This is a genomic window from Alteromonas sp. M12 (assembly GCF_037478005.1).
Lineage (GTDB): Bacteria > Pseudomonadota > Gammaproteobacteria > Enterobacterales > Alteromonadaceae > Aliiglaciecola > Aliiglaciecola lipolytica_A.
The window spans coordinates 2,825,905-3,748,650 of the sequence record NZ_CP144164.1 but is presented as its reverse complement, the minus strand read 5'-3'; the positions used below and the strand labels follow the sequence as shown (position 1 = coordinate 3,748,650).

Sequence of the window (922,746 nt, the reverse complement as noted above, 5' to 3'; positions counted from 1 at the left end):
ATTTGTTTGATTTTTAATCTATTTTAGTGCTGCATATTGTTACGTTATTATATACAATGTCGCAAAAATAGAACAAATTCTAATTTAGATCGGTTTATATGAAGTTAATTTGCGCCACCATTTGCCTTTTCATCAGTTTTTCCAGTTGTGCACGCACTGATGTAATTCGAGCACTTTTTCTCGCTGATGCACCTTTTCATGGTGATGCGACTGCTGAACATCACGACTCTTTCACCATGAACGGTGAGTTCGGAGTTATCTATGCCGATGGAAATACCACAGGTACTACGGTTACCGGTAAGTTAAATGCTAAACAAGATCTGCTTAAATGGCATCACCGTTACGTGGCAAAAGTACTGTATAAACAAAACGAACAAGTTATTGATGAAAATAGTGAATTAGTTACCAGCGCACAGAATGTTTTCGTTTCAATGCAATCAGATTTTAAATTAAAAAATCCCACTAACCGTCTATTCATGTACGGTGAATACGAAGATGATCGATTTAATTCATATCGTTACCAAGCCGCTTTAGCTGTGGGTTATACAGAGCAATTATGGTCTGATAAAGAGAGTGAGTTTACCTACAGTGTCGGGCCAGGGTATGCGCGCTCGATTGCCAAAGAAAATACTGATGTGTTAGATCAAACTGGTGTTATAATCCGCGCGGCAATGGAATACGAGAAAAAATTCAATGATATGGCAACGTTCAGGCAATATTTAAGCACTGAAACCGACGATGAGTTTTCACGCTCTTTTTCGGAAACTTCTTTGGCGGCAAAAATTAATGGTTCTTTGGCTATGAAGTTGTCTTTTAATATGACCCATAATCGTTCACCTCAAGAGTTGGACGAACCACTAGATACTCAAACTTCCGTCACATTGGTATATCAGTTTTTTTAATTGAATTGCTAAAAATAACCATGAATCAGCAACTTGGTACATTTTGTGTTTACCAACTTGGTGGTTTGAAACGTTTCAAACAATATTCAGTAAAACAATAATAATATCAGCTGTTTTTATTTTAATTAAAATCAGGAAAGTCGAATGAAAAAATCAGTTTTATGTTCAGTTATATTTTGCGCCCTAGCAGCAAATGTAAGCGCAGAAGAAACTAAACCTTTTACCATGGATGGCGAGTTTGGCTTAATCGTCACTTCTGGTAATACTGAAACTACTTCCGTTAAAGGTAAGTTGTCTGCTCACCAAGAACTAGAAGAATGGAGTAACGACTTCATTATTGAAGGGTTATACAAAAAAGACCAAGTAACAGTTGATGAAGAAACTGTTACACAAACCACGGCACAGAAGTGGTTCGTATCTGGTCAGGCTAACTATAAACTAGAAAACCCAGACCATCGTTTATTTGGTTTTGGTTCTTACGAAGATGACCGTTTTAGCAGTTATGATTATCAATCTACCGTCGCTGTAGGTTGGAACCAAAAATTGTGGGCAGACGAAACGTCGTCATTTGAATACAGTATCGGTCCTGGTTATTCTTATTCTAAGACTCAGAGCACTGAAGACGCGGATGGAAATTTTGTCGCGGGTGAGACTGAGAAAGGTCTGATTGTACGTGGTGCATTAGATTATCAGTGGAAAATCTCAGATACCGCTACTTTTAAACAGTTGTTATCAACAGAAGTTGGTGAAGATAATACAAAATCTAAATCTGTGACGTCGTTATCTGCAGCAATAAATGGTTCTTTGTCTATGAAGTTCAGTGTGACTTTGGATCATAACTCTGGTGCATCTGATGATACTGAAAAACTAGATACACAAACTGCAGTCACTTTGGTTTATACCTTTTTCTAATCCCTGCTTGTTTGATATTTGCTTGAAGCCGGCTTTTTACGCCGGCTTTTTTATGTTTTACGCAAGGCGTTTACCAACGAAATTGCGCCACCAATAGAGTTTGCTGCTGATTTGCATCTATCGGAAGGTCTAATTGGGCTCTGTTTTGTGCTGTATTCTTGTTGAAATGCTGCTCTATACCTAACTGCCAATTTTCATCAATATCGTAGCGCCAAGCTAAAGTTAGCCCGTAGCCATCACTGTTATTCATGTCGGTGGGGAAAACATCATCTTCAGATACCATAAACCTGTCATAACGCAGGCTTATTCGGTGCTGTGATACTGTATGGCTAAGCATTAAATACCAAGCATCAAAATCCACGTAAACATACTTAACGCCCATTACAGTACTGCCGGTCATAATTTGGCTAATCAGGCGTGTATTGGCGTCTAATTTATGTTGCATGGAAAACGAATGGAATTTAGTGCGCCAACCATAAAGTCGTTGACTGTTAACCGCTAACGGATCAGCTTGATTATCGTAATAATAATAACGAAAGCTTGATTGGTTGAAATAGCTCAGATGCAAGCCTGTATAAAACCCCCAACGTCGGTCTAGTTCATGGAAAGGTTCTACATAGTCAGGATGAAATATAAAGTCAGTATCAATCACCGTCGGGTAGGCTGCAAAGTTGACTCTGTCATTGTTAAGAGACTGTCGGTCGTGCATCGCAAAGCCGCGCCAACTTATTAAGGTACCAAGAGGATCATTACCTTTGAAAGTCGCCGCAACAATCTCCCACGTCCAAGGGCTTCTTCTTGCTCTGCCAGGGCTATAAAATGATAGCTCTAGACCTAGCGTTCGCATTTCTTCTCCTACCCAGCTATTGATTGCCGATTGGGTATAGGTGTAGGGAGATAGCCAGCCTGCATCGACATTTTCCAATGACAAGCGTGGGTAGAAAAAGCCAGCTCGCCCTTTGAGTTTGATTTTTTCAGGGCTTAAAGGTTTATAGTTTAAAAACGCTTGAGAAAACCCGAAATGTTGTTCACCGTCAGCATAATAATTAGCCACGGCATCTACACTTACGCTGGAGGTTATGTCTAAATTTGTGTGCAACAGAGCTTGTTGAATACCTAATTTACTTTCATCGTGACGAAGAATACCGGTTCCTTGATGTTGGTACGATTGCCAACTGTCAGCATCAGCAAGGTAAATTTGCATTAGGCCGCCAATCTGATTTGCCACGGCTGGTGTTACAACACTTATACATACCAGCAAGCTAAACACAAAGTTGGCAATCAACGTTTTGCACAAAAGGTAATTTTTAACTATCAATAGCAAAGTTCCATGTTGATTAGCATTGCACTCTATTCGTAATCGGTTAGTTTATCTGCTTGTTGCTCATAAAAACTAAGGTCTTGTAATAGCTTTTCTTTTAGAGAAAAGCGCGCACTAGTTGGAGCATCAACATTAATCATTTGGGTCAAAGCGTCGAAATCATCTTGAATTCTAGGATGCCAAATTTTGACTTTGTAATGACCTTTAGGAACGTCTATTGTTACTTTTCCATCTTGACTGGTTTTTGCAAAATAAGGCGTATCTACCACCCAAATATAAGCAAGCATCCAATCATGAACATTACAACCGAGTTCTACTTCACCTTGATTCTCAAACAGCAATGGGTCGGCGTTTGATCCTTTATACAACTTTAATTCAAATTGTTTAGCTGGAGAAAAGGAGTAAACATGGTGTTTGATTGAATCAGAATTAGGAAATACTACTTTACTGCCTTTTTGAACCGCTAAAATGTGTGGCATAAATTGACGGTCTACTTGATCCATGACCGCAATATCTTTGCTAATTTCAGCAACCGCAACATCGTCTTCAGGCTCTAGGTAAACGACAGTTTGGAAAACAGGGGTATTGTTATGACTCACAACGTCAATTGTTACCGGTATCGCGAACGCTTTAAGGCTAACAAACACAGTGCAAACCCAGAATATCTTATGCATCTAAGTACTTCCCAAATCTCGTTGGCATTATAATTAATACCAGTAGAACGAGTTTTTAACCAATAAATTTCTTATTAATATACCTTGTTATGGGCAAGGTTACATTTTAATTGATGGCTTGATTGGTTGTTCAGTTATGAGGGGCAAATGAAACCCGTTTAAGGTGACGTTGAATGGCGCATAAAATAAACAGCACTTCCCGATAGAGTGGCTATCGGGAAGTGTTAAACGATTAGTGTAAAATACGAGTTTTAATTGTCCCGTCGATTTTAGTGAGTTGCTCAAATGCTTCTTTCGCATCGTCTGTCTCAACGTCAATTACCACATAACCAATATTTTCATTTGTTTGTAGATATTGTGCAGCGATATTAATGTTGTGAGCTGCAAATGCTTGGTTGATCTGAGTTAAAACACCAGGCGCATTGACGTGGATGTGTAACAAACGAGAACGATTTATATGTGATGGCAAGGATACTTCAGGGAAGTTAACCGCTGAAAGCGTCGACCCGTTGTCACTGTATTTGGCCAATTTACCCGCAACTTCAATACCGATATTTTGTTGTGCTTCTTGGGTACTTCCACCTACGTGAGGAGTAAGGATCACGTTATCAAATTTTCTCAAAGGCGAAACAAACTCTTCGTCATTTGATTTTGGCTCTACTGGGAAAACATCAATAGCAGCGCCGTTCAACTTGCCTGATTCCATGGCTTCTGCCAATGCATCAATATCAATTACGGTGCCTCTGGCAGCATTCATTAAGATAGCGCCATCTTTCATCATCGCCAGTTCTTTTTTGCCAATCATATTTTGCGTCTGTTCAGTTTCAGGCACATGCAAAGAAACAACATCTGAAGTACTGAGTAATTGCTTAAGGGTTTTAACTTGAGTTGAGTTACCCAAAACCAATTTATCTTCTATATCAAAAAACTGGACTCGCATACCTAAGTGCTCTGCCAAGATGCTTAGCTGAGTACCAATGTGGCCATAACCAATAATACCTAAGGTTTTGCCTCGCGCTTCATATGATCCTACTGCGCTTTTTTCCCATACACCGCGATGGGCTTTGGCATTTTTACTTGGTACACCACGAAGTAATAAAATGATTTGGCCTAGGGCCAACTCTGCAACTGAACGGGTGTTAGAGAAGGGCGCATTGAACACGGGAATACCGCGTTTTTGTGTTGCTTTAAGGTCGACTTGATTAGTACCAATACAAAAACAACCAACCGCTACGAGTTTTTGCGCAGCATCTATAACATTTGCAGTGAGCTGTGTACGAGAACGAATACCAATAAAGTGAACATCTGCAATCTTTTCGATTAACTCTTCTTCCGATAACGACGTCTTAATATATTCAATATTGGTATAGCCATTGGCTTCAAGGGTTTCCACTGAACTTTGGTGTAAACCCTCAAGCAACAATATCTTAATTTTTTCTTTGGGCAGTGATACTTTGCTCATTAATGTTCCCGTACATGATCGTTAGTTAAAGATATCTGGATTAAGAGACATCTGGACGTCTATTTGAATGTGAAAAATACCAGAACTTTTTCAAATAAGAAAGAGCCTGTTATATTTATTTGGTCTAATCAATCTCAATTACTTCGGTGTCTGTGGCGACTAATACGATATCTGCTGCACGCATGGCGAACAGTCCATTGGTGACAACCCCTGGAATCTGATTAATTTGTTTTTCCAATTCAACTGGATTAAGAATTTTTAAATTGTGCACATCAAGAATGACATTACCATTGTCGGTAATCACACCTTGACGGTATTCAGGATCGCCACCTAATTTTACTAATTCTCGGGCAACAAACGAACGTGCCATCGGGATTACCTCAACTGGCAATGGAAAGGCACCTAAAACCGGCACTTGTTTGCTGTCATCAATAATACAGACAAACTTTTTAGCTACAGCGGCCACAATTTTTTCTCTTGTTAACGCTGCACCACCGCCTTTGATCATATGTTTATGTTTGGTTATTTCATCTGCCCCATCAACATAAATGTCAAAATTGTCTACTGAGTTGAGATCAAACACTTCGATTCCCATTGCCTTCAGTTTTGCCGTTGAATCATCAGAGCTAGAAACCGCACCTTTAATCTTATGTTTTACTTTTTCCAGTGCGCTTATAAAATAATGCACGGTTGATCCCGTGCCTACACCAATAACACTATCGTCAGTAACAAATTTGATCGCGGCTTCGGCAGCGGCTCGTTTTTTTTCATCTTGAGTCATGTTTGATCCTATTAATTGGCAATGTTAAATACATTCAAAAAATCTGCGCAGAGTATACCGCACTTAGCTCCTACGCGGCTACAAACACTGATTTAAAGCGATATCTTGATTTGAGGTTATTTAGGTTGAAATTACGCGACTGGGGGTGACTATTTTGTGGACCGGAATATCCCAACTTTCGGTGCTTAAATTGGACGCTTGCTGACAGTCATGGGCGTATCCAATAAGCTGCGGTTTTACCGGAGAGGAGGTTATTTCAGCAAGTGTTCTATCATAAAATCCACCGCCCATACCCAACCTATTGCCAGTTTCATCAAACGCGACTAAAGGTAAAAATATACAATCGAGTTGTGGCACTGCTTTAACTTGTGATGATGAGATAACTGGTTCAGGAATATTAAATCGATTTTTACGCATTTTAGTATCCGCAGCATATCGAATAAATATTAGATAATTCTCACGGGATGGATCTAAAACAGGTAAATAGGTTGTTTTACCATTTTGCCAACACCAATCAATAATGTCGGTACAAGACAACTCTCCGTCTTGGTCAAGGTAAAGTGCAATGTGATTGGCATGCTCCAGTATTTGGTGTTTGATAACAGTCTGAAGCGCGTCTCGACTAGCTAGTTTTTGTTGCTCTGCAGATAGGTTGCGGCGCAATTGACGAAATTGTTTACGTAAATGGGATTTGTTTTCTAACAACGCAAAGATACCTTTGAAAACACAGATTAAGCACAACAATATCTGTTCAGTATACCAATAACTCGGTTCTTTTCTATCAGCTTGGTGAGTAAATTTTAGGATTAAATTTAGTTAAATGATGAGACACAGGTGAAGTTGTGTATTCAGAGCTCAGAATCGATAAATTAGGCGTTTAAAACGAAAATGGTAACCTTAATTACCATTTTCGATAGGGGATATTGTGATTACAGCGAGTAGGTGTCGATGTACAATTTACGCAGTCGATCATGATCAACTTTGGTGGCAACGTCGATTTGCTGGGCGTCTAACCAAAGAGGACTGGCAGTACTACCTTCTGGTGCTACTGTTGTCTGTCCGCGGTTAAGTGGATCAGTGGAAACCCTGGCATGACCACGAGTAAATTCAAATAAACTGGGGTCTACTAAATAAGCCAGTGGCATCGCATCATGGAAGAAACAAACACGGTCGTCTCTATCTTGTGAATAAAAGTCCACGTAGAACTGAGATGACTTTTTGACGAATCCACCCAGCTTAGGGTTTTTGATTTCTAATTCATCAAGAAAATCTAACGTGAAAGGCACATCATTAGTCACATCCAAACCAAACATTTTCAGATCCCATGGCGCTGCAAACACTATCTCAGCGGCATGCGCATCGTTCCATATGTTAGCTTCAGCTACAGGAGTCACATTACCCTTCACAAACGCAGCGCCACCCATAATGACCACACCTTTTACCAAGTTGGGGAGTTCAGGTTCTAAACGCAATGCTAAGGCCAGATTACCTAGCGGGCCAATTGCCACTAAGGTGATTTCACCTGGATGTTGACGAGCCATATCGACAATATATTGGGCTGAGCTGCGAGGATCGAGTTCGCGCTTTGAAGATGGAAAATCGATATTGCCAAAACCATCATCACCGTGCACAAAATGTGCGTAACCTGACTCAGGACCAACCCAAGGCATACCCACACCCTTGGTTACTGGAATGTCTTGATCAGCTAATTCACATAACGTGAGTGCATTTTGAGCCGACATAGTAACAGGTACGTTTCCGTATACTGTGGTTAATCCCAATACCTCGATATCAGGAGATTGAAAGGCAAAAAATATTGCCATTGCGTCATCAATACCTGGATCGGTATCGAGAATTATTTTATGAGCCATATAATCGTTCTCTTTAATGATAAATTGTGGTTAAGCTTGATGCTGACTGAGGAAAAGATCAACCTCTTCAGTATTCGGAATTGATTGGGCAGCGCCACTACGTGTCACTGCTATTGCTGAAGCTGCGCACGCGCGCACTAACGCATCCTTGGGTTTATGACGTCGACTGTATGCCGCTAGAAAATAACCAATAAACGTATCACCAGCTGCGGTCGTATCTACTGTTTCAACCGAGAATGCAGGAACTGTGATGGTTTCTTCAGCCAATACAAATCGCACTCCTTGTTTACCTAAGGTAATTAATACCTCTGCATGGGACCATTCGCGACGGAAATATTCTTCCATTTGATCAATATCGTCGACTCCGCTAATTGCAGCTGCTTCCACTTCATTAACAATCAGTAGATCGATACAGTCATGGGGGAGCTGTTTCACTGAATCAGTCATTGGCGCTGGATTAAAAGCCACTTTTAACCCTAACTTTTTAGCCTCTTGAAACACAATGTCTATGGAGCTTGTTTCATTTTGAGTTAGTACCCAAGCAGATTCATCAGCGCCATCAAGGGCTTTGAGAACATCCTGATTTTCAATTTCAAGGTTCGCGCCACCAAATAAAACAATGGCATTTTCACCTGAAGAGGCCACTTGAATTATTGCATGGCCAGTAGGGGAGTCGGTGCACTGCACATATTTGCAGTCAACACCTTGTTTAATCATTGCTTGCTTAAAATGGGCGTCATGTTCGTTAATTTTTCCCACATGCCTAACATCGGAACCCGCTTTCGCTAGTGCAATTGACTGGTTTGCTCCCTTGCCGCCTAATAATTGTTGATAATCTGTTGAGGATAAGGTTTCACCGGGTTGAACAAAATGATCGACCTGATAAACATGATCAATATTGATTGAACCGAAATTAATAACAGCCATAAAAGTTCCAATTTAGCGCTATGAGATTACAAAGAAATGCGTTTGTACCATAAGTTAACGCTAAAAAGAACAGTTTAACCTGACCATTTGGTCAACTTTGACGGCCTAAAGGTTATTTTTTAACTATTGATAACTTATTGCTGAAAATTTCTGCACTTCGAGATTGCTAGGCTATCGAGAAAAGATAGACGCAATTTTGTCGAATAAACCTTGAGTTTCCACAAATGGTTGCTCGTTAGCTTGAAACAAACGAACAGATATAGTCGCACCGTGTCCCCAGGGCCACCAAGACAGCATTAAGTCATTTTGCCCATTGTCATCTTTGGTAAGCAATTGTTGTTTTTTCTCGAGAATGCCGAAAAATCCTGCGCGGTGTTTGAGAAACGGATTGGCTTTTTTAAACTGCTTCTTATCCCAAATATGGGGAAAATGTTTTTTGGCTATTGAATAAACGTGCTGTGCATGGTCCACGGAAAACTCAGCCAGAAGACAGCCAAAATGCTCGTCCCACTTCCATTCGATTTGATGGTCTAGGTCTTCAAAAAATTCAGGACAAGCTTCACGCATTGCCTGTTGTTCAGTCGGTGGCACTTTCATCACATTATTATTCTTTTCAACGTTAATTTTAAAAGTTTAGTGGTTTTCACTAAGAAACTGCTAGCGCACTGTATCGGCCAATTCCCTGTGTGCCTGAAGTATTTTGTATAACGCCTGTTTTCCGTCCAATCAACAGTATTAGAATAACCTGCAATTTATGAACCGACAACTTTTATATTCTTATAAAACAATGGGTTGTGAATTTTGGAGGGGGCATAAAAAAGCGAGGTGTCAAATAAATTGACACCTCGCCCTATGAAATTAGAATCTCCCAAAATGCCGCTGTTCGGTGTGGGCCCGTGAACCGAAAGTTCAGGGCGGAAACATCATCACTACCGTAGGCGTCTTGATACTAGCCAAGCTTGCACAATAGTAGTGGAATCAATTTCCAGGTTAAATAGCATCGGCCAGGGACAAAACTGAACTGGCAAACATCCCAGGAGAATTACGAATTTTAGCATAGCGGCGCTAAAATAAAATCGAAAACTGGTAATTCATTTTTAGTTGCTTATAAACTGCACTAAGTGGCGAAATTTCAACACAGTCACCGCTATCAAAATGACAAAGCTTTACTAAAGCCTCATCATGCTCTAGGCAGGCACCTTTGGTAGTGATACGATCTCAAAGCCCTATCTTGTGTCAGTTCTTGAGTGGAAATGGCACTAATGGAAAATAAAGGAAACAAAATTGAATCCATCGCATTTAAATTATGAAGAGTTGTCTACTTTATTGGAACAGCACAATATTCTCACTGATGCATCTGAAGTACATGGCATTTTTTGCGGTATGTTATCGGGTGGAATGGCGTTAGAAAGTCAGGAATGGTCAGTTGCGCTTAATGATTCAATAAATCAAGGTGACGCTTTACCTAATGAGGTTCAAGTGCAATTAACCGCGCTTTACAATGATACCTGCCAACAGTTATTAGAAACCGATTTCACTTTAACCTTATGTATGCCCGATGACTCAGCTCCAATTAACGAAAGAGGCAAAGCATTAATCAATTGGATTCAAGGTTTTATGTTGGGGTTTGGTTTGCACCAAGCTGATTTAACTGCCTGTTCTGCCGACGTGAAAGAAGCGTTAGAAGATTTCTATGAGATTTCTCGTATGGACGAAACCATGCCAGAAAATGAGGAAGCAGAAAAAGCCTTGTTCGAAGTCATCGAATACGTTCGAGTTTCTTGCATGTTATGTTTCAACGAATTGGGTCATTCAGCTGACCAAGCACAAACTGAACCTAAGACGGTACATTGATGTCATCAGAATTAATTAAAGAGTGCACTAAACGCCGACAAATTTTACGTGAGCGAATGTTGCCAAACAGTATTGCCGTCATACCTGCAGCAAACATGGTAACCCGCAGCAATGATACTGAGTTTCCTTTTCGCCAAGACAGTGATTTTCATTATTTGTCAGGCTTTCCAGAAGCCGATGCCTATTTAGTGATTAGTAATAGTCCATTAATGGGCGATGTATTCAGCGCTTTATTTTGTTTACCTAAAGATGAATTAGCAGAAATTTGGCAAGGTAGACGGATTGGAGCTGAGGCGGCACCAGCTGATTATGAAGTCGACATAGCTCACCCCCTAGACGATATCCTAGTAGGTTTAACAAGTTACCTAAATGGTCACGAAAATCTGTATTTCGCTCGCGGTCATCATGGCCCTAGTGATGCGTTAATGGATGAAGTACTCGTCAACTTACGCAATGCGCCAAAACAATCGAAAATCGCTCCTAGTTGCGAATTCGATATTCGCATACTGCTACATGAAATGCGCCTATTTAAATCTGACTTTGAAATTTCAATTATGCGCCAAGCTGCCGAAATTTCTTGTGATGCGCATATCGCCGCAATGAAATTCAGCGAAGTGGGCAAAAATGAATTTCATTTAGAAGCCACGATTCATCACCATTTTGCCATGCATGGTGCAAAGTCACCTGCTTACTCAACTATTGTTGGTAGCGGCGACAATGGGTGTATTTTGCATTACACCGAAAATAATTGTGAGCTACAAGACAATACCTTAGTGCTGATCGATGCCGGTGCTGAATTGCAAGGATATGCAGCGGACATTACTCGCACGTTTCCGGTAAATGGTCGATTTAGCGAACCACAAAAAGCGTTATATCAACTGGTGTTGGATGCACAATTGGCGTCTTTTGCCTTGTTTAAACCTGGAAGTACCTTCAAAGCCGCATCTGATAAAGCCATTGAAGTCCTCACGAGGGGACTAATTGAATTGGGATTGTTGAGTGGTGACTTAGAAGACAACATTGAACAACAAAATTACCGTCAGTTCTTCATGCATGGACTTGGACATTGGCTTGGCTTGGATGTACATGATGTGGGTAACTATAAAGTGGCAGGTGCAGATCGGGAGTTTGAACCTGGCATGGTTATGACTGTTGAACCTGGTTTGTATGTGTCTGAAACGGCTGAGGTTGATCCTAAATGGAAAGGCATTGGTATTCGTATTGAAGATAATATTGTGATTACCGAAGATGGGTATGAAGTGTTAACCGATAAAGTGCCAAAGACCATTGCAGATATTGAAAATTTGATGGCGAACTAGCAATAATGAACAAAGCTGAACAATCATTTGATTTGGTGATCGCTGGTGGCGGGGCCGTGGGTCTTAGCTTAGCGTTGGCGATTGTGAAACAAAGTCAGCTTAAGGTTGCCGTGATAGAGGCTAATCAGAGCCCTGAAGCGGCGACGCCCCGTTCAGAGTATTCTAGCGGTGACGATTCAAGCTATTTAGATTTGCGCAGTGTTGCTCTTTCTGCCCAGTCAAACCAGATGTTAACCGCGTTAGGCTTAACGGGGTTATCTGAATTTGCTTGCCCAATTTCGCATATACATGTGTCAGATCAAGGTCATTTGGGGAGCAGTACCTTAGCTGCGCAAGAATACCAACTGGATGCTTTGGGGCAGGTGATTGAATTACCCGTGTTGGTGAATTTATTGCAAAACGAAATCCACCGATACGCAAAACAAGTTACCTTTTTTTATGGTCAAACAATTGAACAGCTTCATAAATCTTCGGGGCAGATAGATGTAATTCTAGGTGATGAACAACGATTGAGTGCGTCGCTATTGGCAATTGCGGAAGGAGGGAATTCCCCAACTCGCGAAAAATCAGGCATCGAAATTCAGCTCAAAGATTATCAGCAATCAGCGATCGTAGCCAATGTTGCGCTGTATGAAGACCATAACAACACTGCATTCGAACGTTTTACCCAATATGGCCCTTTGGCTTTGTTACCTTTAACGACTCCATTGCAACAAGCCGATTCGTATCGAAGTTCGTTAGTCTGGACGTTGTCGCAAAAGCAATGTGAGGACGTATTGGCGTTAAGCGATGAGGAGTTTATTGCGCGTTTACAAGATGAGTTCGGTTATCGATTAGGGAAAATAAAAGCCGTCGGTAGGCGCAGTGCTTTTCCATTGATTCAAAGTAAAGCGTTACAACACATTCACCATCGCACCGCGTTATTGGGAAATGCTTGCCAAACCTTACATCCCATTGCAGGGCAAGGATTGAACTTGGGGCTAAGAGATGTTGATGAACTTGTGCATATTATATTAGCTGAAGAAACTCAGGATATCGGTCAATATCGAACTCTACAGCGCTACCAACAAAATCGCAAAAATGACCAAGACCGCTTAATTAGTGCAACGGATTTATTGGTCCATACTTTTTCTAATCTTTATCCTCCGTTAGTTTTAGGGCGTAATCTAGCCCTTGGTATTTTAGATTGTCATCCTAGGATAAAACAAATTTTAGCTCACCATGCCATGGGCTTTCACGGCACATCAGGAAAACTCCATGCAAAATTATGACGTAGCAATTATTGGCGCAGGCATTATTGGCTTAACGGCTGCACTGGCGTTGCAGAATACTGATTTGCGTGTTGTGGTTATCGATTCTGAGCCGGCGGATCAGCCTCTGGGTCAAGATCCAGAGTTACGAGTAAGTGCAATTAATCTTGCTAGTCAGAACATTTTTTGCAATTTAGGCGCTTGGCAAGGCATTTGCGAGCAACGATTGCAGCCTTATCAACACATGCAAGTGTGGGAACAGGATAGTTTTGCCAAAATTGATTTTTGGGCATCGGATATTCAGCAAACACACCTAGGGAGTATTATTGAAAATCAAGCCATCCGCTTAGGTTTGATGCAACAACTCAAACAAGTCGCTAATGTAGAAATTGCGGCTAGTGCCAAAATCGCCAATATTTCCATTGGTCAATCAGAAAGTTTCATTAGTCTAGAAAATGGCAATCATGTCAGCAGTAAACTAGTGGTTGGTGCTGATGGCGCGAATTCGTTGGTGCGTAAAGTGGCAAATTTACCGCTGACTTTTTGGGATTACGATCAGATTGCTATCGTTGCCACTATTGAAACAGAATTCGCGCACGAAAATGTGGCGCGACAAGTGTTTACCCCTGACGGACCTCTGGCGTTGTTGCCATTGTATGAAAAAAACTTGTGCTCAATTGTTTGGTCACAAAGAGTCGAAAAGGCAGAGTCTCTGTTAAAATTGGATGATCGAGCATTTAATCATGCCTTGAGTGCCGCCAGTGACACGCGTTTAGGACAAGTGAAGCTTGTGAGTAAACGAGCCAGTTATCCGTTAAAAATGCGTTATTGTCGCAAGTGGGTGAGTGACCGTATTGTTTTGATTGGAGATGCTGCTCATACCATACATCCTTTAGCAGGGCAGGGCGCAAACTTAGGTATTGCTGATGCAGCTGCATTAGCCGAAGTGCTGGTTGAATTGCAACAGCAAAATAAAGATATAGGTTTGGCTAAAAACCTGCGTTCATTTGAGCGTTGGCGTAAATCAGAAGCACTGCAAATGATTGCCGTCATGGAGAGCTTCAAGCGACTTTTTAGTGGTGCCAACCCGGTGAAAAAGTTGATCAGAGATATAGGGTTATCAGCGACAAATCAGTTATCGCCGTTAAAAAACGATATTATTAAACAAGCAGTTGGAATTGAGGGCAATTTACCTAAGCTGGCAAATATAGATACCAGCTTAGATTCAGCAAGTTAGTACTTATTAACTTGCTGTTTTTATCGGTTATTTAGTTAGTTTTGTAACCACACTTGGTATTCTTCTGAGGCTAGGAATCCGGCAAACGCGGGTTCACTTCCCAAACTCTCAGGAGTAAATTCGTAATACAATCGTTCACTGATCAGATTCAATGTATCAGCTACTCCTTGGTAGTTTTGTTGTTCATTATAGATGGTTAACAAGGTCCAGTAGGGAGGTTCAAAATTTGGCTCAGCATTGACACCTAGGTAGGCATATTTTAATGCTTCATTCATTTCTCCCGCGTTGTAATATAAATTTGCACTCAGCTCGCCAAGGGCTCCATCCATTCCAAAGCGTTTAATGACGTTCTCCATCGCTTGCATGACTTTGACGTTATTCTCGGTCATCACATAATAATCTAGCAGCATAAATTGGGTAGAGGGTAGGTGACCAAAGTATTTGTCTAACAAACTAAGTTGTGCGAGATATTCTTGATCATTAATATTTTGCGCAAGGCCAACACCAGTATCAATCATGACTCGTTGCTTTTTCATATCTTCCGGCATACTTAAAAGCAATTTATAAGCTTCTAGAAATTGCCCTGATTGACGTAAGCTGCCAATTCGTTGGAATTTCTCCACCACATCTTTGTTAATTTTTTCTTTACCAAACATTTTGCCAAAAAAAGAATCATCAGTAGATATCATCAATGCCGTTGCTTGGGTTAAGGAGTCACTAAATTGAGCGCCTTTGCTGGCGATATGGAAATCAAAAACTTTTTGTTCTTCGTTGAGAAATAAAATCAGGTATTCATGCCCACCTGTCGCGTAGTCGATGCGGACAAGGGGGCGCAGGGCACCTTGCTCGTCAAGCATGCGTATAAAGCTAGAGTTTGATTCTTCATTGAAAAATTGTGCAAAAAGATTATTGATTAAGGTTTTCCGTGTGCGTTCCGCCGAAAATCCACGCACAAAATCATTTATTTCACTTTGTTTGGAAAATAACGCACTGCCAACAATTTGCCCTAAATTTTTCGTGTCGGTCATTTCTCCTAAACTATCTATATCGTGATTATTCAGTGCTTCAGCAAATTTAATGGCGCTCTGTGCGGATTGTTGTGCGAAAACCGAGTTTTCGTTGTTCCCACCCATTTGTTGGGCGTAGCTCAAATTTGAAAATACGCTTAACAGAAGAATGAAAAACGTATTTTTAATAAAAAATGCATATGTTTTTGAGATTGAATCAGTGTTCATAAAATAAGTCCATTTTACGTTTTTAGTTTTAATTTTAGGTGTACCTAATTGAGTTTGCCGATAAAGTTATGCTTTGTACATGACTGAATCGTTTTCAAATATTGTAGACCGTATGCTTTTCGATAAGTTATTTGCCTTAAACGTTTCATAGCAGGGCTTCGGGATAGAGATTGAAGGAAGTCTAGAGTAGCAATATTGCGTTGCGTGTTTTTTGCACATATTATAATTAAAAACGTCTTGGGCTTATATCATTGTGCAAAAAAGAACTTTCTTAAAATTATCCTCTTTCGGAATGGCATCTATAGCATTCAATGGTTTGTCGTTGGAGACCGCGGCATCACCTGTTACATCAACCAAACTGTCAAAGGTTACTGGCAACGTTCAACCGATTTCAGTGCAAGAGAAAAAGCTGCGTATTGCTGCGGCGCAGAAGCATATGGCAGAACAAAAAATAGATGCCATTATTCTAGAGCCTGGTGCGGCTATGGATTACTTTACTGGAATTCAGTGGTGGCGAAGTGAAAGGCTTACCGGCGTTGTCATTCCTCAAAGCGGTGATATTGCCGTTGTTTGTCCCTTTTTTGAAGAGCCAAGTATTCGTGAGTCTTTAAAACTTGGTGATGATGTTCGAGTTTGGCAAGAGCATGAAAGTCCCTTTGAGCTAATCAAACAGGTTTTGCAAGACCGAGGCATAAGAAAAGGCAAGTTGGGTTTTGAGTCTACGCTTAGATACTTCGTCCTTGATGGCGTAATGGCTTTGCTACCTGATATGAATCACGTCAGCGCCGAACCGGTCACCTTAGCTTGCCGCATGTATAAATCTGCACATGAATTGACGCTTATGCATAAAGCCAATGAAGTGACTTTGATGGCCTATGAACATGTGTTTTCTCAGCTTCAATTGGGCATGACGCAACACGATGTAAAACAATTGATGGACGCTACTCAATCACAGCTTGGCGGCACAAATACTTGGTGTTTAGCGCTGTTTAATGAAGCAAGTGCTTATCCACATGGCACTGGGCAGTCGCAGGTTATTAAACAAGGCTCAGTCATTTTAATGGACAGCGGTTGTAGTGTGCATGGTTATCAATCAGATATCAGTCGAACCTTTGTTTTCGGCGAAGCATCTAAAAAACAGCGCGCAGTTTGGGAAACGGTCAAAAAAGGCCAACAAATAGCATACGAAACCGCTCTAGTTGGTACTGCTGCGGGTAAAGTGGACGACGCGGTGAGAGCGTATTACGAAAAACAAGGTTATGGGCCACTTTACAAGCTACCTGGTTTGTCACACCGAACAGGGCACGGCATCGGCATGGAAGGTCATGAAAGTGTCAACTTTGTTAAAGGTGAAACAACGCCACTAAATAAAGGTATGTGCTTGTCGAATGAGCCCGGAATTTATATCCCCGGCGAGTTTGGTGTGCGTTTAGAGGATTGTCTTTACATGGGGGATAAACAAGCCCATTGGTTCACCGAACCCCCTAAATCATTAGACGAACCACTAGGTCGATTAGTCCCGCTTTCGGTTTAATCCACCACTGTAGGACGGGCTTCAGCCTGTTGTTATGTTCCGATGATGCGGGGCTAAAGCCACCGCTTACAGGGTAGGGGAAATCATCTTATTTGTAGCATGGTCTTTAGGCCATGAAATTCCCCTAACGCGGGGCTAAAGCCACCGCCTACAGGGTAGGGGAAATCATCTTATTTGTAGCATGGCCTTTAGGCCATGGAAGGTGGTTAACCTCCCAACGAGGTTTTCGCGCAGGTTGTAGCATGGTCTTTAGGCCATGGAAAATGGTTAACCTCCCACCAAGGTTTGCGCGCAGGTTGTAGCATGGTCTTTAGGCTATGGGAGATGGTTAACCTCCCACCGATGATTGCGCGCAGGTTGTAGCATGGTCTTTAGGCCATGAAATTCCCCTAACGCGGGGCTAAAGCCACCGCCTACAGGGTAGGGGAAATCATCTTATTTGTAGCATGGCCTTTAGGCCATGGAAGGTGGTTAACCTCCCACCAAGGTTTCCGCGCAGGTTGTAGCATGGTCTTTAGGCCATGGAATTCCCCTAACGCGGGGCTAAAACCACCGCCTACAGGTCGTAGCATGGTCTTTAGGCCATGGAAGGTGGTTAACCTCCCACCAAGGTTTCCGCGCAGGTTGTAGCATGGCCTTTAGGCCATGAAATTCCCCTAACGCGGGGCTAAAACCACCGCCTACAGGGTAGGGGAAATCATCTTATTTGTAGCATGGTCTTTAGGCCATGGAATTCCCCTAACGCGGGGCTAAAGCCACCGCCTACAGGGTGGATTTTGCGCGGGGCTTACGATTTCAACCTGGCCATGATGAAATCGGCTAAGGCGCGACTAATTTGCGGGTGTTGGGTATCGAGGTTGAATAGGCATATTTTGATTTTGCCTAATTGTGGCAACGACTTATGGCGAATTTCCTGTAAGGCACTGGGTAAACTAGACCTTGCTAACGCGGTGATGCCTAAACCTTGTTGTATTGCTGCTATCAACCCATAAAGATCGGCATTGGTATAGGTGATTCGCCAGCTGGTGGTTTGTTGTTTAAGTTTTTCAATTACACGGGAGCGATAAACACAGCCATCTGGAGCTAAAACCAGTGCTACTTTGTTAGCGCTTATGGCTTTATTTGCATCGCCCACCCAAATTAACTCATCTTCTAACACCACTTCACCTTCGGTTTGTTGATCTGGATGCACTAGTGCCAGCACTAAATCAAAGTCACGGTGATTTTTATCATTGAGTAAACTACGGCTCAGTTCAGAGGTGACTTCTAGGGCGACATCTGGATATTGTTTACTGAATTCTCCGATGATACTGGGGAGTAGGGTAGTAGCAAATTCGCTAGGTATGCCTAGTCGCAGTCGGCCTCGTAAAGACGATTGTTCGAATTGACGGAATATGTCGTCGTTGATACTCAGCATGGTTCTAGCTTGTTGCAATAGCGCCTGACCATCTTGGTTGACTAACTGGCGCTGGCCAATTTTATCAAATAGGCGACGTCCAAGTTGTTCTTCTAATTTCTTAATTTGTAAACTGATTGCCGGCTGCGAACGGCCCAGCATGTCACCCGCTTTAGCGAAGCCGCCTAGCTCTACGACAGTTACAAAAGTACGCAATTGGTCTAAAGACAGTTGTCTCATAAAAGATATTCAGCTTATAAATTCATTAGGATTACTAATTTAAGTAATTTAATACATTTAAAAAAATTATGTAAGCATTTGAATTATCAATTTGTCCCAGCGCCGAGTGATTTCTATACTGCTAATTCAAAGTGACTCAATCAGGTGAAGGTAAATGACCAACAAAACAGTTTTACACCCCAAGCATATTGAAGCTGGCGCAAAAATGGTGGACTTCCATGGCTGGGAAATGCCGATTAATTATGGTTCACAAATTGAAGAACATCATGCAGTGAGAAAAGATGCTGGCATGTTCGATGTGTCGCATATGACGATTGTGGATGTAAAAGGCAGTGAAGCTAAAGGCTATTTACGCAAACTATTGGCTAATGATGTAGCCAAATTGACCGAAAAAGGTAAAGCCCTTTACAGCGGTATGTTAAATGAAGAAGGCGGTGTGGTAGATGATTTGATTGTTTATCACTTCGACGAAACAAATTATCGCTTGGTTGTTAACTCAGCCACTCGTGAAAAAGACATGGATTGGTTGAACAGCGTAGCTGATGGTTTTGAGGTTACTATTACTGAAATCCCTGATTATGCAATGATCGCTGTGCAAGGCCCGAACGCTAAACAAAAAGCCGCGACTTTGTTTTCAGACGCACAAAAAGAGGCTGTTGCTGGAATGAAGCCGTTTTTTGGTGTGCAAGCAGAAGATTTGTTTATCGCTACGACCGGTTATACTGGCGAAGCGGGTTACGAAATTATGGTGCCTAACGAAATGGCGGGTGATTTCTGGCAACGTCTGATCGAAGCTGGTGTTGCTCCATGCGGCTTAGGTGCTCGTGATACCTTGCGTTTGGAAGCCGGTATGAATTTATATGGCCAAGACATGGACGAAACGATTTCTCCGCTAGCCGCAAACATGGCTTGGACTATAACTTGGGAACCAGCAGATCGTGATTTCATGGGCCGTAAAGCACTTGAAACACAGAAGGCTGAAGGCACTCAGAAGTTAGTGGGCTTGGTGATGACTGACAAAGGTGTTTTGCGCACCGGTCAAAAAGTGAAGGTGTCTGAAGGGGAAGGCGTGATTACTTCCGGTACATTTTCTCCAACCCTAGGACACAGTATTGCAATGGCAAGAATTCCTGCTACTGCAGATACCACCGCTGAAGTAGAAATGCGTAAAAAGTGGGTAACCGTTAACATCGTTAAACCTAGCTTTGTTAGAAACGGAAAAAGTGTTCTTTAAAAAGGTGAGATAACATCACCTTAAATGAAATTTCGATTAAGTAGTTTAATAAAAACCAATATTTAGGAACGATTATGAGCAACATTCCATCAGAATTACGTTATGCATCCACCCATGAATGGGTTAGACCTGAAGGTGACGGTACTTTTACTGTGGGGATCACTGAGCATGCTCAAGAGCTTTTGGGTGATATGGTATTTGTTGAGTTGCCAGAAGTTGGCGACGCGGTAGGCGCTGGAGACGACGTGGCTGTAGCTGAGTCAGTAAAAGCAGCTTCTGATGTTTATGCACCTATTACAGGAACGATCGTAGCCATTAACGAAGATTTGGAAAACACACCAGAACTTGTTAATAGTGACGCTTTTGGCGACGGTTGGTTGTTCCGCATAGAAGCTGAAGATCCAGCTGAAGTGGAATCTTTGTTAGATGCTGAAGGTTACGCAAACAGTATCGACGAAGACTAATACTCGTTATCAGTAGAATGCTCGCAACTGTAATTATTCGTAATTACAGGTGGCGAGTATTATCTATTGATAGCAAACAAGTTGTATTGAATTCAAATATATAGAGAGCTTTTGCATTTCTATTTCCAGTATCACATTGTTCAAATTAAAGGCACTCATTCATGGCTAATACTCCGTTTTCACTCGCTCAGTTAGAACAGACCGAAGATTTTGTAAGGCGTCATATTGGCCCAAGCGAAAGCGAAATGGCAGAAATGCTCGAATTTGTTGGCGCTGAGTCATTAGACGACTTGATGAAGCAGACTGTTCCTGCTGGGATCCGTTTACCAGAATCCTTAAACATTGGCGACAGCATAACCGAAGTACAAGCATTACAAGAGCTCAAGCAAATTGCGAGTAAGAATCAGATTAAACGCAGTTTTATCGGCATGGGTTATAACGATACCATCACGCCAAATGTGATTTTACGTAATGTATTGGAAAATCCAGGTTGGTACACGGCATATACGCCTTATCAGCCTGAAATCGCCCAAGGTCGTTTAGAGGCGCTGTTGAACTATCAACAAGTGACAATTGATTTAACCGGATTAGAACTTGCTTCTGCCTCTTTATTAGATGAAGCAACGGCCGCTGCAGAAGCCATGGGGCTTGCTAAGCGTGTATCTAAAAACCGTAAAGCCAATAGCTTTTTTGTGGCAGACGACGTGCATCCACAAACATTGGATGTGATTAAAACCCGTGCAGAAATGTTCGGGTTTGATGTGATTGTTGGCAAAGACTCAGAGGCCGCTTCACACGATATATTCGGCGCTTTGTTGCAATACCCAGGCACTACTGGTGAAGTCAAAGATCTGACCGATATCATCAGTGCATTACATGAAAACAAAGCCATAGTAGCCGTTGCGGCAGACATTATGAGCTTAGTCTTACTAAAATCACCAGGTGATATGGGCGCGGATGTGGTTCTAGGTTCTGCTCAACGTTTTGGCGTGCCAATGGGCTACGGTGGTCCACACGCCGCCTTTTTTGCCACTCGCGATGCTTATAAACGCTCGCTACCTGGCCGCATTATTGGGGTATCTAAAGATACTCGCGGACGTCCTGCACTGCGCATGGCATTGCAAACCCGTGAGCAACATATCCGCCGTGAAAAAGCTAACTCAAACATTTGTACCGCCCAAGTATTGCTTGCAAACATGGCCTCGTTCTACGCGGTGTACCATGGTCCGCAAGGTTTAAAAACCATTGCAACACGCATTAATCGTTTTGCTGACTTATTAGCTGCAGCATTGACCCGTCATGGTTATGCGTTGAAGCATAATAGCTGGTTCGACACCATCACTGTGTTAGTTGAAGACAAAGACGCCCTTATTGCTCGTGCTGCACAAGCGGGTATGAATTTACGTTCAGATCTAGCTGCAAACGAAGTGGGAATTTCTGTTGATGAAACCACGACGCGTCACGACTTAAAAGCGCTTATTGATTTATTCTGCGGCGATACCCACGGTTTCAATATTGAAATGATGGACGCAGAAATTACCACCCAAGGTTCGAAATCATTACCCACGCATTTACTGCGCACTGATGAGATTTTAACTAACCCAGTGTTTAACTCTTATCACTCAGAAACCGAAATGTTGCGTTATATTAAATCTTTGGAAGACAAAGATTTAGCCTTAAACCATTCAATGATAAGCCTTGGTTCATGTACCATGAAGTTGAATGCCACTGCGGAAATGATCCCGGTAACTTGGCCAGAATTTGGCAAACTGCATCCATTTGCGCCAATTGAACAGGCGCAAGGTTACAAGCAGATGATTGACGAGCTAAGCGATTGGTTAATTAATATCACCGGGTACGATGCGATGTCGATGCAACCTAACTCTGGTGCGCAAGGTGAATATGCTGGCCTAATCGCCATCAAAAATTACCATGAAAGCCGCGGAGAAGGACACAGAAACGTATGTTTAATTCCAAGCTCAGCCCATGGAACTAACCCTGCGTCAGCGCAAATGGTAAGTTTGAAAGTGGTTGTGGTTAACTGCGATAAAAACGGTAATGTCGATTTAGCTGACTTGCGCAAAAAAGCCGAAGAAGTGGCTGAAAATCTGTCTTGTGCAATGATCACATACCCATCTACCCACGGTGTTTACGAAGAAACCATCAAAGAAATGTGTGACATTGTGCACGAGTTTGGTGGTCAGGTTTACATGGACGGCGCTAATATGAATGCCCAAGTTGGGGTAACCTCACCGGGATTAATTGGTGGTGATGTGTCGCACTTAAACTTGCACAAAACCTTCTGTATTCCACACGGTGGCGGTGGCCCTGGTATGGGACCTATCGGCGTAAAAGCCCACTTAGCCCCATTTTTGCCGAATCACAAAGTAGTCGATACCGGTAATACCACTGCTGGAAACGGCGCTGTTTCAGCCGCGCCGTGGGGAAGTGCATCGATTCTGCCAATCAGCTATATGTACATCAAAATGATGGGCAGCGAAGGCCTCAAAAAAGCCACCGAAGTGGCAATGCTAAATGCCAACTACGTAGCCCAGAAACTCGAAGGGCATTATCCAGTGCTTTACAAAGGTCGTAACAATCGTGTTGCTCACGAATGTATCATCGACTTGCGTCCAGCTAAGGAAACCTCAGGTGTAACTGAAATGGATGTGGCTAAACGCCTAAACGACTACGGTTTCCACGCGCCAACTATGAGCTTCCCAGTAGCTGGTACGCTGATGATCGAACCAACAGAATCTGAAGCAAAAGCAGAACTAGACCGCTTCATCGAAGCCATGATCTGCATACGCGCAGAAATGGCGAAAGTGGAAAGTGGCGAATGGGATGCAACCGACAACCCATTACACAACGCACCACACACCCTAGACGACATCTGCGACAGCGACTGGAATCGTGCCTACGACCGTCAAACTGCCGCATACCCAGTGCCGTCAGTGGCTAGAAATAAATTCTGGCCAAGCGTTAACCGCATCGACGACGTATATGGCGATCGTAACTTGATCTGCTCATGCCCAAGCATTGAGACCTATATGGAAGATTGATTTTTTTGATGTCAGTTTCGAATGAAGTTTGTGTACGTTAAATAAAGTTTGTGATTTAAATATAGTTTGTGAAAAAGGGTCGAAAGGCCCTTTGCTATTACCAGCCAAAAATATAAGTTAGTCATTTTAAGCTCGATAGATTTTTTTATGTGAATCCAATTGAGTTTTGATTATTGACGGCTTTTCAATTTATAACTCAATTACCGCATAACTTGCTTTACCACTTTTATGAACGCCACTTGCATTAGATACAACAATTGAACTAAGTCTAATTGCATGTTTTTGTGGCCTATGAACATGGCCAGTAAGGAGGTAATTTGGTGATCTTAATTTTTGGTTTAGTGCCAGACGAATATTGCTACATCCAAAGTCTTATCCGTTTAGCTTGGAGCAGGAAGTTCCTTTTGGTGGTACATGATATAAAATAATATCGCACCTTTTGAATGCCGCAAAATAGTCGCTGTCATATTTTATACAACCAAATTTGATCCCTTTGATTGTCGTTATTGTTACATCCCCAAGAAACCTGCTTTTCCCTCCAGCCAAGATTGTGTTCCATTACAAAAATCGTGATTATCAGAACACTCTAAAACAGGCTGATTGAATTCATTAAACCATTTTTTATAAAAGCTAATTTGTTCTTCTGCTGAAATTGAGTTTCTCTATGATCTAAAAAATCGCCCGTAAGGCAAATAACATCAAAGCTTTCACTATTCTCATTAATCCACGTAATAGCATCATCAGAATAATGCAACTCGGTACAGTGCAATATTTTCAAGTTAGTAACTCCAGTCCTCATAAGCCAGAGGAAGGCTATTAAGCAAATCTCGACGTTCTTTCCAATTGGGCAAATGCTTGTTCATTAATAACCGAAAACGTTCGTTGTGGTGGCGCTCATGAAGATGCACTAATTCATGAACAAGGATAAACTCCATACACTCTATTGGTTTTTTAGCGAGTTCTAAGTTCAACCAAATGCGTTTTGCTTGAATATTGCAACTGCCCCACTTGGTTTTCATTTTTTTGATCCCTAATGAGTCAGGTGCTACACCTAACTTCTTCTGCCATTTAGGAAGCATTTTGGCTATTGAACCGTTCATTTCATATCGGTAAAAGCGGTTGAGTAATTTGAGCTTGTTATCTGTTGAAGTATTTTCAGCTATAGCTATCTCTAAGTTGCCATTTCCTTTTGCCGTGACATTGTATCTACCTGTTGCTTCGATAAGCTTTAATCGATATTTTTTACCCCAAAGATAGTGGCATTCACCATTAACCATTTCGCGTGTGGATTGGCGTTCTTGCCCAGCAAAGTCAGCTTGCTGTTTTTTGATCCACGCCAGCTTATTAACAATAGCCAGTCTGATCTTTTGTTCACTCGTATCATTCGGAATAGACAATCGCACTTTGCCATTGGGCGGTAATACGCTCAGGTGAATATTTTTAATGGCTCTGCGATTTAGCTCCACATCGATTTCACCAATACGCACTACTTCAACACTTTGAGCATTGCTTTTAGTATGACGCACTAATGATATTCCTTTTGAGCTTTTATCAGCTCCATAAGATCATCGATGTTAACATCGTATCCACCTGATTCTGCTCTAATCGCATTGGCAATTTCACGCTCCTTGAATCTATCACCAAGCCATTCAGCTTTCTTAGTATAACGAACAGCAGTATCGATTTTAGTTGCGAGTACTTCATCGTTACCAAAGTTGTCGTAAATCGCTTGTTTAGCAGGAGTATCAACAGACTCAGGGTAACTCTGAGAACTATTTTCAGTAGGATTAACCACTTTCTTTGCAAGTGCTCGAATTTGTTCGAGATACTCTTGATAGCTAATGGCTTGTTCTCTTCGCTGCTTAATAATCTCATCCAGCAAGGATGCCATGCTATCGTAGTACTTAGGGTTTACTGGGTTCTCATCGACAATCGTTTTTCTTACGTTATTCTCAATCGCTTCTGCCATTGCCGCTTCATTGTCACGCAAGCTTTCAGGTAATGATTCAAGCCCTTTACCATTGTTATTCACTACTAGATCAATCAGGCCGAGTTCTTCAAAATCCATGAGTAATTCGCTGTCATCTGCACGAATGTACATATCTAACAAATGGCGCATAGCAGGTTCAAATCGCTTCATTTCGAGTAAGTCGCCACTGGCAAGTTTTACTTCGTCACGCACCTTTTCAAAGTAGGCTACTTCTTTCTTAATATTTTCTGCTTGCTCGAATGTAAAGCCTGCTTGTTCCATTTCATTAGCAATGTTGGTGTATGCACGAATAAGCTTAACGACTGATTGATATAGCGTTAAACGCAAGGCTTCTTTTTCCGTGCGTTCATTTTCGTCCGCAGGTTCTACACCAGATTCACCACAGAAATAGTGAATGAAATCTTTAGTATCTCTAGGGGCTTTAACCGATTCACATAAGGCCCTTACAGCTTCTAACGAATTATTCAAATCTGTTTTTGACTCAGTCAAACGATCTTTTAAAAGTCCTTCGACGTCATCTGCATCGTACCCGTCAAAAGCTTCTGCGGTATAGTCCTTTATGGCTTTATCAAGTGACCGGAACAAGTCCTTATAGTCGATGATATAACCATAGTCTTTATCTTCACCATCCAATCTGTTTACACGACAAATCGCTTGGAAGAGGTTGTGATCAGCCATCTTTTTATCGATATAAAGGTAAGTCGCTGAAGGTGCATCAAAGCCAGTTAAGAGTTTATCGACAACAATTAGTAAGCGCATTTGTCCCGGCTCTTCGATAAAACGTTTCTTAACAGCCTTTTCAAATTCTTCAACACGCTTGGCAGCTTCCTCTTCGCTTTGTTCAAAGTAGTCAGCTAACATTTTTCGATAAGTTGTATATTTGAAGAGCTTTTCAGTTTTTCCTTCACCGGTCTCTTCCCCTTTGATTGTGCTTGCTGCGGGCTGATAACTTGTGACGATTGCACACTTCCCTGTAAGATCTGTTTTATTAAATAACTCATAAACCACACAAGCTTGATGGACGCTAGCACATACCAACATGGCGTTACCTCTGCCAGACATCAGCGCGGGTTTGATCTCCATATCCATCAATATATCGCTAACGATTTGCTCTAAGCGAGACTTACTGGAAAGCACCTTTTGCATCGTGCCCCATTTCTGCTTGAGTTGCATCTTAGCAAGGTTTGACAGCCCCTTTGTTTTAGCTTCAAACCATTGATCTACTTTTTTCTCTGACGTTAAATGTTGATCGATATCTCTTGCTTCATAACGAAGATCAAGTACCACACCGTCACTAACAGCTTCGTCAAACTTATAGGTGTGAATGTAGGGGCCAAATACCTCTAACGACTTCTTCTTGTCCCTCTTCATCAACGGGGTGCCCGTAAAACCAATGAACATTGCTTCTGGTAGTATTGCGTTCATTGCTTCGTGGAGTTTGCCCGACTGGGTTCTGTGGCATTCGTCCACGAACACAAATAAGTTACCTTTAGCAATAAAGTCGCTAGGTAGATTTTGGGTGAGTGCAGCAAGGTAACCTTTAGTAGCTTCCTCATCCTCTTCATCACTAGGAGCTTCACCATTTCGACCAAATTTATGCACTAGCGAGCAGAACAACCAAGGGTTAGGTTGATTCAACGTAGCAACTAAGTCTTCGCCACTTTTTGTTCGATATATGTCTTCATCAACACCAGAGAACACCTTTTCGATTTGTTCATCTAATTCAGTTCTGTCCGTGACAATTAAAACACGAGAATCGGTAATATTTTCTCTAATCCACTTTGCCAACCACACCATAGTTAAGCTCTTTCCCGATCCTTGGGTGTGCCAAATGATGCCATTTTGTTTTGATTTAATATGACTCTTGGCTGCTTGGATTCCAAAAAACTGGTTGTGACGACAGGTTTTCTTAACACCTGCGTCAAACACAATAAAGTCATGAATAAGCTGTAAAAACCTTTTCTTGTCACAAAGCTGAGTAATATGGGTATCTAATAAAGAATTTGTTTTTTTATCGGCTGATGGCAAGCCTCCAGAAAGGTCTGGCTCTTTCCACTCTAAATAATATTTTTCTGATGTTTCAATGGTTCCGTAACGAATGCCTTGCGTGTCGTTACCCGCCATGACTAACTGCATGGTAGTGAAAAAATTGCGGATGAAGGCTTTCTTTTGATTATCTAGATTTTGACGAATACCTTCACTGACAGATATGGTTGAGCGCTTAAGTTCAATAACACCTAAAGCAATACCGTTAACGTAGATCACTATATCAGGGCGCTTTTTAAGCTCGCCGTTTACAGTGACTTCTTCTGCAATGGCAAAGTCATTATTATCAGGGTTTTTCCAGTCAATCAGCCAAACGGTTTGGTTTAGTTCACCAGCCCCTTCTTTTTCTTTTACTCCATAGCGAAGTAGGCGATAAACATCTTTATTTGCATCAAAGAGTTTTTTACCTTCACCAAGGGCTGCGGCAGTATCGAGTTGGCGTAATGTGCGGTTAATCAGCGAGTCAGAAAACCCTCGGCCTTTAAGCCATTTGGTCAACAGGCCTTTTTCAATATTGCTGTTGCCTTCACGATATTCCCAATTGCCGAGGTAGTCATAATCAAGTTGTTCTTTAAAAAACTTAACAATGCGGTTTTGTGTTTTTCGTTCTAATTGACCGACATTACTCATATAGTTCCTTTATATTTTTTTATTGAACTAACTTAATTAACTTAGTTTTTCCAAGTTAGTTAAAGCAAATTTAATTTCTCTATCACTAAATAGATTTAATTTTCGCTGTGCCCATTTTGCTCCAGCTGGCCAATTAGCTATTCCGTCCCTAATAGACTCAACTGTTGCATCACAATGTTGCTTAGTAATAAGCCAATCTACTGTAGATAAAAGCTCAAGACCAAAAGGAGACTCAAAGCCATTAATGACTTCAGTTGCTTCTTCTAATGCTGGTAAATACTCTTTTGCCTCGGTACTTAAGTAGGTCGAAACTTTTTGCCTCTCTCTTTCATTGAACCAGATGACATCTAAAGGATCACAATCTGGAATACGTTTATCTGATTTCAAATAACTACCATCTAAAGCATTTAACAAGTGCTCTAAGTTGTTGGCATATGGGCCATAATAATTAGCTTCGAAGTTAAGCTTCAACTCATTTTTCAGGCCTGAATTTTCAATGGTTCTCTGTAAAAACCAAGCTAACTTTTGAATTTCTAGTAGGCTACACTCCATGCCTAATATCCAATAGCGTCTTACCAATTCTGCAACTAACGCTCTTGCAGGAGTTAGTTTCTTTACACCTGATTTTTTAGCTACATTTTGATATTTTCTTGTAGGTTCAAATACAATAATATTTGTGGTTTTAATGTCTGATAATGCTTTTTCAATTTCAAATTTCACCTCAGGCCAAGATAGACCACCTTGCCCTGCACCAAGAGGAGGAATTGCTATAGAACTGACATTATTGTTTTCTATAAAATGGCGAAGATCAACTAAGCCATCTTGAACCCATTCCATTTTAGATTTTGCACGCCAATGCTGCTTGGTAGGGAAGTTTACAATCCACCTAGGCCCCATTAATTCGCCTGTTTCAGTAACAAACATTTTGCCCGTAGTTACTTGTTTAGCTTTACATGCACTTGCATATTCTGCCATATTTTTAGGAAAGCGCTCTTTGAACATTAACGCAATGCCTTTTCCCATGACCCCTACAGTATTCACTGTATTTACTAGTGCATCTGCGTTAGCTTCGAGTAAATTACCTTGTGTATAAGTGATCATTAGAAATACCATCCCGGACGTACAATAACGTCCAAATTCATATTGCGTTGTTGAATATGTTGTTTTAATTGTTGTTCAACTTGAACGTCGTAACAAGCTATGCCTAATAAAGCATTTATTGGACAATGCTGTTTGATTAATGCCTCAGCTTGGTATCGCTCGAACTTCGCAGGATCATTCAGATCTCTAGCAAAATTCCTTGCTTGTAAAATAGGCCAATCTACCTTCCCTAAGTAGCTTAAGTCAGAATAGAAATTAGCCCATTGATAGTATGCATGCATGTCTGTATAGACAAATTCCAAGTTTAGTTGCTCAACTTTATGTAATGATGATACCAAAATAACAATGTCTTCGTTAGCTCTCTGAATAACACCTCGTCCTGACTTTATGTTGAGCAACATAGGTGAGAAAGGGGTAAAGTAAAAAGGCACATAGTCATTTAATGAACCAAAAGGAGAAATCGGGACTGGATGAGTTGCTCGTTTTTGTATTAACTCCGAACTACCGATTGCTTCCCAATTAGGTGACTGCACCTGACTATTACCACAATACAAACCGTTATCTAAGATCCACGGTATATTGTTGCGATGCACTATGCGCCAAATTAGCGCTTTTTGTGGGTTAAGAGTTTGACTATAGTTATACAATTTACTCACCAACAAACATTGCAGGATTAATATCTACATGACATTCAACATTATGTGAATTCAGCAGCCTATCTACAACTGCTTTCACTCGTGCATTTTTAACATAAATACAGAAAATCAAGTTGGGGTTTACACTTGTAGGCGATAAACACTCCGCCATACAGGCTACTTTGCACGCTCTATCATCATAATCTCTTTCTTCCATCAATTCCCAATCAATCGCTAAAAAGCCGGCATCATAGTCTAAAATTTGATAACCCTGTTCAGCTAAAGGGTGTGTAGGTACAATTTGCCAGCCATTTGCTCTTGCTGTACTTCTCCGGATAGCAATTAAGACGAAATCTTTATTCGGGTACGATCTCTGTACGCCATAATCAAAGGGGTTTTTGGCGAAAAAGTGGAACGGTACATAAAGATCTAAGCTGTGGTTAGCCCTAGAATCTAATATTTCACCATCAGCAACATCTTCAAATCCATCATTGCTTAGCTCACACCTTGGTTGCAATCCATGCTGAAGAATCGATTCTAGATTTTCTAAAGCAGATAAGTGATAAATTAATCTTCCATCTCTAATCATTGTTCATTCCTTTTATTGTTTTACTTTAAACTGAACAACATTACTCATCGCTTAAATCCTTTAAACTTGCGCATAGTTTCTGAATCTTTGATTTGGCATCGTTGATACTTTTCTGATTTTTATCACTGAAGTATTTGTAAATACCAAGGCTTGGTAATGCTAAGCCACTCAGTTCAAAACCTTCACTTTCTAATACACTTACTAATGTATCAGGTGCATTCTCTATCTCACCACCTATAACTCTAATATCAAAGCAGCCAGCTGTTTTATGGATCTCAATATAATATCGCTCTCCATGATGAACAAAACCGCTTAGTTTCAAATGCGCACTTTCTTCACGCGATTTAACTGGTACATACCATAAACTTGAAAACGGTGTTAATAGGGTTTCGTCCAGCGATAATTCAAGTTCTAGAGTTTTCGTGTAAAGCTCAACATGAGGATGGTTCCGCTGTGACTGTCCAAGTAACACAAATTCAGAATTATTTTTCTCTATAAAGCCTTGCTGGCAGTACCGCATTAGTTCTTCATGCTTAATTAAAGCTTTCCTCCAAGGCTCAATTTCCTCTGACTCTATAGCGTTGGAGCAAATAGCAGATAGTGATGTTTGTACTTCATTAGAATTAAATAGTGGGTCATCTAATACTGCTTTTACGTAACTTTGCTTTTGTTCAATTGAAGCTGTTCCGAACCGCAATAACCTCTTCCAACTATGATCACGAGGGATGTTGTTTCTAGTATCGCGAGAGGAGAGCATATTGTACTTATCGCCTCGTTTATCAGTGAAATATTCGCCTTTACTTAGCACCGCTCTTTCCCAAAGGTAATCAATTGATGCCGAGTTGTTTTCAATTTGGTTTAATACGCGTTGAATTGCATTGGAATATCGTGTGAATTTTTCTAAATACTTACTATCTTTATCTACTCCCCAATCACAGTGCTTTTGTTCTCGGTAGTAAGTTAATATTTCTGAAAAATTTAAAAGACAGCCAATCTGGCCTTTCAAGAATGAGTGTTTTTCTGCACTGACAATTGCTTCACGCCATTCGTTAGATTTTAAGAGCAAGTGAGCTTTTATCTTTTCTTCAATAATCTGAGCGCCAGCAAAACCAGATATTTCAACATCAGCAGCTAGGCTTTCTAGGATAGGTTTATCTGATTGACACAACTTATCAATAGCAAAGAATGCTTTGTAAAATTCATCTGAGGTATTGGTAATGGTGTTTTCGGTTAGATTAAATACAACTCTCAACCATTCATTTAATTCCGTGTCAGAAGGTGATTTGGAAACATAGTTATAAAATGCATAGAATCTTAATTTATCATCATAACTAGCGTCATTTTTTAATACATTTTTAAAAGTTTTATACTCAGAATAATGATAGTCATTCTCTAAGTAGCTATGTATTTGGTTATCGATTAAACCATCTCTAGATATGAGGTCAAGGAAGCTAATAAGGCGAACAATAAACTCTTTATTTAAGCAGTCTAGTTCTTCATATTTAGAAAGCGTAAGCGCCTCTAATCGTCCGTTACGCCCAAAGAGTTCTCCGCTATTCACATGAAGATCGATTGGTGAATCTCGATGGTCAATTAGGTATTGATAGGCAATGACTAAGCGAATGAAATTCATTAGTTCATCATCAAAGGTATTGTCATTAGAGCAGACATTTCTATAAGGCCAAAATAGGTCTGCCCAGTCAGTATCTACTTTATGTATAAAGTAATCATAACCGCTAGCGTTTTTGTTAAATGGTAGAGAGTATGCGGGCCAAGGCTCTTCAAAAGACTTAATTTTTTGCTCTAACTTCGCCTTGAAATTCTCAAAAATAGTAAGCGGTTTACCACGAGCATTCATTTTTATATAAAGCTCATCAGATAAACCAAACGAGTGAAGATCTAAAAACTGAAACGTAATGTAAGGTTCACAGTTATTGATGATTCGCTCGTACAAGTCGATATCGTTTTGACAAAACAATGCTTGAATCGCATCTAGCATATTTAAACAAGCTTGCACTGTTGGATCTTGTTGCCAAGACAAGTAAAACCACTGACTATTTTTAATCTGTTTACTCATCTCTGCACCTGATAGTTCGATATCTTTAGAGGTCAATGCATCGAAAAACTCTGTTGTGCTTGGGCGTGTTTTATATGTGAAGCGAGATCGTTGGTCATCAGTTACAAATCGACTTCTAAAATCTTCAATATGTTCATGATGCATCGCTAAGTGCCAATGCAGTAAAAATAGTGTGGTTAAACGTTGCTGCCCGTCCAGAACAGAAAAAGCCTTACTTTGGCCCTCTTCAAAATTGCCGTAAACAAAATCTAAATCTAGAGGCTGGCGTGACTCATCTTTGTTGTTTAGCGCTTGAAAGAGTGATTTTAAAAACAGTGTTCTAACTTCAAGCTCTTCTTTTCGGCCCTGTGCGTAATCACGTTGCAATATTGGAATTTCAATCGCTTCAACAACGTCAAATAAACCGAAAAATGTTAAACTTTTTCCCTTATTCATGACCTAACTCCTTTTTGATGAACACCCACACCCTGAAAGAAACCTAGTAGCATTTCTACCATAGCTTGTTGATGATCTTCGCTGTCTTTCGCTTCCCAGTACAGCATCTTATCTACCTGTTTGCTGTAGTACTTAAGAAATGCATTTTTGGTGCATAGGGGGACAAAGGTTGCCTTTTTATCTAAGGAAATGATTCTTGCTCGTTTAATCGGGAACACAGCATTCTGGTAACTGCGGTTAGTTGAACTATCCAGCAATGTTAAGTTACCGATGGAATTATCAACGTCTTCGTTGCCGTCAGGGTCATAGTGTTCTCTTACCTTGTCATACAAGGTTTCAAACAGGTCATTGTTGAAAGTGGCAGTTTTTAGCAAAGCTTGGGCTTCAAACCTGATATTTTGCTCATCACTAACCGTTTCAGTATCAGATTCGTATGTTTCAACGTGTTCATCGCTAGAAATATATTCAACAACATTTTCAAGCCATGCTTTTTGTTTGTCTTTACTGTTTGGCATATCTGACGCAACAGAGCGGATATGTTCTATATCCCAAGCATTTGATGGGTCTTTATATTTATCAAATTGAAAACGCGCATTGCTTGCTGGGTTTGCAAGCAGGCTAGCAACGTTGAATAGTAATAATACGGATCTTAGCTTATGTGCACCTGATTCATAGGTGAACGTGTTTAGTTTATCTTCCAGCCATTCTTGGGATAATGACTCAACCTCTCTACCTTTAAAGGTTTCTCTGAAGACTAGCTTCAGCAATGTCTGTCGAAAATCGTACTTTGTGAGTGCTTCTTGGTGTACGTTAAAGATTTGAGCAATAGAAATATTTTGCGAAACTAAGTAACCAATCAAATGAAATAGTGCCCGGTCGTTATACCACTCTTCTAGAGTCATAAAGCACTGTTTTATCTTTAGCCATTCACGGGTTACATCAACAGGTTTATCTTTATCGCCTTTGGTACTTAATAATCGGTTAAATGTTAAAAATATTTTCAATTTGTCCGAGTCTAAAATGCCATCACTATCTAAATCTCTGGATGCCAAATCTAAAACAAATTCGATTCGATTAGTGGTAATGGACTTGTTGCTAATAAAATACCAAAACGCATCATCTTGTAAGCGTTTTTCAATTGCATCCCACTCTTGAGAAATCTTTAATTGTTGAAGATCTTGAATCGGCTTTTTGCTTATGGAGTCTTCTACGTCTTGAGCAAAGTTATTCGATTTTAAAAATAGCGCTTTGACCAGCTCCGCATTGACCAGAGGGATCTTGCCCATATTTAGCCGAGTAAATACCTCAGTGACATTTTCAGTTTCATCAATTTGATACCAGATAACTTTTACGTTTTTCCCCGTTTCATCATCGTTTAATAACGTTTGGATAAACTTTATTTGATATGTACCATCTTGTGCCTTAAACCATTCTTCTACTGCTTTTTTAGCTTGTGCGATATGGAAGAAGTCAATATTTTCCTCACCGCGTTCCTCATTAATATCTTCAAGGAATCCAGCACTTTCTTCTCGTGTTTCATAACTTAATTGATAATTAGATTTACCAAGTAAGGTCAGGATGCCTTTTAAGTACGTTAGAATTATATATATGGTGGTCAGCCGCTGTTGACCGTCAACCAATTCCCAATCGCCATTATGTTGTTTAACCACAATAGGCTGTAAGCAATAAAAAGCATTTTTATTGCTATTTTCAGCTTGTTGCTGAAACTCTTTAATGTCATCAAGCAGTTCAGTAACTTGCCTTTTAGACCAACGATATCCGCGCTGGTAGGCAGGTATAAAAAACGACAGTTCAAGTAGGTCGTTAATGGGTTTTAATTCTAATTCGTTACATTCAGACATCCATGTTCCTTATTGTTTTTTGTCAAAGGGCAACCGTGTGCGAGCTGTCAGTAACTCTTGCTTCATGCCTTGTTTGATTTTGTCTTCGTCTTGTAAACAATCTTTGGGAACAAAAATCCAACCTTCTTTTTGAGACGCATTGTTATCTGGGGCAGTTAGGCACTGTGGCCTAATTACGAATAGCTTAGCAATCAATGCACAAGTTAACGCATCTATATGATCCTGTGTTGGCAACCTCGTATCTAACAATTGTTCATTACCAAGTTCATCTATAATCCAGCTTAACGATGCTTGTTTTTGCATACTAAAAATAAGTTCAGAATATGCACAAGGTGAAGGATAAGCTTCGATAATGGTTAGGTTTTCATTTTGCCATACGCCTGTTCGTAAAATATTCGCAGCAAACTTGGCCACAACATGCATCCCTTTAGTGGCTTGACTACCAATCATATCTTTGATGGAAGAAAGCGGTGTATAACCCCAGCCTGCTAAAAACTGCTCGGTTTTTCGAAAAAGATAAGGGTTTAAAGCATTGGGTGTTTCACCATCTAAATATTTTCCTTCCAGCAATGTCCGAAAACCGTCGCTGAACCCAAGCGGCGTATCAATCGCTAGAGTTACCCTACCATGTAAATATTCAGTCTTGCACAGTGTAAACATGGCCTGAATAAAGGACGGTTGATCCGGTGATTCATGGATAATGGATGATAAATTGCCGCGCCAAGGCAAACCTACTATCTGACCTTGGCTGTCTAAGATCACAAGGGCGTCGCGACTGTTACTATTCTTTGAACAATTCCAACCACCAACATCCCAGCCGATAAAATAATGCCCTTTAAGCACACCATCAAATTCAGTCACAGGCTTGCACCAATATTAGTAATACCATGTTTATTATCTCTCACTTGGGAAAAACGTTCTTAGCATCGAATCACTGGATGTTAGCATTACTGAGTTGTCTTCTTCTGTTGCTTCAAAGCTTGCACTCTTCACTTTATGAAACTTGATTGACTCAGGAACAAAAAATAATGCTGGGTTATTTTCTTCGAAAGGATCATCGACATTGTTGATATTTACTAAACCGTTGTTTGCTAGCGAATGTTCTGGGAATAAAACCACACATTTGCTGTCACCGTTTTTTTGTATTGAAGGGTATATAATTCCGTCAATTTGAGAACCAAATTCGGTACTGAGAAACTCAAAGATGACTTGAGTCGCTAAATAATCATGTTGATTATTACGACTAGACGGTCGTGTAAGTTTGAAGACCAACTCTGGGAAAAAAGCGTAAGCATGAGATAAAACCAGCCATCTATCTGAAAATATATCGTCATTAATTTGAACATCTTTCAAAATGTTCAAATCCAAGAGTTTTAAAGCTCTATTCGGGCGAAATTCTCCGGAAACCACACCATCGCCTACAATTGGTCTTAATTCACTAATACATGTATTTCGGTCAAATGCTGCATAGAATGCGGATACACCTGCTGGAGTCATTCGCTGTGAACTAGCAAATTTTGCAGGCACCGCTCCTAACTGGTTTATAGGATCTTTATCAATGGCTTCAATATCAGCAATAGAGTAACCCACTCTTGCACGGTAAAGAGGTTGTGTGGCTGGTAAATCAACAACTAAATGCTTTAGTAACTGACCGTCCTCGACAATTGTTTCAAATAAGTCCTTACAAAACGTGAAGGCCAACTTATTAAAAAACCGCTTACTATGTCGTATTGAATGAGTAAAATTATACCAACGCTCTTCGAAATCATTTAATTCATCAAGGTTGCCATCATTTAAAACATATAAAATTGAATAGCCATTCTGATTGGTTTCATCCGGTACTTTTTCGATAAATTGCTCTACAAATGACTCATTTACTAAATCGAGGTGGGATTCAAAGAAGTCAAATAGTTTAAATACATGAGGGTCAGGGCTACCGCATTCGAATATCATCGCTTGGTCATACTTTGATAACTCGTCCGTAGTGACCAATATTTCTTTCGCCTTACCTAGCAAAAACTGTTCAAACTTTTCATCGTCTACACAGATATCTTGGTTATCACAATAGTCACAACTTGCACTTAGACCATTACTAGTAACAAACTCTTTTAAAGAGCGGAGGTAAACACAATTCACGCAAATCAAAATGGTAACCTTGTGCGGCCTGTGAGTAGTTCTTGCATCATGCCTTGTTTGATTTGGCGGGTTTTCTTTAGGCGCTGTTCAAGGGTTTGGATTTCGTTATCCATATCCGAGAGAATGGTGGCTATAGCGGTTTGCTCTTCTTTACTAGGAAAAGAAGCTGTAACGCTCTCGATGGTTGAAGCGTTTAGACTAGGAACACCAGAAGCCTCATTGTATTGCATCCAATCAATCATACAGAACTTGTAAAATATAAATTTGGGTTCAGCATTAGGTGCGATTTCCGAATAAAATAAAGTGTCTACAGTCCAGAATGGATTATCAGCATATCTTGGTTTGTTTATTGTACCTTTTCGTCCAATAAGTACCGAAGGCTTATCATATAGGGGAGTATTGGTAGTTCCCATTTTTCCACCAGTACCAAAGATCGGATAAAGTCCATCAACTACTTGTACAGCTTTTTGATCTTTGCCATGTCTAATACACATAACTTGTCCAAAAGCTTTTACATCCCAATCCTCAGGGATTTCGCCTAGTTCACTGGGTTTGGTGCCTTTGGGTTGGTCTTGCTTTTCACCTTCGGTGTGGGTAGCGAATTGCGGTAAACGGGTTTTGCCTGTTAGCAGTTGCTGCATAGTGGCGGTTTTAATCGCTTGTTTTTTGGCAATTAGATTTTCTAATTCAGTTAATAGAGCATCGACATCGGATAAAGCATTGGCAATGGCGGTTTGTTCTTCACTATTACTTGGGCAAGGTATACGATAATTTTGTAAAGCAGCTAAGGGCACTCGTCTGTGTCCAGCGCTTCCAACCATTTCTCCTTCTAAGTCTTGCCTTAAACTATTTCTAGTAGTCCAAAAATATATAAACTTAGAGTCCGACTTTTCTTTCGCTCTCAGTACATGAAACTCTGTACTACCGAAACCTACTTCAGTATTTATTTCATGCGTATAACATCCTTTTCCATTTTCAAAACATGGCGTAATTTTAGCTACTAAAACGTCATTTTTTTCGAAATATGTAAATCCTGTCTTTACTTGTTCGTATATTCTATTCTTAGGACTAGTTAACTGAGCTGACTCACTAACATCCTGCATTCCAATAAAAGTTATGCAATCATTTGGTTTTAGTTGTTTTCTTGTAATTGACTGCTGGAATAGATCGCCAAAATTGACACTTTCCCACTCAACAGGAATAACTCCAACATCCGTTTGTTGATATCCTTTCGGAACTTCTCGTTCAATCACACTCATAGCGACCACTCCAAGCCCATTGCTTTTAGATGATCTGCCACTTTGTCGCTCAAGTCTTCAACCGATTTGGTTAGTGTCGGTAATGGTTTGCTGTAGCGCTCTTCCAGTTCTTTTACGCGATTTGCCATATGTTGAGTAACACGTTCTATTTCTGCAATGATGCTCGCTTGCAGTGTAGCTAACCATTTATCATCGACAATCAGAGTTTTGATTTCATCGATAGAAAGTTTGGGGTATTGGTTAAACACTGCTAAATCGAGTTTTTCTTGCGCTTCTTTTACGGCTTTTTTGGCTGCGGCATCTGCGTTAAATAACTTAGAGGCATGCATTAAAGCTTTCAATTCTTCAGAATTGGCTACTAGTTTAGTTCGTGCTAAGACACTGGCTTTGGTGATCTTGTCTTTATCGTTCATTGCATCAGCCAATAAACCGTCTTCAGCACCATGTTCTTCTAAGTAGGCTTCAAGAGCTAGAGTGGCTTCGTCTTGCTTGGCTTGCTGCGCATCCACATGTGTTTGTTCAGCGGCAAAGTAACGCGCCACTATCAGGCTTGGTGGAATAAGCTCAGCTTTGTACTTTTTCTTATTAATGATTAAGTCAGGCGTTTCTTTGAGTTTTTCGCCCTTTTTCGCCACTAACTCACGTAAGATGTTTCCTGCTTGCCAATCGTCTTGCGCCAATACATAAACATCGTCTTGCATGGTATCTGCCCAATAATCCATTAAGATTTGGTAAATGTCGTATTTACTGAGCAGGTCGCTATTGGCATAGGCGTTAAGTAAGCTTTCAGAAATATTAAAAATGAAGCTTTTCGGATTATCGCCTACCTTGATTTCTTTCAACTTAGCCTGTGGTATCCATTGTTTAAATGGCAATAAGCTGCGGCTGGCAAAGTCTTTAAATTCTTGATGGGCAAGAATGCTGCTTTTAACCTTGCTTGCTTCAATCATGCCGTGGCTGTAGCCATCACGGGCGGGTTTAAACAGTGTGGCGCGAATGCTTGGGAATACCTGCCAGTAGTGCTCTAGAGCATCAATATCACGGTTTGGAATGCCACCTTGCAAATGGGCGCTCAAATCGTGCAAATCTTCTGGCTCTGACGAGTCGATATAGCGCGGAATATTGAGGTTGTAATCGTTAGCAGCAACGACATCCAGCGGCACTAAACGGCTAAATCCATCTAACACTATACCTTTGTTAAACACATCCACAATTTTATGAATGTCTTGGCTACGTAAGCGGTTCTTATTGCCATCTTTGATAAAGCCTTTACTGGCATCAATCATAAAGATAGGGCGGCCTGTAACTGTTGGCAGGTTGTCATCACCTTCATTAAAGTTAGTCACTGCCTGTTGTGCGTGCTCTTTATCAATCACAATAATACAAGCAGGAATGCCTGTGCCGTAAAACAAGTTAGCAGGTAAACCAATAATGCCTTTAATGTAACCTTGCTTGATGAGATTTTCACGAATGGTGGCCTCAGCATTGCCACGAAATAACACACCATGAGGCAAGATAACCGCGCCTTTACCTGTGCTTTTTAAGCTTTTGATAATGTGCAATAAGAAGGTGTAATCACCGTTTTTTTCTGGTGGAATACCCCAAGTAAAGCGGTTGTATAAATCGTTTTCTGGGGTTAAGCCACTAGTCCAATTTTTATTTGAAAAAGGTGGGTTAGCTACTGCAAAATCAAAGGTTTTTAATTGGTTGGCCGCATCTTTCCATTGCGGATCTGACAAGGTATTACCTTTCCAGATTTTGGCGGTGGCGTTGTTATGCAATATCATATTCATACGGGCTAATGCACTAGTGGCGTTATCCATTTCCTGCCCAAAAATAGATAAACCACGCGGGGCTTCATCGCTGGCTTTTAGCAATAGTGAACCCGACCCGCACGCACAGTCATACACAGTTGCGTCCTGTGGAGTGTCCTCTGTTATCCCCACAACCTTGGCTAGAATTTGTGATACTTCAGATGGCGTATAGAACTGCCCCTTTGATTTACCTGATTCGGTAGCAAAGTGACGCATAAGATATTCATATGCATCACCTAATAAATCATCACCCGCAGCGCGGTTGGCAGTTAAATCTAAACCTTGAAAAATACCCACCAGTTTAGTCAGGCGGTCGATCATTTCTTTGCCTTTACCTAACTTGTCTTCATCGTTAAAGTCGGCAACGTCAATCACACCTTTAAGATCATTTTCTTCGGCTAAGGCCGCGATAATTTTATTAATCTTATCGCCAATTTCTTTATCGCCTTTCGCGGCAACCATATCGTCATAACTAGCACCTTTTGGCACTACAATCATGCCGTAAGGGTCACCTTTGAACTTGTCTGAAACGTACTTCATAAACAACATAGTAAGCACGTAATCTTTATATTGGCTGGCATCCATCCCGCCACGCAGCTCATCACAGCTAGCCCAAAGGGATGAATAGAGTTCTGTTTTTTTAATTGCCATGGTATTCCTTTAAGTTCCTTTTGTAAGAACAATGCTGTTGAATTGCCCCATACAATTTATGCAGAAAGGGCCAACAGGCAGTTCTAAAATGTTTGTTGTTATTTTTGTTATTGGTATTCAGACAGTCCGGGTGCTAGTGAGCGACTTTCGACGTTGTACAAGGTTTGGTGATTACATAGCCACAATTGATAGTGAAAACCCTCAAGGCTGTGATCTTCCGTACAGTCCACATTCCAATGTCTTAGCCAGTAACCGGCTACGGCAGCTCTGACAGTTAATTTTAGCTTGCCACCTTCCATGTTAAAGTCATGTGATATGGTATCCGGCTGTCTAACATTTCGTTTATTTGGATGTGGAACTAATTCTAATTCAACCATTCTATTCCATTGATGATCTGAAAGCTTCATTTCACCTTTAACTGGATTGTCGTGATCGATTTCTACAGAAACAAACCTTGTTAATACATATGATCTATATTCTTTTTTAGAAGGATCAAATGCTCTTAAGTACCAATGGATTCCATTGTCAAATATAGCTAATGGATACAGCAGCTTATTCGACTTACCACTTACTAATGCCTTATAAGTTACCTTAAGTGCTCTTGAAGATGAGATTGCACGAGTAACGCTAGATAGCACATCTACGTCAGGGTAAGCCAGTCGTGGGGGATTAAGTACGCCATTAAATTCTGATAGGCCCAGCGACTCTGCAACTTTTGAGGTACGCAGTTTCGAAAGGGCACGTTGAATAGAAAATGCAAACAACGGCTTAAATTTGTTTTCACATATTTCATATTTTTTTGTTTTCTGATTTAGGGCAAGGTTTTGTTCTGCATGCTCTCGGTAAAGACGTATGTCTCTTGTTGCTGCGGCTTCTCCTAGTTCAAACCTTTCTGTCAGATCAGAACGAGAAACCCAGCCTCTGAATCGCAACATAAACTCGATGTACTCCAGTCTATCATGCACATTTTTTGGAACTTCATTGATATCTTTCATGTGCCATCCATTTTTTTACTTTTATGTTAATAATATAAACTACTTATAATCACTTTACATCATCAATATGATGATGTATAAATATCATAAGTATCGCATATTGCGATCTTTTAATTTTATAAACAACTAATAGGAGGCCCTCATGGCTACCAATGGAAAATCAGGTGATAACCGTCGGCATGGTGCCGTGCGGGGTCGCTCACAAACTAAAACCCCTTCTGGTCACTATGTTAAACGTGACTCCGATACGGGCAGGTTTTTAGACGTGAAAACGTCCGATAAGACTCCTTTTAAAGGCGTAAGGAAGGAGAAGTAGTATGGCTAACGGCAGAACTCATAGCTTGGCGGGTGGGTTAACAGGCCTCGCGGTCGGGCTAGCTAATCCTGAGTTAATAGATAAAGATCCCAAATTATTATTAACCGCGCCCATTGTTGGAACACTTTTTGGAAAGTTACCTGATATTTTAGAGCCCGCGTTTAAAAATCCTCATCATAGACAGTTTTTCCATAGCCTAGCTTTTGTAGGATTAGTGGGATACGGCACAAAGAGAGTGTATGACTGGGATCCTGAGGACAATTTAGAGAAAGTAGTTCGGCTACTTTTATTGTGCGCCAGCGCAGGATATTTAAGTCATTTAGTGCTTGATGCCGTTACTCCCAGAAGTTTGCCTTTAGTAGGTAAGCTTAAAAGTTCTTAGCAAAAGGTAGTTTAATATGTCGATACAGAATAGGTTTTCAAAATTTCACGACAAAATAAAGCTAGGTAGAGAGGACGATGCTTACCGAGAAGCCAGAGCCAAGGACAATAGCATATTGGATGAGATTAAGGCCGAATTTAGAAGTGCGGGCTATCCAATAATCGAAACTTTTATTCAGGGATCACTGAGTACATATACAGGAATAAAGCATCCAGTAGACGACTTTGATATTGACAGAGCCGTAGTGATTGACGCCGACAATGCTCCCGATAACCCAGTTGAGCTAAAAAAGCTTGTATTGAAGGTACTTGAGAAGCGTGGATTTAAAAACGCAAGGGTTAAAAAGCCTTGTGTCACTGCCGACTACATTAACCTAAGTCTGCATATCGACATTGTTGTGTACAGGAAAGGTGGTGAGCAGTATGAGTTGGCAGTCGGTAAGTTAAACTCGAATGAACAAAATCGAGAATGGTCACCCTCAGAACCTAAAAAGCTGATCGAGCACATTAACAATAGTAGCCTGTTTATTGGCTCAGCGGACCTTAAAATAAAGCAATTCAAGCGGTTGGTTAGATATTTTAAGCGATGGCGTGATGAGAAGTTCGGGCAGGCTATTGGCAAGAAGGTTTTTTCAATCGGATTAACCTTAATGCTGAAAGAGCAGTTTCGTCCTGCGATAGATAACAACGGTAAGGTCGATGATCTTCAATCACTGCGCGACACCGTCGGGGCAATTATGGCCAGTAATTATTTTCATTGGGCCGGTGACAATAAATATAAGGTCAACGTTTATTTACCTGTGCAGCCATATATAAATGTGTTCGAAAACAGCAGTATTGATACAGGCACTCAGCTCTATAACAAATTTAAGTTATTGCTCACAAAGCTTGATCAAGCTTTAGAGGAAGATTCACTGAAGAAGCAATGTGAAATATTACAAGGACTATTTGGTAATGATTTCGAAGTTCCCGAAAAAGAGCAAAGTGACAATGCTGGAAAAGTAGCATATAGCAACGCCGGTGTGGTTGGAACGTCGCAAGGAGCGTAGTTTGCAAAGTAAAATCAAGCAGCATCTTACGCGGATTGGGTATGACTGCATTGTGAGTGACATAGGTGGATTCCCTCGGCTCGTTGTCAACGTAACTATTGCAGAGTCCGAAATCCAGTTGATGCTGGCGGCTGAGCCTCCTTTTCATAGCCTTCCAGAGTTTGTATTGATTGACGCTGACTCTTTTGGCAGGCTAGCTCACGTTACTGTATACCAGTATTCTGGTGCAATATTTGGCGCTGTTTGTGTTAATGATCCTGATTCCCTATCAATAAATTTCGAGCAACCACAATTAGTTGTCGAAGAGTCCCTTAAACGGCATGTGGCACTGTTAGAGATGTGCTTAACAAATCCCGATTGGAATAATAAGGAGTTGCTTCGTGAGTTCTATAGTGACTGGCTAAGAAAATGTCGGCAGGATGATTCTAAACCGTTACTGGCGAATATTGAAAAGCCCATATTGCAAAGGCTGGCAGTATACGCACCTTTAAGCGACAAAGAGTTTGGCATCGAAAGTCATTATATGGTGCACCCTGCTGATAATTCCTTTTCTGGAATCAGCGATATTCACTTGTCTATGGTGAAGGGAAATAGGGAAGCCGCAGGTATAGCATTAGTCATTCCTATCCATAAGCTCACTCCAGCACCGTCTCGATTTGACTCTCTTGAGCAATGGTACATTGATACCATCACAGCATTACCAACAACAATCAGAAATGAATTACAGCAAAAGTTTGGCCAATGGCGTGATACTACTTATTGGATAGTTTTTACAGCTAATACAGTCAATGATGATCGTACATGGTTTGCCCTAAAGCTTGTTTGCAAATCAAAGAAAGCGCTACCTCTAACGGGTGAAAAGCTAAAAGACTGGACACTGGCAGCCTTACCCATCCGGTTATTTAATCAAGAAAGTACGGTACAACGAGGCGGTGGACGATTGTCTCTTTCAGATAAAAAGGTGGCAGTAATAGGCGTCGGTTCTGTCGGATGCGAAATTGCGCACAAGTTGTCAGCTGCTGGTGTCAAATCTTTAACTCTGGTAGATCCGGACATATATGAAATCAATAATTTGTATCGCCATGTTTTAGAGCAAGGCTGGGTCGGTGCACCTAAATCATTTGCCCTAAGTGTGGCTATTCAGAGGCAGTTTCCTTGGTCTAACGCAACATGGTATCCAGATGATCTAATGAAATTTGCGCGGAACCAAAATATGGAAAGTTATGATTTGCTTGTCATTGCTATTGGTAATCCGACGCAGGAGCGATTGTTTAAGCAATATTTATTAGATACCAACACAGACGTGGCGGTAATCAATAGTTGGTTGGAGGGATTTGGGATTGGTGGCCATGCGGTATTAGATGTTTCTGAGTCAAAAGGGTGCCTGCTGTGTTCTTATGTCTGCCCAGAATCTGGTGCCCGGGGGTTAGTTTCAAACATGAACTTTATAGAACCAAACCAAGTGACTATGAAAAGTATCGCTGGATGCGGTGAACAATTTATTTCTTATGGTGCTGCAAGTTCAGCTCAGACTGGTGTAATGACGGCTAATCTAGCGATTAGATATTTGGAAGGTAAGCAAACGGAATCATGCAAAACAAGCTGGAAAGGTGATGACGATGATGCGGTAAATGAAGGTATCAAGTTAACTCATCGTTTCTACAATTTTAAGCATTCGCTTGAATATTTGCCGCTTACTGATGAGGACTGCGATGTTTGTTCTCAATAGCGAAATGGCGACCAATGGTAAAACAAAGGTTCATGTACCTTTGGAGTTGCTCAACATTTGGCGAGATAACCGTCAATTAGACAAAGATTCGCATGAAGCATTTGGGGCGTTAATTGGCTCTCAGTCTGAATGTGCCTCCGAATTCTGGTTGGACACATGCACGTTACCCCAGAAGCAGGATTCTGCAACTAGAACAAGTTTTAATTTGCGAGCGTCACACCATCAACGTGTTGTTGATTCTTATTTCAAAAGCTCTAAAGGTACATTGGGATATGTTGGAACATGGCACACACATCCACAACACACACCTATACCGTCGAATGTTGATATTTCTGATTGGTGTGAATGCATCAAGCGTAATCCAGACCGAAGACTCCTTTTTGTGATTATTGGCCAAGTAAATATGTGCATCTTTAGGGAAGTTGAAGGGATTTTTGAGTGTGTTTATAAGGAAGAAATAGATGAGTAATAAAACTTTGATTTTTCATCAGGCCTGTTTTTATCCATTGGAGTCGGTTTCCAAGCTTACGGAGTTCTTACATAGCTTCAATGTTGACGGCAGTGAGATGCATGTTGGGTTGCTTACTGACGAACATGTAATGAACCAAGTGTATGTAATGTATTCAGATAAGATCAAAGCCAGCTTCCGGCTTAACCTACCTGATGATGAAATGGTAAAGGCTCTGAATTTAATTGCTACAAAAGGTGATATTGAACTAAGGCATCTACAGGGGAGAAGTTTGACTCGGGCAAATCTCAGCTCTATTGATGCGCTTTTCAGTGTGTGGGATGCGTGCAACAGTCAGTCTTCAAATATATCAGTTGCAGACTTGATAGATTATATCACCAGAAGTACAGCAAACAGGTTTAACAAAGGACGGGGAAACGATTTCACAACACCTACAGTCAACCAAGTCAAGCGTGATAGCCATGGCTATTGTATGTTTGAGGGTTGTGGAGAAAAACTAGATATTGATTCCCTTACTGGTGAATCAGGCAACTACTCTTACTTGGCACACAATGTTGCTTCCTCAGAGTCTGGTCCTCGGGGTATCATCTATTTGTCAGAGCAGCTATCAGATACACCAAGTAATGTTCTCCTGTTATGTGATAAACACCACAGATTAATCGATAGAGTTGCTTGTGCAAATTATCCTGCAACCAGACTGACTCAAATGCGGTCTGAATTTCAAATTAATACAGAGAAATTGCTTGAAGGGCTTAGCTACCATCCCATCCCGGTTTTCTCTGTACTGTGGCCTGTCGGGGGGCATGTTGTTTCCCCCCCAGAAATGAAGGATATCGCAGGATGTTTATCTCGTTTAAAAGCTCGCATCAAGGGAACGCTGAACAATTTAAGTGGTAATGAACGTCGATATATCTCAAAGCCAGAGCGATTTGTGGAAGATATGGATGAAATCGTGTCCGATGAAGCTAAGGATATTATCAATCAATCAAAGGATTTCGGGTATCGCGCAGCTCTATTCGCATTCGGGCCCATGCCTGCATTAGTCGGGTTGGGAGCTAGCCTAGGTAACAAGTCTGAAATTACACCAATGCTAAGATATCGAGATGGTAACAACTGGCTTTGGCCCCAGAGTGCAAAGATAGAGAAGCCTTATGAAATAAACGGTCTTAGCGATATGGTGCAGTCGACAGACGTTACATTAACTGTAGCTCTTACCAATTTTCCTGACGCTATGAAGGTTGCTGCTGATAATCTGGCACACCCTGAAATATCTATTATTGCAAAGCAAATGGGGAACGCTGCAATACCTCATCCTGAGAATGGGCAGGAGCTAAAAGCAGAGCTGCACTCACTACTCCAAACATTACGTGACAAATATAAAGTCGAGCGAGTACATTTGTTAATTTGCGCCTCAAACGCTGCCTGCGTATTCGTAGGGCAAGCATTTGATTTATATCAGCCAGAAATGGTGGTTTATGATTTTAATGGCAAAGAGATGATGCCAGTAATCGTCATTTCTCAAAAAAAGAATAAGGTTCATTTGTCATTGCCTTAAGAAAAATTTTAGAAATGACATGTAAAGTAGGAGATAAGAAGTATTCATGATTGAATTGGACGAGCATTATCTGTATGAGGTGGACGAAGGTACTGTTGTCATTAAGTTCCATCCTAAACTCAGTGACAAGCGAATAATAGTAACTCTGGAATCAGGTTTACCGGAAGAGTTGAGTCCTTCGAATGCGTTTTGTTCGGGCAGAATTGTTCGCGTCTCTCATACCGTGACACATTTCAAGTTGAAAAGTGATGGTAGTATTGACATTGATGATTTCATTGTTCCTGTTTCTTTGAGAAAAAAAGGACTAGGGGAGTTTATCTTGAAAAAAGCAATATCTGCTTTTAATGTTTCCCCAACAACCAGTTTCTCTGGAATGCTCTCTATTGTGGATATCCCCAAGAAGTCGACTCAGTTTTGGTTAAAAGTTTTAGACACAGATGAGGGGAGGCTTGAACCGGCTACAGAGGACAAAGATGGCTTTTTTCTTGCGCCTTTAAAAGATTTCAATCAATAACCATTAGGGTATCCTAGGAAGTAAAGCTATGTCATGCTGATGGCATAGTTTGTTTTTGACATTTTCTGATGAAACAAGTCTTTAAAATAAGTTATCCGACAGGCGTTTAATAGTAGCTCGTTGGTATCCCTTTCTTATTTTTGTTCTTGAGCCAGAATTTTGCTGAAGTATTTGTACAAAACTGTATCGTCCGGTGGTGTGTTTCTTTTCTCGAAGAAGTCATTGAGATTGTTATCTGAGCTTGCCCACCTGACGATATTACTCGTTACCGACTCTATTAGCTCAGGAGCAAAACTTACGTAGCCTACCGGAAGCGAAATATTTCTTTCATCCGTCATTGGTAGGTGGAGCAGGCAAGCAACCATGATATTAGGTAAGAGTAATACTTCACAGTTTTCCCCACCGAATTGCTTTTCGCAGCCGATCAGAGCTGGGGCAATATCTCGATTTCGGTAAACTTTCCGTTGCTCAATGGCTTCGCTGACACTCGAGCATGGAAGAGCTAAAACCGCTTTGGAAGTTTTCTTCCTGTTATCAAATAGTGAGGTTATCGATTCTAGTAATGCACCGAACTCTGAGGTGCGCCCCCACGTTGAATTGTCGCCTTTTGAAAGCCAGATTAGTCCGCTCGACTTTGGCTTTTTCGGGAATATTTCTTTTAACTTCTCAGTAAGAGCTTGAGAATTGAAGTCTGAATACAGGTTACCGACAATGAGTTGTGTATCTTTTGAATGATGAGCCATTCCATCAGCATAATGCTTAAGAAGCAACTCAATATTGAAACTATTGGTTTTGTCGTTCCAGTACTGCGTTAATATCGGATCATCGGTAGCGCTTATATAATCGCTAAAATCTCTAGTGACATCACTATAGGGCTTAGTATTGATTGCTGAATCCATATAGTTAAACAGTGATTTGTTGATGTCCCATTCGTCAAGATTTGAGTCTTCATATGCAGTTTGCAACACATCTGGCGCATCAGTATCGATGTAGTACTCGACTGGAATCGGGATCCAGAGGTCATACTTACCGTTTACATGGTTGATCTTGTATAACTCTTCTCTTTCAGAATAGATATCTTCACCTTTAACAACTTCTCGAAAATGCTCAAAATTACTGTCAAATGCAGACATTGCTTTGTCATTTAGCTTTGAATAGCATTCATCGGGTAAAGGTAGAGATATGGAGGTGCTGTTAATCCCACTGCGTTGCACTGTCTTCGGCAGCATTCTGAATTCGCTAAGTTCGAAGAATACGTTATCGATTTTATCAACCACCTCGAAAAAGCGTGGGAGCATATTACCTTCTACTTCTTCAAAGTTTTCTAATGCATGAGCCGTGTGCAAAGGTCTAATTATTCAAAGCACTTTGTTGGAGGCATGATACCTAAAACCAACTACGCAAAAATCAAGAAGTACTCAGCCGAATATAAACTATAATGCGTTGAGTTAATCACTGTTCAAGGGTATCCATGCCCCTATGCTTCTTGAGTATATTGATTTCATCCCTCATAAATCCAAGTAAAAAATAATTATATTAAAATTGTACTATTTTTTGCCGTGCTCTCGTCTTTCTCTTTCACGGTCTCGCTCTTGCTGCCTTTGTCGCTCACGTTCCCTTTCCAACTGGCGTTCGGTTTCACGTTGTCTCTCACGCGCCCGCTCCCGTTCTGCGGCCAATTCGGCGTCAGTTTTTCGTTCACCACGAAGCCAAGGACGTTTATGTTGTTCTTCAAATTCCGAATCAACACGAATTTTATTTTCTTCAACCCAACGATATAAGTTCTCATTCGAAAAAACATAGTTAGCGATAGGTTCGTCTGCAAGCGGACCATTATACCTGCCAGCTTCTGTTTCTAATGGGGGGCTATACGTACCATCATTATATTCAATATAGATCACGTAACGGTAAGAGCCAGATCGCTCAGTGCGAATTGTTCCGATAGCGGGAGTTGCAGGGTCTTCATACATAAATTTAAATCCTGCTTGAATTAACATTTGTTCCGCTTCTTCAAATGGTATTGCCATATCTAACGCTCCCTAGTTGGAATTTTTGTATCTGCTTTAGCTAAGGGTACTTTTATTGTTCGCTCCCATTTAAATGTAGATTGAGTATAGTGTTTATCAGCTTCACGCAGCGGAGGATACTTAATTTTTTGTTTTCCATTAAGATCACGAGCCGGCGCGTTCGGTCCAAATATATCTGCTGGCAAAAACACTGGCGCACCGGGGTCGGTAATATAGAATTGTTGGTTCATCATCGGAGTCAGATCGCGACTGAATAAAGTGGCAATAGTGACTTCAATGGTTACTACAAATTCAAGTTCATCTGAAATATCTGGTAACTCCCAAATCCCTTGACATGCTAGCGGCATATCGGAGGTTGCGCGCTGAGGTAGTTTTGCATTTACCGGAGCACTAGTATAATCGTCGTACTCTATTCCCCCACTTAACATAGACATTCGAATACTGTGTTTGGTGGCAAATTCATTTGAATCTGAGCGCACCATGTAGTCGCTTAATTCCATGGAGTTACTATGCGAATAATCTGCGGATATTGCACCACCGGCGGTAGCATCTGTTCCAAACATTCCTAGGTTAAACGAATAGCTAACAGAGCTAGATGTTGACGTACTTCCCCTTTGAGTATCGGTCAATGGGGCGTGAGTTACTAGTCTAGCTTTATCACTGTCCTTGAACTGCATTGAGACGTCAATTTTTTCGATAAAAGGCCTAGTTAAATGAAACCAATTCGGAAGATCTTCGCCGCGTCTTCCAGTTTTTTCCTGAACTCCCCACAAAATTTCTATTTGGTCACCGGCAGTTGGATTGCTATTATTCATAGCCTCTCCGGTTGCTGAAGGTTGGCCAGGAACTACTCTTGTGCCGTCGGTTTCACAGGTAAATACTTTTATAGGTGACCCTAATTGTCCTGGAGCGATTAAAGGAGTAAAGCGCCAAAGCTGGCATTTCAGATCAAACAATACTATTGGTGTGAGTTTGAAGTTGGCAATATGTTTACGAGTTAATTGATCGTCGGAAACTACTGTAAGTTCTTTATTATATACGTGACTTTCAATGGGATCTGTTGGCATTGCACCGACCCACTTATAACTATAATAGGACGCATCATTAGAAGGGAGGCTCATTACACTTCCTTGTTGAACAAAAAATGAACACTAAGGTTAGTATAAATTTTGGGCCTAAACAACGTAATTATTAATTCAATTTCGTAAAGCGTGGGATTTAAAATAATTAAATAGAAAGAGTCTATCAATCGTAAGCGGCGAGAAAAGACTGAGTTATAAATATCAACTAGGCAGCGAACTATAAAACCTTAGACAGTAACTAGAGGATATTAAGCGCCGTAATTAACATGAACCGAATTAACATGGACAGCCACAAACTAAACTCTTAGCGAATTAACATGGACAGCCATAAAATAGACTATGAGAAAAATAGAGTCACCTATGCTTTAGTATTCTTAATTAATGGAGTGAATGATGCCACTGCCAAGGAAACGACTAATCAGTCTCTTAGATACCCCATATTATCATTGCGTATCCCGCTGTGTTCGACCGGCTTTTTGTGATCTGCGAGGTCAGATCCGTTGAACACAACTTATATGGACAGTCATCTTAATTTGAGTCCAAAGTTTCGTTCTTGTGGGCTGTGTTTATTCGGTTCTAATGCCAATTTCACTAGTGCGAACATTGTGACTCTGCTTTAAAAGGTTGCCTTGCCTGCACGTCATTTTCAGACACTTAATAAGTCAACTATGTTGAGAGGATTGCTTAGCTATGAGGGTGGGTAATCATGATGGCTTTTGCGGTATTAACATGGCTGTCCAATTAAATGCTTTTTATCTGCTCTGGTCGCGCAAATTTTTAGTCACGAAACAATATTTCACTCAATTTAAACCTGCACAGCAAACAAGCCAGCAAGCACAAAGCTCAAAAAGTAGCACCTGTTGCATAGAATAGTGTTGTCAACTACTCTTAATCTTAAAAAAGGGGATACACCGTGAAGACACACTTTTTGAAAAATGCCTTTAAAAGAATACGTTTGTTGACAATTGGTGGCTTGGCGTTTTTGACGGTGGCTTGCGTTGCTTCTAAAAACGAAGACGCCGCCCCAGTTAGCACTTCCGAAAACGTTCCAGATATTTCATGGCCGCAGGAAGAATGGGAATACTCTTCCCTCGCAGCGGAAGGTTTCAATCCCGAGCCCGTTAATCAGTTCATCGAAGATCTGGTAGCCGGAGAATACGGCCGGGTTGATCATTTTCTACTCATACGACACGGCCGCATCGTCGCCGAAAAAAAGATCGAGCGGGACTATGCCGCGTTGGCGTCTAGCCTTGATCCAGATGAGCGATTAACGCCAAACTTTAGCAATCCAATCTATAATTACGATAATCCTGAACTGCATCCTTATTATCAGGGAACCGATCTGCATACTGTCCAGTCAGTCACGAAAAGCATTAATTCCGCTGCATTTGGTATCGCTGTCGACGAAGGATTTATCGAAGGAACCGATACACTGGCTTTGTCCTTTTTAAATGACTATGTATTCGATAAGTCTGACCCGCGCAAAGCGCGAATTACGATTGGTGATCTCCTGACCATGCGTAGCGGTATCGCGTGGGATGATGAGAATGGTTTCGGCTCTGAAACCGACAGTACTTACGCCCTTGAAAACTCCGAGGATTGGATTCAGTTCATCCTTGACCAACCTATGTATGCAGAGCCCGGCACAGTCTTCCAATATAATGATGGGGTGAGCGTTCTTCTCGGAAAAATCCTGCACGAAGCGACTGGTCAACGCGTCGATGCTTGGGCGAAGGAAAAACTCTTCAGCCCAATTGGTATCGATAATTTTCATTGGAAAATCACGCCCGATAACGAGGCCGATACTGAAGGTGGACTTTACCTGACAGCACATGACATGGCGCGGATTGGCTATCTCTACTTGCGAAATGGGTTATGGGACGGCGAGAGAGTCATATCTGAAGAATGGGTTCGCAGTTCTGTAACACCTTATAATGCGGATGCCTCGAGCAAGGCGAGCGATAATTCCACTGAATACGGCTATCAATGGTGGATACCTAATCAGACAAACGGAAGCACAACGGTTTTCGGAGGGTATGGACTTGGGGGACAGCGGATCATGGTATTCCCTGAATACGACATCGTTGCTGTGTTTCAGGGGTGGGACCCTGTCGCCGAGTATTGGAAAGCCAGTTACGCCTTCCAAACGATTGTATTGCCAGCGTCTCTCAAAAAAAACGAATAGATTGAAAGACTACCAAGTGGGGATAAAGCTGATTTTCTATATGGCTGCGATCGGCGTGTCTCCTGATACAACAATAAAGATTACAAGTAGCTTGCAACGAATTACACAGAATTACATGGACCGTCACAAACGAGACTATGAAGAGCTGCGGGGTCAGGTTCGTAGAAAAAAACTTGTTATGGACAGTCATATTAATTTGAGGCTAAAGCCTCGTTCTCGCGTAAGCACTAATATCAAAAAATTGGTTTCTTCTATGGTGTTTTGCCGTGCTAACTTAGTGGACAGACTCATTAAATAACTACAGTGGAAGTTCCGCGTATGACTTTGAAAATGCCGATATCTGGAGCCAATTTGTGCTCAGCTAGCCAATGGAAATGGAACCTGGAAAGTTGTTTGAGTATAACAATGGGGCAAGCGCTCTTCTAGGTAAAATCTTTGGCGTAGCAACGGGAAAAAGATTGTGTAAATGGGCCGCGGAAAAGCTATTCGGACCTATTGGTATCGCGTCTTATCATTGGAATATTATGCCAGATAAAGAAGTCGACCGCTTGGGATGGCTTTATCTCTCAGCTCATGATCTAGCGCGGGTTGGACTTATGATGTTGCGCAATAGCAAGTGGAAAAGTATTGTAAGTGAGAATTGTGTTCGCCAAACAACAACGAGACATGTGGTTGATACTTCACCAGGTAACGGTGAAAGTAATAGGGGGTATGGATATCGGTGGACACCTGGAAATGTAAAGGCTGTACCCTTTTGCTTTTTCTGCCTATGGTTTTGGTGGTCCGCGTCTCACAGTAATTCCCTCACTCGATACCATCATCTATGAATGTTAATTGCACAAATCTTGGATTTTACAAGGCATATAAGTTAACGGCAGGGGCAGGTTTAACTCTACAGTTTGGTGATTATAAAAATGCTTGGAAAGGTCACTTTTAGCAGCGGATTTTCACTTTCCAACTATTTGAAAATAGGCCAGCGCAGTCTGGCCTATATGGTGAGGCTAAATTTTCGTTTCGAAAATTTGTTTTCCGTCTTTCACCCGTTTTATGGTAATCGTCGAAGCATCGATTGTTTGGCCATCTTTGTAAAGGGGGATTACTAGATCCCAAGCCACATCAACGCCCAGAGAGACATAATGATAAGGAGCTTCGCTTTGATCATCGTTTTCTACTTCTAAATAACCTGGATCATTAACAAAAAATGTATTTTTCGGGTTGTTGTCAATGATCACCTGCCAGTCTCCCATCTGTCGCGTAAAGACTTTGGGAGCAACGGATTTGATAATTCGTGAACGCACTAGTTCTGCATTGACCGCTTCACCTTTGTCATATTTTAAGTTGATATTTAAAATCGCTATGCGTTGGTAATTTGCAGGCTTTGCCATCGGTTTATGCTGTTTTGCGGGTTCAAATTTAGGTGTTTCGATTGGCATCTGGCTAATCGTTTGCGCTAATGGCGAGGTACTCAATAAAGCCGTTAAAATCAGTAATAGATATCTCATGTTATATTCCTTTATTAGGGACGATTCCAATTATTTGGTGCAAAGATTGCGGGGGTTCCTGTTGAACTTGAGCTAGCATGTGGAAACGAAAGATAAGCCGCTTCCATGATCACCCAGTCAGCTGGACCAAATTCCCAAACTGTATTTCCCCCTGATAACATAATTGCATTGGTCGTGATATTGCCTTCTGAACGCCACCAGTCGTTCCCATCTCTATCTGAAACGAAACTTGTACAGTTTCTCCAAGCCGCGTTGATTGGATCATTTTCACATGCAGTCTCAGTTGCATACAGAATAGGTACGTTAGTACTGTAATTTGAATCACAGCAATATTCGTCGGGCAGGGCAAACACTGCGTGTGAAGTTTCATGAACAATAGTTCCATAGCTTGTCGGCTCTGCAGTAGCGAGGCCGGATTCTGGGTTAGCACAATCGCGTAAGTTATTGCTGTGTATCAATATAGTCGCATCGGCAAAAGCGCCGTCTGAACTAATAGAGCTAGGCCATGTCACTGAAGGACAACGAAAATTCCCTTCTTCATCGGGCTCGTTTTCTACGACACTTCCAGATTCGAGAGTGTAATAATAATTGAAGCGCCCTAGATTGAAATAATACGCTTGGTTTTGCCAGTAGCTATTTTCAATCGCATTGGTTAGGTCATCTACAAAGGCTTGACGATTGGCCAATTCAGCTAGATCACCATAGGATGCATCGGGAACAAATAGTATATTGAACGCGTCATCCATATCTGGTTGAATGACAAATAATTCATAAATACTAGAACCCGAAATTGGATCGTCATCTTCTGATACGTCGACGTTTAGAGTGCACGCTGACAGCCCAAGTAATAGCAGCGCGTATGGAAATAACTTTATATATTGAATAAATTTCATAACTTCTCCCTGTTATATTTCTTAACTATTGGATACGGATAGACTTCAACCGTAATATAAGTAGATAAAAATCATCTCCTTATTTGGAATAGTGTAGTTCATATCGTCCAAATAGCTCATTTTTTGTACAGTTTTGGTGAGGTTTATACTCCGGCAAATTTTTCAGCCGTTTCCAAAAAGTGCAATATTCCTTAAGTTGACCAGATAACCAGAGCGCCAGAAGGTATGGCTCCAGCCAATGGCAGACCACAATCAAAAGTGAATCCATGGGGGATCAATATCTACAAGAATTATTGTTCTGAGGTTTTTACTGAGTTCGTAAAGCAAAACGTAGATGGGGTTAGACGAAACGTCCACGAATCATGTTTTTGGATAGGAACTATCAAAGGAGTAATCAGGAAGGAATAATCAGGACACCCACGTTAAATCATAGGAAATTAAAACACCTATAACCGCGCATTCATGGGTGTCTTGTTAAAATCTAAAGCAGCACAAAATAATCAGGACACCCACGTTAAATCATAGGAAATTAAAACACCTATAACCACGTATTCATGGGAGTCTTGTTAAAATCTAAAGCAGCACAAAATAATCAGGACACCCACGTTAAATCATAGGAAATTAAAACACCTATAACCACGTATTCATGGGTGTCTTGTTAAAATCTAAAGCAGCACAATCTAATTGAAATATAGATAGCCTGTTTTCTTTACGAAGACTTAAGAGCTAGTTACCACATAATCTTTTATGCTCGATAGATACTGTTGTTTCTCGGTTTCTGGCAACCAAGCTATGCGAAATGAATTTTCCACAAGGGTTTGTAGGTCCTGCTTATCAAAATCTCCCTCTTTTTGTAGTTCGATAAAATTTTCATTTAAGTAAGCTCGGAAGTAAGCTGGGTCGTCAGAATTTATCGTTACCATTATTTGCTCGTCTAACATGGTTCTAATTTCTTTTGCGGTAAGTGATTGCACCACAAACCTATTAGACACAGGACAAACCGTTAATCCAATTTTGCTATCGCGCAATTTAGCAACCAGTGAAGCGTCTTCTAGAGAGTTAACACCATGGTCAATGCGGTCAACCTTGATATCATCTAAACATTGTCCAATATGCGTGAGCGTGTTTTTTTGATTCACATCACAATGCATGGTTAGCTTAAGTCCTAGCTCTCTTGCTTTTTTAAATACTTGTTTGAATTTTATGGGGGGATTGTCGCGTTCATTCGAATCAAGTCCCACGCCCACTAAATAGGATAAATAAGGCTCTGCCATTGACAGATGCTCCATGGCAGACTCGGCAGACAATTCACGCAAAAAACACATGATTAACTGACTTTTTATACCGAGTTTTTGTTCAGCGTCAACTTGCGCTTTATGTATGCCGTTGATCACAATTGAAAAGTCGATGCCACGGGATGTATGCGCCTGCGGGTCAAAAAATAATTCGGCGTATACAATATTCTGATTACTTGCCTTAGTTAAATATGCCATGGTTAAATCGTAAAAATCGGACTCTGCCACAAGCACATTCATACCCGCATAGTATATTTCTAGAAACGATGGGAGATCGGTGAAGTCATATGCTTCAACCAATGCTTCGGGGGTTTTATAGGGTAGTGGAATACCGTTTTTCTTCGCCAATGCGAAACTAAGCTCTGGCTCTAAAGTGCCTTCCAAATGAACATGTAGCTCGGCTTTTGGGATGTTATCGATAAATGCTTGCATAATTTTGCTCTCAGTAATTCAATTTCGAGCAATATGAGCAAGTTTTATTCCTTTTTCACATCTAAACTTTTGTCAGCCTAAAAGCAGTGTTTAATCGAGTTTTGGTGCTAGGGACTACATATCTATTCGCACCGACATGAAAATTTAAAAAAGTCTGCACTAAAAAGTGGCAATCATGCTCTTGGATTGGCGACCTTTGTTTTGAGAAGGGATTATCAAAATTATTAAAAAAATTATAAAATTATTAAGACACCCATGTTAACGAGTATTTATTTTAAGTTCTCGGCAATCAAAAATAATCAGGACACCCACCTTAATAAGCAAGCATATAATCAGGACACCCACCTTAGTTAGGACCGATAACCTCGTAACGCTATAAAATTTAATCATGGGTGTCTTGTTAAAGCGTTTTCTTGTTTAACCGTTTCAGTCTTTGCCCCCTCACGGTTGCTTACAAGGGGGGCTGTTTTTCAATACATAGCACTAGGTTAAGCAAAATTAACGGTAAGTCATGGTCGATTTGGTATTTTTGACCTTTTTAGGGGATTAACCGATTGAGTAAATTAGGACGCTACTCGTTATTCATTCTGGTAAACAACTACCTGGTTTCGTCCGGATTCTTTTCCTTTGTATAAGGCACTATCTGCTCGCTGCAACCACTTTTCTAATGAGATATTTGGTTCAAGGTTAGCAACCACGCCTATAGTTAAAGTGGCGCAAGTATGTACGTTAAATTTCTTATGGATAGCTTGCTGCGCGGCCAACCTTAGCTTCTCAGCTAAAGTCACGGCTCCAGCTTGTTCTGTGTTTGGCAACAATAGCGCAAATTCCTCGCCTCCCCATCTAGCCAATACATCTTGAGAACGTAGTATTTCAGATAAAGTATCAGCGATCAGTTTTAAACAGTCATCTCCAGCTTGGTGACCATAAGTATCATTAAACTTCTTAAAATAATCGACATCCAGTAATAAAATCGCCAATGGATTAGCTGACCTTTTTCTAAGTTCTTGTGCAAACGTAAAGGCTCTCAAAAAGCCTCGTCGATTCGTTAACCCAGTTAAATGATCCGTTTCAGCTAATCGACTCAAAGTCAGATTAGCTTCTTCTAGTTGTTGGGTTCTTTCTTGCACATCGCGCTCAAGTTTTGCGGCAACTTTTGCCAAATGCTGGGTTCTCCATTTGATGATGGTCCAAATAAGAAAAACAAAGATGATGAAAATTAAAAATATCAAAGCCTTGTTCATCCACCATGGTGCGGTGACCTTAAAGTGAAGTTTTAGCGACTCTGCGGTAATTGTCCCTTGACTATTTTTACCTTCGATTTCCAATATGTTGTCACCAATTGGCAGGTTTCTCAGCACCAAATGATTATCTAAACTCCAATCGGTCCAATCTGGGTCTCGACCAGTTAAACGATAGCGGAACATGTTTTTGCTCGACTCTCTAAAGTCTGTCACACTAAATTGTAAACGGACCGGACCATGATCATGGGTTAACTCAAAGCTAGACTGTGAATAAATCGCGTCGTGTTTTTCTTTTTCGTAACCAATAGATATTTGGGTTAATCGCACATGAGAAGGCGATATGTCTGTAAACATGTTACTTGGGTTAAATTCAAAAGCGCCCTGTGAACTAGCCAGCGTAATTATACCTGTTTCTGAACGCTTGATCCCGTGTTCTGTAAAGGTCTCGATAGGCAAACCATGAGCAATACCCACTCGCTGAATATGCTCATTGTTAGGATTAATAGATATTAAACTTTGATTTGTAGCGACCCATATCATTCCGTTGTTGTCGTGGGTGATACCTAAAATGCGTTTTGATGGCAAACCATCTTGAAGGCTATATTGTACAGTAGCGCCTGTTTCGGGGGGGACTCGCCACAAGCCCTCGTCAGAACAAAGCCATAGCGTATTGTTCATATCAACATGGGCGCAATAGAGTTGCGAGGAGGAAACAGCGGTAGCTAATTTGGGGCTCGAGCCGAGCGGGATTATTCCTGAAAATCGTGTCGCAGCGTAAAGGTTACCGTTGGCTAACTGAAATATGGAATAGGCCATATTACTGCGTATATTCGAGATGCTTTGGTCAATCCAAGTTAGTCGATTTTCCTCAATAGAAAGTTGAGCAATGCCTACTCCCCAAATACCAAAATAGATTTTATTATCATTATCTTCGTATATCGCCGTCAATCGAACGTCTTTCAAGGCCAAGTCAGCAAAACCGAAATATTCTTCTAGCGCCATTGGTTTAGACACTTTGCTTCGGAACACCTTATTGTTAGCACCGACCCATAAATTGTTTGTGCTATCGACAAAAAGGACGCTAATTTCGTCTGTTTTATAGTTATTTGGGAAAGGTATAAATTGCCACGCGTTTTCAAGTGACGAATTATAACGCCGGTATACCCCGTCGTTGGTCGCTAGCCAAAGTTCATTTGAATGAGAGTAATGAATCGATTTCACCGCAAGCTTCCCATTTAAGGCCGTGGGGAAGTCTGTATTTTGTAACAGTTGAGTAAAACGACTTTCAGTCCGTATACCAATAAATAAACCCTTGTCTCTTGCCCCTGCCCATATGCTTCCGGTTTGGTCTAAAAATAAACTTCTAATATCAGTTCCTAACAGATCTGATGCTTTTCCATCTTTGATTAATAGTGAATAGGTGTCCGCTTGCAAACGATATATACCGTTGTTAGTGCCAACGAACACTGTTTTCTTCTCAGCGTCTGGTTGAATGTCATTGATTCTTACATTGGATGATTGCTGTTGATTTTGGGTTAAGCTAATAGGCTTGAATGCAGAAGAAGCTTGATCAAATATAAATAGTCCACTATCTGTGCCTACCCAAAGTTCATCTTGAACAAGCTGTAGGGTACGAATTTCATTCGAACGACTTTTTTCAGGGATATCTCCAGTGAGCGTATATCCTTGCCACTTCGAGAGATCTTTTGAAAGCTTATATAAGCCATTTGACGTCGCCACCCAAAGGGCAGTATCTGACTCTTGCATCCACCATATCCTCACATTACTGAGTGGGTTTTCAGATGGCAAGCTGTGCACTAAATCAGGATTTGAAAGGTTGATAAAATTGAGTCCCGATAGGGTGCCGATCCATAACCTATTAAGACTGTCTTTGAAAAAGGTTTGTACATGGTCATTACTGATCGATGGTTTATCGGTCTCAACTCGATAATTCGTTTTTGTTTGACTGGCAGATTCCCATCTTATTATGCCCATTCCCCAAGTCGCGGCCCATATGACTCCTTGGTCAAGGTACAGTTTGGAAATGTTGGCATTTTCGTGTCCGTTTAGTAGTACTTTTGACCAAGCTTGATAACTATAACCATCGTAACGGACCAAACCGTCTGTATCTGTGGCCAGCCAGATTAAATCATCTTGATCTGATACAACATGGTATACAGAAGACTGATGCGCAACGACTGGCTGCTCAACCGAATAAAACTGGTAAGATACATTTGCTTGGTCGGCAGCATAAACCCCGTTAAAACCTACCAAAAATAAAATCAGCACGGAGATACGACAAATAAGACTAAAAAAATTTAGTACCATGGCACTTATCGGTTTTTATTCATATACACAGATTAACCAACAAAGTGAGTTATTTCTAGTGATCATGGTGGTTTAGATATGTCGCCTTATAAAAGTTAAAACTAGTAACTACGAGATTTAGCTGCGCATTGGCATGACTTTCAACTACTTATTACGGTGACACATTTTGCTTTTATTCGAGATGATCAGTTTTAATTACCAACACAGTAATAAACAAAGAAATACCCTAGAGACCGAATAACAGGGCTTCATCAGCAGGGAACTGGTTTACCCGATTATCTATCTGCAGCTTCAAGCCAGCCTTAAACCGCTTAAACACATCTTGAGAATTATCCGAATTATCAGGACACCCATGTTAACGGGCTGGAATGAATTATCAGGACACCCATGTTAACGGGCTGGAATGAATTATCAGGACACCCATGTTAACGGGTAGGTAAATTAAATGCTCGGAAATTATCAGGACACCCATGTTAACGAGCAGGTAATTTAAATACGCGGAATAAAATAATCATGGGTGTCTTGTTAAGTATCTTGTTAAGTAAGAAGCTTAGGTTATGCGCCAGATCAATGAATTGAACATCTTAATCATTTATGCTGAAAAGACAGTAAATTTCCTGACTACATCGAGGTGAATATGAATACTCAATATCAACAAGTCTATGTTTGGAGTCAATATTTGCGACTATTTCATTGGATAAATGTTCTCACAATCACGATGTTACTGGGTTTCGGCTTAATTATTTTTAATGCGAAAACTTTAGGAGTAAGCGTTGATGGCAAAATTCTACTTAAAACCGTTCATGTCTTAACTGGTTACGTGTTTGCAGCTAACTTGTTGTTAAGAGTTGTTATGGGGTTTTTCGGTAAAGGATATGAACGCTGGCATAAGACTCTACCATTTGCTAAAGGATTTACTAAAGAGTTAGCCGACTTTAAACAACAACCCCATAAAAAATACAAAGGGCACAACCCGCTAGGGAAGCTTATGGTAGGGGCGCTATTGTTATCAATGTGTATTCAAATGATTAGTGGTTTAGTTATCGCAGGTACTGATATTTATTATCCTCCATTGGGGCAATATTTTGCTAAAAGTATTGCAGTTGATAGCAGTAAACTTGATAGCATTAAACCCTATTCTAAAGAAAATGTTGATGAACAAGCTTACCAAAAAATGCGCGAACTTCGAAAGCCATTTATCACTGCACATGTCTACGCTTTTTATGCGCTATTGTGCTTAATTCCATTACATATTATCGGCGTTGTTATTAGTGAGCGTAGAGAAAAAACTGCTTTGGTGTCTTCAATGATAAGTGGTTATAAATACCTTCCGACGAAAGACAATTTAGACGAATAGTTGGCTCATTAATCCACGGACATTAGAAAATTATAAGAATTATAAGGACACCCATGTTAACGAGTAAGTAATTTAAATGCTCAGAATAATATAATCATGGGTGTCTTGTTAAAAGCGACGTATAAATATTGGCGTTTAATGCTTTGTTGGATAAAGGTGAGTGACGGTAATTGTGACTTTAAAAGTAATAAATAGTACTAAAAAGTTTATATGTTTGAATATTAAGTCGCGACTAAATATTCGAGTAGTTTCAACGTTGCTTTTTCGTCTGGACTGAAATATTTGGCTCGCGAGCGTTTAAGTTGCTTGCGGAAATAAGCAAGAGTCCGTCCACTTTCGTAATGTAATATGACGTTGGGATGAATGTAATTTGAGCGGCATACTGCGGGTGTGTTACCTAATTCGCTTGCGACCTTTTTAACAGCGGTTAATACATTACTCTTATTTAGTTTCTGGTCACTTGCCGGGCCAAGTTCCTCAAGGGCGATTGCCATAAGTACGGTTCCGGCCCATGTTCGAAAGTATTTTGCGCTGAAGTCTTCACCCATAACTTCGGCAATATATTGATTTAAATCTTGCGCGTTGATTTTTTTGCGTTCGCCATCAGGCAAGGTAACGTCAAACAACTCATAGCCAGCCATTTTTTCGAGATGGGTTAAAACCTTGCTTACGTGTTTATCGTCGACTTCCCGGTGTTGAGGTTGCTGACTTTTGCCAATGTAATCAAATTGAACCTGACCATCGTCAAAACTCATGTGTTTGACTCGCAAGGTGGTTAAACCGTATGTTTGGTTGTCACGGGTATAAGTGGGGTTGCCAGGCCTGAAAAAGGCTTCATCGAGCATACGCGTCATACAAGCTAGAACGGCTTTTTCATCGATGGGACGGCGTGTTATATGTTGTCCGGTGACTCTTCGCATCGTAGATAATTCTTTGGCGAATCGTAAAATTCGTTCAAATTTTTGTTCGCTAGCTTGCTCTGTCCACTTGGGGTTATAAATGTATTGTTTGCGGTTTTGTGCATCTCGACCAAAGGCTAATATTTTGGCACTGCGATCAAGATCAATCTGCACTTCTTGCCATGCTGGTGGTATTGCTAAGCTTCGCACCCAACGCTTAATTCCCTTATTTTTAACCGTTTTCCCTGTGGGATACTGATATGTAAACGATTCGCCGAAAGGCTTTCGAACTATATAGCGATCCATTTAAATCTCCATATTAAGAGTAAATAGGGTCTTAAATTTCAAAACTACTACGGTTCAACATCTTAAATCGATCAATCTAGATAGGTATTACTTTTTGTATTCTAGGTTTACCTTATTGGGAAATTTAGAGCACCGAATGTATCGTTTTGACCTATTGGGTAGGAAATTATTCATTAAATTATCAAGACTCCCATGTTAGTTATCGAATTATCAGGACACCCATGTTAATTCAGGCGAATAATTAAGTTAGATGAAAAGATATAATCATGGGTGTCTTCTTAAATGTTGTAGGAAATCATTCAATATATTATCAGGACACCCACGTCAATTAGCTAATTATTAAAGTACGCAAAAAGCAATAGATTTGAGAACTTTTAAATAGTCTTCTGTCGGTTTGCTTTTTGTAATCTCAAATATCCTGATTTCAGTACTTATATTTACGGTTTTGTTATACCTTTGGTTTGCGCTATCAATAAATCAAATACAGATCTCAATTCCACTGTTTAGAAAATATTAATCTTTCCAAGGAATACTTACTCTATGTCTTTTCGTTTGTTAGGCCTGTGTGACGCGTTGTTGAATACTCTTGCCGAAAAAAGTTACACAACACCATCACCCATACAGATTGAAGCTATTCCGGCAGTGCTTGATGGACGTGATGTCATGGCTATGGCCCAGACTGGCACGGGTAAAACGGCGGCTTTTGCACTGCCAGTTGCACAGCTATTATCTGGTGGCACTAATCCACTTGCAAAAAACGTACGTGGGTTGATCATTGTGCCAACACGAGAACTCGCCTCTCAGGTTGCAAAGAGTGTAGAAAATTACTGTTGTAATATGGCAATCCGTTGTGGAGCGGTCTTCGGTGGTGTCAGGATAGAACCCCAGATATCAATGCTGAAAGATGGTTTGGATATCTTAGTCGCTACACCTGGTCGTCTCATTGATTTGTATCATCAACAAGCGATTAACTTTGAACAACTTGAAATATTGGTCTTAGATGAGGCTGACCGTATGTTGGAATTGGGTTTTATCGACGACATTCGCAGCATCCAAAACTTGTTACCCAACCAACGTCAAACTTTAATGTTTTCAGCGACATTTTCTAAATCAATAAAAGCCCTAGCTAAAAGTATGTTGAATAACCCTCTTGTGATTGAAGTGACGACGGCTAATAGCACTGTCGATTCAGTTAAGCAATTGATACATCCCGTCGACAAAGCCCGGAAAAGTGAAGCGCTGATATACCTGATCAAGAAAAATAAATGGCATCAACTGTTGGTATTTTGTCGCACTAAGCGCGGAGCCGATGATTTAGTATCCCAGCTAAAAAATGCCGGTATTAGCGCGGATTCAATCCATGCGAACCGAACCCAGCATGCACGCACGCTAGCATTAGATGGATTTAGTAACGGTAATATTCAAGTTTTGGTTGCTACTGATATTGCCTCTCGAGGTATTGATGTAAACCAACTACCTTGCGTGATTAATTTTGACTTGCCGTATGTTGCCGAAGATTATGTGCATCGCATCGGTCGCACTGGGCGTGCTGATAACACTGGCTTAGCTTTATCATTGTTCAGTGAGGATGAATCAAAACAGTTGCAAACAATTGAACGGGTGATTGGTTGTAAGTTGCCGCGTGAAATCATCTCTGGTTTTACACCCAATAAGAAGGCATCAGTAAAAACCTCTGATGGAGAGCTTTACGGTAATTTTGAGCCTGATCCTAAGCTCAAATCTAAGCGAAAAGGTGAATTTCTAGGGCGGGGAAAACGGCTTGCCAAGTCATCTAGTAGCAAGCGCAATCGTTAATACTTACATAAAGAACTTATCAAATACCCATTATGCTAAGAATTAGTTATTAATACCTCAGAGCCGGCCTCTATGTTTCTTTTGTGACAAATGTCACATCTTATTGGTGACATTTGTGCCTTATTCTTTGTTCACACTTTGGCAATAATAAACTCGTCTTTTAAACAACTAGCGAGTTAAAAAATGAAAATATTAACCTTAGATCAGCAACGCGAACAGTTTCGTCAACGTCGTTTTTTAGCGATGCCTTTAGCTGGAATGATAGTTTGGAGCATTATTGGCTTTATCGGCTTTTTTGTTGAATCAATGGAAATAAAAGTATGGTCAGTATGGTTAGGTTGTGGTGCTATTTTCTATTTGGGGATTTTCTTTGCCAAGCTCACCGGTGAAGACTTCTTTAACCGCAAAGGCCTTAAAAATGAATTTGATAACCTGTTTATGGCAGGAGTAGTAATGGCGTTGTTAGTGTTTGCCATCGTCATGCCTTTCGCAACTAAAGAAAATGAATCGATTCCTATGTCAGTTGGTATTCTTGCCGGATTAATGTGGATGCCGTTATCATGGGCAATTCAGCATTGGGTTGGATATTTCCATGCTATTACTCGAACTATTGCGATTGTGACCTGCTACTTTGGTGCCCCTGAGCATGTATTTGTATCTGTACCGGCTGTAATTGTAGTGGTATATATTGTCAGTATTTATATCCAAGAAAAGCGCTATGCCAACATCAAAGGTGCAACTGGCAGTCAAAGTAAGGCACTAAAGGATGCGGCTTTTACAGCAAGCCTTGCTAAGTGATGATGTAATAATCACAAGGAAATAAAATGGCTAACACTATACCAAACAGCAATATAAGCTTGCCCGCCCTTGGGCGTGGTGAGCGCAAGAAATGGTCTTTCATTTCACTCGTTTTTTCATTTTTTTATTTCGTTCCCCTGTTTATCGGTTCCAATACTCTTAGTACTAATCATTTGATTGCTTCTATCGGTATTTATGTATCCTTTATCGTGTTTTATATTTGGGCTGTTTTTGCTAGTGGAACGGCTGTGATATTGCCAATCATTTGCCTTGTGTTAGCTTGTATAGGTGGCACGTTGCTCAATTTTGCAGGGTTATTTTTATTTGGCTTTGCGACTTTTTTGATAGGCTATCATGGCCGTGGTTGGGTACGTGCAATTAGTCTTTTAATTGTTTTGAGTGCTATGGTTGCTTCGGTGATGCACTATCAAACCGTTGATTTACGTTATCTAATCCCCTCAGTTTTTGCGTGTTTGGCATTATTCGCATTTGGATTACTGGAAAGAAAAGAAGCCTTCATTGAAATACACAAACAGCATGCTGCAAATGAACTAGCGCAGGTTAGTGCCATTGCCGAGCGAGAGCGCATAGGTCGAGATTTACACGATTTAGTTGGGCATACTCTTTCAACTATTGCACTAAAGGCTGAGCTAGCAGAAAAACTCCTCCAACACGACCGCACCGACGAAGCAAAAACGCAACTTGCTGAGCTTAGTGCCGTTTCCCGCGACGTCTTGTCTGATGTAAGGAGAGCAGTTTCAGGCATGAAAAAACTCTCATTGCAAAGCGAATTACAGACTCTGACTAAATTGCTCGAAAATGCCAATATCGAAGTAGCATTAACGACAAATAAGTTGAGTGAAGTGGACCTGCCGGTAAATATTGAGTTGCAAATGGCGTTTGTTGCCAAAGAAGCAGTGACTAATATTCTGCGTCATAGTGATGCGAGTAAAGCCTATATTGAGGCGTATATTGACGGTGACATAATGAATATGCGTATTGGGGATAACGGCAGTAAGTCCAATATGCCCTATAAAGCTGGAAATGGTTTAACCGGTATGCAAGAACGCTTAGAGATGATTGATGGTACTTTGCTTATTAAGCATGACAAGGGGATGCACCTTTTAATAAGCGTCGCATTGTCTTAAGGCTAACCGCTGGTGTTAAGAAATGAATTAATTGAAAAGGGAAATTTAATGACTACAAATTTAGTTATTGCTGAAGATCAAACCTTAGTGCTCGATGCACTGACCGCATTAATTGGTTTTGAATCAGATATAAAGGTAGTGGCGTCTTGTGGTGATGGGGCAAAAGCGCTTAGTTTTATTAATAGTTCAGATGTAATCCCCGATATTGTATTGACCGATATTGAAATGCCACATATGACGGGCATCGAACTTGCCGAAACCTTGCAGAAGCAACATCCAAGCATAAAAATTGTGATCATGACGACTTTCGCCAAAGCCGGCTATATGCGTCGAGCAATTGAGGCTGGGGTACGGGGGATCGTGCTCAAAGAAGCTCCCAGTAACTATTTAATTACCAGTTTACGTAAAGTGATAAGCGGCGAGCGAGTAATTGATACCGAGCTAGCCATGATGGCGTTAGGGGATAAGGATCCACTTAACAGCAAAGAGCGTAAAGCACTAAAACTTGCGGCTGAAGGCTTGTCTACCGCTGAAATTTCAGAGAAATTATTTATTGCGCAAGGCACAGTGCGTAACTATCTTTCAGAAGCCATATCTAAGATGAATGCGACCAACCGAGTTGATGCGGCGCGAATTGCCAATCAGAAAGGGTGGTTATAGCGAGTTTGCCAGTAGATTGATTCTTTTATGATGTTTTCCGAAAAAGCTAAACCTGAGATATCTTTGTTATAAATTCATAGATATCTTTTTGAGTTTTGCATACATGGCTAAACATGGGTGTCTTGTTTATTCCTACATCAATAGCGCCGAATACGAAACTTTGCGATGGGTGTCCTGTTTATTCACTTGCTAATTATGGGTGTCTTGTTTATTCCTACATCAATAGCGCCGAATACGAAACTTTGCGATGGGTGTCCTGTTTATTCACTTGCTAATTATGGGTGTCTTGTTTATTCCTACATCAATAGCGCCGAATACGAAACTTTGCGGTGGGTGTCCTGTTTATTCACGTGCTAGTTATGGGTGTCCTGTTTATTTCTTTTTGTCTGTAGATACGAAATCTGCATTTTCTCCACATTACCTGCACCTTCTTTCAATATTTGATCGTTAATATTGATTGCATTCTCAGTAAAAAACTCCATGCGTCTCAAGATAATCTTGCATTTATGAATTAACTTACTGGAGAGTAGGCATTTTGTTTTTTTACACCAAATTCGGTCATGCCAAATAGAGAGGTACTTATAATGTTTACAGGTTCTAAAAAAGTAGTCATCGCTTTGTCTTGCATCAGTGTTTTATTGTTATCTTCTTGTGCGGGGCGCGGAGGTATACACCATGGTCATGGTGGAGGAGCAAACCCGCTCACAGGTTTAATTATCGGTGGCGTAATCGGTCATGAGATTGGCAAAGGTGAGGCCCGCGCGAAAGCTACAATTGTCGGCCCAACGGTTGAAATACATATAGGCGGCAATGTGGGGCGTCATATGAATCGACATGAACGAATATATATTTCCCATTCTCTAGAAACGATTCGTACTGGCGTTGCAACACAATGGTATAACCCGGATACAGGATATGAATACCGCGTGGTACCTACCAAAACGTACTTAATTGATGGTCAAACATGTCGCGAATATACTGTTGATGCAACCATTGGAGGGAACGCTGAGATAGTGCATGGAGTTGCTTGCCGTGGAGCAGATGGTAGCTGGGTTGTTAGAAAATAGTATGACTTTTATCCAGAAGTGACAGGGCTATTTGCTCGCATCCCATACCTCAAACTTTGTCATTACCTTGGTGAACATCACACTTTGTAGGTAATGCTTAAGCCATTTTTTCAAATTGGGATAAGGGGATTGCTGATACCATTGGCGTTCTACTTTAGCAAATTGACGAATAAAGGGTAAAAGTGCGATATCAACTAAGCTTTCTCTGTCTGACATGATATAACTGGCTTTGTTAGTATTCTTTTTAGCGTTCTCAACTGATAATAGACCTTCTAATTCTTGAATATAAATCTCACAAGCCTGCCTGCATTCAGTCAGATTATTTTCTCGATATCGTTGTGCGCATTTATAGGCATTTAAGCGAGTTTTAAATTCGTCATCAAAACGTGCAATCATTGAAAGCATTGAAGGTAGTGCCACTGGATCATCTTTACGAAGTAGATCGTCAGGATCATTCTGAGCCAAGGCCCACAACATAACCTCAAGGCTTTCATCAACGATCAACGATGGTTGTAATTCATCACCTACAACTAAAATTGGCACAGTCCCTTTGGCTGAAGCGTCGAGCATTTCTACGGGTTTATTGTTTAAATTTACTTCGCGCACAGCAACAGATTGATTGGCTTTGAAAAGAGCTATTCTAGCTCGCATCGCATAAGGACAGTTTCGTAATGAGTAAAGTATTGGCAGTGTCATAGTTTATCGTTCTAGTGTTCTTCAAAGTTAGCTCTGATGACATTTATCTCATGTTTTGAGTAGCTTAATTTGGTACTTTGCAGTATTTACAGATAATAATCTACTCTAGTCATATTCATTGGCTAAAGATACAGGTAAAATCGCCAGCATAAAATTACAGGACTTATAATACTTCTGTGAGTATCACCCCCAATGAATCGCACCTAAATGAGTAATATCGGCATGAATAATCTCCAAACCACACAAAAAATTGAATTATTAGCCCCAGGTGGAGATATTGATGCCATTAAAGCGGCCATTATTGCGGGTGCCGATGCCGTTTATTGTGGTTTAGACAACTTTAATGCCCGTAATCGCGCGTCTAATATTTCTTTTGAACAACTTGTTGGGGTAATTCGCTTAGCCCATCAATATGATTGCGAAATATTTCTAACCTTGAATATTGTGATTCTAGAGCAAGAGTTTACGACCTTAGCTAAATTACTCAGTAAGCTAGTAAACACCACTTTAGACGGTGTAATTGTTCAAGATATAGGTATGTTTAACCTGATTAAAAAACATTTTCCCAGCTTGGATATTCATGCTTCTACACAGCTCACTACTCATAATGCGGGCCAAATAGCTTTCCTAAAAAAATTAGGGGCCTCAAGGGTTAATTTATCTAGAGAGTTAAACCTACGAGAAATAACAGCCTTAACTGCAGTTAGCCGTGAACACGATATTTTAACTGAAGTGTTCGTTCATGGTTCATTGTGCGTGGCGTTCTCGGGGTTGTGTTATTCAACTTCTGCAAGCGCTGGTAATTCGGGGAATCGTGGCCGCTGTAGTCAAGCGTGCCGTGAAGAATATGAAACCACCGAGTCGGGGCACAATTTCCCCCTTAATCTTAAAGATAACTCGGCATTCTTTGATCTGCCAGCACTCATAGAAGCCGGTGTTTATTCGTTTAAAATTGAAGGACGAATAAAAGGTGCAAGTTACGTACATACGGTAGTAGATAGTTTTCGTAAACAAATCGACGGTTTTATTGAAACCGGCGAATTGCTTGAAGATGGTGAGCGCTTGTATAAAGTCTTTAATCGGGATTTTTCAAATGCGTTTTTGCGCGGTGACTTGAATCAGTCAATGTTTATCGATAACCCTCGAGACAACTCTAAAAACCATGCCATTGCTAAAGCCACCTCTAACGACGACAGCAATCGTATATCAGTGGTACAAATACAAGAAGTGAAGCAAACTCTTTATCAAGAAAAAAATGAGCTTCATGATATTGTACGAGAAAAAATTCAGTATTTGAGTATAGATAAAGTCCCTTTAATCTTAGTTTTTTCTGGTCAGCAAGGTAGTCAATTAACCCTAAATATTCGCACCGATGATGGAGCTTTTTATCGAAGCACTGAGGCTCAAGTATCTCAAGGGCGAAGCAAAAGTTTTACATTACAATCGAGCAGTTTATTAGCAAAAAGTGATAAAAATGCGATTGACGAACAGGTCTTAGAGAAACGCTTTAGAAGTTTGGGGAATGGGGATTATGAGCTCCAAAGCATTGATACTCAGCATCTGTCAACTGGGTTAACTGTGCCTTTTAGTGAAATGACAACCTTGAAAAATGAAGCGATTAGATTGCTTAATGGTGCGCAAGCGTTGATCCCTCCTGTGACATTACCTAAATTGAAAAATTACCCAAAAACTGCAGATACTAACGTTAAGCTTTCCATATTAATTTGTGACCAAGCAGATGTTGCTTTGGCAGAGGTTTCCAGCGCTGATATTTACTTTAAATTACCCGATGCTTATAAACGTGATTGCACGAAGTACGTTGACTTTTTGGCTGACAATCCGCGCCTGATACCATGGTTTCCAGCAGTATTAATTGGCAAAGATTATGATGTGGCAATTAATATTTTGGAAAAAGTTATGCCGCCATTAATCGTTACCAACAATACAGGTATTGCTTACCGTGCTAATCAGTTAGGAATAAAGTGGATAGCAGGACCATTTTTAAATACAACCAACTCGTATGCATTGATGGCAATGAAAGAAGATTTTGATTGTAGTGGCGCATTTATTTCGAATGAGCTTAATCGTATGCAAATGAAAAACATTGCACGTCCTGACAATTTCAAACTATTTTACAGCATCTATCACCCAATTTTACTGATGACTAGCCGACAGTGTTTCTTCCAGCAAAGTGTCGGTTGTGAAAAACCGAGAATAGATAACGGATGTATGCTGTCTTGTGATAAATCCACTAGTATTACTAATCTTAAAGGGATGTCTTTTGCCATTGATAAACAAAAAGCGGGTTACCCTAGCATTTACAACGAAGACCAGTTTTTGAATATGCAGGTGATACATGATTTGGCTGACTTATTTGATGGTTTTATGATTGATTTAACTAACATTGGTGCTGGCGATAAAGTTTCTCCGGATAAAATTGCGTTAATTCATCAATTCGAACAATTACTCGCGGGAGATAAAATGGTGGAGGCAACGTTAAATGCTATGGTGCCGGAATCAACAGTTAGTCAATATCATGCTGGGCTTTAAGTAATGGAAGGTATACTGACAATTAACTTTTAAATACCGATGGTTCTCTAATTAAAAGAGCTCAAAATCTGGCGGGCTAAATTTAACATTTTAAGGCATTTGTTAATTTGTTCTCCGTCAGTCACTGTCACACTGACAACTCGGTTATATACTTCAAAATTAACATTGCTTGCGCAAACGCTATCACTTGCCTTTCCATTTTGATTTCAAGCCAAACTCACTATTAAGACACCCATGTTTAGATTAATTATTAAGACACCCATGCTTAGTTATTGAGGCCGTTATCAAGACTCTAGGCCGTTATCAAGACACCCACCTTTGGATGACAACTTGAAGTAAACAATTTTACGGCTGGATTAAGTTTAAAACCTTTCAGTTTTGAAACAGGTTATGCTCATGTGTCTATTTCAATACTATTAAATTCTCAACTCTCGGCTAAACTTAAAAGTCTTCAATCAACCAAGGAAGGATGATGTATGCCGCAAGCTCGAAAAAATCAAATAAGTTTAATCGATACTCCTTATTATCATTGTGTATCCAGATGTGTAAGACAGTCATTTTTATGTGGTGAAAATAAATTTACCGGGCAAAGTTATGAGCATCGACGAGGCTGGGTGGAATCTCGTCTATTATTTTTAGGTTCGGTCTTTGCTATCGATATCGCGGCTTATGCGGTTATGAACAATCATACTCACGTGGTGTTGTTTGTAGATAAAAACCTTGCTGAGAGTTGGTCGAAAAAAGAGGTACTTACTCGCTGGCATCAATTACACAGAGGCACTCTGCTTACGCAAAAATTCATGCGCGGTGAAGAGCTAAGCGAATATGAGCAGCTCACGGTGGATCAAATTGCCGAAGTAAATCGTAAACGCTTGTATGACATAAGTTGGTTTATGCGTGATTTGAACGAGTACATTGCTAGAGAAGCAAACAAAGAGGATGAATGTACAGGCAGATTTTGGGAAGGAAGATTCAAATCTCAAGCGCTCTTAGACCAACGAGCCGTTATTGCCTGTATGGCATACGTTGACTTGAACCCAATTCGAGCGAAAATGGAAAGTACGCCACAAACCTCCAAGCATACCAGTATTTTCCAGCGTATCGCCGCTGTAAAAACGGGTAAACAACCTGATTCACTGCTGCGTTTTGTCGGTAATCATCAAAAAAATATGGCATCAGGCATCGCCTTCAGCTTAATTGACTATTGTGAGTTAGTGGTTCGTACCGGTCAATTTATTCGAGAAGATAAAGTGGGGCACATCAAGGCAAAAGAAAGCTCCATTATAGATAATTTAGGTATCAATTCAGAGCAATGGTTTACTCTTACCACTGAATTTGAACAGCATTTTTCGATTGCAGTGGGCAGTGAACATATGCTGCAACAATTTAAGCGCAACACAAAACATCAACGAATACGAGGCATGGGAAAAGCAAAAGTGTTGCTTAGACAAATTTAAAGTCATACACCTAAAATTACCAATATTGCAGCAAAAGTTGGCAATCACTGTTGTCTTTGGAATGTTAAAACAGAGATATTATCAATTTGAAAATGACCATTAGCCCTCCAGAATATATATAGAACCTCCTAAAGCTCAAGGAAACTAAAGCATCGTAGTCATCAAGTATTAACTTAGAGGAACATATAGATTTTCATATATATGGGTGTCTTAATAATTAACGAAGACATTACTACTCGAGCATTTTACCGCAGACTTCTTTGTATAACTTAGTGGCAACCATAGCGGTCATATCGTTTATGTCACGTATGGGATTGTATTCGACAATGTCAGCGCCTATTACGGGTACGTTTAAGCGATGAATAACATCCAATATTTGGCGTACACTTAAACCACCTGGTTCGTGGTGAGATACGCCTGGGGCATAGGCTGGGTCCAGTGCATCCATGTCTATTGTTATATATACAGGGCCGGTAATGTTGATTTGTTGAGCGCCTTTGTAGTGGGTCATTTCGTGTACTTCAACCTCAAAGCGTTTTGCTTGTTCTCGTTGGTGTTGATTTAAGGTGCGGATCCCTACTTGTACTAAGTGATTGGCCAACTTATTTTCCATGATTCGCGCAAAAGGGCAGGCGTGGGATAATGGATTGTTATCAAGAATGTCATATAAATCGGGATGAGCATCGAAATGCAAAATAGTAATGTCAGAATGATGTTTTGCCAAGGCTTTAATAATCGGATAAGTAATGGAGTGATCGCCACCAAAAGTCAGGGGTTTCGCACCTTGCAAGGCTATCTTATCAATGACTTTCTCAAGCGCTTCAAATGCGTCGGCTTCTTGTGTCCAAGACACTTCACCGGCATCCACTAACCTAGGATTATCATTAAGCTCTTGCCCCAACTCAGTAGCTGAATTTGATGAGCCCGACTCCATCATTGTGCGTATTGCTTTTGGTCCCAAAGCAGCGCCTTTCAGATGTGACGAAAAAGCGTCAAATGGCATGTTCAGTAAAGCAATGTCATCTTTAGATAATGGTTTCTCTTGCGGTTTTTTCATAGTGGCGTACTCAAAGTTTCATATCATTAGCACCACTTTAAATTGCCATGAATGATAAATCCACCTGCAGGCACCTGCTATCCTGTTTGTTTTATGGTAAATCGTCAGGAGCTACTCTGCTTTGATTAAGTGGATGCTGAATCTTGCCAACCAGATAGAAATTCAGGCTCAGATTGCCAAGCCGTATATCTGCTGCACTTGATAATAACACTCCAAATATGACGCCAGTTCATTAACCCATTGTAAAATTTTGTTATGGGTGTGGTGTCTAGTTAATACCTTCTATCATGGGTGTCCAGCTAATAATATCCCTATCATGGGTGTCCAGCTAATCATGGGTGTCTCGCTAATATCTATGGGTGTCTCGCTAATATCATAATGTCCAATGATGGGTGTCTAGCTAATATCGGGGTCTAGCTAATACCTTTACTGCAACCTCAAAGCAAAAAATGTCCACTTATGTGGACATTTTAATCTTGATTCTGGGTTCTATCTAGCGATAGCTATGGCTCATCATTGAGTAGTAATTCCTGGGCACGATGTTGATAGAATGCTGGATTTAAACCTATTAGTTGCGGGATTGTGGCCGAAACTGCAATTGAAGAGAGTGTTCCAAACACAACACCTGCAAATAACGCAATGGCAAAACCTTGTAATGGCTGTCCTCCGAATATCCAAATGGCGCCTATTGTAGCCAGTGTTGTGCCTGAGGTTATCAGTGAGCGCGTTAATGTTGATTTAATTGCGGTATTGACTAAGTCATTCATCTTTAAGCCGGACTTGGCGCGCATTACTTCACGGAGCTTGTCGCCTATTACAATAGAGTCGTTGAGTGAGTAGCCGATGATGGCTAGTACGGCAGCAAGCACAGTTAAGTCAAAGGTCAAACCGAGCCAGGCGAATAGCCCAAGAACAACTAAAACATCATGTACTAAAGCGACCAATGAACCACAGGCTAAGCGCCATTCAAAGCGCCAAGTTAGGTATACCATCATAGCAATTGCCGCTACGATCAAGGCTAAACCACCGTTATCAATCAGTTCAGATCCAACCTGGGAGCCAATAAAAACCGAATCCTGAGGTGTAATATCGTAACCGCTTTGGTTGGCAAATTGATTTAGCCACTGTTTATCAATTACATCCGTTGTGTCATCCCCTTGGCGAATAGTCCAATGGGTATTTGTCATGCTGCTATTGAGTTCAAAATCGCCAGTTAACTGCGCAGCTAATTGGTTTTGCATGTGTGATTTTTCGATACTCTGGCTGGTGGTAAATTCGGTCAAATAACCGCCAGTAAAATCTAATCCCAAATTTAACCCGCGCAGACCTAATCCCAATGCAGATATTACCATCAAAGCCATAGCCAAACAAAAGCCCGCCAAACGATACTTGCTAAAACGAGAAACGGTTTGAGTTGAACCTTTACCTTCATTGGACTCATTATTACTTGATGAGTTGTTGATTAAATGTGTTGTCATTAACTGAGCTCCTTATGTGATACCGCAATTTGTGGTTTCACCAAATAGGTTAAAACGTGGGAAACAAATACACCGGTAAACATACTGGTTAAAATACCTAGACTTAACGTCATGGCAAATCCTTTTACTGGGCCATAGCCAATACTTAAGAGTATTAACGCGGTGATCATTGTGGTGATATTTGCATCTAAAATCGTCGAAAATGCTTCTTTATAGCCAGTTTCAATGGCTGAGAAGTTACTTTGTCCACGCCTTCGCTGTTCTTTTATTCGCTCAAAAATTAGCACATTTGTATCTACGGCCATGCCCACGGTTAATACCAAACCAGCAATACCGGGGAGAGTAAGCACCACATTTGGTAACAATGCCATTAAGCCCAATAAACACACTAGGTTAAGCACCAAACTGGTGTTAGCAATTAAGCCGAGTTTTCGATACCACAAGCCCATAAATAGCAACGTAATGCCTAAACCAATGGCTAATGCCATGATCCCGTTGTTGACATTGTCTTGCCCCAAAGAGGCTTGAATTGTGCGTTGTTGAACTATAGTAATGGGAGCGTCTAACGAGCCTGCGCGTAAGAGTAATGCAAGGTCAGATGCCGCCTGATGACTTTCTAAATTAGTGATGCTAAAACGGTTACCCAACTGACTTTGAATAGTCGCAACGCTGATGACTTTGCTTTTTTTGATCATCTCATCAGCAGCGTTTCTGTGGTACTCAGAAAAAACCACTACCATAGGCTTGCCAATATTGTTTTTGGAGAACGCTGACATTTTTTGACCGCCAATAGCATCTAACGACAGGTTCACCAAGGCAACGCCCATTTCGTCGCGGCCTGTGCTGGCATTTTCGATACTCGCTCCTGTAAAAATGGGCTTTGAAGCTACCCGCAAATGACGACCGTCTTCATCGCGAAAGGTTTTAGTTCCAATTGCACTATCGCCAGCTATTTCATAAAAATCTAATGAGGCTGTCGCTCCTATGATTCGTTTGGCTTGTTCTGGATCTTTAACCCCAGGTAATTCCACACGAATACGATTCTTTCCTTGTCGTTGCGTAACTGCTTCGGTAATTCCTAACTCTTCAATTCTGCCACGTAGAGTTGTAATTGCCTGGGCCATAGTTTCACTGTGAAATGTGCTAAGGCTTTGTTGGGAATACATTAAAATGCCGTTGTTATCATCGACAGATGTGTAAGTTATGCCCGGCAAACGTTTCTGTAATTCGTTTACTACTATTTTCACATTGCCGGATTGATGACTCAAAAAATGTAAGTTAATTTTGCTCGTCAAATCCTCGTTATCAGCAGCAACCTTGACAGTCATACCGCGCAAACTATTTTGATGAATGATTTGCAGGGCTTCGTCTTTGGCACTTTCTATTCTTTCTTGATCAGCTTTGTGGATATCCACTTCCAGTACAAAGAGCACTCCACCGCTTAAATCTAAGCCCAATTTAATCGGCGACATACCTAGTTCGTCGAGCCACTTAGGGGCCGCAGATTGGCTTCCTAAGCGGACTTGGTATGCCGAACCTAAATTACTTTTTAGCTGCTGCTGTGCCCGTGACAGTGTTTCATCGTCTCCTTCAATAACGACCTTACTGTCTACTTCGCCGTTGATAATTTGTTTAACTTGAATGTCTTCTTGTTGCATTAAATTACGCAACTGTTGTGGCGACGGCAGTGATTGAGTTGGGGTTTGCGCGCTAATCAATAACGCGTTGTTGCTCCCGTATAGTGTTGGAATCGCATTTAATCCCAGAATGAGTACAGTGACAATGATCACTATTATTTGCCAAGTATGCTTGGGTTTTGCAGTTGTTTTACGCATATTCGTTCTCTTTTTACCCAAATGAAGCGCTTTGAAGCGACTATCATTTAGGGGGCAAGGGCGCGGATTCGCGCCAATGCAAAATAAAATTCAGTACTGAAAGTACAATTAATAAAAGTGCGCTCTAACCAGCGCGAGAACGTTTTAACTTAGGTAGGTAATGGTGCCGGTATAAAGCGTGTTTGCGTCTTTCCAGCCATTTAATTTGCTTTGATTACTTGCCGCATCGGGGCGCAAATACCAAGGAATATCAACACTTGGTGTTAATGGTGCTAAAAAGTGCTGACGGCCTAAAATTTCGGGGAGAAATTCGTAGGCTAAAACAAATATAGGTTCGTTTTGAATTGAAGAGCTAAAAGCGCTATATGCTGAGCGTTCGAATGGGGGCCAGCGTATGTCACGATTAAATCTAATATGTTCAGGAGGAATTTCCGAGCGAAAGTCATCGCCTACTTGATTGTTATGCTCTTTTAACCTGTTATTTCGTTTAATAAGCAGGTAATCCGACGACAAAATTTGAGTGGTGTGGTTGAGTTTAGCAACACTGTTTGGATTATCGATGTTGTGATTATAAACACTAATATGTACTGTTTTATTTTCGCTATGCAGTGAGATTTCTAAACCGCGGGCAGGGGAGCTTAGTACCGCAAAAAGTGCAATACACATACTTAAAATAAACGCCCGCCAAGTCCACATGAAACTGATTAATATACCCTTGTTGAATTGTTAACTTTAATAAGGACGAACTGAAAAAATGCAAGGCCACTTATAAATAATACTCAGAAGTTGCAGCCTATGCTTTCGTTGAACCTAAATAGCTGGTTCGACGATTTCTAATCTAAACTAAAGACTTGGCACCAATTGAATCGCACCTTCTACCACTTTTATATTCAAAGGGACTTTGCTCAAGAGCGCAACTTTAGGGTCTGCCATATCTAATTTATACACTGGTGTGGTCGCTAAAAATGTATTAATCAGATTCATTACTTGGTCATTTAGTAGGTTCAAATTACCTTTATATTTACCCGCTTCAACCGTTGAGTCGACGAGTTTAAGGTTTTGTAAATATACTGCTTTTTTATCACTGTCGTAAGAAGGGCTACCTTCGATTTGCAACATTAAACGTACTGGATATTTAAATGCGAAGGCGTTTATTTCTGCACCGGAATCAACGCCAAGGGCGATGACATCCCGGTTGTCCGGACCAATATTAACACTTAGATTGTTAACGTTCAGCTCTACAGGCAACCCCATTACATTGACCTTTTCGCTTAAATTGGGGAGTTGTTGGCTTAGTAATGATTGCACTTGAGCGTTTGAGAATGAAAAAACCGATAAGCCTTGTGTGCTGGCACACCCAGTTAGAAATAAAGCTCCAATTACAAATAAAATTTTCATGACAAACCTTCTGGTGATTTGATAACAATAAAGTGGCACAACGTTAGCGACTAAATAAACAATATGATTGTAACGTTTCACAGCTTAAGATCGACGAACGCTTAGTTCGTATTGTACGAGCTTGCAGTGCGTAATGCTATTAGTCTTAAACTCGGGAGGAGGTGAAAAGAAATAAATGCTAGTAAACAAAATTTTAATTGCAGCGAAGCTAGATATTTGTTTTTTGCGCTTAAACTTGAAAATAAGTGCTTACGACTAACACTATTCACTAGTAGTGATATATCTGAATCGATAACCTTAAATTTAAAAACAGCCAAATATGGTCGCTCAATAATATCTTGGGTATTATACTTAAGTATATGATAGAGATGAGATTTTTTGTCAGATTTATTTACAATAGATTTTTATTCTAAAACGTGAATTGATAAATAATCGTTATTTATCAATCGTTTAAAATATTGGCCTGACTATTGCTTTTGTTTTAACAGTTGTATCATTTATGAGGTTTTAAAAATGAATAAAGTGTTATGTTTAGTTGCTTTACTTTTCGCGGGCGTGGCTAATGCCACTATTATTTCCGGTGATTTTCGCACTGAAAGTGACCTTCCATATTGTTGTTTCGACGCTGGCCCATTAGTTTATGAGAACTTAAATGCATCGGTTGGAGCGGGTAACGAATTAGACAGTACAGACTTGTTGAGTAATGACAGCGGTTGGTTTGGAGGTTCAGTATTTATCGATCTCGACCCGACAACAAACATCGTTACTCTCAGTTCACAAGATAACCTCGATTTTGAAGTTTTCACTGCTTTTATTAGCAATATCGTTTTTGATGCCGGTGAATCAATTACAGGATTGTCATGGATATCAGGAAATTTAACCGATATCGCCGTTCCTGAAGCATTGTCTTTTACCGCCAATAGTATTGAAATCAGTTATGATGTTGGTAGCGGTAATGACTTTTTCTATTTCACCGGAACCCAAGCACAGTTTCAAATTGAAACTCAATCTGGTTCTGTAGCAGTACCTGCGCCAGCTTCCGTTTTATTGCTTAGCTTAGGTTTATTAGCGTTGGTTGGAAGAAAAAGATATCACGCTTAATTAAGTACTATTCAAAGCCTCGATAAAATCGGGGCTTTTTTATATCTGGAATTTCGCTTTTTAGGTGAGAGTGAATAAAACCCTAGTGTAAGTTGCGGGGATTGTTGAATAATAGTTTCAAAGCACAAGAGGCACTTTTTTGCTGTCTTACTTTGTTAAATAGTATTCGCCATGGTGTGAATACCACATCATAAAATGACACCTTGTATTGACGTTCAGTCACGCCATAATTTGGAGCTTCGCCATCGCTGCTGACGAAGGTTCCGAAAATTTTATCCCAAACAATGAGTACACCAGCATAATTTTTATCAATATATTGTGGATTACTGGCGTGATGTAAGCAGTGGTGAGTTGGTGTATTAAACACTTTACCAAGTACTTTGAATTCGGGACCAAGTTCGGTATGCACAAAAAATTGGAATGCCAGATTCAAGGCTACCACTGCCAATACTAATTCGGGCGTATAACCCAAAATAATCAATGGAAGCCAAAATATCCACATGCCAACAATGGGATAGAAAAGACTTTGCCGCATAGCAGTAGAAAAATTCATATTGGTGGAACTATGATGCACAACATGAGCTGCCCATAACCAATTGCATTGATGACTAGCACGATGAAACCAATAGTATAAAAAGTCTTGTAATACGAATGCTAAAACTAACCATAGGGGACTTAATTCAATAGTAAATATAGCAAAATTGCTATGTACCCAATAAAAAAATGGCATTAATGCGAGCATAGCAAGTATGTCTGTTGCTTGATGAGACAAGGCTAAACCTAGGTTTAAACCAAACTCTTTTAATGAATAACTTTCTCTGCGTTTACGCACTTCTATGCCAATAGCAATAAGAAATAACGGGCTGAGCAATAACAAGATATATTCAACGCTCATAGAGTAACTTCCTTAGTCGTTTGCCGGCTAATTTAAAGTCGTAAAACATCACTACTTTTAGCAGCCAATTGGGGACCCACGTATTGCTTTGGCCTTCAATTAGATACTGTAAATGTGGTTTTGCACTATTGCTAATATAATTAATTTGACCTTGATGCTGTTGTATCGGTCCGTTTCCTACAATCTGATATACAAGCTTAGTATCACTAAGTTGAATGATCTCCTCAACAAACTGATGGCCTCGCATATCAACTAAGCGCCGAGGTTTTCTGCCAGTGTTATCCAACTCAATGATTTTTGTAGCAAATACTTTGCTCAAAAACTCACAGTCAGCTAGCTGATGCATAGTGAATGCAGCATCTTTGGGCAGCATTATTTTTATATTTAATAAAGCCATCTAACTTGAACACATTTTACAAAAGAGGCGCTAGCTTAACTTATTAAATACGGATTGTTTACTCGTGGGGGAAATAATAGAGATACAGTGTATATTTCTAGTTTATTTTAGTGCTTGATTGAGAATGAGCTTTGAGCTGCTATATGCAGATGCGCCCAACCCAATGGGCGCAATAAAATGATCAGTGTTAACGATTATAAATCTTGATGAGGACCAAATAGTTCATAATGAATACGGCTGTTATCAACGCCTAAATCTAGTAGTTGAGTTTTAATAAAAGCCATAAAATTAACCGGACCACAAAGATAAAATTCACCATTATTTATCGGCAACTCCGTATCTAAATCGCGAAGATTCATTAAGCCGGTATAGTTACATCCTTCTCCACCTTGATTAAACCAAGTCGCGGTTTGTAAGCGATTGTAAAGGCGACTAAGCTCATTTAAATCATTGGCAAATGAATGTTGCTTTGGGGTTTCGCATGCGTGTAAATAGATAATTTTTTCGGTGTGTTTATCGCTCAACAAAGTTTCTAGCATGGCCATCATGGGAGTTTGCCCGACGCCTGCAGACACAAGCACTGTTGGCGTTGCATTATCACGTAAATAGAAGTCTCCAGCTGGCGGGTATAGCTCTACAACACTGCCTTGAGGTAAAGAATGTAAATAGTTAGAGACTACGCCAGGTTTGGGGAATAACTCTTTTTTAACGCTAATACGATAATTTTTGCCATTAGCTTTTTGCGAAATAGAATACTGCCTAATTTGTTCATACTGACAATTATCAGGTTTGATTTTGATCCCTAAATACTGGCCAGGTTTATGGGAAATTACTTCCTTACCATCTACAGGGGTAAGTTCAAAACTTGTCACTAACTCTGACTCTTGCTGTTTATTCGTCATTTCGAATTGACGTGTGCCAGACCAACCACCTTGGGTATTTTTGTTATGGGCGTACAAAGCTGCCTCTTCAGTGATGCATATATCACTTAACACTGCGTAAGCTTCGCGCCAGGCATACTCCACCTCGGGGGTAAATTGGTCAGGAATGAGCTCTTTGAGGGTAGCAATTAAGTGTCCACCTACAATTGGATAGTGTTCCGGTAAAATATTAAGACTGGCATGCTTATGATTAATCCGTTCCAGTGCATCTTTTAGTACAGCCAATTTATCAATATTTTGCGCGTAAGCAGCTAAGGCGTTAAATAATGCAAATTGTTGTTTTCCTTTTGCTTGGTTTGTCATATTGAAAATATTTTTAAGTTCTGGGTTGTGACTAAACATACGTTTATAGAAATGTTCAGTTATGACTGTGCCAGCTTCCGCTAATAGCGGAACTGTGCTTTTAACTATTTTTATAGTGTTATCAGTTAGCATATTTGTATCCTAAAGTGTTGTGACTATTATCCACGACGACCATCAATGCGAGGCCGAGTTAAAATCGGTATGCAATGAATCAAAAATAATAAAAAGGCCACTAACCACAACACAGCACTCAATTGCCACGCAAGGTATGACTCAATAAATAGGGGAAAAAGCGAGCGAATAATTCCTGCGACCATCACGAGCGCAAATGCGACTGCCATAAAATGTGGGATCACTAAGGGTCTTCCTGTATGACCGTGGGATACACGGGTCATCATGGCTAAAATCATCATTCCAATAGTACCGATGGTGATAAGGTGCAGCGCATCTTGGAACGGTATTAGCTCGCTACTTAAACTTAAAGCGACTAAAAATAATCCCACACTCAATGTGAAGTAAGAAATGTGTAACGACCATAATAAAGGCACGTTTAACACACCTTTATTCCACCAAAAATACGATCGAATCAGATGCAGCACGGCAACCAAGGTGAATCCTAAAGCTGGATTAATATCGTTAAGAAATAACTTACTGATAAAAAATAAAGCAATGGCAAGTATTGAAGAATACAAAAGCGCGATATCGATTTTAGGCGTGCTTACTTGCTTGGCGAGCTGCAATCCTTTGGCGGTAAAAAAGGGGATAACTCGGCCAGCAACAATGCCAATTAACAAGGTCATAATTAATACCGCAGTATCGACGGTGGCCAGAGCATACTGCACATCATGGTTCAATATTAACGCCAAATAGAAGGTGTTTAATGCGCAAAGCACAACCAAAACGGCTAACAAGGGATAGTTATTTTTATTTTTTACTTTGAACAACATGTTAGCCAGAGTCGCTATCGCGCCTAACCACCAAATTAACTGCAGTATCATGACTAAATATAAATTCAGGTTGGCAAAGTCTGGTACAAGGATAAAAAAACAAAATCGCGCAGCTAACCATATAAAGGTGAGCCAGATTAAAGGCGTTCCACTGATACTTGGAACTCCTGTCCAAGTTTGTGCTGCTGTCAGTAAAAATCCTACCGCGACTACCCCAGCGAAACCAAATAACATTTCGTGAGCGTGCCAAAGCGTTGCGGGAATTGTTAATTCCCACGCAGTGTATCCAGTTAAAATCAGCAGCCAATAACCCACAGATACCAGTGCGAGCATCGCTCCCATCAAAAAGAATGGTCTAAAGGCAAGCATCCAAACAGGACTTTTGGAAAACGCTAGAATACCTTTTTTCGGTGTTTCTGGCTCCTGTAAATTGATAGGGCGCATTAACGTACCTCCTGACCTAAGCCGTGCTGCGCTATACAGCGAACGACGTAGCCGACTTTCAAAATGGCAGCCACAATAATCGTACTAATGTGGGAAAATGTTTGCGTCAACATTGAAAAATACTCGGCAAAGGGGTAACTAATTAAAATACTCAGAACGAATAAAATAACACTAATAATCAGTACTAAATTAGCGCCTAGCAATAATGATTTAAACTGTGTATCAAAGGTTAATTGTCTATTTACTGTGTTCATAACTTCCTATTAAACACTTACCTTGGTTGGAATATTGCAGGTGTTGATTACACTTACTTCAATAATGACTTTACAGGTTTCGTGCCAATAAATTTTATTGATAAAATTCAATTGGTTAGGTATTTGTGCTTTACATTTAGAGTCGAAATGACCTATTGTTTAACGTGTTTATATAACTCGAATGGGTCTTTTTGACATGGTTAGGCAAGTTGATTTTTCAAAGGTAGCATTGCAACTGGCACAAGCAACTTTGCACCAGCAAGTTTATGATTTGTTACTCAACACCGTTCAACAAGTTGTTCCTTGTGATGCTAGCGCGTTGTTACAGTTCCAAGGTGAGCAACTAAAACCGCTTGCCATCAAAGGTTTGATGCCAGACAGTTTGGGACGGCGCTTTAACATATCAGAACACCCTAGATTAGAAGCCATATGCAGTGCTAAACAGGCTTTGCAGTTTGCTCACGATTGTCCCTTACCTGATCCATATGACGGTTTACTTTTAGCAAAAGAGGGAGATATTCCAGTTCATGCCTGTTTAGGTTTACCATTATTAGATGGGGATTTGTTATTGGGGGTGCTTACATTTGATAGTTTGAATGCCAGCGCCTTTAATAATATCAGCAGTGAAACCTTAAATAAGTTACAAGCACTTTGTAGCGCCCACTTCAAAATTGCCTTGCAGCTTGCGCAATACAAACATCATGCGCAACAGTCTACTGCTCTGGTACAAGAGCTCAACCGCGAAGCGTTAACCCGTGATGGTGGCGAAATTATTGGTCAAAGTCCGGCAATACAAACCCTTAAAAATGATATTCAATTGGTCGCTGGGTCTAATTTTAGTGTACTTATTTTAGGTGAAACAGGCGTTGGAAAAGAATTAGTTGCACGTAATATCCACTTGCATTCTGCGCGAAACGATCAACCTCTTATTCATCTCAACTGTGCTTCATTACCTGAAAACCTTGCGGAAAGTGAGTTCTTTGGACATGCTAAAGGGGCATTTACCGGCGCGCAGAACGCACGTCAAGGCAAGTTTCAATTAGCCGATGGTGGAACCATATTTTTAGACGAAATTGGCGAGCTTCCTTTGGCAATGCAAAGTAAGTTACTTCGCGTTTTGCAAAGCGGTGAAATACAAACTGTTGGTGAAGACACCCTGAAGTATGTGGATGTAAGGGTAGTGGCTGCGACCAATCGGGATTTGAAAAAAGAAGTGGCACAAGGGCGTTTCAGGGCTGATTTATATCATCGGCTGAGTGTCTATCCTATCAAAGTGCCACCACTGCGAAAACGCGAACATGATGTGACTTTATTAGCCGGTTATTTTATCGAGCAAACAGCCCGTAAATTAGGCATAAAACAACTTAAACTAAGCACTGAAGCACAGTTGCTACTCAATCAATATGGTTGGCCTGGTAATGTTCGGGAGCTGGAACATGTGATTAGTCGCAGTGCATTAAAAGCAATGCAGAGTCAGTGGCAAAACCCGATAGTTACGATTACTCGTGAACATTGTGACTTAATGCCACAGATACAGCAAAATGTGACGACTTCAGAGCAAAACATTGTCGATTATGCAGCCAATCAATCGTTGAAAAAAACCGTTGAGTCATTGCAGTACAACTTAATCACTGAACAGTTAAAACTGCACAATTACAATTGGGCAGCGGTTGCTCGCGCACTTGACCTAGATAGGGCGAACTTAGTTAGGCTTGCTAAACGTTTAGGTATAAACATCAAAAAAACACTGTAAACAACGTTGTGCTAAGTGCAGGTTTTAGTCATTCTACTTTTCTAGCAACGGCCTATCATTAGGAGCCAAGCTGAAAAATGAAGCGACAATAAAAAAGATGCCGAAGCATCTTTTTTCACTGTGGTTATTTACTCACTCTATTTTTCTTCATCGTATTTTATATATTCAAAATCGTGCTCTGACTTGGACATATTAAATGAATACATTTCAGATAAAACATGGATTCTAAAGTCTCTTTCAACCACGGCTTTCCATGGACGAACACAAATGTAATGGGTCAGGCGGCGGCATGAACGACTTTTAGTCATAATGTTGCGGGCTATTTCCCAAGCACGATCTACAATGTTCTCGCGCTCTACTACTTCGTTTACTGCGCCAAGCTCTAAACAGGTTTGAGCATCCATAGCTTCGCATGTCAGCATCATATAGTTACCGCGTTTCACACCTAAGATTTCCTGTAGACAAAGACCCATACCGTCACCAGGTACATGGCCGCTATCCATGCCGTAGTGGTCATCCTGCAACACGAAATCAGGAGTACAAAGGGTGATGTCACTCATCATACACATTTCCCAATGAATCCCTTTGCCGTTAATTACAGCTATTGTGGGAATTTCTAGATCATTAATAAAGTTCTCTACAATTTTGAGAGTGTCGTAGATTTGCACATCAAAACGTTTGTCGTCATCTGGTGATTGCTCAACTTCTTTGAATGACTCAACATCCCATTCGTTGATCCACTTATCGTCAGTTGAGGTGAGGATAAGTACTTCATTTTCTTTATCGTGACCAATGACTGTCCATAATTCAGCAAGTGCGTGGTGGAACTGATAACTCCACTTTACTGGACCGTTTTTGGTATGCATTTTCACTTCGAGAATGCCATTTTCACGTTTGAACTTGAAAAAGTCCTTAAACTTTTCGCTGTATTCTTCCAATTTAGGTACTTGATAATATTGATTAATAGCCATTATGTTGTCCTCTTTAGGTTGCGATTTTCGCTCAATTAGTTGTTGTTTGTTTCGCTTTCGCGACTAAGTGTTCACGTACGCGAGTGCGCACGTCGTCTGCGGCTTCAGGCGTCCATTGGCGAAAACCGCCACCCGTCTTCATGCCTAATTGTCCAGTTTCGACTCGCTCAACCAATGCGGCTTGCGGTGTTGAACTGGTATCTAGTGATGGATAAATTGTGGTTAAAATACGCAGGGTGAGATCCAGTCCGACTAAATCAGATTGCTCCAGTGGACCGAGCACCGCTAGGCGTTGGCCAAATCCGTACTTCACCACGTCATCAATGGTTTCTGCATCGCAGACCCCAGCTTCAAGCATGGCAATGGCTTCGCGTTTCATTGCATGCTGTAAACGGTTGCCAATAAAACCTGGAATATCCCGTTTAACGTGAACTGATTTCATGCCTACCGCATCAAGTAATGCAATGGTCTGTTCCACCGTTGTTACGCTAGTCTCATCCCCTTGCACCACTTCAACCAATCTCACTAAGTGAGGTGGATTCCAGAAATGGGCACCCACAATACGTTGTGGATGCAAAATACCTTTGGCTATCTCAGAAATCGGGATGGCCGAGGTGTTACTCGCTAAAATACACTCTGTACTGGTATAGCGGGCGAGTTGGCTAAAGATGTCACGTTTTACATCTAGTATTTCTGGTCCTGCTTCAATGACAAACTCAGCGTCTTCCACCGCAGGTTGTATCTCTGTGTATAGGCTTAAAAGATCTCCCTTATCATAAGGTTGTTCAAGCAGTGTAAAAATGTCACTGATTTGCTGCTCAGCTTGCTCAAGCACTTGCAAATTGGGATCAACTAAATTGACTGGGTGACCAGCAGCTAAAAAGCGCTGAGCAATACCGTGTCCCATTAAGCCTGCACCTATTACGGTGACCTTAGGTTGATCTGCCATTGTCATTACCCCGCTGTAAAGCCGCCATCAACGTACATAATCTGACCTGTACAAAAATTTGAAGCAGGTGACAATAAATACAACGCCATACCGACTAAATCTTCTGGTTCGCCGAGGCGTCCCAAAGGTAAACGAGACAAAGAACGCTGCTTAGTTGCTTGTCCTAATTCATTGTCTTCGTCAAACATCCAAGCGGTGAGTTTTGAGCGGAATACCGTAGGCGCAATTGAGTTGACGTTGATACCATGTTGTCCCCACTCAGTAGCGAGTACTTTGGTCAACATATCGGTAGCACCTTTACTGGTGCAATAACCTGTGTAGCCTGAAATATTGCCGTGGCGACCGCGCACAGACGACACCATAACTACTTTACCGCCAGTTAAGTTATTGTTGATGCGATAGGTGCCATAAGCTTTAGCCATGAACCAGTTACCACGCACATTAGCATCCATAACAGCTTGCCAATCTTCATAATCTTGTTCGTGAATAAAACCTGCCTTGTTGTAACCTGAACCGATAAACATCAATTCAATATCGCCATAGGCTTCTACCGCTGCATTCACCATCGCATTGGCGTCTTCTAATGTATCTGGACGCAAATTTAGAGTTTGTACAGTGCCGCCCACTCCGCGACATTCCTCTGCAACTGCTTCTAATTCTTGTTTGTTGCCAGCCACTAAAGTCAACTTTGCGCCAAGTGATGCTAAGGTGATGGCCACAGTGCGACCAAAGGCCCCGGATGCACCTGTAATCAATGCTGATTTGTTACTCACGTCAAACAAAGATAATGGATTTTTCAACGTTTCAGATATCATAATCTGATCCTCCTAGTTGGATATCACTACAAGCATAGTGACAACTTTATTACTGCGATTTTCAACTGCGCGTTCTTCATTAAATTCAATGACGCAAGAGTCTAGTGGACCTAAAACCGTTTCTTTTTGAGTTCCATTTTCCTTGGTAAGAATAGTCACTTCGCCGTCGAGTACGATATAAGCTTTCTCGTTTGGAGAAGAAGCCCATTCCGCACCGCCACCGGGGAGGAAGTAAGATAAACAACAGCTAAATGCGTCGATATTGGTGGCATCTGCGCCTTGTAGTCGTAAACCTGCCATATCCCAATGTTGTCTAGCTTCATAGGTTTTGGCGTCTTTCAATTTAGTTACTTGCATAATCGTCTCCTTTATCGATCACATAAGATTGTTCTGGGTCAATAATCGCCACAAGTCGAATACCGCAGCCATCGCCACCAGGCCAGCGCCATGGGAAGCCCATAAAAGTACAGCGTTTTCCGGTGACTTTATCGATGTCTCCACCAACGTTTTCGATACCGGGGATCCCCGCTGCAAGTAGTGCTTTATGAGATGGTTCCCAATGTGGGAAGTCCTTCATCACATCGCGACCTGTTTCTTCTTTGTATTCTTTAAATAAGTGGTGGTGAGTAGGGCCAGGACCATGATCTACCAATTTAGTCCCAAGAGGGTGGTCTAAGGCCTGTACATCAATGCCCAATAATTTTATTTTGTGCTCAACCAGCCACTCAGCGCCTTCTTTATAAAGTCCCGGGGAATATTGATAATATTCATCGTTATCCCCCAAGTTTTTGTGGCTGCCAGTATTGATTATCACAATGTCGTTTTCGCGGATTTGTGGTCTGGCTTTATCTAAATCTTCGGGTGTTACTACGCCCCATTTTCCTTTCGGTATCGACACTACTACGCCGGTGCCAAAAAAGCGCCAAGGCTCAAAGTCATCTAAATGTGGCGCGTTTTCGGTTACATGAATAGGTGCATCCATATGGGTGCCGCGGTGCATAATGCCTTCCCATTCAAGTACTTGGCAGCCATTCATGGCATGAAATTGTTGGGTGCTAATGGCAATACCTTTAGGGCTAGATGGCCATTGAGGCATACCATGTCCCCAACGATTACTTAAATCAAAAAACTGTAAACCTTGTGTTGTTTGTGACATTACGCTCTCCTTATTCCTGATTCGTACCGGGTTCGATACGGTATTGCCCATTTGGATCTGAAATTGCCATTAATCGAATTACGCAAGCATCTCCTTCATTCCAACGCCAAGGCATGGCATGGAAGGTAGTGCGTTTGCCGGTGACAGAGTCAAGGTCGCCGCCTACATTCTCGATAGTTGGAATGCCGTTCTGTAACAATAATTTGTGAGCTGGTATCCAATCAGGAAAGTCTTCACTTGCACTTCGGCCGGTTTCAGCTTCATATTCTGGGGCTAGTCGTTTCATTGTTGGGCCATTTCTGTGCAACCCTAACGAGGTAGCAAGAGGATGGTCGACTTGCGGAGTGTCTACTCCCAACATTTTGATTTTTTTATCCACGAACCATTGAGCTGCATCTTCTGTGATGCCTGGAGAGTGGCCAAAATAGGCTTGGCTATCAGCATAAAGGTGATGCCATCCGGTGTTGATCAAAACGATATCACCGGCATTAATATATTGATCAAATGAAGCTAAATCAGCGGCGCTAACTTGCTGCCATTTTTGTTTGGGTATAGAAATTACGACGCCTGTACCCCAGAATGTTTCTAGCGGCAATTCGCCGATGCCTTTGGCACCAGAGACTAAATGAATAGGCGCATTAACATGTGTTGAAGTATGAAAAGTCGTTTTAAATTTCTGGCTCATCACACCATGTTTCGCGTGATTCACTGAACGGTATAGAATAAGTTCATCGTGTCCAGGCAAAACGGGTTGATTGTGATGCCATGGGTGGCTCAACTCTACAAATTGAAGGCCAGTGTTTGGTTCTGTTCTAACGGTCATTTTGTTATCCACAGTTGCAAGGTGTGAAAAGAGTATTGCACGGGAAAAGGGACGCTTCGACAGGGTTGTCTTAACTATTGAAACACTATTTAAATTTAAATGGTTTTTAGGCTGAGACTGCAGAATACTTGGGTTGGAGGCAATTTATTGTCAGTTTGAAACTTAAGGGAGTTACAATTATGCAACAAACTTCACCAGCATCTTTATTTAGCCTTGATGGCAAGTCAGCCCTCGTAGTTGGTGCTACGGGTGCGTTAGGATCGGCAGCAGCAAGAGCGTTGGCCGCAGCAGGTGCAAACATTACATTAACAGGCTCGAATAGTGAGACATTATCGGCCCTTGCACAGGAAATTCAGTCTTACGGGGTAGAGGTTTCCTATTTTGTGGGCAGACCGGAAAACGAAGAAGCCGTCACTCGCATGCTTGAGCATGCTACTCAAAAACATCCCCTTGATATTCTGGTTTGTGCTTCAGGTACCGCAGTAGTTAAACCCATAGCACAAATGAGCCCAGAAGAATTTGATCGTGTTATGGATGCAAACGTTAAACAAAGCTGGCTGGTATCAAGGGAAGCCAGTAAAGTGATGACCGAGCAAGGTCGTGGCGGAAAAATCATCTTAGTTTCCTCGGTGCGTGCTCAGTTTGCTACCGCTGCCGGTACTTCCGCGTATGGTACATCTAAGGCTGCAGTCAATATGCTTACTCGTTCTTTAGCCGTGGAACTTGGACCACATAATATTTGTGTTAACGCCATCGCGCCTACAGTATTTCGCTCGGCATTAACGAGTTGGTTGTTTGAGCCAGAAGCTGCCGACAAACGCGCCGATGTGCTAAGTCGAATCCCGTTAGGACGCCTAGGAGAGCCTGAAGACTTTAATGGAATCTTTATGTTTTTAGCATCCGCTGCTTCAAACTTAGTGACTGGCGAAGTGATTAATATCGATGGTGGCTTCTCTTGCAATTAAAGGCCTTGCAATTAACGGTATTGAAGAATGCCCAAGCGTAACAGCTCGGGCACAACCCGTTGATTAAAAGCGGGTTGGCTTTGAGCAATAATTGCTGCAAAGGTTTGTTTCGTTATCGGTTGACCATTTGCATCATGAAACGCATTCTGCAAGTCGCCTAATTTATCCCATGCCGCACCAACGTCACCGAATACCAACGCCCATAAATACAATCTATCTTTGATAGGTAACAGCAAACGTGTACCAATCAACGGCGAAGCAAGGGGTCTTCCATGCTCAAGATGAATATCTTGTTTTAGCAAGGTTTGATTCAATAAAGAAGGCATACATAAAGTACCTTGTGGCGAAGATGGGGCAATTGGTTTCGCCAATGACATAACCCGAGTAGCCAGCAATTGAGTCACTAGCTTTTCAGCTTCTAAAAAAGAACTGGCTAGTTTCGCTTGGTAACGCTCACATAATTTATTGATCAACGCGTTTATCGTACTGCAATCTGCATGATCTCTAAGCAAAGATACAATAGTCGGGGTGAGTAGGTTGGCGGCTGGAAATTGAGTCGTAATGTGGCCAATCATGTTATCGCTAAGGGCGCCTGGCGCAAAATAAAAATGACATTCTCCAACTCTTTGTAACAATGACGAGGTTGAAGGTTTGGCCCCTTTACAATAAATATCTTTACGTTGTGCAATATTCCAAGCTATATCTTGCAACATTTGCTGTGTTGCCACTGAAAACTGTTCGCTATTAGCTGGTAGTCCCAAGTGTGCAGAAAATTCGGCTATATTATGATGTAGGCCCGCACTGCCGACAAACTCAAGCCCAACACTTTGTGCTTTTGCAATAATGTCGCGACTCCAAACGCTGCGAGGTTGCAGGTTGAGCACTTCGTGGGCTTCATCCTCTGGGGCATTTGCAAGCAATCGGGAAAAACGCTCGTTTGCTTGACCATTTTGTTGGAAGAATTGGCCGTTATTTCCTCTGACTTCAGCCAGTAACTGACTCGCACCTTTGAGCTTCTCAGCACTAGATCCTGAATACTCGGTGGAGAGTTGTTGCAACATGCCATACAAAGTCGCGTTTTGAGTAATACCCGGTAAGGCACAGTAATCTAAAAAGAATAAGCCTCCTTGTGCAAGTGCACGGGTCGCAACATCGAATAAATCTGTTTGGCGTTTTTCATCGAGCCACGAAAATACGCCACTGGCCGTGCAATAATCAAACTCCTTCAGGTTTAATTGCCCAGCATCGGCTATATCGCTGCAGAAAAATTGTAGATTTTTTAAATTTGCTTGGCGGGCGAGTGTTTGCCCTTGTTCAATGTGTGTTGGATTGATGTCTACTCCAACAAACTCAGCTTCGGGGTAGGCATCCGCTAATAGCGTTAAGGTATGTCCATTCCCGCAAGCTAAATCTAAATACCGAAAATGGCCTGCAAATTTATGTGCAGGCCAACCCGATAGTAGGGCTGCAGTAGTGATGTGAACAGGTGTTTGTAATGCACCAAAATCTGAATTAAACGCGACGTCTTGAGTGTATTCTGAATTCATTACTGCACCTGTTAGCTAATTATTATTCTGCTGTTTCCACCCAAGGAGCACGGGTTTCGGGTTTACGTATATCGTAGATAAAGTTACCGTCAGGTCCATAGAAAAGCGATTCTGGAGGAGGACCTTTCGCCGCTTTTGAAGGGAGCGCTGTTCTTGAGGTTAACTGTTTTGACAAGGCAGCTACTAAACCTGGGTGCATTGCGGCTAAATTATGTTGTTCAAATTCGTCCTCTAGCAGATTAAACAACAAGGTATCAGTACCTTCTTTTATCAGTTTAAACGGCCACTGATACACGGCTTTTGATTTTGCCGTACCAAGTAAAACTGTCCTTTGAGTATTGTCTGTGGTTCCTGTTTTTAACAGCGTAAACATACTCTGACCATCAAAATTAGATGGATCATATTGGATGTCCGCGGCGTCTAGTAAAGTGGGCAGCCAGTCTTGCGTAAAAAGTGGTGATTCTGCAATATTCTTCTTACTCAAACCTGCTGGCCAGCGCACAATGGTAGGTACACGAACCCCGCCTTCGTAGGCGCTAGCTTTGCCTTTTAACAGTTGGCCGTTGTTCGCTCCCGCTTCCAAGTTACCTCCATTATCGCTCATAAATACCACTAAGGTGTTGTCGGCAATACCTTTGTCTTCAAGTGCTTGAAGTACTTCACCAATACGCTGATCAACATGAGATGTCATGTCAGCAAATACACGACGGTCAGCCGATGGTATCGCGCTATAGTCGTAAATTGGCTCAGGCACATATTGCAAAGGCGTATGTGGTGCATTTAATGATAAATACATGAAAAAGGGAGCATCGTTGTTATAATTTTGGATTTTTTCGATTGCCTTGTGGGCTAACAAATCAGTGGCATGTCCTTCTTCTCGCAGTGAGGTGTCATTGTGTTGCCAATCAAGACCACCAAAATACACATGAGTATAGAAATCAACAAAACCACCTAGGAAACCATAAAAATCATCAAATCCTCGGTTGTGGGGCATTGCAGACTTCTTAGCCATGCCTAAATGCCATTTCCCTACCATCCAGGTTTGGTAACCTGCATCCCGAAACATCTCAGGCATAGTTGTCAGGCTCTCAGGCAGCATAGCATCGTTTTCCATTGGCCCATCAATGCCAAACCCTAGAGGGTTTTTTCCGGTCATTAAAGCAGCCCGAGTGGGGCTGCATATGGGATAAGCATAACTATGACTTATAACCACGCCTTGATTGGCCAACGCGTCTATATTAGGCGTTTTAATCTCAGACCCTAAATACCCCACATCACCGTAGCCTAAATCGTCTAGCAGAATAAAAATAATATTCGGCTTAGGATTAGTTTGTGACGCTATTTGAGTTTCAGCTTCCGTTTTAACACAACCATTAATACAAACGCTTAAAACCAACACACCAATAAGGTGCAAAACAGACTTAGTTATATTCATAATACTTAATACCTCTTAAAGCACTAATCAAAAGAAACTGTAGGCTAGATTAATTCCAGCGGTTCTTGGTTCACGCAAGCGAACACTAGTGTTGTAAGACATACCTGAGATGCGTCCATCAAAAAAGCGCACTGCGCCTGCAGGAGAGTCTTCATCAAACAAATTATTGACGTACAATTCGATTGACCAGTTATCGGCGCGAATACCACTGCGCAGATTAACCATAGAATATGCAGGTAAGTAGTCGGTATTGATTTGCTCAACATAACGTTTGGAACGATATTGGTAGTCAACTCGGCTATAAGACACTAAATCGCTGTTTAGTTCCACCGTGTAGGTAGCATTTAAAGACCAAGTGAACCGCGATAACATAGGCGGCGCATTGCCACCAATAGTTGCAGCACAGTTATAAGGGTCAGTAGAAGTTGCAGCAACACCATAATCTAACGGAATGGGTGAACATGCATCATCTTTAAATTCCAGTCCGGTGTAAGAGATAGCAGTACCTATGTCAAGATAGTCGATTGGTTGCCATTCACCTTCAAATTCGATTCCCGCACCACTTAAATCTCCGGTATTTAGAAATAATCGAGAGTAGTAATCATCTGCAGTCGTGCCTTCAGATAGCTCGCCATCAGAGGGAGTCCAGTTAGCTGTAGCTGGCTGAACGTAGCCTTCCCAATCTAAATAGTAGAGGGCTAAAGAATAGCGGAAGTCGTGGTCTGGCAAATACCCTTTTACGCCTAGCTCATAACTCACAATCACTTCTTCTTCATAGGTTTGAAATGCATCTAAATCGAAGCTTTCTTCTGCGGCAGTTTGCAGCAAAATTGGATCAAGGGCATTGGCATTGAAGCCTGCAGGGTTAGTACCTCGAGCTAACTGAGCATAAACATTATTGTTGTTGTCTAATTCATAACTTAGGGCAATACGAGGCTGGAACGATTTAGTATCGCTGCTGGATTGAATATCACTGTCAACTCCTCTGGCTGCATTTTCTGGATAAACACTGTCTATCTCATCAGATTGGTAACGTCCTTCAATCGAGCCAGTTAAACGGTCGGTAAATTGATAACCAAGGTTGAAAAATACGCCGATATTTCTTGCGCCTTCAGAATATAAGTCCATCACCGCACCGGTAGATTTATTCGCATATACCGTATTCAAATAGTCGTACTCATATAAAGAAGCACCGACTAACCAGTTAAAGTCTCCTTCGTCTGATGAGGCCAAACGCACTTCAGCATAAGTTTCATCGCTTTCTGGTGAAGAGGCCACATGTATGGTGGTCACATCATTGTAGGCATCACGATCAAAAGAGGTATCACCCACTTCGTCAGTGACAGCGCCTAAGACTGTTAACGCCATGCCGTTATCAAACTCAATCTCAACTGAGCCTTGAATCCGTTCACGATCAACCCGTGTACCAGGATTAACGACGGGGTTAACCGCGTGATCAAAGTTGTAGTCAAAATAAGGCTCTATATGATCGATTTCGCCGTTTATCACACAGGCGTTACTGCCGCCATTGATGACACATAAACCGTCACTATCAAGGGCGTAGGGCTCAAGTTGGTCAAGGTTAGCAAACAATACAGCCGTGTGACCGTCATCAATTTCTTGGTTGAGGTACATCAATTCAGCTTTAATATTATCGGTGGGTGTATACACTAGTTTCACAGAACCTAGGCTGTCTTTTCTCGCGCCTAATTGATCACCCGATGTGGTTACCCATTCACTTGGACCACCATAGTTATTTGACTCTAAGGTGACTGCCACGGCCAACTTATCTTCTATTAAGGGGGTAATTAATGACAGGCTAACATCTCGGGTTTCATCTGTTCCAAGTCTGCCTCTAACATCAAACTCTAAATCACCAGAAGGATCCGGATCGCGGGTAACATAATTAATCGCACCACCAAATGTAGAGCGACCAAAAGCGGAACTTTGTGGGCCACGAAGTACTTCTACTTGCTGTAAACCTGCAAAAGAACTCATCCCTTGAGCACCGACAATGGGAATGCCGTCAATAAAGGTGGTGACCTTAGCTCTGATTGATGAGTTTTCGGTAGAGCCTACACCGCGAATGGCAGGTTTGTTAGCGATACGACTGCCGTCTGCGTTATTTTCCACTCCAGGCATCAGGGCAAATAAACTGGTAATGTCAGAAACACCAGCTTGAGTCAACTCATCACCAGTCATTGCGGTGAGAGAAACGGGAACATCTTTTTCCTGTTCACCGCGTTTACGCGCATAAACAAGAATTTGTTCTACCGCTTCTTCTTCAGCGATGTTGGGTTGTTCTTGTGCAAATAGCTGACTATTACCAACCATGGGATTTAGCAAAAGCGTACAAACCGCTAGTGCCAGTGGGTTTCTTTTAAAACGTCTTTGTACAACATTACTCATAAGTACTCCTCAATGCGCCAATGCATTTTCGTGAAACGATCAATGTAATAAATTTGTTAAATCTAGGTTACGAATGGTCGATTCTCCGGTCAATGCATGTGTTTCACATGTTGAAACGCTTTGAAAGTAAACTGTGGGCCCTGTTGTGGCATTATTTGCGCATATACTGCAGATTGTCTCATATGGTGAAACGCCTATCTTGCTGATGAATACTTATCACCCTTACTATTGTTAACGAAAGTTTAACAAATTAAATGCAAAAATCGGGTGATTAGTCATGGTTTCTCAACAAATAAAGCAAATTAAGCGCGTCGCGGTAATTGGCGCGGGCGTAATGGGTGAAGGAATTGCGCAAGGTTTTGCGCAAGCCGGTTTACAAGTCGATGTATATGATATTTCGGAAGAAGCCTTAGTGCGATGTGAAAATGGCATCGCGCGTAATTTAGAGCAGTTTAAAAAACATCAATTAATCACCGAAAACCGAGAAGATATACTTCAGCGAATTAGCTACACAGCAACCACCGATGTCGCTGAGTATCTCTCATCGACGGATGTGGTGATTGAGGTGCTACCTGAGCTTATTGAGCTTAAACAATCATTGTTCGAGCGCCTAGATAAGTTACCTGAAAATATTATTCTAGCCACTAATACCAGCAGTATGACGGTGTCTGAAGTCGGCGCCAAAATGGCCACGCAGCATCGTTTGATTGGCCTGCATTACTTTAATCCTGCACATATTATTCCAGCAGTAGAAGTGCATAAATGTGCGCAGACCTCACAACAGACTATTGATTTAACCCTTGAACTAATGAAATCAATTGGCAAACAGCCGGTTTTGGTTAGAAAAGAAATTCCGGGATTTATCATTAACCGTCTAACCGGTGCTATGGAGCGGGAAATCGATTATTTGTTGGAGCAAGGGGTAGTCTCACCTGAAGACTTAGATACTGCTGTAAAGGCCAGTTATGGTTTCAGGCTTGCGTGCCTTGGACCAATGGAAGCCGAGGATATGATTGGCTTAGATACCGCAGCTAGGGCATCAGCCAACATTTTCCCAACGTTAAGCAAAGCCGATTTACCCTCGCAACAACTTATCGATAAAGTTGAGCGTGGGGAATTAGGATTAAAATCCGGTGAGGGCTGGTATCAGTATCACGACGGGCGCGGTGACAAAAAAGTGGCAATAAATAACGAACGTTTGCTGCGTCAACTAAAGCTTTTCATTGCAAACAATTAACTCAGCTTATCGAAACTAAAACTCGTTTTTATTAACGACAAATATTATTTGGCAAGGATTACACCTATGAAACTTATTTCTTTTTCTGTCGACTCTCCCTTTGGACCGATCAACCGTATAGGTGCGCAATTGCGCGAGTATGTTGTCGATCTTAATTTCGCTTACGCATTTTATTTGAAACAGCACACTGATACTGAACGTTGTCAGCAAATAGCCGATGCAATTGTTCCCGCTGATATGTTGTTGCTGTTACAAGGCGGCAGCTACAGCATGGAAGAGGCGAAAAAAGGATTGAATTTTGTTAAATCTCGCTACACAAATAATCAACCCATGTTTGGACCTGACAACCAGCCTTTACAATTTTTGATGTCGCAAGTTACTTTGCTCGCCCCTGTGTTACGTCCAAATTCCATACGCGATACTATCAGCTTCGAAACCCACGCCAAGAATTTTGAAAAACGAACGGGTAAACCGATTCCAGAGCTTTGGTATCAACAGCCGCTTTATTACAAAGGTAATACAAGCACGGTTTGCGGTAATAACAGCATTATCCCATGGCCAAAGTATACTAAAAAGCTCGATTTTGAATTGGAATTCGGTATTTATATAGGCAAAACGGGACGCAATATAAGTGCTGAAGATGCAGCGTCTTATATTGCCGGTTACACCATATTTAATGATATTAGTGCAAGAGACGTTCTTCAGCAGGAAATCACTATGCTTTTAGGGCCTGCGAAGGGAAAAGATATGGATATGGGGAACGTAATGGGACCTTGTCTGGTTACACCCGATGAAATTGATCCTGCAAACCTGAAAATGGAAGCACGAATAAATGGAGAAACTTGGTCGTCGGGCAATACATCTGACATGTATTGGAGCTTTGCGCAAATCATAGAACATGTATCAAAGTCTGAGACACTCTATCCGGGGGACTTTATTGGTTCTGGTACCATCGCCTTTGGTTGTGGTGACGAACTTGAGCGATGGATAGAACCGGGAGATAACATTGAACTGGAAGTTGAAGGTATCGGTATCCTGCGCTCTCAGGTCGGTTCACCCGAGTAATACGCTGTTTTTTGCCTGTAGCAGAATGCACCTTGCTATGGGCTTTTTGCTGTTAATGATTAATTTTCAAATCTCCCTTCTTACAAAGTGTTCACAAATTAAATACACTATATAAACTTTTTGTCTCAAATAGTGAGACACCTTTATTGCGGAATTTAGCGTCGGCAGTAATATCTGTTTAACCAATATTAGGGGGCGCTATGAAAGAATGTGACTCATCGTCTACCGTAGACAAAGCCATTCGTATTCTCATCGAACTGGCCAAAGAAAATCAAGAAGTTGGCACTACGAGTCTAGGCAGAAAATTGGACATTCATAAAGCAACCGTGTCTCGGTTGTTAATGAAGTTGGCCGAGCATGAATTTGTATATAAAAACAAAGAAACAGGAAAATATTGGCTAGGACCGGCTATCTATCAGCTTGCAATGACCATGGCAGATGTCAATTTTGATGAAATTCTGCATTTAGCAAGACCTCATATAGACGAGCTTAGAGACTCATTACAAGAAACGGTTACTTTGGAAATATGGTTAGGTAACTCTACTGTACCTACTTACTCCGCTCCTTCTAACCTGCCGTTAAAAGTGGTGCTTCCACCGGGCGAAGTCCTGCCATTACACACCGCAGCCGGTGCCAAAGCAATACTTTCATACATTCACGACGAGCGGGTAGATATGTTGTTGAAGGGGGAGCTTGAGAAAATAACACCCAATACCATTACGGATAAACAACAATTACGCCAACGCCTGATTGATTACAACAAACAAGGGTATGCCACAGATGAGGAAGAGTTGCATTTAGGAATATGTGCAGTGGCGGTGCCAATCTTTAATAGTATCCGTCAGCCAATTGCTGCCATTGTGGTGTTAACACCGTCTTCTCGCTTTAGCCAAAAACTAGAGCCGTCGTTAATCAGTAAATTAAAAAAGAAAGCCGCTGTTATCGGCACGGAGATGATGAAACGTGGAATCAGATATTAAACTCGCGCAACACAATCCTTTTGTAGATGAAACTCATAATCCGTCACTAATAAGTTGGCTGAAAAGTGCCAACGGGCACCCGAGTTTCCCAATTCAAAATTTGCCGTTTGGGGTCTTTATTGACGCCGAACAGATACCACGCTGTGGCGTCGCTATTGGTGACTTTGTGATTAACCTTCACACCCTCGGATTGCAGCGGATTTTCAGTGGTAAAGCGCAAATTGGACTCGAAGCGCTAAGGGAAACCTGTTTGCAACGTTTTATGTCTTTAGGGCGAGAGTTCTCTGTGGCGTTTCGGCAAGCGTTATCTAATGCCTTAACGGATGGGTCTCAGCATGAAATGGCCGTTAGGAAGGCGTTAATTTCAAGCGCTGACGTAAGTTTTTGTCTGCCTTGTCAAATCGGTGACTACACTGACTTTTATACGTCAATTCATCATGCGACTTCGGTAGGGAAATTATTTAGACCAAATAACCCTTTGCTTCCAAATTATAAGTGGCTGCCCATTGGTTATCATGGCAGAGCATCAAGTATTCACCCTTCTGGTATACCGGTTTTTCGTCCCATCGGGCAAACCTTAAATGCCGATACTCAACAACCAGAATTAACAGCCACTGCGAAACTCGACTATGAAGTTGAACTGGGAATTTTCATCGGTCAATCTACGGAGTCCTTTGAGCCGGTTTGCATTCAGCAGGCCGATGCTCACTTCTTTGGCGTTAGTATGCTAAATGATTGGTCAGCGCGGGATATTCAAGCTTGGGAATATCAGCCTTTAGGTCCGTTTTTGTCGAAGAATTTTATAAGCAGTATTTCGCCTTGGATTATTACCGCTGAAGCCTTGGCACCATTTAGAGTGCCGCCAACGAATTACCAAGATAGGCCTGAAGTTGTAAATTTACAAAGCAATGAGAATAGCCTTTTAGGGGGATTCGATATTCAAATGACATGTCACATTAGAACCGAACAAATGCGACATCAAGGAATTCCAGCATTCAAGTTAAGTCAAACCACGTTTAAACATGCATTTTGGACTATAGCGCAGATGATAACCCATCATACGCAGACTGGTTGCAACCTTAATTCTGGTGATCTTCTTGGGTCGGGAACGCAATCTGGGCCCACCGAAAGTGAGGCCGGCTCTTTACTTGAAATAACCCAAGGCGGGCAACATCCAATCCATTTACCCAGCGGTGAGAAACGTTTTTTTCTTGAAGATGGGGATGAGATTGAAATTTCCGGTTATTGCGAATCAGAAAATGGATTACGCATTGGAATTGGTTCTGTTAGTGCTGTTATTTATCCGCCCAAAAACACTAAACCGACACAAACTATCAAACCTGCTGCAAGTAGTGACTCTGCGCTTTGTCACAGCGATCCTGTCGCGCATTTAGGAGAGTAAATCCGTGAATATAACCCTAATTATCTGTGTGCTTGCTTATGAACTGATTCTAATTGGTGGAGTCGGTTATTACGTATCAAGGCAATCTAAAAAGAGCACTGTTGCCCATGATGCCGAGTTTACTCATGGCGGACGCCAGTTAGGCGTCACTGTGATTGCCGCCACTTTGGCTCTTACTGTGCTAGGTACGCCGCATATTATGGGCATTTTCGAACTGTCATGGGATATGGGAGCGACCTCGTTGTGGTTCTCAATAGCACACGTCATTTTGTTGGTGATAGTTTGTTTGAGTACCGGACTGTGGATGCGTCGCACTGGGGTGAATTCTGTACCTCAATTGCTCGAAGATTTGTATAACCCAGGGATTCGAGTGGTGGTGGGCTGCGTGATGGCTGGCTCCATTTTTGGCGTATTAACCTTAGAAACCCAAGGTCTGGCGATTTTGCTCTCGGCTATGACCGGGTGGAATGTGCAATACAGCGCAATCGCTGGTGGAGTATTAGGGATACTCTACGTGGTGTTAGCGGGTATAAAAGAGGTGGGTTGGATAAATGTGGTAAACGCCATCCTCATGTATATAGCTGTTATTCTGGCTACCTTATTTATTGCCTTCCAACTTCCAAACAACGATTTTAGTTCGGTTGCCGATTTTTATGTCAGCAGCGGTAACGAAGAAGCCTTGTCGGTGTTTGGAAATCCACATTTATTATGGACATTCGCGTTTGGTTTGGTTGTTGCGTTGGTATTTAGCCAACCGGCCAATCAGCCCCTATTGCAAGTTTGCATGAGTGCAAAAGATGAAAAAACCATCGTTAAAGCACTTTGGATTGCTGCGCCTATTAACGGCATGTTTGGGGTTTTCATTTGCGTGATAGGCCTAACGGCTAAATCAATTCCAGAATTTGCAGCCTTAGGTCCGAAGACAGCGGCCACGACCATGTTGGTTAATATGCTTCCTGGTTGGTTGGTGATTCTATTACTGGGTTCATTTATGGCGGCAATACTTTCGTCTTTTGCGATGACTGCCTTGGCACCAGCTACCATTTTTAGTAACGATATTTATCGTCGATTTTACCGTCAAGACGCGACAGAAAAAGAAATCGCCAAGGTGACACGAATCGTAATTGTGGTGTTATCCATTATTGCCATTATGGTGGGCTCGTTCTTACCGCAAATATTGGCGTCTGTTGGTTGGGTTCTTGCGTGGTTAATGCCGGTATTGTGGTTGATCGTAAGCGGCTTATTTTGGAAGCGTTCAAGCATAGGTGCGGCAATTACATTAGCTTGTGTGTGGTGCATTAATACCGTCTGGTCTTTTACCAACCTGCCACAGGTGCTAGGAATGGCAGATATTCCTAACTCTTACATTATGCTGATTTTGACGGTATTTGTGGGTGTTACTACTAACTTACTGTGCCCTGGTAAAGATAAGTATTTCAATTCAGTGGAATATAACGCGCAAGTTGTTGCAAATAGTAAAACAAATTGAAAAAGGAAGTAACATGTTCTGGCATATTTTTTTACAAGTATTTATCATCATAATAACAATCATGTTAATAGGTTATGCTTTTTACCGAATTTTTTATGCGGGTAAGTGGTAATAACCGATTAAAAATAAACGAGGGTAATATCATGCAAGAATTCGAAATCACTCATTTTTGGATGTTAGGTGTAATGTGCGTTATGTTTATATTTTTAGGCGCGGCACTTATTGGGCATTATCACAATCAACCACGTTAAACTTTATTTCTGTTCATTCAATATAATAAAAAGGGTCAGTATGGGTTTCACACTGACCCTTTTTGTTTTTAGCTATTTAAGATTTGCGGCGACGCAAACCCATAGCGAACATGCCTAAACCAAGCAGTGCAATTGCGCCTGGTTCAGATACCACACCATAAGTTAGGTTGTCATAACGCACATCAAATGAATTTCCATCATTCTTAGCGTTCAAAATAATATCACCAAATGAGCTTGTACCAGATGCTGTTTCTGAGTACACCATAGTGCCATTAACAAAATACTGCACTCCGTTATTCGCAGCTTTGTACGCAATCGTGTTGAATTCATCTAGATTAAAAAGCGTTGATAGGTCAACCCACGCGTTATCCCATATTGCTAAACCAGCGCTAGGATCGGTAACTCCGGGTCCTTGAAATTCTAAAATGGGGTAGCTAGATATATCATTCGCATCATTTTTGCCAACTCCCCACATACCAGCGAAACGCTCGCTATTGGACCACGCCGAATCAATGTACATATCAACTGATACGAAGTTTGAGCCAGTAGTGTCGATTTTCATACCTTGAGTATCGTAAAATGCACTGGGTCCAGTACCAAAAGTTGAACCATCAATACTCATCACAAGTTCATTATTTATAATTTGGAATCCCGCTGGCGCAGCACGGTCTACAGAAAAATCTGCCAATGAGTCGCCATTATCAAAAGTCTTAGTGACCAATGTTGCTTGACTAGACATTGTCATAAACGCCGAACCTAAAACTGCTAATTTCATTAATTTAGAAAAATTCATAATACTTCCTTTTTAATTTAGATTTTCACAAATTTTTAAATTTGCACTCTGGTTTTTTGCATATTCCAAGCCAAAATAAAATATTATTAATATTCAGTAGCTTAATTTTAATTTGTTATTTAAATGTTAATTTTTTTGACAGTTTATCGGAGCGTTAGGGAATAAAAATATGCAGAGTTAACTCAACTCGAGAGCATTGAGTTTGTTAACGTTATCGTCTTTGCTGAACAGAAAAAATCCTAGATTGTCTTATACTATTAAGCACAATGTTGTGAGTAATTAACTTACTCTAATGTGAGTGTGACTATGAATCTGAGACAAATAAAAAAGCAGAAAAAAAGCATACAAAAGGTGGAAGATGCAGTTGATGTTAGTTCTTCACCTTGTGATATGGCAAGGTTTGCTGATTATTTTTTGGGTTTGGATAAAGAACCTAAAAAACCGATAGAAGCGAAACTGCCCATCAAACACCAAGAAGAGCCAGATTAGTCATCTGCTATGCTGATTTGTTTAATACCTTTTATTGTTAATACTGCTAGCCGCAAACAAAAAACCAGTGCTGCAAGAACACTGGTTTATATGTATACAAAGTTTACAAAAACCTACTAGCTTTAAAGTTGAAACGATGCACGAATGTATAGATTGCGCCCATCGGTATCGTATGGAGCGTTACGGGAATATATTAAGCCTCGGTTTGCTTGATAAACCGCTTCTTGTGGATATGAGTCAAAAATATTCTCTGCCCCAAAGTTTAACGTCAGTTTTTCACTCACATTATAAGAGGCCGATATATCAGTGAAAAACTCGCCATCAAAATCTTGGAAAACGTCTCCATCACTGTTCCCTGAATAGTCAGTCCAAGAGCCGTAGTAGCGAACTCGCGCCATCACACTAACGACGTCCATTTGATAATTTAGGCTAAGGTTCGCGGTATTTTGCGGCAGGATATTTTCGAAACGGTTACGGGTGGTGTCGTTGCCAACTAGACTTCCATTAAGTACTTCAGTTTTGTTGTGATTCAGCGCTGAGGTTACCGATAAAACACCTTGGTTTAGATCAGTGGTATAACCTATTACTACATCTATCCCTGTGGTGCGCGTATCAAAGTCATTTTGATAAAAGTTAACGCGGGTAATACTCTCGCCACCCGGTACACCTAAAGATGCAAATTGTATTCTTTCCTCATCGCTTACCGTGTAAGTAGAAGAGGTGCTCAAGCGATTATCTACATCTACTCGATAGAAATCTAATGATGAGTGAAAGCCGCTGTCATGACGATAAACTATTCCTGCGCTCAGATTGTTTGATTCTTCCGCTTCAAGGGGGTTGATTGTCACGTCTTCACGTTGTGACAATACCGCTGCCACATCACCTTCAGGTGAAAAACGTCCGGTTGTGAAAATATTTAGGGTATTGGTGTCTAGTCCTTGGGAAGTACGCTCACTAAATAGTTGCCCTGGTGTAGGCGCTTTGAATCCTGTGGATACAGTTCCTCTAAGCGCTAAGTCACTATTGATTTCATAGCGCGCAGAGAGTTTACCGGTCAATTTACCGTTGCCATATTCTGAATATTTTTCATAGCGTGTGGCTAAGCCAATCGTTAATAGTTCGCTTATTGGTAAATCTATATCCACATAAACTGATTGGCTATTTTGACTGGATTCTCCTGATTGATTTGGCGAAAATCCTGGGAAACCATTTGATCCAGACGGCAAACCCACAACTGCTCCTGGGCCTATTTCATAAGAGGCCAAATCACCGGGTTTTATTTCATAAGTTTCTTTACGATATTCTGCGCCAAATGCAATATTCGCTGCGTCATTTAACATGGATGAAGCCCATAGATAATTAAAATCGGCATTAACGTTGGTTTCGGTTTGATTTAATTCACCAATATAGAAATCGGTTGGACTTGCTGGGCCTAGCGAGGCATTAATACTATTGGACATGTTATATTCGATACGGTTTTGTCCAAAACCGACACTAAGATCCCAATCAATATCGTTAGATAAAGTGCCCTTGATTCCAAGATTAACTGAGTGGTCGCTATCTTCATGACCAAACTGGGGAGAAAAGCCGGCAGGATAGGTTTCCCTTAGATCAAAGTCAGGAAAGACATCAGTTAAATTAAAAGCGCTGGTGCTGTCTGGATTACGCCAGTTAAAATCAGTTAAGCCCTCACCTTGACCAAATGTTGCAAACAAATAAGTCATGCCGATTTGGGTGTCTAAACCTGAATTCAATGCGATTCGCCAGGTTTCTGTCTCCGGCTGTCCCCAGTTTTGTACTGGATTAGGGACTTCCACCTCAGGGTGATCTGCTGCGAACTGGATAGCGTCAGGACGTTGTCGGCTGCGGGAGGTTTTCTGCGCATCTGCATATTCAAAACTGATGGTGACAAAACCATCATTGCCTAATTCCATTCCGCCTTTAATACCTGTTCTGATATTTTCTCCGTCTCCTTCGGCATATTCAGAGTATTGAACAAAGCCTTCAAGTCCTAGGCTATCATCCAATATGATGTTAATTACCCCTGCAATCGCATCAGAGCCGTATTGGGCCGATGCACCGTCGCGTAAAACCTCAATTCGTTTAATTGCTGAAGCGGGAATTTGCGATAGGTCGGGCGCTTGTGCACCATTGCCGCCTAAAAGGGCTGAACGGTGGCGGCGTTTACCGTTGATTAATACCAATGTGTGATCGGCTGATAAACCCCGTAAAGACGCGGGTCGAACAAATACTTGCCCATCGGCCATAGGTAATCTTTGTACTTTATAAGAAGGCACCAATTGAGCGAGGGTATCTGATAAGTCTTCCGATACTGTTGCCATCAATTCATCTGCAGCAATTAGATCAATTGGGGCGCTGGAATCAAATACGGTTTTTTCTGAAGAACGAGTTCCTGTAACAATGATACTTTCTAAGTTTTTATTTGTTGCGGCATCAGGTGCCTGCTGAGCCTGAGTTAAAGACGGAATTGCGGCACTAATACTGCAAACAAGACATACAGAACGAGAAATTTTTGACAACGTAAACATAAATTAAACCCTAATATCATTTAGATGTGAATTTTGATGGGCGCTACTGTTGCACGTTTAAATGACAAAATGGTTAAGGAAAAATGGCAGTTTTATTTATCCTTAGTATTTGATTTTATTGGATTTTAACTTTTGGTAAAATAAACTCTCGCAGATCAAATATCGATTTCAGATTCCTTATTTTATCAAAGTGTCATAAATTACATTTATCCTAACCGTCTGATTTAAAATAATAAGAAAGCACATGAATCACTCTAAATTTTCATTGAGCCGTCGTAATTTGTTAACCGGAGTTGCCACTACTGCTGTTGTTTCATCATTTTCGGCGACAGCTCAAACCGCAAATTCAGCCCTTGCGCTGCCTTCTTTGAGCAATCGAACGGCCGATAGTTTAGCTTCAGATGAAGCATATTGGGCTGAAATTGCGAGCTATTACAATCGCACTCAAGGAATTATTAACCTAGAACATGGTTATTGGGGGAAAATGGCAAAGCCGGTAATAGAGGCATATCAGCGCGCCACTAAGATGGTAAATGACCAAAATTCATTTTACGCACGCAAACACTTCCCTGCTGATATTCGTGATGCAATGAGTCGGGTGGGACAAGCTCTTGGTACCCAAGAGGGAGAAATAGTGTTAACTCGCAATGCCACTGAAGCCATCCATAATTTAATCCGTCAATATCAAGGTCTAAGTGCAGGTGATGCGGTGTTATTCGCCGACAGTGATTATCCAAGCTTTAAAACTATTATGCGGTGGCTAGAGCAGGATCAGGGAGTCGAAAGTGTTGAAGTGATAACACCGGCTTTGGCTGATCAGCAGCAATTATTGCAATCATACGTTGATGCTTTTGATCGCAAACCCAACATTAAGCTTATGTTACTCACCCATGTAAGCAACCAACATGGTTTAGTTTTTCCAGTAAAAGCCATTGTCGAAGAAGCACATAAGCGAGGCATTGATGTTATCTGTGATTGCGCACAATCTTGGGGCTTAATTGATTATAAAATTACCGATCTTAAGGTTAACTGGGCAGGGTTTAATTTACATAAATGGATCGGTTCTCCGGTAGGAGTAGGGGCTTTGTACATGCGAAAAGGAGCGCTGGATAAAATTGCGCCTTATCCTGGCGAGTCAGATCCTAATAATAATCGAGCTTACACCCGTGTGCATACCGCCACTGCGAACTTTGCGGCTTTCTTGGCAGTACCTGCCGCACTGGATTTTCATCAGGCCATTGGCGGCGAAAATAAACAAGCACGACTCAAATATTTGCGAGATTTATGGTTTTCAGAAGCCCAGTCAATGAGCCATATCGAAGTGTTAGGCGGAAAAGACAGTATATCATCCACAGGCATGAGTTCATTTCGACTAAAGGGAAAAAACAGTATTGATGATGCCAATAAATTGCAGCAACGACTGGAGAATGATTTTGGTATTTTCACGGTTATTCGTAAGGGGTTAGACTCCGGTGCTTGTGTCCGTATCACTCCCCAAGTATTTACAAGTGCCGATGAAATACAACAACTAGTAGACAGCTTAAAGCAACTTGTTTAGCGTATTGAAACGACAAAAATTGGAACAATTAAAGGAGGTGTCAATTGTCAATAATTTTTACATTTTGTAGATGAAAGAATATTTTTCAACATAACCTTTTGATTTTATTTGTTTTAAAATTTGGCCTGAAAATTGTATTTGACCAATTAATAAAAACAAAAGAGTAAAAAAACATGCAATACAAAAAGTCAATCGGTACGTTAGTTACCACATTTTCACTTGTTCTTTTCAGTGCATTTAGTCACGCCACAATCTTAACGTTAAATGATATTTCTACAAATTATCGATTTGAAAACCTTCCTTCTTATTCTGAATCTGGATTTAACATTTCAGTTAATTGTAGCAATTGCGTCAACGTGTTTTCTACTGAGGAAGCAATGAGTGGTTTTGGTGCTCTTACTGCATCAGCTGGCTGGGGAGCAGATGGGCGTTTCCTTGAAACTTGGAATACGTCGTCAGTGTTTTCGTTAACACTTAACTCAGGTTTAGCGTTTGACTTCATTGGTCTAGATATTGGATGGTTTAGCAATAGTGTAAGTAACGCGAGTTGGAACGTAAGAGCTTTTGATAAAGCAGGCAATCAAATCGGTGCTCAAGACAACTATACTGGTATTGGTACGTTTGCAATGAATTATTACAACGTTTACAAAGTAGAACTTCAGAACAATGATGGTTATAGTTCATTTGATAACCTACAAGTGGCTCCCGTTTCCGTTTCCGTTCCAGAGCCAGAAGGCTTGATGTTGTTGGGCTGTGCATTATTATTTGTATCGTTATCAAGACGTCAGAAAGCACAAAGTCGATAAATACAGTTAAGTATTTATTTGATAGACAAATAAGCATTTTTTTAAAAACCAGAGTGAATCAGTGAATTCACTCTGGTTTTTATTTATAGGATGGTTTGAAATATTTTTTATACAACTAAGTTACTTAGATCAGCACAAAGTTCATAGCCATTGCAATTAAAGATAACAGTGAAAATTATCACCATGCTTTGCGGGTCACTTACCAATTCTCTACATCCCTTAAAATCACAGAGTCTTCATCGATAATAGATTTCAGCATACTGGCAGAGGCAGGGTCAAACGAGGGTGAAATTATTGATTTTAATGGGTGTTTTGATAGTAAAAAATTTATGGGTGTCTCAATAATTTGCACCGCTTTTAACATGGGTGTCTCGATAATTTTTTCCGCTCTTAACATGGGTGTCTCAATAATTTGCTGTAGCAGGGTTATCGCTGGCTAAATTATAAAAAACTGCTAGTTTTAGATTAAAAATAGTACAGTCAGACAATAGCCATAGCGCTAGTACGGGCTTTGGAAACTAATTAAGGAATGATTTGTGTCCATTAATAATAATAAAAAAGAGTCTAAAGACGAAGTAAGTCAAAATGATACGCCCATAAAGTTAGTTACCGTCCATGGTACTGGGGCGGGGGATGTCACTAGTTCAGGAGATAAGTGGTGGCAACTTGGTAGTGTGTTTATGGATGAACTGCAAAAGCGCTTATCCCTTGATCCCACGCAAGTAGAAATTGTGCCATTTCAATGGGAAAACGGCCCTAATAGTGAAAGTAAAAGGCGAGAAGCAGGGGCTGAACTAGCTGAACAATTACACTTCTATGACCAAGCTAAGCAAGACTATTATTTAATTGGGCATAGCCATGGGGGCACGGTTATCTATAACGCCTTATTAAAATCAGTTGCGAATAAAGCGCCTTTTGAAAGATTGAAACTGTGGTGCACAGTTGGCACCCCTTTTTTAGATTACCGACCAAACACGTTTCTATTTCAACGTCTCAAAAGCATAGGCTTGACCATTTACACTACGGGTTTAGTGTCATTAGTGTTGGGTATATGGATCATGCTTATGACGTTTTTTAAATCTGAGTTTAATGAAAATATAGTGACTTTGGGTTATTCAATGACACTTTATGGGGTTATTACTTATGCATCTCTTTGGTTGTATGAACGTCGAAAAAAGAGTTGGTTTACTAAAAAACAAAAGCAGCAAGTAGAAGAACTTTACAGGGCATCGTGGTGCGGTTTGTGGCACAAAGAAGACGAAGCGATTAGTGCACTTAGCAACGTGCAAAATATAAGTGCACCGATTATTCCGAACACATTTCTTCTCCCTGTAGTTGCCGGCTTTCAGTTTGGATTAGTTATTTTGGTTGGGTTGATTTTTTCGTTTGATTTGGCTGTTAATGGCGGTGACCTATTAACCTATTTTGTTAGCTCTGGATATGGCTCTGAAGATGGCTCTGAAGGTTTCAGTGTGGGCGGAATTACTTTCTCAATCGCATTCGAAATTTTACTTATTTGGATACCGTTAACCTGGGTTCTTACCAAATTATTAAGTTTATTCGCGCATTTGTTTGGTCGACCACTGGCTTTTCTACTGAATAAAGTTGTGTGGGCATCCATTCAAAAACGCGCTTGGGGCGATGATTTACTAAAAGAAGATGTACATGCAATCAGCTCGCATCCTCCTGAGTTCAAACACAAGTGTGATTTTCTTTGTGATTCAATTGCAGATCCACTGCGCAAACACAGCGAAAAAAATGCGATTAAAACCCTGCACAAAGTGCGCTTAGTGTTAGGCATGTCTGAAAATGCCGGCACGACACCAGACATTCGCACAGAATTGAGTGATAGCCTCAATTGGCAAGAGTTAATACATACTTCGTATTTTGATGTGCCAGCCTTTATTGACTTACTCGCAAAGTCTTTACAAGAAGCGGGGCTGGTTACTAGTCATAAACAAACCTTGACTGGCTAATCAAACGCGCAGCTAATCAAACGGGCAAGCTAATCTTCGGTTTTTATAAATTAGCAATCCAATCTATGTTGGTTGCATAGTGCTGTTATTGTATTTATGCTTCTGCAGGTTAAATTTTCTCACTACTAATTAAAAAAAAGGAAGTAATAAAAAGTGAAATTAATCAGTGTGTTATTAGTCATATTTTTGCCTTTCATGGCATCTGCGCAGTTTTCTGATCCATCTCCATGGCCGGAAATACGCAAGCAAAGAATTGCTACTTTACTGCCATCGGCACTGACTAAGGCAAAGGTGGATGCATGGTTGGTAATTTGTCGCGAGAACAACAATGATCCGCTGGCTGACCATGTGGGGTGTGAAAATGCGGGACAAACTGCGGTATTTTTATTCTATAACCACAATAATCAATTTCACTCTATGGCGTTCTCTCCGGCTGGCGAATCTACTGCTCTCAAAGACGTGAACTTGCTTGACGAAGTTGTATCAGTAGAGCGAAGTGGTTCTGCTATTCAAACTGCAGCGAATTTTATTATCGACAAAAATTTTGCCAATATTGCAATTAATATGTCGACTAAAAATGCGCAAGCTGATGGTATTAGTTTCACCCAATATCAGCAACTTACGCAAGCATTAGGAACTACATTCAGTCAACGTTTAACCTCAGCTGAAGAAGTGATCTATCAATGGCTGTCGATTAAACTGCCCGCAGAAATTGATATTATGCGTAAGGCGGCCGCGCTAACAGCGCAGTGGCAGATTGAGGCTTATGAGCAAGTCATTCCTGGTGTGACTACCGATGCAGATGTGGCGCGTTTTCTTAAGCAGAAAATGCGTGAAGCTGGCGTGACAGATGGTTGGGCTGCAGCACAAAATCCCAATGTGAATTCTGGAACAGATCGCGGTCATTCTCATCCAATGGAAAAAATTATTCAGCCTGGGGATGTGATTCAAACTGATTTTGGTATTCGCGTTTATGGCCGTTGGGTGACGGATATCCAACGTTTTGCCTATGTACTCAAAGATGGTGAAAACACAGCACCAGCAGATATTCAAAGCTACTGGAAAAATGCTAAGCAAGGCCAACATGCCGCTTTCACTGCAATGAAGCCTGGCGTGAAAGGGATTGATGTGGATACTGCGCAGCGTAAAGTGATGGAAGCAACGGGCTCAATCCCTTTGATGTGGAGTACAGGTCATCCGGTTGGATATGTTGCCCATGACACAGGTCCGAATCTAGGTGGCTCCCGTGCGGTTAGCGTTAGACCGGCTTCACTAAGAACGTTGTCGAAAGGAATGACATTCGCCTTTGACGGCTTTTATAGTTGGTCATTAGATGATGGGCAACCAAAAACCATTTCGGTTGAAGAGATGGTAGAAATCACTGACGATGGTGCTGAGTATTTAATTCCTCCTCAGCAAGAACTTATTTTGATTAAGTCTCAATAGGGTGAATGCCATTAGATATATTTTCTTAGTCACAAACAATTGATGAACAGTCGCGGATTTTACATTACAATCCGCGACTTTATTTTTCACTAGTGTTGGGCACAAATGGCAGCGATTGGTATAGATTACGGAACCTCAAACTCAGAGGTGGTTTATTTTGATGGTGAGAAACATCATTTTATTAAACTTGACCCTGATCTTGATGCAGCTAATAAAATTCGATCCTCAGTCTTTATTTATTATGAAGACGATTTGCCATTGCCACCGGTCGGAATTATTGAAGCAAAAGTTGCGCAAATTAAACGTGCGATAAATGACCAGATTGAAAAAGCCAAGCAAGGTTATTACGAGGCTGTAGATCCAAGAGAACAGCGAATTTACAGTGAAAAAATAGACGACTTGCGAGGTGAATTACACAACCTGCCAGCCTTGCAACGCAAAGCTATTCAGCTGTTGCTAAAAGACATGACCGTGCAAGATTTATCTTTGCAGCAACTGGTTGAAACAGGCAAGTTTGCATTTGGCGAAGAAGGGTTTAAGCGTTATTTAAAAATGCCTGATAAGGGCCGTCTTATTTACTCACCCAAAAACTTTCTGGGGGCGACTTTGATTGCCGGTCAGCAACAAGCGTTTGTGGGAATTATCGCTAAACAACTTGAGTTCTTCCGACTCAGTGCCGAAAAACAACTGCAAACTTCTGTGCACACTGCTGTCATTGGCCGTCCGGTTAAATTCCATGGTACACGCGGCGATGCGGGCAACAACCAAGCAATCGATATTATGACCCAAGCCGCTCAAAAAGCGGGTTTCAATAAGGTGGAGTTTCTCGAGGAGCCCATTGCGGCAGCCTATCAAATTGAACGTACTCTTGATAAACCAACTAATGTGTTGGTGGTTGATATTGGCGGCGGCACAACGGATGTTTGTTGTATCAAATTATCCCCTGAAAAACGTGCAAACTTAGATCGTCAGCAAGATGTATTGGCTGTAACAGGAACCCGCTTAGGGGGGATGGAATGTGACAAAAACCTGATTGTGAAATCTATTGCACCGACTATGGGTCAGGAGCTATTAACGCAAAATGGTTTACCGATTCCACCTACTTACTTTTCTGATATGTGCGCGGTTGACGATATTTCAAAGCTAAACCGCTTTTTTTCTGAAGATTACGGCTTAGAAATCGCACAAACCATGTCTATTACCAAAGAGCCTAGGCTATTAGAAAGATTGTTAATTGTACAAGAACAAAAATTATCAGCCAGATTAGTCAACTCTTCTCGATTAGCCAAAGAATTGTTGTCATCTAAAAATGAAGTGACGTTACCGCTATATTATATTGAACCAGACTATGATGTAGAAATTACCTTGGCTGATTTAAACCGCTCAATGCAAACCTGGATGCGCAGAGTAAAACGTTTAGTCACTCAGTGTTTGGAAAATAGCAGTGAACCGCCTGAAATGTTATTTATCACTGGTGGCATGAGTTTGTCGCCCATCGTTAGAAAAGAACTGCAAGAAGTGATGTTACCTCACCTGCCCGTGATGGAAGGGGATGCTTTTAATTCAGTCTGTGAGGGGCTGGCAATACAAGCCAGTAAATTAGCGCAAACTAATTAATTGAGTAATGCGTGTTTATTTAGAATATTGAGCAATCTACCACCACAACTTTGTCGTGGCGGTAGATTAACCCAAGGTATCAAGGTTGCTATTAGTGCTGCAATACGATGCGGTAATGAGGTTTACCATTGCGTAATCTGTCAAGGGCCTCATTGACTTGGTCGAATGGGAAATATTCAGTTATTGGCTCAACTTTATGCAGGGCTGCAAAATCTAACATCGTTTTGATTGTCGCTGGGCTTCCAACTGGCGATGAAGATACTGAGCGCTGACCGGCCATTAATGGGAACAAGCTTAAATCTAGCGGTTCTGTTGTCGCCCCAACAAAATGCAAACGACCCTTTGGCGCAAGTGTTGCTACATAAGCATTCCAATCAAGTTTTACATTTACCGTCGATATAATTAAGTCAAAGCTGCCTGCTGCTGCTTTTAACTCTTCTTGTGAACTGCTATTGAGCACTTTGTGTGCGCCCAGTTTTATTAGCTCGTCTTGTTCTTTAGTATTGCGAGTAAAGGCTGTCACTTCGCATCCCCAAGCATTCAGAAATTGCAAAGCTAAATGACCCAGTCCACCAATGCCTATCACTGCAACTTTGTCTGTTGGTTTGATATCGAATTGTAATAAAGGATTAAATACCGTGATGCCACCACAAAACAATGGCCCGGCGCTTTTTGGATTAATATTATCTGGCAGCTCCACAACTGCACTTGCTTGAGCGCGCACGCGATCAGCAAATCCGCCATGTCGACCACCTAATGTCAGTTCAGCCGATGAACATAGGTTATGGTCGCCTGACTGACAGGTTCTGCAAGTATTGCAATAACCTGATTGCCAACCTAGACCAACCCGTTGACCTACTTTCAATGAGCTAACGTTTTCACCTACAGCGTTAATAATTCCAACAACTTCGTGTCCAGGAACGAAAGGATATTGGGTAAAGCCCCACTCATTGTCTAACATGCTTAGGTCACTGTGGCAGATACCGCAAGACTCAACGGTAATATCCACGTCATCGTGCTTCAAAGGACCTGGATCGTATTCAAACTTTTCTAATTTGTCTCCAGCGGCATTAGCTGCATACGCTTTAATCATTTTAATTCCTCGCATTTAAGTGGTTATTGCCTAGTAAACGGCATCGATGAGACTATTTTATGGATTTATTAAGAAGTGACAATCCATTGAAAAGAAACTCTGAGTTTCCAATATGGAAACAATGTTGTAAAATCTTCGAAAATAAAATTCCTAAATCAGTTGATTAAGCTTTGAAGATATCTAAATGACGAATAATCAGGTAATCGATTTAAAACTGTTACGACATTTTGTGGTAACTGCGGAAACGCTGAGTTACACCGAAGCGGCTAATATACTTAACGTAACCAAGTCTAAGTTGAGTAAGGATATTGCTAAACTCGAAGGGGAGTTGGGCAGTAAAGTGTTTGAGCGCTCTTCTCGCGTTGTGCGTTTATCTGAAACTGGGAAAATTCTTTATAGCCGTGCTCTGGTGCTGTTAGAAGACTCAAATCATCTGTTAAATGATATCAAAACACTGAATAGTAGTGTGTCAGGAAAGTTAAGTTTAGCTGCACCTCCGGCTTTGGGAAGGGTATTAAGCAATAGTCTTTTGCCTAACTTTTTGAAAGATTGGCCTCAAGTTAGCCTAAGCCTTAAACTTTCTTACGAATATGAAAATTTATTTAAGGAAGGCTTAGATTTGGCGTTTCGGATGGGCAAGAATCAAGATGAAAACCTGATTCAACGGCAAATCGGTAAAGCAAATAGAGTATTAGTAGCCTCGCCTAATTATCTTAAACACCATGCAATCAAAACCGTTAAAGACTTAACGTCGTGTAGAAGTGTTCAATTTTTTGAACCAACACAAAACACATGGACACTGCAAAATGGTGAAAAAACTGAATATGCATCCGTTCCTGTGGCATTTCAATGTGCTGATTTTGTAGCGGTTTTAAACTGTGTGAAAAATCACTTAGGGATTGCTCAGTTGCCTTGGTTCTTAGTTCGTGATGGGATTAAGTCTGGTGAATTACGGCAGGTTTTGCCTGCATGGGTAAGTCCCAGTTTACCCATTTATATGGTTTATCGACAAGGTTTTAACAAACCCAATAAGCTCGCCGAGTTCCTAAGTTACATTGAAGCTCATAAATCCATGTTTGATTTAGAATTTATGAGCTCATGAGACAGGAAAAAATACGCTTTTAGCTTGCACTTATAAATTTAGCAACAGCATTGGCTAACGATGGGAATGCGATTGCACTGACATCAACATCTTCTATTGCTATCCATTTAGCTTCCAGTATTTCAGTTTTTTCTAAGTGTATCTTCGGTTTTTCGTTTAGCTCACAAACAAACGCGCTATCTATGGTGTTGTAATTGATATTTTTATAAAGATATTGATTCGGAAAAGAGCATAAATACTGCCACTGTGACGGAGCAATAGATACATTTAACTCCTCCATTAATTCTCTACTTAATGCTTGTTCTAAAGTTTCATGGAAATCCACAAAACCACCCGGTAGATCGAGTTTTCCTTTACAGGGATGCTTAGCACGAACTGTAAAAAGTAACTCGTTGTGGCAACTTATAATTGCGCCAACGCCACCGGCGGTGTTATGAAAATAAACAAAGTCACAGTTGGCACATTTCCAGTATCGCTGACTTACAAAACTAATCTCGGTACTTTTACATTGAGGGCAATGTTTAAACATGTTCTGGCTTTTTCGTTGTTGAATGTATTTATTGCCGATTTTACACAAAATGTGGCGACAAGGTGGAACTCATACGCCGTTTCGTTTGTATATTCGAATCAACATTATTTACTTGCGATAGCCGACTGTTTTGTTGTTGAGAGGTTTATTCATAGGCCTGTAATGGTAGAATTTTACCTTCACTATCGTGTATTAATTCTGACATTTTTACACAGCGTAGATGGGTTTGGCCGCCTGATAAGGTACTGTCATGATAAAACAAAAACCACTTGTTGTTGTATTGCACTATGGAGTGATGATTGGTCCAACCCAATACAGGGTTGAGAATGACCCCTTGATAAGTTAATGGGCCGTAAGGGCTCTTTCCGGTGGCATAAACTATTTTATGGGTGTCGCCTGTTGAATAAGAAAAGTAATACTGCTGATTATGTTTGTGTAACCATGATGCTTCAAAAAAACGTCGTTGGTTATCGCCAGCGCGTAGTAGTTTGCCGTTTTCATCATAAATAAGTATATCCTTGGGCGATTCAGCAAGGGATAACATGTCGTCAGATAATTTGGCGACTAACGGAGCGTAAGCAGGTTGATCATCGGCAGGGTAGATATCCCTTGGATGGAATTGACCATCTCGCCAGTTTTGTAGTTGTCCTCCCCAAATTCCTCCCCAATACAAATAGTAACTACCATCGTCATCTGCAAACACCGCAGGGTCGATACTGTATGTGCCTTCAATGTAATTATCTTGCGCCGTGAAAGGGCCTGTTGGACTATCACTAACGGCAACACCAATACGAAAAATACCGTCGTACGCACGAGCCGGGAAATAAAAATAATAGCGCCCATTTTTTCTGGTTGCATCAGGTGCCCACATTTGCATTTGAGCCCAAGGCACATCCTCAACACTCAAGGCAACACCATGATCTGTCGCCTCAAAGGTATCCCTATCTAACGACAATACATGGTAGTCCCGCATAGCAAATTGTTCACCGTTATCATTTATCTCAGCGTCGGTTTGAATGTCGTGGGAGGGATAGATATAAATTTTACCATCGAATACATGGGCAGAAGGATCTGCGGTATAAATATGCTCTACTAATGGTCGGTGTTTCGGCTGTAAAGATTGAGCGCGAGCCAAATCTTGTTGCTGTTTGCTCTGCGCGTCACTCAATTCAATTTCGAGTGGACTGAGAGGCTGCTCATTGTGGTTGCTCATGAAGGCTCCAAATAGCGATACATATTCGTTTTCGATTGTATGTTGAATGACCCCGAACCGGCTATTTGACTAGCCTCGGCATAGTTTTAGATCAGCTTCGATACGCTGTTCCATCTTCTTGTTTATCTCATAGAAAAATAGGCATCCACAGCCGAGTAAGAAAGGTATGGCGGCATAGATACTCACTGCAGTTTTAATTCCATTAATTGTGTCTGGAGCTTGTACCACCAAGTCTGCGTTGTAGTGATAATAGGCCAAGATGCCTGCCACTAACGAACCGCCTATTGCCAGCCCAGCCTTGAGACCAAATAACATAGCTGAAAAGACAATTGCCGTAGCTCGACGATTATTTTTCCATTCAGAGTAATCGGCCACATCGGCAATCATTGCCCATAAAATTGGGGTGGTAATGCCGTAGAAAAAACCATGAAAAATTTGCGAGCCAAACATCAAGGCGATAGATTCTGGCGAGTAAAAATAGAAAAACAGCACGAACAACGTGGATAAAAACAATGCACAACCAAATACATCGCGTTTGCCAAATCTGTCTGCTAGTGGCTTAGAAAAACCAATTCCAATTATCATAAAAATGATGCCACAGGCGTTAAAAATACTGTTGCCTGATATTGCCGTGTCCTTAGGCCATTGGAACTCAGCCAATCCGGCATTGGTTAATAAGCTGTTTAGCCCTGCAATGAGATTGTTAAAACCGATATTCTGGTGAAATTGAGCAAGGTGGGCTTCGTCGACGTAATTTTGGAAATAATAGATATACATGCCGCCTTTAAGGGCAAGGGTAATAAAAACAAGAATAGTGAGTATCAACATAATCACCCAAGGTTTGTTTTTTAATAGATCAACAATGTCTTGTTTTATCGATGATTTTTGTTCGACTTTGGTAATGACCCTTTCTTTTGTGGTGATAAAGGTGATGAGGAAAAACACGATTCCCACAATTGAAAATATCATCATGGTATTTTCAAATCCCACCGCTTTGTCACCATCACCAAGAATAAGTACTAAAGGCAGTAACAAAACCTGAATAATAAATTGCGCGATCATAACTGAAACAAAGCGATAAGCTGACATACTATTGCGCTGTTTCATGTTGCCAGTAATGACGCCACTTAGTGCAGAATAAGGCAAGTTATTAGCGGAATAGACCAGTACTAAGGCGATGTAGGTAATAAACGCATATAACACCTTACCTTCAGGCGCAAAGTCAGGAGTTGTAAAAGCCAATAAGGCTAAGGTTCCAAAAGGGATGGATGTCCATAATATCCAAGGTCGATAACGGCCCCAGCGGGTTTGGGTTCTATCGGCAATAATTCCCATAACCGGACTGAAAAATGCGCCAATCATGCCGCCAGTGAAAATGATCATGGTTGCTGTTTGTGCTGGAATTTTGTAAACGTCGGTATAGAAAAAAGCAATAAAGGTAACAAAAGTTTGAAATATCAGGTTGGCAGCTAAGTCACCTAGGCTGTATCCAACTTTCTCTACTATCGATAATTTGTCAGCAATAGGTGCTTTGTTTAACGAGTCTTCTGTTAGGTCGATATTATTCATATTTTTATAATTCTTTTAGTTACCGCTTAACTATGGAAAGTAACAGGTAAATCAGTACCTATCTAGCGAACAACTTAAAACAGTAGGGCGAGATTAAAAAAAGTAAAAGATGTAATTAAAAAGTTAAAGATAAATGAGGTGGGAAGCTCACAGGTCTGGATAAATTAGCACTGGGAGCTTGGTTAGCACTTTTAATGTTGTTAACGATGAGTTAATTTTGCGCAAGTAATAACAGATTGTTGACGGTTATAAAGAACCTGCTGCTTAGGGATTTAAGCCTGCAGGCTAGGGTAAGTTTTACAGTTGTTTTGTACGAAATAATCTAATTATTACCAATGGAGTAATGCTTAATAACCAGAATAAACTGCCGCCTTGGCGCTCAACTTCCGCTTCTAGTGCATCACAATTATCTATAGAGCCGCCTGAAATTGGTTCTAATTTTACCGCCACATAATGGGTGGTTTCAATTTCAGCGCCATAATCATCATAGATAATCTCGCCAGATAGATTGCGACTCGCCTCTGTTACTGTGGCTGTGGCAACAATGGTATTGTCATCGTTGATGCCGTGAACTTCTACGATGTTGTACTCGCTATTACATTCAAGCAAAGTATTTATCTCATTGAAAAGGTCATTTCGATAATCGTATAGAAAAGCGCCGGTACGACTTGTACCCGAAGTGGTGAGTTCCGAATCTCCGTATCCGATAATCATATTTTGATTATTGATATCAGTAGCATAGCTATTGGCAGTCGTATAAAAATCATCTGGGTATTCGGTGACGTCAGCATCCACATCGTGAACAAAAAACTTATTGACTAAACTGCCTTGAACTAACTTTGAAGCATAACCTACCACTATGTTGTCATTATTAATTGCCGCAGCAGAACTGGAATAAACGCTCTCATCTTGGTTAATTGTAGTGACTTCATCATCTATATAAATAGCCGCCGATGTAATAAGGGTTGTGGTATCTAAGTAGTAATCAGGGGATTCTCCCACGGCAACCCCATAATCATTGATTGCTACCGCTGTGCTGCTATATACGGTTTCATCACTGCTATCGGGTTCGATTAGCATGGGTAAAACATAAGTGTCAGTTACGCTCCCGCGTTCATCTACTTGCCATATAATTCCTCGGCGTTGTGATATTGTGGTGACGCTGCTGTTCAGTTCAATGCTCAAGCTGCGTAAACAGGATTCTTCTGGCACATCAGCACGTACTTCATCATCTGCACAGTCTTCTACACTTTGCGCAAACTCATCTGATACCAACTCAGTGGTTCCATAGCCAACAACTTGGTTACTATCATTTATGTCGAAGGCGTAACTTAGACCGCCAGCCGTGGTGTCAGGAGGAGGCAGGGCAACTGTATCGCCATCAATATAGGCAAAACCTCTGACATAAAAGTCATTTAGTACATAGGTAACATCGTCAATATCTTCATTGATATAATCGAGGGTGTAAAATCCGTCAAAACCGTATCCTACGGCATAACCAAAGTCGTTAATCCCTTGCAGATCGACAAAGGTACTATTGCTATAGTCATCTGTGGAGGAATCAATACTGTCAAATCCGTGTAACTCTTGACTGTCTGACTCGGTTGCTATAAAGCCGTTTTGTGTGGAAATTTGTTGGTATAACTGGTTCTCAGCGAAAGATTGAATATAGCTATATAGAAATGCGTAGTCATCATCATTGAAATCACCTACTTTTGTTGATTCTACGTCTGTTAAATAACTAGATAATGAATCGAAGTCGAGTAGCGATATGTCTATCGGTGGATTATATTTAGTCACTAGATTGACGGTGACCTCACCAATACTGTTAATGTCCGTGGGAGACGAATTCTCTCCTAATTCGGCTACTGGTAATTCTACTACTTTGTATTGCGCCCCATAGACCTTAAAACCCAATAATAAGGAGCAAGACAGCGCTAGTACAAATCGGATTGTTTTCATTGAATTTCCTGTTTACTGCTTTTTAGCTACGCTCACATGCAGATTTCACGCATCTCTTATGGCAGGCACAATTAAATTGTGCCTGCACTTATAAAGGAATTGCGGTAATTTTACTTGCGAGGAGTTGTCATATTACTCGTCAGATTTTTGGTTAACTAAGGTCATCTCATAACCTGAGGGCATAGACTCATTTTCTGCGAATATCAGAAATTGCTCAACACTGTCTTCATCTAATGTCATTGTTAAGCTGTCCATTATGACGTCGGTACCGTCTATAGTGGCAATGGCGAAAATATCGTAGGTATTATTGAGCAATGAAACTGAACCACTGCTGGTTTCTAAAACTGATAATTTACTTTCAGCCGTTGATATTATTTCGTCGCTCAATACAAAGTAAAAAGTCACACGGCTAAAGTCATCAGAATCAGACAAGTTAACCACTTTGATACCATGACTATAGATACTTGAGCTGTTGCTTTTGGTAATTGTGAGTGATTTTATGGTGGCTTCGTAACCGTCTACAACACCATCACTATTTTCATCGATGTCATCATCTTCGTCATCATCAATAGGATCAACTTTGCTATAAATGAAGATAGTACTGTCAGCATTTTCTTCAAGGCTTAACAAGGCATCACTAATAAAGGTGTCTTCGGTATAAGTGTCTAATACATCAAATCCGTAATCGCCATTTGCAGTGGTTGTTGAAGTACTGAATTCCCCAGTGGCTAAACCTTCTATCAATACCTCTGAATCATCATTTAATTTGACATCAATATTCATGTATCCACGATAGTTAGGTAAATAATCGGATTCATCAACACCGTTATAAAATCCAAAGGAGGCTTCTGAGTCCACATCATTTAATAGGGTCACGCCGTTGGTGCCAATGCTATCGATAGCAAAAGGTGAAGAGCCAACCCCAACGTTTTCACGTAACACGATGACATACTGACTCACAGTGGTATACGACTGATCCGTAGAGGTATAGATAACCTCGTCACTGCCAGCTTCGGTGATGTAGAAAATATATTGGTCTTGATCCATTTTTATATTTTCAGACAACTCGGTATAACTGCTGCTAGTCACAAATACCGCTTCGTTAAAAGTTTCATTATCTGCAGACATATATACGTCAACATATTGGTAGTCAGGGTGCAGATTTAAGAACCTAAGGTTAAACAAGTCATCGTCGTCGTCATCATCGTCATCGACTACCGCAATATCAAACTTCAGCACCTCGGGATCTCTAATATCACCAGTCATGGCAAGAAAAGTGATGCTGTCAGAATTGATACTTAATTGCTCCTGATAAACCATTTCCAGATCGCTTCGATCACTACTTTCCTCATCTTGCCAAGCTAATTCAACGTAGTAGCTTCCAGTGTCCAGCTCATTGTTTGCGCTTACCTCAGCAAATTCTACGGCGCTATAAGTAAGCTCTACTTCATCGTCATCGTCATTGTCTAAATCTTCATCCACAGTGAGGTAAACCCCAGGTGCATTAGTCGATGCATTATAGAATTTAATGTAACCGGAACTTTCGTCGTCACTGCCACAGCCTGCTAAAACGAATAACATTAAACCCAAACATACCCAAGGGTAATTCGTTAATTTAAGGGTTGTACTACTGAACTTCATGGAATCTCCACTTTAATTATTGTTAGGAAAAGTGAGGTACTGATCAAAGCTGTCATGTTTCTCACAATGGCGATTCGGACTGATTTTAATTTCATTTAGTTCAGCGCAAAGAGGCGTCTTTACAGAAACTTTACGTTGTAAATTGTTTTGTTACGGATCGAAGAAAAAAACCATTCAAATAGATAAAAAGATGTTTTGCTTGTTTTAACTAACGATATCTAGCAAATCGGCAAGGAATCACTGTCTGGAAATTTATTTGAATAGCAAAAAGTCAATTCATCCAGCAACCTTTGTGATCATGCTTGATGCACAACAACATTGAAAATCGAATGGGCGAGTCTGTTGGTAATCAATTTCAAATTTGAATGGCAACTGTTCAATTCGCTAAATGTTACATATTCCAAATTGGTGCAACCCCAATTGGTGCCGAATAGCTATTCACTTTTTGGTGCGTTATTAATCATATCAGCTCGCCTAAAACTAGCTCTACTGCGCATTTTGTTTAGTTTTGGAGTGAATCTCGGATGGTGAGTTGTTTATTGCTTTTTGTTACTAATAAACCATTTTTAGAAAAATTTATCATATTAAATGTCATAAATTAGGATGATTATAATTTGATATTGGGTAGAAAAGTCCGCAAATGCCTAATTAATACCCGTAATTCTATTTAATTGCATCGAAATAGTGCGAGTTCGAAATTTGCATAAATGAAGTTTATTTTTGCATAAGTTATTTTAATCAAAATTTAAAAATATTAATTTTTCTTATCTGACTTGGAGATTTTTAATAAGATTTTCTTATATGTTACAGCCTGTAAATAAGATGTTTTTATGTTTTGCAAGTGTTTGTAATCACTAGGTTTTTTTACGTGCATTTTCACTTAATTTTTAGCTTCCCCAAAATTAATTCAATAATAATTTTTTAAATCAAGGTTTTAGGTATGACTTGTGCTTTTAACTCATCGCAACTGTAACGACGTGAAAATGCATTTATGTTTTGAGTCGCAAAAAAATCAGCAAATAAAAACAACTATTACATCCTTTGTACAGGAGAAGAACACATGAAAAGCCCCATTAAATCAAAAACGCATAGAGTCACCTATCTGGCTACATTGATTTCTAGCATGTTGGCAGTGAACACCGCTCTTGCTCAGGAAGCAGCTAGTGAATACGACAGTTTGAGTGAGGATTCCAAGTTGGAATCGATACAAATTACAGGATCACGGGTAGCAAGGGACGGTTATGATACGCCGGCACCAGTGACCATAATGACCCAAGATGACATTAATGCTTACGCTCCAGGAAGTGTGGCGGAATTTGTCAATACTTTACCTTCTGTTACTGGTAGTAGCACGGCGTCTACTTCTTCAGGATCACTGAGTAACGGTGCTTCGGGTATCGCCGCATTGAACTTAAGAGCCTTAGGTGTGGGTCGTACCTTGGTACTATTCGACGGTCAGCGTAACGTTGTTTCTGCATCAACAGGTGAAGTTGATACTAATACATTCCCTCAATCCCTAATCAAAAATGTTGAGGTAGTAACCGGTGGTGCGTCATCTGTTTACGGTTCTGATGCAATTAGTGGGGTTGTGAACTTTATTCTAGATAAAGAATACACAGGTTTTAAATCTCAAGTAGAGTACGGCGAAACCACTTACGGAGATCGTGAAAACGGTAAAGTGGTTCTGACTTACGGTACTGAATTAGCTGATGGGGCAGGGCACTTGTTATTAAGTGGTGAGTATTTCTCTGCTAACGGTATTCATTACACCACCCGCGACTGGGCTGAAAGAGGTTATGTTGGGATGATCAATCCTGATACTAGCGAAGGCGCTCCGTTTTACTTAGTAGATGAAAACATCGGTATTTCTAACTATACCCCCGGTGGTTTAATTGCCGATGGCCCACTTGCGGGTACTTATTTTGGTGTCGATGGCGCTGTTAATCAATTGGCTTACGGTGACGTATCTGGTCAGTGGATGCAAGGCGGTGATTGGCAATATACTTCTTCAGGTATGGTCGGAACGAATTCTTTAGCTGCCGATGAAGAGCGTAAAAACTTGTTTGGCCGTTTAAGCTATATGCTGGGCGAAACTGAGGTTTATCTGCAAGGTTCTTATGCTGAATATGAAGGTTTAGCTTACTACATTAACCCCACGTCTAAAGGCGTTACTATTTATGCTGACAACGCATTTTTACCAGGTGCTGTCGCAAGTCAAATGGCCGACCAAGGGCTAGAAAGTTTCAGCTTAAATACCAGTAACGTTGATATGCCAGCATCGGGTGCTAACAACTTACGTGATACCACTCGAATCGTTTTAGGTGCCGACGGTGAATTTGAAATGGGCGGTAAATACTTTAGTTGGGATGCCTACTACCAATACGGTAAAACCAACACTGATGAGCACATGACTCCAACCTACAATTCTGCGCGCTTAACTCAAGCCACAGATGCTGTTGTAGATTCTGCTACTGGCGAAATTGTTTGTCGTTCTACCTTGACTGATCCAAGCGATGGTTGCGTGCCATTGAACCGTTTAGGTGTGGGTGTAGCGAGTGACGAAGCATTAGATTATGTTTTGGGTAGTCCTCGTCGTGAGCAAGAGTTTATTCAAAATGTTGCTGCGATTAACTTTAGTACTGGTGACTTTGAGGGATGGGCAGGCCCAATCTCTGTCGCTTTTGGTGCTGAGTACCGTAAAGAAGAAATGGATGGTTATGTTGAAGAACAGTATCAAACTGGCTGGAAATACGGTAACTATAAAGTCACTCAAGGTGATTACGATGTTGTTGAAGCCTATGTTGAAACATTAGTTCCAATTACCGATGATTTGGATTTTAACGGTGCAGTGCGTTATACCGATTATAGTACCTCTGGTGGCGTAACCACCTGGAAAGCAGGTTTAACCTATCAACCAATTGAAGATGCAACTATACGTTTAACCAAGTCTCGCGATATTCGTGCGCCCAACTTGAGTGAGTTATACGCTGCAGGTACTGCCCGTAGTAACTCTGTCACTATCGATGGTGCTTCTGTACCTATGATCCAGAATCTTCAAGGTAACCCAGATGTTAAGCCAGAAGAAGCTGATTCTTGGGGAGTTGGGGTGATTTTGCGTCCTAGTTTCTTAGAAAACTTCTCTGCCGCAATTGATTATTATGATGTGGAAATTGACGGTATTATCAGCTTCGTAACGGCTGATTCAACGGCTGAATACTGTGTTGAGTTTGGTGTGCAAAAATACTGTGACAACATGATTTATGATGAATCAGGAACACTACAAACGATCAACCTTTTATACGACAACCTAAACGTTATGACCGCTCGCGGTATCGATTATGACTTAACCTATTCTTTTGATTTAGGTGATTTGTCCTCAGATGCCCCAGGTAGTGTCAAACTGCGTTTCTTAGCCACTAACTACCTAGAAAATATAACTGATAACGGCGTAACTGCGATTGATTCCGCTGGTTCAAATGCTTCAAGCACACCTGATTGGAAATACCGCGCATCAGTTACTTACACATTAGAAGATATGACCTTTGATCTTACTGCTCGTGGTGTGAGTGATGGCGTATTGAGTAATGCGTACATTGAATGCGCTTCAAATTGCCCTGAGAGCATTGCGCCAAACTACACCATTAACGACAACAGCGTTGATGGCGAAGTTTACTTTGATTTATATGCAGCTAAAACCGTTACCTTTAGTAATGACGCAGAAGCTGAATTTTATCTATCGATTCGCAACATGTTTGATACTGATCCTGCCGATGTAGCTTACCCCGCTTTCCAAGGTTCAGAAAACCGCCCAGGTTATTTAGAAACAAACCGTGGTTTATATGACGTATTGGGTCGTCAGTTCAAAGTTGGCTTTAGAGTCGAAATGTAATGAACAAAAAGTTAATCAAAAAGGACAAAAGCATGTTTAAACGCACAGTTTTAAACACCGTAATTGGTTTAACCATGGCGTCTATTGTTGGGTCTGCCGCTGCTTTCGAAGATATGTCTCAGGTTGAGCGTATGGAAGCAAAAATGACACTGATTGATGCAGTAGGTGCTAAAGCTAAACAAGCGCAGGTCATGAACGACATGATCTTCAGTTTCGGAGAGCTAGGGTTTCAAGAATTTGAAACCTCTGCTTACCTGACCAAAATATTGGAAGACAATGGATTTACTATCGAACGCGGTATTTCCGGTATTCCAACTGCTTGGATGGCAACCTGGGGAGATGGCGGACCTGTCATCGCTCTAGGTTCAGATATTGATGGCATTCCTAAGGCTTCTCAGAAGCCTGGGGTGGCTTATCACGATCCTATTATTGAAGGTGCTCCTGGCCATGGTGAAGGCCATAACTCAGGCCAGGTCGTTAACATCCTTGCGGCGTTAACGGTGAAGGAGTATATGGAAAAAAATGACATCGACGGCACCATTAAAATTTGGCCTGGTGTGGCTGAAGAGCAGTTAGGGACTAAAGCTTATTACGTCCGTGACGGCTACTTTAAAGATGTTGACGCAGTATTGTTTTCACATGTATCCAATAGTTTCAGCACGAGTTGGGGTGCCGGTCGTGGAAACGGTCTAGTGTCAGTGCAATATGACTTCTTTGGTGAATCAGCGCACAGTGCTGGCTCTCCTTGGCGCGGTCGCAGTGCATTGGATGCTGTAGAATTAATGAGTGTTGGGGTGAACTATCGCCGTGAGCACTTACGTTTATCACAACGTATACATTCTATTATCGTTGACGGTGGTGACCAACCCAATGTTGTGCCCTCTAAAGCAAGTATCTGGTACTTCTTTAGAGAGACAGATTTTCCACATATAAAATCCTTGTGGGAGATTGGTGACAAAATGGCGGAAGGGGCTTCTCTTATGAGTAATACCTCTTGGTCATCTACTGTGTTAGGTTCAGCCTGGCCACAGCATATGAACAAAGCCATAGCTGAAGATGCTTACGAAAATATCAAAATGGTGGGAATGCCTGATTGGTCTGCTGATGATATTGCTCTGGCTAAAGCTTTACAGTCTGAAATTGGCGTTGCGCCAGAAGGTCTGAAAACCGAACTCAATCCGTTATTAGACCCACCCGATCCTGCCAAACTTACAGGCGGTGGCTCAGATGACATTGGTGATATTTCTTGGCAAGTACCAACAATAACCTTGCGTTATCCAGCTAACATCCCTAATTTGCCGGGTCATAACTGGTCTAACTCAGTCGCTATGGCAACCCCAATCGCGCATAAAGGAATAGTGGCTGGGGCAAAAGCTCAAGCCCTAAACTTATTCGATTTGTTGACTAACAGTGCATTGATGGATGAGGCGTGGGACTACTATAAAAATGTGCAGACCAAAGAAGACAAATATACTCCTTTGTTACGTCCAGAAGATAAGCCCGCCATTCATTTAAACAAAGAAATTATGGCGACGTACAAATCTGAACTGGAAAAGTACTACTACGATCCTGACAAATACGATACCTATCTCGAACAATTAGGTATCGAATATCCTACCGTTAAAAAGCCGTAAAACAAGTCATTCATTGGCAGTGGTAACGCTGCCAATGAAAATTTTGTTCGAACAGTAGTGATCTTCATTAATCACTATTAGCAAAGGTCTCGGAGCACATCAACATGTTAAATTTCAGTACAAAGAATTTCACCAAAAAGACAGGCATAGTATTGCTTGGCTTAATTTTTTCACAAGGCGCATTCGCCACCACTTTCACCGAAGCACAGCGCGAAGCAGCAAAAGAGCAGGTTGTCGCTGCAGTCGATAAAAACGCAAAACTTGCGCAAGTCATGAACGACATGATTTTTTCATTCGGGGAACTTGGTTTTCAAGAATTTGAAACATCCGCTTATCTCACTAATCACTTAGCTGAACAAGGTTTTAAAATAGAAAAGGGTATTGCTGGTATTCCAACAGCATGGGTCGCGACCTGGGGTTCTGGTAAGCCCGTTATTGCATTAGGGACAGATTTGGATGGCATTCCTAAAGCATCACAAAAACCCGGAGTGGCTTATCATGATCCTATCGTCAAAGGCGCACCCGGCCATGGCGAGGGGCACAATTCTGGCCAAGTCGTTAATATTCTTGCCGCCATGGCATTAAAAGAGTACATGTCTGAAAACAATATAGAAGGCACTATTATGCTGTGGCCTGGGGTAGCTGAAGAGCAGCTTGCCACTAAAGCCTATTATGTGCGTGAAGGTTATTTCGACGATGTAGATGCGGTTCTTTACTCTCACGTTGGAAACCGTTTTGGTACCTTCTATGGCAATCCGTTTTTCTCAGGTATGGTGTCAATTCAATACAATTTTTATGGCGAATCTGCCCACAGTGCTGGAGCGCCTTGGCGCGGCAGAAGTGCATTAGATGCTGTTGAGCTGATGAGCGTTGGTATTAACTATCGTCGAGAACATCTACGCATCGCACAGCGCACCCATTCTGTTGTTGTAGACGGTGGCGATCAACCAAACGTAGTGCCTTCTAAAGCAACTTCTTGGTACTATTTTAGAGAATTAGACTATCCACATGTGAAAGCACTTTGGGAAGTGGGTGATAAGATTGCCCAAGGCGCAGCGTTGATGACTAACACCACGTGGGATTCTACGGTGATGGGCACAGCATGGCCAGGTCATTACAATAAACCTATGGCAATGCGAGCGTTTGAGAATATCCAAAAAGTGGGTATGCCTGAATGGTCTGAAGCTGATATTACCCTTGCCAAATCACTGCAAAAAGAGATTGGCGCGCCAGAAACTGGTTTACCGTCAGACGTTATGCCAATCGTTGCGCCACCTGATCCTAAAACTATGACCGGTGGTGGTTCTGATGATATGGGTGACATATCTTGGGTAACCCCTTCAATGTGGTTGTCATATCCATCGAACATTCCTAATTTGCCCGGACATCATTGGTCAAATGCGGTAGCAATGGCAACGCCTATTGCTCACAAAGGTATTGTTGCCGGAGCAAAAGCCCATGCAATGACCATGATCGATTTATTCACCGACCCTGCGTTAATGGCCGAAGTGAAAGATTATTTCGATAATGTACAAACCAAAGATACTAAGTATCAATCATTTTTACGTGATACCGATGTGCCGCAAATTCATTTGAATAAAGAGATCATGAGCGAGTTTCGTGAACAGATGAGACCTTTTTATTACGATCCTGAAAAGTATGACACTTACCTAGAGCAATTAGGTATTGAATACCCAATGGTGAAAAAATAATGAAAAGTCGCTTTATCTCAAAATTTCTGAACCGCAAAACACCGACAACTTTGAGTGTGATGGCAATTTTAATTGCTGGAATCAGTCAAAGTACGGCGGCGAGTTTAAGTGACAGCGAGCGTCAAGCGGCTAAAGATCAAATTGTGGCTAAAATCGATAGCCAAGGGAAGTTAGCGCAAGTTATGAATGACACGCTATATTCCTTTGGCGAGTTGGGTTTTCAAGAGGTGGAAACCTCGGCTTACCTTACTCAGTTTCTAAGCGAACAAGGTTTTACCGTTGAAACGGGCATTTCTGATATTCCTACTGCATGGATAGCAAAGTGGGGTTCAGGGAAGCCGGTCATTGCTTTGGGGACTGATTTAGATGGCATCCCAAAAGGCTCTCAGAAGCCGGGTGTTGCTTATCATGCACCTATTGTTGATGGGGCGCCTGGTCATGGTGAAGGCCATAATTCAGGCCAAGTAGTGAATATCATTGCTGCATTGGCGTTGAAAGATTATATGACTGAACATGCAATCGAAGGCACTATTATGCTTTGGCCAGGGGTCGCTGAAGAGCAACTTGCTACCAAAGCTTATTATGTGCGTGACGGTTATTTTGATGATGTCGATGCGGTGCTTTACTCCCATGTAGGCAGTGGTTTTGGAACTTTTTATGGTGAAGTTGGCATGTCTGGCTTGGTATCTATTAAGTACAATTTTTACGGTGAATCGGCCCATAGCGCAAGTGCTCCTTGGCGAGGTAAAAGCGCTTTGGATGCAGTAGAGCTGATGAGTGTTGGTATGAATTACCGTCGAGAACATTTACGTTTGGCACAACGAATTCATGGGATTACGGTAGATGGCGGAGATCAACCTAACGTCGTGCCTTCTAAAGCCTCAGCTTGGTACTATTTTCGTGAAATGGATTATGACCACATAAAAGCGTTGTGGGAAGTGGGTGATCAAATAGCCGAGGGTGCTGCAAAAATGACTGACACCAGCTGGGATTCAGTTGTTATGGGCACGGCTTGGCCAGGTCATTTTAATAAACCTATGGCACTGCGTGCTTATGAGAATATTAAAGCAGTTGGCATGCCTCAATGGTCTGCCGATGACATTACCTTAGCAAAAGCGGTACAGACTGAAATTGGTGCCGATGCTGTGGGGTTGCCTAACAACATAATGCCGATTCGCGAGCCCATCAAACCCAGAATACCGACCGGTGGCCCATCTGATGATGTAGGTGATGTCTCTTGGAGTGTACCTACAATCTTTATGTTGTATCCATCTAATATTCCTAATTTGCCAGGTCATCATTGGTCTAATGCCGTGTCGATGGCTACGCCAATCGCTCATAAAGGTATTATTGCAGGAGCGAAAGCCCACGGGATGACCATGATCGATCTATTTACTGATCCGCAGTTAATGAAAGAGGTGTCTGACTACTTTACCGATGTACAAACGAAAGAGGTTAAATACCAGTCGCTACTGCGCAAAGATGACAAACCGCAAACTCAGCTAAACGAGGAGATTATGCAGCGTTATCGAGCGAAAATGCGGGCTTATTACTATGATGCGGATAAATATGAAACTTATATGGACCAGCTTGGTGTGAAATATCCAACAGTTAAAGCTAAACCCTAGTTAGGTCTGATTGGAAAGTGTGGTAGATAAATAATAATAGCAATTTGTGTTCGTGTGTGTGCTCCCTAGAGCAATTTCCAGCACCCAAGGTTTACCTTGAGGTGCTGTTTTTTTAGATAATTACTTTTAATCTGCGATCATCATCAACTTTCATCAAGCTAAATACTCAGTTTGTTTAAATCGCCAGTTGTGCAACCATATCTTTGGCCAGTAACTCAATGGCTTCGGAACGCACTTTCTGTGGATTCAACAAGCATACGCCAATGTAACCTAAATCAGGTAAATCGGCTTGCGGTGGCAACACAAAAAGGCCGGGTGGCACTGTGCTTCTTGCTAATACTGTGATGCCTAAATCTTCGTTAATTGCCGCCTGAATACCGTTTAAATCGGAGATGGTATACACAATTTGCCACTGTTTTTTGCACTTGCCTAAAACATTCGTTGCCCGTTTGCGATAAATGCAAGGGGCGGGGGCTGCAATAAGCGGAAGTTTATTTGGCACTTTATTAACGTATCTTTGGCTTCCCACCCAAACTAACTGATCGGTAATGATAAAACCTTCCTGATCAGGATCGGGTTGTTCCTGTAGGGATAATATTAGATCAAATTGACTTTTAAGGGGCTCACAAACCAAGTCTTTGCTTAGCGCACAATGCACTTCTAAGGAGACTTCCGGGTAAGTGTGGGTAAATCGGCGAATTATCTTAGGCATCAAAGTTGTGGAGAACTCACTTGGAATTCCCAATTTGATGTTTCCGCTGACTTGAGGTTTACCAAATTCGGCCATTGCCTGATCATTTAGCATAAGTATTTTCATGCCAAATTCTAATAGCTTACTGCCGGCTAACGTTAGGGTAAGTCGATTCCCTTCACGCAAAAAAAGTTTTTCACCAACAACTTCTTCAAGTTTTTTTATCTGCAAACTGATAGCAGGTTGCGTGCGTTTAAGCCGCTCTGCGCACATGGTATAGCTGCCTGTTTGCGCAATAGTCACAAATGAACGTAGAAAATCGATAGATAAATTTTTCATGGCTTCACTCCTGTAAAGTGGGGTGGCATTTTTTTAGTTTATGCCTTATTAAAGCCATATTAAAATCTTATGAGCTCATATTTATTATTAATTTTATTTATTGCCTGTGTAGTTCTAGCATAGAGTTTCTGGAAAGGCAATGGACATATAATGATGCAACTAAATAACCCGTTAAAAGCTGTAGACCCTGAGATTTTCGATGTAATCGAAGATGAAGAAAAACGACAAGAAGCGCATATCGAATTGATAGCTTCAGAAAACTATACAAGTAAAGCGGTGATGGAAGCACAAGGTAGCGTGTTAACCAATAAATATGCTGAAGGCTATCCTGGCAAACGTTATTACGGTGGATGTGAATTTGCCGACAAAGCGGAAACGTTAGCAATCGAGCGTGCTAAACAACTATTTGCAGCAGACTACGCGAATGTACAACCGCATTCTGGTTCGCAAGCAAATGCCGCTGTTTACATGGCACTACTTAAGCCCGGCGATACAATTTTAGGTTTAAGTCTGGATCACGGTGGTCATTTGACCCACGGTGCAAAACCGAATTTTTCTGGAAAGTTATATAACGCGATCCAATATGGTTTAAATACTGACAGCGGTGAAATTGACTATCAACAAGTGGCTGAATTGGCGCAAGAGCATCAACCTAAAATGATTGTTGCAGGATTTTCTGCTTATTCCCGTGTGGTTGACTGGCAGAAATTCAAAGATATCGCACAAAGCGTTGGTGCCTACTTGTTTGTAGACATGGCCCATGTGGCAGGTTTGGTTGCAGCGGGTCTGTATCCTAATCCTGTGCCAATCGCAGACGTAGTTACTACTACTACTCATAAAACCCTTCGTGGCCCCCGTGGTGGCTTAATAGTGTGTAAGTCAAACCCTGAACTGGAAAAGAAGTTTAACTCTTTAATTTTCCCTGGTATTCAAGGTGGCCCATTAATGCACGTAATTGCCGCAAAAGCTGTGGCGTTCAAAGAAGCATTAGCCCCTGAATTTACGACTTACCAACAACAAGTGATTGATAATGCGCGGGCGATGGCTGATGTTTTCTTAAAACGTGGTTATGGTGTGGTTTCTGGTGGCACTGACAATCATTTATTTTTAGTGGATTTAATTGCCCGAGGAATGACAGGAAAAGAAGCTGACGCGTTGCTTGGTTCGGTGAACATTACCGTTAACAAAAATACCGTGCCCAATGATCCACAATCACCTTTTGTGACCAGTGGAATTCGCATTGGTACGCCGGCAGTGACCTCTAGAGGGTTTAAAGTTGAGCACGTAACCGATTTGGCAAATTGGATATGTGATTTATTAGATAATCCTGAAGACGCTAGCATAAGCGAAAAAGTTAAGGCTAACGTTGCTCAACTTACCGCTAAATTTCCGGTATACGGATAAACAAAAAAAGCGCTGGATCCAAAGGATGCAGCGCTTTTCTATTATTTACCTTTAAGGTTAAGTCTAATTATCCTGCTGTCAGCCTATTGAGCTCCTGCTAACTTTGTAGAATTAGATAACGCTTTAGGTGAGTTGGCGTCTTTATTAATAATTTCGACTGCATATTCCAATGCGCCCAGCAAATTATCAAAAGACTCAACGTCTGTTTGCGCGGCATTAATTCCTTTCAACACCTTTTTAATCGCATCATTAGCACCACAAATAATCAACTTTCTACCAGCACTTTTAGCATCGGTGGCAACCGTTTCAACTGCCATCCCCGCGGATACATCAACTGTGGGGACTCGGGTAAAGTCCATGATTAATACCTGTGAACCTGGTTTTACTTTGTCACGCACATGGTGTCCAACATCGGCCGCAGCACCAAAGCTAAGCGGTCCGCCGAAACTAAAGATACTTACTCTACCGTCAGCTTGTTTAAGTAGCGCATTTTCTTTAGGGTCGTTCAGCGTGTCGGGGATTTTCTTTAAATCTTCGATCTGTATTTGAGCGATTTGACGAACAAATGCCAATGCCGCCAATACAACACCCACACCCACAGCTGTGACAAGGTCAACAAATACAGTTAGGCCCAATACAAGAATCATCAATGCAAAGTCCCAACGAGGACCATTATGAGCTCGTTTTAGGTAACTCCAATCAATAATATCCAGACCTACTTTCACCAATAACCCAGCTAAAACTGCATGGGGGATACTCGCGGCAAGTGGGCTTAATCCTAGCACTACAGCAAGTAATACAAGGGAGTGAACCATCCCAGAGATTCGGGTTTTACCACCGGTTCTGATATTTACAACAGTACGCATTGTTGCGCCAGCACCAGCAATACCACCAATTAAGCCAGCAACCGTATTACCTATACCTTGACCAATAAGTTCTTTTTTACTGTCATGGCGAGTACGAGTCATGTTGTCAGCCACCAAAGAGGTTAACAAGCTGTCTATGGCCCCCAAAATAGCAAGTATGAAAGCGGCTTCTAAGATTAGAAAGAATTGACTTTGTTCGTAAACCGGCAGATGCAAACTCGGTAGTCCGGTAGGGATATTACCTAGTGCTGGTACGTTGGAAAAAGCAAAGCTTGCTAGCGTTCCAATTACCAGTGCCGCTAATGGTCCAGGTATGTATTTACCTAAAGTTGGCGGCCATTTGTAAGCGATGAGTAAGGTACCTATACCTAATATCAAAGTGGCAATGTTAATGTCTGCCAAAGCTGTCGGAATATAGCTTAATGCACCAATAGTCCCGCTTGGAGGCTCATGCCCCAACAGTCGACCGAGCTGGAGAATAATAATAATTGCGCCAATTCCAGTCATAAAACCAGAAATTACCGGGTAGGGAACCAATCGAATGTATTGACCGACCCCTAATAAACCAAACACAATTTGGAAAAGGCCAGCTAACATAACAGCCGTAAAAATTAACGCAGCATCACCAGATAAACTGGCAAAAAGACCCGCTAACACTACTACCATCGGACCCGTTGGACCTGATATTTGTGAAGGTGTTCCGCCAAACAGGGCGGCAAAAAAGCCTAAGGCAATAGCACCATAAAGGCCTGCCATTGGCCCTAAACCTGAGGCGACACCTAAGGCTAAAGCTAGTGGAAGAGCAACAATACCAGCGGTAAGACCGCCGGTAATATCACCCTTCAAATTGGATAAATCTAGTTTCATATAAGTACCTTGTATGTCTTTACGCTATAGACAATTTGGCTTCGGTTTGTGTCTGGCCCAATGGTGTAAACTTAGCGCTTTGTGGATCATAACTAAGGACTTGACCGCTTTCGATATTGTAAACCCAGCCGTGCAGTTTCACTTGACCGGTGGCTAACTTGGCCGCAACAGATGGGTGAGTACGAAGATGTTGTAATTGTTGTACTACATTCTCTTCAGTTAACTTTTCCAAATGGTCCATACATAGGCTGCCATATTTTTCTTTGACTATTTCCGACGCACAGCGACTATGGGATAACCATTCTTTTACGTGGGGTAATCCATCAAGTTTTTCAGGGTACAAAGCACCTTTCATGGCGCCACAATCAGAGTGTCCACAGACGATAATATGTGAAACACCTAACGCTGCTACTGCAAATTCAATGGATGCGGTTATTCCGCCGGTGACATTGCTGTGAGGAGGGACAATGTTGCCCGCATTACGACAAATGAAAAGTTCACCAGGTTCAGTTTGAGTTAATAGATTTGGATCAATGCGCGAATCGGCGCAGGTAATAAATAATACTTCAGGGTTTTGCCCATTCGCTAACTTTTTAAAAGTTGCTTTCTTATCAGGAAAGACTTCTTTTTGAAATTTAGCAACACCAGAAATTACGTGGTCCATGAAAGTCACTCCTATAAAATGTTTAAAAATACTTGTTACGAATCGAACAACGTTTTTAGTTTTACCTGATAGACAGATAGAAGTATACTTGTTGTCGCGATAGCTTTTTGCTATCAGTGATCTCTAAGAGAACTCCATGAGAACTCATTAATACCAACAGGTTACAAAATGACTACAGACAATAAATATCCCTCCATAAATCAACTAAAATACTTTGTGGCAGTCGCCAAAAGTTTGAGTTTTCGACGCGCTGCACAATCGTTGGGAATCAGTCAACCTACTTTAACCACACAAGTTCAAGCCCTTGAAAAAAACATGAACTTGAGTTTATTTGAACGCAATCGAAGCGGCACTTTACTGACCCCTCAGGGGAATACTTTACTTGCGCTTGCAGAAGAGGTTTTACGCGCAGGTCAACGTTTTAACGACACTGCACGTGAACTCATTGATGGAGCCTCAACTACCTATCGCTTGGGCGTTCCGCCTACGTTGGGACCCTATTTGTTACCATTTGTATTGCCTGAATTACATCGGCGTTTTAGTCAATTAAAATTCTACGTGCGAGAAGAGTTTCCGCAACAGTTGGAAGAAGGTTTACTTAACGGCCAATACGACCTAATTATATCACCGTCAACTCATGAATCCACGCAATTCATCGTTTCTGAGCTATTTACAGAACCGCTAAAGTTGGTCATGCCTGGAGATCATCCTTTGGCAGGTCAAGAGTTTGTAAAACCCTCTGATGTGCAAGGTGAAAAGGTGCTGACGTTAGAAGGTCACCATCACTTCCATCATCAAGTTCAAACTATTTGTGCTCAAATTGGTGCACAGATGTATCGGGATTACGAGGGCACAAGTTTAGATACGCTCAGACAAATGGTCGTGATGGGAGTGGGTGTCGCTTTTTTACCTGGGCTATATGTGCACTCTGAATTACATCGTCCAAATGAACTTCATGTGTGTGAGTTGTTAGACACGCCAATTACTCGTGTGCAACATTTGATTTGGCGAAATACCGCGCCAGGTCGGGTATTCTTTCGCGAACTTGGGCAATTTTTTAGAGAGATTGTTGCTGAAAAACTCGCCAATGCGGTCTACGTCAAAAAGTGACAGTATTGGCTAACTTGGCAGTCTTCAAAAATTACCTGTTCAGTTAGTTTTCGATAATCTTAAAATACGTGAAATTCTCTCGCATCTTGTTGCGCACTAATTTGGATGTAATGCACAAAACTTGAACACTGGTTGCACAGTTTTGGTGGTGTATTGCAGTTTAACCGCATTAAATGGGACTTTGCTAAGGGAATATAGCGGGAATAGTTCTTGCAAAAGCGACCGTTTACTAACTGAAATATACTACTTTTAGGGTCATCGGTTGTCTGATAATTTTTGGCTGCTCTTGTCAGCGATGTTTGTGTTTTTAATGCAAGCAGGATTTTTGTGTCTAGAAAGCGGCAGAACGCGCAGCAAAAATAGTATAAATGTCGCTGCAAAAAATATTGGTGACTTCATTGTATCCGCTAGTATTTTTTGGTTGTTTGGCTTTGGTATTATGTTTGGTCCAAGTCTAGGGGGATGGGCTGGAACTGGCGACTTTGCTTTTGGCGAGGGGAATACTTCTTTTCAAATCACCTTCTTCTTATTTCAAATGATGTTCTGTAGCACCGCAGCGACTTTAACTTCTGGTGCTATTGCTGAGCGCGCTCGGTTTTCCAGCTATATGTATATCACGTTGATTTTAAGCGGGCTAATTTACCCCTTTGTAGGGCATTGGGCTTGGGCTGGTGTATACAATCCTGATAATCGAGGCTGGCTTGAATCTTTGGGATTTGTGGATTTTGCTGGCTCAACGGTGGTGCATTCGGTAGGTGGGTGGGTCGCTTTGGCCAGCGTCTTAATTGTTGGGCCAAGAATCGACAGGTTTAAAGCAAATAGCAAATTTCCTTCAGGTAGCAATTTACCTTTGGCTGCCATGGGAACCTTACTTATTTGGTTTGGATGGTTTGGGTTCAATGGCGGCAGTACTTTGAAATTTGATGAGCAAGTTCCTTATATCATTCTGAACACCTGTCTTGCTGCTATGTGGGGTGGGTTAACAGCCACATTTATTCATTTGCGAACCAAAAAATATGTGGATATGGGGGCGAGCTTAAATGGCATTATTGCCGGTTTAGTCGCGATAACGGCGAGTTGTCATGCGGTAGCACCTGTGGACGCCGCAATAATAGGTGTTGTAGCAGGTATAGTCGTGCATTACGGTTCTAAATTAATGGACTTGCTTAAAGTTGATGATGCCTTAAACGTTATTCCTACTCACCTATTTGCCGGCATTTGGGGAACTCTGGCGGTCGCCTTTTTTGGCGAACAAGCTAAGTTAGGTACTGGCTTATCATTTATGTCTCAGCTCACAATTCAACTTTTGGGGGTAGTGGTGATTGGCTTATTTAGTTTTTTAAGCTGTTATTTCATACTCTTAATTTTGAATAAAATATCGCCATTAAGAGTAACCAGAGAACATGAACTTAGTGGCCTGAATATCAGTGAACATAAAGCTTCCACTGAATTAATAGATTTGCTGGATGATATGCAAAATCATCAAAATAAAGGCGATTTCACCCTTCAAGTAAAAGAAGAACCATTTACCGAAGTAGGTCAAATAGCGCGCAAATATAACGAAGTCATCAGTAAAGTGTCAAAAGAGATGACCCAGCGTGAAAAGGCAATAAATCAGTTTAAGATAAGTGAAAGACGCAAGAGTGCCATTCTAGATTCATCAATGGATTGTATTGTCTCTATTGACTGGCAGGGAAACATTATTGAGTTTAACCCTGCAGCAGAGAGAACATTTGGCTGCTTGAAAGCCGAAGTCATGGGGCAAAGTTTTATTAATAGTTTTGCGCTAGATAAAGATATAGTGGAGTTTAGTGAGAGCTTAAAACTGCAGTTTGTCTCAGCGAATGGCTTAGTACTTAACCGGCGCAGTGAAATAGAGTTAAAGCGGGCCGCAGGGCAAACGTTTCCTGCTGAAGTGACTATTACAAGTAGTAAATTAAATAATAGTCTTATTAATGAATTTACTCTGCATATAAGAGACGTCACCAAACAACAAAAAATTCAAGCTAGATTAAATTTTTTGGCATATCACGACCCGTTAACCCATTTATCTAATCGCACCCATTTGATCACTGAATTAAATTACCAAGTGGCAAAAGCGAAAAAACACATGGGGGTTATTGCGCTATTCTTTTTAGATTTGGATAAATTTAAAAAGATTAACGATACCTTGGGGCACAAAGCCGGTGACTACCTATTGTGTCAGGTGGCCAATCGCTTAAAAGAAATTTGTCGTGAGGAAGATATTATTGCGCGCCTTGGTGGTGACGAATTTATCGTGGTTATGACCGGGGAGCTGAATCAACAATTAATCACTGAAAAAGCGCAGCGAATTCTGTCTATCATGCGAGAACCTATTACCTTGAATGGTAAAAACTATCAAATTGCCACTAGTGTTGGTGTTGCAGTATCTACCAATGGCGAACTGGGCACAGAGGAATTAATCCAAAGAGCGGATATTGCCATGTACAACGCAAAATTTTATGGCCGTGATAATTTCAAGTTGTACACTGAAAAAATGGGACAAAAAGCACAACAAGAGATGAGCTTTGAAAGAAAAATTGGACAAGCCATCGAACAAGATGAATTCAGTGTTGTTTATCAGCCGAAAGTTAAAGCAGATGGTGAGATATTATCATTAGAAGCCTTGATTCGATGGCAGCAAAAAGGTTCGGATGAAATATCCCCGAACGAATTTATCCCGATTGCCGAACAAAGTAATTTGATTGTGCAAATTGGTGAAATTATGATGACTAAAGTCCTTGAACAACTACGTTATTGGCTCGACCATAATTCGAATGTGGTGCCTGTTGCTATCAATATCTCAGGTCGCCAATTAGTTGCTGAGGATTTTATTCGTCACATTAAACAACTGCTAAAGCAGTTTTCAATACCCGGTGAACTGCTCGAATTTGAAATTACTGAAGGTATCTTGATTCAAGATATACAGAGTTGCATCGCCATTTTGAAGGAATTAAAAGGCCTTCACATTAAAGTCTCCATTGACGATTTTGGCACAGGATATTCTTCCCTAAGCTACCTCAAAAAATTGCCGCTAGATATTCTGAAAATAGACCGCTCTTTTGTCCATGAGTGTGACTCTAAAACCGAAGACGCAGAGATTTGCGCTACCATTATTAATTTAGCCAAAAGCCTAAATTTGATGACGGTTGCCGAAGGGGTAGAAACGCATTCTCAATTTAACACTTTGCAAAATATGGGCTGCGATCTATACCAAGGGTATCTATTCCATCAACCTCAAGGGGCAGATGCTGTATTTGAATTATTAAATTCCCAGTTGAACTGACCTTGATTAACATCTATAGAGCTTAAACATAGAATAATTACTCACCCTTAACATTCATTTAGTAACGCTGAAATTCAAAGGACGCTAATGGACTCTTACCAACCGAAACCGCTATTTAAGGGAATACCTTTTCACGCACAACAGTTTAGTCGTGAACAAATAGCCAATGCAGGCTGGAATATTCTGCAAGAAGATTTGCCTCTGCCTTGTGCAATAATTAAAAAACATGCGTTGCTACAAAATAGTCTGCGGATGAATCAATGGCTTGAGCGCAACGATTTGTTGCTTGCTCCACATATCAAAACGACCATGAGTCCTGAGTTGATTTTTGAGCAGTTAGCCGATGGTGTATGGGGTTTAACGGTGGCAAACGTGACCAATTCAAGGTTAGCTGCACAGATGGGGGCCAAACATATAATATTTGCCAATCAGTTAGTTGGCCGAGCAAATATCAAAGAGGTTGAGTTACTACTGGCAGAATACCCTGATTTAATTATGTACCTTTTTATCGATTCTTTAGATGCTTTCGAATTGTTAAAAGCGGCGAATATAAAAAACCGTGGTCGGCTAAAATTACTAATCGAATTAGGGGCTTATGGTGGACGGTGCGGCGTACGAGAAGCCGCTACGGCTAAAACGTTAATCGAGGCCATTTACACTAATCAATGGGAAATTGCCGGCTTCAGCGCGTATGAAGCCGTTTTTGAGGGCTCTGATGAGCAAAAACAAAGTAGCGTTCAGGACTTTTTGAGCTTACTTGATAGCACCATCTGTGCATTTATAGAACAGCAAACCATAGTGCCTGCGCAGTCGTTGATTATCAGTATTGGTGGTTCTGAATACTACGATATGTGTGCGCTAACATTTGCCCGTTTGCAACACGAGTATGACGCAAAAATTGTGCTTAGAAGTGGGTGTTACTTATTCAGTGACTCTGGCGTCTACGAAAAGGCCTCCATGGCTATTGATGACAGGTTAGGCAGCGCGCAACTGACTTTGCCTGCTTCTGAGTCGGCAATTGAAGTTTGGTGTTATGTGTTGTCTCAACCAGAACCCGGAGTCGTTATTTTAGGTGCAGGCAAACGAGATTTTTCCTATGACAAAGGATTGCCAAAACCCTTGTATGCCAAATCGAAATTGACTGCGAAGATAACCCCTATTGATCACACAAATTACCAAATAACCCGAATTAATGATCAACATTGTTTTTTAAAGGTACCTATTGATGACAGTTTAGCGCCCGGAGATATGGTTGCTGTTGGCATTTCTCACCCATGTACCACCTTCGATAAATGGCGAAAAATGTTAATAGTTGATGGGCAGTATAACGTCATTGATGCCATCCAAGCTTGGTTCTAAAAAATAGAATCTAGACTTCGTTTTTATCAAATGTACTAATTTTCACCGAGTTTTTATCCTAGCACTCTATTGGGGCTTCCCATGTTGTAGATAAATAGGATGTAAAATGAAAATGAAAAAATTAATAACCCTATCAAGTTTGATCTTGTTATCGGTTAGCGCGCTTGCTGAAACAACCATGACAAGACAAAACGGTGCGCCTATCGGTGACAACCAAAACTCTCAAACAGCTGGACCTTGGGGCGGCGTATTACTCCAAGACAGTCACCTAATTGAAAAGTTGGCAGCCTTTGATAGAGAGCGTGTTCCTGAAAGAGTAGTGCATGCCCGCGGTACTGGTATTCATGGTTACTACGAAAATTACGCCGATTTATCCGATTTAACCATGGCGGCCCCATTTCAAGAAAAAGGTAAAAATACTGAAGTATTTACGCGTTTTTCGGCGGTAATTCACGGTCATCAATCTCCTGAAACATTGCGTGATCCTCGTGGATTCGCTGTGAAGTTTTACACAGAGCAAGGTAACTGGGATTTAGTCGGTAACAACTTCCCGATCTTCTTTATTCGCGATGCGATTAAGTTTCCAGATATGGTTCATAGTTTAAAACCATCGCCCTATGACAATGCGCAAAAAGCATCAAGAGTGTTCGATTTCTTTTCTCATGTACCAGAATCAACCCAAATGCTCACCATGTTGTTTTCTGACTACGGCACACCAAAGAGTTACCTAAATATGGACGGATCTAGTGTTCATGCGTATAAATTTGTGAATGCTAAAGGTGAAATGAACTATGTGAAATTTACTTGGAAAACCAACCAAGGTGTAAAGAACTTCACTTACAAAGAAGCTTCGACCGTACAAGGTCAAGATATGCAGCCTCATACCACAGATGTTTATACACGTATTGGTGAAAAAGGTGAAACCGCTTCTTGGGACTTATATATTCAAGTATTGTCTCCAAAAGACGTAAACAACTTTGATTTCAACCCACTAGATGCCACTAAAATTTGGCCTGAAGACAAATTGCCGCTGCGTAAAGTTGGCAGAATGGTGCTAAATAGAGTGCCTGACAACTTTTTTGAAGAAACTGAGCAAGCTGCTTTTGCGCCAAGTAATGTGATTCCAGGTATCGAGCCATCAGAAGATAGATTATTACAAGGTAGAGTGTTTGCTTACGCAGATACCCAACGTTATCGTTTAGGTGTTAACTCATATCGAATTCCGATTAACGCACCTAAAAATGTGGCTATAAACAACCACATGCAACACGGTAAATTACGTCCTACCAATACCCAGCGTGAGGTTAATTATCAGCCAAGTGAGTACCTTGATTTAGCAGAAGATACAAAATACAAGTATTCAACCATGCCTTTGTTAGGAAGCTATCAACAAATACCTTTCTACAAGCAATTAAACTTTAGACAAGCTGGTGATTTGTATCGTTCATTTACTACAGACGAACAAGCTAGACTTATTGAAGTGTTAGGTGGCGCATTAGCAACATCTGATAAAGAGCTAGTTCGAATCAATATCAGTGCATTTATGTACAACGCAGATAAAGATTACGGCACCGCTATCGCGAAACGTTCAGGTACTAACTTGAGTAAAGTGAAAGCCAGAGCTAAAGCGCTAATGGCCGAGCAACAAGCCTTGGCTGTTGAAGGTGAGAAGATAGCCCTTAAATTAAGCAAGTTGTTTTAATTGATTCGCTGCATAAAACCCGCCACTGCCTGTTAAACCAGGCAGTGGCTTTTGAAGGAAAGAGTTATGAAAACCTTGATTCATGTCTGTTTGATTATGCTTGTTGTATTCGGGTCTAATCCATCATTTGCCCATAAAAGTGAACGAAGCAGTCAACTTAAAAAGCTTTATTTTGATGCTGCTAGAAACGGTGATATTGAATTACTATCGACCTTTTACAATGCCGGTCTATCAGTCAATATCGCTAACGAAAAAGGTTACACTGCATTGATTTTATCTGCTTACAATGGCCAAACTGAAACCGTTAACTATTTACTCAGTGTAGAGGATATCAATCCATGCCAAGAAGACATTAAAGGAAATACTGCGTTAATGGGCGCTATATTCAAGGGCAATTTTCGCATTGCTAAATCTTTGATGGGGCTGGACTGTGAAGTTGATCAAGGCAATCAAACTTTAGCTGACAAATTCAAACCATCTAAACCATAAATGCAAGAGTAGTTCACTAAGTTTAATAATATCCCTGACATAAAATTTACCAAAAATGTTGACGAGAATGCTGACGAGAAAAGCTAAATTAAAGCCGGCCAGTATGGATTAAAAAGGTTATGTCGACTGCGATTTGACCTCGTTTCTAAATGCGTATTTAATCGGTTTACTCTTTTCAGCAGTGTAGAACGATGGCAATAGTAAATACCTTTGGTTTGGCTTATTTCGGTAATGATTACGGAAGCCCGAGTTTTGATCTACTTGTTGATGGTAACTCTTATTTAGAAACCATCACTGACTTTGAAAAACCTTTTGCTGGGCGCATTGCTGGTACTTATCAACCGGGGCTGGGAATCAATCATTTAGATTCCGCCGATAGTGCGGTGCCTTATGTCTGTACATGTGGAGAACCTATGTGCTGGTTCTTAACCGTTGATATTTTTTGTCAGCAGGACGTTGGTCAGGAATATGTTATCTGGCATCGCTGGGTGAATCCCTATCGAGATGATAAAAATAAAGCCGACAAAGGGGGATACTGGAACTACTCTGGATTAGCACCATTGATATTCGAAAAACATCAATACCTACGTGAAATCGAGCGCAATCGTCGCATGTATTGTTAAAGGTGTGTCTATCTACTTATTATTAAAAGGCTGAGCGCTTTGTAACTTCATGCTCTGAACACATTGCTTAATCTACAGGCTTGGTTGCTCACAATTTACACCTCTGACTAAGCCGATTCCATGCATTGCCTTCTAAAACCTTCTACATCGTTTATTGATATATTTGCTTGGCCATCTATTTTCAAAAATAAACGTGTAAAACAATGGCGTGATTTTCTCGGAATATTCAGCTAATTCGATTTGGACGCTAACAAACTGTTTCAACTGTTCTGACCGCGCAGTTCTTAGCGCTCACGAGCTATAGGGAGGTGGGTAGGCACCTTGGAGAAAATGCCTACCCGTGTGGTAGCGTTAAGCCAGGACCAGTGAAACTTAACGATTCCAGGCAGAACCACAATATATCAAATGAAAATCATTATCAATAGTATTTGGGCTTTTTTAGTTTTCTAATTTACTGATTAATTCGCTTATGTATCAAAACATCCTTTTGCAGGTTGAATTGACCATACCGTTTAACAAGGTTGACAAGTACTCATAGCATAATGATAATGGGAATTATTATCATTTGGGTTGTTACATTGAAATTTCATTGTTTAGGGGGCTCTGTGAATCAAACATTAGCATTCGGATCGCTTGAGTTAACCATTCGCCATGGTTTACAACCGAATAACCCTCATGCACTTTATCAATATTTAGATATGGCCAACCAGCGTTTAGAAGATGAACAAAATGATACAATAAAGAGAGCTATTTTAAATCGGGTTCTTCGCACCTTATTAGATACAATTTGTGATACTAATATAAGTTTTCAATGGCGTTATTTGTGTTTAGATAATATTTATCAACCACTGAATAAAGTGGAGCGATATGATCATAATGAACAACAAAAAGCGCAAACGCGACACTTCAAGTATGAACTGTCTTTGTTAGGAACGTATTTTTTATAGAAGTAGGGGATTAAGATGACTAAGTTTCGAATCGAAAAAGATAGCATGGGCGAGCTTGAAGTTCCTCAAAATGCCCTGTACGGCGCGCAAACTCAAAGAGCGGTTAATAACTTTAAGATAAGTCACACTCCTATGCCTGAAGCATTTATCCGCTCACTTATCCAAATAAAATCAGCTGCAGCAACTGCAAACGCGAATCTTAAAGGTATCGAGCAGGAGACTGCGGATGCAATTAAGCAAGCATGCGCTACCTTATTAAAAGACAACAATCTTATGCTGCATTTTCCTGTTGATGTGTATCAAACTGGATCAGGCACCAGCACTAACATGAATGCCAATGAAGTTATTGCCAACCTAGCGTCGAAGCAATCCAATTTACAAATCCATCCCAATGATCACGTTAATTTTGGACAAAGCAGTAATGATGTGATCCCTACTTGCATTCATGTTAGTGCCGCAATAGCCATCCACCACCATCTTAAACCGGCTTTGGTTTATCTAGCGAAAACCATTGATGAAAAGTCGGCAACATTAAGCGGTTATTGTAAAACAGGCCGTACCCATTTGATGGATGCGATGCCAATTCGAATGGACCAGAGCATGTCTGCTTGGTCAGCGCAGATTAGGCAACAAATTAGCCATTTAAATAGTCTACAAAATGCTATTCAATCCCTTGTGCTAGGTGGCACTGCGGTTGGTACTGGAATCAATTCCCATTCCGGTTTCGCCGACGAATTTTCGAAAATTTTAAGCCAAGATACGGGAATTTCCTTTGTTAAAGCAGACAATTTTTTTGCTGGTATAGCTGCTCAAGATACCGCCGTGAGTTTGTCGGGTTTAAGCAAATCTATAGCCGTTACTTTTATGAAAATTGCTAACGATTTACGCTGGATGAACTCCGGACCTTTAGCTGGGCTTGGCGAGATTGCGTTACCTGCATTGCAACCTGGCTCTTCAATTATGCCAGGTAAAGTCAATCCGGTTATACCTGAAGCTGTTGCCATGGTATCTGCACAGGTAATAGGCAATGACGCAGCAATAACGGTTGGAGGTCAATCAGGGAATTTTGAATTGAATGTAATGTTGCCTATGATTGCGCTAAATCTGTTGTCTAGCATAGAGTTATTATCCAATGCGGCAATGTCTCTGGCCGATAATGCGATTCGTGATTTCGAAGTGAATCACGAGAACCTAGAAAAGCCATTACACAAAAACCCGATTTTAGTCACAGCTTTAAACCCTATTATCGGCTACTCAAAAGCCGCTGAAATAGCGAAGCAAGCATACAAAGAAAAACGGCCGATCATTGATGTAGCAGCGGAAAATACCGATATTCCAAGAGCCAAATTAAGCGAATTACTTGATCCTATGAAACTTACCAAAAATGAATCATAGTAAAAAGCCAGCACGACAAGAAAAGTCTAGTGCTGGTGGTTACTTGTATTGTCTTGCGATCCCATGAAAGTAAAAATAACAAGGCTTATTTTTCAATAAACGCTTGCTCAATAACATAATGACCTTGCTTGCGGGACGTGGCTTTTGTAAAACCTTGTTGATTTAACATCTGCATTAAGTCCTGCAACATAGCATCATTACCGCACATCATGAATCGATCATTGTCTGGGTTGACGTTAGGCATATTTAGGTTTTGGGTGAGTTCATTGGTCGCTAATAAATGGGTAATTCTGCCCTGATGTGGTTTGAGCCCATCTTCAGTTTTCAAACTGTTGTATTGGTACTTTTCGCGGGTAACAGTAGGGTAGTAAAGTAACTTTTGCTTCACTAAATCACCAAAATACGGGTTGTTAGGTAAGTCATATTCAATTTCAGTTTGATAGGCCAACTCGGAAACTTCGCGCACACCATGGACCAAAATGATTTTATCAAATTGTTCGTAAATGTCTGGATCTCGAATAATACTCATAAAAGGCGCTAATCCTGTGCCTGTACAGAGCAAATAAAGGTGTTTGCCAGGCATCAAATAACCACTGACTAAGGTGCCTGTGGGTCTTGTACTTAACATTACTTCGTCACCAGTTTGTATCATTTGCAGTTTAGATGTCAGTGCACCGTCAGGTACTTTAATACTGAAAAACTCTAACTCATCTTCATAATTTGCACTGGCAATACTATATGCGCGCATCAAGGGTTTACCTTCTACCTCTAAGCCAATCATGATGAATTGTCCGTTTTCAAAGGTTAAGGATTTCTGACGGGTTGTTTTAAACGTAAATAAACTGTCGTTCCAATGATGAACGTGGGTCACTTGCTCTTTAACCAGATTTCGCAAAGATAATTCTCCTACTACAAGATTGTTTAAGTATCCCATTGTTCGTGAAAAGATGCAAATGCTATTACGAATCATTATCGTTAGCGGGTTAAATTAATTTATCTTTTATGTTATTGAAGTAGAATCATCCCTATCTACTTGGATTATTAGCTTCACTATTAGGTCTCATGACAAACAAAGATTTTAACGAAATTAACGGGTTGGGTGATGAAAACGCGGATGTTAACGTGTACATTCAGAATCGCCCAACCTTTGGTTTTGAACATAATCAGCGAGCAGTTTATCCCCTTAAAAAAGGCGAGATTTATGCCCTGGGTCAAGCCTGTGGTAACGGTTGGCGCAAGGTGTTTAACGTGTATGCTAAGTTGCTATACGCTTTACCGAATAAATGTTTTGAATTCAATAATGCTTATGCTAGCTGGCAGCAATATCGTGATGAGGAACTGTTGCAGTCCCGCAGCAAAACCGCACTCTGGTTTTCACCTCCCAAATTTCAACAAACCAATAAGTTACACATTGTAATGGGTCGGACTTACGCTAAATCGTTGAGCCTACCCAACACCCTTGAATGGATTAATCCAGAATTTGCAATTGATCTGCACAGACGCTTAATTGTGTGCCCGTATTTTGATTACCGCCAGCTCTCAAACAGCAAAATCATCTTTCTTGTTGACTTGATTGCTGAAAATTTCACAAAAAAATAAAAACCAGTTGCACCTTTATATGGCAGGAATAACGTTTTTTAGGCTATAATTCTGACCTCAAATTTGTGTCCTGCAACGGGATCCATTTTCTACTTTTAGTATTCTGGAACGCACATCATGTTCGATATGTTTGAAATCACCATTATCGGTTTGGCTATTTTGGCTTTACTGACCATCGTTTTTGAAGAAATTACTCATATCAATAAAGCAAAAACCACCCTGTTTTTAGGATGTTTAGTGTGGTGCTTGTTGTTCATTCGAGGCCATGGTTCAGGCCAAGCTGAAATAGAAAGTGCATTAAATGAGAATTTATTAGAGATCGCAAAATTGTGGCTGTTTTTAATGGCTACCATGACCTTTGTTGCGTATTTAAATGCCAGGGGCCTGATTGGTGCTATGGTTAATCGACTATTGCCAGGTGAATTGTCATTAAGAAAGCTGACCTTATTAGTGGCACTTTTTGCATTGGTTTTATCCATGCTGTGCGACAACATCACCGCTACCTTAGTGTCGATTAGCATTATTCTGGCGTTTAAGTTGGAAGTGCCAGAAAAAGTAAAACTCTGTGTGTTAATTATATTTGCGGTGAATTCTGGTGGAGTGGTACTGATTACCGGAGATGTCACAACTCTGATGATATTCAGTGAAAAACACGTATCTATTGTCGAACTATTAGGTTTGATTTTACCTGCTATATCAGGTGTGGTTGTGCTTGCATTACTGATGAGTTTTGGTAAAAACCGCCGAGTTGAAGCAACTATCGGCAGTGAAAAATTTAAGTCGCTAGACTTTGTTATTGCCGGATTATTTTTTGGCACTATATGTTGCACCATGCTATTTAATTTACTGTTTGCGATACCCCCTGTTTTGACCTTTTTATTAGGCTTATCGGTGATGTTTATGATCGGCGGTATGGTGAATAAATTTAAGTACGAAATTCATTTATTGGACTACGTGCGCAAAATTCAGTTTGATACTTTAATGTTCTTTCTAGGAATATTATTGATAGTAGGATCGCTCAAAGAAATTGGCGTGTTAGTCTGGATGACAAATATCTACTTTATGTTGGACCCTGATTATTCGAATTATTTGGTTGGAATTTTATCAGCCTTTTTAGATAACGTGCCCTTGACCGCAGCCTTACTTAAAGCCCAGCCTGAATTAACCAATATTCAATGGTTATCGCTTACTTATGCCGTAGGTGTGGGAGGATCAATGTTGGTGATTGGTTCCGCCGCAGGGATAGTAGCCATGAGTCGAGTAAAAGAGCTAACGTTCGTCAGCTACAGTAAATATATCGTACATTTATTGGTTGCTTATAGTGTTGGGTACGCTTTGTGTCTGGTGAATGTATAAATATCTTGAGTTAAGACAGGGAAGGGAACTTCATAATAAATTATGACCTCGTTGTATGAGTGAGGTTCCCCCTTCTAACTGCGCCGCGCTATACATCCCCACCTCCAAGCAATTAAGTACTTCTGATAGGGAGTGACTTATTTGCTATTATACAAAAGTCTAATACACTTTAGTTGCAGACAGGGTTTTAATGCTTTATTCGATTCAACACGGTTTTATCCCATTATTATAAAAACTAACGAATCTACATGCCTTTAGAATCTCAAGAAAATTCGCTTGAACACATTCGCGAGAAACTAACAAATACTGTGTTGGTGGCTACTATTGGTTTCGCTGGCGTTGCCTTGGCCGGTTCCTTATCTCGCATTCCCACAATTGGTTTTCTCCCCGCTATGTGGGTTCATATTGTCAGCACCTGTGTGTTAGTGGCTTTTTATCTGTTTCGTCATCGCTTCTCAAACACTATTAAAGCTGGTTTGATTACGTCCCTGTTTTTTATTATGGGGGTGGTAGGGATCCATACATTTGGTTTGTCAGGCAACGGCATATATCTTATTTTTGCCGCTGCTATTTTTAGTAGTTTGATGTTAAGTATGGGGGTCGCTGTCGCAATCGCAATTTCTGGCGGCTTGGTGTTATTTTATTATATGGAACTGGTTTGGCTAAATGCTTTTGAGTTTAGTGTAGAACAAAGCGTTTACGGTTTAAGTGTTTCTGCGTGGGTTACATCATTACTGACTTATGCATTTATTATTAGTATTGCGTTGTTTTTGATCCAACACTTTTTACATTATTTACAGTCTTTGCTGCTAGATAAGCAGATCACTATTGATTCTCAAAGTAGTAAAATTGAACGTTCAGAGGCTATCTTTCAAACCGTCATAAATCACCTACCTTACGGCATATCATGGAAGGATAAACAACTAAGATATCTAGGAGCAAATCAAGCGTTTTTGGAAGACTCAAAGATTGAACATATTAATCAATTGAAAGGAAAAACAGACTTTGATATCGCAGATGAAAAACAAGCCAAAAAGCTCGTAAATTTAGATAGACGAATTATCTATGGTAATGAAAAAAGTATCCAGTACCAAGAAAAAGAAGTCAGTAGAGGTAATAAATTCAAGTTTAAAGAAGTGACTCATTTAGCGCTTCAGTCTAAAAAACAAGACCTAATTGGGGTACTCACTTCCTACCATGATATTACGGAAAGTAAAAATTTAGAGCTTAAAGCTGAACGGGCCAGGGAAATCGCTGAGAAGGCAAGCAAAACTAAGTCGCAATTTTTAGCTAATATGTCACACGAAATTCGCACCCCAATCAATGGTGTTTTAGGGTTGTTGGATTTGTGTTTACATACGGATTTGAACAAACAACAAACGGAATATTTATCCCGAGCAAATTTTTCTGCAAAACTGTTGTTACAAATCGTTAATGACGTACTTGATTTATCTAAAATTGAAGCTGGCCACTTTAAATTAGAAAATCATCACTTTTGTTTTGAAGACATTCTATTGCAAGTCGAAAACTTATTTTCGAGTCAGGCAACATCAAAAAATATCAAGTTTAATACACAAATATTAGGCAAACAGAATGTTACCCTTATGGGCGATCCTACTCGTGTCATGCAGATATTAATGAACCTGAGTTCTAATGCTGTGAAGTTCACACATATTGGTAAAGTTGATGTATTAGTCAAGATAGTAACCAGTGACGATCAAGCTAAAGTGAAAATATTAGTAACTGATACTGGTGTTGGAATTGAAACCAAGTCTATTCCCAAGTTGTTTAATAAGTTTACACAAGTGGATGAGAGCATTACAAGGAAATACGGTGGTACAGGACTAGGGCTTTCCATTGTTAAACAATTAGTTGAAGCCATGGGATCTAGCATCATCGTAAGAAGTGAGATAGGTAAGGGGACCGAATTCAGTTTTATGTTGCAGTTGCCTTTAGCAAAAGAACGACGGGTCAATATTGCTAGACCCAACTTCAAACAAAATCTGGCCAACAAACGCATCTTATTGGTGGAAGACAATGCGATTAATCAAGAAGTTGCTAAAAGTATTCTAGAGCAAAGTGAGGCTCAGGTGACAGTAGCAAACAACGGTCAAGAATCACTAGACATATTGCTTGAAGAAGATTTTGATTTAGTTTTAATGGATGTGCAGATGCCGGTTTTAGACGGCTGTAGCGCGCTCAAAATTTTGCGTCAAAATGAAAAGTGGGTTGATTTACCAGTTATTGCTTTAACTGCTAATGTGTTTGCTGAAGAAGTGGCTTATTATAAAGAAATTGGTTTTACCGCCCATCTTGGAAAACCCTTTTCTCGACAGGCATTGTTAGAAATTGTTCAACTATATATGCAACCCAGTATGCTCAGCGAACAGGTATAATACAATCCTTCCATTTAGTTGATTAATCAGCATACCCACTGCCAATGGCGTTAAATGGCATGGTCAGTTCCAATTCAGGTACTTGCAAAGCAACCCATGCAGGAAAGGTGTTACTATTTGGACCTGGAAAAACCGTGTATTCATTTGCCCAAGGATAGCGGCTAACAGCAGCAGAAACTTGGGGGATCAAGGCACTGGCCTTTTCTCCTTGAATTGACAGTAACTTTTCCGGTTTTGCTCCATACCAAAATCGATCTGGGGTAGGCGTTTGGTATTCTCGTAATGCAGGAAGCCCACTTTTGACACGCCATCCCACCACTTCATAAACCGTATAATCTGCTGCATTTTCTGGTTTAATGGCAATCCAAGTATGTACCGCAAACCAGCCTCTCCAGCTATATGCGTCTGCTGCGTAAACTTCTATTACGGCATTCTTATTGAGCTGTGGGTTCGGAGCAATTCCAGCAGACTCTCTGCTTGCAGTACGCCAACTATTATTTGAACAGGCGTTTATCAACACACAAATAAATACCACTAATATGACTTGTTTCATTTAATACCTTTTGCGATTTAAGCATGCCGCATATGTTTTAATTAGCCACGCGTATTTTCAAATCAATAGCGTTTTATGGTTTTTTTACTCAAGTACTATCTCGGTTTCGTTTGATAGTTGTTATCCAGATACTTGGAAGACGTAACCAACACCAATAGACACAGCCATGGCTAACGAACCCCAGATTAATACCCGTAGTGAACCTTTTAATATGGAAGCTCCACCAATATTAGCTGACAAACTGCCTAACAATACCAAAGACAATAACGACACAATCACTATCGAAGGGATTAACAAAGGACCACTCACCAGTAGCACTGTCACTAGTGGTAAAAGCGCTCCAGCAGTAAAAGACAATGCCGAGAACAAAGCGGCTTGAAAAGGGTTACCTTGAGACTGTTCGGTAATCCCTAGCTCATCCCTAACATGACTTCCAATGGCGTCTTTAGCCATGAGTTGCTTGGCAACTTGCATGGCCAAATCACCTTCTAAACCTCGTTCTATATAGATGTTAGCCAATTCTTGTTCTTCAGCTGCCCAGTTTCTATCAATGTGTTTTTGCTCTAATGAAATTTCTGCATGTTCAATATCCGTTTGTGAACTCACAGATACAAATTCGCCTGCAGCCATAGACATTGCCCCCGCCACTAGCGCTGCCAAGCCGACAATAAACAAATGCTCTGGTGCAACTTGCGAAGCTGCTATGCCGACGATCAAACTTGCGGTGGAGACTATGCCATCATTTGCGCCTAAAACAACGGCCCTAATCCAACCAATTCGGTCTGCTTTATGTTCATGGTTATAGTCCATAAGAAATTTATCTCTACATCTGGTCGGTAATTCAAAAGCGAATTGTAAAAGTATTGCAGACAATGATATTGCAATTAGAAGGTCGCGCCAACAACCGATAACTTGTTATCGTCATTTATTCTCAGGCAGGGAATGTCGTTAGACATCGTATATTGGTTATTTAGATAAATAGTGCACAGAGCAATTCTTCAACATTGAAATAAAATAGATGCTGAAGATTGCCGTGGCTATATTGTAAACTAAGGCATTATATCAATTGGATCTTAGAATCACTGTACAACTCACGGATGATCAGTATGATCTTTTGACAATTTTTATTAGCAGGTATTTTACTTTTTTGAAAAAGCTTCCCGTTACCACTGTCGCCCTTATTGTTGTATGTCTCGGTTCTTTTATTGGTCCATTAGGAATGGCATCGGTGAATGTCGCTATCCCCAATTTAGCCGCCGATTTGCACGCAAACGCTAAGATGGTGAGTTGGTTGCCAACCCTATTCCTACTCAGCAGCGTGGTTTTTATGCTGCCGTTTGGCAAGTTGGCAGATAATTACGGTAGGAAGCGAATTTATACCATTGGCTTAGCATTGAATGCCTTTACTTCGCTAATGTGCGCCCTGGGGCAACAAATTGAATGGGTGTTATTTTGGCGCTTTGCTCAAGGTGCTGCTTCGGCGATGATTTTTGGCACTGGGGTCGCGATTCTCACCTCTGTTACCCCTTCTCATAAACGCGGAGCGGCCCTTGGTTTGGCTGCTGCCTGTGTTTATATTGGCCTAACCCTAGCACCAGCTATTGGCGGCTTGCTTACCGAGATTTGGAGTTGGCGGGCTGTATTTTTATTTCAAGTTCCGTTAATCCTGTTTTTGTTGTTGTTAATTAAGTGGGGCTTGAAAGGAGAGTGGAAAAATGACGAAGTCGCTTCATTTGATTGGCGCGGAAGTTTCATTTTTGCGGTGTCTTCAGCTTCTTTAGTTTTCGGCTTTAGCTCTGTTCCAAAACTGTATGGCTTTTTATTGTTGATTTTGTCGGTCATCACTATGATCTTTTTTGTTTATCACCAGAGTCGACACCATACACCGTTAATTCGCGTTCAAATGTTTCGAGAGAGCAGGGTTTTCTCAATGTCGCTGACGACGTCATTATTGATGTACGGCAGTAATTTTCCATTGGCGTTTTTGCTGAGCCTGTATTTACAAGTCGTGCAAGGCTACGGTCCAGCAGAAGCCGGTCAAATATTGTTATTACAAGCATTCGCAATGGCTATATTAGCGCCAATGTCTGGTCGACTGTCCGACAAAATCCAACCTCGATTTTTAGCGACTATAGGATGTGCAATAGTTGCTTGTGGTTTTTTGGTGCTTTCACAAATGACAACGGCTACGGGGACAACTTATATTGGTGGTTCTTTATTATTAATTGGCATTGGTTTCGGTTTGTTTTCCTCCCCCAACAACAATGCCATTATGGGCGCTGTGCAAGATAGAGAGTTAGGCGTTGCCTCCGCATCTTTGAATCTTGCTCGAACAATAGGTAACCTTTTGGGAATGAGTTCGGTTAATTTGTTAGTTCACTATTATCTCGGGGATAATAAAATTGTTGCTGAGCAAACACCTGCCTTAATGAACACTTTATCGACTGCTTTTTACATTTCCTTGGTCAGTGTGATTATCGCTACCTTTCTATCTGGCTTTCGTGGGAAGGCAGAACGGCAGACTAATTCATCGGCATCTGGTTAATCTAAATTATGCCCAGAATTAGTTTGCTTGAACTCGCAAATTAACCTCTTAATGTTAAGCGTAAAATTCTTTCCCATCGTCATTTTATACTGTCTTAAATTCTTATATCTTTGTCTTATAAGGAAAATAAGTTAAATCATCTTTTTATCATTAAATATTATTTTCCTTAAAATTAAAGCTTGTTCGACTTTTCAACTACCGCTAGTATTAAATTCGGAACCCAATATTCATTGCTTAAAAATGCAGCATTTTTCGTATGTTTACTAGTGACACTGTCATAAGTGTGGGTCGTTGCGCGCAAACAAATGACGTTCATATTAATGATCCCAGTGTTTCTCGTAACCACTTACAACTAAGAATCAATAGTCTAGACTTTATTGAAGTCAGAGATTGTGGCTCATCATATGGATCATTTTATTGGGAAGGGAGTCAATGGCTTCAATTTGACGTAGTGACGTTAAGCGCCAACGATTATATCGTGGTTGGTGAGACGAAACTTCGCATAATGGAAATCATGATCGCATATCAAATTAAGAGCAGGAGCCGTGGTATATGACCAGTTTGGAGAAAGAAGAATCTTACTATCGTCTGGTTGTGTTACTGGCAATGTCTTTCATTGCTTTAGTAATCATTATTATCGGCTTTGTACTGACCGATAAGCAGCCGGAAATCAGCACAGAAATGCGCTTAGCTGATATTCTTTTTGACCGCAGTGGTCCTTCTTATCCCTTTACTATTCAGAATGTAATGTGGGTGTTTTTCTTTGTTTGTGCTGGCGAGATTTGGGTACGCTGGCAAAGGGCAACCCAAGAAATAAATCAAATAAACCGCGGTTTAATCAGTGATGATGAAGATGCTCTTTATCGGCCCAAAGACTTAGGTCCAATATATCAAGCTATTAAAGCTGATAACCTTGGCAGTCGTTTTTACCTGCAACGCTTAATTAAACGAATTATTTTACAGTTTCAACTTTCCCGCAGCACAGAACAAGCTAACAATCTTATGAATTCCTCTTTGGAGTTAATGCAACACGAAGTCGATTTAAAGTACACCATGGTGCGTTACTTAGTTTGGCTTATTCCTACATTAGGCTTTATTGGCACCGTGATAGGTATCGCAATGGCATTGTCCAGTGCGGGTGATATGCCACCATTATCCGATTCTGATGCGATCAAAGGGTGGGTTGCCGTCATCACTATTAAGCTTGGCGTTGCTTTCAATACAACATTATTAGCGCTAATTATGTCTGCGGCGTTAGTATTTTTTATGCATCTGGCCCAAGGACGAGAAGAAAAAGCGTTAAATCTGGTTGGCCAGTATTGTTTAGACAGATTAGTAAACCGCTTAATCGCGGCAGATTAAAATTAAGGAGTGAAAACCATGAGCTTTAGACGTGGTCCAGATGGGAAACCAATCGAAATCGAATCAAGCTTTGTTAAAAATGATAATAAACCAACGCAATCGGGACCTGATGGCGGCACTAAACCGCCGCAAGGTCAGTTTGGTGGCCAAGCCAGTAAGCCAAAAGAAGGGGCGACACAACCGCCCAATGTCGATTTATTTAATCATATGAAATCCTCTGGTCCTGCGATGCGTCCAGGCGGAGTGGCGGTTCCACCTGAACCGCCTACACGACCACCTAATATGCCAGGGGAAGATAACGCCGCTGGAAATTCGCCGGAAAACGCTATTCCGCCAGGCGGACAACAAGCGGCTTCTAGACCTGTGGTAGAGGAACCTAAAACCTCAATTAACTTTGGGGGAGCCAGCGCAGGGGCAAGTGTCGGTGGCAATGCTTCGCAGGCCAGTGCTGAATCTTTTGTATGCGGCTGGTTGGTAGTGGTTGATGGTCCAGGTAAAGGTAAAAGTGTGGTCGTAGGCCCAGGCCAAAGTGCCATATCTCGCTCACCCACTGAGCGCATTACTTTAAACTTTGGCGACACTTCTATTACTTCTAAACAGCAGTTATTAGTTATATATGACGATGAAAATCGCGAGTTTATAGTGGCTCCCGGTAATGGCTCGAGCTTGAATCGAGTGAATGGACAAATTGTCGCAGGCCAGACTGTATTGCAGACAGGAAGCCTATTAAAAGTCGGCGCCACGACCTTAAGGTTTGTAGCGTTTTGCGACCAAAATTTTAATTGGGAATAATGATGCTACAAATCTCCGTAGGATGGGCTCAAACCGTCGGAAAGCGAGACTATCAGCAAGATGGTGTTACCAAATTGGTTTGGCCCAACGGGTTTGCATTAACTGTTTTATCTGATGGTATGGGCGGTGCGGTTCATGGTGAAGTTGCCAGTCAGGAAATTTTACGAGCCTTTAATGACGCTTTTTGCAGTAGTGAAGAAGAGCACATGGACGCGCGTTTGCAACTAAGTTTAAACGCCACAAATCAACATTTAGCTGAATATATCATCGAAAATCCTGAATGCAACGGCATGGGCGGGACGCTAATCGCGGCGGCATTTACAGGCGAACATTTGGATTATCTGAGTGTTGGAGATAGCCCTTTATGGCTGTGTCGAGGCAATTCCCTGCAACGCATAAATCAAGACCATTCAAAAAAATCTGAATTAATGCAGTTGGTTGAAGAAGGCGTGATGACTGCCGAAGACGTTGCCGTTCATCCCCAGCGCAATCAATTAACTTCTGCGGTGATGGGTTATGACGTCGACATGGTTGACATCAATAGCATTGAACTGCAAGTCGGCGACATTGTGCTTTTAGCCAGTGATGGGATAGAGAGTATTCCTGAACAGGATATTGCCACTATGTGTCATCGATTTAATCAATCTGATCCGCAAATATTGGCGGAACATATTGTGGGATATGTGGATAGTCTTGATCAAGATTATCAAGATAATGCAACGGTAATGGTATTAAAAGTTTCTCAGGAAACTGACTCGGAAGAATTAACAGAATAATAGACGTAAGGAAATCGGCATGTTTTTGTCACCTAGATTGATAGCACTACTGGCACTGGTTTTTAGTTCGACGATATTTTCCGCCACGGCGGAAACGTACGCTTATCAAGTTCAAATTGAGCGTAAAAACGGTAAAACCCAAACGGCGATAGCGACTAAAGTGAATGATAACCAGTTTGTCACCGATGCAGAGGTGATAGATGGTGCTAAATCACTTTTTATTGTCGATAACTCAGTGACACCAGCAGCTAAAATACTGGCTACAGTGATAGTCCAAGACGAAGACATGCGCCTTGCGGTTTTGTCCGCAAGCAATGTAACTGGTGACCCAGTTTTGTTAGCAAAAGAGGCACAAACTGTCGGTGAACAATTGATCTTAAAAACCGACTCTGAAGAAACTCCTTCCATCGTTCAGCGATTAGAGCCTGTAAAAGATCTCTCCGAAGGCGATATTTATGTTCACACTGCGCTCTACCAAGAAGGACAGTGGGCAGCGCCTTTACTGAATAACTGTAAACAATTGGTAGGTGTAAGTGTTTTTGAAACGGCCATTTTTGCGGGTATGAAAGCGCCAGAAAACATCGCTTATGCATTATCTACACAAACACTAAAGTCTTTTCTTAGTAAAAATAATATTACCTTTAGCGTTGCTGATGAAGTCTGTCTTTCGGATGTAGAGCAAGCAAAAGCCAAAGCAGAACAAGCCGCAAAAGACGCTGAAGAGGCAAGCAAACTCGCTGAACTTGCTAAAAAGGCCAAAGAAGATGCAGATTTGGCTGCGAAAACCAAATTAGAAGAGGCTCAAAAGAAAGCCCAAGAAGCCAAAGAAGAAGCTGACAGGTTGTTGCAAGAAGCGAAAGATGAAGCCGCTAAAATTGCTGCAGAAAATTTAGAAAAACAAAAGAAAACCGAAGACGCTATCAAAAAAGCGGAAGAGGAACGTTTAGCGCTCGAAGAAGCTAAGGCCAAAGCAGAGCAAGCCGCCGAATTAGAAGCGCAAAAGCAGGCTAAGTCTGAACAGCAAAAAACCTACATTTTATTAGGTGGAGGCGTTTTGCTATTGGTTATGTTGTTGCTGTTCGTCATTCTTATGCGTAAGCGAAAAGAAGCGATGCAAGCGCAAACAGATGAGCTTCAAAATAAAGTTAAAGAAGCCAGTGGTCTTGCTCAGGAAAAAGATAATCTAGCAGGTAAAATCGCAGCAATGGAGAAGTCCTTCAACGATATCTTATTAGATGGCTCGACTACCAAAGGTGACACCGTAAGAATTAAAATAAATGGTAAATCATTAGCGCAAAGTGAAGGTCAAATCATAGGTCGTGAAAGTGCTCAAGTAGATTATGTTTTGGGAGAGAGCGAGATTTCCAGAAAGCATCTAATGATTCGTTTGCACGAAAATAAAATCTTTGTGGAAGATATGGGAAGTCAAAACGGCAGTTGGTTAAATGAAGTCCAGCTTATCCCAGGTCAACCGATGGAATTGAGCAATGACATGGTTCTTCGCTTAAGCACGATATCGTTTAAAGTCACTGTGCTTTAAATTTGCCTAACCGGCAGTGTTCGTCATTGCCGGTGATGTAATCATAAGGGAAATCGACAGATGAAGCTCAAAAGTAGGGAAATCAATATCTTTAGCATGTCAGCTTTAGATTTGTTTGCTTCAGGAATGGGCGCGTTTATTTTACTCGCTGTTATTTCACTTCCTTTTTTTGGCAATGTATCGAAAATTCCCGCCCCCGCGCCGCAAACGTGTCCAGAAGTGAAGGTGTGTCCCCCGCCTAGTGTGCCAAAACCTGATCCAGTTCCAGTGCCTAAACCCACGCCATCGGGGTTCCAAAAAATGCAAACCCTTGATTTAGTGGTGGTATTAGATGTGACTGGCAGTATGGGGCAAGAAATCAATGGTTTACGTGCTGAAATTGGCAATATTGCACGGATTATCGAAATGTTATCTGACTCAGCGGCCATGCGCATCGTTGCCTTTGGAGATAAAAACTTTGATCGGCCTGTGTCTGAATTCCCTCTTACCCTCACCAAAGATATCGCTGTTTTAAAATCTTATTTAGAACAAGTCAATCTTAACTTGGGTATTGGTAGAGGATTCAACCCTGGTGATAATGGTGAATCGGTTTACGCAGGATTTGAAGCTGCGCTGGACACCAAATGGCGTTCTGAGGCGCAACGTAGAGTGATTTTTATTATTACTGATGATGAAGCGCACTCTGGTGAAGCTCGACCATTAATGACCAAAGTTCAACGCTTCGCCAATGAAAAATACAGCGTATCTGTGCGTTACTCTGGCGATGAAAAACACGAAAAAGAATTTTATCAAGGGTTGGCAAAAGCTGGCTTGGGTAATTATTTAGATATTTCCAACGGGTCGTTAACCGCAGCGTTGTTAATTGCGCTCATGCCCAAGTAAGTTAAGAACAGTATTGTGGAACGAGAACTTCAACCCGGCGATCGAATACATCGATATGTTATTGAAAAGGTGCTGGGTAGCGGCGGCTTCGGTGTTGTTTATCTTGCCCAACATGCTTCCCTTGAATATCGAGTGGTTATTAAAGAGTATTTGCCGAATCAAATTGCTCACCGTGTTGACGGCATGGTCAAACCCTTCATGGCGGATTTGACCCAAGTTTATGAAACAGCATTGCAGCAGTTCAAAAATGAATGTGAAACTTTACTCACCTTAGATCACGATAACATTGTTTATGTATACGATTGTTTTTACGAAGCGGGTACTGCCTATATGGTTATGCATCAAGAGATCGGTAATACCTTATGGGAAAGTTATGTGCAACAAGTTGAAATTCATAACCAGCCGTTTTCGTGGCAACAAATTAGTGCAGTATTACCTGGCGTATTAGCAGGGCTGGATTATTTACACCAACAAAACTTGGTACACAGAGACGTTAAAGCCAGTAACGTGTTTTTACGTTCAGGTGCAGTGCTGCATCCTATTTTAATCGATTTTGGGGCGGTAAAAGTAGCGGGTGGCTACGTGAGTCAACAAGCCCAAAATACTCAGTCGTATGCTGCATTGGAACAAGAATATAATGTTTTCCCTATAGGTCCTTGGACTGATATCCACGCTTTAGGGGTGATGATAATTGAACTTTTAACAGGGCAACGGCCGATTAAAGCGTTTGACCGATATACGCAATCAAACAGCGATGGCAGCGACCCTATTTTAATGTTGTTGGAACAGGTGTCTCATAGCTGCGGCGATACTGTTGCTAATGCATTATTTTATGCCACTCAACTGCAACCTGAACACAGGTATCAGGATATCAGTGAATTTAAAGCAGCGTTGCCATTATAAGAGCGCGTGGAAGGGAATTATAAATGTCTAGTAACCGTATTATTTTTGAAAAATCTGAACAAGCGGGCAGAGATTACAATCAAGACCGATATGCTTATCATTTGAGTGACCAGAATAACGATATATTCATCGTTGTAGCGGACGGCGTGGGAGGCACTAAGCAAGGCGAGTTGGCAGCTGAAATTATCGCTAATAAAAGTGGCGAGTTCTGGCAAACTCGCGATAATTTTATGCATGCTGAAGATTTTCTAAATGCTTTTGCAGAGCAGTGTAATGCAGCGATTAAACAAACTTGTGAGCAAGGTATTTCAACCGCTGCTACGCTAACAGCATTATTGCAATTCAATGGCGAATTAGTCACTGCCCATGCTGGTGATTCGCGAATTTACCAATTTGATCAAAATGGCAAAGTAAAACAAACCAAAGATCATTCCCTTGCTTATGCAAAGTTCTTGATGGGTGAAATACGCGAAGATGAATTAGCCACACACCCAAGCCAAACCCAACTTTTGAACTGTCTTGATGGTAGTGACAGTGCCCACTGTGAAATCACTCACTGGCAGCTAAATGACGGTGAGTATTTTGTATTGTGTACTGACGGTTTCTGGGAAATCTTCGACAATGATGAAATCTTAGAGTTAGTCAAAAATGACAATAGAGATTACATATTCGCTAACCGCATGGATGACACATTGCAAGTTAAGCCCAGTCAAGATAATACCACCGTTGTATTGTGTGAATTGGATAAAAGCACCGCTGTGCTGACATCTGAAAACAAGACTGAGGCAGCGACAGCAGCACAGATACAACAACAAACTTCAGTTTCCAGCACCGCACCGACGTCAGTGACGAATAAGACAGTCACGCCTAGTGAAAACGAGATAAAGACAGTCGTTAATTGGAAAGTGATCGCTTTGGCGCTTGTGGCCTTAATGTTGTTAGTGTTGCTTTACTTTACCTACCGTACCTCCATCGAACCATGTTGCACCGATGAGCCGCAAATATTAACCGAAGATGAGTTTGAGCCTTCGCCTAATGATGCACAAGTGCATGAAGATATGCTCAAGGAAGTAGGCACTGATAGTGATGCTAAGATTGCGAGCGACTTAGAAACAGAGGAAATTGAAAACCAAGCTGAACAAGTGCTTGAGGATGTTGAAAAATCCCTTGATCAAGTTGGTTCACAGGTCGCCAATGAGGTAACTGACTCCATTGATGATGCGAAACAAGCTGTTGAAGAGTCGGTGAGTGAGGTTGACAAAAGTGTTGATTCGATGGAGCAACAACCTCCAGTTTCGAATGTAAAAAATTATGTCAAAAATGTCGATATAGCTGCTCATTCTGATGAGCAAGGCAATGTATCTGGGCCTGCAGATTTGAACGCCAATTTAGATTCAGCGCCAAGTTTAGAATTAGACATTGCTGCTGGTGAAGATCCCATTGCTAAACTTGAAGATCGTTTAACCCAAGATGGTAGTTTGTCAAAGGGCAGTAAATTAAGCAAAACGGATGTGATGAAAGATCAATATACTGAAATTATCACAGTTCAATTAAAGGTCAAAGATACACCAGTTTACGGCGCTTTATTACGTTACCAAAAAACCAGTTCAGGGATTGAGGTGATTTCTGGCAAAGTCAGTAATTTATCGCAAGTGCCAGACTCTCCAAGCCATGATTTTGCAACCTGTTTTAAGCAATATCAAAGTGCTCAAAGTCAACAAGCAAAAACAATTGAAAAAGGTAAATCTGACGCCGTACTTTATATTGACCCTGCCAGTTCAGGCTATTTTTGGTTAACCGACATTATCCTGCAAGAAACTGGGCAAGCGTTTGATTTATTTTTGCTTGATGCTAGCTGTGAATCACTGCGCCTAGTACCTAAACATGTTAGTCGTTAAGGATCATAAGTGGTGAAATACTTTGCCTTAATCGCTGTTTTCATTAGCTTCACTAATATTGCGGCTCAGCAGTTTGAAGAAACTGGGAGGGGAAGTGCCACAGCGCTGCAAGCCCCTCGTCTAGAAACCTCATTTGAGCCTGTTGATACGCCTATTCAGTCAGAGCAAGATCTGAATGGCTGGGTGAGTGAGAATAAACCGCTTTTAGGGATGTCTGATGCTGCGCAAATACAAATACTGCAAAGTACCCAAGAAGATAACGGCTACAGCATCTATCGGATTCAACAGAAACTAAATAATATTGATGTATTTACCCATCAGTCAGTATTGGTTTTGTCACAAGGGCAACCTGTTAGTGCTCACTTAATGACGACTGATTTGCCTGCACCCGCTGCGCCAAGTATGGCGAGTTTACAACAAACGGTAACGGCCACTTTAGCTGAGTTAAAAATTGAATACCAAGACCAACCTGAGGTTAAACCTGTATATTTCAAAGTTGCCAAAGAACTGCTTGCAGCAGCCGTAGTGCGTGGCAAATTCAAAAAAAATCAATTGGACTATTTATATACTTTGATTATTTCTAGTACCGGTTCTGTACTTAAAGAAATCCCCAATCGCCTTGATTTTAGTTATGGTTTGATTGACGTCGATGAAATGTGCGCTGTGGTTGGTTATAACCGTCCAACGACCATAGTCGAATTATTGATAATGGCTGATAGCGGCTACATTCAGGCTTATCCGCCAGCTGAATCCCAGTCTATGGCAAGTTCTACCAGTGAGCGAAAATTAGCCGCTATGCTAGATGATGCTAATTCCTATTTAACAACTCTGTTTGGCCATTCTGGCATCGATAGACATGACAATGTGCAAGTTTTGGCTTTTGTTGGTAATAAATTTTATGAAGAAAGTCTGAGTTGTGCTGGTAACAATACCACTAACGCATTTTGGACTGAACTGAGTGACTCACTTGGTTTAATGCAGATACATGCTCCCTTATTACAAAATCCTGAAGTTATCATGCACGAACTCACCCACGGTATTGTGGCTTATGGGGCAGGGCTGATTTATCAGCAAGAGTCGGGCGCATTAAACGAAGCTATTGGTGACGCTATTGGCGTAGGTTTCGTCAGTTGGCAGAACAAGCGGTTAAACTCACCAGCCTCTTCTGATTGGAAGTTAAGGTTAGGTAACCAAGTAATACGTGATTTCAGCTACCCAACCCGAATTCAAGATATGCCTGATCATTTCAGTGAACGCTACACTGGAAGCAAGGATTACGGTGGTGTTCATATTAATTCATCTATTATTAACCATGCTTTTTATTTGCTCGCCGAAGGGGGATCTCATCGGCGTTTGGGGGGCGACAACGTTCCTAAAATCGGGATGAAAAAAGCGTTGTTAATTTGGCAGTATGGTGCCACAAAAATCTTAACGCAAACCTCGGATTTTCAAGATGCTCGTTATGCCTTTGCTAAATCGGCTGAAATTATTTTTGGCAAATACAGTGAAGAAAGAACAGCAGTGCACATGGCATTTGACGCCATTGGTGTAAAAGGTCGTTGGACTAAAAACGAGCCACCGCCTAAACCAGATCCTAAACCTGATCCCAAGCCAGATCCTAAACCTGACCCTAAGCCAGATCCTAAACCCGATCCAATTCCAAAACCGGATACAAAGCCAGAGTCTACTGCCGAAATAAGTAACCAAGTGCTGTTGTTAACTGTCCTTTGCTTATTTTTATTGTTCGTTGTTTTGTTTTTTATGCTCAAAAAATCTCGCCCAGGTAAAGCGGACAATTCGGAATTCGCTCCCTATAATCTAAATTTAGACACTAACGGCGATAAAGGTCAGTCTGGAAAAGCTGGCAAATTGAATGCTCAGCTAACCGGTAATTATGGTTTTTTATTGGTTAATGATAAATATTACTCGTTGTCGAATGCTGCCTTGTGCGGTAAAGGAATCACCGTTGGTCGTTCTGATTCGGCAACTATTTCTATTCAGTATCCTTCTGTTTCTAGTTTTCATATACGTTTGTTTTTGCACGACAAGTTCTTGTATGTAGAGGATTTAGGCTCAACTTACGGGACCTTCGTAAACGCTGAAAAAGTGACTAAACATCAAGCGGTACGGCTAAATATAGGTGATGAAATTCTGCTTGCTGATTTGCCGTGTCATATTACTGATAGCAAACAATCGGCGGCCAAAAACGCTAAACAAACTGCGAATATCTCGTCCACTTTAACCTTGCAAACCGACAAAGGGCGGTTTCAAATTCACAGTGAAAAAATGTCAGATGAGGGAGTTACAATTGGCCGAGATACCGCTTGTCATCTGGTTATTCCCCATGACTCGGTTTCTGGGACTCATGGCAAATTTACCTTTAAAAATGATACATGGTGTTTTCAAGATTTAGATTCTTCTTACGGATCATTTTTGAAAAACAACAACCAGGCTGAACAGCTGGAAAAGTTTTCAGAGCAAGAACTTGTAAATGGTGCAGTGTTGTATTTAGCTGATTTCAAAATTGAAGTGGGTGTTGAGCAGGATGACGGCAAAATTAGGCTCTAGTCATTTTTTAAATTATCGATAAGTTAAGGCATTAGGGGGGAAACATAGTGGATGAAAATATATTAGCATTGCCGCAAGGTACAAAGCTAAATCATTACATTATTGAATCTGTTTTAGGCCAAGGCGGTTTTGGTGTGGTATACAAAGCGCACCATGCTCACCTAAATGACGAAGCGGTAATTAAAGAGTTTTTACCGGTCGAGTTAGCGAGTCGTCAAGGTCAAACTGTGTCTCCCCATAGTTCTTCTAAACATGACCTGTATGCTGATTGCTTAAATCGTTTTATGCGAGAAGGTTCCACTTTAGTTCGACTTAAGCACAAAAATGTTGTCCGTTGTAGGGATCTTTTCACCGCCAACGGCACGGCTTACTTGGTGATGGATTTCGAAGATGGTTTAGCCTTAGATGAACTTATTAGTAGCCTAGAGTCCCAAGGACAGCATTATTCCGAACAACAGTTGATGCATTTTTTAATACCTCTAGCTGATGGATTAGCATACATCCACAGCCAAGGAGTATTACATCGTGATATTAAGCCCGCTAATATTTTCATTCGTCGCAGCACAGGTTTACCTGTACTTATTGACTTTGGCGCAGCGAAACAGAATTTCGCTTTAGCATCTCAATCACAGGCTCCTTATACTGAGTTTTATGCGCCAATGGAACAAATTGAAGGTGGTGGAGAAGCCAAAGCAACCATTGATATTTATGCGTTTGGTGCACTTATGTATCGTATCGTAACCGGCACTGTTGGGGTTAAGGCCGAGAGTCGTGCGCTGGCCATGGTGATAGGCAAAGATGATCCTCTTGCCCCAGCCGCGAGTTTGGCCAAAGCGGATTATTCTGAATCTTTTCTAACTCTGATTGATGATTGTTTAAAGTTTAAGGCCGAAGATCGGCCTCAGACAATGGCTGAGGTAAAACAAAGGTTACAGCTTATTGCTGAGCCATTTATTGAGGTTATCTCGGATCCTGCTCCTCAGCCGTTTCATTTACTCAATGATTTAATCGATATGGCCGGTAGTGATGGCATTATCTCGGAAAGTGCAATGCGATTAATTCTGAGTAAAGCTAAAACACTGAATATTGATGCCGAAGCAGCTAAAGGTTATATATTAACCAAAGCCGCAGCAAATCATTGGAAAATAGACGGTAGCACGACTAATGCTCCTGAGAAGGACAGCAGACCGTCAACAAGCAGCGCTGATAAGCCAGAGCCTCCGTTCAAGAAAAAGCCTGAAAAAACCAACAAAGTTGCTCTTCAAGAGGAGCAGAATAAAGCTAAAAAAACATCCTCTTTTAAGGCCAAGCTTCTAGCGAGTCTTGTATTTGTAGGCATTTTAGTAGCTCTGCCAGCGATTGTGGATTATCAACAGGAACAAGAACGAAATCGATTAGCAGCGTCCTACCAACAACAAAAAGAAAGCCTTGCATTAAAGCTTAAGGCAGAAGATGAAAATGCTTGGGCCAAAGCGAAATCAAGCAACACCGCGGCGGCTTATCAGGTCTATCTTGATACCCAGCAATTTGGTCAATATCGCAATGCCGCAAATAGCGCCATTGCCGAATTGAAAATCATACAGGAACAGCAGCAAGCTCGAATCAAAAGCGATGAAGCTGACTGGGCGATAGCGAAAAAAGGCAACTCTGCATTACATTATCAAGGTTATTTAGATAAAGGGTCCATTCGAATCCATCGACAAGAAGCATTAGATGCCTTAGCTGAATTAACCAAGCAAGGATTGAACCCTACTGATTCTAATGAACAATTTATCCTAGGTTATAACTTTGATTACGGTAAAGATGGTCGCCAACAGTCTTACGAACAAGCATTATACTGGTATAAAAAAGCTGCGGATCAGGGCGAAACTGGGGCGATGAATAATGCTGGGCTTCTGTATAAGTTAGGCCAAGGTGTTGAGCAGTCTTATTCTGAAGCAGTAAAGTTTTTCCGTAAAAGTGCTGAGCTTGGGAATGCCTATGGGGCAAATAATTTAGGGGCAATGTATAGAGATGGTATTGGGGTAACTCAGTCACATCAAGAAGCTAACAAATGGTTCAAAAAAGCGGTCGAAAAAGAATTAGCTTCTGCATACGTTAGCTATGGTTACCAATATTACAAAGGCCATGGTGTAACCCAATCTTATTCTGAAGCGTTAAAATATTATCGATTGGCAGCGGATCAAAATAACAGAGTCGGGCAGTACAATGTGGCGATCATGTATGAAAATGGTGATGCTGTCCCTCAATCCGAATCTGAAGCGATAAAATGGTATCGATTATCGGCCAAACAAGGGTATGAAAAAGCCCAAAAAGAGTTAGAAAACAGAAATCTAACTTGGTAACGCGGCAGAAATAATTAGTTGTGAATGCAATAATAATTAGAAAAAGAGTGTTGAAATGGAAAATATACTAGCGCTACCTATTGGAACTGAAATTAATCACTATGTTATTGAATCAGTGCTTGGTCAAGGTGGATTTGGTGTGGTGTATAAAGCTCACCACGCCCATTTAAACGAGCAAGTTGTGATTAAAGAATTTCTGCCTGTTGAGCTAGCTAGTCGCCAAGGGGAAACTGTGACGCCCCATGGCACTTCGAAACAAGATGTATATGGAGATTGCTTAAGACGTTTCATGGAAGAGGGACGTACTTTGGTAAAACTGCGTCATCCTAATGTTGTGCGTTGCCGTGATTTGTTTACCTCCAATGGTACCGCTTATCTCGTTATGGATTTTGAAGATGGATTAGCGCTAGATGAACTTATTAGCAGCTTAGAGTCGCAAGGTCAGCATTATTCGCAAGAACAATTGATGCATTTTTTGCTACCGTTGGCTGATGGGCTGGCTTATATCCACAGCCAAGGTGTGTTGCATCGCGATATTAAGCCTGCCAACATTTTTATCCGTCGTAGTGACGGTTCACCAGTTCTTATCGATTTCGGTGCAGCTAAACAAAACTTTGCTTTAGCTTCGCAATCGCAAGCTCCATATACAGAATTTTATGCACCTATGGAGCAAATTGAAGGTGGTGGTGAGGCCAAACCTACTATCGACATCCATGCGTTTGGCGCCTTGATTTATCGTATTGTAACGGGAGAAAAGGGAACTAAAGCGGAAAGTCGAACTTTAGCGTTTGCCATGGGAAAACCCGATCCATTAATTCCTGCAATTGAGCTGCAAAAAGGCGAGTTTAGTCAATCATTGCTCAAACTTGTAGACGATTGTTTGCAGTTTAAGGCAAATGATCGTCCGCAAACTATGCAAGAAGTGAAAGACCGATTACTGAAAAGCGCTAATAACAGCGAAGACGATAGCGGCCAGTCATTGACTTTACTTGCAAAATTAGATGATTTAATTGCGCTTGCAGGTAGCGATGGTGAGATCAGTGAAGCTGAAATGAAACTGATTTTGGATAAGGCTGTTATGTTGACCATTGATCCTGTCGAGGCGCAACAATATGTGGTCTCTAAAGCGACACAACACGGTTGGCGATTTGCCAATGGGGTTGAGCAAACTGTAACGGAACAACCGTCTGCCACTCCAGTTCCCACACCCTTGCCAACACCTCCACCGCCTGCTGCTACCCCTTCCAAGCCGACTTCAAAACCAGAGCCCGTTTGGCCAGCTAACGAAAAAGTGGAATCTTCTGGTGGATTAAAATGGTTGGCTTTAATTGTTGTACTTGCTCTGGTTTCAGGTGGCAGTTTCTATGGCTATTCACTTTATCAAGAAAAGCAGCAAGAATTAGCTAAACAAGAGCGTTATCTAAAGCAAAAACAACGTGAGCTCGATAATCAAAGACAGCAGCAAGCTGAAATATTAGCAAAACAACAAGCCGAACAGCAGAAAAAGGAAGAGGATGATCAAGCATGGTCGGCAGCGGTAAAACTAAACTCCCGTTCCTCCTATCAACACTATCTTGATGTGCAAACTGAAGGACGCTACCGCACATCAGCTCAAAATCGCATCGACCAATTCGAAAGACTCGCGAAACAACGTCAAAGCGAATCGGCCGATAAAACCGCTTGGAACAAGGCTAAAGAAGCTAATACAGCGATGGATTATGATGGATATCTAAACACATACCCATCTGGAATTTATCGTTCTTTGGCTGAAGCAGCTCTACGGAAATTGACAAATGAAGGATTGAACCCCTCAGATGCTGAGAAGCAATTTGAATTAGGTAACAATTATCGCACCGGTAATGACTCTGATATTCCTGTTTCGTACGAGCAATCTGTGTATTGGTATCAACGATCGGCCGACCAAGATCACGCAAATTCTGCGAATAACCTAGGTTATATGTATGAAAACGGCTATGGCGTTGCTAAGTCTTTAACTGAGGCTGCAAAATGGTACGCAAAAGCCGCTGATTTAGGCAGTAAATACGGACAGAATAACCTTGGAATATTATACAGAGATGGGGATGGAGTGAAGCAATCTTACTCCAATGCACTCTATTGGTTTCGTAAATCAGCGGAGCAAGATCATGCAAGTGCACAGCATAACCTAGGTAATCTGTATCGAGATGGAGAAGGGGTAACACAGTCCCATACTGAGGCGATTAAATGGTATCGAAAAGCAGCAGACCTAGGGTATTCCAGCGCACAAGTTAGTTTAGGTTTGCAATATGAGCGGGGGCATGGCGTCTCTGTTTCAAAAACCGATGCTGTTTATTGGTATCGCAAGGCAGCTGAACAAGGCAATCAATGGGGACAGTACGATTTAGGTCTTTGTTATGAGTTTGGTCGCGGTGTGGATACCTCGTTATCAACAGCTATCGAATGGTATAAAAAAGCAGCCAAGCAAGGCCACGAGGATTCCCAAAAAAGGTTAACCGACAAGGGATATACTTGGTAAAGCCATTATGTTGAATATTAAAAATAGTAAGAATTTCAAGGGCTGTTTATAGCTAAATGACTGATCATGTATTTGCTTTACCTACAGGCACAGAGCGTAATCATTATGTGCTTGAATCTGTGTTGGGACAGGGTGGTTTTGGCGTTGTGTACAAAGCACAGCATGCTTTGCTGCGCCAAATGGTGGTGATTAAAGAGTCCTTGCCTTTTGCATGTTCCAGTAAAATGAGTAGCTATCTACAATAAAGCCGTGGAATGGCATAAAAAAGCGGCGCGAGCTGGAAATTCCTCCGCAAAAGATGCCTTAAGCGGCAGAGGAATTTCATGGTGAACACTATTGCGCGAACAGGAATATATAATGAAAAACGGGAACGTTAAGGTGTAATAATTGATGGATGAGAATATTTTAGCGCTGCCTCAAGGCACCCCGTTAAATCACTATGTTATTGAGTCGGTACTTGGCCAAGGTGGGTTTGGCGTGGTGTATAAAGCTCATCATGCCCATTTAAATGAAGAAGTGGTCATTAAAGAGTTTTTACCGGTAGAACTTGCAAGTCGGCAGGGCACAACAGTGGTGCCCCATGGGACTTCGAAACAAGATGTCTACAGTGATTGTTTGCGTCGATTTATGGAAGAGGGTCGCACATTAGTGAAGCTGCGGCACCAAAATGTTGTGCGTTGTCGAGATCTGTTTACCGCCAATGGGACTGCTTATTTGGTGATGGATTTTGAAGACGGGTTAGCGCTAGATGAATTGATCTCCAGTTTGGAAGCCCAAGGTCAACGGTATTCACAAGAGCAATTGCTGCATTTTTTATTACCTATGGCCGATGGTTTAGCTTATGTACATCAGCAAGGTGTATTACATCGCGACATTAAACCTGCGAATGTGTTTATCCGTCGTTCCGATGGTTCACCTGTGTTAATTGATTTTGGCGCGGCCAAACAGAATTTTGCGTTGGCATCTCAGTCGCAAGCTCCTTACTCAGACTTTTATGCACCTATGGAGCAGATTGAAGGCACTGGTGAAGCTAAGCCCACAGTGGATATTCATGCTTTTGGTGCACTAATGTATCGTATCGTTTCGGGTACCGCAGGTATCAAAGCTGAAAGTCGCATATTGGCCATAGTGAGTGGCCGAGAAGATCCGTTGAAATCTGCAACCAGTTTTACCGATTTAGGCTATTCAACTCAGTTGTTAACCCTAATTGATGACTGTTTGAAATTTAAGCCCTTAGAACGTCCGCAAACAATGTTAGAAGTTAAGGCGCGTTTGTTAGCCAGTGTTGAAATTGATGGAAGTGAAGCGGCACAGCAGCAAAACCCGCTTTCATTATTGGATGATATGCTTGAATTAGCTGGTTCTGATGGTGTGGTTAGTGAGACAGAAATGGCTATGTTGGTTAGTAAAGGCATCAGCTTAGGCGCCGACGAATCGGCCGTGCGTAAATACGTAGTGGCAGAGGCGACGCGTAATGGCTGGAAGCTTGAAATCGCTGGTCAGGACGACCCAAAACGACGTTCAACTAAGCACACAGCTCAAGGTGATGAAGGTGCCGGCGATCTTGCTGGCAAAGATATTAATCATACTTTAGCGTACACGTTGGAAGATTCCGTTCAGGAAAATACCGTAGATATCAATTTCAGTAAAATCGTATCTTGCCAAACCTGTGTTGCCAAAGGAGCTGTTAACTCCTCTTGTTCGGTCTGTAAAGGAAAAGGCTTAGTCGCCCAGAATCAAGCATTGCGAGTCAAAATTCCGCAAGGCGTGATGACCGCCGATCGCATTCGTTTAAAGGGTGAAGGCAATGTGACCAGCTTTGCTGGAACCGCTGGTGATTTATATATCGTAATAGCGATCCAGCCTCACTCGGTATTTACTATTCAAGGGCAAGATTTGCATGCCTCTATTAGGGTGTCTGAGGATCAACTCATCGCCGGCAATCAAATACCTTTTACCGCCCTTGATCGACAGTTTAAATTAAAAGTCCCTGAGGGGTATAAAAACGGACAAGCTATTCGCTTAAATGGAATCGGACTGCCATTCGGCGCTGAAACGCGGCTGCGTGGTAGCCTCTTCCTCAGCTTAGAGCCATCAGACACGGGAACTACCGAAACGACAGTTACCGAAGATGGTGCAGTTGTTATCGTACTAGAAAAGAATAGTCCAGCGATTAGTAACGGGATCGCCCAACAAAATATTGGTATAGAAACCTTGGGAAGCACCTTGACTCCTCTGGTAACTACAGGCACTAATTTAGCTAATCCTGTATCGCAGACTTTTTCTACCTCAGAAGATAATCAGCAGCTTATTTCTCTTAATCTATACCGGGGAAATAGCAGCAAACTGAGTAAATCTGTGTTCTTAGGCACCTTTGATATCAGCGATATTTCGCCAGCCACAAAGGGGATTCCCAAAATTGAAGTGTCTGTGTATTGCCAAGGTAGCGACATTTTGATGAAGGTGAAAAGCTTAGACGGGAAACCACTGCGTTTGAGCAGCGAAAATCATGTAAATTTACAAACCATCCAGTCTCAAAGTACAAAATCAGCAAATAGTCACACAACCGAACAAGTCGCTGAAAAGTCAACAGACAACAAAACATACACTAAGGCTGGCATTTTTTGGCGAATCTTAGCTTGGGTACTGTTTGTATTGAGTGTGAAAACCCTAATTTCTGTGATGATGAATTAGCATTTCACTGAGTTAAGACAAAAGCTCAATGACGTGACCCCCCAATCATTGAGCTATTCAATAATTGGGGGGATAACCTTAACTAACTGAACGTTGATATTTGTTTGTTAGTTAACAGTTAGTTTTTTAGGATAGGCTGCGGTGCCCCACAAAGGCACCGTAGACAAACTGTGTTTATAACTGCCAGAGGTTTCTTTAGTTGAATATGAAAGATACATCAGGGTTTGTGATTTTGGGTCAAAAATCCGTCTCACTTTCATATTTTTGAAAAAGATGCTTTTCGATTTTTTAAACACCACTTCACCGGAATCAGACTTATCAATTTGATTAATCATCTGCGCGGTAATCTCTCCGGTTTGACGGCAAGCAATTGAACTATCGGAGGGATCCGATAAATCCAAATTAGCTTCGATACTTGAAATATGACAAGTCACTCCGGTTACGATGGGATCTTGTAAGGCATCTAATTTAATGTCTTTTGTGGTAAATACACCTAAAGATACATCGCCCACTTCATTGTCACTACATGCGGATATACTCACTGTTGCGAGTAGCACGATAATCAATTTTTTCATTCTGTTAGTCCTTATAGGTACTTGAATTTGCATCGTTATAAAAATGTGCAGATCTCTGATAACGCTTTTTTGCTCTGTGCATGTTTAGGCACAGTGGCATCGGTGTCTGGGTAACCTGCTATTAATAACATGTAAGGTCGCTCATCGTCTGGTCGGTTGCAAATTTTTGATAAAAATGACATGGGTTTAGGTGTATGGGTTAAGGTAACTAAGCCTGCATGATGCAAAGCGGTAATTAACATACCTGTCGCGATACCTACAGATTCATGAACATAATAATTAGTGTGTTTTTCTCCTGTCACCACACCGCCTTTTTTCTGACTAAATACGGCGATTAACCAAGGAGCGTGCTCTAAATAGGGTTTTTGCGCATCCGTTCCCAAAGGTTTAAGAGCATCAAGCCATTCTTCACCTGCACGTCCAGCATAAAATCCTTGCTCATGCTGCTCGGCTTGCTCTCTAACTTGTTTTTTTACTTCGGATGAATGTATTGCCACAAAATGCCAAGGTTGATGATTGGCACCACTTGGTGCTGTGCCTGCTGCTTTTATGCAATTTTCTATAATCGATTGCGGTACGCTACGATTACTAAATTGGCGAACACTATGACGGCGTTTGATATTTTCGTAGAAGTCTTGCGCGCGTTTTTGCATCTCGTCGACAGAGTATTCAATATAATCAGTTAATGGTGTTGCATCATGTTGTTTCATCGATATCCAGTTTTGCTTAAACTTAATAGGTCCTTTCTTCAAGCAATGAGTATATCTAGATATCAATTAAGACAGCAAATTTACTCAGTGTTGCAGTAAGTGAAATAGTACCAAAGTTATACTCTCTAATATGACAATGATCATTGATCTCTGCATAATATTGCTCTAGTTTGCTTCTACAATTTTGAAGGCAAATAATTGGCAGACATCAAAAGTCTTGTTCTCAGGACGTTTTGAGCTGCTAATTCAGCATAAGAGGTTATAAAAATGAGTAATGATTCTATTGTTATTGTATCTGCTAAACGCACCGCGATGGGCGGCTTTATGGGTAGTTTATCAGCCGTAGATGCAACCGAATTAGGTGCCACAGCGGTTAAAGCTGTTTTGGGTGATGTAGATAAAAATATCATCGACGAAGTCATCATGGGTTGTGTACTACCAGCTGGTTTAGGTCAAGCGCCTGCTCGACAAGCGACATTAAAAGCTGGATTACCATTAAGCACTGGAGCGTTGACGATCAATAAAGTCTGTGGCTCTGGCATGAAAGCGGTTATGTTGGCAAATGATCTTGTCACTGCCGGATCTGCGCAAGTGGTTATTGCCGGCGGTATGGAAAGCATGAGTAATGCACCTTACATTTTGCCTAAAGCCCGCGGCGGTTATCGAATGGGACACGGCCAAGTCATCGATCACATGATGATGGATGGTCTCGAAAATGCGTATGATGGAAAGGCAATGGGGTGTTTCGCTCAAGATACTGCTGACGCAGAGTCTATCACCCGTGAACAAATGGATGACTTTGCTCTGTCTTCTCTAACCAAAGCGTCGAATGCAATAGAAAGTGGCGCGTTTAAAAATGAAATTACTCCACTAACGATTAAAACTCGTAAAGGAGAAGTGGTTGTAGACACAGATGAAGGACCAGGTAATGCAATGCCGGATAAAATTCCTAAACTGCGTCCTGCATTTAAAAAAGACGGCACTGTAACTGCAGCTAATTCTAGCTCGATCTCTGATGGTGCTGCTGCATTATTGATTATGAAAGAAGCTAAAGCACAAGAACTTGGATTAACGCCTTTAGCTAAAATTGTAGGTCACTCAACCAACTCCATTAAACCTGAAGACTTTACGGTCGCCCCAGTTGGTGCAATGGAAAAATTGTTTGCTAAAACTGGTTGGGACAAAGAGGATGTTGATTTGTTTGAAATCAACGAAGCTTTTGCCATGGTGACCATGTTAGCCATTACTAAACTGGGTTTAGACAGCAACAAAGTAAATATTAACGGCGGCGCTTGTGCTTTAGGCCATCCAATTGGCGCGTCTGGTGCTCGACTTATCGTTACCCTCCTACATGCTTTACACAACAAAGGTCTAAAAAAAGGTGTTGCCTCGCTATGTATTGGTGGTGGTGAAGCTACCGCTATCGCGGTTGAAATGTGTTAGTCCTGTAGGCGGGCGCTTTAGGCCCGCTTAGATAGGTTAGCTAATTCCACGGGCTAAATCCACGGGCTAATTCCATGGCCTAAAGGCCATGCTACAGGGTTGTAGGCGGGTGCTTTAGCCCCGCTTAGATAGGCCAGCTAATTCCATGGGCTAATTCCATGGCCTAAAGGCCATGCTACAGGGTTGGGTTGTAGGTGGGTGCTTTAGCCCCGCTTAGATAGGCCAGCTAATTCCACGGGCTAAATCCACGGGCTAATTCCATGGCCTAAAGGCCATGCTACAGGGTTGGGTTGTAGGTTGGTGCTTAGGCCCGCTTAGATAGGCCAGCTAAATTCATGGGTTATCTCCGTGACCTAAATCCATGGCCTAAAGGCCATGCTACAGGGTTGGGTTGTAGGTGGGTGCTTTAGCCCCGCTTAGATAGGCCAGCTAAATCCATGGGCTAATTCCACGGGCTAATTCCATGGCCTAAAGGCCATGCTACAGGGTTGGGTTGTAGGCGGGTGCTTTAGCCCCGCTTAGATAGGCCAGCAAAATTCATGGGTTATTTCCGTGGCCTAATTCCATGGCCTAAAGGCCATGCTACAGGGTTGGGTTGTAGGTGGGTGCTTTAGGCTAATTATTCTCAAAATACGCATATTTCTTTAGGGAATTTTATTTCTAATATTTCAATTTTTATCGATTCTATTATATTCTAAGTCATTCACTTCATTGACTAAAACAGTGTTTCGTTTATTGACAACTGCAGGGATTTTGCGAATGGGTAGATGTATGGTCGTTAGTTTAATAACTATGTCTTTATTAACCTATTCAAGTTTAAGTATAGGTCAGCAAAATAGTTTATCTTCTCATCAAAACAATAAAGTTGAATTAATCACAGGATCTAATTACTACCCATATGTTGACCCTAAAGCAATCGATGACGGTTGGTCAGTATCAATAATAAAAGCAGTATTTGAGCAAATGGGGAAACAGGTCGATATTGAGATTCTGCCTTGGCAGCGGGGTTATAAATGGACCGCTGAAGGGCAATATGAAGGGACTTTTCCGTATGTTTTTACCGAACAAAGAGCAAAGACTTTTATCTATTCCAAACCTATTAACTTGATTCCTGTCAGAATATATACAAATAAAAATAAGAATGTAATGTCGTTAGCGGAATTAAAAAAAGCCCGTTTATGTTTGCCCCATGGTTACAGTCTGAGCCGCGAACAAGTTGCATTAATTGACAAGCATCAACTGATAATCCAAAACGCATCGACGGCTGGTGGATGCGTTATGCAAGTGGCAAAAGGTTGGAGTGATTTGGGGTTTATCAATGGTTATCTACAAAGTGAAAATAACGCTACACTTTTTACAAAACTTTCTAACGTCAATGTGCTGCAAATCCCTGTGGCTAATGTTCCACTTTTTTATATTGTCTCTCGTCAGTTCAAAGATGCACAGCAACATATTGATCGTTTTAATGAAGCTTTGGCACTTATTGAGAAATCCGGTAAGAGACGCGAAATAGATCAACAATTTGAATCCTTTCTTAACGTATCTGAATCCCCCATTAGTTTGAAGTACTGAGTGTGGCATTTTTTGTTAATTTTCATTTTTAGCGCAAACTCTGTAAGCCATAGTGATTATAACTATTCTCAAGTAGAATCGAGTTCTATTCAAATCGTTGCGTTGTAGGAACCTGATGTGCGCAAAGCTGTAAAGTCTCGTCTCGCTTTTTTGATTATCGCTGTTATTTGCTATAGCGCCGGTTTTTACTTTCTTCCTGAACAACTTAATAGCGAAACTGACACAATTTTAAGTGCTGGTTTTGCAATAGTTTATTTTCTACTTCTACCCATTCTGTATTGGTTATTAATCATCAAGGCAGGCAATCAAAAGCCTTGGAAGATGATCTTAATTTTTTCACTAAGTGCAGGTATCGCACGTTTTAGTTTTGCTGCACAGATCGCTGATTATTTTGAATTTGTTATGTGGTTACGAATTCCGATTATTGGTATTTTGCTGGCCATCGAATTTTTCTTAATCGCCCACGTGATCAAATCGCTCTGGCAGGCACGAAAACTCAAAGGTGATCCAAGAGTGCATATGATCAACAGCATTAACAGTGATGATGATGAGAAAAAGCAACAACTCTCCATCACGCTCTCCTATGAGCCCGCTAGTTGGTATTACTGCCTACCATTTTTGTCTCGCAATCATCCGCGCCCAGTGACGCATTTGAAATTATTATCCCGTTATCCTTTGCATTTTATTTGTATGTTATGCGGTTTAACGCTAGTTGCTGGTCTTGCCTATATGCTAATTGCCACTATCAGTGAATTGGTTGCACTAATTGTGGCTTCTTTTATTAGCTATTCAATTATTTCTATCTGTGCAAACTATCGAATAAGTCGTTACCACTCGGTGTATTTTTTAGACAACAATTTAGTATTGAATTCATCGTTTTTGTCTATCATGGTTATTCCGTTATTAACCATAAAAACCGTCGATACTGGGTGTTGGAATAAACAAGAATTGACCGAATCGCTAATTTTAGGGCGAGGTAAAACCGCTAATATATTACTCACTTTTAATCATGAAATAAGTTATTTTTCGATGATGGGCATGCTCAATGAGCCTTTTAATAAAGTGTATCTTTCGGTAGAAGACCCCGCTGCGCTAAAACAACAAATACAAGATAAAATAAACTTGGGATAGCCAGCATAAATAAAAAACAACTCTTTGTGGTTAGGTGAAGTAATCAACAAAAATACACTCCACTGTTTTTAAGGTGCATTGAGCTGAATTATCATTACAAGTAAGGTAAGTTTAAGTAGGATAAACAAAACCTATTTGCAATGAGTACACATGTCGTCCGAAAAAATTCAAACCCGTCAGTTAATCAGTTGGATTTTTAGTCAACTCAAACCTTATCGCCGTAGAGTTGTGTTAGCTATTCTAGCGTTAATTGTGGGCGCAGTGTCTTGGTTGATGCTTGGTCAAGGTGTCAAAGTCGTCGTTGATGAAGGCTTTTTGGCCAATAACAGTGACAAACTAAATCAAATGGTGTTTGTGGTTTTGGGGATTGCTTTGCTTGGTAGTTTAGCAGCGTTTTTTCGGTTTTATTTAATGATATGGCTAGGCGAACGGGTCAGTGCCGATATTCGAAAACAAGTATATTTCCATCTTTTGAATCTATCCCCAGGCTTTTTTGAATCAACCCGAACCGGTGAAGTGATTTCGCGGTTCACCGCAGATACAACAGTGTTGCAAACTGTGGTGGGTATGGGCCTATCCATGGCATTGCGAGCGTCAATCACCTTTATTGGCTCGATGTTGTTGATGTTTATTACCAGTCCTTTACTTACTTTATACGTTTTGATTGCTGTGCCCTTAGTGCTCCTACCGATTAAGTTCTTAGGCGCAAGAGTACGTATTTACGCTCGAAATAGTCAGGATCGTGTTGCCGATATGGGCGCATATGTGGATGAAAGTTTGCACGAAATTCAAACTGTACAAGCCTATACCCATGAAGGTATCGACCGTCGTTTATTTGCTGACCGTATTGAGGCAGTGATGTTGGCTGCTAGTCATCGAATAAAATATCGCGCGCTAATGATTTCATTGGTAATGGGGATCAGTATTACTGCTATTACCATTGTTGCTTGGTTAGGCGCTAAAGAGGTGCTAAGTGCTGGGGTTAGCGCCGGCGAGCTTACTGCATTTATGTTTTATGCGGTAATGGCCGGCGGGGCTGTGGCTACAATAAGTGAAGTGATTGGTGAAATTCAAAAGGCGGCAGGGGCAAGTGAGCGCTTATTGGAATTACTCAATACTCGACCGCTTATTGAAGCACCGGCGAAACCTCAATTGTTACCCGAGGTTATTTCAGGACGCTTAGATATTCTAGACGTTAATTTCGCTTATCCTAGCGCTGAGCAAGTAGCGGTTCTTAAACATCTTAACTTACAAATAGAACCTGGTGAGCGGATAGCCTTAGTGGGTCCTAGCGGTGCCGGCAAATCGACCTTGTTTCAACTGCTATTAAGGTTTTACGATATCACTAGTGGCAGTATTCAAATTGATGGTTTTCATTGCCACATGTTGTCGCCGGATGATCTGCGTAAACAATTTGCACTAGTACCTCAAGAATCGGTTATTTTCGCAACCAATGCTCTTGAAAATATCCGTTATGGTCGACCAGATGCGACTATGGATGAGGTAATTGAAGCTGCAAAAGCGGCTAGGGCGGATAAATTTATTGGTGAATTACAAGACGGATATTTTACCGATTTAGGTGAAAGAGGTGTTAGATTATCAGGTGGACAGAAACAACGAATTGCGATTGCCAGAGCGATATTGGCTGATCGACCAATTTTATTGCTCGACGAGGCCACAAGTGCGTTGGACGCCACCAACGAACAACTGGTCAAGCAAGCTCTAGATAAATTAATGGATGGAAAAACCACGCTGATTATTGCCCATCGATTATCTACAGTGGTGAATGCCGATAGAATAGTGGTTATGGACAAAGGTGAAGTAGTCGCAATTGGTAGCCATCATGAATTAATGCAAGGCAACAGTGTGTACCGACAGTTCGCCGAATTGCAACTCGTCAGTTGACGAGTAGTTATATTATAAACGGTTAAATCTGCATAATATCATTGTAAAAATACGCCAATTTTTACGTTGATTTAGGGTGACTGGTCTAGTCATCCGCATATTATTAGGAACCCATATCTAAAATGCTACAACTCATTGATATTAAAAAACAGTTTCAAAATGGTGAGGAAATCGTCACTGCCTTAGATGGCGTTACACTCAACATACATGAAAATGAATTTGTTGCGGTAATGGGCAGTTCGGGATCAGGAAAATCGACTTTAATGAATGTGCTGGGGTGTTTAGATACGCCTAATCAAGGTCAGTACTTACTAGCAGGTCAAGACGTCGCCAAATTAGACGATGATACCCTCTCTGGCATCCGCAATACCCATATTGGTTTTATATTTCAAACCTTTCACCTATTACCGAAACTTGATGCATTAGGTAACGTACTTTTGCCCTTGCGCTATGCCGATACCAGCGAAGAGGAAGCGATGCAACGGGCGTTAGGGTTAATAGATAGGGTGGGAATAAGTCACCGAAAACATCATAAGCCTTTTGAAATGTCGGGAGGACAACGGCAGCGTGTGGCGATCGCGCGAGCGCTCATTAACCAACCCAAAGTGATCTTGGCTGATGAGCCTACCGGAAACTTAGACAGCAAAACCTCGGTTGAAATTATGGCATTGCTAACAGAATTGCATCAAGCAGGCCAAACCATCGTAATGGTCACCCATGAAGAAGAAATTGCGACTTATGCGCAACGGGTTATCAGAATGAAAGATGGGAAGATCATTGATGAACATTAATTTGGTTTTTTTCATTGCCGTGCTTGCTGTGAGTATATTTAGTCATCCTGTTCTGGCAAAAGGTGAATCATTACTGCTGACAGGTAAAATCAGTTCAGCCAAAAAACAAGTTGTCACCGCGCCGCGGGGACGCAGTTGGAACATTCAGATTCAATGGTTAGAAGAAGAAGGCAAAATGGTGGAAGCCGGTGACTTAATTGCTGTTTTCGATGGTTCATTAATCCAAAGCCAGTTAGAAGCCAATGAAGAGACCTTAGAGACTGAGCAGCTCGAATTAACCCAAATAACAATGGACTTGGAACAGGAGTATCTAGAAGCGCAAGGTGCGTTGACTATTGCTCAAATGCGGGTGGAACAAGCCAAAATTGAGGCTAACGTGCCTGAATCCCAAGTTAGTCAGTTAGATAAAGGTAAATTTGAGCTGACCTTACAACGTACGCAAATGGAGCTGATTAAAGCGGAAGAAAACCTAAAGTTAGCCGAACAAGCCTTGCTTACGGGCGTTGAAAAGCAACGAATTCAGATACGATTAATTGAAGATGAAATTCGTTATCAACGCAGTCAAATGGAAAAAATGAGTGTTACTGCCAATTTTAAAGGTCCTATTAGTTACGCTATTCATCCTTGGTCGGGTGAAAAAATGGCGGCTGGAATTAACGTGCGTGCGGCATGGAATATTATCGATGTTCAAGCCACTGATAATTTCCAAATTGAAAGCTGGGTGCATGAAATTGATGTGGAACGTTTAAAAGCGAACAAAAATGTTGAGTTAGTGTTGGATGCTTATCCGAGCAAAAAATTCAAAGGTAAACTGACCTTCTTGTCTACACAAACAGAAAAGAAAGTACAGTGGAGCAATAGTGTTTACTACCCGGTGATTTTTCAATTTGTTGATACCCCTGAATTAACCTTATTGCCAGGTATGAGTGTGCGTGTGGATGTTCCACCGCTAACCCGCGGAGATAATTAGCATGCAAATTCAGTATTCTTTATTGTTTTTAATCTTGTTCGCCGTTGTCACTGTGACAAGCTGTTCAAAAGTCAGCGTTGCAATAAGCGAAAAAGAGCGAGTAAACGAACCCATAGTAGCGCCTGCTGAATTGGTTTCGCTGCACGATGCACCTATAGGGCCACCGAGTGTTAGTCGGATGTGGCAGTTTAAAATTGAATATTTAGCGCCAGAAAACACCTTGCTCAAAAAAGGTGACTTAGTGGTTAAATTTGATGGCGATAAACTCATGGAGGATCTCGTTAGTAAACAAAGTGATTTAGACGCCGCAATTAAGGAGTCTGAGAAACGTAAACTCAAAGAACAAGCGACCGAGAAAGACCTTGAATTAGCCATGGCTGAAGCAAAAATGAATATGGAAATCTCTGAGCGTAAAGTCGCAATTACCGATGCATCACGTTCTGAAGTTGAGCGCTTAAAGCAAGTCTCAGAATATGAAATAAATAAAGTTTTATATCAACAGGCCATACAAAAACTAGCACAAAACAAAGAGCGCATGATCATTAATGGAGAAGTACAAAATGGGCGAATTAAAAAATTAGCGCTAAGAGTCAAAAATATACAAGACAGTCTAGACAAACTAGTCGTAAAGGCACCCAAAGATGGGTTAGTGGTTTATCAAGTCGATAACGATGACAATAAACCTGCTGTTGGTGATACCGTCTCTATGGGACGTCCTTTGGTAACGTTACCGTCGTTGGATAAATTGGCCGTGAAAGTCGAATTTGATGAATCGGATTCATCTGTCGTGAAAGTAGGACAGCAGGTCAAAGTGGTGTTAGATGCCCACCCTGAAAAGCCCTACGCCGGCACCATCACCTCGCTTGGTCAAGCCTATCGAAACCGTTCTCAGCATAACCTCAAGGTAGTCTTTGATGCTTGGGTGAAGCTCGATAAGCTAGATCTAGATAAAATGCGACCGGGCATGAAAGCCAATGTGCAATTACTTAGTGAGGAACGCACATGAACAGACTGTCATACTATTTTATCGCCCTCTCAATGCTTATTTTAACCGGCTGTGAAGAGGAGGTGACAAAGATTCCCACCTTCGAAGTGAACGCCAGACCCTTTGATATTACCCTCAATGGTTTTGGTGAAATCGAAGCTGTGCATGCCCAAAAAATTGTTTCTCCAGGCAGACGTCCAATGGTGTTGTCTTGGCTTGCTGATGAAAACACTAAAGTGAAAAAAGGCGATATTATTGCCCGTTTTGACGCAGAGCAACTGCTGGTGGATAGCAAAGAAGAAGAATTACGCATGGCGTTATTCAGTCAGGATATCATTCAAAGCGAAGCCGAACGTTTTCAACAACAAAATGACATCCTCTCTGAGCAAGAATTCGTAGACTATGAGTTTGAATTCGCAGATAAATTTGCGATAGATGATTTACGTGTTTATTCCAAATTAGAAATTATTGATTCCTTCCAAAATCGTGATTTTTTAGGTGCTAAAGATAACTTTTTGGATTGGAAAAAGGACAGTGTCGACGAGCAAAATAAGAGTAATGTTGGGGTGTTGGAAATAAAACGAAAAGGCCATGAAATCAAATATCTACGCCATCAACAAGCGTTATCGCAATTACAAGTTTTTGCCCCTAATGATGGACTACTTACCTACGAAAAAGACCGTATGGGGGAAAAACCTTCTGTTGGTCAAACGGTGTTTCCGGGGCGTCCGATTGCCAAAATTCCTAATTTAGATAACATGCAAGCCCGCGTGTTTGTATTAGCCAAAGACGCCATCAGTTTAAAATCTGGCATTGAGGTTAAAGTGTCTCTAGATGCGTTCCCTGATCGAACCTTTGATGGCAAAGTGGCCAGTGTATCAGGTTATCCTCGCTCCATTGAAAGAGGAAATCCTGTCACCTATTACGAATTAGTAGTTGAACTAACTCAGCAAGATATTAGCCTAATGCAGCCCGGACGTAAGCTCAAAGCATCAATCTTAGTACAACCGGCCAAGCCCTCACTGTTAGTGCCTTTACAAGCTATTCATCATCAACAGGGACGAAATTTTGTTTATCTAAAAACGGCCGAAGGCTTTGAACAGCGTCAGATCACTACCAAACAAAAGAATTTGTATTTTGTGGAAGTTGAGAGCGGTTTAATTGAGGGGGATGAGATTGCGTTGAGTTTACCGGAGCTTTCATCATGACTCGATATTGGACCTTGATAGCGGATGCTATAGCCGAATTGTCCGCGCAAAAACTAAGAACCTTTTTAACACTTTTAGGCATGATTTTCGGTGTCGGAGCGGTTATTGCGATGCTGAACATTGGTGAAGGTGCAGAAAACGAAGCGCTCAAGCTAATTGATTCTATGGGTGTCAACAATATCATAGTGCAAGGTTTAGATTACAATAAGAACGAACTGGTTGAGATTCGTGAAGAAAGCATGGGATTAACCATGGGAGATGTTCAGGCTGCCATGAGCACCTTGCCTTTCGTCGATGATTATAGTGCAAGCAAAAATATTAAAGTTCATGATATTTACAGTGATTATGGAAAATCTGGGGCACAGCTATTGGGCGTATCTAGTAGTTATTATAAACACGCTAACATGCGCTTAACCACAGGTCGCTTCACGGACCAACATGATAACGATAACTTAGCGCAAGTGGCTGTTCTGGGAGTTGATGCCGCTAAAGAACTATTTCCGCAGCAAGAAGCACTTGGGAAATACGTCAAAGTCAACCATATTTGGTTACATGTGGTAGGCGTTTTAGCGCCTCCTCAGGGTAATAAAAATGAATTCCAGGGGGTAAAAATTGGCGGTGATCGCTATCGAATTTTTATCCCCATCGCCACCGCAGAACAAAAGTTAAAAAGTGAAAATTTAGCGAGCGAGTTAGATAGCATAAAACTTAGCATTGCAAAAACGACCGATCCTGTTGTGGCATCAAAAGCCGTGGCTGAATTGATGAAAATGCGCCACGGTGGCGTGCAGGATTATGAACTGATTATCCCCGCAGCTTTATTAGAGCAGCAAAAACAAACCCAAGAAATATTCAATATTGTCATGGCCTGTGTTGCCGGAATTTCTTTGTTGGTAGGTGGAATCGGCATTATGAATATAATGTTAGCCAATGTAATGGAAAGAACCACTGAAATTGGTTTATTGCGCGCAGTTGGTGCCCGCCAAATTGATATTAAGCAGCAGTTTTTAGCCGAAAGCTTCACTATTTCTGTGTTAGGTGGACTTTTAGGGGTATTTTTTGGTTTAGTACTATCCGAGATTATCGGCTTTTATTCGGGGTGGGCAGTGAGTTGGTCTTTAACTGCAATTGTTTTATCCTTGTCTATTTGCATGATTGTGGGGGTTGGATTTGGTGTATTTCCGGCGATAAAAGCCTCGAAACTTAATCCAATAGAAGCCCTGCATTCAGATTAACGATTAGGCGTAGTTAATGGAATTTGAAAACAATACAGTAGTAGCCATTGTTGGCTCAAAAAACCCGGTGAAAATTAGCGCATTTAAAGATACATTGGCTAGAGTTTTTCCACAGCAACAGATTGATTGTCGAGGGGTTGATGCGCCTTCGTTGGTCTCTGAGCAACCAATGTCAGAAAAGGAAACTTACCAAGGAGCAGTTAACCGAGTTAAGTTTTGTCAGTCTCATTTTAACGCTGATTTTTACGCGGCGATGGAAGGGGGAGTTGACAATTTTGAATACGGTCCAGCTACTTTTGCTTATGTGGTGGTTTCGGCTCAATCTAAATTGCAAGTGGGTAGAAGCGCTAACTTGCCAATACCTGAGTCTGTTTTTAGCCATTTACAACAAGGTGAGGAACTCGGTCCGTTGATGGACAAGCTTTTTGGTACCAGCAACATCAAACAAAAAGGCGGTGCGATTGGATTGTTAACCAATGGGCTTGAAACCCGTGGTGGCAATTATACACAGGCTCTAACCTTAGCCATGGCGCCTTTTCTGCACGCAGATCGATTTTAATCGCGATTGTTCAAGATTCGTTTGTAGGCGGGTGCTTTAGCCCCGCGCGACTAGGTTAACCTGAATGAAATGAATCCATGGGCTAAAGCCCATACTACAAGGGGAGGGGGATAACCCATCACCGACGTTTTAATCGTCTAATCGCAACCAAGTTAAAACTCTTAAATAGTAAAATAATACCAGTAACGGTAAACAATAAAGCGGAGATAGAAAATGTGATTAATAACGGGTTATTAAAATTTTCTCGCTCGTCATAATCCATAATATGCAACATCCAAAAAAAATCAAAAATACGCCACAAATCACTTCTAATAGTAGTTAACTTGCCGCTTAACGGAGACACATACAATGTGGTATTCCAAGTATCATCAAATTTTAGCTGCCACACTTTTCCTTTGTTGCGAGAGGCTTCCATTGGAGCTTTAGCTAACAAATTTTGCTCGATAAGTTCGCCGCTTCCAAGATAATGTTGTTTTGCTATTGTTGCCGCTTTTTCAGCATTGATAATACCCATCAAATCGCCAGTTAAGCCATGGAATAATTGCTCACCAGACGCCGTCTGAACTGCGTAATAAGGCTCACCTAAAACTTGGGTATAGGAAATTCTATGAATAGGGTCGGAAATTCTAAGGCGAAGGGTGTCTAGGGAGAAAGCATACTGTGTATTGTCGATTTCATAGTTTAGATTTTTGATTGCGAGATGATCTCCGTGCACCTTTTCCAAAGGTATAACACTCATCACTACACCACCTAAAATCCACAATAAAATTTGTACGGCAAGGAATAATCCTGCCCATTTATGTAGAAATCGTGAAACACGAAAGAGCTTTCTAATCATAATCTTAGGTTAAATGGGTAATCTATAGTCAGATTTACGCATGGATATAGATGAGTGTCAATTGAGCCTTTTGTTGCTGGCGGGTGTTTTAGTCCTGCGCGATTAGGGTAACCAGAATGAAATGAATTCATGGGCTAAAGCCTGAAGAATCCCCACAGTAAAAAGAAGTAAGTGCTTGAAATTTGGTATTATATATTTCACCACAAAACAAAAATAACCAAACTCAAGCACTATGAAGCTATTATCAGATTTATTTACCTTAGATTCAAACGTTTTAGATCCGCGTATTACCACCTCACTGTTTACCGCTGCTAAAAGCCTCATAAATGGCTCTGAATTAACCTTAACAGCGATGGGAAGAAATGCGGCTTGTGACACTGGTGGCATTGAAAAGCACAGTATTAAACGGATTGACCGACTGTTGGGAAATCCTCGACTACACCGGGTTATTCCTCGCTATTATCAAATCATACAAAACTTGTTTATCACGGAAAAACATCCGTTAATTCATATTGACTGGTCAACGGTGTACAACTACAACTTTGTGATGTTAAGAGCAGCTATCTCCATTAAAGGTCGGGCGATTACGTTGTATGAAGAGGTGCATCCTGAGGAGCAACATGCTCAGCCGATGATTCAGAAACGTTTTTTAGCTAGGTTAGCTAAACTCTTACCGAGTGACTGCCAACCGATTATTTGCACAGATGCCGGGTTTAAAATACCTTGGTTTAAGGAAGTGAGCCGACTCAACTGGTATTGGTTGGCAAGAACCCGCGGCAGTGTGAAATGTAAATTGGCGACGGAAAAATCAATGGCGCTACGTAAGTGATTATCATACTCGAGCCTCTTCTAAGGCCATGGAGCTTCCCATTTGTACTTTATCGAAAAGAAGTCAGTATTCGTGTCGAGGCGTTTTATTCAAAGGGAAAAACAAACAACGACATAATGTAAATAGAAAAGGGGTGGTGACCAAAGACAATATTAATAAGCGTCATAGCAAGTCCGCCAAAGAGCCTTGGTTCTTAGTCTCCAACCTTCCGCAAAATCAATTCGGAGCGAATAAGCTTGTCCATTTATATTCACGTAGAATGGCCATTGAAGAATCGTTTAGAGATTGTAAAAATGAATACTATGGACTGGGATTATCCCGTAGTTTAAGTCGCTGTGAAAAACGTCTGCAAGTCATTTTACTCTTAGCCATGATGGTACAATTCTATCTATACTGTGTGGGTAAAGCGGCAGAAGCCCAGGGCTATCACCGCCATTTCCAAGCAAACACCATCACGAGCCGGCGCGTACTATCTTACGGGTATTTAGCTCTGAGACTGCTCAAGCATTCTCGGTTTTATCTAAATGAGAACATGCTCAAAGCATCCATCGAAGCCCTAGTGGAGGATGCAAAATGTTGATGCCGCTGTGGGGATCCCTCAGGCTAAAGCCCATGCTACAAGGGTAAGGGGGAACACATATCTTGTAGGCGGGTGCTTTAGCTCCGCGCAATTAGGTTAACCTGAATGAAATGAATCTATGGGCTAAAGCCCATGCTGCAAGGGGAGGGGGTAACATATATCTTGTAGGCGGGTGCTTTAGCCCCGCAAACGACTCCCATTGGCTTTTTCATGACGCACTTCGTTGATAATAAATAACAACTCTGCGGCTGCTTGAGCATCTGATAAGGCTCTGTGATGTCGAGTCATATCAATACCAAAATGCCGGGTTAAGTTGGCTAATGAATAAGACGGAAGGCCTGGAATCGCTTTGCGCATTTCTCGTACCGTACATAACTTGGGCATGCGAAAACTTTGTTCAAGACGCTCAAATTCGGCGCGGATAAAACCATAATCAAAATTGACATTGTGAGCGACAAAAACACAATCAGATAAGTAACTTCGTAAGTTTTCAGCGATTTCCACAAATAAGGGAGCATCACTCACCATTTCATCATCAATACCCGTTAATTGTGTGATTTTTTGCGGAATGTGCCGTTGAGGATTGATTAGCGTTTGCCACGTATCGATCACTTTCCCGTTTACAACCTTGGCGATACCTATTTCGGTTATACGATGTTGATTTGCACGACCGCCCGTGGTTTCGATATCGACGACTGCATAGGGTTGTAAGGGATCTAAAAACCATTCAACTTGAGTGACTGCGACCTTAAAGCCTGATTTTCTTAGTAGCTTTATGGTTAACAATTGGTTTTTACGCAATTGGTCTCCAGGGGCTTTTATTTCTTCAAATCTCAGTCCGGTGTTATCGACTACCATGATATCCGGATAACCGTCAGCGTAGTTTTTAAAGTCCTTTGCCATCATTCTCAAATGCTCTTTGAGACCTTCAATGTCAACATGATCAAAAAATACCGCTAAAACTTCGAGTAAGGATTTGTGCCAACGAAAAATTCCATTGGGGCGACCGTACTTTTCAAGCATAACTTTAGATACTTGTTTGAATGTGATTTGCGCACTGGTCATTCGATATAGGCGAGTTTCAATATCTTGTTCGTACAGATTATAAAAGTTGTTTTGATTGATAGCCTGGGGTTTGTAATCGAATTCAGTGACTAACGCATTGCTATCCATTTCAAAAAGTTCATGCCAAAAAACTAAACCGAACAATGCTCGCCACAATCGGTTTTCAGTGCGAAAGGCCTGTTTTTTTTGTTTCTGATAAAACAATTTTACGCCATGTTCCACCGAATCCATGTACATTTCATCAATAAGTACTGTTGTTGATTGTTCTCGTAACATGTCGGTGAGCGTACTGGTGCGTTTTTGCTGAAATTTACGGGCCAAAAAGTCTTCGGCAAACGATAATAGTACTTCAGAATCTGGTTCCTCAATAATCATTTCTAAACGGTTTTTCACCCACTCTTTTTCACCTAACTTGTACTTTTCACGGATCACTTTTTCTTGTGCTAAAGGCTCCGAAGATGCGGCTAATAATTTTATGCCAAGAGACTGGTCGTGGGGGAGTATGGCTTTGCCTAATCTTAATAGAAAACGGTCACAATGTTCATTGGCTAAGGTACCTTGTGGAGTTGGAAATGATGGGAACTGTTGGGCAAGTGCAATTTGTTGCTCTGGTAATAAAGACATGACTTCACGCCGTTGATGAGCATAAAAAAACGCACTCTTAGCTTCGTCAATGAAATCGAATCGCGCATTGTCAGTACTGACCCCTCGTTGAGTTGGCATAATCCCCAGATCGCGCATTGAAAACTTGGATAAGTTACTGTTCAGATCACCAAAAAATAAGAATAAAAAATAGTTTATGTGCTGATCTTGCCCTCGGTGCAACACAACAGTGGGATCTAGAAAGGCGCAGAAGTCTTCAAATTGACAAAACTCATTCACTAATTGTAAATAATCAGCTTTACTTTGGGAGCTTTTAAAACTGACATTCGCATTACGCAGCACTTGGGCCAATTCTGGTTTGGTTAGATTATGAGTTAATTCAGCAAGATGCTCTTTTTTTACTTCAGTGTAAAAGCCTTCTGTTATAAGCCTCTCTAGATGCAATTGGTGATCGTTAATCTCATCATAAAACAATGAGTTACGTCTGATTATTGGAGATTTTCTATTTAATCCACGGACATACAAACATTGTGCATCTTCACAAAGAGTATGAAATTTACCGATAAAAGCACTATCTTCAATAGAGAGTAAATGTGCACAGGGTCCGGAAACAAACGCGAGAAATTCATGAAAATGAGTTAAATAGTATTTACTGGGGAGTTCTTTCATCAATAGATTAAAAATTTTGCTGGGACACAAAGCCAGTGTATTTTAAAAACTACTGTATATCCAGTCAGTATTGGTTTGTTTTTCAAACTTTTTCGACGCCTTTTACGTAAACTAATTAATCTTTTACAACTCAAGGAGTAGCCATGAGCCTCACAGTAGCAAGTAAATTTGAGTGTCCATATTGTATGACTTACAACGATCTGGAGATAGATGAAGCCAACGACATCAATCAGCAGCAAATAGTAGATTGCCAAATATGTTGCCAACCCATTGAATTACAAGTAATTGATAATGGTTTCGGCATTGAGGTGATTGCAAAGCGGGATGACGAGTAGAGAGCAAGCGGGATGACGAGTAAAGAGCAAGCGGGATGACGAGTAGAGAGCAAGCGGAATGGCGAGTAAAGAGTAAACCCGATCAAGAGTGAAGAGCGCAGGAGGCAAGAAAAAGAAGTCAGGATAATCAACGTGTAGCCTGAACAGCAGAGAACTTCCATATCGAGCAATCTGCTGCCAACACACAAATGTACAAAGAGTGAGCAGATTACTTGACACTTAGCTGTAGAAGGATGCGTCCTTTATCGCGATATTATTCTTGTCCAAAGGCTTTTTCTGGTATACTCCGCGAAATTTTGAACCCTTAACTTCTTGGTACAATACATGACTGTTATGCGACAGCCTGTTCAGCGAATGAAAGCTGAAAGAGGGCTATTTTCCTATCCTAAATATTGGGCTGAATGTTTTGGCCCCGCTCCATTTTTGCCAATGTCTCGAAAGGAAATGGATCAGTTAGGCTGGGATAGCTGTGACATTATTATTGTGACCGGAGATGCTTACGTAGATCATCCTAGTTTTGGAATGGCTGTAATCGGTCGTGTACTCGAAGCTCAGGGCTTTAGAGTTGGAATTATTTCGCAACCAGACTGGACCAGCAAAAAAGATTTTATGCAGTTAGGTGAACCCAATTTATTTTTTGGGGTAACCGCTGGCAATATGGATTCTATGATCAACCGCTATACAGCGGATCGAAAATTACGCCACGATGACGCTTATACCCCCAATAATGAAGGTGGAAAGCGCCCTGACCGAGCCGTTACCGTTTATACTCAACGCTGTAAAGAAGCCTACAAAAAACCAGTCATCATTGGTGGTATTGAAGCCAGTTTAAGACGAATTGCCCACTACGATTATTGGTCAGACAAAGTAAAACGCTCTGTTTTATTTGACTCAAAAGCAGATATGTTGATGTTTGGTAACGCAGAACGTCCGTTACTGGAAATCGCCCATCGATTCGCCGCAGGTGAGACTATTGCTGACATGCAAGATGTCCGTGGTACTGCAGTAATTCGCAAAGAGCCATTACCTGAATGGCAAGGTGTGGATTCTACACACGTTGATGTAATTGGAAAAATTGATCCTATTCCCAGCCCCTATGAATACATTGAAGATAAGTGTGCGGTAGCTGAAGATGAACAAAACAAAGTTATCGATGACGCGCAAAAAGCGAAACCGGTCGTAGTTCAGCCATTTACTTCTAAATCTCAGCGCAGAAAGCCTTGGGAGAAGACGTACGTCATGCTACCTCCCTATGATGTGGTACGTGCAGAGAAAACACATTACGCCCATACATCACGGATCTTGCATCAAGAAACCAATCCAGGTTGTGCTCGTGCACTGGCCCAGCGCCACGGTGATCGCATTATTTGGATTAACCCGCCTGCTTTTCCATTGGAAACTGAAGAGATGGATGCGGTGTTTGATTTACCCTATGCTCGCGTACCTCATCCTAGTTATGGGAAAGCTAAAATTCCTGCTTACGATATGATTAAAACGTCGGTGAATATCATGCGGGGTTGTTTTGGTGGTTGCACTTTCTGTTCGATTACAGAGCATGAAGGCCGGGTTATTCAAAGTCGCTCAGAAGAGTCAATTATCCGTGAAATTGAACAAATTCGCGACAAAGTTCCCGGTTTTACCGGCGTGATCTCTGATCTAGGCGGTCCGACTGCGAATATGTATAAATTGCGATGTAAGAGCGCAAAGGCGGAACAAACATGTCGCCGTCTTTCATGCGTCTGGCCGGATATTTGTGGACATTTGGACACCGATCAAACACCTACCGTTGAGCTTTACAAAAAAGCTCGTAAAGTGGAAGGTGTTAAGAAGGTATTGATTGCTTCAGGTGTACGATATGACTTGGCCATTGAAGATCCTAATTATGTTCGTGAATTAGTCACCCATCATGTGGGCGGCTACTTAAAAATAGCTCCAGAACATACTGAAAAAGCGCCATTGGATAAGATGATGAAGCCTGGTATGGGTACTTATGAGCGTTTTAAAGAAATGTTCGATAAATACACCAAAGAAGCAGGTAAAATTCAGTATCTTATTCCATATTTCATTTCTGCCCATCCTGGCACAGAAGATATGGATATGGTGAGTTTGGCCATGTGGTTAAAAGAGCACAATTTTAAGTTGGATCAGGTGCAAAATTTCTATCCATCACCGATGGCCAACGCCACTACCATGTATCACACGGGTAAAAATCCGATTCATAAAGTCAATCACAAAAGTGAGCAAGTTACAGTGCCCAAAGGTGAGATACACCGCCGTTTGCATCGTGCTTTTTTGCGTTATCACGATCCAGCAAACTGGCCAGTGATCCGCAAAGCATTGAAAGAAATGGGTAAAGCGCATTTGATTGGCAACGGACCCAAGCATCTAGTGCCTCTAGAAAGCAAAGAGGAACTAAGTGGTAAGGCGCACAATGCATATGCAAAACGGTCTCGAAACAAGGCATATGCCAAAGGCAAAGGAAATGCTAAGGCTCAGCAAGGATTGACACGATTCAGTGATAACCAGCCCCACAACAAGGCGGCGGGCAAGTCCAACAAAAAACGTTAATTTAGTCCCCAACGCGGTGCTAAAGCACCCGCCTACAGGGTGTAGCACGGGATTTATCCCGTGGCTGTTTGATACATCGAGGCTAACGCGGGGCTAACTCATCCACCTACAAGATGTAGCACGGGATTTATCCCGTGGCTGTTTGATACATCGAAACTAACGCGGGGCTAACTCATCCACCTACAAGATGTAGCACGGGATTTATCCCGTGGCTGTTTGATACATCGAAACTAAACCGGGGCTAAAGCACCCACCTACAAGATGTAGCACGGGATTTATCCCGTGGCTGTTTGATACATCGAAGCTAACGCGGTGCTAAAGCACCCACCTACAAGATGTAGCACGGGATTTATCCCGTGGCTGTTTGATACATCGAGGCTAACGCGGGGCTAACTCATCCACCTACAAGATGTAGCACGGGATTTATCCCGTGGCTGTTTGATACATCGAAACTAACGCGGGGCTAACTCATCCGCCTACAAGGTGTAGCACGGGATTTATCCCGTGGCTGTTTGATACATCGAGACTAACGCGGTGTTAACGCATCGCCAACAAGGTGTAGCACGGGATTTTTCCCGAGGCTAAGCCACAACTACACACGTTCATTGTTATCTAATGCCTTAAAAAATATATCGCTGTCTTGGCGAATATGTCTTAATTTGTCATCTTTCATCTTATTTAGCGTGGCGTATGGCATGCCTAACCTTGGGTTTGTGGCGAGCTTTTCTCGATTGCGATCTAAAAAGTCCCAATAAAGATAATTGAATGGACAGGCCTGGGCACCAGTTTTCAGTTTGACGTTGTAATGGCAATGTTGGCAGTAATTCGACATTTTATTGATATAACTTCCGCTTGCAGCATAGGGTTTACTCGCGAGTAGTCCACCATCAGCATATAAAATCATGCCGCTAACATTGGGCATTTCCACCCATTCATAGGCATCGGCATACACAATCAAATACCACTCATTGACATCATCAGGGTGCACCCCAGCCAATAACAAAAAGTTACCCAATACCATTAAACGTTGAATATGATGGGCATAGGCGTTGTCTCGTGTTTCGCTGATGCATTGCTGCAAACAATTCATATCGGTTTCTGCATTCCAGAAAAAATCTGGTAATTTTCGCTGTGCATGCAACGCATTTTGCTTTTTGTAATCGGGCATTTTTAGCCAATAAATACCTCTGACATATTCTCGCCAGCCAATAACCTGACGAATAAAACCTTCGACGGAATTAAGCGGGGCTTCGCCATTACGATATGCATTCTCAGCAAGCTCAACGACCTCTTTGGGCAGCAGTAATCCACAGTTCAAATAAAAGCTGATATGGGAATGAAAAAGCCAAGGTTTACCTTGCACCATGGCATCTTGATATTGGCCAAAGTTTAGTAACCTTTGGCTGACAAAATCTTTCAACACCACTAAGGCTTGCTGACGTGTGGTGGCAAAGTGAAAATTGTCCAAATTGCCAAAATGCTCAGCAAATTCAGACTCAACCAGTTTCAATACATCTTGAGTGATGTGATCGGGGTCAAACTGAGTGTGCGCAGGAACCTCGACATCTTTATCCATAGCATTGCGGTTAGCGCTGTCATAATTCCATTTACCCCCGCTGGGTTGATCAGCTTCCATCAAGGTCATACTTGACTGACGGATTTGTCGATAAAAAAACTCCATTCGCAGTTGTTTTTTATCTTTTGCCCAATCAGCAAAATCATCTATATGACTTAAAAAGCGGTCATCGTCCAAGATCTCCACGGGAATACCTAGCTTTTGTTGCCAACTTTGAAAATCTTTAAGTACACGGTACTCGCCGGGAAATGTCAGCGCGACTTTATCTATCTCTAGGTTTTGACAGGTCCGCTCCACTTCCTTAAAAAGGCTGCCTTGGTTATCAACATCTTCATATTTTATATAACGGACTTGATACCCTGAGTCCGTTAATTCTTTGGCAAAGTGACGCATGGCAGAAAATAAAAATGCGATTTTCTTTTTGTGATGTTTTACATAGCTGGCTTCTGTTTTTACTTCCGCCATCAAAATTAAATCACTGTTTTTGTCACAATCTCGCAGGCTTGCTACCGACATACTTAGCTGATCGGCGAGAATTAATCTTAAGGTGTTTGCCATGGCTTTCATTTCATCCTGTCATTTAGGCGTTTTTAACCGCTTCATAGGCATCTAAAGCTTGTTGGCGCGACTCTTTTAAATCCACCAATGGGTGAGGGTATTCATCACCAAGACGGATTCCTGCTGTTGCTAAGACTTCTTTAGGTGCGTCCCATGGTTTATGGATGTACTTGTTGGGAAGGTGTTTTAACTCAGGGCAGTAATGACGTACGTATTCACCTTCACTATCAAATTTTTCACCTTGCGTAACAGGATTGAAAATCCTAAAAAAGGGCGATGCATCGGCACCTGAGCCAGCTATCCATTGCCAGCTCGCACTATTGGCGGCCAAATCCGCATCCAATAAACAATCCCAAAACCAGCTCTCGCCATGATGCCAATGGGTGCGAAGGTTTTTCACCAGATATGAGCCAACGATCATGCGCACACGGTTGTGCATGTAACCGGTCTGCCACAGTTCACGCATTCCCGCATCAACAATGGGCACGCCTGTCTGACCTTGTTGCCACGCTTGCAAGTCATTATTGCGACCACGCCACTGATATTGATTGAATTTGGCATTGTAATTTTCACTGGGTAAGGTCGGAAAGTGATATAACAAGTAATAACTAAATTCACGCCAGCCAATTTCACTTAAAAAACAATCCATGTGCGGGTCTTCCATGCTGCCGTTAAATTTATGTAAGGTGGCATACCATATTTGGTTTGGAGATATCTCTCCAAAATGTAAATGCGGTGAAAGATGAGATGTGCCATTAAGGCTGGGTACGTCACGGGCTTGTTTGTAATCATTTATTGGCTCATTTAAAAACTCACTCAGTGAAACACCGGCTCCCTCTTCGCCAGGCTGCCACTGCTGTTGCATCTGTTTGTACCAGCTAATTTCCGGCAACAACTCAAGGCTATCTATTCCTTGATCCAGCTTATTTTGATAAATAAAATTAGCTTGTTTTGGGGCTGCCTCAACGGAACGAGGAGAAGGCGCTTTTAAACATCCTTTGCGGTAAAAAGGAGTGAACACTTTGTAAGGCGAACCACTCTGGTTCATGATTGTCCAAGGTTCCCATAATAAAGAGCCATTAAAACTATTTACCTGCACGCCATCTTCTTGCAACTGCTGTTTTACTGCTTTATCGCGATGTATCTGCCAGGGTTCATAGCAGCGATTCCAGACAACTTGAGTCGCCCCAGTTTGTTGAATAATCTTTTGTAATACATCAATGGGATTGCCGCTAGCGATATGCAGCTTACCGTCTAGTGATTTGTTCAAGCTGTGTAGCGAGTGATGCAGCCACCATTTACTGGCTGCGCCTGGTGTGAAACTTTCGGCATTGCAATTATCATAAATATAAACGGGGATAACATCGCCGTTGTTACAAGCCTCGCGCAGTGCAGGGTTATCCCGCAGGCGAAGGTCTTGCCGAAACCACATGATGCTAATGGGGGTGCTCAATGCCTTGATCCTTAATAATCAATTTAAACAATAATAGGTTAATACCCCATGTTAATGTATATGGATCTCACAGTTATGAAATTATGTTTTCTAAAGGCTGAATCTCAAAAAAACATTACTTCTAACTAGCTTTTGCTCAAAGCTCATTTGGTGATAGCAACTACTTTTGGGGCAGATGTTTTACATCCCCCCAACTTTAGTTAATTGATGATCAGGATTTCTACTCGTCTATTCTGAGCTCGACCTTCCGGTGTTTCATTGCTGGCGACAGGTTTTTCTTTACCAAATCCTTGGGATTCAATACGACTATCGTCAATATTGCCCACTTTAGTCATAAAGTCAGCCACGGTCTTTGCTCTGTTTTTAGATAAATCTAAGTTTAATTCAGCGCTGCCGGTAGCGTCGGTATGACCGGTTACCAAAATATTTGAGGCAGGGAAACGTCTCACCGCATCAATAATTTTGTTCAACAACGCAAAGTTAGATGATTCAATTTCACTACTTCCAGTCTTAAATGAAAACCCGTGAGCACGAATTAATACATTATCTAACTGACGATAAACCGTCGCTTCTTCCTGATTAAATAAAGATTGCACGCCTGCAAATCTTGCACTGTCTTCGCGTTTAGCTTGTTGCTCATTTTCCAACTGAAGTTGCGCGGATAAAAGAGCTTCGTCTTTGTCTCGGGTTATTTGTGATTCTCTATCTTTCGAAGATGTTTGCAAGGTCATTAACTGGGTATTAAGTTCTTCAATACGTTGGCTATTCATCTGGTTTTCGGCTAATTTTGAACTAACAGTTCGCTGTACATCAGCAATGACCTCTTTGTTGGTCTGATTGAATGCTAAATCACCTGAAATTGGAGACATTGCGGTTTGTAATTGATCTTGGTACCAAAGCACTTTTTGTTCTTCACTGAAATCCGCATTTTTAAAATATTGATTGATCTCGGCAACACCCTTGGCCCGCTCGACCAGCCAAATCGCTTTGTTGGAATGCACATTGGCTTTTTGAGTATTTGCTCTATCCGCTTCCAAAGTACTTAATGCTAGCTGATATTCATCTTTAGCTTGAGAGATAAGGATAGGCGTTACATCGTCCAAGTTCTGCTTTTCAGCATTCTCAATCGCGCGTTGAGCGACACTAAGCATATTGGTTTTAAGAGCTGCTAGTTCGGTCGCTAAATATTGATTCTTTAGTTCATTGATGTCTCGCTTTGCGCGGTCTTCTTCACCTACTTCAAACCACGTAAGCATTTTTTTAAATTGCTTTTCAGAACTATTGAAATTATCTGGCACCAATGTATCAGCGCTGACTCCAAGGGCTTTATTTCTGGCCACAAACACTTCTTCAAAGACGTATTTTGCTTTGCTCGAGTGTGTCTTCGCAGCATTTATTCTATCAACGACTTCTTTGGCGGTCGCATTAGCGGTATTGTTTCCAGATTCAGCTTGTCTTAATGCACTGTCATAAGCTCGTTGAGCCTCTTTCATTTGTTCAGGAGAGTAAAACGCCAAATCATTTATATTGGCCTGCTCTAGCATCTCTGTGGCTTTTTCAAGCACTGGAAATTGTTGCATTATTTCCGTTTCAGATAAGTGAACTTTCGATGCACAGCCTGATAGCAGGGCAACACATATCGCCCCAGCAATTAATTTTCTTTTCATGTTTATTCCCCTAATTGGAGTTAATTTTGTCTTTTTTGTGTGTACGAGTGGCTTTATTAAAAAAGTCACCAGTTGTAGGCTGGAATTGACCGGTTTCACTAACACGCAAACGTAAAAGTTTGTACAACGGTTAGCATTCAATTATCGTATTCTTTAATTGTAGTTAAGTTTTTAAGAGTCGTTAGATGAATCAGTTTTCCAAAGAATATCTCGTGGTTGCGCAAAACGCGTCTGGGCGGAATATGAACGTGCCTTTGTATCGTTTTAAAGGCAGTAAACCAGGTCCCAAGGTGTACCTGCAAAGCTCGATTCATGGCGCTGAGGTGCAGGGGAATGTAGTGATCTACCATTTAATTCAGATGCTTAAAAATCTGGATATATGCGGTGAAATTACCCTAGTACCAAATTGTAATCCGGTGGGCACCAACATCAAAGCTGGTGAGTATACCTTGGGCCGATTTGATCCCATCAATGGCACCAATTGGAATCGGGGTTATTATTATGATCAAAACTTGGTGACTGAATTTGTCGATACGGTAGCCAATGATGAACCGCTGCAATCGATTAAATCCCGTTTTCGTCAGGCTATCAAACAGAAAATTGATGATAAGTTAACGGATACTTGGGGATTAGGGCTTGCGCAACAGCTTAACTTAAAATTACAACAATTAGCTTTTGATGCCGATATTGTGATTGATTTGCACAATGGGCCTGTCTCTACAAGGCATATCTATGTGCCTGAATATGCCAAAGCGTCAGCGTCTTTGTTTAATATTCCTCATGTTATTTTGATTCCCAATAAATTTGCTGGTGCTTTAGATGAAGCGACGTTTTGCCATTGGTGGAGTTTACAAGACTTATTAACTGAAAAAAGAGCTAATCCAATCCAGTTCGAAGTTGAAGCCTTTACCTTAGAGATGGGTTCTCAAGAAGTGATTAGTTTCGATGAAGGATTGTACGATGCACAAAGTATTCTGTCTTACTTGAATGCCAAAGGCTGTCTAGTGGATGCCCAATACACTCCAAAAGACATGCAGCGAGTGGCAGTCACACTAAACAATTACAAAATCCTTTATACCCACCAAGGTGGAATAGTCGATTATTTAGCAAAACCCGGTATGGAAATCAAAAAGGGTGAGCCCCTAGCTAAGGTACTTAATGTCGATGAACTAGAAAATGAACGGGGTACAGAAACGATTTGTGCACCATGTGACTTAATTCCGATTTTGCATTTTCCATCCGCTTCGGTGTTGAGCGGTACACAATTGTATAAATGTTTCACCAATTATTTCCAGTTAACCTAAGGTCTAATTAGACCCATTAAAATGCTGGATATCGAGTATGTTTATGGCATACTCAAACGAAGGCGAGTCTGTGCTCAGTTTGTTATGCCGTTAGTACAAGGAAGTTCATGTCGACAAATTATAATAATAATGAGAGTGTGTATAACGCTCCGGCTGCCGATTTGGGTGACTTAGAGCAGCATGATTTAATCGACAAAAACGCCTTTTTTGTGGTTTCCCGCACTAAATTAATTATCTTATCTTTTTGTACACTTAATCTTTATCTAATTTATTGGTTTTACCGTAATTGGAAATTGCAAAAAGACAATGCCGATTTTGATTGCACACCTATTGTCAGGGCTATTTTTAACATATTCTTTACCCATTCGTTGTTTGCGCAAGTTAACGATGCCTTGCAGTCTAAAGGTTTTGCGTGCAGGGCATCAGGCTTAATGGCAACTTTTTATGTAATCACCATTGTAGTTTCTGCTTTAACTAATCGCTGGGAACCGAGCGTTGATCAACTCGCCTTATATGTAGTATTTTTTCTGGCAACGATCGCGCTGATATTGTTACCTATTTGGTACGTCCAAGATCGTATAAATCAGGTTTGTGATGATCCCCAAGGCGCACAGAACGCTGCACTGACGTTAACCAATTGGATATTTATCTTACTCGGCTTAATTTATTGGGGTTTTGTATTTATGGGTATATTTATATCTTTTATTGGGTAGTAAACAAGAGTTATACGGTTGAAAATAGATAATCAAATAAATTTAGAAACCCCAGAAGGCATTGATATCCAGCTCACGCCAGCAGGTATTGGCGTGCGCACTTTATCCTTTATTTATGATTTACTTATCCGTTTAGTCATTATGCTCGCAGTTGGCATAGCTTTGTCTTTTGCGGGTAATATGGGAATAGGGTTAATGCTCATAGCGGCTTTTTTGGTGGAATGGTTTTACCCAGTGATATTTGAAATAACAAAAGGTCAAACACCAGGTAAAAAATCCTTTGGCTTAACCGTCGTTTATGACAATGGTTTGCCAGTTACCCTTGCCGGTTCATTAATTCGAAACTTATTTAGAGCGGTTGATTTTTTGCCTTCGTTTTATCTGCTAGGGGGAATTTGCCTACTACTTTCTAAGCACAATAAACGGGTAGGGGATTATATTGGCGGCACTATGGTGGTGTATAACGAAGCACCACTTAGAATGAGTTATTTTAACTTTGAAAAGCAAAAAAATGTAGAGCTACAGCTAGATCCAGAAATGCAGAAATCGATTATAGCGTTTGCTGAGCGCAGTAAAACCTTAAGTGCTCAGCGGCAGCAAGAATTAGCCAATATTTTATCACCCATTCTCAATGTGCAAGGTCCTGAAGCCGTTAGCCAACTTAAGTCTATTGCGGCTAATTTGGTGGGTAAAGCATGAAGCAGCATGATTTTATACAATCACGTCAAAAACAGTGGTCAGATTTTGCTGAAGCGATAAAAGATCCCAATAAATTGCATGAATACGATATTGATCTTCCCCATGCATTTCGGCAGTTAACTCATGACTTGGCTGTGGCAAAAAGTCGCCTTTACAGCCCCGCATTAATTTCCCGCTTAAACGATCTTTTACTGCAGGGACAGCAGTGTTTATACAAACCGAGTAACCGGATTTGGGCGCCGTTTTGGCAGTTTGTTAAGTACGATTTTCCAGCTCAGTTATTGCTTATTCGCCGCTATGTGATTTGGGCGCATATATTATTTTATGGTTTAGCCATAATTACCTTTTCGGTCACTATGATAGAACCAGAATTTGTGCGAAATGTAATGCCCAATTCGCAAGTTACCCAATTAGAACAAATGTACGATCCGGCATCCCGCATCGATGAAACCACCGGAAACTATCGAAACGAAAGAGATTCTGATAGCGATTTTCTAATGTTTGGATTCTATATAAAAAATAATATATCCATTGCATTTCAGTGTTTTGTGGGAGGTTTTTTATTGGGGTTTGGAACACTCTATTACTTACTGTTTAACGCTATATTTTTTGGTGCGGTGAGTGCTCATATCGTGAATGTCGGATTTTCTAGTACATTTTTTTCTTTTGTTATTACCCATGGTTCATTTGAATTAACGGCCATTGTGTTGTCTGCGGCTGCTGGGGGCGTAGTAGGAATGCATATTATTCGACCGGGGCAATTGTCACGCACGGCGGCTTTGAAACAGGCCGGTAAAATTACATTTCCGATTATTTTTGGCGCATTTTTAATGTTGGTGGTTGCTGCGTTCATTGAAGCTTTTTGGTCGAGTAGCACACTACTTCCCAATGCAGTGAAATATGCAGTGGGCAGCGCCTGTTGGCTGTGGATTTTGCTCTACATTTTTCCTAGAAACCCTCGTTCTGGCGAGAAATCGTCGTGAATATTGATAACCTAACGTTGGAAATTCGTCCTCGTAATAGTTGGCGGTCCTTTGATTTAGGTTGCCGCATGGCCTTGCGTTGGTATCGATCATTAATCAGTTTTTGGCTGGTGGTTACCTTACCCATATTTGTATTGGCCTGTGCCATTGATATTGTTTGGGGTGTAGTCGCTTTTTGGTGGTTGAAGCCTCTGTATGAAAGAGGTTTGCTGCATATCTTGAGTCGTCAGGTGTTTGGCGAGACGGTCACCGCTAAAGATGCGATTAGAGCTTGGCCTCGATTATTGAAAAAACAATGGTTTGCTAGTATTACCTGGCGTCGGTTATCACCTACTCGCGGGTTTGATTTAGCCATTCAACAATTAGAAGGTCTAGATGGTGTTGCTCGCAGCAAGCGTTTATCTATCTTGCATCGAACGATTGATGATAATACCGCTTGGTGGACATTTATCTGTCTCGGCTGGGAGCTGATCATTATCTTTGGTTTAGTGGCCCTTATTAGTTATGTGGTGCCGGCGGGAGTGGAGTTTGATTATTGGCTGGTGATCACGAGCGATAATTGGGGTACCGAACTGACATTTAACCTATTTACTTACCTCGCTTATTTACTTATTGCGCCTATTTATATTGCAGGTAGTTTCGCAGCCTATCTAAACCGGCGAGTTATCTTAGAAGCGTGGGACATAGAAATTGGCTTCAAACGAGCCATTAATAAAGTTACCAAACCAGCATTAGGGGCGGTGGCAAGTTGCATTTTAGCAGTGATGTTATGTTTTTCACCGGTATCTGAAAGTTGGGCAGAAGATAGCTCAGCAAAAATTGAATTACCGCAGTTTGAAGATAATCAATATTCAGAGCTTAAAGATACAGATCCCGCAAACCAACAAAATATTGAGTTTGAAAGTGAAGCAAAGATTCAAGCAATACTTGATGTGCCGCCTTTCAATGGTCAGCAAACTGAAACTGATTATCGCTGGGTGGGCTGGGGGTCTGACGACGAAGCTGAAAGTGACAGTGAGAAAACAAGCTCTGATTTACCGTCTTGGTTAGTCAATGGCTTGATGTTTTTTGCAAATTTTTCTGAAGTACTAATGTGGCTGGCGTTTGGCGTTACCTTGTTATTGTTGGTTTATCTGTCAAAAGACACTATTAAAGGTTTTTTTAATCAATCGCCTAAGCAACCCGCAACAGATGAATTAGAAATGCCTTTGTTTAGTCAGGCTTATCAAGGCGATGCCATGCCTGAAGATGTCGTGTCAGAAATAGATTTACTGTTCGACGCTAAAGCCTATCGCAAATTGATGTCATTAATGTTGATAACCAGCTTACTGGAAATCAGTAAAGAGCAGGCTCTACCTTTGACCAAATCAATGACCGAACGGGAATGCCTTGAAGTAATTAAAACCTCGGTTGTCGGTGAACGAAGTGAGTTTATGCAACGCCTAGTCGACACTTGGGTGCACTTAGCCTGGGCACATAAATGGCCAGAAAAAACAACTATGCAACTGTTATGTGAACAGTGGAAAACCCTGTTTGCAGATGCAGAGGTTGGAAGATGAGAAACGCAACATGAGTACCTCAAATTTACAGCCTGTGGAAGCAAAGCAAACCTGGACAGTACGGGTATTAATGGCGCTGATAATATTGGTTGCTGGCGTGTTTTTGTATAATGGATTTGAGTCTTATGAAAAAGTAACCGACATAGGTTTTAATGACGAAGCCCGCGCACAACCGTTTTTAGCGGCTAAATTGTTCCTTGAGGCGGAAGGTACTGAAGTACAATTACTGGAAGATTACCGTTTGTTGTATGCCAACAATGAATCTGCCATTTTTCCCACCACAGACGACACCATCGTTTCATCCGAAGGCGAAATTGCGTTATCTAAGGCTATAGCGAAGCAACTGATTGACTGGGTAAAATCTGGTGGTCACCTGATTATGGCCCTTAATGCTAGCCAAGACGCAGATGTTTTTCGCGCCAATGCACTTATTCAAGAATTAAACCTCGCTGTTAATTGGTTGCCAGAAGACACCGAGAACGTGTTTACTCCAACTGAAATAATCAACCCAGATGACCAGCCCCTAATGGTTAATTTAGAAAACCGTTATCGTTTAGTTTTACCTGCAGATCCAAGTGTTTTTTATACTGCAGGGGATTTATACGGGCCCACATTTGCGCAAATGGAGATGGGCGATGGATTGGTTACTATGTTAACCGATGTTTATATTTGGAATAATTATCAAATAGCTTACGAAGATAATGTGGAGCTATTAGATCAATTAGTGGGCAACTCATCGAAAGTGTACGTTTTTTCGACCCAGGAACTGCCTCATTGGTTTAGTTTATTGTACGATTTTGCGCCTTATTTTATCTGGTTCGGTAGCGTATTGCTTGCCCTAAGTATGTGGCACTGGGCGATGCGTTTTGGTCCTATTTTGCGTATAGATGAACATAATTACACGCCTTTTTCATTGCATATTAAAGCCGCTGGTGAGTTTTATTGGCGGCAAAAACAGCAGCGGGAATTAATCGACGAAATTCGTCATTCTATTATTGTCGCTTTACACAAAAAGCGCCCCGCCACTAAGAGTGCAGACAAACAACAAATGCTTGAACAATTGTCACAGATAAGTCATTGGCCAATCGAAACCATCAACACACTTATGTTTAGTCAAGCTCAAGTTAATGAAACCCAATTTACCCAAAGTATAGCGAGTCTCCAGACTCTCAGGAAAATGTTATGAATGACGCTGAATTAGATCCCAATCCAACGCCCGAGATACCTGTGCAAGAAGATAGTGTTGAAGGCCAAGTAGAATCGTTAATTGATGGTCAAACCCTTGAAAAAGCATGTGCGCAAATTAATGCTCTGAAAAGCAATGTTCAGCGCCTGTTAATTGGTCAAAATGATGTTGTAGAACAAGTGATTATTGCTTTCTTAGCTGGCGGCCATGTGTTACTTGAAGGGGTGCCAGGTTTAGGCAAAACCTTGTTAATACGCGCGTTGGCAAAGAGCATCGACTTAGATTATAAACGGGTGCAATTTACACCTGATTTGATGCCTGCCGATGTAACAGGTCACTCGATGTTAGACATGGCAACTGGTAAATTCGCGTTGCGCAAGGGGCCGGCTTTTACGCATTTATTACTGGCAGATGAGATTAACCGAGCGCCGGCAAAAACTCAGGCTGCGTTATTAGAAGTGATGCAGGAATATCAAATCACCATTGATGGGCAGAGTATGCCGCTAGAAACCCCATTTATGGTGTTGGCAACCCAAAACCCCATCGACAATGAAGGCACTTACCCGTTACCAGAGGCTGAACTCGACCGCTTTATGTTGAAGGTGCTCGTGAGTTACCCAGAGCATCAGGATGAAATCACCTTAACCAAACTGAATACTGAAAATCAAACAGGTATAGTCAATGCCTCGATTCAAAGTGTACTGAGCAAGCAAGATGCATTATCACTTAAAGCCTTGGTAAGTAAGGTGCTTATAGACGATAAGGTTGTGGACTATGCGGTAGGTTTAGTGCGTGCAACCCGTGAGTGGGATGGGATTGTGCATGGTGCAGGGATCCGCGCAAGTATAGCGCTAGTGCAAGCGGCGAAAGTGAAAGCCCTATGTGAAGGTCAAGGCTTTGTGACTCCTGACCACATTAAAGCCATGCTCTTACCTGTTTTGCGACATCGTATTATTTTGTCTGCAGAGCGGGAAATATCCGGTTCTTCGGCAGAGCAAGTGCTATCAGAAATAATTCAACAGGCGGCTTCTCCAAGGCAATGAAACGTATTAGGTTAGCTCCTTCAAAGCGATTACTTAAATGCTTTGCTGTGCTGTGCATAGTGGGTTTGGCATTGCCAATTGTTATTCATTTTAATGGCTTAACGCAATTGTCTGGTTTACCCATGGGACTGGCGCTAATTGCTATTGCATTGGCTGGGTACGATTTAATTATCAGTCGCCACCCACCGCAAGTGGCAGTTAAAAGAGAAGTGCCGAGCAATTTATCCGTGCATGTGGAACAAAAGGTTAGCATTGCTATGGCTAATCGTGGGTATTATACCTTGAGCCTCCAGTGCAGTGAGATAATCCCTGAGCACTGGCATTGTTCTAACAACTTTCACGGTTGTCGATTAGAACCCGGACAAATCGCAGAGTTTGACTATCAAGTTACGCCAAGTCGAAGGGGGCCTTCGCAAATTTCGGCTACTGAAATTAAAGTCGAATCGAAGTTTGGCTTTTGGGATTATGTGTATTGGATTGAACACGTTAGCGAACATAAAGTATTCCCTAATTTTACTGCCATTTCAGATTTAGCTGGTTTGCAAGGTAGCGTTAACTTAACCCAAGCAGGCTTAAAAAAGTTTAATAAACGTGGCAGTGGCATGGATTTTCTGCAGTTACGTGACTATCGTGAAGGCGAAAGTATTAAACAAATTGACTGGCGAGCAACTAGCCGGTTTAACAAACTCATTTCAAGAGAGTATCAGGAAGAAAAAAATCAGCATGTCATCATAATGTTAGACTCAGGCCGACGTATGCGTGTGCAGGACGACGATCTGAGCTATTTTGATCACGCACTTAACTCATTGATCATGCTGTCTTACACCGCTTTGAAAAATGGCGACAACCTTAGTTTGCAAAGCTTTGGAAGTGAGTCTCGCTGGTTAAGTCATGTTCGAGGGGCCCAAAATGTCAGTAAAGTCATGCAGCATTTTTATGATCTGTATCCGCAAAAAATAGCCAGTGATTATTTAAGTGCAGCCCAAGAGTTGTTGGTCAAGCAACCGAAACGAGCGTTAATTTTGCTAGTCACTTGTCTTCGTGATGAAGATTTTGAAGATTTGCTCAAAGCGGTACAATTACTTAAAGCTAAGCATTTGGTGGCGGTAATTAGTATCGAAGAGCCTATTTACAAGCGTATTGACGACGAGCCTGTAGAAACGTTCGAACAAGCAATTATGTATGCCTCAGCCCATAAAATTAAAAAATCCATAGATCGTAATGTACAACGCTTAAAACAAAAGGGCGTAATTTGCATCAATGCGCCAGCTTCTCACCTCACTCCAAATGTATTAAATACCTATTTGAGTATTAAAAAGGCTGGCTTACTGTAGCGTTCAAATGTGAGCCTAAGCTGTTTAAATGACGGTTGAGTATCTATGTATATGTTGATTTTTAATATACCCGTCAAAGCTCATACAAATATTTCTTATCAGCAATCTAGCTTTGTTTTTGACCTTAATTTGCAATGCATCCACTTCCACAAGATTGTCGTCTACAAAAGGTTGTAACGAACGCAGACTTTGCTGGAAATAGCTGTCGAAATGAATGTCGTATAGGTTTTCAACTTGGGATTTGTCGACTTGAAAATTACACATTAATTGGCTAATGACAAAGCCCCTTATTTGGTCATCGAGATTTAATTTAACCCCCTTGTGAACCGCGTTATCTGATTCATTTAAAGCTTGGTAATAGTCGGCTAACTGTTTGTAATTCTGACTATAACAGTCACCAATATTACTAATAGCCGATACGCCAAACCCTAATAAATCACAGTTTGCATGGGTGGTGTAACCTTGGAAGTTTCGGTGTAATTGGTGGCGCTTTTGAGCCAAGGCAAGTTCGTCATTAGGTTTGGCAAAATGATCCATACCGATCATCATGTAGCCTGCATCTAGGAATCGTTCAATTGCCAATTTCATCAATGCCAGTTTTTGCGCAGCATTGGGGAGCCATTCATCACGCAATTTGCGCTGCGCTGGAAAGCGTTCAGGTAAATGCGCATAGCTAAACAGCGATATCCGTTGCACACCCATTTGAATCACTTTGTCCAAAGTGCGTTCAAATCGTTCGGGTGTCTGATGGGGCAAACCATAGATAAGATCTAAATTAACGGATCTGAATCCAATCTTATTCGCTTGGTTAACTATTTGCTCGATCAATTCAGTGGACTGAACTCTATTTATCGCTTTTTGCACCTGCGGATCTATATCTTGAACGCCGATACTGAGTCGATTAAAACCGATGTTAGCAAGGTGATCGATATAGTCTAAAGTTAAGTTTCTGGGATCTATCTCTATGCCAATTTCAACATCTTGGCTGAGAACGAAATGGCTTTTTAACACGGCCATTAAATTCGAAAGTTGTTGTTTACTGAGAAAACTGGGCGTACCTCCGCCTAAGTGAATTTGCCGAACAACATGCTTTTTAAAGAGCTTTTGGCGCTGGGTAATTTCACCTATTAAATAGAACATATAGTCGTCCGATTTTTCAGGGTGACGAGTAACTATTTTGTTGCAGCCACAGTAATAACAAAGGCTATGACAGAACGGAATATGTATATAAAGAGACAGATCTGTATTAGGTGAGGTTTTTACTGCTTTGATCAAATCATCATTGTAGAAAGACTCGTTAAAGGATAATGCCGTAGGGTAGGAGGTATAACGTGGCCCATTAGTATTATACTTTTCAAGTAATTGAGGATCGAAAAAGCGTTTTGAGTTCATGTTGTTTTCGCAATAATCATTTAGTCATTGCAGTTTAATTGGTTAGCGAAATCCTTTATTGATCTTGCGCAATATTTTGCTGATTTTAGAAATGTATTAATAAAAGCCGAATTGGAAGTAAAAAAATGGCAGATAATCTGCCATTTTTTAGGTGTGAATACGTACTGCCGTCGTTAGCGTTCTCGATAACCAAAAAACTTATTTGCTATGATTTCTTCAGCAACACTTTGTGGAACCGCATTTTCCCATTCTCCGCGACCTGAGGAGAGTTGTTTCAATAAGTCTCGGGAGTAAATCGAAAATAATTCGTTATCACTGCACTCAATACCAGCAAGGTAGCCATTTTCCAATAAATGTCGATATAAGAAGCGTAGATGTTCTGGCACTTTAACTAGGGTGAAATCGTTAAGTTGGCCATTCTCGTCTATCTCAGGGTAAATATACATTCGGGTATTGTCTGGAAATAGTTTACCAAAACCTTCCATTATTCCGCCTTCAACCCCTTTATAGCTGTCTTCATCAAAAATCTGCTTGATGTTAACCATGCCCACTACAATGCCAATTTGCATTTTGGTGTATTGGCGGAAGTAAGCCCGCAACGAGAAATAACGGGTATAGTCTGAAACCATTACGTTATAACCCAACGAATTAAGCAATTGCACTCGCGCTACTATGTCTTTTTCGGGCATTTGCGCGTCATTCCCTTTCATATCATTTAATGATATTTCAGCAATAACCGCGGTATTCGATTTACTCACATCTTTTAGTTCATAAAACGAGGTTTGCCCTTGTTCTATCATATCTACATTGAGTTTAGTGACTGGTCTGAACGAGCCGCGAATGGTTAGGATATTCTTTTTGTACAACAATTCAGCCGGGATCGCCACGCTGCCATCGGGTTTGAACATAACTGCACGGGTCTTCCAACTGCGGATTAAGTGCAGATTCTTCGCGCGATTGTCTACATCAAGGAAGTAAGGACCTTTGAAGTCGATAAAATCAATTTCAACACGGTTAGGTTTTATATTATCGGTTAATGAATCGATAATCATTTTAGGATCTTCAAAATAGAAATAAGCAGCGTATATTAAGTTCACACCAATTACGCCTAATGCTTGCTGCTGAGCTTCAGCATTGTCGTCAAACATGCGCACATGTACTTTGATATCAGAAGGCTCTGCACCAGGGTACATTTGAATACGAATACCAATCCAAGCGTGACATTCGTTTTTGCGGCCAAAGCTCTTAGCAGCTACTGTTGCGGCATAGGCAAAATAACGAGAACTTTTAGAGCGAATATTGCCAACTCGATCTACGACTAAATCGAATTCTTGTTCCATCATTGCTTGAACGCGAGCTTGGCTCACATAACGTCCGTCTTGTTGCACGCCATAGATAGCATCTGAAAAAACCATGTCATAGGCAGACATTGTTTTAGCTATGGTTCCGGCTGCCGCGCCGGCTATGAAAAATTGTCTGGCAACCTCTTGTCCTGCGCCTATTTCAACAATAGTCCCGTATTTTTTTTCGTCGAGATTGATTCGTAATGCTTTTTGACTTGTTGATCTAGAACTGACTTGTTTATCCATTAATTTCCCCAACTGATGTGCCACGGTGGAATAGTAGAATATCCTAAAAAAGAGTTACAGAGAAAATTTGTATTAAATAACTGAAACTTACGTGACTACATCAGATGGAATGCTGTTAAAGCTAGTTTAAAAATAGCAAATTTAGAATTCTGACTTAAACTTAGGGTGGTTTATTTATGGAGGCCACCATTATGAAAATGCTTAAAATGCTATTAGTAATGAGTTTGTCTTTTGCCTTAATTGCATGCAGTCCACAACAGGCAACGTTGTCAAGTCAAACATCTGAAGAACAGCCCTTGAAAGACTCTCAACTGTCAACTGATAACGAAGTTGAATCCCCTCTTTGCTCATATAGTTTAGGTTTTGATATCTGGGAACCTTACCAATACATCAACGTTGATGGTGAGGTGAGTGGCGTCGATATTCAAATTATCACTGGTGTTATTAATGAAATGGGATGCACGGTTTCTTATGTGCAAGGTACCTGGGTTTCGCTTTTAGAAGACTTACGCTTAGGTAACGTCGATATGCTCATTGGCGCATCAAAAACCCCAGCGCGAGAAGAGTTCGCGTATTTTAGTGCACCTTACCGCACTGAGCAGTTTTCATTGTACATACGCAATGATGATAAAAAGCGTGCCGCCTATAATGATATAGATGAGTTTATCGCTAATGGTAGCAAAATAGGCGTCGTAGGTGACTACTATTACGGGCCTCAAATTACCATTTTGCAAGATAGCAAAGCGTCCTCTAGTAACTTTGTGAGTGGTATTATGGGGGAATTAAATATTGCCCGATTATTAGATATGGATATTGACGGTTTTTTAGAAGATAGCTTTGTGGGAGCGTCAATACTGCGCAGAAAAGGATTAGATAACTACATTGTTGAACATGGCTTTACAGTTACTACTGGAGATATTTACGTCATGTTCAGCCAGTCAAGTGTAGCTGAAGCGGATGTTCAAAAATTTAATTCGGCGTTAGATGACTACATGCAAATGGATAGCTACAAACATACGCTGCAAAAATACAGTAGATAATGTCAAAGATGTTTGCATTGACTAAGCGTTGCGCGGTTTTTTAGGTGTCATTGTCAAGAGTTCTGTACATTTCCACTATTCATTTGGTATAAGAGCATCACAAATCAAATGATGGGGAAGTAATGGAACTTAATTTAAATGAATCTGCTGTTGAACTGATTCAATTGTCACTGGCACCGGTGTTTTTAATTGTTGGTATGGGTCAAATGATGAACGTCATGACCGGCCGTTTAGCGAGGATCATTGATCGGGCTCGTTACTTTGAACGAATTGGTGATGTTGACCCATCTAAGATTACCGAAAAAGCTAAAAATGAATTAAAAGCCCTACGCCGCAGAATGCGCTTTGCCAACTGGGCTGTTACGTTTTTAACAGCAGCAGCTGTGACCGTGTGTCTGGATGTTATTTTATTGCTGATGAATGGATTGACTGTGGTGAATTTGGATACGACTATTATTTCGATGTTTATTCTGGGAATGGTGCTTATCACCGGTGGATTGATTTCGTTTTTCTTAGAAGTCAGTGTGGCTAACGCTTCCCTTAAAATTCCATCATACAAAGACTATTAAAAAAGCCATGTTAACATCAGTTAACATGGCCAATGAACTAAAAACAGATATAATAGATTAATGTCCTTGCGGCGTTTCCGCTAAGGATTCTAGCCCCTCTGCACGTACTACCGGATAACCTAAATTCATCCAGCCAAAAATCCCTTCATACAACACAGCGGTATTGGCATAACCTGCTTGGTTAAACTGATCCATAACGTACTCTGCCGCCGCTCGAGGGCAAGAGCAATATCCCACGATTAATACATCTTTTGGCATTTCTCCAACGCGCTTTTCGATATCAGAATAGTAAGGAAATGGTACTGAGCCAGCTAAATGCGCCCGTTGCCACACAGAAGTGACCCGCGTATCAATCAGCACCATACGCTTTTTAGCCTGCATGGCCCTATACAGCGCTTTAGAGGAAACATATTTGCCTTGATCTAAGTTAAATGAAGGATCTTCACCTTGCGGATTAATAACGTACTGATCAGGTGAAGGGATTTCTTTTAGTGGCACTTTAGTGATTTTTGCATCACTGGCTTTACTGCGAATAAAGGCAGTGAGATTATCAATATCAGTTTCTGATAATTTGTCGGAAAAGGATAGCATGGGCGTATCTTCGCGACCTTTTTCGATGGCGTAACGAATAAATTCATCTTTATTGTGAGCTAAAAAAGAGGGGTTAAAAAGCGCCGGAGCGGTAACACCTTCGCCGTTTTCACCGTGGCAAGTGGTACAATTTTGCTGATAAATAGTCTCTCCTTTAACTATATCGCCATTCACAGGGTTTTCACTCAGTTTTACTCTCTGCGCCCCAGACTGCCAGAATAACCAATACGTTAGATCCCAAGTTTCATCCAACGTCATGGGGCCGCCCACTTCATCTAAGTAACCCCCCATGGCAGTGCCGTGGCGACCATAAGACATAGGACGTAATATTGAGTGTGGAACGCCCGATTCAAATAAACTTTTGCTACGTAACGAAGGTGCGTGGTCGTTTTTATGGCCTTCGCGATCATCACCATGACACAATGAACAGTACTTCTTATAATTACTGGCGGCCAATGTTGCTTGCTCGGCCGTCAGCTCGCGGGGAGGTTCTTGCTTTTCATAAACACGTTCAGCGTTTGCCGAAAAAGAAATACTAAAGCTAACTAACAATATCCATATTAATCCAGTCACTCTTTTCACGACAACGTCTCTATGTTTAGGTTTGAAAGATTATTTAACGCTTAAATTGGCTTTTTATCAATCAAATATCTGCCTTGAACACAATCAATACTTTCTAGATAAGAGGCAATAGCATCCTAGGCCATTAATTTAGGTTGTCATGCTTGTTCTAACGCGGCCATCAGTCGTGATTGTCTATTTTCCTTTTATTTTGATTGTGGTTTGGTTTTTTTACCCAATTCGTTGTTATCGTGTTGTTAATTAAGTAACTGATTGACTTGCTCTTTATCGATAAGAGACAATCAGGTTCAGGACATTCTAAAAACGATAAATGTAGGTCACTAGGGAAAAATGATGTGGGAATTCACTAAAACGCTTGTTGTACTAACCTGTCTAACATTATGTGCTTGTTCGTCACCTTATACTGTCATCACCACCGAGCAGGTTATTGATAAAGACGACGAGGTTATGCTTTTGAAGGGGTATAAAACAGCCTACTTAATAGCATCAGCCGAAAATGCACTTAATGATTTTTCCGGCGCTAATAGTCGGTACATAGATAATAGTACCACCCTTGAAATCGTTAAGAATGAAGGCGTAACTATCTTTGATGCTCCGCTAAACATTACTGAAGTTCATGATTGTTATAAAATCGACTATGCTCCATCAAGCAACTCAAATCAGAACTCTGGTAAAGATGAAACCTATTTTATTAAAATTAGCAAAAGCAGTGTAGCCAACTTATACATATTGAACCTGCTTGAATCTTGCACTTTAAATGATATGCAGATGGACAAATTTACTTATATGCCGGTGATTTTAGAAAATAACATTGCCACGTTTTTTACCTTTTCCGATAAAGAGCTAAAGAAGTTAACTTGGGATTGGTATAATGACTTAAATTTTGTCAAACGTTATTGGTTAGGTGTCAGTGAAAACGATTCAAATGATGAAGACGAAAAAAAGAGTATGCCTATCATATTTGAAAATGCCCGTGGACTCGTCGCCGTTATGGAATATGTTTATTATCATAAGCATTCAAGCACGCCGGTGCGGGTGCAATTAGGTGAAAGCACTGATGAGCAAAGAGCATTGTTTAACCAATATTCTCGTGCCAAGGCAAGGAAGGCGGCAAATCAATAATTTAAGTTACCATTGTGACAATAAAAATGCCTCAACAGAGGCATTTTTTTGCTGATTTGGATTGCTTAATTGCATCAAATAATGATCGTCTGTTCTCCTACATTATTGATCGCTTCACTTCCATCGGCAGTAATTAACGTAAGATCTTCAAGGTGTACTGAACCTCCTACACCTGATGCTAGCAGAGGACAATCAACACTAATAATCATGCCTTTTTGTAACACTAAATCTTCACTCAACGCGCCAGGACTTTTACCGACGTGGTCAGTATGAAATAGACCAACACTGTGTGGTGTGAAAGATACAGTGTAGTTGCCACCTAGTTTTTTGAGCGTCGATTGACCGAAAGCTGTGATTTCAGAGAATTTCATCCCTGGTTTCAAGGCATGCCTCACTTCGTCCCAAGCAAGACCAATGGTTTTTGTTATTTTCGCTAATTCTTTATTTGGCTCTCCAATAAAAACAGTACGTCCATAATCACCATGGTATCCATCCGCATGACTCACACCGTCAATTAAGAACGACTGACCATCTCGAAATGGCGCATCGAATAAATCATCACTGATTCGGTCAACTACCATGAAAACCCCAGTGTTGCCCCGTTTAGCAGCCTCTGTATAAAATAAACGTCTAAGATCTCTATAGGTTGCGCCCTCACGAATCGATTTCACCGCCGCAATGGCTGCCTCTGCGTTTGCTGGTGCAGCTCGACGCATTAATTCAATTTCAATGTCAGACTTATAAGGCCGTATACGTCGAAGAGCATCATCGGCGTCTATCACGGTGACATTAGGCAGTGCGGTGGAGATTAGCTCCCAAGATGCAGCGTTATCTGTCGCTATTCTCGCATTGGTTAAACCAAGATCGCTAAATGCTTTTTTCAAAGCTGCTCGAGAGCCTACAAAAGCGCCATATTCTTTTGCTGTCTGTCGGGTTCGGTCTGCTCGTCTGGCCTCAATTTCATCCAAGGCAGTTAATTGCCTATCTGGAAATATCATTAAATTAGGGCTTTGCTCTGCGGAAGCATCAAGCTCATCCGTCCCTCTACTTCCACTGTAAAGGTATGTTGCAAAGTCTTGTGGCGCGATAGTATCAGCTAATTGAAAGTAGTACGTAAATGACGGCATAACCAATCCATTTGGCCTATTATCTTGTCGCGTGATAATAGAAAATGTATTGGGTCCATGCCCCATGGTCAAGGTAACTGGATGATGCCCTGTCGAATAGTAAAAATTGACACCCTGTCCTAGTACTAAGGCATCGATATTCAACATCTCCATGACTTCATAAGCTCTGGCTAAGTTGATACGTGGACCTGAGATAGGAGGTGCTGTCGTGAAACTGTCGCTAAATGTGTTGACTTCGGATGTGGAAGCACTACCAGCAGTGCTAGCAGCGCATCCAACTAATGGCAAGGCTGTTGCCATGCCAACTCCGGCCATAAATTCACGTCTATTTAATTTCATTTTGCCCTCTGAATTAGAGTTTTTGAACATTGTTTAGCCTCAATTACAGTTAATATTTAAAACGCTAGTGATAACCTAACGCCTAGCTCTCTTGGCTGCATAGCAGAAACGTGCACAGCTCGGAGCGTATTTAATGTTGAAATTTTAACAGGTACTTCACCGAAGAATGCTAAACCTGCGCCTGTTACCCAACCATCTTCATCTAGTAAATTATCGGCATATAGCTCAATTGAAAGATCATCACGTGTGAAACCAACTTTTAAGTTCACTTTTTGATATGCGTCTACCCAAGTTAGGTTATATGAATCAGTATAGGTTTTACCGTTGTATAAAATATCTACACGTGTATACCAATCCCAGTCTGTGGCTAACTCTAAAGTATTGGTATAAGTACCAGACAGGCTACCACTCCATTTTGGAAAACGAGGAAGGGTATTACCATCAACTTTAAATCCATCTGCTGTGGTTAAATTAAATAGAGGTGTAAGACCGGTTAATGAATAGTCTTCATATTTAGCATCGGTATAATTTGCTGTAAGAGAGATATCAAAGTTCTTGCTGACTGCATAGCCGCCTTCAAACTCCACCCCTTTAATCTTTGATTCTCCAGATACAAATCCACTTTGAAAGCCAGTAGCGCCAGGCGGTAAAAAGGATATGCTTGATTTCATATTTTCCCAAATCATCGAATACAAAGCGGTTGAATAGCTTAGTTTGCCTTCCATTAATGATTGTTTAACTCCAATTTCGTAACTATCTAGATATTCAGGTGGTACCTCGTCTTGTAAACCCGGATTTTCAGCTTGCACTATGGCTTTATCTTCAGGATCTAAGGCAACAAAGGAACTGTTGAACTGACCCGGTAAGGTACCTTTTGAATAACTTGCATAGGTCATCATGTTGTCAGTTGGATTCCATTTGAAAATTGCACGAGGTAGGAATTCTTTAGATGTTAGTTTTCCGGTCGCAATTGGTTCGCCAAATGTGCCACCGAAGCGGGTGACTTCATCGTTCTGCCAACGTCCTTCAAGGGTTAAACCTAAGTTTTCTGTAAAGTAGTAATCAAATGAACCAAAAATACCTAGGGTCTTGATTTCATCATCGTTAGGAGTTGAGTTTTGTGCACCAACTATTCGAACTTCAAATGGCGTTGCAGCCGTATCGAACAGAATTGAATTGGTTGCCTCAACACCATTTGAAAAAGCGGCGTGGATTTCTTGTTTATAATAATTAATACCCATCAAGGCTCTAAACTTGCCGCCAGCATCGTAGCTTAAGCGTATTTCACTTGAAAAGTCTTCGAAGAACGATGGCGTGCCGATATACACTGATTGTCCATCAGAGTTGTCACCGTCGCGAATACCCATTAAATCTTGATCGTTATAAGAAATGTTACCATCCAAATCAAACTCGTCATTTATGACATATTCGAAGCTAGCGGCAAGTCTTGTCATTTGGCGACGTAATCCAAAATGGTCAAGGTAAGGGGCATCTTCAATATCTTGTACACCACGACTATTCCCTACCATTAAGTCTCGAATGTCTACCTCTGGCAAAAAGGCTCCACCATCTTCGAATATCGGAAAGGTGGTGTTACGAGAAACAACCACACCGTCGGAAATCTCAGGTAAAGCGCCACACCACAAGTTTCCACCTAAGGTCGTTTCAGTGGCAATACCGTCTCCGTTAAGAACCGTTACAGGAGTACCTGCTTCGCAGTTACTAAATTCACTAAATTGAATAGCTGTGGCGGCGGGGGCGGTATCTTCATCTTCTACATAGGATGCTCGAAATTTAATTTTTAAATCTTCTGTTGGAGTATATAAAAGAGATAAATGCGCAGCGTTTGTGGTTTGTTCACCTAATGTACCACCGTCATTTGCCGTGTAAGCCGATCCATTTTTAAATCCTGAACCGGTTAAGCTTGCGGCTAACACATCCTCTATTAAGGAACCATGTACAGAAAATGAAATATTGCTAGAACCAAAGTTAGGGCTATATGCAGCATTGAATTTTCCACCAAACTCTCCAGATGGATCTTTGGTAATATAGTTGATCGCTCCACCAAATGTTGAACGGCCAAAGTGGGCTGATTGTGGGCCGCGAATAACCTCCACTCGCTCAATATCTTCAAAGCCTATTGATTGTGCGCCACCAAGCACATATACACCATCTACAAACAGTGATCCAACTTGGTTTGATGGTAATGAACTTTCTGAGGTAAGGCCTCGAAAGCGTATTGCCGGTAATAATCGTCCAGCAAAGTTGCCACCTTGATCTTTGAAATCTAATCCTGGCGCAAACAAGGTTAAATCTTCTAAATTACCAATACCGGCCTTTTCAATATCTTCTGCAGAAAATGATTGGACAGCTAGTGGTACGTCGAGGATCCACTCATCGCGTTTTCGAGAAGATACAACGTCAATCCGTTCTATATCTTCTTTTTCGTTTACATTTGTTTTCTCTTGGGCATAGGCAGCAGAAAAAAAGTTATTTTCTGATACGCCTGTCCCGCTCATATTCATCAAAACAAAGACACTTAATAGTTTTTTGTTCATGGTTATCCTTTGATGTAATTAGTCTATTGATTGGCTGTGATGTTTCCACAAACAATATGTAGGATAAGCTGAATTTAGGTCTACTATGTTTTCGTAAAAGGTGGCTTTATTTCGTGAATACCATTCGCGCTTCGCGAATTGCAGACCAACTTTTTGTGTTAGTTGTGTGAAAAATGCAAACAATAATGTTATAAAGATATGATAATGGGTTTTATATTGCAAGGCTATTGTGCGTGATTGAGAAATCTGTGGTATTGCATCAAGGGATAAAATAGTTTCAGTAATAGGTAGTTATCAGTTAATCAAACTCGCATGAAACTAGGGAATTTACACTAGGGAATTAACAACATATTATTTTTCAAAGTGAACATAAATTGTTCACTATGAAATATTGAGACTGAGCGGATATCGAATATTATTATTAACTTTTTGATTTTTAATTGATTTAAATAATTTTGGATTTTGGCATGAACAGTGCTTTGTTTGTTGTAGTAAATAAATTTACGAGATATTTGCGACAACTTACCTTCCTCTTGAAAAATGTAAATAGGGAAATTTTAGGCAATTGATCTTTAAACACGGATGTCCATATTGTCGATATTTTTCAGTTAGATAATAGTTTTACATTGAAAACAAAATGAGAAAAAGTGGCATTAGATTGTGCCAATTAATCAGCACTTATTCCGTGAGTGCTATTCGCGCAGCGCAAGTTGTTGCATTCAATTGTTTGTTTTATACATATTATAAAACGATGAATCTAGCTGTTTTATAATGATAAGGGCGCTGGGTACTAATGATGTTTAAAAAAGTATGGCAATCTATTTCCTTGGCAATACAAGATCGAACAATTCTTTCGTTTTATATTGGTATTCCTTTGGGGTTAGGTTTGTTTTTTGCACTATCTCAATCTGGTACTGAACCCCTTGTTGGCATTGAAGGCCACTTAGTTTACTGGCTAGTTTCAACCCTTTTGTCATGGCAGTTTTTAGCGATAGGTAGCAAATTGGTGGCTTTATTTTTAAAACCATTAGGAGCTCCCTTCTTAGCTGTTCTCATACTTGGATTTGCCATTGGTATTGCTCTTTGGATTCCAGCTAGTCATTTTAGAGATTTTCTAGTGGGCGATTTTGTTCAAGAAGGACATGTTCTAAAAAGCACTTCTCGATATTTGGATATAGTCGTCACGATCTCCAATTGGTTACTTGGAGTTAGCTTATGGGTTGCTGCTAATTATTTTTATTTATTTGTACTGGGTGTCAGCAGATTTAATTATTCCGCGGACAGCTCGAAGGTAAAACGCTTTCGAAATTGGCTACTGAACACTGTTAATGATGAGCAAACTGATTTCATTATGGTCGATCAATTGCCCCGACTGCAAAGTCGACTGCCAGCCCCCCATCAGCAAAGAATTTTAGCCTTGATAGCAGAGGATCACTACACACGGGTGGTTCTGGGTTCAAAAGAAGAGCTAATTTATATTCGTTTTAAAGACGCAATTGGCGAAATGTTTGGGCAGGACGGATTTCAAACTCATCGCTCGTATTGGATTAGTTCTGACGCAGCAAGTAGCTATCGAGAACAAGGGCACAGCGCTTCGATAAAACTGTCTAACGGCAGAGTTATACCCGTCAGTCGATCATTCAGACATGCAGTTAAAGCAAGATTTGATACATCAGGGCACGCGCAATTTATTTGATAGACAATATTTTACTCAACGCTGCTTGCTTATAGCCGCTAATCAGGAGAGTACATTTTGATCACTCATATTCATCATATAAATTTTGTTGTCGCAGATTTAGACAAATCGGTTAGCTACTTCCAAACATTGTTAACTCAATCAGCGACGATTGAAGAATTACCTCAAAGGCTGGTTAAAACAGCTCGCTTTAAGGTCGGTGAAAGCCTGTTGGTTTTGGTACAGCCTTTGAGCAACGAAGGGGTAGTGGCGGATATATTGGCAAACAAAGGTGAAGGTATTTTTTTGCTTTCATTTGCCACAGAATCAATTGATGAGTCACTACAAAAACTCGAATTGAACAATCTGGAAAAAAGAACGGGTCTGCAACAATGGTCAATCTGCGATCTTGCAGATCACGATAAATTCGGGGCTATTTTACAATTGACTGAAACACCGAAAAGTTGAATTTCAAAATGAATGATTTTATTTCAAAGTGATATTTTTTATTTCAATTTGAAATTTTCAACCTGAAAGTGAAATTGGGTTTTAAATTAAAGTGTTGATATTTAAGGTTTTTTAAATTTCATTGTTTTTGGCATGAACCGTGCTATGTTAATTTGCTAACAATTTTTACTTTCAGGTTGCAACAAATTGATAAAGCAAAGTCAAAAAATTCGCATTCTAATCTTTGGCCATAAAGAATTTAGCCAGTTGGTTAGTAGTGTATTAGAAGAGTTTGAAGAGCATGCCGAATGCAAAGTCGTAGATGCGATTATTGGCACTATTCATGAAGCTAACACTCATATTCATGTTTTCAAACCTGACTTAGTTATAAGTGCAGGCAGCAATTCGGCTTACTTAAAAACAACCTTAGATGTACCTGTCTTGTCTATCCCCGTGACAGAGTCAGATATCGTTAGTGCTGTTTTAAAAGCATCAAAGGTGAGTAAAGATATCCATCTTATTACCTACGATGACTACAGCAGTTTAGTTAGCCTGTTAAACACAAGCACTTCAATAAACATCACTCGTCATCAATACGAAACAGCTGAAGATGCTAAACAAATGTATCAATTGGCACATTTAACCTCCGATAATGTGGTGGTGGGTGCCAGTTTGGTATGTGGTTTGGCGTTATTAGACAACATTAAGTCATTCTTAATTTATTCTAAAGAATCCTGTCGTGCAGTCTTGAAAGAGGCGGTTATCCTTGGCCGCAAGCAACGGGATTCAATGCATGCAAAAGTTATTTATAAATGGTTAAGTGAAGACTCCAAAACCCCGATTTTAGTGGTGGATAACTATACTGATGTTTTGACGTCCAATGCCATTGCAAAAACAGAATTTGCAATTGACTCGAATAACAAACAAGAGATTTCAGATTTGTTGCATAGCAGTCAATTTGCTGATGTGTCGGACGGTAAGTGCCGGTTAAATGAAACTGATTGGTGGTTTCATAAAGACACCATCATGATGACCAATAGTCAGTTTGATATCTACCAATTTTATGCCCAAACACCGCAAATACTGTCACCTAAGAAAAACCAATCCCTTGAGCAACCGCTGATTTACAAATCCAAAGTGATGACGGATTTGATTGAACGAACTGACCTGTATGCGAATTCTCCCAGTCATGTGTTGATTATTGGAGAGTCCGGTACTGGTAAGGAAATGATAGCTAAGCGTATTCACCAGAAAAGTCAGTTTGCCGATGGACGTTTTGTCGCAATTAACTGCGCAGCAATGCCCAGTGAGTTGTTTGAAGGTGAGCTTTTTGGCTACGTGGAAGGCGCATTTACCGGTTCTAAGCGCGGCGGCAAACACGGTTTGCTATATGAAGCGGAAAATGGCGTGTTATTTTTAGATGAGGTGGGTGAGTTAACCTTACCTCAACAAGCCAAATTACTGCGCGTTATTCAAGAAAAAACCTATCGGCCCATTGGCTCTCAAAAAGAATTTAAAGTTAACCTCAAAGTCATTGCTGCCACCAACCGACCTTTGGCCACACAAGTGAAACAAGGCTTATTCAGAGACGATTTATATTATCGCCTAAATGTTTTAAGCATCAATGTTCCCTCTTTAAAAGAACGTCGGGATGATATTGAAAATATCACCAAAAATAAACTGACAACTCTTAATTTTGGTAGCTTGAGCGATGATGTTATTCAGCGCTTAACCCAGCAATTAACGCCCATCTTTACCACTTATGATTGGCCAGGAAATATCCGAGAACTGGAAAATATTGTTGAGCGCTTATTAGTTTATTGCTCAGCATTTCAAGATGTGACCAGTAAGCGAGTGTCGCAATTATTGATTGAGCTAGCTCCCGAGCTATTTGAGCTAAGTGGGACCGAACAAACTGGCGCAATCGCAAAAAATGAGCAGGAATTGCTAAACCAGGCAATGATGAAATTTAACGGGAATAAGGAACTGGTTGCTCAGTACTTAGGAATTAGCCAAACCACCTTGTGGCGAAGATTGAAACGTAATAATAAAAATAACCAAGAGGGAACACAACATGCTTAGATTTACCCGAAATAAGTTAGGTAATGCTATAGCGATATCAATGTTAGCAAGTTCAACTACTTTTGCCGGTGGTGCCCTTGCGCAAGATAGCCAAGCTGAAGAAGAGACTATTGAGTTAATCAGTATTTCGCGAAAACGTCCAGAGAGCTTACAACAAGTACCTATCGCTGTGAGTGCATTATCCGCCAGAGATATCGAAACTGCGGGGATCGAGCGTCCCGGTGATTTTATCTCGCTTGTGCCCAACGTGAATATTGTCGACACGGCAAACGTAGGTGACACACAGGTTAATATCCGCGGTATTGTCTCCACCCGAGATGCTGAATCAACCTTTGCTTACGTGGTAGATGGGGTGTTGATGACCAATCCAAACGGCTTTAACGGAGAGCTGCTTGATATTGCCCAAATCGAAATTTTGAAAGGCCCACAAGGGGCATTGTATGGACGTAATGCGGTTGCTGGTGCGATTCTAGTCACCACCACTTTGCCTAGCGATGAGCTTGAAGGTAGCGTTAAAGTGGCGGTTGGTAATGCTGGCGCCCAGCGTATAAATGGTATTATTAGCGGTGGTCTAAGTGAAACAGTCAGAGGACGAATTACCGCCAGTTATAATACCATTGATGGCCATTACGAGAACATCTTCACCGGTGAAGACTCGGTAGATTTTCTAGAAGATACCACCCTTAAAGGGCGCTTAATGTGGGATGTGAGTGAAGATCTTACGCTTGATATGAGAGCCGGCGTTTCTAGTGTTAAAGGTGGTGCTATTAACTTTAATGCTGTGTTTGCTTTACCTTCATTTGTAGAGGCATTTAATCAGCCCGCCTACAATGCCGACGTTAATGATCATGACTTCATTTTTGCCTTCAACGTACCAGGTGAAAACGAGCAAGACAGCACTGAACTTTCGATTAAAGCTGATTGGGATTTAGACGGTTACGATGTTACCGGTGTGTTGTCGTATAACGATCTTGAAGAAACATTATTATCAGATGGCACCAGCGCTTCCTTTTATGGCTATGAGTTAACACCTCAGTGTCAAACTGATCGTGCCACCCTGAATAACACGCCAACTGCGTTAGGTGGTGCTGATAGAACCGATTTGTTTGGTGAATTTTTCGCACCCTTCGGCATCTTTCCTCCCGGCGTGGAATTCACTGGCGTGTATGGACCATACACACCTAGTTCGTGTGATGGATACCAATATCAAGAGCGCAGTCAATCCGATTTCAGTGGTGAGTTAAGAGTTACCTCTGATGACGACAGTGCTGATTTACGCTGGATTGCCGGTCTGTATTTCGCTGAAATTGACCGTGATGTAGTGGTCGCCTATGGTGCTGATCAAGGCCAAGGGTTCTTGCGTCAATCCTATGTGCCTGCATCTGGGCCTAATCCGACCGATTTATTGTTCGATGATACTTATGACACATCGGTCTTGTCTGCGTTTGGTCAAGTGGAATATGACGTTTCCGAAAAACTAGAAGTATCTGTTGCCTTGCGTTACGACCATGAAGACAGAACAGTATCTAACAACGTGCCATATGTGACCGCGTCTGGCCTTAACATTAATACTATTGTTGATGGCGAAGTTGGACTAATTAACCCTGGACTAATTGGTAACCCAGATGGTATTCCAGACCGCAGTCGCTCATTTGCCCAATTCCAACCCAAAGTTACTTTAAGTTATGAATTATCCGATAACGTTAATTCGTATGCCAGTTACGGGGTCGGCTTCAGAAGTGGTGGTTTTAATTCACTGGGTACCCAAGCCACTTTAGATTTTTGGTTCAACAGCTCAGGTACTGGTAACCCTGGTGATGCAGTGGATGCACAATTATTGGTAACGGATGATTACGATAAAGAAGTTACCACTAATATAGAGTTGGGCATCAAATCTAAATTGCTGGATAACAAGGTTCGCTTGAATGCAGCGGTGTTCAAAACCAACGTTGAAGACAATCAGTTTTTCGAGTTTTTCGCCGGACCTTTTGGTTTGTTGCGTGCTGTGAGTACTATTGATGAGCTTGAAATTCAAGGTTTTGAACTTGATGTAACCGCGGATATTACCGAGAGCTTTAAAGTGTTTGCAGGGCTTGGTTTACTTGATTCAGAAATCAAAGAAAACCGCAGTCGTCCAATCACTGTTGGCAACAAAGCGCCGCAGTCACCTGATACAACCTATACCTTAGGCTTTAGCTATGAGAAGCCTATCAACGATGAGTTTTGGGTAACCACTCGAGTGGATTATCAATACACAGGTGAAACCTATTTCCACACCTTACAAGGTGAAGAAACGCCTACAATTTGGGACTTTTTCGGCACCTTAGGTGGCGGTGTTCCACCGGGCCCTCATTCACAAAACTTCAATAATGCTAAACGTGATTCATTTTTCACTGTAAATGCGCGCATTGCTCTAGAAGCTGATAACTGGACACTAGCGATTTACGGCAAAAACATCACCGACGAAGAATATTTACAAGAAGTCATTCCAGCACCTGAATTTGGCGGATCTTTTATCCACCCTTCAGCGCTTGCTGAGTATGGCGTTGAATTCGCTTATAACTTTTAAGCACATTTCAAGTGACGGGTGATGGCACCCTACAGTGCCGTGACTCGTCTACTTTCAGGACACAAAAATAAATTGGAGAAAAGAATGAACAAGCCGCTTTCTGGTATACGTGTAATCGATCTAACACATATGTTATCAGGGCCGTATTGCGCTATGTTATTGGCTGATTTAGGTGCAGAAACGATTAAGGTCGAACCTCTACAAGGGGAAGGAACTCGCAAGCTATTAGCCAGCGATCCGAAAAATTCGTTAGATGGAATGGGGGCTTACTACATTACATTAAATCGCAATAAACAAAGTATTTGTATCGATTTGAAAAGTGAAGAAGGCAAACAAGTCTTTTATGAATTAGTGAAAGAGTCAGATGTTGTGGTGAACAACTTTGGCGCTGGCGTTCCTGACCGCCTGGGTATTGATTACAACACACTAAGTAAAATTAATCCTCGCATTATCACTTGTAGCATTACTGGCTTTGGTAGCAGCGGCCCTAAATTTAAACGTCCTGCTTTTGACCAAGTTGCTCAAGCTATGGGTGGCGGTATGTCAATCACTGGCACCGATCAGACAAACCCAGTAAGAGCTGGTATACCCATTGGCGACTTAGGCGGTGGCATGTTTGCGGTAATGGGAATTCAATCAGCCATTATTGAACGGGCAACTAGCGGTAAAGGGCAAGATGTGGATATTTCCATGCTGGATTGCCAAATTTCAATGCTTAATTACATGGCCACCATGCACTTTTTATCTGGTGAGAACCCATACCCAATTGGAAATTCGCATTTTGTTCATGTTCCTTACAATACCTTTCAAACCTCTGATGGTTTCGTGGTTATTGCAGTGATCACTGACAATTTCTGGAAAAACCTAAATGAAGTGGTTAAGTGCCCTGAGTTTGACGACAGCAAATATGACGGACAGCCAGGTCGATGGGCAGACAGAGACTTCATCAATGCAAAATTAAACGAGATTTTAAGTCAAAATACCTCGGCTTATTGGATTGAACAGTTGGAAGCCAAGCGTATTCCTTGTGCGCCAGTGAATAACTTGTCGCAAGCATTAAGCGATGAGCAAGTATTGCATCGCAACATGGTCGTTGAGTTAAAACATCCTGATGGAAAAAGTACTAAAGGGCCGGGTAACCCTATCAAATTCTCACGTACTGATGAGGAGTCTTTTTCGCCTGCCCCTGTTCTTGGTCAAGATACCCAGTCGGTTTTGACAGAGTTGCTACATATGTCTCAAGAACGCATCGATTCACTTGTTCAAAGTGGTGCAATTAAAGGGGCTGGTAATGAGTAATCGAGTCTACATTAACGATGTTGGCCCTCGTGATGGCATTCAAAACCAAGCCAAGGTGCTAACTCCGCAACAACGCTTGCAACTTATACAGGTTCTTACAGATGCGCGCCTAGATGGTGTTGAAGTGGGGGCGTTTGTATCGCCAAAAGCCGTACCAGCTATGGCTGGAACCGATGAAATCTGTCAACAACTGCCAAAAGCAGATTGTCACTTTTCTGCGCTAATTCCCAATATGAAAGGGTTTGAGCTGGCGCAAAAAAATCAGATCAAATTGGCGTCCTTAGTAATGGCTGCATCGAACACCATGAACGAAAAAAATATTCGTATGGATAACCAGCAAACTCTGAGCATGATTGAGCAAGTTATCGAAGCAGGTAAAGGCACTGATGTTGAATTACAGGTTTATTTAGCAACTGCTTGGGAATGTCCTTTTGAAGGCATTATTCCTGTTGAGCAAGTTATCGACTTAGCTGAAAAGTTAATCAATATGGGCGCATCGCGCTTGGTTATTGCTGACACTATAGGTGCAGCGGATCCTCAAGGCGTTGTTGAATTGATGCTGCCACTTATTGAAAAGTTCGGTGAGGACAAAATAGCCTGCCATTTTCATGATACTCGCGCGATGGGCTTAGCTAATGTATACGCCGCTTTAACCGCAGGCGTAAGAAGATTTGACGCTTCAATTGCTGGTTTAGGTGGTTGTCCATTCGCCCCCGGCGCCAGTGGTAATGTGGCAACAGAAGATGTGGTAATGATGTGCGAGCAAATGGGCTATGAGACAGGTATTGATATGCCAACCTTATTAGCTGCTTCAGATCTAGCCGTAGAGTTAACGGAAACCGCCAAAGGCGGTAATGCAAAGACGTGGTTGCGTAAAAAGCATCCTGCATAAAAATAATAATAAAACCTTAAATAAAAATATTTAAAACAAGAATTTGAAAAAGGAAAACGTTATGAGTTATCGATTAGGTGTTGATGTAGGAGGTACTTTTACAGACCTTTTGCTAATCAACGAAAGCAACGGTGAAACTCACACTGCGAAAGTTCCCTCTACACCACATGATTCATCAGTTGGCGTATTAAACGGTATCGCTCGAATTTGTGAAGAATCCGGTATTGATCCTAAACAAATAAACCGTGTTATGCACGGTACTACGGTTGCAACCAATGCCGTTCTTACCGGTAAAGGTGCCAAAGTAGGTCTAGTCACAACCCGCGGATACAAGCAGGTATTGCAAGTTGCTCGATCTTTTTGTCCTGGCGGATTAGGTGGTTGGGTAAGCTTTGTTAAAAAACCATTATTAGCACCGTTAGAGCTGACTATTGAAGCAAATGAACGGATGGATGCTGATGGTTCAACATCTGTTGAGTTGGATGAAAATGCATTACTTGAAGATTTACGTAAACTAAAAGCTACTGGTGAAGTTGAAGCGCTTACCATTTGTTTTATTAACGCATACGTAAATGGTGACCACGAAAAACGCGCTAAAGAAATAGCCGCTACCGTGTTTACTGATGTTCCTATTAGTATTTCCAGTGATATCGTGCCAGAAATGCAAGAATATGAGCGTACAGAAACCACGGTCGTGAACTCTTACGTTAGACCTGAAGTGGCTCGATATGTTGATAATTTGCAAGCTTCATTGCATAAAACCATGGGTGAAGATCTGCATTTATCGATTCTTCGTTCAGATGGTGGATTGGCCTCGGCTAACGCTGCTGCGGATAACCCAGTAAATCTATTGATGAGTGGCCCCGCTGGTGGTGTTTCAGGTGCTATTCACTTTGCCTCTGCAGCAGGTTACGACAACATTCTGACCTTTGATATGGGCGGAACTTCAACGGATGTCGCGCTAATTCAAAACTCCAAAGCTCGAATTAGACGGGAAACACGAGTAGGTGATGTGGTTGTAAGAGCTCCTTCGGTTGATGTGCGTACGGTTGGTGCTGGGGGCGGCTCTTTAGCCTTTGTTCCTGAATTAACCAAAGCATTACGTGTAGGTCCAGAGTCTGCCGGTGCTAAACCAGGCCCTGCTGCTTATATGAAAGGCGGTGTGGAGCCAACAGTGTGTGATGCCAACGTCGTGCTGGGGTATTTGCCTTCTGACGTGCAACTTGGCGGAAAAATGGCAATTGATAAGTCCGCGGCTGTTGCAGCGGTTAAAAAAGTGGCTGATGCAATGGAGATATCTGTTGAAGAAGCCGCTGAAGGTATCATCCGCATTGCCAACGAAGCCATGTTCGGTGCGTTACGTTTAGTTTCGGTCGAGCAAGGTTTTGATCCAAGAGATTTCGCGCTAGTTGGCTTTGGTGGTGCCGGTCCCCTTCATGCTAACGCACTGGGCATTCTAACCGATTCTTGGCCAACCATTATTCCTCCTGGTCCAGGCGTATTATGTGCTTACGGTGATGCCACTACAGTGGTAAAAGATGAAGCGTCAAAAACCTTTGTTACGCTTATTAAAGATACCGATAAGGCGTCATTAACAAAACTATTTGAAGAGTTAACCGATAAAGCCGCATCAACTCTGATTGCTGATGGTATTGGTAAAGACGAGTTAGACGTTACGTTGCAGGCTGATGTGCGCTATACCGGTCAAGCTTTCCAATTATCTATTGAATGTTCAAAAGCTGATTTCGAAGCTCAGGGTTTGAATCTATTAATCGACCGCTTTGACGAAGAACATACTCAATTGTTTACCTTTGCTCTTGATGATGGCCATGAAATTGTAATGGTAAGAGCTATCGTCTCGGCTTCTTCTACGGCGTTGCCTGAAAGTAAGCAGATTACAGGTACTACAGCGCTGGTGGATTGCAAAATCGCCGACACTAAGATTTATCATGATGGTCAATATCATGATGCGGCCATTTATGAACGTGCAAAGATGGGCGTAGGCCTAAAAGTGCCAGGACCTTGCATTGTAGGTGAAATGGATTCGACAACCGTGATTTTGCCTGGTTACGTTGCCACAGTAGATTCAGTTGGTAACTTGTTAATTAACCCTGTTAACACCAAGAATAAGTAGTAGGAGTTTATCATGAATAAAATTATTGAAACCAATAGCGCTCCTCTTAAACGTGTTGAAGCAGATACGGTTACCGTTGATATTATTGAAAATGCATTGAAAAATGCCCGCGAAGAAATGGATGCAGTTTTATTTAGAACGGCAATGAGTCCAGGGATCCGCGAGCAAGGTGATTGCTTCCCTATGATCGCTAATAGAGATGGCAAGATGGTAGTAGGTCAGTTTGGCTCATTTATCCATGGATTTATGGAAGCCTTCACCGGTCAAATGGAAGAAGGAGATGTGTTACTCACCAATGATCCTTACATGTGTAACGCTGCCGTATCTCACTTACCTGATTGGTTAGTACTTGTGCCTATTTTCCGTGAAGGACGCCACATAGCATGGTCTGCCATGTTTGGGCATATGTCCGATAACGGCGGTATGGTACCGGGTTCAATTCCAATTAAAGCCGAATCCATCTTCCAAGAAGGGATACGTATACCACCTACAAAACTGTATAAAAAAGGTGTGTTGCAAACCGATATACTTGAACTTATTTTGCATAATGTGCGTACCCCGCAATGGAACCGATTTGATTTAAACGCGTTAGTAGCTGCCTGTAACACGGCATCAAAACGAGTGATTGAAATTGCCGACCGTTTTGGCGATGACGTGTTTTATTCCACTATGGAAGTGATGTTAGAGCGTAACCATACTGCTATGTCTGCCATCATTAATATGTTGGTACCTGAAGAACCTCGTGTGTTTGAAGATTATTTATGTGATGACGGCGTGGGTAAAGGACCATATAAAATTCGTTGTAAAATGTGGCGTGAAGGTGACAAGGCTATATTTGATTTTGACGGTACTGATCCGCAAGCAAAAAGTTCGATTAACTTCTATCTCAATGAAGATATGTTCAAAATGTTTTTCGGCTCATTCACCATTAACTTAGTGGATCCGCAAATATTGTTCAACGATGGTTTCTACGATCTTGTGGATGTGCGTATTCCTCAAGGTAGCTTGTTGAAACCTAATTATCCGGCAGCATTGTCGGGCAGAACCCATGCATTGGGCAGAATTTTTGATGTCATGGGCGGCTTGTTAGGACAAGGTGCACCTGAAGCGATGAATGCGGCGGGCTTTTCAGATTCTCCCCATTTATTTTATTCTGGTTACGATGATAAAGGCGAGTGGTTCCAACTGTTTCAAATTGGTTTTGGTGGTATTCCTGGACGCCCTGCCGGTGATGGCCCTGACGGTCATTCTTTATGGCCAGGCTTTACCAACGTGCCGAATGAGTTCATTGAAGCGTATTTCCCATTGCGGGTAGAAGCATACGAAACCATACCTGATTCAGGTGGTGTAGGTCTGCATCGCGGTGGTAATGGATTATCAGTGGGTTATCGTTTCCTAAATGATGGCCAAATTGCAATTCATGATGATCGTTGGTTAACCTACCCTTGGGGTGTAAATGGTGGAGCGCCAGGTATGCGCTCGACTAAGTTACTAAATCGCGCTGATGGTACAGAAGAAACTTTGCCAGCAAAATGTGAAGGTATTGAAGTGAAAAAAGGCGATATCCTTTACTTTAATACATGGGGCGGCGGCGGTTGGGGAGACCCACTTCTTCGTGAACCTCAGTTAGTGTTAGATGACATAAAGCGTTCGCTAGTCACTATTGAAGGTGCGTTGGGATATGGCGTTGTAATCGATAACGATCTGACAATTAATGTTCAGGCTACAGCTGATTTACGTACCAAAATGGCCGCAGAGCGTGGCGATGTGAGTCTGTTTGATTTCGGTGGCGATATTGCCGATATTAAAGCTCGTAGTTTGCAAGAAACTAACTTGCCTGCACCACAAACCCCTGAGTTTTAAGCAGACTCAAACTAACCCATAACAGCGAGTTATGGGTTCTCTGAAATTGCCTAAATGTGGTCGGAATACTAACCGACCACATTTATTTTTTTAGATTCCAACTGACGTGAAATTTAACTTTGTATTGTTAACAAAGCTAACAAGCATAACCGCTATTAACCTTCATTTATCGTCCAAAAATCACAGCATAGCTAATATTAAAATGTTCGTAATTCACAGCGGAATTTATGTTGTTATGGGTTTATAATACGGCCTCATTTTTAAGGGTAGTAAATATATTATGTCTTTTTTAGTCAATTTCGTTCGCAATTTTCTGGGCTGTATCATTGCCCTAGTTGACATCATCACTCGACCACGAAAACAAAAGCGCAGCGCGCAAGCTCAGCAACAAGTAGAGCAAGAAATTCAGTCTATGGCTTTGTACCAGTTTTTTGCTTGTCCTTTTTGCATTAAAACCCGCCGAGCATTGCATCGCTTGAATTTGCCTATTGAAACGCGCAATGCCAGCAAAGGGAGTGAATTTCGAACTGAACTTGAACAACAAGGTGGTAAAACCAAAGTGCCATGTTTGCGTATTTCACAAGACGGCAAAGATACTTGGATGTATGAAAGCAACGATATTATTGGTTACTTAGAGCAACGCTTTGGTTCGGTTAGTTAACCTTAACGATTAAGGCTTTCACAAATTGAAAGCCTTGTTCTAACGTATTCCTCGTTCGGTTTCTAAGTAAGTCGCGAAACTCCCTAGCCAGTGACTCCCCATGTAATGCATGTCGTGTATGACTGAGTCGATACCTGATTTTTTATGGGCTTTTGCTGCATTTAGAATAGACGCTCTGCGAGGATCATCAACGTTTAAAGCAGATGCTATACCTTCTAACATCCATGCTCTGCTTAAATTCAAACCATCTAGGTGAGCGAGTTTGCCATCACTTTTATCCACCACTGTGGCTACATCTAACCATTTCGCATTGCCATTGTTGGGGATGATGGGCAAAAACGCCGATAACCATTTTGCATATTGCTCAGTGGGTAACACCCGTCGCATTAAGTCTGCCTCAGCAATGCATGGGGAGAGAAAATCTTGTCCTGATGGTTCATACGCTAGGGGACAATTGACATCATTGATGTATAAACGGGTAATGTTCGCCTTCAATAACTCACTAAACTCATTATTTTTGGCCGTCGCGCTCCAGTCCAACATGAGCCCGAACGCAAATGCAGTTTGGCTATGCTCGCCAACACGGATAGGAAATGAGAGCTTAGGCAACCAATCGCTTACGTTGGCCACTATTTTGTTTTCTAGAGGAGTTAATATATTTAACCAGTGTTTGGCTTTTGGATTATCCCATTCACGCAATTCGGTGGTTAGCTGCAAAAACCAAGCAAGTCCATAGGGGCGCTCAAAACTGGTGCCCGTATCCGCACGATTGAAATACGCCAACTCTGCTGCTAAATTTTGTTGGGTGAAACTTTGATTCAGGCTTGCCATTATACTTTGGTAATGAGTTGAGTCTGGGTATTGGCTAGCAATACGGGTCAGTAACCAGTGCCCATGTACTGAGGAATGCCAATCAAAACAACCATAAAATGCCGGATAAAGTCGCTTGGGTGTCTTTACATCTTCATCATTGGTCATCATATGTTTGATGATATTAGGATATTCTTTATGTACACACTCGAGGGCAAGTTCGGCAAACCGGTCAATAACTTCGGCTTTGCTTGGCTCGATGGTATTTGTACTCGGTGCGCTTACCGCAGCACTGCAATAAATGCCAAACAAAAAATATATCGCTTTGATTTTCATAGGTAATTTTCATTAATTGAAATGGTAGCAGGAAGCTTGAGTCTAACTGCTATGAGTATTCTCTGCAACGGGATAGCGTTGTATTGTTTTTTTGACCTTATTTGCGGAAGTTGCGCCGTCCAACTCTATTTATTCCCTATCTTAGACTACACTTAATGCTGCAAGAAATTGCAAACGCAACTTTAGTCAATGCTGATGTCGGCTTACTTCAAACCAAGGAGGTTTTTTCATTTTCGTAAGTGCGTACTACTTTTTATTCATGGAGCAGAAAAGTTATGATTACAGATGACGTAAATAAATTAGTATCCAACAATATTTTCAATCAAACCGCAATTAAATTAAAACCTAAGCAGTGCAATAAACACAGGATTGTGAATCTGTCAGTCACATCAGATAGTGTTGTCGGCAGAGCCGTTATCGTAACTGATCGGCAAACTCATCATATAGAAGTTGAATGGGGTGATGGACAGACAAGTCGTCTTAACGTAGGTTACGCTAGCCATTTCGAAATCTCTGCATTTGATGGAGATAATGGCTTGCAAGCAGGAACTTACGAGTTTTTTCATAGATATGATGTTACCTATGTGGAACATATGTACGCTGAGGGGCTCTTGGTGCCAGCGCCCACGGACTATGTAGTGGTTGTTAAAACCATTGATTTCAACGGTCTGCTCGATTCCACCGCGGCAGATATAAGAATTGAACCGAGTTATCGACTCAATTATTACCAACTCACTGTAGGTCTTAAAAATAAATGCGACGGCGGTGGGTTTAATGAATTTACCATCAGCCAGTTCGAAGGTGGTGAGCTTTTAAAAGAGTGGGAATGGCATCCGTCCGATGATTTCATCTTCGCGATACCAACCTATCGAGTTCCCGATAGTCAAATAAGCCAAGTGTTTACCGTAACTGAACCTGAAAACCCGCATAGAACAACGACTCCGCAAATTCGCTTTTATTTTGTTGAGTTCGACCGATGGTACAATGATAGAGGAAGTTTGGGTTATCGGAATGGTCTCTCATACTATTTAAGTGGTGAACAGGAAAAAGCTTCAGGTACGTTGGAGGGAGAGATTATTATCGAAGATGAAAATCCACTATGGGACAGCAGTTGCGATTTGATGTTTAAGGTTGATTGGGAAATAAATTTGTTAGTTCCAATGCCGGATAGTCAGCCATTATCATTTTCGCCCAACTGATTATAAAGACTCTGTTCAAAAATGACTTTCATGCCAACTTAATTAGGTTGGCTTTTTACTTGTTTATAGCATCTAATCGAAAGAAAATAATAACCTCAACCTTTACTCTTCTATAATTCCTCTTCTGATAGATTGAAATTACCGAAAACGGCCTCACTTTTAGGACTCGCAAGTAGAATAATTATGGAGTAACCGATGTCGAATTTGGTAGAAAAGTTAAATTGGCGCTATGCAACAAAAAAGATGGACGCGAGCAAAGCGGTCGCCGAAGATAAAGTAGAACGGATTCTTGAAGCTATACGTTTAACGGCTACCTCAAGTGGTCTGCAACCCTATGAAGTCATTGTCGTAAAAAATCAAGATTTGCGTGATCAAATTGTACCCCACGCGTTTAATCAGACACAAATCTCTGACTGTTCTCACCTTTTAGTATTTGCGGCCTGGGACAATTATACCGAAGAGCGCATTAATCATATGTTCGATTTAGTCAATGAAGAACGTGGCATTATCAATGAAGGCTGGGAAAACTACCGTAAAATGATTTTGGCTACTTATCCGCCAAGAGATCCAGAGATCAATTTTCAACACGCAGCTCGCCAAGCATATATCGGTCTTGGTACAGCTTTAGTTGCTGCCGCTGAAGAGGGAGTTGATAGTACTCCTATGGAAGGTTTTGTACCTGAAAAAGTGGATGAAATTTTAGGTTTGACTGAACGCGGATTGCGCTCGGTAGTATTATTGCCTTTGGGTTATCGTGCAGAAGAGGGCGACTGGCTTAAAAACCTGAAGAAAATTCGTCGGCCTAAGCAGGATTTCGTCACTGAAATTGACTAATTACCTTAAACTTTTTTAAGTGCTACAAAGTGCAGAGTTATTTAATAGATAATTCTGCATTTTTTTTGATTATCTGAAAGTCGTTCGCGCAGCGCGAATAGTTTTCACGAAAAAGATAACTGTTGGCGAAAATACGATAGACTTTTTCTCTCTTAAAAGATGATATAACCTCGGGTAAGTTGTTATATCAAGTGCAATTTAAGTTGCACGTCAAACCAATGAAGCCCTTTTAATACTTCACGTAATGAGCAACAAATCAATAATTGCGAATTTCATTTTATTTTTATAGAGGCTTAACATGTTACAAAATACAATAACGTCATGGGGGAGCGTTTCAAAATCATTACATTGGGTAGTGTTGCTGCTAATCATTGTTGAAGTTGCTTCAGGTTTTTTGATGTCAGCAACTTATGGGTTTGCTTTGAAATACCCAGACGTGAATTCTTTTCATGACGTCATCGCACAAATTCATCATACCAATGGTTTTGTTTTATTGTTATTGGTCTTTTTTAGATTAGCTTGGCGGTTGATGGGGGTTGTTCCACAGCTTCCTTCCGGTTTTAGTCGTTTCAAACAGTGCTCAGCAAAACTAACACACGAACTACTTTATGCGCTTTTGTTATTGGTGCCGCTATCTGGATGGGCAGCGCTATCAGTATTAGCGGATTCTGCTGAATACGGCGTAACACATATATGGTTCTTTACAACGGATGGGGTAATTCCTCCTATTCTTCCTATCCAAGACATAAACAGTATGTTCGGTTACTCCTTTTTTGGAAAAACCCACCGATATTTGCTTGTTGCAGGCGGCGTGATTCTGGTCATTCATGTCTTTGCGAGCCTATGGCACCACTTGGTTGAAAAGGAGCAAATCTTACTTCGAATGTGGCCGGGTGGCCGCTGAAATGAAAAGAGTTAGAGTCACTTAATTTTATCGCTTTTAATAGAATAATTGATTCTGGCTGTTTATTGCTTTTTGAGTAAAATAGTGTCTAAGTCTATTGTCAAAAGCCAAGTTCAAATTCTCGCTGAGTTTCAGCCAGAAACCGTCTCGCCTCTTTACATCTAACCGAGTTACCATTCCACCTTATCTCACATGTTTGGCCTGCATTACTGCTACCTGTAGCCACTTTAGATAGGTGCGTATCTCTTAATTTGTCTAACTGCTTACTAAAAAATAAGTGTAAATCTTGGGTAGAACCGACGATAGGTTAAATATCTTCTTTACTGCCTTGAAAGCTCTTTGTTTAAATCCTAAATTTTAAACAAGGATTAGACGATCTTGCTGGAAGATTGAAGGCTTTTAAGTAACAGCTTTAATGTTCCAGCATCTAATTCATTATTGAGTTTATTAACATCCAGATGTAACAAAATCATAAGTTGGGAGTTCGTTTGCGCCCGCTGGTGGAATATAGGTGAGGTAACAATTCGGGCTTCTAAGGGGGATGTTATTATTAGTAATCCCACTGAACCCAACAATTCTTGAAGGGGAAACGAAGAATTGTCCACCGCCAAAGGTGTCACCATAAGCCCATTCATCATTTAACTGAAGTGCGTTAGCAATGCCGGTTGTTCGGTTTGCACTTGGAAATCCATAAACGGTAGAAATATCGTCCACGCCGTCACCGTCAAGATCAACATTGCCCTCGGCGTCGTTAACAACACCTTGGATTATTGCTTTAGCATAAACCAAGTTTACCGCTCCGCTTGCTGTTCCTGCCATACCTTCTAAAACAGCTTTGTTCGCATCCGAACTCAAATTGATAAATTTGGGAGCTGCAACCACTGACAAAATTCCAAGAATTACTATTACAATAATCAACTCTATTAGGGTAAACCCCTTAGCTTTTTCTAATTTCACTACAACTTAACCTTTCCAGTACAACAATGGGGGGTATTTTAACCCACCAAATATTGACCATCTATTATACTTTGGATTATTCACTTTTGTTTTAACTGTGTGCCGTTGCTACTTGGATCAAGTAGGTTGCTAGCATGGTGAGAAGAATTGATCCGTTTCCAATGGACTTGCTTACAAACGAATAAAGGAAAATAGATGAATTTGCTAATTACAGGTGGCAGCGGACTGATAGGTTCAAAGCTCGTAAAACATATCAAGGCTGAAAATCAGCTTACGATATTAACAAGAAATCCCAAGATTGCTGAAGAAAAACTTGGAAGTGGGCTAACGTATATTTCGAGTTTAGAGCACTTGTCTAATTTGAACGACTTCGATGGCGTGATTAACTTAGCTGGCGAACCTATTGTAAATAAACGTTGGAGCTGCGAACAAAAAACGATTTTAGAAAACAGTCGCTGGGAAATGACTAAAAAGTTAGGGTCATTGTGTGTGGCAAGTCAATCTCCTCCTAAATTCTTTATTAGTGGATCAGCCATTGGTTTTTATGGTCGTCAAGACGTACAAATTATTGACGAAAATTTTGATAAACCCAATAAGGAATATAGTCATAGTTTGTGTGCTACTTGGGAGAAACTTGCCTTAGACATTGAAACTGAAGAAACTCGGGTATGTGTGCTGCGAACAGGTATTGTTTTGGCTAGAGATGGCGGCGCTTTAGAAAAAATGCAACTACCATTCAAAGTAGGTTTGGGGGGACCTATTGGCTCTGGGGAGCATTATATGTCGTGGATCCATATTGACGATATGGTAAGGGGCATAGTGCACCTAATTGATAATGCCGGCTGCACAGGAATTTACAATTTTACTGCCCCTGAGCCCGTTACCAACAAACAGTTCTCAAAGGCATTCGCCAGTGCATTGCATCGCCCTTGCATATTATTTACTCCAAAGCTTGCACTAAAACTCGCAATGGGCGAAATGGCTGATTTGTTAATCTACGGGCAACGAGTTGTCCCAATGAGGTTGTTGGAAAGTGATTTTCAATTTAACTTTCCTAATATTGAACAAGCGTTTTCAGATTTGTATGGAGGTTAACTGATACATAATCAGTTTATTGGCTTTTGCAGATAGTTCTTACTAACGCGCAATGCAGCTTTAAATACTAAACGTCTCTGTTGTGACAAGTGATATTTTCGAGCCCATATACCACTTTCTAGCTTAGGGAGATTTCTAGTTTAAATGGCAAGGCTTCACTAATTACGCTGCTGTTTTTTAAAAATACATTACCGTTTGCAGAAACCTCAGCTTCGATAATAGACAAATTATTCCCATGATACATTGTGGCTTCGCAGGTGAAGGCGTCAGCTTTTGATTCAATTATTTTTAATGGTTTGAATTTTGAAAGAAGAGCAAGCTGTTTATTATCATGGATGTAATTTTTAGCCCACATGAAATCGGGAAGTGAAGGGGCGTTTTTGCTAGCAATAATGTAAAAAGAATGGCCTTCTGATTGAATGAAAAAACAAAAAAAACACAAATACTCTAATACATTATCTTGAGTTAAATGAATGGAATGTACGCCGTTACAGTCATGGATAGGCGCGCTTAAGCCGTTCAAAGTATAATAATAGGTATTGCCATTCTCGAGATTAGCCTCTAGAAAATATAGCCACTTATGCGGGTTTTCAAAGAGTGATGAATGGAAGGCAATCAACCTAGCTTTAGGGTAAAAACTTAACGGAGCACTTAAAAAGCGAATTTCATCTTCAGATTTTTTTTCACCTAGAAAATGTCGAAATGTATTGATTAGTTTAGTGGATTCTATGTTGGTTATGGGTTGCCAACTTAAACCTGGGAGCGAAAAAAAAGGCCGCGTGCATTTTAAATCGCTAACGAAAGGTGGACTAAGCATATTAATATTAGCAATTTCAAAATTAATAAATGCATCAATACTCTCTTTTTTATTCGACTTGAGTGAATAACTCTCTTTAAAGTGCGCTAGCGAGATGTGAAATTCGTACACGCGCCAATCAGGTTGTAAAAACACAAATCCCTTGTAGACCTCGGCACTTATTTTACTGGTAAATTTGGCTACACTAGGGAGTTGCTCAATAGCTTTGGTAAACCTTGCATCAACTTGTGCGTCAAATAACTCAGTAATATTAAAATCAAATTGCTTAATTTCGCAGTTGACCTGGTGTTTATTGAGACATGACTGGCAAAGATGGGGACCGCAATTACGACCTGATATTTTCTCAATCAAGATGTTTTTGTGGCAACTCTCACAATTGACTTTCATTCTGCTTTACTGCTATCTATATCACTATTTGTGCTATTGACTAATGTTTGCATTTTAACCAGATAGGATTTGTAGATCTCGTCTAAAGTAATTTGATTTCGTGTTGTTTTGAGGGAGGTTTGCATTCCATTTATATTCTCTCGTAATAGCTCTGAAGCTTGCTTAAGGTTGTATTTATTTTGTTTAATTTGCTCACTCAACTGTTCAACCTGTCTATTTAATAAAAAATGACAATCGAGATCCAATTTGTTTCTAGCACCGAACAGGCTTCCACCGCAGAGCTGACAAAAATTGTAAATACTTTTATTGGGTTGCTGACATTGGTGACATATTTCATATTGAGCATTTATTTGCCGCATAGATTGAGATATTAAGTCGATTACAATGGGAATGACAGTTAGCAATATTATGGCCGGTGTAAACAAGGAATTTTCACTGTTATCAAAGAATTCTAGCGAGACATATTGGTTGTATGCCACTATGCAAGCGAAAGACGTCAAAGTTACGATTTGTGCGATAGCGCGCTTGAACTTTTTAGTTTTTATAGCGGCTAAAAAATACACTATTTGAATTAGCAAAATAAAAGCATAAAATACTCCCTCTAACTGAGCATACAAAATATCTTTAGTGATTGGATTGTTAAAAGCTAGCAAAAAATTGGGTATCAAACTGTTACTGGCAAAGGAAGAATCCCAATACCATTGCGTGATGACACAATATAAGTAGAAAGATAATTGCAAAAATACGGCCCAAATAACTAAAGACCAGAATAAGAAGTGAAATGTTACTGTGAGTATTAAGAAGTATTTGGTACTCGCTAACTGTGACACATAGCGACTACACTTTAGACATATTGGAAAAAACGACGCTACTAGCCATATCACTGTAATTCGTCTAATGTCCACATGAGCGGAAAGCGCAAAGTAGAGTGGTGCAATAAGCACTGCAATATAAACACGCTGATTAAGCATGTATAAAAAGTAAAGTTTTAAATCATATAATGCGTTTTTTTCAGCATTGGAACCGTTTTTTATTAATGTATATTCATAGGAAAAGCGTCTGAATAATAACCATATTTTATTAAAAGCAAAACCTGCAGAGTCACTTAAATACACGATAATAAGAAAGGTGCATAGGCCGAATAAAACGATTAGTAAAAATTGAGGAAAACTTCTGTCGGAATTAGCAAAGCTCATTTCTATGTTGTGGATAATAAACAAAAACAGTAGTAATACTAAAATGCATACGATTAGCGACGATAATGAGTTTAGCTTTGATGATACAAATTTGTTTATTATTCTTACCAACAGCAAAGCAATCGAAAGCCCGAACAGCATTGATATGCCTTGTTGCCATATCCCTTTAGCGTTTAAATAAAGTACAAAATACACTCCGGACAGCATCAGCATTATGTTAAAACTAACACGCCAAAATTGACTGCTTTGGGTTATCGTTGCATGATTAAAGGTACTTTCTTTTAAGTTTTGGTGAGTTGTAAACGTCTTTTCAGTGGTTGTTAAATAATATATATATGCCAATAAACCTGGGATAATTAACAATAAAATCGAATATTCGGTACTGATATTTAGGTGCTTTGCAATAACTGCATAATAGATAACACCTAGCATCAAATAACCAGTGCTCAACATCCAAATGCAAAGGTATTTAATAGCCCCTTTGTTCACTTTTTTGGTCCTCTTGCTTTCATATCTTGTGCGACCGCTGCCTTTCGAACCTGCTTCAACAAGCCTAGGCACTTTATGATTTGTCTGAGACCCGCATGTCGATACCTAATATGCTCTAACTTTTTTTCATCCCCTTCAGTTTCAGTCGACTCTAATGATAAAGGTGATTGGTGAAATGCTTTGACTAAACCTAAAACCATGGTTTTAGAAATATGTAAATAGCTACCGCAACTAGGGCAGTATTTGGCAAGTTTTGGAGCTTTATAACTGCATGCATGGCACGTGCTGTTAACGCGGTAAGGGCCAGCCAAAACATTGATAATAAAATGCACTAAAAATGGTAGAGCAGAGAAGATGAATACTTTCGGTGGTAAAGTCCAAGGAACTAAAGCCGCCACTTTGCTTTGACCTACATAATTATCGTAATACACAGTCAAACTAAAAATACTAACGGTTAGCAAAAACCATAAAAAGCGATATTGCTCTTTGCGTATGAAAATTGCGTACAGCCATACAATAATAGTGGAAGATACTATTGCGTAAATTATACCTTCAATGTAAGCCAGCAAAAAGTCCAACTGAATAGGTTGTCGAACAAAATAAAACCAGTAGTTTGGAAACACACCGTCTTGTAAATTCCAACCGAGGGAATTGAGTAAATTTCCCAATTCAAAGTAGGCTATATAGGCTAATAAGTAGATAACATGAGAAGCAAACGTCACAACGAGCAAGGTTGAGATGACACTTTTAAATAATACAAAGAAAAACTCTTTCGAAAGGGGTTCTAATAACCTAGCTGTTTTAATCAAAAATGGTAAATTTAACGCGATGATAAGAATTACTAGAGTTGATTGGGTATTGAAGGTTAGTAGGCAGTAGAAGTATAGGGGGATAAACAAAAAGTGAATGTTAAACATAGAGTTACTGAACATAAGCAACAAGAAGTGTTGTCCTTTAACAATTTTTTCGTTGCGTTTGTTGCTTCGTAAAATATGCAACACATCGCTATTGTGTTTGATAAAACGGTTAACAAAATACCAAATTCCCGAAAAGCCGATGGTTATGCCTGAAGCTATTAAAAGCAAGCACAAAAAAACGGAGAATATGCCAATTAAAAATTGCCGCGGCTGAATTTGCGATGAGATAGAAAATACAAATTCAAGTATTTCAAGAGATACAAAATAAGCGATTACAACCGCGACTAGGGCCGTCCAAGTAAGCCATTTGTAATTCGCAGAAAGGGATTTGATCAAGGTAATTAAACCGAATGTATACAGACTAAATAACAGCAACGAACAGAGGAAAAACAGTGAACCCTGTAAAAATGAAATCTCAGCTCGGATTGTGATGAATAGAATATAGGTCAGAATAAATGCCTGTATTGCAATTGTGCCAAGGTGATAGCCAATAAGATGAAACATCCCATTATAGGCACCTTTGTTCAACAGCTGTCCTTGATTGATGATGTCATTAACAGTTGAAATATTTCGTATTGAATCGGTTAAATCAATAAAGATGTTGTATATGCAAAATAGTGCGATGCATAAGGCAAAATATGCACTGTGAGTGATGGGGTAAATATATTCAAAAACTAATGGGTAGCTATAAAAACACGTGAGTACATAGGTCAGTGCGACGCAAGTATGAAAGACTAGCGCTATATTCGTGTTTTTGTTGTGTTCATTACTCGATGGCATTTTGCGCAAGTCCGTTTACATTTGAATATAACATGCAATAAAGTTTTTAGAGATTATCTAAAAATTAACATGTTTATAACTGTGCGACAAACATTCAACACAAAGTCAACTTTTTACAATTGGACATACACAATTGGACAGGCATAATTTTTCAAAAGGACTTCAAATAAAGGAAAAAGCGGACAGAAAAATAAATACGAAAAAAATAGACAAAAAAATAAATAAACAGTCATCAACAAAAAATAAAATAAATAGACAGTCAAAATAAATAGACAAATAAATATCAAATAAATAGACAGTCATTACTAGTCATCTACTACACAATTGGACAGGCATAATTTTTCAAAAGGACTTCAAATAAAGGAAAAAGCGGACAGAAAAAACAATACGAAAAAAAAAGAAAAAAATGAAAAAAAATAGACAGACAAAAGACAAATAAATAGACAGTCATTACTAGTCATCTACCGATTTGACGAGATAAATTAACGCTTAGGAGCAATTTAATGGGTACGGAAATTAGAATTTTTGAGAAAAATAGATAAAAACTGGTTTTTACGCTGCTATACCCGATTGAAATTCAGCCGTCGTACCGCATTTCATCTGCGGGGACCTTTAAGCCATAAATTTAGGTTTTTTGAGCTCTTTAAAGCTTCATCCTAACCGTATTTCTGTCGACGTCGGCGTTTATATTTGTTGAGGGTATTGATTTGACCTGCGGCCACACTAAACGATGTTTCAAAGCTTGAGAATAAACATTGCCAGGATTTTTCATCCAAACCAAGTCGTTGTAAAATGGGGGATTCATCAATATCTATTGAGCCACTTTTGTTGGGATGCAGGCTACGTCCTGATAGGTCGACTAATTTTAGATAGTCGATGAGATTAAATGTCAGTCCAGGTGGTTGAGGTTGTGTAGGATTGCCCACAAAAGGCATTAAAGTTGTTGGCTGTTTTCCTTTTTTGAAATCGCGTATGCGTCGTTTAATACTCGTGTGCTCTGAAGTTTCAGGAGTACTGGCTAACTTGGCACGGATAGGATTTAAGTCCACATAAACCATACACGCCGCTACTGCGTGCTCATCTAATAAAGCTTGAGATTTAAAGCGTCCTTCCCAGAAATGGCCAGTGCATTGGTCTTCGTGGTTGGCTTTTCGCGCAATGGGCTCGTTAAGCTCTCGCATAAACCAACTGATATCGGTCAAGCGCTGTCGATAGATGGATAACGTAGCGTGTAAAGTGGTCCGCTGCGCATCGGTGAGCAGCGGCGAATCGGTACTCATGAACTTTTGGGTTAACAATGTTCCCTTGTGGAGTTTATGCCATCTTGAACACACTTGTTTATCAGTCCAGTCATTGGCTTTTTCTACATTCACATGCAATACCACATGGGAATGGTTGCTCATAATCGCAAAGGCACAGACTTCAATAGCAAAGACAGTGGACAAAAACAGTAACCTATCTTCAACCCATTGACGGCGATGCTCGAAACTTTTTCCTGTGAATTTATCTTCCCCGCACAAATATGCTCGGCGTACACAGCGAGAAACGCAGTGGTAGTAGGGGGTATCTGTCAAACAGATTTGACGCTTCCTTGCTAAGGGCATTGTTCTTCCTTATGAACCTTATACCTATAGCTTAGTTGATAGTGTCAAAGTGCTAGTCTAGTTTGTGGCTGTCTAAAAGGTCGTCTAAAAGGTCGTAATTTTTGCAGCTGGAGAAATTCAAGTGATGCACAGCAAGGAGCCGGAGCTCCTTTAATCGAGCATTTAACCCATTGCTGGTTGCATATCTCGGTTGCGCATTTGCATATAGCTTAATGCCCACATAATAAATCCGCCAAAGAAAAGCATTGCTGAGGCGTAGCCAACTTCATTAAAGCTGGCGCCTGACGCTAACATTGCGCCACCCACCATAGGTCCAATTGCATTGGCAGTGTTAAAAGCACATTGCACCAGCGCACCTATCATTGCATGACCTTTCGGCGAGACGTCGAGTAACATCGACTGGATTACCGCGGCCAAGCCGACACTTGCGCCCAACAAAAATACGGTAATATATAACCACCAAATATTACTCGCTGCAAACACGTACATTAGGGAAATGCCAACACTGCAAAGCAATGCTATACCTGTGGTACTGATCGGAGCATGATCAGCCAATTTACTGATCAGCAAATTACCAATTGTCGTTCCTACACCAAACATCATCATCGCAATAGAAATGGTAATTAAAGGAGTTTGTGTGACGTTCATAATGGTATCCGCTAAATAAGTATAAATGCAGAATACACCACCGAAACCAACAAAAATAATACCGGAAATTGACCACACTAACTTATTTTTCAGAACGGCAAACTCTTCGCGTAATTTGCTTGGTTCTGTCACCGGACAGCTCGGTACTAACCAATAAATTAACACCAACGTAATTAACGCCAATACAGCAACAATCGCCATACAGACTCGCCAGCTCATCGACTGACCAATTAAGGTTGCCATAGGGACACCCACAATGGTCGCAATGGTCAGGCCGGCAAACACTTTTGCCATGTAACTTGCGCGTTTACCCTTCGGTGCCATGCTCGCGGCTATCAGCAATGCGGTACCAAAATAAGCTCCATGGGGTAGGCCAGAGAGCACTCGATAAACTATAAGCTCAGTTAGGCTCGATGCAACTGCACTAAAACCATTGCCAAGCAGAACCATAGCCACAAAAATAATCAGGGAAGTGCGACGATTCGTTCTATTGGTTAACAACATAAATAATGGTGCTCCAATTACCACACCAATTGCATACGCACTAATCACATTTCCAGCTTGTGAAGGCGAAACATTATACGAGTCGGCGATTAACGGGAGCATCGACATCGACGAAAACTCGGTCAGCCCTAATACAAACGAGCCAAGTGCCATTATCAGAATGGGCCAAACCGTTGCATCCTGATTAGATTGTGGAGCAGACATACATTACCTTTTTAGACTTAAGTGACTAAGATCACAAAACGAAATACAAAACCCTTCCTCGTTTATCGTAAAAATAATCGAGGTACCCAGGCCAGCTTAATTATTGTAGGGATATTAGAACCAATATAAGACTGATTTTGCTAACCGCAACAGTACTTAGAATTGATGAGATTTTTATTCTTTGATGACGATATTATACGCTAAGAAATATAGGTAATTCTATGCTCTAGCCCGCTTATTTATTAGGTTTTTATGAACTAGATAAAAGCGTAAATCCTAGTGTACGATTTATTAATTTAATTCACGCTGCGTTTACAATGACTTGTACTGTTTTAACAAATTCGCACACTGAACAAAGTCAAAACAAATTGGGCGCAAACACAAAATACGAATTTTGATTTTTGATATTCGGTTCAATTCTTAAAAGTAAAAGCTGGTTACTAAGAGAACCAATTAATAATAATGGTCTTATTCAAACAGCTTTTACCTTAAGCTCGTCTAAAGCGACAAAGTGCTAGTCAATTTAATGGCTGTCATGTAAATTGTAGGTTATAAATTTGATCTATTTAGCCCCTTTACATCGTTAATAATCGACAAACTAACTCAGTTAATTAAATTAGAATTGCCGACGTTAAATAGGCGTAACTATTAATAATTCAAAAATATTAGTGTTGTTTGTTAGCGTTATGCTCATGCTTAACTAAAATTGCAGTTATTGACACGCTTTGTGTTAATAGAAGGGATATATGAAACATTACATTCGCTTGGTTTTAATTGGCATCTTTACTGTTGTTATATCAGCATATTCTCAAGCGCAAGTCATTGAGCGTTCAGAACAAGAAACTCTGATATACCTTTCCGATTTGGGTGATGACAAGCAGACGTCACCTATGGACACTATTCAAACTCTTGACCCCATAATATCCCAAAGCAAACAAAGAGGTTGGCGCAAGGTTTATCTTGAAGCGATAACATTAAAAATTGAAAAACTGGTAAATCTAGAGAGAATTTCGGAAGCTCAGGAGCAATTGGGTGAAGTTATTCCAGTTGCTCAAGAATTTGATAATGCAGTTATTCTAGTGCGCTTGGCGATAGCCGAGTTAAACGTTCTCGAAAGGCAGGGCTACTCAGAGGAACTAAACAATAAATATCGTTTTTTACTTACTCAAGCGGAAACAATTCAAAACGAGGACCTTATTGGACAAATTTATTTAGCCGCGGGAAGAATGAAAAGTCGAGTAGGTGATTATACTGAAGCCTTGGTTTCGTTGCGAAAAGCCTACAATATTGCAGAAAAATTAAATGATCTTAGTTTTCTTGATGAGGTCTCAGGTGAATTAGGGACGGCGAACGTTCGACTGGAGAATTTTGAAGAAGGCATTGCCTATTATTTAAAATCACTTGAAATTAGTATTGAAAAAAATACGAGATTTGACCAATCAGTTATTTTGTACAATCTTGGAAAAGCCTACTTATTGAATGAGAACTTTTCTAAATCAAAAGAGATGTATGAAAAATCAATTATAATCAATAAAGAATTAAAAGATGATATCGGCCTAATGTGGTCAAAAAGAGGTCTTGCAGACCTTGCGATTAAGCAACATCATTGGTCTGAAGCGATAGAGTTGTATAATCAAACCGGCCCCTTTTTCGCAGCATTAGACGATAAAATGTCTGAATTTTGGTCTTACAATGGACTGACCGAAGCCTACATTGCGATTGAAGACATAGCTAAAGCGCAGACAAGTTTAGCGTCAAGTAAACGTCTCTTAAAGTTTTTTCCGACCTCAGATAATACCATCAGGTATCAGCAACTACTTGCAAATTTAGAAGCGTTAAAGGGAAATTATAAAACCGCCTTCGAGCTGACAAAAGACAATATTGAAATAATTAAAAAAGATCATTTTCAAAAGAAAAAGCAAGAAGTCGAAAGACAGAGAATTCAACTGGACTCCGAATTGAAAGAAACCGAAAACCGACTTCTTACAGAGAAAAACGAACGTCAAGAATACAAAATTGAACAACAAAACAAACAGCAAAAGCTATGGTATTTGGTGATTTTCATAATTGCCATCTCACTAATTATCGTCACGTATACTCTTTACAAACAAGTACAACTTAGAGATAGCTTTAAGACGATGGCGCTTAGAGATCATTTAACCCGCTGTCCAAACAGACGCGCTATTTTAGAGTATGCCAACAGTTGTTTCAGCGAGCCTGTATCAGAAGGGAAATCGCTAATCATAGCCCTAATCGATTTGGATAACTTCAAAAAATTTAATGATACATATGGCCATGATGTTGGTGATAATGTGCTAATCGCCTTTTCTAAAGCATGCAAAATGTCTATGCGTGATGATGTTAAATATGGCAAGTATGGACGTTATGGTGGTGAAGAATGGCTGATCGTTTTGCCTAATTGCACCAAACCAGTGGCTAAGAATATTTTTGCGCGTATCAAACATAATTTTTCCAGTGCAGAGATTGATGGAGTACCTAAAGAGCAGAATGTTACATTCAGTGTTGGGGTGCAACAGCTTGATAAAGGGAAACATAAAAACGTGGCAAGTATGATTTCTGCAGCCGATAACAAACTTTACACAGCAAAAGAACATGGAAAAGATAAGATCGTATTTTAATCAGTACATCAATCGCGGTTATTAAAAAACAAAATGTGTATGGTACAGTTTAGGTGTTGATTGCAATTTGATTAAGCCGGTCAGAAACTCCAACGTCCGCTTACTTTTAGACGTCAACATTTATAGTTTTTTTAGTTAACAACCTTTTCTAGTCAAGTTGTTAAATCTTCCAATAATTTTCTCCATCACGCCAGCTATCGGCACTTATATCCAGCGCTTAACCGATTGATCAAATAGGGTCCTCTTATTATGCCTGTCCAGTAATTTCATCTAGTAATTTCTGTAATTTCCGTCCAGTAATTTCCTAAGAGTCTAGTTCTAATCTAGTTTGTGGCTGTCCATGTATCACTTGTCAAATGTAAATCCGTAGATATCTCCAGCCAACTGAATGGCTAGCAACCAGTCGTTGTCAGGCTATAGAAAACCGGTTCAGCAATATTACTAGCGTCCACATTGTGCAATAAACTACAGCTATCAAAGGTTGCATAGCCTTTAGGGACTATATAAATAGAGTCGCCACTGGGTAAATCATACACTCCCCAATCGGCGGTAATAGTATCGTTAGCATTGAGCATAATTTCATAAGAACCCTGCAGTATTTTGACAACATTAGTACCCACAGGTGTAAGGTGACCCAATGTCGTGCTAACGGTTGTGTCGCCTAGAGAAACTGAACCAAGAGCCAACTTGTGTTGGTTTGATAAAACCGCTTTAGTATAGGTGAGCGTGTTAGCTGATTTTAAAGTACCTTCTAAACTAGTCATTTGTGCTGTTACAGCATCACCTTGTAAATCAATAAATCGAGGCGCGGCTACTACAGAGAGAATCCCTAGAATGACAATGACAATAATCAGTTCAATTAGGGTAAAACCCCGTTGTATATTGTGTTGCATTAAAACGTACTCGTGGGGTTGTTATCAACCAACTTATATAAACCAAATGGTAACTGAAGTATAAAGAGTTAAATTAATGCTGTCATTTGTCCTACTGATAATTTTGGTTCCTTTTCATTAACAGTAAGTCCCACTTAATCATTAATTAACACTAAGTCCAATTATTGGGTGATTTTGCCATAAAAGTTAAATTAACTAATATTTGGTCAAAATAGCCACTCTTTAAATTTTCTCATTCTCTAAATTAGATTTAAATTTCACTAAAAATCATAAGTGATTGTTTTATATTGGTATTTAATTTTGGCATCGTCGTTGCAAAGTCATGTCAAGTCACTTTGAAGACTTACAACAATCAACGGAAATAGGAAAATATGATGAACACACTAACTAAAGTAATCGCAACTGCAGCATTAACCCTTGCCTCAATCGGTGTCGTAAACGCTTCAAATGTTGTGGTTCCCGCCGACAATTACGTTACCAGTAATCTTTGTGCTGTTGCCACTGAAGGCAGTAAGATAAAAATGTCACAGGCCATTAAAAAATCTGGATTGAGTAAACGTTATGTGGCAACAAAAGTGACTTGTAACGATTTACAATTCATGACATTCATCGAACAATACGGTAGCAATGCGAATGACATGAATGACTTTTTGACAGGCGGAAAATACAGTAACACCGCGGATATGGCAGCCGTAACTTCTCATAAATCATTATAATCGATGGTGCTAAATCGTTTAGCCACTCCCCATCGTCTACTTAATACTGAGTATGGCGATGGGTTGCTAGTTATATAATTTCATGCCTGCCAATATAAATTAAAAACAACAACCTACCTTATACCCACTGGCGATGTTGCTAGTAGCTGTTGCTTTTCAGTTTATTTTCTCTTCGCTTCGCTACACAAAATGACCCGTCGAATACAGTGTGATACACAATGATAATAAAGATTATTAGAAAGGATGATTTGTCGCTTCCCTGCTCGTGGCATGTTGAACCTCGTCGAATTCTATTTCCTTGAGTGTAACTAAACGCGAAAAATTGATAGTACAGTTTGTGGCTGTCCATGAATTAGTCCAGTTTGTGGCTGTCCATGAATTAGTCCGTCCATGAATTAGTCCAGTCCATGAATTAGGTCAATGAATTATCGTTCATATATTGGCTCATCGATCATTAATATAAGGTAGTTAATAACAGTTAATTTCGTTTAAGTATGTTAATTCTTGCTATCTATAAAAAAATCTTTAACACCCGTTCTTGGTGTTAAAAATTAACATTTTATTTTCTAATAATTTACAAAATAAATAATGTTCCACATTTAAAACAGTGTAATTGTCGATATTTTTTAAAAATAGCCATGAATTTTTAAAATAATATTTCAAATTCACTTTGTTTTTGTAAATCAATATTTTTTAAATGTTAATAAACTTCTTGTTTTAAATATGAGATACCATTTATTATGTAAAAAATAATGAAAGAGATATCAACAATGATGCAAAAGGTGGGTGTTTATTAATTGTAATTGCTTATTCGGGCGCTACGTTGATGTTCGAAGATGATTATGAAGTTTTACTTTCTACGTGACGAGAAACAACACTCAATTTGGTCGATTAAATAAGGCGCAACCCCTTTTACAAGAGTATTAGCTAATGAGGGGCAAAAACAAAGCTAATCGCTGTGCTACGCCTATGTGTTTTATTTACTAAGGAAAAGCAATGAACCGTGTAAAGTACACTTTGCTAAGTATTCTAATTGCCACCTCAATAACTGTATTAGCAAAAGAGAGTAATTCAATATCACCTAGCCTTACCGAAGTTTGGCAACCCGTTAAGAAAGTCCAAGTGAATAATAATATTCCTTCTGATGCGATTGTGTTGTTTGATGGAACGAGCACAAATGCGTGGGAGCAGGCCAATGGGAAATTTATGGGGGAGCCTATAACCTGGGATGTTGAAAATGGCGTAATGACAATTCCGTCTCGCGTCAAAGGACCTCAAAATATAAGAACTAAAGAAAAATTCTGTGATATTCAACTACATATCGAATGGCGTATACCGAGCCCCATAAAACACAAATCTGGGCAAAAAGACGGTAATAGTGGAATTTTCATTCAAGAGAGATACGAAGTTCAAATACTCAACTCCCACGATAATGAAACTTATGCCAATGGCCAAGCTGGCGCTATATATAAGCAGTCAATTCCTTTGGTAAATGCAAGTAAACCGACGATGGAATGGCAAAGTTACGACATTATTTATACCGCACCTCAATTTAACAATAAACAAGAGTTAACCCAACCTGCGTTTATCACGGTTCTTCATAACGGTGTATTGATTCAAAACCACAGAGAAATATTAGGTAGCACGGTTTCTCGCGGCGCGCCAAGTTACGAACACCATGGTTGTGAGGCCATAAAAATACAAGATCATAGCTCCAAAGTTAGCTTCAGAAATATTTGGTTAAGAAAACTTTAATAATCGAAGCAAAGAGTTTCGTAGAGAGAAAGTAATGAAAAAAATGACACCTAAAATACCCTTGTTCTGCTTGGGATTATTCAGTATCTCGTTATTTTTAAATGGCTGTGGCGCTTTTGATGACAGGCCGACTACTAAGGTTGAGGTAGCGGATGGTAGCCAAAATTTTAATTTTGATGGTATTGCTTTTAAACCAAATACTATGTGGCAGAAAGTAGGTGATGCGACAATAACAGAAGATATGCTTGGGTTTACCCTGGCTCAAGGCGACGCAGTATTGCTAAATCGTGGCAAAGATAATTTACTTGTTAAAGGAAACTTATTAGAAACACACCAGCAATATAAAGATTTTCATTTTAGTGTTGACGTTAATATAACGCCAAAAACTAGATCAGGTATCTCTATTCTTGGTCGGTACCGAATCAATATAGCGGATATGTATAAAGCCAAAAAAATAAGACCTACGAGTATGGGAGGGATTGACCATCGATATGACGAAGAACGAGAACGTAACGTTAGATATGATGGTGTAAAACCGAAGGCTAATCCTTCAAAACCACCCGGACAATGGCAAACGCTTGAAATAGATTTTAAGGCACCTCGTTTCGATAACGATGGGTTAAAAACTGAATATGCGCAGTTTATTTCAGTAAAATTAAATGGTGTGCCGATTCATAAAAACCAAGTTGCTACCGGCCCAAGTCAAGATGCTCAATATCTAAATGAAACATCTCACGGACCGATTTTCCTTATTGGGAATAGTGCCCCTGTTGCTTTTCGAAATTTAGTTATCGAGCCTAAAGATTTTTCACATATACCCGCTGCGAGACCCCTAAAAGCTGGAAATGAAATACCGTTAGGAGTGAATACGGGCAAACCCATGATTAATCTTGTAAAACAAGGTAAAGAACTCTTTCAAGATAAAGGCTGTAAAGAGTGTCATACGATAGATAAAAATTCGAATGCAGTAAAATCGGGGCCAAATTTATTTGGTGTGTTTTCTGACAATACGAAAGTAATAAGAGTTTATGACAGCGCAGAGCAACATATAACTAAAATTAAAGCAGATGATCACTATCTAATGCAGTCACTTCGACAGTCGGCATTATACTTAGCAGTAAGAAATAACGCAGATAATTCGACGAAACAGTTTTTACCTATCATGCCGTCATACAACGCGGAAGCAATATCTAATAGTGATATCACTGCAATATTGAGTTACTTAAAAACGCTGAATGAAAGTAAAGATAAAGGTCCCGCTTATATTTGGCAAGAAGCACCAGAAAAGCCATATGTGTTAACAGAAGATTTAAGTGCAGAACTCGTTAGCAATAAGCCAAGGTTAGTTCGCGTTAATATTGGGCCTGAAGTGTCTGGTCGCGCATATCATGTTGGTTTACCCAATGCACGTAACTACAGCTTTGACCCTCGCACCTTAGCGGTTGAGCTAATTTGGTCGGGTCGCTTTTTGTCTTTAAAAAACGAGAAAAAGAATCGGGCTGACAAGGCCAGTGAGATTGGTGAAGGCGCAGTAAAGTGGGATACAACATCATACACCCACTTATTTCAACCGATTTTATCAAATGGAAAGGCCGTCGATTTTACCTTTAAAGAACCAAGTGATACCTCAGAAGAAAGCGTGATTGCAAACTTAAATGACAACAAAGAATTTGCCGAGTATATGGCCGAAACCGATGCTGGGTTTATTGGTGTGAATACGGAACAAGGCGAAATTCCTTGGTTTAATTATCGTGTTGAAAATAACAGTGTATCGGCGCAAATAAACATTACTGATGACAACCAAATACAGGCTAACTTTAAGGTAAAAACAGCGTCAGCTTTACGCTTATCTTTAGCTGACACCTCACTGATAAATATTCAGGTATCGCACGGTAAAGTGACTGGCAAGGTTTGGCATTTACCCAAAGGTGTAAACCAATTGGTCACGTTTAGCGCAAGCTTTAAAAAGGCACCTAAATTTAATGAATTAAACGATAAGGTCGTTAAGCAAAGTAATGAAAAACAAGCCCTTGTTTGGAGCGACGCTTTCAGTGAAAGTGCATCTTTACCAGCAGGGTATCGTCTTGAAAATTCATTAGCGCCAAATGATAAATTTGGAAGACAAGTGTTGTTTGAACCATTAGGTATCGCTTTTACTGAGCAAGGTAGCGCCTATGTTAGTACTAGAACATCGGGTGTGTGGAAAATTACAGACAATAATTGGCAGCAATTTGCTGAAGGTATTTTTGACTCATTAGGTGTGGTTGTTGATAGCGAGAATACGATTGTTGTAGGTGAAAAATCTGGACTCACTCGTTTAAGCGATGTTAATGATGATGGTTGGGCCGAATCTAGGGTTAACCTGTCGGATAGTTTTACCTTTAGTTCTAATTATCATGAGTATTTACATGGTCCAATTAAAACCTCTGCTAACGAGTATTTCTACACCTTAAATTTGGGACATGGTTTATCGGGTAGTTATCGCGCAGAAGGCACAATGGGAACGGGAGGAGGTTACCGTGGTTGGGCAATGAAAGTAGATGCCAATGGCAACACCATCCCATACGCCAATGGTATGAGAAGCCCTGCGGGACTAGCAATAAATGCTGACGGAAAAATGTACTATACGGATAATCAAGGTGATTTCCAAGGTACCTCGAAACTGCATGTTTTAAAGCCAAATGCTTACTATGGACATCCGGCGAGTTTAGTCGATGTACCAGGAAAGACGCCAACAAGCCCTGATATTCAATGGGACGAAATGAAAGGTAAGCGCGATTTACCTGTTGGTTTGTTACCTCATGGACGCGCAATGAATTCACCTGGTAGTCCTGTGTGGGATACAACAGGCGGCGGTTTTGGTCCGTATAAAGGACAAATGTTCATTGGTGACCAAACTAAATCAAACATCTTTAGAGTGCATACTGAAACGGTAAACGGGGTAGAGCAATCAGCATTATTACCCTTTATGGCGGTTACTGCATCGGGGGCAATGAGGTTAACATTTTCACCTTTAGATAATAGCTTATGGATTGGGCAAACAGGCAGAGGATGGTGGCCCAAAGGCGGCAACTTAAATGCCTTACAGCGCATCGTTTACGATGGAGAAACTGTGCCTCAGTCAATTTATTCTATTGAAGTGCAAGCCGATGGATTCAAGGTTAATTTAACTAAACCAATAAGCAAATCTGAACGCCACACTTTTGACAATTTAGTGATTAGTTCGTGGTACTACCTAGAAAACGCTAATTATGGTTCAGAAGAAAAAGAGATGCGTGTTGAGAAAACAGCAATTAGCAATTGGAGTAAAGACGGCAAGTCTTTCCGTGTAACGGTCGAAAACTTCAAGGTTGATGAAAATAGACCTGCAGAACATACATCACGTGTATATGAAATAGATCTATCAAAAACCGTGTTAGGCAAGGGCTTATCTGAGTTTCATACCAAAGCTTGGTATACCTTAAATAGTATTCCCAAAAGATAATATTCAAAAAATGTTAGTTAGAGAAATTGGCGGAAAACTTACGGTGTAAAAAACTATCAAGCAATCGTGAATTAAGTGGGCTTTAGCTCCCCGCAACCCTGCATTAAAGTTTGAAAACAACACAATAGAGTTCTTATGATTCTCAGCTTGGTTAATGGGTTGAATATGCTCAACCCGTTGTCTGTCTGACGAGCACCATTTATTCGGCTATTTTCCGTATTTGCTTTCTACATCTTGTTTTAAAGCAATATCGAAACACTCCATACGTTCTTTTAATGCTTTTACTTTTTCAGGGTATTTGTTAATTAAGTTCTCTTTTTCTGGCGCATCCAGCTTAATGTTATACAACTTTTCACTGAGTTCTTGGCCGTTAATTTTCTGTTGTTGGTTTGGATTGAAGCCTTTATAAATAAACTTCCAATCGCCCAATCTGATGCCATCTACGGTGCTGGTATTAGCAGAGTAATAAAATATCTCTTTACGAGGAGAATCTTTTTGTTCACCGCTTAAAAAGCGAGAAATATCAACCCCATCGTAAATTCTATCTTTGGGTAACTCAATTCCAGCATAGTTTGCAATGGTTGGAAATAAATCGAGTGCTGAAACAATTTCGTCGCTTACGGTTGGCTCTATTTCTGTGGGTGCCCATATAATACCTGGTACACGTAAGCCTCCCTCGTAGGTTGTAAATTTACTACCTCGTAATGGCTTCGCTGAGCCTTTGCTGTTCGGTCCGTTGTCAGAAGTGTAAATAACCAAGGTATTCTTGTCTAAACCTTGTTCTTTTAAGGCTTTCATTACCTCACCTACGCTCCAGTCAATTTCTTGTACTGCATCATAAAACGGACCACCTTTGCTTGAGCCTTTGAATTTTTCACCGGTAAAAATGGGCAAATGTGGAAAAGTATGTGCGAAATATAAAAAGAACGGCTTCTGTTTATTTCTTTTAATAAATGATACTGCTTCTTTTGTATATCGCTCTGTCAAGGTTGATTGATTAGCGGGATATTCGATAACCTGATTGCCTCTCATTAAGGGGACTTTTCTCTTTAGTTTTTTATAAGCTTTCAGGCCGTTAGTTGCTATTTGATTGGCATCGTAATGTAATTGTTCAAGGGTATAACCTTCATTTAAAACAATATCTTCGGCTATGTCCATATTAGGCGCAATGGACATGTCATTACTATATGGCAGGCCATAGAAGTAATCGAACCCCTGAGCAGTAGGCAAATAGGCTTTTTCATGACCGAGGTGCCATTTACCAATAAGACCAGTAGCGTAATTTTTTTGTTTTAACAATTCCGCAATCGTGATTTCTTGTGGTGGTAAGCCCTTTCCAGTATAGACAGCAGGACTTGAGAAAACTACGTGCTGAGCACCTGCACGCACCGGCATTCTGCCAGTTAACAAAGACGCTCTTGAAGGCGAACAAACGGAAGAGGCTACATAGAAGCTGGTTAATTTCATTCCCTCTTTTGCTAACTGATCAATATAGGGTGTATCCGCTTTTTTTGATCCAAAAGAGCTAAGGTCTTCATACCCTTGGTCATCAGAGAAGATAACCACAACATTTTGAATCTTACTTTGTGCAGTTGCCATAGTGAATAACAAACAGCTCGTTAACAACAGTGGTAATTTTTTCATTGTATTTATACTCGTCGTATTATCGTCTAAATGTAGCGTCATATAGGCATAAATAATTTGCTACAGCCTTTTTTTGTAAGGTTTACTTTTTACTTCAGTTATATTTTAAATATCGTGGGCTTAGCGTTTCATTAAAGCTTGTAAGTTTGAAAATATTTGTTTTTCTTGTGCTGACAATTCATCTAACTGAACCGACTTAGTTTGATAGTGACCATTATATTTTTCGTAAATAGTATCTTTCCCTATATCGCTAATTTTGACACCATAATTGAAATTTCTAATCCAAGTATCTTTCTTATAGCTAATTTGAATGTGGCTTTTATTAGCCTGTTGAGCGTATTGCTGCTGGTCGTTTAATAATAAAGGTTTCAAGCTAAGGCCATGATGTGGGTAATCTTCGGCTAATGGTATACCTGTAAAATCAAGTAAGGTGGGCAAAATATCAGAGAGCTCAACTAAACGTGTATGATTTACTTTTGGTTGGATGACACCGGGCCAGTTAATAATCAACGGTACACGAGTACCGGCGTCGGTTAATGTACCTTTAGCGCCTTTAACTAACTTGTCAGGACATTGAGTAGTAATAGGTTTGTCGGTGCCATTGTCACCAACAAAAATAATTAGGGTGTTTTCGCGCAAACCTAAGGCGTCTAATTTATCAATAATACTCCCCACCATTTTGTCGGCATATTGCACCATGTCTTTGAAATGAGCTGTTTGCTCTTTAACTCCGCCGGGTCCTTTTTCTGAAATTGAACCTAGTGATTTTCCATCCCAATCGGCCGAATCAGGCGTGGCATCGAATGGCCAATGTGGCAGCAACATAGGGTAATACAGTAAAAAAGGCTGATCTTGGTTGCGCTCAATAAAGCCAGTGAGTTGATTAACTAAAACATCGGGACCATATTCACCTCCTGAAAAATTAACAGCTTTACCATTAAATTCTAATTGAGGGTTAGGGTACCGGCTATCATGCTTGGTACCTTCACGTAAACGAGGGCGAGTATGTTGCCACAGCCAGGAGCTGTCAAAACCAAAATGCTGAGGTGAGTCTATTTCTTTACCCAATTGCCATTTACCCGCAATGGCCGTTTTATAACCGGCACTTTTTAAATAATGGGCAAAGGTGGTTTGGCTCCTATCAAGCTTCGCAAATCGTTTATAGTTGCGTAAGTTATATAACCCTGTCATTAACTTAACACGTGATTGCGTGCATTTAGGATTAGCAAAAGCATGTTCAAATCTAACGCCTTGAGCAGCCAGTTCATCTAGTACCGGTGTATTATATCCGGCACAACCATTGGCAGATAAACATTCATAACCCATATCATCGGCTAGAATAAGCACAATATTTGGTTGCTTAGCATGGATGCTTATACTGACTAAACCCGCAATAACACCCATTAACAAAGATTTAAGTGATTTTCTTATTTGCATGATAGTTTCTTATTTAAGTAAAAGAGATTTATGCCTAATGCTTTGATTGCGGATCGAATGGGCGCCTATTAAATGAATTTAATGATCGTAAAGGCTAAACAAAATAATAGAGCGCACTTACAATCTATTTACATAGTAAATAATGTTTCATATTTAAAAAAGGTGTTTATCAGTATTTTTTAAAAATTAATTATAGGTTTTACAATTATTTCTTTAAGTCACACTTTCTATTGATTTAAGTAATTTTGATCCATTTTTCAGCATGACAAACAACATAAACAACATGGACAGCCACATTTTTAGATAGCATGACAACAACATGGACAGCCACATTTTTAGATAGCATATTTTTTGCTTTTAATAATGAGTGGATGATAACGAAAAGGTTTTAATATGCTCATTATCTAGATAAACAGATGAGGCAAGTTCATTTTTTGCCGAATGAACGCGATTAAGATTGATTTAGGGTGATGTGAAGAGTATTTCTTGTGCAAAGAAACAATTGAAATGAAAAGTGACTTTAGTGGAGTCGTTAGCCTACAGAATTCTTTTGCCGACGTTTTCGCTTATAGCGTTTCAAGGTGTCTGATTGCCCTGCAGCCACGCTAAAATTGGTTTCAAAGGTCAAAAATATATCTTGCCAGGTGTGTTCATCCAACCCTAAACGTTGCAATATGGGTGATTCACTCATATCAATTGCCCCTCTTTTATTGGGATTAAGACTGCGACCAGATAGGTCAACCAACTTAAGATATTCGACTAAATCGAACATTAGTCCCTGCGGTTGTGGCTGCTTTGGGTTGCCAACAAAAGGCATTAACGTAGAGGGCTGATAACCTTTCTTAAAATCATGAATACGGCGTTTCACACTAGTGTGGTTAGATGACTCTGGGGTTGTTGCCATTTTTGCCCGGATAGGGTTTAAGTCTACGTACACCATGCAAGCTGCCAATGCATGTTCATCCAATAGTGCTTGTGACTTGAATCGCCCTTCCCAAAAGTGACCGGTACAGTCGTCTTCCTGATTCGCTTGTCGAGCAATCGGCTCATTTAATTCTCGCATAAACCAGCTAATGTCGGTTAAGCGATTATGATAAACGGACAAGGTTGACTGGAGTGTGATTTGTTCAGCGTCTGTGAACACGGGAGTTTCTTTTGAGGTTAACCTTTGTGAGAGCAAGGTTCCTTTGTGAAGCTTGTGCCAGCGCTGAGCAATCTCTGTATCCGTCCAATGTTTAGCTTTGTCAGCATTAACATGTAACACCACATGGGTGTGATTACTCATCACTGCATAGGCACAAACTTCGATGGCAAATACGGTTGTTAAAAACAACAACCTGTCTTCTACCCACTGGCGACGATGTTCATAGCTTTTCCCTGTCAGTTCATCTTCACCACACAAAAAGGCACGCCGGACACATCGGGATACACAATGATAATAAGGGGTATCTGAAAGATTGATTTGTCGCTTCCTTGCCAGTGGCATAATTCACTCCCTGAATTAATCATACTAAAGCATAGTTGATTCTATTTTCCTAAGAGTCTAGTTCTAGTCTAGTTTGTGGCTGTCCATGAACCACATATTGTCTAGTTTGTGGCTGTCCATGAATAATAAGTAACCCAAATTACCTTTTTGATATGGGGGACTCCTTAAATGACTCCGCCATTGGCACGTATTACCTGACCATTAACCCAGCCCCCATCTGTACTTGCCAGGAACGACACTACAGATGCAATATCATCTGGTGTTCCAAGTCTCCCAAGCGGACTTATTTTGGCCATACGGTCTGTCAACTCGTCCGATTTGCCGTTTAAAAACAATTCAGTTGCTGTCGGCCCCGGAGCCACGGCGTTAACCCTAATATCTTTTCCACGCATCTCTTTGGCCATAATTGCCGTTAGGGTTTCTACAGCCGATTTTGTAGCAGTATATACACCGTAATTCTCTAGTTTGAGACCCACCACACTTGTCGAAAAGTTGATCACACTTCCGCCATGATTAAGCCGGACTGAAGCCTCTCGCAGAGTATTGATCGTCCCCTTGAGATTAATATCAATTTGTCTGTCGACGTGTTGTGCATCCGCTTTGGCAAGAGGTTGAAGATCCATAATTCCAGCGTTGTTCACTAGCACCTCAACATTCCCTAATGTTGATTCCACTTGGTCGAACATGGAACTCACCGAAGCGGCATCAGATACATCAGCTTGGTGAGCAATTGCGCGGCCACCAGCCTCTGTAATTTGTGTAACTACATTTCTTGCAGCGTTTTCACTTCCTACATAATTCACCACTATGGCAAACCCATCATTTGCCAAGCGTCTAGCGATACTGGCCCCGATACCTCTTGAAGCGCCGGTTATTAAAGCTACTTTGTTAATACTTATCATAATTATTCCTCAGAAAAGATTGTTTGTTTGAGCGATTGAGAAAGTATCATTTTTCATATTCCGAATAATTAGCTAATATTCGGAATGACTATCCGAAAATTATGAATAATAATGGACAGAATCGATGCTATGCGCGTGTTTACGCGGGTCTTGGAGAGACAGAGCTTTACCAAAGCCGCCGAAGACTTGAATATTGCCCGTTCCACAGTGACCGATGTGGTGAAGAGGCTTGAAAAAAGAATTGGTGTTGTTTTACTTGAGAGGACGACGCGACAAGTCACTCCAACTATAGATGGTGAAGCATTTTATCGACGATGTTTATCGATAATCCAAGACGTTGATGATGCAGAGACCGTATTTTCAGGGGCAAAGCCCAAAGGAGGATTACGGGTCGATGTACATGGAACGTTGGCTCGCCACTTCTTAATGCCTAAACTCCCGCAATTTCTAACCGCTTACCCGGACATTGAGCTGTATATGAGTGAGGGTGACCGGTTTTCAGATGTCATTCGTGAAGGTATTGATTGTGTCATTCGGGTTGGAACGCCAAAAGTAGAAGACTTAGTGAGTAAACAAATTGTGTTATTGGAAGAGGTAACAGTGGCCTCTTCCGAATATTTGAGGCTATTTGGTACCCCAGCTAGTATAAAAGATCTCAAAACCCACAAAATCGTTGGTTTTCGGGCTACGGGAAGTAGCGTGGCAACGCCGCTGGAGTTCTGCATTGAAGGCACGATAAAAACCGTCTCTCCCAAAATATCACTGACCGTTAATGCTGCCGAATCATTAGTGGCTGCGGCGAGATTAGGCCTAGGTATTGTCCAGGTTCCTCGTTATCATGTTCAATCAGATATAAAAAACGGTACATTGATTCCAATACTGGAAAATTATCCTCCCACTCCTTCCCCAGTATCTATTTTGTACCCACGCAATAGACAGCATGCTTCGCGGGTAAAAGTATTTATTGATTGGTTGGAGACCGTGTTTTTAGACACTTAGTAATGCAGCTATTGATCTTTGAATGTTGAATCTCGTCAATTATTCGAAAACTATCAAATAAGAGTGATGACCCATTGTGGTCGGGATGGTGTTATCAATCGGGTAAGATGAATGCTGATCCCCGTTTATTGGGTAGAGCCGTAAAAAAGGGTGTAAAAAAACGCTGTTAAAACTCGCAACCCCTTATTTTTAAAGGGATGCGGGGGAGAAAATGGTGGCCCGACCCTGACTTGAACAGGGGACCTGCCGATTATGAGTCGGATGCTCTAACCAACTGAGCTATCGGGCCATTTGAGGATGTTTGGAACTTGGATTTCCAAAACGGTGCGCAGTATAAGCAGTTTTTTTGGCGTTGTCATTATTTTGTATGGCTGATATCACCGTTTGCTTAATATTTGTGCGTTTTTGTTGTGGAGCGATGAAAAGGTAACGGTTAAGCTACCTTTTCTCGTGGTTTTTTGCAAAGTTAGTAGGGCAAAGGGATAGCATTGCCATTCAAAACTGCATTTCCGTCCTTGAGTGAGAACTCTAATATCAACTTATCATCCTTTTCCACTAGAAAGCCTTGTAACTTGAGTCCTTCGATCATGTTTGGTACTTGCTGTGCTGCGATAAGTTCTATTTCTTCTTGTGACATCTCGGCCGTTTGTGGGTTTAGTTGCAACTGGCTAGTCACGTAACGAGTGAATAATAAGTTTGCGACATCTTTATCTAGTTCTAGTTGCGTTTCTGAAACTGTGTGATCGATCCAGAATTTAGGGTCTGCAGTTGCATCTGGCATTGCATCAATTCCAACTAATTGATTGTTGCTGTGACCTGATATCTTTCCTTCCGGTAAATTGGCTGAAAGTTTGCTGATGTTTAGCTGTGGTTGGCTTTGTAAAAGCGGTAGCAAGTTTTGGGTTATGAAGCTCATTGATTGTTGCTGCATTTGATATTCGTCTAATCCAGATAAGGATTTTGCAAACTCTTGATATGCTTTGATGAACACTAGGCTTATACGATTTGTTTCAACATCTAATTTAATGTCGGTCACATCGTAGTCCATGGCTTTGACACTCTCAATCTTTAAGTTCTGAGCGATATTCATGAATTGTTCTTGCTCATCAATTTCTGACTCCACTGAAAACAATAGTTCTTTTAGTTTAACTGACTGTTCCGTTTCGCCAACTGCTAACAAATTCATTTTATCGATTTTCATTGCCGCATTTGATTCAAATATTTCGCCACTCATCGCTGCGAATAGTTCACCTTCGGATTCCATTGAAATTTCGAAATTTTCTATTTCGAATTTACCTTCGTCTGACGTAAACTGAAACGACTTCATATCTCCTTCATACGAAAAGCCACTACCTGATTGTTCTCCTTCCCCCTGATAACCAGAAAAAACGACTTTCTGATTTTCACTTTCTTCAATAACAGAGAATGGCACAATGCGATCTTCCATATCGATACCACCTAACAAACCCTTACCTATGGTAAGTTCGTAGAAATTGGTATCTTCTGGCCAATCAAGTTTACTTCTTAATAAATCACCGTTATAAACTAGTTCCCAATTGATCAAGCCGATATCCAATCCATCGGTAAAAATCACTGGACCATGATGAGACGTAAAGTCCAATAACACCTCTGTATCGTCATCAGCCCAAGGTATGTCTGAATTAGCCGCCATTTTAGCTAATGACATTTTGACTTTGAGTGTGCCATTGGAGCTGAACCAACCATCTTTTAATTCTACAACTTCTACGTTGTAGCCATTAATTTTATTGATTTCAGTTATATATTGGTCAATGTTACTACTGACTTGTGTGCTGATGTATTTAGGTAATATAAGAATTGCAGCTAAAACAATGGTGAGAACAATATAGCGTTTTTTCATTGTATGAAACGTCCTTGAAAACCGTTAAATATTCCTTAGAAACGGCTTGATTTTTAAAGTGAAGTAGAAAGATTATTCCTACTGATGTTAATCGGAATTATGACATAGTGTCCTGCTCAATTAAACTGACTGTGAGCCAACATTTGCGGCATATAAATTTTCGCTAATACGATAAATGTTTATATACTGTTAATTATCTCCTAAGCTAAATTCTCTATTTGGGCCTGTAAGAATTGCCAAATCTGCTTGAAAGTCAATTAAATAGGGGTGCAAGGTAGAAAGAACTTTGTTACATTCAAACCACAGTTACAGATTTAAAATTATACAAATGGCAATTCGCCATTGCGGAGACGTTTATGACTGAAAAACCTTTCTTAGTGAGTGGTAGAAACACCATAATTCACAAAATAAGAAAATTGGATTTACTTATTCTTAATGGTGAAGAAAACCCGCCAGTGTTAGTAACACACAAAGCCTTGAAGCAATTTACCGGTAAAGTACCGGAAAATAAACGTGAAGCTAAGTTGCAAGATATCGAGTTAGTGGATGTGACTGTGACGGATGTGTTTGGTGATGAAAAAACATTAATTTTTGTGCAAACCCTGAATGGTAAAGAGTATAAAATTGATTACAGCAAAGTCGACTCTCCTCTATTTATCAAGATTCATCAAGACAACGCGTTTTAGCCGATCTGACGAGGCGGCTTTAACTGGCCGCTTTGCTATTTACTCTTAAACGTTTACTAGCTTCTTGTTTTTATCACCTCAACGTTATTCTTCTACATTCAATTCTTTGGTCTTTAATTTACTCTGATCAGTGGCTTTTTCGCTGCTCTACTTTAAATACAAATTCCCCTGTATGTAACAAAGCGTGTTCAATTCAGGTTAATTGACAGTTTTCCACGATAGTCCATCGCACTTTTTTAACGGCTTATCTCTTAGTCTCATGTATCTGTAACTTGGCGATATTTTCTGTGCGCATTGGCTTTTTCCTCTTACGGTTAATATCAAGTCTGCTTTGTTCTGGAAATAAAAGGTAGTTGTTACTAAGGCGGATAAAAGCCCAAATGAAATTCATTTAGGCACAAATCAAAGTTAAACAATGGTGGAACTGAAATGAAATTTTTGAATAACGTGAAAAATAAAAGATTAATGTTTGTAGCGGTTATGTTGGGTGCATTTGCAACGAATAGTGCGTTAGCCGCTTCTCCTTTAACATCATCTCAAGAAGCTTCCCTTATTAAGGTTTGCAAGGCTTTAAAGAGTGATAATCCCAGACAACTTCAAAAAGCCATAAAATCGGGTAATTTAAATTATAAAACCGTAGCCAAAGGGTTGGTGTGTAATGGTAAATCAGCCGTTGATTTTGCGGCAATGCATGAAGCTCATGAAACTGCTGGATTTTTAGCCCGCAAGGTTAATCTCAGTTACGACAATAGGTTGGCAAAAAGATAGTCATTGCTAAGGATTTAGTGGAAATGTTGGTGTTCCATGGGCTAAAGCCCATGCTACAGGAGGTTTGGTGAATCTATGGTGTTCCATGGGCTAAAGCCCATGCTACAGGAGGTTTGGTGAATCGATGGTGTTCCATGGACTAAAGCCCATGCTACAGGAGGCTTGGTGAATCTATGGTGTTCTATGGGCTAAAGCCCATGCTACAGGAGGTTTGGTGAATCTATGGTGTTCTATGGGCTAAAGCCCATGCTACATGAGGTTTGGTGAATCTATGGTGTTCCATGGGCTAATGCCCATGCTACAGAGGGTTTGTGACATAGAAGCCACAAACCAAAAACGTTAACGACAGCAAAGGAGGTGTTTAACCCAGAATAGTGTGATTTCGTCACAATTCGCTGTAAATCAACGGATTGTATGAATAGATTTAAGTATCGGCGTAGTGAACCGATGAATACATGCTTTTGAAACCCATTTTTTAAACATGTATTAATTCCTGGATTATATTGAGGCTGATAGTTGCAAAACACAGCCTCTTTTTTTGCGCCTTGGATATCTGAAAATACCGAATAATTTCTTCCTAGTTGCAAACTTTGTGTTTATTTAATCGACTATCTGCACAGGCGATTGATTTGCCACAAGTTTGAGTAAGTAAGCAAAAATCAAAAATATGCGAATCACAGCTTTAATCATGATCCCCATCAAATTAAACACGGCTTTTAATTGGTGTTATTTTCAAACACTGCTATTTATTAACATACAGCAACTGACAAGCGAATGAATTTTCTAGCTTTTGTTGAAAATTTTTACCCTTAAGTTGTGACTTAATTTCATCCAATGTCTTATCGTTTTAAATAGTGAATATTTATTAATATGTTTTCAGTGTTGATATGTGACGATTCTATGGTCGCGCGCAAACAAGTTGCTAAATGTCTTCCCCGAGATTGGGAAGTTGCGATTCATTTTGCTAAACACGGTAAAGAAGCAATTGCTGCGATAGAAGAAGGAAAAGGGCAGTTAATGTTTCTTGATCTCAATATGCCGATAATGGACGGTTATGAAACGCTGAAAATGCTGCAAAAAAATCAACTGAACTCGCAAGTTATTGTCATCTCTGGTGACGTGCAGCCCACAGCCCATGAAAGAGTCAAGGCTTTGGGGGCCATCGAGTTTATCGAGAAACCGGTCAATCCTGAACAAATTCATGCAGTGTTGGTTAAACACCAATTCATTGCTAAAGAACAAATAGAAGCGCAAATTCTTGCCTCTTCTTTGCCCGCAGACATACGTGATTGTTACCAAGAAATAACTAACATTGCTATGGGGCAGGCGGGCGATCACTTAGCCCGTATGTTAAACGTGTTCGTCAAACTACCGATTCCTAATGTAAACCTAATTGAAGTGTCTGAACTGCATATGATGCTGCAAGACATTGAAGATAAAGACTCTGTTTCTGGCATCTGTCAGGGCTTTTTAGGGGCCGGGGTGTCGGGGGAAGCTCTGTTTATTCTGAGTGATTCAAGTTTTGGCGATGTGGCTAAAATAATGAATGTTACGGAGGAAATCGACGACCAAGTGCAACTCGAATTACTCATGGATGCCGCCAACATTTTAATTGGTACATGTTTGCGGGGCTTTGCCAATCAGCTTGATTTAAATTTCAGTCAAGGGCACCCCATTGTGTTGGGCCAACACAGAAGTGTATCCGAGCTTATTTCACATAATAAGGCTAAGTGGCGCAGAACTTTAGCCATTGAGCTTAGTTATGGTTTAGAAGGATACAACGTGCAGTGTGATTTGGTGTTGTTGTTTACCGAAGAATCGATGCAGGTGATGAACTATAAACTTTCACACCTACTGGAGGATTAGCCATGCCGATAAATTACGAAATGGCAGAATTCCATTGGATGATGGATATGGTACAAAACGTTGATGTGGGTATAGTGGTGCTGAATCAAGATTTTGTGGTCAAAGTGTGGAATGGATTCATGGAAAGTCACAGCGGTTTGTTGCCAAGTCAGGTACAGAATAAAAGCCTGTTTGAATTATTCCCCGATATTCACCCGCAATGGTTTCGCCGCAAAACGCGCCCGGTATTTGAGCTAGGTACACGGGCATTCATGACTTGGGAGCAACGCCCATTCTTATTTAGATTTCCTAATTACCGTCCTATAACTGGTAGTGAAGATTTTATGTATCAAAACATCACTATATCCCCGTTAGCTAGTGCAACTGGTGAGGTAAGTACCATTTGCATGATGATTTACGATGTCACTGATGTGGCCGAAAATAAAAAAAGGTTGGAGTCGGTACAAGTCAAATTGAGCGCATTAGAAGAAAACTTAAGAAACAGTTAAATCTAGACTAGCCCCTTATTTTACCCTTTATTAAGGCCATAACCTTTGTTTGGTATATTAATTGCTAAACTTAAATCAATGAGGCACAGACGTATCTATTTGCTAATCGATTAAAATTGATTGATCAATTATGGGGTTATTTTTGAATTACTTACTATTTCTTAGACAATACAAGGTAGTAGCAGTTATCGCTATGGTTTTACTGCTCGCCAGCTGCTCAGGAAGCTCCTTAGATAGTGACACTAATCAGCCAACCCCCGATGTATTGGTAAATGCAGGTACTAATAAAAGTGTTAATGAGCAAAGTACCGTAGTGCTTAATGCCACCGCCCAAGGTACGACAGATACGCTAACATACAGCTGGAGCGCTTCGCCGGCGTTAACCATTACCCATGAAGATGCTAATTCACCCGCAGCAACTTTTATTGCTCCCAGCGCCACAGAAATATTAACTTATGTACTCACTTTGGTGGTAACCGACGAAAATGGGAATCAGGGCTCTGATACCGTTGAATATCAAATAAACCCAGTTAATGAAGCGCCCAGTGCACTTATCGAAGTTCTTAATCCTGTTATCAATGGTAGCTACCCTGCAGGCATAGAAATTACCTTAGATGGTAGTGCTAGCAGCGATGTCGATCCAGCGGACAGCCTTGACCCAATAGCGGCATGGCGCTGGCAACAAACTGCCGGAACCAATGTGCTAGATAATGTGAGTTTAGATGGTGATAGCATCGCGTTTGTTACGCCGATTTTGGATGATGCAAATGCGTTAAGCTTCGAATTAACGGTTACCGATCAAGAAGGTGCGCAGGATACAGCCTCGATTACGCTGCAGGTACTAAGTGCTAGCCAAACTCAGCCTTTAGTCGACGCTGGTGTTGATCATCAAGTCTTTTCTGGCGAAATCATACTGCTCACAGGCGCAGCCAGCACCAGCATCCCTGCTGGTCTTCCGTTGCTATTCGACTGGTTAAATGATTCAGAGTTAGTGCCAGTGATTAATAATCGTAGTGCAGAAAAAACTTATGCCATCGCGCCTTTAGTGACCCAAACTGAGCTTGTTACTTTTACGCTTATGGTAACGGATGCATACGGAAATGAAGTGGAAGACAGCATCAACGTGCGGATTAAGCCTCTGCCGATTAGCAATATGAATGACACAGGCGTTACTTTACAAGCCTCTTTGACACAAAATGGCACGCAACATCAGTCGGCGTTCCCAGGTCAAGATGGTCAACGAGGGCAAGACATCATTAGCGAAAATGGCTTGTTAGAAAAAGCCGGACGTGGAGAGCAAGGATTCGACTTTACCAAACTAGACGCCATCGGCGATGAACAAGATGATACTAGCCAAGATTGGAGCTGTGTGCGAGACAATACTACTGGTCTGGTGTGGGAAGTGAAAACCGATGATAGTGAATTGCATGGCGCCGAACATTCGTTCAGTTGGTATCAAGAAGATTTAAACGGTGGTTACGAAGGTACTCAGGGCAGCTTAAGTTTAACCTGCGATAATGATCAATGTGATACCGAGTCATTCGTAGCAGCGGTTAACCAAGCCGGACTTTGCAATTTTTATGATTGGCGATTACCCACCCATAATGAACTACTTTCGTTGGTTCACTACGGTAATGTTACGGGGACCAAAATAGATTTAAATTACTTTCCTTATACCGACGATTTTGTGACATCTCCGCTTTGGTATTGGACCAGTCAACCCAGTGCTGATGGCGTATCTGACGATGCTTCACAAACCGCTTGGGCCATTGATTTTTCCACTGGCAATGATAACTTTTTAAACAAATCAACCTTAGGCAAAGTACGCTTAGTTCGAGGAGGACGTTAATATGAAATTAACTCTGGTTGCCTGTGTCATGTCGTTACTCAGTGGTGTGGTTTCTGCGCAAACTTGTTTGTCTGATTCGCCTGCTACGGCCTCTGAAACCCAATTTATTGATAATGGCGACGGCACTGTTACCGACACCGATCATGATTTAATGTGGATGCAATGTAGTTTAGGGCAAACCTGGGAAAACGGCACTTGCACTGGGGATGCCGATGCATTGACCTGGCAACAGGCCCTGCAGCAAGCCCATGGTTACGAATTTGCAAGTTTAGACGGATGGCGATTACCTAACGTAAAAGAACTGTCTAGCCTCACCGAAAGACAGTGCGTAAGACCTGCGATTAATGAAACACGCTTTCCTAATACCCCTTCAGATGATTATTGGAGTTCAACGCCGTCGTTGTCTGATTCGCAAAGAGCTTGGGTTGTCGCGTTTTTCAATAGTAGTAACTCAATCAAACAAAAAGACCTATTTGTGTTTGTAAGATTAGTGCGTACTGCCGATTAACTTGTATTTTATCCGGCTTGTCTATTCACTACTTTTTTTCCTACCAGATTCAGTCCACAATAAACGCTGAGTCATTATTGGTATGTATGAATGCGAGCTTTGCTGTTAATAATATGTTTGGTTTATCCGCTGACTAGTTTTGCGGATCTCAAATGTGACATTGATCTAAAATACGGTGTTGTGGTGAACGATCGCCAGATCCGTGTTGTGGATGATAACAGCCGTACGATTTATCAAATCAATGATACCAATCAATTGATTGTGTTTGGTGATGTTATTCAACTTGCGCCTAAACAATTGGCTGATCTGCAAGACTTCTCCACTGGAATACATTATGTGGTGCCAAAAATGATTATTTTGGCCACTGAAGGTGTGCAACTTGCTGTTGAAACGGTAGAGCACGTCTATCAGGGCTTGGTTGGCACCGATAATACAAATTACGAAAAAGTCCAATCTTCACTGCAGCGGGTGCAAGATCGCATTAAAGAAAAATTCATTCAAGCCAATGAAAACTTTTACATCGGCCCCGGGCGCTTAGAAAACGTCAATGATTTAGTTGATCAAGAAATAGAAGAGCAGTTGGAAAAGGCCTTCAACACCTCTTTAGGCGGCGTGTTGTCTGCTATTGGTGGCCTAAGTGATGGTGGCACCGAAGAAACCGAGCAAAAAGTAGATGATTTGTCACAGCGCATTGAAGCAATGGGACAGGAATTGGAAAGGCAAGTGGGCTCTAAAGCACAATATTTACGCAAGAAAGCCCACTGGTTTTGTAAAAAAATGAATCACTTAGATCAAATCGAAGAAAACTTACGGGAAAATATTCCGGAGCTGAAAGACATCAATGTCATCATTACTTCAAAAACCAAGATGACTGACTAAAAATCTAGTCAAATCACACCAGCGTTTCGAGCAAGGTGTTCAAGTAGCGTTTGCCCAGAGATGTTAATTGCCATGCATTTGGCGTCTCTGATAACAGCCCTTTTTGTACCGCTAACGCCAAGTTTTGTCGCAAGGGTTTAGTCAGAGTTTGCCCGGTGAGCATTTCGTAATCCTGTTTCGGACAAGCCTCTAGTAAACGTAAACGATTCATAAAAAACTCAAATGGCACATCTTCAGGTGTGACTTGCCAAGTTTTAAATCGATAATCTTTACTTAAATCCATATAACCCCGAGGATGCTTAACTTTTTCTGTGCGGGTTATTAAACCGCTTTTGGGGTCGCTAATTTTACTATGAGCGCCACAGCCTATCCCTAAATAATCTCCAAAGCGCCAATAGTTTAAATTATGTCGACATTGCTGGTCCGGCAGACTGTAGGCACTGATTTCATACTGTTTATATCCCGCGGCATCAAGCAAAGCCTGGCCCTGCTCTTGGATATCCCAAAGGATATCGTCATCCGGCAAAGTCGGTGGTTTGGAATGAAATTGGGTATTAGGTTCTATGGTAAGTTGATACCAAGACAGGTGCGGTGGCCTTTGCTCAATGGCAATCTTCAAATCACTCAACGCATCATCAATAGATTGATTTGGCAATCCGTGCATTAAGTCTAAATTGAAACTATTCAGGCCTGCGTTTCTAGCAAATTGCGCGGCATTTAGGGCTTGTGAATCATCGTGAATACGGCCCAAAGCGATGAGCTTTTCAGGCTGAAAACTTTGCACGCCAATGGAAATTCGATTAACCCCCGCTTGGCTAAAATCGTTGAACTTTTGACTTTCTACTGTGCCTGGGTTTGCCTCTAACGTTATTTCTGCATCTGCGGCTAAATTAACCCGCTGTGACACCCCCACCAATAGCGTACTCAGTGCTTCAGCACTTAGTAAACTGGGTGTTCCGCCACCGATGAAAATAGTGTTAACGGTGCGCCCTTTGACTTGTTGAGCATCGAACTCGAGATCTGCTAATAGATGTTGAACATACTCTTTTTCCGGGATGGCCTGTTTCATGCCATGGGAATTAAAATCACAGTATGGACACTTTTGTACACACCAAGGAATGTGAATGTAAAGGGATAGCGGTGGGGCGATCAATCCACTAATCCAATTTTGTCGGATAAGCTTGCCAATAGCTTGGACATGGCTTTACCACGGTGACTAAGACGGTTTTTTACTTCCGCTGGCAGCTGCGCTGCGGTTTGGTTTTGTGAGGAAACCCAAAAGACCGGATCATAGCCAAATCCTTTCTCGCCTCGCCGTACTTGACTGATGTGTCCATGCCATTCGCCTTGGCAAATAATAGGCGTAGGATCTTCGGCCGATTGCATAAATACAATGACGCATAAAAAGCGCGCGCTGCGATTTTCATCTGCGACGTCTTCTAACTCAGTCAACAATTTATCGACGTTTTGTTGGTCCGTGGCATCGGCTGCCGCATATCGTGACGAATAGACGCCAGGAGCGCCCCCAAGGGCGTCTACTGCTAAGCCTGAGTCATCGGCTATGGCAGGCAGGCCAGTCAGCTTTGCGGCATGACGAGCTTTGATGATGGCGTTCTCCACAAAGGTGGTGCCAGTTTCCTCTGCCTCGGGCAGATCAAATTCACTTTGCGGCACAACTTCATAAGGAAAGTTTGCTAACAATCGTTCAAACTCCCTGACTTTACCTTTATTGCCTGTTGCCAGCACAATTTTTTGTTTTTGATTAGACATGCTTATTACTCGTATTATTCGTAGGCGAGGGGATCGGTTGCATTATTGTCTGCAAAAGCTTCAAGACGCTCCTGACAGGCACCACATTTCCCACAGGCTTTTTCACGACCGTTATAACAGGTCCAGGTTTTATTGTAATTCAAGCCCATTTTTAAACCATCAGTGAGAATTGCCGTTTTGCTTACATCCAGATATGGACAAGCAATTTCAACCTTTTCGTAGTTAGCAATAGCGCACACATCATTCATCTTATGCACAAATTCAGGTCGACAATCAGGATAGATGGCATGGTCACCAGAGTGAGCGCCATAAAAAACTTTATTTGCGTGCAATGAAACAGCGTAACCAACGGCCATCGACAACAAAATCATATTGCGATTAGGCACAACAGTGGTCTTCATACTTTCCTGTTCGTAATGGCCTTCAGGCACATCAATGTCAGAGGTTAATGAAGAACCGCCGATAAGTTCGTTGATAGCGGATATATCGATGATTTTATGCGCTATATTTAGCTCGTTACATACATTTGCTGCATAAGTCAGTTCTTTGTTGTGGCGTTGGCCATAGTCAAAAGACAATGCATAGACTTCATATCCTTCCCGCAATACTTTGTTAAGTACAGTGAATGAGTCCATTCCACCTGAAAAAATTACCACTACCTTTTGTGACATTTGCCTTGCTTCTCTATAATCTGTTGTTTTAATGCAGTTACAAATCTTTGACTGCAATCCGGAAAGGGCGAATTATGCCGTTAAGCGAGTCAAAGTGCTAGAGGAAGTCTATTTGCAAACTCCCATAGAATATAAAATAAATGAAGTGTTCGAGTCTATTCAGGGGGAAGGGGCATTAACCGGTGTGCCTTCCATATTTGTTCGATTACAAGGATGTCCAGTTGGCTGTGCTTGGTGCGATACCAAACATACTTGGACTTTAGACCAGCAATTTCAAGTAGATGCAGAACAGGTGATGGCCGAATCACAGGAGTCTGAGCATTGGTTTTCGACGTCAATTACACGATTGCTGAAATTGTTCGAAGAGCAAAATTATCAGGCCAAAAATGTAATTTTAACCGGTGGTGAACCTTGTATGTATGATTTGCGTCCATTATGTGACGCTTTATTTGAGCACGGTTATTCAGTATCAGTAGAAACCAGCGGAACCTTTGAAATAAAAGTAAGCTCAAAGACCTGGGTGACGGTTTCGCCGAAAGTCGATATGAAGGGAGGTTTTAAGGTTAGAGAGGATGCCATTTATCGAGCGAATGAAATCAAGCATCCGATAGCCATGGAAAAACATATTGAAGAACTTGAAGAGTTGTTAGTCTGGGCTAAGCAAACACCGGCCCCGTTAGTTTACTTGCAGCCCATTAGTCAGCAAAAAAGAGCAACTGAACTGGCGGTGAAAACATGTATAGCTAAAAATTGGCGGTTGTCGTTGCAAACCCACAAGTTCATTGGCATTGAGTAATGGAGTAGTTGTCGTTGGAAAAAATAGAAAAGTTCTTTAGTGAATATGGCAAAGCATTGGAGCAAGGTTTAGTTAGCAAAGTTTCAGAATTTTCTGGGAAACCACTGGTGATAGTGACGGACGAAACTAAGATGATTTGTCATTCTCAGAGTGAAATTGAGAATATTAATGGCGATATCATTGCTAAATTAAAAACCGGTGGTGTGGTCAAATATACACCCAAAATAATTCAATCAATGCGCTTATCTGAAAGTGTTATTTTTGTGAAGGTGCGATGGGCGTTGTGCGATCAAAATGAGAAAGTCGTATTTAACTGCTATTGTTCTTATACCTTACAAATAGATGAAGTGGACTTGTTTAAGATTCTCATCATAGTGGTCGATGACGAACAAAAACAATTTAGTCAGTTGATGAAACAACACGGGGTTTAAGCAATGAAACAGATAATTGGAATGTTGATATTGTCAGTATTTTGCCATGTTGCCACAGCAGCAACATGGGAAATAACCTATCCTCGACCGATGTCCGACGATGATCGCCGCCAAGACTATCCAGTTAAGCTGCTAGCTTTAGCCTTAGACCAGACCGGAGTTAACTATAATTTACAAGCTGCCAATGTTGTTATGTTGCAGGAAAAGTCGTTAAAACAATTGGCAGAAAACAGATCTGTTAACGTTGTTTGGAGTATGACTGATACGGACAGAGAGAGTCGACTTCTGCCTATTCGAATCCCAATTTACAAAGGCTTAATTGGTTGGCGAGTATTTTTAGTTAAGAAAAACCGGCTTACTAAATTTAAGAACATAGATACAATGCAAAGCTTGCTCAAATTTAAGCCTATTCAAGGTTTTGATTGGCCCGATACTAAAATCTTACAGTCAAATGGGTTTGATGTCATAACCTCTAAAAACTATTCAAATTTATTCACTATGCTGGCGAATAATCAAGGTGACTTTGTTCCCCGTTCGTTAATCGAAGTTTGGAAAGAATACGACGCCAATTTTATGGATGAATCCATTGTGGTTGAACCCACCTTAGGGATTAAATATCCGGCAGCCATGTATTTTTTCGTGAATAAAAGTAATCGTACATTAGCTAAGTTGTTAGAAAATGGTCTAGAAAAAGCCATCGCCAACGGCCAATTTGATAAATTATTTTTAGCAGAATTCAAAGATATTTTCGAGCGCTCGAATATGGACAAACGATTCTTTTTCCAAATCGATAACCCATTAATCGCACCAGAAATGCCAATCGACCGCAAAGAATTATGGTATTAACCACACCGTAGCATGGCCTTTAGGGCATGAGTTTCGCCCAGAGATAAACCAATATCGAGGTTTTTCCAACCTACCTCGGGGCTAAAGCCACCGACTACAGGATGTATTTCTCGGGGTTGTAGCATGGCCTTTAGGCCATGGATTTGGCTCGGGGCTAAAGCCACCGACTACAGGGAAGGTATTTCTCGGAATTGTAGCATGGCCTTTAGGCCATGGGTTTGGCTCGGGGCTAAAGCCACCGACTACAGGATGTATTTCTCGGAAGTGTAGCATGGCCTTCAGGCCATGAATTTGGCTCGGGGCTAAAGCCACCATCTCGGGGCTAAAGCCACCGACTACAGGATGTGTTTCTCAAGGTTGTAGCATGGCCTTTAGGCCATGGATTTGGCTCGGGGCTAAAGCCACCGACTACAGGGAAGGTATTTCTCGGAATTGTAGCATGGCCTTCAGGCCATGGATTTTCACCATCTCGGGGCTAAAGCCACCGACTACAGGATGTATTTCTCGGGATTGTAGCATGGCCTTTAGGCCATGGATTTGGCTCGGGGCTAAAGCCACCGACTACAGGGGCGCTCTTTATTTCGCGCAAAAAAATGGGGCTAAAAAGCCCCATTTTTGGTTTTTACTAGCGGTTATGACTTGCCGTGAACACTGATTACAGAGCGTCCTGATGGATCAGCCATATTCTTAAAGCTTTCATCCCACTCTAAGGCTTCTACGGTACTACAAGCGATAGATTTTCCACCGGGTACGCAGTTCGCCGCGCTTTCTTGAGGGAAGTAACCTTCAAAAATGGTGCGATAGAAATAACCTTCTTTGGTATCTGGTGTATTGTGTGGGAAACGAAATTCAGCGGTAGCGAGTTGCTGTTCTGTCACTTCGTTATCAACATAGTCTTTGATGGAATCAATCCAAGAATAACCTACACCGTCACCAAACTGTTCTTTTTGACGCCACAGTACTTCAGGTGGTAAATATTCGCCATTATCAAAGGCTTTACGAAGAATCCATTTTTCCATTTTTCCGTCAAGACACATTTTGTCTTTTGGATTAAGACGCATAGCCACATCAAGGAACTCTTTATCCAAGAATGGAACACGGGCTTCTACACCCCAAGCTGCTGTTGCTTTGTTTGCTCTAGCACAATCAAACATATGCAGACGGTCTAATTTACGCACTGTCTCTTCATGAAATTCTTTTGCATTTGGTGCTTTATGGAAATACAAGTAACCGCCGAATATCTCATCAGCACCTTCACCAGATAGTACCATTTTGATACCCATAGCCTTAATTTTACGACTCATTAAGTACATTGGTGTAGCAGCACGGATGGTTGTAGTATCGTAAGTTTCAAGATAGTAAATAACGTCACGAATGGCATCAATACCTTCTTGAATAGTAAAGTGAATCTCGTGATGCACAGTGCCTATCATGTCAGCTACTTTCTTAGCCGCCACTAAATCTGGCGCACCTTCAAGACCTACTGCAAATGAGTGTAGGCGAGGCCACCAAGCGTCTGACTTATCTTCGTCTTCTATGCGCTTGGCTACATATTTAGCCGCAATTGCCGAAACCAAAGATGAATCCAATCCGCCTGATAACAATACCGCGTAAGGCACGTCAGACATCATGTGAGACTTCACTGATTTTTCAAAAGCCGTTTTTAATTCGTCTAAATCTGTGGTGTTGTCTTTGACTGCGTCATAAGACATCCAATCTCGTTGATAATATTTTTTCAACTCACCGGTTTTGCTCCACAGGTAATGCCCTGGTGGAAATTCTGAAACGGTTTTACATACTGGTACCAATGCTTTCATTTCTGAAGCAACATAGAAGTTTCCATGTTCATCAAAGCCAGTATATAGAGGGATGATGCCAATATGGTCACGAGCGATTAAATACGCATCTTGCTCTTCATCATACAAAATGAAAGCGAACATGCCTTGTAGCTCATCTATAAATTCAATTCCTTTTTGTTGGTACAAAGGAAGAATTACTTCACAGTCTGACTTGGTTTTGAAGTCATAAGGTTGCGCAAGATCTTTTTCTAACGCTTTGTGGTTATAGATTTCACCGTTGACAGCCAGAACGTGATTATTATTTCGGCTAATTAAAGGTTGCGCTCCAGTATCCACGTCTACGATCGCCAAGCGTTCGTGACTCAAGATTGCGCTATTATTATTCCAAATACCTGACCAGTCAGGGCCACGATGGCGTAGCAATTTGGAAAGCTCTAACGCTTGCGTCCTAAGTTCTGATACATCAGTTTTGATGTCCAGAATGCCGAATATTCCACACATAAAGGTTTATCTCTCTTATTTCCAAGTTTAAGGTAAGGGAAAAGTATCGCAAGAATAAGGCTGATAAAGGAAATAACTTTTTCGAACAGCTCAGATTTTTATGACGTATGTCCTTTTCCAACGGGTGAATTTGCCAGTATGAGCAAAAATTGCAAGGATAATATGTAATTTATTTTCAATTAATTAAATTAAGTACGCAAGTTTACAATTAATTCATTGAATTCGATGAAAATAACACCCATATGTAACTTAAGCGTAACAAAACTAATTAACTATCTATCAGTAAACTATTTTGGCAGGCAACTTATATTTTTCGATTGAAAAGCTGCTCAATAATCCTTTAATCTGTTTTATAGATTACCATGATTTGTTTTAATCATTATTATTAAAAAAGTAAAGGCTGTACTATTTACCCAACTAGCCGGAATTATTAATTAATTGGAGATTTACATGACACAAACTAATCCAAACTTTGAAGACAAAACGGGTCAAAAGGTCCCTTCTGTTACTTTTCGTACTCGCCAAAATGACGAATGGGTTGATGTTACAAGCGACGAGCTTTTTGCTGGCAAAACAGTTGTTGTTTTCTCGCTTCCTGGTGCATTTACACCAACTTGTTCATCTACTCACTTGCCTCGTTACAATGAATTGGCAAAAACGTTTAAAGAAAATGGCGTAGATGACATTGTTTGTATGTCTGTAAACGATACTTTTGTAATGAATGCTTGGGCAGCCGACCAAGAAAGCGACAATGTTACTTTAATCCCAGACGGTAATGGCGAATTTACTGACGGCATGGGTTTGTTGGTTGATAAAAACGACCTTGGTTTTGGCAAGCGCAGCTGGCGTTATTCAATGTTGGTAAAAGACGGTGTGGTAGACAAAATGTTTATCGAACCTGATTTACCAGGCGACCCGTTTGAAGTATCTGACGCAGACACTATGTTGGATTACGTCGCACCTGGCGCATTGAAGCCTCAAGCCGTAAGTATTTTCACCAAACCTGGCTGCCCTTTCTGCTCAAAAGCAAAAGCGTTGCTTAAAGATAAAGGTTATTCTTACGAAGAAATCGTTATGGGAGCGGGCGCTACTTTAACTTCGCTTAAAGCCATCACCGGTCGTGATACTGTTCCACAAGTATTTATTGGTGGAAAACACATTGGTGGTAGCGAAGAATTGGAAGCTTATTTCAAATCATAAGTAATGCACATCGAAGAATAAATTGAAAAACGGGCGTTAGCCCGTTTTTTTTTGCATCCGTCCCCGTAGCATTGCCTTTAGGCCATGGGGTTTTCGCTCGCCAATCTCGGTGTTGAAACGATCCATCTCGGGGCTAAAGCCACCGACTACAGGTGTAGCATGGCCTTCAGGCCATGGGGTTTTCGCTCGCCAATCTCGGTGTTGAAACGATCCATCTCGGGGCTAAAGCCACCGACTACAGGCGTAGCATGGCCTTTAGGCCGTGGGGTTTTCGCTCGCCAATCTCGGTGTTGAAACGATCCATCTCGGGGCTAAAGCCACCGACTACAGGTGTAGCATGGCCTTCAGGCCATGGGATTTTCGCTCGCCAATCTCGGTGTTGAAACGATCCATCTCGGGGCTAAAGCCGCCGACTACAGGTGTAGCATGGCCTTTAGGCCATGGATTTATCACGGGATTTTCCCAATCCAATTTCGGGTTTAACCTATTCATCTCGGGGCTAAAGCCACCGACTACAGGTGGTAGCATGGTCTTTAGGCCATGGGGTTGCCAATAACGGGGTTGTAGCATGGCCTTTAGGCCATGGGGTTTATAATGTTAAAAAAACGTAGCAATGGGGGATTGGGCTGTTTATAGTATTTTAACTACAGTGTTTATGGCCCATTTCTATGTCAAAATTATCTTTAATTGTCCTCGGACTGTCGCTATTTGTTGTTCAAATTAGCCATGCTATAAGTCCTGATTGGCTAATTCCGTTCAAAACCTTTTATGCCGATGAGCTTGGTACAACCGCGGATTGTAAAAGTTCTGAGCCCTTTGTCTACAAAGTCTGCTCTTCTGCCCTTAAAAACGACGGCAACGCGGCATACGTTTACCATCACAATCAACCCACAGATACAACAGTGGTGTTATTCCATGGTTTGAGTGATTCACCTTTCTTTTTTGAATCCATTGCTCCTGCTATTCATCAAATTGGTTACACTGTGATTGTCCCGCTGTTACCTGGACACGGCAAATTAGATGCAGATGATGATATGGAGGACGGCGATTTAGCAAAACGCTGGACCTCTCATGTAGACGAAGTCATGGCATTTGCCCACACTTTAAGCCCGAATGTATACATCGGTGGCTTTTCAACTGGAGGTGCACTTTCAGCGCAACACGTGTTGACTCATCCTGATCAGCAAAAAGGATTAATTTTATTTTCTGGCGCTCTGGCACTAGATGAATCCGTTGAAGGAATGGCAGGGATTTGGGGAATTAAGTCTTTAGCAAAGTTGCTTGATTGGAGTTACCAAACGCAAGGACCTAACCCTTACAAGTACCCTGAAGTATCGCGTCACTCTGCATTTATGTTAACGGATATTATTTTTGACGTTCGCGATAAATTAGCTGACGGAAATGTCCTTAATCTACCGATTTTTTCTGTTCATTCAGAGGCTGATGCAACCACGCCAATTCGAGGTGTAAAAGACTTTATCAAACAAAACGCCGGACAAAGTGAAACATTTTTTATCGATGCCTCCTACCAAGTTTGCCATGCTGATTTAGTGGTAAGTGAATCGCAATTGATTGATATGCAATATGATGCATCTAAAGTTGATGAGTCTGAGTCTTGCAAAGTTCCCAAAGCAAACCCTAAGCATGCAGAAATGATAGCGGCTTTAATTCACTTTCTAAATAACAATAAGTAGTTAATTTATGTCTAAAATGTTTACCTTGTACGGCGCCCAAATGTCACTTTACACGGGGAAGGCTAGAGCTTATCTAACCTACAAAAAAATTCCTTTTCGAGAGGTATTTTCGTCAGTCAAGGTTTACAAATCCATTATAGAACCCAAAACTGGGGTTCGATTTATCCCTGTTGTTGAAACGCCTGAGGGCGAATTTATCCAAGATACTGTGCACATTATTGACGAATTGGAAAAGCGTTTTGAGGCGCATAGCATTTATCCGGCCACTCCCAAGCAACAGTTGGTGTCAGAAATATTTCAATTATGGGGTGATGAATGGTTAGTCATTCCAGCTATGCATTATCGTTGGAACAAAAATAATTTTCCGTTTATATATGAAGAGTTTGGGCGAGTAGCAACGCCTAACATGCCTGCATTTGTGCGTCGTTTTTTTGGTAAAAAATTGGCGAGCAGATTCAAAGGGTTTGTACCTGTTTTAGGCATTACTGAAAAAACCATTCCAGCAATCGAAGACTGGTTCGAAAATCACGTTTTAGTGGAATTAAACAAGCACTTTTCTACCCACGAATTTCTGCTAGGTAGCCGGCCGTGCGCTGGTGATTTTGGATTATTCGGACCCTTATATGCGCATCTTTATCGTGATCCAGTACCTGGCGCGATTTTAAGGGAAAGAGCCCCACATGTTGCTAAATGGGTAGAACGGTTACGAAATCCCCCTAAAAATGGTGGAAAGTGGCTTGAAGGTGATGCGATACCGGATACTTTGATACCATTGTTATCCCGCATTTTTAAAGAATTTTGGCCTGTTTTGATGCATAGCGTTGAGAGTGTACAAAAATGGATCGCTGAAAACCCAGATGTTGAAACAATTCCTAGATCCATTGGTTTTCACCAGTTTACCATTGGTGGTATATCAGAAAAACGCGCGATTATGCCTTTTCAACAATGGAAATTGCAAAGGGTAGTGGATGTTTATAACAAGTTTGATGTCGAACAAAAGGCAAACGTTGATAACTTTATAAACGCATCATTTGGCCTAAAGATTGAGGCTTTGCCGTTGTCTAAAAGGTTGCAGCGTAAAAATAATAAATTGGTCGTTGCATAGAAAAATGGGGTTGTAGCATGGCCTTTAGGCCATGGGTTTATCTCGGGGTTAGCCTAACCCAATTTCGGGTTTAACCCATCCATCTCGGGGCTAAAGCCACCGACTACAGGTGTAGCATGGCCTTCAGGCCATGGGTTCCTCTCGGGGTTTAACCCAACCCAATTTCGGGGTTGTAGCATGGCCTTTAGGCCATGGATTCCTTTCAGGGGTTTTCCCAATCCAATAACGGGGTTGTAGCATGGCCTTTAGGCCATGGGTTTATCACGGGATTTTCCCAATCCAATTTCGGGTTTAACCTATCCATCTCGGGGCTAAAGCCACCGACTACAGGTTGTAGCATGGCCTTTAGGCCATGGATTCATCACGGGGTTTTCCCAATCCAATAACGGGGTTGTAGCATGGTCTTTAGGCCATGGGTTCCTCTCAGGGTTTTCCCAACCCAATTTCGGGTTTAACCCAACCATCTCGGGGCTAAAGCCACCGACTACAGGTTGTAGCATGGCCTTTAGGCCATGGGTTCCTCTCAGGGTTTAACCTATCCATCTCGGGGCTAAAGCCACCGGCTACATGCCTAGTTCTTGTTTAAATTGTTTGAACTGTTCTTTTAATTCGGCAAGTTCGCCTTCTAATGTGTCGACTCTTTGTGATAACGAATTTTGTGGTGTTGATAACGATGCTGTGCCCTCTGGTCGCGATTCAAATTCACTAATGTCAGGCTCTCCTGAAAACAAGTGCATGTATCTTGATTCTCGTTTGCCGGGTTCTCTGGGAAGCTTGGTTACAAGGCATTCGCCATTAAGAGTTTTCATGTATTCAAGATTTTCTTCCACTTCGTCTACATTTTTAAATTCTGCTAGGCGATTAGTGCGGCTTCTTAATTCCCCTGGCGTCTGAGGGCCGCGCAAAAGCAATACACATATTATGGCAAATTGCTGTCGAGTGAGTTTTAGGTCGCCAAACTCGGTATTGCAGAAGCGATGTTGGTATTTCACCACGCGACTACCAAAACCGCTGTGCTCGTTGATTTGTTTTAGTTCTCTGAGTTCGTCAACCGTGCGCTGAACATCACTTTCAGTTAAGTTCATTACTGGATCACGATTACTTTTTTGGTTACAACCTAAGGTTAGTCCATTAATTGATAGTGGGTACTGATCCGGTGTGGTGACTTCTTTTTCAAGGAGTACTCCAATAACACGGCACTGAAGAGGGGTTAATTGCACTAACATTTTATTTCCTTCTATTTCTTGTTCTTTTTTATCGAACGAATACTGCAACTGTTAATTCAGGCAAATTAAAACCATATTCATCTGTTGTTGCGGTCTTAACTAATGGGTCGCTTCCTGTTTGTTGTGCAGGATGCAAACTGAATTGCTGAGCCTGCGGCATGTCAAATTTTACAGAATGTGTATTGTGATTAAAAATAACTATGACCTGTTTGAAATTAGAGTCAATATTTTCTGTATTGGCAGAATTAATAGACATCACTATCAAACCTGTTTTTTGATTAGTGCCGGTATTCAGAAACTTAACTTGCTGAATAATTTCATCTGCGGTTTGCAGATTGAAAAGCGGCGTTGAAGTGCGAATTTTTAGAAAGTCTCTAAATACCTGTGAGGCAAATTGAATTTGTTGAGTTGAAACAACGTCTCTGCCTTGGTTTTGCGCAATTGTTTGAGTAATTACTGCCCAATTGCTTTGGTCTTTTTCGGCAGGCGGTAATCCCACATTATAATTATTCGACTTTTTCCCGAAGTCTACCTTGTTGAACCAATCGCCGTAATCATAACTGTCGCGCAAAAACGATTTAGAGCGCAACAACTCGCTACCCATATGTAAAAAAGGTATGCCTTGTGCCATCAAGGGATAGGCGAGGGACATGATGTGCATTCGCACCCGTTGATCGGTGGTAGCATGATGTGCAGTGCGATACTGATTGTTGTCCCATAAGGTTTGATTATCGTGTTTCGACACATAGTTTATGGTATCCGCCGGATCTAGGGCATACCCGGTAGGCGCACCCCCATAATCTATATCACGGCCAAATACATGCTCTCCTTGGGCATTTTCCAGCGGAAAGTTCGCTAAGTTAGCGGCAAGTCCAATACGGGCTTGGTCCATGGAAAGCTGGTATTCCTGCTGCAAGGATTGCGTATCAATTTGGCTTTGCAACTCATTTGGGAACACCAATAAACCGTTTCCTAAGCCTTGGCCTTTACGAATATCTTGACCTGATAAGAATGACGAACCGCCTCTTACAGCATCCCTTAATCTGTCTGTGAAGGTGCCTATTTCGGTGCCTGCCATTTCAATCTGACTGGCTTGGATGAACTGTGAATTGTTAGCAACTTCACCAAAGTTCCATCCTTCACCATAGAAGTAGGTGTCAGGATCTACCGCTCTGACCGCTTCTCTGGCATGCAAGATGGCGCTTTTAGGTTGATGTCCCATGAGGTCGAAGCGAAAACCATCGATTTTATAGTGTTTCGCCCAGGTGACTAACGAGTCTGTCATCAATTTGGCCATCATGACATTCTCAGTCGCAGAGTTTTCACAACAGGTTGATTGTTCAATGGCCCCTGAAATTGGGTCTAGACGGTGATAGTAATTAGGCACAATTTTGTCTAGGACTGATTTTTCAGCCAATCCAGCGGCAAAGGTGTGATTATACACAACGTCCATTATCACGCGGAAGCCCAATTGGTGGATGTCCATGATCATTTTTCTGAATTCTATAAGTCGTGGAATGCCTTCTGGATTTAACGCGTAGCTACCCTCTGGCACAGTGTAATGATAAGGATCATAGCCCCAGTTGTAATCATCTTTACTGCGGATTAGCTCAATTACTTTTTGAGCCTCGGAGGACGAGGGCGTATAGCTAAGTAAAAGACTTTGCAAGGACAATTCAGGGTTATAGTCGGTGTGACAAATTTCCAATTCAGAGGCTAAAACGCACACTTTTTCTAAGCTGTCGTGCATGGAAATGACGTTGTTAGGGATTTCATCTATGGTGCTTAAATCATAGGTGGGGAGCAAGTGGATTGTATTTAGTCCCGCCTTTCTAAGCGCTTTCAAGTGATTGATTGAGTCACTATTGGATTGACTGAATGCCGCGTATTTTCCAGCTAGCTTTGGGTTAGAGAGGTTTTGGTCTGACGCGCTAAAATCTTTAATGCTTGTTTCATATAAAATTAAACTTTCCGGTGAATCGACCACAGGGATATTTTGTTGTTGCCAATTTTCTGGTTGAGTTTGCGGTGAGCTTAAATCCACCACTTGGGAATAGACACTATTGGTGGATAAGCTTAAGGAGTAGGGATCTGTCACCTGTAATATTTCAATCTGTTTCGATTCAGGGTGATAAACCTGAACTTGATAGCGATAGAAGGTTCCTTGCGGAGCATGACTAGTAATGCCACTCCAAGCGCCAGTTTGGGGATCTTCAGTGAGCTCTAATATGCCACTTTCCAACGGGTTTTTATGTTCATCGAACAGGCGAACTTTGACGTTCAGTGCGGTGGGAGCCCAAATCGTGAAACGCGTAGAGCTTCCTAATAGTTGCGCGCCAAAATTATCAATTTCATCTGCATCGTCCTGTTTTGAGGTATATAACGCGTCGAGTAGTTTTGTATTTTGTAGATAAGATAGATTTTTGATATCAGCCAAGTTTGGTTTTTTTGTGTGGTGATTAACCTCGACTACAGCGGCTTGCTGTTTCAGTAGCGATTTTAACTCAGAACGGGGAATGTCCACTTTGTAGGCATAAAAGTGGCTTAAATGTGGGTAGGATTGCGACACCCACTGAGGTGTTTCCACCGCTACTAAATTGAACAGTCTGTCTGCTTTTTTCTTGTCATCTATACTGCCATTTTTCGAAAAGACCAAAGCTGGGTGGGATTTTTCATTCGCTAATAAAATTAAATCGGCGCGAATCCAGTGGGCGGAAAAATCGACCTGGGTTGTGCTGTTGTCATAATTCAGCGCTATTGGTTGGCCAATATTACGGTTAGTTTTTGTCGAACCGCAGGCTGCCACTAAGAGCAGCATGCCTAAGCTAATAGTACAAGTATAAATAGTGGGTTTCATGTTAAATCCTGTCTCACTCTCAACGCTTCTATGGGCGTTATGAACGGGCGTTGGCTTTTTGAATAATTGATTCGATTTGCCAATGTCTATTTGGTCAAGCACCTAGTCTATAAGTTCATTTGCTTAGGCGCGAATTACATACGTATGTTGTTTGTAAATAAATGAATTGGTAGGTTTAGAGCTCGTTTTACGCGCCTTTATGGGTAAGAGCAAACTTATAAGATTAGTCAAAATATTTAGTTTATCTGTCATTTTAGGGTCATAAATACTGAGTAGCATCGCCCATTAAGCTGTGCAAAACGATTAGGTTAACGAGCTGATTTTATAAGCTTTTAGTCGTAAAAAACATGAATTTTATATACACCTAATTATTATCTGTTAACCTAATAATCAGCGTGTAACATAAACGTGAATTACATTTTACTTAAGAATATCTTTACATCTGTTTTACCAGTTAGTTATTGAATAATTTCTGTTAGTAACATGCATTATTTCCATCGTTCTACACAGCTAAACCGGCGTGCATGCGCTATTTATTGACAAAAATTAGGAAAAGACTATGTCTAAATCAACTGGAATTGTTAAGTGGTTCAACGCAGAGAAAGGCTTCGGCTTTATTACTCCCGATAATGGCGGAGCTGATGTGTTTGTACATTTCCGTGCTATCGCTAGCGATGGCTACAAAACGCTAGACGAAGGTCAGCAAGTGACGTTCGATATTGAGCAAGGCCAAAAAGGTCCTCAAGCGGCAAACGTGACTGTTTAAAACATCACTGCGAGTCCATATGAAAAACGTCAGCTTAAGCTGACGTTTTTGGTTTTTGGGCCCGGCAATGTTGGTTTGATGAACCCCATGGCCTAAAGGCCATGCTACAGGGGGGGGCGTTTACCACCTGTAGTCGGTGGCTTTAGCCCCGAAACGCAATACGAACATTCCCACGGGATGAATCCCGTCCTACAGGGGGTTATTCAGCCTCGAGAATATTGGTTTGATGGGCCATGCTACGGATTTTTTTGTAGGCGGTTGCTTTAGCCCCGCGGGAATGTGCAAGATTCCATGGCCTGAAGGCCATGCTACGGATTTTTTGTAGGCGGTGGCTTTAGCCCCGCGGGAACATGCAAGATTCCATGGCCTGAAGGCCATGCTACGGATTTTTTGTAGGCGGTTGCTTTAGCCCCGCGGGAATGTGGAAGGTTCCATGGCCTAAAGGCCATGCTACAACCCGAGATAAAACATGGGTTGGGTTCTTGGATCCATGGCCTGAAGGCCATGCTATATGGATTGTTGGTATTCTTATTTAAATCCGTTGGGATTATTGGATTGCCAATTCCATGAGTCGCGACACATTTCCGCTAGGCCTTTTTTTGCGGTCCAGTTTAGTTCTTCTTTGGCCAACTTTGGATCGGCATAACAAGCTGCTACATCGCCACTGCGTCTGGGCACAATATTGTACGGAATGGACTGTCCACTTTGTTTCTCGAATTCTTTAACCATATCCAACACGCTATAACCTTGGCCAGTTCCCAAATTATAGGTCACTAATCCTGCGTTTTGAGTGAGTTTATCCAGCGCCTTTAAATGGCCATTGGCCAAATCTTCAACGTGAATATAATCGCGCACACCGGTGCCATCTGGGGTGTCATAATCGTCACCAAAAACCGATAATGCTTCGCGTTTTTTAGTGGCAACTTGCGTGATGAACGGCATTAAATTATTCGGAATACCATTAGGATCTTCGCCTATTCGGCCTGATGGATGAGCGCCTGCTGGGTTGAAGTAGCGCAAGATTGCAATATTCCAACTGTTGTCTGACTTAAACAAATCTTGCAATACCAATTCAACCATCAGTTTAGATTGGCCATAAGGATTTGTCGGCTGACCGGTTGGCAAGTTTTCATGCAGCGGCAGGGTAGTTGGGTCGCCGTATACGGTGGCAGATGAACTAAACACAATATTTTTGACATTATGTTTGGCCATGGCTTCACACAAATTCAGTGTGCCATACACATTATTTCGATAATAAAGTAATGGTTTTTCAACCGACTCGCCAACGGCTTTTAACCCTGCGAAATGGATAACAGAGTCAATCTTATTTTCAGTGAATACCTTATCAAGAATGTTTGAATCCTGAATATCACCTTCTACAAACGCTATTTCTTTCCCGGTTAATTCAGATACTCTTTTTAAGGATTCTGGAGAAGAGTTACATAGGTTATCTAGCACTACGACTTGATCGCCATTTTCCAATAATTGCAACACTGTGTGGCTGCCGATATAACCAGCACCGCCAGTAACGAGTATAGTAGACATGTTATTCCTTTATTTGTGAATCATCAGGTTGTTTTAAATATTTCGCCGATAAGCTGTATTGAAAGGGCTTCAAAATTAGTGGGTAAGCAATGATTATCAGTGCGGCCCAAAGTAACGAAGACCAATCTTGAAAAGTGCGCAGTACAAAAACAAAAAAAGGCACCATAATAAGCAGTTTTATAACGTTAAGAAATAACTTCTCAGGCGCAGTCAGCTTGCTTTCAGCTGCACGAATTTCTACAAAGCGCTCTTTAAGGCTTAAGTTTTGTAGTTGAGGAATTTGACGTGTCGAAAAATAGAATTTCAAAAGCACTACCTTGAGATCTTCGAATTATAATGGCGACATTATACAAACTATTTGGATCAAAAACGCCCCGAAATAATGTTTTTTGTTTCGGGGCGTGATTCAGTCTTTTAAATAAATGTTTTAGCTAAAAATTTATGGTGTTTCTAACACTACAAAATCGTTGGCTTTTCTTCGTCGTGATTAAAGGTTTTCTTTTCAGCTAACTTTTCCCACTTACGTGTTTTCAGGGTTAATAGCCCAACAACAAGCGCTGCGGCTACGGTAATTTGTCCAATACCCCAAAACAGATTTGGCATATCACTCAAATTATCTGGGTCTAGTCCACCGGCTAATAAACCCGCTGTCACATTACCGATTGAGTAAGTAAGTACAAACACGCCCATCATCTGACCGGCAAAACGTTTAGGCGACAATTTACTCACAGCAGCCAGCGCGACTGGGCTTAAACAAAGCTCGCCCACTGTATGCAAAAAGTAAGTAGCAACCAAGAAATAAGGCGCCGCTTTTAAGCCACTTGCGGCAATTTGTGCAGCAAAGAACATTACGATAAAGCCAGTGGCCATGATCACCAAACCAATGGCGCACTTGATTCCGTATGAAGGCGTTATCATGCGCTTACCCAGATTCACCCATAGGGCGGCAAAGAACGGGGATAAAGTAATGATGAAAAATGAATTAGCGGATTGGAACCAAGCTGGTGGGATCTCAAATGAACCTATCATGCGTTCTGTGTAGTCACGACCGAATAAGTTTAATGAAGAGCCTGCTTGTTCAAAGCCGGACCAGAAGAATATTGAGGCTAAACACACCACAAAGAGCGCACCTAAGGTTCGTTTTTCGTCTGATGACAAGTTACCAAACGCATAGATGCCAGCGTAATAAGCTAAGAAGACAACCGTAATGGCTACTGCTACATATTGAGCAAGGGTGACCGGGTCAATACTCAGCATTCCCGTCATCATTGCAAACGTTAACACTGCAATACCCACTAAAAACACAGCGATTACTGTCCAGCTTTTCTTTTCCCCAGATGGTGTCATTTTAAGCAGAGGTTCAGCGCCTACGCCACCTAATCGGCCTATGGTGGCACGATATTGCAGTAGACCAATTGCCATACCTACGGCAGCAGCACCGAAAGCGTAATGGTAGCCTGCATTGACCTGCAACCAACCACAAACAAAATAACCAATTAACGAACCTAGATTGATGCCCATGTAATAAATGGTATATCCCGCATCACGTCTTTGATCTTCAGGGGCATAAAGCTGACCAACCAAAATACCTACATTGGGTTTTAACAGTCCAGTTCCTATCACCACTAGGATTAAACCAATAAAGAAACTCCAGCTGGCTGGAATGGCAAGCACAATGTGACCACACATGATCACGATACCACCGTACCAAACTGCTTTTTGGCTGCCTATTAGTCGGTCGGCTATCCAACCGCCGGGTAAACCCATGAAATACACTGCACCTGTGTACAATCCATATATTGCAGTAGCGGATGCCACTGTAATTGCCATTCCTTCTTCTTGAATACTGGCGGTCATGAACAAAACTAACAAAGCACGCATGCCGTAGTAGCTCATTCGTTCCCACATTTCAGTATAAAATAGTGTTTGTAGGCCACCTGGGTGACCGAAAAAATCGGGTGTTTTTGAATTCATTGTGTCGCTGCCTTTAGGTGAGTTCATCAGATGCGTTAACGCTAACTTTGCATGTGAACTGCTTTATTTTAATTATTGTTGTTTTTCTCATAGATTGATCCATTGCTTGCATCAAATCACCGAGATGAAAACTTGTAAACCCATTGTTTATACTAGAGCTCTTGTCTGAAAACAAGATTGTCGGTTTTTATTGTGCTTTATTTAAACGAATTTAAAGGAGATTTTCATTTACAGGCTAAGCAGGTTATTAAAAATTTAATTTCCCACCGAGCAGTGCTGTACGATTAATGTGCATTTTAACAACGAGATTGCTCTAAATTAAATATATTCGTGCACAGACTCGGTGCATCAAATTTGGTGCATGCATTCCAAAATGGTATTAGCTCATTTTTTAACAACAGTTAGAGAATAAAATTACGCTTAAAAAACAATCGATTCTAAGCGTTTTTTATTCTGTGTTGCGAAAAACATACAGTTTTTTGATGGGTAAATGTTTTTCCTGTATATTAAACCAACGGATAATACGTCGATTGCATTTAGTAACACGATTTTACTGGTTTTCATCAACTGATATTTGGTATCATCCCCGCGAATTTTCGAAGTAGCAGCGTTACCTATTTATTAGGAATACGAAGGAAAATACGATTTTCTTATAAATATCAAGAGGGTATAACTTGATTCTCATTGAAAACACAAGTTCTGCTGGAACGCTATGCTGCATACAGGCTCGATTATTGCTTCTGCAGCTTTAACGAATTAACAAGGAATCGTGTAATATATGTTTGCCTATTTGGAGTTTGTTCCACTTTTTACTGCGTTTTTTGTAGCGGTAATATTGTTGATTGTAATGACTCCCTTTGCTCATCAACTTGGTTTGGTTGATCATCCTACAGCAAGAAAACAGCACAATGGTATGGTGCCGCTCACCGGCGGTGTGGCCATTTTTGGTGCAGTTTTAATTACTAGCATCTTAACCGATGTCTGGTTTAAGAACGGTTCTCTATTTTTTACCGCATCTTTCTTCATTATTTTGCTTGGTATGCTGGACGACAAGTTCGACTTAAGCGCTAAAGGGCGACTTATGTGTCAGTTTGGTGTGGCCGCAATAATGGCGTGGGCTGCGCAGAATTATATCACCTCGCTAGGCGATATTTTTGGCTTCGGTGACACCTCTTTTGGTTTATTTGGCTATTTCTTCACATTAATTTGTGTGGTTGGTGTTATCAATGCGTTCAATATGATTGACGGTATTGATGGGCTCGCCGGCGGTATGAGCTTGATAGTGCTGCTTGCCGTGGTCTTTTTGTTATTAATTTCCAATAATGGCAACGCCATTATGGCACCTATGATGGTTATTGCTGCCATCGTACCTTTCATGGCATTTAACTTGAGCTGGAAAGGGTTCAAAGGTAATAAAATATTTATGGGTGACAGCGGCAGCATGTTCGTTGGACTAACCATTGTTTGGTTGATGGTCGATTTTACCCAAGGTGCAGAGGCGGCTATGCGTCCAATGACCGCGGTGTGGATTATCGGTTTACCACTAATGGACATGGCTGCAATTATGTACCGACGGGCGAAAAAAGGTCAGTCAGTATTGAAGCCTGACCGCCAACATCTGCACAATATCTTTATGCGAGCCGGCTTCTCTTCGCGTCGCTCGTTAGCCGCAATCTTGCTAATGGGATGTTGTTATGCCGCGGTAGGAATTTTGTGTGAACTGTATGAAGTTGCCGAATATATCATGTTCTATGGTTTCATAGTGTCGCTATTTATATACAGTTACGTAATTCAAAATATCTGGACTATTTTACGCTTTGTTCGTGGTAAACGAAAAATAGCTCGCTAGAATAGCATCAAGGGCAACCAACAGGTTGCCCTTACTTTTAGTGTTACTTTGCAAACGCATTCTTTGCAAAATCAAGGTGACGCGTTAGTATGAACTGTTGTGGACAAAAGCTAATAATAATTTATGAAAAAACTGAGTAGTTTCTTTTTACTAAGCATCCTTCTTCAAGGCTGTACTTCGATTGACCAACCCATTGCTAGTCGAGCACTTGTAGAGCATGAATTTGTTTCAGACGCTAAGCCTGTGTCATCTACGCAGCAAGCTATTTTGTCGCAGTCTTCTATAACTACAAATGTGCAAATCGACGGTAAACCTGCGGTTTTAGGCAAACCTTTTTTCGCGGCCAGCGGTAAAACCTGTCGTAAAGTGCAGTTTATGCTTGATGGTCAACGTGTGTATTGTAAAACCGGTGACGGTGATTGGTACGCAGTTAGCCCTGTTTTAGCCAGCTACAGTGAAGCTACAACAGGAGGAAACCAATAATGTTATTAAATTATCGTGTCGTTTCTGCTTTCCTATCTAGAACAGTACTTTTCATCGCAAGCTCAATGTTTGTAGGTTCCATATTTGCGCAACAAGCACCAACCCAAGAACAACTGCAACAAGCTCAACAGGCTAGCCAAAGTCAACGAGTTGACTTGTCGCAATATATTCAATCAGGTGGCAATAGTACCGGTAGAGGAGGGAGTATCAATTTACCTTCGGATTCTGGCCCTATGCCTGCTGGCGAAGAAGGGCTGCCGCCGCCGTATGGCGCTAACCTGTTCAAAGGTGGTTTTGAAACGGAACGTAGTGATGGATTAAATTCGTCTTATTTAGTTGCCCCTGGCGATAAAATTGCGATTCAAATGTGGGGCACGGTGAACAGTTCAGAAGTGGTTACCGTGGATAATCAAGGCAATATATTCATTCCAGATATCGGCCCGATTAAAGTGCAAGATGTGCCCGCTAGTCGCGTCAACAGCGTAGTGACGCAAGGTATAAAATCAATATACACCAACAACGTGAGTGTGTATGTCAATCTGCTTACGGCAACGCCAGTGAGTGTGTTTGTGGCAGGTCCGGTGCTAAGACCTGGTCAGTACGCCGGTTTGGCGTCAGATTCAGTGTTGTTTTATCTAAAACGAGCCGGTGGTATTGATCCCCATCGCGGTAGTTACCGAAATATTACGGTAATGCGTCAGGGTGAAACGGTGCTAACTTACGATTTATACGACTTCCTAAAAATGGGTAAATTACCTGCATTCTCGTTCAAAGATGAAGATGTGATTTTTGTTGGCGAGCAGGGCGCTATGGTGAACGTAGAAGGCGCGGCTAGATACCCATTTAGATTTGAACTAGAAAAATCAAAGCGCTCTGGCACTGCATTAATGAACTATGCTCGACCATTGTCTAAAACCAGTCATGTAGCGATAACCGGCAATCGTGAATCAGGCCCTATTTCGGTTTACTTGCCAGTTAATGAATTCGACCAGTTCACCATGGCCGATGGTGATACCGTGTTATTTAATGATGACATTAGACCGCAAGTGATCAGCGTGCAAATCTCCGGCAGCTACGAAGGACCTTCTTATTATGCTGTAGAAAAAGATACGCGCTTGTTGGACTTGTTAAGCTACATTGAGATTGACCCAGAACAAGCTAATTATGGTTCTATTTACATTAAGCGTGAAAGCGTGATGGAACAGCAAAAAATGCTGATCAACGAATCTTTAGACCGCCTAGAGCGTAGCTTATTTACAGCGCCCGCATCATCAAGCGGTGAAGCGTCGATCCGCGCACAAGAAGCACAGTTAGTCTCACAGTTTATTGCCCGCGCCAGAAGAATTGAACCGCTTGGTAAAGTGATAGTGTCTGAAAATGGCAAAGTCGCCAATATTCGCCTAGAGCAAGGGGATGAAATTGTTATTCCGGCCCAAACTGACTTGATTCAGATTGCCGGCGAAGTGCTTATGCCGCAAGCTGTGGTTTATAATCCTGAGGCGACAGTATCCGATTACATCGCATGGGCAGGTGGATTTAGCGAACGAGCAGACGATGATCGTATTGCCATAGTTCACGCTAACGGTATCACCAGCTTTGTTTCATCTAATGCAGGGCAACATTGGTACTCCGATGAGCAAAATGCCACTTTACAAGCCGGAGACCAAATTCTGGTGCTGCCTAAGGTTGATGCGAAGATTATGCAATCTATCAAAGATGTCACCCAAATCATCTATCAAATTGCTGTAGCTGCCAATGCTGCAAGCTAAACAGCAAGCAAAGCACTAATTCATGACAACAGTTATTAAACGCAACAAATGGGAAATATGGCGAGACGTCATATTCGCCCTATTTGCCCGCGAAATACGCACGGGGTTTAATGATAAGTTTGGTTTGAGTTGGGCGGTTATAAGTCCTGTTGTTTTTATATTCGTACTGGCGTTTTTACGTGGCCGATTGGGGGGGGGCGAAACACATACTATGCCCACCTTTACCTTTATGGCTATTGGCATATTATTTATTCAGAGTTTTTTAGGAACACTTGCAAGCACAGCTAGAGCAATTAAGCAAAACAAAGCACTCTACGCATTTAGGCAAGTTCAACCTATTAGTGCTGTTTTGGCTGGTGGATTATTTCAAATACTTATTAAAATGTTTGTAACAATTGGTATTGTTATTGTGATGTATTTTATGGGGATGGATTTACAAATGTCAGACCCACTTCTATTTTTATCTTGTTTTTTTCTTTTGACCGTTTTCGCTATGGCAATTGGCTTAGTGTTTGGTGTTGCTGAGTTATTTGTAAAAGAGGTCAGCAGAATAAGAGAATTGGCAACCCGCCCAATGTTTTTTATCTCTGGTGTATTTTTTTCATTACAAGACTTCCCAAAAGAGTATTGGCACTTTCTAAATTGGAATCCAGTATTACAGGCTATCGAGTTGACTCGTTATTCTGTCTACACTACTTATGGCCAAGAGGGCGTTAGCTTTGGCTATTTAGCTGGTATTGTTTTAGTGTTTACTTTTTTTGCGCTAGCTATGTATCAAATCACTTGGAAACAGGCGATAAGTCGATGATTCGCTTAGACAGTATTACAAAATACTACCCTTCAAAGTTAGGTAAACAGTACGTATTTAAGGACCTAAATTTTGAAATCCCTTCTGGACATAATATCGGTATTTTGGGCTCTAATGGTGCTGGTAAATCTACTCTTTTTAGGCTGCTTGCAGGCAGTGAATATCCCAATAAAGGTCGAGTTATAACCGATTTGAGTTTATCTTGGCCAGTAGCACTGAGTTCGGGAATTCACCCACAAATGACCGGTAGAGAGAACACACGTTTCATAGGAAAGGTGAATGGCATTGCTGATTTAGATAAATACGAAAAAAGAGTAAGCGCGTTCGCCGAACTAGGTAAGAAGTTTGAATTGCCAGTTAGTAGCTATTCAAGTGGAATGAAACCCAGACTAGCTTTTGCATGTTCGATTGCCATTGATTTTGATGTTTATCTTATTGATGAAGTCACTTCAGTAGGAGATGCAAAATTTAGACGTAAAGCGAAAGAAGCGCTGTTAGAGCGAAGTGAAAAGGCCAATGTCATCATGGTCAGCCATGAAATGGATGAAATTAGACAATTTTGTGACAGCGCAATCGTACTGCACAAAGGTGAATTAACGTTTTACAATGATCTCGAGCAAGGGATCGAACAATATCAGGCACTATAATTTATGACTAAACAAGCCCAAATAGAATTAGAAAAACGGTTTAACGAATTAAAAGGTTCGTATACTGCAGTGCAGTGGTCTGATGCTAGTTTTTTGCTTGCTCGCGTAGAAGAATTGGAAGGAAATGATATTGCTTTGGCTTTTCGATTGATGCAAAGAGTGAAAAACCTAAACCCTAATGAAGCTAATCAAGCAAAGCTAGCCGAATTGAGAAAGCAAACTTTTCAAAAAACTCCTGAGTTAGCAACTTTGTCATCTACTGAATCAAACACGAAAGATAAATTTTTAGACAATGCCAAGAATGTAAAAGAACGGGTTGTTATTGGGTTGAAGCACCCTAGAATGGAGAAGCTTAAACGTCCGTTTGTGATCTTCGTTCTTTTGCCATTTTTACTGTTTACCTTTTATCAGGTTTTTATAGCGAGTCCGCGCTTTGAAAGTCAAGCTAAGTTGATCGTAAAAGAGCCTGACGGCATGGCGACGTTAGACCCTACTATGGCTATTATGTCTGGCTTTGGTGTTGGGACAGCAAGTTTAGACACTGAAATTGTGAAAGCATTTGTTTATTCGAATGACATGTTGATGTATTTGGAAGATACGTTAAAAATTAGCGAGCATTATAGTGATAGCAAAAATGACTTTTTTAGTCGTTTGGAAAGTGATGCAAGTAGAGAGCGCTTTTTAAAGTACTATTTAAGTAAAGTACTAGTAGAGGTGGATGAAAAGTCTCAAGTTATTAATATTTTTGTACAGGCTTTTGATGCTGACTTTTCATATTTAGTTAGTTCAACTATTGTTGAGCGGGCTGAATGGTTTATCAATGAGATAGGTCATAATTTAGCAAAGGAGCAATTGAAGTTTGTTAAGTTAGAACATCAATTAGTTGAAACAAGGTTACAAAAAGCCAAAACTGAATTACTCGCTTTTCAGCGCCGACATAACCTACTTGATCCTGAAGCTGAAGGTATTGCGTTCCAACAGATTACATACCAATTAGAAGGAGAGGTGGCGTCTAAACGCACTGAACTCAATGCGCTTAGAAATAGTATGAGTGAGAATGCACCTATGGTAATTCAGGCTAAATCTCAGCTAAATAGTTTGTTAGAACAATTAGAGCAAGAACGGGCTAGATTAACTACTGAAAAACCAGGTAACAACAGTTTGCCTGAGGAAGAACGTAACTTAAGTGTGTCTCAAGTCGTATCTAAATTTAGTGATTTTAAAATCAATATGGAACTTGCACTGCAAGCATATACGTCATCTCAAGTGTCACTAGAAAAGTCTCGTATTGAAGCCTATCGACAACTGAAATACTTAGTAACAGTAGAATCACCCACTCAGCCTGAAGAAGCGAAATACCCAGAAGTATTTTACAATATAAGTTTGTTTTTAGCTGTTATTCTGATGCTATTTGGTATCGTTCGCATAATAATCGCAACAGTTGAAGACTTGCGCTAAACATAAACTCAGCAATTAGAAGTTTGGAATAATTTAACACGTTCTTAAATGCTTAACTGACTTGCTATGAAAAGGTAAAATAATGCGTAAAGGAATCATTTTAGCTGGAGGTACTGGTACAAGGCTCCACCCTTTAACTTCAGTTATTAGTAAGCAGCTTATGCCTGTTTACGATAAACCAATGATTTACTACCCTATTTCTACTTTAATGTTAGCGGGTATCAAAGATATTCTAATTATTGCCACACCAGAAGAGCTACCTCGATTCGAATCCCTATTAGGAACCGGCGAAGCTTGGGGACTTCATTTTAGTTACGTAGCCCAACCATCTCCTGATGGGCTTGTCCAAGCATTTTTATTAGGTGAAGAGTTTATAGGTAATGATCATTGCGCTTTAGTTCTTGGCGATAATTTGTACTATGGGAATGATCTTCAACTGTCATTAAGTAATGCAAATCGCCATGAGTCTGGTGCTACTGTATTTGGCTATCATGTACAAGATCCTGAACGTTATGGTGTTGTAGATTTTGATGACAATTGGAAGGCACTTTCAATTGAAGAAAAGCCTAAGAAGCCAAAATCGAATTATGCAGTAACAGGTTTGTATTTTTACGATAATCAAGTAGTTGAGCTTGCTAAACAGGTGAAGCCTTCAAAACGTGGAGAATTGGAAATCACAGATCTAAATAACCTATATTTAGAACAAGGAAATTTGCGTGTTGAGTTAATGGGCCGAGGGTCTGCATGGTTAGATACGGGCACCATTGACAGCTTATTAGATGCTTCAAACTTTATTGCCGCAATAGAAAAACGACAAGGACTAAAGATTTGTTGCCCAGAGGAAATTGCCTATCGCAAAGGGTTTATTGATGCTGCTCAACTTAAAAAATTAGCTAAGCCACTGATTAAAAGTGGCTATGGAAAGTACTTATCCAAACTGTTAACTGAAAAAGTCAGATATTAATGAAAGTAGTAGAAACCAGTATCCCCGATCTGAAAATTATTGAACCTAAAGTATTTGGGGATGAACGTGGTTTTTTCATGGAAACCTATAGAGAAGATTGGTTTAAAGAAAATGTAGCTAATGTCGACTTTGTGCAAGATAACCATAGTAAATCAAAATACGGTATTCTGCGTGGCCTGCATTATCAACTTGAGCATACACAAGGCAAGTTAGTGCGTGTGACGAGCGGAGAAGTTTATGATGTCGCTATAGATATGCGTAGATCATCTCCTACATTTGGTGAATGTTTCGGAATGCTATTATCCGAAGAAAATAAAAAGCAACTATGGATACCAGCTGGCTTTGCACATGGATTTTATGTGACCTCAGAATTTGCGGAATTTTGCTACCGTTGTACAGATTATTATCATCCAGAAAGTGAAGTGTCAATCCGCTACGATGATGCGACTATTGGTATCGATTGGCCCATAGGTAATGGTAAAAAACCAACGTTATCTGCAAAAGATGAAGAAGGGGTAGATTTCAAATCTGCTCCTAGCTTTACTTAATTTTTGTTGATCATGAGTGATATGTAGATGAGTGATATGTAAATGACGGTTATCGTAATTGGCAAAAGTGGACAATTAGCGCAAGAGTTAAAAAACCGCGAAAGTAGTTTAATGTGTTTAGGCCGTAACGATATCGACATAACTAACAACGAAAATATCAACTTAGTACTTAATGAACATGAAATAACAGGAATTATCAACGCTTCGGCATATACGACCGTGGATAAAGCTGAATCACAGCAGCAACAAGCATATGATCTTAATGCTGTAGGCGTGGCCAATTTAGCCAAATATGCAAGTAAGAGAAACGTACCTTTCGTGCATATATCCACTGACTATGTCTTTTCTGGTAATAAAGGTTCACCATACAGTGTTGATGATGTGTATGCGCCTATTGGTGTTTATGGCGCGAGTAAAGCTGAAGGTGAAAGAGCTATTCAGCAGTTCGCCCCTAAACAAAGTTGCATTATCAGAACCAGTTGGGTGTATTCCCAATATGGTCATAACTTCGTAAAGACCATGCTTCGTTTGATGGCTGAAAAGCCTGAATTAGCCATAATTGATGATCAAATTGGTTCACCTACTTCTGCAAGTGCATTAGCAAAAGCTTGTTTGTATGCGGTTAAAAATAACGTTACTGGAGTACATCACTTTACCGATTCAGGTGTTTGCAGTTGGTATGATTTTGCTTTAGCGATTCAAGAGTTAAGTATCCAATATGGACTTTTAGAGAAAGCCATTTCAATCAAGCCTATCCCAACCAGTGCATACCCGACTCCAGCAAAAAGACCAAGCTATAGTGTGCTTGATAAAGCTTCGTTGAAGACAGCTTTCGATGGGTTGCAACCTAAACATTGGCGTGAAGAACTTGGTACGGTGATTCAACAATTAGCGACACAAAAACAACCAAAAGATTCTTAAATGACTAAACATAAAGTATTACTCGTAACAGGAGGAGCCGGATTTATCGGCGCTAACTTTGTATTATATTGGATGCAAAATAATCCTGAAGACACTGTGGTTGTGTTAGACGCACTTACTTATGCAGGCAATCGAGAAAACTTAGTGTCAGTGGAAGCAAACAATAAGTTTGTTTTTGTGAAAGGCGATATATGTAACACAGCTTTGGTAGAATCGTTATTAACTGACCATTGTATAGACACCATAGTACATTTTGCCGCTGAATCACATGTAGACCGTTCAATTACTGGTCCAGATGCCTTTATTGAAACCAATATCATTGGCACATATAGTTTACTAAAGGCCGCCAAAAAAGTATGGATTGACGTGCCCAAAAAAGCTGGAAATGCGCCATTTAAGCATCGCTTTCATCATGTTAGCACTGATGAAGTTTATGGGACGCTTGAACCTAATGAACCGGCATTTACAGAAGAAACCGCTTATGCACCAAACTCACCATATTCAGCCAGTAAAGCGGCAAGTGATCATTTAGTGCGAGCTTATCATCATACTTATGGTTTAGACGCAACCACCAGTAATTGTTCAAACAATTACGGACCATACCATTTTCCTGAAAAGCTAATACCGCTTATTATCACCAATATTTTGAATGATAAGGCACTGCCTGTGTATGGTGATGGCCAACAGATACGTGACTGGTTATACGTAGAAGATCACGCTCGTGGCATTGAGTTGGTTCTTAAAAAAGGACGCATAGGCGAAAACTACAATATTGGTGGTCACAATGAGTGGGCGAATATTGATATTGTAAAATTGGTTTGTGACAAAATGAATAAAGCATTTGCGAACAATCCTGAATTGCCAACAAAATACCCGTTTGCAAAGAGGGCTAATGTAGGTAAAGCTCAAGAGTTGATTACTTACGTGACAGACAGAGCAGGCCACGATAGGCGATATGCTATTGATGCTACAAAGACACAAAATGAACTTGAGTATAAACCGACAGAGACATTTGAATCGGGTATCGATAAAACAATTGATTGGTATTTGGCCAATAATGATTGGTGGAAAAAGTTAATTTAGTTTGGTTTATATTTAAGAAAATAACTGACGTCTATAGATGATGAAAAGCTTAGATAAATTCGTTATCATTCTCCACATTAGTTCTCACCACTTAGTGGCTGAAATTAATCTAAACTAAAGACACCGGTAGGCGAAAGCCTCATGATATTAATAGGATATAGAGTTTGAAAATCATCATTACCACTGGATGTAAAGAACCTTGGTGTACATTAACGGGTTCATTTGATGGAAAAAATGTAAGCTTAATTGAATCCTATGATGTTTTAAAAAGTAACACAGAGAGTGGCTTTCTTTGCTGTAAACAACCTATTAAAGACTTTGAAGCCCTATCCAATGATTTGAACAATAACACCTGTGAATCTATTGTTCTGTTTTATCAGCAATGTGAATTTGCAATTGCGAGCGCGATTAGCCAAGGTAAAACACTGGAAAGTGCGGCCAGTGACTGGCTTGAAAAAACGAGTGCTTTATTAAAATTTCAAAAACAAAATCGACGTAAAGTTAGGTTGATTAATCTTGAGCAGGCATTATTAAACCCAACGGCTTTAATTAATCATATGGAAGATAATGGTATTTCAATACCAAGTTCTTTTGAGTACCAAGTTGAATCAGACCTAAATTTGTTACTTGCCTGTCAATATGTGCGACAAGAAAAGACTTTATGTGACTTAAACACACTTTTAAGTGCGTCTAGTTTACCTTTAAGTGAAAGCACTACTGTCATTGTAAATAATTCTCTGTTATTGAAACAAACCCTTGAGCAAAGTACTTCTGCAGTTAACAATCAAAAGCAGATCGAACTTTTAAAAGTTAAAGTAAGTGAGCTAGAGCAAAATAATAGTGCGATTAATGAAAAATTAGAACATGGAAGTTCAGTAGTCAACGCTTTGCAACAAGAACTGAAAAACGAAAAAGTAAGCACAATTAAGCAAGCTGAAGCCTTTGGAGTTGAAAGCGAATTATCGGAATTAAAACTAGCTAGTCTGCAAGAAGAGTTAGAGCACTATCATTTAGCAAGAGAGACTGAAAAGCAGAAGTATGCTGTTTCTGAGTTGGAGCTTAATGAACGGTTCCGTAGCATTTCTGCGGAACTTGAAAATGTTAAAAATGAAAGTGAATTACTAGAGCTACAATTAGCTAGCGTACAAGAAGAGTTAGAGTCGACTTTCCTTAATTTAGAAGCCGAAAAGCAGGGAAAAGCAGATATTGAAGCAACGCTGAACAAAAAGCTTATTACTAGTCAGGCGAACTTGAAAAGCGTTAAAAGTGAAAACGAGTTATTAGAGCTACAATTAGCCCAAGTACAAAAAGAATTAGAAGATAGTTTTTCAAACAATCAGACAAAAAATACTCAAATTAATGTTCTCAAAAATGAACTAGCTACGCTTAAAAAAGTAATCGAGTCTCAGAATGAACAAATTATTGGCCTAAACTCCACGGTTAACCATAAAAATAACGAAGTTAAGAAAGCACTACAACAAACTAAAATTAAGCAATTAGAGATAGGTAAGCTCACTTCGCAATTAACTAAAGCCAAAGGTGAGATAGAGAAACTTAATCATAATTTAAATCAAGCGAATGCGGAATTAGAGCACATCAAGTCTTCAGCACTCTGGAAAACGGCTGAACCAATGCGCAAGCTAGCTAAGGCAGTTGGTAGGATAGATAAAAAGAAAGCTAAATTACAGCGGGATATAGGCTTGCTATTAACATCAGAGTATTTTGATGCAAAATGGTATCTAGAGACCTATCCAGACGTAGCTTCATCAGGTATCAATCCCGCAGAGCATTATTTGAAGTTTGGAGCTAAAGAAGGGCGTTTCCCAAGTCCGCAGTTCGATGGAAACTGGTATTTACAGCGCTATCCAGATATTTCCGATACTGATATTAACCCACTTATACACTTTATTAAGTTTGGAATAAGTGAAGGACGCAGCGCATCTCCAAAAATGCTTGTTAATCAGGAGAAATCATAATGGCGTCAAAGAAGAATGTTATGAATGAAGTATTAATTTGGCTAGGTGCTGGGCAAATTGAAGCACCAAGTCTTAACTTCGATAAATTTGATGAGGTTGTGTTAGTCGAAGCCCGCTTAGAACAGGTCGCAGCATTGCGTAAACGATTCAGTAACAATGATAAAGTGAAAATAATTCATGGAGTTGTTTCTGATAAAGCACAAAAATCTGATTTTTCCCGGTATTCTTTAGGCGAGTATTCAGCGTTATCATCGGCAAGTGGATTAAAAGAGCTCTTTCCAGGGCTAGAGTTAATTGAGCTTGAAAAGGTTGAGACCCAATGCGCCACGGATATACTAAGTGAATTTGCAGAAAAATCCGTTTCTATCACATTGGTTTTGGATGTACTCGATTTAAACCACTTGATTTTAAAATCAATTATTGACAGTGAATGTTGGCAGAAAATTAACGATATATATTTACCTATTCCAGATTTATCACTGTATGAAGATGCTGCAACGGTCTCGGATTTCCTAACGTTATTAAAATCGCAAGGTTTCGAATTAGTTGAAACGGATATTGCCGATCCAGATATTCCCATTGCCCAACTGAACCGCAATCCCTTATGGTTTGAATTGGAGTCATTAAGAAAACAATTCCAGTTGCAGAATACTCAACATCAAAAAGTGATTGATGAGTATGAAAGTAAACTTCAGGCTCAAAATGATGATGCTGAAAAAGCAAAGATGAGTTTTACCCAATCATTTGAGAAACAGTCCAGTGAATTGAAAGAAATAGTTGAAAATAACGACAGACTCAAGTCTGAGTTGGAAGAGTCTAATCAACAAAAAACAGAATTACTAGAAAGCTTGGAAAGAAGGTTAGAAAGTGACAAGTTAGCTTCTGAAGCCAAGATAAAAGAGCTTCAAACGGATAAACAGCAGTTAATTGAAAAGCTTGGACGAGCTAAAGATGAGAATGACATGCAGCATCAGAAATTGCGCAGTGAAATTCAAGCAGTGACTTCCCAAGTGGAACAGAAAACTACAAAAATCGAACATTTACACAGCTCTTTAGAAACTCAAAAAGCAGAGTCTACAAAACAGTTCGAAACATTGCAGGCTGAAAAACAACAAGTAGCGAGTAATTTAGAGCAATTGAAAATAAACTTTTCAACTTTAGAGTTAGAACATAAACAACAACTGGAAGAGAGTTCACAAGCCAAACAATCTTTTGAAAGCGAAAAAAGTTCATTAGAGTCTGAGTTATCTTCACTTAAAATCGAACTCGAAAAACGAACTAAGCAACGAGATGAGCAAGCCCATTGGCATGAAGAAAATAAAAAATGGGCTGAAGGGTTGAACAAAAAGGTGGAGTCCTTAGAGGTTTCACTGAAAGCGTCTAATGAAAGCTTGAAGACTGTGCAGACTGAAAAACAGCAATTAGAGACTAAGGTAGACGAGTTAAACACAAAAATTTCAGGATTGGAAACTGAGCATAAACAACAGTTCGATGACAGTTTGCAGGTCAAACAAACTCTCCAAAGTGAAAAAAGTGCACTGGAATCTGAACTAAGTTCACTTAGAAACGAACTAGAAGAAAGAACAAAGCAACGAGATGAGCAAACTCATTGGCACCAAGAAAATAAAAAATGGGCTGAAAACCTCGACAAAAAAGCGAAATCATTAGATGCTTCGCTAGGTGAGACTCGTGAAAACCTAAATACAGCATTTAAAACTGTAGCCTTAAATACAAAGCTAATGACTAAATTGGAATTAGACAACAACGCGCTTAGAAGACAACTATCAGATAAATCTAAAAGTGAGAAGCAACTAAAAGGCTTAATTAGTGAATTACATGATAAATTGAAATTGGCGTCTGTTTTGTATCATAAGATTCAAGAACATAACCCTGAATTGTTGAATAAAGAGTATTGATGTTGAATACAGTAAATCAGCTTAAAGGACTAAGGTCTGAGTTAGAGTCAGCTTTAAAGTTAATTGAAAATAACTCTTTTACTGGCACAACTTCTACTTCGTCAAATTCTAAAAACCTCAATGTACAACTAGAACAAACTGATAGCTTGTTAGCTAGATGTGAAAAAATAGTAAATGAAAAAAAGGGTGTTCAGAAGCCCACACTACGAATTATTCATCACTTTGCATGTAGTGGGGGAACGCTAATATCAAAGTGTTTAGCCTCTATGCCAAATGTTTATCTATTAAGTGAAGTTCACCCCCTATCCCAAAATCATATTAGTAGTAAACCAAAATATTTACCTACGGATATTACGACGTTAGCGAGATATGCCAAAATTCCAAATGTAGATGTACTAGCGGAAAAGCTATTCGTCAATAACATACGCGAGGCTGAAGCATTTGTAAGGGAGGGTGGTGGACAATTAGTACTTAGAGAGCATACCCACATTGATTTTTGTTTGGGCGATATGGCGTCATCATGCTCTGTAGTTGATGATTGTTTAAAGGCTCATTTTAACCTTAAGCATTTGGTCACGGTTAGAAATCCTATAGATAGCTATTTGTCGCTAATGGTTAATGGTTGGGTACAGTTTTCCCCCAACACTTTTGATGAGTATTGTAAGAGGCTTATTGAATTTATTAAGCAGTATCCTGCTAAAAATGTCCTTCGATATGAAGACTTTGTGCAAAATCCAGACAAGCAAATGCACAAAATATGTAAATTATTAGAATTAAATTTTGATGAGAGGTACCGTGATATTTTTAGTATATTCACGGTCACAGGTGATTCAGGCCGTAAAAGCGATGATATAGCTTTAAGGCCACGTCGTGAAATAGACAAGTCATTTTCAAACGAAATTAAACGTTCCAAGAATTTTAAGTTGGTGTCTAAAATGTTGAATTATAAGGATAAAGTTTAGATGGTGAATGTGTTTTTTCCATACTATCAGTGTGGTGATAGCGATAGACAAAAAGAGATTGATCATTGTTTATTTGAAAATATCAATAACAAAGCCATTTCAAAACTCATAGTCTTGATTGACGATAACTCAAGCTTGCCATTTAGTGATGCAAAAATCACGATAATAAGTTTGGATTCTAGACCAACGTACAAAAAGTGGATTGAGCTGACAAAAGAACTCCACCTAGATGGTATTAGCGTGTTATGTAATTCAGATATCTACTTTGATCACTCAATCAATTTTTTAGTTAAAATTTTGGATAAACCTCTAAGCTTTGTTGCCTTGAGCCGCTGGGAGCTGATTAAAGGGCAAACATCGCTGCATCCAAATCCCCATTGGTCACAAGATGTGTGGGCATTACATTGCGACAATAACTTATCGAAAGAAATGTTGCAGCTACTTGATTTTCCAATGGGTGTACCAAGGTGTGATAATAAAATAGTTTATCTATTTGGTATTTACGGTTGGGAAGTATTTAACCCGTGCAAACAAGTTAAAAGCTACCATGTACATGAAACGGAATTGCGCACATATCAAAAGAAATTGGATGACAGAATTTTGGGAGGGGTAGCCTATCCTCACCCAGAGAATAAATTCGATGTACCAGCTGAATTGGAATTTGATGTTTATGTTAAATCCAGAAAAAATATTAAGGGTGTCAAGATAAATGGTTCACTTGAACGGTGGCGTAAAGAATATGAAGAATCGAGAAATCCTACCGATAATGTTAAACCTAATTTTCAATTCGCTCTTAGCAGTGAACTCACTGAAGCAATTAAAGTTGGTAAATCTCTTTTAAAAAGAGGTGCTAATTTCGAAATGTTAGCATTGCATGATTCAATATTCTTTAAAAATGGCTACAAACTAAATAAACCTGTTAAGGTCTTAAACAGTTTTAAAGAAAATGACGAAGATTTAACTCGATTGTTTGCATTTGGTATTATACCTCCTGTGCTAGATTCATTTGTGTCTATTATTTCCCTAAAAGCTAAGGATGCGGAGGACATAAACTTTTGGCAGTACCCTTGCGCTACCGAAAAACAAGCTTACGAAAATCATTTGTCAATACCTCATGGTGAACATATCGATTTCTCGACTAATGAAATTAATATGTACATACCACTACCTTGGGCAACATATATCGATAGAAAAGCATTCCCTCATACTTATTTAGAACGTGTGAAATATTTAATTGCTCAATACAGAGCAATTGCTCAACAAGCTAAATTGAAACTCAACGTTCATTCTGTTTGCCAGCATATACATTGGATTAGAATTCTAGAAACTGCGCAGAAAATCGGCATAACTAATTTACATTTATCTCATAAAGACTCAAAAAGCGATGCAAAACAGCTTGGAATAGGACATTCTTTTAAATTACATGGATGGCCTTTAATCGCTGTAAACTATGTAATACAAGATCGAAGTGAAGGAATGGAGCGAAAGTCAGCCAAGGACAAAAAGTTGCTTGCTTCTTTTATCGGCGCTCATATGCCTCACTATTTAGATGATAGCCGTATTAAATTATTCGAAGCCGCTAAAAATAGTGGAAGAAGTGACGTGTTTGTAGATTTGGGTAAAGAGTGGCATTTTAATAAAATGGTTTATGAAGAGCAGGTTTTAAACAAAGAAATAGAATCACACCATATTGATGAGCACAACCAGAAAACTTTTAAATACAACTCAATCTTATCTGATTCCAAGTTTTCTTTATGTCCGATCGGTGCAGGGCCTAATACATTGCGATTTTGGGAATCGATTGCAGTGGGAAGTATACCGGTAATTTTTTCAGATGATTTAGCTGCGTTCAGTGAGCTTAGTTTTGGAGAGGAACTACTGAATAATGTATTTCTCTGGAACGAAGAGGTTGATTCAGATCTGTTTACTACTCTAAATAATTTACCTGCAGATGAGGTAGCCAAGCGTTCTGAAGCTTTAATTAATCTCTATTCACGTATTTCAAAATGGATTGCATTCAACAAAGCGGTTGTTACACAAAAAGGTAACGAACTAGTAAAAAAGTCTGAAGGCCAAGCAGAACCTAAAGAGCTAAGAGTTCTTTATGTAGGAGCTAGTGTAACTGCGCAAAAGAATGGATATAGGCCAGAGCTCAATAGATTGCTTACATCTAAAGGTTATTCAATTAAGCAAAAAGTGCTAGCAACTGGTGCTACAGGTTCAATCTTTGGGTTATGTAATTTATCAACTTTAAAGCAAATGGATAGTTTTGATTTGGCAGTGTACGAGTATTCAACTGGAGACCTTAATATAGGTCTTACACCATTGGAAGTTATCGAAAATGTTGTGCAAGAATCCCTGGAATTTTTAAATTCAATAGCAGATAAGGTTGTACTAATTAATAATTACCGTAGTGATTACGAAGCTGGAGCTGGTGACTTTGTCAGAGATAAACATCGTAATGGAGCTAAAAAATCCAACGTTCAAGTTATTGACGTGTATACCTACTTTGAATTTATTAAAAAAGATTATTCCGATCAAGAATGGAAAGATATTTATAGAGATAATGTGCACACTGGGAAAAAGGGCAGTGAATTAGTAGCTTTAAGGGTACTAGAGGAGTTGGAAATTCCTGAACCCAAAAAAGGTGTACCAATTAATACTGAAATTTTGAAATCTTGTTTTTACTACCCTTATGTCAAGGGGGGAGAAACCGGTGAGTACGTATATCCGAGTTCTGAGCAACACTTTAAGTATCTCAAATTAAGTGAGGCCTCAGAAATAACCATGAGAATTAAAGGTGAGTTCTGGGGGCTGGTTTCTATTGTAGGACCGACATCAGGCTGGGTAGAAGTGTTAGCAAACGATACAATAATACAAAAATTCTGCCAGTTAGATACACACTGCTATTATGAGAGAGTACAACCTCGTCAATTCATGCGAACATTTGATGACTTTATAGATTTAACTATTCGAGTCGTTGAAGAAGAGATTGATTTTACAATTGTTAAGCAATCCCATAAAGGTCATGAGTTACCTCGACAACTTAAGCTTGCTAGCCTGATGGGACGAAATATAAAAATTGATAACGTAAAAGTTACGGGGGGAGGCGAATGAAATTAGTTTGTTATGGGGCCAGTGTAACAGCTCAGAAAAATGATACTGGGTATTTTCAACAGTTAGTAGAATCGTCATGTGCAAGTTCTTTTTCTTCGATTGAAAAAGTGGCGTTTGGGGCTAGTCAATTTGAATATGCTGGTTATTCATTTATGCAAGATGTACTGGATTACAAGCCTGATATCTGTGTAATTGATTGGCTAACGCCAAGTATGCCTGGTTTTAACGCGTTTAAAATAGATTTGTTAAACTATGCACTACTGAGTATAAACTGTTTACCAGTTTGGGTATTTTTCCCAAGAGTGAATAATTTTAGTAATTTACCAAACTCATTTGCTCAAGTTAGTGATAGTACGCAACAATTTTCTTTGAATTTTTTGGATCTCAGAAGCGAAATGCCCGACTTTTTAGATGATCCCAAAAAATACCTTAGAGATGCCGTACACACGACTCTTGATGGAGCGAAGTGTTACGCGAAGGCAATAAATAATGAACTGAAGAAGGTAATCAGCGAGTTTGATGAGCGCCTTTCTTTGGCCAAACTGAGTGAAGGCTATAAGCTCACCGCTGAAAAAAAGTATTCTATTCCTCTAATTAAAGAAAGCGAATTTACAATCGACTCCTTCTGTAGCTTGGAGATCGATTTTCAATATAAAGGTGGTTTTTTTGAAGTCTACTTTGATACAGATATTGGCCCACATATTTGCTTTTTAGATTGTACCTTGTATAAGGATGGTGAACTCTTTGATCACCAGATATTTAATAAAGTGGATCCTTGGTGTTATTACAAGCGTTCAAAGATTATTGTGGTACTGAGAAAAAGAATCCCAGCAGGAAACTATAAGCTAGTTATTCAAAAAGGCAACGGGAACCCCTTCGAAGAGAGGGAGACTCGTAAACCCGTGGAAGAACATTGGAACGAAGTTGATAGATATATCAGCGTAAAACGCATTTCAGCAACCGCTGATGATTTTAAATTATCTATGAACAGGAGTAAGAAATAATATGTTTTTGGATGCAGCAATTAACTTTACGGACATCAAATCATACGAAAATATTTATGAAGATGTGTACATAGATACAAAAACATCGGCAGTATTGGATAGTAACCTTACCCCAATATACGAAACGTTATACGAAATTATTTTTTGGTGGAAAGGGACTTTGCACGGAAGAAATATGGTTGACCCCGAGTTAAGGAAAATTGAGGTTCAGCGACGTTATGAAGAAATTCTTAAAGAAACTGATACAATTACTAAAGATGATATAGCCAATGCAAAGATCCTAGCTGATGATGTTGAAGCTATTTATGCGATGTCTGCACACGGTTGGTATCCATATGGCCATCTGCATGATAGCTTGTTGAGGCTATACCCTTGGAGAGATACAAAGTTTAGCAAACCGAAAGTGTTATGCAGTAAATATAATAGGGTCGTAGATTTTTCTCTACATTTAAAAGCTTTTGGTTTCGATGAATCGTCAATTTTTAGGGCTGGGCCGCAATATAGATTGATTAAAGTCAAAAAATTATTTTATGGAGTAAATGAGGCGAAATACTGGACCAACATTTCCCCCGAACAGTATTCTTGGATGTTAAACGGATATTTTTCTTTATTTGATAAAAGTCCAGAAAATGAGCCGAAAATTAATGGGCTGTATCTTAGTCGTAATCATGTAGGTAGAAGAGGTGTCGTAAATAATGAAGAAGTAGAGAATTTATTGGAATCGAAATATAATTTTAAAGTATTAACTGGTAACGAAAACCTTAAAGATATCATATCTTTATTTGCTAGAGCCAGAAACATTGTAGGCCCACATGGCTCAATATTTGTTAACACAATATTTTGTGGTGATAATTGTAATATAATTGAGTATTGCCCTTCGAACAGACCAGACTTTTCTTTTCAAAGAAAGTATAAAAGAGCAAGTAATTACAAACACGTTCTTTTAGATGCGGATAATGATCACAATATAATACTTGACACAGATAGTTTAGAGAGTCTTTTGACTGCCTCTAGTTCCAATATTGAAAGAGAGAAACCATGATTATTTCTGACGACAAGAAATTTGTTTTTTTACACAACCCTAAAGCTGCTGGCACTACGGTGAGGTTTGCATTAAAAAATTACGATTCGTATGAAGGTAAGTTCTGGAGAAATCATGTTGAGGAGTTAGATAGACATTCTGATATGGCGCATTTAAGTGTTAGCTCCATCAAAAAATATTTTCCTGAAGAATATAAGAAAATAGATACGTACTTTTCATTTGGCTTTGTTAGACATCCTATACATCGTTTTTTTTCTGGTTTTAATGAAACACATAAACCTTTATGGAAATCTTTGGAGTTAGAGGCTGGTTTCCTCGATGAATACAAAAAGGTCTTACTTGCGTACACCAAAAGGCAACTCGCCACAAGAAATGAGGAGGGGTTATTTACTCATGTCAAGAGACAGAAAACAATTTATTATGATAACGACAAATGTATCGCTGATGTTGTGATAAATATAGAAGAGTGGAAAGATAAAATATATCTTCTAAAAAATCATCTTGATACGGAAGTTGCGTCCGTAGTGATTAAGGCAATGGATGGAAAGCCTAGGAATAAAAAGCAAATTAATTATAAGCCAACAGATATTTTGGATACGGATATTTTAAATCAATTGGTCGATTACTATTCGGATGACTACGAAGCGTTTGGTTATGAGAAAAATTATTATTAAAGCTAAGGGGGATTAAGTGTCTAAAAACCGGGAATTACTGCATTTTTTACATATAGGAAAGACAGGCGGGAGTGCTATTAAGGCGGTATTGAAAAATCATAAACATTCAGGAAAATACGATTTAGTTTTACACAATCATCAAACCGCTATATCTGAGGTACCTGAAGGTGAAAAAATCTTTTTTTGTCTAAGAGATCCGATCAGCAGGTTTGTAAGTGGTTTTTACAGTAGAAAAAGAAAAGGACAGCCAAAATACAACCAAGAGTGGAATAAACGAGAGAAAATTGTATTCGAAAGTTTCGAAACTCCCAATCAAATTGCTGAATTACTATTTTCTGCGAGTTCAGATGATAAAGCTCGTGGTGTTGAAGCAATGAGAAGTATACCTCATTTCACTCGCTATAAGCGTTGGTATGGAGATATGGATTATTTTAAATCTCGATTTGATGACATTTTATTTGTTGGTTTTCAAGAGTCTTTAGATACTGATTTTGAGCATTTGAAGAGTTTACTAGAACTTCCAGATATTCTTAGTTTGCCTTCAGATGATGTAGTAGCGCATAGAAACCCTATGGGAATTGATAAGAGAATTTCAGATAAAGGACTTAATGCTTTAAATAAATGGTACGCAGAAGATTATGAGTTTTATAACTATTGTAATGAAGCTTTCAGCTCGACGGACTGATTACTGCGAATAAGTATAATATTGAGTTTAATATAAAGAAAGCACTTATTACCGGCTAGGACGGCTCTTATTTAGCCGATCTTTTACTAGAGAAGGGATAGGAAGTACAAGGGATCAAGCGTCGTGCATCGCTGTTTAACACTGAGCGTGTTGATCACATTTATGAAGATCCGCATAACGAAAATCCAAAATTCCACCTACACTATGGTGATTTAACTGATACCTCTAACTTAACGCGTATCCTTCAGGAAGTGCAACCGGATGAAGTGTATAACTTAGGCGCACAGTATCACGGTGCGGTATCCTTTGAAGCGCCTTAGTACACCGCTGATGTAAATGCGTTGGGTATATTGTAAGCGTCTGGCAATCTCACTTATTGCTTAACAAATTTCCATGATAGTAGTTGCTCTATATCATGGTCATGTTGGCTTATCTGCTCTAGCAAATACATCAGATAATCGAATGGCGTTATGCTATTGGCTTTAGCAGTTTCGATAATGTTGTAAAGCGTAGCACTGGCTTTTGTACCGTTTGCCTAAAAACCAGTTTTTCCTGCAAATTAGGAAAGGGGGTGTCGCGCACCAAGTGCTATTGTTGTCGATGTTAAGATTGTCTTTATCAATGCAGTGAGTCAGTTTTGGGCACTGATTTATACTGTTTCATCGATTGATGTTGTCGTTGAATTAAGGGAACACTTCAAAAAAGGAATATAATCCTATTAAGTGATCTCAACACACCTTTTAAACCTGTTCACAACTTGATAGCTAAAATTACTCTGTTTTGTTAACATAAATCGTTTGCAAAGGCGCTGACAATACATAGAAAACCTTCGTAATTTCATTAGAGCCTAGGTATACGATTAAATTTTATTCACACCAAATTAACGAGTTAATAAAAATGAAACAACACTTAATATTTATAGCGTATTTGAAATGAAAAATGTTCGAATTCTTGGTAGTTGTGTAACGCGGGATGCATTAGAAATAACTACGGACTTTAAGTTAATTGATTATACGGCGAGAACCAGCTTAGCGTCATTATCCACAAAAAGCAGAAAAGACCCTAAAATATTAAACAGTATTAAATCTACTTTTCAAAAACGAATGGTAGAAAGAGATATGACTAAAAGGTTTTGGCTTAGTTTAGAAAACAGCCAAAATGACATTATTGTTATTGACCTAATTGATGACAGATTTAATTTAAAGCTTTTTGATGATAATTCGTCACATACTGTTTCATCGGAGTACAAAACAGCATCGAGCTCTCAAGGTCAAAATGGACGTATAGTTAAAAGCTCCTCTGACGAATTTAAAAGCCTATGGGAAGCAGGTTTAAGACGTCTGAAGGGATATTGTGATGATCTAAAGCTAAATAAAATATTCGTTAATTGTGTGTTTTATCAACCAACTGGCAATCACTCTATAGATTTCCCAGCGAAAATTGCAGAAAAAAACGAGTATTTGCGAGCAGCTTACCTTAAGTTAGAAAACACCTTCGGAAGCGAGGCAATGATTGAGTACCCTAAAGAAATAATAAAGGCCGATACTGATCATAAGTGGGGTGTAGCTCCGTTCCATTTTACTGAGGAAACATACAAATTTTTCCTTACCGAGTTAGCAAATAGAACGTTATAAAAAGTGCTATCAGTTTAATTTTTTATAGATAACTTTTTTGAAATGTTATTTTTCAATTAATTGATATTTGCATAGAGTTAATTCAATATTTATTGTGAATTTCTATAATTCATTGTAGACGACGTCAGAACCACAGCAGCCTAACTCAACATTCCGCGAAAGAAATTGCTCTGCCTCTCTGTCATCCTGTTTGATGTATCTCCTTAAATGTATGAGTTACTCTCAGGGCACTAGGCTATAGGCGAGTTGCCGTTTGTCAGAGACAACGATTATATAGTTGGTTAACAAATGCTCAATACCGACGGCGAAGAAGGTGAGTAAAAAAAGTTGAACATTTTGAGTTTAATAGACTTGGGAAAGAAAATAATCGCCTATGAATAGAGCGTAAAATGTTAAAAGGCCGATACTTTGAATTTACTTAAAATGTAAATCTATATTTATATATTTTTGTTTATCACGGTATCATGTACCTGTATTTTTAATTAGTAGGATTTTAATATTGTGAACAATACATCGACGAAAAAAATTGGCTTTCCAATTTCTGGTAGGAAGGGAGAACGCGGAAACTGGGAAGACGCTAGACCCGGCGGTGCCGATTTATCAGCTTTAGATTTGGCCGTTAAAATGTCAGAAATGGGTTTTCAAATCGTCGTGATATTAGATAACGATGGGCCAACCGTCGATTACATTTTACGCTTAGGCTTAGATTATGTTGTTATTGAGCTACCTACTATAGATAAGAGAGCGCCTTTTGACGACAGTGTGATTCAAAGTATTGTCAAGCACTCTGCTGATGTTGATAGACATTTAACTAAGGAATCTATTGGAACCATCCATACAAATGATGCGGGTATGCATAGAATTTGGGGTGCCTTGAAACAAAAAATTGAATTTATTCATGTATGGCATGAACGAGGATTGTTTCAGCACCCGGCCAAAGCTGAAGAGTTTTTACTAGCGGCTGACATGGTATTGACAATTACTATGTTTGTTAGAGATCGTGCACCAGAAAGTATTAGAGAAAAAGTGATCGTAGTAGATGATCCAATTACTATTGAAGGGGTTTATGATCGCAAACAAGATAGTTATTGGTTAAAAAATGAGTTTGATATTCCACTGGATGCCAAAGTCTTTACTATGATTGCGAATGGCAATAAAAGAAAGCGTTGGGATATGTTTTTTGAGGCCGCTGCAAAGTCAATAAAATCTAACAAACGGCATTATTTTGTTTCTGTCGGGTTAACTGTGCGTAGCGAAATCAATGATTTAAAGCGTAGGTATATTTCATCTGATGTTGCAAGTAATGTGATTATTGCAGGGTATCGATATGATGCTTTGCGAATCGTTTCAGGTGCGGACGCGTTAGTTTCAACTGCTAAAAATGAGCCTCTGGGACGTACTATAGTTGAAGCCGGTATGTTAGGAACTCCGATGATACTCTCCTCTGAGGGGGGACATAAAGAATTACTTCAACAGCTTTCGCCTTTTTGTCTTGTAGAAAGAGCTGATGCCAATAAATTCAAAAGTGAGTTTGATAAGATTGATGAGCTATCATCGCTTTATGTGGGAGTTAGGGATGATGTGGCAGATAGTATGTCATGGCGTTTTTCGCCTGAAAGACATGTAAAGAGCGTTGCTAACCTTTATATGTCTGTTCTAGATATTGCTGTATAAGGCCGTAAGTATAATTTATATACTTAGCGTTAATTAACCTGAATCTTGTTTAAGACCGTGATCTAATTACATGTTCCGTGATCGGATCTTTCGACCAAGAAATATTCACTCACAAGGAACAGGCATGAAGAAATTATTTGAGTGGTATTGCGATGTTGATAACTTTTGAAAAGTAGTTATTCCGCAATGTCAAAAACAATTACTTGAAGACGGTAACAGCAAACGGCAACGATAAGGCAATATGACACCCAGCGAAATCATGACAATTGTGATTGTTTTCACATGTCACATTACACTTATCACTACTTTTAGTAAAAACCTGAAAGCAAAAGCCCTGTCTTTATGAGATAGGGCAATGCTCTCAAAATGCTTTATCATTAAGACAATCAATGAACAGTTAAATAACATTTCGTTGATCAAATACTCAAGCCATCGCAGTCTGCGATGGCTTTATGCTCCATTTACTCGCGGAATTAGTGGCTTATTGCTTAAAAAGATAAGCCATCCATTGATATTACAGACCTTAAGCGAAATGCGATGGTCGTTGTTTAAGCAGATCTGAGGTTAATCAGAAATATCATAGGCTTTGTTCATTCCTATTTGAGCAGATTAAGTATTTTTCTTGAAACCACGGGGCGGCTACAATTTTCCACTACGAATGCAAAACCACGTTGAGTTTGCACTGTGTATTTTCCTTGGTCACTCCAAAGTTGGCGTATTGTCTCTTCAACGTTTGAAGGTTCACAGTAAACTGCGGCTTCGCCAAATACTTGTTCATAGCTTTCGGGCAATATTACTACTCTGCCAGCAGCCATTGCTTCCATAATATTTCTGCCAAACTCTTCAATATAATCTTCATGGGTAAAGTGGAGGAAGAAGTCTAAGCCATCAATGAAATCTGTAACTTCGATTGAGTCGAATTCGAATACTTCCCAATTTCTTGGAAGTTTACGAAGTACTTTTTGAGGTGTTTTTGCACCGCCTAACAGCTGTACCTTTACATTTTTCTTGTTGCCGCAATATGCATTGAAGATATCGGAATGAGATTCAGGCCACTTAGTCCAGTGATCGCGGCTATGGCGTCCAAGAACTATGGGTCTATTAGAACCTAAGCCATTAGGAGGATTAGGGACTGTTTTTGGTAAATCATGGCTATAAGGAGGGAACCAAGTTTCATTTAGTAAATTATTACCTCCTCCAGCAAGTGTCAGTGTTTTTTCCACAATAGAAGAAATGGGAATCCAAACCGGTAGTTTCCCAAATAACTTTTGAGTCAACTCATTCACATCTTTTTCTGCATAATAATGAGGTTTTTCACTCCACAACTGCATTGGAGATTGGTTAACTAAAATAGCTACTTTTTTACAATCTATAGTAGGAACAGCATCAATTTCATATTTCAAAATAGGAGGATGATGGATAACAACTAAATCAGCGTTAATATCATCTTCAGGAACTAAAATATCAACATTTTCGTTGTACGATAATTCCATATATTCGTCGGCAATTTCTGCAACTTTTAGATCGTATCTGGGCCAATGAAACAAACCGACTCTAAGACCTGAATCGAGAGCTGCTGCTACATATCCCTCATTACAACGCCTAGTCCCACCAAGTAAGCTCAAGTCAGATATAATAACCAAGTCGTAGTGGCGATTTAACGGCCAATTATTGGGCGCTAAACCCGCAGGGATAGGAAAGGGGTCTTTTAAGCTCTTTCTATTTGTAACAATTTTTTCAGAGTTCGCTTCAACCTTTTTAGATTTCCAATAATTAGCTTGTCTAGAGTATTCCTGACGTATACCGAAGGTTAAACTGTTTAGGCTAGTTTTTTTATTTTGAGTTAACGAGTTTTCATGTACTAAAAAGAAAGATAAAGGAACGCCTGTTAGTATGTCTTTTACCGAATCGTTACCCCATAGCATTCGGGCTCTTTGCACAAACTCATCATCAGCATTAGCCGAAACGCCATCCCATTCTCCTAATGCTTCCAAGTCATGCTTTCTTATCAGAACAGACGGGTAGCTTCTATGTACATAATCGAGATTGTTTCTTTGCGGTCTGAGCATAAACTCCATATTCGAATGTACTCTGGCCATCATCGAACAGGTGATTTTTAAACGCGGATTACTTAGCATCGCTCCCATTTGAATTTCTAACATCTGTGGATGTGACCAATCATCACTATCATGAACTGTTACAAAGTCACCAGTGGCCAAGCTAAGGGCTTTGTTTCTCGTACCATAAGCACCTTGGTTCACGGTATTTTTGGCTACCTTCAAGCGGCTATCTAATGCAGCCATTTCTTCAAGTAAAGCTAGAGAGTTATCGGTACTGCAATCATCTACCGCAATAATTTCAATGTTACTCCAACTTTGGCTAAGTAAAGATTGCATCGCTACTGAAATAAAGTCTTCTGCGTTATACACAGGGACTAAAATACTTATTTTAGAACCGCCGCTAATTGTTTTTGGTGGGGTCGCAATTGTTAAATTGCCAAATTTCATACCTTCAGATTGGTCTATAAAGGAAACTTCACTCAAACCGAAGTGTGAGTATATCTTGTTTAATACTATGAGCCTTTCTTCATTTGATTCTAGGCGGTTACACAAGGCGCATAAAAAATCACTATCAAACCTTTGCGCTAGTGTGGGCTCAAGAAACTCTGTTGCTTTATCTAAAAGCCCAAGTTGAAGAAGGCTATCTATAAGTAATAACTTTGTTCGTTTGGCTCGATAAAGTTTGATATCTAAAGGTCTAATATCTTTCAAACAACGATATGCGTTAGACCAATCCTTCGTTGTACTGTACCACCGACTCAAACTTAATAGGGCATGGGCGCGCTCTGATTTTTTGCCATTATCGTCGTAAGCAAATTTCTCTAAATCTTTTACCGCATGCTCACTAAATCCACCCCATAATTTTTTGTTTAAATCGCCCGCTTGAGTTGATGGTTTTATCGACTGAGCTCTAGAATCATTGGCTTGAATAGAGCGGCCTTCTGCCATTCCATGCTCAATATAGTGTACTAGAGGATTTAAACCGGCTATAGCTACATCTTGGTATTGTGATAGGTACCATGTTTGGTCGAATTTGGGGCTGGGTGCGCGACCTTCAGTAACACCAAATTGAATGTAATGTTTAATTGGATCTTGACCCGACTCTTTCACATCTATGTTTTGTTCTAAGTACCATTTTGAGTCAAATAAACCTGATTCTTTAATTAGTTTGGCTTGCCGACGAATAGAGTGTTTTTTAAAAAGTGAGGCCGAAGGTAAAAATCTGAACATGTATAGCTTCCAATTGTAACTGAGTAGTCGGTCAAAAGAGATTCTTGTGACAATAATAAACCAATCGGAAAGGATAAACGTCGTGGTTGATCTATGCAATAGACTAGCGGCAACTATTAACATGGTTGTTGGATTCTTATGCAGTCAGTTAAGTTGTATTAAACCAAATGACCTTTAATTGGCAGAATCTGGTATTGTCATTGTTTTCAGTTTTACTCTTGCTTTCTAGCTTGTTGAAAAACGTTTTAGCTAGGTTAAATTTGAGACTTGTTTTAAACAAAGAGCTATAGAAAGTTTAGTTGACGAGTAGTGGGCTCTAGGCACCAACCAAAGTGTTGTAGCCTCTGCAGTTGGTGCTTTTGTACTGGATTTTAAAATGGACGTTTTGAAGGCCGATTGCTGTATCAATTTGAGTAGCGAGTTTAAGACTATCTACCAATAAACTAAAAGGGAGCATAAGAGTAAATTGCTAAGACTCACATTACTGCTGTTACTAACATTTTTATCGTTGTTTGCGCTAAGAGGGCATATGTCTACAGTGCAGCAATCAACTGATTACTTGTATTATCAAGACTTTGAAGGCATGGCTTTAAACCAAAATTGGTTTAAACCTGAGTTATCGGTAAAGGGGAGCAGTGAAGAGCTAGAATACGGCCAGATTATTCGACAAACTTACACCCCGAGCAAAACAGGAACACCCTATATTGGTAAACGTTTTCAATTAGTAGAGAGTGCTTCTGAAGCCACTCTCAGTTTTGATATGAAATTAGACAGTCAATTTGAATTTGTAAGAGGCGGTAAAATGCACGGCTTGGGAGGCGGTACGGCTACCACTGGCTGTAAAACTATCGATCCGAATGGTTGGTCTGTCCGAATGATGTGGAGGCAAAACGGACAACCCGTTTTATATTTATACCATCAAGATCGTAAAAAACGTTGTGGGGATGATGTAGCAGACCCTCTAGGGTTTACGTTTGTTAAAGATACCTGGTACAAAATTGCACTATATGTAAAGTTAAACAGTGAAGTCGGCAGCAGCGATGGCATAGCTGCACTTTTCATTAATGGAAAAAAACTGATAGAGCGTAACAATTTAAATTTTACTGGAAATATGGAAAATAAGATTGATTATTTTTTGTATAACTCATTTTATGGTGGAAACGATCCGAGTTGGAGCCCTTCTACTGATACTTTCGTTTATTATGATAATTTTAAAGTAACTCGAGGATTGCTATTGTCAGAATAGTTTAGCAGCTGCCAATAAGTTTCCTTTACTTCATAATTTTAGAAAGGGGTTTTATTAAAATAGCAAATGCTTACTCTATCTCCAAAAGGTGGTTGTAGAAATTTACTTAGAGCTAATTGGAATCAAAGACGCGACTTAATTTAAAATAAAACGAATGTTTTATTAAGTGCTAGTGTATTTTTATTATTGAAAGAAATTGTAATTTAAAATGGTTATTGAACAAAACATAAAGCTTGGAAAATATTTTGATGCCAATTGGTATTTAAATACTTACCCTGACGTGGCAGAGGCAGGAGTAGAACCATTAGAGCACTATATCAATTGTGGTCGTGGCGAGGGGCGGTTCCCCTGCAAAATTGAAGCATTTGAATTAGAGAAAGAGTTATGGTCGACCGATAACACTGACGAAATTGAGAAAAAACTAATCACATTGTTCAGTAACTCTAGTGACTTTAGTCGGTGTTTAGCTGGGTGGGTGCTTGGTCGCTGGTACGGCAGTTATGGAAAATGGGATCTAGTAGAACAATATTTACCCGAAGCCTTGAAAGACCCAATGGCGTTATATTTAATCGCACATCAAGGTCCATATCTGTTGTTGTTTGATGCATATTATTGGCAGGGTAAATTGAGCTCGGCGCAAGCGTTACTTAACGATAATGTTTGGTCAACATCTAACAACAAGTTACTAGCTCAAAATATGCTGCTTGATAATGAGAGTAGAGCTGATGATTTAACTGAACTATTTGCCAATAACCAACTTTTGGGTGTTAGCGTTAAACATCCAGAAAAGCCACTAGGATTAGATAATTTAGTTGGGCTGAATGTACCTCGCAGCAAAACGTTAAAAGATATTTTGCAGCCATTAGTTAGCATTATCATTCCATGCTTTAATGCGCAAGATACTATAAAAACAGCAGTAACGAGTTTGCTAAATCAGACTTGGAAAAACCTCGAAATCATCATAGTTGATGATGCTTCCTGTGATGACTCATGGCAAGTTCTTCAATCTCTATCGAAGCAAGACCAAAGAATTAAGTTATTTCGTCACGACGTCAATTTAGGCGCATATCGAGCGCGAAATTATGGACTTAGTATGGCCAGAGGTAAGTATATTACTGTACACGATATTGATGATTGGTCACATCCGCAAAAAGTTGAATGCCAAGTTAATGGGCTACGACAAAAGCGCAATGCTATCGCATCCGTTTCACATTGGGTTAGAGCCGATGAGGAATTGCGTTTTCAACGTTGGCGGATGGAAGATGGCTGGATTTATCGCAATGTATCTTCACTAATGTTGAAGCGTTCGGTATTTCGCCGTTTGGGATATTGGGACAACGTTTCGGTGAACGCTGATACTGAGTATTATCATCGTATTTTGGCATCTTATGGTGTTAATTCCATTGTCGAGGTTTTCCCTGGTATACCGCTTTCTTTCGGGCGGGCAACAAATGAATCCTTATCTCAAACCAAAGCGAGTCATTTAAGAACTCAATTTAAAGGGTTGCGAAAGGACTATCATGACGCAGCCGTTACCTGGCATAAGACTCATAAAAAGCTGTACCTTACTCGCTTACCTAATCAGCGACCTTTCGCTGTTCCTCCGACAATGCTGAGAGGTAATGATGCCCAAAGAAAGCATAACTTAACGCTACTTTTGCAAAGCAGCGAACTGTTTGACCGAACATGGTATTTGAAGCGATATCCAGATATTGCCAAGGCGGGAGTCGAGCCCGTTGCACATTTTATTAATAATGGTATTCACGAGGCCAGAGACTGCAACCCTGTGATAAGTATTAGTGGGCAGGCCTATCTCCATAAAACTAATAAATTAGCGGTTATTGAACATCTGCTGAACGAAAGTCATCTGCCAGAGTGCACTGAACTTGAAGGCGAAATCCTTTTCCATGACGATAAGCCCACAATTTTATGTGTCGGCCATATGGTGTCAGAACATACTTTTGGTGCTGAGAGGAGTTTTTTGGACACACTTAAGATGTTTTCGCAAAGTGATTTTAATATTGTTGTTGTTTTGCCTAATGCCGAAAACCTCGATTATGTAGAAAAAGTCTCTGCATTATGTAGCAAAGTTATTTTTCAACCCATGCAGTGGTGGAACGCAAATAGAGACACAGATGAAAAGGTAGTTGATGCTTTCAGTCAAATTATTGAACAGCTGAATATTGCACTTGTTTATGCAAATACCCTTGTTTTGTCAGAGCCATTGAACGCAGCGACTAGAAACAACCGAAAGACGGTTATGCATATTCGTGAGTTACCCCTCAATGATCCGGATTTGTGTGAAGCATTGGGGGCAGATGCTGAAACTGTTAGGAATCATTGTTTAAAAAGTAGTGACTATTTTATTGCTAACTCTTTGGCAGTATTGAATTTCATTGATTTCAAAAGTCGAGCTTTTCTAATTCCAAATGTTATTGACATTGATGTTACTACGTCAAAACTACCTAGCGTTAAACTTCCTGTTATTGCTTCTTTGCTCAGCAGTAATCTGCCTAAAAAAGGTATTGAAGATCTACTTAAAGTTGCGGAGTTGTGTGAGGCTAAACAGTTTCCTATTGAGTTTCATATTTATGGACCTGAAAATGAACATACAGCGAATTGGAAAAAACAGACGAGCTTACAAAATTTAAAATGGAAAGGTTATTGCCAGAGTTCCTTTGAAGCACTTAAAGATACCGATATCTTACTAAATTTGTCCCACTTCCAGGAGTCTTTTGGTCGCACAGTGATTGAAGGTATGGCAAGCGGTTGTGCCGTTGTTGCATATGAATGGGGAGCTATTCCTGAACTAGTTGATGAAAAAAATGGTATTTTAGTTCCCTTTAAAGATATTGAAGGTGTCGTTAACGCTCTGGGCTTGCTGATAAAAGAGCCAAGCCTGATTGTTAAGCTTGGTGTGAATGGCAGAAGTAAAGCAGTAGAAAGCTATAGTTATCAAAAAGTTAAACCAAGCATGTTAAGTGCTATTCAGCAAATTTTAAAATAGTGTCAAAACATCAATTTATATTTCCATAATTGAAAATATATCAGTTAGATGTTTGTAATCGTATTCAGTTAATTTGTAATCGTATTCAGTTAAGAGGTTGTGTGGTTAAAAAATATATCATGATAGGGGTGAAGTCCATGGTTGGATGCATTCCTGAGTCAATTCGAAATAAAGTTAAGCGCTGGCCATGGTTAACTTCTTTGTATAGTCGCAACCTCCAAAAAAGCGGCTTATCATACGGTATTCCATCAAAGAAAAAGACCGCTAAGCTATATGAAGGGCTTATATCTAAGCAAAATATGTCGTTGAAAGGTATGACATTAGGCATTCCTTTTAATGTTGTAGTGGTAGTTAACGGAAATTCAAGCTTACTTAATTTTACCTTGGAATACTTGGCGGATATAAACACAATAGAAACTGTTTTTCTTTTGGTTAAAGGTGAAGAAAACGTCAATTATAACCTTAATAACTTGACTGCTAATCTTGAAGTGGTATCGGAAAGCTCACTTGATTTTTCTTGTGATGCCGAAAGAGAAATTAATAACTTCTTAGTAATAAACGCCGGTGACGCTTTGCACCCTTTAATTGAAGGAGCAGTTTCAGCGTTTTTAAATTCTAGTTCTTCAATTGGCTATTTTGACAGTGACAGCATCACTTCTTCAGGAAAAAGGCACTCACCCAAACTACATAGTGACTGGAACCCCGATTTATTGTTAAGTACGGGCTATATCAATACTGGCCTTTGGTTTCGCTCGAACAGAGTATTTGCTAAACAAGCGCGTTTAGAGGTTAGTCAGACTAGTATTGCTGACTTCCTAGCTAGTATTTATCTAGATGAGTTAGATATGATAGTAGGGCACCTACCTTACGTAGTCGTTCATTCACAAGCTGCCGCTGATAAAAATAGCTTCCCTCTGGGGCCAACAACCATTAATAAAGTCGCTAAATATGCAAAGGTCACTAAGCATGCTCAATACCCTATTTTAAAATTGCTTTGGCATACAGAAACAAGCCCCTTAGTGAGTTTAATTATTCCGACTAGAAATTCACGTCAACTTGTTAAAGTATGTGTTGAGTCTATATTGACGAAGACCACTTATCGAAACTTTGAAATATTATTGGTTGATAATCAATCAGACGAACAAGAAAGTCTTGATTACTTCAATGAGTTAAATAAACATCCACAAATTAAAGTGCTTAAATATGATCAAAAGTTTAATTACTCTGCAATAAATAATTTCGCAGTCACTCATGCTTCGGGTGAAATTATAGGGTTAATTAACAATGATATAGAAGTGATAGAGCCTGAGTGGCTGTCCTATATGGTAAATCAAGTCAATCGAAAAGAAATCGGCTGTGTGGGCGCTAAACTACTTTATCCAGATGGCAGAATTCAACATGCAGGTGTCGTTATGGGCTACGGCGGAGGTGCAGGGCATGCTCATAAGTATTTTCCTCGAGAACATAGCGGCTATTTAAATCGTTTAGCCGCCACAAACTGTTTCAGTGCTGTGACTGCGGCGTGCCTGTTGGTTAAAAAGAGTGATTATTTAGCTGTAAATGGTTTAGATGAAATTAATTTGGAAGTGGCTTTTAATGACGTTGATTTCTGTCTCAAAGTATTGAGTTTAGGAAGGCGAAATCTCTATTGTGCAGAAGCTATTTTATTTCATTATGAGTCAGTATCCAGAGGTTTCGACGACACGGTTGAAAAGCGTGATAGATTTGAAAAAGAACTAAATTATTTACAAAAAAACTGGGCAAGCATCATTGAACATGATCCCGCCTATAGTCCCAATTTAACATTGAGAAGAGAAAACTTCTCGATAAAAGAGTGTTGATAAATTGAATTTAAAAAAATTATTCAGATTTAGGTTCAGTGTTTATCTCTCTTGCCGTAAAGCCTTTAAATATTTATTTTGGTTATGGATTTTAATTAACAAGTGCATTAGGAAGAGAAAGCCTTATCGAGTAAAGCTAGTCGCAATTGCAAAAAATGAAGCTTGCTATTTGCCTGAGTGGTTGGCCCATCATCAATACTTCGGATTTGATCATATTTCAGTTTATGTAAATAACACCACTGACAATACCAGTAATATCGTTCGGAAATTAAGCTCAGTAAAGCATATTGAGTTTTGTGATGGAGATGAGTATTTTCAACCGGATATAAATGTACCGCAGACTCATATATATCAGCACGAGTTAAAGCGCAGTAGGAAGCAAGGATATTCTCATGTCATGTTTTTAGATATAGATGAATTTTGGACACCGAAAGATCTAAAAACTACAATTCATGACTTCTTGAAACAAAAGACTATGGATGTGGTTTGTTTCGAATGGTTAAATCGAACTAACGAAGTTAAACCTTTTTTACCAACAATAGAAAAGAAGATAGACGGAATTAAAGGCAATCATGTAAAATCACTTGTTTCTACACATGTTTTACTCGAGGCCATTAATCCTCACAACATACTGGGTTATAAAATTAAGCATCAATTGGCAGATGGCAGTAGATATCATGTAGATGAAAATAATTTCGCAAAGATAAGCCCTGAAGAAATAAAGTCCCCTTTAAAAGATATTTTTATTTTACATCGAATGTTTCGCAGCCAAGAGGAATATGTGGCGCTATTACTGCGAGGAAGGCCTATCCAAAATCGACCTTTCGCTGATATATTTAAGACGAATCGAAGTGGGTATATACCTCGTAAACCTAAAGTATCTGTTTCATTTGAAAGTAAAGATTTGGCTGATTATCAAGGGTTTATTGAAAGCTTCTTTGAAAACTATATGTTAAGTGAAGAAATAGCATTAGGAACAAAATTCGTAATGGAGAAAAGAGAGCAGGTTTCACAAATTATTGCTGAAGCACCTTCTGAAATACTCCCCATTTTATCTAAAATCTTTACTCGTGTGACGCTGCCAGACGTTGTCGCAGCGTTAAAAGCCAAACAAAATAATTGTAAGCCCAACGACTAACTTCAGTACTGGTTTATGTAACAAATATAGACATTTTGTCTGTGGATTAAAGATAGGAAATTAAAAATCTATAAATATTTCCTAACTTTTAAAATTAATTGAAAATGCACTAATGAATTTATTATCAAATATATTAAACATATTAAAATTTAAGTCAGATGGACGGGATTCAGTCATCTGGTTATCTCATCATATTCCCAAAACTGCAGGAACATCTTTAAAGTTGGGGTATGCCAGTGCTTTTGGAAATAACGCTGTTAAACATTTATATGCTCCTGGTGAGGTGAAAGTTATTGGTGGCGGCGGAAAAATCCTTCTACCATATGGGACGCAAATACTCCATGGGCACTTTCATGCCCATCCTGAACAAATAAAGCTATATCCAAATGCTAAAAGAATAGTTTGGGTTAGAGATCCTGTAGAGCGGGCTTGGTCTCTTCTGGGACATTTATTGGCAGTTCAGCAATCCAAAAATGAATATCGAATTATTTATGATGAGTTTGGTGAAAATATTGAAAAACAAAAATTAGACGTATTTGAGTTTTTTTTAACACACCCTGAATTACAGCACCTAAATAAACCCTATCAGAACCATTTTTCGAAAGTCCCCATAAACGATTTTCATTTTGTCGGTAGGACTCATTGTTATGCTGAAGATCTAAAACGTTTATCGAAAGAAATGGGGGCTGACATTCCATTACTTGAAAAGAACGTGAGGTCGTCAGGGAAAGGGCTACCTGCGAATAGAGAGCTGTACCAGAAATTATTGGAAAAAGAATACAGTATTGTCGATGGATTCATTTAATGCTTGCGTGAATTGTAATCGAATATTTATGAAGCATCTAAATGGCAAAAGGGGAGGATCTTTTGCCATTTCTTAAAACGGTGATTTAAGCAAATAATCTGCTATACTTCGCCGCCTGTCTCGCGACACAGCGTAGACAATTTTTATCGAAATGCTGGAGCAAGTTTCTGAAGTCACCAAACCATCAACCTCATTCTTTTACAATTCTCAACTCGCTCGAAAAAGATCAACGTTTTGAGTCTGTAGTAGGCATGGGCGTTTACATTGAGGATCAGCTAGATTGGGTGGCGCAATCGGTGGAAAGTGTCCTTTCCCAAAGTTACCAGAACTTTCAGTTGGTATTAGTGTTAGACGGTGAAGTGAAAGAAGATGTGTTTAACTATCTTTCGCAGCTAAGTACTGAGCGAGATAACGTGCAACTGATTAAGTCTGCAGTTAACGTGGGTTTGAGTACTTGTATGAATTTCGTGATTGATTGGACAATTGAAAACCTACCTTCTGTAGAATATTTTTTCAGAATGGACGCAGATGATATTTCCCTTTCTGAGCGCTTTGAAAAACAAATTAACTTCTTAAAAACACACAAAAATACCCAAGTGTTAGGAACCTCGCTGGTTGAAATAAACGAACATGGTAACAAGGTAGGTAAACGCAAACTGCCTAAAAATCATGGGGATATTTTTCGTATTTTACCAAAGCGCTGTGCCATCAATCACCCAACAGTGGTGGTTAAAATGGAGGTGTTTAAAGCCGGTCATAGATACAATGACGATTTACAAAACACCCAAGATTATTTTCTGTGGATAGAGCTTTGTGCTGCTGGCTACAAATTTGCCAACTTGCCTGAGCCGCTGTTGGAATTTAGACGGGTGAATGATTTTTACAAACGTCGAGGTTTGAGTAAGTCGGTTAATGAATTTAAAGCTCGTTTTTACGCCATGAAAGTATTAAAACGTTACAGTATTGGCAATATTGTTTACGCTTGCGCGGTGCTCTTTTTACGACTTATGCCTTCCAAAATTGTGAAGTTAGCGTATAAAATAGACCGTTACCTTTTGAATAAGCGGGTTAGACACGAGTGATAGGCGCTACCGTCATTTTATACAAACCAGATATGGGTATTACCCAAGATCTACTTGAGACAGTTTTGCAACAAGTGGATGTGGTTTCGATTGTGGATAATTCTCCAGTTGCCACTGAACTGCTGTTTGATAAATCCAATATGCACTATCATCACTTCCCCAATAATATAGGTATTGCTGCAGCGCACAATGTGGGCTTGCGCGACTTACGCTCGTCAGGCTGTGAATTCGGGATGTTGTTAGACCAAGATAGCACCATAGACGACGACTTTGCATTTAGGTTGTCATCGCTGCTGGTGGCATCTAAGGTCGAAAATCGCCCGGTAGTGGCCATTGGACCGCGCATTATCTGCTCATTTTCTGAAAAGACCGTTAAACCCAGAGTGCAACGAGAGGTCTTAGTGTACGATGAGATCGTGTGCGTAACCCAAATTATTTCTTCAGGAATGATGATCGACCTATCTAAACTCGATGCCATTGGTTACAAAGATGAGACCTTGTTTATAGATGGTGTGGATCACGAATGGTGCTGGCGCGCGAAGCAACAAAATTTAATGGTAGCCATTGCAGATAAGGTTGAGATGATTCACCGCTTAGGTGATTCTCGCAGCAAATTTGCAGGCATTACTTACAAAGTGGGTAGTCCTATTCGACTTTACTATCAGTTTCGTAATGTGCTGCTTTTAACCAGACGTGGGTATGTGCCTCGATATTGGAAAATGCGCAATATTTGTGTGTTACCCATTCGATTTTTTGCCAATAGTTTATTACAAGACCGTAAATTAGAACGCATTAAGTTTATGTTGTGTGGTTTGTGGGACGGTTTATGCAAAAAAAACGGGGCTTTTTCAGACAACTGGTAAACCAGGTGTTATCTATTTACTCTCTAGTCTTGTTTTCAACCTGTATTTTTCATTTCTGAAGTTATACACTATCCACCATTTGTAATATCACTCAAAAATTACTCAATTGAATTATTTGCATGATAATTGCTCACAAATATACAGCTAAATAAATAAAGGAATTAAATATAATGAAAGTAACCGTTTTTGGTATTGGTTATGTGGGGTTAGTGCAAGCAGCTGTATTGGCAGAAGTCGGTCACCAAGTTGTTTGTGTTGATGTGGACCAAAACAAAGTGGACAACTTGGAAAAAGGGATAATTCCTATTTTTGAACCAGGTTTGACGCCTTTAGTTAAGTCTAATTTTGAAGCTGGAAGAGTTAAATTTACCACTGATGCCAAAGCAGGGGTAGAGCATGGTGATGTGATTTTCATTGCCGTAGGTACGCCTCCTGATGAAGATGGCTCTGCAGATTTAAAATATGTGCTTGCGGTAGCGAAAACGATTTCTGAAGCTATGAATCAACATAAAATTGTGATTAACAAATCAACGGTTCCTGTTGGTACTGCGGATAAAGTGAAAGCTAAAATTGCTGAAGTCCAAGAAGCTCTTGGCAAATCAATTCCTTTCGATGTGGTTTCAAACCCAGAATTTTTAAAAGAGGGCGCTGCAGTCAATGATTGTATGCGACCGGACCGTATTATTATCGGTACTGACAGTGATGGTGCAGAAAAAAAGCTAAGAGAGCTTTATGCACCATTTAATCGCAACCATGACAAGATTATTGTGATGGATATTCGTAGTGCTGAATTGACCAAATATGCTGCTAACTGCATGTTGGCTACTAAAATCAGCTTTATGAATGAAATGGCTAATTTAGCCGAGGTGTTTGGTGCTGACATTGAAAATGTGCGACTGGGCATAGGTTCTGATCCACGAATTGGCTATCAGTTTATTTATCCTGGTTGTGGTTATGGTGGTTCGTGTTTCCCCAAAGATGTGCAAGCGCTCGCTCGTAGTGCAAGTGAGGCTGGTTACACCGCCAAGATTCTTGAGTCGGTTGAAGCGGTTAATTACAAACAAAAAGAAAAGTTATTCGAATATATCTGCCGTCATTTCAACAATGATTTGAAAGGCAAAACTGTCGCCATTTGGGGGTTGTCGTTCAAACCCAATACAGATGATATGCGCGAAGCGTCTAGTCGTGTTTTGATGGAAAATCTATGGGAAGCTGGCGCAAAGGTACAAGCCTACGACCCTGAAGCGATGGAAGAGACACAGCGTATTTACGGTGTACGTGATGATTTGAGTTTAACAGGTACTAAAGAAGCCGCACTTAAAGGTGCTGATTTCTTGGTTATTTGTACAGAGTGGCAGGCGTTTAGAGCACCTGATTTTGAGCTAATAAAACAGTCGTTATCTGAGCCATTGTTATTTGATGGACGAAATTTATTTGAACCTTCGTTAATGCAGGAATACGGATTGCATTACTACGCCATAGGTCGTGGATTATCAATAAAGGAACGTTAATATGAGTCAGGTTAAAAAAGCAGTCATTCCAGTTGCAGGACTGGGGACGAGGATGTTACCAGCAACAAAAGCTATTCCAAAGGAAATGTTGCCAGTAGTCGATAAACCACTGATTCAGTACGTGGTTGGGGAATGTGTTGCCGCAGGTTTGAAAGAAATTATATTAGTAACTCATGCGAGTAAAAACAGTATCGAAAACCATTTCGATACCAGTTTCGAATTGGAAGCCACATTAGAAAAACGTGTTAAACGCCAATTGCTCGAAGCGGTGCAAGCTATCTGCCCTAAAGATGTAACCATTATGCATGTGCGTCAAGGCGTAGCGAAAGGCTTGGGCCACGCTATTCTATGTGCCCGTCCAATGATAGGCGACAACCCTTTTGCTGTTGTCTTACCTGATGTCATCATTGACGATGCCGCATGTAATCCGAAGAAAGATAACTTGGCTGATATGGTGGCTACTTTTAATACCAGTCAGGTAAGTCAAATCATGGTGGAAGCGGTGCCTGATGATCAGGTTCATAAATACGGTGTGGTTGATTTAGCTGGAAAAGAGCTAGGTGAAGGTGAGTCAGCTAAAATCCATAAGATGGTAGAAAAGCCACCTTTGGAAGAAGCGCCTTCTAATTTAGCTGTTGTTGGTCGTTATGTTTTATCTGAAAGTATTTGGGATGAATTGGAAAAAACTCAGCCAGGTGCTGGCGATGAAATTCAACTCACTGATGCCATTGATACCATGATGGAAAAAGAACAGGTTGATGCATATTACATGACCGGTAAAAGCCATGATTGTGGAAGTAAGTTAGGTTATATGAAAGCCAATATCGAATACGGCCTGCGCCACGAAGAAATTAAAGATGAGTTTCTTGAGTTTCTGAAAGAGACGATTAAATAATACTGAAATAACTTAATAATGGCGCCAATTTGGCGCCATTTTTTTTATTTCACCGAAATAGATGTTTTCAATTTCTCTAACATTCGATTCCCAATGCCTTTAACGTTGGTGATATCTTCCACACGCTTGAAGCTGCCATTGGCTTTTCTATAAGCGACTATGTCTTGCGCTTTTTTTGAACCAATACCAGGTAAGGCTTCTAAATCGTCGGCTGTTGCTGTATTTAAATTGATAGGTGTTGACTGAGTTTGTAACTGAGTCTTCGCAGTTTCAACTTTTTGATTTAAACTTTTCGCTTGAATGGTTAGTGGGCTGCTTGCTAAAAAGACTGCACAAGCAACTACTAAAGTAGGTAAGAACTTTTTCATATAGATTCTCCGTGTTCATTTTTAATCCGTTAGTGCTTAATTTGCACGATTTAAAATTAGTCCGGCTTTGAATACATGTAAAGTCTAGTTTTTATATGAATGAGGATAGGCGAAAAAAAAGCTGGAAAAGTTCCAGCTTTCAAATTCACCATAAATAAGTGTTTAAAGTCTATCTAATACCGCTTGAGTAAAGTCTGTGGTGCCGTGCTGGCCGCCCAGATCTCGTGTGGTGCGATCACCAGATTCGATAACGTCTTTGAGGGCATTACGGATTTTTTCAGCTTTATCACCCATCTGTAAATATTCAAGCATTTGTACTGAGGCAAGAATAACAGAGGTTGGATTCGCTAGGTTTTTACCTGCAATATCTGGTGCTGAGCCATGTACCGCTTCAAAAATGGCACAGTCTGAACCTATGTTTGCACCTGGTGCCATACCTAAACCGCCCACGAGGCCTGCACACAGGTCGGATAGAATATCACCAAACAAGTTGGTGGTTACCATGACATCAAATTGATGTGGGTTCATAACCAATTGCATACACGCATTGTCAACGATCATCTCTGTTGACTCGATATCGGGATATTTATCGGCTATTTCTCTGGCTACTTTTAAAAACAAACCTGATGTTGATTTTAAAATATTCGCTTTGTGTACTGCAGTAACTTTTTTACGTCCTTCGCGGCGAGCTAACTCGTAAGCGAATGTGATAATACGTTCTGCGCCTTTGCGCGTAATGATACTCTTTGCTTCGGCTTCTGTGCCGTCGTCTGAAACCACTTGCCCTAAGCCTGAGTACATTCCTTCAGTATTTTCTCTGACGGTAATGATATCAATGTCTTCGTAACGTGCTTTGGTACCTTTAAAAGACAAAACTGGACGAACGTTTGCGTACATCTGGAACTTTTTACGCAAGCTAACGTTAATAGACGTAAAGCCTTCTCCCACTGGCGTTGTCAGTGGACCTTTTAACGCAACTTTGTTCTTTTCAATAAGATCTAAAGTCTCTTGCGGTAACAGTTCGCCGTGATTCTCCAGCGCCATTAAACCTGCATCGGCAAAATCATACGCAAAGTCGCAGCCAACTTTTTCTAATATCTGTAGGGCAGAATCGACGATATCAGGTCCGATACCATCGCCTTTGATAACGGTAATACGTTGTTGTGTCATGATGAATTCCTATTTTACACTTTGAGGGCTGGGTATTTAACCGGCGTCTAGACTGAAATTTAGGGGCGGATTTATACCATTTTTTCAGTTAATTTTCCACGTATTACCGCCATTTCACCGTTATTCCAGCAGATTTTTTGAATTTTAAGGTAAAGCGCAGTAACTGTGACTTTGTTGTAGTGAGTTAGCTAACAATTCACTAACTTTTTGTTCATTTAATTTTAAAAACCTTAAGCTGTTAGTATAAAAACGTTGCGATACATCATTTAATTGGTGTTCGGAAAAATACAGTCGTCTGGCTAATAGAACACTCAAACCTAGTGTTACTGTCAATGTGTTAAGAATCGGATTTTTCGACAGTTCATCGGAATCCTGACTATTTGCCATTATTGCATCACTGTATAAAGTGGGTTGTTGCCAAGCTTGGCATAACTTTAGGCTGTGATTGCGTAACGTTTCGGGATTACGAAAATCGAATAAATAGCTAATGTCTTGTTGGCGCTCTTGACGCCGAGTCCATTGAGTACGGGTTTTTAGTGCTGGTTGGGTGAATAAGCCACTGCAGGCAAAACACAACAATGTTGATGCTTCCTCTGAAGATACATGTTGATTTTGTGCGCTGAGGTTGGCTGCAATTTGACAGGCCAATCGAATAAATTGCGTAAAGTTTTGTTGCAAGGGGAAATGACTTTGATTCAATCTCAATAACAAAGCTTGTTGAATAAGCATTGAATTTGCTTTCACGTAACCGTGCATCATTAAACCATGCTTTACCTGTTGCACTGGTAGCTTATTTCTATTCGAAATTGTCGCTGTTTGTTTTAGGTAATCAGCAAAGGCGGGCTCGGAACTAATTTGCAATGCTAATTTGTCGATATCCACTGAACCGCTATTAAGGTGCTTTTGAACTTCCAGCAATAATGTAGGCGGTTTGTCTAATGGGAAGTTATCTTCTATTGGGTAGATACAATCGCTTTTTTCAATTTGCCAATTGATATCCCACCATCGCTGAATTTGACTAAAGCCAGTCACTGTTTGTGTCGCTGATACCCGTTGAATATTGTCGTTAAATACGCGCTTCAATTGGGCTTTCTCATCTCCTTTTGAATTAATCACAATTACCAGTACTTTATCTTCAGATACACTCAACACAACCGCAGGCTGCTGTTGATCAAGCTTTACTAGCGTGCCGGGACAAATCAGCGTTGGATATTGGAGCAATCCATTTAAGCTATTCAAGTAACTCTCTGGACAGGTTTGAGTCAGTTTTCGGATTGCACTGGAGAAATGCACCGGCTTTTTTACCTCACTGGGAGTAACTTGCGTTGCAAGTTGATGGGCCAACAAAATAACCTGTTGGTTTTTAGTCAGATCTTTTGGCCAACTCCGGTTATTTTCAAATTTAGAAAAAAGGTATTTGTAGACTTGATACCCATCCATCCAAGTTTGTAGATTAGCTCTGTTAAGAATTTGCAATAGTCGAACGCTTTTCCGGTGGTGGGAAGGCCGTTGGTTTTGTTGATAAAACCCTTGTAGATCTTCCTGACGTTCACAATAAAGAGTGAGTATGCAACTCAATAATTGTTGGCAGCATAAGTCGTTGATGCGTGCTCGGTTACAAATGAGTGCACAATAGACTAGGGTGTTAAACGTTAGATTATTTAAAAAACCACTTCTAGATTTGTACAGAAGCGGTTGGGCGACAAAAACATCAGGCGAGAGTTTAAATGCAGATAAAAAGTATTCAGAAACTTTGACAATGCGTTTAATTTGCTCAGGTCCAACGGGGTTTTGTCGCACTTCTTCAAGTACCGTGGAAACCTGCCCGAATGCTTTTAACAAGCTCTGCGTTGGCATTAATTAACAAACACTAATAAATGCATAAAAGCCACTAGAGTTTTAAGTAACTTTGATACGTGCCTTCGCCCCAGGCAATTAACTTTTCATCTTCAAACAAAAGTGGGGTACATTCGTCTTGGGTGGTTATGCCATCCGATTGGTTCCAAGTCGTGCGGTAAAACATGACCTGTAATTGGGTATCTCCCACCAGTTTGGCTTCACTAATGTCTGGTGGCCCTAATAATTCGACGATCCCTGATCTAAGGTCGCCTATTTTAATTTTGGTCAACTGGACCTTATTGTACTCCTGACGATCTTCCCATCCCATACTGGATGTATCATCTGGATTAAACAATATCAGCATTACAACTAGCGATACGTAGATAAATACGCCAATTCCGATACGTTGTATTACTTTACTATTCATAAACTTTTCTCAAACTCAATTATCCTCATTTTAATCAAAATGCGGCGATGAATAAAGGCCACTAAACGTGAAAAACGGATGGCTTAACTTAGGTTATTACTTGGTAACACGGGCTATATTCACTGCCGGGTAACTTCATTCGTTGCTGTTTTACAAATGATTGCAATAGGGTGTCTAGCATACTCATTAATTTAGGATCGCCGTTAATTTTAAACGGTCCATGTTGTCTTATTTGTTTAATCCCTTCTGATTTCACATTTCCCGCCACAATTCCTGAAAATGCTTTGCGCAGTGCGGCAGCAAGTTCGGCTTTGGGTTGAGAAAAATGCAAATTCAGTTCTTGCATGCTTTGATGAGTCGGCTCGAAGGGTTTTTGAAATTCCGGTTCAATTTTTAATAGCCAATTAAACAAATATGAATCACCAGTATTGCGTCTGTGTGCACGTACTTCTAATTGTTTGCTTTTTATTTTTTGCGCGACCTTCACGGCATCATCAACAATAATTTCATATAGAGCTTGTGCTTCTGGTCCCAAGGTGGCACCCACAAACTTGTCGATTGATTCAAAGTAGTCTTTACAATGGGCAGGTCCAGTTAGAATGATTGGGACAATTTGCTCTCGATTATCTTCATTTAGAAGCACACCGAGCAGATATAACAATTCTTCTGCTGTCCCTACGCCGCCAGGGAAAATCACAATAGCGTGGGCAACACGCACAAATGCTTCCAGACGTTTTTCAATATCAGGCATGATAACCAGTTCGTTGACGATAGCATTGGGCGGCTCTGCGGCAATAATGGATGGCTCTGTCATACCTAAGTAACGGCCGGTTTTGTAGCGTTGTTTGGCGTGTCCAATTGCGGCGCCTTTCATCGGGCCTTTCATCGCCCCTGGACCACAGCCGGTGCAAATATTCATTTCTCGTAGGCCAAGCTGGTATCCCACTTCTTTGGTGTATTTGTACTCGACTTCGCCAATTGAATGACCGCCCCAGCACACAACCATATTAGGATCGCTGCCCACTTTAATGACTTCTGCGTGGCGTAACATGTCAAACACTAAATCGGTTAAATCTCGCGATTGGGATTCATGAACTTCATCAAGCTTATATTTCACTCCCATGTGCAGAATATCTCTGAGCACGGCAAATAAATGTTCATGAACACCTTTAATTAATTGTCCGTCCACGAATGCCACTGCTGGTGGATTGACTAATTCAATTTTAACTCCGCGTTCGCGCCTGATTAGGTTGACTTCAAAGTTCTCGTAGGGTGAAAAAAGTTGCTCGGAATTGTCTTCTTCTACACCTGAATTCAATACAGCTAAACAACAGTTTCTAAAAAGTCTATACAGATCACTGTTTACCGATTGTTTGAGTCTATCTACTTCGTACTGTGACAGTTGGCTTAGGGGCCCAACTGGGTTTAATTGTATTGAAAGCATAGATTGTCCTATTTTAATTTCTTACTGACGCGCTTGTCTTGAAATGCTGTAAGCCGATTCGAAGTCACTTCTAAAAGGATTAATGTCGAGCCCACCACGACGGGTGTATCGCGCATAAACTGTCAATTTAGATGGTTCGCAAAAGTGTTTAATATCGCGAAAAATTCGTTCTACACATTGTTCATGAAACTCATTATGCATGCGAAATGAGATGAGGTAACGCAGAAGTGATTCTTGGTCTATTTGTGCACCAGTGTAACGTATCATGATACTTCCCCAATCGGGTTGATTGGTGATCAAACAATTGGATTTTAGTAAGTTACTGTACAAGGTTTCACTAACTTGCTTAGCGGTTACCTTCAATGCCGAGGCATCTAATTGATAATCGGTAAACTCTAAATCTTGGTCATCAATATTTTGGCCAGCCATTTCTTGGATTTTCTGGGCTGCGAAATCCTTGGGTAAAATCACTTTTATCTGAACCGGTTTTCCAGCGCAGTTTGACAAATCAGACTGCAAAGTTTGAGTTAACTGTTCAACTGACTCAACTTTAGATTGGTTGAAACTGTTTAGATATAATTTGAAGCTTTTTGATTCAATTAGATTTGGCGAGTCACAAGGAACGATACATTGCATGATTGCGACTTGGGGTTTACCTCGCAGATTAAGCCATGAAAGCTCATAACCGTTCCAGATATCTTCGCCGCTAAATGGCAGTTTATCGGTTAAACCAATTGCTTGCCGGCTTAGACTGCGCGGAACTGCCTGAAGTAAATCGGGGGAATAGGTTTGCACATATTCTACTGTCTTACCTAATGTAAGGTTTTCTAGTGCCGGAGACGAATTACGTATCTCATCGGTTTTATTTGTCATTTAGCCTTCTCGTTATACAATACTTCTGCAGTATACCTTAAGTGTTGATTTATCTTAGGTATCTGTACTTTTGACCGGTTTTGTTTGCGTATTATCGCAGATAATTGGTATTCACCTTGATTGTTTCAAGTCATCTTAAATTTAAATATAAGGAAGTGTAGTCTGTGAGCATTGATTCGGCACTACAAAATTTTGTTTCTGAATATGTCGATTGTCATCAACGCAATCAGCACCCGTTAGTTATTCAGTATGATGAAAATTGGCCATCAAAATGCTATCAACAAACCGGTGAGCAAGATGAATGGGTTCCTTGGATACCCGTCAAACAAACAAGTCAAAAGCACTTCGAGCACTTTGAGCAAGCCCTTGAAATTAAGATGGATGAACAACTTAAGGAGTACTATACCTGCTTTTGGAGTGATAATCTAAATGCTAAAACGGCACGGGGAAACTTGCAATTGTTGATGCCGTGGAACGACGAAGATTTTGAGCGTTTACAGCAAAATTTAGTTGCCCATGTATTGATGAAAAGACGTTTAGGTCAACAAGATACATTGTTCTTTGCTGTTACTGACGAAGATGATTTTATTGTCAGTGTACACAATGAGTCTGGGAGAGTAATGTTAGAGCAGATAGGGTTAGAGCCCCAAGAAACCTTAGCGGACTCATTAATCGAATTCATCCAGCAGTTATCACCACGCCTGTAGCATGGCCTTCAGGCCATGGGATAAATCAAATCTCCCGCGGGGTTAAAACACCCGCCTACAGGCCATGGAATAAATTAATCCATCGCCGTTGTAGCATGGCCTTCAGGCCATGGTTTTTTACGGTTGCACCGCGGGGCTAAAGCCGCCGCCTACAGGCCATGGAATCTATCTAATCTCCCGCGGGGTTAAAACACCCGCCTACAGGCTATGGAATAAATTAATCCACCGCCGTTGTAGCATGGTCTTCAGGCCATGGAATCTATCTAATCTCCCGCGGGGTTAAAACACCCGCCTACAGGCTATGGAATCTATCTAATCTCCCGCGGGGTTAAAACACCCGCCTACAGGCCACGGAATCTATCTAATCTCCCGCGGGGTTAAAACACCCGCCTACAGGCTATGGAATAAATTAATCCACCGCCGTTGTAGCATGGTCTTCAGGCCATGGAATCTATCTAATCTCCCACGGGGTTAAAACACCCGCCTACAGGCCACGGAATCTATCTAATTTCCCGCGGGGCTAAAGCCGCCGCCTACAGGCTATGGAATCTATCTAATCTCCCGCGGGGTTAAAACACCCGCCTACAGGCCACGGAATCTATCTAATTTCCCGCGGGGTTAAAACTCCCGCCTACAGGCCATGGAATCTATCTAATTTCCCGCGGGGTTAAAACACCCGCCTACAGGCCATGGAGTAGGGCTGTGCAATTATTTTTGCAGGGACTGGGTTAAATTCAATACTTGTTGTTCCAATGACTCGATGCGCTTTTCCAATGTAACAATATGCTGCATTAAATCATTTGGTTTTTGAGGCGATGCTTCCTCAACTGGTGTAGAAGGGAATTGATCTGGATCGTCTTGCCAGCGTTTTAGTACATCAATGATATCCCGCAATGGTAACGGACGATTTGAGGCCTTTTTAATTAATGCCACACTGGGAACTTTCCCGTTGGATTTTAAGTTCTTACATAGTGACGCAATATACTGAAACTGATTAGACATGATGAAAAACACTAATATTTAGCGAATGTGCCTATCTTAGCGGTATTGGTAATCACATGCATTAATTTTTTTATATATAAAACAATAAGTTAAATTTTGGCCTCGATTTTGTATTGTGGAATGCTAATTAACAAACATAAATACAACACCAAGGAAACTAAAATGAAAAAAACGCTTGTTGCTGCAGCATTAGTATTACCACTGACATTATCTGGATGTGTTATATCGGTTGGTGGGGAAGGGGATTACTCATACCAATCGGATTGGGAACAAAAAGAACGTAAAAATAGAAAGGCGATTGCAAGACTGGAATCCAATACAGCCATCGAAGATATTAGAAGTCGCATGGGCACGCCAGATTTCAGTGAACTATATCAACAAAATAATGATGAAATAAATGTTTTGTTTTATCGCACCCAGCGTCGCGAAGGTGATGGTGTCACAACTAAAGATGAATGCACGCCTTTGGTGTTCAAAAATGGTAATTTAATTGGTTGGGGCGACTCTGCTTACAACAATATCTAAGCTTCACTTTTTCTGCTACGCCTAGTTTGGAAGCAGCAGGCCAAGCCATATTCTTGGCCTGCTATTAATATTATCGTAGTCGATTGTCTAGCTGATCGATCAACTCAGTCCATTCCGCATCTTCAAAAAAAGATTGTCTAATAAAAGTCGATTGAGCCTGTGTCCAAAAACTAGCTTCTTCTAGTTTTGTCGATTTATCCAATCCTTTGTGCTGAGCTATAAAGTTTTCAATTGACTCCTCGTCATTGGCTAAACCTAATTGCAGAAACAAATCCTTTAACTCTAAATTTTCAGTTAGCATTTAATGTCTCCTTGATGGAATTCTAAACTCGAGTTGTGTTGGCATTTCATGTAGATTGGTACTTGTTGTGAAAGTTTGGATTACTTGTTCTCACTGAGTCAATCTAGTTCATTGTCATTCGCACCCTTTCACTGCCTCTACTTAAGTCTTGGGGGGAAAAGACTATAAATCAACCTCATCTAGCCAAAATAGTAAAATTAGTTTGCCGTTATTTTTAATGAGTTGTTAACAATTGGTTAATAATTATGTAGAGTGAAACTTCCTAATTGAAGAGAGTCGAACTATGTCAAATACTGCACAAGACATAAATCCGCTAGATAAAATCAAAGCTGTTTATCTGGCCGCTGAAGATTTAAAAATTGCCGCATCAATTTTATATCAAGCTTATCATGATGATCCGCTGTTTTTAGATATATTCGATTCTGAGAAGGAAGGGTATGAATCCCGTTTAAGGGGCGCAATTAGAGAAGAGTTAAATGCCTTTTGGACCGCTAAACAGCCAATGATTGGTCTTTTTGAAGATGAACGTTTATTGGCAGTAGCATGTATGATTAAACCTGATAGTGCGTTCAACCCCGACCGATTTTGGCATTGGCGCTTAAAGATGTTGCTTACCGCTGGTTATATAGGCACCAAGCAAATGATCGAAAAGGAACAGCGGGTAAGAGAGCGTATTCCCCATGAAAAATACCATATGTTGTCGTTTATTGGAGTGCATCCAGATCATCAGCACAGAGGTCTTGGACACGTTTTAATGAGTGCGATTGATAGTATTGTGCTAGAAGAAGAAAAAAGTGAAGGTGTTGGGGTTTATGTCACTCTACCTAAATGTTTGTCATTCTTCTCCGACGGAAAATATGAACATATTGATGAACTAAAAGTCTCACGCATAACTGGGCAAATAATGTTTAGACCTCGGTCAGAGTAAAAAACCGCGGAATTTATTCTAAAGGGTAAAGTAACCATCTTGCATTGTTTAGTCTTACTTTACCCTACTAATACCGTTTCTTATTGTCATTTTCAGCAATCTAAAATCCGCAAAATCAGTAAAATTTTAAATTCATTTTCATTAAATCCATTAGGTTCAAATTCTAGAGTAAGAAAATAACCTTTTTATTTGTAAGATATTTCGTACATGGCTGTAGGTCTTAAGCGGAATAAACACTTAGGGTAAAGCTTACCTTTTATTTAACTTTATGAATTTAAAGGCTTATTTTTCAAAATGTAGACTTTAGTATAATGGCTTACAAAATAAAGCTAGATTGGGTACTAGTAGAAACTTTTAATTGCTTTATCTTATACCTCGTCACAGGGAAATACGACGGGTCAGGAAGACTTAAGGAAAGCCAGAAGGACACTTTCATTGGATGAAAGAAAATGGTCAGGATGAGCATTTAGTAAAGGACTACAAACTCAAGGATAGATAGGGAAGACGAAGGACAATCTTAAGGATGAGAAATGCTGTAAGTAAGGATGTGCAGCTAAATAAGGAATAAAGGAAAGGGACTCACTTAGGAAGAGTGACTCACTTAAGGATGAGCGAGAATAGAGGGAAAGGGGCGTATACGGATGTTGACCGGGATGGTTTAATAGCGAAGGAAAGCTGAGAGGGATTCTCAAAATTCTGAAAGGTGTGTCTAATTTATTAGACACACCTTTTTTATTTTATTTGTTTAATGCTTCTTGTCGATCCACTTGAGTAAACCTTGCTCTAAATCTTCGATGATTATTGGTTTACTGATATATCCATCCATCCCAGCATCAAAGCACTTTTCCTTATCTCCTTTCATTGCATTGGCGGTTAACGCGATAATCGGAATGTTCGGATCAAAATTTACACCTTGGTATCCACGTATTATTCTACTGGCTTCGTAGCCATCCATTATTGGCATCTGGCAATCCATTAGTACAATATCAAAAGGAGTCGTCGCTCGGCTCAACTGTTCAATTGCTTCCATACCGTTATTTGCTAACTCAGTAATACAGTCTAATTTTTTAAGCATTTCCTTTGCTACTGCTTGGTTAATCGCATTGTCTTCGACTAACAAAATACGCGGCACTGCTTTTGATGGACTGGTAGCATTGTGTCGGGTTATTAATTCAATTTGTTGTTTTCTTGTTTCTGATTTAATGAGTTTTTGATTACTAATTTGGGTAATTGCAAAAAACAAATCGTCATTTTTAATGGGTTTATGAAAGTATGCATCAAAACCTATATTTTTAAACTTCTGAGCATCTCCTCGTCTTGCACTCGCTGTCATTAAAATCATATTCAACGATGCAAACCTTTCATCACTTTTAATCGCTTTGCCTAATTCTGTGCCATTGATACCAGGCATATCCGCATCGATAATTGCGATATCTATTTTGTCTCTAATTTCACAATGTTTACGCAGTGTTTTTAACGCTTCAGGAGAATTTTGGGCTTGCACAACCTTAATTTTTTCCGATTCCAGAATGGATGACAAAACGTCTCGACTGGTTTGGTTATCATCCACAACCAGCACTTTCAATTGCGCTAGATTTGCTTTGGATAAATCGTATTTTTGCGTGTTATGCTTATTTACAGCAGGCTCAAACTGAAGGGTAAACCAAAATTCAGAGCCTTTTTGCCATTCACTGTTAACCCCAATTTCGCCGTTCAATAACTCTACCAGTTCTTTGGCGATGGAAAGACCCAAACCCGTGCCACCAAATTTGCGCGTGGTTGAGGCGTCTAATTGACTAAACTTGTGGAACAGTTGTTGTTGTTTTTCTTTGGAAATACCCATTCCAGAATCTATCACACAAAAGATCAGTTTATTTTCACTGGTCAAATTAACTTTAATAACGATTTCACCTTGTTGGGTGAATTTGATTGCGTTACTGGTTAAGTTTGTGAGTATTTGCCGTATTCTGCCAGGATCACCTTGAATCCATCTTGGAACACTTGGGTGCATGGAAAATATCAGTTCCAAATGTTTGTCTTCTGCTCGAATTGAGAAACTCTCTATGAATTTATTCAGCATTTCATGCAGATCAAATTCTATATTTTCGATTTCTAACTTACCGGCTTCAATTTTTGAAAAGTCTAAAATATCATTAATTAAGGTCAGTAAAATGTGACCACTACTTTGCGCCAACTCTGCATATTTTAACTGTTGTTCTGACAACGGCGTATTTAGCAGAAGATCATTCATACCAATAATGCCATTTATGGGAGTTCGAATTTCGTGACTCATATTCGCTAAAAAGTCGCTTTTGGCCTGACTGGCAACTTTTGCTTTTTCCTCTGCTTCTTTTAATTCCGTTATGTCTTGAAATGCGCCTCGTAAAATAACCTCACCTTTTTGGTTATGCTCTCTAAACCCGAAAGACTTCACCCATATTTTTTTGTTATTTGCGGTGATAAACGGCAATTGAAAATCGAATGGGATGTTGTTAGTTACTGCTTCTGTTAATGCATCTTGTACTTTTTGACGGTCTTCTGGCAGATAAAAATTAATCGCATTTTCAACATCAATTTTGCTACCGATGGGCAGTTCATGAATGCGATAAACTTCATCAGACCAATATATCTCGCCCGTTGTGAAATTCACTTCCCAAGCCCCTAATTTGGCTACTTTTCCAGTGGCCATCAATAACGAAGCACTGCGCTCTTTTTCTTCCTCAATGCGCTTAAGTTCAGTGATATCTCGCCCTATAAATAAAAAGCCTTCAACATCTTTGTCAGCATTCATCACTGGGGTTATCGTTAACTGAATTGGAATTAGCTTGCCACTCTTGCTTATAAATTGAGTTTCAAATTCGTCAGCAATCCCTTGTCTGGCGGAATAGGTTATTGACGCCATTCCTGATGGGATTTCTTTACCGAGCTTGGTGCTGAGGTGTTTGGCATGAACTGCTAATGACTCTGATTTAAAGAACAACTCTGGGGTTAATAGACCAACGACCGAACTTCGATGATGTTCAAGTGTCTTTTCTGCAAAGTTATTGTAAGTGATGATATTGCCCGATAAATTGGTGGACATAATGATCAGATTGGCACTATTTAGAATAGCGTCCTGCATGTTACTGTAGTTTACGAGCTCGAGTTCTTGTTGTTTAGATTTTGTAATATCTGTGGCAACAACTATGATTCGAACGATTTTGTCGTTCTCAAATAGCGGTTTTATATTTGCCCGAAACCAAAGAGTTTGACCTTGTTTATTATAATGAATTAACTCGTAACTGTGGCCCTTGCCATTAGCGATTGCTTGTTTGATTTTAAGCACCGTTGAGGTGTCTGTTTGAGGACCAAACAAAAACTCTTGAGGGGATTTACCGACGATTTCCGCTAGGGTGAAGCCACTCAATTTGATAAACGCCGGATTAACCCATTCGATTGTCATATCTGGGTTAAATATCATGATCGCGTTTTCGGATTCTTGCACAATGCTGGCTAAAAACTCATTTTCCGCTTTGCTTTCTAGTAGTTTTTGTTGGGTTTCATATTGCTCCGTTAAGTCAATATTGATACCCGTAATTTTAAGTGGGCTGTTGTCGCCTGTGCGTATAACCTGACCAAACGCTTGAATGTATTTTTCTTTTTCAGTTGCGGTTTTAATTCGAAATTCAGCTTCATATTTATTGTTTAATTTATTGGCTTGCTGAAATTCGTTGATCGCCATTTCTCTATCTTCAGGGTGGATAAATGAAAACCAATCTTGTATGTCAGTTGAGTAATGCTCTGGAGATACGTCGTACAATCGACACATCTGCTCGTCCCACACCATTTGTTTAGAAGAAAAGTCATATTGCCAAACACCAATGCCCGACTGTTTCGCCACTTCATACCTTGCCAATAGATTTTTAACGATGGTTTGAGCGGATAGCAGCTTTTTCGCAGGGCTGAAGGAAATGACCACACCTTGGAAATCATTGTTGGATAATTCATCGATTAAAACGGTGACATAACTAATGGCGAAAGTTGGGGTTGAAATAGCGATGGGATCGCCGTCATTTAATTCAAAGTGTAGGTTAAGTTCGTGGGGAGCATTTAACTGCTTAAATAATTCGACAAAAATAGCTCTGCTGTGATCTAAGGTGAAAAGCCCATCAACCGGATTGCCAATTATTGATGAGGTATCAACATCAAATAATCGCCGCGCCGCGTTGTTTAAATTGGCTACTTGGCCGGTGGTATTGCAGACTATCATTGCAATGGAACTTTGCTCGAATAATGATTGAGCTACATCAAGTTTCCAATTATCTTTTTTTGTCACGTTCAAATATCCTATAAGAGAATTCTCTACCCCTACCATTATAGATAAAGAATTCTTTTTTACGGTAAATACAATCAGTTTGTGTTTACCCTCTTTTACAACCAATCCAAATTTAACATTAGTGCAAAAGATCGTGTTATTGAGACCTGTCAATTTATTGAAAACAAATAATAATGACTAATCCATTTACAATACTCATATTGGCTTAAAGTTTGCCTTAAAAACACCTAAAGTTCGCAAACGGGCTAAAATTATTTAAATAAGTCTGAAAATCGCTAAGTTTGCGTCAATTGAGTGCAAAAAAATTCAACCTGAGAATAAAAAGGAGCAAAATGAAAACCCAAGTCAGTGCACATTTAACGCGGATTATTGCGGTCACTCTTGTTTTTGTTTCATTGACGGTAGTGGCCAAGTCTGATCTTGAATTACTTGTTGATGAAAATTTCAAAGAAACAATTTTACTGCACAAAGAACTGGTAAGTATTCCCAGTTTGCCTGCGAATCCTGAACAGATGCTTGAGAATATTCACTGGGCTGAAGCGCAATATAACAACTTGGGGTTCAAAACGACTTTATTAGAAACACCTTCGTTACCTATTTTGCTGGCGGAAAGAGTCTTTGATCCAAGTTATAAAACCATATTATTTTACTTTCACATCGATGGACAGCCTGTTAATCCAGCAGCTTGGGTGCAAGCAGATCCATTCGTACCTGAGCTGAAAGAACAAGACGCAAGTGGTGAATGGCGCACTATCGATTGGCAAACATTAAATCAACGTATTGACGATGAGTGGCGTATTTTTGCGCGTGCGGCTGCTGATGATAAGGCGCCTATAACAATGTTTCTCAGCGCCCTTAAAACTCTTGAGATGCAAGGGGAAAAGCCCAAAATCAACGTTAAAGTTATCTTCGATCCAGAAGAAGAATACGGTTCACGTGGGTTACAGTCCACCTTGAACAAATACAAAGCGCGTTATCAGGCCGATTATTTTATCGTGATGGATGGCCCCGCTCACGACTCTAATAAACCAACAGTCACATTTGGTTGTCGCGGCATAGCGACTGCTAGTATCACAACTTTTGGCGCTAAACTGCCGCAACACAGTGGACATTTTGGTAACTATTCTCCCAATCCTGTGTTTACTTTAGCGAATCTTCTGTCGTCTATGAAAGATGATAATGGTCGAGTGTTAATTAAAGATTATTACCAAGGAATAGTGCTAAATCCAGATACGCAAAAGCTTCTCAACGCAGTCCCCTTTGATGGCGAAAAAGTAAATCAAGCGTTAGGTATTCATTCCGCAGAACAGGTAGGCGCTAATTACCAGCAAGCATTGCAGTATCCATCACTTAATGTGCGTCAAATCGGTACATCTTGGAAAGGTGAGGGATTAAAAACGGTGATCCCTGAATATGCTACCGCTAACCTTGATGTCCGCTTGGTTCCAGAAACGCAAGGGGCAGTGCAGTTGGATAAGATTAGAAAGCATATTGAAGGTTTAGGATATTACGTCATTGATCGTGATCCCACCGACGCTGAACGACGTGAATATAAAAAAATTGTTAAATTCAATGGTTCAAAAGGGGTGAGTGCGTTTAGAACTGATCCAGATTCCGATTTCGGCTTACAGGTAAGAGCGAGCCTTGCTAAGGGCATGGGCGAAGAACCAGTGGTTATTCGTATGATGGGAGGCACGGTTCCGATTGTGCCAATCATAAATGCGCTGAATATTCCCACGGCGATTGTTCCTATGGTAAACATGGACAATAACCAACACAGCCCGAATGAGAACATCCGAATCGGAAATATACGCCAAGGCATTCATATCTCATTATCGCTATTGAACTCGGAATTTTAAATTAAGCAGTGGCGGCACAGTTTCTCGTCATCAATGTCATTCAGTTGATAGTTTAATCTAGTGTCGCAATAATTTTCACTGTGACAATATTGGTAACTGTGGCGTTTGTTAATTACAATAGCGAAAATTTCTACTAAGAGGTTAACGCTTGTCGAACGCTCGGGTGACTGCCCCCCCATTTAAAATGTCTTTCTTACTGCCCCAATACTGGCCTGTTTGGATTGGTGTGGGGGTGCTCTATAGCATTTCATGGCTGCCTTACCGATTGCAGATATTTATTGGTAAAGGAATTAGCTTTTTATTAAAAGTTTTTGGTAAAAAGCGTGTTGCCGTTGCCAAACGTAACCTCGAATTGTGTTTTCCAGAGAAAACTGAAGAGCAGCGAGCTGAGATACTGGCTAAAAACATCGAGTATGCTGGCATGGCAGTCCTTGAGTCGAGTATGGGATGGTGGTGGCCAGATTGGCGGGTTAAGCGTCATGGGCAAATCGAAGGCTACGAGCATGTGCAGGCGATTTTAGATAAAGGCAAAGGTGTCTTTGGATTAGCTATCCATAATATGAATTTAGAACTAGGATGTAGAATAGCGGGTTTAAAAAATCCTTCAGTGGCATTTTATCGAAAACACAATAATGCGTTGATGGAATACATGCAGTATCACGGTAGGGCGCGTTCTAATAAGTACATGATTCATAAACGTAACGCCAAAGGATTAGTCAAGGCACTAAACCAAAAAGAAGTCTGTTTCTATTTGCCAGACCAAGATTATGGGCGTCATTTTAGTGAGTTTGTCCCTTTCTTTGCGGTTGAAGAAGTGGCCTCCACTAAAGGAACCATACTGTTTTCGAAAAATTCAAATAGCGAGATGGTGTTTATTGTATCGTTGCGCACCAAAGATGGTTATAAAGTCAAATTCGTACCAGGACTTAATAATTTTCCGTCTGGGGACGATAAACAAGATATAACTAGAATTAATCAAAAAATTGAAGAGTTGGTTAGTATTGCTCCTGAACAATACCTTTGGATGCATAAACGTTTTAAAACGCGTCCCCATGAAGATGACCCTTCGTTATATGATTAACCATTTAACTTGGAAATGAGGCTCGAAATATGAGCAAGAGAACATCGAACTTTCTGTTTTGGATTAGGCACATCGGCTTAGCATTAGCGTTGATTATAATTGCCGCGATAGTTCTCAATTTTCAACGTTTTAATATGTCCAGCCCTAAACCTGAAGGGCAGTCAGAGCAAAAAAGTGTTTCCCAAGGTATGACTGACTTTTATGCTGCTTACCGGATGTCTTCATCGAAACCCTTTGAAGATGATATTGGTGATTTTGTGTTACCTGTCAATCCCCCCAAACAGCCCTTAGAAGAACGCTTGAAAAAAATGGAAAGTATTCAAAGTAATATTAATCCTAGGTGGGTTGGAGAACACAAGTATCGAAGTTTTCGAGCGGGTAGCACCCTTCGAGAAGCAATTACCAATTATGCTCAATCTGAGGGGATGCAAGTATTGTGGGAGCTGGATAAAGACTTCATTATTAAAAGTCAGTTCCAATTAGACGATACCATTACAGGCTCAATTGCCGAAATAGCCAGTGCTGTAAATGGCAGTTTTGAAGGGGAAGTCAAAGCTTATATTTGCCCCAAACAACGTTCGATGATTGTCACTCAAGAACTCAATGAGTATGTTCGGGAAAATTGTACTTTATTAGAGTAAGACGTGCCCTTTAACATCATATAAATTGAAAATGCAATGATGTTAAAGGGCTAACATAACTACGCTAATTACTTAGTTCAAATGTCGCATCCCAGATCTGTTTTACATTTTTTTGGTGTTCTGAATACTGGCTTTTATCGACTAAATTGTCTTTTTCTAACAAGGTTAATCTGTGAGAGCGGTTGCGGTAATCTAAGTAAGCTTCTTCTAGTTGTGTTTTACACTCAGCACTAATGCAATCAGCTTGACACAATTGTTCCAGTAATCGAATGTTATCAGACCAATCTACCATTTTAGGAAAATGCTGGGCATTTTTGAGCACCCAAAATTGCACTAAAAACTCGATGTCAGCCATAGCTCCAGCGTCTTGTTTAACATCTAACCAGTCCTCGTTTCCTTTATTTAAATGATCGCGCATTTTTTGCCGCATCTTTGCAACATCCTGTTGTAGAATTTGGTTATCTCTGGGGCGGCACAAGATATCCCGTCTAATAGCCTCAATGCGCTGGGTAAATTCTACCGTGCCATTTACTACTCTTGCGCGGACTAGAGCTTGGTGTTCCCATGTCCACGCTTCCTGCGATTGGTATTGTTCAAAGCCATTTATATGACAAACCAGCAAACCAGCATTGCCGGATGGACGCAAGCGCATATCGATATCGTACAATTGACCTGATGGCGTTTTGGTCATGAATAAGTGCATAATACGTTGCGCTAATTTCGTGTAGAACTGGTTGGCTTCTATTGATTTAGTACCATCGGTGACGGTCTGTGAATCACATTCGTGAACAAAGACCAAATCCAGATCTGAACCATAACCTAACTCTATTCCGCCTAGCTTGCCGTAGCCTATTACTGCAAACTTTTTATCTTGTTCAGAACTGCCTTCAGGAACACCATATTTTTCCTTCATTTGTTCCCAGGCCATATTCACCACTTCACTGATAATTGCCTCGGCTAAATAGGTGAGATGATCACTTACCTTCATTATGGGTAACACACCGGTGACATCTGCGGCTGCAATTTTAAGTTGCTGGATTTGTTTAAATTGCCTTAGGGTTTCCATTTGCAGTTCAAGATCATCCGGCTCTACTCGCAACAGTGATTGGCGCAATTCATCTGGGTATTCATGCAATTCTGTGGGGTGATATAACAACGCTGGGTTGAGGAGTTCATCCAGTAAAATTGGATATTTTGCTATTTGTTCGGCTATCCATGGGCTTGCATAACACAGTCTGACTAACTGATGCTGCGCTCCTTGATTTTCAACCAGTAATTGTAAATAGGTGGTTCTTCTTAAAACCGTTAATAGAATATGATTAATTCGGTCGAGTAACACCGATAATTCACTGCCATCTATATTCGATTCATCGAGGCTAATAATGTTCGCTAACAACTGCGGGACTAAAGTATTCAAGGCGACAATTGCTTTTGGTGATGGATGCTTTTTCTCAACCTGACTTTTTAATTCATTGATGTGTTGTGCAAGTAATTGCGAGGTTTCTGGTGAGGCCAATTGATCAAATAAATCTGATATTTCTTGTATGCTCAGATCTAACTTCCATGCATCCATAAATGCACTAATGTGAGTCAGGTCTTGGTCATCATTGTCACTTGGGGTATCACCAATTAACATTTGAAACTGCTGATTTATCCAACTGCAATGCTTACTCAATTGTTGCTGCAATTCAGAATAATCATTGCATTGCATAATACTACTAAGACGCTCTTCATCTAACGCTGTTTCTGGCAATACTTGGGTTTGTTTATCTGCAAATTGTTGCAGACAATGTTCAACTTTGCGCAAAAACAAGTAACTTTCTTTAAGCTGCAAGGATTCTTTTTCAGGTAACAGATCTAACTGCGTCAACTGCTCAAGGGTGTAGAGTAAACTTGGAAATTGTAAACGCGGCTCTCGACCACCTTTGATAAGTTGAAAACTCTGCGCAATAAACTCCACTTCACGAATCCCGCCAGAACCCAGTTTAATATTATTGGTCAATCCGCGACGTCTAACTTCTTGATTGATTAACGACTTCATATCTCTGAGGGAGTCGATAGCACTGTAATCTAAATATCGTCGGTAAATAAAAGGTTTGAGTATGTCGTGTAATTCTTGTGCATATTCAGATTGATCGTTGAGGATGCGAGCTTTGACCATGGCGTAGCGTTCCCATTCGCGACCTTGTTCTTGATAGTAGTCCTCAAAAGCCGCCAAGTGCATGACTAAGGGGCCGCTTTCACCTAGGGGACGTAATCGCATGTCTACACGAAACACTTGCCCCTGCTGATTGGTGTGGTTCAGGGCATGAATAAGGCGTTGTGCAAGTCGGCTAAAGAACTGCTGATGCTCTAGGGATTTTTTGCCATTATCTATTTCTCCTTTGCTTGGGTAGCAAAAAATCAGATCTATGTCGGAAGAAAAGTTGAGCTCTTTGCCGCCTAACTTACCCATCCCTAAAATTAATAGTGGCTGGGGCCCAAAGTCGCCCATAGGGGTGCCATAACGGGCACAAAAATTATCATATAACCAAGAATAGGCTCCGTTGATGAGAGTATCTGCCAACTCCGAGGTAAGGGTTAATGAACGTTCAATGGATTGTAGATTTAGTAAATCTAAACCTGCAATAGCCATCATTTGTTGTTTTCGAAATATCCGCAAACAATCCAACAGTTCAGGCTCGCTGGTTACTTTTTCTAACTGCTCTGCTAGCCATTGTTTATATTCAAAATTCTGCGTGGGATTTTCGAGTGTTTGTATGAGTGGCTCTAGCTTCAGTGGATCAGCAAGTAAGGCGTCACTGATAAAGTCACTTAATCCTAGAAGCTGTTTTATCTTTTTCTGAATTGCACTTGGTTGCTGTTCAATAGCGGATATTTCAGATAACTGTTGCCAGTTTTTTTCAGCGGTTTTATTTACCAACGGGAAAGAAGTATTCATAGTGATTGCAACCAAATTGGAGTTGTCTTGAATGATCATAAATATCAATGCTATATCATGTGCCGCTACAATCAAAAGGTTAAATCAATTCTGTACTAGATCTGAACTTTTAATTTGTTTCTAACGTTTAATTATATTAATTGATTGTATTTCACTAGGGCGACAAGATTTTTCACGAATGAATTGTGAGGGATGCCAAATATAAAGCACAAAAGCAGCGGGTAAAATTCGTGCAGTAACGCTAACAACTCTAGTGTTTTCTAGCGTTAAACTGTTAATATGAAAATTGAAACATTAGAAGTTTGGAATTATTGTTTATGCAAGATTTGGTTAACTTAGTGCCATTATCACCTGAGACTTGGGTTTATCTGGGGATTGATATTTGCATCGCTATTTGCCTGTTATTTGCCTTGCGGTTGATGTCGGGAAAAATGGCATCAGTAAGTACCACCGAGGAACTTGGCTCGCAAGACAATATAGCCTTCGGCATTAGTGTAGCTGGACGCATGTTAGCGCTATGTTTGGTGTTATCTGCGGCTGCCGCGAGCTCTGACACAAATGGCTACCAAGAAGCTGCTTTGAGTATGTTGTTGTATGGTTTAGTCGGTATCTTTTTGATAAAAATTGGCAGAATTTTACACGACAAGATTATTTTAAATCGCATTAACAAAGAAGAAATGATCAAAGAGCGCAATACCAGCGTTGCAATGATAGATGCCGCTAGCTCAGTTTCTACCGCCTTGATTGTCAGTAACGTTATGTTATGGGTTATTGGCACCGATTTAAACGCTTTGTTTGCGGTCATATCCGGATTTATCGTTACCCAAGCTATTTTGTTAATCAGAACACGCATTTATGAACGTCGTTTTCTGGCCACTAATCAAAGTAGCACATTCCAACAAACCATTGGCAAAGGTCAATTGGCTGTTGCGGTTCAGCATTCGGGCAATTTACTTGCAACGGCAATCGTTGTTTCAACTAGTAGTAACCTGCTGATTTATAATCCAACCGGTTACGTAAGTAATTTAACCGGCTGGTTGATTGTCGGTATGGGATTATCTTTATCATTGGTTGTACTGGTGATTATCGCCAAAAAGGTTATTTTGGCTGGTTTGAATTTAGTTCAGGAGGTTGAACAGCAGCACAATGTAGGTGTAGCTAGTATTGAGATGGTCCTCAGTGTCGGTCTTGCATTAATTGTAAGCGGATTGTTTACTTAGTCTGACATTAATTATTCAAGTGTCAGGAGAGGTACCCGTCATCAATTTATTTTCGATTTGCTGTTGAAGCTCATTTAGTTGGCACTGCTCAACTTTGATTGGGTCTGATGGCAGATTTAACTGCCCCTTAATTATTTTCAATTTTGTCGTTCTTGATTGTTTTTTGAACCAATACTCGAGCTTTAAAGCGCTTGAATGGTCGCCGACTATTGCCGCATATTTTAATACTAACGGGCCTTTTCCCCGTAACGCTTTTGCGCAACGTTTGGAGTTGCTGGCATGTTCATAGAATCGCCTAGATAAATCAGTGCAAATTCCGCAATAGTTCATACCTAATCGGTTTTCGATCATGTAAATCGACCATTGTTTTTCTACCATCGTTCGCCTATAAATAATTCAGTGTACAAGTGTACGCTCAGTGAGTACACTTAAAATTCTGTCAACCTTAGAACAGGATTTAATCGTGAGACCGGCTTCATTAGTCAATACTTCCGAGCAAGCTTATTCCCACAAAGAAGAAGTCATGAATGTTGTGAGTCATGCTATTGGCTTAGTTTTCGCGATTATCGGTTTAGTATATCTTGTCTTAAGAAGTGACACAGCAACATCGGTGACATCATCTGCTATATATGGGGCAAGCTTAACCATTATGTTTTTGTCGTCGACAATTTATCATTGGGTGAGAGGCCCCCATGCCAAGCAATTTTTCAAGTTATTGGATCATAGTGCAATATATTTGTTGATAGCTGGTACTTACACGCCGATTTTGGCCATCAGTATTGGCGGTTGGGTTGGATGGACTTCAATAGCTGTTATCTGGTCGATTGCAATATTCGGCGTGGTGTTTAAGTGTTTTGTTCGTCATCGTTTTCCTAAAGTATCTGTTATCACCTATTTAGTCATGGGATGGTTGTCGGTTATTTTGGTCTACCCGTTATACCAAAATTTGGCAGCATATGGCCTATTACTGCTGGTGGCCGGAGGGCTGTTTTTTAGTATAGGCGTAATTTTCTACGTTAAAAAACATCTGGCGTTTACCCATGCCATTTGGCACCTGTTTGTTATTGCTGGGTGTGCTTGTCATTATTTCGCTATTTACTATTTTGTTATTTAGAGTAAAGCAATTCCTTTTAACTTAAGTATAATTCAGCTAATTAAGTTTAGTTACGGAATAGGTTTATGCTGTTACCTGATTTTTCGAAAAGTCGTATCCTAGTCGTGGGCGATGTCATGCTCGATCGATATTGGACCGGTCCTACAGGACGTATTTCTCCAGAAGCCCCAGTGCCTGTAGTGGCGATTCGTGATATCGAAGACCGGCCAGGAGGAGCTGCAAACGTAGCAATGAATGTGGCAGCGCTAGGGGCTAATGTGACATTGCTGGGCATGACTGGGCAGGATGAATCTGCTCAGATTCTGCAGCGCGGCTTAAATTCTTTGGGTGTTTTGTGCGATTTTTGTCAAATATCCGGATTTGATACCATCACCAAGCTTCGGGTATTGAGTCGAAATCAACAATTAATTCGTTTGGACTTTGAAAAGAGTTTTGCTGACGTAGATAAAGCTCAATTGCAAGAACGCTTTATTCAGCACCTAGAGAACGCCGATTTAGTTATATTGTCTGACTATGCTAAGGGCGCTTTAAGCGATGTGGAAACGCTGATAGCTCTTGCTAAACAGCACAATGTGCCAGTGGTTGTTGATCCTAAAGGGGACGATTTCGACAAATACCGTGGAGCTACGTTATTGACACCGAACATGGGTGAATTCGAAGCCATTGTTGGTCAGTGTCATGACGAAAGTGTTCTGGTTGAGAGAGCCCAGCAACTTATCTCAAACTTAGATTTAGATGCCTTCTTGTTGACCCGTTCAGAAAACGGTATGACGCTTTTGCAAGGCAATCAGGATGAAGTTCACTTCCCAGCTAAAGCCAAAGAGGTGTATGACGTAACTGGGGCAGGGGATACTGTTATTTCAACTTTGTCTGTCGCAATTGCTGCTGGTTGCAGTTTTTCTGAAGCAAGTTTTCTAGCGAACACCGCAGCAAGCATCGTGGTTGGAAAGTTAGGAACATCCACGGTAAGTAGCTCTGAGTTGCGTCAAGCAGTCGAGAAAGTTGAGCATTATGGTCGAGGGGTTATGACCCAACAGCAGTTGTCCATTGCTGTTCACAGTGCCAAGCGTAGTGGTGATAAAATTGTGATGACCAATGGTTGTTTTGATATTCTCCACGCAGGCCACGTTTCTTATCTGGAAAATGCCGCAAAACTCGGTGATAAATTAATTGTCGCAGTGAATTCCGATGATTCAGTGCGTCTTTTAAAAGGCCCTGGAAGACCGGTGAATAACGTTAATCGACGTATGTCGGTATTGGCTGGTTTAGCGTCAGTTTATTGGGTGGTTGAATTTGATGAGGACACTCCCGAGCGTTTGATTAGCGAATTGTTACCGGACGTGCTGGTCAAAGGTGGGGACTATAGTGTTTCTGAAATCGCCGGTGGCAAGCAAGTTATGGCAAACGGTGGGGAAGTGAAAGTACTGAATTTCGAAGACGGTGTGTCTACATCAAGTATCATCAAAACAATAGTGCAATCCACGGATACCTGATTTAGGTATCCGTAGTGTTCGTTATTTAGGTATCAGCAGTGCTCATTGCTGCATATTTACTGCAGCTAATTGCTGCCAATTTACTTAGCTTGAAATAGATGCACATCCCGTTGTGGGAAAGGAATTGTGATGTCGTTTTCGTCAAACGCGTATTTCACTTTTTCATGTAATCCGAAATGCACCTGCCAATAGTCTTCACTTTTTACCCAACAACGGGTGAGTATATTAATAGAGCTGTCGGCGTGTGCAGAAACAAAAATTTCCATCTCAGGATCGGTTAAAATGCGTTCGTCAGCACTTAATACATCTTTTAGAATTTGTTTTACTTTAGCAATATCATCGTCATAACTAATCCCAAAAGTGACTTCTACACGACGTTTTTCTTCGCAAAATAAATTAGTAACACAACCGTTAGAAAGTAATGAGTTGGGGATGACTACCCTTCGATTATCAAGAGTCAGTACAATCGTATTAAAAATTTGAATTTCTTTGACTTTACCTAAAAATCCCTGAGCTTCAATGACATCACCGGCTTTAAAAGGTTTAAATAATAAAATCAGCACCCCGCCAGCAAAATTGGCCAAACTGCCCTGTAGTGCGAGTCCTATAGCCAAACCAGCTGCGCCAAGCATAGCGATTAACGACGCTGTTTCTACCCCTATCATTGAGGCAAACACTATTACTAACATTAGTTTGAGCGTGACACTGATTATACTGTGTAAAAATTTGTTTAAGGTCTCGTCAACTTTAGCCCCTGCCAAAGCTCGGTCAATGCCCTTTAAAATGACGCCAATGACCCAAAATCCAACAATTAATACGACCAAGGCGAGCACTAGCTTTGGCCCATAGGTCATTGATAACTCTATTCCTGTCTCAGTGATCATATCAATCGTATCTGAGCCATTTTGCATAGTTTCGTCCATTTTTTGTACCGCTTGAAGGTTGCTTGAATTGAGAGTATTGCAAAGTTTAAAAGAAAAGCATAAATTTTTATTTGCATATATCAAAAGGGTAGTTTTCTCCTTTTAAGCATCGTCATTTTGTATAAAAAATTTGCGACTTGCAGCACACCCCGCTAAGCTACTCACCTCAAAAGTAATCAGTATCTCAGGTGATTTTGCGCTATGTATGAAAATTATTATGGACTCTCGTCGAAGCCTTTCCAACTTACACCTGATCCTAGTTTCTTTTTTGCCAGTAAATGGCACAAAAGAGCTATGTCTTATCTTCAATATGGATTGTCGCAGGCGGAAGGATTTATCGTAATTACTGGTGATATAGGTACCGGTAAAACAACTATTGCTAATAGTCTTCTTGATAACATCGAAGATGATATTGTGGCTGCACAAATTGTGACGCCAAAGCTGTCGCCAGATGAATTAGTAAAAATGGTTGCTAGTAAATTTGAAGTCGATACGTTAAATAAAACCAAAGCTGACATTCTAAAAGACTTGGAAAAGTACTTATTTGATTTGCACAAGTTAGGCAAGCGAGCACTGTTGATTGTGGATGAGGCGCAAAACTTACCGTTGGAAACAATTGAAGAGTTGCGAATGCTGTCGAACTTTCAACAACAAGGTAAACCATTGCTACAGAGCTTTTTATTGGGGCAAGAAGAATTGCAACCGATTCTAAGAGCACCCAATATGGAGCAGTTTCGTCAGCGTATTGTTGCATCATGTCATCTTGCGCCTCTCAATGAACCCGAGTGCAGGGAATATATTGAGTACCGCTTAAAACATGCGGGTTTAGAAAATGACAAACTGTTTGCAGACGGTGCCTTTGACAAAATATATCAATTTACCAACGGCGTTCCTCGCCGAATAAATACACTAATGGATCGAATTCTTTTATATGGATTTTTAGAAGAGCTGACGTATTTAGATGAAAAGGCGGTTGATACCGTGACTGCAGAAGTGGCTGATGAAATGTTCCGTCCCGAAGAGGGGACAGGGGTAACACCATTGCCTGCTGCAGGACAACCGCAGCCCAAAGCCCCCGAACCAAAGACTGACGGTGGGGCTGAGGTGATGTCTGAGTTGACACCTGATGGCAGAGTCAAAGATGTACAATATTACAAAACCATGTTGAATGAATTGACTGACGCATTAGATAACGCTATCAGCCATAAAATAAAATTGACTCGCTATATCGACAATTTATTAAAGAAAAAATATAAAACTTATGTTCGCTTGAAATCGGATGACTAAAAACTAGACCTGAAATTTCAACTAATTGATTGAATTAATAGGTAAATTGTTTAAAAATGTGGTTTTACAATTTTACCTATGAAATTAATTGGTTGAAATTTGAACTATTTGTGTGTATTAATCTCTAATAGTTCTGGAGTATTTATTTTACCGATATTTTGGGGGAGCCATGAGACCGTTAAAAAGTGCAGGAAACAGTGGGGCTAGATTCCACGACCAATTTAGAAACAGAAGAAAGGCGTATTTTCACGGTAAATATAATCGAGAAATATTTACCGTATTAATTGCTGTATCTATCCTAAGTTGGGTTTTGGCTAGCGCTAAAGTTATTTGACAGAACCTTACCGCGCTCATTGATTAAAACTAAAGATATATTAGTTGAGTGACTGTTGAGGGAAGTTAGCTATTGGCTGCGGATTTATCGGTCGATTAATCCTCCGCGTGTCCCATTTTCTCGGTAATTAATTCCTAAAAACGTATTTATAACGCAGGCAGTATTTATTTATCTTACTTTGGTTTGAAGCTACTTTGATGTGTAAAAATAAAGATATATACATTACAGCTGAATTAAGAGATGAGGAACTAGCATTGAGTTCTTAACAATAATTTACCCTCGTATTAAGAACTATCCTCTTTAACGCTTCTATTTTCGCCGCAGTTGACTAATCCTAAATAATCTTAAATTACTATAACTTTAAATCAATGTTAGTTTAAGTTAAGTCGAGACTTATACACCAACCGCAGAATTAAAACAGTTTGTATTTTAGCTGCAATGAAATTCGGTCAGAATCAAAATCCCGATTTTGCACGGGGGAGCGACGAAGTGTATGTTGATAACTAATCGTAGCGTTGAGATCTCGATTTATTTTTCGAGTGAAGTTGATATTTGCACTTAATACTTCGTCGTTATCTGCGCTCAATCTATCTTCATCTACTGTATTATCAAAACGAGTGTAAGTTAAAGAACCGCTAAGCGTCGACTTACGATTCATTTGTAAGCTGTTATTCAACGATATGGTTTGGGTTTGCTGTTCCCGTGAGCCGTCTAAATATTCTGTATTTGTATTTCTAAACGTCAGGTTAGAATTTACTTTACGGAAGCTGTAACCAATATTTGCTATAAAACTTTTTCTTAGTATTTCGGCTTCACTAATTTCAGGAACAATAAAACTGAAGTTCGAATATTCTTCCCCAGGTTGCAGCTCATAATTTATAGAGGGAGGCTGAAAGCACTGCAATATATCACTAGATCCAATAGGGCAAACAAAAGAACCGGTAATAACGTCACCCGCAATTAACCGCGTGTAGTTAGTTACATCTTCTTCATAAGTTATTTCGGTACGAATTTTTCTAGTTTTATGACTTAGCCCTAAGCTACCACTTTCTCCATAAAATCGGCGTCCGTATTCTCCGTGTATAGATGTTCTTGAAGTGAAGCGCCAATTAAATTTCAGGCCCAAGAAACCTTGGGTTTCATCCTCGTCTCTCGTGGAACGATTGTAAGTCACATCGATAAAGCGCTGTGCAGAATGATACCAAGATAAACCTAAACCATAACTATTGTAATCAAAGTTACTTGTAGAATCTGTATCAGTACTACTAATTTCATTTTTTTCACTTTGCCCGGTGAATACCAGGTTCAATTCGCTAAACAAACCTACTCTAAAATCGCCTTGATACATTTGTGATATAGAATCGTTGAAACCAGAACCATTTGTTTCATTGTAGGTACCAACAAGGTTCCAGTTAACTAATTTTACTTCATCACCAGAGTAGATTTGAGCATTTAAGGATGTATTGTCACTGTCCAATTTACTATTGGTATAAACTTGTCTATCACTTTTTACATTGGAATAACTGCCGCCCATTCCTAAACCAATCCAATCTCCTTGACTCAAATTAAGATTGAAACTGGCAGTATTTCTTTGCGTTTTAGATAACTCTTGGCTTCCAAATAACTCATCATTTACCAAAGCGTTTCCTGCAATGGTATTATTATATGACTGCGCACCAACTGCCGAGAGAGTAAGCACATTTTCTATCACATTTAATCGACCGTTATAATCAAAACTAGTAAAGGTATTGTTTTGATTAAGTTCGATATCACTAGCTCCACCACTAGCATTATTGTTAACTTTGATATATTTAACGTTCGCAGCGCCTTGTACTTTTTTAGCTGTGTACACGGCTCCCAAAGAGGGTTGCAAGGTTAAAATATTGGACTTACGACGAGAAAAAGCCTCAGATTTAGACGAGTCATTTACATAAGACGCCATAAAATTAGAATTGAATTTTAACTCAGCATTGGCTAGCGTTGAAAAAGCAAGCGTTCCAGATGCAAAAACATAAACTAATTTCAAAATTCTTCCCTACTACTTTTTCTCATCGCTACCATAGTAATAACCGTAATATCCTGCACCGTTACTATTATTTTGTTTAGACTTATTAAGCACAAATCCTTTTGCCATGTCTGGATTAAGATGCTCAACGGCTTGGGATAATCTATTTAATGAGGTTTTGCCTTCCTGCACTACAACCACAGCTTGCCCTGCTAGATTCGCTAATATGGCAGTTTCGTTTATGCCCAATAAAGGAGGACTGTCTATGATTACAACACGGTCTGGATAACGATTTGCAAACTCACTCACGGACTCCAACATTTTTTCACTGGCCAAAAGCTCGGTAGACAAATGGTGAGACTTACCCGCAGGGATGATTCTCAAAGTATCTAAGCTGGTATGATGAATAACGTCTGCTAAATCATCTACTTCCCCTAACAAATACTCCATTAAACCACTTTCAAATGGTTGATCGATAGTTTTCATTACGCTGGGTCTAAGCACATCTGCATCAACCAGTAACACTGTTTTATCTTGTTCCAAGGCTATACTTAACGCTAAGTTAATGGCCGTAAATGTCTTGCCTTCATTTGGGTTCGGACTCGTTACCATCACAATATTTGCGTTGGTCAAAGTTTTTGACAAAGGACCAAAAGCGTTACTCAAAACTTTACGTTTTATCGCGCGATATTCTTCATTGATGGTATTGCGTCCCATGTTAGAGACAAAACCTTCTTTTTGAATATGGGTTAAAGGAATGAATTTTTCCTTTGACGTCTCGTAGGACAATACTTCTGGCTCTTTATCAGAGATAACAGGCTCTTGTCTTTCATCTGTTTGTGTAAGAATGTCGCTTTGTTGAGCTGCTGAGCTCTCATTTTTAACATCTAAATCAGTTTTAGACTCTAAACCACTGTTTTCACTGCTTGCCTCACTCTTAGCGTTTTGGGCTATTTGCTGGGCTTTTTCTTGAGCTGCTTCTAGAGTTGATTTCTCTGAATTCTCAGCCTTCAATTGTTTATTCTTTTGTAGTGCTTTTTCTATAGTACTCATATCAAATTCCCCAAAAGATAAATAGGCAATCTACCGTACACAATATCAGCATATACTAATCCAATAAATATCAACAATAATGCAAGGCTTGAAGCACTAAATACAAGCATTCTACGCCGATCTACCTTAGCGATAGCCTTTGCATCGATATGGGAAACTTTACCAAATACAGGAATACCAAAATTACTTACTAATTGACTAGGACTAAGTACAACAGGGTTAATTTGGCTAACTAAAAACGCGATACCAAGACCTGTGCCAAAACCGACAAATAAAATCATTGAATAAAACAATATTCTATTTGGCCCAGAAGGTTTGGTAGGCAGGGTAGGAGGATCGATTACACGAAACTGTACATCATCGGAAGTTGCTTCAGCTTTACGTGATAGTTCAGCTTGTTCACGGCGACTTATTAACTCGAGGTATTTTTCCCGAGTAATTTCATAATCTCGGTTGAGACCTTGAGCTTCCGCTTCAATTTGCGGAACTAAATCAACAATCTTCTCTAACTCGGCGATCTTCGATCGAATATTATCAGCTCGAACATTCAGTTGAGATAATTGGCCTTCATACTGTGCAACAGAAAGTTTTAATTCTTGATAAACGGGATTTTGGTTAATATTCCCAAATTGACTGTAGGAGCCAGTTTCTTCAGCCACATCACTTAAACTTTTTATATGCGCTTCACGTTCGTCATATAAATTCTCAAGTAAGTTTTTGGTTTTGACGACTTCAGGGTGAATTTCTGTGTATTGGATAAGTAAGTCATCAATGCTACTTTCAAGGGCTGCAATTCGATTATCATACTTAGTAGAAATCGAAGGAGCCACACGAGAATCTGGGGCTGCCAAACCGAAAACTGGAGCCTCGCCAATCATTTGCGCTTTAGCCGCTTCTAATTGGGAGTTAAGTTCTAAAATGCGTAATTCAGTGGACTGTAGTTCACTTATTTGACGTTGTAATTGACTGTAATAGTCACGGCTAGAGCCTGGGGCACGGTCAATGCGGCTAACTTTAAAGGCTGCTAATCGTTGTTCAGCTTCTTCAAGTCGTTGCTCGTATTCCTCAATTTGGCGATTAATAAACTCTTCTGCAGAGTCACTACTTTGGCGATTGTTGCCTAACGAGTTTTCGACAAATTCATTGAGTGTTATTTGAACGATTTTTTGCGCTAGTTCAGGGGAAGGGGAATTATATCTGATACTATAAATATTCTGCTCAGCAGTACTATTGAGCTTAATATCCCTGCGCATGTTATTTATCAAGTCATCCATTTCAGCTTGGGTGGTCACGGTAATGTCAAGATCCGCTTCCCTGGCTATTTTTTCTAAATTTGGACGACTCAATAAGGTTCGCGCTACAAGGTTAACTTGTTCACTGGGGTTATTGTATACAGCGAGCCCCCTCAAAAGTGGACGTAACAAGCTACTGGTATCAACAAATAAACGCGCAGATGATGCATATTGGTCTGGTAAATTAGCCACATATGCCCATCCGAGTGGACATATTAACCAAGTCGATATGATGATATAGCGTTTCTTTATCCAGACACCTTTTACATAGGTGTGGATTTGATCTATCGCTTCCTGAATTCCTAACATAGATAAGTCTTTTTAACCTTTAATTTACTAATTATTACTAACTGTAAAGCCTAAAACCAAGCTTCTGGAATAATTAATATGTCACCGGGAAGGATATCTACATTGTCTGAAATATTCCCTTCTTTAACCAGTGAATCCAATCTCACTGAGAATTCCTTTTGCTCACCATTTACGACTCTGATTAATTTGGCACCGTCTCCGTCTGCAAATTCAGTTAGACCGCCTACTTGAATCATCAAATCCAATAACGTCATGTCCTCAGAGTAACTAATAGCTCTCGGTGAAGATGCTTCGCCAACTACTCTAACTTGCTCACTAAAAGGGCCGTTGAAACCACTGACACTGACTGTCACGATAGGATCACGTATATATTTGCCAAGTTCCTGTTCTAAGTCACGGGCTAGAGCTGTAGGGGTTTTACCGGAAACTGGGATGTCTTCAACCAATGAAGTTGTAATCATGCCATCTGGACGAACCAAAAATGATCCGGATACATCTGGGTTACGCCATACAAAAATCGAAAGGTTATCTCCTGGACCGATCAAATAACTGTAGTCGTCTATATTCGTGGTTAAAGATGCTCTTGTAGTTGCTTGAGGCAAAGAATTGCCTGAGCTGGTACATGCATTTAACGCCGTAAATGCAGCAGCTGCAATCAATAATTGAGCTATTCTACTTGCTTTCATATTATGTCTTTCCTATCCAAACAGAAACAAATGTAGCAAATCAGCCATTTACCCGAGCGTTATAATCTCTATAATGGCTGACCAGAAAAGTTAGTCTATCTCAAATAATTCGTTTAGCATATGATAAATTTAGCAAAAAAATCCATAGGTAAGAGCTAATGGCAGCGACCAACAAACAAAATAAAAGGTCCAATGCTCTTGTTCTCGCAGAAGCAGTGATCGTTTCTTATTCTGCGTACTTAGCAAACTTTTTAGTAGTGAGTATTCTAGATGTAGAATCTCCAAGCATTTTAAAACTAGCGGCTAATATCTCTCTTATGACCTTTTTAGTGTTGGTTTCATCTCTCTCTGTGGGATTGTATGAAGCCAAATTAAGAGAAACCTTCCGTGGCATTATAAGACGAATCTTTGTTAGCTTAGCCCTAACTTATTTCGTTGTAGAAGTAATAACCAGTACCTTTATGGAAGAGCTGAGGATGCATCCTTACTTCCTGCCAGTTGCTGCTGGAGTAGTGATTCTATCTCTTGTCACATTCCGTTATTTTACCAATCGTTTAGGTCTACTTGGACTTGGACGTACTCGAATCGTGGTAATTGGAGCCGGTGAAAGAGCTTCAATTATTGAAAAAAGAATGCGTAGAGATGTTGATAGGTTGGGATTCGAGTTATTAGGTTTTATCCCTATCCCAGGAGACAATCGTGAGGACGGTATCCGTAACGAGCGCTTAGTACACGTTAAAATCGATGATAATTTCCGTAATTATGTAATTGATAATGAAATCGACGAAATTATTATTGCCTGTGACCAACGCAGAGGAACGTTGCCAATTGAAGTCTTATTTGATTGCAGATTACGCGGTGTGGAAATTACCGATTTACTTGATTTCATGGAACGTGAAACGGGTCAGATTGTGGTGAATTTGATGTATCCAAGTTGGGTCGTGTATTCAAATGGATTTAACTCCCAAAACTATTTGCGAGATGTTCTCGAATATGGCATCAATGCATTCGTTGCTATATTTGTGATGCTGTTTACTTGGCCGTTTATGTTGTTGACCGCTGTTATTATCTATTTAGATGATGGGCGCCGGACAGGTACCTCTGTTTTTTATAAACAAGAGCGAGTGGGCTTAAATGGCAAGCTGTTTAAAATAATAAAGTTCCGCAGCATGCGCCCTGACGCCGAAAAAGACGGTGCAAAATGGGCCTCACAAAATGATAATCGAGTAACTCGTATTGGTGCTTTCATCCGGAAATATCGTATCGACGAATTACCGCAATTAATTAATGTGCTGAAAGGCGAAATGGCATTTATTGGCCCTCGTCCAGAACGTCCGCAGTTTGTTGAACAATTAATAAGGGAAATTCCATATTACAATCAACGGCATAACGTGAAGCCGGGACTGGCAGGTTGGGCACAACTCAATTATCCTTATGGCGCAAGTGTCGAAGATTCGATGGAAAAGTTAAAATTCGATCTTTATTACGTGAAACATCAAAGTTTATTGTTAGATATGCTTATTTTTATTCGAACAGTGGAAGTTGTATTGTTCGGAAAGGGACGATGAAGTGGTAAAAAATACGGCGCTAAATGCTATGACAGTTGATGTTGAAGATTTTTTTCACGTTTCTGCATTCGACTCAATTATCAAGCCTGAAGACTGGGATCAATATAAACCCCGTGTTGACGCTAATACGCGCAGGTTGCTTGATGTTTTCGCTAAAGCCGATGTGAAGTCTACGTTTTTTGTTCTTGGATGGGTCGCAGAGCTTTATCCGCAACTGATTAAAGATATTCATGCCCAAGGCCATGAAATTGCTAGCCATGGTTACGCACATCGAAGAGCTTATCAGCAGAACCGTAAAGAACTCACTGCCGACATTACCCGCTCAAAAAATCATTTAGAAGATTTAATTGGTGAGCCTGTTATCGGTTATCGGGCACCAAGTTTCTCTATTGGTTATGATAACGAATGGGCGTTTGAAGTGTTAGCAGAGTTGGGCTTTAAATATAGCTCTAGCACTTATCCGGTTAAACATGATTTGTACGGTACACCTGATTGGCCTAGGTTTGCTTACCAACGACCAGAAAATATTATCGAAATTCCTATCCCTACGTTAAAGCTAATGGGCAAACAAATTCCTATTGGAGGTGGGGGCTATTTTCGATTATATCCGTATAAAATGACTCGAATGTTAGTGAATCGCTATTTGAGTCAGGAAAAACAACCTTACTCTTTCTATTTTCATCCTTGGGAGATTGATGGTGCGCAGCCAAGATTAACTAATGCCCCATTAAAATCGCGTTTTAGACATTATATCAATTTGGATAAAACCGAGGCAAAATTAGAAAGATTACTGGCAGACTTTAATTGGTCAACGATGAAAGACGTGTATGGAGTAGCATAAGTGACGGAAAACTACCAACTTTGTAAGTTAGGTGACGGTGCGCAAGAGTCGCAAAAATGGGATGATTTTGTAGATAGTATTGATACCGGCACTTTTTTCCATTTAACAGGTTGGAAACGAGTTATTGAGTCGGTTTACGGTCACTCCTGTCATTATATTTATGCAACCATTGATAACACTATTGTCGGCGTTCTACCCTTAGTTGAACAAAAAAGTTTACTCTTTGGTCATGCGCTCATTTCCACGCCATTCTGTGTCTACGGCGGTGTTGCTTCAGACTCTGAAGAGGCCACATTATTTTTAGAAAAGCAGGCTATTGAACTCGCCCATAAACTTGGGGTGGATTATTTAGAAATGCGTTATCCATTTGCGCGCAATAATCCTGATTTAACGGAAAAATGCGCCCACTCCTCTTTTGGTTGGGAGCTCGCTGATACACCAGAAGCGATCTTAGCGGGTATCAAAAAGAAACAAAGAGCCGTTGTTAGGCATTCTTTAAAAAATGATCTTAGTTTTCGTATCGAAGAGGATACTAAAACAGCCTACGATGTGTATTCTGAAAGTGTTCGCAACTTAGGGACGCCAGTATTTCCGAAAAAGTATTTCGCGGCATTAAAACAAGAGTTTGCTGAAAACTGTGACGTATTGACCGTAGAGAAAGACCATAAAGCAGTTTCTTCGGTGCTTAGTTTTTATTACAAAAATCAAGTCTTACCTTTTTATGGTGGAGGCTTGTTTGATGCCAGAGCACTGAAAAGTAATGACTTTATGTATTACCAGTTGATGTGCCATGCGTTGGAAAATAAACAATGCAATTACTTTGATTTTGGTCGAAGTAAAGACGACTCAGGTGCGTTTAAGTACAAACGTACTTGGGGTATGGAACCGGTTGCGTTGCACTATCAATTTCATTTGGTAAAAGCTGAAGCATTACCTAATTTAAGTCCAAATAATCCAAAGTATCAGTTCTTTATCAAAATGTGGCAAAAACTGCCTGTTTGGTTGAGTCGTCGCATTGGACCCTTTCTATCCAAATTTTTGGGATAGAAGCGAATGAATAAGCCGCCGCTGCTTTTTTTGTGTCACCGGATTCCTTTTCCACCCAATAAAGGTGATAAAATTCGTTCGTTTAATATGCTCAAAGTATTGAGCGAACGATTTGATATTTATTTAGGCAGTTTCGTGGATGATCCCTACGATTGGCAATATGCATCAAAGATGGATAAATACTGCAAGCAAGTCTTTCTGATTAATCAGAATAAAACCTGGTCCAAAATCAAAGGGTTAACTGCTTTTATTAGCGGTAAGTCAATTTCTGAACCCTATTACGCGAACCCTAAGATGCAACAATGGGTAGATAAAACGTTGCGCCAGCAACAGATTACACAAGTGTTCATCTACTCTTCGGTGATGGCTATGTTTACTTCATCCCATCAACAAAGGATTCATCAGGTTGTCGACTATGTGGACGTTGATTCAGATAAATGGCGACAGTACGCAGACAACAAGACAGGCATCAGTCGTTGGGTTTATCGACGAGAGCATCAGAAATTAAAAAGATTTGAAAATCGAGTTTGCGAGCGTTCGCAGCATGCTTTATTTGTTTCTGATCCTGAAGCAGAGCTATTTAAACAACAATTGCCAACGCTTCAGCATGGCAAGGTACAAGGTTTGTTGAACGGTGTTGACGTGGATTACTTTTCACCTGATAGCGACATTGAAGCGGTAACCGAACAGGTGGATGTGGTATTCACTGGAGCAATGGATTATTGGGCAAATGTCGATGCGGTGATATGGTTTGTCAATCACGTTTGGCCTAAAATCAGAACGCTACACCCAAATGCGACTTTTTACGTGGTTGGAGGCAACCCAACTGCGCAGGTTAAATCGTTAAACAATACTAATGGTATTGTGGTTACCGGCAGAGTGAAAGACGTTCGACCCTTTATACGCAGCGCCAAAGTATCTGTGGCTCCTTTACAAATCGCCAGAGGGATTCAGAACAAGGTGTTAGAGGCTTTATCTATGGCCAAGCCAGTAGTGGCAACAAGTATGGCAATAGAAGGGATTGACGCTAAAAACGAACATATCAGAGTGACTGATGATGCAGAGCAATTTTGTTCAGCGGTTTGTCATTATTTGGATACTCCTGCAGAAGTACCCGAAAATCGTCAGTGGATTATGGAAAATTTACAGTGGACTGCCACTATGAGCAAGTTAGCTGGATTATTTAAGGTTGAATTATGACATTTTGGAAAAGTAGTATCTTCAAATATTTAATCGCGATATTTATTGTTTGGGGAGCTGTTTTCTTTGACAGTATTTCGTCAACAGTCGCCATATGGATTCGTTCAGAAACCTTCACCCATTGTTTTATTATTTTACCTATCTGTATTTACCTGATTAAACTTAAATGGACTAAATTAAATAACGCCACACTTCAACCTTCCTATATATCGTTAATTTTTGTAGTCGGCACTATTTTTGTTTGGCTATTTGGCAGCATGGCGCAAGTTTTAGTAATAGAGCAGTTAGCAAGCTTTGCTATGTTACCTATGATGATTTGGTGCGTGATGGGCAATCAGGTCGCGCGTATCCTGCTATTTACATCGTTCTTCTGGCTATTCAGCGTTCCTGCAGGTGAGTTTTTGATTCCCCAGTTACAAGAGTTAACCGCTGATATTACTGTTTTTGCGATCCAATTGACCGGTATTCCAGTATTCCGCGAAGGACTCTATATCGCTATTCCAGGAGGTCTATTTGAAGTGGCGGTAGCCTGTTCGGGGATTCGATATTTAATCGCTTCGTTTACTCTAGGTACGTTGTTTGCATATTTGAATTATAACGGTCTTAAGAAACGTCTGATTTTTATCCTGTTCTCAATCTTTTTACCATTACTGGCTAATGGAATAAGAGCCTACGGCATAGTGATGATCGCTCATTTGTCGGACATGAAATATGCTACAGGGGTCGACCACCTTATTTATGGTTGGTTATTTTTTGGTTTGGTTATTCTGATTATGTTTACTGTTGGGGGGAGATGGGCTGATCCGCTTCCGAAAACTGAAAAACTAGAAAATGAAGCTGGACCAGATTATCCCGTTTCTTCGATAATCAAACCTGTAGTAGCGTTGGTATTCATACTCGGAGTAAGCATAGGTTATAAATCAGCTTTCGAGAATCCAGTCAGTCCTGTTAACCCAGATTTTGCCGCAAGCTTTAATCTCGATGAGACGTCCAACACTGCAACTTGGTTGCCGATTTTTCATAATCCAACCAGTGTTTATCGTGGCACCAATGGTGACGTTGAATTCTTCATTGCGTATTACAATGCGAATATTCAGGGACAAGAATTGATTAACGGACGCAATAAACTGTATAACATCGAAAAATGGTCAATTGTGTCGGAAGATAGAAACCCAACTTATCGCTCGATGCAAATAATTGATAATTATGGGAATAAACGTTTATTAAGTTATACCTATGTCACTCCATGGCGGGTGACACACAAATCCTTAGAGATTAAATTGGTACAAGCCATTCAGGCGCTGTTTGGTCAGGCTCAAAATGGCTACTTGATTATGTTGTCAGTTCCTGATGACAAGAATGAAAAAACCAAACAAGCGCTAGAGAATATGTCGCAGCAAATTTTTAATGATGAATTGCAATCATTACTGAATGAAAGCAAGACTGAGTGAAGACAATTCTAGCTAAATTGAGATTGAGTAGGGAATAACATCGACATGGATTTCAAAAAGATTCACATCATGCATATCATTTACCGGTTTGACACCGGTGGATTAGAGAATGGTGTGGTCAATCTGATAAATCGTTTAGACTCTCAAAAGTACCAACATACAATTGTTACTTTGAAAGGTTATTCCGAGCTTTTTTGTCAACGTATTCAAACTCAAAACGTCGAATTTTTTGATTTAGCAAAAAAAGATGGTAACGACATCAGTATCTTTTTTAAATTGCGTAAATTATTAAAAAAGCTCAACCCAGATATTCTGCACACTCGTAATACTGCTACTATCGAAAATCAGCTGGTAGGATGGTGGTGCAGGGTGCCATACCGTATTCATGGTGAACACGGTTGGGATGTCAATGATATGCATGGGCAAAACAAAAAATATCAAATGCTTAGGCGCTTTATGAAAACCTATATTCATAAGTATGTTGCGTTATCTACTGAAGCCTTTGATTATTTGCGCGATACGATTGGTGTTTATACTGATGACATCCGACATATTTGTAATGGTGTCGATGTCGATAAATTTACTCCTCAAAATTCTGACCTCAGCTTATTTCCTGAACATTTCGCTACCGAAAACATGCTTGTTTTTGGCACTGTAGGTCGTTTAGCCGAAGTTAAAAATCAACCCTTTTTACTCGAAGCATTCATCGCGCTTGTTGGTCAATTTCCTGAACATAAAGAGCGTCTCCGTTTAGTCATTGTTGGTGATGGCGTGCTGATGGAAAAAATGTTGGCTAGGACACAACAAGCAGATTTGTCATCGCAAGTTTGGTTTGCTGGTAATCGTTCCGATGTGGCGCAACTAATGAACTGTATGGATGTTTTTGTATTGCCTTCCTTAGCTGAGGGGATTTCGAACACTATTCTTGAAGCATCGGCAAGCGGCTTACCGGTGATTGCCACCAATGTTGGTGGAAATCCTGAATTGATTGCAGCAGATTTAAAAAAGTCACATCTAGTTGAAGTTAATGATATTAACGCACTAGTCTCGGCGATGAGTCAATATGTTAGTTCACCTGAACTTAAGCATAAAAATGGCCTTATCGTAAGAAACCATTGCGTGGCAAACTTTAGTATAGATACAATGGTTGGGAAATATAATGAGCTTTATCAAGCCTTTAGTGGTTGAGGATTAACGAATGTGCGGAATAGCTGGTATTTTTCACCTGTCAGATCAAACCCGAGTTGATGCTGATTTGATTGCAAAGATGAATGATCGACAAATTCATCGAGGACCTGATGCAGGTGATTACTTTTTTGACCCAGGCGTGGCGCTTGCTCACAGACGTCTATCTATTATCGATTTAGAAGGCAGCCCTCAACCGATGTTAAGCGCTGATAAGCGTGCTTGTGTTGTGTTTAACGGCGAAATATACAACTTTAAAGAATTGCATAAAGAGCTTTCTGCTAAAGGTTACACATTCAATACCCATGGTGACACTGAAACTATCCTTAATGCTTGGTTAGAGTGGGGGGAAGAATGTGTACATAAATTAAGAGGGATGTTTGCCTTTGCGATATGGGATAGACAAAAAGAGTGTTTGTTTATTGCCCGTGACCGTTTGGGCATTAAACCTTTTTTCTACAGTCTATTACCTAGCGGTGAGTTTATTTTCGGCTCTGAATTAAAAGTCATCACAGCTCACCCAGCTTTTAATCGTGACCTTAGAAATACCACTATTGAAGACTACTTCAGCCTAGGTTATGTTCCAGAGCCTCACACTATTTATCAAAACGCCTTTAAGTTGTCACCTGGTCACACCTTAATGTTGCACAAAGGTGATAGAGGATTACCAGAATCTAAAGAGTATTGGGATGTACCTGTAAACTATGACCATCCGCTCGATCAGAAGGAAATCGATGAGCAACTTGTAGAGCGTCTCAAAGAAGCGGTCGATATTCGTATGGTTGCTGATGTACCTTTAGGTTCATTTTTATCCGGAGGCGTAGACTCAAGTGCCGTTGTCGCTATGATGTCGCAGTTGCAAACGGAACCTGTGAATACCTGTGCAATCGGTTTTGATGTAAAAGAGTTTAACGAAACAGAATATGCACAATCAGTCGCAGATCGATATAAAACCAATCATCGTGTTGAAGTGGTTGGCCAAGATGATTTTGATTTAGTCGATCAATTAGCGCATTTATACGATGAACCCTATGCAGATAGTTCAGCAATTCCTACATTTAGAGTCTGCGAATTAGCGAGGAAACACGTTACCGTAGCGCTTTCTGGTGATGGTGGCGATGAGTTATTTGCAGGCTATAGTCGCTACAGAATGCATCAGGCCGAAGAAAAAATTCGCAACTTATTACCTTTGGGTTTGCGCAAGCCAATCTTTGGTCCACTAGGCAAGTTATATCCAAAAGCGGATTGGGCTCCTAAATTTTTGCGGGCTAAAACAACCTTTCAATCCATGGCAATGGATACTGTAGAGGGCTATCACAACACCATGAGTATTCTGCGTGCAGATGATAGAGCCAAACTATTTTCAGAAGACTATAAACAAAGCCTTAATGGTTACACTTCGCTGGAAATCTTCCAAAAATACGGTGATAAAGTTAAACATTTGGATGAAACCAAAATAGCCCAGTATATCGACATGAAAACCTATTTGGTTGGCGATATTTTAACTAAAGTCGACAGGGCTTCCATGGCACATTCTCTTGAAGTTCGAGTGCCTATTATCGATCACAAATTTGTTGAATGGGCGTTTAACGTGCCTACTAATAAAAACCTTGCTAACGGGGTCGGAAAACTCTCATTCAAGAAGGCATTAGAACCGCATCTTCCCCATGATGTTCTGTATCGCAAAAAAATGGGGTTTGCCGTGCCTTTAGCTAATTGGTTTAGAGGACCTCTGAAAGAACGATTGTATGAAGGGGTTTTATCTAAACAGATGACTGAATCAGGTTATTTCAACAAGTCACAATTACAACGATTGATTAATGATCATATTTCTGGGCGACGAGACAACAGCGCGTCATTGTGGACATTAATGATGTTTGAGTCATTTTTACGTCAACAAAAGGCGCAGTAAGCCGTGAAAATAATGCACATTTTAGATCATTCCATCCCGTTGCACAGTGGTTATACTTTTCGTACTCGCTCTATTTTGAATCAGCAGCGTGCTCGAGGGTGGGAAACTTGTCATGTTACTAGCGCTAAACAAGGGATATGTGAAGCTGAAATTGAAGATGTGGATGGTTTAAGGTTTTATCGAACTAAACCACCTACAGGGTTAAGCAGCAAACTCCCCGTGTTAAATCAATTATCCTTAGTGAACCCTCTGCGAGATCGTATTTTAGAAGCGATTGAAATTGAGAAGCCGGATATTTTGCATGCTCATTCACCGGCCTTAAATGGTTTGGCGGCTATCAAAGCAGCCAACAAAACCGGACTACCTTTAGTCTATGAAATTCGTGCTTTTTGGGAAGATGCAGCGGTTGATCACGGTACCTGTAAAGAAGGCGACTTACGTTATCGTTTGACACAAAAAATGGAAACTCACGTGGTTAATAAAGCAAATGCTGTGACCACTATTTGCCAAGGCCTGCGTCAAGATCTGCTTGCTCGGGGCATTGCAGACAGTAAGATTACCGTTATACCCAATGCAGTCAATATTGACCAATTCAATATTATCACTGAGCGTAATCAAGCATTAGAAAAACAGTACAATTTAAATAACAAAGTGGTGCTGGGATTCCTTGGATCCTTTTACGGTTACGAAGGATTAGACTTAATCGTTGCCGCTTTGCCACAAATTCTTAAAACTATTCCTAATGCTGTATTTTTGTTAGTGGGTGGCGGACCTCAAGAACAGAATTTAAAAAATCAGATTAAACAACTTGGTTTGCAAGAGCATGTGATTATGCCTGGCCGCGTTCCTCATTCTGAAGTAGATAAATATTATAGTTTGGTTGATTTACTTGTTTATCCACGAAAACCCATGCGTTTAACTGAATTGGTGACGCCGCTTAAACCGTTGGAAGCTATGGCGCAAGGGAAACTTGTTCTTGCTTCTGATGTGGGGGGGCACAAAGAATTGATTGAAGACGGCAAAACCGGTTGGTTGTTTGACAGTGGCAATATTGATGCGCTGGCCAATACAGCTATAAAGGTTTTATCAAATCGTGATTCTTGGCCTGCAATGGTTGAGAATGGACGTAATTTTGTGATGCAAATTAGGAACTGGAAAAACTCAGTTGCCAATTATCAGTCTATTTACGAAAATTTACTGAGTAAGTGACAATGAAACGCCCAAGAATTGTTGTCTTGAGTTCTTTATTCCCTAACTCAGTGCGCAAACAATCTGGCTTGTTTGTGCGTGAAAGAATGTTTCGCGTGGCAGAGTATGCCGACATTGAAGTGATAAGCCCTGTTCCATGGTTTCCAGGACAAGGTTTGATTCGGTTTTTCAAACCTAATTATCGCCCTATGCCTGAAAAAAAGGAAGTTCAGCAGGGGATCACCGTTCATTTCCCTCGATTTTTATCTATTCCGAAGTTTTTTCGAAAGTTAGATGGGGCGATGATGGCCCGAGCGGCTTACAAAGTACTCAAAAAATTAGAGCAACAACACAAAATTGATATTATCGATAGCCACTTTACTTATCCTGATGGATTAGCTGCGACTAAACTTGCTAAGCGCATGAATAAAAAAGTCACTATCACATTGCGCGGAACAGAATTAACCCATAGCAAAGATCCTGATAAGTTGAAGTTAATGCTGCAAGCATGGCAAGACGCTGATCACATGATTTGTGTCGCCGACTCACTAAAACAGCTTGCCGTATCTCTAGGTGCTGATGGGAATAAATTTACGGTTGTAGGGAATGGGGTTGATACCCATAAGTTTTCCGCGATGAGTCCGCATAAAGCGCGACAATTTCTGGCAATCGAAGAAGATGCTAAAGTGCTTATTACGGTAGGCGGTTTGGTCAAACGAAAAGGCTTTCATCGGGTTATTGAATGTCTTCCTGAATTATTAAAAATCTATCCTAATTTGGTTTATCTAATTGTCGGTGGAGCGAGTGCCGAAGGTAATATTGAAGCTGAATTGCGTGCACAGGTCAAAAGGTTAGGGGTGGAGAGTCAGGTTAAGTTTTTAGGTTCACTACCTCCCGATAAGCTCAGTAATCCTCTATCATCTGCAGATCTCTTTGTGCTTTCGACTGCCAATGAAGGTTGGGCCAATGTTATTCTAGAGAGTATGGCCTGCGGTACGCCTGTTATCGCCAGTGACGTTGGCGGTAATAGTGAAGTCATAAATAGTGACGATGTTGGCGAGATAGTGCCTTTTGATGATCATTTGGCGCTGCTGACATCACTCAAAAAAGGCTTAAACAAAGAGTGGGATCGACAGGCTATCGTTGAATATGCACAGCAAAATCATTGGGATACCAGAATGGCTAAAATTATGGATATTTATAACAATTTATTGAGCCCAAAGGAGCACTAGTTTATGTCTGGAATGTATACCAAAATAGTCTCTAATGTGCTGTTTCCTTTGCATGAAAAGCTTAAAAAGCATGATACGGTTAAAATTCGAAAATCGTTAGAAAAGTCCCAGTGGTTTGATAAAGAAACCTTGCAGCAGGAACAATCGAATCGGTTGCAGCGTTTTATCCAAACCGTATATAAAAATGTGCCCTATTATCGTCAAATGTTTGATTCATCGAACATCAGTCCTAATGACATACAAAGCGCCGAAGATCTGGTCAAATTGCCGTTTTTAGATAAAAGTAAGATTTCTGCTAATTTTGACCAACTAAAATCAGATGTAGCTGGCCCGTTAGCCCGGTTTAATACTGGTGGCTCAAGCGGCCAACCGCTGATATTTCTATTGGGTAATGAACGTGTTTCTCACGATGTCGCTGAAAAATGGCGTGCTACGCGCTGGTGGGATGTGGATATTGGCGATAAAGAGATTGTTGCTTGGGGATCACCCATTGAGTTAGGAGCGCAAGATAGGGTGCGATTGATTCGTGATGGGTTGTTTCGCTCTGAATTAATTCCTGCATTTGATATGACAGAACAAAAGCTGTTGTCATTTTTGAAAACCATTCGAGATACTAAACCGAAAATGCTATTTGGTTATCCCTCGGTGTTCGATTTGCTGGCGAAAACCGCTAAGCAACATGGAATGGAAATGAACAATTTAGGCATTAAGGTCGCGTTTGTTACCTCAGAAAGACTTTACCCCTATCAGCGCGAGAGTATTGAACAAGTGTTTGGTTGCCCAGTCGCTAATGGTTACGGTGGTAGAGATGCTGGATTCATTGCTCACCAATGTCCTGAAGGCGGCATGCACTTGTCTTATGAAGATATAGTCGTGGAGATAATCGATCCCCAGGGCAATCCGCTGCCGGCAGGACAATCTGGTGAAATTGTTGTTACCCATATGGGGACATCTGAGTTTCCATTTATCCGCTATCGGACCGGTGATATTGCCATTATGTCCGATAAAAAATGTGCCTGCGGACGCGGTTTACCCATGCTTGAATCAATTGAAGGGCGCAGTACCGATTTTGTTGTAGCTGCAGATGGGACAATTTTGCATGGCCTTTCTCTAATTTATATTCTCAGGGATATCAAAAGCGTCGAAGCGTTTAAAATTGTGCAAGAGTCGATGCAACATACCCATGTGCAAGTTGTATCAAAAAATGGTGAAGTCGATGAGCAGACGCAGAATATTATTATTACCGGAATTCAAGCAAGACTTGGCGCAGAAGTATCTGTTACTGTAGAATCTTTAACCGAAATTGCCCCTGAGAAATCCGGCAAATATCGATATGTAATCAGCAAAGTGAGCGTAACATGATAGACAGTTTGTATCTTATGGCTGATATTGCAGCTATTTGTTATATGTTTTGGTGGTCGAGTATGCAGGATGATGACTGATGCGTGATCTGCTCCTTGTTGGTTTCCTATTTGTTGCCATTTATTACAGTTTTAAACGTCCCTATATTGGCACGGCTGCATGGGTGTGGATTGCACTTACCGCACCGGCAAAATGGGCGTTTGGTTTTTCCAGTCATTTTCGTTTGAATCTAACCATAGTGGTTATCACTGCGCTTTCGTATATCATCGTTCAAAAGTATAAACAATGGAAATTCAATGGCTTAACTTTTTGGGTGTTACTATTTGCCCTGTGGACACTGCTTTCCACTGCGACGAATCAGACATCCTATTCTTATTTCGTATGGGATTATTGGAATCAATTTATTAAAGTAATCCTACTTTACTTTTTTATCACCTTAACTATCTATAAGCGACTGCACATAAATACAATGGTTTGGGCTATTGTATTGGCGATATCCTCCTTTGCAGCAATGGAGGCTGTTAAATTCATGTTATCTGGTGGTAGCCACCGAATTGTGGGTAAGGCAGGAATTATTCACGATCGGAATGATTTAGCAGTAGCGATAAATATGTGTATACCACTGGTTATTTATCTGATCTCAGTGACTGAAAATTTTGTAGTAAAACGTGGCTTAAAGATCATCTTATTACTCAATATATTGGCTATTATTGGTACGTATTCTCGTGGCGGATTTATTGGTTTGGTGATTCTTGGTGCAGCGTTTTGGTGGACTTCAAAGCGCAAATTTTTGTATGGGGTAATAGCCGCAATCATCATCCCAGTCTTTTTTGCTTTTGCTCCAGGAGAATGGAAAGAAAGGCAAAATACGGTGTCAACTGCTGCGAGTGAAGATGGCTCGTTTATTGGTAGATTATGGGCTTGGAAAATTTCTACTTTAATTGCTTTGGATAACCCTTTCACTGGAGGTGGTTTTCATGCGGTTAAAGATACTCCGTTATGGCGTTACTATGCGCCAATGACACCTAATTTTGGGCCAATAGAAACACCGCCAATTCCGCCTAAACTGGGTGCAAAGGCAGCTCATAATATTTACATGCAGGTGCTGGGTGATCATGGGTTTGGCGGTTTGTTTATCTTTTTGATGATACTCTTGGGTACACTAAGGATGAATTTTAAAAATAAAAAATGGGCAGAACAAAATAATGAAGTATGGCTAGTTAATTTAAGTAAGGCGCTGACGCTGACACTCGTTGGATATTGTATTACTGGTGGTAATGTGAGTTTGGCTTATTTTGATTTATTTTATACGATAGTTGGTGTGGTTTGCGCAATTTCAATTCATATAGTGAATGCCAAGAAAGTGACCGAAAATCGGTCGACAGTAAAACAACCTATTAAACAGATATAAGAACTTAAATATGGCTAAAATTAAAATAACGAAAACGACACTGATACAGTCAGTGCTTTTTGCTTTGTTGGCTTTTGGGCCAATTGCTGAAGCCTTTGCTAAATCTGATTGTATGAAAATGGGGTGGAGGCGTGGTAAGCCATTTGACTATTATGCGGCAGAAACGCGACAAAGTACCGGAACATACCGAGGGGGGTTATTATACTTAGTAGAATCAGCCCACTTTACTAAAAAGGTGCGACGATTAATAGAAGGTAGCACCAGTAAACAACCTGGTGATTTATTATTTGTGCTGGGGTCAATACCTAACCATCCTGTTGCTCTAGATGCTTATGCTCGCTATGAATATCAGTGGGAAAATTCCCGCTCTTTCAAAGCTAGTTTAAATACAGATGAACCTAAATATGACGCTGGATGCTTTTTTGAACGAGCCGCTAAAATTTATCCAGGACAAGCCTCTACCTATTTAACCTGGGGAATTTATTATTATCGCCGAGGTGAGCATCAGAAAGCCTTAGAAAAATTCTTGGAGGCTGACAAACTTTCACCAGGATCTGCAGAGGCAAAATATAACGTTGGGCTTGCATATGCTGAAGTAAACGATCTTGCCAATGCTAAAAAGTATGCCGAAGCAGCCTACAAATTGGGCTATCCTTTACCGGGTTTAAAAATGAAGATCGCTGAGTTAGAAAAAGCACAAAATAACTAGGAGTTGAGGGTGTCTAAGAAACTGATGTTGTCAGGAGGCTGTTTACGTTCAAATGGTTTTGAGTTGGGGGAAGGTAAATATTATGGAAAGGCCAGTTTAGTATTATTGGATCTAGAGTCTGGAAAGTTTTCTCAAATACTCACAAAAACGGAAGGCGGCGATAATTATCCAGATGAACATCCTAATTTACAATTTACTGCGGGGTGTATCGATGGCGATAAATTATGGTTGCCAACAGACACAGAAGTTCACTGTTATAGCTTGCCTGATTTAAAGCTATTGTCTATTTTTTCTCACCCGTGCTTTCATAATATTCATTCAGCCCACGTTTTAAACGGCGATCTTGTTGTTACGTCTACAGGTCTAGATAACGTTGTTGTTATGGATATTGAGAGTGGAGAAATTAAATCAATTTTAAATACACAAGGGAAAAACCCTTGGCATAGATTTGATAAAGCGGTTGATTATCGATTAGTTCATTCTACTCGTCCACATGATAGCCATCCTAATTTTGTATTCAAAATTGGAGATGATTTATGGGCTACGCGCTGTACCCAAGAAGATGCTGTGAACTTGTCTAATCCTGATGATGTGATTGATATCAGTTTAGGGGGCGATGTTAGTGTCCATGATGGTATTTGGTATGACAACAAGTTGATATTTACCCGTGTAGATGGAAACCTGGTTTTTTGTGATCCAATCGAAAAGAAAGTCATCGAGACTTATGATCCCTTTGGTGGGGCATTAAATCGACCTATGGGCTGGTGCCGAGGTTTACATGTTGAAGGCGATATTTTTTATGTCGGCTATTCAAAATTACGCAAAACAAATCTGAAATCAAAAATTAAGTTTCTGTCAAAAGGAAATTTTAAATATTCCTCTGGTAACAATTCATTAGTGGTCGCATTAAATATACGCACACGGAAAGTCGAAAAAGTTTATTCATCGCCTGATGGTCTAATCGACGCTATCTACGGGATTTTGCCTTTCAATTATGACTGAGACAGTTAAGACCAATACGCTTTTTAGTATTATCTGGTCTATTTTATCTAAATGGGGTTCTAAACTGATTGGAATGGTGAGCACATTTGTACTCGCCAGACTTTTGGCACCTGCTGATTTTGGTATTATTGCAATGGCGACCATTGTCGTTGCCTTGCTAGAGTCAATGACTCAGGCTGGGTTGAATCTTTATATATTAAGATATAAAGAACATGATACTCGTGTTTTCAACGCCGCATGGACCGTTGGGATTATCCAGGCTTTTGTCATTGCAATTCCTCTAGTGATACTTGCCCCATTTATATCTGATTTTTATAATCAACCTGTACTTACTGAGGTTATTTATTGCTTAGCGCTTGTTCGGATTATTCAAGGATTAAATAATTTTGGAATTATAATCGCCCAAAAGGAAATGAACTTTAAAGTCGATTTTGTGTTAACCATATGGACTCGATTAAGTTATCTTACCGCTACAATAGGCTTTGCGTGGTATTTGCAGAGCTTTTGGGCGCTAGTGTTTGGTCAATTGATATCTTCAGTGTTTGGCTGCGGTTTAAGTTATTTTTTACATCCATTTCGACCGAAATTTAGTTTGTATAACTGGCGGGACATGCTCAAATACTCTAAGGCTACCGTACCATTGAGCATTGCTAGATATATTAATAATCAGGCTGATGTTGCTATTGTTGGAAGAGTTGCCTCTGCGCAATTTTTAGGTTTTTATCATATTGCAGTTAATCTAGCCGGTTTATTCACAAAAGAATTGCTGATGCCAGTGATCCGCGGCCTAATACCTAATTTATCGGTACTTAGAGAAAGCGCTAACTTCAAAGACATATTATTAGTCACATTTGCTGCTGCTGTTTATGTTTTTCTACCTGTTGGTATTGGATTATCAATGGTTGCACAAGAGTTTGTGCCGGTATTTTTAGGCGATAAATGGCTTGCCGCAATTCCACTGCTACAGTGGTTTAGCTTATATGCGATGATTGGCGGTATAATGATGTTTTTTAGTGAGCAGTTTTTGGTCATGATGGAAAAAGAAGTCGTTTCCAATCGATTGATGTGGGCTCGGAATATCATTTTAATTACCACTATTGTATTGACGCTTTCTTATGGACAAGTTTCTGACTTGCCTAAAATGTTGTTCTTTAGTGCTCTGGTAGCGTTACCAATGGTATTAGTAAGTATCAGTCGTGAATTAGAAATAACTTTAAAACGTATTTTATACAGCTGGTGGCCAGCATTGACAGGAGCTTTCGTGATGTTTGTTGTCTTGCAGTTATTCCCTGTGCTTGATTGGCCTTTGTTTATAGTGTTGCTAGCCAAAGTTGCCCTCGGTGGGGTTAGCTATTTAGCCACTATTGTGTTGCTTTTTGTGGTTCGAGGTCGACCTGAAAATACACTGGAAAGCCTAGTGTTTAATAAAGCTTTTGGGTATAACTAACTTTGTTTCGTAATTTTTTAAAGGATAAATCAGCGTGCAATTAGCGGATTGGTATCAAATAGCCGATGGCAGTGAATTTGAGTTGTTCGTTCATCATCACAAGCAGACAAGTGCTTATACTTCACCAGAAGGCAACATCATCTTTCATGGTTATGTTTTGTTAAATGGTCTTAAAGCAGACTCCAAATCTGTTTTAGAGGCGTATTTAGCAAGCGCTTCGCTATCCGCTTTTTATCAACAGTTATCAGGTCAGTTTTGGATGGTTATCTATGAAAAAGACCAACCAGCTATTGTGTTAACAGACCACCTAGCCACTAAACCATGCTTTTATTTTAAGTTGGGCAACAAACTTTATATTAGTGATTCGTTAAAAGCCATTAAAGCGCTTGAAAACGTCTCATTACAAATAAACAAACAAGCTTTATACAATTATATTTATTTCCACTGTATCCCTGCACCTACTACAGTTTATGAAAACGTATTTAAAATTGAACCGGGTAAAGCTATATATTTTGGCTCTGACGGTATTGTAAATAGTGAGTTACTTTATTGCCCTGAATTCGCCACACAACTTGATGATCCTGAAGCTGCGTTAAAAACATGCTTAAGTACTATTGAAACCGCCGTAGAATCTCATTCAAGCGATAATGTTGGTGCTTTTTTAAGTGGCGGATTAGACAGCTCAACTGTGGCAGGTATGCTGGCTAAAATTCAAGGCAAAAAGGACACACCTGAAAAAGCGAAGACCTTTTCAATTGGCTTTAAAGTGCCGGGTTATGACGAAACAGAATATGCACTCATCACTGCTAAGCATTTCGATACAAATCATGAAGTCTTGTATTTAAAACCAGAAGAAGCCGCTAAAGAATTTGTTAAAGTGGCACAATTTTTTGATGAACCATTTGGTAATTCTTCAGCAATGGCTGCTTATTTTTGTGCATCATTCGCTAAAAACAAGGGCATAGACGTGTTGCTTGCAGGTGATGGTGGCGATGAGTTTTTTGCCGGTAATGAGCGCTATGCAAAACAAAAAGTATTTGAGCATTATACGAAGTTACCAAAATGGTTGGCGAATGGTTTAGATTTTCTGCTGAATAACCAACTCACACGTAAACTTCCATTGTTCAAAAAAGTAGCTAGCTATATTGCCCAAGCTAAAGTTGCTTTGCCTGGTCGACTGCAAACTCATAATTTTGTTAATCAGCTAGGGAATGACGCTATTTTTACTGCGGCAATACTTGAGCAAGTAGATGTTAATCAGCCAGCTGAACAGCTGAAAAGTCGTTTTAAGGATTGTAAAAGCGAGCATCCTGTAGATGGCATGTTATATCTGGATTGGAAGTTCACATTGGCCGACAATGATTTGGTTAAAGTGAATAAAATGTGCGAGTTGGCCGGTGTTGAGGTACGTTATCCTTTAATCGATAAAAATATTGTTGATTTCAGTTGCACCATTCCTGCCGATGTTAAATTACCTGGTAAAACCTTACGCGATTTTTATAAGAAAACCTGCAAAGGATTCTTACCTGATGAGACCCTCAATAAAAGCAAACATGGTTTTGGCCTGCCATTTGGTGTTTGGATGAATGAAAACCAAACATTAAAAGATTTAACGATACAAGCATTAAACAGCTTTAAAAAGCGTAATATCGTTAAGCAAAGTTTAGTTGAAAAGGCCCTAGAGTCTCATGGCAGTGTTCACGCTGGCTATTACGGCGAGCTTATTTGGATCATGGTGGTGTTAGAGTTGTGGTTGCAAAAAGAAGCCGAGGATTTTCGTGCATAGTATTTTAGGGGCGATAAACAAAATAATTGGTGGTAACAAGCTCAGTATTTTAATTTACCATCAGGTATTAGAAGAATTTGATCCAATGCGCCCCTATGAAGTCACTGCCGATGTTTTTAATTGGCATATGAAGCTGATTAACCAACATTTTTCACCTATTAGTCTTTCAGAAGCTGCAAAACACATACAAAACAATACACTGCCTAAGCGTGCCATATGTGTCACTTTCGATGACGGTTATTTGAATAATCTAACCGTTGCCCAACCAATTCTGGCGAAGTACAAAATTCCTGCGACTGTCTATGTAGCCACGGCCTTTACTGAGGGCGCTGATATGTGGAATGACAGGGTATTGGATTTATTCAAGGACGTTGCATTGGAGAGCTTACTAATCGAAGATGAAATGGTAGCCTTAGGTGATTGGGCGAACCGTAATAAACTAGCAGAAGCCCAATTGATGCGGCTTAAATATATGCCCATTGAAGCGCGTTTAGCTGGTGTACAAAAGTTATATGATGATAATAATTTGTCAGATCCTGAACCGCGAATGATGAATGCGTCGCAAGTCAAACAACTAGCACAATGCGGTGTTGAAATTGGCGGGCATACGGTTAACCATCCTATTCTTAAAGTACTTTCTAGAGAACAACAGTTTGAAGAAATTAACCAATGCAAAAAGCAATTGGAAGATTGGACAGGCAAACCTGTAAAACACTTTGCCTACCCTAATGGTTCATATGGCAAAGACTTAACCGATGAAACCGTTGCTCTTGTTAAACAGGCGGGTTATGAAACTGCTGTAGTAACTGACTGGGGCACTTCCAGCCATGGTGACGACCTGCTAAGGCTTAAACGCTTCACACCTTGGGATACATCACCGTTTAAATTTCACGCACGTTTAGTGAAGTCTCGAATTTCCTAAAGTTTGGTAGTTGGGAATCAATTAAATTAGTCACTCTCATGGAATGCTTTTTCTAATTCTATTAGATTCACTTTGAACACCTTTATTTGGGTATTGGGCTTATTATCTAAAACACTAAATAAACCTGTAAACGCTTTCGGGTATTCATCGGTCATTGCTAGTGCTGGGTCGCTCATGCGCGCGAATTTTCCATAAGTCACCAAATATTCAGTTTTATATTTCAACATCCGTTCAATACTTTGTCGATGGTCTGGGTCATTGAGCAGCGGAATGGATCGGCGTTGAAGAGTGTGGGGTAACACACCCCAGTCGACAGTAGCAACAACGGCATTAGTGGGAATTTGTTGTTCTGCAAAGGCTCCAAGTTCGTTTATTGCTAGATTCTCATTTTGTATTTTTTGTGTTTGCTGGACATGTTTAAATAAATTGGGAGACGCGAAAATTAGTAATGATGTGACAACGAATAGGGCTCCAACTTGTGCTGGTCGTTTTAATTTCCCCAACCAAGAAAAGTTCACGCATTTATGTATACCAAAACCAAGCATAATCACTATGAATGGCAGCATTGGAATCCAATATCGATACACAATGTGTAAATTTTTATTCAATAATATATCTTTACTAATAAAGACTAATGAAAACCCAACGTATAGAAGTTCAAGTTTATTAGCTCGTTTGGCCCAAGGTCTAACACCAACGCCTATTAGTAGTAACATGGTGACTGTAATGATATGCCTATTCAGAGCGCTCACACCACCGTACCAAGATTCAAATAAACCCCCAACAAACATACTCGTTCGATACAAGGGGAACTGCCAGGCGGCTTCAACGACTTCTGACGAGGCATTGCCAGGTAATCCTTTTGCGTAGATGCTTAGTCCTTTTAAACCAAAAAAGTAGCCATTGGCCATATTAAATGTATCTGGTGTATGAGCCAAATAGTTGCGTAATGTCCATAATACAAAAGGTAAACAAACAGCACCTCCTATTACCAGCATTTTGAACACTGATAGCGTTAATGTGTCTTTATTATACTGATACGCATGGATGAGTAACGCTAAGCCTAAGGCACCGCAAAAAAACAATCCTTGAAGGCGAACTAACGACGAAAACGCCACTAAAGCACAGCATGCTAGTAAAAAACCTTTGTGTCCACTTTGATCATAATGACGCCAACAGAGCAAAGCCGCTATGGTGATGGATAAAAATAATGTGTCTGAAATTAAGGCATAAAAGTGAATCATCACAATACCACTACAGATCACAAAAAATGGCGCAAAGAAACCAACGACACCATACTTAGCAACTGAGAAATAACGAGCTACTCCCCAAATTCCTAAAAGTGAAATAACGCCCATAAACCCTTGGAGTACCCAAAAGTTTTCACCGGCTAAAAACAATGGAACACTTATGACAATGGAGGTGCCCGGATAATATTGGAGATTAGGCTGAAAGTTAAACCAATAGCGAAAAGTGTCGAGCATGGTTGTAGCAGTACCGAGATAATAACCTGAATCTGGGTATTGCAACCATACACTAGGGATTGTCCATATTAATAAGAAACTTATGATTGTAAGCAATATTTTTTGCGTTAACGACAGTTTATTGGTCACTGTTGGGCACCTTAATCAGTTCGATTCAGAGTTTGAGGATCCAAAAGTACGATCCGAGTTGCCTTTCATAATTTTTAGTATCTCAGCCTCAAATTTAGAAATAACTAAGAAGGAGCCAGCTTTACTAAGATGATGAGTATCAGAGTAGATTAACTCATTTTTTGCATTGTAATTAGCACATAGACCATTGTTACAAAGAACATCACTTGGGTTTAGAAAGTACACATTTTTGTTCATTTCAGTAAACTCTAACAGCATAGAATTAACCGCCTCGTGGTATTTAGGTAAAGCGCTATTTCTTAACTTAATTTTCTGTTTTTCATAAAGTTCGTCTAGAAACGGTCTAGTCATAAAGTCGTGCAGGTTAGTATTGTTTGTTTCTGGAAGCTGGCCAATTACTAGAAGAGGAATGTCTTTTAATAAACTCTTTAAACCTACTAGCCCCTGAAATAAATCATTTTTATCTACCTTATCTTTAACTTTTTGACCACCACTATCAATTAAGCCTGCTCTTGAAAATTGATCAGCCCATCTTTGACCAATAATCACAAGTTTGATATCAGTGTTAGTTTCTAAAAAATGCTTTATTCTTTGGTATGCTTTTGGACAACTGATATCATAGTTTTGATCCGCATTTAGTTTAGTGAATCCTGGTAAATGTAAACAACTGGTGCCAGCGTTTACTAAAATATTAATACCATGTTTCGAATAAATTTGTTTGTTTAGGCCAAATAAAAAATGCCTGCCATGGCTATCACCTATCAAAAGTATTTCTGGATTAAAGTCTTCAGTCAAAGGGCCGCTCCTAGGGAACCCTTTTCCGCCATAATTTTCTAAATGGAATCCTTCTCCGCTTATGGTGAAGTTTAAATTTTGTTGAGAGTTAACTCGCCAAGACCAACCACTTTGCAAGTATGCACTCAAACTAAATGCCACAATTATGGCCACACTACCCAATACCGCCATAGGTTTTCTAGCAACCGCTGGTGTATATGTTGTATGCCTGAAAGGTGTTTCTACCCAGCGATAACTGGCATAGGCTAAGAGAATACTAGTTATAGTAATGGCAAATTGATCGCCTTGGGTGAGTGGTAAATTAATCTTGAAATATTTAAAGAATACAATTAATGGCCAATGAACCAAATAAAGCGAATAACTAATAAGTCCAAACCAAGTTACCCAGCTGTTTTCCAATAAAACGGCTATTCGGCTATTCGCACCTGCAATAATTAAAAGAGCTGTGCCAATACAAGGATACAGTGCGTTGAGTGAAGGGAATACCGTTTGTGCATCGAAACTGAAAATTGGGTAACCAATTAATACTAAACCTAATAATGAGAGGGCATTAGCTATTATTTTATTTACTCTTTCAAATGATGGTAAAAATACTAATATAGCACCGCAAGTGAACTCAAATACTCTAAAGGGTAGCAAATAGAAAATTGTAGTTCTGCCGTCTTGGATAAGAGTTTCAGTTGATGGAAATAGTTGTGTTAGGAAGTATACTTGTCCATCATAAAATATTTGGTTCAAGGCTAAGCTGAGAATAAAGAGTATCGAAATTAAAAAAGGTATCCATTTTTTTAGTCCCCATTTAAATAGCAGCAGCAAAGTAATTGGCCAAAACATGTAAAACTGCTCTTCAATACTCAAACTCCAAGTATGTAGTAATGGTTTTAGATGTGACGAAACGTCAAAGTAGTCTGCTTCAAGCCAAAAAAGAATATTTGATACACTTAGCAAAGATGCAACGACTGAAGCTCCAAAGCTTTTAAATAAGTCTGGTGAAAATAATACGGAAGCAAGAAAAAATGTAACAAATAACATTACGAGAAATGCAGGTAGTAGTCGCCGTATTCTTCGTGTATAGAAATTTTTAAAGCTAAATTGGCCTGTTTTTTCTAATTCAGTTACAATGATTCTAGTAATAAGAAACCCGCTTATTACAAAAAAAATGTCTACACCGACAAAACCGCCAGAAAATGTTTCGATATCCAAATGAAAAAGCAACACACTCATGACAGCTATTGCTCTTAGTCCATCTATATGAGGTTGATATTTAGAGGGGGTTGACATTAATTCAATCCTTTGAACAGGCGAAACATTTTATTGTTCTATTTTCTTTACTAATTTGGCTGGTATACCCCCAACGACGGAGAATGGCGCAACGTCTTTTGTTACAACTGAACCGGCTGCAACGATAGCTCCTTCACCAATTGTTACTCCTTGAGTGATTATAGCGCCAGCTCCTATCCAAACATAATCACAAACTTTAATCGGTAAGGAGTGACTCGTCCTGAGCTTATTCGGCCTTGGAAGCAAGCCATGGGAAACTGTTTCAAAACTGACTCTGGGACCTATTTGGACAAAATTCCCTATTGTGACTTTTTCATTGGGAACACCAAAACGTGTTTCGGTATTCAGAAATGAGTTTTCACCAATTATAATATGTTTAACAGAACCTATTGGTCTTACGGTCACTGGCCCCCATATTACTGCTCGTTTTGCTATTGACATACCAGCGAGGTTCAACAAAATTATTCTTACTTTGTCAAAAATTTCAAACCTAGGCAAGTTATTAGCTAGCGTTAAAAATATTGCTTCCCTCATAATGAATCGTGTCTTTTTCCAAGGCTGTTTAATATTGTATTCTAGTTCAAACATAAACATGATGAATTTATGTTTTTTACCCTTTACACTCTACCAGAATACCATGCTTTATTTGCATAGTTATTAAATTTCACTAATAAAAATAAAACTAGGATGTTTGTGGGATCTCAAGGCGCAATAAAAATTCTTTCTAATGCAAAGTACTTGTACTTTGCATTATTGACATCACAAGGCTTACGTTTTGTTTACATGCTGATTTTAGCGCGAATGCTGGGTGCAGAGTTATACGGGGTATTTAGCTACGGACAATCGTGGTATCTGATGTTTTTGCCGCTTACTGGTCTTGGCTTGGGAGCAATGCTTTCTAGAGAGGTAGGTAAAAATAAAAAGAATGTAAAATCCATAGTTGATTTGGTGGCATCTATTCGTATCGCTGCAGTTTGTATTGTTGCAATTTTATCTATGATCTTGGGTGTCATCTATGCTGAGAGTCAATTTATTGCTACTTTGCTCGTTATTTTTTCTGTGGCGTTAATTGGAAAGGGAATGGTGTTGTGGTCAAATCAAATGTTCCAAGCATTTGAAGCGACTTACTTAATTTTCAAAATTGAACGTATTTTTAAGCCAGCTGAAATCTTGGTTAGTATTCTTATTGCAGCTCTAACTGAAAATATCTTGTTAATCGCTGGTGTTCATGCAGTTGGTCAAGTCATTCAAGGTTTAGTGAGTATATACTTAGTTAATCGCAACTTGAAAAAAGTCACATTAGTTTTTGTACCACGGAAAATGATAACAACAGTTATAAAACTATTCCCATTGGCTATTGCAGTGGCCGCTGGGCAATTTCTTTTTCATGGCCCTGTGGTGCAAGCAAAAAATTTATTTACAACTACAGAGCATTTGGGGAATTTCAGTTTACTGATGCAATTATTTATTGTGTTACTCACAATTTTTTCGTCAGTTTCAAATGCTGCGTTACCTGCACTGAGCCGATCAGCGGAAAATAATAAAAATAATCTCAAACTGTATAGTCGAATTGCGCTTTATGTGGCTAGTGTATTTGGTCTTTTCGCATATATTGGCGCCTCATTAATTGGACAACAGCTTATTGTATTCGTTTTCTCTGATAAATTTATACTAGCGAGTGAGAATTTTGCTTTTATTATGTTGATGCTTATTCCTGCAATCATCGTCAATCTTTTGAATAGTGTTCAGGTTTCTTTAGGTCACAATGTTCGAGTTCTGGTTTGTAATATCTCTGGTGCACTAATGTTGGTTTTGAGTATGCCTTATTGTATACAACATTTTGGCTTTCAAGGTGCTCCAGTCAGTTTATTCATGAGTTTTTCGTTTAGTGCTTCAATTGGAGTTTTATTCCTCTTAGCAGAGCGAATTGTTACTTTTAGAGATGCCATCGCTATCCCTATATTGATAGCGACATTATTTACTGTAACAGAATGGTTAAATAGCATTTTTGATAATGAAAATATAAGTTCATTGATTGGGGGAGGGGTAGTTATGTGGGCTCTTTGGTACGTTGCACTTCAGAAACAAGAAAGAATACTCTTTAAGTCAAAGGTCAGTTCTTTGTTAAAACGTTGATTCTACTAATTTTTCATACTTTCGTATTCAACGTTCATAATTATTACTCAGATTTTTGCATAATCATATGGCATAGTGTTAATAGCATATCAGTTTGACTAGTGGTTATTTCTTCAAATCTTTTATGACCCTTTGCAATTAAATCAGTGCGCTTGTTATTGTCAAAATATATTTCAGCTATGCGGATAGCAATCTCTGATTCATCATAAGGATTAAAGTATAAAACTGCGTCACCACAGACTTCGGGAATAGCTGATACCGCAGATGCAAGGACTGGCGTACCGTGTTTCATTGCCTCCAAAGGAGGGTAGCCGAACCCTTCATTTAGGGAAGGGTAAATAAATGCGTAGGCTTTAGCGAAAGCCGATTCCAATTCATCTCTAGAGATATACCCCTTAAATATAAAGTGATCGTCGTCTGCAAATTCTACTGGCGGTTTGTCTAGACCTAATACTAGAGTTTTGACATCGCATTCTGGATTCGATGAGTAAAAATTTTGCAAGGCTTTCAGTGCTCGGTAAGAGTTTTTTATCCATCTGTTGCCATTGATAAGTAAAAAATACTTAAAATCATTTTTTGAGGTCGCTAGAGGTTGCTTTTTTACGTCACCATCAAGCAATGGAGAATAGAGCTTTGTCAAATCGTCAGCGCTTACTATGTCACCAAATTTTTGTAATATGGAGTATTTACTGTGTTCCGAGATGGTTATAATCTGACTATTCGGCTTTTGTAATAATTGTCTGAAACGATTTTTTGTGCGCTTTAGATATAATCGAGTGAAGCACATTGCAAACAACCATTCGACGATTCGTTTCCAGTGCAGGCTATAGCGCCACTGCTGCAATGAATAAGGAACTTCTAATTCGCGTAATCCATGAACAGTGTATAAAAATCGAATGTTTTTAGTATCTGTATTGGCGAAATTTTCATAAGGTAGGGCTGAATAAAGAGTATGGTATTTACCTGTATCTACTAATGCTTGAATATCGCTTCGTGTGTTGATTTTATGCTCAACAATGCCATATTTTTGACATAAAGCAAGAATATTAGGAGCTACTTTTTTATGTGCAAAATAAAAAACATCTAAAGTATTTTTTTCGACTAGTGATACTAATTTTTCGAAAACCACTTCCGCATAAACACCGCCACCATGCATTGAACCTAAAGCTCCAGGGTGAGTGGCAGCAAGATCAAATAAAATTTTTGTGGCTGATGGAGTGATTATTTCCATTGAGATAGGCTCCGGCCTAGTAAGTTTTCAAGTTCAACAATTTCTTCAGCATAGTGTGCTTGTAACATCGCTTTTGTGGCTGGTGCTATCTTAGGTTTATCAACTATTTTCATATTCTTATTTTTAATAAAATCTCTGATTTTCCATCTAGTAGTTTTAGGTAAAATAAAGCTGCCGATTGTCCCCAACCATTTTGGAGGCGTAGTGACAAAATGAGTGAGTTTCGGTGATCGTGCTATTTTGCTGGGATTATGAACTTTGAATGATTCAGGATATATATAGGACAAACCTAAAAAATCCAACAATTTCTCATAGCAAACTTGGTTACTGTCTTTGAAATCGTCGAATAAAATAATATGCACATTTTCTACACCAAAGATGTTTTGATAGTGCCTTATGTGACGACTATACAGACCTAAGCTTTGATAACGGGTGGTATATTCCAGTCGTGCGTTGGTTGGAATACACTGTCCTTGTAATCTTTTACTCTCTAACTCCCAAGCTTCTTCAAAGGTTTTTGCGTATTCCCTATTGCCAAATAGAGCTTCAAAGTACATAGAGTAAGCTACCTCTATGGGGTTTCTCAACATGATGATAACTTTGGCATTCGGAGATTTTTCCAAAAATTCAAAAGGGGCAGATTGTGAATATAAATAAGTGGGTGACGCATCAAGGGCATATTTTTCATTATTCCAAGCTTCAAACCATTTTAAATAAGCTTTCTCTGTAATTAATTCGGCATAACGAACTAGGTCTTTACCAAAATAAGTAAATTCTTTTTGTAATGGTGTGTATATTTCTGGGTGGGCAACTAAGTGTCGGGCCATAGCAGTAGTACCAGACTTTGGGGCTCCGACAATAAATAAATTAGGATATGAAGTTTTTCGTTCTCGCATTAACAGATTTCCTCAATTAACGAATGCATATCCGCTACCGATCGTTGAATTTTATATTTTTCACTTACTAAACGTTCTGAGTCTATTCTCATTTGACTCGAAATGGTTTTTTGATTTAATGCTTTTGATATGGATTGTGCCATTTTTTGTGGATCGCCAATAGGCACCAAGAATCCGGTCTGTCCTTCTACTACAATTTCTCTATTTCCTGTTGGGCAACTTGTTATTACGGCAGGTGTCCCTAAACATTGGGCTTCAATTGCTGCGTTACATAATCCTTCAAAATCACTGGCCAAAACAAAAAGTTTTGCATGTTTTACATAGGGGTAAGGGTTGGTAACAAACCCTTTAAAATGAACTTTATTATTAATACCTAGTTCATTGGCCAATGCTGTTAAATTGTCGTGTAAGGGACCTCCACCTAAAATCAACAAAGGTATTTGGTCACTTTCTGGCAATTGTGCATACGCTTTTAAAAGTACGTCATGCCTTTTCTGATCTGTCAATGAACCAACTGAAATCATGAAAGGTTCATTTGGTATGCTTATGTCGGGAGATAGTTGGCTGGCTTTTTCGTTCAATTCACGAAGATTAAAACCGTTGCGGATCAAATTTGTTTTGCCCGATGAAAAGGGGTAGTGATCAACAAAATTATCACGTAACTCATTGCATAAAACAATAAAGCGATCCGCTTTTTTGTACAACCAATTGAAGACCCATTTTTTCCACCCAAACTCTTCATCAGCTGGATTATTCGCTATTCTTGGGATCCAAATGCTTTTACTTCTTGTAAAAAACATCGCCAGACCGGTTAGTAAACTCGGAAAAGACCAAACACTGATCACTATTTTAGGCTTAAGTTTGAGCAAATGGTACATCAATAAAATAAAACACAATGGAATATGAAAAGGTGATCGTTTGCGCAAATCAACTATTTTAACTGATGATGGTACAGGGTAGGTAACGACACCATTTAGGAGTAAAACTGTGACCTCTAAATGAGTTAAATCCATATTACATAACAAGTTACTCAGTGCTCTTTCTGCTCCACCATTTGATAATGTGCTGCTAACAAAACACAGTCGTTTCGACTTTTGAATACTTTGGTTTTGTGATTTAGATATACTGCTCATGTTCTTGTTGTACTTATAATCATACGTATTTTTAAATGATCCAAGATGCGCTCTCTAACGTCCACGGAACAGAAAAATAGCGCTAACAAATATGGAATTCTAGTAATCGAATGTCTTGCTTCAGCTTTTCGCAGCTTGGTTATTAAACTGGCGACTAAGGGAGAATCTTGTTGTTGCGATAACAATAGTTCGAGCCCATCGGTAGAGTAGTTATCTTTACCAAGAGTAACTCTTTGTTGATGCAATGCCTTTATATAATGCCTAACTTTATAGCGTTTTAGATTCATACCACTGGTTATGCTAGCGCCATGTAATCGGTATTGCAGTAGGGGCTGTTGCAAGTTAGTGATTTTGCCACCTGCATCTAAAATGCGATATAAAAAATCATAATCTTCCGCACCCTGCAACATGCGATAACCGCCTATTGAATCAAACATCGATTTTTTAAACATCCAAGTTGGGTGGCAAGCTACTGAACAATAGGGAATAATTTTTTGTATAACCTCTGATGAGGACTGAAAGTGGCTAATACCTAGAGACGTCCCGCATTCATCAATGTTCTCAATTGCTGAGCCAATAAGACTCACATCAGGATTGGCTTGCATATATTCAAATTGCATTTGCAGTCGTTCACGTAATGATATGTCATCTGCATCCATGCGAGCAATGATCTGCGATTTTGACTGCTCTACAGCTTTATTCAATGAGGCTGGTAAGCCTATGTTTTTTTGATTTTTGAGTACTTTTAATCGAGAGTCATTTGTCTGTTTTTGTGCTAAAAAATCACAAATTTTAATGTTGCTAGGGTCGTCAATGACGACTATCAATTCAATGTTGATAAACGTTTGTTGTAAAATTGAGTCAATTGCGAGACCTAACCATTCGACAGGCTCCCGATAACAGGCCATTACCACCGAAACTAGGGGAGTGTCATTCGGATTACTTGACACCAGTGCCTCCATTAATAAAAGGCAAAATCAAAAATTCGGCATGTTGATGGATCATGTTATCCCATAAGAATGACTCCCCAGCCGCCTTTGCTTGCTTGGCGATTTGTTGCCGTTGAACTTCAGGCATCTTAGCAACTTGTTGAAAAATAGCGGCGAGAGCATCACTACTTTTGGCTTTGAATAACAGTGCTGTTTCCCCATCATCAATAATATCTGGAGCTCCTGACTCATCAGATGCACAGCATAACGCACCGGCGGACATGGCTTCTAACAAGCTCACGGGAAGCCCTTCTGCATCTCCGTCAGCAGTCACGATTGAAGGTAAAACAAATAAATCAGTATTTTGAATAAACCGAAACTTTTCTTGACCGTTTACGAAACCTTGAAAGTTAACATCGTTATCTAAGTTAAGTGCTTTCACTTGTTTTTGTATGGTATCGAACAGTGGTCCATCACCTAATAAGTCTAAGTGCACCGACAGACCTTTGGCCTTTACATGGGCCATGGCATTTAATAAGAATGTAATCCCTTTTTTTTCAGCTAATCGGCCAACAAAAAGTAATTTTAAACTTTCACCAATTGTAGTCTCCGGCTTTGGAATTTGTTGTTCCGGAAGTTGTAAATCAACGCCCATCGGTAGAACTTGACTATTGTCTGCGATCGCGGTTTGTTGTTCATCGTTAAAAAAAGCCAAAGCTTGATCTCTACCACGACTACCAGCGAAAGAAATGGCTTTGAATTGCGGGATTATACGTTTAACTAGGAATGGACCTAACCAAGGGATTTTTTTAAGTATAATAATGTCTGCTGCATGGGACGTGAGAGTATGGGGAATGTTGTTGTCTCGAGCTACCTTGTTGCACATCAAACCTTGAGGAGTAAACCAATGGGAGTAAATCAAATCAAAATTATAGGTTTTAACTAATCTTTTTGTGGCTAAATAACATGACAATAGTAAAAAAGGGACCTGTAAAAGGCGAAATGGGTTCTCTTTTATATTTGGCCAAATTGCAGGATAGACTACGCTCTGCGCTGACTCAGGTTTAAAATACGTATATCTATGTATATGCACACCTTCCCATACTTCATGCTTTAAAGATTCAGGCGCATGAGGCACTAATACATGAACTTCAAAATGCGAATAATGCTTTTTTAAATAGCGTGCTTGTTGCCATACAAAATCAACCATCCCATCTTCTTTGAACCGAGGGAACGTTGAGGCACAAATAAGGATTTTAATGGCCATGATTGAGATTTTAATCCATTTTAAATTTGCTGATGGTTACTTTTTGTTCGCTTTATCTTGTTCCATCAATTTCAATTCCAACCTTCTAATTTTCTCTAGGCTTTGTTCTATCAATTGACGATTAAAATTAATAAGGTCAGCTAACAATGCAATCAAAAAAGTAATAATACCTAAAATTGACAAGGTACCGCCAAGAATGAGTGATTGTATATGTCCACTGCCATCACCGGTAAAGTAAAAATATAAAAATCGTACGATAGGAATAAAACCCAGAATGGATAGGGTTAACGCTATAAAAAAGAACACTTTTAGTGGCTGGTACATGGTGTACATGCGCACAATAGTTGTTAGTTGACGTTCAATAAATTTAGGTATGCTGGTAAAGAGTCTTGATTCCCGCGTTTTTTCGTTTGTGTCAACAGGTACGGATGTCACTGCCATGTGTTTTTTGCCAGCTTGGATTAAGGCTTCAATGGTGTAGCTGAAAGGCGATACAATATTTAACTGCAGAGCGGCTTCTCGGCTATAGGCTCGGAACCCACTTACTGCATCGGGTACATCTACTCCAGAAAGTTGACGCACTACAAAACTGCCAAGTCGCTGTAAAAATTTCTTTAATCCGGAAAAGTGGTCAATTTGTCCAGTGCGACGATCTCCCACTACAACATCTGCTTTATGATCGAGTATCGGCTGGATCAGTTTAGGTATGTCCCATCCCGCATATTGGTTGTCGCCGTCGGTATTAACAATAATATCGGCTCCCAATTTAAGACATTCATCGATACCTTTACGAAAGGTGCGGGCTAATCCTCTGTTATTCTTATTAATAACGATATGATCTACGCCAAGTTCTTTGGCAACTTCGATGGTTCGATCTTTGGAACCATCATCAATAATCATAATTTCTACCTGATCAATTCCCTCAATCGTTTTGGGAATATCATTGAATGTCGCAGGCAATGTATGTTCTTCGTTGTAGCAGGGAATTTGTACTATTAGTTTCAACGTATATTCCTAATACTAAGTGTAAATGTCACCACAGGTGAGTTGCATTTAAACGTCAGCTATTTAATTCGTTTTAAAAACGTGTCGCGAAAAGGTTTATTGTACGTAAAGTGTTTCAAAAGCAAAACAATTCCGGAGAGTTTAAGCCTTTTCAGCATAGATTGTAAGTTGCCAATATACGCATTTCGATTGTCGAAAAGCATTTCTGCAACTCTTCGGCGATTAGACTCTGTCATCGCAATATTCTGCAGTAAAAAATAGCGATAATTAATTTCATCGAATAACCGTTTGCTTAAATGGGCACTGCACCAAGCTGCACCAGAAAACAAATTGATCCCTTCACCGCAGTGAGTGGTTATTTTATTTGTAAAACTAATACCATCGGTATTGCGTGTAATATCAAGCCACATTAGATAATCTTCACCAGCAAATTGAAAATCTGTTTTAAAACGACAATCTTTGTGTTTCTTGATGTCATAAATCACTGATGAAGCGCCAATTACGTTGGCAGTGGTTATCTGGCGAACAATATCACCTTTATAAGTATGATTGTATTCATTGTCTAACGGAGGATGTTCACTTGGTGTTATGTATCCTGCGCGCTCAAAAGCGCCAACGGTTTGGCCAATATGTGTGAAGTTATTAAAGTGGAAATCACTTCCAGATCTTAAAGCCTCCAAAGCAAGTTCTAGATGATCTGGTAACCAAACATCATCGGGGTCAAGCAAAGCAACATACTTTACTTCAGCCGATACCGCATCGATACCCGCGTTTCGAGCTGACGCAACGCCACCGTTTGGCTTTTCAATCAACTGAATTTTTTCGAGCAATGGTTGATTGTTGTTTAGTTGCTCAATTTCCTCTCGCGCACCGATGGGGGAACCATCATCTACAACAATAACTTTATCAATTTGCGAAAATGCACTTTGCTGCGCAACGCTAAGCAATGCTTTCTTAAGTAGGCCCATGCTTCGTTGATAAAATGGAATAATTACGGAAACTGAGTTTTTCATAATCTTATAATTACTTTTTCACTTTTTTAATTAGGTTTATGGCACTTTTAAGCAATTTATTCGGGAAATAGGTGACATGCTCTATTTCTCTTAATGTCGAATCTAACCGCTTGTGCCATTCCATCGCTTTTCCGTAAAACTCTATGTTATTGATTCCTTCGAGTTCTCTTTGTTGAGAATAATGCTTTATCATTTCAATTTTAAGCATCAGCGCGGGAGATTGTTTATTAAATTGTTCGTTATAGGTGGTTTTTAAAATAATTAAACAGTCATCTTGCTGAATACATAAATCCACAGCGACTATTTCTTCATTAATTAAATAATACCAACAACATGCTTTACCTTGCTCTGCCAAATTACTTAATGCTTGTTGATAGAATTTTCCTTGCGTATTGTCAGGCGATATAGCTGTACCTTCTTCGCCTTTCCAGCCGTTACTTTCCAGCTCACCATACTTGATTATAGCTTGCTTAACCTCCGCTGGCTTAGTTACTTTCTGCCAAGATAATGTATCTTCGGCACGGGCTGCGCGATTAATCACTTTGTTGTAGTTCTGCCGCATATTTTTTCCAAGTGATTGAAAATACGTGTCAAAATCTTCAGGAATGGGGCGATTACCCGAAGTGATATAAGGCATGAGTTCAAAATCATCTGCAGGTGTGAACTGGGTGTATTTGGAATCCATCTGTAGCATATCTAACATTGCTACTTTACCTGGTAGGGCAGAGCATAATGATTTCATCAGATCACTACTAACGTGCTGTTCACGATGTAAAAACAACCCTAATGGGCATTGCGAGGGCATGGCTGTAGCCCATCGTCCTTTGCCTAAGGCTTTAAAAAATCCGGCGAGTTGCAATTCATCGTTTTGGTAAGCAACTACTAGTTTTTCGCTTCCATCAAAAAAGTGGGTAATTAGCCCATTGACAAAGTCAGGTTCAAAAAACGCTAGATTCATGGTTTTACGATTTAGATCTTCCCAAGCTTGTTGATGGGTAGAAAATTCAGAACAACTTAAAACTGACCAATTCATAACTATCCTTGGGGGCGCAATTGATTGAAAGTGTCGACAATGAAATTTAGCTGTCGGTTGGAAAGTTGCTGATGACATGGTACTTGTATAAGTCTCGAGCGGTAATCTTGACTTATATTACAATCACTAATCGCAACTTCTTCCCACCTAAGTATTTGTATGCCTTTTTTACGTAAATCAAAAAAGTACTTTTCATCTTGCAGCAAAAAAGGAATAACGTAAGGAATATCTTCATCATTCAATTGCTTGAATAACGCATTGCCTACCTCGGGATTATCAATGTTTTTTACAATGAATTCGAAATTTTCACGTCTTTGCTTGCGTATATGCTTTAAATTACTGTGACAGAATATGGTTTTAGTGTGACGGTAACTCGCAGATGCTAAGTCAATTGGTTGAAAATAACGTAAGTGAGCATCCTCTTCGGCTGGATCCGAGATTTGAGGGACTTGTTCTGGTTTAGATTGGTTAACTAGGCTTTTTACTTTGGCAAGCATTTGCGGGATCCCGACAATGAATGCGCAAGCTTTAGCTTCTTCTGACCAGCCGACATGAGTTAATTTTGCTTCATATTTATCTTTTAGATATAAAGCTCCACCATCTATTGTGGGCAATATTTTGTTGATGCTGCAGATACTAGCGCTAACATCCGGCACTCGTTTACCTGAATCTGCGAAATGGTCGACAAATCTAAATAAGGAATGGGCACAATCTTCTATTATTTCTACCGACTGAGTATGTAAATATTGAATTACTTCATTGTTATTCTGACCAAATCCAAAATATCTCACTACCACACAGTGGGTAATATCCCCTTTTGCCATTGCTTGCTCTAAAACGGCGATATCGACAGATAAATCAGCCTGTACTGAATAAAATCGGATTTCGTAGCCTAACCAGATGAAAGGTTCAACTAACGCAGGGCAGTGATAAGCAGGAATGAGAATGACATTATTTACATTTTCCTTTCTTAACGCAGTTCCTGCTATACCTATTGCGCCGCGGCCATTTCGGGTAAATGTGGTTTCCCTTACATCCCCTTGAGTGTGTTGCGCCAAATCTAAATCGCTCAATCTAAATTTAGGAGTGGCTGTAACGCTGGGGGCCGGAAATTGACTTGCATCGGCAAGGGGTTTTAAAAATTTTACTGCCATGTGATTCCGCTAAACTGTGCCTGATATAGTTTTTCTTCATGAAAAACTGAGAATTCCTAGGCTTATGCTAAGGTATGTTTGGCTAAATTGCTATATTGTTGCTTCAGTTAACTAAAAAGTGATAATAAAGTAGAATTATCAGAGCGATGCTAAAACAGTTTAATACTGTTTTAGCATCGCCGATGTCTTTTCAAATCTAATGAGATATTATTATCTTCCTTAAAAAACATGTACCTATAGGAAGCAAATGTGATTAAAGGTTATTTCCTACCTAGTGCCGAAGGTAACTTGTTTGTCAGTCAATATGGGCAAACAAATCCGCAAAAGACAATTTTACTGCTTCCATCTATTTTCGAAGAGCTAAATCTAAGTAGAGCAATAGTTGCAAAGCAAGCTTTGTTTTTAGCCAAACAAGGCTACAGCGTCTTTGCGCTGGACTATCTTGGAACGGGTGACAGTGAAAAAGAAATCGAGCAAGTCAATGCTGCTATTTGGCGAGAAAATATCATTTGTGTCGCGCAGTGGCTGAAATCCTTAGGTATCGAAAATATTACTCTTTGGGGGCTGCGTTTCGGTGGATTGTTGGCATTAAGAGAGCTACAGACCATTAACCAAATTTTGCCAGTGAAAGATGTTCTATTGTGGAAACCTGTTACTAAAGGTAAGCAGTTTATGACGCAATTCTTACGTTTAAAACAAGCAAACTCAATGATGCAGGGAGAGCAAAAAGTCAATTGGCGTGAGCGCATAATGTCGGGTGTTAATGTTGAGGTGGCAGGTTATGAAATTAGCTCAGACCTACTTGCTTCTATCGACAACCTTGAAGTATCTAAATCGTTAAATTTACCCTGCCCAGTCACATGGTTTGAGTTGGCAAGTGCCTCAATTACCCCTGCGGTTAATATTCAGACTAAAGAGTGGGATCAACAATTTCTTAAAATTGTTTGTTTTGAAGGCTCAGCTTTTTGGCAAATTCCAGAAATATTCGAGCAGAGTCAATTGCATCAACCCACACTAAATGCGTTACAGGGAGAATTATGATGACGCCTGATAGTATTGAGTCAGCTGTGGTTATTAATAGTGGTGAAGTTCAATTAATGGGGATTTTGCATAAGCCTTCTACCCCTTTGAAAACCGCAGTACTTATAGTCGTCGGAGGCCCTCAGTATCGTGTTGGCAGTCATCGACAATTTGTGCAACTTTCCCGGGCGTTAGCCAAAGCAAACATTGCTTCGTTGAGATTTGACTACACTGGAATGGGCGACAGTGAAGGTGATAAAAAGTCTTTTGATGAGATTAACGAAGATATTAAAGCTGCATGTGATCATATGTGTGCTCAGCTTGGTATAGAATCTATTGTGATTTGGGGACTCTGTGATGCAGCATCGGCTGCGATGATTTATGCGCCACAAGACAGCCGTATTAAAGGCTTGTTTTTGCTAAACCCATGGTTAAGAAGTGACGCTGCAATGGGCAAAACAATGTTGAAATATTATTATGTACAAAGGTTACTTTCAAAAGAGTTTTGGTTGAAACTGATTCGTGGAAAAGTGAATGTGGCTAGCAGTCTTGGAGATGCAAAAGGTTTTGTTAGCGACAGTGTTTCGAGTCAAGATAATCAACAACAAAGTTATCAAGCTCAAATGCAAAAGGGCCTACAAACATTTACAGGTAAAGTTTGTTTAGTATTGAGTGGGGTTGATTTGACAGCAAAAGAGTTTGAACAACAGACGCTTAATAATAAGGCATGGAAAAAATTAAACGGCAGTGATACCACTGTTCATCGTATCTCAAAAGCCGATCATACTTTTTCAAGTAAAGAGTTTAAACAACAAGTCGAAAATTACACCGTTGAATTTGTTGAAAAAAACGAATTTTCTTGTGTTTAGTCGAAGGGCGCTTTTAATATAGTTAAATTAAAGGTGCGCAGTTAGAACCTACTTCTAAAAACTGTTAGGTTTATAAATTTTATAGGATTGAATGTGTCAAACACTAGTCGTCAATATTTTATTTTAAGCACACTTATACAGCTTATTTTAATTGCTCTCACAGTATCTCTAAGTTTTAGCTTTACCAAAACTTTTGAGATTATTCCAGATAGCATATTACATCTCCCCGATGTATACGTGAGTCACGCTGATATGCTGCAAATTGTAAAGATTTTTGTGATTACCTATGCAATCCAAATTGGTCTAGCATTTTGGCGTAATGGTAGTAGTGCTTTTTCAAGCGCTAAACGTTTCGCAAATGAGTACATCTGGTTTTTATATGCTTACACAACAGCGTCGCTGTATTTGTTCCTCGCGACAACAATCAATTATGATCCGCAGTTAATCGCAGCTATTGGCTTGTTCGCAACGCTGTTTTATCTACTGGCATTCGTAGTGATGCAGAGCTTGTTGTTTAGTGGTTCAATTTTAGGCAGCTTAGGAAGTGGTATTGCGGCCACATTTAGGCGTGTTTTTAGCGTAACTGGTATATTGGCATTGATTTACTTCCTCGTTCCACTGGGAATGGGCAAAGCGTTTACATCCGATCGCGATATTGCCAATGCTATTACTCAAGTCCGTATTTGGTTTAACCCAGTGGAGACATCTGATTGGGGATTCAAAAATTACTTACCTAAGCTCAAATTTGCACAACCTGTGTTGGTACGTGAAGGTCCGGAAAATGACGGTACTGTTTACGTGTTAGAAAGAGGCGGAAAAATCAAAAAAATAGCCAATGCCGATGGAGATGACGCGCAGATAGTTGTTGATGTTTCAGAATTCATGGGTGAAGTAGAAATGGAAAATGGTGCGATTGGCTTTGATTTTCACCCAAAATTTGCCGATTCAACTGCGCCTAAACCATTCATTTATCTTTATTACACCGACACTCGGGAGGAGAATATACAACATAATCGTATTTCTCGTTTCGAAATCACCTCGCAAGATGCCCAGATGAATACTGCTTCGGAAACTATTTTATTCGATTTGATTCGAAACGATTCAGGCTTCCACAATGGTGGCGCTATGGAATTTGGCGCAGATGGATTTCTGTATATTGGTTTAGGTGAAGGTGTACATCCGCCCGAAGCGACCACATCCTCTGAAGTGCTGCGCTCTGGTATTTTACGTATTGATGTTGACATGGATCCTGAAAAGAGCAATCCAATTGATGCACCTATGCAATATGGGACAGTTCAGAATTACTATATTCCTAAAGATAATCCGTTTTGGGATAATGACAACATACGTAACGAATATTATGCGTTAGGCCTACGTAATCCGTTTCGGTTCAAGTTCGACCCGCTGACAAATGACCTTTGGCTAGGTGATGTAGGTTCAACTATTTGGGAAGAAGTAAACAAAATTGAAGCCGGTAAACATTATCAATTCCCGGTAATTGAAGGGCGCAGTGAAAGTGGCGTTAAAGCTTGGGAAACACTCGATATCCCACAACAAGGCCCAGTTTATACATACGAGCACAACGCTTATGACAGAGCCGTTATTGGCGGAATTGTAAATCGTTCTGATATGTACCCAAAATTGAAAGACAAATATGTTTTTGCGGATAATTATTCGGCGAAAGTATTTGTGATGGATTCAGATAAACCGCAAGTAGAAAGTGTTGAATTGATTGCTAGGGCAAATCAATATGCGCAACGCGGAATAAGCTCGGTGGTGCAGCTAAGTGGCGGAGAGATTTTAGTCACAACATTAGGAGCCGCATCCGAGCCAAGTGGTGAAGTATTGCAACTGGTTCATGCAGATCAAGCCAACGTTTTTAGAGAAGAAGTTGATAATACGCCAGAAGGATATGATCAAAATGCGACCGCCGGATTGTTTGCGGTTAACTGTGCTCGCTGTCACGGTGTCAAAGGCGATGGTAAAGGGCCTGATGCAGCCTTGTTAGGTGTTCCAATGCCCGATTTCACTTCGCCTTTATATCACCACAATACGGATACTACAGCTATAAAATCGATAATTGTGGAAGGCGGCGCTGCGGTAGGAAAAAGTCCATTAATGCCACCTTGGGGCGGATTTTTGAAGCCTAAAGAAATCGATCATTTGGTGACCTACTTAGAGTCTTTACCTGATCAGCACCATCAACATTAAGTGTAATTGACCCGTCATAGTATGGGCATAGGTGAGAATAAAAAGCCCCTGTTAAACAGGGGCTTTTTGATTTATTAAGTGCGTGTGTAGATGTTCAACATAATTCGTTTTCGCTACTCTACTGCGGTCAAAAATTTGTGATGGAAACGCAGATGATCTTCAATAAAACTAGCGATGAAAAAGTAGCTGTGGTCATAACCTGGATGGTAATTGACCGTGGCTGGGTAGTGCATTTTTTTAGCTAGTTCGTCAAACGGCTTGGTTAATTTCTGACTCTCATAAAAGTTATCATCTAAACCCTGATCAATTAATATTGGCAGTTGCAAAAATTGACCTTGTTGCTGCAGCAATGTACACGCGTCGTACTGTTCCCATGCACTAATATCATCCCCTAAATAAGCGCGGAACGCTTTTTCACCCCAAGGGCAATTCAATGGATTTACAATTGGCGAAAATGCAGAAATAGAGGTGTATTTTTGCATGTTAGATAGACCCAAAGTGAGCGCACCGTGGCCACCCATAGAGTGTCCTGCTAATGCTACTTTTGGCATGCAATTAAAGGTTTGATTAATTAATTTGGGCAACTCATCCACAATGTAATCATACATATGATAATGAGCATTCCACGGTGCCTGGGTAGCGTTTAAATAAAAACCAGCCCCTTTACCTAAATCATAGCCTTCATCATCCGCAACCTCATCGCCTCTAGGGCTAGTATCGGGAGATACAATAATCAACCCCAGTTCAGCCGCTACTCGCGCCGCACCAGCTTTAGTTACGAAGTTCTCGTCGGTACAGGTAAGCCCACTTAACCAATAAATTACCGGTAAGGGCTTGTTTTGTTCAGCTTGTGGGGGCACATAAACACTCAAGTTCATTTCGCAATCCAGCACGCTCGATTGGTGCTTAAAACGCTGCTGTTGACCACCGAATGATTTAATTGAAGAGGTTAGTTCCAAAACTGACATTAGAAATGTACCACCGATCTAATAGACTTACCTTCGTGCATTAAGTCGAAGGCTTTATTAATGTCTTCCAAACCCATTGTATGGGTGATGAATGTATCGAGTTCGAATTCACCATCCATATACCGTTGCACATAATCGGGTAATTGGCTGCGACCTTTCACACCGCCAAAGGCCGTTCCACGCCAAACTCGGCCAGTCACAAGTTGGAAAGGGCGGGTGGAAATTTCTTGGCCAGCACCAGCGACACCAATAATCACTGACTCTCCCCAACCTTTATGGCAGCATTCCAGTGCGGAGCGCATAACCTTCACATTACCAATACATTCAAATGAATAGTCAACACCACCTTCGGTCATATCCACAATCACTTCTTGAATCGGCTTGTCGTAATCTTTTGGGTTAATGACATCGGTCGCGCCCAGTTGTTTAGCGATTTCAAATTTGTCTTCATTAATATCAATGGCGATAATGCGACCTGCTTTGGCCATTCTGGCACCTATTAGCACTGACAAGCCAATTCCGCCTAAGCCAAATACTGCAACAGTGTCGCCTTCTTGGACTTTGGCTGCATTGCTAACTGCGCCCATTCCTGTGGTGACCCCGCATCCCAACAAACACACTTTTTCCAAAGGAGCTTCCTTGGGAATTTTCGCAAGGGCTATTTCTGGTACAACAGTATGTTCGGCAAAAGTGGATGTGCCCATATAGTGGTATATAGGCTTTCCATTTTTAGAAAAACGGGTGCTGCCATCAGGCATTAAACCTTGGCCTTGAGTGGCTCGAATAGCCTGGCATAAGTTGGTTTTACCCGATAAACAATATTTGCATTTTCCACACTCCGCCGTATACAAAGGAATCACGTGGTCACCCACTTCGACTAAAGTCACACCTTCACCTACTGCTTCAACAATTCCTGCCCCTTCGTGGCCTAAAATCGCTGGGAAAAGCCCTTCAGGATCATCTCCAGATAGCGTATACGCATCGGTATGACAAACGCCCGTTGCCACTATCTTGACTAACACTTCGCCTTTTTGAGGCGGCATTAGATCGACTACTTCGATACTAAGTGGTTTTCCAGCTTCCCAAGCTACGGCAGCGCGTGTCTTAATGGTTTCCATATTTGTTTCCTCTGTAACAGCTATTGATTTGATATTGAGTTATTGGCACTTACCAATAAACCCAATAGAGCGTTCGAGCCATTTGATTTGGTCAATTTTATATCCATGTGGGCACATTCGATTAGATTCAAGTTCGTTTTCCAATCGCTGGATTGCAATGTCTTCTAATCTTAGTCGCGTTTCGTTATCTAGGGAAAGTCGCGGTACTTGTGAATTCCGCGATCGCAAACCCATATTCGCAAACACGCTATTTTGTTGGCTGCCAAAAAGCTCCGCTGGCGGCAAGAACCAAGTCATAACAAATTCGAATCCTGCACTCGAAGGGGTTATTTGTTTGTCAAATACATGTCGAATGTGCAACTGAGAATCTTTATTTGAAGCACAGCCGGATAAATAAATACAAACAATAATAACCAAGCCTTTTATTGGATTTATGTGTATTTTCAATAGAATGGACCAGTCAATTAACATCCAATTAAACTATGCTTGCGGTGTAAGCGCAAATGCGCTGTTAATTTACCAAACAAGATTTAGTTTAATTACTTTAGTGAAATTACAAATGATTGTTTAGTTTCACTTAATATTTGCAGCAGTTAAACATCTGCCGAATAAGAATATACAGTAAGTAAATACCAATTTTACTTTATTTATTTGTCGCTTTAAAACTCTGATTGATTTTAATTTTGCTTGAAAAAATAAGCACATCCTCGAAAAATTGGGTTAATATGAGGTTTAAAATTAGTTTAGATTTTTTCCCACTCCAGCTAAATATAGACATACAATATTGCTGTGTTTTTAGCTCAATTTGAAGGATTATGTGTGAAACACTCTCGTTGTCTTTTTATTGCCACTTCATTAATTATGAGCGGTCATGCTGTTGCTACAGACAATATGTATGGTGTAACGACTCTGGGCTACGCCAAAGCCAATTTAGCATCAACTAGCGCTAACACTACTAGTTATAAATTAGCGGTGGGCTACCAATTCGCTGAAAAATGGTATGCAGAATTTGGCTATCATCAGCTTTCCAAACAATCAATGATTGAACAATTACCCACGACAGTTGAAGGCGTAAATGCAGCTGACTTTGGGCTTAACGCTGATGCTTTAGGGATTTCAGTTTTAGGAAAAGCCAGTAGCAATTATGGTGAACTGTTTTATCGGTTAGGAATATTGAACGTTGATATTGAAGGCCAAACCCTTACCGAAGGGGAGGGTTGTGAATTTGGTACGGCAACCCCATTTACTATTGGTACAGGCGAAAGTTACAACTTATGTGAATTTGATGAGGGCGTAGCGGCCGGACAGATTGGAATTGGCTTCGATTTCTATCTCGGGGTTAATCTGTTACTTCGTACCGAAGTTGAACATATCCGTGGAGAACAAGGTTTTGAACAAAACGGGGCTTACATCGGCTTACGTTACAATTTCAGATAACCTTAACTCAATTTAACATAGTGTTGTTGCGACTTAACGCTGATTTACTCGTGCTAGCAGATTGTGGAGGCTTATGTGAAAAATGAATTAGACAGCCGTTTTATTTTAAATGTGTTCGAAAAAATTCGTGACAAAGGCGAAGCTGTAAAAGATGGCTACCTTTTTCAAGGGGTCAAAGCCTACACTGACCATGATGGTTACACGGTTTATCTGGAGGACGCATTGGTCAGTTTGCGTTTCGGTTTTCATAACCAATATCACTTTGATTATGAGAAAGCCGAACATTTAGAGCAATTTGAAAAAAAACTGAAAGCCATCAGCAAAATCGAATAGTGAGTTGAGTTTTAATTATGTTGGCTAACTATCATTAGCTACAACTTAATGCTCCGCCGCTAATGCTTTCATGCACGCCATTTTTATCTGCATCTTGACTCATTTTCACTCTGCCTTGAGGAGTAACTGTAAGCTGTCTGGCATAGGTAGCCTCCTTACTATTGTGACAAATAAGAATAGTTGCTAAGGCGTTCGCGGATCCATTAGGATTGAATAGAATCGCTTGAGCAGGGCCGGTTACATAATTGTTGTTTGATATCAGCGAAGTCGCCACCAAGATATCTTCGTCATCACCTCTTGAGCCATTGCCATCTTCATCACCAAACACCATTTTTACCTGATTCCAATTATTTGAACAGGTTGAAAAGTCAGAGGTGGGACATATAATAGTGGCAAGCTGTTCATCCACAGCGTTAGCTCGCGCAAATTGAATAACACCGCTGATTTCATTGACTTCTGATACTATACGGCTTTTGATAATGATGCCTTGGGCGGCAGGAACAGCAATAGTTAAAACAATGGCAACGATGGCCAAACCTATCATTAATTCGACAAGCGTGACGCCTTTTTGTAAAGTATTGGACATCAACGAGATGTTTGCGCTTTTCAAAGATACTCCAAATGTTATTTGCTTATTTACTGAATTAAAAAATTTAGTTATTGGAGAATACAATAACTTATTTAAACTTATTTTAGGTATACAATTACACATCAAAGTATCTGAGAAAATTAATTTGTAAAAAGGCATTAAAAATTAGATTCAAAATCTATAGCCTCATTATGTTTAAGCGTTCGCTAATTGAACGTCATATCCAGCCTAATAACCTTAAAAACGAGAACTGAGATGCACAAAAAAGCCATTTTAGAAGAAATGCACGTACTTCCTGAAATAGATCCTCAAAAAGAAATTGAGAAGCGAGTCGCATTTATTCAGAACCAACTCACGCTTTCTGGAATGAAAACGTTAGTGTTGGGGATTAGTGGAGGGATTGATTCTTGTACGTTAGGGCGTTTAGCTCAATTAGCTGTTGATGGATTGAATAAACAATCTAATGGTGGATATCAGTTTGTCGCAGTGCGCCTCCCATACAGTGTTCAAGCCGACGAAGAAGATGCGCAAATCAGTATTGATTTTATTCAGCCAAGCCATGCTGTCAGTGTGAATATTCAACCTGGTGCAGATGCGCTTCACGAACAAACCTGTGGTTCGTTAGCCAAAGCTGGGCTGCTTCCTGATAATCCTCATAAACAAGATTTTGTAAAAGGAAATGTTAAAGCGCGTTCACGCATGATCGTGCAGTATGAGATAGCTGGGATGATGGATGGTCTAGTGCTTGGCACTGATCATTCTGCAGAAAACATTACTGGTTTTTACACCAAGTATGGTGATGGAGCCTGTGATTTAGTTCCTCTATTTGGTTTAAACAAACGCCAAGTCAGACAAATCGCTGCGTTTCTAGGCGCACCCGATAAGATTGTACATAAGGCACCCACTGCAGATCTTGAAACCTTAGCACCGCAAAAAGCAGATGAGCAGGCTTTAGGCATGACTTACGATCAAATTGACGACTTCTTAGAAGGCAAAGAGGTTTCCGAAGATGTGGAGCTAAAACTAATAGAAATATTTACTAAGACCCAGCATAAAAGGGTACCTATTCCCACTATTTATGATTAATCACCAGATGTTAGTTTCCTCGGTGTAGCTTTAACCGCACTGGTTTTTCAAAAACGGTAGTGTTTTATTTCGACCTGCATAAATGCCGTTGGCATATTTTATTAACCTGATGTAAATTAAATGTAAATTTAGGTGTGTTGGCAATCTTGTCAATACACCTGCCTTCAAGCATGTTTGCTTATTGCAGAATCCTAAGGACATTTGATGAAAAAAATCGAAGCAATTATTAAACCTTTTAAAATGGAAGACGTGCGAGAGGCACTTTCTGGAATTGGGATTTCAGGTATGACAGTGACCGAAGTTAAAGGGTTTGGTAGGCAAAAAGGGCATTCTGAACTGTATCGAGGGGCTGAATATCACATTGGTTTTTTGCCCAAGCATAAAATAGAAATGATAGTACCTGATGAATTGGTTGAACGCGCCATAGAAGTCATCATGGACAGGGCTCGAACGGGAAAAATTGGAGATGGTAAAATTTTTGTGTCTAGCATCGAACGAGCGATTCGCATCCGCACCGGCGAAGAAAATGAAGAGGCGGTTTAAATAAGATGATAAGGAAAACCAACCACAAAGTTGATTTTCACTTAATTTAACTTCGCAGAAAATGACTAGTGGTGATGTCCACAGCCACCTTCGGTGTGCGGATGTCCATGGGCAATTTCGTCATCTGTTGCTTCTCTTACTTCTAAAATTTCCACATCGAAATTGAGGGAAACGCCAGCAAGAGGGTGATTACCATCAATAACAACTTCGTCATCGGTCTCATCAATCACCATCACAGACTGTTCTCCATCGTCAGTCGTTGCCCTAAAGGTCATACCCACTTCTACTTCCATGCCGTCAAACATGGTTTTAGGTACTAATTGTACTAGCTCGTCATGACGCTCGCCATATGCTAGCTCTGGGGCAACATCTAGAGCAAATTTATCGCCTGGTTGACGGCCTTCTAACGCGTCTTCTAACCCTTTGATAAGATATTGGCTACCTTGCATATAAACCATTGGTTCTCCGTCTCGCGATGAATCAATTTGGGTACCATCTTGGGTTTTTACGGTAAAGTGCATTGTAACAATGGCGTTTTCTGAAATTAGCATATAACGTTATTCTCTATATTGTTAGATCGGTAAAACCCGATAATTTAATCAAGATTGTAGGGCAAAGGCTGTAATGTAAATAATTGCTCAGGGGTGTCTTTAGCCCTGAATATTTGCTCTGCAGTTGTATCATTTGGCAAAATAGCTAAGACACAAGTTCCATGTTCTAATGAAGCACTGCGTAATACTGTACCACTTCGTCGCCAGTTATCACCCATTTTAGCCTCTAAAATGTCGCCTGCAAGTACTGAAGTGGTATTCTCGGACTTCAGGATAAAAGCTGCTCGTTTGTTTTTTCCCAAATACTTTGTTCGCGCAACGACTTCTTGACCCATGTAACAGCCTTTGTCAAAACTAATTGCCTGGAGAGCTTGCAAATTCATCATTTGAGGTACGAATTGTTCAGATGTGGCAGCCTGAATATTTGCTAAACCACTGAGTATATCTGCCGCTTCCCAATACTTTTCTGCCATTTCTGACGTGGTCAGTTCTTGCGTCAATTGTTGCGCGAGTTTATCGTGCGCTAGAACCAAATATCTAGTGTGTGGCGTATCAAATCGAATCACTTTGCCTTGTTGTGTGGACACAACTTGCAAATGTTTGTCAGGGATCACCCCAAAGTGGGCTTCGATTGCCTGTTCTGACTGGGCACCTGATAAACCGAAATAATGCCATTGGTTCGATGAGTCGCTAAACTCTACCTTTGAAAATACGCCGTATTTTTTGAGTTCTGCCAAGGACGCTGGGATACTTTCGCGGTGACACAGTAAATCGACTCCATTAGTCGTTTTTAGGGCATGAAAAATATTCCACGTTTTACCTTTGAAATCACAGTGACAACCAAGTTGGCTCTGATCTTCAGTTAACGATTCCATGTCGTTAGTGACTTTTCCTTGCAGATAACTCACTGCCTCTTCACCTTCAACGGAAATTATTCCCAAGTGACTTAGTTCACCACAAAAACTATCAGGTGTTGAAAAACTAGACTGCATATTTGCTAATACCTTGTTAATCTATCTATCTTGTCCACTATAATGGGGTTTTGCGACTCAGATGCAAGTCTATCGTTAATTTGTCTGAGATTTTTTACGATAATCAGAATACAATTGCCGTAAGCTAATTATGCAAGACTCTGTTGAGTAAAATAGCTATCCCATTTTGTTTAATGTTATTACCTGGAGCCAGGATGTTTGATAAAAAAAGAGTGTCTAGATTGAAGTGGGCATGTCGACGAGGCATGCTTGAACTTGACGTCCTTTTTATGCCGTTTGTTGAGGAAGCCTTTGACGATTTAGATGAATCTCAACAATTGGTGTTTGAACGTTTATTGACCAGTGATGATCCTGATTTATTTGCATGGTTCATGGGGCATCAAGAGTGCGAAGATCCCGAACTTGCGCAAATGGTTGAACATATCTTGAGTCGTGTCAAAGTATAGAATTAGCATTGCAAAGAGCCGTCTAATGATTTGCCTGCAAATCAGTTGGATAAGCTTTTTGATGTTAACCTTTTGGTTCTGGAAAGCCTCGGTGATTCCTGCGCAAATCATGCTACAAACTATCGCAACGCTTGTTACATTGTTATTCGGCATTCGCTGGATATTCAAAACCCAAGGCGAAGCTTCGATAAGCGTCATGAGTCTGAGTTCTGTTGGCGAAGTGAATTGGTTGCAAGGCGCTTCCTCAGGATGCTATCGAATCAGCCAAAAAAGTAAAATTTGCGGTGCTTTTATCTGCTTGCACTTTCAAAAAAGTATACTTAATAAACCGCCAATGTTTATGTGGCTAGCCAAAGACCAAGTTTCTGAGCATGATTTCAGACGACTATGTCGCATTGTTCTGCGCTGCCAGCAACAATCATTGGACAGTTAATGTGTTTGAAGAGTGATTAATTAAATATGTTGGATTTCCTAAAAGCGGGGCTAAAAAGAAGCCAACCTTTGGTGTTCGATTCTGCACTTTTACCGAATGTAGAACTGGGCGTTCGTCAGAAGCTCGGTAGGGTAGATGAATCGAAAATACAGGCTTACCACAAAATCGTGCACTGGCAAGAAACGCTATCAACCCCATTACATCCTTGTTTTTTACATTTGTATGCCTTCAAACAACATATGCAGTTAATGCTTGATGACCGATTTCCTTTTGCGCTTTTGGGCATTGTCCACTTAAGCAATAAGATCGACGTTCTTACTGCGCTAGATCTTTCAATGAATGTGGAACTAGAAAGTAACATAGTTAGCTTTGAACGACGTATAAAAGGCATTAGCTTCAAAATAGAATCTAAATGTTATCAGCAACAGCAACTAATATGGCACTCAGAGAGTGAGCTATTAGCGGTTGATAAAAAATCCTTCAGTGGAAAATCCCATTCTCGACCTTACCAGCTACAAAGCGGCTCATCACCTGTTAATCAATGGCATTGTGATTCTGCTGTTGGCCGCAAGTATGGCAAAGTTTCTGGCGATTTTAATCCAATACACTTGAGTCAAACCAGCGCCAAATTATTTGGTTTTAAGTCGGCCATTGCTCACGGAATGTGGAGCAAGGCGAGGAGTATTTCAGAGTTTCAAGAACATATTGGCGATGAGTTCAGCGTTGCAGTTAACTTTATAAAGCCATTGTTTTTGCCATCTAATGTATCTTTGTGGAAATCAGACGACGACACTGCTGTTACTCAATTCTCGCTGACCAGTGATGACGCTAAGGTGTGTCATTTGCAAGGACAAATGACGTTTTAGCGAAAATGCAGAGAGATTAATAATAGGCCGGTAACCTTCCTATTATTAATCAATAGTACGACCGGTTAAGAGTCCAGTCGTCGAGATGGTGTGCTGCTTCGGCCTGCAAGAACGGTTACTTCGGCCTTTTCCAAGGTATCTGGGTAATCAAGGTTATAATGCAGTCCGCGACTTTCTTTGCGACTCATGGCACAGCGAACGATGAGTTCTGCCACTGTGACTAGGTTTCGCAACTCCAGTAAATTATTGCTCACTCGGAAGTTAGCATAATAATCATGAATTTCTTGTTGCAACAATTCTATTCTACGAAGCGCTCGTTCTAATCGTTTATTGGTGCGCACTATACCAACGTAATCCCACATAAATAGACGCAGCTCATGCCAGTTATGTTGAATCACTACTTCCTCATCTGAGTTGCCCACTTGACTTTCATCCCATGCCGGAATCGATTGTTCGAAAACCGGCATATCTGCTTTGGATAAAATATCATTGGCGGCGGCATGCGCAAAGACAACGCATTCCAGTAGCGAATTACTGGCCATGCGGTTCGCACCATGCAAACCCGTGTAGGCGACTTCACCTATGGCATATAAGTTATCTAAATCTGTCTTTGCATTAAAATCGGTTTTTACACCACCACAACTATAATGGGCTGCTGGTACGACAGGAATAGGGTGGCGCGTAATGTCTATACCTAAAGAACGACACTTTCGATAAATATTGGGAAAATGTTTCACAATGAAATCTGCGGATTTATGACTGATGTCTAAATACATGCAGTCCTTTCCTAGGCGTTTCATTTCGAAATCTATCGCCCGTGCGACAATATCTCGAGGTGCTAAATCGCCTCTGGGATCAAATTTATGCATAAATTTGCTGCCATCTGCATGACATAAAAATGCACCTTCTCCTCTTAGCGCTTCGGTAATGAGGAAGTTTTTGGCTTCAGGGTGGAACAAACAGGTTGGATGAAATTGATTGAATTCCATATTTGCCACAGAACAACCTGCACGCCAAGCCATTGCGATACCGTCACCGCTGGAAACATCAGGATTCGATGTATATTGGTAGACCTTACTGGCACCGCCTGTTGCTAGCGCCGTAAAACGACTGCGGATAAATTCAACATGTTCTTTTTTACGGTTCCATACATATGCGCCCAAACATTGATTGGGAGCGCCTTCATGACGGACTAAATCGATAGCATTGTAACGTTCGAACAGATGAATGTTGGGATGCTGCATAACGGCTTCTTGCAATGAAGTTTGCACTGCGAAGCCTGTTGCATCGGCTGCATGTAAAATTCGACGGTGGCTATGTCCGCCTTCTCTGGTTAAATGATAACGGGCGTTTCCTTGTTCATCTTTTTCCTGATCGAAGGGAACACCGTAATTAATTAACCACTGCATACACTGTTTAGCTTGTTTAGCGGTAAAGCGAACAGCGTCCTCTTCACACAGCCCAGCCCCCGCTTCAAGGGTATCTTTTACATGGGATTCGATAGAGTCTTGTTCATCAAATACAGCGGCTATACCGCCTTGTGCATACCGGGTAGAGCCCTCTGACAATGTACTTTTACTTAGTACTATTACATTATATTTGTCAGCTAACTTTAATGCTAAAGAAAGGCCTGCCGCGCCACTTCCAATAATCAAAACGTCACAACGATGTTCAACAGTAGAGCTCATATAGTACAATAGCCAATTGGAATTAATTTGCAGACCCTATCAGAATTGACAGCTTGTGAAAATAAGCCTTTGAATAGAAAGTTTGTAATAATTTAATTTAAATCGAACTTTTCGCAAAACGCACAGTCTATATTTGTGCTTGCAGGAGCCGTGGTAGTATTTGTATAAGGAGTGATGGCTCGAATGAGCGAGCAGATAACGGATCAACAGATTGTTGAAAAAGTGCAGCGCGGAGATAAAAATGCGTTTGGTTTGTTGGTCACTAAGTACCAACACAAAGTCGCGCATTTGGTTTCACGTTATGTCAAAAATTCAGGTGATGTAGCTGATGTGACCCAAGAAGCGTTTATTAAAGCTTATAGAGCTTTACCTAACTTTCGGGGCGAAAGTGCATTTTACACTTGGCTTTACAGAATTGCGGTTAACAGTGCAAAGAATTATTTAGTTTCGCAGGGAAGAAAACCCCCTGCCAGTGATGTGGATGCAGAAGAAGCAGATTATTACGACGGAAGTGATGCGTTAAAGGAACAAAACTCCCCTGAACGCAGTCTGATGTCAGAAGAACTTGAAAAAGTGTTATTTGATACACTGGATAAATTGCCCGAAGATTTACGCATGGCTATAACATTACGTGAGTTGGAAGGGTTGAGCTATGAAGACATAGCCAATGTGATGGACTGCCCAGTTGGAACAGTTCGATCAAGAATTTTTAGAGCGCGAGAGGCGATAGATAAAGTCTTAAACCCGCTCTTAGAAAGATAAATAAATGACATTTGTAAAAAAATGTTGAAGAATGAAGCGTTAATTCAGGAACCTTTTATGACGCATAAGCATGAAAATTTGTCGGCATTTATTGACGGTGAGAGTCAAGATGATAACTTTGTCTCGAATATCCTCAATGATGATGAAATGGGTGCCAAATGGCAGCGTTATCACATTATTCGTCAATCTATGCGTAAAGAAATGCCAATAAGCGCGGATTTTGACATAAGCGCATCTATTGCCGCTGCGTTGGAGTCTGAACCTGCTATTTTAGCGCCTAAACGTACTTGGCGTGATTTACCGGTTATCAGCAATGTGGTCCCACTAGTTCGTTCCGGCGGGCAATTAGCAATAGCAGCTTCTGTTGCCGTTGCAGTGGTTGTCGGTGTGCAGCAGCTTAATCAAGAAGATCAACAGATTTTTAATCCTGCACCAGCGTCATACCCTGGCATACAAGGGGGATTATCTCCGGTAAGCTTGGAACAAACGCAGGTTACACCAGCGGTAAGTGTTCGTGACCACCAACGTCGTATTAACGCGTTTATCAACGACCACATGGAGCAAGTCTTGCTCAAAGATAGCCAACGTTATCTGCAAGACGAAAGTGCTTTGGTAGATGAAGTTAAAACTGAAGCTAATCAACCAGAAGTAAACCAAGAACGTGAGAAACTTCCTGAATAAATACTTTCTGCAGCCCAACTATCTTTGGGCTGCTTTTCTATTTTTTAGTTGTGTCAAATTGGCTAGTGCACAAGTTGGATTAATTCAAGATCCAAACGTTTTAATGTGGCTAGATAAAATGGCAGATGCTAAAGCAAATCTTAATTACACTGCTTCTTATGTTTTGTCTAAACCTGGTGCGGATCCGCAACCTTATCTGTGGCGTCATGGTGTTAACCAAGATGGCATTGAGATGGAGCAGTTAGATCAGTTGAATGGGCCGGGCCGCGAAGTTGTTCGGGTTGGTGAAAAGGTCAGTTATTTCGAGTCTCACCGCACACCTTATAGCTTAGCTTCAGGGTATATCATTGGACCTATGCCGAATGTGCTGTTAACAGATCCGAAATCTTTATTAAGTTCTTATGACTTTGTGATAATCGGAAAAAGTCGAATTTCCGGTAAAGCAGCGCAACAAATTCGTATGATAAGCAAAGATAAAAGCCGTTTTGGCTATAATCTGTGGTTAGATCAACAAACGGGTTTACCGTTAAAAATCAACGTGGTTGATTTGAATGGTCAAAAAGTTGAACAAATTCAAGTTACAGCGTTAAGCGTTACTGAACAACCAGATCCTTATTTCGCCAAATTAGAAACAGCAACTATGCCTGCTGTAATCGAGCTGGCGCCAGTCGAAGATACAGAGCAACATTGGCAAGTTGAGTTTATTCCCGTTGGTATGCAACAAATAAAACATACTGTTCGTCAGCTTCCTGATAATTCAGGTTTGCTAGAATATTTAATGTTAAGTGATGGCTTAGTTGATATTTCAGTTTATATGCAACAAGCAACGGCTTCTTCAGCGGAAAGTGATATCGTTGCACGCTTTGGTTCAGATATTTATTATTCAAGAAAACAGGGAGCTGTTTTGGTTACGGTGATTGGCAAAATTCCAGCCAGTACAGCTAATTCTATTGCTACTTCGGTAACACAGGTGCAATAAAGTGATTGAAGAAATTGGCGTTATTACTGCAGTAGATAAAGATCATATTTGGGTTGAAACTGAAGTAAAGTCAACATGTGGCGGTTGTCAGGCGCAAGATAACTGCGGTACTGGTGTTGTTGCCAAAGTTTTTACACCGAAGAAAGAACAACTCATCCTCAGGTGCCATCAAGCGGCGAAGGTAGGGCAAAGAGTAAAACTTGGGGTGGCGGAAAATCAACTTTTGACCGCTTCTGCATTAATTTATTTATTGCCACTAGTGGTGATGATTGCTACCGCAATTGGCGCTCAATATTTGTTGCCATTAATTGACTTAAAGCATGAGCTTTGGGTTGTAGGAGCTGCTTTTATTACCACATTTATCACTTTTAAATATCTTAAACAATATGCAAATCAGCCAAATACGAATAGGTTCCAACCTAAATTATTGGCTATTTTACCGGCTCAAGACACCCCAACAATCACTAACCTAAAGTGATCCAATGGGTTAAAAAAGAGCGGCTTAATTAAACCGATGTGCAGTGCAAAAGATGTTAGCGTCGAATCATTCTTGACCTATATACTTTACTAAAAATCCCTTTATCGCTATGCATTAAAATCAATTGTTCGGGTATTCGTCAGAACATTATCGCAATGTGCACCAGAACACTGTAAAATCCCCGCCAAATATTTTTTTACTAGTTCCTACTCATTTATTAAGAGGTAGGAACGCTAGCTGTAGGTAACAGTCTTAAACTATGCAACATAAGCACATTCGTAACTTTTCCATAATAGCCCATATTGACCATGGTAAATCGACCCTTTCGGATCGACTTATTCAGCATTGTGGCGGTTTGACCCAACGTGAGATGTCTGAGCAAGTCTTGGATTCTATGGACATTGAGCGGGAACGGGGTATTACGATAAAAGCCCAAAGTGTGACCTTAAATTACACTGCTAAAGATGGTGAAACTTACCAGTTAAATTTCATCGATACGCCAGGACATGTTGATTTTACCTATGAAGTATCTCGTTCACTAGCAGCATGTGAAGGCGCGCTATTAGTTGTAGATGCGGGGCAAGGTGTTGAAGCGCAGACATTAGCAAACTGTTATACCGCCATCGATTTAGATATGGAAGTGGTTCCTATTCTAAATAAAATTGATCTTCCTCAAGCTGAGCCTGATCGCGTTGCCGAAGAAATAGAAGATATCGTAGGAATTGATGCTATCGATGCAGTGCGCTGCTCTGCCAAAACTGGGGTTGGGATTGAAGATGTTCTGGAGGTGATTGTTCGTCAAGTTCCTCCTCCTGAAGGTGACCCTGACGCACCACTAAAAGCGCTTATTGTCGATTCTTGGTTTGATAACTATCAAGGTGTTGTGTCTTTAGTGCGGGTAATGGAAGGCAAGCTAACCGCTAAAGACAAAATACAAATCATGTCAAATGGTGCGGTACATCAAGTTGACAATGTGGGCATATTCACCCCTAAACAAACCAAGACAGGCGAGCTTAAAACCGGTGAAGTGGGTTACATCATTGCGGGTATTAAAGATATTCAAGGTGCACCTGTTGGCGATACAATTACCTTAGCTAAAAATCCTGCTGAGAAGGCACTACCTGGTTTCCAAAAAATTAAACCACAAGTATATGCTGGTTTGTTCCCGGTTAGCTCAGATGAATACGAAGATTTTCGCGATGCTTTGGCGAAACTGACCTTAAATGATGCGTCATTGTTTTATGAACCTGAAAGTTCATCTGCACTGGGCTTTGGATTCCGTATTGGATTCTTGGGTATGCTGCACATGGAGATCATTCAAGAACGTTTAGAAAGAGAATACGATCTAGACTTGATTACCACAGCGCCAACGGTGGTGTATGAAGTTGAAACCACCAAAGGCGAGTTACTCAAGGTAGATAATCCTTCTAAATTGCCACCTATTAACGACATTGCACAAATTCGCGAACCGATTGTTGAAGCGCATATTTTGGTGCCGCAAGATTATTTGGGCAACGTTATTACCCTATGTATCGAAAAGCGTGGCGTGCAAACCAATATGACGTACCACGGCAAACAGGTAGCGGTTATTTACGAATTGCCCATGGCCGAAGTCGTTATGGACTTCTTCGACCGTTTGAAATCAACCAGCCGTGGATTTGCATCGCTAGATTATAACTTTGTTAAGTTTAGCCCTGCTGACATGGTACGCTTAGATATTTTAATAAATGGTGAGCGAGTTGACGCGTTAGCGGTCATTACCCATAAAGATAATGCTCAAGGGCGCGGTCGTGATTTAGTTGAAAAATTACAAGAGCTGATCCCCAGACAAATGTTTGATATCGCGATTCAAGCGGCCATAGGTAATCACGTGATTGCCCGCAGCACGATAAAACAACTTCGTAAAAACGTTATAGCCAAGTGTTACGGTGGTGATGTGAGTCGTAAGAAAAAGCTTTTACAGAAGCAAAAAGAAGGTAAAAAACGTATGAAGCAAGTGGGTAATGTAGAGTTACCGCAGGATGCATTTTTAGCCGTACTCAAGGTAGGAAAATAAATGGCAAATTACTTTTCACTCTTTCTAGTTTTTTTAACTGTTGCATCAGGCTTAATTTGGTTGATAGATGCAAAGGTATTTGCACCAAAACGTCGGCAAAAAGTGGTTGCAGCGAATGATGGTAATCCATTGCCTGAAGGGGCTGAGCTACCGATTCCTTATATCGTAGATACCGCTCAGCAAATTTTTCCGGTAATTGCCTTTGTACTCATTTTACGCTCATTCTTGTATGAACCTTTCCAGATCCCTTCTGGTTCAATGATGCCAACATTATTAGTCGGGGATTTCATTTTAGTGGAAAAGTTTTCCTACGGATTGAAAGACCCTGTTACACGTACTAAATTTATTGAAACTGGGGAACCTGAACGCGGTGATGTGGTTGTTTTCAAATATCCAGAAAACCCTAAATTGGATTACATTAAGCGAGTAGTGGGATTACCTGGTGATACCATCAGTTATTCCTCAAAAGATCTTTATATCAAACCTGCATGTCCTACAGGTGAAAATTGTTTGCCTGAGTACAAAGTGGAAAGAGACTTTTTAGGGCAGTACAACTATCAAGGTTATCAGATTAATAAGCTAAGTGAGCAACTAGGTGATGTTAATCATGAGATCTTAATTTTTCCAAGAAGGCTTGATGATATCAGTCGATATTATGAGCAACGTGGCACCAAAATAGGTGAGTGGGTTGTCCCTGAAGGAAATTATTTTGTTATGGGTGATAACCGCGACAACAGCGAAGATGGCCGCTTTTGGGGATTCGTTTCAGATGACCATTTAGTTGGTAAAGCGGTCGCCATTTGGATTAGTTTTGAATTTGAACGTGCCCAAGAGGACTTTTTACCAACATGGATTCCTACCGGTGTGCGTTTTGAGCGTGTGGGTGGCATTGAATAAATGTCGCTAAACCCTTCATATCAAAAACTCTATGATCGTATCGGCTACCAATTTTTAGATGCTGATAACCTAACCTTGGCGTTAACTCATCGTAGTTACAAGAATGTCCACAACGAACGTTTGGAATACCTAGGTGATGCCGTGTTAGGTCTAGTCGTGGCCGAAGAACTATTCAAACGTTTCCCTCTTCAACCGGAGGGCAAACTCACCAGAATGAGAGCGACTTTAGTGAAAGGTGAAACTTTAGCTGAAGTGGGTAGAGAGTTTGAGTTAGGAGATATTTTGCTGCTTGGTTCTGGAGAGCTAAAAAGTGGTGGTTATCGCCGCAGTTCAATACTCGCCGATGCAGTCGAAGCAATCATTGGTGCAATTTATTTGGAGTCAGGATTAGATTGCTGTAAACGATTAATTTTGAATTGGTTCAGCTCTCGTTTTAATGATTTAGATCCAAGTGCTCATCCCAAAGACAATAAAACACAGCTTCAGGAGTTTCTCCAAGGCCGGAAGTTGCCCTTGCCGGAATACGAAGTAACCGAAGTACTAGGTAAAGATCATGACCAAATTTTTGTGGTTAGCTGTACGGTAGAAGGTCTATCTGAAAAGGTATCCGGTCGTGGCAGTTCTCGTAGGAAAGCGGAACAACAGGCAGCTAAACAGGTTTTGGAGAAATTAAAGTGATACAAGCAAAAACATATTGTGGCATGGTTGCCATTGTTGGCCGTCCCAATGTGGGTAAGTCTACGCTGCTGAATAAGCTGTTAGGACAAAAAGTCAGTATTACTTCTCGTAAGCCGCAAACAACACGCCACCGCATTATGGGAATAGATACTGAAGCTCAGCATCAAGCTATTTTTGTTGATACTCCAGGCTTGCATGTCGAAGAAAAACGCGCAATAAACAGGTTGATGAACCGTGCAGCATCAAGTTCATTGGCTGAAGTTGGTCTAGTTTTGTTTTTAGTCGAAGGTACGAAGTGGACTGAAGATGACCAAATGGTATTGAGTAAGGTCAAACAGTCAGGATTACCTTGTTGGTTGTTAATAAATAAAAGTGACAACGTAAAAGATAAAACCCAATTGATGACACATATGCAATGGCTTCAGGAACAACATAACTTTGAAAAAATTATGCCAGTTTCAGCTAAGCTAGGACGCAATGTAGAAGAGCTTCGAGAAATGGTTCATGAAACCTTACCAGAAAGCGAATTTTATTTTCCTGAGGATTACATTACCGACCGGTCGAGTCGATTTATGGCTGCAGAAATCGTTCGTGAAAAATTAATGCGCTTTACTGGTGACGAATTACCTTATTCTGTGACCGTAGAAATAGAGCAGTTTTTGCTGGCCGATAATGGTGTTTATCGTATTAATGGATTGATTCTAGTCGAACGTGAAACCCAAAAGCGTATGGTGATAGGTAAGGGCGGACAACGCCTGAAAACCATTGGAGCTGAAGCGCGAAAAGATATGGAAAACCTATTCGATAACAAAGTATTTTTAGAGCTTTGGGTCAAAGTTAAGTCTGGCTGGGCGGATGACGAGCGAGCGCTCAGAAGTCTAGGTTACGGGGATAATAATTACTAAAGACTGCGGTCTTTTGATTGGTAAACTAATTTTAAAAGGTGAATGAGATGGCGGATATTCATGGTCTCAGAAGAGATTATAATCTTGGTGAGTTACGTCAAGAAGATCTCGATTCAAACCCTATAACTCAGTTTAACCATTGGCTCAAGCTGGTAATTGATTCCGGCACTCCGGATCCAACGGCAATGACAGTTGCAACGGTTTCCGCAGATGGTCAGCCATCGCAACGTATTGTGTTGCTAAAAGATGTGGATGACAGAGGTTTTGTTTTTTATACCAACCTGGGGAGTCGAAAAGCAACTGAATTGGCCAACAATTCAAAAATATCGCTGCATTTCCCTTGGTATTTTATGGAGCGACAAGTCAAAATTTGCGGCGTTGCACAACCTCTTTCCACTGCTGAGGTGGCAAAGTACTTTTTCTCTAGACCAAAAGAAAGTCAACTTGCAGCCTGGGCATCAAAACAAAGCCAACCTATCTCTACTCGTCAAATGCTAATGAGTAAATTTGATGAAGTGAAAAAGAAATTTTCGGCTGGAGAAATTCCAGTACCTAAATTTTGGGGCGGTTATCGAGTTGTTCCTCATGAAATCGAATTCTGGCAGGGCGGAGAACACCGTTTACATAATCGGTTTGTTTATACCTTAGACAACTCTAACAGTACTTCAGAGACTGATAGTCGAGATTGGCAGATCCAGCGTTTAATGCCTTAAAGGAGCTTTGGCGGTAATGATTGATAGCCACTGCCATTTAGACTTTGAAGCCTTTGATGTCGACAGAATGGCGGTTCTGAACCGTTGTTTACAAGTTGGTGTAAATAAAATCCTTATCCCAGGTACGCTTGCGAGTCGTTGGCAGTCACTTATTGAATTATGCAACAACACATCAATGCTAGAGTATGCGTTGGGTGTACATCCTTATTTTATTGAGCAAAGCGCCCAAGCCGATATCGATTCTCTTAACCTTTTCATCGAACAGCATCCAGAAGTGCGCGCCGTCGGGGAAATTGGTCTTGATTTTCATGACTCTGACCAACAAAATCAAACAAAACAACAAAGCTTCTTCACTGAACAACTCAATATCGCCAATCACTTTAAGCTACCGGCTATTATCCATCACCGCCGTTCTCATAATGCGATCATCCGCACTTTAAAACAGCAAAAATTCCAACAAGGTGGTGCAATACATGCGTTTTCTGGCAGTTATCAGGAAGCTCAAAGCTACTTGGACTTGGGATTCAAATTGGGATTTGGCGGCGTCATAACCTATCCTCGGGCGAGTAAGACTAGAGAGGTACTGAAAAAAATTCCGCTAAGCGCTGTTTTGTTGGAAACTGATGCCCCTGATATGCCTATTTGCGGCCGGCAGGGGAAACGTAATAGTCCTGAGTATTTGCCTGAAATAGCCCAGCACATTGCCACTATCAAAGGAGTAGGGGTAGAGCAGGTCATCAAACAAACATCGCTTAACAGCTGCGAACTTTTTGCGTTCAATGACGAAAAGAATTAGAGCTTTGGGTTTGCTGTTACAGCATTTTGTTATTTTCGGTTAGATTTCTCTACTTTCTCATAATGGCGAAAGCGTAATTTGTAGTAGGCCCTAGTAATCAGCAGCCCAACTAGACCAGCAAGCAACATCAAAACTAAAAGCTGTTTATAAATTTGGTTTTGATATTCTCGGTGAAATAGCATCACTTGCTGTTTATCGAGTAATAAACGCACGTAACCCAGCACGTTGTCATCTAAAACAACTTCTTCGACAAATACCAGAGGAAACTCATCTTCGAGTAAAAAGCTCGCCAATACGGATGCATTTTGCTCGTTGCTTTCAACTACCTCACCATTGCGGTTATAAACTGAAACACCGGCGACATGTTTGTCTTTGGATAGCAGGTTTATGTAACTTAGAATTTGTTCATTTTGCTTTTGTTGCAAATGAGGCGCAATTAAATCCGCTGTGAACTTGGCTAAACTGCGACCTAACTGGGTAGATTGATTGTTGTGCCAATTTTGTGATTGATCAGTATTTAATAACCAAATATTCACGCAAATAGCAGCGGCCACCACCAGTAAGGTGAGATTTGCCACTCGCTTAAAAATTGAGTAATTACTGGGGACTTTTTGGGCTGATTCAGCCAATCCGAATTTTGTTATATCCATGCCCAAGACAATAAGACAATTTGTCACGTTTGCCAATATGAGTTGTTGTTTTATTTACGAATTTAAGTGCACCTTGTTAATTGTTCTATGTCATAGGGATATCTTATTGCGTCACTTATTGATTTCGGTAGAATCCCTGTCCTAAATAATATTCCGGTGGGTTAATTGTGCTATCGACCAAATTATCAAAAGAAGAATGGCTATCTGCCAAATATCTGACCAATCTTCATCATAAAAATGTGAATTTCACATTACCAGGTGAGCTTCAATTTGAATTGGCTGAGACCAGTGAAGCAAGTTCTCAGCAATTGGTGCTATTTTCAGAAAGCTTGAATTTAGAAAAATTGTTTCAGGTTCAAACGGCATTGGCAGATGTGCTGAGTATTCAGGTATTTCAGCCTGGTTATGAAGGAAGCAATGGTTGCGCGTTTGAAGCAGAAGTTGAAGTTAAACCTTCATCAGACTTAGCGGCTGTTATTGAATCTACAGCGGTTAGCTTCCAAGTAGATATTAGTCTTGTAAAACAGCGGCCTACGTTGGCAAAGCCAGGGTTATTAGTCATGGATATGGACAGCACTGTGATTGGTATTGAGTGTATCGATGAAATCGCAAAATTGGCTGGTGTGGGGACTCAGGTCTCAGAAGTAACCGAATTAGCCATGCAAGGTAAGCTTGATTTTGCTCAGAGCCTTAATAGCCGAGTGGCGTGTTTAAAAGGAGCTGATGAGTTAATTCTGAAACAAGTTCGTGATGCTATTCCGATCAACCCTGGGATCAGTCGTTTATTAGCAAAGTTAAAAAAAGCGAACTGGAAATTAGCGATAGCGTCAGGCGGTTTTACCTTCTTTGCAGATTATCTTGCTGAACGCTTAGGCTTAGATTATGCCATTTCCAATCAACTAGAGATTGTAGAGGGTAAACTGACTGGAAAAGTTCTAGGTGACATTATCGGTGCACAAAGTAAAGCCGACACCCTCAATTTATTGGCTGAGCGTTATCAAATCGATGCGTCTCAAACCATTGCTCTAGGAGATGGAGCCAATGATTTGGTTATGATGAAGCAAGCGGCACTGGGAGTGGCTTATCATGCTAAACCCGTTGTTCGCCAACAAGCTGACGCTGCCCTTAGGTTTTGCGCGGCAGATGGTCTGCTCGCCTTATTGAAGAGTTAGTCTTATCAAAAAAGTAATCTGGCATTGTGTTAAAATCATAGGCTGTATAGAACTTGCTTTAGTGCGTTTATTAAATCAGTTCGTTTATTAAATCGTGATTAACAAAAGAAAATAATTATGTCTAACTCTGTAAATACTGGTTCTAATCTCGACAGCTCTGTGCTTGCAAAAGTACGTGTAGTATTAGTGAATACCTCGCATACAGGCAACATTGGTTCAACCGCTAGAGCGATGAAAACCATGGGCTTGAGTCAATTAGTATTAGTAGACCCTATCGATAAGCCGGATGGTAAAGCGAGCGCACTCGCCGCGGGGGCGGGAGATGTGTTAGCAAATGCAAAAATTGTCTCAACCTTAGAAGAGGCGGTGAAAGATTGCGGTTTAGTTGTGGGAACCAGTGCCCGCTCACGGACATTGTCATGGCCGATGCTTGAGCCAAGAGGGTGTGGAGAAAAATTGATTAGTGAGGTAGAAAAGTACCCAGTAGCCTTGGTCTTTGGACGTGAAAACAATGGTTTAAGTAATGAAGAATTACAGCAATGTCATTTCCATGTGTGTATACCAGCGAATCCAGAGTACAGCTCACTTAATTTAGCTGCCGCGGTTCAAACTTTGTGTTACGAAATTAGAATGGCCTATTTAAACAAATCACGTATCGAAGATGAGCCGAATGAATACCCATTGGCCGATGATTTAGAGCGTTTTTATAGTCATTTGGAACAAACCCTATCAAAAACGAATTTCATCATTCCGCAACATCCCGGTATGGTGATGACCAAATTAAGACGTCTATTCAATCGCGCCCGTCCTGAAACCCAAGAACTGAATATATTAAGAGGTATTTTGGCGTCAGTGGATAAGTCGATTAAAGCCAAAGATTAGGATTTTCCAAAGTAATAATATGTTTGAGCGAATAAAAGAAGATATCCAAAGTGTATTTCATCGAGATCCTGCTGCTCGTACTACTTTTGAGGTACTGACTAATTATCCAGGTTTGCATGCTATTTGGTTACATCGTGTTGCTCATAAACTTTGGAAATCTAATTGGCTCTGGCTTGCCCGCAGCATTTCCACCTTTTCACGTTGGATGACCGGTATTGAAATACACCCAGGTGCAACATTAGGTCGACGTTTTTTTATCGATCATGGCATGGGCGTAGTGATTGGAGAAACGGCTGAGATTGGTAACGATGTGACACTTTATCACGGTGTGACTCTAGGCGGCACAAGTTGGAACGGTGGCAAGCGTCATCCTACTTTAGAAGACAATGTAGTCGTTGGCGCTGGAGCCAAAGTGCTTGGTCCTATCACTATGCATAAAGGTGCAAAAGTTGGATCAAATTCTGTCGTGGTTAAGGATGTACCCGAAAATGCCACTGTTATTGGTATTCCGGGCAGAATAGTCGTTCAAAAACAGCAAAAAGATCAGGATAAACATCAGCGGCGTGATAAAATCGCGCGCAAATACGGTTTTGATGCCTATGCAGTAGCCCCAGATAATCCCGATCCGGTAGCGAACGCCATTGGTGTAATGTTAGATCATGTGCATTTGATTGACACTAAAGTGGAAGAAATGTGTAAAGAAATTAATAAAATGGGCGGGAAAGTGTGCGGAGATTCTTTGCCTTCTATTAATTTGGATAACTTCCAAGACTCTGATCTTGTTGATGATTATCAAAAAGCCAAAGACGCGTTTGACCCATCAATCTGACAATTACAACTCCTTGGTAATACTTGACTAATTTACTAGGTCTAATACTTGACTAAATTAGTCGGGTATGTGAGAATTCATGGTATCTTGTTAACTGGTATTTTCTATGAAACTTACTTCCAAAGGCCGATATGCTGTAACTGCAATGCTAGACGTTGCATTACATTCCCGTAGAGGGCCGGTCTCGTTAGCCGATATTTCGGAGCGTCAGGAAATTTCATTGTCTTATTTAGAACAATTGTTCTCACGTTTAAGAAAAGAAAATCTTGTACAGAGTGTTCGTGGTCCAGGTGGCGGTTATAAGTTAGGCCGTGTACCTGAAGAAATCGCAGTAGGCGAAGTTATACGTGCGGTAGACGAGTCAGTCGATGCAACACGATGCCAAGGCAATTCTGATTGCCAAGGTGGAGAGAGATGTCTTACTCATAGCCTCTGGCATGATTTGAGTGAACGAATTAGTCAATTCCTGAACAATATTACGTTAGGTGAACTAATGGCCAAACAAGACGTAAAAACGGTTGCAGGAAGACAAGACAGAACTAAACAACTTAATACTGTTGTTGCAAATGAAATTGAAATTAGCTTGCAACTATAAGTGGAGCCTAAAATGAGCAATATTAATTTACCTATCTATTTGGATTATTCGGCAACCACTCCGGTTGATCCCCGTGTAGCCCAAAAAATGATGGAATGTTTAACCCTAGAAGGCAATTTCGGTAATCCGGCTTCTCGTTCCCATAAATTTGGATGGATCGCTGAAGAAGCCATTGACCTTGCCAGAAATCAAATTGCTGATTTGGTAAATGCTGATCCACGAGAAATCGTGTTTACTTCGGGTGCAACAGAGTCCAATAATTTAGCAATTAAGGGGGCTGCTCACTTTTATAGTAAGAAAGGTAAGCACATTATTACCCTGAAAACTGAACATAAAGCGGTACTTGATACTTGTCGTCAATTAGAGCGAGAAGGGTTTGAAGTAACTTATATGGATCCAAAACCAAACGGTTTATTGGATTTAGAAGAATTTAAAGCGAATTTACGTCCAGATACTGTGCTCGTTAGTATCATGCACGTAAATAATGAAATCGGTGTGATTCAGGATATTCAACAAATTGGTGAAATTTGTAGAGACAACAAAACCTTGTTTCATGTTGATGCGGCGCAAAGTGCCGGTAAAATTGAAATAGATTTACAGGCCTTGAAAGTCGATTTAATGTCTTTCTCTGCGCACAAAATATATGGTCCAAAAGGCATAGGTGCCTTGTATGTTCGTCGTAAGCCGCGGGTAAGAATTGAAGCCCAAATGCACGGTGGCGGACATGAAAGAGGCATGCGTTCAGGCACGTTGGCAACTCATCAAATCGTTGGTATGGGTGAAGCGTTCCGTATTGCTAAAGAAGAAATGGCTGAAGAAAATGCGCGAATTTTAAAACTTCGCGACCGTCTCTGGAATGGCCTAAAAGACATCGAAGAAGTCTATCTAAATGGCGATCTTGATCAGCGTATAACAGGTAACTTAAATGTGAGTTTTGCCTATGTTGAAGGTGAGTCATTAATTATGGCACTCAAAGACATGGCAGTATCTTCAGGTTCAGCTTGTACTTCAGCAAGTTTGGAGCCGTCTTATGTGCTCAGAGCTTTAGGACTAAATGATGAATTAGCTCACAGCTCGATTCGATTCAGTATTGGTAGATTTACCACTGAAGAAGAAATCGATCACGTTGTTAGTGTGGTGCAAAATGCAATCGACAAACTACGTGAAATGTCACCGCTTTGGGATATGTTTAAAGACGGTGTAGATCTGACTAAAGTTGAATGGGTTCACCACTAATAGGTGAATCGATCAAATTGGAATTAACGCGAGAAATCGTAATTTAAGAGGTAAGTAACATGGCTTACAGTGAAAAAGTAATCGATCATTACGAAAATCCACGCAACGTTGGTGGATTTGATAAAAACGACCCAACTATCGCCACTGGAATGGTAGGAGCGCCTGCTTGTGGTGATGTGATGAAACTACAACTTAAAGTTGGTGAAAACGGTTTAATCGAAGACGCCAAATTTAAAACATATGGTTGCGGATCTGCCATCGCATCAAGTTCGTTGGTAACAGAGTGGGTTAAGGGTAAGACGCTAGATGAAGCTGTAACAATTAAAAATACAGACATCGCTGAAGAGCTTGCATTGCCACCTGTAAAAATCCACTGTTCAATTTTAGCGGAAGATGCAATCAAAGCCGCTGTGGAAGATTACAAGTCTAAGCATTCTAAAGCTTAATAAAGAAAGTGATAGGAGCCAGTTTTGGGAATTAAAGTGTCAGACGCCGCTGCAAAGCGGGCTAGAACATTTCTAGAAGGCCGTGGAAAAGGAGTAGGTTTACGCCTTGGCGTGAAAACTACTGGTTGTTCCGGTTTAGCTTATGTTTTGGAGTTTGTCGACGAACTAAACGCTGATGATGAAGTATTTGAAGACAATGGTGTAAAAATTATCATTGACGCGAAAAGCTTGGTTTATCTTGACGGTACAGAACTAGACTTCGCTAAAGAAGGGTTAAATGAAGGATTTTTATTCAATAACCCGAATGCGAACGGCGAGTGTGGTTGCGGCGAAAGCTTTAATGTTTAAAGCTTTTGTTGGCAACTGTTGTACTATTCATTTGATTGAAAGAAAAACAAAGTTATGAACTTCTTCGCGCTTTTTGGGCTTCCAGAAACATATCAGATAGATAACGCCAAATTGGCCAATGTTTATCAATCGCTGGCTAAAGTGACCCATCCAGATAAATTTTCTAACGCTGGTGGTCAAGAAAAACTCATGGCTGTGCAAAAAAATGCACAGATTAATGACGGCTATCAAATTCTCAAAAATCCGCTTTCTCGCGCTGAACATATGTTGGAGCTAAGAGGTATTTCGCTGCAACATGAAACGCAGACAATGCAAGATCCGGTCTTTTTAATGCAGCAAATGGAATGGCGAGAACAGTTATCCGAGATAGAGAATGCTGCGGAACCTGAGCAGGTTCTAACAACACTGGATGAAGATGTCGCGATACATACAAAACAACACTTTGAAGCGTTGCAAGAATTACTCGAAAAACAAACCGAAGAAGCAAATAATCTAGCTGCAGCTGAAGTCAGAAAATTGAAGTTTTTGAATAAGTTACATAAAGAAATTGAACTGAAAGAAGATGCATTGTTTGACGATTAGCGCGACTGCGATTCACTAAAATTAAAAAGCGAGTTAGAACCAATTATGGCATTACTGCAAATTGCTGAGCCGGGTCAGACGGCTGCACCACATCAACGTAAACTAGCCGTTGGCATTGATCTAGGTACTACCAACTCTTTAGTCGCCACAGTACGAAGTGGATCTCCCGAAACATTGCCAGACCACCTTGGTCAACATATTTTACCTTCAGTTGTTCAGTATGCTAACGACGGAATTGTTGTCGGTGAGCAGGCAAAACAATCGGCAAATTTAGATCCGGCCAACACGATAGTATCAATCAAACGTTTGATGGGAAGAAGTCTGGAAGATATCCAGAGTCAGTACCCGAACTTACCTTATGAATTTGTCTCAAATGATGGGCAAATCTCCATTCAAGTACCAGGTGCTGTGGTTAACCCCATCCAAGTTTCAGCTGAGATTTTGAGCAATCTAAAAGCCCGTGCTGAAGACTCCTTAGGAGATGAGCTCACTGGGGCTGTGGTTACTGTACCAGCCTATTTTGATGATGCTCAACGCCAAGGCACAAAGGATGCGGCGCAATTGGCCGGATTACACGTTTTACGTCTGTTGAATGAGCCCACTGCAGCGGCAATAGCTTACGGTTTAGATTCTGGACAAGAAGGTGTCATAGCTATTTATGATCTAGGTGGTGGCACCTTCGATATTTCCATTTTGCGTTTGTCAAAAGGTGTATTTGAAGTATTAGCTACCGGCGGGGATACCGCGCTAGGTGGAGATGATTTTGACCAGTTGTTATTTGAACATATTTGTGAAAAAGCAAATTTAACGGGCAAAATCTCCAAAGGTTTAAGACGTCGTTTACTTGATGACGCTAAACAAGCTAAAGAAGCACTCAGTAACGATTCTGCGGTGGACATTGAGTTCAAAGATGACAACGGCGAAACACATCAAGTGGTGATTAGCTGTATGACTTTCGAGTCGTTGATTGAACCACTAATTAAAAAATCCTTACGGGCGTGTAGACGAGCTGTCAAAGATGCAGAAATTGGAATCGATGAAGTACTGCAAGTCGTGATGGTGGGGGGCTCTACTCGAGTGCCTTCGGTTCGACATAAGGTGGGAGAATTTTTTGGTAAAACGCCATTAACCTCCATCGATCCAGACAAAGTGGTTGCCATAGGTGCGGCCATTCAAGCTGATATATTAGCCGGCAACAAACCTGACAGTGAAATGTTGCTACTGGACGTATTGCCCTTATCCTTGGGAATTGAAACCATGGGTGGGTTGACCGAAAAAATTGTCGCGCGAAATACCACTATCCCTGTGGCCAAGGCGCAAGAATTTACCACCTTCAAAGACGGTCAAACCGCGATGATGGTGCATGTGCTGCAAGGGGAGCGAGAGCTGGTTAAAGATTGTCGCTCGTTAGCTAAATTCAATTTAACAGGTATTCCACCAATGACGGCTGGGGCGGCACATATTCGTGTCACTTTTCAGGTTGATGCGGATGGTCTACTAAATGTCACCGCTATGGAAAAGTCCACTGGTGTGAAAGCCGAGATTCAGGTTAAACCTTCTTATGGTCTCAAAGACGAAGAAGTGGCCGACATGCTCAAAGCCTCAATGCAATATGCTAAAGAGGATATGCAAGCTAGAATGCTTAAAGAGCAACAAGTGGAAGCCACACGAGTAGCAGAGACGTTGAATAGTGCACTTCAAAAAGACGGTGATGAGCTGCTCAGCGCGGAAGAAAAAGCGGCTATTGATGATGCTATGTCTACCATGTTAAAGCTGGCTCAAGGCGAAGATATAGATGCCATTAAACAGGCGATCGAAAAAGTCGACAACATTAGCCAAGAATTTGCCGCTAGACGAATGGACAAGTCAATAAATCAAGCACTGACTGGTCATTCAGTTAACGATATTTAAGGAGCAGTAATGCCACAAATTATATTTTTACCCCACGCAGAATTGTGTCCAGATGGCGCTGTTTTGGAAGCCGATAAAGGCACTTCTGTATTGGATGTTGCTTTAAAAAATGGTATCGGAATTGAACATGCGTGCGAAAAAGTATGTGCATGTACCACATGCCATGTCCTGATCCGAGAAGGATTAGAGTCCTTAGGCGAAGCAGATGATTTGGAAGAAGATATGTTAGATAAGGCTTGGGGACTTGAACCTGAATCTCGCTTGGGTTGTCAGGCTGTTGTTCAAGACGAAGATTTGGTTGTTGAAATTCCAAAATATACAGTCAATCAGGTAAGTGAAGGACATTAATTTTCGTTCGCTCATTTAGATAAAAAAACCCGGAAATTCCGGGTTTTTTAGTTTTTATAAGGCGTGTATTTAACCTAATTACTTTTCAGTAACTTGATACACAGTAACTGTACCACTGACTTCATTACCAATAATAAGCAATGCATTGCCATTTGGACTTTGTTCTGCTGATACAAACTTGATGCTTTCGGGACCCAGATCACCAGACTCTGCCACCTCGGAACAATCCATGCCTTCTGCTTCATCACAAGGGTTATCTAGGTCGTCATCCAATTCAAAGTCGGTATTGAAGTCGCGGTTATTATTGTGTGCAACAAAAGCGACATTGAAAGGATTGGTAACGTCATAGGTGAACAAATCACCGGAACGCTCTAAACCGATAAACGCGTAGGTACGACCATTAATTTCGCCAACTGCAATAGCCTCAGGCTCGCCGCCTTTATCATCAGAACGGTTATCACCTTTATTTTCGGTGTGCGCGCTGTTGAAATCGTTACCTAAGATTGCAGCGGATATCTTTTCGAAGTCATCACCGGAGTCAAAGACTTGATTAATGTTTTGATCCCAAATTGAGAAAGAGCGAGAACCGTAAGCATAAAGTGCTTCATAAACGCCGTCTTGGTCCGCATCACCTAACGCAGTGGTTACTTTGAGGCGGCCTAAACCATCATCAGCACCACTAGCGTCGTAGATTGCTTGTAACTCATCAGAAAGCTGCATATTCAGCTCATCTGGGTCAATGATATCTTCGACTCGAACTTCTTCGCTATATGCGTTCCAATCTTTGGAGTCACCTTCGTTAGCCGATAAAATAAAAGTCGCGCCATTCCATTGGTATGTGGCAATCGTGTCTGGTTGATACATTCCGAATAAGCCAGGTACATTGCTAAAGCTTGGGATTTCATCTTTATTAGTGAAGTCTAATTCATACGTTCCCCAATCTTTGAAACCTAAGCCTTTAACTTCAATAGTCATATCATTCAAATCAATAATACCAATGGCATTGGCTTCTTGTAGTGAAACATAGGCCTTCTTACCATCAGCACTCATTGCAATATACTCAGGTTCTAAATCTTGCGCTACGCTAGTGCCATCTGGTCCTGCAAATTTGACACCTGTAGATGCGAGCAATGCTCTGCGCTCTTCATCTGTATCATAATCTTCGTCATCTAAAGTATCGTTGGAGAACACCATGTCGGTAGTCAAGTTTATGGTTTGAGCTAAATCGGCCGGAACCATGTCTGTTATCGATACAACGGAAATACTACCTTCTGGGTCAACATCGTAATCGCTATCAGGCTCACCTTCATTGGCAATCAGGGCCAAACTGCCATCTTCACTGAACGTTACCATGTCGGGTAGAGCACCGGTTAGAACTGCTTTTAAGAAGGTTCCTTGACCTAAGGCATCTAATGAATAGAACAATACTGCGCCATTATCTGTTTTCGTTTCTCCCTCTACAGCAAGGGCCAGCAAATCGCCGTTTATAGCAATTGAATTAGCCACACCTAGTGCCACGGTTTGATCAATACCGTCTGCATCTTTTACGCTAACACTACTTGGGAAAGTGAACGCTTGTGAAGTCAAGCTAGTATCTGTTATTGGATTGCCAACTGCAGCCGTTGGTATATTGCTTAAGGAAATAACCTCTACTTGGTTTAGAGCGGCATTAATCGCAAATGCAGATTGTGATGTTGCATGGAACTGGACAATTTCGGCGGCACTTTTACCGTATATCTCGACGCCACCTGCAGAGAATCTGCCAACCACTTCAATCGCTAACTCGCGAGGTAAACTCTGACCATCAACTCCATTTGTACCGTCAGTGCCATCTGTCCCTGCGATACCTTGTGCACCTGTTGCGCCATCTTGACCATCGTCACCATCAAGAGTACATCCACCTAATGCAGTTACCACTGCTAGGGCAACTAGACCTAATTTTAGTTTTTTTAGCTGATCTTTCATTATTGTTCCGTTATCGATATGTGATTGAAATCAGCCGGTTACATTAAGAGTTGGAAATTAAATATTTGCTACACTTGTATGAAGTAATTGTGACGATTAATCGTTTAGCTGACTTTTAATGGCAAATTCGAGTGGGATTATTGGTGTTTCTTTCAGCACTGTTGATCTTTTGTTACAGCTTAAATAAAAATATTTAGCCAATTTGTCAGATAAATTAGTCATTGAGGGCAAAGTTGCATATAATCCGCGCGGAAATTTTATCTAATACTTTTTTATGTAATCGGAGACCTGTCAATGGCCTTAGAACGTACTTTTTCAATCATCAAACCAGACGCCGTAGCAAAAAATGTTATCGGTGCGATCTATAATCGTTTCGAGTCAGCGGGTTTGCGCATCGTTGCTTCTAAAATGTTGCATTTAAGCAAAGAACAAGCAGAAGGATTTTACGCAGAACACAGTGAGCGTCCTTTCTTTGGTGCTCTAGTTTCTTTCATGACATCTGGCCCAGTTGTGGTTCAGGTTTTAGAAGGCGAGAACGCTGTTTTACGTCATCGTGAAATCATGGGTGCTACTAACCCTGCAGAAGCATTAGCCGGTACTCTTCGTGCTGATTACGCTGCTTCTATTGATGAAAACGCAGTACACGGTTCTGATGCTACAGAATCTGCTGCTCGTGAGATCGCTTACTTCTTCTCTGACGAAGAAATCTGCCCACGCACACGATAAGCAAATAGCTTTATTCAAAAGGGGAGCTTTGCTCCCCTTTTGTCGTAGTAAAGTTAGCTTATAAATTGTACAATTCGTTTAGTTTTAATTGAGGTTGTTTGTTTTATGTCTGTAGTCCATCAAGTGGCTAAAACCAATTTGTTAGATTTTAATCGCCAAGGGATGCGAGAGTTTTTTGCGTCTATGGGCGAAAAACCATTTCGTGCCGATCAAATGATGAAATGGATTTATCAGCAAGGTGAAACAGACTTCGAAAAAATGACTAACTTCAATAAGTCATTGCGCGCTAAATTAATTGAGCGTTGTGAAATTCGTGCACCAGAAATTGCTTATCAACAAAATGCGACTGATGGGACTATCAAGTTTGCGTTGAAATTAGATGGTGGGCAAGAAGTAGAAACTGTTTGGATACCAGATGGCGATCGCGCAACCCTATGCGTATCTTCGCAAGTAGGCTGCGCATTAGAATGTACGTTTTGCTCTACCGCGCAACAAGGTTTCAACCGTAATTTGACTGTATCTGAGATTATTGGACAGGTATGGCGAGTCGCAATCACTATTGGTTTGTCAAAAGACACCGCGAAACGACCTATCACCAATGTTGTTATGATGGGCATGGGCGAACCATTGTTGAATTTGAAACATGTGGTGCCAGCGATGGAAATCATGCTGGATGATCTTGGTTTTGGTTTGTCCAAACGCAGAGTGACATTAAGCACCTCAGGTGTGGTGCCAGCCCTGGATAAACTTGGCGATATGATTGATGTGGCGCTGGCAATTTCTTTGCACGCTCCGACCAATGATTTGCGAGATGAAATAGTACCGGTTAACAAAAAATACCCGATTGAAGAGTTTTTAGCTGGTGTTAGACGCTACTTGGCTAAGTCTAATGCGAATCAGGGGAAAGTAACTGTAGAGTATGTAATGTTAAACGGCATTAACGACAGTACTGATCAGGCGCACCTTTTAGCTAAAGTGCTTAAAGAGACACCTTGTAAAATTAACCTGATACCTTTCAATCCTTATCCTGGATCACCCTATACGTGTTCAAGTAATTCTCGAATTGATCGCTTTGCTAAAGTGCTTATGGATTACGGCATAACAGTAGTGGTGCGAAGAACGCGCGGTGATGATATTGATGCTGCGTGTGGGCAATTAGTTGGTGACGTGGTGGATCGCACTAAACGTATGCTGAAAAAACAGCAGAAAGGCGAACAAATTTCAGTAAAAATTGCCAACTAATTGGATTAGTACCCAACAAGCAGTTAGCATAGGTCAATCTAAATAATCCCTAACGTAAGTGAGTTATATGCGTAGTTTTTTGATTATCGCAATGATATTTCTCTCCGCTTGTGTGAGCGAGCCTTTACCTGAAGGTTTTAAAGCGAGTGATGACTTCGATCCCATAGCAGCGGCTAAAAATAGAATTTCATTGGGCTTAACTTATTTAAAAAATGGCAATTTTAGTCAGGCTAAATTTAATTTAGATAAGGCCCTAAAATTTGCTCCCCGCCTTGCTGATGCGCACTTTAGTATGGCCTATTACTATCAGCAAGTAGATGAAATAGCGCTCGCTGATGAAGCCTACCAAAAAGCCTTGGCTTTCGATCCGAAAAACCCCGACATTGCTAATTCTTATGGTGCTTTTTTATGTGAAAATGGCCAATACGTTGAAGCAAAAGAGTATTTCCTTAAAGCCGTTAATAGCGCAAATTATATTTCGACCGCAGAAACCTATGAAAATTTAGCCTTATGCAGCCAAAGTCAGGGACAGATAGAGGACGCTTTGACTTATCTACAAAGCTCGTTGAATCATCAGCCGTCCAGAGCCAAAGCCTTAAAATTACTCGTTGAGTTGCAAATGCAACAGCAACAGTGGGAAGAGGCAAAACTTAATTTGCGACGTTTGGAGAAAAACTCCAGAGTAACGCCTGACACCTTGTGGATGTCAATTATCATTGAGCAAGCTTTAAATAATAATGATGTAGCAAAAGGCTATGGAGACATGTTAATCGGTATGTACCCGTCTCATCCTAATACATTAAAATATATTCAAAATAGACAAAATCTAGCTAATTTAGTAAGCACTCAAAAAGTCTCTAAAAAGCTCAAACCAAATAGCAACAAGATAGAAAATCAAGTACCGCAAACGCCTGTTTCAGATCCGCTTAATGCTGACAATGGTCAAACCCAGAATCTGCAGCCAAATAATGACAAACAAAGCGAAGCGCTGGTGAATAAAACCGTAACTCCGGTGGTAAATGCGCAAACAAACCAATCAAGCAAAACTAAAGAGCAACAAAAGCTAAATAAACAATCGACTGCTGATGATTATCCAGTTGACGATATGCAAGCTCAAGAAAACCTTCAACAAGGCAAGGATTTAGAGTCAGCACAAGAAATAGCATCACAAGCTAAAAAAGAGACAGTGCAGCAATATCATGTTGTACAGAAAGGCGAAAATTTATATCGCATTTCGTTGAAGTATAATGTCAAAATACAGAGCCTGATAGATTGGAATGATCTTGCAGATGCCTCGTCTATACATGTAGGAAAAAAGTTGATAGTGATTGATCCCCAAGCGGTAGAACAGAAATGACAGAAGAACAACTAGAACAACCAGTAAACGTCAAAGGACCTGGTGCGATTTTAAAAGAGGCGCGAGAAAAAGCTGGGCTAAAATCAGCGGATATTGCTAATAAATTACATCTCAAAGTGAATATTATTGAAGCGATAGAGTCGGATGAATACGATCCTAAAATCTCAATGACATTCACCAAAGGGTATCTAAAGTTATATGCCAAACAAGTTAATGTAAAAGAAGATATCATTCTTGAAGCATTTGCTTCTCAAACTGAAGTGGAAAAAGAGCCCGCAAAATTACAAAGCTTTTCAAAGCGAGTGGCTAAACAAGCCAGTGATGACCGATTAATGTTAATAACTTACGGCATAGTAGTGGCACTTTTAGCATTAGTTGTCATCTGGTGGTTACAGCAAGACTCTTCTGACAGCACTGGCTCAGATACAAGCCAAGTTATTGAAGCGCTCGAAACGCAAAATGCGAGCGACTCAACAGCGAGTTTAAATATGCAAACTGATTCTGAAGATAATGCTATTTCGGAACAGCCTACAGCGGATGATTTAATCATTAGCGCGCAAATCGCGCAGGATACTGCCAATCTTCCTGAACAAAATGAGTCTGGTGTCGACGAGTCTATCAATGCGCTAAATGCTGAACAGCCTGAGATCCCAAGCACTTTTGAACAGCAGCAAAATGCAATTGATAACATTGAGTTGGTGTTTGAATTTTCAGACAATTGTTGGATGAACCTTGTCGATGCAACGGGCGAAGCAATCGCCTATGGAGTGAAAAAACAAGGCCGAGTAATGACGGTTTCAGGTGTTGCTCCTTTCGAAGTAACGTTAGGGGCTCCAGATGTGGTGCAGATTAGTTATGACGGCGTGCGGGTAGACATGTCTCGATTTGAAGCTGGGAAGTCAGCTAAATTTTCACTGCCATTTGCTTCATAGTTAAAGGTACTTATATGTTTTCTGAATCTCCTATTAAACGTCGTAAATCAACCCGTATTAATGTTGGAAATGTTCCTATTGGTGATGGCGCTCCCATTGCTGTGCAATCAATGACAAATACTCACACTACTGATGTTGATGCCACTGTGGCACAAATTAATCGTATCGTTGCTGTGGGGGGTGAAATTGTGAGGGTATCTGTCCCAACAATGGATGCTGCTGAGGCATTTAAACTCATTCGTCAGCAAGTGAAAGTGCCACTTATTGCCGACATCCATTTTGACTACCGAATTGCTTTGAAAGTAGCTGAATATGGCGTTGATTGTTTACGAATCAATCCCGGGAATATCGGTAGTATGGATCGTGTACGTTCTGTTGTTGATTGCGCTAAAGATAACAATATTCCAATTCGAATTGGTGTGAACGGTGGTTCTTTGGAAAAAGAACTACAAGAAAAATACGGCGAACCTACGCCTGAAGCTTTGGTCGAATCAGCCATGCGTCATGTGGATATTTTAGACAAGTTGAATTTTGACCAATTTAAAGTCAGTGTTAAAGCATCTGATGTATTTTTGGCGGTTGGTGCTTATCGTGAACTAGCTAAAAAAATTGACCAACCTTTGCATTTGGGTATCACTGAAGCTGGCGGTTTCCGCTCAGGTGCGGTGAAGAGTTCTGTTGGTTTGGGAATGTTATTAGCAGAAGGTATTGGTGACACAATTCGGATTTCACTGGCAGCTGATCCCATTGAAGAAATAAAAGTTGGTTTCGATATATTGAAGTCGCTACGGATACGTTCTAGAGGGATAAACTTTATTGCTTGTCCAAGCTGCTCTCGTCAAGAATTCGATGTGATTGCTACGGTAAATGCGCTAGAACAACGGGTTGAAGATATTTTAACGCCTATGGACGTCTCTATTATTGGCTGCGTGGTGAATGGGCCAGGTGAAGCGGAAGTTTCAGACCTAGGACTTACCGGTGCTCGCAATATGAGTGGTTTTTATTTAGATGGGAAGCGTCAAAAAGAGCGCTTGTCGAACGATGATTTGGTTGATCAACTCGAAAAACGCATTAGAGCCAAAGCATCACAACTGGACGTGAAGCGAAAGATTGATGTAAAGCAGGTGGGATAAAATTTTTTAGCACTTGTAACACCACTATCAAAGCCCCTATAATACGGGGCTTTTTTATTAGGGTATTGGCAAATTGAGAGCCAATACAGAAACGAATTTCAGAGTACGTATTTAGTGACAAAACAAATTCAAGCAGTTCGCGGGATGAATGATTGCTTACCCGCTGATTCAGGTGTTTGGCAATGGGTAGAGGATAAGATCCGCAGTGTGGTTGGCTCTTATGGCTACCAAGAATTGCGCACCCCTATTGTAGAGAGTACTGACTTATTTAAACGCTCTATCGGTGAAGTGACTGATATCGTTGAAAAAGAGATGTACACCTTTGAAGATCGCAATGGTGATAGCTTAACCCTTCGACCTGAAAATACTGCAAGTTGTGTTCGTGCAGGCAATCAACACGGTCTTATTTATAATCAACAGCAACGTATTTGGTACATGGGTCCCATGTTTCGCCATGAACGTCCACAAAAAGGACGTTATCGGCAATTTCATCAATTTGGTGTAGAGACCTTCGGTCTAAATGGACCCGATATCGATGTTGAAGTGATTATGCTCAGCGCGCGTTTATGGAAAGTGTTCGGCATCAGTGAGCATGTAACCCTGGAAATAAATTCGTTAGGTTCGAACCAAGCACGAGCGAACTATCGCGATGCCTTGGTCGAATATTTAAGCGCACGAAAATCACAACTGGATGAAGATAGTTTACGCCGGTTGGAATCCAATCCACTGCGAGTTTTGGACAGTAAAAATCCAGATGTGCAGGCAGCTATTAAAGATGCGCCAACCTTGTTAGATTATTTGGATGATGAATCCAAAACTCATTTTGAATCTTTGTGTTCGAAATTAACTGATATGGGCATTCAATACCGGATTAATCCACGCTTGGTTCGTGGTTTAGATTATTATAATCGTACGGTTTTTGAGTGGGTAACTGAAAGTCTTGGCTCGCAAGGCACAGTGTGTGCTGGCGGCCGATACGATGGTTTGGTAGAACAATTGGGTGGTAAACCTAGCACAGCTGTAGGCTTTGCAATGGGGATTGAACGACTCGTTCTGATGTTACAAACTTTAGGATTAACTTCAGATGTACCTGACCCCGTTGATATTTATGTGACTGCCCTTGGAGATTCTACGGAACTTTACGCCATGAAATTGTCTGAGCAATTGAGAGATTCTTCTCCACAGCTTCGAGTTCAGTTACATTGTGGCGGCGGAAACTTAAAAAAGCAGATGAAACGCGCAGATAAAAGCGGTGCACCAATCGTTATTGTGATTGGTGAAAACGAAATGAATGAAAATAAAGTTGTGGTTAAATACCTCCGTGAAGACATTCCGCAGGTAACCATTTCCAGTGATGAACTGGGCACAGTTTTAGCTCAATATTTTAAAATATAAGATAAAGTACAATAACGTATTATCGGTTGTACGAGGAAAATCAAATGGAAGAATTTGCAACAGAAGAACAACAAGTAGAAGCGATTAAACGTTTTTGGCGTGAGAATGGCTTGGCAATTGCAGTTGGCGTTATTTTAGGTGTAGGTGGTTTGTACGGTTGGAGATATTACAACGATACGCAAATTGCTGAAAAAGAAGCTGCTTCGCGTTCGTATGAGCAGTTAAGTGCCACTTTGACATCTGAAAACACGCAAAAAGCGGAAGCATTTGTTGCAGGTAACAAAGGCGGCTACTCTATACTAACAGCATTACAATTGGCTAAATTGTCAGTTGAAGAGGGCGATTTAGAAAAAGCCGCGAGTCATCTGAAATATGTGGCAAATAACGCCGATGATGAAGCAATTAAAAGCGTCGCTAATTTGCGTTTGGCAAGAGTACAAAATTCGCTAAGTCAATTTGACCAAGCCATGGCTAGTTTAGATTTAGTTACTCAACCTGCATTCGTTGCGCAAGTAGATGAGATTAAGGGTGATATTTACGTTAATCAATCTAAATTTGACGCTGCTAAAGAAGCATATAGTGCATCGTTAGACGCTAACGCTAATAATCAGCTAGTGAAAATGAAGTTGGACAACTTAGCGGTTGTTATCAATGGGTAATATCAGTATGGGTTTAAGTTGGATTAAGGTGGTTACATTTATAAGTGTAATGACACTAGCAGGTTGTTCAACTATTTCTGGCTGGTTTATGGACGACGAAGAAATTGAAATCCGCACCCTAAAACCAATAGAGTCGAAGTTTACTGCTACTCAGTTATGGTCACACGATTTAACCGGTGGAATTGATAAATTCTATTCAAGATTACGTCCAGCTGTTGCTTACGACAAAGTGTTTGCGGCCAGTCGTCAAGGTATAGTCGCAGCTTATGAACTCGAATCAGGTAAGCAAGTCTGGAAACGTGATTTCGCCGAATATCCTAATGAAAATTGGTACAGTTTTATTACTAATTTGTGGTCTGATGGTATTACAGCGAAAATTTCTGGCGGCTTAACCGTTATATATGAAACTGTATATTTGGGTTCTGAGAATGGCGAAGTGTTCGCTTTAGATGCCAATACCGGCGAAACCAAATGGGTTACTAAAGTACGCGGGGAAATTATTGCTTCTCCGGCAGTGGATGAAAATGTCGTATTGGTAAATACAGGTTCAGGCACCTTGTTTGCATTGGATGCGAACACCGGCGAACAATTATGGATGTTCGAGTCTGACGTTCCCGCACTTAGTTTACGGGGAATCTCTGCTCCTGTAGCCGTTAACGGTGGTGCGCTAGTGGGTACCGCTACAGGCAAATTAGTCGTCAATATTCTAGGCAGCGGCCAAACTGCTTGGGAACAAACCATTTCTGCGCCCTCTGGTGCAACTGAACTGGAACGTATAGTTGATATTGATAGTCAACCTCTAGTAGTCGGCCCTAATGTCTACGTCATTTCATTTGATGGGACCTTAGCTGCTGTTGAATTACGCAGTGGTCGAATTATTTGGAAGCGTGAATATAACTCTTACAGACGTTTGGGGATTGATGGCAATAGCTTGTTTGTAACTGATAAGAATAGCAACATATATAGCATTGACCGTCGTAACGGCGTTGAGTTGTGGAGTCAAGGTGGACTTAAAAAACGTAACTTAACCTCTCCTGAGTCTATTGGTAATTATTTGGTCGTGGGTGATAAGTATGGATTCTTGCATTGGTTAGATAAAACCGATGGAACAATTGTGTCACGTATGGATGTAGGTGGCGACGATGAAGATGAAGGGATTTATGTAGCGCCAGTTGCGTTTGGCGATAAGATATACACTCAGACTAGAGATGGTGAATTAATCGCTATAGCTGTACCTGTAATCTAATCAACTTTTGTTGATTTGGAATCATCGATTGTGTAAGTTCACTGATATTAACTCGCATGGATTACCTTGCTAGATAGAAAGTGAACTTCATAGCCTAAGTACGAACTAATCACGGCTCAACTATCTAATTTAGATACTTGAGCCGTAACTATTTTATTGGAAAGATAATATGTTACCTGTCATCGCTCTCGTGGGTCGTCCTAATGTAGGAAAATCTACTCTTTTTAATCGGCTTACAAATAGTCGAGATGCATTGGTTGCCGATTATCCCGGGTTAACTCGTGACCGTAAATATGGTCAAGCCAAATATGAAGGCTTACAGTTTATTGTGGTAGATACCGGCGGTATCAGCGGGGACGAACAGGGAATCGATGCAGAGATGGCAGAACAATCGTTGTTAGCCATTGATGAAGCGCATGTGGTGCTATTTTTAGTGGATGCTAGAGCGGGTTTAACCCCTGCTGATATCGGTATAGCTAATCATTTGCGCAAACAAGAAAAAACCGTTTATGTGGTTGCTAATAAAGTGGATGGTATCGACGGTGACAGTGAAACCGCAGAGTTTTACTCGCTAGGCTTAGGCGAAATTTCACAGGTTGCTGCTGCTCACGGTCGTGGGGTGACACAACTGTTAGAAAAGTCATTAAAGCCAATTGAAAAGCTTTATCCAGATATGCACATACCCGAAGTTGTGCGTAACGATGACGGTGAAAATGCTGAAGCAGAGTTGCTACGTTTACAGAGCTTGCCGATTAAGTTGGCGATTGTGGGCAAACCCAATGTTGGGAAGTCGACCTTAACCAACCGTATTTTAGGTGAAGAACGCGTTGTTGTGTTCGATATGCCAGGCACTACCCGAGACAGTATCTTTATTCCAATGGAACGAGACGGACGTGAATACGTATTGATTGATACGGCCGGTGTTCGTAAACGTAAAAAAGTATCTGATGCCGTAGAAAAATTCTCCATCATTAAAACCTTACAAGCCATTGAAGAAGCGAATGTTGTTTTGTTATGCATTGACGCTAGAGAAGGTATAGCGGATCAAGATTTGAGTTTACTCGGTTTTGTTCTTAATGCCGGACGCTCTTTGGTCATAGCTGTTAATAAATGGGACGGTTTATCAAAAGATATCAAAGAAGATATTAAACGAGAGCTAGACCGTCGCTTAGGTTTTGTTGATTTCGCTAGAATTCACTTTATCTCGGCATTGCATGGAACCGGAGTAGGGCATTTGTTTGAATCTGTGCAAGAAGCGTATGCTTCTGCTACTAAACGAATCAACACCTCCATGCTCACTCGAATCATGGAAATGGCTCAAGAAGACCATCAACCGCCGATGGTACGTGGTCGAAGAGTTAAAATGAAATATGCTCATGCTGGAGGATATAATCCGCCGGTCATCATTATTCATGGAAACCAAGTAGAAGACTTACCTTCAGCTTATAAGCGTTATATGATGAACTACTATCGTAAGTCATTACAAACTATGGGAACGCCAATACGAGTCGAGTTTAAAGAAGGGGCTAACCCATTCGAAGGCAAGACCAACAAGCTTACGTTATCACAACAGCGTAAACGCAAGCGTTTAATGACCCATCATAAAAAGCCCTAACTAGAGCTAACCTAGTGGACACTGGCAGTTGCTACAAACTGCCAGCTGTTACACTTTATTTCCCCGTTACTAAGCTATTGACCGAGCCATCATGAAATCGGGTGGTTATCTCATCATCTTGTTTTAACTGACTACTGTTTTTAATGATTTCACTGCCTTTGTAGGTAATGCTATAGCCACGGGATAGGGTCGAAAGCGGGCTTACGCTATCCAGTAATTCAGAGGCCTTGGCAAGCTGAAGTTGTTTACTGACTATAAAGTTTGTTGTCGATTTATTCAGTTGATTAATCAGAATTTTATTATTTTCCATTAATCTTTCTAGCCTATTGATTGGCGAGCGATTATGTAGTCGCTGTGTTATCCGTTGCACTTTATTCGCACTGTCTTGGAATTTGCGCTTAAATCTATGCTCTAACAACATCTGCATTTGATCCAAATGTTGGCTTTGTTGTTTGATTCGATTTTCCGGGTGGAGCGTCTTTAATTGTTGGCTAGAAATTTGCGATCTGTGTTTATGAAATTGAGTTTGACCGACCATGCTGCGGTGTAATCGCGACTTTAAATTTTGTAAGCTTTGTAGCACTTCTAAAATATCTGAACTGACTAACTCTGCAGCTGCAGAAGGAGTAGGGGCGCGCACATCTGCCACAAAATCAGCAATGGTGACGTCAACTTCATGGCCAACAGCGCTGATGGTTGGAATGACACAGGAAAATATCTTTCTAGCTAGGCTTTCATCGTTAAAGCACCATAAATCCTCAAGAGAACCGCCGCCTCGACCAATAATAAGAACGTCTACTTCATTTCGTTGTACCGCTTTATCTATTGCTTGGCAAAGCTGCATAGGAGCTAATTTGCCTTGTACTTGAGATGGGTACACAATGACAGAAATGAGTGGGTTTCTGCGTTTTAATACCGTTAAAATGTCGTGCAATGCGGCACCGGTTGCTGATGTAATTACGCCCACTCGCTGAATTGTCTCAGGCAGTGATTTTTTGTGTGATGTGGCGAATAGCCCTTCTTCAGCGAGTTTGATTTTTAACATTTCAAATTGCTGTTTTAATTGACCCTCACCTTCTGGTTCCATGAAATCGACAACAATTTGATAATCACCACGGGCTTCGTAAAGACCCACTGACGCACGAACTAATATCTTGTCACCTTCTTTGGGACGCACTTTTATACGAGAGTTTGCACCACGAAACATGGCCGCTTTAACTTGGGCGCGGGCATCCTTGAGGGTAAAATACCAATGCCCAGAAGCAGCCGCGACAAAATTAGAAATCTCTGCAGATAACCAAATTTGACCAATTTCTGACTCCAACACCGAACGGGCGAGTCGATTTAATTGGCTAACAGTAAATATATTTTTTGAAGAGTTAGATTGGTTTGGCATAAATTCCTTGAATATTGAACTGTTTCCCCTAATTCCTCCAAAAATGTTGGCCTTCAAAGGAACGTTAAAAGGCAATATTTTTAGCAAAATGGAGAATAATGCAAATAAATGTATACGGTAAATTGATTAACACCAAAAACTTTTGAAATTTTACTACAAATTCAGTTTACCTGATAACGCAAAACCGCTACAATCACGCCGCAATTAAAACCCGCTAAATATAGGTGTAATTGCATGTTGAGGATTGCTAAAGAAGCCCTGACTTTTGATGATGTACTCTTAGTTCCTGGGCACTCCACTGTGTTACCTCACACTGCCGATCTGCGCACCAGATTAACCCGCAGTGTATCATTGAATATCCCATTAATCTCTGCCGCCATGGATACTGTTTCTGAGGCACGGTTAGCTATTGCCCTTGCACAAGAAGGCGGAATGGGATTCATCCATAAAAATATGGCTATTGAAGAACAAGCTAATCACGTTCGTGCTGTTAAAAAATACGAAAGTGGAGTGGTATCGGATCCCGTAACCGTAAGTTCTCAAGCCACCTTGGGCGAGATCAATGCCCTTAGTAAATATCATGGTTTCTCAGGTTTTCCTGTCGTTGATGATGATAATAATCTAATCGGAATTGTAACTGGCCGTGATTTGCGTTTTGAAAATAAACTCGATCAACCTGTGTCTAGCGTGATGACGCCCAAAGAACGATTGGTTACCGTGCCCGAAGGCGCAGCCTCTGACGAAGTGCTAGAACTGATGCATGAACACCGCGTTGAAAAAATTCTAGTGGTCGATGATGCGTTCAAACTCAAAGGCATGATAACGGTTAAAGATTTCCAGAAAGCCGAAAATAAACCTAATGCTTGTAAAGATGAATTAGGTCGTTTGCGTGTTGGCGCAGCTGTCGGTGTCGGTCCTGGAACAGAAGAACGTATTCAAGCCTTAGTTGAAGCTGGAGTAGATGTTTTATTAATAGACACCTCCCATGGTCATTCTCAAGGCGTTTTAGACCGCGTAGCTGCAACCCGTAAGGCATTTCCTGATATTCAAATTATTGCAGGTAATGTTGCCACAGCTGAGGGGGCTTTAGCCCTTGCTGATGCCGGTGTTGATGCCGTGAAAGTTGGGATCGGCCCAGGTTCAATTTGTACAACTCGTATTGTGACAGGTTGTGGAGTACCGCAAATAACCGCAGTAGCAGATGCAGTAGAGGCCCTTGAAGGTCGAGATATTCCTGTGATCGCTGACGGTGGTATTCGTTTCTCCGGCGATATTGCCAAAGCCTTAGTGGCAGGTGCAAGTTGTGTCATGGTCGGTAGTATGCTGGCCGGAACCGAAGAAGCACCAGGTGAAGTTGAGTTATATCAAGGTCGTTATTATAAGTCTTATCGTGGTATGGGGTCACTTGGCGCTATGAATCAAAGCCATGGCTCTTCAGATCGTTATTTCCAAGATACTAAATCAGAAGAAAAAATGGTGCCTGAAGGGATTGAAGGCCGGGTTGCTTACAAAGGTCCAATTTCTAACATTATCCATCAACAAATGGGTGGGTTACGCTCAGCAATGGGACTAACCGGAAGCGCTACGATTGATATTTTACGTACCAAACCACAATTTGTAAAAGTGACGGCAGCAGGTATGGGAGAATCCCATGTACATGATGTCAGCATCACCAAAGAAGCGCCTAATTACCGTTTAGGCTAATGTAGCTAGTTGTTCAATCTTAGGTATTGGCGTTGATGCCAATACCTGCTTTTATACTATTAACACGAGATTTTCCATGACCACTAATATTCATGATCAACGTATTTTAATTCTTGATTTTGGTTCTCAATATACCCAACTTATAGCCCGTCGCGTACGAGAAATTGGCGTTTATTGTGAGCTTTGGGCATGGGATGTAAGTGAAGAGCAAATTAAACAGTTTAATCCAAATGGGATTATTCTTTCTGGCGGTCCCGAATCAGTAACTGAAGCTAATTCACCACGAGCGCCTGAATACGTATTTAATGCTGGGGTTCCAGTATTTGGTATTTGTTACGGTATGCAAACTATGGCGGCCCAGTTGGGCGGAAAAGTTTTAGGTTCTGATAAGCGCGAGTTTGGTTACGCACAAGTTGAAGTGATCGAAAATATTCCATTGTTAGCAAACATTGAAGACCATATTGGTAGCAACGGAAATGGCTTGTTAGATGTGTGGATGAGTCATGGCGACAAAGTTTTAGAAATACCGGAAGGCTTTGTTACTGGTGCACAAACTGCAAGTTGTCCTCATGCCGCAATGTTTGACGTGTCTCGCCAATTTTATGGTGTTCAATTTCATCCAGAAGTCACTCATACCCGTCAAGGAATGCGCATCTTGTCTCATTTTGTGATGGATATTTGTGGGTGTCAGAAATTGTGGACGGCAGCGAGTATTATTGAAGATGCAGTTGAGCGAATTAAGCGAAAAGTCGGTGACGATCAAGTTATTCTAGGATTATCTGGCGGCGTTGATTCCTCAGTAACCGCAATGTTGCTACATCAAGCAATTGGTAAAAACCTCACCTGTGTATTTGTTGACAATGGCTTGCTGCGACTCAATGAAGGTGAACAGGTCATGGAAATGTTCGGTGATCATTTTGGTCTCAACATTATAAAAATTGACGCTGAACCACGCTTTTTAGCCGCCCTTGAAGGGGAAGAAGACCCAGAAGCTAAACGCAAAATAATCGGTCGTGAATTTGTTGGTGTGTTTGATGAAGAATCGAGAAAGTTAAAAAATGCCAAGTGGCTTGCGCAAGGCACTATTTATCCAGACGTCATTGAGTCAGCAGGTTCAGCAACCGGTAAAGCCCACGTTATCAAATCACATCACAATGTGGGGGGGTTACCCGATGATATGGAAATGGGACTAGTTGAACCATTGCGCGAACTGTTTAAAGATGAGGTACGCAAAATTGGTTTAGAATTAGGCTTACCTTACGACATGCTTTATCGTCACCCTTTCCCGGGACCTGGTTTAGGGGTTCGCGTATTAGGAGAGGTGAAAAAAGAATACTGTGATTTACTGCGTCGAGCCGATGCAATCTTCATCGAAGAATTACATAATGCTGATTTGTACCACAAAGTGAGTCAAGCTTTTACCGTATTTCTACCTGTGCGCTCAGTTGGTGTGATGGGCGATGCGAGAAAGTATGATTGGGTGGTTTCCCTACGTGCAGTAGAAACCATTGATTTTATGACCGCTCACTGGGCACATTTACCTTATGACTTTTTAGGTAAAGTATCTAATCGCATCATTAATGAAATTGATGGCATTTCTCGCGTGGTTTATGACATCTCTGGTAAACCACCTGCTACCATTGAGTGGGAATAATAGCTTCCAACAAACTACATCTGGCAATATTTAGCCATATCAAAATAAATCTCAAAGCCCAGCGTTCGCGCTGGGCTTTTGGGTTGTGTAGCAGAACAAACCTAATTATTGAGCTTGGTTAGGCAGGTGTAACCTTAGTAGAGGTAGCAGGCCAATACGCCCAGACAAGAGAATAGGCTACAAGCAGGCGCACACTTGTAGGAGGTATTGCACATTATCCTTGCCGATCTAGCCTGCGCATCGCCCAAAGCCCTAAAATTGGCCCTGGAAGTAACCACCATACTACCCAAACCCCTTGCCATTGCCACAGCGCTGTGGTCAACGCAATTGATGGAATGGTCAAAGCAAAGCCTATAGCATTTAACATGGCCAAGGTTGAACCGATACGTTCTCTTGGAGCTGTTTGAGCAGCCAGAGCCGATAGCTGAGGCGAATCCGCAATAACTGTCAGGCCCCAAATACAGAGTAAAACTAACATCACTTTTGGCGGCAAAAAGGCAACCAATGGATAAATCATACAGATAAGTCCGGAGGACCCAAGAGCCAAGCGCGCCACAGACAGACTCCCTATACTTCTGCTCAGTGCTCCACCACCCACACAGCCCACCAGACCTAGCGCGATGATGGAAAACGATATCAATGGGTTCGATAAACTCTGAATGTCGAGACGTCCCATTTCACGAGACACCATAAATGGAATAAGGGTCCACATTGCATAAAGCTCCCAGCTGTGGCCAAAGTAGCCGATTGCCACTGCGCGGAAACGCCTTTCAGTTAAGGCTGCTAGCCCATCTCGTAGTCGTACTTTATTACTTGAAGACGGTAGGTGTGGGCCATCACCTAGAGCAAAGATAGCCACGCCACCTAGCAAAGCCAACCCAGAAGCGCCCAGAAGTGTCCATTCCCAAGGTAACCCGAAAGTCGCGCCACGCAATAGATGAGGTAGAGCAGTGCCTAGTGTTAACATTCCTACTAGCCATGCTAGAGCGGCCCCGACATATTTAGGTGTCCATCCAATCACTAGCTTCATACCAAGAGGGTAGATACCGGCTAAGCACAGACCGGTAAAAAAACGTAATAGCAGATCAAATGGTGGATGGGCTGCCACCAACACAAAGCTGGCATTTGCTAACGCACCAGCTAAAGAGGAAAGGGCGAAAATGCGGCTGGCGCGTAATCGATCAGCCAGACCTGTGGTGGCAATAAATAGGGTACCAGTAATGAAACCAGCCTGAACAGTGAGAGTTAACCATCCAAGATCTTTCTCTGTTAGCCCAACATCATGAATGAGAGCCAAGCCCACCCCATTAACCGAGAACCAAAGCGAAGTTCCACATAGCTGAGCGAGCACGACAATGAATAGCGGATGACTTCGAATAAAGTAGGTCATTTCTCTCACCATATTCAACAAAAGAAAAATGCCCCCAATTCAGCCTAAGCCTATTAACAAAGCTAGGATTAGAGGGCGAGACTTTTATGCTGAGCAACTTCGATTGAGGGCAACGTCATCACAAGAAAAGGAGCGATTCGCAACAGGATCATCATCGATTACCTGATTCGCTAATTTAGACGTGACTGACTTAACCTGTTTATAGCCCGTTTTTAGCAGAAATGTTGGTGCACGGCCGTAGCTTTTAATACCAACAACATAAAGACCGGTTTCTGGGTGAGAAAGCTCAGCGGCGCCATGCTCAGGAACTGAACCACAACTATGAAGATTAGGATCAATAAGTGGACCGAGATTAACCGGACTTTGCGTAGCAGGATCAATGGAGGTACGCAATTCAGATAGCAACTGAAGGTTAGGGCGAAACCCAGTAGCTGCAATGATTTTATCTACTGGCGGTAGTTGAGATGAATGGCTTTTTACGATCAGTTTGTCATTTTCACAGTTGATTTTTTCTATTGCTATATTAGTAAATACCTCGATTTTTCCTTCATCCAGTAATTTTTGGATATGAACTTCGAGGCTTCTACGTTCTTGCAGCTCATCATTTTTTGGTGAGCGCACAATGTTATCGACGGAGGAGCCGCGTATTCCCCATAGAACCCGCATGCCATCAGTTTGATCAGAGAGTTTGACTAAATCCTGTAATGCGTTAAATGCCGAATGGCCGCCACCGATGACGAGTACGGACTTGCCTGCGTACTGTTTATTGCAAGAACCGAGAATATCAGGCACACCGTAAGTAATTGATTGCGAAGCCGTAAGCTCACCAATAGCTGGAATACCATGAGCGCCAAGCCAGTTGGGTGTCTGATAGGTACCAGAGGCATCGATTACGGCCTGGACAAGGATATCGCGATCACCTTCGGGGTTTGAAACACGCACCACGAATGGCGCGCGCTCCCGCATTTCATTGCGTAAAATATCGTGATATTGGCGGCTGACGTTAACAACACGGGTATTCAAATGTAGGTGAGGGGCAACCTTCTCGTGGGATGCTAAAGGCAACACATAGCATTCAAGCAGTTCGCTTCCGGTCGGAAATGCGCTCAGCTCCGGTTCGTCCCAGCCCTGTTTCTTAAGTAGAGAAACGGCTTTGGGATCCATGTTGTATGACCAAGGCGAAAACATACGCACATGACCCCAACTTGCTAGGTTGGAACCGGCACAATCACCTGATTCAAAAATAATGGGTGTAAGCCCTGCGTCGAGCAAGTTAACTGCTGAACTTAAACCGATAGGACCGGCGCCAATAACGGCGATAGGCAAGTTTTCGTTATTGTAATTCATAGATAAACCTCTGAAAAATGTTGTTACTAACAACAATGTAGTTAAAAAAATAGTTTAAGTGCCGAGTCGGGCCCGCGCTGCTACGGTAAGCTTTTCCAACAGTACAATAGCTGCATCGACCACTTCATCAGAGATGTCAGATATCATGGATGCTTCTTCTGCAATCAGACTTTTATGTATGGTGGAATAAAGCGCATGGCCATCAGGACTCAACGAAAGCTGAACTGCGCGCTGATCAAGGGGATCTAAGTTCTTGAGTGCATAACCTTTACGCAGCAGTGAATCAACTACGCGACTTGCAGTACTTTTATCAAGGCACATATCTTCAGCTAACGCTTTAAGCCTTAAAGGACCACGTTTTACAAGCGTTTCGAGGGCGTAGCACTGAGCGACCGACACGTTATGACAGCATATGCTTTCACGATCACGGAACTGATGTACACGGATTAACTGGTTAACTGCTTCGTAAAGCGCTTCTGCGCGCTTAAGCTTTGAGTCCATCGGAAAGTCTCTAATTTATGTTGTTAGTGACAACAATATCCTAGCGGTAAATTTTCTGCAAGCCCTGGAGCTTGTTCAATCACAATGGCGAACGCTCGGCGCGGTCCAATCAAATGAAATATCGGGTTACTCAAGCCGCAAACAATAAAAAATCTGAGCATGGCATTAATAACTGATATTTTTAATGAATGATTGAATACGATAGGAGCATAATATCCGACTATGTTTAGGTCTCAGCTAAGGAACTTATTGATATTGTGAAGGGAATTAGAAATTGTAGACTTAACTGTCCCGTTTAAACCAACAGCAGAGCATTTTGCTTCGATATTCCAATAATTTGCGTCCTGGTCGGGCGGTAACCAGCAAGCTATTTTATTCTCGTTGATTTTAAACTGGGAATCGTAACGAGTCTGTAGGGTACAATAAAGGCGATATTACTATCGCCTTTTTATGGGGGTTACGCCGCTTTATTGCGCTCTAAATTATCAAATTCCCGTTTAAGCACATACTTTTCATCGGTAACAATGGCTTCAAGTACCGCAATTCGTTCCTGCATCACCGTGAGCTGTTGTTTTAATTCGTCGTTTTCTTGCTGAGGTTGGGTCACCTGTTTGACTTCTTTTTTATCTTTACCGGTTAATTTAATAATGGTCCAGCATATGATTGCAATAATTGCGATGGCGGTTAAATTCATAGCATCGTCTCCTTTGACTGACGTAGTGTAATCGTATTAGTATGTTTTGCCGTTATAAACTTGTTTTGCATATTTTTAACCAACTTTTATTTCTTATTAATATCAATGGTTTACGTTTTATAGTGGACTTCACTTGATATGTTAATTAGTTAAATAACCAACTTTTTGAGCAAATTAACCAATGTTTTTAGTATTATTAGAATGACAATCCTAAATCCCCCAGATGAAATTCACATGCAAGATGAGTATTGGATGAACTATGCTCTATCGTTGGCAGATAATGCGTGGAAAATTGGCGAAGTACCGGTTGGTGCAGTGTTGATCAAGGATAATAAGTTGGTTTCCCAAGGCTGGAACCAGTCGATCAATTTACATGATCCATCTGCTCACGCAGAAATGATAGCCATTCGAGAAGGAGGGAAAGTCCTAAATAACTATCGCATGGTGGATTGTACTCTCTATGTTACGTTAGAGCCTTGTCCCATGTGTGCAGGGTTGCTTGTTCATTCTCGAATAAAACGTTTAGTATTTGGCGCAAAAGATTATAAAACGGGGTTTGCTGGTAGTTTGATGAACTTACTCAACGATGAAAGATTGAACCATCAAATCGAAGTACAAGGTGATGTTCTAGCTGCTCAGTGTGCAACTAAAATATCAGACTTTTTTAAGATGCGTCGAGAGCAGAAAAAAGCCCAAAAGCAATTAGCTAAAATTCAAAATGGGACAAACTGACGAACCACAAATTTTAAAATTTTGCTTAGAAGCATTGTTTTCAAATGATACAGGTGATTTGGTATTTTACGCTGTAGGTATTGTGGTAAGCAAAGAGGATGTTTGAACTTAAAGGCAGTTTGAAAGCACAGACAATATGAAAAACAAAATTGCCCTTGGCGCTTTCTAGCTGAAGCTTATTTTAGCTCGCTTCAGCAAAGGTTTCTTGTAAATCAAATTGTTGAAAATTTTGACGCCTAACTAATACTTTCTGGTGTACTTTTTTCAACATTAGTCTTCTTCGGCTACTATTGCCGGGTTTCATTTTTCTGTTTAGTGTATTTCTTTTTCTCATGGTAACTCCTGTGAGGATTATTCTCCTATTTTGTTTAAATAAAACGCGTTAATTACTATAGACAGTTAAATTTCCCATTAGTTTCATAAATATTTAAATTGAAACAAATGAATCATTTAGTTGTTATTAGCTTGGCATGCAAATGTGACTGCTATATGACAAGTCAATAAACAGCGTAAATTTTGGATGGTTTAGTTTTCTTGAGCTTGAGCTGCGTCTTCAGCTTCATCGAGGGTTTCGGCATCCTGCCCGTCTAGCCACATTAATGTATCATAGTACCGCCGTATGTTGTCAACATAAGTAACAGCTTCATCCCCTCGTGCATATCCATAACGGGTGGTTTTGTAGTATTTTTTCTGACGTAATTGAGGTAAACGTTTTTTAACGTCTATCCACATATCGGGGTTGCCACCTTGTCTTTGGGTCAGTACCCGCGCATCTTCTAAATGGCCTAGTCCTATATTGTAAGACGCCAAGGCAAACCAAATTCGATCAGGCTCTTGAATGCGTGCAGGAATTCGACTTAATAAATTGGCAAAGTATTCTGCTCCGCCACGAATGCTTTGTTCCGGGTCTAATCGAGACTCAATTCCTAAATCTTCTGCTGTAGCTAAGGTTAACATCATCATCCCGCGGACACCGGTTGGGGATTTTGCTTTCGGATTCCAGTGACTTTCCTGATAGCTCATCGCTGCTAATAGACGCCAATCTAAATTTTGCGCATGTTGCTCAAACCACTGTCTAAAGTTGGGTAAATTAGTTCTTGCTGAGCGAATAAATTCGCGGGTATCAACATAGTTAAATTGTCTTACATGACCAAAGTACTTATCTTCTAACGCGGCAAGGGTGCCATTTGATTGAATTAGGCCAAAGTATTCGATAAGGGCCGCTAATAAAGAATCATCTTGGCTCTTATCTAAGGCCCATGCCACGCCTTGTTCTTTGCTAATGGTGAATCCAATACTGAGTTCAGGGTGTCTTCTGCGTAGCACTGCTAATATATTAGAATCTACTATGGTGTAGGCAAGTTCATCGTTTAACACCATTTCCATTAGTTCTTCTGCGTCTTTGTCATCTGTTTCTTGCCAGCTCAGCTGTGGATGAAAAGGTTTAAATTCCCGTAATGTTTCTGCATGGCTGCTACCGGCAATGACTAACATTTCTTCGGTTAGATCTGTGGCACTCCTAGGGCGTTCATTACCTTGTTTGAACACCACTTTTTGGCTGATATTTTGATACGCAGGACCAAAGCGGAATAATTCTGCTCGTTCATTGGTTACGCTAATCCCTGCAGCAATTAAATCTAGGTGATGATTAGCAAGTTGCGGAAATAGTTCGTTTAGAGTGTAGTAAGGGAAAACTTCCAGCCGCACGCCTAGATAGCTAGCGAAGCCGCTGGCTAGTTCATATTCAAATCCCTCTGGTCCAACTGGGCCATTGAAATACGTCGTTAAACCATAATTGGTTCCAACTTTGAGTACACCTTGATCTAAGATGCGTGCCAATGTACTGGATTGTTGCGGTTTTTCGCATGCACTGAGCACGAGCACTAAGTTCAGTAGTAAAAACCGTAAAACTGTTTTCTTCACAGATTCCCTTTTAAAACAGGTTAATTCCCTCATTGTGACGAAATTGTTTGAATTCATCTAGGGGAATAATGCAATTGAACACTAAAAACTTTCAAATCAGACCGATTGATGCTTATCAATAGATTGATTTTACACTATAATTCGCGCCTCAAAACTTCCTGAAATCGTGAACTTTGGCAGACTAAATGGTCAAGTTCCAGTAACTTTGGTAATAGCCTATGCTAGTCCTTCGTGGTGCCCCTGCGCTATCTGATTTTCGTGTTGAAAAATTACTTCAACGTTTTACTTCTGCTCAACTTCCCATTGCTGAAATTTATGCTGAGTTTGTGCATTTTGCACAAATTGAGTCGGACATAACCTCAGAGCAGACACAAGTTTTAACTCAATTACTCACCTATGGTCCAGCTATTCCAGCTCATGATCCAGAAGGAGAGCTAATATTAGTGGTGCCAAGACCTGGGACTATTTCTCCATGGTCTTCTAAAGCGACTGATATTGCACACAATTGTGGACTCAAAGAAGTTAAACGAATAGAGCGAGGCTGCGCATACTATTTAAAATTTGCTGCTGAGTTAAGCGCAGAACAACACGCAGAATTGCAACAAATATTACATGACCGTATGACAGAAGCGGTAATGTCTGATTTTGACCAAGTTGAAATGTTATTTGTAGAGGATTCGCCGAAACCTTATAGCAGCGTGGATGTGATTGCAGGTGGCCGAGAAGCCTTAAGCGCAGCCAATGTTGAAATGGGTCTTGCCCTTGCCGATGACGAGATTGACTACTTAGTTGAAAATTTCCAGCGTCTAGGTCGTAATCCAAACGACATTGAACTTTACATGTTTGCCCAAGCCAACTCTGAGCACTGTCGACATAAAATTTTCAATGCCGATTGGACGATTGATGGCGCTAAACAGTCTAAATCGCTGTTCAAAATGATTAAAAATACCTTTGAGTTGAATCCTGATTTTGTGCATTCAGCATACAGTGATAACGCAGCGGTAATGGAAGGATGGAAAGCGGGTCGCTTTTTCCCTGACCCAGAATCCCATGAGTACGAATATCATCATGAAAATATTGATATTTTGATGAAAGTGGAAACCCATAACCACCCTACCGCTATTTCTCCTTTTTCAGGCGCAGCTACAGGTTCTGGCGGTGAGATTCGTGATGAAGGTGCCACTGGAAGAGGTTCTAAGCCGAAAGCTGGGTTAGTGGGGTTCAGTGTCTCAAACCTAAATATTCCTGGATATGCGCTGCCTTGGGAAACGGCTTATGGTAAACCTGAGCGAATTGTTAATGCATTGGAAATTATGCAGCAAGGACCTTTAGGTGGTGCTGCGTTTAATAACGAATTTGGTCGCCCGAATATTCTTGGTTATTTCCGTACTTATGAACAGCAGGTAAATAGTTTCAATGGTGTGGAAGTACGTGGTTATCATAAACCAATTATGTTGGCTGGTGGATTAGGAAATATTCGTCAATCGCATACTCAAAAAGGCGAAATCACCGTTGGAGCAAAGTTAATTGCGCTAGGTGGACCGGCCATGAACATTGGACTAGGGGGAGGCGCTGCTTCTTCCATGACATCTGGTGAATCTAATGAGGATTTGGATTTTGCATCTGTGCAACGGGGTAACCCAGAAATGGAGCGACGTTGTCAGGAAGTTATCGATCGTTGTTGGCAGTTAGGTGACAATAATCCTATTCAGTTTATTCATGATGTTGGCGCTGGTGGTTTATCAAATGCCTTCCCTGAATTGGTGAATGACGGTGGTCGCGGTGGTAAATTTGAACTCAGAAATGTGCCCAATGACGAACCCGGTATGGCTCCCCATGAAATTTGGTGTAACGAATCACAGGAACGCTACGTATTATCCGTGGCCCCTGACAAGCTGCCATTATTTGAATCTATTTGTCGTCGTGAAAGAGCTCCTTTTGCGGTTGTTGGCGAAGCCACACAAGAGCCTCATTTGGCATTGCATGATGACCACTTCAATGACTTACCAATTGATTTGCCATTAGACGTATTGTTGGGTAAACCACCGAAAATGCATCGTGATGTGACCTCTAAAAAAGCCGCAGGGGATGACTTTAAAGCCGAATCTGTAGACATAAATGAAGCAGCGGAACGTCTTTTACGTTTGCCTACTGTGGCAGAAAAAACCTTCTTAATCACTATTGGTGACCGCAGCGTCACGGGATTAGTGAGTCGTGATCAAATGGTCGGCCCTTGGCAAATTCCGGTGGCTGACGTCGCAGTGACAGCGTCTTCATTTGATAGCTATCAAGGTGAAGCAATGTCGGTTGGTGAACGCACACCTATTGCACTATTGAATCACGGAGCGTCAGCACGAATGGCAGTTGGTGAATCTTTAACTAACATTGCTGCAGCAGATATTGGCTCATTGAATCGCATCAAACTGTCTGCCAATTGGATGGCAGCAGCCGGACACCCGGGTGAAGATGCAGGTTTATATGAAGCTGTGAAGGCCGTTGGTGAAGAGCTATGTCCTGAACTGGGCTTAACTATTCCGGTTGGAAAAGATTCAATGTCAATGAAATCCCAATGGCAAGAAGAGCAGCCAGATGGGCAACAAGACAAGGCGGTAACTTCACCATTGTCATTAATTATCACCGCCTTTGGTGCGGTCCGAGATATCCGTAATACGCTAACTCCGCAGCTAAGAACCGATAAGGGTGATACGCTTTTATTATGTTTAGATTTGGGTGAAGGACGCAATCGTATCGGTGGTTCTTGTTTGGCTCAGGTATACAGTCAGTTAGGTAATCAAGCTCCTGATGTCACTAAGCCTAAATTACTAAAATCTTTCTTTGAAGCAATGCAAACTTTGGTGCATCAAGAGTTATTGTTGGCATATCACGATAGATCTGATGGTGGTTTGTTCACTACTTTGGTTGAAATGGCTTTTGCTGGACATACAGGCATTGACGTTCAATTAGATAGTTTCAAGGGGGATGCGCAGTCAGTATTGTTTAACGAAGAATTAGGCGCAGTGGTTCAGGTGACGAAATCCAACTTAGATAAAGTCAACCAAGTGCTAAGTCAACATAATCTTACTGAAGTCACCCATGTAGTTGGAAGTCTAAACAATTCAGACAGAATTGAAATTAGTCATAAACAACAAAAAGTCATATCACAAGAGCGCGGCTACTATCGTCTGATTTGGGCAGAAACCACAGACAAGATGCAACGCTTAAGAGATAACCCTGAATGTGTGGACCAAGAGTGGCAAGCCAAAGGGAATGCGCAGGATCCAGGTTTACATTGTGAGCTAAGCTACGACATCAATGAAGATGTTGCTGCACCTTATATTTCGAAAGGTATTAAACCTAAAATCGCTATTTTACGTGAGCAAGGTGTTAACTCTCAAAACGAAATGGCCGCTGCATTCAATCGCGCAGGTTTTAACGCAATTGATGTGCATATGAGTGATGTTATTGGTCAGAACGTCGCGTTAGATCAGTTTGCTGGTTTGGTTGCCTGTGGTGGTTTCTCATATGGTGATGTGCTGGGAGCAGGGGAAGGATGGGCTAAGTCCATTTTGTTTAATAACTATGCCCGCGATCAATTTGAACAGTTCTTCCATCGGCAAGATTCGTTTAGCTTAGGCGTATGTAATGGTTGTCAAATGCTTTCAAATTTGAAATCTCTGATTCCTGGTGCTGATTTATGGCCGCATTTTGTAACGAACCAATCGGAACGATTTGAGGCGCGAGTGTCGATGTTGGAAGTTCAAGAGAGTAAATCAATATTCTTTGCTGGCATGCAGGGTTCACGTCTACCCATAGCTGTTTCACATGGCGAGGGAAGAGCAGAATTTAAACATACTGGTCATCTTCGACAAGTTCAAAATAATCAACATGTTGCGTTGAAATATGTGGATAATTGGGGAAATGTCACAGAACAGTATCCAGCCAACCCGAATGGTTCTCCGGACGGGATTTCAGGACTCACCTCCAGTGATGGTCGTGCCACTATTATGATGCCGCATCCTGAGCGAGTGTTTAGAGCCGTGGCAAATTCGTGGCAAGCAGACGAGTGGCAAGAAGATGGTCCTTGGATGAGAATGTTTAGAAATGCACGAGTCTTTGCTGGCTAACCACAAAGAAAGCGATTTACTACAATTACGAATCTAAAAAATCTAAAAGCGCCTAATTTTTTAGGCGCTTTTTTAATGAATTATAGTTGTACGTTAGATCGTTGATTTAATTAAATAATCCCTTGTCAATTGGGAAAAACGGGTTTAGACTAAAGTCTAATCTAGGTGTAGTTATCAGAGATGATATTTTTACCAAATGGACTTGCATAAACTTACCGACAACAATTACTATTTTAAAATAATAATAAGAGAAATAAAATGAATCGTTCGTCAAAAGGGTTTGGTTTAACGGGTGTTTTTGCCACTGTACTTTTCCTAGTTGTTTTAGCCGTTGTTAGCACTCCCGCAAGCTCTCAAACCACTTCTACTGATATTGAAAATACTCGAAATTAGAAGTTTTTAACATTCTACTTTTATAGAACCTTCTACTCCGGCTCTAACTTTTCCGTTTTCGATGTAAAACGCTATAAAATTACCTCTTCAATATTGCTAGAAACTGCTGGCTTTTACCACTATTCCACGTTTTAACCTTCATCTTTTCATACCTCGTTCTGGCTTTGTTTTTTGTTCTTGCAGCGCATTTGTCTAGCTTGTTTAAATTTATACTGCATAGAGCAGTGTCTCAGGCACTACTTTTTAGTTTAATGACTACAGGGCAAGGTATTCGGCTATAGATTTGTTTGCTAGTTAAGTGAAGGAGCAGTGAAACCGAGAAGGTTAGATACAATTCTAAAAAACAGCTTTGGTGATTGCGGATAGAAGATGAATCCAACGACTTAAATCTCACAGTGTAGACGAATATAAGTCGTTGGCTAATGATAAGTTTATTAGGTAGGTTTAAGGCTGCTTGTAATCAACTACAAGCTGCTCTTGTGTACCAAGACGTTCAATGCCTAGCGAGATTTTATCACCAGCGTTTAAATATACCGGTGGTTTTTGGCCTAAACCAACGCCCGGTGGTGTGCCAGTAGAAATGATATCGCCAGGTTGTAAACTCATAAATTGACTTAAATAACTTACAATAAATGCAGGTTTAAATACCATGGTACGGCTGTTGCCGTTTTGGTAGCGATGGCCATTTACTTCTAGCCACATATCTAACTCGTTGGGGTTTCCAACTTCATCACTGGTTACCAACCAAGGGCCTATTGGACCGAAAGTGTCACAGCCTTTTCCTTTGTCCCATTGGTTTCCACGTTCTAGTTGGAAGCTTCGCTCAGATACGTCATTACATACACAGTAGCCAGCTATATGCGATGGTGCTTCTTCTTCAGTAACGTAGCTTGCCTCTTTGCCAATGACTAACGCTAATTCTACTTCCCAATCCAGCTTGGTGCTATTTTTAGGTTTGATGATGTTGTCATCAGGACCACAAATAGCGCTGGTGGCTTTTGTAAATACTTCAGGTTCTACCGGCAATGCCATGCCTGATTCAGCAGCATGGTCACTATAGTTGAGACCAATACATATAAACTTGCCAACTTTGCCTACACAGGGGCCGATACGAACGTTTTCAGGGGCTAAGGGTAGGGTGCTAAGGTCTAGATCTCTTAGTTTATCTAAACTTGCAGCGCTGAGAGTGTGTCCATCAATGTCTTCTACTATGCCTTCAAGGCTTCGAATTTGATCGTTTGAGTCTACAATTCCTGGCTTTTCATGCCCATTTTTGCCGAAGCGTACTAATTTCATTTGTTACTCCAATTCATATTTAACTTGTTTAAATTCTTTCTTCGCACAATTTCTGTTTAATTATTTAAGGTTACGAAACCACCATCGATGGGGAAATTAGAGCCGGTGATAAACGCCGCTTCATCAGAGCATAAATAATTAATCAAACCTGCAATTTCTTCTGCATTACCCATACGTCCAATAGGTTGGCTCTTAGATAGTTTTTCGAACATTTCATCGCGATTATCGGGATAGTTTTTATCTAAGAAATTATCCACAAATGGTGTGTGTACTCGTCCTGGGGCTATACAGTTACAACGGATTCCATCATTAATGTAATCCTTAGCTACGGAATACGTCATCGTCAAAACCGCGCCTTTCGTCATCGAATACGCAAATCTATCTGCGATCCCAACGGACGATGCTACCGATGCTAAGTTGATGATCACGCCATATTTTCTGGCTTTCATAGCGGGAACCGTAGCCGACATAGCGTTGTAAACACCTTTAACGTTAACTTGATATAGTCTGTCTAAGTCTGCTTCACTGGTGTTTTCAAGATTGCCTACATGAGCAATACCTGCGTTGTTGATCAAAATATCGATAGATTGCTTATCTAGGATATCGCTAATCACTTGTTGTACGTCGGCATGATCAGCAACGTTGCATTTGTGCGCACTTGCAAAACCATTTTCCGTTTCGATTAGGTTGACGGTTTCTTGGGCTGCTTGTTCGTCTAAGTCGAGTACAAATATATGCGCGCCAGCGGCAGCTAATCGTAGACACACACTTCTACCTATGCCGCTTCCACCGCCAGTCACCAATGCTGTTTTACCGGATAAATTCTTGTTCATAGTTTTGCCCTTTACAATCTCAATAGTGTCAGCAGTACCTAATCTAGATATTGCAAACGATAAAATTTACTGGCCGTTTTTGACCAAATTTGTACTTGCTGTTCGTTCGTCAGCGTGGCCAAAAAGGCTTCTGTTAAAGCTACCCATTCGGTATAGTCTGTGGCTAGATTCAGCACCGGCCAATCACTACCCCACATCAATCGTGAAGCACCAAAACACTCGAATAGGTGGCGCATGTATGGAACCAAAATATCAAAATTTGGGTTGTTTCCCGCTTCGGTCACTAAACCAGATAATTTGCAATATACATTTGGTCTTTTCGCTAATTCTTTAATGTCCGCTGCCCATTGTGAAAATTGTGCTTCGGCAATATTCGGCTTCGCGGCATGATCAATGGCGATTTTTAAATTGGGATAACGATCGACCAAGGTTAATAATTGCTTTAAGTGTCTTGGTTTGACTAACGCATCAAAACTCAAGTTTAGTTTCATCAGCGCAACAAAGGCCGGATTGAGTTCGGGTTTGAGCATCCAATCATCATCGACAATATCTTGGATCATAGGTCTTATCCCTTTAAAATAGGGATCTTTCGATAGTCTGGCGATATGGTATGGCGCATCTACATGTTGCATATCAACCCAGCCAACAACGCCTGCTATAAAATCGGTACTGTGGGCCAGAGATAACATGTATTTCGTTTCGTCCATATCTGGTGCAGCTTGTATCAACACTGTCTTATCAATACCTGATTTTTTCAGATGTGGACGCAGATCTTCAGGTAAGAAATCTCGATAAATAGCACCCAAATCTTCAGTCAACCAGTTGTAATGCCCCAGCTCACGCTGCCAAAAGTGTTGATGGCTATCAATTCGCATGAGAAGCAACATCCGTTGTTTGATTTGTAGGCACAGGAGCTTGCTTATCTAACAAACCGTTCGCCTTCAAGCTCTGCCAAAACTCGCTGGGTATGGTTTGTTTGAATAAACTTATTGTCTTATCTATTCTGTTGATGTTGCCAAGCCCTGGAATGACAGAGACAACACTTGGATGTGCCAGTGGAAACTGCAGAGCCGCAGCAGCCAAGGTTACATTGTATTGTTCGCACAATTCTTCTATTTTGCTGACCCGTTCAACTATTTCTGCTGGGGCAGGGGCGTAATTATAATATGCAGTCCTGTTACCTTTAACTCCAGTCGCTAAAATTCCTGAGTTGTAAGGGCCACCAATAATAATTGAGGTGTTTCGTGCCTGACATTTAGGCAAAAATGTCTGCAACGACTGCTGTTCAAGTAGACTGTAACGCCCAGCAAGTAAAAAACAATCCCAGTCACCGTGATCCATTGCTTGTTCGCAGACCTGGTATTCATTCACACCCAAGCCTATTGCTTTTACCAGCCCTTCGCTGCGTAACTGATCCATGGCTTTATAGCCACCTTGCATTGCGATCGGAAAATGTTTGTCGTTTTCATCACCATGGGTGTCACGACCAATATCATGCATATACAGAATATCAATTCTGTCTAAACCCAAACGCTGTAGGCTGTCTTCAAATGACCGCATTATGCCGTCATAGCTGTAATCATATTGAATATCGAAAGGCATGGGAGACATAAAGCCATGTCGTTCTTTAGCGTAGCCTGCTGGCTTGAGCAAACGCCCAACTTTAGTAGAAAGTACGTAGTCTTTGCCTTGCAAGGGACGTAAAAGATCACCTGTGCGTCTTTCACTCAGACCTTGGCCATAATGAGGTGCAGTATCATAGTGACGGAAGCCTGCCTGCCAAGCGGCAGTTAATACCGCTTTAGAGTCATCATCACTAATTGGCTGATACAGATTGCCCATAGGAGCACAGCCGAAACCTAATGTATCTACCTCGAGATCAGTGTTGCCAATTTGTCTTTTGGGTATAACAGGGGAATTGTGCATTGTACTCATCCGCTTAGTCCTTCACTAAAAACTTCGAAAGATCTGCGACATTAGCGCAGCCCAGTTGATTCATCACTTGTTCAAGTTGAATTTTAAGACAGTTGATGGTGTGTACTCCGCCCTTGTTACCAATGGCGCCAACACCATACACAAAAGGCCGTCCTAAAAAGGTAAAATCAGCTCCACATGCTAAAGCAGACGCTATATTGGTACCTGAACGCAAACCGCTGTCCATAAATATTTTGATGTTTTTAGCATATTTCGCCGCTGCTTTTTGTAACGGAGTTACGGGAGATTCACCCACATCTAGTTGACGAGCACCGTGATTAGACATCACTACAGCATCTGCGCCAAGCTCGATGGCAGCTGCTACATCATCTTGATTAATTAAACCTTTAATCACTAGCGGACCCTGCCAAAAATCTCGAATCGGTTTAAGCCCTTCGATATCGACTCTGCCCATTACTGTTTTGTTCATAAATGCCGCCAATTGGTCGGTTGGCATATTTTTGGGCATATAAGGTTTAAGTGTTTGCATCTCTGGTTTGCCGGCCAAAGCAGTTGCCATTAACCAACTTGGGCAAGATAACATTTGCACAATATTGGACAAGGTCATTTTGGGCGGCATGGCTAAACCATTTTTCATATCCCGTGGTCTATAACCAAAGGTCGGCACATCCACTGTTACCACTAACACTTTGTAACCAGCTTGTTTGATTCTACTTAATAAATCCTCACGAATTTTCTTATCCGTGGGATTATAAAGTTGGTACCATGCTTTGCCTTCAGATATCTCTGCAATGTTCTCCAGGCTTGCTGAAGAAACGGTGCTTAATATGTAAGGCACATTCAAATCGGCAGCGGCCTTGGCCAAAATTTCTGGTGCTTTGGGCCACATTAACCCTTGCAAACCAATGGGCGCAATACCAAATGGTGCATCGTATTTGTGGCCAAAAAGCTCAACCGACATGTCTGATTTATCAAATTTTTGCAACAATCGGCTGCGTAACTGTACCGCTTGAATATCGCTACGGTTGCGTTGTAAGCCAATTTCTTCGTGACAACCGCCTTCCAGGTAATCAAAAGCAAATTTGGGTATTCGAGTCTTAGCTCGCGCTTTTAACGTTGCAACATCAGGCAAAGTGGGATCAAAAAAATCGTTCATTACGAAGCCTGTTTTATAGTCTTATTGTTTAAACGTTTTTGCCACTGTGCGCCTGTAGGGTAGGTGTAGTCATCGATACTTTCCTGAAACATTTCGATACTATATCCTGGTGCAGTTGGTGCAACATACGCCCCGTTTTTAATCACACAAGGATCAATGAAATGTTCGTGTAAATGGTCGACGAACTCTACAACTCTATCAGTTAAATCTGCAGAAATATGTACATAGTCAATCATTGATAAGTGCTGAACGTATTCACATAAACCTACGCCTCCAGCATGTGGACAAACTGGTTTGCCATATTTCGCTGCTAGCAAATAAACGGCTAAAATTTCATTAACACTGGCTAAACGACAGGAGTCAATTTGCACTATATCAATGGCGTCATTGGCGATAAATTGTTTGAACATAATTCGGTTATGGCAGTGCTCACCAGTAGCAACTTGAACATCACCGATGTTTTCTTTAATTTTCTTGTGGCCGAATACATCGTCTGGACTAGTTGGTTCTTCAATAAACCAAGGGGATACATGGGCTAATTCATTTACCCAGTCAATGGCTTGATCAACTTCCCATATTTGATTGGCATCTATCATTAACTTAACGTCATCGCCGATTACGTCGCGGGCGATTTGACAGCGTCTAATATCGCTATTTAAATCTTGTCCAACTTTTAGTTTTATGTGTTTAAAACCCTGATCCAATGCTTCTCGGCATAGTCTTTTTAATTTTTCGTCACTGTAGCCAAGCCATCCAGCTGAAGTGGTATAAGAAGGATAACCATTTTCTTCTAAATACTGAATTCGTTCAGCTTTTGAGTCTGCATTTGCACGCACTATATCCAGAGCTTCATCTCGAGTCAGAGCGTCTGAAAGATATCTGAAATCGATACAATTAATAAACTCTTCTGGGCTCATGTCAGCCAATAAACGCCACAAAGGTTTGTTGGCGTGTTTTGCCCACATATCCCAGATTGCATTCATCACACCACCAATGGCCATATGAATAACGCCTTTTTCGGGGCCTAACCAGCGCAACTGACTGTCAGAACGTAGAGTGTCATAAAACTCACCAATATTTTGAATGATTTTATTAAAGTCTTTACCAACTACAAGATGTTCTAGTGCTTCTATTGCTTTACAGCAAATATCGTTTCCGCGACCAATGGTAAAAATTAATCCATGGCCTTTATTACCTTTATCTGTGCTGATAGTTAAGTATGCAGCAGAGTAATCAGGATCTTTATTAATGGCATCAGAGCCATCTAGGGATTCAGATGTTGGGAAACGAATATCGTGGGTTTCCAACGCTATTATCGTATTGGCAGATGGGGTGATTTCGCTCATAATTTCCTCGTGTTTTAAATATGAAATATTAGTTTATAAGTAAAATATAATGGCGACTGTTCGTATTGTCAATCATTTGTTAACAAAATAAATACAGAAATAACGTATACGTTGTCTCAATTTATCGATAACGTTCAAATTCACAAACCCTTACCAATGTGACTTTTTATCCAAGTCAATTAGGCAATCTTCACCTTTATGCCACTAACCGCTTTCTACCTATTAAGGTTCTCTCAAGCCTTTTCAGGGTTAACCTAATTATACACCAATGCTATATATGAAATCTAATTGTATATTTAAAACATCTTGAACATGTTAAAATTTTGTGTGATTATTTTTGTCGTTTTGTTGGTGAAAGGTTGTTTATTAAGTGAAACGATTACCAATAAGAACAATAAATTTTCATAAAACAGGCACAGAAAATGAAAACACAAAACGATTTAAAAACCTTCGCTACAAACAAAATAACTACCGTTTTCCGTAGTTCTTTGTGCAATATTGCTGCTACTTTACTATTACTACCTTGCGCTAATGCTGCTATTGCCCAAAACAACTCAGTAGACAAACAAAACGACGATACCGAGGTAATTAGTGTCGTTGGTGTTCGTTCAAGTTTGGAAGCTGCACAACAAATAAAACGGGTTTCTAATACCGTAGTCGAAGCAATTACCGCAGAAGATATTGGTCAGTTTTCTGATGACAGTATTGCTGGCGCGTTGCAGCGTATGCCGGGTATTCAAATAGAGCGCGATGATGCGGGAACTGATGGAGATAGAGTTTCTATCCGCGGGTTAGGTCCTGAATTTGTTAACTCGACGATCAACGGTCGCCGAATTTTATCGTCAGGTAATGAAGCCCGTGGCCTGCGTAAAATGAATTTTAATGTATTTCCATCCAACATCTTAAGTGGCGTCAGGGTGGCTAAGGGCCAGACTGCTGCGCGGCCTGAGAGTGGCTTAGCTGGACAGGTCAACCTGCTGACATTAAGACCCTTAGATATGAAACAATTAAATGCCAAAGAAACCTTTGGACTTGTTTCAGTCTCTGGTGATTATAATGATTTAGCCGGTGAGACTGGTAATAAAGTAAATCTATTTGGTGCTTGGAGAAATGAACAGAGTGACTTAGGCGCTTTTATTTCCCTTGTTACAGGTGAAAGTAATACTTCTAGAGATCAAGTCAATCTGAACTACGTTACCAGTAATATTAGAGTCAACAATGATAACGTAGCCGGTGAAGATGAGCTTATAACTGGGGTTTCCGTTCCTAATGCCGTAACTTACGTGCCAAACAGAAGTGCTGCTGATAGAACTGCAATTTCGACTGGCATTCAATGGCTGCCATCTGACAATATAGAGGTTGTTTGGGATCTCACATATGCGGAATTTGATAACAAATCGCAAAGACACAACGGGCAGTTTTTGTTCGGCGGAATGTGGGCCAACACTGTATTTGATGAGTCAGGAATAGAGATTGACGAAAATAATGTGCTGCAATCTGCAGATTTTGGCCAAGCACAACTTGCAGGTGCTATTAACTACAGAATGCAAGATCAGACGTTTAACAATGTCACTGAGAATTTAGTTACTGGGCTAAACCTAGAGTGGGTGACGGGTAAGCTAACTTCTTCTTTCGATGTGTTTATGTCATCTGTTGATTATAAACAAGACCTTAGGTTTCCCATATTTCAAATCGGTGCTGATGAATCTTTAGTTTCATTTGATATGAGAAGTGGTTTACCTAATATTGGGTTTGGTTCTGAATTATTAAGCCCAGATGCTGCGACTTACATTTTTAGTATTGTGCGAGAAATCGAACTTGATGCTGACAATCATGGCGTTAGTCTAGATTTCAGTTATGATCTCGATACTGAGCATTTTTCAGCAGTGGAATTTGGGGTTAACTATGATAAGACTTCTATTTTGTCTATTCGCACCGCAGCTGTGCAGTTTGTTCCTTCTGCATTGTCACCCAATCCGGCTGCAGAGATTGCTGACGCAGGGGTTACGGGGCAAATATTATCTGATGAATTACTTACCTCAGCAATGATTGCACCAAGAACTTATCAGATTTCGGATTTCTCAGCTGTGGCGGCAATTGACGGTCGTGTATTAACAACTGGCGTAAATGAGCTTGGTATCGACCCCGCTGCGTCACATGACAGCGAAGAAACAATAACAGCTTTATACACACAAATTAACCTCGATTCAGAATTGGCGGATGTTCCGGTTAACGGTAACTTTGGGGTTCGTGCTGTTTTCACTGAAAATACCGCTAGTGCGGAAGCAAGAGTGGTTGATACAGACGGTAATGTTAGTTTAGTACCAATAACTACAGGTGGTGACTATTGGGAAGTATTACCTAGTTTAAACCTTAACTTTTCCTTGCAAAGTGATTTGGCCTTGCGCTTCGGTGTGTCAAAAACCCTTTCAAGACCTGATTACGAAGAAATTGCGCCAATAATGGCGATTACAGTACCAGAAGATCCAACGGTGCCTGGTAATGCGGTAGCGGGAAACCCAGATCTCGATCCTATGACTGCGTGGAATTATGATATTACATTGGAAAAATATACCGGTAAAAAAGGCGCATTTATAGCCAGTATATTTTATAAAGACGTTAGAGATTTCATCATTGATCAAGTGGTTCTTGGACAAACCATACCGGGTCAAGGCGATGCTTTATTTAACTCCACTATACCTATTAACTTCTCAGATGGTGAAGTCAAAGGTCTGGAACTTGGCTTTTATTTGCCTTTAGAGGAGCTACTACCCGAACTAGAAGGGTTTGGCGTATCGGCTAATTACACTTACGTTGATAGTTCTTTTGATAAAGATGTGGGAGATGCCGGTTTTGGTTTCCCAGGTTCATCGAAGAATAACTATAACTTTATGGCATTTTACGAAACAAGCTTGTTTACCGCTCGATTGTCTTATGTCACTCGTTCAGAATTTTTCCGAACTCTTGCTGGCGCTGGTTCACAGACCGCAACGGCACGTTTTACTGGAACAACTGAAGATTTAAGTTTCAATTTTAATGTACGTCCTACTGCTAATTTATCTTTCGCATTTAACGCGTCAAACCTAACTGATGATGTGAGAAGGGATTATGTCGGTGCTGAATCAACATTCTTAAGTGTGTATGCTGCAGGGCGTTCTTATTCATTAACTGCAACCTACAAATTCTAAATATAGTTTTGTTAGGAACACAACGAAGTGTTCCTAACCTTTTTAAAAGTGAGTCTCTTTAATGAACATTCGATATTTTACAAAAGGTCTGTTTTTTCTGGCAATCGGTGTTGGGTTACAAGCATGTGGCGCTGACAAAACTCCGATGTCAGAATCAAGCAATGATCAGACTGCTGCTGAGCAACAATCAAAAGCACCCAACATTGTGCTGGTGATGACAGATGATCAAGGTTTTGGCGATTTGAGTCTTAATCACAACCCAGTGATACAAACCCCGAATATTCAAACTTTGGCTAATCAGTCAGTTAGTTTTGAAAACTTTCATGTTGACCCAACCTGTTCCCCAACTCGCTCCGCATTGTTGACTGGCAAACACTCGATGAGAGCTGGTGTTTGGCATACCGTGATGGGACGTTCATTTTTAGCATCAGAACATGTAACGATTGCAGAGATACTGGCTGATAACGGTTATGATACCGCGTTGTTTGGCAAGTGGCATTTAGGTGATAGCTATCCTTTTAGACCACAAGACCAAGGCTTTCAAACAAGCTTAATCCACGGTGGAGGCGGCGTAGGCCAATCGGGAGATTATTGGGGCAATACCCAATTCGATGATTTCTATTTACGCAATGGTAAAGTTGAAAAATTCGATGGTTATGCCACTGATATTTGGTTTGACGAAGCAGAACAGTTTATTCGTCAAAGCAGCCAGTCAGACAAGCCTTTCTTTGCTTACATAGCGACCAATGCACCGCATTCTCCTTACAGAGCCAAAGACAAAGATATTCAAGTTTACAGAGACTTAGGTTTACCGGAAGAAATAGCTCGTTTCTACGCAATGATTTCGGTTATCGATACCGGCGTAGGTAAAATTAGAAACCTATTAGATGAGCTAAACATTACAGACAATACTATTTTTATTTTTATGACCGACAACGGAAGTTCGTTCACGCCAGCTCGTATCGGCAAGAATAATAAAACTATCCATGCTCTAACCGATGAAATTAGTCAGCAAGTTGGTCAAGAATGGGTATTCAATGGTGGTTTACGCGGTTATAAGTCTGAGGTTTATGAAGGCGGTCACAAAGTCCCATTTTACATTCATTATCCCAATGGCGGAATTGATGAAGCTCGAAAAGTTGATACGCTAGCTGCGCATTTCGACTTGATGCCAACCCTTATGGAGCTGGCCGGTATTGATGCCTCAGAAGCATCTGAAATTGACGGTGTAAGTCTGGTTCCCGTGCTAGTAGATGATGGAGCACTTGAATCACGTAAAATAGTAGTAACCAACCAACGGGTTGATCAACCTAGAATCGGACGTCCGTCTGTGGTCATGGATGGTAATTGGCGTTTTGTTTCAGAGCTAGATAAAAACACTGAAGAGTTATATGACTTAGCATCTGATCCGTCTCAGCAAGTGAATTTAATTAATGATAACCCGCAAAAAGCTGAAGAGCTTCGTCAAGCTTTACGGGATTGGTGGCAAGATGTATCAAAAGATGTAGGCCCGAGAGTAAGACCCATTGTTGGTAACCCAATCGAAAACCCGGTAAGGCTTAATGCCAACGACTGGATGGAAGCTGAGTCTACTAACGTTATTGCATGGTATCCTGGCTTTAAAACCTTGTTCTTAAAAGAAAAGAAAGAAGGTTGGATTACCCAAGTTGAAAAATTCAAAAGTTTACCTTGGCACGTTGAGGTAGATAATACAGGTACTTATCAAATCTCTTTGTACTTTCATGACAAACCTGCTCAACAGCCGGTAAATCGGAAAAAAGCATTTTTGAAATTAGATGGTGTAGTTTATGAGACCGAATTGGATAAAGGCGCTGCTGGTGCTCAGTTCACACTACCTTTAGAAAAAGGTCCTAAAGCTATTGAAGGCTGGTTTGCTGATGGCAAAGACGATCTCGAAAGTCACGTACCTGCTTTCTACGCCTATATCGAAATTCTATAGTTGAGACGTTAAATTGCTTCAGTTCACCATGAATTGGAGCAATTTAACGGTAATTGTAATCTTTGAATTTAAGCGATGTTGAGGGCTAGGAAACCATGGTGTTTAACAAGCTTATTCAAAGGTTAACCTTTCTTACATTCTGCTTTCCATATACATGCACTTTCGCTCAACAAGCGTTTCAAGAAAGCTTGCAAGTTGGGTCAATTTTCCAACCTCATATGGTATTACAGCGCGATTTACCTGTAACAATCTGGGGGCAAGCAACAGCCGGTAGTCAAATAACGGTATCTTTTGCAAATCAAATCCAAACCACTATTACCAACGAACAGGGGAGCTGGAGCCTACAACTTGCCCCCCTTAAAGGCAGCTACTCGCCTAAGAATATGACGATTTTGTCGAGTAATAACCAGAAAATAGTGCTTGCTGATATTTTGGTAGGTGAGGTATGGATTTGTGCAGGCCAATCTAATATGGATATGGCCATTGGGAGGGTTAAGGATATACAAGTTCTCTCCAAATCGGCGAAGCACATTCGTAGTTTGACCGTTGTTCACAACGTCGCCTTAACTGAACAGAAAAGCATGCAGGCTAATTGGCAAACAAGCTTACCTGATAGTGCTGTCGCATTTTCTTTTGCTTATTATTTGCAGCAGCGTGCAGATGTTCCGGTAGGCATTATTTTAAGTGCATGGGGCAGTTCATCTATAGAAGCTTGGATGCCTCGTGATCTAACCAAGGAATTAGCATATTTCAACACGATTATGCAGGAGTTTGATGCCGATGCAGACCGCATCGCGAAAATTAACCGAATATTATCGGGACCATTACCTTGGACACGAATAGATGATGTTTATTTACGTCGTCAACCCAACATATTGTTTAATGCAATGATGAATCCTCTTGTGCCCTATACGGTACGAGGTCTCGTCTGGTATCAAGGTGAACGAAACACTCAAAGCATGCACGGTTTGGTAAAAGACCCTTGGTATAAAAACAATTCTGGTATGTTGAAATATAAAGACGCCTTACAAGCTTGGATAAAACGCTATCGTCAACAATGGGATAATAGCGACATGCATTTTATGCTGGTCATGTTGCCTCGATTTAATGCTTTGCTGAACACTAGCCCCACTAAAGAGGCGAGACATCCAAATGCACACTCATGGGCGTGGATGCGAGAAGCCCAATTAGCGGTGCAAAGTATGAAAAATGTGGCGGTTATTAATACAATTGATCTTGGGCATCCCACGAATATTCATCCACTGGACAAATTACCCATAGGCCAGCGTTTAGCAAATGCAGCGGCGCGAAACACCTTGCATCAAACCGTTGAGGCACAAGGACCAGTTTTGGTAAAGGCTGTGATTTCTGGCTCAAATGTTAGATTGTTTTTCGAACACGCTGAAGGGTTGCGCACCGTAAATTCAAAGGCTCCGGATGAATTTTGGTTGGCAAACGATAGCCAAAAGTGGGTAAAGGATGATGCTAAAATCCGTCAAAATACCGTGCTTCTGAGCAGCCCAAGTCTCCAAAACCCGCTTTATGTTCGTTACGCATTTTCAGGCTTTCCTCAGGTTAATTTGATTAACGCTGCGGGTCTGCCTGCTCAACCTTTTCGTACCGATCACTTTGAACCTTAAATTCGCTTATAATGACTATCTCACAAGCACCTAAGAGTAAAGTGTTGTGAGATAGTGGAGTCACTGGTTTATTTATTCAGGCGAGGGGCAGACCAGCCTTGGCTTTTTATTTGTTCTAAAAGCTGTCGCATCTGACGGGCTTTTTCTGGGTGTTTTTCAATCAAGTTGAAACGTTGCTCACGGTCATTTTTCATATCGAATAATTGACCCTTTTGGTTGTCATCAGTTTGATAACCATGTCTGTTTTGCCAATCTGCATAATTGAACCTTGTCAAATTACCATTTTGATTGCCCGAAGGAGCATCAATTAAAGTCCAATCATCGCTACGAATAGCAAATTTACCAGCAGTTGTGTTGTGAACCATAGCACGGCGAGGGCTGTTTGAAGATTCACCCGTCCAAAGTTCCAATATGTTGAAAGAGTCGTGTGCAGCATCATTTGGTAATTTAAATTCGATTATTTCAGCAATGGTTGCCATTAAATCAATTTGCGACACTAACTCATCAGTTTGACTGTTTGCCTGCACATGGTTTGGCCAGCGCACAATCATAGGTACTCTATGTCCGCCTTCATAAGTATCTCGTTTGAGACCGCGAAAAGGGTAGGAGGACCAATGTTTAAACTTTTGGTCTCTAAGGTAAGCATAATTTTCAGGTCCGTTGTCGGAGCTAAAAATGATGATGGTGTTGTCCGCAATACCAGCCTGGTCAATTGCAGCGAGAAGTTTACCAATTGAGTCATCTGTTTCTACTATTAGATCACCGTAAGGTCCCGCCTTTGATGTATTATCAAATTCGTCATTAGGAATGATCGGCGCATGGGGAGAAGGGTATGCAAAGTATAAAAAGAAGGGTTGTTCCTGTTTAGATTTTTGAGTAATAAAATCGATGCCTTTTTGGGTCGTCGTGGGGATGTTCTCGTAAGGATTCCACCCCGTCACCATCGGACCTTCTCGATAACGCATTGTGCCTTCTTTATTTTTCCATAGCGTACCATCCACCATTGTGTCAGGTATTTGTGTTACGCGATCATTTTCGATCCAAACATAAGGCGGAAAGTTAATAACGTTGTCACCAAAATAATAGTCGAAGCCATGAGCTGTTGGCCCATTCTCGATAGCTTTATTCCAATCAAAGTCGTTAGGTCCCACTGCGCCCGACGGCGCATCTTGTTTTCTTATAGAGTCCCAATCCCAACCTAGATGCCATTTTCCTATTGCGGCTGTTGTATATCCTTTTTGTTGCAGCATTTCTGGCAGAGTAAGTTGTTCCGCTTCAAAAACTGAATCTCCAAATGCCTTTACAATATCGTGGAATTTACGCCAATGGTATTGTCCTGTAAGCAATGCATATCGAGAAGGAGAACATATACCTGATGAGGAATGAGCATCAGTAAAACTTAGCCCCTGCGAAGCTAATTTATCTAAATTAGGTGTGGGTATTTTAGATCTTGAACTAAAACTGCCCAAATCGCCGGCGCCCAGATCATCTGCATATAAAATAACAATATTGGGTAATTGCTTAGCAGCAGGCTTTTTCTCGATTGTACTGTTACTCTGTGAGCATGCTGTGGTTAATGCGACAGCGAGCATGAGTAGTACCTTCACTACAAACCGCCCATGTACTTTCCTATTCTTGCATTTAAAAATCATATTAAGAGAGTCCTGCATGTTTACATTTTAAATTTATATTTAAATGTAAATTTTATTGATGAACAAAAAGATAGCATCTTTAGTCGTTTTTAACAAAGATTCAACAGCTACAAACCTCACCAGATTATCAATTTATGAATAGCATAAAAATACGTTATTCCTAATGAATACTGGTTGAATCTGAGCGTTCTACCTAAAACTTCAATATCTTTATTGCATTTATATATAAAATAAGTTTTTACATGCGAGATTTTATTGTGTTAATCTAATGTTATCAAAACTTTTCTAGCTTTAATGCAAGAAGTTGTTGCAAGAGAAGTCGAAAGTGAAATATAAGAATTTATATATTCGCATATTTGACCTTTGAATCTACGTTGAGCTTGGCAGTTTAGATGTACTTAAGAAGTTATATGGTGACAGGTGAATTGTCACCAATTTGAAGGTTCCACTAAAAAGTTAATTAAAGAGGATGTCACCATGAAAAATGTTTTAAGAACAGCGTTATCAAGCGTACTTGTAACGGCACTATTATTTGCTATTTCTACAGAGTCACACGCTAAAAAAAGTAGGTTTAGTAAGATCGATGCTAATTCTGACGGTAAATTGTCAGTAGAAGAGTACTCGGCGAATATCAAGAAACCTAAAAATGGACCTAAGCGTTTTGCACGATTAGACATTGATGAAGATGGGTTCCTAAGCTCAGAAGAGTTTGCAGCGCAATCGAAGAAAAAGAAAAAGAATAAAAATAAGTAGTAAATAGCGGTATCTGAATAAATAAGGCCATTGTTGAAATCAATGGCCTTATTTTAACAACTCATCTAGCTAAAGTGGTGTAGGGGAATAATTAGTGATATTTAATAAAATAAAACTCTTAGTTGCGGTTGTTGGGACCTGTATCGCATCAGCATCTTTTGCTGCTAATAGCATGGAATCGGCGACTCAGGCCGAAAAACCAAATATTATTTTTATTTTCGCAGATGATTTAGGTTGGGGGGATATCAGCAAACATGGGCATCCAGACATTCGTACACCAAATATCGATCGATTAGCCAATGAAGGTTCTGAGTTTTATCAATTTAGTGTGTCTAATCCTGTCTGTTCTCCTAGTCGAGCCGCGGTTTTAACCGGTCAATATCCTGCAAGAAACAGCGTACATCGTCACTTTGCTACCTTCGAACACCACGATAATTTTGCGATGCCTGATTGGCTTGATAAAAGCGTAGTCACTATGCCTAGAGTTCTGCAACAGGCGGGCTATAAAACTGCGCACTTCGGTAAGTGGCATTTGACCAATCGTAATATTAAAGATGCACCACTACCTACTGAGTATGGATACGACGAAGCAGCCGTATTTAATGGTCCAGGCCCACAAACCGATACTTTTAAATTATATGATGATGCGACGGATTTCATTAAGCGCAATAAAGACGTACCTTTCTTTATTAATTTATGGATCCATGAAACACATACGCCTCATTATCCGCCACATGATTCAATGGCAAAATACACCCATTTGAACGAGCAAGATCAAGTTTATGCAGCTGTCGTTGATGGCGCTGACCAGCGTATTGGAAAAATACTGAACTTGTTAGACGAATTAGATTTAGCAGAAAATACATTAATAGTATTTTCTAGTGATAATGGCCCAGAAGTTACTGGGTCGAAGAGTAAACACTTTCACCATATAGATCCCGACGGAAAAGTAGAAGGTATTGATCCCTTAGGCACCTATTTCAGTGTTGGTAAAACCGCAGGTTTGCGCGGACAAAAGCGCGACACTTATGAAGGCGGTTTACGCGTACCATTCTTAGTACGCTGGCCCGCTAACGTGCCCGCAGGGCGAGTCGATACTGAAACTGTCGTAACTGCTGTTGACTTATTGCCCACTTTTGCAGAAGTTGCCGGTGCAAAATTACCTCGAGGTTACCAACCCGATGGACAGAGCATTCTGCCACTTCTAAAAGGTGCTACCTTGACCCGTGAAAAACCTTTGTACTGGCAGTGGCAATATGGCAAAAAATCAGGCAAAAAACCAATGCTAGCAGTGCGTGAAGGTCCTTGGAAGTTATTCTATTTTCAACATGAAAGCCGTGTCGAATTATACAATGTTATGAGAGATCGCGCTGAAACGATGAATGTTGCAAATCAATATCCGGAAATCGTTAAAAAATTAAAAGGCCTGGCAATAGCGTGGAATGAAACATTGCCAGTATCGCCTAATCCGTCGACATTCTCGGCACTAAGACAGTAAATTATTCACAATTAAATCGGTTGTTTCGAACCAGTAGGACAAAACTAAACTCATAACTTTTAGTTCAGGTAAAAATAGTTTAGGGACCTAAGAAACAGCAAGTAACAAATATATAAATTATAGGAATCGCAATGAAATTAATTAGACAAAAGCTCGCAGTTTCAATCGCCAGCGCATTACTTCTTTCTAGCGTGATGTCGGTCTCAGTTTATGCACAAGACAACAACGTTGAAGCTAATCAATCCATGGATGAATTGTGGGGCGACAGTGCAATCGACAAGGCTAAACATGCCAATGCTGAGCGCGGTGAATGGTTCGCACAAGACAAATATTCTATGTTTATTCACTGGGGATTATTTTCAATTCCAGCGGGTGAGTGGAAAGGAAAAACCTACTATGGAATTTCTGAATGGCTTATGTCGGGCCGAGTTGCTGATATTCCTAAAGAAGAATATAAAGAATTAGCAAAACAATTTAATCCCACTGAGTTCGACGCAAAAGCGATTGTCCAGCTTGCAGTTGATGCTGGCATGAAAAACATTGTGATTACCGCTAAGCATCATGAAGGCTTTGCAATGTATCACTCTAAAAGCAGCACTTATGATATTGAAGATGCAAGTCCGTATAAACGCGATCCTTTAAAAGAATTGGCTGACGCTTGTGCAGAAGCTGGTATAGGTTTGGGCTTTTATTATTCGCAAATGCAGGATTGGTACGAACAAGGTAGCGCGAGTATTCCTTGGTCATCGGAAAAGCAAGAAGGCGATTTCACAGAGTATTTTGAGCGTAAAGTCATTCCTCAAGTAACTGAATTATTGACTGAATACGGTCCCATTCGGACAGTTTGGTTCGACACCCCTGGCGATATGACGAAGGAGCAATCTCAAAAACTAGTTGATTTAACACGCAGTTTGCAACCCAAGGCAATGATAAACAGCCGCATAGGTAATGGTGTAGGCGACTTTTCTACACTAGGTGATCACAGTTTGTCTCAGGTAAATCACCCTGGTCTTTGGGAAACCATTGATACAACCAACAACAGTTGGGGGGATGCTTGGTACGACAAAAACTGGAAGTCGGGTACAGAAATTTTACACCGCTTAATTTCAACAGTCGCCCGTGGTGGTAATTATATGTTGAATATTGGGCCTAAAGGTAATGGCGAAGTACCAGAAATGGCAGCTAAAGGCCTACGTAGAGCAGGAAAATGGTTGGAGCATAGTGGTGAAACGATTTATGGCGCTAAAGGTTCTCCGTGGGGCAGAGCACAAGCTTGGGGAGATATTACAGTTAAAGGCAACAAGCTATATTTGCATGTTTTTGACTGGCCTGAAAATGATCAAATCCACTTAGCTGGATTAAAAAACCAAATTACTTCGGCTCGCTTATTAAATGCTGAAGAACCTGGATTTATGGCAGGCTTATTCGGTAGCGATGAAGGTGAGGTAACCTATTCTAAGCAGGATAATGGTTGGACAAGCTTCACATTAGCAATGGATAAACCGGATTCTCTCGTTCCTGTTATTGTTGTTGAATTAGACGGTGAACCTGAAGTCGATACCACTATTGGTATCGATCCAAGCATCAAAACCACTATTAATTCGGTTTTTGCTAACTGTGAAGGTTGTGTGAAAAAAGAAATTCGCTGGATGCAGAAGTTTGGTGATTGGAATTATGCAAACAACTTATTGAATTGGACAGATAATGGCAAAGGTGAGTGGAAAGTTGATGTGGCTGAGCCGGGCGATTACTTTATAGAGGTTGAGTATTCAGCCGATGACGTAGTTGATTTTAGTGAATGGGTATTTTCATTTAACGGTGAAATTTTGATGATGCAAGCACTTGATACTGGTGAGCGTAAAAACTCTAAACGTCAAGGAAAAGGCAAAACATTATATCGCTACCGCACGGACGAAGTGGGCGTAGTAACGCTTCAACAAGGTAAACAATCAATTACTGTTACACCTAAAGGTAAGGTTATTGGTGGTGGCATTAACCTTCGAGCTATTCATTTAACTCCAATTGTAGAATAAGGCTTCATAATGAAAAAAATCATTCTTGCTTCTTTTGGTTTTTCAATGCTGATGAGTTTATCGTCGTGTTCTTCAGTGGAAACGGCTATTGATGAGAAATCTGAGCTGATAAAACCCAATATTATTGTTTTTTACGTGGATGATTTGGGTTGGCAAGATAGCCAGCTCAATGATATCGATGAACCAACGCCTTGGGAGACACCCAATATGTTGGCGCTAGCGAAAAAAGGTATGAATTTTACGCAAGCCTATTCTTCGGCACCAACTTGTGCACCGTCTAGAGGAGGTTTGTTATCCGGTCAGCATCCTGCAAAAACCAACCTTACTCACGTTTTAGGTGCAGGAATTCCAACACCTCAAAATAGACGCAGTCAACTGATCGAACCTTATTTTAACGATCACCTTGCGGATGATGTTTTAACATTGGCGGATGCGTTAAAAGCAAACGGTTATAAAACAGGCCATGTAGGCAAGTGGCACTTAGGGCATTATGCGAGTAATGCACCTACAACAGCGGGCTTTGATTTTTCATTTGACAAAAGAGGCGTCCACTCCAACAGTAAACAGCGTCATAAAGATTTTGATAATGCACAATTTCCGCTTAGCGAAGAGAAATATCCTCCGTACAGCGAAAAGCATCCTGACGGTATTTCTTACCCACTGGATTTAGTGACAGAAAACGCATTGAACTTTGTCCAAGAAAATAAAGATGAGCCGTTTTTTCTTTATTTAGCGCATTGGATGGTGCACACACCAATTGTTACCAAGAATAAAGCTTTGCTTGAGTACTACACTGACAAACTGGGGATACCATTTCCAACTACTCCAGATCCGGTAACAACAGCAGGTCAAACTAATCCGTATTATGGTGCAATGGTGACAACCGTTGACTGGAGTTTAGGTCGTTTGGTGTCCTTACTCGAACAAACTGATGACCCTCGTAATCCAGGTAAAAAGTTAATCGAGACAACCTATATTTTCCTATCCTCTGATAACGGCGGAGCAGAGAAGTCTGGACCTGAAATTATCACCGACAACTTGCCGTTAGATATGGGTAAAAAGCATACAGAGGAAGGCGGTATAAGAGTTCCTATGGTCGTGACCGGACCCACAGTTAAAAAGAATGTAAATCATCATGGGATTGTAAATCAGCTTGATTATTATCCAACAATTCTAGCCTTAACTAATTCAACCATTCCTAAAATGGAAAAAGAAAAGTTAAGTGGACTTAATTTATCGCCTGTACTTCAAGACGAAAATAAGCAAGCAACTTTTGATAATGGTGAAGTACGCAAAAACTTGTTTTGGCATTTCCCTCACAATAGTGATGACACCATGCAAAGTGCCATTCGTGAGGGTGATTTTAAGCTAACTTTACATCACTTAGATAATTCATATTCGTTGTATCGCTTATACAAAGACGGTAAGCGTTTTGATATCGAAGAGAAGAACAACCTCATACAATCTCCTGAATATGCGGATGTAGTGAAAGAACTATCACAAAACTTGGACCAATTATTAACAGAAAATAATGCAATTTTTCCAAAATTAAATCCCGCTCATGAGGCCAACGGACCAACTCGATTATTGGTGCCTGAGGTAGCTTCAAGTAATTTCAATAAGAAAAGTCGAGTTGCTACGGTTAAATTAGTGACGGGTAAAACTAAGGTAAAAGAAGCTTATTTACTGTTAGAAATCGCTAAGACAAAAGGTAATAAAAAAAGGGGTAAGAAATTTATTACTTATAAAAAAGTACCGGTAGAAATTAATCAACAAGAATTGATGATTTCAGGAGGCATTCCTGAAGAGTATGATGCTTATTTATTTGTACTCATCGACGATAACAATTTCTTAGTCACAACGGATAAGTATAAATCATAATTGTTATTTCAATATGGGGCATATGGTTTGACCAATAATCTATGCTCCATACTCTCAAACTAAATTAAGATCCCCATGCTATTTACTTCCTCAGGTTTCCTTAACGCAACCAAGTAAAAAGCAAGCAAGGGCTAACTAAAATAAAGGAAAGCGAATGAATCGGAACCCATTGATATATTTTGGTATTTCCTTAGCGCTAGGGATTGCAGGATGCAGCTCAAATAGCGATAGCGAAAATACCCTAAACAAAGATGTCGATTTTCAAGCTGCAACAAAACCAAATGTTATTGTCATTTTAGCTGATGATATGCGGGCTGGTGTAACTGGATATGAAGGCCATCCCGTTATACAAACGCCTAATATTGATAACTTAGCTGAAAATGGCACTGTGTTTTCCAAGAGTTTTGCGACCAGCGCAGTTTGCACCCCAAGCCGCACGAGTTTATTAACTGGGTTATACGAACGTCGTCATGGTATTAACTTCAATTCTAAAAGCAGTATGACAGAAGAAGCGTGGTCGCAAACTTATCCAATGCTTTTGAAAGAAGCGGGTTACTTTGTTGGTTGGATTGGCAAAAACCATACACCAGTAGGAAAAAACGAGGCTGGTAAAATTGGCTATGATAGCGGTGTAATGGATAAAAGCTTTGATTATTGGTATGCCAGTCATGGGCACTTAGGTTTTTATCCAAAAGAGCGAAAAAAACACGCTATTTTTAAAAATGCCCAAGCGGACACACAAGTTGAGATTTTGGAAGAAGGTTTAGATAACTTCATGGAGCCCAATGAAGCATTCAAAGCAGGCTACAGTTTCCTTGATAGTAGGCCAACGGACAAACCATTTGCGTTGATGATTAATTTTAATGTTCCCCATGGTAACAGTACATCTAGAATGGAGTTGCGAGAGACTGATTTAGATCTTTATAAAACCGCTTACAGAGATCAAATAGATGAAATAAAGCTGCCTGAAACCTATGTTGCACAAAAAGACATAAGATCCCCTAAAATTCCTAAAAATGTATACAACGGCAAATTTAATCGAGGTTACGACTACGTTAAAACGCCAAAAGCATTAAAAGAGCGGAAAATAAGAGAAATGCAGGCCATTTCTGGTATTGATAAGTTAATTGGCAAGTTGTTGGTCCACCTTGATGAACAAGGAATAGCGGATAACACTATTATTGTCTTTACCTCTGATCACGGTCTTATGCATGGCCAATTTGGTTTAGGCGGAAAAGTGCATTTATACGAACCGTCTGTAAGAGTGCCGTTAGTGGTTTATGACCCAAGAATTAAGCATAAAAAAGCAAATGAAAGCAATGAGTTGGTAGCACTTGTAGATATCGCTCCTACATTGCTGGATTTAACCAATAATGAAATCCCAAGTGAAATGCAAGGACAGAGTCTAAAGCCCCTTATGCTGGAAAATAGCGCTATAAAAGCCCATAAATATTGGCGTCAAGAACTGTTCCTTGAAAATATGATGACAATTCAAAATTACCCGCGCATGGAAGGGGTTCGCACTCAGAAGTGGAAATACATTCGCTATTTTGACAAGAAAAAAGATCAGTCGTATGCCAATATGAGCGTTGCTTCCATAAATGGCGAAAAGCCTATTTATGAAGAGTTATTTGATTTAGAGAATGATCCTAATGAAAGTAACAATGTTATAGCTGCGCCTGAGAATGCAGAGGTAGTTGCGCTTTTACGCGCTAAAAATGCAACTTTAGTTAAGGATTTGCGCGGTGACAAACCACTAGCAACCCATGTCAGTAAAAAAAGAAACAAGCATTAGAGTTTGAATGCTTGTTAATGACTTAGAAGGACACATTGCAAAATCCCCAATAGGTTGTTAAGTAGACACAATTGCTTTCTATCGCGGCTATATTAATCCGTGTAGCAGCATTCACTGGTAAAAGGCGAGGAAACATTAAGTTTCCTCGCCTTTTTCGTTTGTGCTGCGTTTTTAGCCTGTCATCCTACTCAAAGCTTATATTGTTAAGCTTGTTTAAAAGGCAGGGCGGACGTATAGGCGCTATTAAAGCCCCGCAATAGCATTTCATAGCATAAAGCGCATGCAGGATGATATTCTCATTTCTGCACCATTTTTAGCCCGTAGTAGCCTATTCAGTAGATAGTTAAAGTGAGTGATACTAAGTAAAACTCGCTACTAATGTTGCGAACCAGGAATTGCCAACCTGAGATTGCCAACCAGAGACTGCCAATCAGAGATTTAGGGCTAGATAGTGCTAATCTTAACAAGTTAAAGGTGACATATGCCTTGGCTTGTATTTATGTCAGGGGCTAGGGTTCGTTCAATTTACTCAATTAATGGGTAAGGGGGCAATGTGCAGATGTAAGGGATATAGATTACTAGGCCGGGGTAGAAAGTTAAGTGCTAGCTTATTGGTTTATATTGAGGTTGAAATGCTCAACCTCAATGGTTAGATATGATTATCGTTTGGTTGCAAATTTGCGGGTTGTGATAGCAAGTAAACATAGGGTAACTATAAGAAGTGTTGAAGGTTCAGGCACTGAAACTACTGGAGCGGCAAATCGTTCGTATCGAATACTATCCCAGTAAGCTCTGTTGTTTTCACCGAATGCGATAAACTCTACGGAAACCAAGTTATCCCACATGGCAGATAGATTAATCTTTCCTAACGACGAGAAGCTTTCTGATATGCTTGAACCGTCTGAAAAAAGACCGTTTAGTGTTAAAGATGATACTGCGAAGGAATCATCTAAGTAACCATTTCCAGATTGAAATGATTCTAGCGAAAACAAGTCACCGTTGTCAGTTTTTAATGTAAAGCCAGACTGAAAACCCGAATTTGTCCAAGTCAATAAACTATAGTTTTTCCCTCTAAATATTGGATTCAATACGTCAGTTCCAATTCTGTCAGGCGCTAAATATCCTAAACCATCTGAGATCCCTGTAACGATAAAATTTTTCGTTACTAATTCATCAATAGTAAAGTCACTTTTTGCTCCACCGTTGAAGTTAATAATTGCTGCAGAAGCCGCACCAGCATTAAGTAGTAGACCAAAAACTAAGGTTTTAAATAATTTGCTTTTCATGAGTATTTCCTATCAAGTTTAATTTTTGTAAAAATATTTTGTTGATGGTTTGATTTCTCATTAAATATGGATTCTGAAGAGAAATTAGAACCGTACATCAGTAATTTATTGAAGACCGGCCATGGCTTTTATTTCGAACAACTTTAAGGGCCGTTGGTGGATTAACACATCATCCATTTCACCGATAAAATCTGCTCCAATTTCAACATTCATACTTTTTGATTTAACAGTATATGTGTTAATTGTTGAATGAGTGCCTGCAAAGCTTGTGGGTTCTAATACGCCATCAATGTATAGCTTTGTATTGGTTAGTTGCTCGTCTGGCGAAACAATTGCAATATGATGCCATTCGCTATCATTAAGCTTGGTTGTGCCGGTTAGTCTTCCGCCAGTAATACTGACTCTCAAGGCATCATTTTTCAGACGAATAACATACTGCTCGCCTTTGACAACGTCTGTATTGCCCCATTTAATAATGGTTCCATTCCCGTTTGTTGTTTTTATCCATGCCATAACGGTGCGAGGGTCGGCTTCATTGACACCATTGTACCGGTCGGCAACAACAGTAGAGTTTCCATCAAACGAATACACTTCACTGTCACGGCTGTTGTCATATACACCAACCAAAGCGCCATTGTTAGTTGAAGTTCTTTCATAAATTGAATGGTCGGTAACAGTATTACCCGATAGTTCATTAAAACGAAGATCGTAAGCCACTTCTAAATCGATATCTGCATCTACTGAGTTTGCAAGGTAATCTACTTCAGTTTCAACTAAAGCACGGTCATGAATAACGACTTTGTCTATAAGTCCGGTATATGATCCGCCTATTTGAACATCACTATTTGCCACGGTATTAACGGTAGAGGTATTGCCGTTTACCGAAGTGTTTTCTAGGATTCCGTTTACATATATTTTAATATTGTCAACCGCATTATCGGGTGCGACAACTGCAATGTGGTGCCATTGATCGTTATTCAGGGATGTAGTGCCAATAACAGTCGTATCACCCAAAATTAATCTAAGTTTTCCACTAACTAAGCGTAATCTCCATTGCTCACCTGGGGCAGCGTTACCCCATTGGATAATATCGCCTTTATTGTCTGTTGTTTTTATCCACGCCGTTGTTGTACGAGCGCTATCACCTAAAACACCGGTGTAGCTATCTATCGTTAGGTTGTTCCCTTCAGTAAAACTCGCAACTGTGCCTCTTGAAGTATCATCAACAAATGTTGCTCCATTCACCGTCGCCGAGTATTGGTTCACTGAATCATCATAGGCAGTTGAACCATCAGCACCTTTTAAGTTCAGGTGTAACTGTTTCCCTCTGTTGATTTGAATGCGTGTCATTAGTTTTACTTGAGGCTGCGAAATTAATAGAGGTTCTCCACCTGAGATTGACCCTTCATGGCTTAAGGCCCAGCTATACGCGCCCTTAGCGTTTAAAGCTCTGTTTAACCAATCTGAACCTTTCGCTTCAGAGAACACTACTGTACCGCCATTCCATGATTGCTGAAGTGGCATAAACATGTGACCTACCGCATCAACATCATCACCGACCGCAGGAAAATAGCCATTTTCAGTGGCTTCAATCGCTGTCAACATCGGTAAATTCGTATCAGAAGACGAAATTGTTCGGGTTAAGGGAGTAGGATGTCCACCCGTGTAGTCCTCTTGGACTTCAGGATTATTTTCCAGATGGACGTCTTCAGCTAAGCCTAATGCAACAACTGCATCACTATTACCGGCTCTTGCTGCATCGGGCAATAACGCGTAGTCGCCATATGTGGCGTGATCAAACCACCAGCCATCAATAAGAGTGCCATAGCGCAGTGACAATGTTTCGACTATATTAACTAAGGCTAATTGAAAGCTGTGATGAAGGCTAGTTGATGGGTAATTAACTAAGACATAATCTCTCCATCGATTCATACTCGCCGAGCAATATACTTGCGTATCAGCATCTTTTTTGTTGGGTTTAGTTGATTTACAGGCACTACCGTCTGTCTCATCAATAATTGAGGGATCGTAATCCATCGATTTTTCAGCACCATGTTTCAGCATACCTGGCCCCTGTGTGGCAATATAAACAACCACTTTGATGCCTTTCGCTTGTAATCCGAGTGCGATTTGTTCAAAAAGATCTCTTCCTGGTAGGGTAGGATCATATAAATCATTAATGCTATTCGGCGCAGCATTCGGGTTAATTGCTTCAACTTCTGGCACCGGTACAATAAAGCGGTCACCAAAAGCACCATTGGTTAGATTGACTTGTAGCCAAGTTAAACCTGGAATTGAAGCTATTTGTTCAACAGCTGGCCTTACTTGATATTCATTTACATGACTTTCTTGCTGACTAACATCGCCACCCGATATTCTAAAACTAATCCCCCAATTACCTTGCATCCACTCAGCTTTTGGTTCCGCATTGCTATTACAAGACAATAATCCCAATGTTAATGCGGCGTAACAAGTCGTTCTAAACTTCATATCAGATCCTCTCGCTAGGGTTCTAGAAACTCAATTAATAATTTGAATGTTGATTTAAATGCAAAACAATATTTCATATATAGTATGCCAGTGTTTTTAAATTGTCTATTAATTGTTAAAAGTTTATTAATGAAAAGTGTTGGTGTTGATATGAAAGGAAGGGAAATCTTGAAAGAAGGTGCGCTATTTAAAAGCCTTAAATTGCTTTTAAAATCTCTTATTTGAATCGATCTGCTAGCATCGTTAAGCAATTTCATTTGCATCTATGACTACAGTTCCACACGAAAATATGCCTGATTCGATAATCAAACAAAATAAAAATCCTTAGAACTACGAGATCTATTTTTTGTATATGAAGTTAATTTTTATATTCTAAGTTGCTGGTGGAAGCTCTGTTGATTAGCTTTCGGTTTTATGGATCCTCTTTAAATAAAAGGGTTTACCATAGAGGGAGTAAATAGAGTGCGCTTTGATAATAGCTAGAAAGAATACTAGCAAAGTACTAGCAACAGAAGATACGGAAATACACTATCTCTATTTAGCAAACAGAGTTGCACAAATACGTTCACATTAGACTATGGGATTTGTGCTAATTAGCACAATTTCTTGCCGTTTGAGATGGTTAAAAATAGGCTGGATATTTGCCTTATTAAGAAAGCACAGAGTTACTCTGAGCTTCTTTTTGACATCAAAAGTACAAATATCCATGCCATTTTCTTATTACTTCTTTTTCTTCTTACTTTTAACTTTGCTTTTTTTGTATATGGTAACAGGGACGTCGTTACTGCCAGTCTTTCCGTCTACGCTGTAACCATTATTAACCACTTGTTCTAACTGCTGCTTTAATTGCGCTACAATTTCAGGCTTTTGTTTGTATAAATTGGTAGTTTCTGCGCGATCTGTTTTCATGTTGTACAACTGCATTGGGATGTCGTTTTCGCCACCTTCACTCCAGCCACAAGAACCTTTACATGCTGCGAGTTTCCAATCACCAACGCGCACAGCAAAGTGACCTGAAACTGATGCATGAATCGCGATGGGGTGGGTTTCCACTTGCGAACCTTTTAAGGCGGGTAATATTGAGAAACTATCCACCGCAACATCATTTGGTAACTCTACCTTTAATATCTCCGCGCTTGTTGCAAATAAACTGTTATGAACCACCGTTTTATCGTATGTCGTTCCGGGTTTGACGTGACCCGGCCAGCGCACAATATAAGGTACTCTGTGTCCACCTTCCCACAAGTCCGCTTTCACGCCGCGCAAGTCCGCGGTTGGCTGATGACCCGCAGCTAGTAGCTCCTCGATTCTTGCACTGGGAGATGTGCCATTGTCTGTTGTAAAAATAACAATGGTGTTGTCTGTAAGTTCCGCTTTGTCTAAGGCCTGTAATATACGTTCAACGGAGTTGTTGGTTTCCATCACAAAGTCAGCGTATTTATTAATTCCGCTTTTGCCAACCCAGTTCTTACTGGGTACAACAGGACTATGGGGAGCACTAAAGGGTACATATAAGAAGAAAGGGGCCTTTTTTCTTGCTGGATCAGATACGTAGTCCACTGCTTTTTCGGTGATGCGATTTAACATTTCATCGGTATTTTCTAAATTATAGGTTACCTCATCTTGTTCGATCCAAGTGCCCATTTGGCGGGCATGATGAAAGCCCCAATATTTGTCAAACCCTCGTTCAATCGGGCCATCAATTATTTTAGTTCCAACAGGAACGGCATCGTAAAATTTACCGCGACTCTTATCAATTTCAGAACCTTTAGGTAGGATATACTTAAAACCAAGGTGCCATTTTCCAGTCATGGCTGTATCGTAGCCTTGGCTTTTTAAAAATTGCGCCACTGTTAGGGTTTTTTCATCTATTAGCGGCTCATCACCCACACTAATACTGCCATCTGCAAGTACGCTGGTTTTGGCACTTAATACGCCCTTTTGTAAACGAGTTCGCCAAGGATATCGACCTGTTAAAACGCCATATCGTGTGGGTGTACAAACTGCAGAGGCACTGTGAGCATCGGTAAACATCATGCCTTCTTGAGCCAAGCGATCAATCGCCGGTGTATCGATTTTACTGTTGGGGTTAAACGCAGATACATCACCGTAACCCTGATCGTCACTCATTATAAATATAATGTTTGGCTTGTTTTCATCAGCATAGGAAAAAGTTGGGGTTATTACTGCGCTGGCAGAAAAAATGAATATACAAAGGACTTTTGTAAACTTGGTTGTTAAGGAGTTGGTCAATTTGTTTAAACCTAAATGATATTTTTTAGTAGCCAAAGTATTGTTTGCGAACAAACCCGCTCGAGCACAGAGTATTGGATTCATTGTGTGTTTACCTAATTTCATTGTAATATTATTTCCTAAATGGCGCATTTGTCATTGAAAATAATTTAGTCTCTACACCGTGTTTTAGTTGGTGTCACTTTTTCATATTTACAAATAAAAATGCTGCTTAAATCACCGAACAATTCTACCTTTGTTCAGTAAGTCTGTTTGTGAGTCGCAAACCGCAAAACCTGTCTATGGATTCATTATTAACCAGGCAAGCCTTTAACTCATTGGCAATTTTGGTCGGTCAGTTTTCGTCTGTTCTGGCAATGTTTTTTACAACCAAACACTTTGATAATTGTTAATCAAATGCTGCTTTTTTGTTTCCTCATTGCTTATTTTTAATATAGAATATTGTTTCAAATATAAAACAGTGATTTGAGTTTGTCTAATCATTTAATGGTTTTAGGCAGCTAGCAAGGTGAGGAACAAGAATGAAAAACGTACATTTTTTGGGAGTGGTTTTGTGGGTTTGCCTGTTTCTAGCTCTGATAAGTACTCATGTTTCTGCTACATCAAAACCGAATATTATTGTCGTAATGGCCGATGATATGGGTTGGGGCGATTCAGCTACTTATGGTCATGAAACCATAAAAACCCCTAGCTTGGATAAATTAGCTGCCCAAGGGGTTAAATTTACCCAGGGTTACTCATCAGCAGGGGTTTGTTCACCTGCACGTTCATCAATTTTAACCGGCAGAACTCCCTATCGTAATGGTGTTTGGCGGCATCTTTCCGGAAGACATGAAGCGCATTTACGGGCTAGTGAAATTACCTATCCTAGTTTATTTCAACAAGCCGGATATAGCACCGGCCACTTTGGGAAATGGCATCTACTGTCCAAGCATCAATTCAATAATGAGGGTTATCCTCATCCCAATGATCATGGTTTCGACTATTGGTTTGCCACTCAAAATAATGCAGAACCAAGCCATAAAAATCCAAATAACTTTATACGTAACCATAAAGCCGTGGGGGAAATGAAAGGCTATTCCGCGCCTTTAGTGGCAGACGAAGCCATTCGATGGATTGAAACAGGGCGAGACGCAAGCAAGCCGTTTATGATGTCCGTTTGGTTTCATGAACCCCATAAGCCAATAGCTACTGATATTAAGTTTTCTGCACTTTACCCCAATGAAAACCCTGTGAATAAGAAGTACTTCGGGAACATAACGCAAATGGATTATGCCTTGGGTAAAATAATGGAGGTACTTGATGAGCAAGGGCTTAGTGACAATACCTTTGTTATCTTTTTGTCTGATAATGGTCCAGTGGTGGGAGTGGGCGGCAATAGTGGCGGTTTAAGAGGCTTGAAACGAAATGATTTTGAAGGCGGTATTCGGGTTCCTTTTGTTGTGCGCTGGCCAGGACATATTCAACCAGGCACGGTGAATGATACACCTATTATAGGATCCGATATTTTTAGTACCGTTTTAGCTATTGCAGATATTCCAGCACCAAGAGATCGCAAAATTGATGGGGTGAACTTTCTACCTGCCTTAGCTGGCAAAGAGCTTCAGCGCAGCACTCCATTATTTTGGCGAACACATGTTTCACCGGCGGAGGATCGTGTGGCCATGCGCATTGGCGATTGGAAGATAGTGGGTAACGATACACTAACTGAATTTATGCTGTTTAACGTGCAAACAGATTGGCAGGAAAAAAATAATCTCGCGTCTAAAATGCCAGAAAAACTAACGGTAATGAAAGCTAGATTACTAGAGACTTGGGAAGACATAAAAACAGACGGACCAAATCAATGGTGGGAAAATGAAACCAATCCGCCTAGAAAAGGGGCTACGCTCAACTATTAAAAGCAGCACGAGTCTTAGAATAAAAACATCTTATAGATTGTTGACCTTTATATAACTTCTGTCATTGGTTTTTTCTGTTACTTTTCAGTGGTGTTTTTAATTAACCGCAGTGGTTATCAGAAAGGGGCGTAATCAAAGGTTAATAACCATGACTGTCAAATTATTATGGTTAGGCTATTGTGATTGTGTGGGTCTCAAATAGCAGTATTTTAGAATCACTGTCATTGCAGCCCTACGGCTTAAGTAAACTCCAACCATACTCAATCAAATTTTTAATATAAAAGATATTTTTACCTGTAATTTACAATATTTTTAATATAGAATAACATTTCGAATATAAAACGATGTATCGTATATGGTTTATTTTGTTGGTTCACGACCGCGAACTATGTTCACTTTTTAGAAGCCGAATATGCGGAAACACTTAACATTGAAGACAGTCGATTATTAAAAAGTCTATGGCAAACAAGGGCTGTAAGATTAAGCGTTCATCAATAGTAGGTGTTTGACGGGGCGTAACGGACGGTTCTTTTTATTTAAGGTCGATTGAATAGATAGTTGTTCAGTTAAACCTCTAGGCTGATAAAGCTTAGCTTTACGAGTCAAATGCATTAATTCGTTTAGAATAATTTTATCAGTCATTATTTTATGTAGGGTATGTTATGTACAAATTGTTAGGGCTTATAGTCATCACTATTTTGGGACAAAGTGTACAAGCGAATGAGGCGATTGGGACCCTCGAAAAGCCCAATATCATTATTTTTTACGTTGACGATTTAGGTTGGCAAGACACCCAATTGAATGATATCGACGAACCTTCGCCTTGGGAAACGCCAAATATGTTAGCCTTGGCAAATCGAGGAATGAATTTTAGCCAAGCTTATTCACCAGCACCTACATGTGCGCCCTCAAGAGGTGGTTTATTATCGGGACAGCATCCGGCAAAAACTAACTTTACCCATGTGAGCGGGGCGGGGATCCCTTCGCCGATGAATAAAGACGCTCGGGGAATTCCACCTTATTATAATGATCATTTATCAACTGATACCTTAACGTTGGCAAAAGCACTTAAAGCCAATGGATATAAAACCGGACATGTTGGAAAGTGGCATTTAGGCCACTATGCTAGTAATTCACCCACAACCTATGGCTTTGACTTTACTTTTGGGGGCAGGGGAGCACACCGGAATTCTAAAAACCGTGCAAAAATATTTGACGATGAAACCTACCCGTTGAGTAAAGAAAAATATCCGCCTTTTAGTGACAAGAATCCACAAGGAATCCCTTATCCACTGGACCTAGTGACAGAAAATGCACTGGGTTTTGTTAAAGACAACAAAGACGAGCCCTTTTTTCTCTATCTTGCGCACTGGATGGTGCATGTACCTATTATTACTAAAAACCGAGCGCTACTAGAGCATTATACCGATAAATTAGGTATACCTTTTCCTCAGACACCTGATCCAATCACCACTACTGGTCAAACAAATCCATACTATGGTGCCATGGTCACCACTGTTGATTGGAGTTTAGGACGCTTAATCTCATTACTGGAGGCAACCGATGATCCTCGCAATCCAGGTAAAAAATTGATCGACACCACCTATATTTTCTTTTCCTCGGACAATGGTGGCGCAGAAACAAAAACCACGGAAATCATTACTGACAATTACCCTCTGGATAAAGGTAAAAAGCATACAGAGGAAGGCGGCGTAAGGGTGCCTATGGTAGTTGCTGGCCCAACGGTGAAAAGCAATGTTTTATATGATGGAATGGTGAACCAGTTAGACTACTTTCCAACCATTCTTGAGTTAACCGGATCTACCATCGATAAGCAGCATAAAAGTAAACTCAGTGGCTTGGATTTATCTCCTGTGCTGCAAGGAAATAGCGACATAGTTGTTGATGAAAATGGCGAGCCTAGAAAAAACTTGTTCTGGCATTTCCCCCATTATGGTGATGATTCAATGCGCGGTGCTATTCGAGAAGGTGACTTTAAACTGTATAAGTATTATACAGAAAATCGCTACTCGTTATATCGACTTTATAAAGATGGCGAACGATTTGACCTTGAAGAAGCCAATGATTTAGCTGCTGATCCTCAATACGCTGATGTCGTTAAAACCTTGTCGACTAATTTGGAACAACTTCTCAACGAAAATAATGCCATTTATCCCTATTTGAATCCGGATAATAAGAACAATTCGGCAGCTAGAGTTTTGGTTCCTAAAGTCTCTTCAAACAGGTTTGATAAGGCAAAACGTCAAGCTCAAATTAGCTTAGTTGCCGGTAAGAGCGCAGTTAAAGAGGCATATTTACTGGCCGAAATTGCAAAACCGAAGGATGGGAAAAAGCGTGGTAAATTATTCATCACTTACAAGAAATTACCGGTAACAATTGAGCCAGAAAAAAACACGATAACGGCTTATGTACCTGCAGAACACAATGCTTATGTATTTGTATTAATTGATGAAAATAACTATTTAGTCACCAGCGATAAATACAAGTCGTTGTAAATCACTGTTATTAAAATGCTCGAGGTGTTTCAAAAAATCTTGGGTTAGTTAATCAAATATCATTCTAAGGTATATCAGGAAAATACTATGTCTAAAATAATTTGGTTCTCTGTTCTTTGTTGCCTAAACGTATCATATGCGTTGGCAACTGAAAGGCCACATAAACCCAATGTACTGTTAATATTAGCGGATGATCTAGGCTGGCAAGACGTAAAAAGTTACGATATTGACGAGCCTTCTCCATTTGAAACTCCCAATATAGATAAACTTGCAAAAGAGGGGGTACTTTTCTGGCAAGGTTACTCGGCAGCAACGACATGTGCGCCTTCAAGAGGTTCGATACTATCGGGCAAACATCCAGTTCGAATCAAAAGAACGGCGGTTAGAGGTGGGCATCCTCCTATGCCGTATAACAACTCATCGTCTTTAATCAGTCCATGGCAAGCGGGTCATTTACCGACTTCAGAAGTCACGATAGCTGAATTGTTACAATCCAACGGATATAGAACAGGTCACTCAGGTAAGTGGCATGTGGGCGTTCCTGGCACAGATATTCCTTTGCCTACTTCGCAAGGATTTGAATTTTCTAAGCATGGTTTTGGTGCACACCAAAAAATGAAAAATCGTACAAAAGGGTTTGCAACAACGTCTGCTGACGACCCTTATCGATTAGATGCAAATGGTTTTCCTTTTGATGATATCACTCAGGATGGTCTTGATTTTATGGAGCAATACAAACAAGACCCATTTTTTCTTTTTTACTCAACTCGATTAGTACATACGCCTATACACACAAGAAGTGAAGAGTTACTGCGTAAATATTATAAAAAGCTAGGCGTGGCTTATCCTAAGGAAGGAGATGAATGGAGCGAAGGAGGTCAAAGAAATGCCTATTATGCGGCGATGGTCGAAATGTTCGATTATTATACTGGTTTACTTATCACGTATCTTGAACAAACTGATGATCCAAGATGGCCTGGTCACAAACTGATTGAAAATACTTATATCATTTTTACTTCAGATAACGGCGGTATGGAGAGCCTTAGAGGGGAAGTTATTACCGACAACTACCCTTTAGATAAGGGTAAAATAAATGCAAAAGAAGGCGGGGTTCGAGTACCCTTTATTATTAAAGGACCAAAAGTTGCTGCTAACAAAGAGTCTGACGTTATGGTTAACGGTGTGGATTTTTACCCGACCATTCTTAGTTGGACTGATACAAAATTACCTGAAGGCCAAATACTCGACGGTGCTGATTTATCAATTCTGTTAGAAACAGCGCCAAACGATCCTACATTGGTTACCGACCCGTGGACAGGAAAGACACGTGATACTATGTTTTGGCATTTCCCCAACAGTTCTATGCAATCTACGATTCGTATTGGAGATTACAAACTAGTCCGACAATACACTCCAACCGAGGAAAAAGCATCATTAGAGCTTTATCAACTGTACGAAAATGGTTCGGAACGTGTGGATATAGAAGAGTCGCAGAACCTAGTCAAAAAAATGCCTGAGAAAGCACAAAAAATGAATCGGATATTAGAACAGCGTTTACAAAAACTAAACGGCCGTTTTCCTTTCTCAAACCCTAAAGCTAAGTTCCCTTTACCGAACCAAAATAAAGTAGCTAGTGTTAAAGAGCATGGGCTTGATAACAATACTGTCTGGTTAACATACAAAAACAATGGCGCTAATATTGTAAATGCGGAATTACTGTACACAAAAAATGGCGGTACACGAGGTGAAGTTTGGGTACCCCTAACTATGCAGGTTAACGGTGATAAAGTGTCTGTAAACTTGCCTAAAGGAACAACCCATTATGTGTTTAATTTGATGGATGAAAATAATTTTTTAGTAAGTTACCCAGATTTAGGTTACTTAAAAGAAACAAAAATATTTTCGCCAAAAGCTATTGCAGTTAAGTAATCTCGACTTGTTACATAAGTGCAGGTGGTTGAATTGAACTAGAGAATAGTTTTGATGGGATGAGTCTGGCATGAAAGGTGTGTTGCATAGATTCATCGAAGTGATAAAAACGAACCTTTCAGGTTCGTTTTTTATTTCATATCGCCAGAATAAATTTAATGTGGATGGTTGCGCAAAAGGCTTTGTGCCCCTTAATGGCGTTTAAGTGGGTCTTACCCATGTATAACAAGGGATATGCCCTTGACCATTGGATACAGCAAGTTCCTTATGAAAATCGAATACCTTAATGGAGTTCAAATGACGTATTGTAAAGTTGTACGCAAAGTAGCTTACTTAGGCATCACTGTGTTCTGCTGTTTTAGTGCCTTAAGTGGTTGCACTCAACAGCTAAACGAAAAACCAACTATTTCTCCCAAAGAGAATAAGGCAATTGCACCTAATTGGCAGTCGATGGCTGAGAACTATCAAGTACCAGAATGGTTTGTGGATGGCAAAATAGGTATCTGGACACATTGGGGTATCCCTTCTTCAATAGATGAAAATAGACCCCATGATGGTTCTCATTATGGTAGAAGAATGTACGGTACTGAGGGGTTTATTACTCCTTCTAAAAACCCCGAACGAGATAAGCAAACCACAGCTAAGTTAACTCAATGGCATACCGAACGTTATGGACACCCATCTGAGTTCGGTTATGAAAAATTAATACCGTCTTTTAAAGCGGAAAATTGGGACCCTGATGGTCTGGTTAAATTCTTTAAAGAAAATGGTGCTCGTTTTATTATGCCGGTGGCCACTCATCATGATAATTTCGATATGTACGACTCATCTCATCCATGGAACGCAGTGGATATGGGACCAAGACGAGATACTATTCAAGAATGGAAAAATGCAGCCACTAAATACGGTCTTAAATTTGGCGTATCGACACATTTGTATTGGGCTCCACGTTTTTTTAATGCTGCTCGACAATATCAAAAACCCAATACATTAGAGTGGCAACTTTTTGCAATGGACTACCATCCCACTGAATTTGCATCCCAGAAATCCTGGAACAAACACTGGTTTGAACGCAGTTGGGAGTTAATAGAAAAATACGATCCAGATATGTTTAATAACGACTCACCATACCCTGATGATGAATTTGCAGAGGTCTCGGGAGCGGCATTGTTTTCTGATTTTCTGAATCGTGACTTACGGGAAAATAATGGTACTCAAACCACGGTTCTTTCATTCAAAAATGCAAATATGGATAAAGCCGCTTTTACCTACAACCTTGAGCGAGGCATGTTTGGCGAAATTCAACCTCATCCTTGGATGTGGGCCACAGATATCTCTGGTAACTGGTTTTATCGAAAAAACTTAATGACCAAGATGAGTATACCTGTGTTGCTTGGGAATGCCGTAGATGCCATAAGTAAAAATGGAGTGGTCATGATGAATGTAGCATTGCGTGGCGACGGCACCTTGCCAGAAGAGCAGGCCGCTTATATTCGTGCATTTGGTGACTGGATTAAAATCAATGGAGAAGGCATTTATGGCACCCGACCTTGGAAAGTCTTTGGAGAAGGTCCTTTAAAGATAGTGTCAAAACGGACGGGAGAAAACTTAAGCGCGTTTTCTGCACAAGACATTCGCTTTACCCATAAAAACAATAGTCTATTTGCCTTTGTATTGGCACCGCCTAATAAACTTATTCACATTAAAACACTGAAGACTGATGGGGTACTGAGTAGGAATATTCGGCGCATATCTATACTTGGTGCCAACGAGAGTGTGAATTGGTCTCGAAGTGAAGAGGGTTTAACTATTTGGTTGCCTAAAACATTACCGGAACAACCTGTGATTGGATTTAAGATTTTACTGAATTAAGGTAATGACATATGTTTGGCACGTTAGTTTAAAACGCGCCAAACAAATACTGACTAAAACCCGCTATAGGTTTGCGCCAATTCAGAAAGTTCAGCTGCTGCTTCTCGCACATAAGATTCGGTTTCTGAAAGGCTTAAGGAAATACCTTTTTCTACAATATAAGGTACCGTTATACAGGCAATCACTTCTTTACTTTTTCCAAGAAAGATCGGAAAAGACAAATCGATTAAGCCTGAAACGATTGGACTTTTCGACCTAGCATGGCCTTTACTTAATATCCGCTCAATTAATTCTTCACATTCTTCTCTGTTAAAGTCGTTATCCGTTTTTTCAAATATACTGAGGGATTCTTCTCTTGCTTTCTCAGGCATATAGGATAAAAGAACTCTACCTGAGCCGGTTTTATATAGGTCAAGATGATGTCCCACTCGAACCGATAAACCTACAATAGCTGGGCTCTGTACTCTTGCTATAACCACCATATGTTGTTGGTTGGCAACCGCGATATGGCAAGATTGTTTAATATCCCCGGATAGCTTGTGCATCACTGGAAACGCAGCCTCCACTAAGGTACCAACGGGAGGCACTTTCATACCTAAATCAAATAATTTATTTGTTATATGAAACGAGTCGCTTCCTTCGTTTCTGGATAAGTAGCCTCTATGTTCTAGTGCCGAAATCATTCTATATATTTCGCTTTTAGAGCGCTCTAATGTTGTTGAGATTTTGGCAAGTGACATCGGCTCTTTCACTTCCGCCAAAAGTTCTAGTATTTCGAAACCTTTTTCTAGGGCGGGAGCAGAATAACTGCGTTTCTTTTTCTCTTTCTCTTCCATTTGAAGAACAACCTCTAATTTATTTTGTATATAATATATTGTTTCATATTCCGTTAATGGTCAACTATCATTGTCATTTCTCAGTCTAAATTGTTAACGAAAGATTAACTACTTTGCCAAAATTCGAATCATAGATCTGTTATCAAAAAGCGTATTTCAATTATTTAAGGTGTAAAAATCCATTATTTGTTAAATAAATGCTTCTCTAAACCCCTTTCTAACGTGTTGTTAATTAAATGTTTTATTTTTATTGCTGAATTATCTAAAAAAAATAACAAAAAAGGCTGTTTTAAATGTGAAACATTGTTTACCATGTAAACATTAGGTAAATGAATGAACAAAGTTTATACAGGGGAAAGCATAATGTCTTTGAATTTTCATAATAAGAATAAGCTAGCAATTGCCATATCAATGGCTGTTTTTTCAACAGGCGTGTTGAATACAAGCCTCGCTGCAGCTCAAGAGTCTCAAAAAAATGATGATCAGCCAAGTGAAGTTGAAGTAATTGAAGTCCAGGGAATCTATGGTAGTTTAAAAGATGCTGCCCAAATAAAACGTTACGCGGATACCGTTGTTGATGCAGTTACGTCTGAAGATATTGGTGAGTTTTCTGACGACTCTATTGCTGGCGCTATTCAACGAATCCCAGGTGTTCAAATTGAAACCGATGATGCAGGTACGGATGGAGACCGGGTTTCGATTCGTGGTCTAGGACCAGAGTTCGTAAACTCGACTATTAACGGCCGCCGATTATTATCATCAGGTAACGAAGGTAAAAATTTACGTAAAATGAATTTTAATGCCTTTCCACCAAGTGTCCTATCAGGCGTTAGAGTGGTTAAAGGTTCTACTGCTAGTCGTCCTGAAAGCGGTTTAGCAGGCCAAGTCGATTTACAAACGATGAAACCTTTGGATCTTAGAAAATTAAGAAAAAAGGATATGTTTACGTCGGTTGGTGTTCGTACAGATATAAATGATATTGATGAAGAACCAGGAATTCGTTTTAACGTAATTAGTGCATTTCGCAATGACGACAGTGATTTAGGCGGATACGTAGCCCTAGAAGCTAGTGATGAGCATAAGTCGCGAGACCAAATGAGAATAAATTGGGGTGACAATTACTCAATTACTCAGGAAATAAACGGTGAAAGTGAAACGGAAACAGCTAGAGCACCCAAAAATGTAACCTTCAATCCCATTCGTGAAACGCCAAGTCGTTTAGCGATTGCCACAGGTATTCAATATCAGCCAAATGCAGATATAGATATCAATTGGGATTTCATGTACTCCAACTACAATAACGAATCAACTCGTAATCAGTTTCAAATTAATATGAATCAAAATAGAGTGTGGAAAAACCCTGTATATGACCAATCTGAAGCAGGTAATCCTGGGATCGTTATAGATGAGAATGGCACGGTTCGTTACGCTAATCTTGCTCAGTCAAATGTAGGTGCGGATGGCGTGGCCGCTAGGACCACGGCAACCAAATACGATAATGAAACAACAAATTTAGTTACCGGTATCAATGTTGATTGGATATTTAGTTATGCTTTAAAAGGTAATTTTGACGCTTATTTATCGACACTCGATTACGAACAAGATCTACGTTTTGTTCGATTTGAGAAAGATTTAGACCCTAGTACGTTTATTTATGACGGAACAGGTAACATACCTTCGATAACGGCGCCAGATGCAGATATTCTTGAAGGTTATGAATACTCCAGAGCAAGTATCAGACAGATTGCCACTGAAGGTGAAAACTTTGGATTAACAGCAGATTTTGAATACGCATTTGACAATAATGACTTACTCTCATCGGTCTTTTTTGGGGCTCACTTTGATAGAACAGATATCGATTCAAAGCGTTCCAATTCTGGCACTTTAGACGATTTTCCTGATGAGATGTTAGGTGCTGCATTGATTGGCGATCGCTTACCTGAAGAGTTCATAGATGGTGAAAATATTTCACCCTCACGTTATCTGGTTCCACTTTATTCATCAGCCGTCACTATTGACCCAAGAATTGAAAGTTATAGTTGGGACGAGATTGGAGTTGATCCGGATCAGTCTTATGAAATGACAGAAGATATTTTTGCAATTTATGGCCAAGCCAATTTATACACAGAAGTATTTGGTTTGCCGTTAACCGGTAACGTGGGTATGCGTGCTGTTTTTACAGATAATGAAGCAACTGCCCTACAGGAAATAGAAACTGTAAGTGGTGAAGTTACAGAAAGCTTAGTTACGACTCAAACCGATTATTGGGAATATCTACCTAGTCTGAATTTAAATCTTGCTTTAAACGATGATATGTCATTACGTTTTGGACTATCAAGAACAATGTCGCGTCCTGATTATCAAGATATCGCACCGATTAATAGAATCAAACTTGATATTGATGGAGATGATAATTCTGCAGTTATTGGCAACCCATCTTTGAACCCTATGACATCAGAGAATCTTGATGTTACGTTTGAATACTATTCGAAATATGATAGTGCATTCATATTAAGTGGCTTTTACAAAGAAATTGATGATTTCATCATCAGAGATACCTTGGTGGATCAACCTTTAGCGGGTTATGACGGCCTTTGGGAACTAACAACCAATATCAACTTTTCAGATGGTACAGCCGAAGGGGTTGAGATCGGGTTATTGCAACCACTTGAAAAATTAGTGCCTGCATTGGCTGGCTTTGGTTTTTCTGTGAACTACACCTATGTTGATTCTAAGTTTGATAGAGAAAACGTGGGTGATGCTGGCTTTGGTTTTCCAGGTTCGTCCAAAGATAACTTTAACTTTGTTGGCTTTTACGAAGCCGATTGGTACAAAATTAGAGTTGCCTACACCTATCGCGGATCGTTCTTTCGCTCTTTGGGAGGAACAGGTTCACAATCAAGCACTTCACGCTTTAGTGGCGAACAAGAAAAGCTAAACGTTAATGTTAGCTTTAAACCGACAAGAAATTTGTCAATTAAGTTAAGTGCAAATAACGTAACTGATGATAAACGTCGTGATTTTTATGGCGATGAATCAACTTTCCTAGATTATTTTGATCGAGGAAGAACCTACTCTGCTTCATTAAAATATAATTTTTAGTGTTTTCTCAAGGTCTTTTATAAAACAAAATTATAATTAAAAAACAATAGTTTAGGGTAAGAAATGAAAAATTTGAAAAATATTTTTACGGTATCTGCACTTGCTTTAGCATTAACTGCCTGTGGTTCAGACTCTGACCACCAACTCAATGTAGAAGGTGGAGTCTCCATATCAGGTGAGACGACTTCGGGTCAAACCTTAACCGCACAAGTACGTGATGTGAACGGTGTTGATGAATCTACAGTATCCTATCAATGGTTATCAGCTGGTGTGGCAATACCAGGGGCTACATCCAGTAGCTATGTGTTGGCTGATAGTGATATTGATAGCACTATCACAGTCACTGCGAACTATACCGATAATGATAGTTTTGATGAATCCGTTGTGTCAGCAGCCACTGAGGTGATCAAACCAATTATCTTAAATGTTGAAGGTGTTGTTGAAATTACCGGTACTGTGGAGTCTGGACAGGAGTTAACTGCTGTTATCACTGATGATAACGGCTTGTCACTACAAGGTGTCAGTTACGCTTGGTTAGCAGGCACAGATTCTATCGGCACCGATGCGCCGACAGTTACGCTAACTAACGATGAGGTGGGTAAAACGGTTACTGTGACGGTTACCTATGTTGATAATGACGGATTCGCGGAGGATGTAACCTCTGAAGCTACGACCAGCGTAGCGCCACTTCCACCTACAGATGCTGAGTTTTCAGGTGCTTTGAGTGCTACAGTCACCTCTAGTGAGGCTGAACCTGTTACCGGTACGGCGATTGTTACAGACCTTAATGAAGGGGAGAGTTCGTTCGAAGAGTTGAGTGATATAACAACAACTTACGGTATGTTTAGCATTACATCCAGCGGTGCTTGGAATTATACTTTAGATACCAGCAATGCAACGGTTGCAGGGCTAACGAGTACGGATGATGATCTAGTAGATACGATTATGCTCAGTTCCTTTGATGGGACGGTAACTCCACTACTTATCACTATTACCGGTGCAGAACTAGTTGCAGATAATGTCGTCAAAATGACGGATAGCAATATAGATACAAGTACAGGCGATATAGGTAAATACTTTGGCCAAATAAATCCTATAGTTGCTGGCACACCACTCCAAAATGGAAAAATGACGTTTTCATTCAAAGTTGAGAAAAGTGCAACTAATTTCGACGATAACCCATCTTTCGCGGGACTTCAAAGCTCACGTGTAACCTTGTCTGGTGATGGTAATGCTAGATCATCATTACTTGAATTATATTTTGATGTGCTTGGTACCAGTAATGACAGTACCGAAGGTGTGATTGGTCTTCGTAACGATAATAAAACTTTGTTGCTTGACCAAACCTTTACTGTTGGTGATTGGGTTGATGTTGCAATAACATGGACTGGTGATGGTACAGTTACACCTACTCTAAATATATCAATCGATGGCGAAGTTGTGACTACTTCAGATGCATCGTTAACAATTACAGATGGTTCATTTACTTCGCTTAGTCAATTTTCTGATAACGTATTAGGTGGTATGTACGGTGCTTCATTGAAATTAAGTGCAGGTGCTAATCCTGTCGTTGGTGCTGCTTTTTATGTTGATGACGTAAACATATATTCTGATGTAGCCGGCACTGTGTCAGTGTTCAGCGAAGACTTTGAAGGTTACGCTGAAGGAACTTATATTGATGGTGATGATGTTACTTACACAACTAATTCAAATGAAGCGCTTATAGTTACTGAGCTAGTTCAGCCGTAGTGTAAGTAGGTCCAATATTAGATTTTGTAACGTTTAATAAGAATTAAATAGCGCTATTTTTTATAGCGCTATTTTTATTTTAAATCTGATTATTTCTATAGCGTTTATGGAAAATATACAATGAAAACAAACAAAGTGCTCTTAACCCTTATTTCACTAACATTTTTTACCTCTAACCACGCAAGTAGTAATGAAAATAGTGATTTAATAAAGCCTAATGTCGTTATATTTTATGCAGATGACTTAGGTTGGCAGGATACAACATTAAATGATTTGGATGACCCAGTTGTTTGGGAAACTCCTAATATTGCAGCATTAGCAAAAGATGCGATTAATTTCACTAACGCGTATTCTCCTGCTCCAACTTGTGCTCCCTCACGAGCAGCACTTCTAAGCGGCTTACATCCTGCTAAAACCGGCATAACCAATGTAGTGGGTGGACAAATTCCAGCTCCCCATAAATCGGAAAAATACATTAGTGCATATTTTCCCGAAGGATTAAGCCCAGAGCATTTAACCATCGCTGAAGCATTAAAAATGAATGGTTACAAAACCGGCCACGTAGGCAAATGGCACGCGGGACATCTTCAGATTCAAAGCTCAAAGAATCAAGGTTTTGATTTTGTGAATGAGTCTAGAGGCGCGCACCAAGGGCCGAAAGGGAAGAACAATCGAGTTAATTATTTTGCAACACACAGCAAAAAAGACCCATATCGTTTAAGTGACGAAAAGTACTATCCTTTTACAAAAGACTCACCCAATGGGATCTCATATCCAACCGATGAGGTTACTGAAAGTGCACTTGAATTTATGGACAAAAACAAGCAAGAACCTTTCTTTTTATATTTAGCTCATTGGATGGTGCATTACCCAATTCACACGAAAAACCGTGAATTATTGCAATATTATACTGATAAATTAGGCATGGAGTTCCCTACCAAAGATATTCCAATAACGACGGGCGGACAAACCAACCCTTACTTTGGCGCTATGGTAACCACTTTAGATTGGAGCCTTGGGCGTGTTGTCGATTATTTAAAGAAAACCGACGATCCTAGAAATCCTGGTAAAAAATTGTACGAAACAACCTACATCTTTTTCTCTTCTGATAATGGCGGAGCGGAGCAACGCAGAGACGAAATTATGTCGGATAATGCACCTTTAGATAAGGGTAAAAAGTATACTCAGGAAGGCGGTATTAGAGTACCAATGCTGATTTCCGGCCCTAATATTGTTAAAGGAAAAACAAAGGATGTTTTAATCAACCAATTAGATTTTTTCCCAACTGTATTAAGTCTGACAAACAGTGAAATTCCTGAAAAATATCGTGCGGAATTAGACGGTTTAGATATTTCAAACGTACTAATAGATGATGAAAATGACGTTAAATATGAAAATGGAAAACCTAGAGAAGAGTTGTGGTGGCATTACCCATTTGGTCTCAAATCAACGCAACAGTCAGCCATAAGATTTGGAGACTTTAAGTTATATAAAAACTATTTGAGCGGTGATTACCTGCTTTATCGGCTTTATAAAAATGGTAAACGAAACGACCTAGAAGAAATGCATAATATCGCTAAACAAGAACCTGAAGTTGTTAAAGACTTATCTCAACGATTAGAGAAATATCTAAAAGATTATGATGCAAAATACCCTTATAAAGATCCTACTAGATTCAATGATAAAGAGCATAAACAACAAGTAGCCCTTATTCCGAGTATTGTTAATGATAATTTTGATGCTAAATCTCGCCAGGTTTCAGTGACATTAGCTAAGGGTAACACTGATGTTGTTGAGAGCTATGCCCTTATTAAAATATCTGACGAGGCTAAAGCAGATAAAAAAGCGAAGAAAAACAAAAAAGGTAAAAAAGGTAAGAAAAGTAAAGTTGCTTCCACGTATGTAAAAGTACCGGTAACTGTTACTGAGAATAAATTAGGTTACACCTATACGGTACCTAAAGAAGCAAAAGAATACGGTATCATTTTAATTGATGAAAATCGTTTTATGGTAAAAAGTAAATTTCATCAATTAAATTAACTTGAATGTGTGATTCGGCCTCCCAAAAACCACTGCTTAGCAGTGGTTTTTTTTTGGTAAATCAGAATAGCTGATAAGTATTTATTATTTAATAAAAACAATGCTTCGGGCGCTGAGTGGCAAGGTGTAGTGGTTATTTATAGTCAGAACCTATGACTTAGTTAATGCTAGGTGTAAATGACTCCATGTGGGTTTTGGCGTAGCCAATATGATGACTTTCTCAATATCTAGCCTTCAGGTGAATTATCAAATATAAAATATTATTTTAAATATGATTTGATTATGTTAATCTTTTGTTATTAATCTCTCCCTAATGATTTGGGTGAAATCTTCCCAAAGAGAAGTCAATAATGGATAAATTTAACCTTACTAAACGAGTAATTAGTCACAGCCAAAAAAACAGTGTGGCCTTTAAGCTATTGAGGTCCGTGAGAGTTTTTGGGGCTGTTAGCTTCATCAGCTTTGGTCTGGCTGCTTGTGGTGTCACGAACACTTCAAGTCATGGAACTGATTCGTCAGAGGCCGTGTTAGTAAAGCAACCTAACATCATTTATATCTTTGCAGATGATTGGGGATGGGGAGATCTAAGTGTTCATGGAAATAAACAGGTCAAGACTCCCAATATTGATAAATTAGCTGCAGAAGGAACGGATTTTTATCAGTTTTCAGTGAGCAGCCCAGTGTGCTCTCCAAGCCGCGCAGCAGTTATGACGGGGCAGTTTCCGTCAAGAAATAACGTCAATCAACATTTTGCAACCATTGATCATCACCAGCGTGCTGGCATGCCTGATTGGCTTGACCCAACAGTTGAAATGCTGCCGCGCACTCTCAAAAATGCGGGCTATGCCACTGGCCATTTCGGTAAATGGCATTTAACTAATGTTCAAATTGAAGATGCGCCATTGCCAAACGAATATGGTTATGACGAATACGCTGCTTTTAATTTACCTGGCTACAATATGCCGCCTTCCGAGACAGCCACACGGGCCATTGATTTTATTAAACGCCATAAAGATCAGCCATTTTTTGTCAACCTGTGGATACATGAGACTCACACGCCCCATTACCCAGAGCCTGCGTTAATGAAAGAATACGGGCACTTAAATGAACAAGACATGTTGTACTCAGCCATTATTGCTGCTGGAGACCGTGATGTCGGGAGAATCATGGCGCTACTTAAAGAGCTGGGTATTGATGATAATACCTTGGTTATCTTTAGCTCAGATAACGGTCCGGAAGTTACCGGAGAAAGAAAATTCATGGATGATGATTCAACTGGTCCAGGCTTTGGTACCTTCTATTCAGTGGGTAAAACACTAGGATTAAAAGGCGCTAAACGTTCACTATATGCTGGTGGAGTGCGGGTTCCTTTCATTGCCCGTTGGCCAGGTGTTGTGCTTGCTGGCGCTATCGATAAAACCTCGGTGTTAAATGCGGTTGATTTACTTCCTACCTTTGCTGCCCTTGCAGGTGCTGAATTACCCGCAGAGTTTGTGTCTGATGGAGAAAACATTCGTTTGGCCCTAGAAGGAGAAACCTTCGAACGAAGTAAAACCTTATATTGGGTTTGGCCGCCGGGCAAAGCGAGTAAGAGCACTGCCACTGCTAACTGGCCAAATTACGGTATACAAAAAGGGGATTGGAAACTGTTAGTTAATGACAGTCTTGGTGTTGAGGAGTTATACCAAGTAAAACAAGACTGGTATGAAAAAACCAATGTTGCTGCTTTACACCCTAAGGTGGTAGCAGAGCTTCGTGCTGAAATGCTGCGCTTACAACAACAGTTTCCGGAAACTGTCCCAGCCCATGTTAAATCGACAATGCGTGGTCAACAATAATCATGGCTATGAATAAATTACCCTTGAATACAGCTGGTAGTCAGTGGATTACCCTTGTTGTCACTATGATGCTTGCACTTGTGTACGGTGACGCATTTGCTAATAGCTTAGCAACACAGGCCAAAACACAACCTAATATCGTGATCATCTTTGCTGATGATATGGGATATGGCGATATCCAGGCTTATAATCCTGAAAGTAAAATTGCCACACCTAATCTTAATAAAATGGCTGAACAAGGCGTGTCATTTACCGACGCACATTCATCCTCTGCAGTGTGTACCCCTTCTAGATATTCGTTGTTAACAGGTCGATACGCATGGCGAACGCATTTAAAACGTGGCGTGTTAAGAGGACACTCACCGGCTCTAATTGAATCCGACAGAACCACCATAGCCTCTATGTTAAAGTCGCAAGGGTATAAAACGCTAGCGGTGGGGAAATGGCATCTGGGCATCGGCTATGCCGAGACTGACTATTGGAGTCAGTTGACTCGAGGTCCCAATTCAGTGGGTTTTGACTATTTTTATGGAATACCGGCCTCTTTGGATATGGAACCCTATGTGTTTATCGAAAATGAGACCTTAGCGACACCATTAACTGGAAAAATTGTGGAGGCGAGTCAATTTCGTCGAAATGACGGTGCGGGGTTTTGGCGCAAAGGATTGATTGGCGAAGGTTTTGATCATCAAAACGTTTTGCCAACCCTTACCCAAAAAGCCATAGAACAAATTCAATTAGCGTCGAAATCAGCCGACAACAAACCTTTCTTTTTATACTATGCGCTACCTGCACCACACACACCTTGGTTGCCAAGTAAAGCCTCCCAAGGGAAGTCTGGCGCTGGCCATTACGGAGATTTTGTAATGGATGTGGATAATCTGGTAGGGCAGATTAATGCTGAACTGGATCATCTAGGCATTGCCGAAAATACCATTGTTATTTATTCCTCAGATAACGGTGCCCATTGGACTGAAACTGACAAGCAAAAATATCAACACTACGCCAATGGTAAATTACGTGGTCAAAAAGCGGATATTCATGAAGGTGGACACAGAGTGCCTTTAATCATTAATTGGCCGAATAAATTTGTGGCAGGCAAAGTCAGTTCATCTTTAGTGGTGCTAAATGATTTGTTAGCAACGGTGGCTTCTATTACAGGCACAGAGATTGAACAGTTTAATCACTTAGACAGTGTCGACTTTTCTTCAGAATTAACGGCTACGCAAACCACAAGTTATGACCGAGGAGCGGTGATTCATCATTCCCATAGAGGTTTATTCGCCATTCGTAAAGGCGATTGGAAACTTGTTGAAGGTGAGGGCAGTGGCGGTTTCACTCGGGTTAAACCAGACGGGCAAAAAATGCAGCTATATAACCTCAAAGAGGACCCCGCTGAAAGCACTAATTTATTCGAACATCGTCCTGAAATTGCGAATCAATTAATCAATGAGCTTGAACAGATCCGCAATGGGAATTAACGGTTTCTATGCCTATGCATTCAGTGTTTGAGTTGTTAACCAAGACGCTGTGAGAGTCAATAAAGCAAGCTAACTTGTAAAGTAAATGTACGGATAAACAATGACAATAAACCAAAGAAATTTAGCACTTAAATCCATTATACTTGTGTGTGTGGTATGGCTATTGTCGCCGTCAGTATTCGCTGACACTAGCAAACCCAATATTGTTTACATTTTAGCTGACGATATGGGTTACGGTGACATTCAGGCTATCGCACCGCAAGGGAAAATACCCACTAAGAATCTTGATCGAATCGCTGAACAAGGCATTGCCTTTACCCAAGCTTATACGGGCTCGTCTATTTGTACACCTACACGATATGGCCTTATGACGGGACGGTATCCATGGCGTGAAAAAGTCGGACTTGCCGCAAATTATGGTTCTCGCATAATGTCAAAGGGGCAAGAAACCGTAGCTAGTTTTTTGCGTAACCAAGGTTATAAAACCTTGATGGTAGGAAAGTGGCATTTAGGCACCAGTTGGACCATGAAAGACGGTTCAGTGATGGAGTCGCGAACCAGCATGAGTCATAAAGCCACCCTAACCCAAGATCAGCAAATAGACTTTAACGTACCTTTTTATGGTGGACCAACAGATCATGGATTCGATACTTGGTTTGGTATTGCCGGTAGCTTAGATTTTGCACCTTATGTTTATCTTATCAATAACAAAGCCAGTAAAATACCAACTGAACGTTTAATTGGTAAGAATCGCTTCGGTCACCGCACTGGTTTTGCTGATCCTGAGCTTCAACCCACTCAAGTATTGGGAGAATTTACAAAACGTGCCGTCGCGTTAATTGAACAGCAAAATAAAGATGAACCTTTCTTTTTATATATGCCACTTAATGCACCCCACTCTCCAGTTGTGCCATCTAAAGCATTTCAGGGATTGAGTAAACTAGGCCCCAATGCTGATTTTCGAATGGAAATTGACTGGACCGTTGGACAAGTACTTGATGCATTAGCAAAACAAGGATTGTCAGAGAATACCATGGTCATATTCACGGCCGATAATGGTTCTTATCCAGGTGCCACAATTGAGCTTAACAAAGTAGGTCATGATACTCACGACGGGCGACGGGGCGAAAAAGCCACTTTGTTTGAAGGTGGTCATCGTGTGCCATTTTTAGTCAAATGGCCTAAAGGTATTAAGGGTAAGTTAAACCGTCGAGAACACGCTAATATTACCCTTGAAGATTTTGTTGCCACGACAGCGGATATTCTAGGTCAACCAACACCGAGTTACGCCGTTGATAGCGTTAGTTTTTTAGCGCAATTACAAAATAAACAAGCGCCGGCTAAACAACGAGAGGTTATTATTAGTAGTTTACATAATATTTTAATTGCCCGAGATAACGAGTGGAAATTGATCTATAAGTCTTTACCTGAAATGGCCGAGATTAGACAAGGTAATCAAAAAAATATTAAAAAACTTAGAGAAGGTTATTTCACCCCTAAAAGTACCGAACCATGGTATCAACATGTCACTCTTTTTAATCTAAAGGAAGACCAAAGTGAGAGGGTTAATGTCGCCCAGCAAAACCCTGATGTGGTTGTTCGTTTGCATGCAGCTGTGCAAAAATCCATAAGGGATCAGCGCTCAAACAAAGGGGCACCAAAACCCCAAATTAACTGGAAAGTTAACCACGGCATAGACGCAGATCAACAACGTCGTTTAATGATACTTGATAACTTATTATCTTGGCAGATAAACAACAGTTGATAGTATTTATTAAACCACACTGATGACATACGCCCATGGTCGCAACTAGGGAACCATGGGTTGCAATAAATCTGCGGCTTATATCCATCATTTCATGCTTTTTGTGCTGACCTTAATTTGTGGCATTAACCTTAGTAAGTAATTTTTAAATAAATCGTTTCATATGTTAAACAATGTTTGAAATATTGTTATTGCTGCTATAATATCCGTATGTAAAATAATCATTCATTTTTAATTATTTAATCGAATGAATAAGTGAGTGGAACTAGCAAGTAGGGAAGTACCTTGGTTAATTATCAGTCTATAAAAAATAAAATGAAAATCATTAAAACTGCGCATGTTAAATCGATTATGTTGTTAGTAGGCGGTGTGTTTTTAGCATCTTGCTCAAACAATGGTGAAGAGGTTACTGCCACTCAAATGGCTACACCCAAAGTTGCAGTGAACATTGATTACCAATCTTTTTTGTCGCAACAGGATCTTATTTGGGATCGCATTCCAAATAAATGGACTGTGGCGCCTTATACTGGCAACGGTAACGTCGGTTTTTTATTCTATCAAGCTGAAAATGAGGCCAAAAATGTCATTTCTATACATACAGGTAGACATGATTATTACGACCATCGCTTACCTTATAAAGGTGAGGAAATGCTATGGATCTACCGAGGTAGACTGCCCTTAGGACATTTTAATCTTACCTCCAAAGGTGATATTGAAAAAGTAGATCTTAGACTTGGATTATATGACGCAGAGCTAACCGGTGAAATCACCACAAGCCTTGGTTCATATGCAATTAAAGGCATCACGCATAGTGAAGAAGATATCATTTATTTTGAAACTGATGCTAAAGACGGAGAGTCAATCACTATAAGTTGGCATCCGGATGAACCTTATCCCCCTGTAAAAGGCTTTTTTGATCGTGGCAGAGGACCAAAATCTGCCCTTTGGGATCGCATGCGTAATGCGCCTATGCCTATGCCGCCCAAAGCGACATTGTTCAAAGAAGATGAAATGAATTTTAGTTTTCAACCTTTATACCAACACCGAGGTGAAACCACAGTGGGTTGGGAAGTGCTAGGAAAAGAGTCGGGCAAACAATATTTATCCGCCAGTATTCATCATAGTTTTCCTGAAAAAAACAGTCATGAAATAGTCAAAGAAAATCTAAACTCAGCTCGTAAAATGTTGCAGGAAAATACCTTTTTCGAGAGCCATCAACAGTGGTGGCATAATTATTATCCACAAAGCTTTTTAACTATAGGTGAGCCCGAGAAAGAAGCTTTTTATTGGATTCAAATGTATAAGTTGGCGTCGGCCAGTCGTGGTGATGGTCCTATCCTTGACCTGATGGGACCTTGGTACAACGATACTTTTTGGCCAATGGTGTGGGGTGATCTAAATGTTCAGCTAATCTATTGGACACACTTAACCGCAAATCGCATGGAGTTAGGTGAATCCTTAGTTAACAATATAGATAAGTATCACGATAATTTAACGGGTAATGTGCCAAAACATTGGAAAGACAGCGCCGCTGTTGGTGCCTTATTTCCTCAAGACATGGTGTCAACCAATGGCGGTAAAGTCCCTGACATGTTGGCGTGGTTGTTACACGACTATTGGTTGCACTACACTTATTTAGGTGATGCACAAAAGTTACGTGATGGTTTATTTCCAATCTTACGAAAAACCGGTAACAGTTATCTAAATTATTTAAAAGACAATGCGTTAGTGTCTGAGGATGGCACTATTCATATCAAACATAGTTGGTCACCTGAGTATAAACCAGGTCGTGGCCAGGATATTAACTTCACAATTGGCTTGTTGCGCTGGACATTCGAGACCTTAATTGAGCTGGATGAAGCTAACAATTTAAATGATCCTTTAGCTGCTAAATGGAAACACGTGCTAGACAATTTGGTACCTTTTCAGGTAGACGAAAATGGCTTGCGAATAGGTAAAGATATTCCATTTGATAAACCCCATCGTCATTATTCTCACTTACTTCCTATTTACCCTCTAGGACAATTGAATGTGGAAAATAAAGATGATGCTAAGTTAGCTCGAACCTCTGTTGATCATTGGTTAGATGTGACTATGTATAGCAACAAAAAAGCCGATGCTATGAAAGTGACAGGGTATACAGCAACTGGCGCAAGTTCGATTTACGCTACCCTTGGTGACGGTGAAAAAGCTTATAAATATTTAGACTTTTTCATTAATCATAAAAATGTTTCACCCACAACTATGTACGCTGAGGTGAAAACGCAACCGGTAATTGAAAGCCCGCTATCTTATGCAACTTCAGTTCACGATATGTTGTTACAGAGTTGGGGTGGCAAAATAAGAGTGTTTCCTGCGGTGCCTAAACACTGGGAAGACATGGCGTTTCATCAACTGCGAACCCAAGGTGCATTTTTGGTGACAGCTAAAAAGTCTGAAGGTAAAACACAGTTTGTAGAGTTGCAAAGTTTGGTTGGCACCCCGTTAGTGATTAACCCTGATATTACTAATCCAATTATTTACATTGATGGTAAGTTGGCTGATAACAGCCTTGTTAGACAAGGTGAAAATGGCTTTCTTCATATTGAACTTGCTAAGGGCGAACGTGTGCTATTGATGTCGCCACACATATCGCAAACAGATTTGTTTATTCGTTCTGAAGATATTGAAAAGTCTCAGCAAAATCTATTTGGTTTAAACCAAAAGACAACACGTTTACCGTCTCATACATTTTATTATGGGAATAAATAACCTGCAGCTAAGCAAGTTGTTGCAACAACTGGTTTGAACCAAGCGCTATTGTTTTAGCGCTTGGTTCTATTTTACTGACTGTTTCAGGAATAACCAATGAAACTTTTGTTTACCTTTTTTTTGTGTCTAATGTTAGTTGCGTGCATTGGTGCAAATCAAAGTAATATCAGCTCACAACAATTAGATGTTTCTTTGGATCCGGTTACACCAGATAGTAGTGCATATCCAGCTGCATTAATGTGGAAAAATGGTGTGCCGTATCTTAATGTCTCTCGTCCAGAAGACAGCTATTTACGAGGGTTTAATGCAGAAAAAACAAAGTTAGTTTGGCAAGCTGGTAAGAACCAAATTGAAGTGAACCCTGTTCAAATGCAATTCCACTTCGCTAACACAGATAAAGGGGAAACAGGGATATTATCGTTTTTTGTGTTGACCACATCAGGCCAGAAATACTCATTAAGATTACAATTACCACCTCAACTTAATCATGCTTTTCCTATTCGTTTAGTTGAGACAGGCAACTGGTTTCAACATCTAACATTTCATGAATTTTCGTTAGTGCCGAATAATAACGTCGATAAAATTGTTAATATTCAAGGTCAGTTAGATTGGAAAGCTTGGCACAATTCTGGCTCTATATCCTTAACACTTAAACCCACTGAACAGATTGAAATTAGCACTATAAAACCAATGTGGTATAACAATATCCAAGCTAAAGATACTGTTATTACACATAAAAACCAGAAAGTCTTGAACTTAGTAATGGCTTATAACTTGACTGTAAATCAACAGGTGCAGTGGTTTAATTTAGACGAAAAGCCAATTAACGATATCGAAGTTATCTCAAAATTATCAACGGTCTCATTTGCAGCGGCCAATAATGCATGGGAGATAAAGCTACCTGAAATAGGTGGAAGAAAGCATGGAAGTAAAACCTCAACTGAAGCTTTAAATAAAAGAACAATAAACGATTTTTCACTTATCAATGATAGTGCCATTGAACAAACGGTAAATTTACGATTTATACACCCTAACCATGCAAAAATCGGTTTTGTGCCTATTTTGCGTGACACAAATGGCATTCAAACAGGTTGGCCCATTCAGGTAAGTAAAAACTGGCATGTTCGTGCTGGCCAACCTCGAATAGAGAATGATGGTGCTTGGATCCATTCATCTATTAGCTTAAAAGTACCAGCAAATAGTCGCCATGAATTCACCTATGAAATAGTGCATGCTAATTGGAATGGCGTACCTGCAGCATCTGTGGCACAACTTAGTCTAATAGGCTGGGGTGGCAATGGTTTTTGGTTACAATCAGCCTTAGGTAATTGGAGTGAACACTTTTGTTTTCAACCAGGACGAGCGCTGCGTCGTTCGATGATCACCGATATCAGGCCACTTTTCCAAAAAGGGATGAAAAACAAAAGTAAGAATCATGGTTATGACTGGACCAGCAATATTGGCGGTGGTGACATAGGTTTATTGCATGACGAAAACGGACGTTATATTCAATGGAAACAAGCAAAAACAGAATTTCATTCCTTGGGGCCTATTTTATCTGAAGTATCAGTAACCGAAATCACTGCTGATGATTCAGCAACACTACGCAGTACTTTTATGATGCCTCGCAGCGATGATTTAAATCGTAATTATATTAAGCTTGAATTTGAAGTGCTCAAGCCATTAGCTATTTCGCGTTTTGCATTATTTCAATTTGGTAATGATTATTATGCATCAGGGCGTTCTACCTCTGTGATCTACGGGCGTGGTAATAAAGTCAACGAACCTTCACAAATGTTAAGTCCTTTGCAAAGTACGCAAATAGTCAAAAGTGCTTCCGTCCCTTGGCTTGGAAATGCGCCTTGGGCCATGTTGCCAGCTAAGCTCAATCCTAATGATTTACGTATAGGCTATGGTAATCGAGCGGTGGTTCTTCGTGATTTTAGCGCCACCATTAATGGTGAGAAGCTAAATAATGCCTGGCTACACTCTTTCGAAGTTAGTGACAATAACTCTGCAGGCAATGTGAATATTGAATTAGGAATTGATCCACAAATAACACAATTAATGCCGGGGGATATTATCAATGCCACGGTTGAAGTCCTAGCGTTACCAGCTAGTGCTAACTTTTACGTTGGAAAAGATGCCAACATCAAAGAAATTATAAAGGGTACAAATGGAATACAAGCCTTAACCATCAATGAGGCGGTTAAGAACCAAGTTACCATTATCAGAGCTGATGGAACGAATGTGGAGTCAACACTACCTGAAATAACTTACGCCGAAGCGATACAAGGATTTAGTGTTTCAGGTGGGCAAGGATGGTACCCCATTAAAGTGATTGGATTGCCGCGGCCTGCAAGCGTTTACTGGGCCGAAAAGGTTAATACTGGTTATGAGCCACTGGGGAGCAGCTTCGACGAAGAAAAAGAAGCTCAGTGGAATTGGCAAGCTGATAACAATACTTGGAACAGCGTATTAAGCCTGCGTTCGTTAAAAAAACATGAACAAATTCGACGTTTTAAATTAATACCAAGACCCGCATTAGAAGATGAAGAAACGATACTTTTATCAAAATAAACTGATTTGAGAATACTATTATGATAACCATTAAAAAAATCGCACTTTTCAGTGCAGTCTTAATTTCAGGTTGCACCACCGTGCATGAAGAGGTTGTGCATCAGCGCCCTGAAAAACCCAATATAATTTTACTGCTAACTGACGATCTTGGTTGGCAGGATGTGAAAATTTATGACATTGATGAGCCGTCGCCATTCGAAACACCAAACATCGATGCACTAGCAGGTAAGGGGACTATGTTTTGGCAGGGTTATTCGCCAGCACCGTCTTGCGCACCTAGTCGTGGTGCCATTATGACAGGGGCGCATCCAGCCCGCACTCAATACACCCATGTTATCGGTGGCACACCGCCAGCGCCGTTTCATAAAACTGCTCATCGCATGATGCCACCTTGGTATAGCGGACGTGTATCAACAGATTATGTTTCGCTGCCGCAAGCACTTAAAAACAACGGCTACACTACAGGGCATAGTGGTAAGTGGCACATGGCTAGAACTTATCCTGAACCAGAGGATCTTGGCTTTGATTGGACGCGGACTAATCAAGGCACTACTAGACGGATGAAGCCACATAGATTAACGGGGTTTGCGACGAACAATCCCAAAGATCCGTATCGTCTTGATGAAAACGGATTTGCTACCCACCAACTGAGTGAAGATGCATTAACCTTTGTGCGCGAAAATAAAACTGACCCATTTTTTCTTTATTATGCCACTAAGCTAGTGCATGCGCCTATTCATACACGCAGCGAACGTTTGCTTAACAAATATGTGAAAAAAATGGGTGTTGAATTACCGGAAAACCCGCAAGAATGGAAAGGTGAGGGACAAACAAACCCTTTTTATGCTGCTATGGTTGAGGAGCTTGATTATTACGTTGGACAAATGTTCGACTATTTAGATAATACAGAAGATCCCCGTTGGCCTGGACATAAGTTGAGTGAAAACACCTATATTATCTTTACTTCGGATAACGGTGGTATGGAAAACATGCCGGGTGAAAAGATCGCCGAAAATTACCCATTGGATCGTGGTAAAATTTCTGCCATGGAAGGGGGGACACGAGTGCCTCTGATTATTGTTGGTCCTGGAATTAAAGCTGGTGTGCAAACCGATGTTATGGCCTCCGGTCTCGATTTTTATCCGACTATTCTTTCTTGGACGAATACACCGAAGCCGACAGGTAGTCAGTTTGACGGTAGTGACCTTTCCAAACTTCTCGCCACAGATGCTACCGACCCGCAATTGGTGAAACAACAAGATGGGCAGGTACGCGACACTCTTTTGTGGCACTTTCCGAACGCTTTGGCGCTGGAGAGTACGATTCGAATCGGCGACTATAAGTTGGTGCGTAACTATGATCATCTAGATCCTAAAAATGACGAGTTAGAGCTGTATCAACTTTATAAAACTGAGGGTGGAAAGCAAATTCGTGTGGACATCGAAGAAGCCAATAATTTAGCCACCAAGATGCCTGATAAGGCGCAGGCGATGAATGCGAAGTTGACCGAGAAGTTAGAAGCCATGGATGCGAGTTACCCTTATTATAATCCGCATTATAGTGACTCACTCCCAAATAAAGAAGCAGTACCAACGGTATTGTCTCACCAAAGAAATGGCAATGTGGTTGAATATCGTTATCAAGAAAATGGTGCGAAGCTGGCACGTGCGCAATTGATGTATACACTTAATGGAGGCGCTAAGAAGGAGGAATGGTTCCGCATGCCTGCTCAGGTCTTACCTGGCAATAAAGTGACTGCCACCTTGCCCGAAGGGACAACCCACTATCTGATCAACTTAATCGATGAGAACAATTTCCTCGTGAGCTATCCATACGTGAAAAAATCATCACGGGGTAATAACTTGCCGTCGAAAGTGGCGCCGTCTGTTGAGGAAAACTTGAAAAAGAAGAAAAAGAAATAACTTAAAGGAATAAATGTTTAAAAGCCTATTGAAAAATAGGCTTTTTTATTTGAATGCTGTTTTGAACAGTAATAGCGTAATTTTATTACGCCCCATCACTCACATGGCTGGTATTTGGCTCATCATTACCGTTCTAGTAGAGCTGCGCCGTAATATGAGCGTGGTGTTACAAGAAAGCATGCTTTTTTCTGGCACCAGTAAAGACAATAATTTCCCAGAGCCTACCACAAGTTTACGAGCAAACCACGTTACAAGCAGCAGAGCTTGCAGGTGTTACTGCCTTTACTAGCGAATTACCAGAGGGGTATTACACTCAAGTGGGTGAGCGTGGCAGCGGTTTGTCGGGTGGTCAAAGGCAACGGGTGGCATTAGCAAGAGCACTCATCACCAACCCTAAAATTCTTATTTTATACGAAGCCACGAGCGCCTTTGATTATGAATCAGAAGCGGCAATTATGGTTTATCTTGGGGGATTATTAGCTGGCAATTCTGGTTGCCACTAATAATACCGGCAAAATATATAAAAGTTGAAACAGGCCAGCTTATGGCAAGGATGGTGATTAACGATATTAAATTATATCGTTCATTTTATAAAGGAAGAACAGCATGACATGTGAACATAATACGAAAGAAAATAAAAAGGAAATTTGTGGTGTTTTTCGTGAAATCACCGTCGTTAGTCAGCGTCATAGTTAATCGTAGTTTTAATATAAATTATTGTGTTATACGCGGTAGCGCCAGAGTCGAGCATCCTCCTTGCTATACAAGAAGTTACACTCATTCAATTCAAATATAAAATGTATTTTTACATACACCTTGGTTTTATGTTAACCTGATGTTACTAATTTGCAATGTCGCTGTAGAACGTTATTCGTTTAGTACTTGAAAAGTGAAAGGAAGAGTTTTTCGAGTTTCATCTGAGTTGCTTAATGCGCACATTGTGAATGGATCGTTAAATGTTAAACGAAGAAGTTTATGGCAACTATTGGATTGACGCTGACAAATAAACTTCCATAAAAAAAGAGGTGTAATTTTGAAAAATTTATTAAAAACAGTGGTTGCTACAGCATTTGTAACAACATTATTTGCATGTTCAACAACTTCAACAACCTCAAATACTAAGCAAGACCGATTTAGCAAAGTAGATGCTAATTCTGATGGTCGCGTAACCGTCGAGGAATTTTCGTCTAGTATTAAAAAGCCTAAAAATGGACCAAAGCGCTTTGGCCTACTCGATGTTGATAAAAACGGCTACCTTAATAGAACCGAACTTGAGGCCGAAAGAAAGAACAAGAAAAACAAGAAAAAAAAGAAAGAAAATTAATTGAATCATTTGGTAAAAATGCCGTGATATCAACAGACAATATTGTGATGACTGATAAAATTATTATTTACATTAGGGCTGAAATGGAAAAAGAATTATGATGTTTTTAATTAAGCTAATAAGCATTATAACAACCCTATGTTGTTTCTCTTCATCGCTTGTCTTTGCCCATGATATTTTTAAGGCCGATGAATATTATACTGCGAAAAATTTTAAACTCGCAAAAGTTAGCTATTCGGATGCGGCAAAAGTAGGTAACCCTTATGCATACTATCGGCTTGCTACTATGTATTTCAAAGGCTTAGGGACTGATAAAGATGCGTTCAAAGCACTTATATATCTTTCATTCGCGGCCGAATACGACTTTCATGATTCAAAATCGTTAGTAGAGAAAATATTAAGTAACATGGCTACTCAAGAAAGGCTAAACATTCAAAAATTTCTGAATAAGTTACTAAGCGAAAAAGGTAAAAAATACATCAGTAAAAAATATTTGCCTGAACTTGCTGTAAACAAATTGGCAAACAAGATTACCTTTGACGGAAAGGCGCAATTAGAATTAGACGATTTTGAATTAGAGTTTGCTGACAATGACTTGCTAGATGATTCTGATTCTGATTACGATATGGGCGGTGACAGTGAAGACTCGTTCGATATGGATTTCAGTTTCACGACGACGTCTAGCGAGCCCTTTGTCATTATCGATTTTGACCTTGCGTCTGACGGCTCTGTTCGAAATATTGTAGAAGTGCAGCGCGATGGGCGTGCCACTACTTTGCTCGATCAATTCTCTCGGTATTCTTTAGCTAAGCCTACAATACAACACGAAACCGTTGAGTTTGTTGCTAGAGTCAATTTAGGTATTGCTAGTTACGATAAACTCACTTTGCGTAGAAAAAACGCGCAAATGTACCTATCGCTGCTTCGCCAGAGTGAAAAACTCAAGGCGAGTTCTAGCTTAACAGACCGTTTTCAATATGCGCAGCTATTGCAATATTTTAGTTGGTTAGAGCAGTATGAAGGAGAAGCAAACGAACGCCTTAAAAGCTTGGCCGAAGAGGGCCTTCCTGACGCTATGTATGAATACGGCCTTAAGCTTTATCGAGAACAGGATGATATTGAACAAGCCATTGATTGGATTGCGCAAGCCAGTACTTATGGTTTGGCGAAAGCAGAATCTCGCTTAGGTAAATTATTAATTAGTAGCCCTTGGGTGCAGAAAGACGAAACGAAAGCCTTGTTTTGGTTAGAATCTGCAGCGAAGAAAGATGATATTTCGGCTACCTTAAAGGCTGCAGAATTGAGACTATTTGCTCAAGATAAAGCATTACGCAACTTTTCTTTGGCATTAGAATATCTAACAAAAATAGGCGAGCAACAAAAATGGAATCCTGAATACTACTATTTACTTTCACAAGCATATCGTTTTGGTGAACAGCGTAATTTTCAACAAGTTATTCAATATCTAAAACGGGCAATAAGCATGGGAGAAAGAGTCAACTGGGACATTGAGCCATGGCAAACGCTGTTAGCACAACTCACCATTGGGAAAGTGTTTATTAGTGAAGAAAGTTAAGAAAATTTCAATACAATATCAAGCTGTTATTTTGGCACTGTAGTTGTCGCCGAGCATCTGTAACTGTGCGATAATTTTTCGCAAGAAAATATTAAAATATAGGCGGGTTATCGCTACTCATCTCATATTCCAGACGATTTTGGCGAAGTTAGCTCCCCGTGTGCTAGCCATTGTTCTTCTATAGATTTCCGTAATTGCGGTTTGGAACAAACACATAGGGCGTAGTAAACACAACATGATGATCCATATAGGTGCGTCAAATGGGGGAGGTAACACGCTGACAAATCATAAGTCGCCAACATTTCCTTGATACTCGGTCATAATAGATTTTAAGTTGCACCTGTGCCACGTTGGTAAATAGAACAGACCATATGATAGGTATGACAAGAGTTAATTTCATTTATTGAAGGTGCTTCTTTTTAGGCTTGATACACTTTTCAACTGCAGATCTTTATCCATTTGGAGCATCAATTCGATGACTTCCTGATTGCGCACCAATTTAAGGTTGAGTAGATCCGCAGGCGTACGTTTCAAGGTTTGATTTAATTGACGTAACTTAGAAACTGATTGGCCATTAACATTCTGAATAACATCGCCTGCTAATAACCCCGCCTTAGAAGCTTTGCTATCTTTTGGTACTGTTTTTATCACAACTCCACCTGCTTGTTTACTGACGCCAAAAGCAGAAAAGTCATTACCGGAAAGGTTTACTAAACTGGCCCCCATCCAAGTACCTGTAAACGATGGTTGTGCTTTACGTTTGGTTTTTACCGGAGCGCTAAGGTTCGGGGTTCGAGCGATAGCACGTAAAGATGCTTTTTTGACACCAAATTGATCCATCGGAAAATTCTTAAAACCGATCTTCAACGCAGGGGAGTTAGGCTTCACACGGAAGTCTCCGTTTTTCGGGTCGACAAACATCGGATCGCCAAAGGCTGAGTTTTTATCCCAACTTAGGTTGTCGGAAACCGACATTACTTTTTCTTTGCTTTCGCCATAGAAGTTTTTATCTACCATAACTTGATCAACAAAGGGATGAGTCATTCGAGCAGGCTTGTGCCGAGACATGAAAATGTTGTTATAAACTTTATCACCACTTTCCTTATACCAAACATGTGGGTGCAAACCACTGTGAACTGCAATGTTATTCCAGGCGTGGCGGCGAAAACCTTCACGCAATTTTAACCCTCCAGCTAACATCAGGTTATTATAAATATCGTAATTAGTAGAGCCGTCATCTAAGTCAATATCCCAGCCGTGATCACTGCGCCAGCGACTATTACGGATGGTGGTCGTTTCGACTGCATCCAAAAATGGTAAGTCGGGAGCCTCATCAATCGCTTGTTGTGATGTGGCTTGGTCACTTCGCCAGTAACGATCTCGTCCCCAAGAATTGAACGAGCCGTGGTCATGTGTTTCTAGCACGGTGTCAAACACATCAACGCGCTCAATTAAATGGCCACCCCACGTACCGTCACCAATATTAATTCCCGCTCTAGCTGTATCGTAAATTGAAACATCGCGAACCGTGATACCTTTTGCCATAGAAATCTGCACACCAGCAGGCTGACGTTCTACACTGCCTATTTTGTGGATAAGACAATCTTCCACAGTTGAATTAGCTGGATAGTTATTCGTTTTTGGCCCTGGAGTCCGGTCAATTTTAGACAAGTCATTTGTTTGCTTATATTCAAATAAAGGATTACGCACGGCATCAGGATCACCAACAAAGGCTACACCACTGGCACCCGTATCATGAATATGACACCCTTTAATCAATACGTTACGATTATAGTTGTTGACGAAAATAGCATTGCCACCGACCTGATCGAATTCGGTATCTAAAATATGAATGTTTTCAGTGCCCGTAAGAAGGAATGCGCCTCCGCGATAGATTGTCCAATCTGAACGTAGCAAAGGCTCCTTAGTTTTCATGAAAGTGCGAGATGCATGACGTACAACAAAACCTTGTAGGGTAATGTGTTTTACTGGGTTTAATTCAGTGCCCTTAAACTCTACAAGATGACCCAGGCGTACCACTTCTACCTTAGCTGTATTTAGATTTATCCCTTTGGCTGGTTTAAAATAAAGTTTATTTTTTGGGGCGTCATGAAACCATTCGCCTGGTGCATCAAGTTCTTCGAATATATTTTCAACCATTCGAAAGTCTTTATGCATGCCCAGTTGACGGTTATTTTGCCAACCACCTTCATAAGTTATTTCGTTATTGCTTTTCTTGCCAGTGATTTGATAATGGTATCCGCCCCATTGTGAACGATGCATTGCATGAATATAACCACCCCTAGGATCGCCCCAGTTTGCCGCTCGTTCTGCAGAAAAAGCATCGGCCGCATACCCTTGATAGGCTGCTGTTTTTTTGCTCGAATCATAATTGGGGTATCGTGCCATACGCTGATTTTGACCATCAATAAAAAGTTGATCAATGTGTAAACCTACAGGTGTATCGGTTTGGAAAATACCATTTTTATAAGCAGACCAAGTAAGCTTCAATTTTGTACCACCACTTAACACCGCTAGCCCTTCATGCTCTGCTTTGTAAATAATGGGATATCGCTCACTACCAGAGTCCGCCGGTTCAAAAATCAATGTCTCGGGCAAATAATAAACGCCATCAGCAACATGTACTGTTACCGCTTCTTTTCCTGCAAAAGACTGAGCGAGTTGTTTGGCTTTAGCTACTGACGCAAGCGGTTTCCCTTGTCGCCCGCTGTTGTTATCCGTTCCTGTTGGTGCGACATAGATCTCAGCAGCGTGGACACTAGACATGCAACTAAAAATACATAGTATTATTGGTGCTATAGCAGATTTATAAACTGCGCTTTTGTGAGTGTTAAAGGGGTTTATCAAGTATTTAGTAGGCATTAAACGTTCCTATCAATATATTTTGCAATTGGTGTCTACTCGCTGCATTACTGAAGAGCTTGTGCATAAAGTTGTGCCGTCTTTTTCCGCATTTCTGCTAAAGTCGATTTGTAATTTGGATCAGATACGAGGTTGTTTTGCTCATCAGGGTCATTTGCTAGCTCGTAAAGCTCCTCAATTACTGGCGAATGTTCGAAATACTCAAAATACTGATACTGTTTTGTTCGTATCCCACGGCTACGATAAGAGCGATTATTTTTTATAACTTCATTATTCTTGGCTTCAACCTGCTTTCCTTTGGTTCTTAACAGCTCCTGAATAAAAAAGTTCTCTGTCAAAACGCCTTCCCGCCATTTTGTCATGTCTTGCTTACCCTCCATGAGTGGACTTAAGTCATGACCTTTCATTACCGGCGGTATGTCTAAACCTGCCAAAGACAAAATCGTGGGGGCAATATCTGCAGACGAAACCATGGCATCAATCCTACGACCATGGTTTTCTTTAGAGGCTCTTCCATCAAATACAATCAGTGGTTGTTTAATGGCTTCATCGTATTGAATCGCTTTGTCGTAAAGCCCACGTGAACCGTGGTAACGTCCGTTGTCACTGGTGTAAATGATGATTGTGTTATCTAGTAGGTCAAGCTCTTCTAATTTAGCGACTAAACGACGAACTTGCTCATCTACACTATAACTCTGCACTGCAAAGCGTCAAGCAAGTGTTTGGTAAAGTTCAGGCGTGGATGTCCGTTGCATGTGAAGGTAGGTGCTGCGGCTATAATCCAATACTTTAGGCAACTGGTCATTTTTGCCTTCTACCCAATTAGCAGGTACCTGCATTTTCTTGTCTTTAAACAGTTCAACATGTGGACCATACATGTCAGTATCACGGTCATTCTTGACCGCATCGAAACTGACTGAAAGGCTAAAAGATTGACCCTTCGGCTGCGTTTCTAAAAACCGGATCATTGCATCCCCTTTAATCAACGTTCGCTCTTTAGGGTTACGATCCTTACGATAGATATGAGCTAGCTTTTTATCACTTTTAGGAAAGTGAGGGCCTTTTTTACTTGTTGTTGAAATACCTGCATAAAAGTCAAAGTGGTCGGCAACGGTTTCGGGTAATGCTTCTAAGCTAACGCCAAACTTACCAACAAACCCTGTGCGATAGCCTGCTGCTTTCATCAGCGCTGGATAGCTTTGGGCAAACTCTGTTGCAGGTAATGTGCGATTATAAGGGTAGGTGAAACCTACACGATGATCTGAAAAATAACGTCCGGTGAAAATCGTCGTTCTACTTGGCATGCAAATAGCTACAGCATGATAGGCATTGTCAAAACTAACTCCTTGAGCGGCAAGCTTATCAATATTGGGAGTAATTGCATCTTTACTACCATAGCTACCTATAGTGTCCCAACGCTGATCGTCCGTCATTAAAAACACAATATTAGGAGGAAGGTCTGTTTTAGTTGATGGGGTAGCAGTAACTGCCAATAAAGCTGTTGATTGCGAAAAAAATAATATCAAAAATGAAATATTGAAGAAATTAAATTTTTTCAAAATGAAAGCTCCTTACGTTCGTATATGTCACTACGAGATAACGCTTTTTCATTTGTTATCAGCTCAATTGTTGATCTATGTTTTCTGTCTAAAAACAAAGGCGTTAATTAAACACATCTTGTCGATGTGTAGGCCAATTAGGGTTATTTGAAAATGATCTCTACAGCAAATCCATTTTCAGCCTTTTGCCAATCACGGGCATCGATAACAAGGGCGTGATCAGTTTGTTTCCAAGATAGTTTTTGAGTACTGCCGAGTAATCTAACCGCGTCTATATGTCCGCTGCCTTTGCCCAAAGAAAGTATTTCTATGCTGTCCTGCGGCGGCATTAACGACATTGCATATACTTTGTTTTGTTTTGCCGTAAACCAAAAGTCTTTATGGGTGAATTGACGGTTAAAGCCTGATTTTGCGCGATGACCGGTTCCCGATAATAAGGTTTCGTTAGCGCCTTCATAACTGATGTCCCAGCGTGTTGTGCCAAATATGGCATCGCTATTGGTTCCTATCCACTGACCCATCTCCGTTAGACGTTGGGCACTTTGCTGGGGAATTTTGCCCTCTCCATCTGGCCCAATATTGAGCAAATAATTACCGCCTTTGGATAGAATATCGATAAAATAATAAAGCAATTCTTTGGTGCTTTTCCAATCGTCGTCATAAGCTTTAAAGCCCCAAGAGTTGTTGGTGGTGCCAACCGTTTCCCACTGTTTTTCCATCTTTTCGGATGCGGAGGGAATGACATTATCGCCAGCATCAAGGTAGTCACCAAATTGATAACCAACACGACGACTCACTAACACATTGGGATTGTTATCGTAGACTAATTTGTAAAACTCAAAAGCTTGCTTTTCGGTAATGAAACCATCGCCATCAAACCAAATTAACCGTAGTTTAGGCAATAAGGTGAGTAATTCTTTAATTTGCGGGTAAGCTTTGTTGCTTAAGTACTCTGCATGGGTATTCGAACTAGGATCCCATAGGTTCTTACCTTGTGCATGGGTATAAATTCCTAATTTGTCGTTTTGTTTTTTAACGTTTGCGTAGTTGCCATCTGTCCCGTCAAACCAATCGTTGCCATGGGAATAGTAAACACCAAACTCTATTCCTTCAGCTAAGCATGCCTGATACAGCTCTTTGATTAGATCGCCTTGATAGGGCGTTGCATCAACAATATCGTAATCGGACACTGCTGAGTCGTAAAGGGCAAAGCCATCGTGATGCTTAGAGGTAATAACGAGGTATTTCATGCCAGCTTTCTTGGCCAGTTGTGCAAAATTTTGCGCAAAGGATTTGTCAGGGTTAAAAGTACTCGCCAGCTGTTGATATTCTGCGCGAGGTATTCTGAAGGGCGACATTAGCCACTCTGCAACACGAGGACCTGGATAGGGAGAGTCTTCTATCTGCGTGCCTTTCCAAATGCCACCGGCTTGTGAATACAACCCCCAATGAATAAACATGCCAAAGCGCGCTTCTTTAAACCAACGCAATGCCTGTTGTTTTTCCGGTGACTGGTGCATATTCAGCCATTGATTGTAGTACTTTCCGGTACCTATTGGGTTGGAGCGGTGGGGAACAATTCTAATTTGTTTGACGTTAATTGAAGTGGATAGTGATAGTGTGTAGTGGGTTTGAGCCTGCAAGGTTATTGGATCGCTAAACTCATAAACATAGCCAGATTCTATGGTGTATTTTAGCTGCAACTTTTCGTGCAGTTTTTGGCCGTTAACCTCTATATTGCTGACAGCCGCTTCTACAATATCATTGCTTACTAATTGCAGTACAAATTTACCTTTGTGCTTAGCAAGGAAGGATAAATCATCAAGATTTTTAGTTGAATTAATGTGGAGCACAACCCAATTTTGTTGCGGATAATTACGCTCTTGTTTACCCGAAACACTGCAACCAACGCACCCTAAAATTATGCTACTGAGCAAAATACAACGAAATATCCTATTGATAATTAACATTTCAACTTCTTATTGGCCGACTAAATACTGGTGAAGGTGTATATGCATTCTTAGTAAAGTTCTTTTACCAATGTTTGAGCTCGATCTCGATAGTATTCAAGCTCTTTTGCATATTTAGGATCATTAGCAAGGTTAGTTAGTTCGTTAGGATCCGAAACGATATCAAACAACTCTTCATAAATGGGTTCTTCATTGGTAGTAAAAGACCGCGCCGGTAAATATTTCATTCTGTCTTGTTTTTTACTAAACGAGCGAATGTATTTAAATTTCTTATCACGCACACCCTCTTGTCGTGGGTAGCCTTGGTCGGTAAACAAGTTTTCAAGAAAAACATCTTGTCTCCATGGCGATTCTGTTTTTGTTCCTTCTATCAATGGAACTAGACTTTCACCTTGATAAGAAGAAGGGACATTTGCACCAGCCATATCTAAAAGCGTTGCCACGATATCTTGCCCAACGACTAATTCATCGATGTGCTTACCTTGAGTATTAGTGTCAAAAAACGGAGAGTAGATAATAAGAGGAACGTGCACAGACTCGTCATACAAAATGGTTTTTCCACCTAGCCCATGCTCGCCAAGTAACAAGCCATTATCTGAAGCAAAAACGATGATGGTATTTTGATCTTCACCCATTCTCTTTAACTGTTGACGCAGTTCACCGACAAATAGGTCCATGGCATATACCGCACGCGCCATTTTTAATTTGTCGTTTAACAATTTTTTCTTATTACTAGTGACATAATATTTCATTAAGTCACGGGTACCATATACCTCTTTCGGCAAACTAATAGGCACAGGATAGCCAGCAGGTAGCTCTATTTCATCGATTTTATCTTGAAATAGGGTTTTATAAATTAATGGATCACTCTCTAGGCTACCCATGGTGCCGATGCTGGATGCATGGGGTAGATTAAAGTTAATCCATGCGGCAAAAGGCTTTTTAGGATCCCTAGGTTGAATGCTATTTTTAATTGAAGGATGGGCATTTTCATAAAAGTAGTCAAAGTCTTTGTTTTGAGATAAATAAGCTTTAGTGGCCTCCATTAAGCCTTCAACTTGTGTTTTGTTTTTTAAGTTTGAGAAGGCTTTAAACTTAGGTTTGAAGTGAAAGCCCAAATGGCCATTCCCAAAGTATGCAAAATCGATATTTTCACGTAAAGGCGTGTCGTTTTTATCTGCTATTTTCGTATGATGCTTGCCAATAAAAGCAGTGGAGTAACCTTGCTTTTTAAGCTGCATTAACCAACTGTTATCAAAAACCTCTTTTGTAATAACGTTATGAGATCGAGTGTGAAAACCAATTTTGTTTTTACGTTCCCATTGACCAGTGAACATGTTTGCTCTGCTTGGTCCACAAATAGGGCTGGTAATGAAGGCGTTATCGAAGAAAACCCCTTCTTTAGCCAATTGGTCAATATGTTCGGTTGGCGATAGAGGATCGCCAGTCATGGTCAGTGAATTAAAGCGTTGGTCATCGGTAAAAATGAAAATAATATTTGGTTGTTTGTTTGCAGTATCCACCGTTTGCAATCCATCTGGTTGCGAGGATAGGGCATACGCCGATGTATTAACTGTAAGTAGTGACACAAAAGATAAACACTTTAATAGCTGGACAGTGTTTAGACGCATTGTAATTACCTCTTGCATATTAGTGATGTTCAGGCAGGTTTGGGTTGTCATTCTTATTATCATTGAAAGCTAAAAGTATCTGCTATGCCCAATGGAAAGGATTGACTCTCTCAGATAAATTCTATTTAGATTCTAAAACGTCGCTATATTTTAAATATAAAACAATAAATTGTATTTAAAATATATTCTAATGTTATTTTTTTGTCAATTATTTGTTTTATTTCTCCATTTTTAAATCATTAGTTTGCTCATGGATTTTATATACTTAATTAATTTTCAAATATGAAATTAAATTGAGTATATGAAATATATCGTGTATGTTAATTTTTTGTATAACAGACTAGCCAATAAGTAGGTTTGTCAGAGCGGCTACTGTTAATAGTCGTTTAATAAATGTTATCTACCTAGCATATTTGTATACCACTTCATCAGGTATTCATAGCAAACGAGTTATGCGCATTGGTTTCTAAATATAGGTCACAAATGAACACTAAAATATCAACTTTAATCGGCCTTGTGTTGACAGCAACATTGTTAACTAGCCTGGCTCCTGAAGGAATTGCTGCTAATTTATCGGACAAGAGTCCACCGTCGCAGGTTAATAGCGCTTATCCCGAATTTAATTGGGACAGGGTTCCTGTTTATGCTCATTTTGGACGCACTAATGGCGAACTCAGTCACCAAGAAAACCAGTTTATTGCTAGTCATTACGACTTTGTCACACTAGAAAAAGGCCATGCAATAAAGAAATATGGTAGTTCCGAAAAAGGTATTATTGCTGGAGCGAAAGCACTAAAACAGCTCAACCCTAATATGAAAGTACTTTTTTATTGGAATGGTTTACTTGATTATTCTTTATACGATGCCCATGAGACTTTTTCAAAAATTAAAGACGGTGCTATTAAAAACAAAGACGGTGAACTAGATCTTAAACGCGATTATTTGAAAAAGTACGATTTATCTAACCCACAGGTACGTAATTGGTGGGTAAATGTTGCCAACGATGCCATTGAAGAGGGTGACTTAGATGGCGTGTTTATTGACGCTTTACCACAAATTTCAATTCGCCCCGAGGCAACTGCGAAACGCCTTGGGGAGGAACGTTTTAAGGCAATCGAAGCAGGTGTCATCACCTTGTTAGATCAAACCACTGCTAAACTTGGAGCGGATAAGCTTCTTATCTATAACGGCATCCGTTCGATTCCCCAAGGCTGGGAAGATGGTGGTTTACGTTACCTTCCCCATACCAACGGAGTCATTACCGAACACTTTGATCAATTCCAAAGTCGTTCAAAGGAAATGATCCAATTGGATATGGAGCGCATGATGGAAGCCGCAAATGCAGGCAAAATTGTTATTTTTAAAGCTTGGCCTGGATTTAACTTTACTGAGCGTCAGATGATGAAAAAGTCAGAAGAAGAGTTATATGAATTAGCTAAAAAAGCCATTGATTTCCCTCTGGCGTGCTTTTTAGTGGTTGCTCAGCGCTACTCATACTTTAATTACACTTGGGGTTACCGAGCCCACCATGGTGCACTTAAGTGGTACCCAGAATTTGATCGTAAGCTAGGTGCGCCATTAAACGATGGGAAAAAAATCGGCTGGACTTATTCTCGGGAATTCGAACATGCTTCGGTAACTGTGAATATAGAAACGAAAGAAAGCACGATTAAATGGCATTAATTTGATATCTGTTGAGCTATGAATAAATTTACATTTTTACCCATTATAATTTTATCTATCGGCCTGCTAAACGGGTGTGCGTTGCCCGTTTCCGAGGAGGTTACAACTAAGCCAGTCAAATCTAAACCGCTCAAAACAAGGCAGCAAATAGAGGCGCACTTTTCTCAGTTAGCAGCTGACAATGAGGTGAAAGTGCTATCTTCGGAACGTCGAGAAGATGGGATGACCGAACTATATATAGCAGGAGAGCCAATTACCACTGCAAGTGGCGTTACTCAGCCGACTCAGATTTTTGCTCTTTATAATCTACCCAAAGTTCCGTTATTTACCGCAACGGGTAAAATTCCTGCCATGGTTTTAGTTCATGGCGGCGGAGGCACGGCATTTAAAGAATGGGTTGAAAAGTGGAATGAAGCTGGGTTTGCGGCAATTTCCATTGCCGTGGAAGGACAAACTGACATTCCAGTAGATGACCTTAAAAGCGCAAAAGTCAACGACACCTTGAGGTGGCAGAAACATCAAAGTTCGGGCCCCTCCAGACAAGGTATTTATGCTGATTTTGATAAACCACTGCAAGATCAATGGATGTTTCATGCTGTGTCGGCGGTAATTCGAGCTAAACACTTTTTGACCGCACAAGCGGATATTGATAAGCAACATATTGGCCTGACCGGAATATCTTGGGGCGGGGTCATTACTTCAACCGTCATGGGATTTGACGGTAGCTTCGACTTTTCTATCCCCATATATGGTTGCGGTTTTCTTGATGGGATGCAGAATCAATATCAGCAAGCCTTAATGGGAAATTCTGCATACCAAAATACATGGGAGCCCGGACATCGCATAAGCAATTATCGTCAACCTTCTCTTTGGTTGACATGGCGTGACGACAAACATTTTGCACTCGATGCGCAGGCGAGTACATATCAGCAACTAAGCGGTGATTATTCAGTGAGTATCAAGCCGGGAATTAGGCATGGACACAAGCTTGGTTGGGATCAGCCTGAATCCTATCTTTTTGCTAGACAGATTGTGCGTCAAGGCACAGTCTGGGCTAAATCGCTTTCAGTTAAACAGCTCAACTCTGGCAAAGCTCAAGCTGAATTTTCGATCAATTTAGATAACAAAGATTATCAAGTCGCTAAAGCGACAATTCACTATACAGCAGACCAAGGACATACAGGTAACGCCTCATGGACTCAAGCTGACACTAACTTAGTGACGCCTAGTTCGATACCCGGGCAATATATTGCAACCTTTGATGCACTTCCTTTGGATGTCCGTCACTGGTTTGTTAATTTGCAGGTGTTGGTCACTGATGAAAATCATAAGGAAAATCAGACATACACAGTAAGCAGTGAACTATTTTCAAATTAACTCAAAGTTGATTTTGTTTTAAAAGGTCAGACTCTACTGGTTTTGAAATCTACTCTATTCAACAAAATTGATAGTTTATAATCAAAGGGAATGTAGCTATTAATCTAACGAGTCTGACGTCTAGTTAGTTAAATAAGCAATAATAACGTTTGCAAAAAACAGACTTGTTCTTACAAAAAATGTAAAGCATTATGCTGCAGAACAAATATTACCAAGGGTTAAACAGGGAACAAAAATGACAAAAGCGACTGACAAATCAGAAAACTCTAAACGCAAAACTTACAGTGCCCCAGCACTTGAGAAAGGGTTAGATATTCTGGAGCTGCTAGCCAATCAAGCTGAAGGCATGAACATTGGTGAGATTACCAAAACGCTAAATAGATCAGTCGGTGAGTTATTTAGGATGTTAGTGGTGTTGGAACAACGTGGTTATGTTTCACTTCAACCGGGCAGTGACAGGTACATGCTAACCTTAAAAATGTTTGGTTTAGCCCATCGCTTCCCGCCCGTTAAACGCTTGACCAGTGTTGCGACTCCGGTGTTACAACGCTTGTCCTACGCGATAGAGCAATCTTGCCATTTAGTCATATATTATGAAGGTAAAGGGCATGTAGTCGTACAGCAGGATTCACCATCAGAAAGGGTATTTAGTGTGCGTTTGGGCGCTGAAGCACCTTTAATGAACACCTGTTCAGGACACTTGTTGTTGGCATTTGCAGACCAACATACTCGCGAACAAATGTTAAGTCGTATTCCTGCACATCACTCTACTGATCTTGACTTTAATTTGGATAAAATGGTTAGAAAAGTTCTGAGTCAAGGTTACGAATGTATCCATAGTGCGCAAGCACAGGGGATTCAAGATATCGGTTATCCAGTTTTTGATTATCAAGATCAAGCAGTAGCCGCGTTAATTGTCCCTTTCTTTGAGTATCTGGATGGGTCACATCAAACTAATATCGACGACGCCCATAAATTGATCAAACAGGCAGCGCTTGAGATATCCACCGCGTTAGGATTTGATGCTTCCTAACTATTTGCGAAGCACCTAATTGGCTTTTGTCATTATAAATTTATTCGAAAGTACAACTGCAAACTAAGTTTGCATATGAAATTATGTTTTAAATGTAAAATAATTCTTGCCCTTGTTATCGCTTTGTGAGAATCTTTGATTGATTTTGTAAAAGCGTGAATTCGCTTTTGCTTACAAAAAGATTTGTCTTGGGTTAGATGCAAAACCAATAATTTGCATCACCTGAGTCGATGAATTTTAGAGGCAACTCAATCACTGTCTGTCATTTAAATTAATTAAGTTGGAAAGAATATGACATTGCAAGTCGAAGCAGTTAGTGCACAACAGGCGTCAAAACAGAAATCCACATCTCATCCGCGCATAATCGGTGAAGGCATGTTAGTGCCTTTTATCCTTGTAGCGATGCTTTTCCCATTATGGGGCTTTGCCAATGACGTAACCAATCCGCTTGTAAAAGCTTTTAAAGATATTTTTCTAATCACCAATGCACAAAGTAGTATGGTGCAATTTGCCTTTTACCTTGGCTACGGCATCATGGCTGTTCCGGCTGCGATATTTATTCGTAAATATTCTTATAAATCAGGTATTTTGTTGGGGCTTGCGCTTTACGCCGTGGGCGCTCTATTATTTATTCCCGCCAGTGTCCAGCAAGAATTCAATTTCTTTCTTGCAGCACTATGTATTTTGACTTGTGGTTTAGCGTTGTTAGAAACCACTGCAAATCCCTATATTTTGTCTATGGGTGATCCGGCAACAGCTACTCGTCGACTGAATTTAGCCCAAGCATTTAATCCAATTGGTTCTTTAACCGGCATGTTTGTAGCTTCTACTGTTATTTTAAACAAACTACAGGTGGAAGAGTTTCGAGCCGCTGAGCGTGCGGTTCATCCTGAATATGCTGAGATGCTGCCTAGCGTTGTTGACGGCAAATTGACTGCCGCGTTAAGTGAATTTGCGCAAAACCAACCTGTCGCCCATCAAGCAATGCAATCGGCTGATTTGATCACCGTAAGAGGCCCTTACATCGCTATAGCTGTGGTGGTAGGAATTTTGTTTTTAGTGTTTCTATTTAGCAAATTACCACGCACGATTTCCCATGATAAACCATTAACTCTAAAAGAATTAGGCGCAACCTTTGGGCGCTTATTCACTAATGGTCGTTACATTGAGGGAGTGATAGCACAGGCCTTTTATGTGGGGGCACAAATCATGTGTTGGACATTTATTATCCACTATGGCATGACCGCTGTAGGCCTCACTGCATCGGAGGCGCAAGGTTACAACATTGTGGCAATGTCACTGTTTCTAATTAGTCGTTTTGTATGTACTTTTTTATTAGGGTTTATTCGTCCTGGTCCGCTGCTGATGTTGTTAGCATTAGGCGGTATTACATTGTCTTTGGGTACGATATTTTTAGGCGGAATGTTAGGGTTATGGTGCTTGATTGGTATTTCAGTTTGTATGTCACTGATGTTCCCCACGATTTACGGTATTGCTCTAAAAGATTTAGGCGATGATGCCAGTTTGGGTTCTGCTGGTTTAGTTATGGCCATTGTTGGCGGTGCATTAATGCCTCCTTTGCAAGCAGCGATGATTGATGCAGCGCCTATTATTGGTGACATTCCGTCAGTAAAAACCTCCTTTTTATTACCTTTGCTATGTTTTGTGGTGATTAGCCTATTTGGTTATCGCGCACATCACGTATACAAAGTTTAAAAGATAAAAAACATTTATAGCCATTATGCGAAAGGGGAACCGACCTATGGATAATCAGCGTTATTGTCTTCGTCTTGAATTACAGGATGATGATGAATTAATTCGCTTATATGAAGAGTACCATCAACCAGGTGCAGTGTGGCCAGAGGTACTTGAGAGTATCCGCGCTTCTGGCATTGAAAATATGCAAATATTTCGACTAGATACACAATTGGTGATGGTGTTAGACGTCAAGCCTGGCTTTAGTTTTGAAGCTAAAGCCAAGTTAGATAGCGAAAATCCCAAAGTGCAAGAATGGGAAAGGCTGATGGAACGTTTTCAGAAAGTGGACAGCCAACAGCAAAACGCTAAATGGCAACCTATGCAAACCATATTTGATCTGCAAAAAAATGGCTGATTAATTGTGACCTTACTCAGCTAAGGTAGCCTTTGCCTACCTTAGCTTTACTACTGTACCTTGTATACACTCTTCGCAAAACATCATCAAACTCGGCTTGTTAACCTGTTATTTCTTTCGATGTAACTCTCGATTTAAAGCTTTGTCTGTTTCACTTTTTTTCAGTAAAACATACACAGAGGCAACTCCGCCATGGTGTTTTTGCGCCGTATGAAAGGCCAAAACTTGCGGCATTTGCTGTAACCATTTGTACACATAACTTTTTAGAAATGCAGGGAAAGGCTGACTATTCAAACCTATTCCATGTTTTACTAATAACGTTCTAATACCCTTTTGTTGGGATTGCAGAACTGTTTCAAACAGTGCTTGTCTAGCTTGTTCAAATTTATACTGCTGCATATTAAGGGTCGCGTCGATCTTGTATTTGCCTAAACGTAAATTTTTAAATACACCTTCTTGAACTCCCGACTTTTTGTAAATAAGGTGATCGTAGGGGTCTAAAGGTTCTACGTACTCGGTACTTAAATGATTTTGCGCTAAATTTAACTCTCTTTGCAAAGCCTCTCGTTTTAAGCTTTGTGCGAGGGTTGGCTTGGTTTTCAAGGTGGTTACTGTATCTTGTTTAGGGAGGGGCTTAACATCTTGCATCGCATCCAAAAACGTCGAAATATCTTGTTCATTTTGTTTAGCCATAACACCCCCTGTCGACAATTAATGTTTCACTTAACCTAGCTTTAAATTAACGGCTATGCTTTCGGTTCTAACTAGTTTTATGTCACAATTAGCTAAAAAGTTCACTAGGAAAATAAATGAAAAGTATTCGTTATCTTGCATTTTTATGGATATCTACTTTGCTGGCATGTTCAAATCCTGAACAACCCGCTGAAATCAAAGCACCACAAACACCACAGAAAACACCACAGCAAACATCAAAACAAACGCAAATAGACCATGCTAAAGATTATCATTCTTTTGCTAACCCGGATGTTGTGAAAGTTTCACACATCGATTTAGATTTGACCGCAGATTTTGACAAAAAACAATTGATAGGCACGGCAACGCTTACTTATCAAAAAGTTGATGAGCAAGGGAAAACCCTGATTTTGGATACTCGGGGATTAACCATTTTGGAGGTGACTTCAGGAAATACACCGGTTGCCTTTGAGCTTCAAAAAGAAGTTCCAAATCTGGGCTCAGCGCTGCACATTACGTTGCCCGAACAAGGTAATCAAGTCAGCATAAGTTACCACACCTCAAAAGATGCGTCAGGCGCTCAGTGGTTAACACCAGAACAAACTGCCGGTAAACAGTATCCATTTCTATTTACCCAAGCACAGGCTGTTCATGCTCGTAGTTTCATTCCATTACAAGACTCACCACAGGTGAGAGTGACCTATACAGCCACTATTCGCACGCCTAAAGAATTGCTCGCGGTAATGAGTGCTGCAAATGATCCTGTTACACCCCGAGACGGCGTTTATGAATTTAATATGCCGCAACCTATACCGTCTTATTTAATCGCATTGGCAATAGGTGACCTTCATTTCAAAGCCATGGGCGAGCGCACAGGTGTTTACGCCGAGCCATCAATCCTTGATGCCGCGGCGAGTGAGTTCGAAGACACCGAAAGTATGTTAGAAGCGACTGAAAAGACCTATGGGCCCTATAGTTGGGATCGTTACGATTTATTGATTTTACCGCCGTCATTTCCTTTTGGTGGAATGGAGAATCCGCGTTTATCCTTTATAACACCGACAGTTATTGCTGGAGACAAAAGTCTAGTGTCTCTAATTGCTCATGAACTTGCTCACAGTTGGTCTGGCAATACAGTGACGAATGCGACTTGGCGGGATCTATGGTTAAACGAAGGTTTTACGACTTATTTAACCTATCGGATTATGGAAATGATCTACGGAACAGACCGCTACAATATGGAAGCGGTTTTGGGATACCAAGACTTACAAGCCGATATTGCTGCGTTACCTGAAAATGATGAAATTCTGGCGATTGATTTACGAGGACGTAATCCCGATGACGTATTTTCAAATATTCCTTACGAAAAGGGCGCTTTATTTCTTCGCGAAATCGAACAAAAAGTAGGGCGAGATAATTTCGATAAGTTTCTACTTGAATATTTTAATCATTTTGCGTTCAAAAGTATTACAACCGATCAATTTGTGAGCTATTTGGATCAAACGTTACTGACTACTTACGCAGATGTTTTAGACAAAGAGCGTATTCATCAATGGATTTTTGAACCGGGTATTCCAGATGGAGCACCCATGCCAGAATCAGATGCATTTAGTAAAGTTGATACAGTACGTGATGCTTGGTTAGAGGGAAGTTTAAGCGCTAAACAGATTAATACTCAAGATTGGACTGTTCATCAATGGCTGTACTTTTTAAATAATATGCCACAGAAGCTAAAGGATATGCAGTTGGTTGAACTTGATAGTACCTTCCAATTAACGGCGAGTAAGAACAATGAAATTGCTCACAGCTGGTTATTAATCGCAGTGAAAAATGAATATAAACCTGCCTATGAGAGACTCTATAGTTATTTGGTCGGAATTGGTCGCAATAAGTTAGTCAAACCTTTGTATCGAGAGTTAGCTAAAACTGTAGAAGGTAAAGCATTTGCCAAACGCGCATTTGAAGAGGCTAAGCCTGGTTATCATCCATTGACAGTGCATGTTAATCAGGGATTTGTTGAATAACAAAGGGCAGCAGTGAAGTTGTTTTAAATAAAAAGGGAGCTGATAAGGCTCCCTTTTTGATCTTTATTTAGTTACTTAAGAGAAACTACTAATCCACTTCTCAATAGATAATGCTTCAATCACAAACTCAACTGAAAGTGCGGCTAAAATCATCCCCATAATGCGGGTAAGAATAGAGGCTCCACCAGAGCCGATAATGCGTATGATTTTTCCAGACAGCAGCAACAATACAAGGGTGATAAGCAATACACTTAACATCACCAAAGCGGTAGTAATTTGTTCTTCAATAGGATGAGTATAATTATCGGTTAATAGGATAACTGCTAAAATTGCTCCTGGAGAGGCAGTAGCTGGAATCGCCAAAGGGAACACGGCCATATCATGATCTTTATCCATTTCTTTACGGCTTGAATTATCATCAAAAATCATTTTAATTCCAAACAGAAATAAAATGATGCCGCCGGCCACTTTAAAAGACAACAGACTAATTCCCATTGCCGTTAGGATGATTTGACCAACTACAATTGCTCCCAAAAGTACCAAGCTGGAATAAATTATTGTTTTGAATGCTGTTTTACGGCGCTCTGCTGGCGTAAGGCTACTGGTTAACCCAGCAAAAAGCGCCATAGTGCCTATTGGGTCAACAGTTGCCCAAATAATTAAAAAGTCATTTATTGTTTGTTCCATCATGCTGTATTTACTTCTCGGTCAAAATATCGAATGTTGATCGCATCAAACCTGATAGTTTGATCATCGGTTAAAAAATGGGGTCAAAAAGGCTATTTCAAGGCAGGTATTATGCTTGAGATCTTGATAGCAAAATCTTACAAACTAATTTCCAACTAGAACTTAAGCGCAATTGTAAACTTTTTTGCCTCACTTTTCGTAAATTAATTGGTCATCGGTTGGATTGTATCGAAGCTGAGTAACCTGTATAAATGCTACTTACCATTTGTTATTGTTTAAATGGGATTTGTTGATTCATTTACAACTATAGCTGTTCGTCATTTAGTTAAAAAATGCTTAATACTGGCATTAAAAGCTATTAAGAAAATTATTGGAAAGTTTAACTGAGATATTAAGGAAAGTACTTGATTGATATTACTGCTGGACTGGTTTTGGTTGGATTGTTATCCATTTTTTGTCAATATTTTGCCTATCGCATAAAACTACCCGCAATCTTACCTCTGTTAATTGTTGGGATTATAGTTGGCCCCGTTACCGGTGTGATTAATGCCGATCAAATCTTTGGTGACTTATTGTTTCCTGTGGTGTCGTTGTCTGTCGCGATTATTCTCTTTGAAGGTGCGTTAACACTAAGGTTTGAAGATTTACGCGGACACGGTTCGATGGTTCGAAATTTGTGTACATCAGGAGCGGTTTTGACCTGGTGTTTAGTGGCTGTGATCACTCATCTAGTTTTAGATATGTCTTGGGAAATGGCATTTCTATTTGGTGCAATTGTTACCGTGACTGGACCAACCGTTATTGTTCCCATGCTGCGTACCGTCAGACCAAGCAATAAATTAGCAAATATTCTGCGCTGGGAAGGGATTATTATTGATCCTATAGGCGCCTTGTTAGCAGTGTTGGTATACGAATATATTATTTCTACGCAGGATGCGCTGAGTCACACTCTATGGGCATTTAGCATAACAGTAGGGATAGGTCTTGGTGTTGGTGCTGTAATGGGGTATTTGCTCGGACTTGCCCTGAGACGAAATCTCATTCCTCATTATTTACGCAATACCGCTGTGCTTACCTTGATGTTAGGCGCATTTGCCGGTTCAAACATGATGGCTCACGAGTCTGGATTACTCACTGTGACAATTATGGGGATGTGGTTGGCTAATATGCGCGATGTTGATGTCGATGACATACTAGAATTTAAAGAAACCTTAAGTGTACTGTTAATTTCTGGCTTGTTTATCTTATTGGCCTCGAGGATTCAGTTGGATTCCATTCTCAATGTAGGCTGGGGCGCGATCATTGTTTTATTGGCAATAATGTTTGTTGTCAGGCCAATTTCGGTGATGGTTTCTTCCCTGAAAACAGGTTTAAATTGGCGCGAGCAAGCATTCTTAAGTTGGGTTGCACCCAGAGGAATTGTTGCTGCGGCAGTATCTGCTTTGTTTTCATTGAAGTTAGAGGCGCTTAATTATGCGCAAATTGAAGTACTAGTACCTTTAGTTTTTCTCGTGATCATTTCTACCGTTGTGGTGCAGAGTTTAACCGCCGTTCACGTGGCCCAATGGCTTGGCATTCGTGCCCCTAAACCAAATGGGTATTTGATCTTTGGAGGGGGTGAATTTTGTAGAATGTTTGCCAAAGAACTGATGGATAATGATGTAAATGTGTGTGTAGCCGATACAAACTGGGACTCTATTCGGTCCGCTAGAATGCTGAATATTCCCACTTACTTTGGTAATCCAATGTCTGAACATGCTTCACGGACCTTGGATTTCACCCTATTTGGCAGAGTGCTGGTCATGTCGCCTTACCGCCAATTAAATCCTATGGTGACCTTTCATTTCGAAGATGAAATGGGGAAAGGAACTGTATTAGGTTTAAGTAATAATGAGCAACAACAAAGACCTAGCCATCAAGTATCAGAATCCTATGCGAAAAAATTGGGATTATTCGCGGACGGAATTACCTATGGAAAGTTAGCAAGTTGGGTGGCCAAAGGTGCCAAAATCAAAACAACTCGGTTAACGGAAAGTTTTTCCATGGAAGATTATTTGCAAGAATACGAAGGTAATTTATTGCTTTTGTGCGCATTTGATAGTCACAATAAATTACGGATGATTACGAACAAAAAATCGTTAGAACCTAAAGCGGGGTGGCGAATAATGAGCTTAGTGATCCCCAAACAAATAGAATCAGAAACGGCTGTTAAATCTAAGGATGATAAGTCATAAAGATGGTGAGAAATTTATATATTACCTTGAAAAATTCCATCATTTTGCTAGTTACCTACTCATATAATGAATAACCGAATTAATAACCCAAGTATGGATATTGGTGTATTTGTAAAAACTGAAACAGCGGAACTTCATCGTTCAGTAGAAAGTGATTTGTCTAGGTTTCTATTTCATAGAAACCTGAGCTGCAATACCTATTTGCAAATTCTACAGGCATTTTATGCAAGTTATGTGGCAATGGAAAATGTGCTTCGTGACTACCCAGAGACTAACGAGTTAATCGCGGGCAGAAGCAAGTTGCAATGGTTACAAAATGATATTGAATATTTGTCGTCACAGTTGCAAACCATTCCCGCCATTGTTAATCAAAACATCGAAATTGTTGCCTCCAGCAGTGCTGAGGCGATGGGAATGTTATATGTCATGGAAGGAGCTACTTTGGGAGGAGCGCATATTGAACTGCGGTTGAATAAACATGATTGGCTTAGTGAATCTGCAGGTCTGTCATTTTTCAAAAGTTACGGTGATTTTCGTTTAGCAAAGTGGCGCGAGTTTAGCGAAGCGCTCAAAATGTTCCATCAACAAAATGTTTTGAGTGAGTTGGATATTCAAAAAGGTGCGCAAAAAGCGTTTCATTGTATCCAAAGCTGCTTAAGGGGAGCGCTTAATGAATGAGCAATTCGATGTAACCATAGATAATTGTCATAAAGAACCAATTCATATACCTGGCTCAATACAGCCTCATGGTTACCTGCTAGTGGTTCATCCTGAGACTTTTCGTGTGCATTACGTTAGTGAAAATATGGCAGAGTTGACAGCTATTCCGTTGACCGAATTGGTTTCAATACCACTAGATAAGTTGCTGGACAACGACTTTGTAGAGCTTCTAAAGAAACTGGAGTTCGAGCATGGATTCAGTGAGATCAATCCTCAACGTGTAAGCCTTCTTACTCAACAATCTAGCGCGCAAAAATTTAATGCGGTGATGAGCATTAATGAGCGGTTTCTAATTATTGAATTAGAACCTAAAATTAATGAGGATGCTGTCTCGTTTAATCCAGTAAAGAACTTGATTAATTTGTCACTCAATAACTTGATGGTAACCCACGATATTGAGAGTGTATTCGAGCATGCAGTCGATCAAATACGAGATATCACAGGTTTTGATAGAGTGATGCTGTATAAGTTTGATCAAGATTATAACGGTGAAGTGGTTGCAGAATCCAAAGTAGACTCGTTAAATTCATTTTTAAAACAACATTTCCCTGAATCTGACATCCCTAAACAGGCTAGAGAACTTTATATAAAAAATCCAATTCGTTTACTTGCAGATGTGGATGCGATTCAATCGCCGCTCTATCCTCAAGACCAACCTGTGGATCTTGGGCAAGTGGTGCTAAGAAGTGTTTCTCCGATACATTGTCAGTATCTTCGTAATATGGGCGTAAAGTCGTCGATGTCCATTAGCCTAATTGTTTCTGGCAAGTTATGGGGGCTAATCGCATGTCATCACTATTCACCTCACGTTGTTAATTTTGAAACCCGCGAAGTGGCGCTGTATTTTGGTTTAATGCTGTCATATATCATTTCCTTAAAAGTGCAGGCGGACGCCGAGCATCGAGATTCAGTCGTACGTTCGCTAAACGCCTCAATTACTGAAAAAATGGCGGAACATATTTTCTTTACGGACGGGTTGCGTGAAGAGTCAAAAAATTTAAAACGGATGATGAATTCAACCGGTGTAGCTTGGCGTTTAGAAGATAAAACCGAGTGTTTCGGGGTAACACCTCCTACTGAGCGTATTGAAGCACTTTATGAGTGGGCGACGTCTAATAAATTAATCAACGATACCATTTATTACACTAACACATTGAGTAAAGACTACCCCGAATTTGCAGATATCAGCGATATTGCCAGCGGTGTTTTTATTCTGTCAGTTTCCTCAGTCAGTAATCTATTTATTATTTGGTTTAGAAAAGAAGTAGAACAAACCAAAGATTGGGGAGGAAAACCAGAAAAAATGATTGAATTTCTTGATGACGGTAGTCACCGTCTGATGCCACGCAGTTCATTTAGGTTGTGGCGCGAGAATGTGAAAAATCAAGCGCTGGCATGGGAACCCATAGAGTTGTCTTGTGCGCTAAAATTTAGAAATACTGTGGTTAATTATGTGCTGTCTAAATCGGAACGTTTAGAGCAAATAAACGAAACCTTGGAACAGAAAGTGGCGGCGCGGACAGAGCAGCTCAGAATAGAAATTGCAAACAAAGAGCGAGCTCAACTCGAACTTGTGGAAGCACTCTCGAAATCTGAAGAATCTAACCGAGAACTAGAGCGTTTCGCTTTTGTTGCTTCCCATGACTTACAAGAACCTTTGCGAAAGATTCAATCATTTGGTGGACGAATTGAATATTCGGAGTCAACATTAAGTGATAAAGGCAAAGTTTATCTCGAAAAAATGATGAGTTCAGCGCAAAGAATGCAAACGTTGATAAAAGGTATTCTGAGCTTTTCGCGCATTCATCGTGCCAATGATGGATTCATTAATTTGAGTTTTGATCAGTTAATTCAAGACGTTATTCTTGATTTGGAAATGTTAATCGCGGAAAAAGACGTGATTATCAATACCGCTCACATTGGCGAAGTTTATGGTGACCAAAATCAATTACGTCGTGTGGTACAAAACATAATTCAAAACTCCATCAAATTTACTTCACAAGGAACACAGCCAAAAATTGATATTGATGTCACCCATAAAGATGAAAAATTTGTGACTATTGCGTTCAAAGATAATGGGGTAGGTTTCGATGGTATTCATATGCAAAAGATATTCGGTTTGTTTGAACGGCTTCATGGTAAGTCAGAGTATGAAGGCACAGGCTTGGGATTAGCTATCTGTAAAAAGATATTGAGCCGTCATGGCGGTAAAATTTGGGCAGATTCAGAACTTGGAAAAGGCGCTACATTTTTCATAACCGTGCCTCTTATTGACCCTAAAATTAACTAGTGTACGTTATCGTTATTAACAATCAGAACCTTGTGATATATTCGCGATTAAAAATAATAACAAAGACCTTTGTAAGGGAAAACAGGTTCCAGTCATGAATAATATAAGTTCAGTAGCGACAAAACTTAGAGCGGTCAGTTACATTTTAGTGGCGGAAGATGATTTGGATGATCAAGAGCTGATCCGTGACGCGCTAACTGAAAATAATCTGACATTGGATAAAATTAAGTTTGCGCAAGATGGCGAAGAGCTAATATCGGTGCTTAATAGCGCTGAAGTGCTGCCAAACTTGATACTGCTAGATTTAAATATGCCGCGTAAATCGGGGAGAGAAGCGCTGGCAGAAATTAAGCAAGATCCAAGACTCAAACATATACCGGTTATAATTTTCACAACGTCTGATTCTGAAATTGATATCAAAGAGTGTTATTTTCTGGGCAGTAACGCCTATTTAACCAAACCAAACAACTACTTTGATCTGGTCGCATTAATGAAAGACCTAATTAACTTCTGGTTTTGCCAAGCGCAAATGGTTATCGATTGACGTTAACAAACTCCCCCTTTATAAACATTCTAATCAAATGGCGTCCCCTAGAGGATTCGAACCTCTGGCCTACCCCTTAGGAGGGGGTCGCTCTATCCAGCTGAGCTAAGGGGACATGTTCCAACATCAGAGCGGGCAAGACTATACTAAATTTGGCAGTATTAAGACAAGTCTGGGTTTACTGGTTTTTAATGAGAAATCGAATAGCAATTTCGATGTGCTTAAAAGGACATCAATAATCTAATCGCAAGCCCCCTAATTTATTGTTTGGAAACAAAATCATTGGCTTGAATATTGGCCAGTAAAGTACCGTCTTTTGATACCGCAACCGCAGTCCCTGGCGAAACACTCACAACTCGCACTGGGGTAGGGTGTAGATTAAACTGAGTAAAGGTTTGGCCCTGAGGGTTGTGTTTCTGTTGCAGCTGAAATAGGGTGAATTCATCACCGTTTTGAATGCCTTGGTTGCTACCAATATTGAGGGTTAGTTGATCACCTCTTACTTGTATTATGCGTCCGTACGTAGGCGAACAAGCTAACTTTTCGTCAACGTTAATCGCAATATCCTGCATGATTGAGGAAATTGCCACACCGTAAGCACTTTGCCACAAGAGGCCGCTATTTATGTCGACACTCTGATGAGTATCGAAGTCCCATGGCGCGTTTGAAGAATATAATTTCTGCCACATCAAGGTACCAGTGTAACCGTCATAAAGGGTAACTTGATAACTGAAATTTCTTATTGGTGTAGGGTTATTCCAAAATTGCCATTTAGACTGGTTAACATTGTTTAAACTTAGATCTTTAACGGTGGCAGTTAGCACATATTGAGAGCTTGATTGTTTGGCTAGTGCCATTGCATCGTTGATCATTGAAAGCGGTTGTTGCGCATAGTAGAAAGGTAATATGGTTTGAATACTCGATTGCTGTGCGAAGTCTTCGAAGTTTTGTTGAAGTACTTCTGGCAACCTAGTACCTATTTCAAATAGATTGCCGGTAGTGGCTTGCTCTCGGTTGTCTATTGGGTGCCAAGTGGTAACTATACTTTTAGGGTATTCTGATGATTGACATGTGTTTTTTTGAGGGAAAATATCTGCCCGCAAGGAAACTGTGAGGTAGCCATCTCTAAAAACTTCATCTATTAATTCAATACTATTGACTTCGCCACTGGCGCGAATCGTTAAGTCATCATTTTGCAATACGCCGTTTGCCATTTTTTGCACACTGTGTACCGAAGCTCCGGCAAATAACAATACTTGCTTAATTGCTTCTTGGGTCGCATTTTGCCGCGCTAACTCAATATTGCCGTTTCTTATTGCCGCTTGACCACTGGACTCGAACCAAGCTGCCAACGACTGCGCTGAAAAGAGCGCTGCGCAAAAGGCACAGAACAAAGTGATTAACTTAACAGAAAAAATTTGGCAGTTTACGGGCTTCATTTCAAAAAATATCCAATTAACGCTTAAATTCAAAACAGCTTTAACGTGTGCATTTGCATGCGTAGCCACTTTTTACGTATTTAGTTACTATAGATAGTAAATCAGGTAATGCATCTTTTGTACCTGTTTTCAGATGGCGGTTAATCAGTAACCAATTTTCTTCTATCACAGTTGGTCTACATACTTGGGTCTCAATTTTTTTGTGATAAGGAACAAATATTGCAGTGAAAAATCTTGAAGACAGTTTGAAATGGTTTTGAATTATCAATTGAAGCCTAATGCAGCTTAACAATGCGCTGTAAAGATACTACTGAGAAAAATATGAAACTAATTTATACCTTTGTGATTGCGGGATGTCTAGCCGGATTAATCGGTTGTCAAAACATCATAGACAAACAAGTAGAGTGGGAAACCATCGAACCTGATTCTTATCCTGTTATTCGCTCTATCGGCTATGCGCCAATAGATGCTCAACGGGGAAGTAACCGTTCAGCGAAAGTACTAATGGCAGTGAAAGCATCGAAACTGGATGCTTACCGTGAACTAACTGAGCAGGTTTATGGACAAAAAATTGACGGTGAACAGTCTTTGGCTAATCTTGTGCTCACTGATACTCAACTAATGGCCAGTGTTCAAGGTGTGATCCGCGGTGCACGAGTAGTAAAAAGCTACCCCATTGGCAATGACTCTTATGCCACAGAGTTGGAGTTGGATTTTAGCCTAGTGCATGATTTATATCTGAGTACTGCCAAGCCGAAACAAGTGAAGAAAGTTCGTTATTATTAAACTCTATTCCTTTGAGAACGAACTTTTAAACGGTCACACTCTTGCCTGAAGAACCACCTTTAGGTTTGCCGCTTTTATCGTAAGTCATGGTTTCTTTAGCTCGGGATTCTAACAGCAAAGTGCGAAGATGTTGCAAGCGCAACTGACCTTGTTCTACCGCTTTTTGATTGATCTCGGTTCTGAATTTACATTGGGACAAAGATTGATTAATTTGATCAAATAAGTCTGTTACAGCTTGCTCTGATGTTGCTTCAGGTTGTTTCTCAACTTCCTGCTCAACGCTTTTGTCAGTGCTGGCAATCGATTCTAACAATTCCGATTTTTCATTGATAACGGAAGTGAGTGATTCAGCGTCTCGCGTACTGATTAAATGCAGCTCAGACTCAAGCAATAAAATAAGTGAATCAAGTTGTTGTTTCTGTTTTTGGAGGAGGGCAATTAGGTTTTTCATTTAGCTTTGCTTTTATTTTGAGAAGCTAAACCAATCTGGCATCAAATTCTAATCTTCAATGCCAAATACTTGAGCTTCGAGTTTGCTAATTTTTTGCGCCAATACTTCAGGGTTAACGCGATATTCTCCATTCTGTATGGCTTTTTTCAATTTGTCGACCTTTTCCTGATTGACAGGTGTATCACTAGATTTCTTTTGAACCTGGCTAAGCTGCTGAGCAGATTGCGTGAGTGATACTGAATCTTGACGTGGCGCTTCTGCAGACTTAGATTGCTGAGCAGCAGATTGCGCAGTCGCTTGACTCTGAGATTGCTGTTGATTCAGCCTCTGATTCTCAAGTTGTGGCTTTTGATTTCCACTATTTATATTGTTAATTGCCATAATGACCTCGAATACCTAATTTGCCTCACTTATCTTATCGGCCGGAACTTAAAGACCTTTAGCTAAATGTAGAAAAAATTAAATATTATTTAGATAAGCTCAAATCTGCGCTAACCAGATGTAATAACCCATAGTTTACGCTAATTATATTAAATCTGCACCACTACTTGATGGGTATTCACCACCTGTGCATGCACCACTCTATTCGACTTGCTGTTTTTCACCGCAATCGTATCGCCAAGGTTACCATCCTGTTGGGCTATACCTTTGGTTTTAATGCTTACCCCACCAGTATCAGCGGTAATCAGAATACTGTCTCCTTTACATACAAAACAAAGTTGGCCGGGGACTACGGGTTGGCCAGGTCGACTTCTTTTTTTCATTCGAGCGCCTACCACAGTGCTGATATCGGCAAAGGTACTCGTTCTTATTAGGTTTTTATCAAGCATCACAACTTTAACATCATTCTCATTTAAAACAGTGCCAGGACTGACCGAGGTGGTGAGCACGACTACGGGTTGCACGCGAGTGGCTTTTACCATCATATATAAATACCAATTCGTTTGTTCACAACTGGTTCTCACCGTTATGTTACTTTGCGCTAGCGCTTCTTTACTAGCCGATATGGTAAATGGAGTAGGGCAATCAGGAATGACTATCCTTTCGTCTAATGGCATCGCTTTTACTAGCAAGTTATCATCACTTGCTGCAGCTATATGCCTCAGCTGCGTATTAACGTAATTTTCTACTGCTTGACTAAGTTGTTGGTGAGCAGGGTTAGTGTCGCTGGACGCCGCAGCGAAACCACTGTTGAGAGTTAAACAGGCGCTGAAGAAAACACTTAATAACTTACCAGTTGTACGAATTAACGATATTTTCATGTTCAGGTGCCGCCGTTTTGTCTATGCTTATTAAATCGTTAAGCAAACAAAGATAAACGTCAAAATTCAGTCACAAATACGATTTTTGGCGCTAAAATTAGTTAAACTTGGTTTTCTAATAGGGACAACGCAACAATTGTGCCTACTTTAAATTTAATTGGGGTGGTATATGTCGGGAGTTCTTGACTCAGTTAATCAACGCACACAACTTGTTGGTCAAAACCGACTTGAATTGCTGCTATTTAGATTGAATGGCAGACAGCGATTTGGCATCAATGTATTTAAAGTGCGTGAAGTATTGCAGTGCCCCCAGTTAACCTCAATACCTAAGCAAAATAAGTTAATTCGAGGTGTTGCTCATATTCGTGGCCAAACGATCTCAGTAATTGACTTGAGTATGGCAACCGGCGGCAGAAAAATAGAAGACGTTCGCAACGCATTTATTATAATTGCTGAGTACAACCGTTCAGTGCAGGGTTTTTTAGTCGGCTCAGTTGAACGTATCATCAATACCAATTGGGATGCAATTATGCCTCCTCCTCAAGGTACCGGGAAAGCAAGTTATTTGACTGCAGTGACGGAAGTTGATGATGAGTTGATTGAAATTCTTGATGTGGAAAAGATTCTAAATGAAATCTCACCATTAAAAACTGAAGTCAGTGAAGATTTAGCAGCGGATTTAAATATGTCAGAATCTCCTGCAAATGATAAAATTATCTTTATCGCTGATGATTCATCAGTGGCAAGAAGCCAAGTTAAAAAAGCACTTGCTGCGTTGGGATTAAACATTGAAGTGGCTAAAAATGGACTTGAAGCGCTTAATCGTTTAAAAGAAATTGCCGCAGAAACTGGCGACGTCACCGATAAAGTTGGTGTGTTGGTGTCTGACATAGAAATGCCGGAAATGGATGGCTATACACTTACTGCAGAGATCAAAAACACACCGGAGCTAAGCAAACTCAAAGTAGTATTGCATACTTCTTTAAGCGGTGTATTTAATCAAGCAATGGTACAAAAAGTTGGAGCAGACGACTTTATTGCTAAATTTCACCCAGATGAGCTAGCGTCAGCTGTGCAAAAATGGTTTAACAAATAAAGCTCTACTTTACCTACGGAAATTAATGTTTGAAATTAGATCAATTAGCGCCGCACGAATTCTTAGAGTTTACGCATTTTTTAGAGCGTCAGTGCGGTATTGTACTAAATGAGAAAAAAAGCTATTTAGTTTATAGTCGCCTAGGACCCTTGGTTCGCCAAGAAAACTTGGCAAGTATTTCTGAGTTACTGAAGATCGCGTATAGCGGCCATTCCCCCAAGATGCGGGAAAAAGTCGTTGATGCTATGACTACTAATGAAACCTTGTGGTTCCGTGACAAATACCCCTTCGAAATTCTATCTAATAGATTGTTATCTGAGCTTTCTAAAGCAAAGCGTAAAGTGAGAATTTGGAGCGCAGCTTGTTCGTCCGGGCAAGAACCATTTTCCATTGCAATGTGTATTCAAGAATATAAAAGAGCTAATTCTAGAGCCTTCCCGTTAGGCGTGGAGATTGTTGCTACCGATATCTCAACTGATATGCTTCAGCGGGCTAAAACCGGCAAGTTTGATAGTATTTCGATTAGCAGAGGTTTGTCGGAGGAACGTAAAGAGCGTTTTTTTAAAGCGGTCGATAACAACCACATGCAATTGGATAAAGAAATCGTCTCTATGGTGAATTTTAAACCTCAGAACTTACTAAATAGTTATTCTGGGCTAGGCCGATTTGACGTGGTTTTTTGTCGAAATGTGCTGATTTATTTTTCTGTAAACAATAAGCGGAAAATACTGCAACAAATTGCCGCTTGCCTGCAAAACGATGGGGCTTTATTTCTTGGCGCATCTGAATCTATCGCTGAATTGAATCAATTATTTACTTTGGTGCGCAATAATCCCGGTCTATTTTATATTAAAAAAGCTAACTAATACATACTGTTATGTAATATCCACGGTTCATCCGTATCCACCTCCCTATGTCTTGGCATAACCCTTGCTAAATTTCTCACAAGCGAGTTTTTAAGATGAGAACAACATGGCAATCAGTCTTGATAAATTAACCGGACTTCACGACCGAGCAATGCAGGTTAGAACCGAAACTATGGAAGTTATTTCTGGAAATTTGGCAAATGCTAATACACCAGGATACAAAGCCCGTGGTGTAGATTTTCAGAAAGCCATGCAATCAGCAAATCAAGATCGTCAGCAAAATATGACACGTACCCATGAAAAGCACTTTGAAGGTTCAATGCAATCTCAAGCAAGTATTGAATTTCGAATTCCATTACAACCTGATACTGGTGATGGTAATACGGTAGAGGTGCAAGCTGAACGTAATGCCTTTTTGGAAAATGGAATGCGCTATCAGGCAAGCATCCAATTTTTGACTGGCAAGATTAAAGGTATGAAAAAAGCACTAGCTGGAGGGCAAGGCGCATGAGTTTATTTAGAGTTATGGATATTGCAAGCACTGGCATGTCTGCAGAGAGTGTTCGATTGAATACAACGGCCAGTAACATTGCCAATGCAAATAGCGTCAGTAGTAGTTATGACGCCACATACAAGGCTCGCCATCCTGTTTTTGCTGCCGAAATGCAACGTGCAACAGAGTCACAATCTCAAGGCGCAGGTGTACAAGTATTAGGTATTGTTGAAAGCCAAAAGCCACTGCAAATCGAATACAGCCCAGGTCACCCAATGGCAGACAGTAATGGCTATATCTACAAGCCAAATGTGAATGTGGTTGAGGAAATGGCAGACATGATGTCAGCGTCAAAATCTTATGAAACCAATGTTCAGTTGGCAGACACTACAAAACGTATATTCAGACGTGTGTTGCAACTTGGTCAGGGTCAATAAATCACTGATTTAGTGAGGAAAGTAACGTGGAAATATCAAAATCGACAGGATTAGATTCTAACCTGTATGTACAAGAAGAAACCGTGCCTATTGATGATGGCAGTAATGAAAGGTTAAGTCAGGAAGACTTTTTCTCTTTGCTAACTGAGCAATTAGCTAATCAAGATCCTACCAAACCTGTAGATAACGATCAGATGGTATCACAAATGACCAGCTTCAGTATTTCTGAAGGTATTGATTCACTGAATACTAAATTTTCTGAATTTGCTTCTAGCATGACCTCAAACCAAGCATTACAGGCTTCCAGCCTTATTGGTCAAGATGTCTTATTACAAGGTAACGTTGGATATTTAAGCGATACTAGTAACGGCGTAACCGGGGTGGTTATTTCCGATCAAACCACTCAAGATTTACAAATTACCATTGAGTCTGAAGCCGGCGAATTAATTAAAACCATTGATGCTGGTACACAGTCGGCAGGTAATATTGAATTTAGTTGGGATGGTAAAGATGCTAACGGCAATCCTTTGCCAGCCGGCAATTATGCAGTTTATGCACAAGGTACACAAAACGGCGAGTCAACAACCTTACCCACAGCGGTCAATAGGCATGTGGATAGCGTTAGTTTTGCGAGTAACAATCAAGGTGTCATTTTAAATTTGGATGGCGAAACAAGTGTCAATTTGAGTGATGTCATTCAAATCGGTGGTTAATTAAAAAATGTTAGCCCTTTAGTTTAGGAGAGAATAAACGATGTCTTTTAACATAGCATTAAGCGGTGTTTCAGCTGCTCAAAAAGATCTAGATGTCACTGCAAATAACATTGCAAATGTAAATACTGTCGGTTTTAAAGAATCTCGTGCCGAATTCGGTGACGTTTATGCTTCGTCGCTATTGGCAGCCGGTAATACAAAAGTTGGCGACGGTGTCTTAACCCAAGATGTTGCTCAGCAATTTTCTCAAGGTAGTCTTCAGTTTACCAATACAGCACTGGATTTGGCGATTACTGGAAATGGTTTTTTTGCCACGACTCCTGAAATAACCTCTCGTGATTTTTCATTTACTCGAGCAGGGCAGTTTAAGCTTGATCAAGATAACTTTGTGGTTAATTCCAACGGTGATAACTTAATGGGCTTCCCGGTCAACGCTGATGGTACCTCTTCATCTGTGGCTTTGAGCACAACTATTCCGGTGAGAATTCCAGACTCTTCAGGCTCACCACAACAAACCACCGAAGTTGCACCTCGCTTTAATTTGCCAGCAGGTGATGATGCTAAAGATATAACACTTTTTGATCCTAACGATCCACTTACCTATAACGCAGCTACATCTATTACCGTTTATGATTCGTTGGGTGATAGTCATGTGATGACCTATTACTTTATGAAAGATTCTGCAGCAACCAATGAATGGGTAGTAGTTAATTATGTTGATGACACTGCTATTGATATCGCAGGTGACACTGAAAACGTTGCTGGTACAGATCCTAATAACATTGCAGGTTCAGTATCCTTAGGAGCTGATGCGGTCTCTGGGTTTAGAATGCAGTTTAGTAGCGGCGGTGATTTTATTGGTATTCAAAATGGTGATGGTACCCCTGTTGCCACTGGCGATGTGACGACTGTTCAGTTAGGTAACCCGCCGTTGATAAACGGTTCTGATGCAACTCAGACGATTACAACCAACTTCGCACTTGAAGTTGGTAGTGCAACGGCAGATGAGCCGACTCAGTTTGCCTCTTCGTTCGAAGTTACGTCATTAGAACAAGATGGTCTAGCCGTTGGAAGACTTACAGGTATTGACATAGGTCCGGATGGTTTAGTGCGCGCTACTTTTTCAAATGGTACATCTGAACCTGTAGTTCGTGTTGCCCTAGCTCGTTTTGCAAATGAACAAGGCTTAACCCAACAAAGTAGTACACAGTGGAAAGAAAGTATTTTGTCTGGCGAAGCGCTAGCAGGGGAAGCGACCACCGGTACCTTCGGTGATGTTAACTCTTCAGCGCTTGAACAAGCGAACGTGAATTTAACCACGGAGTTAATCGATATGATTATCGCCCAGCGTAACTTCCAAGCGAATTCACGGGCACTTGAGGTGAATAACCAACTTAACCAAACTATCTTAAATATTCGATAATCTGCCATCAATTTAACAATGCCGCTCTAATCACGAGCGGTATTTTTTTGTTAAATTTCAAAGGAATACAGAAACTTCATCAAGCCTTCTGCATTTACACGCTTTTAATTCTGTTTTTATGTGCCAATGGCATCTTTATTGCAATCTTTTAGGTTACGTTAACCAGAGTCAATAAGTTGTCATGGATAAATTACTCTATATATCAGCCAGCGGAGCCAGCCAAGACCTATTGGGCACGGCTGTGCGAGCGAACAATTTAGCAAATGCACAAACCAATGGCTTCAAGGCCATGTTGGAAAACGCTAGAGCGATGCCGGCATACGGCGAAGGTTTGCCGACTCGGGTCTTTTCCATGACTGAATCCCCGTTTAATAATTACGCTGGTGGCGCAATGATCCAAACTGATCGTGAGTTGGATGTTGCTATCCAAGGGGACGGCTGGTTTAGCGTGTTGGATGCACAAGGAAACGAAGCTTATACCCGCGCTGGAAATTTGCAATTAGGCGCTGATGGTGGTCTCGAAGATGCCCACGGGAATTCGGTTATAGGCGATGCCGGAGGCATATTTTTGCCGATTCCTTTATCCAACATCAATATTGCTAACGACGGAACAATTTCAGTGCGACCACAAGGCGCGCCTGAAACCGTTTTAGAAGAAGTTGGCAGATTAAAAATGGTCAATCCGAATGTCGCAGATATGGAGCGCGGTGAAGACGGTTTATTTCGACTTAAAAATGGTCAAGAAGCAAATGAAGATATCAACGTTAGACTTCGTACCGGCATGGTGGAAGGGAGTAACGTAAATGCGATTGACGAAATGGTAAATATGATCAGCTTGCAACGTCACTACGAACTGCAAGTCAAGATGATGAAAAAGGCCGATACGCTAGATATGCGCGGCAATCAACTACTCAGAATTATTTAGTACTAAAACTTAAAATAGCGGAGGTGAATTATGCACCCAGCACTTTGGATAAGTAAAACAGGACTCGATGCAGCCCAAACAGATGTATCGGTTATCTCAAATAACTTGGCTAACGCCAGCACAGTGGGTTTCAAAAAAGATAGAGCGATATTTGAAGATTTACTCTATCAAAACATCAACCAACCAGGTGGACGTTCATCTGCTGACACTGAACTACCCTCGGGACTAATGTTAGGTGCCGGTAGTAAGGTGGTTGCGACCCAAAAATCCCACACCCAAGGGAATATGTTGACCACTGATAATGCACTCGATATGTCGATTCAAGGACGCGGTTTTTTCGAAATACTGCAGCCTGATGGCACCATAGCTTATACCCGAAATGGTCAATTTACGTTGGACGATCAAGGGCAAATTGTGACACCCGGTGCCGGTTTTTTATTGCAACCGAACATCACAATTCCTGAAGACGCGCAACAGATAACTATTTCACAAGATGGTGAAGTCTCAGCTTCTATTCGTGGACAGGCGGATCCTACTGTTTTAGGACAAATCAGTTTATCGGATTTTATCAATCCAACTGGCTTACAGCCTATCGGCCAAAATTTGTATGTTGAATCTGCGGTAAGCGGAGCACCGATACAAGGCGTACCTGGCTTGGAAGGTTTGGGCACCATCGTTCAAGGGGCATTAGAGACTTCAAATGTCAACGTTACCGAGGAATTGGTTAACCTAATTGAAAGTCAAAGACTGTATGAAATGAACTCGAAAGTGATCTCTTCAGTTGACCAAATGTTGGGTCAGGTAATTCAGCAACTATAGTGAGCTTAATTATGGCTAAGTTAACTTATTTTCTGACTACATTAACTCTATTCGTGCTGACTGGGTGTGTAAGTTCACCTATGGTTGGCCCTTTGCCAAATGATCCAAGTTATGCGCCAGTTATACCTGACATGCCTCGCCAAAAGTTAACTCAGGATGGGGCAATTTTTCAGGCAGACATGGCAAACAGCATTTATTCAGATGTAAAGGCTAGACGCATCGGCGATATTATCACCGTGAATTTGCAGGAAAACACCAGCGCTACCAAGTCGGCAGGTACTTCAACCTCAAAAGAAACGGATGTTAACGTTGATACGATCATTGGTTTGGGCGGTGAAGCGTTGAATATTGGTGGTAAAAGCATTCAATTGGGTGTTGGCGCCGACAATGAGTTTACTGGCGATGCTCAGGCCAACCAAAGCAATAACTTGAGTGGCAATATCTCTGTCACTGTTATTCAGGTTCTGCCGAATCAAAATTTAGTGGTGCGCGGAGAAAAGTGGCTGACCTTAAATAATGGCGATGAATACATCCGCTTAACGGGCGTCGTTCGTCCAGCTGATATTAGTCCTACTAATGAAATTGTTTCTACAAAAATTGCCAATGCCCGTATTCAATACAGTGGTACAGGAACCTTTGCCAATGCCCAAAAACAAGGCTGGTTAAATAAATTCTTTTCCTCTGAGTGGTGGCCATTTTAATGAAAAATTCAACTTTACGTTCATCGCTCATTTATTTGCTGATGGTGGTTCTGGTCACGCCTTTTGCCCATGCACAGCGGATCAAAGATCTTGCTTCCATACAAGGGGTACGTAGTAACCAATTGGTAGGTTATGGCTTAGTAGTTGGTCTGCCAGGAACGGGTGAACAGAGTCCATTCACTGAACAGAGTTTCCGTACCATGTTGAGCAATTTTGGGATTAGCTTATCGTCGAGTGTGAAACCAAAGATAAAAAATGTAGCGGCTGTCGCCGTGCATGCCGAATTGCCCGCTTTTATGAAACCTGGCCAAACAATCGATGTCACCGTTTCTTCTGTAGGTGAGGCTGCCAGTTTGCGCGGTGGAACCTTATTGCAAACCTTTCTTAAAGGGTTAGATGGCAAAGTGTATGCCGTAGCCCAAGGGAGCTTGGTGGTAAGTGGATTTGGTGCTGAAGGCGCTGATGGTTCTAAAATCGTTTCTAATACACCCACGGTTGGACGCATTGTTAATGGTGCTTTAGTTGAAAGAGCGGTTCCCAGTGGACTTATGCAAAATGACTTTTTAACTCTGAACTTGAATTATCCGGATTTTTCCACCGCCAAATCTTTGGCGGATACAATTAACCAACGTTTGGGAGCAGATCCTGAAATGGGTTATTTGATAGCCACGCCTATTGATGCCGCGTCGGTGCGAGTGTCAGCGCCAAGGGACGTAGGGCAACGGGTTAACTTTGTGGCTACCCTAGAAAACTTCACTTTTACCCCAGCTGATGCACCGGCAAAAGTCATTATTAATAGTCGTACCGGCACTATTGTTATCGGTAAAGATGTGCGTTTATTGCCTGCTGCCATTACCCATGGTGGACTCACGGTCACAATTTCGGAATATCAAACCGTTTCTCAACCTAATGCTCTTGCCCAAGGACAAACTGCGGTCACCAATCAGTCGATTGTTGACGTGAGTTTGGATGATAGCCGTATGTTTAAATTTGATCCTGGAGTGAGTTTAGATGAGCTGGTTCGTGCTGTGAATGAAGTCGGCGCGGCTCCTGGAGATTTAATGGCCATTCTTGAAGCCTTACAACAAGCGGGCGCCTTGCAAGGCGAACTCATCGTTATTTAATTGTTTGTGAATCAGTGAATTTATTATGGAAATGAACAACCACATTGATCAACAACTTGAATTATCGCGCAATGTCCACGATTTAAAGGGCATCGATAATTTGCGTCAGGCTGCCCAGCGTGGTGATAAACAAGCATTAGACGAAGCGGCTAAACAATTTGAAGCGATATTTGTGCAGATGATGCTCAAATCAATGCGTAAAGCCCAAGATGCATTGGCTGACAAAGACAGCCCGTTCAATTCTCAACAAGTTAAATTTTACCGAGATATGCACGATCAACAATTGGCTGTTGATTTATCGTCAAGAGGCGGAGTGGGGATTGCGGATTTGATCGTTCAACAACTCAGCCCTGGCGAAAACGGATTCATGCCGGCCAGTGCGGTTCGTGAAAATGCCAATTTGCATAATATGGTTCGTCAAGCAAGTATGGAGTACTCAAGCACTCAGAACGACAGTGCTGCTGTACAACCAAGCCAAAATGCGACTAAACAAAGCGCCTTCGCTTCTCCGTCTGAATTTATGCAAACATTGTTGCCCCATGCGCAAGAAATAGCACAAAAAATAGGTATTGATCCTAAGGCTTTATTAGCTCAAGCAGCCGTTGAGACAGGCTGGGGACAATATATGATCCATACCGGAAGTGGTCAAAATACACATAATTTATTTGGCATCAAAGCTGATAATCGCTGGCAAGGAGAGACAACCGCAATCAACACTGTTGAGTTTGAACAAGGTGTGGCTAAGCAACAAAAAGCGCAGTTTAGAACCTATGATTCTTTTGCCGATGGCTTAAATGATTATGTGTCTTTTGTGGCCGATAATCCAAGATATCAACAAGCGTTGGAAAACGTTAAAGATCCTCAAGCCTATTTTAGTGCTTTGCAATCCGCTGGTTATGCTACTGATCCTCAATACGCGAACAAAATTCTGTCGGTATTAAACAGTGATACGTTCAAATCAGCGTTGTCCACATTAGCGTTTGGAAAGCAAAATGCTGAATAACGGATTTCAGTGGGAGTCACACAGATGATCAGAGCTGCCGATCTATACACGATAGCAACCAGTGGTGTGCGCGCCAGTAATCAGCTGCTTGCCACTACCAGTAACAACATAGCGAACGTTAACTCCGAGGGCTATGTTAGAGAGCGCACAACCTTTGAAAGCCAATTAGTGGGCGGAGTTGGTCGTGGCACCACCGAACGTGTTTTAGACACCTTTGCACAAAATCAACTGCGCCGAGATACGACACAAGTTGGCGAATTCGAAACCTATTTCCAGCGCTCTAGTGTGTTAGATAATATCTTTGCTAGCGAAGCAAATAGCATATCAAGCAGCATGAGTCGATTTTTCAGTTCATTGCAAACAGCGACTGATGAGCCCACAAACATGGCGGCTCGACAGCTCGTTTTAGGTGAAGCAAATGCCTTAGTCGGCCAAGTGAGTACTTTGTCTAAGTTTATGGACGATAAAGAAAAAGAACTTAACTTAGAATTAGATGCAACAATCAACCAAGCGAATAAACTGATTGAGACCATTGCCGAGCTTAATGCGAATATTCGGATTGCAGAGGGCAACAATATATTTGACGAGCCTGGCGTGCTGAAAAATCAGCGCGATAATGCGATTTTGGAATTGGCTGAGATAATGTCGATTGAAACCCGCGACAATGGCAATGATGACGGTTCATTAATGGTGAATCTCACATCTGGAGAATCACTGGTTTTGGAAGACGGATCGTTTAATCTGTTTCAGCTAAGTGGTGATCCAGATCCCGATTATCGAAACCTGTATTTAGCCAGCACCGGTAAACCAACCACATTGAGATTACCTGAGCAAAATTTAGGTGGCCAAATGGGCGGATTATTCCGCTATCGAGATGAGGTTTTGGCGGAAGGCCAGCGAGAACTTGGACAAATATCCATTGCATTGACCAGTGCTGTAAATCAACAAAATCGTCTGGGAATGGATTTTGACCAGCAACTTGGTGGTAATATCTTTTCGAACCCTGAATTTCAGGGATTAAATTATTCTGCCAATTCTGATTTGTCGTTAACAATGAACGGTAGAGTGGCTGAAGATGGCGCGAATAAAATCACCGCGGCTGATTATTTAGTTGAAATTACCGGGACTTCACCAGGTACACCCGATACCGTTGATATAAGCGTGACCTTAGTCAACCCCGATGGTTCCTACGTCACCGATGTTGATGGCAACACACTTACGCAGTCTTACTCAGGTTTAGAAGCACAAGCCGATACATTTACCGAAGTGCTCGGTGGTCTTGAGTTGGAATTTCCCAATGGAGATAGTTACGCTGTGGGAGATCGGTATTTATTTCAGCCAACCAAAAGCACAGCGCAAGCAATAGATGTGGTGATGACCCGACCCGAAGACATCGCGTTAGCTTCGCCATTTCGAGTCGATAGTAATTTGGATAATTTGGGGGATGCTCGATTAACCGCATCTACTGTTACCAATACCTTTGTCGATACTACATTGACCGATGCTAGAGCCTCCACCTTCGATGGTAGTGGCGGATTTGTCGCAGGTAGTCCAGCAAGTATTGTGTTTAATAGTGAATCTGAATTTGAAATTTTTGACGAAGCCAATAATTCATTGTTAGTGGTGTCAGGGGTTACTGACTACAATAATTTAATGCAACAAGCCGCAAGTGATGGCAGTTGGCCATTCTCAGCTTTAGCGGATTTTCCCGGCTATGACTTTAGTTTACAAGGCACACCAGTTGCTGGGGATCAGTTTACAATTAGTTATAACACCGATGGTGTAGATGATAACCGTAATGGCTTAGAGTTGGCTGGTTTGCAAGACCAAGATATCATGCAACAAAACAACAACGGTGGCAGTAATTTGGTTACTTTCCATGAATCTTACGCCAATATTGTAAGTGCTATCGGTGCAAAGACTGCCTCTGCAAATATTTCGTTGCAAGCGGCTGAAGCCATGCAAACTCAATCCAGTGATTGGTTTCAATCGGTATCTGGGGTGAATTTAGATGAGGAAGCAGCAAACTTGATTCGTTTTCAACAAACTTATGCGGCGGCAGCAAGAATTTTAACTACCGCAAACGAATTGTTTGACACCATTTATAGTGCTACAAGGTAAATTGTACTATGGCCAGAATATCCACTAATCAGTTGTATGACAGAAGCATTAACACTATTACGCAGAATCAGGGGGCCTTGTCTGATGTGCAGCAACAATTGTCTTCAGGGAAAAAACTATTACGACCTTCTGATGATCCAGTTGGCGCCGCTCAAGTTGTTCGATTAACCGAAGACCTGGACAAAATCACCCAATTCAAACGAAATAATGATTTGCTGACCAATTCATTGCAGCAGGAAGAAGTTGTCCTAAGGAATATTAATACTGCTTTGGATAAAGCAAGGCAATTAATGGTTCAATCAGGCAATGGAGTTTACGACGAATCTGATTTACAAGCGATTGGAATTGAAATTGGTGCGATTCGAGACGAAGTATTTAGTTTGATGAATACCCAAAATTCCAATGGTGAATTTATTTTCGCCGGTTATCAATCTCAAACCGAAGCGTTTACTTATAATCCTTCAGCGGTCGGTGAAAAGTATACGTTTTCTGGGGATGATGGAGTGAAAAAAATCCAAGTCTCTGACGCGCTGAGTATTCAGTCTAATAGCTCTGGAAAATCTGTTTTTGAAAATGTACAAGCAAGGCTTAATTTTAGTGTCACCGGAGACGTTGGTATATCGTCAATTTCCTCTGTTATTACTGAGCAAGCTGCTTTCGATAAATTTCATAAAAATAATTACGATGCTGTGACCCCAGCGAACAACCAGTTTCAAGCGACTATACTAGCGGGCAATCAACTGCAAATTGATAACTTGGGTAGCGGCGATACAATTGCCACGGTTAATTTTATTTCTGGGGAACCCCTAGTGTTTAATGGCATTGAATTTAATGTTGAAGGAAGTGTCGGTAATACCTTTGACTTTGAATTAGATAAGCCAGAAAAGAAAAATATAGCCGAAACATTAAACAACTTTTATCTGGCGCTGAATAATGGCGATTTGACTGATAAAGGACTTAATGAAGCCATAGCCGATGCACTGGTGGGTATTGATAATGGTTCAAAGGCGTTAGCTAATGCAACTTCATCCTTAGGTGGCCGCATGAATGTTGCCGAGTCGGTTTATGAATCGAATTTGGATCTTGAAATCGCCAATAAAACAGCCCGTGCGAATATCGAAGATGTGGATTATGCAGAGGCCGTTTCTGAATTGAGTAAACAAGAAACCGCATTGCAAGCAGCTCAAGCAACTTTTTCGCGCGTAACTGGACTAACGTTATTTGACTATATTTAATTTTAGATCAAAGGTTTAGCTGCGCTAAATAGATGTGACTTTGATTGTCGATATGACTTGAATAATAGCTAACGTATATTTTTTCATTATAGCGCACCATGCCCGCATAACTGCAGTCGCCACCTGAGGGTAGAACAACCTTTAGGATCAACTTTTTAGTTTCAATGTTCATTTGCCAAAGCGCAGTTTTAAATTTTCCATTCAACCAAGCCCTACCACAAATCAATATATTTTCCGGACCATGTGAAATGATAACAGGCGCACCAATATATTGTTGCAAATCAAACCACTGCCAACGGTTATAGGGAGGTTTTGAAAAGCCACATTGCGCAGTAAACGAGTCAGCATCTCTGCGAACCACGGCATAAGCCTCGCCATTTTGCATAAAACACAAATCACTTTCATTTGGATAACCAAGTCCGTGACTGGCTAGACTAAGCACATTAGGTTTTACACAATCAAAGGTGCGTAATGGATTACCTTTATAAAGGTTCAGTTGTTGTTGAGCACGTTTGTAAGCAAATCCATAGGCTTGTTCTCCTTGCCAGCGTATTCGCCAAACCCACCAATTTTTTTCAGCAAACCAATGTTGACTCGACCAACTTAATCCATCTTGAGAAAACCAACACAACGAACGACTATGCCGCCACTTGCCAGTTTCATCATAACAACGAGCGTAGGCAGTCATCAGTAATTTGCCATCGGGCATGACCGTTAACTTAGGATCTCGCAAATCACAATTTGCCATTTTAAGGGTGGTGCTGTTAATTTTTTTACCAAATAGGTCGCAAGTAACGATGCGTATGTCACCATCTTGGCTCATGTGATCTGACGCTTCTCTAAAACTAACAAATAGTTTGTCAGCAAACTCACAAAGATCGGTAAAAGCGCTGTGTTTAGATGTTTTCCAAATCGAATTAGTCCAATTAATCATCATTTTTAAAATTTATTTTTATCTAAAAAGCTATTGAATCTCAATTAATTACAATTTGCAAAGCGGAAATTTTTTGCCGTTTTTATAAAAAACGGCAAAATTTAGTTAAAGGGATTTTTTAACCCGTCGATACCCTATCTGAGAGAGCCAGTAACACCGATCTAGTTTTGACTAAGATTGATGTTCTTGAATGTGTTTTTTAACCACCGATTTTTATCGGTTGCCAGCGAAACGCTGGACTGAGAGTGTAGGAGATATCCCATGGGATTATACGTTAACACCAACGTTTCGTCTTTGAATGCGCAACGTCAATTATTTGATTCATCTAACCGTTTAGGCACGTCTTTTGAGCGTTTGTCTTCTGGTTTCCGTATAAACCGTGCAGCGGATGATGCTGCTGGTTTGCAAATTACCGACCGTTTAACCACCCAGGTTCAAGGTCTTAACCAAGCTGTAAGAAATGCCAATGATGCGATTTCTTTAGCACAAACTGCTGAGGGCGCGTTAGGAGAAGTTACAAACTCACTTCAACGTATCCGTACTCTTGCAGTCCAATCACAAAATGGTATTAATACCTCCGCTGACCGTTTAGCACTACAAAAAGAAGTTTCAGCACTTAAAACTGAAATTTCACGTATTGCTCAAACTTCACAGTTTGCCGGTGTCGACATCCTTGATGGGGCATTTTCAGCTGCATTCCTAGTGGGTGCAAACGGTGGTCAAACTATTTCTGTTAATTTGTCTAGAACTAGTGGTTTTGGGGCTTCTGGCCTAGGTATCGCTGCTACGTCAGTTGCGAGTATTGAATCTGCATCTGCAGCGTTAACAGAGATTACTGCTGCAATTTCAACTGTAGGAGCTGTACGTGCCGATTTAGGTGCTCTGCAAAACCGTTTCCAATCAACTATCAGAAACTTAAGTAATATATCTGAAAATGTTGCTGGAGCTCGTTCACGTATTCGTGATACAGATTTTGCTACAGAAACTGCTGAATTGACACGTAATCAGATTATCCAACAGGCAAGTTTAACTGTTTTGTCTCAGGCTAATCAGCGTCCACAATCAGCGCTTCAGCTTCTAGGTTAATAGAATACGATTGGGAAATTAAAGCCAGGGGGTAGTGATTCTGCTTTTAATGGCCCATAACGTAGAGAGTGCGCTCTTTCCCTCCTAACGTGAGAGCGCTTCGCCGACTAATTTAGTCGGCTTTTTTCTCAACCTAACTAATTGATATTAATAGGGATAATAATTTAGCTTAAATTTATGCTAAAGGATTTTTCGATCCTGTTCGATAAAGATTCCAAGAGCGATGTACAAAATAAAAAAATAATAAGTACACGCCTAAATAAGTGACGTAATAAAACTAATAATAGCGCACTTAGAATCACCGCAAAAACCACTAATAATAATAATAGGTTTGGCGGATTGCTTAAATCGTTAGGAGAAAAAAATGTCTTTATACGTCAACACAAATGTGTCGTCGTTGAATGCGAGTCGTCAGCTATTCACGTCGAACAATAATTTAAGTACAGCGTTTGAACGCTTATCTTCAGGTTTGCGCATAAACAATGCGAAAGATGATGCCGCCGGTCTGCAAATCTCCAATCGACTTACCACGCAAATTCTGGGCCTTAATATGGCTGTAAGAAATGCAAATGATGGTATTTCGCTTGCGCAAACTGCAGAAGGTGCATTGGCCGAAACTACATCTGCATTGCAACGCATACGTGTATTAGCGGTGCAATCTCAAAATGGTATTAATGGATCGGCAGATCGATTAGCACTACAAAAAGAAGTAGATGCTTTAAAACAAGAAATAAGTCGAATTGCCGCAACTTCGCAATTCGGTGGCGTTAATATTCTTGGTGGTGCCTATTCGTCCGCCTTTTTGGTGGGTGCTAATCCAGGTCAAACTATCAGTGTCAATATCTCTAGAGCAGGTGGATACGGGACTTCCGGCTTATTCGGTTCTCAGAGTATTGAAGCAAATTTAATATCTGTTGCTACTGAGGCCGATGCGTCTCGTGCTATGACTGCTGTATTAGGTGCAATTTCTATTATCGATGCTAAACGCGCTGATTTAGGTGCGATTCAAAATAGATTTCAATCAACTATCAGAAACTTAAGCAACATTTCAGAAAATGTTTCAGCGGCGAGATCTCGTATCCGCGATACAGACTTTGCGGCTGAAACCGCTGAACTAACCCGCTGGCAGATAATTCAACAGGCCAGTATTACAGTGTTGGGACAAGCGAATCAACGTCCTCAAGCTGCATTGCAACTGTTGCAATAATATAAGTAGAGAAAAATCATGAAATATGATGCTGAGCAAGCAAAAGGGGCAGGCTGCAACATTGAAGATTGATTGAACAAAAGAAAACGGTCGGATTGCAAATTGTGGGGGCAGGCTGCAACCGACCGAAGAAGGAACGTTTTACTAGAACAATTAGATAACTCACGCTATGCAAAGGCGCGGGCGAATTCTCACTCCATAATAAAGCCTTAGGCTTTTTTAATGGGCAGTCGACTGGGCAGAAAAGAAGCCAGGAGGTAGTGAGGGGTATTGAGGTATAGGCCATCAATCCCGCCCGTCGACTTGAGCTTTCGCTCATGCTTTTTGTACAGCTTCGTCAAACGTAATTGTTTGGCAAAACTGTCAGCCATGGTAATGACTGACAATATGGATTTAGCATTATGTGTGCCAAATTTATATTTAGCTGAGTTGTCTACACTTATTCTATTATAAAACTTTTGATAAACAGTAAGTTAGTTAAAGTTTAGGAGTGTGGATAATGACATTGTTTGTGAATACAAATATTTCATCAATTAATGCCAAGCGGCAATTAATTACCACCAATAATGAGTTAAGTACCGCTTTTGAACGTTTATCGTCTGGCTTTAGAATTAATGGCGCTAAAGATGATGCAGCCGGTCTGCAAATATCTAATCGACTAACCACACAAATTTTAGGCTTGGATATGGCTGTCAGAAATGCAAATGATGGCATTTCCTTAGCCCAGACTGCAGAAGGAGCGTTAGCAGAAAGCACGGTAGCGCTTCAACGTATAAGAGTTTTAGCCGTACAATCTCAAAATGGGATTAATAATTCAGCGGATCGCTTAGCCCTGCAAAAAGAAGTGTCGGCATTAAAAACTGAAATAAGCCGTATTGCCAGCTACAGTCAGTTCGGCGGAGTAAACTTACTCGATGGATTTTATTCTTCAAAATTTCTAGTCGGGGCCAATGCTGGTCAAACGATTAGTGTCAATATATCCCGAGAGGGTGGATATGGTATTTCGGGTTTATTTGCCGGATTTAATCTTTCGGTTGCAACAGAAGCTCAAGCTTCAGCGGCGTTAACCAGAGTAAGCGAGGCTATATCTATAATTGATGCTAAACGTGCCGATTTAGGGGCGATTCAAAATCGCTTTCAATCCACTATTCGTAATTTAAGTAATATATCTGAGAACGTATCAGCGGCAAGATCGCGTATTCAAGATACAGATTTTGCCACAGAAACGGCAAGTCTTACCCGCGCACAAATTTTACAGCAAGCCAATTTAACTGTTTTGTCCCAGGCTAATCAACGGCCTCAGGCTGCATTACAGTTGCTCGGGTAATATAGAGATAATCAAATTTCTGAGGGTAGGAAATGAGAGGCCAACCCAGAGGCACATTGGAAATGTGTCTAGATAGGCCAGGGATGGCGGTGGTGTCGGCACCACCTAAATAAAAAGCCGACTAACAGGACTGAGAGTGTAGAAGTTTGGTTGAGAGGCCAGTATTCATTCTCTAACCCTGCCAGCCGGACAGAAACAGTATTTGCTCGTACTCCTAACGTGAGCAAGTTGGCCAGGTCATTTGATCTGGCCTTTTTTTATTCTTATGCCAAAAAAATGGCTTTTCTATTTTGTCTCACGTTTATACTTGCATAACTTAGCAATCGCTGTGCCAAAACTCGCTCAAGTCTAAAAGTGAAATATTCAAAGTAACAAACACATTTAAATTACAACAAAGTAATATTGCTCAGTTGGCGGTCACCTACGTTAACCAAATCGCATTTAACTTTGCTTCCTTGAGGTGACTCTGACTCAATGCGCAATATTTAGTTCAAACCAATTAAATGGGCGTTGAAAAATAAACATTGGGCTTCCTACATAAAACCAGCCTAAACACCTTTTTATCTCCTGCTATTCACTTATCTTTTTAAAATAAATATTCATTATTTTTCATCTTTATATAAAAGTTGTTATTTTTCAATTATTTACATTTAACGAAAAAATAATAAAAAAACTAAAGATCTTCAAGTAGCGGTCGATAACATTAGTTGAGGGGAATTCTTTTTAAAGAATTTTATGTTGAGAATCGGTAGAGGTGCTGATTCTTAAACAAAGAGAGGAGGCTTACAAGATTTATTTCTTGGAAGTCAAAATTGAGGCGAATTACCTTATCAGTTAATAGGTAGTTCTCAGGAGGTAAATATGGGTTTATATGTAAACACCAATGTGTCGTCTTTGAATGCGCAGCGACAGTTGTTTGATTCAGGACAGGCACTTAGCACATCATTTGAAAGATTGTCGTCAGGCTTTCGTATCAACCGAGCAGCAGATGATGCGGCCGGTTTACAAATCTCAGATCGTCTTACTACTCAGGTACAAGGTCTAAACCAAGCGGTACGTAATGCAAACGATGCTATTTCACTAGCACAAACAGCTGAAGGTGCATTAGGTGAGGTTACATCATCATTGCAACGTATTCGTACCCTGGCGGTACAATCTCAAAACGGGATTAATACATCTGCTGACCGTTTAGCACTGCAAAAAGAAGTTTCTGCATTGAAAACGGAAATCTCACGTATCTCAACCGATTCACAATTCGCCGGTGTTGATATTTTGAAGGGATCTTTCTCGGCAGCTTTCTTAGTTGGAGCAAATGGCGGACAAACCATATCCGTGAACTTATCTCGCTCTGGCGGTTACGGTTCTTCTGGTTTGAATATAGGTTCTCTTTCAGTTGCCACTATCGCAGGTGCATCTGGTGCACTAACTTCGATTGATAATGCAATATCAACAGTGGGTGCTGTGCGAGCCGATTTAGGTGCGTTGCAAAACCGTTTCCAATCAACCATTCGTAACCTTAGCAATATTTCAGAAAACATTGCCGGTGCACGTTCACGTATTCGTGATACAGACTTTGCAACGGAAACAGCTGAACTAACCCGTAATCAAATTGTTCAACAGGCCTCTTTGTCTGTGCTTAGTCAAGCAAATCAGCGACCTCAGTCGGCGTTGTCTTTGCTAGGATAATTTGATTAGCTTTTTTAAGGTTAGTCTAACAATGATAATGCCACTATACTCTATACAGTTAGTGGCAAATTGCTTTTAAGTGGAGGTGGAAGATGGATGTCAATTTTTCACAGTATGGCCAGAATTTTGCACAGCAAGAGGTATCAACACCTGTTTCTGTAAACGTATCTGAACAAAATCAACTCAGAAACGAACAGAAAGCGGTCGCCGAGTCTGCGCAAAATGGTCAAGAAAAAGAAAGGCAGGCCGATAACAACGCATCGAACAATGAAAGTTCTTTGAACATTGAAAGTGCGGTTAGTGAAATAAGTGATTTTCTACAGGCAACTAATCGTCAACTGTCGTTTTCTGTTGATGAAAAGAGTGAACGACAAGTGGTTAAAGTAACCGACTCAGAGTCTGGGGAAGTGATTAGACAAATCCCCTCTGAAGAAGTACTTGCTTTGTCTGAGAGAATCAAAGATCTCCAGTCTGACGTTGGCAGCGCAGTAGGGGTATTATTAAACAAACAAGCTTAGTTTTTAAAAGAGGTTCGTTATGACTATTCAATCGTTAGGTGTAGGTTCTGGGCTGGCGTTAGATGATTTAGTCACTCAGCTAATTGCGGCTGAGCGAGCACCAAAACAGACTCGTTTAGACGACAAAGAAGAGGCCTTAGACGCGGAAATTTCTGGTATTGGCCAGCTAAAATCCAAAATGAGTGACTTTTTAGACACCGTAGATGAATTGCGCAGCGATAATAATTTGCAAGGGCGTGAGCCTAAGATTACCAACCCAGATGATAGCATCGAGCCTTTTACTGCTGAAGCTGCCAATAGTGCTGTTAAAGGCGAATATCAAGTAGCTATTACTCAATTAGCTAGTGGTAGCCGGTTAGAAACTGCGGATGCAAGTGATGGCGGCTTTGCAAGCAAAAGCGACTCTGTTTTATCCTCAGGTAGCGGTAGTCTTACATTTAAAGTTGATAGCAGCGGCGATAGTTTCGATATTAATGTTACTGCAGGTCAAACCCTCCAACAACTTGCCAATGCAATCAATAGCTCAGATGATAATTTCGGTATTAACGCCAGTATTATTGATACTGGTACTGCATCTGGTGGCGCTAAGCTGGTTTTAACTTCATCAACTACAGGTGAAGGAAATGATTTAGTCATTGTCAATAATGATAATTTGGCCGATTTGGATAGAGTTTCCACCACAGATTCTACTGAAGTTGCAACCTATCTAGAGCCCGTGGTGAGTGCACAAAATGCGAAAGCGACGATCGACGGCATTGCGGTGGAATCCACTACTAACGAGTTTGAAAATACTATTTCAAGTGTTTCGTTTGAAGCTTCAACGCTCTCCACTAAAGATTCTTTAGGGGAATTTCAGACTTCCACACTAAAAATTGGTTACGACACTGAAGGTTTAGATAAAAAAATTCGAGATTTTGTCGATAACTTTAATGCACTTGCCAAAGAGATCGATACGCTCACTAAATATGGTACCTCTGAACTAGAAGACGACGGCGTGTTGGCCGGTGATTTTATGGCGCGAAGCATTACTTCTGGCTTAACGAGTATTATCGGCTCTAGTGTGGAATCATCTGCTTTGGGGGGTTTATTCGCAATTGGAGTAGAGCTTAATTCTGAAGGTAAATTGGAAATTAGTTCATATGATGAGTTTGGACTAGGTAGCGGTGAAGATCGTCTGGCTGAAGCATTGGAAGATAATTTTGATGATATCGCAGCACTGTTTACAGATGATGAGGATGGTATAGCCGCTAGATTGTACGATTATACTAAAGAATACACTACTTTTAGTGGGCTGTTAGCTACTCGAGAGCGCTCAGCAAAAGATGAAAAAGATCTGTTGTCTGATGAGCGAGAACAATTCGAGCTTCGCATGCTCGGCTTTGAAGAAATTTTACGTGATAAATATTTAAATCTTGACCAAACTGTAACTAAACTGAACCAAACCGGTAGTGCGCTATTGGCATCGCTAGGTCAAGCATAAGGAGTTGTAATTTATGGCGCTTAAAGGCATCAATGCTTATAAAAAAGGCAATTTAAAACAAGATGTGGCATCTGCGGATCCTCACAAAATTACCCTGATGTTGATGCAGGGCGCTTTAGACCGCATGGCCTATGGTAAGGGCTGCATTGAGCGCAGAGATTTTGAAGGTAAGTCAGAGCACTTATCTCGAGTCTCCGCTATTTTAATGAATCTTCGGGATACCTTAGATTTAGAAATCGGCAGTGAAGTGAGTCAGAATTTATTTAATTTGTATGACTACATGATCCAGCGCGTAACTGACGCTAATATTCAGAATGACTTGAAGATCATGGATGAAGTGATTAATCTGTTGTTACCTATTAAGAATGCCTGGGCGAGTATCCCCGAAGATGCGAAACAAGAAGCTTATGAAGCGCAAAGGCAAAAACGTACTGCAGTCGTGTGAGTAAACTAACCTTAAATCATCGATTTACACCAGATAACCTTAAAGATATCAATGGCCAAATTGAAGCTGTTTTAGACGCTAAAGAACTTGATAATGAGTTGCTCAAGCAACTAATTATCAAACGCGATGATGTGGTCACAAATCACCTTAAATCCCTAGAGCGAGACAATGAAAAAGTTTTTGCTGAGCATGAAATAATAGTTAACAATACGCTTTCAACGATAGTAGAAAGCCAACTTAAAGAATCTTTAACACAATTAAGTGGATTAATTAGAGGCAAGAAAATAGTCAATAAATACAAATAATTCACTAATATCAATGTTCTTTACTGTCCAAATAGCGTTAAAAATTCAGCCTGCAAAGTTAGTCAATTACGAAACCTTTCGTTATTAATAATCTCCGATGCATTTTAGTTATGCCGTAATTCTCATAAGCTAATATATTACTTATACTGGCTTTTTGAACGCAGTATTAGATAATCATTTTTGATAATTGATAGCTCTGAGTTTAGGTTGTGTCACTTAAACCAATAGGAATGGAAATTGCTTGTTATGGCTATATAGAGGTATAGTTTCAAAAGTTTGACGTTACTTATTGGATTTGAATTGCAAACTACCAAATAGTGATTACATTTAAATCAATTAAGTCGTTGCTGCGTTTATTAGCGGTTGAAAAACTAAATAGACATATAGCTAGAAACACATATAAGCCAACATAAAATTACAAGCAAAAACGCAGTTACATCTTTTCGCGTTTCAACAGTGTTAGGTAGACAAGATAAATGTTTGAAAATAAAATTATATTGATAACCGGTGGAACAGGTTCGTTTGGAAAGCGTTTTGTTTCACATCTATTGAAAAACGAAAAGCCTAAAAAAATCATAATTTATTCCCGCGATGAATTAAAGCAATTTGAAATGCAGCAGCAATTTGATGCTCCTTGTATGCGTTATTTTATTGGTGACGTAAGAGATAAGCACCGCTTAAAATCAGCGATGAAAGATGTGGATTACGTTATTCATGCTGCTGCTTTAAAACAAGTTCCTGCGGCAGAATATAATCCCAATGAATGTATTAAAACCAATATTTATGGTGCGCAAAATGTAATTGATGCCGCCATTGAGACTGATGTTCGCCGAGTTATTGCCTTGTCTACAGATAAAGCCGCCAATCCAGTTAACTTATATGGCGCCACCAAGTTAGCGTCTGATAAATTATTTGTTGCCGCAAATAATATCTCCGGTGCAACTGGGCCGCGATTTGCTGTAGTACGTTACGGTAATGTTGTGGGCTCCCGAGGTTCGGTCGTTCCATTTTATCGTAAGTTGCTCGCCGAAGGTAATACCAAGCTACCAGTAACCCATGATGAAATGACGCGATTTTGGATAACCCTAGATGAAGGCGTTCAATTTGTTATTACCAACTTCCAGCGTATGCAGGGTGGCGAAATTTTTGTGCCTAAGATCCCTTCGATTCGCATTTTGGATCTTGTCGAAGCCATGAGTGGAGGTCGTGATTACGAAACCATCGGTATTCGGCCTGGAGAAAAGCTGCATGAAGTTATGGTGCCTGAAGAAATGGCCCATCATTCCCTTGAATTTGACGATCATTATGTGATTACACCTGCAATTAAGTTTTTTGATAAAACCGTCGATTATCGTTTAAACAAATTGGGTGAAAAAGGGCAGCCAGTACAAGATAAATTTGAATATCACTCTGGTACCAACCCACACTTTTTAACCGTTAAAGAACTTGAAGCCTTAGATAAGTTAACTTTAGATTAAGGCCCAATATTGAATAATCCAAATGATTTGATTCCTTACGGTAAGCACTTTGTTGATGACGACGATGTTGCTGCTGTAATTGATGTCCTGCAAAACCAATTCCTAACCCAAGGCTGTGTTGTTCCTAAATTCGAGCGAGCATTAACCGATTATACTAATGCCAAATATGCCACTGCAGTGAATAGTGGTACATCTGGACTGCATGTGGCGTGTTTAGCGCTTGGCGTTGGAAAAGGAGATGTTGTTTGGACTTCTCCCATTTCCTTTGTTGCCAGTGCAAATTGTGCTTTGTACTGTGGTGCATCAATTGATTTTGTGGACATTGATAGTGCGACGCGAAACATCAGCGTTGAAGCCCTTGAAAACAAATTAGCAGAAGCTGCAAACGTTAATCGATTACCCAAAGCTATTGTCGTCGTACACTTTTCTGGCGCGAGTGGCCCGATGCAAGAAATTGCAAAACTTTGTAGGCAATACAAAGTGCAGATTATTGAAGATGCGGCGCATGGTTTTGGGGGAAGTTATCAGAATTACAAAATCGGCAGTTGCCAATACTCTGATTTGGCGGTTTTGAGCTTCCATCCGGTTAAATCTATTACCACCGCTGAAGGCGGTGCTGTGCTGACAAATAATGAAGAATTGCATGAGCGCGCTAAACTGTTCGCTAAGCATGGGGTAACTCGGGATCCGAAACAAATGCAAGGGCCATCTGATGGACCTTGGTATTATCAACAAGTAGAACTCGGGTATAACTACCGCTTGAGTGATCTACACGCAGCTTTAGGCTTATCGCAACTCAAAAAATTAGACGGTTTTATTACAAAACGTCAGAATCTAGCCCATCGTTATCAAGACTTGTTGAAACATTTACCACTAAAATTACCAGACATGGATAATGCCGATAATGGTGCCTGGCATGTTTATATGATTGAAGTTAAACAGCACGACCGAAGTGCAGTTTATAATGGGTTAATTGCACGGGGAATCGGCGTTAATGTGCATTATATCCCAATACATCTGCAGCCTTATTATCAAAAGCTTGGTTTTTCTGAGGGGGATTTCCCTAATGCAGAAGTTTATTATCAAAATGCGTTAACTTTACCTTTATTTCCTAGCATGACAGCCGATGATCAAGACAGAGTTGTGCAAGCATTAAATGAGGTATTAGCTTGAATCTAGCTATCATTCCCGCACGAGGCGGAAGTAAACGTATACCGGCAAAAAATATTCGTGATTTTGCGGGCAAGCCGCTTATTGCCTATTCTATTCAAGCAGCTCAGGAAGCAAACTTGTTTGATAAAATTTGGGTATCTACAGATTCTCAAGAAGTGGCTGATATTGCGATAAAATACGGTGCAGAGGTACCTTTTCTGCGACCAGAAAATTTATCCAATGATGTCATTGGAACGCGTCCAGTGACTAATCATGGGATACAATATTGTATCGATAATTTTGAAAAACCAGAATTTTGTTGCTGTATCTATGCTACAGCGCCTTTTTTGCAAGCTGAGTATTTGCAAAAAGGTTTAGTGTCTTTGCAGCAAGATAAAGATAAATCTTTTTCTTTTGCAGTCACCAGTTTTGCATTTCCTATTCAAAGAGCTATCAGTGTTCAACAAGGTATTGTTGAACCAATGTTCAAGCAAGATATATTTAAGCGTTCACAAGATTTAGAAGAAGCTTATCACGATGCTGGACAATTTTATTGGGGCCGAACCGATGACTATTTGTCTAAAAAAGGCATATTTTCGCAACACAGTGTGCCCATTGTTCTTCCTCGTCATTTGGTTCAAGACATTGACACCCCCGAAGATTGGCAACGTGCAGAATTGATGTATCAAGCCTACGTCAAAGGAATTTAACATGAGTAAAGTTTTAGTAATCCGTATGCTAGAAATGGGCGATGTCGCTAGCATTGCTGTACCCACTATTCGTCAGCTTCAGCAGCAAAATCCAGATACTGAAGTCTACTGTTTGACCCATGGCGGTGGTGTAGATGTACTGCGACTTGCTGTCCCTAATGCGAAAATATTGAGTTTACCTGACCAGCATTGGCCAGATAATATTCTGCATGCTTTAGAAGCTTTTATTGGTTTAGCCGAGCAAATTATTGAGCTTGGCTTTGAACAAATTCTAAACTTAGATACTGCATTCATGCCTTGTATTTTGGCTCGATTTCTTAAAGATGCCGGTGAACCTGTGCAGGGTAATTATTTGAGTATACCTCTGCAAAGCCTTCTCGAACAGATTCAAAATCAAAGTTTGAAACCTGAATACGTGAATAACGCGGGTGAGTACATGCAGAGTACGTTTATGGGGATGAGCCGCTGGCATAGTCAATGGTGGACAAGTGATAATCTGCCTGATGGGGGCTACCCTGAATTTTATCTGACTCGTTGTTGTGGTTTTAAAAATATGTCTATGGATTGGCATATTGAGGTTAAACCAGCTCAAAAATATCAAGATGTTAGTCAGCGCATTATTTATTTGGCACTGAATGATATACAGCATCCTTACCCACAGTTACATGAACTGGAAACAATACTAAAAAATAACGGATACCTAGTCATACTAGACGACGAACAAGAGACTTTGGGGTTGCGTCTACAAGGCTTGAAAGCGAGTGATCTTTTAGTTTGCTTACCTAATGCAATGTTCTCTTTAGCCAGTTGTGTTGAGACACCAACTTTATTAATACCAGGGCAACTTGATCCTCGCATTTTGATGCCTGATTATGCAACAGATCAAAACAGTGAGTTTCCTCAGGCTAATGAACTTGCGCAGAGTATTACGTCAATATTTGAGGCCCAAGAAAATGCATGATATCGCCATTGGAGAGCGATTAATTGGTCCTTCACATCCGCCTTTCATTATTGCAGAACTAAGCGGTAACCATAGTCAAGATTTTGAACTTGCCGTTGCTATGGTTGAAGCTGCCGCAAAGGCCGGTGCTCACGCAATAAAATTACAAACTTACACTGCCGATAGCATGACATTAAACGTCGATTCGGTTGATTTTGTGATTCAAGAAAAAGACAGTTTATGGCACGGTGAAGCGCTACATAGTTTATATGCAAAAGCATCTACACCTTATGAGTGGCATAGTCGGTTATTTGCGCGTGCAAAAGCCCTTGGAATGGAAGCTTTTAGCTCGCCATTTGATGAGGCTGCGGTGGATTTTTTGGAAATCTTAGACGTCCCTTGTTATAAAATTGCCTCTTTTGAATTAACTGATATTCCGTTGATACGCAAAGCTGCGGCAACTGGAAAACCGTTAATTATGTCAACGGGCATGGCAACTTTAGCTGAAATAGAACAAGCCGTAGATTGTGCTAAAAAAGCAGGATGCGAAGATATTATACTGCTCAAATGCACTAGCACTTATCCAGCACAACCGAGCAATACCAACTTAGTGACTATTCCTCACTTACGAGATTCATTTAATCAACAAGTAGGCCTATCTGATCACACTGCTGGTATCGGAGTCTCGGTGGCAGCAGTCGCACTAGGTGCAACTGTGATTGAAAAACATTTTGTTCTCGATCGAAATGCTGGGGGGGTAGATGCCGCATTTTCATTAGAGCCTGCGGAATTGAAATCGCTGGTAGAGGAGAGTGCGCGAGCCTTCGATGCTATGGGTAAAGTGACCTATGGGGGAAGTGCGGCAGAAGAAAAGTCAAAGCATTATCGACGTTCTATTTTTGTCAGTGTCGATGTGAAAAAAGGCCAAACTTTAAGCCGTGAAAATCTAAGAATTGTACGTCCTGCAAGTGGTCTTGCGCCAAAACATTGGGATAGTGTGTTGGGTAAAAAGGCGAAAACTAACTTGCCTGCTGGCACAGCCCTTGATTGGGACTTATTTGAATGAACACCGTCATCATAACCTTCTAATTACTTTATGAAGCATATTTTATTCAGAGTGAATGCCGGGGTGTCCTCTGGTTTAGGACATTTGATGCGTTGTTTGGCGTTGGCTCAAGCTGCAGCAAAAAATCAACTCACTCCTGTATTTATGCTTAACGCTGAAGCGTCAAAAATTAGCAATGCTCGTCAGGATTGGGTTGGGCAAACCATTGTGATACCCGAAACCACAGAGGATGCTCAAGAGATAGACCTTATTGCTCAGTTTTGCCGACTCAATTCGGTTGTGGCAATCGTGATTGATGGCTATCATTTTACGTCTCAGTATCGCCAGCGGTTAGCGCAATTAGATTACCCAATAATATGCTTTGATGATATGAATAATTCAGGAAACCTGTATGCCGATCTCATCATCAATGGTTCTGGTAGTGCACATCAGTTGAAATATGACGTCAACCAGCCAAACACGCATTTGTGCATAGGTGAGTCTTATCGGGTTTTACGCCAAGAATTTTGCGAGTTCAAACAACAAACATTTGAGCAGCGAGAATATTTTACTATTATTATGGGCGGAAGTGACCCAAATAATTTGACTCTGCCTTTGTTGCAATGCATTGAACAAAAAGGCTTTGATGGGAAGCTCAAAGTGATTACTGGCGCAGCTTACCCTTATTTACAAGAACTCAATAAATGTATTCAGGTCAGTGAGCTGGACATTCAACATTTACACGATTGTCAGCAAATAGCTAAATCATTTTTGCAAACACGCTTGGCCATTTCCGCTGCCGGAGGCAGTCAATTCGAATTACATGCTACTGCGACACCCAGTTGTTTAGTCACTGTGGCTGACAATCAACTTAATGCTACTCAAGCAGCTGTAAAACAAGGTTGGTGTATTGCTGAGGATTTCAGCAAAATGCAAAGTGACAACGAAAAGCTGGGTCTTATTGAAGACGTTACGGCGCGTTTATTGGTCTTATGGTCTGATGATACTAGATTGCTTCAAATGCATAATAGGGCGTTAGGAAGCAGTGACACCAACGGTTCTCAACGGATCATCGAAAAAGTTAAGCAGTTATGTTTTGATGGAGAATAGTATTATTATGGACGAAAATCAGGTGCTTAGAGGTTATCAGGTCAGTTTACGTGAAGTGCAGGAAAGTGATCTGCCACTACTGCGAGCTTGGCGAAATGACCCAGAGGTTAGTCAGTTTATGATTTCCCAAGCAGAAATCAGCGAAGAACAGCAATCTGCTTGGTTCCGCAAAGTGAGCCGTGACCCTAGCCAGCAGCATTTTATGATTGTCTACAAAGATCAGGACATAGGTAGTTTAAATATTAAATCGAGAGTATTGGGTAAACCGCTTACTCAGGCACACACTATTGAGCCAGGATTGTATATTGGCGCAGCAAAATATCGCAATAACATAATCGCGTTTTCTCCCACGTTATTAATTAATGATTATTGTTTTGAATCCTTAAAGTGTAAAAAGCTAGTAGCAAGAGTAAAGTCAGATAATCAGGCAGCGCTTAATTACAATCTAAAATTAGGTTATCAAATAGTCAATCAAGGTGATTTAATTGAAATTAGTTTGAATTTCGAGGATTATCAACGGGATAGCAAAACACTAAAAGCCTTACTTTCTCGTACTCCTAGGAAGAACAGGGAGTCATAAAGGAAATTTACATGAATAACCAACAACTCGTAAAACAAGCATTTGCTGACAGTTTAGCTATACCCTTGGAAAAGGTGAGTGACGACTTAGCCTATAACAGTATTCCAGAGTGGGATTCCACCGCCCACATGATTTTAATTGCTGAATTGGAAAACCAATTTAACGTAATGTTGGATACCGACGATATAATAGATATGAGTTCAGTAGCTAAGGCAAAAGAAATTCTCGCTAAATATGAAATCGAGTTTGATGCTTAATCAAAAAACACTATTGATTACGGGGGCTAGCGGCGGTATTGGTCGGGCAACTGCAATTGAATGCGCCAATCAAGGCGCATTTGTGTATCTGGCTGGGCGTGATAAAGAACAACTGCAAGCCTTGTCGAGTCAGTTAGTTAACAGCAAAGTGCTCGCCTATGATGTCACCGATGAAAGTGCCGTTAAACAAGGGTTTTCAAGCATCATGAAAGAGTCGGGGCAATTACACGGCTTAGTGAACTGCGCTGGAAGTATGTTGGATAGTGGGTTTATGCTAACTCGGTCAGCTGAGCTGCAAACGCAATTTGCCGTCAATAGTGTTTCAGCGTTTACCCACAGCCAGTTGGCGATGCGACTGATGACAAAGAATCGCAGTGGAAGCATTGTTAACCTTTGTTCAATCGTCGGTGAAAACGGCAGCGCGGGGCAGGCAGCCTACGCGATGAGTAAAGCAGCATTATCAGGTTTAACCAAATCATTATCAAAAGAGTTGGGGGCTTTAGGTATTCGTGTGAACGGTGTTGCTCCAGGGTTTATTGATACGGCCATGACTGCTTCTTATGGGGGGCAAAAACGCCAAGAGTTAATTGCCGCTAGTTCATTGCAACGAGCCGGTACAGCTGAAGATGTGGCCAAATTAATTAGATTTTTATTGTCAGATGATGCCTCATTTATTACCGGTCAAATTATCGGTATTGATGGCGGCTTGAGCTTATAAACCATGTTTTTTGATGCGCTTTCCCAATATTCTGCAAAGACAGCTGCAATCGAAGGACAACAGCGACTTAGCTATGCTGAATTAGAACAAGCTTGTTTACGTTTAGAGTTGGACTTAAGTCATCATTTAGGACGCCGTAAAGGTGTGATTTTTATTATGGCCTTTAATGGTTTGTCTACCTTAGTGGCTTATTTAAGCGCGCTTAGACAGGGCCATTGTGCAATGTTATTAAGTCCAGATACAGCAGCCTCAGATTTGCAGAATTTGTATGAGCAGTTTGCTCCAACGGTGACCATAAGCTGTGAAGCCAAGCAACAAACTACTATTCAATATCATCAATCTAGAACCTCGCTGACCCATTGTATGGCGAACTTACTATTGTCTACCTCTGGTTCAACCGGCACGGCTAAACAAGTTGCACTGAGTGCGGATAATTTACAATCTAACGTTGATGCTATTTGTGACTATTTACCGATAAAATCATCTGATAAAACATTATGTTCGCTGCCATTTTTCTATTCTTATGGTTTGTCTATCATCAATTCCCATTTAAACAAGGGCGCTTGCTGTGTTTTTACGGATGCAAGCCCTGTTAGTCGTGATTATTGGCAGTTATTTGAAGAGCATCAAATCAGCAGTTTTGCGGGCGTTCCTTTTACTTATGAGATGCTTCTCAGATTGCGCTTCCATCAGAAAAAGTTGCCTCATTTACGTTATTTTACCCAAGCAGGTGGCAAGCTTAATGTTGATGCAGTCAAAGCCTTAGGTGAGTTTGCTGAAAATAATCAAAGTCAGTTTTTCGTGATGTATGGTCAGACAGAAGCAAGCCCTCGAATGGCTTTTTTACATCCAGATCTGGTCCTACAAAAACCTGAATCAATCGGTTGTGCTATTCCAGGTGGACGATTTAAATTAGTCGATGAGCAAAATCAAATAATCGAGCAGGCCAATAGCGTTGGTGAACTGTTTTACACAGGACCGAATGTAATGCTTGGTTATGTGTGTAATATTACCGATTTGAATGCATTATCCGCTGATTCAAGCCAATCTAAAAATGCATGGCTAGCCACTGGCGATTTAGCGTATTTTGATGAAGATGGTGATTATTTTATTGCAGGCAGAAAATCCCGCTTTCTAAAATTATTTGGATTACGAATTGATCTCGATGAAGTTGAAAGAAAGTTATTAGAACTGGGTATTACAGGGTTAACTACAGGTAACGATAATTATCTGGTGATTGGCACAACCGCTTTGAGTATTGAACAATCTGCAAATGATGTAAAAGGGCGGATAAGCCAACTATTGGATCTACACCCGAGTGTTATAAAAGTGATTCACCTTGATGTTTTGCCGCTGACTGAAAATGGTAAAAAAGATTATCAAGCAGTGCTTAAATTGGGGTTGCAAAAATTCTCATGAAAAATACTGATAATCCAATCCTTGTAGAGTACCTAAGGTTGTTCGAAGACCTGCTAAGCGCCGGTGTATATTCCCTTGAACAAGATAAAAAAGAAGCGCTTTTGTTACCGGTTTTAAATCAATTGCATCAGCTTCACCAATTACAAAACGACGAATACAGGAACATTGTTAAACAGCACAGTGCTGATGCTAAACGTATTGAAGAACTTCCTTATTTAGCGGTGCGTTTGTTTAAACACTTGAACTTAAAAAGTATTAACGAAAAAGAAGTCTTTAAAACCCTACAATCCTCTGGCACAACGAGTCAAACCCCAGCGACTATTTATTTAGATAAACAAACCAGTGCTCGACAAAGTAAGGTGCTAGTGAAAATTCTCCAGCAGACTATAGGTAAACAGCGTTTGCCCATGCTGATAATTGATTCCCCCGATATTTTAAAAAAACCGGAATTTAGCGCTCGAGCTGCGGGCATTCAAGGTTTGGCATTTTTTGGCCGTGATCATACCTATGCGTTAGACCAAAACATGCAGCCTAACTGGCCAGTGATTGAGGCATTTTGTGAAAAATACGCTCAGCAACCGATATTGATTTTTGGTTTTACCTTTATGGTATGGCTCTATTTTTTAAAAACGTTACAACAAAGTGATAAACGGATTTCTTTGCCCAAAGGCGTGTTAATTCATAGCGGTGGATGGAAAAAGCTGATTGATCAACAAGTTGATAACGACACTTTTAAACAAAGCTTATTCGCTACTACAGGTATTTCACGCTGTTTCAATTTCTACGGCATGGCGGAGCAGGTCGGATCAATCTTTGTGGAATGTGAAAAAGGGCATTTACATGCCCCTGTCTTTGCCGATGTGTTGATCCGCGATCCCTTTACATTAAAACAATGCAATATTGGCGAACAAGGTTTAGTGCAAGTCTTATCTGCACTGCCAAGTAGTTATCCAGGACACAGTTTATTGACCGAAGATCTCGGTGTTTTGAAGGGCGTCGATAACTGTTCTTGCGGCGCTAAAGGGAAATACTTTGCAATTAATGGCCGCTTGCCTAAAACCGAAGTGCGCGGGTGCAGCGATACACATGGAGCGCAGTTATGATGTCGCCATTAAATATGTTGGCTCCAGTGAATGGCAGTTTAGATGTGATAAACGACAATATTCCCTATTTTCGATGTTTTGATGAAAACGTTTTAGCGTTTATCGAATCTTTGTCTAATGAGTTATTAAAAAATAGCGAAGCGAAAACCTACCCTGAGCTGGTGGCGTTAGGGTTTTGGTTGCGAAAATCCAACCTGAAAAAGATGCAAAGCCTTTCGCCTACTGGGGTGATAAAACCTCTTGGTTGGGTAGTGCATTTTACCCCTTCAAACGTTGATACCATGTTCATTTACAGCTGGATTTGTTCTTTGTTGATGGGCAATAACAACGTTATCCGAGTCGCAACAAAAAGCAGTGATATAAAAGATTGCTTGCTGAATATTCTCAACCTCCTTTTTGCTAAACCAGAATTTGTGCAAATTGGCCAACACAATCTTTTTGTGCATTATGATAAACACTCAGCGTACTCTGCTGAATTAAGTCTTATCTGCGACGTTCGAGTGATTTGGGGTGGCGATGACAGTGTGAATGCTATTCGTAACTTGCCATGCAAACCCCGTTGCCGAGATATTAGTTTTGCTGACAGGTATTCAGCCTGTGTGATCAATGGGCAGCAATTAACCACTGAAAATATTCCTCAATTGGCCGAGTCACTTTGGCAAGATACCCAGCCCCATGGCCAATTGGCTTGTTCTTCACCGAGGTTGGTTTATTGGTTAGGTGATTCTATTTTGCAGCTCGAATTATTCCGCCAGTTAAATCAAGTTGCAAAACAAAGTGGACATAAAATTAATAGTTTGAATGATCACTTAGTCACCAGTCAGTTATTAAAAAGCACTGCAAAAGCTGATGCTCCAATCATCCAAAGCGCCATCGGTGTTATTCCAGTCACCGAGTTTGATGAAAATTGGCTAGATTGGCATTTGGGAGGAGGTTACTTTTTACTTTTACCAATCAACAGCTTGGAAGATATTGCTTTATTGAGCAGTAATAAATTACAAACCTTGAGTTATTGGGGCCTTGAGCAAGACGCCTTAATCAAGTTTGCTCAAAATCCGTCGATACAAGGAATTGATAGGGTTGTACCTGCAGGACGCGCCCTCGATTTTTCTAGCCGTTGGGATGGTTACAATCTATTTGAACAACTTTCACGTTCAGTTGAATTTAGTTGAATTAGCAGTTGAGGCGAGTATTTTGAAGCAGAAAGTTATTATTTTTGGGGCAGGGCAAGCAGGAATTGCTGCAAAACAAAATCTGCAGTCCAAATTCTGTATTCTGGCTTTTTGTGATAACGACGTAAGTAAAGTTGGTTGCGTTTTAGATGGACTTCCAATCATTTCAGTTAATCAATTACATTGCCTTGAATATGATCTCATTATGATCGCCAGCGAGTATTTTGAACAAATTAATCAGCAGTTAAAGCAGCAAGAAAATATTCCCGCAGATAAGATTAATATTCTTCACGCGACACAAATAAAACGCTTTCATTTTGGCGACAGTGAAGATATTCAACAGAGTTCAGAACAATTATTATTGGCATTATGTGAGGCGTTAACGCAATGTGATATCCACTATCACGTGGATGCCGGCACATTGTTAGGTATATATCGCGATGATGCTTTTATTCCTTGGGATGACGATTTTGATTTTGCAGTATTGAGTGACGATATTGAAACCATCAAGCAGCAGCAAAAAACATTATTAACTGCATTGGAGAAGGTTTCAAAACAACCTTGGGGAATAACTGAATACTTTGCTGAGAAGCCATTCGGTTTAGTAAAAGTGGGGGCAACTAGAAGTTTTAAACTTGCACCTTTGAACAATTCTAGTCGGCTTCCATTTATCGACTTTTTCGTTAAGTATTTAGATCAAGAAGTGATGGACTATGCTATTGCATCGCGCGGCTTTTCGATGCCAAGTCGCCACATGCGAAAGGTTGTTCCATTTACCTTCCGAGGTAAGTCAATTTTTATTCCAAATGATGTCGAAGGATATTTGAGTCGCCATTATGGTGATTGGCAAACCCCGAAATCAGATTGGACCTTGGATGATATTAAATCATCTACCGTTTATTAAGGGTATTTACGGTGAAAACAATTCTAACTTATGGCACCTTTGACCTCCTTCATATAGGTCATGTAAATATGTTGGAGCGCCTTAAAGAACTTGGCAATAAGCTCATCGTCGGGGTATCTACCGATGAATTTAATCTGCTTAAAGGTAAACAATGTATTTATGGGTATGCAGAAAGAGCAAAAATAGTCGGTGCATTACGTTGCGTTGACTTAGTGATACCTGAAAATGACTGGGCACAAAAAGCCGTGGATATCAAAGAGCACGATGTCGATGTGTTTGGTATTGGTGCTGACTGGGAAGGTAAATTTGATGAGCTTCAGGCCCTGTGTGAAGTGATTTATTTGCCTCGTACTCCAAGTATTTCAACAACCGACCTAAAAAAAGTACTGTCACAAATTGATAGCGCTGCTATTCAAAAAATTAAACAAGGGTTGGATGGCGTATTGGATATTGTAAAAGCGCTAGAATAGCCATTGTAAGTGTGTTGGGGAGTAAATAGTTTTGGATAAAGTATGTCATTAGAAATAGAACAGCTGGGCCTTGTCTCTGGGCAATCTGTTTACATTACTCCGTTTACCCCAATGTCAGAAAAGCTTAAACGGTCCCTTGTTCAACATTTGGATGTGAATATTTTAGGCTTTGTGGACAAAACAAAACAAGGGAAGGATATCCTCCATCCAGATGAGCTAATAAACAAGGAGTTTGATAAAGTTTTAATTATCTCACCTAACTATGGTCTGGAAATATACAAAGGGTTAGGTGGCGTAGGCGTAGCGAAATCAAAACGTCAATTGGTTATTTATAATGGTGTTTTTAGCAAAATTTCAGCGTTCAAGCTTTGGTGGGATAAGACAAAGAATAATGTTTTACCGCAAATACACTTAGTATTGCAGCGGTACCTTAAAAAATATCTGCAACATGATAATAGTGTGCTGTTTCTTAGTCAGGATTTTATCGATCTAAATATCAAACAGCTTTATTTGTATTTTTCTGCCCAACCTAAAATACGAGCAACTATTGCTACCGATAATAAAGCACAAATAGTACTGCTTAAACCCCTAGGTTTTAACGTCATCGATATACATTCATGGCAATTTATATTCTGTAGCCTTAGAGCCAAGCTCACTATTTTAGATCATACACCTATCACTAAAGATCTTCGGTGTGCTATTAGTGGCTCCAAAACCATTCAACTATGGCATGGCATTCCGCTAAAAAAAATTGGTCATATGGCTGACTACAAAGTCGTAGAATACGATTTAATGATATCGACTTCTGACTTTGTCACTGAATATGCTTTTTCTGAAATTTTTAATTATAAAAAAATTATTAATTCTGGTTATCCTAGAAATGATGTTTTATTTCAAAAAAATAGTGATAAAAAAAATCTGGGTATGGTGGAAAAACGCATTTTTGAATGGGCAAAAACATCAAGCAACAAACTGGTTATCTACATGCCGACTTGGCGCGGAGATTCATTTGAAAATAATCCGATTAATTTAGATGAATTGAATTCGTTTGCTCAGCAAAATAATTTGAATATAGTGTTGAAAATGCATCCGTTCATCCGGCCTGAATCATTTTTTGATTCAATGGAAAACGATGATTATCAATTTACTTCGAACTATCAACACAATATTGTTTTTTATCCCAGTACGAATGATATTTATCCGCTCCTAGCCATGTCATCATTACTAATTACAGATTATTCATCGATCTATTTTGACTATCTGCTTTTAGATAAACCAATCGTATTTTTTGTTTATGACAAATTAGAATACGTAAAACGTCACGGTGATTTTATGTTAGATTTTGATGAAAATACCCCCGGCATGAAACCTACAGATATTCAAAGTTTATATGCAAGTATCATAGATTCATTAAATCAAGATCAATATGGAGAGCAAAGGCAGAACCTGCTTGGAAAACTCTATGAGCCTAAAAATATTGGAAATAGTTCAGCCGTTATTTTTGAAGAAGCATCAAAGTTATTGGCCGAGCAATGTTGATATTTAACTCTGATTTTTATTATTCACACTACTTCAAAGAGGCAGTTTATGTCTGTATTAATCTTTAACATTAAGTCTCATATCAAACAACATGATATTAAAGTAGTGTCTTTTGATTTGTTTGATACGTTAATTTATCGAAAGGTATCTAAACCTTCTGACATCTTTGCATTGAGCTATGCAAAAGTTAACGACAGTATTGGATTAGCGTTAAGTAAAAATGAGTTTGAAGAGTTAAGGATCTCTGCAGAAAAAGAAGCGAAATACAACGCTCCTGGTAAAGAAGTCTCACTAGAAGAAATATATGATTACATGCCTTTTTCGCAATCAATTAAAGCGGCATTACTGAAAAGTGAATTAGAGACTGAAACTCTATACGGTTTTTTATTTGAGCCCCTGTTGAATCTAATAACTGAGTTAAAAGCCCAAGGGATTCAGGTTTTATTTTTGTCTGATATGTATCTTAGTAAAGAGCAGATTCATACAACATTTTTTGATCAAAACAAGTGGATTTGCGATATCCCACTATACGTATCATCAGAATATAAAAAAAATAAAGCATCAGGGCAATTGTTTCATTACGTAAAAGAGCAACTTAGTTTGGAGTATTCTGAATGGTTACATGTAGGGGACAATCTAAAGTCGGATTTTGAAGTACCTCATAAAATTGGAGGACGGGCTATTCATGTGGCAGGCGCTCTAAATAGCAAACAGATTTTTGATACCGAACAATTATGTTCACCCGGTTCATTAGATTTTAATGCGGCTCGACATTTATCTATTACAAACCATTGTGGAAATAAATATGTACTGGCAGAACCTGTTGCTTTTGACATTGGCGCGTTTGTTTGGGGGCCTGCTCTTTTAGCCTTTTCAGATTGGGTCATTGATAAAACCATTAGTGCGAATAGTCATACTATCCTTTGTTTGATGCGCGAAGCAGAAGTATATGTTCCTTTAATTGAACAAAGGTTGTCGCAACGAAACATCAGCCATATAACTGTCAAAAAACTGTTTGCATCACGTAAATCAACATTTTGGCCCTCTATAGACGTTACATCAAAGAACTGGTTAGTCGATCTTATTAATCTACTTATAATTCCTAGGGGTTATACGGTTGCAGATTTTTATTGTGATTTTCATCTTAAACCGGATGATATTTACTCCAAATTCCATAATAGTTTAGTAAAAAGATCTGATGGGCTGTTTTATAATGGTCGAAGTGTACTCAAATGTCTTACCGAATTAGCCGCTAGTAATATAAAGAAAATAAAGAATTATATAAGCGCTCAAAAATCGAATTTTATCAACTATTATGAGACAAACATTGTTACTCCCTATGAGAAGTGCACAGTAGTAGATTTAGGTAATGGTGGGACAATTCAATATCAAATTCAGCAAATATTTGGACGACCTTGTTCTGCCAATTTATTGTTCTATGCATCTAAAAGAATATATCGATACACATCAACAACAACATACTCAAGCTTTATTAACACTTTTACCGAAACAAATCAGGCCGCGAAGTTATTAGCGCGAACACCTGAATGCGTAGAGGCTTTTCTAGTTGGGGATTGTGGTACTACATTGGCATATAGTGATGATGGTAAGCTTATGTTAGCACCTAAGCTAGATGGTAATTCAACTATCGTAAAAGCTTTTATGCAAGGTGCGCATGAATATTTTAATCAGCACCATGAATTGGGCTTTGGAGACATTAATTTAGCCGATGTAAATTGCATATTATTACGGTATGTTCAATTTCCAACTATAGAAGAAGCAAAGCTTTTTACACGAGTGTATCATCAAGATAATTTTGGTTCAGACTTCACTTATACAGTTATTTGTGAAAATCAACTCGAACAAGTGCAAGATTTTGGTTTTGAAAATACCTTTTTAGAATTTACTCGTTACACGAGATGGAAAATTGGAAAAATTCATTGGCCACAAGCAATATTGAATTTGTTGTCAGACAAGTTTATGCAAAAGCAGTATGGCTTAATGGCAAAGAATACTGACAACGACGTCGCAGAATTATATGAACTAATCAATCAAAACCAGTGGCAAAGCTTTAGTATATACGGTGCAGGAGAATTTTTTGAAAAATTGCATCACTATATAGATAAACATTCACTAAATGTTGAGATGGTAATTGATCGAAAAGCAGAAGTATCGGGAAGTTATGAATTTCTTGGATACCCAGTGATATCGCTAGAGCAAGCTATAAAATCAAACTGTCAAAATATTGTAATTTGTTCAATGAGATTTAAAGATGAAATTGCGAAAAACATATTTAAGCTATCGCAAAAATATAACAGCGATTCGATCAATATTTTAAGTCTGTAGAGGCTTTTATGAGAATAGCTATAATTTCTAAAGCCGCTAACCTCGGCGGAGGTGGTAGTAAAGTTGCGACTACTTTAGCTAATTTGTTGAGACAAAATGGACATTTCTGCCATCACTTTCGAAGAGATAGTGAACATGGTTATGAGACTAATCAAAGTAATTTATTTGGTCCCCATGAAAAGCTCTTTAAATGGCTTAAATATAGATTTCAAAGTGTTGGTCTTCAAGAAAGCGTTCCGTTGGAATATCTTTATCTTAAATCTGAATTGACGCGTTTAGAAATAGATATAGTTCATATTCATGATACGACAACAGCACTTTCGCCAATTAGTATAGGGCTTCTTACTAACCATTTCCCTGTTGTTTGGACAATGCATGATTTTTCTCCTTTTACCGGTGGTTGTGTATATCCTTTAGGTTGTGTTCGTTTTCAATCGGATTGTGGAAACTGCCCACAACATTCGGTTTGGCCATTAGAGGGAAAGTATGATTTAACCAGTTTTCACTTAACACTAAAACGTTGGTTACACAGCAAAAAAATACACATCATTTCTCCCTCGGAGTATTTGAAAAATCAAGCCCACGAGAGCGTAATTGATACAGATAAAATCGTCGTAATTAATAATGGCGTTGATACTAAAAGCTTTTATCCTATGGATAAACATGAAGTTAAAAAATCATTAGGCTTAGATCCGCATAAGTTAACACTGTTAATTATCGCGTTCCAAATTAATAGTCCAATCAAAGGTACTGATGACGCATTAAAAATTTTACATAGCTTAGGAGAAAATATTCAAGTTATTGTTGTTGGTAAAGTTACAAAAAAGGACAAACATCATTTTGATGGTTTAAATTGTACTTTCGCTGGTTATGAAAAAAAGGTTGAGCAACTAAATAAATACTATAATGCAGCAGATATTTTTTTGAATTGCAGTAAGGCTGACAACTTTCCACTGGTTGTTTTGGAGTCCTTAGCAGCAGGAACTCCAGTGTACGGTTATGCTACTGGGGGTATTGTAGAGATGATAACCAATGGATGTAATGGTCATTTGGTTAAGACGGGAAATTGGCAGGAGTTATATAATGTTATTACCCATCTTAGTTTCGAAGGTTTAGAGAAAGAAAGTAATAAAAGCAGAAATGTTGCCTTAGAGTCTTTCTCCAATGAGGATTTTGTAATGAAGACAATTTCATTTTATGAAAAATTGCTGAGGGAAAAAAATTGTATAAATTAATACCTTATTTTAATGACAGCACTTGCACAAGGACATGAGTTTGCTTTGTTAATTCATGCTGAAAAATAATTTATGTCAGTTCCTATTTCTGTTCTAATCCCTTGTTTTAATGTCGAAAACTATTTAACTGAAGCGCTTGAGTCCATTTTGACGCAGAGCTATCTAAATTTAATTGTTTTAGTTTTGGATGACGGTTCCAAGGATAACACATTAGATATTGCAAGGCAGTTTTCAGCAAAAGATAACAGAGTACAGGTGCATTGTAACCCTACGAATTTAGGTATCATTGCAAGCCGAAATAAATTACTTCAACTTTGCGAAACAGATCTTGCAGCTTGGATGGATGCTGATGATATAGCAGAACCTATGCGCATTGCGCAGCAACTAAAGTTTTTAGATACCCACCCTGAGTATGTTAATTGTACCTGTCACTTTTATAAGCAAAGTAGTCAAAATAGAAAGCTTATTGCAGTTCCTAAGCATTACTTGAATCCAGAGTATTTATTGTTTTATAACCACATCTTAAATCCAGGCAGTATGTTTAGGGCTGATATTTGTCGTAAAAATAATATTAAGTTTCGAACTTGGATATCAGGTGCTAGCGATTACCTTTTTTGGGTAGAGTTGTCAAAATTTGGAAAAATCGGGTTAGTTGAGGAACCATTGATGACATACCGTGAGCATAGTGGTCAAGAGACTATCGCTCAAAAATACCGTCAAAATCAGGGATGTTTAGAAATTGTTCAATATCAATTAACGGTCTTTGATTGCAAAGCAGAAACCGCAGATATTGCAAGAATGTTAGTATATCCGGCTGAGACATTAAATCTCGATTTTAATTTAACCTACTTAAAACGTTCTGCAACTATTATGCAAACGATTTTGAGAGCATTACCTAACTCTAGATACAACCAACAACAGGTAGAATGGTTATTATTAGATATGTTTCGTCGGCAAGCTTGGCGAAATGGACTTCTGGGAGTAATGCTGTTTGTAAAGTTATTTGGAGTTGATGGGTTGAAAAAAAGCCGCAATTTCGGATTTGATCTGTTGAAGCAAGCAATCGCCTTTGACTTTAGACGTGTCATACATTTTTTTAGAAAATAGTGAATTCAATTTATTTTTTAGCTGAACATATAAATTAACTGATTTAACAAATTGGTCGATAAGTTGTTTATAAACAAAGTTTATTCTAAAAAGAATGGGCATTTTGAGGGAAAGTAGTGGAATTCGCGAGGTTAATAAGGCGTTTAAAACGCTGGAAAGAAGTGAGTGGTTTTAAACATAAATGTCCCATGTGTAATTTTTATATGGGTAGTTTTAAGCCCTATGGCTTCGATTTGCCAGTCATGTATGAAAAGCAAGTTGTTGGCGGTGGTAGAAGAGATAATGCGCGATGTTTTATCTGCGGTTGTCTAGATAGAGAAAGATTAATTTATATGTTTTTAAAGCTTCAGCCATCTCTTTTAAGTGACAATATAAAGGTTCTTCACTTTGCACCAGAAACCGTATTAAGGCGTAAATTAAAGAGTATATTTTCAAATTACATAACAGCTGATTTAAACGCAAAAAATGTTGATATGACAATTGATATGACTGACATTCCTTTCCCAGATGAACATTTTGATTTGATTATCGCGAATCATATATTAGAGCATATTCCTGATGATAAAAAAGCGTTAAATGAACTTAAGCGTGTATTAAAAAATAACACTGGCGCTGCAATTCTCCAGGTACCTATTTCACTAAACAGCGAACACACATACGAAGATCTGAGTATAAATACCGAAGAGGGGCGTTTACATGCTTTTGGACAGGAAGACCATGTAAGATTATATGGGCAAGATTACCCAAATAAATTGCGAGAGGCAGGTTTTGATGTTCAAGTTTTCGACTGGAAGTCTAGTGATAGATTATATCCTCAGAAAAAAAACAAATTCGGTTTTATTGAAGAAGAGAAAATTTTTATGGTTAGAAGCTTAGATAGTTAAGTTAGTGTGTGAGATTTTCCCAAATGTTCATTTGTAATGAAAATGTTTTTTTAATTAACGTAAATAAGAAAGTAACATGAGAATTGCACACCTTGCTGTTAACCATAAACACATCGACAATGTTATCAACTTATTTAATGAGGTTGAATTGGATGAACATATTTTTTTTCTTGAAAAGCAAGATGAAAAAATGGCTGAAATCCCTATTTGTAACTCGAGTTTAAATAAGTACATTAATTTTGAAGTTAGTGAACAATTAACTGTCGCCAGAAAGTTAGAAGCTTTTGATTTACTTGTCGTGCATTGTTTAACTCCTTTGCATGCCAACATAATAAATTTAATGACACAAGGATCTACAGTCATTATGTGGAAAGGCTGGGGGTTTGATTATTTAGACTTAATGTATGATGACTTTTCTGATCTACTTGAAACAAAGTCCAAACAATTATATTCGAAATTACGGCTAGTCGATGGTAACCCTTCAAATAAGTACACAGTTTCAAACAATAAAATTCAAGCTATTTTAAAAATTAATTTGTTTTGTCCAGTTTTTGAAGAGGAATTCGAAATAATTCAAGCTAAGCACTCGTTTACTCAGCATCTTCAATATATCGAATGGCGCTACGGATTTGATTATCCAATGAAAAAAGTAGTTAAAGCCAAAGATTGTATAGTTAAAACTGATAGCCTTTGGTTAGGAAATAGTTCTACTATCACTAATAATCACCTAGATTATTTATCTATTGCTACTAAAAACAAATCTCTAAGAAGCCTCGTTCATTATATTCCTATGTCTTATGGGTTCGATAATTATAAAAATGAAATAAAAGATGCAGCTGAAACAGTGCTCGCTAATAACTTTGAAATCATTGATGAGTTTTTTGAGTTTGGCCAATACGTTAATTTAATTGCACGATCTAAGTACATGGTAATGAATCACATCAGACAGCAAGCTATGGGGAATATTTGGATTGGACTTTTAACTGGTTGTACTGTTTTTTTAAACGAAAAATGTCCTGCATTTAACTTTTTCAAACATAGAGGATACGTATTTTATTCTATTAATGATTTGAATTCAGGCTCTAATATAGGTGAGTTTCAATTAACTGAGAAGCAGGCGAATACGAATGCAGAAAAAGCATTAAATATGTTTAGTTATCAACAAACTAGCATTAGAACTTATAAACTTATTCAATTGGTCAAGTCATACTTTTAATGCAGTTAATTTGAGATCTAAATGACTCTTTCGCAACTTTAGAATTTTTGATAGGAAACGTAATGAAAGTAATCATCTATGGAACAGGTTCAAAAGCACTCGAAAATGTAACTGCTATAGCATTAAATTTTAATTTGATTGGATTTTGTGAATCTCATGCCCTCCCTGGGCAAAAGCAATTTTTGGGTAAAGAAATATTTTCTATAAAAGAGTTACACAGTTTACAGGCTGACTTGATCATTATATGTAGTTCTTTTTTGCTGGAAATTACTGATGTATTAAACCAAGTCGGTATAAAAAATTATGTTTCTGTTGATGATTTGTCTCAAGTAGCCGAAACCCTTGATGAATTGAAACAAAGTTACGAAGTTGCAGAAACTCAAAAATTAGCGCAAATGAAGCTTGAAAGGCTGAAAACTGAACATGTTAAAAATGCTAGTTTGTTGGCTAATCGACAATTGTTGCTCGAAAAACTTTCAAAAAATACGATTGGGGCTGAAATAGGTGTAGCTGCTGGTAAATTTACAAAAGATATTCTCAATATTGTTACACCAAAAAAATTACATTTAATTGATATTTGGGGAAGTGATAGATATAGCGAGAAGCTGTTAACGATTATTCAAGGAAAATATGAAACGCAATTAAGAGAAGAAAAAATTTATATACATCGAAAACTATCTATTGAAGCGGCTGAAGACTTTGAGAATGAGTACTTTGATTGGGTCTATATAGACACCGATCATAGTTATCATACGACCTATCAGGAGTTGAATTTGTACAGTAAAAAAATCAAACGAGACGGTTGGATTTTAGGTCATGATTATTGTATGGGGAATTGGTCGAAAAGATATAAATATGGAGTGATTGAGGCTGTACATCGCTTTTGTGTCGAAAATGACTATGAAATTGTTTATCTCACTATGGAGATATCGCAGAGCTTTGCGTTGCGAAAAATAATTCAATAGTTTTACATCCAATCAACCTTGTAAGATAAATAAGAAAATAATATTTATGACTATCGCAATAATGCAACCTTACATATTTCCTTATGTAGGCTATTTTCAGCTTATTATGGCTGTTGATAAGTTTATTTTTTATGATGATGTTGATTTCATCAAAAGAGGTTGGATTAATAGAAATCGTATTTTATTAGGTGAAAACGAATATCTTTTTACTATTCCTTGTGTCAAACCGACCTATCAAAAGAAGATTTGCAACATTAAAGTGAACCGTGATTGCAATGATACCGAAAAATTATTGAAAACCTTATATCATGCATATAGTAAAGCTCCTTTTTTTAAAGATGTTTATCCATTACTTGAAGAGCAGTTTACTAATTGTTCTCAAAGTATTAGCGCCTTAGCTGTTCAGTCAATAAAAATGGTTATTGATTACCTAGGAATAGAAAAGAATTTTAAACTGTCATCTGAACAACATTATTGCAATAATCATTTGAACAAGGCCGATCGTTTAATTGAAATTACGAAAAAAGAAGGTGAGGTAGTTTACATTAACCCTAAGGGAGGGGAAGCTCTTTACGATAAACCTTACTTTGACGCGCAAGGTGTCGAGCTGAGATTTCTTCAATCTGTTTTACCTGAATACAGTCAAAGTTCTCCACATTTTGTCGCTGGATTGTCGATAATTGATGTGCTAATGAATTGTGATAAAGAGCAAGTATTTAATATGTTAGATAATTATCAATTGCGATAATTGCTTTCTATTTTTCACCTCCAACTTAGGATAATTTATGAGCCATTCAAAAGTCGTTATATTTGGAATTCTTGATACGGCCGAATTAGCCCACTTTTATTTAACTCACGACTCAGATTTTGAGGTAGTGGCGTTTACTCTGCATTCAGAGTTTATTGAACAAAATCAGTTCAAAGGTTTACCAATAGTCCCTTTCGAGAATTTGGAAAACGTTTATCCGCCTTCTGATTATGGCTTGTTTGCTCCTATGACAGGGAAAAATATGAATCGAAATCGTGAAAAAATTTACTTAGAAGGTAAAAAAAAGGGGTATCAATTCATATCCTATATCAGTTCGAAAGCCACTGTATTTCCAGAAACACGTATTGGTGACAATTGTTTTATATTGGAAGACAACACAATCCAGCCTTTTACAAGTATCGGCAATAATGTGGTTTTATGGAGTGGTAATCATATTGGTCATCATGGTGAAATCATGGACAATGTGTTTTTTACTTCACATGTTGTTATGTCAGGGCATTGTAAAATAAAGCCATATTGTTTTTTAGGTGTTAATGCGACTATTAGGGACTATATAAATTTAGCCGAAGGCACTTTAGTTGCAATGTCTGCTTCTATTACTAAAGATACTGAAGCTTGGGGGGTCTACATTGGTAATCCCGCTCGTAAAGGTCCTAAACCTAGCCATGAAGTATATTAATGAGGTTGGAATATAATGTTATGGAAAAAAAAAGGATTAATTTATAAACCTTCAGGTGAAAAGAAGTGGAGTTGCAGCCATGCACAGGTACCCGTAGCCGAATTTATTGCCGAGCAGGATAAAATCCGAATCTACTTTTCAACTCGAGATTCATTAGGGCGCAGTTTGCCTGATTATTTGGACGTTTCAGCCTTTGATCCCCAGAGAATAATATATAAAAATCAATCGCCTATCCTTGATTTAGGTGAAAATGGAACTTTTGATGACTGTGGGGTTATGCCCTCTTGTGTTGTTAATTCTAATGGTAAAAAGTATCTCTATTATATTGGGTGGAATGTAAGAAATACTATTCCGTACCATAATGCTGTCGGTCTAGCGATTAGTGAAGATGATGGAAATACATTTAAAAAGTTTTCGGAAGGCCCTCTGTGGGATAGAGACTATAAAGAACCACATTACTCGGGAAGTACATGTGTTTTAATTGATGACAATAATGTTTGGCGTAATTGGTATCTTTCTTGCACTGAATGGAGGCGTGTAAATGGGAAGATGGAACCTCGTTATCATATTAAATATGCAGAATCTAATGACGGTATCGATTGGAAAAGAGAGGGGATCATTTCGATAGATTATGCCGATTCAAATGAAGCCGGTATTGTCAAAGCTAGTGTAATTAAAAAAGCCGGGAAATACTGCATGTGGTATTCCTATCGAAATTTCAGTAACTATCGCGTCGATCCAAAAAATAGTTATCGAATTGGATATGCTGAGTCATCAGATGGAATACATTTTAAGCGAATGGATAGTTTGAGTGGTATTGATATCAGTTCAAATGGGTGGGACGACTTGATGATATGTTATCCCCATGTGGTTGATGTGAAGGATAAACGTTTGATGTTTTACAATGGCAACGGGTTTGGTCAATCAGGATTCGGATATGCAGAGTTAGTAAGTACGTAGTAAAAAATTTAGGGTAAGCATTTTCAGTATGTGCTTTTTAGATCGCAGTAATTGGTTGTTTTGGAAGTAGGTGAATGCAAAATAGTTTTATCGTTACATCACATGGATGGAGTGCAAGTAATTGGTTAGCACACTCATTCAATTTAAATAGCAACATTGTTTGTACTCACAGTGCGCGTAATGTTTTGGCCAATGATACTGAATTACACAGCAATAGTAACTTAGTTAAAAATATTCACAATTTTCATCGAGGTTATGTAGGGCGACAAGTCTTATCGTTGGATACGTTATATGACGATATACAACAGCTTGGTAGTGCAAAATATTATGGTTCAGTCCATGTTCTTAGGCTTCGTGACATACCTATTTTACTGAAGAAGTATGGGAGCCCACAAAAAAGCTTCAAAGTCGCTAACTTTGTTCGTAATCCTGTAGATTTGGTATGGAGCGGTTACGGCCAATTACAAGATTTATTCACTTTTGATATCAATGAGTTGTACTGGACGTTAGATAAAATTCTCAATGAAGGTAAAGATTTTAGTTATAGTTTGATTGAAAAATATCAGATAAATATAGGTGAATATAAATATCTAGCCTTTATAGGTGCTTGTGCAATCTTAAGCAGTATTAAAAAAGACTGTGATGTTTATGAAGTAGTTGTTGGAACTAATAAAAATATTGATTTTATTGGTACATTTACGATGGAATCTATTACCCAAGATCGTGAAAAATTTAGACAAATGTTATTCCTACTCACTGATAATTCGGATTTAGCCACGGAAGATTATTTAGATAAAGTGTTTGACGAGGGGGTTATTAATAGACACAAAAAAGATAAGAAGAAAATGACGTCTGCAGAGCGTTATATGTCTTTTGAACCTTGGCAAAAAGAGACGTTCGATTATTTTTTCGGCAAGTTTGAACTGAGGTTGCCCTATGAATCATTTGGTTATGACTTTTCGTATATGGATGTTTGAAATTAACTTTACAACTTATACTAAGGTCAAAAGCTGTTTAGTGGCTTGTCTAAATAATTGCATAAAGGAGTTAAAATGATTACTGTGACTCGCCCTTGGCTACCTGATAGGGAACGCTTGGATTCATATATTGATCAAGTTTATAAATCAGGACATTTGACAAATAATGGCCCACTTGTACGTTTGCTCGAAGAGAGACTGCAAACTTATTTAGGTGTAAAACATCTCATACTTGTAAGTAATGGAACACTAGCATTACAAATCGCTTATAGAGCCTTAGGCGTTACGGGGGAGGTTATAACTACTCCTTTTAGTTTTATCGCCACAAGCAGCAGTCTAGCATGGCAAAATTGTAAGCCCGTTTTTGCAGATATTGATCCGTTAACTTTAAATATAGATGTTGATAATGTGACGTCTAAAATCACTTCAAAAACTAGTGCTTTGGTACCTGTTCACGTTTTCGGCAATCCTTGCAATGTTGAGCGCTTGAACGAAATCGCAAGTAAACATAATTTGAAAATCGTATATGATGCGTCTCATGCTTTCGGAGTAAATTACCATGGGGAAAGTATTCTTTCACAGGGGGATATTAGTACTATAAGTTTTCATGCAACTAAATTATTTCATACGATTGAAGGGGGCGCTCTTGTTACTAATGACAGTTCCTTGGCTAAAAAAATTCGTTTGATGATAAAATGTGGCATTGTTGATGAGGAAAATATAGCGTTGTGCGGAATCAATGCAAAAATGCATGAATTATCCGCTGCAATGGGACTGTCTGTTTTAGATGATATAGATACTATTAAAAAAAATAGAGCGCAAATTTGGCAACAATATAAAATTCACTTATCAGACTATTTGAAATTTCAGAAATGGAATGAAAATGCGACAAACAATTGTGCATATGTACCAGTACTGTTTTCTAACGAACAGGAATTGCTTAAAGTTAAAAACACTTTAAATAATTTCGATATTTTTCCTCGCAGATATTTTTATCCTAGCCTTGACCAAATTAATTTTTTATTAAATAACAATAAATGTCTTGTTGCAGACGACGTTTCGAAACGTATATTGTGCTTACCAATCTATCCTAACTTGAAGAAGCAGCAGCAGCGCCAAGTTATTGAACTAATCAAAAATGTGTTGAAACTAGTATGAAGATAGTGCTCATTATTTTTGAGACGGTATTTCTTTATTCAAAACAATGAGTTCACTTTTAGAGTAATTGGTGTCGTTATATAAATTTGGGTCATTTCTTAGGTAGCTGCCTTTAAGATTGTTGAAAAGTTCAGCTGTAACTCGTTTTATTAATAAATCCTCATTAATTTGGGAATTTTTTAAATAAGTTCCCCTAGTTCCTGTATTACAGGTCGCTAATCTTGGTATATATGTATCCTTATAGGCGACAGTATATAGCGGAAAGTCAAAAAGGTAGTATTTAAGTGTACTAGGATATCGTGATTTAATATTTAGATCTTCTGGGGAAGTTCCTTTTTCGGGAATTATATACCGTGGATAAATTACATGCGCGTGGTGCTTTTCTAAACAAGCACGCACACTTATTTTAGCCAAATAAAGTAAGTTTGATATAACTGAAGAGTTCTTGTTACTTGGGTTGATTAATGTGGGGAGAAGAGTGACTTTTTTACTATTAGTTGCTAATTCAAGGGATTGTATGAAACTGCAGTTCATAATAACTAAAGTACTTCGATCTCCTAGAATTTTAAAGTTGCTTGAAACGTTATTAAAGGTGATACGGCTCAGTTTTTCATCTACATAATAAATTACGTAGTCAAACTGTTCGTTTTTAAATTCATTTATATTTTCATTATTACAAATTGTTAAAGATTCGAGTTCGGGATAATTATTTATTACGTTCCTTTTAACTGCACCGGAAAATACAGATGAGTTTGTTACGACTAATAGTTTGTTCTGCTTTATTTGATGTGAAAACAGCAAGTTTTCACGATGTGCTTTTCTGTATTCTGACGTATCAAACTCTACAATATCCGAACTAACATGAGTCTTTATTCCATTTATGGTTTTCCGCCACTCTTGCATACACTTGTCTACACTGTCCGAAAGTTGATTTTTATTCGAGTAACTTAATGATAGTTTCAAAAGCAATGCGTTGGCATAATTGACCGTGCCGTACAGATAATAAAATAACAAGGATTTTCCACTACGGTAAGAGTGGAATAACATGGCTTTTTGCTGCGCGATTATCTGGTTTACTTGTTCTTGTGTGTCCATTTCTTGACTGAGAAGTTTTTCCATTGCGGTGATTTCTCTAATCAGATTAGATTGTAAAAAAGTACTTTCGAACTTCTCAGTAAAACCTTCTATATGGTCAGTTGAGAATGCTTTTTCTCGTATGTGTTTGAGAGCTGTTTGTTTTTGCTCTTCAGTTGCGATTATAAGCAACTCTTCTATATGAAGTGGAGTGGTGTTGTGAATTTTAGCGCCATCACTACAATTATAAAATGTTTGGTACTGGGACTTTATTGCGGTGACTTGTTCGATGATTTGACGTGATACTTTGAATTCATGTTTAGTGTTAACGGTCGCTCTAAAATTCCCTGGAACTACTATAGATGTGTTGTTTTTTTCTGCATAGTCATAGGTTTCTTCTCCGTCTTCTAAGTAGTAACCTGAATCTTTTGAATGGTGATGTTTTACATCTACAAAACCTAAGTCTACGCCCATAAAATAGACACTGGTAAAGCCCAATGAATTGATAATATTACACACAAAATTACTTACCGTGGGAAAGGCATGTTTAAGCACTTCGAAGTGCTTTTCTCCGAGTACGTGTAATGCAGAAACTGTAGATGATTCCCCTTCTTTAAAGGCGATCAAAACATCTTTATATAAATCGCAAGTATCTGGATGAACTCCATTGCACGATATCAACGTGATCTTTTTTAAAAAATCTAAACTACCAATCAACGTTGCCCAGTCATAGGTACTTCTATTTTGTTCTATTTCAGCGTGGAAATCGGGTACAATTCCATTTTTGTACATCACTTGTAATGCAGTGCCACAACTTACAACAATTGCTTTGTCTTGCCATTCTTTAATCGCTTCTATCGAGCTATCCAATGATGGACCATTTCCAACGATAAATATTGGCACTTCTTTGTCATCGTAACTTAGCTTTTCAGATGGGTTATTGGTTAGTACTGGGATCTTTCGTCTCATTCCTTCTTTGGTATGAGCGATGCCATAATAAGCATGATCAAAATATTCGCCCATGGATATTACCACTTGCAACTGCTCGCGGAGTTGGCCAATTGCGCTGTTCAATGCGGAGTTATAGTAGCTTTGATAAAAGTAGGTATTGTTTAGAATATAAGGGCCTATTGAGTGGAACTGACTCAATAAATCTCTAAACAAATGAGATCCGTCATCACCGATATTTAAATAAATTCGTGCATTAGTCTTTTCAATTTTTTCGAAAATTGCGGTCCAATCAATAGCAAATAATGAGGCATAGAAAAAATCTGAGTTAGGTTCACAAATAAATAGCTTTTCTACTTTGTGATTAGCTAGTAAGTGCTCTAATTGATAGCCGCCCCCTAATCCAAACATAATGATAGAGGCTACTGTACTGGGTAATTCCCCAATTTCATCTTCGGCTCGCTTTAACAGCTCTTCGGTTTTCTTTACGAATTTATAGTGTTCATAATGCGCCAGCTTTTTACCTGAGTAGCCTAAAACTAATCCATCTTTATTGGGCTGGGAATAGAAGTTTTTGAAGTTTAATTCACAATCATGGATAGGTGATTCACCATACCAGGTAGTGAGGTTCTCACGATTTAACAAATTAACTTCTGAGTCTTGAGTGTGGATTGGAAGCCAATTTTGTGGGGTATAGGATTTGAATTGTTTATATATTGCTGGATAATATTTTTCGAAGGCTTTTAAGTTTTGTGTGAATCTTGATTGGCTCTCAGACACAGATTTACATTGCTGAAGATCGATTTCCGGTGTCCAACTAGGTACATAGGTCAAATAGTTTTCTGTGGTACTGACTTTAAATCCATTCTTTTTGATGTCTGCCCAAGGCCGATGTGATAATTCTTTGAAAATAGCGTCGAAAATAGGGTGATTATAGTGTTTGAAAATACGGAATTCGGTGATGCCTTCATGTTCTTGTAATTGCTGAATATCGTCAACAATATTACGGCCGTCTTTTTCAATTTGTAGGAAAATACCTGTACCATTACTTTTCGCTAGCGCGAATATTTCAGACCAATCTATTGCCAAGGTCGAGCATTGAAAGTACTGGATTTGCGGTTCGTAAACGATGAGGTATTTAATTCGATGCTGACGTAATAACTGTTCTAAGTGCAAACCTAAACCACAACCTAATACCACTAGGCATTCTATCTCTTCAGGTAACGATGGCTGTTTTTGTCTAATTTGGTATGCGTCAAGTTCTTGGAAGTCAAGGGAGCATGACGTTGATTCTTCCGTTTTGGATGTCTCTGTACTGATCTCAGATAAGGTTATTTTCGGACTATGTTGTTCAAAGCGCTGAACTTGTTGCGTCACCTCATCTAAAGGATGAAAACCATACAATGTCCGTCCAATACCGTAATCGACGATATTTATTTCACCATACTTATTGCTAAACAATGAATGATTTTGCAAAGACGTAGATTTAAGTGTCGGCACTAAAGAGGGAATATTACGGGTAAAGCTATTAATATTTTTATGCTGCATGTCTACAATAGTTGCAGCTAGCTTCTGATCTAATTTTTCCTGTTTTTCTTCATCTTTTTCAATGTGTAGTCGTATATTTTTAAGCATGATTTCTTATTTGTTTGCGCCAGAAGTTAACTCATTCAAACCTAACAACGAGTCTAAAGTGTTATTTAGCATTGTTATATCGATAATTTTATTTTCTTTTTATGTACTAAAATGATTGTGACCGTTGATAGGTATCCGAGTCAATCGTGTTTATTGGTTTCGTATTATTTTGCTAAACAATAAGATGAATAAATATACATAGTTATGAAAAACGATACCTAGTTCAGGTCCTTTGTGTCGCCACTTGCTTACTTTATCGGCAATATTTTGCTATCCTCAAGGGGAGGTGTTAGAGGATAAATTTATGATTAATATTGATTCAAGCAACAATTCATCAATTTTACAGCAGTTACAGCAGAAACAAGAAACCTTGTTTGAAAAGCTGGCTTCCGGTAAGCGAGTGAATAGTGCTGCCGATGATTCTGCTGCGCAACAGATTATTGATCGATTAACTACTCAAGTAGAGGGGAATCGACAAGCTATCTCCAATGCCTATGATGGTGTTTCCTTATCTCAAGTTGCCGAAGGCGGCTTGTCGGGGATTAACACTGATGTAAATCGAATCCGTGAATTGTCTGTTCAGGCTGGTAATGGCATTTTGAGTGACTCAGATAGAGAAGCGCTGCAATCCGAAATTTCTCAATTACAAAGCAACATAACCCAAACCATTGAGCAAACCAATTTTGGTGGAAAGCCTTTGTTGTCAGAAGAAGGTAATATTGATTTTCAAGTGGGGGCTAATTCAGGCCAGCGTATTGGTGTTGGAACTCAAGATGTTGCCGCACAACTTGATGATGTATTGAATATCGATGTATCCACGTCTGCTGGAGCTGAAGAGGCTTTAGAAATTGCGGATAATGCATTGGAGTTTGTTGGTGGTGCTAGAGCGGATTTAGGTGCGACGCAAAATCAATTTGCAAGTGCGGCTCGAAACTTAAGCCAAGCCGATGTCAACGTTTCAGCTGCTAGAAGTCGACTTCAAGATACCGATTATGCCCAAGCGACAGCAGATAGTATTGCCACTGGAATTCAAAGTCAGGCCTCGTTATCTGTTCAATCTCAAGCTAATCAGCAACAAGGTCAGGTGTTGTCTCTTTTGAGTTAATTCAGGTAAAAATGGTTTTGTTTATTTGAAAACCGCAATAACCACATTAAAGCAGCTTAGGCTGCTTTTATTTTGTTCAATTAACTGATTTTATTCATAAACATAAAAATTGATTGTTGCTATCCGACAACGAATGTTTAAAATCAAGTGAACATTTATAAGTGAGTTTAAGTTTCATTTTATGCTTTGCTGACACGAGTAAAAATATACGCTAATCTTTGATTAGACAGAATGTTCAATATAGTTATCTTCGGATGCTTATTTTGAATAGAAAAGCTTGGCAAACATTTACTTGGAATTGACACGCGCTTGAATAAAAACAATAAAAATAACAAAGTTGGGGAAAGGATGAGCACTATTCTGATTATCAGCGAGCAAATGACGCGCGCCAATAATCTCAAAACTATCTTGTCTTTCTTAGGCGAGCATTGTGCGATAGTACCGTTTTCCCAAGCTATCACTTCGTTGAAAAAACAAGACAGTTTTGAAGCTGTCATCATCGACTTTGAGTCCCCAGAACTTACTGATGACGTAGTCAGTAAATTTCCAGCCCAGCCCTTCATTGTTATTGGCAATTCAGCCGTTGATGGTGATGCAGAGTTCCGAGCTAATATCGTCGGACAGTTAGTTGAGCCCGTAACATATCCCGTTTTGACTCAGATGTTACATCGTTGTCAGGAATACTTGCGCAAAAGACCTGCAAAGACCGCAAATACAAGTAAAACTAAATTATTTCGCAGCTTGGTTGGCAAAAGTGATGAAATTCAAAATGTACGTCACTTAATCGAGCAAGTATCAAGCTCTGATGCGAATGTGCTGGTGTTAGGTGAATCCGGAACTGGCAAAGAAGTTATCGCCCGTAATCTACATTTTATGTCGAATAGAAATAATGGGCCTTTTATACCTGTCAATTGCGGAGCGATTCCTGCTGAACTTTTAGAAAGTGAGTTGTTTGGCCATGAAAAAGGCGCGTTCACTGGCGCTATCAACTCTCGCAAAGGTCGTTTTGAACTTGCCGAAGGTGGCACTTTATTTTTAGATGAAATTGGTGATATGCCTTTGCAAATGCAAGTTAAATTGTTACGTGTTTTGCAAGAACGACAATATGAACGAGTAGGGGGAAATAAACCCATAAAATGTGATGTTCGCATTGTTGCTGCTACCCACCGAGAGCTAGAAACTATGATCGCTGAAGGCTCTTTTCGAGAAGATTTATATTATCGTTTAAATGTTTTCCCTATCGAAAGCCCGGCATTAAGAGAGCGCAAAGAAGATATTCCATTATTATTGCAAGAACTGGTCTCGCGATTGGAACAAGAAAATGAGAAATCACTGCGTTTTACCGAAAGTGCAATCAATTCACTGGTAGAGCACCTTTGGCCTGGAAACGTCCGTGAGCTTTCCAATTTAGTGGAAAGACTGCTCATTTTGTTCCCCAATCAAGTGGTTGATGTCACCGATTTACCAACGAAATATCAGTATACAGATGGTGATAACTTCGAACCTGACTACCCTGAAGAGTTGTTAGAACGTGAAGCTATAATCGCATTATTTAACGATACAAATGACAGCGATGATGAATTGGTTGATTCCGATGATAATAGCGAACAAGTTCAAAATGGTGAGTTACATACCAATTCAGCTTTGCCATCAGATGGTATGAACCTCAAAGAGTATTTATCTGAATTGGAAATCAGTATGATAAATCAAGCGCTTGATCAGCAAGATGGTGTTGTTGCAAGAGCCGCTGAAGTCTTGGGGATGCGCCGTACAACTCTGGTTGAGAAAATGCGTAAATACGGAATTGTTCGCGACTAACGCGATGTTTTAATTGATACATTGATTGCGCTATTTTTTGATAAAACTCCCTCCCGTCATTTTGTTGACGTTTAATATTTCTTCTAAAATCATTTAACTCGTTGATATTACGAGTAAAATAATTGGCATGCGATATGCTAAATACTCACTATATGTAATATTTTTGACGTGAGGACATTATGGCGCTAAGCAGTGCATTCAACATATCGTATGAAGACGACCAGAACCAAGTTCGCAGTACATCATCGTCTCATTCACGTGAGCTTGACCCTTGTTTAGCTGCACCTCAACCGCTGAATTTATCTACTACTGAAGTGTCGAAACAAGAATTCGAACAGTTGAAAAGCCAAGCCACTCGGCTTGAACACCTTTTACAGGTAATGCCGGCTGGCGTTGTCGTAATTAATGGACAAGGTCAGGTAAAACAAGCTAATGCCTTAGCCAAAGCGTTGTTAGGAGAGCCTTTAGAAGGGCAAGCTTGGCGAAAAATTATTGCCCGCTCGTTTAAACCTCAAGCCGACGATGGTCATGAAGTTTCATTACATGATGGTAGAAAGGTTAAATTATCAATCACGCCATTAACAGCCGAACCTGGACAGCTCATTGTTTTAACCGATTTGACTGAAACCAGACAGTTGCAGCAGCGCATTAGCCATATGCAACGCTTATCTTCGTTGGGCAAAACCGTGGCTTCGATCGTGCATCAAATACGTACACCTCTGTCGGCAGCCATTTTATACGCTTCTAATTTAGCAAGTAACCAACTTAGTGATAGTGCGCGAGAGCGTTTTAGTGAAAAGTTAATGCTCAGGTTGAAAGACTTAGAAGGTCAGGTAAATGACATGTTGTTGTTTGCTAAAAGTGGCGAAGAGCAAGTCGTTCAAAACATTTCTGTTGCAGAATTGATGTCTGAATTATTGGTTTCATCAGAAAACATGGTTCAGCAAGCAAACGCACAGTTGAGCGTGAAAGATATCGATCCACAATTAACAATTTTAGGTAACAAGCCCGCACTTATAGGTGCGCTACAAAATATTGTACACAATGCGATTCAAGAACAGCCTGAAGATTGCCAGATAACTATTAGCTGTTTGAGCGATAGTCAGCAAGTGAGTTTACAAATCCAAGATAACGGCCCCGGCATAAATCCACAAAGTCTAAATCGAGTTTTTGAACCTTTTTATACGTCAAAAAGCCATGGCACAGGTTTGGGACTTTCGGTAGTTGCCACAGTGGCTAAATCCCACGGTGGTTCGGTGACTGTTTCAAATATGCCAGGCGCAGGAGCATGTTTTAGTCTCATGCTTCCAATCATTAAATCAAGCCAGACAACTAAACAGGCTTTGGGAGAGAAATCGTGAGTCAAACCAGCATATTAATTGTAGAAGATGATGCCGGGTTAAGAGAGGCATTAGTCGACACCTTATTACTTGGCGGTTATGAAGTGATAGAGGCAAACTCGGCTGAACAAGCGATGGTCAAACTCAGCTCACATAAAGTTGACTTAGTGGTTAGCGATATTCAAATGGGTGAGATGAGTGGTCTTTCATTACTGCGCAGTATTAAAAACAAGTTTCCCAGTTTACCTACTTTGCTTATGACAGCATACGCCACTATTGATGATGCGGTTCAAGCCATGCGTGATGGCGCTACCGATTATTTATCAAAACCATTTAGTCCTGAAGTGTTGCTAAATTTGGTTGGGCGATATGCACCTGCTCAGCAGGTGGAGTCTCGCGATCCTATTGCTGCTGATCCACTAAGTATTAACTTGCTTAATCTTGCTAAGAAAGTCGCTACCTCTGACGCCACTGTAATGGTATTGGGACCGAGTGGATCAGGTAAGGAAGTATTGGCTCGTTATATCCATGATCAATCTAGTCGCAAAGACCAGCCGTTTGTAGCAATTAATTGTGCTGCGATACCAGAGAATATGTTGGAAGCGACTTTATTTGGTTATGAAAAAGGTGCCTTTACCGGTGCATTTCAAGCCTCGCCAGGTAAGTTTGAACTGGCCCAAGGTGGTAGTATTTTATTAGATGAAATCACCGAAATGGATTTAGCACTACAAGCGAAGCTATTGCGTGTATTGCAGGAAAAAGAAGTTGAGAGACTAGGTGGCCGTAAAACCATTGCATTGGATGTACGCGTAATTGCCACTAGTAACCGCGATTTAAAACAAGTGGTTAGTGACGGAAAATTTAGAGAAGATTTGTACTATCGATTAAATGTTTTTCCATTGATGTGGCACCCGTTGGATAAGCGAGCAGGGGACATAGTGCCTTTGGCCGAGCACATGATAGAACGACACTATAATGGTAAACAGGCTGCTCCTAGTTTAACCGCTTCTGCGCGAAGTAAGTTGATGCAGCATGCATGGCCTGGCAACGTGAGAGAATTAGAGAACGTAATTCAGCGCGCACTTATCTTATCCGATGGAGAAACAATTGATGCTAATGACTTGATGATTGAAATCGAGACAGGCCAAACACTTGTTAGTGACCAATCAAGTCAAAATGAAGTTGATGATAGTAAATTAGGTAGTGAACTGCGTCATCAAGAACACCAAATCATTTTAGACACTTTGCAATCCTGCAACGGTCGTCGTAAAGATGTAGCTGAAAGATTGGGTATTAGTCCCAGAACCTTGCGATATAAATTGGCGCGTATGCGCGAGGTAGGAATCGAGCTACCCGCTTAATTATCCCACGTTTTCACAATAGCCGTTTCTCCAACGGCTATTTTTTATGGTTTTTACGGGGGGGATTCCGCATGACTTCCATCCTACCCCCATCACACTTAAAGCAAGTGGCTCCGTCAATAAAATGACAAAACTTGTAACTCATTGATATTTATTGTAAATAAAGGTTGGCATTGAGATTGCTTAGTTATGCTATACGTTTAAAAAACTATCGCTTTGCCGCATTTTTTTGACTCTCGCAAAGCCTATTGATTATACCACTGGAGCGACACATGGAAATCAAAGCACAATCTTTATATCAAGAAATGCAGGCAATGGCGTCAAATGCACAAATGGATGTTGCCCAGCTTCCTGGCACCAATCCTTCCTCCCATAATTTTGCCGAGATGCTAGGTCAGGCTATTAACACAGTTAATGATATGCAACTCGATGCCAAAGGCAAACAAGAGGCATTTGAGATGGGTGATCCGAATATGAGTTTAGCTGACGTCATGTTGACTAAAGAAAAATCCAGTATTGCTTTTGAAGCTACAGTACAAGTACGAAACAAAGTGCTAGAAGCTTACAAGCAAATCATGAACATGCCAGTTTAACATAGCAAGAGGATAACTCGTGGCCGAGGCAACTAGCACTGAGCTTGCACTTAGTGACAATGATAATTATTCAGACTCCACAGAACTAGAGCATAAATCTGGTTTCATGGACGCATTAGGTAGCGTAGATTTAATGCGCCAAGTAACCATAGTGATTGCTCTGGTAATTTGTATCGCCATTGCTATTTTTATTGTCATTTGGGCGCAAGAACCTACATACCGCCCATTGGGCAAAATGGACACCCAAGAGCTTATCGAGACCCTTGATTATCTTGATCAAAATTATCCAGATTATATTCTTGAGGGTAATGTCGTTAAAGTTTTAGAAAGCGATTACAAAAATATAAAACTAAATATGACTCGTCAGGGGCTTTCTTCTTCTTCTTCTGAAAACTCTGGTGCAGACATTATCATGCAAGACATGGGATTTGGGGTTTCACAACGGGTTGAAAAAGAACGTTTAAAACACGCCAGAGAACAACAAATAGCGCGAACTATTGAGGAAATAAATGGGGTTAAACGGGCAAAAGTGTTACTAGCTTTACCGGTTGAAAACGTTTTTGCGCGGCGTGAGAAAAAAGCCAGTGCAACTGTTGTTGTTACCTCTGGGCGAGGCTCTAGTTTATCAAATGAAGAAGTCGACGCGATTATTGATATTGTTGGTTCAGCCGTTCAAGGTATGGAACCAAGCCGAGTTACGGTCACAGATAGTAATGGCCGATTACTCAACTCCGGTTCTCAAGATGCAGCATCTGCGCGCTCAAGAAAAGAATATGAGTTAGAGAAACAGCGCGAGAATGCCTATTTAGAAAAAATTGATTCTATCTTGATCCCAGTATTGGGCTTAGGAAATTACACAGCGCAAGCTGACGTAACCATGGACTTCACCGCTGTTGAACAGACCCAGCGCCGATATAACCCAGATTTGCCGGCAATACGCAGTGAAATGCTGGTGGAAGAGAACAGCATAGGCGGAGCAATCGCAGGTATACCTGGAGCATTAACGAACCAACCGCCTTTAGATTCGACAATTCCTGAAAATGCCACTGGTAGTAATTCGCAAACGACATTACCGGGTAGAAATTCTAAGGAAGAAACGCGAAATTACGAGTTAGATACTACAATTAGTCATACCAAGCAGCAGACTGGTTTTATTAAACGATTGAGTGTTTCGGTTGCAGTGGATTATATTACTGAAGTGGCAGAAGATGGCACTGAGTCAATCTCACCTAGAGCACAACAGGAATTACTTAATATTCGCCGTTTATTACAAGGTGGAATTGGATTTGATGTTACCCGTGGTGATTCGTTGGAAGTGGTGAGTATCCCCTTTAGTAGAGACGACGATTATGTGCCAGTTGAGGTTCCTTATTACAAAGAGGAATGGTTTGCGCAAACGGTAAAAGTAGCTGCCGGAGCGCTAATTATCATCGTCTTGATATTTGCCTTAGTTAGACCGATGTTAAGTCGTTTAATTAATCCTCAAGACACCACTGAAAGCGAAGACTTTGATGTTGATAGCGCGCTAGACTTAGGTGATGAAACCATTAGTATGTTATCTCAGGAATTTGATGAGGGGCAGGTTGGTTTTGCTGCAGACGGTTCTTTGATGTTGCCTGATTTACACAAAGATGAAGACGTATTAAAAGCGGTTCGCGCCTTAGTTGCCAATGAACCGGAATTATCAGCTCAGGTAGTAAAAGGCTGGTTGATGCAAGATGAGTAGGATTGAACATGCCTGATGAAGAGTTGACTGAATCCAGCGGATATGACGTTGGAAAATTAGAAGGTGTAGATAAAGCTGCAATTTTACTTTTGAGTTTATCAGAAGAGGATGCCGCACAAATTCTTAAACATTTAGAGCCCAAACAAGTACAGCGTTTGGGTCAAGCAATGGCGCAAATCGATGATATGACGCAGCCTAAAATCACGGCCGTGCATAAACATTTTATCGAAGAGATTCAAAATTACAGCACTATCGGTTTCCAAAGCCAAGACTTTGTGAAACGTGCGTTGACTGCTGCGCTAGGTGAAGATAAAGCGGCTAATCTTATTGATCAGATTCTGATGGGAAGTGGCGCGAAAGGTCTCGACTCCCTTAAGTGGATGGATTCTAAGCAAGTTGCCAGTATCATCCGAAATGAACATCCTCAAATTCAAACCATCGTCATGTCTTACTTAGATGCGGAACAATCCGCAGAGATATTGTCGCAATTCCCAGAAAAAGTACGTTTAGATCTGATGATGCGGGTGGCCAATCTTGAAGAAGTGCAACCAGCAGCCTTGCAAGAATTAAATGAAATTATGGAAAAACAATTTGCCGGTCAAGCGGGTACGCAAGCGGCTAAAATGGGCGGCTTGAAATCTGCAGCAGATATCATGAATTACCTTGATACCAATATCGAAGGTCAGTTGATGGACGCAATACGCGAGCAAGATGAGGAAATGAGTCAGCAAATCCAAGACTTAATGTTTGTCTTTGATAACTTAGCTGATGTGGATGATCGCGCAATTCAGGCAATACTGCGTGAAGTGCAACAAGATTCATTGCTCAAAGCGATTAAAGGCGCCGATGAAGAACTGAAAAATAAAATCACTAAGAATATGTCCAAACGAGCTGCAGAAATGCTGATTGATGATTTAGAAGCGCTTGGTCCTGTTCGTATTAGTGAAGTAGAGACAGCGCAAAAAGAAATTTTATCGGTGGCCAGAAGATTGGCTGATTCCGGAGAAATTATGCTTGGCGGTGGCGGCGGGGAAGAATTCCTATAATGGCACCTATTATTAAACGAGCTTTTTTGTGACGGATAAAAATGTGACTGAAAAAGATAACAGTGATAAAGACTTAAGTGATGACGACATTGCCGCTTGGGAATTGCCTGTCTTAGAAGAAACATTTGATGCCAATCCCAGCAAAACCAACGTATTTAATCGACAGTCAACCTGGAAATATGAACCTCCGGAGGTGGAAGAAGATGTCTTGCCGCCTACGGCCCAAGAAATCGAGCAAATCCGCGAATCTGCTTATCAAGAAGGTTTTGAACAAGGGAAAAAAGAAGGTCATCAAGCAGGTTATAATGATGGTAAAGAGTTAGGCCTGCAAGAAGGTAAAGAACAAGGTCTGCAAGAAGGTAAAGAGCAAGGTCTGGTCGAAGGAAAAGAACAAGTTGAGTCGCAAATAGAGTCTTGGCATGGGTTGATGGAACAGTTACATCAACCGGTATCCCAAGTTGAAGAGGTGTTACAGTCTGAGTTAGTCAAACTGGCCGTTTCCTTGGCAAAATCAGTTATTCGCACAGAAGTACAAACTAATCCAGAAATTCTATTTAACGCTTTAAACGAAGGCTTAAAAGCACTTCCTATCCATGAATCTCAATATCAAATTCACATGCATCCTGACGATATCGAGCTGGTCAAAGAACGCTATACTCCTGAACAAATAGAAAAAAATGCTTGGGTATTTGTGGAAAACCAGAATATGTCGAGAGGAGGCTGTGATATCAGCACACAAAATAACGCAGTTGATGCTTCAATTGAACGAAGAGTGAAGGACGTGCTGAATAAATTTTTGCTTGAGCAGGGACTTAGCGATATTGAAAGTGAGTCCTAAACCATGTCACAACAGCTGCTTGATCGAATTAAATCACTGCAAAGCCAAATCCCTGAAGCGCATACTGTTGCATCTGGTAAATTAGTCAGAGGCATAGGCTTAACGCTAGAAGCGGTTGGCTGTCAAATGCCAGTGGGAAGTCAATGTTTAGTTAAAACAGTAGACGGACAGATTGAAGCTGAAGTCGTCGGGTTTGCGGAACATATCACTTATCTTATGCCTACCGAAGCGGTTAAAGGGATAGTGCCTGGTTCCCGTGTAGAACCACTCAATCGCGAGCCTGGTTTGCCTGTTGGCATGACTTTGTTAGGACGTGTAGTTGATGGTAATGGTCAACCATTAGACGGCCTTGGTGCGATTAAAGCAGAAAAACGAGTTCCACTGAGCAAACCACCCATCAACCCCTTATCCCGTAAACCTATCACTAACCCTTTGGATGTTGGCGTTCGCGCGATTAACTCAATGATTACCGTTGGTGAAGGCCAAAGAATGGGATTGTTTGCAGGTAGTGGTGTAGGCAAAAGTGTGTTGTTGGGGATGATGACTCGCGGCACCTCAGCCGATGTTGTGGTAGTTGGGTTAGTGGGTGAACGTGGCCGCGAAGTAAAAGAATTTATTCAAGATATTTTAGGTGATCAAGAAAGGCAAAAGTCAGTGGTTGTGGCGTCTCCTGCAGACACTTCACCATTAATGCGACTTAAAGGTTGCGAAACCGCGGTGGCTATCGCTGAATATTTTCAAGATAAAGGCCTTAATGTGCTGCTGCTAATCGATTCATTAACCCGATACGCCATGGCGCAACGTGAAATTGCCTTAGCGGTTGGTGAGCCGCCAGCAACCAAAGGGTATCCACCCTCAGTATTTGCCAGGTTGCCTGCATTAGTGGAAAGGGCCGGAAACGGTAAAGAAGGTCAGGGATCTATTACTGCGTTTTACACTGTGTTGACCGAAGGTGATGATTTACAAGATCCCATTGCAGATTCAGCGCGAGCGATTCTTGATGGTCATATCGTACTATCAAGAAATCTAGCCGAAGCGGGTCACTATCCGGCAATCGATATTGAAGCTTCTATCAGTCGTGTTATGCCAATGGTTGTGAGTGAAGAACACCTAATGGCGAGTCGTCGGATTAAACAGGTATATTCAAATTATCAACAGAACAAAGATCTAATCAATATCGGTGCTTATACAAAAGGAACCGACCCGAGAATGGATTTAGCCATAGCGGCTGAACCTGTAATTAACACGTTCTTGCAGCAAGGCATGAAACAAATATTGCCCTATGATGAATGTCTAGAAGGGATGATGTCTTTGACAAAAGGTTTGGGTAACGGCTAATGGCGCAGCGGCAGTTAGAATTAGTAGCAAGATGGGAAAAAGACAAAGAAGATCGTCTTGCTCAGGATTTTCAGTTGGCTCAACAACATGCCGAGTTAAACAAGCAAAAGCTGTCGAGCTTAGAAGGCTATCGCCTTGATTATTTGCGTCAGACGCAGATGAAGGGAGCAGGAGCGCTCAATATTGATAAATTTAATAAGTTACATTCATTTATTGGCAAATTAGATAGAGCCTGTCAGCAACAAATGCAAGTGCATAATCAATCTGTTTTAGTTGCTGAACAACGCAAAAATCTTTGGTTAGCGCAACAGCGTAAACGCAAAGCTGTGGAGATGCTGTTAGAGAAAAAACGTCAAGCGCAAGAAGTGAGGAATAATAAACTTGAACAGCTGTTTATGGACGAGCTTTCAACCCAACGCTTTATCCGCAATCAGTAATTTGTTCTTTCTAGCCCTTATTTGACAGGTTGGAACACTCTTTGCTGTATCCAGTTAAGATGATTGATTTAAGCCATAAATCAATGCTGAAACGGGAATTAGAGATGCAAGATATTGCCACCACTAAATCAGAAATTGCCGCCTTGGTAACCAAGGTGAATGATTATTCTGGCAACAATTTTAATCAACAGCAAGAGTTTGGTTCGTATTTGAAACAAGCCGATAGAGTATATGGCTATCCTGATGAGCCTCGTAAAAATCATACTGCTCAGGAAAATATAAAGCCCGTTGATGAAAATCAAAAAAATGCGCTGCGCGAAAAAAGCAAAGATGATTCGCGAGAATACGCTAAGCCTGTTGAGCAAAAATCTTCCAATCATGCACCTCAGAGCTCGCATACAGATAATCCTCAAACCTCAGGCTCTAAAGACAGTCTTGATTCAACAGTACAAGACGTCCAAGAACAAGTTAGTGTAAGTGGCCAAACCAAAGGGCTTAATTCAAAGCATCATTCGGAACAAGCTAACGGCGTTGAAGAGTCAAAATTGAACAAAGCAGGAGATGAAAGTGAGCTTATCTCTGCTGAACAAAAAGATCTGGAAAATACGGTTTCAACGTCTCTTGAACAGGATAGTCGTAATCTTGATGAATCTGTTTCCGAACAAGGAATGGTTGACGAAGCTAGCCTAATAGATTGGTTATCATTGTTGGAAAAAAGCATTGCCAAAGCGACTGATGGTGGCGAACCGCAAGTAAAAGAAGAAGGGGAGTTGCTAGACCCTTCGATAGCCGAAAAACTCTCAACTGATCAATCTGCATTGGAGTCAGATGAAGGTATCGATTTAGTGGCGTTTAATGCTTTACTACCAACTGAAAATTCTGAATTGGTAAATGATGATGTTCAATCTGAAGTTAACATCACAAATAGTGAACTGGAAACGAGCAGTCAAGAAACGATTTTGGCGAGTGTCGATAATGTGTCAAACGATGAGTCAAACAAAGTGGAAAGGGACGATATTTCACTAGAGCAAGAAACCAAGTCAACATTGGAAACATTGACGACCTTAATCACTGAATTACAAGCTGCGTTTAAAGCATCCCAGCAAAACACGGAAAGTGGTGAAGCAGAATCCTTAGATCAACTGTTAACTCGCATTAGCGAATTTGTCGAACAGATTGATCCCAAGGTCATGGAAAAATTACAGCAAAGTTTAACACTTGAGTCAGAAGCGGGGGCGGTGTCAAATAACATGCTGGCGGACACAGAAATGCCCACGGATAACGCTATCACTGAAGATATGCAGTTACTGTTAGATTTACTGGCCGTTTCAAACGTCACAGATGCAACCACTAAGATGCAGGCTAATAGCGATACTCAGCCCAGTGACGAGCAAACAATAACATCGCAAGCGCAAAATATTACAACTATTGCAAACCAAGAATTAACAGCCTCGGGTAAACAACTGGATAAAAGTGTTCGTGCATTACTCGATATACCTTCTGACAAACTTGACGCGGCCTTAGCAAATCTGGCTCAGCGGTTAGACGTTAAACCGTCTACTGACCAAGCTGACACCTCTGGCACTAGCATTAAAACTGATTTTATCAGTGCTCTTAAAAGTGGGGTTGAAGAGGTAAAAGCGCAAATTAAGCAAGGTCATCAACCGGCAATAGATTTATCTACATTGGTAACTGATGCTGCAACTAAAGTCGGTGCAATGCCAATTGTGCCAGAAGTGTTGGATCAATCGGTGACTCGATTTAACCAAAGCTTAGAATTGGCGAGTCAATTAAATGCCAAAATAGAACAGTTGCAGCATCATTTTGTATCTGAAAAAACATTAGTGAAAGAAAATATAAATCAGGCGCAACATTTGCAAACTAAACAAGGTCAGCAGTTAGCGCAATTTGATAAAGCGGTGAATATCACTCGCAATGAAGGTTTGCAGCAGTTAACTGAAAAAGTGCGCTGGATGGCGAATCAAAACAATTTGCAAGCCGAGATTCGTTTAGATCCGCCGGACTTGGGAGCCATGAAAGTGCGTCTGAACATGTCTGGTGACACCGCGAGCGTCAATATTGTGGTGCAATCGCAACAGGCCCGCGATGTGCTTGAGCAGGCAACACCAAGACTAAAAGAACTACTTGAACAGCAAGGTATTGAACTTGGGCAGTCTTCAGTACAACAGGAACAAAATGATAAGGGGCAACAAGATTCAGAATATGTTGGCACTCATCAAGCAGAAGAGAATATGCAAGGGGAAGAGTCACAGGTTATTGAACAGCGAATTTCCCATGGCAGATTAGGTGGAATAGACTACTTTGTGTAATAGATGCGTGATTGTTTGATTTGAATCGATCCGTCAAAGCAATTTATTGATACAATCCACCTAATAGTCACAACAAATTTAACTGAGAAGACAATGGCAGAAGAAGAGTTACAAATGGAAGAGGGCGGTAAAGGCAAAATGATGATTATTATCATCATCGCTGTAGTCTTGATTGGCGGTGGTGCCGCAGCCTATTTTTTACTTGGTAGTTCAGATGAGCCAGATATGGCAGTTAATTCTGAAATGACAGCAGAGTCAGGTGACGATGGCGCTGCGATGTCCTCTGCTAATAAAGGAACGGCTCTGTATGTGGCGATGCCACGTCCATTTGTGTTTAATGTCCCTGGACAAGGTAAAGACCGTTTAGCACAAATAAAAGTGCAATTGATGGTGCGCGGAACCGATAATGAAGAATTGGCGAAAATGCACGTCCCTTTAATTGAAGGCACCTTGTTAAAAGTATTCAGTAGTTCAAATGCAGATGATTTAGTCACTGAGGCCGGTAAAGTTTCATTAAGAGACCAAGCAGGCAGAGAAGTACAAAAAGTATTAAAAGAAACAGTCGGTAATGAAGTAGTTGAACAAGTACTATTCACTGGCTTTGTAATGCAATAATCGGTAAATGTTGATTTAAGCGAGCAAAACTTTGAGCGATTTATTATCACAAGACGAAATTGACGCGCTACTCCACGGTGTTGATGACGTTGAAGAAGACGATACAGAGGATCTCGAATCTGATGGTTCGATGATTGAGTACGACTTTTCTTCACAAGACCGCATTGTGCGTGGCCGTATGCCCACGCTGGAAATTGTGAATGAGCGATTTGCAAGACACATGCGTGTGAGCTTGTTCAACATGATGCGTCGCTCTGCAGAGGTATCAATCAACGGTATTCAGATGATTAAGTTTGGTGAATATATTCATACGTTGTTTGTGCCTACAAGTTTAAATATGGTTCGTTTTAGACCACTCAAAGGTACTGGTTTAATTACCATGGAAGCGCGTTTGGTTTTCATTTTAGTTGACAACTTTTTTGGTGGTGACGGTCGCTATCATGCAAAAATTGAAGGCCGTGAGTTCACACCAACTGAACGTCGCATAACCCAAATGTTACTTAAGTTAATTTTCGAAGATTACAAAGAAGCATGGGCGCCTGTGATGGATGTTTCTTTTGAATATTTAGATTCAGAAGTGAATCCGGCAATGGCTAATATCGTCAGCCCCACAGAAGTGGTCGTGATCAGTTCGTTTCATATTGAGCTAGATGGGGGAGGTGGTGATTTTCACGTCTCGTTACCTTACTCTATGTTAGAGCCGATTCGAGAATTATTGGATGCCGGCGTGCAAAGTGATAAAGAAGACACTGATTTACGCTGGAGTAAAGCGCTTCGAGATGAAATCCTCGATGTGACAGTGGCTGTATCAACCCATATGTTAGATGTGGATATCTCCCTACAAAGGTTAATGGATTTTGAACCTGGCGATATTATTCCGATTGAAATGCCTGAAACAATAACCGTATTGATTGAGGAGTTACCCACGTTTAGGGCCAAACTAGGCCGCTCACGAGACAATATAGCGGTAAAAATTACGGAAAAGATTCCACGACCCACTTCAGTTAAATCTGAATTGCAATTATTAACGAAAGGCGGACGCCGAATAGACAGTGATGCTGAACTTTCTATACTTGAGGAAGATTTATGAGCGTCTGCAAAAACGAGGTAAAGAACAATGAGTGAAGATGATGCAATGGACGACTGGGCTGCAGCCATGGCTGAACAAGCTGAAGAAGAAGGTGCAGATAAAAACGCCGATCAAGACGCTGAAGTATCGGTAGCTGAATTAGACGAATTGTCTGAAGATGCGCCTATAACTCAAAAAGAAAAGAAAAAGCTCGATACGATTTTGGATATACCTGTAACCATTTCTATGGAAGTGGGACGCAGTCATATTAGCATCCGTAATTTATTGCAATTGAACCAAGGATCGGTGGTTGAATTAGACCGAGTCGCAGGCGAACCTCTTGATGTGTTAGTAAATGGCACGTTGATTGCTCATGGAGAGGTAGTAGTCGTCAACGATAAATTTGGGATTCGGTTAACGGATGTTATTAGTCAAATCGAGAGAATTAAAAAGCTTAGGTAGTAAAAACTCATATAAAACATGGGCTTGGATTGCGCTGAGCCCACTTTTCATCCTTTCTAAAAGTGCTTTCGCGCAAGTCGAAAGCCTTTCAAACCCCACTTCTGTAGTGTCAATTTTTCTATCATTATTGCTGGTTATCGTGATAGTTGTTGCGTTGGCGTTGTTAATGCGACGGTTTAATGTCACTGCAACCGGAAATGGTCAGTTGCATGTCGTAGCATCTATGGTGGCAGGCACTCGAGAACGAATTATGGTCATCGAAGTTGGTGACGAGCAGCATTTAATTGGGGTAACGGCGACTAATATTAACCATTTAGCAAAGCTCGAAAAGCCTCTGGAAAAACCGACCAATTCATCAGCCGATAGCTTTAAAGACAAATTAACTCAAGCACTTGCCGGTAAAATCAATCCTGGCTTTGACAAACAGAATGGGCAAAACAATGATTAGATTTTTACTGGTATTGTTGGGCGCCATTTTATTGGCTCCTACGGATGCGCTAGCGGCTCCTGGTGTTGATGCATTAACAATTACTACCAATCCAGACGGTACACAAGATTACACCATGACGTTGCAAGTGCTGGCAATAATGACTGCACTGAGCTTGTTGCCTGCGTTTGTTATGATGATGACGTCGTTTACGCGAATTATTATTGTACTGTCAATTTTGCGTCAAGCTATTGGTCTTCAGCAATCGCCTTCAAATCAAATATTGATTGGCGTCAGTTTATTTCTTTCTATGTTTATTATGGCGCCAGTTTTTGAACAAATTAACGAAAATGCCTTGCAGCCATATCTGAATGAAGAAATGACCTCTCTTGAGGCTTATGAACAGGCGAAGATTCCCATGCGCGCTTTTATGCTTTCGCAAACACGTATCAAAGATTTAGAAACCTTTGTGCAGTTGGGCGATATGCAAGGGCAGTTTGATGATCCTTCAGAAGTGCCGATGAATGTATTAATCCCTGCGTTTGTGACCAGTGAGCTGAAAACGGCCTTTCAAATTGGCTTTATGTTGTTTATTCCTTTTCTCATTTTAGATCTAGTGGTGGCATCAATCCTGATGGCAATGGGGATGATGATGTTATCTCCTATGATCGTTTCGCTGCCATTCAAACTTATGTTGTTTGTGTTAGTGGATGGCTGGAATCTTATTTTTGGCACCTTGGCCACAAGCTTTGGTTTAGGGTAGGGAGATACTGCTATGGCACCAGAAGTCTTTGTCGAAATACTAAAAGAAGCCTTACAAATGGTCATTTTGTTGGTTTCGGCGATTATTTTACCCAGTTTATTCGTCGGTCTAATAGTGGCAGTTTTCCAAGCTGCCACCTCTATCAACGAACAAACCATGAGTTTTTTACCCCGTTTAATTGTGACTTTATTAGTGTTGAGTTGGGGAGGCCATTGGTTAGTGCAGAAGTTAATGGATTTCACTTTCACCATGGTTGAACGCATACCTGAAGTTGTAGGTTAACCTTTTGGAATTTGCTGCGTCCACCATCACCGATTATATGGCAGATATGTTACTGCCATTTATGCGTATCTCTGGTTTGTTTGCAGCTATGGTGGGTATTAGTGCGAAAACGGTTCCCACTCCAATTCGTACTCTACTTACGCTTTTTCTTACCTTACTTATTATGCCAGTCGTGCCGCCTGTGGATATATCAGAGATATTTTCAGTCAGCACTTTTGTGTTAATTATTCAGCAATTAATTATCGGTTTGGCGATTGGATTTATTTCAGCAATGATGCTGGATACATTCGTTATTGCTGGGCAAGTTGTTGCGATGCAAACCGGTCTAGGTTTTGCCTCAATTGTTGACCCTGTTAATGGCATTAACGTACCAGCCGTAGGTCAGTTTTACCTAATATTAGCCACGTTGCTTTTTTGGGCTCTGGATGGCCATTTAGCGATGATTAGTATGGTTGTTATGAGTTTTGAGGCGTTCCCAATTGGTGAAGCTTGGTTTCAACCTGAGCAATTTAGAGAAATTGCCCATTGGGCAAGTTGGATGTTTGTTGCTGCGGTAACACTCTCTCTTGCACCTATTGTTTCGCTTTTACTGGTTAACTTAGCCTTTGGTGTTATGACAAAAGCCGCGCCACAACTGAATATTTTCAGTATTGGCTTTGCAATAGCACAAATCATGGGACTACTCATTATTTGGTTAACCATGGATAACTTCACCCACCATTTCGAATTGCAATGGCAAAGAGCCCAGCAGTTGATGTGTAATTTATTGCAAGTTTGCGCGAATTGAGGACGGCATAGATGGCTGATTCAAGCGAAAAAACAGAAGACCCCACGGCAAAAAAGAAGGGTGATACCCGAAAGAAAGGGCAGATTGCCCGCTCCCGTGAGTTATCAACTACCCTAGTGTTAGTGGGAAGTGCCATTGCATTTTTGTTAATTGGCGAAGGAATCGCCACCGCATTATTCCAAGTTATGCAAAGAACTTTCACACTCTCCAGAGATGAAAGCTATGATTTTATTCATATGTTTCAAGCTTGGGGATACGCCTTTGAAACTATCAGTATCCCCGTATTGTTTTTCCTGTTAATTGCTATGATTGCTGGTATTTATGGCAGCATAGCCTTGGGGGGATACAACTTCACTTGGCAATCCACTAAACCTAAAGCGAGTAAAATTAATCCCTTAGCCGGTTTCAAACGCATGTTTGGAGTCAATGGTTTAGTCGAGTTATTAAAAGCAATTGCTAAATTTGTGGTAGTGGCTTGCGCCGCATACATCGCGTTTATTGTTTTTCAAGACGAAGCCTTGCATTTAGATATGGAAATATATCCTCGTAATCTTTTCCACGCCATGGAGCTATTGGCATGGGCCTTTTTGTTTTTGTGTTGTGCCTTGATACCGATCGCAGCCTTTGATGTGCCCTATCAGACTTGGAAACATGACAAAGAAATGAAAATGACTAAACAAGAAGTGAAAGATGAGCGCAAAAACTCTGAAGGTGATCCACTGGTTAAAAGTCGAATTCGAAAACTACAATATCAAGCGGCAGCAAAACGCATGATGCAAGAAGTGCCAAAAGCTGATGTGGTGGTGACTAACCCAACTCACTTCTCAGTAGCCTTGAAATACGATAAAAATGGCGCTACAGCGCCTATTCTGGTGGCCAAAGGGGCAGATGAACTAGCCATGCACATACGTAAGATAGCTGGCGCGCACGGAATTCCTATTATCTCTTCGCCGCCATTAGCCCGTGCAATATTCCACACCACAGAAGCAAATAGCGAAATTCCTGAAAAATTGTTCATGGCAGTGGCTCAAGTATTAGCTTATGTATATCAGGTTAAATCGTTCAAGAGCGGCAAAGGAAAACGTCCAGCACCACTGAACAAGAATCTTCCGATACCAGAGGATATGCGTTATTAAGTCCTGAGTGAGAAACGCGTACAGAAGCGTCAAAACATCAAAAATGACAATGCTGGGTTATTCGTCACTGTCAGCGGCACGAATGCGCGCTAATCTTTCTTCTTCTTCGGCAAATGCGGCTTTTATTTCTTCTAAAACGTTGTCGACATCGGCGGCACTTTCATCAAACTCAAACTGCCCAGTTAGCACAGATTCAGGGGTTAATTCACCGGCTTCAAACAATGCCCACATTTCCTCAGCATAATGAGTGTGACGTAATTCTGGCGCGAATTCCGCGTAATAATCGGTCATGTTGCGCACATCACGCTGTAACATGCTAAAAGCATTATTATTCGCCGCTGCATTAACTGCCTGCGGCAAATCAATAATTACTGGGCCGTAATCATCAACTAAGACATTAAATTCCGATAAATCGCCATGTACTAAGCCACAACACAACATCAACATTACGTAGAACATGACTTGGGCATGATCTTCTAAGGCTTGTTCTTTTGACATGGACACATCATTCAAACGTGGGGCAACATCACCATTTTCAACAGTGACAAGCTCCATCAGCAACACCCCATCATAACAACCAAAAGGCTGTGGCACTCTAACCCCCGCTTTAGAAAGGGTAAAAAGCGCGTCTACTTCGGCATTTTGCCATGCGTCTTCTTGTTGTTTGCGGCCAAATTTAGAACCTTTTTCCATGGCTCTTGCGCGCCGACTATTTTTAACTTTTCGACCCTCTTGATACTGTGCGGCTTTTTTAAAACTGCGTTTCATTGCCTCTTTGTAGACTTTGGCGCAGCGGATCTCTCCTTGGCTTTTCACCACAAACACAGTGGCTTCTTTACCGCTCATAAGTTGGTAAAGTACTTCGTCGATTAGTCCGTCTTCGACTAAAGGTTGTAAACGTTTTGGAATTTTCATGGCGCGTTTATACAGCACTCACTGGTGTTTTTAAATAGCTGGTGGGTGAATTATGTTGTTTATGTACAAGCAAAAAAAACATATTAGCGATTCTTTTAAGACAAAATCTGTTTCACTCTGCCGACTTGACCATCATCAAGTCGCACTTTTATACCGTGGGGATGGTTGCTAGATTTAGTCAGGATCGTCGAAACGACACCTTGTGTAAGATTACCGCTGCGCTGATCTTGCTTCAAAACAATTGCTACCTTTGAACCAATTTTAATATTTTCGCGTTTACTGCCGTCCATTCATTTTTCCTTTTAACCTAGCCCTATTTTTGGTAGTGAGCTAATACATGGTCAATAAAGCCTAACCAAATTTCATTTGGCTGCCATATCGCTAACATTTCTTGTTTCGCAGTTTCTTCTGGTACTTGTAATTGCGTGACTTGATATAAATATGTGAAAACAGAACCTCGCCAGTTCAAACGGCAATGAGTGAGCGTAACCCCATCGTGTTCATTGAGATTTTGCATAATTGAAACGTACTCTTGGAAATTTGCTAGGGTGGGGTTTTCCCATTCAACAGCAATATTATGATACCCCAATGCTAAGCTGCTTATTAATTGTTGGTGTTCAGTCCGATCCCCTGGAATCAAATCCACAACCTGGTTTAAACCAATCTTCTGCAACATCTCAAGGTGTGGTTTAGTGGGTAAACCTGAACTCACCATTTTTTCGTTGTTAACTTGATAGTTCTTTAACTCAGGAATGGATATATCAAGGATATTTTCCGCTGCATGGGCGTTAAACACAAGAAGGCAGCTTGCAAATAAGACGAATGCGATATTCTTCACGTGGTTTTCCCTTAGCAATATATTGAAAAGTAGTTTATTGGCTCACAGTATAAAATACTTTTTAGTTAAGGTAGTAACTTAGTTACAATTGAATACATCAAATATCTTAAAAAGTTGTACTCAGATAATTATGCATCTCATAGACATTAACAAAGCACGTTATCGCAAGCGCCTAAATCGTATTATTTTGTCTTGTGTCATCATTTTTGCGTTAGGCAGTTTAGCCATCTCGCAACTGTTGATCTGGTTATTTCCAGATCCAAGCGGTAGCCATTTTCATTGGAATTTTCTAGGAGTGTTAATAACTGCCATAACCATTGGATGGTTATTAAATAAGTACCGGTCGAACGAATTTATGACTGAGGTGGTTTATGTATGGGAACTTAAAAAAGCGCTGAATAAAATTAATCGTAAAATGACCCAAATTAAGGCTGCAGGACAAAAGGGGAACATCGACGCTTTGATTACCTTACAGTATAGCTACGCTGGCTCAAGGCAACTTTGGCAGTTAGACGATAATACGATTACGATGGATGAATTAGCCATTCATCAAGCTGAACTTGACGCTATTGCCTCGCAATACAACTTAACCTTGGATGCAAATGATTACAACGAAGAGATGTTAAAGCAGTTTTAAATCAGATCAGAGAGTTGTTAACTTAGCGCTGATGATAGTGGGATAGTTACAAGCCACTATCATCAGTTGATGAGAAAGAATTAACCTTTCTAGCTATAATAATTAAGCACTAAAGCGTAATGTTTTTTGCAGTTTTTCTTTCATTTTTCCAACAGACTTTCCATGCTCACCAACAACGATTACGTTGGCTTGATGGCTACTAAACATTTGCCCTTTTAAGTGGTTACCTGAAAAGTTTTCATCGCTGTGCATATCATTTGATTGAGGAACTACAAAGACGGTTATCTTTTCACCCTCTTCAGATTCCAACACCATATGGAAACTGCGAACGTTATCGAATACACAAAAATTAGCAAAATAAATGCGTCCTACTTTTTGGGTGAACTCCGCACCAAGGTTCGCTAACTGAACATTGACGTTATCTAAGGAAAAATCACCATCAACTTGCAGTGCATAACCATTACCTTCTTGAGTAACGTGGGCTAACGCATGTTCGCCTAAATCGATACCTGGTGGTTGTTGAAATAGGCTAAAACTAATACCAATAACAAAGGCCACTGATGCTGCAACGGCTAAATGTATGCGACTTTTGGTTCGCTGTGTTCTAACTACTTCTGTTGATTGTCTTAAAATTAATTTTTCAGCAAGGTTTTCAGGAACAGAAATACTGGCTGCCTTAGCAATAGATTCATCTAATTGCTTAATTTCGTCCCAAAACTCTTGTTTTTTAGCATCTTCTTTAGCTGCTTGTATTACGTCGTCTTCAGCACAGTTTGGGTCTGCGTAAATGGTACGACGGAATGTTAAATCATCCATTTTTATAACCTCTGCTGTTATTTGATTTCTCTAAAGCTTCTTTTAACTGACTGCGCGCTCTAAATAACCTGGTCATTACCGTATTCTTATTGAGATCCAATTGCTGAGCAATTTCGTCTCCGCTATATCCGTACATAACTTGAAGTATAAGGGGTTCTCGATACTCTTCGTTTAAACCTGCCATTAGCAATCTGAGCTCTTGATACTCAATTTCTAATTCGTTTGACAAATTATCACCTTCTAAAGACACATCGTCCATATCGACTAAATCAAACTGTTTACGTTCAAATCGCCGAGCGTTTTCGCGACGAAGAATGGTGATTAGCCAAGACTTCGCAGCTTTTTCATCTTTTAACGAATCTAATGATTTCCAAGCACGTAAAAAGGTCTCTTGAACAATATCCTCAGCCACTGCTTTATCTTTTACTAACCAGTAGGCGTACCTAAATATGTCGGCATGTAGGCTATGTACTAACGCCTCATACCGTTTTTGTTTTGCTACCACATCATCAGAGACCGAGTCATTGGCAGATTGCTTTCGAAAAAACATAGGTTCTTAAGCCTTTTTTATTAAGTTTATGATTAGTATAAGAATTTATTTTTAAGTTTATGACAATAAATTTAGCCTATGGAGCTAACTATTGACAGGGTTTAGGGCATTAAAAATCCGGTATTACCCGGATTTTTAATGTCACAGCTAATTTAGCTTCATTTATTGTTGGCTTTGAACCCACACTTTAATCTTATCTTCTAATATATTAAGCGGCACGGGACCGTCTTTTAACACTTCATCATGAAATCCACGAATATCGAATTTTTCGCCAAGGGTCTGCTCTGCATAGGCGCGTAGTTCCATGATTTTTAATTTACCAATCATATACGCCGTGGCTTGGCCAGGCATTGCAATGTAGCGTTCAATCGCTTTGACTGAATCTCCCTCGGGGTTCGGCGTATTCTCAACGAGGTATTGAATGGCTTGTTCACGGCTCCATTTTTGCGAATGAATCCCTGTATCTACCACCAAACGACATGCTCTCCAAAGCTCCATTGCTAAACGTCCAAAATCAGAGTAGGGGTCTTGATAAAATCCCATATCTTTGGCGAGTTCTTCAGAGTATAAACCCCAGCCTTCGGTGTAAGCCGTAAAAGATACATATTTTTGAAACTCTGGTATGCCTTCTAATTCCTGCGCAATCGCTCGTTGCATATGATGTCCAGGGATCCCTTCATGATAAGCTAGTGCTTCCATTTGATAGGTTGGCATATCTTTCATGTTGTACAGATTCGCGTAGTAACTGCCTGGTCGTGAACCGTCTTTTGACGGGCTTTGATAAAAGGCTTTGCCGGCAGATTGTTCTCTGAATGGTTCGACACGCTTAACAATCATTTCTGCTTGTGGCATTAATCCAAAATATTCAGGGATCTTGCTTTTCATTTCGTTGATGAGTGCGGTTGCATCAGCTAAGTACTGATCACGGCCAGTATCATCATTCGCATAATAAAACTGATCACTAGTGCGCATAAAGACAAAGAAGTCCTGAAGAGAACCTTCAAAATTGACTTTCTCCATAATTTCAAGCATCAAGTCGTGAATACGTTCTACTTGTTTAAGACCTATCTCGTGAACTTCCTGGGCGCTCAAATCGGTGGTTGTAAACCAGGCTAGTCGGTTGTCATACCATTTGTCTCCATCAGGTAAGCGCCAAACACCATCACCTTCAGGGGAGAGCTCACGCTGTATTTCTAGCTCTGCAATGAGTGCTTGGTAGGCAGGTAAAACAGACTCTTGAAGTGCATCTCTTGCTTGTTTCATCATGCCAGTCTTTTCGGCATTAGAAATATCTAATGCATTCAGTTTGTCTTGGAAATCCTTCCAAATGGTGGAATCTTCAGCTGACTCGATAAAAGGGTTACCACTGATGACGTTATGCGACGCTTGGATCATTTGGTCGTATGACCATTTAGGTGGGAAAACGCCTAGTTCTTGTCTGATTTTTAATTGCTCTATCACTTGCCCAAAAAGGTCATCGACTTTTTCCAATCGTGATATATACGCTTGCGCATCTTCAACGTCATTTACTCTATGGATATTCACTAAAAAGCTTGGCACAACTGTATGAAAAGCGCGGAATTGGTCCATGATGTAAGTGTGATGTCTAAACTTGTCATTTGCCAATCGACGTTGAATATCAACTTTGGCAATTTCTAGGCTCATTTTTTCTTGCTGATTTAATTGCGCTGGATCGAACTCGTTTAAAGCTTTTAGACGTTGTTGTAAAATCGTAATGTCTTGGTCTGCGGCGTTATCTGAAATATCATCCCATTTATCGTAATCCCACTTATAACCAAGATAACTTTGGGACATAGGGGAGCGTTTCAAATCTTCTTCAAACATGTCAGCGAAAAAGGCAGCTAATCTTTCTGATTCACTAAGCTTAACTTGCTGGCTTTGTTGTTCTTGCAGTTGAGCTTGTGTATCCGAATTTGTGTTTTGAGCCGGTTCGGAGCACGCCATTAGCGCAAGTGAGATAAGGCTTAGCGGAACAAATGATTTCAATGTCTTCATGGTGTAATTTTCCTGACGTTAGTGCGCAACCCGTTGGGATGCATATAAAGGTTGCAACGAAGGCGACTTATTTTTATTTTTTATTATATCTTGACGTAAACGTGCTAATACATTTAATAGGGTATCACTTTTCCAATTTTTGTCACCTTGCGCGTATTGGCTGGCAAACATTGATTTCAGTTCATCTTGTAATTCTGAGTCTGAAATATCATTTTCATCTAATAATTTGGCGCCACCATATACTGCTAAGCTTGTTTGCCATTTAAGTAATGCAGGATAAATTTCGCCGATTTTATGACTCTTTAACGCCGTTTTTAGCAATTTCCAGTTTTCAGACTCTAGGTTATTAGTATTCAATTCCTGTTTGGCCAAGGGCGGAGCGTTTTTCGAATGACTTGAAAACCACCAAATCAGTAATGTAAGCAACCATAAAGCTAATAAAACCCAGCTACTAATACTCCACAATGATGTTACTGTGACTGTCTGCACCGTTGGCGTTAATGGGCCTGGAGTCTGGGAATCTACACTAGTAGGTGCCTGTGTTTCTAATAGCGGATTTGGGGTAGTAGGGGGTAAACCAGTTTGATTAGAAGATGCGGCTGCGGCCACTTCAATACTTCGAGCGGGTAATTCTGCATATTCAGTTTGCTTAGTTAACGTATTAAACCACGCTACTTTCACCGGAGGCAAAACAAATTGTCCCGCTCGATTGGGAATAATAGCTATATTTTCAACACGTTGCGCAATAATGTTGTCTTCACGAGTAACGGATGCTGTAGTCGCTTGATCGGGATAGATTTTAAAATCAGGTGGGTATATTCCAGTCATTTCCGGTAATTGTTGTTCGGATACACCCAGTGCCGATAATGTCAGCGTTCGAGTAATAGGTTCGCCCACCTTTATTTGTGACAAGTCAGGCTGCCATTCTTCATTCAACTGCACAAATTCACTGGGTAACCAATGCTCATTAAAATCAGCTGGAATAGGCTGAACATCCAGAACCACGTCGGGCGCAACTCGATTGATAGGGCGCGTCTGATTAAAGTAACTAAAGCTATTTTGAGTTCGATCAATAACCTCAGCTTCAAACAGCGGTCCCTTTATTTTAACTTGACCACTTGCCTGAGGAATAATTGCGTAATTGCGTTCAATTATCCGGTAACGTTGACCATCGACAATTTCTGAATAATCTTTGTCTTTACCAATTAGGCTGATGTCTGCGTTTTCCAAAGAAGGCTCAGACAAACTGCCTCGTTGTAAACTGGTAGCAAGATGAATTTTGACTTTATATTTCACCATTTGTTGTACAAATGGTTGGCCTACATCGACTTCTGCGGTAATAAAAGCTTCTCGTGCTTTACTGTTACTGGCAGCTGAAACAGGTAGTATTCTAACCGTTATCGGTTGAGTTTTTTTGCCTCCCACATCGAAGGATGGGATTGTAAACGTTCCTTGCTGGCGTGGAATTAAAATTGTCGTCCAGGTGGTAGAGCGAGTCGTATCAAAATTGATTACTCTCGTTTGCGTGCTCACTGACGTTCGACCCACAACGAAGTCATCTTCTAACACGCTAGGGTCAAAGGCATCATTATTTGGGTTACCAAAAGCGACGACAGACAGCACGATAGATTCATCTGCCATGGCTGGATTTTTATCGACACTTGCCGTCACACTTTCAACTTGTGCATACACATTGGTAATACTCAGTAAGCTGAAAAACAATAAAGTTAACAATAAGGTTTTGCGGGTTAACAATTTAACTAACATATTACCAATTCCTCTTCGACTGGCTTGGCGTACGTTGACGACGTCGTTGTTGATTTTCCAGCAGCATTTTGCGCTTGAGTAAATAAGACGGATCATCGGGGACGCGATTGAGCAAATTTTGCATTCTTTGCATTTCTTCACGCTCCTCATCCGTCATTGATTCTTCTGCTTCTTGCACCTGCTGTGCAGCTTGCTGTTCTTGTTCAGTCTGTTGCTCTTGTTGTGACGGGTCCTGCTGTTGCTCTGACTCGTTTTGTTGTTCAGATTCGTCTTGTTGTTCGGAATCATCTTGTTGGTTTTGTTCAGCATCTTGTTCATTTTGAGACTGATCTTGCTGTTCTTGTTCAGTCTGTTGCTCTTGCTGAGACTCTTGATTTTGCTGGTCTTGGTTCTGTTGATCTTGCTGCGACTGCTGATCTTGCGAGTCTTGTTGTTGCTGCGACTGTTGATCTTCAGATTGCTGCTCTTCAGAGTCGTCACCTTGTTGATCTTGCTGTTGGTTTTGTTGTTCTTGCTCTTGCTGTTCTTTTAGTTGTTCGAGTATCTCTTTGTTTTTCAACGCATCTGCATGATCAGGTTGTTGCGCAAGAGCTTCATCATACCTTTTTATGGCCTCATCTAATTCGCCCAACTGTGCCAATGCATTGCCTTGATTGTATAGTGCTTGTGGGCCTTCAGCTTTTGAAAATGCATCCAACGCGGCTTGATAATTACCTTGTTTGTAAAGCGCTGCGCCTTGCCACATAGGACTTTCAAACTCGTTTGCTGCTTGCTCATAATCTTGCTTTTGCAGAGACTCTAAACCGCGTTGATCTCTGTTTTTAAACCAGTCTTGCCAGGTATTTGCAAAGGCGGGTTGGGGCGCCAATGAACTGGTTACCAAGGTAACTAAAAATATCGCAACATAACCTCTTCGAAAAGCCAAAGCGGCTAGCGGTAACAACAGCAAAAGCAGATAAGGGCCGGCTTCTTGCCATTCATCACCAAACTGTTCATTGTCATCTTTGTTTGAAATTGTTTCGTGATTTATTAAGCTTTGCTCAGTTAAATATTTAATATCACTGTCATTTGCTGTAATCGCATAAAACTTTCCACCGCTTTTGCGGGCTAAACCTGACAATATTTGTGCATCCATTTTAGGGATAACTATGGCGCCTCTATTGTCTTTCAAAAAGTCACCATCAAGCAATTGAATAGGAGCACCTTCAGCTGTGCCCACTCCCAAAATGGAAATACGATAGGGAAGGCTTTCAATATAAGTATTCAATTCGGCTAATTGTGAAACTTCCACACCGTCGGTTATCCAAAATATATCGCCCTCTAAAAAACCAGCATTTTTGAGTAATTCGGCCGCCATTTTGAGACCTAGATAGGGTTCACTGCCTGATACCGGCATAATTTCTGGCGTTAGGCTTGGTAGTAAAGCTGTTAGGTTCTGCGCATCTGAACTTAACGGACTAATGGTAAAAGCATCGCCCGCATAGGCGACTAATCCAACATCACCTTCAGAAATTTCATTAATTAAATCAATAGCTTTGTATTTTGCACGGGTCAATCTGTCTGGCGTTAAGTCTGTGGAGCGCATCGACATGGACATGTCTAGCACTACTGCTTTGCCAGCATTGAGTTGAAAAACCGGCTGAGGGAGCCTTTCCCAGCTTGGTCCAGCCAACGCGGTAACGGCAATTATCCAGCCTAAAGCCACTAAGCTTAATGGTGGACGCCTTTGGCTGTTGCCTTTTTCAGATATAAGGTGCTGATAAAGGTGACTTGCTACAACTGACTGCCAACCAGATTGACGTCTGTGTATGTTCATCAATAAAATCAGTAATAACAGCAGTGGGATTAATGCAAAAAACCATTCAGGTCGTAAAAAATGGAAGCTGTCTAAATTAATCATTGTAGCCTCCCCAAAAATCGTTGTTTTATCCATCCTAGAGAACTATTTAAGGCAATTAAAAAACTGAAAATAAGTGCCAATGCTAGCGGATAAAAATATAACGCTTGCAACGGGCGCATCTGGCGGTTTTCTCGTTCAATGGGCTCTAGAGCATCCAAAATAGAATAAATTTGCTGTAAAGACTGGGTATCTTTGGCTCTGAAGTATTGGCCGCCCGTGGACTCGGCAAGTTCAGTTAGCATTTTTTCATCCAAATCTCTCGATGGGTTCGTTCGACGCTGCCCAAAAAAACCTTGGGTTATCATAGAATCTGCGCCAACCCCTATCGTGTATACGGTTACATCATTGTTTATGGCCAGTTCGTTGGCTTGTGCCGGAGTAATATTGCCCGCAGTGTTTTGTCCGTCGGTCAATAAAATGATCACTTTGTTTGATTCTTCTCGGTTGGCAAAACGTTTTATAGACAATCCAATTGCATCGCCAATTGCCGTTTGTTCGCCAACTAAGCCAATCTGACTTTCAAGTAGCAGTTGCTCAACCGTTTTTCTGTCATAGGTTAGTGGAGCTTGTAAATAAGCTGTGTCGGCAAATAATATTAAACCTAACCTGTCACCAACCCGTCTTTCGATAAAATCACTGAGTACGCTTTTAATCATGATTAAGCGATTTACTCGACGGCCATTCACCACCATATCTTCTTGATTCATACTGCCGGATAAATCTACCGCTAGCATTAAATCCCGTCCTTCAGATGGAATGTTAACAGGCTCGCCTAACCATTGTGGACGAGCGGCTGCGATAACTAATGCTATCCAGGCCAAAATGGCGATTATCAAATTGATTCGATTCGGGCCGGTTTTTTTGTTATTGGTTGCCAAATTTGCCGTTAACGCTGGGACGCGTAAAGCAGCTCCTTGCTGTCTTTCCTTTTTGGGCAGTAACAATGCAAGCAACGGCAACGGTAATGCGAACAATGCCCACCACCAAGCAAACTCAAACATTAGGAGCCTCCTCAATCAGCACCGTGCGATTGGATTTTCGTTTAGGTGGTAATGCCGATTGCAACCACGTTTTAGCCGTTAGGGCCGCTTTATTAACATCTTTGTTAGGCGCATCTCGATACAGTAAATCAACAAATTCTTGAATTTCATGTTGAAAACTCTGTTGTTGTTTTACAGATAATTGACTGCTTAAAAATGCGCTCCATTGTTGCCCGTGAAGCGAGGCTATTTGCTCTTGAGGAAAATAACTTAAGGCCGCTCGTTTTAGCACAATATTGATTTGCGAAATCGCATTTTGTTGGTTTAAATCGATAGCTGATAGCGCCAAAAGTGCTGCTTTTTTGGCTCGACGATGAAGTATGTAGTGTCGAACGCCATAAATAATGCTAACTAAGATTAACAAAACCAAAATAGCTGATACCCACCATCCCCAGGCTAAAGGCCAGATACTGACCTCTTGGGGAAGTTGAATGTCGGCTAACTGATCTAGCGGATTCATGCAATTTCTCCACGCTTTTCAACTAGCTGTTGTTCGATAGGAACCGCAGCACTAACATTTAATAACTGGGTTTTGCATTGCTGCAAGGTGCGTGATATTTGTTCAAATTGACGTTGATGAGAACGATGATATTGTTGAGAAACGGTTTTTTCTCCTAACACTAACGTTTGCTGATCAACGCCATCGGTAACTTCAACTGTTTGTGAATTTGATACTTTGGGCAAATCATGTTCAAAGGGGTCGGTGATGGAATAAGCCACTACTTCACTGTGCCTTGATATACGACTCAGGTGCTGTTTCGCTGCTTCGTTGAGATTTTGAAAATCACTTAGTACAAAGACTAAGCTACCAGGGTGAACTAGTCTTCTCAAGCGTGCACAAGCATCAGAAAATTGGAAGTTTCCAGGTTGTAAATCATCAGGTTGATGAACCTCTACTAATCCGTGTAGTAATCCTAGAACAGCCTTTTTCCTAGTCAGTGGTTTGAATTCTCGGTGTTGGTGTTGATTAAACACCAGGCCACCAATTCGATCGCCACGATTTGTCGCAGACCATGCAATCAATGCCGCTAAATGAGCAACTTGCACCGACTTATAGAGTAATTGAGTGCCAAAGTGCATGTTAGGCGATAGATCTGCCAAAATAAAAATGGGGCGTTCTTTTTCTTCCCTATATAGCTTTGTATGGGTTTTTCCAGAACGGGCAGTGACTCGCCAATCAATGGCTCGTATATCGTCACCAGGTTGATAATGTCGCGCTTCATCAAACTCCATTCCCCGGCCTTTGGTTTTCGCCAAATAACTTCCCGCCAACTTTGATTGGATGGTTTTACGGGGCGCCAAGTTGAGTAGGCTAGTCTTTTTTTGGTAATACAGTAGCTGTTTGATGTTTAAACTAACACCATCAGCATTTAACCGGGTCAACCAGTTTGATACATCTTGCATAGGATAAGGTCTATGGTACTGGAACAAGCGTTAAAATACGGTCTAATAGCTGATTAGCATCGACGCCTTCAGCCTCGGCTTCATAGCTTAGTAATAACCTGTGGCGTAATACATTGTGGAATACTGCACGAATATTATCGGGCCCCACAAAGTCTCTCCCCATTAACCAAGCATGTGCTCTTGCGCACTTATCTAACGCAATGGTTGCCCGTGGACTGGCCCCAAATTCAATCCAATTAGCCAGTTGTGGATCATATTTTTCCGGTGTCCGAGTGGCAATGATGAGCTCTACAAGATACTTTTCTAAAGATTCTGCTAAATGAATCTGCAATACTTCTTTACGTGCCGCAAAAATAACCGCTTGATTCATAATATCAGAATTGATTTTTTGACTGCCAATGGCTTCATCCCGCGTTAAACGCAAAATCTCTAACTCTGTCTCGGCCCCAGGATAATCAATTTCTAAGTGCATTAAAAAGCGGTCTAGCTGAGCTTCAGGTAATGGATAGGTACCTTCTTGTTCAATCGGGTTCTGAGTTGCCATTACCAAAAATAAATCTGAAAGAGGGTAGGTCTTATTACCCACGGTGATTTGTTTTTCTGCCATGGCTTCAAGTAATGCTGATTGAACCTTAGCCGGTGCTCGGTTGATTTCGTCAGCAAGTACTAAGTTATGGAACAAAGGACCTTTCTGAAAAACGAACTCTCCGGTTTCAGGGCGATAAATATCAGTCCCGGTCAAATCGGCAGGAAGCAAGTCGGGCGTAAATTGAACACGGTGAAAATCACCTTCAATCCCCTGCGCTAAAGCATTTACCGCTCGTGTTTTAGCCAAACCTGGAGGGCCTTCAACCAACAAATGCCCATTTGCCAACAAGGCGATCATAATGTTGTGGGTTAGGTTGTTTTGTCCGATCACCTGCGAATCAAGATACGCTTGTAATCGCTTGAATTGTTCAACTGCCATTAATTTGTCCTAACTACGATGAAAAAGGGTGTACATCAGATAAATGCGATGTGCATTTGGTGCTACATAGTGACACATCCTTTTATATAAGGTTCCCTTTTCGAAATACAATGTTACAAATTGCCAAATTAATCGGGAATCTATGCGAAAAGCTAATTTGTTAACTAGAATTTGAATTTTATCTAACACTCTGTACAATTGGCTCATACATTACAGGTCAGACCACTCTGGCCGGCAAAAATACGAGGACAAATAATGTCAGCAAAACAAACAGTTACTACTCGCAGTGGCGATAGGATCGCTATAGTGGCGGGTCTACGGACTCCTTTTGCGAAAATGGCGACTTATTTTCATGGCGTACCCGCTGTTGATTTGGGGAAATTAGTCGTCAACGAGATGATTACACGCAATAATTTGGATCCCAATTTAGTGGAGCAACTTGTTTATGGCCAAGTTGTGCAAATGCCTGAAGCGCCAAACATTGCTAGAGAAATTGTACTTGGCACTGGCATGAACGTGCATACTGATGCGTATTCCGTTTCCAGAGCTTGTGCGACTAGTTTTCAAGCCACAGTCAATATTGCTGAATCTATGATGGCAGGAAACATCGCCGTTGGTATTGCTGGCGGAGCTGACTCAACTTCAGTGTCGCCTATTGGGGTTTCAAAACCTCTTGCTAGAGCGCTTACCGATCTGCAAAAAACCAAAACACTTGGTCAGAAGTGGAATGTGTTTAAAAAGCTTGGATTCAAAGATTTATTGCCTGTTCCGCCCGCAGTAGCTGAATATTCCACTGGTTTATCAATGGGACAGACAGCCGAGCAAATGGCTAAAACCCATAACATTTCACGACAGGAACAAGATGCCTTAGCTCATCGTTCTCATTCCTTGGCAGCTAAGAGCTGGAATGAAGGCTTTTTAGACGATGAAGTCATGACAGCTTACGCCGAACCATACAAAGGGGCATTGGAAAAAGATAACAATGTGCGCTTCGATTCAACGTTAGAAGGCTATGCCAAGCTTCGCCCTGTTTTTGATAAAAAACACGGTACAGTAACCGCTGCCAATGCAACACCATTAACCGATGGCGCATCTGCAATCGTGATGATGACGGAAAGCCGCGCAAAAGAATTAGGCTATAAACCGTTAGGGTACATTCGTAGTTATGCGTTTGCTGCCATAGACGTTTGGGAAGATATGTTGATGGGACCATCTTATGCGTCACCAATTGCATTGGACAGAGCAGGGATGACCTTAAACGACCTAACATTAATAGAAATGCATGAAGCGTTCGCTGCGCAAACACTGGCAAATATCAAAATGTTTGCAAGCGACAAATTTGCACAAGAAAAGCTAGGGCGAAGTAAAGCCACTGGTGAAATAGATATGGACAAGTTCAATCAAATGGGAAGTTCAATTGCTTACGGACACCCATTTGCAGCAACCGGTACGCGGATGATCACTCAAATGCTAAATGATCTTAACCGCAAAGGCGGTGGTGCAGGTTTAGTGACTGCGTGTGCTGCAGGTGGCCTTGGTGCTGCAATGATTGTTGAAACAGAGTAAGGGGAATTACGTGGATAATGCGAATAAAGAAACTGAACTAACTCAAGCGGGCCAAGTATCTGAAGAGACTAAAGTATCTCAGCAAAATAGCGCCTTTACTCTAGATCTACAAGACAATGGCGTTGCTATATTAACTATTGATGTGCCTGGCGAGTCGATGAACACGCTAAAAATGGAATTTGCAGATCAAATTTCAGTAATGCTAGATGAAATCGAAAGCAATAGTAAAATTAAGGGGGTGGTGGTTGTCAGTGGCAAAGAAAACTCCTTTATAGCGGGTGCTGATATTAGTATGTTAGCCTCTTGTGAGACTGCTCAGGATGTCGAGACGATTGCCACAGGCGGACAACAAATCTTTCAGCGTATAGAAGACATGCGAGTGCATTTTGTCGCTGCAATTCATGGTCCGGCACTAGGTGGCGGTCTTGAGTTGGCCTTAGCTTGTCATTCAAGAGTATGTACTGACGATAAAATAACCCAAATGGGCTTGCCTGAGGTGCAACTTGGGTTGCTTCCAGGAAGCGGCGGCACGCAACGTTTGCCGCGATTAATTGGTATCCAGCAAGCGATGAAAATGATGCTCACTGGTGCTGCAGTACGAGCTAAGCAAGGACTAAAATACGGTATTGTTGATGATATGGTTCCACGTTCGATTCTGCTCGAGGTGGCCACAGAAATGGCGTTGAAGTCAAAACCGCAACGCACACCCGTTAAAATGAATTTAGCGAGCCAATTCTTAGAAAAAACGTCAATTGGACGCAATACTCTTTTCAAACAAGCAAGAAAACAAACCATAAGTAAAACTAAGGGCAATTATCCCGCTCCTGAATTAATTATTGATTGTATTGAAACAGGCTTTGATAAGGGCATACAGGAAGGGATGGCGGTAGAAGCTAAGAACTTTGCTTATTTGGTTATGACCCCTGAATCTGAACAACTGCGTAATATCTTTTTCGCTACTACGGAAATGAAAAAAGAAACAGGTGTTAGCGGTGTTGAGCCTGGACAGTTGAAAAAAGTGGGTATCTTAGGTGGTGGATTGATGGGCGGTGGTATTGCGTTTGTTACCGCTACTAAAGCAGGGTTACCCGCCAGAATTAAAGATATCCGGTCTGAGGGAGTCGCTAATGCGATGAAATACTCCTTTGATCTTTTAAATAAAAAGGTTAAACGCCGGTTTATGCGAAAGTCTGAAATGCAGCAGCAAATGTCTTTATTGACTGGGAGTGTTGACTACGCAGGATTTAAAGATACCGATGTAGTGATTGAGGCCGTTTTTGAAGACTTAGCGTTAAAACAGTCCATGGTCAATGATGTAGAGGCTAATTGTAATGAAAATACGATATTTGCCACTAACACATCGTCAATTCCCATTGCTCAAATAGCTGAAAAGGCTGCTCGACCAGAACAAGTTATTGGATTGCATTACTTTTCACCGGTAGACAAGATGCCGCTTGCTGAAGTTATTGCCCATGATAAAACCTCAGATAAAACCATTTCAACTACGGTGGAGCTGGCTCGTAAACAGGGTAAAACACCTATTGTGGTTAAAGATGGAGCTGGCTTTTACGTCAACCGTATTCTAGCTCCTCATATGAATGAAGCGGCAAATATACTCTTATCCGGTGAGCCAATTGAGCATATTGATAAATCCTTAGTTAAATTCGGTTTCCCAGTGGGGCCTGTTAAGTTGTTAGATGAAGTTGGTATAGATGTAGGCACGAAAATAATACCTATTTTAATGGCTCAATTTGGTGACCGATTTAAGTCAGCAGATGCATTCGATAAGGTGCTTGCTGATGATCGTAAAGGCAAAAAGAACAAACGTGGTTTTTACGCTTATTCCGGAAAGAATTCGGGAAAAGAAGTTGATGAAAGTGTCTATGAGCTTTTGGGTATAAAACCAGAACAACGCATGAGCGGAGTTGAAATATCTGAACGTTGCGTAATGTTAATGCTAAATGAAGCGGCAATGTGTTTGCATGAAGGTGTGATTCGTAATCCACGAGATGGTGACATTGGCGCTATTTTTGGTATTGGTTTTCCGCCATTTCTTGGTGGTCCTTTCCATTACATGGATAAGCTTGGCGCAAAATTTGTTGTCGAGCGTTTACAATATTACAGCAGTAAATTCGGTGATAGATATCTTCCAGCAACCAAACTGGTTGAGATGGCGGATAATGATGAAACCTTCTATTGAGCTGCTGAATCTATTGATGGAATGTAAATTACTGGTAAATGAATTGTCTATTTAAAGGGTTTGTTTTTGTAATTAAATTGTTAAAAGTCGGGCTTTGCTCGGCTTTTTTAGTTGAAACCTCTAAAACTACTAGTTTTGTAAGTTTGCTTGAGTATAATTTGCGCGATTGAAACTATGCATAGGCGGGCGAAAATGATTTTAGCGATAATAAGTTGTTTAGTGTTTAGCGTATATTACTATGTTGAAGCTTTCAAAAGTGCGTTACCAGCTAAAAAGTGGGCGTTAGCAGGGCTTATGTTTGGTCCCATGATCTTACCAATGTTTTCAATTTCTCAACGAGTCGCTTTGCGTCAATCTCGTGGTTTTAATAATTCTCTGCTAAGAGTGTAGGGCATAAAAAAAAGAGAGGATAACCTCTCTTTTTTCAAATACTGTCCTTGTCATATTCTAAAATCCAATGCATTAGCACTTAAAAACCAATACCGCCACCAGGCTTAAGAACCTTATTATTATCGAATCCGATACCGCCACCAGGCTTAAGAACCTTGTTAGTGTCGAATCCAATACCGCCACCAGGCTTAAGGACTTTGTTTGAACTAGTCGATACAGTTTTTTGCTGTTCGGTTATATTGGCACCATCTAAGTTTGCGCTTGTAGGTGTCGTAGTTAGCATTAGTGCTACAGCATAAGCTTTTAACATCTTTCGGTTCCTCTTTGATACTTCTGTATTATTTTAATTTTATAACTGACAATTTTTTGTCAATCATTTATATATCTGCGAGGAATATGCCAACTTTAACTTTTGCTGAAATATTTTACCGATTAGAGCGTTGAAATCCTCACATTCAGATAAATTAACCCTATAATTCAATGGTTTGGGATTTTTGTTGTTTTTGCAGGATTTTTTAAAAATTAAGAGTTCATCATTGGACGTCAATTCCACAACTAATATCAAAAGTCGATATTCTGGCGTTGGAATTTTGACTGTTAGTCAGCAAGCGAGCGGGTTGGTGATACCTAGAAGATAACGAATTAACCGGAGTGTAGGTTAATTCGTGCCGATTAATTGGCTAATGTGGACATTTTCGGCCAACAGTTTTTCAAACTTTTTGGCATTTAAGGGTTTACTATATAAGTAGCCCTGCAACATTTCACAATCATAAAGGCTCAGAATTTCGAGCTGTTTCTCTTGTTCTACGCCCTCAGCAACTACTTTTAACCCTAGATTGTGGGCTATATTAATTATTGCTGCGGTCATATGTTTGTCTACGCTACTAATAGCGATGTCATCAATAAAAGCTTTATCTATTTTCAGCGTATTGAGCGGGAACTTCTTCAAATATGCTAAAGATGAATAGCCGGTGCCAAAGTCGTCTAACGCGAGGTGTATGCCCTTCTCACGCAATCTTTGCATCATTTGCAAGGCTTGCTCTGGATTTTGCATTAGCGTGCCTTCCGTTATCTCACACTCTAAATGGAGCGGTGATAAGCCTACTTTTTGTAATATACGGGAAATACGATCATCAAGATCCGGCAATTCAAATTGTCGAGCCGAGATATTCACTGCTACACGCCCAGTGAATAACCCTTGTGAAACCCAACGTTTAGTATCTTCACAGGCTTTGCGAAGTACTTGCTCGCCAATGTCAATGATTTGACCCGTTTCTTCTGCTAAGGGAATAAATTGAGCTGGGCTGACAATACCTTTGTCGGGGTGTTCAAAACGCACTAAGGCTTCCATGCTTACAAGTCTGCCGGTGGCGATATCAACTTTAGGTTGATAGAAAACAGTGAACAAGTCATCTTTCAAGCCATAGCGGATAAGGTTTTCGATTTGTAATTGGCGAACTGCATTTTGGTTCATTTCACCGCTGAAGAATTGGTATTTGTTGCCGCCAGCATTTTTGGCAAAATACATCGCAGTATCAGAATTTTTTAACAGCTCTTGAGTTGAAGTACCATCTTCAGGATAGAAAGCGATACCAACACTTGCCCCTAAAACAAATTCTTGTTTGTTAATCAAAAACGGGTGGGCCATCTGATCTAAAATACGCTGGGCATAATGGTTAATGCGCTGCATATCTTCTTCGCGGTCGACTAGAATACTGAATTCATCGCCGCCTAAGCGGTAACATGTTGCATTGGTGCCGGTAATTTTTTGCAGCCTTTTACCAATTTGCTTAATCAAAATGTCACCGGTTTGGTGACCTAAAGAGTCATTGATTTTTTTGAAGTTGTCCATGTCTAAACACACTAACGCATGGGGCACATCTTTACGCACTAGGTTGTGATGGCTAGCTTGGAAAAAAGATCGATTGGGCATTTCTGTTAGTGGGTCAGTATTGGCCAATTTCAACAATTCTTTTTCGGTGCTTTTACGAGAAGTGATATCCGAAAATACACCCACATAATGAGTTGTTTTGCCATCTTCTCCATGGATCGCATCGACATTCAATTCCATTTCATAGCGTTCGCCATTGGCGCGTCTAGATTCAACTTCGCCATTCCAATTGCCTTTTTGACGCAGTGCTTTTTTCACTTCCTCGGTGAAAGCTTCCGGGTATTGATTGAATTTAAGATAGCTAGCTAAACCCTGCTCACGGGTTTCACCGGTGTAATTACAATAAGACTGATTAACTGAAATAAAGCGGAAGGTTGTATCGGCAATAAACACACCGTCAGAAATGGTTTCAATTGAACGTTCGTAAAGTTTAAGCTGTTCTTCAGCTTGTTTTAAATGACTGATATTCTTAAGAGTACCAGTCATCCTAATCGGCTGATCATTATTATCCCGCTTGACAATCATCCCTCTATCTAAAATCCAAACCCAATCACCTTTAAATGTGCGAGCTCGATAGGTAACTTGGAAATAGTCCGATTTTTTATCGATGTGGGTCTTTAGCGCTTCTTGAACCCGTAACATATCATTGGGATGGATATTGGCTTGATAGGAACTGTTCGAACGAATGTCGTCTTGCGGAAAATCCATCGTTCCCCATGTATTGGCACGATATACCTGCCCTCGGTAAACATCCCAATCCCAGAGTTCATCTCCACTGCTCCAAAGGGTAAGCTTTAGACGTTCTTCACTTTCTTTAATGGCATTTTGTACCGCCAGTTTACGCCTGTATTGCCGTAACATCAGCAATAATACAAGAATGGCGGACAATCCATACAACGCCATGGCTGGTGTATCTAGCCAAAGCGGCGGTGAAATCATTATGTTAAGTCTTGCGGTCTTGGACCAAGGCCCATCACCAATACGTCCTTGGACTTCAAAAACATGGTTTCCATAGGTTTCAATGGAAAAGGAAGCAAACCTTCCATTATTGCCGGTTTCAATCCAGGTATCTCGCCAACCCAGTAATCGATAACGATAGTTCAACTCATTTTGATACAACGAATTAATATGATCGAAATACAAAGTAAATGGAATGTTTTCGTAAGACAAAGAGATAGAACTAGTTAAACTCAAGGGTTTAGTTAATGGCGAGCCTTCAACACCGATAGCTACAGGTTTATTGTGAATCCATAATTCAGTGATTTTGGGCGGACTTAAGGTTGGTAAGGGGGATGCTGTTCCGCTATTTCCCAGCGTTAAATCTGTGAGTTTTTGGGGATTAAAAACATGGAAGCCATCTGTGCCACCAAAAAACAACATACCTTCTGCTGTCATCAAGGTGGCGCCTTGGTTCAAATCATTGTAATCCAAAGTTTGTCGAGGAATTAACTGTAATATCTCACCTGTTTCCAATGAAATTTGCCAAATTTCTGATTGACTACATTGCCATACCGATGTTTGATTTTGGGTATCTAGTACGGAATTTACGACAATGCCTCTCACGTTATATCCACGGGGGTGGATCTGTTCTATCGGGGCATATGTTTTTTTATCAAGTTTGAAAATTCCGTGTTTTCCTGTGGACGCCCAAAACGCATCAGCCGTTTCATGAACGTTATAAACCACGGGTTGGTCTTCGTCTAAATTGTTTTGTAATAAGATACGAGTAGAGTTTGCGTAGTTTTGATCGGTAACAACAATGCCTGCATCAGTTTTTAGCCATATATTGTTTTGGCTATCTAAAAGCAGTTGGGCTATCACTCCACTATTCAAGCCTTTATAAGATATTTCTGTTGGTGTTTTGGCTAGGTCTTTAGCATCGACTAAAAAAGAATGCTCCTTAATGTCTTTTACCCAGAACTGCTCTTGCATCGGCTCTAATTCGGTTATCGGTGTTCCTGAAAATAACGTTTTTACATGATTTAAATTGTCATCTTTGAATTCATAAACATGAATACCGGTATCAGTGGCCAGCCACAAGCGTTTTTCTGCATCAACCTCCACATCCCAGACGAGAGTAGTGGATTCTTGCAAAAAGCGTCTAAATTCACCTGTTTGGATATTATATAAACTGACTCCTCCACTTAACGGAGCTATCCATATAGTTTTATCACCGTTATCTGCAAACCCCCAGACACTATTACTAATGCCCGGCAAATTATCATTAACTATTTTGAAATGTTTAATCGCGGAAAACAATTTATGATATTGGAAAAGACCTGCCGCATGTGTACCAAACCAAATTGAATTATTACTACTTTTATAAGCTTTAATAATGATTGTGTTAATTAACCCTATGTATTTTCCATTATCTCGGTCAATGGAAAATACTGACTGCTCTCTACTATCATAAATACTGATACCATCTGTGGTACCTAACCAAACGTTGCCATCATCGCTTTGTACTATGGTACGAACAGTGTTGTTAATAATTTTCAGTTGATCATTTCGCAAGGCATCCAGTTGTAACTCTATCTGGTAATCTTCTGATAAAACAATAGCGCCAACCGAAGTACCTAACCAATACTGGTTATCAATTTTTACTATATCAAACAGGGTTTTCGCATTTAACTGAATATTCCAGGGGTTTTTCTCTTGTAAATTGTATAAATAGTTAGTTTTTGGGTCGATAGCATAAATGCCGCTTTTTTCAGTACCTAACCAAATAATATCGTCTTCAGCGTAAATAGTTCTTACTGAGTCATTTAATTTAGCACCGTTACTAAATTCAACGTCAGTAAAGTCATCTAATTCTGGGTTATATTCGTAAAGTGATGTTTCACCTGAAAAAAGTAATTTACCTTGTTTGGTTTCACCAATAGCCCAAAATATATTGGATTTTAAATTAGAGTTCTTTCGGCCATACACTTGGAAATCATCTTTTTCCGGTAGGTACCTGGCAATTGCCCCCATACTTGAAAACCATAGGTTATTGTTGGAATCGATAAATAATTTTCGAATCACTTCAATGGGAAACTGTTTTTCGTCTGGTAATTTAGGGGTATATTGTTTGAAATATGTGCCGTCAAAACGGTTCAAGCCATCGACTGTGGCGAACCAAATGTATCCATCTTTATCTTCAATAATATCTAAAACGGTTCTTTGAGACAGGCCTTGTTGCACCGAGAAATTACGAAGCTGAATATCTGCTACATTGGCGTAGGATTTAGAATAGGATAAGGACAAAAGCATGATTAATGCGATTAGCCCAGTAGACTGAAATAATCGTCTCAAATCGATGTTTCACCTATCTCAAATGCATTTTGTTTTTTTATTATTATTATTTTCATAAAAAGCAATGACAATGTGACGAACTAAGGTAGCTAATATGCCCAATTTAAGTGCACTGTACAAGTTCTGAGTGACTTCTTTACCGTTTAAATAACAAATATTTACATTTTCGTTTAAAAACCGTTCTAAAATACTGGTTTAAAAAGTCAGGAACATGCAAATTGGAAGTGATGGTAGTTAAGCGCCATGTCACTTTGCGCAACCTCAAAATTTAGATAATGTAACTTGCTTGATGTTTAAACGCCGTTAAATCATCGATCTCTTTGCCATCTGCTGGAATATCTTCCGGCTTATTTTTATCTCCACAACAATATAGTACGAGGGTCCCAACATTTGCAGGCGCTATCAGTAGTTGACAGAAGGTCTTGATGTCGTCAAAGGTTAATGAAAAAAGGGCTTTTGCTATTGCTGTCTGTAAATTAAACTCAAGGTCTTGGTTACCAATGGCAAGCCATAACCTTTGTGCTTTAGCGGTTAGATTGGTGTCATTACCTTGCAACTGTTTAGACACGCTGGTTCTAACGTGCGACCAAACTTCTTCATAGTCATCTATGCTTGCAGTGATTTGTGCAAGGAAACTCTGTATTTCAATCAAAATTTGTTTCGCGCTGAAATTAGGTGATTGTGCATAAAAAACCATGCCGGGGTGTTGATTAAGGGGTAAATAACCACTGCCAACCAAGTAACCTAATTGTTTTTCATTTCGAATTTCATGAAAAAAGGGTGAGGCCAATAACTGTTCCACTAAAATGGTTAACGCAACATCTTTAATTGAGGCTGTAGGTGTTTGTAAATAAAGCACTACTGCAGAATCTGGGTGTTGACTCATTACCTGATTTTTATAGTGAATAGTATGCTTTAAATCAACTACTTCACGCTTTATTTGACTTCCCGTTTGACTAGGTTTAGGCATATCTTTCAATCTACTTGCAAACTGCTTAGATTGTTGCATTGTCCAATTGCCAAACACAAACGCCTCAACCGAGTAATTTTTAAATAATTGCTCTTTGAGCCAGTAGATATCTTCTATTGTGGCATTTTCAACCAGTGGTAATAATTCTAGTGGCGCATAAGTAAAGCGCTGAATTAAGCCTGAAAGCCGCGAAAACAAACGGTTAATCGGTTTATTTAATAGTGAATTTTGTAAGTTTTGAAGTTGTTTGTGTTTTACCTGTTCAAACAGCGGTTTTAGATCAACGTCGGCCATCACTTGATTTAAAATATTTATACTGAGTTCAAGTTGGTTGTGCGAAAAACCATTTGTGTGAATAGAAAAACCACCTTGATGCGCATACAAATGATAATGCAACCCTGCAACACCGGCATGGTAAAATTGGTCATTTAAATGCTCCACCATCAATGCAACCCATAAACGCTTGTAGGCCGAAATTTTGGCCCCTTGGGTAACCGCCTCGCAATCAAACGAAATAAAGCAATCTCCTTTGGGTTGACTAAATAGTGAATCCTGCGCAAACCATACCTGTAAGTTTTGCTCATGCAAAATTCTGCTAGGTAAGAGATATTTGTCATCCACGTCTACCAGTTCACAGGATTCTGTTATGTATGGATTGGGGGGAGGCAAATGAACGTCATCGAGGTCGCTAGGTGTCGACAGTGCTTTTAATAAATTCCCATCTATAGATTCAATCGCATAAGGGGTTTCGTACCAACGTGCAACTTTGTTTGTTTGCACGTCTTTACTGATTAACTTCAAGCGCATATTCTCTGGACTCATGAAAGTTAAGCAAGTCTCAATTGGTTGCACTGAAAAATCGGTAATTAAATAATCACCTGTTAAAATATCGGCTTCAGGGTAGTGAAACATTAAATTGGAAAATTGTACTGCGTCATCTAAGGGCTTTGCATTTTCGATGTGGTCAAAAGCCAATTTTCCTAAAATGGCTTTCTCTTTAATGCGCCATTCGTCAAGTGCATTATTGCGAATGAGCTTGAGGTAATAAAATAGACTATTTAGCACTTCTGAAATATTGTCTTTGCCGACTTCAGTAAGTTGTAAATTGACATTAAAATCTTTGAAGCCAGTTCCATTGATGCCGCCTCCAGCACTTAGGTTAGTCGCCCAATTCATGCGCTTATAATGCGTCAGTAGACTACCTTTACCCTCATCCCCTAATAAATGACTAATAAATTCCAGTGGTTTTGAATCACAATAATGTTGCATGTCTGGTAATGCGAAACTAATTATTAAGCGGCGCGCATCTTTGATCGGTTTAATACTTATTTTGACACCCAACTGGTTTGGCAAATACAAAGGTGGTGGCGTGGGGCGCTCAAAATCACTACCAGATTTGATTGTGCCAAACCTGTCTTCTACACATTTTTGTTGTTCTTCTAAAGACATGTTACTGACAATACATAAGGTCATATTGTTGGGTATATAGTGCTTTTTATGCAGCTCAATTAGCGCACTTTGAATTTTTTCTATGGAGTGCGCGCAGAACGTTTCTCCGTTACCCACTGAAAATTTACTAAATGGGTGATTTGGATTGCATGTTTCTTTGTGTACTTGGTAGAGGCGTCGCAAATCGTCATGTATTTTTAAGTTGAACTCAGCATCAATGGCTTTTATTTCTTTGTCGATTGCCTTTTTGCTAAATAGCGGGTTAAACAGCATGTCAGCAAATCGCTGCAGCCCCTCTGGCAAATATGTATGTGATACATCGAAATGGTAATTCGAAAATTCCGTGCCGGTATAAGCGTTAACACTGCCGCTATGGGGCGAAAGGAATTTATCTAAGTTGTCTGCATCTTGAAACATCTCACTGCCATTAAATAGCATATGTTCAAGTAAATGGGCTAGGCCATGAATATCAGCCGGATCATCAAAATGTCCGGCTTGAACGCACACTGCTGCTGCAGATTTTCGACAATCAGCATCATTCACTAATAATACTCGCAGGCCATTGGCAAGTGTAACCTGTAGATAGGCCCGTTTGTCGTTTATACTTAGCTGCAACTAGATCACCTTCTTGGAAGTTTGATAACAAGCATAACTCAATAAAAATTTTTTTAAATAAACTGGCTGAATTTGTTTATTAAAAAATGACGAATTGGAAAAATGAAAAAGTAGAAACGAATTGAACCTGTTTATTTTTCGTGCTTAATTATTCATATCGACTTTAAATCTCAATAAATGAGTAGTTAACTTACCCTTAACAGCTATTTTGTCTAAATTAAAAAATAAACCTCTAAAACATATCGTTTTTATTGCATTTCGACTCTACTATATGAAATTGAATTCAGGCAATATTGATATTCATAACAATCTGCACAATAGTTTGTGTTGAAAGCTCTCGTAATATGGACCAATTATGTACATTTTTGTGATGCGCCATGGTGAAGCCAAACCATCTTTGCAAAATGATCAATTAAGACCGTTAAATGACTATGGTATTTCTCAGGCTAAGCAAAGTGGGAATTGGCTGCAATCGTTTGCAGAAGAGTCAAAGGTACCACTAAGCCACGCCATGGTGAGCCCATTTGTAAGGGCGCAACAAACATTTCAGCAAGTAAACCTTGCGACAAAGATTGTTGATATACGCTCTAATTCAGATTTAGTGCCTAGCGGCAATTGTCAGGCATTACATTATTCTATTGACCAATTTGCTGAACAACACCCAAATGTTACTGGATTGCTTTTAGTTAGCCATATGCCATTTGTCAGTTATCTGGTTGATGAGATGTGTGAAATAGATGAATTGAGAATGTTTTCTACCGGTACAATTGTTTGTATTGACTATAATGTTGAAGAGTCGAAAGGTCACATCGTTAAAACATACACCCCTAAATAATATATCTGCTAAATTCCGCTTCAATACCCTACAGTTTTTGCGTTTTATTCCGATAAAAATCTGAGGGGAGGCCTATGTCTAGTAAAAGTTTACCTGCTTACTTACAGCAGGCATTGCAGCAGCACGTGGAACAATCGCAACTAACTCATGATGATGAGTTGGAGAATATTTACGTGCGCTTAGCAAAACTTAACGAAAACGTAGAGAAAATGAAGCAAGCCATCCTACTCAAGCGTGCACAAAAACAATCTTAATACGGAAAGTAATTTTACGCGCTAGGAAAATTTACGGTTAATTCGTGTCTTCTTCAGGTGGCATGCTGTAATAAGCTGGTAATACTCTCACGGTTTTCACCATGTTATCTTTAATTTCAATAACCTCTATAGGATAACCATAAAGACGAACACTGATGTTTGCGTCAGGAATGTCTTCTAAGTGCTCTAATATAAGTCCATTTAGTGTTTTTGGACCTTCGGTCGGAAAATGCCAATCCATTTCTTTATTCAATTCTCTAAGGTTAGCACTGCCATCAACTAAGACACTGCCATCTTGTTGAATATTTGCTTCTTTGGAATGATCTGGCGCAATACTAGTGGTGAAATCACCAATAATTTCTTCTAGGATATCTTCAAGTGTGACTAAGCCTTGTATATCGCCGTATTCATCAACGACTAAACCAATTCGTTCTTTGGCCGCTTGAAATTGATACATTAAGGTGTGCAGAGGTGTTGATTCTGGAGTGAAGTAAATTTCTCGCACTGCACGCAACAGGCTCGCCTTTGTAAATTGATCTTTAGACAACAATCTTAATGCGTCACGCATGTGAACAAAGCCAACTGCATCGTCAATACTGTCTCGATACAACAGCACACGAGTGTGTTGTGCGTTGACTAATTGGCGCTGAATATCCTTCCATTCGTCATTAATATCAATCGATACAATTTCACTACGTGGGATCATAATGTCTTCAGCGGTAACTTTTTCTAAATCTAAAATACCGACTAGCATTTCTTGGTGCTTCTGAGGGATCAAGGCACCGGCTTCATGCACAACTGTGCGTAGCTCTTCTCGACTTAAATTTTTACCATCATTGTTGACCGGATTAACCCGCAACAACATTAATAATCCATTACAAATTCCGTTGATAAGGTATACCAAGGGATATAACAGGAACATTAGGGGTAATAGAATAATCGAACTAGGGAAGGCAATTTTCTCAGGATACAGAGCGGCCACGGTTTTTGGTGTGACTTCAGCAAAAATCAGAATCACAAAGGTTAAACCGAAGTTGGCGATGGCTAAACCCCAAACATCACCGAACAAACGCAAGCATAAAATGGTTGCTACAGATGCAGCAGCAATATTAACTAGGTTATTGCCAATCAGGATCAGGCCAATTAATCTATCCGGTCGCGATAGTAACTTGGTTACACGAAGCGCACCTTTGTGGCCTTCATTTTCAAGGTGTTTCAGGCGATATCGGTTAATAGACATCATTCCTGTTTCAGAACTTGAGAAATATGCAGAAAGAAATATCAGAATGCCGAGCAGAGTTATTAACGTACTCGTCGAGATGTCGTCCAACTAAATTGTTCCTATATTAAGGTTCAGGTATGAATGTATGTTTATCTTCATCAGTATTCAAGCTGAATATTTAAATACTTCACGAGCCAAGTATAACTTCTTTCACAAAACGACTACCAAAATAAGCCAATGTTAGTAAGAATGCGCCAACTAAGGTTGCCGATATAACCGGTTTTCCGCGCCATCCCCACTTGTGATGACCTATTGCAGTAACTGAAAATATTATCCACGCGATTACTGACAATATGGTTTTATGCGCTTGTTCTTTTGCCCACATATTATCAAGAAATACGAAACCGCTGATCAATGATAAGGTCAAAAGTATGGTTCCAGCTAACAATAATTTAAAAAATATTGTCTCAACTGTCATCAAAGGAGGTAGCGAAGAATGCAAAAGAGATGTTTTTTTCTGTTTTAGACGTTCATTTATATAAGCCAATTGAAGGGCATATAAAACCGCAATAATTAGACAGCCATAAGCCAGAAGAGCCAAGGTAATATGAATCACCAAGTCCGGTTGCAGTTGAATTTGCATGATATGTACTTCTGGGATCAACGCGCCAAGCAATACTATTAAGGCGGAAAAACCGAATACAACAGGCATTAAAATCGCGGTAGCCAAAGCAAATGATGCGACCGTCATAGTTACTGTTACTAACCAAGCAATCAATGACGCTACATTGAGCATGCTCATATTCGCACCTGGAGCTTGATTGAGGGCTTCAATTAACAGATATAGATGCGTTGTTAAGGCTAAAAAAGCCGGTATTATCATCAGTTTAGGGTTCGGACCTTGGTGATGAAATAAGCGAGACGTTACCCAGCCTGCGGCGAACAGATAAAAAACGATGCAGACAATTTGTATTAACACTTTTAAAAGCCCTATGGTAAGTAGTAGTAATTCAAACAGTTAGAGTTAGAAAACGGGACAAGTTTACCGTATATATTAGATCAGCCCAAATAAATCTTCTTAATAGTAAGGTTCTTATATTCAAATACATTAGGTATAATCCTGACTATCAGAAATAGGAAATAATAGAATTATGTTTGAGAACCTCACAGAACGTTTAGGTAAAACGCTTAGAGACATTAGCGGTAAAGGCCGATTAACCGAAGATAATATCAAAGAAACTTTGCGTGAAGTCAGAATGGCTTTACTTGAAGCTGACGTAGCTTTACCCGTAGTGCGTGATTTTGTTGCGCAGGTTAAAGAGCGCGCAGTGGGTACTGAGGTTACTAAAAGTCTTAAGCCTGGACAGGTTTTCATCAAAATTGTCCAATCTGAACTTGAATCAGTTATGGGGGCCGCTAACGAAAGCCTCAATCTAGCGGCGCAGCCTCCAGCGGTTATTTTGATGGCCGGTCTTCAAGGTGCGGGTAAAACCACCAGTGTCGGTAAGCTTGCAAAATACCTAAAAGAACGTGAAAAGAAAAAAGTCTTGGTGGTCAGTGCCGATGTTTACCGTCCAGCGGCGATTAAGCAACTGCAAACCCTTGCCGAAGATTTAGATGTGGGCTTTTTCCCATCCAGTTCACTGCAACGTCCTATCGATATTGCCAATGCCGCAATTGATCACGCTAAAAAGCAATTTTTTGATGTATTGATTGTCGATACCGCGGGTCGCTTACACGTTGATAATGAAATGATGGGGGAAATCAAAAACCTCCACGAAGCGGTAAAACCAGTCGAAACCTTGTTTGTGGTAGACGCCATGACGGGACAAGATGCAGCCAATACGGCTAAAGCTTTTAATGAAGCGATACCGTTAACTGGGGTGATTCTGACCAAGGCTGATGGTGATGCTCGCGGTGGTGCAGCATTATCGGTTCGTCATATTACCGGTAAACCAATTAAATTTATTGGTATGGGCGAAAAGCTCGATGCCTTAGAACCTTTCCACCCTGAGCGAATTGCTTCTCGCATATTAGGGATGGGGGATGTACTGAGCCTTATTGAAGAAGTTGAGCGCAAAGTTGACAAAGACAAAGCGCAAAAACTGGCCAAGAAGGTTCAAAAAGGAAAAGGCTTCGATCTGCAAGATTTTAAAGAGCAGTTAGAACAAATGCGCAACATGGGTGGCATGATGGGCATGATGGATAAATTGCCTGGCATGGGTAACATGACTGCGCAAATGAAAGAAAAAGCCAACGACAAGCAGTTCACGCAAATGGAAGCCATTATTAATTCCATGACTCCTGGTGAACGTCAGCGTCCGGATATTATTAAAGGATCACGTAAACGTCGCATAGCCCAAGGCTCTGGAACGCAAATTCAAGACGTCAATCGCTTGCTCAAGCAGTTTATGCAAATGCAAAAGATGATGAAAAAAATGTCCGGTGGCGGCATGAAAAAAATGATGCGTAGCATGAAGGGCATGATGCCACCAGGTGGTGGAATGGGTGGACCTGGTCCTGGCGGTATGGGCGGAATGTTCCCACCCAAGCGTTAATTACCTTTCGTTTTTAAGCTGGAGGAATATCCTCCAGCAATCTGTGTGAATATCAGCAACAACAATTAACTCTTATCACAGCTGTTAAATATTCATTTCGCGCTAATTTCATATCTAGCCTTTTTTCACCGAAAAATACTGTTTGATGCTTTAAATCCCCGTTTACATTTTGCTTCGTTTAGCGGCCTAATAAACCTTAAAACTGTCACCCTTTTTAACACTTTGCTAATTGATGATTTGCAACCTACTAATAACGAAGGTAAAAAAAATTGGCTGATTAATTGCTTGTTTTTTAATCACCATTTAACCCAGGATAATATTATGAAAATTAAATTCATGATAAAGATCTCTTACGTGCTACTTCTTTCTACTTTCTCTTATTTAGCCAATGCTAGTTTCATGTTTTCAGCAACCTTGGAAGGGGAGCAGGAAGTTCCATCCATTGTAACCACAGCCTCTGGCATGGCGATGGGGGAGCTTAGTGGAATGTCAGGTTCCTATGTATTTAACTATCAAATAGATTATATGGATTTAAGCTCGCCAATTATTGATATAGCTGGTGGTGGACATTTTCACAACGCACCTATGGGGGCAAATGGAGGAGTGATTCACCTCTTTGACACTGACACTTTTACTTTTCTCGGGACAACCTCAGGCTCAATTATGGGCGACTGGCGTTTCGATGATGTCACCAACCCGCTTACCGATGCTCTAGCTGAGCAACTCATGGCTGGTAATGTCTACATTAACTTACATACTCAAAACTTTAATGGCGGTGAATTGCGCGGCCAATTAACCGTAATGCCTGAGCCGGCAACGTGGTTTTTATTCGTGACGGGTATGTTATTTGTAATGAGTCGCAATAAAAGGGGTTGTTAGCTAACTGTGTTGATGTACAAAATTAGCTAAATTATTAAAAGATGGGGGGGAACCTCCATCTGTAGTTTTTTAGCTGCTTAGATTCAAAACACCTAAGTTTAACCATTTTCACCACTAATTTATTCGGCAAATTGTATTCTGGTATTACGACTAAATTTCGTCTCAAATAGCAATTTAATCCACAACGGAATAAATACATAAGATGAGGTCACGTCTATTGCTGGTTTTTGCAGAACAGCAATGTTAATTTTTTTCGCTTTAGTTGGCATCCTGTCTGCAGATTGAATCTACTTCTATTGTTTGTACAATTGAGCACCGCGTAACAGATTTCCTCTTATATTGTTATGGTGCCGCTGAAGATTACTTAAAAAGGAGGAGTTACTATTTCATGTTAAATTTAATCGGTATTACCAATAGTTTTCGGATCAGTGGTTTAGTTGAAGATGCCAAACAGATTGATGCTCAACTGCATGGGGTTTTCACTGCATGGGGTAAACTCAACTTTTATTCCACCACCAGAGACGCCTATTATGCCATTTTGTTGGCAGAACAGGGGGAAATAGCCTGGCCAATGAGTTATTAGAAACTGTCGAGGTGAAGGATTATTATTTGATGGAAAGTTTAAAGTATTTGCCTAGTCGTTACCAAATTACCCAGACATCTGCTTATCAAGAAAAGATGAATACGTATGAACAATTACTTGAAATAGAGCGAACTGAGTTTAAACAGCGCTGGCAAGAGCTTGGGTTAGACGTGTTTTCCGAGGCTAATTAAACTGCGTTTTAATCACTCTTATTTCATGTTTATTCTGACAGTTTTTAATATTCACGGTTAATTGTTTAAATATTAGCATTTTTAAGCCTCTCTTAGTTGCATTCCTAAGCCATATCAGTATAATTCGGCGGCCTTGATTTTCGGTGTCTTTGACATTAAAGAGCAGGGCAAACAAGTTAACAGTAACGCTATTACGAGTTTGAGGCATTTATATGGTTACTATTCGTTTACAGCGTGGTGGCGCTAAAAAGCGTCCATTTTATCAAGTAGTGGTTGCAGACAGTCGTCGTGCACGTAACGGCAAGTTCATTGAGAACATTGGCTTTTTCAACCCAACTGCACAAGGTCGAGCAGAACGTCTGCGTTTAGATCTTGAGCGTGTTGAGCATTGGGTAGGACATGGTGCAACTTTGTCTGACCGCGTAGCTCGCTTGGTAAAAGATGCAAAAGTCGTAGCTGCGTAAGCACTACAGAAATTGAGGTATAGATGAGTCTAGCGTCTGACACAATAGTGATTGGCAAAATCGGTGCACCTTATGGTGTGAAAGGTTGGGTTAAAATCACTACCTATACTGATGAAACACAGGGTGTATTTGATTATTCACCATGGCTTTTGGGCGATGGTAAAAAAGAATATATCGTTGACCTCTGGCGAACGCACAATAAAGGCGTTGTCGCGAAACTGGTTGGGGTGGAATCTCGGGATGATGCTGAAAGTATCAAAAATTTGGAGATTTTCATTAAAGCTGAACAGCTACCTGAACTGGCCGATGACGACTATTACTGGCGAGACCTAGTCGGCATGCAAGTGGTAACTGAAAGTGGTTATGATTTGGGTGTAGTGAAAGAACTGTTTGAAACTGGTGCTAACGATGTGATGTTAGTAAAAGCCAATTCAAATGATGCTTTTGGTCAAAAAGAACGCATGTTGCCATTCTTGCGGGAGCAGGTTATTAAAGTGGTTGATATGCAGGCGAAAACAATCAAGGTTGATTGGGATCCTGGGTTTTAAATGAACCCACTAATGATAGATCAAGAGCCGAGCTCTTGTGAACTTCGTTGGTTTGGTGTGGTAAGTCTGTTTCCAGAGATGTTTAACAGTTTTACACAACAAGGAGTGACAGGTCGAGCGGTGAAAAACCGGTTGTTAGCAGTAGAATTCTTTAATCCAAGGGATTTTACTCACGACAAACATCGAACTGTTGATGACCGTCCTTACGGCGGTGGTCCTGGCATGCTAATGATGGTTCAGCCATTAACAGACGCAATACACGCTGCCAAGAAAGCAGCGGGTAAACAAACTAAGGTGATTTACCTTTCACCTCAGGGAAAGAAGTTAGACCAAGCCGGCGTGAAGGCATTGTCTGAAAATGACAGTCTGATATTTGTAGCCGGTCGTTATGAAGGTATCGACGAACGAGTCATACAGTCACAAGTCGACGAAGAATGGTCGATTGGTGATTATGTGCTTAGTGGTGGAGAACTTCCAGCGATGGTGCTAATGGATGCGATATCGCGATTTGTGCCAGGTGTGTTAGGGCATGAACAGTCAGCAGAACAAGATTCGTTCACTGACGGTTTATTAGATTGTCCTCATTACACTCGGCCAGAAAGTTTAGATGGTCGTAATGTTCCTGAAGTGTTATTAAGTGGAAATCATCAAAAAATCAGGCAGTGGCGGTTACAACAGTCGCTAGGGAGAACCTGGCTACGACGCCCTGAATTGTTAAATGACCTAGCTCTGACTGAGGAGCAAAAACGACTATTGGATGCATTTCAAAAATCGTTTTCGCAGCAAGATGACAGTTAATCTAGGATGAGAGGATATGATGAGCAAAATCAGTCAAGATATCATCAAGAAAATTGAACAAGAACAGTTAAAAACTGATCTTCCGTCTTTCGGGCCGGGTGACACAGTTGTTGTTAAAGTACGAGTTAAAGAAGGCGACAAAGAGCGTCTTCAGGCTTACGAAGGCGTTGTAATCGCTAAGCGTAACCGTGGCCTACACTCTGCATTCACTGTACGTAAGATCTCTAACGGCGAAGGCGTTGAACGTGTTTTTCAAACACACAGCCCTGCAGTTTCTTCTATTGAAGTTAAACGTCGTGGTGCGGTACGTCGAGCTAAGCTTTATTATCTTCGTGAGCGTTCAGGTAAATCTGCACGTATCAGAGAAAAGCTTAACTAAGATTTTAATTAATGCGTTATTGTTAACTTGTGAAAACCCGCGAAAGCGGGTTTTTTTATGGCTGCTTGTTATTCTTGGAGCAACTTATTCAACCTTAACATTTTATTCATAATTTCAAATCACAGTGTAAAAGATTCTCAAGCAGGCCAAAGATTTTGTTCAGCCAAGCTTCAGTTTTTTCAAGTTATTATTCTAATTGTATGATTTACGTCAACATTTGAAAAAAGAAGCTAACTTATAATGACATTGGTATAGATTCTGCTTTTTAACCTCATAGTTGATTATTTATATGTAAGTTATTGGCAATAAAGTTGAAAAATTATTTAGTATTTTCACTAACGGAGACCAGAATGAAAAAAACACTTCTAGCAATTACCCTTTCAAGTTTGATTATCAGCGGATGTGCTTCTAATGCCAACAATGCTCAGAAGGGCGCGGGAATAGGGGCTGTGCTAGGTGCGCTAGCCGGAAAAGGTACTGGCGACAATGATAAAAGCCGATACGTATGGGGAGCAGCTTTAGGCGCTTTAGCAGGGGGCGCTATTGGTAACTACATGGATAATCAGGAAGAAGAGTTCCGTGATGAGTTGGCACAAAGTGGGGTTGAAGTGTATCGAGAAGGCGACAGTATACGTCTTGCCATACCAGGTAATATCACGTTTGAAACAGGCAAAGCGTCAATTGTTACCAATTTCTATCCGGTCTTGAATGATGTCGCTAAAGTTATCAATCGCTATGAAAAAACGCGTTTGAGCGTTGAGGGGCATACTGACTCAGTGGGCGATGCCGCTTACAATCAACAATTATCGATCCAAAGAGCCAATAGTGTCGCAGCATACTTAGAATCAAATGGCGTAGCTACCAGTCGTTTGCAAACCTTAGGTTTTGGCGAGTCTCAACCCATAGCCACCAACGACACGGCAAGCGGTCGCCAACAAAATCGTCGAGTGGAATTACGGATTATACCTGTGCAATAATAGAGGTACCTCCATAAGCGTGTAGATTTACGCTTTTATCTGTCTGTATAAATCTTTTAAACGGTTTCTTTTGAAACCGTTTTTGTATTTGCAATAAACTCACGCAGACTTATACCAATGAAACGATTACCACAAAAATGATGTATTTAGATAAAGATTGGAGAGTACTGACCGTTGGTGATGGTGATTTATCTTTTTCCTGGTCTATTTTCAAAGATTTAGCGATTAAAAATGTGACAGCGTCTGTTTTAGACGACAAGGACACTTTAACCAGCAAATATAGTAAAAACCAATTAGCTAATTTACACGCTCATGGAGTGAAGGTTTTGCATGAGTTGGATATCTGTAACCAGAGTAGTTTTTCGAGCAGTCTACATCACGCTTTCGACCTGATTATATTTCAATTTCCGTTAATCCCCGCTTTTTCTAATAAAGCCGAATTCGATACCAAGGGAAAGTTACATAAAAACACCTTAAATAGATTACTTATCTGGCGCTTTTTACAACATAGTTTTGATTACTTTCTTGATCCAAAAGGAAGGCAGTTAGCTTACATCACTTCCAAAGATGTAAAGCCGTATTCCCATTGGAATATTGAAAACTTAAACCCAGTGCCGGAACAAATCAATTTTTTAGGGTACATGACATTTCAGCCAGCTGATTTTCCCCGCTATCAACTACGCAATGTCGATCGCGATAAAATCCTCAAGTCTACCGCTAGCAAAACCTATGTTTGGGGAAGTAAAAACATTGATTACTCTGAGCTTAATTTAACCCCAAGTTCAAAACATCAAGCGAATTGTTGTTCTTTATGCGGTAAAGGGCCATTTTCTGCTGATAAAGATTGGCAAGAGCATTGTTCATCTTCATTCCACCTTCGTTTAGCTGGTTATGAACAGCTTTGGCAATCATATCTTAATCACAAAGAGCAAACACAAGGTTAGATTTGAAAGGCCGTGTAAGCGAATAGGGTGGGTGGTTTATGCTTAGTTATCATTGCCAATGATTCGAAAAAATGGGTGCCATCATATAGAGTGCTTACCAGTATAGAGGAAGTCGTGCGTAATGAATGATTTGAGCGAAAAACAGAAAAGGTTAGCCGGGTTGGAATATTTCCCCAGTAACAAAGAAATGCACGCTGAGCGGATGCACGCTAAAACCCAATGTCATTTGTTCAATCAACTAGAACCCAAAGACTATAAACAGGGAATGAAGTTGCTCAAAGCGTTATTTGGAAGCTGTCATAACTTCTGGATAGAGCCGCAATTTTATTGTGATTATGGCTACAATATCCATATTGGTAAGAATTTCTATGCCAATCATAATGTCGTCATTTTAGATGCGGCCCCTGTGACTTTTGGCGACGATGTTTTACTTGCTCCTAGCGTATTAATTTCTACCGCTACTCATCCTAAAGATCCGCAAAAGCGCAAAAAAGGAATGGAAACAGCCAGCCCTATTACCATTGGTAACGGAGTGTGGATAGGCATGGGCGCTAAAATTTTGCCTGGAGTAAACATCGGCGAAAATGCCATTATTGGCGCTGGCGCAGTTGTAACTAAAGATGTTGCAGAAAATACCACTGTGGCTGGCGTGCCGGCTACAGTTATTGATAATAAAAACAATCAACGCGATTAATTAACTAAAAATTCGTTACTAAACAGCGAGAGAGAGCTAAATGCAAGAAATCATCACAACACTCGAAAATAATGTTTTAACCATGACCTTTAATCGCCCAGCGCAAAAAAATGCTATCAATCAGCAAATGTATGCTGAGTTGGCAAAAGGGTTAGAAAGAAGCTTAACCGATGATGAGATTCATTGTGTTTTGATAAGTGCTGAAGGTAACACTTTTACTGCAGGAAACGATTTAAAAGACTTTTTGCAGATGGAAATGACTGATGCCACACCAGTACAGTTGTTTTTGCGCGGCCTAGCGAAGATGAATAAACCATTGATCGCTGCAGTAAATGGACAAGCCATAGGTATCGGTTTAACCATGTTATTGCATTGCGATATTGTTTTGGCTTCAGAATCCGCTTCTTTTACAGCCCCTTTTACCAAGTTAGGGTTAGTGCCTGAAGCAGCATCATCCATTTTGCTGCCAAGTATTGTTGGCCATGCAGTTGCGAATGACATTTTACTGGCAGGTCGAACTCTCAGTAGCGCTGAAGCACTGAATTTTGGTCTAGTTTCTAGAGTGACTACAGATGATAATTTGGCGACTCTTGCTGCCGAGTTAAGTCAGCATATAGCTAGCTTACCTATTAAGTCGGTGATGAAAAGTAAAGCACTAATCCGAGATCCCCAAAGAGAAATCATCAACGACCAGATGAGCAAAGAAAATATCGAATTTGCTAATCAATTAGGTTCTGATGAATTTAAACAAGCGGTAGCGCCTTATTTTAAGAAGAAATAGGGCAAAATCGTCATTATTGGGGCGCACAAAGTTGGTAGGCTAAATATAGTTGAGAATCAATTTTTTGCGGTGTTAAATGGCATAGAATTCGTGTTTTATTCCATCATCAAGTGAACGAATATTTTGTGGCAAAATCAACAACTGCTGGATACACTCGAAGATTTATTGCTTGCTCGTAAGCGCGCTATTAGCGAGTACGATATTATAACTTTGCTTCAGCGTCCTCCCTATTCAATATTTGACAAAGAGGCTCTCAGGGAGCCTCTAACGCTCTTTCGTTGTCATTTTGTATTGTTCCATCACTTATACTTGTTGCAAGAGCGCTGGTTGAGACAGGGGCATGGAATGTTGCGAATTAATGTAAGTACAATAGTGCTATCCCCATTGGAAAATACGAGTTTATCGATTGAAAAGCTTGATCCCCTAAAAGACTATTATTTGGATTGGCAAAACTTTGATTCAACCTCAGAAAATGATGTGCAAGAGATGTTGGCATCATTTTGGAGGCAGATGAAGGTTAGCTTCGCGCAGGTTAATCGCAAAGATAAACAGGCGGCATTAACATTGTTAGGGCTGGAGGCTAACTATGATATCGCTAAGTTAAAATTTAACTATCGAAAAATGCTCCATAAACATCATCCCGATAAAGGCGGGGATGTGGAAATATGCAAAAAAATAGAGTGGGCATACAAGATACTTAAATAACCTAAAATCACAAATAGGCAGTACTGCAATTCTGTTTAGTTGATTGTCAGTATTACCGTCAACTCGCTAGGAATATCAACATCAGTTCCGAAATAGCCCAAAGAACCTTCGTTATTTTTTAGATATTCTAAAAGTTCGGCTTCGGAACCGACTTCTTTAGGTTCTTTTTTACGACCGGTAAAGCGCATCTGCGCCCAAAAAGACTGAATTCGGGACTCAGTAAGGCCGATCACTTTTGTATTAAATATAAGTCGAGTCTCATTGTCAGGAGAAAGGGCAATGGCGTGCAAATCATAGGGAATTGCGCCACCCATAAATAAATTTCTAATTTGCTGACGATTGAGTTGAATGGATTTATCAGCGGTATTGGCGACAACAATAATCGCTTCAGCCGAAGCCTTGTGCGCGCAACTAAACAACGTGAGCAGAATAAGAATGAGGTAAGGTTTCATTAAAATACCCACTCAATACCCAGTTGGTACAAAAGCCCATGGCCATCAAATCCACCTAAATCTTTAACTGCATAATCATTGCTGATATTGTCTTCAGCTTCCACAAAGGTCATTTCTGCTTTGAAGGCTAAATTGGGGTGATAATCCCAGCGAATTCCCACTTTAGTACCTTCTGCCTTGTCATCAGGAAAGGCCGCTAAAACGGCTAAATAAGTGGCCGCAAGTGTATCTAAGTCTGGTGATATACCAAATGGAATTTCGTTGTCTGGGTGGTCAAAGTGCAAGTTCTTTTTACTGTAAGATATGTACGCTGTGTAAGGATAGAAATTATAACCAACAGAGATATAAAAACTATCGATGTCTGCCACTAGGCCACTTTTACCGTTAAATCTAGATATTTCACTGCGTATAAAATAATCTACATTCTCATAATTGGCACTAAAATGATAAAGTTGGATAATACCGCTAGCGTTCAACCAATCAGCACTGTTGCTGAATCCTAACTGGCGTAACAGATGGCTAAATTCACTAGCTTCTGATTGTTCAATATTGACATCACCCTGGTTGAAGGATGCTCGCACGGTGAAATTGTTGTAATACACGCTTGCATTGACACCAAAAAGACCAATTACCTTGGTATTGATTTCTTGGCTATTTAAATAAATTTTGTCGTCGAATCGCCCCCAGTAACCTTCGTAACTAATTAACCAGTCTTTTAAGGTAAATTCATAGTTAGCTAGCAGACCATCGAAAGTTGAAAAGAAAGCCGTGTCGTAAAATTGTTGTGGTAAGGTCAACCAAGGATAAGCAAAGCCCACATCTAAACTGTCACTATAATTAAAAAACGGAATACGTTGTCTGCCAAGTTTGACTTGTAATGCATTGCTGGGGGCATAGGTGAGATAAAGCCATTCTAAACCTGAGTTACGCTGTTCATCGGTAAAACCGACAACTTGTCCTGTAAAGGATATTTCATCATTTAATAAGTAATCGGCCTGAATGCCTAATAAAGATTGTTTATCCAAACTAACACTGTTGTCGTAACCGACGTATTCAGCGTTTTCATCATCAAGGTAGCCTAAAATTACTCGTGCAAACCCGGAAAATTGGAGTTTTTCATTGCTTTGGGAAAGGGCAGGCGAACTAAAACCGAATAACATGGTGACGATACAAAGTGTGATTTTTACAGTTGGGACTTTCAAGTTAAGAAACATTCTGAATAGGAAATATAGTTACCTATAAAATACCCTGCTATTAGCCAGAGTCAATAACATAACCACTTAAATTCTAATAAAAATATTAAATTCGGCATTTGAGCTCTGAACAGCAACAAATTAGTATTTTTTCTTGAGTTTTGCTATTCCTCTAAGAAATTAAGAGAGCAACTTATTAGAGTGTAAAAAGTGGCTAAAGTAGCTTTCATCTAGAGGTTTACTTAACCAATATCCTTGTATTTCATCACAGCCCATCTGGGTTAATAGATCAACTTGTTCACTCTCTTCTACACCTTCTGCTATTAGTGTCACCCCCAATTCATTGCCAAGCTCTATAACACTTCTCACAATTGACTTGTCTGCTTTATTAAGGTGCATATTACGCACGAATGACTGATCTATTTTGAGTTTGGTTACGGGGAAAACCTGTAAGTAACTTAAACTTGAGTAACCGGTTCCAAAATCATCGATAGCTAATTTAATGCCCATTTGGTGCAGCTGATTTAACGTGTTTATGGTATCGGCTTCTTTTGTAAACAATACCCCTTCAGTTATCTCCAATTCAAGATTTTTGGCGGCCAAGCCACTGCTTAACAACGCGCGTTTAACCATTTTTACAAAGTTTGGTGCGGAAAATTGTTTGGGTGATATATTCACCGCAATAACAATATCTTCAAATCCCATTGCGACTATGTGTTGGGCTTTTTGACACACACTCGTCAGAATCCAATCACCTAAAGGTAAAATCAAACCGGAATGTTCAGCTAAGGGAATAAATTCAGAGGGCGAAATCCATTGTTCATTTAATTGCCATCGAATTAATACCTCAGCCCCAATGATTCTTTTTTCTTTTAGAGAATATTGAGGTTGAAAAAACAATTGGAAATGATTGTCTACTATGGCTGAACGCATTGCATCTTGAAGGCTGTTTTGTCGCTCTACTGATTTACCTAGCTCATTACTGAACATCATATAATCGGTAAATTCCTGACTTGCAGAGTTTTCTAGTGCAATACGAGTATTGCGGATAATTTCGTCTGCGCTTTTTCCATCTGATGGAAAACTAGTAAAACCATAATCAAGCTTGACTGAGTGCTGTCCTGAAAATAGCTGGTTTTTCACCTGATTATTTATCATTGCAACAATTTGTTTGACTGTTTCGTGGCAATCGCTTTTTTGAAAAACTAGCCCAAAACTCTTTTCAGTTAATTGGAATAAACGCACATTTTGATGTTTTTCTACACAGGTGCCTTGGAGTAAATCAGATAGCTCTTTCATTACTTTGCGGCTGGTTTCAAAATCATTGTCAGCCAACAATTTGGAGTATGAGCGAATCTCTATTTGACCCACGGTAAAAGTTAATCTTTGATCCACCATTTGCTCAATAACTTGCTTAAAAACATAATGGTTATCCAAGCCTGTATCGGGGTTAATTTGGGCTTGTGAATCGCGTTTTTGTTCCTCAAGTTTACGACTAGAAATATTAACCATATTAATATTCCATTGCTTTGCATTAGCGTGCCACAATAATTCGCAGTCAAATGTATGTTGATTAATTTTGAATTCAAAGTGTTGTTGTTTTTCGTCTGCTAAGGCGCTGTTTTGATAATCAACTAAGTTCTTCGGTAGCAGCGACGTAGGATCATTGCCTGGATACCCTAGTTCTTTTATAAATCCCGTTGCAGTGGTGTTCATAAAAACAACTTGGTTGTTTTTATCTAGAATGATAAATAAATTTGAGGAGTGTAGCGGATATAAAGCGAGGCCCTTGTTTAGTTTAGCTTTACGTATCCAAGGTAATAATATCTTCGCCAAAATTACAACTGCTACTACGCCTAAACTAACGAACAGTAGCGAATTGATTAACACGTTGGCCTTCCACAATACCCTGTTAATGGAAGCTGAATTATAAGCGAAATTGAATTTGCCATTTAAAAGTCCTTTTTATTTGCTGTGAAAAATCTTCACCTGAAACGAATCAATAGGTTTCATTATTAAAGGTAAACGATCAGACCTCAAAGATCGAGACTTGAAGTGGAATTAATCTTCACAAAGTGGGTAAAATTACTACCTTATGTTTATTTTCTGTAAATTACTTAAGCCCTAGTTTTGATCCTGTAAACCGTAAATTTTTGTATTATTTTAAAATCCAATTAAGTGCCTATTAACTCCCTTTTTTAGCGTATTCGCACAGCAATCAACCGAAATCACTGGTTTTAGTAAATTCTGGTTGCACTACCGTATAAAGGCTGGTAAAAAGTCAAGCCTGTTTTGAAAATTGATGTAAATATTGCTGTATTGAAAAGTTTACATGGGTTTTCTGGTTAAGTTTTTGCGTTTTTAGATGTAGGTAATCAAAGATAGTTATGTATAAAGATTTAGTAAATAATGTACACGTTAGCGCCGAAGACGTGCTAGTGACACCTGAGCAGTTAGCTCAACAGCTTCCAGTGAGCGCCAAGGCCCTTAAAGCAATCGAAGATTCCCGAGCGATTATCAGCGACATCATTCATCGTAAAGATCATCGCCTTTTAGTTATTTCCGGTCCCTGTTCAATTCATGACATTGAATCCGCTAAAGAGTATGCACTCAAGCTCAAAGAACTGCATGAGTCATGCAAAGACACACTATTTATTGTGATGCGTGTTTATTTTGAAAAGCCTAGAACTACGGTTGGTTGGAAAGGCATGATTAATGATCCGGCACTAGACGGCACATTTAATATCGAAGCCGGTTTGCGCAAAGCCCGTGAACTGCTGATTTGGTTGGCTGATTTGGAAATTCCACTTGCCACTGAAGCATTAGATCCCATTAGCCCACAATACTTAGCTGAGTTATTTAGTTGGTCGGCAATTGGGGCGAGAACATCTGAATCTCAAACTCACAGAGAAATGGCCAGTGGCTTGTCTATGCCGGTTGGCTTTAAAAATGGTACTGACGGTAGTTTAGGAATCGCGATTAATGCGCTGCAATCTGCTGCTTCAGGTCATAGTTTTATGGGCATCAATAAGCAAGGACAAGTCAGTGTAATTAAAACCCAGGGTAACCCTGATGGTCACATTATATTGCGCGGTGGTAAGCAGCCTAATTACGACTCTGTGTGTGTATCCGAATGTGAAATCGAATTGAAAAAGTCCAATTTACACGCTGGTCTAGTTGTTGATTGTAGTCATGCTAATTCAAGTAAAGATTATCGTCGTCAGCCGTTGGTAGCGCAAAATGTGGTTAACCAGATTTTGGAAGGCAATCAATCAATTATTGGTATCATGTTGGAAAGTCATTTACGTGCTGGCAATCAAAAAAGTGACGGCAAGCTACCGGGTGAGCTAGAATACGGCATCTCCATAACTGATGGTTGCATCGGTTGGGAAGATACTGAAGATTTGATTAATCGGTCTAGAGAAAAACTCATTACGGTATTGCCAATGAGATTAAATAAATTTAAAGATTCTGCTTAAGGTAAAACTAGCATGCCAGACAAACCCATTTCGCTGGATGAATTACGCGTCAAAATTGACAAATTAGATAGCCAATTGGTCGATATACTGGCTCAACGAGCCAGTTTGACCACTCAAGTTGGCGAGTTTAAGAGTCGCACTGGTATGCCTATTTATGTTCCTACGCGGGAAGCTGAACTGATTGCAAAACGCCGAGACGAAGCACAAGACAAAGGCGTTCCGCCGAATTTAATCGAAGATTTGCTACGCAGAATAATGCGAGAGTCATACCAAACTCAGAATAACCAATATCTGTGTAAAGCCCCTGAAATTAAAAAAATTGTGGTAGTCGGTGGAGCAGGGGCTTTGGGACGTATTTTTGTGGATATGTTTACCCGAAGTGGCTATGCAGTGACCGTGCTAGAACAAAGCGATTGGCCAAATGCTGCGGATATACTCGCTAACAGTGAGTTAGTGTTGGTAGCCGTGCCTATCAAAATAACTGAATCTATTATTCAAAAACTAGGTCCATTATTGCCGGAAAATTGTATTTTAGCCGATGTGACTAGTACTAAGCTTAACCCGCTCAAAGCTATGATGGACTGCCACAAAGGGCCTGTTGTTGGCTTACACCCTATGTTTGGTCCAGATGTACAAAGCTTGGTAAAACAAGTGGTTGTGGTGTGCGATGGAAGACAACCTGAAACATATCAATGGTTGGTTGAACAAATCAAAATCTGGGGTGCTATCGTGCATGAAAGCACGGCAAAAGAGCACGATGATGCCATGGCATTTATTCAGGTAATGCGCCATTTCAGTAGTTTTGTGTATGGCGCTCACTTAGCCGGTGAAGATCCTGATCTGAATCAGTTAGTTGCCTTTAGTTCGCCTATTTACCGCCTAGAGTTGGCAATGGTTGGCCGATTATTCGCGCAAGATCCCGAGTTATACGCAGATATCATTTTCACCAATGCTGAAAGTATAGGTTTGCTTAAACGTTTCCGTGATCGTTTCGATGATGCTTTAAAACTATTAGAAGAAGGTGACAAAGGTGAATTTGTTAAACAATTCTTTAGTATCGGACATTGGTTTGGACCTTACGCCAAGCAATGTTTGGTTAGCAGTAAAAAGCTATTATTGAAGGCCGACGATGACAGAGTTATGGATGTTAATTCCTAACATTAGGTAGATGTTACAGTTTTTGCGTTAACAAAAAAATGCCCCTATTAGGGGCATTTTTTATGCCTAGCAGTGCTAAGCCGTTAAGGCGTTTACTGCGGCGACTTTAGTCGCATTTATTTCTTCATTAGGGTAACAGCCAAGCACCTTAAAGTATCGGGTCGTTGCTGCTAATTCTTCTAGGGTTTTTTGCATCGGCCCATCTTGTACATTACCTTCTACATCAATATAAAACATCTCTTCCCATGGGTTGCCCGTGATTGGTCGAGATTCTAATTTGGTCATATTGATTTGATTATTTTTAATAATCAATAAAGCATCAACTAGGGCCCCTGGTTTTTGCACTGTTGACATAACTAACGTCGTTTTAGCAGGCACTTGTAATGGTACTTTCACTGCATTTCTAGCGACAACAATAAAGCGGCTATGATTTTCTTTTTGATTAGCCAGATTCGACTTTATTGCAGCTAAGCCGTAAAGCTTACCTCCCGCCTCACTGCCAATTGCTGCCACAGATTCACTATTAAGTTGATTAACCATTAACATTGCTGCCGAGGTACTGGCACAGGGTTTAACTTCTACATTCCCTAATTCTGCTAAAAAATAACTGCACTGAGCAAAGACTTGAGGGTGGGCATACAGTGTTTTTATTTTGCTAATATCCGTATCTGTTGATGCTAACAATGAATGATTTATCGGATGAGTTAGCTCACCAACAATTGACAAGCTAGTATGCTGCAGTAAATCGTAAACTTCGTTGATACTGCCCGATGTTGTGTTTTCGATAGGTAGTACCGCATAGTCAGCTTGATTAGATTCCACTTTTTCGACAATTTCTGCAAAACTAGAACAGCCAATTTCTAACAATTCGCCAGCTCTTCTAGAAAAGTATTTTTGTGTCGCTAAATAACTGTACGACCCTTTATCACCTAAAAATGCAACACGGCTCAATGGCAGACGACTACCTGGATTGGCTCGTTCCGCTAACAGTGCCTGTTGGTTGAGTACTGAGTCTTCAATCACTACGTGGAATATTTGCGTGACGTAATGTGGATCTAGGCCATACTCTTGTCCTTTTTTGATCAACCTGATCAAAAGCTCCTCTTCTCGTACATGATCTCTAACCGGAATTTGATTGCGAATTTTTGTTTCCGCAACACTGTTGGTATATTGTTGACGTTTTGCCAACATCTCCAGTAACTCGGAGTCAAGAGCGGTAATTTGTTCTCGTAATTTTTGTAGTTCTGAGGTCGACATAAAATTCACTTTATTTAAACTATAAATGCAAAGCCTCCAACTATGGAGGCTTTGCAGAAAACTAGTGGATTATCATATTTTCCCATTGGCCGTGGATAAAAGTAATGAAACCGGTTTTGAGCGCCTTTTTCAGGTAAATATAATAACTATCTGTAAGTTCTTCAAAGGAGTAAAGAAACCAGTTGCAAGCTAGCTTCATCACTGGATTTGATAGTGGTGAGCAGAATCTATTAATTCAACGCCATATTGTCAATCGCAAGATGATATTAGTTATTGCTAATTTCAATGTAACTTCGTTGAATTAACCGTTAACTACCTAACAAAGTGGCAAGAATTTTACGTACCTCTTGTGCTTCAAAGGGTTTGTCACATAACGCGTTAACACCGGTATGTTGGATATTCGCCATGTGAGCACTATTGGTGGCTTCTGAGGTTACCATAATGATTGGAATATGCGAGGTGTCCGGATTAAATCGGATATACTCAGATAATTCACGACCATCCATTTCTGGCATATTGTAGTCAGTGACAACCAAGTCGAAAATATTATCTTTGAGCAGAGTCAGTGCTGTTGCGCCATTTTCAGCTTCTTTAATATTGCTTAATCCCATGCCCTCCAATACGCGGTGAATATGATTTCTCGCCAAACGACTGTCATCCACTAATAGCACTCGCACATCCTTAATATCGTACAATTCTAAATCCAATTCTTCAGAATTAATTAAGTCTAGAGTGGCATTTAATGCTCTTGCTAGATGCAAGGGTTCAAAAGGCTTAGGTAAAATGGCTGCGACACCGGCCTGTTTAAATTCTTCTAATTTGGCGACGCGATTTTCACTACTCACTAACATAAAAGGAATTGAGGCTGTTTCCACGTTACCTTTAATGTGTTTTATTAAATCTAAACCTGTTCCATCTTCAAAATACATAGCACTTACCACCACATCACTACCGTGAGATCTTAGTACGCTTTTAGCTTCTGCAAGAGTGGAGACAGAATCTACGGAGCCGACATTTTCTTTGATTAACAAAGATGAAATGATTTTTCTTTGGGTGTCAGATGGCTCAATTAGTAGAATATTGACGTCGCTCAACGAAATATGGTTCATAAAAATCCTGAAGTGATGTTGTAAAGGTTAACCGCCTGCAAGTTTGACTGTTAGACCTTTTTTCTCTAGAAGCAGTTTAATTTTATCGCGATTATCACCTTGGATTTCGATCACGCCGTTTTTAATAGCACCGCCTGTTCCACAGCTTTTCTTTAACTCAGAACATAGATTTTTTAAAGCCTCTGCTGGTAAGTCAACGCCATCTATGGTGGTCACACCTTTACCTTTCCGGCCTTTGGTTTCGCGGCGAATCCTGACTATCCCATCAGTGTTTTTTGATTTCGGTTGTTCTTTTACTTGAGGTTCTAATCTACCGATGCCGGTGCTGTATACAAGATTATTTTGTGACATATGTGAAATAATTGAATCTAAGGATATCTCCAGTTTAGACAAAAAATGCACCTATTAAAACCACATCAGAATGATCAATGCATTTAACTGGTACAAACTAACTCGCTGAAACATATTTATCTTGGCTATACAAAAAAGAGTTGCCAAATAGAATCTGTGTGCGAAAGTAGGGGCAATTTAGCAAGAAGTAAAAAATGGAGTCACAAATGAGCTTGGAGACCCGCCCCGGTGACGGAGGAAAAGAGCTAATAATCTACATGGAAGAAAAATTCGATTTTGGCAAAGTACAAGAATTTAGAGACGCTTATTTATCCGCTTCAAATGATGTTGAAACAATCATAGTAGACCTGTCGAATACAGAATACATGGACAGTTCCGCATTAGGTATGTTGTTGAATATGCAAAAAGCGATGGAGGATAAAGTTACCACCTTTAAAATTGCTAACAGTCGTCCACAAGTGGCTAAAATTTTAAAGATTTCACGTTTTGATAAAAAGTTCGATATGACCTAGATGAGTCAATACCTTTGCGTATATTAATAGTTGATGATGAATCCCTGAATCGCTTCATGCTGGTTCATATGTTAGAAGAGGCTGGATATTTAGATTGCTTCGAAGCTGAGTCGGGTAGAGAAGCGCTGCAATTAGCTAAAAAGATTCGTCCAGACCTTGTGTTACTTGATGTGGTTATGCCTGATATGGACGGGTATGAAGTGGCCCCGCTTCTTAAAAAAATGGCAGGTGATATCTACCTACCAGTGATATTTATTACCGCCATGGATGATCAGCCTGCGTTAGCTCGATGTCTTGAAGTGGGCGGTGATGATTTTGCTACCAAACCTTTTGACCGAACTATTTTAACCGCAAAAATAAGAGCCCATGCCCGTACTCGACTATTGAGTATTCGCACCAATAAGCAAAATGCCGAATTAAATTATTTTCGCAGGGGCGTAGAACGAGAGCACGCCATTGTTGAACATATTTTTGCGAATGCCTTAACTATCAATCAAGCCACCACGAAATATTTTGACTATCGCTTAGCCCCGGCCAGTACATTTAATGGTGATGTGTTTTTAACTGAACCTAGTCCCTCTGGAGGCATGTACTTTTTAATGGGTGACTTTACCGGTCATGGTTTAGCATCAGCTATTGGTGCGCTTCCTGTGGCTAGAGCATTTCAAGCGATGTCTAGAAAAGGCGTTTCAGTTTCTGAAATCTCACAAACCCTCAATCAAATTCTTTTAGCATTGCTGCCCTCAGATATGTTTTTTGCGGCAGTTGTCGTTGAAATTTCAGCGTCAGGTCATCAGTTTTCTGTTTGGAATGGAGGCATGCCAGACCTCACCGTTATGACGCCTGAGGGGCGCATATCAAAACGATTTATTTCGTCGCATATGGCAATGGGGATTCTTGAAGTCGATGAGTTTGAGGAAAATGTTGAGTACTTTAATGCAAAAATCGGTGACAGATTAATAGGATATTCCGATGGCGTTATTGAGCTTACCAACGCTGAAGAACAAATGTTGGGGGAAGAGGTGGTAATGAGTTGGTTGGCATCCAATCCTTTGATGACTGTAGAACAAATTATCCAGCGAACTGATAAATATAGAGGAAAAGCCGAGCAACTAGACGACATAACCTTCGTGAGTTATACCTGCCAAAATCTTGATGATTTAAAAGCTGAAATCGAAATTACGCGATTACCCTTTAACATTAGTGTTGATATGAAAGTCGAACAGTTAACCCAATTTACGCCAATATATGATGTTGTGGTGATGGTGTGTAGCCAGTTGGGGATGCAAAAAGTGCGTTCTGATTTATCTACTGTGATTAGCGAATTGTTTATGAATTCTTTAGATCACGGTATATTGAAATTAAGTTCAGATATTAAAAAGTCCACTGAAGGGTTCTTCGAATATTTTAAACTGCGTAATCAACGATTAGCGAAATTGACTCAAGGCGAAATCAAAATCGCAATTAGTTTTGCCCCTAATACCAATATTTTAACGATTAATTTATCGGACTCGGGGGAGGGGTTTGACTTTCAAAAAATTCAGGCAAGCCAAGACTCGGATACCTATGGTAGGGGAATTCCTCTAATTAAAACATTATGTCAAAGCGTTCAATATTCCGATCAAGGACGCTCTGTATCAGCGACAATTAAGGTGTAAATGGTGATAACAATACGACAAGCTTCAAAAGCCGATATCCAAGCGCTAGTGGATTTTAATCAAGCAATGGCTTGGGAAACTGAACAAAAAAAACTGCAAGGTGATGTATTAAGCGCCGGCGTCAGCGCACTTATTAAAGACAGAGCAAAGGGTTTTTATTTAGTTGCCGAGCAAGATGATGGTGCTATTGCTGGAAGTTTAATGGTGACCTCGGAATGGAGTGATTGGCGAAATAGCCAGTTTTGGTGGATTCAAAGTGTGTATGTTCGTCCTGAAAACAGACGCACAGGCGTATATTCAATGCTATATCAAAAAGTAAAAGAATTAGCTGAACAATCCCAAGGGGTTTGTGGCTTTCGATTATATGTTGAGCACGATAATTTGGTGGCTCAAGAAACCTATAAAAAACTTGGCATGAAAGCGAGTCATTATTATATGTTTGAGACTGAAAACTAAATACGATTAAAGGTTAGGGTGGAATTTTGAATACCACCCTTAAATTGGGTCAGCAAACGTAAATGTTAGTCCATTCAGCCCAAACCTCTTGTTTTGCGTTTAGTAGCGGTATTATTTTTACATTTCGCTTTAAAAATGTAGGAGTTTTTATGTTTAAAGCATTAGGTGATTGGTTTGAGCAACAATTACAACAAAATGAACCTGTGTCAGAAAAGCACACCGTTGAATTAGCCACAGCCGTACTTTTGTATGAGATCATGCGGGCTGACGGCAAGTTTGAAGAGTCGGAACAACTAGCTTATCAAACATTACTTAAACAGCATTTTGATTTATCAGCCAATGAACTAGACAGTTTAATCAAGTTGTCCTCAGATAAAGCAGGTCAAGCGGTGGATTACCACCAGTTTACCAGAACTATCAACCAACACTGTGATGTGCCAGAAAAGCTGCAAATTTTAGAATCATTGTGGCGGGTGGCTTATGCCGATAAACACCTTGATGTGCACGAAATTCACCTAATCCGTCGTATCTCAGATCTATTGCATATACCCCACAGTCAATTCATACAAAGTAAACTCAAAGTGACAGATAGTACCTCTTAACCCCAGTGAAAATGCCAATTGTCATTGATTGAAGACATGCTAACCAATTGAATTGTAAAGATAATATTAATCTTGAACGGTTGGTGTTGCGAAAAAGTAACGGTAGCACTTGGGTTCACTGTTTTTTCTATCGAGAACTAATTATAAGTGATTGAATTTATTGCATAATTTAAGTCTGGCATAAAACATGTTATAGCCCCTAGGTGTAACTGTGTTAGCTGTACTGGTTCCTACGGCTTTTCAAGGAAGAACACAGCGAAGGTGACTTATAAATAACGGTTTTGTTATTGGCTGCGATGGCGTTTGCAACTTACTTTAAGTCATTCTGAATGCGTTTAATCGCATTGCATGGCAAGGATGCCTCTTCCTTTTCGCTAAGCAGTTCAAATGGAGATTGTTGTATGAAAAAGTTTATTTTTACGGGCTTAATGTTTGCGGGCATGATGATGCTGCAACCGGTAGTTAGCAGTGTAGCCCATGCCCAATCCGATCTTATTGCCGAAATGGACTTAGATGAAGACGGTATGATCAGTATTAGAGAAGCGGTCGCGGATCCTAATTTGTTGGCAGCGTTTGGCAAAATTGACACTAATGGTGATGGAAAGATCAGTGCCGAAGAGTTGTCCGAATCAAATATAATTAAACAAATTAACAAAAAAGCTTAGCTAAGCAGCGAGTTCGTTAATTTTTGACGCTTAACCTTTTTACCTCAACATTCTGGTTTTTTCGGCTCTGAAACCGTGTTACTTCCCTAAAAAACCTTATGTTGAGGTTCTTTATGAAAAACTCATTATTTGTTTGGTTTCATTTACGTCTCTGACATAGGATACTCCAATTTGTACGAAGTAGTTTAAGGTATGAAAATGCAAATTGGATCGTTACGACAACTCACATTAATCAGTTTTCTTATCGCGCTGATTCCTCTTGCTGTGTTGCTATGGCATAGCCAAAGTACGTTGACTAAAATGGCGCAAATTGCGGCCAGTGAAGCTCAGTTTTCAGTAACCATGGCACGACAAATCGGTGATATGGAGAATATCGCCATTGATGTGGAAAGATTGATCCGCCAATATCACGTATTAAAAAAGCCTGAATTAAAGCAACTGACTGATAATTCAATCAGTCGGCTTGAAACCAAGCTAGTTAACGTGTGTGCTGAATTACCCAGTGAATACGTCTGCTCTGCTTTACAAAAACGCATAGCATGGTTTGAAAATAACGGCCAAATCGAAGATAAACTCTTACTCGATGCGCAATTAGCGGAATTTCGTCGCTCTATTGAAGAGTTACAGCAACAAGTTGATTCGTTACTCGATGAACGCATTAAACAACAACAAGACTACGTAAATTCGGTGCAACAAACTCAAGCCTGGTCTACGGCTCTACTGGTCACTTTTTCATTGTTGTTAATCATTTTTGCGAGCCAATTGATTCTTTCGCCGGTGACAAAAATTGAACGCATTATCAGTGAAATTGCCAAACAATCAGAAACCTTGCCTAAAGTCTCTACCTCCGGTCCTAAAGAATTGATCGAAGTGGAGCACAAATTACACTGGTTAGCCGATCGCTTAAATCAACTTGAACATTTGCGTCATGCGCTTCTACGGCATGCCTCCCACGAGCTTAAAACTCCCTTAGCAAGTATCAAAGAAGGTTGTTCATTACTCTCTGAAAGTGTTGTTGGTCCGCTAAATGATCAACAAAAAGAAGTGGTTAGTTTATTAACCAGTAGTACAGAGCGATTGAATTTACTCATTGAACAATTACTTGACTACAACTTACTATTGCAACAGGCTAAGCCTGTGTATGAAAAAACAGACACTAAAAGTTTGCTAGAAGCAGCATTAATCGATAACGCTTTAGCAATACAACAGCATAAAAATGAAGTGAATGTTGATAACAAAGTGATAGATATGACTGTAGATCCCAATTTATATAGACGAATAATTGATAACCTTTTGTCGAATGCTTTAGCCCATGGCACGGCAGGTCGTCCTATAGATATTAAGCTTTATAAACAAAAGGATACCTTAATTTTGGATGTGGCTAACCGTGGGCGGAAAATTCCAATGGAACAGCGTAAATCACTATTTGAACCTTTCAAACGTGGTGAACATAGACGTAACGATAGAGTGATAGGATCGGGGCTAGGTTTATCTATAGTTGCAGATTGTGCACGAATGATGCATGGCACTGTTGAAATTGTTGATGTTGACTACGCAGACGTATGCATGCGAGTAAGTTTGCCACAAGACGAGGTGGCGGCATGAAAAAGTTAACATTATTGCTTTTAGGCTGTTTTATTGGGTTGGCTGGATGTGAAATCACACCTAAAGAAGCCGTACCGGTAACACAGGTTATTTTACCAGAGCAGAATAAATTTTGTTTGTTTGTGGCTGATTCAGCGGTTGAACATAATTGTGAACTGACATATTGGCTAGATTTCTGGGTTGAACACGACACTCTTTCTTGGACACAACGAAAAGAGTTAATAAATCAGCTAGGAGATTCAACGGGCGAGTTAATGAAAAAAGTCCTGTTAAGCCAAGGCAAAGGTACGCCGTATCAAAATAGATTAAGAGCGCAAGGTTGGGCTGATGACTTGATTCCTTCGCTTACCGAACAAATGAAACAGCTGTTATTTGTGTTGGTTTATCGGCCAAGTCAGGAATTATTAGAGTTTGAATCTGCTTTGACGATTCTCACTCGGATGAATACCAATCAATCGAAAGAACTAGATGTTCAACAACAAAGATTGTTTGAACAGCAACAGCAAATCGACCAATTATTAAAAATTGAGGCATCTATGATGGAGAAAAAAGAGGGGATAAGCCAATGAGCAAATCTGAAACAAACGCATTACCACGTATATTGTTAGTGGATGACGATGAAAATTTGTTGCGTTTGATGACTATCAGATTGCAAGGAGAGGGTTATCAAGTTGCTACAGCTGAAGGTGGTAAAGAGGCACTAAGATTGCTCAATACCCAGAGTTTTGATGTTGTTCTTAGTGATTTACGTATGCCCGGCTTAGACGGCCTTAGCTTATTTGAAGAAATTGTATCCCTTCGCCGCGATATTCCAGTCATTTTAATGACTGCCCATGGCACTATTCAAGATGCCGTTGAAGCAACGCAAAGAGGGGTTTTTGGTTTTCTCACCAAACCGATTGATCATGAAGCGTTGCGAGAGTTATTAGTCAAAGCAGTGAGTCAAAGTCAAAGTGCTCAAAATGGAACTTGGAGTGAAGAAATCATCACCCGCTCGATGCAGATGGAGCAACTGCTTGACCAAGCATTCAGAGTTGCCAAGCGCGACGTCAGTGTATTGATAAGTGGCGCAAGTGGTACCGGTAAAGAGTTGCTTGCCAAAGCATTACACAAAGCCAGTACTCGGGGGAACAAACCATTCGTAGCCATTAACTGTGGTGCATTGCCAGAAAATTTGTTGGAGTCTGAATTATTTGGTCATGCAAAAGGCGCTTTCACAGGAGCGGTCAACGAGCATCAAGGTCTTTTTCGTGAAGCTGACGGCGGAACGCTTTTCTTGGATGAGATCGGTGATATGCCGGTACCTTTGCAGGTTAAGTTACTAAGGGCTTTGCAAGAACAGCAAATTCGTCCTGTGGGCAGCAGTAAACAGATCCCAATTAACGTAAGAGTGATATCTGCTACTCATAAAGATCTTACCAAAGAAATGCAAGAGCAAAACTTCCGTGAAGATTTGTACTACCGCTTAAACGTGGTGAATTTAACCTTGCCATCTTTACGGGAACGTTCAGAAGATATTCCATTATTAACGCGCTATCTGTTAGCCAAAAGTGCAGAACGCCATGGCGTTAATGTCAGCCGTTTTTCTGATGATGCAATGCAGCTTTTAGCTACTGCACCTTGGCCTGGTAACGTCAGACAATTGGTTAACGTGGTAGAACAATGTGTAGCGTTAACACAAACATCGGTTATTGCCTCGCATTTAGTCGAGCAAGCACTGTCGGCTTCAGAGCAAAAATGGCCAACATTAACTGAAGCCAGAGACGCGTTTGAACAAAACTATTTGTTAAAATTGCTGAAAATGACGGATGGTAATGTGACTCGTGCGGCGGAATTAGCTGGGCGAAATCGAACCGATATGCACAAATTAATGAAAAAACACGATTTACATTCAAGTGACTTTAAACCTGAAGTCGCCTAATCCGCAATAAGCACTATATTCGCTCTTTCAAATAATAATTTGAGGGAGCGAATCTAGCCTTCAAGGTGTTTGGTTTACAGCACACAAGATTAATTTAGTTAAATTTTCTGCCACTACTGAGGATTTTTCATCGGTTGAAGTAAAATCCCCCATAAATGTTACTCTCAAGACTGTGCTTTGGCGCGGATTTGTTTATACTATGCGGCTTTTCAATCCTTTCGGATTTTATCCATAATTTTTTAGTTACATGACATAATTTATAAAATTATTGGTTATGTACTGGCAACAGAGGCTTTTCATGCGCACAGATTATTGCGGAAACATAAACGCAAGTTATATAGGTCAAGAAGTCACATTATGTGGCTGGGTAAATAAACGTCGTGATTTGGGCGGTGTTATCTTTCTCGATTTACGTGATCGCGAAGGTATCGTACAAGTAGTTTATGATCCTGATTTGGAAGATGTATTTGCCACTGCGAATAGTCTGCGTAATGAATTTTGTGTGCAAATCAGTGGTTTGGTTCGTAGTCGTCCTGAAGGCCAGATTAATAAAGATATGTCCACTGGCGAGATTGAAATATTAGGTAAGGCACTGACTATACTTAATAAATCTGCCGCTTTGCCATTAGATTGGAACCAAGAAAACTCAGAGGAACAGCGTCTAAAGTACCGTTATTTAGACTTACGTCGCCCAATTATGAGCGATCGTTTAAAATTTCGCGCTAAAGTAACCAGTGCGGTAAGAAGTTACCTCGAAGGTGAGGGTTTCCTAGACATTGAAACGCCAATTCTAACCAAAGCGACACCTGAAGGTGCCCGTGACTATCTAGTGCCAAGTCGCACTCACAAAGGTGAGTTTTTCGCACTACCGCAATCTCCTCAGCTGTTCAAACAGTTGTTGATGATGTCAGGAATGGATCGTTATTATCAAATTGTTAAGTGTTTCCGCGATGAAGATTTGCGTGCTGATCGCCAGCCTGAATTTACCCAAATTGATATTGAAACAACCTTCCTAGATGCCGCAGGTGTGATGTCTATAACCGAAGGTTTAATTAAACAGCTATTCCAAAAAATGTTAAATGTTGATCTTGGTGAATTTCCTCACATGACCTTTGCCGATGCAATGCGTCGTTTTGGTAGTGATAAACCTGATTTACGTAACCCTCTTGAGTTAGTTGACGTAGCTGACTTACTTAAAGATGTTGAATTTAAAGTGTTTGCTGGACCAGCCAACGATCCTAAAGGCAGAGTTGCCGTGATCCGTGTTCCTGGTGGCGCAGCTTTATCTCGTAAAAACATCGATAATTACGGCAGTTTTGTCGGCATCTACGGTGCTAAAGGCTTAGCGTGGATGAAGGTCAATGATCTTTCCGCAGGCATGGATGGTTTGCAGTCACCAATATTGAAGTTCTTGAGCGAAGATGTTGCCATGGGGATTGTTAAGCGTTGTGGCGCTGTTGATGGCGATATTATTTTGTTTGGTGCAGATAGTGCCAATGTGGTTACTGAAGCTTTGGGAGCTCTGCGTTTGAAGTTGGGTGAAGATCTTGACCTACTTGAAGGTGAGTGGAAGCCTCTTTGGGTTGTTGACTTCCCAATGTTTGAAGAGGTAGATGGAGACTTCCATGCGCTACATCACCCATTCACAGCCCCCCGTGATATGACACCTTCTCAGCTAGCACAGAACCCTGCTACCGCCATTTCTAATGCTTACGATATGGTACTTAATGGTGTCGAACTAGGCGGTGGTTCAGTTCGTATCCACGACCAAGCTATGCAATCTGAAGTATTCCGTTTGTTGGGAATTAGTGAAGAAGAAGCTGAATTGAAATTTGGTTTCTTATTAGAAGCCCTTAAATTTGGCGCGCCTCCTCACGCTGGTCTTGCGTTTGGTTTAGACCGCTTAGTGATGTTAATGACTGGTGCAACTTCAATTAGAGACGTGATGGCATTCCCGAAAACAACCACTGCTGCATGTCCTTTAACTGATGCACCATCTGAAGCTAACCCTTTGCAGTTGAAAGAGCTATCCATTGCAACAGTCATAGAGAAAAAAGCCGAATAGTATGGCGTTTAAGCGTCCGGAATCTGCTTTAGTTGTCATTTTTGACGGGGCAGCAAATGTACTCGTCATGCAGCGTCAAGATGATCCTAATTTTTGGCAAAGCGTGACAGGTACACTCGAACCGGGGGAGTTGCCGTTACAAACTGCAATTCGTGAAGTGGAAGAAGAAACAGGTATAAATGTAGCGCTAAATAAGCTTCAGCTTGTGGACTGTCGAAGTGTCAATCAGTATCCCATTCGCGATATATGGCAACATCGATATCCTCCCGACTGCCGATTCAACACTGAACATGTGTTTGCTTTGCAAGTGCGTGGGGATGAAAACATTAAGTTAACCGAACATTTATCCTATCAATGGTTGCCTAAAGAATTGGCAATCGAAAAAGTCTGGTCACCAACCAACAAGGTGGCAATTGAAAAATTCGTACCCAATTCTGCGCTAACAGTTGCTGTGGAAAAAGCATGTCGATAATCCTCGGTATCGATCCCGGTTCACGGATAACAGGCTACGGTGTTATTAAACAAACAGGCAATACCTTTAGTTATCTTGGCAGCGGATGTATCCGTGTTCAAGGTGATGAGTTGGCCCCAAGATTGAATCAAATTTACAAAGGTGTGACTGAAATAATTTGCCAGTTTCAACCGCAGTTCTTTGCTATAGAACAGGTTTTCATGGCGAAAAACCCCGATTCTGCATTAAAACTCGGTCAGGCGCGGGGCGCTGCTATTGTGGCAGCGACTAACGCTGATTTACCGGTAGCTGAATATTCGGCACGCCAAATTAAACAAAGTGTCGTCGGCAAGGGTAGCGCTGAAAAAAACCAAGTTCAGCACATGGTCACCTACTTACTCAAGTTAACCAAAAAACCACAAGCAGATGCGGCGGATGCACTTGCTGTGGCATTGTGCCATGGACATAGTTACCAAACTTTAATTAAGCTTGCTGGTCAAGCTAGCAAGACCGTGCGTGGTAGATTGAGGAAATAACCATTCCTAAATACCCAATTACATTACCCAGCATAATAGGACGTGTTTATGATCGGCTTAATTCGAGGCCAACTATTAGAAAAGCAACCCCCTGAAATTCTGATTGAAGCGGGTGGCATAGGTTATGAAGTGCAACTCCCCATGACCAGCTTTTATCAGTTGCCAGAAATTGGCCATGAAGCCACAGTTTATATTCATTTTGTGGTCCGCGAAGATGCACAATTATTGTTTGGGTTTGCAGATAAATCTGAACGAGCCTTGTTCCGAGAGTTGATCAAAGTAAATGGTGTAGGTCCCAAATTAGCCTTAACAATTTTGTCAGGTATGTCGGCATCGCAGTTTATTCAGTGTGTTAGTCATGATGATTATTCTGGGTTAGTGAAATTACCGGGCGTCGGTAAAAAGACTGCCGAGAGACTTGTGGTTGAAATGCGCGATCGCCTTAAAAAGCTAGAAGAGCAAGGCGACGGAAAACACCATCTACCACCGATGCAATTAGAAGCGCCTCAAGATAGCCTAATCAAGCCAACCGACGTAAAAGAGGATGCGCTAAGTGCGATGGTTGCATTGGGTTATAAACCTGCGCAAGCGGCGAAAACGATTAACTCAGTGTATCGAGAAGGCATTAGTAGCGAAGAATTGATCCGTGAAGCATTGCGTTCGATGGTGTAACCTTCGCAACATAATCTAGACTGTACAGATATTACAATTTACTGTATAAAAAAACACTATTGTTTAGTGTCGTTTGTGAACTTGCAATAAATGAACTAAAGCGCGTCAAAAATTGCTTTTACCCTATGCGAAATATTAACCAGAAGATACATTCATGATTGAAGCTGATCGATTAATCCACCCCACGGCAGACACCGAAGACGAAGCGGTGGACCGTGCAATCCGACCTAAATTACTGGCCGACTACACTGGGCAAGATCATGTCTGTAAACAAATGGATATTTTTATTCAAGCCGCCAGAAATCGCAGTGACGCACTAGATCACTTACTTATATTTGGTCCTCCAGGGTTAGGTAAAACCACACTTGCGAATATTGTTGCTAACGAAATGGGGGTTAATATTAAAACCACCTCTGGACCCGTTTTAGAAAAGGCAGGAGATCTAGCCGCTTTATTAACTAATCTAGAAGAACATGATGTGTTATTCATTGATGAAATACATCGTTTGAGCCCGGTTGTTGAAGAAGTCCTGTACCCAGCAATGGAAGATTATCAGTTAGACATAATGATAGGTGAGGGACCAGCCGCTCGCTCAATTAAGTTAGAGCTTCCCCCTTTTACATTAATTGGTGCTACTACCCGTGCAGGCTCTCTTACTTCTCCCTTACGTGATCGATTTGGTATTGTTCAGCGTTTGGAGTTTTATAATCTCAAAGATCTCACGCAAATAGTTAAACGCTCAGCAAAATACTTAAACCTTAGCATCAACGAACAGGGGGCTTTAGAAATAGCAAGGCGTTCTAGAGGTACTCCTCGGATTTCTAATCGTTTACTGCGCAGGGTGCGAGATTTTGCAGAAGTCAAAGCTGACGGTGATATATCTGAAAATATCGCCGCCCAAGCACTGGATATGCTTGACGTTGATAAAGAAGGTTTTGATTACATGGACCGCAAGCTGTTACTTACCATTATCGACAAATTTATGGGCGGGCCAGTGGGATTGGATAACTTGGCAGCTGCTATTGGTGAAGAAAAAGAAACCATCGAAGATGTAATAGAGCCTTTTCTTATTCAACAGGGATTTTTACAAAGAACCCCTCGAGGACGAATAGTGTCACAGCGCGCTTTCTTGCATTTTGGTAAAGACTACAAACCACAAAATTAATCTACAGGCAAAAAAAAGCCCGCGAAGATCGCGGGCAAAGCAACAAGTATTTGGAAAGGAAAATTCCAGGGAACACATCTATCAACAAAAATTGACACATTTTCTGACTACCGCTTCGAAAATTCGTTGCGTTAGTCAAGAGAACGACGCGCATTCTATACGTTAGGAAAAAATCCACAATTGAAAAAAATTGTATTTTCGGATTAGAAAAAATAATGCTTAATATTTTTAATTGTTTGATTAAATTCTTTGTATCTCACGCTTTAGCTGTTCTAAGCTGATTCTCGCTATTGTTTGATAACTCAATTGAAGTAAAATTGGATTAACAAAACTAGTGTAAAAGTTGAATTTTATGCTGAACTTATGCATGCTTATTAAAAAGCAAAACACACTATTATCTAGTTACAGGCTTAAATTTACTGGTTATCATTAAAATTATGATTTTAACTCATACATAATTATGCGATTTGTCGTATTAAAATTGAATTATTTTAAAGTCCGCTGGACTAACCATAAGCGTTATTTAAAGAGGTAGAAAATTCGATGCAATTTCCTGTTCATGAATTTAAATTGCGAGTCTATTACGAAGATACAGACGCAGGTGGTATTGTATATTATGCTAATTATTTAAAATTTTTAGAGCGTGCTAGAACGGAGTGGTTAAGAAGTTTTGGCATAGAACAACATAGTCTTTTGGAACAATTCATCGGTTTTGTCGTCAAACGGGTGGAAATGGACAATATTGCAGCAGCAAGATTCGATGATTTATTGCAAGTCAATACGCAAATAATTGAATTAAAACGTGCTAGCATGTTGTTCCAACAACAAATAACAAATTCAAACAATTTAAGTTTGGTAAGTGCGAAAATTAGGGTTGCATGTGTTGATCTGAAGAAGATGAAACCTATTGCAATACCTGCATTCATTTTAGGGGAAATTTCAAGTGTCATCTAATTTGTCATTCTTTGACCTGTTTTTGCAGGCAAGTCTTTTGGTTCAATTGGTAATGCTGTTACTACTAGCAACGTCAGTTGTTTCTTGGGCATTCATTTTTCAACGTGTCAAAGTGTTAAAACTGGCAAAAACTGAAACCAAAAAGTTCGAAGATAAGTTTTGGTCTGGGGTTGACCTGAATAAACTGTATCAAGAACTTTCTGCCCGTCAATCTGTGCAGGGAATGGGCAGTTTGTTTTGTGCTGGGTTCAAAGAATTTGTGCGTTTGCGTAAAGCCACAGGCAGTTCAACCGAAACCACTATGGAAGGAACCTACAGAGCTATGCGCGTCTCGCTATCACGAGAAGTCGATCACCTCGAAGCTAACTTATCCTTTCTTGCTACTGCTGGTTCTATTAGTCCTTACATTGGTTTATTTGGAACTGTTTGGGGGATTATGAATTCGTTTATTGCGCTAGGTGAGGTTCAACAAGCCACCTTAGCTATGGTTGCTCCTGGTATTGCTGAAGCACTTATTGCTACCGCCATGGGCTTATTTGCAGCGATTCCATCGGTTATTGCTTACAACCGTTTTAGTAATCAAGTTGAAAAGCTAGAAAATAGTTATGGTAATTTCATGGAAGAGTTTTCCAGTATTCTGCATCGTCAGATATTGTCTCAACGAGTTGAGAGCGTTTAACCATGGTTGTGTATGAGCGTAAACGGCGACGTCCAGTTTCGGAAATTAACGTTGTTCCTTACATCGATGTCATGCTGGTACTACTGATCATCTTTATGGTGACCGCACCTTTGGTAACCCAAGGGGTAAAAGTGGATCTACCAAAAGCAGAAGCTGAAGCGCTACAAGATGATTCTAAACCACCTATTATTGCTTCGGTTAATGCCGCAGGTGAATACTTTATTAACGTTGGTGATAAGCAAGAGGATCCTATGTCAGCCACAGATTTGGCAGTCATAGTCGCACAGCAAATTAAGAAAGAACCGAATACTCCTGTTGTTGTAAAAGGAGACGGTGCGGTTCCATATGCTAACGTAGTGCAGTTAATGGTCCTATTGCAGCGCGCTGGGGTACCATCTGTTGGTTTAATGACCGAGTCTCCTGAACAATAGGCTTTGCATGTATAAGTTTAGCCCTATTTTCATTTCAATTGCTTTACACATTATCTTAGGCGGATTGCTGGCGCTAAGTGTCGACTTTCATTCGCCCCCCAAGCAGATTGAATTAAATACTGCCAATTTCACGCCAATTGAAGCGACTGTGGTTGACCAAAAGGCTGTGAATGACCAGCTAAAACGTATTGAGCAGAAAAAACAAGCCGAAAAGCAAAAAGAGCTGCAAAAAATACGGGATGAGCAAAGGCGTAAGGCGGAAGCTGAGCAGCGTAAACGAGATATTGCGGCGAAAGAAAAAAAGCGTAAAGAAGACGCAAAGCGTCAAAAACAAGCTGCGGCGGAGGCTAAAGAAAAGAAACGTTTAGCTGAAGAAAAAGCCCGTGTAGAAGAGCAGCAAAAAAAGCAACGTGAATTAGAGCGCAGAGCTGCTGAAGAAAGAGAGCGCAAGGCCAGAGAAAAACGCGCAAATGAAGAGCGGGCGAAAAAAGAAGCCGAGCGTAAAAAACGAGAAGAATCTGAATTGCGAGAACAGGAACGGTTAATGCAAGAACAGTTGGAAATGGAACAATCTTCACGTAATCAGCAAAGGCAGCGTCAAGTTCTCTCCGAGACTGAAAAGTATACTGCGTTAATTAACGCGAAGATTGACCAAAACACCTATAAAGATGATTCGATGAAAGGAAAATCATGCAGAATTAATATTCGTTTGTCATCATCTGGATTTGTTATTCAGATTCGTACCCTTGGCGGAGATAAAGTTGTATGTGTGGCGGGTGAACAGGCAATTCGCAGAGCAGGTGAATTGCCGATGTCCTCGGACCCACAGGTGTACAACAATCTAAAAGATATAACTATTAACTTTGGTTTTTAATGAATGAATAAAATAAACACTATTTTGCTAACCTTTTTACTTCTTTGCTTCTCATTGGAGTCACGTGCCACTTTAGAAATCTATATTACGGAAGGGGTCAATAATGCCCGTCCAATCGGTATTGTTCCGTTCCACGTCTCTGCAGGGACTCAGCCTCCAAGCAGCATTGACGAAGTGGTTGCTGCTGATTTAACTCGCAGTGGCAAATTTTTCGCGTTAAGTCGCGACAAAATGCCACAGTTACCAAAATCAGACAGCGAGGTGGATTATAGTGAATGGGCTGCAGCCGGTGCAGAAGCAGTGCTTATTGGTCATATTCAACAACAAGCAGCGGATGAATTTAAAATTACGTTGCAACTTCTAGACGTTATACGTGGCCAAATTACCGGTGGTCAAACACAAATGATGAGCAATGGCCAGATGGTAACTAATCGTGACCATATACTTGACGAGTGGAGCTGGGTTATCCGCGGTGAAGAGTTTCGTCAGTATGCCCACCGTATTAGTGACATAGTGTACGAAAAACTAACCGGTGAAAAAGGCGCATTTCTGACGCAAATTGCATACGTTATTGTTCGAGATTCTGCAACAGAAGCCAAACCCTTTCAATTAATCGTGGCTGATTATGACGGCCAAAATGAAAATATATTATTGCGTTCAAATGAACCACTAATGTCACCATCATGGTCGCCTGATGGCAGAAAGCTAGTCTATGTGTCGTTTGAGAATAAAAAGCCACAAATTTTTATGCAGGATATCTATACAGGCAGCCGAACTATGCTTACCGACTTTCCTGGCATAAATGGTGCACCTACTTTTTCACCAGACGGAAATCAATTAGCGATGGTGTTGTCTAAAGACGGAAATCCAGAAATTTATGTGATGGATATCGCGTCGAAGCGTTTGCGTCAGATTACTCGTAATCGCGCAATTGATACTGAACCAAGTTGGTCACCAGATGGTAAACATTTGATTTTTAGTTCAGAACGGGGTGGTAAACCTCAGATTTATCGAGTAAATTTAGCTACAGGTAAGACTCGGCGGGTCACATTCGAGGGTGATATGAACCTTGGCGGAACGTTTACACCAGATGGTACTCAAATGGTCATGGTTAATCGTACCCGCGGAAACTACCATATTGCTAAGCAAGGCGTAGACTCAGGCGATATGTTGGTGTTAACTAAAACATTTTTAGATGAATCACCAAGTCTTGCACCGAATGGCAGTATGATAATCTACAGTACTTTGCACGAAGGAAGACAGGTATTATCATTGGTGTCACTTGATGGACGATTTAAGGCAAGGTTGCCGGTGTCAGAAGGGCAGGTTAAGTCACCTAGCTGGTCACCATTTTTGTAACATAAACTAAAAACTGTTAGAAATTTCGAAAACGAGAAGGAATAACGAAATGCAACTTAAAAAAGTATTTAAAGGTTTGGTGATTGCACTGCCATTGGTGACCGTGATGGCGTGTACTACAACAGATAATGGTGTAGACGAAGCAGCAGCCAAAGAAGCAGCAGCGGCACAAGCAGCGGCTGACCAAGCTGCAAGACAAGCTGAAGCTGAAAAAGCAGAAGTAATGGCGATGCAGCAACGTGAAAAAATGGAAGCTGAACAGCGTGCTAGAGATTTAGCAAGTTTAGAGCAGGATCAAGTGGTTTACTTCGACTTTGATACGTCGAATCTAACTTCATCTGCACGAGCTATTTTATCTAAGCATGCAGCGTTTTTGGCAGCAAACCCAAATCAATCTGTCGTAATTGAAGGTCACTGTGACCGTCGTGGTACTCCTGAGTACAACATTGCATTGGGTGAAAGACGTGCTAAATCAGTACAAACATATCTGTTAAATGCTAACGTAAATTCATCACAGATTTCTGTGGTTTCTTATGGCGAAGAAAAACCTGCAGCAAATGGCACGTCTGAATCTGCATTTGCGCAAAATCGTCGTGGTGTTTTGGTATATCAATAAGATTGAGTCATTATGATTAAACGCATGAAAGCGATTAGTCTTTTACTTGTATACGGAGCCGCAGTTAATGCGGCTCCTGCGCCTGTAACAGACTTAAACGATGGATCCCTAACTAAACGTGTCGAAGTGTTAGAGCGTATCTTAGATTCACGCACAGAGATGCAGCATCGGATTCAACAACAGTTAGATGAAATGCAAAACGAAGTAAGCGAAATGCGCGGAACGTTAGAATTGCATAATCATCAGCTTGAAAAGATTTTAGAAAGACAACGTGAGTTGTATTTAGAAATTGATAAACGTATTGCTGCTGTTAATACTCAGAGTAGTCAGCAACAGTCGAGCGCTAATTCTAGCTCCAATAATCCTGCACAGATTTCGCAAGTAGAAGTGCCTGATTCTAGCAATGTAAGTGAAAGTGATGCGTATGATCGCGCTGTTAATTTAATCTTACGGGATAAACAATACGATTTAGCGATTCCAGAATTTCAATCGTTCATAAAAACCTACCCAAATTCCAGTTATGCGGCAAATGCACATTATTGGTTGGGGCAACTGTTGTTTAATAAACAACAGTGGGAAAGTGCAGCAGAACAATTCCAAATATTGGTGAGTGGTTACCCTGATTCATCAAAACGTGCTGATGCATTATTCAAATTAGGTGTGGTTGAACAGCGTAGAGATAATTTAGCCAGAGCAAAACAACTGTTCGAACAGGTTTTATCTGAATATCCAGATTCTGCATCGAGTCGTCTCGCAAATTCACGTTTAAGTGCGATGAATTAATTCAAAAATTAATAATTTTTTAAATTAGTTTGAATTAATTTTAGGATTAAAAACGGTATAAATCATATTTTAGTGCACATAATTTATACCGTTTTCGCCTTACTTGCTTAGTTTTTCAACGAAAAGACAAATAATTTAAAATAACCTCAGTTTTAGGTTGCACCACGAAGATATTTGAGTATTATATGCCGCCGTTGCAGGAGGTCTGTAACAAAACTGAAAAAGGGTCGTTAGCTCAGTTGGTAGAGCAGTTGACTTTTAATCAATTGGTCGCTGGTTCGAATCCAGCACGACCCACCAATTTCAGTTTAGAGTAAACATCCCTTCGGGGAGGACAGGATGTCCAAAATAATTCAGTACAACATTTACTGAATTAGTAAGAAGCTTCAATAGATGGGTCGTTAGCTCAGTTGGTAGAGCAGTTGACTTTTAATCAATTGGTCGCTGGTTCGAATCCAGCACGACCCACCATCTTATCAATATCCTTGTAATACAAATTCCAAAACCTTAAATTCCAAACATCATGCAATTCGTGCAGGATGAGAACCAGCCCGTTCGACAAATTGTCGGGAACAATTTGTACAGCCGCAGGCTGCCCGAAGGGTGAAAGGCAGGATGCCTGGAATAAATCCAGCACGACCCACCATCTTAGAAAATTTCTCAATATAAAAATTAAACAATCAATCCACAAAATATCATGCAATTCGTGCAGGGTGAGAACCAGCCCGTTCGACAAATTGTCGGGAACAATTCTGTAGGCGGGTGCTTTAGCCCCGCGAAGGTTGATGCATTGTCTATGGCCATGGCCTAAAGGCCGTGCTACAGGATGTGTAGGCGGGTGCTTTAGCCCGGTGATGGTTGATGCATTGTCTATGGCCACGGCCTAAAGGCCGAGCTACAGGATGTGTAGGCGGGTGCTTTAGCCCGGTGATGGTTGATGCATTGCCTATGGCCACGGCCTAAAGGCCGAGCTACAAGGTGTGTAGGCGGGTGCTTTAGCCCCGTGATGGTTGATGCATTGTCTATGGCCACGGCCTAAAGGCCGAGCTACAAGGTGTGTAGGCGGGTGCTTTAGCCCCGTGATGGTTGATGCATTGTCTATGGCCATGGCCTAAAGGCCGTGCTACAGGGTGTGTAGGCGGGTGTATTAGCCCCGTGATGGTTGATGCATTGTCTATGGCCACGGCCTAAAGGCCGTGCTACAGGGGGTGTAGGCGGGTGCTTTAGCCCCGTGATGGTTGATGCATTGTCTATGGCCACGGCCTAAAGGCCGTGCTACAGGATGTGTAGGCGTGTTTTAGCCCCGCGATGGTTGATGCATTGTCTATGGCCACGGCCTAAAGGCCGAGCTACAAGGTGAGGGCGCTTCAGAGGCTCTTGTTGGCTAGCCGGCGAGGAAAATACATCTTACTCTGGATTTGCGGCTAAACGCCCTTAGATTCGTGCTCAAGCTGCCTAGGATAGGTTGGCATCGACAGCTTGGTTGCAAAGTTAATAAGCAATAACGTTATTACTTGTTGATCTGCGTCGTTATGCGCAGCCTTCAATGTATAAAATGGCTGGGTAGCTACCCAGTCTGAAACTGGTCACTTTATCGCGGTAAGTTTCAAAAATAAGACCGTTGCCATTGTTTAACTTAACTTCTAAATACTCGCCTTCTTCTCCGAGGTAAGGGTGCACAGACACTTTTACGTCGTTATAAGTTTTAATCACATCGGCTTTAGATGAATCTATGCCTAATCCTTCTTGAGTTTGTATTTGCGAGAGTTGCTCATCAATATCGAAACGCACAACAATACCATCCATTACCATGATATAGGGTCCATCAGCGTGGGTTTTAGGCTCTAGGTAAAAACAAGATTGCGGTTCATCATAAAAGACCTCCTGTGACTGATAATTTTTAAGTAGCTTAATGGCGCTATCAGCTTGCGAACCTATTTTGATTCCAGCATATTCATCATCTTTGAGATTGTTGGCCAGCACGGATTGAGTCAGTAGTAGGGTAGCTAGTAGTGTAATGCGCATATCGTTCTCTTCAGTAATATGAGGTTATTTTTAAGTCTTTAGGCGTTACCTGCGCTATTTGCCTGTATAACGTGGCAAGTACGGCGGTATTTTTTAATGAGCGGCATTTTACCTTTGCTAGTCAAGGTTAACTCAGCTTTATTTTTAAATCGTCTTTGTAACGTCGCGATAGATTTAAGGTGTTACCCGCCTTTAAGGTTATTTTACCGTCGCCACTGGGCTGATACTGTATATTGTCTATGGCCGCTAAGTTCACGGCAAAGCTGCGGTGAACTCGACTAAAACCTTTATCACTCAGTCGGGCTATGGTGTCGTTTAACGTGCCTCGCAAAGGATAGATGCGTCCTTGTTTGTGTAAATTCACATAGTTTCCGGCTGATTCTAACCATTCAATTTCATCGATTTTCACTAAAAACTCTTTATCTAGCTTTTTGACTAATAAAAAAATCCGGTGACGGAGCGGGCGAGGGCGCAGACATTGAGTCGGGTTTTGCACAAACCGCTTCTTCTTGGTCATTGACTAAACTCGCTTCTCCTTTAAGTCGTGCATAAAGCGACTGCATAACTTGATACAGAATTAACCAGAATACATATCCCCATGCATCTTTGCGGTATTCGTACCAAAATTCCCTCAGCCAAGGGGAGAAATCGTAATTTCCACCGTCTAACATGTAGACCCATTCTCGAAACATCACCATTAAGCCGACATGGGCCGCTGAATATAAAATAGTGATCAAAAAATGGATAAAAAGCTGTCGACCTAGATTGGCAAAACGCAGTGGCATGCGAGCAAATAATGCGAAAATAAACGGCAACAAAATGAGTGTGCTTAATGCACTAGAATATTCCCAAACATAGGGTTCCCACATCTGAATTTGAACATCATTAGAGCGATTATGTTCCATCCAAACACTGGAGGCATTAATACTGTTATTAATAAGTAGATAAGCTGCAATCAGCAAATAGCTATACAGATATTTATGTTGATCGAATTTTTCAAACCAAGTTGATTTTTGTTTATCCCGCATATCCACCGCTTATCCCTTTTGCCTTTCGATTGGTCATTGCGCTCTGTTTTTATTGTGTTTTGAGGCGGATGCTAAATCAACACATTTCTTTTACAAGCGGTGGGAATTAAACATGACACTATCATCTAATCAACGTCGTTATGATATTGATTGGCTAAGAAACTTAGCCTTTTTGATCCTGATTTTCTATCACATTGGAATGTACTATGTGTTTGATTGGGGCTGGCATATTAAGAGCGCAGAAACGTTTCGTTGGTTACAAGAAGTGATGATTTTAACCAATACATGGCGCATGTCGTTGTTATTTTTTATCAGCGCTATGGCATTGTCATTAATTGAAAAACGCTACTCCATTTGGAGTTTAATGGGACTTAGAACCAACCGCTTATTTGTGCCTTTGATATTTGGCATGTTTGTCATAGTCGCACCTCAAGTATATATCGAGGCACGGGCTCAAAACTTAATTCCAGAAGGATTTTGGTCATTTTGGGTGGAATATATCAATCCCAATACGGATTTACTAAAAGAACATCAGTCGATTATCGGTTTGCTTACCTGGAATCATCTTTGGTTTTTACCCTATTTGTGGATTTACAGTTTAATTGTATTGGTGATTAGGCCATTGTTGGCCAACGTTATTGGCAGCAGGTTTTTTCAAAATATTCCCTTTGTGGTGGCTTTTATTTGCATAGTCGCAGGGCTGTTACTGGTGTACTTAACCTTGCGTCTTGCTTATCCCACTACCCACGATCTAACCAATGATTGGTATAATCATGCTAAGTCTTTTCTAATTTTTGTATTTGGCTATACTTTTGCCCAACAAATGCGCTGGTGGAATACTGTTATTGCTAAGCGTCGTTGGTTTTTATATCTGGCCATTTTAGGCTATTTGTTTATTGTTGCTGACAGAAACGGCGCTTTTACCTGGCTGGCCGAGCAATATGAGGGTTCGATTGCAGTGCGAGGCCTGTACGGCACGATTTTTATCATTAACCTTTGGGCGTGGATATTTAGCTTAGTGGGCTACGCAGGCCAATATTTAAATCGTCCAGCAAAATTTGTTAGCTATGCAAATAAAGCCGTATTGCCTTGGTATATGTTTCACCAAACCCTTATTGTGGTGCTAGCTTGGTATCTAAAGCCTTATAACTTACCTACATTTTTTGATTTTCTTTTGATATTGTCCGGCACCGTCATTGGATGTCTAATCGGCTATGAAATTGTCAAACGTACTGCAATCACGAGGTGGTTGTTTGGTCTGAAACACAGCTAATAGTAAAAATAATACCCACAAAAATACTGGGTTTTTCATTCGTTTGTAATAATTGTATAATACGCAAACATGTTAACCCTGTTTACAAGAGACCATGATGACGCAGGTGAATCGCATCGATTCTATTGACTACCCATTTCCGGCAAAACCAGAAGTACTCAACGCAGCACAAAACGCTTTTTATACTGATGAAATTAAACGTTTATTGGTTGAAAAAAACGCAGTTTTAGTTGCCCACTATTACACCGATCCTGAAATTCAGGCACTGGCCGAGGCTACCGGTGGCTTTATCTCTGATTCATTAGAGATGGCAAGATACGGCCGCGATAGTGATGCACAAACGCTGATTGTTGCAGGCGTGAAATTTATGGGCGAGACCTCAAAAATATTGAGCCCCCAAAAGACGGTGCTAATGCCAACTTTAGAGGCTACTTGTTCGTTGGACTTAGGCTGTCCAATTGATGAGTTTAGTGCGTTTTGTGATGCCCATCCAGATCACACCGTAGTAGTGTATGCGAATACCTCCGCAGCGGTGAAAGCGCGAGCAGATTGGGTAGTGACATCCAGTATTGCCCTAGAAATCGTCGAACATTTGGACGCCATGGGTGAAAAAATTCTGTGGGGACCTGATCGACACTTAGGTGCATACATCGCCAAACAAACCGGTGCCGACATGTTGATGTGGCAAGGTGAGTGTATTGTGCACGACGAGTTCTCGGCAAAAGCGCTGCAAAACATGAAGCACCTGCATCCTGAAGCAGCAGTATTAGTGCATCCTGAGTCACCAGCCAGTGTAGTTGAAATGGCCGACGCGGTGGGCTCTACTACTCAATTAATCAAAGCATCTCAGACCTTAAGTAATGAAAAGTTCATTGTCGCTACTGACCGCGGTATTTTTTATAAAATGCAGCAATTAGCGCCCCACAAAACGTTTTATGAAGCCCCAACTGGCGGCAACGGTGCAACCTGTAAAAGCTGCGCTCACTGTCCATGGATGGCGATGAATGGCTTAAAAGCGATTTACGATTCATTGATGGATAATAGCGGACATGAAATTTTTGTAGACGAGGCACTTAGACAAAAAGCCTTAGTTCCGCTAAATCGTATGCTCGATTTTGCCGCTGAACTAAAAATGAAACTAGTCGGCAACGCCTAGTTTATCAATATCACCAGTGGTTAATTTGAAATGCCAGCCATGCTGGCATTTTCATTTTTGCTTCACCTAAACCCTATAAAGTTACACCACCCAACAAACCACATAGGATTATGCCATGTTAGATTTGAGTAAATACAAAGGGATTGTTTTTGACATGGATGGCACCTTGATAGATTCAATGGGGTCACATGCAACCGCTTGGCAACAAACCTGTGAGAGTTTCGGAATTCCTTACGATAGAGAATATATTCACTCTCTTGGCGGCGTACCTACCAGAGAAATTGCCAAACTACTGAATGAAAAGTATGGTCTAAACTGCGATTTAGATGGTGTCGCTAAGAAAAAGCGCGATGCATGGCTTGCTCTTGATGATAACCTGACAATCATTCCGGACACTTTTGAAGTTATGCAGAGGTATCAAGGCAAGTTAAAAATGGGCGTTGGTACAGGTTCAGAGCGGACTAACGCGATTCGCATGTTAACTGAAACCGGATTGTTAGACAGATTAGAGACGGTTGTTACTTCATCCGATGTTACGCAGGGTAAGCCCCATGGCGAAACATTTTTATCGGTGGCTAAAAATATGGGATTAACCGCTAATGAATGTGTCGTGTTTGAAGACACCAAAATAGGTAAACAAGCAGCCGAAAATGCAGGGATGGACTGCATCATGGTAATAAATGGAAAAATCCAACTTCCTTAACTTTTTGAACAAGTATTAATCACTATTATTAAACCTTAGCAAATAATGCTAAATAATAATCCTACAAACGCCAGTTTATTGGTTTTTCTACTTGCTTACGGGCGCGTATTTCCCTAACATACGCACCCGTCTGAAAGTGACGGCAAGTAACATACTTGAGTAACGCGCACGCCGAGCGCCGATTTTAATGTTTACATTTTATATCGAAACGGGGAAGAATTTGGAGAGGTGGGTGAAGCCGGCCTCTTTAGGTGCGCAGCACCGCCCGGCTGAACGGCCGGACATGGATGTACGGACTGGGTGCCGATCATCATGGATGTGTTAGCTCTGAGATAATTTCGAAGAGCAAGTGAAACAATTTGGAGAGGTGGGTGAAGCCGGCCTCTTTAGGTGCGCAGCACCGCCCGGCTGAACGGCCGGACATGGATGTACGGACTGGGTGCCGATCATCATGGATGTGTTAGCTCTGAGATAATTTCGAAGAGCAAGTGAAACAATTTGGAGAGGTGGGTGAAGCCGGCCTCTTTAGGTGCACAGCACCGCCCGGCTGAACGGCCGGACATGGATGTACGGACTGGGTGCCGATCATCATGGATGTGTTAGCTCTGAGATAATTTCGAAGAGCAAGTGAAACAATTTGGAGAGGTGGCTGAGTGGCTGAAGGCGCACGCCTGGAAAGTGTGTTTAGGGTTAAACCTAACGAGGGTTCGAATCCCTCTCTCTCCGCCAAATTTATCAAAAAACCAGCAACTTAGTTGCTGGTTTTTTTGTTTGGGATCAGTTCCACTAAGTTCAGATATGTTTATTCCATTGTTTTCACTATGCAATAAAGTCATGGACAGGCATAAACTCATGGACAGGCATATTTTAAGATAGTAGGAATTGTTGAAATCAAAACCTTCGGGGTCAGCTCCCTTTGATTTCAGAGTAAATGATTTCCATCATTCTCAAAACCTGTGGGATCTGGCCCGCTTATTTCGTAGACGCAGGGGGCTTTTGCCAGTATCTAAGCCCACGTATTTTATAAAATCCAACTTTTCAGCAACAAACAATGACCCGGTTAGCAAAAATAATGCTTTTTACTTTAGTGTGATTAGTCGGCTAATTTTGGGGTTGACTTTAATGAGTATCGAGTGAAATTAAACAGTAAAAATAAAGAGAATAAAATGTTCGCAGGTTTAGATTTTGGTACGTCTAATTGTTCCATTGGTATAATAGAACAAAATGAACCTGTTCTTATTCCTCTTGAAGATGGCGAAACCACGATTCCTTCTTGTGTATTTTTAGAGCATGGAGTTATTAAACCAGAAAAAGTATCGGAGACAGATTTATTAGCTCGTGTGAAAGCAGAAAAAGCGGTACAAACCAAAAGAGCTAAAAGTGAAACAGACGCGCGGGTTTTCACCGATGCTGAACTAATTAATATTTTTCGCAAAATAATCAGAGCTGAAAATCGCGAAGATGCTAAAACTGATCAACGTATGAAAACCGTAATGGAAGCGCTGGAGTTGAGCGACGATATTATTATTGGTCGAGAAGCGGAATTAGCGCACATTACAAATCCTGAAAATGGCTTTTACATTAAGTCGCCCAAATCTTTTTTAGGTGCAAAAATCACCAAAGCTCAACAAGCCATATTTGCATCTGTTATTGAGAAAATGCTGGCGTTTATAAAAGAAGAATCTGAATATATAAAGGGCATTGAGCTGGAGAGTGTTGTTATTGGCAGGCCCGTTAATTTTCATGGTTTACAAGAAAAAGATGGAAATAGTCAAGCCCTTAGTATTCTTACCTCAGCGGCAAAAAAAGTGGGTTTTAGAGATATTGAATTTTTAATGGAGCCACTTGCAGCAGCATACGATTATGAAAGACAGTTAAGTCAAGATAAGGTGGTGCTTATTATTGATTTAGGTGGCGGTACAACAGACTGTTCGGTGGTTAAACTTGGACCCAGTTATATCAACAGCGATATTCGAGAGAGTAATATTCTTGGTTGCTCAGGAAAACGGATAGGGGGCATTGATATTGACAACAAACTAGCGCTAATGGGGATAATGCCGAACTTTGGTAAAGATATTATATTAACTAACGACCTGCCGATTCCTCCCACATTATTCAGGCAGGCTGTGTGTGTTAATGATGTCGCTGCGCAGCGTGAGTTTAATTCAAATAGAACCGGTGTGGAATTGCAACGATATTGTTTTATGTCTTTGGATAATAGAATCGAGCGATTAAAAAAGTTGCGTGACGACAAACTAGGGCTCAAATTAAATAAGAGTTCTGAATTAACCAAAATAGCACTTTCAACCAACAATTTGACCGAGGTTAATCTCGATTATATTGAATCAAATTTACAAATCTCGGTTAGCCGAGATCAACTAGGTGATGCCATCAGTGGCGAATTAAAGCAAATTGAGTCTATCGTGAATGAGTCTTTACTGCAGTCAGGCGCTAAACCCGACACCATTTTTGTAACCGGCGGTACTGCAATTTCACCCGTCATCAAACAATGGATAAGCGCTATGTTCCCCGATACTGAGATTGTCATTGGGAACCATTTTGGTAGCGTTACAACTGGCCTAATTACCCATGCCCAACGCATATTTGGGAACTAAATCAGTAAATCATGGACAGGCATTTTTAAAGGTAGTGAAAAAAGAGGCCTATAACTTTTACTGGAGTCTGATGAAAAGTATGAATGCGTTCGTAATTTAGGTAAATACCTATGCAATCATCGATTTCTGACTAATAAAAGCCATTTGAGGGAATTTAGGGCAGGGTTAGGCTTACTGCTTGTGCAAAGAAACAATTGAAATGAAAAGGACTTCAAGGGGAGAGGTTAACCTACAGAATTCTTTAGCCGACGTTTTCGCTTATAGCGTTTCAAGGTGTCTGATTGCCCTGCAGCCACGCTAAAATTGGTTTCAAAGGTCAAAAACATATCTTGCCAGGTGTGTTCATCCAACCCTAAACGTTGCAATATGGGTGATTCACTCATATCAATTGCCCCTCTTTTATTGGGATTAAGACTGCGACCAGATAGGTCAACCAACTTAAGATATTCGACTAAATGGAACGTTAGTCCCTGCGGTTGTGGTTGTTTTGGATTACCAACAAAAGGCATTAACGTAGAGGGCTGATAACCTTTCTTAAAATCATGAATACGACGCTTAATACTGGTGTGGTTAGATGACTCTGGGGTTGTTGCCATTTTTGCCCGGATAGGGTTTAAGTCTACGTACACCATACAGGCTGCTAAGGCATGTTCATCTAACAGTGCTTGTGATTTGAATCGCCCTTCCCAAAAGTGACCGGTACAGTCATCCTCTTGATTAGCTTGTCGAGCAATCGGCTCATTCAATTCTCGCATAAACCAGCTAATGTCGGTCAACCGATTACGATAAACGGACAAAGTTGACTGGAGTGTGATTTGTTCAGCGTCTGTGAACACGGGAGCTTCTTTTGAGGTTAACCTCTGTGAGAGCAAGGTTCCTTTGTGAAGCTTGTGCCAGCGCTGAGCAATCTCTGTATCCGTCCAATGTTTAGCTTTGTCAGCATTCACATGTAAAACCACATGGGTGTGATTGCTCATCACTGCATAGGCACAAACTTCGATGGCAAATACGGTGGTTAAAAACAACAACCTGTCTTCTACCCACTGGCGACGATGTTCATAGCTTTTCCCTGTCAGTTCATCTTCACCACACAAAAAGGCACGCCGGACACATCGGGATACACAATGATAATAAGGGGTATCTGAAAGATTGATTTGTCGCTTCCTTGCCAGTGGCATCACTCACTCCTTGAATTAAACATACTAAAGCATAGTTGATTCTATTTTCCTAAGAGTCTAGTTCTAGTCTAGTTTGTGGCTGTCCATGTTGGCTGTTTGTTGGCTCACAAAGATATATGGCTGTCCATGTTTGCACATGTATATGTGGCTGTCCATGTTTGCACATGTTTGCAAATTAGTGTGTTGATGTGTATTTATCTCATTGTTTTAGTTCTAGTTATTGTTGGTATTGCATTCACGAGGTTTCGAATCCCTCTCTCTTCGCCAAATACTAAAACCTGCGAATCGAAAGGTTCGCGGTTTTTTTGTAATTGGCGGTAGGAACTACTTAATATTTTCCTGCGTTAACACCCCTTTATTAATCAGTTGCGCAAAAACCTCTGCGCACTTTATTCTGAAATGTTCTCTGAGCAATCGCACGGCTGGAGTAATTGTTTGTCTGCTTGGACAGATCAGCCATAGTTCCGTCGGTTTGGGGGCAAATTCCTTTAATATCGGCACAACTTTGTCGTTAAGTAGGTCGTTCGACATATCTAAGCTAGACTTTGTCGCTATGCCTTTTCCATTTACACACCAACGCCTAACCAACTCGGCGTCGTTTGAAGCTCGATTACTTTGTACTTTTACTTTTATCGATTTTTCATTGTGATCGAATTCCCAAACGTCGTGAATAATGTCATGAAGTTGATATAAAAGGCCGTTATGGGTGGTTAAATCATTGGGATGTTGTGGTAACCCGTTGTTTTTCAAATATTCGGTTGTTGCACAAATTACACGGGGAACCTTGCAAATTTTAAAACCATATAAGTTTGCATCATTCGGTGTGCCATAGCGTAAAGCGATATCAACAGGATCTCGATAGAAGTCAATATTACTGTCACTAATATGTAGCTTGACGCTAACGCCTGCGTGCTCATGTATAAACTCATCAAGCCAAGGTAGAATTAAATTGCGACCTAAATCTGAAGGTACCGAAATTCTTAATTCACCATCAATGACATCTAAATCCTCTTTCACATTTTGCTTAGCGAAATTGAGTAATTGTAATGCTTGTTCACAGTTGGGAATGTATTTTTCACCGGCAACGGAGAGCCTCAAATGTCGAGTGGTTCGGATAAATAACTCAACCCCTAACGCACGTTCAACTCGCTTTATAGCAGCGCTTGCTGTTGCTGTGCGCATATCTAAACTTTCTGCCGCCGCTGTAATATTGCGAAATTCAGCCACTTTTAAAATTACGTTAAGGTCTTCTAGTAACATGATTGTCAAAAATTATTTGATAAAGATTCAATCATTATGCTGTTTTTGTTTCGTTAAGCAAGCTCTATAATTTCTCCCAAGTTGATTAACAACGTCAAAACACAGGAATATAATTATGAAAGCAATTGGCTACAAACAAGCGTTACCTATTAATAACCCTGAATCTCTTATTGATATCGAACTGCCACAACCTACTGCATCAGGACATGACTTATTAGTTAGCGTCAAGTCGATTGCGGTTAACCCTGTTGATTACAAAATTCGCCAAAATGTTACCCCTGAGGCTGATGCATACAAAGTGCTAGGTTGGGATGCAGTTGGTGAAGTTGTGGCTATCGGCGATTTAGTTACCCAATTTAAACCAGGTGACAAGGTGTTTTATGCTGGTGATTTGAATCGTCAGGGCGGTAACGCGGAATTTCAGTTAGTGGATGAACGTATTGTTGGTCACAAACCAAAGAGCTTGTCTGACAGTGAAGCAGCGGCATTACCGTTGACAGCAATCACCGCGTGGGAACTGTTGTTCGAACGTTTAGCCATTAAACAACAGCTCCCAGATACAAAAGAGCAGTCAAAGGATATCATTTTGATTATTGGCGCTGCAGGCGGCGTTGGCTCGATATTAGTTCAATTAGCCAGTGCTTTAACAGGTGCAACTGTTATCGCGACCGCTTCTCGTGAAAGCTCAGCAAACTGGGTAAAAAAATTGGGAGCGGATTATGTTATTGATCATTCTAAGCCTCTGGTTGCGCAAATTGAACAATTAAACATCGGGCAAGTGACCCATGTTGCGAGTTTAACCCATACAGATTCATACCTTGATAGCTATGTAGAATTGTTAGCACCAATGGGAAAAATTGCCTTAATTGATGATCCTGAATCCCTTGATATCAGCAAGCTGAAAGCTAAAAGTTTATCGCTGCACTGGGAGTTTATGTTTACTCGCTCAATGTTTACGGCCGATGATATGATTGAGCAGCATCACATACTGAATAAAGTAAGTGATTTGATTGACCAAGGTTATATCCAAACCACTGTAGGTAAACATCTTGGGACAATTAATGCGGCGAATCTAAGAGCCGCTCATGAAGAACTTGAATCAGGCAAATCGATCGGAAAAATCGTGTTGGAAGGCTTTTAAGCAACCAACTTAGCAGATCAAACTGAACAATATTAATTGGGAAATTAGCATGACTCAATTAACCATAGTGGCCAATATTAAAGCCGCTCCAGGCAAAGTAGATTTAGTCAAAGCGGAGCTGTTAAAGCTTATCGAGACTACCCGCAATGAAGCTGGATGCATCAACTACGACTTACATCAAGATAACGAAAATCCAGCGCATTTTATGTTTTATGAAAACTGGCAGACACGTGAACTTTGGCAAACCCACATGGGCAACCAGCACTTAGCGGATTATATGGCTGCCACTGAAGGTTGCGTTGAAGAATTTATTTTAAATGAAATGACGGTAATTAGCGCATAGATTAATGTTAATGGCATGAACAAAACGTATTTCACCAACTAGCTGGTTAGCGATGTGCACATCGAGCTAAAACGGTGGTTACGTTTTGTTCTATCTATTGCAGGGTAATAGTTGTTAATTGTAACTGCGAAGATAAACGGCTAATCAATGGTATAAACAACTAATAAATCATCGGGAATCGAGGTACTGCCTCGCAAATACCCCAGAGTTCCTTCATTGTCGATTAGATACTCAAGCAAAGTACGCTCATTGGCGAATTCTTTCGGTGCTTTTTTACGCCCAGTAAAGCGCATTTGCGCCCAATATGATTGGATTCGCGACTCTGTTAACCCCACCACTTTTGTATTGAATATCACGCGGGTTACGTTATCTGGTGATAATGCGATTACGTTCAGATCATTAGGCATCATACCGCCCATATATAAATTACGTATTTGTTGCCGGTTAAGCTGAATTGATTTATCTGAAATGTTGGCAACCACCACTATAGTTTCATTTGCCCTAGCAACTTGAAAAAAACAAAGTGATGCGAGCAGCAGCAAAATGCCCCATTTTTTCATAGAAATATCCATTCAATTCCTAGTTGATACAAGACCCCATGGCCATCGAATCCTCCTAAATCTTTGATCGCAAAATCGTTACTTACTTTTTCAGCGTCAACGTAGGTGACTTCTGCTTTAAACGCCACGTTATATCGCCAGTCCCACCTAAGGCCAATTTTAGTGCCTTTGCTCTTATCGTCAGGAAAACCGCTGAGTACGGATTCGTAGGTTGCCGCTAGAAAGTCAAGTTCATCTGAAATACCGTAGGGGATTTCATTAGGTCCGTGATCGTAATGCACATATCGAGCGCCGTAGGAAATATATAAAGTGTATGGATGAAAGTTGTAACCTGCGGAAATGTAGAAGCTATCTATGTCGGGAACTGGACCACTTTCACCCACCATTCTCGCAACTTCGCTACGTACAAAATAATCTAGGTTCTCATAATTAGCACTTAGTTGATAAAAATGAATGAGACCATCCGGATTAAGTGATGCTGCATTTTGACTAAACCCATACTGATTGAGCAATTCAGCAAACTGTGTTGCAGCAGGAAGTTGCAGTTTAGCGTTTCCTTGGTTGTAGGCTGCCCGAAACGTTAACCCATTATAGGATGCACTGGTATTAACTCCGAAAAGCCCTGTTACCTTGGTATCGATTTCGCCGCTAGCTAAATAAATTTTATCGTCGTAATAACCCCAATATCCTTCAAAGTTCATCACCCAATCGTGATAAATATATTGGTAATTAGCCAACACCCCTTCAAAGGTTGAAAAGAATGCCGTGTCATAAAATTGCTGGGGTAGCGTTAACCATGGGTAAGCAAAACCGACATCGACGCTGTCACTGTAATTGAAAAATGGTATGCGCTGCTTGCCAAGTTTAAACTGAAGTGCGGTATTGGACGGGGTATAGGTTAAATAAAGCCATTCCAATCCTGAAGAACGTAGCTCACTTGTGTGACCTATCAACTGGCCGGTTAAAGAAAGCTGATCACTTAAAGTGTAATCTGCTTGCAGCCCAAGAAGGGATTGCTGGTCGAAACTTATGCTGTTGTCATAGCCCACGTACTCAGCATTTTCATCATCTAAATGACCCATAACCACACGAGCAAATCCGGAAAACTGCAATTTTTCATCAGCTTCTTCGGCGTAAAGTGTCGGCGCCCAGTAAAGCAGCATTAAACAGCATGTGGAAAATGCAATAGATAGTCGGCACTTCATATTTTAAGTTTACAATCTTTTTGGCTAGGTAAAATAACTATAGTTCAAAATACTTGAGCCAGTTGTGGTGTCAAACGTTTTAGCATTGTAACTAATCCTAGTTGGCAAAAATGTACTGTGAGCTTTACCTATACTGCAACAAATTTGAAACTGCATGGATTATTGAAACGATTTTTTTAAACGATTAAATTTGAGCTATGCTTGGGTTTTGAGGTACAAATGTTTAGCAGCAATTACGTTAAGTTTTAGTCGGGCGGTCTAAAAAAAAGTTAATATGTATTGAGTCTGCTCATATTTTTGAGATGATTATAAATTGCATTCTGGGCACACAACTTTTCCTACAATCTTTCGTGAAGTGCCAATAACTTGAGGACGCGATCTCTTGGTTGTTTATATAATTTTTATCATTCTGTTAATCTCGGTCCTTTTCGTTGGCCTACAACTGATGAAATATCGCAGTGAAGTTATTCAATTAAGACACAATCGAGACAGATACAAAACTATTGGTCAAATTGTTAAAAGTATTAATGCCGGCATGTCTTCAGAGAGAATTATTCAAATTGCGTTAGAAGAATTAGCCAAAAGATACCCGTTGTATCGCGTGTCCTATTCAACTGTTTCTGAGCAAGGTATTCTCAAAATTTGGCGTTGTTCTACTCCAAAACATATGCCTAACATCGAGGGGCTAGAAAGTGACCTTAATATAGCGCCAGATTATTTGAAAGAACTAAACCAGTTCAAACTATTAGCCGTTTCCGACGTATTAACTGACCACCGTTTTTTACCATTACAGGAGCCAATGACAAAGGGCAATACTCGCGCAGTTTTAGACGTTCCGGTTAGTCATAACAAAGGGGTAGTAGGCTTGTTTTGTTTGGACTCAAGCGAAAAGCATGAGTGGACTGTCGAAGAGATTAAAATGGTGTCCGAAATAGCTGAGTTTATGGAAATAGCAATTAAACAAGCTGACTACCTTAAGCACAAAGAAGATATGGCTATTCAATTAGAAGATTATAATAAGCGCTTGGAAATAGAAGTTAGAGAACAAACCAAAGAACTACAATACGCCAAACAAACAGCAGAGCAACTTGCCATGACTGACGAGTTGACCCAATTACCTAACAGACGCGCTTTTTTCTCAGCCGGTGAACAACTTTATTTACAAGCCAAACGACATGCTAGCTCGTTTTGTGTGGTCACCTTTGATATCGATAAGTTTAAAGACATCAATGACAACTACGGCCATGAAATAGGTGATATCGCGCTAAAAGAGATGGGCGAGGTGTTAACCTCAATATCACGCTCCTCCGACATCATCGGCCGTATTGGCGGTGAAGAGTTTGCGATGATATTAGCTGATACAGAAATCGCTGGGGCTATTCAATTTGCTGAACGCTTGCGGGTACTTACCCAGCAAAATACTATGAACACTTCTAAGGGCGAAATTCAATTCACTATTTCAACAGGCGTTGCACAATTTAGTGAGCAAGACGACTCATTGAAATCAGTCATAGCTAGAGCCGATACCGCGCTTTTTGTGGCAAAAGAACGAGGCCGAAATTTAGTAATATCAGAACTCCAGGTTAAACGTTAATTTTCATAATAAGTTTAAAACTCGCCTCTTAGATGTTTTAGTTTTGCGAGCTTGCTTATATTTCATCATTGATTTAAACCACTGAGGCGGGCAGTTCAGATACCATCCAACCTATTGTTGTTACAGCCCCTGAATACATCAATATGCCGGCATAATTGCTCATGATTATTAGCGGAATAAATGGCAGAGCTAAACTCCACGCAAGAAATTTTCTGTGCATAGGTGATAAGGTTAAGCTGCGGGACGTTTTGTTGTTGGTTTTGTTGGACAGTTGCTTGCGCCTTGGGTCGGAGAGGGCAAGCAAAAAAATAACCAGTAAGCTGAACGCGATAAAAGGCAGGGTCATAATTAAATGGTTCATTTTCTCACCTCTACATCAGATATGGTTGGAGTCCAAACATCACTTTCTTGGCTTTCCTGTTGACATTTTTTATGCAGGGCGAAAAAGCACCAAAGAGCGCAGGTAAACAGTGCAAAGTCGATAAACAACATGTCCATCATGTTGAATTTCAAGGCCTCTAACCAACCTACATGTGAGCTGCTAAAGCGTAATACCGGTAATATTAAACAGAAGATCCCATTTCCTGCCAGCAATAAAATTTTGAGTTGTTTGAGGTTTTTCATCGACAAGCTAACTAAACTAATTAATGCGGCGGCAATCACGAACGAATATTGGGTCCATAAGCTTTGACTCGCCCCCATATTGCCACTAACAAAAAAGCCAAAGGCACTGACTAGTGAACACAGGGGAAGGCCATAAAAACCCCACACGCACATTCGGCTAAACCAGCGCCAACTGGTTTGGCTTTTTTCATTTCTATGAGCATAAAGTTGTAGACCTGTGATAGTCACGTAACAAGCGGCTACGCCTAGACTTATCCACACAATTTTCGACATTAGCCCGGCAAAGGTGCCAAAGTGAATGGGATAAATTAATGACAAAATATCACTTGATACTGAGGGTACAGTACCGACTAAGGGTTTGTGTTCAATGAAATCACCATTAGTGCCATCATAAACTAATTGTTCGTATCCAACCTTGCCTTCATTTGGCATAAAGAAAGCCAGTAAACTGGCCGACTCTGTGCCCATATGAGAGATGGACAAATAAGAGGGGACTGATGATTGTCGTGCTGCTGCATCTCTGACCATAGTTGTAAAATTAGCAGAAGTCATTGGTGCTTCACTTTTATGTTGTTGCTCACCCACCAAAGCATGCATCAATGCTTCTTGATCACCGCCAAATGCCACCATTCCCATGGCTGGCAAACCAAACGCAGTGGAAAAACTGAAAAAACTGCCGGTGAACGCCAATAAAACAGCGAACGGAATACTCCAGGTGCCAGCCACTGTATGAGAGTCACGTTTGAGGGGCTGGCCGTCACGTTGCTTGCGAATCGAAAACATATCGGTAAACAAATGACGGTGCATCATAAATCCAGACACAGAAGCAATTAACATTGCCAGCCCTAAAATCCCGGTGAGTATTAGCCCCCACGGAGCCGGAATATGCAATTCAGTATGTATGGAAACTAAAAATCGACTTAAGGCATAGGTATCGTCTTGGGCGAATATCTCGCTACCAAAACCGGTTTCTTTTGAGATGGTTTGACCCTGAGAATTAACTAAATACTGAACGCCATACTCGTCCATATCACCCGATGGATTTTGCTTGTGGGTGTGGAAGAAATACACCAATTGTTGCCTATCGTTTTCATAAGCAGAAATTTCATCTAAATACTCTACAGGGGTTTGGTCAGCTAAACGAGAAACCGTTGCATGGACATCAGAGGCAACTAACAGATTTTTATGATAATTACTGTTTGACCATTCGCCAATTTCATCGGCAACCACCGCTACTGTACCAGTAAATATAACCGCATAAAGTAACATTCCTAATACAATGCCAGACCAAGAATGAAGGCTAAGTAAAGCCTTAGCTTTAGAACGCAAGGGTGGAGTATTGTCAGTCATAAAGGTTAACCTAAAAATTGAAATGCAAGAATGGCACTGTTGGCAACAAATAATGTGGCAAGCAGCCATTGGGCTTTTTGCAGGTTTGTTGTCAGGTAAGTGTAAAAAAACAAAATCGCCCAAATGAGCGGAAACATAAACATAGGCATCATGATGTTATTCACATGGCCTGCTCCAGGTGGGAACCAGACAGCCATGGCGAGCATAAATAGCAAAGAGACCACAAGAGTAGCGGGCCCGCTTAGCCAAAAACGTCTGTTTTTAAGAAATTTCAAAGATGATGTACTCATGATTTGTTTCCAATTTTAGCTAATATGAAACACGCTTTTTGTGCCCAATTAGGAACGAAAAAAGAAGCCTATTGGTTACATAAGCTTCTTTTTGTAGCGCTATTAAAAGCCCCAACGCAAGGTTAGGCTATAGTCAGTTGGTGAACCATAAAACGCTTGGTCGGTTCGAACAGAGCTAAGGTATTTTTCATCTGTAATGTTGTCTAGGTTCAGACTAAGTGACACTTGCTCGTTGAATCGGTACTGCACATAGCCACCAATAAGCGCATAGGCGTCTTGAGTAATGCGTCCGAAACCTGTTTGGTAATACATTTCGCTTTGCCAACGAACAGAAATACCGGCATTGAGTTTTTCTTGCCAAGTCGGTGAGTAGTCAGCCATTAACTTCAAGGTTCTGCGCGGAATAAATGTGCGAGCTTCATCACCGTTTTCATCGTCCATGGTTAACGCGGTAAAGCCACCTTGGAGTGTCCACTCCTCTGAAACCTGACCTGACACTTCTAACTCAAAACCATTAGAGTCGACGTTTACACCGCGATACAGTGAATAATCAAAGTCATCTGAATAATCATCATCGTCAACGCCGTCACCGTCGCCATATTCGATAAATTCATACAGGTTTTCCTGTTCGGTGCGAAAAACGGCTAAACTGACTAATAAGTTGTGTTCAAAACGTTTTTTAATGCCCATTTCATAACTACGACCTTCAGCAGAGCCTAGGGGCTCAAGATCTTCGTTTAGATAATACTGAGGTTGATAAATGTCGCTGTAACTGCCATAAACATTTAGACCTTCCATCGCTTCCCAAGTAAAACCAATATATGGGCTGGTGCCATCTTCAGTGGTAGAAGTGGATGCGCCCCAAGATTCCCCTTCGTTTTCATAATCAACAAAACTTGCGCCTAACACAAAATCGAAATTCTCTGTAACGGCTAGTTGAATTGAGCCGTAAAAACGATTTAAGGTGACGTCTGTATAGCCAGCTTGATAAGGTTCTGCCCAGTCAGGTCTTGCCACTTCGGTTCCCGTCCAGCCGGGTAGGGCAGGCATAACGTCGAAACCGCTCAGTGCGCCGGAATCTAAATCGAGAGTTTCAGAGTCGGCGAGGCTAACCCCTAGATTGAACGAATGTTCCATCCCCCAAGCTTGAAACGTGCCTTGTAAGGTATTGTCCCAAATTAAGATATCGTCTTCTGCGTAAAACTTGCCGGGGTAACCCAACATGCCTAAACCTGTTTCGTGATCTAAGCCAGTATTGGAATAAGCATAAAATAGCTCAGAGTTATCTTCGTATTTGGTGTAGTTCAGCTTACTGGTGAAATTGAGATCATCAGTGATGTACCAACTTAATTCTGCAAACGCAGTTTCATTCAAGGTATCCCAATACGTCCAGTTCATGCTGGTGGACTCAGAAACCGCAAAATCAGTTTGGGTACCATCTGAATAAATCATTGGAACCGCACCCCAAGTCACGCCATCACTGTTGTTATCTTGATAGGTGTAGCCAAAAGTAAGAGTGACATCATCGTTAATTTGACCATCAACAACACCGTATACAACTGTGCGGTTATTCTCGTAGCGATCCAACCAGCTTTGTTTGTCTTGATGAACGACAACTGCGCGGGCGGCCCAGCTTCCTGATTCAGTTAATGGCGTTGATACATCCACAACTGCGCGCATATTTGACCAACGGCCTAGGGTAACGGCAACACTTGCTTGGGGATCATTACTTGGGCGTTTTCTAACGTAGTTTACCGTACCTGACGGGTTGCCTAAGCCGGTTATCAGCCCGTTAGAGCCGCGAATAAACTCCACCTTTTCATAAATAGCGGTATCAAGATCGCCCACGAAAATATCACCAAAAGGGATTCCCGAGCCGTCTACATGCATACTGGTTATGTCAAAACCGCGGGCGTTAAAATAGGTGCGGTCTGTTTCTGTTTGGTCAATGTTGATACCCGTAACTTGTCTAAACAAGCTATTGATATCACTCAAGTTGTATTTCGAAATGGTGTCATTTTCGATGATTGACAGAGATTGAGGGGTGTCAAAACTATCTAGACCTAAACCTGTTGCCCCAGAACTAATTCGTTGAATGCGGCTTTCAACAATACGAATAACCTCAATGTCGTTTTCGGCTGTGTTATTCGTGTCTTCATTGTTTAAATCTGCTGCTTGCGCATGCATGCCTAACGCCAACATCAACGGTGATAATGCAAAAGTGTGCCTTTTATTCATAGTGCTCTCTGAATGTGAAGTGTGATTAATAAAGCGGGGTCATTATAGCCATTGATAAACGTATTGCAAATGATAATCATTGTTATTAGTATGCGATGTTAGTGTTGTGCTCGCAGTAATGAAGGTACTGAGTTGGAAGTGATGTTTGCTGTGCGGTTAGATTAATTCCCTAAGTAAAAAATGGCGGCCAACTAGGATAGATAAACCGCTCGCTCAACGAAAAAATCGACAGGGGAGGTACCGATGAAAAACTTAACGGCTCAGGTAATCTAGTAAAAGTGATCTAGCAAAAGTGCTCTATCAAAAGTAAATTTGGAATGGCGTCGTCTTCAATCCAGATCAGCGCATTCTGACCCCATTGTTTAGCTATATTCATGGCCTGGTGTTTATCAATATTGAGTACTAGCAGGCTTTTTTCAGCAGGCCAATGTCCTTTTGGATCCTGTCCTTGGCCGTTGATGAATTTGAAACCCAATTGCTGTATTTGGTTTTTTAAGTGGGTGTGTGCATTGCGGTTTTGGGACTCTGGGAGTAAGTGGCTACGAGGATTGTATGCGGTGATGAACGCCGCTTGTTTGCAGTCTTTTTGATACATTAATCGTTGTAAGGCGTCACAGTATTTATCGACCAACATAACAAACTGGTTATCTGCTAATCCATCAGCAAAAACAACATATTCAGCATTTTTGTAAGCGGTTAATAAATCATTATCCATGTTCAACCACCTCCGTCGCCTCCGCCCCCATCTCCGCCGCCATCACCTTCGCTTCCCCCTTCGCCATCGCCCTCTCCATTGCCGTCTCCACCTGCTGAAGCGGAAAATTGTTTAATGAATAAATCCGCCTCTTGTAAAATGGAATAATGTTGTAGGTGGCCTACTGGATTTAGATTAAATACTAAACCTTTAAACATATGTTGTGGAATATTAAGGCCAATAGGTTGAAAAGCAGCATAGGCTCGTTGCCACAATTCAGAGTACTTTGCGGATTGTAATTGAATTTCTGGCAGCATCACAAAGGTGGTTTTAAACAGTAGTTGATGCTTTTTAAGTTCTGCAGCTTCCCATAAAGTACCCGGTCGGTCAGAGGGAAGCATTAAAATGTGTGTAGCCCTGTGCATTAAATCTAAGACGTTAGACTGCCATTTTTCTTCTGTACTTTGCACTCTAGCTGCCCCTGCAAATTCACCAGGTACGCCAAAGGTAACGACCAAAATATGCGGGGACAAAAAATGCGTAATAGCGGTTTCGAAATCTGTGTCACCTACCTTTAATGCACCAGTGGTTTCAAACGCTCTTAAGTACAAAATAAATTCTTTTGGGGGGACGTCATCTCTTTTTTGCTGAGTCAACAACATATCACTTGCCGCTTTGTCTAACTTTTTATGGATACACATAAGCGCTTGTTTTCTTCTTTTGTATTCAAAATAAATACCCAATAAACATATAAACAGAGCGGCTAAAGCGCAATCAACTAGAAAGTCATAATAGTCAAACGCCATCATTACGCCATTGAGTATTGCCAGCAGCAGCACAGCACTGGGAAACAGCATGTTTAATTGCGCTAAGCGGATAACGGATGAATCAGTAATATGGGTAAATTTGTTAGTCAGGCTGTGAAAACCAAAATCCAATAGCGTTTGAATATATTCTGTATTACTTGCATATTGATGAGCGGACGGTAGGGGATTGTTCAGTCTGTTATTTGATGCATCTGAAGGTTTAAATTTAATAATTTTGTAGGCAGGAAAGAAATAATAGAGCATAAAAATAAGATGTAAAAAAGGCAAGATTACAAAAATTGAACTCAGGTATTTAGTGTTTACTTCGCTTAAAAACACAATACTTTTACTGTCGAAATTCATGCTGAACATAACAAAACTATGAATCATGATGAAAACGCCAATATCGAGTCCTATATTATTTTTAGCATGTTTGCCGATTAATTCAGCGAAGGATAGCGCTGGTTTGGTCTTTTTGGTCTTGGTTTTTTGATAAAATCCAGGCGCGTTGCTAATAATCTTGATTATTTTATAGGACTTTAATTTACCTATTTTTTGGCTACCAACGTAATCTATTACCCTACGACCGTTGCTGTCAGTTTGATTAGCGTTCGCACCATTTTCAAGGAGCAGTTTTACAGTCTCGATTTCACCTTTAGCACAAGATAACATGAGCGCTGTTCTGCCTAACAAGTTAGCTGTGTTCGGTTTAGCTCCTGCTGCCAATAGTCTTTTTACGATATCTATCTGTTTGTGTTTGCAAGCGGTCATTAGTGGTGTAAACCCGAAAAAGTCTTGTTCTTCAATATCGTGTTCAATTGTTAATAGAATATCCAGCGCTTGTTGATTGCCCCGTTCACACGCAAATATCAAGGGGCTTTGACCTGTCACATTTTTTACTGATATTGCTGTTGGGTCTGAGATTAAATCTTTAAGTTCAACGAGGTTATTTTGTGTTATTGCACAGAATATGGGGGCGTGATTTTGATCCATCTGTTCTTCATCTTTTTTTGTTTTAAACAGAAGATCAAACATATAGTTAGCTGTTTAGAAACGTATTTAAGTTAAAAAAAGCAACCAATAAATGTAGCACCATAAAAATAATAGGTACTTGAGACTCAATGGACGTGAAAGGTTTGTATTTCTGTTTATTTTGCCCCTCTTCTAAGGCTTGCCACTCGGCTGTATAAGGTGCTAAAGGCAGTTGCTTTTCTATTTCCAGTATTACTAAAAATTTTGCAGAATTAAGTGCTTTATATAATAGGATCAACTGACGCCACATGAAACTTGCGATTATGCCAGCAATTGACAGTATGACTAAGGAAATGACTTTATCGTCACCTTGAAAGTTGAAGTAGCTTACAAACGAAACAATGATGGTGTTAATGCTAATAAAAAAACTATTTGTTGTTTGTCGACGATTACTAATATTCTCCGTAGCCGAAACACACATTTTATATTGTTCAAGGATGCTTTCCTGACATGTCTTGTCGCCAACAATGGATGAATTGAATAATGTCTCTTTGATAGAATGTTGCGTCATGGCTAAATTTATATCCTTTTTGATTTAGTATCGTGCGCTTAATTTTTATACTATTCCATTTTTAAAGTCTAAGGTAGCCTAGGCTGCTTTAATTTTTATCTTAGACAAGAAATAATCGGCAAGAAATAGCTAGGCTATTGAGGGAGGTTTATCGCTTTCGTCAAGGTGATCTTATTTTTCGCCGTGATGGGTTATGCGAATGGGCATCTCACAGGGATGCCCTCTGACTTATTTGTTTTTGCGTTGTGCAAATGCTTTTTTATTGATCTCTGCAATCTCAAAAAATGCTTCATTGGCTACCAACACGCTCATGGAGTAATGTGCAATTTTCCAATTGTCAGCTTGTTTAATCACCACACCAGTGCCGCGGAATCTTCCCCACTTTGGTGAGACTATTATTTCGTCGAACCATGCGGTGTTGCCACTGTCTGCAAAATTTATATGACGTTCAACTGACTTATACGTCCATCCTGTGCCGCCCTTAAAACGTTCTTTAACGTAGGCATCCAAAGTAGTGGGACGACTCCATCGTTCCCAATCATCAGTTCCCATAAAAACGCCGTTTTGAGTGAAAGCACCAAGGTATGCATTCAGATCCGCTTGGCTTGCTGAGTAATGAAGACCGTCCATCAGTTTGTTAATCGACTCAGTGTTGTCTGTTATTGCTGATGGCTGCGGACCAGCAAAACTGACACTACTGAAAGACCAAAAAGCTATCATCACAATAGCGGCAAATCGTTTCATCATTATTATCCTGTTAAATGGCGGACAACTGCACGAGCTAGTTTTTAATGCTAAGTGCTATTGTCCGATTATTCGCTTATCAGCCTGCTTTGAACAAGCAGGCCAAATAAGCGATTTTTAATTGCGCTAGCCTGTTAATAGTTACCGCGGAAGGTTAACCCAACAGTACGTGGCGTAACACGAATGGTAGCAGGCTGATCAAAAGGCGGTCTGCCTATCGCTCGCACTACACCATCATCGTCGAACAAGTTATTTGCAAACAACGACACTTCAAATTCATCAAAGCGCACACCTAAGCGTAAATTGGCCACTGTATAGGCATCCATTTTACGATAGTTGGCAGCCTCTTCGTTAAACTCAGTAGCACGGTCTCCTGTGTACTGCACATTAAAATACGCGAAGCCCATGTAGTTTTGGCTTAACGCGCGCTCATAATCTGCACTAGCATTAAAGGTCGTTTCTGGTACGAACGGAGCTGAATCACCTTTTAACGCAGATAAATTAGGCACATCTGCATCCAAAGTACTGTTGATGTATGCACCACCTAAAGACAACGTCAAGGCGTTAACGGGTTTCATACTAAGTTCAAATTCTATCCCTTGGCTGGTGGCTTCGCCGACATTTTCACGGAAACCAAAACCACACTCAAAGGAGCGGCTGGTTTGCATATCGCTCCAATCAATGTGGAAAACAGTTGCGTTATAACTAAACATACCATCACTGGACACGCCTTTTATACCTGCCTCGTAATTCCAAATTTCATCTGGTTTAAAGAAGCGTGTATCGCCGCCTTCACGTTCAACTTGAGCCAATTCTTCAGAACAAACTGATTCAGGAATCGCGCCGTTGATGCCACCGTAACGGAAGCCTTTCGCAGCTTGAGCATAAACCAAAACTTCGTCATTTAAACGATATGACACGTTCAGTTTCGGATTGACGCCATCAGTGGTACTTTCAGGTCGAATATCACCGTTTGATTCACCGTTGAACAAACCAGACTGGTAGAACTCGATATTTTGTTTCCAGTTGAAATAACGTAAACCGGCTGTGATAGAAAGATCACCAATGTCGTAATATGCTTCACCGAATAACGCATAGGTCTCTACGGTTAGATCGTCAAAACCGTAGTACAAGTGGTCCTCTGGTGCGCCAAAGGCCGAAGAAGGCACGCCCAATATTGCGTCCGCTCCTGGAACAGGAAAGGTGTTTTCATAAAACACATCTTTTTTGTCAGCATAAGCACCCACAGTCCACTGCAACTTATCATCGGTGGTTGAGGCTAAGCGTAGTTCTTGCACCCAGACTTCAGAGTCAGTGAAATCGATGAGTTCGTGTGGCGTGACCTCGGGAGGAAGCGCCGACTCAAATAATAAATCTAACGAACGTCTGTTAATGATCGAGCGATCAAAATACGAAGTAGAACTGACCAATTCAGCCCACTCTAGGTCATATTTCAAGGTTAGATTGGCAATATTTACTTCATCATCAAAGCCATCGAAAGACGTATAGTTTCTGGTTAAAAACGGAGTAGAGTCGATGTCTTGTGGATAGCCATTATCTGAATAGTTATGGTGAAGTAGGGTTAATTCCGCACGCAAATTGTCGGTAGGGAAGTACAAAGTCGAGATTTTAGCACCTTTCGATATGCCATCGTTAAGATCTTTTTCGCCAGTGACTTCATTATCAATATAACCACCGTTGTCCATGTAATAGCCACTTGCACGAAAGGCCAACTGGTTTTCGATGACCGGGGCATTGATCAGACCTTTCACCGAATAGTTTTGTGAACCATGGCTGATAGAAGATGCAGTGGCTTCATAGCGACCACCAAATTCGTTAAGATCAGGCTCGTTTGAAACTAGTCGAACCGTACCTGTCATTGAACCTGCGCCAAATAGAGTCCCTTGAGGGCCGCGCAATACTTCTACACGTTTCAAATCAAACAATGCAAACTCTGGGTTCATGCCGCCCATGGAAATTGGAATTTCATCCATATAAATGCCGACAGTTTCTTGGTTTTGTGTATCGTTGTCATTACCGCCACCATTAGCCACGCCACGAATAGATAAGCGGGTTCTTCCTGGGCCATTTTGATAAGAGGTTAAGCTTGGCACTACGCCTAATAAATCGGTAAAGTCGGCAGCGCCTAAGTTATCAATTAGTTCGTCAGTTACCACGTTAATGCTAATTGGCACATCGTTCATATCTTCTGAACGTTTACGAGAGGTCACTAGCACACGCTCGACCTCAGCATCATTTGCTCCAGTTGCGTTAGATTGTGCGTACAGACTCATTGGTGATAAACAGGTAGCGACGGCTATAGCCACTAGGGTTTTGCTCTTTAAAGAAGGAGCAATAGAAAAAGGTGTAGTTGTTTTTTGATGTGTCACTGTTGTGAATCCCTTGTGTTTAGGTTCATATAATTAGTCTTTGGGAAATGCATGTGCATTGACGTATATATCATTATCTCTGTTATGTATGATTGGTGTGTTTATTTAAGTGTTGTTAATCTATAACTAAGCGTTACTAGCGACGAGCTAATAACTAAAAGCTAAGTGATGCCACTTATTAAAGCAAAAGATAAAACTGCACTGGAAAAGTTTATCAGTAAAAATGTGCTAAGCAAACCTCTCCAAGTGCCTGAATGTCTTAAGTTTTTTTTAAAAACTCAAATTGGAAAATATATTTCCCTAGATGTGCCTTGTAATCTTAGTCTTAAAACGGTTTTTCGCTTTGATTGAGCTGATTTATTAATCAATGAGAGTGATTTTACTGACAACCACTTGCTCAGTTAATAATTGTCCTTCCACATAGGGATTGTCGTGAACTCGATTCGCAGGCATTGCCGCAATTTTGTCTACCACGTCCATTCCCCCAATCACTTTGCCAAATACCGCAAAACCTTGTTTATCAGGGTGGCGTAATCCGCCCGCATCTAAATGCGGGTTATCTAAGGTAGAGATAAAAAATTCTGATTGCGCTGTTCCTAAATCACCACGGGCAAAAGAAACCGCGCCTCTTGTGTGGGGGAGGGTGGTTTGTGCCGTTGATTCGTGAGTGATTGCTGGTAGCGGAGCATCGAAAGGCTCATCAAGTGCCGCGTTTAAGCCACCTTGTAGAACCGCGATTTTCAGAGGGTGGTTATCATTGCTGTGGTCAACAGTACGATAGAAGGTCAAGGTTTTAAAATGCCCGCCTTTTATGTAAGCAATGAAATTGTTCGCGCTTATTGGCGCGTTATTTGTGTCTAACTCAATTTCAATATTGCCATATTCAGTGGTCAACACAGCAACCGGAAGCTGAGCTTTTTTGGACGTCGCACAAGCGCCGAGTAACAAGATGCAAATGGTGAAGGTTAGAAAATACGAAGAAAACGTTTTAATTTGGTATGTCATTGATACATGTCAGTTTCGTTATTTGCCCTAGCTTAGCAAATATCACTAAACCTGAAAACCTGAGGAAACCCGTAGGTTTGTTGTGACCCCGCAGTGTCGCAGTTCTTTAGTCATAGCTCGCTAAAAACGTTGATTTAGCCAATTAAGGCTAAATTTGCGTTTTTAGCCTATTTGGGCTAAATTAATGCTGAAGCTCAAAAGAAGGAATTAGTGTGGAATACAATCAAAAACCCATCGCCGTGATTAGTGGGGATGTGGTTAACTCGACCCAATTAACTGCAAAACAGTTTGACCAACTACTGCAACGCATTAAAGACATCCAACAATGGATCAGTGAGGTAAATAATTTAAACACACATAGTATTAAACGTGGTGATGAATTTCAGACCTTGATCCATGATATCTCAAACGTATTGAGATATACCATTGTCTACAGAGTTGGCATAAAAGCCCTTGGTAAAGATTTTGATAGCAGGATTAGTTTTGCCATTGCTTCAAATGCACAATTGCGTGAATCAGTCTCTGAATCCATGGGGGAAGCATTTGTGCTTTCTGGTCGCGGTTTAAAGGCGTTAAAAAGTGATAGGTTGCTGTTTAGTTCTGATCGTCCTGAACTCACGGATCACTTTGATTTATTATTTAAATACCTTGATCGACAACTTACCGACCTGACACCACGCCAATGTGAAGTGATGCTTCCTATGCTTCAAACCAATCAAGAGTTATCCGTTAGCGATCTAGCAGGTAAATTAAATGTTGCTATTGCTACCGTTAGCAAGTCACTCAAAGCCTCTGGGTGGCCATTAATTGAAGCGTTAAATTATCGATTTGAACAACAATTAAAGGTAATTGAAGATGTCTGAATTTTTTAGTCTGCTGATTTCATTCTTATTGGTTCACATTATTTGTGACTTTTACCTGCAGCCAGCCCGCTGGGTAGAAGCCAAAAAGCAGCGCACCTATCGTAGTGTAGAGTTGTACTGTCATGCACTGCTGCATGGAGTCGTATTGATCTTGCCAGCATTGGTGTTAGACATTCATTGGCATTTGACCGCATACCTAGTGGTGTGGGTAACAGTGACTCACTTTGCTATCGATCTGTGGAAAGTGACTAGCGCGAATGGTGATAAGCTGTCTCACTTTATAATCGATCAAACATTACATGTCACTGTACTCGCGGTAAGTGCTTTCTACCTTGTTGACGGCATCACTATTAATGCAGTGTTAAAACATGAAAAGCTCTCAGCATGCGTTCAAGTGATTTTTGCGTATTTGCTGATTCTCAAGCCAACTTCCATTGTGATTAGTCAGGTCCTGCAAAAATATACCCTATCCGGTTTTAATCCAGACGAATCAACACCACAAGACCAACCATTGAGCAAGCAAAGTAAACCTGAGATCACAGGCCTTGTTGCTGGTGGTGAGTTAATTGGTTATTTAGAGCGAGTATTAATATTGACCTTCACCCTTGTGGGGAGTTACGCAGCCGTTGGGTTTGTATTGGCCGCTAAATCCATATTTAGATTTGGTGAATTGAACAAAGCGAATGGTAGAAGTATGACCGAATATGTACTAATTGGCTCTTTACTCTCCGTTGTGATCACAACCTTGGTAGGTGCTATCGTCTCGTTAAGCCTGGGGGTGAAAATTAACTAAAAAATCAAACAAATCAAAGGGGTCAGATCCCACTGGTTTTAACTCAAAGTAAGAAAATCAAAGGCTCTGACCTCACTGATTTGCCTTCGCAGATTCCGCAGATTCTCGGCAACGCTTCAGATGAAATAATCCTATTATGTGCAGATATTTATCGACAGGTGGGAGATTTTAGAAACTCGTTACACTTATACAAAAGATTAGACAATAAAGCTTTCAGTCAAATTGTCGAACCAGCAAAAAGTTGGTGTAAACAGCACATCACCAGCTCAATGGAAATCGGTGCCACAAAGGTGCAAATGCAGTCGTATTTTAGTAGTAGAGACGCAATATGAAAAAGCAACATCAAGAATTGCTAGTTAGTCCATCACATATAGTTTCATACGTACCATCACCATTCGCCTCATGGATGCAGGGCTTGTGTGTGAATCAGCCTCAAAGCCAACCCCTTAGAAACCACGCCCAACCGCCATTTACCTGTTTAGCTGAACGTAAAGTAAGTACTAAAAATATGCAGCTGTTTAGTGTATTAAAGCAGTTCACGGCGACTATTTTTCAGTGGCTTCTCAAGAGCAATGCGACCAATGCATTTTCTACTGAAACGCAAAGGCATGTTCTTCGAATATTTCTCTTAGATAAGAAAAGTTAGTTGAAAATACTTGGGGCAGTTAGCAGCCGCGAAACAAAACATTTTCTAATAATTGAGCACAAAAATTGAGAAGTAATCATGGACCCAAATCTTCTGTACATAACGATGCAAATAAGTCGCGAAAATTCAATTATTGAAAAAGCCGGAAAATCAGCGGACTTTACAAAACTAATTAAATTAGTCAAAGCCCATATTGTGTTAAGTGAAGAATTAAACTCCACAAGCATTTTTGCGGACAACTTGCATAACCTCGAAAAATTACAAGCAAAGTTAAACCGTTGTGAAATCACAGGTGACCTGTGCAAGGACTATCAATGTAACCAAAATATGCGATAAATAAAAAGCTCGCAACCACGCACGGCGGTGAACAAATACATTTTCGGTAAAAGCGCAAACGCGCATTATAGTAGTAGAGACGTAGTATGAAAAAACAACATCTAAAATTGCTATTTAGTCCATCAGACTTAGTTCGGTACGTACAATCACCGTTCGCCTCATGGATGCAGCGCTTGTGTTTGGAAGTGCCTGAAAAACAATTGCTCAAAAATTCACTTTTAATTAAGTTTTTATATTGTTTTGATTTTAGTTCGTTAATAAAAACTTTAAATAGCCCTCAGTCACGGAAAACCTTCCATAGATTTCAAAAAAGGACTACTCAATGAAAGACTTTTCGCCATCAGACCTGAAAACTATTCTGCATTCAAAACGGGCAAATCTCTATTACTTAGAATATTGTAGGGTGATGCAGAAAGATGGTCGAGTGTTGTATCTAACCGAGGCCAATAAAGAAAACCAGTATTTTAATATTCCCATAGCTAATACGACTGTTTTGTTATTAGGTAATGGTACATCTATAACTCAAGCCGCTATGCGTATGTTAGCTCAAGCTGGCGTATTAGTTGGATTTGCAGGCGGTGGTGGTACGCCTTTATACATGGCAAATGATATTGAGTGGATGACGCCACAAAGTGAATATAGACCAACAGAATATATTCAAGGTTGGTTATCTTTTTGGTTTGACGAAAAAAAACGTTTATATGCAGCCAAACAATTTCAAAACGCACGTATTGAATATTTAAGTAAAGTTTGGAAAAACGACCAAGATTTAAAAACAGAAGGTTTTACTACTCAAGACCCTAATCTAAATTCGGCATTTGAGCGTTTTGAAACTCGTACTCTTGAGGCAACCAAATCATCAGAGTTACTACTTACTGAAGCGCAATTAACCAAGGTTTTGTATAAGTTTGCGGCCAATAATACCAGCATCCAAGACTTTAGTCGTCAACATCAAGGATCATCAAAGCAGCATACCGATAAAGCCAACGACTTTTTAAATCATGGTAACTATTTAGCTTATGGTCTAGCCGCCTGTACGCTGTGGGTGTTAGGTATTCCTCATGGCTTTGCTGTTATGCATGGTAAAACTCGCCGTGGCGCTTTGGTATTTGATATTGCCGACTTAATCAAAGACGCTATAGTTTTACCTTGGGCCTTCATCTGCGCTAAAGAAAACGCCACAGAGCAAGAATTTCGCCAGCAAGTATTACAAAAATTTACCGACCACAAAGCCCTAGATTTTATGTTTGAGCAAGTTAAATCTGTAGCTTTACACAGTGAAAATGGGTCAGAGGTGAACGACTGATGATGGTGACTTTTGTCAGCCAGTGCGAAAAAAACGCCCTTAAGAAAACAAGGCGAGTACTCGACGCATTCGCCAATCGCATTGGCGATAACACCTGGCAAACGGTAATAACAGAAGATGGCTTAATCACAGTCAAAAAAATGCTACGCCAAACCGCCAGTAGAAACACAGCTGTTAGCTGCCACTGGATACGTTCACGTTCAAGGAGCCAATTATTGTGGATAGTGGGGAACAGGCATAAATTTAATAGCGAAGGGATAGTGGCGGTTAATTATACCAAGTTAGATCTTGAGCATAAAGAATGGGAGAACGGTTGGGAATTAAATGAAGCTATTATGTTGGCGTCGAGTATTGCTGGTTTATTTCATGATTTTGGAAAAGCTAATGATTTATTTCAACAAAAGTTAGCCGGCACTACGAAATCAAAATCTGAACCATATCGTCATGAATGGGTATCGTTAAGATTATTTGAAGCCTTCATTAAAAATTTAACCGACCAAGAATGGTTAACAAAACTGGTAGAAATTAATCAGCAATCAAATGCTTCTCAAGCTGAAAATGAAATACACAAAATATTATTTAAGGATAACGGAAAACATCAAAACCCGTTTAACTCGTTTAGTGACAATACTCAGTTTGGAAAGTTAGTTGCTTGGTTGATTGTATCGCACCATCGTTTACCTTATCCGCAAATCAACCCTGTTAGATTAGATGAAGCTGAACATTGGTTAACAAAATGTTTTGATTGTCATTGGAATTCTAAAAATGCAGAAAATTTGGCTGATATAGAATCATCAGTAATTAACGCGAATTGGAATTTTGCTCATGGAACACCATTGTTGAGTAAAACATGGCAAAACAAAGCGAGTGAAATTTCCAAACGAGCATTGAGTTATCATAAATTGTCTGAAAAAACAGATTGGCTAAATCAACGTTTCGTTAGCCACTTGTCAAGATTGTCACTCATGTTGGCTGATCATTATTATTCATCTCTTGAGTTAAAAGATTCAAAGATGAAATGGCGTGATAATAGCTATCAAGCGAACGCCAATACGGATAGAAAAACAAATCAGTTAAAACAAAAATTAGATGAACATAATATTGGTGTTGCACATAACGCTTTTCTATTTGCTAAAAACCTTCCCGCTTTAAAATACACATTGCCAGCATTGGCGCAGCATAGGCTTTTTTCACAAAGCGCGAAAGACCGCAAATACCAATGGCAAGACAAAGCGTTTAAAGCGTCAAAAGAGTTTGCTAAAACCAGTGAAAAACACGGTTTTTTTGGTATTAACATGGCATCAACAGGCTGTGGTAAAACCATGGCAAATGCACGAATTATGTATGCCTTAGCGGATGAACGCGAAGGTTGTCGATTCTCAGTTGCTTTAGGTTTACGTACTTTAACCTTGCAAACTGGTGATGCCTATCGAGATCTACTTAAATTAGGTGATGATGAACTTGCCGTTTTAATTGGTTCTAATGCCGTTAAATTACTACATCAGTTAAATAAAGATGACGAAATATCAGTAAAACCTGATCATGGTAGTGAGTCTGCGCAAGATTTTTTTGAACAATTATATGTCAGTTACGAAGGGCAAATTTACGACGGACGTTTAAAGCATTGGCTTAAAGGCAATCCTAAATTAGAGCAATTAATCAGTGCGCCTATTTTGGTTAGTACAATTGATCATTTAATGCCAGCTACAGAAAGTAAACGAGGGGGTAAACAAATTGCGCCTATGTTGCGGTTATTAACATCAGACTTAATTTTAGATGAACCCGATGATTTTGGTTTAGAAGACCTACCCGCATTATGCCGATTAGTTAATTGGGCAGGTATGTTAGGTTCACGGGTTTTATTATCATCGGCAACGTTACCACCGGCGCTTATAAGTGCTTTATACGACGCTTATGTTGCAGGTCGGAACCATTACAACCAAGCTAATTTTCCACACAATAACAATCTAGGTGTTGTTTGCGCTTGGTTTGATGAAAACAAAAGTGAAGTCGAATTAATAAAAAATAAAGAGGACTTCAAACAAAAAAACAACAGGTTTGTCGAGTCACGTTTAAAAAAATTAACGGCTAACAGTAAAGTACTACGTAAAGGTAAAATTGTTAATATAGAGTTGCCTATCACTGAAAATAGCGATTTAGCAGGTCAAAATATTGATGAGAAAAATCAGCAAGTTTATCAATGTGTGGCAGATACCATTCACCAACAAATTTATGAATTACATAACCAACACCATGTAACGCATAGCAGCGGCAAAAAAGTATCTATTGGTGTGGTTAGAATGGCTAACATTAATCCGATGATCTCTGTTGCTAAAATACTATTAGCTATGTCTCCAAGAGCCAACTATCAATTTAATTTTTGTATTTATCATTCGCAGTTTCCCTTAGCGCTACGTTCTTACAAAGAATCTCGCTTAGATAAAACCTTAAATCGCTATGATGAACAAGCGATTTGGCAACAACCAGAAATTGCCAAGGCATTAAAAGCTGACGACCTAAATAAAGTACCGGTAGACAATCATGTGTTTATTGTATTAGGCACATCAGTCGTGGAAGTTGGGCGCGATCATGATTACGATTGGGCAATTGCAGAGCCTAGTTCACTACGTTCAATTATACAGTTAGCGGGGCGTATACAACGGCATAGGCAAGCTCCACCTACCACCGCAAATTTGGTGGTGCTTAACCAAAATATACGAGCATTAAAAGGTGAAAAAGTGGCTTATTGTAAGCCGGGTTTTGAAACCCCTGAGCTCCCCCTTAACAGTAAAGACCTGAATGAACTATTAACAACAGAGTTAGACAATATTTCTGCAATACCAAGAATCGTTGAGCCGAAAGAGATAAAAGCCGACGATTTTAAAAAATCACCAAAAGATAAGTATATTGCTAACGCTGCTAATTTATTTTCAATACAAGAACATAGGTCGCTACGAATAACATTAGATGTGATGGGAGCCGATTTAAAACACAAGGACTTTTATAACTCAATCAAACCTGCATCACTTTGGTGGAATGAAAGCCCTGCAATCGATTGGAGTGCTGAATTTATTCGTCAAACCGAATTTAGAAAATCACAAGCACAAGAAGAGTTTATTTTACGGTTAGAAGAAGGTGAAACATTAGCGTGGAGCCAAATTGACGATACCCGCTATCCACCTGTGTATTTAGAACAAACCAATCGCTTTATGGATGAAAATAAAACGACTGAATTGGCCCAGGGTAATCATTGGTGGTTTCACTTAAGCGTTGAAGAAACATATCAAATTTTTGCAGATAAGTTAGATGAGAGCTTACAACAGGTAAGTGAAACCTTTGGTGTTATTGGTTTAAGAGAGCCAAGTAAAGATCAAGAATTAAATTGGCACTGGCACGAGCAGCTAGGTGTCTTTGATAATAAGTAAAAGGAAAAACGATGGAAGCAACATTAACTCAAGCGCTAGCTGATTATATAGAGCAGCGCAAACAAGCTAAGTTGGAACCTTTTCAAAAAGCACTGAATAAGGTGTTAGAAAAAAGTGAAAACGAAATAGAGATAGCGACAGCTAAAGCCGAATACGCAGAAAAATCGGCATCTATTGAAGAAAGTTATAAACCTGTAGTGTGGCTAACCGATGCAGCAAAAAAAGCGAAATATATTAAGTTAGCTACTCATGCTATTAAGTTTACCCATAGTGATGCTAAAGCAAGTAGTATTTTATTTAGTAAAACAGATATGGAGAATCAAAGTTTTTTAGCCACAATATCTTTGAAAGAAAAGTATATTGATGCTGTTTGTTCGGCAGGGTTCCTAGGTATAGCCAAGTTTTTAAAAATAGAAGTTAATGGTGAAAGCCTGATCACGCAATTGCAACAAAATCATGCACAAGCGTTGAGTGCTTTTACTGATAATGCCGAATTATTACAAACTTGGGTAGATGATTTTAAGTTAGCGCTGGTCGATGAAAAGTTAAGCTCACATAATTTAAGTAAGCAGATTTATTTTCCGATTAAGTCAGAAAGTAATGACGTTGAGTATCATTTATTGTGTCCGCTATTTTCATCGGCATTGGCGCATAATTTACATAAAAAAGTCACGGGCACGCGTTTTGGTGATTCCAAAGACATTCGTGATGCCCGCAGAGCCAATAAGTACGATGAACGAATCGATGTAAGTTTTCCAGATACAGCCGTACAAACTTTTGGGGGAGCCCACCCTAAGAATATTTCGGAATTAAATCAGGAAAGGCAAGGAAATAACTTTTTACTTAGTTGTAAGCCTCCTACTTTTCAGGCACAAGTTAAGCCGCCTATCAATAATACCAGTTTATTTAACCGACAACTGACATTCAAAGTATCGGGGTACTTGCGTGATTTTAAAGCCTTTTTAAGCAATTTAAAGCCTGAAGAAAATAACTTTAAAGTTCGTTACAAGCGCGATTATCACTTTATTTTACCCATACTCGATCAACTAATGATCCACGCGGCCAATATTCAAACATTACCAACTGGCTGGGCAACTGAATCACATTGCAAACTAAAACAGGCCCATGCTTTATGGCTCGATGTTTATAACCCACATGAAAGTTTTCAACGTGAACGTGAAAAGCTTGATTGGCAACCTGTGATAGCTGCTGATTTTGCCAGTTGGTTAATGAAACAATTAAAAAATGATGAGAAATATCGCTTGGGTGATATCGAACACGCTTATTTTTCTAAAGTTTGTTTGCACCAGTTAAAACGTTTTGAACACAACACACCAAAATTAGCGGAGGCACAACCATGAGCCAATATTTATTACTTAAAAAAGTATCGGTCCAAAATGCCAATGCTATTGCTGGCTTAACTTATGGTTTTCCTGCTATAACCAATTTTTTGGGTTTTGCCCATGCATTATCACGTAAATTACCTGAAACGCTAGCCGTTAATTTAGGTGGTGTTGCAGTCATAAGTCATAAAAATACGGTACACGCAAGACAACCTAGAGGTTGGGGCGATTATGTTTTTGCATTATCCCGCAACCCGTTAACGCAACAAGGCAAGACGGCACCCATTAATGAAGAAGGGCGCATGCATATGCAAGTATCTTTGTTGATTGAAGTAAATGGCTTGATTGCGGGCGATACAGAAACTAAAGAACAATTAATTGAGTATGTAAAACAAAACGTGCCAGAGTTGCGTTTAGCAGGTGGTCAAATTACGCATATAGAAAGTATTGAGTTAACCCCTTTAAATGAAGAACAAAAAACATTACGAAAATTAATGCCGGGTTTTGCCTTGATTGATCGCAGTGATTATTTAGCTGAGCATTTTCAACAGCAAAAAGCGATAAATGATAATGCTTGTTTATTTGATGCATGGTGTGATTTTGCCCAGCTTAAATTTAAAGCTGAAAAAATAACAAGTGAAGATGAACAAGAAACCGAAGCTCTTGAAAGCGTAAATCAAAAAGCCAATTGGCATTATGTAGCAAAACCTCAAAGTGGCTATTTAGTGCCGATTAATGCGGGGTATTGTGCAATCTCTCCAATTTATGAAGCTGGCGAAGTAAGCAATGTAAGAGATTCAACAGTCCCTACTGTCTTTGCTGAAAGTGCTTATAGCGTCGGTGAATGGAAAAGTCTACATAACATCAAAAATATTGAAATAACCCTTTGGCGTTATGAGCATCAATATCCTTGGTATGTCGCTAAAACAATCCCTTTCGAAGACGAAATTATTGAACCTGGTAGTTCTGAAGCAATGCCTTATTAATTAATGTGTAACAAGAAAATTAACAAAAATATTTTATCAATGGAGTAATAAAAATGGCCGAAATTAAATTAAAAACACCATCAGTATTAGCATTTGAAGCTAAATTAGTACCATCAGACGCACTCATGTTTGCAGGCAACTGGGAGCAGCAAGTATGGCAACCGATACAAGTGGGTGAAAAAGCAGTACGTGGCACAATTTCAAACCGTTTAAAAGCTGCAACGGCAAATGATCCAACAAAATTAGATGCAGAAGTATCTAAAGCCAATTTACAAACAGTTGATATTGCCGCCTTAGCGCATAAAACAAATACTTTAAAAGTTGTTTTTACCTTACGAGTATTAAGTGATTTGGCAACTCCATCAACCTGTAATAATCCTGATTATCAATCTGAACTGGCTAATAAAATAAAACAATACCAAGCAGATGTAAGTTTTGAGGAATTGTCAAAACGTTACGCTTTCAACATTGCCAGCGCTCGTTTTTTATGGCGTAACCGTGTAGGTGCCGAAAATGTAAAAGTTGTTGTAACCGTGGCAAATGAAACCATTGAATTTAATAGTCAAGACTATTCGTTACGTGAATTTTCAAGTGACGCAAAAATCACTCAACTTGCAAAATTTATTCAACAGGGCTTAACCGATAATCATGTATTGATAAAAGTAGAAGCTTATAGTCAATTAGGTGAAGGACAAGCGGTGTATCCATCACAAGAATTAGTGATGGGTGGTGGTAAAGGTGATAAAAGTAAATTTTTATATCAGCTTGATGGCCAAGCAGCCATGCACTCTCAAAAAATCGGTAATGCATTACGCACAATAGATACTTGGCATCCAGCCGTCGACGAAGTGGGCCCAATTGCTGTTGAACCTTATGGTTCGGTAACAAACCGCGGAGCGGCTTACCGTCAACCAAAAGAAAAAACAGACTTTTATAACCTACTCGATGCTTGGATGATTAAAGGCAAAGAGCCTGCGGTTGAACAACAACACTATATTATGGCGATGTTAATTCGTGGTGGCGTATTTGGGGAATAAACTAATATGAAACACTATATCGATATCACCATTTTACCGAGTGACGATATTGGTGTTCATTTTTTGTGGTCTAAGCTAATGATGCAAGTCCATTTAGCTTTAGTGGAAATACAAGACAGTAATAAGCAGGTGCCTATTGCCGTGAGTTTTCCTAACTACAGAATGAACACCGACAAACCGGGCTTTTTAGGTAATAAATTGCGTATGTTCTCTGTAAACAAAGCAGATTTAGAACGATTAAACATTCATAAATGGTTAAGCCGTTTAACGGATTACCTGCATATTAAAAATATTGCGGATGTTCCGGCTGATGTTGATTCATTTGAAAACTTTAATCGTCGACAAAAAGCTGGGAGTCCAGATAAACATATTCGGCGAAGAATGAAACGGCATAATGAAACATTTGAGCAGGCGAGTCAGCACTTTGTTGATTATGAAATGTCGGAGGAAGATAAAGCTCTGCCATTCATAAAAATGAAAAGTCTTGGTAGTGATAATGACTTTAATATGAGTATTATTAGAAAAACGGTGGTACTAAATAATGCTCCAGTCATGTTCAATACTTATGGGTTAAGTAAGCAAGGATGTTTACCTAAGTTTTAATCTTTAATTTTCGCTCTTTAAAAAATCATAATTAAATCAATAAGTTACAATATGTAGGTAAATATAAGGTAAAAATTAGAATTTTTATCTAACTACATGTTGTAACTTATTTTTTTGTCATTATTCTATTGTTAGCTGCCGCACACGCAGCTTAGAAAATATAGCCAAATCGCACCCGCATTGTCAGCTGGTTAGCTGCCGCACACGCAGCTTAGAAAATCAACGTTTTCAAATTCGCGAAGTACAATTTGTTAGCTGCCGCACACGCAGCTTAGAAAAGCACTGTTGTAGAGAACCAAGCGGATTTTGAGTTAGCTGCCGCACACGCAGCTTAGAAACATATTAATGAGTTAGACACATCACCTAAATTGTTAGCTGCCGCACACGCAGCTTAGAAAATTCAGCAATTGTACAAGAATGACTATTCAATGTTAGCTGCCGCACACGCAGCTTAGAAATGATGATTCTAGCGCTATATCATCAAAGTACCGTTAGCTGCCGCACACGCAGCTTAGAAAACAGAGCTACCAGACCAACAACCAGCCGAACCGTTAGCTGCCGCACACGCAGCTTAGAAATTATAGCCGCAGCACTTTACCTTGTTTCAATCGTTAGCTGCCGCACACGCAGCTTAGAAATAAACAGCCCTAACACCGAAGATGCGACAGCTGTTAGCTGCCGCACACGCAGCTTAGAAATTTAGGAGTAACGCTATGAAAAATGCAGATAAGTTAGCTGCCGCACACGCAGCTTAGAAATGAGAAGAAAGAAGAAACCAAGCCAGTTGACAGTTAGCTGCCGCACACGCAGCTTAGAAAAACTTGGAGAGTTGAGTATTTAGGTATCCGTAGTTAGCTGCCGCACACGCAGCTTAGAAAAAAAACGGAGAGTGAATGATGACCATTAAAGAGTTAGCTGCCGCACACGCAGCTTAGAAATCGAAAGAGGGCGGTTTAATTTGGTAGTTTTCGTTAGCTGCCGCACACGCAGCTTAGAAATATATTGCCAAAGGGAAATAGAAACCATTAAAGTTAGCTGCCGCACACGCAGCTTAGAAATATAGTTTGATTATCAAGTCTGTACGATTCAAGTTAGCTGCCGCACACGCAGCTTAGAAACTTGAGTCTTACTTCTGAGTGTATCAACTTTTGTTAGCTGCCGCACACGCAGCTTAGAAATTTTCCGGTGAACCGAATCTATTGGTTGATATGTTAGCTGCCGCACACGCAGCTTAGAAAGAAAAGAAATGGTACGCATTCGCTTGCGAGCTGTTAGCTGCCGCACACGCAGCTTAGAAAAAACTGTATGCGGGGTGGTGGTTGCCCTCGAAGTTAGCTGCCGCACACGCAGCTTAGAAAGTCTTGCGTAATTGAAGAGCAGTAACTATTTGGTTAGCTGCCGCACACGCAGCTTAGAAATTTTTCGTTTTGAGTGACAAATGCAATTTAGTGTTAGCTGCCGCACACGCAGCTTAGAAAACAAAAAAGTGGACTGGATCACGTCAACACAAGTTAGCTGCCGCACACGCAGCTTAGAAATGTTGGAAAAGTGTTTAGCATTAACGTCTCAAGTTAGCTGCCGCACACGCAGCTTAGAAACATGGTTATGTGTAGTTGATACCGATGGGAATGTTAGCTGCCGCACACGCAGCTTAGAAAGTCAGGTATTTTGATATATGCGATTTATATAAGTTAGCTGCCGCACACGCAGCTTAGAAAGAATAGATTTCAACTGCTCAAGCTCTGTTTTGGTTAGCTGCCGCACACGCAGCTTAGAAATTAAACTTTTACAGGGCTTACCGTCTTTGTCAGTTAGCTGCCGCACACGCAGCTTAGAAAACCCCTATAAGCACAAGCGCGGCCCATACCGCGTTAGCTGCCGCACACGCAGCTTAGAAATGATGGAGCGCTACCCGCTATACCGCCTTCTTGTTAGCTGCCGCACACGCAGCTTAGAAAAATAGCCGCGGGAGCTGGTTTAAAGAATAAATGTTAGCTGCCGCACACGCAGCTTAGAAAACGAAGTAAACGTAACCAAATCATTCTATGAGGTTAGCTGCCGCACACGCAGCTTAGAAAGCACCATAAAACGTACTATCAACGGTTGCTGCGTTAGCTGCCGCACACGCAGCTTAGAAAACCACGACCACCATTGGCAACGGCAAAGGTATGTTAGCTGCCGCACACGCAGCTTAGAAATAACCGCGTTTTTAGAAAGCGGAAGCGATAAAGTTAGCTGCCGCACACGCAGCTTAGAAATTAACCTTCGGCCCTTTGTGATATCCTAACTCGTTAGCTGCCGCACACGCAGCTTAGAAAAAACTGTATGCGGGGTGGTGGTTGCCCTCGAAGTTAGCTGCCGCACACGCAGCTTAGAAAGTCTTGCGTAATTGAAGAGCAGTAACTATTTGGTTAGCTGCCGCACACGCAGCTTAGAAATTTTTCGTTTTGAGTGACAAATGCAATTTAGTGTTAGCTGCCGCACACGCAGCTTAGAAAACAAAAAAGTGGACTGGATCACGTCAACACAAGTTAGCTGCCGCACACGCAGCTTAGAAATGTTGGAAAAGTGTTTAGCATTAACGTCTCAAGTTAGCTGCCGCACACGCAGCTTAGAAACATGGTTATGTGTAGTTGATACCGATGGGAATGTTAGCTGCCGCACACGCAGCTTAGAAAGTCAGGTATTTTGATATATGCGATTTATATAAGTTAGCTGCCGCACACGCAGCTTAGAAAGAATAGATTTCAACTGCTCAAGCTCTGTTTTGGTTAGCTGCCGCACACGCAGCTTAGAAATTAAACTTTTACAGGGCTTACCGTCTTTGTCATTAGCTGCCGCACACGCAGCTTAGAAAACCCCTATAAGCACAAGCGCGGCCCATACCGCGTTAGCTGCCGCACACGCAGCTTAGAAATGATGGAGCGCTACCCGCTATACCGCCTTCTTGTTAGCTGCCGCACACGCAGCTTAGAAAAATAGCCGCGGGAGCTGGTTTAAAGAATAAATGTTAGCTGCCGCACACGCAGCTTAGAAAACGAAGTAAACGTAACCAAATCATTCTATGAGGTTAGCTGCCGCACACGCAGCTTAGAAAGCACCATAAAACGTACTATCAACGGTTGCTGCGTTAGCTGCCGCACACGCAGCTTAGAAAACCACGACCACCATTGGCAACGGCAAAGGTATGTTAGCTGCCGCACACGCAGCTTAGAAATAACCGCGTTTTTAGAAAGCGGAAGCGATAAAGTTAGCTGCCGCACACGCAGCTTAGAAATTAACCTTCGGCCCTTTGTGATATCCTAACTCGTTAGCTGCCGCACACGCAGCTTAGAAAAAACTGTATGCGGGGTGGTGGTTGCCCTCGAAGTTAGCTGCCGCACACGCAGCTTAGAAAGTCTTGCGTAATTGAAGAGCAGTAACTATTTGGTTAGCTGCCGCACACGCAGCTTAGAAAAGCTCGAAAACGTGTCATTGCTGCGGTCATAAGTTAGCTGCCGCACACGCAGCTTAAGAATAAAAATTTAAGTTTAATTTAAACGATAAAAGCTAAATGGTCGGAATTTTGTGTCAACTCTGGCAGTGTAAGGTTCTCTCAGTGAATCTCAATTTGATATCTGTAGCCCTATTATTAATATGAAGTTATGATAAAGATCTACATGTTTTTTATGTTGAATAATGAATAAATATCCCTTTAAGGATTAATGTGTCTTCTGATTATTACAACAACAAAATAGAAGAAATAGCCCCTCAGTATTTGTCGCTGTCTTTCCTCGATGTACATAACAATTGGGCGCATCATTTAACTCCATTGTTTGAGCAATCTAACGTCTCCATTTTAGATGTGGGGGCAGGGGTGGGGAGGGATGTTAGTTACATCGCGGATTTAGCTGAACAAAAATTGAAAAGTGACCAAAGTTATCAGATTTATGCTGTTGAACCTGCCTTGGAAATGTTGAAAGTAGGTAAGGTAACCACGGGAAATAAAAAGGTTCACTGGATTCAAGATGCTTTGCCTGCTCTTGATAAAACCACAAAATTAGAAGTTAACTTCGATTTGATTTTGTTAAGTGCGGTATGGATGCATGTTCCTCCAAGTCAACGGGCGAGAGCCATTCGTAAACTGGCTAATTTACTTAAACCTGGTGGAAAAATCGTTATTTCACTTAAGCTTGGAATGACCAAAGAAGAACAGCAAAGTCGTCAAATGTTCGATGTAAGTGTTGAAGAAGTCGAACATTTAGCACAAAACTATGGTTTGTTTTCCAAATTCGAAGCGCAAAATGAAACCGATAAACTCGGACGAGAAGGGGTTTATTGGCAGACATTAATTTTGCAGTTGCCAGACGATGGAACGGGCGCATTTCCTTTTATTCGCCATGTTGCTATCAATGATGGCAAATCAGCAACTCATAAACTTGCTTTACTCAGAGTGTTATTGCGAATAGCTGATGGTCACCCTGGTGCTGTCATACGAAGAGAGTCTTTAGCTAGCGGTGACAGAGTTATTTTACCCTTGGGGTTAGTTGCGTTGTATTGGATACATCAATACAAAGACTTAATTGACCATCATCAACTATTCCAAGTACCAAACGCGAAACCGAACATGGGATTTATGAAACCTGACGGTTGGCATAAATTACGACATAGAACAGCGTCAGATTACCGAATTGGAAACATGTTTACCGGTGAAGATGCCATTGCACTGCATAAAACCCTAAGCGCCAGTGCCTCGAATATCAAAGAAATGCCTTGTCAGTACATTACTCTGCCTAATCAAAAAACACAGGTTTTTGAAGCGACAACTAAATCTGTTAGGGCTAAAGATAGTATTTTCCTAGATTTACCCACATTACAAAAATGGGGCGAATTTTCATTACCTGAAACCACATGGCTGGCGCTGAGTCGCTATGCTTGTTGGATTGAACCCGTTTTAGTTAATGAGTGGGTGAAAACGATGGCGGCGTATAAAGGCAATTCGGATTATGCCAAGCCTGAAAAACAAGTTTACCTTTATCAAGCGCTCAAGTGGTTGGATCCACAGCGAACGACGTCTGAAGTTCGCAGTCGTTTTGAGACATTAGCTAAGTCGCAATCAATACAATGTGTTTGGTCTGCAAAGCGTTTAAACCAAAAATATGACATTGATCACAGCATGCCTTTTGCTCGTTGGCCTAATAATGATCTTTGGAATTTAGTTCCAAGTGATTGCAAAGTGAATAATATCAAACGAGATCGATTGCCCTCTGAGCATAAATTAAAGGAAGCAAAAGAACGTATGCAAGACTGGTGGTTATCTGCTTGGTTAGAAGATGATCTTACCAATCAGAAACAACGCTTTTTTGCTGAAGCGAATATAGCATTGCCAGGGTTAACGCCACAAAATGACTCGATAGATGACTTATTTGAAGCTCTGCTGCTCCAACGAGGTAGATTAAAGGATATGCAGCAACTCAATGAATGGTAATTTCAGGTATTCGCTTGTTGCATTAATTTTCACATCTTTAGTGAGTTAGAAAAAAGTCACCGTTATTTAGCTAATAACGTATCCCCACTCATACTTTCACATCTTAAAAATAATTGATTCATTGCTGTTGGCGTTCCATTATGTTTCTTAGATTAAAAGGGGCTGAAAAAGGAATTTTAAAGGATGAAAGAACAGGACAAAATCGCTTTATTTATTGATGCAGACAATGCGCCTGCTGCAAAAATTGGCATAATTCTGTCAGAATTGGCGCGTTATGGTGTAGTCAATATTCGCAAAGCTTACGGCAATTGGAAAAGCCCTAATATTAAGCCATGGGAAGATGTGCTGCATGAATTCGCTATCCAACCTATCCAGCAATTTGATTTAACCAAAGGCAAAAATGCCACTGATATTGCATTGGTAATCGACGCAATGGATATTCTGTATACCAAAGATGTTGATACAATATGTCTAGTCTCATCTGATTGCGATTTTACACCTCTAGTTACCCGAGCTTTGGCTGATGGTAAATTTGTGATTGGTTTCGGAGAACGTAAAGCACCTACTGCATTTGTGAATAGTTGTTCGAAATTTCTTTATCTCGATGAAGAACCTGTAGACGAAAAACCAATAACCCATCGAAAGCCTAGTATCAAAAGCGATACGAAATTAATGAATATGTTGCGCCAAGCAATTGAAGCCTCTGAAGATGATGACGGCTGGGCTAACTTGGGGGCGATAGGGACGCATATTGCGAATCATGCATCTTTTGATCAACGAAATTTTGGGTTTAAAAAACTCAGTGATTTATTTGCTGCCATCGATTTATTTGAAGTGAAGCGAAAAAACGGTTCAGGTACTTATGTACGTGATTTACGCAAAATGAAAACACACTGATTGATGTTTGCTACTAATAAAGATTAGTAGCAAATATAAAAATCAAAATTATCGCAGTTCACTTTATTAAATCTCATTGCTCGTATAGACTAATATTTGACCAGATCAAAGGACTGTTATTATGCGAAATGTATATTTCTACCCGGTTATTTTCTTTTTTGCATTTAGTTTATCTGCCTGTGTTGCTGATACTCAAAGTGTTAAAACTTCCGAACTTTCTGAATCAGTTGATCAGGCTTTAGGAGCTGATGATTGGTTAGGGGCATCCTATGATGCGCCGGAAAATTGGACTGAAGACAAAGGCACTGAGTTAATTAAATACACTGCACCTGAAGATGATAGCTTCATGGTAATCACAGTGGTGAAAGGTGCCGATGATGCTGCTAAGGCGGCCATGCAAGCTTGGCAAAAATTTTCTCCTGGCTTTGCCCGTGAAGTGCGTTTCATTAACGATGAAGTAGCTAACAATGGTTGGCAACAGCAAACCTTTATTGAATATGAAAGCGCGATTTCTGAAGAGCGGGGGTTTTATGCCGTTGTTTTGCGTAACGCTAACGACTGGCATGTGGTGCTGGTTGATTCTAGCTTTGCCGTGTTGGGTAAACGCGGCTCTCAGTTAAACACCTTACTACAAAGTTATACCGTGCTTGGCTATGACGGTGAGAACTTCGCTAGTGCGTCTGCCCACAAACTTGATCCACAAAAAGTAGAGGCGTTGCTCAGTTTTGTAAATGAGTCTGCCAAGAAGTTGAAAATACCCGGTGCTGGGATTGCGGTGATGCAAGATGGTAATGTGGTATATGAAGGCGGAGTCGGGGTGAAAAATATCGCCAATGGCGAGCCTGTAGATAAAGATACTTTGTTTATGGTGGCTTCGAATACCAAAGGAATGACCACTTTATTGTTGGCTAAACTTGTTGAGATGGGCAAGCTCGATTGGGATGATAAAGTTACCGATCACTATCCTGAATTTAAACTAGGTAGCCAAGAAACCACAGATAAAGTGCTTATTCGCCACCTCGTCTGTGCGTGTACAGGTTTACCTCGTAAAGATTTGACATGGGTATTTAATAGTGGTCCAGATGCGCCAGCGTTAATGGCTGTAGAAGATTTAGCCAATGTAGAGCCTACCAGTGATTTTGGTGAGTTATATCAATACAATAATCAAATGCCGGCAGTGGCCGGTTTAATAGCAGGTCATATTCTCTATCCTGACATGGAAATAGGCGCCGCTTACGACAAAGCAATGCAAGAATTTATCTTTGATCCTTTGCAAATGAATAACACCACTTTTTCTTTTGAAACGGCCTTAGCGGGCAATGTTGCAACACCTTATGCAATCAATTTTGAATCTGAGATTGAGGAAGTTGAACAGACCAGTGATCAAGGATTTAATCTGACGATATTGCCTTATCGTCCTTCTGGCGGTGCGTTTTCTTCCGCCTCGGATATGCTCAAGTATCTTGCTAATGAGTTGACGCTAGGTGTCAGCCCACAAGGTAAAAGACTCTTTGCACAAACGCCCTTATTGGAAAGACGTATACCGGGTGTGTCTTCTGGTAAAGACGAATATTACGGCATGGGGCTGTCGACCAAGAAAATCGCAGGGGTAGAGATTATTGAACATGGCGGCAGTATGGCTGGCTATAAATCGCAATTTATTGTGATACCCAATGCCAATGTCGCCGCGGTTATTTTGACCAACTCCGATGAAGGCTATTACTTAACTTCTGCATTTCAGCGCAAATTAATAGAGTTGCTCTATGATGCCGAGTCTAAAGCGGCTGACGAAGTGGATGTATTTGCCCTTGAACAACAAAAAATCAATGCATCGCGTTTAGATGAAATGGATTTGCCTGGCGATGCTGCGATTTTAGCTAATTTAGCCACTCACTACGAAAATGATATTTTGGGCGAAGTGTCAATTTCAACGTTAGCGGGAGAAACCATCTTCGATCCTGGCGTTTGGAAAAGCCCGTTAACCACTAAAACCAGTTCAGATGGCTCAAATTCTATTGTGATGCTTAACCCAATCTTGTTTGGAGTGGAGTTGGTTATTGGACAAAACGAATCCGGTAAACGGACTTTAAAATTGATCGATAGCCAACATTCTTATGTGTTTACCGAAGTGAGTGCTAAGTAAGCTATTTACTGATTTAATTCATCGATTGTTTGCTAGGTGGTCAGTCTGCCTAGCAAACGTCTGAATTGTGTATTTATTCTTCTTCTGCCTGTCTGTTACGTCTTTTGGTTAAATCTGCTCAAGGCTATTCGTTGTTTATTTCTTAGTGCATTGTTTGTATGCCCCTGCACCATAACAGCCATTTAGTCTTTTAAAAAAATAACATTTGAAAAAAAAGGTTTAACAGTAATTATGCTAAATCTTCCTCACTGTTTTTGCTACTAGTATCCAATAATCAATAAGTTAACTCAGTCTGAATGTTTGCTTGTACCTCGTTTATACGTAATTATACGCCCACGGTATGAAAATTGCTGACCAGATGGTCAACTTTTAAGTGTAATCTCAGTGGAGAAGTATAAATATGTCATTTTTGAAATACGCTAAGCCCGCCATGTTGGTTTTGCTCGCAGCTAACACAGTCGCCTGTGGTAATACCGAAACGCCTAAAACACAAGTTGAGCCTGTCAGTACGCTAAAAGTAGCCCAACAAACCCGTGCAATTAAAGCGGTAGTGGTGACCATGTACGAGTCTGGCGAGGCAATGGGAGATGAGGCGGGTGAGCTGCAACTCTGGTTGGAGCGGGGTGATTTCTCTGAGCAATTAGACTTCCCACTCGGTGAATACGATTTATATCTTAATAAAGATGGCGTCTTGGTGATTTGTGTGGGCGGCGGTATTCCCAATGCAACGGCATCGATTATGGCATTGGGCTTAGATCCACGCTTTGATCTAAGCAAAGCATATTGGGTAGTTGCAGGGATTGCCGGTGGTGATCCACAAGACTTGTCGTTGGGCTCGGCTGCATGGGCCAAGCATGTTGTTGATGGCGATCTTATTTATCAAATAGACGCCCGAGAAATACCTGAATCATGGCCATATGGGATTATTCCATTAGGTGCCACCGAGCCTGCCCAAGAGCCAGAAGACATTTCTACCGGATGGACACTAGATACAGTTTCTTTCGATCTAAACAGTCAGTTAGCCGATTGGGCTTACACTCAAACCAAAGACATTGAATTGGCAGATAGTGAAGGGATTAAAGAGTTTAGAGCGTTATTTAAAACCATGCCGAACGCGCAGAAGCCGCCTTTTGTGACCATAGGTGACACATTAAGTGCGAGTAAATACTGGCATGGTAAGCACCTAAATGAGTGGGCCAACGATTGGTTGAAGTTATACGGCGGTGATGATGCAAACTTTATGACCAGTAATATGGAAGACTCAGGCACCTTAACCTCACTTTTACGCTTGGCTCGAATTGGTAAAGTGGATCCGCAAAGAGTGATGGTTTTACGAACGGTAAGTAATTACACAATGGCGCCTGCCGACAAGTTAAGCAGTTGGAGTGTCACAGCGCCGTATCCTGATGGTGGTTATCCTGCTAAAGATGCGGCTTATGTAGTGGGGAATACAGTTGTTCAGGAAATTGTGAAAAACTGGGGTACTTATGAGAATACGTTACCTTACCAAGTGAAATAACAGGCATTAATTTGGTTTTGTTCAACTAGCAGGTTAAATTAACTTGCTAAAAACCAATCAATCTTAAAATAAACCATTCCCTTTTGGAGCCATTACAATGAAATTGGTGTGTTTACTCTCTATCTTTTGTATGAGCCTTGTGTGTAATACCTTTGCCGCAACCTTTGATAAAGAGTTTGAATCTTTTAAAAAAACGGCCTCGGCTGATGAGCTTTATCGGTTTTTATATGCGATGCCCAAAGGGGGCGACTTACACAATCATTCCACCGGTTCGAATCTGTCAAAATGGTGGTTTGATGAAGCCATAAAACAGCAGCAAAACGGTTATATTTACTATACGAAAGTGAAAATAAACAATTGCAAAGCCTATGCAGCAAGGCAAAATTCAAGCCCACCTTATCTAATGTTGTTTGTGAATATTCAGGAGTTTGAATACAAAAAACTCGATAGCTGTGAACAATCTGAATATAAACGCTTGCAAGATCTTAACCCAGAACAAAAACAAGCTTGGATGAATAGCATTCGTTTAGATAAGCCCACTGAGGGACGTGATGAGTTTTTTGAAACCCATTGGGCGCGACTTAATTCGTTGATGTTCAACCCCTATATGCAAGCCAATTTAATTGTCAAAAACATGCAAGCCTTTGGCGCTGAAGGTTTATCTTATTTAGAAACCGATGCTGGAGTGCGTGGTTTTGTGCATCCAGATGGCAGCAGTTTTGGGCATGAAGAAGTGTATCAAATTTACCTAAAGCGCTTTGCGCAAAAAGATGCCATCGACACGGGTGTCACGGTTCGTCTGCAATACGCGTTATTGCGGTTTTCTTCGCAGGCCTTAGACGGCCTAGAGTGGATGTATAAGTTTGTGTCTGAACATCCAGAGCTTTATGTCGCCGTTGATATGGTTGGCCGTGAAGACAACGACAAAGGCCATCCGTTGCGCTTTTTACCCACGATGAGAAAACTCAGACATCAGTATCACGGCGTTAACTTATCCATTCATGCTGGTGAAACTGATGAGCCTAATCAGCATATTCGCGATACCCTGTTACTCGGTGCCACTCGCATCGGTCATGGATTTAATTTAATCGACGATGCCGATACCTTATTGTTGATGCGCTACAACCAATACCTGATTGAAATTAACCTCATCAGTAATCTTTTATTGGAATATGTAGATGATTATTCACAACATCCGTTTCCTGAATATTTACGCTTAGGAGTGCCGGTAGCATTATCCACGGATGACCGGGGCATGTGGGACTCAAACATGACCGATGAGTATTATACTGCAGTGACAAACTTTAATATGTCGTGGTCGGAATTAGTCAAAACAGGTGCAAACTCTCTGGCATTTTCGTTTGTCGACGAGCAAACAAAACAACAACTTTTAGACGATTACTACCAACGTATCACTGAATTTGAAAAAGCCTTTAAAGCCAAAAAGATGACCGCGCTTCGTCAGGTGAAACCGGTTAGTTATTCCTACGCGTGTAAGGTATTTAAAGTCTGCGGTTCTTGATCTTAAAAGCACGGCTACATCTTATACGCGCAGCTTAGCCTAAGTTTAATCGAGCCGCAGTTTTCATTCTTAGATTTCTCGCGGCTGGGGCTGGTATCTTATAACCTAAACAATCCTTTGAACTCGACACTCTGGCGGCGCGATACCGTGACCTTAGTACCGTTTTTTAAGGTTAATTCTAAACTCTCATTCAGTAGTGGTGAAACCTGATCAATTTCGTTTAGATTTACCAACTGCTGCCGATTTGCTCTGAAGAATAAACCAGGTTGTAAGCGCGCTTGAATTTTACTCAGAGCTTTGTAAATCATCGGTCTATTGCGCTCAAAGTAAAGACGGCTATAGTTGCCCACAGATTCAATTAGATGCACATCCGCTATTTTCACTAACCAGCATTGTTCGCCATCTTTTACAAAAAACTGGCTATCAGCTGTAAGCAAGTCCGCTTTATCGGAGGACGGGCTATGGGGGCGGAGTTTATCCCTTACTTTTTCCAACGCTTGGTTGAGACGTTGTGCAGTGACCGGCTTCAAAATATAGTCTAAGGCGTTGAAGTCAAATGACTTAATGGCATATTGATCATAAGCCGTGGTGAAGATTACTTGGGGAACAGAGTCTAGTTCGGTGAGCAGATCAAAGCCGTCTTTTTCTGGCATATTAATATCCAGCAATATCAAATCTGGATTGGTCTCATCAATTAGATCAAGAGCCTCGTCAACATCTTGGGCTTCGCCCACCACCTCTACATCATTAACCTGTTCTAACAAGTTAATTAGCTCTAATCGTGCTAGTCGCGAATCATCAACTATTACTGCGCGTATCATCGCTGGTACTCCATGGAAGTAGTATATTGACCACAACCTGTTCATCTTGTTCGGTCATGGTAATAGTCGCGTTGTCGGCATAAAGCAGAGCCAAACGCTGTTGGATATTGTTTAAACCCATACCCGTGCTGTCTTGCGCACTTTTTTGGATCTTACCGCTGTTGCGTACTTGCAAAAATAAACTGTGTTCTTGGCGTTTTGCCACTAGACATAATTGGCCACCTTGTTTTTTGTTAGCAATGCCGTACTTAATCGCATTTTCAACTAACAATTGCAGCATCATGCGAGGAATAAATGCCTCTCGGGTATCCCTTTGAATGTCGAACTCGGTTTGCAAACGGCCTCCAAGTTGAATGTCCATTAAGGCTAAATAGTCTTCAATCATGGTTAATTCGTCGGCCAAGGTAACCAAGTGATTGTTATTGGAATTGAGTGTGTAGCGATACATATCAGCTAAGTGACTTAGCATGTCTCTGGCTCTGTTGGCATCTTCCAAAATCAGGGCGCGAATATTGTTAATGGTGTTGAACATGAAGTGGGGGTTTAGTTGGTTAATTAACGCCTCTAAACTGACTTGTTTGAGGGTATCATCGAGTTGTTGTTTCTCTGCCTTGATTTGTTCAAATCTATGATAGCGTTTAATGGCAAAGTAAAGTGCTGACCAAATCAACATCACTAAACTCAAGTTAATGATATTTGACACAAATTGCATCAAGGTGAACAGCGTAGGGGTGTTATACAAAGCCTCAGCAAAGGGTTCAAAAATGATAAACACAAATAAGGTAATGCATATGCCTGCGATGATACTAGCGCCAAACGCAGTTAAGGTTAACATCGGTGGTGGCAACGATAGTACTTTAGACAAGTGATAAAAACGTCGTAAGACCGATGAAACGAACAAACCAACAAGCACTAATACGCTAGTGGAGATGAACTCTGCCCAAGAACCGCCTTGCAACAAGGCTCGGCTAAAAAAGTTGATTGCGCCAAACAGCAACCAACCTATTAATTGAAGTAATATAAACGAACGTGACATCATATTAAATTCTAGCGTTAATCCATTCAGCCATTAAAACAAGCACATGGGTATCCATAGTTTGTTCGATACTAGCATACTCGTTAGGTAATCCTGTGTCTGCATTTTGAAATAAGTGATTTAGATTGGGCAGCGATTTAATCGTGAAATCTGCATGATTGTTCGCTGTTAATAGGGTGTTTAGCGCTGCTAAATTGGTCTGAGCTGCTACTTGCAAATCTTTAGCGCCGTTGATGGCTAGGATAGGGCAGCTAACCTTATCTAAATATTGTTTAGGTTGGTAGCCTAGAAAAAAGCGCATCCACGGTGAACCAAGTTGCTGAGCTTTGCCCGTTGCAGCGGCTTCAGTTGCACCTTTTTGAATGAAATAGTCACGAATCTCCTCGCTGCTCATGCCGTTAACAATGCGTTTATAAAGCTGTGTATCTTGTTGACGTTGTGCTTTTAGGGCAGCTTCTTCCACGCCCATTAACTTTTGGATATCAAAAGATTGTTGGGTGACTAAACTCACGCCATCAACCCCTAAGCCAGCCATCATCACCACAAAGGCAATGTCTTGGTTTTTACTGGCAAGCATGGGCGCAATCATTCCACCTTCACTGTGACCAATAAGGCCGATTTTATGTTGTTTTATATCAGAGCGCGCGGCCAAAAATTCAAATGCGGCTTGCACATCTTCGACGAAATCTTCGCTGGTGGCGGTGGCAAAATCACCACCAGACTGCGCGGTTCCGCGGTCGTCAAAGCGTAAAACTGCCAAGCCTTGTGTGGTTAAATAGTCTGCAATTACTGCAAAGGGCTTGTGTCCAAACAGCGTTTCATCACGGTCTTGTGGACCTGATCCTGAAATTAAAATGACTGCGGCAAAATCGCCTTCACCTTTAGGTTTAGTCAAGGTACCGGCCAAGTTGATATTTGCTTTGCTACTCTTAAATACAACGTCCTCAATCACATAATCAAAGGGAGCCTCTGGGGTTTGTGGACGCTCTGGCGCTTTTACTATTTCAATGCTGCGGTTGAGCACCAGTGGCAGTTTTGCACTACCTTGAGTAAAGGTGCCGGTTATGGTGTCTGGATTGCTGAAGCTTCCTGTAAAGCGCATGCCAATTGCATTTACTTTAAAGCTGACTTCTGGCAGCGCTACTAGCACGTCGTTAATGGGGATGCCGGTTGCACCTTGTGCTGGGCTATCTAAGGTTGCGGTGATTTGGTCACTTTCTTGAGAAAAATGCACGATCATCGGTAAACTGGTGTTTTCATTCACCTTTAACTCACCTTGCCAACTGCCAATCACATTTGCCAAAGCGCTAAACGCGGGTAGCAAGCCCCAAAAAATAATGATGAAAGAGATTAACGGTTTTGTTTTGAACATTTTTTATTTCCTCTAGTTAGTTAGTTAGTGACACAAAGCTTAACTATCTGGATTGCTCATTTGCGGATTATATGACTAGCGGTAAATGGCGAGGATGACTGGTAAAAAAGCATGTTTAGCAAATCTAATATGCTTTCAGAGTATATTAACCACTAACGGGTTTGCTATGATACAGGTTATCAAGATGCTGATATCTTTTTCATGCATTCAATATGGACTTATCAAAGTACAAGGATTCAGAGTGACTTTAAGAAAGATAGCAGTAGATGCAAACCGGTAATTTATCATCCCAAGTTGATGAACTGAGTATTAAACAAAAAGGCCTACATTTTTTACAAAACTCAGCTGGCGCGAGAGCCGCTTTACTGCTGTTTAGTTGGATTTTGGTTTGGTTCAGTGGCGCTTTGGTTGAATTTTCTCACCATGCCAGTGTTTGGTTTCCGCCTGCGGGGTTGACCTTTGCTGTGTTTTTCGTGGTGGGCGCTCGTGCTATCCCAATCGTCATGTTGGCGGCGATTTTGGTCACTTTGTTTACTAACAAAGACTACCAAATTGAACTGCAAAGCGTCGAAGCCATAGAAGGGGGCGTGCTGTTTGGCGTTGCCCATATCCTTCCTTATTATGCCGCTAGTCAATTATTGCGTTGGTTAACGCAAACAAAGCAACTTACCTTACCACTATCTATTATCAGCTTTTTGCTAATTGCTGCGGTTGCATCATTAATCGCGACTTTTTTAGTTTTAAATTCGCTGGTCTTCTCCGATATGATGCAATTGCAAGAGATTATGTCTACTTGGTTACCGTTTTGGATAGGGGATATGGCTGGTATTGTTGTGCTCAGCCCATTATTTTTTAGCATCATGCATGTTATTTATCCGAAAAAATTCTTTATGTTACTTGAGCATATTGAAGGCCAGTTAAGCACCTCAACCCCGCAGTATAAGTACAAGTTGTTGGTTTCAATAGCATTAATTGTAATAGCTATGTTGCTGGCCAAATTCACTCAATCTATGGATAGCTCGTTTGCAATCTTCTTCTTGGTCATACCGCATATGTGGATTGCCTGCACTGAAAATGCCTTTTTCAATATTTTGAGTTTGGCCGTGAGTAGTTTGCTGGTGGTATTTTTAGTCGATGCGTTAGAGCTGATGGAGTTTGTTATGGTCTATCAATATGCGATTAACGTGGTAGCGACTAATGCGATGTTTGCCATTGCTGTGCCTGCATTAACTGCACACAATCACCAACTTAAAAGCAAAGTTTTTACCGATAATTTGACCCAAACGGCATCCAGAGAATACCTAATACAGCGCGCAATTTCTGAATTACGTCATGCTCAATGGGAAAACAAAGATTTATGTTTGTTGGTTTATGATATTGATCACTTTAAAAAGATAAACGACTCCCACGGCCACAATGCGGGAGATAAGGCTTTAAAAATACTCAGTGAAAGCGTTAAACAATTATTACGTCCAAATGACTTATTGGGGCGCTTTGGTGGCGATGAATTTATTGTTGTGCTGCCTGATACCAATCAGCAAACGGCAATGATGGTTGGAAATCGTTTATTGGCGCATATCAATGGTATGCAACTGAATGATGGTGAACCTCTTTCTATCAGCATCGGGATAACCGAAATGCAAGCTGATGATGATTTTGAAAGCCTCTTCAAACGTGCAGATAGTGCTTTGTATGAGGCCAAACGTTCTGGAAGAAATTGTATTTATCAACATTAGCCAAAGCCCGGTTGAGTTCAGTTTATTCAACTGCACACAGCTGCTTTACTTAAGTCGTACATAAATCTCTGCTTAATTTAGATGACGCTTTGTTGCTATTTATCAAAAGCGCTTCAAAAAGTCAGTGAATAACCTTGTAACTTGATCCATTGACGAGTTAAGTCGGTGATCTCCAGTAATCAAATGTAATTCACAAGCAGATTGGGCAGCGTATTTTTCTGAGTGTTGATAGGGTATCACCTCATCTTCTTTACCATGCACGATGCAAATCGGTTGCTTGCCTGATGAGTAACTTTGTTTGTCATAACCTGGCATGAATAGGGCAGGTGCTAATAAGAATACACCTGCGCATGGATGACGCTCGCAGGCTACCAGTGAAACATAGCCGCCCATTGATGAACCCACCAGTAATACAGGCTCAGTAACCTCGGCTAAACGCCCAATTAACTTTTCTACCCGTGCATCTGGATTGGCAATGGCTGAATAATCGAGGCTATCTACCTGATGACCATGGTGTTGCGCAATCTTTGCCAAGGTAGTTATTTTAGAGCCCCAAGGACCACTTTCTTTTCCGTGAGAGAAAATCACCTGCATAATTTTTCCATTAGTAAATTGTCATTTTATTGTTTAAGGCAGTGTATCAAATTGCCCGTGGTTTGCTGTTGAATACAAATGATTTTTTAGCTGATTTATAAAGTACTTGTAGCAACAACGATGTGCTAAAAATGAGTGAAAGTAGACTCATTGAAAAAATATAAATCTTTTATCTTTCATAAATCTGTCATTAATCCTGTTGTTTTATGAAGCTTTTATCACATTTTTTTTATGTAATAGAACTGTCTTTTTTATCTGCTAGTTTTTTTCTGCACTATTTATTCCTCAAAAAATATTCACGTGAAATGCAATATTTCTCGGGTTTTTTGTGCTGATTTTTAGTGGTTTGTCTTGGCTTTCTCAAAGTTAAAAAAGTACCGATTAGGCGCGTTTTACTTTGTGTGGAATTGAAAAATCAACTCATATTTGATGGGAAAATTATAATGAAAACTAAGTTTGCGAACGCTCGTTCGTTAGGTTTGCTGTGTCTTGCTGCCACACTTGCTGCCTGTGACGACGATAAAATTGTAGAAATTGAAGTGCCTGTAGAAGTACCAGTTGAAATACCTGTGATGGTTAACGCAGAGCATGCAATGTTAACCGACCCATTCTTACAATTACCTACTGAGAATTCCGTCAGTGTGGTGTGGTTTACCAATTTCGAGGGTACTGAGCATACTTTGCAGTACGGTGAAACCACCACCACTAATGTTGTTACAACCTCATTAACTCGTATGATGGAAGATGCGTCATCTCAACAATTTGGTAAAACCTATGATGCAGTGAGTTATCGCTCTGTGTTTCGTCACGAGGCGGTGGCAGAGGGCTTAACGCAAGGTGAGCGTGTAGAATATTCAGTTTCCAGTAAAGATGAAGATGGGTTTGTATTTGCCAGCGATACTTTCACTTTAGCGCCATCTCCTGCTAAAGATGCTCCTTTGAAGATATTACTTACATCAGACTTACAGTCGAAAAAGAATGTTGTCGCTAACTATCAAAAAGTAGTCGAAACCGTCGGTGTCCCTGATGCAGTATTGTTTGCTGGTGACTTTGTTAATGTACCGGATCGTGCATCTGAATGGTTTGATCAGGCAAAAGATAATGCGCCAGGTTTTTTCCCTGCACTACAAGGACATTATCAAAAGTATCTACCGGGATTCCCATACAATGGTGGAGAAATACTGCAACATTCACCTCTATTTGGGACCATTGGTAATCATGAAGTGATGGGGCGTTATCGTCCTACTGAAGATGATTACTCCCTTAATGGTGGCTTTAATGATCCGCAACCAGCTTGGTATGCGGAAGCCGCTTATGAGCAAGTAAAAGCCGACGTAAACCCGACTGATGATGCTCAGATTAAAGCCCAATGGATTGCTGATCAATCACATAATCAAAACAGCTTCTTAGATATTTTCTCTTTCCCTGATGATGGCCAAGGTGGTGAAGAATATTATGCAACTGTATTTGGTGATGTGTTTATTATTTCAATGAACGTGTCGAGAATCTGGCGTTCGTGGAGTGTCTCTGGTGCTAGTAAGTCTAAATTTGTGGAAAGCTTAAGCACCTTAGAAGATCCTTCACAATGGGGATTTGGTGAGTTTTTGTTTGAACGTTTTGACAAAGATTCCGAGCAGTACGCATGGTTAGAATCGGTTATGCAAACTGATGCTTTCAAAAATGCCAAATATAAAGTGGTAATGGCTCACCAAGGGGTATTTGGCTTAGGTGATAATACCGTGCCGGTGTTGTCACAACCGGTTATGCAACTTGTTGAAACGGATGCGCAAGGACTTGAAACTATCACTGAGTTCACCTTTCCGTTGAGCACTGAGACCTGGACCAATGACGTTGAACCAATGCTCAATAATATCACTGAAGTGCGTTATCAATATCCGTTAGCTCAAGACGTATGGCTCAACGATATTGAACCACTACTGTTGGAAAATGGGGTGGATTTGGTGCACATAGGACACTCACATTTGTGGAATCGAGCGCAAGTGGAAGACCTCCATTATTTAGAAAGCTCAAATGTGGGCAATTCTTATGGTGCTTATTATGTTGATAGCAGCGGTGTGTATACCAAAGATGTGCGCTCTAGTTATGCCGATTTTTGGGCCGATGTAAATTCGGAAAATCCACGCTGGGCAATTGAAGATTATCCACCAAATGGCGATCCGCAAGGCCGCGCAATGAGTTTTCCAACGGTGTTTAGCCCGATGAGTTTAGAAAATGACGCTTATCCAAACTTGCCTTTTGTAACCAGTAATACCTTGTCAGTCTTTTCGATCTTAGATACTGGAACGGGCACAGTACAAAGTTATGTGTTTGATCCGACTAATCTTAATTCTGAAGTACAGTTATTCGATGAGTTTTCAATAGAGTAATTGCTGAAGTTCTATATTGGCTAATATTTGCGGCTAATATTCGCGGCTAATAGCGCATAGTGCGCTATTAGCCGATTTTTTAATGGTTTTACCTTTCGCTAAAGTTAACCGTTTGGGTGCTTTAATCTGGTTTGTACTGGCGGTGCAAATTTAGCGAAACGCAATATTCAGCTGTGAGCGTTAGTTTAAATCACGCCGCTAGCGTATTCACTTCATTTATCTGTGGCAACATCTAACTGTTGTATATGCAATTGAATCTCTATCTCCGAATCTGTGGCATCTTTAGAAAAGTAGTGCCCTTGAATAGGAGCAATCACTTCGGGACTATGGCTCACCGCGGTGGGAATAAAAAAACTGTTAGCCAATATGCCGTTAGTGGGATCAAATCCCTTCCAGCCAGCCCCCGGTAAATAAACCTCAGCCCAAGCGTGCATAGAACCAACCGCCCGATTGAAAGTATACTCAGCACCATTTTCGGCCGGAGGATCATACAAGTAACCACTAACAAATCGAGCGGCTAGGCCAAGTTGACGAACCACAGAGATAAACAAAACGGCCATATCTCGACAGGAGCCTGAGCCTAACGAAAGAGTGTCATTTGGCAGTTGTATGCCTTCTTCATCTCTACGTATATAACGAATGTCTCGACGAATCGCTTGGTTTATATCCATTAAAAATTGAATAATATCCGGATGTTTCGAAGGCGAGGGAACCGCTTGCTGATACCAATCGAGAACTTGCGATTGGTTCTGTTGTTGCGGATCTAAAATATAGGGAGTGAGCGCTTTTACGTCAGCACCACGATATTCAAATGGATATTCAAGGGCGTAAGATTCAAGTAAAAAGTCGTAGGGGTTGTCATCATCAATCTCAACATCGATTACCGTCAAAAATTCCAAAATTTCTGACTCTGTCAGTCCGAAGTTACATTTGAGTAGTGAGTTACCTTCAACATCGCGCACAAAACTTTGTTGTGAAGGGGGAATGGTCTCAACATCAAAACGATGGACACGTCTTAAGTGACCTTCGATTGGACGCAGATATAAACTATGTCCTGAAAAACTAACAGGCCCAGTGTAAGTATGACGGGTTAAATGCTCGATGCGTAATTTCATAAAATTAACAATGCCATGCTTAACTATTCAAGTTAGTTGAGGTTATACGCTATATAGTGGCTATGCAATCAACCTAGCTATTTGTTGGGCAACTTTTTACTGGTTCAATTATGATTAACACACTTTCCATGGGTAAATATCACCCCAAAGAATAATAGTCGCTAGTATGGCTTTAAACTCAAATTCGAGCTTTAATTTAAGGCAACCCCACCGTCATTTTTTGTAACTTATCATAACCAGCGAGAAACTGATTATTGAGTAGAATGGATAGCTATTTAAGTGACTGTTTACTTGTCATTAACTTGCAACTTAAAACTCAGTAATGTTTTTTCTACTCCGGTTGATTTGCTCTCCAGTTACGTAAAATACCATTATCATCATCAAAAGATGCAGTAATCGTTATCAATAGAACTGCACCAATAATTTCTGAATAATGCCAAATAAAACCTTTTTAAACCTCCAATTTATGGGCTTGTTTGGTATCTGCAATAATCGCAATTTAAGATCTATTAAGATCGATTTTGTATTTTAAACGCCCCGAATTATCAATTTTATTTGTCGTTATTGTTAGATTAAGAATATCAGGAATACAATTTATTAACATATAAGCTTGCGTAATCATACTTACGTGTGTGATGATGGTCTTATAATAAAAGTAAGGCGAGTTACACCGCGTTTAGCTAAGTATCCGATTATGTCGGAGAAGCAGGAGATAATAAAATGGCTTATATTTTTGATGCGGTACGAACTCCGCGGGGCAAGGGGAAAGAGGGCGGTGCGCTCGCAGCAATGAAGCCTGACGAGTTGGTGTCTAAGCTCATTGGAGCGTTACAACAACGTACCAATTATGAAATGAAACCAGATGCTTTGATATTAGGCGCTGTAGGTCAAGTTGGTTCTCAAGGTGGCAATATTGCCTTGGTTTCAAAATTTAGAGCGAAATTACCGGATTCTACAACGGCTTTTTCACTCAACAATTTTTGTGTATCTGGACTTACTGCTATCTCCCAAGCAGCCGCAATGATTGAGGCTGGACAAGGAGAAATTGTCCTCGCCGGAGGCGTTGAGATGATGTCTAGTGTGCCATTTATGGCAGATAACGCAGATTTTTACACGGACAGAACATTACCCGTTCGTAGTCGTTATTTATTGGTTGCTCTAGCCGCTGATCGCTTGGCTGAAGAGCAGGGTATTAGTAGACAAGAACTTGACCAAGCTGCGTTATCTTCTCAGCAATTAACTCAGGCTGGTGAAGGGACGGGCCTAGTTGCATCACGAATTGCTGTAAACGGTTTAGACCGTGAAGAGTGTCTGCATGTTGGTAGCATAGAGTCGTTAGCATCGCTCAAGCCTGCGTTTGGCGGCGCGGCTAAATACTACAAAGACATCCTTGGTCGAGAAATTGACCATCGCCACACTATCGCCCATGCACCACCCATTTCAGATGGCGCTGGTTTGGCGTTAATTGGCGCAAAAGATGCCATTGATGCCAAACCTCGGGCACGAATAGTGGCCTGTGCTGAAGTCGGTGGTGATCCTGCAGAGTCTTTAACTGCCGGTATTGCAGCGATGGAAAAGGTATTTGAGCGCTCTGGTTTGTCATTGGCTGACATGGACAGGATTGAATACATGGAAGCGTTTGCGGTAAGTATTGTCAAATTTATCCGTGATTTTGATGTTGCGCCCGAAAAAGTTAACGTTGCGGGGGGACATTTAGCCAAAGGCCATCCTTTAGGCGCATCAGGTGCAATATTGTTATCAACCTTATTGGATACCTTAGACGTTGCGAACGGACGTTATGGTCTTGTGGTCGCAGCGGGAGCCTCGGGTATAGGCAGTGCCATGATAGTTGAGAGATTAGGGGAATAGAATGAGTGAGCAGCAAAAAACAATCGATATTGTCGCTAAGCATAAAATAACCCTCGAGCAGGCCATAGATGCCGTTAAAAGTAGGAAAAACTGGAGTCCTTTTAAAGACTCACCATCTACTAAAATACACGGCCCTGAAAAGCCAATTTTGGGTAAAGCTGCATTTGAAGCGCATTTGAATCAACCTTTTAAACTTGATTTACCGGGCATTAAAGCTTGGGCGGGGGCTGAAGTTTCGCCTTTTACCCAAGCAGCACTTGGCATAACGTATCCTCTTTGTGATCCTGAGATTAGCATTGCTGCTGCGAAAAAAAGCATGCCGGATTGGGCAAAAGCTACGCCTGATTTAAGGATTGCACTTTGCCTAGAAATGGCTGAGCGCCTGTACGATAGAAATTTTGAAATGGCCCACTCAGTTATGCATGTTGCTGGGCAAAGCTATACCCAAGCGTTTAGTGGCTCTGGTCCCAATGCCTTAGATCGTGGCATTGAAGCATTAGCTTATGCATCTATTGCCATGGACAATGTGGTTCCAAAAGCGCAATACCAGCGCACATTTGGTCGGGAACAAGTAAACCTTGAGAAAACTTACACACTTGTACCTAAAGGCGTTGGCTTGGTAATTTGCTGTGCGTCATTTCCTACGTGGAACGCATATCCGGCAATGTTTGCAAGCTTAGCCACAGGTAACCCGGTTGTGGTGAAACCTCATCCTATCGCTATTCTGCCCATGGCTATTGTAGTTGAAACCTGTCGTGCGACTTTGGCAGAGTTTGGATTCGATCCCAATTTGGTGACCTTGGCTGCCGATACTATTGCTGAGCCAATTGCTAAGCAATACATTGATCATCCTGATGTGCAGATTATCGACTTTACTGGTAGCCCTCGTTTTGGCAGTTATTTGGAAAATACTGTTACTCGTAAGTTGCTATATACCGAAACTGCAGGGGTAAATAGCGTTGTTGTTGAGTCGGTAGACAACCTAGCCGAATCGATGCGCGCCATTGCTCGGGCGACGAGTTTATTTTCGGCGCAGATGTGCACCAGCCCGCAAGTTGTATATGTTCCAAAGGATGGGATAAAAACCGCCAATGGACAGGTTAGTTTTGAGCAAGTAGCGCAAACAATCGTGAATGAAATTGATGCCATTGCTGAGGATCCCAAAGTCGCGGCGGGTATTATGGGGGCGATTCAGGGGCAAGTTAGCCTTGATGTTGTGGAAGCTGCCACTGCTATGGCTAATCAAAAAGGATTAGCCATTTTACGACAAGCCACAGCTTACCCACATCCAGATTTCCCCAATGCACGAACACGCACACCACTTGTGATCTCGGCCAAATCTGAACATAAACAAATGTATTCAGAAGAACGTTTTGGTCCGGTGCTATTTATTGTAGCGGCACAAAGTGCCGATGCGGCGGCTGCTGAAGCCACAGAATTGGCGAAAACTCGGGGGACAATTTCGTGTTATATGTATTCAACCAATGAAGATTACATCGATCGCTGGGTTGATGAATACGCTCAAGCAGGGGCAAACCTTACAATTAATCTGACTGGGGCCATGTGGATTAATTTTGCTGCGGCATACAGTGATTATCACGTTACAGGATTGAACCCCGCAGGTAATGCCTGTTTAGCCGATCTGTCCTTTGTGGCTTCTCGTTTTCGCATAGCTCAACGACGTAGACCTATTAGCAAGGGCGTAGCATGAGTCAGAATGTGTATATTGTCGGCGCAGCAATGACGCCCTTTGGCAAACGATTAGAAGATACAGTCAAGTCATTAACGACTCAATCAGTTGAAGCAGCATTGCAAGATGCAGGGGTAGAGAAACGCGCCGTGCAAGGGGCGTGGTTTTCGAATACTCGTCAACAAATGCTCGAAGGTCAAAATACCATACGTGGGCAAATTGCGTTGCGAGCTGCTGGGATTGAAGGTATTCCAATTATCAATGTAGAAAATGCCTGCGCATCAGGCTCTACTGCGGTCCATCAGGCGATGACTGCAATAAGAGCCGGCATGGTGGATATTGCTTTGGTGGTTGGCTCTGAGAAAATGGTTTACAAAGATAGACCAGAGAAAGTTGCCGCTGCATTTGCTGGTGGCACTGATATTCACGATCAGCAAAGTGTTCTTGATTATATTGTTTCTATTGGTGGCGAAAAACCCGGTCCTGATCGCAGTTTGTTTATGGATTTGTATGCCGCTCAAGCTCGCGTACATATGGATAGCTTTGGCACCACTCAAGAAGATTTCGCCCGTATTGCTGCCAATACTCATTGTCATGGGCAACATAACCCTAATGCCCAGTACCGCACACCTTTTACGGTTGAGCAGGTATTGGCGGATAAAAGCATCGTCTATCCATTTACCCGCGCTATGTGCGCACCTGTAAGTGATGGCTCTTCAGCTTTAATTCTTTGCAGCGACAACGCGCTTAAAAAAATTGGTCGCTCACGAGCGGTGCGTCTTTGTTCTGTCGCCTTGTTAAGCACTATTAGCCGCGACAAGTTCGATTACACCCGTCACATTAGTCGTCGCGCAGCACAAGCTGCCTATGCCGAAGCTGGCATTGAAGCTAAAGATATAGACGTCATTGAAGTACATGATGCAACGGCTTTTTCTACGTTAGTGCAAATTGAAAATTTAGGTTTGTGTCAACCAGGGGAGGTGGGAGCAGGCCTCAAAAAAGGAGACTTCAAAATTGGTGGCAGAGCACCGGTTAACCCTTCAGGAGGCTTACTTGCTAAGGGGCATCCTGTTGGTGCAACCGGAATCGCACAAATGTACGAGTTAACTGCACAATTGCGTGGTGAAGCTGGCGCTAGACAGGTGCAAGGTGCCCGCATAGCGGTCGCTGAAAATGGCGGTGGATTCCTTGGCGTGGAAGAGGGAGTAACCACAGTGGCGGTATTGGAAAAAGCCTGATTTAGGACGAATTTAATTCGCTATCTATCTTCAACCTTATTTACCAAGCCTGTTCCATGCCCGTGCTTGGCGACGAATAATTTAGATAATACAGCCAATGAGAGTGGTACAGATGAATGAGCCTATAGCGTTAAAACTAAGACTGCCGGTGTTTTGTGCACCGATGTTTTTAGTTTCTGGTCCGGAATTAGTGATCGCTGCTTGTAAAGCAGGTATCTCTGGTTCGTTTCCCTCGACCAACACCCGCACGATTGAAGAGTTAGATGAGTGGATGAACAAAATTTCCAGTGCATTAACCACAAATGATGCGCCTTGGATTATGAATCTGATCACGCATTCAACCTACACGCGCTTAGAGCAAGAATTAGAACTTGTGGCCAAGTATAAACCCGCAGTTGTGATCACCGCACTTGGTTCACCAAAGCCGGTTATGGAAACCGTAAAATCCTACGGCGGAATGGTATTCGCCGACGTTGTGGACTTAAAACTTGCTAAAAAAGCAGCAGAAGCTGGGGTTGATGGCTTAGCTTGTATTAGTGCCGGTGCGGGTGGACATACCGGTCAACTTTCTCCTTTTGCTTTTATATCCGCGGTGCGCGAGTTTTTTGACGGTTATATCGCGGTGGGCGGCGGAATTTCAGACGGTGCAAGTGTGGCAGGTGCGATAGCCGCCGGGGCTGATTTTGTCTACATGGGAACGCGTTTTTTGCCGGCTAAAGAAAGTATGGCGCAAGCGGAATATAAAGACATGGTAGTGGCAGCGAACGCTGATGATCTGATTGTGTCAGCCGCAATTACAGGCACAAAAGCATCATGGTTGAAACCGAGTTTGCAAAAAGCTGGAGTCGACCTCGACTCGCTAGCCGATAGTGCGAACAGAGATTATTCTGGTGGCGGAGACAATAAACGCTGGAAAGATATATGGGCGGCTGGACAAGGCGTTGGCCGCAGTCGTGCAATTGAAGCCGTTGCCGATATCGTTTTTGATCTAGAGCGAGAATATGCTGCTGCGATAGAACGGCTTAACACGAGAACAATAAAAAGATCAGTTTGAAATTAAGCCGTTAACGACAGTGAATCTTTCTTGAGTAAGTAAAACAAGGTGCTAGTAGTATGAACAACATATTGGATGGAGTGCGTGTTTTAGATTTTGGTCGTTACATTGCGGGTCCTTTTTGCGCCACACTGCTTGCCGATTTAGGTGCAGATGTGATTCGCATCGAAAAACCTGCAGGCGGCGAAGATCGTTTCACTGTGCCGATTAATGACGCAGGAGAAGGCGCATATTACATGCAGATTGGCCGTAACAAACGCGGTATAACCTTAAATCCAGCTTCACAAGAAGGGCGTGAAGTGGTGCGTCGTTTGGTAAAAACCGCTGATGTCGTCGTGGCGAACTTGCCTTATCCTGCGCTTAAAAAATTAGGCCTAGATTATGAAACTCTGGTGAGTATCAAGCCGGATATTATTCTTACAACTGGTTCTGCATTTGGTTCTACCGGCCCTTATGCCACGCGAGGTGGTTTTGATACTGTCGCTCAGGCTATGTCTGGCAGTATGTATTTAAGTGGTAGTTCAGATGAACCAGCAAAGTCTTTTGCACCTTATAGCGATTTTGGAACCGCATCATTGAGTGCATTTGGTACTTTGGCGGCGCTTATCCATCGCTCAAAAACAGGGGAAGGGCAAATTGTAGAAGGCACATTGTTAGGCACCGCGTTAACTTTCAATAATGCCGCGTTAATGGAAGCCGCTGTTACTGGTCTAGAACGAACAGGTAGTGCCACTCGAGGCCAGTACAATGCTCCAACCGATTCGTTTCGTACCCTCGACGGTTATGTCACTGTGCAAGTGGTCGGCGCTGGCATATTTAAACGTTGGGCTAATTTAATGGCAGAGAAAAAGTGGTTAGATGATCCAAGATTCAGCTCCGATCAATCTCGCGGCGATCACGCAGATATCATTTGTCAGCGCATGTCAAAGTGGTGTGAGCAACGAACAAACAGCGAAGTACTAACCGAGTTAGCCCAAGCGGGTATTCCATGTGGAGAAATGTTGCGTCCTGGTGAAGTCGTTAGTAATGAGCATATCGTGGCAGCAAATATGTTCCAGTATTGCGAATATCCTGGAGTAGCAAAAACAGCACCTATTGCTGATCATCCAATCCGTTATTCGAAAACCAAGGTAGAAGACTTCAAGCGAGCACCAACCTTGGGAGAACACACAACTGATATACTTAATGAGATTGGTTTTAGCGCGGAAGATATTAAAGGATTTAAAGCAAACGGCGTTATTTAAGGTGGTTAATCATCCTGCTTATTGAGCTTTCCACGACTGTTGCTTATTTGCAGCGTGTAAGTAGTGTCAGTAGGAAGGACTTCTTGATGACAAGACGAGCAAGCCATTTCAAGCCTCAGTGGGTTCCCACATATTTTATGGGTGAGTAGAAGCGGTGGACCTTCTGGAGACGGAAGCCATTTGTCCCCCCACTGCAACAAGGTCAGTATGATAGGGTATATACCGATTCCTTTTTTGGTCAGTTTATATTGAATCCGACGCGAATCGCCCGGCACTTCTGTGGTGGTGAGGAATCCGTCTTCACATAGCTCGGAAAGACGATTGGATAATATATTAGTGGCGATATAAGTGGCTTTAAGAATTTCTTGGAACTGATTGATGCCACTGAATAATGAGCGAAATATTAACATTCCCCAACGGTCGCCGATGATTTGAATACTGTCATCGAGTAAAGTTGTGCTACTGCCTGCTTTTGATGATTGTCGCCGTCTAGCGCTGTACTTAGCTTCCATTTCTCCGGCACCAGGACCGGTTTCCCAGCTCACATCTAGCGGACTAATTTCAGTACCGCATGACGCACAGGCAGGAAAAGGTTCGGTGGTGTTACCACAGGATTTATGGGTTAGAACAATCTCGAGTTTACCGGATTTTTGCCCCCATTGACGTTCCCAATGGAGCATTGCTAATGCAACAGGGTAGAGATCGACAAATTTTTCAGTGGCCTTGTATTCATATCGTTTTGGTCTTTCACTGTAAGCAACTTTAACCATACAACCTTTATCGATTAGTCGTTTAAGCCTATTGCTTACTACCGGTTTTAAGAGTTTTGTTTGTTGACAAAATTCATCGAAGCGACGGGCTCCAAGCCAATAACTTTCCATTATTAGCAAAACAGGGCTATCACCTATAATCTCAAGTGCACGCCAAATTGAACAAGTTTGAATGAGTTTTACATCTGCCGAAGTACTCTTCAAATTAGTCGATTCATTATTTTTTACCACTTCTGACAGTTTCCAATTTTACTATTTTCGATATTTATAAGGGTGTGATTATGAAAGTTAACGACAGCGATTATCGTTTGTGATTCTCTATACTATAACCCACAATTTCGAAAGCGTAACCTTAAAATTATGCACAAAAAGCTTAAGCGCTAATTGGTTTTTTAATGAAAGTAATAAATATGCTCAATGGTTAAGTTGAGCACTAAATTCTTGCCAATCTATGCTAATTACATACTTTAGTCTCTTGTGAATTAGTGATTATCGGTGCCAACAATAAAAGAGGCACAAGTTGTTGCACTGCCTCCAAGGTTAAAAATTCCGACGTTATTGGCGTTTTTAATTTGATAATCAGCACATTGATTGGTTGTTTGCTTATACGCATCTAACATCATTCTGACGCCAGTAGCGCCAACTGGGTGGCCAAGACCAATGAGTCCTCCGCTGGGGTTGATAGGCAAGTCACCGTCAAAGTTGATGATGTTGTTTTCAATGGCTTTCCAAGATTCGCCAGGGGCGGTTAAGCCGAGATGGTCAATCAGCATGTACTCGGTCATTGAGAAACAATCGTGCACTTCTAATAAATCTAAACTATGCACACTTTCCAAACCTGCGCGCAATAATGCATCGTCAAAGGTGCGTTTAACATGGGGAAATATCAAGCCATTATGTTCGCTCAACTCTAACTTACGATTCATCAATAAAGGCGCACTGCGATGTCCCCAGCCTTTTATCCTAGGGATTGAAGATAATGAAATGTTGTTTTTTGCCGCATATTCTGCCGCGTATTTTTGATTTGCTAGAAATACAACTGCTGCGCCATCGGTTATCTGTCCGCAATCTTGTTTTCGCAATCGGCCTTCGACAATGGGATTAAATTCATTATCATCGGTAAAGCTTTGTGCATAAAATTGCCAATTTCGGGTTTGAGAATTGGGGTTGCGTTTGGCATTTGCAAAGTTAAGTTCCGCTATTTTTGATAAATGACGGGTATCGAGGCCATACTTTTGCTGATAATGCTCCAGCAAGTCAGCAAACATTTTAGGCCAAACGTAACGACAACCTTCGGTTTCTTTCCCCACCCAAGCGGCCGATCCTAAATACTCAGCCCCCAGCGCAGAGTTGACATTGCGCATTAGTTCTATGCCCATCACACAAGCTACTTGGTAATGGCCAGATTCTAAATCGCGCATGGCACTTAATAAGGCCATTGAGCCAGAAGCACATGCAGCTTCGTGTCTTGACGTTGGAATGTCACCAAACTCCGGTGCTGCGTGGGCAAAAAAACCGTTTAGTTGCGCTTGTCCGGTGAATAGATCTGAAACAAAGTTGCCTACATGAGCAACATCCACATCTTCTGCGTCAAGCTTAGAGTCGATTAAACCTTGTTGCAAACAACTTTCAAATAAGTCGTAAATACCTTTGTCTTCTCGAGCCCAATTGCGACTGAAATCAGTCTGATGACCACCTAAAATGTAAATGTTTTGCTCATTCATAGCGTTCTCTTTTAATTACTAAAACTTTTATAACCCGACAGCTTTTTCGCCGTTTACCCAGCATGTGTGGAATCCAACAGGCACGCGACTGGGTATTTTTAGTCGACAAATCGGCCCCGCATCCACTTTTTTTGCATCTAGAATGATGGCTTCACTTTCACCAGTGTCAGCATAGGTGAGAAAACTAATGAGATATCCATCATCTTCATTTACCGCATTATCTGCTGGTGCAAAAGGTGTTTCAGAGCCACAAGAACCTTCTGGGAAGGTATATACTTGCTTTTCTCGAGTTTGGTGATCAAATTTAAACACGCCACTAAAATTAATTAACGAATCCGTTGGCATGAGTGTGGAATAACTATATCGATACTTTTTACCTGTGTAGAAGTCGGCATTGATCATGGGAAACTCAACATTGGCATCGTCAAGTTGCTCTTCTTGGGTTTCTCCGGTGCTTAAATCAAATGTCCAACGATACAGTTTTACATCTTTCCAGGTGCCTGCAGACTCCATTCTTTCTATTACCCCATCTCCAGGTTTGCGCGGTGAAATAGGCTCAGGTTGGCGGCATCCATCCATGATGATTTTGCCATCTTCTTCATAGGCGTTAACCGTGTGGTACATATAACATGCGCTAGCATCAAACCACTTAATGTCTGCTTGATCTCCATGTCTGGGGATGACGGCGAAACGACTTGGGCGGTCTTTGAAAAAGTGTAAACCGTGGCTACCTTTATTCCAATGCAACGGTAAGTCCATCAAGATTGAATAGTTTTCAGTAATCGCCATGTCGTGAGGAAGCCTTGCCCCAGGTAAAGGTATTTCAACATAGTTTGTCAGCTGTCCGTTTTTATCCACTACACCGTATGTCATATATGGTTCTTCCATGTTGTAATCGAAGAACATCAATTCACCTGTGGCGTCATCAACTTTACAATGGGCGGACATCTGTCTTGGCAGTTTACTATTAAAGGTTTCCTGTCCTTCCGTTTCCAGTGTCACAGGGTTTACTCTGTAAGGAATGCCGGTTTGATAAAAGGTGGTTAGAAGAGCACCGTTATGCCAAACCACATCTGTATTTGAGGCATCCTTGATGGAAAAGTCACTGCCACTGCCTGGAGGAGAGTTAGGATCAGGGCGAGGCATCGCATATCCTGGCCACAATATTTTTTGCGCTTCACTTTCCATATTAAAGTGTTTGGTTCGGATCCAGCGATTTTTATAACTTGCTTTACCATCTTTAAACGAGAGGGTGTGTAACATGCCGTCTCCATCAAACCAATGATGTGGACCTTTACTGGCAAAGCGCGGGTTAGCACCGTTTCTCACATAAATGCCAGTGAGATCTGCGGGTACTTGACCTTCTAAAACCTCCAGTTCTTGTTCGCTGTGCTCGAACTTTGTTGGACCTAATGCTCCGTGTAAATAGGGGTTAACATTGTGATAGTGATCTTCGGAAGCGGTCCATTCAGGTGTATCTTGTTGCTCATACTCTTTAATCAAATTACTTTTCATGGGGTTTCCTTATAGTACTCAATTTCTGCTGTAAATCGTGTTTAATCGGTTATTTACGATGCTATGGAGAGCTTATGACGCATAACCTTACCTAATGGATTACGAGGTATTTCATTCACTAGAATGAGTTTCTCTGGGAGCTTGAATGATGCGATATTTTGTTGTTTTAAGTAGTTAACAACATCAGCCAAAGTGAGGTGTTTTTCTGGTTTTAAGGTGGCGAATACGGCGATACGTTCACCCAATATTTCACAAGGGTAGGGGGCTACCGCAACATCTAGAATATCGTCATGGGCATTTAAAAGGTTATCTAGTTCAGCGGGCGCGATATTCATTCCGCCACGAATAATTAAGTCCTTGCATCGACCAATAAAGGTATAAAAATCTGGATCTTCAGAGGAGATTTGAAACAAATCACCAGTTTTGAAAAATCCGTCATCGGTAAAGCAACTTTCGGTTTTTTCAGGAGATTTATAATATCCATCAAATACACCAGCACCTTTAATTTGCAGTTCACCAGACTTATCGTGAGCCGATACTTGCTGATTAGTTTCAACGTCAATTAATCGAGTCTCTAGCAGGCTACTTGCGCGGGGAAACAATCTTGCTCGTTTCTCTGGACGATCAGTTTCATTTGGGCCACACAACAAACTCATCCCTTCGTTTGAACCAAAGTGATTAACTATTTCGATATCGAAAAGTTCTTTGTAGCCTTCAACCATCCACACATCTAGCGGCGCTGAACCTGAGCCTATAGCTCTAATAGTTGAAAAATCGACGGCATTTTTTAGCTTTTCATCTTTGAGTATCGTGTTTAGCAACGCGGGAGGTGCAAGTGTGTAATTGACTTTTTCAGTCACTATTTGTTGTAAAAAAACCGGTAAATTCAAAGGGTGGTGTAATACCAGTTTGCCACCGCTGTATAACCAACTTAAAAACATTCCACCGATAGATGCCATGTTGATCAACGGAAAAGGATTAAGCAATGTCTCGTTATCTTGAATTTGATTTCCTAAGTAGGTGGCTTTACCAATCGCCAACCATTGGTTGTGACTACGAGGAACGCCTTTCGGGGTGCCTTCGGTGCCTGATGTCCAACAAATTGTAATGAGATCATCGGCACTAATGTTGTGCTTCTGGCGGTAATCATTGTATAAAGATGCTTGTAAGGATTGGGTCATCTGTAACGACAAATTAGATACAGTACCGCCTTCACCCCAGCTCAGTATTTTGGGTGGCTGAGTTTGTAGCTCCGCTAATTGAATACTGCGCTGCATGCGTTCTAATAATGAGGTTTGTTTAAATTCTGGGTTTAAAACAATTGCTTTGGGTTGCAGTACGTTAAGGATGGTTGATAGTTCGCTTTCCTGATATTGCACAGGCACTGGGCTTAAAATAATGCCTAAACGTGAGGCAGCAAGGTAGGTAAATATTAATTCCACTACATTCGGCATTTGCACCAGAATAATGTCATCTTTACCTAAACCATTGTTCAATAAAACCTTGGTTAACTGATCTACTTTATCTTTTAGCTGGTTATAGGTTAACCGTTGAGGCTCGCTGCCGACTAAATCTTGTTTATCTAGTGGGTCAACTAAGGCATCACGTTCAGGGAAACGAGCGGCAGTTGCTTCAAATAAGTCATGAAGTCTTTGTGTGCCCCATTCTCCAGAGTTGTGGTACTGGGTGAGTCTATCTTGTTTCGAAATTATCATACTAAATACCCTAATTGACCTGATAAATGTGTTTGCTTTCAGACTTATGGCTAAATTTTGACTTTCCTAACGATTGAGTTCGGGGAGTCGGCATAAGGTGATGGCTGAACTGCATTACAAAGGTCATAAATCGTAATCCTCTATTAGAGTGACGCTAAATCACCGCCTAGTTAGGCGGTGTGAATTAACAACTTAAATTTTAGAAGTTATAGGTTAGTTCCAAGGCAATACTTCTAGGGCGATCGTATATGCCGTAATAGGCAACACCTGTTCCGCCGGTTAGGGTGGTTGAAAATGGTAATGAGTTCGATAGCGTCATTACTCTTTCATCGGTGATGTTGTTAGCAATCAGCGCCACTTTCCATTGGTCGTCGTAATCGGCTAAGGCTACCCGTACTCCCCATCTAGTATAGGCATCTTGTTCGGTATTCGGATCTATAGTGACACCCGCGTTGTACTTGTCGCTATATTCCATATTTAATCCATAAGTCAGATAGGCCCAATCGCCGAGATCTTGCTGGTATTGCAGTCGCAGACTTCCAGTAAGCTCAGGTGTATAAATCGCGCTTTCACCAGCAAGGTTACATAATCCATCTACGCTAGAGCTTAATACCTGATCAGGTAAAACCAGATCTGGAGCACATTGCGCCACATCAAAATCAAGGTATTCAAAATTCAAGTAAGCCAATGAAGCGTTGAGTACCAAAGACTCGGAAAGCAGCCAGCGACCGTCTAATTCGATACCTTTGGTTTCTGCTTCGGCTGCATTTTGTACGTTAAAACCGACAGTGCCATCAAATTGAGTGACTTGCAGATCTTCGTAATGCGTGAAGAAGGTAGCGGCATTGATTTCAATATAACCAAAACCAAATTTACCGCCTATTTCATAACTTGTAGCCTGTTCATCTTCAAATTCGAAAGAGCCTGGATTAACGGGATTATCAGGATAACTATTTGAGCGAATATCAAAGCCTCCGCCCTTACTACCTTGGGTATAAGAGGCGTAAAACATGGTATCGTCATCCAATTCGTATTGAATATTCAGTAATGGATCGAGTTGAGATTCTTTTCGAGTACCCTCTAAATCATGGGCATATATTTTTATCGCACCCATCATAACTTCGAAGCCGGCTTGGGGGCCAAATGCAGGAGAGCCTGGGAACAATGCATCGGCTGGTATACCACTGGTATTTTCGCCGGGTAAGTTCAGTACTCGATGTGCATCTTTTTCTTCTTTGCTATACCTTGCGCCAGCTGTCAAAGACAGCTTGTCGGTTATCCGCCAATTTAACTGAGCAAAGGCTGAGAATACTTGGGAGTCTTGTGAAAAATCTCTGTCCCAGCTACCGTTAACAATAGGTACGAAAGCAGGGTTTGCCGCAAACGTAGAGCCAAATAAAACGTTATCGTAGGTAATTAACTCATTGTCTTGTAAATAAATTCCGGCAATGTAGTCAATATCACCATCGGTTGGCGAGGCAACTCGTAGTTCTTGGCTCCATTGTTTGAAACGTTCCCCTTGAACTGAGCCGTTGAACAGATCTAGTCCAGTATAATCCACGTCAATGAGTTCATCGGTGTCATACTTTAAGTATGCTGAGGTTGAAGTGAGCGTAAAGTCATTTACCTCGTACTCCACTTTTAGCATTACGTTTTCTACTTTGTTGTCGCTTTCTTGGCCGTTATTTTGCGACTTGTAATCTTCATCAGTTTCAACGTAGAGTGCGCCACTAAAAATGCTTGAATAAGTACCAATAGGAGAGTGGTTTTCAATGGCTCTTCCGGCGGTATCAAAATTAGCGGTTTCGGCTTTCAGTAAAATGTTAAGGTCGTCATAATCCCATTCAAGCATACCGCGTAAATAAAGCTGCTCGGTATTGGGTTCAGTGCGCTCTAATGTTGTATTTTCTATCCAACCATCCATTTCGCGGTATGAGGCAACAAAACGCCCTTTTAGATTTTCGGTTAGCGGGCCGGAAATAATGCCGACTGTTTTAAATTCTTCCTGTTCGAATTCATATAGGGTAGAAATGGACGCTTCAAATTCATCTGTAGGTCGAGCAGACGATAGGCTAATAGCCCCAGCAATGGCGTTTTTACCAAATAAGATTGGCTGTGGTCCACGTAAAATTTCAACTCGTTCTAAATCAACTAGCGGTAACTGAATGAGTTGATCGCGACCGTAATACACTTCATCAACATACATAGCTACAGATTGTTCGAAACCTTTATTCCCGCCCGATGAAATACCGCGTATGCCTATTTGATTGGTTATGCCTGATTTGGTAATCGTAAGATTAGGAACAGAACTAGACATATCAGTTAATGAATTAATATTGGTGTTTTTTAACATGTCGCCAGATATTGCGCTGATGGAGATAGGAACATCCTGTAATCCTTGGGATCTTTTTTGTGCTGTTACCTCTATCACTTCTAGCGATAATTCTGAATTTGTGTCCTTGGTCTCTTGCGCTATTGAGTTAACACTGTAGCCCATTAAAAGTGCTGAAATGTATATAGCTATAGGCTTTTTTCTGTATTTAATTTGCATCGTTTGCTCCTAAATGCTTCAAACCGTGAATTATGTTTATTGAATAAATTTGTTGGTCTAATAACGCAAGTGATGTGACAATATACTTGTGGGTTTCTTAATGCAAGCTTTATTGTTAATTAAATGTGTATTTATTTAATAATATGTAACTATAAGCGGGGCGGAAGTTTGATAATTTATTTGATTTCCACAACTTGTGGTTAAATATCAGCGTATTAACGATTTATGATTAGAAAATGAATGTTGTTATTGTTAACCCCTTGCTTTGTTTTAATGATTGAATGGGATAGAGTTTATGTATGAATATTGAAACTCAAATAATCACCAACCCTGTGGCCAGAGCACTAAAAATCGTCGGCGATCGCTGGACTATACTGATTTTGCGAGATGCATTTTTAGGACGGCATAGATTTAGCGAATTCAGAGAATATAGTAAAATTGCCAGAGGAACATTGACCAATCGTTTAGAGTTTTTGCTTGAACAAGAGGTTTTACAAAAAGTACTTTATAGCCAAACTCCGCCTCGTTATGAATACAAACTCACCACTAAAGGTCTTGCATTATATCCTTGGGCGTTAATGGTTTGGGAGTGGGAAACCCATTGGGTGAATCAACCAAATGCTAAGTTGCCCTTGGTATTACAACACAATGTAGATAGCCAACATGAGTTAAAGCCAATCTGTGTATGCCGGAATTGCCGCTTAGAGGTTACCTATAAAGATGTGACAAGAGTAGAGAACAAAAGTATTGGTATAGTTCACACTGGCAATGTTGTAGATAGTATGAATACCCAAAGGCGCTCAAGAGGTTCCACTGTATCCGATGCGGATCATCGACTTGGACATATTATCGAAATTATTGGTGATCGCTGGAGTAGTCTGATTATAGCGAGTGTCTTTTTGGGGTTAAGCCGTTATGACGATTTTCAGCACAGCCTAGGTATTGCTACAAATATATTGGCAGATAGACTTAAGCAAATGGTCGACTTAGGGGTGCTAAAAAGGAATTTGTACCAACAGTCACCATCCCGTTATGAATATAAACTCACCGAAAAAGGAGAGTCCTTGTACGGTATGACGCTAGCATTGAGGCAATGGGTTTTAGATTATTTTACACCTATGGAACGACCTTATAAACTTATTCATAAAGCCTGCGGACATGATCTTGATGTGGATGTGATTTGTGCAGTTTGTTTAAGCAAACCCCAACCAGATAAAGTGGGGTTTACTGTTATCAAATAGTTTAACTTACTATTTTAAAGCTAATTCTCAGTGTGTTTTAAGCATGCGTTTCAACACTTTACCGACAGGCGATTTAGGTAATTCATTAATCACTTTTATCACTTTGGGAATTTTGTAAGCAGCTAAGTTTTTACGACAATGTTCAATAATAGTGGCTTCAGAAATGACATTTTCTTTTAGCACAACAAACAGTTGGACAGCCTCACCGGTATCCTCTGACTCTATTCCTACCGCAGCACATTCCTGAACATCGGAAAGTCGGTTAACCACTTGCTCTATTTCTGCTGGGTAAACATTGAATCCTGAGACAATAATCACATCTTTTATGCGATCAACAATATAGACAAAACCTTCCTCGTCGATTAACGCTATGTCACCTGTTGCTAACCAGCCGTCTTGTAATATTGCAGTTGTGGCACTTGGATTGTGCCAATATTCCTTCATGATTTGCTTACCCTTTATAAACAACTCACCTTTTTCGCCGGCCGCTAATCTTTGTCCTTTATCTCCAATAACCTTAATTTCTACTCCTTGCATTGGTTTGCCAACGGAGCCTAATCGACGATCATGTTCGCCGCGATTAATAATGACCCCAGCCGATGATTCTGTTAACCCGTAACCTTCATTAATCTGACAGTGTGTTAGTTCTTCCCAACGTAAAGCAACACGCTGGTTAAGAGCCATTCCTCCAGACAAGGTGAATTTTAAGCCTGAGAAATCAAGGGTTCTAAATAACGGATCTTGGCATAACATGTTAAATAGCGTGTTGATGCCAACAAAAAGACTAAACTTGCTGTCTTTTAACGCATTATGCAGCGCAGGTATATCTCGTGGGTTGGTAATTAAAATGCTGGTTACACCATATATTACGCCCACCACAATATGACCTACAAAAGCATAAACATGATACAAGGGTAAAGGTGCGGCGAAAATTTCATTACCAGCTTCAAATACCCCGGTGGTATCCCAAAAGCTGCGAGCGGCACTAACCAAATTTGCATGGGTTAATACCGCTGCCTTGGCTAATCCTGTTGTACCTCCAGTGTATTGTAACAAGGCTGTGTCGTCTGGAGAGGCGTAGACTGGCGTAAATTTGCAATTGCTGCCTTGGGTTAAACAATCCGTATATTCAATTGTATCAACTGTTAAGTTGTTAAGTTCTGCGGTTGCATTATTGATGTAAAACAAAACTGAGATATCAGACTCGTTAACTAAATTGCTGACCATTTCTATAGATGAACTTAATACAATTAGCGCTTTAGCTCCTGAGTCTTGATACATATGGGCCAGTTCATTTTCTGTGTATAACGGGTTAACGTTGACTATCACTAACCCCGCCCGCAAAGCACCCCAAGCTATTACGGCATAGGCAATACAATTAGGTAACTGAAGGGCAATCCTATCACCTGGTTGCAATTCGGTATTCTCTTGTAAATAGGCAGCGAAACTTTTTGATTGATGGTCCAACTCCATATAACTAATACTTTGTGAGCCACATTTAAAAGCGTTGTTTTGACTATATTGTTGACAGCCTTTGTCAAAAATAGACTGCAAGGAGACGGTTTCCGGTAATGCTAAGTTGTTATTAGTATTCATAAATAACTCAAAATATTGGTTAATTGCCAAAAATTATTGGGCACTAAAATGTGTATAGCTATGGCCATTTAAAAGTGCTCCGAATTGATTTCCATTAAGTTTTTTGCACCAGATTGAATAGTTAACTTTAAGGTCGCAGTGCGCGGTAATATGCGTTGAAAGTAGAAGCGGGCGGTATTGACTTTGCTGGTATAAAGATTTTTGTCTTCTGTTTCAGTATCTAGTTTTTGAATTGAAACTAGCGCCATTCGTGCCCAAAAGTAAGCCAATATGGTGTAGCCAGAAAACATTAAAAAGTCCACTGATGCGGCACCTAACTCATCGGCATCTGAAGCCGCAGATTTGCCAATTGTATTGGCTAATTCCAACCAGTCATTGGTTGATTGCTTAAGTGGTTCGATAAATTCTTGCATATTGGGGGTAGATTGATGGGTTTGACAAAACCTCACAATGATGTCGGTAAAGTTGGTTAATAAACTGCCCTTAGAGCCCATCACTTTTCTGCCGATCAGATCTAAGGCTTGAATACCTGTGGTACCTTCATACAAAGTAGAGATACGACTATCACGTTGGTTTTGTTCCATACCCCATTCTTTAATGTAGCCGTGACCGCCATAAACTTGCACACCGTGATGGGCTGCTTCACAACCTAGTTCCGTCATAAATCCCTTGCAGATAGGAGTTAGCAGCGCTAGTAAATGTTTGGCATGGATTTTTTCTTCAACTGACTGTCCATGTTCGGCAATATCGAGCTGTTGGGCAACATAATAAGCGAATGCTCTAAACCCTTCTGCAAATGACTTAATGGTTAGTAGCATACGGCGGACGTCAGGGTGAACTATGATGGGGTCGGCAGGGCCATCTGGATTTTTCACTCCACTTAGTGAACGCATTGCTAATCTTTCTTTGGCGTAGGGGACAGCGCCTTGATAGGCCACTTCTGAATGGACTAAGCCCTGCAAAGCGGTGGTTAACCGAGCTGAGTTCATAAAAGTAAACATGGCTTCAAGGCCTTTATTTGGTTGTCCAAGTAAGTAACCCTTGGCACCATCAAAGTTCATTACACAGGTGACAAAACCATGGACACCCATTTTATGTTCGATGGAACCACAGTTAACCTTGTTTCTGGCAGCTAATTTTCCGTTTTCTACCAAAAACTTTGGCACCACAAAAAGCGAAATACCTGCACTGCCAGCTGGTGCATCGGGTAAACGAGCTAACACAATATGAATGATGTTTTCGGCCATATCGTGTTCACCACATGATATGAATATTTTTGTTCCGGTAAGGGTAAACTCGGTATCAGATATAGGCGTAGCTTTGGTTTTTAATTGGCCTAAATCCGTTCCACAATGAGATTCGGTTAGACACATTGTTCCTGTCCATTTACCGCTGACTAAATTTGGTAGAAAGGTATTTTTAAGCGTTTCACTGCCATAACTAACCAGTGTTTTTATCGCGCCTTCACGTAAACCTGGGTAACCCGACCACGCAACGCTGCCACTGCATACCAATTCATTGACAATGATGTTCATAGATTCCGGCAGGCCTTGTCCGCCGTATTGTTCGGGCATTGCCAATGATGGCCAACCACCTTTACAATATTGTTGATAAGCGGCTTTAAAGCCAGTTGGTGTGGTAACGCCATCTGCACTCCACTTACACCCCACTTGATCACCAACCGCATTTAGTGGAGAAATTACATTTTCAGAAAATTTAGCCGCTTCTTCAATGATTGCCGTTTGAGTTTGACGATCTATCTCAACATCAATATTCAATTGTTGATAATGGTTGGAAAAGTTAAGCAGATCATCCATAACAAATTGAATATCGCGAAGTGGTGCTTTGTAAGCGGGCATAAAATGTTCTCCAAAGTAATGCGTTTTATGGGAGATTGTCGAGCAAATAGCTGAGTCTTCGACCGACAAATAAACGCAGTGAGTTCTTTAATGCAAGTTATGTTATGTTTTAGAGTCTCGTAAAGCAAGTAGGTTTGTTAATAAGTGAACATTTAATTTACATTTATGTAATAAAAGTGATGTTACACAGGGTTTTAACGAGCAATCTATTTGCAATATCAGACTATTGAAAAACTATATTGATAGGTGAAATGCTAGATTGATTAATGCTTATGATGGTTTATTTAAATAAGTTATATCAGGTTAGTTAGAGCCTGACGTTGAGTTTTTATGCTGTTGGAGTTACTCAACCTTTGAGCTGAAAATGTCATCCCATTCACGATCCAGTTGGGTCTGGGCGGCTTGTATCGATATGGCGCTATACATATTATTTTGTTTGTTAACTATGCCAAATCGAAGCAATTTATTTAACGCATCTTCAATTTCGAAATCTATTTCAAAATCGAATCGGCTGGCAAACCAATCTTCAATCTGCTGATCTAGTTGTTCACTGCTGATAGGCTGTTTAAATGTCAGTAAAAAATAATAGGCTAGTATCGCTTCTTTACATTCTTCTTCTTCCGCAGCATCAATTAGATGGTGAAAAACCCCAGCATTGTTGTCGAGATTTTTAAAATAGAGGTTATCAGCCAGTGCTTTCATAAATTTCAATTTACGATTTTTAAACTTACTCCATTCTTTGAATATAAACCCGCCAATTACCCCAGCTCCTGCGCAAAGAGCGATGAGTTCTTGAGTGCCAATTGTCACTGCTTTATCTGACAGACCAATCCAATAACTGATAATGCCTGCCATCAATAATAAAGACGCGCCTAGTTTTGTCACTAACACCACGGTTCCGCCAACTAACGCAGAGCCGCCGATAATGGCTTTGTCTAAGGTGCGCATGCGCACTTCGCTGTTGGGGAACAGCATTTCTAAATCCGCTTTTGGTACATTTTGGAATAACTTGATGATGGTTGAGTCAGGTTCAAAATTAACCGATTTCATTTTCTTTGAGGCAAAGTATTCAGCGTTTTTAAACTTTATATAAACTGCTACTTTGTCATAGTTGGTGAAGCTTACCTGCTGTTTCTTCAGACCCCAAAACTTGCTCAGTGTTTCGGTTTTCTGGTATTCGCCACGGCGATAAAATACCACTTCGGCGAAATCTTCAAATTCCACTTCCAGCCTAACTTTAAATAAAGACGCTTCATGCAACGCCTCTTGTAAATCCTGCTCGGTAACCTTTTCAAAGTTTGCGGCATTTAACACCTGAGCAAAGGTTTGCGCGAAAACCTGTTGTTTGTTATCTAAGGAATCTTTAGAGGTTGAATGAACGGGCAGGGTGTCTGAGTTAGGATCAAAGGGGGCGTAACTATCTTTTAATATTTCAAGAGTCTGATGATATTCAAAATGTAAGGTGCTCACCAGAATATGGCACAAGTCTATGAACGCATTTTTATCCTTTTCATTGAGCTGGCCTTGTTGCAAACAGGCGTTGATAAGATCCGTTTTTCGTAACGGAATAAACCGATCTTTCTTAATACTTTGCTGCATAAAGGTTTATTAGCCTGTTTGGTTGCGTTTATTCAGGTTTTTCGTCTATGCCCACTATGGCCAACGCCACAGCTTCGGCTACGCGAATACCATCAATTCCGGCCGACCAAATGCCGCCAGCATAACCTGCTCCTTCGCCAGCGGGATACAAGCCTGCTACGTTGACACTTTGGTAATCTTTACCGCGTTTAATACAAATCGGTGAAGAGGTGCGGGTTTCAACGCCAGTGAGTAAACCATCCGCTTTGGCAAATCCTTTGATCTGACGATTGAACGCTGGAATGGCTTCGCGAATGGATTCGGTTACGAAATCAGGTACCACTTTGGATAAATCAGTTAGGGTGATACCTGGGGTATATGAAGGTTTTACATCACCTAATTCTGCACTGGCTTTACCTGCTAGGAAGTCTCCAATTAATTGCGCCGGTGCGTGATAGTTTTCACCTCCAACTGCAAAGGCCAGATCTTCTAAACTACGTTGTAATTCGATACCTGCCAAAGGATGACCTGGATAATCTTGTTCTGGGGTAATGCCAACGACTATGGCACTGTTGGCGTTACGTTCGTGGCGAGAATATTGGCTCATGCCATTGGTAACGACTCTTCCTGGTTCTGATGCTGCCGCGACTACCGTGCCGCCTGGACACATACAAAAACTATAGACGGTGCGTCCATTTTTACAGTGGTGGACTAGTTTGTAGTCAGCTGCACCCAAAATAGGGTTGCCGGCATTGTCGCCGAAGCGACATTTGTCGATCATGCTTTGTTCGTGTTCGATTCGAAAGCCTACTGAAAATGGCTTAGCTTCAATATACACGCCTTGCTCATACAGTGCGGTGAAGGTGTCCCTTGCACTGTGACCCACTGCTAATATTACGTGTTTGCAGCTAAGGTAATCCCCATCAGCTAAATGTAAGCCTTTTATTTTATAGCCGTCATTTTGCGGTTCTAAATCGAGTTTTTCTACTCTTGTACTGAAGCGAAATTCACCCCCTAAAGATATGATTTTTTCACGCATTTTTTCGACCATATTGACCAATTTAAAGGTCCCAATATGGGGTTTACTTACGTACATGATTTCTTCAGGTGCGCCTGCAGCGACAAATTCATGTAGCACTTTGCGCCCGTAATGTTTGCGATCCTTTACCTGACTATAAAGTTTGCCATCGGAAAATGTACCAGCACCACCTTCACCAAATTGCACATTTGATTCAGGATTAAGCGGTTTTTTACGCCAAAAACCAAAGGTGTCTTTGGTCCGTTCTCGAACTTCTTTGCCCCGTTCCAATATTATCGGCTTAAACCCCATTTGGGCCAAAATTAATGCGGCAAATAAACCACATGGTCCTAGTCCAACCACTACTGGTCGCTCGGTTAATTCATTTGGTGCTTGGGTGACAAATTTATATTGCATGTCAGGCGTGATGCGAACTTGTGGATCCCGCTCAAACTGTTCGAGCAGTTCAGATTGGTTTTTGACTTCCACATCAAGGGTGTAAATGAGTTGAATGTCTCTATTATTGCGAGCGTCATAGCCTCGTTTGAACATATTGAAGGATATTAACTGGCTTGGGGTGATTTTGAGTTTGCTAAGTATTGCTTGCTCAATAGCCTGTTCTTGATGATTTAGGGGTAATTTAATATCCGTCAAACGTAACATAATACACACTCTTTAAACGCCGGACAGCCTTTCTGTCAGGGCGCGATATTTTAAATCAGCTAGTCTGTGATAGATAGCCCTGTTAAATTCTATTTAGGTTGAAAACATCTGGTTATTGTTAACCACAACAAAATTTCAAAGAAACTTGTGTTTTTATCGTGCTTCTTTAAACTTGTCGGCATATTTTCAGCCTAACCAAAATAGCTTTCAATGACCTTTGTAGTGACCGACAATTGCATTAAATGTAAATATACCGACTGTGTTGCCGTATGCCCTGTAGATGCGTTTTTTGAAGGGCCTAATTTTTTGGCGATCGATCCAGTAATTTGCATAGACTGTGCGTTATGTGTCCCAGAGTGTCCGGCAGATGCGATTTTTCAAGATACCGAACTGCCAGCCGATCAACTCCAGTACTTAGCGCTAAATGAACAATTGAGCCAAGAATGGCCGAATATCACTGAACTAAAAGCCCCTCCAGAAGATGCCGACAAATGGAACGGTGTTGTCGACAAGTTGCCGTTGTTAGAGCGATAGTCATTATTTAGATCTTGCGTTAGCCTTTGAATCCTTTTGCGACTATGTACACTTCGCGAGAGCGTGGGCGAGAGGCATCAGGTTTACGGATCACCACTTTATTAAAAGAACTACGAACGTCTTTCAAATATTCTTCATAGCCAACACCTTGAAACACTTTTGCACAAAAACTGCCGCCAGGCTTTAATACATTGCGGGCCATATCTAGTGCTAACTCGACAAGGTACATTGAGCTGTATTGGTCAGTGGCATTGACACCACTGATGTTCGGCGCCATGTCAGACACCACCACATCAACTTGTTCGTTGTCTAAGGTTGCCACAATTTGATCGTAAACCGCTTCTTCGGTGAAATCACCTTGGATAAAAGTTACATCCAATATCGAATCCATTGGCAAAATATCTGAGGCTATCACTCGGCCTTTTTTACCTACTAGGGGAGCGACTATTTGTGACCAACCACCAGGAGTTGAACCTAGATCCATGACAATACTACCGGGGCGAATTAACTTATCTTTTTCATTAATTTCGATAAGTTTATAACTAGCACGGGAACGATATCCGTCAATTTGTGCTTTTTTTACGTAGGGATCGTTAACGTGTTCGTCCAGCCATTTTTTACTGGTTTTAGAGCGTGCCATAAAGTGAGTCTGCTATTTTTGATGGTTTAAACGGCGCTTATTGTAAGCTGGCACGGCAAATTTGCAAATTACCTAGGCGAAAATAGCGTTTTTAACGGTAATTTATTTGCTTTAACTTGTTTTCCCTGACTTGATTTGAGCAAAGCGTTACAATTATCAACCTTGAGTATTTATTATTTCGTTTAGCCAATCTACAGACTAGGATTTTACATGACCGAACTTGCAGTATTTAACTTGTGCCATGCTGCACCAATTTATAAAGGCAAGTTAATATGAAATTTGATGATGTAAAAAAGCTCCACCAAAAGAAATATCGTTCGCAGTTTGGTTTTTACCTTGTGGAAGGTGAACATCTGGTTTTAGAGCTTCAAAAAGCAGAACATGGATTAGATGATATTACCTTGTATGTCACTGAAGAATATCAAGATTGGGGCAAACGATTTACTCATCAATGTGCTTTAGTTGTGTTGAATAAAAAGCAAATGGCACAGCTCAGTGACACCAAAACCCCGCAGGGCATTATTGCTTGTGTGCCATTGCCAAAGGCCGCTAAATTGCAGCAAGCGAACCTGCAGGGTGAACGCTGTATCTATCTTCATGAAGTACAAGATCCCGGTAACTTAGGAACCATTTTACGAACCTTAGCTTGGTTTGGTGGTTTTCGCTTATTGCTCAGTCCCAACAGTGTCGATCCGTTTAACTCCAAAGTGGTAAGGGCCAGTATGGGCGCGATATTTCATGTGCCCATTGAGTTGGAGGTTGAATTGGTTGATCTACAAACACGCTTTAAGCGCTTTGCCTATTTAGATATGCAAGGCAAACAAATTCAAAGTACAGATTTTACCAAATACCAGTGTTATTTGTTTGGCAACGAAGCGCGTGGCGTGCCTACTAATGCCTTATCGGCCTGTGATGCCGACGCCTTTACTATTGCTGGAAGTGGAAAAATTGATTCACTTAATTTAGCCAGTGCAGTGAATATTTGCGTGTATCAGTTGTCGAGCTAAGTAATTTTCAGTTATTAGCACGATTAAAGTGATGTTATTCGATACGTGGAAATGCTGCTTTAACCATAGTGATAAGCGATTAAAGTGATGGGCAATCGCTTGTCTTAAGTAAAACACTATAGATTAGCTAAAATCTATGTTTAGTGGTCACTCTAAATTCAACACTGTTTACATTCGGATCTGAACTAATCGGCTTAATAACATCAATATGAATTACCCGTGCTTCACTGGTACGGGTGGAATAAAATCGAGCTCCAAGGCCAACGGATGTCATTAATGACGATTGCTTTTCTGATGACTCTGATTGGTCAAATACTTTACCGGAATCTATAAATGCAGCGCCACCTAACTCCAATAATTTGTAGATATTAATCTGCGGATAATAGCGGGCCTCAGCGGTAAATTGTGTGCTCTTTGTGGCGTGCTGATATTGCAATGGGTAACCTCGTACACCAGTTTCACCACCTAAAACCACAGGTGAGTCTAAATATTGATTGTCACTTATTACATTGGCATTTTTAAAATATGCCCCCCAATGCTGATTGAACTTGTAGAAATACTCAGCACTGGTTTTGAGTAGGACTCTGTCTTGTTGTTGCGAATTGTTGTATTGCTCGCCTTCAAGTGAGACATCAAAATACACTAACGCATTTTCAGATAGTTCGATTCCTTTAGATAAGTTGGATTGCCAGATTAGGCTAGGGGCGTTATCTCTATCTGAAAAATCAGTACCGATACTAGCACTGACATGCCAGCCTAAATTGTAATCTTCGATATGGTTGATTAAGTGCAGATTGGTTAATTTCCTAAAATCTTTCTGCAAATACTCGATGGAAACAAAGGGATAATTAAACTCTCTGTCGTTGGGCAAAAGGTTAGTCTCGTTGAGTGCATTTTTGATTAAATCTGAAAAACGATGTGATTCCCGCGTGTAACCGACACCAAAGCGTAACGTATCTGTGGATGAATTTGTTTGCAGCCATTGCCACGCAATAGTGGAGAATCTTTGTTCATGGCTAAAGCGGTTAGATTGCTGGCCCAATTCGAATTGTGTGTCTATTTGACTGAAATTATCAAACCCTATTTGATATGCATATTGGGTATCGAAACTCACAAATTGCTTATTAATAAATGCAGCCTTTGAGCTGCCATCATCGTTGCTCGTTAGCGTGATAGAGGCATTAATATTGTTTTTTAGATAAAGGGGGAATTGGGTATCAAGTCTATAACCCGTGCGCTGTTCATTACTGAAATATTCTATTTCTGCACCTATTCCCAAACCAAGCAAATTACGATCTCTTATACCAATAGCAAACTTATTTTTACCGCCTTTACGACTGAAATCTATGGTTGGCAACAACGTCCAGTTGTCCCAAGTTTCTACCGAAACTAAATTATTCTCATCATATTTTACTTTCGCGTCTCTTATGTATTTTTGATTGCGTAGATGTCGTTCCAGTTCGAGTAAATCATCGTAGTTAACCTCACATTTTTTGAGGAAAAAAGCAGCTTCATTTTCGAGAGTATCTTGCTTGGTTTTGATATGTAGAAAGTTGGCCCAATCGTGTATGAAAATACTGTCATCATCTTCTAAGTTGAATATATCGTTGGGTTTAAAGTGAACCTTGTCAGTTTGACTACACTCCTTTTCTTGCTGAGCGAGCAGCTTAGACGGCAAAAATAAAGTCGCGCAAATTATAATAAAAACAGTGAAAAGGTTTAAGTTCATACAACCACCAATAAATGTATGTATGAACTTTATATTGTTAACCTTAAGAACGGCTTAACAAAAAACCTTTAAAACTCTTAAGTTTACATTTTACGAGAGCTTTTTCATTTTTCTGAGCTCGCCGCGGCACAGTCAGCAAAAGTCTAAATAGGTTAAACAGCTTGTAAAACTACAATTTAAAGCGATTAACTACAGTATGCACTTTATCACTGAGGGCTTTTAGCGCCTGACTAGCTTGGTTTAAGGTGGCTGCCGTTGTGACAGATTGTTCTGAGGCATCGTTTAAATCATTAAGTCGCAAGTTAATGGCTTGCGCGGCTTGAGTTTGTTGCTCTGTCGCTTGGGCTATCTGGCTGTTCATTTGCGACATTTGGCCCATTAATCTTGCAACTTCTTGCAGTGTTTCATTCGCTTCGTTTATGTTTCCTACCGTTTTTTGAGAAGTGTCTTGGCTGGTTTTTACTGCTTCCACTGCGGCTTTAGCATCGCTTTGTAATTTCTCAATCATGGTTTGAATTTCGTCAGTACTATGTCCGGTGCGGCTGGCTAAGGTACGGACTTCATCGGCAACGACAGCAAATCCTCGGCCTTGCTCTCCTGCGCGAGCCGCTTCGATCGCCGCGTTTAATGCTAACAGGTTGGTTTGTTCTGCAATCGCTCGTATCACATCGAGTACGCTACCAATGTTTTCGCTTTGTTTGGCCAGTTGAGATACAACCGAATTAACCTGATCGATGTTACTGGTTAATGATTGAATATCCTCTACGGTGCGATTCACCGCTACGGCTCCCGATTGGGCATTGGTTTTAGCATCAGTTGTGGTGTTTTCAGCATTCAATGCACTGCTACTAACTTCGCTAATTTGTTTCGTCATTTGATCAATAGCATCTGCTACTTGTAAGGTGGCGTCACTTTGCTGTTGGGCAAAGGTGTTACTGCTTTGACTAACACTGGCAACCGAATTGGATTGTTCTATTAACTCTTCAACGATTGTGCGCACTTGCAGAAGAGATTCTCGTATTTTGGAGGTAAATTGATTAAAAAACTGGTTTAGCTGGGTTATTTCATCATTTCCTTTTACCGGCAATTGACGGGTCAAGTCTCCCTCACCTTGAGCAATGTCACGCATTCGTTCACTTGCTTCTTGAATCGGCGCAGTAATACTCCTGCTAATTAACCAAGTAGCGCCAAGAATAACAAGCAATCCGATAAAAGCTTCGAGGATATATGAATTACGCAGTTTGGCGTAAAAGGCGTCAAGTTTATCTAAGTAAATTCCCGAGCCTATAGTCCATCCCCACGGCCGGAATTCTTTGACGTAGGATATTTTCGAGGTTGGTTCTTCCTCACCTGGTAGTGGCCAAATATAGGTCACAAAACCACTGCCTTGTTTTTTGACTAATTGCGACATTTCTCGGAAAAACGTCTTCCCATTGGCGTCAGTGCTGTTGTATAGAGACTCTCCATTTAACGCCGGTTTGAAGGGATGCATAATCATATTGGGGGTTGCATCTTGTAACCAAAAATAATTATTGTCGTCGTATCTAAGCTCACTCACAGTTGCAATCGCCATTGATTTTGCATCGTCTTCACTGAGTTGTTGGGTACTGGCTAATTGATGGAAGTGTTCAATTACGCTGTATGCGACATCCACAACGCTTTTGTTTTCTTTGTAGGCTTGTTGTTCCAGTGCTTCATAATGATGGTTCAACACACTGAAGCTCAGAAGTACCAGTACGAGCACCATTAAAATGACAATAAAACTTAATCGGTATATCAATGAAAAATTGCGTAAAAATATCATTGCTAATTCCTCGACTATTGCAGCCCAACTTTTAGGCGACGCTTGCTGCCGCGTTATGCTTTTTCTTTCAGTCTAGTCTATTTTTGTTGATTCAAAACTTAATCACTTAAAATAGTCTTTAATTGCTGACAAATCATAACCTTTTGAGGAACATAGTTGTTGTAACTGTTGGAAGCTGGCCTGTTGTTTTTGACTCAACGCCCAAAGGTGCACTGCACGAGTGCCACTTCTGCAAAAACAATGTACTAAGCCCTTATGTTGTTCAAGCAAGCGTTTAAATAACGCAATTTGTTGATTTGAGTAAATACCCGATTTAACCGGAATATGCTGATACTCAATTCGAAGTGAACGACATATCTGTTGCCATTGGTGACTATTTATTTGAGTGGCAGACTCATTATCGGGGCGAACATTAATTAGCATGGTTAAGCCATTTTCAACTAACTGTGAGAGTAATTCATTATCGAGCTCACCAGATATTGAAAAGTGGTCGTTTAGGTTGATGATAGGCATGGCAAATCCTGGTTTAAACGTTGGTCATAAAGGTGTAGGCCGATAGCGCAATTAGCCCAGCACCGAATAGGCGCTTTATCACCAATTGGGGAAGTTTATCTGCGATTCGCAACCCGACTAATATTCCGCCTATTGCACAACTGCTGACCAGCGAGATTAACGGCCAATTTAAGCTGATATCAGCATTTTGAAATACTTTTAAGTACTGGGAAAAGCCACTAATACTCTGCATTACAATAATGACTAAACTGGTACCCACTGCCTGCTTGATGGGAATTTTGGCAATAAACATAAGTGCCGGCACTATCAGGAAACCACCACCTACACCAATTAAGCCGGCTAAGCAGCCCACCAACAAGCTCGCAGGAATTAGCCAAAACCCTGATTGCGGACTGGTTGTTTGGGTGAGGTTAGGGGCGAGCGGTTTGAGCATAAAAAAACTCGCTAAAAGCATTATTACTGCAAAAGTAAGCAGTTGTAATTTTGCGCTGACAAACTGCGCTAAATAAGCGCCTCCATATGCCGCAAACATACTAGGAATGCCAAAATACAATACCAATTTGTAGATGATATTACCTTTTAGATAGTGGGATATAGTGCCAACTAACGCCACTATTCCTACAATAAGTAGAGATTCTGCAATGGCTAACTTTTCAGGTTCTTTGGCAATAAAAATCAGTAAGGGTAAGGTCAATATACTGCCACCGGAGCCCAGTAGCCCAAGACTCAATCCCATAGCAATTGCACCTAACCAAATCATTGGATCGTTCATGGTTTAAGCCAATTTTGTGGTTAACGGAATTTTGAGATACGCAACACCGTTATCCTCGCTATCTGGCAGCAGTCCAGCGCGAATATTAAGTTGAATTGATGGCAGCAGAAGTCTTGGCGCGGCTAATGTTTTGTCACGTTGATTGCGCATATTGACAAAATCCTCTTCAGTGGTGCCATTTTTTACATGGATATTGTTGCGTTTTTGCTGAAATACCGTGGTTTCCCACGCATATTCGTCACGACCTTCGGCTTTATAATCATGAGCGACAAAAATACGGGTTTCGTCAGGTAGTGAAAGTATTTTCTGGATGGACTGGTACAAGGCTTTGGCACTGCCATTGGGGAAGTCTGCTCGCGCGGTACCATAGTCGGGCATAAACAGTGTGTCACCAACAAACACAGTGTCTTCAATCAAGTAGCTAATGCAGGCAGGTGTATGACCTGGGGTATTCATTATTTGAATGTTTAGATGGCCTAAATTGATCATTTCACCGTCACTAAAAAGGTGATCAAATTGACTCCCGTCACAAGCAAAGTCTGGTTGTAAATTAAAGATTTTTTTAAAGGTCGATTGGACTTTGCGTATATGCTCGCCTATGCCGATTTCGCCACCACGTTTTTCCTTAATATATTGAGACGCAGTAATATGATCAGCGTGAGCATGAGTTTCCAGTATCCATTCCAAGGATAAATTATTGTCATCTAAATACTTGATCACTTTATCGGCACTGGTGGAGGAAAGCGTGCCGGAATTTGGATCGAAATCTAATACTGGGTCAATAATCGCGGATAGGTTACATGTTTTGTCAGTTACCACATATGTGACAGTATTGGTTGTTTCATCCAAAAATGGTTGAATGATGAGTTTATTCATAATGAATGGCACCTTCTTTGTTTAATTCCGAATGCAATGGAGGATCAAGAGATATTTGCTGATCGATTTTCAGTTGACGTGGAATAATATGAGAGGCAACCAACACGATTTTATGTTGGGCCAATGTGTTGAGTTGGCGGCAGGCAATTTCAATATTGGTTTCATCTAAGGCTTCAAATGGTTCGTCAATCAAAATTAAATTTGCTTTACTTAATAGTGCTCGAGCCAAGCCCAAACGTTTTTTCTCACCGCCAGAAAAACGTCTACCGTTTTCTCCAATCCATTGATTAATATCGCTCATGTAGCCCAAACCAACATCATTCAGGGCTTCAATTAAACATCTATCGGACGCCTCTGGATTGGCAATAAGTAAATTACTTTTTAAGGTATCTGATAAACAAAATGGAAATTGTTCTATGTATAAGCTGTCATTAAGTAACCCTTCAGGCATATCGCTATGGTTGATCAAACGTTTACCTTGGTTGGGGATAAGGCCTGCGACAGCCTGTAAAAAACGACTTTTCCCAGAGCCAGAGCTTCCCACCAGTAAGCTCAAACTTGCTATGTTGAATGTGCCAAACACTTCCGGCATTACTGTATTTTGAGCTTTAAAGTTCGAAACTTCGACATTCTTAACATGGGGATTAAGTCGCGAAATTGGCACTGACTCTTTTACTAGTTGAGCAATGTTGTTATTGGCAACCTGATAACTTGCCAGCTTGTTTTGAGATTCGATTGAGCGACCCAACCAATCATTTACACTCAGTAACGCCATAGGAATAATCACAAACAAACTGTTTCCTAAGTGAGTACTAGCGTGACTTACTAAAATAAAACACAAGGTTGAGATACTGGTTATAGAGGTCAACAAAGCAGCTAATCTTGTGTGTTGTTGGATTCGGTTTTGTATTTTTCTAATGCTATTTAGTTGTGGTGGTTGCAGTTGATTTTGCATATGCCAGATAGGCGCACTTTCAATATGCTGAATTAAGCGTAATTGCGTCGCTTTTTGATATTTGGCTAAGCGCTTAGCGTTGTGCAAAGTTGTGAGTACTAAAGTGGCGTAAATGAGACTAAATACGCTAAAGAAAACGATTAATGGCCAACTTAATGTCGGTGTGAATACAACAGCACAAAACATAAGTGCGCTGATGGATAATAACACACCTGCATTTTGCCCCACCCAAGCAATCCAAATAGAAGCCACTTCTTCACTTTGATAAGCAAGTGCGTTTAAGGATACATCTCTTGCCGTGATATTATTGTCGGCGAGGGACTTGAACACCGATAAACGAATGTCTGCCAAAGAGCCAAGCAAGTGCTGATGGCCAAACAACATACTGAAATAGCCAGACGCAATCCGCAATATAGCAAGGGCGCGGATGATGACAGCCGGTAACATGTAATTGAAGCCTATGCCAGCAATGGCTGAGGCGGCAATAAACCAAGAAGACACCAGTAAAATAGTGAATCCCACCAGAAAGTGCACTATGGCCAGAAACAAACTGACGGCTAATAGCTTTTTATGCTTCATTTGGGATCCTCAATACACCATTTTCAAGTTGCCAATGTTGTGTAAACCAGTGATCTGGAATGGACTTGTGTGATGCCCAAATTACAGTCTTGTGTTGCAAGCGTTGACGCAGCAGTAAACTTAGGATTCTATGCTGTTCCTGAGTCAGGTGAGCAGTGGGTTCGTCGAGAAAAACCACTTCGGGGTTAATCAGTAAGATGCGCGCAAGGGCTAAACGCTGGGCTTCACCGCCGGAAAGTGGAGGGTAGTCACCTAAAGGTGTATCTAATTGCTGTTCAAGTTTGATCGCCCAGTCATTCAGTTCTACGTCGACTAACACCTCCCAAAGCATGTGATCGGCGAAATCGCGCCCTAGGGTGAGGTTATATCTCAGCGTATTATCTAGCACTACGGTATCTTGAGTTAACAAGTAACTTAGCGCAGGGAATTGATGTGAAGCTTCCCTAAAACCCATCAATGCCTCTAGCAAAACGGTTTTGCCTGCGCCGGATTGACCCTCGAGAAATATCCATTCACTGGGCTGGATGGAAATCTTTTTTGCGCAAATATTTGGTTGTTTAACTTGAAAATTAAGCCAATCAATTCCGCTGAAGTTTTGTTGGATGACGTTAGGTTTAACCTCTTGATATATCTCTGCAAACCTTTCCGCACTCGCTTCGGCTTTGGATTTTTGGTGGTAATATCGGCCTAATGTTTTTAATTCGGCAAATAATAACGGTGCAACCAGTAACATAAACAGACCAGTGTGTAGATTCATTGACGGTCCAAATTCAAATTCACCAATTAGACTGAAACCGATAAATACGGCCACCAGTGCAATTGATAAGGTCGAGAAAAAATCTAGAACCGTGGTAGACAAAAAAGCCACAGATACCACTTTCATGGTTTTTGAATTTACAATATTGCTGGCATGACTTAAGCGCATCTGTTGCTCATGATGCTGATTAGCGCTGGTAATCAGCGGCAAGGCTTTTAATCTATCTGAGAACATCGCGCCTAAACGTTCTAAAGCGATAAAATGTTTACGATGCAGTGCCGCAGCGCCTTTGCCGACGATAATCATAAACAAAGGAACCACTGGCATACAAAGCAGTAGAGAAACTGCTACCACGTAATTGATGGGGGCGATCACCATTAAGATAACCAGTGGCGTTATCCCGGCCATCCATTTTTGGACACAGTACTGACTGACGTAATTTCCTACATCAGCAATGTGATCAAAGATTAATTGTTGCCAATAAGCCGACGAGTATCGGCGTATTAATGCAGTTTGTTGTTGTTGCCAAATTGCATGGATATCCGATTCAATTTGGCTTTCAATTTTATTTTTGCAGATAGCCGATAAGCTATCTGCAACGTATACACTGACCAACCAAATACATGATGCGACCGCTAAGTATAAAACCTTGCGCCCATCAAATGCTTGTTGCTCAACAACAATCGACATCATCATTTCGGCAAATAACCAGAATGTGAAGATTTGAGCAATAAACTGTATTAGCCTGACCAAAAACACCTTCATTTGCGGCACACGAAAATCCATGCTTTGCCGCTTTAACCATTGTATAGCTTGAGGTGTTATTTGATTTTCCATTATGATTCGTCCGTACGATCCATATCTTCTGTTGACTCAAGCCACATGGCGTTAATGATGCCAAATGAGCAAGCCAATAAAACGCCTAAAATCCACGTGAAATACCACATAATCTTTTTCCTTTTACATTAATAAATTGCGTGTGACTTACTTAAGTCCGCTTGTTTTACTCGACCTCTCATGACCCAAAAACCATATGCGGTGTAAAACAGCACTATAGGTACAAAAACACAGGCCACAATAAACATAGTTTGCAGGGTTAAAAATGAAGACGTTGCGTCCCACACAGTCAAACTTGCATCAGGCATGATGCTGCTTGGTAGTAGAAACGGAAACATCGAAAACCCAGCGGTTAAAATGATGCCAGCAATACTTAAGCCACTTGCAGTAAACGCCCAACCACTTTTTCCTTTACTTGAAAACAAGGCAGAGGCGAGTGCTGCAACGATACCTAGAACAGGAGCGACTACCATCCATGGATAAATGCTGTAGTTTTGCAACCATGCACCACTAACAACCGATACGGTTTTATGTAATGGATTACTCGTAGCGGCAACATCTATGGTTGAGGTGATTTGATAACCATCGACTCCCAGGGCTAAATAAACACCTGCTAAAGCGAAAAGCGCCGCACTTGTACAAGCCAATATCACCGCAACAGAGCGCGCTCGTTGATACAGGTCACCATCAGACTTAAGTTGTAACCAAGTTGCGCCATGATTTAGCAGCATGGCAACCGAAACTAGGCCAGTAAGCAAAGCAAAAGGGGTGAGTAAACCAAAGAATGAGCCTGTATAGGTTGATTTCAACGTCTCATCTAACTCAAATGGGATACCCAGTAGCAAATTACCAAATGCCACACCAAATATTAGGGCAGGGATGAATCCGCCAGCAAATAGTGCCCAATCCCACATCATTCGCCACTTTTTATTGGTTAGTTTGCTGCGATAGTCAAACCCAAGTGGACGCATCCAAAGTGCGATTAAGGTTAAGGCTAACGCTAAGTATAGACCGGAAAAAGCAGTCGCATAAATCATTGGCCAAGCCGCAAAAATGGCACCACCGGCAGTGATAAACCATACTTGGTTTCCATCCCAATGGGGACCAATTGTGTTGATCATAACTCGTCGTTCTTGATCGGTTTTGCCAATCAGCGTTAACAATGCGCCTACGCCTAAATCAAAACCGTCGGTAACAGCAAAGCCTATGAGTAATACACCAATTAACACCCACCAGATAACGCGCAGCGTTTCATAGTCAATCATGAGTTTGCTCCTTGAGGTTGTTCATTATTCAGTAATTGAGCGGCTTCTTCTAATTCACGCTCGGCGTCAGCGAAGGTCTCGCTAGGTCCTTTTTTGGCGTACTTTTGCATGAGATAGAAGGCTGCAATAAACATAATTGCGTAGAAAAATGTGTAGGCAATTATTGTAATGACGACATCAGTCACAGATAAATTTGATACCGATGCATGTACGGGTAGTATTTCTGCAATCGACCAAGGTTGACGGCCATATTCTGCTACAAACCATCCGGCTTCAGAGGCAATCCAAGGAAGCGGCAGGCTGTAAAGTGCAAATTTCAACAACCAACGAGGCTTGGTAATCTGATGCTTAGTGGAATAGTAAAACGCAAGGGCGAACAGCACTAACATCGCAAACCCAGATGCAACCATCAGCCTGAAACTCCAAAATAACGGCGCAACTTTAGGGATGCTGTAGTCTACTGCTTGTTGAATAGCTTGTTCTGACGGGTTGCTGACATCTTCGGTAAATGGTTGCAACAACATGGCAAAGCCTAAATTGTCTTTATGTTGTTCAAAATCAGCGCGCTCATTGACAGTCGCTTCTCCATTCCTGACTTTATCTAGTAAGTCGTAGGCTATAATTCCAGATAAAATTCGTTCTCTGTGACGCTCTTTATGCTCTTTTAATCCGACCACTTCTTCGTCTAGAGAACGAGTGGCAATAATACCCATGGCATAGGGAATTTGAATTGCATAATCGACTGTTTGGGTCTCATCGTTGGGTATCCCAAATAGGGTAAATGCCGCTGGAGCAGGTTGTGTCTCATATTCTGCTTCTACTGCCGCTAATTTTACCTTTTGAACATCACCCAATTCGTAGCCACTTTCATCACCCAATATAATGACCGAAATCACCGAGGCCAAACCAAAACTGGCGGCAATGGCAAAAGAACGTCTAGCAAAAGCAACGTCTTTATTTTTCAGTAGATAATATGACGAAATCGCTAATACAAAAATAGCGCCTGTGACGTATCCTGCAGAAACGGTATGTACAAATTTAACCTGTGCAACGGGGTTGAAAATTACCTCTGCAAAACTGGTCATTTCCATCCGCATGGATTCAAAGTTGAATTCAGCTCCTACTGGAAACTGCATCCAACCATTTGCAATTAAAATCCAAAGTGCTGAGAAGTTAGAGCCAATTGCAACCAGCCAAGTAGTCATTAAGTGTTTTACCTTGGTCATTTTGTCCCAACCAAAGAAAAACAAACCAACGAATGTAGACTCTAAAAAGAACGCCATGAGCCCTTCAATTGCCAAAGGTGCGCCGAAAATATCACCGACATAATGGGAATAATAAGACCAGTTCATACCGAACTGAAATTCCATGGTTAAGCCTGTGGCAACGCCAATGGCAAAGTTGATCCCAAACAACTTACCCCAAAACTTGGTCATTTGTTTGTAGATTTCTTTGCCAGTCAAAACATAAACTGATTCCATTATGGCAAGCATAAAGCTCAGCCCTAAGGTTAATGGAACAAATATGAAATGAAACATGACGGTAGAGGCAAATTGCCAACGAGATAACTCGATAAGAGTCTCGTTCATACTGTTTCTCCTAGTGATTAAAAATGTGTTTGCGCATAAAGAGTTAGCGAAATTTATTATATTCCGAAGATTTCTAACTCGGAGTTGATCTTAATCAACAGAATTGCATTCAACGTGCCAAATTTTGAAATTCATGTAACCATATGAAATTATGAGGGTTTTATTTTTACCATGGCTCTATAGAGGGGGGTGGTTGTCACTTATGACAGAGGTTCTGTCATAAGTGACAATATGTGATTTAATCACAAGTAGATTATTGACCTATAGGCGCTGTGACACTAAAAGCACCGCGAATATCCTTTAAAGAGAAGTTGATTGCTGTGTCTTGTGGGTAGTGCTGGTTAATTTTGTTGGATAATTCAGGTGAAATATTTGTGCCGTGGCAGGCGATACATAGCTGGCCAGTAGGAATCGCTTTCATCATCCTAAATTGACCGTTTACGGTATCGCTGAATACTAATTTATCTATCGGTTTTCCATTTTGAGCTTGTTGTTCAAACTCAAGTAATACAGGCTTTTGCCATTCATTTGGCAGATTAAGAGGGTTACGAGTTTTTAAGCTAGTGCGACTTAATTGCCAGCCATCAGTGGATAGTTCAGCAGCTATTTTCGGTGCTTCATTCTGACAAACTTCCACTGCATTTTCAAAACCGCCAGTAGCAATTGCGTCCAATAATGCACTTTTGAGTTGCTTTCCAAATTGCGCCATTTTTTCCTTGGCGATTTGTTTATACGCTGCATTATCTTGTTGATTTTCAACTTTATTGTTGGCCAATGGTATATTTGATTTTGTTATTTCATTTGCATTGGCTAGCGTCATATATAACCCAAAACCGGATATGATCGATAAGCTAACTGTCGTTGAATATATTGCCAAAATCTTGTTCATAATTATTCCTACTCTAAACGTTCTATTCCAAGTGCTTTTAACACATACTTTTCGTAAACAGGCTCACTGGTGCCGGTGCGCATTTTGCGCATAAAATACTTTTCAAATGCGATTTTGGCTAAATGCACCCATTTGCCCTTTTTAAACCAAGCGACATTGCGGGGAGGAATTTGCGGCATTGCCACAAATGCTGCCCCAGTATTTCCCATGTCGGCTAGGCAAATTGCGTGCATAGTACCTTTGGTTTGCGGTGGTTGATTGTCAATAATGAGAGCTTTTAGATTGTGCGCAATAGCTGTCATCATTGTTTCTATCATGTAACCGGTTTTAGGCGTCCCTGTGGGCACTGGTGTTGTCTCAACTGGTGGAATAGCAACACAAACACCGCCCGAAAAAATAGTTGGATAAGTTGGATTACGATGGAATTCATCGGTAACAACAAATCCCTTTGGATTGCACAAGCCGTCAACATTTGCGACTGCATCCACGCCACTAAAAGGCGGTATTAACATGGCGTGATGAAAAGGCAGCTGATGTTCAAATTCCACTTCTCCTTTACGGTTTAATTCGGATACATGCATCATATTTTCACAGACTTCATCTACAGTACCATTGCATGTCCATTTTATATCTCGAGATCTGAGTTCCGACTCCAACATGGATTTGGAATCTCCAACGCCACCTAATCCCATGTGTCCGATGTAGGGTTCACTGGTAACAAAATGGATTGGAACTTTATGGCGGATTTTGGCATCGCGAAGAGCTTTATCTAATATAAACGCATATTCGTAAGCTGGCCCAAAACAACTTGCGCCTTGAAACGCACCAACCACAACTGGACCGGGGTTTTTCAGCAGTTTTTCGAAATCTAGATAACATTGTTTGGCATGATCTAAGGTACATATGGATTGGGTATAATAATCTGGGCCAGCTCCTTTAATATTACTAAACGCGAGTTTTGGACCTGTAGCGATTATCAAATAATCGTAACTTATGCTTTCATTTTCATGGGTTAAAATAACCTTGTTTGCGGCATCAATTTTGTCCACTTTTGCACAAATGAACTCTATGCCTTTTTTGTTCAGATATTTTTCAATCGGCATTGTTATGGCGTCAGGTTCCCGCCAGCCAACTGCTACCCAAGGGTTCGATGGCACAAAACGGAACTCTGGTCGTTCATTGACGACAACGACTTGATGTTCTTTACCGAGTATTTCCTTTGTTTCATAAGCCGCTGGCATGCCACCGGTTCCTGCACCTAAGATCACTACTTTAGCCATTTTAGTTCCTCACTTATCTTATCGTTGTTAATAGTTACGATATGTGAACATTATGTAAGCAAGAGGCGTGCTATAAATTCAAAAAATTTAACATGTTGAAAAGTATGCAGTTTATTAAGTATTGATGAACTAGCTTAGATAAACCTTGATTCCTTTGTCATTTTTGTCACAGAATGAGTCAATATTGACTTACTGGCGAGCTATCTGGATATGAATATTGGTGTAGTGCAATCGATGATCGATGCCATGGAAAAACCGGCAATTTTTATCGATCTTGAATATCGTATTTTAGCGGTAAATTCCGCCTATCGAGATACTTACGAAAATGAAGTCATTGTTGGTAAAAGCAGTTGTTTTGAAATTTCTCACGGTAATTCATCTCCTTGCGATAAACACGGCGAAGACTGTCCTATGGAGCAATGTAAAAAAACCAATAGAACCAGCAGTGTCATTCACATTCACGATACGCCTTATGGTAAAACCTATTGCGATATTTTGATGAAACCGATTAAAGATGAAAATGGTATAACCACAGGTTTTCTAGAAGTGCTTGAGCGCATAAGGTTTGCCTCTAATGAGTCTAATGCACAGCTGATGATAGGTGCATCAGAGCCGTTTAAAACCATGTTGAATAAAATTAACCGCTCTGCTAAGGCCGATATCGCGGTATTACTGCATGGTGAAACCGGCACAGGAAAAGAGCTAGTTGCTAAAGCGGTTCACGAGTCGAGCGCTCGGGCACAAAAGCCTTTCGTTATAATTGAATGTACTGGCCTTAATGAAAACTTATTCGAATCTGAATTATTTGGTCATGAAAAGGGGGCTTTTACTGGTGCAACCCATGCCAAAAAGGGACTGATAGAAATGGCCAATGGTGGTACCGTTTTTTTTGATGAAATCGCCGATGTGCCATTAGCAATGCAAGTGAAATTGTTACGTCTTCTTGAAACCCATTGTTATCGAACCGTTGGCGGAATTAAGCAGAAAAAGGCAGATTTTAGGCTGATTTGTGCAAGCCATAAAAACCTGCTTGATTTGGTAGCGTCAGGCGAGTTTAGGAAAGATTTGTATTATCGCATTGCTGGCTTTCCAATAATGTTGCCGTCTTTAGCTCAGCGACGCTCTGATATCCCGATTTTGGCAGAACACTTTTTAAAACAATCTGAGATGCATCGCAAAAAGTTTAGTGAAAAAGCGCTGCTTGCGCTGTGTCAATATGATTTCCCCGGTAATATTCGTGAACTAAGAAGTATTGTTGAACATTCAGCATTGCTCGCAAATGAAGATATTATTGAAGTGGAGGACTTGCCGGAACTCGTGATTAACACCGGTGGTTTTGAAGCCAAAGAAGTGAATCAAATTATTTCCTTGGACGATATGGAAAAACAATATCTATCGCAATTGTGTTTTGCAAGCACTTTACCGGTAGATGAACTGGCTCAGAAATTGGGCGTCAGCCCTCGAACGTTTTACCGTAAACTTCAGAGATATGGCTTAAAATACGAGGGCGTCTGACTTGAGATAGTGCGCTTAAATCTCGCCTCAGACTGATATAAGATTTTGATATTTAATAATAAAGTATACGATTCATTGACCGTTAGCTAATTCCTTTTCAGTTTTGAAACCAAATACTTTGCGAATAACAAAGGTTGCAGGACAAAGGCCAGTAAAACTTTGTTGAAACAAGTTGGCACCAATGAACACCGTAAACCATACAAAGTTTGGATGAACCCAAACGGTTAATGCAACGGATACTAACACCATAAAACCAGCAAATGCGGTTAACGCTCTTTCTGCAGACATAAACATCCTCTTTTCTATCGGATAGCCATAGTTAATAAAAGTATCTGAAACTAGCATAAAGGTTACTAGCATCTTCGAATTGATTGTAAAAGGTGTATTGCTCTTCACCGTAAAATAGATTCATTCCAGCAGACAGTCGCCACTCATCTACAGGGCTGTAATCGGCACGCAGTTTCAAAAATCCGTCTTGATCACTGGTAGAGTAAAAGTTAAATGCATTAATGGTTAAGGTTTGCTGCATTAACCGGTACACCAGTTGCTGCGTAACGACGATACGACTGCGGTTAGGATCATATTGTGGCGTAAGTGAATTTAAACGCAGTGCTGAATAATCATGAGTGCGCTCCATATACCACTGTAAACTCCCCGATAAATCTTTTATTAGTTCTTGTTCATAACCAATTAACACTCTACTTTGATCGTTAGGGATCAATGCTTCAGTACCCTGGCTATCATCACCAGAGGCATAATAGGCGACTTCAGCTTTGATTAAACCTGCAAAAGCAGGGCTGACTACACTGGCGCCATAAACGTTGAGTTTAGCAAAATAAGGCTGGCCTTCTGCCGTTTGACTGCTAGGCGATTTATGAAATCCATGGTAACCGTATACAGCAATTTCAGATGATCCTAAGGTTTTGTAATAACGCAGTGCATATTCTGGCGACTCCGGTCGGTAGGGTGGGCTCACGTCAAAACCAGGCGCAATGTTTTTAGCAAATTGTGGTGAGAAAAAGGAAAAATAATCGCCGTTAATATAGTTGTCAGGTGCAAATTCAGGGGTAATAACCAAGTCGATATTACCCCAATCAAAAAATCCAGATAACTTTGCAGATAGGGAAGGGGCCTTAAGATAATCATCATTACGACCTGCAAAAAATGATTGATAATCTTTTGGGAAAAGGTCATTTAGAAATAAATAATCTCCCGTTCCCCAGGTCAGCACTTGTTGACCTAATTTCAGATCAAAATATTTTCCCCATTCGCCTAAGGAGTCCAATCTTCCTTGCCAAGCAAACTCCCTAATATCTACTTTTACCTCATCGAGTATACCGTCATAATATAAGTCGCTAGTAATAGTTACGCTAGAATGGCTGAGCAGTTTTTCCCATTGTACTTGTAAACGAATATCTCTGAGGGTTTTGGCTTGATCAATTTCAGGATCAGAGGATATTCTGTTGCCAGCACTAAAGTCGACAAAGCCGGTAAATAGCGGCTTTGCCACTTCTTCTTCTGACCAATCGCCCATATCCCATTCATCTTCTGAAGTTTGCGCTACAGCATTGAATGTGAAGAGCATTACAGTTATGTATAAACCGCTGGCGAGGGATGAAATTTTTTTCATTAGTCTAGCCATTGACGTGGAGGCGTGCGTAAACTGCGTTCCGAAAATACATCGTCCGGAAGTCCTAAATCGTAACTGATATTTCTAAATTCCATTAATGTATAACCGCCGTTCATCAAATCACTTACTTTCGAGCGGACAACGGTAGGGAAACCTTGAATATCTTCGATTTTAATCGCTTCAACACGTCGGTAATTAACCCCATCTTCATTGAAAAAATCAATATTCACAGGTAGCTTTGATTGTTTATCGATACTGACTTGATAGTAGCTAAATTCAACGCTATTTGCTGACTTCGGGGTTGCTTTTAAGATGTAGTGTTCAGCGGTTTCATTCAGTAATTCAAAGTTATCCTCTGATACGGCACGGCCTGACACATCTTCATAGAAAAAATGCGATCCCACAAAGGACGTGCGTTTATCGCCAGCCGAAATGCGCTTAACCAAATCCAGCGCAGGTAAGTACAGCCAACGGTCATCGTCTATTGCAATATCTGCATGTTTTTCCACTCTAAATACAGTGTCTTTTACATCTGTTGGACGACTGAAAAATACCATCATCTGTTGATCACCATTGTCTTCAACATCTCGTCTGAGAATGGTGAATTGACGCATTTGTTTGCGTCCCTGAGAATCGACAATCATCATACGTGCATCTGAGCGACCGTCTTCTCCACTGTAATAAGCCACTTTTTCAGCGCTGCTAATTAATTCGGCAACATCAATAGCAGCAAGGGTCGGTAACGACATAAATAACGATAAAGTAAATAATGTAAATCTAGACATTCTAAAACTCCTAATCATCTAGTTTTTAAAAACCAATTGTTTTGCTAACGACATCACAGCGGGCAAGATAAGTAGCGTCACCAAGGCCGAAATTGCCATTATGCTAGCTAAAAATACTCCCACGGTGATATAGGGAACAAGTGGAGCAAAGAGCAAGGGGGTAAATCCTAGGGCGATAACTAACGCGTTACGAGTGATTGCGGTAGCCGGTTCTTGAAACATCAAGGCCAATGTTTGTTTCACATCCTTGGTTTGTTTAAATAAGGCGCGGGCCCTTTCTAAAAAGTGGATCGCAAAATCAACTGACAAACCAAGTGTTAATGCAGACAACACTGCGATTGGCATATCGTAATCTTTGCCAATAATACCAATCAATCCATAAATGAAGGTGATGGTAATTGTTAGCGGCAGCATCGCAAGCACACCATATACTAAGGATCTGAACAAAATTACCATCATCACAAATACAATAATAAATGCGCTTATTAAACTATCGAGCATGCCTGCAACCATATTTTCTTGCCAAATGACATTAATATAGGCTTTGCCTGCCCAGCCTAGTTCAATATTCGCTGGCAGTGGGTTGTTGGCTACATAATCGTCTACTAACTGGATTACCTCAGTCATATCTTGGTTATCGCCACTGCTTAATTGCAACCAAACCAGAGTTTGTTGGTAATCGGGCGTGACAAAATGCCACAAGTCATTAGGACGATGAGAAGATTGATATTGCATTAGGGTTTGCGCCACAGCTTGCGGTGAATTCGGGATCTGGTAATCCTTGGCTTCGCCAGATCTGAGTTCGCGATTCACCACTTTAGTCACATCGGCTAGGGAATTAGATTTACCGACCAAGCCTGATGCCTGCAAAGCTGTTTGTAAAGACTCTATGTAGGCAAGTAATTGCGGAGACTGAAAAGCTTTTGACTGGCTCAGGGCTTTCTCTGTCAGGTTTAACAAGTCGTTTAAAAATTGTTCTTCTTGTGAGCTTAAATCAGTAAACATCTTATCTTCTATTTCAATGATAAGTTGCTGATATTGTTCATTTAGCGGCTCATCTCTAAGCTTTTCTAAAGTTGCCTGTTGCCAATTGGTTAAGCTTGCGGGGAGATTTTTTGATAATAAGTTCTCTACAGGCACCAAAGATGAATGCTGACTTAGCACTATGTAGGCATCGTAAGTACCTGCAAAATTTTCGTTTAAGACTTTATCGGCTATGCGAATTTCATGATCAGGTTTGAACCATCGCACCGGGTTATCGTTTATTTGAATTTGGGTAATTCCCCACACGGAGATGGCGAACACCACTGAAAAACTCAATATCAATGCGCCTTTGAAGTTCATTGCAATCTTACCCAAAGCGCCTGCAAGTTTTGCAATTCTAGTACCGCCACTTTGCTGGCTATGCATCACATCCTGTAAACTTTGTAGCGACTTTTCACTCATTCTCGACAGATAAGCAGGCATAAAGGTAATGGTAATTAAAAACGCGAGTAGGATACCTGAACCTACAAAAGCACCAAATATTTGTACCGGAGGAATAGGAGTTAACATTAATGAATAGAACCCTACGGAAGAGGTTATTGAGGTGTACAGCATGGGCGTAAATAAATGTCCTACCACTTCCTCAATCGTGGCCTGAAGATCTTCTCCTGGTTTATGACGGTCACTGAATTCCGATAAAATATGTACTGAATCTACCACCGCAATCGGCATTAGAAAAATCGCAATCATGGATGACATGATATGAACAGTGAATCCCATTCCTATTAATGCCCCCATGGTAATAATGACGGTTGCCATCGCCACTATCATAGGCGCGATAATTAACGGAATATTGCGGAAGAAAATAAACAATAGAATGAATATAGTTAAGCCTGCTAGGGGCGCTGAAATTCCCATTTGCACAAACATCTCGAAACCAAATTGGTCTTCGGCAACAGGCAACCCAGTAATATACCACTGTGCGCTGCTATCACGTTTTTCGATTGCGCCGCGAATTTGTTCAGCAATATTAAAACTTTCGTTTTTATCTAAAATAGGTACGTAAATCGCAGCGGCTTTACCGTTGTTTGATGCCAAAGTGTCTTGTAACAAGGGCAGACGGGACAAGTTGTGTTGTATCTGTTGACTAACTGCAATGGTTTCCGGTGGGGTGGGCATCATCCATTCAAAACGAATCGCCCCTGTTCCTTCCTGACTGATATTGTCAACTGTTGAAATTGACATGACATCAGCGGAAACAACCCCGTCCAATGACATAATTGTCTTTGTAATGTCAAAAATGTCAGAAAGCACATCAGGCTTAAACACACCGTTTTCATCTTGTGTATTAACCACCCCAACAACTATTGCATCGTGCATACTAAATGTTTGCTTAATTTGATTATGAAACACTCGTGCAGGGTGCTCTGCATCCAGCATGTTTTCTGGATCTGTATCTATTTGAATTCGAGGGATCTGGGCCGCTAATAACACCACAAAAAGCAACAATATTGCATATACAGATTTAGGTTTGTGAGTGCATAAATGCACTAAATTATCGGCTATATTTTTCATGAAACCCAACAGATTTTTTATAATATGTATCAGTATAGCAATAAAAGTGCCATATCTAGTTTAGATAGCATTGATGCATATTGTTGAGACAGCTTTTCGTCGTTTGAAAATCTTGCAGTGGTTCAAAAATGTGTTTAGTTAAACTGCTAGGGCCTTTTTATGATGGTCTAGAAAGAAGTGGCTTAATCTGCATGGGTGTGGACGACTTTAGGCATGGTGCGGTTACGTCCTTCTTCTTTGGCTTGATACAAAAACTTATCCGCAGCTGTGATAGCTTTATCTACGCTTATATTCTTGGTTACTTCTTTAACACCGATACTCAAGGTAATACTAAATTCTTTGCCAGCATATTTGAAAATATGATTAGCCACTTTCTTGCGTATTTTTTCTGCTAAAAAGTGTGCGTCAGATTCGCTGGTTTCTGGCAAAAGGAATAAAAACTCTTCTCCTCCCCATCGAGATATCTTGTCTTGTTTACGCAACGTTGAGGTAAATAGCGCCGATAAGTTTTGTAGTACGTAATCTCCACCGTCGTGGCCGTGGAGGTCATTTACATTTTTAAAGTGATCAATGTCGCACAGTAATAACGACATATTGACTTTACTGCGCTGTGCACGATTGTATTCGTGTTCTAAATAATCTTTCATGGCCCTGCGGTTTGGTAACAACGTAAGGGGATCTTGCATTGCTTGTTGTTCGAATTGGTCACTTAATTTTTGCATAAAAGTAATGAATTTTTGCCGTGAAAATTCGTAGAAGCCAAATAATAAAGTAACCGTTAAAAAGGAATAAATTAAACGTGACTTAAATTCGTGGGTGTAGGATGTATTTAATAAAACTTCGCCTGGATAGAACAACATGATGCTAATCAAAATAACAAATAGGCCAATGTTGGCTAAGCCTTTACGCAAACCGCCAAAAAAGAAAGCTACAGGAGGCAGAATATAAATCCATAATGGTCCAGTGTTGGCATGGCCACCGGTGTAAACTAAATAAAGCATTAAAAATAACAAACATGTGAAAATAATGCGTGTAGATATTTTGTAGGTATTTTTAATTTGTTTAAATCGATGGATTTGGTGACTTAAAAAGAATAAAAAACAGGCTGAAAAAAGAGAGATGGATAACACCATTTCGCCACCGAAAGCGGCGGAAATACCTAAAACAAGAGTGAGACTATAGCCAATGCAGGAAAAAAGATTGGAGACAAATATTTGTTGATTAGATTCGCTATTTCTATCGCCAACAACACCCAAATAAAGATAAGCCAGCATCCACTTGGTCATTTTTCTGATCATTAGATTTCAACGTTTTCCATGTTTATTACGATATCTTTGCTTAACTGTTCTAGTAAATTTCGTAGTTTGCCCACCGCATGTCCATAACCATTTTCTGCCAGTGGTAGTTCGTACTTAAAGTTATATATTGAGTCAGTTAAATTTCTGTTGCTTTGATCATTATATATCCAATACTGTCCAGCTAACACCACTTTTGATTCATATGTAGGCAGAAAGTGGTTTATTTTTAACCCTAATATTAAGTCTGCTTGTTTGAAATTAACTAATTGTGGATCAACAAAGTAGGCTGTTTTCGACGTTTTATTGAGATCATTTAGTAATGAATTACGAATGCTCGTTTGTAATGGTTGCGCCCAATAATGTTGTTTAGAGTAGAACACTTGATGATTATCCATTTGCATATTCAAACTGGCTTGTTTGAGGTAGTCGGCCAACTCAATAGTCTGAATTGCTACTGTAGTAGGGCGCTGTGCAATATCATCGGGCATTGAAATAGAGGCTGCGTTATCGAGTACATAATAGTGCACATTTGTGTTCACTTCACTCGCACAACCCGCTAGCAGCAGAGTCAGCCCGAATAGGTAAAAGGTTGGCTTAGTCATTGTCGGTTTCCTGATTTAAAGATTGCGCTTTGGGTTCAACTTCTGGCTGCGTAGCGTCGCTGAATATTAAACTATTCGGTTTTTGGTTGAGTTGTTGCAATAATGGAGTGAGTTGCTGCAAGGTCGTTTGAAACCTTTGCATTGTCGAAATTAATTCTTGATTAGTTCTAGACCCTGCAGAGTAATCTTTGAGTAAGCTAGTTAGCGATTCGGCAGCTTGATTAATATTCTGACTTGTTTGTTGGTCCTTCACGTCAACCAGCAGGCTATCGAGGGTGTCAACGGTCTCTTTTAATGCCTCAGCTGTGGCATTAAAGGTTTGCATTAGTTGACTCGCATCTTCAGACATTTGGGCAAAAGGAATGGCATTTATATTGTCTAAAACACCACTTACTTTTTGAGTGATTTGCGCAAATTCCCCTGATGTTGTAGGAATCACATTGTAGCCAAGAAACTTACTCAGAGGTTCCGGTTCAGCATCCTCATAATGCTGTAAATCAACGTACAAGCCGCCGGTCACAATATTACCAATTTTAAGGGATGCTCTAAGACCTTGTTCTATTCCACGTAATGTTTGTGTTCTAACAATCTCTACACCCGTGTGGTCATCGGGTTGCTGCATTCTGCTTGGCTGGATGTTGATCAGGACTGGAATCGCAAATTCATCATCAAGTAATTTACTCTGCGCTGCGCCTGGTAGGTTAATTTCAATCACTTTACCAATTTGCAAACCTCGGTATTCTACAGGTGCGCCGACAGTTAATCCGCGAATACTATCTTTGATCATCAATACAAAATTAACCCCCAGTTTATATCTTTTGTTTGAAGCGCTTTTATAGTCTTTATATATTTCAAATGACGCTTGTGTTGTGACTAGCTTGCCCGTTGACATACCCTCAGGAATGCCAAATGTGACACCGTTAGTGAGAATGGTTTCGATACTTCCTGTTTTTATTTCTATCCCATTGGCGGCAAGATCAAGACTCATTCCGCTGGCATTCCAAAACTTGGTATTTTCAGTGATAAGTTTGTGGTAAGGCGCTTGGATAAAGGCATTGTAAGAAACGATGCGCCTATCTACATCAAAATGCATGTCTTCAAATTCACCGACTTTCAATCCTTTATAAATAATCGGATCACCGGCTTTAAAGGATAGTTCTTCGTCACTATTTAAGGTTATCTGTAATCCTGGTGTGCCAGCTGCTGTGGCAGGGGGATTTTCAAATGCGATAAATTCAGTAGACAGTTCGCCCTCGGTGCTCGGTTCCAAAGTAATATAAGGGCCGGAAAATAGGGTGGTTAATCCAGATACACCATTAAGAGAGACACGGGGCCTCACCAGCCAAAACTTACTATCTTTTCCAAGCAGCATTTCGGCACTTGGGCTCATTCTTGCGGTTACAATTACGCCACTTAAATCGGGTTTTAGTTCTACCTTTTTAACCACACCAATTTCGACATCTTTGGTTTTTATCTTTGTTTGATCTGCTTCAATACCAGAGGCTGAAACAAACTCAATGTTAATTAACGGGCCTTGATTTGCCCACTGGTGATACACCATCCACATTCCAATAGACAGGGCGACTAATGGAATCAGCCAAAATTTTGAGATTATTCGACTAGACTCTACATCTGCTTCTTGCGCGCTTACTTGTTGGTTTTTATTGTCTATCATCTTGTGCGTCCGAATTGCTCCAAATTAATCTAGGATCGAAAGTCATCGCTGCTAGCATTGTTAGTATCACCACACCACAAAATGCCATTGCAGCAGGACCAGGAAATACACTCATGGTATTGCCTAGTTGAATGAGACTAACCAAAATCGCAACGGCGAATATATCAACCATTGACCACCGACCTATAAACTCTGTCAATCGGTACCAAAATATACGGGTGTTTTGTTTTTTGATTGTACCGTTTTGCGCACAATAGTTAAGCCAGATTAATATTACCAACTTACCTATGGGCACAACTATACTGGCAATAAAAATGACCAACGCAATTGGATACGACTTGTTCTGCCACATGGAGATGACCCCACCCAGTATGGTGCTGGGTTCATCGGTACCTATAAATACCGTGTGCATAATAGGTAAAGTGTTAGCTGGAATATATAACAATATCGAGGTCAGCAATAACGCCCAAGTACGCTGTATACTTTCGGACTTCGGAAGTCTTTTACGGCGGTGTTGGGTTTGGGTGGCGTTGATATAAAGTTGGTGTTTATCCATGGATAACAATGTGGCTACCATGCATAAGGTGAAACCGATGTAAGCATAAAATGATAGGCCAATACTGATATCTGCAAAAGAACTGATTTTGATTAAACTTACGAGTACTCCAATCAAAAATATCTCTGCCATGCTCCATGGAATGAGGGCGTAAACGATATTTAAGATAGTCTTTGAAGTGGCTGGATTTTTATTTACAGGCAATGGCACAACGACTAGCAGTAAACCCAGCAATACTATGGCGGGGACGATGATAATAGACAGCAATTGGATCACCGCTAAAAACATATAATCATTGACGATTAATACGTCTAAGCCGGAAATGATCCCAATTGCATGATTTTGCCCGTTGCTGCTAAATCCAAGAAAGTTAAATGGCATTGATAACAGTAAAAAAATTAAAGCGCTAAGGGCGAACATGATTATTCTTTGATTGGCCCTTGCGAGGTGTTGCGTCAATACGTGCCCACAACATGGGCATTTTGCTTTCTGGCGATGAGCTAAACGAGGTATTTCTACTGATGTATCACATTGTTGGCAGACCGTTTGCCCGCTGTGGATAGGATCGGATAAGTGTTGACTCATTTATAAACACCGTTAGCCAGTTGTATGTGTTTATCCAAACATTCAGAAAATACCGCGATACTTTTATCTATTTCAGTCTCTGTGGTTGCCCAAGAGCATATACTAATTCTAATCACCTTTCGGCCCATCCATGTCGCGCCACCACACCAGGTTACACCAGAGTTTTGAATTGCTTTGAGTGTATTAACCGTAATTTCATCTGAGTCAGCGCAGATTATAACTTGATTAAATACAACATCGTTAAGTACTTTAAAACCCGCAATTCGGATATTTTTGGCGAAGTAGACGGCATGTTGATGTAATAACTCAACAAGTTCTGCAATACCGTTTTTACCCAAATAAGCCAAACATGCCCATAATTCTATTCCACGGGCACGCCTAGACATGTCAGGTGTAAAAATCATATTGTCGCGGTTTTCACTGGTTTGTATATAGGAACCTTGTTGATGCAGAGCCTGCGTTAACGCTTTGGGATCTGCACATAAAATAATTCCACAATCGTAGGGCGCATTTAAGGTTTTGTGACCATCAACAGACCATGAATTCGCCAGATTAACGCCTTTGGTTAGTTCATTAAACTTTGCGGATGCTGCCGCCCATAAACCGAAAGCGCCATCAACATGCACCCAGGCTTTAGCGGCTTGGGCTTTAGGAATGATGGTTTGGAAGTCATCGAAAGCCCCGCTACAAACGTTTCCAGCCTGTAAAACGAGAATACAACTATGATCAAGCGGAGGAATCGCATCAACGCGCATGCGACCTTGTTCATCACATTCAACCCATTCAATTTGCTGTTGACCAAATCCTAATAGATTCAACATTTTCACCACAGTTCCGTGGGTTTGTTTAGCTAAAATGATGCGAAGGGCAGGCGCTGCAAAAAGTCCGTGTTGTGCAATGTCCCATCCTAAATGCGTTAATTGACGATAACGGGCAGCCGCCAAACCGCATAAACTGGCAACTGAAGTCCCTCCAACTAGCCCTGCCACAGTATTTTCTGTTAGTTGAAATAGTTGTTGTAACCATTGTTGGCAAACGCTCTCTAATTTTGCCGCTATTGGTGACATGACAAATAGCGCTGCATTTTGATCCCAAACATCAGCTAACCATTTTGCCGCCAAACCTATGGGCAGTGCCGAACCATTAACAAAGCCATAATAACGACCATTTGAGTAACGTACGGTATTTTGTGCCCCTTGATTGGCGAGTAAATTTAACAGCGCGTTTGCGTCGCCAATATTTTCCGGTAAGTCGCCATCAAATGCGCTGAGCAGATCCAAATCCTTATTGCTTGGATAGATTGCTTTTTCATCTGTATCTGTCTGGTATTCAAGTGCACTTTTGCAGGCTTGTTTTAACAGAACAGAAGTACGAACTTGCTCGAACATGTGTTTTTGTATTTTTGACATAGTCGTACTTCTTAGTTGTGGGTAAGGCTAACGTTATCACTAAATGTAGTTGTTTTTTAGGAAAAATAAGTAAAAAAAAGCCATCTTTAAGATGGCTTTTGTCTGCGAGAAAAGTAAATAAACTTTATCGATTAATAATTTGCATTACCTGGCGAGCGAGGGAAGGGAATTACGTCACGAATATTCTGCATACCTGTGACATAAGCAACTAGGCGTTCGAAGCCTAAGCCGAATCCAGAATGTGGAACTGTGCCATAGCGACGCAAGTCTCGGTACCAAGCGTAGTCTTCTTTATCCAGTCCCATTTCTTCAAGTCGTTGGTCAAATACGTCTAGGCGTTCTTCACGCTGAGAGCCTCCGATGATTTCACCAATACCCGGGGCCAATACATCCATTGCTGCCACTGTTTTGCCATCGTCATTAATGCGCATATAAAATGCTTTAATATCTTTTGGATAGTTCTGCATAATAATCGGCGCACCTACATGCTCTTCTGCAAGGTAACGCTCATGTTCTGACGACAAGTCCACACCCCAATCAACTGGGAATTCGAATTTTTTACCGCAGTTTTTGAGTATTTCAATGGCATCGGTGTAATCCATTCTGACGAAATCTTGGGCGATCACTTTTTCCATTCTATCTTTAACGTCTTTATTGATATGTTGCGCAAAGAAAGCCATATCATCGGCACGTTCTTCCAATACCGCTTTAAACACATATTTTAAAAGATCTTCGGCAAGTTGCGCTACGTCAGACAATTCTGCGAAGGCGACTTCTGGTTCGATCATCCAAAATTCCGCTAAGTGGCGGCTTGTGTTTGAATTCTCAGCTCTAAAGGTCGGCCCAAAAGTGTACACTTTGGACATTGCTGTACAGTAGGTTTCAACGTTCAATTGACCTGATACTGTTAAGTAGGTTTCTTTTCCGAAAAAATCTTGGGAATAATCGACTTCACCTTGTTCGGTTTTAGGGATGTTCATCATATCTAAGGTCGAAACCCTGAACATCTCACCAGCCCCTTCAGTATCACTGGCAGTCAATATGGGAGTGCTGATCCAAAAATAGCCTTGTTCGTGGAAAAAGCGATGGATAGCTTGAGATAAACAATTGCGAACACGGGTTACCGCACCAATGACATTGGTTCTAGCACGCAAGTGCGCATGTTCCCGAAGGTATTCAATACTGTGGCGTTTTGCTGACATTGGGTAAGTGTCTGGGTTTTCAACCCAACCTAAGATGTCAACTTGGGTCGCTTCTATTTCTAACGACTGACCTTTACCTTGTGATTCTTTCACTTCGCCAGTAACTGCAACTGAGCAACCTGTAGTGAGACGCTGGATATCGCTGTAATTTTGCATTGTATTCAGTGCAATAACCTGAATAGCGTCAAAGCAACTTCCATCATGCAAATTGATAAAAGATAATCCTGCTTTAGAATCTCTGCGGGTTCTCACCCATCCCTTTAAAACTACTTGTTCCCCGATTGGGTACTTGCCAGTTAACACGTCAACCACTGGGGCATGCGCCATTGATATTCTCCACTACAGCAGGGTTAACCTGCAAATTTTTGATTACAAACTAAAATAAGACAAACGACTAGGATAAACAATAACCTAGATGAAACCAAATTAATGCTCTACAGTAACTAAAGCTGGATAATTAAAATGTCACTAGAATCTGTCGCATAAATAAGGTGTGTAATCTTACTTAGCTAAATGACAGACTCAAGTAAAAATAGGCGCTAAATAGAGAATATGTCTGAACAATTCCCTTGGCAGGGCGAAAACCGCCGAAAAACGCCTCGAAGCCGCGATAAATTTTACCAAATTGTATTGGGATTGAATATTGTTGCTTGGGTGATATTTGTCGCTTCTTTGATAGTTTTCCATTATGCACGGCCAGAATTGATATCTGGCGTGCAAGAATATTGGGGAGTATCTGGTCGACAAGATTGGGCTATGTCTCTTAGTCTTTATCTAATTATGTTACTTTGCCTATGCACATTCATGAGTCTGTTTGTACTTTTCATGCGGCGATATAGAACTCGCCGCCGAAATGACTATTTTGGTATAAACGTAGTTATTTTATTGGCAATCAGCGTAGTGGTATTAGTTTGGATCTTATCTGATCTTTGAAATATCACTAATTGAGTGTCTGTAAACTGATCGCAATAGCGGCGGTCAGTTGAGTCAGTTGTTGCTGATTAATAATAAACGGCGGCATAATGTAAATGAGTTTTCCAAATGGCCGGATCCAAACGCCGTTATCGACAAAAACACGTTGTAACTCAGCAACATTAACCGCCTTTTTACATTCAACGACACCAATTGCGCCCAATACTCTGACGTCTTCTACAGCAACATGGTCTTTTAAGGGGAACAACTGATGTTGCAGTTGTTTTTCAATTCTTTCGACCTGTTCTTGCCACTTATTCTGTGCCAACAAAGCCAAACTGGCATTAGCTACCGCGCAAGCTAACGGATTACCCATGTACGTAGGGCCGTGCATAAACACGCCCGGTTCAGACGCACAGACCCCTAATGCAACATCTTCTGTGCAAAGCGTTGCTGCAAGTGTCATATAACCACCGGTTAACGCTTTGCCTACGCACATGATATCTGGACTTATACCAGCATGTTCGCACGCAAACAGTTTACCTGTTCTACCAAACCCTGTAGCAATCTCATCACAAATTAACAAAATGTTGTGTTCGTCACATAACTGTCGACAACGATGAAGATATTCTGGGTGGTATATGCGCATACCTCCGGCTCCTTGCACTATTGGTTCGATAATAAGTGCTGCGACTTCGTTTTTGTGGGTAAGAATCAAATCCTCAAGGGGTCCGATATCATCTTCATTCCAAGTTTGATCAAATTGAGTTTGTGGTGCTGGGGCAAATATTTGTGAAGATAACACTTGGTTAAATAAACTGTGCATACCGTTTACCGGGTCACATACCGACATAGCCGCAAAGGTATCACCATGGTAACCATTGCGAGGGGATATAAAACGGTGTTTCTCTGGAGCACCTTGGCACGCCCAATATTGCAATGCCATTTTCATTGCGACTTCTACCGAAACTGAGCCAGAATCAGCTAAAAACACGCGCTCCAAGCCTTCAGGTGTAATATCCACTAGGCTTCTACAAAGATCGATAGCGGGTTTATGAGTGATTCCGCCAAACATCACATGAGACATTTTTTCTAACTGTTTATTGGCCGCTTTATTTAGTTCTGGATGATTGTAGCCATGAATGGTTGCCCACCAAGATGACATGCCATCGACTAAACGTTCGCCATCTTTCAGTTTCAGGAAAACCCCTTCTGCTGATTCAACTTCATAACAAGGAAGAGGGTTAATCGCAGATGTGTATGGATGCCAAATATGTTTTTGGTCAAATTCGATATCAGTTAGGTTAGATTTGTTCAAATAATGCTCACTTGTAAATCAAAGTATCTGGTAAGAGTTGACAATGTTTAAGTCGGCCTTAGACTAAGCCAACATAATTCGATAGTAAAGGACCAAATATGGCGTTCCCAGCAGATTTTTCAGGTGCAGCACAGATAAGACACGACTGGACATTAGACGAAGTGAATGCATTATTCGCTATGCCTTTTAATGATTTGCTTTTCCAGGCCCAATGTATTCATCGCCAACATTTTGATCCTAATTATGTGCAGGTCAGCACATTATTGTCGATTAAAACTGGGGCTTGTCCGGAAGACTGCAAATATTGCCCGCAAAGTGCGCGTTACGATACTGGCCTAGAAAAAGAACGCCTTTTGGAAATTGAAAAAGTTATTCAGCGCGCCAAAGAGGCTGTGGCAACAGGGTCAACGCGTTTTTGTATGGGGGCGGCTTGGAGAAATCCAAAAGAGCGTGATATGCCATATGTTTTGGAAATGGTCAAAGAAGTTAAAAAGCTTGGCCTAGAGACTTGTATGACCTTGGGTATGTTAACCCGTGATCAGGCGATAGCACTAAAGCAAGCTGGATTAGATTATTACAATCACAACTTGGATACGTCACCCGAATATTATGGTGATATCATTACAACCCGTACCTATCAAGATCGTTTAGATACACTGCAAAATGTGCGTGATGCCGGTATGCATGTCTGTTCTGGTGGTATCGTCGGCATGGGTGAAGAGGCCGATGACCGCTCTGGTTTGTTGATGCAATTGGCCAATTTAGAACATCACCCAGAAAGTGTGCCGATCAATATGTTGGTGAAAGTAAAAGGTACACCATTGGATGATGTGGAAGATTTAGATTCTTTCGAATTTATTCGTACTATTGCTGTAGCCCGTATTTTAATGCCTAAGTCTTTTGTTCGTTTGTCGGCGGGGCGTGAGGCGATGAATGAACAAATGCAAGCCATGTGTTTTATGGCTGGCGCAAATTCAATTTTTTACGGTTGTAAATTGTTAACCACCTCTAATCCAGAGACCCATGAAGATGTCATGCTATTCAAAAAATTGGGAATCAACTCTAAACAAACCCGTGAGTATTCTGATGAAGCCCATGAAGCCGCTTTAATGGAAGAGATTCAGGCGGGTGAGTCAGAGCAAGCTGGAAATGAATTATTCTACGATGCCAGTAAACCTGTCGTCGCTGTGCCTGAGACGACTAATTAGTCAGTGGCTTTTGCTTATTTACAAGCGGCTCTGAATGCACGTAAACGTGAAGGTTTGTTGCGTCAACGGCGGATAATCGATTCTTCTGCTGGCGCAATGATTGAGGTTGATGGGCAGCACTTTTTGAGTTTCTCCGGCAATGACTATCTAGGACAACGTCAAGATATTGCTGTTATGCAGGCTTGGGTGGAAGGCATTTCCAGCTATGGTGTGGGCAGTGGGGCTTCGCCACTTGTTACCGGCCATACTCGTGCGCATCAGCAATTGGAAGAGTTTTTGGCCAGTGGTTTAAAGCGTGAAGCCGCTTTATTATTTAATTCTGGCTTTGCCGCCAACCAAGCTATTTGTCAGGCATTAGCAAACCCGAATTTGTGTATTTTGTCGGATAAGTTAATGCATGCATCATTTGTGGAAGCGGCAAAACATTGTGACGGCACATACAAGCGCTTTCGGCATAATGATATTGATCATCTGACAACGTTATTCGCTTCGAGTAACCGACAAGCACCGCAACAGTCTCAAGCTAACATTCAGGATTACCTTATTGCCACCGAAGGGGTATTTAGTATGGACGGTGATTTGGGACGTTTAGATGAATTGCACAAAGTGGCTCAGCAATATGATGCTTGGTTAATGGTAGATGATGCGCATGGCATGGGAGTATTGGGTAAAACCGGCTTAGGCAGCGCTGAACAATTGAATCTAAGTCAATCTCAGGTGCCGATATTAATGGGGACTTTTGGCAAAGGAATTGGCACCTCTGGTGCTTTTGTCGCAGGCTCGCAAGTGCTTATCGACTACTTGGTGAACTTTGCCAAGCATTATGTATATAGCACCGCAATGCCTCCTGCTATGGCGATGGCAACCTATGCGAGTTTTCAATCGTTAGCTGATGGTGTCAAGCAGCAAACGTTAACCCAACGAATTGCTCAGTTTAGACAGTTATGCATGCAAACGGGGGTGCCGATAACTGATTCACAAACTGCCATCCAACCTATTGTTATTGGCGACCCAGTTAAGTGTGTGAAAATTAGTGAGGATTTGAAGCAGCTTGGACTGTGGGTCACAGCCATACGTTATCCCACTGTTCCTAAGGGAACTGACAGGCTACGAATTACCTTATCAGCCAGTCATAAACACACTGACATAGATGCATTTGTTGATGCTTTAGTAATAGTGCTTAAGCGTTATCAGGTATTAACCCATGATTGACACCGTTGTGGATAAAAAGCGCAGAATAGCCTACCAGTTTAGTCAATCAGCATATCGTTATGATGATGTCGCACAAGTGCAATTGGATATTGGTTTTGATGCAATTCAGTTGGTGCAAGCTAATACACTCGGAAAATTGTTGGATATTGGTTGTGGGACCGCTCGTTTAACCCGAATGCTGGTGGACAAATTTCAACATGTCTGCGGCATAGACTTAGCAGCGGGCATGATTGAGCAGGCGAAAAAACTTAATCCAACTGACGACATTAAAGGATTCATTGACTTCCACATAGCAGACGCGGAATCTTTGCCATTTCCAGATAAGTCCTTTGATTCGATTTTTTCTTGTATGGCATTACAGTGGTGTACGCCAATTCAGCAGAGTTTAGCGGAGGCGAATCGGGTCTTAACCGATGATGGCCGCGCCGTCTTAGCGCTGCTTAGCGAAGGTTCGATGTCAGAATTACAGGCAACTTGGGGGGAAATCGATTCAGTCCCTAGAGTCAACCAATTCATTCCCCATCGCGAATTGGTAAAAGCAGCACAACAGTGCGGGTTTAAAGTGCTTGAGCAGCAAAAAACCTATACTACCTGGCACCCTAACGCGATTAGCGTGTTGAATAGTATTCGCCATATTGGCGCAAATGTTGTGCCTCAAACTGGTAACCACTCGAAACTGAGTCGACAGTCTTTAGCTGAATTTGAACGGATTTATAAGCAACGTTTTGCCGTTGAAGACCAGTTACCCTTGTCTTACCAAGTTAGTTTTTTGATTTTGAGCAAAGATATATGATCAACTCTATTTTTATTGCAGGTACTGATACCGATGCAGGAAAAACCGTTATTGGCTCAGCCATTTTGCAGCTTGCGGCAAAAAGAGGGCTTTCCACCATAGGTTTTAAACCGGTTTCTGCCGGCTGTTTTGAAACTGCGGAAGGTCTTAGAAACGATGATGCAGTGGCCCTGCAGCGTGTTAGCACATTGCAATTACCCTATGAAAAAATTAATCCCATCGCGTTTGCTGATCCTGTCGCACCCCATTTAGCCGCTCAGCGCATGGGAGTGACCCTCGATTTACAACAAATAACCTCAGCCTATACAGATTTACTCTCTGCAAATGCTGATTTACTGCTAACCGAAGGAGCGGGTGGGTGGCGTTTGCCATTAGGCGAAGGGGCATTCTTATCAGATTTTGCGATCCAACAAAAAATACCTGTGGTGTTGGTGGTTGGTATGAAGTTGGGCTGTTTGAATCACGCATTACTCACCTATCAAGCTATCTGCGCTGATGGTCTAGAGGTTATCGGTTGGGTAGCTAATCAGATTGATGAGCAGATGTTGTATTTACAGGACAATATTGAGAGTTTAAAGCAATTAATCCCCGCACCTTGTCTCGGTGTTGTGCCTAAGCTAAAAAACACCGAACAAGCTGCAGAGTATTTGTCGTTTGATAGGTTATTTCAATAAGTTATTTAGAGCTGTATTAGCAGCTATGGTTTGTTGTTGATTCCCTTTAAAGATAACACCGTCGAGTTCACCAATTAGTGTAAATGTATCGCCCTGGAGCAGCAAACCACTTCCTTCTCTTATCCCAATTACATGGGTGTCTGGGTTCAATACACAAAATTCAGCAATCCGTTGAGCCCTTGTTTCACCATTGTGACCAGGTGGCTGATAATCGCTATAATGGGGATTAATTTGTACCGGAACAAAGGCTAAAGCAGAAAATGATTCAGGCTGAATGATTGGCATGTCGTTCGTGGTTTTAATACTCAAACCACAAATATTTGAACCTGCACTCCAACCGATATAAGGGGTACCAGAATTCACTTTATTTTGGATACTTTTTATTATGTCATTGCTCTGCAATTGATAAAGCAAGTTAAAGGTATTGCCTCCACCGACAATAATTGCTTGGGCGTTATTGATTGCATCGGCTGCATTTGGCAATGTGTGGATACCAGTAATACGTATCTCTGGTAACGCCTGTTGCACTTTTTCAGTGTAGTCATCCCATGACATAGTGACGCCTGCATAGGGGATGAAAATCGCAGTTTTAACCTTATCTAAAAACGGCAATATCATTTTTCTGGGGTTAGCTAGGTATTCTTCATTGCCAACTTTTGAACTGCTCAACATGAGTACACGTTTTTCTGACATTTTTTTCCTTTGAAATGAATTTAACGCTAGACGCGCTTTTTTAGCTAGATAGAATAGACTCTTAAGCATAAGAGAATCAGGAATAGGAAACAACTCGAATGGCTGTAACAATTCGCTCTGTATTGTTTGTATGTTTGGGCAATATTTGTCGTTCTCCTAGCGCAGAAGCAGTATTTAGGAAAAAAGCCCATGAAAAAGGTTTGCTGTTGAAAATAGATTCAGCGGGAACCCAAGGATATCATACTGGCGCGGAACCCGATGAGCGTTCTGTTGCCGTGGGGGAAGCCCGAGGTTATGATTTTTCAGGGATAAATTGTCGCAAAATCACCAAACAAGATTTTAGTGACTTCGATATTCTGATCGCCATGGATGAAATGAATCTTCGTGGTTTGCAAAGTGAATGCCCAGAAGAGTATCAAGATAAAATAAAGTTGTTTATGTCTTTTTCTGGGTTAGAGGAACAGGAAATCCCAGATCCTTATTATGGCGGTAAGAAAGGCTTTGAGTATGTTCTTGATTTAATCGAGGCATCAGCTGATGGTCTTATCGAGCATATATCTGCTCTGATTGTTCTAGATGATTAACAATCGTAAGTACGTTTGAATTTATTCCCATCTCATTGTCTATATTGTCTATGACAATTTAAATCGATGTTATAGTCCATAGTTGAATAGATTAGCGCGTATTGACATTGTACTATAAAGGCGTTTTAGGGTAATTTCCCCGTAATTTTTATTTAGCAGGTATAGCCTGCTTTTTTTGACTGTATTTAAGGAATGCGTGTGAGCCAATGGCAACCGGATAGCTGGAGATCTAAACCTATCCAGCAACAACCTACTTATCAAGATCAAGCTTTATTAAAAGAAGTAGAGAGCAAACTTCATAGTTATCCTCCGCTGGTTTTTGCTGAAGAAACAAGGCAACTATACAAACAACTTGGTGATGTAGCCGAAGGCAAAGGTTTCTTACTACAGGGTGGTGATTGTGCGGAATCTTTCGACGAATTTAATGCGCCTAAAATAAGAGATACCTTTAAAGTTATTCTGCAAATGGCAATTGTTTTAACCTTTGCTGGAAAATGCCCAGTAACAAAAGTTGCGAGAATGGCAGGGCAGTATGCAAAGCCACGCTCCTCTGATTTAGAAACGATTAATGGTGTTTCTTTACCGAGTTATCGTGGTGATATCATCAATAGCTTTGAATTTACTGAGCAGTCTAGAATGCCTGATCCTAATCGGATGTTAGAGGCATACCATAGAGGCGCTTCAACCTTAAACTTATTGCGCGCATTTGCCCAAGGTGGTTTAGCGGATTTGCATCAGGTGAATCGTTGGAATATGACCTTTCTTGAGAACAATCCGTTACGTGATCGTTATCAAGACGTCACCAACCGCTTGCAAGATGCATTGGAATTTATGGATGTGATTGGTATTAATCATGTGAATAACGCAACTTTGCATGAAACTAATTTATTTACTTCCCATGAAGCCTTGCTACTAAATTACGAACAAGCGTTAACCCGCATTGATACATTGACAGGTAAACCTTACAACTGCTCTGCACACATGGTGTGGATTGGTGAGCGTACCCGTCAATTGGATCACGCCCATATTGAGTTCTTCCGCGGCATACATAATCCTATTGGGGTTAAAATTGGTCCAACAATTCAAGAAGATGAATTGATGAGATTAATCGACACCTTGAACCCAGATAATAGCGCTGGTCGTTTGACGTTCATTACGCGCATGGGGGCAGATAAGCTTGAGCAAAATTTGCCAAAATTACTGCGCCGAGTAAAAGCGGAAGGACGAAAAGTCGTGTGGAGTTCAGATCCAATGCATGGCAATACCAAAAAAGCATCTAGTGGTTATAAAACTAGAAACTTTGATGACATCTTAAGCGAAATTCAGCAGTTCTTTGCTGCTCACCGTGCTGAAGGTACACATCCAGGTGGTATTCATTTAGAAATGACTGGCCAGCATGTGACGGAATGTACTGGTGGCGCGTATCAAATCAGTGATGACGATCTTGCCCAGGCTTATAAAACCCAATGTGATCCGCGTTTGAATGCCGATCAAGTACTGGAAATGGCATTTTTAGTAGCGGATCATTTAAAAAGCGGAAAATAACGCTATAGCTTGATCTCATTCTTGTTTCACATTTAAAGCCAGTTGCTAATCCAACTGGCTTTTTTATACCTGATTGCTTTTAATTTAGTTGCAAAAAGTGCATATTATTTAAAATATTACAGGTTTAAATCACGTAACAGTGTAATAAATGGAATTGACGATAAATGAGTAAATTAATCGACCTTAGTCATACAGTGGAAGATGGCTTAGTGACCTACAAAGGCCTACCAGCTCCAATCATTTGCGACTACTTGAGCCGAGAAGCATCAAAATCGCACTATGAAGAAGGGACTTCATTTCAAATTGGTAAAATTGAAATGTGCTCCAATACTGGTACTTATATCGATTCCCCATTTCATCGCTATGTTGATGGCAATGATCTTTCTGAACTTCCACTTGAATCAGTAGCCCATCTTGATGGGGTTAAAATAACGATTCCGGACGCTATCCTAGCAATTGATGACAGCTATTTTTTTAATTTGGAGCTAACTGACAAAGCTGTGCTTATCGAAACCAACTGGTCACGTCACTGGAATACTGATTTGTATTATGAACATCATCCTTACCTAACAGAAAGTGCAGCCACGTATTTGAAAAGCAAAGGCGTATCATTAGTGGGTATAGATAGCCATAACATCGATGATACTCGCGGTGGTGCAAGACCAGTACATAGCACATTATTGGGGGCTGATATTTTAATTGTTGAACACATGTGCAATTTACAATCGCTACCAGATAAAGGGTTTTATTTTTATGCGGTGCCGGTAAAAATCAAAGGTTTTGGTACCTTTCCGGTGCGCACATTTGCACAATTAACAGAACAAAAAAACTAAACCGAAAGATCTCACCATAAGCAATGTCTTGTAAGACAATGAAGGACGAGTATGAAAACTGCAATAAAATGGATATTTAGTACATTCTTAGTAATTTTAAGCATTGCTATCATCGGCGGCTGGTGGATCGGACCAGCTTGGCGCGCCTTGCTACTTGACCCACCTAAAAATACTGACATTCTTTTTTGGAAAACAAGTCAGCGAGATGCTGGTTTTAAAGTGTTGGATCAGGCTCCATTTCTGGTGAAGTCCCGGGAAATTACACCAGCAGATAATATTAGGGTGTTGCCTAAAGGCGAGGCACTCGTTGTTAATGAAGATATTGATAGGTTTTTTGACGAGCAGCGTTTGGCTGGTGGCTTAATCCTGCATAAAGGCAAAATTAGGTTTGAAAAATACGCACTTGGACATTCACAACAAGGACGTTGGACGAGTTTTTCAGTGGCTAAATCATTCACTTCAAGTCTAGTCGGTATTGCTTTAAAAGAAGGTCATATAAGCAGTCTTAACGATAATGTTTCAGATTACATTTTGGGCTTAAAAGGGTCAGTTTACGATAATGTGAGCATTGAACAATTGCTTACCATGACATCAGGAGTGGCATGGAATGAGGATTATTCTGATCCAAATTCAGACGTTGCTTTGTTTAACAGTCACAAAGCCGTAGATGGTTTGCCGACAATCGTTAGCTATATGCGCAGATTATCAAGAGCCAATCCACCTGGCGAAACTTGGCATTATTCCAGTGGCGAGACAAATCTAATTGGCATTTTGGTTGAACAAGCCACAGGCCAAACACCTGCCGATTATTTAACGGAGAAAATTTGGCAACCTTTTGGTATGGCTGACAAAGCAACTTGGATTTTAGGTCCTGATGGCAATGAAATATCCGGTTGTTGCATTCAAGCAAGCCTGCGTGATTTTGCGCGTTACGGTTTATTTATGTTAGAGGCGGGTCACATACATGGAGAGTCCGTATTCCCACAAGATTGGGTAAGCAAAGCGACGACTAAACGAGTAGAAACTTCTCCAACATCGAAAAGAGGTTATGGCTATCAATGGTGGACGTTTGAAGATGGCAGTTATACTGCTCGAGGTATATTTGGTCAAACAATATTTATTGATCCCAATAGAGACCTAGTGATTGCCTTTAATGGCAATTGGCCAACTGCCACTGATGCTAATCTATATCAGAAACGTTTGGAGTTTATTGATAGTGTTAAAGCAACGATTGATCAGGAATAAAACCAATTTGTAATTGCATGCTGCAAACCACAATATTCAGTCGTTATTTTGGCGTTCTAAGTCGATTGGATTTGCTGTCATCGTTGCGTTTGGTCGCCGTCACTTCAATTACTATTTTTGGGCTGAGAGTTTTTAGCTGAGTATGTTTAATTAAGTATTACCAACTGAGTAAAAGAGTGCCTTTGATATTTTACCAAAGGCCTATTATCCGATTTAATCAGTGTAACTAAAAAGCAAGAAGGGCTTCGCTAAATCGTGCACAGTTGCTCAATACTTGGTATTGAAATAAGAAGTTAAATTATTGCTTAGGCTTTCTTCTTATCCATTTTTACCACTTCTGCTTTTTCTTGCTCTAAAATTGAATCTGCATCTGTACCTTTAAACAACTTACTAATCACATCTTTGTTTTTAGACAGTAAAATAGTCAGCTCTTCAGATACATCATTAGGTAATTTAATACCTTTAGCCTGAATGTAGGTACTTAGGTTATCCGCTACATCAAGCATTTTGTCATATTGGTCAGCGGCTTTTTTGTCTGAAGTCACAAGTTTCTCTTCTCCATTTCGCTCAACAACATATTTCACAATAATCGCCATAATATATCCTCAAATTTCAGTAGGTTTTGTGCCGTCGAAATTAAATATAGCAAACTACTGTATGTTTGGACAGTATTAATTGTGATTGATGTTTATTTATTTGAGTAACGGAGAATTAGCCTCAATTGAATGATACACATCGACACAATCACTCAATGTTTTGGCGGTTAATTTAGGCACGCTATAAACCTGTGTAGAAACGCCAAACTTAGTTTTAATGTAGCCCATCAGTACCGCGAAATCGCCATCCCCACTGAGTAAAATAACTTCGTCTAAATGCGCTGACTGGTCGATCATATCAACGGTAATACCGACGTCCCAATCACCTTTGGCGGTACCATCACTGCGTTGAATAAAGGGTTTTAGTTTAACCTCAAAACCAATATGCCGAAGGGCATCTTGGAATTTAATTTGTTGGTCATCTTGGCGGGCTATCGCATAAGCGTTGGCTACAACTATATTGCCGTGTTCTGAAAGTTGTTGCCAAAGCTGGCGATAATTAAACTGTTTTTGATAAGCCTGTCGGCAGGTGTAGTAAACATTTTGCACATCAACAAAAACGCCGATGTTTTTAGCTTTATTTTGCATACTGATACCGCCCACAGGTTATTTAAGTTAGTTTGTTTAAACGAGCTTTTTACTGCTTAGATAATCTTCGTAGTTGCCTTTGAAGTCGATTATCCCATCTTCAGTAATCTCTAAAATCCGGGTTGCCAATGAAGATACAAATTCACGGTCATGGCTAACAAACAACAGTGTGCCCGGGTAGTTTTCAAGGGCTAAGTTTAACGATTCTATGGACTCCATATCTAAGTGATTGGTTGGTTCGTCCATTAGTAATACGTTATTTTTCTGCAAAATAAGCTTGCCGAAAATCATTCGACCTTGCTCACCACCAGATATGACTTTAACTGATTTATCAATTTCTTTTTGAGAAAACAATAGTCTGCCTAGTGTTCCTCTAATAACCTGTTCATCATCGCCTTCTTTACCCCACTGATACATCCAGTCTAGTAAAGTTTTGTCTTCTTCGAAGTCATGGGCGTGGTCTTGCGCGTAATAGCCTATAGATGCGTTTTCAGACCATTTTACATTCCCACTGTCGGCTGCAATGTCTCCATATAAACAACGCATTAAGGTTGTTTTACCCGCACCATTAGGACCAATGATGGCAACTCTTTCGCCGACCTCGATCATTAAATCCAGATCAGAGAATAGGGGAGTTTCAAAGGATTTACTCAAACCTTCTACTTCTAGGGCTAATCGATGCAGCTTTTTATCTTGTTCAAAACGAATAAATGGATTTTGACGACTAGAAGGTTTTACTTCATCCAGTTGGATTTTGTCTATTTGCTTGGCACGAGATGTAGCTTGCTTCGATTTTGACGCATTAGCTGAGAAGCGACTGACAAAGGTTTTTAGCTCTGCAATTTGTGCTTTTTTCTTGGCGTTGTCAGACAGTAAACGTTCTCTGGATTGAGTAGCAGCGGTCATGTACTCATCATAGTTGCCAGGGAAAAGTCGTAACTCACCATAATCGAGGTCAGCCATATGGGTGCAAACACTGTTTAAGAAGTGACGATCGTGAGAAATAATAATCATCGTACAGTTACGTGAATTAAGTGTATCTTCCAACCAACGAATAGTATCAATATCCAAGTTGTTGGTGGGTTCGTCTAACAGCATAATATCCGGGTCTGCGAATAAAACTTGGGTTAACAACACCCGTAATTTCCAACCTGGTGCTACTTCGCTCATTGGACCGTAATGTAAAGCTTCTTCTATTCCCACACCGGTAAGCAATTCAGCCGCGCGAGACTCAGCAGTGTATCCATCCATTTCGGCAAATTCAGATTCCAGTTCGGCTGCTCTGATACCATCTTCTTCTGTCATTTCCGGATTAGCATAAATCGCATCTCGTTCTTCTTTGACTTTCCACAGCTCTTCATGGCCCATAATAACAGTATCGATTACTGAATATTTTTCAAAGGCGAATTGATCTTGTTTAAGCTTACCAATTCTTTCATTAGGATCTTTTGTAACGTTACCTGAAGATGGCTCTAAATCATTACCTAGAATTTTCATGAACGTGGATTTACCGCAACCGTTAGCTCCGATAAGACCGTAACGATTTCCCTCTCCAAATTTGACGGACACATTTTCAAAAAGAGGCTTGGCACCAAATTGGATGGTGATATTGGCAGTAGCTAACACGTTGGCAATTCCTATAGATTAAAGACATATAAATTTTGCGCAGGATTATGCCACAAATAACTTTATTTTGATGGGGTTTGTTGATTTAAATCGCGAAGCACCGTTTTAACCCGTTAATCGCGTTTTGGGCTAGGGTAATGGTGGGATTTTATGAATTATCAATAAGATAGGTTAACTAACAATTAGATTGCAGCACAGTGATGGCAGAAATCATCGATTTTCCCACCTTCCATTAAATATGTCAGGCGGGGAAAAGATTCGATAAATTAGAGAAGAACTATTGATCTAGCGGTGTATTAAAATCTTCGGAAAGCTCAAAGTCACCAGTTACGCTAGCCACTTTTTCATCTTCAAAATGAATGATTAATTCTTTGCGAAAGTCTTCACCTCGCTTGCTCATACCGCGCTTCATCTCGTATATGTAATACCAAGTATCGTGGTCGAAAGAATCCTGAACTACTGGACGTCCTAGTACATAAATAACCTGTTCTTTGGTCATTTCAACGCGCAGTTGTTTAACGCTTTTTTCCTGTAGGAAATTCCCTTGGGGAACGTCAATACGGTATATCCAATCTGTGCAGCCAGACAAAAATAATGTTGTTACAACAGCCGCTATTATACTTTTATACTTCATTCATTCTTTCATTTAAGTTAAATAATTAATCTAGCTTAGCCCAATGAGCCAGCTTATTTCTGGACACGCATGCTAACTCAGCATTAGGTCTGCAATCAATAATTAATCGAGACTAATGATAACTGCTGAGTAATTCTTTTGCATTAGCAATAGCTGAATTGGTCAAAGTGTCCCCAGCTAGTAGGCGAGCTAATTCCTCAATTCGTTCATTTTCTTGTAAACAAATCATGTGTGTTTCAGTGGTTTTTTTATCTGAAAACTTAGTCACAAACATTTGCTGATGACCACTTGCTGCTACTTGCGGTAAATGGGTTACACAAATGACTTGGCTTGTTTGACCGAGTTTCCGCAATAACTTTCCAACTACAGATGCCGTGGGTCCACTGATACCTGTATCCACTTCGTCAAAAATCATAGTTGGAATTAAGTTACCTTTGGCACTAATCACTTGTAAGGCAAGACCAACTCTAGAAAGTTCACCACCGGAGACTACTTTTTCTAAAGTATCCGCTTTAATGCCTAAGTTTGTGGAAATTAAAAACTTCACTTTGTCTAAACCTGAGGGGGAGGGAGCAAGTTCGGCATCAAATTCTACGCACACAGAAAATTTTGCCTGCGACATATTCATCTCTTGAATATGTTGTTCGACCAATTTTGCTAATTTATTGCCTGCCTTGCTTCTACTGGCGCTTAGTTTTTCTGCTGCACTGATATAATTTTGTTGTAATACCGTGAGTTTGCCCTGTAATTCCTCCAGAGACTCGTCTTGATTATCTAATTCGGCTAACTCAGTAGACAATTGTTGATGATGCTCAAACAGTCCTTCAGGACGCACACCGTGCTTTCTAGCCAAATCTAACGCTTGAGAGTAACGTTGTTCAATTTGTTGCATCCTCATGGGATCAATTTCTAAGCGGTCAGTATAGGCGCGCAATTGGCTAGAGGCTTCATCAATATTAATGAGTGCTTCGTTTAATATGGTAACGATAGGCGCTAATTCAGGATCATGCTCTTGCAATTCTCCGAGCATATCAATACTACTTTGCACTGCATTTAAAGCGCTGCCTTCATCAGCATCATATAGTTGATAAAAGCTCTTCTGTGATTGTTCTAACAAAGCTTGGCTGTTACTTAATTTTTTATGCTCTAATTCCAGTTCAATAAATTCATTTTCAGCGATATTGAATTCGTCTAATTCTTGCACTTGATATTGCAGTAAATTTCGACGATCTGAACGTTTTTGCGTACCAGCCAATAGCACGGCCATTTGCTTCTGAGCAGTGTTAAGTAATTCATATTGCTGCTTAACGTCACTGACTAAATTGCCATGTTCTGCAAAATTATCGACCAATTGCTTCTGAATTTCAGATTTAAGCAATAATTGATGGGCATGTTGACCATGAATGCTAATTAATTGTAAGCCTAAACTTCTGAGTTGTTGTGCCGGAACGGGATAACCATTTACATAGGCTTTTGAACGGCCTTCAGAGGAAACTACGCGCCGAATCATTAGCTCTTGATGTTCGTTTTCCGATGTTTCTTGCTCACTTAAGTCATTCTCATTTAGCCAAGATTTAACTTTTGGAAGATTTGTTATATCAAAGGTTGCACAAACATCCGCTTTGTCGCAACTAGGTCGCACCATACCAGCATCGGCACGATTACCTAAACATAACCCAAGGGCATCAATAGCAATAGACTTACCAGCCCCGGTTTCACCGGTAATAACGCTAAGTCCTTGCTTAAAATCGACGTCTAATGACTTTACGACTGCTAAATTTTGTACAGATAAGTGAATTAACATAAAAACAAACACATGGTTATACATACAGTAACTGTAAATATATACATAAATTTCTAGTTGTAAAGTAGAATTGCTATTTGCACGCTAAAAGTTAATAGAGTTTCGAACCCCAGCCTAGTTTGGTGCGAAGAACGTTGAAGTAGTTATAATCTTTTGGATGGATCAGAGACAATCTGTCTTGATTTTTTTTGATATGGATTTCATCACCAGGAAACACAGTGAGTGCAATGTGACTGTCACAACTTACTTGTAGATTATCGGTGTTATCATTAGACACTTTCATTCTCACTACACTGTTGGCATCTACCACTATTGGTCTACTACTCAAGGTGTGGGGAAACATTGGCACCAATGTTAAGGCATCTAAGTTAGGCGTTAGAATCGGGCCACCACCAGACAGGGAGTATGCTGTGGAACCTGTGGGTGTGGCCACAATGAGTCCGTCGGAGCGCTGACTAAAAACGAAGTTATCGTCAATATATACTTCGAATTCCATCATATGGGCTACTTTTCCGTGATGCAGCACCACTTCATTAATAGCCGAATTGGAGCTTTGTTGTATACCTTCACGAAATACATCAACTTGCAGAATAAAGCGCTGTTCTCTGACAAACTCACCATTGAACAAACAGGTTAACTGACGATCTATATCGTCTGGGTGGATATCTGTTAAGAAACCAAGGTTGCCACGGTTGACACCCACCACTGCTACGTCGTGTTTAGCCAGTATTCTGGCAGCCCCTAACATGTTGCCATCACCACCCACAACAATGGCTAGGTCTGCTTGTAAGCCGATGTTTTCTAACTCAGCCGTTTCAAAACCATTTCCTTGTAGCATGCCAGAAACCTTTGTTTCGACAAGAATTCGACATCCTTTTCGTTTAAGGAATTGCAATATAGCGTTAAGGCTCTTGTTTGCACCTTCATGTGCAGGCTTTCCAATCAGACCAATAGTTTTAAAAGGCATAACTTTCTATTTAAATTCAAAAACTCAGTATAACCATGCTTAGTAATGAAAACCAAGCATGATAGTTAACACTGTCTCAATAAATGTTTACCGAGCGGTCCAACCTCCATCAATTACTAGCGCTTGAGCGGTCATATTTTTAGCGGCATCACTGATTAGAAAAGCCGCTGTGCTGGCCAGTTCTTCAATTTCTATAAAGGCTTTTTTAGGCATAGGCTCAAGCATGATTTTATTGATAACATCTTCTTCACTGATACCATTTTCTATTGCTTGGGCGGCAATTTGTTGCTCGACCAACGGGGTTTTAACGTAGCCTGGACATAAGGTGTTGATCGTCACGTCACAATCACCTGTTTCTAGCGCTAAGGTTTTAGCAAATCCCAATAACCCGTGTTTGGCAGCGACATAAGCGGATTTGTAGGGGGAGGCGACCACCGAATGTAAAGAGCCAACATTGATAATACGTCCGTAATTTTGTTCGCGCATATGGGGCAAAAACGCTTTGCTTAATAGTGCGGGGCCAACAAGCATGATATTGATTAGTTGTTGCCATTTTTGTGCGGGAAAATCTTCTAAACGAGATACATGTTGGATGCCAGCGTTGTTGATCAGCACATCGACAGTATCTGGCAACAGTTTTTCCGGTAACGCTTCTATCTGGGCGGCGTCACTCACATCTAATTCAACAGACTGAGCATTAATATTCTCTGCAACTAATTTATCAACTGCATTTTGAGCAGCTTGGGCATTAATATCGGCAACAATGATCTTATGTCCCATTTTTCCTAAATATTGGCCTATACCAAAGCCAATCCCACTTGCAGCGCCGGTGATTAATATGGTTTTATTTTGCATTTTTTATCCTTTAGATTTCGATTGAACGGCAAGTGATTTCACGATATTTTTTACAGCTTGGAGTTGTTTTCCTTGGGCTGTAGCATAATTTTTGTCAGTGTACCCCCACCAATCCCAACATCCTTGAGGGTTCATTGGAAGCATCATTGATGTAGTGGTTTGAGGATATAAAATGATTAACTGATTATTATCAGCCCAACGGTTCAAACCGTTGTTTTTGATATAATCTTGACCAATAGTTTGAGCATTTTGATTGCATCCGTGAAAGTTCACATGCACTTGACACTCTTCACCTTGTGCACAGCTCTTAGGCACATATACAAAACCTTTCTCGGCCATACTTTCGGCAGGATCTCCGCCTAATTCATGTTGGTCAATTTGTTTGATCTGGCCACTAGATGCAGCTGAAGGTGCCGTTAAATCTGGGTATAAAAAATTAAGCAACTCACCCGCTGCATCGTAGTTACAATTTCCTAAAAAGGGCGATTCTGAGGTATCACAAGAAGATCCCGTTGCCAGGGTAGGGAAGTGATGGGCAAAAGGTTTATCTTTTATATAAGTTAGGTTTTCGTCTTTAACTAACCCTTGATATTGCTGATAAAGGGCATTGGCTACTGGGGGCGAGATTTTTGCGTCTAATTTGCCATGTAGTAACCAAACTTTACTGTCTTGTAAATGAGATAACGGGGCAATTAATCCTTGTTCTGCATATTGGCTTAGTTGGTTTGTTAATACATCCAGCGAGAATTCTGCGGATTGTTTGTTAACACATTCAGATAGCGCGGTAGTGATACTTCCTTGAGCGCAATAATAGGGGCCAGCTGCAATAATGGCGGCACCTTTTACCCAATCAGAATAAGCAATGTGAAACTGATTTGCCATATAACCACCGCTAGATAGCCCTGACACAGTGATCTTGTCAATATCTAAATCCAATTCTACAGTCTCGGCATTAACAACGGCGTTAATGGACAGGCTAGTGGTTAATCCCATACAGATAGCCAAATTACGTAATTTTCTCATATGCTTGTTAACCTAGTTATTTAAAAAAGATTGGATTAGCGCGGCGTGATTAGTAATACCTGTGACACCTTCTAAGTGCCCTAAGGTTCCCGGCAAAATCGATAACTGACTGTCTTTACCATTATCCAATAGCATTTGATGTGTAGCCTGCAAATTATATGGCATCAATAAAAGATCTGTGGCTGCCGGTAAAAATAAGGTTTTTGCCTTAACTTTTTTTAGCGCATTGTTTAAATCACCTTGGTGGCCAGCAATGTACAACTGACAGGCTCGAACTAAATACAATAGGTGGTTTGCATCCATCGCCTCCGCCCGTGCCTCAGCCCTTGCTCGCAACCAATTAACGATGCTTGGTGATTGTCGAATATCTTCAAGTGGCGCTACTTCGGATGGGGAAAAATCAATAGATTGTCCAACTTGATTAAAAAAATCAGGGTAGAGTGCATCTTGGGTTATTAGCATTAAAGAGGCCACTAATCCGTCTGTTGGCGGCAGGCCAGAATAATAATTTCCCTGCTGCCAGTTTTTATCCAATTTGATGGGTGTCGACCAATGTTCGAGTTTAGCCGATGTCCATGCGTCTGCTTCACCTGAACCGATAACCGATATCATTCGTTCTACCCAGTCAGGATAAGCAACTGCCCAATCCAGAGCTTGCATTGAGCCCATAGAGGGACCTACTACGGCATATAATTTTGAAATTCCCAACGACGTTAGCAATTGTTTCTGGACGTTTACAAAATCACGAATGGTTACTACCGGGAAATCAAGACCGTATGGCTGACCTGTTTTTGGATTCATTGAGGCCGGGCCGGTTGTGATCACATTGGGATCATGGGCACCTAAATTGGCTAGGCTATCTACACTTACAACATAAAAACGATTGGTATCAATGGCTTTACCTGGGCCAATGATGGCGTCCCAATATCCCGCTGCGCTATCACTGTGTTGATACTTTCCGGCAGCATGGGAGTTGCCGGTAAAATAGTGAGTTATTAATATTACGTTGTCTTTGTTGGCGTTCAGGCGGCCATAACTTTCCCAACCTACAGTGACCGTTTCAATACTTTTTCCGCCAAATGTCTGGAAGTTTTTAGTCGTAAATGACTTTTTTTGAACCAAAGGTAAAGGTTCAACCTCAGCAGAACTGACCACATTGGCTGCGCTACTTTGGGTATTCGCACAAGCCGATTGCATGCTTAAACATACCAGCAAAAAACAGACTTTTAGCCAGATGGTAGGATGTAATCTCAACTCTATTCTCCTCATATCCACTTACAAATTTAAAAGAAAGTAAACAGTGCGATGGCTAAACTTAATCCAATTAGTGGAATAACCACCGTCAATGCACCTACTGCCCAATAAGCACGTTGATGTGTTTCATGACAAATGCCTCGAATGGTTGTTACAACATAACCGTTATGGGGCAGTGAATCCAACGCACCAGAAGAGATTGAAACGATTCTATGTAACTGCTCAGGATCGACACCTTGATCCATGTAGTGTGGCCCAACTAAAGGTAACGCTATTGCTTGTCCTCCTGAAGCCGAACCGGTTAAGCCTGCGATAACACTAACCGCAATCGCTGCGCCTATTAATTCGTTTCCTGGAATTTGAGTCATGACTTCCACTGCTGTTTGAAACGCTTGTGTGGATTTAGCAATAGTGCCGAAACCAACCACTGCTGCGGTGTTACCAATGGCGATAAGCGCACCTGTTGTACCCACACCAACTGCTGCGGTTAGGTTATGGAAGTATTTGAAATTGATTATCATCAAGGTTAATACTCCGCCACCTAACGCAACGATCAGCGCCATTTGTTGTAACGATTCATGGAAGGTATAGGATAAAACCAGTACCACCAACAAGGGGATTAAACCTGTGACCCAATGAGGGTAATCTCGTTCTGAAATTTTAGGGTCGTGATCTTTGCTTTCAAATCGTTCACCGGCGGCTAACGCTTTGTTCATCATTCTTCTGATCCACCAGAATCCCAATGTCGCCATGAAAATTGCCACCACTAAACTGACTTCCCATGCAGCAAAAGGGGATGTACCTAAATATTTTATCGGGATCCAATTTTGTATTTCAGGTGAGCCTGCTGATGTCATAGTGAACGTAACAGAGCCAAAAGCCAGTGCCGCAGGAATGAATCGTCTTGGTAAGTTGGCGTCTTTAAACAGACTCAAAGCCATGGGGTAAACAGAGAATGCCACGACAAAAACGCTCACCCCACCATAGGTTAGGATTGCACAGGCAATGACCACTGCGGCTACCGCATGTTGTTTACCCAAGCGCCCAATAATTGCCTTTGCCACAGCATCAGCTGCGCCAGTATCTTCCATGAATTTACCGAACAGGCTTCCCAATAAGAACATGAAGAACCAGTTTGCTACGAATCCAGAAAAACCCGACATATAGGTTTCTACAAAATTGGTATCGCCGATAAAGACAGGTAAACCACTCGTTAACGCAACAATTAGAGCACATAGAGGGGCTGCAATAAAAAGATTCATGCCTCTGATAGTCAAGACTATGAGCAAAAATAAGCCGCCGATTAAGCCAATTAGACTCAGCATTTTTATTCCCTTTTTTTTAATGATACAAAAATCTGTGACCGCAGAGAGTCATATCATTTCGCTCTTTCGTGTATCTAAATACAGTTTTGAGCGCGGTATATAGTGTTAATCTTTTTTACCTTTTGGGACATAGTACTATGGTACTAAGGTAAAATATTTTGAAGTAGATTAGAGTAATCACACTGTCACTGTGACCGCAGCGAATCGAATAATTGTATAAAAAGAAACTGTGTAAGAAGGACACTCTATGAAACACACACACACACAATCTATCGTTCAAAAGGGAAAGTTTTTAAAACTTTCGACACTCGCATCAGCTGTTGCTTTATCTTGTCTTTCAGGGCAAGTAGCGGCACAAGAAGAATCTAAAGGTGGTTTAGAAAGAATAGAAGTTACTGCTCGTAAAACGGTTGAAAGTCTACAAGAAGTCCCTGTTTCTGTTACCTCATTAGGTGCCACAGAATTAATGGAAAAAGGGATGTCAGTGATGACTGAGATCCAACAGCAATCACCCAATACAACTTTACAAGTGAGTCGCGGAACGAACTCTACATTAACTGCATTTATTCGTGGTGTGGGGCAACAAGATCCTGTTTGGGGTTTTGAACCAGGTGTTGGTGTTTACGTAGATGATGTCTACATTTCTAGACCCCAAGGCGCAGTTTTAGACTTGTTCGATTTGGAACGAGTGGAAGTTCTTCGTGGGCCTCAAGGTACTTTATACGGAAAAAATACAATTGGTGGCGCGATTAAATACGTTACCAAGAAAATGACCGGCGATACTGAACTGTCCGTGAATGCGACTGTGGGAAGTTACTCACAAAAAGACTTAAAAGTAATGGGGCAAATCCCTATCACTGACAACTTATTCTTTGGTTTTGCGGTTGCAACGTTAAATCGTGATGGTTTTGGTGAATTTCTTGTTGCGCCAGAAGGTCAAGATACTGAAAACTATAATAAAGATGTTCAGGCTGCACGTTTTACCTTGGAGTACCAAGCAAACGAGGACGTATTTGTTCGCTTTAACTATGACAAGACCAAAGACGAGTCAAATGCCAAAGGTGGTTACAGATTGTCAGATAGTATCCTAACGGATGCTCCGCAACCTGATAGTGTTTACGATTCATATTCAAGTTTGCCTACCTGGAACAAAGTTGAAACCGAAGGCATGAGCTTAACGGTTGAGTGGGACATCAACGATAGTTGGGCATTTAAATCGGTTACTGCTAGTCGTGAAGGTGACTCGCCAACCAATATCGATTTTGACAGCACGCCGCTAGGTATTTTTGATACGCCAGCAACTTATACCGATGAACAGATCTCCCAAGAATTCCAACTTAACTATGTTGGTGATGACATTACCTTCGTATCTGGCGCTTATTATTATGATGCAGAAGCTTGTGGAATATACGATGCTTACTTAATGGCATTTGGAATTTCAATCGAGCAAAGTGGTTGTACAGATACCAAAAGCTTAGCTTTGTACGGACAAATGTCTTACGACATAACCGATAAACTATCTACCACAGTAGGGCTTCGTTACACCAAAGACGAAAAACACGGTGTAGTGGAAGCGGGCACAAGACTGGGCCAAGCTTATCCAAACTCTGATTGGGTTGATGGCTATGTCAGACCTGATTATGCGCCGAATGTGGTGATTGATGATACTGAAACTTGGTCTCGTTTAACCCCCAGACTTGGTTTGGAATATGCCTTGACTGACTCAACCATGTTCTTTGGAAGTTACTCGCAAGGTTTCAAATCTGGAATGTACAACCCTCGCGCGACTTTCTTCCAACCAGCAGCTGCGCCTGAGATAGTCGATTCTTATGAAATCGGTATGAAAAGTGACGTAACCGATTCATTTAGACTTAACGCTACTTTATTTAGATTGGATTACACCGACAGACAGTATGTTGTAAATGTACCTTCGGACGATTTAGCGGAGCCTACACAACGAATCGCTAACGTAGGGGAGTCTGATGCGAATGGTCTTGAAATTGAACTTACTTATATTGTCACCGAAGGGCTAACCTTCACCAGTGCATTAGGTACAATTGATGCAGAATTCACCGAAGTATTCTCGGTAGATGCAGCGGGTAACCCCATTGATTTATCTGATAATTTTGTGATTTCAAATACTCCTGACTTTACCTTTAATGCTGGTGTGAAATACGAGTTTACCACTGATATGGGCGACTTCGTTTTCAATGGTAACTATTACTATCGCGATGATTACGAACTATTCGAATCACCTGATGAATTGTTACGTCAAGAAGGTTATGGATTAGTTAACTTAAGCTTAAATTGGTATAGCGATGATGGTCAATGGACTGCTGGATTGCATGCCAAGAACCTGACTGACGAAGAATATCGAGTGGGTGGTTACAACTTTACCGGTGGCCGAACTGCCGATGGTGAATTATTGCCTGGCTTAGGTGGTGATACAACGTTGATCGGTTATTACGGCGATCCCCGTACTGTTCACCTAACAGTAGGTTACACTTTCTAACGGCACTTTGTGTTGTTCCCAAGGGGCGACTTGGTCGCCCTTTTTTTGTTTTTATTATTAATATAACTTGAGCTTGGCAGTAACCTTTCATATGCTGCCAGTCATAGTAGTCTTGTAAAATAATTCATTATGTCAGTTAAAGCGCTTATCGCCGATGATCATCCGTTATTTCGCATTGCCCTTAAGCAGGCTGTGAGTGCGCTATTGGATGACGACATCACTGAAACCTCAACCTTGCAAGAAACCTTGTCAGCATTAAATCACGATCCTCAAATTGAATTGGTATTTTTGGATTTGAATATGCCTGGCAATGACGGTTTATTTGGATTGAGCCAAATCCGCTTGTTGCATCCTGATGTGTTAGTGGTGATTGTTTCAGGTGAGGAAAAACCACTTATTATCCAAAAAGCGATTAATTTGGGAGCCAGTGGGTTTATTCCAAAATCCAGTTCATTGTCTGAAATTGCGAATGCCATCGAACAAGTATTGGATGGCCTGCAATGGTTGCCAGAACATCTGATTGCTCAGGTTGAAGCAAAGTTACCCGCCGAAGAGTCTGAATTTGCGAAAAATTTAGAACAATTAACACCACAACAATTTGTGGTACTTAAAATGATGGCTGATGGCCTGTTAAATAAACAGATAGCTTATGAACTAGGCATTAAAGAAACCACCATAAAACAGCATGGTTCAGCCATTCTTAAAAAGCTAAAGCTAAATAATCGAACTCAAGCAGGGGTGTTATTTAAACAGCTTATGAATCAAGTGTGATATTTTCTTTGATTGCCGAAGATTAACTGGCTGTTGAGCATTATTTTAAACGGTGAACCTAAACAATCAATATGAATTACGACGAGTTTAATCATTTTTGTGGCGCACTCAAAGCAACGACCTATGTTATGCAATGGGGCAATTCACATGTGTGGAAAGTTGGCGGAAAAGTATTTGCTATTGGTGGCTGGAGTAAAGATAAAAAACCTGCGTTTACCTTCAAAACTTCTGAACAAAACTATTATTTTTTGTGCGAACGGCAAGGATACATTCCAGCCCCTTATTTCGCCAATCGAGGTATGAAGTGGATTCAACAAATTGAATCCGACTCACACAGTAACGAAGAGTTAGAGTATTACCTAATTGAATCTTATCGCTTAGTCTCGCAAGGGTTAAGTAAAGCAAAACAACAAGAACTTGGTTTACATCAACAGGTAATCAACTGAATCATTTGCTAATAGGCACTAGCCAAGGTTAACCAAATGGGGGATCGGGGCAGAATATCTTCCTAAAATAAGTTATTTGTAGTTGCTAAGACTCGATCTGGTGTTTATGGTCAAATGCTTAAGACTTAATCTAGCAGTCAGGAATGTGCCAAAGGCTGCAGTTCGGGGTCTGGCACTTAACAGCAGCAATGTACGTATTCCGGACCATCAGACATTCAATATGATAGGTAGCAAATCGTGCGAACAATGTTGGTACTTAAATGCGTCAAATTGGTCAATAACGCTAATATCTGAGTAAACGTACAGCGCTGGAAACATACCTTTGTTGTAATTAATTGATTTTATTTGTTTTTATTTATGGTGCGGCGATTGCAGCCTCTATCACATTCTGTGACCGATTGAGAGAAAAAATGAAATGGAAGAGAAGCAATTTAATAAAATAAGAAATGGCATGTTACTGGCAGTAGTACTTTTCGCAGTGTGTCATTTAACATGGGAATACTTTAATGGCGGCGTAGTTACTCATTATCTTTTCATGCGGGCTGATCTCCCTGGATTGTCGAATTGGTGGGGACTTTTGATTTTGCCTCTTCTTGTGTTGCTATCCTCTACAGCAATCAAAAAAAGAATATCTACTAAGCCGGACGCAAAAACACTTCCCTGGTCTGTATTACTAGGATTCTTTGGCATGCTGCTGGTAAGCACAGTTCAATCAATCGTCTTTGTTATTGGCCTTCCGAACGTAACAATGTACCTGGCTCTAGGTGTTATAATTTCAGCTTTATTTTTACCGCTTTACAGAATGGAATGTATTCTTGGGCATGTTATTGGCTCAACATTTGTGTTTGGTCCTGCTATCCCATTTGTCGGTGTATTGATGTTTGCCCCTCTTTCGTTGTTGTCTCACAAGTGCATTAAACCTCTGTTGCTGCGCTTCAAAAAGGGCGAAACGGCTGTGACTTAAGGTGATCTGATCGTGGATGACAATATGATCTGGAGAGAAACTCTCTCGTTCAGAAAGTAATAAAACTTACGTCAAATTAGGTTTCTATGAACGGCCGCTTCTTGTCTTTAGCAGATCACCACAACTGATCAGCCCTGTGCCTACTATTCGCTCTTTGGGGACAGTCAGTTCTTGACTAAATCGTATTTAAAAAATGTCAGATTAGGCAAGGACTAAATCAAGTTATTTTATTCGATTTTAGCCCAGCCAATTTTTCGTAACATTCGTTTTAACGCGGCACTTTTTAGGGGTTTAGGTAAAAACATAAGGTCCGCTTTTTGCGCATTTTCTCGCATAATGTCACTGCGATCGGAAGAGTTTAGGATGCCTGGGATATTGTATTGCAGTTTATTCCTAAGGCTGTTGGCGATGTCTAACCCTGTTAACTGGTTATCTAAGTGAAAATCTAACAGCATGAGGTCTATGTTTTGCTCTATTTTTTCAACATCCTCTAGGCTCTCAACACTGACGACGTTAGCTTCCCAGCTCTCTAATAACTGAACGACAGCCTCGCGAGTTTGCGGATCGTTTTCGGCCAACAATACGGTTCTACCATGCAAAATCTCGGTTTTTGCCAACCCAGTATCGGTAGATTTAACTCGGCTTTTTCGTTGTTTGCTAAGTGGTAAAGAGACAGAAAAGTTACTGCCTCTGCCAATCTGCGATTGCAGTTGAATAGGGTGATTCAGCAGTGACGAAATACGATCGACTATTGTCAGTCCTAACCCTAAGCCTTGCTGAATATTGGTTTTATCTAACTGTTTAAATTCTTCAAAAATATAACCTTGGTCAGTGCTGGAAATACCTGGTCCGGTGTCCAATACGCACACTTTAATCTGGTTTTTGCTGCGACGGCATCCGATCAGAATTTTTCCCGCTTGGGTATATCGGATTGCGTTAGATAATAGGTTTTGAATAATACGCTTAAGTAGTTTTTTATCTGAAATTACAACAGCGCTGCTGTGCACGTAAATCAAATTCAAGTTTTTTCGTTGTGCGATCAGATTAAAATCGTTGAATAAAGGCGATAAAACATCATCAATGGGGAACTCTTGAATATGGGATTCAAGTACCCCAGATTCTAGTTTTGTCATGTCTAAAAGCAATGAAAGTAGCTCTTCTGCATTGTTAATAGAATCATTTAATGATTGGCTTAATAGTTTTATTTCCGGTTCGTTAGATTTTTGCTGTATTAGCTCACCAAATAAACTTGCCGCATTGAAAGGTTGCATTAAGTCATGTCCTGCAGCAGCTAAGAACTTCGTTTTACTTTCATTTGCTCTTTCGGCAAGCAGCTTGGCTTTGGTTAACGCTAGATTGGAATGTTTCAGTTCTTCAGTGCGCAGATCCACTCGCTTTTCCAATTGCGATTTGGCTAATTCTAATTGCTGTTGAATTTCCATATATTCTGTAATATCGCTGTAGGTGGTAACAAATCCACCTCCAGGAAGTGGGCCACCATTGAGTTCAATCACCTGACCATTGGGTTGTTTACGAACATATTTATAAATACTGCCTTGTTTAATATATTCGATCCTTTTGTCTATTTCCTGCTGCGGATTGTCTAAACTACCAAACAATCCCCGCTGGGCATTAAACGCCAGAATTTTGCGCATTGAGATACCGGCATGTATGTAACCTTCAGGGTAGTCGAACATTTGTATATATCGTTGATTCCACGCTATCAATTTCAGATCTGGGTCGATAACACTGATACCTTGCTGGATATGCTCAACACTGGATTGTAGAATCTCGTGATTAAATTGAAAGGTTTGCGCGGCTTCTTCCACCCATTCGACTAATTCTGTCAGAGGAACTTCATCTTTTTCTGCTATGGCTGAAATTAATATTCTTGAACTTGCGCCGCCTATTTTGGCCGCCAACATACTTTCCACCGATTCGACAATATTGATACTGGCATAACTGCTTTGTGCCGCATCACCTAGTTTATTTTTGATTCCATCAAGTTCATCTTGATTGAGCACATTTTGTGTCAGTGCTAGTAACTTAGACAATTTAATCGGTTGTTTCTGTGGGAAACTATTCTTAGGACTATTTTGTTGACTCTGTGGGGCAGAGGGGAAAAACCAAGTGATCAGCCCAAAGCAAATGCCATTGGCTAATAAACTAAATATAAATCCTCGTCCTAATTCCAAATCTGTTGGCGTAGGATCAAAATAGTAACTTGAGGTAATACTGGGCCAAAGCAACCAATAAAACCAACCTGCAGCGCCAACTAAAAGCCCAACATAGGCAGCTAATTTACTCGATTTTTGCCAATAAAGGCTCAGAATCATCAACGGAAATGTTTGCGCCAATAGTGCCATGGCAATTATGCCGCTGTTGACCAGCGGGGAGCCTGAACTCACATCTTTATGATAAAAGTAGGAGACGGCTAATACCGAAGCGATAGTTAGCCGTCGAATAAACAAAATGATGGCGGGACTTAAATTATTCTGTTTGTGATTAATTAATTTGAATTTGACCCAAGCAGGCGTAATTAGGTTGTTAGAAATCATTATCCCAACAGCTAAGGTGGCTACGACCACCATACTGGTTGCGGCGGCTAACCCGCCAATAAAACTCACCAATGTTGTAATCGCGCTATTTGAATTCAGTGGCAGTGCCAGCGCATAGATATCTGTGGAAATATCTTGTTGATCAAAAATTATGTGGCCTGCTAGGCCGATAGGCATTACAAACAATCCCATCCCCACTAAAAACAATGGGAATAACCACCTGGCAGTATTGAGCTCATTTTTTGATTTGTATTCCACAAAGTTCACATGAAATTGCCTCGGCAGACAAAACATCGCGCATATGCCTAATAGAACATGACTGACATACACCCAACCCCCTGAGTTGGTATGTAAAACCTGTTGGGCTTCAGTCGATAACTGAGCTTTACCCATTAAGTCGAATACGCCGTTAAATAACTCATAACAAACGAAAATTCCAACAAAACTCAGAGCAATAAGTTTCAAAGATGAGGCAAACGCCACGGTTAGCATTAATCCGGGCTTTTTATCGGTTAAGTCAAACGAGCGAGCCCCTAAAAAAATAGCTAATATGGCAAGCACTATTGCGACATACAATCCCATACTGGTGGATGATTCATTAGTTAATAGTGTCAAGCTGTCAACTACCGAATCGAGCTGCAAAGCCACGTAGGGCACCACACCAATAAAACACAGTAACGACACTGTTGCGGCTAGCAAATTTGCGCTGTTGTATTGCATACCAATAAAATCGGCAAGTGAACTAATATTATTCCGTTGGCATATTTCTGCTATTTTCTGTAACGCACCAAAACCAAAAAGCATCACTAATATAATGCCTAAATAAGTTGGTACAAACGCCCATCCGTATTGTGTTGCTTGGGTTGTTGTACCAAAAAACGCCCATGATGAGCAGTGAACGCCCAAGGCTAAACTATAAATTATCGGATGTTGTCGTCCCTGCCGTAAATATTTATCGCCCAAATAACCAACCAAAAACAAGGCGATCAAATACATGAAGATGACAGTCGACATGGAAACAAGGCTAAACATGGATTAGTACATATCCTTTTGCAGCGGCTATTAGTTGAAATTTAATTAGTTTTTTCAGCCAAACTCACTATAAAACCGATTGCTTTTAATTCCAATTGGAAATGTTTTTTCTATTTCATTAAAAAAACTGGGGTCTTTGCCCTTGAAGCCGTTTAAACAAACCCCATTAATAACGCAACTCGAAGTTAATCCGATTAAGTTAAGTGAAAAAGGCGATGGAGTAAGGCATGAGCAAAGAGCAACAGCCAACAGATGATAATCAACAGGAACAACCTGAATTCAACCAAGCGGAACAAGCTGAAGTTGAGCAAGCGGCTGAAAATGCCGATGCCGGTGATTCCGAACAAACAATTGCAAAGTTACAAGAAGCATTAGCTAAAGCAGAAAAGACTGTAAACGAGCAAAGAGATTCGGTTTTGCGCGCTAAAGCTGAAATGGAAAATGCTCGTCGCCGCGCAGAAGGCGAAGTAGAAAAAGCGCGTAAATTCGCTTTAGAGCGTTTTGCAGGAGAGCTTTTACCTGTAGCAGACAATTTGGAGCGAGCTATTCAGTTGGCTGATCCGGATAACGAATCGCTTAAACCTATGATTGAAGGTGTGGATATCACCCTTAAGTCATTCGTAAGCACAGTAGAAAAATTTGGTTTGAAAGTGATTGACCCGCAGGGTGAACCCTTCAATCCAGAATTGCATCAGGCAATGTCGATGCAAGAAAATGCAGAGCTACCTCCTAATACGGTGATGGCTGTCATGCAAAAAGGCTATGAAATTAACGGTCGGTTGCTACGTCCTGCGATGGTAATGGTTTCTAGAGCCGCTGAAGGTGGCGTTGACATCGAAGCATAAGAGTTTTTGTGGAGATTTTTTTACATTTAACATTGAAAAAAATCAGAATAACCCCACAAATGATAAGACTTAGTTTTAATAATTTTTTAATGGAGACACGCTAATGGGTAAGATCATTGGTATCGACTTAGGTACAACAAATTCATGTGTCGCAGTTTTAGAAGGCGACAAAGTTAAAATTCTTGAGAATGCGGAAGGTGATCGCACAACGCCATCTATCATCGCATACAGTAACGACGGCGAAACTTTGGTAGGCGCACCTGCTAAACGTCAAGCAGTGACTAACCCACAAAACACTTTATACGCAATTAAGCGTCTTATAGGTCGTCGTTGGGAAGATAAAGAAGTACAACGTGACATCGACATCATGCCATTTACTATCACTAAAGCTGATAATGGTGATGCATGGGTTGAAGTTAAGGGTGAGAAATTGGCTCCGCCACAAATCTCAGCTGAAGTACTGAAAAAAATGAAAAAGACAGCAGAAGATTACTTGGGTGAAAAAGTCACCGAAGCGGTTATCACTGTTCCTGCTTATTTTAATGATTCACAACGTCAAGCAACTAAAGATGCAGGTAAAATTGCCGGTCTAGAAGTTAAACGTATCATCAACGAGCCAACTGCCGCTGCTCTAGCATACGGTATGGACAAGAAAAAAGGTGATAACGTCGTTGCTGTTTATGACCTTGGTGGTGGTACTTTCGATATCTCAATCATTGAGATTGATGAAGTTGAAGGCGAGCACACATTTGAAGTACTAGCGACTAACGGTGATACTCACCTAGGTGGTGAAGATTTCGATAACCGTGTAATCAACTACCTAGTTGACGAATTCAAGAAAGATCAAGGCGTAGATTTACGTAAAGATCCACTTGCAATGCAACGTCTAAAAGAAGCCGGTGAAAAAGCTAAAATTGAATTATCTTCTGCACAACAAACAGAAGTTAACTTGCCATACATCACTGCTGATGCGTCTGGTCCTAAGCACCTTACTATTAAAGTAACGCGTGCTAAGTTAGAGTCATTGGTTGAAGATATGGTAAAAGCTTCTCTTGAACCAGTGAAGCAGGCTTTGGCCGATGCTGATTTATCCGTTAGCGATATCAACGACATTATTTTAGTTGGTGGTCAGACTCGTATGCCACTAGTACAAAAATATGTAACTGAATTCTTCGGTAAAGAGCCGCGTAAAGATGTTAACCCTGATGAAGCTGTTGCCGCAGGTGCTGCGATTCAAGGTGGTGTTTTAGCCGGTGATGTTACAGATGTATTGTTGCTAGATGTTACACCATTGTCTCTTGGTATCGAAACAATGGGCGGTGTTATGACTGCATTGATTGAGAAAAACTCTACGATTCCTACTAAGAAATCTCAGACTTTCTCAACTGCAGAAGATAATCAGTCTGCTGTAACTGTACACGTATTACAGGGTGAGCGTAAGCAAGCGTCTGGCAATAAATCTCTAGGTCAATTTAACCTAGAAGGTATTCGTCCAGCACAACGTGGCGCTCCTCAAATTGAAGTAACTTTCGATATTGATGCTGATGGTATTTTACATGTATCTGCCAAAGATAAAGATACCGGTAAAGAGCAGAAAATCACTATCCAAGCTTCTTCTGGTTTGAGTGAATCTGAAGTTGAAAAAATGGTAGCTGACGCAGAAGCAAATAAAGATGCTGATGCGAAATTTGAAGAAATGGTACAAACACGTAATCAAGCTGATGCAATGATCCACGGTACCAAAAAGCAAATTGAAGAAGCCGGTGACGACTTACCAGCGGAAGACAAAGCAACCATCGAAACTGCAATTGAAGCACTTGAAGCAGCTGTTAAGAGTGAAGACAAAGCGGAAATTGAAGCCAAGACTCAAGAATTGATTCAAGCTTCTGCTAAGTTGATGGAAATTGCTCAAGCTAAAGCTGCTGCTGAAGGCGCTGCTGCTGGTGCAGAACAACCGCAAACAGAAAATGCGACAGCTGAAGACGATGTTGTTGATGCTGAGTTCGAAGAAGTGAAAGACGATAAGAAATAAGCGTCTTAACCTGTCGTAATTGGCAGGTAATTGATAAAAATAGGCGCAGAAATAACCTTTCTGCGCCTTTTAAGTGTTATCCCCTTGTTACTTAATAGCGCGTTTAGGTGACAAGGGGATAAAGCCCGAATTAACAGGGCATCTAACGTTGCTCAAGTTCAAACACGGTAAATTGTGTTTGTCATCAAAAAGGATAAACAAGCGATATGTCGAAGCGAGACTATTATGAAGTGCTTGGTGTTAGCAAAAGTGCTGACGAGCGCGAAATTAAAAAGGCATACAAACGCCTCGCCATGAAATTTCACCCTGATAGAACCAAGGGTGATAAAGGCATGGAAGAAAAATTTAAAGAGGTGCAAGAGGCCCACGAAATCCTAACCGATTCGCAAAAACGTGCTGCTTATGATCAGTATGGTCACGCTGGTGTTGATCCTAACCGAGGTGGCGCTGGCTTCGGTGGCGGCGCTGATTTTGGCGATATTTTTGGTGATGTATTCGGCGATATATTTGGTGGCGGCGGCCGTGGAGGGCGTCAGTCAAGAGCGCGTCAAGGTTCCGACTTACGATATAATTTGGAACTTAGCCTTGAAGAAGCGGTTCGCGGTAAGAGTGTCGAGATAAAAGTACCTACCTTGGTTGCCTGTGAGCCTTGTGATGGCACTGGTGCGAAAAAAGGCACTAAACCAACGACTTGCCCTACCTGTCATGGTAATGGACAAGTGCAAATGCGGCAGGGCTTTTTTGCTGTGCAGCAAACCTGTCCTACCTGTTCTGGTCGTGGCCAAATTATTTCCGATCCTTGTCGTGAATGTCATGGTCATGGTCGCACGGAGAAAACGAAAACCTTATCGGTTAAAGTACCAGCGGGCGTTGATACCGGAGATCGTATTCGTTTAACTGGTGAAGGTGAAGCGGGAGAAAGCGGTGCACCTCCTGGTGATTTATATGTTCAGGTGCATGTTCGTGAACACAATATCTTTACCAGAGATAGCAATAACCTGTACTGTGAAGTGCCGCTAAGCTTTACTGTTGCAGCCCTTGGTGGTGACATTGAAGTGCCCACTTTGGATGGCAAGGTTAAGCTGAAAATCACGCCTGAAACGCAAACCGGTAAGCTTTTCCGTTTACGTGGTAAAGGGGTGAAGTCGGTACGAAGCGGTAGTGTTGGTGACTTGATGTGCCGCGTAGTTGTGGAAACACCGGTGAACCTGAACAGCAAACAAAAAGAATTGTTGCAGGAATTAAATAATTCCATGGGTAAAGGCGACGAAGCAGCTAAATACCGTCCCAAAGAGAAAGGTTTTTTCGATGGTGTGAAGAAATTCTTCGATGACTTAACCAGTTAATTGAAAAATAAGTGATATGATAAAGACGTCATTTTTATGGCGTCTTTTTTTATACCTAAGATTTATGCTTTAATTTACGAAGTGGTTACTGATGGTAAGCAGCTTATTTTAAATAAATGTTTAACTAATTAGTTATTGATTTCTAATGATATAACAATGTAAATTGCTGTTTGTACGTCGAATCTAAGTCTATGAATCCAAAAACTATCCATTTAATCGAGGTCAATATGAAAAACATTATCGCTCCTGCGATGTTAGGTATTACATTGTTAACTGCAAGTTTCGCATCAGTCGCAGTTACGCCAGCTAAATCTGAAAAGCATGCCGGTGATGCAATAGAATATCGTCAAGCTATATTGCAATTAGTTAAAAGTAACGTTGGAATTATGGGCGCTATGGCGAAAGGACAAGTTCCTTTGAGTGCTGAAACATTAGAAAAGAATGCAAGCCGCATTGAACAATTATCCTTGATGATGGACGATTACTTTTCAGTCGACACAAGTAAGTTCAGTGTTGAAACTGAAGCTTTACCGGCGATTTGGAAAGACTATTCTGACTTCCAAACTAAAATTACGGCATTAACAGAAGCGGCAAGTAATCTGAAAATGGCCGCAGCAAGTGGCGATGAAGGCCAGCTAAAAGCAAACATTGGCGCAATCTTTAAATCTTGTAAAGGTTGTCATGATTCTTACAAGGCTGAATAACACCTTGTAAGAAGTCATTTGTAATTAAAAATAATAGTCTACTTCTGGCACTGGTGCTGCGATAGCAATTAACCAATACAAGAAGGCGGCAATGACAATTGCAAGAATAACCGCTAATAATAATCTAGATGAACCGATACCGTTTTGCGCGGCATCGGTTTTTTTTCCAGTAATCATAGCCCCGATTAAGGGAATTTTGCGTCCAAATTGATACCAAAGGATGGCCAGGATATGAATCCCAGCTATGCCTAAAATAACGTTGAATATTTGATGGTGTAAACCGTCCAACCAACTCTGTGTATCGCTGCTTACCGCTGACATATAAGGTCCAGAAGCAAGCACATCATCACTTGCAAATAAACCTGTGATGGCTTGAGCTCCCACAATTAAGATGACTGCTGGAACGATTAAACCACCCAAAGGATTGTGACCAGTGAAATGAGGGTTTTTGGCTTTCAAAAAAGCTACCAAATACTGCCAGATAGCCTTCGGAGGATAGATGAAATTACTAAATCTTGCGTATTTTGGACCAACTAACCCCCAGATTAAACGGAAGATAATGAGTCCTAGAGTGAAGTATCCAATATAAAAATGAATATCCATATACTCGCTACCTAATTCAGCCGTTATCCACTGGGATACCAAAGCTAAAACCAATAACCAGTGAAAAAGCCTAAGCGGAATATCCCAAATTAATTTCTTTTGCATTTTGATTTTTCTCCAAAGAGGTACCAATATCCTCACATTATCTAAGATCAGTTATACTCTTTTTATATTACATCCAAGAACGTTTTAGCTTAGAGACAATAAACAAGGCATTGCCTAAAATTCGTTTCGCATCATTTTGATTGATAAAAGGAATACTCAGAGCGCCGGATGCCATAATGATATTAATAGTGGCTATTTCATGCCTTCTCATCATACGGCTTTGTATAAATTGTGTTTGTTGTACTTTATATTTTGGGAAACTGTAAAAATCGACTCCAAATAATCCTTTTCTAAGATAAATATATTCGTCATCATCAGCGTAACCCCAGCGTTTCCATCGACAATATATCAAAAATACGATAAATCCACTTAGCAACTGGATTATTAAAATACCTAAAATCCCTGATTTTGAAAAAGTTATTGCGCTTACGAGCAGATTAAAAGGGATTAACCACAAAAGCTGTCTAAAAATAAATCGTTTACTGATAGCAAGAAAGCTAATGTCATGTAATTTATTATTCGGTAACGCATCCTTGACGATGCTATGCGCTTCATCTTGCGTCACTGAAGGTACTAATATTCTGTTACTATTGGCCTGCAATTGGTTAGAATTTTGCTCTGTGCTGCTATTCTGTTTTAATTCCAAATTGACCCTGCCGAGAATCACATCTAACCAATCTTGTTTTAACGCTATTACTTGAAGGCGCGAACGTTTCATGGTGACTTCTTGTTTAGTGAATAAGCCACTTCGACGAATATATCTGTCTGTGGTTTTCGCCAACGAATAATCGTAAAATAAAACGATTGAGCCAACTACGGATATCAAAGTAATAATCAAAGTTGCAAAAAGAACTAGCGAAAAAAATGCTAACCCTAACTGCCAAATTGCCTGTGACTGTGCGTCAAAATAACGTTCATAATCAAAACCTAATTGCTCTGCCAATGAGGCTAAATAGGCGGCTAAGTTGTCATAAAATGGTGCTAGTGCACCAATAATAATCCACACTCGATTGTTAGTAATACCGTGTAAAATCAGATCTTTAATTGAACGTGTATTGAGAATTTGTTCGCTTTCAATTCCCACATTAGGTTGCTCTAAAAGAGTCTTGTCTTCATCTGCTTGTCGTTCGGTTGGCGTATTGTGTGTTTTACCCTTTGCAAGGATGGATTGTTTTAACTTTTCAGCAAAATCCACAGGTAATGCAACTATTTTTGCCTCTTGTTTCGTCGAGCCAGCTGTATCGAGTTGCAAACAACAGGTATGGGTTAGCCGGTAGTAAAGCGGCCTTTCAATGGTGACGTTTTGAATTCTAGAAAAAGGCAAATCAATATGGGTTTTAGAGAACACACCAGAGCGGATTTCAACCGTTTCATCAATCAATCGAAATGAATAAAAGAAGTATTGCAGCCAAGATGAAACACTGATTAAAGCTAAAATTCCCACAATGATTGGGATCCAGATTTGCGGGTTCTCTTGCACCGTAGAGTAGCTTATGGCAATGGCTGGCAGCAAATAGATAACATTATTGGCCGCTAATTTAATCCCACTTGCAATAAAATATAACACCGCAATGGGGGACAGTTTCTGCCAACGGTGAGTATTGAGTGTGGCATTTTCTCCCTCATTATCCATCACTTTGAACACCTTTATGATCCAAGATGAATTGCCTGATTTTTTGTGCATCATCAAGACTTAAACCAGGTATTTCAAACGTGTGCATTGCGCCCCCAGCACTAAAAACCTGTAATGAAGCCAATTTAAAGGTTCTCTCCAGTGGGCCTCGTTTTAACTCAACGTGTTGTATCCGTAGTATCGGCTGACTATAAATTTTACGAAATATTACCCCGCAGGCGAAATGTAAATCAGTGTCTGTTAAACAATATTGTTTGCATGGAATAGCTACATATAAATAGAGGCTAATTAGAATTGCGACTAAAAACGCAATACCAAGTCCCAGCGGATAGACTGCGATTAGCTCGGGGTGAATATCAATAAACGGCTGCCATCGGGTTAACGACATAACTAACATAAACATCAAACAAAACAGCCAAGTAGAGCAGATAGCCATGGGTCTATAACGGCTATTTAGAGGTTCAAAATCAATTTCTAATGGATCGGGTAAAGTGGATGTTTCTATTAGTTGATAAGACACAATCATACGGCAACATTAATTTAATTTACCCTAATGTAGCGGAATCAGAGTTTGAATCAATATATATCAGGTTACAAAATCTTAATCAGCTTAAAAACTGCTATGAAGATTTCCAATCAAATATAACTTATCGCTTTTTTACTGCTGCAAATTAGGTGTTTATATTGCACAATATTCAATAGTATTTATCTAATTGAAATGAGTAGAAAATGACAGGAATTGGTATTTTGGGAGCCAATGGCCGAATGGGCCGTGTATTAATAGATGCCGCCCATTTAGATGATAACGTGAATTTGGCCGCAGCTTCTGTACGAGAAGGTTCGCAATGGATTGGAATGGACGCTGGCGAGTTAGCCGGTATTGGTAAACAAAATCTTAGCATTACAGCAAGTTTAGACCAACAAGCACCTGAGATAGACGTCGTCATCGATTTTACGCTGCCCGATGTGCTTGAACAAAATTTAGCTTGGTGCGTGGCAAATAATAAAGCCATTGTGATTGGCACCACTGGACTGAACGATAATCAAAAAGCGCTGTTGCAAAATGCGGCTACTAAGATTCCAGTTGTGTTTGCGGCGAACTACAGTGTAGGCGTTAATCTTATGTTGAATTTGGTTCGTCAGGCGGCAAAAACAATGGGCGATACAGCAGACATCGAAATTCTTGAAGCCCATCATCGTTTTAAAAAAGATGCGCCATCTGGAACTGCTATGGCAATTGGAGAGGCTATCGCTGACGAAATTGGCCGTGATTTAAAGCAATGTGCCGTGTACGGAAGGGAAGGTGACACTGGTGAGCGCAAACATGAAACAATTGGATTTGCTACCGTCAGAGCGGGCGACGTGGTTGGTGAACACACAGCGTTATTCGCAGATATTGGTGAGCGACTAGAGATCACTCACAAAGCTTCTAGTCGATTGACCTTTGCTAAAGGTGCGATAACCGCTGCTAAATGGCTGGTTGGCAAACCTGCCGGACTATATTCTATGCAGGATGTGCTGGGGTTTAATTAATCTGAACTAAAATAGTGGGTAAAAATTAAGTGGCGTTTACCGGTTGCTTAATTTGACGTTTTAATGACTTACCTACGAATTTTGAATCAAATGCTCATTTTAGTAATTTTTCTACATTCTAATGGATCAAATAAAACCATTAGTGTATGATCTCGGGAATTTGCCAAATTTTCGGATGAGATGTGCTTAATCTCCCGAAAATACTAGCGGTGATGAGGTAAACGGGATGTAAATTAATAATTTCAACCCGTTTTTTATAGGGTTTTGATGCTTAGCTTGCAAAAAAACCTTGGGTTGTCCTTAATTAGGAGGTTGACTTGGCTATTTCTGCTCTTTTGGTGCTAGAAGACGGTTCTGTTTTCAAAGGCACATCAATTGGAGCTTCTGGTGTTTCTGTCGGTGAAGTGGTGTTTAATACATCAATGACAGGCTATCAGGAGATTTTGACTGACCCTTCATATGCTGAACAAATTATTACCTTAACTTATCCTCATATAGGTAATACTGGTACTAATGAAGAAGATGTTGAATCCACAAAAATTTGGGCTAAAGGCCTAATTATTCGAGACCTTCCTTTATTAGCTAGTAACTTCCGTAATCAATCTTCTCTTTCTGACTATTTGAAACATAACAATATTTTAGGCATTGCCGATATTGATACTCGTCGATTGACACGCATCCTTCGAGACAAAGGCGCGCTTAAAGGTTGCATTGTCACTGTTGATGATTTTAATCAAGATGATGTTTCTGAAGCCTTAAGTGCTGCTCAAGCGTTTCCGGGTTTGAAAGGAATGGATCTAGCGAAAGTGGTGACTACAGATAAAGCATATCCATGGCAAGATGGTGTGTGGTCTTTAGAAACCGGATATGCGAAAAATGTAGAAGATTGTAAGTTTCATGTAGTTGCTTATGATTTTGGTGCGAAACACAATATATTGCGCATGTTAGTAGATAGAAGTTGCCGCTTAACTGTGGTGCCAGCTACAACACCTGCCGAAGAAGTGTTAGCAATGCAGCCAGATGGAATATTTTTATCCAATGGCCCTGGTGATCCTGAACCTTGTGATTACGCTATTGCCGCTATCAAAACTTTCTTGGAAACCGAGATTCCTATTTTTGGTATTTGTTTAGGTCACCAATTGTTGGCGTTAGCCAGTGGTGCAAAAACAGAAAAAATGAAGTTTGGTCATCATGGCGCAAATCATCCGGTTAAAGACTTAAAGCGTGATGTGGTAATGATTACCAGCCAAAACCACGGTTTTGCAGTGGACGAGTCTTCTTTGCCAGATAATTTGGATGTGACACACGTATCTTTGTTTGATAAGTCGTTGCAAGGCATACACAGAAATGACAAACCGGCATTTAGCTTTCAAGGGCATCCTGAAGCAAGTCCAGGTCCCCATGATGCAGCTCCCTTGTTTGATCATTTTATTGAGCTGATAGAAAAATCAAAATCAGCAACTACTTCAATTTCAGCTTGATACTTAGAGAAAGAATACTATGCCAAAACGTACTGATTTAAAAAGCATTCTGATTCTGGGCGCGGGTCCAATTGTAATTGGCCAGGCATGCGAATTTGATTATTCAGGAGCTCAAGCCTGTAAAGCCCTACGTGAAGAAGGGTATAGAGTTATTCTAGTCAATTCCAATCCTGCTACCATTATGACAGACCCGGAAATGGCTGATGCGACTTACATTGAACCCATCCACTGGGAAGTGGTAAAACGCATAATTGAAAAAGAACGCCCAGACGCAATTTTACCTACTATGGGTGGTCAAACGGCACTTAACTGCGCCCTTGATTTGAACAAACATGGTGTATTGGAAGAGTACTCTGTTGAGATGATTGGCGCGACAGCCGATGCAATTGATAAAGCAGAAGACCGTGAGCGTTTTGATAAGGCGATGAAATCAATTGGTTTGGCTTGTCCAAGAGCTGAAATCGCACATACCATCGAACAAGCTCATGATGTGCTGAGTCGTATTGGTTTTCCTTGTATAATCAGACCTTCGTTCACTATGGGCGGCTCCGGTGGCGGTATCGCCTATAACGTTGATGAGTTTGATGAGATTTGTCGCCGCGGGTTAGACCTTTCACCAACCAGTGAGTTACTCATTGATGAATCGCTAATTGGTTGGAAAGAATACGAAATGGAAGTGGTACGAGATAAAAGCGATAATTGTATTATTGTTTGTACCATCGAAAACTTCGATCCAATGGGTGTTCATACTGGTGATTCAATAACGGTTGCACCAGCGCAAACCCTGACAGATAAAGAATTTCAAATTATGCGTAATGCAGCAATGGCAGTATTGCGTGAGATTGGTGTTGAAACTGGCGGTTCAAACGTACAGTTTGGTGTTGACCCAAAAACTGGCCGCATGGTTATCATAGAAATGAATCCTCGGGTGTCTAGATCTTCTGCACTAGCGTCGAAGGCCACAGGTTTTCCAATTGCGAAAGTTGCGGCTAAATTAGCGGTTGGCTACACCTTAGATGAACTGGCAAATGATATTACTGGTGGTTTAACCCCAGCATCGTTTGAGCCTGCGATTGACTATGTTGTCACTAAAATCCCTCGTTTTAACTTCGAAAAATTCGCTGGTGCTAATGATCGCTTAACCACACAGATGAAATCTGTCGGTGAAGTGATGGCAATTGGCCGTAATCAGCAAGAGTCTTTGCAAAAAGCGTTACGAGGCCTAGAAGTTGGCGTTAATGGCTTAAACCCGATTATCGATATTGAAGATCCGGAAAGTGAAGCGATTATTATCCGCGAGCTCAGAGAACCAGGCGCAGAGCGCATTTGGTATATTGCTGATGCAATGAGAATGGGCATGTCAGTTGAGCAAGTTTTCTCACTGACCAACATTGATCGTTGGTATTTGGTTCAGATTGAAGACCTTGTGAACCTTGAAAAACAGGTGGCTGAAATTGGCCTATCCGGGATCGATTATGACTTGATGCGCACCTTAAAACGCAAAGGGTTTGCTGATTCTCGTTTGGCTGAGTTAACTAATGTCGCCGAAAGTGACGTGCGTGAACTTAGACACTCGATGGAAATCACACCTGTTTATAAGCGCGTAGATACCTGTGCAGCGGAGTTTTCGACTAGTACAGCTTACATGTATTCAACTTATGATGAAGAATGTGAAGCTAATCCATCGGATAAAGATAAGATTATGGTGTTGGGCGGCGGTCCTAACCGAATAGGTCAAGGTATCGAATTTGACTACTGTTGTGTTCATGCAGCGCTAGCAATGCGTGAAGATGGCTATGAAACTATCATGGTTAACTGTAACCCAGAAACCGTTTCTACTGATTATGATACGTCTGACCGGTTATACTTTGAATCCGTTACCTTAGAAGATGTGCTCGAAATTGTACGTATCGAAAAGCCTAAGGGCGTCATAGTGCAGTATGGTGGCCAAACACCATTGAAACTCGCTCGCGAGTTAGAAGCTGCCGGCGTGCCAATTATTGGTACATCTCCTGATGCTATCGATAGAGCTGAAGATCGTGAACGCTTCCAACATATGGTCAATAAATTAAACCTAAAACAACCCGCAAATAGCACCGTTAGCAACATGGAGCAGGCGTTGGTTGAAGCTGAAAAAATTGGTTTTCCATTAGTTGTTCGTCCGTCTTATGTTCTAGGTGGTCGTGCAATGGAAATTGTTTACGACTTAAAAGATTTAAAACGATACTTGAATGAAGCTGTGAAAGTTTCAAATGACTCTCCAGTGTTACTTGACCGTTTCCTTGATGATGCCATTGAAGTTGATATCGACGCCATGTGTGATGGTGAAAACGTGGTAATCGGCGGAATTATGGAGCATATAGAACAAGCTGGAGTTCACTCTGGTGATTCTGCCTGTTCCTTACCGCCATACTCATTGAGTCAAGAAATCCAAGACGTAATGCGTAAGCAAGTTAAAGATATGGCCCTAGAACTAGGTGTCGTGGGTTTGATGAATACACAATTTGCCGTGAAAAATGGTGAAGTGTACTTAATTGAAGTAAACCCGCGCGCTGCTCGTACTGTTCCGTTTGTATCTAAAGCAACAGGAATGGCGCTTGCAAAAATAGGCGCTCGTGCAATGGTTGGTCAATCACTTCCTTCACAAGGGGTGACGGAGGAAATTATCCCGCCGTTTTATTCTGTCAAAGAAGTTGTTCTGCCGTTTGCTAAGTTTCAAGGTGTTGATCCTTTGTTGGGCCCAGAAATGCGTTCAACAGGTGAAGTGATGGGAGTAGGGGATACCTTTGAAGAAGCCTATGCCAAAGCTAACTTAGGCGCTGGTGCGCCCATTCCGCAGAAAGGTAAAGCGCTGATTTCAGTTCGTCACAATGACAAAAAACGCGTTGTTGAACTTGCCCGTAAAATGATTGAGAAAGGCTTCAGTTTAGAGGCTACCTCGGGTACTGCAAAAGAGTTAAACGATGTTGGAATTGCCTGTAGTGTGGTTAATAAACTTACAGAAGGTCGTCCAAACATTGTTGACGCCATTAAAAATGGCGAATATTGTTATATTGTGAATACTACTGAGGGACGCAAAGCGATAAATGATTCTGTGTATATTCGTCGTGAAGCATTGCTCAATAAAATCACCTATACCACAACTTTGAATGCAGCATTTGCGACAGTAAATGCCCAAACTGCAGATGATCGCGCGAAAGTAAACTCGGTCCAATCTTTACACCAGAGAGTTAACGAACGCTAAACTTGTGGTAAACTAAGCAAAATTTCTAGTAATAAAAGTGCGCATTCACTGCGCACTTTTTAATTAACCTCAACATAAACAAAAGCACATATAAGTGAGCGTTGATCAATGAATCAATATCCAATGACAGCAAAAGGCGCAGAAATGTTGCGCGCAGAGCTTAATGAACTTAAATCTGTTAAGCGTCCACAAATCATTCAATCCATAGCAGAAGCTAGGGAGCATGGTGATTTAAAAGAAAATGCCGAATATCATGCAGCCCGCGAACAACAGAGTTTTTGTGAAGGCCGCATTCAGGATATCGAAGGTAAGTTATCTAATGCACAAATTATTGATGTAACTAAAATAACAAACAATGGAAAAGTTATTTTTGGGGCAACAGTCACTATCATCAATGTTGAATCTGATGAAGAAACAACCTATAAAATCGTAGGTGATGATGAGGCAGACATTAAAAATAATCTAATCTCTGTGAATTCACCTATCGCCCGTGGTTTGATAGGTAAAGAAGAAGACGACATTGTTACAATTCAAACTCCTGCAGGCACTGTAGAATATGAAGTGTGTCAGGTCGAATATATTTAAGTTTGAATTCTCAGGCGGCGGCAATTTAAGCTAAAGTTTGATTTAATTTGAATATTCAGTGCTGCGGCTGGTTTTTGCTTCCACACTACCAGCCAAAGTGCCTTGCTTAGTAGGCAAAACCTCAAATTTTAAAACGCTATCAATTAAAACCTTATCAATTAAAATACTATCAATCTGTGCGTTTAGTGTAGTCTCTCCAAGCCCATCCCAAAGCGATCAAGCTCAAAATCCATAGCGGCAAGTCTTGCCACTTTCTGTAGGGTGTGAAGCCTGTTGTACTGGCTATTTCAGCCGATAATACACCCGCCTTAAATTGCGGAAGTCGACTAATTATTGTTCCGTCGTAACCGATGAAGGCAGTAATACCATTGTTCGTTGCCCGTAAAACTGGAATGCCAAACTCTTTTGCTCTGACTTGGGCAATTTCAAGGTGCTGATCGGGACCATGGGAATGACCAAACCAAGCATCATTACTCACAGTGATGATGAAATCGGTTTCAGTTGTTAAATTTGCAGCGATTTGCCTAGGAAATGCAATCTCAAAACAAATCGCAGGAGCCAAATTGATGCCATTTGAGACCAGATTCGATTGCAAATAATCACCTCTGGTAAAGGATGACATCGGTAAATCAAAAATCGGTGCAAGTTGTCTTAGCCAACTTTCAAACGGAATAAATTCGCCAAATGGCAGCAAATGATGCTTATCGTATCTGTTTGAGTGCAAATAATGATATTGTCCCTGCGTATCCTCAGGCAGCTTTTTACCTATGGCAATGAGGTTATTAAACGCTTGTCGTGAGTCATAATCGTAGTTGACTATACCGGTGATTAACCCTGTATCCTGCTCGGTTGCTTGGCTATCTAATTGACGCAAAAAGGATTCCGCAGTTGATTCTAATTGGGGAATAGCCGCTTCAGGCCAAATAATGAGTTGATTCTGCCAATGACCTTCGGTCAATTTGCGGTATTTTTCCATGGTCGGAGCTTCTTCTTCTGGAGCCCAGCGCATTTCTTGTTTTATATTGCCTTGCACCATTGCAATGGAGACTGTGCTTGCCTTGGGCGTCACCCAATTAACTGAGTTTAATGCCCATCCGCCTATAAATATGATTGAAGCTAAGGCAATGGTAGGAATATAAACCTTTTGTTTTACACTTAATGCGCATGAGACTGCTAAAGCGATTAAAATAACACTCAGACCCGTCTCACCGAAAACCGGTATCCAGCCGGAAAGGGGACCAAGAAGTTGACTGTAACCAATAGATAACCAAGGAAATCCAGTAAATAACCAACTTCGAATAAATTCGCTTATAAACCAAATAAAAGGTGCCAACAATGGCCAGTAACGCAGTTTGCAATATCGTTTGAGGACAAACGCGAACAATCCCGGATACAAGGCTAAAAAACTGCAGAGCAGAACCATAAGCCCTACTGAGCCAATCAAGGGGAGTCCACCAAAGTCTGCAATACTTACGTGAACCCACGAAATACCGGCACCAAACCAACCTAAACCAAATGCAAAGCCGGTTTTAAATCCTGATTTACTGACTAATAAGCGATAAAAGAACCCAGTTAATAAAATGGGCGTTAAAAACCAAAGTGAAAAAGGTGCATAACTGAACGTCATTAATGCACCCAATAAAATAACACCAATATAATGCAGCATGGTTTTTTACACTTAGTCTTCTTTGTTGGGTAAGGTCACTTTCAGTTGTAACAATCGACGTTTATCTGAATTAGTAATTTTAAATATCAGACCTTCAATTTCAATCTCGTCATCCGTCATTGGCATATGCCCAAATGCTTTCAAAACTATGCCACCAATGGTATCGGCTTGTTCAACATCATAGTGGGTTTCAAAGAATTGATTGAAATCTTCGATTGGTGTGAGTGCTTTAACAGAGTATGTGTAAGTATTTAGAGGACGAATATCGTCAGAATCATTTTCTTCGATATCATGTTCGTCTTCTATCTCGCCTACAATCAACTCTAGAATATCTTCTATCGTAACAAGACCTGACACGCCACCGTATTCATCTACCACTATCGCCATATGATAACGTTGCTGCCTGAACTCTTTGAGCAAAACGTCAACACGTTTACTTTCAGGTACAATAACAGCTGGTCGTAATACGTCTTTTAGGTGAAATTCCTTTCCAGGGATGAATGCATAAGCAAGTAGGTCTTTGGCTAATAGAATTCCTTCAATGTGATCTTTGTCTTCGTTGATTACTGGGAATCGAGAGTGAGCAGACTCCAGCATCACCGGTAGAAATTCTTCTACTGACTCGTCAACATTAATGGTCATCATTTGCGCTCTAGGGATCATGATGTCCCTTACACGCATTTCATTGACGCCCATCACACCTTCAATCATCTCTCTGGTCTGCGGGTCAATTACTTCTCGTTGCTCTGCATCGGATATAATATCAACCAATGCTTCTTTACTTTTCGGTTCTGCGTTAAAAGTTTGTACTAGTTTATCTAGCCAGCTTTTATTCGTAGAACCGCTAGTAGAGTGGGGGTTGTCTTCGCTCATAATATCTTTTTTAGGTTCCTTGGATCACTATATTTAATGATCTTGATAGGGGTCGTCAATGCCTAATTTTGTTAAAATTTGCACTTCTAGACTTTCCATTATTTCTGCATCCTGATCATCTACATGGTCAAACCCAAGTAAATGGAGGCTTCCATGGACAATCATATGTGCCCAGTGATCGGATAATAGTTTATTTTGTTGCTCAGCTTCTTTTTCAACTATGTCTGCGCAAACGACTAAATCGCCTAATAAATTAAGTTCTATTTCAGCCGGGGCCTCAAACGGAAAGGATAATATATTGGTGGGTTTGTCTTTTTCACGGTATGTCGCGTTTAAATTTTGGCTTTCTTCAGGTGTCACGATTCTAATCGTTAACTCTGTTTCATCGATTTGTTGATCGGCTAACGCGAATTTAACCCACTGCTCGAATTGTTGAGCTGTTGGGAGATTGTTATTTTCGCAAGCAATTTGGATATCTAGGTCAATATTCACTTAATCGGCTTCTCATTTTCACCTTTAGCGCTTTGCTCTGCTTGTTTTTGCAATTTAGCTTTTTCTTGAGCAGACTCAAATTCTTCATATGCTCGAACGATTCGCGCGACCACGGGGTGCCGAACTACATCGTTAGCAGTGAAAAAGTTAAAGGAAATATCTTGAACGTCCTTTAATACGTCTATGGTGTGACGCAATCCAGAGCGTACCCCTCTTGGTAAGTCTATTTGCGTAATGTCACCGGTAATCACCGCACGTGAATTGAAACCAATACGAGTTAAGAACATTTTCATTTGTTCTACAGTGGTGTTTTGACTTTCATCTAAGATGATAAAAGCGTCATTTAATGTTCGGCCACGCATGTAAGCTAAAGGCGCTACTTCGATAACATTACGTTCGATAAGTTTTTCAACTTTTTCAAATCCTAACATTTCGAAAAGGGCGTCATACAGAGGGCGAAGATAAGGATCAACTTTTTGAGATAGATCACCGGGTAAAAACCCGAGTTTTTCACCCGCTTCAACTGCTGGTCGAGTTAGCAGGATTCGGCGGATTTCTTGGCGTTCCAATGCATCAACAGCACAAGCAACCGCTAAATAGGTTTTACCTGTACCAGCTGGGCCCACACCGAAACTGATGTCATGGTTTAATATATTAGACACATATTGGCTCTGATTGGGGTTTCTTGGTTTGATCACGCCCCTACGAGTTTTAATATGTACTTCTTTGCCGTAATGTCCCGCTTCCGCTCTTTCAAGGCATTTTGCTTCTTGAATGGCTAAGTGAACCTGATCAGATTCCAACATTGGAATCTTACCTTTAATAGGTTGAGTTTCGATATAAAGCAATTTAAGTAATTCGGCCGCACCGTTACTTTGTAAAGGATCGCCTATCACTTTAAATTCATTATTGCGATATGTGATTTCAACCCCTAAACGGCGTTCTATTTGCTTTATGTTGTCATCTAATGGTCCGCACAAACTTGATAGACGTTTGTGATCGGCTGGTTCTAAAAACACTTCGCTGCTGACAATAGTACTCAAAATTGAATTTTACCTTTTTGACTAGTTTAATGTGATGTTGGCGAAAATTTCTGTACACCTAATGCATCTTCTTGAACTGTCTGTTTTGACAAGATAGATTTAGGTGCAACACTGACTCTCAAGCCCATATCTTTTTCACGTCTGACAACGTCTCCTCGCAATGAGTTCGCGAACACGTCAGTAATTTTGACATCGATGAATTCACCAATCATGTCTGGTGTACCTTCGAAGTTTACAACACGATTATTTTCAGTACGGCCAGACAACTCCATTGGATTCTTTTTCGATGGGCCTTCAACTAATATACGTTGTTCCGTGTGAAGCATATTTCTGGCTATTCGCAAGGCCTGTTGATTAATTCTACTTTGTAAAATTTGCAGACGTTGTTTTTTGGTTTCTTCGCTGACGTCATCTGGCAAGTCGGCCGCAGGCGTACCTGGTCGTGCGCTATAGATGAAACTAAAACTCATATCAAAATCTATTGCTTGGATTAAATCCATTGTCGCTTGAAAGTCTTCATCTGTTTCTCCGGGGAAACCAATAATAAAGTCTGAGGACATACAAAGATTAGGGCGAATTTTTTTAAGTCGACGAATTTTTGATTTAAATTCGATAGCTGTATGGCCACGTTTCATCAAATTTAAAATTCGGTCTGCGCCGCTTTGCACAGGAAGATGCAGGTGATCAACCAATTCTGGAATCGACGCGTAGGCTTCAATCAAATCATCAGTAAACTCAACCGGATGAGACGTTGTATAACGAATTCTATCGATGCCATCGATGGAGGCAATTAATTCAAGTAATTCGGCAAAGTTGCAAATGCTTTCATCGAAATGAGGTCCTCTAAATGCATTTACATTTTGACCAAGTAGATTTACCTCGCGAACACCTTGTTCAGCTAGTTGCGCTACTTCGAGTAACACATCATCAACCGGACGGCTTACTTCTTCGCCTCGTGTATAAGGTACAACGCAAAAACTGCAGTATTTGGAACATCCTTCCATAATAGAAACAAATGCGCTTGGACCATCTGCCCGTGGTTCCGGTAGACGGTCAAATTTTTCAATCTCAGGGAAACTGACATCAATAACTGATTTTGAGCCACCTTTTATCTGGTTGATCATCTCTGGCAATCGATGCAATGTTTGCGGACCAAAAATCAAATCCACAAAAGGTGCTCGTTGTCTTATCGTGGTGCCTTCTTGTGAGGCAACACAACCACCCACACCGATAATCAATTCAGGCTTGTGTTTTTTTAAGTTTTTCCAGCGCCCCAATTGATGGAATACTTTTTCTTGGGCTTTTTCGCGAATAGAGCAGGTGTTCAACAAGATAACATCAGCATCTTCTGCTTCGTCAGCAAGCTCATAACCATGAGTAGCATCAAGTAGATCGGCCATTTTTTCCGAATCATACTCGTTCATTTGACAGCCCCACGTTTTAATGTATAACTTTTTGCTCATATTGCGTTTTTAAACCCTAATTTTTATATGCCATTTAGACGCCACCATCGACTGACTATGCTAGACAAATTTGTTACAAACTGGCTAAACCGAACCGCTTATTTTAACGTTATTTGTTGATTGGATCTAGCTTTCATCTGTTATTTAACTGCGGCGCGATCATGTCCCCTAATTTATTTAATTTTTTACTGATTAAACTGGATTTATTTCAGTATGATATAGCCATCAAAAGTAATTCAGCGTGATTAAAAAATATGTTTGATGTAGGTATTGTTGGTGGAGGAATGGTGGGTGCTGCAACTGCTGTAGGACTTGCTCAGCAGGGGCTCGATGTTGTTATATTTGAAGCGAAATTACCCGAAGCGTACTCTCCTGAACAGCCGCCAGATATGCGAGTATCCGCCATTAACATTAATGCTTATTCATTGTTGAATTCTTTGGGAGCCTGGCAAGATGTTCAATCCATGCGCTTTTGCCCATTTAAAAAAATGTTAGTGTGGGAAAGCGACAAGGGCGCGACGCAATTTGATTGTAATGAAATAAATCAGCAGCAACTGGGTTTCATTATTGAGAATAGATTAATTCAGTTGGCATTGCTAAATCGTATTCATTCCTTGCCAAATATTACCTTGGTAAGTGGGGCAACGATTAAAGAAATTCAAAACGGTGTACCCAATATCATTAATACCGCTGATAATTCATCTTACCAATGTACTATTTTAATCGGGGCGGATGGGGCAAATTCGCAGGTGAGAAGTAGCTTGAATATTGGTCAACAAGGCTGGCAGTATGAGCAACATGCGATGGGCATCAACATCAAATTGGCGGACGCTAAACAGCAAGAAATAACCTGGCAGAAATTTAAACCCTCAGGCCCTTTGGCATTCCTACCGTTGTATGATGGTTTTGCTTCATTGGTTTGGTATGACTCAGCGGATAAAATTGCAGAGTTAAAACGTCTGAATCTAAGTAATTTGAAAACCCAAATTATGGCGAATTTTCCTAAAAAACTTGGTGATTTTGAGATACTTCAAAGCGCCAGTTTTCCATTAACACGGATGCATGCAAATCAATATTGCAAAGGTAATTCAGTATTAATCGGCGACGCAGCGCACACCATTAATCCATTAGCAGGACAAGGCGTGAATTTAGGTTTTCGTGATGTGTCTGCACTTTTAGAATGTTTGAGTAACTGGGATAAACAAGCAACCTCAGTGCTGCCATTATTAAAACAATATGAAAATAAACGAAAATCATCGAATTTATTAATGATGTCGACTATGGATGCAATTTACGCGGCATTTAGCAATGATAACTTGCCTTTGAAACTACTCAGAAACCTTGGTTTGAGTTTGGCTGACAATGCCGGACCAATTAAAAAACAAGTTATGAAGGTAGCATTAGGATTGACCTAAACCAGCGCCAATCCTGTAGGGAAGGGGGTTATTTCCCCCAGATTCCTTTTTCAGTTTCGCCTTGGATCTCACAGTCACCATTTAAGTATTCTGGTTTTTGACCTTTCTTACGTTTTTCAAAGTAATCCTGGCTGATTGAAACTATCGTGGGAGTCATTAACACTATGGCGATAATATTAATAAATGTCATCAAGCCTAACGCCATATCGGCCATTGCCCAGACTTTTGGTAATGAGGCCATTGAACCCCAAAAAATCATCAAAAGATAACCGCCCGTGTATACCCAGCGTCCGACTTTATTGTCTAATTTAAACATGTGGAGATTACTTTCTCCATACGCATAATTGGCAACCACAGACGTAAATGCGAATAAACTAATGGCTGCCGCAACAAAATCACCGCCAAATTCACCTAAGTGACTGCCCATCGCATCTTGGGTTAAACGTATACCTTCCATCTGCTCACTACTTGAACCACCTGCTAACAATATGACAATGGCTGTGCAAGTACATAAGATCATTGTATCTATAAAGACACCGAGCATTTGTACATAACCCTGTGAAACAGGGTGGTTAGGATTCGGTGATGCTCCAGCTGCTGCATGGGGTACACTTCCAGATCCGGCTTCGTTCGAATAAAGCCCTCGTTGTATACCATTCTTAATTGCTGCACCTAAGGCCCCAGCCGCAGCTTCGTGTAAACCGAAGGCTGATGAAATTATGTCTGAAAGCATAGCAGGGACAAGTTCGTAATTAGCGATGGCAATTCCCAAGGTTACCAAAACATATGTAATGGCCATAAAAGGCACTATCCATTCGGCGAATCTGGCAATAGCGCGAAGGCCGCCAACGACTATCATACCGGCCATTAGGATAATCACTAGACCTGAATAATGGGTCGGAATTTCATAGGCGTGATTTAAAGCGTCAGTAATAGTGTTTGCTTGTACGGCGCTAAAAATAAATCCATATCCCAAAAACAGGAATAATGAAAATAGCACCGCTAACCAGCGTTTATTGAGACCTTGTTGAATGTAGTAGGCGGGACCGCCTCGGAATTCACCATTTATATCTCGGACTTTATAAAGTTGGCCCAAAACGCTTTCTGCGAAGCCTGTTGCCATACCAAGCAAGGCAATCATCCACATCCAGAAAATCGAACCTGAGCCACCGAGTGAAATGGCAACCGCGACGCCAGCCAAATTTCCGGTGCCTACTCGAGCGGATAGGCTGGTACACAATGCTTGAAATGAACTAATTCCTGAGGCATCACTTTGGGTACTGTTTTTCATGATGCTAAACATGTGCCCGAAATGTCGGAATTGTAAAAAACCTAACCTGACAGTGAACCATACTCCAGCAAATACCAACATGACTGCAAGTATAGGAAAGTAAAAATTAGATTGCTCCCCTTCGGTTTCCCATAAAACACTTAACCCTCTGTTCCATAATAGATCGTTTATGAAACTTACAATGTCGTTTATCACTCGAATCCTTGCCCATTTATAATTTTTATAGCTGCAGTTTGAAGTGATCTAGTTCTTATGTAAAGAGAAGGAGGGCTATCATTTGACAACAAATAAAAAAGCCCAAGACAAAATCTTGGGCTTAAATATGGCTGGGGTAGCTGGATTTGAACCAACGAATGGCGGGATCAAAACCCGCTGCCTTACCGCTTGGCTATACCCCAAATGGCAGCAAGTGCAAATGCACTTGCTACGCAAAAGATGGCTGGGGTAGCTGGATTTGAACCAACGAATGGCGGGATCAAAACCCGCTGCCTTACCGCTTGGCTATACCCCAACAAAGATGGTGCGGAAGGAGAGACTTGAACTCTCACGCCGTGAAGCACTGGAACCTAAATCCAGCGTGTCTACCAATTCCACCACTTCCGCACATGCTTGTTCTAAAACAAGACTTGGTGGCTACGGCGGGACTCGAACCTGCGACCCCATCATTATGAGTGATGTGCTCTAACCAGCTGAGCTACGTAGCCATCTATCTTTGGGTACTCCGCTTTGGAGTGGCGCGTATTATGCTGATAAGGCATAAGGTCGTCAACCCTTTTTTTAACAGAATTGTTTGATTGCTCGATATCTAAGCAAAGCCAGTTAAAAAATCTACAACATGACACTTATTTGTACAAATGTATTGAATCTTTTTTAAATTAGTACTGTTTAATTCGATTTTTGAAGGATAGAAACTTTGCATTAAATTGAAAATAAAAACATAAAAAACGTTATTTTTAGATTGATTGCATGTTTTAGCAGTCATTTGTCGCACTGCTATACGCATTTTAGCTGTGATTTGGCAGATGCAACGGTCATTAGGTGAACAAATGATAATTGCCCTTTGCCTGACAACCAATTAACAGCTAGGTATATAAACCAAATGAAGTGTTATCGATTAAGAATATCGTCTTGTCATAAAACTCCTATATAAAGAATGGCAGACTAAAAATAGTTATCAATTGAAAAGACCGATAGAGAAGTTGCTTTTTGTATATTGTGTACAGCGATAAAAAAACCGAGCACTAATGGCTCGGTTTTTTAAAATTGATCGCCTGTTTAGACGAAACTAGCTATGTTAATACCGATTAAGCTTGGGTATTAATAACTGAGCCCACACGTGAGTCAGGTGTAGGACTGTTTTGAGTCGAAGATGATTGAGACGGTGATTCAAGCTCGGCTTGCCGTTGTTGAGTTTCAACCTGACGAGCTTGTTGCTGCGGAGCTGCTTGGGCAGCTGTACTGCTAGATGAAGAACCTACTTCCATTTTAATAATCCTCGTTGCTGATAACTATTGGTAAATATAGTACAAAAAATAACAGCATGCACTATTGTGAAATAAACAACTCTGTCAATCGCACAGCGTCTATAACAAGCTAATATGCTTACATTTAGTCAATCCATTGTTCTAATTGTTGTTGCATAAAATTCGCGATCATCGGTTGCGCTTGCAAATTAGGGTGGATGCCATCTTTTTGCATTAGTGATTTGTCTAAGGCAATTTCCTGTAAAAAGAACGGGATTAAAGGAATCTCATTTTCAACGGATAGCTCAGTGAACATGCCGGTGAACATTTGGTTATATCTGCGACCGTAATTAGTGGGTATCTGCATTTGCTGTAAAATTACCGAAAGCCCTTGCTGTTGAGCCATATCAATCATCTGTTGAATGTTGGCCTGCATTTTTTTCACTGGGTGACCTTGCAATCCGTCATTACCACCCAATTCAATGTATAAATGGGTAGGGGAGTGTTGATCGAGTAATCTGGGAAGCCGAGCTAAAGCACCGTCTGTCGTTTCACCGCTTATTGCGGCGTTTACAACGTTTATGCCTTGGTTTTGCCATGCATTTTGTAACAAACTAACCCAACCTTGTTCTTGCGTTAGCCCATAAGCAGCGCTTAAGCTATCTCCTAGAATCAGTATTTTTACCGATTGTGGATCGTCAGCTTGTTGAGCTTGCAAGTGATCTGAAATACTCAGTAAAAGTATAACTATTAACCCAACAATAAACAGACGATTTCTGTCTCTTTTAAACCATAAGTGCACTATGACAACAACTCCAAATGTAATGATAGAAACTAAACAAATCACCAAAGTAGTAAGTACGAGCGAAGGTGAACTTCAGATCCTTCAACCAATTAGTTTTAAAGTCAAGGCTGGTGAGTCGGTTGCCATTATTGGTGCGTCGGGTTCCGGTAAGTCTACACTGCTGAGTTTGTTAGCGGGTCTGGATCAGGTAACCGAAGGTGAGATCTTCTTGGCTGGTGCGCCTTTGCATTCTATGGATGAAGAACAGCGTGCTAGGCTACGGGGCGAAAAAGTTGGATTTATATTTCAAAGTTTTATGTTGGTGCAAAGCTTAACCGCATTGGAAAATATTATGCTTCCGGCTGAAATAGCGGGTTTAGATAATGCCAAACAGCTTGGTCAACAAATTCTTGAACAGGTCGGCTTGGGACATCGTGGCAATCACTATCCCAATCAATTGTCAGGCGGTGAGCAACAACGTGTAGCGATAGCACGTGCCTTTATCACTAAGCCTAAAATTTTATTTGCGGATGAACCAACCGGTAATTTGGATGCCGCTAATAGTGAAAAAGTAGAGTCTTTGTTGTTCGAGTTAAATAGAGACTCAGATACTACTTTAGTGCTTGTTACCCATGATCCCGTATTGGCGAAACAGTGTCAGCGTCAGTTGAGTATGCAAGCGGGTGTGTTAACTGAGGTTACCTCATCCGATTCACAATCAGACCAACAACAGCAGGCTAGTTAAACATGAAATATGGTTTTAATTTGGCTTGGCGTTTATTCAAGCACGAAGCTAAACGTGGCGAACTTACGATTATTTTGTTTGCGATTGTTTTGTCTGTGGCAGCGGTTTTGTCACTCTCATTATTCAGTGAACGACTTCAAGGTGCTCTGACGGCTAAATCTGCCGAGTTTATTGCCGCTGACAGGCTGTTAGAGTCAGATAAACCCGTTGATCCTAACTGGATTGCAAAAGCAAAAGAATTAGGCTTGCAAACCACCCAGCAAGTGTATGCCCGCTCCATGGTATTTGGTAACGAGCAAATGACTTTAACCAGCTTACGCGCTGCAGATGACGGTTATCCCTTAAAAGGTGAGTTAAAAACCTCAACAGAGCCCTTTGGTTTGGGTCAGGTGACTAAAAATTTACCGGCTTCTGGCGAAGCTTGGGCGGAGTCACTGTTGTTACAGAAACTCGGTTTAAAGCTTGGTGATAAAATTGAGGTGGGAGATAAGGAGTTCACTTTAACCCGAGTCATTACGGATGTGCCGGATTCTGGGTTTAGTGTGTTTGGTGGTAATCCGAAGGTATTGATAAGCCTTAACGATTTGGCTGCAACTCATATTACTGGCCCAGGTAGTCGAATTGACTACACCTATTTTTTCGTTGGGGATAGCGGTGATTTAGATGATTATTATGATTGGCTGCGACCTCAGTTAAATCGAGAAATTCACTCTTGGCAATCGGTAGAAGATGACGACTCGCAACTTGGGCGTTCTGTAGGCAGAGCTGAGCAATACTTTTTACTTGCCAGTCTGTTAGCAATTGTATTGGCGGCAGTGTCTATTGCCGTTGCTGCTCAACGTTATAGCCAACGTCATTATGATCCCGTTGCGATCATGAAAACCCTGGGTGCGAGTAAACAATTAGTACAACGGGTTTATTTATATCAAATATCTTTTATCACCTTGTTGGGTATCTTAGTGGGGACGGTCGTCGGTTTTATCATTCAACAATTGGTCATTTTGGCGATTGCCGATAAAGTCAGTGTTTCCATCGACGTATGGCATTGGCGTCCATTGGTCATTGCTGTTTTTACCGGAATGATTTGTGCGGTTCTGTTTTCACTTTATCCCTTGTTAAAATTATTCTCGGTTCCGCCTTTACGTGTACTCAGACGTGATTTAGGAGCTGGGATGAGTTCCAGAGTTCTGCAGTTTGCGGCCACGGGTTCAGCCATATTGATATTGATGTGGGCCTATAGCCAAAACTTGCAAATTAGCTTAATCCTGTTTGTTTCCGGTATCGTTTTAGTCTGTGCGTTGTTGGCCATCACTTATGGTTTGATCGCGGTTGGCAGAAAGTTAGGTCAAGGTAAAATGGGGGCGTGGCAGTTAGCTTGGGCGAGAATCAAAAGACGGGCTATGGATAACAGTGTGCAGCTGATTAGTTTTTCGGTCACTATTATGTTGTTACTTGTGGTTTTGGTTATGCGTAACGACATGGTCTCGCAGTGGCGCGACCAGCTACCGCAAGGCACTCCTAACTATTTCATGTCAAATATTACTGAGCAGCAACGTCCTGCATTAAATCAACATTTCGAACAGTTAGGTGTTAAAACCGATGTGTTTTATCCGGTTGTTAGGGCTAGGTTTGTGTCGATTAACGACGAAAAAATACGAACTGAGATCACTAAAGAAGATGAAGATAAACAAGATAGTGGCCGCAACGGACTAGGGCGAGAGGCTAATTTAACTTGGAGTAATCAACTCCAAAATGAAAACAAAATTGTTGCTGGAAAGTGGTTAGACGAATGGCAAACCGGAGATGAATACGGGGTTTCTGTAGAGCAGAGGTTAGCGTCAAGATTAAATATTAAGTTAGATGACAAACTAACATTTAATATTGGTAGTGAAGTGATTAGCGTGAAAGTGACCAGTCTTCGCAGTGTCAATTGGCAGACCATGCAACCCAATTTCTTTTTTGTATTGCAGCCTGAAGCCATGCAGGCATTTCTACCCACTTACATCACTAGCTTTCATGTTCCAACAGAGCAAAAATCGAAAATAGCGCAGCTAATGCAGCCATTTTCCAGTGTCACCTTATTTGATGTAGACGCAAGAATTAATCAATTAAGAGCCATTGTTGATCAAGTCTCTGTGGCGGTTGAGTTTATTCTAGTGTTAGTGTTGATTGCCGGTTCTTTGGTGTTAATTGCGCAAGTTCAGGCGAGCATGGATGAGCGCCAGCAAGAGTTGGCCATTTTACGTACGCTAGGGGCCAAAGGCAGCTTGATCCGCGCCAGTGTTATTTATGAGTTTTTAATTATTGGTGCAGTGGCGGGGTTGATGGCAGCCTTTGCCAATGAACTCACCTTATATTTATTGCAGTCACAAATTTTTGAAATGCAGGGAAAACTACATTTCGAATATTGGATTATTGCTCCAGTTGTTGGTGCGGCCACTGTTGGCTTGTTAGGTGCTGCAGGATGCTGGAGGTTATTAACCTTAAATACCAGTCAGTTATTGCGGAAAATGGTGTAGACAATTAAAGCTATTCAAAATAATCATTAAAAAGGGCGATTCGCCCTTTTTCTGATTTTATTTGCTTCAATCTGGAGTGAACAGAATTACCCTTTAGTACATGATAGGCACAGTGATACTGAGTCTGAGAAACGTAGTGCATGGGGCTTATCTACTTCGGCTTCAGCATAAATTACCCAAGGATGTTCTGCGGCAATTTCCAATACGTCTGATGTTAGCTTTTCCAGCAGTGAAAAACGGTTGTCTTCTACCAGTTTGATAATTCGTTTGGTAATGATTTTATAATTTAATGCATCTTCCATATCATCTGAGTCTGTTGCTTGCTCGGCGTTGTAATGAATTTTCACATTAACGATAACGTCTTGTTTGTTCACTATTTCATCTTCATTAATACCAATGTAAGTGCGTAACCTGAGGTTTTTAATTCTGATAGTGGCTGGATTCAGCTTCATTTATTGTCACTTCCTTAAAATTCGCGAAATGTTGTTTAATCGTTGTGTTTTCAATAGGTCTATTATCTGCTAGTTTGTGGACCAACATCAAATAATCCAATGTGAATCTATATGGAAACTAAGTCGCCCACTGCGATTAAAGCAATATTAGTGTTAGCCTGTATTGTTATTATATTAGCTGGTATTAAAGCAGCCAGTACAATCGTAGTTCCTTTTCTTTTATCTATTTTTATAGCGATGGCGTGTCATCCAATAATCCATTGGGCTTCTAAATACAAGGTTCCTCGTTGGTTATCAGTGATACTAGTTATACTGTTAATTGTGATATTTGGATTTATGTTAGCAGGTTTAGTGGGTAACTCCATGGCCGAATTTCGTGAAAATATTCCCCAATACAAACAACAATTAAGTGATGAGCTAGTATGGATAACCAGCAAGCTTGAAACTCTGTTTAATATTGAAGTAAACAGTGATTTGCTCGTGTCTTATTTAGATCCCGGCATCGCCATGAGTATGGCCACTAATATACTCACCAGTTTTGGCAGTGTACTGACTAACTTTTTATTAATTATTTTAACTGTCGTGTTTATGCTTTTTGAAGCTGATTCGGTGCCTAAGAAAGTGCACATTGCGCTGGATGATCCATCCATGAAGATTCAGCAAATAGATAAGTTTTTAGTGTCGGTTAAAAATTATTTAGTAATAAAAACCATCGTCAGCATAGGCACTGGCGTGGTGATTGGCCTTTGGTTATATTTCTTAGGCCTAGATCACTTTATGTTATGGGCGGTGTTAGCGTTTCTATTGAATTACATTCCAAACATTGGGTCGATTATTGCGGCTGTCCCAGCGGTATTGCTGGCATTTGTACAATTGGGCCCTGGTGTGGCTGGACTCACCGCCATTGGATATGTGGTCACCAACACTGTTATGGGTAATGTAGTTGAACCGAAATTTTTAGGCAGAGGCTTAGGCTTATCCACTTTAGTGGTGTTTTTATCGTTAATTTTCTGGGGATGGTTATTAGGCACTGTGGGCATGCTGTTATCGGTGCCTTTGACTATGATCGTAAAAATAGCATTAGAGTCCAATCAAGATAGTCAGTGGATAGCGGTCTTGCTCGATAGTGAAGATATTCCAGATGAAAAAGAAGATGAAGCTGAGCTCAATCAGGCATCCGAGTAAAGGTCATTTCAATTTTGGCTCCACCTAGTGTGGAGTCAGTAATTTCCATTTTACCGTGGTAAGCAGAGATTAAATCGGTGACCACCGCCATACCAATACCTTGACCTTCTTGATAACTGTCTAAGCGTTTTCCTCGGTGCAATAATTCTTGGCGATGTTGCGGCTCAATGCCGTTGCCGTCATCTTCCACTGTAATGCGCAACACTGTATTGGTTTGTTGTGCAGACACTTTGACTTTAGACTTTGCCGCTTTACAGGCGTTATCCATTAAATTTCCGAGTAATTCCATTAAATCAGTTTGGTCACCTTTGAACTGGCAATTCTCTGCTATTTGTAAGCTAATCGATAAATCTTTATCAGCATGCACTTTAGCCATTGCTGATTGTAGTTTTTGAACAATCGGCAATACCGAAACTGCCTGATCCCAGCCACTGCCAGCACCGGCAACGGCACGTTTTAATTGGCGTTGAATAATATTATTTATTTGTGATAAAGGTTCATTGGCTGAGCTGGGCAGATTCGGGTTACCGGCAAGCACAGCTAAAGGGGTTTTTAAGCTATGGGCTAGATCGCTAAGACTATTTTTATAGCGACTACGTTGCTGCTGTTCGGTATCGAGCAGGTGATTGATACTGCGTTTTAGTTTTTCCAATTCAGGCGGGTAGGTTTGTTGTAAGCGTTCTATATCACCTTCCTCGGTCTTTTTGATTTGACCAATCAATGTGTTTATTGGGCTCAAGGCCATATTTAAACTGGCTATTAATACGATCAAAAGTAACAAGGCTAAAAAGCCCAGCCAATACCAAAGGGTATTGGAAAAGGCATCCCGCTCTTTTTCAAAGGTGAGTTTATCTTGCACAATAAAAAAGCTGACGGGCTCAAAATCTACATTACCTTCAAACTCAGCGGTATAGGAATACAGGAAATAATCAGCGTCCAAACTAAATTCAGCTAAAAATATTTCTTTACCAATAATTGGGGCGTCTAACTGAGGTTGTTCTGACCAGTTTAAAGTGGATAAAGACTGCCACACAACATCATCGTTTATTTTAATAAATGCATACAATCCAGAGCCAGGAATGTTGAGCTTGTCGTTAAACAGTTGTTCAGGCATTTCAGGCTCACCGTCTACCATTTCAAATTCAGAAATAAGGGTGAGACTTTGCACCCGCAATTGTTCGAGCATAGATTGACTGAGACTATCCGTGTAGGCTTGTTCTAAGGTCATTGCGCCTAAAGGAATGAAAAGTAGCAGTGCCAGCAAGGCGGCCGCAAAACTTCTGAGGCGCAACGATAACCTGATCATAATTCTCGATTGATTCGGTAGCCGCGTCCGCGCAGGGTTTCAATTGGTTTATAATTATTTTCTGGATCTAGTTTCTTACGTAAACGCCCGACAAACACTTCTATCACGTTACTGTCTAAATCAAAATCTTGATCATATATGTGTTCAGTCAATTCCGTTTTAGAAACTATTTTTTGTGGATTGAGCAAAAGGTACTCCAACACTTTGTATTCATAAGCCGTGAGCTCTAAGGATTGCCCGTTTACAGCGACTTCTTCGGCTGTGGTGTCGAGTGTTATAGGACCTTTTTCAATAAGCGGATTGGCTTGTCCTGAGGATCTACGAATCAGCGCTTTTGCTCGGGCGAGTAGTTCTTCATTGTGAAAAGGTTTAGTAAGATAATCATCTGCTCCAGCATCTAAACCTTCTACTTTTTCCTGCCAACGATCCCGCGCTGTCAAAATCAGAATAGGGCAGGTGACATCGTTTTTACGCGCATTTTTTATAACATCAAATCCGTCAATTACAGGTAGACCTATATCGACTATGGCCAAATCGTATGGGTGTTCAGCTAACAAATAGCTTGCTTTGGCACCATCATCGGCTAAATCGACACTATAACCATGTTGTTGTAATAACTGATCTAATTGGGTTAACAGTCTACTGTCATCTTCCACCACAAGAATACGCATTATTTATCTCTACTACGTTGTTTGGTTATCTTACCTGAACGTTTATCGACATCTACAGTGACCACTCGCCCATTTTTCTGTAAAACTTTGACCTTATAGGTATTTTTACTTTGGTTAACACGCAATACTCGACCGTTAACCTTTTGCAGCACTCTATTTGCAGCTTGGGCTTTATCAATGTTGTCTTTTGATGTTTCTTGGGCTGACACTTGCCCGCCGAAGCAAAGAGCAAGGGTCATTAATAAGAAAATCAATTTACCTCTGATGTGCACAATCAAAATGGGTTCCTGATTTGTTGGCGTTTTTATGATTACAAATAGTTTAATGTCTTACTGGTGATACCTTCACTTTTACTTTCACTGTATTACCTGGGCGCGAATGCATAAAGGTTTCATAGGCTGCACCTTGATAACGATATTTTACGTTATAACCTTTGATTTTTCTTACTTTTTTTGCAGGCTCATATACGGTCTCACAATGTTGGGTCACTCGAGTGCTGTATTGCGGCCCTTGCACGCTATTACCAATTGCGCCGCCGATAATGGCGCCTGTTACTGTGCTCCTGCGGTTGTCGCCAATCACATTTCCAATCACACCACCAATTACTGCGCCGGCAATTGTTGAGTTTGTGCGCTGACGATGATCGTTGCTGTAGCGAACTGTTCGTTCAACAGGGTAACACTGCTGTATGGGGTGTTTTACCGTCGAGTATTGATATACCGGATCGACCCGAACTACTTTTGCATAATCATAACGGGTATCGGCTAACGCTTGACCAGCAGAAAAACCGAAAAGTAATGTGGCAATTGAGATGTTTTTTAGATTTAACATTTTGTCTCTCCTTTGAAATCTTAGGTTCATAATAGGAGAGACTAACTGAACTATAACTGAACTAAACCTTATCGGTTAGTTAAGCATTGGGGTTTAAACGGATTGTAGGTTTCTGTTGTGCAATGGGTTAACGCAGGTAGCTGAAATCGTACTGTTTCTATTGTTAGTGTAGATGTGTATTTCCAAATCTATGTTTTTCAATTTGTACCAAAGGTCTAAGTTATCAGCGCTAGGGCAAATAATTCGTTGTATATACTGTTCTTGAACGCCTTTGGCTAAATCTAGTTTTTGGGGAATTTTGATGAACGCTCTGACTTCTCCAAAAGACGCATTCGAACCTTGATAGTCCCAGTCTCCTAAATGCAAAGCGGTGTAAAACGTTCTATCCACACTTTCCAACGTTTTTGGGTCAGCTTGATAGCTGTCTTTATCGGCGAATCGAACAATTTTCATTGAGAAGAGTTGATTACAAGCAGAAATACTCAACATGATCACAGCCAGCAAAAAAGCTCTTTTGATCAATTTAATCGTAAACTTATGTGTGTTTTTCATTCACCACCCCTTCGTTACTCAGGGTATCGGCTAGTAATTCATAAGCTTGAGTGCTGCGATGTAGCCAAGTGTCTAATCCTTTTTCACATAACAGCTTTCATAATGGCCGCAGTTAAGTAGATAAGAAAGAGGTTGGCTAAGAATTGGAACGCAGGCTTTTATCGTTAATCGAAGTCGACTTTTTTTCGCAGAGATTTGGTTTTTCCGGCTTTTTTCTTACTTTCTACTCGGCGAACTTGGGATGACTTTGTGGGTTTAGTCGCCCGTCTAGGTTTGGGTTTTTCGCCGGCTTTTTTAATAATTTCTATTAAACGAGTAACGGCATCTTCGCGGTTTTGTTCCTGCGTGCGGTAGTTTTGAGCTTTTATCACCAAAATGCCGTCATTGGTTATCCGGCTGTCGTTACTATTGAGCAAACTTGTTTTGTAAAACTCAGGCAAAGTAGAGGCGTTAACATCAAAACGAAGGTGGATTGCGCTGGAGACTTTATTCACATTTTGTCCGCCAGCGCCTTGGGCACGAATAGCATTCATTTCAAACTGATCGTCAGATATGCTGAGGTGTTCGGTTATGCTTATTAGTGCCATGATTATCTGCCTAAGGTAAGGTTTGTGAAAATGGTTTCACGACTACACTTTTGAAAACTCCGGCCCCAATGTACGGATCGCTATCTGCCCATTGTTGAGCATCAGACAAACTATCAAACTCAGCAATGATCACCGAACCGGTAAATCCTGCTTCACCAGGAGTTGGGCTATCAATTGCCGGACAAGGACCGGCAATGACCAAACGTCCTTGTTGTTTAAGTGACTCCAATCTTTCTAGGTGAGCAGGGCGCACACTCAGTCTTAAAGGTAGACTATTGGCTACGTCCTCTGCGTAAATGACATACAACATTGAATTATCCTTCTTATCAAATTAGTTATTTATGGGTAGCCGCTTTCATCTCACAGACAAAGCTTGCAAGTTGTTCTAGCATTTTACTCGGATTATCGAGGTTTTGTTCGATAATGTTCACCGTAGCTGAACCGGAAATGGCGCCTGCTGCGCCTGCCGTTATCGCTTCAGTTACTTGTGCTGGTTTTGATATTCCAAAACCTAACAAGGGAGGAGCGACTTGGTATTGAGTTAGTTTAGCAATTAATTCGTCGGCGGGAATAGTCGCGGCTGTCTCTGCACCCGTTACACCAGCTCTACCAAGTAAATAAGTATAGCCAGACGACTTACGACCAATTTCGGCTAAGGTTTCGTCACTCGCATTTGGCGGCGCGATGAGAATTTGATTGATATTATTGCTTTCCGCTACGTCTATAAATCGCTGTGCTTCGCGCAGGGGAACATCGGCAATTAGAATCGAATCTACTCCAGCAGCGTTAGCCGCCTGATAAAACTCAGTTAAGCCTTTTTTAATGACAAGGTTGCTATACAGCAGCAGTCCAATTGGCACCTCTGGAAAAATATCGCGAATTTGTTTAATCACATCAAAACAATCTGATGGCGTTATTTTATTCTCCAAGGCGCGAATACTGGCTTTTTGAATCGTAGGGCCATCTGCGATGGGATCTGAATAGGGAATACCTAATTCCAACGCATCGGCACCGCTTTCTACTAGTGTTTTAATGATATTAAATGAGGTTTGTTTATCTGGATCCCCAAGCATTACGAAGGGGACAAATGCGCCTTGGTTAGCTTTATTCAGGCGTTCAAACATGTTGTCGTAACGGCTCATTTTTGTTCTCCCAAAATATTGTAAACGTGGGCTAAGTCTTTATCACCTCGACCAGATAGATTCACCACTATGATAGTTTCCTCTTCTGCTTCATCTGCCATATTGAGGGCATGGGCAAGGGCGTGTGAAGACTCAAGCGCCGGAATAATCCCTTCTTTGCGAGCAAGTAATTGGAACGCGTTTAATGCTTCGTCATCGGTAACTGCCGCATACTGTGCTCGACCTATGTCGTGTAAATAAGCATGCTGAGGACCCACTGCAGGGTAATCTAAACCAGCAGAAACTGAATAGGATTCTTCAATCTGGCCGTCGTTATCTTGCATAATGTAACTGTATGCACCATGTAACACACCTTTACTACCTGTGCAGATAGCGGCACCGTGATCCGGTGTGTGAATGCCTTTACCCGCAGGCTCTACACCAATTAAACTCACACTAGGTTCATCAATGAAATCAGCAAACATACCTATGGCATTTGAACCACCACCTACGCAAGCCACAACGGCATCGGGTAAGCGTCCTTCTTTTTCCATGATCTGCGCACGGGTTTCTTCACCAATCATTCGATGAAATTCACGTACGATAGTCGGGAAAGGATGAGGTCCGGCAGCCGTACCAAGTAGATAGTGGGCCTTGTCATAGGTGGCTGACCAATCACGCATCGCTTCATTTACCGCATCTTTAAGAGTACCTGAACCGGCATTGACGGGGATGACTTCGGCACCCATTAGGCGCATACGAAACACATTTGGTGCTTGACGCTCTACGTCTTTGGCACCCATATAAATACGTGCTTTTAAGCCCATAAGCGCGCAGGCTAAAGCTGTTGCCACACCGTGTTGGCCAGCACCCGTCTCAGCGATTACTTCGGTTTTGCCCATACGTTTGGTTAATATTGCCTGTCCCAAAACTTGATTGGTTTTATGGGCTCCACCGTGTAATAAGTCTTCGCGTTTTAAATACAGTTTTACTTTCGGGTTACTCACTAGATTTTTAGTAAGAGTCATCGCTGTTGGGCGGCCCGCGTAGTCTTTTAATAAGCCGTTAAATTCTTCCACAAAGCTGGGATCATTTTGCGCATCTATAAAGGCTTGTTCAAGTTGATCTAAAGCGGGAATAAGTAACTCTGGTACATACATACCACCGTATTCGCCAAATTTACTGTCTAAGTGATTCATGTTGCTCTCTTATGTCTATATTTGTTTTAACGTTATTATTTGTCTGTAAGCTATTAGCAATCGTTGCATGATTAAACTTCAGTAGCGTCGTAACAGATCAAATAATTGTGCAATTTTTTGTTGATCTTTAATGCCTGGGGCGGATTCCACCCCCGAATTTGCATCTAGCCCTAGTACGTTAGTTGCTCTGGCATCTTGAATGTTTTGAGGAGTCAGCCCGCCAGCTAATATGACATTATTGTTATCTGGCAATTGGGATAACAACTGCCAATCAAATTGTTGTCCTGTGCCGCCGGATTGCTCGCCGACTTTGCAATCTAACAAAATCCTATCGACGTTCTCTAAATCCATAACCGGTAGGCTATTTGTGACCCCAAATGCTTTCCAAATTTCACAATTGGGCTGTAATTGAGTACGCAACGCATCAATAAAAGTTTGATCTTCTTGTCCGTGCAATTGTACCGCAGTTAAATTTAATTGATTGGCATATTCGACAATGGTGTCGATAGTGTTGTTAACAAAAACGCCCACATAATGAAATGGTACCGAATCGACAATTTGTTTTGCGCTTTGCAGAGTAATTGCGCGCGGCGACTTTTCAGCGAAAATTAAGCCGCCATAGATTGCGCCACAGCTGGCAATAACTTGGGCATCTTCGACTCTAGTGATGCCGCAAATTTTAACCTCACCGAAAAGTAGTTTTTTAACTGCACTGATAACGTCGAGTTCTTGCATCACTGAACTGCCGACCAAAAATCCGTCTACTAATGGGGCCAGTCGGCGCACATCTTTATTGGTATAAATACCGGATTCAGATATCACTACACATTCGTGCTTACTTTGTTTTATTAGAGGAACTAGTTTTTCGGTAGTGGCTAAGTCAGTACTTAAATCACGTAAATTACGGTTATTGATACCAATAATTTTAGCCCCCAAAGCCAAGGCTCTATGAGCCTCTTCTTCGTTACTGACTTCCGTCAATACATCAAGTTGATATTGCTCAGCTAGCTCAGCAAGTTGAGCATATTCTTCATCGTTGAGTACCGACAGCATAAGCAGTACAGCATCGGCATTGTGATGACGGGCCAAATATATTTGATAAGGGTCTACAAAAAAATCTTTATTTAAAACCGGCTGGCTAACGCGTTGGCGCACATATTCTAGGTATTCAAATTTACCTTGAAAGTACTTTTCATCGGTTAATACTGAAATGCACGCAGCATATGGACCATAGGCTGCAATAATCTCATCGAGATTAAAATCATCGCGAATCAAACCTTTCGATGGTGAAGCCTTTTTACATTCGAGCACATAGCCTGCATTTGGTTTAGATAACGCTTGATAAAAACTGCGATCTGAAGGAGTCAAATTATCTTTAAATGATGAAAGCGGCAGATCTAATTTACGTTGCACCAATTCTTCACGTTTATTGGCGACTATTTTTTCTAATACATTTGCCACTTATTGTGCTCCTTGTTGACTAGTGTTGGCGGCAGATAAAATGGTCTCTAATGCTTGTTTGGATTGCATGGCCTCAACCGCTATTTGCGCACCTTGTTCATACGTGGATGCGATACCTGTCAACTTCAACAAAGCGCCGGCGTTCATCGCGACCGCGGATTGGTGGGCAAGCTGTCCTTTACCGGTTAATACCGCCTCTATTAGTGCTTTATTCTCTTCAGGCTCTCCACCTTTTATACTTTCAAGTGAGTGCTCTTGTAGACTAAAATCAGCAGGCGTTAATGTGTATTCGTTAATCTCGCCATTTTTTAATTCAGCCACTTGAGATGGACCGTGCAAGGCTAATTCATCTAAGCCACTACCATGCACTACCAGCGCATGCTCATAGCCCAACAATTTTAGGGTTTTGGCAAATGGCATGACCCATTCAGGAGCGTATACCCCGATCATCATATGTGTCGGCTTGCCTGGGTTGGCCAACGGGCCGAGTAAGTTAAACAGGGTGCGGGTTTTTAAGGTGGTTCTGACTGGCATCGCAAACTTAATTCCTGCATGATAATTTGGTGCAAACAAGAAACATAAATTTGCATCATCTAAGCAGTTTCTCGCAGTCTGCGCACTCATACTAAGATCCATGCCGAATTCTCGAAATAGATCCGCGGAACCGGATTTACTGGAAACACTGCGATTGCCATGTTTTGCCACTTTTACACCACAGCTAGCGGCCACAATTGCGGCGGCTGAGGAAATGTTGATGGTGTTGTGACCATCGCCTCCGGTTCCTACAATATCTGCAAAGGGATAATCGGGACGAGGGAAGGGCGCTGCATTATTGATTAACGCTGCCGCTGCACCAGCAATTTCTGCTGGCTTTTCACCCTTTATTTTAAGGGCGGTTAACATCGATGAAATCACGATGTCATTTAACTCGCCTTTCACTACCATTGAAAATAAGGCTTCGCAATCTTGCTGTGATAAATCCTGACCTAGGTATAACGATTCCAAATGGGAAAGAGTATTGATAGTCATATTTATGCCTTTTGCGTTAAATAACGAATACTTTGTTCAAGTAGTTGACTTCCATGAGAGGTCAAAATCGACTCAGGGTGAAATTGGAAGCCCAACATTCTGTCGGCAGGATGATACACACACATGGGAATACCTTCAAAGTTAGCTATTACATTTAGTTCTTTTGGAATGTCACTGACTACCAATGAATGATATCGTGCCACTGGCAGTGGATTTGCTAGGCCACAGAAGAGTGCGCTGTTGTCATGCTGGATGTATGACGCTTTGCCGTGCATAACTTGTTCAGCTCTAATCACTTTTCCACCGTATGATTTAACAATCGCTTGATGGCCTAAACAAATTCCTAGTACTGGAAATTGACCTTTAACAAGCTCGATGAGTTCGAGTAAACAACCGGCTTGTGATGGCTCTCCTGGTCCGGGTGATAACAATAATAATACTTCTGAATTTTCTGCTTTTTGTTGCATTTGAGAATAGATCATTTGAGCAGAAACTGAATTTCGATAAATAATCAGCTCCATTCCCATACCACGTAACTCATCTACTAGGTTGTAGGTAAAGGAATCATAATTATCCAGCAGAAACACACTAATTGGACGGCTCATAAATTATTCTCCTTAGCATGGGCACTGACAATCGCGGTAATAACCGCTTGTGCTTTGCCTCTGGTTTCGTCTGCTTCAGATTGTGGATCTGAGTCGTACACCACGCCTGCGCCAGCCTGGATATAAGCAATATTGTGTTTGACAAATGCGGAGCGAATTACGATACAAGTATCCATGTCGCCATTGCCATTGATATAACCCACTGCACCGCCATAACTTCCTCTGCGTTTTTTCTCTACTTCACGGATAAGCGATGCTGCACTGACTTTAGGGGCACCTACTAGCGTCCCCATATTCATGCAGGCGGCGTAAGCATGCAGTGCATCTAAGTCATCTCGTAATTGACCGACTACACGACTGACTAAATGCATTACATGGGAATATCTATCTACTTTTAAAAGATCTTTTACGAAGCGGGTACCGGGTTGGGAAACTTTTGCTACGTCATTTCGGGCTAAATCAACAAGCATTAGGTGTTCGGCTTTTTCTTTTTGGTCTTCACGTAGATTAAGCTCAATTCGACTATCCAAATCTACATTGATACTGCCATCAGCATGTTTTCCTCTGGGGCGAGTACCTGCAATCGGATATATCTCAATTTGATTACTCTGTTTATCGTATTTGAGTGCCGACTCGGGGGAGGCGCCAAACATACAAAAATCGTCATCTTGTAGAAAGAACATGTATGGACTTGGATTTTGTTTCTTTAGATTGGCATAAGCTGCATAGGGAGAAGGACAAGGTAATTTAAACGTGCGCGAAGGAACAACTTGGAAAATATCGCCAGCCAAAATATGTTCTTTAAGATTTAACACATCCTGTTTGTATTCGTCATCTGACTTATCCACCTCTAACTTCATCTCAATACCGACCGGCGTTGATTGCATGGGTTGTTGTTTGAGTTGTTTTAATTGGCTGATGATTTCTTCTAGTTGTTGACTGACTGAAAAGTAACTACTGCTTACATTTTTGCCACTAAATACTGTGCTAATGACTTCAGTGGTTTGTAATTGATGGTCTATCACGAGCAATGATTGGGCTAGGTAAAAAACAAAATCAGGGCAGGTATTTTCGCTGTCGGGCACCTCGGGTAGGGATTCAAAACTGGCTAAAAGGTCGTAAGCGAATGCGCCGCCTAAAAATAAGTTTTGAGGATGTTCACGCAAGCAATGAATATTTTTGACAATTAATCGCAATGCATCAAATACGGCCGGTGCTTTTAATCGAGTGTCTTCGTCAAGATTCGAATCGGGTATCGAAAACGTTAATTTCAGGGAGGTGTTATTCGAGTCTACTTCAACTTCAACGCCTGCAGGTATGTGCTGTTCAAATAACGGTAACACAGAGGCACCATTTTCATTTAACCCTTGAATGAGCACGGTGTGACCATGGCAAGTTAATTTTAATGCGGCATCCAACAAGATTAAACTCTTTAAGTTATCCTTACTGTCAATCTCCGCCGACTCAAGCAATAACGTATTGGTTTTGCTTTTGCACAACTGTTGATAGGCGCTGAGAGGGTCAGCAACATAGGGACCATGTTTAACAATGGTTTCGGCTATTCCGGGTTTTTCACTTAATTGAGTTAAACTCATGTTTTACTTCTCAAGTTTGATTTTAATTTTAGCGCGTTGCGGGCAGATACGAAAAAGGCCCGATAAACGGGCCTCTTAATAATTATTTGCTACACACACAAACACTCACAGCCCGCTAGTTAGGGATGTGCCACCACCAGATTTTGCTATTTGTGGAATGAATTGTATTTGTCATGTGTTTAAATTCACTTTGTAAACTGTAATTAAACCTTAAAATAAGGCTGTCTATTGACTTTTTTTGAGAATTTATCCAACTCCCAAGGCATTTAACCTGAATATTTTGTGGCGTTTAACATATAATAACGCTATCACCCTTATAGAAGAAAACAATTCGCTCGTTGTGTCAATACATTGGACGATAAAAAGTTTAAAATTGCCTAATTAAAGCGTTATATGATAGAAGCCATGAAAATAGATTTGCATTGCCATAGTAGTTATTCAGACGGTCGATTGACTCCCCAGGAGCTGTTAGATCGTGCTCACAATATGCAAGTAGATGTACTGGCATTAACTGATCATGACACTGTTGATGGGGTTCAAGAACTTAAAGATCATCAACAACAGTGTAAACGTAAATTAGCCGTGATTGCTGGTGTTGAATTGTCAACAAGCTGGCATGGATTTGATATTCATATTGTTGGTCTTAACGTGGATCACAACGACCCAGTATTTTTATCTCGACTTGCACAGCAGAGTCAAAGTAGACAAGAACGGGCGCTAAAAATAGCCAATAAATTAGAAAAAGCGGGTGTACCTGATGTGTATGAAACCGCAAAAAGCTTTGCTGGCGTTGGACAAATAACCCGTGCTCATTTTGCTAGAGCATTGGTAAAACTTAATGCTGTCAGCAGCCTAGAAAATGCTTTTAAAAAGTATTTAGGGAAAGGTAAAAAGGCCCACGTAAAACCTGAGTGGATAAGCATCGAAGAAGCGGTGACTTGGATTCAGGATGCCGGCGGACAAGCAGTTTTAGCCCACCCAGGACATTACGACATGACCGCAAAGTGGTTGCGTCGATTGGTGGCTGAGTTTGCCCTATCAGGCGGCGATGGGATCGAGGCTAATCACATGCATTTAGCTGCAAGCAAAAGGGAATTGCTGGTGGAATTAGCCATCGAACATCAGCTGCTGGCCTCTACAGGGTCGGATTTTCATTATCCGAGTCGCTGGACGGAGCTAGGGAAAAGTTTAGCCATATCAGAGCGTTTAACGCCTGTGTGGCATGATTGGAAAAACCTCTCAGAACTAAACAATAGAATAGGAAATTAGCGAAAACTTATGAGTCAGTATTTTTATGTTCATCCTGATAATCCTCAGCAACGGTTATTGCGCCAAGCCTGTGAAATTATTCGAGCTGGTGGCGTGATTGTTTATCCCACAGATTCTGGCTACGCAATTGGGTGCCAAATGGAAGACAAGTCTGCCCTTGAACAAATTTGCAGGATACGACAGATTGGCAAAGATCATAACTTTACTTTGATGTGCCGTGATATGTCTGAATTGTCGAACTACGCTAGGGTTGATAATACCGCCTTTCGTTTGATTAAGAATAATACGCCAGGGCCATATACTTTTATTCTAAAAGCCACTAAAGAGGTACCAAAGCGGTTGCAGAACCCAAAACGTAAAACAATAGGTATTCGAGTGCCCGATAACATCATAGCGCTGCAATTGTTAGAAGAATTAAACGAACCCTTAATGTCCACGACCTTGATTTTACCCGGTGAAACTCAGGCCGAATTTGATCCTGAAGATATTAGAGACAAATTAGAACGTCAGGTCGATTTGATTATTAATGGTGGGTACTTAGGTGAGCAACCCACCAGTGTGATCGACATGTCTGAGGGGGGGATTGATATCATCCGCGAAGGCAGTGGCGACACTAGCGTATTTGGTTGAGGCGAATTAGCCAATGACCCAAGAGTCAGCGCCGAATAAAGCACCTATTCAACAGCCATTGCCCCTTGCATTCGTCAATGGCGAGGCAATGATTGATAAACCGGAAGATTTATATATTCCGCCGGATGCTTTAGAAGTTATTTTAGAAGCGTTTGAAGGGCCATTGGATTTACTTTTATATCTAATTCGCAAACAAAAATTCGATATAGTGAATTTGCCAGTGCTACAAATTACCCAACAATACATGGAATATGTTGAGGTAATGAAAGAAATAAAGTTGGAGTTAGCCGCTGAATATTTGCTGATGGCAGCGATTTTAGCCGAAGTCAAATCGCGACTCTTATTGCCTAAACGACCAGACGCCGAAGAAGATGAAGATGATCCTCGCGCTGAATTGATTCGTCGTTTGCAAGAATACGAAGCGATAAAGTTAGCAGCCCAAGAAATTGATGGGCTACCTCGAATGGAAAGAGATCTGTTCAGCGCCAGTGCTACACCGAACGAGCATGTCGCACCAATAAAAATACAACCTGAAGTGAACTTACAAGAACTCGTATTAGCGTTTCAATCGGTGATGAAAAAAGCCAAAGCCTTTGAGCATCATCAAATTGAAAGGGAAGTCTTGTCGACTCGAGAACGAATGAGCAAGATTTTAGAATTATTAGATGAAAAAGACTATCTTGGTTTTGAGACCTTATTTTTTGTATCGGAAGGAAAAGCTGGAGTAGTAGTGACTTTCTTAGCAATATTGGAGTTGGTAAAAGAGAGTTTGGTAGAATTGGTACAAGCTCAACCTTTCAGTCAAATACATCTGAAACTGCGTAATCGAGAAGAGGGTGTATGGCAAGATTAACCGATGAACAGTTAAAACAACTTGTTGAAGCGGCCATTTTTGTTGCCGATGAGCCATTGAGCAAAGATAAATTACAGACCACAGTGTTAGAAGGCCTCAGGGTGTCGAATAAAAAGCTTGATGCCGCGTTAGCTGAGCTGAAATTAGACTATGCCCCGCGAGGGATTCAACTGATTGAGGTCTCATCTGGCTTTCGGTTTCAATCGGTGGATAGCTTGAGCCCTTGGTTAAGCAAATTGTGGCAAGAACAAGCGCCGCGCTATTCTCGGGCGCTATTAGAGACTTTATCTTTGATAGCTTATCGTCAACCGATAACCCGAGGAGAGATAGAAGACGTGCGAGGGGTTTCAGTCAGTAGTCACATTATGAAAACCCTAACGGAAAGAGAATGGGTGAAAGTGGTTGGTCACAAAGAAGTGCCAGGGCGACCTTCGTTATATGCAACAACTAAAGGGTTTTTGGATTACTTTGGGATTAAAAGTTTAGCTGATCTACCGCCCATGCAAACAATTGAAGTGCTTCCTGAGTTGGAGCAAAAAGAACAAGACGAACAGCGACTAAAAACAGTGGCTGAACATATGACATCAGACACAGCGTCCCAAGAAACAGCGATAAATTTGGCTGAACTAGGACCAAATAAAGAGCAAATACATTAATGAGTGAAAAACTGCAAAAAGTACTGGCAAACGCTGGTCAAGGATCCCGTCGTGAGATGGAAAAGTGGATAGAGCAGGGACGTATATCGGTAAACGGTAATGTCGCTACTTTGGGAGACCGAGTAGAAAATACCGATCAAATACGAGTGGATGGTCAGTTGTTAGCCTTGGCCCAAGAAAAGCCGGTGTGCCGCGTGCTGATGTACAACAAACCCGAGGGAGAATTGTGTAGTCGCAAAGATCCTGAAGGTCGCCCCACAGTGTTTGACCGCTTACCTAAAATTCAGAATGGTCGCTGGATTGCGGTAGGTCGCTTGGATATTAACACCAGCGGACTACTATTATTTACTAACGATGGTGAACTGGCTAATCGATTAATGCATCCTAAGCATGAAATCCAAAGAGAGTACGCCGTTCGCGTGTTTGGTGAAGTTGATAGTAAGATGATAGCGCTATTGAAAAAAGGGGTAGAGTTGGATGATGGTATGGCTAAATTTACTACCATATCTCGTCGTCCTGGGGATGATGAAAGCCTAAACTCTTGGTTCAATGTTACCTTATCTGAAGGACGTAATAGAGAAGTTCGTCGTCTATGGGAGTCGCAAGGCGTGCAGGTCAGTCGCCTGATTCGGGTTAACTACGGTGGTTTAGAGTTGCAAAAGCGCTTACCTCAAGGTGGCTGGATAGAATTAACCTTAGATGAGCTTAATCCGTTGCGTAAATCTGTACAATTACCCAATGAAACTGAAAGTTTGATCAATGAAAAGCGTAACAAGCTTGATCACGTTAGGATTAGTCGCATGCGACGCTCAGTCAAAAAGCATAAATTGAATAAGAATTTAAAAAGAAGAAAATAACAATTTAAAAAATGCGAAAAAAGCACCTTTTGATTAAATTCGAAGGTGCTTTTTTTATGCTCTTAAGTGAGTTACAAGGAAATAATGAGTAAACCAATTGAACAGGCCAAGCCTACTGACCACACCAAACTTCTCAGTACGTGGATATCTAACCAATAACAAATAGCATAAATTAAACGTGAGATAACAAATCCAATCGCTAGGTATTGAGCGATATCACCCACGTTTTGCGTAATTAGCGCCGTTAATGCACCGGGTATAAACATGATTAGTGCTTCAAAACTATTTTCGTGAACGGCTTTGGCTCGCGCACCAAAACCGGTGAGTTTACTCTGTTGCGCACGAGGGTTTCGATTGTCATAACCTCCCTGCTTATTCTGCGCAATGGCTAAAGGTGCTTTGAATACAATTGGCATAATAGTGGCAATGATTAAACAGATGATAATAGTCGTCATGAGATACTCACAATGTGAACCTGATTGTCTAAGTATAACGTTAACATCTAAATATTTGTTTAAACAAATACCTTTTTAATTATCACCGATTTATGTGTGCTGGGAAATGTAAAAAATGGCCGTCTACATAAGAGTTATGAAAGACGGCCGAATAGTCGGGAATGACATTTGGTACAGTTAAATAAAGGTATTTACATATTGCTGTCGAATTGAAATTCAACTTTATTCAGTAATTGCGCATCATCAATGTTTAGCTCGACTTCACGATAAAGAATGATTTGACCTGCAACAGTTGCCCCTTGTTTTATACTCAAAGTAGGCACTGAATGATCGTTATTGTTACGATTATTTTTGTGGAAAATGATATCGCCCAGCACTTGCGTGTTGTTGGTTAGCAAAATATCTCCGTTGTGAGTGTGCACAGAACCTTCGACTACAACACCATTTAACTTAATCTCACCATTGATGGTTTCGACCTCTTGAGCAACTTTCGAAGAATGCTGCAAACTGATATCACCGTTGACGGTTTTGACAAAACCTGCACTGCTAAAATGGTGACCCGCTTCAATGTCACCATTTACGGTTGACGCATTTTCGACTGTGACATAATCACCCATTTCGATACTGCCATTGACCGTATCGACAGTTCGAGCAGTCACATCATCGTGTAACTCAATGCTGCCATTTACTGAGCTGACGTTAGAGACGTGTTTACCTTGAGATACTTCTAATCCACCAAAAACACTACTCACGCTATTACCGTCCGATGTGTCGTTACTACCGCCTCCAACATGGATGATGCAACCAGATAAAACGAGCATAGTAGAGGTGGCGATGATTGCTCGTGAAATAGTTTTTAGTGAGTTAGCGCTTAACATAAAATTCCTAAGTATGTGTGATAATTGTAATTTGAGTTGTATTTTTATAAGAAGTTGCAGAACTCAGGCCATATTTTTAACTGTATGATTTTAATGTGTTTTTTATTTTATGAGAATGAAATAATTAATTTTTTTAGGCAGAATAACAAAATATTAGTCAATTATGCTGAGTGTTTAGCGATTTTCACAGCGCCTTGTTTAGAGAGTAAATGAAGTCGGGTAGGTCACTCAAATAACGGGATTTAAGCTATTTGGTATTCCCACAAGCGCCGCCTTTCAACGACGCTTTTGAGGGGTAAATTGGGTTTACTTATTTACTTTTTTTCTAAAAGGGTGATTAAACTGGACGTGTCGAATCTACCCCCTCCATTGGCCTGAACTTGGCTATAAAATTGATCTACTAGAGCCGTTAACGGTAAATGTGCCTTCGATACTCTCGCTTGGTCCAATACTATACCGAGATCTTTGCGCATCCAATCGACGGCAAACCCAAAGTTAAACTCATTATCTAACATAGTGCTGGCACGATTATCCATCTGCCAAGATTGTGCAGCGCCTTTAGAAATAACCTCAACAACTGCCTCAGCATCTAAGCCATTTTGTTTGGCAAAGTGTAATGCTTCAGATAAACCTTGTACTACACCGGCAATGCAGATTTGATTCACCATTTTGGCCATTTGACCACTACCAACCGGACCTAACAGCTTTTGCATTTTGGCGTAACAGCGAATTAGCGATTCTATTTTTTGATAGTCCCTTGGCTCAGCTCCAACCATCACGGTAAGGGCACCGCTTTGTGCTCCCGCTTGGCCGCCAGAAACGGGGGCATCTGCATAGCCGATATTTTTGGATTGAGCTATTTGCGCTAGTTCTTGTGCCACTAAAGCCGATGTCGTTGTATGATCAACAAAAATACTGCCTTCTTTCATTGTATTAAATGCGCCTTTATCACCTACTGTTACTTCCCGTAGGTCGTCATCGTTACCCACGCAGGCAAAGACAACATCTTTACCTTTTGCTGCTTCAGCGGGGGTTGCAGCTTTTGCACCCTTATACTCCTTTAACCAAAGCTCAGCTTTGCTATCAGTGCGATTATAAACGGTCACTTTATGGCCTGCATTGGCTAAATAGCCCGCCATAGGAAAACCCATGACCCCTAGGCCAATAAACGCGATATTCAGAGAATGATTTTGATTCGACATAGGAATTCCTTTTAAAATTATGCGCGTTGAGCGCTAGTCTGCTGTTCGTCAGTGGTTTTGGTTTTTAAGCCACTACTGGATTCTAAAACATAGGTTTTTGGCATAAAGCAATCTACCGAAGACTCCTGCATTTCTTTGTTAAACTGTTCAGGATAATCATCTGTCAGTAAACAGCCAGCTTCAAGGCTAGGGTATATTTCATCATAACGCTTTATTTCTGTTTGGCTTATGCGCCGATAAATATGCCCTCTGTTGATTGAGCTATGGTCAGTCAGGCCTGCTGAAGAGACTATATCTAAAGTGGCATGTACTGTTTCTTGGTGATACCTGGCCACTCGTTGGGCTTTGTCTTCGACCACGATGCCTTTGGCTAAATTCTTATCTTGTGTGGCAATCCCGGTGGGGCATTGGTTAGTATTGCACACTAAAGACTGCACGCATCCCAGTGCCATCATCATACCGCGAGCGCTATTACAAATGTCTGCACCTACCGCAATATTTCGCACTACGTGAAAGCCGGTAAACGTTTTGCCACTTGCAATGACTTTGATGTCTTTTTTAAGATCGAAACCTTGTAAAATATCGCAAACATACACAAGTGCTTCTCGAAGAGGCATGCCCACTGAGTTAGAGTATTCTAATGGCGCTGCACCTGTGCCACCTTCACCACCGTCTACAGTGATGAAATCAGGTTTTATGCCGGTTTGAATCATGGCTTTACACATCGCCACAAATTCACTTTTTTGACCTATACAAAGTTTGAAACCAATGGGTTTTCCGGCTGATAAATCCCGCAATTGTTGAATAAAATCCATCATTTCAAGAGGCGTTGAGAATGCACTGTGTCCGGGAGGTGAGTCGACGCGGGTACCTGGTTCGACTAATCTTATTCGTGCTATTTCAGCGGTATTTTTATCCGCAGGAAGAATACCACCATGACCTGGTTTAGCGCCTTGTGATAATTTGATTTCAATCATCTTTATCGATTCTTTTTGGGCCACTTGCTTAAACGCTTCAGGATCAAAATTTCCCTGATTATCACGGCAACCAAAGTACCCCGTACCGACTTGCCATACGATATCGCCGCCATTCTCAAGGTGATAAGGGCTAACGCTGCCTTCTCCAGTATTGTGATAAAAGTTACCTAGCTTTGCGCCTTTGTTTAAGGCGCGAATGGCGTTTGCACTTAACGACCCGAAACTCATAGCTGATATATTAAATACACTGGCTTCGTATGGTTGTTTGCAATCTGGACCACCAACCTTAACTCTTGGTTCAGGCTGCTTTTCGTCGTAATGTATCGCGCCTACTGAATGGCTTATCCATTCATAGCCAACATTTTGTGTTTGTAGTTTTGTTCCATAGGGCAGGGAGTCTAATTGACCCTTTGCGCGTTGGTATATAACCGAACGAAACATACGATTAACAGGCACTCCATCAGTTTCTGATTCAAAAAGATACTGGCGCAGAAAGGGTCTTATATCTTCCATTAACCATCGCCCGTGACCGACTATGGGGAAATTTCGTAACAGTGCATGTTTGGTTTGAAATATATCGTAAAAACCAACAACGGTTAGGGGGATAAGAATAATGAGTCCCCATGTAGACGCTGACCATAAAACGCTGGCAAGGATTAACAGCCCCCAACTTAAAAAACAAAATACATAAAATGCTAAACGCATGATTTTCCCCATTCAACACTAAACCACTATTTTGATTAGGATAATGTTCAGTGAACTAGTTTATAACGTCAACCTGAGATTAGATTGAACTTCTTCGATAAGTGTCTTGGGAACATGGTGTTCTTTGGCTAACGTTTGCCATTGTGACACCTGTTCTACGACCTCATCTATGATGCGATCAATTTTTCGTTTATTAAAAATTGGACTTAACTGAGAAAAGGAATATAAATCCTTTCTATCAAAGTTATCACGCTTGCCATTTATAGACATCCAATGACTGTTGACCCATCTACTGCCTGGTTTGTAACTGTACGCTAAGTCATAGGCAGGGGCTAACGTCCATTGTTGCTGTTGATCAAACATAAACGAAATATTTTTTGCATGATCATCGTGATTTTTGGCCACCACATTGAATACCATTCTTCTGAATATTTGTTCGGCTTCTTTAGCAGATAACTTTAAGCTTCGGGCAACGTCAAATAACTCTGCATAAGAATAGATTCCCACTTGCTTAAAACTAACGTGAGCAAGTCCATTTAATGTTTGGACGTGGACTTTGTCATTGCCGATACGATCAAATCTTTGGGTGATAAAGTGTCGTCGTTTACCTTCGTTGAGCAAATAACAGGGCATCATATCTATTTGACTGGCCGTGGCCATTAAATAGTAAACGTATTCCATTGCCCCATAACCGGTGGGATCACCAAATGTTTCCTGGTTCTTATTGTGTTCACTTACCCCATCAAATTTCATTAAATAATGGCTGAACCCGTCTGGCGCATTAGTTTGTCCAGAACGCACTTGGGTAAAATCTGAATTAAATGCTAAAACCGCTTTCGGCCTTGCGCCACCAGCACTCATACCAACCGACATTAGCGCCATCATCGCTTCTTTGTCCTCATAACCTTGTTGATTCAAAGATACATTAAATTTGGACCTTTGATTGACAATGTCTTGGGCAACTTCCACGAGGTTTTCAACCTCAAGTTGCTGTGATGAGTTAAGATTTTTATGCCGGGTCGCTGGGGCAAAAGTTAGTGCGCCCATGCCGCGAGTACCTGCGTATTTTAAGCGTTGAAGAGGGGATATATCCTTTGCTGATTTCCCCTGCGAAGCAACCCATGCATTGATGACGGCATTACCAAAATCATCGGGTAGGGAGTCAGCAACCAATCCGGGGAGGCCTTTAAATGCGGCAAAGTCGGTTTCAGGGAAAGTATAAATCTGTTTTGATAAAGGCATTTTTAACGGTGACAATTGAATACCGGTTTTGATGAATGCTGGAGTGTACTCGAACGCGCCCAGCTGTTTATCAGGATCATAGCTAACCGCACCAACTTGGTGATCCTGGTAATTCACTATGACTACCTCTTTTACCATGCCGGATCACCTTTTTTACTTGCTGGATTATTACCTGATGCTCGTTGTCTTTGTTGGCCTTGCCGTTTGGCTAACTGAATGGGGGACTCGGTTGGAATAGGAATAAACAGATCCAGTTGTTTGCTCAATCCCAAAGCGACTAAAATAGCTACCACTGTTTCTAATTGAGCATGACCTTTTTCCGCGCGCATAACCACCTTTCTGGAAAGGCCTGTTTTATCTGCGATGTCTTGTTGCGTTAAATCAGCATTCAGGCGGGCTTGTTTCAAACGTTCACCTAAATCGGCTACAATCTCTTTTGTTTGCATAACTACCTAAAGTGATAAAAAGGACACATTAATAAACAATATACCAATAATGTCCCAATTTAATGACTTTATCAACATCTATCTTAGTGTGCTTATTTTGGGACTTAACATGAATTATGTTTGTTAAAGTCCTATTTTTGGGACTTTATTCTTGGCGGGTTATAATCGGTTTTGATTAAAGAATTGGGTAATTGCGTTAGCATCTATATCAACACCATGTTTTTCAAGCCAATGGATCGCATCTACCAGTGAAGAGAAAAACTGATAATTAACCTCGGCAGCTTGATAACCAGTAGATAATTGTTGCTTGATTGTATTACTGATATCAGAATCTAGAATCACTACTGCCACCGCTGTAATCCCCAGCTGCTTGCGTAAAAAGGTCTGCTTTTTAAACAAGTTATAAGTTGAAGGTGGAAATAAACTTTCTCCATATAAACAACTTAATTGCGCCCATGGACGGTTTTTATCAACCGTGTGGAAATTGTCAATCGTTTGCTGCAGTGAACCCTCTAATGCTTCATCATTCCATGGGCCTCGCCCACTAAAAAGTAACACTTGGCCACATTTTCCTATGACATGCTCACCATGTTCTTGCAAAATAACTGTACCTTTAAATGCTTGTCTGACTAAGTTAAAACTATAGACTGGAAAAAGTAAAATTGTTATAAAAAATAACGCGAAATGTCACGAATAAATCTAATTATTGTTTTAAATATCAGTGGCTATTGCAATCTATCAAAAAGATAAACAAAAAATCTTGTTATCGTTTAAAAAAATAAAATGCAGGGATTGCAGTAACCCCTTTTTCTAAAATATCGTTACCATCCGCTATATGGATTTTAGGAGTTGGAGCGAAAACATCTCCATAGGAAGCACCAGTAACAACGACTTTTTCAGATAGCGATTTCTGTAACTCAATTGGTAATCTGCCGGTAAAAACAATTGCTTCTGGATCAAGTAGACTTTGGATGGCTTTGAGTGGGAACTTCATAGTTTCAACACATGCTGTTACCCAAGATTTGATGTTAGTGTCTTGATTGGCAATCGCTGCCTGAATTTTCTCAGGAGTGGCCTCTTCCCCCCAAACAGCACTCAAATGTTTGTAAAGTGATCCCAAGTTGGGCCTTAGTTGCGATTTATCGCTACTAAATAAGGTAGAAATTTCGCCAGCATTTCCAAAAGCACCATCGACAACCTCACCTTCAAAAACAAAACCACCACCTATATCTAGAGTAAACAGCATGAGATAGAAACTTTGCAGCGTAGCTCCTTTTTTAGTTAACGAAAAACCAATAGAGGCAGCGTTTCCGTCATTTTCTACAAAACAGTGTTGTTTGTATCGTTTTGCAAAGGTTTCTTGAAAATTAACAACAGACCAACCTTGCGGATCTTGTTGGGAACAAATACGGCCTTCTTCGTTAGTAAAAAATCCAGAAATAGATATACCTATCCCTAAAATATTAATTGAGGGATCTAACTCTGAAAATAATTGGTCGAGCATAGATAAGGCTGCTTTAATTGCTAGTTCTGCCGATAAGAATGTCCCATCTTTACAAAATCTAACGATGTTTGTGCGGTCGAGATCATCTAATAGAACTACCACTCTATCGTGTTCGAAAACCACCCCAACACTAGCAAAAACTCCGGGGATTAACGTCAAGTAAGTAGCTGGTTGTCCTCGCTGCCCAGCGATTTTTGAGTGCTCTTCAACTATGCCAAGGGATATTAAGTGCTTAGTCAGTCTCGTTAAAGTTTGATTAGATAATCCCGTTGCCTTGGCTATTTCCGCACGAGTTGCTTTGCGGTTTCTACGAATATTTTCAATTACTTTTTTATGGCTACTATTTAGCTGTTTTTCGATGTGCGAAATGGATGTTATTTGCTGTAGCGTTTGCAATGTAAACCCCTTGAAGGAAGTAAATGACGAAAACCAAGAACAATTAGAAATCTAGCCACTGTATAGAATAACAATTAGGTAACTTAATTACCACCTTGATAATTAAGTTAATTGGCAGGTAAATAATACAAAACTCCAAATTAGTTATAACCTTTTGAATATTATTATTATTTTTGTAAATCCAAAATTATTTTTGAAATATTAAGTATTGACGTGGTAATTAATGGTTGACAATTTATTCTTGCGTGGCTAGTTTAAATACCAGAGTGGTAATTAATAATAAAAACACACTGTCAACATCGAGGAAAATTAATGAGCAGAACAAATGTTACTCCCAGAGCAAGTAAATTCAGCAAGGTCTCGACTGCGGTAATCTTAGGATTGTTAAGTAGCGCGTCTGCTAACCTTTATGCCCAAGAGTCAAGTGAAGGTGACGTTGAAGCCATTACGATTAAAGGTGTAAGAGGTAGCCTTTTAAAATCTCTTAATCAAAAACGATTTGCAAATAAAGTGGTCGATGTCATTACCGCCGAAGATATAGGTAAGTTTCCAGAAGCTAACTTGTCTGAAGCGATTCAACGTGTACCGGGTGTCACCTTAAATCGAAACCCTACAGGTGAGGGGACTGCAATTAACTTACGTGGTCTTGGTCCTGAATTCACCTCTACTGAAGTTAATGGAATGTTAGCGGGGGGGAGTGATGGTACTCGTGGCTTCTCATTCGAAATTTTTCCAGCTGAATTATTTAACAGTGTAGAAATATCCAAGTCAGTGACTGCAGATCAAGTGGAAGGCGGCATTGCTGGAAGCGTTTCTCTGTATACGCCAGATCCGCTAGCAACCAAAGATCAAGTGCTCAATGTTTCTGTTTACAATAACTACAGTGATAATACTGGCACAAACAGCCCAAAAGCGTCAGTAGTATTTAATCAAAACTGGGATGACACTTTTGGTATCAATGCCGCATTGGTGTATTCAGATACTGATATGCAGAATAATGAAGTACGTGGCAGTAGCCATAGTCCTTTATCAGCCGTTTGGACTGGACCTGACGTGGGCGAAGAAGGTGGCCCTACCCAAGAGCAACTTGATGCTTTGTATCCTCGTATTGAGAGTTTTGGTTATACTTCAGAGGAACGTGAAACCCTCGGCGCTGTATTAGGTCTGCAGTGGCGCCCTAATGATGATCTTGATATTAAAGCACGGGCACTTGTTGGCAAGATTGATGCTGATCGTGTAGAAACAATTTTAGATGCACCCTCTGAGAGTAATATTACCGCTGTTAGTAACACTGTGATTGAAAACGGTATAGCAACTCAAGCCACATTAACTGGTGTGCAACAACGTGTTGGTGCAAGACAAGAAGCGATTGATGAAGAGGTAAACCAGTTCACTTTAAGTGCAGATTGGCACATCTCTGATAGCTTGAAATTTTCACCCTATATTGGCCACTTTAGTCGCGAAAAGATCAACAGTAATGACTTGTTTTCATTTCGCAGAATGGAAGAAGACGGCAATTTCTATCCAGCTGATGTAAGTTACATTATGCGCGACAACTACTTAGAGTGGTCTACCCCTGATACTGATTTTGCAAGCAACCCTGAAGAATTTGTTGTTAACGTGTTCATTCGTCGTCCTCTTGAAACCAAGGACTCAAACAATACCTTGAAGTTGGATTTTGAATACGATAACGGCGACTTGATGAAAGTTGACTTTGGTTTGCGATTTACCGACAGAGAATTGGAACAACATCAAACCAGATCTGATATCAGGGCAGAAAGCTTCTTAGCTGATGGGGTAACCCCATTAAATCGTCGCACTGATTTACCTACTTTAGCGGATGTATATACTCCACTAGACCGTTTTAATGTAGATGGTGCAGGCTTTGCGCCATCGACGTTAATTGGTGGTGATCCTGCGCAAATTCTATCAACTTTCTTTAATGCAGATGGTTCGCCCATCGATGGTTTATACGAAGATGTAAACGAACCTTTTGAACTAATCAACAGCTTTGAATTGCAAGAACAAACCATTGCAGCCTATGCTCAAGCAAATATAGAAGTAAGTGAAAGTGTTACCTTAAGTACTGGCTTACGTTTTGTTCGAACCATTCAAACCATTGATTCGCAAGTGACTACGGATTCTTCTGATGTAAATGCGTTCAGCCCAGTTACCTTGAAAAGCGATTATCAAGAGATTTTACCGAACATGAACGTACGTTATGCTCTTAATGACGATATGGTGGTACGTGCGGCTTACTTTAAGAGCTTAACACGACCTGCGCTAGGTGAATTAGCTGCGTTTGAAAGCTTTAACGGCATCGATGAAGGCGGCGGTCTTGGTTCACGTGGTAACCCTGATCTGCAACCGTTTACAGCAGATAACTATGACATAGGTTTTGAGTGGTACTTTACTAGTGAAGCTGTAGCTGCGATCAATATTTTCTATAAAGATTTAGATGGTTTCATTGATACCTCATCTACGACTGAAATTAGAGAGTTTCCTAGACAAAGTGATGGTGTAATTGTAAGTGGACCTATTATCTTTACCCAACCTGCAAATGGCGTTGGTGCAACCATTACCGGTATTGAGTTAGCTTATCAATCTAGACTCGGATTCATCAGCGAATCCTTAGACGATTTTGGTCTGTTGGCAAACTACACAATGATTGATAGTGCCGCGCAATATTCAGACGAAGGTGACGTGCGTAATTCTGGTTTACCTGGATTGTCAGAAAGTAGTTACAACTTGGCCTTGTACTATGATGTCCCTAGCTTTAATGCGAGATTGTCTTATACATGGCGAGATGAATATTTGGTGGAATTTGCTTCAACCGCGGGTATTCCACAATGGCAAGAAGAGTATGGACAGCTTGACTTTTCCGCCAGTTACAATGTGACTGATGCACTGCAAATACAAGTGCAAGGGTTAAATCTGTTAACTGAGCAAGAAGTGAATCGTTCGGTTCAAAATACCCCGTACGATCTTGCACAAATCGATAGAAGATTTGTTATTGGTGCCAGATACTCGTTTTAATAACGAAAATTAGGTTAAGGAGCATCATAAGATGCTCCTTATTTAAGCCTACCAATCTAAACTATCAACTCTAAGCCAATATTTCTTACCGAGTGAATTATCATGCCAGTGTTCGGTTTTTCAATAAGATGCTTTGTCATTGTTTGCGCATTATTGGTAAATGCGTGTTCCACTCCAGTGCAGACTAAAACTGGCTTGCCAGTAGCATTTACTGATGCAACTCAAACAGTCATTTCGCCTGGACTAAGCTACTTTAAGGTGGATAGAGGTGAGCTTTCTGGATATTTTGAATTGACCAGTTCAGTGATGTCTGTAACCGACGCTAACGCCTTAGTAGATGCATTGAACAAACATGTATCGAGACTAACGATAAATTCAAGAAGTCACAATTTAAAACCTAAAATGATTGATCTGGTTGAACAGGCACCTGATGGCAGTGATTTAGGAAAGTTAGTTACAATTGGTCAGTTTAATACCTTAGCTGATGCACAAATTATGCAACAACAACTTGCGGCAATTGGTTTACAAATGCGTTCTTCACACAGTACCCAACGAAGTGGCGGTATGGGTAAACAAGAAATCAGTATTCTTAAATTAGTGCCTTCTCAATACACAGGCACTCTGACGTCGTCTTTAGCTAAGCAACAAATAACAGGTGTTGAAAAAGTATCGGAAATAGCTAAAAAAAATCTAGCGGTAGCTGCCGTCAATGGTGGTTTTTTTGCATTTAATTCAAGCCAAGGGATCATTGGCGATGTGGCAGGCTTAGCAGTAATTGACGGCATATTAGTTAGTGAAGCTGTGGCCGGCAGACCTGCTTTATTAATCAACAATCAACCCTCATTATCGGTTGAAATTTTAAATAATGTGCAATCTCAAATTAGTTTAACTGTTGAGGATAAAAACTTTTATGTAGATGGCATTAATCGTCTATCGGGTAAAATATTTAACTGTGGTTTCGGTCATCCTAAAGTTGTGGCAATACACGATTTTGTTTGTCACAAATCTAATGAAATCATTGTTTACAATCATTATTTTGGCAATCTTCATCCGGTGTTAAGCAACAGCGAGTTTCACTTTTTCGTGGATGAAAACAATTCTGTTTATTTTAATCGTCTGGATATGTCAACTTCTTTACCTGTTGGCCATCGTCTTGTTGTTGCTTCTGGTGATTCAGTCTCACAACTCGAAAAGTTTGTATCAACAAAAACAAAGGTAGTTATTAATCAGCAGGTAACTAGTGATTCAGGTGAACTGACTTTGCGCAAAGGTATGTATGTGATTAATGGTGGACCAACACTATTAGTTGATGGCAAACAACCTATTTCTCAACGACGCTCGCAAGGGTGGGGAGTGACCCCTGTTAAAGGTGGTACCGCTGCTATTGATCATCGAGACGATATTTCTGAAGCGTTGCCAGAGAACAATCGAATCAACTTTTACCAAAATTGGGTTTTAAAGCGCCATCCTCGTACAGCGGTGGGCGTTACTAATACAGGCGATGTATATGTAGTAGTGGTTTATGGAAGAGATCCGTTTAAAAGCATAGGGGCATCTATTACTGAAATGTCAGAGCTTATGTTGGAGTTAGGTGTTCAAAAGGCGATCAATCTTGATGGTGGCGGTTCTAGTGTAATGGTTGTTAATGGCCAGATAACAGGAAAACCATCGGATAGTAATGGGGAAAGGGCAGTCGCTGAAGCGTTGCTATTTACGGCGAAATAAAAGGTTTAGAAGTGGTAACGGGAATAACAAATACATTGAAAAAGAACTCAACACCAGGTGAATCCCTCATTTTAGGAATTGATGGTGGTGGTACTAAATGCAAAGCCGTTTTGATGTCACCAGATAATGTGGTTTTAGGTGAAGGTACTGCAGGGCCTGGAAACCCTGTTTATGGTATCGAGCAGGCTAAAGACTCTATTAAAAACAGTGCGCTCATGGCATTAAAACAAGCGGGTATCAGTCCAAGTGAATTGACTAAAATTCCGGTAGGGTTAGGTCTTGCAGGCGTAAACCTACCTAAGCATTACGACACCATTATGAAATGGCAGCATCCGTTCAGACAAATATTTTTAGCCACGGATTTATTGATTGCCAGTTTAGGTGCTCATAACGGGGGGGATGGCGCTGTCATAGTGACAGGCACGGGATCGTGTGGGTTTTCCTATGTGAATCAAAAGTCAACGATATTAGGCGGGCATGGATTTCCCCAAGGAGACAAAGGCAGTGGGGCTTGGTTTGGTTTAAGGGCGGCAGAACAGGTTTTACTGTCACTTGATGGATTAGGCCATCCAACCAAACTCGTTAACGTTATGCTGGAACAACTTAATGTGAAAAACAGCGAAGAGCTGACAGAAAAAGTTGCAGGTAAACCAGCATCATTTTTTGCTCAATTGGCTAATTGCGTTTTTATTGCGGCAAGTTCAAAAGATGAAATAGCAATTTCCATTGTTCAAGAGGGAGCAGGTTACATTAACGGCATGGCTGAAAAGTTAATGAATACCCATCCTCCCAGAATATCCCTTATTGGTGGTTTAGGAACCTCATTGTTCCCATGGCTAAACAAAGCAATCCAAAATGCACTATCTGCTCCCTTGTCGCCACCGGAAGTAGGGGCTGTCTATTTTGCTAGACAAAATATGAATGGCTTCCCATCAGATAAATCAATTTCAATAGCTACATAAATAAGAGTTTTACATGACACAAACAATAATGGAAAAAGAAGCGCGACAAACCCCTAAAGTTATTCGCGAACAAATTCAGAAAAATCAAAAAACAGTCACAAACATTGCCAATAAGTTGCACCAATTCAAACCTAAAATGGTGATGATTATTGGTCGAGGGTCGTCAGATCATGCTGGTGTGTTTGCTAAATATTTAATTGAAATTGAAGCTCAAATTCCGACCTTTGCTGCTGCACCTTCAGTTTCAAGTGTGTACAACAAACAACTGGTCTTGGATAATGCTTTAGTGATTGTTATTTCGCAGTCTGGACGCAGTCCCGATATATTAGCTCAGGCAAAGATGGCTAAAAAAGGCGGAGCATATTGCATTGCTTTGGTGAATGATGAAAGCTCGCCATTGAAAGATATTGTAGATGATGTTTTGCCTTTAAACGCGGGCAAAGAAGAGTCTGTTGCGGCAACTAAGAGCTACCTCTCAACTCTTTCCGCTCTTCTGCATTTAGTCGCAACGTGGACAAACAATCAAGGTTTACTCGATTCCCTGAATCAATTGCCTAGTTTACTTGAAGCAATCATTGATTCACCTTCACAATTAGCGCCCACAGATGTTGATAACGTCAATAACCTAGTTGTATTGGGACGGGGATTGGGTTTTGCGGTTTCTAAAGAAATAGCGTTAAAACTAAAAGAAGTCTGCAGTATTCATGCTGAGGCTTTCAGTAGCGCTGAATTTTTGCATGGCCCCATTACTTTGATAGAGCAAGGCCTAGCAATATTAGACTGTCTGGTTCTGGACGAAAGTGAAGCTTCTCATATTGAACAAATAAACGAAGTTAAACGACGAGGGGCCCAGGTTCTGCATTTACACCAGAGTAAACTAGCTGCGCATCCGCGAATAGCTCCTCTGTTAGTCTTACAACGTTTCTATATTGATGTTGCTAAGCTTTCAACCCATCGCGGCCTAAACCCTGACGTGCCTTTGGGCTTGAATAAAGTAACCAAAACATTATGACGCAACAAATGAGATTACATGCCCAAAGATTATTTGATGGACAGGCATATCATACTGATCAAGTGCTTGTGATTGAAGGCGAAGAAATCATTGCAATCGATCAGGATATTTCACAGGTTGATACGGTGCTGAGCGGGCTAGTTGCCCCAGGATTTGTAGATTTACAAGTAAACGGCGGAGGCGGGGTATTATTCAATGCTCAGCCAACCCTAGACTCGTTAAAGACCATCTTCGCCGCTCACGCCCGTTACGGTACAACAGGACTATTACCCACGGTAATTACTGATGATATCGACGTAATGAATAGGGCGGCTGACGCAGTTGCGCAAGGGATTCGTCAAAATGAGCCAGGTATCTTGGGAATTCATTTTGAAGGTCCACATATTTCCACGATTAAAAAAGGTGCCCATAGTCAACAACATATTCGTCCGATTACAGAACAAGAGTGGACTCTGTTTAAACGTCAGGATTTAGGTAATATAGTTGTGACCTTAGCGCCAGAAGTGGTACCTGAGGGGCAAATTAAAGAGTTAGTCAGCTTAGGTGTGAAAGTTTGTATCGGGCATAGTAACGCTGACGGAATTACCACAAGCAAAGCAATACAATGTGGTGCCTCTGGATTTACCCATTTGTTTAATGCCATGTCGCCTATTTCTGCTAGAGAGCCTGGTGTAACAGGCGTTGCTTTAACATCTGAAACGACGCGTTGCGGACTAATAGTAGATGGACATCACGTGGATGATTTAAATATTCAATTAGCGCTCAAGACGAAACCTAAAGGTGGAATCTTTTTGGTAACCGATGCGATGCCTCCAGTTGGTTCAGATGCGACGGAATTTGATTTTTTCGACCGGCAAGTAACGGTAAGAGATGGACGATTAATATCTACTACCGGAGAGTTAGCTGGTGCTGCCATCGATATGGCATCATCGGTAAGATACTGTCATTTTAATTTGGGTATCTCTGTGGATGAGTCCATTCGCTTAGCAAGCCAATATCCTAAAGATTATTTGTCAGGCTCACCTATGCAAACCAATCCGAAAGTACAGCTTGCGCCAGGTAAAATCGCCAATTTCATTCAATTGGATGAGAAACTCGTTGTGCAGTCAACTTGGGTAAATGGAAATAAGGTGTTTTTTCAAGAAACAATGGCTAATGAGGTCTAACAATATGCAAACTATAACAACAAATAAAACCAGTACCCTTGTTCCAATGATCGTTGTTGGCATCTTATTTTTTATTTTTGGTTTCGTCACTTGGCTCAATGGCTCATTGATTCCATTTCTTCAATTAGTATGTGAATTAAATGAGTTTGAAGCTTTGTTCGTGACCTTTTCATTTTATATTGCGTACACAGTGATGGCCTTGCCGATGTCCATTATTCTTAAAAAAACCGGTTATCGAAACGGCATGGCGTTAGGGCTTGGGATCATGGCTGTTGGCGCACTGTTACATATACCAGCCGCTATTACTGCAAATTATGCTTTTTTCTTAGTCGCTTTGTTTGTGTTAGCTGCGGGGTTAACGATATTACAAACCGCATCTAACCCTTATATAGTTTATTTAGGACCTGTTGAAAGTGCAGCTATGCGCATTAGCATCATGGGACTGATAAACAAAAGTGCGGGTGTATTGGTGCCAATTCTGTTTACCTCTTTGATATTGTCTGACATGGGAGACTTTTCAGAACAAGCGCTTAGTGGATTGTCAGAGGTAGCCAAAGATCAGCGCCTAATGGAATTATCACATAACTTAATCGTGCCATATGTTTTAATGGCAATTGCACTCACAATATTAATCGCTCTGGTTAAATTTTCTTCATTGCCTGAAATTTCATCAAGCAATACTGAAACAGAAGAAAGCGTGAGTAAATCATCCATATTTCATTTCCCACACACAGTGTTGGGTGCAATTGCGTTATTTTTCTACGTAGGTGTAGAGGTGATTGCCGCAGATACGATTGGCCTCTATGGTTCCTCATTGGGTGTAAGCAACTTTGCTGCTTTAACCTCATTCACTATGGTCTTTATGGTATTCGGTTATTTAATCGGTGTTAGCTGTATTCCGCGCTTTATCTCCCAAGAGCGCGCTTTACTCGGCTCAGGGATTGCTGGCTGTTTGTGTATTTTGGGTATCGTCTTGTCTTCTACACAATCCACCAGTATTGCAGATGTATTGTGGGGATGGACAGGTATTCCGGTAATTCCTAACACTATTACGTTTGTGGCGTTAATGGGGCTGGCTCACGCGTTAGTGTGGCCATCTGTATGGCCTCTAGCATTAAAAGGACTCGGGAACTACTCGGCGCAAGGCTCAGCTCTACTGATTATGGGTATCTCTGGTGGTGCAATTTTACCTTTGTTATTTGGCAAAATCTCCCACGAAATAGGCGATCTACAGTCTGCTTACTGGATAGGTTTGCCATGTTATTTATATATTTTCTTTTACGCGATTCGTGGACACGCTATCCGCTCATGGAAGTAGCACGTTAAACCTTAACTATCATTAAAAAATAGGCTCAGTATGAAATGTAAAATAGGATTGCTCTCATTGTCGCTAATGCTTTTTGGCTGCAATGATCAACAACAGACAAATCAAACCATTGTGGTACCTGAAAAACCAAAAAATATCATTATGGTTGTGGGTGATGGCATGGGCCCCGCATATATTAGTGCGTATCGATATTTTCACGATGACCCCAATACAGCAGAAATTGAGCAAACAGTTTTTGACCGCACTTTGGTGGGAATGAGTAGTACGTATCCGGCTCCTATTTCCGGATACGTGACAGACTCTGCAGCCGGTGCAACAGCGTTGTCAGCTGGGGTGAAAACCTACAACGGTGCCATTGCTATGGATGTGAACAAGCAACCGGTAACCACGGTTTTAGAAGTATCCAAACGTTTGGGAAAGAAAACTGGAGTCGTCGTCACCAGCCAAATTAATCATGCCACTCCTGCCAGCTTTATGTCCCATAATGAAGCTCGTGGTAATTACGATGAAATAGCTGATAGTTACGTAGATAATTACCAAATGTATGATGTTGTACTCGGTGGTGGCTGGAAATTCTTTTTGCGTGATGATAGAGACTTAGTCAGCGAGTTTACGGAACTGGGTTATCAATATGTTGATGACTATGCAGCCCTAAACAAAGTTGCAAAAGATAAACCGCTTTTGGGCTTGTTTGCTGATGTTGGCTTACCCTGGGCCTTAGATGACACTGATGCTAATCGTTTGAAAACCATGACATCGACAGCCTTGGAGCAGCTAGAAAATGATAACGGATTTTTTATGTTGATAGAAGCGAGTCAAGTTGATTGGGGTGGGCACAGCAATGATATAGCCGCTGCCATGGGTGAAATGCAAGATCTCGCCAATACATTAGAAATGCTTGAAGAGTATGTAGCTCAGCATCCTGATACCTTGGTGGTGGTAACTGCTGATCACAGTACTGGTGGTATGACATTAGGTGCTAATGGAAAGTATGAATGGAAACCTGAAGTTTTACGTACAATGAAGCATTCTCCAAGTTACATTGCTGAGCAGTTGTTACAAACTGATATTACTCAACAGTCAACTTCTGATTTGCTCAATTTTACTTTGACAGAATCTGAACTTGCCTTGTTAAAAAGCAGCAAAAACATCGGTGAAGATAATCAGCCGTTATCCAGCGAGGGTAATCCCTACGCAGATGTATCCGCTGATGCGGTTAAAAAAGCGCTTTACGTCAATATTAAACACATTATTGATGCAAGAACTCTCACCGGTTGGACGACAGGCGCTCATACAGCCGTAGATGTTCCAGTATTCGCGTTTGGTAGCCACAGTGAATCGTTTGTAGGGCTAAACAACAATACTGATATTGCGAATACGGTTTTTTCATTACTTGAACACAAATAATCTAGTGGAAAGGATACCTTTTGGTATCCTTTTTTATATTGAAAGGGCAGGGCGTGAGAGTAAACGCCCTTTTTACTGGCGAATTTAGGGTTTCTTTGTTTTAGAGCTCAGCTTCACTCACTCTCATCTAAGTTCAGAGCCAATACCTCACAATTGAGTTCTGCCAAAATGGATTCAGCAGTATTCCCCAGAAATGCAGCGGAAATGCCTTTACGTGCGACTGTGCCTAAAATCACTAGCTGCGCATCAATTTGCTTGACCACATTTGGAATCACTTTTTCTGGCAAGCCTGCAACAACATGTTTTTTTGCCATACTTATTTCATGTTCTTTTTCCATCCCATCGAGTTTTTCACTATGAAATTGGGCACTATTGGCGCTGAGCTTTTCAAAATTGATAGTAGGAAAGTCAATCGACGCACTCATGTTATGCACTAAATAGGCGCTAACAGTATGTATTTCACTGCCGCCTAATTTGGCAAAAAGTCTAGCGGCTTCTAGTATGTCTTTATTTAATGCTACATGATTATCGTCTTTGGCCAACACATCTACCGCTGCCAAAATCGGCGAGTTTGTCCAAGTCTGGTGTTTCACAAGCAATAGCGGCGCTTTGCAATATCGCAGCAAATGCCGATCTAATGGTAACGCAAAGGGATTAATGCTCATGGCATCTGCAGAAATACGTTTTATAACCAGATCAGGTTGAATTTTGTCTACGGCGTCTTCTATCCCTTCATAAACTTCGCGACACCATTCAACATGGGTGGTGCACTTTATGTTCTTTTTCTCGAGATCTTCAGCAATGCTATTCATATAGAGATAGCGATCTGCAAGATATTCTTTTTTCATTTCTTTACGGTGGTCACTAGATAGAATATCGGTCAATTCTAAAATAGGTTCATAAATGACATTGAGAAGATGAATGTGCACTTCATTGAGCTCTGCAAATTTCAAGGCTCGAAGCAATGCATCATGCTGCTTGCGCTTACCACTGATCACAACTAGAATTTTTTGCGGGGTTTTCATAGTAATCTCCATTAATGAATCAAACTTATACATTCCGACCATACACCGATTACCCAAGCAAAACTTGATGTCGATCAAACTTGATGAATAAACAGTTTAGTTCAATATTTCAGAACTAAATTTTAATTTTTCTGTTCTGCTTCGTTTTTATTCAGCCGAAGGGCTGAGGGCTTCAAAACCATTGACTAAGTCAGAAAGCTCTTCATCAATTGCACTTTGTCTGAGTTTGTTAAATGTCTTTTGCATCTGCTCTTGTAACTCCTCGATATTTTTTTCAGCCCGCTGCATGGCGATTAACCGACTGGCATTTTCGCTCGCGAGTGACTCAATGCAACCTTTGAAAAGTGATGTGAAAATGTATTCTTTTATCAGCGTGCTAATGGTGAGCGTATTATTGACTAACAATTGTGGCAGACATTGATTAGGCCAAGGTAGAGAAACAAATTCGTGTTTCCACTTTTGGTCAATGGGTAATATTCGCTGAAAACAGGGGGCATAGTTAGGTTTATCTAGGGTACGATTGAAAAACAGATAGACCTCTTTGAGCTGATTGGTTTTTTGTTGGTGTTCAATTTCCAACAAAATTTCAGATACAAAAGAAGTAATGCTTTCTATTGAATTAGGCAGTGAAAACTGTTTTCCAAGTGGTGCATTTACGCCTTCTAGCAAAGATTGAATTCGTTCACCGGCGGTCCAAATAACTTGCGCTGCGCCAAAGTCTTTCCGTTTTGAATTTAAAAAGTCTACTAAAATATCATTAAATTGCCCCACTAATCCTTGATCTGAGCCAATTACAATTATGCCTATTTGGGTTTTATGATCTGATGGTTTAGATACTTTATCTGTTGTTGGGTAGTCACTTTTGTCGGTATTTAGAAAATAAGCCACTAGTCCTAATTGCACAGTTCGATAATAGTCATCAAGTGAAAGCACGGCGTTTTCATATTGGTTGATATTGGCGGCAGCCATAGCTTTCATTGTTCTAACAACTGATTTTAAATCAGTTGCACTTACAATTTTACGTTGTAAATCGCTATTCGATTCACTCATATTAAGCTTCGCCAGTGACAGTGCTTTGGTCAATAGCAGCGTCAGTATTTGTATGGAAAGGTTCAAGCACCTCTTTAAACATTGCAAAGATGAGGTTTTGTTCATCTTTATTAAGGTCGTTGCTTAATTCTAAGTTGTTCAGAATATCCTGACTGAGGGTATTTATTCCTTTCACTACCGCATCTTGTGCCTCTTGGATATGTTCTAACGAAATGGTGTCAAAGAAATGATTTGTCAGGGCTAAGAGCACAACAATTTGTGCCGACACTGCTAGCGGTGACGATTCAGGTTGTTTAAGACAGGCACGAATGCGTTTTCCGTGCTCAATAGTCGCCAAACTATTTTCGTCTAGGCGTGCACCAAAACGGGCAAATGATTCCAACTCTTCAAATTGTGCATACTCTAATTTTAACGTACCTGAAACGGCTTTGAATCCAGCGCGTTGGGCTTTTCCGCCTACTCTGGAAACTGATTTTCCTACATCTACTGCCGGTAAAACCCCTAAATCAAATAATTTAGGAGATAAGTAAATTTGTCCGTCGGTGATTGAAATTAGGTTTGTGGGGATATAAGCCGACATATTTTGTTCTTCGGTTTCGATTATGGGTAAAGCGGTAAGAGAGCCGCCTCCATTTTCTTGATTTAAATGGGTAGAGCGTTCAAGTAATCTTGAGTGCAGATAAAAAATGTCGCCTGGAAATGCCTCTCTTCCTGGTGGTCTGCGTAGCAATAAAGACAACTCCCGATAGGAACGAGCATGTCGAGTTAAATCATCATAAACAATTAATACGTCTTTACCCGCATGCATGAAGTACTCGCCAATACTGGTTGCAGCATAGGGCGCGATATAATCTAAGCCTGGTGGATCATTACCCTCAGTGACCATTACAACCGTATAATCGAGGGCATTATGCTGTTTTAATGTGGCGATAGTTTTTGCAATCGAAGATGACTTTTGGGCGATTGCACAGTAGATACATATTACATTTTTGTCTTGCTGATTTAATATGGTATCAATGGCGATGGAGGTTTTTCCGGTTTGCCGATCGCCCATAATTAATTCCCTTTGCCCGCGTCCTACGGGGAGTAGGGCATCGAGCACCTTAATTCCGGTTTGTAATGGTTCTGTAACTGGTAAGCGTGACATGATCTCAGGTGCTGGACGCTCAATAGGTAAGCGTGGCGTTTGTGCAAGTTGACCTTTGCCATCTACGGCATGACCTAGAGGATTAATGACACGCCCCAATAGGTGTTCGCCCACTACAATGTCCATTACCCGGCCAGTTCGCTGTACTTGGTCGCCTACGCTTAATTGACAATAGTCACCTAACAATACGACGCCAACCTCATTTTCATCTAGATTAAACGCAATGCCGAAGATATTATTTGGAAAAAGTACTAATTCCTCAAAGCCAACACCTGGTAGGCCAGTAACCGATGCGATACCTTGGGACACACTTTCAACAATGCCTATTTCCTGAAGCACACAATTGATATTCGCATCACCATTGGATTGTTTTAGTTGTGCAAACAGTGAGTCATAGTTTTGCTTTAAACTAGGCTGAGGATCCGGCTTCATTTTGTCTCCGCACTTATTTAATTTCATCTGTGTTTGGGCTCTTACTGGCGTCAAACTTGGTCTCGTCATCTGCTAGGTCATCTGTTAAGTCAAGTGAACTTGTTTTAGGTATCTGATGATTGATACTCTCTTTTAATAGATTTAAATAATTGTGTGCACTCCAGGGTATTTTCCAACCATCAAAAATAACCTCTATGCCACAAATTAGCTCAGGGTTGAGTGTGTAAATAAATTTGATTGCTTCAGCGTTATCTTTCGAATAGGTTTTAATGAACCATTGCTGTAAGGCGTTTTTTTGCGCCGCGCTTAACGCAAAGGTACTGTGAATAGAAATGTGTAAATTTGAGTTAATAGCTTTATCTATTTCAGCGTGTTGTTTGCTGTCCATAATGGTGAGTTGTAGTAATAATTTGTCGAACATCAAATTTTGAACGTCACTATCAGCAAGATCCCGCAGTACTTTTCTACAGGTGGCATATACTTCCTGCATACTTTTTGTTACAACTTCTTGTTGCAAACTTTGCATATCTTGCTCTATTCCTTGCAGCCGATTAGCAAGAATATCCGCGGCCTCTTGTTGTGCCAAGGCAAGTAATTTTTGTCGTTCGTCTTTGGCCTCTTGATTGGATTGACGAATAATCTCGCTGCGCTGTTTTTCTATTTGGCTTAGTTTTAATTGATACTCAGCTTGAAGTGCTTCTGCTTGCTGGTTTTTATCATTTGCGGCACTTAAAATCTGCGCAATTTCGGTTTCTCGTTTATTCAGACCGTTGATAATGGGGTGATATAAAAAGCGTTTTAATAACCACAATAATATTAAAAAATTGACGGTTTGAGCGATTACGGTAAACCAATCGATAGGCATTATTTAGTTCCCAATTTTATCTACAAAATAGTTCCAAAAGGGATTACTAAAAAGCACGATCATCGAAACTACAAAACAATAAATGGCCGTAGACTCAATCATGGCTAAGCCCACAAATAGCGTTCGAGTTATGGTTGATGACGCATCTGGTTGTTGTGCGAGTGCTTTTAATGCATTGGCTATCGCTGTCCCTTCAGCTAAAGAAGGGCCTAATACTCCGATGCCAATTGTCAGCCCCGCAGTGATGATCGAACAAATAGCAATTAGGGTGAGGTTATCCATTAGTTTTCTCCTGTGTCGAAACGGATATTGATGTAAATTTGGGGGTGCTTTGCTGATCCTGCGCAGTGGCTGCAGCGATATACACAGCTGCGAGAATAAAGAATATGTAGGCTTGTACCATTCCGGTTAATAGACCTAACAAAGACATAATAATGGGGAATACAAATGGGGAGATAATCAGCAAAATAGCGATAATCATGGCTCCGCTCATCATATTTCCAAATAAGCGTACCGACAACGCTAAGGTACGAGAGAGCTCACCTATGATATTAAACGGCAGCATAAAGACATTAGGTTGAGCGTAAGACTGCAAATATTTTAATACTCCCTTTTGTTTTATTCCGTAATAGGGGACAGAAATAAACACACAGAATGACAATGCGATTGTGGTAGACAAAGAACCTGTTGGTGGCTCAAAGCGAGGAAATATAGTGAGCAAATTAGCCGTTGCAATAAACAAAAATAGGGTGCCTAGAAAGCCAATGTATTTAGCCGGCTTACGCAAACCTGCTTCGCTTATTTGCTGCAAAATAGTCACTACTAATACTTCTAAACCATTTTGCCAGCGAGTAGGCTGCAATTGATCATTCAATTTACGGGTAATCAGATACGCACTTAGTACTAAAATAGCCATTATCAACCAAGTGAAAACGATAGTGGCATTTAGCTTTAAAAAGCCAAACTGCCAAAAGATGATTTCATCGGGCGTAATATGCATGGTTGTGAACCTTCTCTGTTATTTCTGAATTACCAATAAGTGAAACCATGTGCTTCTCATTTAGTTGTTAAACTGGATTGGGTTTTGCACTAATTGACAACATTCTATTAGTTACGACTCGACCAATTAGAAAACCGATCAAGCATGAAATAAGTAGCCAAAATTGCTGATTTGAAATTAAATAGAAGGCAATTAAGCTCAACCCCATGCGCAATATAAAACCACCGATAAACCAATAAACCGGTTGTGCTGATCGCAGTCCTTTTTGCACCGTAATCCATAAGCTATAGAAAAAGCTAATGCCTAAAACAACACCCGCAACCAACGCAAATAGCATATTTAATGGTTCGATCATGGTTAGTCTTCCTCGTCTGTTGAGTTGTTATCATTCTGGTTGTGAATCGCTTGATGCTCTTTGGTGACCCAGCCCCATGCAGTGAAGCAACCAATAGCTAAGCCGGCCAATAATAACGCTAAAGTCCAAGAGCGTTGTCCATCGTAATTTTTGTCTATCCAAATGCCTAAACTGACACCCAAAAAAGTCGGTACCGCCACTGACCAACCTATGACTCCCATCATGCCTAACCCAAACCATACACCGGGATTTTTGTGGCGTTTCGCTTTTAGTTTTAATTGCGCTTTTGTTTCTACTTGCTTCACCAAAGAATGCGTTGTGTGTTTTTCGGGTTGTGACTTGCCATCTTTGCTAGACATTAGGCATCAATCTCTAGACATTGATGAAAACTGCTTTAAAAAAGTCGTTTCTAATTTGGCTAACACACTGCGCAATTCCAATTGTTGTTGATCTAATTTTAGAAATTCTTGCTCGACAGTTTCGTGCAACTGCTCTAAAGAACTACCAATTACGGCTCTGCGTACAGAGATCAGCAACTGCTTTCCTGTTTTAACCAGCATACCTTCATCAATCGCAATATAAGCATACTCATTAGCAGATACCTGATAGGTTAAAATACCAGGCACCACAGGTGTCACGCAGTCCAGTCGATTGGGTAAAATCCCAAAACTACCTTCGGGGGTTTCGACTACAACACTGATGACATCCTTTATTTCCAAAAATATTTGATGGGGAAGTAAAATTTTAACTTGCATGTTGGTTGTCCTGTTGGCCTGCCTCTGCACTATCACTTTTTGATTTCAAGGCTTCACTAACGTCACCAATCATGTATAACGCACTTTCAGGATAGTCATCAAAATCACCCTGCAGAATTTGCTCACATCCGCTTAGGGCACTTTCCAAACTAACAAATTTTCCTTGCATGCCAGTGAATTGTTCCGTAGTGAAAAAAGGCTGTGTAAAGAAGCGCTCCAAACGACGGGCACGAGTAACTATTTTACGGTCTTTATTAGAAAGCTGCTCTAATCCAAGCATCGCGATAATGTCTTTTAATTCATCATATTGAGCGAGTATTTGTCTGACTTGTTGAGCTAATTTGTAATGCCGCTCACCGACGATATTTGCTGTTGCTAAACTTGAACTGGATTGCAGCGGGTCGATGGATGGATATAGGCCTTCACTGGCACGTTTTCGGGAAAGTACCAATGTTGCCGAAAGGTGTGAAAAAGTATGGGTTGCGGCAGGATCGGTGAAGTCATCGGCAGGCACATACACAGCTTGTATCGATGTTATCGCACCATTTTGCGTGTTCGCTATGCGCTCTTCCAAACCGGATAACTCGGTACCCAATGTTGGCTGATAACCCATCCTCGAAGGCATTTGTCCCATCAGGCCAGATACCTCAGAGCCGGCCTGAATAAACCGAAAAATATTGTCAATTAATAGCAAAACATCTTTGTGTTCATCGTCACGAAAATACTCCGCCATAGTGAGGGCGGCATGACCAATTCGAAAGCGGCTACCGGGCGGCTCGTTCATTTGTCCGAATAGCATAACCATATTATCCAGCACGCCAGCCTGCTTCATTTCCCGATAAAGCTCTTCACCTTCACGGCAACGCTCGCCAATACCACAAAAGATACTCACTCCTTTTTGATGGCTAACCATGTTGTGGATCATTTCTGTTAACAGTACCGTTTTACCCACACCAGCACCGCCAAATAAACCCGCCTTGCCACCACGTTCAAGTGGGCATAACACATCGACAATTTTGATTCCGGTCTCGAAAATTTGTAATTGACTGGATAATTTAGATAACGGCGGGGGATTTTGATGCACACTGCGACGTTCACAGTTTTGGTCAAAACCTTTGCCGTCAATAGGGTTGCCGAACACGTTAAACATACGCGATATGATTTGTTTGCCGATAGGCACGGTAAGAGGCTGGCCAGAGTCTTCAGCTTGCATACCTCTGGCTAAACCCTGAGTAGGGGTCAGTGCAATGGTACGTACTTTATTGTTAGGTAATTGGGTAAGCACTTCTAACGCGATAGTGCGATTTTTAGCATAGACAATATTGTGAATAGCAGGCGGTTTGTGATCGAACTTAATTTCGACAATGCTACCGCGCACGGCACTGACTACACCGACTTGACTAGGTGCGTGTTGCCCATCTTCTATTAATGAATCAGAGGATTCTATACTCGACATTTACGATGCACCTTAGTTGACATGATCATTATAAATTTCATTGCTGCTTGCGAATTGATCTCGATCAAACTCACAAATGATAATGGTTTATAAATTAAGTAAAGGTTATCGCTAATTTATTTATATTTATTGGGTTTTAAGAGTTAGACGTATCTTCTAGCTTAGCAACCCCAAAACTTATCCCTAACGAGATGGCGCTTTGTAGGGTTAGGTCGTCCTTTGAAACCCCTTTGGTTTGATTTGCGACTTGTTCTAAAGGGACGCTGGTTAATTGGTTATTTTGTTGTACAACAACCCGTCCGAATTGTTTTTCAGTAACCAGTTTTGCTGCAAAGGTACCCACGTTTGTAGCAAAAATACGGTCATTTGCTGTGGGCGAACCGCCGCGCTGAATATGTCCTAAAGAGGTTGCTCTTACTTCAATACTTAAGCGTTTTTCCAGCTGACTTTTAAGTACATTTGAAATACCGCCTAAACGTATCGGATCTGGGCTGTCAGAAATCGTTTGTTGCACGGCCATAGATCCATTTTCAGGTTTTGCGCCCTCTGCAATCACAATAATAGAATAGTGCTGATCACTGGCTCTTAATTCGCATGCTGAGACGATTTCATCCAGATTATAAGGAAATTCTGGAATCAGAATGACATCTGCTCCCCCTGCAACGCCTGCATGTAGCGCAATCCATCCGGCGTAACGTCCCATGGTTTCAAGGATCATAATTCGTTTGTGTGAATGGCCGGTGGTACGCAATCTATCAATTGCTTCGGTTACAATTGATACCGCCGTTTCAAAACCAAATGTGCGTTCGGTGCACATCAAGTCGTTATCAATTGTTTTCGGAACCCCAACAATATTCATACCTAGTTTTGTTAGTTCATAGGCTATTGACATAGTGCCATCACCGCCAATCATCACTATGGCATCAAGACCGAGCTCTTGATAATAAGACTTCACATCTTGTGAGCAGTCTTTACCTTGGTAATCAAAAGGATTTGCCTTATTACTGGTACCTAAAATGGTACCGCCTAAGGGTAAGATCCCACTGCAGTCAGCATAACTTAATTGACGTACTTTACGTTTTAGTAGGCCATCAAAACCATCTTCGATACCTATAATTTCGGCATTGTTGTTTAACATTAACGATTTTGCTACAGCGCGTATTGCTGCATTTAAACCCTGACAATCACCACCGCCAGTCAGAATGCCTATCCGCATTTTTTAAACTTCCTACGTATTCTAATAATTGATATTGGTCATCTATTTATATCGGGGAGTATCACCCAACGACTTTACCACTGTCTGGTGATTGCGCTATTAGTAATAACCCTTACTTTGTATATCAAAATAGCAGAAGAAGAGGCGAGTTTGTTCCATCTCGCAAAGCAAATATGCGGGTATGTCGTCAGTTAATCTCTCATTTTAAACCGACTATAACCACTTTCGTTTTTTGAAAAATAGCAACATGCCACAAACCATGCTTAAAATAATTAACCAAACTACCAGGTAACCGTAGGGTGACAATAATTCAGGCATACTCAGAGGGCCGGCGCTGGGATTGAAATTCATGCCATAAATACCCACCACAAAAGTAGGTGGTATAAATAGTGTGGCAATGATGGTCAATACCCGCATGACTTCATTTAATTTCAAACTAACTAAACTCATGTACAGCTCCATCAAACCATTTGTCATTTCATGGTAGGTTTCGATTAATTCAAGTAACGAAATACTATGGTCGTAACAATCCCTTAAAAAAACTTTAGTTTTTGCGCTTATTAGGCTTTGCGTGTCGTCTCTGATGAGTTGGTTAAGCAGCTCTCGTTGTGGCCAAATTTGCCTTCTTAGTAAAACCACATCGCGGCGTAATTGATGAATTTTCTGTAAGATTTCTTTATCGTGATTTTTTAATAATAGCTCTTCTGTTGAATCAATCAGCTGCGCATAAGTTTCCAGTACCGGAAAGCACCAATCAACCACGGAATCAATTAAACTGTAAAACAAGTAGTCAGCTTTATGGGTTCGCATCTTGCCGCTAGCAAGGTTTAATCTGGTTTTGACGCCAGAGAACGGGTTGAATTGACCACTGCAAAAAGAAACCACAGTGCCCTTCATTAAAAATAAGCTAACTTGTTGCAGATAAATATTCGATTCGCTTTGCACAGGTAGCGAAAAAATAGAGAAAATTTGACCATCGTGGGTTTCTATTTTAGGCCGTTCGGCTCGGTTGGCAACGTCCTCAATATATAACTCGTGTATTCCAAAATTCGTTGCCAAATGACTCAATAATGCTTTGTCAGGATTACCCTGAACGTGCACCCAAGTAATATTGTCTTTATTGACGTATTCCATGCATTGTTCGACCGTAATACCACTTTGTTCAACCACTTGATGTTCATTGTAGTTAAACAAAGTAATGTTAACCGCCCCATCAACAGATGCATCAATAAGCCCTGGTTGCGCCCCTGGCTGACCATATTGTTTGCGGAATAGTTTCATAATTGTCCTTATATGATGGCTTAGATAACACCACTAACTCTAGGCTATATTTCGTTGCTAATTTAGCACTACAGGAAAAGATGTAACATCATCATTAAACTAGAAAAGGATTTAATTAACCACATAATTGGTCGTTCACCCCGAATACTCGTGAAGCAATACAGACATTTTAATTATCGACGCAGCAAGCACCATTTTAAAGGGGAGGGCTGTTTTCCCTCCTTTGTTGGGGGGAACCTTTATTTGCGATATGTTTTGAGGATGGAGTAATAATTTGATACTAATAACTGTAAAAGTTATTCAACAGAGGTCGGTATGTGTTCGAAAGCACTACATGGTTCTTCAACTATCAAATTCATGTTAACGCTAGTTAAGTGTTTATACTCTTGCCAACCAATTATCAAATTCACGCTGTAATACTGACAATTTTTGAGATGATATGCGTTCCATATCGCTGATGTTGACAACATTGCATCCGTTAATATTCTCTTCCTGCAATAAGCGAGATAGTGTTTTATGATACTTATCCATCAAAAATGCTACGAACGCCCAGCTTGTAGCATACATTTCGGTTCTTTGAGTGTCCCAGTGGTGCTGATTTGCATTAAATAAGGTTACCAGTGGAATAGCGCCAAATTTACGGATATGAGTTACCCAATGGTTATACAAAGGGTTATCAGTGTGACTTGTTTCGGCATATTCAGCGATCCCCTCATTTAGCCATCTATTTATGTGTCCAAACCAATGACGATTAATCGAGTGCATTGCTTCATGGACCGCTGTATTAACACTCTGTTCATCATTATTCATCATAACAACTGACTCATTTATACTGCTTGCGTAAAATCCGATTGCTGACTTAACAGAGGGGGCTATACGTTTCTGATAAGTGCTGTAATTATTTACATCTGTGAATAATCTAAAATTGATGGTTATCGGCTTTACTAATTGTTTTGGAGTGATCTGAGCAAATAATGCTTTGTTTGCCATAACCCGCGATTCAATTTTATGTTGGAGACTAAATGGCGGGTGAGTGCCAGTGTAGTTAATAGATAGTTCTTCGGGGCGAATTGTTCCTATCACTGAAACCGGAGTGGCACTGTCAATCTTACGTGGCTTATCGCTAAGGTGGCGAGTGCCGCTATCATCTATCCATGTGTATATTTGCTTGCTCGCAGATTTAGGCCGCTTATCAGAGCATACTGCGTCGCTGGCAGATAACTCAGTATGATTAATTAAATTGGCATTTGCAGTTTTTTTACTGGCTTGTTTAGAACTAACACGTGGTTCTACATTTTGTTGTTTTTTAGAGTTTTCGAAAGTTAAATTTTGCTGGGAAATGCGTTCGTTTTTGTGGTCAATCAACCCATCGATATAAGATATGGGGTGTGAAAACCATTCTGGCAAAGGAAAGCGATCTCTACCGATATAAAGCACAACAATAGAGTTAACAACGATAAGCGATAAAGCTACTCCAAGCTTTAATACACGATTTATGTTTATGAACATAAATGTCCTTATAAAATGCCTATAATTCAAAGAAATATTTTAAATTTAAATGTATATCAGCAGATTTTAAAATGATTAACTAGACTCTAAATAGAGCCAAGTTATCTAGAATAATACGTAATTTAAGCTTAATTAACGGTTTTGTTTTATCTGTATCAAGATGCTTAGACACTAAGATTAGTGAGTGAAGTTTTAGAGGTGTCCATTACTAGCAAGTTGCTAATTCCTCAGGTTTCCATACAAACAGATAAACTGGTGATAATCATTGGCAAATTCGTCATTCGTCTTCTTACTTTAATTGAAAAATTATTGCCATTTAAATAATAGAGAATCATACGGTTTTTCTGAATGTTATTGATAAGAGGTCATCTCAAATAACATGGTGGACATTGTTTGAAAAGGTAATAAATATTGCAGCACTTAAGGCATATAGAAGTATTCAAATACCCAATATTTAGTTAGACCCGATTATCTAAATTGATCTTAAGTACAAGGATCATATTTAGTTAATAAATTCCCATTGTTGCCGTACAAGGATCGATAAATACTCAATACACTCTGCCTTGCATTTTCTTCTTCAGCAATTTTAACGGTTCTAATTTGATGTTTCCTGTATTCGATTGCGGCTCTATTAATGAGGGGGAATGTTAAGGGCTTGAATTTTTCAGTGTATAGTCCTTTCACTAGACCAACGAATAGGTCAACATCATTTTCCATCTCGGCTTTAATAATTGCGTAACCTAGGGTTCCCATGTCAGCAATTATATAATAATGCTCTCTCATCTTTTTATATGGTGTCATCTTAGGAGAGTTAGCATTAGTGGCAATTAACTTATTTAAATTGTCTATTACCTGTTCTGCATTTTCTTTATATTGTTTGACTAATTCCAAGACGTTGTTGCTGTTAATGCTTGTAGAATGATCAGCATAATTAAACTGCATGTCTCGGGACAAACTTTTTGCGTAGAGTCCATAATAAATATTACAAACTGGGTTTGAATTCGCATTATTGGCGTAAAAAAGCGTTACTAATAAGAATAAACAACTAAAAAAGCGGTTGAGCGTTAGTATATTTACCATTGGATCCTTCCTTGCGCTTAAATCGTGTTAGGGTAATTTAATTCTGCCATTAAGTATTTTATTGGTCAATATTTGAACAGTGCGTTTTAGGGGGGCGACTTTTCTATTGGCATTTAGAGCATATTTTAACGGGTTAGTTGAACACGAATTGATTGTTAAAGTTATTTATTTGAAATTTGTGAAAGAGTCTCCTAATTTAATGTAATATATTTGCCTTAAATGGAATTAAAATGTCAAATAATGACTTAGGTACACTCGCTTCCTCAAAACGTGAACTCACTTTCATCCGGTACCTCGCGGCGTTAGGCCTATTGTTGGTGGAAATATTGGATATGAATTCTATTTAGGTAGTGGCGACACACTTCCAATCTTAGCGGGAGTGTTAATTGGCGCAATAGCAGGCGCACTGTGCGCAAAAGCGCTGAGCATCGCCATTCAAATCGCTGTAATGGCACTCATTGTTTTATATTACGCAAATCGAATTTTCAATATCTGGGCTTTGATAACCTCATAACCCATATATCTGTGGGGTCACCCATAAGTCAGCCGTTGAAATATATCCAGTGGATTTACATCCTGAGTTGGCTGTTCTGCATAGAGAAGTTCATAGCGGTAGATACACTAATTTGTACCCCTAAATGTCCCCCTAAAAATCAAACTATCAACGGTCATTAGCGAACCTTATCCGATCAAAAACCCATAAAAAACCCTGTTAATCACCGTTTTTAGCGGCTTTGGCAGGGTTTTCGTCGTTCGTCGAACGTAAATTTGGTGGAGCTGGCGGGACTTGAACCCGCGTCCAGAAAGCTTCAACCGTCGGTACTACATGCTTATTTTGTCTTTTATTTAACTATTTTGGACTCCGACAAACAGGATTCCTAGTAGCTGTTCCGATACTATTTCGCGGTTCAACCTCGGACAAGTTTCCCTCGCTATTCTATTAGTATGACCTTCCAAACCTTCACGAATAGAAGACGGCTGAAGTGGAAGGGCCTATACAGGTTATTAAGCTGCTAGTGCGTAGTTTTCGTCGTTTGCGACTATTTTTTTGCGGCTGTTTAAAGAGGCAAACCGCACCTCTGCATGCACCTAAGGCATCCCGATTCCTGTCGAATCCAAAATCAGCCCCGATGTAGTACTTTTTCAAGTAGCAGATAGGATAACACATCCTTCTCTAAAACAATATGTGGGGACAATAAATTTTACTTCAAGTGCTTGGGTTTTAATCGTTTTTTTATAGTTTGCGTTTTTGAGTATTATTTTTGTTCAATTGTTCTGATTAAAACGCGGCGGATTAGACCTTATTTAATCTCAATGGGGCTGGCATTAGCATTTTGACAACCTAGGGCATAGAGATGATAAGATTTTGCGAGTGAGTTATATGTAAGCTTTAAATCATATTTTTAAGATATCTAAACATTGGGTGGTTGCTGAATTACGGCTATTTTTGTTTTGATAGCATAATCAGTAGTTTTTTCCATCATAAGAAGGGTGTATGTCTTCAGATATATTTGCAGAATTTTCGTTACCTTGCGGTAAAACATTAAAAAACCGTTTGGTCAAAGGGGCAATGGAAGAAAACCTAGCCAATGCCAAACAATTACCCGATGAAACCTTGTTCAATTTGTATCAAAAGTGGGCGCAGGGCGGAGTAGGCTTAATTATTACTGGTAACGTAATGGTTGATCATATGGCCATGACTGGTCCTGGAGGCATGGCATTAGAACAAGATACCGATTTAGTACCCTTTCAAACATTGGCGCAAAAAGCCAAACAAAATAATACACAGGTGTGGATGCAAATTAATCATCCTGGACGACAGGTATTTAAGAAAATGGGCGGTAAAGTGCTGTCAGCATCTGATGTGGCACTGGATCTTGGTAAACACTCTAAACTGTTTAGCCAACCTAAAGCAATGTCGGAAGAGGAAATTGAAGACGTTATTCAACGATTTAAACGCACCGCATTATTGGCAGAAAAAGCGGGGTTTGACGGCGTTGAGGTGCATGCCGCGCATGGTTATTTACTGGCTCAATTTTTATCGCCTTTAGTGAATAAACGTAGCGATCGCTGGGGAGGAAGTTTAGAAAATCGAGCTCGCTTACTATTGGAAATTGTTAGCCAAATAAGGGCTGCTTGTGCTGCCGATTTTGCTGTTGCAGTAAAGTTAAACTCTGCTGATTTTCAACGTGGAGGTTTTGATGTCGAGGATGCCTTAGCGGTAGTTAAAATGCTTGAATCATTAAACGTCGATGTAATTGAGCTTTCAGGTGGTAGCTACGAAGCTCCTGCCATGCAAGGGCGTACAGCGGATGATCGAACACTTGCAAGAGAAGCGTATTTTCTTGAGTTTGCAAGTCAAATTGCCCAACAAAGCCAGATACCAATTATGACTACTGGTGGCATCAAACGTTTTCCGGTGGCCCAAAAAGTACTCGACTCTGGTGTTGATTTAGTAGGAATGGCCACTGCGCTTGCCTACAATCCTGATTTACCTAATCATTGGCAACAGGTGCCTGGAATGGTCAGCATGACACCGAAGGTTGAATGGAAAAATAAAACCTTAAGTGGAATGGCAAATATGGCCCTTGTAAAACGCCAATTGCGTCGCATTGGCACGGGAAAACCTGCAAAAATTGATGCTTCAGCCATATATACATTAATCTTGGAGCAAATTTTGTCTGCTAAGTTAACCAAGCGTTATCGTCGTAATGTGAAACTTGGTGCTGAATAGTATTTTTGTATTTTGCATAAAAGAACCTAACCAACAGGGTTTGATTAGGCTCATTGCCTGATAATTGTAATCAGGCGCTATGTTTCATCATGCGTTCTTTTTGACGTGCCCAATCACGATCTTTAACCGTATCCCGTTTGTCATGGGCGTCTTTACCTTTGGCTAAGTGTATTTCTACTTTCACCCAGCATTGTTTCCAGTACATTGCCGTAGCAATAATCGAATAACCTTGGCGTTCGCGCGCGCCCATTAGCCGGTCAATTTCGCGGCGGTGAATAAGCAGTTTTTTTTGTCGATCAGGATCACACACAACATGGCTTGATGCTTGGTTTAAAGGTGTGATTTTACATCCTTGTAAGTAGGCTTCGCCGTTGTGAATGTTCACAAAACTATCTGTTAAGTTAACTTTGCCTGCACGAATGCCTTTTACTTCCCAGCCTTGTAATTCTATACCTGCTTCGATTTTATCTTGCAGGTGATAATCATGACGGGCTTTTTTGTTTAAAGCTATCGTGTTGCTTTGATTTGATTTAGCGTTCTTTTTCTTCATAGTGGCGAATTATATCAGGACCAATTAATTTGTCTGTAGAAGAGTTAAAAAATAGTTGTATTTACATGGATGAACTATGAAATATGATATTTCGTGGTAAACTTCAACGAGAAATTGCAAGGTTACATAGAGGAAAATGAATGGCAAGTGTTCATCGCAGTGCGCTAGTAGCATTTAGTGCCGAATCGATGTTTGATTTAGTCAATGACGTAGCTTCTTATCCTGAATTTTTGCCTGGCTGCGCACAAACTAAAGTACTAGAACATAACAAAGATTCGATGAAAGCGGCTGTGCTCATTGCCAAAGCGGGTGTTAAACAATGGTTCACTACGCTAAATGCGTTAGATAGAGGCAAAACCATTGAAATGAATTTAGTTGAAGGGCCTTTCTCGCATTTAAGTGGTGGCTGGTCTTTTACTGCATTAGCTGATGATGCCTGTAAAATTGAATTGAAACTGGATTTTGCGTTCTCCAGTCGATTGGCTGAAATGGCCTTTGGAAAAGTGTTTAACACAGTCGCAACTAATATGGTGAATGCCTTTACCGCCAGAGCAAAAGAGGTATACCTATGACCGACTCGCAAATCACTGTTGAAGTAGTGTACGGCTTGCCTAAAGAACAGGCGCTTATCAGTGTAACAATAGAGAAGGGCAAGACAGCAGAAGAAGCAATTCAAGCATCTGGTATTTTACGTCGTTTTCCTGAGATAGATTTATCGGTGTTGAAAATAGGTAATTGGAATCGGACATGTAAACTTACCGACATACCTAATGACGGCGATAGAATAGAGATATATCGTCCGCTAATTGCTGACCCTAAAGAAGTACGTCGAATACGCGCTGAAAAGGCCAAAGTAGAAGGGCGGGCAGATAAAGTCACAGGTGGCCGAGTAAAGTCGTAAATTAGCAGGTGCTTTAGGTAAATAGAACGGTTTTTTTGCATATGTTTAGTTAGATTGACCTTAATCCCTTGCACTGAAATTGCGCTCAAGCACGTCATTCATGGCTAAACGCCCATGGGCCCACTATCGTTCGGTAATAGTGGAAATCATAACTAATTAAGTAACTAAAAAAGAATTTTAAAATGGCGATTCAGTGGTATCCCGGGCACATGCATAAGGCCCAAAAAGAGATAAAAGATGTGCTACCTAGCGTGGATCTGGTCATCGAAGTGCTAGATGCACGGATACCATATTCCAGTGAAAATCCTGCGATTAAACACTTAAGAGGTGAGAAACCTTGCATCAAAGTGCTGAGTAAAACAGATTTGGCTGATCCTGAACTCACCCTTAAATGGCAAGATTATTTAGAGCAAGAAAAAGGCGTTAAAACCTTTCCCACCACCACAGAACAACCGGCCAAAATTAAACAAATAGTTGATTTGTGTCGCAAAATGTTACCCGAAAAAGACGCAGGCATTAAATCTATTAATACCATGATTGTGGGTATTCCTAATGTCGGGAAATCGACACTGATTAATACCTTAGCTGACAGAGTTATTGCGCAAACTGGGAATGTTCCAGCGGTTACTAAAACTCAGCAACGGATTAATTTGGGCAGCGGCATTGTGTTATTTGATACTCCAGGTATTTTGTGGCCCAAAATTGAAAATGAAAACAGTAGTTATCGTTTGGCAGCGTCTGGCGCGATTAAAGATACGGCGATGGATTACGAAGATGTTGGATTTTATGCGGCGGATTACCTGATTAAAGCCTATCCTGAGTTAATGAAAGAGCGATTTGCTTTAGAATCCATACCTGAAACTGAAATTGAATTTTTAGAAGCTGCGGCAAGCAAACGAGGTGCCTTACGTGCAGGAGGGAGGGTTAATTTACATAAAATTTGTGAACTACTGATTAATGAACTTCGTTCCGGTAAATTGGGCCGTATCACCTTAGAAACGCCAGATATGGTGATTAAAGAAGAAAAACTTGTGGCGGAATTAGCAGCTCAAAAAATAGCTGAAAAAGAAGCCAAAAAACAACGTTTCAAGGACGGTTCTGCAACCCCAAATAAGCGTGATGCTAAAGCCATAAAAATGGAGGGAAAAACTAAAAATAAACGACGTAAACGTTGAAGTGGGTAGCCTAATTTTACTGAATATTTAAATGTATAGGTAAAAAAACTATCGCTAAATTGATGTTTCCAAGTAATTAGACGGAACGGGTTATTGCTCTATACTTAATAAGTATTCATTTTGTAGATGATCTTGATGACTGACTTTATTGAGCTAAATACCAAGAAGCTTCTCGAAAACGCCCACATTGGCGTCGTTATCCATCGCTGGGATACTTCCATTATATACGCAAACCCAACGTCATTACGTTTATTAAGATTGAGCTATAAACAAATAATCGGTAAAAGTTCCATCGATCCTCAGTGGCGATTTTTAGATGAGTCAGGCAAAAAACTGCTGATTGAAGATTATCCTGTCAATAAAGTAAAACGAACCCGTGAACGCCTCAAAAACGAGGTGCTTGGTGTGTTAGATAGCTCTGTGGATACTATTAGTTGGTTTTTTATTAACGCCTATTTTGAAGGGGAACCTGGCAGCCCAGAAGCCTTCATTGTGGTGACCTTTACTGATATTTCAGATTCTAAACAATTGTTTTCCTTTAAAGCCATTGTTGAAAACACCCAAGACATGGTAATCGTTACAGACGCGACAGATATTAACTACCCACTTAGTCCCAAAATTATTTACGTCAATAAAGCCTTCGAGAAAATGACCGGTTACAGTAAGGACAGTGTAATTGGTGAAACGCCGAGAATTTTACAAGGCCCTTTAACAGATAAAGAAACTACTAATCGTATTCATCGTGCGCTGAAAAATTGTCAGGAAGTCAGTGAAACCTTATTAAACTATGATGCCAATGGCAGACCCTACTGGGTTGATATGAACATCATTCCCCTCAAAAATAAATATGATGAAGTAACGCATTTTGCTGCCATAGAGCGTGACATTTCAGAGCGTATATTTTATCTCGAGCAATTAAAAAACAAAAACAATGAATTCAAAAAGTTGAAGACGGAACTAGAAAACTTAATTGATGAAAGAACCAAAGAGCTTCGTCAAGCCAATGCTAAACTAGAAAAAATAGCCTACTACGATCCTTTAACCAATATCCCCAATCGACGTTTTTTTATTGATCATGCCCACCGGTTAATTAAGTCGTGTAACAGGCGAGGGGCGTTGGTTGCTTTTGGTTTATTAGATATTGATGATTTTAAGGTGTTTAATGATAGCTTTGGTCATGATGCTGGTGATATTGTCCTAGTTGAGATCGCTAAATTCTTAAATGGTTTCTTTCGAGTAGATGACGCTTTTTGTCGATACGGAGGAGAAGAGTTCGCCTTTGTTGCAGCAATTAAAGAAGCCGATGATGCAACTAGTTTGGCGGATCGCCTGTTGGACGGAATTCGTAACCTTAAAATAGATATTAACGCTACCACGCAGATGTCGGTAACTGTGAGTATGGGGATGCAAGTGTCTATGCCCTCGGAAGAACTTGATTTAGAAAAAGGTTTAAAAGATGCCGACGTCACACTTTATCAATCAAAAGGAGAGGGCAAGAATCAAGTTAAAATCACCTTCGAACATAGATGATAAGTGACATATTTTGCTCCCGCTCCCTTTACCTAAAAATAAGTCACCTTTAAAAAGCCATCTTTAAAAAAGTAAAATGTTGACGCTAAAAATATTTACCTATGAGTGCTAACCCTTAAATGCGCGTATTAGCTTAAAGTGGAATATAAAAATGTTACACATCTGTTTATAATTCAGAGTTAAAAGATTACTATTAAATTATACGCTTGTTGCATTTTTAGGAAGCCTGTGGAAGAGACTATTTTATTTGCTAGACAACCTATTTTTGATAGAAATTGTAAAATGGTCGCCAGTGAGATTCTTTATCGAGGAGATATATTCAACTCTGATAGTGATGCCAAAAATCTGATCGCCACACGCGACCTGCTAGTTAATGTTTGCACTTCAGTTTTCAATAGTAATGTAAACCTAGATCTTCCCATGTTAGTTAACGTTGATATGGATTTTTTAGACTCAGATTATTTTTTCCCTCTACCACCTCATAATCTTATTTTTGAAATATTAGAAACCGTTGAACCTAGTGAAAAAGTGTTAAAAAGAATCGCTGAATTAAGGCGTCTTGGTTACGAATTTGCTTTAGATGACTACATTCTTGAACCCTCTAAATTTCCTTTTTTCAAACATATTAAAATATTAAAAATTGATATCCTTGATATTAATTTCAATAAATTAAAAGCTGTTTTTCCGAAATTAAAAAAAATTGGTTTTCAGTTATTGGCAGAAAAAGTTGAAGACCAAGCAAGTTTTGATGAATGCATGGAATTGGGTTTCGACTTATTCCAAGGTTATTTTTTGGAAAAACCGTCAATAATTACCGGTCAAAAAATTGATGCCAACAAAAATTCAGCATTGCAATTGGTTTCCCAGTTAAGTCGGACAGATATTGAAGCTGCAGAAGTTGCGGAGTTGATATCGCGCGATCCTGTACTCACTGTAAAAATATTAGCTCTTATAAATTGTCCAATTTATCAATTGGTTAGAGAGGTTAAGTCGGTTAAAGATGCGGTTGTTAGGCTTGGCTTAAACGTGGTCAAACAGTGGGCCATGATCTTAACTCTCGCATCAGAGTCGTCACAACCTTCAGAGTTATTTAGAACCTTATTAATCAGAGCTAAAACCTTGGCGTTATTTTCTGATAGCCCAATCACAGGTGGTGTAAAAACTGATTCGTCAGAGAGTTTTCTGGTGGGATTGTTATCTGGCATTGATGCTGTTTTTCAGGTTGAGATTAAAGATATTCTAGATAGTTTAACCCTCAGTGAATCTATTAAATCAGCATTGTTATCCCATGATAATGATCTTGGGAAGTTACTGAAAAATACCATAGGTATTGAACGCTTAGACGATCAGGTATTCGAACGCCTGTCGAAACAGGAACTCGAATTATTTAAAAAGTGCTATTCACAAGCACTGAAATGGACTGACGAAGTGATGACCTATATTGATTAAGTTTTTGTTACTCAACTTTAGTTAGAATCACTACTGAGCCCTGAAAACTCACTAGTTTTTGAAAAGGCGACTTACAGTCTGAAGTCAAATCGTTAAAATCGCAAAGCCAGTGCATCACATAAAAACTTTTGAAAAGGCTGGGCTCTGCCATAGCGTCTAGCGACTTCTTCACATAGATTACCAGCAAATAAGAAATCTTCGGCAAGCGGACATATTGCGATAAAGTCTTTGCGCTTAATTTCTTCGATTAATTTGTGATCAGCATTAAATCCTTTAGGCGGTCGTTTTAACTTCTCACCTGAGAGGGCATAAATTTCGGTAAACGGTGCGTGTTGTATCGCGTCTTCGTATGAATCAGGTTTGAGAGCAATATAGTCACGAATTGATTTCAATGCGTCAGGTTCTGGACGCCAAGTTCCGACCCCTAAAAATACATTGTCCGGCTCGATATGCAGGTAGAAACCTGGGGCGTGGACGTTTTTGCCAATTTCATGGCGGAACTGAATCCCAACGTTGGTTTTGTATGGAGATTTGTCTTTGGAAAAGCGCACATCTCGGTAGGGCCGCATCATAGAGCCACCTACTTTTTTTGGGATGGCTTCGTAATGGGGAGAAATCATTTTAATCCAAGTGTCCATACCCTCAATAAATTCTAGGGTAGGGGTGCGAACCTTATCTTCATACTCTTGTTTATGATCTGCAAACCAATTTTTATCATTGTTATTAGCCAACTGCCTCAGGAAAGTCATCAAGCTTGGGTCGAAATGGGTAAACATACGATAACTTCCTAATATTTGCGTCTTTGAATACCTGTTTCAGCTAAAATTTTAGCTGACATCTCTTCTATGGAAAACTTGGTGCTGTTCAAAAATGGGATTTTTTCTTTACGATATAGATTTTCAACTTCTCTCAATTCCATTCGACACTGCTTCATTGACGCATAACGGCTATTGGCCCTTCTTTCAGAGCGTATTGAATGCAATCTTTCCGGTGCAATGGTTAATCCAAATAGCTTATCTTTAAAGCGCCTTAGTGCTGGGGGGAGTTTTAAAATATCGCCCATATCTTCTTCAGTGAAAGGGTAATTTGCTGCTTTAATACCAAATTGCAGAGCTAAATATAAACTGGTTGGAGTTTTACCCGAACGAGATACACCACACAAAATAATATCCGCTTCGTTATAGTCTTTAACATTAGAACCGTCATCATTTGCAAGGGCATAATTAACCGCATCAATTCTGTTGTCGTAAGTTTTTTCATGGATGCTGTGGGTACGATGTTTTTCCGGCATCGAAGGGACGCCTAATGCTTTTTCCAGAGGCGCAACAAATTGGTCAAGAAAGTTATAATTAATGCCTACTGACTTAGCGACCATTTTTCTAACTTCGGTATTCACGATGGTATAAAATACTAAAGGACGCAAACCAGTCTCTTTGAATTCCTCTGAAATTTTATTTAAGACTTTTTGGGCTTGTTGTTCAGTTTCTACGAATGGTTCTGTGTAATGTTTAAATTCGACGGTAAAAAGTGACAGCAATGCATGCCCAAACACTTCCGCAGTAATGGCTGTGCCATCAGATATGTAAAAAGCTGATCTCACTACAATTCCTTAACAATGTTGTAATTTTATTACAGAAAAAAATTAAATTTTACTTTCTTCTTTACACCATTCTAAAATCCCTGACGCAAAAAGCCAGAAGGTGAACAAAATAAATTCATAAGCACCATTCTGACAACTTTATTGCATTAAAACTTATTTCGTTTGCGCCTTAGCAATCGGGCCCAGGACAAAAAAACTTTGAGGTGTTAGCAGTGCAAGAATATGTACTTTGGTATGAGCAGTTGGGAATGAATGATGTTAATCGCGTTGGCGGTAAAAACGCATCATTGGGTGAAATGATTTCAAACCTGTCTAATGCAGGTGTTCAAGTTCCGGGGGGCTTTGCTACAACCGCATACGCATTTAACGAATTTTTAGAACAAAGTGGACTCGAAGAGCGTATCCATGACGTGCTGAATAGTTTAGATGTTGACGATGTTGAAGCACTAGCTAAAGCCGGTGAAAATATTCGTAACTGGGTGATTGAAACCCCGTTTTTGCCAAAACTTGAAGAAGAAATTAAAACCGCATTTGAAAAGCTACAGGGTGACGCTGGTGATGAAGCTTCATTTGCTGTGCGTTCTTCAGCCACTGCTGAAGATATGCCAGATGCTTCTTTTGCTGGTCAGCAAGAGACTTTTTTGAATGTAAAAGGTTATGACTCTGTGCTTGTAGCCATTAAGCATGTTTTTGCATCATTGTTTAATGACCGAGCTATTTCTTATCGTGTTCACCAAGGTTATGACCACAAGGGCGTTGCATTGTCTGCTGGGATACAGCGGATGGTTAGAAGTGACGTGAGTTCTTCTGGTGTTATGTTCACCATCGATACTGAATCAGGTTTTGAAGACGTGGTATTTATTACTTCTTCTTATGGTTTGGGTGAAATGGTTGTTCAAGGTGCTGTAAACCCTGATGAGTTTTACGTACACAAGCCTACCCTAGACAAAGGCTTGCCAGCTATTGTCCGTCGCAACATGGGCAGCAAATTAATCAAAATGATCTACTCTCCAGATTTGGCCCATGGTAAACAAGTCGAAATTGTGGATGTCGACAAATCTCAAAGTTTAGAATTTTCTATTACTGACCAAGAAGTAATGGAATTGGCCAAACAAGCGCAAATTATTGAAAAGCACTATAAGCGTCCTATGGACATCGAATGGGCTAAAGATGGTACTGACGGTAAACTGTATATCGTTCAAGCCCGTCCTGAAACAGTGCGTTCGCGAGAAGACATTCAAGTTATTGAAAACTTCCAATTAAAAGGCAAAGCGAAAATTGTCACCGAAGGTCGTGCAATCGGTCATAAAATTGGTGCAGGTGAAGCCAAAGTACTTAGTTCAATTGATGAAATGGGTAAAATTCAGCCAGGCGATGTACTAGTAACAGATATGACGGATCCCGATTGGGAGCCGATTATGAAAAAGGCCTCAGCAATCGTAACGAATCGCGGTGGTAGAACTTGTCATGCGGCTATCATCGCCCGTGAATTAGGTATACCAGCTGTTGTAGGTTGCGGAAATGCAACTGACTCAATCGAAACTGGCGATAAAATTACAGTATCTTGCGCCGAAGGTGATACTGGTTATGTTTATGATGCTGAACTTGAATTTGATGTAGTGACATCTCGAATCGATTCAATGCCTGATATTCCACTCAAAGTTATGATGAATGTGGGTAATCCAGACCGAGCTTTTGATTTCGCTAGATTACCTCACAAAGGGGTTGGCCTAGCTCGTCTAGAGTTCATTATCAACCGCATGATTGGTGTGCATCCAAAAGCCCTTTTGGACTTTGATAACCAGCCAGAAGAGTTGAAAGAAGAAATTTCGGAAATGATGGCCGGTTATGAATCGCCAGTAGAGTTTTATATTCAAAAATTGGTTGAAGGTGTGTCTACCATTGCCGCAGCTTTCTCTCCTGAGAAAGTTATCGTGCGTATGTCAGATTTTAAATCAAATGAGTACTTCAACTTGGTTGGCGGTTATCAGTATGAACCTGATGAAGAAAACCCAATGCTTGGTTTCCGCGGTGCAAGCCGTTACATCTCTGAAGAGTTCCGCGATTGTTTCGCGCTAGAGTGTGAAGCAATTAAGCGCGTTCGTAACACCATGGGTCTTACCAATGTGGAAGTGATGATCCCATTTGTTCGCACCGTAGGTGAAGGTAAAAAAGTAATCGAGTTATTAGCTGAACAAGGTTTGGTGCAAGGTGAAAATGGTTTACGCGTGATTATGATGTGTGAATTACCTTCAAATGCATTGCTTGCCGATCAATTCTTAGACATCTTTGATGGATTCTCAATTGGTTCGAATGACTTAACTCAATTAACCCTTGGATTGGATCGTGACTCTGGCGTAATTGCGCATTTGTTCGACGAACGGGATGAAGCGGTGAAAATTCTATTGAGTATGGCAATCAAAGCGGCCAAAAAACGTGGTAAATACGTGGGTATTTGTGGCCAAGGTCCTTCAGACCATGAAGACCTTGCAGCTTGGTTGGTGGAACAAGGAATCGATAGTGTTTCTTTGAATCCTGATACCGTAGTTGAAACTTGGTTATACCTAGGCGAAAAAAACGCGTAATAGTTTATCGTCATTAAACTAATTTATAGTTAAAACAACAAAGGCAGGTTCATCCTGCCTTTTTTTGTATTTAAATTGCGCTTAGTTATCTAACGATACTTTCGGTTAAGCAGGTATCTGTCTAATCGTCGAGCAGTGACACTCATAGAGTTTTGACATTTTTGCAAGCATTTCCGAGCCAGTGGTATGTCGTAACTCAAGAGCATTAACCCGCTGATCAAAAATAGAATTGAACCTGGTAAGATCGCGAAAACAATCCCCACAGCGGATAGCACTGCGCCTATCGTAATTCGAATTGCCTTTTTCATATGCTTCTCTTTTATCCGTTGCTACTGACGTTATTGAGTTATGGCATAACCCACTGCATTTCTGTTGTGCGTAAAAAACCACAGATTAGGATCACAGTGTAGTGTTTAATTCGATTTAAATGTGTTTCGGCTTGTAACAAGTTGTGTTGAATTATTTCCAACTCATAGGTTCTAGCTCATATTGCTCACAGATGACGGCGCATGATGAATATTTTTGGATTTGCCATGGCGTTTTGAAATGCACTTTTTCATCACTTGCCAATAATTGTTTGCTACACAATCGAAACCGTCGTACATGCCTTTTTGTTTGAATAACTGATGGGCCTTTTTCAAATTTTGTGCTGGTATTTTTTGATGGATATGATGTTCCAAGTGATAATTCACATCATTCGGACAAATTAATAAAGCGACAATTGGATTTGCCAATGTGGTACGGGTGTTTAAGCGTGGATCTAATGCGTCTATATCGGTAACTGCGCCGTGTTCGCCGATGATCCTAATTCTGCTCAGAGCAGGATATATGAATAGGTAACCTACCCAAAACGCAGCGTATGCCCATAGTACGTCAAAAAATATCAAACTAGCGATGAAAATCCCATGAACAACGATGTTGGGTAAGCGTTTTTGCCAAGTAGATACTTTAATCTGGTAGACAATTTCTTTGAATCCATTCACTCCGCTAAAATCTCGGAGAAGCTTACGGGCCATACTGGCGGGCGTTGCAGGATAGTTTGCAACAAATATTTTGTCTGGATCTTTACCTGTGCCTGCATAACGATGGTGTTGTGCATGACCGTTTTTAAAGGCTTGATAATCAACCAGTACTAAACCACCAAGTAGCCAACGGCCGACGTAGTGGTTAAGGCTGGGAGTGCGAAATAAAGTGTTATGTCCAGCGTCGTGATTAAGGATAGCGATACCCAAAATTCGCCCTCCGATAATCCAACTGCAACAAATAAATGTGTACCAATATGGAAAGCTCAGCAAAACTATTATTGCAATGGAAATCAATGCATAGTTTATAAAAACACGATACCATCCCACCAAATCAGAAGTTTGGCATAGGGCTTTCAATTCGTCAGAAGAAATATAATCTGATAGTTTTAGCAAAGTCTTAAATCCAAGTAGAGAGACCTTTTATAGGTATAACAAAAAATAGGGATATTGCAAATTATTTGTTATGAAGTTAAATTATCAAGTTGCTATTGAACGACTCGCTGCAGACAGCGCAGATAAAAAAGTTTTAGAATTATTAAGTGCCATCAAGGGATTTCAAATATCTGAGCTTACAAGCCTATCGGCAAAACAATTGCTGGTGATTGCCGATAAGCTAGAGATAAGTGAAGCATCCTTGCGTATGGCCTTATCTCGACAAACTAAACAAGGTAAGTTAATCCGCGAAAACGGTAAATATTCACTGGCAAAAAGTCGAAAACCTTTTGTACTGCCTCGATTCTGGTTAGATATGCAGCAGCGCAGCGCGAATTGGGATGGTGAATGGCTGTTGGTGAATCAACTGCAGCATAAGTTTAGCCCAACGATAATGCGGCGGTTAAACAATAAAGCTGATTTGCTTGGTTTTAAATCCTTTCCATCCTTGGGGTGGTTGAGACCTAATAACCTAATAGATTTAAGAGAAGAAACACTTTTTCACTTTCATTCGGTTGTTGAGGAGCCTCAATTTTTAACCTGCTGTTTGACCGATATCGATGAAGCATCTATTGGTTTATTCACGCAAAGTTGGCCGTTGGATAAATTAAATCAGTTTTATCATAAAGCTTACGAATTGATTTTCAGTGAAAGTGAATTGTTGGAAACGTTATCAGATAAAGATATTCTCATTCGTAGCTTTGCTATAGGGCGTTTAGTTGTCGAATACTTATCCAAAGATCCTTGGTTACCGGAAGATTTAATTGACTTGCCAGCACGAACTAGGCTTTTCGAGCAAACTGTTGAATACTATCAGAAAATTACGCCATTATGGTTAAACGTAATGATCCAAGAGTGAAACCGTTAGAATTTTTAGTGCCATAGAAATCAAATAGATAGTTGAATGGCTATGATAAATTTAGCATATAAATTATATTCAATGAATGTAGGTAAAGAACTAGGCATAACGCTATAATATGCCCATCTTATTTGGACGTTTAAAACAGTGACAATGTTACCGAGTATTGATCCTCAATCCGCTTTAGAAAATCACTATCAAATGTATTTGGAAGATTTAAAGTCTTCTGGCTTTACTGGTGATATTGAATACAGTTACGCTAGCCGTCTGGCTGTTGCCACTGATAACTCTATTTATCAAAAATTACCTCAAGCTGTTGTGTTTCCTAAAACGACAGCCGATCTGACCCTGATTGGTAAAACTTCAAATCAATACGATGGCGTCAAATTTAGCGCTAGGGGAGGCGGCACTGGGACTAATGGTCAGTCTCTCACAAGTGGCATTATTGTCGATGTTTCCCGGCACATGAATCAGATACTTGAAATCAATGCGCAGCAAAGTTGGGTTAGGGTGCAAGCTGGGGTAGTGAAAGATCAGTTAAATGATGCGCTCCGTCCCCTGGGCTTTTTCTTTGCGCCTGATTTGTCCACTAGTAACCGCGCCACTATTGGCGGGATGATTAGCACTGATGCATCAGGGCAAGGATCTTTAGTATATGGGAAAACCAGTGATCATGTGCTTGGGCTAACATCGGTACTGGTTGATGGTACGGTTTTAGAAACGGCACCAACGGCAATCGAAAATGTCAAAAATGACCCATCTCAACCGAGCCGTTTAACGAGTATCACATCACAATTAATTGCTACTTGCGTTGATAAACGTCAGCAAATTCTGGCTAAATTTCCGCGAATGAATCGCTTTTTGACGGGATACGATCTTGAACACACTGTATCCGATGATTTAACTCAGTTGGATATCAGCCGTGTTATAACCGGCTCTGAGGGATCCTTAGTCTTTGTGGCTGAGGCAAAACTGAATATTACCCCTATTGCTAAATGCAAAGCCTTGGTTAATATCAAATACGATTCATTTGAATCGGCTTTGCGTCATGCTCCTCATATGGTTGCCGCAAATGCGACTTCGGTGGAAACGGTCGATAGCAAAGTACTCAATTTGGCGAAACAAGATATTGTTTGGCACTCTGTTAAAGATCTTATTCAAGATGTGCCCGGCAAAGAAGTGCTCGGATTAAATATGGTCGAGTACAACAGCGAAGATAAAGCCGAAATAGAAGCTAAAATAGCGCAGCTAAGTGAAACCTTAGACAATGCTCAAAAACATGGATTAGACGGCATAATTGGTTATCAATTAACCTATGATGTGGCCGATATTAATCGCATTTATGCAATGCGTAAAAAGTCTGTCGGTTTGTTGGGGAAAGCGGATGGCTGGAAAAAACCCATTCCATTCACTGAAGATACAGCGGTACCACCGGAAAATTTAGCTGATTTTATTATGGAGTTCAGAGCTCTTTTAGATAGCAAAGGACTTGCTTATGGCATGTTTGGTCATGTTGATGCGGGTGTACTGCATGTGCGGCCAGCCCTTGATATGTGCGATCCTAATCAACAGCAAATCATGCAAGAAATTTCTGATGAAGT

General features: G+C 40.6%; 762 protein-coding genes, 9 tRNA genes, 2 other RNA genes, 2 pseudogenes and 1 CRISPR repeat array (1 of these 776 only partly in view). Of the genes and pseudogenes, 455 read left to right on the top strand and 320 right to left on the bottom strand.

Annotated elements, in window-relative coordinates:
- The first annotated feature begins 98 nt into the window (after positions 1-98).
- On the top strand, positions 99-902 hold the full coding sequence (locus tag VUI23_RS16055) for a DUF481 domain-containing protein (protein WP_342804996.1): 804 nt from the start codon (positions 99-101) through the stop codon (positions 900-902).
- 144 nt (positions 903-1,046) lie between these two features.
- On the top strand, positions 1,047-1,814 hold the full coding sequence (locus VUI23_RS16050) for a DUF481 domain-containing protein (RefSeq protein WP_216047198.1): 768 nt from the start codon (positions 1,047-1,049) through the stop codon (positions 1,812-1,814).
- 70 nt (positions 1,815-1,884) lie between these two features.
- Here VUI23_RS16050 and VUI23_RS16045 read toward each other — a convergent pair whose 3' ends face one another.
- The 9 genes from VUI23_RS16045 to ssrS all read right to left on the bottom strand — a co-directional run bounded on the left by VUI23_RS16045 (position 1,885) and on the right by ssrS (position 9,893).
- The gene (locus tag VUI23_RS16045) at positions 1,885-3,018 is read right to left on the bottom strand and encodes a hypothetical protein (protein ID WP_342804995.1); all 1,134 of its coding nucleotides are present in this window, start codon (positions 3,016-3,018) and stop codon (positions 1,885-1,887) included.
- Between the two features lie 146 nt (positions 3,019-3,164).
- Positions 3,165-3,809: a methylamine utilization protein gene (locus tag VUI23_RS16040; RefSeq protein WP_342804994.1), complete on the bottom strand. Its 645-nt coding sequence runs from the start codon at positions 3,807-3,809 to the stop codon at positions 3,165-3,167.
- A gap of 232 nt (positions 3,810-4,041) precedes the next feature.
- Positions 4,042-5,271, bottom strand: coding sequence for a phosphoglycerate dehydrogenase (gene serA / locus VUI23_RS16035; RefSeq protein WP_216047196.1), 1,230 nt, complete (start codon positions 5,269-5,271; stop codon positions 4,042-4,044).
- A 124-nt stretch (positions 5,272-5,395) separates the two neighbouring features.
- On the bottom strand, positions 5,396-6,052 hold the full coding sequence (gene rpiA, locus VUI23_RS16030; RefSeq protein ID WP_216047195.1) for a ribose-5-phosphate isomerase RpiA: 657 nt from the start codon (positions 6,050-6,052) through the stop codon (positions 5,396-5,398).
- A gap of 120 nt (positions 6,053-6,172) precedes the next feature.
- On the bottom strand, positions 6,173-6,757 hold the full coding sequence (locus VUI23_RS16025; protein ID WP_342804993.1) for a 5-formyltetrahydrofolate cyclo-ligase: 585 nt from the start codon (positions 6,755-6,757) through the stop codon (positions 6,173-6,175).
- Positions 6,758-6,981: 224 nt separating this feature from the next.
- Positions 6,982-7,923: a nucleoside hydrolase gene (locus tag VUI23_RS16020; RefSeq protein ID WP_303501334.1), complete on the bottom strand. Its 942-nt coding sequence runs from the start codon at positions 7,921-7,923 to the stop codon at positions 6,982-6,984.
- 30 nt (positions 7,924-7,953) lie between these two features.
- A complete protein-coding gene (locus VUI23_RS16015) occupies positions 7,954-8,850 on the bottom strand; it encodes a ribokinase (RefSeq protein ID WP_216047192.1) in 897 nt (298 codons plus the stop codon).
- Between the two features lie 171 nt (positions 8,851-9,021).
- A complete protein-coding gene (locus VUI23_RS16010; protein ID WP_342804992.1) occupies positions 9,022-9,447 on the bottom strand; it encodes a hypothetical protein in 426 nt (141 codons plus the stop codon).
- Between the two features lie 264 nt (positions 9,448-9,711).
- Positions 9,712-9,893: non-coding RNA, 6S RNA (gene ssrS / locus VUI23_RS16005), on the bottom strand.
- A gap of 241 nt (positions 9,894-10,134) precedes the next feature.
- Between ssrS and VUI23_RS16000 the strand changes: the two genes are divergently transcribed.
- From VUI23_RS16000 to VUI23_RS15985, 4 genes are read left to right on the top strand one after another with little or no spacing between them, the layout of a single operon-like run.
- A complete protein-coding gene (locus tag VUI23_RS16000) occupies positions 10,135-10,704 on the top strand; it encodes a UPF0149 family protein (protein WP_216047189.1) in 570 nt (189 codons plus the stop codon).
- Positions 10,704-12,023, top strand: coding sequence for a Xaa-Pro aminopeptidase (pepP, locus tag VUI23_RS15995; protein WP_342804991.1), 1,320 nt, complete (start codon positions 10,704-10,706; stop codon positions 12,021-12,023). The genes VUI23_RS16000 and pepP overlap by 1 nt, the downstream gene beginning before the upstream one ends.
- Positions 12,024-12,028: 5 nt before the next feature.
- Complete coding sequence (gene ubiH / locus VUI23_RS15990) at positions 12,029-13,294, top strand: 2-octaprenyl-6-methoxyphenyl hydroxylase (RefSeq protein ID WP_342804990.1); 1,266 nt, start codon at positions 12,029-12,031, stop codon at positions 13,292-13,294.
- Positions 13,281-14,510: an FAD-dependent oxidoreductase gene (locus VUI23_RS15985; RefSeq protein WP_342804989.1), complete on the top strand. Its 1,230-nt coding sequence runs from the start codon at positions 13,281-13,283 to the stop codon at positions 14,508-14,510. Before ubiH ends, VUI23_RS15985 begins: the two co-directional genes overlap by 14 nt.
- 35 nt (positions 14,511-14,545) lie before the next feature.
- On the opposite strand, the gene VUI23_RS15980 is transcribed toward VUI23_RS15985, so the two are convergent.
- The gene (locus VUI23_RS15980) at positions 14,546-15,745 is read right to left on the bottom strand and encodes a hypothetical protein (protein ID WP_342804988.1); all 1,200 of its coding nucleotides are present in this window, start codon (positions 15,743-15,745) and stop codon (positions 14,546-14,548) included.
- A 247-nt stretch (positions 15,746-15,992) separates the two neighbouring features.
- On the opposite strand from VUI23_RS15980, the gene VUI23_RS15975 reads away from it, so the two are divergent.
- Positions 15,993-17,279 (top strand): Xaa-Pro peptidase family protein, encoded by a 1,287-nt coding sequence (locus tag VUI23_RS15975; RefSeq protein ID WP_342808308.1) that lies wholly within the window; start codon positions 15,993-15,995, stop codon positions 17,277-17,279.
- A gap of 787 nt (positions 17,280-18,066) precedes the next feature.
- Here the strand turns inward: VUI23_RS15975 and VUI23_RS15970 are convergent.
- Positions 18,067-18,915 (bottom strand): LysR family transcriptional regulator, encoded by an 849-nt coding sequence (locus tag VUI23_RS15970; RefSeq protein WP_216047184.1) that lies wholly within the window; start codon positions 18,913-18,915, stop codon positions 18,067-18,069.
- 154 nt (positions 18,916-19,069) lie between these two features.
- Between VUI23_RS15970 and gcvT the strand changes: the two genes are divergently transcribed.
- The 3 genes from gcvT (at position 19,070) to gcvP (ending at position 23,675) form a co-directional block, all read left to right on the top strand.
- The gene (gcvT, locus tag VUI23_RS15965) at positions 19,070-20,149 is read left to right on the top strand and encodes a glycine cleavage system aminomethyltransferase GcvT (protein ID WP_342804987.1); all 1,080 of its coding nucleotides are present in this window, start codon (positions 19,070-19,072) and stop codon (positions 20,147-20,149) included.
- A gap of 74 nt (positions 20,150-20,223) precedes the next feature.
- Positions 20,224-20,613 (top strand): glycine cleavage system protein GcvH, encoded by a 390-nt coding sequence (gene gcvH / locus VUI23_RS15960; protein ID WP_342804986.1) that lies wholly within the window; start codon positions 20,224-20,226, stop codon positions 20,611-20,613.
- Between the two features lie 161 nt (positions 20,614-20,774).
- The gene (gene gcvP / locus VUI23_RS15955) at positions 20,775-23,675 is read left to right on the top strand and encodes an aminomethyl-transferring glycine dehydrogenase (protein WP_342804985.1); all 2,901 of its coding nucleotides are present in this window, start codon (positions 20,775-20,777) and stop codon (positions 23,673-23,675) included.
- Between the two features lie 779 nt (positions 23,676-24,454).
- Here gcvP and VUI23_RS15950 read toward each other — a convergent pair.
- The 12 genes from VUI23_RS15950 to VUI23_RS15895 form a co-directional block, all read right to left on the bottom strand.
- Positions 24,455-25,201, bottom strand: coding sequence for a SprT family zinc-dependent metalloprotease (locus tag VUI23_RS15950; protein ID WP_008843031.1), 747 nt, complete (start codon positions 25,199-25,201; stop codon positions 24,455-24,457).
- The gene (locus VUI23_RS15945) at positions 25,201-28,341 is read right to left on the bottom strand and encodes an HsdR family type I site-specific deoxyribonuclease (protein WP_342804984.1); all 3,141 of its coding nucleotides are present in this window, start codon (positions 28,339-28,341) and stop codon (positions 25,201-25,203) included. The genes VUI23_RS15950 and VUI23_RS15945 overlap by 1 nt, the downstream gene beginning before the upstream one ends.
- Before the next feature lie 36 nt (positions 28,342-28,377).
- On the bottom strand, positions 28,378-29,442 hold the full coding sequence (locus VUI23_RS15940; RefSeq protein WP_342804983.1) for a macro domain-containing protein: 1,065 nt from the start codon (positions 29,440-29,442) through the stop codon (positions 28,378-28,380).
- Positions 29,442-30,098, bottom strand: coding sequence for a DUF4433 domain-containing protein (locus tag VUI23_RS15935; RefSeq protein ID WP_342804982.1), 657 nt, complete (start codon positions 30,096-30,098; stop codon positions 29,442-29,444). Before VUI23_RS15935 ends, VUI23_RS15940 begins: the two co-directional genes overlap by 1 nt.
- On the bottom strand, positions 30,091-30,666 hold the full coding sequence (locus VUI23_RS15930) for a DarT ssDNA thymidine ADP-ribosyltransferase family protein (RefSeq protein ID WP_008843035.1): 576 nt from the start codon (positions 30,664-30,666) through the stop codon (positions 30,091-30,093). The genes VUI23_RS15935 and VUI23_RS15930 overlap by 8 nt, the downstream gene beginning before the upstream one ends.
- A gap of 40 nt (positions 30,667-30,706) precedes the next feature.
- The gene (locus VUI23_RS15925; RefSeq protein ID WP_342804981.1) at positions 30,707-33,178 is read right to left on the bottom strand and encodes a DUF262 domain-containing protein; all 2,472 of its coding nucleotides are present in this window, start codon (positions 33,176-33,178) and stop codon (positions 30,707-30,709) included.
- Positions 33,175-35,040, bottom strand: coding sequence for a DUF262 domain-containing protein (locus tag VUI23_RS15920; RefSeq protein ID WP_342804980.1), 1,866 nt, complete (start codon positions 35,038-35,040; stop codon positions 33,175-33,177). The genes VUI23_RS15925 and VUI23_RS15920 overlap by 4 nt, the downstream gene beginning before the upstream one ends.
- A 9-nt stretch (positions 35,041-35,049) precedes the next feature.
- Positions 35,050-35,901, bottom strand: a complete 852-nt coding sequence (locus VUI23_RS15915; RefSeq protein WP_342804979.1) for a hypothetical protein — start codon at positions 35,899-35,901, stop codon at positions 35,050-35,052.
- A 33-nt stretch (positions 35,902-35,934) separates the two neighbouring features.
- On the bottom strand, positions 35,935-37,176 hold the full coding sequence (locus tag VUI23_RS15910) for an RES family NAD+ phosphorylase (RefSeq protein ID WP_342808306.1): 1,242 nt from the start codon (positions 37,174-37,176) through the stop codon (positions 35,935-35,937).
- Positions 37,177-37,181: 5 nt separating this feature from the next.
- Positions 37,182-38,435, bottom strand: a complete 1,254-nt coding sequence (locus VUI23_RS15905; protein WP_342804978.1) for a restriction endonuclease subunit S — start codon at positions 38,433-38,435, stop codon at positions 37,182-37,184.
- The gene (locus VUI23_RS15900) at positions 38,432-40,900 is read right to left on the bottom strand and encodes a type I restriction-modification system subunit M (RefSeq protein ID WP_342804977.1); all 2,469 of its coding nucleotides are present in this window, start codon (positions 40,898-40,900) and stop codon (positions 38,432-38,434) included. The genes VUI23_RS15905 and VUI23_RS15900 overlap by 4 nt, the downstream gene beginning before the upstream one ends.
- 107 nt (positions 40,901-41,007) lie before the next feature.
- Entirely contained in the window at positions 41,008-41,895 is an 888-nt protein-coding gene (locus VUI23_RS15895; RefSeq protein ID WP_342804976.1) for a WYL domain-containing protein, read from the bottom strand.
- A 142-nt stretch (positions 41,896-42,037) separates the two neighbouring features.
- Here VUI23_RS15895 and VUI23_RS15890 point away from each other — a divergent pair, with 142 nt between their 5' ends.
- From VUI23_RS15890 to VUI23_RS15860, 7 genes are read left to right on the top strand one after another with little or no spacing between them, the layout of a single operon-like run.
- A complete protein-coding gene (locus tag VUI23_RS15890; protein ID WP_342804975.1) occupies positions 42,038-42,211 on the top strand; it encodes a hypothetical protein in 174 nt (57 codons plus the stop codon).
- A 1-nt stretch (position 42,212) separates the two neighbouring features.
- On the top strand, positions 42,213-42,593 hold the full coding sequence (locus tag VUI23_RS15885) for a metal-dependent hydrolase (protein ID WP_008843044.1): 381 nt from the start codon (positions 42,213-42,215) through the stop codon (positions 42,591-42,593).
- A gap of 16 nt (positions 42,594-42,609) precedes the next feature.
- Positions 42,610-43,641 carry a nucleotidyltransferase gene (locus VUI23_RS15880; RefSeq protein ID WP_342804974.1) on the top strand — a complete coding sequence of 344 codons (1,032 nt, stop codon included), beginning with the start codon at positions 42,610-42,612 and terminating at the stop codon, positions 43,639-43,641.
- Between the two features lies 1 nt (position 43,642).
- On the top strand, positions 43,643-45,370 hold the full coding sequence (locus VUI23_RS15875; RefSeq protein ID WP_342804973.1) for a ThiF family adenylyltransferase: 1,728 nt from the start codon (positions 43,643-43,645) through the stop codon (positions 45,368-45,370).
- Entirely contained in the window at positions 45,354-45,839 is a 486-nt protein-coding gene (locus VUI23_RS15870) for a Mov34/MPN/PAD-1 family protein (protein WP_342804972.1), read from the top strand. Before VUI23_RS15875 ends, VUI23_RS15870 begins: the two co-directional genes overlap by 17 nt.
- Positions 45,832-47,394 carry an SAVED domain-containing protein gene (locus VUI23_RS15865; protein ID WP_342804971.1) on the top strand — a complete coding sequence of 521 codons (1,563 nt, stop codon included), beginning with the start codon at positions 45,832-45,834 and terminating at the stop codon, positions 47,392-47,394. Before VUI23_RS15870 ends, VUI23_RS15865 begins: the two co-directional genes overlap by 8 nt.
- Before the next feature lie 46 nt (positions 47,395-47,440).
- Positions 47,441-47,908, top strand: coding sequence for a hypothetical protein (locus VUI23_RS15860; protein ID WP_342804970.1), 468 nt, complete (start codon positions 47,441-47,443; stop codon positions 47,906-47,908).
- 134 nt (positions 47,909-48,042) lie between these two features.
- Here VUI23_RS15860 and VUI23_RS15855 read toward each other — a convergent pair whose 3' ends face one another.
- The 3 genes from VUI23_RS15855 to VUI23_RS15845 all read right to left on the bottom strand — a co-directional run bounded on the left by VUI23_RS15855 (position 48,043) and on the right by VUI23_RS15845 (position 51,056).
- The gene (locus VUI23_RS15855) at positions 48,043-49,254 is read right to left on the bottom strand and encodes a hypothetical protein (protein ID WP_342804969.1); all 1,212 of its coding nucleotides are present in this window, start codon (positions 49,252-49,254) and stop codon (positions 48,043-48,045) included.
- A gap of 201 nt (positions 49,255-49,455) precedes the next feature.
- Positions 49,456-49,935, bottom strand: coding sequence for a hypothetical protein (locus VUI23_RS15850; protein WP_216047178.1), 480 nt, complete (start codon positions 49,933-49,935; stop codon positions 49,456-49,458).
- Positions 49,936-49,937: 2 nt separating this feature from the next.
- Positions 49,938-51,056, bottom strand: coding sequence for a hypothetical protein (locus VUI23_RS15845; RefSeq protein ID WP_342804968.1), 1,119 nt, complete (start codon positions 51,054-51,056; stop codon positions 49,938-49,940).
- Between the two features lie 874 nt (positions 51,057-51,930).
- Between VUI23_RS15845 and VUI23_RS15840 the strand changes: the two genes are divergently transcribed.
- Both VUI23_RS15840 and VUI23_RS15835 read left to right on the top strand, forming a co-directional pair.
- Positions 51,931-53,202: a serine hydrolase gene (locus VUI23_RS15840; RefSeq protein WP_342804967.1), complete on the top strand. Its 1,272-nt coding sequence runs from the start codon at positions 51,931-51,933 to the stop codon at positions 53,200-53,202.
- Between the two features lie 374 nt (positions 53,203-53,576).
- The gene (locus VUI23_RS15835; RefSeq protein ID WP_342804966.1) at positions 53,577-54,029 is read left to right on the top strand and encodes a serine hydrolase; all 453 of its coding nucleotides are present in this window, start codon (positions 53,577-53,579) and stop codon (positions 54,027-54,029) included.
- A 174-nt stretch (positions 54,030-54,203) separates the two neighbouring features.
- Here VUI23_RS15835 and VUI23_RS15830 read toward each other — a convergent pair whose 3' ends face one another.
- From VUI23_RS15830 to VUI23_RS15815, 4 genes are all read right to left on the bottom strand, one after another.
- A complete protein-coding gene (locus VUI23_RS15830) occupies positions 54,204-54,704 on the bottom strand; it encodes a hypothetical protein (protein ID WP_342804965.1) in 501 nt (166 codons plus the stop codon).
- A 14-nt stretch (positions 54,705-54,718) separates the two neighbouring features.
- A complete protein-coding gene (locus VUI23_RS15825; protein WP_342804964.1) occupies positions 54,719-55,597 on the bottom strand; it encodes a hypothetical protein in 879 nt (292 codons plus the stop codon).
- A 719-nt stretch (positions 55,598-56,316) separates the two neighbouring features.
- On the bottom strand, positions 56,317-57,324 hold the full coding sequence (locus VUI23_RS15820) for an adenosine deaminase (protein ID WP_303502354.1): 1,008 nt from the start codon (positions 57,322-57,324) through the stop codon (positions 56,317-56,319).
- Positions 57,325-57,902: 578 nt separating this feature from the next.
- Positions 57,903-60,896, bottom strand: coding sequence for a diguanylate cyclase (locus VUI23_RS15815; RefSeq protein ID WP_342804963.1), 2,994 nt, complete (start codon positions 60,894-60,896; stop codon positions 57,903-57,905).
- Positions 60,897-61,533: 637 nt separating this feature from the next.
- Between VUI23_RS15815 and VUI23_RS15810 the strand changes: the two genes are divergently transcribed.
- Positions 61,534-62,253 carry a cytochrome b/b6 domain-containing protein gene (locus tag VUI23_RS15810; RefSeq protein WP_216047167.1) on the top strand — a complete coding sequence of 240 codons (720 nt, stop codon included), beginning with the start codon at positions 61,534-61,536 and terminating at the stop codon, positions 62,251-62,253.
- Between the two features lie 221 nt (positions 62,254-62,474).
- On the opposite strand, the gene VUI23_RS15805 is transcribed toward VUI23_RS15810, so the two are convergent.
- Entirely contained in the window at positions 62,475-63,458 is a 984-nt protein-coding gene (locus tag VUI23_RS15805; protein ID WP_342804962.1) for a DNA topoisomerase IB, read from the bottom strand.
- A gap of 540 nt (positions 63,459-63,998) precedes the next feature.
- Between VUI23_RS15805 and VUI23_RS15800 the strand changes: the two genes are divergently transcribed.
- The 5 genes from VUI23_RS15800 (at position 63,999) to VUI23_RS15780 (ending at position 68,946) form a co-directional block, all read left to right on the top strand.
- Positions 63,999-65,273 carry a DEAD/DEAH box helicase gene (locus tag VUI23_RS15800; protein ID WP_342804961.1) on the top strand — a complete coding sequence of 425 codons (1,275 nt, stop codon included), beginning with the start codon at positions 63,999-64,001 and terminating at the stop codon, positions 65,271-65,273.
- A gap of 183 nt (positions 65,274-65,456) precedes the next feature.
- The gene (locus VUI23_RS15795) at positions 65,457-66,071 is read left to right on the top strand and encodes a hypothetical protein (protein WP_342804960.1); all 615 of its coding nucleotides are present in this window, start codon (positions 65,457-65,459) and stop codon (positions 66,069-66,071) included.
- 26 nt (positions 66,072-66,097) lie between these two features.
- Positions 66,098-67,219: a sensor histidine kinase gene (locus VUI23_RS15790; protein ID WP_342804959.1), complete on the top strand. Its 1,122-nt coding sequence runs from the start codon at positions 66,098-66,100 to the stop codon at positions 67,217-67,219.
- A gap of 48 nt (positions 67,220-67,267) precedes the next feature.
- On the top strand, positions 67,268-67,879 hold the full coding sequence (locus VUI23_RS15785) for a response regulator transcription factor (protein WP_342804958.1): 612 nt from the start codon (positions 67,268-67,270) through the stop codon (positions 67,877-67,879).
- Positions 67,880-68,463: 584 nt separating this feature from the next.
- Positions 68,464-68,946 carry a DVU3141 family protein gene (locus tag VUI23_RS15780; protein ID WP_342804957.1) on the top strand — a complete coding sequence of 161 codons (483 nt, stop codon included), beginning with the start codon at positions 68,464-68,466 and terminating at the stop codon, positions 68,944-68,946.
- Between the two features lie 27 nt (positions 68,947-68,973).
- Here the strand turns inward: VUI23_RS15780 and VUI23_RS15775 are convergent, their stop codons facing one another.
- A complete protein-coding gene (locus VUI23_RS15775; RefSeq protein WP_303500881.1) occupies positions 68,974-69,642 on the bottom strand; it encodes a glutathione S-transferase in 669 nt (222 codons plus the stop codon).
- A gap of 222 nt (positions 69,643-69,864) precedes the next feature.
- Between VUI23_RS15775 and VUI23_RS15770 the strand changes: the two genes are divergently transcribed.
- The gene (locus tag VUI23_RS15770; protein ID WP_342804956.1) at positions 69,865-72,192 is read left to right on the top strand and encodes a DUF3656 domain-containing protein; all 2,328 of its coding nucleotides are present in this window, start codon (positions 69,865-69,867) and stop codon (positions 72,190-72,192) included.
- Between the two features lie 476 nt (positions 72,193-72,668).
- A complete protein-coding gene (locus VUI23_RS15765; protein WP_342804955.1) occupies positions 72,669-73,649 on the top strand; it encodes a transposase in 981 nt (326 codons plus the stop codon).
- A gap of 232 nt (positions 73,650-73,881) precedes the next feature.
- Here VUI23_RS15765 and speB read toward each other — a convergent pair whose 3' ends face one another.
- The 5 genes from speB to VUI23_RS15740 all read right to left on the bottom strand — a co-directional run bounded on the left by speB (position 73,882) and on the right by VUI23_RS15740 (position 79,417).
- Entirely contained in the window at positions 73,882-74,706 is an 825-nt protein-coding gene (gene speB, locus VUI23_RS15760; protein WP_342804954.1) for an agmatinase, read from the bottom strand.
- Between the two features lie 503 nt (positions 74,707-75,209).
- On the bottom strand, positions 75,210-76,184 hold the full coding sequence (secF, locus tag VUI23_RS15755; protein ID WP_216047156.1) for a protein translocase subunit SecF: 975 nt from the start codon (positions 76,182-76,184) through the stop codon (positions 75,210-75,212).
- Positions 76,184-78,019, bottom strand: a complete 1,836-nt coding sequence (gene secD / locus VUI23_RS15750) for a protein translocase subunit SecD (RefSeq protein ID WP_342804953.1) — start codon at positions 78,017-78,019, stop codon at positions 76,184-76,186. Before secD ends, secF begins: the two co-directional genes overlap by 1 nt.
- A 144-nt stretch (positions 78,020-78,163) precedes the next feature.
- Positions 78,164-78,715: a hypothetical protein gene (locus VUI23_RS15745; protein WP_342804952.1), complete on the bottom strand. Its 552-nt coding sequence runs from the start codon at positions 78,713-78,715 to the stop codon at positions 78,164-78,166.
- 147 nt (positions 78,716-78,862) lie between these two features.
- Positions 78,863-79,417: a DUF1439 domain-containing protein gene (locus tag VUI23_RS15740; RefSeq protein WP_216047153.1), complete on the bottom strand. Its 555-nt coding sequence runs from the start codon at positions 79,415-79,417 to the stop codon at positions 78,863-78,865.
- A 513-nt stretch (positions 79,418-79,930) separates the two neighbouring features.
- Between VUI23_RS15740 and VUI23_RS15735 the strand changes: the two genes are divergently transcribed.
- Positions 79,931-80,518: a PEP-CTERM sorting domain-containing protein gene (locus VUI23_RS15735; RefSeq protein WP_342804951.1), complete on the top strand. Its 588-nt coding sequence runs from the start codon at positions 79,931-79,933 to the stop codon at positions 80,516-80,518.
- Between the two features lie 82 nt (positions 80,519-80,600).
- On the opposite strand, the gene VUI23_RS15730 is transcribed toward VUI23_RS15735, so the two are convergent.
- The 5 genes from VUI23_RS15730 to VUI23_RS15710 form a co-directional block, all read right to left on the bottom strand.
- Positions 80,601-81,413, bottom strand: a complete 813-nt coding sequence (locus VUI23_RS15730; protein ID WP_342804950.1) for a sterol desaturase family protein — start codon at positions 81,411-81,413, stop codon at positions 80,601-80,603.
- Complete coding sequence (locus tag VUI23_RS15725) at positions 81,403-81,810, bottom strand: hypothetical protein (RefSeq protein ID WP_342804949.1); 408 nt, start codon at positions 81,808-81,810, stop codon at positions 81,403-81,405. The genes VUI23_RS15730 and VUI23_RS15725 overlap by 11 nt, the downstream gene beginning before the upstream one ends.
- A gap of 194 nt (positions 81,811-82,004) precedes the next feature.
- Positions 82,005-83,186, bottom strand: a complete 1,182-nt coding sequence (hmpA, locus tag VUI23_RS15720; protein WP_342804948.1) for an NO-inducible flavohemoprotein — start codon at positions 83,184-83,186, stop codon at positions 82,005-82,007.
- A 26-nt stretch (positions 83,187-83,212) separates the two neighbouring features.
- Positions 83,213-84,445 carry an NnrS family protein gene (locus tag VUI23_RS15715; RefSeq protein WP_342804947.1) on the bottom strand — a complete coding sequence of 411 codons (1,233 nt, stop codon included), beginning with the start codon at positions 84,443-84,445 and terminating at the stop codon, positions 83,213-83,215.
- Positions 84,445-84,699, bottom strand: a complete 255-nt coding sequence (locus VUI23_RS15710) for a hypothetical protein (RefSeq protein WP_342804946.1) — start codon at positions 84,697-84,699, stop codon at positions 84,445-84,447. Before VUI23_RS15710 ends, VUI23_RS15715 begins: the two co-directional genes overlap by 1 nt.
- 196 nt (positions 84,700-84,895) lie before the next feature.
- On the opposite strand from VUI23_RS15710, the gene norR reads away from it, so the two are divergent.
- Positions 84,896-86,452 (top strand): nitric oxide reductase transcriptional regulator NorR, encoded by a 1,557-nt coding sequence (gene norR, locus VUI23_RS15705; RefSeq protein WP_342804945.1) that lies wholly within the window; start codon positions 84,896-84,898, stop codon positions 86,450-86,452.
- 137 nt (positions 86,453-86,589) lie between these two features.
- Here the strand turns inward: norR and VUI23_RS15700 are convergent, their stop codons facing one another.
- The 6 genes from VUI23_RS15700 to VUI23_RS15675 are packed head-to-tail and all read right to left on the bottom strand — an operon-like array spanning position 86,590 to position 91,166.
- Positions 86,590-87,423: an enoyl-CoA hydratase/isomerase family protein gene (locus VUI23_RS15700; protein WP_216047145.1), complete on the bottom strand. Its 834-nt coding sequence runs from the start codon at positions 87,421-87,423 to the stop codon at positions 86,590-86,592.
- A gap of 31 nt (positions 87,424-87,454) precedes the next feature.
- Positions 87,455-88,372, bottom strand: a complete 918-nt coding sequence (locus VUI23_RS15695; RefSeq protein WP_342804944.1) for a 3-hydroxyacyl-CoA dehydrogenase NAD-binding domain-containing protein — start codon at positions 88,370-88,372, stop codon at positions 87,455-87,457.
- Between the two features lie 5 nt (positions 88,373-88,377).
- On the bottom strand, positions 88,378-89,187 hold the full coding sequence (locus tag VUI23_RS15690) for an SDR family oxidoreductase (protein ID WP_342804943.1): 810 nt from the start codon (positions 89,185-89,187) through the stop codon (positions 88,378-88,380).
- Between the two features lie 12 nt (positions 89,188-89,199).
- Complete coding sequence (locus tag VUI23_RS15685) at positions 89,200-89,544, bottom strand: cupin domain-containing protein (protein WP_216047142.1); 345 nt, start codon at positions 89,542-89,544, stop codon at positions 89,200-89,202.
- Positions 89,531-90,343 carry a cyclase family protein gene (locus tag VUI23_RS15680; RefSeq protein ID WP_342804942.1) on the bottom strand — a complete coding sequence of 271 codons (813 nt, stop codon included), beginning with the start codon at positions 90,341-90,343 and terminating at the stop codon, positions 89,531-89,533. The genes VUI23_RS15685 and VUI23_RS15680 overlap by 14 nt, the downstream gene beginning before the upstream one ends.
- Before the next feature lie 10 nt (positions 90,344-90,353).
- Positions 90,354-91,166, bottom strand: a complete 813-nt coding sequence (locus tag VUI23_RS15675; RefSeq protein WP_216047140.1) for a cyclase family protein — start codon at positions 91,164-91,166, stop codon at positions 90,354-90,356.
- 179 nt (positions 91,167-91,345) lie between these two features.
- Between VUI23_RS15675 and VUI23_RS15670 the strand changes: the two genes are divergently transcribed.
- Entirely contained in the window at positions 91,346-92,131 is a 786-nt protein-coding gene (locus VUI23_RS15670) for an SDR family oxidoreductase (RefSeq protein WP_342804941.1), read from the top strand.
- 11 nt (positions 92,132-92,142) lie between these two features.
- On the opposite strand, the gene VUI23_RS15665 is transcribed toward VUI23_RS15670, so the two are convergent.
- The 3 genes from VUI23_RS15665 to VUI23_RS15655 are packed head-to-tail and all read right to left on the bottom strand — an operon-like array spanning position 92,143 to position 97,522.
- A complete protein-coding gene (locus tag VUI23_RS15665; protein ID WP_342804940.1) occupies positions 92,143-93,678 on the bottom strand; it encodes a class I SAM-dependent methyltransferase in 1,536 nt (511 codons plus the stop codon).
- A 22-nt stretch (positions 93,679-93,700) separates the two neighbouring features.
- Entirely contained in the window at positions 93,701-95,113 is a 1,413-nt protein-coding gene (locus VUI23_RS15660) for an arylsulfatase (protein WP_342804939.1), read from the bottom strand.
- Positions 95,114-95,140: 27 nt separating this feature from the next.
- Positions 95,141-97,522: a TonB-dependent receptor gene (locus VUI23_RS15655; protein ID WP_342804938.1), complete on the bottom strand. Its 2,382-nt coding sequence runs from the start codon at positions 97,520-97,522 to the stop codon at positions 95,141-95,143.
- Between the two features lie 277 nt (positions 97,523-97,799).
- Here VUI23_RS15655 and VUI23_RS15650 point away from each other — a divergent pair, with 277 nt between their 5' ends.
- The 5 genes from VUI23_RS15650 (at position 97,800) to VUI23_RS15630 (ending at position 103,695) form a co-directional block, all read left to right on the top strand.
- Positions 97,800-98,759, top strand: coding sequence for a 3-hydroxyacyl-CoA dehydrogenase family protein (locus tag VUI23_RS15650; protein ID WP_216047135.1), 960 nt, complete (start codon positions 97,800-97,802; stop codon positions 98,757-98,759).
- Between the two features lie 66 nt (positions 98,760-98,825).
- Positions 98,826-99,824 (top strand): fumarylacetoacetate hydrolase family protein, encoded by a 999-nt coding sequence (locus VUI23_RS15645; RefSeq protein WP_342804937.1) that lies wholly within the window; start codon positions 98,826-98,828, stop codon positions 99,822-99,824.
- A 200-nt stretch (positions 99,825-100,024) separates the two neighbouring features.
- Positions 100,025-100,804, top strand: a complete 780-nt coding sequence (locus tag VUI23_RS15640; protein ID WP_216047133.1) for an IclR family transcriptional regulator — start codon at positions 100,025-100,027, stop codon at positions 100,802-100,804.
- The gene (gene fahA / locus VUI23_RS15635) at positions 100,788-102,206 is read left to right on the top strand and encodes a fumarylacetoacetase (RefSeq protein ID WP_342804936.1); all 1,419 of its coding nucleotides are present in this window, start codon (positions 100,788-100,790) and stop codon (positions 102,204-102,206) included. The genes VUI23_RS15640 and fahA overlap by 17 nt, the downstream gene beginning before the upstream one ends.
- Before the next feature lie 4 nt (positions 102,207-102,210).
- Positions 102,211-103,695 (top strand): sodium:solute symporter family protein, encoded by a 1,485-nt coding sequence (locus tag VUI23_RS15630; protein WP_342804935.1) that lies wholly within the window; start codon positions 102,211-102,213, stop codon positions 103,693-103,695.
- 327 nt (positions 103,696-104,022) lie between these two features.
- Here VUI23_RS15630 and VUI23_RS15625 read toward each other — a convergent pair whose 3' ends face one another.
- Positions 104,023-104,739, bottom strand: coding sequence for a PEP-CTERM sorting domain-containing protein (locus tag VUI23_RS15625; RefSeq protein WP_342804934.1), 717 nt, complete (start codon positions 104,737-104,739; stop codon positions 104,023-104,025).
- A 306-nt stretch (positions 104,740-105,045) separates the two neighbouring features.
- On the opposite strand from VUI23_RS15625, the gene VUI23_RS15620 reads away from it, so the two are divergent.
- The gene (locus VUI23_RS15620; protein ID WP_216047130.1) at positions 105,046-105,228 is read left to right on the top strand and encodes a hypothetical protein; all 183 of its coding nucleotides are present in this window, start codon (positions 105,046-105,048) and stop codon (positions 105,226-105,228) included.
- Positions 105,229-105,350: 122 nt separating this feature from the next.
- Here the strand turns inward: VUI23_RS15620 and VUI23_RS15615 are convergent, their stop codons facing one another.
- Positions 105,351-107,777: a TonB-dependent receptor gene (locus VUI23_RS15615; RefSeq protein WP_342804933.1), complete on the bottom strand. Its 2,427-nt coding sequence runs from the start codon at positions 107,775-107,777 to the stop codon at positions 105,351-105,353.
- A gap of 244 nt (positions 107,778-108,021) precedes the next feature.
- On the opposite strand from VUI23_RS15615, the gene VUI23_RS15610 reads away from it, so the two are divergent.
- The 5 genes from VUI23_RS15610 (at position 108,022) to VUI23_RS15590 (ending at position 115,180) form a co-directional block, all read left to right on the top strand.
- Positions 108,022-109,335 (top strand): aminotransferase class V-fold PLP-dependent enzyme, encoded by a 1,314-nt coding sequence (locus VUI23_RS15610; RefSeq protein ID WP_342804932.1) that lies wholly within the window; start codon positions 108,022-108,024, stop codon positions 109,333-109,335.
- 173 nt (positions 109,336-109,508) lie between these two features.
- On the top strand, positions 109,509-110,141 hold the full coding sequence (locus VUI23_RS15605; protein WP_342804931.1) for a PEP-CTERM sorting domain-containing protein: 633 nt from the start codon (positions 109,509-109,511) through the stop codon (positions 110,139-110,141).
- 536 nt (positions 110,142-110,677) lie between these two features.
- Complete coding sequence (locus VUI23_RS15600; protein WP_342804930.1) at positions 110,678-112,117, top strand: hypothetical protein; 1,440 nt, start codon at positions 110,678-110,680, stop codon at positions 112,115-112,117.
- Positions 112,118-112,270: 153 nt separating this feature from the next.
- Positions 112,271-113,563, top strand: a complete 1,293-nt coding sequence (locus tag VUI23_RS15595; RefSeq protein WP_342804929.1) for a M24 family metallopeptidase — start codon at positions 112,271-112,273, stop codon at positions 113,561-113,563.
- A 105-nt stretch (positions 113,564-113,668) separates the two neighbouring features.
- Complete coding sequence (locus tag VUI23_RS15590) at positions 113,669-115,180, top strand: Hsp70 family protein (RefSeq protein ID WP_342804928.1); 1,512 nt, start codon at positions 113,669-113,671, stop codon at positions 115,178-115,180.
- Between the two features lie 91 nt (positions 115,181-115,271).
- On the opposite strand, the gene VUI23_RS15585 is transcribed toward VUI23_RS15590, so the two are convergent.
- Positions 115,272-116,273: an NAD(P)-dependent alcohol dehydrogenase gene (locus tag VUI23_RS15585; RefSeq protein ID WP_342804927.1), complete on the bottom strand. Its 1,002-nt coding sequence runs from the start codon at positions 116,271-116,273 to the stop codon at positions 115,272-115,274.
- A gap of 184 nt (positions 116,274-116,457) precedes the next feature.
- Here VUI23_RS15585 and VUI23_RS15580 point away from each other — a divergent pair, with 184 nt between their 5' ends.
- Positions 116,458-117,375 (top strand): LysR family transcriptional regulator, encoded by a 918-nt coding sequence (locus VUI23_RS15580; protein ID WP_303500842.1) that lies wholly within the window; start codon positions 116,458-116,460, stop codon positions 117,373-117,375.
- A 19-nt stretch (positions 117,376-117,394) separates the two neighbouring features.
- On the opposite strand, the gene VUI23_RS15575 is transcribed toward VUI23_RS15580, so the two are convergent.
- From VUI23_RS15575 to VUI23_RS15555, 5 genes are all read right to left on the bottom strand, one after another.
- The gene (locus tag VUI23_RS15575) at positions 117,395-117,904 is read right to left on the bottom strand and encodes an NUDIX domain-containing protein (protein ID WP_216047114.1); all 510 of its coding nucleotides are present in this window, start codon (positions 117,902-117,904) and stop codon (positions 117,395-117,397) included.
- A gap of 145 nt (positions 117,905-118,049) precedes the next feature.
- A complete protein-coding gene (locus VUI23_RS15570) occupies positions 118,050-119,117 on the bottom strand; it encodes a glycoside hydrolase family 43 protein (protein WP_342804926.1) in 1,068 nt (355 codons plus the stop codon).
- A 69-nt stretch (positions 119,118-119,186) separates the two neighbouring features.
- Positions 119,187-120,686 (bottom strand): MFS transporter, encoded by a 1,500-nt coding sequence (locus VUI23_RS15565; protein WP_342804925.1) that lies wholly within the window; start codon positions 120,684-120,686, stop codon positions 119,187-119,189.
- A 297-nt stretch (positions 120,687-120,983) separates the two neighbouring features.
- Positions 120,984-122,648 carry a DUF3466 family protein gene (locus VUI23_RS15560; RefSeq protein ID WP_342804924.1) on the bottom strand — a complete coding sequence of 555 codons (1,665 nt, stop codon included), beginning with the start codon at positions 122,646-122,648 and terminating at the stop codon, positions 120,984-120,986.
- Positions 122,649-122,780: 132 nt separating this feature from the next.
- Positions 122,781-124,289 carry a DUF4397 domain-containing protein gene (locus tag VUI23_RS15555; protein WP_342804923.1) on the bottom strand — a complete coding sequence of 503 codons (1,509 nt, stop codon included), beginning with the start codon at positions 124,287-124,289 and terminating at the stop codon, positions 122,781-122,783.
- Positions 124,290-125,349: 1,060 nt separating this feature from the next.
- Between VUI23_RS15555 and VUI23_RS15550 the strand changes: the two genes are divergently transcribed.
- The 4 genes from VUI23_RS15550 to VUI23_RS15535 all read left to right on the top strand — a co-directional run bounded on the left by VUI23_RS15550 (position 125,350) and on the right by VUI23_RS15535 (position 133,152).
- The gene (locus VUI23_RS15550; RefSeq protein ID WP_342804922.1) at positions 125,350-128,178 is read left to right on the top strand and encodes a TonB-dependent receptor; all 2,829 of its coding nucleotides are present in this window, start codon (positions 125,350-125,352) and stop codon (positions 128,176-128,178) included.
- A 32-nt stretch (positions 128,179-128,210) separates the two neighbouring features.
- Positions 128,211-129,812, top strand: a complete 1,602-nt coding sequence (locus tag VUI23_RS15545; RefSeq protein ID WP_216047108.1) for a peptidase dimerization domain-containing protein — start codon at positions 128,211-128,213, stop codon at positions 129,810-129,812.
- Positions 129,813-129,916: 104 nt separating this feature from the next.
- Positions 129,917-131,524: an amidohydrolase gene (locus VUI23_RS15540; protein WP_216047107.1), complete on the top strand. Its 1,608-nt coding sequence runs from the start codon at positions 129,917-129,919 to the stop codon at positions 131,522-131,524.
- Positions 131,524-133,152, top strand: a complete 1,629-nt coding sequence (locus VUI23_RS15535; RefSeq protein ID WP_342804921.1) for an amidohydrolase — start codon at positions 131,524-131,526, stop codon at positions 133,150-133,152. The genes VUI23_RS15540 and VUI23_RS15535 overlap by 1 nt, the downstream gene beginning before the upstream one ends.
- A gap of 175 nt (positions 133,153-133,327) precedes the next feature.
- Here VUI23_RS15535 and VUI23_RS15530 read toward each other — a convergent pair whose 3' ends face one another.
- The gene (locus tag VUI23_RS15530) at positions 133,328-134,182 is read right to left on the bottom strand and encodes a LysR family transcriptional regulator (RefSeq protein ID WP_216047106.1); all 855 of its coding nucleotides are present in this window, start codon (positions 134,180-134,182) and stop codon (positions 133,328-133,330) included.
- 150 nt (positions 134,183-134,332) lie between these two features.
- Between VUI23_RS15530 and glyA the strand changes: the two genes are divergently transcribed.
- Positions 134,333-135,586 (top strand): serine hydroxymethyltransferase, encoded by a 1,254-nt coding sequence (gene glyA / locus VUI23_RS15525; protein WP_303500834.1) that lies wholly within the window; start codon positions 134,333-134,335, stop codon positions 135,584-135,586.
- An 83-nt stretch (positions 135,587-135,669) separates the two neighbouring features.
- Here the strand turns inward: glyA and VUI23_RS15520 are convergent, their stop codons facing one another.
- On the bottom strand, positions 135,670-137,319 hold the full coding sequence (locus VUI23_RS15520; protein WP_216047104.1) for a SulP family inorganic anion transporter: 1,650 nt from the start codon (positions 137,317-137,319) through the stop codon (positions 135,670-135,672).
- Between the two features lie 19 nt (positions 137,320-137,338).
- Positions 137,339-137,983 carry a carbonic anhydrase gene (locus VUI23_RS15515; protein WP_216047103.1) on the bottom strand — a complete coding sequence of 215 codons (645 nt, stop codon included), beginning with the start codon at positions 137,981-137,983 and terminating at the stop codon, positions 137,339-137,341.
- A gap of 168 nt (positions 137,984-138,151) precedes the next feature.
- Between VUI23_RS15515 and VUI23_RS15510 the strand changes: the two genes are divergently transcribed.
- The 8 genes from VUI23_RS15510 (at position 138,152) to VUI23_RS15475 (ending at position 148,915) form a co-directional block, all read left to right on the top strand.
- The gene (locus VUI23_RS15510; protein ID WP_342804920.1) at positions 138,152-139,093 is read left to right on the top strand and encodes a hydrogen peroxide-inducible genes activator; all 942 of its coding nucleotides are present in this window, start codon (positions 138,152-138,154) and stop codon (positions 139,091-139,093) included.
- A gap of 262 nt (positions 139,094-139,355) precedes the next feature.
- On the top strand, positions 139,356-142,400 hold the full coding sequence (amt, locus tag VUI23_RS15505) for an ammonium transporter (protein WP_342804919.1): 3,045 nt from the start codon (positions 139,356-139,358) through the stop codon (positions 142,398-142,400).
- A gap of 87 nt (positions 142,401-142,487) precedes the next feature.
- The gene (locus VUI23_RS15500; RefSeq protein WP_342804918.1) at positions 142,488-143,759 is read left to right on the top strand and encodes an alanine racemase; all 1,272 of its coding nucleotides are present in this window, start codon (positions 142,488-142,490) and stop codon (positions 143,757-143,759) included.
- Positions 143,760-143,865: 106 nt separating this feature from the next.
- Positions 143,866-145,461: a catalase gene (locus VUI23_RS15495; RefSeq protein WP_342804917.1), complete on the top strand. Its 1,596-nt coding sequence runs from the start codon at positions 143,866-143,868 to the stop codon at positions 145,459-145,461.
- 66 nt (positions 145,462-145,527) lie between these two features.
- Complete coding sequence (locus VUI23_RS15490; protein ID WP_342804916.1) at positions 145,528-145,950, top strand: ankyrin repeat domain-containing protein; 423 nt, start codon at positions 145,528-145,530, stop codon at positions 145,948-145,950.
- Between the two features lie 191 nt (positions 145,951-146,141).
- Entirely contained in the window at positions 146,142-146,573 is a 432-nt protein-coding gene (locus tag VUI23_RS15485; protein ID WP_216047097.1) for a hypothetical protein, read from the top strand.
- Between the two features lie 605 nt (positions 146,574-147,178).
- Positions 147,179-147,520, top strand: coding sequence for a hypothetical protein (locus VUI23_RS15480; RefSeq protein WP_216047096.1), 342 nt, complete (start codon positions 147,179-147,181; stop codon positions 147,518-147,520).
- Positions 147,521-147,535: 15 nt separating this feature from the next.
- Positions 147,536-148,915 (top strand): class II fumarate hydratase, encoded by a 1,380-nt coding sequence (locus tag VUI23_RS15475; protein WP_342804915.1) that lies wholly within the window; start codon positions 147,536-147,538, stop codon positions 148,913-148,915.
- An 85-nt stretch (positions 148,916-149,000) separates the two neighbouring features.
- On the opposite strand, the gene VUI23_RS15470 is transcribed toward VUI23_RS15475, so the two are convergent.
- Positions 149,001-149,849 (bottom strand): ferredoxin--NADP reductase, encoded by an 849-nt coding sequence (locus VUI23_RS15470; RefSeq protein ID WP_342804914.1) that lies wholly within the window; start codon positions 149,847-149,849, stop codon positions 149,001-149,003.
- A 128-nt stretch (positions 149,850-149,977) separates the two neighbouring features.
- Here VUI23_RS15470 and VUI23_RS15465 point away from each other — a divergent pair, with 128 nt between their 5' ends.
- The 3 genes from VUI23_RS15465 to VUI23_RS15455 all read left to right on the top strand — a co-directional run bounded on the left by VUI23_RS15465 (position 149,978) and on the right by VUI23_RS15455 (position 154,266).
- The gene (locus VUI23_RS15465) at positions 149,978-150,514 is read left to right on the top strand and encodes a hypothetical protein (protein WP_342804913.1); all 537 of its coding nucleotides are present in this window, start codon (positions 149,978-149,980) and stop codon (positions 150,512-150,514) included.
- A 126-nt stretch (positions 150,515-150,640) separates the two neighbouring features.
- Positions 150,641-151,870 (top strand): sodium:proton antiporter NhaD, encoded by a 1,230-nt coding sequence (gene nhaD, locus VUI23_RS15460; RefSeq protein WP_216047250.1) that lies wholly within the window; start codon positions 150,641-150,643, stop codon positions 151,868-151,870.
- Positions 151,871-152,118: 248 nt separating this feature from the next.
- Positions 152,119-154,266: an ATP-binding protein gene (locus VUI23_RS15455; RefSeq protein ID WP_342804912.1), complete on the top strand. Its 2,148-nt coding sequence runs from the start codon at positions 152,119-152,121 to the stop codon at positions 154,264-154,266.
- A 22-nt stretch (positions 154,267-154,288) separates the two neighbouring features.
- On the opposite strand, the gene VUI23_RS15450 is transcribed toward VUI23_RS15455, so the two are convergent.
- Complete coding sequence (locus VUI23_RS15450; protein WP_216047091.1) at positions 154,289-154,819, bottom strand: DUF3750 domain-containing protein; 531 nt, start codon at positions 154,817-154,819, stop codon at positions 154,289-154,291.
- A gap of 120 nt (positions 154,820-154,939) precedes the next feature.
- Positions 154,940-155,629, bottom strand: a complete 690-nt coding sequence (locus VUI23_RS15445; RefSeq protein ID WP_342804911.1) for a VIT family protein — start codon at positions 155,627-155,629, stop codon at positions 154,940-154,942.
- Positions 155,630-155,966: 337 nt separating this feature from the next.
- Here VUI23_RS15445 and VUI23_RS15440 point away from each other — a divergent pair, with 337 nt between their 5' ends.
- From VUI23_RS15440 to VUI23_RS15375, 14 genes are all read left to right on the top strand, one after another.
- Positions 155,967-157,364, top strand: coding sequence for an MFS transporter (locus VUI23_RS15440; protein WP_216047089.1), 1,398 nt, complete (start codon positions 155,967-155,969; stop codon positions 157,362-157,364).
- A gap of 256 nt (positions 157,365-157,620) precedes the next feature.
- Positions 157,621-157,920, top strand: a complete 300-nt coding sequence (locus VUI23_RS15435) for an FHA domain-containing protein (protein ID WP_342804910.1) — start codon at positions 157,621-157,623, stop codon at positions 157,918-157,920.
- A complete protein-coding gene (locus VUI23_RS15430; protein ID WP_216047087.1) occupies positions 157,917-158,726 on the top strand; it encodes a MotA/TolQ/ExbB proton channel family protein in 810 nt (269 codons plus the stop codon). The genes VUI23_RS15435 and VUI23_RS15430 overlap by 4 nt, the downstream gene beginning before the upstream one ends.
- An 18-nt stretch (positions 158,727-158,744) precedes the next feature.
- Positions 158,745-159,518, top strand: a complete 774-nt coding sequence (locus VUI23_RS15425; protein ID WP_216047086.1) for an FHA domain-containing protein — start codon at positions 158,745-158,747, stop codon at positions 159,516-159,518.
- Positions 159,518-160,294 (top strand): protein phosphatase 2C domain-containing protein, encoded by a 777-nt coding sequence (locus VUI23_RS15420; RefSeq protein ID WP_342804909.1) that lies wholly within the window; start codon positions 159,518-159,520, stop codon positions 160,292-160,294. The genes VUI23_RS15425 and VUI23_RS15420 overlap by 1 nt, the downstream gene beginning before the upstream one ends.
- 19 nt (positions 160,295-160,313) lie before the next feature.
- Positions 160,314-161,834, top strand: coding sequence for an FHA domain-containing protein (locus VUI23_RS15415; protein WP_342804908.1), 1,521 nt, complete (start codon positions 160,314-160,316; stop codon positions 161,832-161,834).
- A gap of 60 nt (positions 161,835-161,894) precedes the next feature.
- Positions 161,895-162,716, top strand: coding sequence for a vWA domain-containing protein (locus tag VUI23_RS15410; RefSeq protein WP_303500826.1), 822 nt, complete (start codon positions 161,895-161,897; stop codon positions 162,714-162,716).
- Between the two features lie 15 nt (positions 162,717-162,731).
- Positions 162,732-163,619: a serine/threonine-protein kinase gene (locus VUI23_RS15405; RefSeq protein ID WP_216047082.1), complete on the top strand. Its 888-nt coding sequence runs from the start codon at positions 162,732-162,734 to the stop codon at positions 163,617-163,619.
- Positions 163,620-163,642: 23 nt separating this feature from the next.
- A complete protein-coding gene (locus VUI23_RS15400) occupies positions 163,643-165,517 on the top strand; it encodes a protein phosphatase 2C domain-containing protein (RefSeq protein ID WP_342804907.1) in 1,875 nt (624 codons plus the stop codon).
- 12 nt (positions 165,518-165,529) lie between these two features.
- Entirely contained in the window at positions 165,530-168,085 is a 2,556-nt protein-coding gene (locus VUI23_RS15395; RefSeq protein ID WP_342804906.1) for a M4 family metallopeptidase, read from the top strand.
- Positions 168,086-168,132: 47 nt separating this feature from the next.
- Positions 168,133-170,430 (top strand): serine/threonine-protein kinase, encoded by a 2,298-nt coding sequence (locus tag VUI23_RS15390; protein WP_342804905.1) that lies wholly within the window; start codon positions 168,133-168,135, stop codon positions 170,428-170,430.
- A 55-nt stretch (positions 170,431-170,485) separates the two neighbouring features.
- The gene (locus VUI23_RS15385) at positions 170,486-172,945 is read left to right on the top strand and encodes a protein kinase (protein ID WP_342804904.1); all 2,460 of its coding nucleotides are present in this window, start codon (positions 170,486-170,488) and stop codon (positions 172,943-172,945) included.
- A gap of 56 nt (positions 172,946-173,001) precedes the next feature.
- A complete protein-coding gene (locus VUI23_RS15380; protein WP_342804903.1) occupies positions 173,002-173,190 on the top strand; it encodes a hypothetical protein in 189 nt (62 codons plus the stop codon).
- A gap of 145 nt (positions 173,191-173,335) precedes the next feature.
- Entirely contained in the window at positions 173,336-175,639 is a 2,304-nt protein-coding gene (locus tag VUI23_RS15375; protein ID WP_342804902.1) for a DnaJ C-terminal domain-containing protein, read from the top strand.
- A gap of 107 nt (positions 175,640-175,746) precedes the next feature.
- Here VUI23_RS15375 and VUI23_RS15370 read toward each other — a convergent pair whose 3' ends face one another.
- Together VUI23_RS15370 and VUI23_RS15365 are read right to left on the bottom strand one after the other, a co-directional pair.
- Positions 175,747-176,214, bottom strand: a complete 468-nt coding sequence (locus VUI23_RS15370; RefSeq protein ID WP_216047075.1) for a CreA family protein — start codon at positions 176,212-176,214, stop codon at positions 175,747-175,749.
- A 35-nt stretch (positions 176,215-176,249) separates the two neighbouring features.
- Positions 176,250-176,924: a nitroreductase family protein gene (locus VUI23_RS15365; protein ID WP_342804901.1), complete on the bottom strand. Its 675-nt coding sequence runs from the start codon at positions 176,922-176,924 to the stop codon at positions 176,250-176,252.
- A gap of 267 nt (positions 176,925-177,191) precedes the next feature.
- On the opposite strand from VUI23_RS15365, the gene VUI23_RS15360 reads away from it, so the two are divergent.
- The 10 genes from VUI23_RS15360 (at position 177,192) to yjjX (ending at position 188,723) form a co-directional block, all read left to right on the top strand.
- The gene (locus VUI23_RS15360) at positions 177,192-178,367 is read left to right on the top strand and encodes a thiolase family protein (protein ID WP_342804900.1); all 1,176 of its coding nucleotides are present in this window, start codon (positions 177,192-177,194) and stop codon (positions 178,365-178,367) included.
- A 771-nt stretch (positions 178,368-179,138) separates the two neighbouring features.
- Positions 179,139-179,939 carry a transporter substrate-binding domain-containing protein gene (locus tag VUI23_RS15355; RefSeq protein ID WP_342804899.1) on the top strand — a complete coding sequence of 267 codons (801 nt, stop codon included), beginning with the start codon at positions 179,139-179,141 and terminating at the stop codon, positions 179,937-179,939.
- A gap of 117 nt (positions 179,940-180,056) precedes the next feature.
- Positions 180,057-181,070: a hypothetical protein gene (locus tag VUI23_RS15350; protein ID WP_342804898.1), complete on the top strand. Its 1,014-nt coding sequence runs from the start codon at positions 180,057-180,059 to the stop codon at positions 181,068-181,070.
- A gap of 150 nt (positions 181,071-181,220) precedes the next feature.
- On the top strand, positions 181,221-182,975 hold the full coding sequence (locus tag VUI23_RS15345; protein ID WP_216047071.1) for an ABC transporter transmembrane domain-containing protein: 1,755 nt from the start codon (positions 181,221-181,223) through the stop codon (positions 182,973-182,975).
- 122 nt (positions 182,976-183,097) lie between these two features.
- Complete coding sequence (locus tag VUI23_RS15340; RefSeq protein ID WP_216047070.1) at positions 183,098-183,766, top strand: ABC transporter ATP-binding protein; 669 nt, start codon at positions 183,098-183,100, stop codon at positions 183,764-183,766.
- Entirely contained in the window at positions 183,756-184,736 is a 981-nt protein-coding gene (locus VUI23_RS15335; protein WP_216047069.1) for an HlyD family efflux transporter periplasmic adaptor subunit, read from the top strand. Before VUI23_RS15340 ends, VUI23_RS15335 begins: the two co-directional genes overlap by 11 nt.
- 1 nt (position 184,737) lies before the next feature.
- Positions 184,738-185,742 carry an HlyD family efflux transporter periplasmic adaptor subunit gene (locus tag VUI23_RS15330; RefSeq protein ID WP_252728817.1) on the top strand — a complete coding sequence of 335 codons (1,005 nt, stop codon included), beginning with the start codon at positions 184,738-184,740 and terminating at the stop codon, positions 185,740-185,742.
- The gene (locus VUI23_RS15325) at positions 185,739-186,929 is read left to right on the top strand and encodes an efflux RND transporter periplasmic adaptor subunit (RefSeq protein WP_303502380.1); all 1,191 of its coding nucleotides are present in this window, start codon (positions 185,739-185,741) and stop codon (positions 186,927-186,929) included. Before VUI23_RS15330 ends, VUI23_RS15325 begins: the two co-directional genes overlap by 4 nt.
- Entirely contained in the window at positions 186,926-188,164 is a 1,239-nt protein-coding gene (locus VUI23_RS15320) for an ABC transporter permease (protein WP_342804897.1), read from the top strand. The genes VUI23_RS15325 and VUI23_RS15320 overlap by 4 nt, the downstream gene beginning before the upstream one ends.
- 16 nt (positions 188,165-188,180) lie before the next feature.
- On the top strand, positions 188,181-188,723 hold the full coding sequence (gene yjjX / locus VUI23_RS15315; RefSeq protein WP_216047066.1) for an inosine/xanthosine triphosphatase: 543 nt from the start codon (positions 188,181-188,183) through the stop codon (positions 188,721-188,723).
- Positions 188,724-188,841: 118 nt separating this feature from the next.
- On the opposite strand, the gene VUI23_RS15310 is transcribed toward yjjX, so the two are convergent.
- Positions 188,842-189,462, bottom strand: coding sequence for a hypothetical protein (locus VUI23_RS15310; protein ID WP_342804896.1), 621 nt, complete (start codon positions 189,460-189,462; stop codon positions 188,842-188,844).
- A 331-nt stretch (positions 189,463-189,793) separates the two neighbouring features.
- Between VUI23_RS15310 and VUI23_RS15305 the strand changes: the two genes are divergently transcribed.
- Together VUI23_RS15305 and VUI23_RS15300 are read left to right on the top strand one after the other, a co-directional pair.
- Positions 189,794-190,390: a hypothetical protein gene (locus VUI23_RS15305; RefSeq protein ID WP_342804895.1), complete on the top strand. Its 597-nt coding sequence runs from the start codon at positions 189,794-189,796 to the stop codon at positions 190,388-190,390.
- Between the two features lie 28 nt (positions 190,391-190,418).
- Positions 190,419-190,970 carry a transposase gene (locus tag VUI23_RS15300; protein ID WP_342804894.1) on the top strand — a complete coding sequence of 184 codons (552 nt, stop codon included), beginning with the start codon at positions 190,419-190,421 and terminating at the stop codon, positions 190,968-190,970.
- Between the two features lie 177 nt (positions 190,971-191,147).
- On the opposite strand, the gene VUI23_RS15295 is transcribed toward VUI23_RS15300, so the two are convergent.
- Positions 191,148-193,307, bottom strand: a complete 2,160-nt coding sequence (locus VUI23_RS15295) for an exonuclease domain-containing protein (RefSeq protein WP_303502146.1) — start codon at positions 193,305-193,307, stop codon at positions 191,148-191,150.
- Positions 193,308-193,450: 143 nt separating this feature from the next.
- Between VUI23_RS15295 and VUI23_RS15290 the strand changes: the two genes are divergently transcribed.
- Both VUI23_RS15290 and VUI23_RS15285 read left to right on the top strand, forming a co-directional pair.
- Complete coding sequence (locus VUI23_RS15290) at positions 193,451-193,642, top strand: CPXCG motif-containing cysteine-rich protein (RefSeq protein ID WP_216046345.1); 192 nt, start codon at positions 193,451-193,453, stop codon at positions 193,640-193,642.
- 324 nt (positions 193,643-193,966) lie between these two features.
- Positions 193,967-196,210 carry a YgiQ family radical SAM protein gene (locus VUI23_RS15285; protein WP_303502084.1) on the top strand — a complete coding sequence of 748 codons (2,244 nt, stop codon included), beginning with the start codon at positions 193,967-193,969 and terminating at the stop codon, positions 196,208-196,210.
- A gap of 592 nt (positions 196,211-196,802) precedes the next feature.
- Here VUI23_RS15285 and VUI23_RS15280 read toward each other — a convergent pair.
- The 3 genes from VUI23_RS15280 to VUI23_RS15270 form a co-directional block, all read right to left on the bottom strand.
- Positions 196,803-198,344 (bottom strand): cryptochrome/photolyase family protein, encoded by a 1,542-nt coding sequence (locus VUI23_RS15280; RefSeq protein WP_342808304.1) that lies wholly within the window; start codon positions 198,342-198,344, stop codon positions 196,803-196,805.
- A 22-nt stretch (positions 198,345-198,366) separates the two neighbouring features.
- On the bottom strand, positions 198,367-199,797 hold the full coding sequence (locus tag VUI23_RS15275; protein WP_342804893.1) for a deoxyribodipyrimidine photo-lyase: 1,431 nt from the start codon (positions 199,795-199,797) through the stop codon (positions 198,367-198,369).
- Positions 199,798-199,997: 200 nt separating this feature from the next.
- A complete protein-coding gene (locus VUI23_RS15270; RefSeq protein WP_342804892.1) occupies positions 199,998-201,464 on the bottom strand; it encodes an OmpA family protein in 1,467 nt (488 codons plus the stop codon).
- A 185-nt stretch (positions 201,465-201,649) separates the two neighbouring features.
- Here VUI23_RS15270 and VUI23_RS15265 point away from each other — a divergent pair, with 185 nt between their 5' ends.
- From VUI23_RS15265 to VUI23_RS15230, 8 genes are all read left to right on the top strand, one after another.
- Positions 201,650-202,768 (top strand): succinylglutamate desuccinylase/aspartoacylase family protein, encoded by a 1,119-nt coding sequence (locus VUI23_RS15265; RefSeq protein WP_216046350.1) that lies wholly within the window; start codon positions 201,650-201,652, stop codon positions 202,766-202,768.
- Between the two features lie 107 nt (positions 202,769-202,875).
- Entirely contained in the window at positions 202,876-203,481 is a 606-nt protein-coding gene (locus VUI23_RS15260) for a hypothetical protein (protein WP_342804891.1), read from the top strand.
- Positions 203,482-203,499: 18 nt separating this feature from the next.
- Positions 203,500-204,180 carry an RDD family protein gene (locus VUI23_RS15255; RefSeq protein ID WP_342804890.1) on the top strand — a complete coding sequence of 227 codons (681 nt, stop codon included), beginning with the start codon at positions 203,500-203,502 and terminating at the stop codon, positions 204,178-204,180.
- On the top strand, positions 204,177-205,163 hold the full coding sequence (locus VUI23_RS15250) for a stage II sporulation protein M (protein WP_342804889.1): 987 nt from the start codon (positions 204,177-204,179) through the stop codon (positions 205,161-205,163). The genes VUI23_RS15255 and VUI23_RS15250 overlap by 4 nt, the downstream gene beginning before the upstream one ends.
- Positions 205,160-206,722: a hypothetical protein gene (locus VUI23_RS15245; RefSeq protein ID WP_342804888.1), complete on the top strand. Its 1,563-nt coding sequence runs from the start codon at positions 205,160-205,162 to the stop codon at positions 206,720-206,722. The genes VUI23_RS15250 and VUI23_RS15245 overlap by 4 nt, the downstream gene beginning before the upstream one ends.
- 10 nt (positions 206,723-206,732) lie before the next feature.
- Positions 206,733-207,908 (top strand): DUF4350 domain-containing protein, encoded by a 1,176-nt coding sequence (locus tag VUI23_RS15240; RefSeq protein WP_342804887.1) that lies wholly within the window; start codon positions 206,733-206,735, stop codon positions 207,906-207,908.
- Positions 207,905-208,951, top strand: a complete 1,047-nt coding sequence (locus tag VUI23_RS15235) for a MoxR family ATPase (RefSeq protein ID WP_216046356.1) — start codon at positions 207,905-207,907, stop codon at positions 208,949-208,951. The genes VUI23_RS15240 and VUI23_RS15235 overlap by 4 nt, the downstream gene beginning before the upstream one ends.
- On the top strand, positions 208,948-210,285 hold the full coding sequence (locus VUI23_RS15230; protein ID WP_216046357.1) for a DUF58 domain-containing protein: 1,338 nt from the start codon (positions 208,948-208,950) through the stop codon (positions 210,283-210,285). Before VUI23_RS15235 ends, VUI23_RS15230 begins: the two co-directional genes overlap by 4 nt.
- Before the next feature lie 24 nt (positions 210,286-210,309).
- Here the strand turns inward: VUI23_RS15230 and hemN are convergent, their stop codons facing one another.
- Entirely contained in the window at positions 210,310-211,677 is a 1,368-nt protein-coding gene (gene hemN / locus VUI23_RS15225; protein ID WP_216046358.1) for an oxygen-independent coproporphyrinogen III oxidase, read from the bottom strand.
- A 173-nt stretch (positions 211,678-211,850) separates the two neighbouring features.
- Positions 211,851-213,266 carry a TonB-dependent receptor gene (locus tag VUI23_RS15220; RefSeq protein ID WP_216046359.1) on the bottom strand — a complete coding sequence of 472 codons (1,416 nt, stop codon included), beginning with the start codon at positions 213,264-213,266 and terminating at the stop codon, positions 211,851-211,853.
- Positions 213,267-213,457: 191 nt separating this feature from the next.
- On the opposite strand from VUI23_RS15220, the gene VUI23_RS15215 reads away from it, so the two are divergent.
- Both VUI23_RS15215 and VUI23_RS15210 read left to right on the top strand, forming a co-directional pair.
- Entirely contained in the window at positions 213,458-214,306 is an 849-nt protein-coding gene (locus tag VUI23_RS15215; RefSeq protein ID WP_342804886.1) for a transporter substrate-binding domain-containing protein, read from the top strand.
- A 122-nt stretch (positions 214,307-214,428) separates the two neighbouring features.
- Entirely contained in the window at positions 214,429-214,875 is a 447-nt protein-coding gene (locus VUI23_RS15210) for a DUF2721 domain-containing protein (RefSeq protein WP_216046361.1), read from the top strand.
- Between the two features lie 57 nt (positions 214,876-214,932).
- Here VUI23_RS15210 and VUI23_RS15205 read toward each other — a convergent pair whose 3' ends face one another.
- The gene (locus VUI23_RS15205) at positions 214,933-216,048 is read right to left on the bottom strand and encodes a c-type cytochrome (protein ID WP_342804885.1); all 1,116 of its coding nucleotides are present in this window, start codon (positions 216,046-216,048) and stop codon (positions 214,933-214,935) included.
- A 330-nt stretch (positions 216,049-216,378) separates the two neighbouring features.
- On the opposite strand from VUI23_RS15205, the gene VUI23_RS15200 reads away from it, so the two are divergent.
- Positions 216,379-217,170, top strand: a complete 792-nt coding sequence (locus VUI23_RS15200) for a hypothetical protein (RefSeq protein ID WP_342804884.1) — start codon at positions 216,379-216,381, stop codon at positions 217,168-217,170.
- Positions 217,171-217,244: 74 nt separating this feature from the next.
- On the opposite strand, the gene VUI23_RS15195 is transcribed toward VUI23_RS15200, so the two are convergent.
- Together VUI23_RS15195 and VUI23_RS15190 are read right to left on the bottom strand one after the other, a co-directional pair.
- Positions 217,245-218,636 (bottom strand): M24 family metallopeptidase, encoded by a 1,392-nt coding sequence (locus VUI23_RS15195; protein WP_342804883.1) that lies wholly within the window; start codon positions 218,634-218,636, stop codon positions 217,245-217,247.
- A gap of 56 nt (positions 218,637-218,692) precedes the next feature.
- On the bottom strand, positions 218,693-221,194 hold the full coding sequence (locus tag VUI23_RS15190) for a TonB-dependent receptor (protein ID WP_342804882.1): 2,502 nt from the start codon (positions 221,192-221,194) through the stop codon (positions 218,693-218,695).
- A gap of 793 nt (positions 221,195-221,987) precedes the next feature.
- Between VUI23_RS15190 and VUI23_RS15185 the strand changes: the two genes are divergently transcribed.
- From VUI23_RS15185 to VUI23_RS15145, 9 genes are all read left to right on the top strand, one after another.
- Entirely contained in the window at positions 221,988-222,890 is a 903-nt protein-coding gene (locus VUI23_RS15185) for a LytTR family DNA-binding domain-containing protein (RefSeq protein WP_303571379.1), read from the top strand.
- A 57-nt stretch (positions 222,891-222,947) separates the two neighbouring features.
- Positions 222,948-223,337 carry a VOC family protein gene (locus VUI23_RS15180; RefSeq protein WP_216046367.1) on the top strand — a complete coding sequence of 130 codons (390 nt, stop codon included), beginning with the start codon at positions 222,948-222,950 and terminating at the stop codon, positions 223,335-223,337.
- 186 nt (positions 223,338-223,523) lie between these two features.
- Positions 223,524-225,398, top strand: coding sequence for a sigma 54-interacting transcriptional regulator (locus VUI23_RS15175; RefSeq protein WP_252728674.1), 1,875 nt, complete (start codon positions 223,524-223,526; stop codon positions 225,396-225,398).
- Positions 225,391-227,967 (top strand): TonB-dependent receptor, encoded by a 2,577-nt coding sequence (locus VUI23_RS15170; protein WP_342804881.1) that lies wholly within the window; start codon positions 225,391-225,393, stop codon positions 227,965-227,967. The genes VUI23_RS15175 and VUI23_RS15170 overlap by 8 nt, the downstream gene beginning before the upstream one ends.
- A gap of 84 nt (positions 227,968-228,051) precedes the next feature.
- A complete protein-coding gene (locus tag VUI23_RS15165; RefSeq protein WP_216046369.1) occupies positions 228,052-229,266 on the top strand; it encodes a CoA transferase in 1,215 nt (404 codons plus the stop codon).
- On the top strand, positions 229,259-230,158 hold the full coding sequence (locus tag VUI23_RS15160) for a hydroxymethylglutaryl-CoA lyase (protein WP_216046370.1): 900 nt from the start codon (positions 229,259-229,261) through the stop codon (positions 230,156-230,158). The genes VUI23_RS15165 and VUI23_RS15160 overlap by 8 nt, the downstream gene beginning before the upstream one ends.
- A gap of 61 nt (positions 230,159-230,219) precedes the next feature.
- Entirely contained in the window at positions 230,220-232,292 is a 2,073-nt protein-coding gene (locus VUI23_RS15155) for a hydantoinase/oxoprolinase family protein (RefSeq protein ID WP_342804880.1), read from the top strand.
- A gap of 12 nt (positions 232,293-232,304) precedes the next feature.
- Complete coding sequence (locus VUI23_RS15150; protein WP_342804879.1) at positions 232,305-234,155, top strand: hydantoinase B/oxoprolinase family protein; 1,851 nt, start codon at positions 232,305-232,307, stop codon at positions 234,153-234,155.
- Between the two features lie 280 nt (positions 234,156-234,435).
- Complete coding sequence (locus VUI23_RS15145; RefSeq protein WP_342804878.1) at positions 234,436-234,816, top strand: glutathione S-transferase N-terminal domain-containing protein; 381 nt, start codon at positions 234,436-234,438, stop codon at positions 234,814-234,816.
- Between the two features lie 39 nt (positions 234,817-234,855).
- Here VUI23_RS15145 and VUI23_RS15140 read toward each other — a convergent pair whose 3' ends face one another.
- Positions 234,856-235,962 carry a DUF2891 domain-containing protein gene (locus VUI23_RS15140; protein WP_342804877.1) on the bottom strand — a complete coding sequence of 369 codons (1,107 nt, stop codon included), beginning with the start codon at positions 235,960-235,962 and terminating at the stop codon, positions 234,856-234,858.
- A 275-nt stretch (positions 235,963-236,237) separates the two neighbouring features.
- On the opposite strand from VUI23_RS15140, the gene VUI23_RS15135 reads away from it, so the two are divergent.
- The 3 genes from VUI23_RS15135 (at position 236,238) to VUI23_RS15125 (ending at position 238,899) form a co-directional block, all read left to right on the top strand.
- Positions 236,238-237,161: a hypothetical protein gene (locus VUI23_RS15135; RefSeq protein WP_303502118.1), complete on the top strand. Its 924-nt coding sequence runs from the start codon at positions 236,238-236,240 to the stop codon at positions 237,159-237,161.
- Positions 237,162-237,356: 195 nt separating this feature from the next.
- Positions 237,357-237,995: an NAD(P)H-dependent oxidoreductase gene (locus VUI23_RS15130; protein WP_216046376.1), complete on the top strand. Its 639-nt coding sequence runs from the start codon at positions 237,357-237,359 to the stop codon at positions 237,993-237,995.
- Positions 237,996-238,293: 298 nt separating this feature from the next.
- A complete protein-coding gene (locus VUI23_RS15125; protein ID WP_342804876.1) occupies positions 238,294-238,899 on the top strand; it encodes a cytochrome b/b6 domain-containing protein in 606 nt (201 codons plus the stop codon).
- 447 nt (positions 238,900-239,346) lie between these two features.
- On the opposite strand, the gene VUI23_RS15120 is transcribed toward VUI23_RS15125, so the two are convergent.
- Positions 239,347-239,856 (bottom strand): prepilin-type N-terminal cleavage/methylation domain-containing protein, encoded by a 510-nt coding sequence (locus VUI23_RS15120; protein WP_216046378.1) that lies wholly within the window; start codon positions 239,854-239,856, stop codon positions 239,347-239,349.
- A gap of 195 nt (positions 239,857-240,051) precedes the next feature.
- Between VUI23_RS15120 and VUI23_RS15115 the strand changes: the two genes are divergently transcribed.
- The gene (locus VUI23_RS15115; protein WP_342804875.1) at positions 240,052-240,951 is read left to right on the top strand and encodes a TIGR01777 family oxidoreductase; all 900 of its coding nucleotides are present in this window, start codon (positions 240,052-240,054) and stop codon (positions 240,949-240,951) included.
- 118 nt (positions 240,952-241,069) lie between these two features.
- Here VUI23_RS15115 and VUI23_RS15110 read toward each other — a convergent pair whose 3' ends face one another.
- From VUI23_RS15110 to VUI23_RS15090, 5 genes are all read right to left on the bottom strand, one after another.
- Positions 241,070-242,155, bottom strand: coding sequence for a hypothetical protein (locus VUI23_RS15110; RefSeq protein WP_342804874.1), 1,086 nt, complete (start codon positions 242,153-242,155; stop codon positions 241,070-241,072).
- Positions 242,152-243,840 carry a zinc ribbon domain-containing protein gene (locus VUI23_RS15105; RefSeq protein WP_342804873.1) on the bottom strand — a complete coding sequence of 563 codons (1,689 nt, stop codon included), beginning with the start codon at positions 243,838-243,840 and terminating at the stop codon, positions 242,152-242,154. The genes VUI23_RS15110 and VUI23_RS15105 overlap by 4 nt, the downstream gene beginning before the upstream one ends.
- Positions 243,837-245,537 carry a hypothetical protein gene (locus VUI23_RS15100; RefSeq protein WP_342804872.1) on the bottom strand — a complete coding sequence of 567 codons (1,701 nt, stop codon included), beginning with the start codon at positions 245,535-245,537 and terminating at the stop codon, positions 243,837-243,839. Before VUI23_RS15100 ends, VUI23_RS15105 begins: the two co-directional genes overlap by 4 nt.
- A 656-nt stretch (positions 245,538-246,193) precedes the next feature.
- Positions 246,194-247,141: a transposase gene (locus tag VUI23_RS15095; RefSeq protein ID WP_342804871.1), complete on the bottom strand. Its 948-nt coding sequence runs from the start codon at positions 247,139-247,141 to the stop codon at positions 246,194-246,196.
- Between the two features lie 162 nt (positions 247,142-247,303).
- Positions 247,304-248,497, bottom strand: a complete 1,194-nt coding sequence (locus VUI23_RS15090) for an MFS transporter (RefSeq protein WP_342804870.1) — start codon at positions 248,495-248,497, stop codon at positions 247,304-247,306.
- Positions 248,498-249,243: 746 nt separating this feature from the next.
- On the opposite strand from VUI23_RS15090, the gene VUI23_RS15085 reads away from it, so the two are divergent.
- A complete protein-coding gene (locus tag VUI23_RS15085) occupies positions 249,244-251,136 on the top strand; it encodes a tetratricopeptide repeat-containing diguanylate cyclase (protein WP_342804869.1) in 1,893 nt (630 codons plus the stop codon).
- A 392-nt stretch (positions 251,137-251,528) separates the two neighbouring features.
- Here the strand turns inward: VUI23_RS15085 and VUI23_RS15080 are convergent, their stop codons facing one another.
- Positions 251,529-252,029 carry a prepilin-type N-terminal cleavage/methylation domain-containing protein gene (locus tag VUI23_RS15080; RefSeq protein WP_342804868.1) on the bottom strand — a complete coding sequence of 167 codons (501 nt, stop codon included), beginning with the start codon at positions 252,027-252,029 and terminating at the stop codon, positions 251,529-251,531.
- Between the two features lie 371 nt (positions 252,030-252,400).
- Here VUI23_RS15080 and VUI23_RS15075 point away from each other — a divergent pair, with 371 nt between their 5' ends.
- From VUI23_RS15075 to VUI23_RS15065, 3 genes are all read left to right on the top strand, one after another.
- On the top strand, positions 252,401-252,745 hold the full coding sequence (locus VUI23_RS15075) for a DUF3718 domain-containing protein (protein ID WP_342804867.1): 345 nt from the start codon (positions 252,401-252,403) through the stop codon (positions 252,743-252,745).
- 996 nt (positions 252,746-253,741) lie between these two features.
- Positions 253,742-254,500 (top strand): DUF1080 domain-containing protein, encoded by a 759-nt coding sequence (locus tag VUI23_RS15070; protein ID WP_342804866.1) that lies wholly within the window; start codon positions 253,742-253,744, stop codon positions 254,498-254,500.
- Between the two features lie 34 nt (positions 254,501-254,534).
- On the top strand, positions 254,535-257,984 hold the full coding sequence (locus tag VUI23_RS15065; protein WP_342804865.1) for a family 16 glycoside hydrolase: 3,450 nt from the start codon (positions 254,535-254,537) through the stop codon (positions 257,982-257,984).
- Between the two features lie 207 nt (positions 257,985-258,191).
- On the opposite strand, the gene VUI23_RS15060 is transcribed toward VUI23_RS15065, so the two are convergent.
- The 4 genes from VUI23_RS15060 to VUI23_RS15045 form a co-directional block, all read right to left on the bottom strand.
- Positions 258,192-259,628, bottom strand: coding sequence for a sulfatase (locus VUI23_RS15060; RefSeq protein ID WP_342804864.1), 1,437 nt, complete (start codon positions 259,626-259,628; stop codon positions 258,192-258,194).
- Between the two features lie 120 nt (positions 259,629-259,748).
- Positions 259,749-261,065 carry a sulfatase-like hydrolase/transferase gene (locus VUI23_RS15055; RefSeq protein WP_342804863.1) on the bottom strand — a complete coding sequence of 439 codons (1,317 nt, stop codon included), beginning with the start codon at positions 261,063-261,065 and terminating at the stop codon, positions 259,749-259,751.
- A 532-nt stretch (positions 261,066-261,597) separates the two neighbouring features.
- A complete protein-coding gene (locus tag VUI23_RS15050) occupies positions 261,598-262,551 on the bottom strand; it encodes a transposase (RefSeq protein WP_342804862.1) in 954 nt (317 codons plus the stop codon).
- Positions 262,552-262,715: 164 nt separating this feature from the next.
- A complete protein-coding gene (locus tag VUI23_RS15045) occupies positions 262,716-263,453 on the bottom strand; it encodes an SDR family oxidoreductase (protein ID WP_342804861.1) in 738 nt (245 codons plus the stop codon).
- A 111-nt stretch (positions 263,454-263,564) separates the two neighbouring features.
- On the opposite strand from VUI23_RS15045, the gene VUI23_RS15040 reads away from it, so the two are divergent.
- Positions 263,565-264,452 carry a LysR family transcriptional regulator gene (locus VUI23_RS15040; RefSeq protein WP_216048000.1) on the top strand — a complete coding sequence of 296 codons (888 nt, stop codon included), beginning with the start codon at positions 263,565-263,567 and terminating at the stop codon, positions 264,450-264,452.
- A gap of 212 nt (positions 264,453-264,664) precedes the next feature.
- Here the strand turns inward: VUI23_RS15040 and VUI23_RS15035 are convergent.
- Together VUI23_RS15035 and VUI23_RS15030 are read right to left on the bottom strand one after the other, a co-directional pair.
- Positions 264,665-264,741, bottom strand: a tRNA-Ile gene (locus tag VUI23_RS15035).
- Between the two features lie 177 nt (positions 264,742-264,918).
- Positions 264,919-266,331 carry a DUF945 family protein gene (locus VUI23_RS15030; protein ID WP_342804860.1) on the bottom strand — a complete coding sequence of 471 codons (1,413 nt, stop codon included), beginning with the start codon at positions 266,329-266,331 and terminating at the stop codon, positions 264,919-264,921.
- A 356-nt stretch (positions 266,332-266,687) separates the two neighbouring features.
- On the opposite strand from VUI23_RS15030, the gene VUI23_RS15025 reads away from it, so the two are divergent.
- The 7 genes from VUI23_RS15025 (at position 266,688) to VUI23_RS14995 (ending at position 273,375) form a co-directional block, all read left to right on the top strand.
- Positions 266,688-267,017, top strand: a complete 330-nt coding sequence (locus VUI23_RS15025) for a hypothetical protein (RefSeq protein ID WP_216048011.1) — start codon at positions 266,688-266,690, stop codon at positions 267,015-267,017.
- Positions 267,018-267,446: 429 nt separating this feature from the next.
- Positions 267,447-267,785, top strand: coding sequence for a DUF3718 domain-containing protein (locus VUI23_RS15020; RefSeq protein WP_342804859.1), 339 nt, complete (start codon positions 267,447-267,449; stop codon positions 267,783-267,785).
- Positions 267,786-268,655: 870 nt separating this feature from the next.
- The gene (locus VUI23_RS15015) at positions 268,656-269,651 is read left to right on the top strand and encodes a response regulator (protein ID WP_342804858.1); all 996 of its coding nucleotides are present in this window, start codon (positions 268,656-268,658) and stop codon (positions 269,649-269,651) included.
- A gap of 2 nt (positions 269,652-269,653) precedes the next feature.
- Positions 269,654-270,139, top strand: coding sequence for a PAS domain-containing protein (locus VUI23_RS15010; protein ID WP_216048013.1), 486 nt, complete (start codon positions 269,654-269,656; stop codon positions 270,137-270,139).
- A gap of 142 nt (positions 270,140-270,281) precedes the next feature.
- Positions 270,282-271,988: a DUF1566 domain-containing protein gene (locus VUI23_RS15005; protein ID WP_303502317.1), complete on the top strand. Its 1,707-nt coding sequence runs from the start codon at positions 270,282-270,284 to the stop codon at positions 271,986-271,988.
- 1 nt (position 271,989) lies between these two features.
- Complete coding sequence (locus tag VUI23_RS15000; RefSeq protein ID WP_216048015.1) at positions 271,990-272,496, top strand: DUF1566 domain-containing protein; 507 nt, start codon at positions 271,990-271,992, stop codon at positions 272,494-272,496.
- Positions 272,497-272,586: 90 nt separating this feature from the next.
- Entirely contained in the window at positions 272,587-273,375 is a 789-nt protein-coding gene (locus VUI23_RS14995; RefSeq protein ID WP_216048016.1) for a DUF2884 family protein, read from the top strand.
- A gap of 13 nt (positions 273,376-273,388) precedes the next feature.
- On the opposite strand, the gene hemW is transcribed toward VUI23_RS14995, so the two are convergent.
- Genes hemW through queC form a run of 3 tightly spaced genes read right to left on the bottom strand, consistent with a single transcriptional unit; the run spans position 273,389 to position 275,816 of the window.
- Entirely contained in the window at positions 273,389-274,528 is a 1,140-nt protein-coding gene (gene hemW, locus VUI23_RS14990) for a radical SAM family heme chaperone HemW (RefSeq protein WP_342804857.1), read from the bottom strand.
- A complete protein-coding gene (locus VUI23_RS14985) occupies positions 274,525-275,145 on the bottom strand; it encodes an XTP/dITP diphosphatase (RefSeq protein WP_216048018.1) in 621 nt (206 codons plus the stop codon). The genes hemW and VUI23_RS14985 overlap by 4 nt, the downstream gene beginning before the upstream one ends.
- Positions 275,146-275,159: 14 nt before the next feature.
- Complete coding sequence (gene queC, locus VUI23_RS14980; RefSeq protein WP_342804856.1) at positions 275,160-275,816, bottom strand: 7-cyano-7-deazaguanine synthase QueC; 657 nt, start codon at positions 275,814-275,816, stop codon at positions 275,160-275,162.
- Positions 275,817-275,928: 112 nt separating this feature from the next.
- Between queC and queE the strand changes: the two genes are divergently transcribed.
- From queE to VUI23_RS14965, 3 genes are read left to right on the top strand one after another with little or no spacing between them, the layout of a single operon-like run.
- Positions 275,929-276,612 (top strand): 7-carboxy-7-deazaguanine synthase QueE, encoded by a 684-nt coding sequence (gene queE, locus VUI23_RS14975; RefSeq protein WP_342804855.1) that lies wholly within the window; start codon positions 275,929-275,931, stop codon positions 276,610-276,612.
- A 14-nt stretch (positions 276,613-276,626) separates the two neighbouring features.
- Positions 276,627-277,043 (top strand): hypothetical protein, encoded by a 417-nt coding sequence (locus VUI23_RS14970; RefSeq protein ID WP_342804854.1) that lies wholly within the window; start codon positions 276,627-276,629, stop codon positions 277,041-277,043.
- A gap of 3 nt (positions 277,044-277,046) precedes the next feature.
- On the top strand, positions 277,047-277,889 hold the full coding sequence (locus tag VUI23_RS14965) for a transporter substrate-binding domain-containing protein (protein WP_216048022.1): 843 nt from the start codon (positions 277,047-277,049) through the stop codon (positions 277,887-277,889).
- Here VUI23_RS14965 and VUI23_RS14960 read toward each other — a convergent pair.
- Positions 277,886-278,014 (bottom strand): hypothetical protein, encoded by a 129-nt coding sequence (locus VUI23_RS14960; protein WP_342804853.1) that lies wholly within the window; start codon positions 278,012-278,014, stop codon positions 277,886-277,888. The genes VUI23_RS14965 and VUI23_RS14960 overlap by 4 nt on opposite strands.
- 507 nt (positions 278,015-278,521) lie before the next feature.
- On the bottom strand, positions 278,522-280,189 hold the full coding sequence (asnB, locus tag VUI23_RS14955; protein WP_216048023.1) for an asparagine synthase B: 1,668 nt from the start codon (positions 280,187-280,189) through the stop codon (positions 278,522-278,524).
- A 450-nt stretch (positions 280,190-280,639) separates the two neighbouring features.
- Between asnB and VUI23_RS14950 the strand changes: the two genes are divergently transcribed.
- Complete coding sequence (locus tag VUI23_RS14950; protein WP_216048024.1) at positions 280,640-281,389, top strand: glutathione peroxidase; 750 nt, start codon at positions 280,640-280,642, stop codon at positions 281,387-281,389.
- Positions 281,390-281,713: 324 nt separating this feature from the next.
- On the opposite strand, the gene VUI23_RS14945 is transcribed toward VUI23_RS14950, so the two are convergent.
- Positions 281,714-281,959 (bottom strand): hypothetical protein, encoded by a 246-nt coding sequence (locus VUI23_RS14945; RefSeq protein WP_342804852.1) that lies wholly within the window; start codon positions 281,957-281,959, stop codon positions 281,714-281,716.
- 98 nt (positions 281,960-282,057) lie between these two features.
- On the opposite strand from VUI23_RS14945, the gene VUI23_RS14940 reads away from it, so the two are divergent.
- Together VUI23_RS14940 and VUI23_RS14935 are read left to right on the top strand one after the other, a co-directional pair.
- Positions 282,058-283,083 carry an alpha/beta fold hydrolase gene (locus VUI23_RS14940; protein WP_342804851.1) on the top strand — a complete coding sequence of 342 codons (1,026 nt, stop codon included), beginning with the start codon at positions 282,058-282,060 and terminating at the stop codon, positions 283,081-283,083.
- Between the two features lie 7 nt (positions 283,084-283,090).
- Positions 283,091-284,188, top strand: a complete 1,098-nt coding sequence (locus VUI23_RS14935) for a glutathione S-transferase N-terminal domain-containing protein (RefSeq protein WP_342804850.1) — start codon at positions 283,091-283,093, stop codon at positions 284,186-284,188.
- A 311-nt stretch (positions 284,189-284,499) separates the two neighbouring features.
- Here the strand turns inward: VUI23_RS14935 and VUI23_RS14930 are convergent, their stop codons facing one another.
- From VUI23_RS14930 to pulA, 3 genes are all read right to left on the bottom strand, one after another.
- On the bottom strand, positions 284,500-284,688 hold the full coding sequence (locus VUI23_RS14930; protein ID WP_342804849.1) for a hypothetical protein: 189 nt from the start codon (positions 284,686-284,688) through the stop codon (positions 284,500-284,502).
- 63 nt (positions 284,689-284,751) lie between these two features.
- A complete protein-coding gene (locus VUI23_RS14925; RefSeq protein ID WP_342804848.1) occupies positions 284,752-285,414 on the bottom strand; it encodes a DUF480 domain-containing protein in 663 nt (220 codons plus the stop codon).
- Between the two features lie 28 nt (positions 285,415-285,442).
- Positions 285,443-288,271 (bottom strand): pullulanase-type alpha-1,6-glucosidase, encoded by a 2,829-nt coding sequence (pulA, locus tag VUI23_RS14920; RefSeq protein ID WP_342804847.1) that lies wholly within the window; start codon positions 288,269-288,271, stop codon positions 285,443-285,445.
- Between the two features lie 559 nt (positions 288,272-288,830).
- Between pulA and VUI23_RS14915 the strand changes: the two genes are divergently transcribed.
- A complete protein-coding gene (locus VUI23_RS14915; RefSeq protein WP_216048031.1) occupies positions 288,831-289,037 on the top strand; it encodes a cold-shock protein in 207 nt (68 codons plus the stop codon).
- 528 nt (positions 289,038-289,565) lie between these two features.
- Here VUI23_RS14915 and galE read toward each other — a convergent pair.
- The 3 genes from galE to VUI23_RS14900 form a co-directional block, all read right to left on the bottom strand.
- Positions 289,566-290,582, bottom strand: a complete 1,017-nt coding sequence (gene galE / locus VUI23_RS14910; RefSeq protein WP_342804846.1) for a UDP-glucose 4-epimerase GalE — start codon at positions 290,580-290,582, stop codon at positions 289,566-289,568.
- 1 nt (position 290,583) lies between these two features.
- Entirely contained in the window at positions 290,584-290,889 is a 306-nt protein-coding gene (locus VUI23_RS14905) for a DUF6170 family protein (protein ID WP_216048033.1), read from the bottom strand.
- A gap of 149 nt (positions 290,890-291,038) precedes the next feature.
- On the bottom strand, positions 291,039-292,556 hold the full coding sequence (locus VUI23_RS14900; protein ID WP_216048034.1) for a peptide MFS transporter: 1,518 nt from the start codon (positions 292,554-292,556) through the stop codon (positions 291,039-291,041).
- A 778-nt stretch (positions 292,557-293,334) separates the two neighbouring features.
- On the opposite strand from VUI23_RS14900, the gene wecA reads away from it, so the two are divergent.
- The 22 genes and pseudogenes from wecA to VUI23_RS14790 all read left to right on the top strand — a co-directional run bounded on the left by wecA (position 293,335) and on the right by VUI23_RS14790 (position 318,322).
- A complete protein-coding gene (wecA, locus tag VUI23_RS14895) occupies positions 293,335-294,405 on the top strand; it encodes a UDP-N-acetylglucosamine--undecaprenyl-phosphate N-acetylglucosaminephosphotransferase (RefSeq protein ID WP_216048035.1) in 1,071 nt (356 codons plus the stop codon).
- 123 nt (positions 294,406-294,528) lie between these two features.
- A complete protein-coding gene (locus VUI23_RS14890) occupies positions 294,529-294,888 on the top strand; it encodes a DVU3141 family protein (RefSeq protein ID WP_342804845.1) in 360 nt (119 codons plus the stop codon).
- Positions 294,888-296,657 (top strand): polysaccharide biosynthesis/export family protein, encoded by a 1,770-nt coding sequence (locus VUI23_RS14885; RefSeq protein ID WP_342804844.1) that lies wholly within the window; start codon positions 294,888-294,890, stop codon positions 296,655-296,657. Before VUI23_RS14890 ends, VUI23_RS14885 begins: the two co-directional genes overlap by 1 nt.
- Positions 296,658-296,679: 22 nt before the next feature.
- Positions 296,680-297,465, top strand: coding sequence for an ABC transporter permease (locus VUI23_RS14880; RefSeq protein WP_342804843.1), 786 nt, complete (start codon positions 296,680-296,682; stop codon positions 297,463-297,465).
- Positions 297,462-298,112, top strand: coding sequence for an ABC transporter ATP-binding protein (locus VUI23_RS14875; RefSeq protein WP_342804842.1), 651 nt, complete (start codon positions 297,462-297,464; stop codon positions 298,110-298,112). Before VUI23_RS14880 ends, VUI23_RS14875 begins: the two co-directional genes overlap by 4 nt.
- A gap of 3 nt (positions 298,113-298,115) precedes the next feature.
- Positions 298,116-299,570: a lipopolysaccharide biosynthesis protein gene (locus VUI23_RS14870; RefSeq protein WP_342804841.1), complete on the top strand. Its 1,455-nt coding sequence runs from the start codon at positions 298,116-298,118 to the stop codon at positions 299,568-299,570.
- Positions 299,571-299,652: 82 nt separating this feature from the next.
- A complete protein-coding gene (rfbA, locus tag VUI23_RS14865; RefSeq protein WP_342804840.1) occupies positions 299,653-300,534 on the top strand; it encodes a glucose-1-phosphate thymidylyltransferase RfbA in 882 nt (293 codons plus the stop codon).
- Complete coding sequence (gene rfbC, locus VUI23_RS14860; RefSeq protein WP_342804839.1) at positions 300,534-301,082, top strand: dTDP-4-dehydrorhamnose 3,5-epimerase; 549 nt, start codon at positions 300,534-300,536, stop codon at positions 301,080-301,082. Before rfbA ends, rfbC begins: the two co-directional genes overlap by 1 nt.
- A 42-nt stretch (positions 301,083-301,124) precedes the next feature.
- On the top strand, positions 301,125-302,003 hold the full coding sequence (rfbD, locus tag VUI23_RS14855) for a dTDP-4-dehydrorhamnose reductase (protein ID WP_342804838.1): 879 nt from the start codon (positions 301,125-301,127) through the stop codon (positions 302,001-302,003).
- A complete protein-coding gene (gene rfbB / locus VUI23_RS14850) occupies positions 302,004-303,086 on the top strand; it encodes a dTDP-glucose 4,6-dehydratase (RefSeq protein ID WP_342804837.1) in 1,083 nt (360 codons plus the stop codon). It abuts the gene before it with no gap.
- A gap of 164 nt (positions 303,087-303,250) precedes the next feature.
- Positions 303,251-305,062 carry a hypothetical protein gene (locus VUI23_RS14845; protein ID WP_342804836.1) on the top strand — a complete coding sequence of 604 codons (1,812 nt, stop codon included), beginning with the start codon at positions 303,251-303,253 and terminating at the stop codon, positions 305,060-305,062.
- On the top strand, positions 305,062-306,978 hold the full coding sequence (locus VUI23_RS14840) for a hypothetical protein (protein WP_342804835.1): 1,917 nt from the start codon (positions 305,062-305,064) through the stop codon (positions 306,976-306,978). Before VUI23_RS14845 ends, VUI23_RS14840 begins: the two co-directional genes overlap by 1 nt.
- Complete coding sequence (locus VUI23_RS14835; protein WP_342804834.1) at positions 306,978-307,940, top strand: sulfotransferase; 963 nt, start codon at positions 306,978-306,980, stop codon at positions 307,938-307,940. Before VUI23_RS14840 ends, VUI23_RS14835 begins: the two co-directional genes overlap by 1 nt.
- Entirely contained in the window at positions 307,941-311,057 is a 3,117-nt protein-coding gene (locus VUI23_RS14830) for an exostosin family protein (protein ID WP_342804833.1), read from the top strand.
- Positions 311,054-312,061: a hypothetical protein gene (locus VUI23_RS14825; RefSeq protein WP_342804832.1), complete on the top strand. Its 1,008-nt coding sequence runs from the start codon at positions 311,054-311,056 to the stop codon at positions 312,059-312,061. The genes VUI23_RS14830 and VUI23_RS14825 overlap by 4 nt, the downstream gene beginning before the upstream one ends.
- A gap of 1 nt (position 312,062) precedes the next feature.
- On the top strand, positions 312,063-313,103 hold the full coding sequence (locus tag VUI23_RS14820; RefSeq protein ID WP_342804831.1) for a glycosyltransferase family 61 protein: 1,041 nt from the start codon (positions 312,063-312,065) through the stop codon (positions 313,101-313,103).
- Positions 313,100-313,777 (top strand): sulfotransferase family 2 domain-containing protein, encoded by a 678-nt coding sequence (locus tag VUI23_RS14815; RefSeq protein WP_342804830.1) that lies wholly within the window; start codon positions 313,100-313,102, stop codon positions 313,775-313,777. The genes VUI23_RS14820 and VUI23_RS14815 overlap by 4 nt, the downstream gene beginning before the upstream one ends.
- A 16-nt stretch (positions 313,778-313,793) precedes the next feature.
- Positions 313,794-314,462, top strand: a complete 669-nt coding sequence (locus VUI23_RS14810; RefSeq protein ID WP_342804829.1) for a sulfotransferase family 2 domain-containing protein — start codon at positions 313,794-313,796, stop codon at positions 314,460-314,462.
- A gap of 32 nt (positions 314,463-314,494) precedes the next feature.
- A pseudogene (locus VUI23_RS14805) lies at positions 314,495-314,779 on the top strand (GDP-mannose 4,6-dehydratase); the annotation flags it as partial.
- A 615-nt stretch (positions 314,780-315,394) separates the two neighbouring features.
- Positions 315,395-316,096: a DUF6270 domain-containing protein gene (locus tag VUI23_RS14800; RefSeq protein ID WP_342804828.1), complete on the top strand. Its 702-nt coding sequence runs from the start codon at positions 315,395-315,397 to the stop codon at positions 316,094-316,096.
- Positions 316,097-316,597: 501 nt separating this feature from the next.
- Positions 316,598-317,770 (top strand): glycosyltransferase, encoded by a 1,173-nt coding sequence (locus VUI23_RS14795; protein ID WP_342804827.1) that lies wholly within the window; start codon positions 316,598-316,600, stop codon positions 317,768-317,770.
- A gap of 178 nt (positions 317,771-317,948) precedes the next feature.
- Positions 317,949-318,322: pseudogene (locus tag VUI23_RS14790) on the top strand (transposase).
- Between the two features lie 44 nt (positions 318,323-318,366).
- Here VUI23_RS14790 and VUI23_RS14785 read toward each other — a convergent pair.
- The gene (locus tag VUI23_RS14785; protein WP_342804826.1) at positions 318,367-321,060 is read right to left on the bottom strand and encodes a glycosyltransferase; all 2,694 of its coding nucleotides are present in this window, start codon (positions 321,058-321,060) and stop codon (positions 318,367-318,369) included.
- A gap of 529 nt (positions 321,061-321,589) precedes the next feature.
- On the opposite strand from VUI23_RS14785, the gene VUI23_RS14780 reads away from it, so the two are divergent.
- The 9 genes from VUI23_RS14780 (at position 321,590) to galU (ending at position 333,448) form a co-directional block, all read left to right on the top strand.
- A complete protein-coding gene (locus tag VUI23_RS14780) occupies positions 321,590-322,306 on the top strand; it encodes a polysaccharide lyase (protein WP_342804825.1) in 717 nt (238 codons plus the stop codon).
- A 208-nt stretch (positions 322,307-322,514) separates the two neighbouring features.
- On the top strand, positions 322,515-325,313 hold the full coding sequence (locus VUI23_RS14775; protein WP_342804824.1) for a glycosyltransferase: 2,799 nt from the start codon (positions 322,515-322,517) through the stop codon (positions 325,311-325,313).
- Between the two features lie 101 nt (positions 325,314-325,414).
- Positions 325,415-327,154 carry a glycosyltransferase gene (locus VUI23_RS14770; RefSeq protein ID WP_342804823.1) on the top strand — a complete coding sequence of 580 codons (1,740 nt, stop codon included), beginning with the start codon at positions 325,415-325,417 and terminating at the stop codon, positions 327,152-327,154.
- Positions 327,155-327,158: 4 nt separating this feature from the next.
- Entirely contained in the window at positions 327,159-328,292 is a 1,134-nt protein-coding gene (locus tag VUI23_RS14765) for a glycosyltransferase family 2 protein (RefSeq protein ID WP_342804822.1), read from the top strand.
- A gap of 112 nt (positions 328,293-328,404) precedes the next feature.
- On the top strand, positions 328,405-329,097 hold the full coding sequence (locus VUI23_RS14760; RefSeq protein WP_342804821.1) for a hypothetical protein: 693 nt from the start codon (positions 328,405-328,407) through the stop codon (positions 329,095-329,097).
- A 251-nt stretch (positions 329,098-329,348) separates the two neighbouring features.
- Positions 329,349-330,179: a glycosyltransferase gene (locus VUI23_RS14755; RefSeq protein WP_342804820.1), complete on the top strand. Its 831-nt coding sequence runs from the start codon at positions 329,349-329,351 to the stop codon at positions 330,177-330,179.
- Positions 330,176-331,042, top strand: a complete 867-nt coding sequence (locus tag VUI23_RS14750; protein ID WP_216048069.1) for a glycosyltransferase family 2 protein — start codon at positions 330,176-330,178, stop codon at positions 331,040-331,042. The genes VUI23_RS14755 and VUI23_RS14750 overlap by 4 nt, the downstream gene beginning before the upstream one ends.
- A gap of 170 nt (positions 331,043-331,212) precedes the next feature.
- Positions 331,213-332,553 carry a UDP-glucose/GDP-mannose dehydrogenase family protein gene (locus VUI23_RS14745; RefSeq protein ID WP_216048070.1) on the top strand — a complete coding sequence of 447 codons (1,341 nt, stop codon included), beginning with the start codon at positions 331,213-331,215 and terminating at the stop codon, positions 332,551-332,553.
- A 1-nt stretch (position 332,554) separates the two neighbouring features.
- The gene (galU, locus tag VUI23_RS14740) at positions 332,555-333,448 is read left to right on the top strand and encodes a UTP--glucose-1-phosphate uridylyltransferase GalU (RefSeq protein ID WP_303498875.1); all 894 of its coding nucleotides are present in this window, start codon (positions 332,555-332,557) and stop codon (positions 333,446-333,448) included.
- Positions 333,449-333,492: 44 nt separating this feature from the next.
- Here galU and VUI23_RS14735 read toward each other — a convergent pair whose 3' ends face one another.
- From VUI23_RS14735 to queF, 6 genes are all read right to left on the bottom strand, one after another.
- The gene (locus VUI23_RS14735) at positions 333,493-333,816 is read right to left on the bottom strand and encodes a ComEA family DNA-binding protein (protein WP_216048072.1); all 324 of its coding nucleotides are present in this window, start codon (positions 333,814-333,816) and stop codon (positions 333,493-333,495) included.
- Between the two features lie 162 nt (positions 333,817-333,978).
- The gene (locus VUI23_RS14730) at positions 333,979-334,986 is read right to left on the bottom strand and encodes an isocitrate dehydrogenase (protein ID WP_303498879.1); all 1,008 of its coding nucleotides are present in this window, start codon (positions 334,984-334,986) and stop codon (positions 333,979-333,981) included.
- A 144-nt stretch (positions 334,987-335,130) separates the two neighbouring features.
- Positions 335,131-336,843: a hypothetical protein gene (locus VUI23_RS14725; protein WP_342804819.1), complete on the bottom strand. Its 1,713-nt coding sequence runs from the start codon at positions 336,841-336,843 to the stop codon at positions 335,131-335,133.
- 34 nt (positions 336,844-336,877) lie between these two features.
- Positions 336,878-337,252, bottom strand: a complete 375-nt coding sequence (locus tag VUI23_RS14720; RefSeq protein WP_216048075.1) for a DUF3192 domain-containing protein — start codon at positions 337,250-337,252, stop codon at positions 336,878-336,880.
- An 88-nt stretch (positions 337,253-337,340) separates the two neighbouring features.
- The gene (ppnN, locus tag VUI23_RS14715; protein ID WP_216048076.1) at positions 337,341-338,696 is read right to left on the bottom strand and encodes a nucleotide 5'-monophosphate nucleosidase PpnN; all 1,356 of its coding nucleotides are present in this window, start codon (positions 338,694-338,696) and stop codon (positions 337,341-337,343) included.
- Positions 338,697-338,717: 21 nt separating this feature from the next.
- Positions 338,718-339,569 (bottom strand): NADPH-dependent 7-cyano-7-deazaguanine reductase QueF, encoded by an 852-nt coding sequence (gene queF / locus VUI23_RS14710; RefSeq protein ID WP_342804818.1) that lies wholly within the window; start codon positions 339,567-339,569, stop codon positions 338,718-338,720.
- A gap of 164 nt (positions 339,570-339,733) precedes the next feature.
- On the opposite strand from queF, the gene syd reads away from it, so the two are divergent.
- Positions 339,734-340,276 (top strand): SecY-interacting protein, encoded by a 543-nt coding sequence (gene syd, locus VUI23_RS14705; protein WP_216048078.1) that lies wholly within the window; start codon positions 339,734-339,736, stop codon positions 340,274-340,276.
- Between the two features lie 708 nt (positions 340,277-340,984).
- Here syd and VUI23_RS14700 read toward each other — a convergent pair.
- Positions 340,985-341,278, bottom strand: a complete 294-nt coding sequence (locus VUI23_RS14700) for a hypothetical protein (protein ID WP_216048079.1) — start codon at positions 341,276-341,278, stop codon at positions 340,985-340,987.
- A gap of 162 nt (positions 341,279-341,440) precedes the next feature.
- On the opposite strand from VUI23_RS14700, the gene VUI23_RS14695 reads away from it, so the two are divergent.
- The gene (locus VUI23_RS14695; RefSeq protein ID WP_216048080.1) at positions 341,441-341,803 is read left to right on the top strand and encodes a DUF3192 domain-containing protein; all 363 of its coding nucleotides are present in this window, start codon (positions 341,441-341,443) and stop codon (positions 341,801-341,803) included.
- 70 nt (positions 341,804-341,873) lie between these two features.
- Here VUI23_RS14695 and VUI23_RS14690 read toward each other — a convergent pair whose 3' ends face one another.
- A complete protein-coding gene (locus VUI23_RS14690) occupies positions 341,874-342,104 on the bottom strand; it encodes a DUF2789 family protein (protein ID WP_342804817.1) in 231 nt (76 codons plus the stop codon).
- A gap of 283 nt (positions 342,105-342,387) precedes the next feature.
- On the opposite strand from VUI23_RS14690, the gene VUI23_RS14685 reads away from it, so the two are divergent.
- Positions 342,388-343,032 (top strand): GNAT family N-acetyltransferase, encoded by a 645-nt coding sequence (locus VUI23_RS14685; RefSeq protein WP_342804816.1) that lies wholly within the window; start codon positions 342,388-342,390, stop codon positions 343,030-343,032.
- Between the two features lie 745 nt (positions 343,033-343,777).
- Here VUI23_RS14685 and VUI23_RS14680 read toward each other — a convergent pair.
- Positions 343,778-347,347 carry a response regulator gene (locus VUI23_RS14680; RefSeq protein WP_342804815.1) on the bottom strand — a complete coding sequence of 1,190 codons (3,570 nt, stop codon included), beginning with the start codon at positions 347,345-347,347 and terminating at the stop codon, positions 343,778-343,780.
- A 332-nt stretch (positions 347,348-347,679) separates the two neighbouring features.
- Between VUI23_RS14680 and VUI23_RS14675 the strand changes: the two genes are divergently transcribed.
- The 3 genes from VUI23_RS14675 (at position 347,680) to VUI23_RS14665 (ending at position 350,928) form a co-directional block, all read left to right on the top strand.
- On the top strand, positions 347,680-349,206 hold the full coding sequence (locus VUI23_RS14675) for a M20/M25/M40 family metallo-hydrolase (RefSeq protein WP_342804814.1): 1,527 nt from the start codon (positions 347,680-347,682) through the stop codon (positions 349,204-349,206).
- A gap of 148 nt (positions 349,207-349,354) precedes the next feature.
- Positions 349,355-350,287: an LpxL/LpxP family Kdo(2)-lipid IV(A) lauroyl/palmitoleoyl acyltransferase gene (lpxL, locus tag VUI23_RS14670; protein ID WP_303498890.1), complete on the top strand. Its 933-nt coding sequence runs from the start codon at positions 349,355-349,357 to the stop codon at positions 350,285-350,287.
- A gap of 29 nt (positions 350,288-350,316) precedes the next feature.
- Positions 350,317-350,928, top strand: a complete 612-nt coding sequence (locus tag VUI23_RS14665; protein WP_216048086.1) for a TcpQ domain-containing protein — start codon at positions 350,317-350,319, stop codon at positions 350,926-350,928.
- 64 nt (positions 350,929-350,992) lie between these two features.
- Here VUI23_RS14665 and glnE read toward each other — a convergent pair whose 3' ends face one another.
- Positions 350,993-353,869, bottom strand: coding sequence for a bifunctional [glutamate--ammonia ligase]-adenylyl-L-tyrosine phosphorylase/[glutamate--ammonia-ligase] adenylyltransferase (gene glnE / locus VUI23_RS14660; RefSeq protein WP_342804813.1), 2,877 nt, complete (start codon positions 353,867-353,869; stop codon positions 350,993-350,995).
- Positions 353,870-354,186: 317 nt separating this feature from the next.
- Between glnE and VUI23_RS14655 the strand changes: the two genes are divergently transcribed.
- Positions 354,187-355,089 (top strand): DUF350 domain-containing protein, encoded by a 903-nt coding sequence (locus VUI23_RS14655; RefSeq protein WP_342804812.1) that lies wholly within the window; start codon positions 354,187-354,189, stop codon positions 355,087-355,089.
- A gap of 15 nt (positions 355,090-355,104) precedes the next feature.
- Here VUI23_RS14655 and VUI23_RS14650 read toward each other — a convergent pair whose 3' ends face one another.
- Positions 355,105-355,467, bottom strand: a complete 363-nt coding sequence (locus VUI23_RS14650; protein WP_342804811.1) for a GIY-YIG nuclease family protein — start codon at positions 355,465-355,467, stop codon at positions 355,105-355,107.
- Between the two features lie 85 nt (positions 355,468-355,552).
- Between VUI23_RS14650 and VUI23_RS14645 the strand changes: the two genes are divergently transcribed.
- Complete coding sequence (locus VUI23_RS14645; RefSeq protein ID WP_342808302.1) at positions 355,553-356,203, top strand: hemolysin III family protein; 651 nt, start codon at positions 355,553-355,555, stop codon at positions 356,201-356,203.
- Between the two features lie 65 nt (positions 356,204-356,268).
- On the top strand, positions 356,269-357,696 hold the full coding sequence (gene hldE / locus VUI23_RS14640; protein ID WP_216048090.1) for a bifunctional D-glycero-beta-D-manno-heptose-7-phosphate kinase/D-glycero-beta-D-manno-heptose 1-phosphate adenylyltransferase HldE: 1,428 nt from the start codon (positions 356,269-356,271) through the stop codon (positions 357,694-357,696).
- An 80-nt stretch (positions 357,697-357,776) separates the two neighbouring features.
- Here hldE and VUI23_RS14635 read toward each other — a convergent pair whose 3' ends face one another.
- Entirely contained in the window at positions 357,777-358,619 is an 843-nt protein-coding gene (locus VUI23_RS14635) for a mechanosensitive ion channel domain-containing protein (protein WP_216048091.1), read from the bottom strand.
- A 201-nt stretch (positions 358,620-358,820) separates the two neighbouring features.
- On the opposite strand from VUI23_RS14635, the gene VUI23_RS14630 reads away from it, so the two are divergent.
- On the top strand, positions 358,821-359,906 hold the full coding sequence (locus VUI23_RS14630; RefSeq protein ID WP_216048092.1) for an XrtA/PEP-CTERM system-associated ATPase: 1,086 nt from the start codon (positions 358,821-358,823) through the stop codon (positions 359,904-359,906).
- 746 nt (positions 359,907-360,652) lie between these two features.
- Here VUI23_RS14630 and VUI23_RS14625 read toward each other — a convergent pair.
- Genes VUI23_RS14625 through VUI23_RS14610 form a run of 4 tightly spaced genes read right to left on the bottom strand, consistent with a single transcriptional unit; the run spans position 360,653 to position 365,585 of the window.
- Positions 360,653-362,266: a TIGR03016 family PEP-CTERM system-associated outer membrane protein gene (locus VUI23_RS14625; protein WP_342804810.1), complete on the bottom strand. Its 1,614-nt coding sequence runs from the start codon at positions 362,264-362,266 to the stop codon at positions 360,653-360,655.
- 12 nt (positions 362,267-362,278) lie between these two features.
- A complete protein-coding gene (locus VUI23_RS14620; RefSeq protein WP_342804809.1) occupies positions 362,279-363,298 on the bottom strand; it encodes an XrtA-associated tyrosine autokinase in 1,020 nt (339 codons plus the stop codon).
- Entirely contained in the window at positions 363,295-364,899 is a 1,605-nt protein-coding gene (locus tag VUI23_RS14615) for an XrtA system polysaccharide chain length determinant (RefSeq protein ID WP_342804808.1), read from the bottom strand. The genes VUI23_RS14620 and VUI23_RS14615 overlap by 4 nt, the downstream gene beginning before the upstream one ends.
- 50 nt (positions 364,900-364,949) lie before the next feature.
- Positions 364,950-365,585: an XrtA/PEP-CTERM system exopolysaccharide export protein gene (locus tag VUI23_RS14610; protein WP_342804807.1), complete on the bottom strand. Its 636-nt coding sequence runs from the start codon at positions 365,583-365,585 to the stop codon at positions 364,950-364,952.
- A 158-nt stretch (positions 365,586-365,743) separates the two neighbouring features.
- Here VUI23_RS14610 and VUI23_RS14605 point away from each other — a divergent pair, with 158 nt between their 5' ends.
- The 16 genes from VUI23_RS14605 to VUI23_RS14530 all read left to right on the top strand — a co-directional run bounded on the left by VUI23_RS14605 (position 365,744) and on the right by VUI23_RS14530 (position 385,848).
- Positions 365,744-367,153, top strand: coding sequence for a TIGR03013 family XrtA/PEP-CTERM system glycosyltransferase (locus VUI23_RS14605; protein WP_342804806.1), 1,410 nt, complete (start codon positions 365,744-365,746; stop codon positions 367,151-367,153).
- Positions 367,154-367,181: 28 nt separating this feature from the next.
- Entirely contained in the window at positions 367,182-367,994 is an 813-nt protein-coding gene (locus tag VUI23_RS14600) for an XrtA system polysaccharide deacetylase (protein WP_216048560.1), read from the top strand.
- Positions 367,995-369,041: a FemAB family XrtA/PEP-CTERM system-associated protein gene (locus VUI23_RS14595; protein WP_342804805.1), complete on the top strand. Its 1,047-nt coding sequence runs from the start codon at positions 367,995-367,997 to the stop codon at positions 369,039-369,041.
- A 6-nt stretch (positions 369,042-369,047) separates the two neighbouring features.
- Positions 369,048-370,241: a TIGR03087 family PEP-CTERM/XrtA system glycosyltransferase gene (locus tag VUI23_RS14590; protein ID WP_342804804.1), complete on the top strand. Its 1,194-nt coding sequence runs from the start codon at positions 369,048-369,050 to the stop codon at positions 370,239-370,241.
- Positions 370,238-371,692, top strand: coding sequence for an exosortase A (gene xrtA, locus VUI23_RS14585; RefSeq protein ID WP_342804803.1), 1,455 nt, complete (start codon positions 370,238-370,240; stop codon positions 371,690-371,692). The genes VUI23_RS14590 and xrtA overlap by 4 nt, the downstream gene beginning before the upstream one ends.
- A 45-nt stretch (positions 371,693-371,737) precedes the next feature.
- Positions 371,738-372,880 (top strand): TIGR03088 family PEP-CTERM/XrtA system glycosyltransferase, encoded by a 1,143-nt coding sequence (locus VUI23_RS14580; RefSeq protein ID WP_342804802.1) that lies wholly within the window; start codon positions 371,738-371,740, stop codon positions 372,878-372,880.
- A 10-nt stretch (positions 372,881-372,890) separates the two neighbouring features.
- Entirely contained in the window at positions 372,891-374,789 is a 1,899-nt protein-coding gene (locus VUI23_RS14575) for an XrtA/PEP-CTERM system amidotransferase (protein ID WP_342804801.1), read from the top strand.
- A gap of 12 nt (positions 374,790-374,801) precedes the next feature.
- A complete protein-coding gene (locus tag VUI23_RS14570; RefSeq protein ID WP_342808300.1) occupies positions 374,802-375,998 on the top strand; it encodes a TIGR04063 family PEP-CTERM/XrtA system glycosyltransferase in 1,197 nt (398 codons plus the stop codon).
- 26 nt (positions 375,999-376,024) lie between these two features.
- A complete protein-coding gene (locus VUI23_RS14565; RefSeq protein WP_252729065.1) occupies positions 376,025-377,209 on the top strand; it encodes a glycosyltransferase in 1,185 nt (394 codons plus the stop codon).
- A gap of 3 nt (positions 377,210-377,212) precedes the next feature.
- Complete coding sequence (locus tag VUI23_RS14560; protein WP_342804800.1) at positions 377,213-378,571, top strand: AMP-binding protein; 1,359 nt, start codon at positions 377,213-377,215, stop codon at positions 378,569-378,571.
- Between the two features lie 79 nt (positions 378,572-378,650).
- Positions 378,651-379,982 carry a putative O-glycosylation ligase, exosortase A system-associated gene (locus tag VUI23_RS14555; RefSeq protein WP_216048105.1) on the top strand — a complete coding sequence of 444 codons (1,332 nt, stop codon included), beginning with the start codon at positions 378,651-378,653 and terminating at the stop codon, positions 379,980-379,982.
- A 10-nt stretch (positions 379,983-379,992) separates the two neighbouring features.
- Positions 379,993-380,691, top strand: a complete 699-nt coding sequence (locus VUI23_RS14550; protein ID WP_216048106.1) for a hypothetical protein — start codon at positions 379,993-379,995, stop codon at positions 380,689-380,691.
- 9 nt (positions 380,692-380,700) lie between these two features.
- Positions 380,701-381,693 carry a hypothetical protein gene (locus VUI23_RS14545; RefSeq protein ID WP_342804799.1) on the top strand — a complete coding sequence of 331 codons (993 nt, stop codon included), beginning with the start codon at positions 380,701-380,703 and terminating at the stop codon, positions 381,691-381,693.
- Positions 381,686-383,140, top strand: coding sequence for an oligosaccharide flippase family protein (locus VUI23_RS14540; RefSeq protein WP_342804798.1), 1,455 nt, complete (start codon positions 381,686-381,688; stop codon positions 383,138-383,140). The genes VUI23_RS14545 and VUI23_RS14540 overlap by 8 nt, the downstream gene beginning before the upstream one ends.
- Positions 383,141-383,174: 34 nt before the next feature.
- A complete protein-coding gene (locus VUI23_RS14535; protein WP_342804797.1) occupies positions 383,175-384,926 on the top strand; it encodes an asparagine synthase-related protein in 1,752 nt (583 codons plus the stop codon).
- Positions 384,919-385,848: a polysaccharide deacetylase family protein gene (locus VUI23_RS14530; RefSeq protein WP_342804796.1), complete on the top strand. Its 930-nt coding sequence runs from the start codon at positions 384,919-384,921 to the stop codon at positions 385,846-385,848. The genes VUI23_RS14535 and VUI23_RS14530 overlap by 8 nt, the downstream gene beginning before the upstream one ends.
- A gap of 26 nt (positions 385,849-385,874) precedes the next feature.
- Here the strand turns inward: VUI23_RS14530 and VUI23_RS14525 are convergent, their stop codons facing one another.
- Genes VUI23_RS14525 through VUI23_RS14515 form a run of 3 tightly spaced genes read right to left on the bottom strand, consistent with a single transcriptional unit; the run spans position 385,875 to position 390,131 of the window.
- Positions 385,875-387,461 (bottom strand): hypothetical protein, encoded by a 1,587-nt coding sequence (locus VUI23_RS14525; RefSeq protein WP_342804795.1) that lies wholly within the window; start codon positions 387,459-387,461, stop codon positions 385,875-385,877.
- Positions 387,462-387,476: 15 nt separating this feature from the next.
- Positions 387,477-389,537, bottom strand: coding sequence for an acyltransferase family protein (locus tag VUI23_RS14520; RefSeq protein WP_342804794.1), 2,061 nt, complete (start codon positions 389,535-389,537; stop codon positions 387,477-387,479).
- Positions 389,538-389,567: 30 nt separating this feature from the next.
- Positions 389,568-390,131, bottom strand: a complete 564-nt coding sequence (locus VUI23_RS14515; protein ID WP_342804793.1) for an acyltransferase — start codon at positions 390,129-390,131, stop codon at positions 389,568-389,570.
- A 99-nt stretch (positions 390,132-390,230) separates the two neighbouring features.
- Between VUI23_RS14515 and VUI23_RS14510 the strand changes: the two genes are divergently transcribed.
- Complete coding sequence (locus VUI23_RS14510; protein WP_342804792.1) at positions 390,231-391,673, top strand: oligosaccharide flippase family protein; 1,443 nt, start codon at positions 390,231-390,233, stop codon at positions 391,671-391,673.
- A gap of 43 nt (positions 391,674-391,716) precedes the next feature.
- Here VUI23_RS14510 and VUI23_RS14505 read toward each other — a convergent pair whose 3' ends face one another.
- From VUI23_RS14505 to VUI23_RS14465, 9 genes are all read right to left on the bottom strand, one after another.
- Positions 391,717-392,904, bottom strand: coding sequence for a glycosyltransferase (locus VUI23_RS14505; RefSeq protein WP_342804791.1), 1,188 nt, complete (start codon positions 392,902-392,904; stop codon positions 391,717-391,719).
- On the bottom strand, positions 392,895-393,800 hold the full coding sequence (locus tag VUI23_RS14500; RefSeq protein WP_342804790.1) for a sulfotransferase: 906 nt from the start codon (positions 393,798-393,800) through the stop codon (positions 392,895-392,897). The genes VUI23_RS14505 and VUI23_RS14500 overlap by 10 nt, the downstream gene beginning before the upstream one ends.
- Positions 393,800-394,933: a glycosyltransferase gene (locus tag VUI23_RS14495; RefSeq protein WP_342804789.1), complete on the bottom strand. Its 1,134-nt coding sequence runs from the start codon at positions 394,931-394,933 to the stop codon at positions 393,800-393,802. Before VUI23_RS14495 ends, VUI23_RS14500 begins: the two co-directional genes overlap by 1 nt.
- Positions 394,930-395,883, bottom strand: coding sequence for a glycosyltransferase (locus tag VUI23_RS14490; protein WP_342804788.1), 954 nt, complete (start codon positions 395,881-395,883; stop codon positions 394,930-394,932). The genes VUI23_RS14495 and VUI23_RS14490 overlap by 4 nt, the downstream gene beginning before the upstream one ends.
- Positions 395,873-397,072, bottom strand: a complete 1,200-nt coding sequence (locus VUI23_RS14485; protein WP_342804787.1) for a glycosyltransferase — start codon at positions 397,070-397,072, stop codon at positions 395,873-395,875. The genes VUI23_RS14490 and VUI23_RS14485 overlap by 11 nt, the downstream gene beginning before the upstream one ends.
- A gap of 93 nt (positions 397,073-397,165) precedes the next feature.
- Entirely contained in the window at positions 397,166-398,134 is a 969-nt protein-coding gene (locus VUI23_RS14480) for a glycosyltransferase family 2 protein (protein ID WP_216048117.1), read from the bottom strand.
- A 59-nt stretch (positions 398,135-398,193) separates the two neighbouring features.
- Positions 398,194-399,147, bottom strand: a complete 954-nt coding sequence (locus VUI23_RS14475) for a glycosyltransferase family 2 protein (protein ID WP_342804786.1) — start codon at positions 399,145-399,147, stop codon at positions 398,194-398,196.
- 10 nt (positions 399,148-399,157) lie between these two features.
- On the bottom strand, positions 399,158-400,180 hold the full coding sequence (locus VUI23_RS14470) for a GNAT family N-acetyltransferase (RefSeq protein ID WP_342804785.1): 1,023 nt from the start codon (positions 400,178-400,180) through the stop codon (positions 399,158-399,160).
- 2 nt (positions 400,181-400,182) lie between these two features.
- Complete coding sequence (locus VUI23_RS14465; RefSeq protein ID WP_342804784.1) at positions 400,183-401,334, bottom strand: DegT/DnrJ/EryC1/StrS family aminotransferase; 1,152 nt, start codon at positions 401,332-401,334, stop codon at positions 400,183-400,185.
- Positions 401,335-401,583: 249 nt separating this feature from the next.
- On the opposite strand from VUI23_RS14465, the gene VUI23_RS14460 reads away from it, so the two are divergent.
- From VUI23_RS14460 to VUI23_RS14450, 3 genes are all read left to right on the top strand, one after another.
- Positions 401,584-402,375: a hypothetical protein gene (locus tag VUI23_RS14460; protein WP_216048121.1), complete on the top strand. Its 792-nt coding sequence runs from the start codon at positions 401,584-401,586 to the stop codon at positions 402,373-402,375.
- Positions 402,372-403,223, top strand: a complete 852-nt coding sequence (locus tag VUI23_RS14455) for a hydrolase 1, exosortase A system-associated (protein WP_342804783.1) — start codon at positions 402,372-402,374, stop codon at positions 403,221-403,223. The genes VUI23_RS14460 and VUI23_RS14455 overlap by 4 nt, the downstream gene beginning before the upstream one ends.
- 93 nt (positions 403,224-403,316) lie before the next feature.
- Positions 403,317-405,434: a PQQ-dependent sugar dehydrogenase gene (locus VUI23_RS14450; protein ID WP_342804782.1), complete on the top strand. Its 2,118-nt coding sequence runs from the start codon at positions 403,317-403,319 to the stop codon at positions 405,432-405,434.
- 113 nt (positions 405,435-405,547) lie between these two features.
- On the opposite strand, the gene fghA is transcribed toward VUI23_RS14450, so the two are convergent.
- Genes fghA through VUI23_RS14435 form a run of 3 tightly spaced genes read right to left on the bottom strand, consistent with a single transcriptional unit; the run spans position 405,548 to position 407,967 of the window.
- Positions 405,548-406,402 (bottom strand): S-formylglutathione hydrolase, encoded by an 855-nt coding sequence (gene fghA, locus VUI23_RS14445; protein WP_342804781.1) that lies wholly within the window; start codon positions 406,400-406,402, stop codon positions 405,548-405,550.
- Entirely contained in the window at positions 406,402-407,520 is a 1,119-nt protein-coding gene (locus VUI23_RS14440) for an S-(hydroxymethyl)glutathione dehydrogenase/class III alcohol dehydrogenase (RefSeq protein WP_342804780.1), read from the bottom strand. The genes fghA and VUI23_RS14440 overlap by 1 nt, the downstream gene beginning before the upstream one ends.
- Positions 407,521-407,559: 39 nt before the next feature.
- Positions 407,560-407,967: a hypothetical protein gene (locus tag VUI23_RS14435; RefSeq protein WP_216048124.1), complete on the bottom strand. Its 408-nt coding sequence runs from the start codon at positions 407,965-407,967 to the stop codon at positions 407,560-407,562.
- A gap of 372 nt (positions 407,968-408,339) precedes the next feature.
- On the opposite strand from VUI23_RS14435, the gene VUI23_RS14430 reads away from it, so the two are divergent.
- Both VUI23_RS14430 and VUI23_RS14425 read left to right on the top strand, forming a co-directional pair.
- Positions 408,340-408,957 (top strand): translocation/assembly module TamB, encoded by a 618-nt coding sequence (locus VUI23_RS14430; RefSeq protein WP_216048125.1) that lies wholly within the window; start codon positions 408,340-408,342, stop codon positions 408,955-408,957.
- Positions 408,958-409,032: 75 nt separating this feature from the next.
- Complete coding sequence (locus VUI23_RS14425; RefSeq protein ID WP_342804779.1) at positions 409,033-409,290, top strand: DUF3081 domain-containing protein; 258 nt, start codon at positions 409,033-409,035, stop codon at positions 409,288-409,290.
- Positions 409,291-409,324: 34 nt separating this feature from the next.
- On the opposite strand, the gene VUI23_RS14420 is transcribed toward VUI23_RS14425, so the two are convergent.
- Entirely contained in the window at positions 409,325-409,900 is a 576-nt protein-coding gene (locus VUI23_RS14420; protein WP_252729072.1) for a GspH/FimT family pseudopilin, read from the bottom strand.
- A 234-nt stretch (positions 409,901-410,134) separates the two neighbouring features.
- Here VUI23_RS14420 and nadE point away from each other — a divergent pair, with 234 nt between their 5' ends.
- The gene (gene nadE, locus VUI23_RS14415; protein WP_216048127.1) at positions 410,135-410,965 is read left to right on the top strand and encodes an ammonia-dependent NAD(+) synthetase; all 831 of its coding nucleotides are present in this window, start codon (positions 410,135-410,137) and stop codon (positions 410,963-410,965) included.
- A gap of 204 nt (positions 410,966-411,169) precedes the next feature.
- Positions 411,170-411,508 carry a P-II family nitrogen regulator gene (locus VUI23_RS14410; protein ID WP_342804778.1) on the top strand — a complete coding sequence of 113 codons (339 nt, stop codon included), beginning with the start codon at positions 411,170-411,172 and terminating at the stop codon, positions 411,506-411,508.
- A gap of 65 nt (positions 411,509-411,573) precedes the next feature.
- Here VUI23_RS14410 and VUI23_RS14405 read toward each other — a convergent pair whose 3' ends face one another.
- Both VUI23_RS14405 and ygfZ read right to left on the bottom strand, forming a co-directional pair.
- A complete protein-coding gene (locus tag VUI23_RS14405) occupies positions 411,574-412,059 on the bottom strand; it encodes a peptidylprolyl isomerase (RefSeq protein ID WP_216048129.1) in 486 nt (161 codons plus the stop codon).
- 44 nt (positions 412,060-412,103) lie between these two features.
- Positions 412,104-413,051, bottom strand: coding sequence for a tRNA-modifying protein YgfZ (gene ygfZ, locus VUI23_RS14400; RefSeq protein ID WP_342804777.1), 948 nt, complete (start codon positions 413,049-413,051; stop codon positions 412,104-412,106).
- A 194-nt stretch (positions 413,052-413,245) separates the two neighbouring features.
- Between ygfZ and VUI23_RS14395 the strand changes: the two genes are divergently transcribed.
- From VUI23_RS14395 to VUI23_RS14385, 3 genes are read left to right on the top strand one after another with little or no spacing between them, the layout of a single operon-like run.
- Positions 413,246-413,497 carry a succinate dehydrogenase assembly factor 2 gene (locus VUI23_RS14395; protein ID WP_216048131.1) on the top strand — a complete coding sequence of 84 codons (252 nt, stop codon included), beginning with the start codon at positions 413,246-413,248 and terminating at the stop codon, positions 413,495-413,497.
- A gap of 25 nt (positions 413,498-413,522) precedes the next feature.
- A complete protein-coding gene (locus VUI23_RS14390) occupies positions 413,523-413,930 on the top strand; it encodes a protein YgfX (RefSeq protein ID WP_216048132.1) in 408 nt (135 codons plus the stop codon).
- A 26-nt stretch (positions 413,931-413,956) separates the two neighbouring features.
- On the top strand, positions 413,957-414,796 hold the full coding sequence (locus VUI23_RS14385; protein WP_342804776.1) for a MaoC/PaaZ C-terminal domain-containing protein: 840 nt from the start codon (positions 413,957-413,959) through the stop codon (positions 414,794-414,796).
- 65 nt (positions 414,797-414,861) lie between these two features.
- On the opposite strand, the gene nadB is transcribed toward VUI23_RS14385, so the two are convergent.
- Positions 414,862-416,484 (bottom strand): L-aspartate oxidase, encoded by a 1,623-nt coding sequence (gene nadB / locus VUI23_RS14380; protein ID WP_216048134.1) that lies wholly within the window; start codon positions 416,482-416,484, stop codon positions 414,862-414,864.
- A gap of 183 nt (positions 416,485-416,667) precedes the next feature.
- On the opposite strand from nadB, the gene rpoE reads away from it, so the two are divergent.
- The 10 genes from rpoE to VUI23_RS14330 all read left to right on the top strand — a co-directional run bounded on the left by rpoE (position 416,668) and on the right by VUI23_RS14330 (position 425,429).
- A complete protein-coding gene (gene rpoE / locus VUI23_RS14375) occupies positions 416,668-417,246 on the top strand; it encodes an RNA polymerase sigma factor RpoE (RefSeq protein ID WP_216048135.1) in 579 nt (192 codons plus the stop codon).
- 57 nt (positions 417,247-417,303) lie between these two features.
- Positions 417,304-417,927, top strand: coding sequence for an RseA family anti-sigma factor (locus VUI23_RS14370; protein ID WP_216048136.1), 624 nt, complete (start codon positions 417,304-417,306; stop codon positions 417,925-417,927).
- Between the two features lie 58 nt (positions 417,928-417,985).
- Positions 417,986-418,906 (top strand): MucB/RseB C-terminal domain-containing protein, encoded by a 921-nt coding sequence (locus VUI23_RS14365; protein ID WP_342804775.1) that lies wholly within the window; start codon positions 417,986-417,988, stop codon positions 418,904-418,906.
- 1 nt (position 418,907) lies between these two features.
- Positions 418,908-419,384, top strand: a complete 477-nt coding sequence (locus tag VUI23_RS14360; protein WP_342804774.1) for a SoxR reducing system RseC family protein — start codon at positions 418,908-418,910, stop codon at positions 419,382-419,384.
- Positions 419,385-419,643: 259 nt separating this feature from the next.
- Positions 419,644-421,440 carry a translation elongation factor 4 gene (gene lepA / locus VUI23_RS14355; protein WP_342804773.1) on the top strand — a complete coding sequence of 599 codons (1,797 nt, stop codon included), beginning with the start codon at positions 419,644-419,646 and terminating at the stop codon, positions 421,438-421,440.
- On the top strand, positions 421,441-422,337 hold the full coding sequence (lepB, locus tag VUI23_RS14350; protein ID WP_342804772.1) for a signal peptidase I: 897 nt from the start codon (positions 421,441-421,443) through the stop codon (positions 422,335-422,337).
- Complete coding sequence (gene rnc / locus VUI23_RS14345; protein WP_216048140.1) at positions 422,338-423,015, top strand: ribonuclease III; 678 nt, start codon at positions 422,338-422,340, stop codon at positions 423,013-423,015. It begins immediately after the preceding gene.
- Between the two features lie 23 nt (positions 423,016-423,038).
- Positions 423,039-423,920 carry a GTPase Era gene (gene era, locus VUI23_RS14340; protein ID WP_216048568.1) on the top strand — a complete coding sequence of 294 codons (882 nt, stop codon included), beginning with the start codon at positions 423,039-423,041 and terminating at the stop codon, positions 423,918-423,920.
- A gap of 47 nt (positions 423,921-423,967) precedes the next feature.
- The gene (pdxH, locus tag VUI23_RS14335; RefSeq protein WP_216048141.1) at positions 423,968-424,633 is read left to right on the top strand and encodes a pyridoxamine 5'-phosphate oxidase; all 666 of its coding nucleotides are present in this window, start codon (positions 423,968-423,970) and stop codon (positions 424,631-424,633) included.
- Between the two features lie 16 nt (positions 424,634-424,649).
- Positions 424,650-425,429: a TatD family hydrolase gene (locus tag VUI23_RS14330; protein WP_342804771.1), complete on the top strand. Its 780-nt coding sequence runs from the start codon at positions 424,650-424,652 to the stop codon at positions 425,427-425,429.
- Between the two features lie 29 nt (positions 425,430-425,458).
- Here the strand turns inward: VUI23_RS14330 and VUI23_RS14325 are convergent, their stop codons facing one another.
- Entirely contained in the window at positions 425,459-426,079 is a 621-nt protein-coding gene (locus VUI23_RS14325) for an AhpA/YtjB family protein (protein ID WP_216048143.1), read from the bottom strand.
- Between the two features lie 167 nt (positions 426,080-426,246).
- Between VUI23_RS14325 and serB the strand changes: the two genes are divergently transcribed.
- The 10 genes from serB (at position 426,247) to fdx (ending at position 434,428) form a co-directional block, all read left to right on the top strand.
- The gene (gene serB / locus VUI23_RS14320) at positions 426,247-427,251 is read left to right on the top strand and encodes a phosphoserine phosphatase SerB (protein ID WP_342804770.1); all 1,005 of its coding nucleotides are present in this window, start codon (positions 426,247-426,249) and stop codon (positions 427,249-427,251) included.
- A gap of 159 nt (positions 427,252-427,410) precedes the next feature.
- Entirely contained in the window at positions 427,411-428,133 is a 723-nt protein-coding gene (gene trmJ / locus VUI23_RS14315) for a tRNA (cytosine(32)/uridine(32)-2'-O)-methyltransferase TrmJ (protein ID WP_216048569.1), read from the top strand.
- 19 nt (positions 428,134-428,152) lie between these two features.
- Positions 428,153-428,962 (top strand): serine O-acetyltransferase, encoded by an 810-nt coding sequence (cysE, locus tag VUI23_RS14310; protein ID WP_216048145.1) that lies wholly within the window; start codon positions 428,153-428,155, stop codon positions 428,960-428,962.
- Positions 428,963-429,068: 106 nt separating this feature from the next.
- Complete coding sequence (gene iscR, locus VUI23_RS14305; protein WP_216048146.1) at positions 429,069-429,557, top strand: Fe-S cluster assembly transcriptional regulator IscR; 489 nt, start codon at positions 429,069-429,071, stop codon at positions 429,555-429,557.
- 12 nt (positions 429,558-429,569) lie between these two features.
- Positions 429,570-430,793 carry an IscS subfamily cysteine desulfurase gene (locus tag VUI23_RS14300; protein WP_303498968.1) on the top strand — a complete coding sequence of 408 codons (1,224 nt, stop codon included), beginning with the start codon at positions 429,570-429,572 and terminating at the stop codon, positions 430,791-430,793.
- A 59-nt stretch (positions 430,794-430,852) separates the two neighbouring features.
- Positions 430,853-431,239, top strand: a complete 387-nt coding sequence (gene iscU / locus VUI23_RS14295) for a Fe-S cluster assembly scaffold IscU (RefSeq protein WP_216048147.1) — start codon at positions 430,853-430,855, stop codon at positions 431,237-431,239.
- A 24-nt stretch (positions 431,240-431,263) separates the two neighbouring features.
- On the top strand, positions 431,264-431,587 hold the full coding sequence (gene iscA / locus VUI23_RS14290) for an iron-sulfur cluster assembly protein IscA (RefSeq protein ID WP_216048148.1): 324 nt from the start codon (positions 431,264-431,266) through the stop codon (positions 431,585-431,587).
- Between the two features lie 54 nt (positions 431,588-431,641).
- Positions 431,642-432,169, top strand: coding sequence for a co-chaperone HscB (hscB, locus tag VUI23_RS14285; RefSeq protein ID WP_342804769.1), 528 nt, complete (start codon positions 431,642-431,644; stop codon positions 432,167-432,169).
- A 45-nt stretch (positions 432,170-432,214) separates the two neighbouring features.
- Positions 432,215-434,080 carry a Fe-S protein assembly chaperone HscA gene (gene hscA / locus VUI23_RS14280; RefSeq protein WP_342804768.1) on the top strand — a complete coding sequence of 622 codons (1,866 nt, stop codon included), beginning with the start codon at positions 432,215-432,217 and terminating at the stop codon, positions 434,078-434,080.
- A gap of 9 nt (positions 434,081-434,089) precedes the next feature.
- A complete protein-coding gene (gene fdx / locus VUI23_RS14275) occupies positions 434,090-434,428 on the top strand; it encodes an ISC system 2Fe-2S type ferredoxin (protein WP_342804767.1) in 339 nt (112 codons plus the stop codon).
- A 78-nt stretch (positions 434,429-434,506) separates the two neighbouring features.
- Here the strand turns inward: fdx and VUI23_RS14270 are convergent, their stop codons facing one another.
- Positions 434,507-436,393, bottom strand: coding sequence for a choice-of-anchor I family protein (locus VUI23_RS14270; RefSeq protein ID WP_342804766.1), 1,887 nt, complete (start codon positions 436,391-436,393; stop codon positions 434,507-434,509).
- A gap of 294 nt (positions 436,394-436,687) precedes the next feature.
- Here VUI23_RS14270 and ndk point away from each other — a divergent pair, with 294 nt between their 5' ends.
- From ndk to der, 9 genes are all read left to right on the top strand, one after another.
- Positions 436,688-437,119, top strand: a complete 432-nt coding sequence (ndk, locus tag VUI23_RS14265) for a nucleoside-diphosphate kinase (RefSeq protein WP_342804765.1) — start codon at positions 436,688-436,690, stop codon at positions 437,117-437,119.
- 105 nt (positions 437,120-437,224) lie between these two features.
- The gene (locus VUI23_RS14260) at positions 437,225-438,361 is read left to right on the top strand and encodes a bifunctional tRNA (adenosine(37)-C2)-methyltransferase TrmG/ribosomal RNA large subunit methyltransferase RlmN (RefSeq protein ID WP_216048154.1); all 1,137 of its coding nucleotides are present in this window, start codon (positions 437,225-437,227) and stop codon (positions 438,359-438,361) included.
- Positions 438,362-438,428: 67 nt separating this feature from the next.
- Complete coding sequence (gene pilW / locus VUI23_RS14255; protein ID WP_342804764.1) at positions 438,429-439,718, top strand: type IV pilus biogenesis/stability protein PilW; 1,290 nt, start codon at positions 438,429-438,431, stop codon at positions 439,716-439,718.
- Entirely contained in the window at positions 439,715-440,650 is a 936-nt protein-coding gene (locus tag VUI23_RS14250) for a RodZ domain-containing protein (protein WP_342804763.1), read from the top strand. The genes pilW and VUI23_RS14250 overlap by 4 nt, the downstream gene beginning before the upstream one ends.
- 14 nt (positions 440,651-440,664) lie before the next feature.
- Complete coding sequence (gene ispG, locus VUI23_RS14245; RefSeq protein WP_216048157.1) at positions 440,665-441,783, top strand: flavodoxin-dependent (E)-4-hydroxy-3-methylbut-2-enyl-diphosphate synthase; 1,119 nt, start codon at positions 440,665-440,667, stop codon at positions 441,781-441,783.
- A gap of 114 nt (positions 441,784-441,897) precedes the next feature.
- On the top strand, positions 441,898-443,178 hold the full coding sequence (hisS, locus tag VUI23_RS14240; protein WP_342804762.1) for a histidine--tRNA ligase: 1,281 nt from the start codon (positions 441,898-441,900) through the stop codon (positions 443,176-443,178).
- Positions 443,179-443,222: 44 nt separating this feature from the next.
- The gene (locus VUI23_RS14235) at positions 443,223-443,837 is read left to right on the top strand and encodes a tetratricopeptide repeat protein (protein ID WP_216048159.1); all 615 of its coding nucleotides are present in this window, start codon (positions 443,223-443,225) and stop codon (positions 443,835-443,837) included.
- A gap of 7 nt (positions 443,838-443,844) precedes the next feature.
- Positions 443,845-445,083 (top strand): outer membrane protein assembly factor BamB, encoded by a 1,239-nt coding sequence (bamB, locus tag VUI23_RS14230; protein WP_216048572.1) that lies wholly within the window; start codon positions 443,845-443,847, stop codon positions 445,081-445,083.
- A 169-nt stretch (positions 445,084-445,252) separates the two neighbouring features.
- On the top strand, positions 445,253-446,698 hold the full coding sequence (gene der / locus VUI23_RS14225; protein ID WP_216048160.1) for a ribosome biogenesis GTPase Der: 1,446 nt from the start codon (positions 445,253-445,255) through the stop codon (positions 446,696-446,698).
- 55 nt (positions 446,699-446,753) lie between these two features.
- Here the strand turns inward: der and xseA are convergent, their stop codons facing one another.
- Positions 446,754-448,094, bottom strand: a complete 1,341-nt coding sequence (gene xseA, locus VUI23_RS14220) for an exodeoxyribonuclease VII large subunit (protein ID WP_342804761.1) — start codon at positions 448,092-448,094, stop codon at positions 446,754-446,756.
- Positions 448,095-448,328: 234 nt separating this feature from the next.
- On the opposite strand from xseA, the gene guaB reads away from it, so the two are divergent.
- Both guaB and guaA read left to right on the top strand, forming a co-directional pair.
- Positions 448,329-449,798 carry an IMP dehydrogenase gene (gene guaB / locus VUI23_RS14215; RefSeq protein WP_216048162.1) on the top strand — a complete coding sequence of 490 codons (1,470 nt, stop codon included), beginning with the start codon at positions 448,329-448,331 and terminating at the stop codon, positions 449,796-449,798.
- A 76-nt stretch (positions 449,799-449,874) separates the two neighbouring features.
- Entirely contained in the window at positions 449,875-451,452 is a 1,578-nt protein-coding gene (gene guaA, locus VUI23_RS14210; protein ID WP_216048163.1) for a glutamine-hydrolyzing GMP synthase, read from the top strand.
- Positions 451,453-451,666: 214 nt separating this feature from the next.
- On the opposite strand, the gene VUI23_RS14205 is transcribed toward guaA, so the two are convergent.
- From VUI23_RS14205 to VUI23_RS14190, 4 genes are all read right to left on the bottom strand, one after another.
- Complete coding sequence (locus tag VUI23_RS14205; RefSeq protein ID WP_342804760.1) at positions 451,667-452,842, bottom strand: MFS transporter; 1,176 nt, start codon at positions 452,840-452,842, stop codon at positions 451,667-451,669.
- Positions 452,843-452,926: 84 nt separating this feature from the next.
- On the bottom strand, positions 452,927-454,189 hold the full coding sequence (locus tag VUI23_RS14200) for an FAD-dependent oxidoreductase (RefSeq protein WP_342804759.1): 1,263 nt from the start codon (positions 454,187-454,189) through the stop codon (positions 452,927-452,929).
- A 54-nt stretch (positions 454,190-454,243) separates the two neighbouring features.
- Positions 454,244-454,690, bottom strand: a complete 447-nt coding sequence (locus VUI23_RS14195) for a MarR family transcriptional regulator (protein WP_342804758.1) — start codon at positions 454,688-454,690, stop codon at positions 454,244-454,246.
- Positions 454,691-455,147: 457 nt separating this feature from the next.
- Positions 455,148-455,384, bottom strand: a complete 237-nt coding sequence (locus VUI23_RS14190) for a hypothetical protein (RefSeq protein ID WP_342804757.1) — start codon at positions 455,382-455,384, stop codon at positions 455,148-455,150.
- Between the two features lie 201 nt (positions 455,385-455,585).
- Here VUI23_RS14190 and tadA point away from each other — a divergent pair, with 201 nt between their 5' ends.
- Positions 455,586-456,116, top strand: a complete 531-nt coding sequence (gene tadA, locus VUI23_RS14185; RefSeq protein WP_216048168.1) for a tRNA adenosine(34) deaminase TadA — start codon at positions 455,586-455,588, stop codon at positions 456,114-456,116.
- A 181-nt stretch (positions 456,117-456,297) separates the two neighbouring features.
- On the opposite strand, the gene VUI23_RS14180 is transcribed toward tadA, so the two are convergent.
- Positions 456,298-456,450 (bottom strand): hypothetical protein, encoded by a 153-nt coding sequence (locus tag VUI23_RS14180; RefSeq protein WP_216048169.1) that lies wholly within the window; start codon positions 456,448-456,450, stop codon positions 456,298-456,300.
- Between the two features lie 191 nt (positions 456,451-456,641).
- A complete protein-coding gene (mltF, locus tag VUI23_RS14175) occupies positions 456,642-458,039 on the bottom strand; it encodes a membrane-bound lytic murein transglycosylase MltF (protein WP_342804756.1) in 1,398 nt (465 codons plus the stop codon).
- Positions 458,040-458,257: 218 nt separating this feature from the next.
- Between mltF and purL the strand changes: the two genes are divergently transcribed.
- Positions 458,258-462,163: a phosphoribosylformylglycinamidine synthase gene (purL, locus tag VUI23_RS14170; RefSeq protein WP_342804755.1), complete on the top strand. Its 3,906-nt coding sequence runs from the start codon at positions 458,258-458,260 to the stop codon at positions 462,161-462,163.
- Between the two features lie 258 nt (positions 462,164-462,421).
- Positions 462,422-462,556, top strand: coding sequence for a hypothetical protein (locus VUI23_RS14165; RefSeq protein ID WP_289847881.1), 135 nt, complete (start codon positions 462,422-462,424; stop codon positions 462,554-462,556).
- Between the two features lie 444 nt (positions 462,557-463,000).
- Here the strand turns inward: VUI23_RS14165 and VUI23_RS14160 are convergent, their stop codons facing one another.
- The 6 genes from VUI23_RS14160 to VUI23_RS14135 are packed head-to-tail and all read right to left on the bottom strand — an operon-like array spanning position 463,001 to position 469,122.
- A complete protein-coding gene (locus tag VUI23_RS14160; protein WP_342804754.1) occupies positions 463,001-463,852 on the bottom strand; it encodes a fumarylacetoacetate hydrolase family protein in 852 nt (283 codons plus the stop codon).
- 56 nt (positions 463,853-463,908) lie between these two features.
- A complete protein-coding gene (locus tag VUI23_RS14155) occupies positions 463,909-464,685 on the bottom strand; it encodes a glucose 1-dehydrogenase (protein ID WP_216048173.1) in 777 nt (258 codons plus the stop codon).
- Between the two features lie 38 nt (positions 464,686-464,723).
- The gene (locus VUI23_RS14150) at positions 464,724-465,560 is read right to left on the bottom strand and encodes an amidohydrolase family protein (RefSeq protein ID WP_216048174.1); all 837 of its coding nucleotides are present in this window, start codon (positions 465,558-465,560) and stop codon (positions 464,724-464,726) included.
- Entirely contained in the window at positions 465,550-466,620 is a 1,071-nt protein-coding gene (locus VUI23_RS14145) for an aldo/keto reductase (RefSeq protein ID WP_252729080.1), read from the bottom strand. Before VUI23_RS14145 ends, VUI23_RS14150 begins: the two co-directional genes overlap by 11 nt.
- A gap of 4 nt (positions 466,621-466,624) precedes the next feature.
- Positions 466,625-467,776, bottom strand: coding sequence for an alpha-hydroxy acid oxidase (locus VUI23_RS14140; protein WP_342804753.1), 1,152 nt, complete (start codon positions 467,774-467,776; stop codon positions 466,625-466,627).
- A complete protein-coding gene (locus tag VUI23_RS14135; RefSeq protein WP_342804752.1) occupies positions 467,776-469,122 on the bottom strand; it encodes an L-fuconate dehydratase in 1,347 nt (448 codons plus the stop codon). The genes VUI23_RS14140 and VUI23_RS14135 overlap by 1 nt, the downstream gene beginning before the upstream one ends.
- A 422-nt stretch (positions 469,123-469,544) precedes the next feature.
- On the opposite strand from VUI23_RS14135, the gene VUI23_RS14130 reads away from it, so the two are divergent.
- From VUI23_RS14130 to VUI23_RS14120, 3 genes are all read left to right on the top strand, one after another.
- Complete coding sequence (locus VUI23_RS14130; protein ID WP_342804751.1) at positions 469,545-472,310, top strand: TonB-dependent receptor; 2,766 nt, start codon at positions 469,545-469,547, stop codon at positions 472,308-472,310.
- Between the two features lie 61 nt (positions 472,311-472,371).
- Complete coding sequence (locus VUI23_RS14125; protein ID WP_342804750.1) at positions 472,372-474,270, top strand: arylsulfatase; 1,899 nt, start codon at positions 472,372-472,374, stop codon at positions 474,268-474,270.
- A gap of 95 nt (positions 474,271-474,365) precedes the next feature.
- Positions 474,366-475,910 carry a sialate O-acetylesterase gene (locus tag VUI23_RS14120; protein WP_342804749.1) on the top strand — a complete coding sequence of 515 codons (1,545 nt, stop codon included), beginning with the start codon at positions 474,366-474,368 and terminating at the stop codon, positions 475,908-475,910.
- Positions 475,911-475,978: 68 nt separating this feature from the next.
- Here the strand turns inward: VUI23_RS14120 and VUI23_RS14115 are convergent, their stop codons facing one another.
- Positions 475,979-477,502, bottom strand: coding sequence for an arylsulfatase (locus tag VUI23_RS14115; RefSeq protein WP_342804748.1), 1,524 nt, complete (start codon positions 477,500-477,502; stop codon positions 475,979-475,981).
- A gap of 537 nt (positions 477,503-478,039) precedes the next feature.
- On the opposite strand from VUI23_RS14115, the gene VUI23_RS14110 reads away from it, so the two are divergent.
- The 5 genes from VUI23_RS14110 (at position 478,040) to VUI23_RS14090 (ending at position 485,522) form a co-directional block, all read left to right on the top strand.
- On the top strand, positions 478,040-478,315 hold the full coding sequence (locus VUI23_RS14110) for a hypothetical protein (RefSeq protein ID WP_342804747.1): 276 nt from the start codon (positions 478,040-478,042) through the stop codon (positions 478,313-478,315).
- 94 nt (positions 478,316-478,409) lie between these two features.
- Positions 478,410-479,813, top strand: a complete 1,404-nt coding sequence (locus VUI23_RS14105) for a sulfatase-like hydrolase/transferase (protein ID WP_342804746.1) — start codon at positions 478,410-478,412, stop codon at positions 479,811-479,813.
- Between the two features lie 131 nt (positions 479,814-479,944).
- The gene (locus VUI23_RS14100) at positions 479,945-481,846 is read left to right on the top strand and encodes an alpha-L-fucosidase (protein WP_342804745.1); all 1,902 of its coding nucleotides are present in this window, start codon (positions 479,945-479,947) and stop codon (positions 481,844-481,846) included.
- Positions 481,847-481,855: 9 nt separating this feature from the next.
- Positions 481,856-483,727, top strand: coding sequence for a sulfatase (locus tag VUI23_RS14095; protein WP_342804744.1), 1,872 nt, complete (start codon positions 481,856-481,858; stop codon positions 483,725-483,727).
- 154 nt (positions 483,728-483,881) lie between these two features.
- Positions 483,882-485,522 carry a sulfatase-like hydrolase/transferase gene (locus VUI23_RS14090; RefSeq protein ID WP_342804743.1) on the top strand — a complete coding sequence of 547 codons (1,641 nt, stop codon included), beginning with the start codon at positions 483,882-483,884 and terminating at the stop codon, positions 485,520-485,522.
- A 659-nt stretch (positions 485,523-486,181) separates the two neighbouring features.
- Here the strand turns inward: VUI23_RS14090 and VUI23_RS14085 are convergent.
- The 3 genes from VUI23_RS14085 to VUI23_RS14075 form a co-directional block, all read right to left on the bottom strand.
- Positions 486,182-486,808, bottom strand: coding sequence for a hypothetical protein (locus VUI23_RS14085; protein ID WP_342804742.1), 627 nt, complete (start codon positions 486,806-486,808; stop codon positions 486,182-486,184).
- A 105-nt stretch (positions 486,809-486,913) separates the two neighbouring features.
- Positions 486,914-489,298: a LamG-like jellyroll fold domain-containing protein gene (locus tag VUI23_RS14080; RefSeq protein ID WP_342804741.1), complete on the bottom strand. Its 2,385-nt coding sequence runs from the start codon at positions 489,296-489,298 to the stop codon at positions 486,914-486,916.
- A 720-nt stretch (positions 489,299-490,018) separates the two neighbouring features.
- Positions 490,019-491,656 (bottom strand): arylsulfatase, encoded by a 1,638-nt coding sequence (locus VUI23_RS14075; RefSeq protein ID WP_342804740.1) that lies wholly within the window; start codon positions 491,654-491,656, stop codon positions 490,019-490,021.
- Positions 491,657-492,072: 416 nt separating this feature from the next.
- Here VUI23_RS14075 and VUI23_RS14070 point away from each other — a divergent pair, with 416 nt between their 5' ends.
- On the top strand, positions 492,073-493,452 hold the full coding sequence (locus VUI23_RS14070; protein WP_342804739.1) for a sulfatase-like hydrolase/transferase: 1,380 nt from the start codon (positions 492,073-492,075) through the stop codon (positions 493,450-493,452).
- Positions 493,453-493,932: 480 nt separating this feature from the next.
- Here VUI23_RS14070 and VUI23_RS14065 read toward each other — a convergent pair whose 3' ends face one another.
- Positions 493,933-494,094: a hypothetical protein gene (locus VUI23_RS14065; RefSeq protein WP_342804738.1), complete on the bottom strand. Its 162-nt coding sequence runs from the start codon at positions 494,092-494,094 to the stop codon at positions 493,933-493,935.
- A 20-nt stretch (positions 494,095-494,114) separates the two neighbouring features.
- Here VUI23_RS14065 and VUI23_RS14060 point away from each other — a divergent pair, with 20 nt between their 5' ends.
- The 3 genes from VUI23_RS14060 to VUI23_RS14050 all read left to right on the top strand — a co-directional run bounded on the left by VUI23_RS14060 (position 494,115) and on the right by VUI23_RS14050 (position 499,769).
- Complete coding sequence (locus tag VUI23_RS14060) at positions 494,115-495,968, top strand: sulfatase (RefSeq protein ID WP_342804737.1); 1,854 nt, start codon at positions 494,115-494,117, stop codon at positions 495,966-495,968.
- A gap of 87 nt (positions 495,969-496,055) precedes the next feature.
- Positions 496,056-497,897: a sulfatase gene (locus tag VUI23_RS14055; protein ID WP_342804736.1), complete on the top strand. Its 1,842-nt coding sequence runs from the start codon at positions 496,056-496,058 to the stop codon at positions 497,895-497,897.
- Between the two features lie 297 nt (positions 497,898-498,194).
- Positions 498,195-499,769: an alpha-L-fucosidase gene (locus VUI23_RS14050; protein WP_342804735.1), complete on the top strand. Its 1,575-nt coding sequence runs from the start codon at positions 498,195-498,197 to the stop codon at positions 499,767-499,769.
- A 53-nt stretch (positions 499,770-499,822) separates the two neighbouring features.
- On the opposite strand, the gene VUI23_RS14045 is transcribed toward VUI23_RS14050, so the two are convergent.
- A complete protein-coding gene (locus VUI23_RS14045; RefSeq protein ID WP_216048194.1) occupies positions 499,823-500,605 on the bottom strand; it encodes an IclR family transcriptional regulator in 783 nt (260 codons plus the stop codon).
- 363 nt (positions 500,606-500,968) lie between these two features.
- Here VUI23_RS14045 and VUI23_RS14040 point away from each other — a divergent pair, with 363 nt between their 5' ends.
- The 12 genes from VUI23_RS14040 to VUI23_RS13985 all read left to right on the top strand — a co-directional run bounded on the left by VUI23_RS14040 (position 500,969) and on the right by VUI23_RS13985 (position 522,733).
- Positions 500,969-503,707 (top strand): TonB-dependent receptor, encoded by a 2,739-nt coding sequence (locus VUI23_RS14040; protein WP_342804734.1) that lies wholly within the window; start codon positions 500,969-500,971, stop codon positions 503,705-503,707.
- Positions 503,708-503,770: 63 nt separating this feature from the next.
- Positions 503,771-505,456: a VCBS domain-containing protein gene (locus tag VUI23_RS14035; protein WP_342804733.1), complete on the top strand. Its 1,686-nt coding sequence runs from the start codon at positions 503,771-503,773 to the stop codon at positions 505,454-505,456.
- 120 nt (positions 505,457-505,576) lie between these two features.
- Positions 505,577-507,496, top strand: coding sequence for a sulfatase (locus VUI23_RS14030; RefSeq protein WP_342804732.1), 1,920 nt, complete (start codon positions 505,577-505,579; stop codon positions 507,494-507,496).
- 350 nt (positions 507,497-507,846) lie between these two features.
- The gene (locus tag VUI23_RS14025) at positions 507,847-509,334 is read left to right on the top strand and encodes a sulfatase-like hydrolase/transferase (RefSeq protein ID WP_342804731.1); all 1,488 of its coding nucleotides are present in this window, start codon (positions 507,847-507,849) and stop codon (positions 509,332-509,334) included.
- 2 nt (positions 509,335-509,336) lie between these two features.
- Positions 509,337-510,815 (top strand): arylsulfatase, encoded by a 1,479-nt coding sequence (locus VUI23_RS14020; RefSeq protein WP_342804730.1) that lies wholly within the window; start codon positions 509,337-509,339, stop codon positions 510,813-510,815.
- A 100-nt stretch (positions 510,816-510,915) separates the two neighbouring features.
- Positions 510,916-512,580 carry an arylsulfatase gene (locus VUI23_RS14015; protein ID WP_342804729.1) on the top strand — a complete coding sequence of 555 codons (1,665 nt, stop codon included), beginning with the start codon at positions 510,916-510,918 and terminating at the stop codon, positions 512,578-512,580.
- Between the two features lie 315 nt (positions 512,581-512,895).
- Positions 512,896-515,331, top strand: coding sequence for a hypothetical protein (locus tag VUI23_RS14010; RefSeq protein WP_342804728.1), 2,436 nt, complete (start codon positions 512,896-512,898; stop codon positions 515,329-515,331).
- A 96-nt stretch (positions 515,332-515,427) separates the two neighbouring features.
- Positions 515,428-517,911: a hypothetical protein gene (locus tag VUI23_RS14005; protein ID WP_342804727.1), complete on the top strand. Its 2,484-nt coding sequence runs from the start codon at positions 515,428-515,430 to the stop codon at positions 517,909-517,911.
- 20 nt (positions 517,912-517,931) lie between these two features.
- A complete protein-coding gene (locus tag VUI23_RS14000) occupies positions 517,932-519,833 on the top strand; it encodes a sulfatase (protein ID WP_342804726.1) in 1,902 nt (633 codons plus the stop codon).
- Between the two features lie 317 nt (positions 519,834-520,150).
- A complete protein-coding gene (locus tag VUI23_RS13995; RefSeq protein WP_342804725.1) occupies positions 520,151-520,336 on the top strand; it encodes an ATP-binding cassette domain-containing protein in 186 nt (61 codons plus the stop codon).
- Between the two features lie 530 nt (positions 520,337-520,866).
- Positions 520,867-521,157: an EF-hand domain-containing protein gene (locus tag VUI23_RS13990; protein WP_342804724.1), complete on the top strand. Its 291-nt coding sequence runs from the start codon at positions 520,867-520,869 to the stop codon at positions 521,155-521,157.
- A gap of 97 nt (positions 521,158-521,254) precedes the next feature.
- Positions 521,255-522,733, top strand: coding sequence for a hypothetical protein (locus VUI23_RS13985; RefSeq protein WP_342804723.1), 1,479 nt, complete (start codon positions 521,255-521,257; stop codon positions 522,731-522,733).
- 396 nt (positions 522,734-523,129) lie between these two features.
- Here VUI23_RS13985 and VUI23_RS13980 read toward each other — a convergent pair whose 3' ends face one another.
- The 5 genes from VUI23_RS13980 to VUI23_RS13960 form a co-directional block, all read right to left on the bottom strand.
- A complete protein-coding gene (locus VUI23_RS13980) occupies positions 523,130-525,520 on the bottom strand; it encodes a PDZ domain-containing protein (protein WP_342804722.1) in 2,391 nt (796 codons plus the stop codon).
- A gap of 143 nt (positions 525,521-525,663) precedes the next feature.
- Positions 525,664-526,317 (bottom strand): sulfatase/phosphatase domain-containing protein, encoded by a 654-nt coding sequence (locus tag VUI23_RS13975; protein WP_342804721.1) that lies wholly within the window; start codon positions 526,315-526,317, stop codon positions 525,664-525,666.
- A 9-nt stretch (positions 526,318-526,326) separates the two neighbouring features.
- Entirely contained in the window at positions 526,327-527,175 is an 849-nt protein-coding gene (locus VUI23_RS13970) for a sulfatase-like hydrolase/transferase (protein ID WP_342804720.1), read from the bottom strand.
- 143 nt (positions 527,176-527,318) lie between these two features.
- On the bottom strand, positions 527,319-529,145 hold the full coding sequence (locus VUI23_RS13965) for an alpha-L-fucosidase (RefSeq protein ID WP_342804719.1): 1,827 nt from the start codon (positions 529,143-529,145) through the stop codon (positions 527,319-527,321).
- Between the two features lie 50 nt (positions 529,146-529,195).
- The gene (locus VUI23_RS13960) at positions 529,196-530,734 is read right to left on the bottom strand and encodes a sulfatase-like hydrolase/transferase (RefSeq protein ID WP_342804718.1); all 1,539 of its coding nucleotides are present in this window, start codon (positions 530,732-530,734) and stop codon (positions 529,196-529,198) included.
- Between the two features lie 525 nt (positions 530,735-531,259).
- Here VUI23_RS13960 and VUI23_RS13955 point away from each other — a divergent pair.
- From VUI23_RS13955 to VUI23_RS13935, 5 genes are all read left to right on the top strand, one after another.
- On the top strand, positions 531,260-532,459 hold the full coding sequence (locus VUI23_RS13955; protein WP_342804717.1) for a putative glycoside hydrolase: 1,200 nt from the start codon (positions 531,260-531,262) through the stop codon (positions 532,457-532,459).
- An 18-nt stretch (positions 532,460-532,477) separates the two neighbouring features.
- On the top strand, positions 532,478-533,836 hold the full coding sequence (locus VUI23_RS13950; RefSeq protein WP_342804716.1) for a hypothetical protein: 1,359 nt from the start codon (positions 532,478-532,480) through the stop codon (positions 533,834-533,836).
- A 235-nt stretch (positions 533,837-534,071) separates the two neighbouring features.
- Complete coding sequence (locus VUI23_RS13945) at positions 534,072-534,869, top strand: IclR family transcriptional regulator (RefSeq protein ID WP_216048220.1); 798 nt, start codon at positions 534,072-534,074, stop codon at positions 534,867-534,869.
- A gap of 297 nt (positions 534,870-535,166) precedes the next feature.
- Positions 535,167-536,585 carry an L-fucose:H+ symporter permease gene (fucP, locus tag VUI23_RS13940; protein WP_216048575.1) on the top strand — a complete coding sequence of 473 codons (1,419 nt, stop codon included), beginning with the start codon at positions 535,167-535,169 and terminating at the stop codon, positions 536,583-536,585.
- A 46-nt stretch (positions 536,586-536,631) separates the two neighbouring features.
- Entirely contained in the window at positions 536,632-536,982 is a 351-nt protein-coding gene (locus VUI23_RS13935; RefSeq protein WP_342804715.1) for an L-rhamnose mutarotase, read from the top strand.
- 108 nt (positions 536,983-537,090) lie between these two features.
- Here the strand turns inward: VUI23_RS13935 and smrA are convergent, their stop codons facing one another.
- Positions 537,091-537,675, bottom strand: coding sequence for a DNA endonuclease SmrA (gene smrA / locus VUI23_RS13930; protein ID WP_342804714.1), 585 nt, complete (start codon positions 537,673-537,675; stop codon positions 537,091-537,093).
- A 116-nt stretch (positions 537,676-537,791) separates the two neighbouring features.
- Here smrA and VUI23_RS13925 point away from each other — a divergent pair, with 116 nt between their 5' ends.
- Positions 537,792-539,699, top strand: coding sequence for a M1 family metallopeptidase (locus VUI23_RS13925; RefSeq protein WP_342804713.1), 1,908 nt, complete (start codon positions 537,792-537,794; stop codon positions 539,697-539,699).
- Positions 539,700-539,774: 75 nt separating this feature from the next.
- Here the strand turns inward: VUI23_RS13925 and VUI23_RS13920 are convergent, their stop codons facing one another.
- A complete protein-coding gene (locus tag VUI23_RS13920; RefSeq protein ID WP_216048224.1) occupies positions 539,775-540,389 on the bottom strand; it encodes a MarC family protein in 615 nt (204 codons plus the stop codon).
- A 401-nt stretch (positions 540,390-540,790) separates the two neighbouring features.
- On the opposite strand from VUI23_RS13920, the gene VUI23_RS13915 reads away from it, so the two are divergent.
- From VUI23_RS13915 to VUI23_RS13900, 4 genes are all read left to right on the top strand, one after another.
- Complete coding sequence (locus VUI23_RS13915) at positions 540,791-542,620, top strand: sodium:proton antiporter (RefSeq protein WP_342804712.1); 1,830 nt, start codon at positions 540,791-540,793, stop codon at positions 542,618-542,620.
- A gap of 66 nt (positions 542,621-542,686) precedes the next feature.
- Positions 542,687-543,298 (top strand): biliverdin-producing heme oxygenase, encoded by a 612-nt coding sequence (locus tag VUI23_RS13910; RefSeq protein ID WP_342804711.1) that lies wholly within the window; start codon positions 542,687-542,689, stop codon positions 543,296-543,298.
- Positions 543,291-545,630, top strand: coding sequence for an ATP-binding protein (locus VUI23_RS13905; protein WP_342804710.1), 2,340 nt, complete (start codon positions 543,291-543,293; stop codon positions 545,628-545,630). The genes VUI23_RS13910 and VUI23_RS13905 overlap by 8 nt, the downstream gene beginning before the upstream one ends.
- 94 nt (positions 545,631-545,724) lie before the next feature.
- Entirely contained in the window at positions 545,725-546,174 is a 450-nt protein-coding gene (locus VUI23_RS13900) for a response regulator (RefSeq protein WP_303499035.1), read from the top strand.
- Positions 546,175-546,212: 38 nt separating this feature from the next.
- Here VUI23_RS13900 and VUI23_RS13895 read toward each other — a convergent pair.
- Positions 546,213-546,289: transfer RNA gene (locus VUI23_RS13895), tRNA-Arg, on the bottom strand.
- Between the two features lie 145 nt (positions 546,290-546,434).
- Complete coding sequence (locus tag VUI23_RS13890) at positions 546,435-547,613, bottom strand: flagellar assembly protein T N-terminal domain-containing protein (protein ID WP_342804709.1); 1,179 nt, start codon at positions 547,611-547,613, stop codon at positions 546,435-546,437.
- Between the two features lie 321 nt (positions 547,614-547,934).
- Between VUI23_RS13890 and VUI23_RS13885 the strand changes: the two genes are divergently transcribed.
- Positions 547,935-548,399 (top strand): LPP20 family lipoprotein, encoded by a 465-nt coding sequence (locus tag VUI23_RS13885; RefSeq protein WP_303499039.1) that lies wholly within the window; start codon positions 547,935-547,937, stop codon positions 548,397-548,399.
- 25 nt (positions 548,400-548,424) lie between these two features.
- On the opposite strand, the gene flgN is transcribed toward VUI23_RS13885, so the two are convergent.
- From flgN to flgA, 3 genes are all read right to left on the bottom strand, one after another.
- Positions 548,425-548,850 carry a flagellar export chaperone FlgN gene (gene flgN / locus VUI23_RS13880; protein ID WP_216048231.1) on the bottom strand — a complete coding sequence of 142 codons (426 nt, stop codon included), beginning with the start codon at positions 548,848-548,850 and terminating at the stop codon, positions 548,425-548,427.
- A gap of 48 nt (positions 548,851-548,898) precedes the next feature.
- Entirely contained in the window at positions 548,899-549,231 is a 333-nt protein-coding gene (gene flgM / locus VUI23_RS13875; RefSeq protein ID WP_216048232.1) for a flagellar biosynthesis anti-sigma factor FlgM, read from the bottom strand.
- A gap of 149 nt (positions 549,232-549,380) precedes the next feature.
- Positions 549,381-550,112, bottom strand: a complete 732-nt coding sequence (flgA, locus tag VUI23_RS13870; protein WP_216048233.1) for a flagellar basal body P-ring formation chaperone FlgA — start codon at positions 550,110-550,112, stop codon at positions 549,381-549,383.
- A 169-nt stretch (positions 550,113-550,281) separates the two neighbouring features.
- On the opposite strand from flgA, the gene VUI23_RS13865 reads away from it, so the two are divergent.
- From VUI23_RS13865 to flgL, 13 genes are all read left to right on the top strand, one after another.
- Positions 550,282-551,208 (top strand): chemotaxis protein CheV, encoded by a 927-nt coding sequence (locus VUI23_RS13865; RefSeq protein ID WP_216048234.1) that lies wholly within the window; start codon positions 550,282-550,284, stop codon positions 551,206-551,208.
- Positions 551,209-551,237: 29 nt separating this feature from the next.
- Positions 551,238-552,074 (top strand): protein-glutamate O-methyltransferase CheR, encoded by an 837-nt coding sequence (locus VUI23_RS13860; RefSeq protein WP_342804708.1) that lies wholly within the window; start codon positions 551,238-551,240, stop codon positions 552,072-552,074.
- Positions 552,075-552,180: 106 nt separating this feature from the next.
- On the top strand, positions 552,181-552,585 hold the full coding sequence (gene flgB, locus VUI23_RS13855) for a flagellar basal body rod protein FlgB (RefSeq protein WP_342804707.1): 405 nt from the start codon (positions 552,181-552,183) through the stop codon (positions 552,583-552,585).
- Positions 552,582-553,004: a flagellar basal body rod protein FlgC gene (flgC, locus tag VUI23_RS13850; protein WP_216048237.1), complete on the top strand. Its 423-nt coding sequence runs from the start codon at positions 552,582-552,584 to the stop codon at positions 553,002-553,004. Before flgB ends, flgC begins: the two co-directional genes overlap by 4 nt.
- 26 nt (positions 553,005-553,030) lie before the next feature.
- On the top strand, positions 553,031-553,717 hold the full coding sequence (locus VUI23_RS13845) for a flagellar hook assembly protein FlgD (protein WP_342804706.1): 687 nt from the start codon (positions 553,031-553,033) through the stop codon (positions 553,715-553,717).
- Positions 553,718-553,757: 40 nt separating this feature from the next.
- On the top strand, positions 553,758-555,140 hold the full coding sequence (gene flgE, locus VUI23_RS13840) for a flagellar hook protein FlgE (RefSeq protein ID WP_216048239.1): 1,383 nt from the start codon (positions 553,758-553,760) through the stop codon (positions 555,138-555,140).
- A 181-nt stretch (positions 555,141-555,321) separates the two neighbouring features.
- Positions 555,322-556,065: a flagellar basal body rod protein FlgF gene (locus tag VUI23_RS13835; protein WP_303499047.1), complete on the top strand. Its 744-nt coding sequence runs from the start codon at positions 555,322-555,324 to the stop codon at positions 556,063-556,065.
- A gap of 30 nt (positions 556,066-556,095) precedes the next feature.
- Positions 556,096-556,884, top strand: a complete 789-nt coding sequence (gene flgG / locus VUI23_RS13830; RefSeq protein WP_216048241.1) for a flagellar basal-body rod protein FlgG — start codon at positions 556,096-556,098, stop codon at positions 556,882-556,884.
- 11 nt (positions 556,885-556,895) lie between these two features.
- Positions 556,896-557,585: a flagellar basal body L-ring protein FlgH gene (gene flgH / locus VUI23_RS13825; protein WP_216048242.1), complete on the top strand. Its 690-nt coding sequence runs from the start codon at positions 556,896-556,898 to the stop codon at positions 557,583-557,585.
- Complete coding sequence (locus tag VUI23_RS13820) at positions 557,585-558,709, top strand: flagellar basal body P-ring protein FlgI (protein ID WP_216048243.1); 1,125 nt, start codon at positions 557,585-557,587, stop codon at positions 558,707-558,709. The genes flgH and VUI23_RS13820 overlap by 1 nt, the downstream gene beginning before the upstream one ends.
- A 25-nt stretch (positions 558,710-558,734) precedes the next feature.
- Positions 558,735-559,712, top strand: coding sequence for a flagellar assembly peptidoglycan hydrolase FlgJ (flgJ, locus tag VUI23_RS13815; protein WP_216048244.1), 978 nt, complete (start codon positions 558,735-558,737; stop codon positions 559,710-559,712).
- Positions 559,713-559,736: 24 nt separating this feature from the next.
- Positions 559,737-561,833, top strand: coding sequence for a flagellar hook-associated protein FlgK (gene flgK, locus VUI23_RS13810; protein WP_216048245.1), 2,097 nt, complete (start codon positions 559,737-559,739; stop codon positions 561,831-561,833).
- 8 nt (positions 561,834-561,841) lie between these two features.
- A complete protein-coding gene (flgL, locus tag VUI23_RS13805) occupies positions 561,842-563,068 on the top strand; it encodes a flagellar hook-associated protein FlgL (protein WP_342804705.1) in 1,227 nt (408 codons plus the stop codon).
- 7 nt (positions 563,069-563,075) lie between these two features.
- Here the strand turns inward: flgL and VUI23_RS13800 are convergent, their stop codons facing one another.
- Positions 563,076-564,005, bottom strand: a complete 930-nt coding sequence (locus VUI23_RS13800) for a hypothetical protein (RefSeq protein WP_342804704.1) — start codon at positions 564,003-564,005, stop codon at positions 563,076-563,078.
- Positions 564,006-564,263: 258 nt separating this feature from the next.
- Between VUI23_RS13800 and VUI23_RS13795 the strand changes: the two genes are divergently transcribed.
- The 34 genes from VUI23_RS13795 (at position 564,264) to VUI23_RS13630 (ending at position 598,949) form a co-directional block, all read left to right on the top strand.
- Positions 564,264-565,088: a flagellin gene (locus VUI23_RS13795; RefSeq protein WP_216048248.1), complete on the top strand. Its 825-nt coding sequence runs from the start codon at positions 564,264-564,266 to the stop codon at positions 565,086-565,088.
- Between the two features lie 364 nt (positions 565,089-565,452).
- Positions 565,453-566,295 (top strand): flagellin, encoded by an 843-nt coding sequence (locus tag VUI23_RS13790; RefSeq protein WP_216048249.1) that lies wholly within the window; start codon positions 565,453-565,455, stop codon positions 566,293-566,295.
- Positions 566,296-566,794: 499 nt separating this feature from the next.
- Positions 566,795-567,622: a flagellin gene (locus tag VUI23_RS13785; RefSeq protein WP_342804703.1), complete on the top strand. Its 828-nt coding sequence runs from the start codon at positions 566,795-566,797 to the stop codon at positions 567,620-567,622.
- A gap of 861 nt (positions 567,623-568,483) precedes the next feature.
- Entirely contained in the window at positions 568,484-569,308 is an 825-nt protein-coding gene (locus tag VUI23_RS13780) for a flagellin (protein ID WP_216048251.1), read from the top strand.
- Positions 569,309-569,400: 92 nt separating this feature from the next.
- Entirely contained in the window at positions 569,401-569,826 is a 426-nt protein-coding gene (locus tag VUI23_RS13775) for a flagellar protein FlaG (RefSeq protein ID WP_303499052.1), read from the top strand.
- Positions 569,827-569,845: 19 nt separating this feature from the next.
- Positions 569,846-571,306, top strand: a complete 1,461-nt coding sequence (gene fliD, locus VUI23_RS13770) for a flagellar filament capping protein FliD (RefSeq protein WP_342804702.1) — start codon at positions 569,846-569,848, stop codon at positions 571,304-571,306.
- Positions 571,307-571,319: 13 nt separating this feature from the next.
- Complete coding sequence (fliS, locus tag VUI23_RS13765) at positions 571,320-571,751, top strand: flagellar export chaperone FliS (protein WP_216048254.1); 432 nt, start codon at positions 571,320-571,322, stop codon at positions 571,749-571,751.
- Positions 571,748-572,056 carry a hypothetical protein gene (locus tag VUI23_RS13760; RefSeq protein ID WP_342804701.1) on the top strand — a complete coding sequence of 103 codons (309 nt, stop codon included), beginning with the start codon at positions 571,748-571,750 and terminating at the stop codon, positions 572,054-572,056. The genes fliS and VUI23_RS13760 overlap by 4 nt, the downstream gene beginning before the upstream one ends.
- A gap of 476 nt (positions 572,057-572,532) precedes the next feature.
- Positions 572,533-573,534: a UDP-N-acetylglucosamine 4,6-dehydratase (inverting) gene (gene pseB / locus VUI23_RS13755; RefSeq protein ID WP_342804700.1), complete on the top strand. Its 1,002-nt coding sequence runs from the start codon at positions 572,533-572,535 to the stop codon at positions 573,532-573,534.
- Between the two features lie 27 nt (positions 573,535-573,561).
- Positions 573,562-574,707, top strand: a complete 1,146-nt coding sequence (gene pseC / locus VUI23_RS13750) for a UDP-4-amino-4,6-dideoxy-N-acetyl-beta-L-altrosamine transaminase (protein WP_342808298.1) — start codon at positions 573,562-573,564, stop codon at positions 574,705-574,707.
- Positions 574,704-575,396 (top strand): pseudaminic acid cytidylyltransferase, encoded by a 693-nt coding sequence (pseF, locus tag VUI23_RS13745; protein ID WP_216048257.1) that lies wholly within the window; start codon positions 574,704-574,706, stop codon positions 575,394-575,396. Before pseC ends, pseF begins: the two co-directional genes overlap by 4 nt.
- Position 575,397: 1 nt before the next feature.
- The gene (locus VUI23_RS13740; RefSeq protein ID WP_342804699.1) at positions 575,398-576,357 is read left to right on the top strand and encodes a hypothetical protein; all 960 of its coding nucleotides are present in this window, start codon (positions 575,398-575,400) and stop codon (positions 576,355-576,357) included.
- Complete coding sequence (gene pseI / locus VUI23_RS13735; protein ID WP_342804698.1) at positions 576,350-577,402, top strand: pseudaminic acid synthase; 1,053 nt, start codon at positions 576,350-576,352, stop codon at positions 577,400-577,402. Before VUI23_RS13740 ends, pseI begins: the two co-directional genes overlap by 8 nt.
- 30 nt (positions 577,403-577,432) lie before the next feature.
- Positions 577,433-578,491: a UDP-2,4-diacetamido-2,4,6-trideoxy-beta-L-altropyranose hydrolase gene (pseG, locus tag VUI23_RS13730; RefSeq protein WP_342804697.1), complete on the top strand. Its 1,059-nt coding sequence runs from the start codon at positions 577,433-577,435 to the stop codon at positions 578,489-578,491.
- A complete protein-coding gene (locus tag VUI23_RS13725) occupies positions 578,481-579,071 on the top strand; it encodes a GNAT family N-acetyltransferase (RefSeq protein ID WP_342804696.1) in 591 nt (196 codons plus the stop codon). Before pseG ends, VUI23_RS13725 begins: the two co-directional genes overlap by 11 nt.
- 11 nt (positions 579,072-579,082) lie before the next feature.
- Positions 579,083-579,328 carry an acyl carrier protein gene (locus VUI23_RS13720; protein ID WP_216048262.1) on the top strand — a complete coding sequence of 82 codons (246 nt, stop codon included), beginning with the start codon at positions 579,083-579,085 and terminating at the stop codon, positions 579,326-579,328.
- Complete coding sequence (locus VUI23_RS13715) at positions 579,306-580,046, top strand: SDR family NAD(P)-dependent oxidoreductase (protein WP_216048263.1); 741 nt, start codon at positions 579,306-579,308, stop codon at positions 580,044-580,046. Before VUI23_RS13720 ends, VUI23_RS13715 begins: the two co-directional genes overlap by 23 nt.
- 3 nt (positions 580,047-580,049) lie before the next feature.
- Positions 580,050-581,465 (top strand): AMP-binding protein, encoded by a 1,416-nt coding sequence (locus VUI23_RS13710; RefSeq protein WP_342804695.1) that lies wholly within the window; start codon positions 580,050-580,052, stop codon positions 581,463-581,465.
- On the top strand, positions 581,462-582,568 hold the full coding sequence (locus VUI23_RS13705) for an acyl-protein synthetase (protein ID WP_342804694.1): 1,107 nt from the start codon (positions 581,462-581,464) through the stop codon (positions 582,566-582,568). The genes VUI23_RS13710 and VUI23_RS13705 overlap by 4 nt, the downstream gene beginning before the upstream one ends.
- Positions 582,565-583,740, top strand: a complete 1,176-nt coding sequence (locus VUI23_RS13700) for an acyl-CoA reductase (protein ID WP_342804693.1) — start codon at positions 582,565-582,567, stop codon at positions 583,738-583,740. The genes VUI23_RS13705 and VUI23_RS13700 overlap by 4 nt, the downstream gene beginning before the upstream one ends.
- A 22-nt stretch (positions 583,741-583,762) precedes the next feature.
- Positions 583,763-584,644, top strand: a complete 882-nt coding sequence (locus VUI23_RS13695; RefSeq protein WP_342804692.1) for a LicD family protein — start codon at positions 583,763-583,765, stop codon at positions 584,642-584,644.
- Positions 584,645-584,655: 11 nt separating this feature from the next.
- Positions 584,656-585,114: an adenylyltransferase/cytidyltransferase family protein gene (locus VUI23_RS13690; protein ID WP_342804691.1), complete on the top strand. Its 459-nt coding sequence runs from the start codon at positions 584,656-584,658 to the stop codon at positions 585,112-585,114.
- A 42-nt stretch (positions 585,115-585,156) separates the two neighbouring features.
- Positions 585,157-586,653: a CDP-glycerol glycerophosphotransferase family protein gene (locus VUI23_RS13685; RefSeq protein WP_342804690.1), complete on the top strand. Its 1,497-nt coding sequence runs from the start codon at positions 585,157-585,159 to the stop codon at positions 586,651-586,653.
- A 48-nt stretch (positions 586,654-586,701) separates the two neighbouring features.
- Complete coding sequence (locus VUI23_RS13680; protein WP_342804689.1) at positions 586,702-588,999, top strand: hypothetical protein; 2,298 nt, start codon at positions 586,702-586,704, stop codon at positions 588,997-588,999.
- Positions 589,000-589,007: 8 nt separating this feature from the next.
- Complete coding sequence (locus tag VUI23_RS13675; RefSeq protein WP_342804688.1) at positions 589,008-590,234, top strand: glycosyltransferase; 1,227 nt, start codon at positions 589,008-589,010, stop codon at positions 590,232-590,234.
- Between the two features lie 72 nt (positions 590,235-590,306).
- Positions 590,307-591,341: a glycosyltransferase family 2 protein gene (locus VUI23_RS13670; protein ID WP_342804687.1), complete on the top strand. Its 1,035-nt coding sequence runs from the start codon at positions 590,307-590,309 to the stop codon at positions 591,339-591,341.
- Positions 591,342-591,502: 161 nt separating this feature from the next.
- Complete coding sequence (locus VUI23_RS13665) at positions 591,503-592,225, top strand: class I SAM-dependent methyltransferase (protein ID WP_342804686.1); 723 nt, start codon at positions 591,503-591,505, stop codon at positions 592,223-592,225.
- Between the two features lie 76 nt (positions 592,226-592,301).
- Positions 592,302-593,441, top strand: coding sequence for a TDP-N-acetylfucosamine:lipid II N-acetylfucosaminyltransferase (locus VUI23_RS13660; protein WP_342804685.1), 1,140 nt, complete (start codon positions 592,302-592,304; stop codon positions 593,439-593,441).
- A 62-nt stretch (positions 593,442-593,503) separates the two neighbouring features.
- Positions 593,504-594,406: a class I SAM-dependent methyltransferase gene (locus tag VUI23_RS13655; protein ID WP_342804684.1), complete on the top strand. Its 903-nt coding sequence runs from the start codon at positions 593,504-593,506 to the stop codon at positions 594,404-594,406.
- A 46-nt stretch (positions 594,407-594,452) separates the two neighbouring features.
- A complete protein-coding gene (locus tag VUI23_RS13650; protein ID WP_342804683.1) occupies positions 594,453-595,154 on the top strand; it encodes a WbqC family protein in 702 nt (233 codons plus the stop codon).
- A 37-nt stretch (positions 595,155-595,191) separates the two neighbouring features.
- On the top strand, positions 595,192-595,854 hold the full coding sequence (locus VUI23_RS13645) for an acetyltransferase (RefSeq protein WP_342804682.1): 663 nt from the start codon (positions 595,192-595,194) through the stop codon (positions 595,852-595,854).
- 15 nt (positions 595,855-595,869) lie between these two features.
- Positions 595,870-596,814 carry a hypothetical protein gene (locus VUI23_RS13640; protein ID WP_342804681.1) on the top strand — a complete coding sequence of 315 codons (945 nt, stop codon included), beginning with the start codon at positions 595,870-595,872 and terminating at the stop codon, positions 596,812-596,814.
- Between the two features lie 74 nt (positions 596,815-596,888).
- Positions 596,889-597,791: a hypothetical protein gene (locus VUI23_RS13635; RefSeq protein WP_342804680.1), complete on the top strand. Its 903-nt coding sequence runs from the start codon at positions 596,889-596,891 to the stop codon at positions 597,789-597,791.
- 75 nt (positions 597,792-597,866) lie between these two features.
- Positions 597,867-598,949, top strand: coding sequence for a DegT/DnrJ/EryC1/StrS family aminotransferase (locus VUI23_RS13630; protein WP_342804679.1), 1,083 nt, complete (start codon positions 597,867-597,869; stop codon positions 598,947-598,949).
- A gap of 12 nt (positions 598,950-598,961) precedes the next feature.
- On the opposite strand, the gene VUI23_RS13625 is transcribed toward VUI23_RS13630, so the two are convergent.
- Positions 598,962-602,606 (bottom strand): 6-hydroxymethylpterin diphosphokinase MptE-like protein, encoded by a 3,645-nt coding sequence (locus VUI23_RS13625; RefSeq protein ID WP_342804678.1) that lies wholly within the window; start codon positions 602,604-602,606, stop codon positions 598,962-598,964.
- Positions 602,607-602,910: 304 nt separating this feature from the next.
- Here VUI23_RS13625 and VUI23_RS13620 point away from each other — a divergent pair, with 304 nt between their 5' ends.
- The 19 genes from VUI23_RS13620 to flhB all read left to right on the top strand — a co-directional run bounded on the left by VUI23_RS13620 (position 602,911) and on the right by flhB (position 622,079).
- Complete coding sequence (locus VUI23_RS13620; protein WP_216048283.1) at positions 602,911-603,711, top strand: flagellin; 801 nt, start codon at positions 602,911-602,913, stop codon at positions 603,709-603,711.
- Between the two features lie 348 nt (positions 603,712-604,059).
- Positions 604,060-605,529 (top strand): sigma-54 dependent transcriptional regulator, encoded by a 1,470-nt coding sequence (locus VUI23_RS13615; protein WP_342804677.1) that lies wholly within the window; start codon positions 604,060-604,062, stop codon positions 605,527-605,529.
- Between the two features lie 179 nt (positions 605,530-605,708).
- The gene (locus VUI23_RS13610) at positions 605,709-606,890 is read left to right on the top strand and encodes an ATP-binding protein (RefSeq protein ID WP_342804676.1); all 1,182 of its coding nucleotides are present in this window, start codon (positions 605,709-605,711) and stop codon (positions 606,888-606,890) included.
- Complete coding sequence (locus tag VUI23_RS13605; protein WP_216048286.1) at positions 606,887-608,230, top strand: sigma-54 dependent transcriptional regulator; 1,344 nt, start codon at positions 606,887-606,889, stop codon at positions 608,228-608,230. The genes VUI23_RS13610 and VUI23_RS13605 overlap by 4 nt, the downstream gene beginning before the upstream one ends.
- A 272-nt stretch (positions 608,231-608,502) precedes the next feature.
- Positions 608,503-608,823, top strand: a complete 321-nt coding sequence (gene fliE, locus VUI23_RS13600; RefSeq protein WP_216048287.1) for a flagellar hook-basal body complex protein FliE — start codon at positions 608,503-608,505, stop codon at positions 608,821-608,823.
- 19 nt (positions 608,824-608,842) lie between these two features.
- Positions 608,843-610,549, top strand: coding sequence for a flagellar basal-body MS-ring/collar protein FliF (fliF, locus tag VUI23_RS13595; protein WP_342804675.1), 1,707 nt, complete (start codon positions 608,843-608,845; stop codon positions 610,547-610,549).
- 8 nt (positions 610,550-610,557) lie between these two features.
- The gene (fliG, locus tag VUI23_RS13590; protein WP_216048289.1) at positions 610,558-611,595 is read left to right on the top strand and encodes a flagellar motor switch protein FliG; all 1,038 of its coding nucleotides are present in this window, start codon (positions 610,558-610,560) and stop codon (positions 611,593-611,595) included.
- 28 nt (positions 611,596-611,623) lie between these two features.
- The gene (gene fliH, locus VUI23_RS13585; RefSeq protein WP_342804674.1) at positions 611,624-612,433 is read left to right on the top strand and encodes a flagellar assembly protein FliH; all 810 of its coding nucleotides are present in this window, start codon (positions 611,624-611,626) and stop codon (positions 612,431-612,433) included.
- 3 nt (positions 612,434-612,436) lie between these two features.
- Positions 612,437-613,771: a flagellar protein export ATPase FliI gene (gene fliI / locus VUI23_RS13580; protein ID WP_342804673.1), complete on the top strand. Its 1,335-nt coding sequence runs from the start codon at positions 612,437-612,439 to the stop codon at positions 613,769-613,771.
- A complete protein-coding gene (fliJ, locus tag VUI23_RS13575; RefSeq protein WP_216048291.1) occupies positions 613,771-614,208 on the top strand; it encodes a flagellar export protein FliJ in 438 nt (145 codons plus the stop codon). The genes fliI and fliJ overlap by 1 nt, the downstream gene beginning before the upstream one ends.
- Before the next feature lie 41 nt (positions 614,209-614,249).
- Positions 614,250-616,538 carry a flagellar hook-length control protein FliK gene (locus VUI23_RS13570; RefSeq protein WP_342804672.1) on the top strand — a complete coding sequence of 763 codons (2,289 nt, stop codon included), beginning with the start codon at positions 614,250-614,252 and terminating at the stop codon, positions 616,536-616,538.
- Positions 616,539-616,631: 93 nt separating this feature from the next.
- Positions 616,632-617,153, top strand: coding sequence for a flagellar basal body-associated protein FliL (fliL, locus tag VUI23_RS13565; RefSeq protein ID WP_216048293.1), 522 nt, complete (start codon positions 616,632-616,634; stop codon positions 617,151-617,153).
- Between the two features lie 31 nt (positions 617,154-617,184).
- Positions 617,185-618,243, top strand: coding sequence for a flagellar motor switch protein FliM (gene fliM, locus VUI23_RS13560; protein ID WP_216048294.1), 1,059 nt, complete (start codon positions 617,185-617,187; stop codon positions 618,241-618,243).
- Positions 618,244-618,270: 27 nt separating this feature from the next.
- Positions 618,271-618,684: a flagellar motor switch protein FliN gene (fliN, locus tag VUI23_RS13555; protein ID WP_216048295.1), complete on the top strand. Its 414-nt coding sequence runs from the start codon at positions 618,271-618,273 to the stop codon at positions 618,682-618,684.
- Between the two features lie 34 nt (positions 618,685-618,718).
- Positions 618,719-619,132, top strand: coding sequence for a flagellar biosynthetic protein FliO (gene fliO / locus VUI23_RS13550; RefSeq protein ID WP_252729157.1), 414 nt, complete (start codon positions 618,719-618,721; stop codon positions 619,130-619,132).
- Positions 619,125-619,874 carry a flagellar type III secretion system pore protein FliP gene (gene fliP / locus VUI23_RS13545; RefSeq protein ID WP_216048297.1) on the top strand — a complete coding sequence of 250 codons (750 nt, stop codon included), beginning with the start codon at positions 619,125-619,127 and terminating at the stop codon, positions 619,872-619,874. Before fliO ends, fliP begins: the two co-directional genes overlap by 8 nt.
- A gap of 12 nt (positions 619,875-619,886) precedes the next feature.
- Positions 619,887-620,156: a flagellar biosynthesis protein FliQ gene (fliQ, locus tag VUI23_RS13540; protein ID WP_216048298.1), complete on the top strand. Its 270-nt coding sequence runs from the start codon at positions 619,887-619,889 to the stop codon at positions 620,154-620,156.
- Positions 620,157-620,160: 4 nt separating this feature from the next.
- The gene (gene fliR / locus VUI23_RS13535; RefSeq protein WP_216048299.1) at positions 620,161-620,943 is read left to right on the top strand and encodes a flagellar biosynthetic protein FliR; all 783 of its coding nucleotides are present in this window, start codon (positions 620,161-620,163) and stop codon (positions 620,941-620,943) included.
- Positions 620,944-620,954: 11 nt separating this feature from the next.
- The gene (flhB, locus tag VUI23_RS13530) at positions 620,955-622,079 is read left to right on the top strand and encodes a flagellar biosynthesis protein FlhB (RefSeq protein WP_216048300.1); all 1,125 of its coding nucleotides are present in this window, start codon (positions 620,955-620,957) and stop codon (positions 622,077-622,079) included.
- 57 nt (positions 622,080-622,136) lie between these two features.
- Here flhB and VUI23_RS13525 read toward each other — a convergent pair whose 3' ends face one another.
- From VUI23_RS13525 to VUI23_RS13515, 3 genes are all read right to left on the bottom strand, one after another.
- Positions 622,137-622,994 (bottom strand): PA4780 family RIO1-like protein kinase, encoded by an 858-nt coding sequence (locus VUI23_RS13525; protein ID WP_216048301.1) that lies wholly within the window; start codon positions 622,992-622,994, stop codon positions 622,137-622,139.
- 95 nt (positions 622,995-623,089) lie between these two features.
- Positions 623,090-623,284, bottom strand: coding sequence for a YwbE family protein (locus VUI23_RS13520; RefSeq protein WP_342804671.1), 195 nt, complete (start codon positions 623,282-623,284; stop codon positions 623,090-623,092).
- Between the two features lie 23 nt (positions 623,285-623,307).
- Positions 623,308-623,832, bottom strand: coding sequence for a hypothetical protein (locus VUI23_RS13515; RefSeq protein ID WP_342804670.1), 525 nt, complete (start codon positions 623,830-623,832; stop codon positions 623,308-623,310).
- 130 nt (positions 623,833-623,962) lie between these two features.
- On the opposite strand from VUI23_RS13515, the gene VUI23_RS13510 reads away from it, so the two are divergent.
- Entirely contained in the window at positions 623,963-624,469 is a 507-nt protein-coding gene (locus tag VUI23_RS13510; protein ID WP_216048304.1) for a DUF3087 domain-containing protein, read from the top strand.
- 102 nt (positions 624,470-624,571) lie between these two features.
- Here VUI23_RS13510 and VUI23_RS13505 read toward each other — a convergent pair whose 3' ends face one another.
- The 9 genes from VUI23_RS13505 to VUI23_RS13465 form a co-directional block, all read right to left on the bottom strand.
- A complete protein-coding gene (locus tag VUI23_RS13505; RefSeq protein WP_216048305.1) occupies positions 624,572-625,285 on the bottom strand; it encodes a DUF3379 family protein in 714 nt (237 codons plus the stop codon).
- Entirely contained in the window at positions 625,278-625,835 is a 558-nt protein-coding gene (locus VUI23_RS13500) for a sigma-70 family RNA polymerase sigma factor (protein WP_216048306.1), read from the bottom strand. Before VUI23_RS13500 ends, VUI23_RS13505 begins: the two co-directional genes overlap by 8 nt.
- Before the next feature lie 162 nt (positions 625,836-625,997).
- Entirely contained in the window at positions 625,998-627,851 is a 1,854-nt protein-coding gene (locus VUI23_RS13495) for a DUF885 domain-containing protein (protein WP_342804669.1), read from the bottom strand.
- A gap of 18 nt (positions 627,852-627,869) precedes the next feature.
- Positions 627,870-629,618: a BatD family protein gene (locus VUI23_RS13490; protein ID WP_342804668.1), complete on the bottom strand. Its 1,749-nt coding sequence runs from the start codon at positions 629,616-629,618 to the stop codon at positions 627,870-627,872.
- A 1-nt stretch (position 629,619) separates the two neighbouring features.
- Positions 629,620-631,518, bottom strand: a complete 1,899-nt coding sequence (locus tag VUI23_RS13485) for a VWA domain-containing protein (protein ID WP_342804667.1) — start codon at positions 631,516-631,518, stop codon at positions 629,620-629,622.
- Entirely contained in the window at positions 631,515-632,519 is a 1,005-nt protein-coding gene (locus VUI23_RS13480) for a VWA domain-containing protein (RefSeq protein WP_216048310.1), read from the bottom strand. Before VUI23_RS13480 ends, VUI23_RS13485 begins: the two co-directional genes overlap by 4 nt.
- Positions 632,512-633,018, bottom strand: a complete 507-nt coding sequence (locus VUI23_RS13475) for a DUF4381 domain-containing protein (RefSeq protein WP_342804666.1) — start codon at positions 633,016-633,018, stop codon at positions 632,512-632,514. Before VUI23_RS13475 ends, VUI23_RS13480 begins: the two co-directional genes overlap by 8 nt.
- Positions 633,015-633,962: a DUF58 domain-containing protein gene (locus VUI23_RS13470; RefSeq protein ID WP_216048312.1), complete on the bottom strand. Its 948-nt coding sequence runs from the start codon at positions 633,960-633,962 to the stop codon at positions 633,015-633,017. The genes VUI23_RS13475 and VUI23_RS13470 overlap by 4 nt, the downstream gene beginning before the upstream one ends.
- Before the next feature lie 10 nt (positions 633,963-633,972).
- Positions 633,973-634,929 (bottom strand): MoxR family ATPase, encoded by a 957-nt coding sequence (locus tag VUI23_RS13465; protein WP_342804665.1) that lies wholly within the window; start codon positions 634,927-634,929, stop codon positions 633,973-633,975.
- 255 nt (positions 634,930-635,184) lie between these two features.
- Between VUI23_RS13465 and fadI the strand changes: the two genes are divergently transcribed.
- The 3 genes from fadI to VUI23_RS13450 all read left to right on the top strand — a co-directional run bounded on the left by fadI (position 635,185) and on the right by VUI23_RS13450 (position 639,085).
- A complete protein-coding gene (gene fadI / locus VUI23_RS13460) occupies positions 635,185-636,495 on the top strand; it encodes an acetyl-CoA C-acyltransferase FadI (protein ID WP_216048314.1) in 1,311 nt (436 codons plus the stop codon).
- Between the two features lie 10 nt (positions 636,496-636,505).
- Positions 636,506-638,695: a fatty acid oxidation complex subunit alpha FadJ gene (gene fadJ, locus VUI23_RS13455; protein ID WP_342804664.1), complete on the top strand. Its 2,190-nt coding sequence runs from the start codon at positions 636,506-636,508 to the stop codon at positions 638,693-638,695.
- 192 nt (positions 638,696-638,887) lie between these two features.
- A complete protein-coding gene (locus VUI23_RS13450; RefSeq protein WP_216048316.1) occupies positions 638,888-639,085 on the top strand; it encodes a hypothetical protein in 198 nt (65 codons plus the stop codon).
- Between the two features lie 79 nt (positions 639,086-639,164).
- Here VUI23_RS13450 and VUI23_RS13445 read toward each other — a convergent pair whose 3' ends face one another.
- The 3 genes from VUI23_RS13445 to VUI23_RS13435 all read right to left on the bottom strand — a co-directional run bounded on the left by VUI23_RS13445 (position 639,165) and on the right by VUI23_RS13435 (position 647,304).
- A complete protein-coding gene (locus tag VUI23_RS13445; protein WP_216048317.1) occupies positions 639,165-639,395 on the bottom strand; it encodes a hypothetical protein in 231 nt (76 codons plus the stop codon).
- Between the two features lie 348 nt (positions 639,396-639,743).
- Complete coding sequence (locus tag VUI23_RS13440; RefSeq protein ID WP_342804663.1) at positions 639,744-644,270, bottom strand: EAL domain-containing protein; 4,527 nt, start codon at positions 644,268-644,270, stop codon at positions 639,744-639,746.
- A 268-nt stretch (positions 644,271-644,538) separates the two neighbouring features.
- A complete protein-coding gene (locus VUI23_RS13435; RefSeq protein WP_342804662.1) occupies positions 644,539-647,304 on the bottom strand; it encodes an insulinase family protein in 2,766 nt (921 codons plus the stop codon).
- 355 nt (positions 647,305-647,659) lie between these two features.
- Between VUI23_RS13435 and sixA the strand changes: the two genes are divergently transcribed.
- Positions 647,660-648,139: a phosphohistidine phosphatase SixA gene (gene sixA, locus VUI23_RS13430; protein WP_216048319.1), complete on the top strand. Its 480-nt coding sequence runs from the start codon at positions 647,660-647,662 to the stop codon at positions 648,137-648,139.
- 74 nt (positions 648,140-648,213) lie between these two features.
- Positions 648,214-648,393, top strand: coding sequence for a hypothetical protein (locus VUI23_RS13425; protein ID WP_216048320.1), 180 nt, complete (start codon positions 648,214-648,216; stop codon positions 648,391-648,393).
- 37 nt (positions 648,394-648,430) lie between these two features.
- Here VUI23_RS13425 and VUI23_RS13420 read toward each other — a convergent pair whose 3' ends face one another.
- The gene (locus VUI23_RS13420; RefSeq protein ID WP_216048321.1) at positions 648,431-649,723 is read right to left on the bottom strand and encodes an HlyC/CorC family transporter; all 1,293 of its coding nucleotides are present in this window, start codon (positions 649,721-649,723) and stop codon (positions 648,431-648,433) included.
- 79 nt (positions 649,724-649,802) lie between these two features.
- Entirely contained in the window at positions 649,803-650,594 is a 792-nt protein-coding gene (gene ccsA, locus VUI23_RS13415) for a cytochrome c biogenesis protein CcsA (protein ID WP_216048322.1), read from the bottom strand.
- A 172-nt stretch (positions 650,595-650,766) separates the two neighbouring features.
- On the opposite strand from ccsA, the gene ffh reads away from it, so the two are divergent.
- From ffh to VUI23_RS13350, 13 genes are all read left to right on the top strand, one after another.
- Entirely contained in the window at positions 650,767-652,173 is a 1,407-nt protein-coding gene (gene ffh / locus VUI23_RS13410; RefSeq protein ID WP_342804661.1) for a signal recognition particle protein, read from the top strand.
- Positions 652,174-652,494: 321 nt separating this feature from the next.
- The gene (locus tag VUI23_RS13405) at positions 652,495-653,052 is read left to right on the top strand and encodes a CHRD domain-containing protein (protein ID WP_342804660.1); all 558 of its coding nucleotides are present in this window, start codon (positions 652,495-652,497) and stop codon (positions 653,050-653,052) included.
- A gap of 388 nt (positions 653,053-653,440) precedes the next feature.
- Entirely contained in the window at positions 653,441-653,635 is a 195-nt protein-coding gene (locus VUI23_RS13400; protein ID WP_342804659.1) for a hypothetical protein, read from the top strand.
- Between the two features lie 29 nt (positions 653,636-653,664).
- The gene (locus VUI23_RS13395; protein WP_342804658.1) at positions 653,665-653,826 is read left to right on the top strand and encodes a hypothetical protein; all 162 of its coding nucleotides are present in this window, start codon (positions 653,665-653,667) and stop codon (positions 653,824-653,826) included.
- A gap of 212 nt (positions 653,827-654,038) precedes the next feature.
- Positions 654,039-654,290 carry a 30S ribosomal protein S16 gene (gene rpsP, locus VUI23_RS13390; protein ID WP_216048327.1) on the top strand — a complete coding sequence of 84 codons (252 nt, stop codon included), beginning with the start codon at positions 654,039-654,041 and terminating at the stop codon, positions 654,288-654,290.
- A 23-nt stretch (positions 654,291-654,313) separates the two neighbouring features.
- Complete coding sequence (rimM, locus tag VUI23_RS13385; protein WP_216048328.1) at positions 654,314-654,838, top strand: ribosome maturation factor RimM; 525 nt, start codon at positions 654,314-654,316, stop codon at positions 654,836-654,838.
- Complete coding sequence (gene trmD / locus VUI23_RS13380; protein ID WP_303499107.1) at positions 654,839-655,636, top strand: tRNA (guanosine(37)-N1)-methyltransferase TrmD; 798 nt, start codon at positions 654,839-654,841, stop codon at positions 655,634-655,636. It abuts the gene before it with no gap.
- A 19-nt stretch (positions 655,637-655,655) separates the two neighbouring features.
- Complete coding sequence (rplS, locus tag VUI23_RS13375) at positions 655,656-656,015, top strand: 50S ribosomal protein L19 (RefSeq protein WP_216048581.1); 360 nt, start codon at positions 655,656-655,658, stop codon at positions 656,013-656,015.
- Between the two features lie 350 nt (positions 656,016-656,365).
- Positions 656,366-656,992: an OmpA family protein gene (locus VUI23_RS13370; protein ID WP_303499108.1), complete on the top strand. Its 627-nt coding sequence runs from the start codon at positions 656,366-656,368 to the stop codon at positions 656,990-656,992.
- 137 nt (positions 656,993-657,129) lie between these two features.
- Positions 657,130-657,936, top strand: coding sequence for a Rossmann-like fold-containing protein (locus VUI23_RS13365; RefSeq protein ID WP_216048330.1), 807 nt, complete (start codon positions 657,130-657,132; stop codon positions 657,934-657,936).
- Positions 657,937-658,057: 121 nt separating this feature from the next.
- Positions 658,058-658,630: a sugar O-acetyltransferase gene (locus VUI23_RS13360; protein WP_342804657.1), complete on the top strand. Its 573-nt coding sequence runs from the start codon at positions 658,058-658,060 to the stop codon at positions 658,628-658,630.
- A 40-nt stretch (positions 658,631-658,670) separates the two neighbouring features.
- The gene (locus VUI23_RS13355) at positions 658,671-659,411 is read left to right on the top strand and encodes an enoyl-CoA hydratase-related protein (protein ID WP_303499114.1); all 741 of its coding nucleotides are present in this window, start codon (positions 658,671-658,673) and stop codon (positions 659,409-659,411) included.
- A gap of 123 nt (positions 659,412-659,534) precedes the next feature.
- A complete protein-coding gene (locus VUI23_RS13350; protein WP_342804656.1) occupies positions 659,535-660,116 on the top strand; it encodes a DNA-J related domain-containing protein in 582 nt (193 codons plus the stop codon).
- A 35-nt stretch (positions 660,117-660,151) separates the two neighbouring features.
- Here the strand turns inward: VUI23_RS13350 and VUI23_RS13345 are convergent, their stop codons facing one another.
- The 3 genes from VUI23_RS13345 to VUI23_RS13335 form a co-directional block, all read right to left on the bottom strand.
- Positions 660,152-660,568, bottom strand: a complete 417-nt coding sequence (locus tag VUI23_RS13345) for a hypothetical protein (RefSeq protein ID WP_216048334.1) — start codon at positions 660,566-660,568, stop codon at positions 660,152-660,154.
- Positions 660,568-661,728 (bottom strand): hypothetical protein, encoded by a 1,161-nt coding sequence (locus VUI23_RS13340; protein ID WP_342808296.1) that lies wholly within the window; start codon positions 661,726-661,728, stop codon positions 660,568-660,570. Before VUI23_RS13340 ends, VUI23_RS13345 begins: the two co-directional genes overlap by 1 nt.
- A 213-nt stretch (positions 661,729-661,941) precedes the next feature.
- A complete protein-coding gene (locus VUI23_RS13335) occupies positions 661,942-663,477 on the bottom strand; it encodes an EAL domain-containing protein (RefSeq protein WP_342804655.1) in 1,536 nt (511 codons plus the stop codon).
- 671 nt (positions 663,478-664,148) lie between these two features.
- Between VUI23_RS13335 and VUI23_RS13330 the strand changes: the two genes are divergently transcribed.
- Together VUI23_RS13330 and tyrA are read left to right on the top strand one after the other, a co-directional pair.
- Complete coding sequence (locus VUI23_RS13330; RefSeq protein WP_216048336.1) at positions 664,149-665,240, top strand: 3-deoxy-7-phosphoheptulonate synthase; 1,092 nt, start codon at positions 664,149-664,151, stop codon at positions 665,238-665,240.
- 12 nt (positions 665,241-665,252) lie between these two features.
- Positions 665,253-666,398 (top strand): bifunctional chorismate mutase/prephenate dehydrogenase, encoded by a 1,146-nt coding sequence (tyrA, locus tag VUI23_RS13325; RefSeq protein ID WP_342804654.1) that lies wholly within the window; start codon positions 665,253-665,255, stop codon positions 666,396-666,398.
- 75 nt (positions 666,399-666,473) lie between these two features.
- On the opposite strand, the gene pheA is transcribed toward tyrA, so the two are convergent.
- The 3 genes from pheA to yciH form a co-directional block, all read right to left on the bottom strand.
- Entirely contained in the window at positions 666,474-667,655 is a 1,182-nt protein-coding gene (pheA, locus tag VUI23_RS13320) for a prephenate dehydratase (RefSeq protein ID WP_342804653.1), read from the bottom strand.
- A gap of 308 nt (positions 667,656-667,963) precedes the next feature.
- Positions 667,964-668,764 carry a response regulator gene (locus VUI23_RS13315; protein ID WP_216048339.1) on the bottom strand — a complete coding sequence of 267 codons (801 nt, stop codon included), beginning with the start codon at positions 668,762-668,764 and terminating at the stop codon, positions 667,964-667,966.
- A 27-nt stretch (positions 668,765-668,791) separates the two neighbouring features.
- On the bottom strand, positions 668,792-669,115 hold the full coding sequence (gene yciH, locus VUI23_RS13310) for a stress response translation initiation inhibitor YciH (protein WP_216048583.1): 324 nt from the start codon (positions 669,113-669,115) through the stop codon (positions 668,792-668,794).
- Positions 669,116-669,321: 206 nt separating this feature from the next.
- Between yciH and VUI23_RS13305 the strand changes: the two genes are divergently transcribed.
- From VUI23_RS13305 to VUI23_RS13200, 22 genes are all read left to right on the top strand, one after another.
- The gene (locus tag VUI23_RS13305) at positions 669,322-669,627 is read left to right on the top strand and encodes an STAS domain-containing protein (RefSeq protein WP_216048340.1); all 306 of its coding nucleotides are present in this window, start codon (positions 669,322-669,324) and stop codon (positions 669,625-669,627) included.
- Between the two features lie 14 nt (positions 669,628-669,641).
- Positions 669,642-671,285 (top strand): fused response regulator/phosphatase, encoded by a 1,644-nt coding sequence (locus VUI23_RS13300; RefSeq protein WP_342804652.1) that lies wholly within the window; start codon positions 669,642-669,644, stop codon positions 671,283-671,285.
- A complete protein-coding gene (locus VUI23_RS13295) occupies positions 671,286-671,741 on the top strand; it encodes a GNAT family N-acetyltransferase (protein ID WP_342804651.1) in 456 nt (151 codons plus the stop codon).
- A gap of 149 nt (positions 671,742-671,890) precedes the next feature.
- A complete protein-coding gene (locus tag VUI23_RS13290; RefSeq protein WP_303499124.1) occupies positions 671,891-672,343 on the top strand; it encodes a TerB family tellurite resistance protein in 453 nt (150 codons plus the stop codon).
- Positions 672,344-672,744: 401 nt separating this feature from the next.
- Positions 672,745-673,008 (top strand): hypothetical protein, encoded by a 264-nt coding sequence (locus VUI23_RS13285; RefSeq protein WP_252729088.1) that lies wholly within the window; start codon positions 672,745-672,747, stop codon positions 673,006-673,008.
- A 198-nt stretch (positions 673,009-673,206) separates the two neighbouring features.
- A complete protein-coding gene (locus tag VUI23_RS13280) occupies positions 673,207-674,613 on the top strand; it encodes a HAMP domain-containing sensor histidine kinase (RefSeq protein WP_216048343.1) in 1,407 nt (468 codons plus the stop codon).
- Positions 674,610-675,182 carry a hypothetical protein gene (locus tag VUI23_RS13275; protein ID WP_303499125.1) on the top strand — a complete coding sequence of 191 codons (573 nt, stop codon included), beginning with the start codon at positions 674,610-674,612 and terminating at the stop codon, positions 675,180-675,182. The genes VUI23_RS13280 and VUI23_RS13275 overlap by 4 nt, the downstream gene beginning before the upstream one ends.
- Positions 675,179-676,534, top strand: a complete 1,356-nt coding sequence (locus VUI23_RS13270; RefSeq protein ID WP_216048345.1) for a sigma 54-interacting transcriptional regulator — start codon at positions 675,179-675,181, stop codon at positions 676,532-676,534. The genes VUI23_RS13275 and VUI23_RS13270 overlap by 4 nt, the downstream gene beginning before the upstream one ends.
- A gap of 298 nt (positions 676,535-676,832) precedes the next feature.
- Positions 676,833-678,599: an aspartate--tRNA ligase gene (gene aspS, locus VUI23_RS13265; protein WP_342804650.1), complete on the top strand. Its 1,767-nt coding sequence runs from the start codon at positions 676,833-676,835 to the stop codon at positions 678,597-678,599.
- Between the two features lies 1 nt (position 678,600).
- A complete protein-coding gene (gene nudB / locus VUI23_RS13260) occupies positions 678,601-679,071 on the top strand; it encodes a dihydroneopterin triphosphate diphosphatase (protein ID WP_303499127.1) in 471 nt (156 codons plus the stop codon).
- Positions 679,062-679,586, top strand: a complete 525-nt coding sequence (gene ruvC, locus VUI23_RS13255; protein ID WP_216048348.1) for a crossover junction endodeoxyribonuclease RuvC — start codon at positions 679,062-679,064, stop codon at positions 679,584-679,586. Before nudB ends, ruvC begins: the two co-directional genes overlap by 10 nt.
- A gap of 48 nt (positions 679,587-679,634) precedes the next feature.
- A complete protein-coding gene (ruvA, locus tag VUI23_RS13250) occupies positions 679,635-680,258 on the top strand; it encodes a Holliday junction branch migration protein RuvA (protein ID WP_216048349.1) in 624 nt (207 codons plus the stop codon).
- 154 nt (positions 680,259-680,412) lie between these two features.
- Positions 680,413-681,423 carry a Holliday junction branch migration DNA helicase RuvB gene (ruvB, locus tag VUI23_RS13245; protein ID WP_216048350.1) on the top strand — a complete coding sequence of 337 codons (1,011 nt, stop codon included), beginning with the start codon at positions 680,413-680,415 and terminating at the stop codon, positions 681,421-681,423.
- A 543-nt stretch (positions 681,424-681,966) separates the two neighbouring features.
- Complete coding sequence (gene ybgC / locus VUI23_RS13240) at positions 681,967-682,377, top strand: tol-pal system-associated acyl-CoA thioesterase (protein ID WP_216048351.1); 411 nt, start codon at positions 681,967-681,969, stop codon at positions 682,375-682,377.
- On the top strand, positions 682,367-683,056 hold the full coding sequence (tolQ, locus tag VUI23_RS13235) for a protein TolQ (RefSeq protein ID WP_216048352.1): 690 nt from the start codon (positions 682,367-682,369) through the stop codon (positions 683,054-683,056). The genes ybgC and tolQ overlap by 11 nt, the downstream gene beginning before the upstream one ends.
- Before the next feature lie 8 nt (positions 683,057-683,064).
- A complete protein-coding gene (gene tolR / locus VUI23_RS13230; RefSeq protein ID WP_216048586.1) occupies positions 683,065-683,487 on the top strand; it encodes a protein TolR in 423 nt (140 codons plus the stop codon).
- 7 nt (positions 683,488-683,494) lie between these two features.
- A complete protein-coding gene (tolA, locus tag VUI23_RS13225; protein WP_342804649.1) occupies positions 683,495-684,361 on the top strand; it encodes a cell envelope integrity protein TolA in 867 nt (288 codons plus the stop codon).
- A gap of 3 nt (positions 684,362-684,364) precedes the next feature.
- Complete coding sequence (tolB, locus tag VUI23_RS13220) at positions 684,365-685,720, top strand: Tol-Pal system beta propeller repeat protein TolB (protein ID WP_216048354.1); 1,356 nt, start codon at positions 684,365-684,367, stop codon at positions 685,718-685,720.
- Between the two features lie 49 nt (positions 685,721-685,769).
- Positions 685,770-686,336, top strand: coding sequence for a peptidoglycan-associated lipoprotein Pal (gene pal, locus VUI23_RS13215; protein ID WP_216048355.1), 567 nt, complete (start codon positions 685,770-685,772; stop codon positions 686,334-686,336).
- A 12-nt stretch (positions 686,337-686,348) separates the two neighbouring features.
- Positions 686,349-687,119 carry a tol-pal system protein YbgF gene (gene ybgF / locus VUI23_RS13210; protein ID WP_216048356.1) on the top strand — a complete coding sequence of 257 codons (771 nt, stop codon included), beginning with the start codon at positions 686,349-686,351 and terminating at the stop codon, positions 687,117-687,119.
- 224 nt (positions 687,120-687,343) lie between these two features.
- A tRNA-Lys gene (locus VUI23_RS13205) sits at positions 687,344-687,419 on the top strand.
- 95 nt (positions 687,420-687,514) lie between these two features.
- Positions 687,515-687,590, top strand: a tRNA-Lys gene (locus tag VUI23_RS13200).
- 1,059 nt (positions 687,591-688,649) lie between these two features.
- Here VUI23_RS13200 and VUI23_RS13195 read toward each other — a convergent pair.
- From VUI23_RS13195 to VUI23_RS13185, 3 genes are all read right to left on the bottom strand, one after another.
- Positions 688,650-689,144: a hypothetical protein gene (locus VUI23_RS13195; RefSeq protein WP_216048357.1), complete on the bottom strand. Its 495-nt coding sequence runs from the start codon at positions 689,142-689,144 to the stop codon at positions 688,650-688,652.
- A 127-nt stretch (positions 689,145-689,271) separates the two neighbouring features.
- On the bottom strand, positions 689,272-689,553 hold the full coding sequence (locus VUI23_RS13190) for a LytTR family DNA-binding domain-containing protein (RefSeq protein ID WP_342804648.1): 282 nt from the start codon (positions 689,551-689,553) through the stop codon (positions 689,272-689,274).
- Positions 689,554-689,563: 10 nt separating this feature from the next.
- Positions 689,564-690,172 carry a hypothetical protein gene (locus VUI23_RS13185; protein WP_342804647.1) on the bottom strand — a complete coding sequence of 203 codons (609 nt, stop codon included), beginning with the start codon at positions 690,170-690,172 and terminating at the stop codon, positions 689,564-689,566.
- A 112-nt stretch (positions 690,173-690,284) separates the two neighbouring features.
- Here VUI23_RS13185 and VUI23_RS13180 point away from each other — a divergent pair, with 112 nt between their 5' ends.
- The 5 genes from VUI23_RS13180 to yegD all read left to right on the top strand — a co-directional run bounded on the left by VUI23_RS13180 (position 690,285) and on the right by yegD (position 695,919).
- A complete protein-coding gene (locus VUI23_RS13180; protein WP_342804646.1) occupies positions 690,285-691,445 on the top strand; it encodes an acyltransferase family protein in 1,161 nt (386 codons plus the stop codon).
- Positions 691,446-691,542: 97 nt separating this feature from the next.
- Positions 691,543-692,601: a quinolinate synthase NadA gene (nadA, locus tag VUI23_RS13175; RefSeq protein WP_342808294.1), complete on the top strand. Its 1,059-nt coding sequence runs from the start codon at positions 691,543-691,545 to the stop codon at positions 692,599-692,601.
- A 115-nt stretch (positions 692,602-692,716) separates the two neighbouring features.
- Positions 692,717-693,304, top strand: a complete 588-nt coding sequence (locus VUI23_RS13170; RefSeq protein WP_342804645.1) for a beta-phosphoglucomutase family hydrolase — start codon at positions 692,717-692,719, stop codon at positions 693,302-693,304.
- A 639-nt stretch (positions 693,305-693,943) separates the two neighbouring features.
- A tRNA-Ser gene (locus VUI23_RS13165) sits at positions 693,944-694,033 on the top strand.
- Between the two features lie 404 nt (positions 694,034-694,437).
- Positions 694,438-695,919, top strand: coding sequence for a molecular chaperone (gene yegD, locus VUI23_RS13160; RefSeq protein ID WP_342804644.1), 1,482 nt, complete (start codon positions 694,438-694,440; stop codon positions 695,917-695,919).
- A gap of 224 nt (positions 695,920-696,143) precedes the next feature.
- Here the strand turns inward: yegD and VUI23_RS13155 are convergent, their stop codons facing one another.
- Both VUI23_RS13155 and VUI23_RS13150 read right to left on the bottom strand, forming a co-directional pair.
- Positions 696,144-697,097, bottom strand: a complete 954-nt coding sequence (locus tag VUI23_RS13155; protein ID WP_342804643.1) for a transposase — start codon at positions 697,095-697,097, stop codon at positions 696,144-696,146.
- A 324-nt stretch (positions 697,098-697,421) separates the two neighbouring features.
- Positions 697,422-698,357, bottom strand: coding sequence for a LysR family transcriptional regulator (locus VUI23_RS13150; RefSeq protein WP_342804642.1), 936 nt, complete (start codon positions 698,355-698,357; stop codon positions 697,422-697,424).
- 115 nt (positions 698,358-698,472) lie between these two features.
- Between VUI23_RS13150 and VUI23_RS13145 the strand changes: the two genes are divergently transcribed.
- Both VUI23_RS13145 and VUI23_RS13140 read left to right on the top strand, forming a co-directional pair.
- Positions 698,473-699,498 (top strand): zinc-binding alcohol dehydrogenase family protein, encoded by a 1,026-nt coding sequence (locus VUI23_RS13145; RefSeq protein WP_342804641.1) that lies wholly within the window; start codon positions 698,473-698,475, stop codon positions 699,496-699,498.
- A gap of 49 nt (positions 699,499-699,547) precedes the next feature.
- Positions 699,548-699,841: a putative quinol monooxygenase gene (locus VUI23_RS13140; protein ID WP_342804640.1), complete on the top strand. Its 294-nt coding sequence runs from the start codon at positions 699,548-699,550 to the stop codon at positions 699,839-699,841.
- Between the two features lie 140 nt (positions 699,842-699,981).
- Here VUI23_RS13140 and VUI23_RS13135 read toward each other — a convergent pair whose 3' ends face one another.
- The gene (locus VUI23_RS13135; protein ID WP_342804639.1) at positions 699,982-700,401 is read right to left on the bottom strand and encodes a hypothetical protein; all 420 of its coding nucleotides are present in this window, start codon (positions 700,399-700,401) and stop codon (positions 699,982-699,984) included.
- The gene (locus tag VUI23_RS13130) at positions 700,398-701,564 is read right to left on the bottom strand and encodes a hypothetical protein (RefSeq protein ID WP_342804638.1); all 1,167 of its coding nucleotides are present in this window, start codon (positions 701,562-701,564) and stop codon (positions 700,398-700,400) included. Before VUI23_RS13130 ends, VUI23_RS13135 begins: the two co-directional genes overlap by 4 nt.
- Positions 701,565-702,051: 487 nt before the next feature.
- Between VUI23_RS13130 and VUI23_RS13125 the strand changes: the two genes are divergently transcribed.
- A complete protein-coding gene (locus VUI23_RS13125) occupies positions 702,052-703,200 on the top strand; it encodes a sensor domain-containing diguanylate cyclase (protein WP_342804637.1) in 1,149 nt (382 codons plus the stop codon).
- Between the two features lie 73 nt (positions 703,201-703,273).
- Here the strand turns inward: VUI23_RS13125 and VUI23_RS13120 are convergent, their stop codons facing one another.
- The 10 genes from VUI23_RS13120 to VUI23_RS13075 all read right to left on the bottom strand — a co-directional run bounded on the left by VUI23_RS13120 (position 703,274) and on the right by VUI23_RS13075 (position 714,884).
- Positions 703,274-703,561, bottom strand: coding sequence for a hypothetical protein (locus VUI23_RS13120; RefSeq protein WP_342804636.1), 288 nt, complete (start codon positions 703,559-703,561; stop codon positions 703,274-703,276).
- A complete protein-coding gene (locus VUI23_RS13115; RefSeq protein WP_342804635.1) occupies positions 703,558-705,174 on the bottom strand; it encodes a PepSY-associated TM helix domain-containing protein in 1,617 nt (538 codons plus the stop codon). The genes VUI23_RS13120 and VUI23_RS13115 overlap by 4 nt, the downstream gene beginning before the upstream one ends.
- A 5-nt stretch (positions 705,175-705,179) precedes the next feature.
- Positions 705,180-705,464 carry a hypothetical protein gene (locus VUI23_RS13110; protein WP_216048371.1) on the bottom strand — a complete coding sequence of 95 codons (285 nt, stop codon included), beginning with the start codon at positions 705,462-705,464 and terminating at the stop codon, positions 705,180-705,182.
- Positions 705,465-705,566: 102 nt separating this feature from the next.
- Complete coding sequence (locus VUI23_RS13105; RefSeq protein ID WP_342804634.1) at positions 705,567-707,702, bottom strand: TonB-dependent siderophore receptor; 2,136 nt, start codon at positions 707,700-707,702, stop codon at positions 705,567-705,569.
- 283 nt (positions 707,703-707,985) lie between these two features.
- Positions 707,986-708,417: a DUF3293 domain-containing protein gene (locus VUI23_RS13100; RefSeq protein WP_342804633.1), complete on the bottom strand. Its 432-nt coding sequence runs from the start codon at positions 708,415-708,417 to the stop codon at positions 707,986-707,988.
- A 2-nt stretch (positions 708,418-708,419) separates the two neighbouring features.
- The gene (locus tag VUI23_RS13095) at positions 708,420-710,237 is read right to left on the bottom strand and encodes an ankyrin repeat domain-containing protein (protein ID WP_342804632.1); all 1,818 of its coding nucleotides are present in this window, start codon (positions 710,235-710,237) and stop codon (positions 708,420-708,422) included.
- Positions 710,238-710,241: 4 nt separating this feature from the next.
- Positions 710,242-710,745, bottom strand: a complete 504-nt coding sequence (locus VUI23_RS13090) for a hypothetical protein (protein ID WP_216048375.1) — start codon at positions 710,743-710,745, stop codon at positions 710,242-710,244.
- Between the two features lie 228 nt (positions 710,746-710,973).
- On the bottom strand, positions 710,974-711,492 hold the full coding sequence (locus VUI23_RS13085; RefSeq protein WP_342804631.1) for a nuclear transport factor 2 family protein: 519 nt from the start codon (positions 711,490-711,492) through the stop codon (positions 710,974-710,976).
- A gap of 131 nt (positions 711,493-711,623) precedes the next feature.
- Entirely contained in the window at positions 711,624-713,846 is a 2,223-nt protein-coding gene (locus tag VUI23_RS13080) for a TonB-dependent receptor (protein WP_342808292.1), read from the bottom strand.
- 393 nt (positions 713,847-714,239) lie between these two features.
- Positions 714,240-714,884 (bottom strand): peptidylprolyl isomerase, encoded by a 645-nt coding sequence (locus VUI23_RS13075; protein WP_342804630.1) that lies wholly within the window; start codon positions 714,882-714,884, stop codon positions 714,240-714,242.
- A gap of 212 nt (positions 714,885-715,096) precedes the next feature.
- Between VUI23_RS13075 and VUI23_RS13070 the strand changes: the two genes are divergently transcribed.
- The 15 genes from VUI23_RS13070 (at position 715,097) to VUI23_RS13000 (ending at position 737,770) form a co-directional block, all read left to right on the top strand.
- Complete coding sequence (locus VUI23_RS13070; protein WP_303500579.1) at positions 715,097-715,747, top strand: hypothetical protein; 651 nt, start codon at positions 715,097-715,099, stop codon at positions 715,745-715,747.
- A complete protein-coding gene (locus VUI23_RS13065) occupies positions 715,740-716,540 on the top strand; it encodes a DUF3307 domain-containing protein (RefSeq protein WP_342804629.1) in 801 nt (266 codons plus the stop codon). The genes VUI23_RS13070 and VUI23_RS13065 overlap by 8 nt, the downstream gene beginning before the upstream one ends.
- A gap of 328 nt (positions 716,541-716,868) precedes the next feature.
- Positions 716,869-717,186, top strand: a complete 318-nt coding sequence (locus VUI23_RS13060; RefSeq protein WP_342804628.1) for a hypothetical protein — start codon at positions 716,869-716,871, stop codon at positions 717,184-717,186.
- 78 nt (positions 717,187-717,264) lie between these two features.
- Entirely contained in the window at positions 717,265-717,522 is a 258-nt protein-coding gene (locus VUI23_RS13055; protein ID WP_216048380.1) for a hypothetical protein, read from the top strand.
- Positions 717,523-717,844: 322 nt separating this feature from the next.
- Complete coding sequence (cas1f, locus tag VUI23_RS13050) at positions 717,845-718,828, top strand: type I-F CRISPR-associated endonuclease Cas1f (protein ID WP_342804627.1); 984 nt, start codon at positions 717,845-717,847, stop codon at positions 718,826-718,828.
- Positions 718,828-722,253 carry a type I-F CRISPR-associated helicase Cas3f gene (cas3f, locus tag VUI23_RS13045; protein WP_342804626.1) on the top strand — a complete coding sequence of 1,142 codons (3,426 nt, stop codon included), beginning with the start codon at positions 718,828-718,830 and terminating at the stop codon, positions 722,251-722,253. The genes cas1f and cas3f overlap by 1 nt, the downstream gene beginning before the upstream one ends.
- 11 nt (positions 722,254-722,264) lie before the next feature.
- Positions 722,265-723,614, top strand: coding sequence for a type I-F CRISPR-associated protein Csy1 (gene csy1 / locus VUI23_RS13040; protein WP_342804625.1), 1,350 nt, complete (start codon positions 722,265-722,267; stop codon positions 723,612-723,614).
- Entirely contained in the window at positions 723,611-724,582 is a 972-nt protein-coding gene (gene csy2 / locus VUI23_RS13035; protein WP_342804624.1) for a type I-F CRISPR-associated protein Csy2, read from the top strand. The genes csy1 and csy2 overlap by 4 nt, the downstream gene beginning before the upstream one ends.
- A 53-nt stretch (positions 724,583-724,635) precedes the next feature.
- Entirely contained in the window at positions 724,636-725,619 is a 984-nt protein-coding gene (gene csy3 / locus VUI23_RS13030) for a type I-F CRISPR-associated protein Csy3 (protein ID WP_342804623.1), read from the top strand.
- 6 nt (positions 725,620-725,625) lie between these two features.
- On the top strand, positions 725,626-726,222 hold the full coding sequence (gene cas6f, locus VUI23_RS13025; RefSeq protein WP_342804622.1) for a type I-F CRISPR-associated endoribonuclease Cas6/Csy4: 597 nt from the start codon (positions 725,626-725,628) through the stop codon (positions 726,220-726,222).
- Positions 726,223-726,352: 130 nt separating this feature from the next.
- A CRISPR array of direct repeats spans positions 726,353-729,739; the repeat unit is 28 nt; unit sequence GTTAGCTGCCGCACACGCAGCTTAGAAA.
- Between the two features lie 189 nt (positions 729,740-729,928).
- A complete protein-coding gene (locus tag VUI23_RS13020; protein ID WP_342804621.1) occupies positions 729,929-731,689 on the top strand; it encodes a class I SAM-dependent methyltransferase in 1,761 nt (586 codons plus the stop codon).
- 183 nt (positions 731,690-731,872) lie between these two features.
- Positions 731,873-732,586: an NYN domain-containing protein gene (locus tag VUI23_RS13015; RefSeq protein WP_342804620.1), complete on the top strand. Its 714-nt coding sequence runs from the start codon at positions 731,873-731,875 to the stop codon at positions 732,584-732,586.
- Between the two features lie 121 nt (positions 732,587-732,707).
- The gene (locus VUI23_RS13010) at positions 732,708-734,729 is read left to right on the top strand and encodes a serine hydrolase domain-containing protein (RefSeq protein WP_342804619.1); all 2,022 of its coding nucleotides are present in this window, start codon (positions 732,708-732,710) and stop codon (positions 734,727-734,729) included.
- 400 nt (positions 734,730-735,129) lie between these two features.
- Positions 735,130-736,248, top strand: a complete 1,119-nt coding sequence (locus tag VUI23_RS13005; protein ID WP_342804618.1) for a purine nucleoside permease — start codon at positions 735,130-735,132, stop codon at positions 736,246-736,248.
- 97 nt (positions 736,249-736,345) lie between these two features.
- Positions 736,346-737,770: an adenosine deaminase gene (locus VUI23_RS13000; protein WP_342804617.1), complete on the top strand. Its 1,425-nt coding sequence runs from the start codon at positions 736,346-736,348 to the stop codon at positions 737,768-737,770.
- 98 nt (positions 737,771-737,868) lie between these two features.
- On the opposite strand, the gene VUI23_RS12995 is transcribed toward VUI23_RS13000, so the two are convergent.
- From VUI23_RS12995 to VUI23_RS12985, 3 genes are read right to left on the bottom strand one after another with little or no spacing between them, the layout of a single operon-like run.
- Positions 737,869-738,591: a LytTR family DNA-binding domain-containing protein gene (locus VUI23_RS12995; protein WP_342804616.1), complete on the bottom strand. Its 723-nt coding sequence runs from the start codon at positions 738,589-738,591 to the stop codon at positions 737,869-737,871.
- Complete coding sequence (locus VUI23_RS12990) at positions 738,569-739,630, bottom strand: histidine kinase (protein WP_342804615.1); 1,062 nt, start codon at positions 739,628-739,630, stop codon at positions 738,569-738,571. The genes VUI23_RS12995 and VUI23_RS12990 overlap by 23 nt, the downstream gene beginning before the upstream one ends.
- Before the next feature lies 1 nt (position 739,631).
- Positions 739,632-740,999, bottom strand: coding sequence for an alpha/beta fold hydrolase (locus tag VUI23_RS12985; protein ID WP_342804614.1), 1,368 nt, complete (start codon positions 740,997-740,999; stop codon positions 739,632-739,634).
- Positions 741,000-741,265: 266 nt separating this feature from the next.
- On the opposite strand from VUI23_RS12985, the gene VUI23_RS12980 reads away from it, so the two are divergent.
- A complete protein-coding gene (locus VUI23_RS12980; RefSeq protein ID WP_342804613.1) occupies positions 741,266-742,735 on the top strand; it encodes a diguanylate cyclase in 1,470 nt (489 codons plus the stop codon).
- A 102-nt stretch (positions 742,736-742,837) separates the two neighbouring features.
- On the opposite strand, the gene VUI23_RS12975 is transcribed toward VUI23_RS12980, so the two are convergent.
- Positions 742,838-743,329 carry a YqiA/YcfP family alpha/beta fold hydrolase gene (locus tag VUI23_RS12975; protein ID WP_342804612.1) on the bottom strand — a complete coding sequence of 164 codons (492 nt, stop codon included), beginning with the start codon at positions 743,327-743,329 and terminating at the stop codon, positions 742,838-742,840.
- Positions 743,330-743,772: 443 nt separating this feature from the next.
- Between VUI23_RS12975 and VUI23_RS12970 the strand changes: the two genes are divergently transcribed.
- Entirely contained in the window at positions 743,773-745,716 is a 1,944-nt protein-coding gene (locus tag VUI23_RS12970) for a fibronectin type III domain-containing protein (RefSeq protein WP_342804611.1), read from the top strand.
- Positions 745,717-745,928: 212 nt separating this feature from the next.
- On the opposite strand, the gene VUI23_RS12965 is transcribed toward VUI23_RS12970, so the two are convergent.
- Positions 745,929-746,831 carry a transglutaminase family protein gene (locus tag VUI23_RS12965; RefSeq protein ID WP_342804610.1) on the bottom strand — a complete coding sequence of 301 codons (903 nt, stop codon included), beginning with the start codon at positions 746,829-746,831 and terminating at the stop codon, positions 745,929-745,931.
- 720 nt (positions 746,832-747,551) lie between these two features.
- On the opposite strand from VUI23_RS12965, the gene VUI23_RS12960 reads away from it, so the two are divergent.
- The 5 genes from VUI23_RS12960 (at position 747,552) to VUI23_RS12940 (ending at position 753,926) form a co-directional block, all read left to right on the top strand.
- Positions 747,552-748,700 (top strand): acetyl-CoA C-acyltransferase, encoded by a 1,149-nt coding sequence (locus VUI23_RS12960; RefSeq protein WP_342804609.1) that lies wholly within the window; start codon positions 747,552-747,554, stop codon positions 748,698-748,700.
- A gap of 1 nt (position 748,701) precedes the next feature.
- Positions 748,702-750,411 (top strand): phenylacetic acid degradation protein PaaN, encoded by a 1,710-nt coding sequence (paaN, locus tag VUI23_RS12955; RefSeq protein ID WP_342804608.1) that lies wholly within the window; start codon positions 748,702-748,704, stop codon positions 750,409-750,411.
- Complete coding sequence (locus VUI23_RS12950; protein ID WP_342804607.1) at positions 750,408-751,628, top strand: thiolase family protein; 1,221 nt, start codon at positions 750,408-750,410, stop codon at positions 751,626-751,628. Before paaN ends, VUI23_RS12950 begins: the two co-directional genes overlap by 4 nt.
- 112 nt (positions 751,629-751,740) lie before the next feature.
- A complete protein-coding gene (locus VUI23_RS12945; protein ID WP_342804606.1) occupies positions 751,741-752,682 on the top strand; it encodes a nitronate monooxygenase in 942 nt (313 codons plus the stop codon).
- 59 nt (positions 752,683-752,741) lie between these two features.
- Positions 752,742-753,926 carry a CoA transferase gene (locus VUI23_RS12940; RefSeq protein WP_342804605.1) on the top strand — a complete coding sequence of 395 codons (1,185 nt, stop codon included), beginning with the start codon at positions 752,742-752,744 and terminating at the stop codon, positions 753,924-753,926.
- Positions 753,927-753,931: 5 nt separating this feature from the next.
- Here VUI23_RS12940 and VUI23_RS12935 read toward each other — a convergent pair whose 3' ends face one another.
- The 5 genes from VUI23_RS12935 to VUI23_RS12915 form a co-directional block, all read right to left on the bottom strand.
- A complete protein-coding gene (locus VUI23_RS12935; protein WP_303500602.1) occupies positions 753,932-754,927 on the bottom strand; it encodes a helix-turn-helix domain-containing protein in 996 nt (331 codons plus the stop codon).
- Between the two features lie 251 nt (positions 754,928-755,178).
- A complete protein-coding gene (locus tag VUI23_RS12930; RefSeq protein ID WP_342804604.1) occupies positions 755,179-756,420 on the bottom strand; it encodes an acetyl-CoA acetyltransferase in 1,242 nt (413 codons plus the stop codon).
- A gap of 27 nt (positions 756,421-756,447) precedes the next feature.
- Entirely contained in the window at positions 756,448-757,935 is a 1,488-nt protein-coding gene (locus VUI23_RS12925) for a carotenoid oxygenase family protein (RefSeq protein WP_342804603.1), read from the bottom strand.
- A gap of 53 nt (positions 757,936-757,988) precedes the next feature.
- Entirely contained in the window at positions 757,989-759,650 is a 1,662-nt protein-coding gene (locus VUI23_RS12920) for a class I adenylate-forming enzyme family protein (protein ID WP_342804602.1), read from the bottom strand.
- A 199-nt stretch (positions 759,651-759,849) separates the two neighbouring features.
- Positions 759,850-762,201, bottom strand: coding sequence for a TonB-dependent receptor (locus VUI23_RS12915; protein WP_342804601.1), 2,352 nt, complete (start codon positions 762,199-762,201; stop codon positions 759,850-759,852).
- Between the two features lie 299 nt (positions 762,202-762,500).
- Between VUI23_RS12915 and VUI23_RS12910 the strand changes: the two genes are divergently transcribed.
- Positions 762,501-763,442 carry a helix-turn-helix domain-containing protein gene (locus tag VUI23_RS12910; RefSeq protein WP_303500607.1) on the top strand — a complete coding sequence of 314 codons (942 nt, stop codon included), beginning with the start codon at positions 762,501-762,503 and terminating at the stop codon, positions 763,440-763,442.
- 27 nt (positions 763,443-763,469) lie between these two features.
- On the opposite strand, the gene VUI23_RS12905 is transcribed toward VUI23_RS12910, so the two are convergent.
- From VUI23_RS12905 to VUI23_RS12890, 4 genes are all read right to left on the bottom strand, one after another.
- On the bottom strand, positions 763,470-765,038 hold the full coding sequence (locus VUI23_RS12905) for an AMP-binding protein (protein ID WP_342804600.1): 1,569 nt from the start codon (positions 765,036-765,038) through the stop codon (positions 763,470-763,472).
- A gap of 68 nt (positions 765,039-765,106) precedes the next feature.
- Complete coding sequence (locus tag VUI23_RS12900) at positions 765,107-766,897, bottom strand: acyl-CoA dehydrogenase C-terminal domain-containing protein (protein ID WP_342804599.1); 1,791 nt, start codon at positions 766,895-766,897, stop codon at positions 765,107-765,109.
- Between the two features lie 342 nt (positions 766,898-767,239).
- The gene (locus tag VUI23_RS12895) at positions 767,240-768,484 is read right to left on the bottom strand and encodes a TMEM143 family protein (RefSeq protein WP_342808290.1); all 1,245 of its coding nucleotides are present in this window, start codon (positions 768,482-768,484) and stop codon (positions 767,240-767,242) included.
- A gap of 40 nt (positions 768,485-768,524) precedes the next feature.
- Positions 768,525-770,156: an NAD(P)/FAD-dependent oxidoreductase gene (locus VUI23_RS12890; RefSeq protein WP_303500612.1), complete on the bottom strand. Its 1,632-nt coding sequence runs from the start codon at positions 770,154-770,156 to the stop codon at positions 768,525-768,527.
- Between the two features lie 210 nt (positions 770,157-770,366).
- On the opposite strand from VUI23_RS12890, the gene fdxA reads away from it, so the two are divergent.
- The gene (gene fdxA, locus VUI23_RS12885) at positions 770,367-770,690 is read left to right on the top strand and encodes a ferredoxin FdxA (RefSeq protein WP_342804598.1); all 324 of its coding nucleotides are present in this window, start codon (positions 770,367-770,369) and stop codon (positions 770,688-770,690) included.
- 19 nt (positions 770,691-770,709) lie between these two features.
- Here fdxA and rlmE read toward each other — a convergent pair whose 3' ends face one another.
- Positions 770,710-771,330, bottom strand: a complete 621-nt coding sequence (gene rlmE, locus VUI23_RS12880; protein WP_342804597.1) for a 23S rRNA (uridine(2552)-2'-O)-methyltransferase RlmE — start codon at positions 771,328-771,330, stop codon at positions 770,710-770,712.
- Between the two features lie 272 nt (positions 771,331-771,602).
- On the opposite strand from rlmE, the gene VUI23_RS12875 reads away from it, so the two are divergent.
- Positions 771,603-772,337 (top strand): RNA methyltransferase, encoded by a 735-nt coding sequence (locus tag VUI23_RS12875; RefSeq protein ID WP_342804596.1) that lies wholly within the window; start codon positions 771,603-771,605, stop codon positions 772,335-772,337.
- A gap of 127 nt (positions 772,338-772,464) precedes the next feature.
- Here the strand turns inward: VUI23_RS12875 and VUI23_RS12870 are convergent, their stop codons facing one another.
- The 12 genes from VUI23_RS12870 to VUI23_RS12815 all read right to left on the bottom strand — a co-directional run bounded on the left by VUI23_RS12870 (position 772,465) and on the right by VUI23_RS12815 (position 786,182).
- Positions 772,465-774,066 carry a hypothetical protein gene (locus tag VUI23_RS12870; protein WP_342804595.1) on the bottom strand — a complete coding sequence of 534 codons (1,602 nt, stop codon included), beginning with the start codon at positions 774,064-774,066 and terminating at the stop codon, positions 772,465-772,467.
- A 169-nt stretch (positions 774,067-774,235) separates the two neighbouring features.
- Positions 774,236-775,870, bottom strand: a complete 1,635-nt coding sequence (locus VUI23_RS12865; protein WP_342804594.1) for a methyl-accepting chemotaxis protein — start codon at positions 775,868-775,870, stop codon at positions 774,236-774,238.
- Positions 775,871-775,972: 102 nt separating this feature from the next.
- Positions 775,973-776,383, bottom strand: coding sequence for a TIGR01244 family sulfur transferase (locus VUI23_RS12860; protein ID WP_342804593.1), 411 nt, complete (start codon positions 776,381-776,383; stop codon positions 775,973-775,975).
- 13 nt (positions 776,384-776,396) lie between these two features.
- Complete coding sequence (locus tag VUI23_RS12855; RefSeq protein ID WP_252729097.1) at positions 776,397-777,155, bottom strand: sulfite exporter TauE/SafE family protein; 759 nt, start codon at positions 777,153-777,155, stop codon at positions 776,397-776,399.
- A gap of 3 nt (positions 777,156-777,158) precedes the next feature.
- The gene (locus VUI23_RS12850) at positions 777,159-778,031 is read right to left on the bottom strand and encodes an MBL fold metallo-hydrolase (RefSeq protein ID WP_216048400.1); all 873 of its coding nucleotides are present in this window, start codon (positions 778,029-778,031) and stop codon (positions 777,159-777,161) included.
- Positions 778,024-779,565: an ATP-binding cassette domain-containing protein gene (locus tag VUI23_RS12845; RefSeq protein ID WP_342804592.1), complete on the bottom strand. Its 1,542-nt coding sequence runs from the start codon at positions 779,563-779,565 to the stop codon at positions 778,024-778,026. The genes VUI23_RS12850 and VUI23_RS12845 overlap by 8 nt, the downstream gene beginning before the upstream one ends.
- Positions 779,555-781,159, bottom strand: a complete 1,605-nt coding sequence (locus tag VUI23_RS12840) for an ATP-binding cassette domain-containing protein (RefSeq protein WP_303500623.1) — start codon at positions 781,157-781,159, stop codon at positions 779,555-779,557. Before VUI23_RS12840 ends, VUI23_RS12845 begins: the two co-directional genes overlap by 11 nt.
- Positions 781,159-781,269 (bottom strand): cytochrome bd-I oxidase subunit CydX, encoded by a 111-nt coding sequence (cydX, locus tag VUI23_RS12835; RefSeq protein WP_100643419.1) that lies wholly within the window; start codon positions 781,267-781,269, stop codon positions 781,159-781,161. The genes VUI23_RS12840 and cydX overlap by 1 nt, the downstream gene beginning before the upstream one ends.
- Positions 781,270-781,287: 18 nt before the next feature.
- Positions 781,288-782,424 carry a cytochrome d ubiquinol oxidase subunit II gene (gene cydB, locus VUI23_RS12830; RefSeq protein ID WP_303500625.1) on the bottom strand — a complete coding sequence of 379 codons (1,137 nt, stop codon included), beginning with the start codon at positions 782,422-782,424 and terminating at the stop codon, positions 781,288-781,290.
- The gene (locus VUI23_RS12825; RefSeq protein ID WP_303500627.1) at positions 782,421-784,013 is read right to left on the bottom strand and encodes a cytochrome ubiquinol oxidase subunit I; all 1,593 of its coding nucleotides are present in this window, start codon (positions 784,011-784,013) and stop codon (positions 782,421-782,423) included. Before VUI23_RS12825 ends, cydB begins: the two co-directional genes overlap by 4 nt.
- 253 nt (positions 784,014-784,266) lie before the next feature.
- Positions 784,267-784,902 carry a DUF3365 domain-containing protein gene (locus VUI23_RS12820; RefSeq protein ID WP_342804591.1) on the bottom strand — a complete coding sequence of 212 codons (636 nt, stop codon included), beginning with the start codon at positions 784,900-784,902 and terminating at the stop codon, positions 784,267-784,269.
- An 8-nt stretch (positions 784,903-784,910) separates the two neighbouring features.
- On the bottom strand, positions 784,911-786,182 hold the full coding sequence (locus tag VUI23_RS12815; RefSeq protein ID WP_342804590.1) for an FAD-dependent oxidoreductase: 1,272 nt from the start codon (positions 786,180-786,182) through the stop codon (positions 784,911-784,913).
- 210 nt (positions 786,183-786,392) lie between these two features.
- Here VUI23_RS12815 and VUI23_RS12810 point away from each other — a divergent pair, with 210 nt between their 5' ends.
- A complete protein-coding gene (locus VUI23_RS12810; RefSeq protein ID WP_342804589.1) occupies positions 786,393-787,697 on the top strand; it encodes a sigma 54-interacting transcriptional regulator in 1,305 nt (434 codons plus the stop codon).
- A gap of 72 nt (positions 787,698-787,769) precedes the next feature.
- Here VUI23_RS12810 and VUI23_RS12805 read toward each other — a convergent pair whose 3' ends face one another.
- The 10 genes from VUI23_RS12805 to asnS all read right to left on the bottom strand — a co-directional run bounded on the left by VUI23_RS12805 (position 787,770) and on the right by asnS (position 800,325).
- The gene (locus VUI23_RS12805; protein ID WP_216048407.1) at positions 787,770-787,985 is read right to left on the bottom strand and encodes a DUF2892 domain-containing protein; all 216 of its coding nucleotides are present in this window, start codon (positions 787,983-787,985) and stop codon (positions 787,770-787,772) included.
- 31 nt (positions 787,986-788,016) lie between these two features.
- Positions 788,017-789,327, bottom strand: coding sequence for a hypothetical protein (locus VUI23_RS12800; RefSeq protein WP_342804588.1), 1,311 nt, complete (start codon positions 789,325-789,327; stop codon positions 788,017-788,019).
- Positions 789,327-790,112, bottom strand: coding sequence for an outer membrane lipoprotein-sorting protein (locus VUI23_RS12795; protein ID WP_342804587.1), 786 nt, complete (start codon positions 790,110-790,112; stop codon positions 789,327-789,329). The genes VUI23_RS12800 and VUI23_RS12795 overlap by 1 nt, the downstream gene beginning before the upstream one ends.
- A gap of 18 nt (positions 790,113-790,130) precedes the next feature.
- Positions 790,131-792,671 carry an MMPL family transporter gene (locus VUI23_RS12790; protein ID WP_342804586.1) on the bottom strand — a complete coding sequence of 847 codons (2,541 nt, stop codon included), beginning with the start codon at positions 792,669-792,671 and terminating at the stop codon, positions 790,131-790,133.
- A gap of 182 nt (positions 792,672-792,853) precedes the next feature.
- Positions 792,854-793,969: a GGDEF domain-containing protein gene (locus VUI23_RS12785; protein WP_342804585.1), complete on the bottom strand. Its 1,116-nt coding sequence runs from the start codon at positions 793,967-793,969 to the stop codon at positions 792,854-792,856.
- The gene (locus VUI23_RS12780) at positions 793,969-794,571 is read right to left on the bottom strand and encodes an ABC-type transport auxiliary lipoprotein family protein (RefSeq protein WP_342804584.1); all 603 of its coding nucleotides are present in this window, start codon (positions 794,569-794,571) and stop codon (positions 793,969-793,971) included. Before VUI23_RS12780 ends, VUI23_RS12785 begins: the two co-directional genes overlap by 1 nt.
- Complete coding sequence (pqiB, locus tag VUI23_RS12775; protein ID WP_216048413.1) at positions 794,564-796,246, bottom strand: intermembrane transport protein PqiB; 1,683 nt, start codon at positions 796,244-796,246, stop codon at positions 794,564-794,566. The genes VUI23_RS12780 and pqiB overlap by 8 nt, the downstream gene beginning before the upstream one ends.
- Positions 796,233-797,387, bottom strand: a complete 1,155-nt coding sequence (locus VUI23_RS12770; protein WP_342804583.1) for a paraquat-inducible protein A — start codon at positions 797,385-797,387, stop codon at positions 796,233-796,235. Before VUI23_RS12770 ends, pqiB begins: the two co-directional genes overlap by 14 nt.
- Positions 797,384-798,796 (bottom strand): aminotransferase class V-fold PLP-dependent enzyme, encoded by a 1,413-nt coding sequence (locus VUI23_RS12765; protein WP_342804582.1) that lies wholly within the window; start codon positions 798,794-798,796, stop codon positions 797,384-797,386. Before VUI23_RS12765 ends, VUI23_RS12770 begins: the two co-directional genes overlap by 4 nt.
- 131 nt (positions 798,797-798,927) lie before the next feature.
- A complete protein-coding gene (gene asnS / locus VUI23_RS12760) occupies positions 798,928-800,325 on the bottom strand; it encodes an asparagine--tRNA ligase (protein ID WP_342804581.1) in 1,398 nt (465 codons plus the stop codon).
- A 225-nt stretch (positions 800,326-800,550) separates the two neighbouring features.
- Between asnS and VUI23_RS12755 the strand changes: the two genes are divergently transcribed.
- Positions 800,551-800,931, top strand: coding sequence for a hypothetical protein (locus tag VUI23_RS12755; RefSeq protein ID WP_216048417.1), 381 nt, complete (start codon positions 800,551-800,553; stop codon positions 800,929-800,931).
- A 7-nt stretch (positions 800,932-800,938) separates the two neighbouring features.
- On the opposite strand, the gene bioA is transcribed toward VUI23_RS12755, so the two are convergent.
- Positions 800,939-802,228, bottom strand: a complete 1,290-nt coding sequence (gene bioA / locus VUI23_RS12750; RefSeq protein WP_342804580.1) for an adenosylmethionine--8-amino-7-oxononanoate transaminase — start codon at positions 802,226-802,228, stop codon at positions 800,939-800,941.
- A 98-nt stretch (positions 802,229-802,326) separates the two neighbouring features.
- On the opposite strand from bioA, the gene bioB reads away from it, so the two are divergent.
- Genes bioB through bioD form a run of 4 tightly spaced genes read left to right on the top strand, consistent with a single transcriptional unit; the run spans position 802,327 to position 806,115 of the window.
- Positions 802,327-803,436, top strand: coding sequence for a biotin synthase BioB (gene bioB / locus VUI23_RS12745; RefSeq protein WP_216048419.1), 1,110 nt, complete (start codon positions 802,327-802,329; stop codon positions 803,434-803,436).
- Positions 803,437-803,439: 3 nt separating this feature from the next.
- Complete coding sequence (gene bioF / locus VUI23_RS12740; protein WP_342804579.1) at positions 803,440-804,648, top strand: 8-amino-7-oxononanoate synthase; 1,209 nt, start codon at positions 803,440-803,442, stop codon at positions 804,646-804,648.
- Positions 804,641-805,441, top strand: a complete 801-nt coding sequence (locus VUI23_RS12735; protein ID WP_342804578.1) for a methyltransferase domain-containing protein — start codon at positions 804,641-804,643, stop codon at positions 805,439-805,441. The genes bioF and VUI23_RS12735 overlap by 8 nt, the downstream gene beginning before the upstream one ends.
- The gene (gene bioD / locus VUI23_RS12730) at positions 805,438-806,115 is read left to right on the top strand and encodes a dethiobiotin synthase (protein ID WP_342804577.1); all 678 of its coding nucleotides are present in this window, start codon (positions 805,438-805,440) and stop codon (positions 806,113-806,115) included. The genes VUI23_RS12735 and bioD overlap by 4 nt, the downstream gene beginning before the upstream one ends.
- Here the strand turns inward: bioD and pepE are convergent.
- Positions 806,104-806,808 (bottom strand): dipeptidase PepE, encoded by a 705-nt coding sequence (gene pepE / locus VUI23_RS12725; protein WP_216048423.1) that lies wholly within the window; start codon positions 806,806-806,808, stop codon positions 806,104-806,106. The two genes, bioD and pepE, sit on opposite strands and share 12 nt — an antisense overlap.
- 98 nt (positions 806,809-806,906) lie before the next feature.
- Between pepE and VUI23_RS12720 the strand changes: the two genes are divergently transcribed.
- The 4 genes from VUI23_RS12720 to VUI23_RS12705 all read left to right on the top strand — a co-directional run bounded on the left by VUI23_RS12720 (position 806,907) and on the right by VUI23_RS12705 (position 811,015).
- A complete protein-coding gene (locus tag VUI23_RS12720; protein ID WP_216048424.1) occupies positions 806,907-807,392 on the top strand; it encodes a low molecular weight protein-tyrosine-phosphatase in 486 nt (161 codons plus the stop codon).
- Positions 807,393-807,590: 198 nt separating this feature from the next.
- Positions 807,591-808,937, top strand: coding sequence for a 3-deoxy-7-phosphoheptulonate synthase class II (locus VUI23_RS12715; RefSeq protein ID WP_216048425.1), 1,347 nt, complete (start codon positions 807,591-807,593; stop codon positions 808,935-808,937).
- Between the two features lie 164 nt (positions 808,938-809,101).
- On the top strand, positions 809,102-809,770 hold the full coding sequence (locus tag VUI23_RS12710) for a cyclase family protein (protein WP_342804576.1): 669 nt from the start codon (positions 809,102-809,104) through the stop codon (positions 809,768-809,770).
- A 51-nt stretch (positions 809,771-809,821) separates the two neighbouring features.
- Positions 809,822-811,015: a serine hydrolase gene (locus VUI23_RS12705; protein WP_342804575.1), complete on the top strand. Its 1,194-nt coding sequence runs from the start codon at positions 809,822-809,824 to the stop codon at positions 811,013-811,015.
- 305 nt (positions 811,016-811,320) lie between these two features.
- On the opposite strand, the gene VUI23_RS12700 is transcribed toward VUI23_RS12705, so the two are convergent.
- The 10 genes from VUI23_RS12700 to VUI23_RS12655 all read right to left on the bottom strand — a co-directional run bounded on the left by VUI23_RS12700 (position 811,321) and on the right by VUI23_RS12655 (position 821,687).
- Positions 811,321-811,611, bottom strand: coding sequence for a YebG family protein (locus VUI23_RS12700; RefSeq protein ID WP_342804574.1), 291 nt, complete (start codon positions 811,609-811,611; stop codon positions 811,321-811,323).
- Positions 811,612-811,707: 96 nt separating this feature from the next.
- Entirely contained in the window at positions 811,708-812,199 is a 492-nt protein-coding gene (locus VUI23_RS12695; protein ID WP_216048429.1) for an NYN domain-containing protein, read from the bottom strand.
- A gap of 36 nt (positions 812,200-812,235) precedes the next feature.
- Positions 812,236-813,825 carry an ABC-F family ATPase gene (locus VUI23_RS12690; protein ID WP_303500651.1) on the bottom strand — a complete coding sequence of 530 codons (1,590 nt, stop codon included), beginning with the start codon at positions 813,823-813,825 and terminating at the stop codon, positions 812,236-812,238.
- A 277-nt stretch (positions 813,826-814,102) separates the two neighbouring features.
- Positions 814,103-814,459, bottom strand: a complete 357-nt coding sequence (gene bamE, locus VUI23_RS12685; protein WP_303500653.1) for an outer membrane protein assembly factor BamE — start codon at positions 814,457-814,459, stop codon at positions 814,103-814,105.
- Between the two features lie 112 nt (positions 814,460-814,571).
- A complete protein-coding gene (gene recN / locus VUI23_RS12680; RefSeq protein WP_216048432.1) occupies positions 814,572-816,263 on the bottom strand; it encodes a DNA repair protein RecN in 1,692 nt (563 codons plus the stop codon).
- Between the two features lie 91 nt (positions 816,264-816,354).
- Entirely contained in the window at positions 816,355-817,230 is an 876-nt protein-coding gene (gene nadK / locus VUI23_RS12675; RefSeq protein ID WP_342804573.1) for an NAD(+) kinase, read from the bottom strand.
- 87 nt (positions 817,231-817,317) lie between these two features.
- Positions 817,318-818,085, bottom strand: a complete 768-nt coding sequence (locus VUI23_RS12670; protein ID WP_216048434.1) for a 3-hydroxybutyrate dehydrogenase — start codon at positions 818,083-818,085, stop codon at positions 817,318-817,320.
- Positions 818,086-818,088: 3 nt separating this feature from the next.
- Positions 818,089-819,108 carry a PHB depolymerase family esterase gene (locus VUI23_RS12665; protein WP_342804572.1) on the bottom strand — a complete coding sequence of 340 codons (1,020 nt, stop codon included), beginning with the start codon at positions 819,106-819,108 and terminating at the stop codon, positions 818,089-818,091.
- A 12-nt stretch (positions 819,109-819,120) separates the two neighbouring features.
- Positions 819,121-820,305 carry a homoserine O-acetyltransferase gene (locus VUI23_RS12660; protein WP_342808288.1) on the bottom strand — a complete coding sequence of 395 codons (1,185 nt, stop codon included), beginning with the start codon at positions 820,303-820,305 and terminating at the stop codon, positions 819,121-819,123.
- Positions 820,306-820,391: 86 nt separating this feature from the next.
- Positions 820,392-821,687, bottom strand: a complete 1,296-nt coding sequence (locus tag VUI23_RS12655) for an SLC13 family permease (RefSeq protein WP_216048436.1) — start codon at positions 821,685-821,687, stop codon at positions 820,392-820,394.
- Between the two features lie 247 nt (positions 821,688-821,934).
- On the opposite strand from VUI23_RS12655, the gene VUI23_RS12650 reads away from it, so the two are divergent.
- The 4 genes from VUI23_RS12650 to VUI23_RS12635 all read left to right on the top strand — a co-directional run bounded on the left by VUI23_RS12650 (position 821,935) and on the right by VUI23_RS12635 (position 826,380).
- Positions 821,935-824,199, top strand: a complete 2,265-nt coding sequence (locus VUI23_RS12650; RefSeq protein WP_216048437.1) for a TonB-dependent receptor — start codon at positions 821,935-821,937, stop codon at positions 824,197-824,199.
- Between the two features lie 129 nt (positions 824,200-824,328).
- Entirely contained in the window at positions 824,329-824,970 is a 642-nt protein-coding gene (locus tag VUI23_RS12645) for a response regulator transcription factor (RefSeq protein WP_216048438.1), read from the top strand.
- 71 nt (positions 824,971-825,041) lie between these two features.
- On the top strand, positions 825,042-825,416 hold the full coding sequence (locus VUI23_RS12640; protein WP_342804571.1) for an MmcQ/YjbR family DNA-binding protein: 375 nt from the start codon (positions 825,042-825,044) through the stop codon (positions 825,414-825,416).
- Positions 825,417-825,831: 415 nt separating this feature from the next.
- Positions 825,832-826,380 carry a hypothetical protein gene (locus VUI23_RS12635; protein ID WP_342804570.1) on the top strand — a complete coding sequence of 183 codons (549 nt, stop codon included), beginning with the start codon at positions 825,832-825,834 and terminating at the stop codon, positions 826,378-826,380.
- Between the two features lie 227 nt (positions 826,381-826,607).
- Here VUI23_RS12635 and VUI23_RS12630 read toward each other — a convergent pair whose 3' ends face one another.
- Entirely contained in the window at positions 826,608-829,970 is a 3,363-nt protein-coding gene (locus tag VUI23_RS12630; protein WP_342804569.1) for a PAS-domain containing protein, read from the bottom strand.
- Between the two features lie 227 nt (positions 829,971-830,197).
- Between VUI23_RS12630 and grpE the strand changes: the two genes are divergently transcribed.
- From grpE to VUI23_RS12610, 4 genes are all read left to right on the top strand, one after another.
- Positions 830,198-830,815 (top strand): nucleotide exchange factor GrpE, encoded by a 618-nt coding sequence (gene grpE, locus VUI23_RS12625; RefSeq protein ID WP_342804568.1) that lies wholly within the window; start codon positions 830,198-830,200, stop codon positions 830,813-830,815.
- Positions 830,816-830,918: 103 nt separating this feature from the next.
- Positions 830,919-832,847, top strand: coding sequence for a molecular chaperone DnaK (dnaK, locus tag VUI23_RS12620; RefSeq protein ID WP_303500659.1), 1,929 nt, complete (start codon positions 830,919-830,921; stop codon positions 832,845-832,847).
- Between the two features lie 206 nt (positions 832,848-833,053).
- The gene (dnaJ, locus tag VUI23_RS12615) at positions 833,054-834,193 is read left to right on the top strand and encodes a molecular chaperone DnaJ (protein WP_216048444.1); all 1,140 of its coding nucleotides are present in this window, start codon (positions 833,054-833,056) and stop codon (positions 834,191-834,193) included.
- A gap of 227 nt (positions 834,194-834,420) precedes the next feature.
- Positions 834,421-834,897: a cytochrome c gene (locus VUI23_RS12610; RefSeq protein ID WP_216048445.1), complete on the top strand. Its 477-nt coding sequence runs from the start codon at positions 834,421-834,423 to the stop codon at positions 834,895-834,897.
- Between the two features lie 24 nt (positions 834,898-834,921).
- On the opposite strand, the gene VUI23_RS12605 is transcribed toward VUI23_RS12610, so the two are convergent.
- The 3 genes from VUI23_RS12605 to VUI23_RS12595 form a co-directional block, all read right to left on the bottom strand.
- Entirely contained in the window at positions 834,922-835,605 is a 684-nt protein-coding gene (locus VUI23_RS12605; RefSeq protein WP_342804567.1) for a cytochrome b/b6 domain-containing protein, read from the bottom strand.
- A gap of 67 nt (positions 835,606-835,672) precedes the next feature.
- The gene (locus tag VUI23_RS12600; protein WP_342808286.1) at positions 835,673-837,238 is read right to left on the bottom strand and encodes a PH domain-containing protein; all 1,566 of its coding nucleotides are present in this window, start codon (positions 837,236-837,238) and stop codon (positions 835,673-835,675) included.
- Positions 837,231-837,758 carry a PH domain-containing protein gene (locus VUI23_RS12595; RefSeq protein WP_342804566.1) on the bottom strand — a complete coding sequence of 176 codons (528 nt, stop codon included), beginning with the start codon at positions 837,756-837,758 and terminating at the stop codon, positions 837,231-837,233. The genes VUI23_RS12600 and VUI23_RS12595 overlap by 8 nt, the downstream gene beginning before the upstream one ends.
- 209 nt (positions 837,759-837,967) lie before the next feature.
- Between VUI23_RS12595 and dapB the strand changes: the two genes are divergently transcribed.
- The 4 genes from dapB (at position 837,968) to greA (ending at position 844,081) form a co-directional block, all read left to right on the top strand.
- Positions 837,968-838,771, top strand: a complete 804-nt coding sequence (gene dapB / locus VUI23_RS12590; RefSeq protein WP_303500660.1) for a 4-hydroxy-tetrahydrodipicolinate reductase — start codon at positions 837,968-837,970, stop codon at positions 838,769-838,771.
- 317 nt (positions 838,772-839,088) lie between these two features.
- Complete coding sequence (gene carA / locus VUI23_RS12585) at positions 839,089-840,252, top strand: glutamine-hydrolyzing carbamoyl-phosphate synthase small subunit (protein WP_342804565.1); 1,164 nt, start codon at positions 839,089-839,091, stop codon at positions 840,250-840,252.
- Positions 840,253-840,271: 19 nt separating this feature from the next.
- Entirely contained in the window at positions 840,272-843,496 is a 3,225-nt protein-coding gene (carB, locus tag VUI23_RS12580) for a carbamoyl-phosphate synthase large subunit (protein WP_216048451.1), read from the top strand.
- A gap of 108 nt (positions 843,497-843,604) precedes the next feature.
- Entirely contained in the window at positions 843,605-844,081 is a 477-nt protein-coding gene (greA, locus tag VUI23_RS12575; RefSeq protein ID WP_216048452.1) for a transcription elongation factor GreA, read from the top strand.
- Between the two features lie 169 nt (positions 844,082-844,250).
- On the opposite strand, the gene lnt is transcribed toward greA, so the two are convergent.
- From lnt to miaB, 5 genes are read right to left on the bottom strand one after another with little or no spacing between them, the layout of a single operon-like run.
- Positions 844,251-845,747 carry an apolipoprotein N-acyltransferase gene (lnt, locus tag VUI23_RS12570; protein ID WP_342804564.1) on the bottom strand — a complete coding sequence of 499 codons (1,497 nt, stop codon included), beginning with the start codon at positions 845,745-845,747 and terminating at the stop codon, positions 844,251-844,253.
- 12 nt (positions 845,748-845,759) lie between these two features.
- Positions 845,760-846,620, bottom strand: coding sequence for a CNNM family magnesium/cobalt transport protein CorC (corC, locus tag VUI23_RS12565; RefSeq protein WP_216048453.1), 861 nt, complete (start codon positions 846,618-846,620; stop codon positions 845,760-845,762).
- Between the two features lie 33 nt (positions 846,621-846,653).
- Positions 846,654-847,112, bottom strand: coding sequence for an rRNA maturation RNase YbeY (ybeY, locus tag VUI23_RS12560; RefSeq protein ID WP_342804563.1), 459 nt, complete (start codon positions 847,110-847,112; stop codon positions 846,654-846,656).
- Entirely contained in the window at positions 847,109-848,155 is a 1,047-nt protein-coding gene (locus tag VUI23_RS12555) for a PhoH family protein (RefSeq protein WP_216048455.1), read from the bottom strand. Before VUI23_RS12555 ends, ybeY begins: the two co-directional genes overlap by 4 nt.
- 26 nt (positions 848,156-848,181) lie before the next feature.
- The gene (miaB, locus tag VUI23_RS12550; RefSeq protein ID WP_216048456.1) at positions 848,182-849,618 is read right to left on the bottom strand and encodes a tRNA (N6-isopentenyl adenosine(37)-C2)-methylthiotransferase MiaB; all 1,437 of its coding nucleotides are present in this window, start codon (positions 849,616-849,618) and stop codon (positions 848,182-848,184) included.
- A 254-nt stretch (positions 849,619-849,872) separates the two neighbouring features.
- Between miaB and VUI23_RS12545 the strand changes: the two genes are divergently transcribed.
- Positions 849,873-851,033, top strand: a complete 1,161-nt coding sequence (locus VUI23_RS12545; protein WP_342804562.1) for an FAD-dependent oxidoreductase — start codon at positions 849,873-849,875, stop codon at positions 851,031-851,033.
- Between the two features lie 28 nt (positions 851,034-851,061).
- Here the strand turns inward: VUI23_RS12545 and VUI23_RS12540 are convergent, their stop codons facing one another.
- From VUI23_RS12540 to VUI23_RS12510, 7 genes are all read right to left on the bottom strand, one after another.
- The gene (locus VUI23_RS12540; RefSeq protein WP_342804561.1) at positions 851,062-852,519 is read right to left on the bottom strand and encodes an alanine/glycine:cation symporter family protein; all 1,458 of its coding nucleotides are present in this window, start codon (positions 852,517-852,519) and stop codon (positions 851,062-851,064) included.
- 128 nt (positions 852,520-852,647) lie between these two features.
- Positions 852,648-852,722 (bottom strand) — tRNA-Gln (locus VUI23_RS12535).
- Between the two features lie 38 nt (positions 852,723-852,760).
- Positions 852,761-852,835, bottom strand: a tRNA-Gln gene (locus VUI23_RS12530).
- Positions 852,836-852,842: 7 nt separating this feature from the next.
- Positions 852,843-852,927, bottom strand: a tRNA-Leu gene (locus VUI23_RS12525).
- Positions 852,928-852,951: 24 nt separating this feature from the next.
- A tRNA-Met gene (locus VUI23_RS12520) sits at positions 852,952-853,028 on the bottom strand.
- 600 nt (positions 853,029-853,628) lie between these two features.
- Positions 853,629-853,808 carry a hypothetical protein gene (locus VUI23_RS12515; protein WP_342804560.1) on the bottom strand — a complete coding sequence of 60 codons (180 nt, stop codon included), beginning with the start codon at positions 853,806-853,808 and terminating at the stop codon, positions 853,629-853,631.
- Between the two features lie 124 nt (positions 853,809-853,932).
- Positions 853,933-854,523 (bottom strand): arylesterase, encoded by a 591-nt coding sequence (locus VUI23_RS12510; RefSeq protein ID WP_216048595.1) that lies wholly within the window; start codon positions 854,521-854,523, stop codon positions 853,933-853,935.
- Positions 854,524-854,611: 88 nt separating this feature from the next.
- On the opposite strand from VUI23_RS12510, the gene VUI23_RS12505 reads away from it, so the two are divergent.
- Together VUI23_RS12505 and VUI23_RS12500 are read left to right on the top strand one after the other, a co-directional pair.
- Entirely contained in the window at positions 854,612-855,316 is a 705-nt protein-coding gene (locus tag VUI23_RS12505; RefSeq protein ID WP_342808284.1) for an ABC transporter ATP-binding protein, read from the top strand.
- Positions 855,317-855,318: 2 nt separating this feature from the next.
- Complete coding sequence (locus tag VUI23_RS12500) at positions 855,319-857,835, top strand: FtsX-like permease family protein (protein ID WP_216048460.1); 2,517 nt, start codon at positions 855,319-855,321, stop codon at positions 857,833-857,835.
- 86 nt (positions 857,836-857,921) lie between these two features.
- On the opposite strand, the gene folX is transcribed toward VUI23_RS12500, so the two are convergent.
- Positions 857,922-858,287, bottom strand: coding sequence for a dihydroneopterin triphosphate 2'-epimerase (gene folX / locus VUI23_RS12495; RefSeq protein WP_216048461.1), 366 nt, complete (start codon positions 858,285-858,287; stop codon positions 857,922-857,924).
- Between the two features lie 111 nt (positions 858,288-858,398).
- On the opposite strand from folX, the gene VUI23_RS12490 reads away from it, so the two are divergent.
- Entirely contained in the window at positions 858,399-859,472 is a 1,074-nt protein-coding gene (locus VUI23_RS12490; RefSeq protein WP_303500815.1) for an AI-2E family transporter, read from the top strand.
- Here the strand turns inward: VUI23_RS12490 and VUI23_RS12485 are convergent.
- The 13 genes from VUI23_RS12485 to VUI23_RS12425 all read right to left on the bottom strand — a co-directional run bounded on the left by VUI23_RS12485 (position 859,453) and on the right by VUI23_RS12425 (position 870,429).
- Entirely contained in the window at positions 859,453-860,778 is a 1,326-nt protein-coding gene (locus VUI23_RS12485) for an ATP-binding protein (RefSeq protein WP_342804559.1), read from the bottom strand. The two genes, VUI23_RS12490 and VUI23_RS12485, sit on opposite strands and share 20 nt — an antisense overlap.
- Positions 860,775-861,449: a response regulator transcription factor gene (locus VUI23_RS12480; protein WP_216048464.1), complete on the bottom strand. Its 675-nt coding sequence runs from the start codon at positions 861,447-861,449 to the stop codon at positions 860,775-860,777. Before VUI23_RS12480 ends, VUI23_RS12485 begins: the two co-directional genes overlap by 4 nt.
- The gene (locus VUI23_RS12475) at positions 861,449-861,721 is read right to left on the bottom strand and encodes a PepSY domain-containing protein (RefSeq protein WP_303500821.1); all 273 of its coding nucleotides are present in this window, start codon (positions 861,719-861,721) and stop codon (positions 861,449-861,451) included. The genes VUI23_RS12480 and VUI23_RS12475 overlap by 1 nt, the downstream gene beginning before the upstream one ends.
- A 49-nt stretch (positions 861,722-861,770) precedes the next feature.
- Positions 861,771-862,280, bottom strand: coding sequence for a glycine zipper 2TM domain-containing protein (locus VUI23_RS12470; RefSeq protein ID WP_342804558.1), 510 nt, complete (start codon positions 862,278-862,280; stop codon positions 861,771-861,773).
- 93 nt (positions 862,281-862,373) lie between these two features.
- Positions 862,374-862,832 (bottom strand): hypothetical protein, encoded by a 459-nt coding sequence (locus VUI23_RS12465; protein WP_216048466.1) that lies wholly within the window; start codon positions 862,830-862,832, stop codon positions 862,374-862,376.
- A gap of 164 nt (positions 862,833-862,996) precedes the next feature.
- A complete protein-coding gene (gene arfB, locus VUI23_RS12460) occupies positions 862,997-863,419 on the bottom strand; it encodes an alternative ribosome rescue aminoacyl-tRNA hydrolase ArfB (protein WP_216048467.1) in 423 nt (140 codons plus the stop codon).
- 10 nt (positions 863,420-863,429) lie between these two features.
- Positions 863,430-863,729 carry a YciI family protein gene (locus VUI23_RS12455; protein ID WP_216048468.1) on the bottom strand — a complete coding sequence of 100 codons (300 nt, stop codon included), beginning with the start codon at positions 863,727-863,729 and terminating at the stop codon, positions 863,430-863,432.
- 25 nt (positions 863,730-863,754) lie between these two features.
- Positions 863,755-864,561, bottom strand: a complete 807-nt coding sequence (trpA, locus tag VUI23_RS12450; protein ID WP_342804557.1) for a tryptophan synthase subunit alpha — start codon at positions 864,559-864,561, stop codon at positions 863,755-863,757.
- Positions 864,558-865,739 (bottom strand): tryptophan synthase subunit beta, encoded by a 1,182-nt coding sequence (gene trpB, locus VUI23_RS12445; protein ID WP_216048470.1) that lies wholly within the window; start codon positions 865,737-865,739, stop codon positions 864,558-864,560. Before trpB ends, trpA begins: the two co-directional genes overlap by 4 nt.
- A gap of 78 nt (positions 865,740-865,817) precedes the next feature.
- The gene (gene trpCF, locus VUI23_RS12440; RefSeq protein ID WP_342804556.1) at positions 865,818-867,200 is read right to left on the bottom strand and encodes a bifunctional indole-3-glycerol-phosphate synthase TrpC/phosphoribosylanthranilate isomerase TrpF; all 1,383 of its coding nucleotides are present in this window, start codon (positions 867,198-867,200) and stop codon (positions 865,818-865,820) included.
- Positions 867,201-868,229, bottom strand: coding sequence for an anthranilate phosphoribosyltransferase (trpD, locus tag VUI23_RS12435; RefSeq protein WP_342804555.1), 1,029 nt, complete (start codon positions 868,227-868,229; stop codon positions 867,201-867,203).
- A gap of 2 nt (positions 868,230-868,231) precedes the next feature.
- Positions 868,232-868,834: an aminodeoxychorismate/anthranilate synthase component II gene (locus VUI23_RS12430; protein ID WP_216048473.1), complete on the bottom strand. Its 603-nt coding sequence runs from the start codon at positions 868,832-868,834 to the stop codon at positions 868,232-868,234.
- Complete coding sequence (locus VUI23_RS12425) at positions 868,831-870,429, bottom strand: anthranilate synthase component 1 (RefSeq protein WP_342804554.1); 1,599 nt, start codon at positions 870,427-870,429, stop codon at positions 868,831-868,833. Before VUI23_RS12425 ends, VUI23_RS12430 begins: the two co-directional genes overlap by 4 nt.
- Positions 870,430-870,834: 405 nt before the next feature.
- On the opposite strand from VUI23_RS12425, the gene VUI23_RS12420 reads away from it, so the two are divergent.
- Genes VUI23_RS12420 through rluB form a run of 5 tightly spaced genes read left to right on the top strand, consistent with a single transcriptional unit; the run spans position 870,835 to position 874,694 of the window.
- Positions 870,835-871,698 (top strand): PHP domain-containing protein, encoded by an 864-nt coding sequence (locus tag VUI23_RS12420; RefSeq protein WP_303500810.1) that lies wholly within the window; start codon positions 870,835-870,837, stop codon positions 871,696-871,698.
- 9 nt (positions 871,699-871,707) lie between these two features.
- A complete protein-coding gene (locus VUI23_RS12415) occupies positions 871,708-872,328 on the top strand; it encodes an L-threonylcarbamoyladenylate synthase (protein WP_216048476.1) in 621 nt (206 codons plus the stop codon).
- Positions 872,329-872,341: 13 nt separating this feature from the next.
- Positions 872,342-873,181: a ScpA family protein gene (locus VUI23_RS12410; protein WP_216048477.1), complete on the top strand. Its 840-nt coding sequence runs from the start codon at positions 872,342-872,344 to the stop codon at positions 873,179-873,181.
- Positions 873,169-873,837, top strand: coding sequence for an SMC-Scp complex subunit ScpB (scpB, locus tag VUI23_RS12405; protein WP_342804553.1), 669 nt, complete (start codon positions 873,169-873,171; stop codon positions 873,835-873,837). Before VUI23_RS12410 ends, scpB begins: the two co-directional genes overlap by 13 nt.
- Positions 873,837-874,694, top strand: a complete 858-nt coding sequence (gene rluB, locus VUI23_RS12400) for a 23S rRNA pseudouridine(2605) synthase RluB (protein ID WP_216048479.1) — start codon at positions 873,837-873,839, stop codon at positions 874,692-874,694. The genes scpB and rluB overlap by 1 nt, the downstream gene beginning before the upstream one ends.
- A 71-nt stretch (positions 874,695-874,765) precedes the next feature.
- Here the strand turns inward: rluB and VUI23_RS12395 are convergent, their stop codons facing one another.
- The 8 genes from VUI23_RS12395 to VUI23_RS12360 all read right to left on the bottom strand — a co-directional run bounded on the left by VUI23_RS12395 (position 874,766) and on the right by VUI23_RS12360 (position 882,499).
- Positions 874,766-875,149 carry an MAPEG family protein gene (locus VUI23_RS12395; RefSeq protein WP_216048480.1) on the bottom strand — a complete coding sequence of 128 codons (384 nt, stop codon included), beginning with the start codon at positions 875,147-875,149 and terminating at the stop codon, positions 874,766-874,768.
- Positions 875,150-875,340: 191 nt separating this feature from the next.
- Positions 875,341-876,027, bottom strand: coding sequence for a DUF4097 family beta strand repeat-containing protein (locus VUI23_RS12390; RefSeq protein WP_216048481.1), 687 nt, complete (start codon positions 876,025-876,027; stop codon positions 875,341-875,343).
- Positions 876,028-876,341: 314 nt separating this feature from the next.
- Positions 876,342-877,229, bottom strand: coding sequence for an NAD(P)-dependent oxidoreductase (locus VUI23_RS12385; RefSeq protein ID WP_303500808.1), 888 nt, complete (start codon positions 877,227-877,229; stop codon positions 876,342-876,344).
- A 17-nt stretch (positions 877,230-877,246) separates the two neighbouring features.
- A complete protein-coding gene (locus VUI23_RS12380) occupies positions 877,247-878,911 on the bottom strand; it encodes an FMN-binding glutamate synthase family protein (protein WP_342804552.1) in 1,665 nt (554 codons plus the stop codon).
- A 60-nt stretch (positions 878,912-878,971) separates the two neighbouring features.
- Positions 878,972-880,291: a type II toxin-antitoxin system HipA family toxin gene (locus VUI23_RS12375; protein WP_342804551.1), complete on the bottom strand. Its 1,320-nt coding sequence runs from the start codon at positions 880,289-880,291 to the stop codon at positions 878,972-878,974.
- Positions 880,285-880,599: a helix-turn-helix transcriptional regulator gene (locus tag VUI23_RS12370; RefSeq protein WP_216048485.1), complete on the bottom strand. Its 315-nt coding sequence runs from the start codon at positions 880,597-880,599 to the stop codon at positions 880,285-880,287. The genes VUI23_RS12375 and VUI23_RS12370 overlap by 7 nt, the downstream gene beginning before the upstream one ends.
- Positions 880,600-880,758: 159 nt before the next feature.
- Positions 880,759-881,157: a hypothetical protein gene (locus VUI23_RS12365; protein ID WP_342804550.1), complete on the bottom strand. Its 399-nt coding sequence runs from the start codon at positions 881,155-881,157 to the stop codon at positions 880,759-880,761.
- A gap of 205 nt (positions 881,158-881,362) precedes the next feature.
- Entirely contained in the window at positions 881,363-882,499 is a 1,137-nt protein-coding gene (locus tag VUI23_RS12360) for an ROK family transcriptional regulator (RefSeq protein WP_216048486.1), read from the bottom strand.
- Between the two features lie 312 nt (positions 882,500-882,811).
- Here VUI23_RS12360 and VUI23_RS12355 point away from each other — a divergent pair, with 312 nt between their 5' ends.
- The 7 genes from VUI23_RS12355 to VUI23_RS12325 all read left to right on the top strand — a co-directional run bounded on the left by VUI23_RS12355 (position 882,812) and on the right by VUI23_RS12325 (position 893,134).
- Positions 882,812-885,535, top strand: coding sequence for a TonB-dependent receptor (locus tag VUI23_RS12355; RefSeq protein ID WP_342804549.1), 2,724 nt, complete (start codon positions 882,812-882,814; stop codon positions 885,533-885,535).
- Between the two features lie 177 nt (positions 885,536-885,712).
- The gene (locus VUI23_RS12350; protein WP_342804548.1) at positions 885,713-887,260 is read left to right on the top strand and encodes a phosphodiester glycosidase family protein; all 1,548 of its coding nucleotides are present in this window, start codon (positions 885,713-885,715) and stop codon (positions 887,258-887,260) included.
- A 35-nt stretch (positions 887,261-887,295) separates the two neighbouring features.
- Entirely contained in the window at positions 887,296-888,222 is a 927-nt protein-coding gene (locus VUI23_RS12345) for a BadF/BadG/BcrA/BcrD ATPase family protein (protein WP_252729105.1), read from the top strand.
- A 13-nt stretch (positions 888,223-888,235) separates the two neighbouring features.
- Complete coding sequence (locus VUI23_RS12340) at positions 888,236-889,234, top strand: SIS domain-containing protein (protein ID WP_216048489.1); 999 nt, start codon at positions 888,236-888,238, stop codon at positions 889,232-889,234.
- On the top strand, positions 889,231-890,400 hold the full coding sequence (nagA, locus tag VUI23_RS12335; protein ID WP_342804547.1) for an N-acetylglucosamine-6-phosphate deacetylase: 1,170 nt from the start codon (positions 889,231-889,233) through the stop codon (positions 890,398-890,400). Before VUI23_RS12340 ends, nagA begins: the two co-directional genes overlap by 4 nt.
- A gap of 4 nt (positions 890,401-890,404) precedes the next feature.
- Positions 890,405-891,718 carry a sugar MFS transporter gene (locus VUI23_RS12330; protein WP_252729110.1) on the top strand — a complete coding sequence of 438 codons (1,314 nt, stop codon included), beginning with the start codon at positions 890,405-890,407 and terminating at the stop codon, positions 891,716-891,718.
- A 75-nt stretch (positions 891,719-891,793) separates the two neighbouring features.
- Positions 891,794-893,134, top strand: a complete 1,341-nt coding sequence (locus VUI23_RS12325) for an alkaline phosphatase (RefSeq protein WP_342808282.1) — start codon at positions 891,794-891,796, stop codon at positions 893,132-893,134.
- 113 nt (positions 893,135-893,247) lie between these two features.
- Here VUI23_RS12325 and uspE read toward each other — a convergent pair whose 3' ends face one another.
- The 15 genes from uspE to ssrA form a co-directional block, all read right to left on the bottom strand.
- Positions 893,248-894,159 (bottom strand): universal stress protein UspE, encoded by a 912-nt coding sequence (gene uspE, locus VUI23_RS12320; protein WP_342804546.1) that lies wholly within the window; start codon positions 894,157-894,159, stop codon positions 893,248-893,250.
- A gap of 147 nt (positions 894,160-894,306) precedes the next feature.
- A complete protein-coding gene (locus tag VUI23_RS12315) occupies positions 894,307-895,209 on the bottom strand; it encodes a F0F1 ATP synthase subunit gamma (protein WP_342804545.1) in 903 nt (300 codons plus the stop codon).
- A gap of 1 nt (position 895,210) precedes the next feature.
- Positions 895,211-896,788: an alternate F1F0 ATPase, F1 subunit alpha gene (locus tag VUI23_RS12310; protein ID WP_342808281.1), complete on the bottom strand. Its 1,578-nt coding sequence runs from the start codon at positions 896,786-896,788 to the stop codon at positions 895,211-895,213.
- A gap of 13 nt (positions 896,789-896,801) precedes the next feature.
- Complete coding sequence (locus VUI23_RS12305) at positions 896,802-897,653, bottom strand: F0F1 ATP synthase subunit B (RefSeq protein WP_342804544.1); 852 nt, start codon at positions 897,651-897,653, stop codon at positions 896,802-896,804.
- A gap of 3 nt (positions 897,654-897,656) precedes the next feature.
- On the bottom strand, positions 897,657-897,935 hold the full coding sequence (locus VUI23_RS12300; RefSeq protein WP_342804543.1) for a F0F1 ATP synthase subunit C: 279 nt from the start codon (positions 897,933-897,935) through the stop codon (positions 897,657-897,659).
- On the bottom strand, positions 897,928-898,653 hold the full coding sequence (locus tag VUI23_RS12295; protein ID WP_216048496.1) for a F0F1 ATP synthase subunit A: 726 nt from the start codon (positions 898,651-898,653) through the stop codon (positions 897,928-897,930). The genes VUI23_RS12300 and VUI23_RS12295 overlap by 8 nt, the downstream gene beginning before the upstream one ends.
- A 67-nt stretch (positions 898,654-898,720) precedes the next feature.
- Complete coding sequence (locus tag VUI23_RS12290; protein ID WP_342804542.1) at positions 898,721-899,008, bottom strand: ATP synthase subunit I; 288 nt, start codon at positions 899,006-899,008, stop codon at positions 898,721-898,723.
- A 2-nt stretch (positions 899,009-899,010) separates the two neighbouring features.
- The gene (locus tag VUI23_RS12285; protein ID WP_216048498.1) at positions 899,011-899,367 is read right to left on the bottom strand and encodes an AtpZ/AtpI family protein; all 357 of its coding nucleotides are present in this window, start codon (positions 899,365-899,367) and stop codon (positions 899,011-899,013) included.
- A 6-nt stretch (positions 899,368-899,373) separates the two neighbouring features.
- On the bottom strand, positions 899,374-899,763 hold the full coding sequence (locus VUI23_RS12280) for a F0F1 ATP synthase subunit epsilon (protein WP_216048499.1): 390 nt from the start codon (positions 899,761-899,763) through the stop codon (positions 899,374-899,376).
- Positions 899,753-901,219 (bottom strand): F0F1 ATP synthase subunit beta, encoded by a 1,467-nt coding sequence (gene atpD, locus VUI23_RS12275; protein WP_342804541.1) that lies wholly within the window; start codon positions 901,217-901,219, stop codon positions 899,753-899,755. Before atpD ends, VUI23_RS12280 begins: the two co-directional genes overlap by 11 nt.
- Before the next feature lie 136 nt (positions 901,220-901,355).
- Positions 901,356-902,435 (bottom strand): ATP-dependent 6-phosphofructokinase, encoded by a 1,080-nt coding sequence (locus tag VUI23_RS12270; RefSeq protein WP_342804540.1) that lies wholly within the window; start codon positions 902,433-902,435, stop codon positions 901,356-901,358.
- Between the two features lie 213 nt (positions 902,436-902,648).
- Positions 902,649-903,716: a magnesium/cobalt transporter CorA gene (gene corA / locus VUI23_RS12265; RefSeq protein ID WP_216048502.1), complete on the bottom strand. Its 1,068-nt coding sequence runs from the start codon at positions 903,714-903,716 to the stop codon at positions 902,649-902,651.
- A 378-nt stretch (positions 903,717-904,094) separates the two neighbouring features.
- Positions 904,095-905,225 (bottom strand): hypothetical protein, encoded by a 1,131-nt coding sequence (locus tag VUI23_RS12260; RefSeq protein WP_342804539.1) that lies wholly within the window; start codon positions 905,223-905,225, stop codon positions 904,095-904,097.
- A 483-nt stretch (positions 905,226-905,708) separates the two neighbouring features.
- Positions 905,709-906,305, bottom strand: coding sequence for a hypothetical protein (locus VUI23_RS12255; RefSeq protein ID WP_303500799.1), 597 nt, complete (start codon positions 906,303-906,305; stop codon positions 905,709-905,711).
- A gap of 769 nt (positions 906,306-907,074) precedes the next feature.
- Positions 907,075-907,434, bottom strand: a transfer-messenger RNA (tmRNA) gene (gene ssrA / locus VUI23_RS12250).
- A 366-nt stretch (positions 907,435-907,800) separates the two neighbouring features.
- On the opposite strand from ssrA, the gene VUI23_RS12245 reads away from it, so the two are divergent.
- Positions 907,801-909,039 (top strand): NADH:flavin oxidoreductase/NADH oxidase family protein, encoded by a 1,239-nt coding sequence (locus VUI23_RS12245; RefSeq protein ID WP_342804538.1) that lies wholly within the window; start codon positions 907,801-907,803, stop codon positions 909,037-909,039.
- Positions 909,040-909,109: 70 nt separating this feature from the next.
- On the opposite strand, the gene smpB is transcribed toward VUI23_RS12245, so the two are convergent.
- Positions 909,110-909,589, bottom strand: a complete 480-nt coding sequence (smpB, locus tag VUI23_RS12240; RefSeq protein WP_216048506.1) for an SsrA-binding protein SmpB — start codon at positions 909,587-909,589, stop codon at positions 909,110-909,112.
- 140 nt (positions 909,590-909,729) lie between these two features.
- Between smpB and VUI23_RS12235 the strand changes: the two genes are divergently transcribed.
- The 5 genes from VUI23_RS12235 to VUI23_RS12215 all read left to right on the top strand — a co-directional run bounded on the left by VUI23_RS12235 (position 909,730) and on the right by VUI23_RS12215 (position 914,644).
- Entirely contained in the window at positions 909,730-910,161 is a 432-nt protein-coding gene (locus VUI23_RS12235; protein WP_216048507.1) for a type II toxin-antitoxin system RatA family toxin, read from the top strand.
- Complete coding sequence (locus VUI23_RS12230) at positions 910,158-910,490, top strand: RnfH family protein (protein ID WP_216048508.1); 333 nt, start codon at positions 910,158-910,160, stop codon at positions 910,488-910,490. The genes VUI23_RS12235 and VUI23_RS12230 overlap by 4 nt, the downstream gene beginning before the upstream one ends.
- Positions 910,491-910,672: 182 nt before the next feature.
- Complete coding sequence (gene ylqF, locus VUI23_RS12225) at positions 910,673-911,665, top strand: ribosome biogenesis GTPase YlqF (protein ID WP_342804537.1); 993 nt, start codon at positions 910,673-910,675, stop codon at positions 911,663-911,665.
- A gap of 135 nt (positions 911,666-911,800) precedes the next feature.
- Positions 911,801-913,195 (top strand): diguanylate cyclase, encoded by a 1,395-nt coding sequence (locus VUI23_RS12220; RefSeq protein ID WP_342804536.1) that lies wholly within the window; start codon positions 911,801-911,803, stop codon positions 913,193-913,195.
- A 228-nt stretch (positions 913,196-913,423) separates the two neighbouring features.
- Positions 913,424-914,644 (top strand): HDOD domain-containing protein, encoded by a 1,221-nt coding sequence (locus tag VUI23_RS12215; RefSeq protein WP_303500795.1) that lies wholly within the window; start codon positions 913,424-913,426, stop codon positions 914,642-914,644.
- A gap of 92 nt (positions 914,645-914,736) precedes the next feature.
- On the opposite strand, the gene VUI23_RS12210 is transcribed toward VUI23_RS12215, so the two are convergent.
- Entirely contained in the window at positions 914,737-915,420 is a 684-nt protein-coding gene (locus VUI23_RS12210; RefSeq protein WP_216048512.1) for a DUF2461 domain-containing protein, read from the bottom strand.
- An 11-nt stretch (positions 915,421-915,431) separates the two neighbouring features.
- Positions 915,432-916,244 (bottom strand): pyruvate, water dikinase regulatory protein, encoded by an 813-nt coding sequence (locus VUI23_RS12205; RefSeq protein ID WP_216048513.1) that lies wholly within the window; start codon positions 916,242-916,244, stop codon positions 915,432-915,434.
- A gap of 212 nt (positions 916,245-916,456) precedes the next feature.
- On the opposite strand from VUI23_RS12205, the gene ppsA reads away from it, so the two are divergent.
- On the top strand, positions 916,457-918,829 hold the full coding sequence (gene ppsA, locus VUI23_RS12200; RefSeq protein ID WP_342804535.1) for a phosphoenolpyruvate synthase: 2,373 nt from the start codon (positions 916,457-916,459) through the stop codon (positions 918,827-918,829).
- Positions 918,830-919,308: 479 nt separating this feature from the next.
- Here ppsA and VUI23_RS12195 read toward each other — a convergent pair whose 3' ends face one another.
- A complete protein-coding gene (locus tag VUI23_RS12195) occupies positions 919,309-920,247 on the bottom strand; it encodes a fatty acid desaturase family protein (RefSeq protein ID WP_342804534.1) in 939 nt (312 codons plus the stop codon).
- A gap of 70 nt (positions 920,248-920,317) precedes the next feature.
- Between VUI23_RS12195 and VUI23_RS12190 the strand changes: the two genes are divergently transcribed.
- Together VUI23_RS12190 and VUI23_RS12185 are read left to right on the top strand one after the other, a co-directional pair.
- Complete coding sequence (locus tag VUI23_RS12190; protein ID WP_342804533.1) at positions 920,318-921,145, top strand: hypothetical protein; 828 nt, start codon at positions 920,318-920,320, stop codon at positions 921,143-921,145.
- Positions 921,146-921,298: 153 nt separating this feature from the next.
- On the top strand, positions 921,299-922,746 hold the start of the coding sequence (locus tag VUI23_RS12185) for an FAD-binding and (Fe-S)-binding domain-containing protein (protein WP_342808280.1). It continues 1,606 nt past the right edge of the window; 1,448 of the gene's 3,054 nt are visible here — the first part of the coding sequence; its start codon is at positions 921,299-921,301; the stop codon falls past the right edge of the window.

Excerpts from the sequence above, each read along its gene's own strand:
- galU (WP_303498875.1), top strand. The coding sequence starts at position 332,555 with ATGAGTCAGGTTAAAAAAGCAGTCATTCCAGTTGCAGGACTGGGGACG.
- VUI23_RS14575 (WP_342804801.1), top strand. The coding sequence starts at position 372,891 with ATGTGCGGAATAGCTGGTATTTTTCACCTGTCAGATCAAACCCGAGTT.
- VUI23_RS12640 (WP_342804571.1), top strand. The coding sequence starts at position 825,042 with ATGAATTACGACGAGTTTAATCATTTTTGTGGCGCACTCAAAGCAACG.
- VUI23_RS13700 (WP_342804693.1), top strand. The coding sequence starts at position 582,565 with ATGATGTCGCCATTAAATATGTTGGCTCCAGTGAATGGCAGTTTAGAT.
- VUI23_RS15055 (WP_342804863.1), bottom strand. The coding sequence starts at position 261,065 with ATGCAAATAAGAAAATCACTTAAATCTTTGTTAATGGGTGTTATTGCG.
- VUI23_RS15570 (WP_342804926.1), bottom strand. The coding sequence starts at position 119,117 with ATGAGCAACCACAATGAGCAGCCTCTCAGTCCACTCGAAATTGAATTG.
- VUI23_RS12455 (WP_216048468.1), bottom strand. The coding sequence starts at position 863,729 with ATGTTGTATGTCATTTACGCAGAGGACGTAGCCAATAGTCTACCTTTA.
- VUI23_RS14835 (WP_342804834.1), top strand. The coding sequence starts at position 306,978 with ATGTTGAATACAGTAAATCAGCTTAAAGGACTAAGGTCTGAGTTAGAG.
- VUI23_RS13005 (WP_342804618.1), top strand. The coding sequence starts at position 735,130 with ATGTCATTTTTGAAATACGCTAAGCCCGCCATGTTGGTTTTGCTCGCA.
- VUI23_RS12630 (WP_342804569.1), bottom strand. The coding sequence starts at position 829,970 with ATGTTTAGCCTTGTTTCCATGTCGACTGTCATCTTCATGTATTTGATC.
- VUI23_RS12600 (WP_342808286.1), bottom strand. The coding sequence starts at position 837,238 with ATGGATAATGAGGGAGAAAATGCCACACTCAATACTCACCGTTGGCAG.
- VUI23_RS15985 (WP_342804989.1), top strand. The coding sequence starts at position 13,281 with ATGCAAAATTATGACGTAGCAATTATTGGCGCAGGCATTATTGGCTTA.
- VUI23_RS14475 (WP_342804786.1), bottom strand. The coding sequence starts at position 399,147 with ATGAAAAACTCAGTTTCCGTAATTATTCCATTTTATCAACGAAGCATG.
- VUI23_RS13905 (WP_342804710.1), top strand. The coding sequence starts at position 543,291 with ATGAATGAGCAATTCGATGTAACCATAGATAATTGTCATAAAGAACCA.
- VUI23_RS14165 (WP_289847881.1), top strand. The coding sequence starts at position 462,422 with ATGAATCGTTCGTCAAAAGGGTTTGGTTTAACGGGTGTTTTTGCCACT.
- cydB (WP_303500625.1), bottom strand. The coding sequence starts at position 782,424 with ATGATTGACTATGAAACGCTGCGCGTTATCTGGTGGGTGTTAATTGGT.
- VUI23_RS12825 (WP_303500627.1), bottom strand. The coding sequence starts at position 784,013 with ATGAACGAGACTCTTATCGAGTTATCTCGTTGGCAATTTGCCTCTACC.
- VUI23_RS15010 (WP_216048013.1), top strand. The coding sequence starts at position 269,654 with ATGCCGATAAATTACGAAATGGCAGAATTCCATTGGATGATGGATATG.
- VUI23_RS13620 (WP_216048283.1), top strand. The coding sequence starts at position 602,911 with ATGATTAATATTGATTCAAGCAACAATTCATCAATTTTACAGCAGTTA.
- VUI23_RS15830 (WP_342804965.1), bottom strand. The coding sequence starts at position 54,704 with ATGAGATATCTATTACTGATTTTAACGGCTTTATTGAGTACCTCGCCA.
- VUI23_RS12255 (WP_303500799.1), bottom strand. The coding sequence starts at position 906,305 with ATGGTAAATATACTAACGCTCAACCGCTTTTTTAGTTGTTTATTCTTA.
- VUI23_RS15455 (WP_342804912.1), top strand. The coding sequence starts at position 152,119 with ATGCCTTTAGAATCTCAAGAAAATTCGCTTGAACACATTCGCGAGAAA.
- VUI23_RS14840 (WP_342804835.1), top strand. The coding sequence starts at position 305,062 with ATGGCGTCAAAGAAGAATGTTATGAATGAAGTATTAATTTGGCTAGGT.
- VUI23_RS13330 (WP_216048336.1), top strand. The coding sequence starts at position 664,149 with ATGTATAAAGATTTAGTAAATAATGTACACGTTAGCGCCGAAGACGTG.
- VUI23_RS15790 (WP_342804959.1), top strand. The coding sequence starts at position 66,098 with ATGGCTAACACTATACCAAACAGCAATATAAGCTTGCCCGCCCTTGGG.
- VUI23_RS13340 (WP_342808296.1), bottom strand. The coding sequence starts at position 661,728 with ATGTTATTCGGTTTTAGTTCGCCTGCCCTTTCCCAAAGCAATGAAAAA.
- VUI23_RS12720 (WP_216048424.1), top strand. The coding sequence starts at position 806,907 with ATGGCTGTAACAATTCGCTCTGTATTGTTTGTATGTTTGGGCAATATT.
- tolB (WP_216048354.1), top strand. The coding sequence starts at position 684,365 with ATGAATAAAATAAACACTATTTTGCTAACCTTTTTACTTCTTTGCTTC.
- flgG (WP_216048241.1), top strand. The coding sequence starts at position 556,096 with ATGCACCCAGCACTTTGGATAAGTAAAACAGGACTCGATGCAGCCCAA.
- VUI23_RS13965 (WP_342804719.1), bottom strand. The coding sequence starts at position 529,145 with ATGTTAATTATCAATAGGATATTTCGTTGTATTTTGCTCAGTAGCATA.
- VUI23_RS15765 (WP_342804955.1), top strand. The coding sequence starts at position 72,669 with ATGCCGCAAGCTCGAAAAAATCAAATAAGTTTAATCGATACTCCTTAT.
- guaA (WP_216048163.1), top strand. The coding sequence starts at position 449,875 with ATGACCACTAATATTCATGATCAACGTATTTTAATTCTTGATTTTGGT.
- flhB (WP_216048300.1), top strand. The coding sequence starts at position 620,955 with ATGGCTGATTCAAGCGAAAAAACAGAAGACCCCACGGCAAAAAAGAAG.
- VUI23_RS13295 (WP_342804651.1), top strand. The coding sequence starts at position 671,286 with ATGGTGATAACAATACGACAAGCTTCAAAAGCCGATATCCAAGCGCTA.
- ruvB (WP_216048350.1), top strand. The coding sequence starts at position 680,413 with ATGATTGAAGCTGATCGATTAATCCACCCCACGGCAGACACCGAAGAC.
- VUI23_RS14800 (WP_342804828.1), top strand. The coding sequence starts at position 315,395 with ATGAAAAATGTTCGAATTCTTGGTAGTTGTGTAACGCGGGATGCATTA.
- VUI23_RS14890 (WP_342804845.1), top strand. The coding sequence starts at position 294,529 with ATGAAAAAACTGAGTAGTTTCTTTTTACTAAGCATCCTTCTTCAAGGC.
- ispG (WP_216048157.1), top strand. The coding sequence starts at position 440,665 with ATGTTTTCTGAATCTCCTATTAAACGTCGTAAATCAACCCGTATTAAT.
- VUI23_RS13645 (WP_342804682.1), top strand. The coding sequence starts at position 595,192 with ATGAGCCATTCAAAAGTCGTTATATTTGGAATTCTTGATACGGCCGAA.
- VUI23_RS14045 (WP_216048194.1), bottom strand. The coding sequence starts at position 500,605 with ATGGAAGAGAAAGAGAAAAAGAAACGCAGTTATTCTGCTCCCGCCCTA.
- VUI23_RS12545 (WP_342804562.1), top strand. The coding sequence starts at position 849,873 with ATGTTTGATGTAGGTATTGTTGGTGGAGGAATGGTGGGTGCTGCAACT.
- VUI23_RS12210 (WP_216048512.1), bottom strand. The coding sequence starts at position 915,420 with ATGTTTACCCATTTCGACCCAAGCTTGATGACTTTCCTGAGGCAGTTG.
- arfB (WP_216048467.1), bottom strand. The coding sequence starts at position 863,419 with ATGGCACTAATAAGCATAACCGAACACCTCAGCATATCTGACGATCAG.
- VUI23_RS15430 (WP_216047087.1), top strand. The coding sequence starts at position 157,917 with ATGACCAGTTTGGAGAAAGAAGAATCTTACTATCGTCTGGTTGTGTTA.
- VUI23_RS13630 (WP_342804679.1), top strand. The coding sequence starts at position 597,867 with ATGATTACTGTGACTCGCCCTTGGCTACCTGATAGGGAACGCTTGGAT.
- rpoE (WP_216048135.1), top strand. The coding sequence starts at position 416,668 with ATGAGCGAGCAGATAACGGATCAACAGATTGTTGAAAAAGTGCAGCGC.
- wecA (WP_216048035.1), top strand. The coding sequence starts at position 293,335 with ATGTTTGCCTATTTGGAGTTTGTTCCACTTTTTACTGCGTTTTTTGTA.
- VUI23_RS15070 (WP_342804866.1), top strand. The coding sequence starts at position 253,742 with ATGAACCGTGTAAAGTACACTTTGCTAAGTATTCTAATTGCCACCTCA.
- VUI23_RS16020 (WP_303501334.1), bottom strand. The coding sequence starts at position 7,923 with ATGGCTCATAAAATAATTCTCGATACCGATCCAGGTATTGATGACGCA.
- VUI23_RS13125 (WP_342804637.1), top strand. The coding sequence starts at position 702,052 with ATGAAATATCGCAGTGAAGTTATTCAATTAAGACACAATCGAGACAGA.
- trpA (WP_342804557.1), bottom strand. The coding sequence starts at position 864,561 with ATGAGCCGTTACGACAACATGTTTGAACGCCTGAATAAAGCTAACCAA.
- ygfZ (WP_342804777.1), bottom strand. The coding sequence starts at position 413,051 with ATGCAGTCTAGTTTTTCAACACCTGATAGTTTTTGTGGTGAACTAAGT.
- VUI23_RS15045 (WP_342804861.1), bottom strand. The coding sequence starts at position 263,453 with ATGATAAGTATTAACAAAGTAGCTTTAATAACCGGCGCTTCAAGAGGT.
- norR (WP_342804945.1), top strand. The coding sequence starts at position 84,896 with ATGGTTAGGCAAGTTGATTTTTCAAAGGTAGCATTGCAACTGGCACAA.
- VUI23_RS15585 (WP_342804927.1), bottom strand. The coding sequence starts at position 116,273 with ATGATTAAAGCGTATGCAGCTAATGCCGCTGGAGACAAATTAGAAAAG.
- fliI (WP_342804673.1), top strand. The coding sequence starts at position 612,437 with ATGTCACAACAGCTGCTTGATCGAATTAAATCACTGCAAAGCCAAATC.
- VUI23_RS15665 (WP_342804940.1), bottom strand. The coding sequence starts at position 93,678 with ATGAATTCAGAATACACTCAAGACGTCGCGTTTAATTCAGATTTTGGT.
- VUI23_RS13485 (WP_342804667.1), bottom strand. The coding sequence starts at position 631,518 with ATGATTAATTTAGACAGCTTCCATTTTTTACGACCTGAATGGTTTTTT.
- greA (WP_216048452.1), top strand. The coding sequence starts at position 843,605 with ATGAATCAATATCCAATGACAGCAAAAGGCGCAGAAATGTTGCGCGCA.
- VUI23_RS15450 (WP_216047091.1), bottom strand. The coding sequence starts at position 154,819 with ATGAAACAAGTCATATTAGTGGTATTTATTTGTGTGTTGATAAACGCC.
- purL (WP_342804755.1), top strand. The coding sequence starts at position 458,258 with ATGCTAGTCCTTCGTGGTGCCCCTGCGCTATCTGATTTTCGTGTTGAA.
- VUI23_RS14455 (WP_342804783.1), top strand. The coding sequence starts at position 402,372 with ATGATGACGCCTGATAGTATTGAGTCAGCTGTGGTTATTAATAGTGGT.
- VUI23_RS14410 (WP_342804778.1), top strand. The coding sequence starts at position 411,170 with ATGAAAAAAATCGAAGCAATTATTAAACCTTTTAAAATGGAAGACGTG.
- galE (WP_342804846.1), bottom strand. The coding sequence starts at position 290,582 with ATGTCTACTATACTCGTTACTGGCGGTGCTGGTTATATCGGCAGCCAC.
- VUI23_RS12800 (WP_342804588.1), bottom strand. The coding sequence starts at position 789,327 with ATGAAAAAAATTTCATCCCTCGCCAGCGGTTTATACATAACTGTAATG.
- VUI23_RS14070 (WP_342804739.1), top strand. The coding sequence starts at position 492,073 with ATGAAAAACGTACATTTTTTGGGAGTGGTTTTGTGGGTTTGCCTGTTT.
- VUI23_RS15400 (WP_342804907.1), top strand. The coding sequence starts at position 163,643 with ATGTCTAGTAACCGTATTATTTTTGAAAAATCTGAACAAGCGGGCAGA.
- VUI23_RS15325 (WP_303502380.1), top strand. The coding sequence starts at position 185,739 with ATGAACAGACTGTCATACTATTTTATCGCCCTCTCAATGCTTATTTTA.
- VUI23_RS13920 (WP_216048224.1), bottom strand. The coding sequence starts at position 540,389 with ATGATGGAACAAACAATAAATGACTTTTTAATTATTTGGGCAACTGTT.
- pseB (WP_342804700.1), top strand. The coding sequence starts at position 572,533 with ATGTTTGAAAATAAAATTATATTGATAACCGGTGGAACAGGTTCGTTT.
- VUI23_RS15555 (WP_342804923.1), bottom strand. The coding sequence starts at position 124,289 with ATGAAGTTCAGTAGTACAACCCTTAAATTAACGAATTACCCTTGGGTA.
- nadA (WP_342808294.1), top strand. The coding sequence starts at position 691,543 with ATGACGCAGGTGAATCGCATCGATTCTATTGACTACCCATTTCCGGCA.
- flgC (WP_216048237.1), top strand. The coding sequence starts at position 552,582 with ATGAGTTTATTTAGAGTTATGGATATTGCAAGCACTGGCATGTCTGCA.
- VUI23_RS12890 (WP_303500612.1), bottom strand. The coding sequence starts at position 770,156 with ATGTTACGTTTGACGGATATTAAATTACCCCTAAATCATCAAGAACAG.
- VUI23_RS13625 (WP_342804678.1), bottom strand. The coding sequence starts at position 602,606 with ATGCTTAAAAATATACGACTACACATTGAAAAAGATGAAGAAAAACAG.
- VUI23_RS15075 (WP_342804867.1), top strand. The coding sequence starts at position 252,401 with ATGATGAACACACTAACTAAAGTAATCGCAACTGCAGCATTAACCCTT.
- fliJ (WP_216048291.1), top strand. The coding sequence starts at position 613,771 with ATGGCGCAGCGGCAGTTAGAATTAGTAGCAAGATGGGAAAAAGACAAA.
- VUI23_RS15615 (WP_342804933.1), bottom strand. The coding sequence starts at position 107,777 with ATGTTTACGTTGTCAAAAATTTCTCGTTCTGTATGTCTTGTTTGCAGT.
- VUI23_RS15240 (WP_342804887.1), top strand. The coding sequence starts at position 206,733 with ATGAGTACCTCAAATTTACAGCCTGTGGAAGCAAAGCAAACCTGGACA.
- VUI23_RS12280 (WP_216048499.1), bottom strand. The coding sequence starts at position 899,763 with ATGCAAGTTAAAATTTTACTTCCCCATCAAATATTTTTGGAAATAAAG.
- VUI23_RS15250 (WP_342804889.1), top strand. The coding sequence starts at position 204,177 with ATGAAGCAGCATGATTTTATACAATCACGTCAAAAACAGTGGTCAGAT.
- VUI23_RS14055 (WP_342804736.1), top strand. The coding sequence starts at position 496,056 with ATGTCTAAAATAATTTGGTTCTCTGTTCTTTGTTGCCTAAACGTATCA.
- VUI23_RS12420 (WP_303500810.1), top strand. The coding sequence starts at position 870,835 with ATGAAAATAGATTTGCATTGCCATAGTAGTTATTCAGACGGTCGATTG.
- glnE (WP_342804813.1), bottom strand. The coding sequence starts at position 353,869 with ATGAATACTTCTTTCCCGTTGGTAAATAAAACCGCTGAAAAAAACTGG.
- VUI23_RS12270 (WP_342804540.1), bottom strand. The coding sequence starts at position 902,435 with ATGCGGATAGGCATTCTGACTGGCGGTGGTGATTGTCAGGGTTTAAAT.
- VUI23_RS13910 (WP_342804711.1), top strand. The coding sequence starts at position 542,687 with ATGAATAACCGAATTAATAACCCAAGTATGGATATTGGTGTATTTGTA.
- VUI23_RS14150 (WP_216048174.1), bottom strand. The coding sequence starts at position 465,560 with ATGCGAATTGATAGCCATCAACACTTTTGGCAGCGTGAGCTGGGGCAT.
- VUI23_RS14395 (WP_216048131.1), top strand. The coding sequence starts at position 413,246 with ATGTTTGATAAAAAAAGAGTGTCTAGATTGAAGTGGGCATGTCGACGA.
- cas6f (WP_342804622.1), top strand. The coding sequence starts at position 725,626 with ATGAAACACTATATCGATATCACCATTTTACCGAGTGACGATATTGGT.
- VUI23_RS15330 (WP_252728817.1), top strand. The coding sequence starts at position 184,738 with ATGCAAATTCAGTATTCTTTATTGTTTTTAATCTTGTTCGCCGTTGTC.
- VUI23_RS15885 (WP_008843044.1), top strand. The coding sequence starts at position 42,213 with ATGGCTAACGGCAGAACTCATAGCTTGGCGGGTGGGTTAACAGGCCTC.
- VUI23_RS12910 (WP_303500607.1), top strand. The coding sequence starts at position 762,501 with ATGAATATTGAAACTCAAATAATCACCAACCCTGTGGCCAGAGCACTA.
- VUI23_RS14675 (WP_342804814.1), top strand. The coding sequence starts at position 347,680 with ATGAAAACCCAAGTCAGTGCACATTTAACGCGGATTATTGCGGTCACT.
- VUI23_RS13670 (WP_342804687.1), top strand. The coding sequence starts at position 590,307 with ATGTCAGTTCCTATTTCTGTTCTAATCCCTTGTTTTAATGTCGAAAAC.
- pilW (WP_342804764.1), top strand. The coding sequence starts at position 438,429 with ATGCGTAGTTTTTTGATTATCGCAATGATATTTCTCTCCGCTTGTGTG.
- VUI23_RS12375 (WP_342804551.1), bottom strand. The coding sequence starts at position 880,291 with ATGGTAAAAGAGGTAGTCATAGTGAATTACCAGGATCACCAAGTTGGT.
- VUI23_RS15500 (WP_342804918.1), top strand. The coding sequence starts at position 142,488 with ATGGACTCTTACCAACCGAAACCGCTATTTAAGGGAATACCTTTTCAC.
- VUI23_RS14330 (WP_342804771.1), top strand. The coding sequence starts at position 424,650 with ATGATTGATAGCCACTGCCATTTAGACTTTGAAGCCTTTGATGTCGAC.
- VUI23_RS15785 (WP_342804958.1), top strand. The coding sequence starts at position 67,268 with ATGACTACAAATTTAGTTATTGCTGAAGATCAAACCTTAGTGCTCGAT.
- VUI23_RS14940 (WP_342804851.1), top strand. The coding sequence starts at position 282,058 with ATGTCAAAATTATCTTTAATTGTCCTCGGACTGTCGCTATTTGTTGTT.
- VUI23_RS14690 (WP_342804817.1), bottom strand. The coding sequence starts at position 342,104 with ATGCTAACTGAAAATTTAGAGTTAAAGGATTTGTTTCTGCAATTAGGT.
- VUI23_RS15620 (WP_216047130.1), top strand. The coding sequence starts at position 105,046 with ATGAATCTGAGACAAATAAAAAAGCAGAAAAAAAGCATACAAAAGGTG.
- VUI23_RS14700 (WP_216048079.1), bottom strand. The coding sequence starts at position 341,278 with ATGTCTAATCAGTTTCAGTATATTGCGTCACTATGTAAGAACTTAAAA.
- VUI23_RS13155 (WP_342804643.1), bottom strand. The coding sequence starts at position 697,097 with ATGCCACTGGCAAGGAAGCGACAAATCAATCTTTCAGATACCCCTTAT.
- atpD (WP_342804541.1), bottom strand. The coding sequence starts at position 901,219 with ATGTCGAGTATAGAATCCTCTGATTCATTAATAGAAGATGGGCAACAC.
- VUI23_RS15195 (WP_342804883.1), bottom strand. The coding sequence starts at position 218,636 with ATGAAATTAAATAGACGTGAATTTATGGCCGGAGTTGGCATGGCAACA.
- hscB (WP_342804769.1), top strand. The coding sequence starts at position 431,642 with ATGAACTTCTTCGCGCTTTTTGGGCTTCCAGAAACATATCAGATAGAT.
- VUI23_RS13345 (WP_216048334.1), bottom strand. The coding sequence starts at position 660,568 with ATGAAACCTTACCTCATTCTTATTCTGCTCACGTTGTTTAGTTGCGCG.
- flgN (WP_216048231.1), bottom strand. The coding sequence starts at position 548,850 with ATGAAAAACCTAATTGCCCTCCTCCAAAAACAGAAACAACAACTTGAT.
- VUI23_RS13180 (WP_342804646.1), top strand. The coding sequence starts at position 690,285 with ATGACACTATCATCTAATCAACGTCGTTATGATATTGATTGGCTAAGA.
- VUI23_RS14500 (WP_342804790.1), bottom strand. The coding sequence starts at position 393,800 with ATGCGAGAACGAAAAACTTCATATCCTAATTTATTTATTGTCGGAGCC.
- VUI23_RS13105 (WP_342804634.1), bottom strand. The coding sequence starts at position 707,702 with ATGAATAAAAGGCACACTTTTGCATTATCACCGTTGATGTTGGCGTTA.
- ffh (WP_342804661.1), top strand. The coding sequence starts at position 650,767 with ATGTTTGAGAACCTCACAGAACGTTTAGGTAAAACGCTTAGAGACATT.
- VUI23_RS13610 (WP_342804676.1), top strand. The coding sequence starts at position 605,709 with ATGGCGCTAAGCAGTGCATTCAACATATCGTATGAAGACGACCAGAAC.
- VUI23_RS15465 (WP_342804913.1), top strand. The coding sequence starts at position 149,978 with ATGACAAACAAAGATTTTAACGAAATTAACGGGTTGGGTGATGAAAAC.
- VUI23_RS14655 (WP_342804812.1), top strand. The coding sequence starts at position 354,187 with ATGCAAGATTTGGTTAACTTAGTGCCATTATCACCTGAGACTTGGGTT.
- VUI23_RS13985 (WP_342804723.1), top strand. The coding sequence starts at position 521,255 with ATGATGTTTTTAATTAAGCTAATAAGCATTATAACAACCCTATGTTGT.
- VUI23_RS15285 (WP_303502084.1), top strand. The coding sequence starts at position 193,967 with ATGACTGTTATGCGACAGCCTGTTCAGCGAATGAAAGCTGAAAGAGGG.
- VUI23_RS12370 (WP_216048485.1), bottom strand. The coding sequence starts at position 880,599 with ATGCAAACAAAAGAGATTGTAGCCGATTTAGGTGAACGTTTGAAACAA.
- VUI23_RS15710 (WP_342804946.1), bottom strand. The coding sequence starts at position 84,699 with ATGAACACAGTAAATAGACAATTAACCTTTGATACACAGTTTAAATCA.
- VUI23_RS13795 (WP_216048248.1), top strand. The coding sequence starts at position 564,264 with ATGGGATTATACGTTAACACCAACGTTTCGTCTTTGAATGCGCAACGT.
- VUI23_RS14270 (WP_342804766.1), bottom strand. The coding sequence starts at position 436,393 with ATGAAAGATCAGCTAAAAAAACTAAAATTAGGTCTAGTTGCCCTAGCA.
- VUI23_RS14760 (WP_342804821.1), top strand. The coding sequence starts at position 328,405 with ATGAATTTATTATCAAATATATTAAACATATTAAAATTTAAGTCAGAT.
- VUI23_RS13705 (WP_342804694.1), top strand. The coding sequence starts at position 581,462 with ATGAAAAATACTGATAATCCAATCCTTGTAGAGTACCTAAGGTTGTTC.
- VUI23_RS12605 (WP_342804567.1), bottom strand. The coding sequence starts at position 835,605 with ATGCAAAAGAAATTAATTTGGGATATTCCGCTTAGGCTTTTTCACTGG.
- VUI23_RS12920 (WP_342804602.1), bottom strand. The coding sequence starts at position 759,650 with ATGATAATTTCGAAACAAGATAGACTCACCCAGTACCACAACTCTGGA.
- VUI23_RS15000 (WP_216048015.1), top strand. The coding sequence starts at position 271,990 with ATGAAATTAACTCTGGTTGCCTGTGTCATGTCGTTACTCAGTGGTGTG.
- VUI23_RS14620 (WP_342804809.1), bottom strand. The coding sequence starts at position 363,298 with ATGAGTACTATAGAAAAAGCACTACAAAAGAATAAACAATTGAAGGCT.
- VUI23_RS14405 (WP_216048129.1), bottom strand. The coding sequence starts at position 412,059 with ATGCTAATTTCAGAAAACGCCATTGTTACAATGCACTTTACCGTAAAA.
- VUI23_RS14470 (WP_342804785.1), bottom strand. The coding sequence starts at position 400,180 with ATGAATTGGTCAGTTTTAAGTTGTTCTGAATTTTCTACCCATCAACAA.
- VUI23_RS14880 (WP_342804843.1), top strand. The coding sequence starts at position 296,680 with ATGACAACAGTTATTAAACGCAACAAATGGGAAATATGGCGAGACGTC.
- VUI23_RS14030 (WP_342804732.1), top strand. The coding sequence starts at position 505,577 with ATGAAAACAAACAAAGTGCTCTTAACCCTTATTTCACTAACATTTTTT.
- VUI23_RS12500 (WP_216048460.1), top strand. The coding sequence starts at position 855,319 with ATGAAATATGGTTTTAATTTGGCTTGGCGTTTATTCAAGCACGAAGCT.
- VUI23_RS13270 (WP_216048345.1), top strand. The coding sequence starts at position 675,179 with ATGAGCAAATCTGAAACAAACGCATTACCACGTATATTGTTAGTGGAT.
- VUI23_RS15155 (WP_342804880.1), top strand. The coding sequence starts at position 230,220 with ATGAGTTATCGATTAGGTGTTGATGTAGGAGGTACTTTTACAGACCTT.
- VUI23_RS15605 (WP_342804931.1), top strand. The coding sequence starts at position 109,509 with ATGCAATACAAAAAGTCAATCGGTACGTTAGTTACCACATTTTCACTT.
- VUI23_RS15515 (WP_216047103.1), bottom strand. The coding sequence starts at position 137,983 with ATGGACCACGTAATTTCTGGTGTTGCTAAATTTCAAAAAGAAGTCTTT.
- iscR (WP_216048146.1), top strand. The coding sequence starts at position 429,069 with ATGAAACTTACTTCCAAAGGCCGATATGCTGTAACTGCAATGCTAGAC.
- VUI23_RS13015 (WP_342804620.1), top strand. The coding sequence starts at position 731,873 with ATGAAAGAACAGGACAAAATCGCTTTATTTATTGATGCAGACAATGCG.
- VUI23_RS15470 (WP_342804914.1), bottom strand. The coding sequence starts at position 149,849 with ATGGGATACTTAAACAATCTTGTAGTAGGAGAATTATCTTTGCGAAAT.
- VUI23_RS14020 (WP_342804730.1), top strand. The coding sequence starts at position 509,337 with ATGGCTATGAATAAATTACCCTTGAATACAGCTGGTAGTCAGTGGATT.
- VUI23_RS12650 (WP_216048437.1), top strand. The coding sequence starts at position 821,935 with ATGAAACACACACACACACAATCTATCGTTCAAAAGGGAAAGTTTTTA.
- VUI23_RS13355 (WP_303499114.1), top strand. The coding sequence starts at position 658,671 with ATGCAAGAAATCATCACAACACTCGAAAATAATGTTTTAACCATGACC.
- VUI23_RS14965 (WP_216048022.1), top strand. The coding sequence starts at position 277,047 with ATGAAACAGATAATTGGAATGTTGATATTGTCAGTATTTTGCCATGTT.
- VUI23_RS12945 (WP_342804606.1), top strand. The coding sequence starts at position 751,741 with ATGAATGAGCCTATAGCGTTAAAACTAAGACTGCCGGTGTTTTGTGCA.
- VUI23_RS12905 (WP_342804600.1), bottom strand. The coding sequence starts at position 765,038 with ATGAATACTAATAACAACTTAGCATTACCGGAAACCGTCTCCTTGCAG.
- VUI23_RS12985 (WP_342804614.1), bottom strand. The coding sequence starts at position 740,999 with ATGTTCAAAACAAAACCGTTAATCTCTTTCATCATTATTTTTTGGGGC.
- VUI23_RS12900 (WP_342804599.1), bottom strand. The coding sequence starts at position 766,897 with ATGCCCGCTTACAAAGCACCACTTCGCGATATTCAATTTGTTATGGAT.
- VUI23_RS12230 (WP_216048508.1), top strand. The coding sequence starts at position 910,158 with ATGACCGACTCGCAAATCACTGTTGAAGTAGTGTACGGCTTGCCTAAA.
- VUI23_RS12315 (WP_342804545.1), bottom strand. The coding sequence starts at position 895,209 with ATGAGTGAATCGAATAGCGATTTACAACGTAAAATTGTAAGTGCAACT.
- VUI23_RS14555 (WP_216048105.1), top strand. The coding sequence starts at position 378,651 with ATGCGTGATCTGCTCCTTGTTGGTTTCCTATTTGTTGCCATTTATTAC.
- VUI23_RS13065 (WP_342804629.1), top strand. The coding sequence starts at position 715,740 with ATGTCTGAATTTTTTAGTCTGCTGATTTCATTCTTATTGGTTCACATT.
- VUI23_RS15650 (WP_216047135.1), top strand. The coding sequence starts at position 97,800 with ATGGTTTCTCAACAAATAAAGCAAATTAAGCGCGTCGCGGTAATTGGC.
- hemN (WP_216046358.1), bottom strand. The coding sequence starts at position 211,677 with ATGAACTCAAAACGCTTTTTCGATCCTCAATTACTTGAAAAGTATAAT.
- VUI23_RS15170 (WP_342804881.1), top strand. The coding sequence starts at position 225,391 with ATGCTTAGATTTACCCGAAATAAGTTAGGTAATGCTATAGCGATATCA.
- VUI23_RS15690 (WP_342804943.1), bottom strand. The coding sequence starts at position 89,187 with ATGATATCTGAAACGTTGAAAAATCCATTATCTTTGTTTGACGTGAGT.
- VUI23_RS15495 (WP_342804917.1), top strand. The coding sequence starts at position 143,866 with ATGAAAATGAAAAAATTAATAACCCTATCAAGTTTGATCTTGTTATCG.
- VUI23_RS14300 (WP_303498968.1), top strand. The coding sequence starts at position 429,570 with ATGAGCAATATTAATTTACCTATCTATTTGGATTATTCGGCAACCACT.
- pulA (WP_342804847.1), bottom strand. The coding sequence starts at position 288,271 with ATGAAACCCACTATTTATACTTGTACTATTAGCTTAGGCATGCTGCTC.
- VUI23_RS14180 (WP_216048169.1), bottom strand. The coding sequence starts at position 456,450 with ATGAGAAAAAGAAATACACTAAACAGAAAAATGAAACCCGGCAATAGT.
- VUI23_RS12300 (WP_342804543.1), bottom strand. The coding sequence starts at position 897,935 with ATGGATAACCTCACCCTAATTGCTATTTGTTCGATCATCACTGCGGGG.
- VUI23_RS14820 (WP_342804831.1), top strand. The coding sequence starts at position 312,063 with ATGTTTTTGGATGCAGCAATTAACTTTACGGACATCAAATCATACGAA.
- VUI23_RS15190 (WP_342804882.1), bottom strand. The coding sequence starts at position 221,194 with ATGAACAAAAAACTATTAAGTGTCTTTGTTTTGATGAATATGAGCGGG.
- VUI23_RS15770 (WP_342804956.1), top strand. The coding sequence starts at position 69,865 with ATGAATAATCTCCAAACCACACAAAAAATTGAATTATTAGCCCCAGGT.
- VUI23_RS14025 (WP_342804731.1), top strand. The coding sequence starts at position 507,847 with ATGGATAAATTTAACCTTACTAAACGAGTAATTAGTCACAGCCAAAAA.
- VUI23_RS12870 (WP_342804595.1), bottom strand. The coding sequence starts at position 774,066 with ATGAACTTAAACCTTTTCACTGTTTTTATTATAATTTGCGCGACTTTA.
- VUI23_RS14505 (WP_342804791.1), bottom strand. The coding sequence starts at position 392,904 with ATGGAAATAATCACTCCATCAGCCACAAAAATTTTATTTGATCTTGCT.
- VUI23_RS15730 (WP_342804950.1), bottom strand. The coding sequence starts at position 81,413 with ATGAGCGTTGAATATATCTTGTTATTGCTCAGCCCGTTATTTCTTATT.
- VUI23_RS14440 (WP_342804780.1), bottom strand. The coding sequence starts at position 407,520 with ATGGAAACCATTAAGACACGCGCTGCCGTAGCTTGGGAAGCTGGAAAA.
- fliG (WP_216048289.1), top strand. The coding sequence starts at position 610,558 with ATGCCTGATGAAGAGTTGACTGAATCCAGCGGATATGACGTTGGAAAA.
- VUI23_RS13520 (WP_342804671.1), bottom strand. The coding sequence starts at position 623,284 with ATGGACGGCAGTAAACGCGAAAATATTAAAATTGGTTCAAAGGTAGCA.
- VUI23_RS15020 (WP_342804859.1), top strand. The coding sequence starts at position 267,447 with ATGAAATTTTTGAATAACGTGAAAAATAAAAGATTAATGTTTGTAGCG.
- VUI23_RS15810 (WP_216047167.1), top strand. The coding sequence starts at position 61,534 with ATGAATACTCAATATCAACAAGTCTATGTTTGGAGTCAATATTTGCGA.
- VUI23_RS14115 (WP_342804748.1), bottom strand. The coding sequence starts at position 477,502 with ATGCTCGCTGTCGCATTAACCACAGCATGCTCACAGAGTAACAGTACA.
- VUI23_RS12925 (WP_342804603.1), bottom strand. The coding sequence starts at position 757,935 with ATGAAAAGTAATTTGATTAAAGAGTATGAGCAACAAGATACACCTGAA.
- flgJ (WP_216048244.1), top strand. The coding sequence starts at position 558,735 with ATGGAAATGAACAACCACATTGATCAACAACTTGAATTATCGCGCAAT.
- rpiA (WP_216047195.1), bottom strand. The coding sequence starts at position 6,052 with ATGACTCAAGATGAAAAAAAACGAGCCGCTGCCGAAGCCGCGATCAAA.
- VUI23_RS13900 (WP_303499035.1), top strand. The coding sequence starts at position 545,725 with ATGAATAATATAAGTTCAGTAGCGACAAAACTTAGAGCGGTCAGTTAC.
- VUI23_RS15410 (WP_303500826.1), top strand. The coding sequence starts at position 161,895 with ATGAAGCTCAAAAGTAGGGAAATCAATATCTTTAGCATGTCAGCTTTA.
- VUI23_RS14590 (WP_342804804.1), top strand. The coding sequence starts at position 369,048 with ATGAATAAGCCGCCGCTGCTTTTTTTGTGTCACCGGATTCCTTTTCCA.
- VUI23_RS15080 (WP_342804868.1), bottom strand. The coding sequence starts at position 252,029 with ATGCAACACAATATACAACGGGGTTTTACCCTAATTGAACTGATTATT.
- VUI23_RS12790 (WP_342804586.1), bottom strand. The coding sequence starts at position 792,671 with ATGAAAAATATAGCCGATAATTTAGTGCATTTATGCACTCACAAACCT.
- aspS (WP_342804650.1), top strand. The coding sequence starts at position 676,833 with ATGCGCACAGATTATTGCGGAAACATAAACGCAAGTTATATAGGTCAA.
- VUI23_RS13480 (WP_216048310.1), bottom strand. The coding sequence starts at position 632,519 with ATGTTTGAGTTTGCTTGGTGGTGGGCATTGTTCGCATTACCGTTGCCG.
- VUI23_RS12865 (WP_342804594.1), bottom strand. The coding sequence starts at position 775,870 with ATGATATTTTTACGCAATTTTTCATTGATATACCGATTAAGTTTTATT.
- VUI23_RS13525 (WP_216048301.1), bottom strand. The coding sequence starts at position 622,994 with ATGAAAATTCCAAAACGTTTACAACCTTTAGTCGAAGACGGACTAATC.
- VUI23_RS15850 (WP_216047178.1), bottom strand. The coding sequence starts at position 49,935 with ATGGCAATACCATTTGAAGAAGCGGAACAAATGTTAATTCAAGCAGGA.
- VUI23_RS14600 (WP_216048560.1), top strand. The coding sequence starts at position 367,182 with ATGACAGTTGATGTTGAAGATTTTTTTCACGTTTCTGCATTCGACTCA.
- bamB (WP_216048572.1), top strand. The coding sequence starts at position 443,845 with ATGGGTTTAAGTTGGATTAAGGTGGTTACATTTATAAGTGTAATGACA.
- VUI23_RS16010 (WP_342804992.1), bottom strand. The coding sequence starts at position 9,447 with ATGAAAGTGCCACCGACTGAACAACAGGCAATGCGTGAAGCTTGTCCT.
- VUI23_RS15725 (WP_342804949.1), bottom strand. The coding sequence starts at position 81,810 with ATGGCTTTATTAAATATAAAAATAATGCTGCCCAAAGATGCTGCATTC.
- fliD (WP_342804702.1), top strand. The coding sequence starts at position 569,846 with ATGACTATTCAATCGTTAGGTGTAGGTTCTGGGCTGGCGTTAGATGAT.
- VUI23_RS13170 (WP_342804645.1), top strand. The coding sequence starts at position 692,717 with ATGTTAGATTTGAGTAAATACAAAGGGATTGTTTTTGACATGGATGGC.
- VUI23_RS15210 (WP_216046361.1), top strand. The coding sequence starts at position 214,429 with ATGGAACTTAATTTAAATGAATCTGCTGTTGAACTGATTCAATTGTCA.
- VUI23_RS15545 (WP_216047108.1), top strand. The coding sequence starts at position 128,211 with ATGTTTAAACGCACAGTTTTAAACACCGTAATTGGTTTAACCATGGCG.
- VUI23_RS15345 (WP_216047071.1), top strand. The coding sequence starts at position 181,221 with ATGTCGTCCGAAAAAATTCAAACCCGTCAGTTAATCAGTTGGATTTTT.
- VUI23_RS13785 (WP_342804703.1), top strand. The coding sequence starts at position 566,795 with ATGACATTGTTTGTGAATACAAATATTTCATCAATTAATGCCAAGCGG.
- VUI23_RS12190 (WP_342804533.1), top strand. The coding sequence starts at position 920,318 with ATGAAGTTAAATTATCAAGTTGCTATTGAACGACTCGCTGCAGACAGC.
- VUI23_RS13400 (WP_342804659.1), top strand. The coding sequence starts at position 653,441 with ATGTTAAATTTAATCGGTATTACCAATAGTTTTCGGATCAGTGGTTTA.
- pqiB (WP_216048413.1), bottom strand. The coding sequence starts at position 796,246 with ATGATAGACAATAAAAACCAACAAGTAAGCGCGCAAGAAGCAGATGTA.
- VUI23_RS15290 (WP_216046345.1), top strand. The coding sequence starts at position 193,451 with ATGAGCCTCACAGTAGCAAGTAAATTTGAGTGTCCATATTGTATGACT.
- VUI23_RS15310 (WP_342804896.1), bottom strand. The coding sequence starts at position 189,462 with ATGAGTGTTATACCTTTGGAAAAGGTGCACGGAGATCATCTCGCAATC.
- VUI23_RS15270 (WP_342804892.1), bottom strand. The coding sequence starts at position 201,464 with ATGAAAAGAAAATTAATTGCTGGGGCGATATGTGTTGCCCTGCTATCA.
- bioD (WP_342804577.1), top strand. The coding sequence starts at position 805,438 with ATGATCAACTCTATTTTTATTGCAGGTACTGATACCGATGCAGGAAAA.
- VUI23_RS15300 (WP_342804894.1), top strand. The coding sequence starts at position 190,419 with ATGGAGCTTCCCATTTGTACTTTATCGAAAAGAAGTCAGTATTCGTGT.
- VUI23_RS14465 (WP_342804784.1), bottom strand. The coding sequence starts at position 401,334 with ATGGCAGTAAAATTTTTAAAACCCCTTGCCGATGCAAGTCAATTTCCG.
- VUI23_RS12850 (WP_216048400.1), bottom strand. The coding sequence starts at position 778,031 with ATGAATAAACTCATCATTCAACCATTTTTGGATGAAACAACCAATACT.
- rimM (WP_216048328.1), top strand. The coding sequence starts at position 654,314 with ATGAGTCTAGCGTCTGACACAATAGTGATTGGCAAAATCGGTGCACCT.
- VUI23_RS15870 (WP_342804972.1), top strand. The coding sequence starts at position 45,354 with ATGTTTGTTCTCAATAGCGAAATGGCGACCAATGGTAAAACAAAGGTT.
- VUI23_RS15385 (WP_342804904.1), top strand. The coding sequence starts at position 170,486 with ATGGAAAATATACTAGCGCTACCTATTGGAACTGAAATTAATCACTAT.
- trmD (WP_303499107.1), top strand. The coding sequence starts at position 654,839 with ATGAACCCACTAATGATAGATCAAGAGCCGAGCTCTTGTGAACTTCGT.
- VUI23_RS14550 (WP_216048106.1), top strand. The coding sequence starts at position 379,993 with ATGGCTAAAATTAAAATAACGAAAACGACACTGATACAGTCAGTGCTT.
- VUI23_RS13720 (WP_216048262.1), top strand. The coding sequence starts at position 579,083 with ATGAATAACCAACAACTCGTAAAACAAGCATTTGCTGACAGTTTAGCT.
- smrA (WP_342804714.1), bottom strand. The coding sequence starts at position 537,675 with ATGGCTAAACAAAATGAACAAGATATTTCGACGTTTTTGGATGCGATG.
- folX (WP_216048461.1), bottom strand. The coding sequence starts at position 858,287 with ATGAAGCTGAATCCAGCCACTATCAGAATTAAAAACCTCAGGTTACGC.
- VUI23_RS14000 (WP_342804726.1), top strand. The coding sequence starts at position 517,932 with ATGATAACCATTAAAAAAATCGCACTTTTCAGTGCAGTCTTAATTTCA.
- VUI23_RS15970 (WP_216047184.1), bottom strand. The coding sequence starts at position 18,915 with ATGAGACAACTGTCTTTAGACCAATTGCGTACTTTTGTAACTGTCGTA.
- VUI23_RS13715 (WP_216048263.1), top strand. The coding sequence starts at position 579,306 with ATGAAATCGAGTTTGATGCTTAATCAAAAAACACTATTGATTACGGGG.
- VUI23_RS13925 (WP_342804713.1), top strand. The coding sequence starts at position 537,792 with ATGAAAAGTATTCGTTATCTTGCATTTTTATGGATATCTACTTTGCTG.
- VUI23_RS15905 (WP_342804978.1), bottom strand. The coding sequence starts at position 38,435 with ATGAGTGTGATTGAACGAGAAGTTCCGAAAGGATATCAACAAACGGAT.
- VUI23_RS14040 (WP_342804734.1), top strand. The coding sequence starts at position 500,969 with ATGTCTTTGAATTTTCATAATAAGAATAAGCTAGCAATTGCCATATCA.
- VUI23_RS15625 (WP_342804934.1), bottom strand. The coding sequence starts at position 104,739 with ATGAATTTTTCTAAATTAATGAAATTAGCAGTTTTAGGTTCGGCGTTT.
- VUI23_RS13315 (WP_216048339.1), bottom strand. The coding sequence starts at position 668,764 with ATGAACCATATTTCGTTGAGCGACGTCAATATTCTACTAATTGAGCCA.
- VUI23_RS12975 (WP_342804612.1), bottom strand. The coding sequence starts at position 743,329 with ATGCAGGTGATTTTCTCTCACGGAAAAGAAAGTGGTCCTTGGGGCTCT.
- dnaJ (WP_216048444.1), top strand. The coding sequence starts at position 833,054 with ATGTCGAAGCGAGACTATTATGAAGTGCTTGGTGTTAGCAAAAGTGCT.
- VUI23_RS13505 (WP_216048305.1), bottom strand. The coding sequence starts at position 625,285 with ATGGATGATTTAACATTCCGTCGTACCATTTACGCAGACCCAAACTGT.
- carB (WP_216048451.1), top strand. The coding sequence starts at position 840,272 with ATGCCAAAACGTACTGATTTAAAAAGCATTCTGATTCTGGGCGCGGGT.
- VUI23_RS13055 (WP_216048380.1), top strand. The coding sequence starts at position 717,265 with ATGGACCCAAATCTTCTGTACATAACGATGCAAATAAGTCGCGAAAAT.
- VUI23_RS14485 (WP_342804787.1), bottom strand. The coding sequence starts at position 397,072 with ATGGTTGATTTTGTATGGCAACAAGCACGCTATTTAAAAAAGCATTAT.
- VUI23_RS15660 (WP_342804939.1), bottom strand. The coding sequence starts at position 95,113 with ATGAATATAACTAAGTCTGTTTTGCACCTTATTGGTGTGTTGGTTTTA.
- VUI23_RS15135 (WP_303502118.1), top strand. The coding sequence starts at position 236,238 with ATGATTACAGATGACGTAAATAAATTAGTATCCAACAATATTTTCAAT.
- VUI23_RS14005 (WP_342804727.1), top strand. The coding sequence starts at position 515,428 with ATGAAACTTTTGTTTACCTTTTTTTTGTGTCTAATGTTAGTTGCGTGC.
- VUI23_RS15795 (WP_342804960.1), top strand. The coding sequence starts at position 65,457 with ATGAAAATATTAACCTTAGATCAGCAACGCGAACAGTTTCGTCAACGT.
- VUI23_RS12875 (WP_342804596.1), top strand. The coding sequence starts at position 771,603 with ATGAAATTTGATGATGTAAAAAAGCTCCACCAAAAGAAATATCGTTCG.
- VUI23_RS12755 (WP_216048417.1), top strand. The coding sequence starts at position 800,551 with ATGTCTGAACAATTCCCTTGGCAGGGCGAAAACCGCCGAAAAACGCCT.
- VUI23_RS14815 (WP_342804830.1), top strand. The coding sequence starts at position 313,100 with ATGATTATTTCTGACGACAAGAAATTTGTTTTTTTACACAACCCTAAA.
- rpsP (WP_216048327.1), top strand. The coding sequence starts at position 654,039 with ATGGTTACTATTCGTTTACAGCGTGGTGGCGCTAAAAAGCGTCCATTT.
- VUI23_RS12845 (WP_342804592.1), bottom strand. The coding sequence starts at position 779,565 with ATGAAGCATAAAAAGCTATTAGCCGTCAGTTTGTTTCTGGCCATAGTG.
- VUI23_RS15425 (WP_216047086.1), top strand. The coding sequence starts at position 158,745 with ATGAGCTTTAGACGTGGTCCAGATGGGAAACCAATCGAAATCGAATCA.
- VUI23_RS14260 (WP_216048154.1), top strand. The coding sequence starts at position 437,225 with ATGTCTGTAGTCCATCAAGTGGCTAAAACCAATTTGTTAGATTTTAAT.
- VUI23_RS14015 (WP_342804729.1), top strand. The coding sequence starts at position 510,916 with ATGACAATAAACCAAAGAAATTTAGCACTTAAATCCATTATACTTGTG.
- VUI23_RS13195 (WP_216048357.1), bottom strand. The coding sequence starts at position 689,144 with ATGCGCATTACACTACTAGCTACCCTACTACTGACTCAATCCGTGCTG.
- lepB (WP_342804772.1), top strand. The coding sequence starts at position 421,441 with ATGGCAAATTACTTTTCACTCTTTCTAGTTTTTTTAACTGTTGCATCA.
- guaB (WP_216048162.1), top strand. The coding sequence starts at position 448,329 with ATGTTGAGGATTGCTAAAGAAGCCCTGACTTTTGATGATGTACTCTTA.
- iscU (WP_216048147.1), top strand. The coding sequence starts at position 430,853 with ATGGCTTACAGTGAAAAAGTAATCGATCATTACGAAAATCCACGCAAC.
- VUI23_RS15445 (WP_342804911.1), bottom strand. The coding sequence starts at position 155,629 with ATGGACTATAACCATGAACATAAAGCAGACCGAATTGGTTGGATTAGG.
- VUI23_RS14745 (WP_216048070.1), top strand. The coding sequence starts at position 331,213 with ATGAAAGTAACCGTTTTTGGTATTGGTTATGTGGGGTTAGTGCAAGCA.
- VUI23_RS13885 (WP_303499039.1), top strand. The coding sequence starts at position 547,935 with ATGAAACTAATTTATACCTTTGTGATTGCGGGATGTCTAGCCGGATTA.
- VUI23_RS12735 (WP_342804578.1), top strand. The coding sequence starts at position 804,641 with ATGATTGACACCGTTGTGGATAAAAAGCGCAGAATAGCCTACCAGTTT.
- VUI23_RS15550 (WP_342804922.1), top strand. The coding sequence starts at position 125,350 with ATGAAAAGCCCCATTAAATCAAAAACGCATAGAGTCACCTATCTGGCT.
- VUI23_RS14155 (WP_216048173.1), bottom strand. The coding sequence starts at position 464,685 with ATGAACAAGAATTTATCCGGTAAAACAGCATTGGTGACTGGCGGTGGA.
- VUI23_RS13425 (WP_216048320.1), top strand. The coding sequence starts at position 648,214 with ATGTCTAGTAAAAGTTTACCTGCTTACTTACAGCAGGCATTGCAGCAG.
- VUI23_RS12960 (WP_342804609.1), top strand. The coding sequence starts at position 747,552 with ATGGCTTATATTTTTGATGCGGTACGAACTCCGCGGGGCAAGGGGAAA.
- VUI23_RS14125 (WP_342804750.1), top strand. The coding sequence starts at position 472,372 with ATGAACATTCGATATTTTACAAAAGGTCTGTTTTTTCTGGCAATCGGT.
- VUI23_RS15540 (WP_216047107.1), top strand. The coding sequence starts at position 129,917 with ATGTTAAATTTCAGTACAAAGAATTTCACCAAAAAGACAGGCATAGTA.
- flgM (WP_216048232.1), bottom strand. The coding sequence starts at position 549,231 with ATGGCAATTAACAATATAAATAGTGGAAATCAAAAGCCACAACTTGAG.
- era (WP_216048568.1), top strand. The coding sequence starts at position 423,039 with ATGGTTGCCATTGTTGGCCGTCCCAATGTGGGTAAGTCTACGCTGCTG.
- flgH (WP_216048242.1), top strand. The coding sequence starts at position 556,896 with ATGGCTAAGTTAACTTATTTTCTGACTACATTAACTCTATTCGTGCTG.
- pseI (WP_342804698.1), top strand. The coding sequence starts at position 576,350 with ATGCATGATATCGCCATTGGAGAGCGATTAATTGGTCCTTCACATCCG.
- VUI23_RS13780 (WP_216048251.1), top strand. The coding sequence starts at position 568,484 with ATGGGTTTATATGTAAACACCAATGTGTCGTCTTTGAATGCGCAGCGA.
- VUI23_RS12425 (WP_342804554.1), bottom strand. The coding sequence starts at position 870,429 with ATGAGTTTAACTCAATTAAGTGAAAAACCCGGAATAGCCGAAACCATT.
- VUI23_RS15365 (WP_342804901.1), bottom strand. The coding sequence starts at position 176,924 with ATGAAACAACATGATGCAACACCATTAACTGATTATATTGAATACTCT.
- cydX (WP_100643419.1), bottom strand. The coding sequence starts at position 781,269 with ATGTGGTATTTCACGTGGATTTTAGGCGTTTTATTGGCTTGCTCATTT.
- VUI23_RS15125 (WP_342804876.1), top strand. The coding sequence starts at position 238,294 with ATGTTACAAAATACAATAACGTCATGGGGGAGCGTTTCAAAATCATTA.
- nagA (WP_342804547.1), top strand. The coding sequence starts at position 889,231 with ATGACGCAACAAATGAGATTACATGCCCAAAGATTATTTGATGGACAG.
- VUI23_RS14785 (WP_342804826.1), bottom strand. The coding sequence starts at position 321,060 with ATGTTCAGATTTTTACCTTCGGCCTCACTTTTTAAAAAACACTCTATT.
- VUI23_RS15280 (WP_342808304.1), bottom strand. The coding sequence starts at position 198,344 with ATGGCAAACACCTTAAGATTAATTCTCGCCGATCAGCTAAGTATGTCG.
- VUI23_RS14090 (WP_342804743.1), top strand. The coding sequence starts at position 483,882 with ATGAATCGGAACCCATTGATATATTTTGGTATTTCCTTAGCGCTAGGG.
- fliE (WP_216048287.1), top strand. The coding sequence starts at position 608,503 with ATGGAAATCAAAGCACAATCTTTATATCAAGAAATGCAGGCAATGGCG.
- VUI23_RS15820 (WP_303502354.1), bottom strand. The coding sequence starts at position 57,324 with ATGCAAGCATTTATCGATAACATCCCAAAAGCCGAGCTACATGTTCAT.
- VUI23_RS13650 (WP_342804683.1), top strand. The coding sequence starts at position 594,453 with ATGACTATCGCAATAATGCAACCTTACATATTTCCTTATGTAGGCTAT.
- VUI23_RS15340 (WP_216047070.1), top strand. The coding sequence starts at position 183,098 with ATGCTACAACTCATTGATATTAAAAAACAGTTTCAAAATGGTGAGGAA.
- VUI23_RS12980 (WP_342804613.1), top strand. The coding sequence starts at position 741,266 with ATGCAAACCGGTAATTTATCATCCCAAGTTGATGAACTGAGTATTAAA.
- VUI23_RS15490 (WP_342804916.1), top strand. The coding sequence starts at position 145,528 with ATGAAAACCTTGATTCATGTCTGTTTGATTATGCTTGTTGTATTCGGG.
- VUI23_RS14610 (WP_342804807.1), bottom strand. The coding sequence starts at position 365,585 with ATGAAAGCAAGTAGAATAGCTCAATTATTGATTGCAGCTGCTGCATTT.
- VUI23_RS15930 (WP_008843035.1), bottom strand. The coding sequence starts at position 30,666 with ATGATTAGAGATGGAAGATTAATTTATCACTTATCTGCTTTAGAAAAT.
- VUI23_RS12515 (WP_342804560.1), bottom strand. The coding sequence starts at position 853,808 with ATGGAAGTAGGTTCTTCATCTAGCAGTACAGCTGCCCAAGCAGCTCCG.
- VUI23_RS14735 (WP_216048072.1), bottom strand. The coding sequence starts at position 333,816 with ATGAAAAAGTTCTTACCTACTTTAGTAGTTGCTTGTGCAGTCTTTTTA.
- trpB (WP_216048470.1), bottom strand. The coding sequence starts at position 865,739 with ATGAATCACTTAGACAGTAAATTTGGCGAATACGGTGGTATGTATGTA.
- rfbC (WP_342804839.1), top strand. The coding sequence starts at position 300,534 with ATGAAAGTAGTAGAAACCAGTATCCCCGATCTGAAAATTATTGAACCT.
- VUI23_RS13135 (WP_342804639.1), bottom strand. The coding sequence starts at position 700,401 with ATGAAAAAATGGGGCATTTTGCTGCTGCTCGCATCACTTTGTTTTTTT.
- VUI23_RS14730 (WP_303498879.1), bottom strand. The coding sequence starts at position 334,986 with ATGACACAACAACGTATTACCGTTATCAAAGGCGATGGTATCGGACCT.
- VUI23_RS15420 (WP_342804909.1), top strand. The coding sequence starts at position 159,518 with ATGATGCTACAAATCTCCGTAGGATGGGCTCAAACCGTCGGAAAGCGA.
- tyrA (WP_342804654.1), top strand. The coding sequence starts at position 665,253 with ATGCCAGACAAACCCATTTCGCTGGATGAATTACGCGTCAAAATTGAC.
- der (WP_216048160.1), top strand. The coding sequence starts at position 445,253 with ATGTTACCTGTCATCGCTCTCGTGGGTCGTCCTAATGTAGGAAAATCT.
- pheA (WP_342804653.1), bottom strand. The coding sequence starts at position 667,655 with ATGTCGACCTCAGAACTACAAAAATTACGAGAACAAATTACCGCTCTT.
- VUI23_RS12810 (WP_342804589.1), top strand. The coding sequence starts at position 786,393 with ATGAATATTGGTGTAGTGCAATCGATGATCGATGCCATGGAAAAACCG.
- VUI23_RS12765 (WP_342804582.1), bottom strand. The coding sequence starts at position 798,796 with ATGTCAAAAATACAAAAACACATGTTCGAGCAAGTTCGTACTTCTGTT.
- VUI23_RS12970 (WP_342804611.1), top strand. The coding sequence starts at position 743,773 with ATGAAAACTAAGTTTGCGAACGCTCGTTCGTTAGGTTTGCTGTGTCTT.
- VUI23_RS15880 (WP_342804974.1), top strand. The coding sequence starts at position 42,610 with ATGTCGATACAGAATAGGTTTTCAAAATTTCACGACAAAATAAAGCTA.
- VUI23_RS14915 (WP_216048031.1), top strand. The coding sequence starts at position 288,831 with ATGTCTAAATCAACTGGAATTGTTAAGTGGTTCAACGCAGAGAAAGGC.
- VUI23_RS14095 (WP_342804744.1), top strand. The coding sequence starts at position 481,856 with ATGAAAAAAATCATTCTTGCTTCTTTTGGTTTTTCAATGCTGATGAGT.
- VUI23_RS15655 (WP_342804938.1), bottom strand. The coding sequence starts at position 97,522 with ATGAGTAATGTTGTACAAAGACGTTTTAAAAGAAACCCACTGGCACTA.
- VUI23_RS15235 (WP_216046356.1), top strand. The coding sequence starts at position 207,905 with ATGAATGACGCTGAATTAGATCCCAATCCAACGCCCGAGATACCTGTG.
- rluB (WP_216048479.1), top strand. The coding sequence starts at position 873,837 with ATGAGTGAAAAACTGCAAAAAGTACTGGCAAACGCTGGTCAAGGATCC.
- nadE (WP_216048127.1), top strand. The coding sequence starts at position 410,135 with ATGCACAAAAAAGCCATTTTAGAAGAAATGCACGTACTTCCTGAAATA.
- csy2 (WP_342804624.1), top strand. The coding sequence starts at position 723,611 with ATGAGCCAATATTTATTACTTAAAAAAGTATCGGTCCAAAATGCCAAT.
- pal (WP_216048355.1), top strand. The coding sequence starts at position 685,770 with ATGCAACTTAAAAAAGTATTTAAAGGTTTGGTGATTGCACTGCCATTG.
- VUI23_RS14520 (WP_342804794.1), bottom strand. The coding sequence starts at position 389,537 with ATGTCAACCCCCTCTAAATATCAACCTCATATAGATGGACTAAGAGCA.
- pepE (WP_216048423.1), bottom strand. The coding sequence starts at position 806,808 with ATGTCAGAAAAACGTGTACTCATGTTGAGCAGTTCAAAAGTTGGCAAT.
- VUI23_RS14385 (WP_342804776.1), top strand. The coding sequence starts at position 413,957 with ATGTTGGATTTCCTAAAAGCGGGGCTAAAAAGAAGCCAACCTTTGGTG.
- VUI23_RS15320 (WP_342804897.1), top strand. The coding sequence starts at position 186,926 with ATGACTCGATATTGGACCTTGATAGCGGATGCTATAGCCGAATTGTCC.
- VUI23_RS15335 (WP_216047069.1), top strand. The coding sequence starts at position 183,756 with ATGAACATTAATTTGGTTTTTTTCATTGCCGTGCTTGCTGTGAGTATA.
- VUI23_RS15560 (WP_342804924.1), bottom strand. The coding sequence starts at position 122,648 with ATGAAAACAATCCGATTTGTACTAGCGCTGTCTTGCTCCTTATTATTG.
- VUI23_RS15090 (WP_342804870.1), bottom strand. The coding sequence starts at position 248,497 with ATGTCTGCTCCACAATCTAATCAGGATGCAACGGTTTGGCCCATTCTG.
- VUI23_RS13935 (WP_342804715.1), top strand. The coding sequence starts at position 536,632 with ATGGATAATCAGCGTTATTGTCTTCGTCTTGAATTACAGGATGATGAT.
- VUI23_RS14010 (WP_342804728.1), top strand. The coding sequence starts at position 512,896 with ATGAAAATCATTAAAACTGCGCATGTTAAATCGATTATGTTGTTAGTA.
- flgB (WP_342804707.1), top strand. The coding sequence starts at position 552,181 with ATGGCAATCAGTCTTGATAAATTAACCGGACTTCACGACCGAGCAATG.
- VUI23_RS14635 (WP_216048091.1), bottom strand. The coding sequence starts at position 358,619 with ATGGACGAAACTATGCAAAATGGCTCAGATACGATTGATATGATCACT.
- VUI23_RS13120 (WP_342804636.1), bottom strand. The coding sequence starts at position 703,561 with ATGAACCATTTAATTATGACCCTGCCTTTTATCGCGTTCAGCTTACTG.
- VUI23_RS13685 (WP_342804690.1), top strand. The coding sequence starts at position 585,157 with ATGTCATTAGAAATAGAACAGCTGGGCCTTGTCTCTGGGCAATCTGTT.
- VUI23_RS15050 (WP_342804862.1), bottom strand. The coding sequence starts at position 262,551 with ATGCCACTGGCAAGGAAGCGACAAATCAATCTTTCAGATACCCCTTAT.
- VUI23_RS12325 (WP_342808282.1), top strand. The coding sequence starts at position 891,794 with ATGCTTTTTGGCTGCAATGATCAACAACAGACAAATCAAACCATTGTG.
- VUI23_RS13450 (WP_216048316.1), top strand. The coding sequence starts at position 638,888 with ATGATTTTAGCGATAATAAGTTGTTTAGTGTTTAGCGTATATTACTAT.
- VUI23_RS15900 (WP_342804977.1), bottom strand. The coding sequence starts at position 40,900 with ATGGCAATTAAAAAAACAGAACTCTATTCATCCCTTTGGGCTAGCTGT.
- VUI23_RS13820 (WP_216048243.1), top strand. The coding sequence starts at position 557,585 with ATGAAAAATTCAACTTTACGTTCATCGCTCATTTATTTGCTGATGGTG.
- flgL (WP_342804705.1), top strand. The coding sequence starts at position 561,842 with ATGGCCAGAATATCCACTAATCAGTTGTATGACAGAAGCATTAACACT.
- VUI23_RS13955 (WP_342804717.1), top strand. The coding sequence starts at position 531,260 with ATGAACACTAAAATATCAACTTTAATCGGCCTTGTGTTGACAGCAACA.
- VUI23_RS15215 (WP_342804886.1), top strand. The coding sequence starts at position 213,458 with ATGAAAATGCTTAAAATGCTATTAGTAATGAGTTTGTCTTTTGCCTTA.
- VUI23_RS15715 (WP_342804947.1), bottom strand. The coding sequence starts at position 84,445 with ATGCGCCCTATCAATTTACAGGAGCCAGAAACACCGAAAAAAGGTATT.
- VUI23_RS14695 (WP_216048080.1), top strand. The coding sequence starts at position 341,441 with ATGAAAAAAACGCTTGTTGCTGCAGCATTAGTATTACCACTGACATTA.
- flgA (WP_216048233.1), bottom strand. The coding sequence starts at position 550,112 with ATGAAAATATCGTTAATTCGTACAACTGGTAAGTTATTAAGTGTTTTC.
- VUI23_RS12480 (WP_216048464.1), bottom strand. The coding sequence starts at position 861,449 with ATGCGTATTCTTGTGGTGGAAGATGACAGTAGACTGTTAACCCAATTA.
- VUI23_RS13335 (WP_342804655.1), bottom strand. The coding sequence starts at position 663,477 with ATGAACACCACTGCAACGGGATTTATAAAAGAACTAGGGTATCCAGGC.
- hmpA (WP_342804948.1), bottom strand. The coding sequence starts at position 83,186 with ATGCTAACTGATAACACTATAAAAATAGTTAAAAGCACAGTTCCGCTA.
- VUI23_RS14515 (WP_342804793.1), bottom strand. The coding sequence starts at position 390,131 with ATGTTTATGTTTGAACTAGAATACAATATTAAACAGCCTTGGAAAAAG.
- VUI23_RS15100 (WP_342804872.1), bottom strand. The coding sequence starts at position 245,537 with ATGCCATCGAGTAATGAACACAACAAAAACACGAATATAGCGCTAGTC.
- VUI23_RS15375 (WP_342804902.1), top strand. The coding sequence starts at position 173,336 with ATGGATGAGAATATTTTAGCGCTGCCTCAAGGCACCCCGTTAAATCAC.
- VUI23_RS12660 (WP_342808288.1), bottom strand. The coding sequence starts at position 820,305 with ATGCAATCGGCTTGTGCGAATACCCAAAGTAGCGCAGCCAATGTGGTC.
- VUI23_RS14195 (WP_342804758.1), bottom strand. The coding sequence starts at position 454,690 with ATGGACTCAAAGCTTAAGCGCGCAGAAGCGCTTTACGAAGCAGTTAAC.
- VUI23_RS14605 (WP_342804806.1), top strand. The coding sequence starts at position 365,744 with ATGGCAGCGACCAACAAACAAAATAAAAGGTCCAATGCTCTTGTTCTC.
- VUI23_RS14930 (WP_342804849.1), bottom strand. The coding sequence starts at position 284,688 with ATGCTACAACCTGTAGTCGGTGGCTTTAGCCCCGAGATGGTTGGGTTA.
- VUI23_RS12965 (WP_342804610.1), bottom strand. The coding sequence starts at position 746,831 with ATGAAATTACGCATCGAGCATTTAACCCGTCATACTTACACTGGGCCT.
- VUI23_RS14775 (WP_342804824.1), top strand. The coding sequence starts at position 322,515 with ATGGTTATTGAACAAAACATAAAGCTTGGAAAATATTTTGATGCCAAT.
- VUI23_RS15115 (WP_342804875.1), top strand. The coding sequence starts at position 240,052 with ATGAATTTGCTAATTACAGGTGGCAGCGGACTGATAGGTTCAAAGCTC.
- corA (WP_216048502.1), bottom strand. The coding sequence starts at position 903,716 with ATGAAACTATTCCGCAAACAATATGGTCAGCCAGGGGCGCAACCAGGG.
- VUI23_RS15675 (WP_216047140.1), bottom strand. The coding sequence starts at position 91,166 with ATGACCGTTAGAACAGAACCAAACACTGGCCTTCAATTTGTAGAGTTG.
- VUI23_RS12670 (WP_216048434.1), bottom strand. The coding sequence starts at position 818,085 with ATGCAAAATAAAACCATATTAATCACCGGCGCTGCAAGTGGGATTGGC.
- fliS (WP_216048254.1), top strand. The coding sequence starts at position 571,320 with ATGGCGCTTAAAGGCATCAATGCTTATAAAAAAGGCAATTTAAAACAA.
- VUI23_RS14935 (WP_342804850.1), top strand. The coding sequence starts at position 283,091 with ATGTCTAAAATGTTTACCTTGTACGGCGCCCAAATGTCACTTTACACG.
- VUI23_RS13275 (WP_303499125.1), top strand. The coding sequence starts at position 674,610 with ATGAAAAAGTTAACATTATTGCTTTTAGGCTGTTTTATTGGGTTGGCT.
- speB (WP_342804954.1), bottom strand. The coding sequence starts at position 74,706 with ATGAAAAAACCGCAAGAGAAACCATTATCTAAAGATGACATTGCTTTA.
- VUI23_RS15590 (WP_342804928.1), top strand. The coding sequence starts at position 113,669 with ATGGCAGCGATTGGTATAGATTACGGAACCTCAAACTCAGAGGTGGTT.
- VUI23_RS14755 (WP_342804820.1), top strand. The coding sequence starts at position 329,349 with ATGGGCGTTTACATTGAGGATCAGCTAGATTGGGTGGCGCAATCGGTG.
- VUI23_RS15825 (WP_342804964.1), bottom strand. The coding sequence starts at position 55,597 with ATGAAATTTATTCAATATATAAAGTTATTTCCATACGCGCTGCTATTA.
- glyA (WP_303500834.1), top strand. The coding sequence starts at position 134,333 with ATGATGCAACTAAATAACCCGTTAAAAGCTGTAGACCCTGAGATTTTC.
- VUI23_RS15845 (WP_342804968.1), bottom strand. The coding sequence starts at position 51,056 with ATGAGCCTCCCTTCTAATGATGCGTCCTATTATAGTTATAAGTGGGTC.
- VUI23_RS15520 (WP_216047104.1), bottom strand. The coding sequence starts at position 137,319 with ATGAAACTAGATTTATCCAATTTGAAGGGTGATATTACCGGCGGTCTT.
- VUI23_RS12410 (WP_216048477.1), top strand. The coding sequence starts at position 872,342 with ATGACCCAAGAGTCAGCGCCGAATAAAGCACCTATTCAACAGCCATTG.
- ruvC (WP_216048348.1), top strand. The coding sequence starts at position 679,062 with ATGTCGATAATCCTCGGTATCGATCCCGGTTCACGGATAACAGGCTAC.
- VUI23_RS13835 (WP_303499047.1), top strand. The coding sequence starts at position 555,322 with ATGGATAAATTACTCTATATATCAGCCAGCGGAGCCAGCCAAGACCTA.
- queF (WP_342804818.1), bottom strand. The coding sequence starts at position 339,569 with ATGACAAATAAAACCGATGAGATACGTAATTCGTCTCCGGCACTAGAA.
- VUI23_RS13790 (WP_216048249.1), top strand. The coding sequence starts at position 565,453 with ATGTCTTTATACGTCAACACAAATGTGTCGTCGTTGAATGCGAGTCGT.
- VUI23_RS12710 (WP_342804576.1), top strand. The coding sequence starts at position 809,102 with ATGAGTAAATTAATCGACCTTAGTCATACAGTGGAAGATGGCTTAGTG.
- trpD (WP_342804555.1), bottom strand. The coding sequence starts at position 868,229 with ATGACTATCAATACTCTTTCCCATTTGGAATCGTTATACCTAGGTCAG.
- flgK (WP_216048245.1), top strand. The coding sequence starts at position 559,737 with ATGATCAGAGCTGCCGATCTATACACGATAGCAACCAGTGGTGTGCGC.
- VUI23_RS13305 (WP_216048340.1), top strand. The coding sequence starts at position 669,322 with ATGAGCTTGGAGACCCGCCCCGGTGACGGAGGAAAAGAGCTAATAATC.
- VUI23_RS14370 (WP_216048136.1), top strand. The coding sequence starts at position 417,304 with ATGACGCATAAGCATGAAAATTTGTCGGCATTTATTGACGGTGAGAGT.
- VUI23_RS15295 (WP_303502146.1), bottom strand. The coding sequence starts at position 193,307 with ATGAAAGAACTCCCCAGTAAATACTATTTAACTCATTTTCATGAATTT.
- VUI23_RS15775 (WP_303500881.1), bottom strand. The coding sequence starts at position 69,642 with ATGACACTGCCAATACTTTACTCATTACGAAACTGTCCTTATGCGATG.
- VUI23_RS14135 (WP_342804752.1), bottom strand. The coding sequence starts at position 469,122 with ATGAGCGAAATCACCCCATCTGCCAATACGATAATAGCGTTGGAAACC.
- asnB (WP_216048023.1), bottom strand. The coding sequence starts at position 280,189 with ATGTGTGGAATATTCGGCATTCTGGACATCAAAACTGATGTATCAGAA.
- ybgF (WP_216048356.1), top strand. The coding sequence starts at position 686,349 with ATGATTAAACGCATGAAAGCGATTAGTCTTTTACTTGTATACGGAGCC.
- VUI23_RS12340 (WP_216048489.1), top strand. The coding sequence starts at position 888,236 with ATGACACAAACAATAATGGAAAAAGAAGCGCGACAAACCCCTAAAGTT.
- VUI23_RS12415 (WP_216048476.1), top strand. The coding sequence starts at position 871,708 with ATGAGTCAGTATTTTTATGTTCATCCTGATAATCCTCAGCAACGGTTA.
- VUI23_RS14060 (WP_342804737.1), top strand. The coding sequence starts at position 494,115 with ATGTACAAATTGTTAGGGCTTATAGTCATCACTATTTTGGGACAAAGT.
- VUI23_RS13495 (WP_342804669.1), bottom strand. The coding sequence starts at position 627,851 with ATGAAGACATTGAAATCATTTGTTCCGCTAAGCCTTATCTCACTTGCG.
- VUI23_RS13145 (WP_342804641.1), top strand. The coding sequence starts at position 698,473 with ATGAAAGCAATTGGCTACAAACAAGCGTTACCTATTAATAACCCTGAA.
- VUI23_RS15865 (WP_342804971.1), top strand. The coding sequence starts at position 45,832 with ATGAGTAATAAAACTTTGATTTTTCATCAGGCCTGTTTTTATCCATTG.
- VUI23_RS14665 (WP_216048086.1), top strand. The coding sequence starts at position 350,317 with ATGAGCAAGAGAACATCGAACTTTCTGTTTTGGATTAGGCACATCGGC.
- yjjX (WP_216047066.1), top strand. The coding sequence starts at position 188,181 with ATGGAATTTGAAAACAATACAGTAGTAGCCATTGTTGGCTCAAAAAAC.
- VUI23_RS14035 (WP_342804733.1), top strand. The coding sequence starts at position 503,771 with ATGAAAAATTTGAAAAATATTTTTACGGTATCTGCACTTGCTTTAGCA.
- VUI23_RS12430 (WP_216048473.1), bottom strand. The coding sequence starts at position 868,834 with ATGAGCCGTCCAATTAGTGTGTTTCTGCTGGATAATTATGATTCCTTT.
- VUI23_RS14085 (WP_342804742.1), bottom strand. The coding sequence starts at position 486,808 with ATGAAAAGCAAATTATTTAAAACCTTAGTTTTTGGTCTACTACTTAAT.
- VUI23_RS13615 (WP_342804677.1), top strand. The coding sequence starts at position 604,060 with ATGAGCACTATTCTGATTATCAGCGAGCAAATGACGCGCGCCAATAAT.
- fliL (WP_216048293.1), top strand. The coding sequence starts at position 616,632 with ATGGCAGAAGAAGAGTTACAAATGGAAGAGGGCGGTAAAGGCAAAATG.
- VUI23_RS15435 (WP_342804910.1), top strand. The coding sequence starts at position 157,621 with ATGTTTACTAGTGACACTGTCATAAGTGTGGGTCGTTGCGCGCAAACA.
- corC (WP_216048453.1), bottom strand. The coding sequence starts at position 846,620 with ATGAGCGAAGACAACCCCCACTCTACTAGCGGTTCTACGAATAAAAGC.
- VUI23_RS15780 (WP_342804957.1), top strand. The coding sequence starts at position 68,464 with ATGTTTACAGGTTCTAAAAAAGTAGTCATCGCTTTGTCTTGCATCAGT.
- VUI23_RS15835 (WP_342804966.1), top strand. The coding sequence starts at position 53,577 with ATGGAACCTGGAAAGTTGTTTGAGTATAACAATGGGGCAAGCGCTCTT.
- VUI23_RS14120 (WP_342804749.1), top strand. The coding sequence starts at position 474,366 with ATGGTGTTTAACAAGCTTATTCAAAGGTTAACCTTTCTTACATTCTGC.
- VUI23_RS14190 (WP_342804757.1), bottom strand. The coding sequence starts at position 455,384 with ATGAATTTAACCGCCATCGCAATTATTGCAATCATATGCTGGACCATT.
- fliQ (WP_216048298.1), top strand. The coding sequence starts at position 619,887 with ATGGCACCAGAAGTCTTTGTCGAAATACTAAAAGAAGCCTTACAAATG.
- VUI23_RS14580 (WP_342804802.1), top strand. The coding sequence starts at position 371,738 with ATGGATTTCAAAAAGATTCACATCATGCATATCATTTACCGGTTTGAC.
- VUI23_RS14725 (WP_342804819.1), bottom strand. The coding sequence starts at position 336,843 with ATGCCAACGCAGAGCTTGTTAAAAGCATTCGGGCAGGTTTCCACGGTA.
- nadB (WP_216048134.1), bottom strand. The coding sequence starts at position 416,484 with ATGAGCTCTACTGTTGAACATCGTTGTGACGTTTTGATTATTGGAAGT.
- VUI23_RS16040 (WP_342804994.1), bottom strand. The coding sequence starts at position 3,809 with ATGCATAAGATATTCTGGGTTTGCACTGTGTTTGTTAGCCTTAAAGCG.
- VUI23_RS13130 (WP_342804638.1), bottom strand. The coding sequence starts at position 701,564 with ATGCTGCTTTACTGGGCGCCGACACTTTACGCCGAAGAAGCTGATGAA.
- VUI23_RS15370 (WP_216047075.1), bottom strand. The coding sequence starts at position 176,214 with ATGAAAAAATTGATTATCGTGCTACTCGCAACAGTGAGTATATCCGCA.
- VUI23_RS14950 (WP_216048024.1), top strand. The coding sequence starts at position 280,640 with ATGACACAAACTAATCCAAACTTTGAAGACAAAACGGGTCAAAAGGTC.
- VUI23_RS13775 (WP_303499052.1), top strand. The coding sequence starts at position 569,401 with ATGGATGTCAATTTTTCACAGTATGGCCAGAATTTTGCACAGCAAGAG.
- VUI23_RS12930 (WP_342804604.1), bottom strand. The coding sequence starts at position 756,420 with ATGAATGAGCAAAACATTTACATTTTAGGTGGTCATCAGACTGATTTC.
- VUI23_RS15610 (WP_342804932.1), top strand. The coding sequence starts at position 108,022 with ATGAATCACTCTAAATTTTCATTGAGCCGTCGTAATTTGTTAACCGGA.
- VUI23_RS14650 (WP_342804811.1), bottom strand. The coding sequence starts at position 355,467 with ATGGTAGAAAAACAATGGTCGATTTACATGATCGAAAACCGATTAGGT.
- VUI23_RS13660 (WP_342804685.1), top strand. The coding sequence starts at position 592,302 with ATGAGAATTGCACACCTTGCTGTTAACCATAAACACATCGACAATGTT.
- pepP (WP_342804991.1), top strand. The coding sequence starts at position 10,704 with ATGTCATCAGAATTAATTAAAGAGTGCACTAAACGCCGACAAATTTTA.
- VUI23_RS15060 (WP_342804864.1), bottom strand. The coding sequence starts at position 259,628 with ATGAAAAAATTACCACTGTTGTTAACGAGCTGTTTGTTATTCACTATG.
- VUI23_RS15680 (WP_342804942.1), bottom strand. The coding sequence starts at position 90,343 with ATGTCACAAACAACACAAGGTTTACAGTTTTTTGATTTAAGTAATCGT.
- VUI23_RS15895 (WP_342804976.1), bottom strand. The coding sequence starts at position 41,895 with ATGAAAGATATCAATGAAGTTCCAAAAAATGTGCATGATAGACTGGAG.
- VUI23_RS12695 (WP_216048429.1), bottom strand. The coding sequence starts at position 812,199 with ATGCAAAATAAAGCTAAAAACATCGGCGTTTTTGTTGATGTGCAAAAT.
- VUI23_RS13090 (WP_216048375.1), bottom strand. The coding sequence starts at position 710,745 with ATGACGCAACATTCTATCAAAGAGACATTATTCAATTCATCCATTGTT.
- hldE (WP_216048090.1), top strand. The coding sequence starts at position 356,269 with ATGCTGTTACCTGATTTTTCGAAAAGTCGTATCCTAGTCGTGGGCGAT.
- VUI23_RS12855 (WP_252729097.1), bottom strand. The coding sequence starts at position 777,155 with ATGAACGATCCAATGATTTGGTTAGGTGCAATTGCTATGGGATTGAGT.
- VUI23_RS12235 (WP_216048507.1), top strand. The coding sequence starts at position 909,730 with ATGGCAAGTGTTCATCGCAGTGCGCTAGTAGCATTTAGTGCCGAATCG.
- VUI23_RS13110 (WP_216048371.1), bottom strand. The coding sequence starts at position 705,464 with ATGAGTACATCATCTTTGAAATTTCTTAAAAACAGACGTTTTTGGCTA.
- VUI23_RS13655 (WP_342804684.1), top strand. The coding sequence starts at position 593,504 with ATGAAAGTAATCATCTATGGAACAGGTTCAAAAGCACTCGAAAATGTA.
- VUI23_RS15030 (WP_342804860.1), bottom strand. The coding sequence starts at position 266,331 with ATGAAAAAACGCTATATTGTTCTCACCATTGTTTTAGCTGCAATTCTT.
- VUI23_RS14945 (WP_342804852.1), bottom strand. The coding sequence starts at position 281,959 with ATGCTACAACCCCGTTATTGGCAACCCCATGGCCTAAAGACCATGCTA.
- fdxA (WP_342804598.1), top strand. The coding sequence starts at position 770,367 with ATGACCTTTGTAGTGACCGACAATTGCATTAAATGTAAATATACCGAC.
- VUI23_RS15645 (WP_342804937.1), top strand. The coding sequence starts at position 98,826 with ATGAAACTTATTTCTTTTTCTGTCGACTCTCCCTTTGGACCGATCAAC.
- VUI23_RS12950 (WP_342804607.1), top strand. The coding sequence starts at position 750,408 with ATGAGTCAGAATGTGTATATTGTCGGCGCAGCAATGACGCCCTTTGGC.
- VUI23_RS13680 (WP_342804689.1), top strand. The coding sequence starts at position 586,702 with ATGTCTGTATTAATCTTTAACATTAAGTCTCATATCAAACAACATGAT.
- VUI23_RS13465 (WP_342804665.1), bottom strand. The coding sequence starts at position 634,929 with ATGGCAGTTGAACAATTCAAGCGATTACAAGCGTATCTTGATTCGCAG.
- xrtA (WP_342804803.1), top strand. The coding sequence starts at position 370,238 with ATGACATTTTGGAAAAGTAGTATCTTCAAATATTTAATCGCGATATTT.
- pseG (WP_342804697.1), top strand. The coding sequence starts at position 577,433 with ATGAAGCATATTTTATTCAGAGTGAATGCCGGGGTGTCCTCTGGTTTA.
- VUI23_RS16015 (WP_216047192.1), bottom strand. The coding sequence starts at position 8,850 with ATGGCTGTTATTAATTTCGGTTCAATCAATATTGATCATGTTTATCAG.
- secD (WP_342804953.1), bottom strand. The coding sequence starts at position 78,019 with ATGCGTAAAACAACTGCAAAACCCAAGCATACTTGGCAAATAATAGTG.
- VUI23_RS12645 (WP_216048438.1), top strand. The coding sequence starts at position 824,329 with ATGTCAGTTAAAGCGCTTATCGCCGATGATCATCCGTTATTTCGCATT.
- hscA (WP_342804768.1), top strand. The coding sequence starts at position 432,215 with ATGGCATTACTGCAAATTGCTGAGCCGGGTCAGACGGCTGCACCACAT.
- VUI23_RS12260 (WP_342804539.1), bottom strand. The coding sequence starts at position 905,225 with ATGTTCATAAACATAAATCGTGTATTAAAGCTTGGAGTAGCTTTATCG.
- bamE (WP_303500653.1), bottom strand. The coding sequence starts at position 814,459 with ATGAAGTATAAAAGTATAATAGCGGCTGTTGTAACAACATTATTTTTG.
- VUI23_RS14570 (WP_342808300.1), top strand. The coding sequence starts at position 374,802 with ATGCACATTTTAGATCATTCCATCCCGTTGCACAGTGGTTATACTTTT.
- VUI23_RS14235 (WP_216048159.1), top strand. The coding sequence starts at position 443,223 with ATGGAAGAATTTGCAACAGAAGAACAACAAGTAGAAGCGATTAAACGT.
- VUI23_RS12465 (WP_216048466.1), bottom strand. The coding sequence starts at position 862,832 with ATGAAAAACACACATAAGTTTACGATTAAATTGATCAAAAGAGCTTTT.
- fdx (WP_342804767.1), top strand. The coding sequence starts at position 434,090 with ATGCCACAAATTATATTTTTACCCCACGCAGAATTGTGTCCAGATGGC.
- VUI23_RS13370 (WP_303499108.1), top strand. The coding sequence starts at position 656,366 with ATGAAAAAAACACTTCTAGCAATTACCCTTTCAAGTTTGATTATCAGC.
- VUI23_RS12490 (WP_303500815.1), top strand. The coding sequence starts at position 858,399 with ATGGAAACTAAGTCGCCCACTGCGATTAAAGCAATATTAGTGTTAGCC.
- VUI23_RS14900 (WP_216048034.1), bottom strand. The coding sequence starts at position 292,556 with ATGAATTCAAAAACACCCGATTTTTTCGGTCACCCAGGTGGCCTACAA.
- VUI23_RS12655 (WP_216048436.1), bottom strand. The coding sequence starts at position 821,687 with ATGCTGAGTCTAATTGGCTTAATCGGCGGCTTATTTTTGCTCATAGTC.
- pdxH (WP_216048141.1), top strand. The coding sequence starts at position 423,968 with ATGGCGGATATTCATGGTCTCAGAAGAGATTATAATCTTGGTGAGTTA.
- VUI23_RS14630 (WP_216048092.1), top strand. The coding sequence starts at position 358,821 with ATGTATGAAAATTATTATGGACTCTCGTCGAAGCCTTTCCAACTTACA.
- VUI23_RS14250 (WP_342804763.1), top strand. The coding sequence starts at position 439,715 with ATGACAGAAGAACAACTAGAACAACCAGTAAACGTCAAAGGACCTGGT.
- VUI23_RS14140 (WP_342804753.1), bottom strand. The coding sequence starts at position 467,776 with ATGAACGATTTTTTTGATCCCACTTTGCCTGATGTTGCAACGTTAAAA.
- VUI23_RS14685 (WP_342804816.1), top strand. The coding sequence starts at position 342,388 with ATGTCAAATACTGCACAAGACATAAATCCGCTAGATAAAATCAAAGCT.
- VUI23_RS13285 (WP_252729088.1), top strand. The coding sequence starts at position 672,745 with ATGAAAAAGTTTATTTTTACGGGCTTAATGTTTGCGGGCATGATGATG.
- VUI23_RS15805 (WP_342804962.1), bottom strand. The coding sequence starts at position 63,458 with ATGGATCGCTATATAGTTCGAAAGCCTTTCGGCGAATCGTTTACATAT.
- VUI23_RS13075 (WP_342804630.1), bottom strand. The coding sequence starts at position 714,884 with ATGACATACCAAATTAAAACGTTTTCTTCGTATTTTCTAACCTTCACC.
- VUI23_RS12285 (WP_216048498.1), bottom strand. The coding sequence starts at position 899,367 with ATGTCTAGCAAAGATGGCAAGTCACAACCCGAAAAACACACAACGCAT.
- VUI23_RS15920 (WP_342804980.1), bottom strand. The coding sequence starts at position 35,040 with ATGTCTGAATGTAACGAATTAGAATTAAAACCCATTAACGACCTACTT.
- VUI23_RS14615 (WP_342804808.1), bottom strand. The coding sequence starts at position 364,899 with ATGTTAGGAATTCAGGAAGCGATAGATCAAATCCACACCTATGTAAAA.
- VUI23_RS15475 (WP_342804915.1), top strand. The coding sequence starts at position 147,536 with ATGACTAAGTTTCGAATCGAAAAAGATAGCATGGGCGAGCTTGAAGTT.
- ruvA (WP_216048349.1), top strand. The coding sequence starts at position 679,635 with ATGATCGGCTTAATTCGAGGCCAACTATTAGAAAAGCAACCCCCTGAA.
- asnS (WP_342804581.1), bottom strand. The coding sequence starts at position 800,325 with ATGGCGCATGCCCCAGTGGTTGACGTGTTAACTGGCAAGTACCCAATC.
- yciH (WP_216048583.1), bottom strand. The coding sequence starts at position 669,115 with ATGTCACAAAATAATCTTGTATACAGCACCGGCATCGGTAGATTAGAA.
- VUI23_RS14160 (WP_342804754.1), bottom strand. The coding sequence starts at position 463,852 with ATGAAATTAGTACGCTTCGGCAAAAATGGGCATGAAAAGCCAGGAATT.
- scpB (WP_342804553.1), top strand. The coding sequence starts at position 873,169 with ATGGCAAGATTAACCGATGAACAGTTAAAACAACTTGTTGAAGCGGCC.
- VUI23_RS15815 (WP_342804963.1), bottom strand. The coding sequence starts at position 60,896 with ATGGTACTAAATTTTTTTAGTCTTATTTGTCGTATCTCCGTGCTGATT.
- VUI23_RS14075 (WP_342804740.1), bottom strand. The coding sequence starts at position 491,656 with ATGAAATTAGGTAAACACACAATGAATCCAATACTCTGTGCTCGAGCG.
- VUI23_RS14925 (WP_342804848.1), bottom strand. The coding sequence starts at position 285,414 with ATGTTAGTGCAATTAACCCCTCTTCAGTGCCGTGTTATTGGAGTACTC.
- VUI23_RS15140 (WP_342804877.1), bottom strand. The coding sequence starts at position 235,962 with ATGAAAATCAAAGCGATATATTTTTTGTTTGGCATTTATTGCAGTGCT.
- VUI23_RS13395 (WP_342804658.1), top strand. The coding sequence starts at position 653,665 with ATGGAAAGTTTAAAGTATTTGCCTAGTCGTTACCAAATTACCCAGACA.
- VUI23_RS15980 (WP_342804988.1), bottom strand. The coding sequence starts at position 15,745 with ATGAACACTGATTCAATCTCAAAAACATATGCATTTTTTATTAAAAAT.
- VUI23_RS14100 (WP_342804745.1), top strand. The coding sequence starts at position 479,945 with ATGAAATTAATTAGACAAAAGCTCGCAGTTTCAATCGCCAGCGCATTA.
- VUI23_RS12705 (WP_342804575.1), top strand. The coding sequence starts at position 809,822 with ATGAAAACTGCAATAAAATGGATATTTAGTACATTCTTAGTAATTTTA.
- nhaD (WP_216047250.1), top strand. The coding sequence starts at position 150,641 with ATGTTTGAAATCACCATTATCGGTTTGGCTATTTTGGCTTTACTGACC.
- recN (WP_216048432.1), bottom strand. The coding sequence starts at position 816,263 with ATGTTAATTCACTTATCTGTACAAAATTTAGCAGTCGTAAAGTCATTA.
- VUI23_RS12940 (WP_342804605.1), top strand. The coding sequence starts at position 752,742 with ATGAACAACATATTGGATGGAGTGCGTGTTTTAGATTTTGGTCGTTAC.
- VUI23_RS13060 (WP_342804628.1), top strand. The coding sequence starts at position 716,869 with ATGAAAAAGCAACATCAAGAATTGCTAGTTAGTCCATCACATATAGTT.
- VUI23_RS14960 (WP_342804853.1), bottom strand. The coding sequence starts at position 278,014 with ATGCTACAACCCCGAGAAATACATCCTGTAGTCGGTGGCTTTAGCCCC.
- grpE (WP_342804568.1), top strand. The coding sequence starts at position 830,198 with ATGAGCAAAGAGCAACAGCCAACAGATGATAATCAACAGGAACAACCT.
- nadK (WP_342804573.1), bottom strand. The coding sequence starts at position 817,230 with ATGCCTTTTAAAACTATTGGTCTGATTGGAAAGCCTGCACATGAAGGT.
- VUI23_RS13085 (WP_342804631.1), bottom strand. The coding sequence starts at position 711,492 with ATGATGAAACGATTTGCCGCTATTGTGATGATAGCTTTTTGGTCTTTC.
- VUI23_RS16055 (WP_342804996.1), top strand. The coding sequence starts at position 99 with ATGAAGTTAATTTGCGCCACCATTTGCCTTTTCATCAGTTTTTCCAGT.
- VUI23_RS14050 (WP_342804735.1), top strand. The coding sequence starts at position 498,195 with ATGACGTATTGTAAAGTTGTACGCAAAGTAGCTTACTTAGGCATCACT.
- VUI23_RS12815 (WP_342804590.1), bottom strand. The coding sequence starts at position 786,182 with ATGGCTAAAGTAGTGATCTTAGGTGCAGGAACCGGTGGCATGCCAGCG.
- VUI23_RS15575 (WP_216047114.1), bottom strand. The coding sequence starts at position 117,904 with ATGTTTAAACATTGCCCTCAATGTAAAAGTACCGAGATTAGTTTTGTA.
- VUI23_RS12305 (WP_342804544.1), bottom strand. The coding sequence starts at position 897,653 with ATGCCTATCGATTGGTTTACCGTAATCGCTCAAACCGTCAATTTTTTA.
- VUI23_RS13635 (WP_342804680.1), top strand. The coding sequence starts at position 596,889 with ATGCAAAATAGTTTTATCGTTACATCACATGGATGGAGTGCAAGTAAT.
- fadI (WP_216048314.1), top strand. The coding sequence starts at position 635,185 with ATGTCAGCAAAACAAACAGTTACTACTCGCAGTGGCGATAGGATCGCT.
- VUI23_RS15890 (WP_342804975.1), top strand. The coding sequence starts at position 42,038 with ATGGCTACCAATGGAAAATCAGGTGATAACCGTCGGCATGGTGCCGTG.
- VUI23_RS15685 (WP_216047142.1), bottom strand. The coding sequence starts at position 89,544 with ATGCAAGTAACTAAATTGAAAGACGCCAAAACCTATGAAGCTAGACAA.
- VUI23_RS12785 (WP_342804585.1), bottom strand. The coding sequence starts at position 793,969 with ATGATCAGAAAAATGACCAAGTGGATGCTGGCTTATCTTTATTTGGGT.
- VUI23_RS14885 (WP_342804844.1), top strand. The coding sequence starts at position 294,888 with ATGTTATTAAATTATCGTGTCGTTTCTGCTTTCCTATCTAGAACAGTA.
- VUI23_RS16045 (WP_342804995.1), bottom strand. The coding sequence starts at position 3,018 with ATGCAAATTTACCTTGCTGATGCTGACAGTTGGCAATCGTACCAACAT.
- VUI23_RS15265 (WP_216046350.1), top strand. The coding sequence starts at position 201,650 with ATGAATCAGTTTTCCAAAGAATATCTCGTGGTTGCGCAAAACGCGTCT.
- VUI23_RS12505 (WP_342808284.1), top strand. The coding sequence starts at position 854,612 with ATGATAGAAACTAAACAAATCACCAAAGTAGTAAGTACGAGCGAAGGT.
- ndk (WP_342804765.1), top strand. The coding sequence starts at position 436,688 with ATGGCCTTAGAACGTACTTTTTCAATCATCAAACCAGACGCCGTAGCA.
- gcvT (WP_342804987.1), top strand. The coding sequence starts at position 19,070 with ATGACCAACAAAACAGTTTTACACCCCAAGCATATTGAAGCTGGCGCA.
- VUI23_RS14720 (WP_216048075.1), bottom strand. The coding sequence starts at position 337,252 with ATGAATAGTAAAGTAATACAACGTATCGGAATTGGCGTATTTATCTAC.
- VUI23_RS14325 (WP_216048143.1), bottom strand. The coding sequence starts at position 426,079 with ATGGATATAACAAAATTCGGATTGGCTGAATCAGCCCAAAAAGTCCCC.
- VUI23_RS16050 (WP_216047198.1), top strand. The coding sequence starts at position 1,047 with ATGAAAAAATCAGTTTTATGTTCAGTTATATTTTGCGCCCTAGCAGCA.
- VUI23_RS15200 (WP_342804884.1), top strand. The coding sequence starts at position 216,379 with ATGATGTGGGAATTCACTAAAACGCTTGTTGTACTAACCTGTCTAACA.
- VUI23_RS13490 (WP_342804668.1), bottom strand. The coding sequence starts at position 629,618 with ATGTTAGTTAAATTGTTAACCCGCAAAACCTTATTGTTAACTTTATTG.
- VUI23_RS14080 (WP_342804741.1), bottom strand. The coding sequence starts at position 489,298 with ATGAAGTTTAGAACGACTTGTTACGCCGCATTAACATTGGGATTATTG.
- cas1f (WP_342804627.1), top strand. The coding sequence starts at position 717,845 with ATGAAAGACTTTTCGCCATCAGACCTGAAAACTATTCTGCATTCAAAA.
- VUI23_RS13980 (WP_342804722.1), bottom strand. The coding sequence starts at position 525,520 with ATGTCTAGTGTCCACGCTGCTGAGATCTATGTCGCACCAACAGGAACG.
- VUI23_RS13640 (WP_342804681.1), top strand. The coding sequence starts at position 595,870 with ATGTTATGGAAAAAAAAAGGATTAATTTATAAACCTTCAGGTGAAAAG.
- gcvH (WP_342804986.1), top strand. The coding sequence starts at position 20,224 with ATGAGCAACATTCCATCAGAATTACGTTATGCATCCACCCATGAATGG.
- VUI23_RS13010 (WP_342804619.1), top strand. The coding sequence starts at position 732,708 with ATGCGAAATGTATATTTCTACCCGGTTATTTTCTTTTTTGCATTTAGT.
- VUI23_RS12355 (WP_342804549.1), top strand. The coding sequence starts at position 882,812 with ATGAGCAGAACAAATGTTACTCCCAGAGCAAGTAAATTCAGCAAGGTC.
- VUI23_RS14065 (WP_342804738.1), bottom strand. The coding sequence starts at position 494,094 with ATGACTGATAAAATTATTCTAAACGAATTAATGCATTTGACTCGTAAA.
- VUI23_RS13710 (WP_342804695.1), top strand. The coding sequence starts at position 580,050 with ATGTTTTTTGATGCGCTTTCCCAATATTCTGCAAAGACAGCTGCAATC.
- queC (WP_342804856.1), bottom strand. The coding sequence starts at position 275,816 with ATGTCACAAAAGGTAGTGGTAATTTTTTCAGGTGGAATGGACTCATTC.
- rnc (WP_216048140.1), top strand. The coding sequence starts at position 422,338 with ATGTCGCTAAACCCTTCATATCAAAAACTCTATGATCGTATCGGCTAC.
- VUI23_RS12770 (WP_342804583.1), bottom strand. The coding sequence starts at position 797,387 with ATGAGTCAACACTTATCCGATCCTATCCACAGCGGGCAAACGGTCTGC.
- VUI23_RS12995 (WP_342804616.1), bottom strand. The coding sequence starts at position 738,591 with ATGATACGCGCAGTAATAGTTGATGATTCGCGACTAGCACGATTAGAG.
- serA (WP_216047196.1), bottom strand. The coding sequence starts at position 5,271 with ATGAGCAAAGTATCACTGCCCAAAGAAAAAATTAAGATATTGTTGCTT.
- VUI23_RS13280 (WP_216048343.1), top strand. The coding sequence starts at position 673,207 with ATGCAAATTGGATCGTTACGACAACTCACATTAATCAGTTTTCTTATC.
- VUI23_RS13150 (WP_342804642.1), bottom strand. The coding sequence starts at position 698,357 with ATGTTACTAGAAGACCTTAACGTAATTTTAAAAGTGGCTGAATTTCGC.
- VUI23_RS14390 (WP_216048132.1), top strand. The coding sequence starts at position 413,523 with ATGATTTGCCTGCAAATCAGTTGGATAAGCTTTTTGATGTTAACCTTT.
- ubiH (WP_342804990.1), top strand. The coding sequence starts at position 12,029 with ATGAACAAAGCTGAACAATCATTTGATTTGGTGATCGCTGGTGGCGGG.
- VUI23_RS12395 (WP_216048480.1), bottom strand. The coding sequence starts at position 875,149 with ATGACGACTATTATCATCTGTTTAATCATTGCCACTATTATGCCAATT.
- VUI23_RS15530 (WP_216047106.1), bottom strand. The coding sequence starts at position 134,182 with ATGAAAAATTTATCTATCGATTTTCTACGTTCATTTGTGACTATTGCG.
- rfbD (WP_342804838.1), top strand. The coding sequence starts at position 301,125 with ATGACGGTTATCGTAATTGGCAAAAGTGGACAATTAGCGCAAGAGTTA.
- VUI23_RS14825 (WP_342804832.1), top strand. The coding sequence starts at position 311,054 with ATGAAATTAGTTTGTTATGGGGCCAGTGTAACAGCTCAGAAAAATGAT.
- VUI23_RS13500 (WP_216048306.1), bottom strand. The coding sequence starts at position 625,835 with ATGTTTTTTCGAAAGCAATCTGCCAATGACTCGGTCTCTGATGATGTG.
- VUI23_RS15670 (WP_342804941.1), top strand. The coding sequence starts at position 91,346 with ATGCAACAAACTTCACCAGCATCTTTATTTAGCCTTGATGGCAAGTCA.
- VUI23_RS13365 (WP_216048330.1), top strand. The coding sequence starts at position 657,130 with ATGATGTATTTAGATAAAGATTGGAGAGTACTGACCGTTGGTGATGGT.
- VUI23_RS12805 (WP_216048407.1), bottom strand. The coding sequence starts at position 787,985 with ATGTCTGCAGAAAGAGCGTTAACCGCATTTGCTGGTTTTATGGTGTTA.
- VUI23_RS12295 (WP_216048496.1), bottom strand. The coding sequence starts at position 898,653 with ATGCATATTACGCCCGATGAAATCATCTTTTGGCAGTTTGGCTTTTTA.
- VUI23_RS15260 (WP_342804891.1), top strand. The coding sequence starts at position 202,876 with ATGTCGACAAATTATAATAATAATGAGAGTGTGTATAACGCTCCGGCT.
- VUI23_RS15145 (WP_342804878.1), top strand. The coding sequence starts at position 234,436 with ATGTCTTTTTTAGTCAATTTCGTTCGCAATTTTCTGGGCTGTATCATT.
- dapB (WP_303500660.1), top strand. The coding sequence starts at position 837,968 with ATGACAGGAATTGGTATTTTGGGAGCCAATGGCCGAATGGGCCGTGTA.
- VUI23_RS13950 (WP_342804716.1), top strand. The coding sequence starts at position 532,478 with ATGAATAAATTTACATTTTTACCCATTATAATTTTATCTATCGGCCTG.
- csy1 (WP_342804625.1), top strand. The coding sequence starts at position 722,265 with ATGGAAGCAACATTAACTCAAGCGCTAGCTGATTATATAGAGCAGCGC.
- VUI23_RS12485 (WP_342804559.1), bottom strand. The coding sequence starts at position 860,778 with ATGATCAGGTTATCGTTGCGCCTCAGAAGTTTTGCGGCCGCCTTGCTG.
- VUI23_RS15565 (WP_342804925.1), bottom strand. The coding sequence starts at position 120,686 with ATGAATAATATCGACCTAACAGAAGACTCGTTAAACAAAGCACCTATT.
- gcvP (WP_342804985.1), top strand. The coding sequence starts at position 20,775 with ATGGCTAATACTCCGTTTTCACTCGCTCAGTTAGAACAGACCGAAGAT.
- VUI23_RS14875 (WP_342804842.1), top strand. The coding sequence starts at position 297,462 with ATGATTCGCTTAGACAGTATTACAAAATACTACCCTTCAAAGTTAGGT.
- VUI23_RS15415 (WP_342804908.1), top strand. The coding sequence starts at position 160,314 with ATGTTTTTGTCACCTAGATTGATAGCACTACTGGCACTGGTTTTTAGT.
- VUI23_RS15040 (WP_216048000.1), top strand. The coding sequence starts at position 263,565 with ATGGACAGAATCGATGCTATGCGCGTGTTTACGCGGGTCTTGGAGAGA.
- VUI23_RS15695 (WP_342804944.1), bottom strand. The coding sequence starts at position 88,372 with ATGGCAGATCAACCTAAGGTCACCGTAATAGGTGCAGGCTTAATGGGA.
- VUI23_RS15745 (WP_342804952.1), bottom strand. The coding sequence starts at position 78,715 with ATGTGGACTTGGCGGGCGTTTATTTTAAGTATGTGTATTGCACTTTTT.
- VUI23_RS13095 (WP_342804632.1), bottom strand. The coding sequence starts at position 710,237 with ATGTTTGATCTTCTGTTTAAAACAAAAAAAGATGAAGAACAGATGGAT.
- rlmE (WP_342804597.1), bottom strand. The coding sequence starts at position 771,330 with ATGGCACGCTCTAAAACCAGTAAAAAATGGCTGGACGAACACGTTAAC.
- VUI23_RS13290 (WP_303499124.1), top strand. The coding sequence starts at position 671,891 with ATGTTTAAAGCATTAGGTGATTGGTTTGAGCAACAATTACAACAAAAT.
- VUI23_RS15355 (WP_342804899.1), top strand. The coding sequence starts at position 179,139 with ATGGTCGTTAGTTTAATAACTATGTCTTTATTAACCTATTCAAGTTTA.
- rplS (WP_216048581.1), top strand. The coding sequence starts at position 655,656 with ATGAGCAAAATCAGTCAAGATATCATCAAGAAAATTGAACAAGAACAG.
- VUI23_RS12665 (WP_342804572.1), bottom strand. The coding sequence starts at position 819,108 with ATGAGAAAATTACGTAATTTGGCTATCTGTATGGGATTAACCACTAGC.
- VUI23_RS15510 (WP_342804920.1), top strand. The coding sequence starts at position 138,152 with ATGACTACAGACAATAAATATCCCTCCATAAATCAACTAAAATACTTT.
- cysE (WP_216048145.1), top strand. The coding sequence starts at position 428,153 with ATGTTTGAGCGAATAAAAGAAGATATCCAAAGTGTATTTCATCGAGAT.
- VUI23_RS14145 (WP_252729080.1), bottom strand. The coding sequence starts at position 466,620 with ATGAGTACAATGCACAATTCCCCTGTTATACCCAAAAGACAAATTGGC.
- VUI23_RS15380 (WP_342804903.1), top strand. The coding sequence starts at position 173,002 with ATGACTGATCATGTATTTGCTTTACCTACAGGCACAGAGCGTAATCAT.
- VUI23_RS12795 (WP_342804587.1), bottom strand. The coding sequence starts at position 790,112 with ATGTCTAGATTTACATTATTTACTTTATCGTTATTTATGTCGTTACCG.
- xseA (WP_342804761.1), bottom strand. The coding sequence starts at position 448,094 with ATGCCAAACCAATCTAACTCTTCAAAAAATATATTTACTGTTAGCCAA.
- VUI23_RS12470 (WP_342804558.1), bottom strand. The coding sequence starts at position 862,280 with ATGTTAAATCTAAAAAACATCTCAATTGCCACATTACTTTTCGGTTTT.
- VUI23_RS14780 (WP_342804825.1), top strand. The coding sequence starts at position 321,590 with ATGTCTACAGTGCAGCAATCAACTGATTACTTGTATTATCAAGACTTT.
- VUI23_RS15740 (WP_216047153.1), bottom strand. The coding sequence starts at position 79,417 with ATGAAAATTTTATTTGTAATTGGAGCTTTATTTCTAACTGGGTGTGCC.
- uspE (WP_342804546.1), bottom strand. The coding sequence starts at position 894,159 with ATGAAAACCCCGCAAAAAATTCTAGTTGTGATCAGTGGTAAGCGCAAG.
- VUI23_RS13185 (WP_342804647.1), bottom strand. The coding sequence starts at position 690,172 with ATGCGGGATAAACAAAAATCAACTTGGTTTGAAAAATTCGATCAACAT.
- ppnN (WP_216048076.1), bottom strand. The coding sequence starts at position 338,696 with ATGCTTTCAATACAATTAAACCCAGTTGGGCCCCTAAGCCAACTGTCA.
- VUI23_RS14985 (WP_216048018.1), bottom strand. The coding sequence starts at position 275,145 with ATGTCTAATCAAAAACAAAAAATTGTGCTGGCAACAGGCAATAAAGGT.
- VUI23_RS15065 (WP_342804865.1), top strand. The coding sequence starts at position 254,535 with ATGAAAAAAATGACACCTAAAATACCCTTGTTCTGCTTGGGATTATTC.
- VUI23_RS15230 (WP_216046357.1), top strand. The coding sequence starts at position 208,948 with ATGAAACGTATTAGGTTAGCTCCTTCAAAGCGATTACTTAAATGCTTT.
- VUI23_RS15800 (WP_342804961.1), top strand. The coding sequence starts at position 63,999 with ATGTCTTTTCGTTTGTTAGGCCTGTGTGACGCGTTGTTGAATACTCTT.
- VUI23_RS14995 (WP_216048016.1), top strand. The coding sequence starts at position 272,587 with ATGCGAGCTTTGCTGTTAATAATATGTTTGGTTTATCCGCTGACTAGT.
- VUI23_RS12380 (WP_342804552.1), bottom strand. The coding sequence starts at position 878,911 with ATGCGTTTAGCATTTTATGTATTTTGTTTTTTAAGTTGGGGGCTGTTA.
- VUI23_RS14495 (WP_342804789.1), bottom strand. The coding sequence starts at position 394,933 with ATGAGCAGTATATCTAAATCACAAAACCAAAGTATTCAAAAGTCGAAA.
- VUI23_RS15640 (WP_216047133.1), top strand. The coding sequence starts at position 100,025 with ATGAAAGAATGTGACTCATCGTCTACCGTAGACAAAGCCATTCGTATT.
- VUI23_RS13115 (WP_342804635.1), bottom strand. The coding sequence starts at position 705,174 with ATGACTGACAATACTCCACCCTTGCGTTCTAAAGCTAAGGCTTTACTT.
- flgE (WP_216048239.1), top strand. The coding sequence starts at position 553,758 with ATGTCTTTTAACATAGCATTAAGCGGTGTTTCAGCTGCTCAAAAAGAT.
- VUI23_RS13890 (WP_342804709.1), bottom strand. The coding sequence starts at position 547,613 with ATGAAGCCCGTAAACTGCCAAATTTTTTCTGTTAAGTTAATCACTTTG.
- lepA (WP_342804773.1), top strand. The coding sequence starts at position 419,644 with ATGCAACATAAGCACATTCGTAACTTTTCCATAATAGCCCATATTGAC.
- dnaK (WP_303500659.1), top strand. The coding sequence starts at position 830,919 with ATGGGTAAGATCATTGGTATCGACTTAGGTACAACAAATTCATGTGTC.
- VUI23_RS12780 (WP_342804584.1), bottom strand. The coding sequence starts at position 794,571 with ATGACTAAGCCAACCTTTTACCTATTCGGGCTGACTCTGCTGCTAGCG.
- VUI23_RS12220 (WP_342804536.1), top strand. The coding sequence starts at position 911,801 with ATGACTGACTTTATTGAGCTAAATACCAAGAAGCTTCTCGAAAACGCC.
- VUI23_RS15700 (WP_216047145.1), bottom strand. The coding sequence starts at position 87,423 with ATGGCTATTAATCAATATTATCAAGTACCTAAATTGGAAGAATACAGC.
- VUI23_RS12915 (WP_342804601.1), bottom strand. The coding sequence starts at position 762,201 with ATGCAAATTAAATACAGAAAAAAGCCTATAGCTATATACATTTCAGCA.
- VUI23_RS12990 (WP_342804615.1), bottom strand. The coding sequence starts at position 739,630 with ATGATGTCACGTTCGTTTATATTACTTCAATTAATAGGTTGGTTGCTG.
- VUI23_RS12330 (WP_252729110.1), top strand. The coding sequence starts at position 890,405 with ATGCAAACTATAACAACAAATAAAACCAGTACCCTTGTTCCAATGATC.
- VUI23_RS12700 (WP_342804574.1), bottom strand. The coding sequence starts at position 811,611 with ATGGCGATTATTGTGAAATATGTTGTTGAGCGAAATGGAGAAGAGAAA.
- VUI23_RS13800 (WP_342804704.1), bottom strand. The coding sequence starts at position 564,005 with ATGATGATTAATTGGACTAATTCGATTTGGAAAACATCTAAACACAGC.
- VUI23_RS12245 (WP_342804538.1), top strand. The coding sequence starts at position 907,801 with ATGTCTTCAGATATATTTGCAGAATTTTCGTTACCTTGCGGTAAAACA.
- VUI23_RS13740 (WP_342804699.1), top strand. The coding sequence starts at position 575,398 with ATGAGTAAAGTTTTAGTAATCCGTATGCTAGAAATGGGCGATGTCGCT.
- VUI23_RS12290 (WP_342804542.1), bottom strand. The coding sequence starts at position 899,008 with ATGATCGAACCATTAAATATGCTATTTGCGTTGGTTGCGGGTGTTGTT.
- VUI23_RS14560 (WP_342804800.1), top strand. The coding sequence starts at position 377,213 with ATGTCTGGAATGTATACCAAAATAGTCTCTAATGTGCTGTTTCCTTTG.
- VUI23_RS15305 (WP_342804895.1), top strand. The coding sequence starts at position 189,794 with ATGAAGCTATTATCAGATTTATTTACCTTAGATTCAAACGTTTTAGAT.
- VUI23_RS13405 (WP_342804660.1), top strand. The coding sequence starts at position 652,495 with ATGAAAATTAAATTCATGATAAAGATCTCTTACGTGCTACTTCTTTCT.
- VUI23_RS15150 (WP_342804879.1), top strand. The coding sequence starts at position 232,305 with ATGAATAAAATTATTGAAACCAATAGCGCTCCTCTTAAACGTGTTGAA.
- tadA (WP_216048168.1), top strand. The coding sequence starts at position 455,586 with ATGACAATCCTAAATCCCCCAGATGAAATTCACATGCAAGATGAGTAT.
- VUI23_RS15015 (WP_342804858.1), top strand. The coding sequence starts at position 268,656 with ATGTTTTCAGTGTTGATATGTGACGATTCTATGGTCGCGCGCAAACAA.
- VUI23_RS12840 (WP_303500623.1), bottom strand. The coding sequence starts at position 781,159 with ATGGAAAATCAAATAACACCTCAAGCTATACAATGGTTAAAGCGGCAA.
- VUI23_RS13360 (WP_342804657.1), top strand. The coding sequence starts at position 658,058 with ATGAATGATTTGAGCGAAAAACAGAAAAGGTTAGCCGGGTTGGAATAT.
- VUI23_RS15110 (WP_342804874.1), bottom strand. The coding sequence starts at position 242,155 with ATGAAAGTCAATTGTGAGAGTTGCCACAAAAACATCTTGATTGAGAAA.
- csy3 (WP_342804623.1), top strand. The coding sequence starts at position 724,636 with ATGGCCGAAATTAAATTAAAAACACCATCAGTATTAGCATTTGAAGCT.
- rfbA (WP_342804840.1), top strand. The coding sequence starts at position 299,653 with ATGCGTAAAGGAATCATTTTAGCTGGAGGTACTGGTACAAGGCTCCAC.
- VUI23_RS12385 (WP_303500808.1), bottom strand. The coding sequence starts at position 877,229 with ATGTCGAATCAAAATCATTCTCTGAATATCGCGTTTATTGGCCTAGGG.
- VUI23_RS15535 (WP_342804921.1), top strand. The coding sequence starts at position 131,524 with ATGAAAAGTCGCTTTATCTCAAAATTTCTGAACCGCAAAACACCGACA.
- ybgC (WP_216048351.1), top strand. The coding sequence starts at position 681,967 with ATGCAATTTCCTGTTCATGAATTTAAATTGCGAGTCTATTACGAAGAT.
- VUI23_RS14205 (WP_342804760.1), bottom strand. The coding sequence starts at position 452,842 with ATGACCTACTTTATTCGAAGTCATCCGCTATTCATTGTCGTGCTCGCT.
- VUI23_RS15580 (WP_303500842.1), top strand. The coding sequence starts at position 116,458 with ATGACGAATAATCAGGTAATCGATTTAAAACTGTTACGACATTTTGTG.
- VUI23_RS13865 (WP_216048234.1), top strand. The coding sequence starts at position 550,282 with ATGTCGGGAGTTCTTGACTCAGTTAATCAACGCACACAACTTGTTGGT.
- VUI23_RS13475 (WP_342804666.1), bottom strand. The coding sequence starts at position 633,018 with ATGAATCCGCTAGATCAGTTAGCCGACATTCAACTTCCCCAAGAGGTC.
- ylqF (WP_342804537.1), top strand. The coding sequence starts at position 910,673 with ATGGCGATTCAGTGGTATCCCGGGCACATGCATAAGGCCCAAAAAGAG.
- VUI23_RS15025 (WP_216048011.1), top strand. The coding sequence starts at position 266,688 with ATGACTGAAAAACCTTTCTTAGTGAGTGGTAGAAACACCATAATTCAC.
- VUI23_RS15485 (WP_216047097.1), top strand. The coding sequence starts at position 146,142 with ATGGCAATAGTAAATACCTTTGGTTTGGCTTATTTCGGTAATGATTAC.
- VUI23_RS15945 (WP_342804984.1), bottom strand. The coding sequence starts at position 28,341 with ATGAGTAATGTCGGTCAATTAGAACGAAAAACACAAAACCGCATTGTT.
- VUI23_RS15360 (WP_342804900.1), top strand. The coding sequence starts at position 177,192 with ATGAGTAATGATTCTATTGTTATTGTATCTGCTAAACGCACCGCGATG.
- VUI23_RS13510 (WP_216048304.1), top strand. The coding sequence starts at position 623,963 with ATGCATCTCATAGACATTAACAAAGCACGTTATCGCAAGCGCCTAAAT.
- VUI23_RS12820 (WP_342804591.1), bottom strand. The coding sequence starts at position 784,902 with ATGAACAAGATTTTGGCAATATATTCAACGACAGTTAGCTTATCGATC.
- VUI23_RS12610 (WP_216048445.1), top strand. The coding sequence starts at position 834,421 with ATGAAAAACATTATCGCTCCTGCGATGTTAGGTATTACATTGTTAACT.
- VUI23_RS15940 (WP_342804983.1), bottom strand. The coding sequence starts at position 29,442 with ATGATCACTTATACACAAGGTAATTTACTCGAAGCTAACGCAGATGCA.
- nudB (WP_303499127.1), top strand. The coding sequence starts at position 678,601 with ATGGCGTTTAAGCGTCCGGAATCTGCTTTAGTTGTCATTTTTGACGGG.
- VUI23_RS14130 (WP_342804751.1), top strand. The coding sequence starts at position 469,545 with ATGAAAACACAAAACGATTTAAAAACCTTCGCTACAAACAAAATAACT.
- VUI23_RS15220 (WP_216046359.1), bottom strand. The coding sequence starts at position 213,266 with ATGGATAAACAAGTCAGTTCTAGATCAACAAGTCAAAAAGCATTACGA.
- VUI23_RS15160 (WP_216046370.1), top strand. The coding sequence starts at position 229,259 with ATGAGTAATCGAGTCTACATTAACGATGTTGGCCCTCGTGATGGCATT.
- VUI23_RS13725 (WP_342804696.1), top strand. The coding sequence starts at position 578,481 with ATGGAGAATAGTATTATTATGGACGAAAATCAGGTGCTTAGAGGTTAT.
- rfbB (WP_342804837.1), top strand. The coding sequence starts at position 302,004 with ATGACTAAACATAAAGTATTACTCGTAACAGGAGGAGCCGGATTTATC.
- VUI23_RS15735 (WP_342804951.1), top strand. The coding sequence starts at position 79,931 with ATGAATAAAGTGTTATGTTTAGTTGCTTTACTTTTCGCGGGCGTGGCT.
- tolA (WP_342804649.1), top strand. The coding sequence starts at position 683,495 with ATGTATAAGTTTAGCCCTATTTTCATTTCAATTGCTTTACACATTATC.
- VUI23_RS14200 (WP_342804759.1), bottom strand. The coding sequence starts at position 454,189 with ATGAATTACAATAACGAAAACTTGCCTATCGCCGTTATTGGCGCCGGT.
- paaN (WP_342804608.1), top strand. The coding sequence starts at position 748,702 with ATGAGTGAGCAGCAAAAAACAATCGATATTGTCGCTAAGCATAAAATA.
- VUI23_RS13945 (WP_216048220.1), top strand. The coding sequence starts at position 534,072 with ATGACAAAAGCGACTGACAAATCAGAAAACTCTAAACGCAAAACTTAC.
- secF (WP_216047156.1), bottom strand. The coding sequence starts at position 76,184 with ATGACAACACATTTAATCAACAACTCATCAAGTAATAATGAGTCCAAT.
- VUI23_RS15085 (WP_342804869.1), top strand. The coding sequence starts at position 249,244 with ATGAAACATTACATTCGCTTGGTTTTAATTGGCATCTTTACTGTTGTT.
- VUI23_RS12635 (WP_342804570.1), top strand. The coding sequence starts at position 825,832 with ATGGAAGAGAAGCAATTTAATAAAATAAGAAATGGCATGTTACTGGCA.
- VUI23_RS15165 (WP_216046369.1), top strand. The coding sequence starts at position 228,052 with ATGAACAAGCCGCTTTCTGGTATACGTGTAATCGATCTAACACATATG.
- VUI23_RS15925 (WP_342804981.1), bottom strand. The coding sequence starts at position 33,178 with ATGAATAAGGGAAAAAGTTTAACATTTTTCGGTTTATTTGACGTTGTT.
- VUI23_RS15095 (WP_342804871.1), bottom strand. The coding sequence starts at position 247,141 with ATGCCCTTAGCAAGGAAGCGTCAAATCTGTTTGACAGATACCCCCTAC.
- VUI23_RS13470 (WP_216048312.1), bottom strand. The coding sequence starts at position 633,962 with ATGCAAGATGTATCAAACTGGTTGACCCGGTTAAATGCTGATGGTGTT.
- VUI23_RS15185 (WP_303571379.1), top strand. The coding sequence starts at position 221,988 with ATGATGTTTAAAAAAGTATGGCAATCTATTTCCTTGGCAATACAAGAT.
- VUI23_RS13140 (WP_342804640.1), top strand. The coding sequence starts at position 699,548 with ATGACTCAATTAACCATAGTGGCCAATATTAAAGCCGCTCCAGGCAAA.
- sixA (WP_216048319.1), top strand. The coding sequence starts at position 647,660 with ATGTACATTTTTGTGATGCGCCATGGTGAAGCCAAACCATCTTTGCAA.
- VUI23_RS14540 (WP_342804798.1), top strand. The coding sequence starts at position 381,686 with ATGACTGAGACAGTTAAGACCAATACGCTTTTTAGTATTATCTGGTCT.
- fliN (WP_216048295.1), top strand. The coding sequence starts at position 618,271 with ATGAGTGAAGATGATGCAATGGACGACTGGGCTGCAGCCATGGCTGAA.
- smpB (WP_216048506.1), bottom strand. The coding sequence starts at position 909,589 with ATGAAGAAAAAGAACGCTAAATCAAATCAAAGCAACACGATAGCTTTA.
- VUI23_RS14830 (WP_342804833.1), top strand. The coding sequence starts at position 307,941 with ATGGTGAATGTGTTTTTTCCATACTATCAGTGTGGTGATAGCGATAGA.
- VUI23_RS12310 (WP_342808281.1), bottom strand. The coding sequence starts at position 896,788 with ATGAAGCCGGATCCTCAGCCTAGTTTAAAGCAAAACTATGACTCACTG.
- VUI23_RS14110 (WP_342804747.1), top strand. The coding sequence starts at position 478,040 with ATGAAAAATGTTTTAAGAACAGCGTTATCAAGCGTACTTGTAACGGCA.
- VUI23_RS13100 (WP_342804633.1), bottom strand. The coding sequence starts at position 708,417 with ATGGATAATGATTTATTAACCGCTTACAAAAATGCTGAATATGTTGTT.
- lnt (WP_342804564.1), bottom strand. The coding sequence starts at position 845,747 with ATGCTGCATTATATTGGTGTTATTTTATTGGGTGCATTAATGACGTTC.
- miaB (WP_216048456.1), bottom strand. The coding sequence starts at position 849,618 with ATGAGCAAAAAGTTATACATTAAAACGTGGGGCTGTCAAATGAACGAG.
- VUI23_RS13000 (WP_342804617.1), top strand. The coding sequence starts at position 736,346 with ATGAAATTGGTGTGTTTACTCTCTATCTTTTGTATGAGCCTTGTGTGT.
- VUI23_RS14870 (WP_342804841.1), top strand. The coding sequence starts at position 298,116 with ATGACTAAACAAGCCCAAATAGAATTAGAAAAACGGTTTAACGAATTA.
- VUI23_RS13675 (WP_342804688.1), top strand. The coding sequence starts at position 589,008 with ATGAGAATAGCTATAATTTCTAAAGCCGCTAACCTCGGCGGAGGTGGT.
- VUI23_RS12390 (WP_216048481.1), bottom strand. The coding sequence starts at position 876,027 with ATGTTAAGCGCTAACTCACTAAAAACTATTTCACGAGCAATCATCGCC.
- VUI23_RS15860 (WP_342804970.1), top strand. The coding sequence starts at position 47,441 with ATGATTGAATTGGACGAGCATTATCTGTATGAGGTGGACGAAGGTACT.
- bioB (WP_216048419.1), top strand. The coding sequence starts at position 802,327 with ATGGCGTTCCCAGCAGATTTTTCAGGTGCAGCACAGATAAGACACGAC.
- VUI23_RS15130 (WP_216046376.1), top strand. The coding sequence starts at position 237,357 with ATGTCGAATTTGGTAGAAAAGTTAAATTGGCGCTATGCAACAAAAAAG.
- fghA (WP_342804781.1), bottom strand. The coding sequence starts at position 406,402 with ATGTCAGTTTTGGAACTAACCTCTTCAATTAAATCATTCGGTGGTCAA.
- cas3f (WP_342804626.1), top strand. The coding sequence starts at position 718,828 with ATGATGGTGACTTTTGTCAGCCAGTGCGAAAAAAACGCCCTTAAGAAA.
- fliP (WP_216048297.1), top strand. The coding sequence starts at position 619,125 with ATGATTAGATTTTTACTGGTATTGTTGGGCGCCATTTTATTGGCTCCT.
- VUI23_RS12860 (WP_342804593.1), bottom strand. The coding sequence starts at position 776,383 with ATGCCTATCATCAACCTAAACGACCACTTTTCAATATCTGGTGAGCTC.
- VUI23_RS13445 (WP_216048317.1), bottom strand. The coding sequence starts at position 639,395 with ATGTTAAAAGCTTATGCTGTAGCACTAATGCTAACTACGACACCTACA.